This window comes from Hyphococcus sp., from assembly GCF_965228385.1.
GTDB lineage: Bacteria > Pseudomonadota > Alphaproteobacteria > Caulobacterales > Parvularculaceae > Hyphococcus.
The window spans coordinates 2,571,914-3,480,756 of the sequence record NZ_OZ245810.1; the positions used below are offsets into that span (position 1 = coordinate 2,571,914).

Genomic DNA, 908,843 nt, shown 5'->3' on the forward strand with positions numbered 1-908,843 from the left:
TCAACATTCGGCAGATTGCCGACCACGCCGGAAAGCACCACATAGCACTGGTTTTCAACCGCCCGCGCCTGACAGCAATAGCGCACACGCAGATAGCCGCGCCTTTCGTCGGTGCACATGGGAACAAACAGGAGCATTGCGCCCTGATCAACCAGATGCCGGGCGATCTCGGGGAATTCTGAATCATAGCAGACCATGACGCCAATGGGGCCGCAGTCGGTGGGGATGACGCTCGCGCCCTCGCCGCCCTTGATGTTCCACCACGTGGTTTCCGCGGGCGTCGGGTGCAGCTTGTCCTGGCTGTACATGGAGCCGTCGCGCAGGAATACATAGCTGACATTGCGAATGTCGCCGTTCTCCACGCAGGTCGGGTGCGTGCCGCCGACAATATTTATATTATATGAAACAGCCAGCTTGCCCATAAATGCGCAAAACCTGTCCTTGTATTCGGCGACTTTCGCGATCGCCGGGGCGGGCGCCAGCTTTTCCGTTTCCAGCGATAAGAGCTGCAGTGTAAAAAGCTCAGGAAACACGACAAAGTCGGCCTTATAATCGGCGGCGACATCGACAAAATATTCAACCTGCTCTTCAAATTCGCGAATGCGCGAAATGCGACGCATCTGAAACTGCACCGTCGCCACGCGAACATTATCCGGCAAACGCGAATCGGGCCGCGTCGATTTTTGCGGCGCCACTTCCGGCGCCAGCGGATTGCGCCAGATCATATGCACCGCGTAACCCCGCGAGGCGTGATCATCTGTCAGATAGTTCGGCAATATGCCGATGGGCTCGAACCCTTGCGCGATCTGAAAATTGATCACCTGGTCCTTGATCCGTTTTTCGACAACCGCGTTTACATAATCCCAGGGGTTGGCGAATTCCTTTTCCCGGCGCGCATATCCCGGCAAACGCCCGCCGAAGACAATGCCTTTCAATTCCATATATTCGCAAAGCTCGCGACGGAGTTTATAGAACCGCTGGCCGATGCGCAGGCGCCGCGCCGATGGATCGACGCTCACTTCCATACCGTATAAATAATCGCCGTTAGGGTCATGCCGGGATGCAAAACCGCCGCCGGTGATTTCCATCCAGCTATGAGGCTGCATGACCGGTTCTTCGCCTATAATGAATGTTGCGCAGTAGCCTACCGTCCTGCCCTCATATTCGGCGACATACTGGCCTTCGGCGAAATTGTTTATCTGGCCGCGAATCTCGTCCTCTGACGACGCTTCCTGCTCGCCATAAACCCTGGCGGACAGCGCAGCGATTTCAGGTACGTCGGAAAGCACTGCATTGCGGATGACGAGCGTCGGTTTCTTGTCTGTTTCGGACATATATCACTTGCATGCGTTAGTGTTGGCGCGTGCTGTAGGCCTAGCACGGCCCGTAAAGCAACAGCAATTGGCTGTCATCGCGGTTCGACGCGCGGATCGTTAGACGCTATTCTCGTTGCCGGCAGGAAAGGCGAACCATGACCGAACATCTCGTTAAAACTGATCTCGCCGACGGCGTCGCAACCGTCATGCTGAACCGGCCGGACGCGCTGAACGCATTTACGCCCGACCTGTTACGGGCGCTCATCAGCGCCTTGAATGATGTGCAGACCAATGCGCGCGCGATCATCCTCGAGGGCGCCGGGCGCGCCTTTTCCGCCGGCGTCGATCTCAAGCTGCTGCAAGGGGCGACATTCGAGGAAGGAAAAGTCGACGATGTGTTTGACGGGGCGTCCTTCGCCGCAGTGGAGGCGATCAGGCATTGTCCGGTCCCGCTGATCGCCAAGGTGCACGGGTTTTGCTTTACAGGCGCGCTGGAACTGGCGCTGCACGCCGATTTTATTCTGACGACAATCGATACGAAATTCGGCGACACGCACGCCAAATGGGGCCTCCGGCCGAGCTGGGGCATGAGCCAGAATCTGGCGCGCGCCGTCGGCGTCAGGCGCGCCCGGGAACTGTCTTTTACAACAGCGACCTTTACCGGCGCCGACGCGGCGCGCTGGGGACTGGCGAACGCAGCCTTCACCGATAAAGCCGCACTGGACAGCGAGACGCAAAATCGCGCCGTCGCGATCGCAGCGGCAAGCCCCGGCGCCATCGCCGCCTATAAGGATCTTTATCGCCTGCACGAAGAAAACCGGCCGCTCGAAGACGCGCTGACCGAAGAAGTTGCGCGCAACTATCCCGGTATCACCGATACAATGGAACGGCTGCGGGGTTTCGCCAAATGACAACCGCTTCCAGTAATCGCCCGCGGCTGCTCGTTGATATCGTTTCCGATCCGGTCTGCCCGTGGTGCTATGTTGGATTGAAATCCTTCCAGCTTGCGCGCGACCGGCTGGCGAATGAGTTTATTGTTCTGCCCCGCATTCGCGCCTATCAGCTTAACCCGGACACGCCCGAAGAAGGCGTTGATCGGCAACTTTATTACGCCAGAAAATTTCCCGATGAGAAACAGCGTTCGGAAATGCTGCACCACCTCAAAGCCGCCGCGGCCGGCGCCGGTTTTTCATTCGATCCGGCCATACCTTCGCATTTGCCGAATACTTTGAAAGCACACCAGATCATCCGTCTTGCCCATTTCGACGGCGCGCAGGAGCGGCTCGCCAACGCGCTATACGCAGCCTATTGGGACCGTGGCGAAGACATTGGCGATGAGGACGTTCTGGTTGCTCTCGCCGGCGAGGCCGGATTGGACGAACAGAACGCCCGGCGTGATCTGGGCGATGAAAAGAGCGCGGCGGAAATCAAATCCGAAGCCGGCGCCTTCCGGCAGGCCGGCGTAACGGGCGTGCCCACCTATATCGTCAATGAACGCAACGGTTTTTCAGGCGCCCTGCCGCCGGCGCGGCTCGCCGATGCGTTGCGGCAGGCGGCGGGGACGCAATAATAAAATTGATGCCGCTCAACGGATTTATAGGCTATAGTGCGCCCATGAAAAAATTTTCAGCTCTTGTCGTTTTTGTATTCAGCATTTGTCTCCCGGCGCATGCGGAGATTACAGTCGATAGCGCCAGGGCGCTTGAAAAGGCCGTGAGAATGGCGGGTTCCGGCGAGACCATCCGCGTGGCGCCCGGCCGTTATGATTTAACCGATCTGAAAATTCCCCGCGACATGACGATTATCGGCGAGGGCGAGGTTACCTTTTACTCCTCGGCGCCCGTCGCCAAGGGTATTCTCAACCCGCTCTGGGTGTCGACATTTACAGTCGAGAATATCCGGTTTGAGGGCGCGCAATCGCCGGACCTCAACGGCGCAGGTATCCGTCATGACGGCGAACACCTCAAGGTCGTCAACTGTGTTTTCAAAGACAGCGAAAACGGGATTCTTGCAACCGGACAGGACCACGGAAAGATTATTATTGTGGGCTCGAGGTTTTTAAATAATGGCTATGGCGACGGTTACTCTCACGGAATCTATGTTGCGAGCGGCGCCTCGCTGAGCATCGAGGACAGTGATTTTGTCGGCACGAAAATCGGGCACCACGTCAAATCACTGGCCGGGACGACACACATCAAGCGTTCAACATTCGACGACGCCGACGGGCGGACCAGCTACGCCGTAGATACGTCGCGCGGCGGCGCTGTGGCTATTACGAACAATAGTTTCATACATGCTGCGAATGCGGACAATTCAACATTGTTTAATTATGATTTGGCGCGCGGCGGCGAAGCCATTTCCCTGGAAATAACCGGCAATCGCATTATCAACCGCAACCGCAACGGCCGTCTCCTGCGCAACGAAACCTCTTTGCAGCCGGTCTTGCGCGATAATGACATTACAAACGAGGCCGGCGGGAAACTCGATATCAATTAATCATAAAAACTTCATGTTTGCATAACGCCAACAGCGCCGCCGCAATTATATACGCTACGGTTTACCAGCGCCGTCCGGCCTCCAACCTGAAAAGTCTCGCCGGCGCATACATTACCAAATTTTTCGGCCCCGGCGCCAAGGCGCGCCTGGCGCCGTCTTGACGCGGCCCGGCGGCTGTATTTTAAATCCTGACGCGACTTTGTTTTGCCGAGCTTTGCGTCCCGCTTTTTACTAGGAACTGCGGCCAAAATTCAGGATCCCAAGACATGGTTGCCTACTATGTTTCCGGCGCTTCGCCGCGCAAGAAACCACGCCATGAACAGGAGATCGACGAATGGCTACAGGCGCTGTCAAATGGTTCAACGCCACAAAAGGATACGGATTTATTGCTCCCGATGATGGAGGCAATGACGTATTCGTACACATTTCCGCCGTAAAAGAAGCGGGCATGCCCGACCTTCAGGAAGGTCAGCGCATATCATATGAGTTAGTTGAACAACGCGGCAAAACCTCGGCTGGCAATCTGAAAGCCGAATAATTTCTGTACGCAAAAAATTCAGGAAACCGCCGCCGACGCCGCGGCGGTTTTTTTGACTCTATGACGTCTGAGGTCGCACGAGCCGACAGGGTTTATGCTCCGGCGACGGTTTCTCAATGTCAAATTGCCTACTCTCCCCGGCCGGTCTTTAACGGCCGACGGACCGGACGGCCGGAGAAACGCATAAAGGCCACAGCGACCAATAAGCGCAAGCTCGATGCGCCGGTAGATAAAACTCCACTGGAAAAATTCCACGCTTTAATCAGCGCTCCCCGGCCAAGCGCAGGGCTTCATTGCGCGGAATGAACCGGTTCTCAGGTTTGCACACGAATGGCGGACCCGATAGGATTCGAACCTATGGCCTCTGCCTTCGGAGTTGTACCCTACACTATTTCCGAGGATTTCCGAGGTTTTCGACATTCTTGTGGATTTCACTAAATCCAGCAACGAATTCAACCAGCTAAAGTGATCCTCAGCCCGCAGAACGTTGCGAAGCGTTCGAACGGTTTGCATCCGATTTTGACCCACGGTGCTGAGATGGTGCTAACATGAAATCGCGTTTTCGTTTCTGCCTTTCCAAGGCAGCGGCCAAAATTGCTAGTGCTAAAACGGTGCTAAGATGCGGGCCAAACGGCCTTTCGGACGGTGTCGCAGATGCCATCCGATAATGTCAAGCTGACCAAACGCATCGTCGATGGCGCTTCGCCGAAGGAGAGCGCTTACACCTTGTGGGACCGCGATCTCGCCGGGTTCGGGCTCCGGGTTCAGCCGACGGGGGTCAAGTCCTACATCGCCTTTTATCGAATCGGCGTCGGCAGAGGCGCGAAGCAACGCCAGGTCACGATCGGCAAATCGACCGCCGTCACTTGCGAGGCGGCGCGACGCGAAGCGCACAAATTTATCGGTGCGGCGCGCGCCGGTGAGGACCGATATGACGCCATCCGCAAGGCTGAAAATGAAAACATGTCGGTTTCGCGCATAATCGACTTATGGGCGGAAGAGGCTGCGCCGATCAATCGCAGGACCGGAAAGCCTCGCCAGGCGGCCGGCGTTTTGAACGACATCAACCGCCTTAACGCTCATGTGAAGCCGCTGATTGGCCCGCGCCCGATCGGGGCCCTTTCAAAGGGGGATATCGAAAAGCTTCGCGACGACATCACGAAAGGCAAGACTGCTTGCGAAATTAAGACGAAGAAATTCGGTTTGCGGCGGGTCAAGGGCGGCGAAGGAACCGCGAAGCGCACGATCAGCACTTTCAAAAGCGTCCTCTCGTTCGCTGTCGACCGCGGGTTCATCGTAGAGAATGTCGCGCTCGGCGTAAGGCTGGCGCCCGACAATAAGTGTGAGCGGTTTCTGTCCGAGGAAGAGGCTGGCCGGGTCGGCGCCGTGCTGGCGAAATGGGAAGCGGAGGAACGGCGCATGAGCGGCGTCCGGATCATCAAGCTTCTGCTTCTTACCGGCGCCCGCACGGCCGAGATCGAAGAATTGCAGTGGCGTGAGATCGACTTCGATCAATCGTTTTTCCGGTTCAGCAATACGAAGTCCGGCAAATCGATACGCCCGGTCTGCCCGCAAGCATTGGAAATACTTCGATCGACGCCGAAGCAGCATGAAGAGTTAGTGTTTCCAAATAGAAAACAAACCGGCCCCTATCGCGGCACGCAATCGGTCTGGCGGGATATTCGCGTAGAGGCTGGCGTGCCGGATGTGCGCAAGCACGATCTCCGGCACAGTTTCGCTAGTTTCGGAATTTCAAGCGGGTTGTCTCTGCCAATCATCGGCGCACTTCTGGGCCACCTGCGTCCAGAAACGACCCAGCGCTACGCTCACTTGGCTGACGCTCAGGCGCGGCAAGCGGCCGTCAGCGTGGGGGGAGTAGTCGGATCGGCCTTGAAGCTATAACGAGTTTATGCGTCCAGAACATAAACCGATCCGCACTAATCGAGCTTCACGTTCGGCGGGCCATCTTCGCCGGATCGGCATGCCGCTTCGGCGTTTCGGTGAGGGCTATTGGCCGATCTCATAACCCGCTTAACCTCAGTATTTCAGGCGTTTTGCTGATTATTTGTAGTGATTTGGCCGATCTTTTGGCCGATCATGCGCGCAGGATTTTTGAAGCCGTCATTTCCAAAATTGTAACCGATCGATCACAATTCAAAATGTGATCGATCGGTTACATCGCAAATTTATTGCAAGCTTCAAATTATGGGATCACCTTGAGCAAGCTTTCCGCACGGGCTTTTGCAAGTGAAGCAATTTCATCCAAAGCCTCATTGTCCGGCGCGTTGGCGCCAACCTTTTCTGACGATCCTGCAACGCTGTCTCTGATCGCCTCGGCCAGCTCCTTCGTCCGATTTTTGATGAAGCGCTGCGCCAGCCCGGTCTCTTCTGCGAATTTCTCCCAGTCGGTTGCTTTCAATTCCTCCAGCGTATGGCGCTTGGCGATTTTCATAGCGAGACGGGGCGACAACGCCGGATAATAGACCGTTGACAGAAGGTCATAGAGCGGCGCCAGTTCAACGGCGCCGTTTTCACGGTAAAGAAGGCTGAAATTTTTCGCGTGCGCATCGGCGTTGCCGATAATGAGATTGAAGATCGCGGCGTCGAAAAGTTTCAGAACCTCCACCGCCGGACGCGACGCGGCCCGCCGCAACAGATCAAAACAGTCCCGGAAAATCGGCCCGCCATCAGCGGCGTATTTGCGCTCGGACGTAAACCCGAGCGCCTGACAGAAATCCTCCTGGTGCAAGCGGCGAAGGCGGCCGTTCCCTGCCGCTGTCCGATCATAGCGTTCGACCAGCAAAAAGGCGCGCTCGCCCGCCCGGCCGATTTCCACCTTGGCGACATCAAGGCCGATATCTCTGCCGAGCGTCATGGCGAAGGCTTCATTTTCCGTAGTCGCGGGAAACCGTTCAATTGGCGGCTTCAAGATATGGCTGGTCGCTTCTCCTGGCGCCGGCAGTGCAACGGCGCCGTTAATGCGTACGACGGGGAGTTTTACCTGCGCGCCCGCAAGCGACAGGCGGAGCCCTTCGCGCCCGGCGAGAAACGGCCGGGCCGGCAAGTCGTCCAAGATGGCAATAAGGTCTTTTTCGCTGAGCGGCTGCGTCTGGTTTTCCGCCGGCGCCGGCGGCGCTTCCCCTTCGGGCCACAGGCTTATAGCGCCGGCGACTTCGCCGCCGAGTTCATCGAGCAGTTTGAATTCATTGCCGCGGCTAACGCCGAGCGCTTCGGCGACGGCAATGCGCTGGCTTTCTTCCGGCAACAGGCCTTCAAAAAACGGTCTGCATTCGCGGCGGCTGTACGGCTCTTCGCGTTTGGGCAGGGAAAAGGATAGCGCCCGGCTTTCCGGGGCCGCCAGCCAGCCAACTGCATAGGAAAATCCCATCTCGCCATGACGGTCGATCGTCAGCGACCCGACGATGTCGCCGCCCCACCAGACGTTCAGCGACTTGGTCACGATTTTGCGCCCTCGGGTCCGGTCAACTCGATCTTGCAGCCAAGCGCATTCAATACCGCCAGTGTCTTTCCAAGTTGCGCGGTGTCCTTGCCTGCCTCCAATTCGATCAGGAATCTGAGGCCGACGCCGGCGGCGCCGGCGAGCTGGTCCTGGCGCAATCCCTGACGTTTGCGCATGTCGCGTATGGATATGCCGATCTGTTCCGGTGTCATAAAATATTCCCGAACGGGAATATATGCGCGGAAATTCTTAAAATCAAGCCAATTGTTCCCGAACGGGAATATTAAGCTCAGAGGCGGTTCAAACCGCCCAAACATTCCCGAACGGGAATATTCACACTGTTCCCTTTTCGCGCATCGCCAACCGCATGATGGCGCTATGGCGTTGTTACAAAACCTCGGACAATTCCGCGTCCAGTCCGAGCTTTTGTAACTGCCCAAAGCCATTAGCCAACGAAAAACAAACAGGATCGCCTATTCGGGTGCTCAGGCGCCCGAACTGCGGCTCCACATCATCACCCCGGTCCCGTCCTCTTGGTTTTCGAAAAACGCCGCCCGGATCGGGGCTGCAAAACTCGGATCGTCGAGTTTCAGGGCGAGATATTCCTTACCTTCGTCTTTCGATGTCTCACGCCATCCGGCGCCGAGTTCGGCGCCGCCCGCATAGACCCGATAATCGGGGGCGCCGTCATTCGCTTTTTCCCTGTTGGGAACAATCTTCGCCTTGACGTTGATGGTCATGGTGCGGATCGTCCCGACAAAGCTGTCTTCGGTCTTCGAAAAAGTTCCAATCATGGGCATGGTTTATTTCTCCTTCCTTTGCTGGTGAAGTTCTTTGCGCGCCCGCTTGAAGCCGGCGTCGCCGTTCAAAAATGTTTCGAGCATCTCAGGCGCCAGTTGCTCGATGGGCTCGCGCTTGCCATAGGTCGCCTCATAGATATCGGCGTAGTCCTGCAAGGCCGCGAGCTGGTCCGGCGTTAGCTGGATCGTCAGTTTGGACGGCGTGCGGTCAGGAAGCTCGGCGAGGCGCAAGGACATGGGGGCGTTTCCTTATTCGTAAGGACGAAGGACAAGATCGCGCGTGACGATGACGCGCAACGGCCATCCGGGCCGCACTTTCACGGTTGGCTGGATATTGAGATTGTGATCGACAATGCGCTGGCCCGCCTGATTCGCCGTGTCCTGATAGGAATCGCGAATGGCGCGCGCCAGGCCGTCGTCGTCGTCGACGGCGAGTTCGGTTCCGATGCCGAGGAGCGACGCCAGTCCGGCTGCAACGAAGATGCGGCCCCAATGATTATCGACCTTATCGGATAGCCCGGCGTAACCGGCGGCGTCGGCGCCCGGCATGGCGTCGATCTGCAAGGACGCGCCGTTCGGAAACAACACCCGGTCCCAGACAATGAGCGCGCGGTCCTGCCCGAAAGAGACCTGGCTATCGTAGCGGCCGATCAGACGCGCGCCTTGCGGGATAAGCAAATGCGCGCCGGATACGGTGTCATAAACGGGTTGCGTCACCTGCGCGATGATCGTTCCCGGCAGATCGGAATTTAGCCCCGTGATGAGACTCGCCGGAATGATGGTTCCCGCCATCACCTGATAGGGAGAGACAGGATCGACGAGGCCGTGCGGGTTCAGAATATCGCCGTTCTCCGCATCGCGGGCGAAAGCGATTTTGGAATCCTGCTTGTTCGGATCGTTTTCGCCGTCGATGCCGATACCGCCGCCAAGCGCCGCACTCGCCTCGCGAATGGCGGCGAAAGGATCGACCGGATCGGGAAGCGGCGATATGTTCGACGCCTTCCCCGGCGCCTTGCCGTTCACCTTGAAAAAGACGGGCGAAGCGAGACTCTCCTGCGCGAGTTTCGCCTGCCGGATGCGCTCGGCGCGTTCAGCCTCGCTCAGAGGGTCCGGCCGAAAATCACTATAAGCCGTTTCGTAAACATCGGGCTCAATTCCGAGATCGCGTTCCGCCGCCAGCATGGCGCCGCCGAGATCGCCGGGAATCGGCGGGCCTAATTCAATCGCCGGCTTTGCCGGCGGCAACTGATCGTAGCTTGCAGGAAGCGACGCCAACGCGTCAGTTTTTGGCTTGTTGCGCGTGTTGTAAAGCTCACGCTGTTCGTCGTCGCCCGAAACCTTCGGCGGATCGAGCGCGACGGACGCGGCGAGAAACAAAAGACCCACGCCGACTGCAGCGCCGGCGATCACGACCTTGCGGTTGATCTGCGTCACCGGCTTCGGCTTAGCGCGGAGTTTTAAGGCTTCCGCCTGCTCCTCAAAGGGGATGGGCTCAGCCACGGCCGCCCTCGCCGGTTTTCACAATCCTGACGATTGTCTGGTTTTTCTCGCCATGGCGCAGTTCGGCGCGCGAAAAGAGACGATCGACGATGTAGTAATTGTCCTTCACCCGGTAATTGACGAGTTCGGCGCCGCCCTTTCGGCCGACGACAAAGAGCGGCGGCGCATCGGTGGTCGCAATCGCCGCTGGCATCTGGATGAAAACCTGACGGCCATCATCGAAGACCCGCACCGGACGCCAGTCGGGTCTGTCGCCTTCGATGCGATAGGCGAAATTCAAGTCGCCGAGCGCCAGACCCTTCGCAATGGTGCGCTCGTCGCGCGCCAGGGCGTTTCGGTTTCGGGCGCGCAAGCCGTCCAGCTCGTCCTGCGGATAGCGCCACGATAGCGCCGCCATATAGGCGCCGTCAGTGCTCGAAAGTTCGAGATGATAAACGCGCCGGTCCGTCGCGATCATCAGATTGGTGGAGAGGCCGGGGCCGATGGGTTTTACGAGGATGTGGGCGCGCTCGCCTTCCGGGCCGCCCGATGTCGTATCGCCGACAACCCAGCGCACGGTGTCGCCGGCCGAAACCGAGATTAGCGTCTCGCCCGGCTGCAAGGCGATGTCCGAGACCTGTCCCGGCGCGGCGTAAAGCCGGTAAAGGGCGCCTTCTGTGTAGGGATAGACCTGCACGGCGTTGATATAGCCGTTAAGCGACGGTTCGATCCGCGCTTTCTTGGCGCCTTCGGCGATTGCATCTTCCGGCGTCGCCGAAGCCGTCTTTGATTTCTGGCTTGGCGACGGGATCGCTTTGAGCTGCCCCGGCAGCGGCAACGCCTTTGGCGTTTCGACGATCTCGACCGGAAGCGTTGTTTCATCGTCGAAGGCGGCGACGGCGGGAACGTAAGTTTCCTGCGAGGGCGCCGGATAGGTTTCGCAGGCCGTCAATAAGGTCGCGAGACTGGCGGATATCATGATCTTGTTCATTGCTTTTCTCCGGTGTCGAGATCCTCGCTCCAGTTGAGGCCGTGGATGAATATGCCGAGTGGGTTTTTGCGTAAGGTCGCCGCGTCGCGCGGCGGATCGACGATAATGGTCATCAATGCCGTAAAGCGCTCCGTTTTGGTGAAGGCGGAGTTTTCAAATGTGCGTTCGATCCAGCGCGCCTGGAATGTATCGTCCGAAACCCGCACGACGCTCACCACATCAACCGTGCGCGAACGACGTCCGACACTTTCAAAAGGGTCGTTATCGCGCGCGTAATCATTCAAGATCGCCGCGCCCTTGTCGGTCGTAAAGTCGTAGCCGGAGAGCCAGTTCTGCCGCACGACGATGGGATCAACGGAAAGTCCGCGCACATTTTCAAGAAAGCGCGCGAGATGATGCGCGATCTGCGCGTCGGTGGGATTATATCTCAGCACAGCAGGACCGACGGCCTGGACGGCGCCGAGTTCATCGACTTCGACGACGTAAGGCGTGACGGTCGATTGCAGTGAGCGCCAGACGAGCACCGCCGAAGAACCGACCGCAAGCGCCAGACAGCCAAAGGCCATGAACCGCCAGTTCGCGGCCTGCGCGCGCGCCGCGCCGACGCGCTCGTCCCAGATTTGTCCGGCCTTTTGAAAAGGCGTTTCCGGTTCTGGCGTTTCACCATAGGCCGCGGATGCGCGTTTGAAGAGCATTTATGAATCCTCGCGTTCTTTGAGAGTGGGCGCGGCGCCGCCGGATGAAGCATCGCCGCTGCGGACCGTGTGGGCGGCGAGACCGCCGGCGTCGCGCACATTCTGGCGCGCCTCGAAGCGACCCGCCCAATTGTCGTTCTTGGTCCCGGCGCCGCCTGCCGAAAGACCCGCAATCGTTCCGCCGGAAGATTTGCCGCCGGTCGCAGAAAAAGCTGCCGCGCCGCCCTTGTCATAAGCGGCGCGTAAACCTTCGAAGGGTCTTGCTGCAAACGTCCTGACGCTGTCGGCGCCGGCGCGCGCCATGCCCGCCATACCGGCGGCGGCGCCGGAGACGCCGGTCTTGCCGGATGCGATCTTGCCGAGCTGGTAGGCGGCGGAGGCGCCGCCCGAAAGCGATGCGCCGGCTTTCACCGCGCTCGATGCGCCGCCGGCGGCGGCGCGCCCTGCGGCCATGGCGCCTGCTCCGCCCATATAGGCGCCGGCCGCGAGACCGCCCACAGTGCCGACGGCGGCGCCGGCGCCGAGCTGCGGCGCGCCGGTGATGAGACCGGCGGCGATCCCGGGCCCGAAGATGCCGAGACCGAAAATCGAGACAGCGGCGAGCGTCACCGAAAGCGCCTCTTCCATGGTCACGTCGCCGGCGGAAAAAGCGCTCGCAAGAGACGCAAACATCGTCGAGCCGATGCCGAGGATGATGGCGAGCACCATCAGCTTGATGCCGGAGGTGATGACATTGCCGAGGACGCGCTCGGCGAGAAACGTCGTCTTGTTCCAGAGCGCGAAGGGAACAAGGATGAATCCAGCCAGCGTCGTCAACTTGAATTCGAGCACCGTGATGAAAAGCTGCACGGCGAGAATAAAGAACGACAACAACACCACGGCCCAGGCGAAGAAAAGGATCGCGATGGTGACGAAGTTCTCGAAGAACGCGATGGGGCCGGTGAGATCGCCAATCTCTTCGAGCAGCGGCTTTCCGGCATCGAAACCTGCATTTGCGACGAAGCCCGGACGCATCAGATCCGCCGCGGTCATCGACCCGCCGCCGGCGCGAAGTCCGAGTTCTGCAAAACTGTCGAAGATGACGCCGCTCAGAAACGCGAAATTGCCAATAATGAAGGCAAAGAAGCCCACATAGAGCACTTTCTTGATGAGCTGCGCGACGACATTGGTGTTCTCGGCCATCGCCCAAAAGAGACCGGCGAGCGTGATGTCGATGGCGATGAGGATGGTCGTCAAATAAGCGACGTCCGGCGACAACAGGCCGAAACCGCTGTCGATATAGGTCGCAAAGGTCGTCAGGAAACTATCGATGACCGAGAGATCGTCCATGTGCGTTAGGTCCTAGTCAAAGAAAGGAGTGCTTTGATTTTAAAGTCGTTACTGATCTCGCAAGGTGAGAAACCTTGCACGCCGCATGACGCAATATGCGGCGATGAGCAGATGGGTGAGGCAAGCCGAGTGCTTTCGGTTCGCCATAAATCAGCAGAACCCATCAAAGCCGGACAGACGGGAACTTCCGATCTCGTGGCTGGTCCGGCCAGCGAGCCTGTCATGGCGAGGGAAACCGAACCGATGGTGGAAGCCTCGTTACCTCTTAACACTCGCCAACTCGGAAGTGGGCGGGGACATTTGCGGCGCAAGCCGCCAGTCTGTGGAGCGTTGGTCTGTAGTATGGATGTACGGACTGGAGGCGCGCAGTTCGCTGCGCGCCAGCCCCGGCGTGGGTTTGCGTGGCGCCGGGGCCGGATTCCACACGGGGTAAAGTCGGCGCCTAAAGCAGGCGAGAGATCAGTTGCGGAACCTAAGAACCTTGTGATCGCTTCCGGTGCGTTCCGACGCCGGATGGCTGAAGCGACCAGCGACCGCGATGACGAGGGGCGGAGCCTTCGTAGTAGTCCGGGGACGGGAAAGCCGTCCACATGGCGAAGGGAGGCAGTGGATACGGCAAGCAAGCAGGAGGAAGGGTCATGACCGGCGATGTGAATACGTCGTTCGTCCTCGACATGCAACGCAAGCTGTATCGGTGGAGCAGCGAAGACCCTAACAAGGTGTTCGCTGATCTGTTCAATCTCGTTTGCGACCGCAGAACCCTGAACGAAGCCTGGCGACGGCTCGCCCGCAATAGCGGCAGCCAAACACCGGGAACGGACGGGATGACGCGGCGTTCGGTCGAACAGCGCCCCGGCGGCGCAGCGGGACTCCTCGATGACATTCGAGGACGTCTCCGCGACGGAACTTATCGCCCGGAACCTGTCAGGCAACGGCTTATCCCGAAGCCCGGCAAGCCCGGAGAGTTCCGGCCGCTCGGCATTCCGACGCTGACCGACCGTCTGGTGCAAATGGCTTTGAAGCTGATCTTGGAGCCCGTCTTCGAGGCGGATTTTTATCCGACCTCGTTCGGATTCCGAAGAGGAAGAAACGCTCATGATGCTCTGGAGAGAATCCAGAAATGCCTTCACCCGACAAAGCGTGGACCTTCGGTCTACCGCTACGTTATCGAAGGCGACATCAAGGGGTGTTTCGACGCCATCGATCATCATGTCATGATGGAGCGCGTGCGACGGCGCATCAACGACCGCAAGGTGCTGAAGCTGATCCTCGCTTTCCTGAAAGCCGGCGTGATGGTCGAAGGGACCGTTCGTCATTCCGTCACAGGCTCGCCGCAAGGCGGGATCATCTCGCCGATGCTGTCGAATATCTATTTGACAGCCATCGACGAGCGGTACGGACGATGGTCCATGCGACCTCGCGAACCAAGTATAAACGCCGCCGCTCGACGGGTCAGAGACCACCGACGAGGCAGGCCGGTGTTTTACATGGTTCGGTACGCGGACGACTTTGTCGTTCTCGTCGAAGGCGCGAGGGAGCAAGCGGAAGCTGAAAAGCGCGCGCTGGCGGAGTTCCTGAAGAAGGAACTTCGCATGGAGTTGTCGATGGAAAAGACGAAGATCACCGATGTCAGGGAGGGCTTCGACTTCCTTGGCTATCGGGTGGTGCAGGAAAAGGCGGCTCGCCCAAACAAACACGGGCGACGCCCCCAAGTCGGCAAACTCTTCATTCCGAAGAGCAAGCTGAACGACCTGCGTTACACGATCAAGAGTCTGGTGAAGAGCATCCCTACGGGATGGTCGCTCGCCAACGTCATCGATAGACTTAATCCAATCCTGTTGGGATGGAGGAACTATTACCGCTACGCCACTGGCGCTTATCGGGAGTTCAGCCGTCTCGACTTTTGGATATGGCAGCGCGTCGGGCGCTGGCTGAAGATGAAGCACGGAAACGCATCGTGGCCAGTGCTGCGACGACGCTATCATCTCAGCGCTCCGGGTAAACGGCGGCAATGGACTGAAAAGCCCAAACGCCTGCGTCACCTCACTGAAGGAAGGACGATGCGTTACCCGAACCAGAGCATAGAGAAACCGAACGGATGGAACGCGAAGTGGAAGACCAGACAGCGTGACAGCATGTATGACTTCCAGGACTCGTTCCGACGCCTCAAACATATTTGAGGACCACCCATGGGCGCGCAAACGCCCATGCAGGGAGAGCCGGATGCTTGGAAACCTGCACGTCCGGTTCGGAGAGGGGGATGGAGAAACTTGTCTCCGTAAGGTGATAAAGCGCTTCATCTCTACTCTACGGGTCAGCTTCCCGGCGTGTAGGCGCTGTCGTCGCCAAGAAAACGGATCAAACGCGCCTTCCCCCGCTCGCGTTCGGCGAGCGCGCGCGAAGCTTCAAGCGCTTCGGCGCGATATTGCGCGGCGAGCAGGGTCTGGATCTGCATCATCTGTTCGGCGGAGAGCGCGGCGATCTGGTTGCCGGCCTGCAAGACTTGCAGATTGCCGCCGGCGCCCTGGCTCTCCCCGACAAGCCCATGGAGTTCGTCAATATCGTCGCGGATATTGGTGACCACCTGCGCCTGCACCTGAAGGGAATGCTTGTAGCCGTCGCGGGACTGTTTCCAGGCGTCGCGCGCTTCGGAAACAATCACCGGCGTCGGCGGCGGCGACGCGCCATAAGTCTTGCGATAGATCGTCTCGTAATCGGTCTCGATGGCGGCGACTTTATAGGCGATGCCGTCCGCAAGGTTGATCAGCGCGTCGATGGTGAGCAGTTTCGCTTTCAGATCATCAGCGACAGAGGTCGGCAAGCTCGCCAGATTTTTTGCCTGGTTCTCAAGCATCGTGACTTCATGGGCGAGCTGCTTGATCTGGTTTTGAACTTGCGTCAGCGACCGCGCCGCGGTCAGCAGGTTCTGGGCGTGATTGGTCGGGTCGTAGACGATGCCGCCGAACCCGAACTGCGCATGGGCCGTCCCTGTGATGCACATGACCGGCATGACGCCCATCATAACGATGCTGATGATGGTCTTCTTCATTCTTATCCTCCTACTCAGCCGCCATGCACGATGACGCGGCGCCGGGCCACTGGCGCAAAATATCGACGGCCCATTTGAGATTTTTCCGGGTCAGGAATTCTTCGGCGAACGGCCCGCCGGTTTCGATGATCTGGTCCATTAGTTTTTGATCGGCGGGGCTTGATGAGCCGCAAAAAGCGAGCGCCACGGGGCCGAGTCCCAGCTCGAAAATGCGCGCGCCCAAGGGCGACTGAAAATAATAGTCGCGCTTCGGCGTCGCCCGCGCGATGATCTCGACCTGTCGCGGATTAAGCCCGAAGCGTTCATAGGTTTCGCGCTGCTGCGGCTCTAAGGCGCGTTCGTTCGGGAGAAACACGCGCGTCGGGCAGCTCTCGACGATCGCCGGGGCGATCGAGGCGCCCGCAATGTCGGCGAGCGATTGTGTTGCAAAGACGACAGCGACATTTTTCTTGCGCAGGGTTTTCAGCCACTCGCGGATGCGCGCCGCGAAAAGCGGGCTGTCGAGGAACAGCCAGGCTTCGTCCAATATGATGAGCGTTGGCCGCCCGTCGAAGCGGGCCTCCAGACGATGAAAGAGATAAGTGACGACGGGCGCTACCGCAGCCGGCGACGCCATCAGCGATTCCATCTCGAAACAGACCGTGTCGGCAAGCGCCAGCGTTTCGTCATCGGCGTCGATGAGCCGCCCGTAAGGCCCTTCAAGGGTGAAAGGATGGAGCGCGGATTTCAGCTCATCATGCTGCAACAACATGACGAGGCCGGTGATGGTGCGCTCTCGCTGTTCCGCCGTGCTCAGCGACCTGATCGCCGACCACAGGGCCTCTTTTTTATCGGGCGTTATCGAAACGCCTTCGCGCGCCGCGAGCCCGGCGATCCAGTCGGCGGCGAACGCAGCGCCGGTCTCGCTGTCAATGTCCTTCAAGGGTTGCAGCGATGGTGCGCCGTCGCTGCCGAGATCGATATGGGCGCCGCCCATGGCGAGGGTTGCGGCCCGCGCGGAGCGGCCCTTGTCGAAAATGAAAATCTGCGCGTCATGATAGCGACACCATTGCATCGCGATCAGCGACAGGAGCGCCGACTTGCCGGCGCCGGTCGGTCCGACAACGAGCGTATGGCCTACATCGCCGGCATGGAGATTCACCCGAAACGGCGTCGTCCCGTTGGTGTGCGCCTGGATAAGCGCCGGGGCGGATAGATGCTCGTTGCGCGCCTCGCCCGCCCATACGGAAGAGAGCGGCGTCATGTGCGCGAGATTCAGCGTATGGAGAATCGGCTGGCGGACATTGGCGTAGACATGGCCCGGCAGGCTCCCGAGCCAGGCTTCGACGGCGTTCAAGGTTTCGCGGATCGCTGTGAAGCCGCGGCCATTGATGATCTGCTCGGCCGCGCGCAACCGGTCTTCGACCTCCGAAATATCCTCGCTCATCACCGTCACCGTGGTGGTGACGTAACCGAAAGAGACGAGATCGTTTCCGAGTTCCTGAAGGGCGGCGTCCGCGTCGGCGGCCTTGTTGTCTGCGTCATTGTCGAGGAGCGCGGCCTGTTCGTTGAACATGACTTCGCGAATGACCGCGCCCATGCTCTTTCGTTTTGCAAACCAGTGCCGGCGCTGTTTCGCCAGCACCTTTTCAGCTTCGGGTTTGTCCATGGCGATGAAGCGAGTCGCCCAGCGATAAGGAAATCCCTGGCGGTTCAGATCGTCGAGAATGGCCGGCATGGTCGACGCCGGAAACCCGAGAATGGTGATCGTCCGCAGATGATGGTCGCCGATCATCGGTTCGAGCCCGCCGGTAAAAGGCTCGTCGGCCAATATGGCGTCCAGGAAGACGGGGATTTCCGGCGCCGCAATTCGATGGCGCTTCGCCGACACGCAAGAATGAAGATAGGAAAGGGTTTCGCTGTCGCTCAATGGCTCGATATCGACAAGCGCCGCCGACAGGAGATCATAGGCGCGCACGCAGGTCTCGATGAACGTGTCCAGCCGCCGGCGCCAGTCATCGGTTCCGTGCTTTTCAGACCGGGTGATGAGGGCGCGTTCGGCGCGGCCTTTCGCGTCCGCAGGCGGCAACCACAGCAGCGTCAGGTAATAATGACTTTCGAACTGGTCGCCGGTTTCGCCATCGAGGCCGCCTTCGAAGCGCAACCGCCGTTCTTCATCGACGAGCCAGGACGCGGCGTCGCCAAAATCCGAATGCGGATAATCATGAGCCTCGACTCGAACCGCTTCGAAGAAGAGCGCCCAGCCCGATCCGAAACGGCGCAGCACATTGTTAACGCGGGCCGTCGCCGCAACGAGTTCGGCGTCGGTGGCGCTCTCTAAGTCAGGCCCGCGATAGCGGAAGGTCTTCTGGAACGACCCGTCCTTGTTGAGGACGATCCCCGGCGCCGGGCTACAAGCCCACGGGAGATAGTCCGACAGCAGCCGCGGCTTGTCGCGATATTCACGTAAGTTCAGCATGAAAGATGCGCCTTGTGACGTAGGGAGCGGATTGCAACACTCATAAAATCGGGATCGGCCTTGGCCGCCATGACGGCGCCCGTATGTCCGGCGAGCCAGACGAGAAGCCCCGGTATCCAGAGACGAAGCCCGAGCGCCAATGCCGCAGCGATGGTGCCGATCAGGATTGCGGCCGAACGCGGCGCGCCGCCCATGAGGATCGGCTCGGTCAGAGACCGGCGCAGGGGAATTTCGAAACCGTCCATTACTCGCCTCTCTCAGTAAAGAACGGCGCCGCCGCCGAAGGAGAAGAAAGCGAGGAAGAAACTCGTCGCTGCGAAGGCGATGGAAAGACCGAAGACGATCTGGATGAGTTTGCGCATCCCGCCCGACGACTCGCCGAAGGCGAGCGCCAGGCCGGTCATGATAATGACAATGACGGCGGCGATGCGCGCGACAGGGCCTTCGATCGATTGCAGGATCTGGTCGAGCGGGCCTTCCCAGGGCATCCCGGAACCGGCGGCGTGCGCCGTGCCGACAAGGAGCACAAGCGCAGCGCCCGCAGCAAGCACGCGACGCGCCGCCATATTCATACTAACAGTTTTCATGGGTCTCTCCTTTAATTTGGGGAACAAGTTTGGGTTCGCAGAGCGGCGCGAATTCGTAAGCGTCGCCGTCGACGCCAATGACGCGCAGCGCGTCTTCGATGCGCCGCACGCCGTCATGGCGCGACATGAAGAGGACGACGTCGACCGCGTCCGCGATAAGCCGTTGCGGCGGCGCGCTTGTCGCTTCGGCCGCGAGTTGCTCTAGCCGCGACAGCGCGCCTTCTGCAGAATTTGCGTGCAGCGTCGTGACGCCGCCCGGATGGCCGGTGTTCCACGCCTTTAAGAGATCAAGCGCTTCGGCGCCCCTCACCTCTCCGACGATGATGCGGTCGGGGCGTAGCCGCATGGTGGACCGGACGAGACGCGACAGGCTTGCGCGCTCCCCGTGGGTTCTGAGCGCGACCGCGTTTTTTGCGGCGCATTTCAGTTCCCTTGTGTCTTCGAGAATGACAACGCGCTCTTCCGCGAAAGCGGGCTCAGCAAGCAGCGCATTCGTAAACGTCGTCTTTCCCGACGAGGTGCCGCCGGCAATGACGATATTGGCGCGCGTGGCGAGTGAGGATCGCAGCGCATCAGCTATCGCCGGCGCCAGGGCGCCGCTCGTCACATAATCGTCCAGCGTAAACGGCGCGACGGCGGGTTTGCGGATCGCAAAACAGGGCGCTTCCGAAACCGGCGGCAAAACGCCTTCGAAGCGTTCGCCGGAGCCTGGCAGTTCGGCGGAGATGACGGGATTGGCGCGGTCGCAAGTCTCGCCGACACTGCCCGCGACCAGCCTGATAATGCGCTCGCGCGCTTCAGCATCGAGAGTTTCTGCTTCACGCGCAAGACCTACGCCTGCCCTCTCAATCCAGATCGACCCGTCAGGATTGGCGAGCACCTCGATGACATCATCGGCGTCGAGCGCTGCTGCAACGGCGCCGCGAAAGGCCGAGCGCAGCATAGCGGTTCTGCGTTTTGAGGTCGTTTCCTGGCTTGCCGGGTGCGGCATTGATTGAGCGCCTTCTCATTGTCTTCAATGAGGCCCGATTGTCATCAGGCGGGCGCGGCGCCGATAGTTCGGAAACTCAAGGGTCAATCGAACCCATTCGCAAAACGTCGAAAGATAAGGCCCGTCGCGGCCCTCGGCGCTCAGACTTTATCCGGCGGTCTCCTTCAGGCATGATGGCGTCATGTGCGGAAGATTTTGGGCTTCGTTGACATGGGAAGAATTTCGCGAGCTTCTCGACCTGAAAGGCGAGCCGCCAGAGACGAATTTTCGCCCGAACTGGAATACCGCCCCTACCCATGACGTCCTCATTTGCTCGGAACGCGACGGCGAGCGCCATATCGAGCAAATGAAATGGGGCCTTGTCCCGATCTGGATGAAGGACAAGCCGAAATTTTCAACGATTAACGCGAAGGCTGAAACCATCGAAGAAAAGGCGACCTGGAAGGGCTCGCTTAACAAGATGCGCTGCGTCATTCCGATCAGCGGCTTTTATGAATGGCGGCGCGGCCCCGGAAAATCGAAACAGGCCTATGCGATCAAGCGCCGCGACGGAAAGCCGATGCTGCTAGCGGGTCTGTGGGCTTTCAACGACAAGGTCGATCCTGATAATCCGCGCACTTTCACCATCATCACCTGTCCCGCCAATGAGGTCATGGGCGCCGTTCATGACCGGATGCCGGTCATTCTCGATCCCGCCAATGTCGATCTCTGGATCGGACCGGAACCCTGGGGCGACGCGCATCGCGCGCTCCTCAAATCCTGCCCCGACGAATGGCTCACGGCCTATCCGGTCTCCAATGATGTCGGATCGGTCAAAAACAACTACGCCGAACTGATCGACCCCGAGGGCGATCCGATTTTCTAGGGCCTTTGGATTCAAGGTCTTAGCGACGGAATGTTCAGTGTAGAATCGATCCGCTTGACTCAAAAGTTCTCTTTTTGTTCTAATCCTCGTCCATAGCTGAAAACGGAATTCGCGGGATGCACGCCATCGCCCGCCGCAGGAGCCTTGCGGGGCTCCGGCGGCGCATCGCCGACATAGAGAAACGGGAATTCGCCGGTATTCCGGAGGCGGACGATCTCGCCTGCGGACCTGTTTCGCTTGCGCGCGGCGCCGTTCACGAATTCCGCGCGGGCGACTATCGCGATGCGCCTTCGGTTCTCGGTCTTGCGCTTGCGCTCGCCGGCGCCGCAAGCGCCGGACGCGCGCAGCCGATCATCTGGATCGGACAAACGCGCGATGCATTTCACGATGGCGTCCCTTACGGCTGCGGCTTAAACTATTACGGCGTCGATAGCGCGCTTTGCATCTTCGTTCACGCCCGCGACGAGAAGGCCGTTCTCTGGGCGGCGGAAGAAGCAGCGCGACACGATGCAATTGTTCTTATCGAATTCTGGAAACCGCATTCGCTGCTTGATCTGACGGCGACGCGGCGCTTGCAACTCGGCGCCGAACAATCGGGCGCGAGGTTGTTCCTGCTTCGGGACGCTCGTGATGAAGGCCCGAGCGCCGCGCGTACGCGCTGGCGCGTGAGCCCGGCGCCAAGCGCGGAAGATCCATTGGACGAACGGGGATTAGGGAGGCCGCGTTGGGACGTGGTCCTCGAAAAAAGCCGCGACGGGGGTCGCGGGTGGTGGGTATTGGAATGGGATCATGCAGAAAGAAGACTTGTCGAGGCCGCGCCGCATTCTCGCGGCGTGGTTCCCGCGATGGCCGACGGACCATTCGAAGAAACAACGGCCGTCGCTTGAAGAAGCGTCCGCGCCGATCGTTATCCATGAAAAGGCGAAAAGCGCCTTGCGCATCCGCGCCATGGACGTGCGCGCCGCAAAGCTCGGTTTCTATCAAGGCCAGGCGCTCGCCGATGCGCGCGCTATCGAGCCTAAACTCATCGCCGTCGACGCTAATGCCGAAGAGGAAACGCAAAGTTTCCGCCGTCTCGCCGAAGCGCTGATGCGCTATTCGCCTGTGGTTTCGGTTCAGGCGACCGGCGAAATCTTCATCGATATCACCGGCTGCCAGCGCCTTTTCGGCGGTGAGGAAGCGATACTTCGCGATCTCAGACAGCGCATAGCGCGCGCCGGATATTCCATGCGCGTTGCGATTGCGGATACGCCCGGCGCCGCCTGGGCGATAGCGCGCTTTGGAAATCTGGAGATCGCTGGTGGAGGCGCGCATCGCGTCGCCATCGCCTCATTGCCGGTCGAAGCGCTGCGCCTGCCGCCGGACTTATCCGATCGCCTGAGACGGCTCGGGCTCAAGAACGTCGGTCAGCTTTACAATATGCCGCGCAGTCCCCTGACGGCGCGATTTACGAAAGTGCTTTTATCGCGTCTTGGGCAGGCGCTCGGGACGGAGGCGGAACCGCTAGTTCCGATCATTCCGGCGCCGCGTTATTATTCTGAACGAAAACTCGCCGAACCGGTTTCCACCATCGACGCCGTCAAATCCATTCTGGCGCCGCTGGCCAATGATCTCGCTGAAGACCTTGCGCGTGACAGCGCCGGGGCGCGGCGTTTCGAGCTGGCGCTCTTTCGCGTCGACAACGCGGTCACGCGAATGAGCATTGGCGCCAGCGCGCCGGCCCGCGATGCAAAACATATCGCGCGGCTTTTTGAGAACAGGCTCGACGATTTGAAAGACGACTATGACGCAGGCTTCGGCTTCGAGCTGTTGCGTCTCTCTGCGTTCGACGTGCGCCCGCTTGGCGTCCGGCAGCGCGCCGCCTTCGATCTGCAATCGGACAGGGAGGCGCAGGACGAAGCACTCGCAGAACTGAAAGACCGCCTCAGCAACCGGCTCGGGGCGACAAACGTCCGCCGCATCAGTTTTCGCGACACGCATCTGCCGGAACGGGCGGCGCACTTCACGCCGGTCTTCAATACCGCGATGCAAACGGATGTGGGTCCCGTCAATCGTGTGCGGCCGGTGAAACTGTTGCCGCGCCCGGAAGAAATAGAAGCTCTTGCCGAAGTTCCGGACGGCCCGCCGATCCGGTTCAAATGGCGGCGCGTCGCTTATGCCGTCGCCCGCGCCAACGGCCCTGAACGCATCGCCGATGAATGGCAAGGCAAAGAGATGGCGGGACTGACGCGCGACTATTACCGCGTCGAGACAGCGGAAGGCCGCCGCTACTGGCTCTTTCGCGAGGGGCTCTACGGCGCGGAGACGACCAATCCCCGCTGGTTCCTGCACGGGTTTTTCGCATGACCGGTTATGCCGAACTTGCCGCCATGAGCAATTTCACCTTCCTCATGGGCGCGTCGCATCCGGACGAACTGGTGTTCCAGGCGGCGAAGCTCAGCCTCGACGCCGTCGCCGTCACCGACGTCAACACGCTCGCCGGCGTCGTGCGCGCGCATACGGCCGCAAAGGAGATCGGCTTCCGGTTCATCACAGGCGCGCGGCTTAAATTCACAGACGGCACGCCCGACATGCTGTGCTGGCCGTCGGACCGCGCCGCCTATGGGCGGCTCTGCAAATTGCTTACCCGCGGAAAAATGCGCGCGGCGAAAGGCGATTGCGAAATTTCTCGTGCTGACGCGCTGGACCTTGGCGAGGGGCAATTGTTTGCATGTCTGACTGACAATCCCTTCTCGCCGGTAGTCGCCCAGACATTGAATGACTTCCGCGCCGCCTTTCCGGGGTCGGTGTGGCTCGCCGGCGCGCGGCGGTTTCGCGACGACGACCGCCGGGTACTCAATTTACTCGCGCTGACCGCGAGGACCGCCCGCGTTCCGCTGCTCGCCGTCAACGACATTCTCTATCACGCGCCTGAACGCCGGCGGCTCGCTGATGTAGTCCACTGCATTCGCGAACATTGTACGGTTTTTGACGCAGGCCGCGCCCTTGAAGCCAACGCCGAGCGGCATCTAAAACCGCCGGCGGAAATGCTGCGCCTTTTCAAGGAGCACCCGGCCGCCATCGAAGAGACCTTGCATGTGGCGGCGCGCGCGCAATTCTCACTCGATGAGCTGCGCTATGAATATCCGGAAGAAACATGCGGGGTCAGCGCCACGCCGCAGGAAGAACTTGTGCGCCTCACCTGGGAGGGCGCCAAGGCGCGTTATCCTGATGGTGTTCCCGAAAAGATCGTCGCCGCGCTCAATCACGAACTCGCGCTCATCGAACAGCTCGACTATGCGCGCTATTTTCTGACGGTTTACGACATTGTGCGTTATGCCCGCTCGCAAGACATTCTCTGTCAGGGCCGCGGCTCGGCGGCGAACTCGTCTGTCTGTTACTGCCTCGGCGTCACCTCAGTCGATCCGGCGCGCATCGACCTTCTCTTCGAGCGCTTCATCTCGGCGGACCGGAACGAGCCGCCCGATATCGACGTCGATTTCGAGCATGAGCGACGGGAAGAGGTAATCCAGTATATCTACAGAAAATACGGACGCGACCGCGCTGGCATCGCCGCGACGGTCATCACCTACCGCACCAGAAGCGCGGTGCGTGAAGTCGGCAAGGCGTTCGGGCTATCCGAAGACGTCATCTCGTCGCTCGCCAAAAGTAATTGGGGCGGCGATGCGTCCGGCGTCAATGAAACGAGCGTCAAGGAACAGGGTCTCGATCCCGCCGATCTCACCTTGCGTCACGCGCTTCGATTCTCGAAAGAGCTGATCGGCTTCCCCCGCCATCTTTCACAACACACAGGCGGGTTCGTCATGACGCGGGGACCGCTGGAGGAAGTCATTCCCATCGGCAATGCGGCCATGCCGGAGCGCAGTTTCGTCGAATGGGACAAGGACGATCTCGACGCGCTCGGCATGATCAAGGTCGATGTCTTGGGGCTAGGCATGCTGACCTGCATCGCCAAGGCGTTTACGCTTCTCAGAAAACATTACAGCGTCGATCTCGACCTCGCCTCGATCCCGGCCGAAGAAGCGGAAGTTTACGACATGATCTGCAAGGCCGACACGCTCGGGGTTTTCCAGATCGAAAGCCGGGCGCAGATGTCGATGCTGCCGCGCCTCAAACCGCGCAATTTCTACGACCTTGTCATCGAAGTCGCGATCGTCCGGCCGGGACCGATCCAGGGCGACATGGTGCATCCCTATTTGCGCCGCCGAGACGGGCTCGAAAAGGTCCAATATCCGAGCAAGGATCTGGAAGACGTTCTCGGCCGCACGCTCGGCGTGCCTTTGTTTCAAGAGCAAGCCATGAAGATCGCCATCGTCGCTGCCGGCTTCACACCGACGCAAGCAGACGGGCTCCGCCGCGCCATGGCGACCTTCCGGCGGGCGGGCACGATCCATCAATATCACGACAAGATGGTCGAAGGCATGGCGGCGCGCGGCTACGACCGCGCGTTCGCCGAACGCTGTTTCAAGCAGATCGAGGGTTTCGGCGAATATGGTTTCCCTGAAAGCCATGCGGCGAGTTTCGCGCTGCTTGTCTATGTCTCCTGCTGGCTTAAATGCCGCTATCCCGATGTCTTCTGCGCCGCGCTCGTGAATTCACAGCCCATGGGCTTTTACGCGCCGGCGCAGATCGTCCGCGACGCGCGCGAACATGGCGTCGGAGTCAGGCCCGTCGATGTCAATCGCTCCTTTAGCGACCTGACGCTCGAACCGGTCGAGGAGCTTCGCAACATTCATGCCCGTCATCGCGATATGGAAAAGTCGATGCGGGCAAATCATGCGGTGCGTCTCGGATTCCGGCTGGTCAAAGGCTTGCCGGAGAAAGACGCAGAACGCATCGAGGAATGTCGCGGCGTCGGTTACGATTCCGTTCGTGACCTCTGGCTCAGGACAGGGCTCTCTCAGGCATCACTCGAAATTCTCGCCAACGCCGACGCCTTCGGATCGCTCGGGCTCTCGCGCCGTGATGCGCTCTGGGCCGTGCAGGGTCTCGACAAAGTGAAGGGCGACGATGAGATGCCGCTCTTCGCCGCCGAGCGCGCCTTCCGCAAGGAAGAGGAAGTGCGACTGCCGACCATGCCGCTCGGCGAAGAAGTCGCCTATGACTACAAGACCCTCAAGATGTCGCTCAAGCGTCATCCGGTTTCGTTCCTGCGCGGCTGGCTTCAATCGGCGCGTTACGCCGCCAATGAAGACTTATGGAAGATGACGAACGGCAGGCTCGTATCGGTTTCGGGCCTCGTGCTGGTGCGCCAGCGGCCGGGCACCGCGAAGGGCGTCATTTTCGCGACCCTCGAAGACGACACCGGGATCGCTAATATCATCATCTGGCCGAAAGTCTTTGAACGCTTTCGCCGGGAGGTTCTGGGCGCGCGCTTCCTTGGCGTCTCCGGCGTCCTCCAACGCGAGGGCGATGTCATCCACGTCGTCGCCCGGCGGCTTTTCAATCTGACGCCGAAGCTCGCTGACTTGAGCGACTATCACGGCGAGATGGATGACGGGCTTTCAAGGGCGGACGAATTCAAGCGGTCGGTAATCGAGGATTTAAGGAAGGGCGATTTCCGGCGCCGCATGGAGCGCGCCAAACACATGGAGAGAATCCTCCCCGGCGGGCGGAATTTTCATTAAACGCCGCCCGTTACTCGCCGAGCGGATCGCTCTTGCAGACCCGCCCGGCAAGGTTGTTCCCCTCGCCGATCTTTGCCGCCACCTGCTCGATAAAATAGTCGAAGCGTCTTTGCCCGAGATTATGGGCGACATCACGTTCGCCCTCCGGCAGCGGCTCCGTTCGCGTCAACCAGTAAAGCACATATTGTCCTAGCGTTTCGAGAATGATCGCGGCGTCGCGCTCAACGGCGCCTTGTCTCAGATCGATGGCGTCAAGCCGCTTCAGGATCACCGCTTCACGCCCGGCTTTTGCGTCAGGGTCAAAATAGCAGCGCAGCGCATCCTCGACGATGGCGGATTGTGTGACGCCGGGCCCTTGTGCGGCATTGTCGAGGTCCGCCCAGACGCGATCGCTTAACCTCACATGAACGCGACGTTTCGCCATGGTCAAAAATCGGGCAACAAATCTTTGTCGACGCGATCGAGGGCGGCCGCACGCCTTACGCGCTCCGCCGTTGCCTTGCGGGCGTCATCGCCGGCGCCGTCGGCGAAATCCTCTTCCGACAATTCCCGCTCCGGCTTCTCATGATCTTCGTCGATCTTCCTTTCGGCCTTCTCCGGCGCCGGCGTGAGCTGCGGCTCAAGTCCGCCCTCATCGCCGCCTGACGGAAGCGCCGCATCGTCCGCTGCAAGATTCCTGTCTGTTTTCCGGCAAGCTGACGCCCAATCGTCCGGACGCGCCGCCGGCAACATTGGCGCCGACGGCGGCGCGCCGGTTCGTTCAGTAAAATTCGCATCCTCGTAATAGCGAAGCTTTTTCGCCTTGATGGGCGGCGCGCCGGAGATCATGACCACGGCGTCATCCGGCGGAAGTTGCATGACTTCGCCCGGCGTGATGAGGGCGCGCTGCGTCTCCTGGCTCGACACCATGACGTGGCTGAGCCAGGGCGCGAGACGATGGCCCGCATAATTGCGTTGCGCGCGCTGCTCCGTCGCCGTCCCGAGGGCGTCGGAGATGCGTTTCGCCGTCCGCTCGTCATTAGTGGCGAACGCAATACGCACATGGCAATTGTCGAGAATGGAATTGTTCGGCCCGTAGGCTTTCTCGATCTGATTAAGCGACTGCGCGATCAGGAAGGCCCTGACGCCGTAACCCGCCATGAAGGCGAGCGCCGACTCGAAGAAATCGAGCCGGCCGAGCGCCGGGAATTCGTCGAGCATCATTAGAACGCGCCGCCTTCCCCTTTCACCCGGGAGCGTTTCCGTCAGTCTTCGCCCGATCTGATTGAGGATGAGGCGGACCAACGGCTTCGTCCGGGAGATATCCGACGGCGGCACCACGAGATAGAGCGAGGCCGGCCGGTCGCTTTCGGTAAGGTCCGCAATACGCCAGTCGCTTGCGGATGTGACGCGCGCGACGACCGGGTCGCGATAAAGCCCAAGAAAGCTCATTGCTGTTGAGAGAACGCCCGAGCGTTCGTTTTCCGATTTGTTCAGCAATTCGCGCGCCGCCTGCGCGACCACGGGATGCGCGCGCGGCGAAGCATCGGTCCCGATATGATTGGTCGACATCATCAGTTTCAGGGTCGTCTCGAAACTGCGGCGCGGATCGGAGAGAAACACCGCGCATCCGGCAAGCGTCTTTTCTGATCCGGCATAAAGAACATGCAGGATGACACCCACAAGCAGCGCGTGGCCTGTCTTTTCCCAATGGTTCCGGCGTTCGAGCGAGCCTTCGGGATCTACAAGGATGTCAGCAATATTCTGTACGTCGCGCACTTCGTTCTCGCCGCGGCGCACTTCCAGCAGGGGATTGTATCGCGCCGACGCGGGATTAGTCGGATCGAACAAGAGACAATGGGAAAAGCGCACGCGCCAACCCGCTGTCAGCGCCCAGTTCTCGCCCTTGATGTCGTGAATGACGGCGCTTTCCGTCCAGGACAGCAATGTCGGCACCACAAGGCCGACACCCTTGCCTGAGCGTGTCGGCGCGAACGCCATGACGTGCTCGGGGCCGTCGTGGCGTAGATAGTCGGATTTCCAGCGCCCGAGAAAGACGCCGTCCGGTTTCAAGAGGCCTGCTTCCTCGACGTCGCGCGTCTTCGCCCAGCGCGCAGATCCATAGGTCGTCACGAACTTTTGAGAACGCGCGCGCCACAGCGATCCAGCGATTGCGGCGGCGGCGCCGAGAAACCCGCCACCAGCCGCCATGATCCCGGCGCGGTTAAAAACCTCCGGCGCATAAGCCTCGTAGGCGTACCACCATTGGAATAACCGCCATGGTTTGTAGATCGGCGCGTCGAACAGCGTGAACCATGGCGCGCCGAGACGCGCCTGAAATCCTAGTTCGTAGGCCGTCCATTGGGTCGCCGCCCACAGCGCCCCTGCGATAATGATCACGACGATCAAGAATTGGCCGATCAGTAACTTGGTTGGTGTCATCTAGCCGGTATGGTCCCCAACGGCATTGCTTGCGTTGCATTTTTGCTTCGGAGCGCCGTCCTCGCTAGGCTATTTTCGGACAATTTCTTCCAAAAAAATACAAAACCAATTTTCCGATCAGCATTGATGCACTCTCCCGAGAGTCTGAGGCGCGCTAATTTACTGATCAAGCGGATTCAGGCTGACATCGTGATGTCGAATCTGACAATGTGACACGCACCTCGTAGTGCGAAAGCGAGACTAGCGTCGCCGGTTTAGGCGGCGCCACCCCCCTCAATCACAGAGATGGGATCGACAAGCATGCCGCATTTCTTTCTACGCCAATCCGATGACGGTGCGATAGAACAAGTGCTCAAAGACGGCAAGCCGCATCACGAGGCGGTGCAGCTTGAGCAGCTTTACACTATCGTGAAGATTTATTTCAGGCTTGCAACGCGCAATCTCGAACAGATGGCTCAACTGGACCGATGCGAAGAACGTCGCGGCTGCGGTTTGCAATCATTTTTGATGAGCCTCACCGGCCTCGAAGCCTTCACCAATACATTCTTTCATCTTCGTTCGCAGGAAGTTGAAAGCGAAGAGATGTTAAGCCGCATCAAACAAAGTCACGGCTCTCTTTCTCAGAAAATCAAAGACCTAATGTTGCTATCACCCGACGGACCTGTTCAAGATCAGGATACGCTAATCGAACAAATATTTTCTCTTTCTCAGCTTCGCAACGAAATCGTCCATCCGCGATGGACGCCCTCGTCCGTAACTTTGCAGAGAATGGCTATCAATGGTCTCGTGGAAAACCGACAGGCCATATTCGAAAGCGTTCAATTTTGTAGAGAGACGCTATATTGGTGTCTCTTGGTGGTCGCCAGGATCGCGCAAGCGCGGGGATCCGAGGACATTAGGGGCTTCATGTTTCATTGGACGGCCAACTACGACCTGACGTTGCCCGCCATTCTCCAAGAACTCGGTCTCCCCGCCGACTGACATGTCCAGCATTGCAGCTTGTTTCACCGGCCAATCCCTCGTGTTTTCTCTAGTGTCCATTGCACGCCGGCGCCCTTTTTCCTGACGACAATTCCGGCGCCGCGATAACGCTCCATCTCCGGCCGCCAGGGAACGAGCGTGAACTCCCTCGCCCGGGCGATCAGCGCGAAGCGCCCCTGACCGAGATCGACCGGCTTTTCATAGACGCCCTCGAACGGGATATCCGCCGTCATCGCGCGATAGGTTTTGCCAATACGGCGCGCTTCCACGGCGGCAGCGTTCTCCAGCTCCCCGGCCGCAAGTTTTTTTCTCACCTCGGGAGCCATCCCGCCGCCGTTCTCTGACCACAGGCCTTCCCGTTTCAAAAACACGACGCGGGCGCGACGCGCGGCGGCGATCTCGGCGCCATATTCCCTCTCGTCTACGTCATCGAGCCAGACCGGCGCGCGGGCCTCGATCTGAGCGTCGAGATCGACCCAGGATTTGACGTCTACATGCGCGCCGCCGCTGCGGGCCGCTTCGTGGCGCGCTATACGGCGCAGATAATCTTCGCCGATGCACCATGTCCCGTCCGCCTCTCGCACGACAAGTCCAGCGCGGCGGAGCGCTTCCAGCCGCCGCTTGTGCGCTTCGATGAATGCCTTGCTGGCGGAGGGATCATCCGCTTCGTGCAACGCTTCTGAGTAAGTCCCGTGATTGAGTTGCGCGATGCGCGCGATGGTGCAATCCGACACAAGCGGTCTCGCCTCGCGGTTTCGCAATTCGACGATGGCGCCTTGCGGGGGCAGCGCGCCGGGCGGCAACGCTCCCGCGGAAACGCGCCAGAATTTCTCGTCGCCGGCGTCGATAATGAGGAAGCGCGTGTCGCGCATTTCATCATCGGGCGCGCTGGCGGCGATGCGGCCGATCACTTTGGTTGGCGCGCCCTCACCGTAGATGGCGATCTCCCCCGCCGCGATCTCCTTGCCGGCCGCCGCTGCGATGGAACGTATAATATCGCGTTCGATAGCCCGTTCGCGCAGGATTTCTTCCCAGCCATTTGCGAGGCGCCATTTCACTGCGTTTTCCTTCACCGCTAACCCTAGGCTTTCGAGGAACTTCAATCGCCGCAGGCGCAGGCCCCGCTCGAACTGTCCTCCCGCGCCGGAGGCAGGCGCGATGTCGAGCGCTCCGCCGCGTGATAACGCCGCAAGCTCCCGGTCGATGCCCGTAAAGCGCTCCGCTTCAACCTCGCGCGCTCTTGCTCTCGCGATTTCCAGATCGCGGCGGGGTCCGAGCCGCTCCATAGCGATCTCCTGCGCTCTCGCTCTGAGCCCTCGTGTCAGATATTCGCGGGCGATGACGAGATCGCGGCCATTTGAGTCCCTGCCGCGGATGACGACATGCGCATGGGGATGGCCGGTATTCCAGTGATCGACGGCGACCCAATCGAGCTTCGTTCCAAGATCCTTCTCGGCCTCACGCATCACCTCACGCGTATAAGCTTTGAGATCGCCTAATTGCTCGCCGTCCTCGGGCGACAGGATGATGCGGAATTGATGCGGGTCATGTTCCGACCGCGCTAGGAAGTCCTTATCGTCGAGTTTTTCGCTGTCACGGCTATAAAGTTCGCCGCCATCACCGTTGCGATCGACACCGTCGCGCTGGATGTATTTGACATGAGCGCGGAAAGCGGCGCGGCCGATGCCCTTCCCCGCCCTCGCGAGATGCGTTTTGACGATGACGCGGCGCATCCGGAATTTCGCGAAGGGGGAGCCCCGCATCCCGGCCATTCGCGCGGCGGCGCTCCCGCGCCCGAGGCGCTCGCCGGAAAAGCTAGTCTTTCGTTTCGGTTTGGCGAGCCGCTTGGCGGCGCGTTTGATGCGGGCGCCGTAGCGCTTCGCCGCCGAACCGCCACGGTCGCCCGGACGGCCGAGCCGGGGCCTGAACTCGTCGCTCATCTAAAACCTTGCGGGAAATAATGACGCCACGGAAAACCTCCCCGAAACAACGGCTTCGTCAGGTCGCAGCGCCATAATGTTTTCAGTATGGCGCCGAATTCCGGATGTGCAGACAATCGCTTAGGCGCCCCTTGGCGCCGGTGCTTTCATCTTGCCCTCCGGGGGCGCTTATCCTTCCCTTTGCAACGCTATCCGTCTCTTTGGAACGCGCTCTATGCGGAGCTTCATTCACTGCGAAAGATGAGCCGCGCGCTTCCCAATAAATCCGATCTCCTCTCCGCGCCGAAATAGCGCCCATCGAGGGAGCGCGGATGATTATTGAGCAGGAAAACCTCGCCATTTCGAAGCGTAAAACAGCCTTCCCATCGCGGAAGTTTCGTGCCGTCCCTGTCCTTATCGAGCGCAATCGCGGCGAGGGATTCATTGATGAAAACTTCGTTGTCGTTGCGGCAGATTTCGTCGCCTTCAGAAGCGGAGACGCGCTTGATGATAGGCCAGTCAGGCCCGAGATAGCCGTTCCCGGCGATCCATTGTGCGCTCGCCGCATCCCCTGAAAGGATCGCCCAATCACCGGTTACCGGGTGGTCGCGGGTGATGAAATAAAGACCCTTTGGCGCGCTTTCTGTGCGGTTCCAGATTAAAAAAGCGCCGGGCGGAAATGCTGAAACCGCCGCAATCCCGGCAGTGGCGGCGATGCCGATTGCAAAGACAATCCCCTTCACCGCACCCTCGTCGCGGTGTCCTCGAACTGCCGGCTTTCGGACCAGGCATCGAGGTCGCGCTCCAAATATTTGACCCGTCCGCCATGTTTGCGATAGCGCGGTCCGCCGCCGACCCAGCGATAGTGATCGAGGGTCGAGCGTTTGAGCCCGAGATAGTCCGCTGCTTCGGCGACGCTCAAAAATTTGCAGCGTGATTGTTCGTCTTCTTCGGCCTTGCCGTCATCCTGCGTCATCATCGCTCTCCTTGTTTCAGCGCTTATCGATGCTGAAATTCTTGCAGGGAAAGCGGTGATCGCGGCAGGGACGATCTGAATTGTCCGGGAACGTCCCTTTCTACAGCAGGCGCCTGTAACCGTTTCGCATCAATTCAAGGCCTTTCTCGACGAGGCGTTTGGCGCGCTTCTTGTAGCTTTCATCGCCGTCGTCCCAGCCCCCGCATACTTGCTCCGCCCCGAAAATCGCTTCGGCGATGCGTCTTCGCGGGACGCCTGCAAGCTCGCCGTCGAGCGCGATCAGCGCATCACGCAACTTTTCAGGAGCGGCCCCGCGCGGCGGATTCCAACGCGCGGGCAAGCCTTCGCAAATCCGCCCGAATTCCTCCAGAAGGCGCAAATTCTCCGCCGCCAGATGACTTGCGTCCAGCCGCAAGGAAAAGCACGCCGACTGCAGGACCGGCGCGCCATCTGCGTCCAGCGCGAGTTGCGCGGCATAGTAGGGCGCGCGGATGACAAGCTTGTCGCGCCGGCCAGGAGAGATCAGGAAAAACTTTTCTCCCGGGAGTTCGGCCCAGCTGAGGCCCCGCCCGCGATTTGAACCGGCGGTCGCAGGCTCCGCCACTGCATCAAAGCTTGCTTGCATCACGTCCGGTAGCCAGAAAAACGCCGTCTCGAATGCGGAAAGCGCCGGGTCCGGAATAAAGTGCAGCCCGAAGCTCTCCGCTATATGGCAGCGCTGATTCAACCGGCAAATGATCGACCCGTCCGCTCGTTTGACGACAGCCGGACGAACGGCGCTCGTGCGGCGGCGCGCGGCTTTAAGGGCCGGATCGCGGCGCTTGAACTCCCAGGCCCACCCCGGTCCCGGCAGCGGTAGAAGGCGATCATACGCCTCGAAATTGACGCGCCAGGCCCCCCGCATGGCTTGCATCTCCCACCCTTTACGACAGACGAGACGTCGGCGGTTCGCGATGTCGGCGATCCGCAGATATCGCCCCTAAACGATCAAGAAGGGTTTCAATATTCGGGCCAATCGGGAGCCCGAAAACGAAGAAAACCGCCCGGATCGTTCGATCCGGGCGATCTCGTCAGCGGCCGAATTAACTCTTGTCAGTCTCTGGCGTTCCAAAGGATGACATGGCGGCCCTCGGCGTCTTTCACCGGCGCGAGGTTCGCGTAGATTTTGCGGCCGAAAGCGGGGTCCGCGAGGGTGAGCGAGACATAGTCGCGCCCCGAAGACTTCGCGGTCCTGATCCAGCCGCCGCCGATATCGGCGCCCCGGCGTCCGGCGTAGACCCGGTAGTCGGGCTGCGCGTCGGTTTCCTTTTCCGCATTCTTCACGATGCGGATCGGCGCCGAGAGGTTCATCATCGCGAGCGTGCCTTCAAAGCCCGCTTCGGTTTCGTTCACATATCCAAGTGCGTTGGCCATCTTTTCATCTCCATTTGGTTTCGTCTCCGGAGCCCCATGCCCCGAAGACGCCTGACCGTCAGGACGGCGGAAGGCGCGGGCGAACTCTTTTGAGGCGAAGCGAAGCGGAGCACCGGCGGCGCCGGAAATTTTGATCCGCGAGGAGCGCGCAAGAAAAGCGCCGCGCAGCGGCCCGGTGTAGTGGCGCGCGGGGAAAATTTTCGGCGCCGCCGGTTTCGCCCGCGACAGCCGTCGTCCAGGTCACGAGGCGAATACGGGGCAAGGGGCTCCGGAGCGCGGGACATGCGGACGGGGATGAAAAGACGGCGAATGCGCGGAGTATTCGTGAATGTGCGAAAACAGCGTGAAGCGTGTGCGCCAAATGAAGGTCTGCGCGTGGTCTCATCCATGTGAAAGCGCATGGAAACGAAAACCGCCCGGCAGTCGGTCTACCGGGCGGTCCTCGCGCCGACGGACCGGAGGCGAAACGTCCGGCGGCGCTGGTTCGGATCAGGCGGCTTGTTTGGCTGGCGCGGGTTTTTCGCTCGCCTCGAACAGCCTTGCGATCCGGCCCCATTGATCGGCGGGCGGCGAGGCTGCGCCGTCCACAAGGCGGCGGGGCGGCGTCGCCATCCACGCGGGAAGCCACGAACTGCGCGCGTCCTCGCCGCTGAGTTTCATCCGGTCCCTGATCACGGCTTTTTGCGCTTTCGCGGTATCGGTGAGCACGGATTTCGCGGCGGTTGCGCCAGCGATGTCGGCGACCATGGCGTTGATGGCGCGCTTGTCGCGCAAGAGCTCGAAGAACGCTTCGTCCGGCGCCCACCACGCCCCGAGCTTCGCATCCGTCACATGGAGCGCCGCTTCGACGGTCGCGGAACCCGCTTCCAGCGTTTCGGCCATGACTATGGCGGCGACTTCCATGACTTGCTCGTCGGTCATCTTTAGGAGCGCTGCGAAGACTTCGCAGAGACGCCAGTCGTCTCCATTCTGATCGACGCCCTCAAACCTGACGCCATGTTCCGAGAAGAGGTCCGCAACGGCGACTCGGGCTTCCTCTAAGCCCGACGCCGCTGCGCCCGCTTCAACGCTTTCACGGGTCGATTCCCGCGTGCGCGGTTCATGGCAGCGCACTTGCCAAAGCGCCGACCCGACGATGGCGTGGGCGATCAATAAGCGCTGCGCGACTGCCGGTTTGGCGACAAGTTCGGCGCGCGCCGTTGCATGGCGATGAAGCGCGACGTAGTCCGCCATGGGTCCGGACATTTCCGGGCGGGCGGTTTTAGGCTCATCGGATTTCGCGTCGCTCGCTTTCGCCTTTCTGGCTTTGCGCGCCTCAGCGCCGGTCACATAGCCCTCGTGAAACGTCACGGCCCCGTCATGCCGAATTTCGACGAAGACGCGCCCGCCCTTGGTGCGGGGACGTTTTTCGTAATCCCATAAATGGAAGAACGCGCCGCGCTCCAAGAGCGTCACGTCGCCCCAGCCCTTTTCGCGGTAGGCGTCCATGCGCTCGGCGACGGCGCGGGACTGCGCTTCCCAAAACCCGTCCGCAGAAGCGAAGACGCCGAAATCGCCGAATAGATCGTTCGCAATTTCTCCTTCATAGGAAGCAATGTTGAACAGCGCCTTGTCGGTGGTGATCGCGGCGCCGCCCGCGATCCATGCACGGCACTGGCGGCCCATGGGCGCATGTTCATTCTCGTCTTTGTAGAGCCGCAGCCATTCTTCTTGTTGCGCCTTTGTCGCGAGGGTCAAGGCGCGGATGGTCGATGCGTCGATTTTCTCCGCCGCATAAAGTTTGCGGATACCCTCGCTCAAATTCGCCAGCGCGAGGATGCGCTTCACGTCACGTACATCGACGCCGAAATAATCGGCGATCTCAGGAACAGACCGCCCCTTCTTGGCGAGCCGCGCGAAGGCTTCATATTGCTGCATTTCGGTTGGCGGCTCGACGCCGACATTTTCGATGATCGAAGCCTCGACAGCGGCGGCGTCATCTTCCGGCTGCATGATGACGCATGGCGCTTCTTGGCGCTTTCCCGTCTCTTTCTCTTTTCGGCGCAGCGCAAACAGGCGCCGCCGCCCGGCGACGACGCCCCATTTGCCATCTTCGCAGCGGACGAGCATCGGTTTTAAAACGCCCGATTTCAGGACGGAGGGGTAGATGTCGTCAATATTGGGCGGCTTTCGTCCGTGGCGCATGTTGAGTTTCGAGACGTGCATTTCGTCGATAGGAAGATATTTGAGCGCGTTTTTGTGCATGGGTCGGCCTCCTTCGGTTTGCTTCGAGTTAAAGTGACGAGTGACGGTCGGGGGCGGCGGTTGGCGTCAGCCGCCCGCCGCCTGTTGTTCACGTCCGGCGCAAAGGCGCGCGAGTGCGGCGCGGGCCGCGTCAAGGGCTTCTGGCAAAAGCTCGTTAGCGACTTCGGTGAGATATGAATTATCGGTGCCCGGATAATTTGCCTCGACGCCCCAGAGGCTCGCAGCGTTCTCGTCGAGCGTTACGCCCTCGCGCGCGACAGAAAGGACAATCCCGCAATAGAACCATTCGCCGTTGCACCATGCGGCCATGACGGCTTCTGCTTTCTTGCGCGCATCGGCGAGGCGTTGGCGCCAGTTGGGGCCGGGACCGATGAAGCCCGGATCGCCGATATATTCAGAGGGCCAGAACCCGTCCTGACGCTCGTCGGGCGTATCGGGGCAGTCGTCGCGGACAATGCGGGCGACGATCTCGAGCCCGCTGATTTCGCAAGCGATGGCGTCGCCCTCGCAAACGAAGCTGTCGAATTTTTCGGCGAAGGTCATGGCGCTTACCGCGCCCAGAATATGTGGACTTCTTCAAAGCCCGTTTCGATGGTGAAGACGTCGCCATTGAGCGCGATGTCGCGGCCCATTGCTTCATAGTCGATATAGTTTGCAAGATCGGCCGGGATTTTCGATCCCGATTGCTCGGTCAATTCATAGGCGAAATCTTCAAGGCTTTTATATTCGCCTGCATAGTCTTCCATGGAGGCGCGCGCTTCGCCGATGTCGCCGCAGAAATGCGCGACAAGCTTTCCGGCGAGTTCGCCATGCTCCCCGATAAACGCGGCCAAGTCGCAAACCTGATCGAAGCCTGCGTATTCGGAAATCTCTGCGCCTTCGAATCCCTCGTAGTCGTGTATCGCCCATTCCTCGGCGCCCGGCTCGGGGCTCTCGCTGAGCATCGCCGCAACCCGCTCCCGGATCTCCTCCGGATCGGTCACGTCGATCCAGCGCCCGTGCAGGATTCCGGCATTGTAGCTTGCAAGACACGCCACATAGATGCGCGGCCCGTCACTCTCCGCCAGCGCCGCCGCGCCCGCGTCTTGCTCCTGCGTCTGTTGCTTTTCGCACATAGCTCGCCTCCTTTGCTCTCCGCCCCGCACGAATTTCCCCGGCAGGCGGGGTGGGCGGCGGAAAGAAGGGTCGGCCCGAGGGTCAGAGGCGGGCGCGCAAGGGGCTCCAGGTAGGAGGCTTTGAGACATATTGACGAAAACGAACCCGGCCCCTTGCGCGGCCGGCGCCCTCGGGCAGACACGCCGTCCGCCCACCCCGACTGCCTGGGGAAATGAATCAAAAAGCCGGCGCGCTTCGGCGCGCCGTCCTTATCCGGACCGAAGGTCCGACCTGCGGTAGGGATCGTCACCGGCACGGCGAAGACGACGAATTCAGCTTTTGAATTTGTCGGCTTCGGGCCGCCAATCACCCACGATTGGCGCGCCTAGAGCCCGGCGCCGCCAGGCGGCCGCCGTAACACTTAAGATGCGCCAAGAGATCCGATGCTCCGGGCGTTCAGTTCACATATTTTCCGAAGATCGGCTCGGTCAGATAGGTAAGGAGCGCGAGCGCGAGTGTTCCCCATACAATAATAATTAGCTCATCGGCGCCAAACGACACGATTCCAAAGCCGACCAGCAAGACGCCGGCGCCGCCAGCGATAAAAATCGGTCCGGAATAATAACAATGGCGTCTTCGACATCGTTTTGCGTTTAATACACACGCAAGACCCATCCAGAAAAACGAACCGCTCATTATCATGAGGATAATTGGCAGGGGAACGACGCCGCTCATGAAGTTGGTTGAAAACAAAATCGCAAGCGGCAGACCCCATGACCAGAAGAAAGGCAACGGCTTGGCGGCGTGATCGTTTCCCGTTGCGTCAACCACAACACGCCTTCCCAGCCTGTATGGGCGGACACTTCACATCGCCATAGGAGCAATAAACGCAGCAATCGCCCGGCTTCGGTTTCAGGACGGCGCCGCAGCCTTTGCAATCGTAAAACCACTGACACGCATCAGTCGGCATTTCGTCGGTAGACTGATATCCGCATTCTGGACAAATGATGGTGGATTTTGTGATGACGTCGCTCATTGATTCACCCAGCGAAGCAATTGGGGTTCATAGAACGGCATAATGTAGGCGGCGACGATGAGCGCCGCCGCAAGGATGAGCGTGATCGCAACGCGCTTGCCTGGCCGCCGCCCTTTCCAGAACGCCGCGACAATCGCCACAGCGAGCAGAACGACGGCCGCGCCCATAAAATAATGTTGAAACCGTGCAAAGAACGCGAGCTTGCCGACAAGAGCCGCGCTGACGCCAAGATTGATCAGGATGAGCGGCAATATGCAACACGACGCGCCGATGAACGCTCCGAGGCCTGATAGGGCCCCGCCGCCGGCGCTCCATCCGCCTTTTCTGCGCGCTTTTGTTTTGTTCGGGTCTTCACCTGTCATGCCGTACATCGTAAATTCTGTAGTCGCTACAGGATCAAGAGAGATGGACCAATTCAATCTGACAATCGGGAAACTGAGCGATCAAACCGGCGTGAAGATCGAGACCATCCGCTATTACGAAAAAATAGGATTGATGCCGGCGCCGCCGCGGACTGAAAGCGGTCGCAGACTTTATGACGGCGTCCTCGCCGACCGGCTTTGCTTCATCCGGCGCGGACGCGAGCTCGGATTTTCGCTCGATGATATCCGTGCGCTCCTGGGGCTGGAGGACCGAAAACCCACTTGCGCAGAAGTCTTCGAAATCACCTCCACGCATGTGGAGATGATCCGGACGAAGATATCGGATCTGAAAAAGCTCGAACGCACCCTTTCGACGGTCGCCAAAGGCTGCAGCCGTAACAGGACGCCCGATTGCGCGATCATCAAGACGCTGTTCTCCTGAGAGGCTTGAGAAAAGGTGTCTTGGGCTGTCATGGGCAGCGGCTTGTCCCACGCTTTTTCTGCGGTCCCGCAGCGCTTTAGCAGGGCCCGATTCTCTGCCGGAAGTAGTGAATTTGGCGCTTTAATAATTCATGAAATTAATGGTAATTAACCCCCATCATGCGACTTTCATAAACTCCACCCTTGCAACGACTTTGAAAGTCTCCTATTTTATTGGCTATGGCCCAACAACGCCAGGAACGATTAAAGCCCCTGCTCGACGACCTGCCGCCCGGCTATGTCGCCGACGCCGCCTGGCTGACCGCGCGCGGCATCGACCGCAAATCGATCCTGCAATATGAGCAACGCGGCTGGCTCGAAAAGCTCGCCCGCGGCGTCTACCGCAGGCCTGACACGCACCGCGATGTCAGCGCCGGCGACTGGCGCCGCCTCGTTCTCTCCCTGCAGCGGATCATGGAATACGAGGTCCATGTGGGCGGACGGACCGCCCTGTCGCTACACGGCTTTGACCACTATCTGAGCCTCGGCGCCGAGACGCCGCTGGTCTATCTCTATGGCGATGTTCCGTCATGGCTTGCGCGGCTGCCGGGTGCGGACCGGTTCGAAACGAGAACCCTGAGCCTCTTCGGCGGATCCAAAACCGGCGTCGACGGCATAGGCGACGAAGAGCAAACATCCCCGCCGCCACGACAACTGAACGATCTCGTCGTCTCAACGCCTGAACGGGCGATCCTCGAAATGCTGAACGAACTGCCGGCGAATGAAAGCTTTCACAATGTCGATGCGATATTCGAAAGCCTCGTCAATCTGCGCCCGCGCCTTCTCGAAGCCCTGCTCAAAGAGTGCCGCAGCGTGAAAGCAAAACGCCTGTTCTTCGTCTTCGCCGACAGCCAAGACCACGCCTGGCGACAATATCTAAACCCGGACGACTTCGATCTCGGCTCCGGCCCCCGTGCGCTCGTTGACGGCGGACGGCTGCATCCGCGCTACGACATCACCGTGCCGCCAGAGCTGATAGACGGTAAGGAAAGGGACGAGTCTGACGATGGCCCGTGAAACCTATCTCGCGCAGGTGCGGCTCTTGATGCGCCTCCTGCCCGTCGTCTCGACCGAATCCGCCTTCGCCCTCAAGGGCGGCACGGCGATCAATCTATTCTATCGCAACATGCCGCGCCTCTCCGTCGATATCGATCTCGCCTATCTGCCCATTGAAGATCGTGCGACGTCGTTGAGCGCCATCGACGCTGCGTTCGACCGGATCATGGCGCAAATCAACAAACTGCCAGGCGTCAACGCCCAGCGCATCGCCGGCGGCGGCGGCGGCGACACCCGCGTCCTTGTAACCGCTGACGGCGTGACCGTTAAAATCGAAACCTCGCCGGTGATGCGCGGCGCCATCGGCAAACCGCGACTGATGCGCACCACCGACGCTGTCGAGGACGCCTTCGGATTTGTTGCAACAAATGTTCTGGCGTTCGATGATCTTTACGCGGGAAAACTGCACGCGGCGCTCGATCGCCAGCACCCGCGGGATTTGTTTGACGTCAAGCTTCTTTATAAAAACGAAGGCCTCACGGACGATCTCTTCCGCGTTTTTCTCGTCTATGCCGCCTGCTCCAGCCGCCCCATGCATGAACTGCTCGCCCCTAATGAAAGGGAGATTGCTGAGGACTTCGCGCGCGAGTTCGCCGGCATGACGGCTGAACCGGTCAATATCGACGCTCTTCTTTCCGCGCGAAAACGGCTAATCGGCGACATCCAGGCGCGGCTTAATGGAAACGCCGCCGATTTCCTGCGAACGCTGCAGGCGGGCGAGCCGGATTTCACGCTTATTGATCTGCCGCAGGCTGCCGAATTGCCGGCGATTAAATGGAAAATTCTGAACCTGAAAAAATTGATGGCGGATAACCCAGACAAGCATAACGCGCAGACGGAAGCGCTTGCGACGTTAATCGGTGAAAATCGTTGACCATGAACTTGCGCGCGATTCAGGAAGAACAGACATTTTGCCCTGTTTTACGATCACAACAACTCGGAAGCACGCCAATTGCAAACGCTTAAAAGTTTTGTGCGCGGTTTACGCACAACGCACTGTTAGAGTAGCAACGTATTCAACAAAACATTGGTTGTTGTTTATGCACTATCTCGTCATAAAAACGATCGTTTCCGCCATCCTGATCGTGATAATCTCAGAAATCGCCAAGCGCAGCCCGGCCTTGGGTGCGCTCATTGCGTCCCTGCCTCTGGTTTCGGTTCTCGGCATGATCTGGCTGTGGCGGGATACACAGGACTCGGCGCGGCTCGCCGATCACACGCAGGCGACGTTCTGGTACGTTTTGCCGAGTCTGCCGATGTTTCTGCTTATCCCCTTCATGCTGCGATCCGGCGCGCCGTTCTGGCTTGCGTTGGGTACAGGCGTTGCGCTCAATGCCGTTCTCTATATCGCTATGACTGCGATCCTCGCGCGGTTCGGACTTTCACTCTGACAGTATGCTAAAGCACCTTCTTCATTTCAGCATATTCGCCGCGCGTGCGCAGGGTGATCGTTAGGGGCGCGCCGGAGCGATTGCGCCAGAACCAGCCATGGCTGCCGTCAAAGGCGGCGGTTAGCATTCCTTCCTGACTCACGAGCGATCCTTTTTCGTAGTTGTGGTAGTTGAGCCCGGGCCGGTCGCCATGGGTGTCGAAATTCAACTTTGCGCCGTCCGTGAACCATTCGAACTCCGCTGTTTCCCCCTCTTGCATGACCAGCTTGTATTCGGCGGCGGCGTCTGCATCGAGTGTGAATGTGACCTCATCTCGCCAGACTGGCGTGACAGGATCGGCGGGTGCTTGCGCAGTCATTTCAGCGGACGCCGGTTCGCTGTTTGTCTCGGCGGAAACTGGCGTCGGTGAAACAGCCTCAGTTGGAACTGCTGAAACGGTGGTTTCCGCTTCGATTTCGTCCGCCGCCGCTTCCTCGGCAAGCTGCATCTTGATGCGCCCCATTTCGGTAAGGCCAAGAACGGAGCCGACGCGCGTCGGATCGACTCCATATTCTGCCGGAAGAACAACAGTCACGAGAATGACGAGCGCCATTGCTAAAGCGATGGCGGTGGACTTCAGCAATCGCGCGGTGGACGGCAATTCAGACGGTTCGGGTTTGTTTGCATTGTGCATCTAAAGTCTCCGATCAAACGAGAAAGAATCCGGCAAGCTGATAGCCGGTTAGAATGAAACCGAGGGTCATGAGAACGACGTTCGCCGTATAGGCGTGCCGCCAGAAGCTTTGCGTCCGCCGCCAGTATCCCATTACGATGAGAATGGCGCCGAGTGCCAGCAACTGACCAAGCTCAACACCAATGTTGAAAGAAATCAGATTTAGAATGAGCCCGTCAGGCGCAAGCTGGAAATCCTGAAGCTTCGTAGCGAGGCCGAAGCCGTGAAACAGGCCGAAAATCAGCGTCGCCGCTTTGGTGTTTGGCTGAAAGCCGAACCAGCGCTGATAGGCGCCGAGATTGTCGAGCGCTTTATAGACAACGGAAAGCCCGATAATTGCGTCAATCAAATACGGGCTCACGGATATATTCGCGAGCACCCCAAACAACAATGTCAGCGAGTGGCCGACCGCGAACATCGTCACATAGATGCCGATGTCTTTCAGCTTGTAGAGAAAGAAGATAACGCCGAACAGAAACAACAGGTGATCGTAGCCGGTCACCATGTGCTTCGCGCCAAGATAAACAAAGGGCGCGAATAGAAACCCGGTTGTTTCCTGTATATAACCCTTATCGCCATCAGCAACGCCATGTGCGAAAGCTGCCGACAAGACCGATGTCAAAGCGAAGCAAATCGCAAGCGCCGTCAGGAATCCAAACGGTCGCGTTTGCAATATGCGAAGCAGACCTTTCAAGATCGTCATTCGTTTCTCCGTGTATGAAATTATTCAGCGGGCGCAGTTTGCATGTTCGGTGAGCCTCGCGCGGCGCGATGCCCGCTATGCGCCACCCGGTAAAGCGCCGGGAGCACAAACAGCGTCAGCACAGTTGATGAGATAATCCCGCCGATGACGACTGTCGCAAGCGGGCGTTGCACTTCCGCGCCCGCGCCGACATTCAACGCCATCGGAATGAAGCCGAGACTTGCAACAAGAGCGGTCATCAAGACCGGTCGCAAGCGCGTCAGCGCGCCTTCTCTGATAGCTTCGCCAACGGGACGGCCCTCCGCCGCCAGCGCCCGGATGAACGTCATCATCACAACGCCGTTCAAAACAGCGACGCCAGAAAGCGCGATGAAGCCGACGCCTGCAGAAATCGAGAGTGGCATGTCGCGCAATATGAGCGCGAAAACGCCGCCGGTAAGCGCCAGCGGCACGCCGGAAAAGACAATCGCGGCGTCTTTCACTGAGCGGAACAGCGCAAACAGAATAAGGAATATCAGTAGCAGCGTAGCAGGCACCACAAGCGCCAGACGCTGAGCGCCTGATATAAGCTGTTCGAATGTGCCGCCATAGCTGACCCAATAGCCTGCGGGCATTTCGATTTCCGAGTCGATCCGTTCGCGCAAATCGGCGATGAAAGAGCCGAGATCGCGCCCGCGCACATTTGCGGTGATGACCGCGCGTCGCTTGCCGTTCTCCCGACTGATCTGGTTGGGGCCAACGATCAGCGAAACGCTCGCTACTTCCTGCAACGGCACAAAGCCGCGCACGCCGTCTTCGGCGTCGGGCAAGGGAATGCGCAAACGTCCGATAGCGTCCACATCTTCGCGCAAGACTTCCGGCAGGCGTACGACCACATCGAAGCGCCGGTCACCCTCAAAGATTTGTCCGGCTTCTGCGCCGCCGAGCGACGCCCGCAAGACATTTTGAAGATCAGCGACGTCCAATCCGAAACGCGCCAGCGCCGCCCGATCCGGATCGATCTGCAAGACTGGCAGCCCCGTAATCTGTTCCGACTGTGGGTCGCGGGCTCCCGGCGTCGCAGAAATGACGCTTTCGACCTGCCCGCCGATCTCAAGGAGCTGATCAAGGTCGTCGCCATAGACTTTCACGGCGACATCGGCGCGAACGCCAGAAATCAACTCATTAAAGCGCATCTGAATCGGTTGGGTGAACTCGTAACGATTGCCTGGAAACTCATCCACAGCAGCATTCATCTCAGCAACCAACTGAGTGCGCGGCTTCCTCGAATTCGGCCAATCCTTGCGCGGATGCAGGAGAATGAAGGTGTCTGCAACGCTCGGCGGCACGGGGTCAGTCGCAATTTCGGGCGTGCCGATTTTCGAAACAACGCGCTCGACTTCGGGAAACTCCCGCAAGCGCGCTTCAAGCGCCGTTTGCATTGAAATTGCCTGGCTGAGGCTCGTGCCGGGAATTCTCAGCGCGTGCATGGCGATGTCGCCTTCTTCCAAGTTCGGAATAAATTCCGAGCCCATCCGCGAAGCGGCGAGCCCCGTGACGCCGATAAGGGCGACCGCAAGCGCAATCACGGCGAAACGAAAACGCAACGCGAAATCGAGCGCAGGGGCATAGAACCCGCGCGCGCCACGCATGACGGCGCTTTCCTTCTCCGAAACCTTGCCGGTGACGAACAGCGCGACCGCCGCCGGAACGAAAGTGAGCGATAGCACAAGCGCCGCCGTCAGCGCCGTGACGACTGTGAAAGCCATCGGATGGAACATTTTGCCTTCGATGCCCTGCAGCGCGAAGATTGGCACATAGACGAGCGTGATGATGAGAACGCCGAAAATTGACGGCTTGATAACTTCGACTGTCGCCTCCTCCGCTACTCTGAACCGTTCCTCGCGGGATAGCAGACGGCCAAGTTTGTGCTGTTCGAGGCTAAACCGGCGCAGGCAGTTTTCGACAATGATGACCGCGCCATCGACGATAAGGCCGAAATCAAGCGCCCCGAGGCTCATGAGATTGCCCGATACACTATTCTCAACCATGCCGGTGATGGTCAGGAGCATAGAAAGCGGAATGACCGCCGCCGTGATCAGCGCCGCACGGATATTTCCGAGCAGCAAGAATAAAACGACGATCACGAGCATAGCGCCAATGAGCAGGTTTTCTTCAACCGTCGCAATCGTGCGGTCTACGAGTTCCGTGCGGTCATAAATCGGCTTTGCTATGACGCCTGCAGGCAAAGCTTTAGCGGCTTCCCCAAGTTTCGCCGCAGCGGCTTGCGCGACGATGCGGCTATTCTCGCCGATCAGCATGAAAACCGTGCCGAGGACGATTTCCTTGCCGTTTTCCGTGGCGGCGCCCGTGCGCAATTCCTCGCCCATTAATACATCTGCGACATCGGAAATCCGGACAGGCACGCCGTTGCGGTTGGCGACGATGATGGATTTCAGGTCTTCAATGCCTTCGGCCTGTCCGGTGGAGCGGACAAGAAGTTGTTCGCCGTATCGCTCGACATAGCCGGCGCCGACATTAGCGTTGTTCGCCTCAAGAGCGTCGATGACATTGCTCATGGTGAGGTGCGCCGCTGCCAGCCGGTCCGGCCATGGCGTCACATGGTACTGGCGGACATAACCGCCGACGGTGTTAACTTCGGTGACGCCCGGCGTGTTGCGAAGTTGCGGACGGATGACCCAATCTTGCAGCGTGCGCAAATCTTCCGGCGTCCATTCCGTGCCGTCCGGTTTTCGCGCTCCCGGTTCGGCTTCGATGACATACATGAAGATTTCGCCGAGGCCGGTTGCAATCGGTCCCATTTCCGGCTCAACGCCTTCGGGAAGCTGGCTTCGAACGGATTGAAGCCGTTCATTTAGAAGTTGGCGCGCAAAATATATGTCGGTGCCATCTTCAAATACAGCTGTCACCTGACTGAGCCCATAACGGGAGACCGAGCGCGTATAGTCGAGCCCCGGCATGCCCGCGATGGCGGTTTCCACCGGGAAGGTGATGCGCTGTTCCGCTTCCAGCGGCGAAAAACCGGGGGCTTCGGAATTGATCTGCACCTGAACATTGGTGATGTCCGGGGTCGCGTCGATCAACAGGCGGTTGAAGTTCCAGACGCCAAGACCGGCCAGCGCCAGCACAAGGGCCAGCACGATCCAGCGATTGCGGATTGATAGTCGGATGATGTTATCGAGCATGACGCAGGTTCCTAACGCCAGTTTCTAGTGGTCGTGGCTTGCGCCGGACTTTTCGACGTCCTGGCGGATGAGAAAGGCGTTCTTAGTCACATACTCAATACCCGGATCAACGCCGCCAAGAACTTCCGTCCATTCCGGCGTGCGGCGTCCGAGTTCAAGCATGCGGACTTCGTAAGTTTCGCCGACGCGCGCATAGACGACCGTGAAATCGCGGAAGCGTTGCAAGGCTTCGGTCTTCACCGCCAGCGGCACATTTTCTTCGCCAACCACCGCAACGCCTTCGACGGCTTGTCCGGGCCGCCATGTCTTGTCTTCGTTCGGAAGCTCCACATGGGCGACGATGGTTTGCGTCATCATGTCGGCGGCAGGCAAAATCGTTTCGATTTTCGCTTCAATCGATTTTTCGCCGCTGAGGCTCTTCACCATGATTGGCTGACCAGCGGCAAGGCGCTCTGCATCGCGCGGATAAACGTAAAACTCCGCGTGAACCTGCGTCGCGTCGGCGATGATGTAGAGTGCGTGATCTGCTGTTGCGACATCGCCGACATTGGCGCGCCGCTCCATCACAACGCCCGAGATCGGCGCGGGGATTTGATAGGTTTGCAGGCTTTCGCTGGCAGTCACACGGGCGAGCGTTTCGCCTTTTTCGACCGTCTCTCCGATTTTCTTTGTCATTTCGACAATGCGGCCCGGAAACCATGCGCCGACTTCAGCGCGGCCATGAGGCTGCAATTCAACGCGGCCCGAAAGCGTCACGGTTTCTTCGATGGTCGCGGGGCCAGTGGTTTCCACTTCGACGCCTGCCGCGTCCGCCTGTTCCTGCTTGATGGTCGTACGGCCTTCATAGGAGTCGTAACTCCATTCATATTGTCGGCCTTGATAAGCGGCTCGCACCATCACATCGAAACTGTGCGGCTCGGTAACCACGCCACCGCCGCGAAGCAGATCATCCTGCGGCGAAAAGTTGAACTCATCGATTTGCCCGCCGAGACGGCCCAAGTCGATTTCAAGATCAACAGCTGACGGATCGATCGGCCGGTCATTCACAAAAGGATAGACGCGAAATTCCGGATCGACGCCGTCTTCAAAAATGGTGATTTCAACGGCGAAATCGCCATCGCGTAACATGCGTCCGCGATGCGGCCCGCGTTCATACTCTTCTGCCTGCGCTTCACCATGCCCTTCCGATGGCTGGGCTTCGCCGTTGCCGCAAGCATTTAGTGCGAACAAGGCAAAAAGGGCGAACGCCGCCTGCGCCGTTTTTTCTATTTTTACGCTCACTGTGAAATCTCCTGAGAATTATTCGACGAAAATGCGCCCATGCGGCGGGCGAGTTTTGCTTCCGCGCGGTGGTAGGTGAGAAGCGCCGAGATTTGCCGCATCCTCGCTTCGGTGAGCGAGGCTTGTGCGTCGAGCACTTCAATATAGGAAAGTCCGCCTTGTCTGTATGCGCTGAGCGATTGGCTTAGCGCCTGTTCGCTTGCCGGAATGATACGCTCTGCATACGCCTTGATTTGAGTGCGCGCCGCTTCCGCCTGAGATGACAGATACGCGATTTCCCGCGCCAGTTCGCGCTCGCGCGCTATGACTTCATACTCAGCACGTCTGGCGTCCGCTGTTGCAGCCGCGATAGCGCCAGAATTTCGGTTCCAAACAGGAAGCGGCACGCTGACGCCGACGACAAACGCCGACTCGTCAACTTCTCTAAGCTGACGGAAGCCCGCACGCACGCTCGGATCGGGAACGCGTTTCGCGCGTTCGATTTCAACACGGGCGGCGGCGCTGTCTCGTTCGGCTTCGGCCAGAGCAATATCAGGCGAGACGCTGTTGCGTGCGCCGCGCGGCGCTGGATTAAAAAATGTTGCGGTCTCGACGGAAAAATCAGCTGCGCCGCCCCAATAGCTGGCAACTGCAGCTTTCGCGGCTTCGGCGCGCGCCTTTGTTGTTTCGACCTCGATTTCGGTTTCCGCAAGACGGGCCGAGACGCGGGACCGTGCGGCTTCCGGGTCACGTGCGGCCCGTACGCGGCGGTCAACGGCGGCGGAAAAGTCTTTTGCAACATCGAGCCGCGATTGTGCGACATCAACAAGCGCTTGCGCCGCTTGCGCTTCAACGAATGCAAGCTCCACCGCTTCGCGTAAATCAAGTTCGCTAAGCTCAACCCTTATGTTGGCGGCGCCCGCCTGCCGGTCTGCAAAGCTAGAGCGCGCGCGCCGGTCGCCGCCGAGTTCGATTTCCTGACTGAGCGAATAGGTGGCTTGCGCGCCGTCGAAACCGCTGACCGGCCCCGATCCGCCGAAATCCTCTAGCTGAACATCAAGGCTAGGGTTCGGCCGTAACCGCGCCTGCTGGGCCAAGGCTTCCGCCGCACGCAAGCCTTCGCCTGCCGCCGCTACGCCCGGATCGCTTTCGAGCGCGCGGGCAATCGCATCGCCGCGTGTTAGCAGGTTTGACGCCTGCGCATCCGGCTGCGCTTTAACTGCGCCAGCCGCCGCGAGCCCGATCAGGGCCGCGCAAAATAACATTCTCACGGGAAATTCTCCTCTGTCGTAAACCGTGCGCGCCCAGCGTAAAAAGCGCGGGCGCTGAGCCGTTTAGATCAGAGGGATGTGCGGGGAGGTTTGAAAGGTGGCTTGTCCCGATGGCGGGCAGCGGCCCCTTGAGGATCGGGCGGCGCGGCTCGCTCAGAAATCATCGCAAAGGCAAGAGACAAGCCAATATCCATAGGGCCAAATTGCGGCGTGGAATGTGAATGAAACCCGGTTTCGGTGTGCGGCGGCACACCATCGTTTTCTTCAAGACCGGTGGAAACCAATTTTTCCTCGGGAGCCGAGCCATCATGGTCATGACCATGCGCGTCGGCAGTTTGGCTATCCGCCACAACATGAATGGGATGCCATCCGTCATGGGCGTGGGCGTGGGTGGACGCTGACGCCAGCACGCCGTAATTGGCGATGGCGAGCGCTAAAACATAAACTACAAAGGACCGCAGTTTGGTCATCCGCCCATTCTATACCCGAAATCTTCATTTTTGATAAACCCCAAATTATGGGGCCTGGAATTAACCCCAAAATCAATATCCTGAAGAAATCGGGACGCAATATCGTAAATCATGTTGCACCGTTACATTCACACTCCAGCGCGCTCCAAAATGGCGCAACAGCAAGTCTCAATTTTTGCCGCCGGCTTATGCCTCCGGGATTTCGAGGCAAAAATCACGACCGCCCCACTTTTCCCAGATCGCCATTCAGATATGTCGTCTTTGTAGGTTCGTTGTACGCCAACAATCGTAATGCATTAGCGACGACAATGAGGGTCGATCCCTCATGCACCAGAACAGCTGGCCCGATGCCAAGCCCGAAAAGCGTCGCAGGAATAAGAACCGCAACAATGCCCAGACTGACCCAAAGGTTCTGACGGATCGTTCGGCTGGTCGCGCGGCTCAGTCCGACGGCAAATGGCAGCGTTTCAAGATCATCCGCCATAAGAGCGACATCGGCCGTTTCGAGCGCCACATCCGAGCCGGCTGCGCCCATAGCGACACCAACGGTTGCGTTCGCCATGGCTGGCGCATCGTTTACGCCGTCGCCGACCATGGCGACGCCGCCTGATTCTTTTAGCTCCTTGATTTTCTCGACCTTATCGTCGGGCATAAGATCGCCGAAGGCGTGGTCGAGACCAACTTCGCGCGCAATCGCGTCGGCGACTTGTTGATTATCGCCCGAAATCATCATCATTTTCGAAACGCCGATATCGCGCAGGCGTTGGATCACACGCCTGGCGGCGGAGCGCGGCGTGTCCATCAAGCCGAGAGCGCCAAGATACGCATCGCCCCGCCGGACAATCATCGTTGTTCGCCCCCGCGCCGACATGCTCTTGACGGTCACGCGAAGATCGTCTGGCAGCGGCGTTCCATTTGTCTCAGTAAAGAGAGCCGTTTTTCCGATGTGAACGAGTTCGTCATTCAATCGCGCGGAAACGCCTTTGCCTGTGATACTCTTGAATTCCGTCGCGTTGTATTCAATGGCTCCCATTCGTTCTTTGACATCACGGACGATCGCCTCGGCGAGCGGGTGGTCGCTTAACGCTTCAACAGCCGCGGCGACGCGAAGAAGCTCCGTTTCCGTTATGCCGGCGACGGGCGTGATTTCAACGAGCTTCGGCTCTCCGGATGTGAGCGTGCCGGTCTTGTCGAATGCAATTGATTCAAGCCGACCTAGCGCTTCAAGCGGCGCGCCGCCCTTGATCAGCACGCCGCCGCGTGCGGCGCGGGCGATGCCGCTGAGGATTGCGCTGGGCGTTGCGATGGCGAGCGCGCAAGGACTAGCCGCGACCAGCACCGCCATCGACCGGTAAAAACTTTGCGCAGGGTTTTCGTCGAGAAAGAGCCATGACAAAGCCGTGATGAAGGCCAGTATGACGACGCATGGAACAAACACCTTCTCAAACTTCTTGGTGAAATTTTGCGTCGGCGACTGCCTGGTTTCAGCGGCGCTGACCATATCGATAACACGGGCCAGCGTCGTTTCAGAGGCTCGCCGGGTCACCTGAATTTCGAGGCTTCCGGCGCCGTTAATCGAACCGGCGAAGACCTTGTGCGCCGGTTTGATTTTGTCGGAATTGTCAGCCGCTTCACTGCTATCTTTCACAGGCGACTTATCGGCCGGCGCGCTTTCGCCCGTAATTGGCGCCTGATTGACGCTGCTTTCACCCTTGATGACGAACCCGTCGGCGGGAATACGGTCGTTCGAGCGAACGATTACAATGTCGCCCGGCTTCAATTCGTCGACGGGTACTTTCGTTTCCCTCCCGTCCCGGCGAACGAGCGCCTCCTCAGGCGCAAGATCGGCGAGCGCTGATATGGCGTTACGGGCTCTCGCCATCGCGTAATTTTCAAGGGCGTGGCCGATGCTGAACAGAAACAGGAGGAACGCGCCCTCCGCCCATTCGCCGAGGACAGCCGCGCCGCCTGCGGCGACGAGCATAAGAAAGTCGATCTCAAATTTGCCGTGTGAAACTTTTCCGATTGCTTCTTTCAGCGTGAAATACCCGCCGAAAAAATATGCAGCCAATAACAACCCAAACGCAACAACGTCAGGCATCGCCGATATTTTCGGTCCGAGCCAGCCAGCAAGAAGTGCGGCGCCGCACATTAACGAGAAGACGAGTTCAGCCCTGCCGTCCAACAAGCTGTTTAGCCAATCGTCGTGCTGATGATTGTCTTGCGTGGCTTTGTCGGTCGGCCGGCTTGTTTTATTCACGGCAACAAATCCTCTGATGGGCAATTAAGTTAGGACAATGCAAGTAATGCGACCGGCAGGTGTGGAAGCATTACCTTTATTGAAAAGAAAAGGCGGAGCCGCCGGGTTAGGGGGACGAACCCGGCGGCTCCTCTGGTTACGCCGGACGACTACGCGCGCAGGAAGTTAGCGCTATCGCCCGCTCGCAATTCGAAGTGACACGGACGAACTGCGAGACCAGAATCAAGTGACTTAGATCGGAATAGCAGCCGTGATCTTGCTCACATAAATGAAGCCCGATTCCTCCATATCGGTTTTCCCGTTCGCGCGTATCAGATCAGCGGCTTCGGAGAGCCGGTCGTCTTCGCAGACAAGCTCCAGCTTTACCTCGGTGATCACGCGATCGCCAAGCTCGGTTGAATATTGCTGTTCTTTTTCGTCGAGCGCCTTGACCATGCCTTTGACATCGACGGCGGTCATGTTCGTGAAACCGCCCTTGCGTAAGGCGCGAACGACGCTCGCCGCCCGGCTGCGATGAATGAACGCCTTGATCTCAATCATGATGCGCTTCCTTTCATTCGGCTGCTTTTGCATGCGCGTCGGCGAGGTCGAGATCGCCCCGAGACGGCGCCGGCTCAGATTTCCGACCGCGCATTTCCATCCACTCATAGATGACCGGCAGGAGAATCAGCGTCAGCGCTGTCGACGTCAGCAAACCGCCGACGACGACAGAGGCCAGAGGCCTTTGCGTCTCGGCCCCGACGCCGGTTGACAAGAGCATCGGTATAAGGCCGAGAATAGCGACGCTCGCCGTCATCAGCACAGGCCGCAAGCGCAGTTCTGTGCCGCGCCGAACGGCGTCGCGAACACTGAAGCCGGCGTCGCGCTGTTCATTAATGAAACTGACGAGCACGATGCCGTTCAACATAGCGACGCCGAAGACGGCGATGAAGCCGATCGCCGACGGCACGGACAGATATTGCCCGGTGACGAAGAGCGCGAAGAGCCCGCCGCTGGCTGCAAAGGGGACGTTTGCGATAATCAACGCGGCGTATTTCACAGAATTGAACGCCGTGTAGAGCAGCACGAAGATGAAAAAGATCGTCGCCGGAACAATCAAAGACAGTTTCGCAAGCGCGCGTTGCTGGTTTTCAAAGGCGCCGCCCCATTCGATCCAGTAGCCCGGCGGCAAATCCACATTCGCCGCGATGACGTCGTTGGCGTCCTTGACAAAGCCGTCGACATCGCGCCCGCGCACATCCATCTGGATGACGGCGTAGCGCTGCAACTGTTCGCGGCGGACGAAGGAATAGCCTTCCGCCGACGTGACCGTTGCAACCCGTCCGAGCGGAATGATCGCGCCGTCCGCCGTCTGCAGTGGAATATTGCGGATCGATTCCATGGACGCTTTCGATGCATCTTGAAGACGCGCCGTAATGTCGAATCGCCGGACGCCGTCAATGAGCGTGCCTACCGGCTCAGCGCCGATGCCGGTACGCACGACATTGAGAACGTCGTCAGCGTTCATGCCGTAACGCGCGAGTTCAGTGCGATCGACCTGAATCCGGATTTGCGGCTTGCCGATATTGGCTTCGAGCGACAGGTCCGCGGCGCCCGGCACGCCGGATATCGCCTCCTTGATTTCCTGACTAAGCCGGTCGAGTTCGCCAAGATCCTGACCGTAGATTTTGGCGGCCAGCGTCGCGCGCACGCCGGAGATCAACTCCTCAACGCGCATCTGAATCGGCTGCGTGAAGGCGACGACCGTTGTCGGCACGGTTTCTTCAAGCTTTTCGCGCATGTCATCGGCGAGCGATGCGACCGTCCGCCTGCGCGGCCATTCGCTTTGCGGTTTCAAGGCCGTGTAGATTTCCATGTAGTTGACGTCGGCGGTTTCGCCTTTTTCGGCCCTGCCGATCATGGCGATGGTGGTTTCTACCTCGGGAAACTCGCCAAGTGCGTGTTCGATCTCCTTCGAAATCTCGATTGACTGATCGAGCGAGGTCGAGGGGATCGAGGTCACCCGCCACATGATCGAGCCTTCCTGCAATTGCGGCATGAATTCCTTGCCGAGGAAGGGGAAGAGCGCGAGGCTGGCGACAAGGAGGCCGCCGGCGGCGAGACCCACTTTGCGCTTGTTGTCGAGTGACCAGGCGATCAGGGGCAGATAGCCGCGCTTGACGATGCGCATCAGCATGGTGTCGCGCTCTTCCTTGGGCTTCAGGATCATCGCCGCCAGAACCGGAATGATGGTCAGCGTCAGGATTAAAGAACCGGCCATGGCGAAGCTGATATTAAACGCCATGGGTTTGAAGAGTTTGCCTTCGAGCCCTTCGAGACTGAACAAGGGCAAAAAGACGACGATGATGATCATGATCGCGAACGCGATCGGATTAGCGACTTCCCGCGCGGCCTGCAGAACAGCGGCGGTGCGATTGACCTCGCCGCCCTCTTCTTTTCGTTCCGCCATGATCCGAAACGAGTTTTCGACCATGACGACGGCGCCGTCGACCATCATACCGATGCCGATGGCGAGACCCGCCAGCGACATGAGATTGGCCGAGAGCCCGGCCTGGCCCATGAAAATAAAGGCGATGAGCATGGCGAGCGGCAGCGCCGTGATCACGACCAGCGCGGAGCGGATTTCGCCGAGAAACAGAAACAGCACGATGGCGACGAGAATCGACCCTTCAATGAGGGCTTTCTCCGCTGTGCCGACTGCCTTCTCCACAAGCTCGGTGCGGTCGTAAATCGGTTTGATGACGACGCCGTCGGGCAGCGCGCCCTCAACTGTCTCGACTTTTTCCTTCACCGCATCGACGACATTCTTGGCGTTCTCGCCGATGCGCGCGAGCGCCATGCCGAGCACAACTTCTTCGCCGTCTCGGGTGACGGCGCCGAAGCGCAGCGCCGGCGCCTGTTCGACTTTCGCAACATCGCGAACATAAACTGGGGCGCCGTCCTTCACCTTGACGACGATATTGCCGATATCGGTTTCGTCCCGGACAAGACCCAGGCCGCGAACGAGATATTGCTCCGGTCCCTGATCGATATATTGCCCGCCGACCTGCCGGTTATTCGCGTCAAGCGCTTCGACGACATCGGAAAACCCAAGTTCATATTTGATGAGCTGCAAAGGGTCGATCTGGACCTGGAACTGGCGCTCTTGCCCGCCCCAGGACATTACGTCGTCGACGCCGGCGGCCGTGCGGAGGATGAGGCGCACGTTCCAGTCCTGCAGCGTCCTCAAATCCATATCGCTGATGTCGCCCTTAAGGGACTCGTCGGCGCGTTCAAGCGTGTACCAGAAGACCTGTCCGAGGCCGGAAGCGTTCGGACCCATTTCCGGCGAGCCGTAGCCTTCCGGTATCCGGTCGCGAACTTCCGCAAGCCGCTCCATGACGAGACGGCGAGCGAAATAGATATCGACGCTGTCCTTGAAGTAGACGGCGACATAGGAAAGGCCGAAGAGACTGACCGAACGGATTTCCGATACGTCGGGAAGTCCGGCCATCGCAGACTCCACGGGAAATGTCAGCAATTGCTCGATGTCTTCGGCGGCGAGCCCCGGCGATTCCGTGTAGATGTTGACCTGCACCGGCGTCACGTCCGGAAACGCGTCGATGGGAACCGTTGTGACGGCGCGCCAGCCGAGAAAGCCGACGACGGCGAAGATGATGAGCACCAGGAATTTATACTGGAGCGAGAATTCAACGAGTTTATTCAACATGGTTCACGCTCCTAATGCCCGTGGCCTTCGCCCATTTTCGTCTTTTGAATGAGCGATTTGAGGAGAAAGGTTTGTTCGGTGACGATCTCATCGCCTGCCGAGACGCCAGACGCGATTTCGATCCATCCGCCGCTGGCGGTCCCGGTTTCAACACTGACGGGCTCGATCTCATCGCCTTCGATGCGGAAGACGGTCGGCGCGCCGTCCATCAGGACGACCGCGCGTTCCGGCAACGCCAGCATTGCATCGCCGGCGCCGGCGGCGATTGCTGCATCGACGAATTGACCGGCATGAAAATCATCGTCTTCATTGCTGATCTCGACGCGAGCCATCAACGTGCGCGTCGTTTCATCAAGCGCGTGCTGGAGCTGAATGACCTCGCCTTCTTCCCAGTGTCCCGCGCTGGACTTAACGCGCGCGGATGCGCCAATAGCGATGCGTTGCGCCTGTTCGGCGGTCAGTCGCGCTTCAACCCAGACCGTCGATTCGTCGCTGATTTCGACCAGCACCCGGCCGGGATCGACAAACTCTCCCAACGTGAAATCGTCGCGCACGATAGTGCCGGACTGCGGCGCGAACAGAATGAAGCGGCCCGTCGCCTTGCTGGCGTCGCCGCTTTTCAGAAGCGCGGCGACTTCCTGTTCCGCCATGCCGAATGAGAGGAGTTTGGCATGGGCCTGCTGGCGCGCGACTTCCGCCTCGACATAACGTTTTTCAGAAACGACGTCCCGGCCGAGATTTCGGACGCGGCGCCATTCTTTGTCGTTGATGATGAGCGCGCCTTGCGCTTCGGCCATTTCGACGCTGGAGAGCGTGACCAGCGGCGCGCCTTCTTCGACTTTCTCTCCGCGCACGATATGTCGCTCGACAATCTGCGCGCTGATGCGCGGCGCGACCTGCGCCGTCTTGTAGCGGTTCGCCGTCACCTCGCCCGGCGCAATGTACTCACCGGTCAGTTGCCGTTTGCCGAGCGCAATGGATTTGATCCCCTTGGCGCTCCGCTCCGCCGCCGTCATTTCGATATGACCGCCGCCTTCTTCGCCGTGGCCCTCTTCCGACTGCTCGGATGACGTTGGTTTTTGTTCAGCATCCGATGCGCCGCAGCCTGCGACTGTCAGCGCCCCGAGGGCGATGATCGCCAATCCAAGGCCAGAATTCAGTTTCCGAAAGTTACGCATCACAGAGTCTCCATCCATTCATTGAGCGTCCCTGACGCATCGAGCCAATCGATCCAGGCGCGCCATAAAGACCCTTGAAGTTCAATTCCTGCGCGTTCCGCGCTGTAGGTTTGATCGAGCTGCACGAGATATTCGACCGCAGTGATGTCGCCCGACCGCCATAGTTGATCGAGCACGCGGCGTTGCTCGCCGAGCACATCCGACCCGTCGCGCATCCACGCGCGCCACGTCCCCGCCGCGACGGCGAAGCGTCCGCTGGCTTCGACGAGCCGTGCTTCGGCGTTGCGCAGCTTATTGCGGATCGCTTGCTCGGCGGCGATGCGTTCGGCGCGCGCCTCATCGACTTCGGCCTGTCCGGACGCAAAAACCGGGATGGGTACGGACAGTCGGACGCCGGCGAAATCGGCGTCTCCTTCGCGTCCATAGGCGGCGCCGATGGTCGGATCGGGAATGCGCGCTTTTTTTGCAAAACGGATTTCGGCCGACAGCGCGTCGGCGCGCGCTTCCGCCGCGCGCAGTTCCGGCAAGCGGCGGACCAGCGTCATATCGAGCGGCGGCGGCGCCGCCGGCGGGTCAGGTAGCACCGGCCAGGCCGGCATGACTTCGCCCACAAGCGCCGTCAAAGTTTGTCGCGCTTCGGAGAACTCGCTCCGGGCGGTCGTTTGCTCGGCGATCGCCTGGGAAAGGCTCAGCTGCGCGGCAAGACGCTCCGATTTTGACAGATCACCGGCTTCCGCGCGGCGGTCTGCAATCGAAGAAAACTCGCGCGCGACGTCGGCGCGCTCGGCCGCCAGATCGGAAAGGCGTTTCCTCGCCTGGTAATCCGCCAGCGCGGTAAGAAGATCGGCGAATAACGCACGCTTTTGCGCTTCATAGGTATATCTTGCCGCGTCGACGGCGCTGCGCGCGCCCTTCGCCCGCGTCGCGCGCTTATTGGTGATGTCGAAGGCTTTCGACAGGCCGATAGAACGACTGTCATCGGCATCGTCTTCGCTGTCCGAGAACTCGCCCTCGAATTCCGGATTGTAGAGCGGCCGCGAATTGGCGCGCCCGCGCGCCTCGGCTGCATCTAGCTCAGCGCGCGCTTCTTCGAGCCTTGGATGATTGCGCGCGGCGTCTTCAAGAAATTGCCCTAGCGTCAGCCCAGGCTCAGCAGCGTTCTCCTGCGCGGACGCAGCGCCGAGCCCCCACGCCGCAAAAGCGGCGAGCGCAAGCCCGCATATTCTGATGGTCATTGGTCATTGTCCTCTTGGAATCAAAATTACTGATGGGCGCGCAGAGCGCGCGCGATCAGTCAGATTCGCGGAGGACGGAATAATGAGGAAAGAGAAGCCTGGGGGACGACACCGTTTTCCGGCGCTCTGATCTTGCTCGCAAAGAGCAGCAGGGACGCTGGCTCCAATGAGGCGCGAGACAGGGCGTGAAAATGACATGCGCCGGAATGACAATGCGCGGCGTGCTCCGGATGGATGGAACCTTCGTCAGCCGGCTCGCCTTGTGTCGCGGCGCGCTCTTCGCCCGCGTCGTGTTGCGTCGCATGATGGATGTCTTCTTCCGCCGCGTGCGCAGGCGCGACGATGCCAACCGCGCCCCATAGCGCAATCAACAATACCACAATGACGCGGTGCATATGTCGAATGGATGACATCATCTCAAATGCGTCCTACTGTAAAACTCCTGACAAATCATTATAATTTTTCGTTTACATCGTTGCGCCGACCCGATGGCGGCCTGAAATATCGCGCGGTCTGCCTCAAATACGACTCATAGGCTCTTCCAAAGGCCGCCCGAAGAAGCGGCTCTTCGACCGATACAATATAACAATGAATGAAGAGCGCGAATGAGAGGGTGAGCACGAACGCCCAAACCGAAAGCGCGGCCAATGACACTCCCCCCAGGAACAAGGCGTATCCGACATATTGCGGGTTGCGTGACCAGCGGTAAACGCCCCGGTCAATAAGTTCGTCTTCCTTGAGGCCATAGACTCTCGAAAAATCCGCATAGGCGCTCCGGCCCAGATAAATCAGCGCAGCCCCGGCAATCGCAAAAAATCCGCCAGCCGCGCTCGTCAGAATACTTGGGGCGCCAAGCGAACCCCGATCGAACCACGCGATTGCAAGCAGCAACAAAGCATTGCCGTGCATGGCGGCGCCGGTCCAGACCGCCATAGGTATGCTGACGCGACCGCATTTCGAAAAGTCCCGTTTAACCAGCATCGCCATCGGAATGGAAAGCGCAGCATTGGCCGCCGCCAATATGAGTAACGCCCGCACCATGCTCAAACACGCCCCTCGGCGAGATTCAGCGACGCGCGGCGTTCTTTCATCGACTGCGCAATAATCGAGCAAGCTGATCTTGCGAACAGGCTCGCAAGCAATGCGGCGACGATCAAATCGGGCCAGAACGATCCTGTAAGCCACACTGCTCCGCCGGCGGCGATCACCGCAACATTCCCGATGGCGTCATTGCGCGAGCACAGCCAGACGGAGCGGACATTTGAATCGCCGTCCCGCCAGCGAAGGAGAATGAAAACGCTGGCGACATTAGCGGCGAGCGCAGCAAACCCGATGCCGCTCATCACCGGCGCAACAGGAGAAGCGTCGCCGAACGCGCTCGCAACCGTGGTGGTCAGGACAAACAGCGCCATCAAGCCAAGACTGGCGCCTTTAATGAGCGCCGCCGTAGCGCGCGTACGCAGCGCCGCGCCGATAACCGCGAAGCTCAAAGCGTAGGTCGCAGTATCGCCCGCGAAATCGAGAGCGTCGGCTTTCAGCGCCTGTGAACTCCCAAGATAGCCAGCCGACATTTCCACCAAAAACATGACGGCGTTGATCGCAATCACCGCGATCAGCGCCCGCTTATAGGCGGGCGACCGGCCGTCGAATTGATCGGCGTCAATTTGATTGTCCTCGCACGCGCATCCGGCCATCCCGGCTCTCCATTGCTTTGCCGCTGAGCCTAACCTAATGTCTACAGCAACTGTAGGTTCAAGAGGAAAAATGCCGAAATCCGAAAAAATTCCCGTGACCATCGGGCGGCTGGCGAAAGCCTCGGACGTCAAGGTCACGACGATCCGCTATTATGAGAGCATCGGCCTTATCGATCCGCCGGATCGGTCCGAAGGCGGCCAGCGGATTTATGACGCCAAAGCCGTCGAGCGGATGCGTTTTATCCGCCACGCCCGCGATCTTGGCTTTCCGCTGGAGGCGATCCGCGAGCTGATCGCCCTCTCCAGAAACGAGAACCGGTCCTGCGCGGAGGTCGATGAAATCGCACGCCGTCACGCCGAAGATGTCAGACAACGCATCAAGCGATTGAAATCACTCGAACGCGAACTCAATCGGATGATCAAGGAATGCAGCGTCGACAAAATTTCAGACTGCCGCGTAATTGAAATCCTCTCCAATCACGCGCTCTGCGCAACAGAACATCGGAATTAGGTCGGCTGCCAGAGGCGAAGTCTACTTTTCGTGAAAGAAAAGATACTTCACGAACGCCGCAATACCTAAGAGTAAAAACACGGCGATCAACAACATTACAATTGCACCGCCCGCGCCCATCATCATCCCACCTTCCATCATTTCGATTCTCCTTTCGAATATCACGTGAGCATTTTTCAAAACCGCCAAAATGCGATCGCGCGTCCAATCAAGATGTTCTTCTCAATCAATTTTTATCCTTCTCCGACCCTTGCCCCATGCCATCCATCACGCTGTCGCCCATTTTCATTCCGTCGCACATCATGCCGCCGCCCATCATCGATTTCATCGCTGCCTTGAATTCGTCCGGATCGCCGGCGATGGGCATCATCATTGATACGTCGTAGCCGCCGTCATCGTTCTTCGTCAGCATGAAGTGAACATTGTCGCCCTCTTCAAATTTCTGCAGCGCGACCATATCGCTGACAGCGAAATCCATCGTCATCTTGCCCCATCCGATTTTTTTGATGGGGTCATGCGAGAGATTGACTTTTTTCGCTTTCAAATCGACGGAGTTAACCGTGCCGAACCCGGACGCCATGTCGCTGCAGCAGGACATGCCGTCCATACCATCCATTTTCATGCCGCCGCTTTGGCTAAACGCCGGAACGGAAATTAGCGCGATAGCGGCGCCAACGGCGATCGTGGAGAGTTTCATAGATTTCATTGCTGCTATCCTTTCAATTCAATGCGCACAGAGAGACGGCTGACTTCGTCGCGCATGAAACGAAGCCGCCAACAAAAGCGAATGGAGCGTTTCGGTTCTTCTTCAAGTTATCTGCTCCGTATACGTGTTTCTGACCAACGCGATTTGTAATCAGCCAATCGCTGTATGCTTACTCTGCCGGCGCCAGTTTCGGCCCGATAGAGTCAATCTGTTCAACGGGCTGCAACGCCCGCCGGTTCCACAGGAAGTAAACCGCCGGGATGACGACAAGGGCGAGCACCGTTGTGCTGACGATGCCGCCGATCATTGGTGCGGCAATGCGGCGCATGACTTCCCCGCCGGCCCCATGGCCGTACATGATGGGCAAAAGCCCCGCGAAGATGACCGCGAAGGTCATCATGATCGGCCGCAGACGCCGCAGCGCGCCCTTGGCGATGGCGTCAGCGAAATGCGCTTCATCGAGCGGCGCGCCTTCCTCTTTTGCAATCGCATTCGCCGCCGCGACTTCCTGCTTCAGATACATGATCATCAACACGCCAATTTCGACGGCGACGCCGGCAAGCGCGATAAATCCGACAGCGACGGCGACGGACATGTTGAAGCCAAGGAGAAACATCAGCCACAGTCCTCCGACGAGGGCGAAGGGCAACGTTCCCAGAATGATCACAACATCCGAGACGTTTCTGAAATTCAAGAACAAAAGCAGCATGATGATCAGCAGCATGCCCGGCCCCACATAGGCGAAGCGTTCCTTGGCGCGCTGCATATATTCGTACTGTCCGGACCAGGAGATGGAATAGCCCGCCGGCAAGTCCACATTTTCAGCAACCACATTCCGGGCCTCCTCGACATAGGAGCCGATATCGCGACCGGTGATGTCCACATAAATCCAGCCGTTGAGCCGCGCATTCTCGCTGCGGATGATCGCCGGGCCTTCATTGATGCGAATGTCGGCGATGCGGCCGAGCGGAATCTCCGCGCCCGATGCTGTGACGATCGGCAATTCGCGCAAAGCTTGCGGCGAATCGCGCACGTCGCGAGGGTAGCGCAGATTGATCGGATAGCGCTCAAGACCTTCGACGCTCTGCCCGATCGTCATGCCGCCGATCGCGGTGCGCACAATATCCTGCACATCGGCGATGTTGAGACCGAAGCGCGCCGCCGCTTCGCGGTTGATATCGACATCGATGAACCGCCCACCGGTCACGCGCTCTGCGTAAACAGATGCCGTGCCGTCGACGCCCTGCAGGACGTTCTCGATGTTGCGGCCCACCTCCGCAATGACGTTGAGGTCGGGGCCGGCGACCTTGACCCCGACTGGCGTCTTGATGCCGGTCGCCAGCATGTCGAGCCGGTTCTTGATCGGCATGATCCAGACATTGGTGAGGCTCGGCACATCGACGAGCGAATTCAATTCGGCCTTGAGCGAGTCCATGGTGACGCCGGGACGCCATTCTGAACGTGGTTTTAATTGTATGGTCGTCTCGATCATCGGCAATGGCGCGGGGTCGGTGGCGGTCTCCGCCCTTCCCGCCTTGCCGTAAACGGTCTCGACTTCCGGAATGGTCTTGATCAACTTGTTCGTCTGCTGAACGACCTGGGCGACCTTTCCAGCGGAGATGCCCGGATAGGCGCTCGGCATATACAGCAGATCGCCTTCATCGAGATCAGGCATGAACTCGCCGCCAATGAGACTTGCGGGGATCGCCATGCTCGCCATCAACAAGGCGGCGGCGCCGATGGTCGCCCAGGGGCGGCGCAGCGCCAGCCCGATAATTGGCCGATATCCGCGCATGAGCAGAAGATTGACCGGGTTTTTATGCTCCGGGGCGATGCGGCCACGGACCAGCAACCCGATCAGCACCGGTACGAGGGTCACTGACAGGATCGTCGCCGCCGCCATGGCGTAGGTTTTGGTGAAGGCGAGCGGCGAGAACAGCCGTCCCTCCTGCGCTTGCAGGGCGAAGATCGGCGTAAAGCTGAGCGTGATAATCAGGAGGGAGAAGAAGAGCGGCGGTCCCACTTCGACGCAAGCATCGGCGATCAACCGCCAGCGGCCGGAACCCTTCACATCGCTATTTTCTTCCAGCTTCTTATGTACATTCTCGATCATCACAATGGTCGCATCGACCATGGCGCCGATGGCGATGGCGATGCCGCCGAGCGACATGATGTTGGCGGTGATGCCCTGCGCGTTCATGACGATAAACGCTGCGAGCACGCCCAAGGGCAGACTGATCACGACAACGAGCGCGGATCGCAAATGATAAAGAAACAGCGCACAGACCAGCGCGACGATGAGGAACTCCTCAAGCAATTTCCCTTGCAGCGTCTCGACGGCGCGCTCGATCAGTTTTGAGCGGTCATAGGTTGTGACCAGTTCGACGCCTTCCGGCAGACTCGCCTTCAGGGTTTCGAGCTTTTTCTTGACGCGCTTGATCGTCGCTTCCGCGTTGCCGCCGGCGCGCATGATGATAACCCCGCCTACCGCCTCGCCTTCGCCGTTGAGCTCGCCGACGCCGCGGCGCAGCTCCGGACCGAGCCTCACATTCGCCACATCGCGGAGCAGGATCGGCGTCCCCGCGTCGTTCACGCGCAGCGGTATGCGTTCGAGGTCTTCGATAGACTCGACATAGCCGCCGGCGCGGACGATATATTCGGCCTCCGCCATTTCGACGACGCGCCCGCCGGATTCCATATTGCCGCGTTCGATGGCGCGGCGAACATCGGCAAGCGGGATGCCAAAGGATCGCAGGCGGTTCGGATCAACGACCACCTGATACTGCTTGACCATGCCGCCGATGGCGGCGACTTCGGATACGCCCTCAATGGTCTGCAGTTCGTATTTCAGAAACCAGTCCTGCAACGACCGCAGATCGGCAAGATTGTGGCGCCCCGTCTTGTCGACCAAAGCATATTGATAGACCCAACCGACGCCGGTGGCGTCGGGACCGAGCGCCGGTTTCGCCGCTTCCGGCAATTGCGGCGCGACCTGGCTCAAATATTCGAGGACACGCGAGCGCGCCCAGTAAAGATCGGTTCCGTCTTCGAATATGATGTAGACGTAGGAATCGTTAAAGAAGGAATAGCCGCGCACTGTTTTCGCGCCGGGCACGGCGAGCATCGCCGTCGCCAGCGGATAGGTGACTTGATCCTCGACGACCTGCGGCGCCTGTCCGGGATAGCTGGTCTTGATGATGACCTGCACGTCGGAAAGATCGGGGATCGCGTCGAGCGGCGTTGACCGCAACGAAATGACGCCGGCGACCGCGAGAAACAGCGCCCCGACAATGACAAGGAAACGGTTTTCTATCGAACCGCGGATGATTTGGGAGATCATTGTTCGTCTCCCGTCTCGGTGTCTTCCGGCATCGGTTCGAGCATGTCGAGTTCGTAGCCGGTCTCGGTCTCGCGAAACGCGAATCGCACGGGCGCGCCCACTTTGACGCTCATCAGATCAATTTTCGAAGAAGCCTTGAACGCCATGACCATCGACGGCCAACCGATTTCGGGAACGGGTTTATGATCGATGGTGACGCTTTTGGCGTCCATATCGACGGAAACGACACGGCCTTCGGCGCCGACAGCCTCACTCGTCTTCATGTCATCTACCGGCATATTCATGTCCGACATGGACATCCCGTCCATATCCATCGGCGCGTTGTCTTTTTCGTCGGGCGCAGCCATGCGTAGCAATCCGGAATCGAGGCTCGCTTCGGAATCGATCAGGAACTGGCTTTCCACGACAATGCGCTCGCCTTGCGCGAGTCCCGCGAGCACCTCGACCTTGCCGCCGCTCTCCATGCCGGTTCTGATTTCCGCCGGGCGGAAGCGTCCCTCGCCCAACGCGAGGATGACGCGATCGCCCCTGCTCGACCGGATGACCGCCGATTGCGCGATCGTCAGGACGTCCTGCTTGGGCTCGGCGCCGATTGTCACATTGGCGAACATATTCGGCCGCAAGCGGTTGCCGGGATTGGGAAACCGCAAGCGCACCTGCACCGTACGCGTCCTCATCTCAGCGGTCGGATAAACATAGTCGACTTCGCCCTCCCATGTTTCGCCGGGAAACGCGGGCAAAGTCATGACCGCGCGATCGCCGGCCGAAACCCAGGCGGCCTCCGTGTCGAACACGTCAGCGATGATCCAGACATTCTTAAGATCGGCGAGGCGCATGGCCATATCGCTGGGCTTCAGATACATGCCGTCGCGGGCGTTCAGCATGGTGACGACGCCTGCTTGCGGCGCCTTCACTGCGACAAGACGCATTTGCTTCTGGGCGCGCTTCAACTCTGCAATCTGATCGGCGCTCATGCCGAGCGCAGTCAGCCGCTCGCTCGCCGCCTCAATTAACGGCGGACGCCCGATTTTCAGCGCCTGGATGAATTCCGACTGTGCTGCGACCAATGCCGGCGCATAGAGTTCGAACAGAACATCGCCGGCATCGACTTTCTCACCGACCGCTTCAACGTGCAGTTTTTCAATCCATCCTTCGGCGCGAACGTGAATGTCCGATCGCGCTTCCTCGTCGATCATGATCGAGCCGACCGTATTGATGTCGCGCGCCATATCCTCGCGCACGACATCCGCGGTCTTGACGCCGATATTCTGAACGACCGCGGCGTTTATTTTCAGCGACGGTTCTCCGCCGCCATCTTCATCGCCTTCATAGACAGGAATAAGATCCATCCCCATCGGCGACTTGCCGGGTTCATCGCGTCGATAATTGGGGTCCATCGGCGCGACCCAATATTCAATCTTGCGTTCGCCGCCTTCCGCCGTGTCCATAGAGGAATGGCCGTCGCCTTGTCGCAACAGGAAGAATGCACCTGATGCGCCAATTACCAGCAATAAAATAATGATCATGCGAAATTTTGTCATTGGTCGTCTCCTGCGAGATAGGAAAGCCGCGCCCACGCCTTGGCGCGTTCGACGCGCAATTCGAGGCGTTTCAGTTCCGCATCGAGTTCGGCGAGTTGGCTGCGGATAAGTTCGGGAAAGTCTGTAAGTCCGCCGCCATAAGCAGAAACGGAAGCGTCGGCGGTTTCATTGGCGCGCTTGATTACGGCGTCATCATATAGAGCGACGCGCCGGTCCAGCTGCGTCCAGTCGGCGTAGGCGCGAACAAGATCGCGCCTCAGATCGAGCAATGTCGTCGCGCGATCAAGTTCTGCCGCGGACTTGTCCTTTCGGGCCGCCGACAAGGCGCGATCCTGACGCTTGCCTGTGAATAACGGGATCGTCAGGCTTACGCCGACACTGGCGAAATCGGGCCGGTCGGCGCCGCGCGCGCCGTACCCGCCTTCGATCGCCCAAGCCGGTTTGTAGGCTTGCTTTGCGAGATCAACATCCGTTTCTTCGACGCCGATCATGGCGTCTCTTACCCGAACAATTGGATGACGAACGAGAAGGGCTTCGATTTCATCGACCGTTCCGGGCGATGTGAACGCCGGCAAATTATCTGGCGAAGGGCGCGATGCATTCGCGCCGATAAATCGTGAAAGCTCTGCTTCCGCTGTCGCGCGTTGTTGCTGCAGCTCGGCGAGTTTGTCGTCCAAGAGCGACAGCTCAAGCTCGGCGCGCAACACGTCCTGACTTGTCAGCTTGCCCTGCGCAAACGATGCGCTTAACGCATCAACGAGCTCACTGACCGCATTTCGGCTGTCCTCCACAAGGGCCTGCGCGTTAGCTGCATGAAACTTATCCAGCCAGGCGAGCCGCACCGAGAGCGCGACATTGCGAACCGTCGCCTCGCGGCGCATGCGTTCGATTTCCGCCTCGCCCTCGCGTTTTTCGCGGTTGAGCCGCAAGGTCGAACCGCGCGGGATTTCCTGACGCAACCCCACTTGCGCCTGTGTCATCGGCTCCTGGCCGAATGCGAATGTGTCGGTTGGCACATTTGCGAGCGCAGTCCGCAAGGTGGGGTCCGGCAATTGCGAATCTGAAACGGCGCGATCTTCTTGCGCCGCCGCCCTTACCTCGAACCGAGCGTAGGCCGGGTCTTCGGCGGTGACTGCGATCTCAACCGCTTCGCTCAATTCCAGCGGTTGACCGGCGGCGTGTGCATTCGCCAACGCCAGTCCAGCGACAGCCGCAGCCATCGCGCTAATAATCTTCAGCATGATATTTCTCAAATCTGAGCACGTTCAACAAGCGCCCCGCGCCTCAAAGGCGCGGCGACGGTGACGGCGTCCGCATTAAATTGCGGGCATGCTCAGATTCGAGGAGGCGGTGGATCTAAACGAGACAGTGTCGCAAGTCCCGGGTCAATTGGCGGGATTGCATATTGCACGAAGCGAAAAGCTGGTTCTTGATCTACCGAAACGGCGGGTACTGAATAAAAGCCCGGGCAGACAAGCGCGCAAGCGGCCAGACAGCCGGCGTCATGACTTTGCGGCATCTCTTGGTTCATGTCGCTGCAGCCATTAGCGACCATAGCTTCCATCGACATCTTATGGTCGACGCTAGCCATTTCCATCTTTTTCGCGTCACTCCCCATTGTCGCACAAGACGACAAAGCCACGGCCGGGGAAACAGCCATGGACAGGATCAAAGCTATGAAAACCAAGATACGCATCCAGTGAAATATCCGCCTCACGAGGTTATTTTGTCAAGAAATGTTACGGTGAAGGAGTTTCCTAAAGGTTCCTTTAACAGTTAGCCCCTTTCAACCACGCACGGGTCAGCGTTTAGTCTTCTCGAATAAATCTACCAGTTCCGAAAACTTCTCTTGTTGCGCCTGGGCGCTGCCGGTTTTTATGGCCTCGGCAACGCAATGATGGGCGTGGTTTTTCAGGATTTCGCTTTCCGCCCGTGATAACGCCGATTTGATCGCCTGCACCTGATGCAGGATGTCAATGCAATAGCGATCTTCCTCGACCATACGCGCGACGCCCCGAACCTGGCCCTCGATACGGTTCAAACGTTTGATGATGGCGGCTGAATCAGACATGAGCATCCGTTATTGACATATACCCTTTGGGGGTATAAATAGTCGCGTCAGAAAGGTTGGTCAAGGCGTGATCACTGGCGCATTAAAGTCTGCCCTCTTTGCAGCGTTGGCAATCCTGCTCAGCGCGGGGCACAGTGTCTGCGCCGGCATGATCGCTGAATCAGCGCCCGTTGCGGAACACCAGCACAACGCTACTTCAGTTCACGATGATCATGCTCGCCATGGTGACGAGCATGGCGAACACATGCGCACGTCCAAAAAATCAGCGCCTTGTGGTCCTGATCAACACGACTGTCAGCACTGCAAAACGGCGCAGTTTTTCAAAGCATCAGTAAAAGCGGAGACAGCTGCTTCGTTCGCGCCGCCGCCAATCGAAAAAGCGGTTGGCGCCATAGTCGCCGCGCAGAACAGTAATATTTTTGCAAACAGAATTACTCGGTTCGCTAATTTGTGGCGCGGTCCGCCGAAGGCGACCCCTGTTTCCCTGAAAATCCGACTTCTGGTCTAGAAGTTTTATCTGCGCGTCCTCAATGACGCGCACGTACGCCGACCGTCTTGGCTGAGTCAGACGGCGGCGATGTTTGGATAACTGTCGCCAATATTTATCGCGTCAGTCCCAACCTCAACCAACTAATCAACAATGAATTCTGTTCCTGAAAGGAAAACATACCAATGTCGAGACTCGTATTCACCACTGCGGCAGCCCTATTCGTGGGGGTGGCCTTGTCGCCTGCGTTCGCTGCGGAAGAGAAAATGCAAATGGACCATGACGCAATGATGACCAGCATGGACCATTGCGGGCTGCCGATGGGCGAGGGCGTGATCAACGCCCTTGATGTCCAGAAGTCGAAAGTAAATGTCACCCACAAACCGATTGAATCGATTGGCTGGCCGGAAATGAAAATGGACTTCACTGTGCTGAAGCCCATCGATCTCGCCGCCTTCGCAACCGGCGAACGCGTTCATTTCCTGCTCAAAGCCGAAAAAGACAAATCCTATTCGATCGCTGCGATGTGCTCGCTCGATGTCGAGGACGGCGCACACGAGGCGTGTATGACGCACATGCATGACGTTGCAATGAAAGCCGTTGCCGACGACGGCCGTTCCTGCGACGTGGAAGGCAAGGGCGACATGCCGGGCATGGGTCACTCTGCCCATGAACAAGGCGAAGACGCGCACAAGGGACATCACTGAACTTAAGAGCGGCCCGCCGCTCTTTGGCGGGCCGTCTTTTCGCACTTTTGAGAATTGGAGATCACCCCGTGTTCACGAGACGACGTTTTTTAGAATCAACAATTGCCGGCGGCGTCGCCGCGAGCATTCCCGGTCTCATACCCGCCTGGGCGAAAAGCGCATCCGCGGGAAATAAGGGAATTTTTGAGCAGGCCGGCAATTCGTTCGACCTCACCGTTGGACACAGCGCCGTCAGTATCGGCGGTCGGTCAGGGCACGCCATCACAATCAACGGCACGTTGCCCGGACCGCTCTTACGCTTTCGCGAGGACGAGGAACTTTCCTTGCGGGTGAAAAACACGCTCCAAGAGGACACGTCGATCCACTGGCATGGGCTTCTTGTGCCGTTCTATATGGACGGCGTGCCGGGCGTTTCGTTCCCCGGCATCAAGCCCGACGAAACGTTCGAATACAAGTTCGCCCTGCCCCAGAGCGGAACCTATTGGTATCACTCGCATTCAGGCCTGCAGGAACAAAGTGGCCATTACGGCCCGCTGATTATCGATCCCGCGGGCCCAGACCCCGTTCAATATGACCGCGAATATGTATTGGTTTTGTCCGACTGGCTTTTCCAGCATCCGCACAAGGTCTTCGCAAAGCTTAAAAAGAGCAACGAGGTATATAATTTCCAGGAGCGCACCGTCGGCGACTTTATTGACGACGCAGGCGACATGGGGCTTGGCGGTGTCATCAAAGACCGCGCCATGTGGGCGCAAATGCGCATGTCCGCGACGGATATTTCTGACGTCACCAGCGCGGTCTACACGTATTTGATTAATGGTCATTCGACCGCCGATAACTGGAGCGCCATCTTCGATGTCGGCGAACGCGTTCGCTTGCGCATCATCAATGCGTCGGCGATGACCATCTTCAACTTCCGCATACCCGGCCTGCCGATGACCGTCGTCGCCGCCGATGGGATAAATGTGCAGCCAGTCGAGACGGATGAATTCCAGATCGGCGTTGCCGAGACATACGACGTCATTGTCCAACCAAAGCGGGAACGCGCGTTCCCGATCGTCGCCGAGGCGATCGACCGATACGGCCAGGTCGTAGCGACCCTCGCACCCGAACCCGACATGCGTGCAACGACGCCGCTCTTAAGAGAGCGGCCGATCCTGACCCACAAAGACATGGGCATGGCGGCGATGGGTCACGGATCCATGGGCGGTATGGATCACGGTTCGATGGGACACGGCGCTGGGAAAGCTGCTTCGATGGATCACGGCGCCATGGACCATGGATCGATGGCCGACATGGAATCGCCGACCGCGCCAAAGGCTGAAATGGCGAGCATGACCGGAATGTCCGGCATGTCACATGACATGTCCGGCGACGCGATGCAGGAGCACAATCACAAGACCGGCTTCGGCGTCGATAATGTCGCCATGGCGCCGACCAACCGTCTCAACGAACCTGGACTTGGACTTGAAGACGTTCCGCACCGAGCGTTGACCTATACACAGTTGAAAAGCCTTGAGCCGAACCCGGACAAACGCAAACCCGGCCGGGAACTGGAGATTCACCTGACCGGCAATATGGAACGCTACATGTGGTCGTTCGACGGCGTAAAGTTTTCCCATGTCGTCGACCCGATTGTTTTCCATGAAGGCGAACGGCTGCGGGTCACGCTCGTCAACGACACGATGATGACCCATCCGATCCACCTCCACGGCATGTTCTTCGATCTCGTCGTCGACGAAGGCGATCACAAACCGCGCAAGCATACCGTCAACGTCAAACCGGGCGATAAGCTGTCCTTTGACGTCACTGCTGACCATGTGGGTGATTGGGCGTTTCACTGTCACCTGCTTTTCCACATGCATGCCGGCATGATGCAGGTCGTCTCCGTCCGTCCACGCATGGCGATGAACGAACACGACGATCACAAGGCGATGGATCATGACAGCAAGGATCACGGCGACGGCGATCACCAGTCCATGGACCAAAAGAAAATTAAGCATGATGCGTCAGATCATGGGTCGATGGGGCATGAGAGCGGTGATGATAACGGCATGGACCATTCGAAAATGAATCATGGAGGGATACACTGATGTTGAGTTCCATGAAAAAATCTCTAGCGCTCATCTTAGCATTTGCGGTGACGATTGCCGGCCCACAAGTCTTCGCTCAGAGCGAAAGCTCAAACGATTCCCAAAGCGGCTGGGCGGCGGCGGACGAGTATTGGGGGGGCGCAGAAATGGCCGAGGCGCGTCGCGCCGTCCAAAAAGAGCACGGCGCGTCGAAGACGTACTTTGTTCAGGGCGACCGACTTGAGTATCGCAGCAATGAAGGCAATCCTTTGTTCCTGTGGGACGCCCAAGGTTGGTGGGGTGGCGATCGCAACAAGCTGTGGCTCAAAACCGAAGGCGAATATTCGTTTGACGAAAACGCCTTTGAAGAGGCGGAAGTGCAGGCGCTCTGGTCGCGCGCTTTCGCTCGCTACTTTGATGTTCAGGCGGGCGTCCGTCACGACTTCGCGCCTGGCGATGATCGAACCTTTGGCGTTCTCGGCATACAAGGCTTGGCGCCCTACTGGTTTGAAATCGACGCCGCCCTCTTTGTCAGCGGTGACGGCGATGTTTCAGCAAGAATAGAGGCTGAATATGAATTGATGCTGACCCAGCGTCTCATATTGCAACCGCGCACCGAACTGAACTTCGCCGTCCAGGATGTCGCCGAATACGGCGTCGGCTCCGGCCTTTCAACAGCCGAACTTGGCGCGCGCCTGCGCTACGAAATCAAACGCGAGTTTGCACCCTATATCGGCGTCGACTGGACGCGATCGGTTGGCGAAACCGCTGATTTCGTGCGCGCCGACGGCGGCGATCCGTCCAACGTATCGTTCGTCGCCGGACTAAGACTTTGGTTCTAGGGAGGGACTTCAAATGGAAAACATTATTGAACCGAACATCCATCCAATACTTGTTCATTTCGCCTATGCGTTATCGATAACGGCGTTTATCTCTTATGTCTTGGCGTCGTTTACACCGTCAGGGAAATGGCGTGAAACGCTTCGTCCCGCTGCTGACTGGATGCTCGCTTTCGGCGCGCTGGCGATCATTGCAACTATTGCAGCTGGCTTTCAGGCGTATTTCACCGTCGCCCATGACGGGCCGTCTCACGCGGCGATGACAACGCACCGCAACTGGGCGGTGCCGTCCGGCGTCGCGATTTTATTGCTCGCGCTCTGGCGTTGGACGTCGAGGACAAAGTCAGCGTCTGTGATATTTTTGACTTTTCTTGCCGCCGCCGCGTTGTCGCTGTCTGTCACCGCCTGGTGGGGCGGAAAGATCGTTTACGGTTATGGCTTGGGCGTGAAAAGCATGCCGACCGTCACCGGCGAGGGCCACGACCATGAACACGCCCCAGGCCAGGGCCATGGCGATGAAGCAACAGCAGAATCGTCGGGAGATCATGACGACGGTCATGATCATGGGACGGCGGACGATCACGAATCCGATGAAGCGCATGAGCATGGCGAAGATGCTGCTGGGGCCCTGTCCACAGTTCCTTCGAGTGAGGAAACCGCCGCCGCATTTGACGCAAAAAACTATCCTGCCTCGCCAGAAGCCGTTGTCGATGCCTATGGAACCGCATTGAAAGCTAAGGACAAGGCGGCCGTTCGCGCGTTACTTGCGCCCGATGTCATCATCGCCGAAACCGGCGGCGCGGAACGATCTGTCGACGAATATGCCGGCCATCACATGCCAGTCGACATGGAATTTACGGCGGCGGTCGAGTTTTCCGTCAAAAAGCGCGACGTCATCGCCAAAGAAGACATTGCGACCGTTATTTCGGAATCGCAGGTCCATGGAACCTTCCGTGGCGAGAACGTGCATTCGCGCATGATGGAAACAATGGTGCTGCGCCGCGACGACGATCGTTGGCGTATCGTCCATATCCATTGGTCGTCGGCGCCGATCACCGGCGAGCACGAGCACTAGTCCTTAATTGCAAGCGAATTGGTATTTGCAGGAACCATCAACGCATTAGCGCGTTCTAAATGAAAGGAAAATTATCTAAAAGAAGCAACTAAAGGAGAGCAAACAATGAACGGTAATTACATGCGATTCGGCGCAATGATCGGAACGTCAATGATCGTCATGTTCGGCTTGATGTACCTTAATACCTATGCTTGGCCCCATGTCCATTGGAGCGAGACGCGCTTCTATATGACCTTGATTATGGGTGCCGGCATGGCGGTGGTCATGCTCAGCTTTATGCTTGGAATGTATAAAAATCCGAAATTCAACATCGGCATCTACGCAGGAAGCTTTTTTATTTTTGTCCTGGCGCTCTGGCTCGTGCGTTCACAGACGACCGTTGGCGACCAATCCTATATGAAAGCCATGATCCCGCATCACTCCATCGCTATTCTAACAAGCGAAAGAGCGGGCATCGCGGATGTGCGGGTGCGCAAGCTCGCAGATGAAATCATCACGGCGCAACGTCGCGAAATCAAGGAAATGGAATGGCTGATTGACGATATCTCGGCGAACGGAAAAGCGGAGACGCAAACCGAAGCCCAAACAAGGCCGGTTCCGAAATTCGAAGGAAATCTAAATCCCGACAAACCCGCGGGCGAGAATTTGCGATAGAGATTCATGGGCGGACACGACAGCATCAGAAAGAGCCAATACAAACAATCTAGCCTGACCCTGGCCGCTACCGTGGCCATGGGCACGGGCGTCATGATCGGCGCCGGCATCTTCGCTCTCACCGGGCAAGTTGCCGAATATGCCGGTCCATGGTTTCCGGCTGCGTTTCTGATCGCCGCTATCATCAGCGCGTTCAGCGCCTACACCTACATCAAGATGTCAAACAAATATCCGTCCGCGGGCGGCATCGCGATGATCCTGCACAAAGCGTACGGACAATCGGCAGTCACTGGCGCTGGCGCACTATTGATGGCTTTTTCGATGATCATCAACGAAAGCCTCGTCGCACGAACCTTCGGAACCTACACGCTGCAACTTTTTGACGCCGGTGAACAGGAGTGGCTCGTTCCCGTACTCGCCGTGGGTTTGATCGCAAGCGCCTTTCTGGTCAACCTCGCCGGGAACAAATATATCGGCGCCGTCTCGAAGATTACTGCCATCCTGAAAGTTGGCGGCATTCTAGCCTTCGCGGCCGCCGCCTTGTGGGCATCCGGCTTTTCATTTGAAGCGGCGACTACGGAAAGTTCTGACTACTCTTTCACCGGATTCCTGGCCGGCGTCGCACTCGCCATACTTGCCTACAAGGGTTTCACTACGATCACGAACAGTGGCGATGAAGTCAAAAACCCGGAACGCAATGTCGGCCGGGCGATCATGATTTCACTCGGCATTTGCCTCGCTGTCTACATGGCGGTTGCTTTCGCCGTCGGTGCGTCATTGACGATTGAGGAACTGGTCAAAGCCAAGGATTACGCTCTCGCCGAGGCGGCGCGTCCGACGCTCGGGCAATTTGGCGTCCTATTCACAGTCGCCATCGCCATCATTGCGACGGCATCCGGTTTGCTGGCGAGCGTCTTCGCGGTGTCGCGCATGCTCGCCATGCTGACGGAAATGAATCTGATCCCGCACAGTCATTTCGGCATGCCCGGACGCATCCAGAAACACACGCTGGTCTACACAGTCGTGCTCGCCGCTTTCCTCGCCGTCTTTTTCGATCTGAGCCGGATCGCATCCCTCGGCGCTATCTTCTACCTCGTCATGGACATCGCCATTCACTGGGGCGTCTACCGGCATCTTCGACATGACGTCGGCGCAAAGGGCTGGATTCTCCTCAGCGCAATTGCGCTGGATGCGGTCGCACTCGGTGCATTCCTAGCGATCAAGTCTGCAGCCGATCCGATGATCGTCCTCATCGGAATCGCCGCAATCGTCGTCATTTTCGCATTCGAAAAGTTCTACTTGCGCGATCTCAGGGGCGAAAACGGCGTTGGCGAAGCCACCAACTGTCATGGCCATTGACTATACCCTATAGGGGTATTATGTATAAGCCCATCAACAGCCGAAGCGGACCTCGCGTCGGCTGACATCCGACAGCGCCACCGCATCTCTGACGCTGCCGACGAACAACGGAGGCAAACATGCGTATTGTTCCTGTCGGACACGCTCTGTCCATTTTTTTCGTCATCACATTCGCCCTGTGCATCGCATGGGGACTCGTCACGCCGCCCGCCATGCACATGCATGAAGCCTGGGAGATGATGATGCCAGGGTTTCACTGGCTTTCATTTCCGGCGTTCCTGATTGGCGTCATCTGGGCCTACGCCTATGGCTGGTACACAGCGATCGTCTTTGTGCCGCTCTTCAACTTTTTCAACAAGAAGGCCGTGAACTGATTATGGATAAACACGATCATCAGTGTTGCAAGACGTCCGGGGCGGTCGAAACTGCGCCTGGAAAATACGATAACATACCTAAAGAGTACACGGGCACGGTCTGGACCTGCCCGATGCACCCGCAGGTGCGCGAGACGTCGAACACCGGCTGCCCGATCTGCGGCATGGCGCTGGAGCCGGAGAGCATTTCTCCCGATACAGAAGAAGATACGTCAGAACTCGATTCCATGACGCGGCGCTTCTGGGTCGGCGCGGCTCTCAGCATCCCCCTCTTCATCTATGCGATGGGCGACCTCATTCCCGGTAAGCCATTTGAGGGATTGCTGCCCGGCGCCTGGCCGCAATGGATTCAATTCGCGCTGGCGACGCCAGTTGTTCTGTGGGGAGGATGGCCGTTTTTCGTGCGCGGCGTTCAGTCCGTCCGCACAATGAATCTCAACATGTTTACGCTGATCGCGCTCGGTGTCGGTGTCGCCTATCTGTTCAGCGTCGTCGCAACTGTCGCGCCCGGCCTATTCCCGGACGCATTCCGGGGCATGCAGGGACAAGTCGCCGTCTATTTTGAGGCGGCGGCGGTCATTACGACGCTCGTGCTGCTGGGACAGGTGCTGGAATTGCGCGCCCGCAGCCAGACGTCCGGCGCCATTCGCGCGCTTCTGGAGTTGGCGCCGCCCACGGCCCACCGCATCAACAATGACGGTTCGGAAGAAGAAATATCAATTGACCATTTGCGCGAAGGGGATCGCCTGCGCGTTCGTCCGGGCGAGAAGGTCCCGGTCGACGGGGAAATCATCGAGGGCAAAAGTTCTATCGATGAGTCCATGGTCACTGGCGAGCCTATTCCGGTTGAAAAGAATGTCGGCGACAAGGTCACTGGCGGCACGGTCAACGGAACCGGCGGCTTCATCATGAAGGCGACGCGGGTCGGCGAAGACACCATGCTGTCGCAGATTGTCAAAATGGTCGCCGCCGCACAACGCAGCCGCGCGCCGATCCAGCGGCTCGCCGATACCGTATCGGCGTGGTTTGTTCCGGCGGTCGTCATCATCGCCATCATCACCTTCATTGTCTGGAGCGCTTTCGGTCCGGAACCGGCTATGGCGTTCGCGATCGTTAACGCCGTCGCGGTTCTCATCATCGCCTGTCCGTGTGCGTTGGGTCTTGCCACGCCCATGTCCATCATGGTCGGCACCGGCAAGGGCGCGCAGAACGGTATCCTTATCAAGAACGCCGAAGCGCTGGAGACATTCGAGAAAGTTGACACCATCGTCGTCGATAAGACCGGCACACTGACGGAAGGCCATCCGAAACTGGTGCTCGTCGAACCGCAACCGCCATTTTCTGATACTGAACTCCTGACGCTCGCCGCCTCGGTCGAAAAGGGAAGCGAGCATCCGCTCGCGACCGCGATTGTTACAGGCGCAGAGGAGCGCGGGGCTGAAGTGAAGAATGCGACCGGGTTTGCTTCGGTCACTGGCGAAGGCGTCGAAGCTGAAGTCGACGGCCGCAAGGTGGCGCTCGGCAACGCGAAGATGATGAAACGCGTCGGCGCGCATGACGAAAAGCTCGTTGCGGTAGCTGAGGACCATCGACGTGAAGGTCAGACTGTCATGTTCATTTCTGTTGATGGCAAGCCAGCCGGCCTCATTGGCGTCGCCGACCCTATCAAGGAAACGACGCCGGAAGCCATCCGAGCACTTCACGCAGCCGGTGTTAAAGTCGTGATGCTCACCGGCGACAGCCACGCAACGGCGGAAGCGGTCGGCGCAAAGATCGGCATCGATGAAATCCATGCGGACGTGTCGCCTGAAGACAAGAATCGCATCGTGCGCGAACTGCAGGATGCGGGCGCGAAGGTCGCCATGGCCGGCGACGGCATTAACGACGCCCCCGCGCTCGCCCAGGCCGATGTCGGCATCGCCATGGGAACCGGAACTGACGTCGCCATGGAAAGCGCAGGCGTCACACTCGTCAAGGGCGATCTGCGCGGCGTCGCCAAGACGCGCCGTCTCAGCGAGGCGACGATGAACAATATCCGGCAGAATCTGTTCTTCGCCTTCGTCTATAACGCACTCGGCGTGCCGGTCGCAGCCGGCGTTCTATACCCGGTTTTCGGGTTACTTCTGAGCCCGATGATCGCGGCTGCGGCGATGAGCTTTTCGTCCGTGTCGGTCATTTTCAACGCATTGCGGTTACGGGGTTTGAAGCTGTGAGCAGCGCGACGAGGACCGGTCGAGCTGATGCGCACACGCCGCCGCTCGGCCATCGCGCGCTGACGCCGCTTTACGATCTCGCCATCGCGGCAATGACGCGGGAGAAGACGTGGCGATCAGCGGTGATTGAAGCCATCGATCCATCCCCCGGAGATCGCATTCTCGATATAGGGTCGGGCACAGGCAGCCTTGCCATTGCGCTTCATGCGGAATGCCCTAGGATTCGTTATATCGGCATTGATCCTGATGCCGAGGCCATTCGGCGAGCCCGCAAAAAGATCGCTCGAACGGAAGGCGACATACGTTTTCAGGAGGGATTTTTCTCTACAGACAAGGAATATTTCAGCGATCCGCCGAACAAGATCGTATCGAGCCTCGTTCTGCACCAAGTTCCGCTGGCCGAAAAGCGGCGGATTATTGCTCAGGCCAGAAAATCCCTTGCGCCAGGCGGTTCATTGTTCATTGCCGACTACGGACTTCAGCGAGGGGTCCAGCGTCTTTTGTTCCGGAGCACGGTTCAGGCCCTCGACGGCGTTAAAGACACCCAGCCGAACGCCGATGGAATCATCGCATTGCTCCTCAATGAGGCCAAATTTTCGAGCATTTCAGAGGAAAGACGTATAAAAACGCCGACCGGAACGATTACACTTTACCGCGCTGAACAGTAATCGCTTATGTTTCAATCATCGCGTCGCTCAAGCTGGCAGGCAACCTTTAGAGTCCTTGGCGTTATCGGCGCATTATGTTTCAGGGCCTTGAATAGTTGTCGCAAATGCGATCACGCCGATTGTGAGAAGGAAAAGCGCAAATTCGGCGGAAAGCGTAAGTCGCAATATCCTGCGGCCAAACTTCCCGTCCCTTTCTATCCGTTTCGTTACGGACATTTTGTTGAAGGCGCCTAATGCGAGCGCGATCGACGCGGCAGTTAATTTTGCAATGAGCAGACGCCCGTATGCAGAACCAATCAAGCCATCCCACCCGTCGGCCAGGCGCCAGGCGAGAACAAGGCCGGCGGCAAAGAGAGCGGGAATGGCGAATTGGGCGATACGGCTGAACGTCTCAAGTCGCCGCACAAGCTCTCTGTCATCGATGGCAACGGCAGGCCAAAGCGAAACCGGCGCGGCGAACCAGAATCCCGCTACAAGAACATGTAAGGCTGCGAGCCATGGCATGACGCCAGGCGATTCGAGCCCTTGCGTGTGGCCAGACAGCCCAAACCCCGCACTGAGGATTAAAGCCGCCGCCAGCATCGCCAGCCTTTGTCGAAGCAACGCGCCCAGAATAGCTGACAGGCAGCCGATAACGACGGCGTATGCCTGCATTTTGTAGATTCGCCAGATCCACGGAAAAGTTTCGGAATCGACAGCCGCAGCCGGCGTTCCGCCAAGTTTCGCATTGGCGAACAGCAGCCGCGCGGCGTAAAAGCCCAGGACCGCAAGCGCCAAAACGGTCGAAGCCGATACGCCTAGTGTTCGCTTCACGCCTGTCGCGCAGGCGATCAGCGCGCCGATGAACATTAACGCAGCAACGTAATATCCGAACTGAACAACAAAAGCGAACAAAGAAATCACGTCGGGCACGAGGTCACTACCTGACCGAGAATTCGATCTTGCCGTTCATGGCATGGCCGTCTTTCGCAAGGGCGCGCCAATGAAATACATAGGAACCAACGGCAAGCGACGGCAAGGGAATGATAAATGCTGACTGAAAGTCCTTCGGATCTGCATATTCGAGATCAATCGTCTCACCCGCCGCCGTTTCCAGGCGAATTTCCGCGAGACCGACGTCGCCGCTAAAGGAGATTTCAAGATTTTCCGGGAGGGGATTTTCAGGCGAAGCGTCGTAGACATGGCCCTGCTCTATGTTCGATGATTTAATCGCGACATGAGCCGACGCCGGCCCGGCCGCAAACGTCACGGCGGCCAATGCGCCGATCAAAAGCCTCTTCATATGCTCTCCTATCCTTTCATTTACGCTGGATCGAATTGGCTTCATTGCCGCGCCGCTCGCCAACCTCGCTCTCTGTGTCCTGTCTTATAAACATTCGACAAAATTTGCAGCCCTTGCACATATCTCAAAAGGAAATCGCCGCCCAACAGTGGTTTAGGGCGGCGGTCTTTCTCGGGGTTACCAGGGGGCCTAGAATTCGGCCGTGGCGCGCACGTACCAGAAGCCGCCATTAAAGCCCATCGGCGCGAACCGCGGATAAATGAGACCGCTGCCGATGTTCCCCGCGCGCGTATCATAGTCGGGGAAATTATCGAACACGTTCTGGGCGCCGGCCGCCAAGCGAACGTTGTCATTTACGTCGTAGCCGAGCTCAAAATCCACCAGCCATTCCGCACCGAAAGTTTGATCTTCGGCCGGCGAGCCGCCATAGTCGGTCCACTCGCCGTAGTAATTGCCGCGGATCAGTGCTGAGAATGGTCCGCTCCGCAGCGTCGCTTCAGCGAGCGCCCGGTAATGGGGCGTGAAATCCTCCAATTCGAGCGTTCGCTCACGATCAATGGCGGTCGCGTTGCGAACTGCTGTCACCTCGGTATCTGTATAGTTGAAGGTGCCGAGAAGATTCAATGTTGAATCTCCCACGAACGGCGTTTGATAAGTTGCAACGACATCGACGCCTTGCGTTCGAGTGTCGAAGGCATTGGTAAAGAACCGGACCGAGCTGAGCGACCCGCCGGTCGTTATGCCGGAAGCAATCAGCGCCGCCTGTTCGGCCGGGCCGATCGGAATGTCGCCCGACACGCTGATGCGGTCATTGAGTTTGATATTGAAGTAATCCGCGGTGATCCGCACGCCGCCTGGAATGTTGAGCACCAGGCCGCCAGCGAAGTTGAAGGATTCCTCAACCGTCAGCGGCTCGGCGCCGAAGAACACGGCCACCGGATTTGTCGGCGGAATCTGTCCGCTGATAAGCGTCGCTCCAGTCATCAGATCGATATTGGTCGAGGTCTGGGAAAGATTGGCCTGCCCCGGCGTCGGCGCCCGAAAGCCCGTATTCACCGAACCGCGGATGGCGACGCCTTCGAAAAGCTCCGCTCTACCCGACACCTTGTAATTAAAGGTGGTGCCGAAATCGCTAAAGTCTTCGAAACGGATCGCAACCCCGCCGGAAATGCGCTCCGTCAAATCCGCTTCAAGATCGAGATAGAGCGCATAGTTCCAGCGGCCGAAGTCTCCCACTTCGGTCGGATTAAAGCCCTGAAAGCCGCTCGATCCCACGGCGAGCGGGACGGTCATGCCTCCGTCAGGATCGGCAAAGGACGATGCGAACGGACCGACCTCCCAAGATGCCTGATCGCCAAGCGTGATCAGGTAATCCTCGCGGTGATACTCGGTGCCGGCCGCGACGTTCAGGGGCGAGGCCAAGGCGCCGACATCCATGAGATAGACGAAATCGAGATTGGCGGTCGTCTCGCGCTGCGTCAGCGTGCCGGGATCGAACTCTGTCGGCGACGTCGGGCCGAGCGATGGATTCACGGTCTGGCTGAGATGGTAATCGGCCTTGTTTTCGCCGTGATACAGGCTGGCGTCGAAACTCAAATTCTCGCTGAGTGCGCCGCGCACGCCGCCCGCCGCGCTCCAGTCCGTGGTGGTCGCTTCAAACTGCGGCGAAAACCCGCCTGGAAAGACGGAGGTGAAACTGAATCGCGGTCCGCCCGGCATAGTCGTCAAAGGCACGCTGGAGAATATTTCCGTGCGCGACACCGGATTACGATAAAAGAAGCTGGTGACGCCGTTGGTTCGGCTGTAGTTGCCGAAGAGATATGCTTCGAGATTGTTGTTGAGATCGATTCCGGCGTTGAAGAATGACCGGAACGCGCTGCCGTCGGGATTGCCCCAGCGCTGGCCAAGCCCGTTTTCCGGTACGTCCTCGATGTCGATCGTCCCGGCGGCGACGAGCGCGGCGACATCCGGCCGCTGGGCGCCGCGCGAGGTTTCTTCCGAATTTACATATTCAAGCGCGACATGAAAGAAACCTGAATCGGTCAGCGGCAATCCGATGTTGCTCTGAACGCTGATTTCTTCGCCGTCTCCCTGATAATATTGCCCGTACTGGGTGCTCAAGCGGAAAACGTCGCTGTCCTCCGCAAGCTGAATGTTAAGAACGCCGGCAATCGCGTCCGAACCGTATTGCGCCGAGGCGCCGTCGCGCAAGACTTCGAGCTGGCTAATGGCGTTCGACGGGATGGTCGCGAGATCAGGCCCTTGCGCGCCGAGGGTTTGCGGAAGACGGCTCGTGGCGATGAGCGCTGATCGATGACGGCGCTTGCCGTTGATCAACAAAAGCGTTTGATCGGGCGCAAGTCCTCGCAAAGTGAACGGACGCTGAAACACGTTGCCGTCATTGGTGACGTAGCGCTGGACGTTGAGTGAGACGACTTGCGTTCGCAGAATGTCCGTCAAATCGGCAGTGCCGCTTTTTTCGAGCGCGTCGCCGTCGATAACATCGATCGGGATCATCGAGTTCCCGACCGTGCGGTCGGCCCGCCTTGTGCCGGTGACGACAATCGTGTCCCCATCGGTCTCGACCGCGTCGCTGTCTTCCTGCGCGTAACCGACGCTCGTCGTTGCCTGAAAGCCAAGCAACATCGTCGTGCAAAGCGCAGTGCTTCCCAATATCCCGCGCAACTTTTCACTTTTCGTTTTCATTTTCGGCCCCTCCGCAATCGGTTCTGAGACGCCAAGCATGACGCCTTCCGCCCTCCCGGACATAATCAGATCGCCGCGAATAATTCCGCGGAATAACGCCTCAACAGCGCCATCGGGTCCATATTGACCCTACGCGACCCTATGCGGTCAAATCGAATTATTTCCGATACTTATTCTTTTATGTTATGACTTCTGTGAGCTACAATACGCCGCCGGCTAAAATGGGAGATCCATTTCCTCCGCTCACGCACCACTTATTTCCATCAACGTCGCCGCAAAAAACCTCATCATTATGACAATCTACAAGCTATTGAAAGCGGGCCACGACGCGCAGATTTTAAGCGCTGGCTTTACGGCGCGACGAACATGGTGAGATGTTTCGCTTGCCATAGAGGCGGCCATACGAAAACCTTGCGCAATGAGCTATCGATAAGAATATCCTGAAGATTGTTGTCTGTGATACGCGTCGTACGAATATGAATTGTATGGATTATATTAGAGAAACGGGGATTCGGATTTGACGAAATCGACGAATGCCGGCGCTAGCGTGCAAAAAACCGCAAAGGCCAATCATAAATTAAATTCCAATCTCATTGGAATTGAATGCCTGTGTTGCAAAACGCAGCATGAGCTTGCCGACTACTTCACAGGCTGCCCATTGTGTCTTTCAAAAGGCTATCCCTCAAGCGTTCGGCAAATATACAGCGCCGACGCATGGCAGGTGAATTCCCGGCACAGAGGAATGGCGAGATACGCTTCGTGCCTGCCTTATGCTGCTTATCCAACGCTGGGCGAAGGCGGGACGCCATTGCTCTCCGCGCCGGCACTCGCCAACGAGGTCGGAACTGGCGACATTCTTGTAAAAAGCGAGGGACAAAACCCTACAGGTTCACATAAGGACAGGATGAGCGCGCTCGCCGTCGCCCGCGCGTTGGATATTGGGGCTACAACGGTGATCGGCGCATCTTCCGGGAACGCCGGCGCGTCGATTGCGGCCTATGCGGCGCGGGTCAGTCTTCAATGCGTGATCGTTACGACGCCTGACATGAGCCCGATCTGGCGACGCGCGATTGCGGCGACCGGCGCCCGATTGATCGAGGCGAAAAATTCGCTTGACCGCTGGAAGTATGTCGAAGAGCGCGTCACGGAAGACAGCTGGTTTCCGGTCACTAACTACATTAACCCGCCAGTCGGCAGCAATCATTTTGGCGTAGACGGATTAAAGACGATTGCATTCGAACTATATGAGGAAACGGGTGCAAACGGCGTCGACGCAATTATCGTTCCGACCTCTCGCGCAGATCTCATTTGGGGCGTCTTCGAAGGTTTTCGGTTTCTGCGGGAAAGGAGCCTCATTCAACGGCTGCCCAGGCTTTACGCCGTTGAGCCGTTTCCGCGTATCGATCAAGTCTTCAATGGAAGCGACTATCGGCGGAATTTCGAGGGTCACACGCGGCAGGTTTCCATCGCTGGATCGACAGTGACATATCAGGCGATTGACGCCTTGAAGCAGTCGCAAGGCGGCGTTGTCGTTGTGAGCGATGGGTCGGCGGCTAGAGACCAGAGCACATTGGCGCAGCACGGATTTTACGTGGAGCTTTCTTCGGCCGCCAGCCTCAGCGGACTGAAACAACTGATCGATAAGGGCAAAATCCATGCTGACGAACGTGTCGTTTTGATAGCTTCGTCCAACGGTTACAAGGAATTCGAGCTTTAGCAAACTCCAGTTTCGAAATCAGGGTAAAGACGGTATCGTTTTCTGAGTCTTCCTTGGATCGCTGGAACTGTTCTTGATCACGAAACTGATGTTGCTACGGTTGCTTTGGTTGCGTAGCCCTGGTGAGAAAGCGATGGCGTCTGATGAAATAGAACGCGCTTCCGATGAGCGACAGAAAGACCGCCGCGCCCCACGCTTTTAACGAAGCATGCCCCACCAGCCAGACAGATAGCAGGAAGGCGAAAACCGGCACAATCAAACCGCCGGGAATTGCGAATTGTCGCGGATCCTTGTCCATTGTTTTTTCTATCCGCGGCAGTGACGCGATCGTCAACGCATAGGTGATGAAACGAACCAGCGTGCTGACAGTCGCCAGCCAGACAAATCCGCCGCTAACGCCGAGCAAAATCCCGAGGCCGCCGCAAAACAGGATGGAATTGCCCGGTGTCCCAAACTTCGGATGAACCGCGGCGAACCATTTGGGTATCGTTTCCTGCTTGCTCAGGGCGAAGGTCAGTCGCGGTCCCACGAGCATCGACGTAGCGCTGGAGCCCGCGATCGAAAAAACCGCCCCCAACGCCAGAATGGACGCTCCAATAGGGCCGATAAGTCGTTCGGCAACCTGAGCGAGCGGTGTTTTGGTTTCCGCGATAGACGGATCGACTGAAATCGAGACGACCTGGATTGCGATATAGAAGACCGAGACCAGCGCAACGGTCGTCACTAATGCAATGGGAATGTCGGCCTTCGGATTCTTTGACTCGCCGGCATTAATGACCGCCACTTCAAACCCGATAAACGCGTACATGAGGATCAGGATCGCCTCTCCAAGCGTTCTCATTTCGGGAACGCTCGCGCCCATGATGGCGTCCAGTTCCGTTGACGGCAGGCCGAACAGCACGAGAAGAAAAAGCGGCGCAAGCTTCAAGATCGTCAGGACATAGAGCAGGGTCAGACTGTTGCGTACGCCGATATAGTTGATCCAGGTGTAGAATGAAATCAGCATTGCGACTGCCATTGGCCGGATCAGGGGCGTATCAAGCGCCGGCAGGAACCAGCTTGCATAGCTCACGAGCAGGTTCGAGCTCGCCGCAAGCCCCGCGACGCGGCTGATATAAAGCAGCCATCCTGTCTGGAATCCGACAAACCGGCCGAAGGAATGGGTCGTGTAGACAATCGGCCCCCCGGTTTCCTTAAAAAAGCTCGCCGCTCTTGCAAACGACAAAGCGATTGTTGTGATCAGCAACGCGGCGATCAGAAAAACCCACGGACTGAAATACCCTGCTTGTTGCATCGCGACGGCAGGCAAGGCGAAAATCCCTGAGCCGATGATACCGTTCAAGGCGATGACGCCCGTTCCAACACGTCCGGTTGTTCGCGCAAGCTCAGTATTATCCGCCAAGTTGATACTCCATTGCTGTTCGTTTTCTTTTTCTTCAGGTCTTCGCAAAGCGGATTGTTACGATGTGACGGCGCGCATCCGCGCAAACGCCGCCTCAAGATCAGCGATCAGGTCCGCCGGGTCCTCAAGGCCTGCATGCACGCGGATAAGTTCACAGTCTTCATCGACGGCGCTCGCAACCCGGACAGGTTTCGGCCAGGCCGGCACCAGCAGGCTCTCATACCCTCCCCAGCTGGAGCCCAGACCGAAGAGCGACAAATGGTCGAAAAACGCCGACGCCGCATGATCGCTCATTCTAGCAAGCTCGACGCCGAACAGTCCCGACGCCCCGGCATAGTCGCGCCGCCAGACATCATAACCCGGATCGTCCTTGAGCGCCGGATAGCGTATTCTCGCCACTTCCGGCTGCCGCGCAAACCACTCGATCAGGCGGAGCGCGTTCTGCTGATGGCGCTCCATGCGCACATCCAGCGTCCGCAAACCGCGATGCGCGAGATAACAGTCGTCCGGGCTGGCGCTATTGCCCCAGCGTCCGGCCATATCCTTGATCTGCTCGAAATGCGATCGGCTTCGCACGCTGATCGACCCAAGCATGATGTCCGAGTGGCCGGAAATATACTTCGTGCCCGACTGGATCGATACGTCGACGCCATGATCGAGAGGACGATAGTACAGCGGCGTCGCCCATGTGTTGTCGATCAGTGTGACCGCTCCCGCCGCCCTCGCCGACTCCACCACGACAGGGATGTCGATCATCTCGAACAATTGCGAGCCAGGCGATTCAAGAAATACGGCGCGTGTATTGCGGCGAAATTCGGTTCGTATGTCATCACCGATTCTCGGATTAAAGTATGTGATCTCGACGCCGAACCGCTTCAGGATTGTCTCAAAAAATTTTCGCGTCGTGCCGTAAACGCAATCGGCGGCGAGAAGATGATCTCCGGCGCTCAAAAATGCAGCCGCCGCCAGCGCATTCGCCGCCGTGCCGGACGAGGTAATCAACGTATCGCTTGAATTCTCCAGTTTCGAAATTGCGTCCGCCAGCGCAAATGTGGTTTTGGTGCCATAAAGCCCGTAGATCACATCGTCGTAATATCCGTCATGTCGGCGCTTATAGGCCTCGACAGTAGGATAGAACACAGTCGAGGCGCGATAAACCGGCGGATTGAGCATGCCGGCTTGTTCTGATGGTCTCGGGCCGCCATGTGTTGCGATCGTCGCCTGTCTCAAAACTTCCTTTTTAGCGCTCTTTTGCGATTTTTTATCGTCTATTATGTCAGTATACGGGTTATTATCCGCCTTCACAGCATTCCCCTCTGGTTATGTTTTTTGGCCTGCCGCCTGTCGAATTTCGTTCTTCCGTTAAAATGTGCGCCTGGAGAATCCAATATTCAGCAAGCGAGACGCCTGAAACCGCCCGGCGTATCAGGCGCACCCAGCCCGCTCCCGGCGCAGACCGGGACTGCTCACTCTTATTCGTCTTCATAAACTCCTTTCGAAATCTCCTGCCCATTCGGCGCCAGCTGGGTCATGTTGTAAAATAGAATAATTTGGCTAGGGTATTCCAGAATGTAATACCCTTTGGGGCAACGCAATGAACCTCCGCCAACTGGACGCCTTTCGCGCCGTCATGATGACCGGCTCGGTGACGAATGCGGCTGAATTCCTGCACGTCTCCCAGCCTGCGGTCAGCCGGCTCATCGCCGATCTTGAACACGCCGTCGGCTTCAGCCTGTTCGTGCGCGAAAAAGGGAGCGCGCTGGCGCCGACGCCGGAAGCGGAATCCTTTTTCCAAGAAGTCGACCGCAATTTCGCTGGGCTCGACGCGCTAAAACGGGCCGCCGACGACATTCGAAACTTTCGATCCGGCCAATTGCGGATCGCCAGCCTGCCGGCGTTGGCGATGGGCTTCCTGCCCACCGTTATTCAGAAGTTTCACGCACAGCACCCATCCGTAACCGTGCAATTGCAAACCCGCAGCTCATCGACAGTTCGGCAATGGGTCGCAGCGCAGCAGTTCGATCTTGGCCTCGCCCGTCCCGGCGAGTATCCTGGCGTCGAGGCGCGCCTGTTCACGAGCGTGCCCGGCGTATGTGTTTTTCCGCCAGGTCACCGCATGGGCGCGCTCGACATCATTAAACCGAAAGACTTCGAAAACGAGCCGTTTATTTCATTAGCGCTCGAAGACCTGTCGCGAGCGCGGATCGACCGCGTGTTTGAAAAAGCCCGCGTTTCTAGAAACATCATTGTTGAAACGCAATATGCGGCGACGATCTGCGGCCTCGTTCTCAAGGGCGTCGGCGTTTCGATTATCAATCCGATCACGGCCATGGATTTCATCGAGCGTCATCTCGAAGCGCGCCGTTTCGAGCCGGAGATTCAATTCGAATACATGCTGTTTCTGCCCAAGCACAAACCGCTGTCCCGTCTTACTCAATCGTTTCTGAAAATTCTTGAGGAGGTACGCGACGAAGCACTGGAACTGGCGATGTCGCGAACCGTGAGACTTAAGCGCGCTACGAGGAAATAGTCCGCCCGGCGGAGCGCGATCACAGCATTTAGTGCAGCGTCAACTTAACCGGCCTTAGTCACGTCTTTTTTCCGTGAGACTGCGGAATATGGCGTCTGCTTCGCAGAGTGGAAGTTCGGTACCCCCGTCGAGCCACCAGACCAGCACGGCCATGAAAGCGCCGGCGACGAACTGGACATTGAATTCGCGCGGAATGATATCCGAACCAATGTCCTCGGCTTGGGGAGAAAGCTCGCGACGCATCGGGTCCGCGAGCCTTCCACGAAGATAGCCAAGCACAAACACCGGGTCAGATCGTAAACTAACCCCCGGAAATGACTGAGATGGTAGTGCGAATGCTCAAAAGTGAAGATGCTATATTTGAGGTAGGCGTGCTCAGATGTTTATGAATAGCTGCGCCGCCCAAGGCCCAGCGTATTACGCCACAGAGGCCGCTTCTTTTCAAACCGTCCTGATTGGCGTAGTGCGCGTAAAAAGCGGAACGTCTTATATTGGCGGCGGCGCCAACATCGCCGATGCCTGACTCCCATCACGGGCTACGGCCCGCAACAAACCGGAAAACCATTCCCATTTGCGCACTCAGAACGCACCATCGACCGTTCGTCATTGAACTTTATTGTCGCTCAATAAGAATTGTTGCCATGCATTCGGAGGCTGGAGTGAACTACTATGAGTAGGCGGGAAATTACTGAAAGTTCTGTGCGAAATAAGCCGAGCGTGTTTTCAATCTCTTCGAGAGCCGCACATATCGGGCCCTGCAATGATCACCCGTATCACCGGATGGACCGGCAAAGTCGGGCGACGTCGTTGCTCCGAATTTATCTTGAGACACGAACTGCATTCAACACGGCCAACAGGGCCTGGCGCTTTTTGTCGATTTCTTCTTGGGAGAGTAGTTCGAGAAGGATCTGAGGCAATGTGACCACATGGCCGGCGCAATGGCGAATACGTTCAAGAAATATGGTCTCGCGGGCTGCGTCTGCTGTTTTGACTTGATCAGCGCACACATAGATATCGTAGCCTTCCAGCAGCATTGAAAGAGCAATCTGCGTGACCGCTCCTTCAAGCAAAGCGCCAAAAAGAATCAGGGAGCGTCGCTTTAGTTCACCGAATTTCGCTATGAATGCACTGTCGATGATAAAGTCGCTTTCCCCGCGCAAATCAAGATGTGGCGCAGCGATCGCCTCGGCGAGATCGGCCGCCAAACTCCGTTGCGGGAATTCGCAGGTCTCGGCCTTCGCTCGTGCAAACGGTTCTTCGACAAAAACGACAGCGCAGTTTCCCGCGACCACTATAGGTTCTCCCGCCATTTGGAAAACTCCTGCAAAAACACCAGAAAATCGCTGATCTTGCCTGCTAACGGCAACGCGCTTTGTAAGCAGTTGGCGTCACGCCTACGAAGCGCCGAAAGGTCTCTGAGAAATGTCCGTGGCTCGAAAACCCAAGCGCATGCGCAATCGTCGTGACTGTGGCTTCAGATTTGGCAAGCAGCTCCCTCGCGCGGGCGATGCGGCGCTCCGTGAGGTAGCGGTGCGGCGCGACGCCGACCGAGGTCCGGAACGCGCTTGCGAAATGATGAGGGCTAAGTTCCGCGACACGCGCGAGGTCGGCTTGAGTCAGTTCTTCGCCGAGATGGGCTTCGATGAAATCAGCGACCCGGCGCAGGCGCCGGATTCCAAGACCGCCGCCTGTTGCCTGACTGCTTTTTGCACTGGCGTAGCTGCGGAAAAGGTGCATAGCGAGAACGACGCCTAACGATTCAAGATATGGGCGTCCAGACCATCCGCCAAACTGCAGTTCGAGGCGCAGCTTTGAAACGATGGAGTCGATTTCCGGGTCGCGCATGCCGAACCGCGCATGAATGTCGCCCTCTTCGCGAGCGCTGGTTTCCCGAAAGAGCCTTTCGATGAGCGCAGGCTCGAACGCGACGGTCAGCAGCGTCGGCCTGGCGCTCCACTGCGAATAGCATGGCGTGCCGGGCGGAACGATCTGGGCCGAATTCGGCAGGAGCCAGAAGCGACGGGGTTCATCGGCGCCGGCCGGGCGCCATTCCATCTCAAAGGCGTCGCTCTCAACAACAGCGACGACGAGCTGAGCGGCGCCGATTTCGGCGCCGTCATTCGCCGCGAGACGGCCTCGGCTGACCGTGACGCCGCCGGCGCTCAAGCGACTGCAAAGCATGAAGCCCGGCGACGGCTTCGCGCCCGCGAAGTCGATGAGTTCATTTCGCCGCCAGCGATACGCCGCACCCATCGCAGTCTCAGCGCGCGGCTTCTTGTTCACGGGCGGCCAGGCCATCGTAATATTGGCGCATCAAGTCGTACTGCTCGTCTTTCAGCGCATCGGTGAACGGAAGATGGTCGGGCGCCTGATCGCCAGTGAGCAGGACGCTCGGACACTGGCCTTCGTAATTGCCGAGGCTAGGGAGATGCTGGCGGTAGCCGACGAGCGCCGCCAGTTCCTCCGGAAACGATCGCGCTATGTGCGGCGGATATGCGAGCCACTGGTTTTCCCAGGGCTTCAGCCAGCCGAGACAATAGGACATGATGAGTCCGCGCCGGGGCGTCGCACTCCGGTTTGCGCCGCCGGAATGCAGGGTCGAGCCGAGGAAAAACAGCGCCGAGCCTCTCGGCATGACCGCAGAAACGGCGTCTTCATCAGGAAGCATTTCTTCCGGATCACCGATATGGCTCTTCGGCCAGAGCCGCGTCGCGCCGTTTTCGCCTGTGAAGTCGTCAAGCGCCCACATGACATTGACCATGTATTGCATGGCGCCTTTGGGGCCCGCCCACATGTCCTGGTCGCGATGAGGGGCTTGCACCGGCGCGCCGGGGTGAATCTCGATCGCTTGGGTCAGATTGAGCTGAAGGCACTGGCACCATGCGCCGATGGCGCTTTCGACGACGCGCATGACCGCCGGATGCATGACGATGTCTTGCGCCTCGCGCGAACGCTTCAGCACGGCGCCGAAGCGTTTCGTCTCGGCGCCGTAGAACATGCCCCGACCGAAGGACGCCGCCCTGAAATGCGGATCGAGTTCAGCGCAAAGCCGGTCGATCGACTCCGGATCGAGGAGCGCCGGCGCAATGGCGTAACCGTCTGCGAGGAGCCGGCGTGTGAGCGCATCGACATCGATTTCCGTCGAATCGAAAGTTTGATTAGTCGCGATAGATTGCATGGGACTTTCTCCGATTGTTCAGGCGGCAAGTTCCGATCGATAGAGGGACAGGCGCGGCGCCGCAGGCGAACACCGCCAGTTCGCCGCAAGGAGGCCGGCCGTGTCGCCGTCCATGTGGATCTCGACGGCGCCTGCCGGCGCGCCGCCGGCGACCTGCGGCATGCCGAGCGGCGTGCAACGCCAGCCCGCGGAGAGAAGCTCCGAGAGGAAGGCCATATGGCAGACGGCGGTGTAGCTCTCGACGCCAGCCTTCCTCGCATAGTCAATGATGCCGCGCGCCAGGATATTGCGCGCTGCAATGCGATCCATCTTGCGCAGCGGCAGGCAAAGCCGCGTGATCTCTCGAATAGCGGGCCCTCGCGGAATGGCGGCTTCGCAGAGTTCGGGGAACACCGTGTCGAGGAGATGCGGCCGGTCGGTGCGCAGGAATCGAATTGAGGCGATGTGCCGCTCTGCATCGTCCGAAAGGACGAGATAGGAAGCGTCATCGTCGTCGAAGGCGTCGCGCTCCTCGCCATTTTTATGCGGGAGGTCCCAATGGAAGATATCGACGAAGAGACGCTTGCGGTCGCGATGCATCGATCGCACGAGGTCTGGAAATTCTTCGAGATTGCGCCGGTCGATGAGGCGAAGCATGAACCCTCCACGTTTTGCTGCGTGGAGGATTCCCCGATGTCGCTTTCAAGTCATTGTGCCTTTCGGCACATTGACCGGACTATCGAAGCGCGTCGACTAACCCGATCTGGCCTTCGAAGAGCGCGCGCATGACGACCTGCATGCGGCTGCCGACCTCGTAGTGAGCGCGCGCGTCTTCGATATGCCGTTTCACCGTGCCTTCCGAAATCCCCAATATCTTGCCAATTTCCCAATTGGACTTGCCCCGCGCGGCGAACAGCACGCATTCAAGCTGGCGCTGCGTCAATGGCCCCTTTATTGGACGCTTTGCTTCCGGAAAGGCGTTGAACACCATCGCACGCGCCGCCTGGAATGCGAATCCGCCGATGAGCTGCGCCATTTTGAGATTGTCATGCGGCAAGGCGCGTCCTGCGGCCATTGCAAAGTTGCAGCTTCCGTTTGCCTCACCCGGCACATGAGCGGGAACCGTATATCCATCGTCGATTCCCGCCTTGACGGTCCGCTCGCGGATTTCGCGATGCGCCTCGGTCACCGGAATAAGCGTTGGTATGTCCGACCAGCAGAACCCGACATTGGTGCGCTGGCTCGCCAACAGCACCGGGTCGTTCGCGACGATATTGTCGGCGATATAGCGCTCAATCCAGCTCTCAGGGTAGGTGCCGAGCGCGACGAGTTCGCCTTCCTCCATATGCGTCAAGGCTTCGGAATAACCGCTGAGGTCGACATGATGCATGAGCGCGAAATAGTCAAAGCCCATTTCGGTCGTGATGTCGGCTAAAAGTTCGCGCAGCTCTGCAGGGCCGCCCAGGGTCCGAGCTTTGTCGACAAACGCCTGGACGGCGTTCAGACCGGTCATCGATCGCTCTCTCCTTCCCGACTCGCTCGGAACCGCCATCGAACCAATGGACAAGCGTAATCGAGTTAATTCGAAAATTGACGAAAAGTATTTTTATGGGGTCTATTAATCTACGAGAGTAACAATCTCAGGTAGAATCTGGAAGCGCAATTACATATTTCTGGTTAACTCTAAATATCGAACGCGCACAGCGTTCCTCTAACTGAACGCTCGCGCAAGCGTGCGGGCAGCGTGTTAGCTTAAGGCCGATTTCGGCGATAACGGCGGCGTCTGCATGATTGCGCGAATAGACAACGGCGCTGCGAATGTCGGGACGACCTTCAATAACCGAAAGCATGTTTCGAACGCTGATGGAACGCGTTCTCTCCGGCGCGATCCCTCCAGGTACCAGAATCGAGGCGAATGAAATCGCGGCCGTGGACGGCGTGAGTCCGACACCCGTACGCAACGCGCTAAATCGACTCGCCGGCGCGGGGTTCATCTTATCGCATTCAAACGAAGGCTTTTTTGCACCTCTTCATTCCGAACAAGAATTGCGAGATCTCTACGATTCCTGTTCGGCGTTGCTTAGTCTCGCGATTACGCGCGCCGCAAACGCGCGGACCCCATCTACAATCGACTCTCAAAACGTCCCTTCCGATACGGGCGTCGAGCTGAAAACTGAATTGGCATTTCGAGACATCATGGCCCTTTGCGGCAACAAGCGCCTGTCCGGGGCGCTTGCAGACGCCAGTCTTCATTTAAGACCCATTCGCCGCCTTGAAGGCGAATGGATCTCAAATCGCGATTCTGAGTTGCGGCGTATCCTTCGCGCATTTGCGGCGCTCGATCTTTCTGAGCTGGACCGGCTCGTCAACGCCTATCATCGGCGCCGCATCAGGCTCGTCGCCAAGATCGTCGCGCGAATGCAAGATCACAGGGAGCGGCATGCCAGCGATAGTCGTTCAGCCATTGAAGAACGTGAGTAAAACACCCGTTGCGGAGAATATTTCCGGATAATTCTTTATACTGATTACAAGCGGTTGAATCGTCAGAGTAATCTTCCACTAATTATCTGAGAATTGCTTGGGAGTTTTCGCTCTTCGCGCCTAACTTCATTGCGCCATGCAATTTCATGGCGCAACTGAAAGGAGAAAGACATGAAAAAGCCCGAAGACCATATCGAGAGCGTCGCCGAGCACGACGACGATATCGCCGATCTTGGCGCGGCGAGCGAGCTCACTCAAGGCGCGCCGGGACTGCCCGAGGAATTCGAAAATCGGATTCCGCAGGTCGGGATCTCCGACTGAGCCTGACGGAGCGCGCGGATCCATTTCGCGCGCTCCAGCCTCATGCAACGTGACGGACGACGGCGCGAGCAAAGAGGACGTTAGTCCAAATCAATCCGGTTGAAGCGTAAGGCGATGACTTATTATTTGCCGAAGCATTTGTCGTTTTGCGATTGCGGCGGACGGTTGGTCTTCCTCGATTTATTACGCGATCGCTATTTCCAGCTGTCGCCGTCGCTTGGGGCGGCGCTGGGCGCTTTAATGGAGGACCGCGCAGCGCCAACGCCAGAAGTCGCTGACCTCTTGAGGCGCGGCCTTATCGTCAATGACCCCGCCCTGGGTCAACCGATTGCACCGGTCGAGGCGACGCGGCCGGCCCGCAGCGCCATCGAATATGGCGCGCCTAATTCAGAATCAGCATGGCGCAACGCGCCGGAGGTCGCCTGGCGCCTTGCGCGGACAAGCGCTCAACTTCGCGCCAAACCATTCTGCGCCGTCCTTGAAGATGTGAGGAAAGCGAGGGAGAAGTCACGCCGCTTGCGCCGCGACCTCGACATTCAATCCATAGAGCGGCTGGCTGTGGCTTTTCATCGGGCGCAACGTCTCATTCCGATCAAGCCTGTTTGTTTGCCGGAATCGTTGGCGCTTTTAAGATTTCTACTAAGCCGCGGAGCGCTGGCCGATCTCGTCATTGCTGTTAGCGGTTCCCCCTTTCAGGCGCATTGTTGGGTGCAAGCGCATGATACGCTGCTCAATAACCCGCTGGACCATGCGCTCAGCTTCGCGCCGATCAGAGTCGTATAGTGGGCGCGCAATTTATAGCGTTGTTCTGGCGTGACGAAACGTCATCGGAAGCTGCGCTTCAAGTCGTAGAACGGGCGAAGCGCACGCTGGATCTGAGAACTAGCGCGCGATTGTCGCGCGGCGTCGTGCTTGTGAATTCGGATACGCCTGTGACATTTCTTGAGAATGGCGACGGGCTCATCATCGGGGATATTTATTCGCGCGCAAAGCACAGTCGCTGCTCTGACAAGTTTGACGGAAAGGAGAGCAAACGAATTTCGGAGTCGGACGGGGCTTACCTGTTCGAAGAATTCTGGGGCGAATATGTCGCGGTCCTCTCTCGCGACAATGATCCGTTCCTCTTGCGCGATCCGTCTGGCGGTCTTTCGTGTTACGCGCTGCGCTGCAACAGCTTTGACGCATTCGTTTCCGATGTGGAGTTCGGCGTCTCTCTCGGCCTTGTTGACGGCGAGATCGACTGGAACGCGCTGGCGCAGTGGCTTGTCCAGGCCGGGCTCAGAACTGAGCGCACTTGCCTCAAAGGCGTTAACGAATTTCTCTCGGGCGCATCCTGGTCTCGCAGCGGCGGGACGTGGAGGCGGCAGACGGCGTGGACGCCGTGGACTTTCTCTGCGCCCGGACGGCAATTCGCCGACCGGGACGAAGCCGTCGATGTTCTCCGGGATGCGATCATCCAAGCGACGAAGGCTTGCGCCAAGGGTGCGCGCTCGGCATTGCTGGAAATGTCAGGCGGACTTGATTCGTCGATCGTCGCTGCATGCCTTCAATATGCGGACGTTCCCGTCACTTGCGTCTCGCTCTGGACAAGCGACGCCGGCGGCGACGAGCGCCAATATGCGCAAGACGTGGCTGACCATATCGCAGCGCCCATACATTTCGTGCGGCTTTCCGCTGAGGACGTGGACATTATGGATCTGTCGCCCATTCGTAAGCCGCGACCGCTCGACCATCCACTGAAGCGCGTCTCCGATCTCATCCTCGAGCGGGAGGGCTTCGCCCGCAGCGCGGATAGCTATTTCAGCGGCAGCGGCGGCGACTATGTGCTCGGCTATCTCACGAGTTCAGCGCCAGCGGCGGACGCACTGATCGCGCTGGGACCCGGCCGGACATTTCTGAACGCCGTCGGAGATGTCGCTGAGCTCAATAGCTGCAGCATATGGAAAGTCGGCGCCCTGGCGGTCCGAAGATTGCGGCGGCGATCGGCCCGCAAAGCGGGCGCTTCGCGCGCGTTTTTATCCGGAGACATCGCAGCGCTGGAGACGCAATCGCATCCCTGGCTCGCCGCGCCGCGAAACGCCTGGCCAGGAAAGCTTGAGACCGTCGATTACCTCACGAGATGCCAGGGCATGCGCGAGGAGCGTGACCGGCGCCGCGTCGCCCCCTTAAAAATGCCGCTCCTCACCCAGCCCGTTGTCGAGACCTGCCTGCGCATTCCGAGTTGGATGGCGGTGACCGGCGGGCGCAATCGGGCGGTCGCGCGCGATGCTTTCGCAGACGAACTGCCTGACAAGATCCTGAAGCGCCGAACCAAGGGGAACTTTACGAGCTTCAACGCCGCGATATTCGAACGCAACCGTGCCCTCTTGCGTGACATTCTCCTTGACGGAAGGTTGACGGCGGAAGGCCTCTTCGACAGGCGCGCACTTGAGGATTTTTTCGGCTCCACCCGCCCGCTCACGGGCAACGCTTATGCGAGCGCAATAGAACTCGCTTCCATCGAGCTATGGACCCAAACCTGGCGCTAGCCTGCATCAGCCTCGCGGCGCGCGCGCTCCTTGAGCCAGCGATTTCGCATCTCGTTCCAACGCCGATATTGATCGGCCTTTTGCGGATCGGGGTCGATATAGTCCTGAAGCCAGAAACGGAACCAGTCGAGATTACGATCATAAGCGACGAGCTTATGACGCGGCTGGAACTTGATGTGGGGCTCATGCGGAAACGCCCACAATTCGACCGGCAACCCTTGATCGCGCATCTTGACGGAATACTCGACTGCTGACCGAAACTCCTGCTCGGGCATTTGCATGAGCATCGGCGCATCGAACTTGCTGGCAAAGTAAGCTGGAGAAAGCACGCGCCAGCGGTCGGGCGTTTCTTCCGGTGATCCCAAGCCCCACTGATTTTTCGCCCTTTCCCGAAAGCCCGACTGCAGCGCATGGGACCAGTACCAGGCCGGAGTCGCGGCAGGCGACGACACTGAAGCTGCGGTAAGAAGGTCCGAATGGGAGGCGATCCAGAGCGTTGCTTCGCTGCCGAAGCTGTGGCCGCCCATGCCGACCTTCCGAGGATCGATTGCGCCGCGATCGCTGAGATTGCGGACAATCGCCGTCACTCCTGCAAGCGCTGCGTTATAATCTTCGACGGCGTCGCGCCCGTCCGGCCGAGGCAACTGTCCATTCACACAAAGAGATGCGATGCCTGCTTCGGCGAGCGGAACGAGCGGCCATTCGTCGCCTTCGCCGCCGCGCAGAAAACCGCGGCAGAGATAATAGGTGACGAAGAGCGGCGCCGGCGTTTTTGGATCGTCCGTAGCCGGCGTAAACAGATAGCCAGTGAAAGCACGGCCTTGATCGTCTTTCCACGAGAGAAACTCCATCTGAACGTGCTTGCCGATTAGGGGCGCGCTGGGGTCAAAAATGACGCGACGCTCGCCAGTATCGAGGTCGATCCGTTCCACCCGCGGCGGCGACGCGGCGCTGGCCGCGACGCAGACCGCGAATCGCCGTCCGATCGCGCATGGCGAATACCCATAGCGATCGCCGCCCAGGAGACCATCCGACGTTGAAATTTTCCGAAGGGATCGATCCGCAAGAGCCCAGACATAAAGCGATTGAGCATAGCCGCGCTCCGGATTCCGCACGGTCAGCACAAGTTCGTTTTCGCCGCGCCAAGCCAGGCTATCGATTTTCAATTCGCGACACTCGCCGCAGACGAATTCATCATTGGAACCGCGAGAAGATCGAATCCGCAGATCCATCAACGGCGGCGCGCCGGAAACCGCCGCCGTCCACCGCTCCGCCGGGTTTTGAACGGCCCCGTCTTCCTGATTTCGCTCGCGCGCCTTAAAAGCGCTAATTTCAGTCTTCGCGGCGTCGCGCGTTGCAAGCCGGTCAAGCTCAACGACCCTAAATTGTTTTGGCGCGTTCCAAAGTAGCGTTTGCCGCAACAAGTTTTGGTCCGTGCGCTGGCTGACCAACCGGCCGTTTACCAAGACGGAACGGAAAAGATTTTGGCCGGAATAGATAGTTTCATCCAGAAGTATGCCGCGATCATATTCCTCCTCTTCTGCACGCGCGATCGCCTCGCGCGTCGCGCCGACGCGATAGGTCAGGCGCTTTCCATCGGAAGAGAGGTGATATGCTTCGATATCGGCTGCGTCTTCTGTCACGCGTTCGGTCCGCGTTCCGTCGCGAGCGGCCCGCCAGATTTGGACTTCGCCATCGATCAGCGCCCGATAGTAGATCCATCGCGAATCCGGCGACCATTGCGGCGCTTCGTTCAGCGCTTGGCCGCCATTGCGCAAAGGCACGCCTCCGTCCGCGATCCGGACTGGCGCAGCACTTCCGTCGAGCGGCCCGACATGCCAAACAGAATCGTAAGTATTGCGCTCAATTGAGGCCCGCTCTTCGCAAAACGCGACGGAAACCCCATCCGGCGAGATCGCAACGCCGAAGAAATCACGCATTTCGACCAGCGCACGCGTCGTTAAGTGCGGGTCGCGCGCGGCCGCGGCCTTGCTGATGATTGCGGCGGTCACTGATAAAAAGAAAGCGCTGGCAATTTTGGGAAGACGAGGCATTCGGAGAACTCATGGAGCGGAAGCGGGACGCGCGTTCGGCGCGTCTCGCCTACTTGGATCAGGATCAGAACCTCTTGCGGACCGTCAGCGCGACTAAGCGCCCAAGCGGTGAGGCTGTCGTGCTGTCGAAGAAAATGCCTTCCTGCAAAAAAGACGGACTCAATGCGAAAGGCGGATCCCGGTCGAAGAGATTGGTCGCCGAAAGCGCTATTCGCATGCCGGACAGAAAGCCGCCGTCCCCATCAAAGTCGTATGAGAGGTTGGCGTCGATTGTCGTCCAGGAACCGATTTCCGCATTTGGCGCAACGCCAGTGTCGGTCGAACTCGACACGAAATTCACATTACCGGTGACGGCAAGGCCTGATGTCTCCCACGTCAATCCGCCGCGCGTGCGAAGGTCGGGGACGTTCGCGATCGTTCCGGAAAGCGTGACTTCCGGCGCGGCGGGAACCGACTGCTGACGCAAGTCGATCCAGGTCGCATTGGCAAACGCGCTTAATGCGCCGAATTCCTGCCGATAGGAAACGTCGACCCCTTCGATGCGCTGCGATAAGGCGTTTTGTTGCAAATTCCGGACGATCGCGATGACCGTATCGGGATCGTGGGGTGCGCCGCTTAAGTTCACGAACCGGTTAACCCCTGCAAGGAGGTCGGCCTGTTCCTGCGACGTCGGATCATGATCGATAAAGCTATCGAAGATCGGATTTATCAGCGCCGTCGAAGCAGGCGAGATCGGCGTCACCACGCGGTCGGTGAAATCGATGTTGAAATAGGTCGCGGAAAGAGTGAGCGGCGCGCGGCCGTCGAGGCTGAACTCTCCACCGACTGTCCATGATCGTGAGCGTTCCGGTTCCAGATTGGGATTGCCGCCCGTGACAAAAAAGGCGGCGCCGCCGCTAGCGACGCGAAACGCCGACGCGGGAAATAGCACTGCAGTGCGGCTTTGAAGCAATTGCTGGAACGAGGGCGCCTTGAACGACTTCCCCCATGTTGCGCGCAAGGTCAGGCCTGAGACTGGCTCGTAGCGTATTCCCACTTTTGGCGTCGCCGCAGACCCGAAGTCGCTGCGGTCTTCAAAGCGGCCGGATGCGCTGACTACCAGCGAGTGCAGACCAGGGCGGTCATCTGAATCCGCCACCAGCGGAATGAGCGCCTCGCCGAAAACATATTTGATATCGCGATCACCGCTTATGGCGGACTGTGGCGAGGTTGCGCTCGAAAGATCGAAACTTTCCTGACGCCATCCGCCGCCGAACGCGGTTCGAATATCGCCGCTGGGAAGGCCGCTGATGGCGCCTTCCGCAAGGAATTCCGCGTAGCTCAACCCGTTTTCGTATCGCGTGTTGTTCGTCGTCGCCGGCGAGCGTGACCACTCTTCATTGTGGCTTCGTGAAACGACGCCCGTCACAGCGACGCGCCACTTGTCCGTGGCCTTCCAGTCGAGCGTCGATCCGACGCTGAAAGACGGAGTGTCAATCGAGATGTTTAAGGGCGAGGAGAATGCGAACGGCTGGAACAGATAATCGACATTCCGTTTGCTTGCGAGTGCATCGACGGACAATGAAACCCGATCGCTCAGATCGGCGCCTGCGCTCAAGAACAGAGAATGGCGTTCTTGCGGCTGCAGAAGATGCGCGCCATCGACCGCTTCTGACGTGATGTCCCGCTGTCCGGCGGTCAGACCCTCTTGTTTGGCGTATTCGTAATTTGCGAGCGCGCGCCAGCCGGATCGCGTAACCCCGCCCAACGCGGAATAGGTCTGTTCAAATGCGCCGCCTTGTGTCGCGCCGCTCACGCGCCCAGTGACTTCAGCACCTTCGAAATCATTGCGAAGAATGAAATTCACCACGCCCGCGACGGCGTCGGAGCCATAAAGCGCGGAGGAACCGTCAGCGACGATCTCCACGCGCTCGACGGCCGCCAAGGGTATTCCGGAAATGTCCGCCGCCTGGAAGAACGTATCGCCCGCCAGCCGGCGGCCATTCAACAGAACGAGGGTTGCATCCGTCCCGACGCCGCGCAGATTCACCGTCGATGCGTTGGACACGTTTTGATTGCCGGCTGAGCCGGTCGACGCGATCACGCCGGGATTTTGCCCGCCGGCGAAAACTTCCGGGAAACTACGAACCACGTCGCCGATCTGACCAAAGCCAGATTGTTCGATTTCTTCGCTTGTCACGACCCGCACTGGCGCAGTCGGCGCAGCGCCGCGAATGCGCGTACCGGTCACGACGATCTGGTCGCGGTCCTCGGGCGAATGTTCGCCGCCGCGACTCCGGCGGTTTTGTTCCCGGACTTCGCGATATTCGAGAGAATCTGCCGGTTGAGAAACGCTTGTGTTCGCCGCAGTGCGTGGTTCGGCAGGAACGGTCATGGAGGCGGGCTGGAGCCGCGGCGTGACGACGAGAGTCGTTTCGTTGCGGATTTTATAGGTGAGCGTGCTTGGCGTCAGCAGCCGTTCCAGGGCCTCGAAACTGGTGTACGCCCCCATGAGCGCCTGGCTTTGAACGCCTGCGGCAAGATCGTCCTGGATCAGCACCACATAATTCGACTGCTCGGACCAAGCGATAAGCGCATCCGTCAGCGGCTGCGCCGGAATGTTCCACTGGAGTTTAACGTTCTCGCCGCGGACAGCAGGTTGCGCATCGTAAGCGGCGGCTTCGGCGGCGCAGAGCACCGCTAAGACCGACGCGGATGCGATCATTGCACTTCTCATTTTGTTATTCATTTGTTTTATTCCCCTCCTGACGACCTTCACGCCGCACACGGGCGCTTCGTTCCGGCGCGACATGTCGTTTCCGGTCATGCTGTCGTCGCGATGGCCGAAAACCTGACAGGGGCTTGGGGACTTTTTTTTAATGCCGCAGCAGCAGGCGCCGTCGCCGCGCGCGCCTGGCGGGCATTTGCCGAATGCCGGAGTTCAAAAACGACCGGCGACCAAACGTCAGAAAATCAGTTGGACGCGGCAGCGGCAGGTCTCAGGATGATGCGGTCTTTTCGCGACCGATCGATCTCGATCGGGAGAATGTCGGGAAGGCCTTCGATCATCGCATCAATCTGGTCGGTGCGGAGCGAAGCGACAAGCGGCAGATCGAGGAGGCTGTCGTCGGAGACGACGATCGCAACCTCTGAATAGCGGTTTGCGTCGGTGACGAACTCGCGCAAGGGCGCGCCCCTGTAGGTGAGACGTCCGGCGCGCCACGAGGCGATCGCCGAGGGCGGCGCTTCGACGACTTCGGTGAGGCCTTCGCCTCTCTCCAGCGCCGCGACTTCCTCGCCGGCGGATAGACGCGCTTCGGCGAGGCTTGCGCCTGTTTTGTCGCCCGGCGCATGTCGCCGCACTTCGACATGGCCTTCCGCGACGGAAACGGTGACGCCAGCCGCCCCCTGGCGGACATTGAACCTCGTGCCGGTCACGCGGACTTCCGCATCTCCGGATGACACAAAAAACGCCCGCGCGTCGCCTTTGCGAACATCGAAAAACGCCTCGCCGCTTTGAAGATAAACCCGCCGTTCGCTGTCGGAATAAACGACTTTGAGCCTCGATTTGGGCGCGAGTTCGGCGGCGCTGCCGTCGGGAAGAACGATCTCCGCGGTTTCGGCGGTACGCGTCGCATGGATATTGGGAAGGAGCCAGGCGGGCTGCGTATAAACGATCGCGGGGATAATAAGTGCCAGCGCGAGGCACGCCGCGAGGGCCGCATAGGCGAAGGAGCGCCGTGAAAACCCCACGCCGGCATGTCCGCCGGCTGAAAATCGCCCTTTCGCCGGCGGCGCAAAGTCTGGCGCGGTCGCCAGCTCCCGCAAGTCATCGAGCTCGCCGACAACGTCCCAAACTTCGCGCGCCTCTTCATAGGCGGTGGCATGGCGCGGATCGGCCTTGCGCCATGCCTCGAAAGCACGGCGGTCTTCGGGGGTCGCGGCGCCGCCCTTCAGGCGCCAGAACCATTGCGTCGCCTCGTCGAAGTTTGCGCTATCAGCGTTTTCGGGAGCTGCGCCCATTCAGGTCTTCCGCATGTTGGTTCGCCGGCGCATCATCGAAGAGCTTCAGCATTTCCCTTTTGCAATCGCGCATAGCGCGCGAGACGTGCTTGCTCACGGCGTCGGGTTTCATGCCGAGCCGTTCGGCGATCTCAGTTTCGGTCAATTCCTGGAACCGCGCCAGCAGAAATACCCGCCGCCGTTTTTCCGGCATCGCATCGATAATCGCGCGAAGCCGCACGATCTTGTCGCGCCGGATCGCTTCGTCTTCGGGATTCGGCGATTCCTGGCCCATCGGCGCGACGGGATCGGTCTTCAAGCGTTCAACGCGTTTTTCCTGCGCGTGTTCCTTGCGGTAGTAGTCGGCGAGCTGGTTGCGCGCCGCCCGGAACAGATACTGTCGCATATTGTGGACCGCATCGAGCGAGGGTCGTGCCGCGAGCGCCGCGAAGACCGTGTGCGCGACGTCAGCTGCGATCGACTTCTCAGGGAGCTTGTTGCTGAGGAACGAGACCAGCGGCTCGTGATAGGACCGGTACGCATCCTCAAGATCGAGCGTGGCGGGCGCAGCGGGGGAGTAGCCGTCATCAGGCGCCATCGGACCGCCCCATATTGCGCAGGTCGATCATTGCGCGGCCGCCTTCGTCCGCGCCGAAAACCCCGACAGCCGTTTGAGGAGTTTGCGGACGAGCGCGCGATCGGACGCGTCCGCAATCGCCTGATAGCTCCGGATTAGGTCGATCAGTTCACCTTCGCGCGCCGGCGCCGCTCGCAGATTGACAGTCAGCGGCACCACGAGGATCGGGTTTCTTTTTGTGTTCGCCGACTTGGGAGAACGCCCCGGTCTGGCGCGGAGCCCCGCGTAAAGCGCGCCGACTTCGACGCCCAAAATCTCGGCGGCGCGATAGGCGGTCGAAGCCGCCATCCGGTCCCTGCCGCTTTCGTATTTCTGGACCTGCTGGAGGCTGACGCCGAGACGGCGCCCGAGCTCGGTCTGGTTCAGCCCGCGAGACTGCCGCAACTGCTGAAGCGCCATTCCTAGCGCTCCTTCAATTGAATCCTTCGGCAAAACATCAGCTTTGCTTGGGGCTCGTCGCTGTCCCATCGTCCCGCCACTTGTCCGGCTCCAAGGCCTCGGCAATGCACATACGCATTTTATGCACATGTGCATTTCGGTCAATGGCACTCCTTGGGGCGTGGCGGACCTGAGAGAAATATTGGCCAAGAACATCCGCGCTCTGCGCGGAAAGCAGACGCAAAAGGCGTTCGCGCGTCGCGTCGGCCTTAATCAATCGTCCGTTAACAGAATCGAGCAGGGTCGACAGAATGTGACGATTGACACATTGCAACAACTCTGCACTCGGCTGCGCTGCCGCCCAGGCGACCTTCTACACGACTCCTGAGCAATAAACTCAGGCAACGCGGTAGGGCAGTTTGCGCCACCTTCCGTTCGACAAGACTTCGAATCAATGATGGCAGAAATGCGCAAGTGCATTTTATGCACATGTGCATTGCTACCTGTGGCATCCGGCACATGTGTCGAGCTTTCGGAAAAATCTCGCGCGCAATCTTCGCGTCCGTCGGGGCGAGTTAACTCAAAAGGAGTTTGCTCGAAAGCTCGGTATTGACCAAGCCTCGGTCAACCGGATCGAACTTGGCGAACAAAACATCACAATCGATACGTTACAGATCATCTGTACTAGACTGAAGTGCGCAGCCGGCGACCTGCTGGACAGTTGATTTCTTGATAACATCAATTTCGCTAATTTCAGAACTACGCGGCCACGCAGTTATGTCAGCAAAGACGATAGGATCGAAACGCCATAAGGCGCTCATCGCTATGCTGATTAAGGAGCGAAAAGCCGCAGGCATGAATCAAACCGAACTTGCCAAGGCCCTCGGTCAGTATCAGTCATTCGTCGCCAGAGTGGAAAGCGGCGAACGGCGCGTCGATGTGATCGAGTTTCTCGACCTAGCGAACGCAATTGGGTTTGACCCGAAAAAAGCGATCGCGAAGTTAACGGCTAAGTAGCCGTATTGCGCCCCCGCAGCAGCGTCTCATGCCGCCCCGATTCAAGCCCGCCATTTTCCAGAAACAACACCAGATCCGCCTCTCGCGCCAATGCAATTCTGTGCGTAATGAGAATAAGCGTCGAGCGGCCTCGATAACGTTCTCTCAGCGTGCGGATCGCGCGCGCCTCGCTTGTCCGATCCAGCGCCGAGGTTGTTTCATCAAGAATGACGACCGGCGCCGAAACGCCCGCGAGCCGCGCCAGCTCCAGCTTCTGGGCCTGCCCGCCGGAGAGGCGCGCGCCCTGCTCGCCGACCGCGAGGCCGAGATCGATGGGACGGCCGGATTCATAAAAGCCCCATTCGGCGAGGATCGCGGCGAGCTCCGCCTCGCTCGCATTGGTCGGCGGATAGAGCGCGTTTTCGCGCAAGGTGCGGTTGAAAAGACCGACGGTCTGCGGCGTGTAGAGGACGAGCCGGCAGCGCGCGTCGGGTTCGATATCGCGCAGGGGCCGGCCATCGATCGAGACACCGCCCTCTTCCGGTTCGATGATGCCCGCGATAATCTGCGCGAGGGTCGATTTCCCCGACCCGTTCGGCCCGAGCATCACGACGAAGGCGCCCGGCGGGATCTGCGCCGACGCGCCGCGCAGCACCCATTCCTCGCCATAGCGGAAGCCGACAGCGTCCAGCGCAATCGCGGCGGGACCGGCCGGCGCCGGCGGGTGACACGGCGGCTCGCCAAGCACCTCGCCGCCAAGGTCCAGCGCTTCGCTGATATTGGCGATGGAGACGCCGGCCTGGCGAATGATGTAACCGAAGCCGCCGAGCGGCAGCGCCAGGCGAAACGCATAAGCTTGGAGAAGGACTAAATCGCCGACTGTGAGGCGTCCTGCTACGACGTCAGTCGCAGCAAGACAAAGAAGCACGCTTAAGCCCGCCGCGAGGACGGTCGATTGCAGCGCCGCCGTCGCCGCGATCAGCCGCGACACGGCTTCGTTTGCGCGCCGCCGACCGGCCAGCGCCGCGCCGATGATATCGAGCTCCGCGGCGAGGTTGCCGTTAAAGACGACGCGGCGTGCGTTTCTGACAATATCGCCGAGGGTCTGCGCCTGCGCGGCGACCGCTTCATTAGCGGCGCGCGCCGCGTCCTGAAACTTCGCCGCGCCGCGCCTTGTGGCGACGAGATAGGCGCCGAGCACCACAATCATCATCACGACATAGCGCAGCGGGACGAGCGCAGCGACGATGGCGAGACTGATCAGCGTTTGCGCGATGAGCGGCGCCGCGCGCCACAGAAGGCCGTCGATGACGATCTGGAGACTGAAAGGCAGCCGCTCCAGCACGCCCTGAAGGTGGGCGCTATCGCCTTCGCGCGTTCGGGCAAGGGCTGGAAGCTGCGCCCGCGCAGCATCGAGCACGATACGGCGCGCCAGCTTGTCGATGATCCGTATTGTGAACGCATATTTTAACGCGGTCGTCACGTTTGCTCCGGTCGAGGCAACGACGAAGCCCGAGACGAAAAATACAATCAGGCCGATCGGCGCCGATCCCGCCGTCAGCCCGTCCACCGCGAGCTTTAAGAGCACCGGCGACGAGACGCCAAGCGCAACGTTTGCGAGTTCAATGGCGATCGCTGAGACTGCATCCCGGCGCGCGCCGAACGACGGCCGGCCGATCATCGCGACAAGACGCCCGATCACTCCGAAGCTCGTCACACGGTCACTGTCTCCGCCTCCCCGGGCTGCTACGCGTCAAGTATCGAATAACACTTCCCAGCAGGCTTCCATATTCTACCGGTGGCAGCAGGGGTTGTCAGACACGACTACCATCGAAGCCGGTCTCATGGTTACCTAACTGGTGGCGGCGTCATTTTGAGTGACGCCATTCAAATATCGAGCGAAGGCAATTGGTGTTAGTAATGACCGACAAGAATTCAGGAGATTAAAGCTCAATGCGGCGCGCGAAAGAAGTACATTCTCGGAAGAATTCTTCGAGATCAAAAAAACATCTCGCAACGCAAACTCAGATACCACCCCCCCGCGTTGTGAATAACATTCCACCAGACCTCCCGATCCTTGACGAAGAGTTGAGTATTATCGAAGCCTACCTCAACGAAGTCATCATAGGTATTACAGAGGTGCAGGATCGAAAACGACGTTAAGTAGCCTCGCAATCGGAGACCAAAAGAAGAATATTGATGACAACATTTTGATTTCGCCGCCGACCAAAGCAGAGCCCGATGCCACGTCGTGCTATTTGGTTCTTAGGTGGCGGATGATTGGAAAAGGCGATGATTAAATTCGACATAAAACAAAACGATGTCGCCCTCGACTATACCCCCGAAAACGACGCTTGGTGGGTTTTGCGGGAGCTGAAGACACATCATCAGGTGAGGATAAGCCGCGCCTTCAGCTTCAGGGACAGCGATCTCATTTCCAGGCCGAAGGAAGACGAATTCGGCGAATTGAAACGCGGCGTATTTCGGTTTCGCTTCGCCAAACGAAAGGATGGTTACTTCCGTATCGCAGGGCGCATTCTGGATATGGAAGTTGACGTTCTGATCGCCGACAAAGGCATACCCCTCGAACGCAAACTTTTCGTTGCCGAGCGCAATATCGGCATTTTCAAGCGGATTGCGAAGGTGAAGCAGGACGGCGGCGATATTGTCGTCGGGGGCGACCGTGACGGCGCGATCCCGCTGGATGTCTTCCGGGAATTGCTCGACCGGTTTCCCAATACCGGCGAACTCAATCGCTATGCGGCCGCGCGTGTCGAAGCGATTGTCGGCGAATTCTTCGACGGAGTGAGCGACGCGCGTGAAAAATACGAGACTTACCTCAGCAAACGAAAATCGTCGGTAAGCAAGAAACCGCTCAAGCAGGAATCGCTCTTACAGGCGGAAATCGACAAATATGTCTATCTCCGCGATACAATTACAGCCTGGCTAGAGAAGGCGGAGTCCTATTCCGAACGGGACTGGCAGGAGATGATTACGAAAGTGATCCTGTTGCTCCTCCCAAAATATGTCGCTGTGCTGGAAAACGTCCGGATTTCGGATTTTTATTCATCGCCTGACAAAACAAAAAAGCGGTTTATCGACCTTTGCCTCGTTGACGCCGGCGGCAATATCGATGTCATTGAAATAAAGAAACCATTCGACAATTCCGTGTTGGCGAAAACACGCTATCGCGACAATAATTTGCCGACCCGTGAATTATCCGGCAGCATCATGCAGGCGGAGAAATACCTGTTTCACTTATCGAAATGGGGCGTCGAGGGCGAGCGCCAGTTGACCAAACGACACGCAAAAAGATTGCCAAATGGAATGCCGCTTCGCATCACTAATCCGAAGGCGATCATCATTCTGGGGCGGGACCGCTCCACAAAACACAGCGAGGCCTTGACGCCGGATCAAATGTTCGATCTGGAAGTCATCAAGCGCAAATACGCCAATATGATGGACATCCTCACTTACGATGATCTCTTGCGCCGCCTGAACAATACGATAGCGTCGCTCACCGACAGAAAGGCGGAAATAGAATAGAGCTTGTTAATCGCTGTCGCCAGCGCCGATATTATCCCAGTTTTCCGTAAGATAAGTCGCAATCCCTTTCCCCGGCGCATAAAATTCATAGAGCCTTGCGAATTCCCGCCGCGCCGCCTCATAGGAATCGTCGCTGATGACACGCCGTACTTTTGCAAGATACTGAAGCGCAAGGCTCGGCGCACGCGACATTCCCTGATTGCAATGAAAGAGCACTGCTCTTCCCGCGTCCCAATGTTCCTTTGCGAACCGCATGGCTTCAGTAAACAGCGCGGGCTTGAACAGCGGAACCGGCGGATCGATCATATTGAGGTAAAGATCGTTTCCGGATTCGATAACGAGATAATTCGGGTGTGCGTTGTCGAGATTGCCCTTGTATCCGACGGCTCTTTGGTGACAGGGCGATTTGCAGGCGTGAACGATCGCCCTTTCGGCTTCTTGTTGCACAGGCAATTCGCGACCGGCCGGGTCAAAACCACTCGCCGGCCCGCAGCCCGGACAGGCATATTCGCCAGCAATGAAAATACGGTTGTGAACTTCGATCATGAATGCGGTTCGATCCTGAATGTTTGGCCCCGCTAATGGCTCGCTTGTTTGGCGCCGGACGGCCTAATCTATGCAAGCAAATGGAAAACGCCAGACGTCCCAGATCAGCATTACGATATACAGTCGACAATTCCGGCAAATGGACCATAATTCGGCGCACTTCCGCTATACTTATAATTGGACATGTTGAATACAAGCGACCTTGCCGGGATTGAATATCATGGCGTTGCCGGTTCCACACAGGACTGCCTAACCGCCGTGCAGCGGCTTTTATATAGTCCTGCTTATCTGCAAAAGGCTCTGATCCTGACATCGCGTCATCGCCAACATCCGCATCATGGTTTGTTGCTTTTGACGGAAGTAGGGGATTCAATAGCCATCAAATCGGGATTTACTTCAGGCTATGGCGGAGAAGGCCCGACAGGTTTCTCCTGCGCTCTCGCATTGCTAAGTCTCCATGGTGTCGAAATTGAAGAAATCGACATCGATCATGCTTTGCTTGAACGCCTGGACGCCTCCGCATTCACCAATGCTGACATGGAAGCGATAGTGAGGACGCCGCCGCTGCGACCGCGTGAACTCTGGGACTATGTCTATCCCGAACATTATTCCTTGATCGAAAGGAAAAACATCTGGCGGCGGTGGGATCCGATTATTCCCATGCAGATTATCGACGACCGATTGCTTGACCTGGCGGTCGCCTTTTGGACCGATCCGGACAGTGCGCTCCTCAAAGCGCATCGCCGTCTTGAAACGATCGTCCGCGAGCGCATTGGAGCGAACGGAGACATGGACGCGAAAGGCGGCGCATCACTGATATACGCGCTCGCCTTTCAGGGGGACGCTTCAAAACTTACTTGGGAGGGCCTCGGCGCTGCGGAGCGGCAAGGCCGCGCCGGCCTTTTCATCGGCGCTGTCGGCGCCCACCGCAACGCACGCGCACATCGCGAAATCGATGCGCCGGCGCACGACCTCTTAAGCGAATTTTTGCTGATCAATCATCTTTATCAGCTTGAAAGGAGCGCGGTCGAGGCGCCGTCGAGCGCTGACGAGAAAGACACCCCGCTAGATCCGTAACCCCATTTGAAACGCACTTACTGGCGTCTGCCAGGCTGTGCGCCCTCATAATCTTTTGAAAATGCTAGAAAAATAATTTCCACTTCGGTTTTCCGGTTTTCGCCGCTTATTCCGATTACCTTATTATGAAGGGATAAAAACCATGGTTGATGGGGCTCCGAAACTGTCGCCTGATGCAAATCAAGCACGGGGGAGAGGAAATGCGCAGGATCCGCCGGCGTTGGAACCGCTTAAGGGCTACAAGCGGTTGACAAAGACGACCGCACAGATTTTGGGCGCTTGCGAACTCGACGGCGCGGCGCTGCTTACAAGCGCGCGGCAGAAAGATGAATCGGTTGACGGGCACTTATCGGCTGAAGCATTGGTCTACTTCATTCGCCGTTCTCTTCGCGACAATGACCTCACGATTCGCGACAACCTCTTCAAAGAGCTGTTTGAGCGGTGTCAGCCCTTTTTTAGAGGACAGTTTCGCGGATTTGATCGCCATACCCGCGAAGATTTGCAGAGCGAGGTTATGAGGGCGCTCGTCGAGGATTTATTCGCGCCCGATAGCCGCGGCGACTTCATGCAAGTGCGCTTTTGGGTCTATCTGAAAAGGCGAACAATTGACGCATGCCGTGAGCACTTCAAACACTCCGATGTGACGGAGAGTCTCGACACGGGCCTTTTAGGCACGGGAAAGAGCGACGGGCGGACGCTGCTTGATCGCAAACCAGACCAGCAACTCTCTCCGGAAGAGCTGGTCTCGCTAAGGACTGAAATCGCGCAGTTGTCGCCAAAGCTGCGCGAAGTTTTTATGCTTCGCCACTATGTCGGGCTCAAAATAGGGCCGGACGATCCCGACGAAGTCGCCAAGAGCGAGCTGACGCTTGCCCGGCATTACAACCGCCCCGGGCGCACGATTCGCAATTGGTTAAAGGAGGCGTCCATGCAACTGGAACGCTTCCGGGAGAAGACAGATGGAAAATAAATCTCGCATTGAACTCGCCAACGCGCTGGATGAATTTGTCGCGGAGAATGAACGCCCGACTGCTGAAAATCTCGCAACGCTGATCAAGCGCTACCCGCAACATGAAAAAGAGTTGATTGAATTTGCAGCGAGCTGGGCGCAACAATTGCTATTGCCGCCTGAAGACGAACTTGGTCCGGAAACGGAAAAATCGCTTATTGATCGAACAATGAGCCATATGCTGAATATTGCATATCAGAACGAAAAATCAGGCTTAGCCGGTGTTCAACAAGAGCAACCGATACAAAGTTTGACTGATGAGGCGCGACGCCTTGGAATGAATGCGAAGGACTTGGCTGCATCGTGCGATCTGGACGTGTTGTTAGTGACAAAGCTAAATTCTCGTCAAATAGATCCATTAACGATCCCAGTTCTGTTAATTCAAAATCTTGGAGATCGTTTAAGTCGATCATTTGAGACAATCGCTTCATATTTGCAGTTGCCGCAGGCGGCAGTTTCAAAAAAGGCGTTTTTATCACGCAGCAAACCGTCTCGAGTTGAGCAACAAAGTTTTCCCGACGCCATTCGCGCCTCTTCACTGCCCGGCCCTGATAAAGAACGCTGGCTCGCTGAAGCTTCAAAAGAGGAATAAGCGGATTGGTATGGACGGCTTCGAACCTGTACGAAAGCTAGCGCGACGTATCCACAACGAAGCCAGTCTAAAAGCTGGAGGCGAGAAAAGCGCCAACGCTCTCCTCCAAGCAGTAAGCGAACTCACGGATATTCATCGCCAGCCGGTTCCGGATGACGACCCCGTGCTATGTGGCGCGGAGGCAGTATTTGAGCCATTCACACCCGCTATCTATTACAAAGAGAGCGTGTCGCCAGAGCAGGCAGTTTTTTACCAGGCACACGAGTTTGGACACCATTTCCTCGATAGCGCAGCCAGCGCCTGCAACGCATCGGATATTGATGAACATATGCTTGAAGAGCGGGCTCCGCTTGGCATTCAGCGCGTTGAAGGATACGGCCCTCATGAGCGGCGGGAATGCCAGGCAAATGTATTCGCTCGCGAATTCCTTCTTCCGCGGAAAGAAGCTGAGCGTCTATTCGTCAATGAGTGCAAATCGGCCACTGACATCGCCGCGACGATCGGAGCGCCCATCGGACTCGTCCATCAACAACTTGCAATGGCTTTGCTCACGCCCCCTCCTTTGGAACGGCCGCCGCCGCCCCAGAAGTCCCATCCACTGGACAAAAATCAACAGGAGGCAGCAGAGGCGACAGGCGCCCCATATTTGATCGAAGCGGGTCCGGGAACAGGCAAAACCAAAACACTGATTGCGCGGATTGAATGGTTGTTGCGTAAACCGGTTCCTCCGGCGGACATCCTTGCGTTGACGTTTTCAAATAAGGCAGCTGAGGAAATGCGCGAACGCGTCGCAAGCTCAGCCCCCGAGGCGGCGTCAGCCATCTGGATTGGGACGTTTCACGCGTTTGGTCTCGAAATCTTGCGCAAGTATGGCGAGCCTTTGGGGCTATCTGCAGAGGTGCGGCTCATTGATCCAGGAGACGCTTTGCTTATGCTGGAGCAAAACCTCCCATCCCTGCCGCTAAATCACTATCTTCAACTCTACGAGCCAGCAATAGCGCTTCGCGATATTCTGAATGCGATTACTCGAGCTAAAGATGAACTCATAAGCCCAAAGCAATATCGCGCCCTCGGCGAAACCATGCTTCAAGCGGCGGGAGAAGATGAAGACAAGCGCGAAGCGGCGGAAAAAGCAGTAGAAGTCGCCGAAATCTACGCCGCTTATGAAACCATGTTGCGAGATGCCGGCATGGTCGACTTTTCAGACCTCATCAATAAACCCATTGAATTATTGACCAGCCATCCGGAAGCAGCGGCCGCGCTTAAAGGGCAATATCAACATATTCTGGTTGACGAATATCAAGATGTGAACCGGGCTAGCAGCGTATTTTTGAAACTGCTCGCCGGAGATGGCGCGAAGCTTTGGGTCGTAGGAGACGCCAGACAATCAATCTATCGATTTCGAGGCGCATCGCCAGGCAATATCAGAAATTTTTCAAATGATTTCCCTGGCGCCCAACGCCTCCCGCTAAAGAAGAACTACCGTTCCCAAGAACCCGTTGTTCGCCTGTTCGAGGCTTTTGCTGAAATAATGAAAGCCAGCGATGGCGGCTTGCCGGCGAAATGGTCCGTTCATCGCGGCCAGAGCGACGGCGTCGTCCTTATGGAAATTGCTGAAAACCTTGACGCAGAGGCGGTCGCGTTAGCTACAGAAATATCTAAACGTCGTGCTGCAGGTATTGAGTATCGCGATCAGGCGGTCCTTTGCCGTTCACATACGAATCTGGCGCGGTTCGCCATGCGACTTGAGGCGCTCGGCATACCGGTGCTTTATTTTGGCGACCTTTTTGAACGACCTGAAATCCGAGATTTGCTGTCGCTAATCTCTTTTGTATGCGAACCAAAGCGCGGGGGATTGCTTCGTCTCGCCAAATTTCCGGAATACAACATTCCGCTCGACGATGTTCGCCTTTTCTTGTCGTTTGCTGAGTCGCATGACATCGCGCCATTGGAAGCGCTCCGCCAAATTGGTGCGCTTGATGCGCTTTCTTCAAAGGGCCGGACAGGCCTAGAGCGGCTGGCGGATCACCTTAAAGCAGTCAGTATTGGCATGACGCCGGGCGCTCTCCTCTTCAATTATGTATTCACCCATAGCCGGTTTCTTGATCCCTTCCTGGCTGATGATACGGTTGTTGGCCAGCAATGTCGTTTGGCAATCTTTCAGTTCTTGAATTTCGCGTGCGAAGAAAAACTGTTAGGCGGCAATCCGTGCCAGCAACTGCTACGATGGATTCGCCGTCTGGAGACCTTTGGCGAGGAACGGCAACTACGGCAATTGCCCGCAGCGGCGAGCAGCATTGACGCAGTTCGATTGTTGACGATACATGCAAGCAAGGGGCTGGAATTCAGCGTTGTCTATCTACCGGGCCTCGGCACGACAATGCTGCCAGTCAGTCCGCAATACAATCCTTGTCCGCCGCCTATCGGAATGCTGCCGGAATCTCCGGCGGATACGCACCTTGAAGAAGAAGAGTGTTTGTTCTTTGTCGCTATGTCTCGCGCTCGTGACGCACTGGTGCTTTCTCGCGCCGAGCGATATTCGTCAGCGCGTAAAGCGTCTTCTTTCCTTATCAAGATGGCGCCGCATCTTCCGCGCTCGCCGGAATCTCCGGCGACTCATCGCGCGGCCGATAGAATATTAGCGCACGAGGATGGATACACGTCGCTGGGCCTGAATATTGAAGTACATAGGGCTGAGGATCTCGACCAATATAAGCGCTGCCCGCGAGCGTATCTTTATCAGCGAATTCTTGAACTAAGCGGCGCTCGTGATGATAACGCTTATGTTCGATTTCATCGCGCCGTTTACGCGGTGTTGCGCTGGATGAGCCGCATAGAACCCGAAAAGGAAGTCGGCATCACTGATGCAATGGTCCGACTCGATGCAGCATGGGGCGAAATCGGACCCGCAGCACACCCACTCCAGTCAGTTTATAGAGAGACGGCGAATAGGATTGTCGAACGCGCAATCGCTCGTCGCAATGCGAGCGGCGAGCTCATCGACGCGGAATGGGAGCTAAAGCGACCAGGCGGACGCATAAAGGTGCGGCCTGATCACGTCGAGACCGGCGCTGGCGGTCTGGTGGTTCGGCGTTTACGGACCGGGCGCCCGCCCAAGAGCAAAATCGATGACGATATTTACGCACTTTACCATGAAGCGGCGACGCGCGAGCTGGGCGGCGCGCAGGTTGAGGCGTTATTTCTGACAACTGATGAAGCTAGGCCTGTGCCGATGACACCGACAGTCATCAACAACCGGCTCAAGAAGTATGATGAAGCAATTGCCGGAATTTGCGCAGGCCTGTTTCCGCCAATACCCAACGAACGCGAATGCCCGCGTTGTCCGCAATATTTCATTTGCCCGGCTTTGCCGGCAGGCCTTGACGAAACCTGACGGTCTCGTTTCCGTTTTTTTGCCGCTGTTCCGAATATCTAATTAGGGAGCAGCGCGCAGCCTCAGAAACGGCCCGCAACGCTCCGTTCATCAGGAATAGGAGTATTGTGGTGAAAGATATCGATATCCTTCTGCAAGGGGAAGGCATCCCCGACATTCAGCTTGTGACGCTGGTGAAACACGCCACTTTTCGCGACGTTCTCTCCGCCGCGGTAAAGCACCGGAAAAGCGCGCTCGAAGGCGATTTTTTGGTCTTTTTCGAAGACCGGGACGATCCGTGCAATTGCGACGACGCAGTTCCGCACGGAAAGGACCACGCGCCGCTGCGCCTTCATGTTCACCGCTGCCGGCGCGTCACGGTCTCGGTCGTCTTTAATGGAGAGGAGAAGAGCCGCAATTTCGGTCCGGGCGCGACCATTGCAACGGTGAAGAAATGGGCGGCGCTTAAAGCGTTCGAAATGGACCCGGGCGACGCCGCGGAGCATGTTCTCCAGCTTTCCGGAACGATGGATCGCCCGTCGCCCGACACGCATATTGGCGCTCTCGTCCATTGCGGTGAGTGCGCCGTCGCTTTCGACCTCGTTCCGCTGAAACGCGTCGAGGGTTAAGCCATGGCGGACGAGCGCATGCGTCCGGACGAAGAAATGCTCCGACTCCATCTGGGGTCGGGGCGCTTCCTCAGCGGGGTCGACAGCGGTCGCTGGAGGCTGATCAAGATCGAATGGCCGTGTTGCATAATAGCGGTGACAGCCTCAGACGGTGTTGAATACGGCTTCCGATTTCATTGCCAGAACTATCCGCAGGGAGTGGCGAGCGCGCAGCCATGGGATATTGAACGCGACGCCGCTTTGGCGGCTCAAAACTGGCCGAAGGGCAAAGGCCGCGTCGCGTTGGCGTTCAACCCGGGCTGGCAAGGCGGCACATGTCTGTACCTGCCATGCGATCGGCAATCAATTGAAGGTCACGACAACTGGCGCCACGAACATCCGGCTCTGTTGTGGGATCCGGCTAAAGGCCTCTGCAAATATCTCGAGATTATTCATGACCTCCTGCACTCGCGGGACTATGGAGGCCGCCATGCCGCATAATCCGCTGCTTTATATGCCCTGTGCTTTATGGGCGAGAGCGCTCGACGAGCTTCACTTCCGAACCGAGGGAAAGTCGCACGAGAGTGGGGCTTTCCTCCTTGGACGAAACGCGCCGGAAGGCCGCATTGTGGAAGACGTCGTATATTACGACGACCTTGATCCGAACGCATACAGTTCCGGCGTTGTAGTGCTGCATGCCGATAGCTTCAGCCGACTATGGAAACTGTGCGGCGAACGACGCCAGACTGTTGTCGCCGATATTCATGTCCACCCGCGCGGCGCCGGCCAAAGCCGGGCGGATCGCAACAATCCGATGATCGCCAGAAAAGGCCATCTCGCGATCATTGTTCCTGATTTTGCTGACCCTCCAGTTTCGTTGCAGCGGATCGGATTCTATCAATATCTCGGCCAACACCAGTGGCGTTCATTCAGCGGCGAGCAGATTGAGCGTTATTTGACGCTTACGAATTAGGGTGGTCAAAAATGAGTAATAACAATCAAGAAGAGATTGCGGACAGGCTGAACCGCCTCGTGAAGCTGGCGATGGACACTGGCGAGGCTGACAGTATTGAAGACGCGCTAAAGATTTTCAGCGGCTACAAACTCGCGGTCGCAGTCGGCCCTGAAGCACATTGTTCAATGACCTTGCAGGCGGCGCTATTAACAATCGTCAACGCGGGAAGCCGCTCCCTTCTTGGCGGCATAGAGGTTGAAGGTGATTTTGATGCGCCTTTGCTGGCGCCCGTACCGCCATGTGAGACGCTTGCCGAGGCAATAATTGGGCTTGGAGGGCGGATCGTCGAAAGGGTCGATGACGGCGCGCCGCTCGTTACGCTCGGGAGTGTTGAAGAAAGGCCAGGTCGCGCTTTTGAATTGCAGGCAAGTTTTAACGGCTGGGCGGGCGGCGTCACGCCAAGGAAGAGCGCCGAGACGCGAATGCCGGAGACCGCCGAATGCACGCCAGCGGGCGTATTTGCCGGTGCCCTCGCGGTAACCGAAGCGTTCCAATTCTTGCGGGGCGGAAACCCCGCCGCCGGAAAACGGGCTGTTGGATTGTCGCTCTGGCGGCCGGATATTGATTGGCGTGCATCTGACGCGAAAGGGCCAGCGCTTGAAAGTTTACCATCGTCGCTTTGGCTCATCGGGCTGGGCAATCTTGGCCAAGCCTTCTTGTGGGTGTTAGGTCTTTTGCCTTATGCGTCTCCGAAAGACATGCGCCTGGTATTGCAGGATTTCGACACGTTAGTGGCTGCGAACAAAAGCACGTCTTTGCTCACGAATGATCTAAATGTCGGCAAGCGCAAAACACGGGCCATGGCGGCATGGGCCGAGCAACGCGGTTTTCAAACAGTCATTGTCGAACGTCGCTTCGCCGCCAACTTCAAGGTGAATAGTGGCGACCCGTGCATGGCCCTTTGCGGCGTGGACAATGCGCTGGCGCGCAGCGCGCTCGAAGATGTCGGTTTCAAACGAGTCATTGAAGCCGGTCTTGGGGGCGGCCCGGTAGATTTTCTGGGACTACGCACACATGCGTTCCCTGGTCCGAGAAGCGCGAAGCGGATGTGGGGCATTGGATCGGAATCGCAAGGCGTCAATTTGGACCTACCTGCTTATCGTAGCCTTGGCAAAGGAGGCCTCGACCGCTGCGGGCTGACGCAACTTGCTGGCCGAACAGTTGGCGCTCCGTTCGTTGGTGCTGTAGCCGCGTGTTTGGTTATAGGTGATGTTTTGCGAACGCTGCATGGAGGTCGCCAATTTGATTTGATCGATACACATCTTCGGGAAATAGAGCATCGAACAATTCTCCCGGCAGATCACACAGAGCCATTCAATCCTGGATCAACCCCCGCACACCTTTTCTAGGCAAAGAAATAGAGCGCGCCATAACAGGATGGCTAGGCGCCATCCTTCACGGCCCAGTCAATACATTAGAATTCTTCAGGGTGATGGCGATCCCGGCAGGATTCGAACCTGCGGCCTCCAGATTCGGAATCTGGCGCTCTATCCAACTGAGCTACGGGATCTCAGAGAAACGGTCGGCCCGTTTCCACCTGTCTTTTGCCCAACACACCGACTTCTGCGCAAGCCTTTTTGGAGACCCAAGGGTCACCGCCGCTGATGCAACTCGACGTGTTTGTAGGGCGTTGAATCCTTCTCTAAAGGGCGGTGCTGAGATGGTGCTGGCTCCGGCTTGTCGACTCTCAGATCGCCTTTTCTAACTAACTAATATCACTCCGTTTTTCGACTTCAAAAACTTTCTTGTTGCATCCTTCGGAGGGCAGCGCTCTATCCAGCTGAGCTACGGGTCCTGTAAGACGATGGCGCGGTTTACGCGATTGTATGTATATCGGCAAGGGGTGGGCCGAGCCCCGCATAAATCGCCTTCATTTCGCCGCCTTGATGCGCCATAGTGAGAAAGCTGACTGGCGGCCGCTGGAATCCGCCTGATGACTGAGCAGAACTTTACGAACGGGTTTTTTGCAATGAAGACTATGACGGCTTTTTCGGTTGCCGCAGCGCTTGTATTGAATGCGCACACATACGCCCAGACGGCTGCGCAACCGGCTGGGGCGCCTGAGCCGGCGCTGCAAACCGATATTGCGACCCCGGCAATGTGGCGCGTCAGCGACGATGACTCATCTTATATTTTGCTGGGCACGTTTCATATTTTGCCAAAAGGGCTGGAATGGCGCACGGACGCATTGGCGTCGGCGTTTGACGAAGCCGATACGGTTTACTTCGAAGTCGAAGCCGATGCGCCTGACGCACAGTCACTCGCCGTAAACACAGTGATGACGCAAGGTTTCAATAAGCGCGGCGTGACGTTGAGCGGGATGTTAAGCGAGGCGGAAACGACAAAGCTTCGAGAAATCACGTCCGAACTGGGTCTGCCCTTCGCCGCAATCGATCCCATGCGGCCATGGAACGCGTTTTTAACGCTGAGCGTTCAATTCATTGTTAAAAAAGGATTTGACCCCGGTGCGGGCGTTGATTCCGTTTTACTCAGTGATGCGCGCGCCTATGGAAAGGATATCCGCTTTTTTGAAACCATGCAGGAACAACTTGCGCTGTTCACAACGCTTGAGCCTCATGTCGAGAAAAAGCTCCTGACCGTGACAATCCGCGACTGGGACGATCAGGACGCCGCGTTCGACGAACTCTTCACCGCCTGGACGCAGGGCGACATTGATTTTATTGATGCGCAGATGAACGACGCCATGCGCGAGGAAGCGCCTGAGGTCTATCAGCGCATCATCGTCGACAGAAACAAGGCCTGGGCGGAAGAGCTTGATGCGGCGCTGAAGTCAGAATCAGGGGTTGGCCTTGTTGCGGTCGGCGCCGGCCATCTCGTTGGCGGTGAAACGTCCGTGCCCGCCCTCCTTGCAGCAAAAGGTTACACCGTGTCGCCATATGGCGAGTGGGCCGAAGGCGCCGCCGCAGCCAACGACAACGCGCCGCAGCCGAATGATTAGCGGCTAAACGTCCAGCGCCGCCGACAAGGCGTTGTCCTGAATAAACGCGCGGCGCGGCTCGACGATATCGCCCATCAGCCGAGAAAAGATGTCGTCGGCGTCGTCAGCCGCCTTTACTTTAACCTGCAGAAGCATCCGTGCATTTTCATCCAGCGTCGTTTCCCAGAGCTGGTCCGGGTTCATCTCGCCTAGCCCCTTATAGCGCTGAACGGAGACGCCCTTTTCCCCGGCCGTGCGCGCTGCGCGCAACAGGCTGTTGGGGCCCGTCACCAGTACGCGCTGCTCCTTGCGCCGCCATTCGGCGGGCTTGGCGAATGCGTCTGCGAGTTCGTTCATACTGGCCTGGATTTTTTTTGCGTCGGCAGACGTTAACAGATCGCGCGGCAACATGTGCCGCTCCACGACGCCGCGCAGCTCGCGCTCAAAAACATAGCCGCCTTCGCCATCGGGCGCCCCCTTCCAGCCCTGCTCGAATTCGTCGGCGATCATGTCAAGTCGCACGGCCACCTTGTCGGCCAGCGTTTGCGCCTCTTCCCCGTCCGGCGCCTCGCTGAGCGCGCGCGCAAGCGCCGCCTGCACGATGATATCGCGCGAAAAACGCAAAGGAAATTCTTCCATTGTATTGCGAACGATGCGCGCCTTGCCGATCAGGTCCGCCAGATCCTGCCCCGCAATCACCTCGCCGCCCTCAAGAAAAAGCGACGCGTCAGCAATTCCATCTGCATAAAGATGGTCTTCGAGCGCTGCATTATCGAGCAGATACTGCTCGGATTTGCCGCGTGAAATTTTATAAAGCGGCGGCTGGGCGATATAGAGGTGACCGCGACGGATCAATTCAGGCATCTGCCTGAAGAAAAAGGTCAGTAACAATGTGCGGATGTGCGCCCCGTCCACATCGGCGTCAGTCATAATAACAATTTTATGGTAACGCAGCTTGTCCGGATTAAAATCATCCCGTCCTACGCCGGTGCCTAGCGCCGTGATGAGCGTGCCGATTTCCTGACTGGAGAGCATTTTATCAAAACGGGCGCGTTCGACATTCAGGATTTTCCCCCGCAAGGGCAGCACCGCCTGATTTTCACGATTGCGCGCCTGTTTTGCGGAGCCGCCGGCGGAATCGCCCTCGACTATAAAAAGCTCGGATTTGGCGGGATCTCTTTCCTGGCAATCGGCAAGCTTGCCCGGCAACGAGGCGACGTCCAGCGCTGACTTTCGGCGCGTCAATTCGCGCGCCTTGCGCGCCGCTTCGCGGGCGGCGGCCGCCTCAACGATTTTCTGAACAATCCGCTTCGCCTCGCCCGGCGTTTCCTCGAACCATTCGCCAAGCTTTTCGTTGACGGCGCCTTCCACAACGGGACGCACTTCAGACGAAACAAGCTTGTCCTTTGTCTGCGAGGAAAATTTTGGATCTGGCACCTTGACGGAAAGAACGCAGGTCAACCCTTCGCGCGCGTCATCGCCGGTCAAGGAGACTTTTTCCTTTTTCGCGATGCCGGAGGTTTGCGCGTAGCTGTTGATGATGCGCGTCAGCGCGGCGCGAAATCCGGCAAGGTGCGTACCGCCGTCCCGCTGAGGAATATTATTTGTAAAGCACAGAACTTTCTCGTGATAGCTGTCGTTCCACCACATCGCCAGTTCAACGGTGACGCCCTCGCGTTCCGTTAAAAATGAAATCGGTTCGCTGATCAGCGACGTTTTTGCATCGTCGAGATAGCGTACGAATTCCACCAGCCCGCCGTCATAAATCATATGCTCTTCGCGCGCTTCCACATGGCGCTTGTCGATCAGCTTGATGGAAACGCCGGAATTCAGGAACGCCAGTTCGCGCAGGCGGTGTTCTAAAATATCGAAATCGAATTGAGTGCCCGTGAAAATTTTATCGGATGGCAGAAAGGTGACTTCCGTACCGGTTTTCTCCGTATCGCCGACAATCTCGAGATCCCCCTCAGGTTCACCCATGCGGAAACGCATGTAATGTTCCTTGCCGTCGCGAAAAATCCGCAGATCAAGAAATTCCGAAAGCGCGTTGACCACCGAAACGCCGACACCGTGCAGGCCTCCGGAGACTTTGTAAGAGTTCTGGTCAAATTTTCCGCCCGCATGAAGCTGAGTCATGATGACCTGTGCAGCTGAAACGCCCTCCTCCGTATGAATTTGCGTCGGAATGCCCCGGCCATTATCCGTGACCGTGACGGAGCCGTTTTCATTGAGGATTACCTGGACGGTATCGCAATGGCCGGCGAGCGCTTCGTCGATAGCGTTATCGACGACTTCGTAAACCATATGGTGCAGGCCTGAGCCGTCGTCAGTGTCGCCGATATACATGCCCGGCCGCTTGCGAACCGCATCGAGCCCTTTGAGCACCTTGATCGAGTCGGCGCCGTATTCTTCATTCGGCGCGGCGTTATTCGCCATGATATTTTCTTTCTCTTACGTCAGTGTTTCATGAAGCGCATTATCGCGAACTTCAAAATGTTGGGCGCGCGCGCCCCAGGCGTCAAACAAGGACTTATCCGTACCCGTCATAAAGGTCTGGAAGCCAAGATCGTCCAATATGGCGAACAGGGCCGCGCGCCGGTCCGGATCGAGATGCGCAGCGATTTCATCAAGCAGCAGAATAAGCGGCGCGCCCCGGGGCTGCGCAGCAAGCGCGCGCGCATTCGCGAGCACAAGACCGATCAGCAGCGCTTTTTGCTCACCTGTCGAACAAAGCCGCGCCGGACGCCCCTTCGCGCGGTGGACGGTAATCAGATCGGACCGGTGCGGGCCGGCAAGCGCACGGCCTGCGTCTGCATCCAGCCGGCGGCGCTGTTTCAGCTTGTGCGCAAATTCCTGCGCGACAACATCTTGCGATTGCTGGCCAAGCGCTTCCTCGAGTTCGCCAGCGAGAGAAATATCCGCGGCGGGAAAGACCCCGTCCGCTTCGGCGATCTCAGCCGAAACAAGCCGGGACGTCATTTCCTTTCGCGCGGCGGCGATCGCAGCGCCAGCCTCAGCCATCTGCAATTCAACAGCCGTCAGCCATTCATCGTCGCGCGCGCCCTCTTCCAAAAGACGCTGGCGCTGACGCATGGCCTGTTCATACGCGGTGGAGCGCTTTCCATGCGCCGGATCATGCGCAAGCGTCATCCGGTCCAGAAAACGCCGGCGCTCGCCGGCGCCTTCCATGAAAAGCCGGTCCTGAGCCGGCGTCAGCCACATGAAGCAAAGATGTTTCGCAAAGGCGCCTGGCCCTGCGGCGTCTGCGTCGTCGATCCGGCATACGCGCCGAGACGGTCTTGACGCCTGCGCGCCGACGCCGAAACGCCGCTCATCCTCGCCATCATCCAGGCGCGCGGACACGGCCCACCCGCCGGCGGAACCGATACGCGGCAACTCATCCAGCCTCGCGCCGCGAATCCCGCGTCCCGGCCCGATCAGAGAGATCGCCTCAAGAATATTCGTCTTACCCGCGCCATTAGCGCCGGAAATGGCGGCCGGTCTGCCGTCAAATGCAATTTCAACACGCTTGTATGAGCGAAAATCAGTCAGAGTCAGACGCCTGATGCGCGCACGCGGCGCCGCGGCCCCATCAGGCTCGTTCGCATCCCAGTTTCTGATGGCCGCTTCGCTCAAAACATTAAACCCGCAACGGCATCAATACGTAAAGCGCCCGCTCGTCTTCCTCATCCAGAATAACCGTTGGCGAAGACGGATCGGCCAGACGGAACGTCGCCGTCTCACCGTCGACCTGCTGCGCCACATCGAGGAGATAACGCGCGTTAAATCCGATCTCCAACGGATCGCCGCCATAATCGACGGAAAGCTCTTCCAATGCAGACCCCGCTTCTGGGTTATTCACCGTCAGGCGCAAGCGATCCGCCTCAAGCGCCAGCTTAACAGAGCGCGTACGATCTGCGGAGACGGTGGAGACACGATCGACGGCCTGCGCGAAATCCTTGGTTTCCACCCGCAAAATATTGGCGTTATCTTTTGGAATGACACGCTCATAATCCGGGAAAGACCCGTCGATCAATTTCGACGTCAGATAACCAGCCCCGAACCCGAAGCGAATTTTAGCGGGCGAGACGGCGACCTCGACATTTTCCTCGGCATCCTCAAGCAGACGGCCAAGCTCTGCGATCGCCTTGCGCGGCACGATGACGCCGGGCATGGCGGAAGCCCCGTCCGGCAGCGCCGCATCGATGCGCGCCAGCCGGTGCCCATCCGTCGCCGCGGCCCGCAAGGACGGCGCATCGCCGTCAGTATGCGCGTGCAGATAGACGCCGTTGAGATAGTAGCGGGTCTCTTCCTGCGACATGGCGAAACGCGCCTTGCCGAGAAGCCGGCGCAAATCCGATGTGGGCATGGAGAACCGGGTTTCAAGCTCATCTGCGGAAAGGCTCGGAAAATCATCTTCCGGCAGCACGGCAAGCGCGAATTGCGACCGCCCGGACGAGACCTGCAGCCGGCCCTCCTCGGAAGAGAGCTCAAGCCGAACCTGCGCGCCGTCAGGCAGCCGCTTCACGATTTCAAAGAGCGTCAACGCCGCAACAGTCGTCGCGCCTTTTGCAGCCACATCGGCGGGCGCTTCTTCAGAAATTTCGATATCAAGATCTGTCGCGGTGAGCGACAGCGCGCCGCCGTCAGCCTGAAGCAGCACATTCGACAGAATGGGTATCGTATTGCGTCGCTCGACTACGCTTTGCACATGCCCTAACGCCTTGGACAAGGCGCTTCTTTCAATAGTGACTTTCATCCGATCTGCTCTCTCGAAATGATGGTCAGCGCCTGTAATTTGCGCAGCCTGTCGTTGCCTGATTTCCCGGACGGCGCGCCGCTAAAAGCGCTTTTCAACGCTCAACTCCGGCGACGCCGGCGCAGCGAATCGCCGTACGGAATAATGCGATTGATTATAACCGAAAAAGCCACTGAAAAGCTAGCGCCGGCGTCGATTTCCGACGCCGGCCAGCTGTCTGTAACAGTTTGATTTCAGGTACGTTTTTGAAGCACCGAAATTAGTCTTCCAGGGCTTCGCGGATACGTTTGACGCCGTCCTGAAACGCCTTGTCCCGCTCTATCAGCGCCTGCGCCCGGCGATAGGAACTCATAACCGTCGTATGGTCGCGCTTCAGTGCTTTTCCGATGCGCGGAAAGGATTCTTTGAGCACGTCGCGCGCGCACCAGACGACGGCGTGACGGGCGCGCACAATGCGCTGCGGCTGCGCCCGGCCCGTCATGTCTTCGAGCTTCAAACCGAATGCCTCCGCGCCCGCGGCTATGGCGTCGTCAATTGTTGAAATGCGCTTCCGGTCTTCCAGCCTTGATTTCAGGATCGATTTCGCCTGATCGAGATCCACGACACCGTCTTCGCCGCTGAACATCAGCAGGAGCTGATTGAGCGCGCCGATCGTTTCGCGCGTGCTTTGCGAGAAAGTGCGGGCGATAAATATGAGCGTTTCTTCATTTACAGCGCATTTCGCCGTCGACTGAGCCAGCCGTTTTTTCAAAACCTCAAGACGCAACGCTTCATCGCCGGGATGGATCGGCGCACAAATGCCGCCGGCAAGACGGTCGGCAATGCGCTGATTAATGCCGGCCTCGGCGAGTTTTGCGGGCGGAAGCTCGCCGGCGATGACAACCTGTTTGCCGCTATCGAGCGCTGCATCAATCACAATAAGTAACTCCTCCTGTGTTCGGTTTTTGCCGGTGAGAAAATGAATATCGTCAAACGCAATATAGTCATGCGAAAGGAGCGCGCCATGCAAGGCCTGGGTTGCATTCGCCCATACGGCGCTGACGCAGGCGTTCACCAGGTTATTGTAAGTCACGTAACCAGCGGCGCCGCGCGCGCTGTTTTTCGTCCACTCATGCGCGATGGCCTGTAACAAATGCGTTTTGCCGACGCCTGAAGGACCGTAAAAGTAAATCAGCTCCTTTGGACGCCCCTCGGCCAGCGCCTCATGCGCCGCCGCCCACGCAATCCGGTTTGAGGAGGCGACCGCAAAAGCGTCAAACGTGCGGCGCGGATCAAGCTGCGTCGCCAGACCTTCGAAATCCGGCCCCTTTTGCTCGGCGCCGCCAGATGGCGATGCGCCGGCTTTCGCGGAAATCGGCGTAGTGTAGCGCGCAGCGTCGGCGCGTTTTTCTTCCAGTGCATCGACTTTCGCCGCATGCGCGCTCAAGTTTTTAAGCACCGTCAGACGCATATCCCGAAACGGGCCGACTTCCTTGCGCCACGTATCCTTGAGCACCGGGAAAAACCGGTGATCGAGCATGTCGCGTTTTGCTTCGGAAGCTGTGGAGAGCGTTACGCAATCCTCGCTGAATTCCGCAAGCCCGAGATCAACAAACCAGGATTTGTATTTGGCGTCCCCGACACGGGAGCGCAAAGCCGCGTGATACCGTTCGAAAATTTCCGAGTGCTTTTGATGTTGCAATGGCTGAAGCCCGCCAGTTGTGTTTTCATTATCCATTTTTATCCGCCCAATACTGGAGTCAAAACCGCCCCTGCGCGCCTGTCACGCCGGACAAGCAACGCAATTCAAGTGTTCTATTCGCCAAATTCCGGCTGAACGCCGCCGGCGCGACAATACTATACTTAAAGCAGGAGGGCGCTCGTTTTCCAAATGATACGTGCAGGAACTAAATTGAGAGAACCGTCACTGAACATATCGCCCTATCCCTAAAAAATAAACAACACTCGCACAGCTTTTCTTCAGTCGCTTCACTCGAAGCGAAAACGACTGACCAACCGTGCTAATCAACTGTAACTTGATTTGCGGAAATTCGTCCGCATCCGTCTTATTGACGTTAAGCAGTGTAATTAAACTTAAGGATGAGCGTCAAGCTTTGATTCGCTTTTTGTGTCGAATTTTTTACAGACATTTTGTCATTTATCTCCTGTAAAAATCACGCTTATAGGAAAAACAACACACTAGAGAGCGAAGCGTACGAAACGTGAGAACGCGCATTGTATGCGCCCGCAATTTGTGCGCAATAGCGATTTTTTTATACGCAAAGAAAAAGCGCGTAAGCAGGAAAATGCAAACGCGCTACAACAGAATTAAATTAAAAAATGAAACCGCAACTACGCTGCGAGCGCTTTAATACGCGAGGACAGACGGGACAATTTCCGTGACACTGTTTTCTTGGGATAAACGCCTTTGGTTACGGCGCGATGCATTTCAGGCTGCGCAGATTTCAGCGCGGCTTCAGCTGCGGATTTATCACCGGAAGCAATGGCTTCTTCGACTCGCCGCAAATAACTGCGCACGCGCGAACGGCGCGATTTGTTTACAGCGGTGCGGCGCGCAATTTTGCGAACCATTTTCTTGGCGGAAGACGTATTAGCCATTTACGTGGTCACTCTGGGTTATATGCCGCCATCCATCGCGGCGCGAGCGGGGGTATATAGCTGCGAGGCGGGGGAGCGTCAACACGAGTTTCCACCTTATTTTAAAACCTGATTCATCCCGGGTTCAGCGCTGACAATGACCGCAAAAGAATGTCGACCGGCCGCTTTGGATTATACGCGATATTGTGCCGCCGCAGGACAGGCACGGCTCGCCTTCCCGGCCATAAACGTCAAATCGATGCTGAAAATAGCCTGAATCGCCTCCCGCGCCTGCAAAATCACGTAATGTCGATCCGCCAGCGGCGATAGCGTCCCTTAGAACGCTCAAGATAGCGCCGTGAAGGCGCTCGCCCCGAATTCCGCAAACCGATGCGGCTTTCCGTCTTGGCGACACCCTGGCCCGATACAGAGCCTCGCATGCGTAAATGTTACCAAGGCCGGCCACGACACGCTGATCCAGCAGCGCCGCCTTAACAGGTGAAAGCCTACCCTTCAGCGATATATTGAGAGCGTTGGATGTAAATGTATTCCCAAGCGGTTCTGGTCCCATCGCCTTAAAATGCTTACAGGTTTCAAGGTCGCCAGCGTTTACGATATCCATGAATCCAAAGCGGCGCGGATCATTATAAATAATGACCTGCCGTTTGTCGGATTCTACGTGAAAGACAACATGATCATGCGCGGGATTGCACTTTTGAACCGTAGTGAAAGCTCCCGGCTGATTTTTCGAACGCTCCGCAATCGTGAAACGCCCTGACATGCCCAGATGCATGATCAGATTTTCGCCGGTGGAAAGCCTTGCAATCAGGTATTTTCCCCTGCGATCAAGAAATTCAACCCTTCCGCCGGTCAGCCTTTCTTGAAAACGCGCCGGAAAGGGAAAACGCAAGTCCGGGCGGTGCATTTCGACATGCGCGAACACCGCCCCCTCCATAACTGGCGCGAGCCCCCGCTTCACTGTCTCGACTTCTGGTAGTTCGGGCATAAGCTGCGTGCGGTTCTGCACTAAAACGCCCCCAACGCCAAAGGCGCTGGGGGCGAAATTGCACGTCGCGACGTATTGGTTGCGACTATTCTTTCTTCTCGCCGTCGTTCTCTTTCAGCGCAGCGCCGAGAATATCGCCGAGCGAAGCCCCGGAATCGGCTGAACCGAACTGCGCAACAGCTTCTTTTTCCTCAGCAACTTCACGCGCCTTGATCGAAACATTGATGCGGCGGGACTTGCTGTCGATCGAGGTGACGCGTGCATCGATCTTATCGCCGACGGCGAACCGTTCAGGCCGCTGTTCGGTGCGATCTTTCGATAGATCTGACTTGCGAATAAAGGCTTTCGGTCCGTCGGAAGCGCCGATCTGCACTTCAATGCCGCCGGTTTCGATCGCGGTCACAGTACATGTAACGTCGGAACCGCGCTGGATATCGCCAATGCTTTCCATCGGATCGGATCCAACCTGCTTCACGCCAAGCGAAATGCGTTCCTTCTCAGGATCGACATCAAGCACTTTCGCCTGAATGACCTGGCCTTTTTCGTAGTCCTTGATGGCGTCCTCGCCGGAACGATTCCAGTCGAGATCCGACAGGTGCACCATGCCGTCCATTTCTTCATTGAGACCAACGAAAAGACCGAATTCGGTGATGTTCTTGATTTCGCCTTCAATCATGGAACCGATCGGGTGCTCTTCAGCGAAGCGCTCCCACGGATTGTCGAGACATTGCTTCAGACCGAGCGATATGCGCCGCTTGGACTCGTCAACCTCAAGCACCATCACCTCGACTTCCTGAGACGTCGACACGATTTTGCCCGGATGGACGTTTTTCTTCACCCAACTCATCTCGGAGACGTGCACCAGACCTTCAATACCGTCTTCAAGCTCAACGAACGCGCCGTAGTCGGTGATGTTCGTGACTTTGCCCTTGAACTTGGCGCCGATCGGGTATTTTGCGGCGACGCCTTCCCACGGATCAGGCGTCAGTTGCTTGATACCGAGAGAAATCCGGTGGGTTTCAGGATTGATCTTGATAATTTTGATGCGAACCGTGTCGTTAACGCCCAGCACTTCTGATGGGTGATTGACGCGGCTCCACGACATATCGGTAACGTGCAGCAAACCATCAACGCCCGGCGCAAGCTCGACAAATGCGCCATATTCGGTGATGTTTTTCACGATGCCTTCGCGCTCATCGCCCTCGTTCAATTCCTTGACGACTTCCTGACGCTGTTCGGCGCGATCTTCTTCGAGAATGGCGCGGCGCGATACGACGATATTGCCGCGGCGCTTGTCCATTTTAAGAATGCGGAACGGCTGCGGGATATTCATCAACGGGCCGGCGTCGCGCACAGGGCGGATATCGACTTGTGAGCCCGGCAAAAAGGCGACGGCGCCGCCAAGATCGACCGTAAAGCCGCCTTTGACGCGGTTGAAGATTTCACCATCGACGCGTTCGTTTTTCTCATAGATTTTTTCGAGACGATCCCAGGCTTCCTCGCGGCGGGCCTTTTCGCGGCTGATGACAGCTTCGCCATTCGCATTTTCAACGCGCTCAACGAAGACTTCAACTTCATCGCCGACATTCAATTCGGCAGGCTTGCCAGGCTGGGAGAATTCTTTCAACGCGACGCGGCCTTCAGTTTTGAGACCTACGTCGATCACGGCGACATCTTTTTCGATGGCGGTGATTTTGCCTTTGACGACCGTTTCTTCAAAATCCTGACGGCCGACGAGAGAGGCTTCGAGCATTTCCGCGAAATCGTCGCGGGACGGGTTAAGGGTTTCGGTTGCAGACACGAGTGTCGGTACTCCAGTTTTCAGCTTATATGCCTACCGGTTGATCCGGCGGTCTTTCCGGGAGTTTTCCCCCGGACGATTGAGCCGAGTTAAAAAATATGACGGCGCAAATTCCGGATAGACGGACAAAAAAACACGTTTTCAGAATGGTTCGGCCGTAGCTGAGAGCCTCAGCCGCAATGCCGGAAAACGCCGTCAATCACGCGGCGCGCCGCCGCGAAAGCCGCGTCTATAGACAAATGAGTCGTATCTAGCAACTCCGCGTCCGCAGCCGCTTGCATCGGCGCATCTTCGCGCGCGGCGTCGCGCGCGTCCCGCTCCAGAAGGTCCTGATAAATATCGGATTCTTTCAGGTCAGGTCGGCTTTCAACGAGCTCCAGCCAGCGCCGGTGCGCCCTTATTTGCGGGCTTGCGGTGACAAAGAATTTTACGGTGGCGTCCGGGCAGACAACCGTGCCGATATCGCGCCCGTCCAGCACCGCACCAGGCGCGCCTCTCGGCGGCGTCACAGCAAAACGGCGCTGAAACTCCAAAAGCGCGGCGCGGACACCTGAATTGGCGGCGACGACGCTGGCCGCTGCGCCGACTTCTTTCGTGCGGATATCGGCGTTTTCAATTTTCTCGATTTCAAACGCCTTCGCCGCGCCGGCGGCAATCTCCGCATCGGACGGGTCGCCGTTTTCGTTCAGCACCACCCAGGCGACGCCGCGGTAAAGCGTGCCGGTATCAAGATGCGCAAAACCGTAATGATCGGAAATCAGGCGCGCCAGCGTCCCTTTCCCTGACGCGGCGGGACCGTCAAGCGCGATCACAATCGATGATGTTTCGGGCGCGCTAACCATGTTTTGCACCTAGCAAGAGCGATAACGTCAAAGCAAGCATACAGATTACGCGTCAATGATATCAGCGCCGATCTCCCGCATGACGTCCAGAAAATTTGGAAAACTCGTTGCAATCATCGTCATGTCGTCAATGTCGATTGGTTTTTCGCTCGCCAAACCAGCGATGAGAAAGCTCATGGCGATGCGGTGATCATGCCGGGTTTTGATCCTGGCGCCGCCTTGCAGTCCGGCGGCGCCGTGAACTTTCAACCAATCCGGGCCGCTGGAGACCTCGGCGCCGCATGCCGTCAGCCCCGCCTCCACCGCTGCAATCCGGTCGCTTTCCTTTACGCGCAACTCACCGACGCCGCGCATGACGGTCTCGCCATGCGCATAGGCGGCGGCAATCGCCAGAATTGGATATTCATCGATCATCGCGGGCGCGCGTTCAGCCGGAACAGCGACGCCGTTCAACACCGAATGCCGCGCGCGAATGTCGGCGACCGTCTCGCCATTCGTTTCGCGCTTGTTATCAAATGATAAATCCGCGCCCATCTCCCTCAAAGTATCAAACAATCCTGACCGGAGCGGGTTGAGCAACACCCCCCTGACCGTCACATCGGATCCAGGCGTTATCAGCGCCGCCACAACCGGAAACGCCGCCGAGGATGGATCGCCGGGCACCGTCACATTGCAGGCGGTCAATCGCTGATCTCCGGCGATTTCGATAAACCGCCCGCCCTCGCCGTCCGGCGTCATGGAAAGAGACGCGCCGAAAGCGGCCAGCATGCGTTCCGTATGATCGCGGCACAAGACCGGTTCATGAATACGGGTTTTCCCTGTTGCGCCCAGCGCCGCCAATAATATCGCGGACTTTACCTGTGCGGAGGCGGTGGCGAGCTTAACGTCTACCGCTGAAAGGCCGCCTTCGCTCATCAAAGAAACCGGCAGCCGGCCGTCGCGGCTTTCCATCGAGGCTCCCATCATGCGCAAAGGCTCCAGCACCCTTCCCATAGGCCTTGCGCGCAATGAAATATCGCCGTCGAAAACAGCGGCCGCGCCGGCGCCTGCGGCTGCGCCCATCAACAGCCTAACGCCGGTGCCGGAATTACCCAAATATAAGGCGCGCGAAAGGCTGCCCCATGACCCGCCGCGGACACGCCACGCAGCGCCGTCCGCCGCGACGTCCTTTTGCACACCGACGCCGAGCGCGCGCAAGGCCGACGCCGTGCGCAAGACATCATCAGCTTCCAGAAGTCCGGCGATCCGGCTTTCGCCTTCTGCGAGCGCGGATAAAATCAGCGCTCTATGGGAAATTGACTTGTCGCCCGGCGCGCGGACGCCGCCGGACAGCGCGCCGTCGCGTGCAGCGCGCCCGGCGCCTTTTGTCCGTTTTGGCAATTCATCAAATGAAGCTTGCGCCATCTAGGCTCCCTCGCCCAATCCTGAAATCGCGCCAATTCTTTTGACAGCCGCCTCCACCCATGGCAACAGGGCGTTCTTTCAGAAGATTTTTCTCCAGGGACCACTGGCATGAGCAAACCAGAACTTGGCGTAAAGCGGGATTGTCCGGAATGCGGCTCTCGCTTTTACGACCTCAACAAGGAACCCGCGCATTGTCCGAAATGCGACCATGAATTTGTTCCGGAGCCTTTGTTAAAACCTCGGCGCGGCCGCAAGGAAGAAGAAGAGAGCACGGCGCCGAAGGCCGAAAAGAAATCAGACCGTGAAACGTCTCTTGAGTCGGCGGAAAAAGAGAAAAAAGCCGCCAAATCAAATCGCAGACCGTCCCTCGACGACGAAGATGACAATGAAGACGAGAATGACGACGATGAACTCGCCGCCATCAAGGACATCGACGTCGATCTCGAAGATGACGACAACGAGGAGGATGACGGGCTGCTGGATGATGACGACGATGACGATATGTCCGCGATTGTCAAAAAAGGCGGCGATGACGACGATTAGTACGGCCGACATTTAGTGTGGCAGACATTGCACTTGCGCGCCCTCATCGGCGTCGCTAAGTTCCCGCATCCTGAATACCTTAAGAGCGTATAATCTGCGCTTGTCAGGGGCTATAGCTCAGTTGGGAGAGCGCTTGCATGGCATGCAAGAGGTCGGCGGTTCGATTCCGCCTAGCTCCACCAGCACTCGTGATGACCAGAATTTTAACAAATTGAGATTTCCGCCGCCTGAATATCTTGTTTCATTCACGGCAGATATATTCGTGTTGTTTTGGTATCAGGCTGCCCAGTCTTTTTTCAGGCGTGGGGCCGTCACGATAAAAAGCGCGGCCGCAATAATGTAGAACACAACGCCGGACAGTATCGCATAGCGTAACGATTCATCGCCGTAGCTTGCGCGCAGCGAATCTGAAATCGCGCCGATAATCAGGTTGCCGACGCCGATCCCGATAAGATTGTTGATAAACAAAAAGACTGCCGACGCCGTGGCGCGCATGTTTGGCTGCACCAATTGCTGGAACGCCGTCAGCACCGGGCCAAGCCAGACCAGGCTTAACGCCTGCAAAGCCAGAAACGCGGGGAATGCGACCCAGAGCGACTGCGCCAGAACCCCTATTACAAAAAACGGCAAGGTCGCGATGAACGCAGCGGCCGGTACAAGCGCATAGGCGGATTTGCGTTCCGGGCCGTAACGATCTGCAATTGCGCCTCCTATCCATATTCCCACAATGCCGCCGAGCAGTAGGATGGTCGCGTAAAAATAAGAGGCAAAAAGCAACGGCCCGGCGTTGGCCGGTATCAGAAAGTCCGGCATCCATGAGAAAAATTCCGGCAGCGCCTCGCCGAAGCTGCGCACAAAAAAGGACGGGAGCCAGAAAATCAGCCCATAGCCCATCATGGACGAGCTTGCAGCGCCCAGCGACAGCCCCCAGAAACTGGGTTTGCTGACAAGCGTTGAGACGACGTCAACGACCTTGGCCGGCGTCGTGACCGCGCCCGCGCTGTCGAGCCCGCCACGCCTTGGTTCACGCATGGTCAGCCGGAAGACCGGCGCGATCGCCAGCCCGGCCAGACCGACGATCACAAAGGCGGATCGCCAGCCCAGATAACTCGTCAGGACGCCGCCTAACAAGATGCCGAGCGCAGAGCCTATCGGAATTCCGAATGAATACACCGACAACGCTCTTGCACGCTGCTCCGGTGGAAAATAATCCGCGATTAAGGAATATGCGGGCGCAACGCCGCCAGCTTCCCCGACGCCGACGCCGAGGCGCGCCAGAAATAACTGGAAAAAATTCTGGGCGAAACCACACGCCACCGTCATGGCGCTCCAGACCGACAGCGCCGCAGTCATGATCCAGGTCCGGCTGGACCGGTCGGCCAGCAACGCAATCGGTATTCCCAAAAACGTATAAAAAAGAGCAAACGCCAATCCGCCCATGAGGCTGAGTTGCGTATCGGTGAGCGCAAGATCTGATTTGATCGGCACGGCAAGAATACCGACGATCTGACGGTCGATGAAGTTGAACGTGTAGACGACGACCAGAATGAAAAGAACATAGCCGCGGTAGAACGGCGATGCGGGCGGCGCGCTCATCTATTCCGCACCCTGCATGTTCGCTTCCGGCAAGGATTCCATAAAGGATATTGCGTCGGCGACGGTTTTCGCCGGCGCTTCTTCCTGCGCCGCATGGCCGACGCCCGGATAGATAATCATGCGCGCGCCGGGAATGAGTTGTTCAATGCGCCGGCCCTGCTCTATAGGGATGATAACGTCATCCTCTCCCCACATGAGAAGCGTCGGCGTAGTAATTTTTTTCAGATCGTCGGATGGGTCCGGCAAGGTAAACTCTTCCAGCGATTTAATCATGGCGGCGCCGTTGCCTTCACGCCGGATCATGTCGCGCATGAGCGCGATGCGCGCATCGGTGATTTTTGTATCATCGGCGTAAATATATTCAGCGCTTGTCCGAACGCCCGCTTCCGGAGCGGTTAACAAATATGCCTTCATGGCGGCTGGAATTTCAGCTGGTTCTTCACTGGCGCCGTTCAGGGGAAACGCGCCCGGCGAAATGAGGATAAGCGCATCGACAGCTTCCGGGTTGCCGGCGGCGAAGCGCCAGGCGGCGAGACCGCCGAGTGAATTGCCAGCGATGATTGGATGATCCAGCCCGAGCGCATTCAAAACGTCTCCGATAAATGCTGCGCGCTCGGCTGGCGAATAGCGCTCTTTCGGATCAGGACCGGTCAAGCCGTGTCCCAAAAGGTCGTACCTTATGACGCGGTAGTCCGATTTCAGCGCGTCGGCCCAGCCGTCCCAGGTTTCAAGACTATGCGTAAATCCGTGAACCAGGACGACAGGTTTTGCATTTTCCGGGCCCTGCTCGCGTATGCGAACACGGGCGCCGGCGATATCCACAAACCGGTCATTTTCCGTGAGATAGATTTTTTCAAGGCCGGTCGCATCGGCTCCTTTTGTAGACTTTAACAAGAAGTAGCCGCCAGCGCCGATAAGCAGAACCAGTAGCGCGAGAAATATTTTTTTCATGTTTTTGTTCGTATCCCCGTTACCGCCAACGCCTTGCCGCCGGAAAAACGGCGGCGCTGGAAACAGCGCCGCCTGCTATAGACTATAAGTCAATTACAACGGCGGTCGAAATTAGAAGTTCACGCTGACCGTTGCAAACACCTGGCGCGGATTACCATAAAATGACGTCAACACGCCCGTCAGTCCGAGCGGCGAGTTGCCGAACGCAGGCTGAGACGTGACGAAGTCATAGCCGGCGACGATATACTCTTTGTCGAGCAGGTTCGTGCCATGGACGCTGAATGTGTATCGGCCGCTGTCAGGCGTCCAGTTCAAGCCGGCGTTGAACAAAACAAATCCCGGCTGATCAAGCATGGACCGGTAGCCGAACTGGTGCGTCAGGCTGCGGTAGGAGAAAGAAGAATAAATATTCGCAGCGCCGTCGCTGCCGAAAATCTGCGCCGGCGTTGTATAAGATAATTGTCCGAATGCGGTTATTTCCGGCGTGTTCTGAAAGACGGCGAGATCGGAGACGTCCGCGCCGGTCTGGCCGGTGAATTCGTCGAATTTGGCGCTGATATAGCCAAGCGCATACTGGAAATCGACGACGTCTCCCTCGCGCCCGAAATCGCGCGCGAGCCCCAGCAATCCTTCCCACTCAACGCCGTAAAGCGTCGCCGCCGCCGCGTTCGTCGTCACGCCTGCGAAATTGTCGGCGATGCCGTCATCATTGCTGTCGATGCCGATCGAGCCGGGGATTTGCACATTCGTATAATCGCTGAAGAAAACCGCCAGATTTGACGTGTAGCGGCCATTTTGCAGGCTGGCCTTCCAGCCCGCTTCGTAGGTCGTAATTTCCTCAGGCTCGAACAGAATAAACGCGCGTTCATCGTCATAGTCGGCGACGCCGTTGGTGGTCAGCCCGACGCCGTCTTCGTCAAGGTCCGGCGCCGCATTCGTTGCGCCGCGCGGATCGAAACTGCCGCCCTTGAAGCCTTCCGAATAGGAAACATAGAACGAATGATCCGGCGTCGCCTGCCATGTGATGCTGGCGCGCGGGTCAAACTCGGTAAATTTCGCCGACCCAGTAAAGTCCGGCGTTGTGGTGAAGGCCGCATATTCAACCGGAGGCGTGCTTCCCCCAAAAGAAGGCGAAGCGCCCTCAAAAGCGCGGCGCTGAATTTGCGAAGTCCGCTCGTCGCTGGTGTAGCGCCCGCCCAGTTCGATGCTGAGCGTATCTGTCAGATCGTAGGAAAAATTGCCGAAAACCGACCACGTATCCGTTTCAACATCGCCAAATGTATAGGAGTTAAAAAGCATCGCCGTATCGGGAAGCAAATTCAGCGCTACGAAAATCGGCGTGGATGTTCCCAGCAATACGTCGAATTCCGTCGAAGCGTTGGCCTTCAGATAATAAAAACCGACAAGGCCGTTCAAACGGTCGCTTTCATACAGCAACTGGATTTCTTCGCTGAACTGATCGTTTTTGTAGATAGCAGGCACATCAAGATCGACCAGCGGCAGGCTGTCGAAATCAATTGGCGTGAAGGTCTCGTCATCGCGATAGCCAACGATATTTTTAAGTGTGAAATTATCGTTGAGCCGCCATTCCGCCGTCGCGGAAACACCGCGGGAGACAACGCTCTGCTCCGGTGAATTCAAACCCGAACGCGTGTCGAAGACATCGTCAAGAACAGGAAATCCCGTAAAATCCAACAACCGGTGGCCCTGGCGGGGATCGGAATTATCATCCGTCCAGTCGCCCGTGATGCGAAGCGAAAACGCCTCAGCCGGATCCCATTCGATGGTCGCCCGGCCCGCAAGCACTTCCTTGTTGTAGTTCTCAACACCATTAAGGTTGAGATTGTCGCCAAATCCGTTGCGATGAAAATAGCCGACCGAACCGCCGAATTTCAGATCGCCAATGCCGGAATTTTGCAGCAGCGGCAGTGAAAACGAACCAATGGCGTCAATCTGACCGTATGTTCCCCCTGTTACTCGCACACTCGCCTGCGGCTCATCCGCCAGCCGGCGTGTTACGTATTTGATGGCGCCGCCGATGGTGTTGCGCCCGTAAAGCGTGCCTTGAGGGCCTCGCAGAACCTCGATCCGCTCCACATCGTAAACATCAAGAAGCGCCGCCTGCGGACGGTTCAGATAGATATCGTCAATATAAATGCCGACGCCCGCCTCAAAGCCGGCGACCGGATCTTGTTGACCGACGCCCCGGATGAAAGCGGTAATCGTGGAATTCGTACTCCGCGAGGTTTCCAGCGTTACGTTCGGCGTGATGGCTTCAATATCGGTCAAATCGACGACGCCAAGCGCGTTCAGCTTTTCGCCGGAAAACGCACTGACTGCGACCGGTACATCCTGCAGCGACTCATCACGCCGTCGCGCGGAAACGACGATGACGTCGCCGTCGGTTTCCAACGCCGCATCCTGCGCCACGGCCGCCGGTGCTGCTGTCAGCGATATCGTTGAAGAAAAAGCCAGCAACGCGGCCTTGCCGCCCGCCAGTTGTAGCGCAGTGCGAATATTCGACATTATCAGCCTCCCAGAACTTGAAATAGTTGTATTTTTTTTTGACGGTAGGCTTTTCAGGATCGCCGCATAATGACGGGAATGCTCAGAAAAGGTGTACTTTTTCGCTCATTCCGTGAACGCTCAATTTGAAAACCATAAAGAATTCAAAGTTTGCCGCGCATTCGCGCCTCGCGCAAAAAGGCCTTGGGCGTTAAGCCGTTCCAGTCTTTAAAAGCCCGATTGAAGGCGCGAAACTCGGAAAAACCCAGCGCTTCAGAGACTTCGGCCACCGACTTTTTCGCCATCAGCAAGCGCTGGGCCTCCTCATTGAGAACTTCTTTTCTCAATTCCCTGAACCGGCTGTTCTCAGCGTCCAGGCGCCTTCGCAATGTCGCAACGCTGACATTCATCTGGGTCGCCACTTCGGACTGTTCGACAACACCCCGCGCAAGCGCGTCGCGAACGAGCCGCGTTGTCGACTGCAGCGCAGTTTTGCGCGCGCCCTTCACCGCCACGGCCTCGACGATTTTCTGATATACCGCATTAGACGTCAGCGCTTCAGGGGGCGGTATTGTTATTGGCCGCAACGCAATGTCCGCATCAAAGACAATACGATATTGCTCGGCGCCAAAACGTATAGGCGCGCTCCAATAGCCAAGATGCGCGCAATCGCCGCCCGGACTGGGCCGGCGAACATAAAGATTGCGCACGGCGCCTTCGGCCATGGGAGAAATGATCATCAGCATACAATGTAAAAAAATCAGAATGCACTCAATGGAAAAGTATATATACTCATTGGAATCGATATTCGAATAAGGAAATTCCTTGTCGTTTATTATGTAGTCGACAGACGACCGGTTTTTTACGACAGTATTGTACTGTCCTCCATGAAGCATGTTGTATGACCTGGCGATCACCCGCATCACTTCATATAAATTGTCGCCGTCGTCCACATGCTGCAATACAAAATCAGTGCTTCCCTGCAGCAACTGCCGCGACGAAAGATGCACGGTTTCATCACCGAACAAATTCGATAGGCGATTTTGAATCCGGTAGTAATCAGCAAGAGAAATTTCATTGGGGCCTTGCGCGCTCGCCAGCTGACCATCCAGCTCCAGCGACCTCAACAACTCGGCAATATCAATACCCGCTTCTCGCGCCTTCTCCAGCAAGGGCGTGATGCGCGCGCGCGATACGGCGATGGGTTGGCTGTCGGCGAGGGTCATCTGCGGTCTGTTCCTCAACAGCGTTGTCTCGTAGCCTTTCTTTGGCCAACAAGACAAGATTGAGGGCAGCCATGACAAGGCCGAACCGTCAGCTTCAGCCGGCGGCAAATTGCACCAGCGGGACCGTTTTATAAAGAATTAACCATGCGGCTATGAACTCTCCGCAAAGGCGTGTTACCACCCTCGCTGCGGCGCAAAACTTGCTGCTGGAAAACAGTTAACGAAACAGGAGTAATTCATGCGGCTCATGGTTACCGGCGGCGCCGGCTTCATAGGATCGGCAGTCGTGCGCCAGGCTATCGCCGACGGCGATGAGGTGCTCAATGTTGACAAACTCACCTATGCCGCAAGCCTGGATAATATCGCCGAGGTCGCTGACAACCCACGGTATCATTTCGCACAAAAGGACATTTGCGATCTGCCGGCCATGAATGACCTGATGGCGGATTTCAAACCGGATTCGGTGATGAACCTCGCCGCAGAAACGCATGTTGACCGCTCAATCGACGGGCCGGGGGCGTTTATTCAAACGAATATAATCGGGGCTTACGCTTTGCTGGAGGCGGCGCGCGCCTATGCCGAAAGCGGCGCTGCTCCCAAGAATTTCCGGTTTCACCATATTTCCACGGACGAAGTTTTCGGCTCGCTCGGCCCGACCGGCGAGTTCACCGAAAGCTCGCCCTATCAGCCCAATTCCCCCTACTCTGCGGCGAAAGCATCTTCCGATATGCTGGCGCGCGCCTGGCGAGAGACTTTTGGATTGCCTGTGGTCGTCACCAATTGCTCGAACAATTACGGCCCCTATCAGTTTCCGGAAAAATTGATCCCGGTTGTTATCATTGCCGCGCTGGAGGGTCGCGAAATTCCCATTTACGGCAAAGGCGACAATATTCGCGACTGGCTTTATGTGGGCGACCATGCGGACGCATTGCTGCTGGTCGCGCGCGAAGGCAAACCCGGCGAGACATACAATGTGGGCGGGCGTGCGGAACGCAGCAATCTCGAACTCGTCAAGATGATCTGTCAGATCCTCGATGAAGAGTTGTCTGATTCACCCCACAAGCCCCATGAGGGTTTGATAAAATTCGTCGCTGACCGGCCCGGCCACGATCAGCGTTACGCCATTAACTGCGATAAAATTGAGCGCGAACTTGGCTGGTCCCCGGCGCAGACTATCGATGAGGGCATGCGGCTGACGGTAAAATGGTATTTGGAAAATAAACAATGGTGGGACGCCATCAGAAATCGCGGCTTTGATGTCACGGCGCGGCAGGGTCTTGGAAAAAAGGGCTGATTGTTTCCATGCGCATTCTGGTATTCGGTAAAAACGGTCAAGTCGCGCGCGCATTGGACGACGTGGCGGGTGATTCAGGCGGGTTGATTTTCCTGGGTCGGGCCGAAGCGGATCTCACAAATGAGGGCGCAGCGCAACGCACTATCGCGGAACACGAACCGCAAATCGTCGTCAACGCCGCGGCTTATACCGCCGTGGACAAAGCCGAGACCGATACCGCCGCCGCGCAACGGCTGAACGCTGACGCGCCGAAAGAAATGGCGGCGGCCTGCGCAAGCAACGCCATTCCTTTCATTCATATTTCTACGGATTATGTTTTTAACGGGGATGCTGAAGACCATCTGGCAGAGAGCGCGCCGCCAGACCCTCGCAATGTTTACGGACGATCGAAACTGGATGGAGAAGCGGCTGTTCTCGAAATGAACCCGGACGCTCTTATACTGCGCACGTCCTGGGTGTTTTCCGAATATGGCGCCAATTTCGTGAAAACCATGCTGAGGCTTTCTGATAATCGCAAAGAGCTGTCCATCGTATCCGACCAGATCGGCGGGCCCACAGACGCGCACGATATCGCCCGGGCCATTCTCGCCATTGCAGGAAAAAAATATCGCGGCGCGCCGGGCCGCGGCGTTTACCATTTTCAAGGCGCGCCCGCTGTCAGTTGGGCTGATTTCGCAAAAAAGATTTTTGAAATCGCCAATGCGGAAGTCGCGGTGGCGCCAATTCCGACATCCGAATATCCCACCGCTGCGGCCCGCCCGTTACATACTGTGCTCGACTGCGCAAAAATCGAACGCGATTTCGGGATCGGACAACCCGACTGGCGTGTTGGATTGAGACGCGTTCTCGCTGCGCTTCGCAATAAGGAAGAAATCCAATGAAAGGCATCGTCCTTGCCGGCGGTTCGGGCACCCGGCTTTACCCGATTACGCGCGGCGTCTCAAAACAGCTGACGCCGATCTACGACAAACCAATGATCTATTACCCGCTGAGCGTGCTCATGCTGGCGGGCATTCGCGATATACTGATTATTACAACGCCTGAGGATTGCCCTGCATTCGAGCGACTGCTTGGCGACGGCGCTGATTGGGGCGTGAACATCAGTTACGCCGTGCAACCCAGTCCCGACGGCCTTGCGCAGGCTTTTATTATCGGCGAGGAATTTATCGGCGGCGACAAATGCGCACTCGTTCTGGGTGATAACATTTTTTATGGGCAGGGCCTGACCAGGCAGCTTCGCGACGCCGCAAGTCTTGATAGCGGCGCGGTCATTTTCACCTATCAGGTCACCGACCCTGAACGCTATGGCGTCGTCGAATTCAATCCTGACGGCGAAGTCATCTCGATTGAGGAAAAACCAGAGAAACCGAAATCGAATTTCGCTGCGACAGGACTATATTTTTACGATGAAACCGTTGTCGAGCGCGCCAAAAACGTAAAGCCGTCCGACCGCGGCGAACTTGAAATCACAACCCTGAATGAAATGTACATGAACGATGGCGGCTTGCGCGCGCAAATGCTAGGACGCGGTTTTGCATGGCTCGATACAGGCACGCATGAATCACTGCTTGAAGCGGCGCATTTTGTACAGACTATCGAAACCCGGCAGGGGCTGAAAATATCCTGCCCTGAAGAAATCGCGTACCGTTCAGGGTTTATTGATCGCGATCAGCTGGAAAAACTCGCTAAGCCGCTGGAAAAAAACCAGTACGGACAATATTTATTACGTCTCGCCGGCGCTTAATCTTCTGTTTTCTTCATGTGGATGCCGCATTCGGTTTTGGCTTGACCGGACCATCTGCCGGAACGGGCGTCAGTCTCATCAACAACTTTCGACGTACACGGCATGCAGCCGATGGAGTGATAGCCCTGACGCACGAGCGGATGCGGCGGCAGTTTATGCTCGGCGGCGTATTCGACGACCTGGCGCGGCGTCCAGGCGGCGAGCGGATTCAGCTTGTAGTGGCGCCCGTCAAATTCGAGAATATCCATTTCCTTGCGGAACGCTGTCTGGTGGCGCTTGCGGCCCGTAGCCCAGCCGTCAAACCCGGTTAGCGCGCGCGTCAGTGGCCGTGTCTTGCGCAGATCGCAACATTTGTCAGGATCGTGCATCGAAAGCGTGCCTTGCGGATCACTCTCGTCCAGTTCGGCTTTTCTCGGACCGATCACACGGACATCCTCAAGCCCCAGTTGATGCTGAAGCCGCGAGCGATAACGAACGGTCTCGCCGAACAATTTGTGGGTGTCGAGAAAGAGCACTGGCGCAGACGGATCGACGCTCGCCATCAGATGCAACAGCACCGCCGATTCCGCTCCAAAAGAAGACACAAACGCCATCCGCCCGGGGAATGCTTCTTGAAGCGCATGAGCGATAATCCACGCCGCATCCCGGTCTTCGTAAAGGGCGTTCAAATCGCCTGTTTTTTCATCTACGGCGGACACTCTACGCTTTTCCTGACATTTTACGCCCTTGCATTGGGCGAAAGGACATCACGCGTCGGCAGCTAACGGGCTGGCGCGCGATCCGTCAATATTGACTTGCCTCCCCTATAGAAGGCTTCCCCGATAGAGGGCGTCTTTCGCAACACGGTTCCGGCCGGTTTCGCTCCCGGTAACCATAAAGCAGGGTAGCGGCTGGCGTGTTCCTTGAAAGCGCCTGACAGGCCGGAGGCGGACCCTTATGGGAGGAAACACCAGTTGAGGCGTCCGGTTCGCTTTCTTCAAGGTGTTGCCGAGTGAACGGCGAAGCTCTAAGAGAGCGCGGAACGGGCGTTTTGCCGCCCCTGGCTTATGTGAGACTTCGAAAAATAGGATGATACGTATGAAAATCCTGGTCATTGGGGGCGACGGATTTTGCGGCTGGCCGACCAGCCTGCATTTGTCCAATTTGGGCCACGACGTCATGATCGTGGACAATCTCTCCCGGCGTAAGATCGATATTGAACTGGAAGTGGAAAGCCTGACCCCGATCCAGCCCATTTCAACGCGCCTGAAAGCGTGGGAGGAAGTCTCGGGCCGGCGCATTATGTTCGAAAATATCGACGCGGCCAAAAATTATGCGCGGCTGATGAACCTCATCAAGGATTTCGAGCCCGACGCGATCGTCCATTTCGCCGAGCAGCGCGCGGCGCCCTACTCTATGAAATCGTCCTATCACAAACGTTACACGGTGGATAACAACCTCAACGCCACCAACAACGTTCTCGCCGCCATCGTCGAGGCTGGCGTTGACGCGCATCTTGTGCATCTGGGCACAATGGGCGTTTATGGATACGGCACGGCGGGCATGAAAATTCCCGAAGGCTATCTGCCGATCAAGATCGAGACTGACGACGGACGCGAGATTCGCCAGGAGATTCTTTATCCCGCCAATCCGGGATCGATCTATCATATGACCAAAACTCAGGATCAGTTGCTGTTCGCGTTCTATAACAAGAATGACGGGCTGAAAGTGACAGACCTGCACCAGGGCATAGTCTGGGGAACGCAGACACAGGAAACAAAAAAAGACGAGCGCCTGATCAACCGCTTCGACTATGACGGCGATTACGGAACGGTGCTCAACCGTTTCCTGATGCAGGCGGCTGTCGGGTTCCCCATGACGGTTCACGGCACAGGCGGACAGACCCGCGCCTTCATCCATATTCAGGACACGGTTAAATGTATCGAGCTCGCCATTGAGACGCCGCCGCAACACGGTGAGCGCGTGCGCATCCTGAACCAGATGACCGAAACCCATCGCGTGCGCGACCTCGCCAAGCTGATCGAGAAAAAGACCGGCGCGACGATTGAATACGTCAACAATCCGCGAAAAGAAGACGCTGAAAATGAGCTGAATGTCGAAAATCAGCGCCTGCTTGGTCTTGGCCTTGACCCCATTACACTTGAGGAAGGCCTGCTGGAAGAAGTCGCGGAAATCGCAAAAAAATACGCGGATCGATGCGACAAATCCAAAATTCCTTGCGTCTCATACTGGACCAATGAACAGCAGAGCGCCGAAAAAAATTAGCGCGCGGCGTAACGCTGAAAATAGACCAGCGTTTCATCATAGGGCTTTGAATCTGCGGTGCGCCAGTCATGAACGCTGTCGCGGTTAAGAAGCGCGCCGTCCGGCGATAAAATTAATATGGTCGGCGTGCCGTGCAACTCCATCACGCCGTATCGCGCCGGCACATCGAGATTGCGGTCGCGATAACCGACATCAACCCAGACGAGTTCATATCCGTCAGCGATAACCCGGGCGAGTTCAGGGCGTTCAAATTTGGCGGCCAGCCCGCGGCTGTCGTGACACCAGTTGCCCCCGAGCGCCAGAAGGACATTCTTGCCGCTGACCTGCGCCGCCGCCAACGCCGCATCGACATCCATCATGGCATTGCGCGAGGCGTCGAAAGGTCGCGGATCATCGTCATGATGGCTGTCATGATGATGATCATTATCGGCGTCTTTTGATCCCGCCGCCGCCTCGACCACATCGCCAGAAACATTCGCCGTCGTTTTTACCGCCGCTTTCCCGACGTTCGCTGCGGCGCCGGCTGTCGTTGATACAGCCTTGACGCATCCCGGCCCAAACAACAGCGCCGCAAGAACAATAGCCGCTTTGAACATGTTAAACGCCCTCTCAATGAACCGGTTTCACGCCGCGAAATATTCGGCGAGACGCCGCGAAGCTTCTGCGATAACCGCCGGCTTTTTACAAAAACAGAACCGCGCGTAGTTTCGCGGCGCGTTTGTTTGCGAAGAATGATAAAAGGCGGATATGGGCACAGCCGCCACGCCCGCTTTTTCTGTGATCTCGCGACAGAAAGCGACATCGTCATTCCGGTTTACGGAGTGAATATCGACGGTAATGAAATATGTTCCTTCGCAGGGCAAAACATCGAATCCCGCCGCCTCCAGCCCGGCGCTCATCTGATCGCGCTTTTGCTGCATATCAGTTCTGAATTCGTCATAATATTCATCGCCCATATCCAGACCATAAGCGACGGCTTTTTGCAGCGGCGCCGGCGACGTATAGGCCAAATGCTGGTGGCATTTTAGAACGCCCGTGATGAGGTCCGCCGGACCTGTCACATAACCAATGCGAAAACCGGTAAGCGAGAATGTCTTTCCCGCCGACCCGATGCGGACCGACCGTTCGAACATGCCGGGCAGCGTCATCAGCGGAACGTGCCGCGCGCCGTCAAAAATCAAATGCTCGTAAACTTCGTCGCAAATAACAATCAAATCATGACGGCGCGCCGCGTCCGCAACGATTTCCAGCTCATCCATGCTCATGATCTTGCCAAGAGGATTATGCGGTGAATTAATGACGATAATCTTCGTCTTGTCCGTAATCGCTTTTTCGAGCGCGTCGGCGTGAAGACGCCATTCGGGCGGATCAAGATCGACAAACCGCGTGAGCGCGCCCGCAGCCTCGATCTGGGGCGCGTAGCATTCATAAAACGGGGCGAGCAGCACAGCCTCATCGCCCGGCGATAAAAACCCCAGAAACGCCGCCGCCAGCCCTTCCGTCGCGCCTGAAACTATCAGGGTCTGCGTATAGGGATCGATATCCAGTCCATAAAATCGCTTGTTGTCCCGCGCCACCGCCTCCTGCAACGCCGGGACGCCGCCGACAGGCGCATACTGGTTCGGCCCCTCAATAATAAGGCGCGCAGCAAGCTCTAATATCTCATCCGGGCCGTCTTCGTCTGGAAATCCCTGACCGAGATTAATCGCGTCATGTTTGCGGGCGAGACCCGACATGGTCGGGAAAATCGATTGCGGCCGGCCGGAAAAAACATCGTTCAAAGAGCGGGTCATTCACGCCTTTCAAATGCCAGTGCGTTGCCCACCCTACTTATCAGATTGCAGCGCGGGGCCAAAGACCTGCACCCAATTCCCGTCAGGATCGAGCAGGATAAAAAACCTGCCGCCGGTGCGGTTGCTGTTCGATAAAACCGAATGCACCTGTGCGCCGCGATCCTGCGCGTTTGTGTAAAGCGCATCGATATCTTCTGAATAGAACGCCAGCTTGTTGTACCCCTGACGCGTAGACGGATTGTCCGGATCAGGCGCGGCGTAGGGCGCGGCGTTTGCGATTTCGATCAGTTCGAGTTCAAATCCGTTTCTTTCCAGAAACGCAATCCGCATCCCGTCCTCAGGGAACGCATAACGTTTTGTTTCTTCAAAATTGAAATAGGTTACGTACCAGGCGGAAGCGTCATCAAGATCAGACACGGAAATCGCGATCAGCCTCGGCGTCAGATCTTCCTGCACGCTCGCATCATTTTGTGCGGCGCTTGCGCAGGCCGCCGTGGCTTGCATGAAGAGCGCGCAAATTATAACCGGAAAGATTTTCATATCATCACCCATGCGGAAGATCTGTCTGAATGAAAAAATAGCACTCATCAGGCGCGCCGTCTCGCCACTGCCGCAAAAAAAAGCCGCCCACATAGGGGCGGCTTTTCAATAAATTGCCGGAAGAACAAGCCTTAGTTATTCGGATCTTCTTCGTCAGCGGCGTCCTCTACGGCGTCTTCCATGTCCTCGGCCATTTCGTCGATGGCGTCGCCGGATTCATCGGCCGCGTCTTCAGCAGCCTCGCCCATGCCTTCGGCGGCGTCCTCGCCGGCTTCTTCCATATCCTCGGCGGCTTCGTCCATGGCGTCGCCCGCGGCGTCGGCGGCGTCTTCAGCATCTTCGCCGGCCTCTTCCGCAGCTTCGCGCGCGTCTTCGCCCGCTTCTTCCAGTTGTTCTTCAGCGCTCTGTTCTCCGCAAGCGGTCAAGCTTGCCGCGCCGAACGCCAGCGCCAGTATTGTCAAAAATCGGTTTCTCATAGGTTCGCCCCTTCTTTAGTGTCTTGCGATTCCGGCACTATAACACATTGCAATGCAAAAAGTTCAACCCTTGGCGCGCCGGCAACGTAAAATTATCAGAACCCGCATGAAATAAGGCCGGTCCTGACGCCAGGGCCTCGCGCCCGGCGCTGGAGAGTGCTCCGTCCCATGAACACTCCGTAATGTTCAGACCGGCGTCGCCCCCCGAGGGCGCATTGGCGCCGCAGGGCCGCAGCACGCAAGCACCGCGTTACGGCGCCGGGCGCCAGAAAACATCCGGTGCGGCGGGCTCGCCGGCCAGCGAGACGAGATAGGCGTAAAGCGCGTCGATCTCTTCGCTGGTCAGCGCCGGGAACCGGTCCGGCGCCACAAGTCCCATCAGACCGAGCTCGCGCCCGCCCACGCCCACGCCGACGCCGGTCGTAATCAGCCTTTCGAAATCCGCGCGGCTGATCGCAGCGACCATGGCGAGGTCCGGCGTCGGCGGCCCAAACAGCATTTGTCCGCGCACGTCCAATCCGTGGCATTCATTGCACATGGTCATGGCGAGATATTCGCCGCGCGCGCGCTCCGGTTCCGCCGCCGCATCGACGCGCAACGCCGGGACCGCGCGCACCCAGTCCGTCATTGTCGTCTCGGCGCCGCGCGCCAGATCGAAACGCACCGACCAGCCGAGTTTCGCTTCCGGCAGATCGCTCTTCGTCACCGGCGCGGAGCGTAAAAATGCAATCAGCGCCGCCGTATCATCATCCGTCAGCCGCGTGAAATTGAACGACGGCATCGCCATCAGGGCCCTGCCGTCCGCGCCGATCCCCTGACGGATCGCCGCCTCCATCGTTGCGGCGTCATGCGCGCGCGCATAGGCCGCTAGGTTCGGGGCGACGGCGCGTTCCGGCCAGTCCCACTGCTCGCCGAAATCCTTGCCCTCAAGCTGTTGCCCGTGACAGCCGAAGCAGCCGCGCGTGCGCGCGATATGCCGCCCGCGCTCTAAAGACGCGGCGTCAGACGGGATCGCCGCATCGAAAGCGGAGCCCCGCGCCGCATCGCGCAGCCGCGCCTCGCTCATAAAATAGACAGCGCCGAACCCCAGCGCGGCGGCGGCGGCGACAACGCCGACGGTCATGATCAGCGTGCGCAGCATCAACTCCCTCCCCGGATGCGCCCGAATGGGCTTGCCGGGGCGAGCCTAGCGCGCTCCCGGCCGATCGCAAGACGGCGCACAAGGCGCAGGCTGAAAAGTTGTACAACCCCGAAATGCGCGGCGCGTCTGTCCCGCACAGCGCAAGGCGTTCCGCCGGTTGTTGTGCAACTTTGCCGAAAATGTTGTGCACCTTTTTTCTCCTGTCAGTTTTCCGGGCCCGCTGTAAAAGCGGGCGGATGAATAACGCCCGCACGCGGGGAGGGATGCAACGCCGTTGCAGAACCGCCCGCGCGACTTCAGGAGTATAGGGGCGGACCGTCAGGGGGTGGATATCTATCCACCGACACTGGGAAAAATGCGAGAATTCATCACACAGGATGTAAAATTTTGATCCGCACTCGCCTTATTGGGGTGCGGACTTTCCCGGCCGGCAAAGGCGGCGCGAAAGCTGACGGGCGCAAGCACGCGCAATAAAAAAACCCGCCGGCTTGGGGGAGATTGAATGCGGCGGGTTTTGCAGTTGTTTGAAAAGAGCCGGCGTCAGGCCGCTTTTTTCAGCGCTTTTCTTGCTTTTTTCAGTTTGGTTTCCTGCCGCGCAATGCGTTGCTTGCGCGACTTGATTTCTTTTTTCAGCGCTTTGACTTTTTTCTTCTTGGACATGGGTGGAGACTCCTTGCTTTTCTTATTGCTCGTGCCTGCGCACGAATTCCTTCATGAACCCGCGCAGCTCGCGCGCGGCGCTGGTGTCCAGCTCCTCGCAAAGATCAACGAAACGGTCGCGCAATTCCCTGTTCAGCCGGATCACAAGCTGGCTGTCTTTTTTATTTTTCTTTTCCCGTTTTTCCGGGGCTTTTTTTGCCGACCGTTTGCTGTTGGCCATCAGGGCCGCGCCGCCTCGTTATCACTTCGATAGGCAATGTATATACATTTTATAGGCGCGGCGCAAGGGGTGTGAGATGATTTTTACGGGGACGCCATTCTCCTCCCCTGTTTTGCGGGGGAGGTGTCTTGCGCAGCAGACGCAGGGGGCATTGTCCGGAAAGCACGGCGCACACAGAATATGCCGCCTTAACCCCCATCCCCGGCTTCGCCGGGACTTCCCCCGTAAACGGGGGAAGACGCAGTCTGCCGCACAGTATGAAAGTCGCCTCCCCCGCCTGCGGGGGAGGCGGTCCGAAGGACCGGAGGGGGTATTGTTCAACAATCGCTGCGAAAACAATGTTTGCCGCTTCACCCCCCATCGCCTCCCTCGCGCCGCGATCCGGACCGCTGAGAAACGGCGAGCTCAACGCCTCTCCATATCCGGACTGCCTTGCAGTATAAGGCCGCGGGAAAAGTGGTGGATATCTATCCACCAACTCTGGGAAATATAGAAGAATTCATCACACAGGATGTAAATTCCTGATCCGTACTCGCCTTATTGGGGTGCGGGGTTCGGCGCAGTTCAGAGATTCATTTCCCATCAAGCCTCCTTAACCAACCCTCTCCCCTAAGAGTTGTAGGCATTTATTTTTCGTCAAACCGATTCGCCGGCGGCGGCCAAGATTTGGCGCCCTCAAGCATTCTGCGCGACATACCGTTCCGCATATCCCCGCGAAATTTTCGGGCATATTTTTTACCGACTTCTATAGCAAAGAGCTCGTTCAATGGACTATGCTGCCAATATAAGCTGGTAATTGTATAATACTGGGTCTTAAAATGGGTGGGGCGTAATGAGACAATTCCTAATAATTATGTGTTTGGGCTTCTTGTTTGCAGGATGCAAGGGAGATGGTCCGGCGGATCCGCCTTCACAACCGAAACCGGCGGTAAATCGTTCGCCTGTAGCGGCCGCCGGCGCTGATATAGCGCAAAGCGTCATGGCTGAAGGCGTTACGCTGGACGGATCGGCAAGTCGCGATCCTGATAATGATGCGCTTGACTATGAATGGAGCTTATCATCTCAACCTGCCAACGCGGGCGCTGTTTTAAGTCACCCAAACAATGCGATCGCAACACTCGAAACACTTGCTCCCGGCGATTATGCACTGACTCTCACCGTTACAGACCCTGAAGGACTGTCCAGTTCTGACAGCCTCAGCGTTAGATTGGCGAACGATGTTCCACAGGTTGCCATTCAATCATTCAACAAAAATCCAAAAGTCGGCGAGCGCCTGTCACTGGATGCTTCTGGATCGGCTGACCCTAATGGCCAGCTTCTTTCTTTTGAATGGGTCCTCATCGGAAAGCCTGAGGCATCAGGCATTGCGCCGAGCTTTACCGGCTCAACGGCGATGTTGGAGTTCGACGCGCATGGCGTTTACACAGTTCAGCTAACAGTTAGCGATGGCTTCGCTGTTGAGTCGCACATTCTCGACCCTATAATTGTGACGCAGTTCTCGACCTTCAAAACATTAGCCGGATTTGACGACGTAGAATTTGACGCGACTAACAACCGTATTGTCGTCTTGTTCGACGATAATGTATCGGTCGTCGAGCCTGATGGGACGACTACATCAATATCCTTACCGGTATCAGGCAAGGCTATATCCGTCACGCCAACCGGTGACCAAGCAGCGGTCGCTCACGATGGATGGGTTTCCCATATCGATCTCTCCTCCCTTGCGCTACTGAATACATTCAGCGTTCCAGCCGACCTCGGCGACATCGTCATCGACGAACGCGGTTTCGCTCACGGGTTCCCAGCAACCGGGCAGTGGGTCAACATCCACACAGTAGATCTTACCACCGGCGCGGTTAATACGTCGACCGGCGGATCTGTGCAGGAGGGAACAAAAGCAAAGCTCCACCCCTCCGGGATTAAAATGTACGGCGCGGATAACGGTTCGTCACCGAGCGATGTTGAGCGCTACTCGTTCAATGCGGATGGTTCACAAGTTGATTATGATTCCCCTTACCATGGCGATTTTCCTTTTTGCGGGGATTTATGGATGGAGGGATCCGGCGCGGTAATACTGACTCGGTGCGGCGTTGTCGTCCGTGCAACTGAAAACAGAGCGTCTGATCTGACATTCGCCATGCAGATCGGCGAGGCATACCACGTTAATTTTCTTCATGCTGACGCATCGGCATTTGATAATGTCTGGTATACAATTCCTGAGTCTGGCGGTGATGGCGATCACAATATAACAACATACGCAATTACGAATGGCGAAGAACTGGAAACTTTTTTCCTGCCCTATATCAGCAATGATTCTGACTTGCGCTGGACCGCTCAGTTCGTTTTCGCAAGCGAAAGCTCCAGCGAGGTTTTCGTGATCGCGGTCGATGATCCGAAAAACCCTCAACAATTTGCCATCCTGAGCCGAGCGGAACCTGATCTATCTGCTTTAAACCGCCCGCCGGTCGCCATCTTACAGAAATATGCAACGAAACGCGTGGGCGACGCAGTGCAACTTCATGCAGACGACAGTTATGATCCCGAGCTTTCAGGTTTAACATTCAATTGGGAAATATTGAGCCAGCCTGATGGAAGCGACATACAGTTGTCGGGTACAGACACGCAAACCCTGCTTTTTCAGCCCGTTATCGCTGGCGTTTATGAAATTTCCCTTCGCGTAAGCGATGGCGAAAAGCTAAGCCCAATAGCATTGGCGACTGTCAGCGTTTTCGAACCTTCAGACGAACTTGTACATAGATTACACGGCGCAATCGCTGATGTGGAATACAGCAAATCCCTGAACGCTCTTGTCTACTTGTCCGCCACATCACCGACCCTCCACATTTTACGTTTGGATGATCTGTCCGAAATCACCCTGCCCTTGCCCCGCACAGGATATACGGTCGGCGTCTCGCCAGATGGGTTGCGGGCGGCAATTTCCCACACCGGTCTCGCAAGTCTCGTAGACTTATCTTCAGGCGCGCTCATCGATACGCAGGAATATAGTGAAGACTGGGGTGATGTCGTATTGGACTCGTCCTATGTAGCGCACATTGTGCCGTATAGAGATCAATGGTCGGAACTGGTTTCGATTGACTTTGCAGGCGACCAATTTGACACAACTTACGGGCCTCGCGCAGGCACTCAAATTCGAATGCATCCTAACAAACCATGGGTATACGGCGCAGATCGCGGCTTAAGCCCTTCGGATTTTGAAAAATGGGATGTTTCAACATTTCCATCGACCAGCCTCGGCGACTCGCCTTATCATGGAGATTACCCGATCGCAGGCAACATCTGGATAAGCGAATCCGGCAATCAGCTCCTTGTTGCGGGAGGAAATGCGTTTCACTCGAAAGCAGACCCTTCGGTTGATATGACATATGCGGGCCGATTGGCCGACGCCGGCGCGCGCGTTGAGTGGGCCGATCACTCCTCCGAAGCAAAGGCTTGGGCCGTAGCAACAGCAGAATTCAGCGACGAGGATACGCGAGGAAAGCTGGCGTTTTATGATGATGAATTTCTGAACCGTCTGCGCATCGAAGACCCGGCTCCCATTCCGGGGGCCGGCGGCGCTTCACACGACACCAGCGCTTCAAAGGTTTTTTATTCTGAGGACGGAATGCAACTGATCGTTTTGCTTCGCGCCGACGGCTTATTCGACAACATTGCGGTACACATCAATGAACAATAAACGCGTTGCCTACAGAAATCTGTTGACTGCAAACACATCGATAGCTGATTAGGCGTTCATATCCGACCAGGAGAAAATACATCACTGCAATTTATTTGACGAAACATCATTGAGCTAACCTGACAAATCTTAAGGCCGCTAGTTTCACAACCCCTCATTCGCCTTCTTCACCGCTGCTTCTTCCAGGTAAAGCTCTTTGCCCATTTCCTCATATTTTGCGCTCATCTTCGCCATGCCCTTGCGGCGTTCTTCCTCGGTCATGTCTTCCAGCGCTTTTTTCTCATTATCGCTCATGCCGGCGGCGTAATCGCGCACCTCGGCCGTGATCTTCATGGAGCAAAATTTCGGCCCGCACATGGAACAGAAATGCGCGACCTTGTGCGCTTCTTTCGGCAAAGTCTGGTCATGGAAGTCGCGCGCCGTTGCGGGGTCGAGGCTCAAATTAAACTGATCCTCCCACCGGAATTCGAAGCGCGCGCGGCTTAAAGCATCGTCCCTCACCTGCGCCGCCGGGTGGCCCTTGGCGAGATCCGCCGCATGCGCCGCGAGTTTATAAGTGATGACGCCAACCTTGACGTCGTCCCGGTCGGGCAGGCCCAAATGCTCCTTGGGCGTCACATAGCAGAGCATCGCCGTGCCGAACCAGCCGATCATCGCCGCGCCGATGCCGGACGTGATGTGGTCGTAACCGGGCGCGATGTCGGTGGTGAGCGGACCCAGCGTATAGAACGGCGCTTCGCCGCACTCTTTCAGCTGCTTGTCCATGTTCACCTTGATCTTGTGCATGGGGACGTGGCCCGGTCCCTCGATCATCACCTGGCAGCCCTTGGCCCACGCGATCTGCGTCAGCTCGCCAAGCGTTTCCAGCTCCGCGAATTGCGCGCGGTCGTTTGCGTCGGCGATGGAACCGGGGCGCAACCCGTCGCCCAGCGAGAACGAGACGTCATAGGTCCGCATGATGTCGCAGATCTCTTCAAAGTTCGTATAGAGAAAGCTTTCGCGGTGATGGGCGAGGCACCATTTCGCCATGATCGAGCCGCCGCGCGAGACAATGCCCGTCACCCGGTCCGCCGTTAAGTGAATGTAAGGCAGCCGCACCCCGGCGTGGATAGTGAAATAGTCAACGCCCTGCTCGGCCTGCTCGATCAGCGTGTCGCGATAGACCTCCCACGTTAAATCCTCCGCGACACCGTTCACCTTTTCCAGCGCCTGATAGATCGGCACCGTGCCGATGGGAACGGGCGAGTTGCGGATGATCCATTCGCGGGTGTTGTGAATGTTGCGGCCCGTTGAAAGGTCCATGACATTGTCCGCGCCCCAGCGCGTCGCCCAGACCATCTTGTCGACTTCTTCCTCCACCGACGACGCAACGGCGGAGTTGCCGATATTAGCGTTGATCTTCACCAGGAAATTGCGTCCGATGATCTGCGGTTCGATCTCCGGATGATTGATGTTGGACGGTATGATGGCGCGCCCGCGCGCGATTTCATCGCGCACGAACTCAGGCGTGATGAAGGGCGGGATCTCAGCGCCGAAGCTCTCGCCCTGTTTGACGCGTTCTTCCGCACCCTCCAGCATTTTCTTGCGGCCGAGATTTTCGCGGATGGCGACGAATTCCATTTCGCGGGTGATGATTCCGGCCTTGGCGAATTCATATTGCGTGACGGGGCCGGTTCCGGTTCCGCGCAAGGGGCGATTTTTAATCGGGAATGCGCGGGCGAGGTGCTTACCCTTCGCGCCGCCATTATCTTCGGGTTTGATCTCGCGGCCGTCATATTCCTCGACATTGTTTCCGTGCTGGGCCGCGCGTTCCTTGATCCACGCCGTGCGCGTGCGCGGCAGGCCCTTTTCAACATCGACGGCGACATCCGGGTCGGTGTACGGCCCTGACGTGTCATAGACCGGCACGGGGGCCTCGTTCGCGGACGGGTGCAGGTCGATCTCGCGCACCGGCACCTTCAAATCCGGGTACTGATCGCCTGCGACGTAAACCTTGCGCGAGGCGGGCAGCGATCCGGTCGTGACTTCCGGCGTTCTGAATTCGGACTGGGGGATGTGCTTGTTCATGGATCTGCCTTTCTTCGGGAGAATTTTTCGATAAGTAACTTTTCAGGCGCGGCGCAATCCGACAGAGCATAAAACGTCGCAAAATCCTGTTCTTTATTGGCGAAATTGATATTTATATCGTTTGTCGATCCGTTTTTCACGGTTGAAACTGCGTAAAGCACTGGCCCCATAATACTGCGCGTTGTCAGCTTGCTTCGGTCATGAATTATGATGCGGTTGTTTGTAATCGCGTAGAGATGATCGTGCCTAATATGCATCGGGTCATGATTGTCGAAAATATTGACGAGCGCGACCACAAACGAAATGGCTGATACCAATATCAACACGCCAAGGATGCCGCTTGCAAAACCTTCCGGGTCAAAAAGCATGCCGAAGGCTATCAAAACGCTAATTATGAGAAAAATAATAACAGCAAATTTGATGACGCCCGACTTGGCGCGCCAGCCCGTTTTCGGTCGCTCCGCATAGTCCCATTTCGGCCGCCCTGACCACAAAACCTTTTCGTCAGGCAGCAATACATCCTTCAAGTCATCCTCAGCCGTCATAGCGTTCAAAGACCCGCGCGGCCTGTCAGGCCCAGGGCCAGCAAAACGGCGCCGATGACGATGACGGCGATCGCCCAGATCTTCACGCCGCCGGGGCGCAGCAAACTCGCGGACCATTTCAGCAAGGGGTCCGGATACGCGATGAGGATGACGCCTTCGACCGCCGCAACCCAGCCGAACAGCGAGATAAAAATCGCCAGCGGGTCCGTCCAGATATTGTGCGCCATGATGACAGCCGCGCCGAGCGCGAAGACAAATACGCCGGAGATATAGGTGATGGCGGCGTTATTGCGAAATTCGTCGAGAATGCGCCGCCAGCGTTCAGGCCCGAGCAATACGCCCGACAGCCCGCCGGCGATCATGTAAACGCCGAACACTTTCGCCAGCGATAACGTTAAAACAGTCGATGTGGTGATCATTTTTAGCCTCCGTCCCTACGCGGTGAAACCGATCAGGTTCAAAGGGTGCTTGCGCGGCTTCTGAAACAGAAGGGGGTACGCAATCTCAGCCGGTCCGCCGGCGCCCCTCGGAATGGTGGATGATTTCTAACAAATATACAGCGGCGCTTCAAGGAGAACCCTAAAACAGGGCCCGCAGCGCCTCCGTATATTTCATGCCGAAATAAAAATCGGTCATGACAAACGTATCGATCAGGCCGTGCGCGACGATCAGCGGCCACAGGCTGCGCCGGACAAACAGATACGCCGCACCCAACGCAATGCCGATCACAAAAACCTCGATCATGCCGGTCAGGTCCTGATAGGCGTGAAGAAAGGTGAACAAAATCGCCTGCAAAAAAATCGCCGCGCCCCATCCCGCAGCCGACCCTGAAAAAGCTTGCGCCATGCGCGTCATGACGAAGCCTCGCCAGACAACCTCCTCGCCGAACCCCGCGCCGATCCATGACACAAGAAGCATCAGCGTATAAAGCGGCGCATTGCCTTCAAGCGGTGCAAAGAAAGAAAGATCGACCGGCCCAGTTATTCGTTCCAGCGACGGTTCGATATAGACGAACAGAGCGACGGCAACAGCAAGAATTGCGGCGATGGCGAGAAACGATTTCAGTATCGGCGCGGCGCGAAAACCAAAATCGGACAGACGCTCGCCGCGCAAGCGGATAAAAACGATCGCCGCCGCCACGCCGGCGAGCATGCCAAAGGCCGAAGCATACGGCCCCCATGCCGCCGCTGCATAGATGAGCGCCATTATGGAAATCGTCAGAACGGCGACGATCTCGGCAGCGGCGCGCAAAAAGCTGATTTTCACGGTAAGGCCCCCGGATCAACCAACCTATAGATCCGAATGTGCCGGGCATTCGCTTCGAACGCAACATGTCAAACCTGACTGCTGCTTGCGCGCCGCATCGCCGGGCGCTTCAAGAATACCGGCCGAACTTTCAGGCAGGCGGCGCGCGCCGCGTTCCGTTACGCGCGCCCCCGTAGCTTAGAACGTAAACGCCGGGTTTATCGCCCGCGCTTGTAACGACCCCTCAGGCTTACTCAAGCAACCGGCTCACCGAAAATTCTCTTCCACCGGCTGACCGTTCCGCTTGTAAACGACGCCGCCCTTCATCACGAAATCGACGTTCTGGAGAAGACTGACATATTCCAGGACATCGCCCTTCACCGCGATGATGTCCGCTTTTTTGCCGGCGGAAACGGTGCCCAGTTCGTCTTCAACGCCCATCATCACCGCCGGCCAGTAAACAGCGGAGCGGATGACGTCCATCACCGGCAGGCCCATGACGCGCACCAGTACATCCATTTCGTTCCAGGTGGACTGGCAATGAAACTTCATGGGGATGCCGCTGTCCGTACCGACCAGAAAAACGACGCCCGCCTCGCGAAGCTGCGCGATTTTGCGTTTCAGCGTCGGCTTGCGCAGGGGCGTCAGGCGCGTATAGCCGAGCTGACCGGGTTCTTCGATGGACGCGCGCACATCGGCGATGGTGTCGGGTTTGAGACCGCGTTCCCAGCAGTCGCTGTCAAGTTTTTCGGGATTGGCGACCGTGCGGTCGAAATTCCACAAGCCCTCGACCGTCGGCGTCCAGAAAAGCGGACCACCGGCGACGCGGCCCGTCGCCGTTCTTTCTTTCAGCGCCGCGATGACATCGGGCGGGTATTCCGGCGCCGTCGTCAGGCCTGTGTGCTCGAAATTATCGACGCCGATTTCAAGACCGACGCGAATTTCATCGGGCCGGTGCGCGTGCGCGACAACTTTCATGCCGCGCGCATGGGCTTCATCCACAATCGCCTCGGCGATATTGCGCGGAAGCTTGTCCTGGTCGATCAGCTTGACGATGTCCATGCCGGCGGCGTCGAGCTGGCGCACGCGGGCGCGCGCATCGGATGCAGACTTTACGGGCCAGCGATAGGCGGTCTGCCAGTCTTCGATTTCCGCCTGCAGGAACGGGCCGGACATGAAAAGCCGCGGGCCCGGAATTTCGCCTGCATCGATGCGCTCCTTGACGGATTTCGACGGCTCAAGCGGCGCGCCGAGATCGCGGGCGGAGGTTACGCCCGCCAGCAACAGGTGGCTCGCCGTCGCCGGCATGATTTCGTCCGCCAGCCGGTCCAGATAAGCCGCCTGCCAGTGCGGATAATCCGCATGCCCCGTTAACATCAGATGCGCGTGACTTTCCCACAGGCCGGGCAGCACGTCGCGTCCTTCCGTGGAAATAATCTCGTATCCGTCAGGCACGCTCAGCGTATCGACCGTGCCCACCTCGCTAATCGTATCGCCGTCGATGAGAATGACGCTGTCTGCAATTGGCGCGTGGCCAAATCCGTCAATCAGCCTGCCGCCAACGAGTGCGATTTTATCCTGCGCGTAAGCCGGCGCGGCGATCGCCAAGACACAAAGCGTTATTATGAACCGGAACATGTGGCCCCTTCCTGTTACAGACTTTCAAGGTTATACAAGACGAAGCGATAACGAAAGCACTTGCTCAGTCAGCCTCCGTCACCACGCCGACAATCGGCCCCATGGCAAGACCGGGATCGTTGCGTCCGAGTTCCGGCGCATAAAGACGTGAAATGCTGCCATCAAGATAAAGCGCGTCCGGCGTTTTCAATTCATCGCGGAAAAATATCGCAAAATCGTAAAACCTGACCGGGGTGTCGGCGAGCACAAAAATGACTTCGCCTGTTTGCGTCACGCCGACGCCGTTGCGCCGCTTGAGGGAATTGGAGTCCGGCAGAAATCGCGGGTGGATGGCGCCGTCAATCACAAGCATGGGGCCTGACTGCGTGGCGTAATCAACGGGCTGTTTTATGCGTGCGAATGTCTGCATGTCTTCGACATCGGCGCGCGGACCTGTAACGAAAAATACGCCGTTCGGTTTCATATGAAAATTGCCGGGCCCGTCATTATGGTTGGCCGGCGTTTCAATTTCACCATTTTCAATATAAAGCCCGACCGGCCTTCGATCTTCGTGGTACATGCCGGCGTTCATGGCGAAGGCGAGCATTTCACCCTTATCCGCCAGCGCTTCGTTCACCCGGTTGAAGTGGCCATAGGGCGCGCCGTCCTTATTGTTCAAAAACAAACGGATATCGTTCCGCGCCGGATCGAACCGGCAGACAATATAATCTATCTGCTGATGATTGACGGCGCGGCACCCGCGTACGCCGTCGCCGCCCGCATTCTGCGCCGCCGCAAGCGCTTGCTGTCCTTGCGCAGCGCTGGCCCCGGATGACGCTTCCGAAAACGATGACGCTTCCGATAGCGCAGGCGGCTCGGCCCGGGAAACGCACCCGGCCATGAAGACAATGACAAAACAGAACAGACAATATCGCATACGCTTATGCGTATAACGATTGTTACGAGTTTCCAAACGCAACCTGATCGTTCGCCGTTTCCCTCACCGCAGCTATAACTTCTGGATCCGGCGATGAGGAAACCGGCTGTAAACGGGCGTTAAACACCCGCTTGCAATGCTTCGTCCCTGCGCCGGCATGACCCGGATCAGGTGTGAAAGGGTCCGTCTCAGTCCCATGCGCCCAAACTCGCTCTAACCTTGTCAGTATGACGCGCATCAATTCCGGCGGTGCGTTATGATATTACATATTGCATGCGCCAAGCGATGCGTATCGCGCGAGTGGTCGGACAAAGCCGACAGGCGGGACGCCCCTCGAAGCATTGATGATCGTGACTCAAAAAGTCAGCGGCCGCAAGTTAATTCGGTGTTGGAATTCGCGCTTCGCCGGAGCGTAAAAAACGCGCCCGGCACACGGCGAGAACATCCAGCCCATATATATTTGTATACAGATTGATGTCGCCGGAATTCGAAAACGCTAGGGTGCGGCGGAGCCCCGTTCTGCAATGGCGAGGGCCTGCGCGATGGCAGCGCGCATGGCCGGCTTTTCGTGGCTGACCGTCAGGCTGTCTATAATTTCGCCAGTCTCGCGATCGACAAGCAGCGTAAACCCGGTGGCGCCCTCGAATTGCGGAAAAATATCGCCAAGCCCTTCGGCTTCCGCCTGGCGTTTGACATCATCGCGCTGACCGAACGTGAAATCCAGCGAAACGAACTTCACCGGCTTGTCGGCGAATTCAGGAATTACGCCGGCGAGGCGCGGCTTCAAAATTTTACAGGCCGAGCACCACGCCGATTCGAATGTCGCCGCGATAATCTCCGGCTCGCCGTCATAGACATAGTCCGCATCCGTCGCGGCCGTGCGGCCGGTCAGCGCGAAAACGCCGACGCCGAAAACAATAATCGCCGGAAAGATGATGGTTTTAAAACGCATGTGGGGCCTCCGCTTATCAGTTATTCTACCCGGCAAAAGACGTGCGGGCCAAACACGCATCTTTCAAATCTGCGCGAGCCTAATCCTGAAACGGGTCGCGCATCAAAATGACATCGTCGCGCTCAGGGCTGGTCGACACCAGCGCCACGGGCGTTTCAATCAGTTCTTCAATGCGCCGCACATATTTGACGGCTTCCGCCGGCAAATCCGCCCATGAACGCGCGCGCTCGCTTGAACCGCTCCAGCCTTCCATGGTTTCGTAAACCGGTTCAGCCGCCGCCTGGATGTGCGCGCCGGCGGGCAGGTAATCATAGCGCTCACCGTTAATATTGTAGCCGACGCAGACTTTAAGTTCATCGAAACCATCGAGCACATCGAGCTTTGTCAGCGCGATGCCGTCAACGCCAGAGATTTTCATCGACTGGCGCACAAGGCAGGCATCGAACCAGCCGCAGCGGCGTTTGCGCCCTGTAACGACGCCGAATTCATGGCCGCGCTCGCCGAGCCTTTGGCCGATTTCGTCATGCAGTTCGGTCGGAAACGGGCCTTCGCCCACGCGGGTCGTATAGGCCTTCACAATGCCGAGCACATAATTGACGGCGCGGGGACCAAGACCCGAACCCGTCGCCGCCTGTCCCGCAACCGTGTTCGAGGATGTCACATAAGGGTACGTGCCGTGATCGACATCAAGCAAAATGCCCTGCGCGCCCTCAAACAGGATGCGCTTTCCGTCCCTGTGCGCCTTATCCAGCACGCGCCAGACAGGATGCGCAAAAGGCGTAATCCTCGACGCCACGTCGCACAGCGTTCTGTATAATTCATCCGCATCAAAATCATCGACGCCGAAGCCCCGGCGCAAGGCGTTATGGTGCGTTAGAAGGTTTTCAATTTTTGCCTTCAGCGTAGAGGAATCGGCGAGATCAATGACGCGAAGGCCCCGCCGGCCCGCCTTGTCTTCATAGGCGGGCCCGATGCCGCGTTTCGTCGTGCCGATTTTTACGCCGGTGGCTGCGCCTTCGCGCAGGGCGTCAAGCTCCTGATGGACGGGCAGGATCAGCGTCGCATTTTCCGCGATGAGGAGATTTTCCGGCGTGACGGAAACGCCCTGTTTTTCGATGCGTTCGATTTCCGACAACAGCGCAAAAGGATCGACGACGACGCCGGAGCCGATAACGCCGACGCAGCCTTTTCGCACGACGCCCGACGGAAGCAATGAAAGTTTATAGACAGCGCCGTCGATCACCAGCGTGTGGCCGGCATTGTGGCCGCCCTGAAAGCGAACGACCACATCGGCGCGCGCAGACAGCCAGTCGACAATCTTGCCCTTGCCTTCATCGCCCCATTGTCCGCCGACAACCGCGACGTCCGCCATAAAGCCTCCAAGCTGTTTTCCGGAATTGACGCGGCGCACCATAGGCGCTTCCGTCAACCGGTCAATGCGGGGGCTCGATCCGCCGCCTTTGAGGCTCGTTTTGTCGCTTCGCCGATTGAGTCTGGTATAAACCGCCCGGTCTAATCTGCCGGATTTGGGAAGGGGCGAGATTTTATGAAGAGATTTTCCTTCATCGCGAAAACGGCGCGCGCGGCGTCAGGCGTTTGTGCGCAAACCCCTGAAAACGCAAACACGGCAGGGATGAGGCCGGATAAAATGTATTAGGCTGACGCAAGAAGGGGCTATAGGGTCCGCGGCCGGGCAGGCCTCCACTGAAACAAGCAAACGGAAATTGACAATGATTCGACTGATCACCACCGCGCTTCTTGCAGCGATGATTGCGGCGTGCGGCGAGCGCGCCGAAAGACCTGACAATCTGGATGGCGGGCAGGACGGCGCGCGCGCATCCGCCGGCGCTTCGGTCGAACAGCTTGTGACATTCGAGGAGTTCACACTCGATAATGGCCTGCAAGTTATCTTCCATGTGGACCGGTCCGATCCGGTCGTCGCCGTGGCGCTGACGGCGCATGTCGGCTCGGCGCGGGAAAAGGAAGGCCGCACCGGCTTTGCACACCTGTTCGAACATCTCTTGTTTCTGGAATCGGAAAATCTCGGCAAGGGCGGGCTCGACGCCATGTCCGCGCGCATCGGCGGGTCCGGCGCAAACGGGTCGACCAGCCGCGACCGCACAAATTATTTCCAGACGGTGCCCAACGATTCGCTGGAAAAAATGATCTGGGCCGAAGCCGACAAGATCGGTTACTTCATCAACACTGTCACCGATCCTGTTCTCGCCAAGGAAAAACAGGTCGTGAAAAATGAAAAACGCCAGAGCGTCGACAATCAGCCCTACGGCCATACGTTTTACGTGATCGGCAAGGCGCTCTATCCGGAAGACCATCCTTATAACTGGCAGGTCATCGGCTCGCTGGACGACCTAGACGCCGCAACGCTCGCAGACGTCAAGGAGTTCTACCGGAACTGGTACACGCCGAACAATGTCACGCTGGTCGTCGCGGGCGATTTCAATACAGCCGAAGCGCGCGCCTGGGTGCGAAAATATTTCGAGGAAATCCCGCGCGGCCCCGAAATTGAACCGCTGGAAAAACAGCCCGTCTCGCTCGACGAAACGACTTTGCTGTTCCACGAAGATAATTTCGCGCAACTGCCGGAATTGACGATCGCATGGCCGACCGTACCGCAATATCACCCTGACATTTACGCGCTGGAGGTGCTGCACGATCTCCTCACGGACGGAAAACGCGCGCCGCTGAACGAAGTCCTGATCGACGAGGCGAAGCTCACGTCAAACGTATCGGCGTTCGGCTATAATTCAGAGCTCGCCGGCGAAAGCATGCTGCAGGTGCGCGGCTTTGACGGGGTTGACCTTGATGATGTGAAAGCCGCCCTCGACCAGGGGTTCGCGCGTTTTGAAAGCGAAGGCATTGAAGCCAAAGACCTTAACCGTGTGAAAACCGCGCAGGAGGTCTCGTTCTATAACGGTATTCAAAGCGTGCTGGGCAAGGCGTTCAACCTCGCCCAGTATGAAATTTTCGCCGGCGATCCGGGCTATATCAATCAGGACATTGAAAACATCCGCGCCGTTACGGCCGAGGACGTGATGCGCGTTTATGAGCAATATATCAAAGACAAACCGTTCGTGGCGACAAGCTTTGTCCCCGATGGCGCGCCTGAACTGGCGCTTGAAGGTTCTGTGCGCGCCGAAGTCGTCGAGGAAGAGATTGTGCAGGGCGCCGAAGAGGCGTTCGACGCCAGCGTCGCCGCAGAATATGACCGGACGCCATCTAGTTTCGACAGAACGCAAGAGCCCGATTACGGCGCCAAGCCCGTAGTGGACATTCCCGATATCTGGGAAACGGTTCTCGCCAATGAACTGAATGTGTATGGCGTTGAAGACCGTGAATTGCCGCTGGTCCAGTTCGAACTCTCATTCAACGGCGGGCATCTGCTGGACGATCCGCGCCAGCCCGGCGCCGCGAACCTGCTCGCGGAAATCATGGATAAGGGAACGGCGAACCGCACGACGGCCGAACTGGAAGAAGCGATCGCCGCGCTTGGCGCAACAATCGGCGTCGGCGCCGGGGGCGAACGTTTCGTGATTTCCGGCCAGACGCTTGCGCGCAACTTCGGGGAAACCATGGACTTGCTGGCGGAAATACTGCTGGAGCCGCGCTGGGACGCGGAGGAATTCGACCTCGCCAAAGCGCGCATCGCCAACGCCATTCAATCGTCAAGCGCTAACCCGAATGCGATCGCGGCGCGCGCCTATGCGAAAGTCACCTTCGGCGAGGGGCACATTTTCGCAACGCCCGTTCGCGGCACACGCGAAAGCGTCGCCGCGATGACCATGGACGATCTGAAAAACTATTATAACGCAAATCTTGCCCCGAATGCGGCGACGTTTCGCGTCGTCGGCGCCGTGTCGCAAGACGATGTGGTTACTGCGCTGGCGCGGCTGGAAAATGACTGGGCGACAAAAGACGTGATCTATCCGGAGGTTTCAGAGCCGGCGGCGCCGCAGGAAAGCACGATCTATTTTTACGACGTGCCCGGCGCAAAACAATCAATCCTGCAGTTCGGCTACCCGGCGCTGAAACGCACCGATGACGATTTCTATCCCGCCGTCGTCATGAATTACCGGCTGGGCGGCGGGGGTTTCGCATCGCGCCTGACGCAGGAATTGCGCGAAGGCAAAGGCTATACATACGGAATTGGCTCCGGGTTTTCCGGTTCCGACCGCTTCGGCGATTTCCAGATTTCCAGCGGCGTGCGCTCTAACGTAACCTATGAAGCCGCCGCGCTCGTCAAAGAAATTCTTGAAAATTACGGGGCCACTTATACGGAAGAGGATCTGGACGTAACGCAAAGCTTCCTTCTGAAAAGCAAGGCGCGCGCATTTGAAACGCTTGGCGCGAAATTGAACGTCCTCGGCGCTATCGCCGATTACGGCCTGCCCTACGACTATGTGAAGGAGCAGGATCGCATCGTCGAGGACATGACTGTCGCACGCATCAAGGAACTGGCGCAAAGCTATATCCGGCCGGACGCGATGCACTACGTCGTTGTGGGCGACGCGCAAACGCAAGTCTCGCGGCTGACGGCGCTCGGTTTCGGCGAACCCGTCATGCTTGAAGCGGAAGAGTAGCCGGCCTCTAAAACGCCAGCGCCGTCGCCTGGATCACATGCGGCAGCGCGCGGACTTTCTCGAGCGTTTCATCCGTAATTGGATCATCTACGGCGATCAGCGCGATAGCCCCCTCGCCCGGCCCCGAGCGCCCGAGATTGAAGGTCGCGATATTGACGCCGGCTTCGCCAAGCGTTTGCCCCAGCGCGCCGATAAAGCCCGGCTTGTCTTCGTTGGTCGTATAAAGCATGTGCGGCGCAAAGCCGGCTTCCATCTCGACGCCCTTGATTTCAACGATGCGGGGCGAGGCGCCGAATATCGTGCCCGAAACAGTGCGTTCGTGCATTTCCGTAACAATCCGCAGCCGGATAAGACTGTCATAGCTGTCGGCGTCGTCGCGATATGTTTCCGCAACCGAAACGCCGCGGTCTTTCGCGATGACAGGGGCGTTGACGACATTCACGTCCTGCAGCATGGGTTTCAGGACGCCGGCCACCGCCGCCGCCGTCAGCGGTTTGGTGTTGAGCGCCGCAACCTCGCCTTCATAGGTGATCTCGATTTTTTTCAGGCCCGTTTGCGTGAGTTGCCCGGCGAACAGCCCCAGCTTTTCCGCCAGCGCGACAAACGGTTTGAGCCGCGGCGCTTCTTCCGCCGTTACCGAGGGCGAGTTCAGCGAATTGGAAACCGCGCCGCGGGTCAGATAATCCGCCATCTGTTCGGCGATCTGTATAGCGACATTTTCCTGCGCCTCGCGGGTCGAGGCGCCGAGATGCGGCGTCGCCACCACCTTGGCGTGCCCGAACAACGGATGCTCATTCGCGGGCTCCGTTTCGTAAACATCGAGCGCGGCGCCGGCGAGATGATCGTCGTCAAGCGCATCTTTCAGCGCGGCTTCGTCTACAAGGCCGCCCCGGGCGCAATTGACGACATAGGCGCCTTTTTTCAATTTCCCGAGATTTTCACGGCTCAGAATATTGCGCGTCTGATCCGTCAGCGGCGTATGCAAGGTGACGATATCGGCGCGCGCCAGCAACTGTTCGAGTTCGGTTTTTTCGACGCCGAGCTCGACCGCGCGTTCTTCCGTCAAAAACGGATCGAACGCGATGACGCGCATTTTCAATCCGATGGCCCGGTTGGCGACGATTGCGCCAATATTGCCGCAGCCGATGACGCCGAGCGTCTTGCCGAAAACTTCGGCGCCCATGAAGGCTGATTTTTCCCATTTTCCGGCATGGGTTGACTGGTTCGCCTGCGGAATTTTTCTGACAAGCGAAAATATCATGGCGATGGCGTGCTCCGCCGTCGTTATGGCGTTGCCGTAAGGCGTATTCATCACGACAACCCCCGCCGCCGTCGCCGCCGGGATATCGATATTGTCGACACCGATGCCGGCGCGGCCGATCACCTTCAGTTTTTTCGCCGCCTGGATGATCGGCGCCGTCGCCTTGGTGGCTGAACGCACCGCAAGGCCGTCATAGTCGCCGATGACGGCGGCGAGTTTTTCCTTGTCTTTGCCAAGTGCGGGTTCGTAATCGACATCGACGCCGCGCTCTTTGAAAATATTGACGGCGGTTTCGCTTAACGCGTCTGAAACGAGAACTTTAGGCATGGGTCTTCCCCGAAATGTTGAATACTGATGATTGATTAGAGAGCGGCTTTGGCTTTTGCGAACGCCCAGTCGAGCCAGGGCCCGAGCGCTTCGATGTCGGACGCGTCTATCGTCGCGCCGCACCAGATGCGAAGCCCCGGCGGCGCGTCGCGATAGCCGCCGATATCGAAGGCGGCTTCCTCCGCTTCGAGAAGCTTTTCCATGGATTTGACGAACGCCCGCTGGTCCGTCTCATCGCGCGCGGCGATGTCTGCGTCGGTGATCTTAAGACACACGGACGTATTTGAGCGCAGCGCAGGGTCGCCGCAGAGGAAATCGATCCACGGCGTTTGCTCCACCCATGCCGCCAGCGCGGCGGCGTTCCGGTCGGCGCGCGCATGCAGCGCGGCAAGTCCGCCAAGCCCCGACGCCCATTTCAGGGCGTCGATATAGTCTTCAACGCAAAGCATGGACGGCGTATTGATGGTCGCGCCCTCGAATATGCCGTCGATCAGCTTGCCGCCCTTCGTCAGTCGGAACAGTTTCGGCAGCGGGCGCGGCGGCGTATAGGATTCGAGACGTTCGACAGCGCGAGGGCTGAGGATCAAAACGCCATGGGCGCCCTCGCCGCCCAGCACCTTCTGCCAGGAATAGGTGACGACATCGAGCTTCGGCCAATCGAGGGTTTGCGCGAAAATCGCCGAGGTGGCGTCGCAGATTGTGAGGCCCTCGCGCTGTCCGCTGATCCAGTTGGCGTCGGGCACGCGCACGCCCGAGGTCGTGCCGTTCCAGGTGAAAACAACATCATGGGACGGATCAACAGCGCTTAAGTCGGCAATCTCGCCATAGGGCGCATCCAAAACGCGCGCGTCGAGGCCGAGCTGTTTGACGGCGTCCGTCACCCAGCCCTGACCGAAACTTTCCCAGGCGAGCATATCGACGGGGCGCGCGCCGAGCATTGACCACATGGCCATTTCAACGGCGCCCGTGTCCGACGCAGGCACGATCCCGATGCGATAATCGTCCGGCACGGCCAGGATGGCGCGCGTCCGGTCGATCGCTTCACCGAGACGCGACTTGCCGAGTTTCGAGCGATGTGAACGGCCAAGCGGCGTTGTGTTGAGATTTTCGGGAGACCAGCCGGGGCGCTTGGCGCATGGGCCGGATGAAAAATGCGGTCGCGCTGGGCGCACCGCAGGCGTTGGTTCAGTCATGTTTACTCCATCCTTCCAGATGGCTCGCGCCCCGTTGGGGAGGCGTGGCCCACGCACAGCATTGCGCGAAGAAAGACTTCGCGTCAAGAAAAATATTGCACTGCACAAGGTTAATATGGCTTGCACAGGGCGACGGCGCCCGATAGCGCAGCGTCATGCGTGCGCCCGTTAACCTTCCTGCAGATGCAAAACTTTTCGACTGGATGCTCTTTGCGCTGATTGTTGCGATTGGCGGGTCTTCTTTTTCCATGATCCGGACCGCGGTTGAAACCATGCCGCCGCTGGCGATCGCTGTGGGCAGAATTTGGGTTGGCGCGCTCTTGCTTTACATCCTGATGCGCGCCGCCGGACGGCGTCTGCCGCCGTTCTTTATACGCACTAACCGGAAACTGCACATCAGACAAAGCTGGAAATGGATGATCGCCGTCGGCGCCACCGGCAACCTGCTGCCGTTTTTTCTGTTTCCATGGGCGCAGCAATTTGTGGAGAGCGGGCTCGCCGGCGTTTATATGGCGTTCATGCCGATCTGGACGATTGTTCTTGCCTATGTCTTTGCCGGCGAAACGCTGAACACGCGCAAAATGACCGGTTTCGCGCTCGGTTTCGCAGGCGTTGTCCTGCTGATGGGCCCGGACGCGGTGCAGGGCGCCCTTTCAAGCGACGTGAAAGCGCAAGGGGCGTTATTGTTCGCGACTTTTCTTTATGCGGCGTCAGCCGTTCTGGCGCGCCGTGCGCCGCCAATCCGGCCGCGCGTATTTGCATCCGGCATGATGATTGTTTCCGCTGTCATGATCACGCCCGCCATATTCCTCATTGACGCTCAACCCGAAAACTGGAGCGCCGCCGGCATTGCGAGCGTTATCGGGCTTGGGCTTTTCCCGACCGGCCTCAACGGCATTCTTATTATCATTTTGATCCGTCGCGCCGGGGCCGGGTTCATGGCGCTCAGCAATTATGTGACGCCGCTCTGGGCTGTCGCCATGGGCGCGGCCCTTTTCGGCGAGCGCCTTGAGGCAAGCGTGTTCGTCGCTCTGGCGCTGATCCTGTCCGGCGTCGGCGTCAGCCAGAAAGTGCGGCTGAACCGGCCGCCTGCCTCGCGCATGACGCCGGGCGTTAAATAAGGATCCGGCCCTCTTGCACGGCTACCGCCTCGCCCCCGATTCGCACGGCGCTAACCGCGTTGTTTCTGACGTCAATGTTCACATTGATGCGGCTCGGGCGGCCCATCTCAAAACCCTGCTCGATCACCCAGTCGTGCGGGCCGTCCGCCAGTTTCCCACTGAGCCAGATATGACCGGGCAGCGCCGCCGCCGCGCTGCCCGTCGCAGGGTCTTCCATGATCCCGGCGCCCGGCGCGAACATGCGCACATGATACGACGCATCCGCCGCCTCGCCGCCCTCCGTATAAAGATAAACGCCGACGACCTCGTCTATGCCGAGTAACTCCCATGCGGCGCTGTTCACCTTTGCGGCGCGAACATGTTCCAGCGACGTCCGGGCGTACACAAAGTCAACACCGGCGCCCACGCGGCGCGGTTTGAGCGCGCCGGTATCGATGCTGCCCGGCGGCAGCGACAAAGCGTTTTCAAGTTGCGCCGCCGCAGGCGCTGCGCCGGTTTCGCGCGGAAGGTTCGGGTTTTGAAATTCCGCCGCGCCGCCATGGCCGGAAAGCATAGCGCGCACAGGGAATATGCCGGCGTTAAGCTCAAGTCTTAATTCACCCTCAAGCCCGCGCGCTTTTGCAATGGCGATCGCGGTTCCCACCGTGGGATGACCGGCGAAGGGCATTTCATAACCGGGCGTGAATATCCTGACGCGTGCGGTATTTTCCGGATTTTCAGGCGGCAGGACGAAAGACGATTCAGCGAGGTTGAACTCGCGCGTGATCGCCTGCATCGCCTCGCCGGAAAGGCCTTTCGCATCCAAGAGGACCGCAAGCTGATTGCCGGCGAAACGGCGGTTCGTGAATACGTCATAGGTGACGAAATCATAGGCGCGCATGGCGGCCTCCATTCAGATGGTTTCCTGACATGTTGGCGTACAAATACGCTGCGGCAACCGAAATTTTCTGGCCGCTTCTCCAGCAAAGCTATCAGCCGTCTTTCTGGTCAATCGGCCATGCATGGTTTAGCGGCCCGTGACCGCCGCCATAGCCGGGCGCGGTCCGGATCGCCTCATGAACGTACGCGATCGCGCGCGCAACAGCGTCTTTCATCGCCACCCCCTGCGCCAAACCCGTCGCCGCCGCCGAGGCCAGCGTGCAGCCGGTGCCGTGGGTGGACGTTGCTTCAATCCGTTCATTCGCAAACGTATGAACGTCGGTTTTTGTCACAAGCACATCTTCCAGCGTTTGACCGGATAGATGCCCGCCCTTGACCAGCGCCGCGCCGGCGCCCGTATCAACGAGACGCCGCCCCGCATCAATCATGTCTTTGCGCTCCGTCACCGCCATGCCCGTCAGCGATGCAGCCTCATTTATGTTTGGCGTGACAAGCGCCGCAAGCATCATCAGGCGGTCGCGGATAAAAGCGGCAACGCCGTCTTTCGCAAGCGCGTCGCCGCTGGTCGCAACCAGCACCGGATCCAGCACGACCGGCGTCTGTGCATATTTCTTGAGTGTGGATTCGATAACGCGCGCTGCGTGCGTATCTCCAATCATCCCGATCTTGATGGCGTCGGCGCCGATATCGCTCATCACGGCTTCGATCTGAGCGCCGATAACATCCGGCGGAACGGAATGAACGGCGCTGACGCCGTGCGTGTTCTGAACGGTAATCGCGGTGATCGCCGTCGCCGCATAGCCGCCAAGCGCGGTGACGGTTTTAATGTCCGCCTGAATGCCGGCGCCGCCTGAGGGGTCGGAACCGGCAATGATGAGTACACGTCCTTTCATACTCTTGCCTCAACTCAGCTTTCTATCGCCGCAGTCTTTCCCGAAAACCGCCGAAATCAATGTCTATGCGGCCTCTATTCAAAAAAACGGCCGGGGCGCGGGAGAGAGATATCACAATGGCGACGAATAATCTTATATGGATCGGGCTCTTCTGCTGCCTGATCGCGCTTGGCGTTCAATTGTTTCCAGAAGCGGCTTTCAATATGGGCGTCGATGTGGGCGCATCGTGGCTGATATTCGGGTTCGGCGTTTTTCTGATTCTCATCGCCGCCTTTGTCGCTGCGTCAGGAGGCGGAAACAATAGGCGATGAATAAAGACGGCGGCGCTACGAGGCCAGCCTGAACTGCGCGCAGCGCAAATCCACCGGCCGGCCGTCCTCGCTGATCAGCCCTGCGTGCAGGGGCGCGCCCGCGCCCCGCTCCACAAGCGCCGTTGTTCCCGGCGCGTCCAGAACGTGTTTCTCGCCCCACTGCATCAGCGCGATGAGCGGCAGGGCCAGATCCATGCCTTTGCTGGTCAGCACATAAAGCTGGCGGGTGCGCTGGCCGTCTTCCTTGTAGGGGCGCTTGCGTAAGAGATCGCTTTCGACGAGTTTTTTCAGACGGTTGGAGAGAACCGTGCGCGGCAGGCCCAGATTGGCCTGCATATCGTCAAAACGAGTTACGCCGTAAAGGGCCGCGCGAATAATAAGCAGCGTCCACCGGTCGCCGACAAGATCAACCGCCGCCGCGAGGCCGCATTTTTCAAGCGGCAGCACGCTCTCGGCCGCTGATTCCAGATTATCGCCGTCCGCATATGCCATACCCGAATCACTAGGGTGATTTGCCTTGCGCATGCAATCTCCCGCCGACACCGCCGCCGGCAAAACGCAGAAACGCCGGTCGCGCAAAACTCACGAATAGTTGTCCGCGACAGTCCAATGTGACGACTTTTAGGCGGAAATCCGCGCCATTCTCGCCGCATTCTCCGATCATATTGCCGCTCATGGAAATCCAGCTGGGGCAAGCACGGAGAGCCAAATGAAATTATTTTTGAAAACCATCGCCGCCGCCGCCCTCGGATTTGCGGCTTTTGGCGCCAGCGCTGCAATGGCCAAACCGGCCTATTGCAGCCATGATCACGATCACCGCAGCCACACCGCGGATTATTATAATTATTATCCTGCGGATCAGTATTATCGCGGCGGCGCCTACCGCGATTCCGGCGTGAGTTTCTCAATCTCTCTCGGCGACAGATATGACGACAGATACGATCGCTACGATTATGATCGCCGCAGCTACCGTCAATATCGCGGCCGCAGAAACGGCTACCGCGACGATCGCGGACGCATCGTAAAACGCGAAACTTTCAACACGCGTTACCGCGCCCGGATTGTTCTCGTGGAGGAAGTCTATCGCACGCGTCGCGGTCCGCGTCTTTTGTGCACCGTTGACGCACGGGGGCCGCAGGCGCGCTATGTATCGAAACGGCGGATGAACCGAGTCGCCCATCGCAATTGTTCACGCAGGGCGCAGGTGCGTATCATCGCCTAGCAACGCCCAGTTTCGTTGCGTGAACGCCCGCCGGCATGCGTTTCTTGCCGGCGGGCTTTTTTATTTTGATGCTTTGTCGACCGCGGACGCGATGTCATCCACGACGGAGATGACTGCGGCTTCGTTTTCGCCTTCGCCCATGACGCGGATCAAAGGCTCGGTGCCGGATTTGCGTATGACGAGACGTCCTTTCTGGCCAAGTTTATCCTCGCCGGCCTTGATCGCCGCAACGACATCGGCATGCGCAAGCGGATCGCCCCCGGCATAGCGGACATTTTTCAGGACTTGCGGGAAGGGTTCGAAATTCCGGCAGACATCGCTGACTTTGCGGCCCTCGGCGGCGACAACGGACAAGACCTGAAGCGCCGTCACCAGACCGTCGCCGGTGGTGCAATAGTCGGACAACACCACATGTCCCGATGGCTCGCCCCCGATATTAATGCCCTTGGCGCGCATCTCCTCGACCACATAGCGGTCGCCGACTTTCGTGCGCTGCAGCGTTAAATCATGACTGTTGAGAAATGCCTCAAGTCCCATATTCGCCATGACTGTTGAGACAATGCCGCCGCCCTTCAAGGCGCCGCTTTTTTTCCAGGCGCGCGCGATCAGCGCAAGAATTTGATCGCCGTCGACAATCTCGCCCGTTTCATCGCAAATGATGACGCGGTCCGCGTCGCCGTCGAGGGCGACGCCGATGTCGGCGCGATATTCCATCACGGCTTCGCGCAGCTTCTTGGGCGATGTTGAGCCGACATTCTGGTTGATGTTGAAACCGTTCGGGTCAACGCCAATCGCTTTGACCTCGGCGCCCAGCTCCCACAGCACAGTCGGCGCAACCTTGTAGCCTGCGCCGTTGGCGCAATCGATGACAATCCGCACGCCGTCGAGCGACCTGCGCCGCGGGAAAGCGGCTTTTGCAAATTCGATATAGCGCGCGCCGGCGTCGTCGATGCGCTTGACGCGGCCAAGATCAGCCGACGCGGCGCGCCCCGCCGGCGCGTCCAGCTTCATCAACCGCTCGATTTCCAATTCGGTTTCATCCGACAGCTTGAAACCGTCGGGCCCGAAAAATTTGACGCCATTGTCATGGAAGGGATTGTGAGACGCGGAGATCATAACGCCCAGATCGGCGCGCAGGGATCGGGTCAGCATCGCCATCGCCGGGGTCGGCAGCGGACCGAGCAGGAAAACATCCATGCCGGAGGAAGCAAAGCCGGCCGTCAGCGCCGGTTCGATCATGTAACCGGAAAGCCGCGTATCCTTGCCGATGACGACGCGATGACGGTGCGCCCCGTTTTTGAAAACCTTTCCGACCGCCATGCCGAGACGCAACATGCTCTCCGGCGTCATGGCGCCGGCGTTCGCAAGACCGCGCACGCCATCGGTGCCGAAAATTTCTCTTTTTCCCGTCATCTGATCGTCGCCCCGCATGGGCCGGTACTCCTTAACAAAAGCGGCGTTCAACATACCACATCTGGTTCGACAATGCCTTAACGCCGGAATTACGGAAATTCTATGGTTTTCCGGCGATCGCCGCGCTCACGGCCAGCGCCTGCCGGGTTGCGGCGACGTCGTGAACGCGGAAAATTAAGACGCCCTTTTGTAAACCGCAAATAGCGGCGGCGATGGACCCGCCCAGCCGTTCGCCGGCCCCCGCGTTCGCGCCGTTTGCGTTATCAATGACGCCGATAAACCGTTTGCGCGAAGCCCCCAGCAAGACAGGCCGGCCAAGCGCGCAAAGCCGGTCGAGATTGGCGAGGAGCGCCAGATTGTGCGCCAGCGTTTTACCAAACCCGATGCCGGGATCGATAATCAGACGGCGCTCATCAACGCCGGCTTTTGTACATGCCTCCATGCGACCGGCGAGATAAGCGTAAACCTCCTCCACCACATCATCATAATACGGATTATCCTGCATGGTCTTGGGATCGCCCCGTGCATGCATCAGCACGATATCACATTCCAGCGCCGCCGCTGTCTCAATGCTGTCCGGCGAATAGGTAAGCGCAGTGACGTCATTCCAGATGTCGGCGCCCGCCTCAACCGCCGCACGCGCGACGCCGGGTTTTCGCGTATCAATGGAAATCTGCGTTCCCGTCAACTTGGCGCTTAAGTTTTCGATGACCGGCAGAACGCGGCCGCATTCTTCTGATTCCGGAACGCTCTCAGCGCCGGGGCGCGTTGATTCACCGCCGACATCGAGTATGTGCGCGCCCTCGTCCACAAGCTGCATGGCGTGGGCGACGGCGTTTTCAGGGTCAAGAAAGCGGCCGCCGTCAGAAAAGGAATCCGGCGTCGCGTTGACGATCCCCATGATCGAATATTGCGCGGTAACCACAACCTATCGCCTTTATTCCATCCATCCGGCGCGCGAGGCGCACATCTCGCCGCAGCCGCAACTGCGCCGTTATGAACCTTCGCCTATAATGCTGCAATGACCGCCGCTGACGAAAACATCATTGAAAGCAAGCCGGATCATGCGCTGGGGCAGTACAAAAGCTGGCGGTTGACGCATGGCGCATCGGCGCCGATCGATATGGCGTGGCTCAGCGTCGCCCATGCGCGCGCGCCCGCGCAACACCGTTTGCTTCCCCATGGCGAGCCGAGCATCGTCATTTCCCGGAAACGGGACAGCAACAACGCCATTACCGAATGCGCGCTTGTGATCTGCGGTCCCTATCATCAGACCGGGTATTATACGCCGGTCCCGCGCGAGGAACTCATCGGGTTTCGCATCATGCCGGAACACAGCGCGGTTGTCTTCGGCGTCGCGCCTATAGACTACGCCGATCGCCCGACGTCACAGGCGCCCGCGCGGCTGATCCATGCCTGTTCGCGCACGCTTGAACTTGCGGCGCGCGCGCCGGCGCGGGAAATCTTTGCAGCACTGCAAAACGATCTGCGCCAATTCTTGATTGCAACCGAGTTGAAGGCCGGACCCGAAGCGCAGGCCGCGCTCTGGTTGCGCCATACAAACGGCACCGTGCGGTTGCGTCATGTCGCACAGTCGCTCGATATCAGCGAGCGCACATTGCGCCGGCGCTTTCTCGATCATGTGGGATGTTCCCCGAAAGCCTACGCCCGCCAATTGCAATTGACGAACGCATCGCTGATCGCGGAACAAACGCCTGCGCCGGACTGGGCCGCGATCGCCGCCGAAGCCGGCTTTCATGACCAGTCGCACATGATCAACGCATTCCGGACTGAAATGGGCATGACGCCGGCGGCTTTCCATGCCGAACGGCGTGCGCTTGCGCAAGGCTGACTGACCGGTTTTTGCAATACGCAAACTTCAACCTCGCGCAATATAAACAATCGCGCCTGACCGGCGCATTGGCAGTTCAGGAGTCGCTATGCGGATATTTATTCCGGTTTTTTTCCTGCCGCTCATCCCTTTTTGCGCCAACGCGCAGGATGTGGTGAACTCAATCGCTTTCGAAGACAAAGAATGGCGCATCGCCGCGCGCGAAGCCGAAATCGGCGAGCACCTTGGCCGCGCGGCGCTCATTTTACGCGGCGGCCGGCTCTGGCTTGACGATCTTGAATTTTCAGACGGCGTGATCGAATTCGACGTCGCATTCGATGAAGGCCAGGGATTTATGGGGCCGATGTGGCGGGCGGAAGACGACGACCGTTTTGAAGAAATCTATTTCCGCACGCATTTGTCGGGCAAGCCGGACGCGGTGCAATACACGCCGGTGGAAAACAGCCTGTCCGCCTGGCAGATTTTTTCCGACGGCAACGCCCAAGCCGCCATCGACTTGAACTATGACGGCTGGAACCATGTGAAAGTCATCGTCAAAGGAGATGCGGCGGAATTTTACTTCAACAGCGACGCGCCGCAACTGCACATTCCGGATCTCAAAACCGACATTGCTTCAGGAAAGGCGGGCTTGCGCGTGTCCGGACAACAGGGCGTAGGCCGGTTTTCCAATATCACGTTCCGGCCTTTGCGGCCCGGCGAAAAACTCATCGGCGAACCGAAAGAGGCGCCGGCCCCGCCGGAAGGCTTGATCAGCGAATGGCGCATCTCGTCGCCTGTTGCGGAGGCGGCGGTCGAAAATGCGTTGACGCTTGATGATGACGATTTGAACGGCCTTGCCTGGCGTACGCTTTCCGTGGAAACGAACGGGATCGCCAATCTGGCGAAACTCGCTGACGCCGTTGACGGCGCCGACACCGTCTTTGTCCGCCTGACCATCAATGCTGAAGAGGCGGTAATGAAAGAATTGCGTTTCGGTTATTCTGACCGCGTCCGGCTCTATCTCAACGGCAAGCGCGTCTACCATGGCGACGCCGGGTGGCGTGTGCGCGATTATCGCTTTCTAGGCACGGTTGGCTTTTTCGACAGCGTCGGTCTGGATCTGAAGCCCGGCGACAATGAAATTCTCGTCGCCATTTCTGAAACATTCGGCGGCTGGGCCTTCGCCGGTGCGATGGAGGATCAATCTGGCGTCACGCTGAGTTCGCAATAACCGCCGCCACATTCAAGCGCCGGCGGTAATCCGAAGACGGCGTCCGCACACAGTGTGCGGGCGCCGTTGTTTTCAGGATCGAAATTACTCAGCGCCAATGGCGTTGACCTCGATCGTTTCTTCATCAAGCGTTTCGTACTCATCTTCGTCGTCGTCCGGCGCCTGAAGCTTGAACGTCACCGTGATGTCGTCATCGTCAATGCCGGCGAAAGCGCTGGCCTCGACCTGGAACTCACGCGTTCCGGAGGGCTCAAAGCCTGCCGAATTGATCATCATTGGCTCGCGCCCGTCGACTTCGAGCGCAATGTAAACGCGGCTGGTGTTTTGCGAAGTCCAGCGCAAATTGACCGCCTCGCCAACATTGATTTCGTCCCTGTCCCCGACAATTTCCAATTCGCCGGTGGGATCAGGGGCGCCGCCGCAAGCCGCAAGCGATAGCATTCCGGCGGCGGCCGCAAGTAAATGTAGTTTCATGAGCACCTCTGAAATCTGTTGCAATACGGCTAACAGTTTTCAGCGGCTTTGGTTCGCTTCGGCCAGGGCGGCCAAAGCGGCCCTGATTACGCGCCTTGCGGACTTGGCTCCATGCCGCCAGATCCATCGTCTTTCTTTTTCGCGTCGGCGGGCGCGCCTGATGACGGCACGGACGAAGGCGGCGTGTGGTCCTTGGGATCAAGCGGGTCTTCACGTTCGATTTTTTCACCCTTGAAGAGCTTTAATATCTCATCGCCGGACAGCGTTTCAAACTCCAGAAGGGCCTGCGAGAGCGCCTCCCAATCGTCGCGGCGATCGGTCAGCACCTGCTTGGCGCGGTCAAACCCTTCCTGCACGAACCGCTTGATTTCATCTTCAATGAGTTTCGCAGTGTCGCCGGAAATAGATTTGTTGCGCGCAATACTCTGTCCAAGGAAGACTTCGCCTTCGTCTTCCGAATATGCGATCGGGCCGAGCTTTTCCGAAAGCCCGTATTGTGTGACCATGGCGCGCGCGATTTTCGTCGCATGCTCGATATCCGACGAGGCGCCGGACGTTACTTTTTCCTTGCCGAATTTCAACTCTTCCGCGACGCGCCCGCCCATGGCCATGGCGATGCGGGCTTTCATCTGTTCTAGCGTCATGGAATAGCGGTCGCGTTCGGGCAGCGACTGCACCATGCCGAGCGCGCGACCGCGCGGGATGATCGTCGCCTTGTGCACGGGATCGTTCCCCGGCACGGCGATCGCCACCAGCGCATGTCCCGCCTCGTGATAGGCGGTCAGCTTTTTCTCTTCGTCCGTCATCACCATGGACCGGCGCTCCGCGCCCATCATGACCTTGTCCTTGGCGTCGTCGAATTCCTTCGCTGTAACGAAACGCTTGCCGCGGCGCGCCGCAAGCAACGCGGCCTCGTTGACAAGGTTGGCGAGATCGGCGCCGGAAAAACCGGGCGTGCCCCGCGCAATGGTGCGCAAGTTCACATCCGGCGCCAGCGGTACTTTTTTGGCGTGCACGTTGAGAATTTTTTCCCGGCCAATCACATCCGGATTCGGCACGACAACCTGACGGTCAAATCGGCCGGGACGCAACAACGCCGGATCAAGCACATCCGGACGGTTCGTGGCGGCGATCAGGATGATGCCTTCATTCGCCTCAAAGCCATCCATCTCCACGAGGAGCTGGTTCAGGGTTTGCTCGCGTTCGTCATTACCACCCCCGAGACCGGCGCCGCGATGACGGCCCACCGCGTCGATTTCGTCGATGAAGATGATGCACGGCGCGTTCTTTTTCGCCTGCTCGAACATGTCGCGCACACGGCTCGCGCCGACGCCCACAAACATCTCAACGAAGTCAGAACCGGAGATCGTAAAGAACGGCACATTCGCCTCGCCGGCAATGGCGCGCGCGAGCAGCGTTTTACCCGTACCCGGCGGGCCAACCAGCAAAGCCCCTTTCGGGATCTTGCCGCCAAGCCGCTGGAACTTCATGGGGTCTTTCAGATACTCGACAATTTCTTCAAGTTCTTCCTTGGCCTCGTCGATACCGGCGACGTCATCAAAGGTGACGCGCCCCTGGCGTTCGGTCAAAAGCTTCGCCTTGGACTTGCCAAAGCCCATGGCCTTGCCGCCAGCGCCCTGCATCTGGCGCATCACGAAGAAGAAGAAGGCGAGGAATATCAGGAGCGGCAGAATATTGAAAAGAAGCTGCAGCAGGATCGGCAGCTCGTCTTCCTTCTTGATTTCCGTATTGACGCCGGATTGATCGAGCTTATCCGCAATTGCAGCCTGCCCGTCGTCAGGAATGGTCGTGACATACTCGCCGCCGTCGGAAAAGTTTCCTGTCACTTCGCCTTTCGATACGACCGCCGAGCCGATGCCGCCCGCCTCCACCCGTTCGATGAACTCGGAATATTTCAGCTCAGTCGGCTGCGGACCGGGCGCTGAAAATTCAAAAAGCTGCAGGGCCACCACCAGAAAAACAATGACAAGGCCCCAGATCAGAAATTTGCGTCCGTTCATTCCATATTCCTTTTAGGGCCGATGTCGTCCATCAGAGCCCAATTGTGACGCGCCAAGGCGCGCTTGCCCAAGTCATCGGCGTCAGGGCGTGTCATTCGGTTCAGATTAGTAGATAGGCGTTAAGAAATGCCAGCGCCATCTTTCAGACCAGTTTTTCACGCCTGTCCTATAAAAACCTAACAATTCCGCCGCGATAGCGTTCCTCAACCAGACTGCGCGCGCCGGCGCGCCATTCCGCTAAAATTGGTATCGAGAGCACGCCCGTCAATGCGTCATCGACAAAAAGACCCGGTAATGCGGCCAGCGCTTCCGGCGGCCCTCTGAACAGGCGTGCGCGCGAACCCAGAACGTCGTGGACGGCTTCGCCGCACGGGCCGGCCGCGAGGCCCGGTTGGTTCGGCGTTACAATAAATCGCCGGTCCCAGACCCGCGGCGCGGCGAGGGACGCAGGCCTGTCCGCCGCGACCCCCGCACGGCCGAGAAGCGCGGCGGGTTCGCGGAGAAACCAGAGACGGTTTTTCCATTGTTTCACCATCGCGCCGGATAGAGTCGCCGCGCCGGAAAGCCGCGCATTTGCAACCGCTTCCGCCGCATCGTCTTCTCCCGGCGGATATTCGGCGCCGCTCACCGCATGGATCAGGCGCCGCGCCAGACCGCCGGCCCCGGGCGCCTCTTGCGGCCATCGCGTAAGCGACACGCCGCCCCATGAATAAAAAAGACCGCCGGCGTCTTGCAACAATGCATCTTCATTGCGTCGCAATGCGGTTTGCGCCGCCTGCATCTTACGGGCGGTTTCGGAGAGTTTTGGCGCGGTCACGATATCCTGCTCGCCGAGCGCTGCCAGCAAGGCGCGGATGCGTATACGCTCAAACGCCGGATCGTCATTCGACGGATCGTCAATAAAGTCCTGATCGCGGCCGCCGAGATAATCGGTGAGGGAAGATCTTGAGACATCAAGCAGCGGCCGCAGCAGACGCAGCGGCGCGCCCGGCCCCGCCGCGACCATCATCTCGCGCTTCATGGCCGAAAGACCGTCGACGCCGGCGCCGCGCGCCAGCCGCATGAACAGCGTCTCCGCCTGATCGTCTTGCGTATGCGCCGTTAGCAGCGCGCCGCAGTCATGCGCATTGGCGGCGTCGACCAACAGCCTGTACCGCGCGCTTCGCGCCGCCGCCTGGACCCCGGTTGCGGGTTTTCGCCCTTCCCAGTGCAATGTTGTGTGGGCTACGCCAAGCCGGTTGCACCAGTCGCGCACTTGCGCGGCTTCCTTTGACGATTCGGCCCGCAAGCCGTGATCGACCGTAAAAGCGAACAGTGAAACAGGCTGACGGCGCGCATAACGCGCGCACAGCCGAAGCAGCGCCATTGAATCCCGCCCGCCGGAGACGGCGAGCGCAAGACGCTGCGGCGCATTCAGCGCCGTTAAATGCGTGAAAAAAGTCTCTTCGAGCGCGGCGCAGTATGTTTGATCGCTCACGCCTGTTGTTACTGGCAGTCGATGCGCGTCATCTCAAGCTCGGCGCGCTGCATGACGGCGCGGGGCGCATTGGGGTGCTTTGATTGCATGGTTTTGAAAACCGTGCAGGCTTCGGTTGGCTTGTCGAGCCGTGCAAAAGCCGTCCCCAGTTTCAGATAGGCTTCCGCCGATCTTCCGTTGTTCGGATAATTGCGAATATGCGCGATGAAGGCGTCCGCCGCCGCGGCGTTTTCTTCCAGCGCCAGATGAATCTCGCCCAACCGGAACTGCGCGTCGGGCGTGCGCGAATGGTTCGGGAAAGCTTCAAGATAAAGCGAAAAGGCCGCTTTTGCGCGCTGATAGTCGCCCGCCAGAATAAACCCGGAGGCGTAATCAAACGCCGCATTCGGATCAAGCGGCAGGGAAACATCTGCGCCGCCATAGCTGTCGCCGCCCGGATCGCGCTGCTGCGCGGGCATTTGATCCGTAAGGGGATCATCGGCGGGTTGCTGACGGCCCATCAAGTCGACGGGGCCGCCGCTGCGCGCGCCGTCATCAGCCGGGAAACCGTATCCGTCATCCAGCCCGGCCTGCGCCCCCACACTGTCGCCGGCAAGCGCCGCGCTGATGGCGTCGAGACGCCGGTTCGCCTGATCGAGTTCGTAGGTCAGTTCCTCGATGCGGCCGGTGAGGCGCTGGTTCTGTTCTTCAAGCTCGCCGATTCTCATCAAGGCGGCGCGCTGTCCGGCAAGCGCCTGCTGCACATCGGCCATTTGCGCCTGCAATGCACGCACATCGTCTTTCGTGCCGGCTGACGCCGCGCCCGTCATTATCACCGCGCTGAGAATGGCCAGAATGCCTGCTTTGACGCTCTTCATGATCATCACCTTTACTTTCAACCGGCTCGCATGACCGCCAGCGCGCCTGAACTGATACCTGAACTTTCCTATGTATAATCCAATACCACAGATCGCCAATATGGCGCCAAACTGCGGCGAAAAAAGGCCGCCGCCGGCACAGAAAAAGCGCGCCAATCATAACCAGACCGGCGCGCTTTCAAGCTTTTAACGGGCTCAAGCGCGAATTTAAGCGCCAACGCCCTGAATTGTCGTCGTCGAATTCCGGTTCATGGACCAAGCCTGCTCGGTTGAACGCGGATCGATCGGACGCTCCTTGCCGTAGGAAACCGTCGTAATGCGAGACGCATCAACGCCGAGGCTGACGAGGTAGGATTTCGCCGCTTCCGCCCGGCGCGCGCCAAGCGCAAGGTTGTATTCGCGCGTGCCGCGTTCGTCGCAATTGCCGGCGACCAGAACACGCGTTTGCGGATATTCCTTCAGCCACGCCGCCTGCTTGGCGAGCGTCGACTGCGCCTGCGGCGTCAGGGTGTACTGATCATAAGCGAAAAAGACGCGGTGCCCCGCCGCCTGCTCAAGATCGGTCTGCGAACCCGGCTCAACGCCTGTCGGCTGTGCGCCGACATTCGTATCGTTCGACGCCGTGGTGTCGAGACCGACGTCGTCATTCGTGCTTGCGCACGCGGAGAGCAACGCCAAAGTCGCAACAGCCCCCGCAAATTTCATCATTGTTTTCATAGCTTCTTTGCTCCACTTCCCCAGTCTTAGGCCTCAACACCTCAGGACTGATTTGTCCGGCCGGCGGGACCGCCCCCACCCTCAGCCAATTTGCTGCGTTTATCCGTTACGCTTCGCGGGCGCGCAAAATCACAACGGAATACTTAATTCCCCCGTCTTACAATTCCGTATCGGTCGGCCTTCAAAGTTTAATTCAAAGGTTTAACCAATTTGTGAATCGTAGCGAGACCCGCGCCAGCAATCAAGAACGACTGTTCCGGCGCGAAAATGAAATTTCAGTTACGAATCGCTCCTGTTTTTCATCCAAATTCTAATAGGTTACGGCAATAGCGGCGACCAGGCGGGGTCCGATGCGTCCCCCGGCGTGCGCACCCGACGAAGATTTCTGCCGGTCAGATCGACAGACCACAGAGAGGTTTCGCCGCCAGAGCCGTCGGCGCGCGTCGGCGACTGGCGGTAGAACATCAGCACCCGGCCATTCGGCGACCAGGTGGGCCCTTCTTCCAGAAAGCTCTCGGTCAGGAGCCGTTCGCCGGTCCCGTCCGGACGGATAACGCCGATATAGAAACGGCCCTGATAGGAGCGCGTAAACGCAATGAGGTCACCGCGCGGCGACCAGACGGGCGTTTGATAGCGCCCATCGCCGAAGGTGATCCGCTTCTGGTCCGAGCCGTCCGCATTCATCACGTAAATCTGCTGGGAGCCGCCCCGGTCAGAGGTAAACGCCACCCGCCGGCCGTCCGGCGACATGGTGGGCGAAGTGTCGATGGCGACATTGTTGGTGAGCCGCGTTAATTGCCGCGTCGACAAATCCATTTTGAAAACGTCGGAATTGCCGTTTCGCTCCATGGACATCAGCACCTGGCGGCCGTCCGGCGAAAAGCGCGGCGCGAACGTCATGCCGCGGAACGTGCCGAGCCGTTCCTGCTCGCCGGTTTCGATATTGAACAGATAGACCTGACCCGGACGGTTATCGAACAGCGCCATGTAGGTGATCTGCTGCTGGGTCGGCGAAAAGCGCGGCGTCAGCACCTGATAGTCGAGACCGTCCGTCAGCGGGATCGGATTGGCGCCGTCCTGATCCATGATCATCAGGCGTTTCACGCGCTTATCCTTTGGCCCGGTTTCGTGCACGAAAACGACGCGCGTATCGAAATAGCCGTCTTCACCGGTCAGCGTTTTATAAACAAAGTCGGCCACCTTGTGAGAGGCGCGCCGCCAATTGTCCGCAGGCGTCTTAAAGGCGACGGCGCCGAGCTGCTCGTTCGCGTACACATCCCATACGCGCGTTGAAACCTGAATGCGCCCGTCGGATAGCTCTTCGACGTCGCCGACAATCAGGACCTGCGCATTGATGATGCGCCAGTCAGCAAAACGCGGGCGCACATTGACGCTTTCGGGCTTTTCAATATAGGCGCGCTGATCGATCACCTGAAACAGCCCCGACCGGTCGAGGTCGTTCATGATGACGCCGGTGATATCGCGGCCAAGTTCAGCCGTCTGCGCATCGGCGCTCAAAAAGTTCGGCACGGCAATCGGCATCGGATCGACATTGCCTTGCGTGATGTCGATGCGCACACGCTGTGCGTGCGCCGGCGCCGCAACGCCGATTATCAAGACTGCAAGGACAACTAATATTCTAATCATGTCTCAAACTCTTTCCTCTTTGCCCCCGCTCGCTTTCATTCCGGCGTCATTCCATCGGCCTCATGCCGACTTCAAATTCTTTCCAGTCGTTGTATCGCGCCGGATCAAGAAAATTATATGGCTGGCATGCCACAACGGCTCTGACGGAGGCTTGTTCAGCAACTTTCCAGAAACGATTGTTTGAAAAGTTTATCTGCATTTCATTTGCAACCCGCGGCTGGCTCAACAACGTCCCGTCACGATTAAGTTCAAATTGCAGAACAACCAAAAGGTTTTCAGGGTTCGGCGCGCCGATCAAGGAAGACGTATTATAGCACCTTTCGATAGCCGCGACCATTTTCGCCTTGTCGCTGGCCGTCAGACGATCGCCGGCGCCAACCGCCTGGCGCGCCTGATCCGCAGTCTCGGTGACTTGCGAAGGGCTTTCCGCCGGGCGTTGCGCGCGCTCGTTTTCTTTTTCTTTGTTCACAAGCTGCGAGAGCGCATCCAGATCAAGCTCGGCGGTTTTTTGCTCCTGCGGCTGGACCGCCGGCGTTTCTTCCGGCGGCTCGGGCTCAGGTTCCGGCTCTTCTTCAGGCTCTTCCGGTTCCGGCTCCTCGATCACCGGCGCCGGTTCGGGTTCCGGTTCAGGCTCCGGTTCCGCTTCGGCGACTTGCTGTTCAGCCGGCGCGGGCGGCTCTTCTTCAGGCTCGGGCTCCGGCAGATCCGGCTCCTCGATGTCTTCTTCCACAGGCTCCGGCGCCGCAGCCGGCACGCTGGTCGTCAAGTCCAGTTCGGCCTCGCGGATCAGCTCCAGCGGCACATATTGCTCCGCTGTGACATCCGGAAATTTGCGGAACGGCGGCGTCACGAACGCCGCCCCGACAATCGCCAGGTGCAGAAGAACCGATGTGAAGACGCCAAAACGCATGAACTTAAGGGGCCTTATTTACCAAACCGTCCGTATGCGTCACTGAAGCTCGGGATCGGTAACGAGTCCGATACGCCGGAAACCAGCCGCATTGATGCGCCCCATAACGCGCACGACATCGCCATAGGCCCGGTTCTGATCGCCGCGGATGAATATTCTCTGGTCGTATCCGGCGACGGCGACCGCTTCCAGATGCGAAATGAGGTTTTCGTATTCCACCGGCGTTTCCTGCACGTAGATCGTACCGTCCGCAGACACCGTGACGGTCAGCGGCTCGCCTGTATCCTGAATGGGATTGGCCGCCGTTTCCGGCAAGTCAACAGAGACGCCCACCGTCAGCAGCGGCGCGGCGACCATGAAGACAATCAGCAGCACCAGCATGACATCGACGAATGGCGTGACGTTGATCTCCGCCATGTGGCGCGTGCGGCCGGGCCGGTGACGCCCGCCGCCGGGATTGAGATTGGCGCCCATCAGCGCGACCTCTCGTCAAGCTGGCGCGATAGGATCGCCGAGAACTCGTCGGCGAAACCCTGCAGACGAACGGCGAATGAATTGAGCGCGGAAGAATACCGGTTGTATCCGACCACGGCCGGGATCGCGGCGAGAAGACCGAGCGCTGTGGCGAACAACGCCTCGGCGATACCGGGCGCGACCACCGCGAGGTTGGTGTCTTTGGTCAGCGCGATCGCCTGGAACGCGTTCATGATGCCCCAGACCGTGCCGAGAAGGCCCACAAACGGGGCCGCCGAACCGACGGTGGCGAGCACGCCCAGACTTTTCTCAGCCTTTTCCAGCTCGCGTGAGACCGACACATTGAGGATTTTGTCGATCCGGTCGCGTGCGGAAATCGTCAGCGCCTCCGACCGTCCGCTCGTCTTGGCCGAACTCCATTCCTCCATGGCGGCGGCGAAAACCCGCGCCATGGGATGATCCTGCCGGTCGCGCGTCTTGCGGTATAGATCGTCCAGCGGCTTGCCGGACCAGAACTGGTCTTCAAATTTGTTGGATTTCGACTTCAGCCGCCCGAAAGTGAGCGATTTGTCGATAATCACCGCCCAGGACCAGATCGAGGCGATGACGAGAATGCCCATGACCGTCTTCACGACCGGGTCAGCGCGCAGGAACAAGCTCCATAAGCTGAAATCAGCTCCCACACCGGCGGTGGCGGCGCTTACGACTTCTGTTTCCATTATTCTTACATATCCCCTGATACTGATCCGCTGACCTTTTAGCGGGACTTTGTGACCAAATTTCATTGCCGCCGAACGCAAAAACCTTCGGATTCGGCGCGCATCATCTCTCTTGCGCGGCATGCTCCCGCGCGAAGCGAATTCATGGTTAACACCGAACGGGCGTGCTTTTAATCCCCTTATGCCGGGAAATTGGGCGAATGCGAGGCTTTGGGAAGACTTCCGCGCGGCGATTGCCAAAGTTTAATCCCGCCTTAACAAAAGCTTAACGCTGTTTTCCCCGCGTTAAAGGTTCTTTCGGGAAAGGACGGCGTCATAGGCGGCGAGCGCGGCGAACCCGGCCCAGCAGCAGATGCCGACAAATTTGGCGCCGTCCTCCACGACAATCAGGTCGAGGTCTTCCAGGACCACATCCCATCCTGTGCTGATCATGAAAAACAGGGCCGTCGCCGCCGCCAGCAAAAACCGCGTCGCCAGAATATCGCGCGCGAAAACTGCGCCGTAACCCAGCATCATGAGCGCGTAAGCCCCATATGTGACGATCTCCGGGACGCCGCGATAAGGCAATACGTCCTCATGCAGCAGGAACAGATCATCCAGCATGAAAATGAGGGAGATCGCCGCCGTCGCGCAGAGGAAAAGACGCCGCCGCCGGCCCGCAGCGACGCCGCGATCCATGAGAGCCGCCCCGAACAGCGCCACGCTCGCCGCCATTCCCCACAACACAACGCCAAGATTGGAAACCGCGCCAGTGTAATAGGTACAGCAATTTTCATCGAGCGCGGCGCTGGTGACGGTATCGCGCAAGAGAATTTCCGGGCTCGCCCAGGGCTGCAGTTGAACGGCGGCGAGCAACAAAACCGGCGGCGCGACGACAACGCCGAGTAAAGGCAGATCGCGCCATGCGCGTTGAAAGAGACTGTTCATTCTGTCTCTTTAAGGCGTTCAAGAATATCGGCGGGAAGCCGACGCGCCGCGCCGGCGAGATTCATACAAGCGGCTTCAACGGCGGCGCGCGCAATCAAGGTTTCTTCCCGCCAGATTTCCTGAGCCAGAAACATCCGCGCGCCTTTGGCCGACAGAAATTGCGTGCGCACTTGTAGCATATCGTCGATCCGGGCGGGCGCGATCCATTCCGTCGTCATCTTGCGGACGGCGAAGGCGAGCGGTTCATCGCGTTTGAGCATTTGCGAATGATGAACGCCGACCGCCCGCAACGCTTCGGTGCGGCCGCGTTCAAAAAACTTCAGATAGGCGGCATGATAGACGACACCGGAAAAATCCGTGTCCTCGTAGTAAATTCTTATGCCCAACAGATGCGTGCGCGGTTCGCTCATGGCTCTTTAATGTCGCAAGCCCGCTTGCCCTGCAAGGAAAAGGCGCTGTAACCAAGCCAAATGAAAATTATCGGCAATCCGGACTGGACCAACCCCGCCGTGCGGGCGAAGAACGCGCTCGCCGCCCCTTTGCGCCGCACGCTGGCGCTGACGGGCAAGTGGGCGCCGGCAGGCAAGGCTGCGCGGCAAACCGAACAGACCGAAACGCTGACGCTTTCCGGCGACAAGCCGGCGCAGAAAAGGCTCGTTTACAAACTACGCCGCCCTGAAAGCGAAACGGTTGAAAACCTTCTGTACACGGCGGAAGGCATGGGCGTTCTGAACGGCGGGATCGTCGAGCGGTTTTCCGTGCGCGCGCCCTCCGTGCCGGAAATCCTGAAAACGCCGAAAGACGCCGCACGCACCATTGCGCAAGGGACGGTCATCGAAGCGGAAACGCCATACACTTACGGCGACTGGGTCGGCGACTTCGTTCGGGCCATGGCGACGGCGAACAAGATCGCCGGGCCCGTCGTCATGCCGGCGTTTCTGGCTGAAAAACCTTATGTGGCCCGCGACATCGCCGCGCTTGGATATTCAATGGAAATCGCAGACGCGCCCTTGCGCATCGAGAAAGCGATCGTCTTGCGAAAGACAATTCCGAGTTACTACTGGCGTGAAGAAGATGTCGGCGCCTATCGCGCGGCGTTCGGGCTGGCGCCCGCCAGGGCCCGCAAAGGCTCGATCACCTATCTCGGCCGGTTCGGCACGGTGTCGGAATCGGTGCAGCGGGACTACCCGTCGGAAAGTGTCGCGGCGATTGTCGAATCGCTTGGCGGTTTTGTTTTCGACGCCCGCCACGCCGCGCCGGATAAATTCAATGATATGGCGCCGCAGATGGAAACCGTCATCGCCGATCAGGGCTCGGCGCTGTTCGGCGTCATGCACTGGCGCACGAAAAACGTTATTGAACTGACGCGGCGCGACTGGTGGCACAGCGCCAATCTTTTTATCGCGAAAGCGTCAGGCGTCGAAAACTACGCCGTGATCGCCATTGACGATCTTGACGAGGCCGCGCTCCGTAATCGGATTGAAGGCCATTTGCGTGAGTTCGGCGTTCTAGCGTGAATAGACGATCATATTATCAAGCAGCGTCGTCGCGCCTTGGCCGCTCATCCAGAATATGGCGATCATTCCGGCCGTGAACATGGTCCATACAGCGCCGAAGATCAGCAGAAACTTGATCGACTGATTGACGCCGAACGAAAGCACCGCCCGTTCGGGCTTCGACGGGTCGTATCGCACCGCAACTTGCGCGCCTGAAGGCAAAGCGCTGTGAATATCACTATGAAACTTGCGGCTGCTTGATCCTGAGTACCCGAACGCAATTTTCTTGCCTTCGATTTCGCGGCCATTGGCGTTGTAGGTGTAGCGCACATCCGTTCTGTACGTCGTGTCGCCCTCGCTGTCAGTACTGGTGATGAAGTCCGATGAAAGGATGGTCCCGGGCGTCGTCGGCCAATTTTGCGCCTTGTTCGACATGTTGAGCGAATGCAGTCCGAAACCGAGAATGCCGAACCCGACCGCGAGAAACAGTCCGAAAAACAGTGTCAGAAAAATCGATCCGCTCATGCATGCGCCTCCCCGATTTTGCGCCGGAAGGCTACTTCGCATTCCTCACCATATTATGACCAAGCGCGGTCTATTCGTTCGTAAATAAATCATCCGCGGCGCTTTTCGGCGCGGACAATCCCAGATGCGTCCAGGCGCTCTTTGAAAGAACGCGGCCGCGCGGCGTGCGCTGGATCAGGCCCTGCTGCAAAAGAAACGGCTCGATCACATCCTCAACCGCGTCGCGCGCTTCCGCCAAGGCGGCGGCGAGGGTTTCAACGCCCACCGGGCCGCCGCCGAAATGCTCCGCAATCAGACGAAGATAGCGCCGGTCCAGCGGATCGAGGCCGAGCCCGTCGATTTCAAGACGCTTGAGCGCCTTGTCGGCGACTTTCGCGTCGATGCAGCCGGCGCCTTCCACCGTCGCCACGTCGCGCACCCGGCGCAACAGCCGTCCGGCGACGCGGGGCGTGCCGCGCGCGCGGCGCGCAATCTCATCGGCGCCGTCGGCGGACATTTCAGCGGAAAGCAATGACGCGCCGCGCACAATGATCCGCGCGAGGTCTTTTTCGGAATAAAAATCGAGCCGCACCGGAATGCCGAACCGGTCGAGCAGCGGCTTCGCCAGCAGTCCCGAACGCGTCGTCGCGCCGATCAACGTAAAGCGCGGCAGATCGATGCGGACGGAACGCGCCGCAGGCCCCTCGCCGATGATGAGGTCGAGGGCGTAATCCTCCATGGCCGGATAGAGCACTTCCTCCACCGCAGGCGACAGGCGGTGAATTTCGTCGATGAACAAAACATCGCCCGCTTCGAGATTGGTGAGGAGCGCGGCGAGATCGCCGGGCTTGGTGATCGCCGGGCCGGACGTCGCGCGGAAATTGACTTCAAGCTCGTTGGCGACGATCTGCGCCAGCGTCGTCTTGCCGAGACCCGGCGGCCCGTGGAAGAGCACGTGATCGAGCGCTTCGGCGCGCGCCTTCGCCGCCTGCACGAAAACGCGGAGATTATCCTTCGCGCCCGGCTGACCGACGAAATCGTCAAGACGCTTGGGACGCAGCGCGGCGTCCGCATCTTCCGGTTTGCGCGCGCCTTCGATCAGCCGGTCGTTATGGTAAGCAGGTTCAGCCATTATTCATGCTACGCTTTATTGTTTCCTCAAGACGTTCAAAAAATTCTGTTTGAAATTTCTCAACTCTCTCAAGGTATCGCCGCTGCTGCTCGTCTTCCTTGGCTAAATAATCGTCGTATTTATCAACATGATTTTTATTCGATCGGCCCATAGTAAGCATGAGGAACAAGAAAAACACTATAAAGATCAATAGCGGCGCTAGGTTTAGCAAAAACTCTAACCAACGTGGAGTTTCTTCCTCGGCAGCCCTGTGCTGAATTCTTACAGGAATACCTGCTTCATAAAGATGGTCAGCAATAGGAGTTTGCGGTGTAACCTGAGCGTAATAACGAGATCCATCAGTCGTTTTTATATTTATCCACCAGCCATCTCCTGAAACGCGCCCCCACTCCACAACTCCATCATCAATAAATTTGCGAATGTCAAAATAAGTGACTTCTTTATCTTTACTCTCATCTGTAGAAGTGGCTTCTTGCGCCAACGTTGGGGAAACAATCGTCACTACCGAAACAAGAAGCAGAATTAATCGACTCATTTTATTACTCCTCACGCCGCCGCCAGTTCTTTCAGCGCCGCCTTGATCAGCGCTTCGACGCCGGGCTCGTTCATCGCTTCCGCGGCGCGGGCGACGGCGCGGCGCGCCTCCACCCCGTCATAGCCTAAATTGGCGAGCGCGGAGACCGCGTCCGCTTTTGCGCTGAGCGCCGGGTCAGCAGGCGGCCCGCCCGCCGCTTTTTTGCGCGCGGCCATGGCGATCACCTCGCCTGTCGCGCCTGCGAGGCTTCCCGCTTTCGACTGCAATTCGGTGACGATGCGCTGGGCGAGTTTTTTACCCACACCATGCGCGCGCGAGACTGCGGTGACATCTTCCGCCGTCACCGCATCGTACAGTTCGGAGGGCGTTAAAACCTGCAACAGCCCGAGCGCGTGCTTGGCGCCGACCCCTTGCACGCTCTGCAACAGGCGAAACGCCTGACGCTCATTCTCCGAGGGAAACCCGTAAAGCCTGATCAGATCCTCGCGCACCAGCGTTTCAATCGAGAGCGCCGCCTCCTCGCCGACGCCGAGATTTTGCAACACGCGCGGCGCCGCATGGATTTCGTAGCCGACGCCGTTCACGTCGATCAGCGCTGTATCCTCCGAAACGGAAATCACCAAACCTTTGAGCCTGCCAATCATCTATGACGCCTCCAGTCGTCTGAACGTTCCGTGATGGGCGTGACAGATGGCGACCGCCAGCGCGTCCGCCTCGTCGCCCGCCACATCGCCGCATTTCGGCAACAGCACTTTCACCATGGCCGCCACCTGGCGCTTGTCCGCATGACCCTTGCCCACCACGGATTTCTTCACCGAATTCGCCGCGTATTCCGAGACGGGCAAGCCGGTCAGCGACGGCGCGAGAAGCGCAACGCCCCGCGCCTGCCCCAGCACCAGCGCATCGCGCGGAGAGGCGTTGACGAATGTTTCTTCAACCGCCGCCTCATCCGGGCTGTATTCTTCAAGGAAAGCCGTGAGCGTTTCGAATATCGCGCCGAGTTTTTGCGCGTGCGGCGCCGCCCGCTTTGTGCGGATCACGCCGGAGGCCACATAGGCAAGCCGGCTTCCGGCGCAATCGATAACGCCCCAGCCCGTGGCGGCTGAGCCCGGATCGATTCCGAATATGCGAATCACGCCTGTCATGGCGCGACCATGACCCGTTTCGCAGCCGAACAAAAGAACAAAAGGGGAATTAGCGCCGCCGTTGCAGGCGTTTTTTCAGACTTTCAACGTTTTGCCGCAACGGCGCATCAAGCAACTCCGGCTGCGCCAGCAGATCATCCAGCAGGGCCAGCGCACCCGCCTTGTCCTGATCGCGTCCGTCCCCTTCGGCCAGCGAGACGGCATATAAAAACATGCCCTGAGGATCGCCCGCTTCCGCCGCCCGCTGAAATAAATCGGCCGGAGAAAGGCCGTCCGCTTGCGCCGCGCCGTCATGAATCATCAGGCCGTAGCCGACGAGCGCCGGCGGGAAACCGGCTTCGGCGCCCTTGCGCATGTGTTCCGGCGCGGGCGTCCCGTCAGACGGAACAACGCCGGATTGTTTCAAAAGGGCGAGATTGTAGTGCGACACGGGATCGTCCGCCTCGGCGGCTTTCTCAAACCACATGGCGGCTTCCTGCGTGTTTTTTGAAACGCCGTCGCCGGAGAGATAGGCGATCGCAAGGTTGCGCTGCGCTTCGGCTTCGCCCGCCGCCGCCGCCTCGCGGAAAAGCGAAATCGCGCGCGCCTTATCCGCCGTAACGCCGTCGCCTTCGGCGTACATCACGCCAAGCCGGAGTTTGGCGCGGGCGTGCCCGTGCCGCGCCGCCAGCTTGTACCAGCCCGCCGCCGTGGCGGCGTTTTGCTGAACGCCCTCTCCGGCGAAAGCAAGTTCGCCCAGTGCGAATTGCGCGTCCGGCTGGCCAGCGCGGGCCGCCTTTGCATAGAGCGTCAAGGCCTGCTGAACATCTTTCTGCGTTCCCAGACCGTTTTCGTACAGATAGCCGAGGAGATGTTCCCCATCCGCATCGCCTGCTTCGGCGAGAACCGAAGCTTTTTCGAACGCTGCATCATATTCACCGTCCAGCAGATGCTGAAACGCCTGGGCTGCGTCTTCGCCGGCGCGGGCAGGCGCGAGCGAAAACAGGATTGCAAGCAAGACACATGAAAGGCGGTGCATCATTCCGCTGAGGATAGGATGGTTTTCACCCTGCGCCTAGCGCTGCCGCGGTTTATCGCGCGTCCGGCTGCAGCGCGATCTCAGCCTGATCCGCCGCGCGATGAACGCCGCCGAGAACGGCCAGTGAAAAACTCAGCGCGACGATGGCGACGCCGCACGCCACAATATGCCAGTTCCATCTCATTGCGTATCACCCGCGATTGCCAGATCGGCGGCCAGCGCCTTGAAGCCAACAACGCAAGAATCATTCCGGGTTATCGCTTATGCAGCTTTGATTGCGGCGTTGAACGATTTTACCGCCGCCGCCGGCCCGTCTGCATGGTTCCACACCGCAGCGGACGCTGCGAGAAAATCCGCGCCGGCGCGCACCAGCGGCCCGCAGTTTTCGGGCGTGATCCCGCCAATGGCGACGCAGGGCAAGGTGGTTGCAAACGACCACCATTCGACCAGTGACGGCTCGGCTTTCGTGGAGGCCGCTTTCGTTGCGGTTGGAAAAAACGCGCCGAAAGCCACATAATCGGCGCCAGCCTCGCCCGCCTGCAACGCCAGATGTTTCGAATTGTGACAGGTGACGCCAATTGTGGCGTCGTCGCCCAGCACCGTCCGCGCTTTTTTGCACGAGGCGTCGGACTGACCCACATGAACACCGTCCGCGCCGCATTTAACAGCGAGGTCCGGCCGGTCGTTTATGAGAAAGGCGACATCATGTTCGCGCGCCAGCGGTATCAATGTCTCTGCGGCGCGAAGAATCTCCGTATCGCTCGCTGGTTTTTCCGCCGTCTTCAATCGCAACTGAAAACAGGCAATGTCGCCGCCGCCAAGCGCGCGCGCGAAATCATCGCGGATCACATCGAGATCATCGATCTGCGGCGGCGAGATGAGGTATAAACGGCAATCATGGCGCATCAGCGCTATATAGACTGACCTATGCGGAATTTAATAGCGCCCGCGTCAGGCCGATTGCAGGGCGGCTCTTTCACGCTCGGCCCGTTCGCGCTCCGCCTGTGTTTGCGCAACTTTAGGTTTCAATAATTGTCGTTTTATTTCCGCCGGGATGGCATTATAGAGCGACGGTGCCGCGATGTTCAGACGCGCACGCGCTTCGGCGAGCGGCAGCGGCAGCAATTCCTCCACATCATATTCCAGAATCCATTCAGATTTGCGCGCGTTCCGTTTGGCTTCAGCCAGCGCCTTTTGAATCGGCTGAAACGGCTGTTCCAGTTTCTGCGCCAATAAACCTATGGCGACGATCAGTTTAAATCCGGGGTTTCCGGTCTGCTGGCGCGTAAACACAAGGTTACAAAGCTCTCCCAGCGCATCGCGGCCATAACCGGTCAGCACATGCCAGAGATCATGGCTGACCTGAAGATGCATGAATAGCCGCATATATTCTGAAAACTCAGGATACGCATCATATTCTATGCCAGCCTCGCCGGCGGCCGCCAGAAGACCGTCGGGGGTCAGGTTCTCCCCTTCCATAAAGGCGAGATAAGCGCGGCCGAGACTGCCTTCAGGCAGCGTTCTCAGATAATCGCGATCGCCAAGGAACTCTTCGAGCTTGATCGGCGCATCGACGACGCGTTTTCCGTAGGGCGCCGCCGTGAACCGCCTGAACATTTTTTTTGCCGAGTCGCCGGAAAGGGCCTGTACAATTTCAAAAACCTGACGGGTGTCTTCCTTGTTACGTACAAGGCGAATGACGCTAACGAATGCATGGAACGGCCGCACCGGCATGGACGGCGGGGTCGGATAGCCGTTGATCCATTCATAATCTTCCGGCGGAATTTCTATGCGTTCGACTGACGGGCTTGTGGGATCCACCCCTTGCGTTGTCATGATGCCGCCATCCTCCTGTTCCGCCAGTGTTACGGGATAGCGTTACACTGGCCAGTTTACATAAAAGATGTTGCGCTCATCAACAGCGATTTCAAGAGCAGAATCGGAAAAAAGCCGGGCGTTTGGCCTGCGACATGACAAGAAGCGCCGGCCGCCGGCGGGGCCCCCGCGGTCATCCGGCGCGCGAGGCTTCGTAAATGCTGTCGATCGCCTCCGCGAGCTTGGCGTTGAACACCTCATCGCTCTGATCTGCGGAAAGACCTTCGGTCAGCGCCCGCGAAAAGCTGGCGATCATGCCCGTGTTTTGCGCCAGTTTTTCATTCGCTTCCGCGCGCGAATAGCCGCCCGAAAGCGCAACCACGCGCATCGTACGCGAGTCATCGATCAGCGGTTTGTAAAGGTTCGCATTGCTCGGCAGTGTCAGTTTCAGCATGATTTGTTTACCGTCCGGCAAATCCGCCAGATGCTTTTTGATTTCCGCCAGGAGGATATCTTCCGCTTCCGCCTTGTCGGGTATCGAGATCGTCACCTCGGGCTCCAGAATGGGAATGAGCCCGTGGGACAGGATCTGTTTGCCGGCCTCGAACTGCTGGGCGACGATGGCGGCGATCCCTTTCGGATTCGCGGCGTCAATCACCGAGCGCATTTTGGTGCCGAAAATTCCTTTTTTCACAGCGCGCTCAAGCAGCGCGTCGAGATCCGGCATGGGCTTCATCAGCTTGACGCCGTCTTTCTCTTCCTCAAGCCCCTTGTCGACTTTCAGGAAGGGAACAACGCCGCGTTCCTCCCAGAGATATTTGGCCGTAGGCGTCCCATCGATATCGCCGTCCATGGTCCGCTCGAACAGAATGGCGCCCATAACCTTGTCGCCGGTAAATGGCGGCGCCTTGATAATGCGCGAACGCATCTCGTGGATGAGACCGAACATCTCCTCATCGTTCGACCACTGACTGTCGTCGACACCGTAGAGCTTCAGCGCTTTCGGCGTCGAACCGCCGGACTGATCGAGCGCGGCGATAAAGCCGTCCTTGTTGGCGGCCTGGTCCGCCATTTTCGCGTTGGTCATCAATTCCTCCCGAATGTCGATTAAATCGCCGGTTTCACTGATCCGGCGATTGTTCCAGCGCCGCCACGCCCGGCAGCGTCTTGCCTTCCAGCCATTCCAGAAACGCCCCGCCTGCAGTCGAGACATAGGTGAAATCATCCTCAACGCCGGCCGCCGCCAGCGCCGCCACCGTATCGCCGCCGCCGGCCACGGCGACAAGATCAGACTCTTCCACCTGTTTCGCCGCGAAACGCGCCGCCTCCACCGTCGCCGTGTCGAACGGTTTGATTTCAAACGCGCCCAGCGGACCGTTCCACACCAGCGTTTTGGCGTTCTCGATTTTATCCGCAATCCGGTCGACCGTGTCGGGCCCGAGATCAAGGATCATATCGTCGCCCTTCACCGCATCCGCGCCGACGACTTCCCGGTCGGCGCCTTCCTTGAACTCTTTCGCCACGACGACATCGGTCGGCAAAACGATCTCGCAGTTCGACTTTTCCGCCTGCGCCATAATCTCGCGCGCCGTATCCGCAAGGTCGGGTTCGCAAAGCGATTTGCCGACATTGACGCCCCTGGCGAACAAAAACGTATTCGCCATGCCGCCGCCGACCACGAGAACATTCGCCTTGCCAACAAGATTTAACAGCAATTCAATTTTGGTGGACACTTTTGCGCCGCCGACCACCGCCATCATCGGCCGCACCGGCGCCGATAGCGCGGCTTTGAGATAATCAAGCTCACGCTCCATGGCGCGACCGGCGGCGGACGGCAGCAGGCGCGCAATCGCTTCCGTCGAAGCGTGCGCGCGATGCGCTGATGAGAATGCGTCATTCACATAAAAATCGCCATTTTCCGCCAGCGCTTTTGCAAATTCCTGATCGTTCGCCTCTTCGCCGGGATGAAAACGGGTGTTCTCGAAAACGGCCACATCGCCGTCGAGCATATTCTTGACCGTCTTGCTTGCAGGTTTGCCGATGCAATCCTCAGCAAATTCAACCTGTCCGCCCAGAAACTTTTCGAGCGCTTTGGCCGCCGGTTTCAGCGACATGTCTTCGTCAGGTTTTCCCTTTGGCCGGCCGAAATGGGACAGCAGCAGAACTTTCGCGCCTTTTCTGGAGAGTTCCTGAATGGTCGGCAGGGACCGCTCTATGCGTGTTGCGTCCGTTACCTCGCCATCTTTCATCGGTACATTCAAATCGACGCGGACCAAGACCCGCTTGCCCGCGACGTCCAGATCATCGAGCGTTTTATAACCCGCCATTTGCTTGCTCCTCGCCGTCCGCATCGCAGTAATAAAATGTCACCGGCTCGCCGCCGTTTCGCGAAATGCGCAACCGTTCTCCGTCGAGATCGACGTCAGCAGTTTCCATCACGGTCTGGCCTTCACCAGTGCAACGCATTTCAAGCCGCCAGCCGCCGTCGGTCCCCTCTTCCGAAGACAGGATATCGCAGGTGTTTTCATATCCCAGAAACTGATCCGCCGTGAATTCAACGGGTCCCGGCTCGCCCGGCGCAACGGCGCACAGCTCTTTGTCTGCGGCCCATACGCCGATATACAGCGGATCAGCCGCGGCGCCGACAAGCGGCTCGCCCTCTTCGGTGGCCTTGGGTTCTTCAACGACGACTTTTTCGTTGCACGCCGCAAGCCCGGCGAACGCCAGCGCCGTAAAAATCCTCAAAGAGATACTGGTGTTCATCATGGCCGGCCTCCGCTGAAAAAATCGCCCCGGTGAGAACGATTTTTCAGCCTGAAGAGTTCCCTTTTACAGATAACGCGCCATTTCCAGCGCCGTATCCGTCATGCGGGTCGAGAAACCCCACTCATTATCGTACCAGGTCAGAATGCGTACGAGCTTGCCTTCGAGAATTTGCGTCTGATCGAGGGCGAAAATCGACGAACGCGGATCATGATTGAAGTCGGACGAGACGAGCGGCTTATCCGTAAAGCCCAGAACGCCTTTAAGTTTGCCGTTGGCTGCTTCCGTAATGGCGTTATTGACCTCTTCGACTGTCGTATCCCGCTTTGGCGTAAACACGAAATCGACAACGGAAACATTCGCCGTCGGCACGCGCACCGACGAGCCCGCAAGCTTTCCGTTGAGGTCCGGCAATACAAGGCCGACCGCTTTCGCCGCGCCGGTCGAGGTAGGGATCATGTTCATCGCCGCCGCGCGGGCGCGATAAAGGTCCTTGTGCATCGTATCGAGCGTCGGCTGGTCGCCCGTATAGGAGTGGATCGTCGTCATATAACCGCGCTCGATGCCGATCGCGTCATGCAGGACTTTTACGACCGGCGACAAACAGTTCGTCGTGCACGAGGCGTTGGAGACAACCAGGTCTTCCGCTGTCAGGCTGCCGTGATTGACGCCGTAAACAATCGTCTTGTCGGCGCCGGAGGCCGGCGCTGATACGAGAACCCGTTTTGCGCCAGCTTCCAGATGCAACGCGGCTTTTTCTTTCGACGCGAAAAAACCTGTGCACTCGTAAACGATGTCCACATCCATTTCGCCCCAGGGCAGTTTTGCCGGATCACGCTCGGACAATACCCTGATAGGCCCCTGCCCGACATCGATCGTATCGTTGCGCACCTTCACTTCGTTGGGGAATCTACCATGCACGGAGTCGTACTGAACAAGATGCGCGTTCGTCTCGACGGGACCGAGATCGTTGATCGCCACCACATCGACGCCCTTGCGCCCGGTTTCCACAATGGACCGCAGCGCCAGGCGCCCGATCCGTCCAAAGCCGTTAATTGCAACTTTTAGAGCCATTCATTCCTCCTACCCGATCAACCGTTTGGCTTCGGCGGCGACCGCCTCGGCCGTAACGCCAAAATGTTTGAAAAGATCGCTGGCCGGCGCCGATGCGCCAAACCCGCTCATGCCGATAAAACTGTCTTCGGGACGCAAGAACGCGTCCCAGCCCTGACGCAACGCCGCCTCGACGCCGATGCGCGGCTTGTCGCCCAGTATTTCCCGCCGATAGGCGTCGGACTGACCGGCGAAGAGCTCGAAACAGGGCGCCGAAACGACACGCGCCTTGACGCCGTCCGCGCCCAGCGCTTCGCGCGCTTTAAGCGCCAGCGACACTTCAGAGCCGGACGCAATCAGCGTGACGTCATACGCATCTTCGCCCGCAATCACGTAAGCGCCGCGCGCGCTCAAATTTTCGTCCTGATGCGTCAGACGCGCCTGCTCCAGTCCCTGACGGGTCAGCGCAATAACGGAAGGGGTTGCAATATGCTTCAGCGAAAGCTCCCAGCACTCCGCCGTTTCAACGCCGTCGCACGGGCGATAGACATTCAGATTGGGAATGGCGCGCAACGCCGCCAGATGTTCGACCGGCTGGTGCGTCGGCCCATCCTCGCCAAGACCGATGGAATCATGCGTCATGACATAGACAACGCGTATCCCCATCAACGCCGCAAGACGGATCGACGGACGGCAATAGTCGGTGAACACGAGAAACGTGCCGCCATACGGAACGACGCCGCCATGCAGCGCCATGCCGTTCATCGCCGCCGCCATGGCGTGCTCGCGGATGCCGTAATAGACGTAGCGGCCGGCGTAATTTTCAGCAGACAGAATATCGATGTTCTTCGTTTTCGTATTATTCGACCCTGTCAGGTCCGCCGAACCCCCGACTGTTTCCGGCACGGCCGCATTGACTACGTCAAGCGTCAATTCTGACGCTTTTCGCGTCGCCAGTTTCTGCGGCTGGTCGGTCAGGGTTTTTTTATAGTCAGACAGCGCCGCTGAAAGGTCGCCGGCGTAATCACCCGCCATCGCCGCTTTAAAAGCGTTGCAATGCTCGCTGGCGCTGACGCGCTTATCCCACGCCGCATAGGCATCCTGTCCGCGCGCGCCGGCGTCGCGCCATGCGCTCAAAACGTCATCGGGAATTTCAAATGGCGCATGCGGCCAGTCGAGGCTTTTGCGGGCCGCCGCAATTTCTTCATCGCCGAGCGGCGCGCCATGGGCCGCGTTCGTGCCCGCCTTTTTCGCCGCGCCGTAGCCGATGACGGTCTTGCACGCGATCATCGTCGGGCGATCGGACTGTCTTGCGCTTTCAATCGCCGCTGCGACGGCGTCAGAATCATGACCGTCGACGCGGGCGGTCTCCCATCCGCTGGCGGCGAAGCGGGCAAGCTGGTCGGTTGAGTCGGAAAGCGACACCGGCCCGTCAATGGAAATATCGTTATCGTCCCACAAGACAATCAGCTTGCGGAGCTTTAAATGGCCGGCGAGCGCAATCGCTTCCTGACTGATCCCTTCCATCAGGCAGCCGTCGCCGGCGATGACATAGGTATGATGATCGACAACATCCTCGCCGAAACGGGCGTTCAGATGCGCTTCGGCGAGCGCCATGCCGACGGCGTTGGCGAGTCCCTGTCCCAGCGGTCCGGTTGTCGTCTCCACTGCGGGCGCATGACCATATTCAGGATGCCCCGCCGTTATCGAACCCAATTGGCGAAAGGTCTTTATCTGCTCAAGGCTCATATCCTCATAACCGAGCAGATAGCCGAGCGCATAAATCAGCATTGAGCCGTGACCGGCTGACAGGACGAACCGGTCGCGGTCGGGCCAGCCCGGTTTTTCCACATTAAATTTCAGAAACCGGGAAAACAGAACAGTCGCGACATCCGCCATGCCCATGGGCATGCCGGGGTGCCCGGAATTGGCGCGCTCCACCGCGTCCATGGACAATGCGCGGATAGCATTCGCCATATGTGGAAAATCGTGCCGTGCCTGGCTGGCGTCAGTCATGCGATACGCCCCAAATGAAGCTTGATTAAACGCGGAAATAACGCGAGCGTACATGCATCGCGGCGATGGAACGGTCAAGGCTGGCGGCAGGCCCGCTGGACAGAATCACAAGCCAGGGCCAAATTGACGCGAAAATCATCGATCTGCTTTTAAGGAGCGCTCATGACTTTGTTAGAAAAATCAGTGCGCAATCTGGCCGACGCGCTCGAGGCGCTGGAAACAAAGCTCGACGCGCGCCTCGGCGATCTGGACGCCAGCAGCGATTCCATCGCCTCCGCGAAACGCCAGGCGCAGACCGCGCGAAAAGCGACCGACCACGCGAGCCAGGGGGTCGCCGCCGCGATTACCGACATAAAATCGATCCTGGCTGAAGATGACGGAGCAAACAGAGGCGCCGATGAGTGAAGTTGAAATCCGCGTCAATGGACGCGAGTACAAGGTTACCTGCGAAGAAGGTCAGGAAGAACGTCTGCAGCGCATCGCGGCGTATTTCGACAAGCGCGTGACAAATATGGTCGATGATCTCGGGCAAATCGGCGATGCGCGCCTGATGCTGTTGTCGGCGCTTACCATCTGCGATGAGCTGTTCGAGGCCAGAGAAACCGCTCAGGATTACGAAAACGCAGGCGACGCCCTGGACCCTGAAACTGTGGGCGGCGCGAGCCGCGCGATAGAGGCCGCAGCCCACCGCGTCAGCGAGATGGCGGCGCGGCTGGAAGACGCATAGCGTCAACCGATAGCCGGCAGCGCCGTGGCGCGCTCGGTATCAAGATATTCCGCCGAAACCGGCTTCAGCGAGCCTTGCGCCGTTTCAATGAGCAACGGATTCCCCGTGGGAATCTCAACATTCACGATATCGTCGTCGGAAACGTCGAACAAAATCTTCACCAGCGCGCGCAAGCTGTTCCCATGCGCCGCAATGATCAGCGATTCGCCTGACCTGATACGCGGCGCGATCTCTTTTTCAAAATACGGTTGCACGCGTTCCAGCGTCAGTTTCAGTGATTCTGTCCCCGGCACGACGACGCCGGAGCTTTTGTAGCGCGGGTCAGCGCTCAGATCGAACTCGGCACCGGATTCCATTTCGGGCGGCGGAATATCGTAACTGCGCCGCCAGATTTTCACCTGATCCGCGCCGTGTTTTTCAGCCGTCTCCGCTTTGTTCAGACCGGTCAGACCGCCATAATGGCGCTCGTTCAATTCCCAGCTTCGCGTCACCGGCAGCCACATCCGGTCCATCTTATCCAGCGTCAGCCACAACGTCCGGATCGCGCGTTTCAAAACGGACGTGTAACAGGCGGAAAACTCAATTCCCGTTTGCTTTAAAAGAACGCCTGCTTTTTCAGCCTCGGCGCGGCCCTTGTCCGTCAGATCGACGTCGACCCAGCCGGTAAAGCGGTTTTCAAGATTCCATTGGCTCTGGCCGTGACGAACGAGCGCTAGACGCGTCATATCGGTGCTTTCCTCGTTTTTGTTCTTCCGTCTCTTAGAAGCTGGGCGCAGCCTTGGCTAGACTTCGCCGTCACGAGTAGTAAGGAAGGGAAATTCTCTGTCAGGAAGCAATCAATGACTAAAAAGCCGAATGTTGCGCTTGCCCTTCACGGCGGCGCCGGTGCGCGCCGGGGCCGGGACTATTCAAAGGCCGAACAGCACCTTTTCGAACTCGTTCGGCAGGGTGAGACGCTCTTGAAGGACGGCGCCCCTGCAATCGACGTCGTCGAAACCCTCGTAGCCGAAATGGAGGCCTCCGGTCTTTACATCGCCGGGAAAGGCGCAGCGCCCAATCAGGCCGGATACGCCGAACTCGACGCATCGATCATGGCGTCTGAATCCGGCGGCTACGCGCGCAAGGCGGGCGCCATTGCCGCTGTCAAACATTTGAAAAGCCCCATCAGGGCGGCGCGCGCCGTAATGGATAAAACGCCTCATGTCATGCTGGCCGGACGCGGCGCGGAAAACTTCTGCGCGCGGCAAGGCTTTGAATTCGTCGATGAACTTGAAAGTTATTATGTTGTTCCGGTTGGCGTCGATCCCGCGGAAATGACGCAAGCTGAACTCGGCCACGGCACAGTCGGCGCTGTGGCGCTCGACGCCGATGGACGCCTTGCGGCCGGTACGTCAACCGGCGGCGTTTTCGGCAAGCTTGAAGGCCGCGTCGGCGACACGCCGCTTATCGGTTCCGGTACGTGGGCGGATGAATTTGTCGCGGCCTCATGCACGGGGCTCGGCGAATATTTTATTCTTGCCGGCGGCGCGCAGGATGTAGCAAGCCGTGTCTGCTACCAGGGCGCCGGCCTCAATCAGGCGACGGCCAGCCTGATCAAGGATGTCGGCAAGCTTGGCGGCGACGGCGGCGTCATTGCGGTATCGCGCGAAGGCGAAGTCGCCTTCGCCTGGAATTCCGACGGCATGAAACGCGCCGGCTTCGGGCCCAATCAGGAAATTTTCGCCGCCACCTTTTAATCGCTCTTGACCGCTCGGGCGATCTGCAATTCCAGACGCTTTAGCTCGCGCAAGACCCGGTTCGATTCCATGCGCATCCAGAACCACACCTTCATGAAGGCGACCATGGTGGCCAGAAACCATGCGCCGCCGCCCCACAGGAGCTTTGCGTTAATGTCGGTAATCGTAAAAAATTTCCAGGCGGCGTAAAAGAATGCGATATTCAGGATCGTACCGACAATCAGGCTCATTACCGACACCCACGCCATCCGTCCCTGAAAAACGGATTTGATTTGTCCCATCAATCCCTGCTCGGGAAACTGTTTCAGCAAAGCCCGGTCTTCTTCATTTAAGACGTCTTCAATTTGTTTATCGAGGTCATCCATTGCTTTCTTCTCCTTCCAGCGCGGCGCGCAATTTGCGGCGCGCATACATCAGGCGGGTCTTCACGGTGCCCGCCGGAATCCGCAGCGCTGCAGCAATTTCCGCAACGCTCAAATCCTGTTGATAAAAAAGCGCAATCGCCGCGCGTTGCGGCGCCGGCAACGCATTCAGGGCGGCGCTGAGGCGCGCATTCGGAGAATCGGGCGCGTTATGCGCGCCTTCATAATCCAGACGGGACGCGTCCGCCGCATAGGCGTCCATCAGCTTCCTGTCCCGCTGACGGCGGCGGATAGCGTCCGCCGCCCGCCGCGTTACGATGCGAAACGCCCACGCATGAAAAACACGCACGTCATCAAGTTTGCTCAGTCCTCTTGTAATATCCGCCCAGGCGTCCTGCGCAATGTCGCGCGCCAGATCCGGCTCGCCCGCCAGCCGATAGGCATGCGCCGCGAGCTTTGGTTGCCATCGCGCCGCCAGCCGCTCGAACGCCGCGCGATCGCCCGCACGCGCTGCTGCGGCCAGATATTCATCGAACAGTCTTTGCGTGCTACGGCCCATTATGTTCCCGCTTATGACTGGCGCATTGTTATGAGGTAAGTCGCATTGGCGCCCCTTCCGGTTCAGTCGTCCGGTGAAATGGCTTAACCTTTTGATTAAAAAGGATTATAGATGACCGCTCTAATCAGCGACAAAGAGCTGGAGACCCTAAAAACGGCCGCTGAAATGCTGCGCGCGGCGGAAATGCGTCTGCCTGTCCTGCGCACCATAAGCTGGGACCGCAGTCTCGCTGACGCCTTCTTCGAAAGCGGCGAGCGCGAGCCGCCGCAACCGGCGTATAAAAAAATCGATCCGGACCCGTCGCTCGAGCTTGTCTTCCAGGCGCGCGCCCTCATCGACGGCGACAGCGAAGCGCATCAATGGCTGAAACGCTTCGCCGATATTACGGAAGAAACGGCGCTTCTTTTAAGCGTTGTCGGGACATCGATGTTTCACGGCCATTCGCGCGCGCTTTACGGCGGGCCCACGTCGCCGATTGCCGACGGCAAATCGACGGCGCTTGATCTGGCGTTGCGCCTCGACCAGTTGCTGACCGATTTTGACGCGCCTGCGCACAAGCTCGAACCGCCGCTGTCCTTGAGCGCGGAAAATCTCAAAGCCCGGCTCGATCGCGCATTACCCGATCATTTCGGGAAAGCGGCGCCGCGTGTAGACGTGACGCAGAACGTCTCAGCGAAGGCGGCTGCAGGCCGCGACTATATCAAATTGCGCCAGGACGCTCTTTTTTCAGAAGCCGACGAAGTCCAGCTCTTGCAGCATGAAGCGCTCGTGCACATCGCCACCGGCATGAACGGCGCGGCGCAGCCGCATTTTCCCGTTCTCGGCGAAGCGTTCCCCGGCAATGCGCGCACGCAGGAAGGGCTGGCCGTGTTCGCGGAATTTATTTCCGGCTCGCTTGATCCGCGCCGCTTCAAACGGCTCGCCGACCGCGTCATCGCCATCGATATGTCGGCGAATGGCGCGGACTTTCTGGAGCTTTATCAGTTCTTCCGTGAACAGAGCGAATTTGATGCGCCTTTCGAGGCGTTTGAAAGCGCGCGCCGGGTGGTGCGCGGCGGCCTGGTGAACGGCGGCGGCCCATGCACGAAAGATTCAATTTATCTGCAGGGCCTGCTTGAAGTGCATAACTACCTGCGCGCCGCCATCCGCACGGGCGATGCGGCGTTTATCCGGCTCTTGTTTGTTGGTAAAATTGATCTTGAGGATTTGAATGCAATGCGGTTTCTGCGCGACGCCGGCCTGCTGGCGGAGCCCGAATACATGCCGCCATGGGCGAAGGATTTACGCTATTTGCTGTCTTATCTCGCCTATTCTACGTTTTTGAACGAGATCGATCTGAAGTCCGTCTCCGCGCGCTATGACGCGCTTTTCTCCGAGTAAGCGGCGCGAACCTGTTCGGTCAAATCTTTAGCGCCGCTTTTTGCGCCGGTTTCATCGTAGACTTCATCAACTACATAAACCGGCCGGCGCTTCACTTCCATAAACAAGCGCGCAATATATTCGCCAAGCACGCCGATCGAAATCAACTGAACGCTTCCGAAAAACAAGATCAGCACGACAAGCGAGGCATAGCCGGGCACGTCGACGCCGGTGATGAGCGTTCGCATGACAATAAAGGCGGCGTAAAGGAAGGACAAAAACGCGATGGCGACGCCCGCATAACTCCAGATGCGCAAGGGCGCGCTTGAGAAACTGACGATGCCGTCCAGGGCGAAGTTCCACAATTTCCAGAAGCTGAATTTGCTGCCCCCGGACGTTCGTTCCGGGCGCACATAAGGAACCCCGGCGGTCGAAAATCCCGCCCAGGCGAACAAGCCCTTCATAAAGCGCGAGCGTTCCGGCAATGCATTGATCACCCTCACCACGCGGCGATCCATCAATCGAAAATCGCCTGCATCCTCGGGGAGCTTTAATTTTGAAAGGCGGTTGAACAGGCGGTAAAATCCGTTTGCGGATATCCGCTTCGCCGCCGTGTCGCTGGTGCGGTCGGCGCGCGCGCCATAGACAACGTCGTAGCCCTCACGCCATTTTTCAACAAAATCGAGGATCAATTCCGGCGGATCCTGCAGATCGACATCCATGACGACCGCCGCGTCGCCCCGCGCATGATCGAGCCCGGCGGAGAGCGCGGCTTCCTTGCCGAAATTACGGGACAGCGCGATGACGCGAATAGTCTTCGACGCTCCCGCTAATGCGGCGAGCGTTTCGCGCGTCGCATCGGTGGAGCCGTCATCGATAAAAATAATTTCGTGCCGAAAGTCTGCATGGTTCAGCGCCGCGCAAATGGCGTCGGCGAAAGTGTTTACGGACGCCGCTTCGTTATAGCAGGGCGCAATAATAGAGATCAGCGGATTGTCCGGCCGCGTGCGTGAAGGCGGTTTTGATGTTTGCCGTATAGCAGTCATAACACGGCCCAAAATGAGCGTGAGGCGTTAACAATTAAGAAACGCGTAACCATGTTTTTGAATGCTATCACAAATCCTTCAGGTTAGCAGACCGACGATTTCCTTGACCTCTTTCACGATCGGATCGGCGACGGCGGCGGCGCGCGCTGCGCCTTTTTCAAGAATGCCTTGCAGATACGCCGGATCAGCTTCAAGCCGGCGCAATTCCTCGCCAATCGGGGCGATTTTATCGACCACAAGGTCGGCCAGCGCCGGCTTGAAAACGCCAAAGCCCTGCCCGCCGATTTCAGCAAGAACCTCCGGGGGCGACTTGCCTGAAAGCGCGGCGTAAATGCCAACGAGGTTCGCCGCTTCCGGCCGCCCCTCAAGTCCGGCCGGTTCCGACGGCAAGGGCTCCGGATCGGATTTGGCTTTCTTGACTTTCCTCGCAATGGCGTCCGCATCATCGGAAAGAAATATACACGAATTTTCAGACGCATCGGACTTCGACATTTTCGCCGCGCCGTCGCGCAACGACATGATGCGCGCACCGGCCTCGCCGAACTGGCCTTTGATCAACGGCTCGGGCAGCGGAAAAAAGTCCGGCGCCGAATAGTCGTGATTAAACTTCGCGGCGATATCGCGCGACAGCTCGAGATGCTGCTTCTGGTCGTCGCCCACCGGCACATGCGTCGCCTTGTAAACGAGAATATCCGCCGCCTGAAGAACCGGGTAGGTATAAAGACCGACAGACGCCCGTTCGGAATTCTTGCCCGCCTTGTCCTTGAACTGGGTCATCCGGTCGAGCCAGCCAAGCCGGGCGATACAATTGAAAATCCAGGCGAGTTCCGCATGGGCGCGCACGCCCGACTGATGAAAGATCGCCGCGTTGTCAGGATCAACGCCTGAGGCGATATATGAGGCCGCAATATGAAACGTCTGTGCGCGCAGCCGGGCCGGATCCTGCCATACGGTGATAGCGTGCATGTCAACAACACAGAAATAGCATTCATATTGATGCTGCAACTCTGCAAATTTTCTGATCGCGCCAAGGTAATTTCCCAGATGCATCCCGCCGGAAGGCTGGATGCCGGATAAAACGCGCGTCGGACCTTTATAATCGCTCATGATACTGCTCATCGTGTATTTTGCCGCGCTCAGGAAGCGCCAGGCGGCCGCTTGTAGTCCGCAAGTCGCGCGGCGCCAAGCGCATAGGCGAAAACCGCGTATAGCACTGCGCCCGCGCCGGATAACAATATGACGGCAATCCATTCACGGCCCCACACATAGCGCGCGGCGCCTTCGGTGTGCGGGAGCGTCCAGAAAAGAAACGCCGACATGCCCGCCGTCGCGATCATGACGCGCAAAATCCTGGCGGCGAGCCGGCCGCCGGGCAGAAATCGTTTTTGCCGGTATAGCTTTTGCGCCAGCAGCAACACTTGCGTCCAGGCGGCGATCACCGTCGCCGCGGCTACGGCGATAAAACCCATGAATGGAAACAGCGCCAGCGCCAGCACCGTATTGATGGCGATTGAAACAAGCGCATAATTCATCGGCGTTCGGGTGTCCTCGCGCGCAAAAAACGCCGGAAGAAAAATTTTCTGCCAGATAAACGCAGGCAAGCCGAGCCCAAATACCGCGAGCGCCATTCCCGTCTGGCGCACATCTTCCGCTGTGAAGGCGGATCCGCGGACCCCGAATACGCTGAGCGCATCCCCGGCGATCCCGCGAAAGAGCGCATCGCATATCGGTTCCGCCATGATGATGAAAGCCGCCGCCGCCGGCAGACTCAATACCGCTGAAAGTTCCAGCGACCGGTTGAGCGCGCGCGCGGCGCCTTTCTCATCGCCCGCTTTTACGCGTTCGGAAAGCATAGGCAAAAGGATGACCCCAAGCGCGATGCCGATAATCGCGAGGGGAAGCTGATAGAGTTGATCGGCGTTCATCAGCCACGACACGGCGCCCGGTTCCTGGCTTGCGATGTTTGTCCCGATAATCAGATTGATCTGCACCGCGCCTGCGCTGATGAAGCCCGGCGCCCCAAGCGCAAAAAGCCGCTTCATGGCGGGCGTCAGCCGGGGCATGCGCAACCGCAACAAAAACCCCTGACGCCAGGCGCCGTAAAACAGAATGGCGAGTTGCACCAGCCCGCCTGCGAATACGCCCCATGACGCCGCCTTTCCCGTGACCTCCACATCCGCATTCGCATAAAGCAGGATCGCCGTAATCAGACACACATTCAGCGCCAGCGGCGCGCCGGCGGAAGCGGCGAACCGGCCAAGCGAGTTGAGAACGCCGCTCAACAGCCCCACCAGCGACATCATCATCAGATAGGGAAACATGATCCGCGAATATAATGTGGTGAGCGCAAATTTTTCAGGATCGTCTTCAAAACCGGACGCAATAAGATAAACGAACAGCGGCGCGGCCAATTCCACCAGCGCCGTCAACAAAGTCAGTATAAAGACAAGGCTCGCAAGCACTTCTTCGGCGAATATCTTGGCCGCCGCCTCTCCCTCGTCGACCTTGCGCCCCTGAAACATCGGAATAAACGCCGCATGAAAGGCGCCCTCAGCGAACAGACGGCGAAACATGTTCGGCAGGCGAAAGGCCGCCCAGAATGCATCAGCGACCGGATTGCCGCCCGCGCCGATGACGCCGGCCATGAAAATCTGACGCACAAAGCCGAAAACACGGCTCAACATGGTTAAGCCGCTAACAGTCGCCAGCGATTTGAAAAGATTCCCGCTCATCTGTCAGCTTATGATACGCCCACTTTTTGTTCGAATGAGGGCTTAACGCCGTTCACCGTTACGAACCAGCCGAAAGCACGCTTAACAAGGTCTTTTCAATGCGTTTCAGGGCGGCGGCGTCCGATAATTTACGCCCGGCGTCATTATGCAGATAAAAGGCGTCCACCGCCCGCTCGCCATAGGTGGCGACATGGGCTGACGTTATTGTCGCGCCTTCATCAGCCAGCGCCGCCGTCAGCTCGTAAAGCAGCCCCGGCCGGTCGAGCCCTTCGGCTTCCACCACCATGGCGTCCTTTGAGGCGTCCAGTTCAATTCTGACATGCGGCTCAACGGTGAAAATTTCCCTTCTGTCGCCAAGCCGGCGGCGTAATTTCGGCGGCGATTTGGGTTTCACGGAAGCGGCCGACAAAAGCGCCTGATGCAGCCGGCGGGATTGTTCCGTATCCTCGAGCGGCGCGCCGTCCGGCGATTGAATTATGAAAACATCAATAGCCTTACCGTCATTGGTGGTCAGCGCCTGCACCGTTCTGACGCTCATGCCCGTCGCCGCCACGGCGCCGGCCAGATCGGAAAGCAACCCGGACCGGTCATCAGTATAGACGATGGCTTCTAGATCGCCTTCCCGAGGCGTCACGACCACAGCGGCGTTCGCTGCATCATGTTCCGCCGCCCGCGCAAGTTTTGCAAACCGGACAATGATATCGGGATTGATCGATCGCAAAATCGAATCATCCAGGCGGTTGAGAAAGGCTTCTTTCTCTTTTTTGCTCCAATTGGCGAGCCGGGTTTCCGCTTCCCGCTTGACGCTTTTTGCGCGTTCTTTGAGTTTTTGTTCTAACGCATCGTCTCCAAAGTCGAGACACAGGGCCGCGAGATCATAGAGCTCCGTTATGCGACGGCGTGTAATCTCATCCCACGATTGAATGCCCACAACCTTCAAGTGGCAAACGGATAAAACCAGCATCAGATCCAGTTTTTCGCGCGAGCCGACAGCTTTTGCGAATGCCGAAATGGCGTGACTTTCGGTCAGATCACGGCGCTCAGCGGTTCTCACCAGCAGAAGATGGCGCGCCGCCGCCCAGCCTGCGGCCGACGCCTGCCCATCATCCAGCCCAAGCCTCTTGGCGACGCGCGTGACCAGCTTCTCGCAGCCCGACACTGATTTTTCCTTTAACGACCAGGACGCCTCATGCATGAGCACGCCCAGATAGTAGGTCAGAATATTGTCCGTCCTCTGAACAATCTGCGTTGCGATTGGATGTTCGGTGGCCAGTTTGCCTTTTCGGATCTGATGCAACAGTCCGACGCAACGGAACACATGCTCGTCAAGCGTAAACCGGCGATACAATCCGTAATCGATTCGGCCCACAATTGAGCCGAAAGACGGAATATATTTCCCCAGCAAACCGGTTTCTTCCATAATGCGCAGCACGCGCACCGGGTCGACGGATTCGCACAAGATACCGGTGAAAAGTTTGGCGACTTCCGGATCGCGCCGGATCTCGCGCGTTACATTTGGCGTCTGCTCTGAAACGACAGCCAGCGCATCAGGATGAAAATCAAATTTGGGCTGCCTGCCGAATGCGCGAAACAAACGAAATAAATCCCTCGGATTTTTACGCGCTCGCGCCGCGCTTTCAAAATCGAGCCGCCCGTTGTTCAGCCGCAAATTCGGTTTGCCGGACGCTTCGTCCTGTTGCAGCGATCGCGGCAATAATCGGGGCAGCCTCGGCAGGCGCTTCGTCCGCTCTTCCTCCAAACGCGCACACAGAATGCGGGTAAGCCGGCCAATTTCCACCGCATTGACGAAATAATGTTTCATCAGGCGTTCGGCGGCGGTCATGTTTTTTCTGTCAGCGTAGCCGAGCCTTTTGGCGACTTCAGGCTGCACGTCGAATGTCAGCTTTTCATCCGCACGCCCGCGAAAATCATGGAGATGCGCCCGCACGGACCATAAAAATCGTTCGCATTTGGCGAGCGCGCGGCGTTCGGTTGCATTCATGATGCGATCGATAGCCTTGCTTTTGCCGATGTCGTCGCCATAGGCGTATTTATAGAGCCATCGAATTGTCTGCAGATCGCGCAGGCCGCCCTTCGCCTCTTTAATATCCGGCTCGACCAGATAACGCGTTTCAAACATCTCCGCCTGGCGTTCGTTTTGTTCTTCCAGTTTCGCGGCGACGAATTCCGGAACGGTGCGTTTGCGCAGCTTGTTAAAGGCGGCGGCGAATTCATCATATAGCGCTGCGGAACCGCACAGGAGCCGCATATCAAGATATGCGGTTCGCGCGACGATATCGCCTTTTGCGAATTTGACGGCGCTGTCGGGGGAATGCGCCGAATATCCAAGTTTCATTCCTGAATCCCATAACGGGTAGAGAATGTCATTCAACTTGTCTGTCAGCTCTTCAGCATGCTGCTCATGATGGAGGAACAAAAGATCGACGTCCGAATAGGGCGCCAGTTCAGCCCGGCCGAAGCCGCCGACCGCGCAGATCGCGATTTCATCTTTGACGTTTTCACCAACATGCCTGAACAGCGTGACGATCATCTCCTCAACGCCTTTCGACAATCGCGCCGCGATGCGGTCCCCGCGCACGACGTCGCGCATGGTCTGGCGGCGCAGCTGTGTGATCGCGTTTTTCAACACCTTGCCGGTCGCACCGTGATCCTGGCCGGCGCGTTCCGCCTCAATGGCAGCGCGGAGCGCATCGTCAAGGGATTTGCGAGAGAGATATGAGAGCTCGCCCGAAGAGGCTGTCTTGCTGGTCACTAGGACGATTTACCGCCGCCTAAGCACTGATGATGAATCGAATCTTCCAATCATCGCGCGCTGCGCAGGCAAATTCAACAGTCTGAAAAAGTCTTAACCAGCCGCCCGGGCAATACGGCGAAGCATGATGGCGGCGCCTGCATGGCCGTATTCAGCCGCTTGCGCGCACCATTTTTTCGCTTTCTGCACGCCTTCGCCGCCTGTTTCGACAGCGTTCATTTCACATAACCGGAATGCGGCTTCGCGCGTTTTCGGAAATTTTTCCGCGCGGCCAGAAGCGACAACGACCAACCATTTTTCAGCCAGGTCCCGGGAGCGCACCACGCCTTCGCCGCTTTCGTAGCGGTTGGCGAGACGCCATGCCGTTACCGGATCGCCATTTTCCGCCAGCGCTTTCTCGATCAGGACAATATCTTCAACGCTTGGCGCATGATGTTCATCGGCGCGGCGCATGTTTTCAAGTTTGATCAAAGAGACATAATCGCCAGCGAGGGCTGCGGTCTTTAACAAGGCAACGCCCGACGCAGTGCTGTTCTTCGCTGCGCCGGGGAGCTTGTTGGAGACAAGAAGGTGACCGAGATAACGCTGCGCCTTTACATCGCCTGCAGCCGCGACAGGCTGCAGCATGCGCCACGCGTTTTCGTAATCGCCAGCACGGAAAGCGGCGATTGCATCATCGCGTTGCAGGGCGGTCTGCGGCGGCTCTGCACTCGCGGCGCTTAAAAAAATAGCGCCGCCAAGCGCGAGCGTCATGAATTTTTTCAACAGGCCAATTGTCACAAAACTGTCGTCTTTTCAGGTGTTTAGGCGATCCTTTGCGCCCTCATAGACGATCCAAAATGGATTTCAACCGATAAATTGCCTCAAGGGCTTCACGCGGCGCCATGGAGTCCGGATCGAGCGCATTCAGTGCGCTGATCAATTCTTCATCGGTCGAGGTTTCAGGCGTTTGCGCTGGCGGCGCCCCAGCGAAAAGCGGCAAGTCCGTCAGACCACCGGTCTCTTTGCGGCGTTCCTCCAGCATGGCGAGAACGGCTTCAGCGCGCGCAAGCGCTGTTTCGGGAAGTCCCGCAAGTCGCGCCACGGCGACGCCGTAAGATCGATCCGCCGGGCCTGCGCCGACTTCATGCAGAAATACAACCGCGCCCTTATATTCGCGCACTTGCATTGAGACATTCGTAAGCCGGGAGAGTTTCTCCGCGAGCGCCGTCAGCTCGTGATAATGCGTGGCGAATAACCCGCGGCAGCGGTTCACGTCATGCAGATGCTCCACAGCCGCCCAGGCGATGGCCATCCCGTCGAAAGTCGAGGTGCCGCGGCCAATTTCATCCAGCACCACAAGGGACCGCGCGCTGGCCTGATTGAGGATCGCGGCCGTTTCCACCATTTCCACCATAAAAGTGGAGCGCCCGCCCGCCAGGTCGTCAGAAGCGCCAACCCTTGAAAAAACCCGGTCAACGACGCCCATATGCGCGGCGCTGGCGGGAACATAAAGCCCTGATTGCGCCAGGATTGCGATCAGCGCGTTCTGGCGCAGGAATGTAGATTTCCCTGCCATGTTGGGACCGGTCACGAGCCAGAGCTGCGCGCCGTTATCATCGTCTCCGAGATGACAGTCATTGGCGATGAACGGTTCCGATCCGGCCCGCTCGACCACCGGGTGACGCCCGCCGCTGATATCGAATGCAAGGCTGTCGTCAACGAGGGGCCTTACAAATTGCCGGTCGCGCGCCAGCACAGCGCCGCTGATCGAAACGTCAATTTCCGCAAGCGCTGACGCGACGGCTGAAATCGCATCGCGCCGGGACAACACAAAGCCGCGAAGATCTTCAAACAGCGCAAGTTCACGCGCTAGCGCTTCATCCCGGGCGCGGGCGATTTTGGCGTCAAGTTCAGCAAGCTCGGTCGTCGTAAAACGCACTGCGCTCGCCAGTGTCTGACGGTGAATAAAGGTTTCGTTCAACGGCGGCGCCGTCAATTTATCGCCGTGCGCGGCGGTCGTTTCCACGAAATAGCCAAGGACGTTATTATGGCGAACTTTGAGCGCTTTAAGACCGGTCAAATCACGATATCGGGTTTCAAGTCCGGCGATTATCCGTTTGGATTCATCGCGCAGCATACGGACGGAATCGAGGCCGGGATCGTAACCCTTAGCAATAAAGCCCCCGTCTCTCGCCAGCATCGGCAGATTGTCGCCAATTGCTTCTTTCAATCTTTGAATGAGCGCGGAAAAGCCTTCGCCGTCTTTGTCTTCAAGCGCGCTCACGGCGCCGGCGAGGGCGACAGGCGCCGGGCTCGCGCCGAAAGACTCAACCAAGAGATTGGCGATTTTTCGCGCCATCATAAGTGCGTCTCGCAAAGCGCCAAGATCTCTCGGCCCGCCGCGTTCCATTCCCAGGCGAGATAACGCCCGGGCCGCATCGGGCGTTTCTTTCAGGTCGGCGCGCACGTCATCACAAAGCGCCGTTTCGTTTTGAAAAAACGCAATGGCGTCATGCCGGTTCCTGATAGCCGCGGAATCGGTCAACGGCGCCGACAGGCGCGCCGCCAGAAGGCGGGCGCCCGGACCGGTCACAGTGTTGTCGACAGACCAGAGCAACGATCCTTTTCGCGCGCCTGCCTGCGTGCTCAGTATCTCCAGCGAAATGCGCGTCGCCGCATCTATGGCCATAACCTCGCTGGCGGCGGCGCGGCGCGGCGGATTCAGCGCCGGAATACGCCCCGCCTGGGTGAGCGACACATAATTCAATAGCGCCCCGAGCGCGCCGCATTCTGCACGCGTAAAATCGCCGAAGCCGTCAAGCGAGGCGACGGCGTAGACTTCCAGAACACGGCGCTGCCCTGCGGCGGAGTCAAAATATTGCGGCGCCTGCGGCGTGACCGAAACGCCGTTCAACTGCATTGCGAGCGTTTCTTTCCAGGGATGCTCGTCCGGCAGTTCCGGCGCAATCAATTCCTTGGGCGATATGGCGACAATGTCTGCGCCGATGCGCTTCTTGTTTGTCTCGCATACGGCGATCTCACCGGTGGATACATCGACCCAGGCCAGGGCTGCTTCTTCGCCGCCGCGCAACAAGGCCAGCGCCGCCAGAAAATTATTTGACCGTGCGTCGAGAAGCGAATCCTCAACAACAGTGCCGGGCGTGACCGTGCGGATGATATCGCGCGCCACAACAGATTTTGAGCCGCGTTTTTTTGCTTCCTCGGGGCTTTCCATCTGCTCGCAGATAGCCACGTTGAAACCCGCGCGAATTAGTTTCGCAAGATAGGATTCATAGGCATGGAACGGAACGCCGCACATCGGGATGTCTTCGCCGTCATGCTGGCCGCGCTTTGTCAGCGCAATATCAAGCACGCTGGCGGCCTTTACGGCGTCTTCAAAAAATAATTCATAAAAATCGCCCATGCGATAAAACAGCAGCGCGTTTTCCGCCCGCTCTTTTATAGACAAATACTGCGCCATCATCGGCGTTGGCTGCGACTTGGAAGTCGACGCGATTTTTTTTGTTTGCTTGGGCAATCCCGATCCCCGAAACTCAACAGTTGACGAACATCCGCGCGGCTAAAAAACTTTTTTCTTCTCGCAGTGAGAAAGGTTTGATCTTTTTAGAAAACCCGCAAGGATATGTGAAACCGGAATATAAGAGTCCAATGCCAGCGAGTCACACGACAAGAACCGAAATTACCGTCGGCCAGCAACAAACGCCGCTCGTCATTCGCGTCAATCGCCGCGCCAAGCAATTGATATTGAAGGTTGATCCTGTGGCTGGGGAAATTCTGGCGACCGCGCCTTCGCAGCGCGCCATACCCGAAGCGATAAAATTTGCACATGACCGAATCGACTGGATCGCGGCGCAGTTGAGCGAATCGCTGCGCGGCAAACCTTTTGTCCCCGGCATGCGTGTTCCGCTTTCAGGCGTCTATCATACTATTATCAGCGATCCCTCATCGCGCAGCGCCGTTCGCATTGACAGCGATTTGCTACCCGCCATCCGCGTTGGCGGCCAACCCGAACATTTAAATCGCCGGGTCTCTGACTGGCTGAAACGCGAAGCGCGCCGCCGCCTGACGCAAAAGGTCAGTCAGTATTCACAGCAACTCGGTAAAACGCATGGGCGCATACATATTCGCGATGCGCGCACCCGTTGGGGCTCGTGCTCATCGGATGGCGCTTTATCTTTTTCCTGGCGATTGATTTTGGCGCCGCCGCATATTCTTGATTACGTGGCGGCGCACGAATGCGCGCATCTCATCTATATGAATCATTCTCCGGCGTTCTGGCGCACTGTGCGTGAACTCGGCGTCGACGCCCGCGGCGCGGCGGCCTGGTTGACAAATGAAGGGCCCAAGCTTTTCACCTACGGCGTCGCAACGAAATAATCAGCCGCCGGGTTCCAAAAGCGAAGCAATAGGATCGTTATCCTGCTGTGGCGACGTATAGACTGGCGGCGGCAACGCGCGCGCCATCATTTCCCGCCAGATAATCGCCGGGGCGCGCCCGCCCGTAACGCCCTGCATCGGACTGTTGTCATCCTTGCCAATCCAGACGACGGCGACGAGGCCGCCGGCGTGGCCTGCAAACCACGCGTCGCGATTTGCCTGCGTCGTGCCGGTTTTTCCCGCCGTGACGTAGCCAGGAATTTTTGCAGCCCGTCCGGTGCCCCAGACCACAACGGATTGCATCATTTCATTCACGCCAGCGATAGCGGCGGGCGGCGCCGCTTCTGCAAGAAGCAATCCTGTGCGCTGGTAAACGACATCGCCGTCAGCGGTTTCTATACGGTCAATCACATGCGGTTCGATCCGAAAGCCGCCATTGGCGAAAGGCGCATATACGCCAGCAAGACCCAAGGGGGATATGGCGTCGACGCCAAGCGCCAGAGCGGGCCCTGTCGATAACGCCCCTTGCCATCCCATATCTCTCGCAACTGCATGAACCCGCTGGCGCCCTGTTTGTTCCTGCAAGCGGATGGCGGCGCTGTTCAGCGAACGCGTCAGCGCTTCGCGTAAAGTGACTTCGCCAAAATATTCATCCTTATAGTTTCCCGGCGACCACGAGCCGACTGACACGGGCGCATCGACGATGACCGTATCCGGCGTTTGCCCGGCGACCAGTCCCGCAAGAAAGACAATAGGCTTGAACGCCGAGCCTGGTTGCCGTTGCGCCTGAACCGAGCGGTTGAACTGGCTTTTGGCGTAGTCGCGTCCGCCGACAAGCGCGCGCACGGCGCCTTCGCCGTCCATCAGGACCGCCGCCGCCTCGACCTTATCCACATCCGGACCCGCCATTGCAAAGCCGGCGACGAGCCCGCTTTCAGCAGCCTCCTGAACGCCCGGATCAAATGTGGTGTGCACAATAAGATCGGCGTCGATCTCGCCGGCAAGTCCATGCAGCTCGCGCAGGACGTGATCGATAAAAAAAGGCGCGGCTTCAAAACGCGGCCGGGCCAGCAACACCGGATCGGCGATAACGTCAGCCGCCTGCTGACGCGAAATAAAACCCGCCTCCACCATCTGTTCAATCACGAGCCGGCCCCGCCTGCCGGCGTCATCGGGGTTATTTGTGGGCGCATATCGGGAGGGCGCTTTCAGCAATCCTGCAAGCACCGCCGCTTCGCCGAGCTGTAACCGCCGCGCGCTCTTTCCAAAATAACGATAACTCGCCGCATCGACGCCATAAGCGCCGGCGCCGAAATAAACGCGATTGAGATATAACGTCAGTATTTCCTGTTTGGTGAATTTACGCTCAAGCCAGAAGGCGAGCATGAGTTCCTGAATTTTTCTTTTGATTGTTTGCTCGCCAGTCAAAAATACATTTTTCGCAAGCTGTTGCGTGATCGTCGAGCCGCCCTGCCTGACTGCGCCTTCATTCGCATTGACGATCAGCGCCCTTAAGATCGACAATGGATTAGCGCCAAAGTGGTGATAAAAATTGCGGTCCTCAACGGCCAGGACTGCGTCGGGAACATAATCGGGAAGGTTTGCAAGTTTGACGGGCGCGCCCTGCGCCACCCCCTGTCGCATAATTGGCGCGCCATCCGCGGCGAGCAGAGTGACCCGGCGCGTCTCCCCCTCTTTCCATAGCGCTGAGGTATCCGGCAAATCCCTGGCGAAATAGGCGAACACCGCCGCCAGAACGATAAACGCCGTGAAAGCAAAAACGCCCAGCTCGCCAATCGCTCGTGAAAACGGGGCGCTGCGGGAGCGCTTTACGCCGCGTTTTTTGCCGGACGTCCGTTTCCGGCGGCGCGGCGCAACGCTTTTGGCCTTACATTTCTGTGTTCTTTTCGGCATCGCAATATATCCATCGAATCTTGTGGTTAACGATGCGTAAACGAAAGCGGCGCACGGGGGCCCTGACTTCGTTTTTCAGGAAACTTCCGCCATACTGGAAGGCTTGTAGAAGGGATCGCGCACTATGAGCGAAGCATCGCCGATAGCTGACAAAACACTTGACGAAAAAGCGCAGGCGATTGTCGATGCTGCCCGCAAGATGTTTTTGTCTCGCGGTTTTGACGCGGCAAGCATGGATCAGATCGCGTTAACCGCAGGCGTTTCTAAACGCACTGTATACAACCGGTTCCGCTCGAAAGAAGAATTATTCGGCGCGGCTATTACAGCCACCTGCAAAAATCTGTTGCCGGTGAATGTCAGTGATATTGAAGCCAATCTGCCGGCGGACGATGTCGTTCGCGAGGTGGCCACTCAGTTTTTGCGCGGCGTGATGGAGCCGGAAGCGCTATCGCTGCGCAGAATCGCCGCATTCGAAGCCGAGCGCACCCCCGCGCTTGGCAAAGCCTATCTTGAGCACGGGCCCTACTGGATGGTGAAAATGTGTTCGCCCATTCTGGCGCGACTTGCAGCGCGCGGCGCATACAATATCAAAAATGCGGAAGAAGCCATCTGGCTACTCGGCGCGCTATTGACCGAGCCGCTATATACCCGTGTTTTAATGGGCGATCCTCCGGCCGATCTCGACGCAGCTATCATCGCGCAAGTCGACCGCGCTGTCTGGGCTTTCAAAAAAATCTACGCCTGACAACCGAATCGCCAGCATGCGATAGATAAATTCTACGGCCCATAGCCAGTTGCATCGATACGGTACAATAAAAAAGGCCGGCGCAGAAAACCGCGCCGGCCCTTAAGCATTTAGTTCGTAACCGTCTCTATTCGAACGAAATCGTCACGTCGGAACGGCGGTTCAGCGGCTCACGCACGCCGTCAGCAGTCGGCTTGGCGAGGTTGTTTTCGCCATAAGCTTCAAGGCGAATACGGTCAGCCGAAACGCCGTTTGCAATCAGGGCGTCGCGAACAACGCGAGCGCGCCGCTCAGACAGGGCCTGGTTGTAAGCCGAGCTACCGGACGTGTCCGTGTTACCGGCGACAACGACATTGTCGATATCATTAGCAAGCGCACGAGAAGCCGCTTCGCGAACAAGATCGGAGGCCTGCGACGTCAGGTTCGATTTATCGTAGTCGAAATAAACCGTGAACTGGATCGGATCCAGATCAATATCCGTGTTATCAACCATCTGCGGCGGGCACTCAGCCGTCACCGGTACGCTCGAGCCGTCCCAGCAATCCTTGAATTGCGGCGCGACTGGCGCAGCACGATCAGGAACGAAGTCCCAGCGCAGGCCGGCGAAAAGGCTGTGCGGATCGTGGCCGACTTCGAAAGCAGCGGGGCCGCCGCCAAGCGTGCCGGCGAGATTTTTCTTCCGCGTGCGGAAATAACGGTAGGACAGGTCCAGGTTCAATCCTTCAGCCAGGGCGAAGGAAAGACCCGCGATACCCTGATAAGCCCACTGCCAGTTGGAACTGCCATAGGTGATGTTCTGGACCGGGAAACCGCCCGGGTTAGTGCCGGTGATATCGTGATCGACATTGGCGATACCTGTGCCGAGACCGATATAAGGCGTTACCGGACCATCGCCGAAATCGTACAGCACGTTACCCATGATCGCCATGGATGTCGTGTCGCCCGAGATCGTGCCTGTCGGCCAGCCTGAAAAACCGCCGCCGTCCGGATCGATCGAATCGATATCGTTGTTGCGGTAAGAAAACTCCAGCTCCGCTCTGAGATTATTCTCATAGGCGTAGCCAATCGCAGCATAAACGCCGATGCCGAGATCATGCTCTTGCGTAGAATCAAATTGCGGCGTGCCGGATCCGCCGGAATTGTTATTGATGTCCGTATCGCCATCGAGATAGCTAAGCCCAGCACCGATCGCGCCATAAAGCCCGTCATAAGCCTGAGCAGCCGGCGAAATCGCCATAACCGCCGCAGCCGTTAACAACGTCGTCTTAATTCTCATAATTCCCCTCCTCAGGTGGACCAATGCCAGACCGCAGCCATTAGCGGCGAACCGGTGAATTCCCTTGCTCCGTAACGGTTTTGCCGCCCGAAATATAGTCTCTTACTACTGAATTTATCCAATTCAACTAATATCCCGTTAAGGATGTTGCATCAACGCATCGGCGCCCGCAAGTCTTACCCTATCGCTCGCCGCCGTGATTGCCTAGAAACAACGCAAAAATGGCCAAAAAGTTCCGGAGGGGAATTGTAAATGCGGATTATTCTTACATTTTTTACAGCTTTGCTCGCCGCGCCCGCAATGGCGGCCTCCGGCCAGGACGACACAAGGATCAGGGAGCTTCAGGCGGCCGTTTCTGCGGACCGCATTCAGGCGGATATTGAAAAGCTGGTCTCCTTCGGGACGCGGCATACGCTGTCGGAAACGCATTCGGAAACCAGAGGCATCGGCGCCGCCAGACGCTGGATCAAGGATGAATTCGATCAAATCTCAGCGGCCTGCGGCGGGTGCCTGGAAGTCTTCTACGTCAGTGATTTTGTCGAAGGCGAAACGCGCATACCGGACAGGACGGAAGTTGTGAGCGTCGTTGCCGTGCAGCGCGGACAACTCGACCCGGACCGGGTTGTCATGATGAGCGGCGATATCGATTCGCGCGTGAGCGACCCCATGAACAGCCAGTCGGATAGTCCTGGCGCGAACGACAACGCCTCCGGCATGGCGGGCGTGCTTGAAGCCGCACGGGTGCTGTCCCAGGAAAAATTCGCGGGTACTATCGCATACGCCGCCCTGGCCGGTGAAGAGCAGGGACTGTTCGGCGGGAAAATCGTCGCGCAGCACGCCATAGACAATGGCTGGCGCGTTAAAGCGGTTTTGAACAACGACATGATCGGCAATATCGAAGGCGTGGACGGCGTCATCGAAAACTCCACCGCGCGCGTGTTTTCCGAAGGCACGCGGGCGACGGAAACCCCCGAAGAAGCGCGCATTCGCCGCTTTACCGGCGGTGAGGTGGACTCGCCCTCCCGCAACCTTGCCCGGTACATTGACCGGCAGGCCGAAAAATACGTCCCAAACCTCGATGTCATTATGATTTACCGGCTTGACCGCTTTTCACGCGGCGGCCATCACCGGCCTTTCAACGAGGCGGGCATGCCGGGCGTTCGCATCATGGAAACGCATGAAAATTACAATCGTCAGCATCAGGATCTGCGCACTGAAAACGGCATTCAGTACGGCGATGTTCTTGAAGGCGTTAATTTTGATTATGCGCGAAAATTGACGTCGCTGAACGTGGCGACCCTGGCGGAGCTTGCAGCGGCGCCGCCGATCCCCGCGAATGTGGAAATTTCCGGCGCCGTTTCGCCTTCGACGACGCTGACATGGACAAAACCGGAGGGGCGCGCAGCGCGCAATCTGGCGGGCTATAAAGTTCACTGGCGCCGCACTGACGCGCCGCAATGGTCGTATTCGATCGATGTGGGCAATGTCGATGAATATACGCTGGAGAATATTGTTATCGACAATTATTTTTTCGGCGTGTCAGCCATCGCCAAAGACGGCGCACAAACGCCGGTTGTATTCCCGGGCGCCGCCGGCAGTTTTGGCGACTAGAATCGCCTCTTTCGCACACGCAACAATTCGTCCGTCACTTCCCGGCTAATGGCCGTTCACGGTGTTGAGCGCGTCCCGCCGCAGTCAAAATGTTTTTTAAAGCGCTGCATGCAGGAATATTTCTTGTAGCCATCAAGATTTCCGTCGGTTAATGTTCGCAACAGGGGAAACCGATTGAAAAACGTGGGGTGTCCAAATGAAAGCAATCCTCTGGCTGATCATTCTTGTGCTTGCCGCTTTAGGCATTGTGTCAATTGTCGAATATTTCGGCTTGTACGACGTACCGATGATTGACGTTGCGAAAGAGGCTGACGCAGCGATTGAATAATTTTTCTGCGATCGCCCCGGGCTGGCTTGTGCTGTCCCGGGGCGTCGTTTATCTAAAGTTCCAGACGGTGCCCTCTTTTTTGAGGGAGAATAGGGAACGCGGTGAAATTCCGCGGCTGTGCCCGCAACTGTAAGCGGTAATGCTTCGCCAACGCGCCACTGGAATTTTCCGGGAAGGCGGCGAAGCTCAAAAATCCGCGAAGTCAGGAGACCTGCCGTCGACGTCGTCTCTCGCCTGGCCGGGACCAGTCATGCGAGCGGGTGATCCGTCATGGCGACATCCAACGATTAAAGGAGTCGCCAGTGACCATATTCACGCCCGCATTTTCAACTATTCTTGCAAGCCTCTTTGTTTTCCAACCCGCCTTCGCGCAAATCGGTAATGATCGAATTGCCGACAGGGACGAGCTAATTGTCTCAGCGACCCGCACGCCAACGCTTTTTGAAGAAGTGGGCTCCGCTGTCAGCGTCATCAGTGCGGAGGACATTGAACTTCGCCAATACACATTCGCAGCCGACGCGTTGCGAGACGCGCCTGGCGTTGCCATAGCGAGAAACGGCGCATTTGGCGGGGTCGCCAGCGCGCGCATTCGCGGCGCCTCAAGCGGTCAGTCTCTCATTGTCATTGACGGAATCGTCGTCAACGACGCATCTGCGCCCCAAGGCGGATATAATTTCGCCAATCTCGATATTGCGGACATTGAACGCATCGAAATACTGCGCGGCCCGCAAAGCCTTTTATACGGCGCCGACGCCATCGGCGGCGTCATATCGATCACGACCAAAAAATCGGAGGCGGGGACAAGCGCTTATCTGGAGGCCGGCGCGCACGGAACGCTGCGCGGCGGCGGCACAACAACACTTGGCTCAGACGATGCATACGGGCGTTTTAGTGTTTCCGGTGTGCGCACTGACGGTATTTCACGAGCGGCGTCAGGAACAGAAAAAGACGGGTTTCGCTCTATCGCCGGATCTTTCACAGGCGGCGTTGCGCTGGATGATCACTGGCGTACGGAGCTGATTGCGCGATACAGCGATTCCAGTGCTGAGATAGACGGCTTTCCCCCGCCCGCTTTCACATTGGCGGATACAGATGAAACCGAAGACACGACCGATTACGCCCTCGCCGGACGCCTCCTTCATGATCACGCACGCGTCAAAGGCGCTTTCACCGTATCCTACAACGCCATCGACCGCGTCAATCGCGACGGGGGCGTTGAAACTTTCGGCGGGGAAGGCAATCGTCTTTCAGCGGATTATCTCGGCGCCGTAGACCTTTCGGAACAGGTGCGGATTATCGCGGGCGGCGAAGCGGAACGCACGTCTGTCATTGTTTCCGGGGTCGATGATGACGCATCCGCCGGTGCCGTGTTCGCCATGGCGGAAGTAAAACCATTGGAAGGACTGACCGTTTCCGCCGGCGCGCGCCGCGATGTATTTTCAAATTTCGACGGCGCGACCACGACGCGCGTCGCGGCCGCATGGAAAGCGCAAGAGGGTCTCATTCTTCGAGGAAGCTGGGGACAGGGCTTCCGCGCGCCAACCTTATTTGAGCTTAATTTCGACCAGTTCGGCACAATTCCCAATTCTGACCTACAGCCTGAGCGCGCCAAGGGATTTGATGTGGGCGTTGAAACGCGCCTGACGGGAGCCCCGGTCTCCGGTGTGTTTCGCGCGACTTTTTTCAACACTGTCGTTAAAGACCAGATCGACTTTGATTTCGCAGGCAGCGGGTATTTTAATATCGACGAATCCCGCTTCAGAGGCGTTGAATTTGAAGGCGATATCGATCTTGGAAATTACGCCGGAATTTATCTCTCTTACAGCTATGTTGATGCTGTGGACCGGCTGACAGGCGCGCAATTATTGCGGCAACCCAAACACAGCGGCTCGGCCATCGTTACAGTCTCGCCGCTCAACAGGCTGCGCGTCTCCACAAGTCTGATTTTCAACGGCGAGGAAAACGATATTCCCGCGCGCAACAATTCCTTTTTCCGGGCTGATTTACGCGCCGCCTACGCAGCAACCGACATGCTTGAAATTTATGGCCGCATCGAAAACCTGACCGATACGGATTATCAGGACGTTTCCGGTTATGCCGAATCCGGCATTGCCGCATTCGGCGGCGTCAGAGTGCGGCTTTGAGGTTTTGGGTATTCTTCGCGTTTGCGATTGCAAACCTCTGCAGCAGCGCCATGGCTGCGCCGCGTGTGGTGTCGCTTGATTATTGCGCCGATCAATATGTCCTGAAGCTCGCCGATCCTGCTCAGATCGCCGCCATTTCGCGCGGCGCAGACAAGGATTATTCCTATTTGCGCGGCGCCTCGACCCCTTACAAAAAAATACGCCCGACGCTGGAAGAAACATTACCGCTCGAACCGGACATTATCTTTCGCCAATGGGGCGGCGGCGCAAATGCGGAAAATGCTTTTGCACGGTTTGGCGCGCGGGTCGTTTCGCTCGGCTATCCGGAAAATTTCGACGGCGTGAAAGCCAATATACGTCTGGTCGCCGATGCGCTGGAACATAGCGCGCGCGGCGAAACGCTCATCGCAGATCTGGAAGCGAAACTTGCAGCCATCCCTGAATTAGAAAATGCGCCGCGCGCCCTTTATGTCACACCGGGCGGCGTTACCGCCGGGGCGCACACCATGATCGATGCGATTTTTAGCGCCGGCGGCGTACGCAATATTACAGCGGAAGAGGGTAAAGCCTACTGGCCGCCCCTGCCCGCCGAAGCGCTGCTCACGGCGCCGCCTGAACTGATCGTGACGGGCTTTTTCAACGCCCGCGATGTGGAAATCAATTATTGGTCGGCGGCGCGCCATCCCACCATTGAAAAACAGTTCCGCGAAACTAAAACGGTTCATCTGTCTGCGGACCTTGTCAGCTGCGCCGGCTGGCATTCCGCTGAGGCCGCAGAAATGATCGCCGCCGCAGTCAGGGCTGAACGCAATGCGCATTAAATCTCAACCGATTTACGCCACAGGGCTGCTTGCGCTGCTCGGCTTGGTTTGCGTGCTTTTTTCGCTTTTTACAGGCCCGGCGGCGATTGGCCCGGCTAACGTCATAAAGGCGCTGTTTTCAGACCAGGAGGCGGCGACCGCCATCATCCGTCAAATTCGCCTGCCGCGAGCGCTGGCCGCCTGGCTCGCGGGCGCTTGTCTCGGGGCCGCAGGCGCAGGATTGCAAGGGCTTTTGCGCAACCCCCTCGCCGAACCCGGCGTCCTTGGCGTCTCGGCGGCTTCCGCGCTCGGCGCCGTGACGGCGATCTATTTCAATTTCGCCGCCTTCGCATTCTGGGTGACGCCGATGATGGCGATTGTCTTTGCTTTCGCGGCGACGTTTGCGCTTTACACGCTGGGGGCGGCGCGCGTTTCAACGGCGCGCCTCATCCTGATCGGCGTCGGCATCTCTTCGTTTTGCGGGGCGCTTACATCGCTTGCCATGAACCTGGCCCCAAACCCCTTCGCGCTTTCCGATCTGGTCAACTGGCTGTTTGGAACGGTCGCAAACCGGAGCTTTCAGGACCTTGCCGTAGCGGCGCCGTTTGCGGCGGCCGGATTTGCGATGATCATGGCTTCGGCGCCCGGACTGAATGCGCTCACCTTGGGGGAAGAAACCGCAGCCACTATTGGCGCGAACCTGAAACGTACGCGAATGCTGGCCACGCTGGGGGCTGCGGCGCTGGTTGGCGCCAGCGTTTCAATCGCCGGGGCTATCGGATTTGTCGGCATCGTCGCGCCGCACATTGTTCGCGCCTTCGCAGGCCACAACCCGGCGCGCATATTATTGCCAAGCGCGCTTCTGGGCGGGTTGATGCTGTGCGCAGCAGACCTCGCCATCCGTCTGGCGCCATTCGACCAGGAGTTGAAGCTGGGAGTCGCAGCGGCGCTCGTCGGGGCGCCGGGTTTTGTCTGGGTCGCCGCCACAACAAAACGGATTTCATCATGACGCCGTTTTTGTCACTCGACAAAGTCGCCGCAGAAATTGACGGGCGTCTGATCGTTAACGATGTATCACTCGCCGCGCGACCCGGCGAGTTTATCGGTCTCGTGGGCCCCAACGGCGCCGGCAAATCAACACTGTTAAAAGTTATCGCCGGCCTCCTGAGACCGGTTACAGGCCGTCTCCTACTGAATAATAGGGAGTTGAGCGATCTGCCGCCGCGCGAGCGCGCCAGAATGCTTTCCTATCTGCCGCAGGCGCGGCCGGTCTTCTGGTCGGTGACAGCCCGCGATGTAATCTCGCTCGGCCGTTTCGCTTATGGCGCGCCTTTAAATGAATCGTCTCAGGATAGCGCGGCGGTCGAAAAGGCGCTGCGCGACGCCGACGCATCGCAGATGGCGGGCCGTCCCGTGTCCGAGCTTTCAGGCGGCGAACTGGCGCGCGTGCATCTGGCGCGCATGCTGGCGGGGGAAACGTCCCTTCTCCTCGCGGATGAGCCCATCGCCGCGCTGGACCCCGCGCATCAATTCGCCGTTATGACCTTGCTTCGCAAAAAAGCCGGCGAGGGATGCGCCGTGATCGCCGCGCTGCATGAATTGTCCCTCGCCGCGCGTTATTGCACGCGGCTGATTGTGTTGAACAGCGGGATGGTTGCGGGCGACGGTGCGCCGAAGGACATTCTGACGCCCGAATTGCTGCGAACGGTTTTCGGTGTCGAGGCTTCGATTGCGAACGCTGGCGGCGAACCGGAACTCCGGCTGGCGCCGCTTGACGAGACACAAGTTTAGAACGAGCGATAAAACAAAAGCGCCCGGCGTTTTTTCCGCCGGGCGCTAATTTTTTACAATAGCCGTTTTCTATTGCACCGGCTGCGCCGTAGGACTAGTCACCCCGACGCCGTCATCATCGTCCAGCTTTGGCTCGTCCAGCTTCATCCAGCTTTTGATAAGCGGCGAAATCAATAACATTACGACCCCGACGCCAATCGCGACATAGGAGACGTTGGTATATACCGAAGCATACGTCGCCTTCGCAGCAGCCACATCGGTAAGTTGACCGCCAATTGTATCGGCGCCCGTACCGCGCGCGATAATGCCGGCGAGATAGTTGGACAGACCCGTGTAGAGAAACCAGGCGCCCATTGTCATACCGACAACGCGCGCCGGCGCCATCTTCGTAACCGCGGACAGTCCCACCGGCGACAACATCAACTCCGCCATCGTGTGAATCCAATAGACGAGGAAGATGAAGTATACCGCTGTCAGGCCTGTTGGCCCGCTCGCCGTGATGCCCGCCACAAGCGCAAGAAACCCGAGACCGACGCCGATAACGCCGAATGAAAATTTAACCGGCGTGGAAGGCTCGCGCCCGCGTTTTGCAAGCGCAATCCACAACCACGCCACCAGCGGTGCAAAAAGGAAGATAAACCCGGCATTGAGGGACTGAAAGACCGGGGCCGGCACAATGACGCCGAACATTTCCTTGTCCACCAACCGGTCCGTGAAAAGGTTTAACGACGAACCCGCTTGCTCGAATAGCGCCCAAAACGGAATTTGCGCGAGAACAAAATAGATTGCGGCGAACATTCGGGTACGCTCGTCGCCTTGCAGTTTCATGATCGAGTAACCCACCAAGAAAATGAAGAATGCAAGCCCGATCATCCCGACAAACCAGTCCTTGATCAGATGAGAGTTCATCACCATCGCCATGGAAACCGCGACGATCAAAACGCCCGCCAGGTAGCACGCCATTTCGATATTGATCGGGCCCAGGAATGATTTTTTGAGCTTCGCAGGATCAGGCGGCTCCGCATGACCTTCCAGATATTTCTGGCCCCATATAAACACAATCAGCCCCAGCAACATGCCGATACCCGCAAGGCCGAAGCCGTATTTCCAGCCATAAACAATGCCGAGAATACCGCACGTGATCGAGGACAGGAACGAGCCGAGATTGATGCCCATGTAAAACAGGGTGAAGCCGGAATCACGGCGCGGATCTTCAAACTTGTAAAGGGCGCCGACGATTGTGGAGATATTGGCTTTCAGATAGCCGACGCCGGCGATGATGAGCGCCAGCGAAAGGTAAAGAATGTTGACGTACAAATCTTGCCGTTCAACGCGCGTCGAATACTCGCCATCAGCAACTGTTCTATATACTAGTGCTGTGTAAGGAGTAGTGCGGTCGTCAGTTTCCAAAATCACTGCATCGATTGGACTAGCAACAAATTGAACTTGTTCGCCATTGATGAGGACGTATTGACTTTGCTCGTCACCTTCTCCGCCACTATAAAGCCGATAGCGTTGTCCATCTGATAGAACAAGCTCTGCCTTCGGTTCTGGCCCTGCGCAAGCTAGTCCAAATGGCGCGCATATTTGACCTAAAAATGAACGCTTTACTTCTTCAATGCTGTAATCGCCGTCACCATTCTCAGTTATTGGGCGAAGAATGCGATCACTACCGTCTTGCTCCGCCCCCCTCAAAAGAGCGTAAGGCCTAGCCTCGAACACTAGGCGGCGAATTTCTCCATCTAGAGAAACAAAAAGCTTACGACCGCTGCCTCTCCCTTCATCAATAATCTCAACCTCGCCAACTTGGTTCGGCGCTACCAATGTCTCCTTCGACCCTTCGCCTTCAAACGCCATGCCGAAATGGCCAAGCACAAGAAGGATGGCCCCGAAGATCACCGCCTTGCGCTGCCCGAGATACCGGTCGGCAAGCGAGCCGCCCACAATCGTCATGATGTAAACGAGCGCCGTATAGGCGCCGTACATCACGGCGGATCTCTGATCGGAAAAAAGGAAATGCTGCGTCAGATACAGGATCAACAGACCGCGCATCCCATAATATGAAAACCGCTCCCACATTTCCGTGAAGAAAAGGATCGCCAGACCGCGCGGGTGGCCGAAAAAGCCTCCAGCCTTGGCGACGTTTGGCGTCTTGGCGACGTCAATCGCTTCGCTCATAAAAACTCCCTGTGGCAAACGCCGAATGGCGCCGCGTGATGTTTCGCCCCGTTTCGGATCGCCCCTGATCCGAATATTGGCGCGCACTCTATGCCAAAAAGAAGCATGAAATCCAGCCGTTAGAGGCATTTGCCGAAACGCGTGCTCTATGGGCAGGCGGGATATTGCCGATCGTGAATATCCATTGGGCGACGTTCCTGTTTCGTCCCGCGCATTCCGGGAAACACGAATGCTCCGCCGCGCTACATCATTCTCATGCCCAAAAGCGCAATGCCGGAGAACGCCGCCAGCGCGATGATCATGACCAATCCGTCGCGCGCCGTTATGGCGACGCCAAACAAGACGATAGCCCACGCCGGCGCCGCCACGGCGAACGGCACTGCATCAAACGGCACCATGATCAAACCGAGGCAGAATACGAAAAAAGCGGCCAGGCGCCGCATGACGCCGCCCGCCGCCCAGGTCAAACGCTCGGTAATCAGATTATCCAAAAACGACAATAGAGGTTCGAGTCGCGAACGCATATCGCGCAATTTATCTTCGGAGATTGACCGCTTGAGCGCGATATCGGGCAGCCATGGGTGGGCGCTTCCGAAAATCATCTGAATGGCCAGCAACGAAATCAGCACGCCCACAATAGCCGCGGCGCCGGGAATCGCCGCAAGCGGCGTGCCGCCAATAAATCCGAGCAAAATGAACAAAGGGCCGTAGCTTCTATCGCCCCAGGCGGACAGAATGTTTTTCAATGAAACATCGCCGTCATCGGCGCTCTCGACCGCCCGATTGACAATCGTTTCGAGCGGTTCTTCATTCTGCCCGCTCCCGGATTCAACCGCATCTGCGCCGTGTGATTTCGCCATGCGATAACAACAACGCTGGCGGGCCGGGGTTCCCCGGGCGTCAGGCCTGCATCGTCCACCCTTCAACGCCCATGGCGGCCTGCCGAACGGCTTCCGAACGGGTCGGGTGCGCATGACAGGTGCGCGCGATATCTTCCGACGCCCCGCCGAACTCCATAACGCTCACCGCTTCGGCGATGAGTTCGCCCGCTTCCACGCCGACGATATGAACGCCCAGCACCCGATCGGTTTCGGCGTCGGCCAGCACTTTTACAAAACCGTCCGTCTCATGATTGGTTTTCGCGCGGGAGTTCGCCGCGAAAGGAAACTTGCCGGCCTTGTACTCTACGCCTTCATCTTTGAGCTGCTCTTCGGTTTTACCGACAGAGGCCACTTCCGGATAGGTATAAACTACGCTCGGAACGGTGTCGTAATTTACATGCCCCGCCTTGCCGGCGATCAGTTCAACGCAAGCGACGCCGTCATCTTCGGCTTTATGTGCAAGCATAGGCCCCGTTATGCAATCGCCAATAGCCCAGACGCCTTCTACGCTTGTCTTGAAGTGATCCGTTTCGATAAAGCCGCGCTTGTCGGTTTTCACGCCGGCGTTTTCCAACCCCAGCCCCTCCGTATGCGGCCTGCGGCCGATTGCGACCAGCACCGCATTGCAGTCGATAACTTGTTCATCGCCGCCGTTTGCGGGCTCCACCGTCAGATGCACGCCGCGTTCGGATGTTTTGGCGCCTGTCACTTTCGACGACAATTTGAAATCGACGCCCTGTTTTTTCAAAATGCGTTGAAACTGCTTGGACACCTCACCGTCCATGGTCGGCAGGATACGGTCAAGGAATTCAACGACCGTCACTTTCGCGCCGAGGCGCCGCCAGACCGAGCCAAGCTCAAGTCCGATGACGCCGCCGCCGATCACCACCAGATGATCCGGCACATTGGCGAAATCAAGCGCGCCGGTTGAGGAAACGATTTGCTTTCCATCAATCTCGACGCCCGGCAGCGGCGTGACTTCAGAGCCCGTAGCAATAATGATGTTTTTCGTATCGAGCTCCCTGTCGCCATCCGGTCCGGCGATGCGCACGCGATTGGCCGCGACAATTTCCCCCGCGCCGAGAATAACCTCCACTTTATTCTTTTTCATGAGAAATTCGACGCCCTTGGTCAGCCCTTCAACCGCGTCGTCTTTTTGCTTCAACATCTGTTTCAGATTGAGCTTTAACCCGCCGGTGGCGATGCCGAGCCCTTCAAAATCTTTTTCTGCAATCTCGTAAAGCTGGGACGCATGAAGAAGCGCCTTTGACGGGATGCAACCGACATTGAGACATGTGCCGCCGAGCTTTTTCGATTCGCGCTTTTCAATGATTGCTGTTTTGAGCCCGAGCTGGCCGGCGCGGATCGCCGCGTTATAGCCGCTGGGACCGGCGCCGATAATGACGACGTCGTATTGATCAGTCATTCGTAATTCCTTGCTTTCGTGCATGCTGGCCGCAGCGGGCCTTTAACATGAACTAGAGGTCCAGCAACAGGCGCTGCGGATCTTCGAGATTTTCTTTCACGCGCACGAGGAAAGTCACCGCGCCCTTGCCGTCGACGATGCGGTGATCATAAGACATGGCGAGATACATCATCGGACGGACAACCACCTCGCCATTGCGCGCGACGGGCCGTTCCTCGATCCGGTGCATGCCGAGAATGCCCGATTGCGGCTGGTTCAGGATCGGCGTCGATAGCAGCGAGCCGTAAACGCCGCCATTGGTGATGGTGAAGGTGCCGCCCTGCATTTCCTCAAGCTTTAAATCGCCGGAACGGGCGCGGCGGCCAAGGTCGGCGATTTCCAGTTCGATCTCCGCCATGGATTTCAAATCTGCGTCGCGCACAACCGGCACGACAAGACCTTTGTCCGTACCGACCGCAATGCCGACATCATAATGATTTTTGTAAATGATATCTGTTCCGTCGATTTCAGCATTGACGTCCGGCACTTCTTTCAGCGCGTGCACGCACGCCTTGGCGAAGAACGACATGAAACCGAGCTTGACGCCATGCTTTTTGTCAAACAGCTCCTTGTACTGAGAACGCAGATCCATCACAGCGGTCATATCAACATCGTTAAACGTTGTCAGCATCGCCGCCGTGTCCTGCGCTTCTTTCAGGCGCCGGGCGATGGTCTGCCGCAGTCTTGACATTTTCACGCGTTCTTCACGCTCGCCAAGATCGCGGGGAGGCGACGGCGCGCGGGACTGATTGGCCGGCCGGGCCTCGGCGGATAGCGCGTCGCCTTTCGTCACGCGCCCGCCCTTGCCCGTGCCTTGAATTGCAGAGGCGTCGAGACCGCGTTCGCTGACAACGCGCCGGGACGCCGGCGACAACGGTTTGCCGGCGCTTTCCATGACGCTTTCGCCAGAAGCGGCGATGGCGCGCGGCGACGGGCGATTGTCGCCGCTAGTGGTTGAGGCAGGGGGCGGCGCATCAGCGCTGTCCGTTGCGCCACCGGCCCCGTTCGATTTGGACCCGGCGCCGCCGGCCGATCCTGCGCCCGCTTCGATGATCGCGATCAGCGCGCCAACCTCAACGGTCTCACCTTCTTTGACCTTGATCTCTTTCAAGACGCCGGCTTGCGGCGCCGGAACATCCATCGCCGCTTTATCGGTTTCCAGGCTGACAATCGGTTCGTCCCGCTCCACGGCGTCGCCTTCTTTCTTGAGCCATTCGCCAATATCGGCTTCGGTGACGGATTCGCCGGACGCCGGAACGCGCACTTCAATATCTTCGCCGCCGCCGGACGCGGGCGCTTCATCGGCGGGTTCAGCAGATTGTTTCTCTGCAGATTGTTTTTTTGACGCTGACGTCTTCGACGATTTTGTATCGGCGTCGATAGCGCCGAGCACGGCGTTGACTTCGACTGTATCGCCTTCCTTGGCGGAAATATTGGAGAGAACGCCCGCCGCCGGCGCAGGAACCTCAACGGAGACTTTGTCCGTTTCGAGTTCCACCAGCGGTTCGTCGGCGTTTACAGCATCGCCTTCGTTTTTCATCCAGCGGGCGATTGTCGCTTCCGTTACGGATTCGCCGAGGGCGGGGACGCGGATTTCGGTGCTCATTTATATTTTCTCCGATGGATTAGCGCTGTTAAAGGGTCAGCGCTTCATCCAGAAATTCTTCGAGTTCCTGTTTGTGTCTGCTCATGAGGCCTGTCGCCGGCGACGCCGCCGCAGGCCGCCCGACATAGCGCGGGCGTTTATGTTTGGCGTCGATCTGAGCGAGCGTCCATTCGATGTTCGGCTCCATCAGGAACCAGGATCCCATATTTTTAGGCTCTTCCTGACACCAGATAATTTCCGCATTCCGGAAACGCTGCAACTCGTTGATAATCGAATGCGCAGGAAACGGATAAAACTGCTCAACGCGCAGAAGGTAAATATTATCCACGCCGCGTTTTTCACGCTCTTCGAGCAGGTCGTAATAGACTTTCCCGGAACACATGACCACGCGCTTGATTTTTGAATCCGCGACCAGCTTGACGGTTGAGCCGGGCCTGTATTCCGCGTCGTCCCACAAGACGCGATGGAATGACGATCCCGGGCCCATTTCCTCAAGTGTTGAGACGCATTTCTTGTGACGCAACAATGATTTCGGCGTCATCAGCACAAGCGGCTTGCGGAAATTCCGGTGCATCTGCCGGCGCAGGATATGGAAGTAATTCGCCGGCGTCGTACAGTTCGCCACCTGCATATTGTCCTGCGCGCAAAGTTGCAGAAAGCGCTCGAGGCGAGCGGAGGAATGCTCCGGACCCTGACCTTCATAACCATGCGGCAGCAACAGAACGAGACCGCACATGCGCAACCATTTGCGTTCGCCTGACGAGATAAACTGATCGACTATAACCTGCGCGCCGTTTACGAAATCGCCGAACTGGCCCTCCCAAAGAACAAGAAACTTAGGGTTGGCGAGCGAATAGCCATATTCAAACCCCATTACCGCAAACTCGGAGAGGTTTGAATCATGCGCCTCGAACGTCGCCTCCGCGTCTTCAAGATGGCGCAGCGGCGTATAGGTCTTTTCGGTATCCTGATCGATAAATACCGCGTGTCGCTGGGAAAATGTTCCGCGCCGCGAATCCTGCCCGGAGAGACGGACGCCATAGCCGTCTTCCAGAAGCGTGCCGAACGCCAGGGCTTCGGCGGTCGCCCAGTCGATGCCCTCGCCAGCGTCAAACATTTTCTTTTTTTGATCGAGGATACGCGCAAGCGTTTTGTGGATATTGAAATTTTTTGGATAACCCGTCAGCACATCGCCGATGCGCTTTAGATCGCCGATATCGACGGCCGTGTCTCCGCGGCGATCATCGTCCACCGGCGGCACGAAACCGGACCATTGCCCATCGAGCCAGTCAGCCTTGTTCGGCTTGAAGGCTTCAGCCGATGCAAATTCCTCGTCAAGAAAGTTACGGAACTTCGCCGACTCGTCCTCAACGCCTTGAGGCGACAAAATCTGTTCATCGACGAGACGGTTTGCATATATCTCACGCGTCGTCGGCAGCGCGCGGATTTGTTTATACATGCGCGGCTGGGTGAAGCTCGGCTCGTCGCCTTCATTATGACCGAACCGGCGATAACAGAACATGTCGATGACGACATCGGCGCCGAATTTCTGGCGAAACTCCGTCGCCACTTTCGCCGCGTAGACGACGGCTTCGGGATCGTCGCCATTGACGTGGAAAATCGGCGCCTCGACCATTTTCGCCACATCGGAAGGATAAGGCGATGAGCGCGCGAAACGCGGGCTCGTCGTAAAACCGATTTGATTATTGACAATAAAATGGATCGTGCCGCCCGTGCGATACCCGCGAAGACCGGAAAGACCGAAGCACTCCGCAACAATGCCCTGTCCGGCGAAAGCAGCATCCCCATGCAGCAACAGGGGCAAGACATGCGTGCGCGGCGCATCAAGATCAGGCGGCTCAATCCGGTCCTGTTTCGACCGGGCCTTGCCGAGCACCACAGGATTGACCGCTTCCAGATGCGACGGGTTCGCCGTGAGCGACAGGTGCACCTTGTTGCCGTCGAACTCGCGGTCCGAAGACGCGCCGAGATGATATTTCACATCGCCCGAGCCGCCGACATCGTCCGGCGTGACGGACCCCCCCTGAAATTCGTGAAATATGTGGTGATACGGCTTGCCCATCACCGCCGCGAGAACGTTGAGGCGGCCGCGATGCGGCATGCCAATGACGATCTCCTTCACGCCAAGCGCGCCGCCGCGCTTGATGATCTGTTCCAGCGCCGGCACCATGGATTCCGCGCCGTCGAGACCAAAGCGCTTGGTCCCGGTGTATTTCGTGTTCAAAAAGTTCTCGAACCCTTCGGCTTCCACAAGCTTGTGAAAGATCGCCCGCTTGCCTTCATTGGTGAAGGTGATGTCCTTATCCGGTCCTTCGATGCGCTGTTGCAGCCACGCCTTCTGTTCCGGATCGGTAATATGCATGAACTCGACAGCGAAGGTGCCGCAATAGGTCCGCGTCAAGATCGCCAGAATCTCGCGAAGGCTGGCCGTTTCCAGCCCCAACACATGATCGATGAAAATCTGGCGGTCGAGATCGGCTTCGGTGAACCCCAGCGACGCCGGATCGAGTTCGGGATGCACTGTCTGGTGTTGAAGGCCCAGCGGATCGAGTTGCGCAATCAGATGTCCGCGAATGCGATAGGCGCGGATCAGCATCAAGGCGCGCAAGGAATCTTTCGTGGCTTGCTGTATTTCGTCCGCGCTTGCGGCCGGCGCGCGTTGTTGAAGTTTGGATTTGAGTTGCGGCTCAACAGCGCCCCAATCGCCGTCGAGAGCCGCGGTCAATTCACCGTTGACCTTGGGCGGCCAGTCGGCGCGCGCCCAGCTTGGCGCGTGGTCGCTGGCGCTGTCGCCGCCGGCGTCCGGATCATTTTCGAAAAACGCGCGCCAGTCTTCAGAAACCGAATTCGGATCGTTTAAAAACCGGGCATGCTGCGCTTCAAGATAGCGGGCGTTTGAACCCGATAAAGCTGTGTGGATGTCTGGCTTCGCTGAAGCCTGTTTCGCGGAACCGCCGCCGTCTTTGGCCATTACCTCTAGTCCGTCATTACGCCGCTTTGACGATAGTCTCCCTAGATACGCCAACCGCCGCGCGATTCAATCATTAACGAACGATCAATTAACGATAAAACCCTTTATTTTTTGAGAATTTCGAGCAGCGTGCGCCCCATCGCCGCCGGCGTCGGCGATACGGCGATCCCGGCCGACTGCATCGCCTCGATCTTGGCCGCCGCCGTGTCGTCAGCGCCGGACACCAGCGCTCCGGCGTGCCCCATGCGGCGTCCCGGCGGCGCTGTCACGCCGGCGATAAATCCAACTGTCGGTTTCTTGATCTTGTGCGACGCCAGAAATTTAGCGGCGTCCGCCTCAGCCGAACCGCCGATCTCGCCAATCATGATGATCGAGTGGGTCTCGTCATCGTGAAGAAACATGTCGAGGATTTCTATGAAGTCCGTTCCCTTGACCGGATCGCCGCCGATCCCGACGCAGGTCGATTGCCCGAGCCCGGCCATGGTGGTCTGATGCACCGCCTCATAGGTCAGTGTTCCGGATCGCGAGATCACGCCAACGTGACCTTTTCGGTGAATGTGGCCCGGCATGATTCCGATTTTACATTCGCCCGGCGTGATAACGCCGGGGCAGTTTGGCCCAACGAGGCGCGTTTTCGATCCGTCAATCGCGCGCTTGACCTTGACCATGTCGAGCACCGGAATGCCTTCGGTAATACAGATAATCAGCGGAATTTCAGCGGCCGCCGCTTCCAGTATCGAGTCCGCGGCGAATGGCGGCGGCACATAAATAACCGATGCGTTGGCGCCGGTTTCTTCCCGCGCCTCTGCGACGGTGTCGAAAACCGGCAGCGTCGCGCCCTTGGCTTCGTCAGGCGCCGCATCGCCCGCCTTCCAGGTCATGCCGCCTTTTCCGGGCGTAACGCCCCCGACCATCCGGGTGCCGTAAGCGATGGCCTGCTCGGTATGAAATGTGCCGGTGTTGCCGGTCAGCCCCTGGCAGATGACCTTGGTGTTTTTATCAATCAGAATGGACATGGATGAATATCTCGGTCAGCGGCGGGTGAAAAGTCGGCCCCTACTAGCCAAGCTCACCGGTCCCGGCAATGGTTTCCGCCGGTTTTCTTCCGGAACCGGCGCGATTTCCGGGTGTTTTCAAACCACGCCTGAAAGCCTTATCAATGCATGAAACCAAGAATCTGATTTTGGAAAAAGCCATGCGCGTTGGCTATGGCGCACGCGGGTTCGTTTATCTCGTCATCGGCGGGCTCGCGATTTTCACCGCCTTCAACGGCGGCGAAGCGGAAGGCTCCACCGGGGCCCTGAACTACCTCGTGCGCCAGCCATTCGGATCGGTTCTCGTCGGCGCCGTCGCCCTGGGATTATTCAGCTACGCCTTGTGGCGGTTTATCGACGCCGCGCTCGATCTTGAAGACGAAGGCGACGACGCCAACGGCTTGGGCAATCGTTTCGGCCAGTTCCTTTCCGGCGCCACCCACGCCTTTCTGGGCGTCACCGCCCTGACCATCATGATCAAGGGCGCACAGTCGGAGAGCGACAGCGCCTCGAACTGGAGCGCCGCCATCATGAGCGCGCCCTTCGGCCGGTGGCTCGTGGCGAGCGCCGGCGCGGTTACCATAGGCGTTGCGGTTTATCTGTTTTTCAAGGCGTGGCGCGCCTCCTACCGCGCGCAGATCAGGTGTGCGCCGACGACCCGGCGGCTTGCGCCGCTCATCCGCTTCGGCCTGGCGGCGCACGGCGTCGTCTTGCTCATCATCGGCGGGATGATCGCCTATGCCGGCTGGACCACGGACCCGCAGCACGCGATCGGTCTCGGCGAAGCCCTGAAAATTGTGGAGACCCGCCCGTTCGGCAGAACCCTGCTTGGAATCACCGGGGCCGGCATGGCCTGTTTTTCCATTTACTGCTTTGTTCAGGCCGGATACCGCATCGCGCCGAACATCACGCATGGCGACATTCCCACGCTCGACAGTTGAGCGCCGCCGCCCGGCGGGCGCAAAACGCCGCAAATTCGTCACAAATTTGTCTCGCCCGTGCAATATTTTATTGCGATAGCACCCTCGCTTTGACCTCTGTGTGTTTAAAGCCCTCCTAACTTTTACAGCCGCGCGGATTTTCCGCGCGGCTTTTTTTAATCGCCGCTCAACGCGGGCAAGTCGTCCTTTGTTCTGTCGGAGCGATGCTCGCCCGTATTGCGCGTGCCGGCGTTTTCGATAAGCACGACCCAGCATTCCTCTTCGGCCACGGGCATATGCTCGACCCCGGCCGGCACCACGATGAGATCGCCTTCCTGCAGGGGCGCGTCGCGATCGCGGAAGCGCATGGTGAAGCCGCCTTTCATAACAAGAAACGCCTCTTCGACATTATCGTGACGGTGCCACTCGAATTCGCCCTTGAGCTTCGCGAGCCGGATGTCCTGCCCGTTTACATTGGCCGCGATATGCGGCGACCAGTAATCTTCGATGCGATCAAACGCTTTTTTCAGATTGATTTTTTTCACAACAATTCCAGCGCTGAAAATTTAATGAAAGCCCGGTCTCGAATAACGGAACGAAGGCGCACGCATTCGTGTTCGCGTCCTGTTGAAACGAATGGAGGAACATTATGCCGACAGCAGCAGGACATACAACGGCGATCCGCGCGTCGCGCGTGATCGGAACGCCGGTTTATAACACCAGCGGCGACCAGATTGGCGAAATCGAAGACGTCATGCTCGACAAAAAAACCAACAACATCATGTTTGGCGTGGTCGGGTTTGGCGGATTCCTCGGCATGGGTGAGAAGTATCATCCGATCCCGTGGGCGAGCCTCGATTATGAAAAAGACAAGGGCGGCTATATCGTGCCCTTCTCGAAAGAACAGCTTGAGCAGGCGCCGGCCCATTCGCTGAACGAACTCAGTGAGAATGACGGTCAGGGCGCGCGCGACGCCGCCTTTGATTATTACAAGGCCGATCGCTACTGGTAGGCAGCGGTTCATGACAGAACGAAAGCGGCGCCCTTTCCGGGCGCTGCTTTTTTTTGCGGTTCCGTACGCATCCCGACAACCGCGCAGTCATTCATGTTACACGCAGGATCGCGGCGGCCTGCCGGAGCGGACAGTCCGGGCTCGCAATAATGCGCACGATTTCAAAATGCTCTGCAAAAAGCGTTTGCGTAAACGCGCGCGTCTGAAACGTCGCGATCAGGTTCGAGCCCTCGGCCATGTCGTTTTGAATGTAAAAGCCTTTATCGCTGAGTGCGGCTGCGGCGGCCTCGCTTTGCGGCAGACCGCGATGCGCCTCATCGTGAAACGTAATAATCACCGCGCCGCCGCTGCGCGTGACTCGCCGCAGTTCAGCCAGCCATTGGCGCTGCGTTTCGATACGCAAATGCGTGAACACCGAAATCAGATAGACCACGTCGAAATGTCCGTCCGGGAAATCGAGCGGCGGCGCCAGCCGGTTGCGGCTGAACCTTCCGTCAAGATTTTGCGCGCACCAATCCGCCAGCGCGCCATTGTAATCGACGCCGTAAATTTCAGCATCGCTCATGGCCGGCAAATGCCGCACAACCCGCCCGCAGCCGCAGCCGAAATCGAGAATGCGCCGCGCTTCAGCAAACGGAACGCCGCCCTGCGCCGCATAGTGATCGAGCGTTTTTGCACTGGCTTCGCCGGTTTTCAGAAACGCCCGCCAGTCCGCATGCGCAACCACCCGCGCCATCATGGCGAGCGGCGGGATCGGAACGCCGCGTTCATCCGCCGCCGGCGGCGCTTCGCGGCCGTAACTTTTACGTCTTTCAAGCAGCCAGAAATAAAGACCGATGAGGCCCAGCCGGTTCAGCGCCGCACGCGCCGCTCTTTTCACGGCCGTCATCGCACGCTGCGCTCGGGCGGCGTCTTCTCGAACGCCAGGACACGCTCGATCAACGCGTCCGGTAGCGCCGAAGATGTCTGCGTGCCGCGCTCAGCGTGCACATAGGTGAGCGCCCCTTCTGTGAGCAATTCCTCATCTCGGAAAATCGCCATCGCCAGCGTCATCGATTTATGGCCAAGTCTCGCGCACCGGACGGCCACGCCGATCATGTCGTCGAATGTCGCCGAGGCGCGGAAGTCGGCCTGCGCGTTGACCGTGAAAAATTCCAGAATATTCTCGCCGTGATAGCCGAGCGCGCGCATATATTCCGTCACGCCCACATCGAAATAGAGAAAATAATTGACATTGAAGACGATCCCTTGCGGGTCGCACTCGCCCCATCGCACGCGCATGGGGTGGAGCAAATTGAAATCCGTTTTCTCTGTCATGGCGGTGTGTTGGCCTTAGCTTTCGTGTTTGTAAAGGGCGAGCGCCCCCGTGCGCGAAGGCGCACAACCCATCACCCGTGCGTGGAGGCGCGCGCCGCCATCCTTCCAGGCTAGCTTCGCGAGCGCCTCAGGATGAAGGATCGCAATACCCGGCCCCGCCGCGGCTCGCCTGAACCCGCCCGCCAGCGAAGGCGGGCAAACGAGAAACCCTAGCTAGATGAGCATGCATCATCGTCACCGCCTTTCATGGGAAAGCGAATGTATATTATGGAGAGGTCGCGCGAGACGCGAAACGTCCTCATCAAATTAAAACACGGACGCATCGCGTCCCGCGCGCGGCTTATTCATCATCGCCAACCGAATGCAGCCGGCGCGCGGTCCTGCTCCGTGGAACAGTCCCGCGCCTCTCACCCGGGGGCTCGGTTGCAACAACAGGCCGGGACTAAGCGTCCGTCCGATCCTCCGCCCCGGCGAAACACCGGTTAAAAGGCGAAGGCGAACGCCGCCCGCGCGCCGCGATCCGGACCGTTGAGCATCGGCAGGCCTCACCGCCTCTCCATATCCGGACTGCGCATGAGTATAGGGGCGGGCGCGAAGGGGGTGGATATCTATCCACCAACACTGGGTTTTTTTGAAGAATTCAACAGATAGGTTGTATTTTTCGCGTTATTGGGGCGCGGATGATAGTCAATGTAAAAGCCCCTCTCCCTTGAGGGAGAGGGAGCAAAAAGCTGGCGGCTAACCGGCTCCATCGAAAAAACGCATTGTCGCTAATTCATCGCTGAAAGCGTTCAATATTTGGGGTTCGACAATGTCAAATACTTCAAAGCCTCCCGGCCAGTAGCGAAGTGAGCTGTCGCCACAAGGTGAAGATCGACTTTTTTTGAATCCAACTTCTACCCCTGCACCGCCTCGACCACCTTTTTCGCCGCGTCTTCCAGATCGTCGGCGGGCGTGATTTTCAAACCGGAGTTGGCGAGGATCTCCTTGCCTTTCTCCACATTGGTGCCTTCAAGGCGCACCACCAGCGGATCGTCGAGGCCGACTTCCTTCACCGCCGCGACGATGCCTTCCGCGATGACGTCGCATTTCATGATGCCGCCGAAAATATTGACGAGAATGCCTTTGACGCCTGGATCGGTGGTGATGATCTTGAACGCTTCGGTGACTTTTTCTTTCGTGGCGCCGCCGCCCACGTCGAGAAAGTTCGCGGGCTCCGCGCCGTAATGCTTGATGATGTCCATGGTCGACATGGCGAGGCCGGCGCCGTTCACCATGCAGCCGATATTGCCGTCGAGCTTGACGTAGGACAAATCGTATTCCGACGCTTTCAGCTCCATCGGATCTTCTTCGGACTTGTCGCGCATTTCCAGAATGTGCTCGTGCCGGAACAGCGCGTTCGGGTCGAACCCCATCTTCGCGTCAAGCACCAGAAGATCGCCCGCTTTCGTGACGATCAGCGGATTGATTTCGAGAAGGCTCATGTCGTTTTCGACAAAGGCTTTATAGAGCGTTGGGATAAGCTTGCCGCACTGTTTCGCCGCCGCGCCCTTCAGCGCCAGCGCCTGCGCAATGCGCCGCGCGTGATGCGGCATGCAGCCCGTGGCCGGGTCGATCCCGACCGTGATGATTTTTTCCGGCGTTTCTTCGGCCACTTCCTCGATGTTCATGCCGCCTTCGGTGGACGCGATAAAGGCGATGCGGCCCGTGCCGCGATCGACCAGCGCGGAGAGGTAAAGCTCGGTCTCGATGTCAGAGCCGTTTTCGATATAGATGCGGTTCACCTGCTTGCCGTCGCCGCCCGTCTGTTTGGTCACCAGCGTCGCGCCCAGCATCTGTTTGGCGAATTCGGCGGCTTCCGCCGGCGATTTGGCGAGGCGCACGCCGCCGCCTTCGCCCGCGCTTTTCTCCTTGAACTTGCCCTTGCCGCGCCCGCCGGCGTGGATCTGCGCCTTTACCACGTAAAGCGGACCCGGCAGCGCCTTTGCGGCGGCTTCGGCCTCGTTCGCCGCCAGCACGGCGCGGCCTTCGGAGACGGGCGCGCCATATTCTTTCAGGAGGCGTTTGGCTTGATATTCATGGATGTTCATGGGGGCGGGCTCCGTTCGGGCGGGTGATAATCACCCCGCTTATACAAGCGCCGCCCCGCGAGACAACCGAGACGTCAGGCGCGCGCGCGGATTTCAGCGAGAGACAGGCGCTGGCGGCCTTCCCCGTCGAAATTCTCCGGCGCCAGCCACGCCTCGCATGCGGCTTTCGCGGCCGGCCATTCCGTATCGAGCATGGAAAACCACGCCGTGTCGCGGTTGCGGCCTTTCATCACCACGTCCTGACGAAAAACGCCCTCGAAGGTGAAGCCGAGCCGGAGCGCGGCGCGTTTTGAGGCTTCATTGGCGTTGTCGCATTTCCATTCATAGCGCCGGTAGCCGAGGTCATCGAAAATATGCCGCGCCATCAAAACCATCGCCTCCGTCGCGGCGGGCGTGCGCTGAAGCTTCCTTGAGAAAACCACGCAGCCGACTTCCGCCGAACCGGCTTGCGGACGGATGCGCATGTAACTCGCCATGCCAAGCGCTTCGTTCGTTTGCACATCGCGAAAGAGATGCGTGCGCCAGCCGCCCTCGCGAATGGCCTGCGTCATGGTCGCGCTGAAGTCATCCACATGCGAGAACGGGCCGATGGGAATATGGGCCCATAGATTGTCGTTTCCATGACCGCACAAAACGGGAAATAGTTCGGCCGCGGCGTGCGGGAACGACGCCGGCTCGGTTTTCACATAACGGCCCGAAGCCGGTTGCAGATCCGGCGGCGCGCATCCGGTCCAGCTGTCAAGATCGTTCATTCGCCGCGCCATTTTTACATCCTCTCCCGCGCATCCCGGCGCCCGCCCGCGAATGTCCGGGATGCGCGCCGTTCTCAATGCTTGATAGCGTTTAGCCGAGATTTTGCAGCAATTCATTTGCGAAAATCGAGAGCGTATCGTCGCGCGCGCCCATAACGACAATCCGGTCGCCGGGCCGGGCCAGTTCGATCAGCCTTTCGCCGCAGGCCTCGCGGGTCGCGAGCGCTTCGGCGCGCCGCCCCGCCGCAGCGACGCCCTGAACAATATCGCCGCTTGAAACGGCGCGGTCCGTGGTGCCGCCATAATAAACCGGCTCCGGCATCAGCAGGATGTCGTCATGCGAAAGATGTTCCGCGAAGGTCGCCACAAACTCATCTTTCATTTTTTTCAGCGGCCCGAAACCATGCGGCTGGAACATGACAAGGAGCCGCCCTGGAAATTCATGCAGGGTTTTAAGGCTCGCCGTGATCTTGTCCGGGTTGTGGCCGAAATCGTCGATGACGGTGATCTTTCCCGCCTCGCCCACATATTCAAGGCGCCGCTTGACGCCTTCGAATTCGGCAAGCGCCTTCGCCGCTTGTTGCAGCGTCACGCCGCAGGCGCGGGCCGCCGCCATCGCCGCGAGCGCGTTCGAGACATTGTGCCGGCCGGGCATCTTTAGTGAGACGGCCGCTTTCTCGCCCTCGCGCGCGACAACATCGAACGTAACGCCGAAAGGTTCAGGCGTGATATTTTCGGCGACAAGGTCCGCGTGTTTTCCTGTGACGGAATAAGTTGTTTTTTCGCCCGCATGGCGCGCCGCCAGCAGCGCCGTTTCGTCATTGTCAAGATTGAGCACCGCCGTTTGCGCGCCGCCGATAAATCCGCCGAAGAGCGCGCGCAGCTCGTCCATGGATTTATGATCGAGCGCGATATTGTTCAGCACAGCGACTGTCGGGCGGAACATGGCGATAGAGCCGTCGCTTTCATCGACTTCGGATACGAAGGCGTCGCCCTCGCCCACAAGCGCGCTGGCGAAAAGCGCGTCGGGCGTGACAAAATTTTTCATCACCGCGCCGTTCATCACGGTCGGCGATGTTCCGGCGCGATGCAAAATCCAGCCGATCATGCCGGTCGTCGTCGACTTGCCGCTGGTGCCCGCGACGCCGATTGACTGCGGGGATTCGTTGAACAGCTGCGCCAGCAATTCCGCGCGATTCAGCCGGCGCGCGCCAACGGCGTTCGCCGCCGCCACATCCGGCACGGTGTCCTCAACCGCCGCGGAGGCGACGAGAATCTGGCTGTCGCGCCTGACGCCGGAGCCGTCCTGAGGGTGCAGCGCAACGCCGAGCGTGCGCAAATAGTCGAATTTCGCGCCGGTCCGGCCCTGATCGAGCGCCCGGTCGGAGCCCTCGACGCGGGCGCCGCGCGCCTTGACGATCATCGCCAGCGGCAGCATGCCTGAACCGCCCACGCCGCAGAAGAAATAGTCTTTTGTTTCACTCATAACCGGATCGCTGTAACCGAAATTAAGTAATAAGTGGTAACGAGGTTCGATGACGCAGACCACCAGACATATCGCGCTTGTCTGCCCCGGCGGGCCCGTCACCCGCGATCTGGCGGACAAAACCGCTGAAATTGCGGCGGCGCGCTTCGGCGATCGCGCAGCGTTGCATTTTCACGATCAGTGTTTTTTAGAGGCCGGGCATTTCGCCGGTTCTGATGCGGAGCGTTCCGCCGCCTTTCTCGAAGCCGCCAACGACCCGCAATATGACGCCGTGTGGTTTGCGCGCGGCGGCTACGGCGCCTGCCGCCTTGACGAAAGCATTTTTGCGCAACTGAACGAACACGCGCGCACGAAAACCTATCTCGGCTATTCCGACGCCGGGTCGCTGCTCGCGCGGCTTTATAAAGATGGGATTGGCCGCCCAGTTCACGGGCCGATGCCGTCCGATCTGGGGCGCGAAAACGGCGAAGACGCCATTGTCCGCGCGCTGCTTTTTCTTGTCGATCAAGACGCTTCTGCGTTCGAGCCGAACGTCAAAGCCGGCGTCAGGCTCGCCGCGTTCAATATCACGATCCTGGCGCACCTTTCCGGCACGGACTGGATGCCGGACTTGTCCGGCCATGTCATCATGCTGGAAGACATTGCGGAATATCTTTACCGCATCGACCGCGCAATGTTCTCGGTCATGGGCGACAAAGGCGTGCGCAACGCCGCCGGGATCATGCTGGGCCGCGTCAGCGACATTCCGGAAAATGACCGGCCGTTCGGCAAGACGGAAGAAGACATCGTCAAGGACTGGTGCGCGCGCTATGGCGTCGCCTATCTTGGCCGCGCCGATATCGGGCACGATACGCAAAACAGGATTGTCCCCTTCGGCGCACCCTCGCTCGCTTAAAATCAGGTCAGCAGGAATACGCCGCCGCCCGCAGCGACCATTGCGGCAAACCCCATCGCCACGGTCCGACCTGCGGCGGCGCCGCCGATCGACCAGGCCATGCCGGCCTTGACGACAATGTTGGAAAAAACCGCGGCGAGGACCGCCGAGGCGGCAATTGTCGCGGTGATATCGCCGACGCCCGCCTGACGGCCCGCCGTCAGCGTCATGGCGTCAACATCCGCGAGGCCGGAGATAAAAGCCACCAGCAACAGACCGCTTTCGCCCAACTGGTCGATCCCGAACCGCGAGGCCAGCGTAATCACGGCGAGAAGCGCTGCAAATATCAGTGCGGGAACAATCTCCATGGGATTGCCAAGCTCCAGCGTTTTGCCGTTTGCGTCTTTTTTGTTTTCGCGCCGCCACACCCACAGGGCGGCGGCTGCGCCGGTCAGGGCGGCGGCGACAAGCGCCGGGGTGACCACCGCCAGAACGTCGCGCGCAACGGCGGCGAGGAGAAACCCGACACGGATCACCATCACCACATTCGCCGCGATCACCCCGGCGGCGACCTGACCGGGATTCGCCCCCTCTTTTGCAAATCGTGAAAGCGACAGCGTCGTCGCCGTTGACGAAGCAAGCCCGCCGGCCAGCCCCGTCAGCAAGAACCCCTTATCCTGCCCCACAATCTTGATCAGCCAGTAACCGACAAAAGACAGGCCGCTGATAAACACCACCATCAGCCAGATCTCGCGCGGGTTTAAAGCCTCGTAAGGACCGAACCCTTCATTCGGCAGTACGGGCAAAATAATAATCGAAATCGCGAGCAGCCGGAGCGCCGCATATAATTCTTCGGAGCTTAAGCTGTCCGCCAGCTTCTCAACGCTCGGCTTGATGCTGAGGATGATCGCGGCGGCGACGCCGCCGGCGGCCGCCACCAGCAAAGAGCCTCTTGTTGCGGAAAAACCAAGAAGAAACGCAACGGCGATAGCGACTTCCGTAGTGCCGCCGAAACCGTCCTCGCCGCCGCGGGCCGCAGCCCAATAGGCCGCAACCGTCAGTGCGCCAATCATCAGCAACGCCACTGCCGCAAGCAGATAACTTTCGCCGAACAAACCGGTCAGCCCGCCGCTGAGCGCCACCAGCGCAAAGGTTCTGGCGCCTGCAAATGTGCGCTGTTTGTTTTCTGCGGCGTGCGTGTGTTCGCGCTCAAAGCCGATCAGAAACCCCACCGCAAGCGCTACCGCCAGGTTTCGAAGGTCGAGCAGGGCTTGCGTATCGGAAAAGTCCGGCATTAACGGGTCCTGATATCCTCGCGTATTCAGGGGTTGGCGTTTATAGCGCGCCTATCGATAGATTGACATTTTTTGCTTCATTGATGAGCGCTAACACGCAAATCCTGCAGTTTGCTCCACAGACTTGACATAAGCGTTGTGAAATCGTTTTTCGCAGGCGCAAAAAGGAGATTGATCAATGGAAGTCAAAGTCGCGGTTGTCGGCGCGACCGGCAATGTAGGCCAGGAGGTTCTGGCGATCATGGAAGAGCGCCTGTTCCCCGCAAGCGAAGTTTTTGCACTCGCCTCGCGTAAATCTATCGGACGCGAAGTTTCCTACGGCGATAAAAAACTGAAATGCCGGGATATGGAAACCTTCGATTTTTCAACCGTAGATATTGCGCTTTTCGCCGCCGGCGGTTCCGTCGCCAAAGAGTGGGGCCCCAAAGCCGCCAAGGCGGGCGCTATCGTTATCGACAATTCGTCTCATTTCCGGATGGATCCGGACGTGCCCCTGATTGTGCCGGAAGTGAACGCGGACGCCGTAACCGAGATAAAAAAGAACATCATCGCCAATCCGAACTGTTCCACCGCACAGCTTGTGGTGGCGCTGAAGCCGTTGCACGACGCCGCGACGATCAAGCGGGTCGTCGTCTCGACTTATCAATCAACATCCGGCGCCGGCAAAGACGCCATGGACGAGCTTTTCAATCAGACGAAAGGCATTTTCGTCAATGATACGCCGAGCGCGGAGAAATTCACCAAACAGATAGCGTTCAACGTCATTCCGCATATCGATGTCTTCATGGAAGACGGCTTCACCAAGGAAGAATGGAAGATGACGTCGGAGACGAAAAAGATTCTCGACAAGTCGATCAAGCTGACCGCAACCTGCGTGCGCGTGCCGACATTCGTCGGCCATGGCGAGGCCGTGAATGTCGAGCTTGAAAACCCGCTTTCGGACGATGAGGCGCGTGAAATCCTGCGCGAATCGCCGGGCATTCTGGTGGTCGATAAACGCGAAGACGGCGGCTATGTCACGCCGGTCGAATGCGTCGGCGATTTCGCCACCTTTATCAGCCGCCTGAGGGTCGATCCCACAGTGGAAAATGGTCTGGCGTTCTGGTGCGTCTCGGACAATCTGCGCAAAGGCGCCGCGTTGAACGCCGTCCAGATTGCAGAGCTTGTTATCAATCGCGGCGTTTTGAAAAACGCCGCCTGACGGCGTCAGCAAATTCCGGGTGGCGCCGCCTTTCCCGCGCAGCTACTGATCTCCCGTGAAACGGACCGCCCGGATGCAGAACGCCGAAAAAAACGCGATTACCGATAAAGACGCCGCCGACGCCGCGCTGAAAGCGGGACTGCTGACAGGGCTCGCCGCCTATGTGCTGTGGGGCGCCATGCCGATCTATCTGAAGGCGCTCAACGGCGTGTCGGCGCTGGAAATACTGTGTCACCGGATTTTCTGGTCGGTTCCGTTCGGCGCGCTCATCGTCACGACGAGACGGCAATGGCGGGAAGTGTTCGCGGCGCTGCGCGACAAGCGCGTCCTGTGGATGCTGGCGCTCTCGGCGCTGGCGATTTCCCTGAACTGGCTGATTTACGTATGGGCGGTCGTCAATGAACGCATCATCGAAGCCAGCCTCGGCTATTACATCAATCCGCTCATGTATGTGGCGGCCGGCGTTTTCATTCTCGGCGAACGCCTGAGGACGGCGCAGATCGTCGCCGTCTGTCTCGCCGCCGCCGGGGTCGCAGTCCTGACCGTCGGCGCCGGCGTCTTTCCGATCATTTCGCTGAGCCTGGCGGTTTTGTTCACCGCCTATGGCTATATCCGCAAGACGACCAATGTCGGCGCCATGCCCGGCCTGTTCATCGAAGTGCTGCTTTTGTCGCCCATGGCGTTTGTCTATGTGCTCTGGCTGATGCAGGCGGGCGAGGCGGCGTTCCTGAACGGCGCCGGCGCCATTGACGTCCTTCTCGTCCTCGCCGGGCCGGTGACGGTCGTCCCGCTCGTGATGTTCGCATTGGCGGCGCGGCGGCTGCGCCTGACGACGCTGGGGCTCCTGCAATATATCACGCCGACCCTGCAGCTCCTCCTCGGCGTTTATTTTGGCGAGACCTTTACGCTCTATCACGCCGTCTGCTTCGGGCTGATCTGGTCGGCGCTCGCCATCTACAGCGGCGACGCCTTTCGCGAGAACCGGCGAAAAGTCAGTCGATCCGTTTGAGGCTGCCCGAAAAACTCAAAAGCGCCTTGCCTTCCGCCGTCACCAGCCCGCGCGCAAACAACATGCGCTTGCCGATGGCGGTCGTCTCGCCCGTCGCCTCAATGAAACAGCCGCACGGTCCCGGCCGTAAAAATTCCGCGTTCATCGTAACGGTCACGCCGCGAAACGAACCCGCCTTGCGAAAGCAGATGTCAAACAGCGACATGTCGGCGAGCGTCATCAGCATCCCGCCATGGATAACCCCGCCGAGATTGGCGTGAATGGACCGCGAAAAAAAGCCGACGCCGGGCGTCGGTCCCTCCTCGCGAAAATAAAAGGGCCCGGCGTGGCCGCCGAACGTATCCTTGAATGTTGAGAGCCGCCAGCCGGGCGGCGCTTCGAATTTTTCGTTCTCGCTCATCCGCGTATCAATAGCCGATCCATTTTTGTGGACAACGTTCAAACGCACCCGCCGCACATGAAAAAAGACTTGCAGGGCCGCCGGCTTCATTTGATCATGACGCCATGACTGAATTCCCGGACGCCCGAATGATCGCCGCCGGCGATGTGAACCTTGCGGTTTATGAAAGGGACGGCGACCCTGCGCGGCGCCGGCCGCCCATCATGCTCGTGCACGGCTGGCCGGAAATCGCTTACTCATGGAAAAACATGATCGGGCCGCTCAGCGATGCGGGGTTTCGCGTGATCGCGCTGGATCTGAAAGGGTTCGGCGCATCGGATGCGCCAGAAGACCCGGCGCTTTATGATGCGGCGCATATGACGGGCGATTTTTGCGCGCTCCTCGATGCGCTTTCCATCGAAAAGGCGATTTTTTGCGGCCATGACTGGGGCGGCGCGCTTGTCTGGGCCATGGCGCAGCGCCATCCCGGCCGCGTGGCGGGCGTCATCGGTCTGTGCACGCCAGTCCTGCCCTGCCCGCCGGCGCCGCCGCTGGCGATATTCAGGAAACGATTTGGCGACGCTCATTATATCGTTCAATTTCAGGAAGACGGCGTTGCTGAAGCGTTGTTTGAAAGCGATCCTGACCGGTTCTTCAGGCTGATATTCCAGCGCCCGGCGCCAAAAGAGCGCTGGGCGAGCCTCGTTCCGCGCATTTACGATCTGCCGGGCCGGTTCCGCGGCGCGCCGGAACCTGACGCGGCCGACCTGATTGTTCCCCTTACTGATCTTCAGGTTTATGTGGACGCTTATAAAAAAAGCGGCTTTCGCGGCGGCGTCAATCTCTATCGCAACATTGATCGCAACTGGGAAACGATGAAAGATCGCGACCAGACGGTCTACGCGCCCGCATTATGGATCGGCGCCGAACTCGATCTGTTCCTGCCGCCGGAGAGTGCGGACGCTATGGAAAAAATTGTTCCCGATCTTGAAAAACATATCGTCGCCAATTGCGGCCACTGGATCATGCGGGAAAAACCGGACGAAACAAACGCGCTGATGATCGATTGGCTGAACCGTCGATTTTCAGCTTAATTTGACAGAAATTTCCCCTCCGGTTTGAGATAAATTCCGCCCCGCGCCCTCACGTTTCGGTTATCCGCAACTGCCACGCTTCGCCTCGGATGCAGTAACGAGGAGGGTCGGATGCGTGTAACAGGAGTGATGGTTTTGCTCACGCTCTTTGCCGGATCGCAGGCGGCGGCGGGCGATCTGAAACACCAGCAGCCGTTCAATGCAAAGCCCAGAACCGTGGCGTCATTGAAACTCGCCAATGCGCGCGTGGAAATGATGGCCGTGACGCGGCGCGCAAGGGCGGACACGGTGCGCCGCAGGGCGCATCTCGATGAAAGCCGCAACATGGCCAAGGTCATGCCGGGCTATCCGCAGCCCGCTTTTGTCAGCGTGGATTTTCGCGTCAAATTTTAATCAAAGACTTTGATAAACCGCGTCGAGCAGCCGCACCGCGCGCGGATCGCCGACGAGATAAGGCGACATTTTATTCATCACATAGGCGGCGGTGAGATTGTGCTCCGGATCGGCAATGACGCACGATCCGCCAAAGCCGGCGTGACCGAAAGCGTTTTCATTGGGTCCGAAATGTCCGTTGATATTGCGCATGAGCCCTGCGGACCAAGACAGATGAAACGGCAGCACCAGATCGTCGCCGCGGATGCGCTCCTTCAACGCCGCCGCGATGGCGGCTTCGTCCAGATAAGGATCGCCGTCCCATTTTCCGCCATTGACGAAAGGGTGCACGATCGCCGCCAGCGACCGCGCGTCGGCGTGCATGTTGGACGCGGGCAGCTCCGCCGCCATCCAGTCTTCGCGGGCGACGCGCGCCGGCGCCGACCATTTTTTCAAAAACGCCAGTTTCGTAAACTCGTTCAGCACGCCAAGATCCGGCGCCTTTGGCGGTTTCGGCATATAAGCCGCGCGCGCCGCCTGATCGGCCCCCATGCCGCAGAATATCTGAAGGTCGAATTCCGCCACCAGCTGGCCGACGGTTTTTCCGGTGACGCGCCGCAACACTTCGCCGGCGATAAAACCGACCGTTTGCGGATGATATCCATTTGCCCTTCCGGGCGCCCATAACGGCGCCATGGCGGCGAGCTTTTGCGTTATCGCCTCCCAGTCGAGCCAGGTTTCCGGCGGCATTTCATCCGGAAAGCCGGGAAGGCCGGCCTGATGCGAGAGCATTTGCGCGATCGTGATGTCATCTTTTCCCGCCGCGGCGAATTCGGGCCAGTATTCGGCGACAGGCCTGTCATAGTCGAGTCTGCCGCTGGAGACCTCGCGCGCGATCAGCAATGACAGAACCGCCTTGCCGCTGGAATAGATGCAGGCGAGCGTCGTTTCATCCCAGGGCGTCTCTTTCGCCTTGTCTGAAAAACCGCCGCGAATATCGATAACCAGTTCATCATCGATCATCACCGCAAACGAGGCGCCAAGTTCCAGGCCCTCTTCAAAATTTTGCGCAAAGCCCGAGCCGACGGATGAAAACCCGTCCGCCAGAAAGCCGCTCGAGGCGGGAATACGCGTATCGGTCCAGTGCATCGCTTGATTAAAAGGCGCAGGAAACGCCGGCTGTTGCGATCGCCCCGGCGGCGCGGGCGTTGTCGATCCCGAGCAGCGCGTCGATGACGTTGCCGGTCGTGTCCGCAGCATTCAACTCGCCGACAAAATCGGCGACCGCGTTCATGTCGCTGCGGTCAAGGCGCCTGTCGAGCTCGTTCGCCATGCATTCGGCCCGCCGTTCGGACAGACCCAGTTCGACAAAGCGGTTTTCTATCGCGAGACGCGGCGAAATTGTCGCGCAGGCCGCAAGGGCGAGCGCAGGGAACAGAACGATCAACTTTTTCAGCACTGGCAGCCTCCGGTTTCATTGACGTCAAACATAGGACCAATACAGCCATGCGTCCACGCCGGGTTACGAATGCTTAAGCTGACGCTGATCGAAGCGCCAGCGAAGAGAATCGATCCGGTCCTGCCCGAAAAACGGCTCCCCATCCAGCACCATCAACGGCACGCCCCAGTGATGCTCAAGCTGCGCGGCTTCATTTTGCCCGATCCGCTGAGCAATCGCAGCGCGGTTTTCCTTCGCCCAGCTTTCAAGGTCATCAAGTTCAAGCCCGGCTTCGGCGCAAATCGATCGCAGCGCCTCATCATCCGACCACGCTGCGCCCGACCAGATGCGATAAGCGGCGGCGCGCGCAAATTCCATTCCCTTTTCGCGTTCGCAAGCGCCAATGGCGAGCGCCATGATGCGCGTCATCAAGGGTTGATCCGGCGCCACCTTTCCGCTCGCCATATCCATGTCAATCGGATCGGGGCTTGGCGGCGCAAACGCCAGCCCCAACCGCTGCGCCTCCCGTAAAACATCCTTGAACAGATAGGGCAGAAATTGCTTTCTGCCCTTTTCAAAAAAGTCGGGCTCGCGCAAGGCGAGCGGGCGCACGGGGCGAAACCGCGTTTCGACGTCGTAATCTTGCGCAATGGCGCAAAGCCGGTCGATGGCCAGATAGGAATAAGGGCTGCGGAACGACCAGTAGATATCGAGTTTCGCCATGCCGGCGCCTTTCTTGACGGAGCGATTGAAACAATGGCGCCGGCTCGCTATGCGTCAAGCCATAGATCAGGAGAGCCCCATTATGGCCCGCACGCTTCGTATCGCCGTATTGCAAGCCGGTTTCGGCGACGATATGGCCGCGAACATCGCAAAAGTTGAAACGCTGGCGCGCGCCGCCGCAAAAGACGGCGCACAGGTCATCCTGCCGCCTGAGCTGTTTCAGGGACCTTATTTTTGCAAGACAGAAGACACCGCGCATTTCACAACGGCCTATCCTTACAAGGAACATCCGGTTGTGACGGCGCTCGCGCCCCTCGCAAAAGAGCTGGGCGTTGTCCTGCCCCTGTCAATTTTTGAACGCGACGGGCAGGAATATTACAACAGCCTCGTTACCGTCGATGCGGACGGCGCCCTTCTCGGCCTTTACCGCAAAAGCCATATTCCCGATGGTCCGGGTTACGAGGAAAAATTTTATTTCCGCCCCGGCGCCACGGGCTTTAAAGTCTGGAACACGAAATTCGGCCGTCTCGGCGTCGGCATTTGCTGGGATCAATGGTTTTCAGAAGCCGCCCGCGCCATGATGCTGATGGGGGCGGAGGTTCTGTTTTATCCTACCGCCATCGGTTCGGAGCCGGAAAATCCCTCGCTCGATACGCGCGAGCGCTGGCGCCGGGCGATGACGGGACACGCCGTCTCCAATGTCGTTCCCGTAGCGGCGGCGAACCGCATTGGCGATGAAGACGGGCAGATTTTTTACGGATCATCTTTCATCGTCGATGACGGCGGTGATTTTATCGCGGATATGGGACGCGATGAGGAAGGCTTTGCAGCCGCAACGGTCGATCTTGACCATTTGACGGAACGGCGCGCGAGCTGGGGTTTCTTCAGAGACCGGCGGCCCGATCTTTACGGACGGCTGACCGGCGGAGAAATCTAGAGGCCGGCTTCAACGCTGCGTTTCTTCTCAAGCAGCGCCTGTTCCTTGTCTTCATAGGCCCATGCTTTTTCGTCGATCTCGAGGTCGGCGAAATCCTTCGGGTCGAAGACAGGGTCGAGCCCCTGTTTCAGCTGCCGGTCGAAATCCTTCATCACGCGCAAGCCAATGGGAAACAACAAAACCAGCGCAAAGAGGTTAAACAGCGCCAGAAGGCCCATCCCCGCATTGGCGAAACCGAACGCGCTCGCCAGGTCGCGCGTCGAGCCGAACAGGACGAGCCCCAGCGTGACCACTTTGAAGATGTTGAACACGCGCTTGTCGTCATTGAAAAAGAAATCGAGCGCGGTCTCGCCGAGGAAATAGTTGTACATGATTGACGAGAACACGAACAGCAACAGCGCGACCGCAATAAAATCATCGGCCCATGCGCCCACATGATCGTCAAGCGCGGCCTGGGTCAAAATCACCCCATCGGCCGCCTCATCCATAAAGTCGACGCCTGACAGCAAAATGATCGACGCCGTACATGTGCAGATAATCGCCGTATCGATGAATACCGACAGCGCCTGCACCATGCCCTGATTGGCCGGGTGCGGAACATAAGCAACGGCCGCCACGTTCGGGGCTGAACCGAGCCCCGCCTCGTTTGAAAAAAGACCGCGCTGGACGCCAAGCATGATGGCGCCGCCAATCCCGCCGGCGATCGCTTCGTTCAACCCAAAAGCGCTGGTGACGATCAGGCTGAAAACGCCAGGCAGATCGGCGGCGCGCGTGATGACGATAAACAGCGCCAGCGCGATATAACTCACCGCCATGACGGGAACGACAATTTCAACAACGCTGGCGATGCGCCCGATGCCGCCGAAAATGACGATGCCCGTCAGGATGGCGAGCACGGCGCCCGTAGCGATTGGCGGCACGCCGAACGCGCCTTCGATCGACGCCGACGCCGCATAGCTTTGCAAGATGTTGAAGGATATCCCGAACGCGACCAGCAGGAGGATGGAATAGACGCCGGCCATGATCCCGGCCGCCCCGCCGAAACGTTTCCCGAGGCCGCGCCGGATATAAAAAGCGGGGCCGCCGCGGAAATTACCGTCCGGTTCAAGCTGCTTATAGAGCTGCGCGATCGTGCACTCAAAAAAGCTTGTCGCCATACCGAGCAGGCCGACAACCCACATCCAGAATACCGCGCCCGGACCGCCCAGCGTGATCGCGACGGCGACGCCTGCGATATTGCCGGCGCCCACGCGGCCCGCGATGGAAAGCGCCAGCGCCTGGAATGATGTGGGCTTGTCGCTTTCATGCTGGAAAGCATCGCCGAAAATCGAAAACATCCGGCCGAAAAACCGGAACTGCACAAACCCCGAGCGCACCGTGAACCACAGGCCCAGCGGAATGAGCACAAAGATCAGAATTTTACTCCAGAGAAGGTCGTTGAGCGCTGCGATCATGAAAATTGAGGGGGTTGCCTGAAAGGGATGCGAGGCCGCAAACCTAAATCAGACCGTCCCAAAAGTCGAATACAACAGAACGCAGCCCGCGGGCGCGACGCCCGCGCGGGGCGGCGGCGTAACGAAACTCAGTAAATTCCGGGGCGTCAGTCTTTCTTGACGAATGTCACGGCGAACAACGTCTCGCCTTCGAAAATATCTTTCGGCGGATCCATGCCCTCGATCATTTTAAAAATACGCGGCGTGATGGAGCCTTCCATGCGATACCCCTTTTCCGCCATTTTGCCCCGGTGAAACTCCAGAGCGGCGGCTGTAAATTCGCGGGCGAGGATCGTAATGCGTTCCGGATCGTTGGACATGGGGATTTTGCCTTTGTCGTCGCTGTATCTTGAAGGGCCAAATAATTTCCGCGGAATATGAATAGATGTGCGCGGCTTGTCCACACCGCCCATACGCATGCGCGCGCAAACAAACAGGAATTGATTTGCCGGCGGGCGCGCCATTCCGGTCTATGACCGCTGGCGCGCGCTTTTTCCGGATTCTTCTGAACCTGGCCGGATATTCCGGCGACAGCGCTCCCTTATGCCAAAACGCTGCAAGCGCGTTCCGGCCCTTTTCGGCATGCAATTTTTTATCGCGAAAGCCGCCTATAAGCTGTAGTCCAGTTTTGTCAGGATGGGTTCCCAATCCGTATTCAGCGCCGCGCGCGTTTCGTCCGTCAGTTTTTCCAGATAGTCGCCGGGCGCCGCCTTTCGGATATGCGCGTGAATATTTTCCTCGCGCACTTTCGCCGCCGGGTTGCGCCAGCCCATCAGGCGATACCGCCATGATTTCGGGTTAAGCTCCAGCGCCGTCAAAAACGCCCTCATCCATTCAGGCCGATTACGGACGAAAGTTTCGTATTTTAAAAACGTGGTCCGGGGCAGCGGTAAAACATCTCTTATATAAAGTTCGTATTTTCGTTTCAGCTGCGCGCTGTTCTCGAGCGCGAATTTATTCACGCCCATTTGCCGGCGCTCCTCGCGCAGCGATTCATCGACGCCAGGATGACTGAAACTGAAAGAATAAAACATACTAACTAGAACATCGCGCGGATCACGAAGATGCAATATGAACCGGTCGTTTTTGATTGTTTCGGCGTCAAGCGCCACGGGCATGCGCACAGGTCCCACTAAGCCTTTCTTGCCTTCAAGCTGCTGGTAGAATTCGCGGTCCCGCGCCCTGACCGGCTCAATCAAATTCGCGTTTTGAAGATTTGCGGAGTAGAGCGGCCATTTTTCCAGCATCGCCACGCGGCGCATCACGTCGTAAACGCCGAGCGACGCCGCCTTGTGAACGGTGAAAACAACAATGCGATGGTCCATGCAAACAGTCGCTAAGCGCGAACGGCGAATAAAGTCAAAACTTAAATGCTGACGCTTTTCCGCCCGCCGCGGCGCATATTCAAGCCGACGCCGCCGATTTCCGCTTTTGCATCATCGTATCAAAGTTCGACCAGACGCCTTCATCGCCGTGCCATTCGCCTTTTGTGGCCGCTTTTGAATATTCCGTTGCGCGCGCCTCAAAGAAATTCGCATGCTCAACGCCGTTCAGAATTTCCGTAAGCCAGGGCAGCGGATGCTTTTCCACGCCGTAAAGTTTCGGCAACTCAAGCTGGCCCAGCCGCCAGTCCGCAATGTAACGGATATAATTTTTGATATCCTGCGCCGTCATGCCCTGCACCGGGCCCATTTCAAAAGCGAGATCGATAAACTTGTCTTCCAGCGCGACGACGGTTTCGCAACACGCCACAATATCGTCAGCCACGGCTTTGGTGACGCATCCCGTTTCCTTGGCGAAAGCATGGTACATTCTGATCATCCCCTCGCAATGCAGCGACTCATCGCGGATCGACCAGGTGACGATCTGGCCCATGCCCTTCATCTTGTTGAAGCGCGGAAAGTTCATCAGCATCGCAAACGAAGCGAATAGCTGCAGCCCTTCGGTAAATGCGCCGAACATGGCGAGGGTGCGCGCAATGTCTTCGTTCGACTCAACGCCAAACTTTTGCATGAAATCATGTTTGTCGCGCATGGCTTCATATTCGAGAAACGCCGAGAATTCCGACTCGGGCATCCCGATGGTTTCCAGAAGCAGCGCGTAGGCGGCGACGTGAATCGTTTCCATGTTGGAAAACGCCGACAGCATCATCTTCACTTCGGTGGGTTTGAAGACGCGCGCGTAACGCTCCATGTAGTTGTCGTTCACCTCAATATCCGACTGGGTGAAAAACCGGAAAATCTGCGTCAGCAAATTGCGCTCGGCGTCGTCGAGATTGTTCGCCCAGTCCTTGCAGTCCTCGCCCAGCGGCACCTCCTCCGGCATCCAGTGAACTTGCTGCTGGCGCTTCCAGAAGTCGTACGCCCATGGGTAACGAAACGGCTTGTAAGCGTGGGACGGGGTCAATAGACCCGGTAGAGACGGGGTCGTTTCGGCTGCGTGAAGCATGGGAACGTCCTGATCCTGGTGGTTTCAACATTCGCGACCATGTCGCGTTACTACCTTATCTTGTGCCTGCTTTTGAATACGCCCGCAAGATACGGTGTGTCGCAGATTTCCCGGTTTTTTTCCGAAACCACTTGGGGAAAACCGGCTCATGATGGCGCGCGCTTGCAAATCGCCGCCGCCTGCGGTTCATCAGCCAAAGTTTTATCAAGCAGGATTTTTTTCTATGGACGTTACCGCGCTCGACATCCCCGACGTCAAACTGATTACGCCGCGCCGCTTTTCCGATGACCGGGGTTTTTTTTCCGAAACCTACAACGCGCGCGCCTTCAAGGAGGCGGGTATCGGCTGCGACTTCGTCCAGGACAATCATTCCTTTTCGGTAAAGAAAGGAACCGTGCGCGGCCTGCATTATCAGGCGCCGCCGCATGCGCAGGCAAAGCTGGTCCGCGTCCTGCGCGGCGCCGTGATCGATGTCGCCGTGGATGCGCGCGAAACCTCCGCCACATTCGGCCAGTGGGTAAAGGCGGAACTTTCCGCTGAGAACGGCGTCCAGATTTTCGTGCCGAAGGGCTTCCTCCACGGCTTCGTTACGCTCGAGCCGGATACGGAAGTCGCCTATAAGGTCGACGCTTTTTACGACGGCGCCAGCGACGGCTCTGTGAAATGGGATGACGCCGACCTCGCGATCGACTGGGGGCTTTCGGCGGGCGAAGCGTCGCTTTCCGAAAAAGACGCGAAAGCGCCGTCCTGGCGCGAATTCAAATCGCCGTTTTAGCGCGAAAAGCGATTAGTCGCGCCACTGCACGCTGACGAGCTTCGCCGGCTTCCCGCCATGGTTCTCCAGCCTCAACGTGAAGGTTTCGCACCCTTGCGCATCGAACAAAAGCGCATGCGCGCCGGCGCCTGCGGCTTCAAGAGTGGCCCCGCCCGCACTGATCGATACCGGCGATGTCGCCTGAATATTGACCGTCAGGCCTTTCATATTGTGCGGGCGGTAGTGGACAAGCGGCAGGCTTGCCGTGTCCTGAAAGCGGCCAAGCCGATCCAGCCCGTTGATAGTCCGCATACGCCGCAAGGGCAGTCCGCGCAGGGCGTTGGCCGCAAAAGCCGGGGTGGCGTATTCAAAAAGGTGATGGAGCGCAAATCCCGCGCGGCTTTTCATCCGGCGCGCCAGGCCGCTGCTCGCCCCGATAATACGTTCCAGTTCTTTGCGTCTCGCGCGATTAAAACCGCCTGTCTTGGCGTCGCTGCTCCACAAGACCCTTGATAGCACCTCTTCGGTATAGTCAAATCGCGCCTCCGCCCGCCAGAGCCGAACCCATAAATCCCAATCCATCGTGTAATGAAGATCACGGTTGAGGCCGCCAATCTCGTCGATTTTTTTCCGGCGAAAAAAACAGGAGGGCTGGGAGATAATATCGCCCGAGAGTATGGTTTCGCTCGGCGGCTCAACCGCCCAGTGATATCCCTTGACAGCTTCGTTATCATCAATGATCAAGCTGTGCCCGTAAAACAAATCCGTATCAGGATTTTTTTCAAACTGGCGCGCCGCAAGCCGCAGCGCGCCGGGATAAAGCGCGTCATCGGCGTTCAGCCAGCCGAGTATATCGCCGTCAACGTGGTTCCAGCCCTCGACAATCGCATCGGACTGCCCCCCATCCGGCCCCGCGCGATGATATACAGCCATATCCGCAAATTCGGCGATCACTTCGGCGACGCGCGCATCGCCAGACGCGTCAAGAATGGCGACAGCCGGTTTTGGCTCCTGAACAGCAAGACTTTGCAGGCAATCGCGCAACAGGGGATGATAGGCCCCGATCGGGACGGATATGACAAATTTCGGCGAAGTCATTTGCGACCGGCAAGCTGTATTCTGTTCACGCTCTCCTCGCCTTGCTGATCAATTGGCCGCAAGTCAATAGACCGCCTGAAAGTTTTAATCGGCGACCAGCAAAGGAGAGGCGCAATACGCGCGCGGCTTTCGCGCCGCATCGCTGCAATCTCTTTTCGCTTTCGATTGAGTTTTGACAGCCCTTTATACCCGTCAAAAATCGCTTTCAGATAGGTCCCCGCCAGCCCCTGAGGCAGGTATTTCGCCAGCAACGCCAGATCCATCAAGATGCGCAACGGCGCCGTCAGAACATACAGCGCCGGCGGCATGTTTTTATAATAAAGCCAGATACGATTGCGATGCCCATAATAGGTCGTAAAAGCGCTTCGGCGGCCGGTCACGCCGGAGCCTTCATGCAGGACGACAGCCTGATTGACTTGCACGGCTATTCCGCCGGCGCTGCGCAGGCGGAAACCAAAATCGATATCTTCGCCATAGCAGAAAAAGCTTTCGTCAAAACCGCCAAGACGAAGAAACGTATCCTTGCGATAAAGCGCCGCCGCGGCGCACGGCGCGAAACATTCCGCTTCATCGGGATATTGCGCTTTCAAGCGCCCAGCATCGCCGCGATAAGCCACGCCAAATACGGTGCAGACATCGCCGGCGCCATCCACATAATCAGGCCGCGCCGCATCCAGTTGCAACGAACCGAAAGCATCGGCCGAAGCGCGCCGTTCGGCGGCCTCAACCAGGCGGCGCAGCCAATCCGGCTGCGGGTATGCGTCAGGGTTTAAAAGTGCGATCCATCCCCCTCCGGCTTCGCGCGCGGCTGCATTATTCGCCGCTGCGAAGCCTCTATTTTCCGGGGAGCGGATAATGCGCGCCTTGCGCTCCGGCAGGCGCGCGCAAACCAATGAGTCGTCTTCGGAGTTGTTGTCGTAAACAATTGTCTCAAAATCGGTGAACGATTGCTGCTCAAGGCAATCAAGACAACGCGCGAGCCGCTCGCCTGCGTTAAAATTCACGATGATCACTGAAACCAGCGGGCGTTGACTCATTTATATTGTTCCAGCCGGTTTTGCATGATTATCGACAATCGCCGCGCCGCCGGCAAATTCCGTTACAGGAATGATAACGAGCAAAACGCCTGCGCATGTCATTGTTTTGTTTCTGTTTGCCGATAGAACGCATACATTTTTTCAAGCCCGTCGCGAAGGCCGGTTTTCGGCGTCCACCCCAAGGCGCGGATTTTGCCGCTGTCCATCACCTTTCTGGGCGCGCCGTCAGGTTTTGAGCTGTCCCATGTAATCCGGCCGTGATAGCCCACGGTCTGTGCGACCAGATCGGCCAGGTCCTTTATGGAAATTTCCTCGCCGGACCCTGCATTGATCATGTCGATGTCCGCTGCGTTATCCATCACGTGAAGACACGCGTCGGCGAGATCATCAACATATAAAAATTCGCGCAGCGGCGCGCCTGAGCCCCAGGCGGTAATTTCTGTTTTTCCCGCCAGCTTCGCTTCATGAAACCGGCGCATCAAACCCGCCGCAACATGACTGTCCTCGGGATGAAAATTATCGCCAACGCCGTAAATGTTGCACGGCATGATTGTCACAGCGTCAAACCCGTATTGTTTGCGGTAGGCGTCGCACATCGCTTTCCCGGCTATTTTTGCAACGGCGTAGGGAAGATTTGTCGGCTCCAGGGGACCCGTCAGCAAACTGTCTTCGGATATGGGCTGCGTTGCATGTTTTGGATAAATGCAACTGGACCCCAGAAACATCAGCTTACGGACGCCGCCGCGATAAGCCGCGTCAATGACATTTGTTTGTATATATAAATTTTCCCTGAGAAAATCGCCGCCTTTCGTCTCATTCGCCATGATCCCGCCGACCATCGCCGCCGCCAGAAATACATAATCAATGTCGGCGCCGGCAAAAAACGCATCGACGTCAGCGCGATTTGTCAGGTCCAGTTCCCGACGGGTGCGCAAGACCACCTGTGTGTATCCGCGGTCCTTGAGACTTCTGGCAATCGCGCCGCCCACCATGCCCGTATGGCCGGCAACATATATTTTATCGTCTTTTTTCATATGCCAAATACTGAATTGCCATGGAGGAAAAACATCCGGCCGCTCAATGTGTTAAAGGTCGGCTGTCCATCTGTGTCAACTTTGTGATTTCAGGAGCGCCGTTCCTGTTCATATTCTAATCGACAGGGCGCCGGCTTTGTTGCTATTGAGATTGAAATCAATCCTGCGGAGCCCCCTGACATGTGGACATATACTATTGGCCAGACCGATGGCTTATCTCAAGGCGTCATCAACATGGCCCTCAACGTGGTGGTGGATGCGTCTGAACATTGGGGCCGCTATCTCGATTTTGGCGGCGCTGTCCTGGATGTGACGGTCAATTTCGTCTCCCTTGGAAACACCGCGCTGGCGCAGGCCGGGCCTTTCTTTTTCTTCGAAGAGACGGGCCCAGGCGGGGAAAATGTGTTTCAGGCAGGCCCCATCCGCGAGCTGCAAACCGGCGTCGATCCCAATGGCGGCGGTTTTGACATCGAGATCGATATTAATTCCGACACGATCAGGGACGGCGAATTCTTTTTCGGTGGAATAGACGATCCGAATGTGCCGTTTTCGCAATTTGATCTGTTCACGGTGCTGGTGCATGAGATCGGTCACGGTCTGGGCATTCTCTCATTTGAAAACGATCCGTCCGGCGACGTCAGCGTTTACGAACAATTTGTTGATGTCGTTGGGGGAGACCTTGTTTTTACAGGCCCGAACGCGGTCGCTGCATTTGGCGGCAATGTTCCTCTGGACGGCGATGAGAGTCATATCGGCGGGACATTCATTGATGTGATGAACGCCGCCTTGGCCAATGGCGAGCGGCTGTTTATTTCACCGGTGGATATTGCGATCCTGCAAGACGCAGAAACGCCGATCCTTACGCCAACCAACGGGAATGACGTTCTTTTCGGCTTCGAGGACTATTCAATATTCGGCGACGACGCCGTATCCTTGCTTGGCGGCGACGACCTTTATGACGGCGTCACGGGAAACGACGACATTAACGGAGATGCGGGCGACGATACGCTCATCGGCGGCGCCGGCGCGGATACGCTGAACGGCGGCGCGGATTTCGATGTTGCTTCTTATGCGACAGCCGCAGCGGGCGTTTCCGCCAGTCTTGCGAGCGGCGGGATCTCCGGCGACGCCGCCGGCGATAGCTTTGTCAGCATTGAGGGGCTGATCGGAACCGCCTTCAACGACACGCTGGCGGGAAATGCGTCCGCCAACACAATTGAAACCGGCGGCGGCGCGGACTTCGCAAATAGCGGCGACGGCGATGATACGATCTCCGGCGGCGGCGGCGACGATACGCTGAATGGCGGCGATGGCGACGACACGATTGGCGGCGACGCCGGCCGCGATTCCCTTGTCGGCGGCGACGGCGCGGATACGCTGCAGGGGTTTGGCAGTCATGACTCCCTGTACGGAGGAAATAATGACGACGACTTGCGCGGCGGCTTTGGCCGCGACCTTCTGGGCGGCGCGTCAGGCGACGATGTCATGCGCGGTTTTGAGGGCGATGACCGCCTGTTCGGCGGCGGCGGGGCGGACACGCTTGTCGGCAACGACGACAATGATTCACTGACGGGCGGCGGCGGCGTTGACCGCCTGCGGGGGGACGCCGGCGACGACACGCTGAACGGCCGCTTTGGCGCGGACAGCGTTACGGGCGGCGCGGGCGACGATCTGTTTCAGTTCCGCGACGGCCACGGTAATGACACCTATGACGACTTTACCGCCGGGGCCGGAACGGATGACGTCATCCAGCTTGTCGCGTTCGGAGCGGCGTTCGACACATTCGCCGAGGTCATCGCGGCCGCCAGCGATAATGGCAATCACACGACCATCGATTTCGGGGGCGGAGATTCCATCGTGCTGCTGAACGTCACGGTCGCTGACCTGCATGAGGACGACTTCATCTTTACATAGGCGCCGGTTTTAACCGCCTGATCGTATGACCGTCCGCCCGGTCGAGCGATTTGCGTAGCTCTCGCGCGTTACCAATCCATATCCTTTGCGTACCCCATATGGATCAAAGCCTTTCCGTACCGGTCCTTGAACACAGTTTTCAGTTTCGGCGTAAAATGCTTTTCCCACGACGCGCTGTCCGGATTGGAAAACGTATGGCCAAGATCAAGACCGGCGATGTCGGGCACTTTCAAAAACGCCGATATCTCCAACAACATACCGCGCGGGGCTTTCGAAAAGTCTTCCAGCTTCAGCGTCATGACGCGCTCATCGTCGAACGGCGCCAGCAATTGCTCCTCGATGACGCCTTTCGAAATATTATCGAGTTCGTGCAGCAACCCGTCTTCCTCCGGCAAAGTCTGCAGGATGGGTTTGTCGTGCTTCAGCTGGTCCCAGACCCAGCCGCCGAACTCAAAATCATGACCGCCTTTGTGATGAAAGTAATTGGAGACGAGCACCTGTCTGGGATCGCGCAATACGCGAACGCCCCGCCAGTCCTGCGCAGCGTCACGGATACGGGCGAGCGAGCGCTCCGTTGAGTTGGCGAACACGACAACATCGCGCCCCTCGGCGCCCATCCTGTCAAAATCAATATTGCAAAGATCCAGTTCATCCATGCGCGAGTAGTGAAACGGAGGATTGTCGATCTGGTAGCGGCGCAGCCGCGCGCCAGTCATTTCCGCCACCAGCGCGAACACTTCGCGCCGGAAAAAACGCGACGCGCATTTATGATGTCCAAAAAAAACAATGCTGGACGGCGACTGAGGATAGCGCAGCGTCCCGATTTGCCGTTCGCTGGACGCGATGCGTTCACGCAGCCGGTTCTCGCGCACAGTGATGCTTTCGACTGCCTGCTCGAACTTTTCCTTATTCAGGGTGACGGATTTTTGCGTTCTCTCCATCGAGTCGCGCAAATTATCATTTGCGGACTTTACGTCCTGGCGAACAGCGTCCAGCCGCTGTCGCATGTCGCCGGAAACGGAAAGCACGCTTTCCTGTGTCTTATTGAGTTTTTCGCCAAAGGCTGAAATGACATCGTCGTGCGCGTCGACTTTTTTGATGAGTTTCGGCATTCCAGATGTTAATTCGGGAAGGTCTTTTCGCAGTTTATCGATCGCGCCGTCAATACTGGCGATCTCTTTATCAAGCGTGCTTTTTAACGCTTCATCGCCCGCATGCGCGGCGACGATTGCGTTTGTCGTCGCGGCGCGCAACAGGCTTTCAGTATCGTTCATTTTCTCTTTTGATGTTTTGCGCAGTTGTTCAAATTTGCCGCCAAGGGTCTCATCGAGCTTTGTTAGCTTATTCTCCAGATTTTTGTTTTCTCTGGTGAGGCGTTTGCTTTTTTTCACCTCTCTTTCCAGCCGCGATTGCAACAGCCCCACCTCCTGGGTCATCCCGAGTGCAAAGCTGTAAAATCGAAGCCCGAGATAAAAAATCGCCGCCATGGCGATGATGAACACCGATGCGAGCAGAATATAAAAACGATATGGCGCGAGCGCCGGCGCGAAACTCAACAGGGGCGCCGCCGCCATGAGCGCAATCATGGGAAGCGTCCATATGCGACGCCGCCACAAGCCAGACGCCGCGCGCTTCAGCAACCGCGCAAGACCAAATATGCGCGGGGCGCGGTGGCGCAGCTTGTCGCCGAACGCCGCATAAAAAGGCCGGGCCTGTTCTGCGTCCGCGCTGACGAGTTGATTTTTTATGGCTTCGGAAGGGCGTGCGCCGTTTTCCCTGGCGCGGAGCGCGGCGCGCGCAAGCAACTCCGGCGGGAGGTAGGCTGCAGAAACGGATGAGGATTGTATCCGGTTATAATCATCCTCCAAGGCGCCGTGATTGCGGACGAGCGCCTCTTCAAAATAATCAAGCACATCGCCCTTTTGGATATCGGCCTTGCGCCTGAAGTTTTCCAGAATCACAAGATTGCGACGCGCCGCCAGCGCATATTCGCGCGGCCCGGCTGATTGCGCGTCAAGGAATTGATACGTGTCAGCACGCATCTTTTCCCATGCATCGATATGGGCGCGCGTAATCGACTTACTCAACGACTCGGCGCGTTGCCGCCAGAAATAAATGTAATCATCTATAAAGGCGTGTGTCGCCCGCCTTAATATCTTATAGGTGAAGAATAAGTCTTCATGCGGAATACGGTTTGGAAATCTTATGTCCGCATCCAGTATAACGCTTTTGCGATAAAGCCGCGCACAGGCCACAGAGGGCGACAAGACGCCCAGAACCTTTTCATAATCGCTCAAGGGCGGTTTCAGTTTCGGTGGTTCATACTCTTTCGGCCGCGCCAGCGTTTCGCCGGATTCTGAAATCCGCTCCAGGCGGCCGGAAACGACATCGTAGTCGCCTTCAAGCTGCTTGCGCCGCAATTTCGAGACATGATCGCGCGTCAGAATATCATCGCTGTCCACGAAGATTATAAATTCCCCTTGCGATGCGCTGATCCCCGCATTGCGGGCGCCGCCCAGTCCCATATTCTCCTGCTTGAAAACCCTGAGCTTTTCAAAGCCGGCCGCATGGCGGTTTACAATCGCCATGCTTTCGTCATCGCCGCCGTCATCGACAATCACGACTTCAAAGTGATCATCGTCCTGCGCCGAGAGCGACTCCAGACATTTCTCGATATAATTTTCAACATTGTAGACCGGCACAATAACGGAAATAAGGCCCGCTTCGCCGGGATGGGTTTTCGCGCTTCCCGCTTCAGCATGCGTCACCGCGCCTGTCGCGTCCGATCCGTAAAACGGTCCGATGGTGTTGGCTTCATCCGCCAGCGATTTTCGCGTCTTTAGAAATGGCGCTTTTGCAAGCGCGCGGGCAAGCTGGGGCGTGGGCGCCGCCGCCGCTTCTATGATACTTTTTAAAATCTGCGTGATGCGGTCGCCAGGCGCCCTGCTTTCTTCAAGACCCGTATGCGTTTTCAAAAAATGTTGCGCTTCATCCTGTTTCCAGAAGAAACGCCGCGCGTTCAGAGCCGCCTGCAGCTCGGCTTTATCTTCGGCGATCAGATAGGCGTTTTCCGGAGACTTGAACTTGTCAATTCTTTCCTGATGCGGATTGAAATAAATAACGGGCACGCCGGTTGCGAGAGATTCAAGTATGCCTGATCCAAAACGCTGTATACTGACAGCGCAGTCTGGCAACACGTCAAAGAAACTCTCTTTCGTCTGATATTCCTGATAGCCGGCGCCGAGATCAAATGGATGGCGTGAAAGCACCGGCTCAAAGCCCGCCTCAAGACAGGCCTCAATGGCGTCCCGCACCCAGGCGTCACGGTGATCGACCAATACGCCGTAGGAAAAATTACTGTTGATCAGCGCCTTCGGGCGATCGTTTTCAGCGCGGCGCCGCTCGCGCTTCTCCCACAATGAACGAATACGAACGACTTCGCCGGCGTAAACATGCTGGCCGGTATTGCTGAAATATTTCGTATCGAAATCACCCGGCGTAATTACACGCCGCGAACGCAGATAAGCATAGCGCGACCGGCCCGTATCGGCGTCGTGGTAATCGTTGACGCCTTCAACCCATCCAACGGTTTCTATACCCTCGCGGTGACAGATACGGGAAATGACCCGCATCAGCGGGTCCCAGTCGTTAAAGAAAACGGCGCAGCGGATCGCCTTCGGATCGCTCGTGAAGCGCTTCAGAGGTATTAACTCAATGCCCTGCTTGTCGGCGGCCTGCCGAACCTCTTCATTGCCTTTCCGGTAATCATCCGTATCGATCATTACGGAGCGAAAGCCCTCTTGGCGCAACGCATCCATGACCGGCAAGCAATCACGCAAATGATAGGCGCGAAGCGGGAAAAACGCGATATCGACTTCCTGATCCGGACCGGAGACCGGCGCCACAGTCTCTTTTTTCATCGGCTCAGATGAAAACCGTCCGGGGCATGCAAAAACCCTGCGCGCCGCCTGTTTCGCTTCCCGCCCGCACGCCTCTCCCAGAAGCCGTTCCGCCTTTTCAATCAACAGATCGTCATCGGGAAATTTCAATTGAGAATAGCGCTCAATATCCTCCATGATTTCATATTGACGGTCTTTAATGGATGATAAAAAGCTTTTGCGCGTCTCGGTGTCTGTCCGGCGCGCTTTAACGCGAAACCAGGTCGCCAGGCTGAGATTTCTACGGGCTGCGAAAGCGAACTCGCGTTCACTTGCCCCGACCTCGTTTAGAAAACGGTACGTATCATCCCGCAGCGCCGACAGGACATCGACATGCGCCTGCGTCAAACTTCTGCCCAGCGACCCCTGACGTTGCCGCCAGGAATACAGACACTCATTCGTAAAGACGTTCCCCTTGCTCTCCCGCAACACCTTATAGGTGAAAAACAAGTCTTCATGCGGAATTTTTTCCGGAAACGTCACGCCGCTTCGCGTCAGCAAGTCTCTGCTGTATAGCCTTGCGCACGAAACTGAACGCGACAGGGCGCCAAGCACGCGCTCATGCGCCTTGACGGGCGGTTTGAGCGAAGGCGCCGGCGGCTCATGCGTCAGGCGCATGAAGTCCAGCGTTTCCGACACAAGCTGAAAGCGCGCCGTCACGATTTCCGCATCGCTGTTCCACTGACGGTCGCGTAACGCCGAAACCAGGTTCGGCGTCACAACATCGTCACTGTCCACGAAGGTAACGTAGTCGCCTTCAGCCATGGCGATGCCGGCGTTGCGCGCCCCGCCAAGGCCCCTGTTTTCCTGCTTGTGAATACGCAATTTGTCGATGCGGTCCGCATAGGTCATTGCGATATCGGCGCTTGCATCGGGACTGCCGTCATCAACGATGACAACCTCAAAGTTGCCGTCGTTCTGCCGCGCGAGCGATTCCATGCATTGGCGAATGTAGTTTTCAACGCCGTAGACCGGGACGATCACCGATATCAAACTGTTGTTTTTACTTTTGCCGCGCTTCGGTTTCCCTCTTGCCTTCACTGCCGGACTTGGTGCGCCATCGCCGTTGGCGGCCGGCGAAAGCGGCGCGAACGATATGGTTTTTGCAGGCGCCTCCCCTGCTGCGCGCGCCTTGGCGTGTGCGTACAGCTCAAAATCCGGACCAAAAATATCGCGGATGGCGCCATCAAGTTCCGGCTGGCAAAAAGCGCCCCATTTCGGCACGACGCCAAGGCGCTCGAAATCATCCTTGAGCTTTTGCACCGGCGTTTCGTGCGCCGGCTTGCCATCGTCATTATATTGGAGCGAATGACTTCGGACATTGACTGATAAGTCGCCGTAATGTTCGCGCAGTCCCGGATGCGTGGAAAAGTTTTCCATCGGTATAAAATCGTAGGAGATTTCACCCGCCGGATGCAGATATTGGGGCATCCAGTGTTCGTTGAAACTCTCAAGATCCGATTGCGCCAGCGCTTCGATAAAATCCGAAAATGTCCACGTGTCAGGCGTTTTGCCATGTCCGAATTCGTCGATAAGCTTGCGCGCATAACCGGGCAGGTTTTTGCTTTGAACGAACTTGTCGAGAAAAGCGCTTGCGATACGGGAACGCGGCTCGCGGATAATGCAAAACGCATAATAATCGTCTAAATTCTTCAATCCGCGTTTTGCAATTGAGTGCTCTTTCGCCAGAACATGAATGCGCGCATTCAGCTCGTCTTCTGATATATCGTCGCCTTCCGAGCGCAGTTTCTTTTTGAGAAAATGAAACTTTACAGTCGAGCATGCGTTTTTGGCGATATAGCAATATAAAATCTTATTGCGCGGATCGATAAGATGATGCGATCGTCTGAACTGATTGAAAAACACGAATAGGTCCCTCGGCCTCTGGAGATTTCAGGGCTTTTGATGGCGGCGCACGCTGTTTGACTTTTCTTCTAGGGTCAAGCCGCTGATAATGACAAGAATTTTGCCCCCGGGACGGCGAAAATCCGCGCTTTCGTCAAGCATGACCTCTCCGGCCCCGGAACGCCGCAAGCGGCGCGGCGGCGACCGCCGCCTGGCGCGCGCGCGACAGGGTTTTCTCGATCCGGGCAACCATGTATGAGGTTCTCATTTCAGCCTTAGCCGCCTAGAATAAGAGCGTTATTGATCACCCGAGGTTCTCAGATGCCCCCCCGTCACGCCGCGCGCGTCAGCATCGTTTTTCGCGCCCTGAATGAGGAAAAATGGTTTGCGGACGCGCTGGAGGCGTGCCGGCGCCAGGAGCTTGACGGAACCAGCGTTGAAATCATTCTGGTGGATTCCGGCTCAACCGACCGCACGATCGAGATCGCCGAATCCTACGGATGCCGTGTTGTGCACATCAAAAAATCCGATTTCACATTCGGGCGCTCGCTCAACTATGGCTGCGAAGCGGCGACCGGCGATTACCTCGTTTTTATTTCGGCCCACTGCATTCCCGCCCACGAGAAATGGCTGGAAAATCTGATTGCGCCGCTGAAGAAGGACGAGGCCGACTACGTCTACGGCCGCCAGATTGGCCATGACGTGACGCGGTTTTCAGAACATCAGATCTTCGCGCAATATTTTCCCGAGCATGACAAGCTGCCGCAGGATGACTTTTTTGCGAATAACGCCAATTCGGCGATTTCAAAATCACTGTGGGAAAAATACAAATTTGACGAGGCCGTGACTGGCCTTGAAGACATGGTGCTGGCGAAAGCCATACAAAAAGACGGCGGCCGCATCGGTTATGTAAGCGATGCGCCGGTTTATCATATCCATGAAGAATCGCTGAGCCAGACGCGGCGGCGATATTTCCGCGAAGCGCTGACCTTGCGTGAAATCATGCCGGAAGTGCAATTCCAGCTTGGCGATTTTTTCCGCTATTATTTCGCCGCCGTACTGCATGATCTTTCCGAGGCGTTAAACAAGAAACGGTTTATCTCAAAAAGCCCGGAAATCGTGATGTTCCGTCTCATGCAATATTGGGGCGCCTATCGCGGTCATAACGAACACCGCATTCTCTCGCGCGAACAGAAAGAAAGCTATTACTATCCTAAACCGCGAAACAGGAACGCCGCTCCGGCGCAACATAATGCAACGCTGAACCGCGAAAAATCACCCGCCGAATAGATAACAAACGAAAACAATGACCCTGAACAACAAAAAGCTGACGGCGCTGTTGCCGATGAAAGCCCACAGCGCGCGCGTCAAGTCAAAGAACTTTCGCATGATTGGCGGCAAGCCGCTGTTTCGATGGATACTGGACACGCTGGCGGCGACGGACGCCATTGATCAGATCGTCATCAATACCGATGCGCGCGCCATTCTGGCGGATAATGGCCTGAAAAGCGGCGACTATGACGGCAAGGTCCTGATCCGGGATCGCCGTGAAGACATCTGCGGCGATTTTGTTTCAATGAATCTTGTTATTGAAGACGATGTGAATAACGTTGCTTCCGATTATTACCTGATGACGCACACGACCAATCCGCTTTTATCGCCGCAAACGATCGGAAAGCTGACGCAAGCCTATCTGCAGGCTGAACAAAGCGGCGAGGCCGATTCCCTGTTTACCGTAACGCGCCACCAGACGCGATTTTATACGCCGGAAGGCGCGCCTATAAATCACGACCCGGACAATCTGATCCGTACACAGGACTTGCCGCCCTATATGGAGGAAAACTCTGTTTGTTATCTTTTCACTGCGGCCAGTTTCGAGAAAACAAAAGCGCGCATTGGCGCAAAGCCCATGCTTTTCGAAACGCCGGGACTGGAATCTGTGGACATCGACGATCAAACGGACTGGTTCATTGCAGAATCGCTGCTGATGCGCGTGGCGGCGGCGAAGCGCTGCCGGAGGCGGTGTAATGGCCGGGCCGACTGTTCTTGTCACCTGCCCGCCCATGCTGGGGCTGATTGAAGAATTCGCGGATGATTTCGCCCGCGAAGGACTCGATTTCGAGGCGGCGAAAGTCACACAAGTTCTTTCCGTCGAAGAACTGAAAGAACTGGTTCCCCAATATGAAGGCTGGATTATCGGCGACGATCCCGCGAATCGCGAGGTTGTCGAGGCCGGCGCCGGAGGACGCCTGCGCGCCGCGGTCAAATGGGGCGTCGGTGTTGATAATGTCGATTTCGAGGCCTTCCGGAACGCCGGCGTGCCGGTTGAAAATACGCCGGGCGTTTTTGGCGGCGAGGTGGCGGATATCGCGCTCACCTATGCTATCGGCCTCGCCCGGGAAACCTACTGGATCGACCGCGAAATCCGCACTCATAACGCCTGGCCGAAACCCAGCGGCGTCAGCATCAGCGGACGGACCGTCGCTATTGTCGGCTTTGGCGATATTGGCTCGCAGACGGCCCGGCGGATCATCGCCTGCGGCGGCAAGCCGGTTGTTTACGATCCATTTTACAAACCGGCGGACGGCCTTAAAGTCGAAACCGCAATCTGGCCCGAGCGCCTTGAAGAAGCCGATTTCCTTATTTTCACCTGCCCCCTGACGCCCGAGACCGACGGGATGTTCAATGAGGCGCTTCTGGCCAGGCTTAAGCCGGGCGTGCGTGTGGTGAATGTCGCACGCGGCCCCGTCATCCGCGAGAGCGCGCTTTTGAAAGGGCTTGAAACAGGCGTTGTTCATTCCGCCGCGCTCGATGTTTTCGAGATCGAGCCGCTGCCGGAAAATTCACTCTTACGGCGCTACGACCGCTGTATTTTCGGCTCCCATAATGGATCGAATTCCGCTGATGCGGTGCGCCGCGTCAGCAAGATTGCGATCAAAAAAATCGCCGCCTTCCTGGACGCCGCATGAGCAGAAAAACCACCGCGATCATAACAGGCGTTGCGGGCGGCATCGGCGAAAGCCTTGCCAAAGCGTTTCTCGCCGATGGCTGGCGCGTTGTCGGCGTAGATCGCGAACTATCCCCGCTTCTCCCGGATGAGTCCTTTGTCAAAGCCGACCTTGCAACCGTCGCCGGGGCTGGCGCGCTCACCGCCATCACGACGGAAATCAGACATAAAGCGGGCGATGCGCCGATCAAGCTGCTTGTCAACAATGCAGCGGTGCAAAACCTCGGGGCGCTTTCGGAGCTTTCCGTGGAAGAGATTACGCAGACATTCAACGTGAATGTCATAGCGCCGCTCCTGCTCTCCAAGGCGTTCCTGCCGGATCTGAAAAGCCAGAAAGGGCTTATACTGAATATAGGGTCCGTACACGCCCGGACGACGAAGCCGCGCTTTGCCGCTTACGCCACATCCAAAGCCGCCATACACGGCATGACACGCGCGCTCTGCGTTGAGCTTGGGCCTGACGTGCGTGTCCTGACGCTCGCGCCCGCCGCCGTCAAAACGGAAATGCTGAAGGCGGGATTTGAGGATAACCCTGAGGGAATGGCGCAACTTGAGGACTGTCACCCGGCGGGACGCATTGCCGAGCCGCAAGAGATCGCAGAGATTGCAGTCTTTCTGGCTTCCGACAAGGCCGGTTTTTTAACGGGCGCGACGCTTTATGCGGATGGCGGCGTACTTTCGCGTCTTCACGATCCTGACTGATATGCCGGACCTGACCTTCACCGCGCCGCAATGCATCGCCCCGGTTGCGGCTGTATTGGGCGAGGGGCCGATATGGTCGCCTTCTGAAAGGCGCCTTTATTGGCTGGATATAAAAGGCAAGCGGCTTTTCGCATACGATCCCGCAAAAAAATCCACTGCGGCCTTTGAGACCCCGGCGATGGTTTCCGCCCTCGGTCTGGCCAGAGGCGCGGATTTTATCTGCGCCCGCGAAGACGGACTGTTCCTGCTTGACTTGAAAGACGGCGCGCTTTGCTTCCACAAAATAGCAGACCCTGAAGCTGATCTGCCCGGCAACCGGTTCAATGACGGCAAGGTCGACCCCGGCGGCGCATTCTGGGCCGGCGGCATGGATAACGCAGAAGACGATGTCACCGGCGCCTGGTGGCGGCTGACGCCTGACGGCGAGACCAGAAAAATGCATGGGGGGTTTCATGTCCCCAACGGGCCGGCGTTCGATCATGCGCGCCGGCGCATCTACCTGACGGATTCCGCCAAGCGCACAATTTACATTCGCGACGAAGATGAAAGCGCCGGGCTGTGCGTCCATCGCGTTTTTGAAGAGCGGCACGGATATCCCGACGGCATGGATGTCGATCGCCATGGCCGCCTATGGGTCGCGTTCTGGGACGGCGGCTGCATTCGCTGCCTCTCGCCGGAAGGCGATATTCTGCATCAAATCGATATACCGGCGCCGCGCCCGACAAGCCTCGCCATTGTCGATAACGCAATCTATGTCACGTCGGCGTCAATTGGACTGTCGGACGAACAACGCAACCACGCTCCGGCTTCCGGCGGGCTTTTTCATATCGCTGTCAGTGAGCCGATTGGCGCCGAGAAATGTTTTTATTTCGACGCAAGAAATCTAAAGCCGCGCAAAACCTGAACAGCGTAATTCAGATCAGCCGTTCGGGCCGGCGCTGAAACCTGCAAGATCCTCCCGCACCATTTCCGCCACCAGTTCCTCGAACGTCGTTTGATGGCGCCAGCCAAGTTGTTGTTGCGCTTTCGACGGGTCAGCGAGCAGTAGATCGACTTCGGTCGGGCGGAAATATTTCGGATCGATCCTGACGATCGTTTTGCCGGTTTTAGCATCGACGCCGGTCTCATCGGCGCCCTCGCCCGACCATTTGACGTCAATGCCCGCTTCCTTGAAGGCGAGCGCCGTCAGCTCGCGAACGGAATGTGTTTCGCCCGTGCCGAGGACATAATCGCCGCCCTGATCCTGCTGCATCATAAGCCACATGCCCTCTACATAATCGCGGGCGTGGCCCCAGTCTCTTTCCGCATCGAGATTGCCGAGATAAAGCGTCGCCTGTGCGCCATTCGCGATGGCGGCGACGGCGCGCGTGACCTTCCGCGTGACGAACGTTTCGCCGCGAACGGGGCTTTCATGGTTGAATAATATGCCGTTCGATGCGTGCACGCCGTAAGCTTCGCGGTAGTTCACGGTAATCCAGTAACCATAGAGCTTTGCTACGCCGTATGGCGAGCGCGGATAAAAAGGGGTTTTTTCCGATTGCGGCGTTTCCTGCGCGAGACCGAACAGCTCGGACGTCGAGGCCTGATAAAACCGCACCCGGTTCTGCAGTTTCAAAATTCTTATACCTTCCAGCAAGCGCAGGACGCCGATGGCGTCGGCGTTCGCCGTATATTCAGGCGTCTCGAAACTGACCTGAACGTGACTTTGGGCGCCAAGATTATAGATCTCATCCGGTTCGGTTTCCTGAATGAGACGAATGAGATTTGTGGAATCAGTCAGATCGCCATAGTGGAGGTAAAAATTTGTCGATTGTTCGTGTGGGTCGGAATAAATACCGTCAACGCGTCCGGTATTGAACGAGGACGAGCGGCGTTTGACGCCGTGCACGACATAACCTTTGGACAATAAAAGACGCGCCAGATACGCGCCGTCCTGCCCGGTGATGCCGGTTATCAAAGCCGTTTTGGACACGCTGTCCGCTCCTCATCTCTCCAGACATACGGCATAAATGATATAAACGGCTTTGACCATATTAAGCGCCTGCCGCGCTGTACTGACGGGCAAGTCCGGAATTAACAACGCTGTTTCTTGGCGCCGTCCTGCCTGCGGGCAAGGTCTTTATAGGCGGCCTCCAGCCGTGCGGCGCGCGCATCCAAAGACCGAAGATGGGCGATGATCGCAGACCGGGCGTACAGCGCCAGCGCGAACAGCGGATAGAAGAGGGCAAACGCGTATGTAAGCGTCGCTGCGTCGCCGCCGGCGGCTGCAGCCACGAACACGCCAAGAAGCGCTGCGGCGAGAACGCCCAACAACAACCCCGCATGTGATTTGAGAAACTGTATGAATCGCGCCCGGCCTGTTGCGGGCGATTGCGTGTCTGTCATATCGGAAACCGTTTGTTTTGCGGGCGCAGGCGATGCGGCGCCGTTCAGGAAATTTTTAAGGTCAATATACGGAAAAACGCGCACCGCCGAATCCGGGTTGGCGTTATAGACTTTGACGCCGGCGTTTTTCAGGTTCAAGGCCGCTTCCCGCCAGGCGTCGACGTGCAATCCGCGCGTCGGGTTGGGAAGATTATACCGGTCGCCCGGCTGTTGGTACGATTTAAAGAAATAATTGGGATTGTCGGCCTCTTCAACAATTTCAAGCTGTGTTCCCTGACGCCGCCGCGCGCCCGGCACCATTTCCGTATATTGCGCGTCAACGCCGAGCAGCACGATTTTCTCGTAACCCAGAAAAGCGGCCCAGAGCGCGGCGTGACTGCCTGTCGTTACGTCAGCGGGCTGTAACACAGGCGCGAGCATACGAAGGGCGTCAAAATTAACGACCCTGTCCATATCGACGCCGCCCAAGGCGTCAATCAGATTTTCACGCAACAGAAATTTTCGGATTACGCCTTCTTCTATCAGCTTACTGATTTCTTTTTTATGCGAGAGACCGACGACCAGATCCAGACACGCATAATAGGTTGGGCGCCAGTCTATCTCTTTCCAGTAGCGATAAGCTGCGTTTAGTCCAATCGTCGAATACGAACTGAGGGATTTGAGGTCAACTCCGCGAAGCGAAGGCCCGTTTCCCAGTATGAAAACAGTCTTTTCATCTGCGCCAACCCGGTCATGCGCCATACGGGAATTCATACTTAAAATGCGCCCTTGTCCAGCTTTTGTCCCGGCGGACCGCTGTTTTCATATTCTGAGAGAAGCGGTTCAACATCTCCAAAAGCGCGGACTTTTCCCTTTTCCAGCCATAATGCGCGATTACAGTTTTCCTCGATCAGTTTCCTGCTGTGCGAAGCCAGAATAAGTATACCCGCCTTGCCGACAAACTCCTGCATGCGCACGCTGGCTTTATTCCGGAAGGAAGCGTCTCCGGCGCTCAGCCATTCGTCCAGAATAAGAATCTCCGGCTCAAACGCTGTCGCGATGGCGAAACTCAACCGCATGCGCATGCCGGCCGAATAGGTTTCCACCGGCAGATCAAGAAATTCGCCAAGTTCGGAAAACGCAGCAATCTCTTCGCGTTTCGATTCAATAACTTCGCGCGAATGGCCCGCTGCAAGACCGCGCAACAGGATATTCTTGTGGCCGGACGTATCCGGCGCCATGCCGAAATTGAGATTAATGAGGCTCGTCGTTCTCCCCTGCACGGTGACGGACCCGCCGTCAGGGGGAAATATACCCGCTAGCACCTGCAATAAGGTTGTCTTGCCCGATCCATTGTGACCGATGACCGCCAATCGGTCTGCGCTGTTTAATTCGAATGACACGCCCTGCAAGGCTTTTACGCCGACAACGCTGTTGCGCCGGTCCATCAGCAGGCGGCCGGGATCGGGCATGCCTTTTTTGACTCCCCTGTTCGCTGTTCGCGTATAGAGGGGGAAATTCAGGGAAACGTTTTCTGCCGACAGATACGCCATGACTAGACCCAGAACGGCAATCGCCGCTGCATCAAGCTGGCGACCGAAAGCGCTGTTATCGCGCCAACAATCGACCAGATGAGAGCGATCGTCCAGCTTTCAGGCGCGGCTGGCTCTCCAAGAATCGGCGCCCTGAAAATTTCAAGAAAGTGTGTAAGCGGATTAAAGCCGGCCAGGTCTTTCCGCAACCCGGTTCGCTCGCTGTACACCCACAAAATGGGGGTGGTAAAAAACAACAGCCGGCTTATCGCCGCCACCAGATGCGTAACATCCCTCCAGCGGCTGGCCATGACGCCAAAGAACAGCTGCAGCCACAGGCCGGTGATCACGAACAGCAAAAACGCCGGAACAGCTTCCAGCATGCTCCAGGTCGGCCGCCATCCCAGGAATGGCAGGGTGATAAACGCCGATACAAGCTGAATCGCGAAGATAAAGAGGAGGCGCGTTATGCTGCGATAGATATAAACAGAATAGGGAAGCGAGGTGCTTTTGATCCAGGTGGCGGCTTTTTTGAAGACGACGCAACCATCCGTGATGTTGCCCACGAGAAACATGAAGGATGCGTATCCAAGCGCCACGTAACTGACAAAGCTCGCCGTGTCCCTTGTGGTAAACCCTCCAAAAAATGCGGAAATCGTCGCGACGAAGAAAAAATACGTCAATACAATCCAGGCGATGCCAAGCGTGCTGCGCCGGTATCGCTGTTCAATTTCGTTCCAGGCGAAAGCGCGCCAGATCGCGGAATGATGGAAACCTTCATAGAGGTCGCGAAGGACAGGCATGAGACCAAGCCCTGAACCAGCGGAATAAGTAACGGTTTCGCCGGAAGGGCGGTTTTGATCGGCCATGTTCACCGCGTTGACACACTAAAATCGACGGACGTCTGTAATGCTTCCCGGCTGACTTGGCCACCCTCCAGCAAATCAGGTGCGGCGATTTTGCCGACCGCCGTTCAAATACGCCTGACCCCGTCTTAAACCAGCGCGCCCGACATCAGCCACGCTTCTTTCTGCGGGAATATTTCTTTCTTTGAATATCCGTCAACAATGAATTGCCGCGCCGCCGCGCCAAGCGCTTGTGCAGCGTCACGATCTTCAAGCAACGCGATAATGGCGTTTGCAATCTCTTCGGGGCGCCGGTGATCCACCTGACGCAAGGTCGGTGCCTTGTCGCCGGCCATTTCAGACACTGGCTCAACGTCCGATGTGACAATCGTACAGCCCACGCTCATGGACTCCATCATTGACCACGAAAGTACGAACGGGATTGTAAAATAAGCATGCACCGATGACGCCTGTAACACCTTGAGATAATCCGGCCGCGGCAACAGGCCTGTAAAATGTACGCGGTCCCAGTCCAAGTCGCATTCCTTGAGCGCCCGGGCTTTGTAGCTGTCGCCTTTTTCAAGCTTTTTCCCGTAGGCCACGCGATCGTCCCCGACGATCACAACATGCGCGTTTGGCCGTGCGGCCAATACATTTTCAAGCGCCTTCATGAATTGCGGGAACCCGCGATAAGGCTCCATCCCGCGAGTTGCATATGTAATAATTTCGTCAACATGGCTCAGATCAAGATCAGGCAATACAAGCTTTGCGGATGGGCTCGGCTTATATGTGTCCGTATCGATGCCGTCATGCATGACTTTGATTTTATGCTGAAAACATTCTGGAAACTGCGCCTTTTGAAACTGCGTCGGACAGAGCGCAAAATCACAGCTGACCAGATCCGATTGTATCGCGGAGTTTCTGATGCGCGTACGCAATTCGTCATCCATGCCGCGATCGCCTCCGCCCAGAAACATCAGATCGGGCGCGTCAGAGGAATAATACCATTCAAAATAACCGACATATTTGGCCTTGGGCCAGACATCTTTCACAAAAAGCCCCGGACCCCAGCCCGAATGCGCCATGACGATGTCTGGGTAAAAACCCTTTTCCTTGAGCTTCAATCCCATGCGCGCTACCGCTTGTCCATTGAGCACCGCCTTTTCGAATCCGCCGACATAAGGGTGCACTTTTTCAGTCACCTCACGGTGAGGCGCGTAGTTGAAAACTTTCATTTCCTTTGAAGACGCGCCGTCTCGTTGCGTGCCGAACCACACTTCCCAGCCCTTGCTGGAAAGATATTGTCCGAACACGCCGAATTGCGCCGGGAAATTGTCATGCAGGAATAAAATGCGCACCGGTCTCGGACTATTCCTCGCGCATTGACCGGGCAAGCGCGTCCGTCAACGGTTTCAAAAAATAACTGATCGCCGGCTGCGATCCCGTACGTATAAACGCCTCGACCGGCATGCCGGGCACAAGCGGCGCATTATTCAATATGTTTTTCAACTCTTCTCCTTGCGGGATGTCGACGATAACAAGAAAATAAGCAACGCCGGTGGCTTCATCAACAAAACTGTCGGCTGACACAGAATTCACGACGCCGGTGGCTTCCGGCGTCATTCGGGCCCCAAACGCCGAAAACCGCACCAGCGTATCCTGGCCGCTGCTGACCTTGTCGACGTCCTGCGGCGCCACTCTCGCTGCGACTTGCAGCTTGTCGTTTACGGGAACAATTTCCATCAGCGGAGCGCCCGGCGCAATCACGCCGCCCACGGTATGAACCGACAGCCCGAGCACCCGGCCGGCTTGCGGCGCCTTCACCTCAGTGCGACGCAATGCTTCTTTCGCCGTAACCCGCCGCTCTTCCAGTTCCGCAATTGAGACTTCAACATCGCGCAATTCCGTGATCGCTTCTTCACGGCCATTTTCACGCAATCGTTCAATTTCCAGCTCCGCTTCAGCGATGATGCTGGTCGCCTCCGCAACGCGGGCGCGCAAGGCGCCGCGTTCGCCGGCGAGGCGGCGCGATTCACGCTCCAGCGCGCGCACACGTGTTTTGGGCGCGTAGCCTTGCGCATGCAGCTCCCGTACGCCGGCCAGTTCATCTTCGATGAGCTGGCGCTGGTCTTTGAGTGAATCGATTTGCGACGTCAGTCCGGTAATGCGTTCATTCTGCTGCGTAATGCGTTCGCGCAACAACCGAATCTGCGTCGCGCGCGTGGTCTTGCGCGCCTGGAATAACTGCAATTGTCCCGCAAGCTTGCTTTGGAAAGCCGCGCTGTTGAGAACTTCTGCGTCACCCTGCGGGGCGGGGAGTTCCGCCGCGGCGTCGCGCTCGCCCTCAAGGCGCGCCCGGCGCGCATAAAGCTCGGTCAGTTGTCCGTCGATTAGCGCCAGATTGGCTGACTGAACCGTATCCTCAAGACGCGCGACAGTTTCGCCCGCAGCGACCTGTTCGCCCTCCCGCACCAGGATTTCATCGATCACGCCGCCCTCAAGGTGTTGCACAGCCTTGCGATTTGTTTCGACGACAACCTGACCGGTCGCGATGACGGCGCCGTCGATAGGCGCGGTCACAGACCACAGGATGAGTCCGCCAAAAACCGCCAGCACGGCGCCGACGCCGAGCTTGACAAAAAAGTCAGCGCTTGCCGGGCCGGATGGCTGCGCCTCACTCATTTGATAAGGCCTGTTTTTGCCTTGCCCGCGCTTCAGCGTCAAAGGCCGTCACCTGGCGCGGCGCTATTTTTTGCAGGATTTCGTCGCGCGGTCCTATGGCGCGCACTTCGCCGTCCACCAGCAGCAAGAGTTTATCGACAAAAGCCACCGCCGTCGGGCGATGAGCCACGATGATAATCGTGGCGCCTCGCGCTTTTGCCTCGCGCATGGCTTTTATCAGCGCCGCCTCTCCGTCTGAATCCAGATTGGCGTTAGGCTCGTCCAGAACGATAAAACTGGGCTCGCCGAACAGCGCGCGCGCCAGACCCAACCGTTGACGCTGGCCCGCTGATAAATGCCGCCCGCTTTCGCCAATCTGGGTGTCATACCCATCAGGCAGGTTCAGCAGCATCTCATGCGCGCCGGCGGCTTTGGCCGCTGAAATGATAGCCTCATCCGTGGCGTCGGTGCGCAGCCTGGCGATATTCGCAGCGACGCTGCCGGCGAACAACTCCACTTCCTGCGGTAAAAAGCCGATATGCGCGCCTAAAGCCGTTTTGTCCCAATGATCGATATTCGCATCATCAAGCCGGACTTCGCCGGACATGGGCGGTTCAACGCCGACAATGGCGCGCACGAGCGTCGATTTACCCGCCGCGCTTGGTCCGATGACGCCCAGCGCCTCGCCCGCCGCCAGTTCAAAAGTAATATTTTTGAGGACCGGCTTTTGCGCGCCGCCGGGCCTGCAATACAGCTTGTCTACGGACAAGGCTCCCGCCGGCGCAGGCAGGGCCGTCCTCGGCGCCTGTTCTTTCGCTATACGGATGAATTCCTGCAAGCGCTTGTATGATACGCCCGTAACTGCAAATTGCCGCCAGTGGCTGGTCACGATTTCGACCGGGGCCAGCGCGCGGCCCGCAATGATCGATGCAGCGATCATAACGCCGGGCGTGACTTGTCCCTGGATCGCCAGGAACGCCCCTGTCCCCAAAATCGCGGATTGCAGAAAAAGCCGGGTCGCTTTCGTGGCCGCCGTCAATCCGCCGATACGGTCCGTCGCCAAAATCGCATTGCCGCTTGCGGCGGCGCTTTGTTCGCGCCAGCGACTTTTCAATTGTTCGCGCATGCCCATCGCGTCCGCAGCGGCGGCGTTGCGTATCGCGGAATACGCAGATTGGTCCGCCCCCGCTGCAATCTTGTTTGCGTCGGCGTTGACTTTTCTCGAAACCCGTTCGTTGACTAGCGCAAGCGCAAGAAGAACAAGCAAGCCGGCCAAGGCGACGACGCCCAAAAGCCAGTGCATCAAAAAAACCAGCAACAAAAAGAAAGGCGCCCACGGCGCATCAAACACGGCGGTGAGCGCCGGGCTGGAAACAAACTGTCTGATCTGGCGCAAATCTTTGATCGGCTGTTCCGCGGATTGCGCGCCGGCGCGGCCTGCATCCATCGCCACATCAAATACGACGCTTTGCAGCTTGTCTTCAAATGTCTCACCCGCCCGGGCCAAAAGCGCGCCGCGCGCAAAATCAAGAAGCGCCATGCCCGCGAACAGGGCAAATGTCAGCAGCGTCAAGACCGCCAGCGTCTCATAAGACCGGCTGCTGATCACGCGATCATAGATCTGCAACATGTAGAGCGGTCCGGTCAGCATCAGCAGATTAACGAAAAAACTCAATCCGCCCGCGACGATGAGCAGACGCCGCGCAGCCAGCTGCGCCGACGCAACTATCGGTTGTTCCTGCTGATTATTGCCAGAACGCGCCATTTGCTCCCACTAAAAGTCGGCGACTTTCTCATGAGTGAGCCGCTTGTCTTAAAAATAAGCTTAATTCAGCAAATTTTAGACCATGGTTTTGCGAGGGCAAAGGGCCATTTTGCCGGATATCTCCTGCAAAATGGCCCTTTGCTCATACGCTTTAAGGTTTACGAGAATATAAAATCGCTACTGTCGAGGTCGGCGACCGTAACGTTGAGGAGAAGGATCGAGTCTCCCCCGCCGAAATCGATGGTCGTGTGCGTGCCATTATCGGTGGCTGCGGCGATGACTTCGGCGAATGTGTCAAACGCGGCGCCGAAGCCTATCAGCTCGATTTCATCAAGGGACGATCCGGCGCCCGCCACGAAATCATCATAGGTGTCGTTGCCGTGACCCTGGCGGAATTGGAACAGATCGTCGCCGCCGCCGCCGGACACAAGGTCGTCGCCGAACCGGCCGTTTAATGTATCCGCGCCGCTGTCGCCGCGCAGGCGATCCGCGCCGCCGCCGCCAGTCAGCGAGTCATTGCCGTCATTACCGATCAGCGTATCGGAGCCGCCGCCGCCAAACAGGCGGTCATCGCCTTCAAAGCCGCGAAGCGTATCATTGTCGCCCGAGCCGCCGAGAAGGTCTCTGCCGAAACCGCCGCGAAGGTCGTCATCGCCATTTCCGCCATATAGCGAGTCATGACTGCCGAAACCGTGCATGTAATCATCGCCGTCATTACCGATCAACGAATCGCGCCCGCTTTCGCCGGTCAGCGAGTCCTCGCCAGCGCCGCCATTGATTGTGTCATCCCCGGCGCCGCCTGTAACAGTGTCCGCGCCGCCGGAGCCAAAGACCAGGTCATCGCCGCCGCCGCCTGAAATTTCGTCGTCCACGGCCGATCCGTTGGGGTTCGCCTGCGTCATGGCGTAGATGACGTCATTCCCGTCGCCGCCGAAAATAGTATCGGCATTCAATCCGCCTTGCAGAAGATCGTCGCCGAGGCCGCCGTTAATCGAGTCATCGCCGTTACCGCCATCAATGGTGTCATTGCCGACCAGACTGTCGAAGAAGTCGTCGCCGGAGAGTGTGTCGTTGCCGGAACCGCCTTCGATCATATCGTTGCCGCCAAGGCCGACAAGCGAATTGTCGGTCGAGGTCCCGGTAATGGTGTCATCGCCGCCAGTGCCTTTGAGATTCTCAAAGCCGGTCATGGTTTCTACGCCGCCGTCAGTTGCGGTGCCGGCCTGAAGGTTAAAATTCCCGCCGCTGAAGCCGGCGCCGCTCCAGTCAATCGAGTCGTTGCCGGCGCCGCCGTCGAAAGAGTCGGAACTGATGCCGCTGGTGACTGTGATAGAATCGTCGCCGGCGCCGCCCTCGATCGTGTCGTTGCCGTCGCTGTCGGTGATGAAATCGTTTCCATCGCCGCCAAGAATGCTGTCGTTGCCGGCTTGACCGTCAAGACTATCATTCCCGTCCCCGCCGAGCAGCGTATCGCCGCCGCCGCCGCCAAGAATCGTATCAGCGCCGCCGAGGCCTTTCAGCGTATCGGCGAAAGCACTGCCGGTCACCGCATCGTTGCTGGACTCCAGCAACTCTTCATAGAAATCGATCGAGTTGCCGCTGGCGCCGCCATTGCTCATGGTGACGAGGCTCGCGTTCGGGATATTGTCGATATCGATATCAACGCTGCCGTCATCGTCGAGATCGATCCAGCCGTCAGTAACAGTCCCGCCGGTGACGGTCATGCCGCTATAGGTAAAACCGGAACCGTTCAGAACAATGTCATGGCCATTGTCGGACAGCCATGAGTATTGGGTGGCGCTCATCGCGCCGTCTTGCGATGCAAAATCCACATCAGTGGTCAACTGCATGTTGAACCCCTGATTGGAACTGGAAATGTCAAAGGTCGTCATTCATCTCTCCCCTTTGGTCAAGAAGGGCAGACACCGCCGCGAACAATCCGCGTATCGGCCGCCCGGAACCCTGCCGGAGACGGATTTTCACCTACGCTATCGCGCCTCCGACAAGATGTTACCCCAACAAGACAAGAGCGTAAATCTGGCTGAAATGGGGCCTTCAGGTGTTTTCCATGAGAAGCTGCGAGCTTGCTGTGACGGCCGTCACATGAAGCGGCGGTATTCATCAAACCCCGGATTTAAGCGCCTTTTTCGAGGTGAACCTCAACGAGATCCGTAATGCCCACCCGCAAGGGCCGAACGCGGCCGTTCTTGTAAAATCGCTTGGCGTAAGCCGCCTCCAATCCCACCAGATGGCGGCGAATTTCCCGCAAATTGAAGCGATTGACGGCGTTTGTATCCGCCGCCCAGGCGTTGATCACCATGCAATCGCCGCTCTTGCAATCTACGGAATCGAAATCGGCGTTGCCGTTCAGCCACGCTTTCGCCATCTCCTCGCTGACAAGCGCCCAGCCGACAAAACCGACAATCTTTCCTTCCTCCGCAGCAAGAAAATAGTGATTGCGATTGATCTGCCCGGCAAGCGTTCTGGACCAGAAGCCGAATTTCAGCTCCTTGAAGTTCGGCTTCGTCATCAAGTACCCCACCGCGCGCCCCAAAGCGGCGTAAGGGTTTTTATCCTGTAGCGCGCGATACTTACTGCTTTCAGCGTTTGGAGGCGTTTCCGACATCTCATTCCCCAGATGATGGCTGGCGTGAACTGGCCTTGTAATTATTGCCTTTTCCTGCCGCCGGCCGTTATTTTATCTGTGATCTGTGCAAGTTTCCAGTTGTAGACGAATGATCGAAAAGCGGCCATAAGTCAGCTGAAAATTTGAAGGCTGAGAGGGCGTAATGCGTGATTCCATCCGTGAAAAAAAGGCGAATCTGGAGTTTAACCGCGAACGGTGGGGCAACCCTGAAAACTGGAGCGGCAAGGATAATTACGGCTATGCGTGGGGAGGACAGAACCAGCAGGGGATGGATGAGGCGGCAAGCGTCGCGGACAAATTTCTCCGTCCCTATGTGAAAAACAGATACGATCTTAAAATTCTGGAACTTTCGCCGGGCGGGGGCAGGTTCACCCATGAACTGGTGCGTTACGCCAAAGCTATAGACTTGCTGGACATGAACGAAGCCTGTTTGGATGTCTGCAAGGAGCGATTTGAAAAGTACCTGCCGATTCCCATTCGCTATTACGCAAATGACGGTCAGTCATGCGCCATGATCGAAGATACGGACTACGATCTGATTGCGTCTTTCGCCTCCATGGTTCACGCCCATCCCGATATTATCCAGGGATATGTCGAACAACTGGGGCGATGTCTGGCCCCTGAGGGCATTCTCTGGATCGATCACTCTGGGCAAGGCGCAAACACCAAAGGTCATCGAACGGACATGACTCCTGAGAAAATGCAGTCTTTTGCGGAAAAAGCCGGATTAAAAGTTCTCGAGCAACCTTTCAGATCAAGCCGCGACTGCATCAGCATCATGACAAAAAAATAAAGCGTCTGTCTGCGGAGTAATCTTCCTTACGTAAAGATAAAGTCGTCCTCATGCAGGTCGGCGACCGTGACGTTCAGTAACAGGATGGAATCGCCGCCGCCGAAGTCTATGGTGGTGTGATTGCCATTGTCCGACGCCGCCGCGATGACTTCCGCGAACGTATCGAACGCCGCCCCGAACGCCACGAGTTGAATGACATCGTCGGTGCCGGCGCCGGCGACGAAATCGTCATAGACGTCATTCGCGTGGCCCTGCCGGAACTGGAAAAGATCGTCGCCTGCGCCGCCGGTCACAGAATCGTCCCCGAAACGGCCGTTCAGCGTATCGTCGCCGGCGTCGCCGCGCAGGCGGTCGACCCCGCCGCCGCCGGTGAGAGAGTCGTCGCCGTCATTGCCGACGAGCGTGTCGTTTCCGCCGCCGCCAAAGAGACGGTCTTCGCCTTCAAATCCGCGGCCCACATCGTTACCAGCTGAGCCGCCGATAAGATCGCGACCGAAGCCGCCGCGCAGATCATCATTTCCATCGCCGCCGAGCAGTGTGTCGTGACTGCCGAACCCGTGCAGGGTGTCGGCGCCGTCGCCGCCGATGATCGAATCCCGGCCCGCATCGCCTCCGATCGTGTCGTCGCCGGCGCCGCCGTTCAGCGTATCGTCGCCAAACCCGCCGGAGATCGTGTCGTTATCCGCGCCGCCGTCGATCACATCGACACCGCCCAGCCCGCTCAGGAGATCGCCGCCGCCGCCGCCGAGCAGCGTATTATCAGCCGCGGACCCGCCAATTGAATCGCCCGCTTGCGTCGCAATAATATTCTCTACGCCAACCAAATCCAGCGTGCCGCCAAGGCCGGTCCATGTTCCCGCCTCTAGATCAGCGTCAACGCCATTCGTTGTTTCATCGCTGATATCAACCGTGTCCCGCCCGGCGCCGCCATAAACATCGTCTATAAACTCGCCATCGAAAATCAGGAATGTATCATTACCCGCGCCGCCAAAAACGCTATCATTGGCGAACCCGCCGGCAATGGTGTCGTTGCCGTCGAGGCCCGTAATCTGATCGGAAAAACTGAACCCGTATAATGTGTCATCGAATGCTGTGCCAGTGATAGTATCGCGAAGATCGCTGCCGTTGATTTCGCTCGCGACAGTGAGCGGCGTTACATAGCCGTTTGAAGCTACAAAATTCCGGTCGCCTTCATAATCGGAAAAGTTCACAGGGTTTTCACGAGGATCCCATATCGACGCAAAAACTTCACCCGCGCCGTCATCCGAAAGCCACGTAAACAAAATCCGTCCGTCGCCGGTAACGCCGACATTAGGCTGTGTCGTGCCCGGACTTTCAATGATAAACACGCCGCCATCGGCCGTGCCGTTGGGGTTAAGCAGGCGCCCTTCAAGCGTGCCGTCAGTATCGTTATCCCAGAGAATTACGAATTGCCCGTTCGGCAAGGCGGCCAGTTCGGGCTCGTTTTCATTGTCAGTCGTTCCCGCCAGCGAAAACGCCCCGGCGCGCAGCGTACCGTCAGCTTCGTAAATGCTGAATTGGATATCATTGTTTCCAGCGTCTTCAGCAACCCATGTGACAACGAAACCGCCATCGGCGAGCGATGCGACCTGCGGCAAAACGTTTTCACCGGTGCTGACCGGCGTATCAGCTTTCACGAGCACGCCGCTGTTATCGAATATAACAAATTCAATCCCTGGTACGCCCGCGTCGTCTTCTTCATAAACCGAAACAAAGTTCCCGTTGCTGAGGACGGCAAGATCGCCTTCGCCATCAAAATCGACACTGTTCTGGGCGGCATCGAAACCCGTTCCCGCAACACCGGAACTGTCGACCCTTACGCCGCGAATATTTACATCCGACGCATTTTCATAAGAAAACGTCACGACAAAACTGTCGTCGGAAAGGTCCACCGCAAGCTGCGGATTGGTGAGATTTTCATCGGCGGTGGTTTCAATGGCTAAAGAATCGCCCGCGACCTGATCGCCGGCGTCATCAAACCGCTCCCAATAAATTTCGGTTTCATCGGTATCGGCAATATCGTGGTCGACATAAGTCAGAATAAAACCGCCGTCGCTCGTGGCGGCGACGTCGAAAACAAATTCATCATCGACAAAGCGGTCAAAATTAAGTTGGTAGGCGTCGCGTACGACAGCCCCGTTGAGGTCGTAGATTTTGGCGATTATATCGACGCCCTCGCCAGTGCCGACGGCGCCGGACGCGCTTTCAGCCCACGCGGTCAGAATATTTCCGTTGGCTAACCCGATGATTATCGGCGCGCCTTGCGTACCGTTGGCCGCTGCTCCCGTATTAACCTGAAAAGGACTTAACCACTCAACTGGCGCCGGCATGACACATTCTCCCCTTAATCAATATATCCAACCTCGATTACAGCTATACATCTGCAATTGTTCCGCGTTTCAAGCATTGGCGGAGATCGGCGCCAAAGCTTGTGTTTGTTCGATATTCTTCCCAACAGCCCCGTAAGGCTTGCAGTCTTACGTAAAAATAAAGTCATCCTCATGCAGGTCGGCGACCGTGACGTTCAGTAACAGGATGGAATCCCCGCCGCCAAAGTCGATGGTGGTGTGATTGCCATTATCGCTGGCTGCTGCAATCACTTCCGCGAATGTGTCAAACGCCGCCCCGAACGCCACGAGCTGAATGACGTCGTCCGTGCCGGCGCCCGCCGTGAAGTCGTCATAGACGTCATTCGCGTGACCCTGCCGGAACTGGAACAAGTCGTCGCCCGCGCCGCCGGTGACAGAGTCGTCCCCGAAACGGCCGTTCAACGTGTCGTCGCCGGCGTCGCCGCGCAGGCGGTCGACCCCGCCGCCGCCGGTGAGAGAGTCATCGCCGTCATTACCCAGAAGCGTATCCGAACCGCCGCCGCCGAATAGCCTGTCGTCGCCTTCGAACCCGCGGCCCACATCGTTGCCGCCTGAGCCGCCGATAAGATCGCGCCCGAAGCCGCCGCGCAGATCGTCATTTCCATCGCCGCCGAGCAGTGTGTCGTGACTGCCGAACCCGTGCAGCGTGTCCGCGCCGGCGCCGCCGATGATCGAATCCCGGCCCGCATCGCCGCCGATTGTGTCGTCGCCGGCCCCGCCGTTCAGCGTATCGTCGCCGAACCCGCCGGAGATCGTGTCATTTCCACCCAGGCCGGACACGTCATCGCCGCCGCCAAGCGCCAGGATCGTGTCAGCGTTTTCTGTACCGTTCAAAATATCCGGATTGTTCGTGCCGACAATTTCAGCAACCTCGACCGCACCGATATCGACATTGCCGCCAACCACGCGCGACGCACCGCGCGCATCGATGGGCAGCGTTTCGCCGGTATTCATATCGCCGTCTAGATCGAAGGCGTCTGCCGGCAAAAGACCATTATTTCCAGCATTGACGGCCACCCCGGTATTGAGAATGGCGACAGTCTCCACAGACCCGCCATTATCCGCAAGCGCGCCGTAGACATTGCCTTCCTGACTTACAGTTGAAGCGAAAACCGTGGTGATATCCGTGACAAGAATATCCTGCGCGTCGCCAACGCCGCCCGGCTGATTGGTGAAAATATTCACGCCGCTATAGGTCGTGGCGCCGCCGGCAGAATCAATTTCACTCGTAGCGCCGGGGCCGTTTAAACGGTTTGCAGCGACAATGGAGTTTCCGACAATTGCAACGCCGGTGTTGCGTACGCCGCCGCCGCTTGTGCCGGCTGCATTCCCGGTGAAAGTGCTGTTGATAATATTCGTCCCGGCCGTATCCGTCGCGACGCCGCCGCCGCTTTGCGTGGCGAAATTTGAATAAAAGGTTGAATTGACAATTTCAGCCCCAACCGCGCCAAGGCCGAGATAAACGCCGCCGCCGCTCAGTCCGGCCGAATTATCGGAAAAAGTAGAATTGTAAATATAAGACTGGCCGCCGGTTCCGAATACGGCGCCGGCGAAACCGCCTGCAATATTGGTGTCAAATGTAGACGAAATCAGCTCCAGGGAACCGCCGCTTATGTGGGCGATCGCTGCGCCATGTTGCGCAGAAGAATTACCTTCGAAAACGGAATTGGAAACACTGACGTCGCCATTGGATGCAATGGCCCCGCCGGAGACATAGGAATAATTCAGTCTGAACGTGCTGTCTTCAACAACAACAGTTGACCCGGCCGAGCCGAATATTGCGCCGCCATTAGTGGCGGCGTTGCTGTTATTGCCAAAATATGAATTGCTTACATGCAGGGTGGACCCGGAATCGACAAAAACCGCGGAGTCTTCAAAACTGGTGAAAGTAGAATCTTCAATCGTTACGTTGGTGTCAGCGCTGGCGTAAACGCCGGAGGTCCCTTCATATCCGCCTGCAAGCGCGAGACCGCTGAGCGTAACATCGCGCGGATCGGCTTCCGACCCGTTCGAAATAACGAAAGAAGCGCCGCCGGCGCTATTCGACGCAATCGTAATGTCGGCATCGCCGTCATTGTCGAGATCGCCGTCTATCAGAATGTCGTCTTGTGTAATGGTGAGTTCCGTGGCGGAAAGGTTCAAAGACCCGCCGGAAAGGCTGTTATCGAAAGTAATCGTGTCATTATCTTGCGCCAACGCCAGCGCTTCACGCAGGGAAAGGCCGGCGCCGTCGGTGGTTTCATCTCCGAGATTGCCGCCGTCAAATTCTTCGTCATCAAGGGTCGTGACCGTTAAAGTCGCCATTTATAAGTACTCCTGCGTCATTTTACTGTATTGTGCATTTTTCACGCCGCGCCGCGGCTTTCTTCCCGGTTCTATCGCCCATAGGGCCGGGGGCAAAGCTTAATTATCGGTAGGGTCTGCGCCTCAACTCCATTCAAGTCTACAGAGGTTGTGCCAAGCCTGAACATTGCAACCTGAGAGGTAGCCCGCCGACGCCAGTTTCGCCGAAACCAGCGCGGCGATAAATGTATCGCTCCCGTCACGTAAAAATAAAATCGTCCTCGTGGAGGGCGGCGACAGTGACGTTCAGCAGCACGATAGAATCCCCGCCGCCGAAATCGATGGTGGTGTGATTGCCGTTATCTGTAGCCGCTGAGATAACCTCGGCGAATGTGTCAAACGCAGCGCCAAAGGCCACGAGCTGGATGACGTCGTCCGTACCGGCGCCCGGCGTGAAGTCATCGTAAATATCCGCCCCGTGCCCCTGCCGGAACTGGAAGAGGTCGTCGCCCGCGCCGCCGGTGACGGAATCGTCTCCGAAACGGCCGTTCAGCGTATCGTTTCCTGCATCCCCGCGCAGCCGGTCCGCCCCGCCGCCGCCAGTGAGTGAATCGTCGCCGTCATTACCGATCAGCGTGTCTGCGTCCCCGCCGCCAAAGAGGCGGTCTTCGCCATCGAATCCGCGCAACACATCTTCGCCGCCAGACCCGCCGAGCAAGTCTCGCCCGAAGCCGCCGCGCAGATCGTCGCCATCGTCGCCGCCAAGCAGCGTGTCGTGACTGCCGAACCCGTGCAGCGTATCGGCGCCGGCGCCGCCAGCGAGAGAATCGCGCCCGGCCTGGCCGCCGATCGTGTCGTCGCCGGCCCCGCCATCCAGCGTGTCATCGCCGAAACCGCCGGCGATCGTATCATTGTCGGCGCCCCCTTCGATCAGATCGCCGCCGCCCAGCCCATGCAGGAGATCGCCGCCGCCGCCGCCGATGAGCTGATCGCCAGCGGCGGCGTTGCTTCCTTCGAGCGTATCGCTGAAGTCGCCGCCTAAAACGCGCTCAACATTGATGAGCGTATCGCCGGACGCATCTCCCGCACCGAAGCCATCCCACAAGCGGATAAAAACGGCACCCGCGGCATCTTCATATGACGCCGTATCAAATCCATCGCCGCCATCGAGCACATCAGCGCCGCCCTTTCCGGAAAGGAAATCGTCGCCCTGGCCGCCGCTGAGGGTATTATTTGTTTCATTACCTGTAAGCGTGTCTGCAAACGAACTCCCCAGGACACTCTCTATACTGATCAGTATATCCCCGTCCGCTGCGCCTCCTGATCCGGCGCCGGCGGCCAGGTCAACCGACACCCCTTCGTCCGGCGAAGAAACGTAACTGATCAGATCGTCGCCGTCGCCGCCGTAAATATCGTCCAGCCCGGCGCCGCCTTCAAACGTGTCATTGCCGGCGCCGCCGAACGCCGTGTCGTCTCCCTCCCCCGAACTGAAGTAATCGTCGCCAGGCCCGCCGTTCAACAGATCAGCGCCGGCGCCGGATAAAATCCGGTCAGCGCCTTCCTCGCCGTTTATCGTATCGCTACCATCTCCGGTGCTGATAAAATCCGCACCGGGACCGCCATCGATTAGCTTATGAGCGCCGGACAGGGGCCCGCTAATCGTATCATCGCCGACACCGCCGCTTACCGTATCAGCGCCGTCCCCTAGCGCGTAATAACCGTTCAGCCCGTCTATGGCCGAAACATCCTCCCCGGCGGCGGCTCCGACATATAATCTGATCGTTTCATCCAGAAAAGAGACGATCTCGACATTCGTGAGAATCGTCTGCACGCCGCTGAACTCAAACCCGAACAAAGCGGATGGATCAAGATCGTCGCCAAAGACAGCGACATCGCTTCTGTTTTGGCTGACGACCAGCGTATCGTCGCCGCTATCGCCATTCACCAGATCCGCCGACGCAAGGTCGGTCATGAAATGATCAGCGCCAGCGCCTCCATTCAGCGTATCCGCGCCGGCGCCGCCCGCAAGCGTATCTGCGCCGTCATTTCCATAAAGACTATTAGGACCATCGTTGCCGGTCAGCTTGTCGGCGCCGTCGCCGCCCGCTGCATTTTCGATCAGGACATCTGCAGCAATTGTGAAGCCCCCTGCGACCCCTGAAACCTTCGATACGAACCCGCCGGCGCCCTCGCCAAAAACAAGCGTCGCCGGTCTGAGATCAATGACGGCATTCTGAACGCCATGATATTCAATGCTATCGGTCCCGCCGGTATCCCAGATCGTTGTGAAGAATTGTCCGGCCTGATTGCCGTCAGTAAGCGTATAAACATCGCCGAAAGCGTTATGGTTCGTATTCGCACCATATTTTTGCTGCAACAAGGCGACATCGAGCGCAGACGGCCCGCCCTGCTGACCGTAATTATGACTAAAAGCGGGGCTTTCTGAAAAACCGGAATTATAACTTATATTGGTGTAAACGCCCTGATTGAGATCGAAAAAACCGAACGATCCCCGATCATCGACAACCCCCTGCAAGACTTCCGATGAACCGCCATTATCATGCGGATGCGCAAATCCGAGACCGTGCAATAATTCGTGGATGATTAAGGCGAACCCCGATGAACCGGGGGCGAGAGAGTTGTTCCAGAGCGCGGAGTTTGTATTGAACACGCCAACGCCTGCGCCGCCCGTTCCCGGCGGCCCCATACGTCCTGAAAACTCCAAACCGGATTCAGACGTGGTGATCAGCCGGAATTCCGCACCCGGCGCCGAAAAAACCTGATTGAAAATCAGATTCGCAACGTTGGAAATCGTTTCCATCACCGCCAAGACGGCGTTGATTTGCAATGGCGTCCATCCATCCGACGTAAAGCCGCCGGCGCTGTATCCCGATGGGGCGAAGAAAACATCCACCGTGTTGCTGGCCAGCTTCGTTCCCCAGTCAATGGCGTCGAGCGGATTTTGCGCGGGACCGAAATCAGCGGTCAGCGTGTATTGACCGGCTGTGGGCGACTGGTTTTCATCTTCATAAGACTGAGCGACAAGATAATATGTGCCCGATTCCGTCGCCGTAAAACGGAGCTGCGGATTAAGGCCCGGACCGGCGTCATCATCCTGGGCCACATTGACGCCCGAGGCGTTACGCAACTCAAGAAACGGATCGAACAGGGGGTTTGCGCCCGACCCGGTCAGCGTAAACAGATACGACTCGCCGGCGACAAGATCGATGGCGATCCAGTCCTTGTCGCCGACCTGCTCTAGCGAATTGACCAGGGCCCCGCCAACTTGAAGTCCGGTTGTCGTATTTAGGCCGCCTGGAATATCCATCAATTCTCGCCGATAACGCTAACGGCGAATTTGTAGCGTAAAAAACCGGCGTGAACCACGCCGATTCTTCACAAATAAGCTATCGGTTCAGATAGGCTATCAGTTGAAGGCCGTGGCTCAGCCAAATATGAAATCGTCCTCGTGAAGCTCGCCAAGATTGGTGTTCACAAGCGTAATCGTATCGCCGCCGCCAAAATCGATTATGACATCGGCGCCGTTCTGGTTGGACGCGGCCATGACCTCGGCGAATGTGTCGAAAGCCGTACCGAAAACAAGCAGTTGAATAACGTCTTCCGAGCCTGCGCCGGCGGTGAAATCATCGTAAATGTCATTGCCGTGCCCTTTTCGGAATTCGAAAAGATCGTCGCCTTCGCCGCCAGTGACCCAGTCATCGCCAAACCGGCCGTTGAGCGTATCGTCACCTGCGTCGCCTTTCAGCCGGTCAACGCCGCCCCCGCCGGTCAACGAGTCGTTGCCGTCATTGCCTAAAAGCGTATCCGACCCGCCGCCACCGAACAGGCGATCATCGCCGTCAAAACCGCGCGCAATATCATTGCCGCCGGAACCGCCCAGGAGGTCCCTGCCATGCCCGCCGCGCAGATCGTCATCTCCATCGCCGCCATAAAGCGAGTCATGGCTGCCAAAGCCGTGAAGCAGATCGTTTCCGTCTCTGCCGATTATGACATCGCGACCCGATTCGCCGGTAAGCGAATCTCTGCCCGCGCCGCCGTCAATCGTGTCGTTACCGAAGCCGCCGGAAAGCGTGTCATTGCCGTCTGCCCCAAACAACCGATCCGCGCCCTCTTCGCCTGACATGAAATCATTGCCGCCGAGACCTTCCAATAGATCGTTGTCTTCAGCGCCCCAGACCGTGTCCGCCCCCGCGCCGGCGGTCAGCGTGTCCGGCGCCGGCGTGCCGAACAGAGCCACATCGTCGATGCCGTCAATTGAAACGGTGACAATCGCCGTATCTTCGCCGCCATTGCCGTCAGCAACGCCATAGGTGAAAATCTCCAGCCCGTTTTCGCCGTCTTCAAGCGAATCATACGCGCCGTTTGGATCGTATTCATAGGTCCCGTTCGCATTGACCGTCAAAAGGGCGCCCGAGGCCAGAGTGATTTGCGTTCCGACCGAACCCGCTGAGCCGTTAACACTGGTGATCGTAAAGACATCCCCTGCATCGGCGTCGCTGTCCGGCCCGGACCCGTTGTCGGCGAAAAGATCGCCGGAAACCAGATGCGCTTCATCCGTTGCGAAATTGTCATTGCGCGCAACAGGCGCATCGTTTTCACCGTTGATCTCGATACTGACCGTCGCCGTATCGGGTCCGCCAACGCCATCGTCGATCGTGTAAGTAAATGAGTCGAAAGCAGTCGCGCCTGCAGCCAGCCACTCAAATTCTCCATTCGTGTCGTAGGAGAATGTTCCGTCGCCGTTTACCGTCAGCAGCGCCCCGGAAGCGAGCGTTATTTGCCCGCCGACATTCATTGCAGCGCCGTTTACGGCGGTGACCGAAAACGGATCATTGTCGAAATCGCTGTCCGCGCCATTGCCGTTATCGGCGAATAGATCGCCGTTTACGAGGCCCGATTCCCCAATAACAAACGAATCGTCCTGCGCCTCTACAGGTGTATTCAAATCCATACTCGCATTGTTGAACATGACGGTTTCAACGCCGGTCAGCGTGTCCACGCCGTCGTCGCCGTCGGCGGCGTTGTTATCCATGATTGTGAAAACGCCGCCGCCTTCAGCGATAATCGTGTAATCGCCCGAGGCGCCTGAATAGACCGCGGTATCCGCTCCGAGGCCGCCTTCAATCGTATCGTCGCCGCCCGCGCCCATCAAGACATCGTCGCCGCCATTGCCGGTCAGGTTGTTATCCGCCGCGCCCCCATAAATTGTGTCGGCGTGCGCGGAGCCGACAGCATTTTCAAACCCGCTGATAGCATCGCCCTGGGCGTCGCCGCCGCTGACGATATTATTCCCGATATCAATATTTACGCCGGCGAACGAGTTTATATAGACAAGCGTATCAATGTCAGCGCCGCCATTCAGGCTGTCGGCGCCCGCGCCGCCTTCGAGCGTATCGTCGCCGGCGCCGCCAAGCAGCGCGTCAGCGCCGGAGCCGCCCATGAGCGAGTCATTGCCTGCGCCGCCGTCGAGTGAATCATTGTCGTCGCCGCCGTCTAAAACGTCGTCTCCACCATTTCCCATGAGGACGTCATCGCCGGCGAGGCCGTTGATCGTATCGTTTCCGTCAAAACCTTCGAGCGTATCAGGCTCGCTCGTGCCGTCGATAAAATCATCCATGATTCAGATCCTTCAGAGTCGATTTCCCCCAGACTCATCAATTGCGAGCGCAACAGCATATTAACTACCGCACTGTCCTAATCAGAGACTGCGCAGGATCACCCAGCAATATTTGCGCCGGAGGACGACAGGATCGAAATGGAGAGCAAAGAAAAAACGCATTCCCGCTTTAGCGCCAGCGGGAATGCGTTGTTCTAGATGATGCGGCGCCGGTTTCATCCGGCGGCGCGCGCAAGATATATGGTTACCGGAGCCTATCCGAACATAAAATCATCTTCATGCAAATCTGCGACCACGACATTCAGTAGCAGGATCGAATCGCCGCCCCCAAGATCGATTGTGGTGTGGTTGCCGTTGTCTGTGGCCGCGGCGATGACTTCCGCGAAACTGTCAAACGACGCACCGAACGCAAGAAGCTGAATCACATCGTCCGTACCGGCGCCGGCGGTGAAATCATCAAAAATATCATTGCCGTGGCCCTGACGGAACTCGAATAGATCGTCACCCGCACCCCCGGACACGCTGTCATCGCCGAAACGGCCGTTCAGCGTATCGTCGCCGGCGTCCCCCTTCAGACGGTCAACGCCGCCGCCGCCGACAAGCGAATCATCACCCTCGTTGCCGACAAGCGTATCTGCGCCGCCGCCGCCGAACAGCCGGTCATCGCCTTCAAAACCGCGGATGACGTCGTTGTCGGCCGCGCCGCCGAGCAGATCCTTGCCGACCCCGCCGCGCAGATCGTCAGCGCCAGCGCCGCCAAACAATGAATCATGGCTGCCAAAGCCATGCAGCGTATCGGCGCCGTCGCCGCCGATCAGGACATCGCGCCCCGCCTCGCCGCTGACCGAGTCATTACCGTCGCCGCCGTCCAGCGTATCGTTGCCGAAGCCGCCAAACAAAAAGTCGCCGTCGGCGCCGCCCTCTCCCAGATCGTCTCCGAGTCCGCCCAGCACCGTATCGGCGCCCGCGCCGCCGGAAAGTTCATCGTCTTCATTTGCGCCGCGCAGGAAGTTATTGCCGGCGCCGGCGTCCCAATCGACATCGCCGTCAATCAGATCCAGGTTATTGACCACGGCGTCGCCGATAATCCGCGCGCCCAGGCCCCCGGTCATGACGTTTCCTGAACCGAATTCAACTGCGCTTGCATCAGTGGAATTGAAGCCCACGAATACGCCGACGCTGTTATCGGTAAGAATATTGTCGGCAAAAAACGCATCTGTGCCGCCGCCGAAAAATGTCGATACCAAAAACGCAGCCGAACCGGAACCGTCCGATGTAGCGACGCCGCGATTATTGGAAACCGTGTTGCCGATGACGTTGATTTCCGCGCCGGCGCTGATGTCGAGGGCGTAATCAAGAAAGTCGCCGTCGCCCTTTCCGATATAGGTGTTGTCCAGGAAATCGCCCGTTGTGCCGGCGCCGAAATAGAGCACGCCAATCCGGCCGATATCGCTAAACATTGAGTTCGTGACATTCACGTCGCTTGACGCTCCGAACACCGCGATTGCGGTTCCCTGATAGGGCGAGCCAGTCTCCTGATACTCGATATCCGTGAAGGCGACTTCATCGAACGTTCCCGACCCCAAATGCCGGAACGCCTGCCATATATTATAACCGGCGCCGTCAAACGTTACCCCTGATACATCGAGCGTCACCCCGTCTTCCACCAGGAACCAGCCGCGCCCGTCGCCCGAAGTCGATGTATCGAATGCAGCTTCAACAGTTGTTGCATCCTTGCCGGCGCCGATAATCGTCAAATCCTTGTCAATAACGATCTGCTCATCGTCGCTGTCATGCACGCCGGCCGCCAGTTTTATCGTGTAGCCCGCGCTCGCTGCGTCGACAGCGTCCTTGATTGAATCGAATGTACCAACCAGATCATTCGACCCGTTGAAGAGCTGGATTTTTTGCGCAAGCGTCAGCACCGTCGCACCGCCTGAAAACGACAGCGCTTCGATGTTGGTCAATACGTCTACGCCTTCATCGCCGTCACCAGCGTTATTGTCAGTGACGCCGTTAAAACTGGTGATAAAGCCGTTTGCGTCCATGTCGGCGTCAATCGTGAAATCGCCCGCCGCGCCAGCGTAAGCGGCGGTATCGTAGTCAGCGCCGCCGTCCAGTGTGTCGTTGCCGAGACCGCCCACAATAATATCGTTACCGCCCTCGCCGGACACATTATCGTCGCCGCCGTAATCAACCCCGCCCTCGGCTGAATCGTTCAGCAGATCATTGGCCTCGGTGCCAATGATATCGTCGTCACCGTCCGTGCCCCGGATGCGGCTGTCGACGCCCAGAACGTCAGTGGAGCCGGAGTTGATTGTAACGCCTGAAAGATCCAGAGAATTGGCGCCGCCGGTCAGCAGATAGTTTCCGGGATAGCCGGGGTTGCCGGGCGTATCCGTACCCGGGCTGGACACGGGGTCGATGAACAGAAGATCGCCCCAGGACGTACCGCCCGACAGGTCGACATCGGTGAACGACAAGCCGTTTACATCCGTGAACCCCTGAACCAGAACCTGCGGTTTATGATACCAGCCGTCGACGGTCACATTATCAAGCACCACATTGCCGATTGGCGTATCCACATCATACGTTGTCGGATCAAATCCTGCTATCTGAATGGCGTTGTCGCCTCGCGCGCTGACGGCCGTCGCTTCCGTCGCAGTCGAGGTGATTGTCAAATCGGTCAGCGTCGCATCGCCGTGGAACCCGAAGAGCACAATATCGCCGGAACCGTTGCTTCCGCCCTGGCCATTATCCGTAAACGTTGAATTCGTGATGGAAATGGCGTCGAGATCAAATGCGCCCGAACCCGAGCCGACACCGTGCGTGCCATTGTTGGAAAAGGCGCTGTTCGTAATATCGAGCAGCGTCAAATTCGTGGAGCTTGCAATCCGCAGCCCCGCGCCGGAGGCGCCGCTGACGGAAAAACCGCTGATGGAAACCGTCGCCGCGCCGCCATTATCGATATCGCCTGTGATCTCAACCCCGTGCGCGCCTGTTGGCGTCAGAAGCACATCGGGAACGCCGTCCGCGCCAGCATCGACGCCTTCGAGCGTGATTTCCTTATCGATTGTAAGGCTTTCATTATAAGAACCGTCTGCAACCTGAATCAGGTCGCCGGCGACCGCGTCGTCGATCGCCGCCTGAATAGACATGCCTTCCGCGACATAGAAGAAAGCGTCGTCGAGGCCGGTCGTCGAAATCTCGGCCGTGGTTGCAACCAGCGCGCCGCTGTCCAGCGCGTCCTTTGCATCTTGAACGCTGTCGAAAGTGGCGACGATTACGCCTTCGTCTTTGACCTGGACAGGGTTGTCGTCTTCCGTTTGCAAGAGCGCGTTATCGACCGCGATGCCGCCCGCCACGTCGATATTCGTGAACCAGCCGTAACGGTTGCCGCCAAAATCCGTCGAATAAACGTCAGTCGGCTCATTCAGCACTTCATTGAAGATCACGATGCCGTTCGCATCCTTGACGGTCAGGGAAACCGCTAGCGTATCGTCGCCCGCGTCATAAAACACATGTTCGAATGTGTACCAGCCAGCCGACGTCACCTCGCCGAAGTTCCCGTTTTCCAGATCTTCACGAGGATCGAAATTCGTATTGTTGCTTGCGCCAATTAATAAGTCGCCGGTGGACGTGTCCTGAGTCACATGAAAGATAAAATCGCGCAAATGCCCGCCGGCCTGATTGTTAGCCGCGACCGAATAGTCAAACCCTTCGCCGGCCGCCCATGAGCCGGGATCGAGATAGACTTTAATTGTCGTTGTAAAGCTCTGATCGTCATCCAGCGACCGGTAGCCGTCAAATCTTGTAAACGGCCCCGTCAGGCCGCCTGACCCTGTCGTTTGCTCGAAAATCGCGTGTGTCGGTCCATCCGGAGACACGACCCCGCCCGTTCCGGAAGCCACGACGGTGATATCGCCTGACCAGCCGGTGTCTTCGTCCAGAAATCCCTCAGAATCGATTTCGAAGCTTTGATCAAACCGCACAAATGAATTTACCATGAGATTCCCCTCTTGATGTACGGACGCGCCTTAAGGCCGCGCCGTGAATAAGTTCCGGCTGACGATGACGGGTATTCTCTTGGTGTACGCGCGCCAGACTTTCTGTCTCGCGGCGCGAAAAATCGCAGGGTCAGACGCGCAAGCAGCGAACCAAAGCGGCAACCACTTGGCGCATTTGCGAAAAACAAATGTGCAACTGTCTAGAATACCCCTCCAGCAGCATTAACGAAGGTTAACGCCGGGTGAGGAAGCGCGCGCCACCCCCTGGGGTGGGGTGATATGATTTTTCGAAGACAGTTTCAAAATCATTTCAGGATGACTTTTGACGTCAAGTTTTTGGTAAATGTTCTTCAGATGCCATTTCAAAGTATTCCTGCTTACATTTATCCGGTTGCATAAATCATTGCGGCAGACGCCCTGGTTCAACATGTTCGCAATTTCCGCTTCCCGCGCTGTCAGCCCGAAACTGTCGGAAATGCGTTTTTCCGTTGGCCGCTGACCGGTTTGAGAAAACCGCAGCAGAAAAGCGCGCCGGATATGCGATACGAGGCCCGCGGCGTTGCGCACATCGTCTCTGTTAAATTCCCGCCCGCGTGCACGGCAAATCGTGAACCCTCGAAGCGCGCCGCCCACCAGAAAGCGAAACATAAGAATATCTTCAACGTCGCTTGGGGCCAGGACAAATTTGTAACTGTCCGTTAAATGAAGATTTTTTACGCCAATACATGCGGACACTGTCAGTATTTCATCAACGGGCGCCGTCAGCGCGTGCTTTCGCAAAGGAGCCTTTGCGGCAAAGTCGAGATTAAACTTCTGCGCCAACTCATTGTTTATATTCGAAGCAGCCGTAATATGCGGCAAGCCGTCTTTAAATAAAAACACCGTGCCTGCATGTGCATTGAATTTTTGCGTCAGTAAATTCAACGCGCCGTGCATGGCGTCGCTAAATATAATGCGCCGGTAAAGTTCATCCAGATCTGCTTGCGTATAAAACGTCATTCCCCACAACAATTCGACGCTATATTTTGCCTTTACCCCTACAGTGCGCCAAATATCCCCTTGTCAATAAAACCCCAAAAAACAGGTTCTATAGTCTAAAAAAGACCGCCGGATATCAAGTTATCATGCAAAATATCCGTTCTGTATCCTGGCGCGGCAAAATATCTTTGTAAGTGAAAGGCTTAGATATATCGGCGCGGCGTTCTCGCTGGCGCAACATCGTCAAAAACGCCCCTCTTGAGCATTTTCCCGGATTAGTCAGCGCCAGCCTACCGCCGAAGCGTCTCGACCCGGCAATCGATATTGAACTGGGTGCTACACGGCCGCGCATTTATTATTCTGACGCGCCTATGTGCTGCGTCCGTTTTAAGTAGCCCCATGATCGAACTGGTGGATTTTACGTAAAGATAAAATCATCTTCATGCAGATCAGCGACTGTGACGCCGAGAAGTAAAATCGTGTCGCCGCCGCCAAAATCGATCGTCGTGTGGGTTCCGTTGTCCGACGCCGCCGCGATCACCTCAACAAATGTATCAAACGCTGCGCCGAACGCTACGAGCTGGATGACGTCATCCGTGCCGGCGCCCGCCACAAAGTCATCGAAAATATCGCTGTCATGGCCTTTGCGGAACTGAAATACATCGTCGCCCGCGCCGCCGGTTACCGAGTCGTCGCCAAAACGGCCATTCAGCGTGTCATCCCCTGAATCGCCTTTGAGCCTGTCGGCTCCGCCGCCGCCAGTCAGGGAATCATTATCTTCATTGCCAAGCAGGGTATCGGCCCCGCCGCCGCCAAACAGGCGGTCGTCGCCCTCAAATCCGCGCAACACATCATTGCCGCTCGAACCGTTGAGCAGATCTTTGCCAAACCCGCCGCGCAAGTCATCGTTCCCCGCACCGCCGCCTAAAGAATCATGACTGCCAAAACCGTGCAGAGTGTCTTCGCCGCCGCCGCCAATTAACGAGTCGCGACCAGCTTCGCCGCCAAGCGTGTCGTCGCCGGCATCGCCTGACAGCGTATCGTCGCCGGCGCCGCCGTCGAGCGTATCATCGTCTGCCCCGCCATTGATGCTGTCGTCTCCCGGTCCTCCGTCTACGGAATCGCTGCCGCCAAGCCCGTCATAGACATCAGCGCCGCCCAAAAGACTTGCCGTATCATCTGTAATATCGAAGCCATAAAGCAAATCTGCGCCGCTGGTGGCTTTCCGCACCGGCATGCCCATATCTTCGAACATAGCAACGTTTACAGGCTCGATATAGGCGCGATCGCCAGCGGTAAGACTGGGGTCCATCAAATTATCGAAACCGCCGTCGCTACCCTTGGCGATATGACTTTTTGAATCAGGATCAAGAAGAAACGAACCGCCAGCGATCCCCGTTGCAGCGGCGCCAACCCAATACCGGTCGCCGCCGATAAAATCGACATTATCGTCGAAGGGCGTAATATCCGGTCCGTCGACATCAATATCACCCGGCTCTTCCCCTTCAATCGATCCGAGAAAACCAAGTCCATGCGCAATTTCGTGAAGCGCGACGGAAATAAAATCGAACATCCCACCCGGGACAGCCGCCGTTCTGAGAAAAGGGTCGGGATCAAAAAAGAAATCGCCGGCTAACAGCGTCGGCGTATCAATCGTTATGGTGATGTCGATCGTATCGTCCGTTCCGGCGTCGCCGTCAGGGGCCGCCAGATCAGCGCCCACAATATATTCCTCCATGGAATCGAGCTTCCAGATTTCCTGTCCGGGCCCGTCGAATCCCGAGTAGGATAAGCCTGTGCCGCCGCGCGCTAACGCCGACCCGGAAATATCCTCGAACGCCAAAAGGAATTTGATGTCGAATCCGCCTTGGGTGAAATACCGGTTCCATAACTCGGCCGCAGCCAGAATACCGGTTTTCACCGATGCGATCACGCCGGACGAAACGCCGCTGGAACCGACGGAAGCGTCGTCGACTATTGAAAAAGTGGTCATGTTTATTCCGTTTCCTCTTTAGATTTCACCTAAAGGAGAACGCAATAAGACTGTCTATAATGCCGCCTTATTTCCCCCGTTTTGCAACATCATGCAAAACATGGTCAGTACACTATCACAAAATGGCGATATTGAGGCGCTCGACGGCCGGCAAGTTTCGCAATCGCGGTAATGCCTGATTATCATTGATAAAAAATTCCACCGGCTTGCGCAGACTATTCTTTCTGGTCATCGCAAGCCGGTGGAGCCAGCATGATTATGTGAAGATAAAATCATCCTCATGCAGGTCGGCGACCGTGACGTTCAGTAACAGGATGGAGTCGCCGCCGCCGAAGTCGATGGTGGTGTGATTGCCGTTGTCCGACGCCGCCGCGATGACTTCCGCGAACGTATCGAACGCCGCCCCGAACGCCACGAGTTGAATGACATCATCCGTGCCGGCGCCCGCCGTGAAATCGTCATAAATATCGTTGCCGTGGCCCTGCCGGAACTGGAACAAGTCGTCGCCTGCGCCGCCGGTCACGGAATCGTCCCCGAAACGGCCGTTCAGCGTGTCGTCCCCGGCGTCGCCGCGCAGGCGGTCAACCCCGCCGCCGCCGGTCAGCGAATCGTCGCCGTCATTGCCCACGAGCGTGTCGTTTCCGCCGCCGCCAAAGAGACGGTCTTCGCCTTCGAACCCGCGAAGAACATCATTGCCGCCTGAGCCGCCGATAAGATCGCGCCCGAAGCCGCCGCGCAGATCGTCATTTCCATCGCCGCCGAGCAGCGTGTCATGGCTGCCGAACCCGTGCAGGGTGTCCGCGCCGTCGCCGCCGATGATCGAATCCCGGCCTGCATCGCCGCCGATCGTGTCGTCGCCCGCGCCGCCGTTCAGCGTATCGTCGCCGAAACCGCCGGAGATGGTGTCAGCGCCGCCATTACCGGCGATATCATCCCCGTCTTCCAGTCCGTTGATTTCATCGGAAAACGCGCCGCCGACAATGACGTCCGCATTCGCCGTCCCCTGAACGATGTCCAGAATTTCAACCGCACCGATATCGAGATCGCCAACAATCCGCGCCGCGCCGCGGCCATCCACCGGCAGATCCTCACCCGTGTTCATGTCCGCGTCGAGGTCGAGCGTGTCCGGCGGCAGGAACCCGGCGGCGCCCGCGCCATCGGCCAGGCCGCCGCGCAAGATCAGGACGGTTTCCACAGGCCCGCCATTGTCGCGCAGACGCCCGGAGGCGATACCCGTAAAGGGATTCACAACTGTCTCGTTGAATACAGCGCCGGTGTCTGCCGTATACAGATCGCTGGCGCCGGCCAGGCCTGACTGACCGAAAATATTGCCGCCAAGCGATATGAACACGCCGCCTTCGCGCGCATCCACGTCGAGGCCGCTTCCTTCTGATCCATTGCCGGAGAAAATAGTGTTCGCAGCATAGACGCCGCCGCCATCTGCCTGGACCGCCCCGCCATTTGCACTGTAGTTGCCGGTGAAAGTACTGTTGTAGATGAAAGCCTCGCCGGCGTCCTGCCGGATCGCGCCGCCGCCGAAACCTGATATATTGCCGTAAAAACTCGAATTGACGACATAGAGAAACTCGCCGCCCCTGGCGTGAATGGCGCCGCCCACGACGTCAGCAGCGTTACCGGCGAAAAGCGTGTTGGTGAATTCAGACCGCGCGTCGTATATGTAAACGGCCCCGCCGGAACCCTCCGCACTCGAATTGTCGCTGAATGTTGTGTTCGCAATCGCCGTCGGCGCCCGGTAAGCGCGGATGGCGCCGCCATTGTTATCGGCGCTGTTGCCTTCAAAAGCCGAATTCGAAATGTTGAGAGAACCGCCATAAAGATCAATGGCGCCGCCAGTCGCGCTATGCGCCTGATTTGAGGCGAAAGTGCTGTTTTCAATGAAAACAGACGCATCGTTTCCGTAAATCGCCCCGCCCGACGCTCCGCTATTGCCGTAAAAATGAACATTGCTGATCTGCGCTTGCGAGCCCTCGCCCAGTGACAGCGCGGACGTCTGAAAATCAGAAAATTGGGAATTCAGAATCGTCAAATTGGCGTTAGCGCCCGTGGCGACGGCGCTTCCCGCATTATTTGACGTGAAATCAACGCCGTCGATTTCCACATCCTGCAAATCGAGTTCGGTTCCGCCGCTGAGCGTAAGGGCGTTCCCGCCGGAAGTCAGGCGAAGTCCGATATCCGCAACGCCGTCATCATTGATGTCGCCGTCAATCGTCAAATTGTCTTGCGTAACAACCAGCGTTCCGTTTTCTGCGCCGGTATCGATTACCGATCCCGCCAAGCCGGCGCCAAACTGAATTGTATCTCCGTTTTGCGCCAGGCCGAGCGCCTCAGCGAGCGACAACCCGCCGCCATCGCCCATTTCGGCCGCGAGGTCGCCGCCCTCAAAACCATCTTCGCCGCCGGCGGAGGCGGCTGTGGTGACGGTGAACGTTTGCGGGCCCACCGCTTCAAACGCGCCGGCGTCAACGCGCGTGTCCTGAATTCTGTCCTCCCCGCGCGCATCGACAGGCAACGCTTCGGCGGTATTCATGTCGCCATCGAGATCGAACAGATCGGCCGGAAGATTAGCGTTATCACCCCCGTCGAGTGCGACGCCTGCGGCGTTAATCGCAACCGTATCGACCGGCCCGCCATTGTCCGCAAGTTCGCCGCTCGCAAAGCCTGTGAATTCGTTGACGACAACGCTGTCGAAAATCGATTCGAGACCGGCGTTATTCACATCATCAAGACCGCTCAGACCGGAATCGTCAAAGACGTTGCCGCCGTAATTGTTGATGACGGACGCTTCGCCGTTGTTAGATATATTGTTGGCGCCCTCGGCGAAATTTCCGGCGAAAATTGAATTGCCGACATTCACCGTCGCGCCGCCAAAACCTCTAATCGCGCCGCCCGAACCATTGCTCGCCTCATTGCCGGTGAATGTGCTGTTGTAAACGCCGACGCTGGCTGCGCTATCAACGGCTATGCCGCCGCCGGCGCCGCTCTCGGTGAAGTTGCCGTAGAAAGTCGTGTTGATGAAATCAACCGCCGCCGTTCCCGTCACATGCGCGCCCCCGCCGGGGCCGGATTGATAAAGCCCGTTGCCGCTGATCGTTGAGTTGATCACGCTGCCCGTTTCGACGCTGTCGAATACAAGGCCGCCGCCGGAGCCTTCATTCACGTGGTTGCCGCTGATCGTCGTATTGCTGATGATGGTCGCACTGTTGTCGTTGGAATGAACGCCGCCGCCGTAAGAGGCCGCAAAGTTGTTGTTGATATTTGTGTTGTTGATGGTCAGGTCGCCGCTCTGGTTGAAGATACCGCCGCCGCGATAGTTCGATGAATTACCGCTGATAAACGCGCCGTCGAAATCAGCTGTTCCCTCGACAAAAACGCCGCCGCCGCTCGTCGCCGCAGTGTTCGAACCGATAGCCGAGCCGCCATTAACGGTCAGATTGCCGCCGCTCATGACGCCGCCGCCATTAACAGCGTCGTTCATGTAGATAAAAGAGCCTTCGGTGATCGTCGCCGTACCGCGGTTGTAGAGCCCGCCGCCATTGGCCGCTTCATTATGCGCGATTTCAGAGTCAGAAATGTAGAGCGTCGAGCCGGATGACGCCGTTGCGACGCCGCCGCCTTGATTGGCTGCTGCATTTTGAGAAATTTCGGAATCAACAATATTCAGAGTTGAATTGCCGGCCACATAAATACCGCCGCCGGAACCTTCATTCGCAATAGTATTGCTGTAAATATTGCTGTTCTGGATGGTCACTGTTGCATCTGCGCCGACATACACACCAGCGCCCTCGCCGCCGCTGAGGTAACCGCCGGTAATCATCAATCCGTCGATCGCAATGACCTCGGGATTTGCCTCGTCTCCACCCTGCACTTCTAATACGCGGCTCAAACCGCCGGCGTCGACGGTGATGTCGTCCGTGCCGTTATCGTCGAGATCGCCGTCGATCGTAATGCTGTTGGAAATCGTCAATTGCGTTCCCGCGAGTGTGATCGTCATGCCGGAAAGCGCATTGTCGAATGTGATTGTATCGCCGTCCTGCGCCAGCGCCAACGCTTCGCGCAGGGAAAGACCAGCGCCGTCTGTTTCTTCGTCGTTGAGGTTCGTTGTCTCCGCGCTTTCATCCGCGATCGTGGTGACGACGAAAGTCTGCGGCATTTCCACCGCCCCGAGATCGATGTCGTCGCCGGAAACGCGCGCGACGCCGCGCGCGTCCTGAATATCGGGGTCGCCAAGGCCCGGCGCTGCGAGAAAGGCGTCATCGCCCGCGTCCACTGCGTCGCCGTCAAGGTTCAGGGCGACGGTCAGCACCGGTCCGCCATTATCGGCGAGCAGCCCGGACGTAACGCCCGTATCGGCGTTGGCGCCGACATCGCGAAAAATATCCTCCAGCGTCGTATCGCCGACATCGCTGGCGCCTGAATAAATATCCGTACCAATAATATTGCCGCCGTAAAGATTCACAGTGCCGGCGACTTCGTATCCGCCAGGTTGCTCATTGCCGGAAATAATGCTGTTGGTCAGGTTGATTTCAAAGACCGAAACCCCGCCGCCGATCATCCCGCCCTCTCCGACTGCGTTGCCGGTGATTGTAGAATTTGAAACGTCGATGGTTGACGTGGAGAAAATTCCAGCGCCCGACAACTCTGCGCCATTGCCGACAATGGTGGCGTTGATGATGTCCGCGGTTCCGCCGTCATTGTGCAGGCCGCCGCCGTAATCGCCCGCCATATTGCCGGATATCGTGGAATTAACGATAGAAAGCGCGCCGCCCTGATTGCTGACGCCGCCGCCGTCTTCTCCGGCGCTGTTGTCTGAAATCACGACGCCGGCAAGGCTGAGGGCGCTGGTCGCATCAACCGCAACACCGCCGCCGTCGGAAGCGGTGCTGTTATTTGCAACGGAGCCCCCATACATGGTCAATGTAGAACCGCTTTTCACACGGATGCCGCCGCCGTCGTCAACACCGGCGACAGAATTTCCCGTCACATCTACATTGTTGAAAATGGCCGTCGTTCCATAATTGATGAGAGCGCCGGCGCCGCCATTCGTGTCGGACGCATATCCGCCAGACAGCGTTAAACCATCAAGGGTAATCGCGCCGCCGCTGTCTAGCTCCATAACGCGATATGAACCGCCGCCGTCAAGCGTGATGTCGGCGACGGCGTCATTATCGATGTCGCCGTCTATTGTGATATTATCGGAGAGAACAAGCGAGTCCTGCGCCAGAACGATGGTTCCGCCTGAAAGCGCGGCGTCGAAGGTGATGGTGTCGCCATTTTCGGCGAAGGCGATCGCCTCGCGCAAAGACGTAAGCCCGTCAAGCGAATCCACAACATCATCTAACGTGGTGACGATTAGCGAACCGGCTTCGACCTGGTCGGCCTGAATTTCATACGCGCCCACATCCGGCGCCGCGGAACCGACGCCTGCAATATCGACCGACCGGTCAAACCCTGATCCGCGCGCATCGAGCGGCAGGTCTTCCGCCGTATTGGCGTCATTGTCTATGTCTTGCGCATCTGCGGGAAGCGGCCCGCTGGCGGCGTCAACCGCCAGATTGAAATCGGAAGCCTTCAAAGCAACAGTCTGAACGGCGCCGCCATTGTCAGCGAGTTGGCCCGATTCGAACACATCCAGCGTTTCGACATCGGTAATCGTACCCATGGAAGCGGAGTAGCTTTGCGAGAAAATGTTGACGCCCACATAATTCGCCGTTGCGCCGGAATCGTTCGTCAAATCAGAATAACCCGCTCCGCCCGCGCCGTAGAATTCAGGATTATTAACGATGATTGAGTTCGACAACGTAAGATCATCGCCGTTGAAAATGCCTCCAGCCTCGCCAAGAATGGTGTTATTATTCGTGAGCGTGCCGTGGTGGAGCGTCAGCGTACCCTGATTGTTGATGGCGCCGCCGTCGCCAGTCGCAAAATTGTTGGCAAGCGTTACATTGACGAGTGTTGCATAGCCAAGATTGTAGATACCGCCGCCGCCGCCGGACAAAGTTGATGTCGTGTTGGCGTCAATTGTCGAGTTTACAACCGTCAGGTTGCCGCCATTCCAGATGCCGCCGCCGACATTGGCGTTATTCGAACTGATCGTGCTGTTTGTAATTGTCAAATTAATGCCTGCGCCGGAATCCACGGTCACACCGCCGCCGTCAACGCCTGATTGAGCGCCGGTGATCGTCAGTGCGTGCAGGGACGACGTTCCGCCAGTGGTGAAATGTATGACGCGGCCCGCGCCGTTCGCATCAATAGTAATATCCCCGTCGCCGTCGCCGTCCGTGTCCCCATCAATATGGGCGCCCTGCGTCAGGGTCAGCGCGCCTTCTGTCAGGGTCAGCGTTCCGTCAGCGAGCGACGCGTCGAACTCTATATTGTCGCCATCCGCCGCCAGCGCCAGCGCCTCGCGAAGCGAAAGGCCGTTCCCGTCATTCGTCTCATCTGTCAGATTGCCTGAATCAAACGCTTCGTCGTCGAGCGTCGTTACGGTCAGCGTCGCCATGGCGGCCTCTCCCCTTTATTCAGGACCGCCATGATCAGCGTCCCTCCCTCAAGACGGGCATGCCGCCCGCCTGCGTCTTCCCCAAGACTGCAAAAACCCTACCGCCGGGAGCGGCAAACGACAACGGGTAAAGGGCTGGCCGGCGCGAATTCGTTCGAAAACGACTTGTCTTAACCTTGTGCCGGTTGCGATTAGCGCGAAGCGCTGCGAAAGTTGCATGTGCGCATGCCGCAAAATTTTTCTACGCCGGACAAGGCGTTAATAATAATCGGCGCCGAAACGAACGTTACATCAGGAGACTGCGCATGGCGAAACGGGCAAAAACCACATCAGAACGAAAATTCCATTTCATCTCCGGTCTGCCGCGTTCCGGATCGACGCTTATGGGCGCGCTCTTGCGCCAGAACCCGCGCTTTCACGCCGGCATGTCCAGCCCCGTGGCCAGCCTGATGGAGGGCGTGATCGCGCAAGTCTCCGCCGGCAGCGAGCTTTCCTCCATGGTGAACGAGGAGCAGCGCGCCGCCATTATACGCGGATTATTCGACACCTATTACCGTGACCGCGACGAAAAGGTGATTTTCGACACCAACCGCGCCTGGACCGCACAACTCCCGGCGCTGATGAAGTTATTCCCCGAGGCGAGACTGATTTGCACCGTGCGCAACGTCGCCTGGGTCATGGACAGCCTGGAGCGGCAATATCGCGGCAATATGTTCGAGAATACGCGGCTGTTTAATACGCCTGCGGAGCGATCGACGGTTTATACCCGCCTTGAGGCGCTGGCGGGCCCGAACAGGCTCGTCGGTTTCGCGTGGCACGCCCTACAGGAAGCCGTCTGGAGCGAGTTCGCCGATCGCATAGTGATCGTCGATTATGATATATTCAGCGCCCGTCCCGGCGAAGTCATAAAACTCATCTACAAATTCATTGAAGAAGACCTCTACGAACACGACTTCAGTAATGTGGATTACGACGCCCCTGAGTTTGATTCACAACTTGGCGTAAAGGGACTTCACAAGGTTCATGAGAAAGTCGAGCCGCGCCCGCGCAAGTCAATTCTGCCGCCGGAACTGTTTGAACGCTATGCAAAGTTGTCTTTCTGGTCCGGCCTGAAAGGCTCGAAAGCCTATCGTATTGTGCCGCAAAAAACGGAAACCAAGCCGCCGGCGAATTAATCGCCCTTAACAAGATCCAGCGGCGCGTCTTCAGGCGCTTCCGGGGCCTGCGTGCGCGCCTTGGCTTTAAAACCTATGTTAAAGCTGATCGAAACGCGGAAATCTTCCCCCCGGTTCGGTTGCACCGAATGCTGAAGCCATGATGGAAACACCAGAAGCTGTCCGGCTTCCGCTTTATATTCCACCGCCTGCAAGTTAATCGGTTTGCGCCTTTTGACCGGGTAAACATTCATCAGCCGGGCAGGCACAGGGTCGTAAAGTTCGATATTCCCGGCGCCCTCCGGGGTTTTTACATAATAGGCGCCTGACAAAATCGCATTCGGATGAATGTGCGCCTTGTTGAAGTCGCCGGGACCGTTCTTGTTCAGCCACATTTCCTTGATGATCAGGTCGAAATTATCGAAATCGAACTCCATGAAGGTTGCGCATCCAACGCAGGCCGTTCCGATTATTCGTCTGATTTCAGCCAGATCTTCTCTATGATGTATCTGATCGTGACTGTGCCAGCCGCCCACATTGGAGCGCGTGATTGAATCCGTGTCCGCTTCCAGCGTGTCGAGAACGGACATGATATGCGTGTTGATCCGTTCATGATCCACGACCTTTCGCGACCATACAGGCGTGTGAAACCAGACCTCCGGCACGAACCCGTTTGCCTGTTGCTGAGGCTGAGGCTGGCCCTGCGCGCCCGGCGGATTTTGCTTCATGTTTTCAGCTCGATAAGCATTTGAACCATCGACAAGTGAAGCCGAACCTGACGCGCCGGCAGGCGCGGGTCAATTATTTATCTTTCAACGCTTTTTCATTCAGGTTCGATAAAGGCTTGATAATATAGGCAAGCACCGACCGTTTTCCGTTCAACACTGCCACTTCGGCCGCCATGCCGGGCAGGATTTTCAACTCACCGCGGCGGCTTTTGAGCGATTCGGCGGTTGTGCGAACTTTGATATTGTAAAAGCGCTCTTCGCTTTTCTCATCCTTGATCGCATCGGGGCTGATATTTTCGATGACGCCGTCCAGCGAGCCGTAGAGCGAGGAATCGTATGCCGTGATGGAGACTTTCGCTTTCTGACCCATGCGCAGAAAACCAATATCGGCCGGTTTGATTTTCGCTTCCACAAGGAGCGTGTCCTCGCTGGGAACAATTTCGACAATGGTTTCGCCGGGCGCGACAACGCCGCCGATGGTCGAGACGAGCACGCGATTGATCACGCCGGCGACCGGCGCGATGACATCGGTGCGCGCCACTTTATCCTGCAACGCCGGCAGCTCGCCCTTCAACCCTTCCATCTCCGCCTTGGCTTTCGTCAGTTCGTCAGCGGCGGCGGCGGTGAATGTTTTTCGGATACGCTCCGCTTCGCCTTCAGCTTCGGCGATTTCGAATTCCAGACGTCCTATGGCGATTTCGGCTCTTTGCGCTTCGCCTTTTGCGGCTGCTTCGCGCTGGCGCGCGCGCAACAGCTCGACCTGCGGTTCGATGCCCTTGCCGACGAGCCGCTGCATGATGCGTAATTCTTCGACGGCCAGTTGATGCGCCTCTTTTGCTGTAATCAACGCAATATGCGCGTCATCAAGACCTTTGCGGCGCTGATCGAGCTTGTTTTGTTCGATCCCCAAAGACGCTGCAAGCTCTTCCTGGCGCGCCTGATAAAGCTGGCGCTCGTTTTTCACGACATTCGGCGCCGCCGCCACAAGTTCACTTGGAAACGCCGCATCGTCCAGCGAGGCTTCGGCTTCGAGCCGCGCAATGCGCGCCGCCAGCGTGTTGAATTCATCCTGCCCTTGCGCGAAAGCAACGTTCATTTGCGTTGGATCGAGGCGCACGAGCAACTCACCCGCTTCAACATGGTCGCCTGACGCAACAAGAATCTCCTTGACGATGCCGCCTTCGAGATACTGCAATTCCTGAAGCTGGTTCGACGTCACCACCCAGCCGGCGCCGCGCGTCACGCGATCCAGCTTTGCAAACGACGCCCAAACAAGCGTCAAAACGACAAGCCCGGCGATGACATACAAAAGATACTGTGCGGCTTTTGCCGGCTCAACCGGCAAAGCGTCGTCGATCACATCATTGGCGCCGGTCTCGTTAGCGGGAACGAGTTGATTGTTTTCAGTCATTACGCCGCCCTCGTCGCAACGATTTTCGGCCCGGCGATGCGTTTCGTTCTAAGATCGCGCGCCGACGACATGGCGCGCAACACCGTATCGCGCGGCCCATCGACAATCACGCGCCCCTTGTCCAGAACGATGATGCGATCCACCAGACGCACCATCGACATGCGGTGCGTCACGATCAGTAAAGTGCGCCCCCGCGTCGCGCGTTCCAGCCGCGAAATCAACATGGCTTCCGCCTGCGAGTCCAGCGCGCTTGACGGTTCATCAAGCAGCAGGATCGAGGGTTTCGGCGCCAGCGCGCGCGCCAGCGCTATCGCCTGACGCTGTCCACCTGACAAACCTTCGCCGCGTTCCGCAAGGCGTTGATCATATCCGCCGGCCGAGGCGCCGACAAATTCATGTACGCCGGCGATTTTAGCCGCATGCAGAATGTCTTCATCTGATACATTTTCCAATCCAAGTGCGATATTCTCGCGAATGCTGCCTGAGAACAGGCAGACATCCTGCAGGACGGCGCCGATATTAGAGCGCAGATCCGCCGGCCGGAGTTGACGGATATCCGTATCATCGACCAGTACGGAGCCTTCCGAGGGCGAATAAACACCGGTAATCTGACGTACAATCGTACTTTTTCCAGAGCCGTTTTTTCCAAGTATCGCGACGCGCTCGCCCGGCTCGATCGTAAAGGAAACCTCATCCAGCGCACGCGATGCGGCGCCCGCGTAGGAAAAACTAACCTCGCGAAACTCGATCCGGCCCTGCAATTCAGGACGCGGCAAATATTCCCGCGTCGGGTCTGTTTCACATTGCGCGGTCATCAGATTATTGAGCGACTTGTATGAAGCCCAGGCGCCGTTGACGCGGCTCAACAGCGACGCCACCTGTCCCAGCGGCGCAAGCGCCCGGCCCGTCAGAATCACCGATGCGATCAGCGCGCCGGTGGTGATTTCGTTCGCGCTCACGAGAAAGACGCCGATCACAACGACGCCGACTTGACTGGCCTGCTGCGCAAACCCGGAAGCGTTCACGGCAAACTGGTTGAGGAACCGCCCGATAGTGGAAATCTTCGCCTGACGCATTACGCCATTGCGCCAGCGCGCACGCATCAATCCGCTGGCCTGGACGCTTTTTACGGTTTCAAGGCTCGACAGCGTTTCAATCAGAACGGCGTTTTTGTGATGACCTTCCGCCATCGCCTGTTGTGTGCGCTTCATGATTACGGGCTGGATAATCACGCCCGACGTCAAGGCGACCAGGACGCCGATCAACGGCACGAGTGCAATCGGCCCGCCGATCAATGCAATCGTCGCAATGAATAAGAAAATAAATGGCAAATCGACAATCGCGACCAGCGTGGCGGAACTGAAAAAATCCCGCAAATTTTCAAATTCCTTGACGAGGCCGGCGATGGCGCCTGATGCGCCGCGCCGCGCATCCATCCGCATCGCCATTAAATTATCGAAAACGCTTGAGCCGACCGTGGCGTCCAAACGTTGCCCGGCAATATCGATAAAATAGCCGCGCAGCGATTTCAGAATAAAATCGAAAATATGCGCAAGCACAACGCCGATAGTCAGTGCGATCAACGATTCAATCGCCTGGTTAGGAAGAACGCGGTCGTAAACCGTCATAATGAAAAAAGACGACACCAGCCCCAACAGGTTAACAATCGCCGCCGCCAAAATTGTCTGGCCGTAAATTTTGCTATTCTCTCGCAGCGGCGCAAAAAGCCAGTGCGGAGAGGCGTCAAGGTTATTGGAGGGACGACTCTTACTCATTCAGGGCTCCGGCGACCGCAGCGTCATAGTCCAGTTGCGGCGAAAATCGTTGAAGCAATCCACCGGTATGCTCCATCAGCGCATAAGCCGCCATATCCTGCGCGGAAAGCGCTGTCAGATACGCAACCGCCGCTTCGAAATAATCATTTTCCGCCTGCAGCACATCAATCAGGTCTCCGCGGGAAAGTTTGTAACGCTCCAGCACAAGGTCGCGTGTTTCATCATGCGCGATGACCGCCTCGCCCAGCGCATCCAGCCTGGCGTCCGCGCTTTGCACGCGTTCATACGCCATCGCGGCGTCCCGTGAGATTTCCTGACGGATACGGGATTCGCTGAAAGCTTCGCTTTTTGCGCGGGATCGGGCGATCGCGATATCCGCCGCACGCGCGCCGCCGCCAAAAATATTATAATTGACGTTTACGCCTGCGCGGACGTCGAAATCATCGCCGTTGTCGAATATATCGTACTTCACTGCATCCACGGATAATCGAACTTCAGGGTATCGCGCGCTTTTCGCCGCTTTGAAATCCGCCTGCCGCTGGTCCGCCCGCGCGGCCGCAGCAGCCAGTTCCGGATTGCTGTCGAGCGCTTCGACAACAGCCTCGTTTCGCGAGCGCAAGACAGGCGCGGATATTTCCGGACGCGACAGGACATCGGGCGTTTCGCCAAAAAACTCTTCATATCGGATATCGGCGTAGCGTTTACTTTCTTCGATTTCCGACAGGCGCGCCCGGGACGCCGCAAGCCTTGCGCGGGCGCGCGTTACATCCGCTTTTGAGCCCGCGCCGAGGCGTTCGCGCTCCTTGACGCTGTTCAGTATTTCTTCGTGCCGCCCGATAAAGGCGTCGCCCAGCGCGGTCAGGGCCTGATGCGCAGCGACATCGTAATAAGCGGTAAGCGCATTAATCGCGAGGTCGTTGATACGCGTGCTGAGCGCGTTCTTGTACTCCTCGCTCAGCGCGCGCGCGCTGCGGATGCGCTGGATCGTAGCGCCGCCATCAAAGATCAGTTGCGAGGCGGAAATACCGGCAGTGAACTGCTCGCGCGGGCGAAGCGATTCGACAACGTTATCCGTGCCTGCGCCAAAATCTCTGGTGATCGAATAATCCCCCCGCAACTGACCGGAGATTTGCGGCAACAGGGCGGAGCGGGCTCTGCGCCTTGCGGCGGACGCTTCGCCAAGGTTCGCCGCTTGCGAATGGAAAGCAGGATGCCGGCCCACAGCCCGGCGGATGAGCGCGGCGAACCCAGCGTCGTCGCTGCGCTGTGCGATGAGATATCCGGCGGGACCCAGCGCGTTCGCGAGCGACGAAGAATTCTGATCGCTCGCCTGATCGCTCACCTGCGCGCGCGCCTGATATGACGCGTTTTCCGGCGAGACAGCGCCGCGCGGCGTTTCACCTGCGCCATCCGGATAGACAGAACCGTAATATTTCAGATTTTCAGGCGTTAACGCCGCAGCCTGACCAAAGATACAAATAGCGGCGGCGCCAGAAAGAAATTTAATCTGAAGCCTCAACATTAAGCGCACCCGTCATCATACTTTGAAGCCCGCCAGATCAGCCGGCCTGTTAAGGTTAACCAATTCCTTGGTAGAGACAGATCACTGATAAAGGCTTAACTGATTGGCATTCGAACGCCGCCGAACCTAAGAAAAGGAATGAAACTTTCTTAAAATTTCAGTGGGCAATGTTTAATCAGTTTTTAATCAATTGCCGCAGGCTTTACTTTTCCGGCGCTCGGCGTTGCCCGCTTCAGCCAATTGTAAAAATCAAAACCACCAGCAGCGCCATCACAAACAGCATTCGCACTTCGGCAAGCGGCTTGAGGCGGATATGTTTTGATCCGATCCGCCAGATAATCGGCAAGGAAAGCGTTTCGGCCAGCGCAAAGGTTACAATCGCCGCTTTTTCTCCGGCGAAGGAAAACATCAGCGGCGTCAGGCAAAGCACGGCAATACCGGCAAGAACGGTCACCGCCGTGAAATTGCGACTGTCGCCGCCGGCGAGGACCGCAACATTGATCAACCGAAACGGCGTCAGCAGCAGGAATGGCGCCAATAATTTTACATAATAGCCAACGCCCGCGTAGCTGTCCGGATACAATATGGCGAAAACCGGTTCGGCGAAGAAAAAAGCGCCAAACGCCAGCGTTATGGAGCCCGCTTCAACGGCGAGACGCGATTTATAGTAAGCATTCGTCAGACTTTTCGGCCGCTCACGGATGATCTCGCTATAGGCCGGGTATAATATCCGCCGCATCAGCGTTTGGACGATTGCCGAGGCCGCGCCGATCCACATTGTGGCAATGGCGTACAAACTGAAATTATCGCTATTCATAAATCCGCCGAAGAGAATCTGGTCGCCGCGGTTGACTAGAAACCCGAAAAACGACGCGATGATCAGCCATTTTCCAAAATGAAAAATTTCCCAGAAATATTCGCGTTTGAAACCAAACCGCATGGCCGGTCCGGGAAAAACAAAATGCGACGCCGCCGTTGTCACCGCAGCATTCGTCAACATGCCGATAATAAGCGCCCAGACGCCAAATCCAGCCGCAGCGAAAGCGATAGTCGTCAGCATGGCGATGAGCTGTGCGCTGATCTCAAGAGCGATAATACGCCCCATGGCCAGCTTCCTTTGCGCCATCGCCTTGTTGATCGATGAGAAGGCGCCGATAAAAACCTGTGCCCCGGCGGCGGCCATGACCCAGGGCAGAATCGGATTGGCGTAAATGCTATCGGTGCTGAACGCACCGCTTGTGTTCAACAACCATACGCTGAGCGCGGCGAGCAAAATCACGCACCAGACAATCGTGTTTCTTGCGAACTGAACCGTCCAGGCCGTATGAAGGAAATCGGGATCGTCGCTATTTTTACTCCGCACGACGCTCGTGCCGACGCCGATATCGGAAAGCATCACCGCCCAGATATTGATAGAGACCGCGACAGCCATCAGACCGAACGCCTCCGGCATGAGAAGCCTCGTCAAAATCAGGTTTGAAACCAGCCGCAGCGATTGGGCGACGCCAAATCCGCCCATGGTCAAGACGCTGCCTGTCTGAACGCGCAATCTTAACGATTGCGCGTCAGCGCCTCCGGCAAAGGGCGAAAATTTCGAGATGAGTTGCGTTAACGTCTTCATATTTCAATATCGGATAGACTGTGCCAGTAAGCTAATTGGCCGGTGAAGGCTACGGCAAAGACACGCGCAGTCGAAAACAGCAGGATTTCAGGACCGTTAGATTATGGGGCCGCACTTTAAAGCCTTTATTGCTGTTTTCATTGTTTCCACCGTGGCTTTGTTTTTTTTGCGGCAGGGTTTTGCGCCGCTGATAGGGCAAAAGCGCGCAACCCACTGGTCCGCAACGTGGCTGATCATGACAAGCCTGGCGTTCCTGCTGACCAATTACTGGATGTTTATCATTGTCGCAGGCATTGCCGCATTCGGCCTTTCGCGTGCGGAGCCCGTGCGCCCCGCCATATATATTTTGTTGCTGAGTTTTGTCCCGACCCTGGGCGAAGCGATCCCCGGCTTTGCCGGTATTAATAAATTCATCGAGGTCAACCCGCAGCTGGCGATCCTGTTCGTCGTTCTCCTGCCGCTCATGTTCTCAGGCGCGGCGATGAAAAAATTGAATAAGGTGGGCGTGAAGGCGGATTTGTTTTTTCTGCTGTTTTTGATTTTGCAGATCATCCTTTCCGTCCGCGCGCCAAGTTTTACGCATATGCTGCGTACGGCCTTGCACGAGTTTTTGCTGATCGCACCCATATATTATGTGATGAGCCGCTATCCGAAGTCTTTTTCAGACATGCGGATTCTGTCGGCGGCGCTGGTTTTTCCAGCGATCGTTCTGTCCGCCGTTTCCATCCCGGAATTTTTGCGCAACTGGCATTTTTATAATTCGGTATCGACAAACTGGTTCGGCGCAATGCCGTTCGGCTATACGATGCGAGAAGGCTATCTTCGCGCATCAACTTCTGTATTCAACCCTATCGTCTGGGGTTATATTGCGATGTGCGGGCTCGGGATCGGAATCGCTGTTTTAAATGACAAGATAAGCAATTTCTACAAATATGCCGGGATCGCCTTGCTTGGCGTTGGCCTTATTGTCTCTCTGTCCCGCGGCCCCTGGATCGGCGCTGTCGTTGTTCTTGGGGTATACGTATTGCTAAGCCCAAACGTGGTGACCCGCTCAATGCAAGCGGCCGTTGGGGGTGTGGCGGCCCTTGCAATATCGCTCATGACTCCCTTCGGTAAAGACATTATCAGCCTCATTCCGTTTGTAGGCGGCGAAAGAGACGCAACTGTTACGTATCGGCAAAAACTGCTGGAAAATGCGTGGCAGGTGATATTGGAACATCCCTTTATCGGCTCCGCCGACTTTATGGCGCACAGCGCGCTGCAGTCCCTCCGGCAGGGGCAGGGCATTATCGATATCGTCAACACCTATTTGCAAATCGGACTGAAAAGCGGCCTTACCGGTTTGATATTATTCTTGGGTTTTTTCCTCTGCGTTCTTAGCTCGCTGCTTAAAGTCCATAAACGGGCCAAGAAAGCCGATCCCGTAATGGCGAATTATTGCCGGGCTTATATCGCCACGATTTGCGGCGTGTTGCTGACGATTTTCACCACAAGCAGCGTCGGACAGATTCCTTACTTATACTGGTCGCTGGGCGGGCTGGGCATTGCGCTCGCGCGGGTCGTTCATCAGCAGCTGGACAGCGGCGTGACGCAAACAACCGTCCCGGCGGCAAGCAGCGCCGCCGAAGAATTTGCCTGGAAATGAACCGCGCCTGCCGAGTGAATGCTTTGACCAATAAATTGCGCATCAATATCCTGACCTATAATCCGTCATTCGGCGGCGGCGACCGCGTCGTTGCAATTTATGCGCGCAAGCTCAAGGACATGGGCCACGATGTCCATATTATAGCCCTAAAGCCGCCGGCGCCGCCCATCGCACATCGCATAAAACGTTTTATGCGCACAGGAAAATTCATCAAAAACAGTTTCAGTACGGAGCGCTTTTCAAATGCCGGTCTTTGCGTCCGCGTTGTCGAAGGCAAGCAGGCGATTGAAAATTGCGATGTGCCGGACGGCGATATCTTGATCGCCACATTCTGGCTGACAGCAGAGTGGGCGATAAATTTGAGCGCGCAAAAAGGCGCCAAGACCTATTTGATACAAGGATACGAAGCAGCGTTTCCGTATGCCCCGGCGGCGCGCGTTAGGGCCACCTATACTGCGCCATTCAGCAAAATTGCGGTGTCTAACTGGCTCAATGAAATGTTGCGTGAAAACGTACAGACAGAAGCTTTCGCCGTCATTCCAAACAGTGTTGACCATGATCAGTTTTATGCACCCCCGCGAAACAAAAACCAGCGTCCCTCTATCGGATTTTTATATTCGACAAGCGAAAATAAAGGCGTTGATGTAACAATGCGCGCAGTTCAACTGATGCGCGACACGATCCCGGACCTCAAAACAATTGCCTTCAGTACGCACCATCCAACAAGAAAACTTCCCTTACCGGATGGTTGCGAATTTTATCACCGGCCGGCGCAGGATAAAATCCGGAATATTTACGCCAAATGTGATTTATGGCTGTCCGCGAGCCGCATGGAAGGATTTAACCTGACGCTTCTAGAAGCCATGGCGTGCCGTACGCCTGTCATCGCTACCCGCGCAGGCGCCGCGCCAGACCTTATTGACGATGGCGTGGAAGGCTATGTAACGCCAATAGATGATTACGCCGCGCTGGCGCATAAAGCCGCCAGCGTCTTGCAATCCTCTGACGATAAATGGCGGCGCATGTCCGATGCAGCCTATGAAAAAGCTATTAGTTATTCATGGGACGATGCGGCGGCGCTTTTTGAAAAAGCGCTCCTTGAAATCGCCGCGGCTGAAAAACACACATAGCGGCAATTTTCTGCTTGTGCTGACGGCTATCGTATCGCGCGGCCTTTTCGTGTAAACTCCGCTCTAATTCGTTGTCAGATTTCAGGTTGCGCGCGTTCTGCTGCCTGTAGCCTGCGTATAACCGGGAGAATCAAGCATGGCCGTAACGTTCAATGTCAACGGTGAGAACCGGACAGTCGATGTTGATCCGGATACGCCGCTTTTATGGGTGTTGAGAGATGAGCTTCACCTTACCGGCACCAAATTCGGTTGCGGCATTGCGCAATGCGGCGCATGCACTGTCCATTTGAATGGTTTTCCCCGGCGGGCCTGCGTCACGCCCGTCTCCTCTATCGAAGGGCAATCGGTTACAACCATCGAAGGCCTTCAAGGCGTCGAAGCCGAGGCGGTCCGGGCGGCGTGGACCGAGCATGATACGCCGCAATGCGGGTATTGCCAGTCGGGACAGGTCATGGCCGCGGCCGCGCTGTTAACGCGTAATCCAAAACCGACTGACGACGACATCGATAACGCCATGGCGGGCAATATATGCCGGTGCGCTACATATGTGCGCATACGCAAGGCCATCAAAACCGCAAGCGAAAACCTGGGAGAATAATTATGGCGCCTTTCGATACGCCCGCTACTTCGCGTCGCGCCTTTCTTTCCGGCGCGGGCGCGCTGATGATCTCTGTCGCACTGCCCATAAAAGCGCGGGCCCAATCCGGAGGCGGCGAAGATATTTTCGAACCAAACGCATTTGTCCGGGTCAGTCCGGACAATACGGTCACGGTCATGGTCAAGCATATTGAGTTTGGCCAGGGACCCTTTACCGGTTTGACGACGCTCGTCGCCGATGAAATGGATGCGGACTGGTCGCAGATGCGCGCCGAGCACGCCCCGTCGGACGCCGAACTCTATGGAAACGCCGCATTTGGACCAGGGATACAAGGCACCGGCGGCTCCAGCGCGATTTTTTCTTCTTACGAGATTATGCGTAAAGCGGGCGCCGCCGCCAAAGCCATGCTGGTCGCCGCCGCCGCCGAACGCTGGGGCGTTCCGGCCGGTTCCATCAGCGTATCGAAAGGGATGGTCTCACATGCGGGCAGCGGACGGTCAGCGACTTTCGGCGAGCTTGCCGGCGCGGCGGCGAGCCAGACGCCGCCGGAAAATCCGGTTCTGAAAACCCCTGATCAGTTTCTTTATATCGGCAAATCAGCGCCAAAAATTGATACAGAAGCGAAGGCGACCGGCCAGGCAATGTTCAGCCTCGATGTCTACCGGGACGGTATGCTGACCGTGGTCGCGGCGCATCCGGAAAAATTTGGCGCCAAGCCCGCGTCTTTCGACGCCGCCGGCGCTATGGAAATTAACGGCGTCGAAGATGTGAAACAGGTTGGCGACGCCATCGCGGTTTTCGCCCGGAATTCCTATGCGGCGCTGAAAGGCCGCAAGGCGCTTGACATCTCGTGGGATGAAAGCGCTGCGGAAACACGCTCTTCAGACGCAATCGCGCAGGAAAGAATTGACGCTGCAAAAAATCCGGGCGCGACCGCTGGTGAAAACGGCGCAATCGATGATGCGCTCGCCGGGGCCGCGACGATGCATGAAGCGGAGTATGTTTTCCCTTATCTTGCGCACGCCCCAATGGAGCCGCTGGACGGCGTTATCGAGCGATCGGAAGACGGCGGCGTCGAGGTCTGGATGGGCAGCCAGATTCAGACCGGAGACCATAACGCTATCGCACAGGTTTGCGGCGTCGATATGTCGAAGGTCAAGCTGAATACGATGCTCGCCGGCGGCAGTTTCGGCCGCCGCGCGCAGCCGACTTCGCATTTCGCGGTGGAGCTCGCTTCAGCCTTCATGGCGGCCGGCGGACAAACTCCTGTCAAGCTTATGTGGACACGCGAGGACGACATTCAGGGCGGCTACTATCGCCCGCTGACAGTCCATCGTCTTCGCGGCGGACTTGACGCCGACGGCAATATTATCGCCTGGGACCAGGTCATCGCGGCGCAATCGTTTCTCGCCGGGTCGCCGTTCGAGGGCATGATCCAGAACGGCGTCGATGCGAGCATGGTGGAAGGCGCAGCAGAAATCGCTTATGACATTCCAAATTTCAAGACATCTGCGCATATCATAAACAATCCCGTGACGACGCTCTGGTGGCGCTCGGTAGGGCATACGCATACTGGCTATGCGGTGGAAACCTTCATCGATGAACTGCTTGAAAAAGCCGGCAAGGACGCCGTTGAAGGCCGGCTGGCGCTCATGAAAGACGAAAAACATGCGCGTCTCGCGGGCACATTGAGAAAAGTCGCGGAAATGGCCGGGTGGGGGCGGGCCGCGCCGCAAGGGCGCGCCTTTGGCGTCGCATCGGTTGAATCATTCAGATCTTACGTTTCGCAAATCGCCGAAGTCTCCATCGAAAACGGCGGGCCGCGCGTTCATCATGTCTGGTGCGCCGTCGATTGCGGCGTCGCCGTTAATCCCGATATTGTCCGCGCCCAGATGGAAGGCGGCATTGGATACGGCCTAGGCGCCGTCCTGTTTAATGAGCTTATCCTTGGCGAAGGCGGCGCTGTTACGCAATCGAACTTCCACGATTATCGCTCACTCCGCATCAATGAAATGCCGGAAGTTGACGTTGCAATCATACCGTCCACCCAACCGCCGACAGGCGTTGGCGAACCGGGAACACCGCCGATCGGGCCGGCGGTCGCCAACGCCGTGCGAAAGCTCACCGGCAAAACGCCGCGCCGGTTACCGATGATCAAAGACATGCAAGCGTAGGGAGAGAAGAAAATGCGCAATCGACAGGTCCTTCTTTCCACTGTTTTTGCCGCCGCCTGCGGGCTCGCCGCCTGCGGACAAAATAATGACGACGCCGGTTCTGCATCGCGCACCGGCGCGCTTGAGGTCAACGGCCTGCAGACGCCGGCCGCCTTCGCCGATATAGCTGACACGCAAGAGCGCGCCGCCGCGCTCTTTACCGAAATGGCGAAAGTCATTCAGCATCCGCGCTGCGCCAATTGCCACCCGAAATCCGGCGGTCCGACGCAAGGCGACGACATGCATCCGCATAACCCGCCCGTCGTTCGGGGAGAAGCGGGCCTTGGCGCTACCGGCATGGAGTGCACCACATGTCACGGCGAGGCAAATGTTGAATTCGCCAGCATGGAAGGATCCATTCCCGGCGCATCGCCATGGCATTTACCGCCGGAATCCATGGGCTGGCAGAATTCAACGCCTTCGGAAATCTGCGCCCAGATCAAGGACCCTGAACGCAACGGCGGCAAATCGCTTGAAGACATCGTCAAACATAATGGCGAGGATCATCTGGTGAACTGGGCGTGGAATCCGGGCGAAGGCCGAACGCCTGCGCCGGGCGATCAGGAAACTTTCGGCGCGCTCACCGCCGCATGGGTCGAAGCGGGCGCGGCTTGCCCTGGTTAAGTAAACCGCCGAAGCCATAAGCCATATGACTGCAGGAAGATCAGGCGCGCTTTACGAAGTGCGCCATAGAGCCCGCGTGATGCCACCAGTGCCTCGACGTTCGGTACGCCGGAATGATCACATCAACGCCGTTCCGGGCGCAAAAATCGCCAACCGCTTCCATTACGGGCTGACCATAATAACTGTCATGCAACAAAACATGACCGCCGGGCGCAAGCAGCGGAAACCAGTTGTTGAGATCATCAGTACACCCTTCGTAACTATGATCTCCGTCTATAAATAGAAAATCAAATGCGCCGATCTGATCGTATCTGGTTTTTCGGCTGTCGCCGACGATCAAATGAACGTTCTCGCCCACGCCAGCGTTGTTCATGACGTCCAGAAGCCGCGCATCATCCTGCGGCGCAAGATCGATTGAATGGATGGGCGCGCTGTCGTTGGCGCACGCCATGACAAAGGTGCTGCCGCCATGAAACCGGCCTGTTTCCACAATGCCTTTGCGCGCACTTGCTGCAAATATAAAGAGGTATTCCGCCTCCCATGGATCCAGGCGAATAAACTCGCGCGGCGCTTCGGTCTTTTTAGGTAAGGCGTGCGGGCGCGCGTTCCGGGCGATCTTTTTGGGATCGGCCTCTTCCGGCTGAAGGATATTCTTTGTCCGAACAGAAGCGCCAAACCGTTTCAGAAATTCACGATACTGCACGGGACGCCTTTTGCTGTGTCAGTTGTTGATATTCGTCAATCCATTCATCAGCGAAATCGACGTCGCGCCATTCCGGAAACCATGGTCCGCCGCGGGTATAATGAACCGCCGCCGGTTCAGGGTCGCCTCTATCCATCGAATACCAGCCTTCCAGCCAGTTCCATTTTGGCGACAGCGCGCCAATGGCGTCATCCTCAGCCCAGGATAGACGATGAAGATAACTCGGCTCGGCGCTATTGACGCAGGCGGGGGTCAGCGTTTTGCAAAAAGCATGAGCGTTGTCGAACAACATCAGCGACGACCAGTTCTTGCGCGGATAATGCTCCTGCGCGCGGCCGTCCATCTTGGTGCGTTCCTTGGGTTTGTAATCATGCTGCACGCAATGCACGGCTTTGCCGGATTCAAGCTCTGCGAGCAATTTTGCAACGTCCTCCCGCCACAGAAAATCACAGTCAAAGTATAGCGCCAGTCCGTCATAATCACTCAGAAACGGCGTGAGGAAACGCGTATAGGTGAATTCTGTCGACGCACGCGGATCCTCCGGACGGTCAAACGTTCCCGCCTGGCGCAAAGCCGTCTGCTTCAATGGCGTGATCTCCAGTGGAATGCTGGAATGCTTCAAAATTGTATGACGTGCGACCTCATAGGCCTCGACTTCACGCGAATCCCAACCGATAAATACCTTCAACTTCATGTTCTTTTCCGCCACAAATATTCCCGGTCATCAGTGAGATTCACGCTGAAACGCCAAGTCTATCCATTTCCGCATTGATGCAACAACCCACTTATGGCGATAATAAAGTCGGCCGGCCGGCGCAACCATTGGAAATCATTTTTATCATGTTGAGCTACCTCGCCAAATTCGAAAACAGGCGCTGCTATAAATGACTGAGCATATAGGCATCGTTACCGGTCTGTCTGATTTTGCGAATTTTCTGGCCGCGTACAACCTTACAACCCGCAACACAAACAGAGAGGGAGACATTCTCAAAGCCGTCCTGTTCGGAAGGCCGAAGTCGCTCCCGAGCGGCATGCAAAAAGAATTTCTGGAAGTCGTCTGCAGCGCATTTCCGTTTATAGACAGCTTCATTCTGCCGCCGGAAACTGTCTTGAAAAACCGGATCGATTTTGACAACGCCACCCGGTCACGTCTGGAAAAAACGCCTGCAAAACGCATTGTTTACGGAAATGCGCTGCATAAGCCGTTCCACCAGTATCTTTACACCTTTTTGAAACCGGATGAGTTCATCTTTTTTGACAATGGCCTGTCGAGCTATTGGGACCAGCCCCTGGATATTCATGAGACGTTTCCTGAGATCGGGATTCCGATACCGGCTTGCGCCTGTCTCGGATTGGCGCCGCCGCTCCAACCGCCGAACTATCTGAAGGGGCTGACGCAAAAATCTCTTTCTCTTAATGATTTTGATATGGCGTTTGCCGGTCTGCGATCAGCCGGAAAATCGCCCAGGGGCGGCTGGCTGACAGAGACGGTTATCTTCGGCACAAGTATTTTCCGTACAGGCCATTTATCCTGGGAAGAGGAGAGAGGCGTTTATCTTCGTCTCATCGAAACACTGAAACGACGGGGAGAAAACAATATCGTTTTCAAGGCGCATCCGCGCGCCACGGAAAAGCCGATTATATTTGAAAGCGACGGCGTTGATGTATTGGAAAACAGCATACCGGTGGAAGCCTTCGTCAAACCGGGCGCCGCTGGAACCGCATACGGCATCGCCTCAACGTCGCTGATCACCTTTGAGCGCTATTTCGGCTGGAAATCCTATCGCATCGACGCGCCGGAGACCCGAAGAGCGGTGGAGAAAAAACCGCATCGCGGTCTCGCCGCCCGGATCGAGCCGATCATTATCGATTAAGCCGCAAACCAACATAGGCCCTGCATTCGTAGCCTGCTCAGACCGCAGACAAACTGCGCGCGCCGGAAAACGTTCCTTTACTGGATTTGTCATGGAGCCTCGCCTGTTTTAAAGCTGAATTATGTGCTCATTCAATGGAGGGGTAGATGAATATTTTCAGTCGAAAGGTAACGGGCATTGCGGTCTTACTGCCGTTATTGATGCAAAGCGAAGCCCACGCACAGGCGACGGCGGTGGTTACGCCGTGGGCGACGGTTCAGGAAATTCAAACAGCATTGTACAGAACCAACGAAATTTTCGTGAAACTGAACGGCATTGATCCATCGCTTTACAATCCAGGCGGATGCACCCAGGTCAGCGGCTTTCGAAAAAGCAACGACCGCGATTACGATATAGGGTTTGAAATGTTGCTGCAGGCGACCGCAACCGGGCGTGAGGTGAGGCTCAACATCCAAGGCTGCCATGGGATGAGACCGGAAATTATCGGCGTTCAGATTCGTTAGACCGGCTATGATTTCGGAAAACTCGCGTCTTGCAAATGGTACCGCCTCCCCGGTTCGAACGGGGGACCTCTAGATCCACAATCTAGCGCTCTAACCGACTGAGCTAAGGCGGCCCTTCCACAAGAAAGCGCGGAACCTACGCCCGGGACTTTCGCTTTTCAAGCGTCTGGATGAGGCTTTTTCCGTCCGGTCAGGCGCCGCCCTTGAGCACCGCAATTTCCTGCCGCAACTGGGCGATGCGGGTTGCGTCATTCGGGTGCGTCGCGAGAAACTCAGGGGGCTCGCCTTGCTTCATGGAAGACATGTTCTCCCAGAAGCGTACGGCCTCATCCACATCATAATTGGCGCGATGCATGAAACGCAGGCCATACCGGTCCGCCTCCAGTTCGTGCTGGCGCGAGAAGGGCAGGATAACGCCGTATTGCGCGCCAAGGCCCAGCGCCTGCAACGCCACCTGCGAGGCGCCGCCATCGCCAAGCGCGACCTGAGCGACGGAAAGGCCGGCCTGCGCCGCCGCCGTTCGGCCATAACGCTCGCCGGCGTGATTGAATTTCACATGCGCAACTTCGTGGCCCATGACGGTGGCGATCTGGGAATCGTTCGCCATAATGTCGAGAATACCGGTGTAAAAACCGATTTTGCCGCCGGGCAATGCGAATGCGTTGAGGTCATCGGAAGCGAAGACCTCAACCTCCCACCCGGCGGGATTTTCATTGGCCGCCGAAATGATGCGCGGCATCACGCGCCGTACCCGCGATGTGTATTTTGGGTCGTTGGTTGTCGGCTGCTGTTGCTTCAGGTCCGTCCATGCGGAGCCTGCGAGTTGCGCCATTTGCTCGTTCGACGGCGTAAACGCCTGACTGACTGTTTCGCAACCGGGCGCAAGAACGACAATACTGCCCGCCGCGGCCGCTTTTGCAAACGCCCGGCGCGACATGGTCACCTTCTGATCGAGTACGTTGTATTTTTCCGCCATGTGGAAACCCCTTACATCCCTGAATGGTTGCGGCCATCATAATCCACCCGCCGCCGCAGCACAAACGGTGCGCGCGGGACCGGCATATGGCGAACAATGACGGAAGTTTAAGGTTCCAGCTCGGAATCCCAGTACAGGAAATCCTGCCAGCTTTCATGCAGATAATGCGGCGGAAACGCCCGCCCGCGCTCGTTCAGCTCGAACATGGTCGGCCGCTTGGGATGGCGCGCCGGAAACATTTTCGCTTCGCGCGGCGTGCGCCCGCCTTTTTTAATATTGCAGCCGCTGCATGCGGCGACAATATTTTGCCATGTCGTTCGCCCGCCCTGGGAGCGCGGCACCACATGATCGAACGTCAGGGCGTCGCGTGCGGTCGCGCCGCAATACTGACAGGTGAAACTGTCGCGCAAAAATACATTGAACCGCGTAAAGGCCGGCGATCGCGCATGATTGACATAATTGCGCAGCGACACCACAGACGGCAGCCGCATTTCAAACGTCGGACTGTGAACGCGCGTCTCATATTCCGCGACGACGTCAACGCGATCAAGAAATACGGCTTTCAGCGCATCCTGCCAGGACCATAAAGATAGAGGAAAGTAACTGAGCGGACGAAAATCCGCATTCAGCACAAGAGCGGGACAGGCCTCGGGAGATTGCAGCGCGACACTCATCGTCTGCGTCCCCGGACTTCGCTGTCGTTATCTAGTCGATGCCAACTCAAAAACCTGAAAGCGGGTACTCCCCTGCTGTTCCGTAATTATAACAATACCCTGTGAATAATATCTATAGCTGATTCTCCGTGACAGAATTTTGAACAAAAAGGCGATATTTTCGCAACATCGTTAAATTGGCTGTCGGCCCCGCAAATGCGCGTAATATGTCCATAAAACATGGGCGGCGACGCCGCGATACGGCGCCCACTTTTGCGCGCGCGCGTTGAACTGTTTCATATCAGGATAGGGCCCGCGCCGGCGCCCCGCGCAATATGCGGCAAGCAGCGCGACATCGCCCGGCGGCCAGATATCGGCGCGCCCCTCGCAGAACAGAAGGTAAATCGCCGCCGTCCACGGACCGATTCCCGTCACCTGTTGCAGCGCCAGCGATGCGGCCTCGTCGTCCATCTGCGCCAGATCATCAAGACGCAGACGACCGCTTTCCATGTCTTCCGCAAGCGCAAGAACATAGCGCGCCTTTGGACCGGAAAGACCAAAACCGCGGAGACCATCCGTTCCCTGATCAAGCGCCGCGCGCGGCGTGCAGGATTTCATGCCCTGCCCGCAGCGCTTCCAGATCGCCTGCGCGCTCGGCACGGACACCTGCTGCTCGACAATGATGCGAAACAGCGCCTCAAAGCCGCCGGGTCGCCGGCGGATATGCGGCTTTTCAATGACGTCGAGCGCGCGCGCCAGCACCTCATCCTTGCGCGCCAGCGCGGCGGAGGCCGGCGACGCATCGCCGAAAACATCGAGCTGCAGCGGTGATACGTTTTTCTTATTCAGCGCCGCCGCCAATTTTATCCTGCGTTTTTGTTTCAAAGTCGCTGGCGTCGTGACGCTCATGCAATTGCGTCTCGGGCTCGCCGAATGTGCGATTGACCATGCGTCCGCGCTTTACCGCAGGACGCGCATAGATTTCATCCGCCCACCGAATAATGTTTTCATATTCATGCACCTGCAAAAATTCGGCGGCGTCATAGAGCAGACCCTTCGCCATGGCGCCATACCACGGAAAAACCGCCATGTCGGCAATCGTGTAATCGTCGCCTGCGAGGAACTTCGACGCCGCCAGGCGCTTGTCGAGCACATCGAGCTGGCGCTTCACCTCCATCGCAAAACGATTAATGGGGTATTCAAATTTTTCAGGCGCATAAGCGTAAAAATGACCGAAACCGCCGCCAAGATAGGGCGTCGCGCCCATCTGCCAGAACAGCCAGGACAGCATTTCCGGTCGGCGCGACGGATCGGACGGCAAAAACGCATCGAACTTTTCCGCAAGATGTAAAAGGATGGCGCCGGATTCAAAAACGCGAACCGGCTTGTCGCCGGAACGGTCCAGCAGCGCGGGAATCTTTGAATTCGGATTAAGCGCGACAAAACCGCTGCTGAACTGGTCGCCTTCACTGATGCGGATCAGATGGGCGTCGTATTCGGCGCGCTGTTCGCCGCGCTCCAGCAATTCCTCGAACATGATCGTGACCTTGACGCCGTTGGGCGTCGCCAGCGAGTAAAGCTGAAACGGGTGGCGCCCGACGGGTAGGTCTTTTTCGTGGGTGGCGCCGGAAACAGGACGATTGATGCTCGCCCAGTTGCCGCCGCTCTCCTGATCCCAGGTCCAGACTTTCGGGGGCGTATATTCTGATTTTGCGCTCATCGGTATTTTTCCAATCTTTATTTCGCAAACCTATATAGCGATGCAATTCTATTATCTTAGTCGCAATCGCGTGAAGCGCTCGTCGCCTTCCCATTTAAGGGCCAGGTCGAAATCTTCGAATTCGGGCGGGGACCGCCGTCGCCTCAGTATTTACATTCTTCGAACAGCTTCTTCACGTCGCCGTTAAGGTCGTTCTGAAAGTGATCGACCGTATATTCGCCCATGGTGACGCCGGATTTCGCGATTTTCACGAGCGGGTCGAGATAGGTCGTTTCATCTTCCTTCAAATTGCCCATGCGCGCGCGGCGGCGAAGGCCTTCGCGGGAGATCGCGAGCACGTCCAGCGCCACATCCTGCAATGTCCTGCCGCCGATGTCTGCGCTCAACCCGAATCTTGCGGCGTCGCCGCGAAGCTGCTCGCGCATCTCTCGCGTCCAGCCTTTCGCCAGATCCCATGCGGCGCCAAGCGCCTCCTCATCGTATAAAATACCGACCCAGAAGGCGGGGAGCGCGCAAATCCGCGCCCATGGACCGCTGTCGGCGCCGCGCATTTCAAGAAATGTTTTCAGGCGCACTTCCGGAAACGCCGTAGACAGATGATCCTCCCAGTCTTCCATGGTGGGAATTTCGCCCGGCAGCGCCGACAACTCGCCCTTCATGAAATCACGAAAACTCTGTCCCGCCGCATCGATAAATTTGCCGTTGCGGCGCACGAAATACATCGGCGTATCGAGCATGTAGTCGACATAGCGCTCAAAACCAAAGCCGTCCTCGAAGACAAAATGCAATAGTCCCGTGCGGTCGGGATCGGTGTCGGTCCAGATATGCGCGCGCCATGACGCGTAACCGGAATCCTTTCCTTCGACCAATCCGGAATTGGCGAAAAGCGCCGTCGCCACAGGCTGCAGCGCCAGCGATGTCCTGAATTTCGCCGCCATGTCGGCTTCGGAGGCGAAATCGAGATTGACCTGCACGGTGCAGGTCCGGTGCATCATGTCGAGGCCAAGATCGCCTTTTTTCGGCATGTAGCGGCGCATGATGTCATAGCGCGCCTTCGGCATTTTCGGCGCTTCATCGCGGGTCCAGGTGGGTGCGTGCCCCATCCCCAGAAATGCAACGCCGAGCGGGTCGCATACTTTTTTAACCGCATCCAGATGACGGTGCACCTCGTCGCAGGTTTGATGCACATTATCGAGCGGCGCGCCGGAAAGCTCGAACTGTCCGCCCGGTTCAAGAGAAACGCTGGCGCCCTCGCCTTTCAGCCCGATGGGCAGGCCGTCTTCGGCGATAATGTCCCAGCCGGTCTCGATGCTGAGCTTTTCGAGAATCGTGCGGATGCCGGCGGCGCCCTCATAGGGCACGGGTTTCAAATTGGTGCGGCAGAAAACGAACTTTTCATGCTCGGTGCCGATCTTCCACGCGTCTTTCGGTTTTGATCCCGCAGCGAGATAGGCGACGAGTTGATCTTTCGATCCAATACGCGGCGATGCGCCGGTCGATGGTTTCGCGGTCGTCAATGTCTTTCTCCCGGCCCGTCGCGCGCCGCCCGTCGTTTTTGCTCTATAGCGACGCTTTTAAAAGGCCAAGCCTTGACTTCATCACGGCTGCGCGACTTCACGGCCGAATCCAGTCGCCGAGCGCCGCCTGCCATAACACCAGCGCCGAAATGGCCGCAGTGTCGGCGCGCAAAATGCGCGGACCGAGCGTCGCCGCTGTGACAAACGGCTTTGCGCGCAACGCTTCACGCTCCTCCGGCGCAAAGCCCCCTTCGGGCCCGGTCAGCACGGCCCATTGATCAGTATTTCTACGGTGATCTTTCAGCGCTTCTAAAAGGGGCGGCGCCCGGCCTTCCCGTCCGCCCCATTCCGCGCTTTCATCGTCGCCGGCTTCATCGCAAAATAACAGGCGGCGATTTTCCGGCCAGCCGTCAAACATCCGCGCGAATTTTATCGGTTCGCCTACGGACGGGATAGAAAGTCGCCCCGACTGTTCGGCGGCTTCCACAGCGATCGCCTGCAGGCGTTCGACATTCAGCTTCGACGCCACGGTGCGGCCGGTGAGCACCGGCTGCAAGGCGGCGACGCCGATTTCCGTTGCTTTCTGGACAATCGTCTCGAGCGCCCCGCGTTTAACTGGCGCGAAATAGAGCGTAAGCTCCGGTTCGGATGTTTGTTCCCGCGTTTTCGCCTTTACGCCGGCGAGACCGCCCTTCTTTTTCAGCTCTGCGATTTCCGCGGCGAACTCCCCGTCACGGCCGTTGAATAGACGCACTTCATCACCCGGCGCGCGGCGCAGCACATTTTTGAGATAATGCGCCTGCGCGCTGTCGAAGGGCGCCGCGGCGCCGGTTTTCAGCGGGGCGTCGATATACAGCCGGGGGATCATCCTGCTTTTTGAGCTTCGCTTTGCCCTGGCGTCAATACGCCGGTTTGAAAGCATACCGGTGAGCGTTATGATCAGGCCATGACAAATCCGTCCGCCGCCCAAAGTCAGGCCACGCCTGACGCCATTCCGAACAGCTGGGTCGACCGCGCGCCAGGCGCCTTGAAACCGTATCTGCGCCTGATGCGCGCCGACCGGCCGATTGGCGTATGGCTCCTGCTTTTGCCCTGCTGGTGGGGACTCGCGCTTGGCAATCTGAGCGGAACAAATGCCGCCGGCGCGGCCGGGCTGATATCTCTCTGGCATGGCGTGTTGTTCGCAATCGGCGCCTATGTGATGCGCGCGGCCGGCTGCACCTATAACGACATCGTCGATCAGGACATCGACGCCAAGGTTGAACGCACGGCGTTGAGGCCCCTGCCCGCCGGCGCCGTCAGCGAAAAACAGGCGTGGGCGCTTCTCATCGGCCTTTGTCTCACCGGGCTTGTCGTCCTGTTGCAGTTCAACCGTTTTGCGATTTTCACCGGTCTCGCCGCGCTGGCGCTGGTGGCCGCCTACCCGTTCATGAAACGCATAACGTACTGGCCGCAGGCCTGGCTCGGCCTCACCTTCAATTGGGGGGCGCTTGTCGGTTTCGCCGCAGCGGCGGGCGCGCTCGCGCCGGAAGCTTTTGCGATTTACGCCGCCGGGTTTTTCTGGACGCTTTCCTACGACACGATCTACGCTCACATGGACAAGGACGACGACATCCTCATCGGCGTCAAATCCGCCGCCCTGAAACTCGGCGAAAAAACGAAGCCGTGGATCGCCGTCTTCGTTTCCGCAACGATCCTGCTCTTTGCGCTGGCGGGCGCGCTGGCGAACGCTGGCCCCGCCTTTTACCTCGGCCTCCTGCCCGCGGCAGGGCATTTTTTCTGGCAATGGCGCAAACTCGACATTCATGACGGTCACATCTGCTTGAGTTTGTTCAAATCGAACCGGAACGCCGGGCTTCTTTTGTTGCTGGCGCCTGTTTGTGAACTCGCTGCCCGTTCAATCTGACGCCTTCGCGCGTTACATAGGGCGGTGAAATTCGTTCGCAGCCAATTGAGGTATCCGTTATGACCATAATGACCCGGCGCCACCTGACGCTCGGCGCGCTTGTCGCGGCGGCCGGCTGCGGCGTGCAGACAAAGGACAAGGCTATGGCGAAAGATCCCGACCCGTCGACCATCCCCGACTATGAGAAATGGCAATTGTCGCGCGAGGAATGGAAAGAACGCCTGAGCGAGGAAGAGTTCGCCGTCCTGCGCCGCGAGGCGACGGAGCGCGCCGGATCGAGCCCGCTCGACGATGAGAAGCGCGAAGGGATTTTCGCCTGCGCGGGCTGCGGCTACGATCTTTTCAAATCGGAGACAAAATTCGACAGCGGCACAGGCTGGCCTTCCTTTTACGATTACATTCCCGGCGCGCTCGGCACCAAGACTGATATCAAGCTGATTATCCCGCGTACGGAATATCATTGCGCGCGCTGCGGCGGCCATCAGGGCCATGTCTTCAAGGACGGCCCTGAGCCGACGGGCCTGCGTTATTGCAATAACGGCGTCGCGCTGACCTTCAAGCCGGCCTAGCATTAAAGGCCCGCTTCCAGCGCTTTGAGACGCTGGTTCAGCTCTTCGATCAGCACCGCCTGAATTTCCACGGTTTCCACGAGCCGCTGGATCCATTCGCCCGTGGCCATTCCCTTCTCAATGTCGAAAGTCGCTTCATTCGGCATTGAGGTAAGATGGCGCTTTTCGCGCCAGTGTTTTGCGTAACCGTCGAGCGTAAGCGGATCATAGGCGCCGCCGATTCGCGCCGTGAATTTGCGCAAGGGTTCATGTTTTCCCGGCGATCCCGGTAATTTTTTCCCGCTTGATTTTTGATCCGGATGCGCTTTCGTTGGCGCTTTAGCGTCCCATTTCTCCAGATTGACGTCACCGTCAAGCACCTGGTCAAAGACATAACAGGTCAATAAGGCGTTATCGTCATAGACGGCTTGCGCATTGATCGTACCCGCGCCTTTTCCCCCGCCGGTGGGCGAGCCGACAATCATTGCCCCCTCGAATGTTGTTTCCTCGCCGAGATAATCAAACGCAATCCAGGAGACAAACCCTGCAGCCGATGCGTCCCATACGGCCAGAATGAGATCGGCGTGATCGCCTCTGAAATTGAACCGGAAAAAATCGCCGGCGTTGGCCGTATAGCCGGTCACGAGATCGAAACCGATACGCCCGCCCGCAGAATGTGAAGTCTCCAGTACAAATCCATCATTATTACCCGTACAGAGAATATGAAGTTTTTTATCCGGCGCATCGGTCCCGATCCCGATATCCGCTGAATCTTTATCTATAAACAACGCATCGTTCCACGCCGCGCCGTCAGGACTGACCTTGAGATGAAAATTATCATCGCCTGTGAGACCGCATTCGGCGCGGCCCGATGTTCCTGTTTGAAACAGGAGCGAGCCTGTATCGCCTGCGGCGTCCTTGTTGATTTTGACCTGGCAATCGCCGGAGCCCGGCGTTGCGTCGTCATGATTGAACAAGACGGCGTCGGATTTGACGGCGAGTTTATTCGTCGCATCTGCCGTCGTATTGACCCCCAGTTTCGCCGCTGTTTGTGAAGTTCCGCCGCCTGACAACGCGCTCCATACGGCGCCGTCGAAAGCGATAAACTCGTCATCGGCTGCGACCCAGGCGCAAAACCCCTCGACCGCGGCGATTTCAGACCAGGCGCCGTCCTGAAACGCCGCCAGATTATTTTCAGTAAAGTCATCCCAGGCGGCGCCCGAAGCGCCGGATGGAATAATATAAACATCGCCGTCAGCGGGAGTGGCCGGTTCGGCCGTTTCAGTCCGTGAACGGACGGCGCACTGCGTCAATACGTCAAGTCGCCGGAATGTTTCATTGACCGTGACATGCTTTTGCGCCTGGCTGGGCGCAACATAGGATAAGGAAAGACGGGGCGATTGCTCCATTGTGAAGGCTCTCCGATACGCAACAAAACTTGGAAAACGCATCATAAGGCCTTCCGGGAAGTGGTGGATATCTATCCACCAAAGGCGGGATTCAGCGCGATTTTCATCATATAGGTTGTATTTTTTCGCGGTCTGTTCAACTAACAGGTGCGCGCGTTGGCGGCCCGATCAGGCGCCGCCCGGCGCTGACGAATTCGCCATGACGGAACGCCAAGCGAGTAAGGAGATTTTTATGCAGGATGCGACGCAAGATACGACAGCCGCCGGCAACGGGCAGGCGGGCGAAGAGATAGAATTCACGGCCGCCTTTTTTCAGGGCCTCGCCCAGAAGGCCGCCGCGTTCCTGCCAAGCGTCATCGGCGCGCTTATCGTCCTGATCATCGGTCTGTGGATTGCAGGCCGCGTCAAAAAACTGGTGCAATCCGCTTTCAGCCGGACGGGCCGCGTGGATGCAACGCTCGCCGGTTTCCTGTCGAGCCTTATCCACTACGGGCTCATTGTTCTGGTGATCATCACGACGCTCGGCATATTCGGCGTGCCGACAACCAGTTTTGCGGCCGTTATCGGCGCCGCCGGCCTTGCTATCGGTCTCGCCTTGCAGGGAACGCTCGGCCATGTTGCGTCAGGCGTCATGATGCTTGGTTTTCGCCCCTTCGACGTCGGCGATTTTGTCGAAGCCGCAGGCGTCATGGGCACAGTCAAGCATATCGGTCTTTTCACAACGGAAATGGCGACGGTCGATAACAAGAAAATTATCGTGCCGAACGGCAATATTTTCGACGATGTGATCACCAATTTCGCAGGCTACCCGACGCGCCGCGTCGATTTTACCTTCGGCGTTTCCTATGGCGACGACCTGAACAAGGCGATGGATCTGATTAAATCCGAAGTGGAAAAAGACGAACGCGCCAAATCCGATCCTGAACCGGTGATCGCCGTCGACAGTCTCGGGGATTCATCCGTTAACATCATTTGCCGGGTCTGGGTCGAGCGCGCCGATTATTTCCCGGTGAAATGGGCGCTTACAAAAGCTGTAAAAGAACGTTTCGACGCCGAGGGCGTATCGATCCCGTTCCCATGCCGCTCGCTCTATATGGAGCAGGCCGCCTGAATCTCCGGCTGCCTTATAAATTCCGGATAAGAAAACGGGTTTTGCATTGTGAAAAACCTCAGGCGGTTTTGTAAAACCCGTTTCTTATTCAGGAACTTTATGCAATAATTCCGTATACGTCTTGATTTGAACTTAAGATAAACAGCCTAGCCTTCCTTCTGCAGCAGAATGGCGGCGACCATGCGGAGCCTTCCGCATCGTTCAACGCAGAAGGGAGATTACTATGAGTACGGACAGGACGAGGAAACTCGCTCTTTTAATGTCGGCTTGCGCCATGCTGGCGCTGCCGGCGTGTTCATCGCACGGCTCAACACGCGTCGGGCTCGTCGGCCCGCAGGGCGCCAAGGGCGAGACGGGAAATTCAGGACCGCAAGGCCCGCAAGGCGAAGAGGGTCCGGCCGGGCCGCAAGGCCAGGCGGGTCCGCAAGGACCGGCAGGCGCAACGGGACCGCAAGGACCGCCGGGCGATACCGGCCCCCGGGGCGCGCAAGGCCCCGCCGGTGAAGACGGCGAAGACGGCGAAGACGGCAATTTCAATCTCGGCGCCGCCGGCGCGATCACCACAGGCGGGCTCATCGGCCCCAATGGTCTTGGCGGCACGGGCCTGCTTGCGAATACAGGCGACCCTGACAACACGCTGCCGGTAATCGCCAATGTGCAGACCAAAACCGGCGAGACCGTTAATGTGATCGCCCATGGCGGTTACAAGATCGCCAGTAAACTCGACGGCAAAATTCCGGGCGGCGTCCCGCTCGCAGGCACTGTTGTCGGCGTTGTGGATGCGACTGGCCATGCGCTGGTGCAATCGGGCGAAGGCGATATCTATCTGATCGACGGCCTGACAGCCGCGCCGGGCGAGCTTGTCACCGCCACGATCGGCGAGGCCTTTTTGCTCGGCAGCCCGGAAGCGGAGCCGTTGATCGGCGCAAGCATTCTGTCGCCGGAGCAACAAACCGGAGACGTTTTGACGGTTGGCGTCGCCAGCGACGGCGCGCTCGTTAATCTCGGGGTCGGCGGCGCGCTTGCCGGCGGCGGCGGACATTCGCTCGACCCGGTTCTGGACGCCGCATCGCCGGTTACGAATACGCTTGGCGCCGCCGGCGTTATTAATGTCAGTTCGCACTCCGGCGCGAGCGCAGACGCCGGCGGCGCCGGACTTGGCGCAATCCTGAACGGCGACGCCCATTCAGACGCCGGATCGCTGGGCGCGGATATATCGGGAACCGTCGCCGGCGTCCTGGAAGGAAGCGGCGGCGATATTCTGGAGGACGGTTTAAGCAGTACTGTCGAAGAGACGACGGGCGGTCTTCTCAGTGGGGGAGAGGACGATTGCAGCGTTGTCGGCGGACTGCTTGGCGGCGGCTGCTAACGCCGCCCGGCGACCGGGCGCCGCCTGCCCTACGCCGCGCCCGGTCGCACTTTTTCATACGCCAATCTCGCAAAGATCAATCCTTATGCGGATCAAGAAATTCATGCGCGCAGCTCTTGTTGCGCTCCTGCCGGGCGCGACGCTGGCGATGGCGGCGGAACGCGTGACATCGCCACTTGAAGAGCGATTGCGCCCCGGCGAAACGCAAGACAAACAGCCGCGCAACACCGCGCCCATCGCGCCGGCCCCGGCGAAAGCCAGGATTGAATCGGGGGCAGAGTCCTCCGTCCTGATAAGGTCGATCAAATTCGAAGGCGTGCGCGTTCCGGCCATCGTCGCAAACGCCGCACGCCCCTTTATCGGCCGCACCGCCTCGCGCGCCGCGCTGGAAGATCTCGCGAGCGCGCTCACCGCCGCCTATGAACGCTCCGACGTGGCGCTGTTTACGGTCGTCATACCCCGGCAGTCCTTTGAAGACGGTCTTGTGCGCGTGCTTACCGCAGAAGGCTTTGTTGAAAGCGTCACACTAGACGGAGAAGCCGCCGATCACGCGAACACGCTCGTCACCGCCTTTGCAGAACGGCTGACGCGGGAAAAACCCGCCAGCCGCCGAACGCTTGAGCGCCAGCTTTCGTTGATCAACGATATTCCGGGACTGAAGACCGCCTCATCCTTCTCATACGGCCAGCGCCCTGGCGCCGTCCGGCTGACGCTGGCGCTCGATTACCAGCGCCCGACGGTATCGGCAGGTTTCAGCAATCGTTCCTCGCGTTTTGTCAAAGACGGGCAGTTCACCGGCGCAGCGAAAGCCTATCGGCTGTTGCGCGACGGCGATTTCACGTCGCTGAAGCTCGCTGCATCCGTCAATTTCGAGGACTCGCTTTACGCTGGGCTGCAACACACGACGCCGCTCGGCGCGAGCGGCGCGCGCGCCGACATCGGCGCCGCCCTGTTGCGCTCGCGCCCCAGCGGAACCGTCATCGAAGGCGACGCGCAGATTTATACAGCCGGCGTCAGCTATCCGGTTATACGCGACTATCGCACTACGCTTTCCATGCGGGCGGGCGTTGATATTGTGAACAGCGATAACGCCGCATTCGGTTCTCTCATCGCAACAGAGCGAACCCGCGCCGCCGGGCTCAGCGCCGCTTTCGCCCGCAACTGGGAAACGCGGCGCGCCAATTTCAGCGCGGAAATCAAACGCGGGGCGCCGGTCGCAGGCGCGCGCGTTTCCGGCCTTATCGGCGACGCGGAATATTTCAAGGCCCGTATCGACGCCGCTATCGTTCAGTCCCTGGGCGATTCCTGGCGCCTGAAGGCGAACGCCGCCCTTCAGTGGACAGACGATAATTTGCCGGCCAGCGAGCGTTTTTCCGTTGGCGGCGCCAGGTTCGGGCGCGCTTTTTCCGCCGGGCTGATCAACGCTGACAGAGGCGCAGCGCTCCTGCTTGAACCGGCCTGGAGGCCCATCAACGGCGGCGCGTTCGCCCGCAGCGAAATCTACGCCTTCGCCGATTACGCCTATGTGGAAAGCTTTGCGCGCCCGGGCGGCGACAATCGTTATGTTGATCTCGGTTCCGCCGGCGGCGGCGTGCGCATCGCCTATCGGGACAAGGGCTCTCTGGAGCTTGAAATGGCGCGCCCGTTCGATCAGCCGGCGGCAGGATTCGAGCAGGACTGGCGCTTTTCGGCGAGCTGGCGCATCGATATCCGGCCCTGATCCGCGCTGCTGCTGTTGTCAGCCGCTCCATTGATAAGCGTTTCGTTCACGCCTACATTCCGTCTTCAGTTTTGGACAGCAAAATACGGCGAGCCATGAGCGACAACAATTTCAAATCGCGCTTTACCCGCGGCGGCGCTGGCAAAACCGTGCTGCAACTGGCGATCGTCAGTATCGTCGTCGGCGCGCTGTTCACCCTTCTGGGCATCGGCCCGAAAGAATTCTGGCGCGGCGTTTTCAGCAATGTGAAAAGCATTGTCGCTTCGCTCGGCGAAAATTTCGGCGATATCGTCATCACGCTCGGCACTTATCTCCTGATCGGCGCCGCCATCGTCATCCCGATTTGGCTGATTGCGCGGGTTTTTTCCTCACGCAAGTAGAGCGCTATTCCGCCGCTTTCGGTTTCAGGAATTCTTCCATGCGGGCGATATATGCAATCCAGGCGTTGCGCCCTTTGTTCGTGAGCGCGCAAGTCGTCAGCGGACGGCGCCCGCGAAACGTCTTGACGACCTTGACATAACCGGCCTCTTCGAGCTTGCGCAGATGCACGGAAAGATTGCCGTCCGTGCCGCCCACTTTCGCCTTCAGCTCGTTAAACTCCGCCGTTCCCGCGCCTGACAGATACGCCATCACGGACAGGCGGACCCGGCCGTGAATGACATCATCGATATCGCGATAGTCGTATGCTGCTTCGTCATTCATCAATCAGACGATATCGCCCGGTTCGCGGCGCATGAGAAGCGCGCCCGGCAGCGCCGCGGTCAGAATACATCCGGTCCCGCCCAGCAGGAATTGCAAATCGTCTCCCAGCAAAAACAGGCTGAGCATTGAAAAACCCCAGGCGAGACAGGCGAACCATCTGAGCCACGGCAATTTCGCCGCCGTCGCCGTTGCATAAAACGCGACGCCATAAACGCCAAAGGCGATGGGAAACATCAGCGTGAACAGAAAATTTTCCGGCACGCCGAACTGCGTGTAGTTGTCATGAACGATCATGAACGCAATCCACAGGATTGTCATGAATACGCCGACTGCGAACCAGACGGAATTCGCTGTCTGATTGCCAAGGGTCAGGGCGCCGGGTTTGATTTTAGATTTTCGTCCCCATGCCAATGAACCGGCCCAGCCAATCAATCCGGCGACCATCCATGGCGCAAAATACCCGATGGTTCCCGCAGGGATGAAACCGATAGCGACCGCGTAGACAAGCAGCGCCGCCGCGCCCATGAGCCCGCCCCACAGAAGATAGTAAAACCCGCTGACAAGGGGCGCGGTTGCGCCTTCTTCCGCCAATGAACGCACATAGGCGAGTTCGCTCGCCAGATCGTCGCTTCGCGCCTGATTCATCCTGTCCTCCGTTTTAACTTTACAAAATAAAGCTCTTTTGTTTATTTTCAAGCCCTACAGGAAAGAACAAGGACTATTTCGATGAAAAATTCTGCAAACATCAAGATTCTGGCCCGTTTCATAGCCGTTTCCGGTGCGCTGGCCCCGCTCCAGCTTCAGGCCCAGCCGCCGACCCCGCCCGCGCCCAAAGTGCTCGCCGCCATGGAAAAACTGTCATGGCTTGAGGGCGAATGGCGCGGCGATGGCTGGCGCATGGGCCCTGACGGCAAAGAAACCTTCAGCGTCACTGAAACCGCGGAATACGTCCTGGACGGTATGGTGCTGACGCTGCACGGGCGCGGCTGGAGCGAGGACGAAGACGGAAATGAAGTCGAAGGCCACAAGGCGTTCGGCGTAATGTCTTATGACGCATACGCACAAAGGTATCATTTCGACGCTTTTGTAAAAGAAGGTTACCAGTCGCGTTCAACCCCGCAAATCGGCGAGAATGACTATCGCTGGTCGCATACCGGCGGGCCCGGCGTTGAGATGCGTTACTACGCGCGCCTGAACGATGAAGGGCAATGGATTGAAACGGGCGAGCGCTGCGAAGGCGATAATTGCACGCAAGTGTTCGAAATGCGCCTTTCGAAAGCAGAATGAACGCTGAGGTCTGCGGTGAAACGCGCGCCCTGTGCGGCGAACTGCATTGATATGGCGCGTGCGCTCCTGAAAACTCGCCATACCTGAACAGGCGCGCATGCAGGCGCTTTAAGCCTGCTGAACCTGTGTCGCATGGACATCGCCAAAGGCGTATTCGAATGATCAATCGCCGTCATATCATCGCGGGGGCTGCGAGCGCCGCCCTCGCCCCTGCGCTGGGACGGGCGCAACCGGCGCTGTTGACCAAAACCATAGCGTCAACGGGAGAAATCACGCCCGCTATCGGTATGGGCACCTGGCTGACCTTCGATGTAGGCGATGATCCGCAATTGCGGCGCGACCGGCTCAATGTGGCGCGGGCGTTTTTTGACCTCGGCGGCGCGATCATCGATTCATCGCCCATGTACGGCTCGTCCCAGCGCGTTGTCGGGTATTGTCTTGAAAATCTGAAGAACACGGACGCGCTGTTCGCCGCGGACAAAGTCTGGATCGGCGGCGGCGAGAACGGTCCGCGGCAGATCGAACAGAGCCGCGAAAGCTGGGGCGTTGAGCAATTCGACTTAATTCAGGTGCATAATCTGGTGAGCTGGCGCGATCATCTGGAAACCCTGTTCGCCATGAAAGCAGAAGGGCGCCTGCGTTATGTGGGCGTAACCAGTTACGCCGGGCTGCGCTATGACCAGATCGAAGCCATCATGAACGCCCACCCCGTCGATTTTATTCAGATTACGTATAATCTTGTGGACCGGGAAGCGGAAAACCGCCTGTTGCCGCTGGCGCGGGAGAAAGGCGTCGGCGTCATCGCCAACCGGCCGTTTCAGGAGAGCCGCCTGATCGACGCCGCCAAACGGCGGCCGCTGCCGGAAATGGCCGCAGAGATCGGCGCGCAAAACTGGGCGCAGTTCCTGTTAAAATTCATCGTCTCGCACCCCGCCGTCACGGCGGCGATACCGGCGACCCGCCGCGTCGATCACATGCGCGAAAATATGGGCGCGCTTACCGGCCCGCAGCCGGACGCCGCCTTCCGGCGCGCGATGACCGGCGTCGGCGAAGGTATTTAGCGCTAAGGCGCTTGCGCTTGCGCCGTCAGCTGAACGCGGGCAATGACCTCGCCTTTTTCAAGATCGTAGACGATCACCGTCACCCCGTCCGGCCCATCGATGCGCACGGCGAGCCGGTCGCCGTCCAGCGCAATTGCGCCCGGCGCCGCGCCCGCCGGATAGCTCAGCGCATCGGCGGAGACTGCCGGTGTTTCACCGGCAATCGTTTCACCCCCCGCCGCTTTTTGGGGCGCGCCGAAAACGGCAATGACGCCCATCACCGCCACCAGAAAGAAAAACGGCATTGCGATAATGATGAGGATGAGATTGCGCGCGCCGATTGAATGGGCGAGCGAGCCGAACTTCGACGGCTCTGCGCCCGGAGACGGGGCGTAATCATTTTCGGTGCCGGTCATCGCCTTGGTCTGTTCCTCATTTACGGCGCTTCTTTTTACAGCGCCTCTATGGCGCATGGCCCGCAGGCCGGGTACACCGCCACGGGTTATGACTGCAGACAGCCAAAGCCTCAAGCCCGATGAGACCGGCGCCTACGTCTTCACCGTGGGCGAGGGCGATATCGGCGCGCGGCTCGACAAATGGCTCGCGGCGCGCATCGCAGCGCTGACCCGCTCCCGGCTGAAAGCGCTCATCGCGGAAGGGGCCGTAACGCGTGACGGCGCAGCGTTTACCGACCCGTCATGGAAGCTGCGCGACGGCGAGACATACCGGCTGGCGCCGCCCCCGGTCGCCGACCCGGAACCCGAAGCCGAAGCGATCCCCATCGAGGTCGTGTTTGAGGACAGCGATTTGATCGTCGTCAACAAGCCCGCTGGACTGGTGGTGCACCCCGCCGCCGGCAACTGGACAGGCACGCTCGTCAATGCGCTGATCCATCATTGCGGGGAGAGCCTTTCCGGCGTCGGCGGCGTTGCACGCCCCGGCATTGTTCACCGCATCGACAAGGATACGTCGGGCCTGCTGGTCGCCGCCAAGAATGACGCTGCGCATCAGGGCCTCGCCGCTGCTTTTTCCGTACACGATATAGATCGCGTTTACGAAGCGGTTGCCGTGGGCGCGCCCCGGCCCGGCTTTGGCGTGATCGACGCGGCGCTGGCGCGCGCTACGAAAGACCGCAAAAAAATGTCGGTTTACGCTGAGGACGAACACACCGGCGCCCGCCGCGCCGTGACGCATTACAAGGTTATGGAACAGTTTGGCCGGACACGGGCGAAGCTGAAAGGCGACGCGATCGCATCGCTGATCGAGTGCCGGCTGGAGACCGGACGCACGCACCAGATCCGCGCGCACCTTTCCCATATCGGCTGCCCGCTGATCGGCGACCAGATGTATGGCAAGGGACCGGGGCTTTCCGGGCTGAGACCCGGCGATGACGCGGCGGATCATGCGCTGGCTGTTCTGAATAAATTCCGCCGCCAGGCGCTGCACGCAAAAGTCCTGGGCTTCGCGCACCCGGTCACGGGCGAGAAAATGCGTTTCGAGCGTCCGCCGCCGGAGGATTTTCAATCGCTCCTCGGGGCGCTGCGGGCGCTTTAGCCTCATGTAAAAATAAAATCGTCCTCGTGTAGTTCAGCCTTCGTAACGTTCAGCAGCAGGATGGTATTGCCGCCGCCGAAGTCGATTGTCGTATGGGCTCCGTCGTCGGAGGCTGCGCCTATAACCTCTGCAAATGTGTCAAACGCCGCCCCTAAGGCTACTAGCTGAATAACGTCATCTGTACCCGCCCCTGGCGTAAAGTCATCATAGATGTCATCGCCATGACCCTGCCGGAACTGAAATAGATCGTCGCCCGCACCGCCGGTAACGCTGTCCGCGCCAAAACGGCCATTCAACGTATCATCGCCAGCGTCTCCCTTAAGACGATCAATCCCGCCGCCGCCCGTGAGTGAGTCATCGCCGTCATTACCCAACAAAGTGTCCGCCCCGCCGCCGCCGAACAGGCGGTCATCACCCTGATAGCCCCGGCCGACATCGTCGCCGTTAGCGCCGCCTAGTAAATCCCTGCCGAAGCCGCCGCGAAGATCGTCATTATCGCCGCCGCCGATCAGCGTATCGTGACTGCCGAATCCGTGCAGCGTATCTGCTCCATCGCCGCCAAAGACAGAGTCCCGCCCCGCCTCGCCGCTAATTGCGTCGTCTCCCGCTCCGCCATCAATCGTGTCGTCGCTGCCGCCGCCGGAGATGGTGTCGGCGCCTATCCCGCCTATCAGTGTGTCCAATCCTCTTCCGCCATAAACAACGCCATTTATGTCGCCCAGAGAATTATCAAGAAAGTCATCGCCAGAACCGAAATCAACATCGCCATTTATTACACCATCTGTATTATCAATCCGATCTTCCCGCCCTCCCAAAAAAATATCGCCCTGGATTAAGCCGCTATTATATAATTCTTGCACGCCGTTTTCGTTAGCGGAGATTGCATGGTCAGCAACAATGCTGCCGGTATTCTCTATGCGCGTTATTCCTCCGAAAATTCTTGAATCGAAAAGCACTCCAATGCTAACGCCACCCGGCTGTAATTCTTCCGCATACAAATCTCCGGAATTTACAATAACACTTTGATAGTCCGCATCTATAGCAATCGCACCAGCACCGATTGCCGTGACCGCACCCGAATTCTCAACACTGCCGCTTCCTTCGCCTATAATACCTATCGCAGACCCCGCATCCGCCACAGCGGAAATAGTTCCATCATTTGTAACCCTGAACGCTTCAGAAGAAATCCCCACCGCGCCGGCTGAAATTTGATTTTCAACGACGCTGATATCAATTTCTCCTGTATTGTGAACAACGGACGCGCGATTTCCTGCTCTAATTCCGGCAGCAGAAGAATCGGAGATTATAATAATCTCGCCACCGTTCGTTACAGTCTGTTGCGCACTAGCAATACCTGTCGCACGGGAATCCGGCTCATTCAAACCAGTCTGTATTATTTTAATAAGCCCCAAATTTGTGAAATCGCCGTCCTTTTGAACAACAGATCCTGCGAGCAAAGTAGAACCATGTCCCTCCAACAAAATTGTTCCCTCATTGACGAATTCCCCTCGATAAGACTCTATTCCATAAATGCCCGCATTTTCGCCACCGACGCTGTGCGCAGCTCCTGCCACCGTTCCCTTGTTCACGACAAAAGATTCAGTATTAAGCCGCACAATTTCGCCGTAAGTATTAAAGGTAATGTTCTCAATACCCCCAGTTGGCTCTATAGTTACATTCAAACCAAAATGTATTGGGCGAAAGCCATTGGCGTCGATATATGAAAATGAGATTGTCTTGTTGTTGCTTCTGATTTGCGGGTCAAGGTCATCCAGCAATCGGAAATCATACGAATTTAGATCCGTGAGCTGAATATTAAGAAGCGTAAGAGCGTCGCCGCCGCCCAGATCAATAATGACATCATCCTCATTTTGCGTCGCCGCATCTAAAATTTCCTGAACTGCTGAAAAAGGGCTTGTGGATACATCAAATTCGATGAAATCGCCATCAATCACACGCGTCGAAAAATCTTCAACCACATCCTGGCTTCCACCGCTGGCAAAGAAAAATATGTCGCGTCCGGAACCGCCAAACAATGTATCGGCGCCAACACCGCCATTCAGATGGTCATCACCCTCGCCGCCCGTAAGGGAATCACTGTCTGGGCCTCCAGCCAGAAAATCATTGCCGCTACCACCGTTTAGTAGATCGTCACCTTCATCACCATATAGAAAATCTGGATCTGTATCGCCGCTTAGTATATCCTGACCCAGACCGCCCCTCAATTCATCCGTTCCAGCTTCGCCAAATAACCTGTTGGAAGAGGCGTCCCCAATTAAAGTATCGTTATAGGGTCCGCCGATGATGTTTTCTATGCTGGAAAATGTATCGCCAAGCGCATGATAACCGCTGGTGTCTCCTGTATCTAAATTGACTAAAACGCCGGATAAAAATTCGCCTGATGATCGGTATGAGGCAGTATCTTCTCCGGAGCCGCCAATTAATTGATCAGCGCCTCGTCCGCCCTCCAGAGTATCGTCGCCCGAGTTTCCATTGATCGTATCATCCCCGCTCAAGCCATAAAAAAAATCGTCCCCATCAAGAAGGTCCACATTGTCACGGCCACCGGTATAACCAAGACCAGACTGACTCCTACTTTCAAAACCAAAAAGAGTATCGTCGTCAGTCGTGGGCGCTAAAACCAGTAATCCAACATCTTCCAGAATGGCTGCGTCAAGCTCAGAGATTACTAAACGATCTCCCGGCTCCAATCCTGAATTAAAGAGGTCAATTCTCCGATTAAAGTGACTTGGATCATCTCCAAGTTGTACATCACCGTTATAGACTGACTTGGCTTTGGAGCCGGTAAAAAAGAAAACGCCGTTAGTTTGGGTAAGCAGCAGATCATATTCGGTTATATCCCCGCTCGGGTCTCCGTAAAACGAAGCAAATCCAAGACCGTGTCCGATTTCGTGCAAAAGCACCGTGAAAAGGTCATACTCATTGGACGCAACGCCAGCGTCCGCAATCCCGCCCAAATGATATTCTCCGGCGAGTAACGTGTCCAAATTCACATCAATGTAAATATCAGGCGCGGCGCCGTTCGGGTCTGTTCCTGTCTGTAATTCGAGTATCGTACCCGCCTGATAGACATCCTCACCGCCAGGCCCCACGCGGTCAAAAATAAAATCCGGGCCCGCCTGCGCAAGCACGTCATCGTCAAGCGAAATAAAATTGATTTCAATATCGAGCGTAGCGGCGGACCCGAAATTTATATAGCGCCCCCAATAATCCGCAGCGTCGGCAAGAACATCCATTATACTATCGAGAAGAGCTGGCGAGACACCGCCATTGTGCCCTACTGTGAATGTCCACATACCAGAATCCCCCTGTATTTATGGTTATTTGTGTAGACTTTAGCGATTACGCTGTAAGCGCGCCACCCGCCGACTTTTCTAAAAAAACCAAGTCGTCATTTACTGGAGACAAATATCACTGGCGCGAACGCCGCGACCTCGCGCCCCGCTCGCGTCCTTTTGACTGGATTTTCGCCGCAATTTCAGCAAAAAGCGCTTTTATTATAGGCAATTAGCAAATTCCGGGCTTCGGGCTTCGGGCTCAAAGCTTGGGATTGGCGTTCCGGCTCCCTATATCCTAGGCAACGCCCGTCAAGAGGCGGCTTTCCAAAAGGGGAATTCAAAAGAACGCCCGCCTGACTGAACTCAACGCCGCCAATGCGTGTTGAGGAGAGAGAAAGAGACTTTGCGCTTATGAGTAATGCACTGACCACAACCGGAACCGCCCTGACGCCTGAAGGCAGCCTGTCGCGCTACCTCGCCGAGATCCGCAAATTTCCCATGCTGGAAAAGGACGAGGAGTATATGCTCGCCAAACGTTTCGCCGAGCATGAAGACCCGGAAGCGGCGCAAAAGCTGATTACGTCGCATTTGCGGCTGGTGGCGAAAATCGCCATGGGCTATCGCGGCTACGGCCTGCCCATCGGCGAGGTGATCTCCGAAGGCAATGTCGGCCTTATGCAGGCGGTAAAACGGTTTGACGCGGACAAGGGTTTCCGCCTCGCCACTTACGCCATGTGGTGGATCCGCGCCTCTATTCAGGAATATATCCTGCGCTCATGGAGCCTTGTGAAAATCGGCACGACCGCCGCGCAGAAAAAACTGTTCTTCAACCTGCGCAAGATCAAAGGCCAGATCGACGCCGTCGATGAGGGCGATCTGCGCCCCGAACAGGTCGAGCATATCGCAACCAAACTCGGCGTGACGCATGACGATGTCATCAGCATGAACAGGCGCATGTCCGGCGGCGAAGCGTCGTTGAACGCGCCCATGAGCAAAGACGCCGACGGCGGCGGCGAATGGCAGGACTGGCTTGTCGACGACAACGCCGTCAATCCTGAAACCAAACTCGCCAATGAAGACGAATATGACATGCGCATGGGATTGCTTGAACAAGCCCTGGCGACGCTCAATGAACGCGAGCAGCACATTCTGACCGAACGGCGGCTGAAAGATAACCCGTCAACGCTGGAAGAACTGAGCCAGGTTTATAACGTCTCGCGCGAGCGCGTGCGCCAGATCGAAGTGCGCGCTTTTGAAAAGCTGCAAAAAGCTATGAAACGCATGGATAAAGACGCCCGCGCGCGACAACCTGAAACCGCCGAAGCGATGTAGCGGCGTCGGCCCGAGCCGTTATAGAAAAACAAGGCGGCGCCCGTGAAAAGGCGTCGCCTTTTTTATGCGCCGCGATCTTTCGTGTTGTCCGGCAAAACCTCTGAATCGATTTCAGCGCCCACCAGAAAAACGAAGGCTGAAACCCAGAACCACATCAGCATGACAATCACCGCGCCGATAGAGCCGTAGGTTTCATTGTAATTCGCGAAATTCTGTGCGTATACGGAAAAGGCGATGGAGGCGAATATCCACAAGACGACAGCCGCCCCTGCGCCGGGACTGATCCAGCGCCACGCATCATCGCTCCGGCTTGGCGCAAACCGGTAGAGCGCAGCAATGCCAAGCCATGCGCCGGCGAATAAAATCGGCCAGCGCGCGAGCCCGATCAACGGTTCAAGAAGGCCGCCAAGCCCCACCAGTTCAAATACAATCGGTACAATAGCCACGGCCGCAATCGCCACGACAAAGCCGATGGTGATCGCGATCGTCATCAAGAACGCGATAAAATTGAACTTCAAAAAGCCGCGGCTTTCTTTTTCATTATAAACGATATTCAGCGCCGTCATGATCGCCTTGACGCCGCGCGAAGCGCTGAAAAATGAAATCGCCAGCGAAAAAATCAGCGTGACGGAAACAACGCCCTCATCGGCGGCGGCGACCTCGTAGGCTTGCTCGCGCAGGACCGTCATGACATCAGCGGGCAGAACGCCTCTGAATTCAGACAAATGCGCGGATATTTCACCGGGATCGGCAATCAGCCCCCAGACGGAAACAGCAGCGGCCAGCCCCGGGAAAATCGCCAGCAAGGCGTAAAAGGCGACGCCTGCAGCGGTGAGACCGATCCGGTCGTCGTTGATCTGCCGCACAATCCGCGGCGCGAGCTCGCGCAGCCTTGCAAAATGTATTTTCCAGCGCTCAGTCATAATATTCAGGCGCTGCGCCGGCTGTGGAAAAGGGTCGCGATAAACACGCTATGACAACACGGGCGAATGCGGAAAGTTCGCGCAAAGGCGGACCAGCGCGCCAATCTCAAATCAAACGAAACGCGGTTATCCCGCCGGCGCGCGCGCCAGTTCTTCTTCAACGCGCTGGCCTTCCGCTGCACGCGGTTTCGACAGTCCCGCAAACAGCCGGAACGCCACCGGCACCAGAAACAGCGTGAAGATTGTCGCAAAACCAAGCCCGCCGAAGATAACCCAGCCGAGCGCCGCGCGGCTTTCCGCGCCCGCCCCGGCGCCGAGGATCAGCGGCAAACTCGCCAGAAGCGTGGAAATCGCCGTCATCAGGACCGGTCGCAACCGCACCATGGCGGCGAACTCAATAGCCTCCGCGACGCTTTTGCCCTTGTCGCGCTGCTGATTTGCAAACTCGACGATCAAGATACCGTTTTTCGCCATGATGCCGATCAGCAAAACGAGACCAATCTGGCTATAGAAATTGATCGAACCGCCGGTCAGCATGATCGCATAAACCGCAGCGGCGAGACCAAACGGCACCGTCACCATAATGATCATGGCGCTGACGAAACTTTCAAACTGCGCCGCCAGCACAAGAAACACGATCAGCCCTGCAAAACCGAAAACGAGAAGCGTTGACCGGTTCGATTCCTGCAGCACTTTCGCCTCGCCGAGCAGCGTCACTGAAAGGTTGCCTTGCAGCGTTTCGGCGGCAACGCCCTGCATGAGCCTTACCGCGTCGCCCAGCGGTACGCCGGCGTTCAACTCAGCCGACACCGGCACTGCGCGGCGGCGCTGTTCCCGGGCGAGTTGAGAGGCGACGGCGACCTCTTCAACCGACGCAATAGATGACAGTGGTACGAAATCGCCATTGTCGGCGCGCAGGAATATATTGGCGAGATCGGTCGGGTCATTTACCGGCGCACCCGCGCCCGACATCACAATATCGATAATATCGTCGCCCACGAAAACCTGCGCCGCGCGATATTCATCAGCCAGCACCTGCACCGTCCGCGTGATCGCAGAGATCGAAACGCCGAGCGCCGTCGCGGCCTCGCGGTCAATGTCGATGCGGATTTGCGGCTGCGACGTCTGGAAGTCAGTGCGCACATCTGCAAATTCCGGCAGCGCGCGCATTTTCGTTGCAATGGCGTCGGCGGAATCGGCGGCTACGCCGTAATCATCGCCGACAACGGCGAACTGCAGCCCCTGACCTGCGCCGCGAATGCCCAGCGAGTTTCCGCTCCGGATAATCACGGAAACGCCGGGGATGTCGCCAAGAAGCGCGCGCACCTTGGTTTCAACCTCACTCTGAGAGAATTCCCGGTCAGCCCAGTCCGGCAAACGCAAGATAGCGAAAGACCGGTTCCCGCCCCATACGCCGTTGATCGAAATAACCGCGTCGCCATAACCTTCTTCGACAAGGTTTTCCTGCAGGCGCTGTTCAATCTCCAGCATTTTCAGATCGAGATAATCGAAACTCGCGCCTTCCTGCGGGAACACCATCATGAAAACGCGGCCGCGATCTTCTTCAGGCGTCAATTCCTGCGGCACGGTTTTGAAGACCATGAAACCGCCGGCGGCGAAGGCCAGCGAGGCGAGCGAAATCAGCAAGGGGCGGCGTAACACGAACCGCAGCGGCGTGCGGTAAACGCTGGTCAGCGGTCCGTCAGGACGCGATTCCTCATCAGGCGAATCCATTTCTTCCCGATGTTCGCGGCCCAGAAGAACCGTGAGGACGGGGCACAGCGTCAACGCGACGAATGAAGAGACCATCACCGCGAAGGCCAGCACGAAACCGAATTCGGAAAACAGCTTGCCCGCCTGTCCCGGCAGGAACGATATGGGAATAAACACCGCCGCCAGCGTTGCGGTCGTCGCCAGAACGGCGAAAATAATCTCGCGGGTGCCAATCACCGCCGCCGCGCGCTTGCCGGCGCCTCTGGCGCGCCAGCGCTGGATGTTTTCCGTCACCACCACTGCGTCATCGACCACAAGGCCCGAGGCCATCACGAGCGCCAGGAGCGTAATGAGGTTGACCGAAAAACCTGCAAGATAGAGCGCCGCCACAGTGCCGAGCAGCGAAATCGGTATCGTCACCGCCGGTATGAGCGTGGCGCGCAGCGACCGCAGGAACATGAAAATTACAAAAACGACTATGCCTGTCGCAAGCAGAAGGCTTTTGCCGACCTCGCGCACCGCCTGCCCGATAAAAATGGAATCATCGACGGGGATGGTGAGCTGAACATTTTCCGGCAGCGAGCTGTCTAACTCGGCGACCGCTTTTCGAACGCCCGCGGAGACCGCCATCGTATTCGACTGCGCCTGACGGACAATAGCGATGCCTATACCGGGATCGCCGTTTATGCGCGCTGTTGTGGTTTCTGATTCATAACCCCATTCCACAACGGCGACATCGGAAAGCCGGGTCTGGCTGTCGAGCCGCAGGGCGGCGATGGCTTCGGGCGTCGTCGCCGGGGCTTCGGCGCGTATGAGAATTTGCTGCGTATCGCTTCTGAGCCGTCCGCTTGGCGTCGATTGCGACGCCGTTGACGCGACCCGCGCCACATCCTCCACAGTGTAGCCGCGCGCCGCCAGCGAAACCGGGCGCACGCGGATACGGATGAGTTTGTTGCGCACGCCGTAAGCATCCGCCTGCGCAACGCCTTCCACGGACTGCAGACGCGGCACGATAACATCGTCCACAAGGCGCGCCAGGTCGCCGGGGTCCATTTCCGTCGCCGCAACACTGATGCGCATCATCGCCGACCCGTTGGAGTCCGCCTTGCGCACGCGCGGTAATTCAATTTCTTCGGGCAATTCATCAATAACGGATGAGATTGCGTTCTGAACATCCGTCGCGGCGATGTCGATACTGACGTTGGAGGAAAATTCGATAGTAACGTCGCTGTCGCCAAAACCCGACGAGGAAGAAATGCTGTCAATGCCGTCCACCAGCGCGACGGCGCCCTCAATGATGGCTGTCACTTCTGCGTCAACAGTCTCTGGCGTCGCGCCGGGATAATTCGTATCGATCGAAACAACAGGCCGGTCGACATCCGGCAGTTCACGCACCTCAACGCCGAAAAGCGCCGCAAGTCCCGCGATGACGATCAGCATGCTCAAAACGGCCGCAAGAATCGGCCGCTGGATAAATGTACCTATGAAACCGCCCTGGGCGCCTGTCATCAAATTAATCCCCGCCGCCAAACGCGCCTGGCGCTGAAACCGACGAAGTCGTAGCGCTGTCGCGCCGTTGCGCCGCATATTCCGGAAGCGGCACACTGCCCCGTATGCGGTCAGCGCCTTCCGAAACAATCACGTCATCCGCCTGCAAATCACCTTCAACCAGAACCATATCTTCCGTACGCTGTAAAATAATGACGCCGGCGCGCTCCGCCGCGCCGTCTTCGCCGCGACGCCAGACATAAGCGCCCGCGCGGTCCCACTGCACGGACAGGCCGGGGACGGCTATGGCGGGCTCGCCTTCAGCCGTTGTCGAGACCGCCACCACGGCGCCCGGAATCAGACGGCCGCGCTCATTGTCGACGCGCGCCTCAACACGCAAGGTGCGCGATTCCGGATCGACGCGGCTGTCGATAGCCGTAATCTCACCGCTATATTCTGTACGCAAATCGGAGGTCAGCGTGACCGATACGGGCTGCCCGATATTGACATATCCGGCAGACTCTTGCGGCACCGAAAACTCGATGACAATCGACGATGTATCGTCGAGCGTCGCCACGAGATCGCCGGCGCGCAGATAATCACCGGGTTCGATTTCAGTCAGGCCCGCGATGCCGTTAAACGGCGCTCTGATTTTACGCTGTGCGACGGCGACCTCCGCGGCGCGCAGGTCCGCCCGGATCGAGACAAAATTGTTTTGCGCCGCTTCGGCTTCCAGCGCCGAAGCCGCTTCGTCTTCCGCAAGGTTGCGATACCGTGTTGCGTTGTCCTGCGCGATGGGAAACTGCGCTCTGGCGCGGGCGAGTGCGACCTGCGCTTCATCATCGTCCACCTGAACAAGGACGTCGCCTTCCGTGACGCGCTGGCCCGGCGCGAAATTTAATTCTTCCACGAGCCCGGTGACTTCCGATGTAATAGCGACACTTCGTAATGAGCGCGTTCGGCCGATAACCTCAACGGTGCGCTGGATGGCGGCTTCCTCAGCAAGCGTCATGCTGACAACCGGCGCGTATCCGCCCCTTCCGCCGCCTGGGCCGCCGCCGCCCGGACCGCCGGCCGCTTCGGGTCCCTGTCCCGCCCCCGTCAGCGTCGCCGCCACAATAACGGCGCCGATGACGGCGCCCGCGGCAAGTCCGGCCAGAAGCTGTTTAGAGACCATGAAACGCATACTTTCTTTGACAAATGCGGAATATCGGACAGGCTGAATATACACATAACGTGTAAATCAATATTATCCGTCGCACGCCGATGATCACATTTGCGCGTGCTGCGCTGATTTGTCGTTACAGATTGTAATCTTTGCAAAAATTTCAACGCCTGACCGCAGCGCCTGCATGGAAAACGGCCTGACGCTGCGGCAAAATCAGCATAGAATGCGCCGCTCGCCAGTCTCCGCCCCGTCCCGGATAAACGATTCAAGGAGTTTTTCGATGAAAAAAGCCCCCCTGACCGCCAGTCGCAGGACTCTGCTCGCCGGCGGCTCGGCGCTTGCAGCCGCCTCTATCCTGCCCAAATCCGCAGGCGCGCAGGACGGCGCCGGCGCCCGGCCGCTGGAGGGCAAATCCGCGCTGATCACGGGAACGAGTTCCGGTTTCGGCCACTTATCCGCACTGCATCTGGCGCGCCTCGGCGCGACCGTCATCGCTTCCATGCGCAATCTTGACGGCGGCGCCCGGCCGGAAGCGAAAACCCTCGCGGACCACGCCGCCCACGAAGACCTCGATCTGCATGTTGTGGAGATCGACGTTCTGGATGAGGAACTGATCGCCGCCGGCGTCGCCCAGGCGGAAGACATCGCCGGCGGCGCGCTCGATGTGCTCGTCAACAATGCCGGGATCGGCATGGGAGGACCGGTGGAAATCAACGACGATGAAGCGACGCGGCTGATTTTCGAAACCAATCTTTTCGGCTATCTGCGCATGGCGCGGGCGGTGCTGCCGAAGATGCGCGAACGCGGCGCGGGACAGATTTTCAATGTCTCTTCACAACTCGGGCGCATTCTCATTCCCGGCCTTGGCATGTATCAGGCGACAAAATTCGGCGTCGAGGCGATGTTTGAAACGATGGCGTATGAACTGGCGCCGTTCGGCGTTGAGGTGACGATCATTCAACCGGGCGGCTATCCGACCGAAATCTGGTCCAATGGCCGACGCTATTCCGATGCGCTGCTGGCGCGCGTCGACGCCTCGCGCAAGGACGCTTACAACGCGCACATTCAGATGGCGAACGGTACAATGTCCGGCGACTATCAGACAGACCCGAACGATGTGCCGCGCGCCATCGCCGAAATCATAGCCATGCCTGCGGGAACGCGGCCGCTGCGAAGGCCGGTGCACCCCAATACGCAGGCGACCGACGCGGCGAACGCCGCCATGGCGCAAATTCAGTCAGGCGTGTTGGGGAGCGGTCCTTACAAAAGCTGGCATGACGCCGTTACGGACTAGACGCCGCAAGAACCGGGCGGATGCAGGCTGCGCAAAGTGCTAACGCCTTCACGACATCGTCTTCCGGTAAATTAAAAGGGGCGTTATGACTTTTGAAAACAGGATTGAATCTTTCCGCGCGCTCCACAATCCGGGCGCGCCCTTTATCATCGCCAACCCCTGGGACATCGGCTCGGCGAAAATGCTCGAAGGGCTCGGTTTCAGCGCCCTCGCCACGACGAGTTCAGGTTTCGCCATGACCCTGGGGCGGCGCGATTACGGCGTGACCCGGGATGAAGCGATCGCGCACGCCGCCGCCATCGCGGAAGCCGTCAAGATCCCTGTCAGCGCCGATCTGGAAAACGGTTTCGGGCTCGCCCCGGAAGACGCAGCGCAGACCATCAGGCTTGCAGCGGCGACATCGATGTGCGGCGGCTCAATAGAGGATTCCACAGGAGATAAAGCCGCGCCGATTATCGACGACGACATACTGGCGGTGGAAAGGATCGCCGCCTCGGCGGCGGCGATAAAGGAAAGCGGACGCGATTTTGTCCTGACAGCCCGCGCCGAAGCATTCCTTTACGGACTGGGCGACATTGGGAAAATCATCGCGCGGCTGAACGCGTTCGCCGACGCAGGCGCCGATGTTCTGTTTGCACCCGGCCTGCCCGGTCTCGACGCTGTGCGCGCAATCTGCCAAGACGTCTCAAAACCGGTAAACGTGCTCATTCACGGCAAACTCGCCTACTTTAGCGTTGAAGATTTCGCTGAAGCCGGCGCCGCGCGCCTTTCCATCGGCGGCGGGCTTGCATGGTCTGCTTACGGAACGCTCGGCGACGCGCGCAGCATGCTTGCGCAGGGCCGTTTTGATGCTTTGCGCGCCAATAAACAGGGTGCCAAAGCCGTCGCGTCGTTTTTGAATTGAAGCCGGCCTTCCGGTCAGGGTTTTTCTTTTGACGTAAAATCAGCTAGAGCCTCCCCGCGGCGGGTCAATCGCCTGATGCGCCCGGGGAACTCATGACGAACGCAACCCAGTTCGCGCCGGAAGGCGCCGCGCCTCCTTGGCGCCGCGAATTTATCGCGCTGATGACGATCGGTCTTCCGATGGGGCTGACTCAGCTTGTCCAGTTTTCCATCAACACCATCGACGTTTTGATGATCGCTCGCCTTGGCGCAGAACAGCTTGCCGGCGCATCGCTGGGCTTGTTCATGTTCTATATACTGTTCGTCGCCGGGCTTGGCCCCGCCATGGCGGTGTCTCCGTTGGTTTCGCAAGCGCTCGGCGCCGACAAGGACAATGTGCGAGAAGCGCGCCGTTCCGTCCGTATGGGGCTATGGCTTGTGGGCGCCGGCGCGCCGATGCTGTCTCTCATCTATTTCTTCACGGAGGAATTGTCGCTCTTTCTCGGCCAGCCGGCGATGGCGGCGAAGCTTGCCGAACCTTACGTGCTGGCGCTGGCGCCCGGCCTGCCGTTTGCGCTCGGCGTCATTATCCTGCGGAACTTTCTGGCCGCGATCGAGCGCACGCGCGCGCCGCTGATCTTTATTATTCTGACAACCGGAATCAACGCGCTCCTCAATTATATGCTGATCTACGGCAATTGGGGCGCGCCGCGAATGGAGCTTGTCGGCGCCGGAATTGCGTCTTCGCTTTCCCACGCCATCGGTTTTTTCGCGCTCGTGATTTACATCAACCGGGAAGCGACGGCGAAGCGGTTTGATCTTTTTGTAAAATTTTTCAAGCCTGACTGGCCCCTGCTGGCGGAAGTCGCGCGTATCGGCTGGCCGAGTTCGGTAACGCTCGGGTTTGAAGCGATGCTTTTCAACTCGACAGTCCTTCTCATGGGCGTGATCGGCGTAGCCGCCATGGCGGCGCACCAGGCGGCGCTCAACGTCACTGCGCTTGCCTTTATGCTGCCGCTTGGTCTTTCCATGGCGGGCGGGGTCAGGGTCGGCTTGATGGCCGGCGCCAGGGACGCCGCCGGCGTGCGCCGCGCCGCCCTTGTGTCAGTGCTTTCCTGCATGGGCCTGATTATGCTGATCGCCGTACCGGTGGCGCTGGCGCCGCACTCCATAGCGAAATTTTATCTTGATACGGATGATATGGATGCGGTGCGGCTCGCGGCGTCGTTCCTGCCGATCGCCGCAGCGTTTGCACTCTTTGACGCAACCCAGGTCGCCGCGGCGCAGGCCCTGCGCGGCCTGAAAGACGTGCGTATTCCCATGGTCTTAACCGGCATCAGCTACTGGATCATCGGCTTTCCCATCGCCGCCTGGCTTGGGCTCGCCACCCCGCTCGGCGCCATCGGCGTCTGGTGGGGCCTGCTCGCGAGCCTTGTCAGCGCCGCGCTCATGTTAAGCGTACGGCTTTGGCTGGTGACGCGCGATAAGCCGTCAGCAAGCCCCTTAAGCGCGTAAGCGGCGCCACGGCCCTTCGATCGCGAAAGTAAAACCGGGCTCCTGCACATTGACAAAAAGCACCGAACCGTCGGGCGAAAAACAAGCGCCGCAAAATTCGGACTGCTCCTCATGCGCGTTGCGCGCGAGGTCGTAGATGTTTCCGTCTGGCGTCAGGCCGCGCAGATACTGGTCGCCCCGGCCGTCTTCGCACAAAATAAGATCGCCCCATGGCGCAAAGGCGAGATTATCGCACATGTCGAGCACGTCCGATGTCGGCGATTCATAAACAAGCGTCAGCTTCCCCGGGTCGGACGCCTCGCCGCGCCGGCCCTCTTCCGGGCTTGGCGTGTAGCGCCAGACCTGGCCCGCCCGCGCAGCGCCGCCTTGCGTGCAGTTGAAATAAACGCTTCCCTGTTCGCCGTCGCGCTTGCCATAGGCCATGCCTTCGCCGCGGCAGAAATGGGCGGCGCCGGCGGCGAAGCCGCGCTCGGCCAGATCGCCGTCCGGCGAGTCCACATGATCGAGGTCTATCCATTCTACATCAAACGTCTCGCCCTGGCGGATGCTGTTTTCACCCGCGCCGCCCCAATCCCGCGGCCAGTTTCGCGTGTCCGCGGAAGGCTGGTTTTTAAGCGCGAGCGCCTGAAGCCTGCCGCCTTTAGACAAGTCTTGACGCGTATGCGGCAAAAACCGGTAAAAAAGGCATTCCAGGCTGTCTTCTGTGAGATAAACAATGTCCGTATCCAGATCGACCGCCGCTGCTTCATGCGCGAAACGGCCCATGTCGGTTAGCGGTATCGCATCCACCGGTCTGGTCGCGCTGATCGGCACTTCGAAAACAAAGCCGTGGTTCTTTTGCGATGAACCCGGCGCGGTGACCGCCGACTCCTCACATGACAGCCATGATCCCCAGGGCGTCGCGCCGCCGGCGCAATTGCCGGCCGTGCCCGCTAGGGTGAGAAAATCTTTTTCGAGGCGCTTTTCCTGCAAATTATAAATCGCGGTCGTCACGCCGCCGTAAAACGGTCTCCCGTTCATCGGCGCGGCCGCGGCGCGATAGTCGTAAAGCTGCGCTTCGCTGAGCCGTGAGACAAGCGCATCGTCTTCTCCGAATGGAGAGCCGTCCGTCGTGTCTGGCCAGTTCTCATGATTGCGGGTGAGGATGCATTTGCCCGCGTCTTGCGGATGCGCGAAGCAGGCCATGCCGTCTGGTCTGCCCGGTCTGAAAAATCCGTCCGACATTTCCCCGCCTGACGTCGAAACAAGACGGTACGAAAACCCTTCGGGCAGATCCAGCAGCCCATCGGGGTCGGTTTTCAATGGCAGCCGGTTATTGGCGGAATAGGCATGCGCCCCGGCAAGCAGGGAGAGCGATGAATAGGAGAACGCAACGCCATAGGCGGACTGCAGCAAATTCCGGCGGGATACGATCATAGAACAACATCCGTTTAACGCGAATGAGAACTGCATGCATGATAACAACCGTCGGCATCCCGCGAAAATCATATACGGCGGCTTGCGGCGAACTGAGCGATACAAAAGACGAAGCGATTTATTGTCCGGCGGCGGCGCAAGACACCGGGCAATTGCGCATAAGCGGACTAAACCGCGCCCATGGAGGCGCGCCGCGCGTCAACGGCCTGTTTTGAGTCTTTCAATCCTGCGCCTGAATTTTCACGAACGATTTTCACAGCCTCGATGATTTTGCCGTTCTGGATACGCGCGTCTACATCCTGCTGGATTTCGGGCGGGAGGCCTGCGAAAAGCCGCTCTGCATCCTGGCGCGCCTCCATCCTTTTTTGCGTGCGCGCCTCGGACGACATGCCGCTCGCCGTCACGCGGCCCGCGAGAAACCCGAGCGCCGCGGCTAGCGCGACCAAAAGCCAGTTATCGGTCGTAAAAAGCTGTTCCATCCTTCACGCTCCTTTTTTCGGGTCCGCAAAACCTATAGCAGAGCCCGTTTCGTTCAAATGATCATTTGCCAAAGCGCGGCGGAAAAAAATTTACGGCGCTTTAAGAGCGGCGCCTTAGCACTGACGGGCCGCCAGGTTGGGAGAGAGCCGGGCCGCACCGATTAACGCCAGGAACCAGCACCAATGATCTCTTCAACTGCCCTTGCACACGCCCATGAACCCGTTGCGTCAGGTTCTTCGCCGTCGTCTCGGGAGATCAACGCCCAGGCGGCTGCGCTCGCCCTCCGGCTCGCTCCGGTGGCCGATGAGGATTTTTTGAGCGCATATGCGCTGGCCGCCTATGAATCGACCGGCGCAGATATCTTCATGATCGGCCGGCTCAATCCCTATTCAAATCTCATGCGCTCGGTCCGGCTTGTTCGCGAAGGCCGGTTTTTAGAGCCTGTTACTTACAGCCTTGACGGCACCCCCTGCGCGCGCGCCGCCGACACGGGCGCTTGCATTTATCGAAGCGGCGTCGCCGGGACATTTCCGAAAGACGCGATGCTGGCTGAGCTCGGCGTTGAAGGATATGCCGGCGCGCCATTGCACGCCCATGACGGACAGGTGCTGGGCGTGGTTGTCGCCATGACTGCTTCGCCAATCGAGAATGACGGCGCAATTCGGCAGGTCCTGGATTGCTATCGCGGCCGGGTGGCCGCCGCCATTGAAGCGGCGGAGCGCGCCGAACGGCGCGACTGGGCTATCGCGGAAGCGACCAACGGCGTCTGGGACTGGGATCTGACGACCGGCGGCGCTGTCGTCACCGACAATCTGCAGGCGCTGCTTGGCGACAGCGCGCGCGGAACGCTGGATCTTTCCAAAATCGAAGCGGCCATCCATCCCGATGATAAAGCGCGGCACACAACCGCCCTGCACGATCATTTGAAAAACAATGCGCCTTACGATCTGCGCTTACGCTTGCGCGATGCGGCGGGCGCCTATCGATGGTATCATTCGCGCGGTAAAGCATTGCGCAATGCCGGCGGAAAACCGTTGCGCATGATCGGCTGCTTCAGCGATATTCATGAATTGATCGCCGGCCGGTAGGATCAACCGGCCTCGCGCAATCGGCGCGCTTCAATTTCATCGTAATGTTCCTGAAGCAACTGCGCGTTGCGCAAATTGGCCTTGAAGGCGAAGTCGAAAATATCGCCGAACAATGGCACAGCGCCCAAAATCGTATCGATCAGCACGTTGTAGATCATCCTGACAATCAAGCCGAGACCGGCGCCTGCGCGGCGCGCCTCCCAGATGATATACATCGAAATCGCGGCGCTCGCCGTGTCGCCGACGCCGGGTATAAGGCCTAAAATACTGTCCCAGCCGAACCGGTAACCGATGATCGGCAATCGGTATTTCGTATCTAGAAAATCGGCGAGTTTATTGACCCGCGCCCTTGCGGCGGCGTGGGCGGCGGCGGAATCGGGCGCGTATGGCGCACGCACGCCCGTATCCGGATCGATGGTTCGATAATTCGTCATGGACGTGAAACACGCCAGCGCACGGAGGCGTTCCCGGTTAAAGCCTTTAAACGCTCGATCCCAATCGCCCTTATGACGCCAGATTTGAGTATTTTTTGAACTCAATGCGCGAGATCGCGCGGCAGTGGACCTCATCGGGACCATCGGCGAGCCGCAGCGTGCGCAGCATCGCATAGGCGCGCGCCAGTCCGAAATCGGAGGTGACGCCGGCGCCGCCATGAGCCTGGATGGCGTCATCGATAATCCCGAGCGCGACGCGCGGCGCGGCGACCTTGATCATGGCTATTTCCTGCTGCGCCGCCTTGTTGCCCACCGTATCCATCATCCAGGCGGCTTTCAGGGTCAAAAGCCGCGCCATCTCGATATCGATGCGCGCTTCGGCGACCCGCTGCTCCCAGATCGAATGTTTGAAAATCGGCTTGCCGAACGCTTCGCGCGTCAACAATCGCTTCACCATTTTTTCCAGCGCGACTTCCGCCGCGCCAATGGTGCGCATGCAATGATGGATGCGCCCCGGCCCGAGGCGCCCTTGCGCGATTTCAAACCCCCGGCCCTCGCCGAGAATAATATTTTCTTTCGGTACGCGCACGTCATTCAACTCGACTTCCATATGACCGTGCGGCGCGTCATCATAACCGAAGACCGGAAGATGGCGGAGTATTTTCACGCCCGGCGCGTCGGCGGGCACGAGTATTTGCGATTGCTGCTTGTGGCGTTCCGCGCTTTTATCGGTCTTTCCCATGACGATAAAAATCTTGCAGCGCGGATCGCCCGCCCCCGACGACCACCATTTGCGCCCGTTGATTACATAATGATCGCCGTCAAGTTTGATCTCTGTTTCAATATTCGTGGCGTCGGAAGAGGCGACTTGCGGCTCGGTCATGAGAAACGCCGACCGGATTTGCCCGTCAAGCAACGGAACCAGCCACTCATCCTGTTGCGCCGGGCTGCCGTATTTCATCAGCACTTCCATATTGCCGGTGTCGGGCGCCGCGCAGTTGAAGACTTCCGGCGCGATATGACAGCGGCCTGTCAATTCCGCGATCGGCGCGTAATCGGCGTTGGAAAGACCCGGGCCCCATTTCGGATTGGGGTGAAACATATTCCACAGGCCTTCGGCTTTCGCCTTTTCTTTCAATTCGTCGATAATCGGCGGCACCTTCCAGCGACCTTCCGGCCCGAACTCCGCATGCTGACGTTCATAAACTTCATTCCCCTCATAGACATGATTGTCCATGAAATCAGAGACGCGTTTCAGATAATCTTTACAGCGATCGGAATAATCGAAATCCATGCAACGTCTCCTCATAAGAATAATGATTTTTCGGGCATGATAGCGGCGCGGCGCGCATATAAAAGCGCTGAGCGCAGTTAGCGCAAAAGCCGGTCGGCGGCGAAACGCCCGCCGCCTGCGGCGGCCAGATAAAAACTGACAGCAATCAGAATGAGCGCCGGGAACTGCGCGCGGAAATCATCGCTCAGATGCACCATCAAAAAGCCGACGATAAAATTGAACGCCATGAGCAGCCCTGCCCAGCGCGTGAACAGCCCGACGATAAACAGGATCCCGCACACGAATTGAAACCACACCGACACCGGCGCCAGTATGTCGGCCGCCGGGAAACCGAACTGACGCATGAATTGCGCGAATTCCGCCATTCGCGCCGGATCGGCGATATTGTCCCACACGCCCCAGACGAGAAATGCGCCGGTCAGGCCGCGTAACCCCAGCAACGCGACATCCTGCAGGCCGGCGAGCCCGTCAAGAAAAACCAGTTTTTTCATGCCGCTCTCACTCCCGGGGTGATACTAGCGCCGCGCGCGGAAAAAGTCGCGCAACAAATCGCCCGCCTCCCGGGCGTAAGGGCCCGCCGCGACTTCCGGGCGCCAATGGCAGGTCGGCTGCTCGAAAAATCGCGGACCGTGCCACACGGCGCCGCCCTTTTCGTCACGCGCCGCGATGATCAATCGTTTGATGCGCGCAATGGAAATGGCGCCGGCGCACATGGCGCAGGGCTCAAGGGTTACGTAAAGACTGGTATCGTTCAGGCGATAATTGCCGCGCTTTTGCGCAGCCTCCCGCAGCGCGCGTATTTCAGCGTGCCCTGTCGGATCGTGGGTCGCAATCGGCGCGTTGCCGGCGGCCGAGATAATGTCGCCAGCCTCGCTCACAAGAACGGCGCCGATCGGCGCTTCGCCCGCTTGCGCCGCCTTTTCCGCTTCGGCCAGAGCGCGTTCCATAAAATGAGCGTCAGTTTCCATCGGCGGGACTATCGCGCGTGACGGCGCGCAATGCTAGGACCCATCCCATGACGGAAGAACACCATAATCAGGCGGGCGAGCGCATCGCGAAATTCCTGGCCCGAGCGGGCGTCGCTTCGCGGCGCGAGGCTGAAAAGCTGATTGAACAGGGCATTGTGACAGTCGATGGCGTGACGCTGACGACGCCCGCCTTCAAGGTCACGCCGGACATGGACATCCGCGTTGACGGGACCCGCATCGGCAAGCCGGACGCAACGCGGCTCTGGCGCTTTCATAAACCGGACGGCCTCGTGACGACCCATAAAGATCCGCAAGGGCGCGCGACGGTGTTCGATGCGCTTCAGGGAAAATTGCCGCGCGTCATCTCCATCGGCAGGCTTGATCTGACAACGGAAGGCCTGTTGCTGCTGACCAATTCAGGCGACCTCGCCCGCCGTCTTGAATTGCCGTCAACCGGATGGACGCGCCGCTACCGCCTGCGCGCTTATGGCCGCATACGGCAATCGGATCTCGACAGTTTAACAAAAGGCGTGGAGATCGACGGCGTTCAATACGGCCCCATTCGCGCGCATCTTGACCAGACGCAAGGCGGCAATCAGTGGATCACCATGTCCATCAACGAGGGCAAGAACCGCGAAATCCGCAATGTGTGCCGGCATCTGGGCCTTCAGGTCAATCGTCTCATTCGCACCGCATACGGACCATTTCAGCTCGGCAAGCTGGCCAAGGGCGCCTTTGAAGAAATTCCCGGCAAACAAATGAAAGAACAACTGGGCCGAAAAATTTGCGACGAGGTCGGCCTGTGAACAACGTCGTCAATCTCAACAGGTTTCGCAAGAAGAAAGCACGCGCCGGGAAGGAAAAACAGGCGGACGAAAATCGCTCCAGGCACGGTCGGACGAAAGCGGAAAGGCATAAAGCGGCGCAGGAGGAGGAATCCCGAAACCGCCGGCTAGACGGGCATGCGCTTGGTGATGACGATGGCGCCGTCTGAAAACCCCCTGTTTGACGTTTACATCATTGTCGACTGGTCCGCCGCAAACAGCCCGAAACGCGGCAAAGATTCAATCTGGATAGCCAGCGCGGAACGAAGGGGCGAGGACGTCAATATGCTGGGTCTGGAAAACCCCGCTACGCGTCATGAGGCGATCACCTTTCTGGAAAACATTATCCGTACCAGGATAGCACTAGGCGAGCGGGTTTTTGCTGGTTTTGATTTTCCTTTCGGTTATCCGAAAGGCGCCGCGAAAAAAATTACTGGCGCCGCATCATGGCGCGCCATATGGCGGAGATTTCATATAGAAATTGAAGATAGCCAGAATAATCGGTCCAATCGTTTTCACGTCGCCAACATGCTAAACGCCGAAGTGTTTAGAAGTCCCGTATACTGGGGCCGACCGCATCAGCACCGATACTCGCATTTGCCCTCCAAAAAGGATCCGAGCACTGCGCGCGAGGCGATGGAATTTCGCTTGACTGAACGCGCACAGCCGCCGTCGAAATCAGTCTGGCAGCTTGCATATAACGGCGCCGTTGGTTCACAGGCGATGCTCGGCATGGCATGGATGGAAGAGATGAGGCGACGATTCGGCGAGGCCGCGCTCGTCTGGCCGTTCGAAACTAATTTCTCGCAAGGACTCATTGCACCTTTGATACTTGCGGAAATTTATCCAACCATGTTCCCGGCAACCCTCAAACCTTACGAGGTGAAAGATCGCGCGCAGGTGCGAATTTGCGCAAAGACGTTCGCAGAAACAGATGCGCGCGGCGATTTTCGCCGCTGGCTTTCAGCGCCGCCAATCCTTGACGAAGCGGCGCGATGCGCTGTTCTTGAGGAAGAAGGCTGGATCGTCGGGGCCGGCTGGGCGACAACATAACATCATGCGCATCATTGGCGGAAAATTCAGGGGCAGAGGGATCATTGCGCCAAAGGGGCGCAGCGCGCGCCCGACCACTGACCGCACGCGCGAAGCCCTGTTCAATATTCTTGAGGCGCGCGATGACATCACGCTGGAAGGCGCGCGCATTATTGATCTGTTTGCCGGGTCCGGCGCGCTCGGCCTGGAAGCGATGTCGCGGGGCGGCGCATGGTGCCTTTTTGTGGAAACTGACGCCGCCGCGCGCGCCGCCGTGCGTGACAACATTGAAGCGCTGTCGCTCTTCGGCGTCACCCGCATCCACCGCCGCTCGGCGACGGATCTTGGCGCAAAACCCGCCGGCGCCGGGCCGCCATCTACGCTCGCTTTCCTGGACCCGCCCTACCGGAAAGGCTTGGCCGAACCGGCCATGCGCATGCTGGCTGGCGGCGGCTGGCTGGCGGCGGGCGCGCTCGCGGTCGTCGAGCAGGCAAAGGACGAGCTTCCCGCTCGGGTCGATGGATTTATAGAAACCGACCGGCGTAATTACGGCGATACGCAAATTGGAATCTATGTCTTTTCTGAAGCAAAATGAACCTGTACCGCCCGTCACCGCTCCCGGATTAAAACACTTTTAACAGCGATGATCATATGATCGGTCCCATACAGTAGGGGGCATTTATGTTCACTGTTTTTGACGTCTTTTCGCTGGCGCTGCTGCTCGCATCCATGTCGCTGTTCGTGAGGCGCTACCTGACCAGCGACCCGCCGGTTTATCCGTACCTGATCATCGCCTGCACCTGTCTTGTCGCGAACTGGCTTGGCGAGGCGGGCGGCGGCATATTCGCGCTGGCGCTGCTCATCGCCGCCTCATTCTCGTTTTTGGGATGCCTGATCTACCCGAGCTGGCGCAGCATGGCGACGCATCCCCAGCGCAAGCAACCCGCGGGGCGCAAAGACGCCTGACGCCTCTTTACGCGGGCACGGCGGGCGCCTATTTTCATCTGGCTGCCCGGCCCGTCAGGACGACATTCCCCGGGGCCTTATCTCACTTATAGGGAGCTGCCTCTGACTGGGACCCTGGTCCCTATTACGCGGCGCCCACCTGATCCTTAGGGTTCAGGGCGAATAAAAGTCCAACGGCCAGGGCGGCGTTTAAGTTTTCAAACCGTGAAGGCGCCAGTTTGTTGCGTCTGGGGTCTGATCCTTTAGGTTTTCATGCGTATCGAGGTCCGCCCGCATAGCGCTGTGCCGGACCGGCTGACAGTGAAGCAGGAAATGTATCGCGATGCTGCCGCCGATCTCCTTTTTGCACGACCCGAAAAAAATCCTGCGCGAGCGCATGAAGGGCGAGCGCCGCGCCGCCGCCAAAGCACGGCCCGACGCCGGCAAGCACGCCGCCGCGAATTTCCTGCGCGCCATCGACCTCACTGACGGCGCGGTTGTGTCGCTTTACCACCCCATGCGCGATGAGCTTGATACCGAACCGCTGGCGGCGGCGCTTATTGAAAAAGGCGTCCGCATCGCCCTGCCAGTGGTCGCCCGTAAAAAAGCGCCGCTTGCCTTCCGCGAATACCAACCCGGCGACGATCTTGTGGACGGCGCTTACGGAGAACGTGTTCCATCGCAAAACGCGCCGTCGGCGACGCCGTCCATACTGGTCGTTCCGCTATTAGCCTTTACGCGTGACGGCGGCCGGCTCGGCTATGGCGGCGGCTATTACGATCGCACGCTCGAGGCGTTGCGCCGCGAGGGCGCGCCGCTGGCCGTCGGGTATGCTTACGGCGCGCAGGAAGTTGACGCGCTGCCCCTCACCCGCCTAGACCAGCCGCTCGATTGGGTCGTGACCGAACGCGGCGCCATCAAGTGCTAGAAAGCGGGTATTGCCTTGCGAATTGCTGTTTTCGGCGACGTCATGGGACGCAGCGGGCGCAACGCCCTGCTTGAAGCGCTGCCGGGCCTCAGACGCAATCATGCGCTCGACTTTATCGTCGTCAATGTGGAAAACGCCGCCGGCGGATTTGGCGTAACGTCGAAAATCGCTTCCGATTTTCTCGAGGCCGGCGCCGATGTGATGACCACGGGTAATCATGCATTCGATCAGCGCGACGAAATCGAAATATACGATCAGGAAGCACGGCTGTTGCGGCCGATTAATTTTCCGGCGGACAATCCAGGCCGAGGCAGCGGCGTTTTTACCGCCCGGAACGGCGACAAGGTGCTTGTCCTGCATGCTCAGGGACAGATCGGCATGCACCCTTGCGATGATCCTTTCGCCGCTATTGACCGTGAAATGGAAAACGCCCCGCTCGGAGACGCGGTTGACGCGGTTATCGTCGATTTTCACGCTGAGGCGACGTCCGAAAAAAACGCCATGGGGCATTTTCTTGACGGCCGGGCCAGTCTTGTCGTTGGCACGCATACGCATATTCCGACTGCGGATGATAGAATCCTTTCCCGCGGCACGGGGTATATTACCGACCTTGGCATGACCGGCGATTATGACAGCGTCATCGGCATGGAAAAGTCAGAACCGTTGCGGCGCTTTACGACAAAAATGACCGGCGGCCGTTTTGCGCCCGCCGCAGGCGAAGCGACGATCTGCGGCGTCTTTGTGGAAACCGACAAAAAATCAGGTCTCGCCGCGTCCATTCACCCGATCCGGATTGGCGGACGGTTAAGCACGGCGAATCCTTTATAAGATCAGGCCGTGCCGGAAAAAATAACCCGCCACGCCACCAGCATCACGGCCAGCGCTGCAAGCGACAGCACGAAACCTGTGTGATGCGCTTTGCGCCACACGCTCCAACCTGAACGCATCCAGGCGAACGGCGCGCTGATAACAAGCGCAACAGCAGAGGCGAATAACATTAGTCCGGCAATCCGCAATCCGGTGATGGCGCGCGGCGGGTAATCCGAGAGGGCGCCGGATGTAAACCCCATCGCCGCGATGCTGGCGGCTAACAATCCCGCGAAAACGAAAACCACAATAGCGGCGAGAATATCGCCCTTGTTGAGCCAGACGCCGAGCTTTGTATTGGCGTGCATACGGCCATGACGGCGCCACGCGCCCGCGAGTGTTGTCGCGCCGAAAAAAAGACTCGCTGCAAGGCTCGCGATCAACACACCACCATCCCCGAAAATCCCCGCGCGCTCATAAGAATGCACGCTGCTGGCGTCGGAAAGCGCGGCGACGCGCCCGCTTTCGTCCCGTGTAAAGACGACCCTTTCGCCGCGCCGGTTCTCGAATGTATCGCTTGCGCCCGCCACCGGCCCATAGCGCAGGGCCTTCTCGCCCGACGCGATTAACAGGGCGCCGTCCGTGGCGGAGACCGAATACACATCCGGCAGGGAATACAATTTTTCGAATTTTGAAAATGACCGGCGGTTGGAGAGATACCGGCCAGTATACTGCACTGCATCTACGCTGCTTCGCGCCGCCATAGTGGTTTGCTGATTTTGCTCTTTGTAAAGATGGTCAATAAGAAGCACGGGGATTTCGTTGACAAGGGTTCGATCCGACGTGCTGTTCTGGGAGATAAAAATACCGGTTTCCAAATCCGGGATTAAAATCATATTGGTGTAAAAAACGGTGGTGGCGCCGCCATGGCCAAAGGTCTCAACGCCCTTGTAAATATTGCTCTGGAAGCCGTGCGCCATATCGGCGCCGGCGGCGCGGTCATCGAATGCGCGCGACGCCATCAACTGGTGGGTCGCCGGCGAAAGAAGACGCACGCCGTCAACAACGCCGCCGCCCAGATGAAACATCATCCATCGCGCCATATCGCGCGCTGTTGACGACATGGCCCCTGCCGGCGCGAAAGGACCAAGCCCCATGTAATCCGCCGTTTCATAACCGCCGCGCTCAGTTTTGACGCCCTCTGCAAGGTTTTCCCTCAAGCGCTGCTGCATTTGCGATGGCGCGTTCAAGGTCGTGTCCGCCATTCCGAGCGGGTCCAGAATTTCGGTTTGCAAAAATTGATTGTATGAAACGCCGGAGACGTCCTCAACGATTTTTGCAGCCAACGCCGCGCCCCAGTTCGAATAGGACGTGCGCGCGCCCGGCGGATAAACGCGTTCCGGCATGGTTTCGTTCAACGCATCGGTGAGGGATGTGTCATCGGCGTCGCTGCGGGTGTAAACGCCAAAGGCGTCTTCAAAGCCCGCCCGGTGCGCCATAAGATGGTTCATCGTCACAGGCGCTCCGAAAGCATCCCGAATACGGATGTCTTTCAGATATGCGTTTACATCTTCATCAAGGTCGAGCAGCCCGCGCTCATGCAGCATCATCGCGGCAGTCCAGATAAAGGTTTTCGAAACCGACCCGATACGGAATAATGTGGCGCCGCCGTCCACCGGACGTTCGCCCGCCGCATCCGCGACACCGTAGCCTTTGGCGAATAATGTCTTGCCGTTTCGCACGACGCTCACCGTCGCGCCCGGCGTTCCATGCTCACGCATATGCGCCGCCACGACGCCGTCAATATACCCTTCAAGCACCGCCTCTTCCCGTGTGGGTTCAAATGAAGGAAGCTCGACGAGGTCCACGGGCGTTGTTGGCGCCGGATCGGGCGGCTCCTGCGCAAAAGACGGAAAAACCAAAACCTGCAGCAAAAACACCGCGAACAGAAAAAACCGCATAGAAAAACTCCGGGCTGCCGCGCGGGACCCTAGCAGACAATGCGGCTTTCCTGAACGCTGCGCCGGCGTAAAGTCAGACGCGCTGCTGTCAAGCTGTGCACGCGTTTTCATTCAAGGGCGCCGCCGCCTCAGCGCACGTAACTCGCGCCGTTAATATCGATCGTGGTCCCGGTCATGGAAGGGCACGCGCCGCTGAGGCAGAACAAAATCGCCGCCGCCACTTCCTCAGGCTGGGCGACGCGGCCCAGCGGAATTTCATGCACCGCGTGTTTTCGCGCTTCGATGTCTTCTGGCGCCATGCGCGTTTCGACCCAGCCGGGGGCAATCGCATAAAGCAGAATATTCTCTCCGGCGAGGCCCCGCGCCCAGGTTTTCGTCATGCCGAGAACAGCCCCTTTTGAAGCGGCGTAAGCGGCTTTTTCCAGTCCGTCGCCGCGATGGCCCGCGCGGCTGGCGATATTGACGATGGTTCCCCCGCCCTTTTCGCGGAAATGCGCGATTGCGGCGCGGCAAATATCAGCCGGCGCTGTGACGTTTACGGCAATGGTTTTCGCCCAGCCGTCTTCCCAGCCGGATTTATCGCCTGTCAGCGGCGAGGGAAGATAAACGCCGGCGTTGTTGACAACGGCGTCGAGACGGCCGGCGCGTTCGATGGCGCGCGACGCCAGTTCAAACCCCGCGCCCGGCGCGGTGAGATCCTGATACAAGAAATCACCAGCCGCCTGACCCGCTGATTTCGCCACGGCCGCGGACGCTTCACTTTCCGCGCTGGCGTGCAGGAGAACATTCGCGCCCGCCGCCTTGCAGACCGCCGCCGCCTTTGCGCCGATGCCGCGCGAGGCGCCCGTGATCAGCACCGCTTTTCCATTTAAATCGTAAGCCATCCGCCTATTCTCCCGTTCAAGTCCGTGCGCGCGCTCTCATACGCGGGGCAGCTTTGGCGGAATCGCGGCGGGCGGGTCAAGGTTTTGGCGCGAAACAATACTGCAAAACCTTGCGGGGCCTTGAAATTTCATCGCCGAGCGCCATAACAGTCGCCTTTCCGTTCAGATTGTAAAAGGGTGAACCCATGGCCGGGCACAGTAAATGGGCGAATATTCAGCATCGCAAAGGCCGCCAGGACGCCAAGCGCTCCAAAATGTTCTCGAAACTGTCAAAAGAGATTACGGTGGCGGCGAAAATGGGCGCGCCGGACCCTGAATTTAACCCGCGTTTGCGCCTCGCCATTCAGGCGGCGAAAGCCCAGTCCATGCCCAAGGACAATATCGACCGCGCCATCAAAAAATCGACGAGCGCGGATGAATCGAATTTCGAGGAAATTCGTTATGAAGGTTTCGGGCCCGCCGGCGTCGGCGTGATTGTCGAGGCGCTGACGGATAACCGCAACCGCGCCGCCAGCGAAGTGCGCTCGATTTTCTCAAAGAATGGCGGGAACCTTGGCGAGACCGGGTCTGTCTCTTTCATGTTTGACCTGATGGGTTACGTCGAATATCCGGCGAACGTCGCCAGCGAAGAGGAAATGCTGGAGGCCGCTATCGAGGCCGGCGCCGAAGATGCACAGTCCTCTGACGAAACGCATGAAATATATTGCGCCTTCGATCAGCTTGCGGAAGTCAGCAGCGCGCTTGAGAAAAAATTCGGCGAGGCCGCTACAGCCAAGCCGACATGGCGCCCGCAAAACACGATTGAAATTGAAGGCGAAAAAGCCGCGACACTGATGAAACTCATCGACTCGCTCGACGATTGCGATGATGTGCAGAACGTCTACGCCAACTACGACATTTCCGACGAGGAAATGGAGCGGCTGGCGAGTTAATGCGCGCGGCGCGCCCGCAACTTGCCTGACGACCGCCCGCCTGCTAGAGCGGCGCGAAATCAATTAAAGTCTCTGGCGAGCGCGCAATATGAAAATCAACGGCAACGAGATCCGCCCCGGCAACGTCATTCAGCATCAGAACGGCTTATGGGTCGCGGTCAAAACCAATGCTGTCAAACCCGGCAAGGGCCCGGCCTATGCGCAGGTGGAGCTGAAAAACCTCGAGACCGGTTCGAAACTGAATGAGCGTTTCCGCGCTTCGGAAACCGTCGAGCGCGTGCGCCTTGAACAGAAGGACCACACCTATCTTTACGCCGAAGGCGACATGCTGGTCTTTATGGACGCGGAAAGCTACGAGCAGATCAACATCCACAAGGACATGATCGGCGAGCGCGTGGCGTTTCTGCAGGACGGCATGGCCGTCGTGGTCGAAAGCCATGAAGGCCGCGCCATTGGCGTGCAGATGCCGGAGCATGTCACACTGGAGGTCGTGGAAACCGAACCGACAGTGAAAGGCCAGACGGCGTCCTCGTCGTATAAACCCGCCATGGCTGACAACGGCCTGCGGATCATGATCCCGCCTTACATGACTGTGGGCGAAAAGATTATCGTCAACACCGAAACGCTGGAATATGTGAAGCGCGCGGAGTAGTCGCGAACCACCGCCTTCAAAAACAATAATATCATTCGACAAAAATTGTAGAACGCAAATTTGGAATAAAGCGCTAGCTATCGATCTTCAGCGCCTTGATGAACGCTTCCTGAGGAATTTCGACGCGGCCGAACTGGCGCATCTTTTTCTTCCCTTCTTTTTGTTTTTCCAAAAGCTTGCGTTTGCGCGTCGCGTCGCCGCCATAGCATTTCGCAGTGACGTCTTTGCGCAAGGCCGCAATTGTTTCGCGCGCAATGACGCGCCCGCCGATCGCCGCCTGGATCGGGATCTTGAACATATGGCGCGGGATCAAATCCTTCAGCTTCTCGCACATGGCGCGCCCGCGCGACTGCGCCTTGTCGCGGTGAACGATAATAGACAGCGCGTCCACCGGTTCGTCATTGACAAGTATCTGCATTTTCACGAGATCGCCGGGGCGATGATCGAGGATCTGGTAATCGAAACTGGCGTAGCCTTTCGACACAGATTTCAGCCGGTCGTAAAAGTCAAACACCACCTCGTTCAGCGGCAATTCATAAACCACCATGGCGCGTGAGCCCGCATAGGTCAGATCCTGCTGGACGCCGCGCCGTTCCTCACAAAGTTTCAGGATGCCGCCAAGATAATCGTCCGGCGCCATGATCGTCGCCTTGATCCAGGGCTCTTCCATATGATCGATGCGCGCCGGGTCCGGCATATCCGCCGGGTTGTGCAGTTCGCTTACCGAGCCATCCGTAAGGTGAATATCGTAAACAACGCTTGGCGCCGTGGTGATAAGATCGAGATTAAATTCACGCTCCAGCCGCTCGCGAATAATCTCCAGATGCAACAGGCCGAGAAACCCGCAACGAAACCCGAAGCCGAGCGCGGCAGAAGTTTCCATCTCGAATTCGAAACTGGCGTCATTGAGGCGCAGCTTGCTCATGGCGTCGCGCAAGTCCTCGAAGTCGTTGGCGTCCACAGGGAAGATGCCGCAAAATACAACGGGTACGGATGGCTTGAAGCCGGGAAGCGCCTTGTCGCAGGGCCGCCGGTCGTCGGTGATGGTGTCGCCCACGGCGGTGTCCGCAACCTCTTTGATCGACGCCGTGAGATACCCGATCTCGCCCGGTCCCAGCGCGTCGACCGGCGTTTTCTTCGGCGTCGAGACGCCCACCTGATCGACAGTGTAGACGGCTTTCGCGCCCATCATGCGAACCCGCATGCCCTTTTTCATAACGCCGTCAACGACGCGCACGAGCACGACGACGCCAAGATACGGATCGTACCAGGAATCAACCAGCAGCGCTTTCAGCGGCGCGGTCTCGTCGCCGCCGGGCGCTGGCAGTTTGGTGACGATCGCCTCCAGGACGTCCGGCACGCCGAGCCCCGTCTTGGCGGAAATTTCCAGTGCGTCCGCCGCTTCGATGCCGATCACGTCCTCGATCTGCGCCTTGACGCGGTCCGGCTCGGCGGCGGGGAGATCGACCTTGTTGAGGACGGGCACGATTTCGAGATCCACATCAATCGCCTGATAGACGTTGGCGAGCGTCTGCGCCTCGACGCCCTGACTGGCGTCCACCACCAGAAGCGCACCCTCGCACGCCGACAGCGAGCGCGAGACCTCATAGGTGAAATCCACATGCCCCGGCGTATCGATGAGGTTCAGGACATAGTCCTCGCCGTCTTTCGCCTTGTAATTAAGGCGCACGGTCTGGGCTTTGATGGTGATGCCGCGCTCGCGCTCCAGTTCCATGGAGTCCAGCACCTGCTCCTTCATCTCGCGGTCGGAGAGCCCGCCCGTAACCTGAATGAGACGGTCGGCGAGCGTCGACTTGCCATGATCGATATGGGCGACGATGGAGAAATTGCGGATGTTTTTAAGCGGAGTCATGAGACGTACATATGGCTGCAAAGCCATGGCGTATAGACGGCGCGGCGATAAGGGACAACTCCAATAAAAAACCCGGCCCTCGATAACGCGAGGACCGGGCTTTTACTCACTGGGGTGGGGTCGTTTGGGGTTCTGTTATACGCCGCGCGATTTGATGGCGTCGCGAATTTCCGCCAGCAGCACCTGTTCCTTTGGCGGTTCAACCGGCGTTGGCGCCGCTTCCGGCGCGGCTTCGGCTCTTTTCTTGAGATTGTTGACGCCCTTGACCAGCAGGAACACGGCCCAGGCGACGATGAGAAATGAAATGACATTGTTGATGAATGAGCCGTAAGCAATCACGGGGGCGCCCGCCTCGCGCGCGGCGGCAAGACTTTCATACTGAATATCCGTCAGATTGATGAAGAGGTCGGAGAAATCGATATTGCCCATCATCTTGCCGATCGGCGGCATAATAATATCATCAACGAGTGACTTTACGATTGTTCCAAAAGCGCCGCCGATAATAATGCCCACCGCCATATCGACGACATTACCCTTGACGGCGAATTCCTGAAACTCTTTTACAATGCCCATCTTGCCGTTCCTTTTTCCCGCGCCAGGCCGTTTTCCGCGAAAAAAGTCCGCAGACTATAGCGGCCGAATCAGCCTTGAAAAAACGCTAGTCTGATTTGCCTTCGCATGAAAGTTGAAAACGACGCAGGCGGATGAGGGATTAATAAACTTTCAGAATATCGTCCAATGGCTTTTTAATCATGGAATGATGCGGGATTGGCGCGTCTTTTTGCGCGCGGCCTGTAACGATGAGGAGATAGGGTTTCTCCGTCGCCGGACGATCGAGCTTTTTCGTCAGGAACGTCATTGGGTTTGGCGTATGGGTCAGCGTCGCCAGCCCCGCCTGATGTAACGCGGCAATCAGGAAGCCGCAGGCGATGCCGACGCTTTCATGCAGATAGTAGTTCTTCTTATCCATGCCGGCTTCAACGCCGCCACGCCGCTGGGCGAAAACAGCGATCAGCCACGGCGCCGTTTCAAGAAACGGTTTTTCCGGGCCGGTGCCGAGCGGATCAAGCGCTTCGAGCCATTCATCGCCGGCGCGCCCCTGATAAAAAGCGCGCTCTTCTTCTTCCGCAGCGAGACGAATATCCCGCTTGACGCCAGGATCGCCCACAAGCCCGAAAAACCATGGCTGGTGATTGGCGCCGGAGGGCGCGCGGCCCGCCGTCTCAATACATTTTTCGATGAGTTGGCGCGGCACGGGCTCATCGGTAAAATCCCGAATCGTATGCCGGCGTTTCATATCCTCGAAAAAAGCCTCCGCGCGCGACGCCATTTCATCGTCGCTGCGGGAGACATAATCGCCCAGTTCATCAAGCGGCGTATATTTATAGTCCGACATTACCGGCTTTCTTTATTTTCATTCAGCGTCAGTACAACAACGCCTATCGCCAATGGCGACAACATGCAGATCATACTTCATCTCTTCGCGATTCGGATGCAAACTATAGCGCGCCCCACCCTCACGCAACGCAGCTGCATAAAGAGAGGTTTCCATGCCGCAGCCGGTTGAATTCTGGTTCGATTTCGCCTCGACCTATTCCTATCTCACCGCAGTCCGGATTGAGGAAGCAGCCGCGGCGAAGAACGTAAGCGTGTCATGGCGGCCGATTTTGTTAGGTCCGATTTTTGCGCTTCATGGCTGGAACACATCGCCGTTCAGGGTTTATCCCATCAAAGGCGAATATATGTGGCGCGACGTTGAAAGGCGGGCCGAAAAACTGGGCCGGCCCTTTTATAAGCCAGGCGCGAACGACGCGCGCGATTTCCCTCAACATACGGTGCTCGCCGCCCGAATGGCGCTGATCGCGCTGGACGGCGACGCCGGCCGTGAGTTTTGCAAAAGCGTGTTTATTGCTGAATTTGAAGAGGGCCGCGATATCTCCGACCCTCAGACGCTCGTCGATATTGCCGTCAAGGCGGGCGTTCCCGGCGATATCCTGGGCGCGGCCACATCGCCGGAAAACAAACAGCGGCTGCGCGCGGATGTCGAACGGGCAAAAGCCCTGAAAATTTTCGGCGCGCCGAGCTTTACCGTCGGCGAAGAATTGTTCTGGGGCGATGACCGGCTGGACGACGCGCTTGACTGGGCCGCGCGTTAGCACATTCGCGCCGGCTAACGACGTCCGAACAGCCGTTCGATGTCGGCAAGTTTCAGTTCCACGTAAGTCGGGCGGCCGTGATTGCACTGGCCGGAATGGGGCGTCGCCTCCATCTGGCGCAAAAGCGCGTTCATTTCATCAGCAGTCATACGCCGGCCGGCGCGGATCGAGCCATGGCACGCCATGGAGGAGCACACCTCTTCCAGACGTTCCTTCAGCGCCAGCGTTTCGCCCATGGAGGACAGATCGTCAGCCAGCGCATGGACCAGCCCTTTAATATCAACCTCGCCAAGCATGGCGGGCGTTTCGCGCACCATTACGGCGTCTTCCCCGAAACGCTCCATCACGAGACCAAGCTCGGCGAATTCATCAAAACGTTTTTCAAGCCGGTCAGCTTCGTCGCTTGCGAGATCGACAACCTCGGGCAGCAAAAGGCCCTGCCCGCCAACAGCGCCGCCGGAAAGCGCTGATTTCATCTTTTCATACACCAGCCGCTCATGCGCCGCATGCTGATCGACAATGACAAGGCCGTCAGTTGTCTGCGAGACGATATAAGTTTCGTGCATCTGGGCGCGCGCCGCGCCAAGCGGGCGTTCAGCGGATATCGCATCTTCATCCGGCGAGGCTTCAGCCCGCGCGCTCGGCCGGTCCACATTCTCGAAAGCGGACTGACGGTCGTTCAATCCGGCCGCCGGCGAAAAGGCGTCGCGAATATAAGGGTTAGCCGCGAGCGAAGGACGATAATGAGAATGCAGCGGCGTTACCGGTCCGCCCGACTGCGCCGACATTTTTCCGAGCGCATAGGCGCTTGTCGTCGTCGAGGCGCGGTGGCCGGCTTCCGCCAGCGCATGCCGCAGGGCGCCGACCAGAAGGCCGCGGACTTCGGCGGCGTTGCGAAAGCGCACTTCCGTTTTCGCCGGGTGCACATTGACGTCCACCAGTGCGGCGGGAATGTCGAGGAAAAGCGCCACGGCCGGATGTCTATCGCGCGCCAGAAAGTCCGCATAGGCGCCGCGCACGGCGCCCACAACAAGCCGGTCGCGCACAGGCCGTCCGTTGACGAACAAAAACTGTTTGTCCGGCAAACCGCGATTGAACGTTGGCAGGCCAGCAAAACCGGTGACGCGCGCGCCCTCCCGCTCGGCGTGGATCGCCAGCGCGTTCTCGCCGAATTCCCGGCCCATGATGGCGGCGAGCCGTTTCAGACGGCCGTCTTCGCTCAATGTTTCAGCGGAAAGGTTCACGATCTTGCGGCCGGAGGAGAGAAGCGTGAAAGCGACGTCCTGGCGGGCCATGGCCAGGCGGCGTACGGTTTCGCCGATCGCCGTCGTCTCAGCCTGATCGGATTTTAAAAATTTCAGCCGGGCGGGCGTCGCGTAAAAAAGATCGCGCACCTCAATGCGTGCGCCATGACCGCCGAACGCCGCCGGCGCCGGTCCTTCCAGCGCGCCGCCCTCCACGCGCAGATGGTGCGCCTCGCCCCCGTTTTCCCGTGTTGTGATGGAAAGCCGCGCGACTGCGCCAATCGACGGCAGCGCTTCGCCGCGAAAGCCCATTGTGGCGATATTCATCAGATCATAATCGCCATCGGCGCCGGGCGTGAGTTTTGATGTCGCGTGGCGTTCCACCGCGAGCAGGAGGTCGCGCCTGCTCATCCCGCAACCGTCATCCGTCACGACGAGGCGCGTTTTGCCGCCATGTTCAATTTCAACATCGATGCGCGCAGCGCCGGCGTCGAGCGCATTTTCGACCAGTTCCTTGACGACAGCAGCCGGGCGCTCAATCACTTCGCCGGCGGCGATGCGGTTGACCGCGTCCGGCGGCAGCCGGTGAATTCTGATTTGATTTTCCGTAATTTTTTCCGCGCGATTCGCCATGGGTGATTATCGCAATTGCAGGGCGCTCACGCAAACCCGGAAACGGCCGCTGACAATGACAAAGGCCGCCTCGGTTGGGGCGGCCCTCCAAACCTTTGAACCGTTCAATTTTCGTTTAAAATACGCCTGGCAGTTTCAAACCGTCGGATTGCTCAATCTTGACTTGCGCTTCCTCGCCCAGAACAGCCTTGATGGCGCGCTCGCGCGCTTCCATCCATTCTTCCGTATTTTCAACACGCAATGGCGCAGCAGAATCGTCAACCTTGCCGTCGTTGAATTGCCAGAACATGAGCTGATTGGCGAGGCTGCGATCTTTTTCAGCGCGGCCGCCATTTTCAGCCGCCAACAATACGCGGATCGAATTGTCGGCGCCGAACGCGCCGGCCTTGCGCAGCAGCATTTGTTCGCCTGCAGTTGGCGGCGCCGCCGTCGTATCGCCCACCAGCACCTGCTGGGCGCGTTCGGATGACGATAATTCCTGCGGACGCGATTCGCCCGGACGCGGAGGCTGCAAACCATAATCAGGGGGCACAACCAGCGGCGCTTTCGTCGCAATCGCGAATTCATCAGGTGCGTTTTTGCCGGCGCCGACCGCCTTGCCGATGCCGCAACCTGCGGTCATTACCGATATCGCCGCCATTGCGCCCGCAAACCGAAATGCAGAAGCCTTCATCATAACAGTATCACTCCAACCTTTTTCGCGCGCCGCCCCGTCATTTCGGCGCGCACTATACGCATGCGCACGCGCTGACGCAAAGCGGATTATGCGGTTTCGTCGTGATCGCGCGTATTCCACGCATCCAGCAGCAAAAAGGCGATTCCGACATTGATCGCCGTATCGGCGACATTGAACACCCAGGGGAAGGCAAGTCCTGAAAAATCAAGAAAATCGACGACATAGCCATAGGCGAGCCGGTCATAAAGATTGCCGAGCGCGCCCCCGATAATGAAGGAAACGCCAATCGCCGCAATCGGCCGGTTGAGCCTCCCTAGCCAAACGGCGAGCGCCAGTGCAACGCCGACGGAAATTACCGATAACAGCCAGCGCATGCCCGACAACATGCCGAAACTGGCGCCCCGATTTTCGACGTAAGTGAGATCGAAAATCCCCGAAATCTCGATGCGTCCGATTTCCGGCAACCCGAGGCCGTGGACGATCCACAGTTTCGACGCCTGATCGATGATAATGACAACGGCCGCGCCAAGGAGACCGCGCCAGAACAGTTTATTTTGACGCGCAGTCGACCACCACTCATTGATCCGGTGTCTGTAAGTTTGTGTTTCACTCATGCGGCGCTTCTTTTATCCGCAGCGTCGACAGCGTCAATGCAACGCTCGCACAGGTCATCGCTAGATTCATGGGCGCCGACCTCGTCAAGAATGCGCCAGCATCGGCTGCATTTTTGCCCCGCCGCCTCGGCGGAAACGACAGCGACGGCCGAGGTTTCGCCTTCCAGCCGGAACGCGCCATCCGGCGCGGGCTTGTCAGAAAGCGTGGCCCCGGAGGTGATGAACAGCTCCGCCGCATCAAGCCCGTCATAGGCCTTCAGAAGTTCGGCGTCCGCCACGTGCACGATGGGCGCGGCCTGTAAGCTGGCGCCGATCCGCTTTTCCCGGCGCTCCACTTCCAGCGCGCCCGTAACCACGCGGCGCACTTCGCGGATTTTCCGCCATTTGGCGCCAAGCGCGTCATCGCGCCAATCGCCAGGCGTTTCCGGGAAGAGCTGCAAATGCACAGAATCGTCCGCAGACGGATAGCGCGCCAGCCACGCCTCTTCCATGGTAAAGACACACACCGGCGCGAGCCACGTCGCCAGACGGTCAAACACATGCGCCATGACAGTGCGCGCAGCGCGCCGGCGCGGATCGTCCGGCCGGTCGCAGTAAAGGGAATCCTTGCGCACGTCGAGATAAAACGCCGAGAGTTCCAGCGAAGCAAAGTCGATGCACTTGCGCCACACGCCCTTGAAGTCGAATTTCTCGTAACCTGCGCGCACGTCTTCATCGAGCACGGCGAGGCGATGGAGAATATAGCGCTCCAGCTCCGGCATATCGGCGGGCGCCACACGCTCATCGTCGGAAAAATCCGCCAGCGCGCCAAGCAGATAGCGCAGGGTGTTTCTGAGTTTGCGGTAGGCGTCCACCGCAGAGCCGATGATCTCTTTGCCGATGCGCAGATCTTCGGAGTAATCCGAACTCGCCGTCCAGATGCGCAAGATGTCCGCGCCATATTGCTGGATGATCTCCGCTGGATCGACCACATTTCCAATGGATTTCGACATCTTGCGGCCCTGATCGTCGAGTACGAAACCATGGGTCAAGACCGCATCATAGGGCGCGCGCCCGCGCGTGCCGCAGCTTTCCAGAAGCGACGACTGGAACCAGCCGCGATGCTGGTCGGAACCCTCGAGATATAAATCCGCCGGCCATTTCAGATCGTCGCGGCCTTCAAGGCAAAAGGCGTGCGTCGATCCGGAATCAAACCAGACATCAAGAATATCCTCGACCTTCTCATATTCATTCGAAGAATAGTCGTCGCCGAGGAAGTCTTGCGCCGGCGTATCGAACCACGCATCGGCGCCGCGTTCGCGCACAGCGTCGATGATGCGCTGATTAACCTTCGGATCATTCAAGGGAACGCCGTCCTTGTCGGCGAACACTGCGATCGGCACGCCCCAGGCGCGTTGGCGCGACACCAGCCAGTCGGGCCGGCCTTCCACCATGGCGCGGATGCGGTTCTTTCCGGACGCCGGTGTAAATTGCGTGTCGTCGATGGCTTTCAGCGCCGTGTCGCGAAGACCGCCCTCGCCCGCCTGTCCGAGGCGTATGAACCACTGCGGCGTGTTGCGGAATATCACCGGCGCCTTTGACCGCCATGAATGGGGATAAGAGTGAACAAGGCGCCCGCGCGCCAGCAATTTCCCGTGTTCAATCAACGCTTCGATGACGCGCTTGTTGGCGTCGCCGTCCTTACCCTTTTTCTTGCCTTCAGTAACCAGTACTTTCGCGCCCTCAAAGCCCGGCGCCTCATCCGTATAGGCGCCGAACGCATCCACCGTATGCGGAATTTCCGCTTCCATGCCGAATGCGGAGACCCACGCGATATAATCTTCTGCGCCGTGTCCCGGCGCTGTGTGCACAAAGCCCGTGCCCGCTTCGTCGGTGACGTGATCGCCGGCAAGCAGGGGGACGTCGAATTCATAGCCGCCGCCATAGCCTTTCAGAGGATGCGCGCACATGGCGCCCTTCAGCGCATCGGCAGGTACGTCGGTTACGCGCTTCCACTCCGCGATCAGCCCCGCCTCACGCACATCGTCCGCAAGCGCATCGGAAAGGATCAGCCTGTCGCCCGGCTTTGACCATGGCTCGAAGCCAAGATCGCTTTTCATGGCGACCACTTCATATAGCCCGTAGGACATGCGCGGCCCGTAACAGATCGCGCGGTTGCCTGGTATCGTCCAGGGCGTCGTCGTCCAGATAACGACATGAGCGTCTTTGAAATCGCCGCTGAGCAAGGGTAACTTCACCCAGATCGTCGTTGACTGGTGATCGTGATATTCAATTTCCGCTTCGGCGAGCGCGGTCTGTTCAACCGGCGACCACATCACCGGCTTCGATCCGCGATAGACGACGCCCTTTTCCACAAATTTCAAAAATTCGCCTACGATAGCGGCCTCTGCGCTGAACGCCATCGTCGTATACGGATCGTCCCAGTCGCCCTCAACACCATAGCGCTTGAATTCCTCGCGCTGGATGTCCACCCATTTGTCGGCATAATCGCGGCAGGCTTTTCGGAATTCGGTCACCGGCACGTCGCGCTTGGCTTTGCCTTTCGATGCGAATTCTTTCTCCACCTGCCACTCAATCGGCAGGCCGTGACAATCCCAGCCCGGCACATAGTTGGAATCGTATCCCGCCATCTGCCGCGAACGCACGACGAAATCTTTCAAAACCTTGTTGAACGCGTGGCCCATGTGCAAATGACCGTTCGCGTAAGGCGGGCCGTCATGGAGAATATATTTTTCCCGGCCCGCCGCAGATTCCCTGAGCCGCTTGTAGAGATTCATTTGCGCCCAGCGGGCGAGCCATTCCGGTTCCCGCTTGGGCAGTCCGGCGCGCATGGGAAAATCGGTTTGGGGAAGGAACAGCGTATCCTTGTAATCGCGGCCTTGGTCCGGCTTGCCGCCAGCGTCATTCGACGCCCCGTCTGATGCTTTTGGCATCGTCAAATCTCTTCTATTGAACGTTGTTTTCCTGAAGGGTGAGCAAGGCCCGGTCCCGGGCGCCTTTGTCAAGCCTTGGAGAGGCTCGCCGCGCGCCGGTCCGGGCTAGTAATTCGAATTGTGCCCGTAACGAATATTATGAGACTGCTGATCATGCGCGGTTCATATCAGCCGCCCGGCGATCCGTCACGCGCCAAACCGGCGCACCCGGCTCAAAATGAGTAGGCGGTGGAGGAAAGGTCATCGGGGGATAACAAGTACCGCAAATCACCAATGCCACCCGTAGTGAGCGCTCACTCATTATGGCGACCGGGTAATTTTCTCGCGGACCGCCCCAGAAAAAACATCCTATCATCAATGACGGCTGATCATTTTCGATTTGCAGCCAAATCGTCGCGGCCTGCAGAAGAAACCTTTGAAAAAAGCGCGATACAGTAAACTTGAACAAAAAATTATGACATCATTTGAGAGTGCATGAACACATGCTCACTGACATTTGCTCAGTTTATTTTTAACTTTGGATAATGTTTCGCGATATCGCGGAACCACAAAAAGTCAACGCCTGTCGCGCGGGCGCAATACCGGTCACTCATATAAACAGCAATCGCCTATATGAGTTCCATACGGAAGACGCGCGCGCCGTTCGCTTCGCAGGACATCGCCCGCGACCAGCGGTCCGGCCCCCGTTGCGCTGTTACCGTCGCGGTCATCAGCCAGGAGTCGCCGCGCGCCTCCACGGTTTCAGGCCGATACGGCGCGGTGACTACAAAACCCCGCTCGCCGAGCGCGTTGCGCGCTTGACGCAGACAAGCATCATAGGCGGCGCCAACCGGAACGCGGGGCGGCGCAGCTGTATAATTGCGCTGCTCATCCGGACCGCCGGCAAGCCGGTCATCCAGCGTATCGTCAGTGTAGACATCATCGTCATAGACGCCGTCATACACATCGTCACGTTGATCGCCGTCATAAGCGTAACCGTCATTCGCGTAATCTTCGTCATAACGGTCGTTATAAGCGCGGTCATAATAGCCGTCAGACCAATAACGCTCGGCGTTCGCGTCGCGTCGCCCATTGGCATAACCGTCATAATACCGGTCGCGATAATACCGGTCTCTTTCCCGGTCTTCCGAAAGCTCATTGAGAATGATCGCGCCGCCGATAACGCCAAGCGCAATTGCAGCCGCTTTACCGCCGCCGCCGCGATGCCCGTGGCGGCGATGGCGATGATAACGCCGATGACCGTGCCCCTTGTAACTTGCTGCAGAATATCCGCCGCCATAATAGCCGCTGGAATATCCGGCCGAAACATAGCCGCCGCCCGCCATGGCCGGCGCCGCCCCGCCCAGCATCATCGCGGCAGTCGCCGCGGCGGCGATGGCGGTGCGGGCGATTGATTTCTGAAAATAGCGTCGGATCATCATACAACCCTGTTTTGCGCCCAGCTCTGCGAAGCGGATACGCGAATTTTCTCTCAACATTTGCGATTTTCATCGGCTTTGTGACGAGAATAAGGCGGGCAATGTACTGTAACGTACACGCTTTCGAGAGCGAAATTAATCCGCGCCGTAGATTGCCGACACGCCTAAGATAGTCCCAGGAACTTCTGCCTAGAGCGTTAATTTAACCGGCGTCTGTAACGGCTTCACTGGACATGAGCGCCAGCGGACGCCCCTCAAGATCTTCAAAAAACGCCATCCATTCTTCAACACCGTCATTATGACGGTGAACCATGTGCGGGGCGTTGGTAAACTTTACGCCGCGCTCGCCCAAAGTGCGATGAGCCGAACGGATATCATCAACGACAAAATAGATGATCGATTCCTCTCCCGGCTTGCAATCGCCTTGCGACAGGAAAAGCCGCAAACCATTACACTTGAAAAAAGCGAGGTCGCCGAAAGAATAAAGATGTTCAAGTCCCAGCGTTTCACTGTACCAATCACGCGCCTTATCAATATCTGAAACCGTGCGTGATATTTGCCCGACTTTATCCAGGGTAAACGATGCAGTCATAATAGTCTCCTTTGCCGCCAGCGCGCTGAACCGGTCGACGCCGTCCCAATCGCGTAACTGGCGCCGACTCGAAAATCCAAGTTTTTGCAGGATATTCGCAACATGATATTTAACCGCGTCAACACTGATCCCGCGCCGTCCGGAAATCTCGCGGCTGCTCAGACCGTGCCGAATGCCGTTCACGATGCGCCATTCGGCGGGGGTTAAAATATCGTCGTGGCGAGGACGGCCCGGTTTACGTTTCACGCTCATGAAAGAGTTTTATACACGGAGCGGGTTATTTTCCCTCCCCCATTCGGAAAACTGACAATCAATTGGAGTATGCGGCGAGCCGTTTTCGCGCCGCTTCGCAATCGTCGCTGATCTGCGCCTTCAGGGCGTCGAGACCATCGAATTTCCGCTCGTCGCGCAAAAAAGAAACGAAGAAAATCTCGATCTCCCGGCCGTAAAGATCGCCGTCAAAATCGAGCAGATACGTTTCCAGAAGCGGCGCGCCGGACCCGACCGTCGGACGGCGGCCGAAATTCGAAACCGCGTCGTAGATTTCATCGCCAACGCGGGCCCGCGTTGCGTAGACGCCCTCACGCGGCGCAATAAGGTCACCGAGTATCATGTTCGCCGTTGGGAAGCCGATCGTCCGTCCCACTTTTTGGCCCTCCGCAACAACGCCTGTCGCCGACCATGGCCGGCCCAGCATCCGCGCGGCGTCTTCGGGTTCGCCGTTGCGCAAAGCTTGACGGATGGCGCTCGATCCGAACTTCTCGCCTTTTTCACCGTCCAGTATCCCGACGAGTTTCACGGCCATGCCAGCCTCGCCGCTCAGCTTTTCAAGCGCCGCCCCGCCGCCCGCGCGATCCTTGCCAAAACGAAAGTCAGCGCCGGCGACAACGCCCGAAAGTTTGAGCCGTGTTTTTAATTCTTCCAGCACGAAGTCTTCCGGCGTCATCGACGCCAGCGCCGCGTCAAAACGCAATGCAAAAATTTCATCGACGCCCACAGCGCGCAACAAGGCGTCCCGCTTTGCTGGCGTCGTCAGTAAAAACGCCGGGTCATCTGGACGGAAAAACCGGCGCGGATGCGGCTCGAACAACACGACGCCGAGCGCTGCTTGCTGTTCGCGGGCTAGCTCTTGCGTTTGTTGAAGTAAAAATTGATGGCCGCGATGCACGCCGTCAAAATTGCCGATCGCGGCGACGATTTTTTTTCCGCCTACCACAAGAGCGCCTCCGAGGCTGCAACAACGCGGGCGCCCGCCGCCCTCAGCTTTGCCTTTACCCCCGCTTCGTCTGCAACGCCGTCATGAACGCCGCCTGCCCCGGCGATATACAAGGCGTCAATTCCCTGATTATTCGCACCCTGAATGTCAGTTTTTAACCCGTCGCCCACAGCAAGGATGCGTGATTTGCTTATACCCGGGCGAATATTATCAATCATTTCGCAGGCCACATCATAAATCGGGGCGTGAGGTTTGCCGCCATAGATAACCTTGCCGCCAAGCCCTTCATAGATTTCCGCCAGCGCGCCGGCGCACCAGATCATCCTGCCGCCCCAATTCACGACAATATCCGGATTTGCGCAAACCATCGGCAGTTTCAGCGCCGCCGCCCGTTGCAGCAGCGACCTGTAATCATCAGGCGATTCTTGCTGGTCGTCCTCCAGGCCTGTGCAGATCATAAATCCTGATGCTTCCAGTTCGGCGAATTGAATATCAAGCCCGTCGAATAGCGCTTCGTCTTTCGATGGTCCCAGACGGAACGCGGGCGAAGGAAGATGCGCCCTGATCGCCGCGCGCGTGGCGTCGCCAGAGGTCACGACGCCGTCATATGCATCGCGCGGCAAGCCAAGACGGTCCAGCTGCGGTGGAATTACGCGCCGGGGGCGGGGCGCATTGGTCAATATCACAACCGGTCCGCGCTCTTTTCGGAAAGTCCGCAACGCATCGGTAACGCCTGGAAACAGATCGACGCCATTATGAATAACGCCCCAGGCGTCGCACAGCATGGCGTCATAATGCTGCGCGAGCGATCGGATCGACGATATGAAAAAAGAACCCGCCATCTGCCAAACCGCCGATAAGACCGATGAGGGGAACGGTCAAGCGGCGATTGGCGCATGCGCGGATAATACGAACAGTCTAACCGTAAAGCCTCGTGCGCAGCTTCGCCATTGCATCCTGGCCGCCGCTTTCGCACCAACGCCTGGCGTCTTCTTCGTCGGTAAAGCGGCGTGCGGACCAGCTGGTCTTGCTGATCATGTCGATATAAACGGCGAGCTGCTTGTCGAAGCGGCTATCGGAAACAATGAAAGCAACCCGCACCCAGGGCACTGAATAGCTGGCGGCGCCGTCAATAGCGGCGCTCAGTTTTTGATCGCCTTCAGGAAAATCAAGCCGCGTGACATCGCGCAGATCAATGAACTGATAGCGCGCATGATCTGACCGGGCGTCATTGTAAAAAGCTTCATCAGCGCGGCGCGCCTCTTCCGGCGTTACGTGATCGTAGTATCGCCATTCGACGCCCCGATCCGTCCAATGTGTATCATGCGGCATGATCCAGACTTTCAGGAAGCGGCAGCGTAGGCCGTTCCGTTTTGCAGATAGGACCCTGCGGCCATCGGCGCGCCGAACAGAGCGCCCTGGCCGTAGTCGATACAAAGCTTTTGAATTTCCTGCATATCGACTTCGCGCTCAACTTTTTCGACAATCAAATCTATATTGTGCTTTTGCAGATTGTCTTTGAACGCCCGTATACGCGCCAGTCCCTCGTCGCCGCGGGCGCTTTCGCTCAAGAGCAGCGCGCCCGACGTTTTGACATACCGGAAGTTCTTATCCGCCAGCGCTTCCCAGTTAAGATCGAAGCGCCGGATATGATCGACTGAAAATGAAAACCCGCGTTTGGCGACCGCTTTCAGGTTCTCACTCACCTTGGCGTGCATCATTTCAACCGCCGGATAGGTAAACTCAAACACGATCCGATGCGCGAGATCCTGGTTCGCATCGAGATATTCCGAAAAACGGACAAAAAAGTCCTGATCGAAAATAGTCGCCGGAGAGATGTTGCAGAAAATTCTGTATTGCGCGCTTTCGGGCCCAAGCTGACGCAGCGCCTGCACGGCGCGCAAGAGGATCATATTGTCGATAACGCCGATCCGGTTCGTGCGCTCCGCCGCTTCCAGATAATCGCCGGGCTGCAGGACGGCGCCGTTTTCCTGACGCAACCGGGAGAATGCTTCGAAACACCGGATCTTGCGCTGCGGCAAGCTCACAATTGGCTGTAAATACAGATCGACGCGATCGTTTTCGATCGCGTCCTGCACCGCCTTTAGCGCCTCGCCATCGCGTTTGTCGGCATCCGCCGCCGGCTCGAATTTCAGATTTGGCGCGGCTTTGCGAGACGGGGGGTTAATCCGTTTTACGAGATTGCGCAGCAATTCCACTTCCTGCTGCGCCTTGCTGAGCGCAAAGCTGGCGCGCGCATGCAGGATCAGCGAGACCACCAGCCCGCAGGCAAGCCAGATTTCCAGTTGCGGCTCAAAGCCGGACCGGATCGTCGCCATGACCAGAAACGCGCCGGCCACACCGGCGACGAACAACACAGCAGCATTATAGCGCGAACTCTTCTGCCGAAAATTCATCTGCGCCCCGCTCAACAACACGCTAATCGCGCCGCGCCGCATCGGCGCCCGCATTGAAAGTTTTATGCAAATTGTCTTTAAAAGCGCTTAAAACCGGCGTGAACGCGTTTATTTTCCGGCGAGGAGCAAGACAACAAAAAAGCCCGCCCGGCGCGACGCCGGGCGGGCTTTCTATGGAAGCGTTAAAACGTCTTAACTGTTAAACTGGCTTTCAACCGGGTCGATGACTATTTCCACGCGCCGGTTCGCCGAGCGGCCGGTTTCGGTGCTGTTGTCGGCGATAGGACGTGACTCGCCAAAGCCAATGGCCTGGAGACGTCCCGGAGCGACGCCCTGTGCGGCAAGATAATTGGAGACCGAAAGCGCGCGGCGCTCAGACAGGCGCTGGTTGTAGTCTTCCGGACCCGTCGAATCCGCATGGCCATAGACGCTGATCGTCGTCTTGTTGAATTCTTTCAGGACAAGCGACACCGAATTCAGGGTTTCGTAAAAACCCGGTTTGATCTCCGACTGATTGACGTCAAACGTAATATCCGACGGCATCAGCAGGATCAGATTATCGCCGTCCCGCTGCACCTGCACGCCGCTGTTCAATAGACGCTCCCGCAGCTTCGCCTGCTGCTGATCCTGATAAACGCCGATCCCGGCCCCGATGGCCGCGCCTGCCGCTGCGCCAATCGCAGCGCCTTTGCCGACATTGCCGCCGCCAGCAATTGCGCCCGCGATAGCGCCGGCTGCGGCGCCGGCGCCAGCGCCCGCGGCGCCTGACGTGACAACGCGGCCTGCGCGTCTTTCACCGGTATAAGGGTTTGTGGTGCAGCCAACGGCGAGCGCCGCAACCGCTGCTAAAATAAGTGCCTTGCGCATGGGTCTCTTTCCTTTCACGCGTTGGGTAGTCAATTTCAAAACTTTTTAGCCCCGCATCCGGCCCGGCGTTTAGCCGACCTTCCGCCCCGTTTAACACACCGTCAATATGAAGCTATTGCGGTTCGCGCTGAATTAAAAACAGGTAATTACGGCAAAAGTTTCGCCGCCGTGGCCATAAAAATTACATTTGCGTGAGTTGGCGGGTAATTTCAGCGCCTGCGGCCTCTTGACCTTCGGCCGCCGCCTGCCTAAATCGCCGCTAGCACTCGGTTCCACCAAGTGCTAGCAGATGGGTGACCATCTTTCCACATTTGTTTAATCGGTTGTTTTTACTTGAAAAACTCAGCCAAGGGAGAATTAGAATATGGCTTTTCGGCCTCTCCATGACCGTGTGCTGGTCCGTCGTCTTGAAGAAGACGAGAAAACCGCAGGCGGCATCATTATCCCCGACACCGCGAAAGAAAAACCCCAGCAGGGCGAAGTCGTGGCGGTCGGTTCCGGCGCACGCGGCGACGACAATGAAATTGTCCCGCTGGACGTGAAATCCGGCGACAAAATCCTGTTCGGCAAATGGTCCGGATCGGAAGTGAAAATCGACGGTGAGGACCTTTTGATCATGAAAGAGTCCGACATCCTCGGGATTATCGACTAACCCATCAGTTTCAAGATTTAAGGAGAAGCATCAATGGCTGCCAAGGAAGTCAAATTTGACGTCGAAGCGCGCGATAAAATGCTGCGCGGCGTCGATATCCTCGCCAATGCGGTGAAAGTGACGCTCGGCCCCAAAGGCCGCAACGTCGTCATCGAAAAATCATTCGGCGCGCCGCGCACGACGAAAGACGGCGTCACCGTGGCGAAGGAAATCGAGCTTGAAGACAAGTTCGAAAATATGGGCGCACAAATGGTCCGTGAAGTCGCGTCGAAAACCAACGACGAAGCTGGCGACGGCACGACAACCGCTACCGTGCTGGCCCAGGCTATCGTCAAGGAAGGCGCAAAAGCCGTCGCCGCCGGGATGAACCCGATGGACCTGAAGCGCGGCGTCGATCTCGCCGTTTCCAAAGTCGTCGAGGATATCAAGAACCGCGCGACCAAAATCGCATCTTCCGATGAAATCGCGCAGGTCGGCACGATCTCGTCCAATGGCGAAAAAGAAATCGGCGACATGATCGCCAAAGCCATGGACAAAGTCGGCAATGAAGGCGTGATCACGGTAGAAGAAGCCAAGTCGCTCGAAACCGAACTCGACGTTGTTGAAGGCATGCAGTTCGACCGCGGCTACCTGTCGCCTTACTTCATCACCAATGCAGACAAGATGGTGGCGGAACTTGAAGATCCGTACATTCTTCTGCACGAGAAAAAGCTTTCCAACCTGCAGTCCATGCTGCCGCTGCTGGAGTCGGTTGTGCAGTCGAGCCGTCCTCTCCTCATCATCGCAGAGGATGTCGAAGGCGAAGCGCTGGCGACTCTCGTTGTCAACAAGCTGCGCGGCGGCCTGAAAATCGCTGCGGTAAAAGCACCAGGTTTCGGCGATCGCCGTAAAGCCATGCTGGAGGACATCGCGATCCTCACAGGCGGCCAGGTCATCTCCGAAGATCTTGGCATCAAGCTTGAGAACGTGACGCTCGACATGCTCGGCACGGCGAAAAAAGTATCGATCAACAAAGACGATACGACGATTGTCGACGGTTCCGGCGAGAAAGCGGATATCGAAGCGCGCACTGCGCAAATCCGCCGCCAGATCGAGGACACGACGTCCGATTACGACCGTGAGAAACTGCAAGAGCGTCTGGCGAAACTCGCCGGCGGCGTTGCCGTGATCAAAGTTGGCGGCGCAACAGAAATCGAAGTGAAAGAACGCAAAGACCGCGTCGATGACGCCCTGAACGCCACCCGCGCAGCGGTGGAAGAAGGCATCGTCCCAGGCGGCGGCGCTGCGCTTCTTTATGCTTCAAAAGCGCTTTCGGATTTGACGGGCGAAAACGCCGACCAGACAGCCGGCATCAATATCGTGCGCAAGGCGCTGGAAGCGCCGATCCGTCAGATCGTTCGCAATGCTGGCGGCGAAGGCTCCATCGTTGTGGGTAAATTGCTTGAGCAGGACAACTTCAAGTTCGGCTTCAATGCGCAGACGGACGAATATGTCGATCTGATCTCCAATGGCATTGTCGATCCGGCGAAAGTTGTTCGCACAGCCCTTCAGGATGCGGCGTCTGTCGCCGGTCTCCTCATCACGACGGAGGCGATGGTCGCAGAAGCGCCAAAAAAAGAAGGCGCCGCGGGCGGCGGCATGCCTGACATGGGCGGCATGGGCGGCATGGGCGGCATGATGTAGTCGCGCCAACTGCCTGGCGAATTTACAGTTGCGTAAAAAAAGGGCGGCTCGCAAGAGCCGCCCTTTTTCGTGATAGCTATGAATGCCGGTCCCTACCAGGGGGCTTCATCGACTTCGTGAACGTGGATTGTTTCCGCCTGGCCGCAGATGCGGTCATCGGCCTGAACCGAGCCGCGCACCAGCACACGATCGCCATCATCGAACCCTTCAAGGTCGCCAAGCAGCGTATAAAGGTTGCCGGCGTCATCGCGCAGCGCCGGGCAGTTTTCACCCTCATCCGTCAGAACCCCGGCTATCGCCGCAGACCCTGCGGAATCGACCCCGCCTATGGCGTTTGGCCTGGCGTCGCCGACATAGTTTGCGTCCCGGCGGCGGAAGCGGTCAAAGAAACCACGGCGGCCTTCGACGCCGCGTTCCAGACGGCGCGGCGTGCGCGCCTGCTCATTTTGATATATCCGATCATCGATATACCCGTCGGAAAGCGACGAATTCTGATAGCCTCGATCGCGATCAATGATTCTCACTTTTTCCGAAAATATCGTACGCGGTCCGTCTTCAATCGCAGCGACAAAAATCACATGCCCGCCGCGACCGCTTTCGGGCGCTTCAACATCCGCTGAAAAACGTCCGCGCGGACCGGTTCTGATATCGCTCAGTTTTTCAAGCGAGTTTCTGTTCGGACCGCCATAGATAGCCACAGGCGTGCTGGCGGGAAAACCTTCGGCGCGCAGGGAAATTTTGTCTCCCCAATAAATGCTTTCCTGCATGGCGCGCATTCTGGCGTTATTGTAGCGCGAAGCGTCAGCCTGATTGTATGTGCGATCGCCATCGACGCGCGCAATTGTGCGGCGGCCGCCGGCGTCAATCGCGTAGGCTTCGCTCATAATGTAGTTATCGCGGTTGCCGGGCCGGAATGCGAAATAGGCTTCATCTCGGTCGTAAGTGTTCGGCAACCGGACGATTTCGTTAATTCGGCCGTCGCCGTCAGTCTCGACAATCTTTAACTCCGTCAGATTGTTTCTGCCATCGCCGAAATAAACCGTGACTTTCTCGCCCCGGCGAAAATTATCGCCCAGAACGCGAATTTCTCCATCGCGCGGCCCGCGCGCTGGGGTGATGGAAATCAGCGGCGGCTCATCTTCGTAGTAAACGTAATCACGATGGGCGCGTTGGCGCGGCGACGTGCTTGCATAATCGGGAAGATAAATATGCTGGCCAACCTGCAACTGGCGGGGCCGGACGCCCGGATTTAATTGAAAAAGCGTTCGAAGCGGCACATCAAAGCGCCAGGCGATTTCGGCGAGCGTGTCGCCTCGGCGTATCGTGTAAAGATCGCGCCCGTCGCGACTATCGATCCATTGCGCAGCGACATAGTCCTCCTGATAGGAAGCGTCTGCATAGAGCGCATCACGGTAAGCATAGCGATAGCGTGAGGAACCTTCATAAACATTGCCGCGCACATTCGGGATGCGCAATCGCTCGCCTGCGGCTACGGTGCGCGGGTTGCGGATGTCGTGATTGGCGCGAATGATCGCCGCCACCGGCACGTCGCAATATTCGGCTATATCGGACAGCGTTTCGCCGCGATGAATATAAACGAATTCTTCGCAGTTGCCGTCAAGGCGTTCGGCCCTGCGCTCATTATTGCGCGCATGCGCCGCGCGAGCCGCATCAACGCCGTACCGCCCATCAACGCGCCGTCCGTCATAGTAGTCAGTACGATTATACGAAGATGTTTGCGCCGTCGCTGGATAATTATAATCGGCGTATCTGTCATTTTCGTATGCGGAGTAATAACGCCGGTCATTGCTTGCACAAGCCGTCGCCGTTAGAGCCATCAGGCTGACAGCGCCTGCGCTTTTTAAAATTCGCAACGTCCTATTAGAGCAGGCCATGGTTTATCTCCTTTGATTTAATCAACTACAGACCCCCGCCGAGAAAACCCAACTGTCATCGGCGTTTAAAAGGTTAACAAAGCGCTACGCAGTTGGTTCCCCTCTCGGTTCGAACTCAGCGCCGCCGCCTCGCCGTTAGCCTGCGCTTTGCGCGGCGCCGCATTTTAGCGGAAACCGGTTTTTTACCGGCCAGTCAGTAATTTAGCTTTCATTGCCAGATGCTTTTGAAACGCCGTCCATAAAACTGAAAACGCTCTTCCAATTCGCTAGACAAAGACGCGCCGACCCAATAAAGCCGCCGGCATGACCAATGAACTTTTCGCCATATTTGTGACCGCTTTCGCGACGCTTTTTATTGTCATCGACCCGATTCTGGTGACGCCTATTTTTGCATCGCTCACAAAAGACGACACGCCGCGCGAGCGTCTGCGCATCGCGGTGATGGCGGCGATCTATTCCGTTGGCGTCCTGATGTTTTTCGGTTTTGTCGGCAACGCGCTTTTGCACCATCTGGGGGTTAGCCTCGCGGCGTTCCGCGCCGCCATGGGTATTATTCTTTTTATTATGGGCTTTCGGATGTTTTTTGATCCGGACAGTGAAACGCAGGCCAAAACGCCGGGCCCGAAAGCGTCGGCCCGTGATAATATCGCATTTTTTCCCTTGTCGATCCCCATGCTCGCCGGCCCGGGCGCCATTGCAACCATCATGCTGGTGATGGGCCCGGACACACAATTGGTGGAAAAAGGCGCCGCCATCCTGGCCGTAGCGATTGTGCTCGCCATCGCCGTCCTGATGATGGCTTTCGCCAGCCGCATCGGCGATGTGCTGGGGCGCACGGGCATGAACGCCATCACCCGAATACTCGGCATGCTGCTGATGGCTCTGTCTACGCAGTATGTTTTCGACGGGATTCGCATCGGCATTCTTGAACAGGCGGCGGGCGCCTAGCCGCCAAGCGCCGACATCGTCTCGGAAAATCCGTTATCGCCGGGACTGGCGCCGTATCGCAAAGTCCCCCCTCGCAGCGAAGCGCCGGAACCGTCGCCGGCGCACACAAAGCGTGTTATCTGCGGCGCATCTCCACGGCGGCAAACCGCCTCGAGCGCGCCAAGGGCTCCGTCGCAGGAATCGGCGATGCTGGCGCCGTCCGGCCAATCTGCGGCGGAACGCCAATCGATCACGATGTCAAAATCCATGCCGCATACGGATTGCGTGAAAGAAGCCTCACGCGATAACGCTCGTTCTTCGGCGTTCTGGGCGCGGCTTTCCTTTAACGATTGCGACGCCGCGACGGAGGGCGCGCAAAACGCGAGAAGCCCGGCCGCCAGGGCGGCTGTCAGCTTGTTGCGCGATATATCAGCGGCGCGTTTCATCACTGGAAACCTTGTCTCTTCAATAGGGCCCTTTTAAGACGCAAACCTGTCAAACTTCTAAACCGCGTTCGAAATTTGCACCGGTCAAAGGGATTCTTCCAGAAAGTGCATGATTTCGGCCGAGGACGGCCGACCCTGAATATCCTGTCCCGGAACATACCGTATTTCAAGAATCGCCCCGCCCATCGAGATTTCCGGATCGGAAGACGGCAAGAAAACGACCCGCTTGATACGCGCCGCAACGGCCGCGGCGCCCGTTTCGTCATCCGCGACCAAGGACAATCCTTTCGCCGCCGTGACAATAGCGTCGGCAAGGACAGCGGAGTTCGCATTCGCCGACCTGTCCCCGGCGGAAATATCGAAATAAATAGGCGCGCCGGTCAACGCGCTCAGTTGCGCGCTCGCCCCTTGCGCACGCCGGACAACCGTTTCCCAATCGGCGCGCCCAAGCGTCAACGGCCGGTCATCGCCAAACGACTTCGACGCAGCGACGCCGCGGACTTCTCCCGGCCAATAAACAGTCGCCCCGCCATAAGCGGCGATTCGCAGCAATGTGTCTTCACGGGAATTTTTATAAATAACATCTCCGCGCGGCGCCCTGGTGGCGGATAGTTCATAAATTTCCGGCGAAGGCCCCGCCATATCGACAACGCATTCCAGACGAGGGTCATTTTCTCCGCATAGAAACTGTACACGCGCAACCCCGCCGCGTTCTTCAAACAGGAACATGCGGTCATCGCTGGCAAGCACATAGCGCTCGACAATGCGCGCTTGCCGGCGCTGGTCGCGTTCGCGCCTCTTGCCGACAAGGGCGGAAAAAGGGTTGTTGGATTGCAGCGCATTTTCCGCCAGCGCAAATTTTTGCAATTGCATTGGCGCGCCAAACGACGGCGCGGTCAAAACAAAAACCGCGGCGGCAACAGCAATAAGTAATCTCGGCGCGCCCAAACTGGATTCTCCGTCAACTGACCGGCGACCGTAAATTGAAATCTTGGTGAAAAAAGGGCCTTGCGGCAGGATTTTTCACCGCAAGGCCTATGAAATCTTCAATTATTCCAATTAGTTACGACGCGATATACTGCCCGCCGTTCGCTGACAGAACCGCGCCGGTGATAAAGCCCGCTTTTTCGTCGGCCAGAAACGCCACGCAGTCCCCGATTTCCTCGGCGCTGCCCAGCCGGCCGACAGGAATTTGCGACGTGATCTTTTTCAGCACATCGTCATTCATCGCCGCCACCATCTCCGTGGCGATATATCCCGGCGCGACGGCGTTCACGGTTACACCCTTGAATGCGCCTTCCTGCGCCAGCGCTCGTGTAAAACCGATCATGCCGGCCTTTGCCGCCGAATAATTCGTCTGTCCCATCTGACCTTTCTGGCCATTGATGGATGAGATATTGACGATGCGTCCGAAGCCGCGCTCGCGCATACCCGGAAACACCTGGTGGCTCATGTTGAAGACACTGTCGAGGTCGGCGCGCATGACCTCCGACCACTGCGCCGGCGTCAGTTTATGGAACATGCCGTCACGCGTGATGCCGGCGTTGTTCACCAGAATATTAGTCGGCCCTTGCGCCTCTTCAATTTCCTGAACGCCGGCTTTGCACGCCTCGTAATCGCCAACATCCCACTTAAAGACATTGACGCCGGTCTCGTCCTTGAACTTTGCGGCGGCCTCGTCATTGCCGGCGTAAGTGGCGGCGACCGTGCAGCCCTTTTCCTTCAGCGACATACAGATCGCACGGCCGATCCCGCGCGTGCCGCCAGTCACGATTGCTGTCTTTCCCATGTCGTTTCTCCCTGAAACGCCGGACATTGCGCCGGCTTGTTAAAATACGCGACCATTGATGCGCCCTTGCGGCCGCTACTGGCTAGCGTTCAACACAAAGCGCCACGCCCATGCCCCCGCCAATGCACAATGTGGCGAGCCCTTTGGATTTGCCCGAACGCTGCAATTCGTAGAGCAGCGTCGTCAGAATACGCGCGCCGGACGCGCCAATGGGGTGACCGATGGCGATCGCGCCGCCATTGACGTTGACCTTGTCAGCGTCCCAGCCAAGTTCCTTGCCGACCGCCAGCGCCTGCGCCGCGAAAGCTTCATTCGCCTCGATCAGATCCAGATCATCAAGGCGCCAGCCGGCTTTTTCAAGCGCCATGCGCGACGCCGGCGCGGGACCGATGCCCATGAGGGACGGATCGACGCCGCAATGGGCCCATGATGCGATGCGCGCCAGCGGCTCAAGCCCGCGCTTTTCAGCTTCTTTTTCCGACATGACGAGAATTGCCGCAGCGCCGTCATTGAGACCGGATGCATTTGCCGCCGTCACCGAGCCGCCTTCGCGTTTAAACGCAGGCTTCAGGCCTGAGACATTGTCGATGCTGACGCCCTCGCGAATATACTCGTCTTCCTGGAAAACGGTTTCGCCTTTCCGGGTCTTGATCACCACGGGAACGATCTCATCCTTGAATTTACCGTCTTTTTTCGCGGCTTCCGCCTTGTTCTGGCTGGCGACCGCGAACGCATCCTGGTCTTCGCGGCTGATCTGGTATTTTTCCGCCAGATTCTCCGCCGTCTGACCCATATGATAATCGTTGAAAGCGTCCCAGAGACCATCGACGATCATACTGTCGACAAAATTTTTGGGGCCCATTTTTACGCCGTCGCGTAAATGCGCGACATGCGGGGCAAGCGACATATTTTCATGTCCGCCAGCAACAACAGCTGACGCATCGCCCAAGCGCACCGCCTGCGCGGCCATGGCCACGGCCCGAAGGCCCGATCCGCAGACCTGATTGATGGTCATTGCAGGCGTTTCCTTGGGAATGCCCGCGCCAATGGAGGCCTGTCGCGCCGTATTCTGTCCCTGTCCCGCCTGAAGAACGTGGCCCATAACGGTTTCGCTCACATCCTCGCCGGAAACGCCCGCCCGTTCCAGCGCCGCTGCAATGACCGTCTGTCCCAGCGTCGCCGCTGGAACGCTCGCCAGCGAGCCGCCGAAAGACCCCACGCCGGTACGCGCCGCCGAAACAATAACTGCTCCGCTCATAAAACCTCCACACCTTTCAAATACACGCTTGTCAGGCCGACCAGATTACACACTGCGGCCGCGAGAAACGCGAAGAATAAACGATCTCAATGGCTTAACTGCGATAAAACTTTGTTCTACCGCGTATGCAAAACCTAATTTCATGCTATAGCATGATTAGCAAGTGCACAAAAAGCATGCAGTGCATCAAATGCAGCGCTGCAAATGGCACGGGAGGGTATCGAATATGGCTGACAAGACCAAAGGCCGCTCAAAAGCCGATGGCGATGCGATCGTCATCAAAAAATACGCAAACCGCCGTCTCTACAACACGGCGAGTTCGTCATACGTAACGCTCGATTTTCTGGCTGAAATGGTGAAGGAAGGCGAAGATTTTGTCGTTTTTGACGCCAAATCCGGCGACGACATCACGCGCTCTGTTCTCACGCAGATTATTTTCGAGGAAGAAAGCAAAGGCCAGAATCTTCTGCCCATCCAGTTTTTGCGGCAATTGATAAAATTCTACGGCGACAGTCTCCAGTCCTTTGTGCCCTCCTATCTGGAAATGAGCATGGACGCCTTTTCGAAAAATCAGGAAGAAATGCGCGCGCGCATGCGCGACACATTCGGCGGCGCGCCCGGTTACGGCATGTTCGAAGAGAGCGTTCGCAAGAACATGGAGCTGTATGAACAGGCGATGAAAATGTTCTCGCCAATGGGCGCCGCCTATGCCGCGCCAAAATCCGCCGGCGCAAATGCGGGCGCGCAAAAAGACAGCGACGACATCAATGCGTTGAAGGACCAGTTGTCCGCGCTCAAGGAAAAACTTGATCGTCTTGAAAGCGACGATACGTAATTCGCCAGTTAGATTCGCTCGGCGCGTTGCGGCGTATCATTGGGCGCGCCTTGCGGCAGCCATGCAGGATTTGTTTCAGGCTTGCCAAGCAGATAACCTTGCAGAAAGTCGACGCCAAGGCCTTTCAGCAGCATGGCGTCGGCTTCATTATCGACCCATTCCGCCACTGTCTGCATGCCGAAATTACGCGCCAGGTCCAAAAGCGTGCGCACGAAAAGCTGATTCTCACGCGAGGCTGAAACGCCGGTGACAAACGAACCGTCGATTTTCAGAATATCGATATCCATCGCTTTGAGATTCCGGAAAGACGTATATCCCGCGCCGAAGTCGTCAATGCCGAAAGAGCAACCAAGTTTTTTGATTTCAGAGACGAACTCGATCGAAGCGTCGATAGCGTCAATCACCTGTGTCTCCGTCAGTTCAACCGTAATGCGATTGGCCAGGTCCTGATTGGCGCGCAGAAGCGCGATATATCCTTCGGCCCAGACGAAGTCTTTCACCGTCTCCATGGAAATGTTCACATTGAGATGAATGTCCGGGCAGACCGCAAGCGTGTTCATAGCGAGTTCAAGAACACGCCGGTCTAGCAAATGCACAAGACCAAGACGTTCTGAGGCGGGAATAAATTCCGGCGCCGGGATGTTCTGACCGTCTTCGCCGAGCATGCGGATCAGGCATTCGAATTTTTTCGGCGTTTCACCGAGGTCGCTGACAATCGGCTGGAAAGCCAGGCGGATGCGACGTTCGTTGAGCGCGGTCAGAATGACGTCCGACATATGCGAATTGCGGCGGCGCATACTGACGGCGTCCGTCTTTTCGCTGAAGGCGGACCAGCTCGACTTGCCGATGCGTTTGGCGGCGTCAAGAGCGGCTTCGGCCCGCGTCATAGCGGCGTATGAATCGCCCGCCTGCTCGGGAAGACGCACTGCCCCGAGACAAATGGAGGCGGCGACAGCGCCGCCCTTGGCCTCGATAACATGCTCGCGCACGACGTTCAGGAACCGCACGCAAAGCTGGCGCAATTGTTCTTCATCGCAGTCCGCGATGATAATGCCGAATTTCGTTCCGGCGACGCGGCCAATCTGATCGTTCGGTCCTAAAAGGCTTTCTAATCGGTTCGCCACTTCGACGATCACCATATCAGCCGCTTCGAAACCGAAATCGGCGTTCACGGCGCCGACATCATCAACGCCCGCCATAAGATAGGCGCCGGTGGTTTCACCGGATGCAAGTCGGTCAATTTGTTCGTCGAGCACCTTGCGCAAATATGCACGATTGGAAATACCGGTTAGGTCATCATTGATGGCGAGTCTTGAAAGCTCCGCTTCGCGCTGTTTGCGGTTTTCAATAGAACGAATAACCCCGATGAGCCGTCTCTGGGGACCGGCGCCGATCCATCCGCCGCGCTCCTCAACCCAGTCGCCTGCGTGGTCGTTCGTTTTCAGACGGTATTCACACGCATAACTATCCTGATCGCCGGCGAAGGCGCTGGCGCGCTCTGAATCTTCCTGGCCATATATCCTGGACGTGAATTCTTTAGCGGTAGCTGCGAGATCTCGGCCGTTAACGGCCAGAATCCGCGCCGCCGCGTCTTCGTCCGACCATTTCAGATCGTCGGCCTCTGGATTATATTCAAACATTGTCTGCAGGCCTTGATCGCCTTGAGACATGCTTGAACGACTCTCGCCGGAGTCATACGAAACCGCTGACGGCGCCTGCGCCACGTCGCCATGCTTTATGCCAGGGAACGCTTTCGCGTTTTCTACCATTAAACCCACTTTCGCCATTGCCTGAAAACCTTACACGCCAAGCCGTAAATAAAATTTGAAACGCCATACGTTCTCTGATGAAATAGGCGCGGCGCCGTTATTGCGTTTCACCCGTTATGAAAGAAATTATTAACCTTCCGGTTTTGAACAGCGCCCGCAGACAACGGCTGGCGGCGCGGTCGATTGCGACGAGAAATATGGCGCAATTACCGACGACCAGCGCGGAGCCCGCAGTGAAAGCGACGCTCATTCCACTAACATCCAGCCGCCGCGCGCATGCGCCATCGCCGAAGGCCGGGGTCTATTCCCAAATTGAAACGCGCGCGTCCCAATACGGGGCGCACGCGCTGGATGTTTATTATTAAATTTTGAAATCCGTCGCCGCTTCAATCGAGGCGTGACGCCAGCTAACCGACGCCGCCCCCGACCGCCAGATCGCGCCGGGCCGTCACTGTCGTCACAATAAAGCCGGCCATGAAATCGAGAAACGTCATCGACATGTAAAGGAAGAAAACGGAATTGCCGAACCCTTCTACGATGATGAAAAGCAGCAAGGCCACGACAAAAACCACGACCGAAAGCGCGTGGTTCATAATGGACTCAGAACCAGTCTTGGTCGATCGTAAGAGCTCGACAAAAAGCAAACCCATACTGGCCAGTAAAAATACATCGCCCCAGCTTACGTCCCATATATCGCCGGAAACCATCGGCAACTGAACGAATGTGACCTCGTACCAGGGAATGGTCGCGGTCCCGACCGCGCCCGTGAGCGATAAAATCGCGAAGACAATCAAGCTGATCGCCAGCAAGGGAAACATTTGATACATGAGACGAAAATCCTTCTTTTTTCGCCGCCCCCCGAATAGCACGCCAGCGGCCTCATCTGATTTATCTTAACACGGGACCCGGCAGGCGCAAAAACTCATTTCCGCGCCGATTCAGTAATCTTTCCGGGGTTTTTTGCACGCGCCAGTAGCCACAACACCCCAAAAATATCGCGAAAGGCGACCACGAGCCGGCCAAAATTCGAGTATTTCGAGCGCCCATGTGCACGCGCGCGATGGCCGACCGGCGCAAAAATGACGCTGTAGCCTTCACGTTTCATCAGCGCCGGCAAATAGCGATGCATGTGATCGAAATAAGGCAAATTCAGATAGGCGTCGCGGCGAAAGACTTTCAGCCCGCAGCCTGTGTCCGCCGAACCGTCTCGCAGCAACCTGCGCCGCAGGGCGTTCGCTGCGCGCGAAGCCCATTTCTTCGCCGCCCTGTCTTTGCGCGCCACCCTCTCTCCCGCCACCATGTCTGCGCCGCTTTCGTCAAATTTCACCAGCAGCGCGGGAATGTCGGCGGGATCGTTCTGCCCATCGCCGTCCAGCATCGCCGTCACCGCGCCGCGGGCCGCCAAAACACCGGTGCGCAACGCACGGCTCTGACCCGCGTTTTTTTCATGCGAAATGATACGAAGTTGGGGAAACTGATCCTGGGCCTTTTTCAGCACCACAAGCGTGTCATCCGCGGACGCATCGTCAACGATGATAATTTCGTGGTCCATATGCGACAGGGCCGCTGCAATTTCCGCGACAAGCGCCGCCGCCCCGCCCGCCTCGTTCAACATGGGCGCAACGACGCTGAGACCAGGCGCGGGCCCGCCTGACGTTGACATTTCCATATCGTTTCTCGCATTCCCGCCCATCAATGGCACATAGCCGACCCGCGCCAATTGGTCACCTCCTGCTGTGATCAAACGCGCAGCAAGACAAAATCGGACCGCGCGGCTAAGTTAACGCAGAAGAGGGGGGTGATCTGACATGACGCCGGTATTTCGCGATCTGCGCATCATTATCGTCGCTGTCTTCGCCCTTTTTACGGGCGCGGCGGGGATATGGTCCCTGCCTCCGCTTGATCGCGACGAGGCCCGCTTTGCGCAGGCGACCGCGCAGATGCTGGAGAGCGGCGATTTTATCGCGATCCGCTTTCAGGAGGATGAGCGCAATAAAAAACCGGCTGGAATTCACTGGCTCCAGGCGGCGAGCGTTTCCGCGTTATCCGCTGAGAGTGAGCGTCAGATCTGGGCCTACCGCATACCATCACTCATCGGCGCTGTTTTCGCAGCAGTTTTTACATATCTCGCCGCCCTACGCCTTTACGACGCCCGCACAGCGCTGGTCGCGGCACTATTGCTCGCCAGCGCGCCTGTCGTCGCCGCCGAGAGCACCATCGCAAAGACGGACGGCATGCTGCTCGGGCTGGTCTGCCTCGCGCAGCTGGCGTTCATCCATATTTATGCGCGCGCGGAGGAAAGTCAGCGCAAAACGTGGCGATGGCCTTTACTATTCTGGGGCGCGCACGGAGCGGCGGCGCTGATTAAAGGACCGATTGCGCCCATGGTGTCACTGCTGACCGGCGCAGGTCTTTTCGCCGCAAAGCGCAACATGAGATGGCTTCAGGCCATGCGGCCCGTGTCAGGGTTTTTCATCCTGGCGTTGATAACTGCGCCATGGGTGATTGCGATCGGCCTCGCGACTGAAGGCCGGTTTTTCACCGACGCCATCGGCGGCGATATGCTGGGTAAAGTCGGCGGCGCGCAGGAAGGTCATTACGGTCCGCCTGGCTATCATAGCGTTCTGTTATGGCTCTTGTTCTGGCCGGCGAGTGCGCTGATCATTCCCGGCTTGCTTGTCGCCTGGCGCGAACGGGACGACTGGCGCAGCCGGTTTCTTCTCGCATGGATCATTCCGGCATGGATCGTTTTTGAAATCGCGGCGACAAAGCTGCCGCATTACACAATGCCGCTTTATCCTGCCCTCGCAATTCTGGCGGCCCGCGTTGCGACCGGGCCTGGCGTTAAAATTCAATGGGCGGCGCGTGTTGGCGCGGCTGTTTATATAGCAGTCGGGTTAACCGCAGCAGGTCTGCTTGCGGCGTTGCCTGTGTATTTCAGCGCCGCGCCCTTGCAACTGGCATGTTTTGCTATCGCAAGTTTGGTCGCGCTGGGAACAGTGCTGATCGGCGCCCTGTTCTGGCGCGGCCGTCGTTATGCGGGCGCGCTCTCCGCCGCCGGCCTTGCTGCGCTTTACGCCTGGATCGTTATGACAACCGTTCTGCCGGGACTTTCCAGTCTTGCTGTTTCGCCGCGTCTGTCGACGGCGCTTGAAATTGCAGGGCGCCATCCCCTGCATGATGACGCCCCCCCAACGGCGCTTGTCGGATACAACGAACCTTCTGCGGTTTTCCTGCTGGGAACGCAAACAGCACTGACCAACGCGAGCCATGCCGCGGCGTTGTTAAATTCAGGCGCTGCGGGCGCCGCAATCATCGAACAACGCCATGAGGCGGCGTTTCAAAACGCCTTGTCCGGCGCTGGCGCGCTCCCGCTTGCCGTGATCGACGGGCTCAATTACTCCAACGGCGATGAGGTCTCGCTCACCATTTACGTGTTGCGACCGCCTGAACCCGCTGAACAGTAGTTTGATGCAGACCGTTCCTGACAACACTCCCCTGCTTTCGGCGCGATGGCGTTCTTTCTGGGCTATCGCCGGCGCCGTCACTGTGCTGCGTATCATAGTGCTGGTTTTCTCACAGGCGGAACTTGGACCGGATGAAGCGCAATACTGGTACTGGTCGCGCGATCTTGCATTTGGTTATTTTTCAAAGCCGCCCCTGATCGCCTGGGCGATTGGCGCAACCACGGCTCTTTTCGGGAATGGCGAATGGGCGGTGCGCCTCTCGGCGCCGCTCTTCCATTTTGGCGCGGCGAGTTTTCTTTATCTCATCGCCCGCGACGTCTTCGACAGACGCATCGCGTTTTGGACCGGGCTCGGCTGGCTCACAATTCCCGGCGTTATTTTATCCTCTTTCATAATCGCCACCGATGCGCCGCTTTTGTTTTTCTGGTCCGCCGCGCTTTATTTTCTATTTCGGATAGTCAGCGCCGAGCAGCCGGCGCGCCGCGATTTCGCAAGACTCGGCGCCGCCATCGGCCTCGGTCTCCTGTCGAAATACGCCATGATGTACTTCATCGCCGGGATCGTCATCTCTCTGGCGTTTGCCCCGCTCAGGCAAAAAATTCTCCGCCCGGCGATTGGCTGGACGGTGCTCATCGCTCTTATTCTCTTCGCCCCGAACATTATCTGGAATTTGCAGCATGATTTTCAGACTCTCTCGCACACAGCAGCCAACGCCAACTGGGGCGCCTCGCTGTTTAAACCGCTAAGCCTTGTTGAATTTATAGGCGGGCAATTCCTGGTGTTCGGCCTTATACCATTTGGCGCACTGATCATTTTAATCACCCGCACAAAGCCGGGCGGATGGGATCGCGATAATCTTTTGCTGATTGTTTTCGCGCTCACGCCCCTGCTTGTTGTCGCAGCCCAGGCGTTTATCTCCCGCGCGCACGCCAACTGGGCCGCCGCCGCCTACCCCGCCGCTTTGCTCATTGTCACCGGATTTCTTTTCCGGTCGGGTCTTGGATGGCTCGCAAAGGCGAGCGTTATCCTGCACGCATTTTTACTGACCGTTTTTTCCATAGGCGTACTGAATCTTCGCTTCGCTGACGCCGTCGGCGGCGCGCGCGCGGTACAAGATCTGCGCGGCTGGGAAGAGCAGACGGCGGCGATAGCGGCGCGCGGCCAAGGCTACGACGCCATTCTTATTGATGACCGGTATTTGATTTCGGAAATGCTCTATTACCAGCGCCATGCAAATACCGAAATCGCAGCGCTCGATCCGAACGCCAGCGTCAGCCATCATTTCGAAGCCTTCAAAGCCTTTGAACCGGAGCGTCACAAACGGGTCCTTTTCGTCACGACGAGAGATGACGACGCCCATGTCAATTACCGCTTTCGCTCAATCGAGCGGCTTGGCGGCGTTAAAGCCTTAAATGGATCTAGCAAGCCGCGTCGCTATACACTCTACGCGCTTGAGGATTACGTTCCTCCTGGTCCGGGACGCAGACAATTACGCGATCAACGCTGAGACTGGCGCCGCGATATCGAGCGAGCGCGCCTGACGCCGCTTCCGCCGCGCCGCGCGCGAAAGCCGGCAAGACGAAATATTTTCAAGAACGCCCTTTTTACGAACAGCAGCCCGAATGCGATCCACAACGCGCCATCCACAAACCACAGAAAAGGTTTCGGATATGCGTGTGAGAAATGCGTGTGAAAATAGCGTATAATCCCCGCGGTTTTACGCGCTTCGATACGCACCGGGTTGGCGCGGCTCGAACTTTTGAAATGGAGAACAGATACAGCCGGATTGAAATAGATATGTCCGCCCGCCTTCGCAAATCGCAGACAGAAATCCACATCTTCCACATGCAGAAAATAGCGTTCATCCATGCCGTCAACAGCGTCGAAATCCTCTCTCGGCAACAGCATGACTGCGCCGGATAGCGTCGGCACTTCGATAAGACCCTGAGGACATTCGTCTGTATGCATATTGAACCGGCGAAAATAAGGGTGTCCCGGCGCCAGCTTGTAAAGCCGGGTCAATTCTACAAACGCTGTCCACGGCGTTAATACGCGCCGGCGCGACCCCTGCTGCTCTTCGCCGTCCGGGCCGACCAGTTTTGCGCCCATCAACCATGGCTGTTCAATATCGCGCGCATCGGCCAACAGGCGGGACACGCTGTCAGGCTGCATAATTGCGTCTGGATTAATAAAAAGCAGCAACTTGCCGCTCGAATGGCTAACGCCGAGATTGCAGCCGGCGGCGAAGCCGATATTGCCATGCCCGGATACAAGTTTCACAGACGGCGCGCCTTTAGAAGAAGTCGCCGCGTCGGCGTGCCCCGGAAAGTTTCCGTTATCGACAATAATAATTTCTGCAATATCGGGCTGCGCACGCAAGGCTTCAATCGATCGCGCGAGCACCGGCCCTGTGAAATAGCTCACCACAATCGCGGAAACTGTGGGCGCGCCCTGATGTTGCAAATCGGCCTGCACGCCGCTCACCTCGTGAAACTCTTGTTCAGCGTTTTTCCAGTCTATGCGCCAGGGCAATTCCGCCTGCGGCGAGGCCCATCGCCGCCAGACGCCAGACCTGCCACAAACTTCCCTCCACCGTAATCGAAATCAGCACCGCCGCAAACGCGCCCAGTATCGCCGCGCCGACAGCCTTCGACATGCTTGCGCGTAACAGGGATTTCATCCCGAAAAAGATGAACAGCGCAAGCGCTGCAACACCCTGAACGCCCAGTTCAAGCCATATCTGAATAAACAAATTATGCGGATGGTTCGGAATTACCGATAAAGGCGCCGCAGATCCGGGCACCGAAATCATTGGCGCTGTTTCGTTCCATATGCGCGCATAGTCTGCGCCAAAGCCGAACGGCAATCCCTTAAACGCTTCGACGCTGGACGCATGCCATATGGCGAGGCGGTGGAGTGACGACGACGCGCCCGCAAGCTGGCGGTCCGACAATGTTTCACTTGCCGTTACATAAATAGCGTCTACCGGCGCCAGCGCCGCAAAGACCGGAAACAGCAACAAGGCGGCGATCGCGCCGCAACCGGCAAGGCGCAGCATGAACCGCCGATATTCCAGCGCCAGCAACGCCGCGATCAAGCCCGCCCCTATGGCGACTATGTTGGCGCTGACATCGTTCATGAACGCAGCTGTAACGCCGATGGCCAGAATGCCGGCAGCCGCGCCCCGCGACCAGATGCGAACCGCAATCGCGGCCGCAGGAAATAGCGCGGGCGCCAGCGCAGTGACGCCGCGCCCGAGCGAGATAATATCCCGCGCGCCGCCGGGCGAGGCATCCTTAGGCGGAAGAATATCACGCAAATAGCCGCCGCTGGCCCCCTCAATCGCGAGAATAATCATGCCGCCGGCAATCGCGAGAGAAAAAGCGCGCCCCAGCCGCCACGCCCATTCGCGTGAAAGGTTGAGCGAAAACCAGACAACTGATCCGGCCACCAGCGCAGGCGCCAGCACCCACAGGAAAAGACTGTAGTGATGCTTCGGCGACCAGAACCCTGACAGGAAAATCCAGAAGCAAAAAAAGAGTAGCGCCACGAACCCTGCAAACAAGGGATCCTTAAGGCTTGGATGGTCAAGGAGTTTCCCCAGCGCCGCTTGCCAGAAATCGCCCCGCAAAAACGCCGGCAAGCTCGCAAGTAAAAGCCACGGCGCGACCCCGCGATGTCCGAATACGGCGAGCGCCGGCAACAGAAAAAACAGACCGTACAGCCAGAGACGGCTTGCCCGGTCGCGCCTTTCTCGCCAACTGAACTGCATAGGAACTATCCGCTATGCGCGCTTCAGATCAGGCGCGCGCGATTCATCGCGGAGCGCTTGCACGGCCTCATCCAGCAACATTGACTCCTGGTCTTTCGACCCGAGCCGCCGCAACGACACTTTTCTTTCTTCGGCCTCGCGCGCGCCGACAACGGCGATGACCGGAATTTTGGCGTGAGAATGTTCACGCACCTTGTAATTGATTTTTTCCGCCCGGATATCGAGTTCGACGCGCAAGCCCGCCGCCTCCAGCGCCGATGCGACCTCAGTTGCATAATCGTCTGCCGCCGAAGTGATCGTCGTCACAACGATCTGCGCCGGCGACAGCCACAAGGGAAGCCGGCCTGCATAGTGCTCGATCAGCAATCCGATGAATCGTTCAAAAGTGCCGAAGACCGCGCGATGGAGCATTACTGGCCGCTGGCGCGCACCGCTTTCATCGACGTAACTCGCATCGAGACGTTCGGGCAGCACGTAATCAAGCTGGAAGGTTCCCGCCTGCCATGTGCGCCCGATGGCGTCGGTCAGATGAAACTCAAGCTTGGGCCCATAAAAAGCCCCCTCGCCCTCGGCGATGTCGAATTCAAGCCCGGCGGCGGTCAGCGCATCGGAAAGCGCCTTTTCAGCCCGATCCCAGCTCGCATCATCGCCGGCGCGCATTTCCGGCCGGGTCGCCAGCCTATAGGCGATATCGGTAAGGCCCATATCTTTATATACGCGGGCGAACAAATCGAGAAAGCGTTTGGTCTCTTCGCCCAGTTGATCCTCACGGCAAAAGATATGCGCGTCATCCTGAGTCATCTGACGTACGCGCATGAGCCCGTGCAGCGCTCCATGCGCTTCGTTGCGGTGACAGCAGCCGAACTCAGCCATGCGGATCGGCAGGTCGCGATAGGATTTGATGCCCTGCCGGAAAATCTGCACATGCGCCGGGCAGTTCATTGGTTTTAACGCCATCAAATCCGCCTCGCCGGTGAGGATTGGCGCATCATCGTCTGTTGACGGAATTTCATCAGGCACGACGAACATATTCTCGCGAAACTTGCCCCAGTGGCCCGACATTTCCCAAAGCTTCGCATCGAGAAGCTGCGGCGTCTTCACTTCCACATAACCGTCGGCGTCAAGCTGGCGGCGAATATACGCCTCCAGCTGGCGCCAGATAAGATAGCCTTTCGCATGCCAGAAAACCGAGCCTTGCGCTTCCTGCTGAAAATGGAACAGGTCCATTTCCTTTCCCAGCTTGCGGTGATCGCGCTTTTCCGCTTCTTCAAGGCGATGCAGATAGGCTTTGAGGTCTTTTTCATTCGCCCAGGCGGTGCCGTAAATTCGCTGTAGCATGGGGTTGCGATGATCGCCGCGCCAATAGGCTCCCGCTACTTTCATCAGCTTGAAGGCCTTGCCGATATGTTTCGTAGACGGAAGATGAGGGCCGCGGCAAAGGTCGTGCCAGTCGCCGTGAAAATAGATATTTATATTCTCGCCCTCGGGAAGATCAGCGATGATCTCGGCCTTGTAACGCTCGCCGATATCCTTGAAATGCCTGATCGCCTCATCACGGTCCCAGACTTCCTTGCGAGTCGGGCGGCCTTCCTCAACGATCTGGTTCATCCGCTTTTCGATCGCGGCGAGATCGTCAGAAGAAAACGGCTCTTCGCGCGCAAAGTCGTAAAAAAATCCGTCCTCAATATTCGGGCCGATGGTGACTTGCGTATCGGGATATAATTCCTGCACGGCCTGCGCCATCAGATGCGCTGTATCGTGGCGGATGATATCGAGCGCGTCTTCGTGTTCTCGGGTGACAATTTCAACCGACGCGTCCTTATCGATCGTATCGAAAAGATCGCGCACCTCGCCATCGACTTTCACCGCCAGCGCCTTCTTGGCGAGCGATTTGGAAATATTCTCGGCGATGTCCGTTCCCGTGACGGGGCCGTCGAATTGGCGTTGCGACCCATCGGGAAGTGTAATTGCGACCATGATTTTTGCTTCGTTTCTGATGCAGACTTATAGACGTTGAATGAGCGCCGCAGCGAGCCGCGCCGCGCCGTCAGGGCAATAGGTGAAAAACAGTTCCGGCTCAATCAGTTCGACTTCCATAAGCTGCATGCTCCCGTCAAGCAGAACGGCGTCGATCCTGGCGTATAAAGGCCTCCCCGGCACCATGGAGAGAATTTTGGAAGCCTGTGCGATCGCCCAGTCAGGCGGCGAAATGAGAGTTGTCGCGCCGCCAAACTCCGCCTGACAGCGGATATCGCCCTGTTTCGGCATTTTCGTCACGGCGTGCGTAAATTCGCCGCCCGCAAACATGAAAGAGGTTTCCCCTTCGGTCGTTATTTCGGGAATCAGCGCCTGCACCATCCCGGGCATCGCCATGACTTGCGCCGCGCGCTCAATGCCGTCCCTGTCCTCCCGGTGCACAATCGAAATCCCGCTTGCTGTGGCGCCGATTTCTGGCTTAACCACCGCCGTCGTCAGCCCGAGCGTATCCAACGCCGCAGCGATATGATCGGCGCGCGGCTCCACCCATCGCAGCGGCGCCATCGGCGCGCCGGCTTTTTCTAACTCAAGAAGATACTGTTTTGACAGGTTCCAGCGCATCAATTCAGGCGCGTTGAATATATGCGCGGCCGCCTCTTGCCGCTCCAGCCAGACAAGAAAGTCTTTTGGCTGCTGTTGATAGTCCCAGGTGGAGCGAATGATGACAGCGTCAGCGTTAGCGAACGCCGTCTGGCAGCCGTTCCACGGTGCGGCGCAAACATCTGCGCCGTACGCGCGCAGCGCCTCTGCGAAAATTTCATCGCTAGGCTGAAGCTCGGGAAAAGTCTTGCAAGTCGCGATGATGATAAGGGGCATTGGGAAAACGAATTCACATGTTGAAACATTGGCGACTGTAACGCATTAGCGCCAGCCATTATTCGCGCCATTCTGGCGCGACAAAAGCATTTTTTGAACCAGCGGACTGTAGACAATCAAGAAAACGGCTCAGCGGGGCCGTGCGTTTCCGTTTCCGGTCCGCACCGCTCTGTCCACGCCCAATCGCCAAGTTTCCAGAACTTCCATCCAACATCCGGCGTAGTGTCGGGCGGCGGATCATAGCCATGAGATCCCAGAGGGTGACATCGCACAAGCCGTGACACGGTCAGCCAGAATGCGCGTGCAAAACCAAGCCTGGCGAAGACCGTTGCGGCGTAGTGCGAGCACGACGGTTCATGCCGGCATCGCACGCCAAGCGCATAAAAAAGTGGAGACAATGAGCGGCGATAAAGCCAGATCGCGCCAATCATTATTCTGGATGCAACGTTCACAGATAACCTTGGGCCAGTTCTTTAAAAAATATGGTTAATGCGACCGAAAATTCCTAATATGTACACTGAAAATCTCCTTATCCGGATACGGTTTTCAACAGACTCGCCTGACGCGGGAAGTCGTTTGACAAGCTATCAATTCCACAATACCGAACTCTTTGTCTGGTGTGAAATTTATCTTGATCAGGCGTTGTTGTGTTTGGGGTATGAGTTATGAAACGCGTAGTGTCTTCCATCATCGCTGTCTTGTTCAGCGCCGGCGCCGCACAGGCCGCGCCAGTCACTATCGACTTTGAAAGCCTTTCCGCCGGCGATCTTGTGAGTACGCAATTTGCGGGCGTCACCATCTCCGGTGCGCGCAACGGCGCTCCCATGGGTTCGCCGAATGCAGCGATGGTTTTCGATACGGACAATCCGACAGGTAACGATAGCGACCTCGCAGCGCCGTTCGATAACCCGACGACGGGTCCTGTCGAAATGCTCATGCCGGGCAATGTCCTGATTGTTTCGACTGATGATAACGCATCCGATCCGGACGATGCTGCGGGCGGCGGCATGCTGTCGTTCCTTTTCGATCAGGCCGTCACGATTTTCAGCCTCAACGCTTTCGATATCAACGGCTCCGAAAGCATCACCTTTGACTTTTTCGATGTGAACGATGTGCTGATTACATCTATATCCAACGGCATGGTGACAACCGGCGACAATGAGTTTCTCGGGTTCAATTTCAATATTGCCGGAGTCGCCCGGCTCGCAATAACGCTGTCCGGTTCGGGCGCGATTGATGATTTGGTCTATGAGGTCGAGGAAGTGCCGGTTCCGGCCGCCTTGCCGCTGCTCTTGTCCGGTTTGGCTGGGCTTGGCTTCGCCTCTCGCCGGAAGAAATCCAAAACCGCCTAGCGGCAAAAAATCCTCAGAAATATGAAAACGCCCCGGAAAGCCGGGGCGTTTTTTTGCTCGGGCGATGTTTGCTTTCCCACGCAGGCGCGCTAGGCAAGCCGTCCCTTGTTCTCCGGAAAGACATGTCCCGCATCAACGCCCTTTTCACCCGGCTGAAAACAGAAAACCGCGCTGCATTCGTCCCTTACATTATGGGCGGTGACCCGGATTACGCGACATCGATGGATCTGTTGAAAAGAATGCCGGGCGCGGGCGCTGACATGATTGAACTGGGCGTACCTTTCACCGACCCCATGGCGGACGGCCCGGCGATTGAAGCGGCGGGCCTGCGGGCCTTGAAAGCCGGACAAACCCTCGCCAAAACCCTTGAAATGGTTCGTTCATTTCGGACTGAAGACGATCAAACGCCTGTCGTCCTGATGGGCTATTACAACCCTTTTTACGCTTATGGGCCGGAAAAATTCGTGACGGACGCCGTCGCCGCCGGCGTCGATGGTCTGATCATTGTCGATTTACCGGCGGAAGAAGACGCGGAGCTGTGTGCGCCCGCAAGGGCTCAAGGCGTTGATTTCATCCGCCTGACAACGCCCACCACCGATGATAACCGCCTGCCCGCCGTCATCAAAAACAGTTCCGGTTTCGTATATTATGTCTCTATCGCCGGGGTCACCGGCAAGGCGAGCGGCGATACGGCCGCTGTGGCGGCCGCGCTCGCCCGCATTAAAAAGGCGTCCTGCTTGCCTGTAGCGGTCGGTTTCGGGGTCAAAACGGCTGAAACGGCGCGCGAATTCGCCAAATTCGCCGATGCTGTGGTAGTGGGTTCGGCTCTCGTGAGCGAACTTGCGAAGGCGCGCGGAACACAAGGCCTTGAAGCGCGCCCCGGCGAGGCGGATAATGGCGTTAACGCGGTCTTGAAGCTGGCGGCGGATATTTCGGGGGCGATCCGCGCCGCACGCCGATCCTGATGTCCGGTTTGGGCTGACCGTAACCGAAGTAAACAAAGTGAGTGGGAAATGAGTTGGCTGTCGAACATTCCTCCAGGCATTAAAAACATCTTCAACCGGAAAGATGACGGCTCCGACGCATTATGGACCAAATGCGGCGGCTGCGGCGAGATGATTTTCCAGCGCGATCTCGACGCCGCCAATCAGGTCTGCCCGTCCTGCGACCATCATTTGGCGATCGGCCCGGCGGAACGGCTGGCGCTCATCTTTGATAATGGCGCTTATGAAGAAATCGAGCTGCCTGAACCGGTGACCGATCCTTTGAAGTTCCGCGATGAAAAACGCTACACGGACCGGTTAAAAGAAAACCGCCGCAAGACCGGCCAGCAGGACGCGATGATGGCCGCTTACGGAACGATTGACGGCGCTGGCGTTGTGGCGACCGTACAGAACTTTAAATTTATGGGCGGCTCCATGGGCATGGCGCTTGGCGAAGCGATGCTAAAGGCCGCCGAAGAAGCGGTGTCGCGTAATGCGCCGCTGGTTGTATTCGCGGCGTCCGGCGGGGCGCGCATGCAGGAAGGCATCCTGTCGCTGATGCAGATGCCGCGCACGACGATCGCTGTACAAATGGTCAAGGAAGCGGGCCTGCCTTATATTGTCGTTCTCACAAACCCGACCACGGGCGGCGTGACAGCCTCTTACGCGATGCTGGGCGATGTAAATCTCGCCGAGCCAGGCGCCCTGATTTGTTTCGCCGGCCCTCGCGTTATTGAGCAGACCATTCGCGAAAAACTGCCCGAAGGTTTTCAGCGCGCTGAATTCCTCGAAGAAAAAGGCATGGTCGATATGGTCGTGCGGCGCGCTGAAATGAAAGAAACGCTGTCACGGCTTATCCGCGTTCTCATCAAGGAACGCCGACAGGCCGCGCCTGCGAAAACGCCGGTTGTATCAGTTGAAAACCCGGCCATCGCTGCTGAAAAGCCCGCCAACACCGCCAAACCGGCGGCATTGGAAAAATCGAAAAAGACTGTTTCTGAAAGCCAGCCAAAACTGGATAAGGCCGCAGAATAAATACGGCGAACGCCAACCTATTGGGAATTAATCGCTTGAGCGACATTGAAACGGTTCTCGCGCGCATCGCGAACCGGCGGCCCGTCATTATCGATCTTTCACTCGACCGGATTCGCGCCGCGCTTTCGCGCCTTGGCGATCCGCACAAGAAACTGCCGCCTGTTTTTCATGTAGCCGGCACGAACGGCAAAGGCTCCACTGTCGCCTTTATTCGCGCGATCCTCGAACAGGCGGGGAATGACGTTCATGCATACACCTCGCCGCATCTTGTCAGGTTTAACGAAAGAATTGTTGTCGCCGGCAACGAGATTAGCGACGCCGCGCTGATCGATGCGCTGGAACGCGTCGATTCGGCCATGGGCGAAGACATGCTCACTTACTTTGAGACGACAACCTGCGCCGCGCTACTCGCTTTTTCCGAAATATCGGCCGATTACGCAGTTGTCGAAGTCGGCCTCGGCGGACGGCTCGACGCCACAAACGTTTTTGACAATATCGCCGCTGCTGTCGTTACGCCGGTTGATCTCGATCACCAGCAATTTCTTGGCGAGACTATAGCCGGGATCGCTGCAGAAAAAGCCGGTATTTTCAGACGAGGCGCTCCCGCTGTCATCGCCCCGCAATCGGCTGAAGCCATGGCCGCACTGCAGCACTGCGCACGCCGGACCGGAGCGCGGATCTTTGCTTTCGCAGAGCAATGGAGCGCATGGTCCGAACACGGACGGCTGATCTATCAGGATGATGCCGGTTTATGCGATCTTGACATGCCGCGAATGCAGGGCGCGCATCAGATCGAAAACGCCGGCGCGGCTATTGCGGCGATACGGGCCGCGGGGTTGCAAGTTGATGACAGCATCATTTCAAAAGGTCTTGTCGCCGCCAGCTGGCCCGCGCGTCTGCAGCGGCTTACGATTGGCCCCCTTGTGGAAACAGCCAACGCCGCCTTTGGCGCTGAAATCGAAATCTGGCTGGACGGCGGTCACAACCCGCATGCGGGCCGCGCGATTGCACGGGTCATGGCGGACTTGGAAGCGCGCAATTCAAGGCCGCTCGTGATGATTTCCGGAATGCAGGCGAACAAGGATGCGAAAGGTTATTTCTCTTCTTTCAACGGCCTTGCAGCCCATGTCTATTGCGTCGCCGCTGCACATGACGGCGTCATGGCGCCGGACGACGTCATGAACGCCGCCAGGCAAGCGGGTCTGAAAGCCAAAAGCTGCGCCTCTATCGAAGAGGCCGTCATTTCTGCAGCGGAAGACACAAAAGAACCGCCGAGATTATTAATCAGCGGTTCTTTGTATCTCGCCGGAGAAATTCTGCGGTCAAACAGTTAAGCGGCGGCTTCTTTCAGCACTTCATCCACCCATGCCGCAAGCTGGCTTTTAGGCGCCGCGCCAACGCGAGTCGCCACATGTTCGCCGCCGGAAAAAATCATCAAGGTCGGAATACCGCGCACGCCGTACTTTCCGGGCGTTTCGGGATTTTCATCAATATTGACCTTGGCGATAGTGATCTTGCCTTCATACTCGCTTGCGATTTCTTCCAGCGCCGGGGCGATCTGCTTGCACGGGCCGCACCATTCAGCCCAGAAATCAATAAGAACGGTGTCGCCGGAATTGATAACTTCTTCGGAAAAGCTTGCGTCGGTGACGGTTTTTACGGCCATGATTGGATACTCCTGATGCCAGGCTTGATGCTGAAAAGTGAAGATAAACCGAACTTGCCCGGTTTCAACCCGTCAGTTGATGTTGTGCAGCCGCCTTGTCGAGCATGTTATCGGGAATCAACATTAACCGTGCGTCATATGTCCACAAAAGCGCGCAGACCACCTCACGATCAGGATAGATTTTCTGAAGCAAGGCGCGGTAGGCCGCCATTTGCGCCACATAGGAAAAATCAATGTCGCCAACATTCTTCGGCGGCGGGCGGTTGGTTTTATAGTCCACAACAAAAACCTTTGACGCCGTCACGGCGAGACGATCAATCTGGCCGCTGATTTTCCTTGATGAAGACTGACCGCCAAGCTCGCCCGCAACGGGAACTTCCGCCATGGAGTCCGGCATAAAAACTTCTGCAAACGCCGGATCGCTCAGGACTGTCAACACCTCATCGCGCCAGCGTGCGCGCTCGTCAGCCTCAACATCGCCTGCGAGCCGCGCCAGTAACTTATCCGCCGCTTTTGAGCGCGCATCCGGCGTAACATCCGGCAATAATTCCAGAAGCCTGTGTAATATCCGTCCACGGAAATATTTATCGCGGCTGCGCAACGGAGAATAGGATGCATCGCCTTCGCCAGCGCCCCATTCGTTTTCTTCCCCGCCGAGCTTTGACGGCGTCAAGCGTGTTTGCGCCTTTTCCTGGGGGGCGTGCGCGAACATCCATTCGGGCGCTTCCGGCTGAAACGTCTCAGCTGTTTCATCATCTGCTGACAGTGGAGCCGTTTGCGCGCAGCTAAGCCTCTGGACAGCGCCGCCGCCATTTTCCCAAAATTCGCTTGCGCCCGTCTCAACATAATCAAGCCGGGCAAAGGCGTCTTCCGCAAGAGCGTGCCAGGTTTTTTGATTGACCGGCTTGCCGTGCGGGTCCTTGTTTCGACCGCTTTCCACGCCGCATATATACAGCCGGTCTCGCGCGCGCGTTGCGGCTACGTAAAAAAGCCGCCGATATTCTTCGTATTTGTTGCGCGCCATAGCGGCGCGGGCGTCAGCTGTCGCTTCGACATCATTCGCCTTAGGGCCAGTCAGTATACCAATCGATGATGCAGAATCATCATCGCCCATCTCAACATCAATAATTGGCCCAATATTGTTGAGACTGACTTCGCGGTGCGCATCAAGAAGAAAAACAATTTCCGCTTCCAGGCCTTTAGCGCCATGGACGGTCATAACGCGAACGGCGTCGTCCTGCCGCTCCATCTCGCGTTTGATTTCCGTGGCGGCGTGATCGAACCAGGCGATGAAATTGCGCAAACTGCGCGGGTTGGCGTTTTCAAAGTCAATCGCCTGGCGCAAAAGCTCATCTATGGCGTCGCTATGCGCCTTGCCCATACGATCAAAGAATCGCTTTCGGCCAGACGGGCTCCCCGCCGCCAGAACGGTGCTGAAAAAAGCGAATGGCCCTTCTTCCGCCGCCACGATACGCGCTGCACTAAGTTCTTCCGCCGCCTTTGACCATCGCGCTTGCTCGCAGGCGCGCCGTCTCAATGCGCCCCATAAAGTTTCACTTTTGCCCCGCTCGTGCGCCAGCGGGAAGAGATCTTCGTCATCGCCAAAACCGAAAAGCGGGCTTTTTAAAACTTCCGCAAGGGAGAGGTCGTCTGATGGGCAAAGCGCAAAACGCGCAAAGGAGATCAGGTCTTCAACCGCCGGATCTTCATTCAGTTTCAAACGGTCCGGTCCGGCAACAGGAACGCCCGCAGCCGACAGGCTGCGGATAATCTGTGAAAACAGGGCGCCACGGCTTTGCACCAAAATCAGAACGTCCCCTGGACGCACGGCGCGGGATTTTGATTCCAGTCGCTCGCCTTTTTCAAGCCAGTCTCTGAGCGTTGCCGCAATACGCTCGCAAAGCACCTGCACCGGATGATTGCCCGACGGTGCATCCACCGGCGCATCCCAAGGGTTAACCTCGAATTTTTCTGGCAAGGGCGTCAGCGGCCAAAGCTCCACCAGTCCGGCATGACCTTCTCGAAAAACGCCATGCGCAAGTTTTACATCGCCCAGCCCTTCCCGCGCTTCAACGTCGGCGAATGCAGCGTCTACAAAGGACAGCACCGGCGCCGTTGTTCGAAATGACAAATCGAGCGGCAGGCTTTCGAACGCGGTAACCTGCGCCAGACGCGCGCCAAGGTCCACTTCCTTTTGTTTGAAAAGCGCAACATCGGCGCCCTGAAATGAATAGATCGATTGCTTAAGATCGCCGACCGCAAAAAAACTGCGCGGTTCCGGCCTCGCACCGGCGCCGCTGAAAAATTCCTCAAACAAGCTTTCGATCACCGCCCATTGATCCGGGCTCGTATCCTGCGCCTCATCGACTAAAATATGATCGACGCCGTAATCGAGCTTGTACATAATCCACGCGCTCTCAACGCGATGAAACAGCGCTCGCGCGCGCAAGACTAGGTCGTTAAAATCAAGTGCGGCGCGCGCGGCTTTGCCGTCTTCATAATATTTGCGCAACCGTGCGGATAGCCGCCAGAACGCGGCGGTGTCATGATAAATATCAATCGCCTTTACCTGTTGAATGGTTTCAAACAACCTTTCGCTTAAATCATCCACGAAAGGCCTGACCCAGGGATCAATCTTGTCAGTCGCCGCGGAAGCGATTCGGGCGCGCGGTTTTGACTTATCCGAAGTCAGGAGGAATGCCTCCAGCGCCGCCCATTTTTCAGCGCTTTCAGTCGTTGAAAAATACGGCGCCAGACGTTGTGCTGCTTCTTTTGGCTGCTTTCCGTCCGCGGCCAGCCCTTCCATGGCGCGTTTCAACTCAGCGTCCACCAACGCATCCAGGAAAGCGTTTTTGATTTTTTCCGGATCGGTTTCGCCGAAAGCGCCGAGCCGCCGCGCCATGTTTTCAAGCGCGCTTTCCAGTTCATTTTGATGCGGGGCGCGCTTTACAGCGCCATCGGTCAACAGGGCGCGCAACTGGTCTTCCAATCGCTCGACGCTCAACCGGTCAAAGGCGGCCGCGAGGCCGGGATCGGCGCTTGCGTCGCACGCCAGCCGGTCCAGCGATTGATGCATGAGTTCCGCCGCCGCCGCGTCTTCAATGACGGTAAAGCCGGGCGGGGCGCCCGCCTCCAGCGGAAACCGCCGCAAGACGCTCTCGCAAAATGAGTGAATCGTCTGGATTTTTAGCCCGCCCGGCGTTTCCAAAGCGCGAGCGAACAATCGGCGCGCTTTTGCCAGCGCCGCGGGATCGCGAGGCGTGTCTTCACCCTCCAGCTCATTAAGCGCCTCCGTTAATGTCTCATCGCTGGCGAGCGCCCATTTGCCGAGCACGGAGAAAAGGCGGTCGGCCATTTCCGCCGCCGCCGCTTTTGTAAATGTAATGCACAAAATTTTCTGTGGCGGCGTATCGGCAAGCAGGAGACGCGCAACGCGGTTCGTCAAAACGCGGGTTTTGCCTGACCCTGCGTTCGCCATGACGAAAGCCGACCGTATGGGTGCGGCGGCGCGGCGCTGACTGTTTTGCGTTTTTTCGAGCGCGTTCACAGATTGTCTCCCGCCCCGTCATCGCCGTGAGCTTCGCGCTCGCGGCGGCGGGCAAGATGGTCATACGCGCCAAAACGGTTGGCGTATTGCGGGCGCGGCTGGGATGGATAACCCGCAGCCGGATCGGCGAAGTGACGAAGTATTGAAAACAGCCCATCGCGGGTTTCATCCATAAGCCGCCGCGCTTCGTCGCCGGTGAGATTGGCGGTTCTGTCTTTTTGCGTGCGCCCGCCAAGCACGCGCAAAAATTCAAAGCCGGCGACCCGCGCCGCGCCAATGTCGCCAAATCCGCCTTTCTCGACAATCAAGCCGGTAAGCGGCAACTGCGGACTGAACATAGCTTTTTGCTGCTCAAGGCTTGGCGGCGCGCCAGTTTTGTAATCGATAATGTAAGCGCCGCCTTCCGTCAGGACATCAATACGATCAGCGCGCGCGCTAAGACGGAACTGCTTATCATCCAGCGCGAAAATCCAGGCGCCTTTCCCTTCCAGCACGGCGGGGACACCTAACGCCGCGCGTTCCGCAAACCAGTCTTCCAGCCGGTCGAAAGCCGCATCGATCTGTCTGATGCGAAATCGTAATGCGGTCGCATCGAGACCAAAATCGCTTGCATGTTTGTTGAAGAGCTCTCGCAGTCTTGTTTGAAAATTCGCAGCGCCGTCCCCCCCATGTTCGCGCGCGAACAGTTCAAGTATCAGATGGAAAAGATTTCCCAGATATCGCGGCCCGAACGCCTCGCCGAGCGGATCGAGCGGATCGAGGCGCAGCACCTTGCTGGCGTAAAGCGCATAAGGATCGCGCAGCAGCGTCTCGATTTGCGTCACAGAAAGAGATTGCGGTCTCGCCGCTACGGGCGGCGTTGGAAATGGCGCGGCAATGCGCGTCGCCGGTTGCGGCCGGTCGAGCGAATCGGCGAGACCTTCCCAATAGCGCGCCTGGTAGACGTTTTCAGCAGCCTCCGCGCCTTCGAGTATATTCTTTAGACGGATAATCCAGCGCGACGGCTTTGTCGGCTTGCCGGCAGCGCGCGTCGAACGCGTCAGCAGGACGTCGCCCATTGAGGTCAGTTGCGCAAAATCATGTGCGGCGAGCCCGATACGCCGCTCCGGCGAGGGAAGCCCAAGCTTTTCACGCATGGGCCGTGAGAGAAATGGATCGGTGACAGCATCGTGCGGCCAGACGCCTTCATTAAGTCCGCCGAGAATCACCACATCTGCGGTTTGCATGCGCGCCTCGAGCGGACCGAGAATCGCGATACGCGGATGGGCCGGCATACGGCGGCGGACAATGCCGCCCGCTATCAAGCGCGTAAATATATCCGCATATTCTTCTGCGCGGTCCTGAACAATCAGCGAAAGCGAGGGTTCAATTTGCGCAAGCAGTGCGGCGCCGGCCTCGCCGTCATCGCCGCGCCAAAGCCTTTTGTCACCCGGCGCTTCGGCCAGCGCGCATAGCTGTTCCGCCGCCGCAAGGTGAGCATGAAACCTCTCTGCAAACGAACCCTCAGTTTCCGGCCAGAGCGCCGCCGCCGTCTCAAGCGCCGACAATAGCGTTTCCAGGCTTTCGCCGCCGGATAATGCAGGATCGAGTTTTCGCCGCAAGCCCGCGACGCCCGGGCCCGGTTTCAGACCGCGCAATCCGCGATCGAATAGACGCCGGACACGCGGTAATTCCTGCAGTGACAATCCGCCCCCGAACAAGGGATGATCAATCAGCGCCATCAATCGCACCGGGTCGGACACGGCCCCCAGCCAATCAGCGACGAGGCGTAAAAAAACGCCGCACTGGGTATTCGCAAACGGAGAGCCGGCGGAATCGTCTATATTGACGTCCCATCGGCGCATCTTGAGCGCGACGCGCCGCGCCAAGTCACGGTTCGGCGTGACCAGCATTACAGTGCGGTCAGGCGTTTCAATCGTTTCGCGTATTTTTAACGCAATGACGCCCGCTTCGCGTTCTTCATCACTCGCCTCGACCAGCGCCAACCCTCTTGTTGCTTCATCCATCGAGGCTTTCGCAGCCTTTGCTTCAGCCGCCCAGTCCCGCCATTCGTCAGAGGCGCCGGCCGGGCGCAACGCAACGGTGACAATATCCGCTCTCGGGTTTTTCTGTGTCACGCTGGAAACCGGCCAGGGCCTTACCTGTTCACGCGTTAACTCTAAACTTTCAATCAACGCTTTAAGCCCGCTTTGCGGATGCGGTTCATCAACAGAATTCCACACAGACGCCGGCGCATCCAGGTCGAGCCCAGGCAACACGACGGCCCCGGCGGGAAGCCTCGAAACCACGCCCATCATACGCGCCACCGCCGGCGCCGACCCGGTCGTGCCAGCGATGATTACAGGGTTTCGCGGCGGGTTTTCACGCCAGCGCCGCGTCTGGCGTTCAATCAGCGCCACACGGCGCGCCGCGGGATCGGAAAGATCCTGCGCTTTCAAAATTTCCGGCCATTCAGCCGTAATAAGCGACAAGAACTCAAGGGAATCGCGCCAATGTCGAGCCAGTTCTTCCGGCACAACGCCGCCTAAACGATCCGCCGAAATTTCTTCTGTATAAAGAGAGTCCAGCAGTTTGCCAAGTTCATCCGCCGCAGAAATCGCGCCGGCCCATCGCCGCTGGCCCTGAAAATATGCCTTGTCACGCTCAGCGACAAGACGCGCGAGAGTCAGCCGGCGGTGCTCGGTCGAAATGGGCGGAGACAAATCAGCTTCATCCTCGGCGCCGCCGCTGAAAACAACAAATTCATCTTCATCGATATCGCCAAGGGCGCGAATGCGCGGCGCCAGAACCGCGCGGGGGCTGCTGATTTCAACGAAGGCTTCGCCAAGGGCGCGCATCGCCCGGCGCGTCGGCAGATAGATCGTGACATCCGGCAGTTGGAAACCGTTCTTTGCAGCCGTTGATGCGACGCCGTCCGCAAGATCTTTTAGGAACGCCCGGCCGGGCGCGATAGAAAAAACCCGGGGCGCCGGCCCATCGAAAATATCTCCTGTCTGAACCATCAGGCCGGCGGCGCCGCGCCAAGCCGACGTTCCGCCGCTGAAAGGCCGGCCGGATCGCCCACATGCAGCCAGTCGCCTTCATAGACAACGCCAAATAGACGATTGTTTTCTGCAGCCATATCCCACAGGACTCGCGTCGAAAAAGCGCCGGACGGCCCCTTGTCAATGAGCGTTGGCGCAATGATCTGCAAGCCTGTGAAAACGAACGGCGCGTGATCGCCCGATCGCAACGAGATTTCGCCAGTGTCGCTGCGATCAAAATCCCCGTATCCGTCATACCCGCTTGTGCGTTCACTCGGAACCAACAGCAATAATGCGTCCATGCGGGTGCTGTCCCATTGATCAGCAAGTGCGGCGCAAGCCTCTTTACCGTCGCCATCAATCAGGATCGCATCGGTGTTGGTGCAAAATACCGGCGCTTCGCCAAGCAGCGATCTCGCCTTTTTAAGCCCGCCGCCTGTCTCCAGCAGCGTTGCGCGCTCATCGGATATAACAATTTCTGGCGTCTCCACGTTGCTCATCGTCGCTTCCACCTGATCAGCGAGATGATGCACATTGACAATCGCGCGCGCAACGCCTGCGCCTGCAAAGCGTTCAAGCGCATAATTTATGAGCGGTTTACCGGCGACCGGAATAAGCGGCTTTGGCGTTTCATCCGTCAACGGACGCATGCGTGTGCCAAGACCAGCGGCGAGCACCATGGCGGTTTGCGGCATTTCAGTCATGACGACCATTCCGGAAAGTGTTTTTTCATGAACTCAGCGAGCGCGCCCATGGGCTCGCGTTTCAAATCATCGCGAAAATGCGCCTCCACCCGGGGCAGCAGGTCGAGATAACGCGGCTTGTTATCCCGCTTCGCCAGCCGTGCAAAAATACCAAGTATTTTAGCATTTCTCTGCGCCGCAAGGATAGCGTAGTCACGCTCGAACTCCCCCCTGTCGACCCCTTCGCCCGTGCGGTCATAATAACGGCTTAACATGGCGTTCGCCAGTTCCGGACTGACATCGCGGCGCGCATCTTCCAGCAGCGATGCAATGTCGTAAGCAGCATGGCCGAAGAGCGCGTCCTGGAAATCGATAATACCGACGCGAGCGTCAGCTTTTCTGTCCGGCAGCCACAACAGGTTTTCCGCGTGATAGTCGCGCAGCACTGGCGCATGCGGCGCCGAAAGCGCGCCGAAAGCCTCGCGCCAGAGTTGTATATATTCACTGCACTGATCGTCACTGGCGGACGCGTTTTTTTTCAGCGGCCAATACCATTGCAACAGCAACATGACTTCAGCCTCGAGCGCGAGCGCGTCATAGTCAAGCATCTGAAATCCGGGTGCGGCGGGCGGACTGACGCCGCCGAGATGCAAATGCGCCAGAGCGTCGATCGCTGCAGAATAAAGCGTTGTTTCATCTATATCGCCAGCGACCCGCGCAAACAGATCGTCGCCGAGATCTTCAATGAGCGCGAAACCTGACTGCGCATCGGCGCTGTAGACTTCCGGCGCAGACAGACCTGTCTGGCGCAACATGTTCGATACACTCGTGAAAGCATTGAGATTCGGCCCGGCCAGCCGCGCCATGGCGTTATAGCCTAGCGTTCGGCGTTCCTGCTCGCTTGCCGCCGCCGGACAAGCCGCCTCCTCCGCGCCTGGCGGCGCGATCATCAGGATTGCCGGCAACCCATTTTTTTCGAGGCGTTCGTAACGCCGGCTTGACGCATCGCCCGCGAGCGGAGTTGCTTTTGCATCCGCCCAGCCGGCTTTGTCGAGAAACGCGAAACGCGCCTCATCAACTTTCATTTGTCCTGCATTCATGATCATTGCTTTTATATGATTCCTGCTGTTGAAAGACGGCGTTTCCACGATGGATCTGGATATAGCAGCGCGCGGCGTCCGCCGCCTGCGATCTCCAGCCGGATCAAAAGACCCTCTTCGCCGAGAACGCCTTCTACCCGCTCCGGCCATTCCATCAGGACGGCGCCGTTCTCAAGCGCTTCTTCCAATCCTAACTCCCACACATCCGCAGGTGTCTCCAGCCGGTAAAAATCAAAATGCCATAGTGGAAAAGCAGACGTCTCATACGTCTCCACGAATGTAAAAGTCGGGCTTGGCGCATCTGACACGCCTGCCAGCGCCCGGATTGCGCCGCGCGCCAGCATGGATTTTCCAGCGCCCAGATCGCCGGAAAGCCGGACGACGTCGCCGCCGCGCAAAACACCGGCTAGGCGCGCGCCAAGCGCCATTGTCGCCTGTTCGTCAGCAAGATCGATGGAAATTATCTCCGCCGTCACGAATTCCTGGTAGCGCCGCTAATCGCCGCGCCTCCTCAAATAGGACTTGCCCTCAGCCCATAAGCCTTTACATCCACGCATTGACTTTTCACAGACCAGATGACTTGAGAGCCGATGCCAAAAATCACCTATATCGAACATGACGGAACTGAACATACAATTGACGCCGAAGCCGGCATATCGGTCATGGAAGCGGCGGTGAAGAATATGGTGCCCGGCATTGACGCAGATTGCGGCGGCGCCTGTGCGTGCGCCACCTGTCATGTTTATGTGGATGAAACATGGCGGGAAAAGACCGGAAAGCCGGAATCGATGGAAGAATCGATGCTCGATTTCGCCGCCGAGCAAAAAGAAAACTCACGTCTCTCCTGCCAGATCAAGGTGAGCGACACGCTTGACGGCCTGGTTGTCCGCTTGCCTGAATTTCAGGGCTGAACGAATTCTCGCCGGCGCGGCCTTGACGACGCGTTCTTCACGTCGTTTCATGAACAAATGCAGAACATACTTTCCGCGCTCGAACCCGCACGCCCTGACCGCACCACTGCGCTGACCCGCGGCGTCACACGTCTGTTTCTGGATATGGGACTGAGCCCGCTGTGCGAATTTCGCCTCGCCAATGGCCGCCGCGCCGATGTTGCGGCCCTCGACCGGCGCGGGCGCGTGACCATCGTGGAAGTGAAATCATGCCGTGCTGATTTCGATGTAGATGAAAAATGGCCGGACTATCTTGAATTTTGCGACCGGTATTATTTCGCGGTCGACCCCAATTTTCCGCGTGATGTCTTGCCAAGCGCCGAAGGACTGATCATTGCTGACGAATACGGCGCGGTTATTTCCCGTATCGCTGAGGAGCGGCCGCTTGCGGCGGCGCGGCGCAAGGCCGTGACCTTGCGCTTTGCCCGGCAAGCGGCGCTAAGAGCGTTCGCGCCGCCCCTTTCAGCATAAAATTATTGCGGCGTGAGACGCAGCACCTCGCCAACCGGCGCGCCGCCCCGGTCTTCGGTCGTCACATAAATCGCGCCGTCCGGCCCAACGCTGACATCGCGGATGCGCGCTGCGCGATCCACAAGATAGCGTTCTTCTCCCGCCGGCTTGCCATTTTCTATCATGACGCGATGTAACGCGGTTCCGGCGAGCGCGCCGACCAGCAGATCGCCGTCCCAGTCAGCAAACATATCGCCGCGATAAACCGCCAGACCGGAGGGCGCAATTGACGGCGTCCAGTATTTTTCCGGCTGCTTTGTACCTTCATATTCCGTAAACGGCGTAATTTTCGCACCGTTGTAATCAATGCCGTATGTCGCTAGCGGCCAGCCGTAATTGGCGCCGGGCTCGATAATATTGATTTCATCGCCGCCGCGCGCCCCATGCTCTGTTTCCCACAAGATATCGCGCTCAGCGTCATAAGCGAACCCTTGCGCATTACGATGCCCTTTCGAATAAAGCTCCGGCAATGCGCCCTCGCCGAAATCAGGATTATCATCCGGGATTGATCCGTCTTCGTTCAGACGGACAACGGCGCCGAAACTTGTCGCCATATCCTGCGCTTTTTCCTTGTATCGAGAACCTTCGCCAAGCGTCAGATAAAGCTTGCCGTCGCCGCCCCAGACCATCCGGCCGCCAAAATGATGACCGGTGTCTTTCAATGGTTTGGCGTCGTATAAAACTTCAAGATCGCCAAGCGTTTCGCCGTCGAACGTCGCGCGCGCCACGCGTGTTGCGTTTTCGTCTCGGGTTCCGTGCGCATACGCCAGATAAAGCAACCGGTTTTCTGCAAAATTCGGATGCAGCAGCACATCGAAGAGGCCGCCCTGATTCCAGGCGAGCACTTCCGGAACGCCGCTCACAGGCTCTTCAACCAGTTCGCCATCGCGAATTATCCGTAGACGGCCTTCGCGTTCCGTCACCAGCATATCGCCGCCCGGCAGAAACGCCACAGACCAGGGATTGACCAGCCCTTCCGCAATCGTTTCCACAGATAGAGCGACATCACCCCGCGGCGCAGGTTCCGCCAGCGTTTCCTGCAGGCTGGCGTCGCCGCCGCCTTTCGCCTGACCGTTTGCTGCAGCGCCGCTTTCGCTGGCCGAGCATGAGGCCAGCGCCGCAGCGCAGCAGAAAAGGAAAAATGTGCGAGTGCTTCTTGGCATGGGCGGCGCCTTCCATTCAAAATTTAAATTTATCCAGATATGGGTAGGCGCAGCGACCATTCATCGTCAATATTGCGCCAAGAGGAAAAAGCTCACATTCTTGCAATGCGCGGGCTGGAAAGGCGGGGCGGCATGAACATCGTGAAACTGTTTATAGCGTATTTGACATCGGTAATTGCAGGTTATGCGCTAGCGGTTTTGTTTTATACGCAACAGGTGATCGCCAAACAGGCGGAAATTGGCGCTGTTTATACCCTGCCTCAGAAAGCCGATACTTTTTTTCAGAACCTTTCCGGACTTTGGGTGTATGCTTGCGTTATCGCGGCGACTTTTTTGATTGCCTTCGGCGTTGCATTCATCGTCAAACGCGCGCTCAAGCCGCTGGCGCCTTTTGCGTATCCAGCGGCGGGCGCAGCGGGTATGTTCGTCATGCTCATTTTAGTGGAACAGCAACTGGGCGGCGGAGCCGGCATAATCGGCGGCGCCCGCGATGCTTTCGGCGTCACGCTGCAATGTTTCGCGGGTTTAATTGGCGGCCTTGTCTTCGCCATGCTGCGCCCGCGCTAATTCTCAAGGAGACAAACCCCTCATGCTGGATATACGAAAATCGATAGCTTTTGCGCTTGCCGGCCTTTTGTGCGTGACGAATGCAAATGCGCAAACGGCGTCTGAACAATTGCAGTCCGTCATCGACGATCATTGGGCGTATACGCTTTCTGTAAACCCCGTCTTCGCCACCAGTCTCGGCGTGCGCGACTATGACGACCGCCTCGGCTCTGTTTCGCTGGAAAGCGCGGACAATGACGCCGCCAGGATGAAAGATTTTCTCGAGCGGCTTGAATCCATTGACCCCGATCAATTGTCGGATGACGAACGGCTGAATTACCGCCTGCTTCTTCTTGATGTCGGCAACGAGGTGGAGGCTGCGGAATTTGGCGGTAAATATCTCCTGATGAGCCATCGCTCCGGTCCTCACCGAACGCTCACCAGCCTACCGGACCGGGTCCCGTTCTTCTCGAAAGCCGATTATGAAAGTTATCTTTCAAGACTTGAAGACGGTCCGCGATATCTTGCTGAGGCTGCTGAGACATTGCGCGCCGGCGCCGAGGCCGGCTGGACGCAAGCCTGCGCGCCGATGGACGGCGCTGAAAACGCCATTCTCTATCATGTCGTTGACGACGCCGAAGACAGCGTCCTCATGAAGCCCTTCGAAACGAAACCGTCAACGATTTCAGACAATGACTGGCGGCGCATGAAAACGCGCGCTGAACGCCTTATAGAAAATGACGTTGTTCCCGCAATCGCAGCATTGGGGGAATTTTATGTGGAAGAATACGCCTCCGCCTGCCGTGATGAGGTCGGCGCCTCCGCTTTGCCTGATGGGGCAAACTATTATGCGTATCGCGCGCGCATGTTCACAACCACAGATCGCACGCCGCAGGAAATTCATGAACTCGGCCTCAGCGAAGTAGCGCGCATTCGCGCGGAAATGGATGAGGTCATCGAACAATCGGGTTTTGACGGCGACTTCAAAGCATTTCAGGAATTTTTGCGCACAGACCCGCAATTTTATGCAAAGACGCCGGAAGAACTGGTGGCGGCGACTTCTGTAATCGCCAAACAGGCGGACGGGGCTCTGCCTTTGTTGTTTACGAAATTGCCGCGCATGCCGTACACCGTGAAGCCTGTTCCGGCGGATATCGCGGAAGGCACAACCACCGCCTATTATGAGCGGCCCGCAGGCGACGGCAGCCGCGCTGGTATTTATCGCATTAATACATCGCTTCTCGACCAACGCCCGCTCTTTGAGCTTGAAGCCCTGTCATTGCACGAAGCCGTGCCGGGTCATCATTTTCAGATTGCGCTGTCACAGGAACTGACGCTGCCGGATTTTCGGAAATATGGCGGCTTCACGGCCTTCACCGAAGGTTGGGGACTTTACGCTGAAAGCCTCGGTCTGGACGCCGGCTTTTATGATGATCCGTATTCGAACTTCGGACGTTTGTCCTATGAGATGTGGCGCGCCTGCCGCCTGGTTGTTGATACGGGGCTGCACGCCAAAGGCTGGACAAAACAGCGAGCCGTGGATTTTATGGCCGAGAACACTGCGCTGTCGCTACATAATATCGAAGCGGAAGTGAACCGGTATATTGTCACTCCCGGTCAGGCGCTCGCTTATAAAATGGGTGAGTTGAAGATGAAAGAATTGCGTCAGCGCGCCAGCGACGCGCTTGGCGAAGATTTCGATCTTCGCCGGTTTCACGACGCCTTGCTGGAGAACGGCGCAGTGCCTTTGTCGGTTCTGGAAATGAATCTGGACGCATGGATCGCGGCTCAGGAATAAAGCCGCGCCGGAAATGAGCCTTGCGGGCGCGACCGCAAGGCTCTACAGCCTGACCTTCAAACTTTTTTGTCTTTAGACATTAGGGACAGGCGCTGTTCAGCCGTCATGCAGGAAGATCTCGCCACATTAATCCGCAATACCGCCGCACAGGTTCGGGCGCGCGATTTTATGTGGGCTGTGGGCATTAGCGCTGGCGTATGCGCGGCTTTGCTAATCGCCGGACTGGCTGATTGGCGAATAGTCCTGTTGACCTGGCTGGCCTTCTTGGCCGCCCTTGCCGTGCGGTACAGGTTTTCGTCGGGCCGCGTCTGGGCGGCCCCGGTACAGCGCATTATCGAAACCGAACTCAACGTACAGGAAGCAGAACTTGCGCGCCTGCGCATGGTGCATGGCGTGGCGCGGGTTTTGCCGGAACCTTTGTTTATTCTTGATGCGGATGGTATTGTTGAACACGCCAATCCGGCCGCCCTCGATATGGTTGGCCTCAGCGAAGCCACCGGCAAACATTTCGCCTCGGTCTTGCGGGCGCCCATCGTGTTCGACGCCGCTGAAAACGTGCTGGCCGGCAAAGAACCGGAATCCGTTGAATTCACAACGCCCGGCGCTGTTGAGCGAACCTGCCGCGCCTATATAGCGCCTATCGACCCTGGCGGCGGTAACGATCGCCTGCGCGCGCTTGTTTTTATCCGGGATCTCACGACGGAACGGCGGCTGGAGCAGATGCGGGCCGATTTTATCGCCAGCGCCAGTCACGAACTGCGAACGCCTTTAGCCTCCGTCCTCGGGTTTATCGAAACCTTGCGCGGCCACGCAAAAGACGACCCGGAGGCGCAGGAAAAATTTCTGACCGTCATGCAGTCTCAGGCTGAACGCATGCAGCGGCTCGTCGCCGACCTAATGTCGCTTTCCCGTATTGAACTAAACGAACATGTGCCGCCGCGCGAGCGCGTCGATCTCTCTGAACTGGCGCAGGATGTCATGGAGAGTCTTTCACCGCTGTTTGAAGCCGCCGGCGCTATCGTTGATTTTACAAAAGGTGATGATGCGGGTACGGAAATTCGCGCGGATCGAGATGAAGTCTTTCAGGCGATCCAGAATTTACTTGATAATGCTGTCAAATATGGCGGCGATCCGGCGATGGTCAAAGTTACCGTCGGCAGAGGCCCGGCGCCGACGCCATTCACAGACGGGGCGCCGGCGCATCGCGCCGGCGACAGCGCCGAACAGGTGGCGGCGCGGCTTGGCGTCAGCGTCGGCGAACTGGTTTACGTCCAGATCCGGGATTTCGGCCCCGGTATTGAAAGAGCCGATTTGCCCCGGCTGACGGAACGGTTTTACCGCGTCAACATCGAGCGCAGTCGGAAGAGCGGCGGCACGGGGCTGGGGCTGGCCATCGTCAAACATATTATGAACCGGCACAAAGGCGGTTTTCAGATCGAAAGCCGCCTTGCAGGCGGCACCGTCTTCGCCTGCCATTTTCAACATGCGCAGTAGATAGTACCCGCTCTTGGCTACATTCCTTTGATCTCTCGGGCTCATCACGGTTTTTCGGATTGTGGAAATTTACAGGCGCAAAAAATGCGCCTAGAGTGTGCGGCCGACAAGAATTTGTCATAAATAAAAGGCAAGTAGGCGCTTTTTCAACCAAGCGCTACTGAAGCAGAGCATACGAGAAAATGGCGACCCCGGCCCCGCAATCGACATTTCAATCCCGTCTCGCACTCGAGACCGTGTTGTCACGCATGGCTGCTCAGGTTGAAAACCAGCTATCCAAAGCCGTCAGCGCGTTTGAACGCCGCGATCTCCCCGCCGCAGAGGCGGTGATCGCGGGTGATGAACGCATTGATACGCTGGACGATGAAATCGAAGGCAAGGTTATGGAGCTGTTGCTCAAAGGACCGATGCCGGAACCCGCTTTGCGAGAAATCATGAGCATCGGCAAGCTCGCCGGCGAGCTCGAAAGGGTGGGCGATCTCGCCAAGAATGTGGCGAAACGAACGCTCGTAGTCAGTCTGGAAGCGCCGGCCAAGCCGACCTCCGGCGTGGCGCGCATGGGCCGGGCCAGCTTGCGGCAGTTCTCAGATATCCTGAACGCCTACGCCGCGCGCAACCTTGACGCAGCAAAGGCGGTCTGGGGCGGCGACGACGAACTGGACGAGCTTTACAATTCCGTTTTTGAAGAAATTCTCGTTTCCATGATGGGCGATCCGAAACGCATAAACGCCTGCACTCACCTTGTTTTCACGGCGAAAAATTTCGAGCGCGTCGGCGATCACGCCACGAATATCGCAGAAATCCTGCATTTTCTACTGACAGGCGAGCGTATTCATGAGCCGCGGCCGAAAGGCGACAAGACCTCGACAATCACCGTCTCTCCGCCTAAGCAGTCCGGTAGCGCAAGCGGTTAGGATCAGCAAAAATGCCGGCGACGAAAGTCCTTATCGTCGAAGACGAAGATGCGTTGACGACTATTCTCGAGTATAATCTGACCAAGGAAAAATTCGAGGTTTCCGTCGCCACGGACGGCGAAGAAGGGCTTTTGAAAGTCGAGGAATTCGGGCCGGACATCATCATTCTAGACTGGATGCTGCCGAAAGTATCCGGCATCGAAGTGTGCAGACGCATCCGCTCTAAACCCGAAACCCGGAATTTGCCGATCATCATGCTGACGGCGCGCTCGGAAGAAGCGGATCGCATACGCGGGCTGGAAACCGGGGCGGATGATTATCTCACCAAGCCGTTTTCGACGAATGAATTAATCGCCAGGGTGAAAGCGATCCTGCGCCGCATCAGGCCAGGGCTTGCCGACGACACGGTTGTATTTGGCGATATTTCCATTGACCGCGTTTCCCACCGCGTAACACGCGGCGGCAAGGACATTCATCTGGGACCAACGGAATTCAGGCTGCTTGATCATCTCATCCAGCATCCGGGCCGCGTTTTCTCGCGCGAACAGCTATTGAACGCCGTCTGGGGATCGGACGTGTTCGTAGAAGTGCGCACCGTTGATGTGCATATCGGGCGGCTGCGAAAAGCGCTCAATAAACACAAACAGGGCGACGCGATCAGGACAGTCCGGTCGGCCGGATACGCCCTCGACGTCGATTAAAAAAAGCCCGTATGAACGGGCTTTTTTTCAACGTTATCACCAGAGATTGATATCAGCCGGCGGCGCGGCGGCGTTCGATCTGTGCGGCCGGACGGCGCGGCTCGGGGCGCTCGCGACGTTGCGGCGGCTGAAACGCCATCCGCGCATGATGTGTACAATAGGATTTTCCCGTCAGCGCCGGCTGGCCGCAGAAATGGAAATCATCCTTCGCCGGGTCGCCGATCGGCCATTTGCACATATTATTTTTAATCGTGTTGACCGTGGTCTTGTCGCCCGAGTCCAATACCAAGGGCGCGATGGATTCTGCATCCGGGATGACGGAGCGCATTTCCATTCGGGGGGCTGGCTTTGCCGGCGCCTCTTCCTTGCTGCGAACAGGCGCTGGGCCGCAGCCGCGCTGTGGCTTGGCCGGCGTCGCGCGGCCGGAAAGACCAAGGCGATGCACCTTGCCGATCACCGCATTACGGGTGACCCCGCCCATTTTATTTGCGATCTGTGCAGCGGAAAGCCCTTCCGCCCACAAGGTTTTCAAAAGCTCCACTCGCTCATCGGTCCAAGCCATCTCGCCCGTCTCCTTGATTTATCCGGATCACGTTTGCCGCACTGATCGAATTCACAATATTTTGTGTTATAAATATGCGCCGCTACGCTAACGCCTAAATATAGTATCGCATAAGTTTATAAACACAACATGGCGCCATCATAAATTTTTGCCCACCATATATAGATAAATTTCCCCACTTGACGCCGTCAGCACCCTCGGCGCACATCCGTTGCGACGCAACAAAGCAGTTCATTCAATGACCGTTACGCAAACGCGCGATGCAGCGGCTATCGCGCCAGAGACCGATCAATACGGCGCAGGGTTTGGCGCCCGGCGTTTTGGCGCCGTCAACTGGCTTGGTCTGTGGACCCTTTATGTCAAGGAAGTCCGCCGTTTCCTGAAGGTGGTTTTTCAGACGGTTATCGCGCCGGTAATTTCCACACTGCTCTTTCTTATCGTGTTTACACAGGCCTTCGGAGGCGTCCGGCCCGATATTAACGGCGTACCTTTCGTTGAATTTTTAACGCCCGGCCTGATCATGATGGCGGTGCTGACGAATGCATTCACCAATTCATCTTCGTCGCTGATCATCTCCAAAGTCCAAGGCTCTATTGTAGACGTTTTAATGCCGCCCTTGTCCGCTGCAGAACTCGCCATCGCTTTCATCGCCGGCGCCGCAACGCGCGGCATCCTTGTCGGGCTTGTTACTGCGGTTACATGCGCCGCATTCATGATGGCGATTGGTGCGCCCATCGCAGTCGAATCCATTCTCGCTGTCGGTTATTTTTCGCTGATCGCCGCAGTGATTTTTGCGGCGATTGGCGTGATTGGCGGTATTTGGGCGGACAAGTTCGACCAGATGGCGGCGGTGACGAATTTTGTCATTACGCCCCTGACATTTCTTTCCGGCACGTTTTATTCTGTAGAGCGGCTGCCGGAACCTTTTCGATCTATCAGCCAATTCAATCCGGTATATTACATGATTGACGGTTTCCGCTTCGGTTTTACCGGCGTGGCGGAAGCGAATTTATTGATTGGCGTTGGCGTCACGCTTCTGCTCGCATTCGGGTTTTCAGCAATCGCCTATCTCCTGCTGCGCGCGGGTTATAAAATCAAAGAATAGCGTTTATTATGGCCCCTAGCGAACGATCCGCTGACGATCTCATTTTGCCGTTTCAAGTCGCCGACACCGCAGTTCGCGGCCGCATTGTCCGTCTCGGCGGCGCCATCGATGAAATTCTCAGCGCGCATCAATTTCCCGATCCCGTTTCCGAGCTGCTCGGGGAGGCGGTCGCCCTTGTGTCGATGATGGGCGCGTCGCTTAAATTCGACGGCAAGCTTATTTTTCAGGCGCAAGGCGACGGCCCGGCGCCGCTGCTGGTTACAGACTATTCCGCAAACGGAGCGCTGCGCGGTACGGCCAAGACAAGCGCCGAATTACCGGACGCAATATCAAATCCAGGTCTGCGCGAACTTCTGGGCGAAGGCACGATCGTGATGACCATTGACCAGGGCGCCGACATGGACCGGTACCAGGGCGTCACGCCGATTGAAGGCGATAGCCTGGCGCAGGCTGCGATCTCTTATTTCAACCAATCCGAACAAATTCCCACCATCATCAAGCTTGCGGTGGGCCGGGTTCAATCGCCTGGCGCTGAGCCCACATGGCGCGCCGGCGGTGTCATGGCGCAGTATGTGCCGGGTGAAGGCGGGACGAGAGAACGCGGCGAAGCGATCCTGCAAACTGATGAAGATCGCGAACATTGGGACCGCGCCGCCGCCTTTGTGGAAACCGTACAGGCGGATGAGCTTCTTGATCCGTTCATCAGCGCCGAGACGCTGTTATACCGGCTGTTTCACGAGGATGGAGTGCGTGTCTACGATCCGCAGCCGGTCCGGGCGGCGTGCAGTTGCAACGCCGATAAAATCGGGGCCGTACTCTCGCGATACGGCAAGGATGATCTCGAGGATATGGTTGAGGACGGCGCTATAATTGTAACGTGCGAGTTTTGCCGGAAATCATACCGGTTCACCCCTGACGGCGCACACCTGGAATGATCTGAAGATGAAAAAGAAATTCTACAAAAAAGAACTGAAAGACCTCGAACTTGAGTTAGCGAAATTGCAGGAAACCGTCTCCCGTAAAGGCCTCAAACTGGCGATCATTTTTGAGGGCCGGGACGCTGCGGGAAAAGGCGGCGCGATCAAGACAATTCTGCGGCGGATGAACGCGCGCATTTGGCGTATCGCCGCCCTGCCAAAGCCTACAGAGCGTGAACGCACGCAGTGGTATTTCGAGCGTTATGTAAAACATTTGCCGGCAGGCGGCGAAATCGTTCTGTTTGACAGATCCTGGTACAATCGCGCCGTCGTAGAACCCGTAATGGGCTTTTGCACACAGGACGAACACGAATTGTTCATGCGCGAGGTTCCCGCATTCGAAAAGATGCTGCAGGACAGCGGGCTGATATTACTGAAATTCTGGATTCACGTCTCGGCGGAAGAACAGGAAAAACGATTTCAGGACCGCGCAAACGATCCGCGCAAACGGTGGAAACTGTCTCCAATAGATTTGAAAGCGCGTGACTTGTGGATCGAGTTCACGCGGTATCGCGACAAGATGTTCGCCGACACCAGCACCGAGGCGTCGCCATGGCTCGTCGTCGACGGAGACGATAAAAAGAAAGCGCGGCTCAACATCATTCGCGCTATCTTGGACCGTGCGCCTTACGACTTTAATGAAGAGGCTTTCGAGCCGGTGAGTTTGCCCCCGCGCCCGAAAATTGAAGACAGCGGTTACGCCGAGCCGGCGCTTGATGCGCTGAATTGCGTGACCGACTACTACAAAAAGCACTGATTATCAGTCGTTTATGCGTGCCGGAACTATTTGGTTAACGCCGCTGTTGGCTTCCAATAATGAGAGGAGCCGACCATGAAGACGAAAGTTATGATTGCTGCGTTTGCATTGGCGACCGCAGGTTGCGCAACGGGTTATTACGGGCCGGTTTATGAACCGGCGAATTCGCAGTATGATGATGGATATTCGGAAGCGCGCCTGGACGACAACCGGTATCGGGTGCAATACCGCGTAGACAATGGCGATTTACAGCTTGCGCAGGACTGGGCTTTTCGCCGCGCCGCAGAACTGACCCTGAACCAGCGCTACGATTGGTTTCAGATCATCAACCGCAATCGTATGTTCCGCGATGACGCGTTCGACCGTTATGAATCATTCAGAACATATAATGATCGCTATAATGAGCGTCCGCGCTACTATGATTCACGTTATGACGATGATGCGGTCGCCGTGATTGAAATCGTCATGGGCAACAATCCTCCGCCAAGAAGCGCAAGCGTCTATGACGCCAGGAACGCCCTCGATTATACGCGCCGTTCAAGCCGTTATTGAGAAAGGCATCGCCATAAATTTGAAAAATATCGCCTGCGACGTGATGCGCGGGCGATATTTTTTTTGATCATTTAAAGCTTTTCATGCCGAATCTCGGGAACGGCGTGACGCTCCCACATTTTCACATCCCGCAACCACCGCGCATACCCATACATCAGCGCCAGCGCAAAGCCGTAAACGCCACCGCGAAAATACTGATGGGCGAGATAGCGTTTGGTAAAATAAAAAGGCAAACCGCATGTTATGCGCAACGCCAGATAGGATTTTGATTTTAAAGGGACAGGAATTGACGAGTTTCGGTTCAACTTGTCCATCAAATGCGCGGCGTCCTGATATGCATAATGCAACAGCCTTGCGCGCATGACGCCAATTTCAACGCCCTCAGGCAATCGGAACTGATCCCAGCCATCATGATCGGGCTGGCGCACGACCCGTCTGTCATAGACTTTGTGGCGGGTCTGATTGCCAAAATTCATCCACGGTTCGCCCACAGGCGGCGCCAGCGCCAGCATTGTCCGGTAAATTTTGCACGGCGGTTCGCCATATCTGAACAATCCCGCGAGTTCATCGGCGAATGCCTGCGTGACGACTTCATCGGCGTCGAGATCAAGGATCCAGTCATGAGCGCAGGCGTCCTCGGCAAATCGTTTCTGCCGCCCCCACCCTAGCCACGCCTGTTCGATGACTTCCGCGCCGGCGTCCCGCGCCAGCGATATCGTGCGGTCTGTCGACCCGGAATCAACAACGATCACTTCGCGCGCGACAAGCAGCGCCGCCTGAACGACTTCCGCAATCAACCGTTCTTCGTTTTTTGTGCGAATAATCGCTGAAACAGGCGGCTTGTCAGTCATAAGTTCCGGCGGCGCCCCGGATTAGTAGACCGTGCGCGCCGCCGCCTTGTTTCACTCATATCCTGCCGTTCGATCACCCTTCGGATTTTGAGGCGACCCAGGCGTCAACATTCTCTTCCAGAATGGCAAGCGGCACGGCGCCGTCTTTCAAAACGACGTCATGAAATTCGCGAATGTCGAACGCATCTCCCAGTGTGTTGCTGGCGCGGTCGCGTAATTCGAGAATCTTCAGCATACCGATTTTATACGCCGTGGCCTGGCCCGGCATCACGACATACCGCTCAATCGCCTTAATGGCGTCTCCTTCCGGATTAGGCGTGTTCGTCATGAGGTAATCGATTGCTTCCTGCCGTGTCCATTGCTTTTCATGAATGCCGGTATCGACAACGAGACGGGCGGCGCGCCAGAGCTCCATGGCGAGGCGGCCGAAGTCGGAATAGGGGTCCTCATAAAGCCCCATCTCTTTTGGGATGTATTCCGAATAAAGTCCCCACCCTTCAGTGTAAGCTGTAAATCCGCCAAACCGCCGGAAACTGGGCACATCCTCAAGCTCTTGCATGATGGCAAGTTGCATGTGATGGCCCGGAATGCCTTCATGATAGGCAAGCGCCTCCATCTGATATTTCGGCACATCTTTGGTGTTATACAAATTGACGTAGAATATTCCCGGCCTTGAACCGTCCGGCGCAGGGCGCTGATAAAACCCTTTCCCGGCGGACTGCTCGCGATAAGGTTCGACGCGCCGCACCACAAGATCGGCTTTCGGGAAGGTGTAGAACAGCTCATCGAGCCTGTCGCGCATGTTGTCGATATACGCGCGCGCTTGTGCAAGATACGCATCCCGCCCTTCATCGGTGTTGGGGTAGGTGAATTTTCCTTCCGGGTCCTCACGCAGATGCGCGAAAAAAGCCTGAAGATCACCCTCAAAGCCGACGCTGTCTTTTATGGCGTTCATCTCTGCGTGAATGCGTTCAACTTCTGACAGCCCGAGATTATGGATTTCTTCGGCGCTCATCTGGGTTGTCGTCATCGCCTCAAGCTGGAGCCCGTAATAATTGGCGCCGTCGGGCAGTTTCCATGCGCCGTCGTCATTTGACGCATCGGCCATTTGCGCTTCAAACATGGAAATCAAGGACTCATACGCCGGTTTGACGGATGTGTTCAGCGCTTCAATAGCCCGCGTTCTTAGCGTCTCTTTGTCGTCATCGCTGATCTCGAGATCAGAAATTTTCCGGTCGAAATCCGCCAGCATGGAAGACGACTCGCCCGTATCGTCGAAAGGCGCGCCGGAAATGATGTTTCTGGAGGTTGCAATCATCTGCTCATACGACCATTTCGGCGGATATATACCCCGCGCAAACTGGTCTTCGGCGTTTTGCTGGTGCTGGCCAAGATAGGTTTCAACGCCTTCCAGCCGCGAAATATAAGCCTCTGCATCCCCAACGCTGTCGATGCGATGCTGATTGGCCAGGAAGGTCGGCACGCCCGTATGCGGTCCGCGAAAATGGCTGAAAGCATACCAGTGATTGCGATATGGAAACCGGCGCTCAGCCAGATCGGCGTCATATTCTGCAAGCCGGTAGGAAAGCTGCGCTGACGGGTCGAGGTTTTCTATATCGAACCGGTTTTTCATTTCAGCGATTGCCGCCATCTGCAGCCTGTGCGATTCCTGCTCGAATTCGTCTGTCGCAGTGTCCCATGCGCCGTAATTCGTTTTTCGGCCGAGAAATGTCTGAAACATGGGAGAACGCGCGACCTGCCGGTCGAATTCCTGCTCAAACCATTCGTTAATTTCGGCGGTCTGGTTTTGCTCCGCCGTTTGTGTGGTCGCCTGTTCAGGGCGATCCTGCGGCGTTCGCTCCGTCGCGCCCTGCTCAGAACATGCGCCCAGCAAAACAAAGGCGCTCGCCGCGCAAAGCCAATGCGTTTTGGAAAAGTCACTCATCAATGAACTCCCGAATTTCTTCTGTGAATTGGGCGCAAAGCTAGGGACTTCTCCCTACGGCGGCAAGGGCGGTTTCAGTCAAACGCAAAGCTGAACGGCGCCGCCATACGGCGATATTCGTCAATGATCAGGCGCCGTTCCAGGGGCGGGTGCGCGCGCGCCGCGCAGGCGGGCCGCGAACACAAGCGGCAAGTGACGCCAATTTCACCGCGCGGCGCTGTCTCGATATCTACATTTTTTGTGTAAATCAGCTTTCCTGCATGTTTTATGTCACAACCCAGCGCAACTGCGCGATCCGCATTCGGCGCGCCAAACCCGCCCGCGCCGCCATGCACGGTGCGCGCAATAGAAAAATAGGCGTCGCCCTCCGGGAGCTGCACCATTTGTGTAAGGATTTTTCTTGGTTGGCGGAATGTTTCATGAATATTCCAGACCGGACACGCGCCGCCATATTGCGCGAACGGAAAAACATCTCCGGAAAATCGCTTGGAAACATTTCCTGCCGCGTCAAACCTTAAAAAGAAAAACGGCACCCCCTCCGCCCCCGGACGTTGCAGCGTGGTGAGGCGGTGACAGATTTGCTCAAAGCTTGCGCCAAAACGCCGGCCCAACGCTTCTATGTCATAGAATAGCGTATTGGCCGCATCCAGAAATCTGCGATAGGGCAGCATAATCGCGGCGGCGTAATAATTTGCAAGCGCTGCGCGGGCGAGTTTGCGCCCTGCATCATTTTCAAAGGAACCTTTTTCAACTGCACTATCAAGCAGCTTACCGCCCTCGATCAGCGCAAGCTGCAACGAGAGTTGAAATGTACGGCTGGCCTGATCGAGCGCTTCGGAGATCATCACCTGTTTTCGATGACGATCGTGCCGCCTGTACGCGTCAAGCATGACGTCATTAGGCAGCACACGCACTGTTAGACCATGCCGGTTTTGCAGCCGCGCCGACAGCGCTTCAAACAGGGCCGTTTTTTGCGAAGCCAGCGCGGAAGCCGTTTCTTCTCCCGCCCGGTCGAGATCGTCAAAATAATTCCGGGCGCCGGCAATGAATTGCCGCGCGTCCTCCACCGGGTCCTTGACGTGTCCGCCATCGGCGCGCGCCTCCATCACCGCGCGCTGGCCCGCCCTGTAGCTTTGGTAGAGCGTGGCCAGCGCCTCCCCTAAGGCCGGATTTGCTGCAAGCAGCTCTTGAATGTCTTCACGCCGGATTGATAATTCTGAAAAAATCGGGTCGGCGAGCGCCGCTTCCAGCCGCTCAAATGTCTTGTCTTCGGCGCTGGCAAAAGCGGCGATATCCAGGTCGTAGTTTTCCGCAAGCTTGATTAAAAGGTCCGCAGACAGTGGACGATGATTGCGCTCAATCAGCGCAATATAAGAGGGGGATACGCCAAGCTCCTCGGCCATGGACGCCTGGGTGAGCCCAAGCCCCCGCCGCAATTTTCGCAAGCGGGGACCCATATATGCGCTGCGTTCTTTGTCCATGGCGGGCCTCGTCGGTTACGATAAGTAATGTACTTTACATCTTTACAGAATAATAGTGTAAAGTTTTACAGCCTCACCTTTTACCCACTCCCCCCGCTGCTGTGCATATGCGACCAAATCCCAAGCCGCTGTTTTGGGGGGCAGCCTTCTGTTGACGATCCGATGGAGGGAACAATGAATAAAAGGGAAAAAATCGGGAGCAGGATAGACCGGATAATTAGGTTTTTTGCAGATCTCAGCACGATCGCGTCGTTGTTTATAACCACCAACTTTATTTCAGCGCTCGGCGGATTGGCGCTCGTCGGTCTTGGGGCTGATGCGTTTCAGGCAAGATTTGCGTCTACGGAACCAGTATTGGCGATTTTTGCGAGCCCTGTATCCGAAATCATTGGCTGGATTATGTTTGCAACTGGGCTTTCAGTATTATCTGTATTTACTTTTTATAAGTTCTGGGACAGGCGGCGCTATGATCTGCACCCTGAAGGCGCGGCGAGCTTTTCCATACCAAGACGTCTGGCGCGCAAAGCCGACCGGAAAAATATTACGGTAACGAGAGATGACATCGATCCTGAAAAATGCGTGCTGAAGTCAGCGAACAGCGCTTTTGGCGATGCATTCAATATGGAAGTCCGACGTTTTTTGAATCGCTCAATGCGCGTCTCCAGAGACGCCCTGATCAATTCGGTCGTGTTTGCATCACCAAAAGGCAAAAGCCGCGAGGAAATTTTAAAATTCGATTGCAAACTCAGCGACTGCATGGCGCGCGTATTAAATAAACGCAAAGAAGCAAATATATGGATAGACGTCAGGCCGGCAAAAAGGGACGAAGAGGATGTTCCTGCAGTCAGGTACAGAATGACTTACAAATATCGGCCGCACTGGTTACTGGGCGACAGGATATACGTTTTCATTACCAAGATCGGGCGGCGCAAAGGCCAAATTCCCATGATTTAGAAGAAAAAACAGACCGCAGGCATAACGCTTGCACTGATTAACACAAACAGCGGCGATTGCCGCAAAAGAGAAGGACGATGAGTAAGATGCCATTTGAAGATCCCGCCCGCACGCCGGCAGTCAATTTTTCCGGCATTGATCAGGAAGCCGTGGCGCGCATGCGCGCGCAGAACCGATTCAAGACCGGTCTCGATATCGCGAAATATTGTGCGAAAATTATGCGTGAGGACATGGCGGCTTATGACGCCGACTCTGCAAATTACACACAGTCGCTGGGCTGCTGGCACGGATTTGTCGGCCAGCAGAAAATGATCTCCATCAAAAAGCATTTCGGCGACACCAAAGGACGCTATCTCTACCTGTCAGGCTGGATGGTCGCAGCGCTGCGCTCGGAATTCGGACCGCTGCCGGATCAGTCCATGCATGAAAAAACATCCGTCCCTGCACTGATCGAAGAATTGTATACGTTTCTGAAGCAGGCGGACGCGCGTGAACTCGGTCTGCTTTTCCGCGATCTCGACGCAGCGCGCAGCGCAGGCGACAAATCCAGAGAAAAGGAGATTCAAAACAAAATCGATAATCACCAGACGCATGTTGTGCCGATTATCGCCGACATTGACGCAGGGTTCGGCAACGGTGAAGCGACCTATCTGCTCGCAAAAAAAATGATCGAGGCCGGCGCCTGCGCGTTGCAAATCGAAAATCAGGTCTCGGATGAAAAGCAATGCGGTCATCAGGACGGTAAAGTTACTGTGCCTCATGAAGACTTCCTCGCCAAAATTCGCGCCTGCCGTTACGCCTTTCTGGAGCTGGGCGTAGAAGACGGCGTCATTGTTTCGCGCACGGACTCTCTTGGCGCCGGCCTCACCAAACAAATCGCATATAGCGAAACGCCGGGCGATCTAGGCGATCAGTACAATGCGTTTCTCGATTGCGATGAAGTGACCCCGGAAGAGACGCAAAATGGCGATGTCCTCATCAATCGCGGCGGCAAGCTGATGCGCCCGAAACGCCTTCGCTCTAATCTCTACCAGTTCCGCAAAGGCAGCGGAGAAGACCGTTGCGTGCTTGACTGCATCACGTCATTGCAGCATGGGGCCGATCTGTTGTGGATCGAAACCGAAAAGCCGCATGTGGAGCAGATCGCAGGGATGGTCGACCGTATCCGGGAAGCCGTTCCTAACGCCAAGCTTGTTTACAACAATTCGCCGTCTTTCAACTGGACGCTGAATTTCCGCCAACAAGTGTTCGACGCCTGGGAACAGGACGGCAAGGATGTCTCAGCCTATAAGCGCGATCAATTGATGAGCGTCGAATATGACGAGACAGATCTCGCCGTTGAAGCGGACAAGAAGATCCAGTCTTTCCAGCGCGACGCCGCCAAACGCGCCGGCATCTTCCATCACCTCATCACACTGCCGACCTATCACACTGCGGCGCTTTCCACCGACAATCTCGCCAAACGGTATTTCGGCGACGAAGCGATGCTGGGCTATGTGAAAACCGTGCAGCGCGAGGAAATCCGCCAGGGCGTCGCCTGCGTCAAACACCAGAACATGGCGGGCTCAGATATCGGCGACGATCACAAGGAATATTTCGCCGGCGACGCGGCGTTGAAAGCCGGCGGCAAGGACAACACAATGAATCAGTTCGGGTAACCATTCAGGGCGGTCTTATCGTCAAGGCGATGAACGGGTCCACCAACCGGCCGCCCGAACCAAAGGCGCTTTTTTCAGGGAGGAAGCGTCGTAAAGGAAACGCCGCCGCGGAGAATTCTCGCGGCGGCGTTTTCTATTTTTCTTCAGTTTAGCGCTGGCGGCGGCGGCCTTCTGAGCGGCGCCCCCGTTCCTGACTTTGCGCGCGTTCGTCGCGGTCCTGCGCCAGCGGTACAAATTCGTCCATTGAGATTTGTTGAAACCGCGCCGCATCACCGCGCGCCGCGTCCATCATCTCTGCAGACAGGACAGCGCGCAAATGGCCGGCGACAATCGGCCCGACCGGTTTTAGACCATAGGTTTCACGCGCGCCATTTTGGTCATAAACAATTGACCAGACCATCGCACGCGCAGGATCGGCGCTGATATGCGACACCGCCGAGCCCGGCTCCCCGCTCAGGATTTCCGCCAGCTTCAACTGCGCGCGCGGATTACCCGCCCATGCGGCGCGCTTGAGCCAGAACAACCCTTCATCGCGGAAAAGCGCAGTTTCTGTGACACTGCCGCCTTCGATTTCCAAAAGGCAGGCGCCGAGTTCGTATTGCGCGATTTCATAGCCCTCGCCATAACTTGAAACGATGCGATAGGTCGGCGCCGCCTTTGCGCAGCCCTGCTTGGCTTGAATGTCGCGCGCCTTGGCCAGAAGCGCCGATGGTTGATTGACCCCGACAGGGCCGCGCCGCTCACCCGGCCCGCCGCGGCCGGAGGATGCGCAAGCTACAATCGCGGCGGCGAGAAAAAATATAGTGGCGTAACGGAAAATCGGCATTGAACCCTCGTTTTGAGAAACTGAACGCGGATCGCGCGCAGACTGAACGAACCGCCTGAAGATTTCCGTCGAAATTTTAAACTTTAAAATTTGCGACGGAAACATACTGCGTAGCCCGTTTTAATACCGGGTTCAGCGCAACGCATCAAACGCGCCCTCGAATGACGCCGCGCACAGGCTGAACCCGGCAGACCCTCCCCGCGCGCCTCCGGCCAGGCTGCCGCCCCGCAGTCTGAAGCCGGGGGCGCGCGCCCTCATTGCCCCGACGTTTCCATTGTCAGAACGGCGGCGTATGCTTCTACGCCGTAAAAAAGATTGCCGAGGCGAATATTTTCATCTGCAGCGTGCTGATTATTATCGTAATTGGCGATTGGCAGGATGACGATTGGCGCATCGGAGTTTTCTTCAAACATATAAAGCGGCAGCGAGCCGCCGAGACTGGGTGTTAAAATCAGATCGGATGCCGCGATGCGCAAAGCTTCTATAAGCGGGGTCACGCGGGCATCGCCCATATCGCTCCTCACAGCCGGATACCCCCCATTGCGCGTAACCCGCGCTATAAGCGGATATTGCGCACGCGTCGCCGCATCCGGCGCTTCACGGACGATATGATATCCCTGCCGCGTTATATGCGCCTCTACCAGATCCTGCATATTCTGAGGATCGTTTCCTTTCACCAGGCGCAAACCAATGGACGCGCTGGCGCTCGGCGGAATGACATTGCGCGAGGCAGCGCCGACTTCGGCGCTCTTCAATCCTTTCAGATTGAGCGCAGGCAACAGGAGACGCTCTCCAAGCGGCGCATTGTCCGCCTCGGTTTGGGCAAGGCCGAATGTAGCGCGTAACGTATCGTCCACATCAGGCGCCGCGGCGATGGCGTCCCGCTCAGCTTTCGTTACCGGCGCTGCGGATTTGTAAAAATCCTTGATCAGCACTTTGCCGTCTTCATCTTTCATGCTGGCGAGCAATTGCGCCAGACGCCAGCCCGGTCCCGGCGCCCAGTTGCCGTAGTGACCGCTATGCAGCCCGCGATTTGGTCCGTAGACGGTTAATTCAAGCCCGGTGACTCCGCGCACGCCAAAAACAAGCTGCGGCTGTCCGCTTTGATGCGTTGGGCCGTCGCAGAACAGCCACAGATCAATATCCGAGAACTTATCCGCATAGTTTTCCAGAAAATCATCAAGATGCCCCGAACCTGCTTCTTCCTCGCCGTCAAAGACGAGCTTGATATTTGAGGAAAACCCTATTCCCGCTTCATCGAGCGCATCTATGGCCGCGAGCAACGCCGGTATCGGCGCTTTGTCGTCGCTTGCGGACCGCGCATAAATCCGCCAGTTCTCGTCAATCGGCGCACCGTCGTCAGGAAAGGCGATTGCCTCTCCGCCGTCAGTCATCGCCGCGGAATACAACACCGGTTCAAAAGGCGGATGAGTCCAGTTCGCCGCTTCCACCGGCTGGCCGTCATAGTGAACATAGATAGCAATTGTGCGCGTTGCGCCGGGCGTTGAACGCAACCCGTAAATCAAAGGCGGCGACCCCTCGACTTCCAATAGCTCCATTTCAAAGCCGCGCTCCTGAAAGAGACTTGAAACATATTCCGCATTACGCCGAATATTGGGCGTGTCATTCGCATCGTTGGGAAGCGCAAGCAATTCTGCGAAACCGCGCAGGATTTCAGCGCCATTCGCATCGCGCCATTCGCGCGCCGCCGCCACAGCTTCGCCGGTTTGTGATTGCGCCATGACTGGCGAAATAAACGCACACAGCGACGCCGCTGCAAGCCCGAGAATTTTCTTATTCAATGCCGCCTCCCAGAAACAAAAAAGCCCGGACGATCAAAACACGTCCGGGCGAAATCACAAAGTCCCTGCAGGTTAAAGCTGGGCCTGCTTTTCCATATAAGCGTCAAGATCTTCCCTGACCGACGCCACTGCGGCCTTGTCTTCCGGCGTCGCGTTCTTGATGGTTTCCACCATGGCGAGCGCCTGCGCCATCTGTGCTTGCATATCGGGCGGCATCATATCCAGCATGGATTTGTCCATCGACGCCATCTGCGCCATGGCTTGCGGATTTTCCTCTTCCATCTTGACGGCGAGATAGGCGACCATGATGCGATCGCCGACGCCGGCCCATTCATCGGCGGAAAAGCCGTGTGGTTTAACCGCTTTTTCAAGCCGGGCGTGATCGCCCGGATGATTTTCCTTTAATGACGCCACGGCGCCGGAGTAAGGCTTGAACGCCTCGCCCGCGACCGGGGTCGTTGCGAGCCTGAATTCTTCCATTTTCCCCTCGGTCTCAAATTCCTTGCCGAGTTCCTCTACCGCTTCCAGCGTTTCAACAAAGCGTTTGGCCTGGTCTTCCGTGAGCGGTTTATCCGCCGCGAGCGCGCCTGAAGCCAAAAACAACAGGGCGCTGACGCCGGCGATACATGATTTCAACATAAACAAAATTCTCCCTCTGAATGCGCTTGCGCTGCGAATCACGCTGCAACGCAAGCAGAAACTGCGGCGGGGTTGTAGCACAACTTGGTCATTGCGCCATGTGATCAATCGGCAAGATTGGGCTTGGCTCGTTTCGCCTTGATCTCACTGCGTTTTCGCTTTTGTTCAACACGTTTGCGCTTCTGGCTCTGGGAGACCCGGGTTTTTTTGCGCGGTTTTGGGGGCGTTGCCGCGCGCTCAATCAGCGCGGCGAGACGCGCGCGGGCGTCGTCCCGGTTTTGCTCCTGTCGGCGAAACCGTTTCGCCTCGATGATAATCTCGCCATCCGCCGTCATGCGCCGCCCGGCGATTTTACTGAGGCGCGCCTTAACCGGGCCGGGAAGCGAGGGCGAGTTTTTCGCGTTGAATCTCAGTTGCACCGCGCTCGCAACCTTGTTGAGGTTCTGCCCGCCCGGGCCCGAGGCGCGGATGAAGCTTTCCACAAGCTCCCAGTCCTGGATTTCGATATCGCCGATTGAAATCGCCATAAGGCTCAATACACTTCGCCGCGCGATAACGGAAATTTATTTCGAGGAGTGACGCCATGACCGAAATTTCACCGGAGCTTCAGGAAAAACTCGACGCCGCGACCTTCCGGCGGCTGGTATCGCATCTTCAGAACCGGCCGGATGTGCAGAATATCGATTTGATGATCCTCGCCGATTTCTGCCGCAACTGCCTCGGCGACTGGCGGCGCGAGGCGGCGGAAGCCGAAGGCGTGACGCTGACGAAAGACGAAGCCCGCGAGCGCGTCTACGGCATGCCCTACGCGGAGTGGAAAGAGAAATATCAAAAGCCCGCGACGCCGGAACAAATGGCGGCGTTTGAGAAGAGGCGGAAATAAATCAAACAGCAACCTTTCCGTCGGTTCCTTGCCGCGTAAGCAGGAATCCGTGCTCTTGTGTTTTGGTTCCCAGCATTCACGGGGATATAAACGGGCGTTTAAATGCTACAACTAGCCTTACCGCAACGTTATGCGCTCCCGCCGCGCTTCACTCGCCTTTTTCTTCACGCTCTCGGATTTCAATTGTCCGCAGGCGGCGAAAATGTCCCGGCCGCGCGGGGTTCTGATGGGCGAGGCGTAACCGGCGCGCGACAGAATCTCGGCGAAAGACTCGATCCGTTCCCAGCTTGAGCACTCATAAGGCGCGCCGGGCCACGGGTTAAACGGGATCAAGTTGATCTTCGCCGGGAGACCTTTAAGCAGTTTCACCAGCGCCCGCGCCTCCGCATCGCTATCATTGACGCCTTTCAGCATCACATATTCAAAGGTGATGCGCCGCGCATTGGCCGCGCCCGGATAATTGCGGCAGGCGTCCATCAGTTCGGCGATATTGTATTTGCGGTTGATGGGCACCAGTTCATCACGCAACGCATCGTTGGTGGCGTGAAGCGATATCGCCAGCATGGCGGATGTTTCCTCGCCCAGCCGGCGCATTTCCGGCACAACGCCAGACGTCGATACGGTGATGCGCCGTCGCGACAGGGAGATCCCTTCATTGTCAGAGATGACGTCGATCGCCTCTGAAACATTGTCGAGATTATAGAGCGGCTCGCCCATGCCCATAAAAACGATGTTGGAGAGCTTGCGTTCATCACCGCCGGAAGGCCACTCCTCCAGATCGTCTTTCACGGCCATCACCTGATTGACGATCTCGGCGGCTGTCAGATTACGGACGAGCTTTTGCGTACCTGTATGACAGAACGTGCAGGCGAGCGTGCAGCCCACCTGTGAAGAAACGCACAAGGCGCCGGCGCGGCCCACATCGGGAATGTAAACGCACTCGACCTCGATGCCCGGCCCCAGACGGATCAGATATTTGCGCGTGCCATCTACGGATACGAGCCGTTCAGCGACGTCCGGCCGCGCCACGACAAATCGCTCGGCGAGCGCGCCGCGCATGTCCTTGCCGATGTCGGTCATGGCGGAAAAATCCGTCTGCCCGTAATGATAGATCCACCGCCAGAGCTGCGTTGCGCGCATGCGCGCCTTTTTCTCATCCAGTCCGAAAGTCTCGCCCATGAGTGCAGCGAGTTCTGCGCGCGTCATGCCGGCGAGATTGCAGAGCGCCGCGTCGGCGGGCCGGAGAGAAAGGTCTAGAGAGGTCATAATGGCCCGGATATAGGGGCTCGCCGCCGCCGCGTCCATCCATGGGCATATCCCCCCGCCGCTCCATCGTTTCAACAAGACGGGGACGAAATCGATATTCTTAAAAAAAGCCGCCAATTACGGTTGGCCGGTTGCAACCTACGGTATCGACTACGACAGAACCACGATTACTGCAGACGAAGACAGCCGCGGCGCATGCGCACTACGGAGATACGCGATCAACCGCAGACTTTGGTTTTTTTGTCAGCGACTGGACGGCGAAAGCCGCCTGGCGCAAAAAACTTCACTTACGCCATGCGCAAAGTGACTAAACGTCTGTGTTCATGCCTTGGCGAGGCGCGCGCGTTCGATGCTGGCTTCCGGCCAGTATTCCTTGCGGCTGTAATATTCTTTAACAGCCGGTATATTGTGAGAAAGTTCAAACCATGACTGCTTTGACGCCGTATAGATATGAATGTCCGGCGGAACGCGGGCCGGCTCGTCTAACGTTCCCACGCGAACGAAACTGAACTTATCGCCTGCGCCGCCATAATAGCTCCACAACGCCACATAACATTCCGGACAACGATGCACTTTCTGCCCTCGCCCGCTTTCCGAGGATAACTCGATTTCTCTGGTTTGACCCGCGAGCATTTCAATACATGACGTTTCCAAAATCGCATTCAGCGCAAAGGCGGCGCCGCTTTCACGCTGGCACCAGCTGCAATGACAACAATGAACGAATAACGGTTTTGCTGTGAGCCGATAACGAACGCCGCCGCAGGCGCAGCCTCCATCTGCAGTAAATCCATCCCCTAAAGACAATTCTCCCTCCAGGTTATGACTTTCAGGCATAATAATAGCGCCAACCCTTCTGCGGGCAAAGACGCGGGGCGGGGATTTGCGATTGCAAATGGTTACGCACCGTGTTCTTGACTTCCCGCCAAGACGGAGTTGTCCAGCGTGGACGCACAACGCCCTGCAAATGAACAACAATCCCGCGCGGCGGCGACCAGCCCCCGCCAGCGCCGTTTTGCGATTGCCTTGTTGCTTGCCGGCGCCGTCTGCGCAGGCATGGGGCAAACTATAGTATTTTCGGTTTTGCCGCCGCTTGCGCGCGAGTTGGGGCTGTCGAATTTTCAGGTCGGCGCCATTTTCATGGTCTCTGCATGCCTGTGGGTGTTTCTGGGTCCGTTCTGGGGCCGGCGCAGCGATGTAAAGGGGCGCAAGCCTTTTGTTATTTTGGGGCTGAGCGGATTTGCAGTCTCCATGGCGCTTTTCGCGACGTCCATACAACTCGGGATCGCCGGCGTTGTCGCCGGCTGGCAACTTTATTTTTTGATGGTGCTGACAAGGGCGCTATTCGGCGTCATTGGCTCTGCCGGGCCGCCTGCTGCGCAGGCCTATATCGCCGATCGCACCAACAGGATGGACCGAACCGCCGGCATCGCCGGATTTACGGCGGCGTTTGGATTCGGCGCCATGCTCGGGCCCAGTTTCGGCGCGGTTACAATTTTGATCGGGCCGACGGCGCCGTTTTTCGCCGCGGCGATGCTGGCGGCCGTGATGTGTATTGCCGTCTTGATTTTTCTGCCCGAGCGGACCGGCCCGACAGAACGCAAGAAAGGCAAAAGCGTCAGACTGACTGATTCCCGGCTTACGCCATTTTTTATTTTTGCGATCACTTTCAGCATCATGAACGCCATACCGATACAGACGATTGCGTTTTATTTCATCGACCGGCTGGGATTTTCAACAAGCGCGGCGCCAGCCTATGTCAGCATAGGCCTGACGGCGGGCGCCATGGCGTCGCTTTTTTCACAACTTGTAATCGTACAACGTTTTCGTTTTCCGCCCGCGCGCTTGATGCGCACAGCCCCGATGCTGATGATCGCCGGCCATACGCTAATCTGGCTAAGTAGTGATTTATGGCCAGTGGTTATTGGTATGCTGATTTCCGGTCTTGGCGCTGGCATGGCGATTCCGGCCGCCACGTCCGCGACATCTCTGGCGGTCGCGCCGGAAGAGCAGGGCGCCGCCATTGGACTTGCGAATTCAGCCGGCGCCGCGGGTTTCATTGTCTCGCCCTTGATCGGCTTCTGGCTTTACGGGCTTGCGCCGCAGGCCCCGTATTATTTCACGACGGCGCTCGCGATCATGCTGCTGGCGTTCGCCTGGAAAAGCCGGGCTGTCGGCGAGGCGCTACCCGGGGACGATTTCACGCCGGAGCCCGGCGTTGATTCCGCCGCGGCGCCGTATCAATAGCAATTTTCGTTTATGCAAGGGCGCGTCAGCCGTCCTATTCATCAAAAGAAAGAATATCGCCCGGCTGACAATCCAGCTCTTTGCAGATCGCTTCCAGCGTGGAGAACCTGATGGCTTTCGCTTTTCCGGTTTTGAGAATGGATAAATTGGCGATCGTCACCCCGACGCGTTCCGACAGCTCCGTCAGCGACATGCCGCGGTCCAGCATCACACGATCAAGTTTGACGGAAATACCCATTAAACGGTTAAATCCTGTTCTTCTTTCATCCGCGCGCCTTCGCGAAACGCCGATGACAAAGTGATAAACGTCATGGCGGCGAGCATAGCGAGATAAAAACCAGCTCGAGACCAGTCAAAAGCTACTGCGACACCGTTTTTCTCGGCGATCAGTCCTGCAAGGTGCATTAATCCAAGCATTCCGGCGGCTATCGCCGCGCGACGAAAGCGTCGTGGATTCTCTATGTTGAACGGTTTGGTGACAGCGGCGTCCAGGGCGACCCGCAAAATGTTCTCTGCAATGATTATATAGGCTGTGATCGATATCAATTGCCCCGCCAGCATCCATAAGCTGATCGGTAAATCCACAAAAACTGACGCCATGCTGAAAATAACGTTGGCGCCGTCGCCCCCCGCAAGAAGCGCCAGCGACGCTGCAACTGCTGACAATACAATTAGCGCCAACTGAAGATAAAACGCCATCGTCAAGCCTGCGAGAAGGCCTGGCGCAACCATGTGCGGGCGCGTGTCGAACCAGAACAGAAAAGAGCGCCAGTCCGGAAACGCCTCATGTTTAAACAGATTGAATATGGTTGAAATCTTCATAGCTAAACGGTCAAATCCTGTTCTTCTTTCATCCGCGCGCCTTCGCGAAACACTTCCGACAGAACAAGCACCGCAATGATCGCAAGCCAGCTGATAAATGAGAAATCGATGTCGATCTCAGCGTCGAAAAGGATCGACAAAAAGCCGAATGCGAACTTGGCGCCTTCGCCGATTAACAGCGCATAACCGACCGTACGGAAACGGTCGGCGTTTTCCTTGACAAATGGCGAGCCAAAACGGAGCGTTTTGAGGATTTCGAGCAAGCGATTGACGACAAAAAGCATGACAATCGTGTTTACAAAAGCATGCGTGACCTCGAAAAAATCGCCGGACTCAATGTCGCCGTCGATATTGATATGATCTGATCCCGTGAAAATTCCGGCGATAAAAGGAACAAACGGCATCAGGATGATAGCGAACGTGATGCCGCCGAGCGCAATCCATAAAACAACGCGTGTGACGTGAAGGCCCACCGCCAGGATGGACGCCAGCGACCCCTTGCCTATCGCTCGCATGCCGAATTCTCCGTATTTTCTTCATAGCGCGCCCAATTGCGCGACCACAGCTTTGCCGGATTCGATGTTTTTAGAAAAAAGCAGCCATGCAAAGCTGCTTGTGGCAGTTTTTCGCCGCAGCAACATCTTTACCGGGCGCCGCTTCAGCCAGCACAACCAGGCCGGCGGCCGCCGTGACGGCGAAAACCGCCGCCACAGCCATGCGCATAAGCTTTTCCATTATGCTACCCCTGCAAAGGAACCGATCGCGGAAAAATAGCCCGCGCCGATCAGTACAACCGTTACAAAAACGGCCAAACCATTGACAATTCCGCCAAAATTCCCGACATTCTTTTCTGAGTTTGTGTAACGCATGGGTTTCTCCTTTTCTTTCCTGTGTTTCGCGACTCGTTAGATCTTTCTTGAGCGGCGTGGTTTTCCATGCCGCTCTTTTTTGGTCTTTCGTGCCGTGGTCCGGCCTTCTTTTCTTTCTCCCTTTGGCTGATAGTGTCGCCTGCCGGGCTTTTGTCTTGCGGCGGCTGTTCCGCCGTCTTGTTGATTATCGATATACACTTATCGAAAAACAATACAAGAGGTTTTTGTCGAAAAACGATAATTTTTTTTCGAAAAAGGATAAATACATGGGCGAAAATGTGCGGAAATTAAGTCCAGGGCGGCTTGTTATCGCCTCGCACAATGATGGAAAAGTACGTGAAATCAATGATTTACTCTCTCCTCTCGGTATCGATGCGGTCTCCGCAAAATCGCTGGCCTTGAACGACCCTGAAGAGACCGGCGTTACCTATGCCGAGAACGCGCTCTTGAAGGCGCGCGCCGCTGCTGGCGCGGCAAGCCTGCCCGCCCTTGCCGATGACTCCGGGCTATCCGTGACGGCGCTCGGGGGCGCGCCCGGCGTCTATTCGGCGCGATGGGCCGGTGAGCCCCGAAATTTCGATACGGCTATGAAAAAGGTCGAGGCGGCGCTGGATGAAAGCGGCACGGAGGATTTTTCCGCCCGCTTTGTCTGCGCCCTTGCGCTGGTCTGGCCGGATGGCGAACACGCTGTTTTTGAAGGCGAGGTGAAGGGCTCAATTGTCTTTCCACCACGCGGCGAAAAAGGATTTGGCTATGATCCCATCTTTGTCGCCGACGGCTATCAGATTACATTCGGCGAAATGGATCCGGCGGAGAAGCACGCCATATCCCATCGCGCCGATGCGTTCCGTAAGCTGATGAAAGCCTGTGCTCCATGAATAATTTTTCGGCGCTGTTTCTTCTGGCGACCCTGACAGGCGCATGCAGCTTGATCACGCCCACGGGCAAACTCGATATGGAGCCTGCGGCGGAAAAACCGGCGATGGAACTGGAGCAAATCGCTGACGGCGTCTGGATACACAAAAGTTATGAAACCATTGCGCCATGGGGCCCGGTTTTATCACAAGGGATGGTGATTGATACCGGCGAAGGCATAGTGCTGGTCGATACCGCATGGACCAATGAAGGCACTGGCGCATTGCTGAGCGCCATCGAGAAGTTGACCGGCGAGCAACCGGAAATTGCTGTTGTTACACACGCCCACCAGGATAAAATGGGCGGCGTCGGCGCATTGCATGAAAGCCGCATCGGCGTCAGGGCGCACCCGTTGACGAACGCCGACGCGCCTGCGCGCGGCCTGAAGCCGACGCATTATACAATTCTGGACGGGGAAGACCGGCAGAGCCTTTTCGGAATCACCGACAACGGCGTGCATGCCGACGGACCAATTACGGTTTTCTATCCTGGCGCAGGGCACACGCGTGATAATATTGTCGTTTATTATGCGCCGGCCAAAATTCTGTTCGGCGGCTGCCTGATCCGGCCGGGTGGATCGAACAATCTTGGCAACACGGCGGACGCGGATATCGCCCATTGGGCGCAGGCCGTCCGCAATGTTGCTGAAGCTTTTCCGGACGCTGAAGTTGTCATCCCGAGCCATGGCGCGGCGGGCGGCCGCGAATTGCTCATGCATACAATAGCGCTGGCGGAAGCGGCTGGCGCGAATGCGCCTTGATTTATATCGATATTATCTTAAGTTATCAAAAATAGATAACTTTGGATAATTCAAATATACATGGATCCGCGACGCAACCCTTACGCTCCCGGGGCCGGAACGCCTCCGCCCGATCTTGCGGGCCGGGACGAAATACTGGAACGCGCCAGCGTGGCCCTCGACCGAATTCGCGCGGGCCGCGCAGCGCGCAGTTTCATCTATTATGGCCTGCGCGGTGTCGGCAAAACCGTTCTGCTCAACAACATCAGGCTTGATGCGGAAACGAGAGAAATTGCAGCTGTCTGGATGGAAGCGCCGGAAGGACGCTCCCTTCCCGGCGTACTGGCGCCCGCATTGCGCACCGCCCTGTTGCGGCTAAACCGCGGCGCGGCGGCAAAGGCCGCCGCCGCCCGCGCCATGCGCGCGCTAGCCGGTTTCGTCAAAGCCCTCAAAGTTAAATATGACGACATCGAAGTCGGCGTCGATTTCGAAACGGAAAAAGGTCTGGCGGATTCCGGCGATCTCGATATGGATCTTATGGATTTGCTGATGGCGATCGGCGAGGCGGCGAAGGAACGCGACACGGCGTTCGTCATGTTTATCGATGAATTGCAATACGTGCCGGAAGAGCAACTGGCGGCGTTGGTCTCCGCCCTGCATCGTGTGGCGCAAAGCCAGTTGCCCGCAACAATGGTCGCCGCCGGTCTGCCGCAACTTCTGGCGCAGATGGGGCGGGCAAAATCATACGCCGAGCGTCTGTTCGAGTTTATCGAGATCACGCCGCTGGCGCAGCAAGCCGCCCGCGACGCGATTATCAACCCCGCTCAGTCGGAAAACGTTCAGTACAGAAATAACGCCGTAGATGAAATCATTCATCAAACGGGCTGTTACCCCTATTTCCTTCAGGAATGGGGGAAACACGCTTGGGACGCCGCCGGGAAATCGCCCATTACCCGAACCGATGTGGAAGCCGCAACCGTGACTGCGCTGGCCGAGCTTGACGACAGTTTTTTTCGCGTCCGTTTCGATCGGTTGACGCCGGCGGAAAAGCGGTATCTGCGCGCCATGGCGGAATTGGGAAGCGGGCCCCACCGTTCCGGCGATATTGCTGATATTCTCAAGAAAAAGGTCAGCGAGGTGGCGCCGGTGCGCGCCAAGCTCATCAACAAGGGAATGATCTACAGCCCGTCTCACGGCGACAACGCCTTTACCGTGCCGCTCTTCGACGGCTTCATGAAACGGGTCATGCCGAAGGTGGAGCGGTGAGCAAGGCGCTGGGGGTTTACGTTCACTGGCCCTATTGCGCGCGAATTTGCCCTTACTGCGATTTCAATGTTTACAAAAATCGCGCCATTGACGCCGCCGCCTGGAAAAAAGCACTCACAAAAGACTTGAGCCATTGGGCGCGGCGAACGGGGCAGGGAAAACTGACAAGCCTTTATTTCGGCGGCGGTACGCCCTCGCGCGCGCCTGTTGAAATCATTGGTCATGTTATTGAAACCTGCGAATTCTTGTGGGGCTTTGAACAAGGTGCGGAAATCACGCTGGAAGCCAATCCAACGGATACGGAACAATTGCACTTCAAGGAAATAGCGAATGCAGGCGTCAACCGGCTATCGCTGGGCGTGCAGTCGCTGCGCGATGAGGCGCTCGCCTTTCTTGGCCGTGATCACGACGCAGACGCCGCAAGACGCGCGATTGAATGCGCGCAAGAAACATTCGCGCGGATGACATTTGATCTGATTTACGCGCGGCCCAGGCAGACAATTGAAGACTGGCGCGCAGAACTCACCGAAGCGCTGGCGTTCGGCGCGGGGCATTTGTCGCTTTATCAATTGATGATAGAGCCAGCAACCGCGTTCGCGCGCGCCGTTGATAAAGGCCGATGGGCGCCGCTGGACGATGATCGAAGCGCGGATTTGTTCGATGCGACACAGGAATTAACAGCGCAAGCGGGCCTGCCCGCCTATGAAATTTCCAATCACGCACGCCCCGGCGATCAATCGCGACATAATCTCGTTTACTGGACTTATGGCGACTATGTCGGCGTCGGGCCCGGCGCGCATGGGCGGCTGAGCGCAAACGGCGCACGCATCGCCACCGAAACGCTGGCGCGTCCGGAAGATTATCTAACCGCCGCCGCCGCCAATGCGCCAATGCATGTTGAAGCGCCGCTCAGCGCTACAGAAGCGAACATTGAGCGCTTTTCCATGGGATTGAGGCTTATCGATGGTATGGCGTTGCAGCCGGATGATTGTTTCTTTGAACAGGGTGGCGCGCGCGAAAAATTGCGGCGGCTCGTCGAGGACGGCTTTCTCATCTGGAATGGAGAACTACTGAAAGCCAGCGGCAATGGACGCCGTCTCCTGAACCGCGTCCTTTACGAACTTCTCGGATGAGCGCAAGAAACGATGATGAACGAGCTTTCCGACCTTGCCCATATTATCGAGCTTTCCGTGGCGCCGGTTTTCCTGCTGGCCGGGATCGGGGCTTTCCTGAATGTCGTCGCGGCGCGGCTGGCGCGCATCGTTGACCGTTCAAGAACGCTGGAATCACGCTGCAATGAAGGTCCGGACGCGACGGAAATCGAACGGCTTCGCGCTGAACTCGGGATTCTCGACAAGCGCACGGTTTACGCGCAGCGAGCGATTTTTCTTTTCTCCTTCGCGGCGCTACTGGTTTGTCTTGTTGTGGCGACGCTGTTTGTCGGCGACTTTATCGATCTCGCCGTTGGCGCGCTGGTGGCGCTCATGTTCATCGCCGCCATGTTCGCGATGATTGGCGGACTGGCGCTATTTCTGATGGAAATCTCCATCGCGACGCGCACGCTGCGCGTGCGTCCGGAATTGTTTTTGAAACGATAGTTTTGTTTGGCGCGGCCCGAGCCTAGACTACTGTTATGACCCCTGAACAAAGAGAACGTTACGCCCGCCATATCCTCCTGCGCGAGGTGGGGGGACAGGGCCAGCAAAAACTGATGGATGCGCGCGTGCTGGTTGTCGGGGCCGGCGGGCTTGGCGCGCCCATACTGCAATATCTGGCCGGGGCAGGCGTTGGAACGCTCGGCGTCGCGGATGACGACGCCGTTTCGCGTTCAAACCTGCAGCGCCAGACGATCTTTCACACAGATGATATCGGACGGCCGAAAACACAAAGCGCCGGTGAGTTTATTGAACGGTTAAACCCCAATGTCGGCGTGCATGAGCACACGCGCATCACACAGGACAACGCTGCGGAAATTATCGACGCTTACGACCTTGTTGTTGAAGGGGTCGATAATTTTCAAACGCGCTATGTTGTGAACGCAGCATGTATCGCCGCCAGGGTCCCGCTCGTTTCCGCCGCAGTCGGCAGGTTCGAGGGCCAGCTTTCTACGTTCAAACCATATGAAAAACCAGGTGCGGCGCCTTGTTATCGCTGCCTCGTGCCGGAGGAGCCGCCGCAGGACCAGCAGATCAACTGCGCCGAGGAAGGCGTCCTCGGCGCTGTAACCGGCGTTATGGGCGCACTCGCGGCGATGGAAGTCATGAAAGAGCTGTTGGGCGTCGGCGAAAGCCTTTCCGGGCGTCTGCTTTTATATGACGGCCTGGCGGGCTCAACGCGCACCATTCGCCTGCCGGCGGACCCTGATTGCCCGGACTGCGGCAGTTAGCGGAAAAATCAGTCTTCGAGGGTGATAACGACGACGCTGCCGGGTGCGACGGCGACTTTCGTTTCATCGAAACGCGGCTTTCGCAATTTTGGCTTTACGCCATTTGAAAACGCCACTGGCTCTTTCGGGCGTCCGAGTATGTTGCCACGGTTCAAGACGCCGTCGCCATTCTTATCAAGATAGGCGGCGAAGGAATATTCGCCAGGCTCGAGACCGAGAAGGGGCACGACGGCGACGCCGTCCTCATCCAGCGCGCCTTCATTTTTAAGGCGCGGCGTTTCCAGAAACTTGTCTTCGCTGTCATAGACCGTAAGCCGGACCGCCTGCCCGGGTTTTGTCTTGAATTCCGTTTTAATCGCCGCCACGACCGACGCGGGGTCGGCGTATTTGGCGAACGGATCAGGCAAATCGGGCGCGGAATCGGCGTGTGATACGCCAAAGAGCGCCGCTAAAACCCCTATCCCCAAAAATCTACGCACTTTATTGCTCTCAATCCACGCGTCACTGTTACGGTAATGGCCCTCAACTAGCGCAAAAGTAAGGCGGCGCAAGGGGCTTTACGTAAGCTTAACCTTATGATGCGCCGCGAACCTTGCGATTCAACTAAAATTCGAAGGATTTCGCGTCAAAGTGAGACAGGTGTTACCGGATAGCGACGCCGCTGGTCACGAACCCGGCGATTTTCGGCATCCAGGGAACATAGCGCTGCTCCAGCGCCTGAATGCGAAACCCCGCCAAGGTGACGCGTTCAGCCGGTTTCCGGTTTAAATTGCATCCCCCCGCCACACGCTTCCATGAGCCGTTCAGGCGATCCTGCCAACGCGCCACGCCCTTATCCGGCGCCGCCCCGTGTTCCAGAAAAACGAGTTTGCAGCCCGGTTTCAAAACGCGGCGCATGCCGGCCAGCGCCTGATCCACCCCTGAAATCGTGCACAGGGAAAACGTTACAAGCACCGTATCGACAGATTCATCCGGTAGCGGAATTTCTTCTCCCGGAAGGTCGAGCCATTCGACTGGAAAAGGCAACCTCGATACACGCGGTTCGGCGAGCTTCCTCCAGGACGCGGAAGGCTCAAGCGCATAAAGATGTGAAATGTTTTCGCGATTGTAATATGGCTCGTTGTGACCGGAGCCAAATCCGATCTCCAGCACGCGGCCCGTGGCTTGAGGCACAATTTTAGCGCGTTCATCCGAGATTGGCTTTACGCCGCAAATGCACGAGACGAGGCGCGGTTCAATATGGCGATCGTAAAAGTTCATGCCCTAGACCCGATTGTTTAACAGGACCGCGCCACATGGCGAAACCAACATAGCGCTATTTAGGTGCGCCGCGGCGGCGCGTCCCCGCTGGAGGCGTTTTGCAAATCAATTGCCCGCTTTGGGCTCCAGATTATCGTCAAGACCCGGGATAACGCGGTCAGGCGGCTTATGGCCGTCAGCAAACATTTTGATATTAATGATCATTCGCTCGCCCATTTCCGCCCGGCTTTCCACGGTCGCCGACGCCATATGCGGCAACAGCACCACATTCGGCGCTTTCAACAGTTTTTCACTGGGCGTGCCGCGCTCATAAACGTCCAGCCCTGCGCCCGCGAGACGGCCTTCTTCGATCATGCCCGCCAGTGTCTCTTCGTCGACGAGCTCGCCGCGGGAAATATTGACCACATAGGCCTGAGGCTGAAGCAGTTCGAGACGGCGTCTCGACAAAAGATGAAAAGTCGCCGGCGTATGCGGACAGTTGATGGAAACGATGTCTACACGCGCCAGCATCTGGTCGAGACTGTCCCAATAGGTGGCTTCCAGTTCTTCTTCGATATGCGGATTAATCGGCGAGCGATTGTGATAATGGATGGAAAGTCCAAACGCCCGCGCGCGTCTTGCGATTGCCTCGCCCACACGGCCAAGCCCGATAATCCCGAGCTTCTTGCCGCGAACCCGCCGGCCGAGCATCCAGGTTGGAGACCACCCGTGAAACGCGCCGTTTTCCAGCGCATGCACGCCCTCCACCAGCCGGCGCGGCACGGCGAGGATCAGCGCCATCGCCATGTCCGCGGCGTCTTCGGCCAGTACGGAAGGCGTATTGGTGACCGTAATCCCCCGCGCATTGGCGGCGGCGACATCGATATGATCTGTCCCCGCGCCAAAATTCGCCACGAGTTTCAGGCGCTCGCCTGCGGCGTCAAAAAACGCCGCATCCAATTTGTCGCCCAGCGTCGGCGCCAGTACGTCAACATTTTGCGCCAGGCCCAGAAGCGCTTCCGGCGATAATGGCGCATCGCGGTCATTCAAGGTGGCATCGAACAGATCTGTCAGCCGCGCCTCAACCGAGGCGGGCAATTTTCGCGTGACGGCGACACACACAGATTTTGCGTTCATGGGCCGGCCTTTAAATCGCGCTTAAATCTTGCTGGTTTTCGCGCCGTGGTTAACCGAAGATTAACGGCTTTGCTGTTCGGTAAAGGTTTATTCATCATCTATAGTTTTGAGCGCCCCCTTTATGACGCGTCAACATTCTCCTGCGGCCGCCCTTTGCGGTCTCGCCCTGTATTTGACCGGACCCGCCCCTTACGCGCAAGCCGCTTCGGCGACTGAGCCGCGGGAATCGGCGGCGGCCGAAATTCGCATGGATACGCCTTCAGGCTACCCGGTACCCCGCCTTGTATCACTGAAATCAAAAAAAACCTTCTGCCGCACAGGCCCAAGTTTTTCGCATCCGGTGCGGTTGACCTATATGCGGCAGGGGCTGCCGGTGGTGGTCGTCGCTGAAACCCATGACCACTGGCGCAAGATTCGCGATTCCGAAAACGATGAGTGCTGGACCCACAAATCAAAGCTTTCGGGAAACCTGACGGCGCTCGTTCTGGAAGACGGGCTGGCCATCCGGAGCAAACCCGCCGTCTCAGCCCCCGTTAAAGCCAGGTTTGGCCGAGGCCTCGTTGCGCGTGTTGATGACAGGCGGGAGGGCTGGATCAAAATATCCGCTGCCGGCGTCAAGGGCTGGGCGCCCAGTTCGGCGTTCTGGGGGGCCGGGGCGTCCTCGCCCTGAATCAATGCTGCGTCGCATAATTGACCCAAACGGGGCGCATCTATACCAAGCGCAGGGATAAACCGCTTCGTTTTATGGAAGCGGACGGCAACGTTTAGTTCAGAACAGGGCGCATGAGCGAAAGTAAAAACAGTTACAGCCGCGAAGACCTTTTGGAATGCGGTTATCACGGCTTGCGCGGCAAAGGCACGGCGCAGTTGCCCGTGCCGCCGATGCTGATGTTCGACCGGATTACACATATCAGTGATGAAGGCGGACATTATGGAAAAGGCCGGGTCGAAGCGGAACTCGATATCAATCCGGATTTGTGGTTTTTTGACTGCCATTTTCCCGGCGACCCGGTGATGCCTGGCTGTCTCGGGCTTGACGCCTTATGGCAACTGGTCGGCTTTTACCTGACCTGGACAGGCGCGCCCGGTCATGGCCGCGCGCTGGGGGCAAAGGAAGTAAAGTTCTCGGGCATGGTTGTACCCAGCGCCAAGAAGGTTACCTATGAGCTGGATGTCCGCCGCATGATGCGGCGTCCCTTGATCCTCGGCATCGCTGACGGGATTATGAAAGTCGATGATCGCCAGATTTACCAGGCGAAAGATTTGAGAGTGGGCCTGTTTTCCGCAGAAGAACTGGCCGCCGGGCTTTCGTTGTAAATCCGAGCGTTATCGTCTGAGAATGAAAGGAACCCTATGCGTCGCGTTGTGATTACCGGAATGGGCGTCGTTTCCTCGATTGGCGCCAATGTAGATGAGGTCAAAACCTCGCTTTACGAAGGTAAGTCCGGAACGGCGCATGATGAAAGTTTCGCCGAGCATGGCTTTAAATGCCAGGTCTCGGCGCGCCCTGGCGTCAATGTCGAAGAAATGCTGGACCGCCGCACCAGGCGTTTCATGGGCGAAGGCGCTGCATGGAACTATATCGCCATGCAGGAAGCGCTAAAGCAATCGGGACTTTCAGAAGACGACGTCAGTCATCCGATGACGGGCATTATCATGGGTTCAGGCGGCCCTTCCACAAAAGCAATCGTCGAAGCCGCAGACGTAAACCGGAAAACGGGTTCAACAAAACGCATCGGCCCGACCGTCGTGCCGAAAGCCATGGGATCGACCAACTCGGCGACGCTTGCTGTGCCATTTAAAATTCTGGGGGTGAACTATACGATTTCCTCCGCCTGTGCGACGTCCGTTCACTGTATCGGCGCGGCGGCGGAACAGATCATGTGGGGCAAGCAGGACGTTGTTTTCGCCGGCGGCGGTGAAGAGCTGGACTGGACACTTTCCAATATTTTCGACGCTATGGGCGCCATGTCGACTGATTTTAACGACCGGCCGGAAGTGGCGAGCCGCGCTTACGACAAAGACCGCGACGGTTTCGTCATCGCCGGGGGCGCCGCCACCGTCGTGCTGGAAGAATATGAGCGCGCAAAAAAACGCGGCGCGCCCATTCTTGGGGAAATTGTCGGTTACTTCGCTAACTCTGACGGTTACGACATGGTGCAGCTTTCCGGTGAAGGCGCGGTGCGCTGCATGCGCGGGACCCTGGAAACCGTTCGGGCGCCGATTGATTATGTTAATCCGCACGGCACATCGACGCCAGTCGGAGACCAAAAAGAAACGCAGGCCATTCGCGAGGTGTTCGGCTCGGAAATTCCGCCGCTTTCCTCAACAAAGTCTCTCACAGGCCATTCGCTCGGCGCCGTCGGCGCACAGGAGTTGGTTTACGGCCTCATCATGATGCGCGACAATTTTCTCGCCGCATCTGCGCATATTGAAAACATTGATCCGGAATTTGAGGATTTGCCGATCATTCGCGAGCGCATTGATAACGCAAAAATCGACTGTTTTCTGACGAACAGTTTTGGCTTCGGCGGCACGAATGGCTGCCTCGCCGTAGCGCGGGTATAAAGTTGAACCAGACGGCGCTCATCGCCATTTTGGTTTCGGCGGTAATCGCAAGCATCGGCTTATGGTGGTTTCGGCTGGTGCTTCCGGTGGTGCGCAAACAACCTAAAAATATCCGCTACGGCGTTTACGCTCTTATCTGGCTCGCCTATTTCATTTTATCCGTGATAGTGATGGGCCGCGCCGGATAGTGCGCAGGCGAAGGAAGGATCAGAAAACATGGCTGACGATACGGGTTTTCCCAAGGGCGATTTGATGAAAGGAAAACGCGGGCTCATCATGGGGGTCGCGAATAAAAACTCCATTGCCTGGGGCATCGCGCAGCAACTCACGGCGCAAGGCGCCGAACTCGCCTTTTCCTATATTCCCGCCATGGAAAGCCGGGTCAGCCAGCTCGCTGAAAGCATTGGCGTTAAGTTCCTCGTGCAGGCGGACGTCATGAGCGACGACGACATGGACGCCGCGTTCTCGAAAATAAAAGACGAATGGGGGAAGATCGATTTTCTCGTCCACGCCATCGCCTTCACCGACAAAGAGGCGCTGAAAGGTTCATTCGTGGAGAACACGACGCGCCAGAATTTTAAGGATACGATGGACGTCTCGGCGTTTTCCTTTGTCGACGCTGCGCGACGCTCGGCGGAACTCATGCCGGACGGCGGCGCCATGATTACGCTCACATATCTTGGCTCTGAACGCACCGTGCCCAATTACAATGTGATGGGCGTCGCAAAGGCGACGCTGGAAGCCTCAATGCGATATGTCGCCCGCGACCTTGGCCCCAAGGGCATCCGCGTCAATGCGATTTCCGCCGGACCCATGAAAACCCTCGCCATGGCCGGCATATCAGGCGGGCGCCAGTTAATGTCCACGGGCCGCGACTGGTCGTTACTGAAGCAAGATACAACGATAGAAGGCGTCGCCGGCGCTGCGCTTTATCTGCTTTCCGATCTCGGCCTTTCATGCGCCGGCGAAGTGCTGCATGTGGATGCCGGTTTTCACGTTGTCGCCGTGCCTGATGGTATTGGCGCTAAGGAATAAGCCGCTAATCAGTTCTGCGCCGCCGCTTTCTCAAGGTAAGGCAGCGGATCAACGCTGACATAGCCTGGCGTATTCTCAGCGAAATGATCAAGCCAGAATTTGTGCCCCGCTCCATATACAACGACAATGCGGTCGCCCGGTTTTGTCACCTGCATCAGTTTTGAGAAGATTTTCGCGTTGCGCATGAACCAGTATGACTGAAGCTCCGCGCCGGGTTGGTCTTCGCCGCGATCATATTCGAAAGTGCGGTAATAAAAATCCTTGCTGAGCGCGACGGTTTCCGGCGTGTTTTGTTCAATCAACAACTCAGCAACATTGTGGTCTTTCTGAAGCGCGGAAAAATCAGAGACAATCTTTCGAATTTCCGCGACTTGGTTCTCTAACTTTTCGCCTTGCCCTGTCGCTGAAGCATGAGCGCTGAGCCTGTCAAAGGGGAAATAGTCCGGTTCGCCTTCACTTGGCTGCTCATCGACGCCATAAACGCGATCAAGGCTGGCTTGGGATGCAAGACGGTATCCGATTTGCGCCCGTTCATTGGCGTTCTCGGTTAACGCCGTCGGCGTGAAGGCGTTAAAATTTGCGTCCACATATGAAGGCGCGTCCGTAACGCGCTCAACAGCAACAACGGTTGGCCTGAATTCCGCGAGCGCATTTACAACAGCGGCGATTTCCGCCTGCCGCTGATCGGTCAGCATATTTTCAATTTCAGCATTCGCCACATCCTGACCGGGATTGGTCATATGGAACGTTCCGACAACCATTATTTGGATAGCGGGTGCAGACGGGCCTGAGGCCAATGATTGCGCTGATTCAGAATCCGCCTCTTGCGCGTTGCAAGCGGCTGTCAGGGCGAGCATCGCCCCCAATAGCTGTTTGATCATTTTTTGGGTCCCCTTGTCTTTTTACGCGACCTTTGCGTATTTACCCGGGGGCGTAAACAGCGAACGCGATAAGGGGTTTGCTTTTAAAGCCGGGCCGCCGCACCAGGACTTGATTTACTGCGCCGCCGGTAGATTACTGCGCCGCCAGGGGCGCAGGCGCGCGACGATGCTCAAGCGCTGGGCCTGTCGGGCGCCCTTCGAAGTCGGTCCAGCAGCGATTTTTATAATCATAGAGCTTACAATTTTTCATGATACGGAAGAAATCGCCCAGGCGGAATTCATACGACGTTACTGCATCCCCGTACCGGGCGCGCAAAAGCTTTCCCGCTTTATCAAGGTGATAAATGGGAATCGTTGTCAGGGCGTGATGCGCCGTATGCTCCATCACGTTGTAATAAAGGCCAAGCCATTTCAGGGCCGGAATTTCAAGATGCGTGGTTCCTTCAATGGACGACTGGTAGAATGACCAGTCCTCGGTCTTGTCGAACCAGTGCCCGTCTTCATGTGCGTGATGGAGAAAGAAACTGAAAGAGGCGAGGAAATTCCAGACAATCATCGGGAGCAGCCAGGCAACCGCAAAAATCTCCAGAAGGCTGCGCTCCGGATGCCACCATTTTCCAAGAATGAGCATGCCCGCAATGATGGCGCCGTGCCCAAGTACAACGAAAACTGAATCCCAGAAATACCGCTTCCACTGGGTGCGCGTTTCCCTCGCGATCGGCAAAATGAGTTTCGGAATCCAGATGGAAATCGGATAGTTCAAAAACTGCCCGGCGACGCCGCGATTGAGCCGTTCCAGCAAGCGTCGCAACAAACCGGCGTCTTGATATTCTTCGACTGACATTGGCGTCCACACATAATCGACGCCCTTGAAATTCGTCTTGCCGTGATGGAAGCGATTATGGCCCGTCTCCCATAGGCTCGCCGAATGCGCTGTTGGCAGAAAAGCAAGACGCCCCAAAATCTGGTTCGCGCGCAGCGTGGGCAGAAAGCATTTATGGACGCAATCATGACCGATGATGAACAAAAGGCCGAGCGCAAAGCCGTTCGCGAACCCTGCAAGGAGATTCACTACCGCCGGAAAGGGCCCCAGCGCACCGTAAAGCGTCAGAAAGTATAACGCGAAATGGATAAGCGCCAGGCGAACGCCTTTTGTCCATGACGGCGTTTCGACCGCACGGCGTTCGTCTTCGGTCAGCCATTCATAAGGCCGTCCAGTGGGCGATATTGCGCCTGTCATGTTGTCCGTTTCTTGATCACAAACGGTAGATTAGACCTGCGCGCCTGTCGATCAAGACGCCGCATCGCCTCAGCGGCATTAATTCGTATGCGAAACCGTCAAGCACCCTTCTTGCTTTCGATCCAGGCGTCGATTTTTCGCTCCAGCACCTGCATGGGCATGGATCCGGAAAGCAGAACTTGATCGTGAAATTCACGAATGTCGAATGCCTCTCCCAGTTCGGCCTCCGCCTTGGCGCGGAACGCCCCGATCCGTATCATGCCGAGCTTGTAAGAGCAGGCTTGGGCTGGGACAGCCGCATAACGTTCAATTTCTCGGGTTACCGATGCGCGCGTTTCACCGGTGGCGGCGACCATGTAATCAATCGCCTGTTCTCGGGACCAGCGTTTATGATGCATCCCGCTATCAACGACGAGCCGCGCCGCACGAAAAATCTCCGCCTGAAGCCGGCCCAGATCGCCGAGCGGGTCGCCTTCGTACATGCCCATTTCCTTCGCGAGTTGTTCGCCGTAGAGCGCCCAGCCTTCTGAGAATTCCGAATAGCTCAACATATTTCTGATAAGCGGCATGTCGTCGATGGAGCGCTGCAGAGATGTCTGAAAATGATGTCCCGGCACGGCTTCATGATGGGTCAGCGTGCGCAGGCTGAATTTCGGATTGTCCGCCGTACTCTTGAGATTGATCCAGTAATTGCCGGGACGCGACCCGTCGATCGGCCCTGGTGAGTAATAAGCGCCCGGCGATGAATCCTGTTCGTAAACAGGAATACGGCGCACCTCTACGGATTGCTCCGGCAGGACATTGAACCATTGCGGCGCAACGGCCATCACCGCATTGATCTGCTCACGCAGCATCGACAGCAATTCTTCACGGCCCTGATCGTTATTGGCGAAAACACTTTCAGGACGCGCCGAGATAATTTCCATTCGCTCAGCGACGCTGCCTTGCGCCAGCCCCTCGGCTTTTAAAATTGCGTCCATTTCCGCAGTAATGCGTTCCACTTCCGAAAGACCGAGTTCATGAATGTCTTCGCCGGTCATGCCGCCAGCGCCATACGCATTCAGGGCAAACTGATAATACGCCTCCCCTTCTTCACCGAGCCGCCATACGCCAGGCGTATCGTCCGATTGCGCCAGCAATTGCTCCATCGCCGCGGTGAGCCGTTGATAGGCCGGATAAACATTCGCCGTCAGCGCCTGGGTGGCGCGCTCTGTAAAGTCGGCTCTGTCTTCCGCGCTGAGCCCTTCAACGTTTGCCAGCTTTTCGTTCAGCGTGACAATCAAGGGGTTGTCCGCAGGCGCGGTCTGCGCAAACCCTTCCAGTGAGGCGATAACGCCGTTGATTACAAAACGCGGCGGCACAACCCCCAACGCAGCATCCGCGCCGATCGTTTCGATGGCCTCGTCGAAAGCACGGCCAAATTCATTCATGCGCGCGATGTAAGCCTCCGCATCAGCCCGCGTTTCAAGCGGCTGGCCTGTGGTTAACAGTTGCGGCAAAGTCAGATGGAGCCCGGTGAGCTGCGTTACGAAATACGGCGTAATCGCCCAGCCGGCGCCCACCGCCGGCACGGCGCCGCCAGCGGGCGCAGCGCCGCCGAAATCAAACTGGTTGCGCCGCGCGGCGGTATCATACGCGTTCTTCAGAACGTCGTACGTCGTCGCCGCGGTATCTGTCAGCGCCGAGCGGTTATAGCTTCGTAATTCCTGCAGGAATTGTTCATTAAGGGCGCGCATATTCTGATGCGCTTCAAAACCGTAGCCGCCGAGGCGCGCATTATAGCCTGCGCCCGCAATCTCCTCCGACACGCCGAGATCGCTGGCGCTTTCAGGGTTTTGCTCAAGCCACAGAATACTATGGCGCTCCGCCATGGCCAGAAAAGCCTCGGACGGATCGGCGGGTTCTGTTTCAACATTGTCCAACTCATCGGCGACAGGGGCGCTGTTTTCGACAGGCGAGGAGCGATCGCCGCAAGAACCGGCCGCCAGCAATGCGCAAAGCCCAGCTCCCGCTGCAATCTGCTTTCTGAAAATTCTCATTGTCCCCGTCCCCTTAATCTTCCCGCGTCCGAATCACGTTTGAGATTAGCGCCGCCGCGCGCCTATCCAAAGCGCCTATGCTCTGTTTGGCGCCTGAAAAAAGAAAAGCGGCGCCCGATTGCCACAGGCCCCGCTTTCCACAAGATATTAAATAAAATCAAGCGATTAATCCCGCTCAATCTCCTTGCCGGACTCCTGATCGACTACTTTCATGGAAAGACGGACTTTGCCGCGGTCATCAAAACCGAGAAGTTTCACGAAAACTTCGTCGCCTTCCTTGACCACATCAGTCGTTTTTTCTGGGCGCCCGTCGGATAGTTGCGAGATATGCACAAGCCCGTCGCGCGGCCCGAAGAAATTCACGAACGCGCCGAAATCCATGGTCTTGACGACTTTGCCTTTGTAGATTTCTCCGACTTCCGGCTCGGCCACAATGGAATGAATCCATTTATACGCCGCATCAATCTGCGCCTTGTCGCTCGACGCAATCTTGATGAGACCTTCATCGTCCACATTAATCTTGGCGCCGGTTTCTTCGACTATCTGGCGGATCACTTTACCGCCTGACCCGATAACGTCCCGGATCTTGTCCTTGGAGATCTGCATTGTTTCGATCCGCGGCGCGTAATCGCCAAGCTCTTCGCGGGCGTGGTCGAGCGCTTTACCCATCTCGCCGAGAATATGCATGCGGCCGTCTTTCGCCTGACCAAGTGCAACTTGCATGATCTCTTCCGTGATGCCGGCGATCTTGATGTCCATCTGCAGGGAGGTAACGCCCTGATCGGTGCCGGCCACCTTGAAGTCCATGTCGCCAAGATGATCCTCGTCGCCGAGAATATCGGACAGGACGGCGTATTTCTCACCCTCGAGAATCAGCCCCATGGCGATGCCCGCCACCGGACGCTTGATCGGCACGCCGCCATCCATCATGGCGAGCGACGCCCCGCAGACAGTCGCCATTGAAGACGAGCCGTTGGATTCGGTGATCTCCGAGACCAGACGAATAACGTAAGGAAATTCTTCCTGGGTCGGAAGAACAGCTTTCAGCGCACGCCAGGCGAGCTTGCCGTGGCCGATCTCGCGGCGGCCAGTAAAGCCCATACGGCCAACTTCGCCGACCGAATAGGGAGGGAAGTTGTAGTGCAGAAGGAACGCTTCCTTACGCGTGCCTTCCAGCGCGTCGATAAACTGCTCATCCTCGCCAGTGCCGAGAGTCGCCACCACCAGCGCCTGCGTTTCGCCGCGCGTGAACAGCGACGAGCCATGCGTGCGCGGAAGAACGCCGGCTTCGGCGACAATCGGACGGACCGTTTTCGTGTCCCGGCCGTCTATGCGTTCCCCGGTATCGAGAATGCCGCCGCGCACGATATCAGATTCAATAGACTTGAAGGCGCCGCCAACAACCGATTTGGAGGGCGCCGCTTCATTTTCATCATCGCATAACGCTTCGACCGCTTTATCCTTGGCCGCCGCCAGCGCATTCTGGCGATCCTGCTTGATAGTGATTTTATACGCCGCACGCACATCGTCTTCCACAAGGCCGCGCACTTTGGATTCTACGTCAGAATTGTCTGGCGGCGTAAATTCCCACGGCTCTTTGGCGCAATCTTCCGCGAAATCGATAATCAGACCAATGGCCTCCTTCGCCGCTTTGTGGCCGGCATTCACCGCGCCGAGCATGACGTCTTCGGAAAGCTCTTTGGCTTCGGATTCCACCATCATCACGGCGTCGGACGTGCCGGCCATGACGAGATCGAGCTGCGTGTCCGGCATTTCATCGATGGTCGGATTCAGAACGTAATCACCGTTGATATAACCAACGCGCGCCGCAGCAATCGGACCCATAAACGGCACGCCGGCAATCGTCAGCGCCGCAGACACCGCGATCATGGCGACAACGTCCGGGTCGTTCTCAAGATCGTGGCTCAACACTTGAGCAACGACGAGCACTTCGTTTTTAAAGCCCTTGGCGAACAACGGGCGGATTGGCCGGTCGATAAGGCGCGAGGTCAGCGTTTCTTTTTCAGTCGGACGCGCTTCACGTTTGAAGTACCCGCCCGGTACACGACCGGCGGCGTAATAACGCTCCTGATAATGTACTGTGAGTGGAAAGAAATCGAAATTAGGGTTCGGTTCCTTGGCAGCTGTGACCGCGGCAAGGACAGTGGTATCACCGTAAGTCGCAAGCACGGCGCCGTCAGCCTGTCGCGCAATACGCCCTGTTTCGAGCGTCAGCGTTCTGCCGCCCCATTCGATCGATTTTTTCGTGATGTTAAACATAAGTTCTCTTCTTTTCTTACGTGACGGCTTCCGCGCGGATCGCGAAAGCCCGGGGTTTATGAAACCGAAATCAAAAGCGCCGCCTTGTTCAGGCGGCGCGGCTATTATCTCGGCTGCATTCGAATGGCTCCATCGAGCCTTATGGTTTCGCCGTTCATGTAACTGTTGCGGCAAATTTCAAGCGCAAGGGACGCATACTCCTCAGGCGTTCCCAGGCGTTTCGGAAACGGCACCATGGCGGCGAGCGCATCCTGAACCTTCTGGTCCATGCCCGCCATCATCGGCGTCCAGAAAATGCCGGGCGCAATCGTGTTGACCCGCACGCCAATGCTCATCAGGTCGCGCGCTATCGGCAATGTCATGCCCGCCACGCCCGCTTTCGACGCAGAGTAGGCGGCTTGACCGATCTGGCCGTCAAAGGCGGCGACGGAGGCGGTGTTCACAATAACGCCGCGTTCTCCATCGGCCTGCGGATCGTTCTTTTCCATCTGCGCCGCCACGAGGCGAATGCAGTTGAAAGTCCCGATGAGGTTTATTTCAATAACCCGCTTAAAATTATCGAGTACGTGCGGACCGTTTTTGCCGACGGTTTTCTCGCCAATGGCGATCCCGGCGCAGTTCACAAGGATCGATGGAGACCCGTTTGCTGCGATGGATTTTTCCAGCGCTGCATTGATGCTGTCTTCGTCGCAGACATTGGTCTTGCAAAAAACGCCACCGAGCTCTTGCGCCAGTGCTTCGCCTTTTTCTTCATTTAAATCCCAGAGCGCGACTTTCGCGCCGGCGCCGTTCAGGCCCTCGGCCGTCGCCGCGCCAAGACCGGAGGCGCCGCCCGTTATGATTGCACTCGATCCGGATAGATTCATGAAAACAGGCTCCAGTTTATGCTAACGGCGAAGGCTTCAACCAAGACTAACGGCGCAGGCCGAGTTCCTCGATCAGCTTCTTATAGCGCGCCTCGTCGCCGCGCTTGACGTAATCGAGCAGGCGCCGGCGCTGGGAAACCATCTTCAACAGACCGCGGCGCGAGTGATTGTCTTTTTTATGCTCTTTAAAATGTTCGGTCAGATTCGAAATGCGCTCCGACAGGATTGCAACCTGAACCTCCGGCGAGCCCGTGTCGCCGTCTTTTTGCGCAAATTTTTTGATAAGATCGGCCTTACGGCCAGCCGTAATCGACATAACTTTTCTCCGCGGCGTCCCCTTTAAATGCCGGCCAAGCCGGGACGCCGTCCAGCAAGGTCGGTAGATTTGGGCGGCTTATGAGGGAAAAGCGCATGAATGGCAAGGGGCGCTAATAGTGCTCCTGCGGCGGATTGCGGATAGCGGCGACCCATCCCGCAATGGAAATCGTTCCCCAGGCCAGCTCAAGCGCGAGCACCGGCCAATTGGCGTCCAGATACAATATCGGCACAAGCCCATAAGCGGCGAAAATATTATAAAGCAGGAAGCGCCTGCGCCGCACCGCTCCGGCGGCGAACAGCAAATAACCGCCTGAAAAAAGGCCCGTCGCAGCCCAACCGAGCGCCGCCATGCCGGCTGGAAAATCCGCAAACCCGTATGCGAGACCGCCCGCGCCGAGTATAGCCAGCGGCGTGAGGATCCAGCGTTCGGAAAGACGCATGCTCTCCGGCAAAGCTGTCCCGCTCAGCGCCAGCAGGCTCAAACCCGCCCAGAATACGTTGACCACAACCGCTTGCCACGACGCGATGGCGGCGGAACTGACGACAATGCCGCTCGCGCCGATGAAGTTCAACGCGTAATAGATATTCGGCCGGTAATTGCGGTGCGTGGATAAATAGCCGTGATTACCAAGGTAGATGGCGGTGGAGACCCATCCGACAATCGTCAGCATCATTCAACTATATTGATATGCATGTTTTTAACGCGGAGCTCTTTGCCGACATGCGGCCCGTTTAAAATTACGACAACGCTCTCATCAACCATCGTTTGATACAGCCGATCGGTTTTTGACCCCTCGCTGATACGGCGGCTCCACTGCTTTACTGTTGCGCGCGTGCCCTGCGGCAAGGCGAAATAATCATTCGCGCCCGCATCGCGCCCTACAATCACCGGAAAACCTTCAGCCGCGACCAGCTCTACAATGTCTTCGCGTTGTGCAAAGCCCGTGAATGTCGTCTCGTCTGTATAGGCGAGAACGCCCTCTTCAGAAAGACGCGCATGGCTGGCGTTGAAAGCCTCCAAAAGCGCGCGGCCGCTTTCCGTATTGGGCGCGACGACATGTAACTGCGAGTCAGTCGAACAATCATCGATCGCGCGAACGAGCTGGCGGCGATCCGGAAATTGTTCATCAAGAAACGCGCTCGCCACGGACGCCGTCATCGGAAGCGCGTCTATCTGTCCGTTCAACAGCGCCTCGATAGCTTCCGCTTCAGCAGAAAAAACCTCTTCATTGCGCATCAATGAGTCAAATTCCTCGCCGTAACTATATCCGGCGACACGGCCGAATTGCAGCGTGCTTAAACTTTCATCGCAGGTCGCAAGACTATGAAACCGGCGATTGTAGAAGATAAGCGTTCGAACTTGAAACAGCGGCGCGGAGAAGAGCACTTCTCCTTTCCGGGCTTGCGTTTCGAAATACGGAAAAGACAGCCCGGGCGCGCCGGTCTTCATCAAATGATAGCCATAAGCATATCCGTAATACTGAAATTCAGCTTCCCGCCCCATATCGTCAAGCACCAGGCGCACGACGCGCGCGGCGATACCCGGATCGGCGCCGGTTGTGCGCACATAGGGCGGCCAATCATCCGTATACACCTTAACCGGCGCTTGCGCATGCGCTGAAACGCCAGCCGCGGACGCCGCAACAAACGCCGCGCCAATACAACGAATAAGCCTATTTATTGATTTTCCAGTAGCCATATATTCCAATCAGCAAGATGATGGACAGCGCGCCGCCTAGCAGCATGAAATCAATATCCACTGACGCAACGGCGGACAGGATTCGCGACGGCTGATTATCTGTGTATTCAAGAACCGGACGCGACATGACCTCGCGGCTGTATTCAGTCAGCCCCAGCGAAACATCAATAACCGCAAGAAAGCCGATCACCGCAAGAATGATATCCGTGACCACCGCGCTGCGCTCCCGGCGCGCACCCGAAATCTCGTTAATCCTGGCCGAACAAGCCTCGTTCATACGCGCGCCGTTCTCAATCAAAGCCTCGAAATCCCAGACTTTGACGATTTCGTCGAAGATGCGACGCTTGTTTCTGTTCAGGAAATTCTGCTGCACGCCGTATTGAATACGCAGCATCTGCATTTTCGCGCGGGCGTCCACCAGCATCTTTTCAGCGCGGCGGATGTTTTTCACGAAATATGCGCGCGATATGGTTGCCTGCGTTTGATCGTTCAATGCTTTCTGTGAGGCGTAAAAAAACTGCGCAATCCGCATGGCGGAAAGCAGCATGCGGGTTTTCTCCGGCCTGCCCGTCGCATTCTCAACTATCACGTAGCGGACCCATGTCATGGAATGGTCGGTATCGCCGTTTATCAGCTTTTGCGCATCTTCAGGATGCGCTGTGTGCAAGAGCCATTCTTCGATCAGCGCCTGGCAGGCGGGCTCTTTGCGCTCGGCATCGGAAAACACAAGCGCCCTTGCAATCCAATTGATCCGGGTGGGCCGATCGTCTCTGTGGTCTTGCCGCTCCCTGTATTGAGCCGGGATAGATTTCGCCGCCGACGTCAGCGCTTTTTCCAGTTCGGCGGCATGATCGTCGATAATACGGCGTGTTTCGTCCTTGGCGTAGTCTTCAAGCTTGTGCGGGTCGCGCCCGTTTACGTCGTCAAATTCGATTTGCGCAATCGAGACGCCATTCGGATAAATATGATATCGCGCACGCACGCCGGCTTCTTCCGATTTCGGCCGCCATTCAAACAAGCGCAAATCATATCCGTCCTTCTCCAGATTGTCGTAATCCCCCTCCTCGTCCTCTTGATCGGCTGTAATCAGATCGCGGCGCGTTGTAATCGCCTGCAAAATTTCACGATACATGACTGACCGCGGATCAATGCCGGGTTTCAGGCGCAATGGCGTAAATATCGGTGAAATCGTGACGATGCGCACGCTCGCCGCCCCCTGTTACTTCGACGTCTGGCCATGCATAACACAAAAATTCACGACCTCGAAAGGCCGTGACGAGTTGATTTGATCGCATGAAAGGCGACGCTAAGCGTTTAAAACCCGTGTCGGTTTCAGTTTCAGCCCATCGAGTTCGCAAATCGCTACAGCTTCATCATGCATAACCGCCAGCACGCCTTCCACCGTTCCGGCGCGCTCGCCGCGCACGCCCTTGGCGATCGCGGCAGACACCACCGCCGCCTGCCCGTGGCGCAACCTATCCGCCTGCGGACCGTCTATCGCCGCCTGCGGCATCATGGAAAGCGCATCGATAACCGGCAACAGCGCCCGATCACGTTCCTCTACGCCTTCAAGCGATTCAAGCGCCTCGAGCGTGATGCCGTCCTCCGCCCGAAGGGAGCCAACAGCAAGCCGGCGTAAGGCGCTGACATACCCTTCGGTTCCGAGCGCATGGGCGATGTCGCGGACAAGCGAACGGACATATGCGCCCTTGCCTGTTATCGCTTCAAATACAGTTTCGTCCGCTGACGGCGTATCCACGATACGCAATTCGTAAATCATGACCCGGCGGGGCTCCAACGCCACGGCCTGCCCGTCCCTTGCGAGGTCATATGCGCGTTCGCCGCCCACTTTGATTGCTGAGAACTGGGGCGGCGTTTGCGATATCTCCCCGATAAAATCATTCAACACTGCATCGATTTGTTCGCTGGAAGGGCGCACATCGGAAGTTGCGATAATGTCGCCTTCGGAGTCATCGGTGCTGCGCGCCTCACCCCATCGGGCCGTAAACCGGTAATGTTTTTGCGCCTCCATGACAAAAGACGCCGTTTTTGTCGCTTCACCGAACGCAATTGGCAAAACGCCTGTCGCCAACGGATCCAGCGTACCTGCATGCCCCGCCTTTTGCGCCTGAAACAGCCACTTTGCTTTAGAGACCGCTTCGGTTGATCCGAAATCATAAGCTTTATCAATAATCAGCCAGCCCGAAATCGGCCGGCCTTTTTTGCGCCGTCTGCCCATCAAGGGCGCTCCTTTTTTACTGTTGATCGCAAGCCGGCGCCCCGGTTCGAACGGTGCGGCGGCGGATTGGGGTTCAAACAGGTCTGACGGCTGAGGTCAAGGCAGCACGCTCTCGTCCCGTGGCGGACCCGGCCTCTTACAACGGCGCATCAAGCACAGCGTTGAGCCGGTCCCGAACGCTGTCGAGGCCGCCGCGGTCCGTACAGATAATGTTGTAATCATGAACGCCGAGCCCTTCTGCAAAAAACAGGAAGCTGTTCATCCACCAGGCGTCGCTGACGAATTCCACCGCTCGCTTGGGGCTCCAGTAAATCATATTATACGCCGCCGATCCGTGATCGTACAAAATCGTTTCAGCGTAGCGGGCTGCGTTCAGGTAGTCTTCAAGACGTGTCTCGCCAGTTCGCAATACGACGCCGCCGCGTTCCTTGATGACCTCTTCAATCATCAGATTGGGGTGCGTTCGCGTTGCAACCTCGGACGTCTCGCCATAACGCGAAAGATAGAGAAGCGATCCGGATTGAGGCGTCACCGGCTCCACATTCAACAGTTTCCTGAGCGCCATTACATCTTTGGCGCGCCAATAGCGAATGTAGCGCTGTAACCGCACAACCGTCGCATTACGGATGCGTATTGGCGCGTCGATATCCACAAATTGCAACCCGGTCCGCTCCGCATCGCGGCGCACATAAGCTTTTTTGGCCATTGACCGGGGCAGAAAGACCGGCGCGGAAATCTCAGGCAGCAGCGACAGCGGCGATAAATATTCCGACGTCCAGTCGCCGAACGTATCAGTATGTTCTGACTGAATGAAGTAGCCTTCATCGACTTCGCGCACCGGCGCATGCGCGCCTGCGAGCATGCGCAGGCCCGGTTTGCCGGCTGAATATTTCTCAAAAAGCCGTCCGTCTTTCCAGCCCGCGCCTTCCGGCGTGACGATGAGGTTTTCAACTTTTTCGGCGGCAGGCCTCGGCTGCTTATAAACAAGACGAAACTGGTGATGCGCATCGCCGGCTTTACGGGGAATATCGCCCTTGAACGGGACGGCGCCGTGCTGCTCGACCGCATTCTCTTCCTCCGAGAGCGGCTGATACAATTTCAACAGCGACGACGCGCCGCGCCAGACAGAGGAAATCCGGTCGCGCATCTGGACAAGCGGAACCTGAAACTTCGCGTGACGAAAAATAGCGTTCATTCGACCCGATCTGTAAATGTGAATATTATCTTTGCAAAGGCGGCGCCTTAAAGCCAGCGGCAATAGCTGGCCGGAGACGATCGCATTTGGAATGTTCCGGATTTCAGGATTTCAAATCGCGGGCCACTTCCGGACGAGCGAGCAATTCATCGATTCTTTGCGCCTCTTCGAATGTTTCGTCGCTTACGAATTTGAGCGCCGGGGTAAATTTCAGCTCAATTTTCTTCCCCAATACGCCCCGCAGGTAAGACGCAACCCGGTTAAGCGCCGCGATCGTTTCGGCTTGCGCTTCGCCGCCCAAGGGCGCCGCGTAAACGCTCGCCTGTTTCAAATCGGGCGATACGCGCACTTCGCTCACTGTGATAGATACGCCGTCAAGCGCAGGATCGCGCAAGGGCTCGCGCTGCAAAATCTCAACAAGCGCATGACGAATAAGCTCCCCAGCGCGTAGCTGACGCTGGGAAGGGCCTTTTTTACTGGAAAACCGGTTTGCCATAGCTGCTCAAGATAGGCGCGGGCGATGAGGGAGAAAACCCTTGCGCCGAATAATACTCGTCAGATTAAGCCTTCCACGGCCGCGGGTCGCGGTCGATCAGCCCCATAATGACGGAATCGCGCACGCCGATATGGGTTTTCCAGGCGGCGCGCAACAGCCCTTCCTGCCGGAAGCCAAGCCGCTCGAACAGCCGGAGCGAGGGCGTATTGTCCGGATCAATATCAGCGTAAATCCGCCGGGCGTCATGATTTTCAAAGGCGATATCGAGCGCCTGCGCGAGGCCGGCATGGGCGAGACCGCGCCCGCGCGCCTCGGGGCAGACCATGATCCCGGTTTCGAAAACCGCAGGGCCGCGCGGTATCAATGTGATGCGCCCCAGCGCCGCGCCGTCTTCACGCTCGACAATCGCCCAGGTCGTGTCTTCGGTTCCCTCGTTCCATGTTTTTAGATTGGAAACAGTTTCCGCAACCGATGCGAAAGCCGGTCCCGTCATGTACCGGCAGCTTTCCTCATCGCCGAAAATGGCGTGCAAGTCGGGGCCGTCGCGGTCAGGGTCGAGAAGGCGGAGCATGGTTATCCGTCATCTTATCGGAGGCAACACCGACCTAACAAAGCTTTCCCTTTCACTCTTGTTACTACAACTTATGTACCAATCGGGATCCAGATCTCTCGACCCAAAGATGATCCTTTTGCTGGCGACAACAACATCGCCAGATTTGGTATCTTTTATGATTGTTTTGTTCTCCACGTGCCGAAAATCGCCAACATCGATATTAAACTCTCTAGATTCTGAAACCGTATATTTAGACGAGAATGTAGAAATTTTTGCTAGTGCAAAACATTTATTCACCGGCGGCCGTGTCGCGCGGCGACGTTCTTCATCATTGAGATTATTGATGTATCGATTATAGGTGGCACAAGCAGGATCACCGATATCAGACAAATAGATTTTATACTTTCCAGCGCTCAAAGACGCCGTCGGCACACTTCGCAGCGGCGTAAATTCAACTTCAACGTAATGATATCCGCCTTCTGCAAGCGGACGGGCGCAACGATGTAAACGCCGACACGCACGGTCGTCTGCATAACCGGCAACACTGGCGATAACGCCTTCAACTGGCGGCGCAATTTTGTCGCAATACTCAGCCACTTCTGTCGCAACAGCTGGAAACTTCAGCCCCGTCAAAGTCTCAAAGGCACGCTGTTTTTCCTGTGAATAGGTAATATTTTCCTTGGATCGTTCTTTATCACCACCCAAACCGGTTGGCGGCGCTCCTGAGGTTGTCGCAGCGCACCCCGACAGCATTGAAGCAAAGGCAAGTAAGCCAACAAAACGACTTTGCATAATCCCTCCCGTTTCCACGGAAAGGGAGACTAGAGAGTCCGCGTCACTTTCTCAACGCGGAAGCATTCGATAACGTCGCCGACTTTCATATCCTCGTAGTTGGCGAAGCTCATACCGCATTCCTGGCCGCCGGGCACTTCCTGCACATCGTCCTTGAAGCGCTTGAGCTGGGAGAGCTCGCCTTCGTGAATGACGACGTCGTCGCGGATAAGGCGCACCTTCGCGCCGCGCTCCACCTTGCCCTCGGTGACGCGGCAGCCGGCGACCTTGCCGTGCTTGGAAATCGAGAAGACCTCGAGAATTTCCGCGTTGCCGAGGAAGGTCTCGCGCAATTCGGGTTCCAGCATGCCTGACAACACACCCTTCAAGTCGTCGAGGAGATCGTAGATCACCGAATAATAGCGGATTTCGACGCCGGAACGCTCGGCCTCATCGCGCGCCTGCTTGTTGGCGCGCACGTTGAACCCGATGACCGGGGCGGAGGACGCCTCGGCCAGGATGACATCGCTCTCGGAAATGCCGCCGACGCCCGTATGTAGGACGCGCACGCGCACTTCTTCCGTACTCATCTTATCCAGCGAACTGACGATCGCCTCAATGGAGCCCTGCACGTCGCCCTTGATGACGATAGGCAATTCCTTGATTTCCGAATCCTGCAACTGCGCCATCATCTGTTCCAGCGATGTGCCGGAGGATTTCGCGGCCGCTTTTTCACGGCGCTGGCGCTGACGGAATTCAGCAATCTCTCTCGCACGCGCTTCCGACGCAACCACATTAAATTTGTCGCCGGGTTCAGGCACGCCGTTGAGGCCCAGAACCTCAACCGGGTAGGCGGGGCCGGCCTCCTTGACCTGCTGCCCCTTGTCGTCGGACATGGCGCGCACCTTGCCCCATTCGGCGCCGACAACAATAACATCGCCGCGCTTCAGCGTGCCGCGCTCCACCAGCATGGTCGCCACCGCGCCCCGGCCTTTATCGAGGCGCGCCTCGACAACGGCGCCGTCGGCGGCCCGGTCGGGATTTGCTTTCAGCTCGAGAAGCTCGGACTGCAACAGGATCGCTTCCTGAAGTCCGTCGAGATTCATCTTCTTCAGCGCCGAGACCTCAACATCCTGCACGTCGCCGCCCATGCTTTCGACCTGAATTTCATATTGCAGCAGATCGGTGCGGACTTTGTTGGGGTCGGCGTCCGGTTTGTCGACCTTGTTGATGGCGACGATAATCGGCACGCCAGCCGCCTTGGCGTGGCTGATCGCTTCTTCGGTTTGCGGCATGATGGAATCGTCCGCCGCCACCACCAGAATGATGATGTCGGTTACGCTGGCGCCCCGTGCGCGCATCTGTGTGAACGCGGCGTGGCCTGGCGTATCGAGGAATGTGATCTTACGGTCGTCGCCCAGCGTCACCTGATAAGCGCCGATATGCTGCGTGATGCCGCCAGCTTCGCCGGCGACCACGTCGGTCTGGCGCAGCGCGTCCAGCAGCGAGGTTTTGCCGTGATCGACATGCCCCATGATCGTGACGACCGGCGGGCGCGGCTTTTTATCCGCATCGTTGTCCGAATCGCCTTCGAGGCCTTCTTCCACGTCGGCTTCCGCAACCCGTTTCACACTGTGACCAAGATCTTCAGCGACAAGCTGCGCCGTATCAGCGTCCAGAACGGCGTTGGCCGTCACCATCTGCCCCTGCTTCATCAGTTCTTTGACAAGGTCCACCGCGCGCATGGACATCCGCGCCGCCAACTCCTGCACCGTGATGGTCTCGGGAATTGTCACGTCACGGACGACCCGTCCGCTATCGGATGCGCGCTGCTGGCGCGCCTGCTTTTCACGTTCGCGCGCACGTTTGACTGACGCCAGAGAACGCTGGCGCTCTTCGTCGTCCAGCGCATTGGCGATGGTGAGCTTGCCGGACCGCCGGCGCGGCGTTTCCTTCGTCTTGCTGGTGTCGCGGCGATCATCGCCGCCCGCGCCCTTTCGGCGCGTTTTAAGACGGCCGCCAAGCTGTGCGAGCGGGTTGGCCGGATCGGCGTCTTCCTTGCGCTCGTCTTCAGCTTCTTTACCCTTGGCGCGCGCATCGGCCTTCGCGGCGTTGCGTTTTTTACGCTCACGCTCTTCCTCTTCCAATGCCTCACGCGCTTCTTCTTCAGCCTTGCGCCGCGCCTCGGCTTCCTTGCTGCGGCGGGTTTCTTCTTCGGCCTGGCGCTTGCGATCTTCCTCAAGGCGGGCGCGCTCTTCAGCTTCGCGCTCTTCGCGTTCAGCACGCTCGGCCGCTTCGCGTTTTTCGCGTTCGGCTTTTTCCTTGCGAGACTTGGCGAGCGCGGAAGCCCGCGCCTGTTTTTCATCATCGGAAAGCGTTCTGAGAACCGCGCCCTGTTTTTTATCGCCGCTTTCTTCCGGCGCCGGGGTTTCTTTCGCTTTTGTTGACGGCTTTACGGTCGGCCGCGCCGATTTCTTTTCAGGCGCTTCTTTCTGTTTCGGCTCGGCTTTAGCTTCTTCGCCGGTTTTAGGCGTAAGGACACGACGCCGTTTCGTTTCCACGACAACGGTTTTCGAGCGTCCATGCGAAAAGCTCTGCTTGACCGCGCCCTTCTCCGTACGTCGGAGCGTCAGCGGCCGGCGGGGCGATTTCGATTTCGTTTCAGTTTCGACGTCGTCGCTCATCAAATCTCCAAATGCGCCCTTTCAAAGACGCTTCATCATGGCCCCATGCGCACCTTAAACGCGCGCCTGAAGCCGCCATCGACATACAGCCCCGGAGGGCGCGGGTCCACACCGAACCCCTTACCTTTTCCGGCGTTTCAGCCGGTTTTCGCGAAGCTGCGCCCCGCGGTTTTTCTGTCGTCCGTCGAAGCGCTGCGAAAACCGTTCACCCGTCGCGCCTCTCTCAGAAACTTTTCCGCCGGGCGGCCTTTTTTCAGCACCGCGTGAACCGCGGGCGCATCACGCCCCAACGCCGCAGAAAGCTCGTCTGCGGAAAAAATCTCGACCGCCTCAACGTCCAGCGCGAGCCCGGCGAGCTTACGCTTGCCGTCCGCGCCGGCGTCCGCCGCGTGAACCAGCGCCGCCGCATCGCCGCTCTTGAGGACAGCCCGGACTTTCTCAAACCCGAGCGCCACATCACCCGCCTTTCGCGCCAGCCCAAGCGCTGAAAGCGCCGTTTTGGCCAGCCCCGCCTCAACCCGCGCCGGCAGGTCATCCGGCGCCGGCGCCGGCGCCTTGAACGAGCGCGCGAAAGCGCCCCGTTTCAACGCCGCATCAAGCGCCGAGCGCGTCGGCGTCAGCCATGCGCCGCGCCCGGGCAGCTTGCCGGAAAAATCCGGGGCAAGCGCGCCGTCAGGCGCGAGCACGAAACGCAAACCGGCGCCTGGCGACAAAGCATCGCCAGTCGCCACGCAGCGGCGCGCGGAAAGTTGCGTTTTAGACGCTTTCTTCAGCCGCCGCCTCCTCGTTTTCCTGTTCTTCTTCAGCAGCGCGCATGGCGTCGAGGTCTTCCTGCGTGACCCATCCCGCCTTGACGCGCGCGCGCATAATCAGATCTTCGGCTTCATCCGGCGCAATTTTGTAGCCTTCAAGAATGCCGTCATAGTGCTTGCGCTCGCCATCGACCCGTTCGGTCCATCCGGTCAGGTCGTCCGTGGCGCAGCCCGCGAGGTCTTCCAGCGACTTCACGTCGTTTTCGCCAAGGGTGACGATCATCTTGAGATCAAGACCGTCCAGTTCGGTAATGTCGTCTGCAACGCCAAGCTCCTTGCGTTTTTCGTCGAGTTTCTTGTTTTCTTCCTCGATAAAATCTTTTGCGCGCGCCTGCAGCTCTTCGGCAGTTTCCTCGTCAAGCCCGTCAATTTCCATGAGCTCTTCGATTTCAACGAAAGCAATCTCTTCGATTGTCGCAAAACCTTCCGACACCAGAAGGCCCGCCATCATGTCGTCAACGTCAAGACCGGTCATGAACAGTTCCGATCGTACACGGAACTCTTCCTGCCGCTTCGCGCTTTCTTCCTCTTCGGTCATGATGTCGATTTCATAACCGGAAAGCTGAGACGCGAGCCGAACATTCTGGCCGCGTCGACCGATAGCGAGCGACAATTGCTCGTCCGGCACGACAACCTCGATACGCTGCAATTCTTCATCGAGAACAACTTTTGTCACTTCGGCAGGCGCCAGCGCGTTCACGACAAATGTCGCGTCATTCTCGTTCCACGGCACAATGTCGATTTTCTCGCCGCCAAGCTCGTTGACCACCGCCTGGACGCGGCTGCCGCGCATGCCCACGCACGCGCCGACCGGGTCAATGCCGCTGTCATTGGAAAACACGCCAATTTTTGCGCGGCTGCCGGGGTCTCTCGCAACGGCTTTGATCTCAATGACGCCGTCATAAACTTCCGGCACTTCCTGCTCGAACAATTTCGCCATGAATTGCGGATGCGAGCGCGACAGGAATATCTGCGGCCCCCGCGCTTCGCGGCGCACATCCATGATATAGGCGCGCACGCGATCGCCGTTTCTATAATTTTCCCGCGGCAATTGCTGATCGCGGCGGACAATCGCCTCAGCCTTGCCAAGGTCCACAATAACGTGGCCGTATTCAACGCGCTTAATGATGCCATTAATGATCTCGCCGACGCGATCTTTGAAATCTTCATACTGACGGTCGCGCTCGGCTTCGCGAACCTTTTGCGTGATAACCTGCTTCGCGCCCATAGCAGCCTGACGGCCGAAATCGATCGGGGGCAGCGGCTCAGACATGAAGTCGCCGACTTCCGCTTCAGGATTACGGTGACGCGCATCCTGCACCAGAATTTGCGTCTGGTCGTTTTCGATTTCATCGACCACTTCAAAAAGGCGCCACAGCCTCGTCTCGCCGGTCTTCGGATTGATTTCCGCGCGGACCAGCGTTTCATGACCGTATCGGGTGCGCGCAGCGCGGGCGAGCGCGTCTTCCATCGCCTCAATGACCAGCGATTTGTCGATTGATTTCTCGCGCGCGACAGCGTCCGCGATCTGGATCAGCTCAAGCTTGTTGGCGCTGACTGCGGTCATCGAAGGGTCTCCATCATCTTTCGTCTCCTTAAGCGGGCGGGTTTTGTTTTTCCGCCTTCATGGTTTCGCGCAATAAATCATCCGTCAGGATGAGTTGCGCACTTGCGATCCATTCCATTGGAAAGAGCGCCGTTTCGTCTTCGCCTTCGATATCGAAAGCAATTTTTCCTTCATCGAGCCCGGCAAGCACGCCCTTGAAGCGTTTGCGGCCTTCCACAAGGCGATTCAGCTCCAGCTTCGCCGGCCAGCCCCGCCATTCCTCAAAGTCTTTCTCCCGCACCAGCGGCCTGTCGATGCCGGGCGAGGACACTTCAAGATTATAGCGGCCATCAATCGGATCGGCCTCTTCGAGCACGGGAGACAAAGCACGCGACAGCCGCGCGCAATCTTCCGCACTCATCGTCCTGTCTGCCCGTTCGGCCATAACCTGCAGCGTTTTGGTTCTGCCGCCGGTGACGCGCACGCGCACCAGTTCGAACCCGGCGGCGTCGACAACCGGTGCAATCAATTCGGCAAGGCGCGTTTCGTGCGTCAAAAGCGGCTCCAATGAGCGCTGCCCGGAACGAAAAAGCGGGCCCCGCGGGGCCCGCTTATCAAATCCGATAGCGTTTGATGCGGTATATAGGGCGCCGGAACGCTTTTGTCAGCCCCCAATCCGAAGGGTTTTTTTGCAAACAACGACAAGGCTTTCCGAAAACAACTAGCCTCGAAGCCAAGCGCTGCGGCAAAAATCTTGATTTCCGCCGCCCCTGGAGGTCGCGGGGTATGACGGATGGGCGCAAAGACTGGAAAAACGCCGGATGTCTTCGCGCGACTAGCCCGATTTCACTAGCCCCAAGCGCTGGAGGCTGATGGAGGACCGGCCGGCGGTTTCGCGACAGTCCGGGTTCGTCAAGCTGATTAATTACGCCGTCTGGCGCTATGGATTTTACCGCCATGATGGGCCAAGATCATCGTCAAGCATGGTGTTTAGGGGTCCGTAGCTTACAAAAGGGGTCGCGTCGTGGGTCGTTTGCTTGCATTTTTACTGGGTGTCGCCGGCGCCGTTCTGGGCTCTCAGGGCCCGGGTTTTACGCTTCAATATATGCAAAACCTTCAGGGACGCCTTGATGAGTTAAAGCCCATTGTTGAGCAATTCGACGAAAACATCGCTGCTTACGGGTATACGCGCGAGCAAGCGATCGGCGAGTGCCGCACAGCGGCCGGTCTTCTCGATGCGTTATGCAAAACCTATGTTTCAGCCGTGCAGCGTTATGAAGTGCTTGTGGCGCACAAGGCCGATCTTGACGCCGCCAGCACTACGGTGCGCCCTCTCGTGCTCGCACGCACCCAGATGAATGACATTACACAATCCGTTTACGAACAGTTTGAACCGGCGGTTCCTGTAACGACAAACGGGCTTATCTACGCCGGCGGCGGATTTGCGGTTCTGTGGGGCGGCGCGTCATTTATTTTCGGATTGCTCGGCGCACTCGGCGGCGGGCGAAGACGCTACGCTTAGAGCTTTTTCGAAAGCGCTTCAAAATCCCATATCTTTTCATCCGCCAGATGGCTGGGGCGCACGTTCTGCAATGCGCGAAACATCACCTCCCGGCGGCCGGGCGCGCGCGCTTCCCAATCGTCAAGCATCCGCTTCATGACTTCGCGCTGCAACCCTTCCTGACTGCCGCAGAGATTGCAGGGTATAATCGGAAATCTGAGCGCGGCGGCGAATTTTGCAATGTCCTCTTCTGCGCAAAGGATAAGCGGGCGCAAAACAAACAAATCGCCTTCGTCATTGACGAGCTTCGGCGGCATCGCCGCCATACGTCCGCCATGGAAAAGGTTCATCATGAATGTTTCGAGCGCGTCGTCGCGGTGATGGCCGAGCACGACAGCATCGCAGCCCTCCTCGCGCGCGACACGATAAAGAATTCCACGCCTCAGCCGCGAACATAACGAACAGTAGGTTTTATTCTCAGGCACCTTGTCGGTGACGATGGAGTAGGTGTCTTCAGTGATAATCCGATAATTAACGCGCAGGCTTTCCAGATAATCCGGCAGAATATGCTTGGGGAAACCGGGCTGGCCCTGATCCAGATTGCACGCGACGAGTTCCGCCTTCAGCGCGCCTTGCCATTTCAGGTCCAGCAACGCCGTCAGGAGGGTGTAGCTGTCTTTGCCGCCGGAAAGACAGACAAGCCATTTTTGCGCAGATCCGTCCGCCCGTACCCCGTCCATACCATATCGGCGCACGGCGTCCTGCGTTTGGCGCAATAATCGTTTGCGCAATTTCTTGAACGAGACCGAAGAAGGCGCATCGGCGTAAACGCGCGGCAACGTGCGCGAAGCGTCAGTTCGGGATTTGAGATCGGCGCCGTTTGCCACGTTCAATCTCCATGGGTTCAGCCATGGATCAAGCATGGGCGGCGGCAAATGTCACGGGTTCAAATTGCGCGGGAACGCAAAAAGCCGGCGACGAGTTTGAAGTTCGTCGCCAGCCGAATCGGTTGCCGTTTGTTGATTCAACAAGCAGTTTTTTACCTTTTATGATGCTTTCTTGTTCTTATCGTCCTTAAAAGCATCTTTGACGTCGCCAGCCGCCTTGCGGACTTTGCCTTCCGCCTTGTCGGCTTCGCCTTCGCCTTTCAACTTGTCGTTTCCCGTAAGTTCGCCGGCGGCTTTCTTTGCGCGGCCTTCGGCTTCCTTGCCGGCGCCTTTTGCATGTTCTTTATCCATTGAGTGCTCCTATACAAGCTACTTAAAGGAAACACGCCGCGCGGAGATTCGTTCTCCGGTTGAAAATTAATTCTTCAGTTTTTCACATGGGCGTCCAGAAACTCCAGAAACGCAGGCCAGTCTTCCTTGACGATCCCGTGCGTGCCCGGCCGGATCCAGAAGGCGATGTCCGCCGACGGCGTCCAATGGTCCAGCCGTTCCTGCGCAAGTCCGCGCCGGCCGTGTAACTCATAAACGGGATCGGCGCCCATGGCCGCGCGGAACGCGCCGTTCGGGTCGGACCAGACGTCCCGCCGGGCATTGCCCAGCAACATTGGCCGCGGCGCGATCAGGGCCAGCAAATGATGCTGGTCCACGCTCATAGCATTTTGATTTCCGGCGAATTCAGCATACCGGCCGGCGAACCAGTGGGGATAGCTATCCGTGATCTCCTTGACGCTTTCGCCCTTTTTCCGGCTGTTCAAAGAGGCGCCGCCCGTGCCGGACTGATGCGCAATGACAGCGTCAATACGATCATCAAAGGCAGCGGCCAGCAAGGCCGACTTTCCATACCGGGAATGCCCCCAAACCACATAAACGCCGCCTGATCCGCCGCCCCGCCCTTCCAGCGCATCGATCATCAGCGAATAGCCCCACGCCCAGGCCGCAATGGCTCCCCAGCGCTGACGATCCGGCGTCAGCCCCGCTGACAGATCAGCCAGCACGGAGAGGCCTTCCTCGCGCTCGTCGGGAACATATTCACTCGGAAATATCGTGGCGATAGCGTAGCCGCGCGCCAGAATTTCCTCGATTGGCGGCGTCGCGATATATCGCCCGAATACATAATTCATGACGCCGGTCAGGACGCCGCCGCCGTCACAGCCTTCCGCCTGATCCGGACGCTGAACGGAAGCATGCGGAATTGTATCCCAGCGCGGGCAAAAAGTTTGCATCAAGATGACTGGGGCATTCGGCGCGTCTCGCGGCGTCACCACATTCATATAGAAAGCGTTGGTTGTCGCGCGCTCGCCGTTAAAACTTACGTCTGCCTGCAGCGTATATTCTGACAAGCGACCGGCGCCTGAGAATGCCGCCTCGTCCAGCACTTCGTAGCTGTTTACACTCAGCGCATAATCATCCGGCATGGCGCCATAGATTTCCTGCTGCAGCGCCTGACGGATCGCCGACGCGCGCGCTTGCCATGACTGCAACGCAGCCTCGCGATTCCTGTCGTCTATGCCTGCCATTACGGGAGGCGACGCTACGGGGCCGGCTGGCTTCAAGTCCGTCCACGCCAGCGTGAGTTTGGCGCAGCCGGTGAGCGCCATGAGGGCGGCAAGCCCGCACAATAATGGTTTCAGGAAAGCAAATCGCATTTGCGCAGTTGGCCTGCGTGTGCGCCAGAGCGCAAGTCAAAACCCCGTAAGCCGGCCAGACGCTGCGCCGCGCGATCAATCAGGTTCGTCTGAAAATCAGATAGGCCGGTGCGCGTCCTTCGCGCACCGCCTTCGCCTCATATCGCGTCTGCGGCCAGTCTGCAGGCCGGTTTTTCCAGTCGCCGGCGTATTCTGCCGTCCATTCAAACTCAGCGGCGTTTCTTGCATGCATCAGCGTCCAGCGGATGTAATCGCGGATATCGGACGCCACGCGGAAAGTTCCGCCCGGCCGGATCAGGCGCGCAGCCTCCTGAAAAAACCACGGCGATATCATCCGCCGTTTGTGGTGGCGTTTTTTGGGCCACGGATCGGGATGGAGCACGTAAATTCGCGACAAGGACGCATCTGGCAGCGCCTCGATCAACGGCCGCGCATCACCAAAATGAATGCGCACATTATCGAGAGTTTGATCGTCAATGGCGCTGAGTAATTTCCCCACGCCGTTCACGAACGGCTCTGCGCCTATAAAACCGGCTTTGGGTTGCTGCGCCGCCTGCCAGGCGAGATGTTCACCGCCGCCAAAACCCACCTCCAGTTGAAACTCCTCCGCTTGCGGATAAAGTTCCTGCAGATCAATTTTTCCAGCGCCGGGATCAGGAACCGATATTTTCGGCAATAATGTTTCCATGAGCCGCGCCTGTCGCGGCTTCAGCGGCTTATCCTGCTGACGGCCGTAAAGCCGGGGGATATATTTCGCATCACGCATCGCCCGCGGACATATCCGATGGCGATGCGCGCCTCAACCGGACTGGACTATCTATCGCGGCGCGCGCGAGAAAGTGTTGTTATTGAACTGCCGCCAGCCATCCGGGGTATGGACCCAGTCCGTCACCTCAATATCGCCATCCGCGGTTAATGTGTATCGGGTCCGCCCCTGTTTGCCGCCCTCGACGCCCCAATGCGACAGAACCCCCTTTTCATCAATCTCCGCACGAATGGAGTATAAAGCCCCTGAATTGTCGGCCCAGAACGCGTTCCATTCATTTTCATCGGACGCCCTATAATAGGCGACGCCTTCAAAGGTCGCGGCGCTCTCATCTCTTGGCATGTCAATCCGGTAGGACAACTTGACGAACTTTCCGTCCAATGTGGTTTCCCAGATCATTTTCGACTGAGCGGGACCGCCAAACGCGTCGCCGTCAGAAACCCAGACGCCGGTAAAGGCTTCAAACACATCCGCCCGTTCAGCGCGCGCTGGTAAGCCCAGCAGCAAAAAGCAGCACACAGCTATTCCTATTCGCATTATATACCTCTCATTTTCTGCCTAACGTCGTCTTCCTGATGACGTATGGACTTTTATAATTTCGACAGACAATTACGAGTTTTCCGTCTGCATCGTGAATAGAGCGGCGGCCTATCCAATAATTCATGCGCGCGCTGATGGTAAATCATGAATAAACCCGCAACAAAAATAGGCTTTTTCGTGATTGCAGTTGTCGGCGCGCCACATCATGACTATTGGAAGTGCGAAGCTTAGAAATTTTCACATGCCCAAGACGTCGAAACGAACGGAAAAAATCCAGATATCTCTGGCTCCTGAAGAGATCGAACAGATCGACAAGTGGCAGTTCGATAATCGGATGCCGACCCGCGCCGCTGCAATACGCGAATTGATCGGCCGGTCAATCAACACAGAAGCCACGATGTCCGAGGCGCGAGTGACATCACGTGAAATCGGCGTGCTGGAATCAAAAGTGACGCGCGAAGGGCCGCCCTCATTTACTATCGCCGACGCACGCTCTCCCGATATGCCGCTAATATACGTATCGCCCGGATTTACGGATCTTTGCGAGTATGCAAACAAGGAAGTCGTCGGTAAGAACTGCCGGTTTCTGCAGGGCGCCAAAACGGACCCGGATACAACCGCGAAAATCCGTAAAGCGCTTGACGCGGGCGAACCGATCGAAACCGAATTGGTCAATTACAGAAAAAGCGGCAGCGCTTATCGGCTAAAACTTAATATTGAGCCGATCTTCAGAAAAGACGAAAAATCGCCAATCCTTTTTGTTGGCGTGCAGACTTTAATCGGCGACCTTTAAATCCTACGCACCCGCCGCTTTCTTGAGCTCTTCCACAAGATTGGTTTTTTCCCAGGAAAATCCGCCATCCGCTTCAGGATCTCTGCCGAAATGGCCGTAAGCGGCAGTGCGGGCGTAAATCGGTTTGTTCAGATCGAGCGCGCGCCGGATGCCGGACGGCGACAAGTCCATGACCTCGCGGATCGCCGTCTCGACAGTTTCTTCCTCCACGCGGCCAGTTCCATGCAGATCCACATAAACAGACAATGGCGAGGCGACGCCGATTGCGTAGGAAAGCTGAATTGTGCAGCGATCGGCCAGTTCCGCCGCAACCACATTTTTCGCGAGATAACGCGCTGCATATGCGGCGGAGCGGTCAACCTTGGTCGTATCCTTGCCTGAAAAGGCCCCGCCGCCGTGCGGCGCGGCGCCGCCATAAGTATCGACGATAATTTTCCGGCCCGTCAGGCCGGCGTCGCCGTCAGGCCCGCCGATTACGAATTTGCCGGTGGGATTAACGTGCCAGACGCAGTCTTCGGCAATGGCGAGCTCGCTGACGGAGCGGCGAATATAGGGCTCCACGATCTCGCGCACTTTCGCTGAGTTCCAGTTGGAGTCGAGATGCTGCGTGGACAGAACGATGGACACAATTTCCACCGCTTCGCCGTTCCGATAACGCACCGTAACCTGGCTTTTTGCATCGGGACCCAAAAGCCCCGCGTCGCCGTTTTTTGCATGCCGGGCGGCGGCCAGGTCCTGTAGAATTTTATGGCTGTAATATATCGGCGCCGGCATCAATTTGGGCGTTTCCCTGCAGGCATAGCCGAACATGATGCCCTGGTCGCCGGCCCCTTCAGCGTTGGCGTCAGACGCCTTGTCGACGCCTTGCGCTATATCTGCGGACTGCCCGTGGAGCAGGACATCAATATCGGCCGTCTCCCAGTGAAAACCGTCCTGCTCATAACCAATCGATTTGATTGCATCGCGCGCCGCGGCAATGAATTTTTCCGGATTAACGCCGCCAGCGCCGTCCATCAGGTTTTCCGGGGCCCGCACCTCGCCGGCGATAACCACCTTGTTCGTTGTCGTCAGCGTTTCACATGCCGTACGCACATCCCACGGATTCATCCCCGCTGTTTGCGCCTCGCGATACATGAGATCGACAATTTCGTCGGAGATGCGGTCACAGACCTTGTCCGGGTGACCTTCAGAAACGCTCTCGCTGGTGAATAGATAAGACTGGCGCGCCATAGAACCGTTCGACCTCTAAAAGGGATATAAAGAAATGTTTATATGAGCGCCTATACCCAAGACGCCCGCCCGTGTCCAACGCTATGATGGCGCGCCGCCCCCGGTCACGCGGATTTGCCCGCCCCTTCAGTTTCAGCAATGGACTTCACCAGATCAAGGACCCGTTTTTTCACATCCGGATCTTTGATCGAGGCGAAATACCGGCACAACTGGACGCCTTCCGGCGACTGTATCAGTTCCATGAACGGGTCTTCGTTTTCCGTCTCGGCGAAACCGCCTGCGTAGTGGGGCTCCGGCCCGTAACCGTCATAAAAAAACTGGATAGGCACTTCCAGTTCCTGCCCCAATTCGTAGAGCTTGCTGGCGCTGATACGATTGGCGCCTTTTTCATATTTTTGAATTTGCTGAAAGGTCAGCTCCATCGCCTTGCCAAGTTTTTCCTGGCTTAGGCCCATCGCCATACGGCGCAGTTTCACGCGCTGCCCCACATACACATCCACAGGATGCGGATTGTCTTTGCCGGACGCCGCTTTCTGCTTCGCCATCATACCCGCCCATGAAGACCATTCTGGTCTTCTGTTTCTCACCATGCGGTTTTATAGGGATATTACAGGGTCGCGCAAACATTGCGCTTAGCCGGATCGTTGCCTTTTCCCGCCTGAATGGAACGAAAACCCTATGAATCCGGCCATCATTACAAGGAATATCCAATCGCCAAATCGCCCATAAATTGTCTGCGCCAGCGGCGGCGGCAAGGGCGCATCGATTTTGCCGGCGGTGTAAAGTTTGAGGCGCGCCAATATCCGGCCCTTGCCGTCGATCAGTGCGGAAACGCCGGTATTGGCGGAGCGCGCCATGGGCAGTCCCGCTTCAACTGAACGCAATCGCGCCATATCAAGATGCTGGCGCGGGCCTGACGTATCGCCAAACCAGGCGTCATTCGTGACAACCACCAGCCAATCCGGACGCGCGCCACGCGGATAGGAAGCGCCCGGAAAAATAGCTTCATAGCAAATCATCGGGGCGAAAGCCGAACCGGCGGCGTGAAGCACGCGCGGTCCGCCCCCGGCCATGAAACCGGCGTCTCCGTAAGGAGTGAGTTGCGCGAGGCCGATCGCTTTCAACAGATCGTAAAACGGAAGATATTCGCCGAGCGGAACAAGATGATGTTTGTCATAGTGATCCGTAACAGCCATGCCTTCAGGCGTTTTTTCAACAATGGCGATGGAATTAAAAAACCGTTCATCGTCTTCTTCATCGCGCTCACGCCTGACCGCGCCGGCGATCAGCACCGACTGATCAGGCAGATCGCGGGACAAGACCGCCAGCGCCGACGTCGCTTCATCCAGCAAAGGCGCGCCGTTTTCCGGCCAGATAATAAATGTTTGAACGCCCGGCGGCGCAGGCGCAGTTGAATGTTCAAGCTGGCGATTGAAATTTTTCGACCACATATCCCACTGGATTTTCTCGCGCTGTGGGATGTTGGGCTGCACGATCCGGACAAGCGTTTGGCCATCGCCTTGCGGCTCCGGAAGGGCCAGACGCACAGCGCCGACGGCGAACAACAATATGACGCCCGTCAACATGAGGCCGATTCCCGACAGCGCACGCACGCCGTTTTGTGACAACGTCGCCGCCGGCGACGCGCTCAACAGGACAGCGACCAGGCTTAGTCCGTATGCGCCATACCAGGCGGCGGTCTGTGCGCCGAGGGCGCCGCCGGCAAAAGCCTGACCCGCAAGGTTCCAGGGCAAACCTGTAAAAATATGTCCTCTGATATATTCGACCGCTGCCCAGACAGCCGCAAACCAGAAAACCCGCGACCAGCCCGAGCGCCAAAAAACCGCCGCCGCCGCACATGCCGCCCCGCTGAAAATCGCCAGAAAGGCGGGCACCCCTAAAATCGCGAACGGCGCCATCCAGGCGAACTGGTCCGCCTGTACGAACAGCGAAAACGACATCCAGTAAACGCCAGCCAGAAAGTACCCAAATCCGAAAAACCATCCAGCCGCGAAGGCGCTAAGTCTGACACGCGCATGGTTCTGCGATGCATCGATCAACAACACCAGAACGGTAAACCCAACGGCAAGCAGCGGCAGTGCATAAACCGGCGCCATGGACAAGGCCGCGGCGGCGCCGGCAAAAAAAGCGATGAGCCGCCGGCGCCAGCCCTTCGCCGCCTGAACCCATATTGCGCCATCGCCTAGCCAGCCGGCGAATTTCGCGAGCGGCTTGCGCCAGAAATTCATCGCGCGGCTACTCCGCTGCTTTATTATGAGTGCGAACCGCAGAAGGCCGAATGCGCAGTTTGCGCACTTTTCGCGCGTCGCCTTCCGTCACTTCAATATCGAATCCGTGCGGGGTTGTCAGGACTTCGCCTCGTTGCGGCACGCGGCCCGCAAGCGAGACTGCGTATCCGCCCACGGTGTCAATGTCGTCATCATCAGCATGGAGATGAAGGCTTGTCTCATCTTCGAAGTCCGACAGTTCAACACGTGCGTCCACCTCCCAGCCGCCAGATGAGAGCGGCGCAATGACCAGCGATTCGTCATCATCGTGCTCGTCGTTGATCTCGCCGACAATTTCCTCAACGAGGTCTTCAATTGTCACAAGCCCGTCCGTGCCGCCATATTCATCGATAACGAGCGCCATATGAATGCGCGTCGCCTGCATCCTCAGCAACAGATCCGTCACCCGCATGGAAGGCGGAACGTATAAAACGTCCCGGCGCAGTGATTTAAGGATTGGGCCTTCGGTCGGAAGCGGTTTGGCGTCGTCGGCGATAAGCCCGATGACATCCTTGATGTGCACCATGCCCACAGGATCATCGAGATCGCCGCGATAGATCGGCATTCGGGAATGACCGGCTTCGGAGAACACCCGGATCAGCTCCTGCATGGGCGTATCAATCTCCACCGCGGCGACGTCCGCCCGCGGCGCCATGACGTCGAAAACTTTTTTATCGTCAAACGCCACAACGCGCTCGATCATTTCCCGGCGCGCTCTATCCAGCGTCAGCGTGGCGTCATCGTCGCCGTTTTCGATAGCCGCCGCTATATTATCCGTCTGGCGCGCCGGTTTGCCAATCATCGCACGCAAGCGCTCCAGCATGCTGTCGCGCGGACTATCGCCTTCTTCTGATTCTTCGCCGTTCATCGTCTCAATTCTTTACCCGTTAGCGTCATAAGGATCCGCAATATGCATCGACGCCAGTATTTCCCGTTCACGCGCTTCCATTACCATCGCGTCATTGTCGGTTTCGTGATCATACCCGACAAGATGCAGCATAGCATGAATTATCAGGTGGGCCGCATGGTCGCGCAAGGCAATGTCCTTTTCCACCGCTTCACGCATGCAGGTTTCCCGGGCGAGCGCAATATCGCCCAAAAACCCCGCAGCGGCGCCGGACGGAAACGACAAAACATTCGTCGCGCCGGCCTTGTTGCGAAACTTTGCATTCAGGTTCGCAATCACGGCGTCGTCGCACCATAAAACCGCGATTTCCCGCATTGTCTCGGGCTCGAACGCCGCGGCCGCCGTCTGGCAGCGCGCAGCGATTTCTTGCGCGTCCGGCAGCGCATCACGCCACGCATCGTCTTCGATGATGGTCTCAATCATGGCTTTGTGTGCGGCGGACGGTGTTCGGCGCGTCTGTCGTAGGCTTTGATAATACGGGACACCAGCGGATGGCGCACAACGTCGCCTGCCTGGAACCGCACCTCCGCGACCCCTTTTACGCCGGAAAGAACGCCCAGCGCATCAGCGAGGCCGGACATTTCTCCGGCGGGAAGGTCCGTCTGGGACGGATCGCCGGTAATCGCCATATGCGCGCCTTCGCCAAGGCGCGTTAAAAACATTTTCATTTGCGCCGGTGTTGCGTTTTGCGCTTCATCGAGAATGACGGCCGCGCGGGTCAGCGTGCGCCCGCGCATGAACGCGATCGGTGCGATCTCTATGTCGCCCGCCGCGATACGCCGCTCTACATAGTCCGTGTGCATCATATCATGCAATGCGTCGTAGAGCGGGCGCATGTAGGGATCGAGCTTTTCCTTCATTTCACCTGGCAAGAACCCGATACGCTCCCCCGCTTCGAGCGCCGGTCGCGAAAGAATTACGCGCTCAACCTGGCCTGACAAAAGCATTCCCACCGCATGCGCAACGGCCAGATATGTTTTACCTGTGCCGGCGGGACCGACGCCGAATGTCAAATCATGCCCGTCAAGCGCGGCCATGTAAGCGGCCTGATTGGGCGTTCTGGCGGATATGAGCCGTTTTGGGGTTTTTATCGAAGGCGTTACGGCTTTTACCGCTTCCGGCGCATCGCTCAGCTTCGCAGCGGCGCGCACCTCGCCCACGCCGACATGCTGGCCGCGTTCCAACCGGTCATACAGCGAAGACAGCGCTGCAATGGCGCGGGCCCGCGCGGAAGGCGGCCCCGTTACGGCAAAATGATTGCCACGCGGGTCAATCCTCACGCCGAGACTGTCTTCGAGAATGGAAAGATGGGCGTCATGCTCGCCGGAAAGGCCGGCGACAAGGCGATTGTCGTCAAAATCGATATGTTCGATGTCGCCCGCGGGGTTTTGTTCGCTCAAGCGGCCGCCTCACCCTGTTTAACCAGTACGCCGGCCAATGCGTTCGGGGTCGTATCGTCTATCCTCACCGGCGCGATTGAGCCTAGCATGGATTGTGGCGCTGTTACATGAACGCTTTGCAAATATGGCGACCGGCCAATGAGCTGGCCTTCGTGACGCCCGGGTTTTTCAAAAAGCACCGGTAAAACGCCGCCAATCTGTCGCTGATTAAAATCACGCCGCTGGGCCTCCAGAAGCGTCTGTAATCGCGCAAGCCGTTCGTCTTTTTCGGGCTCAGCGACCTGTTTGGGCATGACTGCGCCCGGCGTGCCGGGGCGGCGCGAATATTTGAAGGAATAAGCCGACGCATAGCCAATTTCTTCAACAAGGGCCAATGTGCCTTCAAAATCCTCATTCGTTTCGCCTGGGAAACCAACGATAAAGTCCCCCGAAATCGCAATGTCTGGCCGCGCGGCGCGGATTTGCTCTATTTGGCGGATGTAGTGCGCGGCGGTATGGCCGCGATTCATAGCCTTCAGGATTTTATCAGATCCCGCCTGCACCGGCAGGTGCAGATAAGGCATCAGCTTGGTTTCTTCGCCCAGCGCGGCGATCAGACCGTCATCCATATCGCGGGGGTGCGAGGTGGTGAAACGGATGCGCTCGATGCCGTCGATCTTCGCCAGATGCCGGCACAATTCCCCGAGACCCCAGCGCGCGCCGGACTCGCCCGACGGCGCCGCAGAGCGCCACGCGTTAACGTTCTGACCAAGCAGCGTAATTTCACGGACCCCTTGCGCGGCAAGCGCGCGCGCTTCAGCGACGATGGCGTCGACGCCGCGCGAAACCTCCGCCCCGCGCGTATAAGGCACGACGCAGAAAGTGCAGAATTTGTCGCAACCTTCCTGGATAGTAAGAAACGCTGTGGGTCCATCTGCGCTGCGTTTGGCGAGGCGATCGAATTTTTCATCCACCGCGAAATCGGTTTCCAGAATGTCCCCGTCATCGCGCGCAGCGCGGGCAAGCAGCTCCGGAAGGCGGTGATAGGCCTGCGGGCCCACAACCATATCGACATGGCGAGCGCGCGCCGTGATTTCCGGACCTTCCGCCTGGGCCACACAACCTGCGACGGCGATTTTCATATCGCCGCCGGCGCGCGCTTTTTCGGATTTCATTTTCTTTAATCGTCCGAGTTCGGAATAGACCTTTTCCGCCGCTTTTTCCCGAATATGGCAGGTGTTCAAAATCACCAGATCCGCATCATCAGGCGCGTCAGCGAGGCCATACCCCAAAGGTTTCAGCAAACCGGCCATCCGCTCGGAATCATAGACATTCATCTGGCAGCCATAGGTGCGGATGAATACGGATTTACCTTGTTTTCGCCGTGTCTCGGTCATTTTACGCGTCTTTAGTGTTGGGAACGCGCTATTTAGGGGGCTAAAGCCCGCGATGCAATCGTCAGGGCTCTCGCGCTTGTGACAAACAGTGGTTTGAACCCATAATGGCGGCGGCGCAAATAAGGCGCGGGAAGGGAATGCGTACTGTTCTCTTGAGGATGCGTTGTATGAAGTTGTCTTGTTTTCGTTTGGTGATCCTGGCGGGCGCGGGCCTGCCTCTCCTGCATGGCGCAAGCCTTGCGCAGAATGCTGCGCGGGCCCAAGCCGGTTCCTCTTCCCCGGCTGAGACGCCGGTCCTTGTGGAGATGTTTCTCTCACAGGCGTGCAGCTCTTGCACCGCCGCCGCAAAGCTGATGCCGGGTTTGGCGGCGCGCGAAGACGTTGTCGCGTTGAGCTGGCACGTGGATTACTGGAACCGGCTCAATACGAAACAGGGCCAATGGGCCGACCCTTACTCACAAGCCGCCTACACTGTCCGCCAGAAAACCTACAATATGCATATTCGCAACCGCAGCTCCGTTTATACGCCGCAGGTCATAATTGACGGTGGGTGGGAAACTGTCGGCTCCTCCAAAGCCAAAATAGAGACCCTTATCGACGCCGCGTCAAAACGCGATGGCCGTACGGCGATCAAGACTTCTGTGGAAGGGAACGCATTTTTATTTGACGTCGGCGAAAGCGACAATGGCGGCAATGCAATGCTGGTAACGTTTAAAAAGCGGGTTTCAACAGACATCCCCAGGGGCGAGAACGCAGGCAAGACGTTTGACAACGCCCATGTCGTAACTGGCGTACGGCCGCTCGGCGTGGTGTTGAAACGCGGGGACGTCTTTACTGCTGAACGGCCCGCCGCAGGCGATGGCTGCGCCTTGATCATCCAGGAGCCCACGCAGGCGCGCATTATCGCGGCGGCCTATTGCCCGTCGTGAGCGCGCTGATATCTACTCGGCGGCGACGCCGGACGCGCCCAGAGCAGCGACGCCCTCAACATAGTCCTGGCGTTTGCGCTTGTTGATGTCGTCAAATTCCTCGGCGCGCTTTTCGTCATTTTGTGAAAGTTCATCGTAATTCGTTTCAGCAAAACCGATGACGCCCATTTCCGCATAGGCCGCCTGGATTTTATCAGACCACAGACCGATATCGCGTACTATAGGCACAATTCGCTGAAACAGCATGGAGCGGAAATGACGCTGAAATTCAGAATTTTTCTGCGCTTCAACGACCTCGTCCACCGGTAAATCGAGATGTTCGTAAAGCTCGCGCGCTTCGAACCGGTCGCGCATGTGGTAACACGCTTCTACCAGAAATTCTTCGCGCTCATCGCGCTCGGCCTGCGTCAGATGCGGATAATATTCTTTCAGAGTTAGGCGCCCGAACGCCACGTGACGGGACTCGTCCTCCATCACATAGGCGTTGACCTGTTGTGAGAGCTGGTTTTTCGAAATGTCGCGGATATTCCCGAACGCCGCGAGCGCCAGCCCCTCGATGACGACCTGCATCGCCAGATATGTCATGTCCCAACGCGAATCGCGCAGCGCCTGATCGACCAGCGTCTGCAGCGGTTTGGTCATCGGATAGGCGACGCCCATGATCCCGAGATATTTCTTGTAGGCCTCTACGTGCCTCGCCTCGTCCATGACCTGTGTCGATGCGTAAAACTTCGCATCAAGGTCCGGCACCTGCTGCACGATTTTCGCCGCGCAGATCAGCGCCGCCTGCTCGCCCTGCATGAATTGCGACATGGTCCAGGATTGCATAAGACGGCGGAATTCAGCCTTTTCCTTATCGTTGAACTTCCCCCAGACCGGCGTGTGATAAATGCCGCTTAACTCGTCCGGCAGTTCCATGGGGTTATCGGGATCAAGCTCAAGCGACCAGTCGATGCGGTCCAGCGCATCCCACTGCATGTCCTTGCCCTTTTGATAGAGGTGCATCATCTGCTTGCGGCCGTCGTCATATTCCCAGTCAAACGCCGCCTCGAATTCCTGCGGAACGGTCCAGCAGGTATCGATTTCGGGGATCGGATAAAGCTCGCGAAGTGACGCCATCATGTTTCTCCCAGACGATATGGCTATAGCGGCTTTTTTTTCTCAGGTTCCAGGCGAGCCGCAAACAGCTGAAACACCAGTTAGTACACTGGTGAGTTTACCCCCGAATTGTCAAGATTTACTTACTGTTTTGGCCGAAATTGCTAAAAATCGCTAATCGTCGGATTTCTTCAGCGGCACGCCGTAAAGCTCAAGCCTGTGATCCACCAGCTTGTAGCCGTGCTCCTCGGCGATGCGTTTTTGAAGCTGCTCGATCTCTTCGTTCACAAACTCGATGACTTCGCCTGTGCGCAGATTGATCAGATGATCGTGATGCGTTTCCGACGCCTCTTCATAACGCGACCGGCCGTCCTGAAAGTCATGCCGCTCGACTACGCCCGCTTCTTCGAAAAGACGCATGGTGCGATAGACGGTGGCAATGGAGATTTTATCGTCGATCTCGCTAGCGCGCCGGTGGATCTCCTCCACATCCGGATGGTCGTCGGCGACCGACAGGACCCGCGCGATCACGCGGCGCTGCTCTGTCATGCGCATGCCTTTTTCGATGCAGAGTTTTTCCAGCCGGTCCATGGTCGTCGCGCTCCTCTAATCGCTTTGCAGCAAAAGCTGCGGCCTTTATTCACGCACCCGGCGCCCCATGCAACTTCAAAGCGGCCAGTTGCTAATGATTACAATCTGCAGGACATGACAGTGGCGTCGCGCCCGTCGCGATAATAGCTTTTTCGCACGCCTATGGCGCGAAATCCGGCCCTTTCATAAAGGGCCAGCGCCGCCTCGTTTTTTTTGTCGACTTCCAGATAGATTTTTTCAGCGCCGCCGGATCTGGCGGTTGTTATGACGGCGCGCAGCAGCGCCCTTCCGAGGCCGGCCTTGCGGCTGGCCGGCGCGACCCCAATCGTCAAAAGCTCGGCGTCCTCGCCCAGATCGCGCCACAAGGCGAAACCGCGCGGCGCATCGGGCGTTTCACCTGCGAGCAGGATGGAAACGCCAGACGCCGTAAAACTCGCGCGAACGCCCTTTTCGCCCCAGCTTTTCCGGCCGAAGCTTTCGGATTCGAGCGCCGCGAGCACATCAGCGTCCGCAGACGAGGCACTCCAGACCCTCCACGCCGTCATGCGCCAGGGCCGGTTTGAAAGAGCGGCGGTTTTCCCGGCTTGGCGTCAGGCGCGCGCAGATAAAGCGGCGCCGGGGGCGTCGCGGGATGGGGCGCGCGTGCGGCCAGCCGCGCGACGACTTTGGCGTCAATCTGCGCTGCGCCCGATGACGCCCGATCTAAAAGCGGCGCGCCTGAGCCCGTAAGGAGAAAATCGCGTCCGTCAGCCGACGCCTTGAGCTTGGCATGCGCCGAGGCGGGATCAGCCACAAACGGCTCGGCAAGCACGGCGTTCGCCTGCGGATCAAAAAGCGCTGCATAGACTTGCCCCCGCCGCGCGTCGATAATTGCCGCAACAAGTTCATTGGCGCCCGAAGGCGTAATGTTGGCGGCAAGCGCCGCCAGAGACGTTACGCCGATCACGGGTATGCCGGTGCCGACGCCAAGGCCGCGGGCGAAGGAAAGCGCCACGCGAACGCCAGTGAAGCCGCCCGGCCCCACGACAACGCCGACCCGGTCAAGATCGCGCACGCTCACCCGCGCCTGCGCCAGCGCTTGCGCCGCCATGGGCGCCAGATGTTCCGCGTGACCGCGCTCCATGTCAGAGGCAAAATCGGCATACACGGTTTCGCCGCGCATAATGGCAACGGAACATCGCTGCAACGCCGTATCCAGACCCATTACCAGCATTTATAGTTCATCTTACTGCTGATGGCGGCAAACCCCGACCGTTACGAAAACCGGAGAGCAGGCTGCTAGACAACTTGGCAAGCGTCGTCGAATGTCAGGCGCGGACTGCGTGGAAATAGATTTTCATCCGTACCGTAACCGATATTGCAGATAAAGTTGGATTTGACCGGCGTTCCCTTGAAAAACTCTTCGTCAAGGCCTGCATTATCGAACCCGGACATGGGACCGCAATCGAGCCCAAGCGCCCGCGCGGCGATCATGAAATAGGCGCCTTGTAGAGTGCCGTTTCGGAACGCCGTTGATTTGATGAGATCGTCATTCCCGACAAACCAGCTTTTTGCATCCGTATGCGGAAAAAGCTCGGGAAGCTTTTCGTAAAACTCCATATCATAGCCGATAATCACACAGCACGGCGCCTTCATGGTCTTGTCGCGATTGCCCTCGGCCAGATGAGGCTTTAATCGCGCCTTGCCTTCGTCTGAAGTCACGAACACAAATCGCGCAGGCGAACAGTTGGCCGAAGTCGCGCCCCACTTCATGAGGTCATAGACCGCCTGCATCAGCGTTGGCGTAACCTTACGCTCCTCCCAGCCATTATGCGTTCGCGCCTCTCGAAAAATAATGTCGAGGGCCTGATCGTTGATCATCTTGTCGGACATGGGTGAACTCGCTCCTTGGCTTACGGCGTCAAGAGCGGTTCTAGCTATTTTTCATAGCGAAAGCCAAGCTCAAGACAGACCTGATAATAAGCAACCTTGTCTTTATCGATGAGACCACGCGTTTCCTTCACTTCGAACCAGTCAAGATTCTCAAGCGTTTTGGAAGCCCTTGCGATTGCGTTCTGAATCGCGTCCTCAATCGAGGTTTTCGAGGTTCCGACGATCTTTGAAACTGCATAGACATTATCTGACATGAAGATTCTCCGTTCCGTACAAAAGGATAACGAAAAGGAGGGTTGAAAGTTCCGTATCAGGCCAGACTTGCGCCGCCGTTACATCACCGCTTCGACGCTGGCGACTTCCGGCACATAATGCTTCAGCATGTTTTCGATGCCCGATTTCAGCGTCATGGTCGAAGACGGGCAGCCCGCACAGGCGCCCTGCATGGCGAGGAAAACAACCCCGGTGCGCGGTTCGAAATGCTTGAAGACGATATCGCCGCCGTCCGCAGCGACCGCCGGACGCACGCGCGTTTCAATCAACTCAATGATCTGTTCAACGACTTCGCGGTCATCGCCTTCATAATCTTCAAGCGGCGTTGCGGGTTTGCCTGACGTCGCCTCAGCGCCGTCATTCAGGACCGGCAAGCCGGCGGTGAGAAAATCAGCGATCGCGCCGAGCAGCGCCGGCTTGATATGCATCCACTCGACCGCTTCCGCCTTGGTGACCGTGATAAAATCCGCGCCGAGATAAACCCCCATCACGCCATCTGTTTCAAAAAGCAATTGCGCCAGAGGCGAGGCGGCGGCGGATTCTTGCGTCGGGAAATCCATGCCGAGCGCGCCCTCGCCCAGCACCGGCTGACCGGGAACAAATTTCATGGATTGCGGATTTGGCGTATCTTCGGTCTGAATAAACATGGTCGGAGTCTTTCGGCGTTTTCGCGCTATACCTAGGGATTGTCCACGGCTTGCGCAACGCCGCTGTTGAACTTCCGCTTGAGCGCGCAATACCGCCGCCAGCCGCCGCCTCACCCCGTTGTGAAGACATAACCGCATCATTCACGCATCGCGCGAAACTATCCGCGCCACTTCGCCGTAGATAATGGCATGCCGGGCGTGTTTTTGGCGCTCGATCGCCTGGTGGAACAAAAACAATCAGCGTCAAGGGCAATTACGGAGAGAAACATCATGCACATGCCAAAGACGGCTCCACGTCTTTTCTGGACCGGGTTTGCGGCCCTCGCCGCCGGTCCGGCCATGGCTTCGAGCCATATGGACGCGCCGAAAATCACGCTCGACGACGCTGCAAATACAACCGACGTCTATGCGTTTGTCAGCGAAGACGCAGACGGGCGGCAATATCTTACGACGGCGCTCGCGGTCTATCCATTTCAGGAACCGGGCATCGGGCCCAACAACTTTCAGTTCGATGAACGCGTTCGCTACACAATCCATATTGCGCTCGAAGACGCCATTGCGGAAGGCGAGCCCAGTCTCAGCTACCATTTTGAGTTTTCCACCCGCTACGCCAATGAAGACACGATCCGGCAGGCGTTTTTAGGGCCCGTACAGCCGGCGGGCGACGGCGCCTTTCCCGCCAATCAGAATCTGCGTCAGACCTACACAATCACAAAAACCGATCACCGCACGCGCCGCGACGAAGTGCTTGGCGACGGGATGCGCGACGGCCTCATCGTGCCGGTGAACAATCAGGGCCTGCTCACGCCATTCTACAATCAGAACAATGACGGCGACCGTCCCGCCAGGGAAGGCGTCGACGATGCAAACGCGCTCGACCCTTACACGGCGTCCGCCGTAGCAACGCTGAAAGACGGCTATGTCTCTTTCGCCGGACAACGCGACGATGGGTTCTATGCGGATATTCAATCGATTTTCGATCTGGATTTCAGCTTTGGCGCCAATACCGGTACGCCTACAAAACCGTTTGACAGTCAGGGCGGATACAACGTCCACACCATCGTTCTGAATATACCGCTTGACGAATTGCAAGTCCGGGACGGTCGCGGCGTGAACGAGACCGTGACGCCAGCGCAGCTTGCGGGTGTTTACGCCACGACGGCGCGGTCGCGTTTTAATCGCGCGCGCGGACCTTACGATCAGGTCGGCAGGCAGGGCAATCCGCTTTTCGTTGAGGCGCTGCTGCCGCTGAGCCAGAAGGACCAGTATAATGAAGGCAGTCCGGAAGACGACGCGCAATATGGCGATGCCGTTGACAGCCCTGAATTGTTGGCGCTGCTCGGCGGTTCCGAACTAATCCCGGGCCTTCTGCGTTCGATCTTCATTCCCGATATGATCAAGGTGGATTTGACGACCGGCCCCGCACGGCTCGCCGGCGCGAGTGATTTTGACCGGCTTGGCGTCTTTGGCGGCGATGTCTTGCAGAGCCAGTTTCAGGATCCGTTCGGCAATGGCGGACTAATCCCCGGCGGCTGGCCGAACGGCCGGCGGTTCGGCGACGATGTCATCGACATTGCGATCATTGCTCTCGGTCTCGCCGGTCCGGGACCGGACTTTTCCGGCGTTGACGCCGACCGCGTCAGCGAAAACGACATTACTTACAATCAAGTGTTTCCGTATGCGGCCACACCCCTCAACGGTCGCGTTCATGACCATCATGGCCGCGGGAACGAAGCCGGCGGAGAATAATCCAGTCTCCACGGCGCCGGCCGGGTACGCCCCTTACCCGGTCGGCTTTTTATGCTTTAAGAAATGGATGACGAACATGAAATCAAGCCGCTTCGTAAGCTTTGCCGCGATTGCAGCCGCCATCATGGTTTATCCGGCGCATGCGCATGACTTCTGGCTGGAACCCGCCGACTATCGCGCCGGCCTCGACAAGCCTGTCCATATCAACTTCATGGTCGGGCACGCAGGCGAAGGCGAACACTGGAATCTACGCAAGGAACGCGTCGCCGCATTCACACGCATCGGGGCTCGCGGCGCTGAAGATATTTCACGCACGATTACGCCGGGCGGAAAGGACGGCGGCGCAGACGTAAAATTTACCGCGCCGGGGACATATATCATCGCTTTTGAATCGACCCCCGCTTTCATTGAACTCGATGCGGAAACCTTCAACGCTTACCTCGAAGAAGAAGGCCTGACGCAAGCCATAGAGCACCGCCGCGCCCACGCGCGGACCGATAAACCGGGGACGGAATACTATTCCCGCCGGGCGAAGACCATAATCAATGCTGGCGAGAACGCCGTCGCAAGCGGCGCAGATATAACGGCGGCGGTGGGACACACGCTGGAAATCCGCCCGCTTGACAACCCGTTTTCACTTGCGCCGGGCGAACCGTTGCCGCTGGAAGTGCTTTACAACGGGGCGCCCCTTCCCGGCGCGACGGTTTCGCTGGAAAATCTCCGTGTCGGGATATTTCCGGAAACGCGGCGTACAACAGATGAAAATGGACACGCCGCGTTCGACCTTCCCAAAAAAGGCGCTTGGAAGTTCAACGTTGTATGGGCGACGCCCGTGGAGCATGACGAAGCGGACTTTGAAACTGTATTTTCCAGCCTGACGTTCAGTTTCGAGTAGGGTCTTCCAAGAACGCTTTCAGGACGGCGGCGCTGTTGCGCTCTTCGTCTTTCGCCGCGTAGATGAATGTCACCGTTCCGGATTTACATATCTCGCGCAGCCGTTCGACCCCTTCCTTATTCCCGGCAAGTTCAGCCCGATACCGCTTTTGAAACTCAGGCCATTTTTCAGGATCGTGACCGTACCATTTGCGCAATGACGGGCTGGGCGCGATATCCTTGAGCCATTCGTCAAGCAACGCCGCCGCCTTTGTTACGCCGCGCGGCCACAAGCGCTCCACGAGGATGCGTTTGCCGTCAGCCTTCGCAGGCTTTTCATAGGCGCGTTTCAGTCTGATCCGCATCAGGCGCGCTCCAACTCTCCGCACTGTTCCTTGCGTCGCGCCGTAAGGCGTCGTAAGCGCTAGGGTCACGCCTAAAAGAGACTGTCATGGACGATAATTCAACAAAATTCACCGATCAGGAAGCGCTCGATTTTCATAGCCGCGGCAAACCCGGCAAGCTCGAGATCAATCCGACGAAACCCATGGCGACCCAGCGGGATCTATCGCTTGCTTATTCGCCAGGCGTCGCCGTCCCGGTGCAAAAGATCGCAGACAACCCTGACAGCGCATATGACTATACCTCCAAGGGCAACATGGTCGCGGTCATTTCCAACGGCACGGCGATTCTCGGCATGGGCGATCTTGGCGCGCTCGCCGCCAAACCCGTGATGGAAGGTAAATCAGTTCTCTTCAAGCGTTTCGCGGACATCGACTCCGTCGACATTGAAGTCGACACGCGCGACCCCGACGCGTTTGTCAACGCCGTGCGCTATCTCGGCCCGGCTTTCGGCGGCATCAATCTGGAAGATATTGCCGCGCCGGACAGCTTCATCATTGAGCAGCGTCTGAAAGAAGCGATGGACATACCCGTTTTCCATGACGATCAGCACGGCACGGCGATCATCGCCGCCGCAGGCCTTTTAAACGCGCTCGATGTCACCGGAAAATCAATCAAAGATATTAAGGTTGCGGTTTCCGGCGCCGGTTCGTCCGCACTCTCTGTGATCGGGCTCATCAAGGCGATGGGCCTGCCGCACGATAACGCGCTTGTTTGCGACTCCAAGGGCGTCCTTCACAAAGACCGCGACCTCGATCAATGGCGCTCCGCGCACGCGGTGGATACGGACAAGCGCACACTCGCAGACGCTATGGACGGCGCGGATGTCTGTATCGGTCTTTCCGTCGCCGGCGCCGTATCTAAAGACATGATCAAGTCCATGGCGAAAAGCCCGATCGTTTTTGTCATGGCCAACCCGACGCCTGAAATTCTGCCGGAAGACATCAGCAGCGTTCGCGACGACGCCATCATCGCCACAGGCCGCTCCGATTACCCAAATCAGGTCAACAATGTTCTTGGCTTTCCCTATATTTTCCGCGGCGCGCTTGATGCGCGCGCGCGCACCATTAACGAGGAAATGAAAATCGCCTGCGCGCAGGCGCTCGCGAAACTCGCCCGCGAGGACGTCCCCGATGAAGTCGCCGCCGCTTACGGCAAGCGCTTACGTTATGGGCCCGGCTATATTATTCCCACGCCGTTCGATCCGCGGTTGATATCCGAAATTCCGCCTGCCGTTGCGAAGGCGGCTGTCGAGACCGGCGTCGCCCGCAAACCGATCGATGATCTGTCTGTTTATAAAAACACGCTCGCCGCCCGGCTCGACCCGTCAGCGTCTTTCCTGCAACGAATTTATTCCTCCCTGCGCGGCTTTGAGACGCCCAAGCGCATTGTTTTCGCGGAGGGCGAAGAAGAAGCCGTCGTGCGCGCCGCCTACGCCTTTCAGCAGGAAGGACTCGGCACGCCGATTCTGATCGGCCGGGACGACCAGATCAAAAATGCCCTCGCCGACGCCGGCCTTCCTGTCAATCACAAATTTGAAACCTATCATTCGCGCACGTCAAAACACAGTGATCTCTATACAGATTACCTGTATAAACGCCTGCAGCGCAAAGGCTATCTCTATCGCGACGCGATCCGGCTGGTGAACACAGACCGGAATGTGTACGCCGCCTGCATGCTCGCACATGGACACGCCGACGGCATGGTCACCGGCATCACGAGGCACTACGACGTAGCGCTTTCCAATGTTCAGCTGGCGCTCGACCCAAGGCCCGGCGAGCGGATGATCGGTGTCTCGATTATTTTGACCAAGACGCGAACGCTTTTCGTCGCCGACACGAATGTCACCGAATTGCCCGGCTCCGAAGAGCTAGCGGAAATCGCGGTGCAGGTCGCCCATGCCGCCCGGCATCTGGGCTTTCCGCCGAAAGTCGCTTTCGTTTCCTATTCCAATTTCGGCAACCCGAATACGGCGCATTCAAGACGCGTTGCAGGCGCCGTTGAATTGCTCGACAAGCGCAGCGATATCGATTTTGAGTATGAAGGCGAAATGACGCCGCGCATGGCGCTGAATGAAGATCTGCGCAAGCTTTATCCGTTTTCACGGCTGAAGGGCGAAGCGAACGTTTTGATTACGCCGGGCGTTCATTCCGCGGCCGTTTCAACGAAGCTGCTGGGAGAGATCGGCGGCGCGCTTGTGCTCGGACCCGTCTTGATCGGGCTGGAGCGCCCGGTGCAGATCGCGCAGGTCGGCGCAGGCGTCACCGATATTGTTACGCTCGCCGCCATGGCTGCCTATGAGCTCGATTCCGAGCACCGGTCATGGGCGCAGAAAACAGCTTAATTTTCTTTCCTGCGCCGGAAATTTTTTGACTGCCGCTTCACCACTTCCGCAGCCCATGGACGCGGCAGCGCTTTTGTTAGCCAGACCACGAATTTATTCCAAAGTCCGGGAACATAGACGACATGTCTGCCGTCGACGGCTTTCAACGCGCCCTCTACAACCGGCTCGGCTTTCATGAACATGTATGTGGGCAGTTGGGAAACGAGGCCCCGCGTATTGTTGACGTCGTGAAATTCCGAATAGGTGAAACCGGGACATAAGGCCGTCGAATTGACGCCGGTTCCGGCGCATTCCGCGGCGATGGATTGTGCGAAACTCACAAGAAACGCTTTTGACGGGCCGTAAAGCGTATGCCCGGCCGAGCCTGGAACCAGTCCGGCGACGGAAGAAACCTGAATGATCCGTCCCCAGCCGCGCGATATCATGCCGGGCATAAAAAGGCGCGTCATATGGGCGTAGGAATTCACCATGAGTTCGAGAAAATCGCGATGTACGCTCCACGCATTCTCGGTATATCCCCCCGGCAACCCGAAACCGGCATTGTTGATGAGAATATCGACCGGCGTCGCATCAGCCTGAAGCGCCCCGGCGATTGTTATCGGCGCCGACGGATCGGCAAGATCTGCGGCGATAATTTTGACATCGACGCCGTAATCGTTCCGGAGCGTTGTCGCGAGTGCGCGAAGGCGCTCTTCGCGGCGCGCCACGAGAATGAGATTCGCGCCCCTGGCCGCGCAGGCGCGCGCGAAGGCAGCCCCGATACCTGCCGAGGCGCCGGTGATCAGCGCCCATTTTCCCTGATATTCCATAATGAAAATGCTTAACCCGCATCGGAACACCGGTCTATAAGTGAATGCAGGGGGGCGTTTCATCGTCTGATTGCACGCGCCTTGCATGGTATAAATCTGTTAACCGCAATATTGCCGCTGATGCGCCGGCGCACGGGATTTAGTACGATGGATACAATCGAGTTTCTGCTGATCGTCGCCGTCTTCGCCGTGGTGATCGCCTGGTATCTGCAGAACGCCGAAGCCGGATCGGAAGGGCTAATCGGTCTGCTCGCGGTTAACGACGACCCGGAGAGTGCGAAAACCAAAAACCGGCGCGCCTACCGGATTAAAGAGCGCGCCGCGCACGGCAAGGCGTCCATGCGCGATATCAGGGCGGAAAAAAATCAAAAGGCCGCCTATCGCGTCAAAGGCGGCGCTGAAAACGCTGATCCGGAACGCATGCGGCAGCGCTTTCGCAGACAGGACGAAGCGCGTTACCGGGTCAAGGATACGGCCGCGAATTACAAACCGAAAAACACTCCCGGAAACGCCGATTAGCCGCCCAGCGCTTGCGCCGCCAGCGGCAGACCGATTGCCATGATGACGCTGATTACCAGGCCGAATAACGCCTTCGCCGCATCCATGCCGACAATTTTCGCCGTATCGCCCGGCGCGCGTACTTTATCGATTGTAGCAATGGCGAACTCCCGGCCGGCGATCAGCCCCAGAAACACCCATGTGGTCGACATCGGGATGTTGTTCATTTCCTTGAAATAAAATAGCAGCGTCGCATAGGTGAAATCGATAATCGTCGCCGAACGAATATCGCTAACACTGGTTTTGGTTTTCAGGATGCGTTGCACCGGCCCGCCCCTGTTCCAGAACGTATAGCCCAGCAGCAGCACAAGAATCCCGACAGATATGGCGGCCTCTAGCGGATTGAGACGTGCGACGCCGCTCGCCGTATCCCCGCGCGGCAGATAGATGTAGATATTGGCGAAATCCTGCATCAACCAGACAGACCAGAGATACCCCGTGGTGATCCACTGCATCAGCACCCAAAGCGGCGCATGCTGCTGGTCAGCGGTTTTAAGAAACCACCTTTCCAGCGTGGGCGCGAGCGCCGCATATATCAGTCCGCCCGCCACGAAGGCGACCAAATACCCGATCAGCGACTTTATCAGCATGCTGTAAAGGCCGCCCATCGTGGCGAAAATCGTCAGAACCATGAATGTCGTCGAGACGGGGATGCCAAACCGCGTCAACACGAGCAGAACGAGGGGCGGCAATGCATAATACCATTGCGGGTCGATGATAACCGGATACTTATCCGTATTGTTCAGACGGCCAAAAGACGGATCGCCTTCATTCGTGATATACCCATAGGTAAAAACCACCACGAGCACAGTCGCCGCGAACAAAAACAGCGCCCACCAGGGCAACCGGCGGTTAGAATTGATAAAGGTGCCAAGCGTCTGCAGCGCGTCATTGCCGACAACTGCGTAAGCAGCGAAAACAAAGCCAACCGCAGCCCATAACCCGATATCGATTTCCATGTTCATCCCTGGCGTCATCCGGCCCATGCTTACTCGTCAGGAGCCGGTGCAAACACGACGGGCGGCGCACCGTGCGCGCTTGCCCCGAATTCGCGCGCACCCTCTATTTTTTTTGTTTCACAATTGTGACAGAACACCGGAAATCGACGAAAAAACCTGGATTAAAGGTCACCGGCGCGTGATGGAGAGCGGGGCATGACGGAAAAGCTACTGAACGATCTCGCACCGGCAAATCACCCCGCAATCCCCGCCCAGCGGATTGGCGTGCTTTTGGTGAATCTCGGCACGCCGGACGCGCCCGAGCCTGGCGCAGTTCGCCGATATTTACGTGAGTTCCTCAGCGATGAGCGTATTGTCGATCTGCCCCGCGCCGTGTGGCTGCCGATTTTGCATGGCGTCATACTGAATGTTCGCCCGGCGGTCACCGCCCGCAACTACAAAAAAATCTGGCGCGAGGAGAGCAATGAAAGCCCTTTGCGGTATTTTACAAGGGCGCAAAGCAAGGCTTTGTCCGCCTCGCTTGACGCGGCCACGGTGGATTGGGCGATGCGTTATGGCAATCCATCCATTGCGGCGCGCCTTGAGGCGATGAAAGCCAAGGGCTGCACGCGAATTCTTGTAGTCCCGCTATATCCGCAATATTCGGCCACAACGACGGCGAGCGTCGCGGACGCCGTTTTCGCCGCCGTCAAATCCATGCGCTGGCAGCCGGCCATCCGTACTGCGCCGCCGTTTCATGACGATCCCGCCTATGTGGACGCCTTGGCGCAAGTCGCAAAACGGCATTTGAGCGGTATTGACTGGACGCCGGAACGCGTCGTCATCTCTTTTCACGGTTTGCCGCAACGTTATTTCGAGGCTGGCGACCCTTATCATTGCCATTGTGCGAAAACCGCGCGTCTGCTGCGCGAAACCATGGGGTGGACGGAAGAGTTCGCGCCCTTGGCGTTTCAATCCAAATTCGGCCGTGAGAAGTGGCTGGAGCCCGCGACGGATGAAACTATCAAGTCCCTTGCGGAACAGCGCATTAAAAAAATCGCGGTCATCATGCCGGGATTTGTCTCTGACTGCATCGAAACCCTGGAGGAGATCGACATCGCTGCGCGCGCGACATTTATGGAAGCTGGCGGAGAAGATTTTACTGCGATCCCGTGCCTGAACGACTCGCCGGAAATGGCGGCGCTGCTTGAGACCATATCACGGCGGGAGACCGCAGGCTGGAGCGACGCGCGACGCTCATGAAAGTCTTCTATTCCGATACATTCGATCTCAACTTGCCGGACAATCATCGTTTTCCCGGAAGCAAATACGGCATGTTGCGCAGAACGCTCCTTGAAAACGACATTCTCGCGGAAGACATGCTGGAAGCGTCGCAACCGATAGACGACGCCGCCCTTTTACGCGCTCATGCGCCTGAATATGTAGCGTCGATAGATCATGGTACGATCGACGATAAAGCCATGCGGCGCATCGGTTTTCCCTGGTCAAGACATATCGCCTTGCGCGCAAGGGCGACCATGGGCGGCGCGCTCGCCGCGGCGCGGGCGGCGCTTCAAGACGGGCTTTCCGGTCAGCTCGCCGGCGGCACGCATCACGCGCATTACGATTTCGGTTCGGGCTACTGCGTGTTCAATGATTTCGCCGTGACCGCGCTGGCGCTGTTGAATGAGAAAAATGTGGATCGCGTCGCCATTATAGATCTCGATGTGCACCAGGGCGACGGCAACGCCGCCCTTCTTTCACCGCGAGACGACGTGTTCGTATTATCCGTACACGGTGAAAAGAACTTTCCGTTCCGGAAAATGACGTCCGATCTCGATCTTAACCTGCCGGACGGCGTCGAAGATGAAGAATATAACGCTGCGCTTTGCGGGGTCCTGCCGGCAATATGGGAATTCAAACCTGACCTTGTTCTCTATCAGGCGGGTGTCGATCCGCTGAAAGAAGACCGCCTTGGCCGCATGGCGTTGACCTATAACGGTCTGATGCAACGCGACCGTCTGGTGCTGTCAATGTGTAAAAAGCGCGGGATTCCCGTCTCCATGGCGATTGGCGGCGGCTATACTGACCCGATCGCGCAAAGCGTCGCCGCCTACGCCAACACCTGGCGCGCCGCAAAAGAAATTTGGGGTTTTTGAAAGCCCGCCACAAATCCGCCTCTGAACGCGTTGACCATTATGCTGATCGTGAGAACACTTGCGCTGAAAAAATTTACTGGCGGGGCGCAATCCCTATAACGCAGCAAAGGGCGTCTCAGCATGGAAATCTTTGACCCATCCTTCTGGTCGTTCCTATGGGATGGGGCGCGTTATGAAGCCTGGATCCAGAAAGCCGGTCCCTGGGCGCCGTTGATGGCGATTTTCGCCATGATTATCGTATCATTCCTGCCGTTGCCGGCGGAAACCGTCGCGATCGCCAACGGTATGGTGTTTGGACAGATCTACGGATTCTTCCTGACATGGACGGGCGCTGTGATTGCTGCGATCATCGCATTTGCTTTGGCGCGCTGGCTGGGACAACCGCTGATATACAGGTTTATGCCCAACAGATCGCTGGCGCGATTTGAGCGGGCCGTCGAGCGCAGAGGCGCGCACTTTCTTCTCATTGTACGGATGATACCGCTCATTCCCTACACAATTGTCAATTATGGATCGGGCCTCAGCCCGGTTCGCTTCAGCACCTATCTTTGGACATCCGCCGTTGGCATGGCGGCGCCGGTTTTCATTTTTGTGAGTATCGGCGCCATGGTAATAGACAGGCCATGGCTTGGCTGGGCGTCGCTGGCGGGCGTATTTCTGCTGTTTGCGCTGCTCGCCTGGTGGTCGCGCAAATGGTGGTTGGAAACCGAACCCGGAAGTTAGCTGTGCGCCGCCGCCGCAACGCGCTCCACAAACCCGTCGACTTCCTGTTCCGTCGTGCGGAAAGAGGTAATCAGCCGATTCATACGCCCGCTGGCGGGATCGCCGGGCGTAATCCATGGATAAAAGAATTCGCCGTTCGCGCGTAACCTCTCCGCCGCATCACCCGGAAAGCAGGCGAAAACCTCGTTAATCTGCGTGGGATACGAAATCTCAACGCCTTTAATGGAACCGAGCCCGCTGGAAAGACGCGCCGCCATCGCGTTGGCGTGCGCGGCAAGGCGCAACCACAAATCGTCCGCTAAATAAGCGTCGAACTGCGCCGCGATGAACCGCATCTTTGACCATAAATGCCCGGCGCGCTTGCGCCGGAATTCGAAATCCTTCGCCATCTCGGGATTGAAAAAAACGACCGCCTCCGCAGCAATGCAGCCGTTTTTCGTGCCGCCGAAACATAAAACGTCGACGCCGGCTTTCCATGTCAGTGTCGCCGGCGACGCGCCTGACGCCGCCACGGCGTTGGCGAAACGCGCGCCGTCCATATGAACCGTCATATCTGCGTCATGCGCGGCTTCGCATAACGCTTTCAATTCGTCTACAGAATACAGCGCGCCGCATTCTGTAGCCTGCGTCAGTGACAGGGCGCTAGGCGGCGCCCCGTGCGGTGGACGATGCGGAAACCCTTTGAGCGCTTTGGCGAAACCATCGGCAGTCATCTTGCCGCCTGAGCCGGCAACGGGAATCAGCTTGGCGCCCCCTGTAAAAAACTCAGGTCCCGCGCATTCATCCATTTGGACATGGCTTTCCTCGTGACAGAACACCATGCCGTAAGACGGCGCCAGAACAGAGAGGGCCAGTCCATTCGCCGCGCCGCCCGTGGCGACGAAATAAACGGCGCAATCGCGTTCAAATCTTTCAGAAATACGGCCCGCAATTTTTTTGGTGTAATCGTCAACGCCGTAGGACGGGGCCGCGCCGTCATTGGCGCGCGCGATCGCTTCAAGCACTTCCGGCGCGGCGCCGGCCCAGTTGTCCGATGCGAATGTCATAACCTACCTATGGCGCGCCGGAAGCAGCACCGTCAATCTGCGCATTGAATTCTGCAAAAGAACATACCGTCTGCCTCGCGCCCGCTTTGCGCAACCGGCTCTCATGGCCTTCAAAACAATGCCCGCCGCCTAGAAAACCCCAGACAGACATGCCGGCGGCGCACCCCGCACGAACGCCGTTTTCACTGTCCTCCAGCACCAGACATCGCGCCGGGTCCACGCCAAGCCGTTCCGCTGCGAAAAGAAATATGTCCGGCGACGGCTTTCCGTTTGCGACCAGGTCCGCTGAATAGACATGCGGCGCTGCGAGACCATAAAGTCCCGTGCGCTCGAGTTTTGATTTCAGGAAATGCGCCCGCGACGACGAGGCGACAGCGATCGCCCCGAACCGGGTTTTCGCCGCCCCCATGGCCGCAGCAGCGCCGGCAATGACCTGCAACGCATGCTTTTCCTGGCTTCGTCCTTCCAGAATGCGGTCTTCAAAATCATCGGGCGCTTCCGTCTTGAACGCCAGTTGAAAATCATTTCGCAGCGCCTCAAAAAACGCGTCGTCATGCAGTCCGACGAATCGGCCGACATATTCCGCAGGAGAATATCGCAGGCCGAAACTCTCCAGCGCACCGCGTTCGCCCTTGATGGCCAGCACTTCGGAATCGACCAGCACACCGTCGCAATCGAAAATAACCGCTACAAAATTCATGATTGTTTTAGAGACTCCAGAGTGAACAGCCCTGTCCGGGCGCCCGTCTAAAGCGAAAATCGTGTCGCCACAAACACCCCCGGACGAATTCTTTTGCGCTTCGCTTATGACAGCGCTTGATCGGCAAGGCTATCCCGGCTGAAATGGCGCCGATATTCAGGGGATCCGGAGAAATTTTATGTTCAAGCGTAATCTCATGGCAGGCGCGGCAATCATCGTTGTCGCGCTGACATCAACCACCTCCGCGCTCGTTATGCGCCAGGACAGGGAAAAGGATGCACCGGCGCAAAACATCGAGCGCGATGTCTCGGCGCAGATCAAGGCGCGCCTGCGCGACCGGATGGGACCGCAGGGGCCGGCGTTTTCTGACGGGCGCGAAGTGCGCAGTTTTGACGGCACAGGCAACAACGCTTCCGAGCCGGGCGCCGGGGCCGCCTTTCAGAAATTGTCCCGTATGATGCCTTCCGACTATAGCGACGGCATCTCCGCCATGGGCGGCCCGTTGCGCAAAGGGCCGCGCGAAATCAGCAACATTGTCGTGCATCAGGGCGACAAGTCAGTTCCCAACGATTTCGGAACCAGCGATTTCCTGTGGCAATGGGGACAGTTCATCGATCATGATTTCGCACTGGGTGACGGCGTCAGAACCGGCGACCGCTCATTCGATATTCCCATCCCGGCGGGCGATCCCTGGTTTGACCCTATGGGCGCGGGCGGCAAATCCATTCATTTCGACCGGGCGCTCTTCGATGAAGAAACGGGAACGGATCTGTCCAATCCCCGCGAACATATGAACGAGATCACCTCCTGGCTCGACGGCTCAATGGTCTATGGCTCCAGCGACGCGCGCGCAGCGGCGTTGAGAGCCAATGACGGGACAGGAAGGCTCAAGACCAGCGCAGGCGAGCTGTTGCCGTTCAATCCGGATGAATTGCCGAACGCCAATGAAGGGCCAATCCCACCGGCCGACCTTTTTCTGGCAGGCGACGTGCGATCCAATGAGCAGGTCGGTCTCACCGTCATGCACACATTGTTCGTGCGCGAACATAACCGCTGGGCGGATCAGATCCGCAAGACGCGGCCATGGCTTTCGGGCGACGATGTTTATCATGCTGCAAGACGCATGGTGATCGCGGAAATTCAGATCATTACCTATGAGGAATTTTTACCCGCGCTGATCGGGCGGCGCGCCTTGCCGCGCTATCGCGGTTACAAGGAAGGTAATCCGGGCCTCATGACCGAGTTCTCCGGCGCGGCGTGGCGGCTCGGCCATACGCTGATTAACCCGCAAATTATGCGTGTCGACAGGAATGGCGATGAAATCGCCGCCGGGCATTTGCCCTTGCGCAATGCGTTTTTTAACGCGCCGTTGCTATTGACGGAACGCAACGATATCGACCCCGTTTTGCGCGGCCTTGCGGCGCAGAAAAGTCAGGCGTTCGATCACATGATCGTGGACGATTTGCGCAACTTCCTGTTTGGCCCCCCGGGCGCCGGTGGATTTGATCTTGCTGCGCTTAACATTCAGCGCGGACGCGACCGCGGCCTGCCCTCCTATAACGACATGCGGGAATCGCTGGGGCTGGGGCGGGTGTCGGATTTCGATGAAATCACCTCGGATCCGGCGGTGCAGCAAAAACTGTATGAAGCCTATGGCGACGTTGACGATATCGATCTGTGGGTCGGCGGCATTTCAGAAGACCCGATGGAGCGCGATGGCTCGCAATTGGGGCCGCTCCTGCGGGAAATTTGTATCTTGCAGTTTACTATGCTGCGCGATTACGACCGCTTCTGGTACGAGCGCGATCTGGCCATTTCCGAACTTGTAAAAGTGCGCAATGTTCGATTGGCCGATATCATCCTGGCGAATACGGATATCAAGCGTCGGGAAATTCCCAAAAACGTTTTTTACGTGTCGCGCCGCTGAGGGGAACAACTTACAGGCGATCCGCATGCAGCGCTTCGCCTGAAATTCTTCCCCCGAAAGCCCCGCTATCAGGGGTTTTCTCAGCCCTGATTGATTTTGTGTAATACGCCGGACCCGCATTGACCCGCGCGTGTTTGGTCCTCGTCCGCATGTTGCGCAAAACGAGGAGAGTTTATCATGCGTAAAGGAGTTTTAATCGGCGCCGGCGTTGGCGCGCTTGTCGCTGTTATTGGCGTTGGAGCAGCCATGTCAGGCGCTTTTGATGACGACGGCTTTACATCCGCAAATGAAAATGAAATTGCGAACGAAACAGAAAATGTCGCGTCCGCGCCGGAAGCCGCAAAAGATTGCCGCGCTATCGCGACGGCGGAAACCGGTTTTGATCCGGCGACGACGCCTGTGCCGGTCCGTGACGACGCCGGCAACAAGCAGGTGCTGAAAGGCACGGCTGTCGGCGCCGCCGTGGGCGCTGTCGCGGGCGAAGTCATCGGCGATAAAGCCGGTTACGGCGCGGCTGCCGGCGCCGCCGCCGGGGCTGCAGGCGGCCAGGCGGTCAAAGCCGACAAACAGAAAACCGCCGACGAAGTTTTCGAACAGCAACGCGCCCAGTATGAGCAGGCGAAAGTCGCCTATGACACAGCGTTGCAGGTCTGTCTCAACGACTAGATCGCCTTGGCGACCATGCAAAACAAAAGGGCCCGCAAAATGCGGGCCCTTTTTACGTCGATATAGAAGTGATGATTAGCCAGCCAGGGCGGCGAGGAGCAAGAGCGCCACGATATTGGTGATCTTGATCATCGGGTTGACCGCCGGGCCCGCCGTATCCTTGTAGGGATCGCCGACTGTGTCGCCCGTTACCGCTGCTTTATGGGCTTCCGAACCCTTGCCGCCATGGTTGCCGTCTTCGATATACTTTTTGGCGTTGTCCCAGGCGCCGCCGCCGGCCGTCATGGAAATGGCGACGAAAAGGCCTGTAACAATAACGCCGATCAGCATGGCGCCGACCGCCGAAAGCGCAGCGGATTTATCCGCCACCGCGCCGACTACAAAATAGACGACCAGCGGTGAGAGGATCGGCAACATGGACGGCACGACCATTTCCTTGATCGCGGCGCCGGTCAGCATGTTCACGGCGCGGGCGTAATCCGGCTTCTCCGTACCTTGCATGATGCCCGGCTTTTCCTTGAACTGCCGGCGTACTTCTTCAACGATGGCGGACGCAGCGCGCCCCACCGCCTGCATGGCGATGCCGCCGAAGAGATACGGCAAGAGGCCGCCTATCAGAAGGCCCGCAATCACATAGGGATCGGAGAGCGCGAACGATACATTCACGTCCGCGAAGAACGGATATTCATCCGAATGCAGACGGAAATGTTCGATGTCCTTGGTATACGCCGCAAACAGAACAAGCGCGCCGAGACCCGCTGAGCCGATCGCATAACCTTTGGTTACGGCTTTCGTCGTGTTGCCAACGGCGTCGAGCGCATCCGTTGTTTCGCGCACGGACCCCTCAAGACCGGACATTTCGGCTATGCCGCCGGCGTTGTCCGTCACTGGGCCGAACGCATCGAGCGCGACGATCATGCCCGCGAGCGCGAGCATTGTCGTCACCGCTGTGGCGATGCCGAAAAGGCCGGCAAGGTTGTACGCTGTGATGATGCCAATGACGATAACGAGCGCCGGAAGCGCTGTTGCCTCCATTGAAATCGCAAGGCCCTGGATAACGTTGGTGCCGTGCCCAGATTCAGACGCTTTCGCAACCGATTTCACCGGCCGGTAATCCGTACCCGTATAATATTCGGTGATCCAGACGATCAGGCCGGTGACAACGAGACCGAGAATGCCGCAAAGGAATAACGACAGGCCCGTGAAAGGATCGCCCTGCTCCGTCTGTCCGATGGTTTCTGAAAAACCGAACATCTGGAAGGTGACGCCGCCGATTGCAATCAAAGACAGAACGCCGGTGACAACGAGACCCTTGTAAAGAGCGCCCATGATGTTGGTCGACCCTTTGCCGAGCGAGACGCCGTAGGTGCCGGCGATGGAGGTGATGATGCAGACCCCGCCGATGGCGAGCGGATAGAACATGAATTGCGCCGCATTCTCAGTGAACAGGATCGAGCCCAGCACCATGGTCGCCGCAATGGTCACCACGTATGTTTCGAACAGGTCTGCGGCCATGCCGGCGCAGTCGCCGACATTATCGCCCACATTGTCGGCAATGGTCGCCGGATTGCGCGGATCGTCTTCCGGGATGCCAGCCTCGACCTTGCCGACCATGTCGCCGCCCACATCGGCGCCTTTCGTGAAGATGCCGCCGCCAAGACGCGCGAAAACGGAAATCAGCGATGCGCCAAGCGATAACGCGATGAGGCCGTTCACAACCGCACGGCTTTCCGGCGCGTGACCGAGACCCGCCGTCAGAATGGCATAATAGGCGGCAAGCCCGAGAAGCGCGAGGCCGGCGACGAGCATACCGGTGATAGCGCCGGCCTTGAACGCGACCGAAAGGCCTTTCGCGAGGCTTTCGCTCGCGGCCTGGGTCGTGCGCACATTGGCGCGGACCGAAACCAGCATGCCGATAAATCCGGCCGCGCCCGACAAGACAGCCCCGATGGCGAAGCCCACGGCGGGAATAAAGTCGAATTTGAACGCCGCCAGCAGCACGAGGAACACAACGCCCCCGGCGATGGCGATGGTGGTATACTGTTTATTGAGATACGCCTGCGCGCCTTCCTGAATAGCTGCGGCGATTTCTTTCATCCGGTCTGTGCCCGACGGCAATGACAACACCTGGTTTACGGTGAATGCCCCATATGCAATCGCGAGCAAGCCAGCCCCAATGACTAACCAAAGCTCCAAGCCCATGTTACTTCCTTCCTGGAATTTCTGTGTGGTGAGTTTGAACGCTGACATGGCCGCAGCGTCAGGGTCGCCCCCCGCGCGCGCTTCAACCAGCTCCTGTTGATGTCGGCGCGGAAACTGGCAAAGCCCTTTCGCAAAATCAACAAAAACTTGCGCGGCGGATTGCGCTCTATGGACCAGAACGGTGAAATCAGAGGATGGCTTTGACGCGGTGTTCCGGCTTTACGAGGAGGCCGCCCCGCGGGCGCGCATCGCCTGACGGGTTTCCGGTTCCGCGTCTGTCAGGTCCCGAACCCAAGGGAATTTAAGGGCCATTTCGTCTGTGTAACCAAGATTGCGGGCTGTCGCGCTGCGCGGCGCATTCTTCGTTTCGCCGTAATAGGTGCCGAAGGCCTTGTCCCAGAAAAATTCCGCTATGCCGTAATTGCCGTTTTCGTTGTGAAAATGGTGGGCGAGATGCCGCGCCTTGATGGTCTTCCAGAATGTCGATTTTGGTTCGAACGCCAGATGCTGCCCGGCATGGAGGAATTCCGTATAACAGGTCATGGCGACCGTGCCGGCGATCGCTGCACACGCGCCCGGAAGGCCGTTGATAAGCCATCCCAGCGGCCCGGCGACAAAAATAATCGTGGGCAGCGTCGTATGCAAACCGCCGAAAAGCACCGATAAATCATTGGGAAACCGGTGGTGATCGTAATGCACGCGCTTCCACAATCCCGCCAGCAACGGCGTTTTGTACATCCAGCTCCCATGCAGGATGAACCGGTGGACCAGGTACCAGGCGATAGGAAACAGGATGGCGCCCGCCGCAAAAGCCGCCACGAAAAGCGTAACTGACGTTATCGACGCAATGCCGACAGTGAGCGCAACCAAGAGGATAAGCGCATAAATCTGGATTGCCGGATAGGTGATATAGGCTTTGACCAGATCGTCGAAGGTCATCCGGTTCAGAAGATACTCTTCTTCTTTCCAGGCTTTATAACCGATAAACAGACGCATTCCGCTTGATCCCTGAGCGATTTTCTAACTTTGTGCGATTTTTCAACTATTGCAGCAAAATGGCGGTCCGGGCGCAAATCAATCCCGCGTGTCCCAATCGCCCGGAAATTAGGCGCGCCGGCGCGCGGGTTCAAGCGGCTGCAGGCGCGTCATTTTGCAGGCTTTTCAGCGCAATGCGCCCAAGGGCCTTCTTGACGGCAAACATGTAACATCCCGCTGTAAATCTTGATGCACCGCGTCATAGGAAGGTATTGCCCGTTGACCCAAGGCCTTGTATCGGCTCAAGGTTACCACTTGGACTGCGTCCCGGCGCAGCGCCATGGCTTTGGGCTGGAATCTTCGATGAAAGCCGTCACAGTGTGAATTGGGTGCGTCCGGCAGGGGAAGTCGGGATGCGCTTCGAGATAAGCCGGGAAAACCGGCGGGCGACAGTACGGGGGCGTAAGTAAATGACCGTCATCCCTTCACAGGAAACCCCAGGGCGAGCAGGCATGCCGACACCGAGCACGAATACAACTTTGGCCATGAAAGTCGGAGGGTTTTCAACGATTTGCGAAGCGCTGGATTATGCAGCGCAAGGTGAAACCGGTTATAATTTTTTCAATCTGCGCGGCGAAGCCACTGCGGTCCTGACTTATAAGGATCTTCGTGAGGAAGCAAAAATGCTCGCGCGCAAGCTCGCGGGTCGCTTTGAGCGCGGCGCGAGGCTCGCCGTAATCGCCGAAACCAGCCCTGAATTCATCGTGACGTTTTTCGCCTGCCAGTATGCGGGCCTTGTTCCGGCGCCCATGCCCATGCCGGTCAATCTCGGCGGCAAAGACGGTTACATTACCCAGATCCGCCAAATGATCGCCGGCGCCAAAGCCGCCGCCGCCGTCGGTCCGGAAACATTGCGCGAATTTCTCGATGAAGCCGCCAGCCGCGTTCCCGGCGCGGAAGTTTTGAGCTTTACAGACCTTGCCGAACTCGATGACGCCGACGAGGAGCCGACGCCGTTCGGGCCCGACGAACTTTGTTATATTCAGTATTCCTCCGGCTCCACGAGCGCGCCAAAAGGCGTCATCGGCGTCCAGCGCTCGGTGTGCGCCAACCTCACCGCAATTGCGCATGACGGCATGTATATTCAGCCCGGCGACCGCGCTTCGAGCTGGCTGCCGCTATATCACGATATGGGCCTTATCGGTTTCGTCTTGACGCCGATGGCCGGCCAGACCTCCGTGGATTTTCTTGCAACGTCGGATTTCGTAAGGCGCCCGTTATTGTGGTTGCGCATCATTACGGAAAACAAGTGCACGATCACGTACAGCCCGTCATTCGGGTACGAACTTGCCGCGAAAAGATCCGCGCGAATAGAACCGGGCGCAATTGATTTATCACGCCTTCGCGTCGCCGGCATCGGCGGCGACATGGTGCGTCCGGAAGCGTTGAACGCCTTCGCAGAGGCCTTCGAACCGGTCGGGTTTAACCGCAACGCCTTCACGCCAAGTTACGGCATGGCCGAGGCGACCCTCGCCATTTCTTTTCCGGAACTGGGCGCGCCGGTCACCGTCGACGAAGTCGATATGCGTCACTATACGCGTTCTGGCGTTGCGCAGCCCGCTTCGGCCGTCACATCGCCGGAACACAAGCGCGGCTTTGTGCTTTGCGGGCGCCCCTTGCCTGGCCATGACATTGAAGTGCGCGATGAGAATGGCGCCGCCATGGGTGAACGTTCTGTAGGCAGAATATTCATCAAGGGCCCAAGCCTGACCACCGGTTATTTCTCCGACGCCGAAGCATCCGACGCGATTTTTGACGGTGAATGGCTCGACACCGGAGACATGGGCTATTTCCTTGACGGACAGATCGTTATTACCGGACGCGCCAAGGATCTGATCATCATCAATGGCCGCAATATCTGGCCGCAGGATATCGAATGGGCGGTCGAAAAGGTTGATGGCGTTCGCGGGGGCGGCGTCGCGGCCTTCTCAATCGATGACGGCGGCTCTGAACGCATTGTCGTAATCGCCGAACGGCGGGGCCTGGACGCCGATGCGCTGGCGGCGCTGAAGCGCGAAGTCAGCGTCGTCGTGCAAAACGCGGTGGGCGCGCCGGCGGAGATCGTGCTTGCTCGTCCGCACTCAATGGTGATGACCTCCTCAGGGAAGCTCTCCCGCGCAAAAATGCGCCAGAAATATCTGGCGGGCGCATTCACTGAAGACGCCGACGCGACGGAAAATACGACCCGCGCCTTGGCCGAGGCGCGAGTTTGAGCAATCGCGCGGCCGTCACCGGCGGCACCGGGTTCGTCGGCGCAGCGTTGATTGAACGATTATCCGCAGAGGGTTGGTCGGTGTCGGCGCTGGCGCGCGACCCGTCAAAAATATCAGCCCGGCCCGGCGTCAATATTGTGCAGGGCGCGCTTGACGACGAACGCGCGATTGCAGCGCTGGCTGACGGGGCGGACGTTTTTTTTCACCTGGCCGGCCTCACCCACGCACGCACGCGCCAGGAATATCGCGAGGTCAATGTCACCGGCGCTGAACGCGCGGCCCATATCGCCGGCGAGGCGGGCGCCGCATTTGTCCACGCGTCATCGATGTCCGCCCGCAAACCGGAAGTCTCGCCTTATGCGCAAAGCAAACGCGACAGCGAAACTGCGCTCGCGGCGGCGTCGCGCTCAAACTGGATCGCTTTGCGTCTGCCCGCCATATACGGGCCGCGCGACAAGGCGACTTTGCCCTATTTCAAAATGATCAAGGCGGGTTTTGCGCTGGAGCCGAAAACACCGCGTCCGGCGCGGGCGTCGATTTTGTACGTGGATGACGCCGCCGGCGCGCTGATCGCCGCTGGCCGCGCCCTACAGGGCGCCGCCGTCAGAGACCCCTGCGTTCTGGAAGTTGGCGACGAAGAACCCCATGGCCGCGCCTGGAGCGAAATCGGCGCCATCCTCGCAGAGGTGTTTGGAAAGAATATTCGCCCTATCCGTGTGCCCCGCCCGGCAATCGCAAGCTATCACAGTTTGTTACGCAGTATTGAGGGCGTATTGGGCCGCGCCCCCAGCGTGCGCGAGGGACAGATCAACGAATTCTTTCACGCAGACTGGGTCGCGCGCGACAATTTGCTGTCGGACGCTTGCGGCTGGCGGCCGCAAACCCCATTGAAAGAGGGATTTGCAAAAACCGTCCGTTGGTATCAAGAACACGATTTGCTTTAATAGCGCTATAGCAACGCCTTTGACGGGCGCCCAGGGAGACCAGAAACCATGACCGCCATTCAGGAAGACGACGATCTCGTGTTTCACAAGATCTGCTCGCTGCTGGAGCCGCTGAATGACAAGAGCGTGAAGCTGACGCGAGATACAGACATTATCGCTGATCTCGAAATCGATTCCGTTTCGCTGCTGGATGTCGTGATGGACATTGAGGATAATTACGACATTTCCATTCCCGTCAACACGATTTCAGAAATCAAGACGATCGGCGAGCTTGTCGATGCTATTCACAAGATCAAGAAAGAACAGTCGTAACGATGGGCCTCTTTGACAAATTCCAAAGCAACGCAACGCAACTCAAAAGTCTGTTAAAAGAATTGCCGCGCGATCCGTTCAGCGTATCCATGGACGAAATGAAAGGTCCGACGCGGGCGCTGGTCAAGGGCAAGGAAATCGTCCTGGCAGGAACCAATAATTATCTTGGTCTGACATTTCACGAAGACGCCGTAGACGCGGCGGTCAAGGCGGTACAGGAATCCGGCACCGGGACCACTGGCTCGCGTTTCGCCAACGGCACATACGCAGCCCACCGGCAATTGGAGCACGACCTGGCGGAGTTTCTCGGATACCAGCATTGCATGGTGTTTTCGACCGGCTATCAGGCGAACCTCGGCGCGATTTCAGCGCTCGCCCAACCGCCGCACGATGTCATCTTGATCGACGCCGATTGCCACGCCTGCATCTATGACGGCTGCCAGCTTTCCGGCGCAGAAACCGTTCGCTTCCGCCACAATGATCCGGAAAGCCTCGATAAACGCCTGTCCCGGTTGTCGCCTGACGTGAAGGGCAAGCTTGTCTGTATTGAAGGCATGTATTCCATGTTCGGCGACGTCGCGCCGGTAAAGGAATTTGTTGAAGTTGCACACAAGCACGGCGCCTATCTGTTGCTTGACGAGGCCCATTCATTTGGCGTTTTCGGCGAACAGGGCCGAGGCGTTTGCGAAGCGGACGGCGTGCGCGATGAAGTGGATTTTTACACCGGCACTTTCTCAAAAAGTCTCGCCTCGATCGGCGGCTTTGTCGCCTCCAACCATCCCGAGCTTGAATATCTGCGCTTTTCCAGCCGGCCTTATATGTTCACGGCCTCGCCTTCGCCCTCGAATATCGCGGCGGCGGGCGCTGCGCTGGCGAAAATCTCTCACGATGATTCCATGCGCAAAAACCTCTGGAAGAATGCGAAGCGCATCCATGACGCTTTTACACAACTGGGTTTTGAACTCTGCGCGGGCGTCGGCCCCGTCATCGCCGTCAAGCTGCCCAACAAGGAACAGGCGTTCATGGCGTGGAATGCGCTCATGGAAAACGGCGTTTATGTTAACCTCGCCATACCGCCCGGCACGCCGAATGCAACGTCTATTCTGCGTCTGAGCGTTTCGGCGGCGCATACGAACGAGGATCTTGACGTGGTCGTCGACGCCTACACGGCGCTGTCACAGATGCTCGCTAGGGATAAGGCCGACGCCTGAACCGTGAGATCACAATTACGGCAGAAACAAAACCGCCACAATCTCGCCGCGCGAGCGTCCAAAGGAATGATAAAATGATTGTTCTGCGTAAGGGTAAGGAAGTTTCACAATGGTAAAACGTATCGCGATCGCGACAGGCGTTTTTATGGCTATCGGCGCAGGCGCGTCGCTGGCCGAGGACAAAAAGAACGGCGCCGCCGATGACGCCGCCTTTGAATTCACGCATGTTTCCTGCACAGGGGCGGAAAACGAAATTCGCATCATTGTTGACGGCGTTGTGCGGCCGCAAGGCCGGGTCACGGCCGATCTTTTTCCAAACAAGGAAGACGGTTTCTTGCGCGGACGGGGCCGGATAGAGCAGGTTTCATTCGCCGCCAAGACGCCGCAAACGAAATTTTGCATGCGCGCGCCTGAAAGCGGCCAGTTCGCCATAGCCGTTTATCACGATGAAAACGCCAATGGCGATTTTGACAAAAACGGTATTGGCCTGCCGGCGGAGCCCTGGGGCATATCCAACAATCCGAAAATCCGCTTTGGCCCGCCCTCCGTGGACAAAGCGTTGTTTGACGTCACCCCTGAAAATGGCGCCAAAATTACAATTTCGCTGAATTGACGCAGACGAAGCGGTTTTCATTCTGCGGCTTCCATTCTATGGCCAATGGCCAGCAAAAAGGTTCGGTATGGCTGTAAACGCCTTGCCGGCCACAGGATGACCGCACTATGACTTCGCCGTTAGCAAAACCTTCCATAGAAATCCGCCCGGCGAACAGCAGCGCCGAACGCAGGACCTTCATTCGTCTTGCAAAAGATATCTATAAGGACGACCCTAATTTCATCGCGCCGCTGGAATTCGAAATAGGCGCGCGGCTCAATCCCGCCAAGAATCCGACGATCAAGCATTGCGATCACCAGCTCTGGATCGCCTATAAGGATGGCGCGCCCGCCGGGCGAATATCCGCAATCGTCAACAAGGCGCATCTTGATCGGCACGGGGACGGCGCCGGCCATTTTGGATTCTTCGAATGCGTGAATGACCTGGAAATCGCGCGCGCTTTGGTTGAAACGGCGAGCGATTGGCTGAAACAACGCGGCATGGCGAAAATTGCAGGACCCTATAACTTCTCCGTCAACGAAGAAATGGGCATGCTTGTGGATGGTTTTGAAACGCCGCCCTATATCATGATGCCGCATGGCCGGCGTTATTATCCACAATTGCTTGAGCAACTGGGTTTTACAAAAGCTGCGGATGTTTACGCCTTCAGCTATACGCCGCAGGATGGATTCATCCCGGAAAAGCGCAAGCGCTTCATGGATAAGGCGCTCGCCAAATCCAATGTTACATTCCGTCTCCTGAACATGTCCGATTTCAAAGCCGATATTTTCCGCGTCGTTGAAATATTCAATGACGCCTGGTTCGACAATTGGGGATTTGTACCGTTCACCAACGAACAGATCGAACACATGGCCAAAGAGCTTCGGCCGATAATATCGCCCCACAACGTTGTCTTCTGTTATTACGAAGGCGAACCGGTGGCGTTCGGGCTTGTTCTGCCCGACGTCAATCATGCTATTCGCGATTTTGACGGCGCGCTATTGCCTTTTAACTGGGCGAAACTGCTCTGGCGGTTGAAGGTCAAGGGCGTTCCCCGCGCGCGGATGCCGCTGATGGGCGTTGTCCGCAGGCTCCACCGCCGTCCGGTCGGCACGGCGCTCGCCTACAAGATTATCGATATGGTCCGTACGGCCAATATGGAGAGGGGGGTCACGCATTCCGAACTTTCCTGGATTCTCGAAAGCAACGAATCCATGGTCTCAATGTTGCTGGACCTCGGCAGCAAGATCTATAAAACCTATAGGATATACGAAAAACCATTGTGAGATTCGCCGCTTACATATTCCTGGTGCTGATAAGCAGCGCCGCCCATTCTGAGACGGCGCCCGCCGCGGTCGAGCCCGTCATCTATGGTCACAAGATTCTCGAAACCTATCCGCACGCAACGGATGCATTTACGCAAGGTCTCTTTTTCGACGGCGACACCCTATACGAAAGCACTGGTCAATATGGTCAGTCTTCGCTGCGGCGGGTCGACATCGAAACCGGCCAGGTTTTACAGATAACAGCGTTGCCGCCGACGCATTTTGGCGAAGGGGCGGCGCTGGTCGGCGACGATATATTTGTGCTGAGCTGGCGGGAAGGCACAGCGTTTCGCTACGACGCGCGCACAATGGATCTTGAAAAAAAGTTTCAATATGACGGAGAAGGCTGGGGCCTGACCTATAATGGCGAAGACCTCGTGATGAGCGACGGGAGCGCGCAATTGCGGTTTATCGACCCTGAAACTTTTACTGAAAAGCGCCGCGTCACCGTCACTTTGCGTGGTCAAACGCTAAACCATCTGAATGAACTTGAGTGGATTGACGGCCAAGTTTTTGCAAATGTCTGGCGGCGCAACGTGCTCGTGCGCATCGACGCGCAAAGCGGCGCCGTGACCGGCGCAGTTGACCTTCGCGGCCTGTTGCCGGAAGAGGATGTCGTTCCGGGACAAACGGACGTATTAAACGGCGTTGCTTATGACGGACAGGAAAACGTCCTTTATGTCACGGGCAAAAACTGGCCCAAGCTATTCAAAATCGAACTCGTCGAGCGAGAGAAGAATCATTAATCTATCTGAAAAACGGCTCGTCAAAACTTCTCAGCTTGCGTGAATGCAAGGTGCCGGCCTGCGCTTCCTTGCGCAACAGATCGATCGCCCGCAAGCCGATTTCCAGATGTTGGCTTACCCGTTCCTGATAGAACGCATCCGCCATGCCCGGCAGCTTGACCTCGCCATGGAGCGGACGGTCCGAAACGCACAAAAGCGTCCCGTAAGGGACGCGATAGCGATAGCCATTGGCGGCGATGGTCGCAGATTCCATATCAATGGCGATAGCGCGCGCCTGATTGAGCCGCACCGCGTTTTTTTCAAAACGCAGCTCCCAGTTCCGGTCGCTGGTTGTAACAACGGTGCCGGTGCGTAAATGCTCTTTGAGTTGTTTACCTTCAAGGCCGGAAACTTCCTGCACGGCGCGCGTCATCGCAAGCTGCACCTCCGCCAGCGTCGGCAGCGGCACAGAGGGCGGCAGAACATCGTCCAGTACGGCGTCTTCACGCAGATAGGCGTGCGCCAGCACATAATCGCCAAGACGTTGCGTTCGCCGCAAACCGCCGCAATGACCGATCATCAGCCAAACATGCGGGCGCAGCACGGCAAGATGATCTGTTATCGTTTTAGCGTTGGACGGGCCAACGCCAATATTGACCAGCGTCACGCCCTTGTGGCCTTTTTGCACGAGATGATAGGCCGGCATTTGCGGCAGCCGCGCGCCTTTATCATCTTGTGGCGCGGCGGATTTCGTAGTGATCCTGTCGCCCGGTTCTATCAGCGCTTCGGCCCGGCCGGCGTCAATTTCGCCGCGCGCATGTTCCACGAACTCGTCCACGTAACGCTGGTAGTTCGTAAACAGAATATAGTCCTGAAAATGTTCCGGTTTGGTTGCTGTGTAATGCTGGATGCGATGCAGCGAGTAATCAATGCGCTCCGCCGTAAACAGCGTGAGCGGCATGGCGCCGTGACGTTTCAGGATATACTGGCCGTCGACAATATCGTCATTCGTCGCCACCAGGTTCGGCGTATGAAAGTAATGCTGCAACCGCGCGCGCTTGTCTTGTGTCAGCGAGGCCGTCGCTCTTTCCAGCGCAAATGTTAGCGGAATTGGCGTGTATGATTGGCCCACATAAATCTTGGCGGAAAACCGTTCGCTTACGCGCGTAAGCTGCTCTTCGATATAGCCGGCGTAAAGCGCGGGCTGCGTTATGGTTGCGCCGTGAACGCTGAGGGAGGCGATTTGGCCAAGCGCCAGCTTCGATGTCTGCGGCGCCGCTTCCGCCGGCACGACGACGCACAGATAAGGATAAACCGCGCCGCCAGAGGCGCCGAGATCGGTTTTTCCGGAAAGATATTGCTCAAACCGCGTTTCAGTCAGTTTATGGGCTTCTTCATAAAGTTTGATGAGCCGCTCGATGGCTTCTTTCGGCCCAGAACAGGCGACAAGATCGCTGGCGGGAGCGTCAAATTGCGTGGTCAAAGCCATTCATCCTCCTTGCGGGCGTTTCCCGCAGCCTTGTCTTTTATGCGACATCAGCCTTTGCGAGAATTGCGGAAATTCGCACGCCGGGCGATGAGCGCGGCTTTATGGAAAGTAAAAAGTCCCGCCCTTTACACTAATGACCGACAATAGGCCAGCACGTCCGGAGTATGCGCCTTTTATTCGCGGCCAAGACGCTCGGCCATGTGCCGGCCAAAGATAACGCAGCGGTCCCTGATGGGCGCGGCGCCTGGCGCCGGCGGGCGCCCGCCCCGTCGCCTGATCCACCCATTGGCGCGGCGCAGCCGCGCCTCATTATCAGACGCGCGGCTGCGCCAAGTTATGGACAGCGAGACCGAAACCTCGTCAGCATTTTTCACCCAATGGGGAGATTTAACCGGCACATAGAGCGCATCGCCCGGCCCTAATTCGACAAGACGCGCATGCCGTTCGAATTCGTCCTTATGGGAAAGGTTTCGATGACCGCCAGGCTTGTAAAACGCCTCATGCTGTTCATGAGAGACGATCTCCTCCGCATCATTGGGGTAGATGCGGAAAGCTTTACGGCCGCGCAATTGCAGCAGAATATTATGCTCCGGATCCATGTGAAAGGGGGTGACGGCGCCGGGCGAGGATACGAAGATAAAGCCTTCGCGTTGATGCATCTGACCCGTCGCGGTGCGCGCCGCAGGTTCAATGTCGCCGAGGCAGGAATTGAGGAGGTCGGCGTAGTCGCCATCCTGTTCGATCTGCTTCAACACCATCCAGGAGTTGTTTTCGGCTATACGCCGGACTGTTTCTTCCGCCGAAAGCCCGTTCATGGGCGTCATCGCCGGGTCCTGGCTGACTGGCAGGTCGCCAGCGTTATATTCAACACAATGCGGCGGCAGCACGGCGGCCAGCTTCGTGAGCCGCTCAATCTCGAATAGCGGGTGATCGTTCAGGCTATGGCGCAAAAGCACGGGCGCGCCCGGATAATGCGCCTTGAATTTCGAAATGGAGTTCTCCGTGAAAAGCATGACTTTAAGTCTTTGGCGCCTGCAGCCGCGCGCGCGCGCCTTCAAGCGCTCTGCATATCCGTAAACCGAGTTTTGATGAAATTCCGTTCGCACTGATATTCAGCCCCGTAATCACCCGGCGGGAGCGCCAGAGGCCGTTGATCATCGAGTGATCGGGCGCCGCGCATGAATCCATGAATCGGAAATCCGGCTTTTCAAGCAGGAAGCGCATGGCCTCTACCTCCACCATGACGCCCGGCGAAAAACGGGCGAATTCGGGATCATAGCAAATCTTGACCGAGTACCCTGCCCCGTTTGCGAGAAAATTCGCCAGCATGGCGATTGGCTTTTCGTCCACATCGATGCGCACTATATGCAATTGCCCCGCTTCACGCGCGCCTTCCAATGTCTTTGAAAACCACCCTGCATCCTTTTTGTTGGCCTTCAGCGACGTTCCTTTTTTCCCTTTCCAGCCGCAATGTTCGAGATCCACAAAAGATTGGGTCCATTCCCCTATGTCGTCGCCGGCGCCGAATTGGCGAATTTCAACACGCCCCAGCTCATCAAGGCGGTTGCGCAGGCGTTTGAGTTCTTTTCGTTTTTTCTTCCGTACAAAGACGGCAAGGGTTGCTTCCGCCGACGCGCCCGCTGTCAACAAGGCGCGTTCTGCGTCTCCCGCCTGATAACAGAACCGTTTTTCACTTTCCGCCACAAGCCGCGCCGATTGCGTTGACTGACCCTCCCCGTCAATGCGGCCTAACCGCAAAAACCCGCGCTTGTCATCGCCCTCGCACAAGAGGTCGAATAACGCGCGAAAAAAAATTTCGGTATGGTTCTTTCGCACCAGCGGCGCTGCGAAATAACAGTGCGGATGCGTCCAGTTTCGCCAGTAGCCGACCGGCAGGCGTGCGTAGCCGCGCGCTGGCGTCACGGGAACAAGACCGATCAATATGTCGCCGCGCCACACGACAGCGAGACGCACGCGGGTATCCGCATACGCTGCGAGCGCCGGCGCCAGCGACCATGGCGCATAAAAAGGGTTTTCTTCCGCCAGGTCATCGCAAAGCGATGTCCACGCAGCTGTAAAGGATGGATCTGCCGCTTCCTCCGGCCGCAGCAGATCCGCTCGAACGGTCTCGGCGTCATCTTTCATATGGCGATTTCGAAGCATGCCCCCCGTGAGCGCTCCCATGTCTTGTCTCAAGCGGCTTTTGTTAACCGGTTAACAGATGAATATATTTCACCTTCAGCATGCATGAACCGGGCCGGGAAGCCTATGGGCGCGCCAGCAGCTTGCCTAGATGGCGTTGACCTCATCATCGCTCAGATTACGGGCCTCGTCGGGAAGCATGATCGGCACGCCGTCGCGGATAGGATATGCAAGCCGCGCTTTCTTACTGAGCAGCTCGGCTTTTTCACGGTCATACCTAAGCGGACCCTTTGTCTGGGGACAGACCAGAATTTCAAGCAGCTTCGGATCTACGGCTTTTTGATTATCTGTCTCGCTCATGACGCTCCACCTATACTTAGCCGCGCAACGAGGCGCGCGTTATTGCAGCAATGAATCGTCGCCGCCTTCATCGGCGCCGGAAAATTTCATTAAGGTTATCAGGCACTTGGCCTGTTCCGCCAGTGTCGGCGCTTCCAAAAGCGCCTGCTTTTCGTTGGCTTCGAACGGACAGCCCATGGCAAGCGAAACGATCAGCGCATCGACCGGCGCCGATTCCGCCTGCTCCCACTCGATCTGCAATTGCTCCGCATCAAGATATTTATGAAGCGCAGCCATTAACTCATCCCGATCGACATCTTTGCCGGACGGATCCTTCTTCGCATCGATTTCAAAAACAGACCAGTCAGGCCGTGCAAGCCGGTAGGGCGTGTCGCTCGCCAGCTCCTCCGTCAGTCTGAAGCGCCGCGTACCAGTCAGATTGAGGATATAGCGGCCGTCGTCTGTTTCCACAAAAGATGTGATGCGCCCCGCGCAACCGACCTCGTAAAGCGGGGGCTTGAGCGTATTTTCCTCATCATCCAGCGGCTGTATCATGCCAATAAGACGCGGCCCCGCCAGCGCATCGTCAATCATGCGCAGATACCGCGGTTCGAAAATATTGAGGGGCAATTGGCCGCCGGGCAGCAACAACGCGCCCGTCAGCGGAAAAACCGGCAAGGTTTCGGGCGTCGCCGAGCGATAGCGAAAACCGGCCGCCGTTTTCATGAAAACAGGATCGACGAAAGTTTGCGCCGCCCGCGTATTGTTGCCGGATGGGCGTGGCCCAGCGCTTCGAACACAGTCAGAAGCTTTTTGCGGGCCGCCTCTTCATTCCATTCACGGTCGCGCTCGATGATCGCGAGCAGGCTTTCAACCGCAGCTTCCATATGGCCGCCGGCGAGCTGCGCGCCGGCCAAATCAAACCGGGCGTCAAGGTCGTCCGGATTGGCGGCGACTTTTGTCTCCAGCGCGGCGACATCGCCGCCCTGATTCTCCTCGGCTAGCGCCACTGCGGCGGCAATGCTGGCAAGCGCCGGATCCTTTTGTTTTTCGTCCGGTATCAGGTCCAGCGTCTGCCTGGCCTGCGCTGCGTCGCCGAGCGCCAGATGGCACCGCGCGAGACCGGCGATTGCAGAAAGATTTTCCGGATTGCTCTGCGCCGCCTGAGCATACATCTGCGCGGCTGTAGCGATATCGCCGCCCTCGAACGCGGCCTCGCCAAGCGCTGCATAATCCTGCGGTTGATCGCCCTGCTGCGGCTCATCGCCAGTCATCTGTTCAAGACGGCCGATAAATTCCTTGATTTCACTTTCCGGCACAGCCCCCTGAAATCCGTCTACTGGCCGTCCCTGGAAAAAAGCGTATACTGTGGGAATCGACTGTATCCGCAGTTGCGACGCCAACATCTGGTTTTTGTCGATATCGACCTTGACCAGCCGGACCTTGCCGCCCGCCGCTTTAACCGCCTTTTCCAGCGCGGGCGCGAGCTGTTTGCAGGGCTGACACCAGTCGGCCCAGAAATCGACAACGACCGGCGTGCTCATGGAGGCCGACAAGACGTCGGCTTCAAAAGTCTCTATGGTTGCGTCCTTGATGAGCTCGTCGTCGTTTCCACCGCCCGCGCCGCCTGTGGGCAGGCCGTTCGCGCCTAAAATCTCGCTCATGGCGTACTCTCCGTCATTTCGTCCTATAAATGAGGGCGCGCGAGGCGAAACGCAACCGCTCAATTATCAGTCAAAGGCGCTGTCAAATCGATGATCAGCGGCTGAAAACCGCATGCGCTGACAAACACCTTCAGATCCTCCGGGCTGATCGCCGTAGAGGCCGTATTTTCAAGCGGGTGAAACCACACCGGCGCCGCGCTCAATAGCGCCGTATCGAGGATCACCGCCGTCAGCGCCGCAGCGCTCTTGTTCATCAGCGTAAAGGGCGTCACAGCGCCCGGAATAACGCCGAGGGTTTGCGTCATCAGCGCCGGCTTGCCGAAAGACAGCCGTCCCTTCGCCCCCAGCCTCTTGCCAAGCCCCACAAGGTCGATACGCGTTTCGGCCAGCGCTACCGCCAAATAGAGCGCCCCTTTTTTATCCTTCAAAAAGAGGTTTTTCGAATGCCCGCCCGGCCATTGGCGTTTCAGATCGCGCCCCTCCTCCACGGTGAAAATCGCCGGATGCTCGACAGTGCGATGCGCAACGCCAAGCCTGTCCAGATAGGCCAATAGATCGGCGCGGGTTGCGGCGTCGGGGGCGGGGCTGGGGCCGGTCGCCGTTTCCATCGTCATTCAATAATTCCCTTCTCTCCACCACTTGCAAAGGGGTCGGCCCTCGTGCATATAGCGGCCCCTGCCGGTCATCAAGCATGTGCCCGGCGGCAAGCGAGCGGGCGTAGCTCAGGGGTAGAGCGAAACCTTGCCAAGGTTTAGGTCGTGCGTTCGAATCGCATCGCCCGCTCCATTTTATTGCCATTATGACAAATAGCCGGTCTCAAAGTCATTTGAGATCGCTGCATGCTCTGCGCGTACTATTACGATGCGCGCGATTTACAACACGCGCAAAATGGCGGGCGGCAAGGCGGCGCGCATGCTTGCTGGAATGACATAGCGCGGCCGATCTCGCCGAGGCAGCGTGGAGCCCACGGGTAATCAGCCTTTTATCGAAACCAATCTCATGGTTACATAATCAGTGGGTGCGCCAATGGGATTTCATCACAAAACGAGGGACAGTCTTATGAAAAAATCGGGATATATGGCGGCGATTTCATTGGCTGGCTTCTGCTTGTTCAGCGGCGGCGTTTCGGCGCAGCCGCCAGGGTGCAACGATATACCGGGCGCGCGCGATTTCGATTTCTGGCTGGGGACGTGGGAAGTTTACGACAAGAATGAGAAGCTCGGCGGCGTCAATAAAATTTCAAAACGCAGCGGCGGCTGTCTGATTTTGGAGGAGTGGCGTTCGGCAAACGGCGGGGAAGGCGTGAGCATGAACTTCCTCGATCCACGCACGGGGAATTGGACCCAGACCTGGATGGGCACCAACAATTACATCACGTACGAAGGCGGATTGAACGCTGACGGCCAAATGGTTTTGACCGGTCAAATCACTTATTTCAGCGCGAAGGGCGCGCGCAGCGCCGACTTTAAAGGAACCTGGACGCCGAACAACGACGGCTCCGTAACGCAGCACTTTGAAGAATTCGACGCCGATGCCGGCGTATGGAATGACTGGTTCGTAGGAACCTACAAACGCGTCGACGACGATCTCAGTACTGAGGAATAAGCGAAATTCCCCGTCACACGCCGTGGCTTGAAGCCTTCCCGCGCCCAAGCGGCCAATTGCAAAGCACCCGGCTTAAAGTACGCGTATGGACGCGCCCTCGCGCTCCAGTTCCGGGCGTATCCGCCGGAACGTTTTCCCGTAAAGATAAAACGGAATGCGCGGATGCAGGTGGTGGATCAGATGATAATTCTGAAACACGAATACCGCCGTCACCAGCGGCTGCAAAAGCGGCGCGCGCGTAATCCAGACATTCGTGTCCGCATATTTTCCGCTTTCCCCGTCATGGGGATGGTGCACCGCATAGGCGAAAAGGAAAGCAAGAAACGGCAATGTCAAATAAGCGGGCAACAGCCACAGCATGACGACTTCAAAGCCGTATCCAGCCTGAAAAGCGGCGGCGACAAGCGCGATCGCCAGGGCCCTTTCAATGTAAAACTCTATAAGAATGCGGTTTGAAATCACGCCCTTGCCCCGCAGCCGCCACATCTGCACTTCGTAACGCATCTGCAGAGTGAGGCATGCGAGCGCGACGAGAACCGGGTTCTTGCGCGCCATCCACATATCCGCGTCGAGGTCATGATCGTTCGTCGAACGGTGATGCGCAAAATGCACCGCCCGGAAAGCCGGCATGGAAAACCAGAAAATAAAACTGATCAGACGGCCAATACTTTCATTCAGCCACCGCAATCGGGTTTGCGATCCGCAAATATTCGCGTGAAACGCTTCATGATTGAGGTGCGCGAGCACGTAAAGACAAACCGCATTTACCGGCACGGCGATCCAGTAAGAGATATTGCCTGAAATCGTTAACGCGCTGACAAGCCCTATGCCGCCGAGCAGCGCTGCAAAAACCGCCACACTCGTCCATGCGGGCCCGTGCGCGCCGAGCTTAACCGGGGCGCTATTTTCAAGCGTGAAAGGCGCGCCATGATGCGCGTGTTCAGAAACGACAGCCATGGGGATTATTAATAAACTATTAATATCAATAGGCAACTCGATAGATACGCGCCCGCAGCGGGGCCCGCCAATAAGTCCTTAACGCTAATCGTCTAAACAAACCCAATGGAAATTTCCGCCCGCACCCACGCGGCGCCGCAAGGCGTGCGCGGCTTCCTGCACCGTTTCCGCGCCGAGCTCCGGCGGGACGGGATCAGTGCGAGTACGGCGGAGTTCAAGGACAACGCGGTTGAGGACGATTACCGCCGTTTCCTGGTGGCGAGCCAGCTAAAGACAGAGCGTCTTTACTGGTGGGGAACGATTTTCGCCTTTTACCTTTATCTGATCCTCGACCTGACGACGGTCACCCAGTCGCTGAGCGAAATCGTTATCCTGCGTATCCTGGTGGGGCTGGCCTGCGCGGCCCTGATACCGCTTTCCTACATTGACCGGTTCAAGCCGCATTTCGGCTATTTAACGGCCGCCGGCATGTTGCTGTGTGCGTTTGCAGTGATCGCCATGATCTCGATGATGCAGGCGACAGGCGCGCCGCCCTACATCATTGGCGTCCTGGTGACGTTCATCGCATCTTCCTGCCTGATGCGCATTCCATTCAGAATTGCGGCGAGCGTTTATATCATCGCCTCGGCAGTTTATCTCGCAGTGTTGAATCTTGATAGCGACTTTCAGCGCACCGATGTTATCTCCGGTCATTTTTTCATGATTTCCATAGCTTCTGTCGCCGTTATGACAAATTACAGCCAGGAGATCCGTTCACGCATTATCTGGGTGCGGGACGAACAGCGAAAACGGGACGCGGAAACCATTGAGAAACTCCTGATTGAGGCGACCGCAGCAGACCGTTCAAAAATCAATTTCCTGTCCATGATGAGTCACGAACTCAGAACGCCGCTGCATCAGATTATCGGCTACACGGAAGTCGTCACCAATGCCTGCAAGGCGGCGAATGACGACGGCGAAAATCTGACGCATCTGAATGAAATCCACGGCTCGGCTTATATTTTGCTGTCGCGCATTCAGAAAATGCTGCGCTATGCGGATGCGACCGCCGGCAAGATGAAATATGAACTTGCATATACGCCGGTCAGTGAACTTATCGAAGCGTCCATTGAGCAAATGCGCGCCGCCATTGAGAAAAAGGGCCTCAGGATAGACGCCTCCGCCCTAGTTGAAAAAAGTATAACGATCGACATCGTTCACACTTGCTATGCGCTGAACAACATTATTGAAAATGCGGTGACCGCCTCTCCGCAAAACGGCGTAATCTGGATTGCCGGAGACAGGGGAACGGACGGGCGTTACGACCTTACCGTCCGCGACGAGGGCGAGGGCATGACACAGGAACAGATCAGTGAGGCGCTGCAACCATTTACACAAGGCGAAAATGCGCTTGTCCGCTCACGCGAGGGCATGGGGCTCGGTCTGACATTGGCGGGGCGCATTTTCCGTGATCAAAATGCGGATATTTCACTCGCGTCAAACCCCGGACAAGGGCTGAGCGTCACCATCTCGTTCACCGACGTTAAAACCGATAAAGTTGAAACCAGTAAAAAAGATAAGCCTGCGCGTGCGGCGGGTTAACAGCTGCGCCGCAGACCCTGTCACGTTTGTTGAAAAGCTGAACGATCATCACAAAATCGGGTTGGCCATTTCAGCGAAATCACGAGATCAAGCGTGAATTTACTTTTCCGGTTTTTCAACGACTAGAAAATAAATCGCTTCTTTAGGATCGGAAATAACCGAGACCTTCGCATCCGGAATTTCGCGGGCCATCGCCCGCATGTCGTCCTCGTTCCGGAAATAAAGGCTCCAGTCGGTAATATATTCAAGCGGCCAGATCATGCCGGAAGGAAGGTCGTTGACATTGCCGACGATGACCCGCCCGCCCGGTTTGACGAATTCATAAAGGCGTTTGATGAAGCGCTGCGCCAGCAATGGGTTGAGATAATCAACGAAACCCGACGAATAGATGACATCATTGTTCATAAAAGCGGCGTTGTCGGGCGTTGGGCGCAGCATTTCTCGAAATGAAATGTTTAACCCGGTCAAATTGATCCGGTCGCGGCCCGGCAGATTAGCAACGCGCTCAAAAGCATAATCGAGCGCCGCCGGCTCCTGGTCAACCAGAGTCACCGCCCAGCGGACGTCTTCGGGCGTGGTTTCAAGCAGATCTTCCAGCTCTCTGGCGGGTCCGCTGCCGACGCTGGTGATGGAGAACTCATCGCCGCGCCCGGTTCTGCGCTGCATGGCGTATTCGCTGACAAGCTGCGCCACCATTTCCATCCGGGTAATGATGGCCTGCGACGCAATCATGCCGAGCAGGTGCAAAAACTTTTCAGTGACCTTTTCGCCTTCCGGCTTTTGCTCATAGCCGTAATTCATGATCTTGTAATCGCCAGGATATCCCGCGGGCTTGAACAGACAGCGCGCCCATCCGGGACCGGCCAGCAACATTTGCGTTACGGTGCGTTCCGTAAAAGACTTATACCGGATCCGCTTTTGCTTATCGCCATGCGCCCGGGCGGCCAAGAGATTGCCTTCACGCAGGATTTCATGCCATTCGGCTTCCGCAGCGTCTGCGAGATCGCGCGCGATGTCGTTTCGCTCGTCTTCATTCAGACGATCCTCGATCGGTCCGACATATTGCTGAATACGTTGCAGATAACCGCCAATAAATGCTGACGCATCTGCGCAGAAGGTTTTGTATTCAACCGAAGGTTCGAGCGTTTGCGCAGCGCGATTTTCAATACGCGCCAAGAGGCTCGCATTTTCGCGCATCAGCCAGTCGAGGTCGAAACTATTTTCTTCAAGTTCGAAACCCGCGCTGACCCCGCCCGGACCAGCATGATGACGCGCTTTCCGGGCCGCGCCCAGAAACAATTCGCGCCCCTGCTGGGTTAAGCGCAACACCCCTTTCGCCCCCGGCGCCGCATAGGCGTTATCGTCAGCGCGGCGGCGCGTTATGCAGCCGGCGCCGCGCGCGCTTAAGTTGTCCAGATCAAAAATCTCGTCTTCAAAAACGAGTTGGGGCGGCCTTCCAGCGAAAATTTCGATGGCGTCGTAGCGGCTGGGGCGGAAAAACCGCGCCTTGCCGGCCGCGCCGGGAAGATTTTCATAACTCTTAGACATGACGCCACCCCAGGCTGTGAATTCTCTCCCCGTGACGTTAAGTATGCCTAACAAATCGTAAAGATCAATCACACCCGCCGCAATTATGGGCGGATTCAAATGGTTAACGCTGGTTTTTTCACCTCAACCGGTAGGAATAGTCTTGCAGCGGATCAATGTGATTTCATCACGCAGCGTCGTCGCCGACCAGAATTTCCCTTTTCCCTGCGTGGTTTGCGGCCGAAATAACGCCTTCTTCCTCCATGCGCTCAATCAGGGTCGCGGCGCGATTATAGCCAATCTGCAAGCGTCTCTGAACATAGGAGGTTGATGCTTTTCGGTCGCGCAGGACCACCGCCACGGCGCGGTCGTACAAGGCGTCGCCGGAATTGGTATTGCCCCCGATATCAAGACCCGGAATATCCGGCCCCTCATCGTCGCGCATTTCCGTCACTTCCTGTACATAATCGGGCGCGCCCTGCTTTTTCAGGAACTTGACGATTTTTTCGACTTCGTCATCGGAGACAAAAGCCCCGTGGACGCGCCGGAGACGTCCCCCGCCCGCCATGTGCAGCATGTCGCCCTGACCGAGCAATTGTTCCGCACCCTGTTCTCCGAGGATCGTGCGCGAGTCGATTTTTGACGTGACCTGAAACGAAATCCGCGTCGGGAAGTTAGCTTTGATCGTACCGGTAATAACGTCTACGGAGGGGCGCTGCGTCGCCATGATGAGGTGTATGCCGGCGGCGCGCGCCATTTGGGCCAGACGCTGGACCATGCCTTCAATGTCCTTGCCGGCGACCATCATCAGGTCGGCGACCTCGTCGATCACGACGACAATGAACGGCATGAATTCGTATTCAAGCTCTTCGCTTTCATAGACCGGCTCGCCCGTTTCCTCGTCGTATCCGGTATGAACTGTCCGGGTCAGCACTTCACCGTTCTCTTCCGCTTCGGCGACGCGGGCGTTGAAGCCTTCAATGTTCCGGACGCCAACTTTCGACATCTTGCGATAGCGCTCTTCCATCTCCCGCACCGTCCATTTCAGGGCGACGACCGCTTTGCGCGGATCGGTAACGACAGGTGATAGAAGATGCGGAATTCCTTCGTAAACGGAAAGCTCCAGCATTTTGGGATCGATCAGGATCAGCTTGCAATGTTCCGGCGACAGCCGATAAAGCAGCGACAGGATCATGGTGTTGATGCCGACGGACTTACCGGACCCGGTCGTACCGGCGATCAACAGATGCGGCATGCGGGCGAGGTCGGCGAACACCGGCTCGCCGCCGATGGATTTGCCCAGCGCCAGCGTCAAGTCGCCTCTGGAGCTTTCATATTCCCCGGCGCCCAGAAGCTCGCGCAGAAAGACCATTTCGCGGTCCTGGTTCGGCAATTCTATACCGATCACATTGCGGCCCGGCACCACCGCAACACGGGCGGCCACCGCGCTCATGGAGCGCGCAATATCGTCTGCCAGACCGATCACACGCGAGGACTTGACCCCCGCCGCCGGCTCAAGTTCATAGAGCGTCACGACGGGGCCGGGGCGGACATTGATGATTTCACCGCGCACGCCGAAATCGCCGAGTACATTTTCAAGCATGCGCGCGTTCTGTTCGAGCGCTTCATCGGAAATCACCTGGCGGCGCGCCGCATTGGGTTTGGATAGCAGATTGAGCGGCGGCAATTCGTAGTCATCGGCTGAAAATACCGGCAATACGGGCTGGACCTCGCGGCGCTCACGGCGGCTTTCTTTCTTCTTGGTCTTTTTACGGATGATATTACGCTTGCGCTTTTGTGCTGCGAGAACCGGTTCGCCGTCTTCATCGACGTCTGCTTCGGCTTCATCGTCTTCGAATTCTTCGTATTCAGCGTCTTCTTCCTGGTCCGCGCCCGTCATGCGCGCATATGCATCGCTCACAAGATCGCGCACGGCAAGCGCCGTATCTTCGAGCGCCCACCATGCTTCCGCGAGCCGCGCGCGCGTGAGCCCGCAAAGGATTGCGTAGGCGGCCAGCGCGGCGATTGCGAAGGCCCCCGCGGCGATAATTATGGCGATATCCGGCCCCAAAAACGCCAGAACTGATGTAGCGGCGCCAAGCATCAAGTCGCCAAACAGCCCGCCTGGCCCCGCCATGTAAGGCCAGTTCAGCGGCGGCGCCCATGTGGCGAGCATGCCGGCCGCAGCAAGCAGCGCCGCCGGCGCAACCGCCAGACGACGCCAGAATGCCAGCGGGGTCTCTTCCGGCGCGCCGTTCAACAGCGCAAAGCCGCCCCAGATCGCCAACGGCGCCAGCAACAGAAGGCTCGCCCCGCCCAGCAGCTGCAGCAACAGATCGGCGCTGGCCGCGCCGAGCGGGCCGGCGATATTTTGCACGGGCGCCGGCGTCGCCGTGTTGAGGCTCGGATCGCTGATGGTGAATGTCGCCAATGCGGCCGCAAGCCAGATCGCAAGCAAAATCATCGCCGCCCCGCCGGCCCGGATTATGACATTCCGGGAGAATGCGCGCATGCGGTCGGCGAATTCAGAAAACGGGTCCCGCCGCCGGGAGCGTGAAGATCGGCGGGCGTAAGATCGGGTTTGACGCGACATAGCGAGGCAAAAAATCTTGTTAACGAAAATCCTTAACGCACCTTGCCACGGCTTTTCTGAAAAAGGGTTAACGAGTGTTAACGAGCCGCCGGTTTATTCCGCGATCTCATCCGTGGGCGGCGTGCGAATACCCACGGTATATTTCAGCGCCACCCAGATGAGAAGGCTCATCAGGAAGGAAAAGCCGACAATCGCCGCTATCCCCACAACCTGTCCTGAAAGCCGGCTGGTTTCGCTGGGCCAAAAGGAGATGAAAGCCCCCCAGACGCCGCAGCCAAGATGGGCGGGGATAGCAAACCCCGCATCGTCAATGCGGAACCGGTCAAGGAAAGGCGGGGTGACGGTCACGATCACGCCCCCGACGGCGCCGATCATCGACGCCTGCCACATCGCCGGGGATATCGGATCGGCGGAGATGGCCACGAGCCCTGCAAGCGATCCCGTCATCGCCGAGACAAGACCCGTGCGTTTGTAAACCGTCTGCGTCAGGAACATCGCGGCGAGTGATCCGCCCGCCATGGCGATCACCGCATTGACGCAGATTACGCCAAACGTGGCTGCTGATTCGACAGACGACAATGCTCCCTGCAGGCCGCCGATGACAATAAGGAGCCCCGCCGTCGCGAGAAGCACGCCGAAAGCTGACAGCGGCAGCGCCGTTGATGGGGCCAGCCTGGCGGGTCCATGCGCATAGCGCCCCTGGCGCGGACCAAGCACGATGATCGCCGCCAGCGCCGCCGCACCCGCCGAAGCATGCAAGACGCCTGCGCCGCCTAGATCGCGGTAATTCCACTCCGCGCCAAAATAGCCGCCGCCCCAAACCCATGAAGCGACAATAGGATAAATCAAACCGGCCCAGGCGGCGGCGAAAAACAAAAACGGCCACAGGCGCACGCGCTCGGAAACAGCAGAGGAAACAATCGCCGCGCCGATCGCTGCAATTATCATCTGCGAGAACCAGAACGCGCCCGACGATCTGCCGGACGCCGCCGGGTCAAGATCGTTCAACGACCAGATCTGAAATTCACCGAGGAAGCCGCCGGGTTCGACATCGTAAAGAAGGTGATACCCGGTCATCCAGAACATGATTGCTGAAACGGCGAGCAAACCGATCATCCGTAAACAGACCGCCGGCGTGTTCTGCGTGCGCGCAAAGCCGACATCGCGAAGCGCAAAGCCCGCCAGCGCCAGCAGCCCGGCAAGGCCGGCGGCGATCAGGAGCGCTGAATCCAGCAGATATCGCGTCACATCGCTGGGCGGCGACATATCCTGCGCAAAGGCCGGCGCCGCCCCCGCCGTAAATACGATAACGACCAGAAAGAATTTTAATCCCGCCGCCATGAACCAGTCTCTGCGCCCTGAAATCCCGCCCGAAACCGTGGCCCGGACGATTCCGCCTGTTGCGTTTTGTCTACGATCGCTTGTCATATGGCTTCGCCTATAACCCTGTTCTCGTAAAAAAAGCACTGCTGTTAAGGCAACAATGACGACTGCCTGCGCCCGGGACCGGGATCGCCATTGCCGGTGCGCCTTTCGCCGCATGACCCGCCCATGGACGGCTTGCGCCTGACGCGCGACACTGCCGCCATGAGTGAGGCTAAGACTTATGATATCGCGATTGTCGGCGGCGGTCTGGCCGGCGGACTGGCGGCGCTGGCGCTGGCGAACAGCGGATTTTCCTGCGCCGTCATTGACGCAGGCGATCCGGCCGCAATGCGTAACGCCGCCTTTGACGGACGAACGACGGCGGTTTCCTACGCCTCGGCGCGCGTCTTCAAACGTCTTGGTCTGTGGCGGTCCATAGCGCCGGAAGCGGAGCCTATTCGCGACATCCTGGTTACCGACGGCCGGGCGAAAAGCCGCTTCAGCGACGGCGCGGTTTCAACCTTTCATCTGCATTTCGACAGCCGCGAACTTGATAGCAACGAAGCGGAAACGACGCCGCTGGGATGGATTGTCGAGAACCGCATTCTGCGGAATGTGGTGTTCGACGCCATTGCCGCCGATGACGCCATAACGCTGTTCGCGCCGGCGAAACGAACGGCGAGCGCATTTGGCGCAGGCGCGGCGAGCGTCACGCTTCAGGGCGGCAAAAAGATTACCGCAGCGCTCATCCTCGCCGCTGACGGGCGCGGCTCCGCCTTGCGCGCGCAAGCGAATATCAAAACAAACCAATGGCGTTATCCGCAGACAGGCATCGTCGCCACGGTCGCCCATGAACGCCCGCACGAGGGCGTCGCCCAGGAATTATTCCTGCCTGCGGGTCCATTCGCCATCCTGCCCATGACGAACCGCCGGAGTTCTCTCGTCTGGACTGAACACGCCGAGGCCGCCACGGCCTATATGGCGCTTGACGATGATAAATTCCGTATGGAAATTGAAAACCGGTTCGGCCCTTATCTCGGCGCACTGGAGCCGGCGGGTCCGCGCTGGTCGTATCCGCTCAGCTTTACCCTGGCGCAGTCCTATATCGCGCCGCGTCTGGCGCTCATCGGCGACGCCGCCCACGCCATTCATCCCATCGCCGGGCAGGGCTATAACCTCGCGGTTAAAGACATCGCCGCCCTGACGGATGTTTTGGTCGAGGCGCGCGAACTTGGCCTTGATATCGGTCATATGGCTGTTCTTGAGAAATATCAGCGATGGCGCCGTTTTGATTCCGCCTCGCTGGCGCTGGGAACCGATCTGTTAAACCGGCTTTTTTCCAACGATATCGGGCCCCTGCGGCTTGTCCGCGATATTGGCATGGGCGCAGTCAATAAAGTTGCGCCCTTGCGCAAATTTTTCATGCGACAGGCCGGGGCGGATATGGGCGCGCTGCCAAGTTTGATGGCGCGGGAGCGTTAACCGCGCAAGCGCAGCTCGCCCTTTCGCGCCTCAACGCTTTCCAGCTGCGACAGAAAGCTCATACCCAGAAGATTAATGTCGAGCTGTTCATCCTTGAGGATGAACGCCTTCACGTTTTCAATTCGGATATTGTCGATTTCGATTTCGTCGATGGTGACGAAGGCGGCTTTCGTCTCTCCATTCGCCGTATGCACAGGATAGATATAATCCGTCCACGACGTATAAATGCCCGCCTCGCGCGCATCGGAATCGCGCAGCGCGACATAACTGGCGCCCGTATCAATCAGGAAACGGGCGGCGCGGCGATTGATTTCCGCGTCTACGTAAAACTGCCGGTCAGGGGCGGCGGCGATGCGAATCTCATCATTCCAGCCGACAGAGAGAGAGGCGGCGCGCGCCGTCTCTTCAACCTGCGCCGGCGCAGGCGCGCTGGCGTGAACGCCGGCGCTTTCACGCATATCGAGAAGACGCACGCAAATGACGGTCGCTGAAACGATTCCCGCAGCTAAAATGATTTCCGAACGCATCACGGCCTCTTCGATAAGCGGCCTTACCCTGCCAGAGCTTGGTTTCGGGAAGTTCTCTTCAGTCGTTCGAATTATCGGTGTTGCTGTTAACCATGCGCCGGGCGCACGCGGGGATAAGCCCCGTCAGCTATTGAGGCCGAGGACGTCGCGCATTGAGTACAATCCAGGCGGTTTGCCCGCCGCCCATTGCGCCGCCGCCACCGCGCCCTTGGCGAACAGCGCCCTGTCGAGCGCCAAATGGGACAGCGTGATGACTTCCTGCAAACCGGCAAACGAAACCCGGTGTTCTCCCACGACGCCGCCGCCCCGCATCACCGAAAAGCCGATATCGCCTTTTTTTCGTTCGCCTGACCGGTCATCCTCGGCCCGCAGCGCCTCCAGATCCCGGCCGCGCCCGCGCGCCGCCGCTTCGCCCAGCATCAAGGCCGTTCCGGACGGCGCGTCGACCTTTGCCCGGTGGTGCGCCTCGAAGATTTCGATATCGAAATCTTCGTCCAGCGCCTTCGCCGCGCGCTCCACCAGCGCCGTCAGGATGTTGACCCCGACACTCATATTGCCGGATTTGACGATAGCGATGGATTTCGCCGCCTCGGCAATCGCCGCTTCATTTTCTTCCGAAAGGCCCGTGGTGCCGATCACATGCGCGACCCCCTGTTTCGCCGCCGCCGCGGCGTTCGCCGCCGATACGTCGGGCGCCGTAAAATCGATCATCGCGCCGGCGCGCGCGAGACCCTTTTCCGCCGCGTCCTCAACGGCCAGCCCGATCGCGTCGAGGCCTGCAAGGACGCCGATATCCTTGCCGATATCGGGGCCGCCGGGACGTTCGAAACCGCCGGCGAGCGTTGCGCCGGGCGTGCGCAGAATTTCCGCGACGATCGCCTTACCCATGCGCCCGCCGGCGCCGGCCACAAGAATCGAAGATCCAGGCATGGTCATTTTCCTGTTATCAGCCCGGCGATGGGTAACGCCCGCCGCCAAAAGCGCAAGTCAAAGCGGTTCAACACTATCGCCGGACGCAATCGATCCCGCCTCGATCACACGGGCGGTGATCCCGCCATGGCCGCGCACCGCAGCATACCCGCCTTTGCCCAGCGCTTCTTCCATGCGCGAGCAGGGCGCACAAAGTCCGGTTCCCGCCAGAACGGCGCCGCCGATCCTGAAAGGGCGGTTTCGCAAGCCCAGAAGATTAATGCCGCTGACGGCGATGTTGCGCCGGACAAGCCCAGGATCGATGGCGCCCGCGCCCACGAGCGCTGCAATGACAGGCAAATGCTCCCACTGGATTAACGTGACAGCGCGCTTTCCAGGCCGCTGGCGATGATCGCCTTCAACGCCGCCTTCAAGAATTTTGGCCGCCGACAATTTGATTACCGGCCCGCGCCGTTCAGCACGAACGCCGATCCATTCCACGCGACCGGGATGCGCATAACCGTTTATGAGCTCTTTTAATTCGCTCATGCGCCGCGCGGAAACGGCGTTCCGAATTTGTGCGCAAAATAATTTGCCATGTCGCGGGCGTTATCGACAAACCGGGCGCCGTTCGCTGCTTTCTTATGCACTTGGGCGCCGCCGTCGGCGTCCTCCGCAAGGACGAGCGTCGGGCAATTCCATTCGCCGTCTCCCAGAAGCGCAACAAGCCCCGCGCGCGGGTGATCAAGGGGTTGGTAGCGAATCTCCAGCGATTCCCTTATGGCCGGAAAATAACTCAGGACGCCCCATATTTCCGCGCATTCAGGGCAGAATTCGCGGCGTCCGTTATCCTGGAAACCAGGCGGCAGGAGAAACAAAACATCGCGCTCCATCTTGGTTCACCCCTTGCCAAACACTTGTTCGCGCATTGCCGCCGGCATGCCATCGCCATTAATCATCGCGCGGCCGGCGTCGGATTCAAGCATGGCGATCATGCCCTGAAGTTCTTCTCTCGAATTGACGCGCGGATAGGCCTCATCCGGAACCTCAACGCCCAGAAACGCGCATAACGGGGCCCAGCCGTCTTTCGCCTCAAAGACCAGGAGACGATCCGGTCCGAAGGCCGCTTTGACGGTTTCATTGTGCTCATTATAGATGCGAATGAGCGTGTCGCGGTCGTGAATATCGCCTTCAAAAAGCGTGCGGATCGTCCGGTCGAGCATGCCGCCCCATCGGGTCGGTCCGGTGAATTCCCACATTTTCTCGCTAAGAATGGTCTCTTGCGTCGACTCATACCAGCGCTCCGCATCCCTTAAGGACAAAACCACCTTCGCATCGGGATAAGCTGCGGCGAGCGCGCGCCAATAGATAGACGCCGGAAAGTCTACAGTAGACTGATAATTCTTGAAAATCGTTTCCCAGTCGGCGGCGCCGTCGGCGACATCATTCCAGAGGTCGATATGCCCCGCATTCGCAAGTACTTCGCTCATATGGTAGCAGGGACCGAAACCGAGCTTTTCCAGCGCCAGTTTGAGCGACGCAGTTCCCGTGCGGCCGAAACCGGCGCCGATAATTTTCAAACCCATATCTCATCTCCCCGTTTGACGTTGCGCAAACTTGGCGCGCCGCCGCCAAAAAGCAAGACGTAAATTATCGACGCAAGTGCATTGCGCGCGCCAAAAGGCCGCCTATGGTTCGGCGCATCATGGCCCGCATTCCATCTCTCACCATATTTCGCCATCAAGGATACCGTCACTACTGGATTGCGCGCCAGCTGATCTCCGCCGAGCGGCAGATGGTGGCCGTCGCCATGGGCTGGCAGATTTACGATCTCGCCCGGCAAACGCGCTCGGTTGAGGAGTCGGCGTTTTTGATCGGCATGATCGGGCTGGCGCAATTCGCGCCGGTGTTTTTATTGTCGCTGGTCGGCGGCCAGGCGGCGGACAGGATCGACCGCAAGATGATTCTGGTCGCCAGCAATATCGTTCGCTGTTTTGTCATCGGCGGACTGATCGCCGGGAGCTTCCTGCCGACCGCCAGCGCCATCCCTGCTATCTTCGCCGCCGCCGGGCTGATGGGATGCGTCAACGCTTTTACCCCGGCGGCGTCAAACGCGCTCTATCCGCGGCTCGTGCCGCGCGAGGAATTGCCCACCGCCATCGCCTGGAACTCGCTTGGCTTCCAGACGGCGGCGATTTTCGGCCCCGCGGCTGGCGGTTTTCTCTATATCGCAGGCCCGCATGTCGTTTACGCCACCGCCGCCGCAATCAGCGCGCTCGCCGTCATCATGTTCACAACGATGCAGGCGCCGAAACACGAGCCTTTAAAAAACGTGCGCGGACTTTCCATGATGATCGACGGCTTGCGCTATGTGCGCGACAATAAGATCGTGCTCGGCGCCATATCGCTTGATCTGGTCGTGGTGTTTTTCGGCGGCGTCACGGCGCTGTTGCCTGTCTTTGCGCGCGACATTCTGCATGTGGGAACCGAAGGGCTGGGGCTGTTGCGCGGCGCGCCCGCGCTTGGCGCCGCGATCATCGCTTTCATGCTGGCGGTGCGACCGTTCGGTTCCAGGGTCGGCTTCTGGATGATGGCGTCAATTTTCATCTATGGCGCGGCGATGCTGGGCTTTGCTGTCTCGAAGGTTTTCTGGCTGTCGCTATTGATGCTGGCGATCACCGGTGCGGCGGACATGATTTCCATGTATGTGCGCATGTCGCTCATACAGCTTGCGACCCCCGACGGCATGCGCGGGCGCGTTTCATCCGTGTCTTACATATTTATCGCGGCGTCTAACGAACTTGGCGAATTTGAATCAGGCGTCGCGGCGAGGTTTCTCGGGCCTGTCGGGGCGGTTCTGCTCGGCGGGACAGTCTCCATCATCGCCGCGCTGGCGTGGTTCAGACTGTTCCCGGCGCTGACGAATGCGGACCGGTTTGAGGACGAAGCTCAATAAATCCTTTGTAAGTTTTCTTATATCGCCTTGCGCCGCCGATACGCTGCACCAGAGCCTGCAGCCATAACCCAAAACAGCCTTTGTCTTATGCGGCGATTTTATTCCGCCTGCGGCCCGCAAATCCGACACCCGCCAGTCCCGCCAAAAACAAGGGCAGCGCTGCGGGGAGCGGAACCTCGGAGACAATGAACTGACCGGTAAAAGAGCGAAGCTCTAGTCCATTCACATCGTATTCTTCGAAACTGATGACGAGGCCATTGGCCGTTGTCGTGATTATCGGCATGCCGGGGAAACCGTTCGAGAGCACGTCGAAGCCGACAATCTGCAGACCTGGGCCAAAATCGAGATCGTCGAACGTGTATTCAAGATCTGCGATACCGATTATTGAATCGTCGAGAATCTCCACGCTGATCTCGAGCATATCATCTGAAAAATCCGCAAGAATGCGTGTAAAGCCGTCATCCACCGTAAATTCCGGGCCAGCGCCCACCGTCGCGCTGACGGGAAGGGGAGAAGTAAACGCCGGGTCGAAAATATTGAACGGCGCGCCGGGCGTGTTTAACGTGCCAAAAATTTCATCGCCTTCAAGCGTCGCCGCAGCAGCAGCGGGAACAGACAGGAAGATGATGGCCAGCATGGCCGTTAGTTTTTGAAATTTCACGATGAGTCCCCCGGATGCAACAAACTGAAACGCTTTGTATAGGCGCAGTCCGCCATTATCAATTGCGCTTGGCCAGTCAGCTGCAAGAAAGCCGCCATGTACACCGGAAAATAGAGATGAAAGCCGGTCCCTCTACGATCGTGCGCAGGCGCGCGCCACCGATACGGGCGCCAGCTTAGCGTGACACAAGTTATAGCTGATTCCGGCGACGCTAACGCCTACCGCCCGTCCGTCACGTTCTCCCAGAACGCCTTGGCGCGGTCGAAAAAGCCGCGCGATTGCGGGCAGGACGCTTCGCCGCCGCCGGCCTCGCAGAACTGCTGCAACAGGTCTTTCTGCTCGGCTGTAAGGCCCGTCGGCGTTTCCACCTGAACTTCCACATACATGTCGCCGCGCCGGCGGATATTGCCGCGTCCCGACTGGTCCAGCTGGGTCATGCCCTTGCCGCGCACGCGGAACCGCTTGCCGGTCTGCGCGCCCTCAGGCACGGAGATTTTCACGCGGCCCCCGTCGATGGTCGGCGTTTCAAATTCACCGCTGAGGGCCGCCGTCGTCATCGGGATCGGCATGACGCAATAAAGATCCGGGCCGTCGCGCTCGAAAAGGTCATGTTCGGAAACATGCACAAAAATATAAAGATCGCCCTCCGGTCCGCCGCGCGGACCCGCTTCGCCCTCGCCGGAAAGCCGGATGCGCGTGCCGCTTTCAATGCCGGCGGGCACGTCGATGGAAAGCGTGCGCTCGCGCCGCACGCGCCCCTGGCCGCCGCAATCCGTACACGGATCGGCGATCACGCTGCCCTCGCCGTTGCAGTGGGGGCAGGCGCGCTCAATCGTGAAAAAGCCTTGCTGGACGCGAACGCGGCCTGCGCCCTTGCAGGTGCCGCAATGGATGGGGCCCGACCCCGGCTTGGCGCCGGAGCCCTCGCAAGTGTCGCAAGCGACGGAGCCCGGCACCTTGATCTCTGACTTGCGGCCGTGAAAGGCGTCTTCAAGACTGATCGTAAGATTGTATTTTAAATCCGCGCCGCGGCCCGGTCCCGCGCGCCGGCCGCCGCGCCCGCCCATGAACTCGCCGAAGATCTCGTCGAAAATATCGGAAAAGCCCGCCGCGCCGCCGGCGCCCATGCCGGCGCCGCCAAAACCGCGGGCGCCGTTAAATCCGCCGCCGCCGTTCTGAAACGCCGCATGGCCAAACCGGTCATAGGCCGCGCGTTTTTGATCGTCGGAGAGAACTTCGTAAGCCTCGCCAAGCTCCTTGAATTTTACTTCAGCTTCCGGGTCGTCCTTGTTGCGGTCCGGATGGTATTGCATCGCACGCTTGCGGAAGGCGGATTTTATCGACGCGCCGTCCGCGCCGCGCTCAACGCCCAGAACTTCATAATAACATGCTTGCGCCATAATTTTGCGCCCTGCCCTCACCGGGGTTCTCTTGCTTCGCCCCGTTTACGGCCCTCCCGCCAGGGCCGGGTTATGAAAGCGCCGCGCGGATTGCCCAGCGCGGCGCCGTTTCAACATTTAACCGCCAAACAGGCCCAAAAGAAAATCCGTGATCTGTCCATGCTGACCGCTTTGGGTGAGCGATACCGCGATCACCACCATCACGAACATTGTCAGCGTAAAGACCACCTTTTTTCGTTCGAGCTTCATTGGGGGTTTTACTCTTTCTTGTCGCCGTCAACTTCCTCGAAATCGGCGTCCACGACATCATCATCGGACGACTCCTCGCGCGCCGCATCAGCCGCCGCAGCAGCAGCGCCCGCGTCGTCGCCGTCTTCGCCGGCGCCGGCTTTATACATGGCCTCGCCAAGCTTCATCGTCGCCTGGGCGAGCGTGCCGGCGGCCGTGTCGATCTCCTCGACGCCGGCGTCTTCTTTTTCCAGCACTTCCTTCATGCCGGCGAGCGCCGCATCGATGGCGTTGCGGTCCTCGTCGGAAATCTTGTCGCCATACTCCTCGAGATTTTTCTCGGTGGAGTGGACAAGCGCCTCGGCGCGGTTTTTCGATTCCACGCCTTCCCGGCGTTTTTTATCAGCTTCCGCGTTGGCTTCAGCGTCCTTGACCATCTGTTCGATGTCGTTATCGGATAGGCCGCCCGAAGCCTGAATACGAATGGACTGCTCCTTGTTGGTCGCCTTGTCTTTCGCATTCACGTGCACAATGCCGTTGGCGTCGATGTCGAACGTGACTTCGATTTGCGGCACGCCGCGCGGCGCCGGCGGGATACCCACAAGGTCGAACTGGCCGAGCATCTTGTTGTCGGCCGCCATTTCGCGCTCGCCCTGGAAGACGCGAATAGTCACCGCCGACTGATTGTCTTCAGCCGTCGAGAAAGTCTGCGACTTCTTGGTCGGGATGGTGGTGTTGCGATCGATGAGGCGGGTAAAGACGCCGCCCAGCGTTTCAATGCCGAGCGACAGCGGGGTCACGTCAAGCAGAAGAACGTCCTTAACGTCGCCCTGTAAGACGCCCGCCTGAATAGCCGCGCCGAGCGCCACAACTTCATCCGGATTGACGCCCTTGTGCGGATCCTTGCCAAAGAACTGCTTCACCGTTTCCTGCACCTTCGGCATGCGGGTCATGCCGCCCACAAGAATGACTTCGTCAATGTCGCCCGGCGACATGCCGGCGTCTTTCAGCGCCGATTTGCAAGGATCGACCGTGCGTTTGACGAGGTCTTCAACAAGGCTTTCGAGCTTGGCGCGCGAGAGCTTCATGGTCAGGTGTTTCGGGCCCGAGGAATCGGCTGTGATGAACGGCAGGTTCACTTCATACTGGGACGTGGAGGAAAGCTCTTTCTTGGCTTTTTCCGCTTCTTCCTTCAGGCGTTGCAGCGCGAGTTTATCCTTGCGCAGATCAATGCCCTGATCTTTTTTGAATTCATCGGCGAGATAATCAACGATCCTGAGGTCGAAATCTTCACCGCCAAGGAACGTGTCGCCGTTGGTGGAGAGCACTTCGAAGACGCCGTCGCCGATCTCGAGGATGGAAATATCGAAAGTACCGCCGCCGAGGTCGTAAACGGCGATCTTCTTGCCTTCCTTCTTGTCGAGGCCATAGGCGAGCGCCGCCGCCGTCGGCTCGTTGATGATGCGCAGGACTTCGAGCCCGGCGATCTTGCCGGCGTCTTTGGTCGCCTGGCGCTGGGCGTCGTTGAAATAGGCGGGGACGGTAATCACCGCCTGCGTTACATCCTGACCGAGATGGGCTTCCGCCGTCTCTTTCATTTTCTGCAGGATAAACGCGGAAATCTGGGACGGGGCGTATTTCTCGCCGCGGCTTTCCACCCAGGCGTCGTCATTGTCGCCCTTGACGATGGCGTAAGGCACCATGTCCTTGTCTTTTTGCGCCGTGGGATCGTTATACGGGCGCCCGATCAGGCGCTTGATGGCGAAAAACGTGTTTTCCGGATTGGTCACCGCCTGACGGCGCGCCGGCTGGCCGATCAGACGCTCGCCGTCTTCGGTAAAGGCGACGATCGAGGGGGTCGTGCGCGCGCCTTCGGCGTTTTCGATGACTTTCGGTTCCTTGCCTTCCATCACGGCGACGCATGAGTTCGTCGTGCCGAGGTCAATGCCTATAACTTTGCCCATATCTTCACTCTTCTCCGTCTAAGCGAGCCGCCCCGTTATTTCCGGCCTGAAAGCCAGCGCCGGATGCGGGCGCGCCCCTTTTTTCAATTTCGATCAAGCTTTCCTGCGATGGCTCGCCATTCACTGAAAGCGGCGTTCGGGCGGGATATAAGGAGAGGGTTTCACCCTCGCAACCCCTGCCGGATAAAGGCGAGAACAGTTCCGCGCGCGATCCGGCCGGCTAACAATTCTTTAACGCGCGCGCCGCGGAAAAACCCCGATATGACGGCGATTTACACCCTGGCGCAGGCTTTCATATGCGCTGCGAAGGCTGGCGCGGCCCGCGAACGGTTGCCGGAATCCGTAAATTGCGGAACAACCGGCCTGGCTGCCTAAGAAAACCGGGGATAGGCGCGCGCCGCATGTACGCAATTCAGATCGTTCTCGTTTTCATCGCTGTATATCTGGCGCCGGCCGTTGCGCTGCGGCCGGGACTGCTGGCACGTCCCGAGACCGCGCTCGCCATCCCTTTTGTCAGCGTGTTGATCGTTTTTCTGACGGGTTCGGTTTTCATCTTCTCCGGCCTGTTTTCTCCGGCGGCGGTGCGGGGGTTGAGCGCGCTGGCCATGGCGGGCGCCGCCATCAGGATTTGGCGCGTTCGCAAAGAAATACGACAGTTTTCCACATGGCGCGGCGGCGACTGGGCCGCGCTTGGCGTGACGCTGGCGTTTTCGGCTTATGTCGTTTTAAGGCTCGTTGAAGGCGGATTTGACGAGAACGATGAAATTTACAGCTGGAACATGTGGGCGATCCAGCACGTTCTCGGCGAGCCGCCAGACTATTATTATACGCAGGCGCCGTACCCGCAATTGTTTCCGAAGCTGCTTGCCTGGTCATACATGCTGATCGGCGACATAGACGCGCAGACCGCCGTAAAGACCCCGCTCTATATTTTTCCTGCATCGATTTTTTTTACGCTCGGCCTCGCGCCGGCGCATCGCGGCGATATTCGGCTGATGTTTCTGCATGCGGGCTTATGTTTGTTTTTGCTGAAACTGGCCGGACTGGACTCGCTTGCCGATAACGGTATGCCGGACATGCTCACTGCCAGCGCGATATTAGCGTCGCTGTTTTTTTATTGCCGATTTCGCCATGCGCACCGCGAACAGGTCTATTTATATTGCGCTATCACAGCGGGCATCATCGCTGCGTTGTCGAAACAGCCGGGCCTTTTATGGGCCGCATTCAGTTTGCCGGCGATCGCCGCCGCAGACGCCTTCAGGAAAAAAATTTCATGGAATGCGTTTGCGGCGCTTCTCGCGCCCGCTGTCTGCGCCCTGTTGTGGGTAATGACGGAAGGCCGTCAGTTTCAGGACAATGAGGGCGTGATGAATGCGTCTTTTGAAGGCCGCGGCGTCTTTTCCCAGCTTGCCTACGCAATTGATCAATGGATATTCGGCGAACCTGCGATTTTCATAGTGATCGCCGCCGCTGTCTTTCTGGCGGTCCGCGCAAAGGCGCAAACTGAAATACTGATACTGGCGGCGCTGCCTTTTTTGTTGGCCTGGTTTTTCTTCGCCGCATACGACCTTCGCGGCGGCGCGCCCGCCCTGTTGTTCTTTGGCTTCATCATCGCCGCCGAACGGTATGGCTTGCGAACGACAGGACATGAAACGGCTGCGCTCGCCGGGTTTCCCGCCGCCCGCATGCGCGCAGCGTTTGCGGGCTTGCTTTTCACCGTGTGTTCTCTGGGCGGGCTTTATGAGCTGGCGCGCTATAAAAACAAGCATCCCGCTTTTCGCGTCGGCGACGCCAGCCATAGCAACTTGATTGCTTTTTTCGGCGATGACGCCGGCGCAGTTTACAGGGCGATCCGGGAGGAGAACAATGTCAAACTCTGGACGCCGACCAATTATATCTACGGCCTTTTTTACGGCCATGCGGAAATGAGCCGGCCCCATGACGCCATGCAGGCGAACGCGCGCACTATCCTCGCCCAGCTGAAAGCCGAACAGCCAGATTACGTTACAAATGGCGGCGCCGTCGCCTATGGTTCCGGCGGGCGTGCGCTGGACGCGCTGGCGCGGGAGAAATGTCCCGATCTGTTCAAGCGCGTCGCCGGCCCCGGCAATCAGTACGGGATTATTCTCTATAAGCTGGATAAGTCGCTGCTGGATACGGGCTATTGCGATGCGTAATCGTTCAAACCCCGCTTAACCTGATCCAACCGCTAAGGCGCGGCGCTTTGGTCGATTTTCGCAGCGGCGCGGACGAGATTAACGAACTCCGCGCGATACCCGTAAAGGTCGTCGCCCTTAGCATCCTGCGCCAATTCAATGATGTCCGCATAGGCGTAATCATCCGTATACCCAGCGCGCTGCAGCTTTTGCCCGAAGGCCGCGACGGCGGCGGCGAAGCGCGCATCGCGCGGTGCGGCGGCAAGCGTCGTAAAAGCATCGTCCGCAGGCGCAGCCCGCTCGATCAGCCGGCTTTCCTCTTCATCCGGCAATTTATACCGTAAGCGGATAAAAGCAATTTCATCGGTGTTACCCGAAACCGGCGCAGCCTGCTTATACCGCAGATCGTCGATCAGCCGCGCGTCAGACCCAACAAGCGCCAGCTCGTACAGCGCCGTCACCGTGTGCCCGGAGCCGATATCGCCGGCGTCTATGGCGTCATTATTGAAGTCCTCGCGGTTGAGCAGCCGTGTCTCGTATCCGATCAGCCTGTATTCGGCGACCACCGCCGGATTGAACTCCACCTGAAATTTCAAATCCTTCGCAATGGGAAACAGCGTTGAGCGAAACTCGCGCACCAGCACTTTGCGCGCTTCATTCAGCGTATCGATATAGGCGGCGGCGCCGTTGCCGGCCTGCGCCAGTTTTTGTGCAATCACATCGTTATAATTGCCCTCGCCGAATCCGAGAATGGTAAGGTAAATACCGCTTTTGCGCTTGCGCGCCACGAAGTCTTCAAGACTGTCGGCGTCAACAACGCCCACGTTAAAATCGCCGTCGGTGGCGAGAATGATACGATTGACCTTGTCGTCTGCGAAATTTTCCTCAGCCAGCGTGTAGGCGAGCGACAGCCCCTCGCCTCCGGCGGTGGAGCCGCCCGCTTCAAGTTGGTTTAAAGCCTGCATGATTTTCGTTTTCTGATTACCCGGCGTCGGCTCGAGCACAACGCCCGCAGCGCCTGCATAGACCACCACCGAAATCCGGTCGTCACGCGTCATTTCATCCACAAGAAGCCCGACAGATTTCTTCACCAGCGGCAGCTTGTTCTCCGCCTGCATGGAGCCGGAAACATCGAGCAACAGGACGATATTGGCGTCCGGCGTTTCTTCGGGCTGCAGGTCGAAACCCTTGACCCCGATATGCATCAGGCGCGTACCGGCGTTCCAGGGCGACGGCGTGACCCACACTGTCGGCGTGAATGGGGCGTCTGCGCTCGCCGGCTCCGCATACTGATAATCAAAATAATTGACATATTCCTCGATCCGCACGGCGTCCGAAGGCGGCAATTGATTATTGTTCGAAATATACCGGCGCATGACCGAATAGGCGGTGGTGTCCACATCCGACGAGAACGTTGAGACCGGCTCTTCGCTTGCCAGCTTGACCGGATTGGGATCGGTCTTTTCATATTGTTCGGTGATTTGCGGCTCCGGCGCCGGGCGCATGAGCGGCGAGGCGGCGTAAGCCATGCCCGCTTTTGCCTCCCGGGAGGCCGTTACAACGGCGACGTCTTCCGCGGCTGGTGAGAAATCGTCTACAAAGGCTTCGTCGCTGGTCGTGCACGCTACAAGGCCAGCCGCCAGCGCACCCGCCGAAATTATGAATATCCGCATGAAAATGTTCTCCCGTCCCTGATCCGCCCAGACGGCATCATAAGGCGAGTCGGGGCGAAATTAGGGCGGCGGTCAGTCCAGATCGCGCGCCACGCGGAAGCCGTTGTCGAACTCGCGGATATTCACCGGCTTGCCGATGCGATGGGCGGAGCGCAACCGCCAGGCCCCGGTGTTCCAGGCGCCGCCTTTTAAAACCCGCCGCGAGCAGTCGCCAGATACCCGCGCGGCGCCCGTTGACGGCGCCCCGGCGTGACTCGCGCTCCAGCAGTCGCTGGTCCATTCCCAGGCGTTGCCGTGCATGTCGAACAGACCGAACGGGTTCGGCTGGAAACTGGCCACGGGCGTTGTTTGTCCGCGGTAATCGCTCTTTGTGTTGAGATACGGATAATTCCCGTTGAAATTGGCGCGCTGCGATGTGATCCGCTCGCCATAGGCAAAAGGCGTCAGCGATCCGCCCCGCGCGGCGAACTCCCATTCCGCCTCTGTCGGTAGGCGATAATTCCGGCCGGTCTTGTTCGAAAGCCAGGCCGTGTAGGCTTGCGCGTCCGCATGGGAGACGCTGACCACCGGCCGGTTGCCCCGGCCCCAGCCATGATCGGGCGCGGCGTAGGCGCGGCAGCCGCCTTCCGCGACGCAGGCGTCCCACTGATCGTAGGTTACTTCCCGCGTGCCGATGGCGAAACGATGCTCGATTGTCACAATGCGCGTCGGCGCCTCGAAAGTTTCTGCCGCCGCTTCGCCAGCCGGAGCGCCCATGCGAAACGAGCCGCCCGGCAGCGCCGCCATATCCGGACAGGCGATGCATTCCTTGAAATAATTACCGAGATAGGCCGTTTCCTTGAGTTCTTCCGGCAACGGATCAACGGAAGCGTTGGGGTTCGTCTCGCCTGCGTCTTCGGCGGCGATGGAGGCGAACAGATTGCCCATGGCGTCGCTGTCGGCCGCGCCGGCCTCGGCTGCGTCTTCGGCCGCGCCTTCGCGGAATTCAGCGGGCGGCGTCTGCTGCGGTTTGATAGACGGCTCGGCCGGGGAAAATATCGATTCCGTGGGCAATGTCTCCGCATCGGCGACGTCAAAAGGCGCGCCAGTCTCCTCGCCGGCGCCAGGCGCCACGCCGGTATCGGCCTGATCCGCGGTTTGCAGTGATCCGGCGGCGTCTGGTGCAGAAATGTCTGGTGCAGCGGCGTCTGACATACCGTCCAGCGACGAGGCCGGCGCTTGCATTCCTTCGTTCTCGGGGACGGCGTTTTGCGCGCTTTCAACTGAGTCCTGTTGCGCGCCCGCCCCATTTTCAACCGGCGGGGACACACGCTCCAGGGGCCGCATCGTCGCCAGCCGTGAAGGCTCATCCACGGATGGATCGGGAATGGCGGGGTCTGTTGTGCTTTCAGTTTGCTCCGCACCCGGACGGCTTGCCGTCTGTTGCGCATCGCCGCCGCCGAGGTCCGGCAGCACAAACGGCGCAAACGCCGCCGTGGCGAGCGTCATCCCGACCAGTCCTGCGGTGGCGCCGATGGCGACGTCACGCGCTTTGAAGCGGCGGCGCGACTGACGCGGCCGAGACGGCGGCGCCAGACGTTCCGCATACAGTGCATCGCCGATATCGGTTTCGGATCCTTCATCGTCCGAGACGTCAAGGTCGCCGGCGTAGGACTCATCGACTGGCGGCGGTTCAACCGGCGCAACTGCATCAGACGGCGGCGCGGCCGGCGCTTCGCTTTCAATCGACGGCTCATCGTTTTGCGGGCGCCACACCGGCGCGTCCTCAAGTTGCGCCCGCTCCTGGCTGATCTTGATTTCATCCAGCACAAAACGCCAGCGCGGATCGTCGAGCGCGCCGCTCCAGCCGGAAAGATCGACCGGCGGCAGCGCATCGAAATCTCCCGGCGGACGGGCGCCGCCCACGGCGACGGGGATCAGCGCGCCGCGCGCCATAGCCTGACGCGCCTGCTCATGGAGGCGCGCCAGTTTCGCCGCCGCTTCCGTCCACACTACGATCGCCGCGCCCTCATCGCTCAGCGCATCGCCCCGCAGATCGCCGACGGACGGATCGGCGCTGATGCGGGTCGCCGCATGACCGGCGCGCGCCAAGGCTGCGGCGATTTTTTCGCTCAGCGCCTCATCGCGCGGCGCATGAAGAATAGAGACGGCGGACATCGTTAATCGTTTCTGCTGCGTTACAATCGTTTTCACCGATACCGTGCGCGGTATGAGCGGCCCGCCCTTCTAAGGCGAATCGGGGGCAAGACTCGAGGGGCGTTAACTAAAACTTTTGCAAGGAATTACGCAGGCCGCCGCCTGTGGGACGCGCAAGAGGTGGAAATTTTGTTCTTGTATTGTTCTTTTATTCGTGCAAGCTGGGCGTGGAGAGAGAAAAGCCGGAGACCGGAAAATGGTCGCGCAAATTACCACCTTTGCCTTCCATGGCGTCGACGCTCAGCCCGTGACGGCGCAGGTGCAACTCACCAACGGCGCCAACGCGTTCACCATTGTGGGGCTTGGCGACAAGGCGGTGTCCGAGGCGCGCGAGCGGGTGCGCGCCGCCCTTTCCGCTGTCGGCCTTGGCCTGCCCGTCAAGCGCATCACCGTCAATCTGGCGCCCGCCGACCTGCCCAAGGAAGGCAGCCATTTCGATCTCGCCATCGCGCTCGGCCTGTTAATGGAGATGGGGGCCGCGCCCCATGATGCGGCCGCGGGTTTCGCGGTGATGGGCGAGCTTGGGCTTGATGGATCGATCGCGCCCTGCGCGGGTGCGCTGCCCGCGGCGGTCGCCGCCAACGCCATGGGGCTAGGGCTCATCTGTCCGGCGGCCAGCGGGGCCGAGGCGGCGTGGGCGGGCGGAGACGCGGCGATTTTGGCGCCGAAATCATTGATTCAACTGGTTAACCACTTCAAGGGAACGCAAGTGCTAAACGCCCCGAAACCGGGCGCGCTGGAAGCGCCGCCAACCGTCCCCGATCTTGCGGACGTGAAGGGCCAGGAGACCGCCAAACGCGCGCTGGAGGTCGCCGCCGCAGGCGGGCACAATCTTTTGATGGTGGGGCCGCCCGGCGCCGGAAAATCCATGCTCGCCGCGCGCCTTCCCGGCCTGCTGCCGCCATTGTCGCCTTCCGAGATGCTGGAAATTTCCATGGTGCAGTCTCTTGCCGGCCTTCTGGAGGGCGGGCGCCTGACCCGGGCGCGGCCGTTTCGCGCACCGCATCATTCGGCGTCGATGGCGGCGATGATCGGCGGCGGGGTCAGGGCGCGGCCAGGCGAAGCATCTCTTGCGCATCACGGCGTTCTGTTTCTGGATGAATTGCCGGAATTTACCGCGCCCGTTCTCGATTCCCTCCGTCAGCCGTTGGAAACCGGCGATGTCCTGATCGCGCGCGCGAATTTTCACGTCCGGTATCCGGCCCGGTTTCAGCTCGTGGCGGCCATGAATCCCTGCCGGTGCGGATATGGCCGTGCAAGCGGACGCGCCTGCGGGCGGGGACCCAATTGCGAGGAAGTTTATCAATCGCGCATTTCCGGGCCGCTCCTCGACCGGATGGATCTGACCATTGAATTGCCCGCAGTGACGCCCGCCGAAATGGCGGCGCCGGGCGCGGGCGAAGCCAGCGCTATAGTCGCCGAGCGCGTCGCCGATGCGCGGGCGCGCCAGATGAGCCGTTCAGAGACGGCTCCGGGCGCGGCTCAAGGCGGCGCATCCCGCCCCGGCGGCGCGGCGACAAACGCCGCCCTTAACGACGCCGATCTCGCCAAAATCGCGGCGCCCGACGCGGAAGGCGCAAGCCTTTTAACCCGCGCGGCCGATGCGCTGGGGCTGTCGGCGCGCGCCTATACCCGTATTTTACGCGTCGCCCGCACGCTCGCCGATCTCGACGGCGCGGACGGGGTGCGCCGGCGCCATATCGCAGAGGCGGTCAGTTTCCGCCGGCGCGACGGTAGAGGGCCCGCAGCGGCGGAACCGGCGTCGGCATTTGCCGCAAATTAAAACGAGCCCCTTAAGCAAGACGGCGCCGCAACCCGTCGCGCCGCAAGCGTTTTAATCATTTCGTAACCACGCTTTTCAACTTTTTTTCAAGGACGCGCCCGCATTATGGGCCTCACATCGTGTAGGGGAACATCATCTTTATGACGCCAGCCGCATCCTCGGGCGCCAATCTTCGCGAATTGATTGTCGTTTGCGACGCAGACGGATTAATCCGTTTTGTATCGCAAAGTTTTTCGTCGTTTTTTGGCGCGCCGGCTGAGAGCTGGCACGGCCGCGCATTCGCGCCCGGCGATAATGCGGCCCGGCCCGGCGCCCCGGCGGTTTACAAAACGGCGGCCCGCCTTGGCGGCGGCGAAGCAATTCTCGCATGGACGGAAACGGCCCTCTCCGGCGGAGAACGCCTTTATGTGGGCAAGCCCGAACATGGGCGCCAGACGGCCGATACAGATGCGGATGCTGATAACGATGTAAACATCGACGCCCCTGGCAAACCCGCCAATCAAGCCAGCGCCCCAGCCATTCACGCGAGCGCCGACGACCCGAAATTACAGCTTTTGGCGACCATGAGCCACGAGATGCGCACCCCCCTAAACGGCATTCTCGGCATGACCTCGCTGTTGATGGACACGCCGCTTGAGCCCAATCAGCGCGCATACGCCGAATCCGTGCGGGAATCGGGCGTCGCCTTGCTCGCCCTGATCAACGACCTGCTTGATTTTACGAAAATCGAAGCCGGTCATATGGAAATCGAACAAAACACATTCAGCCCCGCCGGGCTTGTGCAGGGCGTTGCGGAATTGCTGTCTCCCAAAGCTGCGGACAAGAATATCGAACTCGCCGCCTTTGTAGACAGCGCCATACCGCTTCAACTCAACGGCGACGAAGCCCGGTTGCGCCAGGTCCTGATCAACCTTGCCGGCAATGGCGTGAAATTCACCGATAAAGGCGGCGTCGCCATAGAAGCCAGACTGGATTCCGCAGAAAACGGTCTGGCCCGGGTCGCGTTTTGCGTTCGCGACACCGGCGTCGGCGTCGAGCCCGACAAACATGCGACGATTTTCGAAGAATATGCGCAAGCAAGCCTCGACGTGGCGCGCAAACGCGAAGGCACGGGGCTTGGCCTCGCCATCGCGCGCAAAATCGTGCGCGCCATGGGCGGCGACATCACGCTGGTCAGCGCGCCCGGGGCCGGCAGCGCGTTTTCTTTCACTGTTACATTGGCCTATGAAGGCGCCTTGCCCGGCGCGCCCGAAGATTTTCAAACGCCTGTGGTGATCGCCACGCGCTCGCCTGTGCTGGCGAGAAATTTACGCCAGCAATTAAAGTCAATCGGCGCGCGCACCATCGTCGCCGCCGACAGCCCGAACGCCGCGATCAAAGCCATGAAAGCCCATGACGAGGCGGTTTTGTTGAGTGACACGGACATCGCCGAGGAAAGCCCGCGTGCGCTTTGCGACGGCGCTGCGCGCTCTTATGTCTTGTTATCGCCGCAATCGCGCGGGCGCATTGCCGATTTGCGCGAGGCCGGATTTGACGGATATTTCATTAAACCGACGCGTCAATCATCCTTACACAAACAATTACTGAATGATGAGCCTGCCGACCGGCAGGAACAGGCGGCGCCGGCGGCGGAGAAGAAAGGCCGGACCTATTCCGTTCTTCTCGCGGAAGACAATCAAATCAACGCCGTGCTGGCCACGACGATCATCAAGCGGGCGGGTCACCGCGTCGATGTCGCCCATAACGGCCTTGAAGCGGTCGAAGCGGTCAATACGCGGCCATATGATCTTATTTTGATGGATCTGCACATGCCCGAAATGGATGGCCTGGAAGCGGCCAAACAGATCCGGAATCTGAATTCGGACATGCGCCGCATTCCGATTATCGCCCTGACCGCCAGCGCCATGGCGGCCGATCGCCAGAAATGCATCGCCGCCGGGATGGACGATTTTCTGTCCAAACCTTTTGAGCCCGACGATCTCACCGGCCTTCTGGCGAAATGGGGCGATGCGCAAAGCACTCTGAGCGAAGCGTCCTAAAAGCCCGCCTTTATTTCACCCGAAAACGCCCCTAGCGTCGCGCCCATGACCGACCAAGCAACCGCCGCGCCCGGCGAGAAAAAAACTTTGCTGCAGTCGCTGGCCGCCTATATCCGCGCGCGCAGCATCGTAATGCTGCTGCTCGGTTTTTCCGCGGGCCTTCCGTTTTACATGATCTACCAGAACCTCTCCCTCTGGCTGGCGGAGGCGGGCGTCGAAAAGGGCGAGATCGGCCTTTTTGCGTGGACGGGGTTTGCGTTTTCTTTCAAATTTTTATGGGCGCCGGCTGTGGACCGCGTGCCAATTCCTTTTCTCGAAAAAATGGTCGGGCGCAGACGCGCCTGGATGGCGGTTGCGCAAATCGGCGTCATGCTGGCGCTCCTCGCCATGTCGGCGGCGAACCCCGGCGGCAAACTGTTGATTGTCGCCGCGATCGCCGTGGGGCTCGCCTTCGCCGCGGCGACGCAGGACATCGCCATCGACGCCTGGCGCATCGAGGCTGCGACGGATGAAGAACAGGGCGTCATGGCGGCGATGTATCAGTATGGGTATCGCGTCGCGATCATGGTTGCGGGCGCGGGCGCGTTATTCGTGGCTGACGCCGTGCACTGGCCCGCCGCCTATCAGTTCATGGCGCTGTTGATGGGCGTCGGGCTGTTGACCGCGCTATTCGCGCCCAAAGTGGAAGTCGGCGAATATGTTCCGCCGCCGCGCGCACCGCTGGGCGAAACCTTGTCGAAATCGGTTATCGGCCCGTTTCGGGATTTCTATTCAAGATATGGCGTGCATGCGCTTGTCATCCTGTTGTTCATCGCGCTCTTTCGCATTCCCGATTTCCTGATGGGATACATGACGGGCCCGCTTTATATCGAGCTTGGTTACGACAAGACGACGATCGGTTCTGTACGTTCGGTTGCCGGGCTTTTCGCTACGCTCTTCGGTGTTTTTGTGGGCGGGGTGATTGTCGCGCGTTTCGATTTTCGCTGGACGCTTCTGATCGGCGTTCTCGCACAATCGTTGACAAATCTGATTTACAGCTGGCTCGCCCTTTCGGATGCGACGACGGGCGGGCTCGCTTTCGCTGTCGTTGTGGATAATATCGCCTATGGCGCGGCGGGCACGATTTTGATTGCGTATATGTCGAGTCTGACAAATACGGCGTTCACGGCGACGCAATACGCCCTGTTCAGTTCTTTTTACGCGCTGCCGGGAAAATTCGTCGGCGGTTTTTCAGGCTTTATGGTCGAGGGCGTGGGTTTCGCGTGGTTTTTCGCCATTACGGCGATTATCGGTCTGCCGGCGGCGGCGCTGGTATTCTTGTTGAAAGATTCAAAAGGCTATGCGTCTTCCCCGAACACGAAAGAAACCGGTCCCGGACCCGCCTAACCGGCGGCGAGGCAGTCTTCCAGATCCGGTTTTTCCGACGCCGACTGCAGCGCGGTCGTATCCACATGCGCGACTTTCTGCGTTCCTGTTTCATCAGGATAAAGAATAATAATCAGGCTGCAGGTGGAGAGCGAGTAGCGGCGATACTCGCCGGCGCCTTCTTTTCGGGTTAACGCCGGGGCGCCCAGCATGGCGTCCACCGCGTCCGGTCCGGCCCCAAGGAACTCATCCAGCCGGAACGCGGGCGGCGCGGGGGCGATTGGCGCGGCGATGGGCTCAGGGCCTGGCGTCTGCGGCGCCGTTGCGCAGGCCGCGCTGGCAAGGCAGACAGCGATTGTAGAAATAATTTTCAGCCCCTTGGACGAGCCGGCCTCATCGCGCATTTTCATTCCTGCTCCAAACATCATCAAGCGCCCACAGTAAACGCGCCCGTCGTCCGCTTCAATCACGCCGTCTTCAACATCGCGCTCATCCCGTGCGCCTTGCGTCCCCCGGCGCGCCTTTCTATAAGCCGCCCAATATTAATGCGCCCATAAGGAATTCCCCTCATGTCCCAGACCGGACTCGACGTTGTCGGCGTCGGCAACGCCATTGTCGATGTGCTCGCCAAAGCGGACGATGCGTTTTTAAGCGCCCACGACATTACGCGGGGCGGCATGATGCTGATCGACGAAGCCCAGGCGAAGGAAATCTACGCGGCCATGGGCGCGGCGATTGAAATTTCCGGAGGTTCCGCGGCGAACACCACTGCCTGCGTCGCCTCCTTCGGGGGCGCGGCCGGGTTTGTCGGCAAGGTTGCCGACGATACGCTGGGCGAGATTTTTCGGCATGATCTGCGCGCGCTGGGCGTTGAATTTGAGACCGCGCCGCTTGATAAGGGCCCGGCGACGGGGCGCTGTCTCGTCAACGTAACGCCGGACGCGCAACGCTCCATGTCGACATTTCTCGGCGCGGCCGGGCATGTGTCTGTAGCCGATATCGATCCGGAACAGATCGGGCGCAGCGCCATTACATTTTTCGAAGGATATCTTTTTGAAGGCGAGGTTCCCCGAAAAGCGTTTTACAAGGCGGCGGAAATCGCCCGCAGCGCCGGCCGGCGCACGGCGCTGACACTCTCTGACGCCGGCTGCGTCGAGCGGCAGTTCGCTGCGTTCAACGATTTTATTGATCAGCATATTGATATTCTTCTCGCCAACGATGTGGAAGCGGCGGCGCTGTTCGGGAGCGACGATCTTGACGTCATCGCTGAAAAGGCGCGGGAAAAGTGCGCGCTTACAGCGGTGACGCTGTCCGAAAAGGGATCTTTGTTGATTCCGCGCGACGGAGAGGTTGTGCGTATCGACGCTGTCAATCCGCCGCAGCTGGAAGACACGACCGGCGCCGGCGACGCTTACGCCGCGGGGCTTTTATTCGGCCTGGCGCGCGGGCTTGATCTGGCGCAGGCGGGCGCGCTCGGCTCGCTTGCCGCCAGCGAAATCATCAGCCATTTCGGCGCGCGCCCATCTGTGTCACTGAAGGATATGGCTGGAAACGCCGGACTAATTTAAGCCTTAAGACCCTGAAAACCGGTCGATAATTTCCGCCAGCGTCTTTCTGACCTGCTCGCGCGTTGCGTCAATGGGCTGGCCTGTATCGATGACATAATCCGCGCGCTGACGTTTTTCCGCATCCGGCGTCTGCAGCGACAGGATGGCTTCGAATTTTTGCGGGCTCATGCCGGGCCGCGCCAGGACCCGTTCGCGCTGTACGTCCTCCGGCGCGCTGACAACGACCGTTGCGTCGAAAAACTTCTCAGTGCCGTTTTCAAACAACAGGGGAATATCGAGCACGGCGGCGGGCGCGCCGGAATGCGCAGCAGTCGTTAAAAAAGCTTCACGGTCTTCTTCGACCAGCGGATGCACAAGGGCTTCCAGTTTTTGCAAGGCTTGCGGATCGCCAAGCACTTTTTTTGCGAGCGCGGTGCGGTCCACGCCGCCGTCTGATACCGCGTCCGGAAACGCGCCGGCGATGGCCGTCACCGCCCGCCCGTCCCTGGCGTAAAGACGGTGAACGGCGGCGTCCGCGTCCCATGTCGCGGCGCCGAGATCAGCGAACATGGCGAGCACCGTGGATTTTCCCATGCCGATCGAACCGGTCAGGCCTATTTTGATCATGTCTCGCTCCGCCGGTTCAGTTCATTTACCAGATGACGGCGTAAATCATCGTCCACAACCGGGTCCGCGCCGAACCATGCACGCGCGCCCGGCGCCGCCTGATGCATCAACATGGCGAGTCCGTCGACCGTTTTCATAGCGCGGTCCCGCGCCTGCGCCAGCAGCGGCGTTTCAACCGGCGCATAAACAATATCAGCAACGCACGCATGCGGCTTCAGCGCCGATAAATCCATTTCGAGCGGCGGCTGGCCGGTCATGCCAAGGCTGGTTGTGTTGACGAGTAAATCTGCATTTTCGAGCGCCGCCGCACGGCTGGCCCAGTCCACGGTTTGGAGATCGAACAATTCGGCCAGCGCCGAGGCTTTTTCCGGCGTACGGTTAGTGATCGCGATGTTCGAAAACCCCAGGGTTTTCAAAGCGATACTAATACCTCGCGCGGCCCCGCCCGCGCCGAGTATGAGCGCTGTTCCGGTTCGTTCCGGCGCCTTTTCGCGCACGGCGTCTGTAAAACCGGCGATATCGGAATTGTCCGCCTCGGCGCCGTCATCGTGAAATGTCAGCATATTCGCCGCACCGGCCTTGCGGGCGTTGTCGGTGGCGCTGCGCGCATAGCGCAACGCATGCTCCTTATGCGGAAGAGTTACGTTGACGCCTTCGAAACCCACGGTTTTGAGACTGTCCATTGTGCGCGCGAAGACTTGGTAGTCCGGCTCGACGGGTATGGGAATATAATACGCATCAACGCCAGCCCGATGCGCCCATATCGTATGGATGAGCGGCGACAATGACTGTGCTATAGGCCATCCGATAACGCCGGCGAGTTTTGGGGCGCGCTTGACAGCCATCAATACACAAGCGCCCCTTCCCGGCGCAAAAATGCGAGCAACGGAAACAACGAAAGACCGAGGATCGCGAAATAATCGCCCTCAATCCGGTCGAACAGCCGGGCGCCCAGTTTTTCAACCTGATAGGCGCCGACGCTCGATAATATGTCCGCACCGGCAGCCTCAAGATATGCGTCGATCTCTTTTTCCGTCATGGCGCGCATGAACAGTTTCGGCCGGTCAAGATTACGCCAGATAATCTCGCCTTTTCTGGCGACGGCCACAGCGTTGATCAATGTGTGGGATTTGCCCTGAAGCGCTCGAAGCCGCGAGCGCGCCTGGTCCATATCCGCCGGCTTGTCATAGGCGCGGCCGTCAAATTCCATGATCTGGTCCGCGCCGATGACAAGTGCGCCGGCGCTGCGGGCGCGTTGGGCGGAAACATTGAGGCATTTGGCTTCCGCCAGCATCATCGCCAGTTCGTTCAGATCTTCGCCCCTTTCCAGCGCTTCCTCTTTGATCTTCCCTTCGTCGACGTCAGGGCGGACAACGTTAAATAGAACGCCCACAGCCTGGAGAATTTGCCGGCGAATGGCGCTGCCTGACGCCAGAATAATATCAGCGTTCTGCGTCACTGGTTTTGACGGGCTGAAAGCTTGGTGAGGATCGCAGCGGCGGTCTCTTCCACCGACTTTCGCGTTACATCGATCGACGGCCAACGATGTTTTGCAAAGAGGCGTTTCGCCGCCAGAATTTCCTTCCGGATCAATTCAAGGTCTGAATATTCATCTGCTGCGCCTTCTGCGTTCATTCCCCCGAGACGGCTCTTGCGGATTTGCGCCAGCCGCTCCGGACTGGCGACAAGGCCCACCACCAGCGGCTTGCGCAAGGAAAACAGCTCCGGCGGCGGCGGTGAGGTTGGCACCAAAGGAATATTCGCCGCTTTTACCCCGCGGTTCGCCAGATACATGCAGGTCGGCGTTTTCGATGTGCGGCTGACGCCAACGACAACCACGTCGGCGGGCTCCAGATCCCACACCATCTGTCCGTCATCATGAGAAAGCGTGTAATCAAGCGCCGCAATGCGCTTGAAATATGCATCGTCCAGTTGATGTTGCGCGCCCGGACGCAACGATTGTTCCAATCCCAGAAAATCAGTGAATGCGTGCAGCAATGGATCGAGGACGGAAATCGCCGGGGTTTGCAACTCACTGCACCGGATTTCCAGAAGCCGGCGCAATTCCGGGTTCAAAATCGTGTAAAGCACAAGACCGGGCGAGGCCTCTATTTCAGCCAGGGTTTTTTCCATCTGCGCGCGCGATCGCGTCAGCGCGTAGATATGTTCTAGAGGTTTGGCCGCAGCAAACTGCGACGCTGTCGCTTTCAGCATCGCGTTCAGCGTCTCGCCCGTGGAGTCAGATACAAGATGAACGTGAAAGAATGTCGCCGCCGTCTGACGTTTCACGCGCTTCGTATCGAAGTTTTCCCTTTGCGCGCTCATGGCGTGTGGAAGTCCGTGGGAAATACAAGGCGTTTTACGGGCGCGCTTTTACCCCCTATGAAAACTTCATCGGTCATACCAGTTCGGCGCCCAGCCCAATTTGAAAAGTCATACTGGTCATACTTTCTTTACCGGCGTTTTTAAGTCCACAGGAAAAACGAAGACTCCACAATTTCTTTAACAGATAAAAAACCAATCCTATGCGGCGTTTGGCGCTGTTTTCAACACGAGCCGGAAAAACTATTCCCGGTGGGAAACACCGGGTAAGACCGGGGTGAGTCCACTGGAAAGATTCAAGCCGTTCATTTTTCCCCGGCATCCCGCCTGACTCTTAACATTAACCCTTTCTTAAGAATCCTTTATAGAAGGTTAACAAGGAAAGTTCGAAACATATGGCCGACAAGCCGAAGTTCCTTCGCGTGTTTGAAGGCGAGGTGTTTGACGCGCCGCCAGTATGGTTCATGCGTCAGGCTGGCCGGTATCTACCGGAATATCGCGAATTGCGCGCAAAAGCGGGCTCATTCCTCGATCTTTGTTATGATCCCGATCTGGCGAGTGAAGTGACGTTGCAGCCCATACGCCGTTTCGATCTCGATGCGGCCATCCTGTTCGCTGATATCCTCCTGATCCCCGATGCTCTTGGGCAGAAACTGACATTCGTGACGGGCGAAGGACCGCAACTGGCGCCGCTTGTCAGCGCCAATGACATCGAGCGCTACCGTGCTTGCGACGTGCGCGAGCATCTGGCGCCGGTTTTTGAGACAGTCGCGAAAACGCGCGCCGCCCTTTCGGCGGACAAGGCGCTGATCGGTTTCGCCGGCGCGCCCTGGACCGTGGCGACATACATGCTCGCAGGCGGCCCTGTAAAAGATCCGGCTGCGCTGCGCCTGCGCTTTTACGAAGATCGCAAGTTTATCGAAGATTTGATTGACGTCCTCACGGAGAAAACCATCGATTATCTCAACGCCCAGATCGAGGCCGGCGCCGATGCGGTGCAGTTGTTCGACACTTGGGCGAGCGGTTTGCCATGGCCTGTGCTCGATGCAGTTTCAGTGCGCCCGCTCGACAAAATTTCCAGGGCGATCAAAAAAGCCCATCCTGAAACGCCGGTCATATTTTTTCCAAAAGGGGTCGGGGAAAAGGCCGGGGAATATGCGTTGTTGCAAGGCTGCGACGGCCTTGGCATTGATTACGCCATGGATCCGTCCTGGGCGCGGGCCAATCTTGGCGGGCGGGTCGTGGTGCAGGGCGGACTGGATCCATTACTGACGGTGAGCGGCGGAGATGACATGGAGCGGGCGGCGCAAACCTATCTGAAACTGTTTCATGACGTTCCGTATATTTTTAATCTGGGCCACGGATTTACGCCGCAGACGCCGCCCGAAAATGTGGCGCGGCTAGTGGAGATTGTCAGGGGCGGCGAGTAATGGCTGCATTTTTGAGCAGTATCTATTTATGGCTTAAAGCTGCGCATCTGATCGCCGTCATCGCCTGGATGGCCGGCATGATGTATCTGCCGCGATTGTTTGTGTATCACCTTCAGTCCGAAAAGGGCGGCGAAGCGGAGCGCATGTTTGTCCAGATGCAGCGCCGGCTCTTAAAGGGGATCATCAATCCTGCCATGGTTGCGGTCTGGGTGATCGGCATTTTGATGCTGATCGCCAACCCGGCTTTCCTGTCGGACGGATGGTTTCACGTTAAATTCGCGCTCGTTATCGCAATCTCGGCGGTGCACGGGTTCTACGCGGCGTCGCGAAAAAAGTTTGAAGCCGGCGAGCGCCCGCGCACGGAAAAATTCTGGCGCATCATGAATGAAGCGCCGTTCATCGCGCTCATTGTTATCGTCATTATGGTGATCGTGAAGCCGTTTTGAGATCTTGCGGGCCGCCCTTCCGGTCAATCAGGTTGAGCTCCACAAGGATAAGACGGGTCGCATTATTCGACTTTTTGATAAGCGTACCAATGCGAATTGATCTGGCAAAACGCTGTTCGGGTGACTGAGGGGGGTTTGTCGCCAAGCCAGTCAGCGGCTTTTTGATCGCACGTTTTAAACAACAGCACGTTCGGATCATTATCCGCGATGGAGAGCGGCACGCTAAAATAAACGAGGCTAACCGTAATCCACTTATCACCAGCGCCATAGCGCTTTAACACCACGTCGATTTCATCGCCGCCCCAGTCGCCATCGGCGTCGCCAATAGGGTGAAAATCAATAAAATCGACAGGAATTTCACGCTGCAAGCGTTTCAGGAAATCATTGTCGCGATCTGTCGCATCAGCCGGGTCGCGCGCGGGAATGCGGGCAAATTCCGGGAACGGTCCGGGGTAAGCTGATCGGATAGTTTCAAATGCGGCCGGATATTCAGAATAGAGCGCCGCCGCATCAAGAATGCTGCGGGCCTCGGGGCCCCTATCGCAAGCGGCCGAGAAAAGGAGAGCGCAAATAGCCGGAAAAAAGCGTTTCACAATAACGACCGTAGTTTGAGGGTTTTCGCGCCAAGTATCGTTTGAAACCGTAAAGAGCGGTTAAACGGTCACGCCCGCCATGGATGATTTTAAAGCAACCTCGCCTTTCCCGCTGAAAGCGGCCCTATTGGCGGCAGCCCCCATTGACGGCGGCCCCATTGACGGCGGCGTTGTGAAAATTATATTTAGGGCAACTTTCCCTTTACGGTGCGAAATTTCAAAACCGACGCGCCCCCGCCTTTTTCATCGCTGACCCTGCCCCCCGCGCCGCTACGTGCGCAGGCTTCTCAACATATTCGTTTAAGGAAATACCGATGCTGCCCGAAACAATGACTCTCGACGAGTTGAAGGAAAAATCGCCGGCGGACCTCTTGATTTTCGCCGAAGATCTTGAGGTCGAGAACGCCTCGACCATGCGCAAGCAGGACATGCTGTTCGCGATCCTGAAAGAGCTAGCCGACCGCGACGTTGAAATTCACGGCGGCGGCGTTCTGGAAGTGTTGTCCGACGGTTTCGGGTTCTTGCGTTCGCCGGACGCCAATTATCTCGCCGGTCCGGACGACATCTATGTGTCGCCGAACCAGATCCGCCGTTTTGCGCTGAGAACCGGGGATACGGTGCAGGGCGAGATCCGCAGCCCGAAGGACGGCGAGCGGTATTTCGCGCTTTTAAAAGTGCACACCATCAATTTTGAGGACCCGGAAAAAACGCGGCACAAAGTGCATTTTGACAATCTGACGCCGCTATACCCGGACGAGCGGTTGAAGATGGAAGTCGACGGTGAAAAGACGAAAGACCTCACCGCGCGCGTCATCGATCTCGTGGCGCCGCTGGGCAAGGGCCAGCGCGGTCTCATCACGGCGCCGCCGCGCACAGGCAAAACCGTTATCCTTCAGAACATCGCCCACGCCATCGCGAGCAACCATCCGGAATGCTACCTGATTGTTCTCCTGATCGACGAGCGGCCGGAAGAAGTGACAGACATGCAGCGCTCCGTGAAAGGCGAAGTCGTTTCCTCGACCTTTGACGAACCGGCGACGCGTCACGTCGCCGTGGCTGAAATGGTCATCGAAAAGGCCAAGCGCCTTGTTGAACATGGCCGCGACGTCGTGATCCTTCTCGATTCCATCACCCGCCTCGGGCGCGCCTACAACACAGTCGTGCCGTCTTCCGGCAAGGTTCTGACCGGCGGCGTCGACGCTAACGCGCTGCAACGTCCGAAACGGTTCTTCGGCGCCGCACGGAACATCGAGGAGGGCGGATCGCTCACCATTATCGCCACGGCGCTGATCGAGACCGGGTCGAAAATGGACGAGGTCATCTTCGAGGAATTCAAGGGCACGGGTAACTCCGAGTTGATCCTTGACCGCAAGGTCGCGGACAAACGCGTCTACCCGGCGATCGACATCGCCAAATCCGGCACGCGGAAAGAAGACCTCATCACCGACAAGGCCGCCATGCAGAAAATCTTCGTGTTGCGCCGTATCCTCGCGCCCATGGGCGTCAACGACGCTATCGAGTTCCTCCTCGACAAGCTGAAGCAGACGAAAACCAACCAGGATTTCTTCGACTCGATGAATACGTAAAAAGAAATCTTCACGCCCAATAAAAACCGCAATTGAAGACCAGTCTCCGCCGCGTTTGCGCCCTCAATGGGACGGGCGCTTCGGAGACTTTTCACCAATGAAAATGTTTGTGTTGCTCGCCGCGGCGTTATTGACCACGGCATGCGCGACGGTCGTGCGCGGAACCAAGGAAACGGCCAAATTTGAAAGCATGCCCGCCGGGGCTACAGTGATGGCGGAGTCAATCAGCGATGACAAGCTGGGTCCGTTCACATGCGTCACCCCTTGTGAACTGGAACTGAAGCGCAAGCGCGACTGGGCGGTTGTCTACAAGCTGGACGGCTATCAGCCCGCAAGCGGAACGCTTGAGAAAAAAGTCACTGGCGGCGGCGTCGCCTCCGGCGCGGGCAATGTCATCGCTGGCGGCATAATCGGCATCGGCGTTGACGCAGGCACCGGCGCCAATCTCGATCTGCGCCCCAACCCGATGATTGCGGAATTGCAGCCTGTCGGGGCGGACCTGCCCTCGCGCGTCTACGATAACGATGAGCGAAAAAACAAAGACGGCGATGACGTCGTTGTGCTGGATACGCCAAAGCGTGCGAAAAATGCTGATGGGAAGTAAATTTTCCAAGAGGCTGACGCTTGCTTGATTTTAAAACATGCCCCGCTCGCAAGAGCGGGGTTTTTTTCGGCGCCCCTATCAACCGGCGCGCGGGCAAACCTGAAAAATTTTCTGTCTGAAAAATTCTGGCGGAACCAAAACCGGAGCGGCGCATTTGCCTAACGGTGGGGTTTTTTTAGGAAGGAAAAGAATATGCCTGGTGTTGAAACGGAAGAAACTGCAAATCTCATCTCCGCCGATAAAGTTGAAGGTACGGCGGTTTATAACGCCGAGGGCGAAAAGCTCGGTTCGGTGGAAGACGTGATGCTCGACAAGCGCGGCGGCAATGTCGCTTATGCTGTCATGTCGTTTGGCGGGTTTCTGGGCATGGGTGAAAAACATCACCCCTTGCCATGGAAGACGCTGAATTATGACGAAAGCCGCGACGGTTATGTGGTCAATCTCTCCAAAGAGCAGCTTGAAGGCGCCCCGACCTTGGACCGCGAGGAGAAGAACCGGCTTTATGACCGGGATTACGGCGCCTCTGTTCATGAATATTACGGCGTCACGCCTTACTGGGTCTAACAGCGGCTGATCTTTAACCGCCTATAAACAGGAGCCCGCGCAGCAGATACGCCGCGCCGGCCACGGTCAAAAGACCGATGAGGGCGATCGCCCCAAACCAGAAAAGCCGGGCCTGCCAAGGTTCCGGCTTTTTATCATCCGTTGACGGAGGAACGGGTTTCAACAATGCAGCCCTTTTTTGCTCAGCCATGCGCGCCTCCCGCGCCGTAGCCTTCCGCCGGTCTGACCTTCCCCCAGAACAGAGAATAGACATAAGCCGTATAAATCAGGATCACCGGGATCATCACGCCCGCGCCCGCGAGCATGAAGCCCAGCGCATTATCGCGCGCCGCTGTTTCCCATACGGTTCGCGCGAATGGGACATTGTAGGGAAAGAGCGAAAAGGCGAGACCCAAAAAGCCGGTGAGAAACAGACCGGCCGACAAAATAAACGGCCGCCAGTCCGGCGCCGCCTCGCGTTTCAGGTCGAGATCGCGCCAGAGCGCATAGAACAAACCCGCCGCCGCAATGGGGATCGGCGCGAGCTTCCAGAATTTGGCGAAGTCGATAGCGGCCATGGTAAAGCCCCAGCGTTCCGTAACGCGCGGATCGATGGAAAGCGTCGCGAGACTAACCGTCGCCATGGAGACGCCGACGCCGATAAGCGCCCGCCGGGCCCATTTGCGCGCACCCTCACGCGTTGCGCCCTCGGTTTTCAATACCAGCCAGCACGCGCCAAGCAGTACGTAGCCGATCACCACTGAAAACCCGGTCATCAGGGAAAAGGGCGTGAGCCAGTCAAATCCGCCGCCGGCGAAACCGCGCCCCTCCACCTCGACGCCTTGCACAAAGGCGCCGAGAATAACGCCTTGCGAGAAAGCGGCGGCAAGCGAGCCGCCAAAAAACGCGCCGTTCCAGAAATTGCGTGTTGCGGCGCGCGCCGCCTTGTGCCGGAATTCAAACGCCACGCCGCGAAAGATGAGCGCCGCCAGCATAACCAGTACGGGCAAATAGAATGCGGGCATCAAGATCGCATAGGCGAGCGGAAACGCCGCGAAAAGCCCGCCGCCGCCCAGCACCAGCCAGGTTTCATTGCCGTCCCAGACCGGTTCGATGGTCGAGGTCAGGAGAGAGCGTTCGGCTTCGTCGTCGGCGAAAACCGTCAGTATGCCAACGCCAAGATCGAACCCGTCGAGCAGCACATAGAGCATCACCGCGGTTGCAATCAAAACCGACCAGATGAGGGGAAGGTCCATTTCTGTCTCCTATTGCGCCGGGGAAGGCAGATGGTCGCCGTGATCTTCCGGCGTATCGGCGGGATCGTCGACGGAGCCCATGGGCGTGCCGGGCGCACGGCCCTCCTTTTCAGGCGGATCGGTCACGTCGTCGTCAAAGCCGCGCGTAGCGATGCGCGCCATGTAAATGACGCCGGCGGTGAAAATGATGGCGTAGACGATCATGAAGACGAGTAGAGATGTTGCAACTTGCGCGGCGGAGACAGGTGCGACGCTGTCCGCCGTGCGAAGCGCGCCATAAACCGTATAGGGCTGGCGGCCGACCTCTGCGACGACCCAGCCGCTGATCACCGCAATGAAGCCGAGAGTCCCGCCGGGGATCGCCAGCCAGTGAAACAATCCAGGCGTCGTCAGCTTATTGCTGCGCCACAGCCACGCGCCCCACAGGCCGATGAGGAGAAGGCCGAGCCCGGCGCCCACCATGATGCGAAACGCCCAGAAGGTGATGAAGACAGGCGGGCGCTCATCTTCTGCAAAATCATTGAGACCGCGCAAAGGTTCTGACCCGGAAAACAGATAGTCGCTGGTGTTCGGTATCGAGAGCGCAAATTTCGTTTCACGCTTTTCCTCGTCGGGAATGCCGAATAAAATTGTCGGCTGACGTTCCGCCGTCTCCCACCAGCCTTCCATGGCCGCGACTTTCGCCGGCTGATAGTGATGCGCGACCTCGCCGGACCAGTGACCGGCCCATATCTGCAATGGCATCAATATGCTGAGCGTTCCCGCCGCCATGCGCATCTGCCAGCGCGTCGGCTCCGCGACCCGCCCGCGCAAAACCTGTACGGCGCCGGCGGCCATGACCACGGCGGCGGTGGTGATAAACGCCGCGAGCATCATATGGACATAGCGGGATGGAAAGCTGGGATTGAAAATCACCTCTATCCAGTTGGTAGCGTAAAATTTGCCTTCCGCATCGATGGCGAACCCTTGCGGCGTCTGCATCCAGCTATTGGCGGACAAAATCCAGAAAGCGGAAATCATGGTGCCGATGGAAACGGCGAGCGTCGCAGTGAAATGCAGACGGTTGCCGACACGCTTCCAGCCGAACAGCATCACGCCTAGAAACGTCGCCTCCAGGAAGAAGGCGGTCAAGACTTCATAGCCGAGCAGCGGGCCGATAACGCTGCCGGTTTTATCGGCGAACACCGACCAGTTCGTGCCGAACTGATAGCTCATGACGACGCCGGAAACGACGCCCATGGCGAAAGCGATGGCGAAGATTTTCACCCAGTGAAGATACAGGCGCAAAAAGACATCGCGTTTGGTTTTCAGCCATAAACCCTCGCACACGGCCAGAAAGGCGGCGAGCCCGATGGTGAAGGCGGGAAACATGATGTGGAACGCAATGACGAAAGCGAACTGCAGCCGCGACAGCAAGAGAGCGTCGAACTCCATAAGAGGCCCCGCGAATGAATGTCGCCTTCTTTATAGGCGCGCTTCAGTTCGCGGCCGCCTGCGCAGAGCGTCGCAGGGGCGCAATGCCGCATACGGATTAAAAATGAGAATGAGTTTCACTGGCTATTCAGTGAAACTCATTGGCTGTCAGGCGCGAAGCTGATCCGCAATGGGCAGATCGCGGATACGTTTGCCGGTCGCCTGGAAAATCGCGTTGGCGAGCGCCGGCGCCAGGGGCGGCAGGCCCATTTCACCCATGCCCATGGGAGATTCGCCGTTATCGATGATGTGCGTCTCGACGACAGGCGGCGCGTCGGCGATGCGCATCAGCTGGTAGTCGTCGAAATTGCCGGTGACGACGCGTCCGCCCTCAATATCGATGGCGAGGCGCAGCGCGGTGGACAAACCGTCATTGACGCCGGATTCAAGCTGCGCGGCGACGCCGTTCGGATTGACGATCGTGCCGATATCGACTGCGGCGACGACTTTGGGCACGGTTAAATTTCCGTCGCCATCGACTGCAACATCGACAACTTGAGCCACATAACCGCCGAAGGTGAAATGCGCAGCGATGCCGCGTCCCGTTCCTTCCGGCATCGTTGCGCCGTAATTGCCGCGTTCCGCCGCAAGACGCAGGACGCCCGCCAGACGGCCCGGATTGAAGGTCGGCCCGCCGTGGTTTTCATAGGTCAACTCCCTCGGCTCGCCGAGCAGGCGGAGGCGAAGCTCCAGCGGGTCCTCGCCCCGGGCATGCGCGATTTCATCGAGAAAGCTTTGAACCACAAAAGCGTTGGCCGTGTGGGCGGGCGCCCGCCATGAGCCGCGCGGCGCGCCGGATTTTGCGGAAAAATATTCCAGCCGGAGATTTTCGACGAGATGCGCCGGGAAATCATCCGGATAAATCTCCGCAATCCAATAATCCGTCTCCGGCATATTCGGCCGGCGATAATATTTCGACGCACTGGCGAGGCGGTGCGTCCAGGCGGTGAGGTTGCCGTCGGCGTCAAACGCCGCTTTCAATTCATGCATGCCGGAGGGCCGGTAAAAATCGTGGCGCATGTCGTCTTCACGCGTCCACAACACCTGCACGGGCCGGCCGGCGCCCTTGCTGACCAGCGCCGCTTCAAGGACATAATCATTGGAAAGGCGCCGCCCGAACCCGCCCCCGAGCCGTGTGGGCAAGACCTTGATTTTCATGCGGTTTTCGATACCGAGGGCGCTCGCCACGATGCGGCTCGCGCCGGAGGGCATCTGTGTAGGGCCGATTAGGATAATCTCGTCGTCGCGCACATCCGCGATAAAGTTCTGCGGCTCCAGCGGCGCATGGCTGACATAGGGTTGCCAGTATCGCGCTTCATGGGTTGTGGCGGCGTTCGCGAAAGCTTCTCCGAAATCGCCTTCGTCGCGGACGATCTGGCCTTCGCCGCCGAGCAATTCCTCACATTGCGCTTTGAATGCTGCGCTTGATTCATTGGCGTGCGGGCCGGGCTCCCAATCGATTTTCAAGGCGCGCCGGCCCTTTAACGCCGCCCAGGTGGACGTTGCGACAACCGCATAGCCTTCCGCTTGAACATCATAAGGCCCGTCGATCGCCGGGCGCTCGATCTTGACGACATCAATAACGCCGTCGACGGCGCGCGCATCACTGTCGTCAACCGAGCGGGCGACGCCATCGAAATAGGGGCAGCGCGCGATCACCGCATGGGCCATGCCCGGGATTTCTGCATCGATGCCGTAGACCATTTTGCCGGTGACAATCGCCCTGGCGTTTTTCATTTTTTGCGCCGTGCCGATCAGCGTGAATTGATCTTTTGTTTTCAGCGCCGGCGGCTCGTGCGGCATGGTCATGCCCGCCGCTTTTTCCGCCAGCGCGCCGTAAGTGATGCGCCGCTGCGATGCGGCGTGAAGCACTGCGCCGTTCTCAGCGCTGAGTTCGCTGGCCGCGACGCCCCATTCCTCTGCGGCGGCGTTGATGAGAAGCTGGCGCGCCAGCGCGCCGGCCTGACGCAAACCCTCCCAATGGCTGACGACGGAATAGCTGCCGCCGGAGCCTTGCGGTGCGAACCGCCAGGTAAAGGCGCCTTCGCCGTCCGGCATGATTTCAAGCGGAAGCTGTGTTGTCTCAACCCTGTCAAAATCCACGCCTAGCTCTTCCGCGACCAGCATGGGCAGCGCCGTATCGACGCCCTGGCCCATTTCCGGATTGGGAAAAGCAATGACGACGCTTTCATCGGGGCGGATCATGACAAAACCGCCAGCGTTGCCTTCAAACCAGCCGGCGTTATCCAGCGTTTGGGCTTCCGCCTGGCCGGGGCGGGAACAGGCTGACAGCGGCGCGGCGACGATCAGGGCGCCGCCGGCCGCTGCGTAACGTAAAAACCCTCTGCGGTCGGTGGTCAGGCCGTTTGATGAGAAGGGCGCGTTCATGAGGACCTCCCCGCTTTGATCTGCGCGGCGCGGTGGATGGCCTTGCGCATTCGCGTATAGGTGCCGCAGCGGCAAATATTCGTAAGCTGATCGTTTATCTCCTGATCGCTGGGCGCGCTATTTTGCTCCAGCATGGCGGCGACCGCCATAATCTGCCCGGTCTGGCAATATCCGCATTGGGCCACGTCTTCTTCAAGCCAGGCTTCTTGCACCGGATGCAGGGCGTCGCCGTCCGCCAGCCCTTCGATTGTCGTGATCTGCGCGCCCGCGACCGAGGCCACCGGCGTCACGCAGGAGCGGACCGTATTCCCGTCGACGTGTACGGTGCAGGCGCCGCACTGGGCGATGCCGCAGCCGAATTTCGCGCCTTTCAGCCCTGCGTTCTCGCGCAGCCACCATAACAGGGGCATGGATTCGTCGCCGGTGAATTCATGAGTTTCACCATTCACAGTTAATTGCATTCAGATCACCTCCAAAAAACGCATGGTAGCGAATAACGGCGCGCGGGTATGACGGCTTGCCGTATTTCCCGCTCGCTTGATCGAACAAAGTAGTACTATTCGTAATGATTTGCAAATAGCCCATGCCGGCCGGTCTTTTGCGGTATGGAATTGAACAATCCCGTCGCCCGCCCTGACCGTTGAGTGTCTCGCCAATGCGGCGCGGCGCATGATCGATTAGCCGCCCGGCGCTTTTAACGCTCGCTTCGCCGATTGCGTATTGTTTTGGAGAAAATCATTTTCTACGAAGGATATGATTTCATCCGTATACGGGGCTCTCGCGGCATTGCCGGCAGGGGCGGATGGAGTCTTGCGATTTTAAAAGGAGTGGAAAATGAAAACAGCAATGATCGCGTTTGCGAGCATTCTAATTGCAGCCCCGGCGGCTCTGGCGAGCTATCAGGATGTTGTCGATAATTACGAGCCCGGAGCGTTTAGCGATAAGGACGAGGACTGGGTGCGTATCACCACCAATCGTTACGGCGAGTGCGGCGAATTTGGCAGCGACGGTTCTACGCGTCTTGAAGTGCTGATGGCGCGTTACAATCAGCTCGGAGACGCGCTTGAGTCAGGTAATCAAAACGCCTCCCAAGAGGCGGCGAAAAGCCTGTCAGCCGCTATTCAGGCTAGTACGCGCTTTGAAGGCTGCTGGGACAAGGTTTCAGGCCGGGCCGGTATCAGCCGGTCATTCAAACGCAACCTTGAAAAACTTTAACGTCCCTTCAGGCAGGGCCTTGCTATTCAGTTAGGAAGATTGGCCGGCGCTCATGACGGAGCGCCGGCTTTTACTATTTGAAACGCCTGTACTGTGCGAAACGGTTGCGGTCGGAATGCGCCGCCGCCATACAGAAGGAACCCTTTAGGCTGGCGAGGAGCGTATCGATGTCGCTGAAACTGATCCACTTTCCGATGACGCGTTCCTTGCGGGTCGTCTGGGCGCTTTATGAACTCGGGATAGAAGCGGAGATCGAAACCCGCCCTTTTGTTCGCGCCAGTATTAAACACCCCGATTATGTGGCGCTCAATCCGCTTGGCAAATCGCCTTTTCTGCGCGACGGCGATATCAACATCGTTGAGTCCGTGGCGATCATTGAATATCTCGCGAACACATATGGCGAGGGCAAGCTTACCCGCTCGCCGAAAGACAAGGATTACGCTGACTATCTGCAATGGCGTGAATTCGGCGAGGCTGGCATGGGCGGTTATATCAGCATGCTCCTTGGCCACACAGTTCTGCTGCCCGAAGAACAGCGCATCGTGGCCATGAAAGACTGGGCGACGCAGGAGCTGCAAAACTGCCTGAACTATCTGGAAGCGCATCTTTCTGACGACGGCTATCTGCTGGGCGAATTTTCGATCGCTGATATTTCCGTCGGCTATGTGCTTTATCTCGTGAAGCTTGCGCGCCACGGGAAGCTCTTCGGCGACAAGACGAACGCATATTTCAAGCGATTGACGGCCCGCGAGGCCTGGATAGCGGCGAGCGGGCTGCAGCCGCCGCAATAGCCCTGTTAAATTGACGCCGCCGGCCTGTGGCCGGCGGCGCTCCCCCATCATAGCGTTACGCCATGATTATTCAGTAGCCGGAGCAATAGCGGCTGCCTCGCCTTCAACGCTTACCGCAGCGGCCGGTTGCTGATCGCAATTGCGGCCCTCATAGAGACCGACAATATAAATCCAGCGTTTTTCGGCGACGGCCTTGCGCATCGCCTCTTCCTGTTTGCGCTTTTTTGACGAGCGGCCGAGGAGCCCGCCCACCTGGCCGATGGCGCCGGCGGCGACGCCTCCGCCCGCCCGCAACGCCGCCTGTTGAGCGAGCCCTGTGCCGATATTGGCCATCTGTTCGCCGTCCATGAGGCCTTCAGCGGGCGAGCCGCCAAGCACAAGCTCCATATTGCCGGCTTCTTCCACAAGCTGGTCGCAGGTCATGCGCGCATCGCCCATTTTCATCGGCTGCGTGATAATCACGTCGTCCGCGGGATTATCCTTTTTCGCCAAGGCGGGCGCCGTTCCGGCGAGCGCCATTGCAGTCACAATAATCAGTTTTCTCATTCGTCTATCCCCTTCTGATAGGCGCGTTGTAGCGGTTATGTTCCTGAAAGGATTGTAAGAATTCGACAGCAACAGGGCGCCCGCCCCGGCTTGCACGCGCTGGAGGTTGACAAAACATAGGCAACTATATAGATATCTATTGACTTCGGGGAAAATGCTGATGACAACAAGACGCGCACTGCTTTTTACCGGCACGGCCTGTGTTGCCGTCGCGGGGTTGGGCGCGGCGAGGCTGCTGCACTCGGATTTGCGCCCGGCGCGAAGACCCTGGCGTGACGCAGCGGAAGGATTTAGCGATCCGCGGCTTGATGCGCTCGCCTATGCCGTCCTTGCGCCAAGCCCGCATAATCGCCAGCCCTGGAAAATCCGGCTGAGCGGCGAAGACGAAGTCATGCTTTTCTGCGATCTGGATCGCCTGCTGCCGCACACAGATCCGCCGAACCGCCAGATCGTCATCGGACTCGGCGCATTTCTGGAGCTGATGCGGCAGGCGGCGGCGCAAAACGGCTATGCGCTTGAACTGGCGCCCTTTCCGGACGGCGAGCCCTATCCGCGCCTCGACGAGCGGCCGGTCGCTCATATCCGCTTCATCAAAAAAGTCGCGATTGAAAAGGATGGGTTATTCGGCGCCGCGCTGGAGCGGCGCACATCGCGCATACCCTTCGATCAGGCGCGGCCGGTACCCGCCGAAGCGCTGACGGCGCTGGGCGATGCGTTGCGCCCAGGCGACGGCGCCTTTGGCTGGACGCGAGGAGCGGAAGCGGTCGCTGCTATTAAAGCGGTTTGCAAAGAGAGCTGGCGCATCGAAACCGCGAACGCAGCAACGCACCGTGAATCGACGGGGCTGACCCGGATCGGCGAAACGGAAATCAACGCCGCCCCGGACGGCGTTTCCTTGAGCGGGCCGATGATCGAGACCATGCGGCTAGCCGGCGTACTCTCACGCGAGACGATGAACGATCCGGCGTCGCGGGCTTACGCCGGGACGCGTAAATTTTATAACGGCCTTATCGACAGCGCCATGGCGATGGGATGGCTGTCGACGGCAGGCAATTCCCGTACGGAACAACTGCGCGCCGGGGCAGGCTGGATGCGGCTGCATCTGGCGGCGGCGCGCGCCGGACTGGCGATGCAGCCGCTCAGTCAGCCATTGCAGGAATTCCCAGCCATGGCTGAAATGTTTGAGGAAATTCACAGGCTTACTGGCATAGAGCCGCCGCCGGGCCCGCGCCACGGCCGGGTGCAGGGACTGTTCCGTTTCGGCTATGCGCCCTCGCCGCCGCCCGCGCCGCGCTGGCCGCTGAGCTCGAGGATTATTGTAGACGATGCGTAAAAAAACCGCGCCCGCCGGACCTGGGTTGCCGGGCGATCCGGCGCTTTTCAAGGCGCTCACCGAAATCGCGATCATCGCCAATCTGGCGGAGCATGCTTTCGCGCGGACCATGCCGGGCAAGCTGACTGTGGCGCAGTTTGGCGTGCTCAATCATCTTTTGCGTCTTGGCGCGATGGAGACTGTCGGCGAACTGGCGTCGGCTTTTCAGGTCGCACAACCGACCATGTCGTCCACCGTGAAAAAGCTGCTGGAAAAAAAATACGTCGATATCGTTCCGGACACGGAAGACCGGCGTGTGAAACGCGTTCGCGTCACGTCAAAGGGTAAAGCCATGCGCGAAGCTGCGGTTCAGGCGATTGCGCCGCAAATCGCGTCCCTGAAGGCGGCGCTGCCTGGCATGGACTGGGAAGGGTTGCTGTCTTCACTCTTGCGGCTGCGAACCTGTCTGGACGGCGCGCGCCCGAACGGGCCCGGGTGAACGCCGCCGCCGGCGCTGCACCACTGCCTTGTCACCGTGCTGGAAAAGCCTTGGGATTGCGCAGGATCAGGGCGGAAATGAGCGCGATAATCAGGCCTACCGGGAAAATTTCCGAAAAGGTAATTGGTATTCGAAACAAGGGGTTAGCGTATCGGGCGGTGAGCGTTTCCATATCCGCCGTCACTTTGGCCAGCGCGGCGGCGTCGGCCCCGCTTTCGCGCTTTGCCTCAATCACGCCGGCCGTATACTGATCAATAAAGGCGTAGTCGGTGGAGGCCAGATACGCCTCCCACCCGGCGACGTAAAAAAGACCCGCCACCGCCGCAATGGAAACGCCGGTCAGGAACGCCCCGCCGAATTTGATGACGCCGCCAAGGTTGCGGTCGCGATGGCGCTTGACGCCCACAAAAATCAGCGACAGGGCGATCAGCATGATGAGATAGCCGAAGGCTTGCGATGACGCACCGCCCTCGCCGCCGCTCATGGCGATGCCGGCGGTCATGACGGAAATGACGATGACGCCCGAAATAGCGCCGTAAACAAGTGCGATTTTTAACATGGGTTCTCTCCTCCCGGGATATCGCTTTAGCAATCAGGCGGGCTTTTGGGAAATACCTAGAAGATTGCCTTCCGGATCGTGGAACCAGGCGAACCACCCGCCGTTCCCGGGTATCTCCACCGGACCGATGCTGATTTTCCCGCCTGCGCCTTTAATCTTGTCGCAGGCCGCGTTGATATCGGCGACATCCATATAGATCATGACGTAATTATGCGGCTCGTGACCGAGGGCTGTAATCGCGCCGTTGACGCCTTCTTTTGAGCCGGTGTCGACCGAGGCGTTGAATGCAGCGTCTTTTGTTTTCCAGCCGAATACGGATTCGTAGAATTTCCGGGTCTTGAGTGCGTTCCTGCAGCCAATATCGAAATGAATAACGGGCGCGCCCATGGGGTCTCCTTTTCTCGTGTTGACGGGACGAGAATGGCCGGATCTGCGCGCGCCGCGCTATCGCCCGGATGGGTGATATATTGAAAATCACCTGTTTTTCGGTCATTTGATGACCGGATTTTTCAGGGAATGAGCAAAAGTTCTTTTGCTTTCTGGATCGCCTGCGTCCGCCGGGAGACGCCGAGCTTTTCGTAAACGCGCGCCAGATGGGTCTTTACGGTGTTGGGCGAAATATCGAGTTTGCGAGCGATTTCCTTGTTGGTGAGACCATCGGCCAGAAGCGCAAGACTTTCCAGCTCGCGCGGCGTCAGCTTCAGCGTTTCGGCGGCCGCCGCGTTGAATTCGAACGCCGCCGGCGCCGATTGGCGCGTGAGGCGGTGGCCGACAAAAACGCCGAGCGCTGCGAAAGCCACGGCGATCAGGATGATGTAGAATTCCGCCGCAAAAACGCGGGTGATGAATTTATATTCGAGCCATTCAAGGGCGAGGGCCGCAGCGGCGAGGGCCAGGCCATAAAATACGATCGTGCGCGTCATGGGCGCTATTCTGGACGAAGCGGGGGCGCTGCTCAATCGGCGTCAGGCGCTGCCGAGACAATAAGGCGATCAGCCGCCGGTCAAGCTTACCCCGCACTCGCCGTCTTCTACAGCGCGCCCCGCCGCTACAAGGGCGGCGTGGGCTTCATGCGGTCGGTCGGTGGCGATGATATCGGCGCCCTGCTCCGCGATATCGGCGTAAAGCGCCTCATAGCCGGATCGCGCGATATCATTGTCGATGGAATCGCCGCCGCCGAGCGTGCCGAAAATCACCTCCACGTCCCGCCCGTTCAGAATGGAAAACAGACGGGGCCGGGGGTCCTGCGTGCCGGTAAAGCCGAGTAGCCGGTCATCCGGCACGCCGGAGGCGACGGCCCGGTTCAGCGCCGACTGGCTGTCGAGGGATAGCGAAATCATGGTGTCCGGCAGGAGCGCGTGCAGTTTTCGCGCCGAAGCCATGGAATAGGCGATCAGGATGACGCGGTCTTCCGCCCCCTGACGTTTTATCTCTTCGGCGACATCTTCGTATCGCGTGGTGCGTTTGAAATCCACTTGCAGGATGGTGCGCCCCGCCGCCCAGGCGAGCGCGTCGTCAAAACGCGAAGGCGCATAATCGCTTCTTCCGCCGTGATTATCTTCAAGCCGCAATTTTTCGAGGCCGGCCCAGCTCATGCCGTCAGCGGCCCCCTCGCCGGTGGTTGTGCGCTCGAGCGTATCGTCATGCATCAGATATAAAACGCCGTCAGCGGACGTCGCCACATCGATCTCCATGATCGCCGGGGTCGCGGCGAGAACCGCGCTCATGGTTTCCACCGCGTTTTCGGGATAGCCGGGATAGGGCCCGCCGCGATGGGCGGAAATCAGCGTTGCGCCGTTATCCGCAAGGCAATCGAAAAAGGCGTTGAGCCCCCCTTGAGGATCGACACGCCACCCCGGCGCCGGTGCGCCGGCGGTTTGTGAATCCGTGTTGGTAACAGAGTCGCCGCAGGCGGCGAGGGCGAGAAAACTGGCCGCCATTAACCATTTAGGCATTTGATATTCCATGTATTTAGGGCTTCACGATAATGGCGCCGGTTGATTTGCCGCTTTCCAGGAGCCTGTGCGCCTCAGCGATGTCCGCGAGGGCGAAGCGATGGCTGATCTTGGGTTTGACAGCGCCTTTCGCGACCATGGCGAACAGCGTTTCGGCCATGGCCGGCAGGCGGTCCGGCGTGGCGTAATGAAACAGCGTCGGCCTTGTGAGGGTCAGCGAGCCGCGGCGCGAAAGCTCCAGCGGCGCGATCGCCGGCACCGGGCCGGAGGCGTTGCCGAAGGTCACCATATGGCCGCGCATGGCGAGCGCGTCGAGCGAGGTTTCGAAGGTTTCAGCCCCTACGGAATCGTAAACGACCTGAACGCCCCGGCCTTCCGTCAGCGCGCGTACATCGCCGGAAATCGAGTCCGTCTTTGTGCGGATTATAATGTCGTCGGCGCCGTTTTCTTTTGCGATCGCCGCTTTCGCCTCGCCGCCCACGACGCCGATGACGCGCGCCCCGATATGTTTCGCCCATTGGGTCAGGAGGACGCCGACGCCGCCCGCCGCCGCATAGATGAGGCAAGAGTCGTCTTTTGTCAGGACGTAGACCTGGCGCACCAGCATTTCTGTCGTCAGCCCTTTGAGGAAAATCGCCGCGGCGATATCGTCCGTGACCCCGTCCGGAATTTTGGCGGCCATCACCGCGGGGATATTGGCGGCGTCGGCATAAGCGCCCCGCCCGCCGATATAAGCGATGCGCTCGCCGACCGAGATTGCGTCAACGCCCTCCCCGACCGCCTCGACAACGCCCGCCGCTTCTGAACCCAGAATGGCTGGCATGGCGATGGGATAAAGCCCCTTGCGCTGGTAAATATCTATGAAATTCAAGCCGATAGCCGTATGCCGCACGCGCAGCTCCCCGGCGGCGGGCGCAGGCAGGTCCTGATCGCGCAGCGTGAAATTTTCAGGCCCGCCATGGGCGTCGATGAAAACGGCTTTGCTCATAAATATTTCCTCTGTCGCTTTCATATTGCAGCGGGACGGTGTTGGCGAGTAGGTCTTATTGCCAACCCCCCGAGAGGCCAAAATGAAATTGACGATAAATATCGACTGCACGCCCGCCGAAGCGCGCGCTTTTTTCGGCATGCCCGACATGGAGCCCATGAACGATATGATCGTGAGCGAAATGATGAAGCGCGCCAAGGAGAACATGGATACGCTGGCCGATCCGGAACGGTTCATGGCGCAATGGATGGCGATGTCAGGCAAGGGCATGGAGCAGTTTCAGAACCTCATGGGCGCGGCCATGGGAGGCGGGCGCGGCGGCGCGGCGGGCGCCAAGAAAAAATAGGGACGCCCCCCAGTCGCGCAGCGCCGTTCAGGGAGATGGCCGGGAACCCGCAACCGCGCGACATCGGGATTGAACGGTCATGACCATGACAGGCGACAACGACACCATATTCGCCAGGGCGTCCGGCGCCGGCAAGGCGGGCGTCGCCGTCTTTCGTCTGTCGGGACCGCAAGCGCGCAATATCGCCAGTCAGTTAGTTGGTAAACGGAATATTAATCGCGAAGCGCGGCTCGCTGCTTTGCGCGATCCTGCAAGCGGCGCGTTGATCGATCGGGGACTGGCCATACTTTTTCAAGCGCCGGCGAGTTTCACCGGCGAGGACGTCGTGGAATTTCATCTGCACGGGTCCCGCGCTGTCGAGGCGTCCCTCTATGAAACGCTTTCCGGCCTCGGCGCGCGGCCGGCCGAAGCCGGCGAATTCACCCTGCGGGCGCTTAAAAACGGCAAGCTCGATCTTGCGCAGGCGGAAGCCCTCGCCGATCTTATCGATGCCGAAACGACCCTTCAGAAAAAGCAGGCTTTGGGTCAGCTCGACGGGCGGCTCTCGGCGCTGGCGGAAGGCTGGCGCAAGCAGATTCTGGCGGTCATGGCGCCCCTGGAAGCGGATATCGATTTCCCCGACGAAGGGGATGTGCCCGCCGCGGTCGCAGCCAGATCGGGACCGGCCATTCGCGGGCTCAAGGAATCGTTAACCGCCTATCTGAAACAATCAGGACGTGCACGGATGATCCGGGAAGGCGTTTCCATCGCTGTGGTCGGACCGCCCAATGCGGGCAAGTCATCCCTCGTCAATGCGCTCGCGGGATCGGACGTTGCGATCGTTTCCGAGATCGCCGGCACGACGCGCGACATCGTTGAGACGCGCCTCGATCTCGGCGGGATCGTCGCGACCATCGCGGACACGGCGGGGATTCACGGCGCGACGAATGACAAGATTGAAGCGGAAGGCATGCGCCGCGCCCGCGAGCGCGCCGGCGGCGCTGACCTGCGCATCGGCGTCCTCGATCCGGGCGAGGCTTATGTTTCACGTGAAACAATCGATCTTCTGAAAACCGGCGATTTTCTGGTCTGGTCAAAAGCGGATCTTGGCGCAGCCATACCCGGCGGCGCTGCGCCAGACGGCGTCAGCATCCACGCCCTTTCCGCCGATACGAAAAGCGGACTTACCGATTTCGTGGCGGCGCTGACAAAGGCGATAGCCGCAGATCTCGACGCCGGCGCGCCCGCCCTCACCCGGCTCCGGCACGCGTCGGCCGTGGCCGCGTCTATCGAATCGCTAAATCGCGCCGAGACCATGATCGAAACCGCCCCTGAACTGGCCGCGGAGGACGCCCGGCTCGCCGCGCGCGCGCTGGGAACGATTACCGGCGCAGTCGGGGTGGAAGACGTGCTGGGGGAAATATTCTCCAGCTTTTGTATCGGCAAATAAAAAGGCCCCGCCGGGATGGCGGGGCCTGAATGCGCAAACCTCTACAGAGATTTAAGCAGTTTGTTTCTTCTTGCGGCGTGAGGCGAAACGAAGGCCCGCCATGCCGGCCAGGAAGAGCGGCAGCGCCGCCGGTATCGGCACTTCGCCGAAGCCCGGTACGACCCCGACCGCGAGGCCGTTGATCTGGCCGAGATTGTTTGCGAACGAGCCGAGGAAGTTCAGCGCGCCGCTGGCGAGATCGATGGTAAACAGGCTCGAAAGTCCGCCATTTTCCTGCAGGATGGCGTAAGCGACATCCGAACCGCCGCCGGAAAAGATGTCGAAACCTGTATCGGTGTTGAAGTTGAAATCCTGACCGTTCAGCGTAACGCCGCCAATCGTCGTCAGATCGCCTGCATTGTTGTTGAGCGTCGCCAGAATATTCAGCGACGAATCCAGCGCATATTGCTGGGTCGTCATGGCGCCCGCGACGCTGTTTGAATAGGCGTTCGCCGTGATGGTCGGGTTCGTCCCTTCATTGGGGTCGCCCATGGCGTAAAACAGGTCTGTCTGCACGCTGGTCGAGCCGTCATTCGGGTTGAAAACGACGTTTTCATCATTGGCGCCAACCGTGCGCGACCGGTCGATGGTCGGATTAAAATCGAGGCCGACATTGGGACCATTGGTGGGAACCACCGGGGCCGTACTTAAAAGCGTCGTCGCGCCGCTGACCGGATCGACCAGGTAATATTCATCGGCAGAGCTTGAATAACCGATCAGCTCGCCGGTGGCGGGGCGGAAGTCGATAGCGTCGAGCCGCGCCGCATCGCCGCTGATGTCAACGACGCCAAGCGTCGAGGCGTTTGTGATGTCAAAGCCGACGAGCGTGGTCCCGCCGCTGCCCAGCGTCAGGCCCATATGGTCTGCATGCGCTGCGCCTGCGGCGGTCAGCGCGGCGGCTGCCGTCGCTGCAATATATTTTAGTTTCATGAAAAGTGCTCCAAACTGTTAAACAGAGGACAAAATACGCGTCCGGACGAAGGGCTACATGGTTAGTAACGTATGAATCCGGCCGGTGGTTGCAGCACCGTTGTATTTATTTGGTTTGAAAGCGGCGGCGGCGCCTTAATTCGGTTTGTCGCTTGCCGCCTTGTCGCCATTGCGGATCAGCCGCAACCGGCCCGCGGCCCGGCGCAAGACGATTGCGGCGTCATGCTCGCCGCGTAACTCAAGTCGCGCCGCAGCGCGCTCATAGTTTGTGTATTTTTCGGAAAGCCGTTGCGAAAGCTGTTCGGCGAGGCTTTGCCCGCGACGGGGCGTGGCCGGCGTATCCGCCGTTCCGAACAGTTTGCCGTGCCTGATTTTGCCTGCGCGCTGCTGACCCATAAATACCCCTTATTGTTATCGTCGGCGCTTATTGTTTCAGGCACTACTGCAGCAAGCGTGCCTTTATGTGTGGCCGTTGCGCCATGCTTTCCAAATTGTAAACTTCGCCCGCGAGAAGCTGAAACAATTCGTGACATTAAAATCTATCCCCGCCTTTCCGGCAGGCCTTAGACTGTTTCACGTGAAACGGTTTTGAAAGTTGACGCTGCTAAAAAGGCCGGATGTGCATAACGCCCGAAAGCGAATTTTTCTGGATCGGCCTGGCGCTTTTTATCGCCGTCGGATTTGTCTGTTTACGCGTGGCGCGCAGGTTCTGGCGGGACGCGGCGCAGGCGAGCGACGCGCGCGGCTGGACGGAAGCTTTCGCGGATCATGGTCCGGCGCTATTCCAGTGCGGGACGTGGCTCTTTATCCTGTGCCTGGCGGCCTCGGTTTGCGGGTTCGGCTTTTAAACGGCCCTTCCGGCGTTTCACGTGGAACGATGCGCGCTCCGGCAAGCGCCAAATAAAGGATGCAATCCGGACGCAAGGGTCCTATATCCCGCGCCCGAGGTTTTAAGACATGCAACAATACGACGTCATAGTGATCGGGGGCGGTCACGCAGGCTGCGAAGCCGCCGCCGCCGCCGCGCGCGCCGGCGCCACAACCCTGCTCGCGACCCACCGCCGGGACACGATCGGCGAGATGTCGTGTAATCCGGCCATCGGCGGGCTGGGCAAGGGTCATCTGGTGCGCGAGGTCGACGCGCTGGACGGGCTGATGGGCCGCGTCATCGACAAGGCGGGCATCCAGTTCCGCATGTTGAACCGGTCGAAAGGTCCGGCAGTCCGGGGACCGCGCGCACAGGCCGACCGCAGGCTCTACCGCGAAGCGATGCAACAAGCCCTCGCCGCCTATCCCAATCTCGATATTCTCGAAGCGGCGGTGGAAGATCTCATTGTTTCACGTGAAACAGCGGCGGGCGTCATTCTGGCCGACGGTGCGAAAGTGCGCGCCCATGCGGTGGTTCTGACGACAGGGACCTTCCTGAAGGGCGTTATCCATATTGGCGACCGGCGCATTCCCGCTGGCCGCGCGACAGCGCGCGCGGAAGGCGAGAACTGGGGCGCTAAGACTTGGGACGACGTTGAAACGCCCTCGATCGGGCTGTCGGGCCGGCTTTATGGGCTGGGCCTCAAAACGGGCCGGTTGAAAACCGGCACCCCGGCCCGCCTGGATGGGCGCACCATCGGCTGGGACCGGCTGGAGATGCAGCCTGCCGACGAAGAGCCCGTACCCTTTTCCTTCCTGACGGAGCGGATCGCGGTCCCGCAAATCTCCTGCGGGATCACCGGCACCAATGGCGAAACGCATCGCATTATTGAAGACAATATCGGGAAGTCGGCGGTTTACGGCGGCGGCGTTTCAGGGCGCGGCCCGCGCTACTGTCCGTCTATTGAAGACAAGGTTGTGCGTTTCGCAGAGCGGGAAAGCCACCAGATTTTCCTTGAGCCGGAAGGCCTTGACGATCACACGGTCTATCCGAACGGCATTTCAACGTCGCTCCCCGAAGACGTGCAGGCGGCGTTCCTGAAAACCATTCCCGGCCTCGAAGACGCGAAAGTCATACGCTACGGCTACGCCATCGAATATGACTACGTCGACCCGCGCGAGCTGAGCCGCACGCTGGAGACAGGCGCCCTGCCCGGCCTATTCCTCGCCGGTCAGATCAACGGCACCACCGGTTATGAGGAGGCGGCGGCGCAAGGGCTGATCGCCGGCGCCAATGCGGCGCGCAAGGCGGCGGGCGCAGCGCCGTTTCTGCTTGACCGGTCCGAAGCCTATATCGGCGTGATGATCGACGATCTTGTAACCGCCGGGGTTACAGAACCCTATCGCATGTTCACAAGCCGTGCGGAATATCGCCTGACCCTTCGCGCCGACAATGCAGATCAGCGTCTGACCCCGGCGGGCGTCGCCGCTGGCCTTGTGGGCGAAGAACGCGAAAGAGCGTTCCACGTGAAACACTCAGCGCTTGAGAAGGCGCGTGATTGGGCGCGCGCGACCACGCTCACGCCGAATGAAGCGCAAAAACACGGCCTCAAAATCAACCAGGATGGCCGGCGCCGCTCAGTGCTGGACCTTCTGGCGCTGCCGGGCGTCGATCTCGGCGCGCTTGGCGCGATCTGGCCGGAAATCAGCGCCTTGCCGGTTACGGTGGCGGAACAATTGAGTTTCGATGCGCTTTACGCCGGGTATCTCCACCGCCAGGAGGCGGATATTATCGCCTTCAAAAAGGACGAATCCCTGACGCTGCCGGCCAATATCGACTACGCTCTTATCAAGGGGCTATCGAATGAGGTGCGACAGAAGCTTCTGGACGCGCGGCCCGCGACGCTCGGTCAGGCCGGGCGGATCGAAGGCGTGACGCCCGCTGCATTGGCTCTCCTGCTAGCGCATGTCAAAAAACAAAAGGCGGCTTCATGACCGGCGCGCCGGAAGCCGGGTAGCGCAGTCGTGACGCCAGAAGACTTTCTCGCCGAAACCGATGTTCCACGTGAAACACTGAACCGTCTGAATGTGATGGACCGTGTACTGATGGAGTGGTCGGAACGCCATAATCTGATTGCGCGCTCCACCATAAAAGACCGGTGGCGCAGGCATTTTCTCGATTCCGCGCAAGTGGCCCCGCTGTTGCCGCCGGGCGCGAAACGGCTGGCCGATCTGGGGTCGGGCGCAGGCTTTCCCGGTCTCGTTCTGGCGGCGATGCTGCCGGATCTGAAAGTGACGCTGATCGAATCGACGGGGAAAAAAGCCGCTTTCCTAACCGATGCGGGCGAGGCTATGGGTCTGGACAACCTTGAGGTCATACCGGCGCGAATCGAATCGGTAGGGCTGACGGCGCCGCCGGACATCATCACGGCGCGGGCCCTCGCCCGGCTTGATAAATTGCTCGGCTACGGCTTTGGATTGCAAGGCGAAAACACGAAGTATTTCTTACTAAAAGGACAAGATGTTGAGGTTGAATTGACCGAAGCCGCTAAATCTTGGACTATGGACATTATTCGCCATCAGAGCGTGACCAGCCCTGAGGCGACCATTCTAGAGATCGGAAACCTCGCCCGTGTCCGCTGATACCCGCCGCTCCCCGCCGCGCGTTCTCGCCGTCGCCAATCAAAAAGGCGGCGTCGGAAAGACCACGACAGCCATCAACCTTTCAACGGCGCTCGCCGCCGTGGGCGAGAAAGTGCTGCTTATCGATCTCGATCCGCAAGGCAACGCCTCGACGGGTCTCGGGATTTCCGCCGCGGAACGGGGCGTGACCACCTATGAAGTGCTTTCGGGCGAATACAGGCTCGAAGCAGCGGTCATGGAAACGGATATTCCGGGCCTCTCGCTGGCCCCGGCGGGTGTCGATCTTGCGGGCGCGGAGATCGAGCTCATTGAGGCGGAGCGTCGCCATTACCGGCTCGCCGACGCGCTGGAAGAGTTCGCCGCCAGCGAAAAGGGCGCCGGCGTCACCTATGTGCTCATCGATTGTCCGCCCTCGCTCAGTCTTTTGACTATCAACGCACTCGCGGCGGCGCAGGCTGTGATGATCCCTCTGCAATGTGAGTTTTTTGCGCTCGAGGGTCTGTCGCAGATCATGCGCACCATCGAGACGGTGCGTACACGGATTAATACGGAGCTTGAGTTGCAAGGGGTGGTGCTGACCATGCATGACCGGCGCAACAATCTCACCAACCAGGTTGAGGCGGATGTGCGCGGGCATCTTCAGGACAAGGTTTACCGCACGGTCATTCCGCGCAATGTGCGCATTTCCGAGGCCCCGAGCCACGGCAAACCGGCGCTGCTTTATGATCTCAAATGCCCCGGCAGCCAAGCCTACATTCAGCTTGCCTCCGAAGTTATTCAGCGAGAGCGCCAACGTCCGAAAGCGGCGTAGAGAGGGATAGTCACAAATGGCCGTCGCAGCAAAAAAGAAAAGCGGAAACAAAGGGTTAGGGCGCGGCCTCGACGCTCTTCTGGGTGATGCGCCGCGCCCGCGGAAAACCGCAGAGAACGCCGCTGAAGCCGGCGATGCGCAGGCCGGCCCCAAGCGGGAATTGCCGATCGAATATTTGAAAGCAAACGCCGACCAGCCGCGGCGCGTCTTCGACAAGGACGCCATAGACGAGCTTGCCGCCTCCATCGCCGCGAAGGGTTTGCTGCAACCGATCCTCGTGCGCCCGAAGGGCAAAGACAATTACGAAATCGTCGCCGGGGAACGGCGCTGGCGCGCGGCGCAAAAGGCGAAGCTCCATAATGTCCCGGTTATCATCCGTGAACTGACAGATGAAGAAGCGGCAGAAATCGCGCTCATTGAAAATGTTCAGCGCGTGGATCTGAACCCCGTTGAGGAGGCTGCCGCCTATCGCCGCCTTGCGCAAACATATGGCCGCACGCAGGACGACATCGCCAAGGCCGTGGGCAAATCGCGCAGTCATGTCGCCAACATCATGCGGCTGTTGAACCTGCCGCAAAAAGCCATTGACGCGCTGTCATCCGGCGCCATCACCATGGGCCACGCGCGCGCCCTGCTCGGCTCATCCGCGCCGGCGGAAGCCTTTACCATCGTGCTGAAGCGCGATCTGTCGGTGCGCGAGACCGAGTCGCTGGTGCGCGAGGCGGAAAAGGAAATTCGCGACCCCGGCGCTCGCGGCAAGGATAAAAACAAAGCGAAAACAAAGACTTCCAGCAGCCCCAAAGACGCCGACACCCGCGCCCTGGAGCGCGATTTGTCGGCCATTCTGGGTCTTGAGGTGGCGATCGATCATTCCCGGAAGGGCGCCGGCGCCCTGACGCTCAACTATCTGACGCTCGATCAGCTCGATGATATCTGCCGGCGTCTGATGGGCGCCAATGCCTGATGGCGCAGGAGACGCAAGACAGCGCGCCTGGCGAACCGGCCGATACTGAAACTCTTCCGCCTGCTGACTTTGATCGCGTCGAGGACTTTTTCACCTCGCTGAACGACAACGCCGTTTTGCTGGCGGAGCGCCTGCAGGATCAGCTGGGATCGGTTACGGTATTCTATCAGCTTGGCGCCATCCTTTTCGCGCTCGGGCTCGGCTGGCTGGCCGCGCGTCCGGCGCGCACATCCCTCGCCCGCCGGCGCGACGCCCAAAGCGCGCTCCTGCTGGCGCTGGCCCGGCAAATGCCGTTCGCCATAGCGGCGGCGATATTGTGGATCGCCGTGCCGCTCTATTCTGCAGCCGGCCAGCCCTTGAGCGTGTTGCGCATCGCGGCCAGCCTGATGACGGCGTGGGTGCTGATCCGGCTGGTCGCCACTTTCGTGAAAGATCCGTTCTGGTCGCGAACCTTCGCGACGCTCGCCTGGGTGGTCGCGGCGTTGAACATCCTCCGGCTTTTGGGGCCGACTGTTGATTTCCTCGACCGATTGCAGCTGCCGCCCGGCGGGGAAAACGCCATCTCGGCGTTTGACGTTCTGTGGGCGATCGGACTGGCGATCATCCTGTTGTGGACGGCCTCTTTCATTTCAAGGCTGGTGCAGGGCCGCCTCGCCGCATCGGAAAAACTCACCCCTTCGGTGCGCGGACTTTTGGGCCAGCTTATTCAGATTGCCCTCTTCGCCGGCGCGATCATGTTTGCGCTCTCCGCCGCGCGGGTCAATCTGACGGGCCTCGCCGTCCTTACCGGCGCTATCGGCGTCGGCATCGGTTTCGGCCTGCAGTCGATCTTCCAGAATTTCATCGCCGGGATCATCATCCTTCTGGAAAAAACGCTCAAGGTCGGCGATTTTGTCGATCTGGAATCGGGCATCACCGGCGAGGTGCGCGAGATCAATGTGCGCTCCACGCTGGTCACGACAAACGACAATGTGGATATTCTGGTGCCCAATGCGGAATTTATCACGAACCGCGTCACCAACTGGACGCTGCGTGAGGTTTACCGGCGCATTCGGGTCCCGTTTGGCGTCGCCTACGGCACCGACAAGGACCTTGTGAAGAAGGCTGCGCTCGAAGCGGCGGAAAGCGTTCCGTACACGCTCAAAGACAATGCAAAACGCAAACCCGATGTCTGGTTGACGGGGTTCGGCGATTCAAGTCTCGATTTTGAACTGGTCGTCTGGCTGACGGGCGAAGCGGTGCGCCGGCCGGGCGCCGTCAACGCGGCCTATTGCTGGGCGATTGAAACGGCGCTCGCCAAATATGAGATCGAAATTCCGTTTCCCCAGCGTGACCTTCACATCAAACAGCCCGCTGAGATCGCCTTGAAAAGTTCGCCGCAAAGCTAGTTGGCGACAGTCATTAAACGCCAGTTATTGAGGCGCGAACGCGCCTATAAAAATGAGCGCCCAGAAGATAAAGCCGCAAAACAGCGCGCCAAAAGTATGAGCCGTCCATTTGGAATTTGCTTTAATGACCGCCGGGGCGTCGCGATTAAGCGAATTCACCCATAATACGAGCGGTACAAAAAACAAAAAGGCCAAACCAGAGGAAACGCCAGCGGCTAAAGCCCCAATTCCAGTTTCGTTTTCATATGCTCTGGACGCCAAGTTTCCGCCAATTGAAAAAATAATAACCCCTAGCGTCAATAATGCGCCAAGGATGACAGGCGCTTTTCTGGTCTCCTGTTGGCCGCGGATTTCTGCAAAAAGCGGATAAAACCAGATCATGGAAAAGAAAGCGCGCCAGAAGGGCATAATGGAGCGGTCTTCCTGAGCATTGACCCATCGCCAACAGCGCCACATCCAGAATATGGCGTAGAGTCCGACGCTGGCGATGCTGAGAATAATAAATTTTGTCAACGATACAGGATGCAATACGGATTGCGACATAAGTAGGTTGTCGCGCTTCAACTGCATGTAGATGGCCACGGGGAGGTAAATCAGCCCGGCAATCATTAACACGATGATGCCGATGTAAAACCAGTCCAGGTTGGAAATGTCAGCATTTCCCATATAAGTGAAGTCAAGATAGCCAAAATCATTCAGGTCACTGATTACCTGTTGGTATTCGTCTTTAAACTCTATGGGCGCTTCCGGAGAATAGGTCTTCAGACTGTAAGATAGAGTTGTGTCGCCATTGCTGATGTCTTCGCTGCGGCGAAAATCAAGATATGCGGACGCCAAATTGAATTCGGGCTCGCCTTCAAAGTCGCTAATGCCGGCCAGGACGAATTCATGATGATAATTTACAGGAAAAGGAAGCGCGATCGGGGCTGTCCTGTCGTGGAAATTGATGTCGCTGAGAACGCCAAGCACAGCATCCGCACGCAGAGGAAAAGCATCTTCAATCGCTTTACCGGCATAGGCTTCGCGGTCAAACGAATAGAACTCCCGTATAGTAATTTTGTTGGCTTCGCGATTGTCGTCGACCGAAATGTCTTCGGCGGCGACGATCCCCGGATATTGCCCCTGGTAATAGTTCAGGTAATCCAGTGAAAGCTGATGCAGGGACTTTGACTCCAATTGCCGCCTAAAGCTGTCAGCTTCCTGACCTGTATAATCTGAAACAACAGTCAATGAGACGCCGGAGGTCTCAAATTTTGAAAAATCAAAATGTTCTCTGACGGATTTTTCCGGACTGTCTTTTTGCGGCGGCGTGATCGCCCACAACGCGCCGTTTCCTAATTGCAGCGCCAGACCATACCCGTAATGGGGTTGTGCAATGTCCGGAAAAACGCCTCCCTGCGCGAAACTTGTCGGATCGTTCCAATATCTTTGACCGTTTACGGAATAAACGGCAATTGCATGATCAAATGCAAAAGGCGACGGCGCGGTGAGCGGCAACGCGTAGCCTGCATCATTATCTGTTAGCGCTACATGGGCGTCGACATTCAAAGCCCGTAATATTGCGACAAGCAACACGCTCTTGTCTTTGCAGTCGCCCCATCCCCGGGCGATAACGTCCTTTGGCGCGCGCGGCAAATGAGACCCCACGCCAGTTTCATCAGCGACATAGCGAATCTCATCTTGAACATAACGGATCGCCGCCGTAATTTTTTCATTCAGGCTTTTTTCAGCGTCTGAAATCCACGGCTGTTCTTCCGCAAAATTTTCAGGCAGCACAGTTTTCGCATCGTAATCGCTGACCAGGCTGTCAACGACTGTGCGCCAATCCGGAAATGTGGAAACCGATACATTTCCCCAATTTTCATAAGTTTGCGGCGTCGCGTCCTGGCTGGCGACAATCTCGGGATCTTCCAGCAGCCACAGATATTCGATATATCCATCGTTACTGGATGTTTCAGGCGTAAAATCTGTATTTTGATATTTAACAGTGAGCGGCTTATCCGCAGGCGACAAGATCCGATTCCGGTAAAATTCAAGCGGCACCGACCAGCTTGCTGATACGCCGGTGGAAAACTGACCCGGCCAAAGCGCTGACTGCGTGGTCCAGCTGACCTCGTAATCTACAATATCTCCGACACGGACATCTTCAACTTCCGCATATACGGTAAGATCGCCGTCCGTTACGCCGCTTGCCATATCGCTTTCCTGACGAGCGACTATGAAATCATCCGGCTTAAGCTTATCCAGCGTAACGCCGTCGCGAATAATGCGAACGCGGTGTACGGCAAATTCATCATCCAGCGGATCAAAACTGAACTGAAGTCTGGCGGCGTCTTCAAGACCAGTCCTGTTGACAACTTGAGAAGCGATGCGCCGGTAAAATACGTATCTTTCGTCCTCTATACGAACCTGAACATCAGCAATGAGAAAATAGAGGCCGTCTTGGGTCTCATTTAAGCGATTTTCTCGGGGAGCCGGCACGGTGGCCGGAATGACCCATGCAGGGGCGTCATTGAAAGAAATATCTGTAGAAGCGTGATCCGGTTGGCCAGCGGCCGTTGAAAGCAGCGCCATGAACAAGAAACAAAGACCAATGCTTTGCCGCATAAATGCGCGAATGATGTATAGTTTGAACAAAATGGCCCCCCGGCCGTACGCTACTTTAAAGCAGCAAGAATTCATTTTCTGCAGCGATAGTCAACCAATGCTGTTTACCATAACAGATTGACGTCAACCAAAGTTTGAGTCTTCCGGTAACGCGCCGTCCAGAAGCCAGCGCCGCGCCAACGCGACATCCGTAAACCCGCGCACCCGCCCGTCGGCGATTTCACGAAGCGCGCGTGAGCCGCTGGCGTAGGCGTCTTCGCCTTCCCGATCGACCGCCGCATCAGGCAGCACCACGGCTTCGCGCTCCAGCCCTGCCTCGATCACGGCGGGCATGACGTCGTTCACGAGCCACGCTTCGGATGCGTCGAAACTCGAGCGCAGAAAACGCAAATCCGCGAGCCAGTATCGAAAGGCGCCCGTGCGGAACAGGTCGCAAATATAGTCGATAACAGCGCGGAATTCGTCCTGGGTGTCGAACCGGTCGAACCAGACATCGGAAACAAGATTCAGATCCCTGTTGACGCCGACGATGGCGTAAACCTGATCATTGGCGCGGAAAAACGTACGTTGCGCGTCAATGGAAAATGCGCGCGTGACGTCTGGTTGGATTCGTTTCTGGGCGGCTTCGGCCATTCTCGATCGCACACCTTGAATTTTGTGTGATCTCCCCTTCGCAACGCCTATAGCAGCGTTGCGGCGCTGAATAAAAGACGCCGCCGCAAAATATTTTGCAAACGCATGATGGGTGAAGGAAGCCCGGAAACGCCCCTACCGCCGGGCCATCAGCGCCAGGCGCAACGCGGCGCGCTCGACGATCTCGCGTTGCGGCGCGCCGGTGGTTTTGGCGTCAAGTTCAGCGTCCACAAGCATGCGCAGGGCGTTGTCGATTTTGGCGCCGCGCCATTTGTAGAGGCGGTTTTCAAATGCGCGCTGTTCGGCGAAAAAAACCGGCGGGCGAAGCTTTTTCATGGCGGCGGCTGCGCTGTCGCCGGCGTCCATCAAATCGCCGGCGGTTTTGAGGCGGGCGAACTTGCGCTGCATGGCGCGCAGCAATCCGATGGGGCTGGCGCCGGCGGTGGAGGCCTTGTGCAGCGCGTCGGCGAGGCGTTCCGGCGCGCCGTCGGCGCAGGCGCCCGCGGTGTCGTCCATGGCGTCGCCGAGCCCGTCCACCAGCGAGGCGCGCACATCGTCCAGCGAAATTCCGGACGGGCCGGACCGCAATGCTTTCGGGCCTTTATAAAGAATGAGTTTTTCGATTTCCGCGCGCGAAAGACCGTGATCCTCGCCGAGGATGGAAACCACGAGATCAAGCGCGTCTTCTTCGAACCGCAGGTCTTCGGCGCGCGCCGCCTCTTGCGCCATGGCGCGCACATCCGCCGGCCCGTCGGCGTAGCACGGCAGTGCGGCGGCGGATTTGGCTTTTTCAAACGCTTTTCTGAGGCCGGATCGCGGCGTTAACTCGCCCGCCTCAATGATAACGAGGCCGTTCGGTTTCAAATGTCCGGAATCGAGGCCGTCGATCAGGACGCCGGCGGCCCTGGCGGCGCCTTCGCCGCTTGTCCGCACCCGGATGACCCGTTCGCCGCCGGTAAAAGACAGGGCCGTGATTTCATCGGCGAGGCGCGCCGGTTCGTCTTTCAAATCGGCGTCCGAAAGCTCGAGGTAATTAAATGGGTCCTTGAGGTCGGAAACGACGTCCCCGGCCAGCTTCATGGCGCGCTCGCGCGCAAGCCCGCTATCGGGACCATAAACAAGCACAGCCGCAATCGCCGGGTCGCGCCTGGCGAGAAAACCCTTGATGGCGCGGCCTTTCAGGGCGGTCATTCTTGATCGTATCGGGGCTTGATCACCTCGCCCCGGCGCGGCTCCACCAGTATGACGGAATCGTCAATCTCGGCTTCAAATTCATCCGGGTCCAGATTGCCGCGCTCTTCAGGCGGCGCAGAGAAACGCAACAGAAGATCGCGCTCGATTTCTTCGGCGAGTTGCGTGGCGGCTTTTTCGATGGCGTTCTTCTCCGCGAACAGGGTCGAGTATTGCGAACTGACGATGTTGTAGGAGGTGATCGATCGCGCGCTGCAGCGAAAGCGCTGCCCCGTCGTCTGATCGATAACCGTATAACGCCCCGTCAGCCGGTAATTGTAGCGCGTGACCGTGGCGTCGATCTGCACCGCCAGCCGCTCGGCGCGCTCATTGGCTTCCACAAAGAGCGAATAGCGCGGCGTTACGCCCTCGCCCGGCGTCATGCGCGCGTTCAACGCGTCGGTCAGGATCGGCGCCAGGGAATCCGGCGCGGCAACGCTCTCGACGCGGACCTGCCGGATGACCGGCGCCTGTCCCTCTGGCGTTGCGTAAATCGGCCGGAAACCGCAGCCGGTGAGAAGCAAGGCCCCGGCGGCCGCGAAAATCAGTTTTATTCTGTTTGGCATTGCTGTTGCGACCCCTGCCGCTCAATTGGCGACGATGTTGACGATCCGTCCCGGCACCACGACGACCTTGCGGATGGTCTTGCCGTCAGTATGGCGCTTAACCGCCTCGTCGGACAAGGCCGCCTGTTCCACAGTTTCACTGGGCGCGTCGCTCGCGACGGCGATTTCCGCCCGGCGTTTGCCGTTGACCTGTACGCCGATGACAATCTCGTCCCTGGCGAGCAGCGCGGGATCGGCCTTCGGCCAGGGCGCATCGCAGATGAGACCTTCGCCGCCCAGCGTCTCCCAGCATTCTTCGGCCAGATGCGGCGTAAACGGTGCCACAAGACGGGCCAGCGCGGCCAGCGCTTCAGCCTGCGCAAAAGCCTCGGCCTTGACGCTGTTCGCCGGCGCGCCGTCTTCTCTTTTCATGGCGGGCGTTTTCTTGAGCGTGTTCAGGAACTCGTAGATGCGCGCAATCGCCTTGTTGAACCGGAAATGCTCAATGTCGTCCGTGACGCCGGCGATGGCGGCGTGGGTGGCGCGGCGCAGGCCAAGGCCCGCCTCGTCAATGTTCGCCGGCGGGTTCGCAAGGTCATGGGGTTTCAGCGCGCCTTTGGCGGGCGCCACCGCGTCCCAGATACGATTGATCAGTTTCCACGCGCCCTCGACGCCGGAATCGGTCCACTCCACGTCGCGCTCGGGCGGGGAGTCCGACAGCATGAACCAGCGCGCCGCGTCCGCGCCGTAGGTTTCGGCGATGGCTTCGGGGGAGACCACGTTCTTTTTCGATTTCGACATCTTTTCGATGGGGCCGATTTTCACCGGCATGCCGTTATCGGCGCGTTTGGCGGCGCCTTTTTCAAGAACAACGTCCTCGGGCAAAAGCCATTCTCCGTTGTCTTCGTCTTTGAACGTCGCATGCACCACCATGCCTTGCGTGAACAAATTGGCGAAGGGTTCGTCTACGGAGGAATAACCGCAGGCCTTCATCATGCGTGAGAAATAGCGCGCATAAAGCAGGTGCAAAATCGCGTGCTCGACGCCGCCGATATACTGGTCCACGGGCAGCCATTGATCGACGGTTTCGCGGTCGACGGGTTTATCGTCCGGCTGCGAGGCGAAGCGCGCGAAATACCATGAGGAATCGACAAATGTATCGAACGTGTCGGTTTCACGCCGGCCTTTCCCGCCGCATTCCGGGCAGTCCACATGTTTCCATTCGGGGCGCCGATCGAGCGGGTTTCCGGGGACGGAAAAGTCCGCCTCCTCGGGGAGTTTCACGGGCAGGTCTTTTTCAGGCACGGGCACGATCCCGCAGGCGTCGCAATGAATCGCGGGGATCGGGCAGCCCCAATAGCGCTGGCGCGAAACGCCCCAGTCGCGCAGGCGATATTGCGTAACGCCCTTTCCCAGCCCCATCGCCTCGATCTTTTCGATGGCTGCGGCGATGGCGGCGTCAATCGGCAGCCCGTTCAGAAACTCTGAATTGAACAATACGCCGGGCCCGGTATAGGCCGCGCCGTCAAGCGAGAAGCCGGCGGCGTCCGCGCCCTCCGGCAAGACCACCGGCGGGATCGGCAGGCTGTATTTTGTAGCAAAATCGAAGTCGCGCTGGTCATGCGCCGGACAGCCGAAAATCGCGCCTGTGCCGTAGCCCATCAATACGAAGTTGGCGACATAGACCGGCAGCGTTCGCTCATCGAACGGATGGGCCGTTTCCAGCGCGGTCTTGTAGCCTTTCTTCTCCGCTTTCTCGATTGCCTCTTCGGATGTGCCCGCGCTCGCGCATTCGGCGATAAACGCCGCCAGATCCGTATCCTTTTCGGCCAGTTTTACGGCCAGCGGATGATCCGGCGAGATGGCGATGAAGCTTGCGCCAAAAAGCGTGTCCGGCCGGGTCGTGAAAACCTCGATCCCGTCCTCAAAACCCGCAGGCGTTTTTATTTCCGTGGCGAAAGGAAACTTTATGGCCGCGCCTTTGGACTTGCCGATCCAGTTTTTCTGCATCAGGCGGACATTGTCCGGCCAGCCGGAAAGGCGCCCGTCATCCAGCGCCGCCAGCAGGTCTTCGGCCGCATCGGTGATCCTGAAAAACCACTGCGAAAGTTTGCGCCGCTCCACGGCCGCGCCCGAGCGCCAGCCCTTGCCGTCGATTACCTGTTCATTGGCCAGAACGGTCTGGTCCACGGGGTCCCAGTTGACGAGGCTTTCCTTGCGGTAAGCGAACCCCTTTTTCCAGAAATCCAGAAACATGCGCTGCTGGTGAACGTAATATTCCGGATCGCAGGTGGCGAACTCGCGCGACCAGTCGATGGCGAGGCCCATTTTTTTCAGCTGCCCGCGCATGATGTCGATATTGCCGTATGTCCACTTGGCCGGATGCGATCCGGTTTGCATGGCGGCGTTTTCGGCCGGCATGCCGAATGCGTCCCAGCCCATGGGGTGCAACACATTGAAACCGGCGGCGCGCTTGTAGCGCGCGATGACATCGCCCATGGCGTAGTTGCGCACATGGCCGATATGGATTCGCCCCGATGGGTACGGGAACATTTCGAGGACGTAATAATTTGGCCGCGCATCGTCCGCGCGCGTTTCAAAGGATTTTTCCTGCGCCCAGCGTTTCTGCCATTTGGGTTCGGATATTTTGGGATTGTAGCGGGACATCTTCAAATTCTTTCGGATACAAAAAAAACGGCGCGTGCGCGCCGTTTTTCAACCATTCCGGCGTGCGTTGCTAGTCGTCAATGACGTTTAGGCGCAACTGGCGCGCGCGCGAAAGGATCGCATTTTCAATCTCGCGGCCCGTGGCCGGGTTGACGCTGGCGTCGACCCAGTCGCCGGCTTCGGATCTTTCCTGACGGAAAACGGAAACCCTCAGCGCGTCGGCCCGCAAGGCGCTGTCCAGAATATAGACATTGGTCTTGAACCGTTCGCCCGGCGCTTCCGGATTGACGTACCAGTCGGTGATGATCAACCCGGCGATGGGGTCGGCCGAGAAAACGGGCAAGAAATCAAGCGTTTCAAGCGAGGCCGCCCACAAATAGCGGTTCACGGTTGTGGCCTGCGCGCCGCGGCCGGATTTATAATCCGCCAGCGTGGCGTTGCGGTCGCGATCGGCGCTGTTGCCGCCGCAGGCAGCCAGACCAGCCGCGCCGGTCGCAAGCGCTAAAACTTTGATTAAATTTATATATTCCGGCTTCATAGACTGAAATCCTGTCATTCGGCGGTCATTCCGGGAAAGCGGCGCTGCGTTGTCGGCGCAAAAGCCGTGGCTTTCCTACCACAAACCGCTAATTACACAACGGGGCCGCATCGCTTTGCTTGAACCATGGTGAAGGCGGCGCCATTATATCGCGTGGTCATAAAGCGTTTAACTTTATGCCGTTAACCGTAGTGCGTCATCAGGGCGAAAATGGGGTTGGCTCTGATTTTGAATTGCGTCTGTCCAGCCGGCAGCGGTTGGATTAACGGAACGGCGGCGGGCTGGTGATCGCAAGGGGCGTTGCGTTGGGAGACGACGCCGGACTTGGGGAAGTTCGGCATGGTGTGCAAATGGTTGTGTGGGAATGGTTTTTATCATCTGTTTCCGTGGCAACCGAGATGAATGACAACGCGGCCGCCCTTACGACAAGACGGCCGGAACGAAAACGGAAATAGAAGACCGATGACCGGCCTTTTGAGAGCGTTGATTGGCGTTAGCGCCGCGGCTTTGACCGCGGGCGCCGCCTATGGCGCGGACCCGGTCGAAATTGACGTTGAAGGCGAAGCCAGCGCCGCGGCCGGCCTGGCGGACGGCGATGCGAAGGCCGATGCAAACGCGCGCCTCAAGGTCACGGGATCAAGCATTCTCGATAATGGTATTGAGATCGGCGCCAGCGTGATGGCCCGGCTCGACGGCGATCAGCCGCGCCAGATGTTTGCCGGCGGACGGTATTCCAGCCTGTTGCTCGGCGGCCCGCGCGGCGTCGCGCCGGCGGAAAGCGATGTTTATCTTCAGGGCGCGTCAGCCTATGTGAAGGGCGGTTTCGGGCAGGTGATTGTCGGCCGCGATCAGGGCGCGGCGCGCATCTTCGCCGTCAAGGCGCCGACGATTTTCTCGTCGGTGAACATAAATGATTGGCAGACGGATCTTTCCGGCCTCAACGATATCCATACGATCAATGATTTCACCGGTTACGCGACCAAGGTGACGTATATGCCGCCGGCGAATTTCCTCGGCGGCGTTTTCGGCGGCTTGCAGCTTGGCGTTTCCTATTCGCCCGTGCTGCGTGAATGCGGCGATCTTTTATGCGCCCCGGAATCCGGTTTCGTGATCTCGCCCAACGGGGTGATGCTCACGGAAACCAGTAAATGGGATGACGCCGTTGAAGCCGCGCTTTATTACGAAAAAGGCATCGGCGTCGGGTCGGACCGGCTGTTCCTTGGCGTTGGTGCAAGTTTTGTGACGGCGAGCGAAGATACGCGAACGCTCTCGACCGCTTTTGACGATTACGAAGCGTATTCTGTCGGGCTGAATCTCGCCTATCGCGGCATTACGCTTGGCGGCTCGGTGAAAACAACGAACGCCGGTCTCGCCTCGCTCGAGGACGATGGTTATCTGGCTTTCGACGCCGGCGTAACGTTCCGCACGGGCGAGGATTCCGGCGATGTCGCCTTTATGCTTGGCGTCGGCCAGTCCGAGGCGAACACCATCGGATCCAATCCGATTGATCCAACTCTTTTCCGTGATACGCGCTCTGCTCAAGCAGGCGTGTCCTATGTTCTTGGCCGCGGCATCACGGTCGGCGTCGCCGGCCAGTATGTCGAAGCCAAGAAACCAGTGGCTGCAGGCGGCCCCGAAGAAGCCGCCACGGTCGTGATCGAAAGCTCGATCAAATTTTAAGTTTCTAAGCGCCTGCGATGCTTAGAGGGGATATGAACCGGGGCGGCTTTATGGCCGCCCCGTTTTCTTTCAACACCGGGGAAAACCGGGTGATGCCAGGCTGCCCATATGCGGCTACGTTCAAGCTTTGACGCAGACTGGTCACACCAGGACGGAGGCGCCGATGTCGCGTACGAACAATCACGTGGATTATATTGAGTTCGCTGCGGAAGATCTCAAAACCGTGCAGGCGTTTTACGCGGCCGCTTTTGGCTGGGCGTTTCAGGATTGGGGCGAGACCTATACCAGCTTTTCTGGCTCGGGACTTGAGGGTGGTTTTCGCGGCGGTGAGAAGCCGCAATCCGGCGGCGCGCTGGTCATTCTTTATGCGGACGAGCTTGATGCGAGCGAAAAGCGCGTCATCGACGCCGGGGGCGAAATCATCGACCATCACGATTTCCCAGGCGGCAGGCGGTTTCATTTTCGCGACCCGGCCGGCAATGTGCTTGGCGTCTGGACGATCGCGGAAACAGCCTAGTTATCGCAAAAACGCGCTGATCGCCGCGATCCCGGCGATATTCGGTCCCGCCAGAAGATGGGCGTTGCCGGCGTTGACGCCGCCCAGCGCCAGAACCGGTATTGGCGATCCGGCCGCGAGCATGCGCAATCGCGCCGGGCCGGCCGCTATGGCGCCGGGATGGCTTTGCGTCGCGAAGGCGGGCGACAACAGCGCCGCATCGGCTCCCATGGCGCCGGCGCGTGTTAGCGCGTCTGCGTCATGACACGCCGCCGTCAGGATCAGATGTTTCGGAAAATCGGCGCCGGGCGCATGCCAGCGCGGAAAATGCACGCCGTCTGCGCCAATTTTTTCGGCCAGCGCCATATCCGCGCCGATCAGGAGTTTGACTCCGCGCGCTGCGCAGATCGACTTGAGCCGGGCCGCCAGATGCGCCCGTCCGGGCATCCGGTAGTCTCTGAAAATAAGGGCTGAATTTTCCGGCAGACTTCGGGCAATGAGTTCTGGATGCGGCGCGCGCGCCTGGTCCGTCAGAAAAGCGAGACAAAACGGCGGCGCGGCGCCCGATCGGCGTTTGAGCGAATGCGCGGCGGCTGCTAGCCTTGCCGCCCGCGAACGGAGCCCCAGATGCCGGACAGTGTCCAAAACGCCAATCCTCAAAAGTCCGGTGTTGACGTGCAGGCAAATCTTGCGGCGATCAAGGCCGGGATCGAAAAAGCGCTGAAAGAGGCCGGCCGGCCTTCCGGCGCCGTTACGCTGACTGCGGTATCCAAACAGCATGACGAAACGCGCATTCTCCAGGCGCTTGACGCCGGGCATCGCGTTTTCGGTGAAAACCGGGTTCAGGAGGCGATGGCGAAATGGCCGCCGCTACGGGACAAATTTCCCGATATCGAGCTAAGGCTCATCGGCCCCTTGCAAACGAACAAAGCCAAAGAAGCTGTCGCCTTATTTGACGTTATCGAAAGCCTTGACCGGCCGAAGCTCGCCAGAGCGCTGGCGAAGGAAATGGAAAATCAGGGAAAACGCCCGGCTCTGCTCATTCAGGTCAATACCGGCGAAGAGGCGCAGAAGGCGGGCGTCATCCCGGCCGAAGCGGATGCGTTTATTGCCGAATGCCGTGACGGGATGGGACTGCCCATTGAGGGTCTAATGTGCATCCCCCCGGCGGATGACGATCCCGCCCCGCATTTCGCGCTTCTGGAAAAAATCGCCGCCAGAACCGGGTTGCAAGCGCTCAGCATGGGCATGAGCGCCGACTACGCTATTGCCGCGCAACTTGGCGCAAGCCATGTTCGGGTAGGTTCGGGGGTCTTCGGGCCAAGGCCGCAAGCCTGATTTTTCGCGGCCTAACGAAAAGTTGTGTGAGATGTGAATTTCAATATCACGTCATTCAGCGCTATGACCCGCGCTGAGCCATATTGAGCAGGAACAGGCGGACCAGTGATGAACAGGGTTAAAAAAATTCTCCTCGTCGATGACGACGCCCTTCTTCGCGATACGCTGATCGATCAGTTTGGCGTTCACGATGAATTCGCCGTCGAACCTGTCGAGACAGCGGCCGCAGCCATCGACCGCGTCCGCGAGGAAGCGCATATTGATCTTATGCTGCTGGATGTCGGCCTGCCCGATATGGACGGACGCGAAGCCTGCCGCATTATGCGCAAGAACGGTTTCAAGTCGCCGATCATCATGCTTACCGGCGCGGACAGCGAGGCGGATACAATTCTGGGGCTCGACGCCGGTGCAAACGACTATGTCTCCAAACCGTTTAAGTTCAGCGTCTTGCTGGCGCGGCTGCGCGCCCATTTGCGCAGCCATGAACAAAGCGAAGACGCCGTTTTCAAAGTCGGCCCTTATGAATTTCGCCCGGCGGTCAAAATGCTCGTGACGCCGGAGGACAAAAAAATCCGCCTTACCGAAAAGGAAACCTCGATACTCAAATTTCTTTATCGCGCCGGCGGCAAACCCGTCACCCGCGACGTGCTGCTCGATGAAGTCTGGGGTTATAATTCCGGCGTGACGACGCATACGCTGGAAACGCATGTCTACCGCTTGCGTCAGAAAATCGAGCCGGAGCCGTCAAACGCGTCAATCCTGTTGACCGAAAGCGGCGGGTACAGATTATCACTTTAGGAAATCGGGAATGACGGTCACAATTTATCACAATCCGCGTTGTTCAAAATCACGCCAGACACTGTCGTTGTTGGAAGAAAAGGGCGTCGCGCCCGAGATTGTACTCTATCTCGAAAACCCGCCAGCCAAGACGGTCCTGAAGTCGATTGTGCAAAAACTGGGGGCGTCCAGCGCACGCGATATCATGCGCGTAAAAGAGGCGCCCTATATCGAGCTTGAGCTTGCAAATGTCGACGCGGAGACAGCGCTGATTGACGCCATGGCGGAGCACCCAATTCTCATCGAACGTCCGATTGTGGTAAATGGCGACAAAGCCGCAATCGGGCGCCCTCCCGAGAATGTGCTCGATATTTTATAAGCGCTAAAGTCGTTCATTCCGATCAAGCTTTTTCAAGAGCGCGTTCGCCCGGCTCCGGTAGCCGCGCTTGGTGTTGGCGTCCATTTTTTCCCATGTTTTATACATTTGGCCCAAACGCGGATTGCCTTTCAGTTTCTTTTCGTTACGGGCCAAAAAATCCCAATACAGCGCATTAAAAGGACAGGCGTTTTCTTCTGTTTTTTTCGTGACGGCGTATTTGCAGTGTTTACAGTAATCCGACATGCGATTGATATACGCGCCGGACGCCGCATAGGGTTTTGACCCCAGTGCGCCGCCGTCGGCATATTGCGACATGCCGATCACATTTGGCGCCTCAACCCATTCGAACGCGTCGATATACACAATGAGATACCATTCGTGCACCTCAAGCGGGTCGACGCCGGCCAGCATGGCGAACGTACCGGTCACCATCAAGCGCTGAATATGATGCGCATACGCCTCTTCGCGAGTTTGCGACACAACCTGGCGAATGCAATTCATATCGGTTTCGCCGGACCAGTAGAACCAGGGCAGCGCCCTTTCAGCGCCGAGAAAATTCTGTTCCGTATAATCCCCGTCGCCCAGCCAATAAACGCCGCGCATATATTCGCGCCAGCCAATAATCTGGCGGATGAAACCCTCGACGGCGTTCAGCGGCGCATGGCCGTCCGCATAGGCTTTTTCAGCGCGCCGGCAGACCTCCATGGGACGCAAAAGCCCGACATTGATATAGGGCGAGAGGAGAGAGTGGTATAAAAACCGTTCGTCTTGCAGCATTGCATCTTGATAATCGCCAAATAACGGCAGCGCATTCTCGATGAAATCGTCGAGGGCTTTGAGCGCGTCTTCGCGTGTGACTGCGAAACGGAAAGGCTCAATGTCGCCAAAATGACCTTCGCAATGCTTCTGAATTAAACGCATCGTATTTTTTGTGATTTCATCAGGCGCGGCGCCGAAGGGCTTGGGGATGAAAAGATCAGGCGCTGCAGGCTTGCGGTTTTGTTTATCGTAATTCCATTTGCCGCCCTCCGGCTCATCACCGTCCATCAAGAGGCCGGTTTTCTTACGCATCTCGCGATAAAAATATTCCATGCGCAGCGTCTTGCGGCCCTTCGCCCATGTTCTGAATTCTTCGATAGAGGCTACAAACCGGTCATCGTCGCGGACCTCGACTTGCAAAGAGAGCGCGTCTCGCCACCCTTTTACTTCGTTGACAACGCGCCTTTCGCTTGGTTTCGTAACGACAATGCTTTCCACATTGTGTTTTGAAATCGAGGCTTTTAGAAAATCTGTAAACGATTGAAAATCGTTGCCGTCATCAAGGCGTATATAATCAACCTTGTATCCTTTGGCCTTGAGCGTTTCCGCAAAATGACGCATGGCGGAAAGCACAAATACAATTTTCTTTTTATGATGCCTGACGCTCGTGATCTCATTGTAGAGTTCCGCCATAACGATGACGTCTTTGGTTTTGCGCGCATCCTTGAGGCTGGAGATGTCGAGCGACAGCTGATCGCCCATGATCAGGATCAGTCGCGGTCCGCTCACCATTCGATCCTGCGCCCCGCATAATCAAAAAAACCGCCTGATTGGTTTGGCTGCAATCCGGCGATAACCCGCAGCAGGTTTTCCGCCGCCTCTTGCGGCGTGGCGGTGTATCGCCCGCCCGCGAATTTCTCGGTCAGCGGCGTCTTAACCGTACCGGGATGCAGCGCCACAATAATGGAGCGCTGATTGCGCCGCGCCTCTTCAATGGCGGCGCAGCGAACAATCTGGTTCAGCGCCGCTTTTGAAGCGCGGTAGCTCATCCAGCCGCCGAGCCGGTTGTCGCCAATCGACCCGATGCGCGCCGAAAGGGTTGCGAATACGGTGCGTTCGCGCCGTTTTAGAAGCGGCATGAAATATTTGAACGCCAGGGCCGCGCCAATCGAGTTCACGGCGAATGCATGCTGCAAATGACTGGCGTCTATTTCACGGAACGCCTTTTCCGGAGCGTCGCCGCCGGCCACCAGGATGCCGGATGCGTTAAAAATAATGTCGAATTGAATATTGTCAGCCGCAAACATCTCTGCGGCGCGTTTCACGCTGTGTTCCTGCGACAGGTCCAAACCATCGTCGCGCCGGCTGAGCCGGCGCAGGTCAATGCAATTCTTGTTGCGCTCCAGTTCCAGCGCTATGGCCGCGCCGAGCCCGCCAGATGCGCCGATAACAAGCGCACGGAACGGCTCGCTCCCGTTTGCCAAATCATACTCCCAAAGTCAGCCTGCGGCGCCCTCTTCTACGATCGCATCAAGCGCGCCGTTTATTTTCTGAAGCGGGCCGCCCGCTTGTTGCTCAATACCGTAATTTTCGAAGACTTGCGTCATATCATGACGGATAATGCTGACGGAACCGTCTTCATTTTCAACAACGAGAATCTTCAATGGCAGTTCCAGCCCCATGGACTGGTCCGCCTGCATGACGGGCGTCCCGCCTTGCGGGTTGCCAAAAATAATCAATGTTGTCGGCCGCAAGCTCTGATCGACAGACGCCGCGCCGGCGGCGTGATCGATGACGGCGAATGTCCTGAAGCCGCGCGCGTCAATAGCCGATTGAATCTGCGCCAGCGTGCTTTCAAAGCCGGCGTTGCTTGTGGTGCGTTCAATGGCGGCGCCGCCGCTGACGCCGTATGCGCCGGATTCCTGCGTTGACGGCGCAGAACAGGCCGTGAGCGTTACAAGCGCCGCGCTGGCGATAAATACTGTCTTCATCGATGTTTCCTTCCCGCGATCAGCCTTTCAAGAGCGTTTCAATTTCAGCACGGCGGCGCATCAATGCGCTATAGCCTTCTTCAATGAATTCGTCGGCCCGGTCGAAAGCCGTCGGCATGGCGTCGCGCATATCCGGCTGAATACAGATCTCCGGCGGGTCGATTTTCGCCCGCGCCCTGGCGAGCTGCATCTGAAAAATGTCGGCGGCGGCGTAGGCGGTCTCAAAAAGATGCGGTTGCGCCTTGGCGCGGGCCTTGGCGAACTCGAATTGGCGTTCAATGGCGGTGCGGGTATCGTCGATCAGCTTTGCAACGGCCCCGGTTACGCCTTCAGGTTGAGACGTGTCGGCCGGCGCCAGCGCCGGCAAGGCGGGGGGCGGCGCATCGAACCTGTCGAGGACGCGCGGGACGGCGTTAAGGTCCACCGAGATCACTATGTCCGCGCCCATTTGGCGGGCCTGCGAAACTGGCGCGGGGTTGGCGAGCGCGCCGTCCACCAGCCAGCGGTCGTTCATCCGCACGGCGTGGAATACAACAGGAATGGCGCTGGACGCGCGCGCAGCGTCTATGACCGATCCGGAAGTGATAGCGATCTCTTCGCCTGTGGCGAGATCCGCGGCGACCGCGACAAATGCCGCGTCTAAATCTTCAATATTCTTGTCATAGCCGCGAAACGCCTCGAAGGCCGGCGATGTATCGACAAATCCGCCCCGATGGACCTTGAGCGTAAAGCGCTGCAACGCCGATAGCGGTTTCAGCATACGCGCCCAGCTCTCAAACTCTTCCAGCGCGCCGATAAGGTGCGCGCCGCCCACCAGCGCGCCGACCGAGCATCCGGCGATCACATCAGGCTTCACGCCCATGTCGTTCAGCGCCCGTAAAACGCCGATATGGGCCCAGCCGCGCGCGGCGCCGGAACCCAGCACCAGCCCCAATTTCTTAGCCCCCGATTTCTTGGCCATAGTCGTCTCCGTCCCGGCGCGTTGAGCTAGATGCGCGGTCTTTGCGTTCATCAACCTGTGGAAATCTAGCAGGATTTTTGAACGCCGCAGATAAGGATTTCAATCTGATAAGCAATGTTCAAGCGGTAGCTTCAATCTACGAACACAAGCATAGTGCGCGGTTCGAATCACGTTTTCCTTGGAGTAATTGCGTGTCTGGCGTCGAGCAGATCAAACCGCATAGCGAACCAGAGCCTGCGCGCGCCGAGAGCGCGCCGCGTCCGCATACGCGCGAAGAAATCGCGGCCTTGATGGACGCCGCTGCAGGCAAGGCGGAAAAGCGCCGCCGCCGCGAGGGCGGATTGCTGAATGCGACATCCTTTTGGTTGTTGTGGGCCGGCGTGTTCGTCGCCATCGCCGCGATTGTTTACGTGATCTTGAGCGCGCGCGATGCGGGCGGGGCCGGCGTCATTCTGGCGGGCGGCCTGGCGTTATTGATCGCTGTCTTCCTGACCGGCGCGGCGATGAAAATGTTTTCGCCTGTCCTGATCACCGGCATGCTGTTGCAGCGTGCGACGGGGAAACGGTCAGGCGAGGCTGCGGAGCTCGCCGGATCGGAAATCCTGGGCGCGCTGGGACTGGCGGAACGCGTTCTCGACGGCGATCCGGACGCCCGGCTTGTGGCGCGCCGCGACGGCGTCGTTACGTACGCCAACAAGGCGTATTTCGCGCTCGCCAAAGACGCAGGCGTCATGGGCCCCGCCGGATTGCCGCCCAGAATTGACAGGCTTTTCGCACAGCAAGGCGCGGAAGCCACAAAATTATTCCGCCTGTGCAAGGCGGCGAAAAGCGGCGAGGCAGGCGAAGAAATTATCTACCAGATCATGGGTATCGCCGGCGGCGGCGCGCGCCGGCGTTTTGAAGTGAGCGTGCGTCCCATCCGCACGGCCGAAGATCATGTGGTCTGGCGATTGCGCGAATTGCCTATAGAAGAAAGAGAACATGACGCGCTGGCGGCCGCATATGCGGACCTGCCGCAGCCCGTATTCGCACTTGAAAAATCCGGTCAGGTCGCCTGGTCCAATGCTGCGCTGCGCGACAAGCTGGGCGCCCGGCGCGGGGATATCGGCAATATTGATGACATTATTCTCGGCGAGACGCGCGATCTCGTCAGCGCCATGTGGCGGATTGATCGTACGCCTGAAGAAGCGCAGGTGCGCCGCATCGATCTGGACCCGGCTTCGGCGGTCTTCTGCGCGTTTCGCCGCGGCGGCGTCGGCGAAGGTTATGTCTGCGTGAGCGTCACTGTCGATGAATCCGCCGATCAGGTCGAAGAAGTTACGCTGTCGGGCGATATTTCGGAATCGCCCTTTGGCGTCGCCATCATCGAGGGAGAGATCAATCGCGACGGCCGCGTTGTGGAAGCGAACAAGGCTTTTATCGACGCGTTTGGGGCGCAAAGGAAAAATACGCCGCTGGCGAAATGCGCCGGCGCGGCGGCGCTGGAAGAGCTTGCGGATGAAATTCGCCGCAAGACGCGCGCGGGCGGCGCGCCGAAACCTGTCGAAACGACTGTCGGTCAGGGCGTCGGCGCGCGAACATTTGCGTTATATGCGCGGCCCGTAAAACGACGGCGCGGCTCATACGGCGTACGCAGAACGCTGCTTTATTCCGTCGATGTGACCGATCGCAAACAGATGGAGGAAGAGTATGCGCAAGACCAGAAACTGCGCGGCATAGGCGAGCTGGCGAGTAAGGTCGCGCATGATTTCAACAACTATTTGCAGGTTGTTATCGGGCATTGCGAAAGGCTGATGCTAAAACATCCAGCTGGCGATCCGGCCTATCAGGACCTTGTGCAGATTCGTGAAAACGCCCAGCGCGCCGCCAACACGACAAAGCAATTGCTGGCGTTCTCGCGCAAACAGACGCTGCAACGCGAAGTGCTGTCCATTACAGAAGTCTTGCGCGATTTCTCACCATTCCTGACGCGCTCGATCGGCGAGAAAGTCAAGCTGGAGCTTATCAACGGGCGCGCCCTGCCAACGATCCGCGTTGACCGCCATCAGCTCGAAACGGCGCTTATGAATCTGGCCGTGAACGCACGCGACGCCATGGCCCCGAAAGGCGGCAGGCTGATCGTTCGCACAACGTGTCTTGATGCGGAGGAAATCAAGAGCCGCCCTATTCAGGGGCTGCTCGATCAGGATTACGTTCTTGTGGAAATCGAGGACACAGGACCGGGCGTGCCCCCTGCGCTTGTAGACAAGATCTTCGACCCGTTTTTCACAACCAAGGCGAGCGGCAAAGGCACCGGATTGGGGCTTTCCACCGTTTATGGGATTATTCGCCAGCTGGACGGCGTGATCGCCTTAAAAAACGAACCGGACAAGGGCGCCTGTTTCGAAATCTATCTCCCCGCATATGAAACAGACGCTCCGGATGCGGAAAAACCACGCCCGGAATCGCGCCCTGCCCGTTCCCGTGAGCCGCAGGATCTCACCGGCGCCGGCCGCGTGCTTGTCGTGGAGGATGAAGACCCCGTCCGCGCCTTTGTCGTCGCGACGCTGACAGATTGCGGATATGACGTTGAACAAGCCGAAGACGGCGAAGACGCGCTTGAAATTCTTGAAGACGATAAAGATTTCGATCTTGTGATATCGGACGTGATGATGCCTGATCTCGACGGGCCCTCAATGATCGCCAGGGCGCGCGAGGAGCTGGCGTTGAAGTCGAAGGTCATTTTTATGTCAGCCTATGCAGAAGCGGCTGTTCGCGATCAACTCGATATCATCAAGGGCGCGGGCTATATACAAAAGCCTTTCACGCTTCAGGGTATCGCTGAGACGGTGAAAACAACGTTGTTTCCTGTTGACGAAGGCGATGCGGAATAAAACGCGCGGGCGGCGCGGCGGACACGAAACTATCGGCATAAAGGCGGCGCATGCGGCAAATCGTATTCGACCTCGAGACAACTGGATTTAAATTTTCAGAAGGCCACCGGATCGTCGAGATCGGCGGCATAGAACTCGTCAACGGCGCCGTAACCGGGCGTAATTTTCATACTTACGTCAATCCCGAGCGCGACGTGCCCGATGGCGCGTTTCAGGTTCACGGCCTTTCCGCGGCGTTCCTGAGCGACAAACCGTTATTCGCGCATGCCAGCGTTGCGCAGGCTTTTCTGGATTTTGTCGGCGGCGCGCAGCTCGTCGCCCATAATGGCATAGGGTTCGACCTGCCGTTTTTAAACGCAGAGCTTGAGGCGGCCGGCCTGCCCATACTGGACCGCGAAAACATTGTGGATACGTTGCATATGGCGCGGCGCAAATTTCCCGGCGCGCCAGCCAGTCTCGATGCGTTGTGCTCCCGGTTCGGCATCGACACGGCGATGCGTGAACGCGATGGTCACGGCGCTTTGCTCGACTCGCGATTGCTGGCGGAAGTGTATATCGAGCTCACCGGCGGCGCGCAGGCGGGGCTTGATTTCCGGCGCGAAGACAGCCGCCCGGACGCATCAGGCGCGGTCAAGGGCCGGCAACCGGCCAGGCAAAGACCGCAAAAACTGCCGCCCTTGATAACACAGCAGGAAAAACGCGCTCACGATGCATTCGTCGCCGAACTTGGCGAGGGCAGCCTGTGGCGCAATCGCGCCGTCTAACCCGTTTTGTCTAGGATGCTGTCTAGGACGCAGGCGCTGCTTCCGGCGCATTCGCTTTGCGTTGCGCATTCGCGATGTAGATCGCCATAAAATCAATAGGCTCCAGCATCAGCGGCGGGAAATTGCCGTTGCGCGTTGCGTCGGCGACGATCTGGCGCATGAAAGGGAACAAAAGCCGCGGACATTCAACCATCATGACCATTTCAAGCTGGTCTTGCGGCACGTTCTTGATTTCGAAAACGCCTGCATAAGTTGTCTCAACCACGAACATGGGCTCATCTTGCTCGCCGCGATTGGCGCGACCCGCCACGGAAAGCTCTATCTCATACTGGTTGGCGTTGAGCGTGCGGCCCTGAACATCGACGTTCACATCGATTTTCGGCGCTTCATTGGACTGGTAGACCGCCGGTGCGCGCGGATTCTCGAATGACAGATCCTTAACATATTGCGCGAGCACTGTGAGCGACGGCGGGTTGTTCGGATCAAATCCTTGCGGATTGGCGGCATTGTTCGGGTTGGCTGGCGTATCGGACATGTGTGATCGCGTTCCGTCTTGGTCAGGAAAAAAAGGGCTCATACACGCCCAACCGGCGCCCCGCAACCCGCACCGCGCTTACGGGTAAGGCTCGCGCCGCGAGTCCCGCACGACAATGCGGGCGCGGATGCGGGTCAGCGCGTATCGTGCGAGCGCGCGCCGCACCGGCGGCACAAGCAGCGAAAACCCGATGGCGTCTGTTATAAAGCCCGGGGTCATCAAAAATGGCGCCGCGACAATCAAAAGCGCGCCGTCAACAGCGGAATCGATGGGCAAGCGGCCCGTTTGAAGATCGCCTCTGGCGCTGTTGAGGGCCGCGAGCCCCTGCAATCGGATTATGAAGCCGCCAAGAAAGGCGGTAAAAATGCAGGCGGCGATCACAGGAATGATCCCGAATGCGTCGCCTGCGGCCAAAAGCACGTAGATTTCTGCAATCGGGCCGATAATAAACAGTGCAATCAGTGCAAACAACATGGGATCCTAGTGAATTTTATCGTGTTTGCCCCTATATAGGATGTGCTTGAGCAAAATTAAGCTTTTCGAGCCAAAATTGAGTTATGGATCCAGTACTTCTCTTTTTCGCGGGCGTTACGGCGTTCATTATTTTCCGTCTCATTTCAGTCATGGGCACGCGAACGGGTCATGAGCAAAGCAATGACCTGGAGGCTATGCAGCGCGCGGCGCGCTCTCGCGCCGCTGACGAGGCGCATGATGAAGCGCGCGACACAGACCCGCCGCCCGCGCCCAAGCCGGTTTCCACCAATGCGCGCGTGCTGCGCGACGCAGACCCTGCTTTCGATGAAAAGGAATTTCTCGCCGGCGCGAAAAGCGCTTACGAAATGATCGTCGAAGCGTTTGCGTCTGGCGATATCAAGTCTATCAGGCCGTATTTGAATGAGTCTGTATACGGCGCATTCAAGGATGCGGTCGTGGCGCGTGAATCCGCAGGATACACGTCGGATTTAAAATTTGTCGGCATCGAGCATGCGGCGATTGTGGATAGCGCTGTCGATCAGGGCGCGCTGTCTGCGCTGGTAGAATTCGCATCCAATCAGGTTCGCGTAACACGCGATAGCCAGGGCGAAATCATTGACGGCGACCCAAACCGTATCGATCTTGTCAAAGACCGGTGGAAGTTTACGAAAAAACTTTCCAGCCGCGATCCGAACTGGATGCTTGTGGCGACCAGCGGCGCGGCATAAATTCTGATTAGCTTTGACGCCGCCGCAGCAGGTTTTGCGTGATGACTTCGTCCGGAATATGGCTGCGATTCTTCCTGGCTGCATCCGTATTGTTCGCTGCTCTTGTTGCGACGCTGGTGTTCAGCGGTGTCTTGCCGCCCTATTACGACCGTGAATTCTCTCCTGAAGATTTTGGCGAGCCGACCCTGGATTTCCGGCTGATTGAGTTCGATGACCTTGAAGGATGGCGCCGTGACGATCTAGGCGAGGCGCTGGGCGCATTTGTTCGTTCATGCGCTGTCTTTGAGGCTGGCGATCCGCAGGCGCCTGCAAATCCTCTGGAAAATTTAGGGCCGGCGCATGCCGGTGTGTCGCTCGGCGGCGTCAACGCAGACTGGCTGCGCCCTTGTGCGGAAGCCAGAGCGATACTGGTCAGCGCTTATGGCGATCCGGCGGTTCGCCGCGAAGCGCTCAGATCTTTTTTCGAATTTCATTTTCGACCCATAGAGATCGCCGTCAGACGCGCCCCTCGCCCGGACGGGCCGGCGCGGCGGGCGAACCCGCGTATAGAGAAAAAGGGGACCTTTACCGGCTATTTTGAGCCTGTTTATCGCGCATCGCGAGAGCGGACAGACACGCAAAATGCGCCTTTATACCCGCGTCCCGATGATCTGATCGAGGTCGATCTCGGGCAATTCCGGGACGAGTTAAAGGGCGAGCGCATTGCCGGACGGGTCGAACGCGGGCGGCTGCGGCCTTACGCCGACCATGCCGGGATTAACGCGGGCGCTCTTTCAGACAAAGTCGAGCCGCTGGCGTGGCTCGACCCCAACGATCTTTTCTTTTTACAGATTCAAGGATCCGGCCGGCTGGTTTTCGATGACGGCGCCGCCTTGCGCGTTGGGTATGCGGCGCAAAACGGCCACGCTTACACTGCCATAGGGCGCGTCATGGTCCGCGATGGCGTCATGCCGCTGGAAGACATTACGATGCAGTCGATCCGCCAGTGGCTTGCAAATGCAACGCCGGACAGGGCGCGAGTGATGCGTGAAGCGAACGCATCGTATGTTTTTTTCCGTGAGCTGGAAGAAGTTCCGGCCGAGCTTGGCCCGCTTGGAGCGCAGGGCGCGCCGCTGACCGCGGAGCGTTCGCTGGCGGTCGACCGGCGCTACCACACGCTCGGCGCGCCTGTGTGGGTCAATATCGAGCCGGTCGTTGAAGCCGGCGCCAATCCCATTCAGCGCCTGATGATTGCACAAGACACCGGCGGCGCTATTCGCGGTCCTGTCCGCGGCGACGTATTCTGGGGGTCGGGTCCGGACGCCGGCGAGATTGCCGGAGCCATGAACGCAGAGGGTGAAATCGCGGTGCTGTTGCCAAGACGATTAGTGGAACGTCTGGCGCCGTCCCGCTCGGCCGTCACGGCCTGGCGAGACGCGCAATGACGCGCCGCCGGCAAATGTCTGCGGAAGAAGAAGCGCTTTGGCGCAAGGCGACGCGCGATGTCGCCAGGTATGAACCTCAACATGCAACCACCAAAACGATCGTTTCGGAAGCGAACAGTAATGGGCGAGACACTAAACAAACGACGCCAAAGCGGAAATCGGTCTCAAGGCCCGGAACGGTCCGCCCGACGAAAACCATAGACCGGGTCGCATCCGGCGATCCCCGTCTCGACCGGCTCGCCGGCCGCGGCAGGCTGGAAATTGACGCCGTGCTTGACCTGCATGGCCACAGGCAGGCAACGGCGCGCGCAGCGCTGCATCGTTTTATCGAGATCGGCCATGCTCGGGGCGCGAAATGTCTGCTGGTGATCACTGGGAAAGGCGCCGGCGGGAGCGAACCGGCGAGCGGGCGCGGCGTTTTGCGCGCGCGTTTCGCCGACTGGATCAATGAAGACGCGGTGCGCGGGCTCGTGTCACGGGCCGCAAGCGCGCATCAGCGGCATGGCGGCGCCGGGGCGTTCTACGTTTTTTTGAAGCGCTGACTGCAAGGATCAGCCGTTCAAAAGCTTCCAGACGATTAAAATCACGATTGCGGCCGGCAGAAGATAAAAAGCCAAGAGCCGCGAGATCCGGATAAACATGGTTTCGGTAAAGTCGGACGCCCACGCGCCCACGGCTTCATTCCACCAGCGTCGCGGTTTGTGCGACGGCAATTGCGGCTTCGATTTATCATACGGCATGGCCGCCAGAATTGTAACGCCGCGATTTTTCCAGCGCTGGAATGACTTTTTAAGCGCGCCATTAACAACCGATCCGCGCAGCCGCCGGGAGAACATGGCGAACGGTCCAAATGCGAAGTCTTCCGGTTGAAACTCGACATCAAGAATAACGGACGCAGGCCCTGCCCGCTCGCTGTCTTCGTCCATCCGCACAACGGCGTGTCTTACGCCGTAATTGCGCAGATAGTTCTCGATATCGCCGAGCGACGCCGCAGCGCCGTCGCGCCGAAATCGCATGAGCATGCGCACGCCGCGCTCTCCGGTGCTCTGTACGGAGAGCAATATCCAGGCGGCGATCGCGGCAAGGCCGCCTAGCACCATGGCGGACCCGGCGGTGAGGCCGGAAAGCCATGCAAATTCCGGCGGCGGCGCCAGGTCCAGCGGCGCCGAGGTCAGAAGACCGAATACGCCAAGCGCCACCAGCGCAACGGCGACGGCGCCCGCGACAAATCCGAACATTTTCAAAAAGCCTTCGCCAAAGGAACCTGAAGGACTTGATATGGCCTGCATCCGGCGCACCCAATAAGCGGTTTTGGCGTCAGTCGTGCGGTACTTGTCCTCGTAAAGCGTCTGATCCGGATTGTTTTCCACCACCATGAAACGCGTTTTCGTCGGCGGGGCGTCGTCAAAATTGTGGTCAATGATCACATAGTCCGATGAACGCATGGCGACTTCATAAGGCAGCAGCATGCCAAACAGTTTGCTTGTCTGAGATTCCGCGCCAAGGGTCGAATAAAAGCGCGTTTCGCCGCTGATCGGGTCGAACATGGTGTTTGTTTGACGCGCGGTATTGGTTGTTGAGCGGGCAAGCTTGGCGAGCTCGCGATGCGGCTCCACCATTTGCGCCGTTTCATGAACCTCAACGCCGATGGCGCGCAAACCGTCAAGTTTTGACTTGCAGCGTCGCGCCGCTTCCGGGCCGGCGAACACGACGTCAATCCTGTCGCGTATCAGTTTCTGGTCTGACATATCGACGGGCAAACCGGCGCGCGGCGTTTCATTGGCGTAATCGCCGCCGGGCGAATTGCCGCTTTCGGAATCAATGAGCCCCCAATCTTTTCGCAGGCGGCGTTGCAGGGCGGAAAACCCGGTGCCGGGATGCGCCGATTGGATAAGGTCGTAAAGCTGCGATTCGTGAACGGCGAGGCAAAGATTGTCTGTCGCCTCGACCTGTTCCACGCCGAGCAGCGTAAACTGGCTCGCCATCGCGCGTAAGGCTTCGAAATCATATCCCGTGTAAGGATGATAGAAGGGAACGACGGCGAAATCGGCGGAAAGCTGCTTTACCGCCATCAAGGATTGTTCTTTCGTGCGCAGCGGCATCGTATCGGCGAACCGGTAGTCAAACCTGGAATTTGCGCTTGCAGCCTCGAGCTCGCGCTCGGTGCGCGCATTGACAGCGCCCAGGCCGGCGTCAGAAACATTGCCGGCGTCGCGGGCGCGGCGCAGGAAAGTGTCTGTCGCCTGATAGCCAAAGCCCCATTCTTCGCCTGTAAAGGCGATGCGGGGCCTTTTTTTGCCGCTATCGATCTCCGACGCGGCTTTACGGTCTTCGGCTTTTTCTGAAAACCGGGGATCTGCATCCTCGGCGAAAGACATCATGGATCGCCGCTTCCACGTCCGCGCTGCGCCGTCCGCCATGATCAAATCCCCACTTTAAATCCCTCACGAACGCATAGATTAACCTGTCATTAACGATCGTGAAAGCCCGCAATTCGCGGGTTCGGGCGAGAATCAGCGCTTTTGCGCCGAATCCGGCGAATTGGCTGTCGATTCCGCAGCCGATGATGCGCAAATGCAGCGCACGCATATTTTGCTCGAAGCAAAAAAATCGAGCTAAATCAAAGGATATACTTCGATAAATCGGCGTTCTTGGTAATTTTGCTGAGCCTTGCCGTCACATAACCCGCGTCGATGGAAACTGTCTCCCCGTCCCTGTCGGCGGCGGCGAAGGAAATCTCGTCCAGCACCGTTTCCATAATGGTGGCCAGCCGGCGCGCGCCAATATTTTCGACGCCGGAATTGACCTCCGCGGCGGCATCGGCGAGCGCGTCGATGGCGTCTTCTGTGAAATCCAGGGTAACGCCCTCGGTCTCCATCAAGGCTGAATATTGCTTGATCAAGCTTGCTTCCGGCTCCATCAAAATACGGCGCAGGTCGTCGCGCGTGAGTGCGTCGAGTTCAACCCGGATCGGCAGCCTGCCCTGGAGTTCCGGTAAAAGATCGGACGGTTTGGATAGGTGAAACGCGCCGGAGGCGATGAACAGAATATGGTCCGTTTTCACGGGGCCATATTTTGTTGCGACGGTAGCGCCCTCAATCAGCGGTAAGAGGTCGCGTTGCACGCCCTCGCGGGAGATATCCGCGCTCGCCCGATCGGATGAGCGCGCGATCTTGTCGATCTCGTCCAAAAACACGATCCCGTCATTTTGCGCCAGATCGACGGCCTCGCGGCCGATGGCGTCGTCGTCCATCAATTGCTCTGATTCTTCGGCCACGAGCGGGTCATAAGCGTCCTGCACCTTGACTCGCCGCTTGACTTTTGGCGGCTGGAACGCCTTGCCGATCATGTCGGACAGATTGACCATGCCCATCTGCGCGCCGGGCATGCCGGGGATGTCAAACATCTGGTTCGCGCCGCCTTGCGTTTCGCTCAGCTCAAGGTCGACTTCGCGATCGTCAAGCTCGCCCGCGCGCAGCTTCTTGCGAAACGCTTCACGCGTCGCCTCGCCGCCATGTTCGCCGACCAGCGCGTCCAGCACCCGGTCTTCTGCGGCCGCCTGCGCCGCCGCTTTCACCTCTTCGCGTTTACGCTCACGGACAAGGCCCACGGCGATTTCGGTCAGGTCGCGAACGATAGAGTCCACATCGCGGCCCACATAACCGACTTCAGTGAATTTCGTCGCCTCGACTTTCAAAAACGGCGCGCCAGCGAGCTTGGCGAGACGTCTTGATATTTCCGTTTTGCCGACGCCGGTCGGACCGATCATGAGAATGTTTTTCGGCGTAATTTCATCTCGCAGCGGGTCTTCGACGCGACGGCGGCGCCAGCGGTTGCGCAGGGCGATGGCGACGGCCCGTTTGGCGTCTTGCTGGCCGACAATGTACCGGTCGAGTTCCGATACGATTTCGCGGGGAGAAAAGTCTGTCATGATTGTTATTGCTTTGGGTTACTGAACTGCGCCGGAGGATAAAAAGAGCGTATTGGCCTAGAACTCAATGGTTTCAAGCGTGAGGGAATCGTTTGTGTAAATACAAACTGAAGCGGCGATCGCCATAGCTTTCCGGACAATGTCTTCAGCGCCGAGCTCGGTTTCATTCATCAGCGCCTGGGCGGCCGCCCTGGCGAACTCGCCGCCCGACCCGATGCCGGTAACGCCGTGCTGGGGCTCCAGAACGTCCCCCGCCCCCGAAAGCGTCAGCGTCACGTCCTTGTCCGCAACGATCATCATCGCCTCAAGGCGGCGCAGATATCGGTCTGTGCGCCAGTCCTTGGCGAGTTCAACGCTCGCGCGCGTGAGCTGGGCGGGATATTGCTCCAGCTTGGCCTCAAGCCGCTCCAGCAGCGTGAAGGCGTCCGCAGTGGCGCCCGCAAAGCCGGCGATAACTTTATCGCCGCCAAGACGCCGGATCTTTTTTGCATCGCCCTTGACGATGGTGTTGCCAAGACTGACCTGCCCGTCCCCGCCGACGCAAACGACGCCGTTGCGACGCGCCGCAAGAATGGTGGTGCCGTGCATCAAAGGAGGCGTTGAGTGCGTGCTCATAAATATTTACCTGTCAGACAGTACGCTGCGCCGCAATGGACGACTCTAAAGGATTTCAGTAATAGTGATGACCGGCGGGTCATGCCATTTCAGGCGGCGCCCGTCAAAGGAGCGATGGGCATATGAGATCGGCGACAGTAGAGCGAAAAACTCGCGAGACGGATATTTTCGTCGCGATCGAACTCGACGGCGGCGGTGATTATGATATCGAGACCGGCATCGGATTTTTCGATCATATGCTGGAAGCCTTCGCCAAGCACGCCATGATCGATCTGAAGGTGCGCGCGGAAGGCGATCTCCACATCGATATGCATCACACCGTAGAAGACGTCGGCATCGTCATGGGCCAGGCGGTCGCCAAGGCGCTCGGCGATTGCCGCGGCGTTCGCCGGTTCGGCGCGGCGTATGTGCCTATGGATGAAACCCTGTCGCGCGCGGCCATCGACATTTCAAAGCGTCCGTATCTGGTCTGGCGCGTCGCCTTTGCCCGGCCCAAGATCGGTGAAATGGATACTGAACTCTTCAAGGAATGGTTTCACGCGTTCGCGGGCAACGCCGGGATTTGTCTTCACGTTGAAAACCTCTACGGCGAAAATACGCATCATATTATCGAAAGTTGTTTCAAGGCGACTGCACGCGCGTTTCGCGCGGCGCTCGAAATCGATCCGCGCTGCGAGGATCAAACGCCCTCCACGAAAGGCGTTCTGGGCGGCTAGATTTCCCTGATGCAAACTGATCGCGAAGCTGTCAGCCAAACGAGGACTGAAGGCCGCAGTTTATCGTATGAAATACAGATAAACGACAGCAAACACGATGACGATGCCGACAACGGATGTAGCTAGAATATAGCGCACATGATCGCCCGTATGGCCCTGACGAACTTCTTCCGTAGTAAGATGTTCAGCCGCGGGCTTTGAGGTCTCGTCATCAGTAACAGTCATGGTCGCGTCTGTATTTTCCGCTTCGTCCGGCGTTACCGGCGCCGCATCTTCTGGCGCATCAGTTTCATAAGCGCTGGTTGCGGTGCTGCTGCTGTGTTTTTGCTTACGTTGTTCCATACCCTAGAAAACACGATCTCATTGTGTTGGTTCCGGTCTCGCAGCCTGGCTCCGCCTCCTGATCGCTGTATGTCAGAATTGACGCCGCCGCCAATTTCAGGCGAAATTTCAATCGCCTTGAATTTCGCGCTCTCCATGTTGCGTTTACGATTCTTAAAATCGGTTGCGAGCGCCACAAAAATGGAGTTAACTCAGTGAAATTAAAGATAAAATTGTATTTATTGTTGATGGCGGGCGCCTTTTCCGCTCCGGCCTATGGCGGAGAGCTCGCCGGCGCCTGCGTGGAAGCGCTGGAGGCCGACGGACGAGACGCCGCCGGTTGTGCATGCCTTGAAGAGGAGGCGATCGCCAACGATCTGGTCGATGAATTCCTTGCCCTTGGTGAGATTGAGGATCCGGCCGAGCGCTATGCTTCTGCCTCGCCAGAGGCCCAGGCCGCAATGGACAAATGTACGCGTTAAACTTCAGTAAGGAGAAAAACAGAATGCGAACAATCTTTGCCGCCGCCTGCGCTGCGGGTTTTATGGTCTCCCCTGTTCTGGCTGAAAGCGATCTGAAGGCGTATTGCGAAGGCTTCACCACGCAAACCGGCGGGGATCCTTCCGGTTGCGCATGTCTTGCCGACAGCGCGGACGCGGCGATCAGCGATGAACTGATGGCCGTCGAAAGCGAAGCAGACCTTGAAATGCTAAGCCAGGCTTCGAAGGACGCGATTGCAGCTTGCTGGCCTGACGCATGAAGCGTGTGCGCTAAATCTTAAATCTGTAAAATTCGGTCGATCAGCCGCGTTTTTCCGGCGGACGCCGCTATGACAGGCGGCGTTGCCGGTTTAAGAAGCGCGGCATGGCGGAAACTGTCGTTATTATCGATTATGGCTCGGGCAATCTTCGCTCCGTTGAAAAAGCGGTGGAGCGTGCGGCCAGGGAGGCCGGTCTTGCGCGCCATATTGTCGTAACAGACGCTGCAGACGCCATCGCGAAAGCTGACCGGATCATTTTGCCCGGCGTCGGCGCTTTTTCCGCCTGCATGGAGGGGCTTTCGGGAAGTACGGGCGTATTGGAGGCGCTGGAACATGCCGTCCTGGTTGAGGCGCGGCCATTTCTGGGCATTTGCGTCGGAATGCAGCTGCTGGCGACACGCGGGCATGAGTTTGGCCAAAGCGAGGGGCTCGGCTGGATCCCCGGCGAGATAACGCCCCTGCCCCATTCCCCTCAATATCTTTCGCCGCATATGGGCTGGAACGCCGTGCGGTTGCTGGACCACCATACTTTGTTTGAAGGCATCGACGGTGAAGCATTTTATTTCGCCCATTCGTTTGAGTTCACCGTCGAAAACGAAGCGCATCGGCTGGCCGTAACCGATCATGGCGTCGAAGTGACGGCGATGGTCGGCCGGGACAATCTGATTGGCGCGCAATTCCACCCTGAGAAAAGCCAGCGCGCTGGACTGAGTTTTCTCGGGGCGTTTTTAAGTTGGTCGCCCACATGAATTCCAAAGCCCGAAAACTCACGCTTTATCCGGCTATCGATCTGAAAGGCGGCGAATGCGTGCGGCTTTTGCAAGGCCGTATGGACGACGCTACGGTTTACAATAAGGACCCAGCCTCCCAGGCGGCGGCGTTTTCCAGCGCTGGTTTTCAATGGGTCCATATTGTGGACCTGGATGGCGCTTTTGCGGGGGCGGAACGTAACGGCGCAGCCATAAGATCGATTCTCGCGAATGGCGGTGTGAAGGCTCAGCTTGGCGGCGGTGTTCGATCAATGGATGCGGTAGAGCGTTGGATTAATGCCGGTATGACCCGCGTTATTCTTGGTACGGCCGCAGTGAACAACCCTGATTTTGTAAACGAAGCTTGTAAAGCCTATCCGGATCGGATTGTGCTGGGCATTGATGCGCGCGATGGGCGGGTCAAGACAGATGGCTGGGATACCGACAGCGAGAAAACACCGGCCGAAATCGTAGAGCGTTTCGCCGATCAGGGGGCGGCGGCCGTTATCTATACGGATATCAGCCGCGACGGCGCGTTGACCGGGGCCAACGTGGAAGCGACCGCGGCGCTGGCTGCGGCGGCGGCCATACCCGTGATCGCCTCCGGCGGCGTTGCTTCTGTGCGAGATATTGAGGCGTTGCGCGCCGCACACCCGAATATTGAGGGCGTTATTATCGGGCGGGCGCTCTATGATGGCCGTGTTGACCCAAAAGAGGCGCTTGCGGCCGCCGGATAAAGCGGGCTTGGCTGGGTGCGCTTATTCGACCTATCATGAGGTGAGATCGGGTTTGAGTATTTGGGGGCTCGCGCCGACATGACAGCCGGCCGAACGGAATTTGAATTAAAATTCGCCGGATCGCCTGCGGATGTTTCGGCATTGCAGCGAAGCGATTTTATCGCCGCGATTGCGCCAACGGGCGTATGGGAGCGCCTGTCATCCACATATTACGACACGCCGGACGGACGGCTGGCCGCGCAGGGCCTCAGCATTCGCATACGCGAGGAGGGCGGTTCACGGGTGCAGGCGGTAAAAACGCAGGGATCGGCGGTGATTTCCCGAAGCGAATTCGAGTGCAGTGTTGACGATACGCAGGGTTTTCCTGCTTTGACCGGCGTGGGCGCTATCGATGACATGTTGTCAGCCGCAGCGCCGGAATTGGCGCCTGTCGCCCTCATTTATGTAGACAGATGGGCGGCGGAAATTACATTTCGCGAGACGCGTATTGAGCTTGCGATTGATCTGGGGCGCGCCCAGGCTTGTGACGATCAAGGCCATCAACATGCCCAGCCCCTGGCGGAAGTGGAGTTGGAGCTCATTGAAGGGGACCCTTCGCGGGTATTTGATTTCGCCAAACTGCTGATCGCCAATGCGCCGCTGCGCTTTTGCGCCCGGACAAAACTGCAAACCGCTTTATGCGCTGATGGTTCACGAAGCGGCGCGTCGCAGGCGCCGCGCACAGAAATGAACGCCGAGGCGTCCACAGCGGATCTCCTGCAGGAAAGCCTCAATATTCTGGCGGCGCAGATGGCCGAATTGCAGCCGCGCATTATCGATTTACGCCCGGCGGAAGACGTACGCCAGATGCGTGTTGCGCTGCGGCGGTTGCGGTCGATCGAACGCGTGTTCCGGCGATATCTGAAGACCAGCGAGATTGCCGACCTCGCCATGCAGGCGAAATATTTTGCAAAACGTCTGGGACCGGCGCGCGACTGGGATGTTTTTATGGCGGAAACGCTGCCGGTGACAAAGGGCGTGGAGAGTCTGCGCGAGGGCGCCCGGATCATTCAATCGAATGCTTATAAAAGAAGGGCAGAATGCTGGGCGGACGCAGTGGAGACTTTGTCCAGCAAGGAATTTACGATTTTTCTAATTCATCTGGCGCGCGCAGGAACGCTGGCGGACTGGCGCTGCGCCATGAAGAATGACATGGCGAAACCCGCCGCCGCGCTGGCGCCGGAAATCCTGGATCGCGCGCTGAGAAAAACCCGGAAGGCGGCGACACAAACGCGCTTCACTGGCGACCTTACTTCCCGACATCCGCTCCGGCTTGCGATAAAAAAGTTGCGTTACCCGATACAACTATTCAGATATCTCTATCCAAAATCTGATCGAAAACCCTATATGAGCACGCTTTCGGCGCTGCAAAATGCTTTTGGAGCCGTCAATGACGGCGTGACGGCGCAGGTACTGGCTGATGAAGCCGCTATATCCGGAAACGCCAATGTGCAACGCGCCGCCGGCTTCATCGCAGGCTATAAAACGGCGCAAGCAAGATCTGCGGCCGAGTCTGTCGATGAACTCTGGAAAGATTTTGAAAACCTGAAACCGTTCTGGCAGAAATAACCGCGCCATGCTCAATATACGGATAATTCCCTGCCTCGATGTGAAAGACGGCCGCGTCGTCAAAGGCGTCAATTTCGTCAATCTGACGGATGCCGGCGATCCAGCGGCGGCCGCCGAGGCGTATGATCTGGCGGGGGCGGATGAGCTTTGTTTTCTTGACATCTCAGCGAGCCACGAGGGCAGGGGTATTCTGCTCGACAAGGTGTCTGTTGTTGCTGAGCGCTGCTTTATGCCGCTGACCGTGGGCGGCGGCGTCTCTTCGGTAGATGATTTTCGCGCGCTGCTGCTGGCGGGGGCCGACAAGGTGGCCGTCAATACCGCCGCCGTGCGCACGCCGGATCTCATCAACGCTTCGGCGCAACGGTTTGGCGCGCAATGCGTTGTGGTGGCGATTGATGCAAAGAAAACCGGCGATCACTGGGAGATATTCACCCATGGCGGCAGGAAGGCGACGGGTATCAACGCCGTTGACTTTGCAAAAGATATGGCCCGGCGCGGGGCAGGGGAGATCCTGCTGACCTCCATGGATAGAGACGGCGTAAAAACAGGCTACGACATTGCGCTGACGAAGGCCGTGACCGCCGCCGTCGATATACCGGTGATCGCATCGGGCGGCGCGGGTTCGGTGGCGCATCTGGTTGAAGCCGCAAAGGAAGCAAATGCCTCGGCTTTACTGGCGGCGTCCATATTTCATTTCGGGGAAATTACGATTGAGGAAACAAAAGCGGCTTTGGCCAGGGCCGGCCTCGCCGTGCGCCGGTCTCCTCAAGAAGTGATGGAAGCTTAAATTATGACGCATTCTGATAATGATATTGGCGCTGTTTTGAAGCGATTGGAGGCAACGATCGCCGCGCGAAAAGACGCCGCGCAAGAAAGTTCCTACACCGCAAGCCTTCTTGCGGGCGGCGCACAAAAATGCGCCAAAAAATTTGGCGAAGAGGCGGTGGAGGCGGCTTTGGCGGCGGTCGGCGGCGACACGGCGCATCTTACTGAGGAAGCAGCGGATGTGCTTTACCATTTGCTGGTGATGCTGGCGCAAGGCAATGTTTCTCTTGACGATGTCGCCGCATCGCTCGCCGCGCGCGAAGGCTTATCCGGCCTGGAAGAAAAGGCGAGGCGGCCCTGAACGCGGCGAGTCGCCCATCGTATTAGTCCTCTATGCCTGATGGCGTCGCGGTTTGACGCGGCTCATATTGAGCTTCCGCCGCACGCATCTGTCGCGTTCCTTTTTCAATCAGACTTTCGGCGCGCCGGGATTTTGTTCGGCCCTCGGCAAGGCGGGCCTGACCATCCTCAATGAGTTTATCGCCCCTGGTAATTTTGTCAGCGCCTTCCTTCCATTTCTTGTGAATGGACTGCAGCGCATCGATTTCTCTCTTCAGCTGCCCCGGCGTCACCGCTAGACCGAGGCCCTCCACAGCGCTCTCGTAATTTACCTGCTGCGTTTCGACCGTGGCCTGACCGCTGGCGATAAGGTTTTGCCCCTCTCTGACATCGCTTTGCGCGGTGCGGGTCATTTTGTCGGCTTCGCGCGAGAGTTTCTCGCCTTCATCTTGCAACTCTTTTCCGTCCGCCCAGCGTTCCGCCAAAACGCTGTCTGCCGCACCTTGCGCGCCGACCGTCTCTGCAAAGCTGGCTCCGTCATCGTTGCTGGCGCAAGCCGCGGTAAGAAAAATCATACCGCTGACGCCGCGCGTTAGAACAGATGAATTCAATCTCGATGGAAAAAACATAGTAATTCAGATCCTCAAGCATTTGCTTCATTACAAATGTGATAACAATGAAAACGCCAATCCGTTGCGCTTGCAGTCAGATTGTCGCGGGCGTCTGCGTGCGCAAAAGAAAAGCCCCGAACGGGGCTTTTCAATTCTTCGTTATATTGAGGGTCCGTTACCAGCCGCAGGTGCGCCCTTCGTTTTGCTCCTGCAGCCAGGTCATCAGCGGCGTAAAATACTCGACCACCGCAGAGCCGTCCATTTCACGGCTGCCGGTGAAAGCTTCAAGCGCTTCCGGCCATGGCTTGGACTGTCCCATCTCCAGCATGGCGTTGAATTTTTCACCAACTTCCTGTGATCCGTAAACGGAGCAACGATGCAGCGGGCCGTCCCAGCCGGCCTGTTCACAAGCCGCTTTATGAAACTGGAATTGAAGAATATTGGCGATAAAATAACGGGTGTAGGAGACATTGTTGGGAATGTGGTATTTCCCGCCTGGATCGAAATAACTTGAAGCGCGATCTGCGGGCGGGCGTATGCCTTGATACTGGGTACGCAGATCCCACCATCCGTCATTATATGTCGCCGGCGTCAACTCGCCGGAAAAAACCTGCCAGCGCCATTTGTCCATGAGGAGGCCGAAAGGTTGAAAGGCGATTTTTTCAAGCGCTGTCGACATCAACAGGCCCACATCCTTGGAGGCGTCCGGCGCTGTGTCGAGAAGGCCTAACTGGATCAAATAGTCCGGCGTAATCGACAGCGCCACCATGTCGCCAATGGCTTCGTGAAAGCCGCCATTGGCGCCGCCCTGGAAGATCGGCGACTGGTCTTTGTAAGCACGCTGATAATAATTATGTCCCAGTTCGTGATGCACGGTCTGGAAGTCGTCAGCGTTGACCTTGGTGCACATCTTGATGCGAATATCGTCCTGCCCGTCGAGATTCCAGGCCGACGCGTGGCACGCCACTTCGCGATCGCGCGGCTTGGTAATCAGCGAGCGCTCCCAGAAGGTTTCCGGCAGCGGCTCAAATCCGAGCGAGGAGAAAAACGCCTCGCCGGTTTCCACGATTTTGTTGGGATCGTAATTATTTTGCTGCAACAGCGCCTGAAGATCGTAGCCGGGATCGGCTTCGCCGGGCGCAACCAAGTCATAGATGTTCATCCAGCTCTGCGCCCACATATTTCCCAAAAGATCAGCGCGAATCGGCTGATCGACAGGAACAATGTCATCCCCGTATTGCTCATTGAGTTTGGCGCGCACATGGCAGTGCAATTCATCATAAAGCGGCTTGACCTGGCCCCATAAACGATCCGTTTCGGCGGCGAACTCCGCAGGCGGAAGATCGTATCGTGCGCGCCACATGGTTCCGACGTCTTCGAATCCAAGTTCGCGCGCGCCTTCATTGGCGATTTCCACCATGGCGGCGTAATCATCTTTCATCGTGCCGCCGCCGTCTTTTTCGGCGACAGTCACTTCGCGCCATTTTGTCCACATTTCCTCCAGGAACACAGGATTGCGGGACGATCCCATCATCGCTTCAAGATCGACGCGGGGGACAGCGGTTAAGTCAACCTCGGCGTCGGCGCTTTCACCGCGAACTTTTCGCAACTCCGCGGCGATTTCGGCGGCCGGTACGGCGGAGTCGCTTAGATCAATTTTTCCTGTCGCATAAGCGGAGGACATGCGCGTGTTGATTTCGGATAGCTCCTTCGCAGCGCCTGGGCGTTCAGGCGCTGGCAGGTTGAGACCAAGCTTTATAAGCTCGATCTTGCGGCGCATATCGTCGGGCAGCTCCAGATCATTAAAACGTTTTGCTTCATTGGCGAATTTCACGCCCATTTCCGTGCCCTCTGCAGAGACACGCGTATTCAACCAATCCGTATCGTAATTAATATAAGTGGCGTTCACCCAGGCGACCCGCGCCGCGTACTCCCCAAAGTCACGGTAAAACTGCTCAACCCGCTCGATGAATTCCTGTGCGTCCTGTTGGGTAGGCGCCTCTTCGGCGTTGACCTGTGAAGGCGCTTGCTCCGCGCCCGCCGCCGGGGTTGTGGTTTGTGGCGTTGTCGTCTGTGAGGTTGACTCAGAGTCTGAACAAGCGGCCGCGAGCGCGAGGATGGAAACAGCAGCGAAGGCGCGGCGCGTAGATGGATATATCATGAAATCTCCCTTGAATTCACTGGTTGCGGATATACTAGCGACGGCGCGGGCCGCACGCAAAGTGCGAACTGGCGGGCTACAGCTTTTCCGCAATTTTTATGGCCGTGCGGCAACCAAGCCGTATCACGGAAGACAAAACGCGATAGCCGGGCGTTGATTTTGAGCCCTCTTGTTCAGCGGTCGCCTTATGTTCCAGCTCATCGTCGCGAAATTCGCGAATTGTGTCTGCGAGAACGGGTTCAACGCCGTCAAGTTCTACAATCTGCGCAGCATAATGCTTTTCAATGACGTCTTCGACCGCGTCGGTGCAGGCCATGGCCGCTTTGTCGCTCATCAGGGCGGTCGCTGCGCCGAGGCCAAATCCGGCGGCGTTCCATAAAGGCGAAAGCAGAGAAGGACGAATATTTCGGTCTCCAAGGATACGATTGAATGTCGCCAGATGATGCGCTTCGCCCGCTTCCATATGGTTTAACAAAGCCGACATGCGGGCTTTGTGGGGCAGGGCGTCGAAAACCGCGCGCTGACCGCGATAAATGGCGACCGCGCCATACTCGCCTGCGTGATCGACGCGCAGCATTTCAGCGATGCGTTGCGCGCGGGGGCCTGGTTTTTTTACGCCGTCCTCGTTCAACTGGGATCACCCTGTCTGATCCGCCGCGCAGCTCGAGATTCCTGCAGCGCCGCGAATATTGTCAATCCAAACAGCCCGGCGGAAATCAGCATATTATAACCGGCCATTGATACGCCAAAAAACCGCCATTGCACATCTTCGCAGGACGGGCCGGATGCAGGCTGGTCGAGCGATGCGACGATATCGCTCAAATTAGCCGCGCCGCCGCCGGCGCATATGGCCGGTCCCGGCCAATAGCCATATTCAACGCCCACATGAAAAAAAGCGAGGCCAACGCTAACGCTGTAAACAAGCGCCGCCGCACCAACCGCGCTCGCCGCTGCAAGCTGCGAGTTAAACAATCGCGCCAGGATTAATCCGGCGGCGGCGACGGCAAGCGCAGTCCAGTGCGCTTCGCGCTGATCGAGACAAAGGACGCAAGGCGCCAGGCCGCCAACTTTTTCAAATAAATGCGCGCCGGCGATGAGGGCGCCGCTGGTGACAAACGCGATGGCCAGCGCGCGTTCGGTAAACGAAAGATACGTCAAAACTTTGCGCATGATGAACCTATAACGCCGAAGCTGCATGTCGCGGCTAAGGCGGATCGTCACATCTTGAAAGGCGCTAAGCGCCGAGCCAGCCGCGGATGAGCTGCACCGCTTCTGCGCCCAGAAAAACGAGCAGAAACACCCAGATAAAACCGATAATGAGCCCCAGAATGACCAGAAATCCGTCCCGTTCGATGAGGCCCAGCGATGTCACGGCGATCCCGATGCCCGGTATGGTGTTGGTGGAGGGCAGGGGCGTCAGAATTGAGGCGATAGGAACGAGCATCAGCAATCCTACAAGCCGAACCCCGATCCGTCCGGTGACGAAGGCGAGTCTGGGCGATGCAAAACGCTCAACCCAGCCAACATATTTTTCGGCGCGGGAGAGGACGCCCTGAAAGGCGGATACTGAAAAAGAACGCTCGTGAAGTTTTTTGGGCAGCCATGGGTGGCGCCCGCCCGCCGCCATTTGTCCGGCGAGCGCCAGCATCGGCAACGCAACCAGTTGCGGAAGAAGATAAACGAATGGCAGGCAGCACGGCAGGGCGAGCATGAGCAGCAGAAAGCCGAACGCGCGTTCATCCAGACGGTCGACCACATCGCCGAGCTGCGCCGTTGCTGCGTCATCCGGAGCGTTCGGCGCCTCCGCCCCGAGGCCGCCGAGCACATCGTGTAAAACGCGAACGGCGCCGCGTATGGGTCGTTCCGGCTCGTGCGTGTCGCTGATCATAGCGTGGTCCAGCATTTGAAAGTCTCAGCTTGTAAATCCGTTCTGGCCATCACAACAGACCGGTCTTAACAAAACCTCATGCCGCGCGCTTGACCCGGCTGCTTCGCTACCTAATATGCCGCCCGCATCGTCGGCCAACAGAAAATGCCCCTCTGGCGGAACTGGTAGACGCGCTGGATTCAAAATCCAGTTCCTTTTTGGAGTGCCGGTTCGATTCCGGCGGGGGGCACCACGCTTCGCCTGTTGGTCCAGCCACGCAGCTTTAAAACGCTCGGCGCACGGGCGCCATCACACGCTCTTCGGTACAGCGCGCGCCTTCCTCATCAGGCCAATAAAAAACGCCCCATGAAGGGGCGTTTTTATCAAGTCGTTGCAACAGATTTTATTTGCACCGGCCTTTGCGGCGGTCACGTTTGGAACAAGGGCGGTCGCCGCCGTTGTTTTCGATAAAGTTATTGGTGACTTTCGGCTCAAGACCTTCGCGGATGAAAATTGAAAGCCCCTCATTGCCGACAATGTCGTTGTCTTCAATGGCGCCATTCGCGCCGAACGGGATTGCAACGCCGTCGCCCTGATTTTGGGCAATTTCGTTATAGCGAATGAGCGACAATTCCGCGTATTTATCAAGGATAACGCCGGCGCCTTGATTGTTGCGGATCTTGTTGCCAATCAGTTTCGCCGCGCCGTAACCGGACGATTTTACGCCGGAATCAAGATTGTCGAAGATTTCATTGCCTGCGATAACGACGTCAGCGCGGCTGCCGGACGCGATATCGACGCCAACCTTGTTTTGCAAAATCTTGTTATCGATGATGAAGCTTTGCGAAAGCGAATGCGGCTGGGCGACGAAAACGCCCTCCGAGCCTGCGCTGATGCGGTTCTTTTCAAGCATCACGGTGCCGCCGCTGATGCGCACAGCCGGGCGAATGCCTGAGCCGAGAACATCGCTTTCTTTCAGCGTAAATACTCCCTGATCGACATCGATACAGGCGTTGGCGGAAGAGTTGATGCGCGCCTTGAACTGAACATTCGCCACAACGGCGTGGGTCGTGCCCTGCTCAGGCGAAAATCTGAGGCATGGCGCGTTCATCGGCGCCGAAATCTCAACGCCCGAACCCGGTCCGCGATCGCCCTGTATGAAAATCGATTTGTCGAGGGTAATCGATTCATTATAGCGGCCATGCATCACATAGATAACGCCGCCTTCCGCGACGTCATCGATGGCTTGCGAGATCGTTTTATAGGGTCCGGGTCCGTTCGCATCGACGATAATCTGCATCGGCCCTTTTTTGCTTGACCCGCCAGACGTCGATCCGGAGGAAGACGAAGGCGCGCCCGGCTCATGGATAGGGAAACCCCCTAATGATTGGGCGTTTGCGCCGCCAGTAACAATGCTGGCCGCCAGAAGGCCGGCTGCAATCGGGGCGAAATGGTTGCTCGTTGTCAGTCTCATCTCAATTACCCCCTACTGGATATCGCGCGTGTATTCGAAGCTGAGCCGGCGCAGCGCATCATTCGCCGGCTTGTAACCAAGGGCGGACGCCCGGGCCAAATGATAAGCGGATTTACGCTCATCCGGCGCAATTTCATTAAGGCCCGTGGTGCCGTCGCGATAGACGACGCCGAGCGCATAATGAGCGATCGCGAGGTCATGGTCTGCGGCGGCGGTCAGCCAGTTCACAGCCTGCTGGCCATCCTGCTCCACGCCGATGCCGCGGACATGCATGATGCCGTAAACATATTGCGACATGGGATGCTCAGCCCGCGCTGCGTCGCCAAAAAGCTCAACAGTTTGCCGCGGCGTCAGAACGCCTGTCACCACCGCCTGCTTGTCGTCTTCGCTCATATCGAAATCGCGCGCGACCGTAGAATATTGGAAGCGGCGGATAGCGGCCCTGGTCGATGGGCCAAGTCTGTTATCCACGCCGCCGGCGCGGAAGCCGAGCGCATTCAGCGAGCGTTGAATCAACTCCACATCGATATCGGAAACCGCTTCGAGCGCATCGGCCATGCGGATTTCTTCGAGCTCTTTTTTCAAGCGCTCAAGTTCTTCCTGCTGGCGGGTTTTGCCGGTGTGCTCCGGCGGCAAGGGCGGCTGCCATTCATCGGCGTTCTCAAGCGCGACTTTAACTTCTTTTGCGTTCATCAGCGGCTCGAGAAATTCATAGGCGGCGCTTGCTTCACCGACGCCGCGTTCTTTGGCGAGGGCGTACATTTTCAGCGCCTTTACGTTGTCTTTTTGAAGCCCGGCGCCTTTTTGATACATTTCGCCAAGACGGTAGATGTCATAAGCGCTGCCGGCCTCGAATGTCCGCGAGATTAGGTCTTCCGCCTTGTCGACGTCGATCGAGCTCATGCGGAAACGGATATCGGTAAGACGGGCTTCGGCGAGAATTTGCGCATTGACCTCTTCGGCTGTGGGAAGTTGGTATGCGGAAAAATCATGATAGGCGGCGAGGGTGTACCACAAAAGCGCCTGCACATTGTCGACGGGGATTTCTTCCAGCGGCGTCGCGGCGCCGGACGAAACTTCAAGCGATTTACCGGAATAAACATCGCCGAGAATTTTCTTGGAGCGAACATCGCCCGCGACCGCAAAGCGGCGCCAAATATCGAGCGCCTGCGAATATTGACCGTTCTTATAGGCTTCCAGACCGGCTTCGTATGTCGCGTGCGCCGGCGCCGCCGCGATCGCCAGAATGGATGCAACCACAAGGCCGCCTACAAAGCGGCGCGCTCTACCAATCAGCATTTTTGGATCTCTCTTCATATCCCCGGTTCCCCTCAACAGCACACCCGAACCCGCAAGTTCGCGGAGCGCTTACTGCGCCGCTCCGCCCGCTACCGGCCTCGGCGATACGCCCTCATTAAAGCACGCATTGCTGCGCTTCTCCACATTAACCTTTACCATTAAGGAAATCAAAAGGGCGCCCCCGCCGCCCCAGCCGCCTTAGGATTTCAGGCAAAATTTGAGGGTTATTCTTATGGATTTGGGCCGCGCGTGACCAGAAAGACGCAGACTGGCCTGTCCGGCTTCCCTTCATCGGGTTTTTTCTCCACTTTGTGGCCTGCCTCACGGCAAAAATGGGGAATGTCCAGCGCCGCCAGGGGATCGTCGGCGCGTACAAGCACCTGATCGCCCGGCGTCATTCCCCGCAGCGCCGCTTCCGTGCGGATCACCGGCAGCGGGCAGCGGTAGCCGGTGAGGTCTAAAATCATAATCAAATCAATTTCTTATCGTGTTTTAGGAAAGCAGAAACGCACAATCTGCAGGCGCGCTTGATGATATGCAGCCTCGCAAGCGTCAAACGGTTATCGTCGGGAAAACATAAAAAAAACCCCCGCTAGGATAAGCGGGGGTTTTTGGTGATAAAATTAGTCGTTTAGAACCTGAAGCGCGCAGTGATTCCATAAGTTCTCGGCTGCGTGAGGAACGCGTCATAGCTACCCGATTGCAGAGGCGCATCGAAAGCAACCTGGTAAATATCCGCATCAGTCAAGTTGCGGACAAAGGCTTCGAGCTCAAATCCCGTTTCCTGCGTAACGATCCCGATCGACGCGTTTGCGATAATGAATGCGTCCTGCGTTTTCTGAGGGTCGAGATCGGAACCTGTATTGTATTCTGAACTATACCGCGCGTTCCAGTTCATGAAGATGTCCCAGTTCGTATCCCACAACTGCTCCTGGAACGTCATGGCGGCGGTGGCGGACCATTTTGGCGCCAGGGTTATTTGGCGACCGTCCAGCAGTCTGCCGTCTGACGATGTGATCGGCGTGCCGCCGGCGGCGATAATGGGTGCGCTGACGTTGTCTCCGTAACGCGTGTTGGCGTAAGTAACGCCGCCCTGCAGAAAAATTTGCTCAGTCGCCTGGGCGAGGAAATCGGCTTCAAAACCGCTTGATTTTACTTTGGCGATGTTCTGCACAACGAAGCTGATACCGTTGAACGTGTTCAACTGGTAATCGTCATACTCGGCGTAGAAGCCGGTTACGTTAAAAGTGGCGTCGCCGTTCAGCAGCGTTGATTTAAAGCCGGCTTCGTAATTGATGACAGTTTCTTCGTCGAATTCCAGAGATGGGCCCGTTATCGACGTCGGCATGCCCGTAAGGAGCCCGCCGACAATAAGCGGCCCGCCCGCGCGATCGAAATTGTACCCGCCGGCTTTGTAACCGCGCGCCGCGCCGCCATAAAAGCTGACATTGTCGCTCAGGGCGTAACTTAGTTTTGCGTCCCAAGTGAATTCGTTTTCCTTGCGCGTGTCGTCAATCGTTGTATCTGCAAACGGCGTAACGTTCAAAAGACAAGCAAGAACGGCGGTGGTTTGCGCCGCAGGGCCAGTAACAATGTCTACTGCAAGCGCGTTTGGCGGCATCATCGCCGCTGTTGCGCCAAACACGCCGACAGTCGCCGCGCAGCCATTGTTGGAAGACGTCAATACAGCATTGAAATCATTTTTTTCGTGCGTGTATCGCGCGCCGAGCGTAATGGCCAGACGGTCGGTCACGTCAAATGTATTATTGGTGAAGGCTGCAAATGATTGGGAATCCGAAACAAACGCGTCATCTTCCGCTGCGCCGGCGAATACCGTTCCGGGCATCATGCCCGTTAGCGCTGCGTAGGAGAAGGTCCCGGCAGCCGGGTCCATGGCGGCGGCCAATGCGCCGTTGACGAGCTGGTCGGCGAAAAATTCATAGTGAACGCCGTAGCTTAATTGATCCCTCAGCGTCACTTCTTCATCAGAGAAGTAACCGCCGATAAGCCAGTCCAGCGCCCCGGCCTGGCCATTGAGGCGCAATTCCTGAGTGAATGTTTTGTACCCATTCACAAAGCCGTTTTCCGGACGGTACGCAATGTCGGCGCGCGTGTAGTCGATGTCTTGAGAACGCGCCACCTCGAAATCGCGATAGCTCGTCACGGAGACCAAGCTTGCGCCGCCAAGATCCAGCGTAGCTTGCAGCGACGCGCCCCATTCTTCGATATCCTGTGTGTAGCTGCGGCCGTCCGTAACGCCGGTTACGCGTTCAAATGGATCGCTCGGCCGCAAGGCAAGATCGCCGCCTGACAAGGCATCGATAATTGCGCCGGTCGGACCATTTACAATATTAACGGCGGCGCAGCAGACTTCATCGCGCTCTGAATAGTCGCCAATGAGCCGAACACTCAGCGCGTCATTGGGCTCGAACAGCAATTGACCGCGCAGGCCGAACTGATCCCGGTCATTGTAATCGTCGCCGGTCACGACTTCCGTTAGAAACCCGTCGCGATTTTCATAAAAGCCATTAATGCGGGCGGCGAGAACATCTTGAACGAGCGGCCCGGTAAGGGCGCCTTCGAACCTGTTGCCGTCAAAATTGGAACGGGTGTATTCGCCATATCCCCCGAATTCATACTCAGGCTGTTTTGTGCGCACGATAATGGCGCCCGCGGACGAATTCCGGCCGAAAAGGGTCCCTTGCGGCCCTCGCGCGACTTCGATGGCTTCGATTTCACCAAGGTCGCTGAGCGCCACCGAGTTCCGGGAACGATAAACTTCATCAATGAAGACCCCGACAGAGGATTGCAGACCAGGATTGTCGCCGACGGTGCCGACGCCGCGAATGCGGGCGTTCACGCCCACAGCCTCAGACTGGGTGGCCACCACAACGAGACTTGGCGACACAATGGAAAGCTCGCGAATGTCCGAAACACCCGATTTTTCAAGGAGATCGCCAGAATATGCCGAAATCGCGATAGGAACATCCTGAATATTTTCAGCGCGTTTGGTTGCTGTCACGACAATCTGATCTGCAATGCCTTGCGCCGCGGCGGCGCCCGGCAATGTCATGGCGGCGGCGATTGCAATAGCGGATGCTCTGACGGCGTAGCCGTTTTTCATTGGTAACCTCCCTGTACGCGCTTTGGTGTGTCCAAGCGTCGATTCGTATAACGGGAGCGATGATGACGGAGAAAACCGGTCCCGCCAACGGCTTTACGCAGCACAAAGCGCCAATAACGCCGGTCAGGGAATTGATTAGCGGCGCAATACTGGGCGGGTGTTGCGCATTTTCAACAAAAGGGCGGGCGATAGGCTAGTCAAAAAGCTGGAATTTTAAAGACTTTACCAAAACTGAGGCCCGCCGCGGCGAAAGTCCGCCGCCGGCTACCGCCGCAACTGATCCGCCAGCTGGTTGAGCGAGAACGGGAAAACGATGGTGTTGGTCCGGTCGCCGGCGATATCCTGCAGCGAGTTCAGATAGCGAAGCTCCATCGCCCCGGGCGACGTCGCCAGAACGTTGGCCGCTTCTGAGAGTTTTGCGGCCGCCTGGAATTCGCCTTCCGCCAGAATGACTTTCGAACGCCGTTCCCGCTCGGCTTCCGCCTGGCGCGCAATGGCGCGGATCATCGATTGATCGACGTCTACATGCTTGATCTCGACATTGGACACCTTGATGCCCCAGGCCTCGGTCTGAAGATCCAGAATTTCCTGAATATCCTTGTTGAGCTTGTCGCGCTCCTGCAGCATTTCGTCGAGATCATGCTTGCCGAGCACAGACCTCAACGTTGTCTGCGCCAGCTGGCTTGTCGCCGCCATGTAGTTTTCAACCTGCACAACGGCGCGCACCGCATCGACCACGCGGTAATAGATAACGGCGTTCACTTTCACAGAGACGTTGTCCTGCGAGATTACATCCTGAGTGGGCACGTCATGAACAAGCGTGCGCATATCGACCTTGCGCATGGTCTGGATCACCGGAATCAGCAATATCAGGCCGGGGCCGGCGGCCTTGTTCCCGACACGTCCGAGCGTGAATATGACGCCGCGTTCGTATTCTTTCAGAACCTTGATGATGCTTGTCAAAATGACAAATGCGAAAACGGCGAGAGGGATCAAAAATCCGATGCCCATAAATTTCTCCTGTTCGTTGCCGGCCTTTAAAAACGCGTCAGCCCTGCTTTTTTACCTTCAGTAATAATCCGTTCACGGCGCTTATAGCCACCTCGTCTCCCGGCGCCAGCGCATCCTTTGACTGCGCGCGCCATAATTCGCCGCCGGCCGAAACGTATCCTTCCTGGCCGGACCATTCCACAACCTCGGCGCGGTTGACGTTCATCGCCTCGCCGACGCGGAAAGGCGTTTTCCACCGCATGAAAATCAAACCATACAGTTTCGCAAGCGCAACAGCGCCAAACCCGACGAGCAGCGCCGCCATGACAAAGGCGCCGGGATTCGATGTCATGTCTCCCAGTGAGGGCATGAGGGATCACGCCTCTTTGGGCTGGAGCACATCCAGCAGGCCGCCGCCCTTGGCCTGTTTCACCGTGACAATCAGCCCGTCTACGCTTGTCACGCGCACCTTGTCCCCGCGGGAGAGGGGCTTGTCGCAGCGCGCGCGCCAGCGTTCGCCCTCGATAATCACCCAGCCTTCATTGCCATGCCATTCGTCCACGACGCCTTCGCGCCGCCGGACCGCATCGCCGCCAATCAGGGGGCCGTGGCTGCGCGAGCCGATGATGGCAAAAAGTACGATGGCGAGAAAACCGCCCAGGATTACAAGGATTGAACCGATGACAGAGGGCGAAACGCGAAACCCTTCGGGAAACACAATAAAGAGCCCGAATCCGAATACCGCCATGCCGGCCAATCCGGCGAGCCCGAAAGTGGGCGTATAGGCCTCGACCGTGATCATCATCACGCCGACCCCCATGAGCGCGAGTCCGAGCCAGTTAAACGGCAGGACCTGAAACGCATATAAACCAAGAAAAAGACAGAGGACGCCGACGACGCCCGGAAAGATCGAACCGGGATTCCACATCTCGATAATGATGCCGGTAGTCGCCAGCGACATTAAGATCACGGCGACATTCGGATCCGCAATGAAGCCCAGGATCTTTTCAACAAGCGTCGGCTCAGCGCGTTCAAGGCGCACATTTTCCGTATTCAGCGTTTTTTCGCCGGAAGCGACGTTAACCGCTCTTCCGTCGATCTGTTGCAGTAGATCGTCAATATCGTTTGCGATCAGATCGATGACGCCCAGCTCTAGCGCTTCATTGGAGGTCACAGACACTGCGTCGCGCACAGCGCTCTCAGCCCAGTCGGCGTTACGCCCGCGTTCTTCAGCCAGCGCGCGGATGTAAGCGACAGAATCGTTGATGACTTTCGCGCGTAACGCGTCGTTTGATGATGCCGGCGGCGAAACGGTGCGGTCGCTATCCTCAACGCTTCGGGGGGCGGCGTTGCGCGCTTCGTCATCGGCTTCGGGCCCGGCCCCGTTTTCGGTTGCTTCCGGATTATCGACGTTTTCAACATCATCCTGATCTTCACCGAAGCCGGGATCCTCTTCGTCGAAGGGGCTTTCTCTGGAGGGGCTGCCGCCAACCTCAACCGGGGTCGCAGCGCCCGTATTGGTCGCCGGCGCCATGGCTGAAACATGGGCGGAATACATGATGTAAAGCCCTGCGCTGGCGGAGCGCGCGCCCTGCGGCGAGACATAAGTCGCCACCGGCGTATCCGACGCCAGTATGGCCTTGATGATGGTTTTCATCGAATCCATCAGTCCGCCGGGCGTATCGATCTCGATGATGACGATTTCTTTTCCGGCGCTGGACGCCGCAGCGATCTCTCGCGACAGATACTCCGCGACTGGCGGCGTAACGGGTCCGTTCAGCGTAAGAAGAACGCCTTGCCGGCTGTCCGTATTCTGAGGTTGCGCAAAGGCGGCAATCGTAAGCAGGGCGGCGCCAAAAGCGAAAAGCCCTGCAAAAAACCGGATGCGGAATTCGCTTCTGATCATGCCCTCGCCCCATTTTTGCCTGTTGTTAAAATAGGTTGAAATTGTGGATAATCAACGGGCGCGTGTATTAAGTCGCCCACAAGGCCGCGTCTGGGGAAGGCCGTTGTCCGATTGCGGCAAGCTTACCGCATCTAATTACCTGAATGGCTGTGCGCCGTCCGCTGGCGGCGGATATATGCTGTTCTAGTAGGCGGCGATTTCAACTTCGTAGCCTTCTTCCCTCAAATTGCTGAGGATACGGTCCAGGTGGTCCTGACCCTGGGTGTCGATTGTGACATCCATACAGGTCATCTTCGCGGGCAAATCGGAATATGTCCGGTGGTGTCCCACATCGATCACATTGCCGTCCTGACTGGCGATGATTGTCGCGACTTTCACCAATTGGCCCGGCATATCGAGAAGTTGCACCCGCAATCGCGCGAGCCTGCCTGCGCGCGCCAGATCCCGCATCAGGATCATCGATAATAGCCGCGCGTCGATGTTGCCGCCGCAAAGGACGAGACCGATGGTCTTGCCGACAAAACGCGCAGGATCTGCGAGCAACGCCGCCAGCCCGGCGGCGCCTGCGCCCTCAACCAGCAGTTTCTGCTCCATCATCAGCATAGAGAGCGCGCGCTCCAGAATGCGCTCATCCACGGTGACGATATCATCGACATTGTTTTGCACGATCTGTCGCGTAAGCGCGCCAGCGTCTTTGACGGCGATCCCTTCCGCCAGCGTGTTGCCGCCAGTCGGCCGTTCGCCGCCGTCCAGCGCATTGATCATGGACGGGAACAAAGCCGCCTGTACGCCAATGATTTCGGTTTTTGGCGAGATATCTCTTACCGCGAGGCTCATGCCCGCGATCAGCCCGCCGCCGCCGATGGGAATGACCATGGCGTCAAAATCCGGACCGTCTTCAAGCATTTCAATAGCGATTGTGCCCTGGCCTGTTATCACGTCAGGATCGTCGAACGGGTGGACGAAAATCAGGCCCCGCTCCTTTTGCAAAATTGCGACTGCGGCTTTCGCTTCATCAAAATCATGTCCCGCCAGCACGACTTCCGCGCCGTGTTCGCGTGTCTGGCGCACCTTAACGTCCGGCGTCGTCACCGGCATGACAATCGTCGCCGGCACGCCCAGCGCCTTTGCATGCCGCGCGAGCCCCTGCGCGTGATTGCCAGCCGATGCAGCGATAACGCCGCGCTTGCGGTCTTGCTCCGGGATCATCATGAGTTTGTTCAGCGCGCCGCGTTCTTTAAACGCGCCCGTATACTGAAGATTTTCAAGCTTCAACCAGATATCCGCGCCGGTAAGCGCCGAAAGTTTACGGGCGTGCACAAGGGGCGTCCGCTTGACGCCGCCAACGATTCGCGCGGCCGCTTCGCGTACATCCTTGGCAGTGGGCAGTCCGGGCGAGTCCATGTGTCAGCCTTGCGTTTTGTGTGTTACAGACGTCTGTCTGCGGCGATTTCGCGCCCGCAGCAAAGTCCCGTCTTTTGACGCAAAATTTCAACAGGGTCCAGATTCTTGGCGGAAAATTATCGCGCTGATACGGTTTTTGCTCGATTGGGCGACGAAAATGGCGCGCCCCATTACGATCTCGTGGAGCCGGCGGAATTTCCCGAGCATATCCTGCGATATCGCAATCAGCGATGGGCGGCCCGCGTTGGTCTGGCGAGCCTCAGTGATGACGCGTGGATCAGGCATTTCGGCCGTTTCGAGCCTTTGCCGGACAATCTTACCCAACCGCTGGCCATTCGATATCACGGCCATCAGTTTCGAACCTATAATCCCGATATCGGCGATGGGAGAGGCTTTTTATACGCCCAGCTGCGCGATGATCAGGACCGTCTTCTCGACCTCGGGACGAAAGGCTCCGGCCAGACGCCCTATTCGCGCTTTGGCGACGGGCGCCTGACCCTGAAGGGCGGGGTGCGCGAAATTCTGGCGACGGAAATGCTCGAAGCCCTCGGCGTTTATACCTCGAAAAGCTTCAGCCTGATCGAAACGGGCGAGGCGTTGCAGCGTCAGGATGAACCCTCGCCGACGCGATCGTCTGTGCTTGTGCGTCTTTCGCATTCGCATGTGCGCTTCGGCGTTTTCCAAAGGCTCGCCTTCGAAAAAAACGAAAATGCCATCGCCGCTTTAATCGATTACTGCATTGAAAATTATTTTCCGGCGCTTTCAACGCCCGGCGACAGCAACGTTATCGGCTTTTACACATCCGTCATTCAGCATACGGCGCGATTGGTGGCGCAATGGATGGCGGCAGGGTTCGTTCACGGGGTCCTGAATACCGACAATATGAATGTCACCGGCGAAAGTTTCGACTATGGGCCTTGGCGGTTTGCGCCCACCGCCGATCCCGGCTTCACCGCCGCTTATTTTGACCAGACAGGGCTTTATTCTTTTGGGCGTCAGGCGGAGGCGGGGGCCTGGAATTTAGCGCAACTGGGCGGCGCCCTGGCGCAGCAAGCGGACGTCGATGCGTTGAACAAAACGCTGCAGCTTTTTTCAGGGTTTTATGAAACCGCCATGGCGGACGCCTATTTCGAACGGCTTGGCTTGAAGCGCACGGGAGCCGATGATTTCAAATTCGTTGTGGATTTTCTGAAATGGATGACGGAGACCGGCGCGCCATACGAGCAGGTTTTTTTCGACTGGTTTTGCGGCGCGGCGTCTGTCGACCGGGCGGATCACAGCGCTGTGGCTGAGCTATATCAACAAGAAAAGTTCGCCAGCCTGAAATCCCGGTTGCTTCAATATACGCCGATCAATCCCGAACGCCTTGAAAGCCGGTATTTTCAGAACGCCGGACCCTGCACCATGCTGATCGATGAAGTCGAAGCGATCTGGGCGCCGATTGCAGAAAAAGACGATTGGTCAGCATTTGAGCGAAAGCTGGAAGCTATCGCCGGCATGCGGGACGCGTATCAGTTCAACGCCTCCCGCTACGCGTGAAGCTGAACTATTTCCTGACGGTTTGAGAAAGCCGATTGACGCTGCGCTGCAAGACGCATCCAAGCGCCAGCGCCATATTTGAACCGATAAACCCGAAAATAATCCACTCGACAATACTAAACATGTCTCTCGCCTCCATGCTTCGTAAACACCAGCGTCGGGCAAATTGATGAAAATTTTTGCTAATTTTTTCGGGGCCTTGCTTAAAATCGCGGTAACCGGACAACCGCCTGATTTTTGGGCTGTTTGGGCGCTGTTGATGGCGCGGGTTGTTCCCTTGCGGGCTTTTTGGGGTTAAGCTCGCATGGCGACCGGCGCGTTTCGAACGCCATTATGGCCATTCGGAGCGGCGCCGGCGGGGTGTGTAGGCGTCCGGGCGGCTAATGGGCCGGACCGGAGCAGGGGGAACGCGAGGGGTCGATGACGTCCGAAGTCGTGTTGATGAACCGTCAGGCGGTGGCGATGGCGGCGGACAGCGCCGTCACTATTTCCGGCGACCGATATCTGAAAACCTATCAATCTGTAGACAAGCTTTTTCCGCTTGTGGAAAACCAGCCTGTCGGCGTGATGATCTATAACAACGCCGAAATCATGTCGACGCCCTGGGAAACCGTGATTTCGCTTTATCGCGAACAGGCGCGCAGCCGGCCGCTCGACACGGTGGCGGCGTATGCTGAAGATTTCATGGAGTTTATTTCCGGCAACCCCGACCTTTTCCCGGCAGACCATCAGGACACGGAATTCTTTAAAGTTGTGGCTGTCGTGTTCACTGTTCTCGCTGAAGAGTTCGATCACCAGGTCAGGAAATTTGCAGAGTCCCACAAGGGGGGCGTGCGGGACCACACCTCATCGATATTCGAGTTTGTGGTCGGTCAGCTGCATACCGATTATCAGCGGTGCCCTGACGATAGCCCGCGCGGCGATCTGCCGTGTTTCCCGCGGGGCATGGCCGAACAGGTCCGCCGCCGTTACGGCAATGAAATCGAGCAGTTGATGCAAAGCCTCATCGGTTCGCTGAAACAAGAATATCCCGGCCTGTCGGTGAGCGAGGGCACGAACGCCAAGCTTCGCGAAATCGCCGTTTTCGCCGTCATCAAGGATGCGTTTTTCGAACATTATACAGGCGTTGTCTTCGCCGGTTTCGGCGCGAAGGAAAAGTTTCCCTCCATGCGCTCCTATCTGGCGTCGAGTGTTATTCTCGGCATCCTGAAACGAAAGCGCGACCGCCAGGCGGATATCGGCGCCGATACGGGGCCGGTGTTTCAACCCTTCGCGCAGGACCGGATGATCCGCACGTTCCTCACCGGCATGGATCAGTATCTGCGTATGTTTATTTATTCGGAGACATTGAAGCTCTCCATGGGGCTTGTCTCCGACATTGTCGGGCGCACGCCGAATCTGAGCGATGCGCAGAAAAATGCAATTTTCCGGGACTACAGCCAGAACAATCTCGGCCACGCGCTCAATGAGTTTTTTCGCTCTGTGGATAATTATCAGTATGCGGTGCACACGCGGCCGATCCTGCGGGCCATCAATTCGCTGCCCCGAAAAGAGCTGGGCGAGACCGCGGCGTCGTTGATCAAGCTTAATTCTTTCCAGCAGAAAGTAATGCATTCGGTCGAAACGGTGGGCGGGCCCATTGACGTCGCCGTCATTACACGCAATGGCGGCCTTGAATGGTCGCGCGAAAAACCGGAGCTTTAGGCCATGAGCGAGCGCTTGAAACAGATCTGGTCAGGCTTTTCCAGCGAGACGACGCGCAAGCTCACCGGGCGCGGCGTCGATAATATTCTGGTGCCGCACCGCACTGATTATGCGGAAACCGACGAAGGATTTTTGCCGGAAAATTACAATGCGCCGGCGGAGTCGGCTTTTTCCGCCCTGCGCGAAAGCCTGACGAAAAAAGAAAAAATGTTCGGCGGCAAGAAACAGCCGGCGCAGACAGACGCCCGGCTGCCGTCCGAAGCGGAAGATTTTACGGCGGCGACCGCCTTTTCATCGTCAAGCGATGATTTGATCAGGGGTTTACGCGCTACAGCCATGCGCGTAGAGCGTCCAGATTACAATTACGGCGCGTTTTTCGATTCCGCTGAAGGCAAGGCGCATTTCAAGAAACATAAAAAGAAAAAACGCTTCGGGCTTTTTTGAACCTTGCGGCGTTGATGCAGGCTTTGCGGCATTGATAAGCAAAGTCGAACACCCGCATCATCGCGCTTCCGCAACAATGTTTTTCCAACCTACTTCGGGGGATTTATGACCGTCAGACATTCATTTCGTTTGAGCGCTTCGCGGAAACGCGGCCGCGCGGTAAGGATGCTGGCGCGGGCGGGTTATGCGTGCGTTGCGGCGGCTTGCGTATGGCCCATAAGCGCGGCCGCGCAGACTGCTAACGCAAACTGGGCGCCGACTCCCTATCCCGCTCATTGCGTGGAGGCGGCCAAACATTACGACGCGCTGCCGAAAATAAATATCGATTCCGACTACGAGTCGCCGAACGAAGTCGTTGTCAATTACACGGAATTCGTCGATCCGGAGACCGGCGAATACGCGCCAGGGCTGGCGAATGCGGTCAGCGCGCTGGGCGGCATGGTCGGTTACGCGGACAAGCTTAAAGCCGCATATGAGCAAGCGGCGCGCGATTACTGGAATCATTTTGACCGGACCGGCCGTTCCGATCCGGCGCTGGAAAAAGAATACGGTTACTGGAAATGGCGGCGCGGGCAATTTTCCCGTGAAGTGGCCGGTATTCAGGGTGTGGGCATGGCGTCCGGCAGCGGCGCTGCGCAATTTCTCTCCAATACGCTCGGCGGGCGGTTTGGCGTCCCGTCTGGCGTACAGAATATCGACGATTCGCGCGATTACGATTATGTGCGATACAGTCAGTGTACGTTAGAACACGGACAGACCGTTGAAGAGGCGATTGAGTACGAAGTGCTTCTCGATGCGATTCCCGGCAATGTCGAGGCCGTATCGAGCTGGGTCGAAGCCATGGAAATCGACCGGCTCTCCCCCCAGGATAAAGCGTTGCTGGTGAATGTCATGCGCGAGCGCAGAAAAACCGACACCGGTTACGATGGTACGCCGCATAGCGGTCTTTCCGGTTCCGCCGAGGCGGTGCGTGCGGCGCTGGATCAGGCGCGCGAAGGCGTATCGGCGACGCTGTCCGCCTTTCTCGAATTCGTCAATTACGGCGCAAACAGTCTGGAAACGGGAAAGCATTCATGGCGGCTGGCGGCGCCGAAATATCCGGGCGGGTCAAGTTTCGGTGCAATTACTAGGGAACAGTATGATTGGATGGCGGCGAATTCGCTTTATCTTTACGGCATCCATCCCACGAAAAACGGCGCGCAGGTCGGCGCCGAATTTTTTCCAGGCGGATATGAACAGGCCGGCAAGTGCGCAACCGGCAAGCTGCCGGAGGCGGCGCGGTACATGCATGACCGCCTCGGTCCGGTGATGGATAAGGCCGCGCAAGAGCAGACCTACAACAAGGAATTTTGCCTCGAGCCCGCTTATCGTCTGCGGGGATCGCGAAATCCGCTGGTGCCGCGGCAGGCGGAAAATTACGCCTGCATGGGACAGGACGCATGGCGGCTGGCGATGATTGCCTGCGCTACAGGCAATCCTGTCGGCGCCGATGAGGCCATTGCGCGCGCGCTTCTGTCGAAATATCCCGCACAGTAACCCCCGGCCGCGCTTGCCGTGCGTCGTTTAACACTTATCTGCCGTATCGGACAGAAATGGAGATGAGGTATGATTGTAACGACCACTGACGGCGCGCCTGGCCGTGAAGTCAGCGAAAGCATGGGCGTTGTCGCAGGCGAAGCTATTCTCGGCGTCAATATATTCCGCGATTTGTTCGCCGGCATTCGCGATATTATCGGCGAACGTTCAGGCGGGTATCAAAAAGCACTGCGCGAAGCGCGCGAACACGCCATGGCCGACATGCAAGCGGAAGCAGCCGCACTCGGCGCCGACGCAGTGATCGGCGTCGATATCGATTATGAGGCCGTCGATACGCAAAAAGGGGCGATGCTGCTCGTTTCGTGCAACGGCACCGCCGTGAGGCTTCGTTGACAGGCTTTTCGTGTAAGGCCCCGGCTTTTATAAGCAAGCCGACCGCATTAATCGTCTACAGGCTCGTTTTCGAGCGCTTCTTCCACAGTATCAAGTTCGGCGTCGTCATCCGCAATCTCCGGTTCTTCGGCTGGCGGCGCCGGCGCGGGTTCAGGGAACTCAACCGGACTGCCGGAAGTCAAAGTCGCCAGATAGGCCAGAATATCAGCGCGCTGATCGTCGCGGGCGAAGCGTTGGACCATGGCGGTGCCCGGAATGTATCCTTGTGAGTTTTCAAGATATTTATCGAGGCGCTCATAGGTCCATGTCCCGCCGAATTCCTGCAGCGCATTGGAGTAATTAAACCCGGCGTGGCCGGCGACGTCCCGTTCGACAATATCCCAGAGATTCGGCCCTGTGCCGTTCGCGCCGCCCTGCTCAAAAGTATGACAGGATTTGCACAACGCCGCCCGGCGCTCCCCCGCCGCGGCGCTCGCATTCGCCAGCAATGTGCCAAGGTCGACTTCCGGCTCGGCTTCTGCGGCGGACGTTGTCTCAAGCTGAATATCCCCGCCATAGGCCAGGTGCAGCTCACCGCCGCCGCCATGGTGCCCGCCGCCGAAAATCGCGGCCGTCAGTTGCGGCAAGCCGAAAATAAGGAGCAGGGCCGTTAGAACAGCCGCCGCGATCTTGTTGAATAAGAGTGGGTCATTCATGAAGCCGGCCCCGGTGATTTCCGTTAAAGCGCCTGCAATTCAGGCGTTGATCCCTAAAGTCGGCCGGTTTCTAGCGGCCTTCCCGGTTGGGCGCAATGCAGGTCCGCCGCCTCGCGGCGCGGCCATTGGGCGCGGCCTTTCACGCCGGCGGGCGAGGCGGGCTGTGTTGCGCGTTCATCCGTGATTGCGTTTCAGGCTTTTATACGTGCATAAGCGCACGCGCTTCTTTTGGAGATGAAAGGTCCGGCATGAGTGATGCGGCAGATAACGGGGATTATATCGCATATCAGGGCGAGCCGGGCGCTTTTTCCGAGCTGGCCTGCCTGACCTATGCGCCGGGTTTGACGCCGCTTCCGTGCGCCACATTTGAGGACGCCTTTGAGGCCGTTCGGACCGGCCGCGTCAAAAAAGCCATGCTGCCGATAGAAAACTCGCTCGCGGGCCGGGTGGCGGATATTCATCACCTCCTGCCGGATGCGGGGCTGCACATTATCGCGGAATATTTTCTGCCGGTGGAGCATCATTTGATGGCGCGTCCGGGCGTGACGCTCGATCAGGTGAAGATCGTGCGCTCTCACGCTATGGCGCTTGGCCAGTGCCGCCGGTTCATAAAAGACCACGCCCTGAAACCGGAAATGGCCGGCGACACCGCCGGCGCGGCGCGCCAGCTCGCTGAGCAGGGCCATGGCGATGAGGCCGTCATCGCCTCTGCGCATGCGGCGAAGCAGTATGGGCTGGACGTGCTCGCTGCCAATATCGAAGATGAGCCGCACAACACCACGCGCTTTCTGGAAATGTCGCTTGAACCTGAGGACGCCGACCCTGACGCCGGCGCCGTGGTGACGAGTTTCGTCTTCGAGGTCCGCAATATTCCGGCGGCGCTGTATAAGGCGATGGGCGGTTTTGCGACGAACGGCGTCAACATGACCAAGCTTGAAAGCTATCAGCTTGGCGGCGCTTTCACGGCCACCATGTTTTACGCCGATATTGAAGGACACCCGGCGCATGAGCCTGTGCGGCTGGCGCTGGAAGAACTCAGTTTTTTCTCGTCGTCATTAAAAATTCTGGGCGTATACGAAGCGGCGCGGGAGAGATAGTCAGCTTCTCGCCCAGCGCTCGATCAATTGCCGGGCGATGGTGAATTTCGGCGGCGCCCTGAAGTCTCGTTCTTCACCGTTCAGCACCGCCTGCACATCTTTTTTGTCGTACCAGCTTGCTTCGGCAAGTTCCTCCGTATCCAGATTGATTTCTCTGTTTTCGGTTGTTGCGTGGAATCCCATCATCAGTGAACAGGTGAACGGCCATGGCTGCGAGAAAAGATAGCGGACGTCGTCTATCGTCACGCCCGCTTCCTCGTATATTTCCCGCCGCGCGCATTCTTCAGGCGTTTCTCCAGCCTCCACAAAACCGGCGAGCGCCGACACAAAACCCGGCGGAAACTGATGGCCGCGCCCCAGCAGGCAGGCGCCGCTGTTGAGGACGAGCACAATCGCGACCGGATTGATGCGCGGAAAATGGTCCGTCTCGCATTGGGGGCAGCGGCTTTTGACGCCGCCCGCATCGAACTCGGTTTCGCCGCCGCACCTGCCGCAGAAACGATGGGTCCGACGCCACTCGAAATACCAGCGCGCCTGGCCGACAATGGAAAGATCGCCGCGTGTCAAAACGCCCGCCGCCATGCGCAACGGCGTATATTCGCCGATTTCTGCGAACGGCGCGCTTTGCGCTTCCCGTGCGGCCGAAGAAACGTCTATCGCGAAATAGGCGCGCCCCTCCTGATGGCCGATCAAGACAATGGGTGAATTCTTCGGAAATTCAGACCGCGCCGCCGCCGAAAGAAAGGCGGGCTTGCCGTCCGCCATCAGCGGATCGCCGCGCCACAGGGGCAGGAGGAGACTGCCGGGATCGTCAAGCCGCGCTTTTACAAATGCGCGCTGATCTTTTTCGATATTGATCCGCGACAACGGATTGTTCGCGAACCAGTTCGGATTTTCGCCGGGCTTCATGGCGTGGTTGTGCCGCTCTATAGGGCGGAGCGCAAGCGTCAGGCGCCGCTGCGGGAACCCTTGCGCAAGGCCGCCATGGTTTCACGGCGCAAGAACATAATCGTCAGGGCGAGCGCCCAGCTTGCGCAGGCGGAATAGAACAGCGCGGGCGAAAACGCTGTCGGCGTCTCGCCGTTCCATTCGACAGGCGTCGAAATCCCGAGCGGCGTGAACAAATGGAAAATAATGGCGCCGCTCATAATGGCGAATGCGATGAGCGCCCCGAAAAATTGCGACGGTCCGATCAGCGTTTTCTTCCGGGTGAGAAGAAAAAACAGCGGCGCTGCAATCAGCAGGAAGGAGGCCGCCAGTTCGCCGAGCCCGATAATCCAGGGGCCCGCAGGATAAAAAAGCCCGATGCCTGACCAGTCGCGCAAGGTTGTGAAAATATGTTCAGGCGTTTGATGTCCGGTGAATTTGAAACGCAGCGAGTCGATGAAAATGACCGATATGAAAAGCCCGCCGGCCCATGGCAGAAGAGAGAGAATTCGGTTCAATGTGCGCTCCCTTTAATACAGCGGATTGCGTGGAGCGCCTCCGCTTGGCGTGAAGCGCCCTTGTAACGCCTCCTAACATGAAGGCGGCGCGACGACGCATCACGAAGCTCCCACTTGCATTCACGAAGCTGAGCGCAGATATAAACCCCCGGAAGGCTGGCGGACGCAGCTCTCGCCAACCCGGTCAGGTCCGGAAGGAAGCAGCCGTAACGAGTTTTTCGCTGCGGGTCGTTTCAGTCTTCCACTTTCTTTAAATTGTTGATTTTTCTGGGACAGCGTGCGGCGCGCGTGTAAATTTTCAAACATGATGTTAAAAAATATTGACATAGAGGATGGTATATATTACATGCAGGATTATTGAATGTTATGGGACGGAGGCGGGATATGAGTTTCAAGGAAAAATGCGCATGGATCGTTTTTGCCGCCATGCTCTGGATTTTCGGCGGTTATGCGTGGTCGCTCTACAGGGCGGAAAGCTTTGGCGCGGGCACGACCGGCATGATGTTGGGGGCGATTATCGGCTTCATCGTGATTACGGTTGTCGCGCATATTCTTGTGGCGATTTTTTCCGGCGGCTCCGGCGATGATCAAGAGGATGAGCGCGACAGGCGCATTGAGATGCAGGCCGAAAGGGTCGGCGGCTTCGTGCTGGGCGCCTTCGCTTTAACAGGGTTGGCGTTCTCGCTGATCAAGGGACATTATCTGATCGCCAACATCCTGTTTCTCGGGCTGGCGGCGTCGGAAATCGTGAAAAACGGATGGCAGATCGCACTTTACCGGCAATCGTCGTAAGAGCCGCAAGCACTATGGCGAAAACGCCCATCAGCAATAATATTCGCGTCTTGCGCTTTCATGCGAACGAAATGACGCAAAGCGAGCTGGCCGAACGCATCGGCGTGACGCGCCAGACCATCGCCGCCATCGAGAAAGGCAAATACTCGCCGACGCTCGAGGCGGCTTTCCGCATCGCCGCCGTTTTTGACAAGCCCTTCGACGAGGTTTTCCGCTATGAGCCTTCGGCGGACGCAAAAACCATGGGCCGGTTGAAAAAGGACGGTTGAGGCGCGGCCTTGCACTCTCCATAATCGGTAAAACGTCCGAAGGGAATGATGGCGGAAAGCGAAAAAACAGCGGCGGGTGACGACGCCGGCGCCTATCAGGTGCTGGCGCGCAAATACCGTCCGCAAAATTTCGACGATCTCATCGGTCACGGGGCTATGGTGCGAACGCTGAAAAACGCCTTCGCCGCCGGCCGGATCGCCCACGCCTATATCCTCACCGGCGTGCGCGGCGTGGGCAAAACCACGACCGCGCGCATTCTCGCCCGCGCTTTGAATTACGTGGGGCCCGCTTCAGATGAAAAAGGCGGCGAGGATAACGGCCCGCAGATGGAAATGGCGGAGGAAGGTCTGCACTGCCGCGCCATCGCCGAGTCGCGCCATCCGGACGTCATGGAAATGGACGCCGCATCGCGCACCGGCGTCGGCGACATCCGGGAGTTGATCGAAGGCGTGCGCTACGCCCCGATCGAGGCCCGCTACAAGGTCTATATCATAGACGAAGTGCACATGCTCTCGACGGCGGCGTTCAACGCCCTGTTGAAGACGCTGGAAGAGCCGCCGCCGCATGTGAAGTTCATTTTCGCCACGACGGAAATCCGCAAGCTGCCGGTGACGGTTCTCTCGCGCTGCCAGCGGTTCGATTTGCGCCGGATCGATCCGGAAACGCTGACCGATCACCTCGCCTTGATCGCGGGAAAGGAAAAGGTTGAGATCGACCGCGATGGTCTGTGGATGATCGCCCGCGCGGCCGAAGGCTCCGTGCGCGACGGCCTCTCGATTCTCGATCAGGCGATCGTCCAGCATGGGCGCAAGGCGGGCGAGCCCGTAACAGCGGACGAAGTGCGCGAGATGCTCGGTCTCGCCGACCGGTCTTCCGTCTGGGCGCTGCTCGACGCGGCGATGAAGGGCGACGCCAAAACCGCGCTTGATAATTTCCGTGCGCAATATGATTCCGGCGCCGAGCCGTCGCAGGTGATCCGCGATCTTCTCGACCTCACGCATCTGCTCACCCGCATCAAGGCGGCGGGGGCGGGCGCCGCCGCGCACGGGCCCGCGGGCGAGGCCGATGCCGAGCGGGCGAAAAACATGGCCGACGCGCTGGAAATGAACGCGCTGACAAGGGCCTGGTCGCTCCTGATGAAAGGCCTTTCCGAAACGCAGACGGCGCCGGATGCGGCGGCGGCCGGCGAAATGGCGCTGATCCGGCTTTGCTTCGCCGCCGACCTGCCGACCCCGGATGAGGCCCTGCGCGCCTTAAAAAAAAAGAGCGATGACGGGGTAAGGGGCGCGCCAGCGCCGCAGCCGGTCCGGGACCGCGATCGCGCGCCCGTTGACGCGTCATATGATCCGCCTGCGGATGGACGCCCGCAAGCGGATGTCATCGATATTCACCCGCCCCTGTCGCAGCGCCCGCCCGGCGGCGGCGAGTGGCTGCGCGCTTTTGATGATGTGGTGAAACTTGCGGGGCGCAGACGCGATGCGAAATTGCGCACCGAGCTTGAATCCTACGTCCATATCGTTTCTTTCAGCCAGGGGCGTATCGAATTGCGTTTGCATGACGACGCGCCGGGCGATTTGGCCAACCGGTTGACCCTGCGGCTGAAGGAATGGACCGGGCGCCAATGGGTCGTCACGGTGACGTCCGAGGCGAAAGGCGCCGAGACCCTGCGCGATGCGCGCACGCGCGATGTGTTGGCGCACCCGATGGTGCGCGAAGCGCTGGAACTCTTCCCCGGCGCGGAGGTGACGGCGATCCGCGAAAGCGAAACGATCGCGGAACCGGCGCCGGAGGAAACGGAAGAAGAAGCGCCGGTCGATCCGGATGATGAAACGGTCGCCGCCGCCGTCGCGGCGCGGAAGGAAACAGGAAAAGCGTAAATGGATATCAACAAGCTGATGAAACAGGCCGGCGAGATGCAGGCCAAAATGCAGGAAATGCAGGAAAGCCTCGCCGATATCGAAGCGACGGGCGAGGCCGGCGGCGGCATGGTGAAGGTGGTGATGAACGGCAAGGGCTATGCGAAAGCCGTCGCCATCGAGCGCTCGCTGATGAAAGAGGATGAGGCGGAAATCCTCGAGGACCTCATCGCCGCCGCCATCAACGACGCGAAATCGAAACTGGAAGAAGAAACGCAAGCGCGCATGAAGGAAATGACGCAAGGCCTGCCGCTTCCGCCGGGCATGAAGCTGCCGTTTTAGATTTAGTTTAGCCTACAAAACATAGCTTCCCTTATTCTCTTTCAGAGAGGTGCCGATGGAAAAATACGTTTTTGCATCAATAATTTGTGCTTTGCTGATTTTCTCTAATTATACGGTAGTTATTGGTGTTAATGCAGCGAGGGAGGAACTGTATGATGCGCGTCAAATCATTGAATACTTGAAGCCAGTCTCGACGGATACATCGCTTGATATATTTGCGGTTAATGAAAGCATAGGTCGCGCATTAAACTACCTTGATGCGGCCAAGTCTCGCGATGATATTCCAATGGGTTTTGCACTACTTCTAGCAATTGGTTTTGGCATTCAAGAATGGAGGCATTACAGGCTTAAAAAAGCTTACGAACATCAGATAAAGAAAAAATCATAGTATATCGTCATCCCGGACGCGCTGCAGCATCGAAGATGACGCTGCGCAGATCCGGGATCCATGGCGATGTTTTAGTTTTGAGTCTATATCTCGCCGCGTTCTCGCAAGACTTCCCGCGCTGCGGTCTCATCTTTCTTTGCGCCAAAGATAAGCAGCCAAAGCGCTGAGCCGATCTCTCCAAAAGAAGATGGCATCGAGGCGATGTCGTAAGCCATCGTGCCCTTATAGGCGGGGAACAGCATCGGCCCGAAATCATTGGCGATATAGCCAAGTCCGCCCAGCACTAAAAGTAAGCCGAGAAGGCGCGGAATATAGCGCGTTTTCAAAACCAGCATGCCGAAGGGGATCAGCCACAAGCCCCAGAAAATTTCCGCCATGCCCGTATAGGCCGAATAAGCGTTCATCATCTCTGCGACCGCCGCCGGACGTTCGCTTGCGGCAAGCGCGGCGAAATCGCCAGACCCGCGGATAATGTCGAGAATCTCAACCTTCTGCGCCATGGCGATGTAAGAGATCGGCACGCTTGCCGCGACGAGCACCAGCATGATCAGCGACAGTGACGGCGCGCGCGAGGAGAACAGGCGATACAAAAACACGCCGACAATTGCGAACAGCGCATAGCAGACAAGTTCCGTCACCACGCTCGCGCTGTAAAAAAATGTCGCCTCGCTGATCGCGTTATAAACGGCTTGCGGATCGTCGGAATAAAGCCCCAGCTTTTTCGGCGCATAGGCGAGCGCGAAAATGCCGGTAATCACGAGGCTCACATAGGCGCCGCCGGCGAGCCGGCCGAGCGTTGCGTTCGATGTTTCCGGCGCTGCGGTCATGGTTCTCTCCCCCCTGCATATTCCAGACATGTCGCGGCAACATTGGCGATAATGCGCGCGGCGGCAAGGCCTTTGCGGCAGGCCGGTAAGAATGCCGGGCGGATCAATCCTGCGCGAGCGTAAATCGACGGCTTGCCAGCCAATGGCGGAAGGCAGCATAAACGCCTTTTGTGATTGCCTTGTGAAAGCGTCCCCATGCCTGCAGCGTCTATCGGTCCCGAGTTACAGCGCCTGATCGATCTCCTTGCGAAAATGCCGGGGCTGGGGCCGCGTTCGGCCAAGCGCGCCGCGCTTTATCTTCTGAAGAAGCGCGAGCCGGTGATGCGCCCGCTCGCTTTCGCCCTTGATGACGCCGCCAATAAAGTGAAGGCCTGCGCCGTCTGCGGCAACTGGGACTCGATCGACCCTTGCGCCGTCTGCGCCGACGAGGAGCGCGAAGCGTCCGTCCTCTGCGTTGTGCAGGATGTGGGCGATCTGTGGGCGCTCGAACGCGCCGGCGCGCACAAGGGCCGCTATCACGTGCTTGGCGGCTTGCTCTCGCCGCTGGACGGCGTCGGTCCGGACGATCTCAACATGGGCGGCCTGATCGCCCGCGCCAAAGAGGGAACGGTCACAGAGATTGTGCTGGCGCTCCCCGCCACCGTCGATGGTCAGACTACGGCGCATTATCTCACCGAACATCTTGAACCCGCCGGGCTCAGCGTAACGCGGCTTTCCCAGGGCGTGCCGGTGGGCGGCGAGCTCGACTATCTCGACGAAGGCACGCTCGCCGCGGCGATGAAGGCGCGCCGGCCGTTTTAAGTCAAGTTGGTTGAGGCGGGCGCCCGCCGCAGCACGAACGCAAAAGCGAGCAGCGGAATAAAGACGGCGACATTCAGCCCCGTTTGCCGCGCCGCGCCGGGCAGCGCCAGCGGCGCTAGAAACAGGGCGACAAGCATCAATTGATCGTACGGCCGCCAGCCCTTGCGCGCCTGATTGAGCGCCAGCAGCGTTAAAGGCGCGAGCATGATCGCGAAGTCGTAATAATAAGCGTAGGGCGCCGCCAGAAATGCGCCGCAGCAAACGACAGCGGCTTTCAGCGCCGCATCTTCGCTTCGCCGCCAGACCAGGGCTGTCGCTGCTGCAGCGCTAAGCGCGCTGATCCCTTGCAGGCTTGCTGCGGCCAGCGGCGGCGCGCCGGCCATCAGCGCTGCGGCGTAAATTGTCGGCATTTTGTAAAGCGGCGTCAGCCCGTCGCGGATATATTCATCCATGGCGCGCAAACTGTCGAAAAAAGCCTCCCACGCATCCAGGCCGAAAACGGCGAGGCTGGCGCCGTGCAACACGGCCGCGCCGGCGCCCGCCGCAATAAACGCGCGCCAATGTCCGCCGGCGGCGTAAGCCACAGGCAAGAGCAGGCCCAGTTGCGGTTTCATGGTCAGAAAGGCGGCGCACAGCCCGGCCAGCATGGGTCTTTTATGGACCTGCAGTGTTGCGCCAAGGAACAGGCTGGCGGTCAAGAACCCGGTCTGTCCGGTGATCGCCGCGTGAAACACAACCGGCGCCGCCAGCATCACCAAGAGCGCCCCGGATCTGACCTCGTTGCAGCGCGCCGCGCCCGCTAACACGGCGATCCCGCCGCCTGTCCAGACGGCGTAACCAAGCCCGTAAGGAAGCGCCGCAAGGAACGCGATCACAAAAAAGTACGCAGGCGGATATTGCCAGGTCAGGCGCCAATCCGCCTGAGCCGGGGCGAGCCGATGGAGCCAGTCAAAGAAAACGCCGGGATAATAAATCGCTGCGCCTTCGCCTGCGGCCATAGCGTTCGCCGCCGTCCAGAAAGCAGCGAAATCGCCGCCGACGGGCGTTCCCGCCGGGGTGATGAGATTATCCGAAAAAACGGTTTGAAAAGTGAATACGCTAAGCAGCGACAAGCCCACGGCGCCTGCGCCAAGCTGCATCTGGCGCCGGGTCAGGCGAAAATCTGCGCGGTGCAACAGGCTTTTCATGCTCATTTCTATCATCCGGTCTGCACGATGGCGATGTTCGCGCCAAACGCTTAGCAAGTTTTCAACTGGGGAGAAGCGGCGAACCGCGCCGCCGCCGAATCGCCGTAGATTGCGCCAATGATATACGAAACTTTTGAACAGGCAGGCTTTTCACCTTCTGCGCCGGCCTTCTGGCTGGCGATCTTTTTCGCCATTGCGGCGGTCTTTTTCGTCGTGCAATCGCGGCGGCTGTCGAAAAAGGCGCGCAGTTTGCGCAATGAACTGGAAGACGCCCGTATTGCGCTGGCGTCAGCCAGGGAACAGGCGAGCGGGCTGGACGCCTTGCGCGATGAGCTGGCTCATGAGCGAGAGACGCGCCAGCGCCTGCAGACCGAAGCATCGGCGAATGCGGTGAAACTGGAGGAGCGCGAGCGTGCGCTCGCCGAGTTGAAAACCCGGATGGAGACCGAGTTCAAGGCGATGACGGCGCAACTTCTCGAAGGCGCGAATGAAGCGTTTTTGAAACGCGCCGGCGAAACCTTTCAGCGCTACAGCGAAAATGCGCAAAATGAGGGCGAGAAACGCCGCAAGGCGCTCGACGATCTCTTGAAGCCTGTCAGCGAAACGCTGGTCCTGTATCAAAAAGGTCTTGATGAAATGCGCAAGGAGCAAACGGAGTCGCGCGGCGCCCTGCGCAACCAGATTCACGATCTTGCGAAATCGACACACGATGTGCGCGCCGAGGCGCAAAAACTGGCGACGGCGCTGCGCGCGGGGCCAAAAACCCGCGGCCGCTGGGGCGAGGAACAGCTTCGAAACGTGGTGGAGTTCGCCGGCATGAGCGCCTATGTGGATTTCACCGAACAGGCGAGCCACGACGACAATGGCCGCCGCAAGCAGCCGGATATGGTGGTCAATCTGCCGGGCGGGCGGGTTGTTGCGGTGGATTCCAAAGTGTCGCTCGGCGCCTATCTTGACGCGATCGAGGCGGAAACCGATGAGGCGCGCGCGGGACATCTTGCCCGCCACGCCAATGATTTATGGAACCATGTCAAAAGCCTGTCAGCGAAAGAATATGCGTCATCGCTGAAAGATTCACTCGACTATGTGGTGATGTTCGTACCCGGAGAAAATTATTTTTCCGCCGCGCTCGAGGCGCGGCCCCAGCTCTATCAGGATGCGCTGGACCGGAAGATCTTGATTGCTTCGCCAACTGTCCTCGTCGCCATGCTGAAATCGGCGGCGTTGAACTGGCGCCAGGAAAAAATGACGGAGAACGCGCAGGCTGTCGCCGCCATGGCCAAGGATCTATATGACAGCCTGAAAACCATGAGCGGGCACATGGCGGGATTGGGCAAAGCCCTCGACAGCGCATTGAAAAAATACAACGCAACCATCGGCGGATTTGAAACCCGCGTCTTGTCGCGCGCGCGCAAATTCGCGGAGTATGAATTGCCGGGCGTTGATGACGCGATTGAACCCCTATCTGAAATTGAGGGCGGCCCGCGCCAGATGCGCGAACGGGATCTGCTTTCGCCGCCAGAAGATAAGCGCGATGACGCCGCCTGACCCAGCCGCATGACCGTTGTCTAGTCAGGGGGCGACGTCTCATCGCGGCCAGACCGTCTGTGCGCGCCCCGGCTATCGTAAGGGGAATGCCGGCTTTTCCTGCGACGCGGGCTCTGCCTCGCGCGGCGACGGCGTTGTGGCGGCCGCCGATGTGGAGGGGGAAGCGCTGTCGACAGTTGGCGCAAACTGGTTTTTCGTTTTCTTTTCGAGGGAGTCATGCGCCCCGTTTGTTATGCGTTTCGTTTCCAGCGCCGTGATCCGCTCTCTGAGCGCGGTCAGTTCTCTGGCGACGTTTTCATCGCCGGCGTTCTGCGTGCGCGCGGTCAGGCCCGAACCGGAGATGACCGCGCTCAATGTATGCAAGGTCGCCATCAGCGACGTTGGCGCCACCATCCACAACTTCGCGCGATAGCTTTCCTGAATAACATCCGGGAAATGCGCATGCAGTTCGGAGAGGATATGCTCGGACGGCACAAACATCATGGCGCAGTCGGCTGTCTCCCCGCTGATGAGCAGCTTTTCAGCCGAATCCGCGATGTGGCGATAGATGATGCGGCGAAACTGGGTTTCTGCTTCCTTTGCAGTGATGTCCAGTCTGGCCTGCTGCCATGCATCGAAGGCTTCCACAGGAAATCGCGCGTCAACCGGAATTGGCGCCAGGCGCCCCGGCATATCTATGCACGCATCTGCGGTCCGGCCCGACGACAGTTTATGCGCAAGCTGGTATCTCTGCGCGGGCAAAGCGTCGCTCAATAGATCGGACAATTGAACGCGCGCGGCCGTCGAGGCGACGGCGTGCGGCGCCGCCGCCGGCAAGTGATCGATACGCCGTGAAAGTCTTTCGATCGCGTCGTTGACCGTGTTGCGCAAACTCTCGAATTGTTCGCCGATAAGATCGGCAAACTCTGCAAAATGCGCTTCCGACAAACCTTGCGCGTCTTCACGCATTTCAAGCGCCTGCATTGGCGCTGTGTCGAGCCGCGATTGAAAGTCTTTCGCCAGCGCCGTCAATCTGTCGCTCATTGCTGTTAACGCCGCTTCGTTTTCCTGAAGGCCGAGGGCGATCGTTCGTTCCGTGTCGGCGTTTGCGCGCGCCAGATCCCGCGCGAGATTTTCCGCCTCATCGGCGCGGATCAGGGCTTGCTCCGCGGCGTCTTCAATTCTGGAAAGGCGTCCGTCATTCATCGGCGGCGATGTAAAGCTGCTCTGCCGGGCGTCTGTCTGCGCCGTATCGGCATGAGGCTCATCTTCTTCTTCGTCGAAAAACGTCTCTTCCGGTTCGAAAATACGAACCTCCTCCTCCGGTGTTTCATCTGTGACTTGTTCTGTTTTCTGAGAAAACAGCCCGGCGAAGACGGAGCGCTTTTTTTCCGGTTCGCGATGCTCAACGTCAGGCGGCGCCTTTTCCCGCGCGTGAGATGCCTGATCGCCGCCGCCTTCTTCTTCAGAAATGCGGGCGTCTTCGGCGGTTACGTCCGCGTCCGGTGTTTCGCGAACTGCCCGTTTGTCCGCGTCCCTTCTGGCGGCATCGGAAAACTGGGGGTCGTCGAATGAAATATCAGCATCCTCGCCGGCGGGCTCGAAATAATTTGGCGGCGTATGTTTAACCTTGCGCCGGCCCGGACGCACAACGCGTCCGCGAATGATCAACATCAATAAGAGTACGAAAATGAGGATGAATGCGCCGACGCCGGCCCACAGGGCGGGGGCCGGACCGCTGATAAACGGCTCCAGCGCCGCGGCGCTTTGTGCGCCTGAGGCCGCATTTTCAGGGACGTCCGCCCCTTGCTGGGCCGAGGGCGTCAGCATCTGCATCGTTTGTTCCCCAACACATCAACACAATATTGCGGCGCAGCTTATGAGAATATCCCATAAAAAGCGAGGGTTTAGCCGTGGCCGGGACTCGCCTTGCGCGTGCATTTGCACCGCTTTTGGCGCCTTGACGCAACCAGGACGCAGCCATAGGTGATGATTATGGCCATTCGACCCATTCTCACTGCGCCCGACCCGCGCCTGCGGGAAGTCTCCAAACCTGTCGGCCAGGTGGATGAGGCGTTGCGCGAACTCATGGACGACATGCTGGAGACCATGTACGACGCGCCTGGAATTGGCCTCGCCGCTATCCAGATCGGTGTTCCACAACGTGTAATTGTGATGGATCTGGCTGGCGAGGATGAAGAGCCGGCGCCGCTTTATTTTGTCAATCCGGAAATACTTGATCCTTCGGAAGAGAAGAAGCCTTACGAAGAAGGCTGCCTGTCCGTTCCCGATTATTATGACGAAGTCGAACGCCCGGCGCGATGCCGCGTAAAATATCTCGACTATCACGGCGCTGAACAGATTTTGGAAGCGGAAGGCATGCTGGCCGTTTGCATCCAACATGAAATGGATCATCTGGAAGGCGTTCTCTTTATCGATTATCTCTCGCGTCTGAAGCGCGAACGGGTATTGAAAAAACTCAAAAAAGAACAGCGCCTCGCAGCCGCCTCCTAAGGCGGGCTAAAGGCTTCAGGAACGATTATGCGTCTCGCTTTCATGGGCACGCCGGAATTTTCAGTAAATGTTCTGGCGGAACTGATCGCAGCAGGTCATGAGATCGCTGCGGTTTACACGCGCGCCCCCCAGCCGTCAGGCCGCGGACGCAAACTGACGCCCTCGCCTGTACACAAATTTGCCGAGGCGCACGGTCTTGAAGTGAGAACGCCGAAAAATTTCAAATCCGAAAACGCGCGGGCTGCGTTCGCTGACCTTGATCTCGATGCTGCAATCGTCGTGGCTTACGGGCTGATCCTGCCGCGTGCGGTGCTTGATGCGCCGCGCCAGGGTTGTCTTAATTTACATGCATCGCTGTTGCCGCGATGGCGGGGCGCCGCGCCGATCCAGCGCGCGATTATGGCTGGCGATACGGTGACCGGCGTGCAGGTCATGCGCATGGAGGAAGGCCTTGATACGGGCCCCGTGCTGCTATCGGAAAGCGTGGAAATCGCGGTTGAAGACACAGCAGGCTCCCTCCACGACAAACTTGCCGCCGTTGCAGCGCAACTGGCGCCGCGCGCGCTCTCGGCGCTTGCGCGCGATGCGCTCGTCGCGACGCCGCAAGCGGATGATGGCGTTACCTACGCGCATAAGATTACGCCGCAGGAAGCGCGTATCGATTGGCGGCGAAACGCAGAAGAGGTTGACCGGCATATCAGGGGTTTGTCGCCGTTTCCCGGCGCGTGGTTCGACGCGGACGGCGCCCGCGTGAAGGCGCTGTTTTCTCGCGTCGCCGACGGCGCCGGCGAACCCGGCGCTATTCTGGAATCAGACGAGACCCTGACTGTCGCCTGCGGCGGCGGCGCGGTTGAATTGATCACGCTGCAGCGCGCGGGCAAACGCGCCCAGCCGGCGAATGAGTTTTTGCGCGGCTTTGCATTGGGCGCCGGCGGGCGTGTAAGCTGAAGGCTAATTCAAGGGCGCCAGCCACCGGCGTTCCAGCCGCTTTAGTCCCGGCTCCCGCTTTTGACTGTTCAGTGAAAAGAGCATCATGTCAGCGCGGCCAACAAGATGGCTGGCGGGCAGAAAGCCAACGCCGGGATTGGTGAAGCGGCTGTCCAATGAATTATCGCGATTATCGCCCATGACGAAAATATTGTTTTCCGGTACGCGCGCCGGGCCGAAATCATCGCCGGCGAGATGATCGCCGCGTTCATATATTTCATGCCCCCGCTCTTCAGGCAGCGTTTCCAGGAAGCGGCCAACAGCCGCCACGCCGCCTTTGTGTTCGCGATATCGGAACGTTTCCTTCAGCGTGCGCGGCGCAATATCTCCGTTCAGGATCAGCCGGCCATTGTCAATTTCCACAATGTCGCCGGGCAGCGCGACAGCGCGCTTGATCAGGGTTTCACCGGTGGCCGGGTGCTTGAACACCACAAGATCGCCGCGCTTGGGCAAGCTGGCGAAAAGTCTGCCCGCGTCATTGTCGATATCGGGCCCCAGTGAAAAAGGAATTGAATGTCGGCTGTACCCGTAAGAAAACTTATTCACAAGAATACGGTCGCCGACGGCGAGCGTCGGCAGCATGCTTTCGCTTGGAATATGATACATCCCGTATGCTGCGGTCCGGAACAGCATGAACACGGCGAGGATGCAGGTGAAAAAAACAATTTCGCCGCGAATTGCGCGCCATCGAAGCGTTCCCGTCTGCTCATCCGCCATAACTGACTTTCCCTTTCGCTGTCGGCGATTATAACGGCGCGATGCAGCGTTACAAACTGATCATTGAGTATGCCGGTACAAATTATGTCGGGTGGCAGCGCCAGGCGAACGGTCCGTCGATTCAGGAAGCGATCGAGGACGCCTTTCAGAAATTCTGCGGCGAGACGCTGAATGTGTATGCGGCGGGCCGGACCGATGCGGGCGTTCACGCGCTCGCCATGACCGCGCATGTCGACCTTGCAAAAGACTATTCGCCTGACACTGTCTGCGGCGCCGTCAATTATCATCTGAAACCGCACCCGATCGCCGTGCTTGCCTGCGGGCGCGCAGAGGATAATTTTCATGCGCGCTTTTCTTGCCTGCGCCGCGCCTATGAATATCGTATCGTCAATCGCCGCGCGCCGCTGGCGTTGGACGCGAAGCGGGCATGGCGCGTGGCGCAAAAGCTTGACGCCGCGGCGATGGATGCGGCGGCCCAACACCTTGTGGGAAAGCACGATTTCACCACTTTTCGCGCCGCCGCCTGTCAGGCGGAAAGTCCTGTTAAATCGCTCGAAGAGATTTCGGTTTCGCGCGCCGGCGAAGAGGTGATTATCCGTTGCGCCGCGCGGTCGTTCCTGCACCATCAAGTGCGATCGATTACGGGATCGCTGGTCGAGGTCGGCAAGGGGCGATGGCGCCCGCGCGATATGAAAACAGCGCTGGAAGCCGCTGATCGCACGCGTTGCGGACCCGTGGCGCCGCCGGACGGGCTTTATTTTGTAAGGGCGGAATATTGAAGAAAAAAGGCGGCGTTGCGTCAGTATTTTCCTGCGCTCATCCCTGCCGCGAAAACCGTTCAAAATAACCCGCAATGACCGCTTCATAAATATCCGTAAGCGTCTCAATATCGCTGACGGCCACATGTTCGTCGGTCTGGTGCATGGTCGCGCCCACTAGTCCGAATTCCGCAACCGGCGCATAATCCTTGATAAAGCGCGCATCCGATGTGCCGCCGGAGGTGGAATATTCCGGACGCCTGCCGGTTTTGTCTTCCGCGCAATCGGCGATCAGCGACAGAAATTTCATGTCAGTGGTGAGAAACGCTTCACCGGAGACAATCGTTTCAAGCGTGTATTTCGCGCCGCTTGCGTTTGCGAGCATGTCGAGTTCGGAACGCAGCCATGCGTCGATGGAGGCGCCCGTCCAGGTCGGATTAAAACGAACATTGAACCGCGCCGTCGCCTTTTCCGGTATCACATTATGGGCGGGGTTTCCGATATGAATGTCCGTAACCTGAAGACTTGAGGGCTGAAAGCGCTCATAGCCTTCGTCAAGCGGCGTTTCGCTTAAATGCAAAAGCTTGCGCAACAGCGAGGGGATCGGGTTTTCGGCCCGGTGCGGATAGGCCACATGGCCTTGTTTGCCGTTGACGGTCAGCCAGCAATTGATCGATCCGCGCCGGCCCACTTTGATCATGTCGCCCAGTACTTCCGGGTTCGAAGGTTCGCCGACGAGGCAGTGATCGATGCCGATTTTCTGTTCCGCCAGCCAGTTCAGGACTTTTCTGGTGCCGTTGACGGCCGGGCCTTCTTCGTCGCCGGTGATCAGGAACGACAGCGACCCTTTGACGGTCCCGTTATCAACGGCCCGCGCGGCGGCGGCGGCGAATGCAGCGATGGCGCCCTTCATATCGGCGGCCCCGCGGCCCCAGAGTTGTCTGTTTTTTACCGCAGCCGCAAATGGGGGCGACGTCCACATGGCTTCGTCGCCCGGCGGGACAACGTCAGTGTGGCCGGCAAAACAAAGATGCGGCGCGCCTGCGCCGTATTGCGCAAAGAGGTTGTCGACCTCTTCGAATTTAAGGCGCGTGCAGCGAAAGCCCAAAAGGGTGAGGGCTTTTTCCAGAATATCCAGCGCGCCTTCATCCGCCGGGGTGACGGAGGGGCGCCGGATCAAATTTTGCGCGATTTCTACCGGATCGATCTTTGCCATGACGTTCAGCTAAACTAGGCGCAGCGGGGACACAAGCAAAGGAAGTTTTATGCCAAAATTGAACGTGAAGGATGCGCCAGTACGCGCGCGCTGCTCCTATCCGCCGCCCTACGACGCTCACTGCAAGGGGCGCTCTAAAGTTGCGCTTGGCGATCTTGGCGGGCTGGATCAATTCGGCGTCAACCTCACCCGACTGGCGCCGGGCGCGGCGTCCGCCCACAAGCACTGGCATAAAAACGAAGACGAATTCGTCTACATGCTGGAAGGCGAGGCGGTGCTTGTAGAGGATACTGGCGAAAGCATCCTGAAACCCGGCGATGTCGCATCGTTCAAGGCCGGGGTCGCCAACGGGCACATGATTGTGAACCGCGCGCAGAACGATGCGGTGTTCCTTGAAGTTGGAACGCGTGCGGCGGAGGAAATCTCGACTTACACGGACCCTGACGTGGATTTGCAAATGATCAAAGGGAGCGCCGGCTGGACGGCGCACCGTAAGGACGGAAGCCGTTACTGATTGCGCAACAGTTCGTTGACGGATGTTTTGGCGCGGGTCTTTTCGTCCACCTGTTTGACGATGACCGCGCAATAAAGGTTCGGTCCGCCCTTGTCGGAAGGCGTGGAGCCGGAAACGACAACTGAAAAAGGCGGCACTTCGCCATATAAGGTTTCGCCGGTTTCGCGGTTGATGATTTTAGTCGATGCGCCGAGATAAACGCCCATGGACAGCACCGAGCCCTCGCGCACGATGACGCCCTCGGCGACCTCGGCGCGCGCGCCGATAAAGCAAGTGTCCTCGATGATTACCGGGTTCGCCTGCAGCGGCTCCAGAACCCCGCCAATCCCCGCACCGCCGGAAATATGGCAGTTCGCGCCGATCTGCGCGCAAGAGCCGACGGTCGCCCAGGTGTCGATCATTGTTCCCTCGCCCACATAGGCGCCGATATTCACGTAAGACGGCATCAAAACCGCGTTTTTTGCGATAAAGGAGCCGCGCCTTACCGTGGCCGGCGGCACGACGCGAAACCCGCCTGCGCGGAAATCATCTTCCGACCATCCGGAGAATTTGGTTTCGACCTTGTCCCACCATGGCCCGTTGGAGCCGTCGATTATGGCGTTATCGTTCAACCGAAACGACAACAGCACGGCTTTTTTCAGCCATTGATTGACCCGCCACTCTTTCAGATTGGCGTTGGCCTCAACCGGTTCGGCGACCCGTACGTCGCCTGAATCGAGCAACGACAAGGTTTCATTGACGGCGTCTCGCGTCTCGCCTTTTGTTTCGGTGGAAATCGCATCGCGATTTTCCCATGCGCCATCGATAACGCGTTTAAGAGCGGTCTTATCAGTCATGATCTCACTTGCAGTTTTTGCCGCCCGTGCTGCGCCTTCACGGCGGCGTCCAGAAAGGCGGTTATATCATCGGTGACGTAATGGATGTGCGCGGCCGTGTCGCCGGGACGCGCCGGGCGTTTATTGTGCGGTTCGTCATCGAGCCAGGCGGCGTCGGAGTGGACGAGAACGGTTGTCATGCCGAGCGCATGGGGCGCCTCCAGGTTTTGCACGATATCTTCAAACATCACGGCGCTATGCGGATCGATATTATGGGAGGAGAGAAATTTCTCGTAGGGCTCGCGCCTTGGTTTGGGTGCATAACCTGCGGCCTTGATATCGAAAATTTCATCGAAAAGGTGCAAGACCCCGAGCGCGCCTGCAACATTCTCCGCATGTTTCACCGATCCATTGGTGAAGATGAATTTTCGGCCCGGCAGGCTCTCGAGCGCTGCGCCAAGCTGCGGATTTTCATCGATGGGCGCCATGTCGATATCATGGACATATTCCATGAAATCGTCAGGGCAGATATCATGTTCATGCATCAGCCCGCTCATGGTCGTGCCGTATTCCACATAATAATCTTTTTGAATTTTTCGCGCCGCGCCGCGCTCTAACCGCAGGCGCTCGCAGATATACGCCGTCATACGCGCATCGATTTGCGCGAACAGCTGGCATTCGGCGCTGTAAAGCGTGTTGTCGAGATCGAAAACCCAGTTTTCGACGTGTGAAAGATCGATCAATGAAAAACTTTCTGTTATTCGCCGCCGGCGCTTGCGAACATATCGGGGGTGAAATCAAAATTCATCGTTGCAGCGCCGCCGATCTCCACCCGCCGGAACGAGGCGTTTTCCAGATCCTGATCGGCGCAAGTAATTTCGTCAGTGACGTTGAACATAATGAGATTGATGCAAAACGTCTTGTCGCCGCTTGATATGGCGGCTTCGCCTGACGGCGTCTCCATGGCGCCATAGACATAATAATGGTCTTTTTCGAGAGCGCCCTTGACGATTTTTGCACAGTCGCCGGGCTCCAGTTTCCACCAGCCTTTTGAGCGATAGGCGTCTTCGTCCTGCTGCATGGCGATTGCGCTCCAGACCGGATTGTCTGTCTTGTTGCAGTAAAAAAGGCCGAGTTTCGCCTCACGCGTATTGGCGTCCTCGATCAGCGCGTCGATGACCTCATCGTCGATGGAGTACCCTTCGGAAAGGCCTTTCTGATTACGGTAGTTTGCAAGCGCCCGCTGTGTGGTGCGTCCCATGGCGCCGTCCACCTGACCGGCGTCGATATCGATGTCGCTCAGCAAGCGCTGTACGCCCGCGACTTCCGCTGAATAGACTGTATAGGTGCTCGCCTCCGTAAAATCGGTCTGCCAGTTTCCGCCGGAGGCTTCGGTGACTTCAACGCTGAAAAATTTCCGCTGCCGCAATGGATCGTCGCGGCAGACATCTTGGTTGCGCAGATTGAAAAAACCGGCGTTTTCGACGCATAACGCCGTGTCGCCCGACCAGGTGCGCAAAGGGCCGCGATGACCGGGTATCGCCTCGGCGTAAACGAAATACCGGCCCGGTTTCGCCTGTTCCGTCAGGACGACCTTGCATTGACCGGGCCGCAGGCGCCACCAGCCGCGGGTCGCCAGCCTGTCGCCGTCTACATAGCCGATGGAGGCGGACAGGGCGTAGCTGGACTTGTTGCAAAAACTGTATTTCGCCTGCGCGCCGCTCATGGCGACGACTGAAAGCAACAGAGAGAGAAAAATGATACGCATTGCGCTTCGCCCGGATTTCACTACCGATAATCAGCGGTAATTCACCCGAAACCGAAGTCAGGATCAAGCGCGCATTATGAATATCACTCAGCGCATCTCCGGAAATGAGGGCAAGACGCCGGGCCATTGCGTTAGCGTATTGTTTCCACTGCCTTTGCCGCGCGCCTATGATTATATTTGCCATGGCTGCGACCCGCCGGCGCCCGGGGCGTTCGTGCGCGCGCCTTTTGGTCCGCGCGAGGCGATCGGCGTTGTATGGCGCTCCGCCGGCGACAATGTCGCGCCGGAAAAACTGAAATCCGTCGCAGGCGTCATGGACACGCCGCCTTTATCGGCCGCGTTGATGGAATTCATCGAATGGACAGCGCACTATACGATGTTCCCCATGGGTGCGATTTTGCGCATGGTCACCCGGGTCAGCGACGCTTTCGATGGTCCGCGTATGCAGACAGGCTATATTGCGAATGCGCAGGCGCCGGCGCGCATGACGCCGCAAAGGCGGGCGGTCCTGAACTGCGCCGGCCGGCAACCGCAATCGGCGAGCGAACTCGCCGCCGCCGCCGGGGTAAGCGAGGGCGTTGTGCGCGGGCTCGCAAAAGCGGGCGCTTTGACGCCTGTAGATGTGGACCCTGACCCGCCTTTCGAGCCGCCGGACCTTGATCGCGCCGGACCGGCGCTGTCGGACGATCAACAATTCGCCGCCGATGAAATTAACAAGGTGCTGGCCCACGGCGGGCACAAGGCGATCCTGATTGACGGCGTTACTGGCTCGGGCAAAACCGAAGTGTATTTCGAGGCGGCGGCGCGCGCGCTGGCGCAGGATCCGTCTTCGCAGGTGTTGATTCTGCTGCCGGAGATCGCCCTGACCCTGCCGTTCCTGAAGCGGGTTGAAGAACGCTTCGGCGCATCGCCCGCGCCCTGGCATTCGGATATGACCGGCGCGCAGCGCCGGCGCACATGGCGGCGTGTGGCCGAAGGGCAGGCGCGTCTTGTCGTGGGCGCGCGATCCGCATTGTTTCTTCCCTTTCCAAATTTGCGTCTGATCATTGTCGATGAGGAGCATGACAACGCCTATAAACAGGAAGAAGGGGTGATTTATCACGCGCGCGATCTTGCGGTGGCGCGCGGCAGCCTTTCCGGGTTTCCGGTGATTTTGGCGTCCGCTACGCCGTCGCTGGAAACGGTCGTGAATGTCGATGAGGGCCGGTATGAGGCGGTGGGTCTGCCGTCGCGTTTCGCGGAAGCCTCCATGCCCGAAATTTCGCTGATTGACATGCGCGAAGATGCGCCGGCCGCAGGCAAGTGGTTATCGCCGTCGCTGGCGAACGCCGTCAGCAAAAACCTGTCAGCACACGAACAGTCGCTATTGTTTCTCAACCGGCGCGGCTATGCGCCCATGACGCTGTGCCGCCGATGCGGCCACAAAATGACAGCGCCGGGTTCAGACACGATGTTGGTGGAGCATCGTTTCGATAACCGGCTCGTTTGCCATCACACCGGTTTTTCCATGCCCAAACCCGCCGCGTGCCCGGAATGCAACGCCGTTGACGGGCTGACGCCCTGCGGTCCCGGCGTGGAGCGCATCGCCGAAGAGGCGCGCGAACGATGGCCCGGCGCGCGCATCGCCGTTTTGTCTTCCGACACGGCGTCGGGGCCCGGCGCCACGCGCGATGTGCTTGACGCCATGCGGGCCGGCGATATCGACATATTGATTGCAACGCAGGTGGCGGCGAAAGGCCACCATTTTCCGAATCTGACGCTGGTTGGCGTCGTCGACGCCGATCTGGGGCTTGCGGGCGGCGACTTACGGGCGGCGGAGCGGACCTATCAACTTTTATCCCAGGTGACCGGCCGTGCGGGGCGTGCTGAAAAACCGGGGCGCGCCTTGTTGCAGACATACCAGCCGCAGTCCGCCGTGCTGCAAGCGCTGGCGTCGGGCGACCGGGATGCTTTTCTGGCGGCGGAAGCGCAAGGGCGCCAGGCGCTTTTCTATCCGCCCTATGGCCGGCTGGCGGCGGTCACGCTGCAGTCGCGCGATGAAGCCGCGCTGGAGGCGTCCGCCAGAACCTTGCGTTCGCTCGCCCCGACAGCGGATGGCGTGGAGATTTTAGGGCCGGCGAGGACGCCGATTTACCGAATGCGCGGTCTTGCGCGTCAGCGACTGCTGGTCAAGGCGCGGCGCAATGTTCATATTCAGGCGTATCTGTCGGACTGGCTGGCGAAAATGAAAAAATCCTCCGCCGTGCGCATCTCGGTCGATGTGAATCCCTATAACTTCCTGTAACAAATCGACCGGCTTTAAATCGCCGTAATGTTTGATTAACGCTTTAAGGGTCTACAATAGTTGCGAATTCTGGGGAGCAGGCATGATGTTGCGCATAATTATTTTTCTGGCGGGCTTGATCATATCGGCATGGGGAACGGCTTCCGCCGAGATCGACGAAGTCCGCGCCGGGGTCTATGCGCAAAGTTGTTGCGGGTTCGGTTCCGGCAAGGAACAGGGCGCCGCGATCAACGCCGAAATTTTGTTCGACTCGCCGCAATTTTTATCGGTTCTCGGGGCGCCGCGCCCGCTTGTGGGTGGAACATACGCAACTGATTCAGACGCCACCAGCCAGATTTACGCCGGCCTTGAGTGGAAAGTTAACGTCACGCCGCGCTGGTTCGTCGCCGCAGGCGTCGGCGGCGCTGTGCATAATGGCGAAACCGATACATTCGATCCGATTACGGATGCGGCCCGCGTTGACAGCACGGTCTTTTACGGATGCCGCGCGCTCTTCCGGCTGGCGGGCGATATCGGTTACCGCCTGACCAATCGCCTCGCCGCCTCATTTCACTGGAATCACATCTCCAACGCCGGTCTGTGTACGGATAATGAAGGCCTCGACCAGATGGGCGCGAGGCTGGGCGTCAGTTTCTGACCGTCAGCCGCCGGTGATGAGTTTTTCACGCACAAAACCGTAAATATCCGTGCTCGGCTGGCAAAGCGTGCGGATTTTATCCATTTGGGCTTCGGAAAATTCGCCGCGCCAGGCCGTCGCGCGATCGCTTGTCCGGTTCACATGCCCGATGCTGAGTTTGGCGCCTAAAAGCGCGCTTAAGGCCCTTTCAAAGTCCGGCGTCCGATCGAGAAAGCCGACGGCGTCGAGATCGAGAATTAATGCGCGCGCTTCGTCAATCATGGCCGGGGAAACGGGCTCGTTCACATTGAGCCAGCCGCCGAAGAAAGTAGCGTAAAGGCCGCCCCACCATCGCGCCCGAGGCGTTTCTAGAAATGCGTCAATGTCATCGCCTGCGGAGGTTTCCATGCCGCTATTGTAGCTGTAGCGCAAATGCGAACAAAACCGCTCTACCGGCTCACGCAACAGCGTTATGAACTTCCAGTCCGGCGCATAAGCTTCGCGCATGGCGGGGGTGAGCGGGTTGTGTCCGGTAACGCATTTGACGCCGCGCTGCATGGCGTAAGAGGCGGCTTGCTGACAAAAAAGCAGCGCTTCGGTTTCCGGCAGCGCGCCGCTTTTGACGCCGCTGTTGATATTGTTCAGTGCGCGCACCGCCTCGCGCGCGTCTAGCGTGTGAATGCGCTCATGAGAAAACCGGTATTTCCGGAACAACGCCGCCTCCAGCGATGAGCCGCCGCATTTTTGCGGATGCGTGAAGACGACGCCGCATTTATAACGCGAGGCGAGTTTGCGGCGAATTCTACCGGCCAATCCCATCCTTATAGTGTCCCGATACGCCAATTCAGGCTGTGCGAAAAAAGCATTACTGAAAAGCCTTTACCCGCCGTTAAGCGGGCAAAGGCTTAAAAAGCTTCGGCGGACGCCGTCAGGCGGGGCGTTTAGTTCCCGATATGCTTGTCAATGAAGTCGATCGACCGGCGCAACATTTCCGTGCGCATTTCGCCCGTCGACAACCAGTGATCCTCGCCGTCAAGTTCCACATATTCATGCGGCTTGTCAGCGCCCCGCAAGGCGTTGCGCATGATGCGGCTCTGACTCGTCGGAACAACGACGTCATCCTTGGCGTGAATAAGCAGGATGGGTGCGCCCGCTTTATCAGCGTTTTCAGCAGGACTGACGGCGTTAAGCTCCGCCGGGCTGAACCGGCTGCCGCCCATGCGCACCTCCCAGTAATCTTCCGAGAGCGGGCTTTGCTTGGACTCGTCGCCCAGCATAGCCGGCAGATCGGAGACGCCGTTAACGCTGACGGCGCATGCATAAAGATCAGGCGTGAGCGTAGCTCCGGCCAGCGCGGCGTAGCCGCCGTAACTGGCCCCTGCAATGCAAATCCGGTCGGGATCCGCGACGCCATCGGCGATGAGTTTTTCAACGCCTTCGGTGATATCGTTTTGCATCTTGCGGCCCCATTCGCCGAATCCGGCTGATTTGAACTCAAATCCATAACCGTCCGAGCCGCGGAAATTCGGTTCGTACACCAAATATCCGCGCGATGCGTAAAAGAACGACCAGTAATCGAATGATTGATCGGCGCGCGATTCCGGACCCCCATGGGGCAGGACAATCAGCGGCATGTTCTGTTTGGCCGCGCCCGCGGGGACGGTGAGGTAGCCCGGAATCGTGAGCCCGTCCGAGCTGACATAATCGAATTTTTCCTTGATCGCGGAAACGGAGCCGTCCAGGCGCCGGTAGCTTGAGTCGATCATGTCCATGCGCATTTCGTTTCTGTCAAACAAAAAGAATTGCTTTGGATGATCCGTATAAACGGCTTCGACGATCATACGCGCGCCGTCGCGGGATTTGGACACGATCATCGGCGCCGCGCCCGGAATGGCGCCGCGCAATTGCTCCTGGAGCGTTCTGTAATCCTCGGAAAAATGATAGGTGCGCGGCAGGTCGTCAATAAACCGGGTCGCCGTTGCTTGCGCTGTACGCGGATTATAGAGCACGCTGGAAATGTCATAACCCGGATTTTCAAATAGCGTGCGCTCTATCTCGCCAGTGGCGGAATTTACCGCGACCACAGATTGCCTGCCTTTGTTGCTGTAAGTGGACGCCGCAAGCGCAGCGCCGGTATCGTCCAGCAAACCGTGAAAACTGATAACGCGGCCTGCGCCCCTCTTTTCAGGCCAGGCTTTGATCAAAGTGTAAGAGCTGTCGCCTGGCTGCTTTACGTAAAGTTCCCGCTGTTCCTGGCCGTCATTGTAGTCAATGCGGGCGAATGGCTCGCCGTCCGGACCCGCAATCCAGTCGACAGTATGTTCTCCGCCGCCGTCTTTCAGCCGGGTGCGGCCGTTCTCCAGATCCACGACAAATGTCGAATAGACTATATTGTCATCTTGCTTCAGCCGGGTGCCGGTTTGATTGCGTTGATACCGTCCGCGCGTAGAGATGCGTGAAAACAGCGCCTTGCCGGATTCGTTCGGTATCGTCGCAATGTAGCTGCCGGGATCGGAAATATAGTAACCGGATTCATTGCCAAAAAGGATGTTGCTGTCCTGCGTTGATTTTGAAACTGATATCCAGCGAAAGAACTCAAGTGTTTCCAGTCCGCCGACAAGGCGAACTCTTTCCGATTGCGACAAAAGCAACAAGACATGTTCATTGTCAGCCCATTCAATGGTTCTGGCCTTGGTTGATCCGACCCTGACGCCGGTCGGCGCCGCGTTTGGATCGTCAACGGATAAAAAGACAAGCACGCCCTGCCCGTCTATCACCTGAAGCGAGGCGATCGTTTTGCCGTCAGGAGAAATCTCCATTTGGATGACATCCGGTAAGGCCCCGTAGACCGATGGGTCTGTCGTGTCCTGCGCAAGCGCCGCCAGCGGTTGCAAAAGAAATACCGCAAATGCTGCGGCGATGATTTGCTTTATTTTATTCATGGAAATAAACGCCCCTCTGGCAAGTTGCCCAAACTGTACTTCTCCCCGTCAACAGTTTGCTTTGGATGCGCCGGGAACTCAAGTCTTGCTCCGTCATTCCGCCGCACTCGGGCCTTGTTGCGTCGCGGCGAGGCGCATGCTACGCCCTCGCGCGTTCTTGCAAACCGAGGTTCGTAACGGGTTTCGTGCGGCCTCATTTTCGTTAGTAATTTCAAAGCTTTAAGCGCAGCCCTCGCGCGGCGCAGATCGACACGGGAGCACGGATAAAGCCAGTGACGGATCAAGGCTCACAGCAACATGCGCCCGTATCCGGCGTCGCCGGGCGTTATGCGGCCGCCCTTTTCGATCTTGCAAAGGAAGCCGGCGCTATTGAAACGGTTGAAAGCGAGCTTGGCGCCCTGCAGACCGCGATCGACCAGTCGGCCGATTTGCGCGGCTTTTTGAAAAGCCCGGTCTATGACAACGCCGAGCAGATGGGCGTCATCTCGGCGCTGGCGGAAAAAGCCGCCTTGAGTACGCTGGTCTCGAATTTTCTGAAACTCATCGCCAAAAACCGCCGCCTTTTCGCGCTGGAAGACATGCTCCGCGCATTCATGAAGCTTGCTGCGGACGAGCGCGGCGAAGTCAGTGCGCAAGCGGCGACCGCCGCCCCCATGAGCGACGATCAGATCAAGGCGTTGCGCCTTGAGATCGAAGCGCTGGTGGGCAAGGCGGTGAACCTTGAAACCCGCGTCGACCCCGATCTTCTTGGCGGACTTGTCGTCAAGATCGGCTCCAAGATGGTCGACGCATCCCTTAGAACCAAACTGAACCGTTTGAAGACCGTAATGAAAGAGGCGTGAAGTCCATGGAACTCAACGCGGCGGAAATTTCCTCCATTTTAAAACAGCAGATCAAGGATTTCGGCAAGGACGCTGAAGTCTCCGAAATCGGTCAGGTGCTCTCCGTCGGCGACGGCATTGCGCGCATCTACGGCCTCGACAATGTCCAGGCCGGCGAGATGGTCGAGTTCGCTAACGGCGTGAAGGGCATGGCCCTGAACCTGGAAAGCGACAATGTGGGCGTCGTGATCTTCGGCGAGGACCGGGAGATCAAGGAAGGCGACACCGTCAAGCGCACCAAGTCCATCGTGGACGTGCCGGTGGGCAAGGGGCTCCTCGGCCGCGTTGTCGATCCGCTCGGCAATCCGATCGACGGCAAGGGGGCGATTGAGGCGACGGAACGCCGGATCGTGGACGTGAAAGCGCCGGGCATTCTGCCGCGCAAATCCGTGCATGAGCCGGTGCAGACGGGCATCAAGGCCATTGACGCCATGATCCCCATCGGCCGCGGTCAGCGCGAGCTGGTCATTGGCGACCGGCAGACCGGCAAGACCGCCGTCTGCGTTGACGCCATGCTCAACCAGAAAGACATCAACGCCGGCGGCGATGAGTCGAAGAAGCTTTACTGCGTTTATGTGGCCATCGGTCAGAAGCGCTCGACCGTCGCCCAGATCGTCAAGACGCTGGAAGACAACGGCGCCCTTGAATACTCCATCGTCATCGCTGCGACAGCGTCGGAGCCGGCGCCGCTGCAGTTCCTCGCGCCGTTTTCCGGCTGCGCCATGGGCGAGTATTTCCGCGACAACGGCATGCACGCGCTGATCATCTATGATGATTTGTCAAAGCAGGCGGTTTCCTATCGCCAGATGTCGCTTCTCCTTCGCCGCCCGCCGGGGCGCGAGGCCTATCCGGGCGACGTTTTCTATCTGCACTCGCGCCTGCTTGAGCGCGCGGCGAAGCTGAACGAAGACAATGGTTCGGGATCTTTAACGGCGCTGCCGATCATCGAGACGCAGGCAAACGACGTCTCGGCCTATATCCCCACCAACGTGATCTCGATCACCGACGGCCAGATCTTCCTTGAAACCGACCTGTTCTTCCAGGGCATCCGCCCGGCTGTGAATGTCGGCTTGTCCGTGTCGCGCGTGGGTTCGGCGGCGCAGATCAAGGCCATGAAACAGGTCGCCGGTAAAATTAAGGGCGAGCTGGCGCAGTATCGGGAGCTGGCGGCGTTCGCGCAGTTCGGCTCCGACCTCGACGCGACGACGCAGCGGATTTTGAATCGCGGCGACCGCCTGACCGAGCTGATGAAACAGGGCCAGTACTCGCCGCTCAACGTCGAGGAACAGGTCTGTGTCATCTATGCCGGCACGCAAGGTTATCTCGACAAGATCAAGACCGATCAGGTCGGCCATTTCGAGCGCGAATTCCTGCGCAAGCTGCATGCGGATCACGCCGACATCCTCTCGACCATTCGCGATACCGGCAAACTTGATGACGACACCGAAGGCAAACTGAAATCCGCGCTCGACGCGTTTTCAAAAAGCTTTGCTTAAGAGTAACGAGAAGACTAATTAATGTTGTTGCGAACGGCTTACATTGCGGGATTGGCGGCTGCATTTGCGGCGGCACTTTCTGCTTGTGCGTCTACGACGAGTGCTGATGGCATCCCGGGGGTTGTTCGCGGAAGCGAGGTTTGCAACGACCCTGATGGGTGCCAAGTGGATCTCAGCCCTGACCCTGCTGTTACAGAAAATTTTCGACGCCAATACCACAGCAACCTACTCGGAAACTTTGGCGAATTTGAAATCGACTTACCCAGCGCTTCTGCGGGCGCAGATTTTTCCAAACAAATTCGAATTGTTATCGACCCGTCGTTCAGACCACCATTGCTGGTTGCTGCGGCATGGCATAAATATAAACACGAAGGCGACCCCCCAAGTGATCCGGTAGCGTATTTTTACGCAAAGACGTTTGGGCCGGGGGAATCAGGCCCCGAAGCTTACGACGATGGCTACGCCCTAATTTCTTTTAGCGGCTATGCCGTTCCAAGAGAGTTAGGTGTTGTTGTTTGGCAAAAAGATTTGCGTGAAAGTTATTCGACTCGAGTTTCACTTGATGACTTTAAATCAGTGTACGATGAAATGCTTAGCGAAAAAGTTTTTGGGATGCCGTTTGTTCGCCTCGCAGATGGCCTTTGTACTGACGGGACCACCTATTTCGTCGATATATCTAATGCAGGGAAAAAATCAGTTTACACTCGACACAGTTGCGATCCAGGGTTTTCGGAAGACTTTGAAATTGTCGCTCCAATCATGGAGGTCGCAGGAGAAAAATTTCCTGAGTTGAGAGAGTTAGTTACAAGTTACGCGAGCGGCGTTTTGACTGACCAGATTGACCGTTAATCATGCTGAATGCGAGTTTAAGATAGATGCCCTCTTTGAAGGACCTCAAAAATCGGATCTCTTCTGTCAAGTCGACGCAGAAGATCACCAAGGCGAAGCAAATGGTCGCCGCGGCGAAACTGCGCCGTGCGGAAGAGCGCGCGACGCAGGCCCGTCCCTATACGGAGCGCATGGAGGCGGTGCTCGCCAATCTCAGCGCCAGCGCGAAGGACAATCCGAACGCGCCGAAGCTGCTCGCAGGCACCGGGAAAGACGAAACGCATCTGCTGATCGTCGCGACGGCGGACAAAGGCCTTTGCGGCGGGTTCAACTCGTCCATCGTGCGCCTCGCCCGCGAGCACATCACGAAACTTCAGGGCGAGGGCAAGACGGTCAAGATCGTCTGCGTCGGCCGCAAGGGCGAGGAACAGCTCAAGCGCCTTTATGGCGAGCTGATTGTCTGGAAGACGAATTTTGTCGATATAAAACAGGTTGGCTTCGGCGAGGCGCATGAAATCGCCGAAAAAGTTCTGTCGATGTTCGACGCGGCTGAGTTCGACAAGGCGACCTTGTTCTTTGGCAAGTTCAAGAACGTCGTGTCGCAAGTGCCGACGGCGCAGCAGATCATTCCGGCCGAGGCGCCTGAAGGCGTCGAGACCCCGGACCTGAAAGGCGCCGTTTACGAGTATGAGCCGGACGAGACTGAAATCCTGCGCTCTCTTTTGCCGCGCTACGTGGCGGTGCAGATTTTCCGCGCGCTGCTTGAAAATGTCGCCTCGGAACAGGCCGCATCCATGTCCGCCATGGACAATGCAACACGCAACGCCGGCGAGATGATCGACAAGCTGAACTTGAAATATAACCGCGCCCGCCAGGCGCAGATCACTACCGAATTGATTGAAATCATTGCCGGCGCAGAGGCGCTTTAGCGCGGCCGGAAGGATTATTGAGGAGACGAAATTCTGGCGTAAATCGCGCACGGCTTGCTAACGATGAACAGAAAGCCCTATCTTTGCTGCGGTGCAGCATCGCAGAGGGGGTCGGGGCTTGCTGGAGATATCATCGCCAATCGCGCGGTTTATTCTGATTGTGTTGCGAATTTTGAGCGGGCGCAGGGCCTATATGGCGCTGCCCGCGCCCTACCTCGAAGCGACGCAGCAGGAAGATCGAGAGCGCAGACGTTTTGACGGCAAAACGATCACTGCAACATACAGGGTTAAGGCCCAAACTGGTAAAGACCGCATAAAGGCGAAGGACGAGAAGAAAATGAGCAAAGAAGGCCGCATTTCACAGGTAATCGGCGCTGTCGTCGACGTTGTCTTCGACGACCACCTGCCGGCGATTTTGAACGCGCTGGAAACGGATAATAACGGGCAGCGGCTCGTGCTGGAGGTCGCCCAGCACCTCGGCCAGAACGCGGTGCGCACCATCGCCATGGACTCCTCCGAAGGTCTCGTGCGCGGCCAGGCCGTCAAGGATACGGGCCAGCCGATTTCGGTGCCGGTGGGCGAAGGCACGCTCGGGCGCATCATGAACGTCATCGGCGAGCCGGTGGATGAAGCCGGCCCCGTCCCGGCGGACGACCGGCGCCCCATCCACCAGGAAGCGCCGCCATTCGTTGAGCAATCGACGGAATCGGAAATGCTGGCGACGGGCATCAAGGTTGTCGATCTTCTCTGCCCCTACGCCAAGGGCGGCAAGATCGGCCTTTTCGGCGGCGCGGGCGTCGGCAAGACGGTTCTCATTCAGGAGCTGATCAACAACATCGCCAAGGTGCACGGTGGATATTCGGTTTTCGCCGGGGTCGGCGAGCGCACCCGTGAAGGCAACGACCTTTATTGGGAAATGATCGAATCCGGCGTGAACAAGAACCCGGCGGAAAATAACGGGTCAACCGAAGGCTCAAAATGTTCGCTGATCTTCGGCCAGATGAACGAGCCGCCGGGCGCGCGCGCCCGTGTGGCGCTGACCGGCCTGACGGTGGCGGAGCATTTCCGCGACCAGGGTCAGGATGTTCTGTTCTTCGTCGACAATATTTTCCGCTTCACCCAGGCCGGTTCCGAAGTGTCCGCGCTGTTGGGCCGTATCCCGTCTGCGGTGGGCTATCAGCCGACGCTCGCCACCGACATGGGCCAGATGCAGGAACGCATTACCACGACGACCAAGGGCTCAATCACCTCGGTGCAGGCTGTGTATGTGCCCGCGGACGATCTCACCGACCCGGCGCCGGCGACGTCGTTCTCGCACCTTGATGCGACGACCGTTCTGAACCGCGCGATTTCGGAAAAAGGCATCTATCCGGCGGTTGATCCGCTGGATTCGACATCGCGCATTCTCGACCCGCGCGTCGTCGGCGAAGAGCACTACGAAGTCGCCCGCGGCGTGCAGTCCATCCTTCAGCGGTACAAGGCGCTGCAGGACATCATCGCCATTCTCGGCATGGACGAGCTTTCAGAAGAAGACAAACTCGTCGTCGCGCGCGCGCGTAAGGTTGAGCGCTTCCTGTCGCAGCCGTTCGACGTGGCGCAGGTCTTCACCGGGTTCCCGGGCATTCAGGTGCCTGTCGAGGATACGGTGCGTTCGTTCAAGGGCCTCATCGAAGGCAAGTACGACCACCTGCCGGAAGCGGCGTTCTACATGGTCGGCTCCATCGACGACGCGATAGAAAAAGCTGAGAAGCTGGCGGCGGAAGCGGCTTAAGGGAAGGGAGTAGTTCGTAGTGCGTCGTTCGTAGATGAAATATAAAAACCCTACGTACAACGCACTAAGCGCTACGCACTAGCATATGGCTGACAAACTTCATTTCAATCTCGTCTCTCCGGAGAAAGAGCTGATGTCCGCGGACGTCGATCAGGTCGATATTCCGGGTACGGAAGGCTGGATCGGCGTCTTGCCGAACCATTCGCCGCTGATGACGACGCTGGCCCCCGGCATGGTGCGCGTTAAAACCGGCTCGGACGAAAGCCGCATTTTCGTGCGCGGCGGTTTCGCCGAAATCAATCCTGACGGCCTGACCGTGCTGGCCGAGGAAGCGGTGAGAGCTGAAGACCTCGACGCCGCGGCCATCGCGCAAAAGGTGAAGGACGCGCAGGAAGACCTCGCCGACGCCGACACGGACGAGAAAAAACTTGTCGCCCAGCAGTCGCTGGACCGCCTGAAAGAAATGCAGGCCGCGCTCTGACATGAGCGGCGAGGGGGCGGACAAAACGGGCGCTGCGCCGGAAAATGAACCGCCGCCCGGTTCGGCTCCGCCCGCTTCCCCGCTTGAAGAGCGCATGACCCGCGCGGAACGCATCTTCGTTCGTATCAACATCGTTCAGACCATTCTCGCTGTCGCCGGCGTTTTCACTGGTGCCGTCGCGCTTTACGCGGCGCTCAACGAGTCCGCTGCGGTGCGCCGGCAAACGGAGTCCGCGGTTTGGCCGCATATCCGCGTCAGCGACATGAATTTCAGCGTTCCCGGCGAAGAACGGTTCCAACTGGCCGTCAGCAATCGCGGCATCGGGCCGGCCCGGATCAAATCGGTGAAAGTTACGGTCGACGGCGAGGTGCAGACCAACTGGTACGACATCGTTGGTATGGCGGCCGAAGAGGAGCAGTTCGCAATTTCCAACATACCCATCGTCGGCATGGTATTGTCTCCGGAGGAAGACATAACGGCTGTATCGGTAGAGGTGCCATTCGCATCAAAGGAAACGACGGAAGCTTTTCGCGATCTCGTCAGGTCGGGCCGCGCCAATATGCAGGTCTGCTATTGTTCCGTGTTTGACGAATGCTGGAATCTGGATGCGCTTACCAGCGTGACGGCCCCCGTTGCGGCGTGCCCGGAACAAAATCCGGACTCACGGATATAGGATTGCCGCCGCCGGATTGGCGATCATGCGCGCAACCTGCAGGCGAGTTGGCCCCGAAATTTTACAACATATCTGATGAAAATCGAACGCAATCCCGCATTCGGTGGATAGTTATCCACCCCCTCGCCGGGGCGCCCTATAATGGGGTTTGCGATCATTCAACCCGGCGCGCTGCGCAATTGCGTTGCGCCTAAGGGCGCGGGCTAATGAGTGCGCGACGGCGCCCGCGCCGACGCTAAGCGAAGGAAACAGCGTGTGGAAATGTTGTACAAAACCGGCGATGAAAGTTGTGCAGAATTCGGCTGTACGCCAGCAATCAAGCCATTTGGACAAGGCGAGAGGTTTGGCGTTGTACAACTTTTTTTCAGCCATGCGAGGGGCGGGAAAACTCTGGGGAAATCACGGGGAAAGAAAATGACGGCCGGCGGCCGGAGTCAGGCGATAGTCGCCGGGCGCGAAACTTTCAAAGGAGCCCTTAGATGACCGCTGCGGCGATCAAAACCGAAACGCAAGCCGAACTCACCGTCCGCATCAAGCGGCTGGAACACGGACGAGATCTCGATCTGCCGCGCTATGAAACGGCGCTTGCGGCCGGCTGCGACGTGCGCGCGGCGGTGACGCAAACCGTTACGCTGAAACCGGGCGAGCGGTACATGACGCCGACGGGAATCGCCATCGCCATGCCCCCCGGCTGGGAGGCGCAGATGCGCCCGCGCTCCGGCCTTGCGGCGAAACACGGCGTTTCCTGCGTCAATGCGCCGGGCACCATCGACGCTGACTATCGCGGCGAGCTTCGCGTGATCCTGATTAATCATGGCGCGGAGGATTTCGTGATCAATCGCGGCGACCGCATCGGCCAGATGGTGTTCGCGCCGGTGTTTCAGGCGGCGTTCGAAGAGGTGGATGAGCTTGACGAGACGGTGCGCGGGCAAGGCGGTTTTGGGTCGACGGGGGTTTAGCTTTCAATAGCATAGCCCCCAACCCCTCGCTTATTTCCCCCAGAACCTAAAAATCAGTGTCAGGACGATTGAGATTATAATCATTGTCGTCAAGGGAAAATAAAACGCAAAGCCTTCGCGCTCAATGCGGATGTCGCCGGGCAGGCGGCCAATTCCGAGTTTGGACAGCAATGGCCATAACAGCCCCGCGACCAGCAGCATGATCCCTATGGTGATCAGGAGTTTTTGCATAAGGCCAAATATATCGGATCAGGAGGCGAGGCAAAAGAACCCTCAGCAACGGCCGGAATCCATGAAAGGGAGTTGTGGGCTGGTGGATTGCGGATCAAGTCCGCAATGACGGAAGCAGAAAGATCGGACCGCTACTCCCCCGCGCTTTCGCCGTCTTCGACTTCAACCATTTCAATCTCCGAAAACACCTGCATGGTTTCGGATTTAAAATCCTTGAACATGGCGCTGCCCTCCACGAGGCTTTCGGTGCGCGTGAGAAACGCCGGGCCGTTATCATGAGGCGCTGCGAAAAACTGCGTCTGAACAAGATGCTCGATTTTCGCAATCGGCATCGGCTTGAAGGCCTTTTTCGATTTCACATCGATGCGCGAAACATAGCCGCCCGCCTTGTCGAGTGTAATAAAGACCTCCAGCGCGTCTTCCGGAAAGTCCTCGCCCTCAACCTGCGCGACAAAAACCGCTTCCGCGTCGGTCTCGCGCGCGAACTCGGCCTGGGCAAGCATTTCGTCCAGCTTGTCATAGAGCAGCGGATGTCCGTCATGCTCCATGTCGCGCAGCGCCTTCAGCGCTTTTTTCGCACCCTTGTCGAGGTCGTCTTCGGCCGGCTCGAGCACGGTCCATTGCGCGCCGTCTTCATGGCGCGGATCGAACCGCAGCTTCGCAATAAATTGCTTGTCGCCTTCGATGGTTTGATGATCGACCGTGAATGCATAGTGACGCTCGGCGAAGACGGCGGCCTGTTCCGCGGCGGCGCGCAGCATGGGGGCGCTTGCGTGGTCCAGCGCCTTTTCCGCCTGCGCCGGAGCGGCTGCAAAGACGAAAAGGAATAGAATGACAGCCCGGCGGACGGCTCGCCTCATCAAGAACTCCATAGACTGAATGTTAATCGCTAATAAGCGGGTGCAAAACTGCGCGGCGCCGGATCGACGGTCTGAATGCCGCCGGGTTGAATCTCGAGGATAGCGAGCCCGCGATCGACCGTGCCGTCAGGGTTCAGCCGGAAAAGGCCGTCGGCGCCGAAATACCCATTGGGGTCGGCGATCGATTCGACGGAAAACCGTCCGCGCCGTCTTTGCGTCGCCGCGAGCCGGGCCGACAGCAGCGTCGCATCATAGGCGAGCGAGGCAAGCCGCGGCGGCGGCGAACCGAACGCTCCCGCATAGTGATTTTCAAAACTGCGGGTGATCTCGGGGTCGGGCGCCGCGAACCATCCGCCGCGCAGGGCCGGCTCGCGCGTCAGGCGCGGATTGTTCCAGGCGGAGATGCCGAGAATTTTCACCCGGTTGATGTCGACATTGTAATAGGGAAGCAGCGGCGCCAGCGCCCGCAGCAGCGTGCCCTGCTCCGGCATCAGGACCGCCTGGAAACCTTGCGTGTAACCGGCTTCCGCGCTCGCATTGGCGGGCAGGGGCTCGGTGCGGTCGCCTTCATATTCGTGGCGCATTTCCAGCGGGATAATTTCCTTTGAATAGCGCGCCAGCCGCTTGGCGGGCTCAAGCATGGCGTCCGGGTCCTGTTCGTAGCGCTCCTCGTGCACGATGACGCCGCCGCGCGCGAACACCTCTTCGGCGAATGCGCCGGAGACGCGGTCGCCATATTCCGTACGCGGCGCAAGCACGCCAAAACGGGTCATTTCCTGATTCATGACGAACTCAGTGACGCGCGCCACTTCGAGCTCAGGCGGAAAGCTCAACAGAAAGACACCGTCGCCGGCCGCCGTCAGGTCCGAAGAAAACGCGATCATCGGTGTTTCGGCTGCGCGTGTGACCGCCGCGGCGGATTCCACCGATTCTGAAAATAACGGCCCGAGGATAATCTCAGCGCCGTCAGACAGCGCCGAGCGCGCAGCGGAGGCGGCGCCTTCCGCATTGCCGCGCGTGTCCTTCGGGATCAGCAAGAAGCGCTGGTCGCCGGCGTCGAAGACCGCGAGTTGCGCAGCGTCGAACATGGCGGAGGCGACCCGGCGCGCCGCCTCATTGTCGGCGGAAAAGGGCAGGAGCAGGCCAACGCGCACAGGCTCTTCGTCCATATGCGGCGGTTCGATAAAATTGCGGCGGTCATAACGGTCCGTTTCGCGAAACGGCGCGTCGTCCGGCCGGGCGTATTGACCGTCCTCTGGCTGGGGGTAGTCCGGCTGGGCGATCGCCGGGCCGCGGTCGGGCCGGGCCGGAGACGACGAGCTGCAAGCCGCGATCATCGCTGCGAGCGCTGTTGCTGCTATGATTTTGGCGAAAGAAACGCTGAACCGCATTCGCTTGAGATCCTTGGCTGTTGGCGCAGACGCCGAAACGCCGCCGCTTTGACAATTGAGCCCGGAGACTAGCCGGGCGCGGGCCCGGCGTAAACGCCGTAAATCGCGCCGGTTTCATGCCGGAGCGCCGGTCCGGACAGGGGGACCTGATTGACGCCCGGACCGTCTGGGGCCATGGCGTATGGCATGACGGATGATCCACTACGCCCGGAACCCGGCCTTTATGTGACGGCGACGCCCATCGGCAATCTGAAGGACATGACCTACCGCGCGGTGGAGATCATGAAAGGCGCCGATCTCATCCTGTGCGAGGATACGCGCCAGACAGCGAAACTGTGCGCCGCCTATGGCGTCGAGACGCGGCGCGCGCCCTATCATGACCATAACGCCGCCCGGGTCCGGCCCGGTATCCTGAAACAGCTCGCCGAGGGGGCAGTGATCTGCCTCGTATCTGACGCCGGCACGCCGCTTATCTCCGATCCGGGCTATAAGCTGGTGCGCGCGGCGCGCGACGCCGGCGCGGCCGTTTTCCCCATTCCCGGCGCATCGGCGGCGATTGCCGCTCTCTGCGCGGCGGGCGCACCGTCCGATCAATTTCATTTCGCAGGATTTGCGCCGCAAAAACCCGGCGCACGGGCGAAATTCCTTGAAAAGCTTTCGACGGTCGACGCCACGCTGATTTTTTATGAAACCGCGCCGCGGCTGGCGGAATCGCTGCGCGCCTTGAGCGAACATCTGGGCGATCGCAAAGCGGTTGTCGCGCGTGAAATCACCAAAATGCACGAGGCCTTTCATGAGGGCTCCCTGTCGGAAATGGCGGCGCGCTTCGCTGACGCCCCAGTGAAAGGCGAGATCGTTATTGTCGTCCACCCCCCGGAGAGGGGCGAGGCGGATGAAGCGGAAATCGATGATTTTCTTAAGAACGCCCTTCAAACCATGCGCGTGCGCGACGCGGCCGCGGCGGCGGCTGATGCGCTTGGCGTATCGCGCAATGACGCCTATGCGCGCGCGCTCGTGTTGAAAGACGACGGGTGAGCGGGCGTCTTTCCGATAGAAATGCGCGTCGGCGCGCTGAGCGCGGCGGACGCCTTGCCGAATGGCTTGCGGCGATGTCGATGCGTCTGAAAGGCTATTCAATAGTCAAAACGCGGTTTCGCAGCGGGACTGGCGAAATCGACCTGATTGCGCGCCGCGGGCGGCTTTTGGCCTTTGTGGAGGTCAAGACCCGCCGGAATTTTGAAACCGCGATCGAGGCCGTAACCCCGCAGACTCGCAGGCGCATCGGCGCGGCCGCGCAATATTTCCTGTCGAAGCATCAGCATCTTGCAGATTGCGCTGTTCGATACGATATCATCGCGATTGCCGGATGGCGCATCAGGCATCTGCGCGACGCCTGGCGCGATGGCGGCGTTTAAGGTTTTATTCTCAAACGAAGCAGCGCATGGCTACATCGTCGTTTCGGACCCGACAGCGTTTATTGAAAGGACCCGCCGCTATGCATTTCCATCCCGCCCGGCTGTTCATCATCGCCGCCGTTTTTGCGCTTGGCGCATGCGCCTCAAGCCGGTCGCTTGACGAAAGCTTTTCGGATATGTCGGCGAATGCGGAGCTGAAAGCGGTTCTCTTCGCGGATCGCTCTCATGATTATAACGACATTGATCTTACGCTTTATGAAGGCCGCTTGATGCTCACGGGAACGATGCGATCTGAAGAGGGGCGCCGCAAACTGATCGCGAACGCCTGGAAAGCGGACGGCGTCGATGAAGTCATTGACGAAATCATCATCGCCGATAAGACGTCGATGGGCCAGGGATTCGAGGACGCCCGTATCGACAAAACCCTGAGAGCGCGCCTGATTGCCGACGGCGATGTCTCAAGCGGGGATTATAAAATGTCCGTATCGCGAGCGATCGTTTATCTTCTGGGTTCCGCGCGCAGCCAGAAAGAGCTGGATGCGGCCGTCCAGCAGGCGCGTTCTGTTTCGGGTGTTGAAAAGGTCGTGAGCCATGTCGCCATTCGTAACCCGGCCATGTAGAATGGGCCGGTGATTTCTTAACGGCTCTCAATATGCTGAAAATCGCCATACAGATGGATCCGATCGAATCGGTGAACGTCAACGCCGATACGACTTTTGACATGGCTCTTGAAGCCTATGGGCGCGGCCATAAAATCTGGGTCTATCAGCCCGCAAGTCTGCAGCTTAACCAGGGCGAGGTTTTGGCGCGTGCAAGACGAGTGGAAACAATTCGCCGCGTTCAGGGCGAGCATGTCAGCCTCTGTGAAAGCGAACTCATCGCGTTAAAAAACGTCGATGTCGTACTCGTCCGTCAGGACCCGCCGTTTGACATGGCGTATATTACGGCGGCGCAAATCCTTGAACGGCTGGTTCCCGAGGTGCTGGTGTTAAACGATCCGCGCGCGATACGTGATGCGCCGGAAAAACTTTTTGTCACCGAGTTTCAGGATCTGACGCCGCCAACCCTGATCACGCAGGATATCGGCGCCGTTCGCGCGTTCCGCGATCAGCACAAAGACATTATCCTCAAGCCGCTTTATGGCAATGGCGGCGCCGGCGTGTTTCGGGTCAAGCCGGACGACGGCAATTTCAATGCGCTGCTGGAGCTTTTCGAACTCACGTATAAAGAACCTATCATCGCCCAAAAATTCGTGCCCGCTGTCTCCAAAGGCGACAAACGCATAATACTGCTTGACGGTGAGGCGGTGGGGGCCATCAACCGCGTGCCCGCGGCCGGCGAAACCCGATCCAATATGCATGCTGGAGGAAAAGCCGAAGCGGTGGTGATGAATGAACGCGATCAGGAAATCTGCGACCGGATCGGGCCAGTACTGTCCGAGCGCAGGCTGATCTTCGCCGGAATCGACGTGATCGGCGATTTTCTCACCGAGATCAATGTGACGTCGCCCACCGGCGTGCAGGAGGTCCGCAACTTTGGCGGCGCCGATATCTCTTCATTATTCTGGGACTGGGTTGAGGGACAGCGCGATAAATAGCGCAACATCCGGCCCGGTGCGCTTTGCGCAGTCGTGGGCGGTTTCAAGGTTGATCCGCACCCCGTATAGTGCTTTTTTCGCGGCTTTCCAGACCGTCCGGCCAATACCAACAGACAGAGCCTTTCATGACTGCGCAGCTATCGCACAAACATCAAAAATTGCGGGTCGCGCTGTTTTCTGGAAACTATAATTACGTCATGGACGGGCCGGTGCGCGCGCTGAACATGCTTGTCGGGTTTCTGGAGCGATCGGGACATGATGTTCTGGTGTTCGCCCCCACAAGCAAAGAGACTGCGTTTGAACATTCAGGAACGCTAGTCTCGGTGCCGTCTTTCGCATTTCCGGGGCGGCGCAGCGAATACCGTCTGGGGCTGGGTTTGAGGGGAGAAGCGCGCCGCGCGCTTGAGGCGTTCAATCCAAACCTGATACATATCGCAGCCCCTGATTACACAGGGTACAGAGCGCTTGAATTCGCACAAAAGCACGATATTCCAGCTGTGGCGTCTTTTCATACGCGATTTGATACTTATCCGCGCTATTATGGCATGCGATGGCTTGAAAAATACCTGACGCGCTATATGCGCCGGTTTTATAATCGCTGCGAACATGTCTACGCGCCGTCACTGTCAATGACGGAAGAATTAAAACGGGACGGCATCGGGCGTGATATTCGGCTTTGGACGCGCGGCGTCGATGGCGCTTTGTTCAATCCTTCCAAAAAAGATCCGGAATGGCGTAGCGCCAACGGTTTCGCTGATGAGGACGTTGTCGTCGCTTTTGTGGGGCGGTTGGTGCTAGAAAAAGGCATCGATGTTTTCGTTGACGCGTTTAAAAAAGCCCAGCATTCCAATGACAAATTAAAAGCGCTTGTGGTCGGGGACGGACCTGAGCGCGAGACTTTCTCGAAGCTTCTTCCAGACGGCGTTTTCGCCGGATATCTGCAAGGTGAAGACCTTGCGCGCGCCTATGCGAGTGCGGACATGTTTTTCAACCCCAGCATTACGGAAACCTTTGGCAATGTAACGCTGGAAGCGATGGCGTCTGGCCTCCCTTGCATCGGCGCCGCGGCGGCGGGCAGCCGTTCTTTAATTGAGGACGGGGTGACAGGCTTCGTGGCGGCTCCGGAAACGGATAGTTTCGCCGAAAAGATCGCAGTCCTCGGAGGCGATGCGGAAATGCGAAGGCGCATGGGCCAAACGGCGCGCGCGCGAAGCGAGAAGTTTTGCTGGGACGCAGTCCTGTCCGAGCTTGTGTCGCATTATCAAGAAGCGGTGGCCAATTTCACGCCGCGCCCTCACGCAGCGGGCGCGGCGTCTTCTTCGCGCCGTCGCGCGGCTTAGCCGGGAAATCACATGTTTTTCGAGAGGCTGAAGTCGTTCGGCTCTGAAATGCAAATCCGCTGGAACGCCGTGCGCGAACGCGACGAAGTTCAGCGCGGACTTAAGGTCATACAGTACACGCTGCTTGCGCTGATCGTGGTCTACCTCATTTTTAAGCTAAGCCGTGTCGGCTGGCTTGAGGTCCTGGGCGCCTTGCCGGAATCGCCATGGTTTTATTTTTTCTTCGTGCTGCGGTTTCTCGCCGTTCCAGTCTCGGAGATAGCGCTTTATGAGATCATCTGGTCGTTGCCGCTCATAAGGCACTTCTTCGTCTTCATCAGGAAGCGCGTCTATAATTTCGCCGTCATGGGCTATTCGGGCGAAGCGTTTTTAACGCTCTGGGCGCGCCGTCGTCTGCGACTTTCCGATAAAAAGATTCTTGTGGGCGTTAAAGATAATAATCTTTTATCCGCTTTTGCATCTAACGCTGCAACCGTCATTTTGGTCGTTGCGCTTGCTCTAACCGGCGGGCTTGAGGCGGGACTTAAAGCGTTTCCGGGCGCAGGCTGGCTTTTTACGCTGGCGTTTTTATCGGCAGGCGGGCTTTCGGTTCTGGTGTTGATCTTTCGAGACAAATTGATGGCGCTGCCCAAAGGCGTGATGCCGAAACTGATTGGCGTTCACAGCGGTCGTCAGGCGCTGATTATTCTGCTGCATGCGGCCATGTATGCTTCAGCCCTGCCTGGCGCGCCGGTAATGGCGTGGATGACCTTTATCGCCATGCAACTGGTGTTGAGCCGCATACCATTTCTGCCCAACCAGGATATCGTTTATCTGGGCGCGGCTTTAAGCCTTTCCGCGATTGTCGGCGCGCCTGAAGCCGCGGTCGCAGGCATGCTCCTGGCCGAAGCCGGCCTGTCCCAGGCGTTCAATGTGGCGATGTTTTTCGCCACTGCGCATCTGGCGCGGACCGAATTCAAGCCTTCCGCAGCATGAAGCGCGCTCAATTTGTTCTATCGCCTTCCGAATTGGCGCGGAATTCGCTACAGACGCGGGAAGTCTCGCGAATGCAGGCGCTACTCGGCCATCGCGTTTAAATCAGTCTCCGGCAGGTGCCCCGCCACCCCTATGCATCTTATTGACCGTTACATTCTACGCGCCGTCGCGACGCCCCTTATTCTGGCGCTCGCCGTGGCCGGCATGCTCTTGTTGTTGGAGCATATGCTGCGCCTATTTGATTTTGTCCTGGCTGAGCAAGGGCCCGTTGATGTGGTCTGGCGGATGCTGGCAAATCTAGTGCCGCATTATCTCGGGCTTGCCTTGCCGCTAGGAACGTTTTTGGGGATTCTTCTCGCTTTTCGAAATTTCTCTATTTCGAGCGAGCTTGACGCCCTTTCCTCAAGCGGTGCGTCGTTCGGCCGGTTGATGCGGCCCATTTATATGCTGATCGGTCTCATTATGGTGCTGGATTTTCTGCTGGTCTCATACGTACAGCCTTTTGCGCGTTATGAATATCAGCAGATCCGGTTCGATGTGACGAGCGGCGCGCTTGGCATCAAAATACCGCCGGGAGAGTTCATTGAGATCAGCGATCAGGTGACAATCAGGCTCGGGGAGATTAATGCCGAAACGCGCGACGCACGCGAGATCTATCTGGAGCGGCGAGCGCTTGACGGCGGTAAGACCATCATAACGGCGCGTTACGGCGCCATTTCCACAACGCCGGAAATTTCATCGCTTCTGCTGAAGCTTCAGGACGGTCGGCAGGTGATCATCAATCCGTTTGGCGATCGTATCCAGACGCTGAATTTTGAAACGTTCGATCTGGAAGTTGATCTGCCGGCGATCGGCGTTTTTCGGGAAAGAGGCGGCGACGAGCGTGAGGCGACGATCAATGAAATCATTGCGCTTCTGGCGAGCGAATCGCCCCAGTCTTCTCCGCTATATAATGAATATCGCGCCGGCCTTCACTGGCGGATCATCCACCCGCTATCATTTCTCGTGTTGCCGATCCTCGCCGTTGCGATGGGAGTGACGGGACGTCGCCGGGCGTCGAACCTGAAGCCAGTCGTCGGCATCGCAATCCTCATCGTCTATCACGAAGTGCTTGAAGAATGGGGCAAGGTTGCCGCGCAGGATGGCTCAGTATCGCCATTTATTTCGATGTGGGGTATTTTCGCCATTTTCACGCTTGTATCTTTATCCCTCTACACCGGCTCAATCGATCAAGCGCGTACGGCGAAGGTCATGGCGCGGCGATCGCAGGAAACTGTCCGTATCGCGGCGCCGGCGGCGGATGCGGCTGAATGAATTTCGCGCGTAACATATTCACGATTTATGTCGGGCGGATGTTTCTCATCCGGTTTTTTGCCTTGCTGACATTCTTTGTGATCATTTTGCAGATGCTGGATCTGCTCAATCGTTCTGAAGACATTCTGGCTCCTGAGGGCGCCGGCTTTGATTCCGTTTTGCGGTACATTTCTTTGCGCGCGCCGCAAATTCTCAGCCAGTTCACCCCTTTTGCGGCGCTTTTGGGAGTTGTTTTCACGCTCGCCGGGCTTAGTCACTCCAGCGAGATTACGGTAATGCGCGCCGCCGGCATGTCAGTTCACCGCGTGCTGTTTCCGCTTGGCGTTGTATGCGCGGGCGTTACGTTTGCGCATTTTGTTTTTCATGAAGCGGTGACGGTAAAGACATCCGAAGCGCTCGATTACTGGGAGGTAAACGACTACGCGGTCGGTTTGCCGCCCGACAGCGATACGCGTACGGATATTCGCATCAGTTACGACAATGAGTTGATCGCCGCAGCCAGCGCGGCGCGAATTGGTGACGCGGTATTATTGACAGGCGTGACAATCAGCAGTCTCGATGCATCAGGATTGATTACAAGCGTTATCGAAGCGCGCCTCGCCCGTTACGAAGATGGGGGCTGGCGGCTGTTCGACGCGAGAACTTTTGCGGCGATGTCGCTCGACATTGACGATAATCCGGAGGTGATCTGGACCAATACGCTCGATCCGGAATTGCTGTTTGCGCTGACGCTTGAGCCGGACCAGACAAGCCTGCCGGAACTCGCTATGAAAATCCGTCAGTTGAGTGAAGACCAGGCGGATACGCGGGGCGCCATGACGGCGCTGTTGAGCCGGTTTTCTAAACCCATGGCGACCTTGGTGATGCCGCTGCTCGGCGCAATCGCCGGATTTGGCGTTCACCGGCAGGGCGTCATGCTGGCGCGAGCCGTCTCGGGCGCGGCGCTGGGATTTACATATTTTGTCGCGGAAAACCTGGCGCTGGCGCTGGGCGCGCTTGGGGTGGTCCCGGCTATAATCGGCGCGTTTTTCCCGCTGGCCCTTTTTATGGTTGTCGGCTTTTCCATTATTTTGGCGATGGAAAACTAGTTTTTCCAAACTATTCAACGGAATTTCCATTATAAGTTGTATTATTATCAACTATAGGTTGTTATTTCGTGTTGCATCGCATAAATTTTATTTACGCAATAATGGGGCATGCGATGAGCGGATTGATTTTAAAGCTGCGTCCTGGTGAAGAGCTTTTGATCAACGGCGTTCTCGTGGAAAATGGCGGCCGCAACACGCGGTTGCGCGTAAAATCTGAAGGCGCGCATATCTTGCGGCTGCGTGATGCGCTCACACCGGAAGAAGCGACGACGCCCCTGAAACGGGCTTACTACGTCGCGCAGCTCGCTGTCGCCGGCCAGATTTCGAACGCGGAGGCGGCGGACATGCTCAGCAGCGCCCTCCGCGAGAGTCTCGACTTTCCTGATATGGAAACGCTGTCGCACTGCATCGCACGCCATGATTTTTATCAGGTGATGCGAGCTTTGCGCAACGCGGCGCTGGCCGACAGGCCGGTGACGCAAGGCCGATATGCGTGACCGGCAATGGCGTGCCGCCGGTATAAGCGCGCAGTCTATTTCAAAACTTGTACTTGCAAGCTGGATGGCTCACATAGCAATCAATGCCAGAGTCGCCAGAAATAATTACCCTTGGTTGCCGCCTCAATCTTGCTGAAACCGAGGTCATGCGCCGACTTTCTTATGAAAGCGGTTGCCGCGATGCGGTTATTGTCAATACCTGCGCCGTAACCAACGAAGCGGTGCGCTCAGCCCGTCAAAAAATCAGACGCGCCAAACGCCGCTGGCCGGGCGCCAGAGTGATTGTCACCGGCTGCGCCGCGCAAACGACGCCAGAAACATTTGCCGCCATGCCGGAAGTGTCGGTTGTGATCGGGAACCAGGAAAAACTTGATCCGCGTCAATGGCGCGCGCTCGCTCAAGGCGAAAACGACATTGTGCGAGTCAATGACATTATGTCCGCGCGCGAGACGGCTGGCCATTTGATTGACGGCTATGGCGACCGCGCGCGTGCGTTTGTTCAGATACAAAATGGCTGCGACCATCGCTGCACCTTTTGTATCATACCCTATGGCCGCGGAAATTCGCGTTCAGCGCCGGTTGAAATGATAGTAGAACAAGCGAAGCGGCTGACGCAGGCCGGCCACCGCGAAATCGTGCTGACCGGCGTTGATATTACCTCTTGGGGCGCGGACCTGGACGGCGAACCTCGCCTCGGACGGTTAGTTGGTCGGCTTCTGGATTGCGTTCCCGATATTTTCAGGCTCAGGCTTTCCTCTATCGACGGTGCGGAAATCGATGATGAATTATTCGAACGCATTACCGGCGATGAACGGGTCGCGCCGCATCTGCATCTGTCGTTGCAAGCTGGCGACAATATGATCTTGAAACGCATGAAACGCCGCCATACGCGCGAGCAGGCGATCACGCTTTGCTGCGATGTTCGCAATCGGCGTCCGGAAATTGCTTTGGGTGCGGATATCATAGTCGGGTTTCCGACCGAAACCGAAGCGATGTTTGAGCGCAGCCTCGACATAGTCGGGGAGGCGGGGCTGCAATTTGTGCATGTATTTCCTTTTTCGCCGCGTAAAGGCACGCCGGCGGCGCGCATGCCGCAGGTTCCGGGTAATATTGCAAAAGAAAGAGCGCGCCGGTTGCGCGACGCGGGCGCGCGAAACCTCAGGGCGTTTCTAGATACGCAAGTGGGGGGTGTTTTCAACGCCATCCAGGAAAGCGGCGGACGCGCGCGCCTTGGCAACTATGCGCCGGTGCGGGTGACCGGCGAGGGCGTCCAACCAGGCGAGATCATTAAAACACTTATAACAGCGCGCGAAGGTGATGGTCTCGTTGGGGAGCGATTGCTGTGATTATAAAAACAAAAGCCGCCTTTTGGAAGGGCGGCTCTTTTCCTCGTCAACCGGAGGCTACTTTACGGGTTTCCCGGCTGGTTTCGCTGCTGGTTTGCCGGCGGGTTTTGCTGCCGGTTTTTTGTCAGCGGGTTTGTTTTGAGATTTAATGTTAGCCATCTGGCTCTCCATGTGCGGGCTGGAGGATTCCAGCCACGCTATAATAGTTACACCGTATAGAAACATTTCAAGTGGGTATGTGAGGCGTGAGCAATAATTTTTTGTCAGGTTTGTTCGGTAAGCGTAAGCAGGCGAAAGAATCGCCAGAGGAGCACCCCCCTATAGATTCGGAGGCGCTTCAACCAGCGCCCGAAAGAGACGTTGCAAACGAGAAGGCGCCCGCGCCGGAAAGTTCTCCGCCCGCCGCCCCCCTGGCGGCCGCTGAACCGGACGATGGTATGTCAACGGGGCTCGACGCCGCCCTTGAAAAGAAAACCGGCGGATGGTTTTCGCGGTTGCGAGACGGGCTGACGAAATCTTCTAGCAAGCTGTCGGAAGGTGTTTCTTCGATTTTTACTAAGCGCAAGCTTGACGATGAAACGATAGAGGACTTGCACGATTTGCTGGTGACGGCCGATCTCGGTGTCGCGGCGGCGACGCGCATCACGGAAGGGCTGGCGCAGGACAAGTTCGACAAGGATATTTCCGGCGCCGAAGTGCGCGCCGCGCTGGCGAGGGAAGTCGCCGCCACCTTAAAGCCGTTGGAAAAGCCGCTCGTTATTGATGTTGAGCGCAAACCTCATGTGCTGTTGATGGTGGGAGTAAACGGCGCCGGCAAGACGACCACCATTGGCAAGTTGGCCCGCAAATTTACCGATGAGGGTCTGAAAGTCATGCTCGCCGCCGGCGACACGTTCCGCGCCGCCGCAATAGAACAGCTTCAGGTCTGGGGGGCGCGCACCGGCGCGCCGGTGCTTGCAAAAACGGTCGGCGCCGACGCTGCAGGCCTTGCATTCGATGCGGTCAAACAGGCGCAGGCGGAGGGGATTGATGTGTTGATGATCGACACGGCGGGTCGGCTTCAGAATAAGCGCGAGTTGATGGATGAACTCGCTAAGATAGTGCGTGTCATAAAAAAATTGGACGAGACAGCGCCGCATGATGTGGTGTTAACGATTGACGCCACCGTGGGGCAGAATGCACTCAGTCAGGCGGAAGCGTTTACAGACATCGCCGGGGTGACCGGCATCGTTATGACTAAACTTGACGGTACGGCGCGGGGCGGCGTTCTGGTTGCGCTCGGCGACAAACACCATCTTCCTATACATTATGTCGGGGTTGGCGAGAGCGTTGAGGATTTGCACGTTTTCAACGCCGACCAGTTTGCGCAAGCGCTGGCGGGAACGGACGCTACAGCGCATTAACGTCTTCAAGGGAGCACTCATGTCAGCGATAGAAGAATCAAAAGGGCAAAAGCTCAGCGGCGGCGCCAAGCTTGCCGTAGATATGGGCCCGCTGGCCGTTTTCATGATCGCCTATTTTTTCGGACGCCGGTTGGCGCCGCTGATGGGCGGTCTTTTCGGACAGGATTGGACGATCGCGGAAGGTGAGGAAATGTTTCTGGCGATCGGATTGTTCATGCCCGCGTTCCTCGTTGCTTTTGTTTATTCCGTATGGAAAGAGCGCCGCGTGGCGCCAATGCTGCTGGTGACGGGCGTCATTGTCGGGGTTCTGGGCTCATTGACCCTAATTCTGCACAACAAAACATTCTTCTATATGAAGCCGACCATAGTATATGCCTTGTTTTCTTCAGTGCTTGCGGCTGGGCTGGCGACAAAGCAGAATTTCTTGAAACTGCTTTTCGACGGAGCGCTGCATTTACCGGACGACGCATGGCGCACGCTGACAATACGCTTTGCTGTCTTTTTTGCTGTCCTCGCCGTGTGCAACGAAATCGCCTGGCGCTATTTCATGCGCGATTGTGATCTAACGGGCGAGGCCGCCTGCGGCGGTGAAAAGTACTGGGTCAATCTCAAAGTCTTTGGGTTCACCATCATCAGCCTGGTATTTACCGCACTGCAGGCGCCGCTTATCGCCAAACACATGCCGGGCGAAGAGGCGGCGAAAGACTAAAGACCAGCCTGAGGATTGCTGGAGGGGGCGAAATCTTCGCGACCAATCACATCGCGGTGGTGTCTTAACGCCCAGCCAACGCTCGGAAAGGCGAGATCTCCCCACGGAATATCTGCCCAGTCAAAAAGCGCCACCGCCTCGCTTTCCGGGCCAGCGGCGAAGTGGTGCCGTTTCAATCGGGCGCGATAGATAATTTGCACCTGCGAAATACGAGGAATGGAATAGATCGCGAGGATGCGGTCGATCTCGATATCCGTGCACGCTTCTTCGTTCGCTTCTCTCCATGCGCCTTCTTCAGGTGTTTCGTTCAATTCAAGATAGCCCGCCGGCAAGGTCCAGTATCCGCGCCTAGGTTCAATGGCGCGGCGGCACAATAGGATACGGTCTCGCCAGGTTACTACGGACCCGGCGACGATTTTCGGGTTTTGGTAATCGACAAATCCACATTCAGCGCACACTTGTCGTTCAACATTATCACCAGGCGGAACAGTCCTGGTAAAATTTGGTTCCAACCGATATCGGCCGTTCATAGTCATGATCCTGACGAAATAGTGATCTCGCTACTGAAAAAAGTCCGTTTAAAGCCTAAATAGGGTCGGTGGGGGATTGACCGTAGACGATACATTTTTGTAGATGGCGTAAGACTGGCGTTCTATCAAAGCTCGCCAACTTGTAACCGTCCGGGTGAAGCATAATTTTGCACAGGGTCAAGAATCATGTGAAGCGATTTCACCCTAGCCCCGACGGAACTTACGCCGCGAACTTACCAATTGAGGCAAAATCGCTCAGGATTATATGTCAGCGGCGAAAAAGCCTCACCCTAGCCGAATATGGAGAATAAAATGGCTTATTCACTGAAAAATTCACCAGGACATCTGCTTCGCCGCGCGCAGCAATATGCCCATGACCTTTATTCCTCAGCGGTTGGTCCAAATGGCCCTACGCCGCGTCAGTATGAAGTGCTGCATGTCGTCGCCAACAATGAGGGCCTCAGCCAGACAGATCTCGTCCGGCACACCGGCATCGACCGTTCGACGCTGGCGGACATGATCGCCCGTATGATGAAAAAAGGCCTGTTGTCGCGCAAGCGCACAAAAGAAGACGCCCGCGCGAATGCCGTTTCCATCACTGCAGCGGGCAAGCGCATGCTGACCTCCGCTAACGCCAAGGTCGCCAAGGCCGAAAAAGGCGCGCTCAGCGTTCTACCGAAAACACAACAGGCGGCGTTCATGAAATCGTTGCGCGCCTATGCCGACGCTCTTGATAAAATGGATGAAGCCGCGGCTGCGCCTGCAAAACGCACGACGCGTAAAACCACAAAACGTAAAACCACGGCCCGCAAGACCGCCAAACGCAAAGCGCCGACAAAACGTAAAGCCAAGCGCAAGACGAAACGCCGCTAATCGCGCCGTAAAGATAGGTTCTTGAAACGCCGCCGGAAAACAACGCTCGGCGGCGTTTTTTGACATTTACCGTTCGCGCACAGGGCGTCATTGATCTGTCGGCTGAGCCGGGGTTTGCAAAGCGGATGACACAGACCGTACGCCGGGACCGCCGAGACTGATGGTCCGGTCGTACATGACCAGTGCGGCGGCGATGGAGAGATTGACGCAAAACCGCGTCGGAATTTTTACGATATGACTGCAGAGCTTTCTTGCCTCTAACGACAAGTCGCCCTTTTCGGGACCGAGCAGGTACGCCGCATTGAGCGGGTGACGAAAGCCAGGCAATGCAACTGCTTTTTCATCAAGCTCAATGCCGACTAGCACACACCCCTTCGGCAAATGCATTTCGTCCAATGTCGCCCACTCATAGACCGGTAAATGGGCGACGCTATTCGCCGTGTCGGACAGGTTGATCTTTCGCGCGTTGTGATGCGCCGCGATAGTGAACGCAAAGCTTGCGTTAAACGCATGCGCGGTACGCAAAACGGCGCCAAGATTCATTGGCTTTGAAATTCGTTCCGATCCGATGCCGAAATAGCCGCGCACTTACCCCGCCCTGGCAGTCTCTGAGGCTAAAAGCGGTAGCCTTCGCGGCGTATCGCGGTCAAGTGGACGGACCCTGCCGTTTCGGGGCATTATGCGGTGATGAACAACGAAGCGACTGGACCGAAAGAGAAGCCGGAGGAACGGATCAAGTTTCTCCTGATAGCTTCTGATAATGCGGAGGCGCGGCTAGCAGCGTTTTTCACTGGACGGCGCGCCCGGCGCTCCAATGCGCGCGTTGTTATTCTTTACGTCATGGAGCCGCCAGAGTTCGGTCACTGGGCCACAGTCGCTGAAACCATGCGCGCGGAAGCTGAGGAAAAAGCCGAGGCGCTGCTCGAAGAGTTTGCCGCCGAGGTCAAAGCCCAGTCGGGCGAGGCGCCGGAAGTGATTATGCGTGAAGGCGAACTAGCTGACGAATTGAAAAAGCTCATAGAGGAAGATCAGGAAATCGCGATTTTCTTCCTGGGCGCCTCGGCGGACAAGAGCGGACCAGGCCCATTAGTCGCATCGCTGGCGACAAAGCCTTCGTATCTTGGCGCGCGCCCGATCCCCGTTACTGTTGTGCCGGGTTCTATGACCCGCGATGAACTGCGCCGTCTATCCGGATAGATTTCGCCCTATAAGTCCAGCGTCAATGTCACCGGCGCATGATCGGAAGGCCGCTGCCAGCCGCGCGCCTCGTCATGGATCTGATAGGCGTTGCGTCCGCCTGAAAGCGCTTGCTTTTTCAGGGAAGGACTCACCCAAATATGATCGAGACGTCTGCCTCTGTTTGAGGCGCGCCAATCGCGCGCCCGGTATGACCACCAAGTGTAGAGTTTCTCCGGTTCCGGTATAAGTTCGCGCGCCACATCGACCCAGCCATGCGAAGCAATCACATTATGCAGTTTTTCAACTTCTACCGGCGTATGGGAGACGACTTTTAAAAGCTGTTTGTGCGACCAGACATCGTTTTCCGTAGGCGCGACATTCAAATCACCGACCAGAATTGATTTTTTGCGTGGACCGAGATCGGAAAACCATGCTGTCATTTCATCCAGAAAATCGAGTTTATGGGCGAACTTGTCATTGACCGTAGGGTCAGGCTCGTCTCCGCCTGCCGGCACATAAAAATTGTGAATGCGCACCCCTCCGGGAAGGCTTGCCGCTATATGGCGGCAGTCGCCTTTTTCACAGAACCCGCGCTTTTCCACATTTTTCAACGCCAAGCGTGAGACGATGGCGACGCCGTGATAGCCCGCCTGCCCGGATATGGCCTGATGCTCATACCCTGCTTCGCAAAAAGCTTTGGCGGGAAAGTTATCCTCCAGACATTTGATTTCCTGAAGGCACAAAACGTCCGGTTTGTGCGCCGCCAGAAACTTCCTGACGAGATCGATACGCAGCCGTACGGAATTGATGTTCCAGGTAGTGATCTTCATGAAAGAGATCCGGAGGAAGGGTGATCAGACGCGTTCGCTTTAGGGCCCGACAATCGCCGTCGTCAAGGCGCGATATGCGCGATACGATTGCGGCAGGCTGCGGTGCGGCATATTACCGCCAAAATGACGCCCGATCTTGTCTTTTTACCTGATAACCTGCCGGTCTGGGCGGCGCTGGTCGCTATTATTGCAAGTTTTTTTACGGCCGCATTGACCGCGGCGTTTGGGCTTGGCGGCGGGCTGGCGCTGCTGGCTTTGATGAGCGTTATCTTTCCGCCGAGCGCCGTTATACCCGTGCACGGCGTGGCGCAGGCCGGGTCCAACGCTGGGCGTCTTTTACTGCAACGGCGCGATGTGATCTGGAGGATTGTTCTGATTTTCAGCGCCGGCGGGGCGATTGGAGCCGGGGTAGGCGGGCGTCTAGCCGTCGAGGCTCCCGTCTGGCTCCTGCGGGGCGGTGTTGCTTGTTTTATTTTGGTTTCAGTATGGGGTCCGCGTCCAAAAAAACTTACATTGGGACCCGCTACATTTTTTACAACTGGGGCGATTGCTGCGTTTCTCACCATGTTTTTTGGAGCGACAGGACCGATTGCGGCAACCATGCTGTCGGCCGCGCAGCTGGACCGCCTCAATCTCGTCGCTACGCACGCCGCCTGCATGGTTATTCAGCATGCATTCAAAATTATTGCATTTGGCCTCTTGGGCTTCGCCTTCGGCCAGTGGACTTTCGTGATCATCGCAATTGTGATTTCAGGTTTCGCAGGAACCTATGTAGGTACGCATTTTCTGCGAAAAATGCCCGAGGCGACATTTAAAAGCGGATTTAAACAAATACTGACGGTGATCGCGATTTACCTCCTAATCGCCGCAGCGGTTGAATTCAGAACAGGTTGAAAGAAGACCCGGTGATGCTCACGGGCCATCGGCCGAATTCAAACAGGCGAAATTTGGCTGCAAAGGGGTGATTTTCCGCATCGAAATCTGCATTCGCAGCAGCGATCAGCGCAAGCGCGGCGCCGTTCGCCGCCTGCACAGCCGCCCCGACGCCCAGCGTCTTGATAGCGTTGTCTTCGAGATCGCTGAGATAGGAAAGCTCCTCGATCGCATCCTTCGCCGGATCGGAGACTTTTTCGGCGATTAGCGCCATGCCGATACGCAGCGCGTCTTCCGATAGCAAACCGAGGGCTCGGCCTGTGAGATCAGCGCGCAGCGATTCTTCTGCTTCCCATGCCGGGCTCTGCCAATCGAGGCTTTCCGCAACAGATGCTGCGTCTTCCCAATCGGGCAACATGGCGATCTCCGCGCCCGGAAAGCCGAGACCGGAACAGTAATCATCTGCCGCCGCCTTCGCGCCCGGCGTCAGCGCCTCACCTATATTGGCGAACCACGGGATACGATCGAGTGAGCGGGCGAAACGGGAAAGCCGTGCGAGACCCGGAAGCTCGCGCTCAAGATCTTCCAATTCAATATCGTCCATGGGGCGGCCTCATTATGTTTGATGTTCATATCGCGATGAAACGCTACAAAAAAAGGCGTCCGACCTTTTAAAGGATCGGACGCCAAGCTGCGCTGTTGCGCCTACGCCGGGAGGGGATATTCCGGCGACGCGAAGGCTATCAGGCCTGCAAGCGGGGGGGCAACGCCGGCCCGAGCTTCAACGCCTATCGCGTACTGTTACATTAACGCATCACTGGCCGGTTTTTCAATAGAGAGGTCAAAAAAAACTTGCCTGTGACACTGTTACAAAATGGCAATTTACGATTCGCATGAATTGTCGGTTTTATCGGTCCAGAAAGCGTCCGCCCGAGTCCGGCGCTCGAAAGAGGCTGTTTGCGAGGCGTTCGCCCGACTTCACATTGTCGAGAGTAACGACGGTGACGCCGCCTTGCAGGTCACGCACGATCCACCGGCGCAATTCGAAGTCGGGAGCGTTTGCGATCAGAGTTAATTCTCCTTCAGTCTCTTCGTCCGTTGAGGAAAAAGTGACGGCGACGTTATCGACGCCGCGATCAACAGCGACAACTTGCGCCTCATCGCGATCAACTTCCTTACTCAGCAAAAATTTCAGAGGGGTTTTGCCGACGGGATAGGAGTCGGTTGTTTCGAGATCATTGTCGCGCACATAAACCAGACCGCCATTTGCGACGATCAGGAGTGGGGTCGGCGGTTCATAATCAAACCGCAATAGACCGGGGCGGCGCAGATAAAATTTTCCTGAAGAGACGGCGCCGGACGGCGCGATCTGAGTGAAGTCGCCGCTCAGCGTGTCAAGATCCTCAATATATGTGATGAGCTTCTCAGCTACTGTCTCATCGGATTCACTTTCAAAAACCAGCGGATCTTCAAGCGGTAATGTCGCTGCTGTATCGGCGCTATTCGCAACTTTGGGACTTTGCGTCTGCGATTCGCGTAGAGCAGGCTCTGAAGGCGATGGCGCAGCGCTGTCATCAGCCGTTTGATCCGCAAGAGCTATTGTCATGAGCGGCGCCGCGCCAATCCCAGGGTGCGCATCAAGCGCGACGTTGGCGCCGGCGAGCGCTATCAGGGAGAATAAAGACAAATTCATATATCGTCCTTTACCGTCGTGTCCGGCTAAACTTAAGGACGCAGCGGGTCAAAAACCAGACGTAAATAAGGCGAGAAACCGACTCGCGGCGCACGAATTCGTTATCGCATGAGGGCGTAAGGCCCGCCGCGCTCCAAAGCACGGATGTAAGCCGGACGCGCCTGAAAACGCTCTACGGTTGATGCAATATTGGGATAGGCGCTTACATCGCCGCGTGCGGCAAAAGCTTCCATAGGAAAGCTCATATTAATGTCGGCGGCAGTGATATCGTCCCCGGCAAGCCAGCCGGTCGCGGAAAGCGCGTTTTCGAGATAATCGAACAGCACTTTTGCCGTTTGATCAAGATAGCCGTCGCGCACACCCTTTACGAGCCGCTTTGCGATGGGCCGCGCGAAGAACGGCATCGGCGCGGTTTCCATTTTATTCAGCAGCAGCGTCATCACCATAGGCGGCATGTAAGAGCCCTCCGCCGCATGCATCCAGTAGCGGTGCTTTTCAAAAGCGTCGGTCCCGCGCGCCGGCCGCAAACGTCCATCTCCATAATGATCGAGTATGTATTCAAACATGGCGCCGGTTTCCGCATAAACGCCGCCATCATTTTCGATAACGGGCGATTTTCCGAGCGGATGAACTTTTCTCAGCGCATCAGGCGCAAGGTTGGTTTTCTTGTCACGCTCATATCGCTTCACGTCATAAGAAACGCCAAGCTCCTCGAGCAGCCACAAAACACGTTGCGAACGAGAGTTTTCAAGATGGTGAACGATGATCATCGGCAGCTCCTATGATAGCGAGGCGAGGGCGTCTTTAGAAAACGACATCAGCTCATCATGCCGTCCGTTTTTGATTTTTACAGCCCATGCCGGGTCCTGCAAAAGCGCGCGCCCAACAGCAATCAAGTCAAAATCGCCGCGCTCCATGCGGCGTACCAGCTCATCAAGGCTGGCGGGTTGGGAAACTTCCCCGCCGTAGGCTGCGATAAATTCACCGGATAGTCCGACCGACCCGACTGAAATAGAAGGCTTGCCCGTGATTTTTTTCGCCCAGCCAGCGAAATTCAGATCGGATCCCTCAAATTCTGTTTCCCAGAACCGGCGCTGTGAACAGTGAATGATATCGACGCCCGCTTCAACAAGCGGTGTCAGCCACTGCTCCATTTCATCGGGCGTTTTCGCAGTTTTTGCAGCAAAATCCTGCTGCTTCCATTGTGAAAGGCGGATAATCAAGGGATAACTTGCACCCACGCGCTCGCGCGTACGCCGGATGATCTCACAGGCGAAGCGCGTTCGACTGCTCCAGTCTCCGCCCCATTGGTCTGTGCGCTGATTGGTCTGATCCCAGAAAAAACTATCGATCAAATAGCTGTGCGCGCCATGAAATTCGACGCAATCGAAACCAAGGTCTTTCGCGGCGGCGGCGGCGTCTACAAATTCGCAGACAGCCGTTTCGATTTCCGTTTCAGTCATCGGCTCCCACAAAGGCTTGCCGGGTACTTTGACGCCCGACGCGGACCATGACGGCGCGTCGGGATGTTTGGACTTGGCGGGATCCCGATACGGCCCCTCGTGCCAAAGTTGCAGGCCCATTTTACCACCGCCGGCATGCACGCCTTCTATCACGCTTTTCCAGCCTGCCTTGGCCTCATCAGTAACAATATTAGGTACATTAGGCGTTCCCGTCGCCGTCACGGCGTTAGTTGAAACGCCTTCCGAAAGGATCAGCCCGACGTCTGCCTCAGCCCGCCGACGGTAGTACGCTGCGACATCCGCATTCGGAACATTGCCTGGAGAAAAGCTGCGCGTCATCGGCGCCATGACAATGCGATTTGCAAGTGAGAGGTTTGTCGTTTCCAACGGCGCAAATAGTACGTCGCTTACATCACTTACGGTAGTCATAACGGCTCCTTGTCGGGTCAATTGTGCAAAATGCTCATCAGTAGAATTACATCTCGTTATGCCAGCGTTTTACCGCTTGCCAACAAATTTACGCAGCGATAGCAAGAAGCGTGGAAGCCTCGCGTGTAAATTTACAACCGATCTTCGTCGGCGGTTGCGACCGCAGCGGCACCACGTTTCTAGGCGCGACGCTTGCGCGATTTCCCGGCGTAGTCGCACTTCCAGAGTCGCAATTCATTTATGAGACCGCGCGCATGCGGCTCGAAGACGGCATTTCGCTCTCTGACATCGCCGGTTATATTTCCAGACATAGACGCTTCGCCGCATGGCGCGACGCAGGATGCGCCCCGGCGCGCCATCATCTTTGCGCCGGTCAGAGTTACCGGGATTTTCTAGAAGCATTGATCCGCGACTATGCGCGCGCCACGGGCGTTGAGATGGTGCATGCATTTGTCGATCATTCTCCGCAAAACAGTTTCAACCTTCGCAAATTGCGTCAGATTTTCTCTAATCTGCAATTCGCGCATATCATTCGCGACGGTCGCGGGGTCGCAGCCTCGCTCATGCCGCAGGACTGGGGTCCGAACGATATTCTTGAAACTGCGGAATACTGGGAACTGAATGTCGCCGCCGGCTTCGCCGCGGCGGATTTTATGCAAGACGCGGCCAGAAATCTTCGATTCGAAGCCCTGATCGGCGAAGACGCAGAAACTCTGAACGTAATTGCAAAGCTGGCGGGAGCGGCGTCGTTCGATACGGCGTACGATAATACCAGTTACTGTGTGCCCTCTTACGCCGGCGCGACGCACGCGCTTGTAGATAAAAAGCCTTCTCCTGAAAGATCAATGGCGTGGCGCGCGAGGCTTTCGGAAAGACAGGTCGAGCTATTCGAAAACGCCGCCGGCGCACTGCTTGAAGCACTGGGATACACGCTTGTTTTTCCGCGAGGAAGCGCCCGCAAGCCAGGCCGCGCGGAACGCGCCTCGATCATGGTAAAGCGATGGTTCGCTTATCGGCGAAATCGCCGCAGGATGCGGGCGCGGATCACTGCCTAGCCGCCCTGTTTTTAAATTTCTTCGCGCCTATAGTGTACGTTATGAAATTTCTTGATCGTGCAAAAATTTACATAAAAAGCGGCGCTGGCGGCAATGGATGCATGTCGTTCCGGCGAGAGAAGTTTGTGGAATTCGGCGGGCCCAATGGCGGCGACGGCGGTGCAGGCGGTCATGTCTGGGCCGAGGCCGTAGAAAACCTCAATACACTGATCGACTTTCGCTATCAGCAGCATTACCGGGCAAAGAACGGGCGCCCAGGCGAAGGCTCAAACTGCACCGGCGCTGACGGCGCCGATCTCGTTATCAAGGTGCCTGTGGGTACGCAGATTTTTGAAGAAGACGAACAGACGCTGATCGCCGATCTCGATGAGGCTGGCGAGCGCGTATTGCTGGCCAAGGGCGGCAATGGCGGTTTCGGCAATGCGCGATTTAAGTCGTCGACCAATCAGGCGCCCCGGCGCGCCAATCCAGGTCAGCCTGCTGAACAGCGCACGATTTGGCTGCGCTTGAAACTGATCGCCGATATCGGTCTCGTTGGCTTGCCCAATGCGGGCAAATCAACATTTCTGGCGGCGGTATCGGCGGCCAAGCCCAAGATTGCCGATTACCCGTTCACAACCTTGCATCCCAACCTGGGCGTAGTGCGCGTCGGCGAGGGGCAAAGTTTTGTGCTGGCTGATATTCCCGGCCTGATCGCGGGCGCACATGAGGGGGCCGGCATCGGGGACCGCTTTCTCGGTCACGTGGAGAGGTGCGCCGCGCTGTTGCATCTGGTGGACGGCACAAGCGAAGATGTGGCGGGAGACTATATTACCGTACGAAAAGAACTCGCCGCTTATGGCGGCGCGTTGGACGATAAAACCGAAATCGTCGCGCTCAATAAAATCGACGCGCTGACCGATGAAGACATCAAGACGCGCCTCGCGCTGCTCACGGCCGCCGCCGGAAAAGATGTGATGCTGCTTTCCGGCGTTACGGGGGCTGGCGTCCCGCCGTTAAAGGGGCGATTGCTCGACCTGGCAAAGGAAGCGCGCTCACATCAGGCCAGTAAAGTCAATGAAAATGAAGAGACCGGTGAAGGCTGGTCGCCGTAACTCTGTTTTGTATTGTCGCCGCAGCGCGCTTATGTAAATCGGTTAACACGACCAACATCCCTGCGACGCATTGGAAACATTTTGCATAACGACAACACAACAAACCGCCGCATCGGCCTATTAGGCGGCTCATTCAATCCAGCGCATGACGGGCATCGCGAGATTTCGCTCGCTGCACTCAAAGTGCTGGCGCTCGATGTCGTATGGTGGCTCGTCAGTCCCGGCAATCCTCTCAAGGATGCGACCGATTACGCCTCTTATGAAGACCGTTTGATCGAGGCGCGTGCGGTGAGCAATCATCCGGATATCGTGGTCAGCGATTTCGAACGTCGCCACAGCATTCAGTATACGGTAGAGACCTTGTCGCGCATCAAGGAATTGAACGCCAGCGCGAATTTTGTCTGGCTGATGGGCGCTGACAGCCTTGCGACGTTTCATCACTGGCGCGACTGGATGAAGATCGCTGAAATTGCACCCATGGCGGTGTTTAATCGACCGGGTTATGGAAAAGAGGCGCAACAGAGCGAGGCGGCGAAGACGCTGTCATCATTTCAGTTGCCGATTCAGCAAGCGTCCCGTCTAGCCGATGCGGAACCACCTGCATGGATTTATGTTTCCGATACAGATAATCCGATCTCATCAACCGAAATCAGGAGCAAGACCATCAAGCCCAATTCCAACCCTGACGCGACTCGAAGCGAAACGGATCGGGGCGAGCTACAGGCGCCCCTTGGCCCGTTAGCTTATTTCCTCGATCTGCATCCAGACCTCGGTGATTTCCGGACTGATGTGCTTGGAGGACTAGTGCAAGATCAAAAGTGGATATCGCCAAAATATTTTTACGATGAACGCGGATCAAAGCTTTTCAACCGTATCACGCAGCTCAAGGAGTATTATCCAACCCGTACTGAAAAAAACGTTTTCGAGACTCATGAAAAAGAGATCATCCGTTCTATCGGACGCGGCGTTTCGATTTTTGAATATGGCTCCGGATCGAGCGAAAAGATCGAGTGGCTGGCGCGCGGCGTGGAAGACGCAGCCGCTTACGTCGCCATGGATATTTCGCGCGAACATCTGCTGGAAAGCGCGACTGCGCTCGCCGGGCAGTTACCGTTGCCAGTTGCAGCCGTTTGCGCAGATTTTCACGCGCCTGTTGTTTTGCCGCAAGGGATTTTGCCGTCGCCGGATCACTGGCTCGGCTACTTTCCGGGTTCGACGATAGGGAATATGCTGCCTGAAACCGCCGCAGCGTTTCTCAGCCGCGCGGCGAAAACGTTGGGCGATGATGCGCAATTCCTGATTGGCGTCGATCTCGTGAAGGAGCGGGACATTCTTGAAGCGGCTTATAATGATGATGATGGCGTCACCGCCGCTTTCAATTTGAACCTCCTCGCCCGCATGCAAAGTGAGTTAGGGGCTGATCTCGATATGGAAGATTTCGAACACGATGCATTCTACAACGAGACCGCCGGCAGGATTGAAATGCATTTGCGCGCACGGAGGAAAACATCGATTGCGCTTGACGGTCAAAATTTTGTGTTTGAGGCAGGCGAAAGCTTACATACGGAAAATTCACACAAATTCACGATCGAAAAGTTCGAAAACCTTGTTAACGCAACGCCGTGGCGCCTTGAAAAACACTGGACAGACGCCAACCACTGGTACGCTGCGTGCCTTTTAAGCAACAATTAAATTTTTCGGCTCTGGTTGGAGCGGGCTTTGAACCCTATTATATTTGCAGTGCGGGAGCGTTCCCGCGTGGCTCATGGAGGAAGACGCTGAATTCACAGCCCGGTAATGCGGTCGCCGGTAAGGCCGCGATCAAGCTCGTAACTAGCGGCGCCAAAGGCGCGTCAGACGAGCGCACGCACGAGGACGAGATTCAACTGGATGACCTCTCGCCCGAAGCGCGCAGTGAAAAAATACTCTCTCTTATTTTGCAGGAACTGGACGACGATAAGGCCGAGGACGTCGTGACCATTGACCTTGCGGGAAAGTCTGATATCGCCGACGCCATGATTGTGGCGTCAGGGCGGTCGCAACGGCATGTGAGCGCTATGGCGGACAAGATTTTGCGCGGCTTGAAAGATGTCGGTTTCGGCCGCGCCAAAATCGAGGGCGCCGCGGCGTGCGACTGGGTGTTGATCGACGCTGAAGACGTCATTGTTCATCTGTTCCGGCCGGAAGTGCGTTCATTTTACAATCTTGAACGGGTCTGGTCCGAGACGGCGCACGCGTCTGCAAAAGCGGACGCGTAAGCGCGCGGCACCAAGGCACGCCTATGAAACTCCTGATCGGCGCCATCGGGAAAATGCGCGGCGCGTCCGAAAGCGCACTCTTTAAAGACTATTGTGACCGTACCGCAGTCATGGGCCGCGGCATCGGCGTCTCAGGCGTCCACCTGAAAGAGCGCGAGGCGCCGAAATCACTTTCCGGACCGACGCTGACGCAGCGCGAAGGGTCGTTATTACTCGCCGCTGCGCCGGACAACGCGGAGATCATCGCGTTAGACGAACGCGGTGAAAACATATCCAGCAAAAAACTCGCGGCCTATCTTGATGCGCTGCGTAAGAATAGAATTGATGCAGCGTTTTTGATCGGCGGCGCCGGCGGGCACGACGAAGCGGTAAGACAACGGGCCGGAAAGATTATTTCCTTTGGCGCCGCGACTTGGCCGCACATACTGGTCAGGGTTATGCTGGCGGAACAGTTATACCGCGCCGTCACTATCTTAACCGGTCACCCCTATCATCGCGCATGAAACGCTTCCTTGCCATATTTCTTTTAGCGTTCTGCGACCCGCAGCCGGGCGCCGCTCAGGTAAATGCTGACGATCTGAAAGAAGTCGAAGAGCAGCTTAAGGAGCGTGCGCGAGAGGAAAAACGCCTGCGTGAGGAAGCCGAGGCACGCAAAAAGGAAGTCGCCGCGCTGCGTCACCGACTGATTGAAACGGCGAACTCTCTGCAGGAGGCCGAACGCAAAATCGCCGGTCTGGAAGACTCGATCGCAGAGCTTGAGGCCGAAAAAACCGAAGCCGAAGCTTCGCTGCGCAGTGAAAGCCAGAATTTGTCGGAAGTCCTGGCGGCGCTTCAGTCGCTTGAGCTTTCGCGCCCCCCGGCGCTGCTGGTCTCGCCGGAAGACGCCAATGAGGCGGCGCGCGCGGCGATGCTGCTGTCTGACGCTGCGCCTGAGGTCGAGGCGCGGGCGGCGCGTTTGCGCGCCGCGGTGGAGCGCCTCTCCGAATTGGCGGCTGCGCTCGAAAAGGACCGCGCCAGCTACGCCGCCACTAACCGGGAGCTTCAGTCCCGCCGGGATGTTCTTGCCGAGTTGATGGAACAAAAAGAGGAAGAACGCGACGTCGCCGAGGCGCTTGCTGCATCCGCTCAGCGCGAGACCGCCAGAATCGCGGCGCAAGCCAGCAGTCTGCGGGAAATGATCGAACGACTCTCGCGCCTCGCACATTCCATCACGCCCCGGATCAAGCCCGCGCCGCCGAAAAGCGCACCTGCGCCGGACGCTGCACCGCGTCCGCCCAGCATCAAGCGGGCGGCGCCGCAGCCTTTTGTCAGCGCGATGCCGTTCGACAAGGCGCGGGGCGCGCTGAGGCCCCCTGTCGCAGGCCGTGTCATCGGTGAATTTGGTAAACGCCGACCGGAAGGCGGTAATTTCGAGGGCATGCGCTTTGCAGTACGCGATCAAGGTATTGTGACCGCGCCTTTTGAAGGCCGCGTCGCTTTCGCGATGGAATGGCGTCCTGTCGGCAATATGATCGTCTTGGACGTCGGCGAAGGGTATCATATACTGCTGATAGGCGTCGGCGAGATCCTTGTCCGGGAGCATCAGCGGATTACCGCTGGCGAACCGGTGGCGGAAATGGCCGGCGGGGGCGCAAATCTGGATCTGGAGATCCGGAAAAATGGAGAGCCTGTTAACCCCGCGTTGTGGCTCTCGCGTAAAAGTATGGAAGGATTGGCGCTCTAGCCGGTCGCAGCAAGGTGTAAACGAATGAGACCCAGTTCCGCAAAACAAGGCCCCGAAATGCATAGTTCTAATAATCAAGGATCCAGGACCACTCGCCGCGCCGAACCGAAGCGATATTCCAGCGGCGCGCTGATGGGAGCAGCCTGCGGCGGCGCGCTGGTGTTCGGCATACTCTCCAGCGCCGTCTTCGCCCGCGCGTCGATTTCCGCCGATACGTTCCGCCAGCTTGACCTTTTTGGAGAAGTTTTCGAGCAAGTGCACGAAAATTACGTGTCGGATCCTGTTGATTCGGACCTGATCAAGGGCGCCATCGACGGCATGCTGGATACGCTTGATCCGCATTCGAATTACCTGTCTGCGGAAGATTTCAACACGATGCAGGAGCAGACCCGCGGCTCCTTCGCCGGGCTCGGCATTCAGGTCGTCATGGACAATGAAGGCGAAGACGAAGGCTTTGTTAAAGTTGTGGCGCCGATAGACGACACGCCCGCGCAGCGGGCTGGTATTCAGACAAACGACCTCATCGTCAAAATTGACGGCGAGGATGTCTACAGCATGTCGCTGGACGAAGCGATTTCCAAGCTGAAAGGCAAGAAGGGTACAAAGGTTGATATTTCGGTTGTCCGCGACCGAAAAAAGGATCCCTTTGATTTGACGATCGTGCGCGATATCGTGACCGTGAAGTCCGTGACCGCATGCGCCATCGGCGCGGCGCCATTGTCCTGGCAGACGCGGCAGGATTGCACAAGCGGCGTTGGCGAAGGTGATTTTGGATATGTGCGCATCGCAACTTTCAGCGAACAAACCGATGACGGCCTTAAAGACGCCCTGAAGGAGCTTGAAAAGAGCATCCCCGGCGGGCCGAAAGGGCTGGTGCTGGATCTGCGCTCCAATCCGGGCGGTCTTCTCGATCAGTCCGTCGCCGTTGCCGACATGTTCCTTAATGGCGGCGAGATCGTCTCGACCCGCGGGCGCCGCCCGCGCGACACCATGCGCGAGATGGGCACGCCGGGCGATCAGTTCGCCGGAAAACCGGTCATCGTTTTGATCAATGGCGGTTCGGCTTCCGCCTCGGAGATTGTCGCCGGCGCTTTGCAGGACCGCAACCGCGCCCTGCTGCTCGGCACGAAGTCTTTCGGCAAAGGGTCGGTGCAGACGGTCATCCCCTTGCAGAATGGATTGCAGGGCGCACTGCGGCTGACAACGTCGAAATACTATACACCGTCGGGCCGCTCTATTCAGGCGCTTGGCATCGAACCGGATATCGCCATGCCGGTTATGTATCCCGGCCAGGATGAGTTGTTTGACCGTCCGTCGGAAAGCGATCTGCCAAATGCGCTGACGGCCGAACAGATGGACGCCGACGAAAACGTCAATGACGACGTGGCCAATGCTGACGGCGAAGCGGAAAAACTGGGCCCGGAACCGTTTATGTGCCGTCTGGAAGGCGAAGAACCCGATCAGCGGCCGGCGGATTGTCAGCTTGAGCGCGCGCTGGAAATCCTCGCCGACGCCACGCGTTATAATCAGGCGCTGGCCGATGCGGGCGCGGCGCGCACACAGTAGCGCAGAGTTAATACCGAAAATTTTTAACGGGGCGCGGCAAAAGCCGGGCCCCGTTTTCATTTGGTTAACCCTATCTTCACTAGGCTGGCCCGATAGAAACCGCCGCCTTGCCCGTGTAATTGCAACATGCGCAAGAGCGCGCCCGCGCCGTATGATGAAGTCAGGCTGAGCATGCAACGCCGCCGCCGAATGAAATTTCCGGTCATCAGTCGTCTGAGCCTTGCATGGCTTGGCGCCCTCGGCGCCGTTGCGCTTACCGCAGGAGGCTTTTACCGCGCCTCCGTGAGCGAGACCGGATTCGGGCGCATCGCCCTGCCCGTTGATCAGATTGAAATGCTCGCGCGCGCCGCGCCGCCGCCCCGTGAAGAGCGGCTGCAACCGCCGCCTCTGGCCGTGGAGGATGGATCGCAGGACGCCGCGGAAGAAGCGGGGAGCGTTGAGTTCGCCCTTGCCGACGGCGCGGAAACGCAAGACCGCCTGACGCTGATTTATCCGGATGAGGACGAATTTTTCACTGTCGAGGAAGAGGAAGACAATACCGGCGGCGATGTGATTATCCGCATTCCGGGTCAGTCCGACCCCGCCGCGCCGGCGCGCGCGGCGTCGCTGAGACAGGCGCGCCCCATACCCGACCCCGATCCGGCGATGTTGCAGACAACTTCGCTCGGGCGCATTCCGCGCGTGGCGCCGGACGGCCGCAAGGCGGTGCAATATTACGCAAAGCCGTTTGAGGGCGCGCGCAATACGCCGCGTCTCGCCGTCATTGTCGGCGGTCTCGGCTTGAATGCGGCGATCACCGAACGGGCGATCGACGATTTGCCGCCGGAAGTTTCCCTGTCCTTTGCGCCCTACGCCAAAAACCTCGAATTCTGGACGCAAAAGGCGCGCCGTGCGGGCCATGAGGTGCTGATCGAGTTGCCCATGGAAGGCTATGGCGCGAACCCCAAGGCGCTCGGCGCCGCAGCCCTCCTTTCGGACCGCACGCCGCAGGAAAACCTGCAGCGGCTCGACTGGCTGATGTCGCGGTTCGGCGGCTATGTGGCGGCGACGAATTACATGGGCGCGAAATTCACCGCCGACGAAGCCGCCGTCAGCCCGGTTCTGCAAAAGCTGAACGACGCGGGCGTCGGCTATGTGGACGACACCGGCGCTGCGGCGCGCGCCGGCGCGCAGCTTGGCCTGCCCATGGCCAGCGTCTCGCGGATGATCCCGGCTGCGGCGGATGCGAATGCTGTTGCAGAAGTCCAGCGCGAGCTCGCAGCGCTCGAACAGACGGCCCTGCGCGACGGCTTCGCCATCGGCAAAACCTACGCCTACGCGGCGACCATCGACGAAATCGCCGCCTGGGCGCGCACGCTCGAAAACAAGGAGATCGCCCACGCACCCGTCTCCGCGCTGTTGCGTTCGCGCGCCGCCATCCGGTAAGCAGGAGCGCATCGCAGTAATCAGGGTTCGCGCGCGGCTTATGGGCCAGAAAGATTTCCTCAAAAACTTCCGCCCGAATGTCGGCGTCTGTCTTTTCAACCGCGCCGGCAAGGTGTGGTATGGCCGCCGCGTCGGCGATTTTTCCGGTCTTGGCGAGGGGCCGGATGATTTCCGCTGGCAGATGCCCCAGGGCGGCGTCGATCCGCAAGAAGATATCGCCGCCGCCGCCTTTCGCGAACTGAAAGAGGAAACCGGCGTTTCCTCCGCGCGCCTTCTGGCGCTGACGCCCGGCTGGGTCGCCTATCAATTTCCCGCCGGTTACAAGAAAAAGGGCTGGAAGGGCCAGCGCCAGAAATGGGCGGCGATGCTGTTCACCGGGAAGGAAAGCGAAATCGATCTGGAGGCGGACGATCATCAGGAGTTCGACGCATGGCGCTGGGGCGAGCTGGAAGACGCGCCGGGCCTCATCGTACCGTTCAAGCGCGCCGTCTATGAGGAGCTGGTGACGGGGTTTGCGCCCCTTCGCGATTTCCTGCGCGGGAACTCTTGAATGCGCGCGTTTATCGCCTGGCGCCCGGCCTGTCATTTCCCGTGCTGCGTCTTTCGCGGCAAACGCGTTGCGTTCGCGCCCTGGGATGCGGGTTTTTATGCGACGCCGTTTCTTCATCGCCCTTTGTAATGGCTTACGCATCGGATTTTCTCCTCGACCGTCTGCTCTATCGCGATGGGCTGATGCTGGTGATCGACAAGCCCGCCGGTTTGCCGGTTCACGCCGGCCCCTCTTCCCGGAAAAAAGGCGGCGGCGACAATCTCGAAAATTACTTTGACGCGCTGCGCTTCGGCCTGCCGCGCCGCCCCGCGCTCGCCCACCGTCTCGACCGCGACACCTCCGGATGCCTCGCGCTCGGGCGCCATCCAAAGGCCTTGCGCAAACTCGGCAAGCTGTTCGCCGGGGGCCAGGTGGAAAAAACCTATTGGGCGGTAACAAACGGCGTTCCCGAAAAACTGTCCGGCGCCATTGATGCGCCGCTGAAAAAAGTCCCGCGCGGGTCCGGCTGGCGCGTTGAAATCGCCGACGGCGGCGAAGACGGCGCGCAAACCGCGCGCACCACCTATCGCGTGGTTGCGCAACATGAAGGCCGCGCTTTTATCGAGGCGAAGCCGAAGACCGGCCGCACCCACCAGATCCGCGTGCACCTGGCCGCGCTCGGCGCGCCGATCATCGGCGATCCCCAATATGGAACGCCGTACGGGAATCGGGCGCCGGAAGACCGCGATACGCCGATGATGCTGCATGCGCGCCGCCTCATCATTCCGATTTCGAAGAACAGGGACCCGGTCGCGGTTGAAGCGCCGCCGCCGGATGCAATGGCGCGGCTGCTGGCGGAAATCGGCGCCGCGTTTTGAGCGGCGTATTCTCGTTTTGTGAAGCGTCTCAACCATTCTCCAAGCGGCGTCTTTTACGCCATGAATTCCGTATTCTGACGCCGTCAGGCCGGAATGACGAACACGGGTCCTCGTCGCCGTGGGCGATAACCCCCGAGCGTATGAGGTGGAGAGGGTGCGCGAGACGCGAAACATCCTCGTCAAATTAAAACACGGACGCATCGCGTCCCGCGCGCGGCTTATGCATCATCGCCAACCGAATGCCGCCGGCGCGCGTTCCCGCTCCCGTAAGATGCGTTCACGCGCGTTTCACCCGGGGGGCTCGGTTGCAGCAACAGGCCGGGACTAAGTTGACGTCCGATTCCCCGTCCGCATGGATTACATGCGTTTGGAGTAACGGGGGCGCCAACCGCCCGCGCGCCGCGATCCGGATCAGCAAGCTACGGCAGCGCTTACCGCCTCTCCGTATCCGGACTGCCGCGCAGTATAGGGCAGGGTCCGGAGGGGTGGATATCTATCCACCAGTCGAACGGGGTTGGGGCCCCGTTGGACGGGAAATGCTCCTCTACGCCTTATGACGCGCAATCTGACGGCGAAACGGGGGGCGATGATTCCATCAGGAGGCGCATGATGTTGCGCGCGGCGCACCATCAAAAAGCTCCGTCGCCGCTGCAGCATTGTGGTAAAATCTGATGAAACAGACGGCGCTACAGATTGACGCTGAATGTCCGCTCTTGGTTCAAGCAGGAATATTTTAGAGAAGTGCTTGAGCTTTATGTGCGGCTGAGAAGATGCTTGAGGATGTGCTAGTGAGAATATGGCAATCGATAATTTTGTTGGCCCTGACAATAGCAATTACCATTGTTGCGTATGTCAGTTGGTTATGGCGTGATGCAAACGTTATAATTTCCCAGAGCGAACTTGCCGTCACTTTCTCCGGAAAGGCAATTTCACCGATGAGTGTCACTGAACGAGTAATCGCTTTCAACGAATATAAGAGAACGTGGAACATCGATGATCGTCCATGTGCAACCCTAATCGCTCTATGGAGTGATTTGTTCAGTTCGAACGAAACACCGATCGGCGCAACTGTATCGTACTCAGTAACGCGAATGATTTTCAATCGGCAAGACTATTCATTGAAAACTGGTGTAACGGAATTTTTAATCTCATGCCAATTGGACCGTTCATTCGAGAATCTTTCGTTATTGCGGCATACCCTTAAATACGCATATTTTGGCCGAAGAGAGTATGGGATCGAAATAGCGGCGCGTTCGATGTTTAATAAAGCAGCAAATGAGCTGAGTGTTTCTGAAGCTGCACAACTTGCGATATTGCTTCGCGCGCCCTCATTACGAAAACAACCAGACACACTTATGGCGCGTGCGGCGACTCTGGAAAAGCAATTTAATCTACATACCATAAAGTAGAACTGAATCACTGCTATCGGCGAAAAGCTGACGTTTGGTTTTAATTTGAGTCGTACAAAAAAGTTCACATGAACCTCAACGCCTAAAGCGTGGGGACCCGCTGACGAAAGCTTAGACAAACCGCATTCGACTCGCCGGTTTCAACCGCGGCGCCCGGCGGCGGCGGGCGCCGCCAGCAAGGCTTCCGCCGCCTTTTCCGCTTCGGCGCTGCGCTTTTCCCAGTCGGCGCCGGAAATCACGTCATAGGAAAGCCCAAGCCGGTCCAGCCGCGCCTTCGCCGCGTCGAAAAACCATGCCCGCGTTTCCGGCGCCCCGGCGTAGCGCACGCCGTCATCGGACCAGGGCGTATCGGGTGAGAGCAGCAGATAATGATCGGCCGTGTCCTGCGCCGCGAAACGCTCAAGCGCGGGCAAGGGCTCGTCCAGCAAATGTTCGGCCCAGACGGCGGTCTGGATGGCGTCGGTGTCCTCGATAAACAGCGGCCCGGCCAGCGGCGCCAGCGCCGCGCGCATGGCGGCGTGGGTTTCGGCGAGCATCATCAGATCGGCGCCGGTCCAGTGCGTGCCTTTCGCGAAGCGCGATTGCTTGTAATAGACGTCATAGGCGCGGCCGTATTCCGGCATCATCCGTGTACGGAAGCGATCGGCGAGGTGCGCGGCGAGGCGGGACTTGCCGGTGCTTTCCGGCCCCAGAATGCAAAGCCGTTTTTGAAACCTTTCGCGGGCGGGCGCGGCGATATCGTCCCAGTGCGCCGCCGGGCTTTTGCGAATCGCCGTTCCCGAAATGCTGAACGCCTCCCGGTCGGGATCGATGATGACGGGCTCGGCGCCCAGTTCCTCGGCGAGGCGAAATCCGTAGGGCTCGCCCGCAAAGACGCGGTCAATAGGCTCGGGATGGAACGCCTCAATCACCTCGCGCCAGATGCGCCAGAAATCAGGATGATCGGCGGGCTCCTGCGGCAGGTCGCGGTCGCAATGGAGGACACGCGCATAAGGGACGGCTTCGGCCATCCACAAAAACCGCGCCTTGCCCGGAACCGGCTCATCCGGCGTCGAACAGACCAGCACGGTCAGCTTGTCGACCATGCGGCGGGCCGTGTCGCATAAAAACAGGTGACCGCGATGGGGCGGCATGAATTTTCCGAGCACGAAGCCGCGGGGTTTGGTGACGATGTCGCTCATGTTTCCACTGCTTCGCCCGTGTGATAGGCGCGCCGCCAGGCGAAAAAGCCCAGCGTCGCGAGAATGAGAAAGACGGCGTAAAGCCCCGCCGTGGGGTAAAGTCCCTTCGCCCAGTAAACCCCTACGGCGACAATGTCGACGCCGACCCAGACGAGCCAGTTTTCGAGCCGGCGCCGCGCCAGCAAAATCTGCGCGATGACGCTGAAAACTGCGATGGTGGAATCCCAATAGGGCAGCGATGCGTCGGTCAAGCGCGCCAGCAGCGTTCCCATCAGCGCGACGCCCGCCGCGCCGGCGGCGGCGTAGGCGATCCCCTGATTGCGGGTGATGCGCCGGACGATGACGAGGCCCGAGGCGTCGCGGCGCCGCAGCCAGTAGGCCCAGCCGTAGATCTGTACAATGAGAAAAAATACCTGAAGCCCCGCGTCGGCGTAGAGCTTCGCGTCATAGAAGATCCGCATATAGAGGATCACCATGAGAATGCCGAACGGGTAGTTCCAGATCGACCGGCGGATCAAGAGCGTGATGTTGCACAGGCCGAGAATAACGGCCGCGATCTCGATCGGGCGCTCGCCGATCATGGCGTGGAGGAAGTCGAACGCCTCGTTCATGGGCGGGTGTCAGACCGTCGGCTCGCGCGGGACGAAAAAGTGAAGCCCGATATAAGCCGCGCCGATCAGCCCCGGCAGGAAGGCGACAGACCACAAGGGCAGGTCGAGGAATTCGCCGCCGGCGTAAAACCCGATAACGCCGAGCGCGACGGCGAAGGCCATGAGAAGGATGCCGCGGCGCAAATCCGCGTTCGGGCCGATCGTATCATGGGTGATGGCGGCGATCAGTTTCGGGTCCGCCTCGCCGGTTTTCTCCACGCTGATTTTAATTGCTTCGTAAATGACGCGCCGGTTGCGATAGCGGAAATAAAACGGCATCGCCACGATCAGGACGATGCTGGCGAACACGATCAGCGGCACGATGATGGCGACGTCCATATTTCCCTACTCCGCCGCCTTGACCAGCGCCGGCCCGCGCAAGACTTCCGCGATGCGCTCCGCCAGGCCGCGCGCGACGTCAATCTTCGACATTTCCGGCCAGGTCTCGTCGCCTTTTTCCGTAATCAGAATAATGCTGTTGCGAGTCCCGCCCATGGCGCAATGCGCGCCGGGCGAGACATCGTTGGCGACGATCCAGTCGCAGCCCTTGCGGTTGCGTTTGGCTTCCGCGTGGCCGAGCACGTCGTCGGTCTCCGCCGCGAAGCCGATGACGAGGCGCGGGCGGCCCTCTTTCATCTGCGAGATGGTTTTCAGAATGTCCGGATTTTCCGTCAACGGAAGATCGGTCAGTCCGCCGCGCTCCTTCTTGATCTTGTGGGTCGTCTCAATCGCCGGGCGATAGTCGGCGACAGCGGCGCAGCATATGGCGCAGTCCGCGGGCAAGGCGGCCTGGCTCGCCGCCATCATCTGGCGCGCCGTATCGACGCGTACAATATCAACGCCGGCGGGCGGTTTTTCGCCGGACGGTCCGGTGACGAGCGTTACGTCGGCGCCGAGATTTCTGAGCGCCGCAGCGATGGCGTAACCCTGCTTGCCGGAGGAGCGGTTGGCGATGTAGCGCACCGGATCGATAGGCTCGACCGTCGGTCCCGCCGTGACAAGTATATGCTTGCCCTTTAGCGGACCGGATGCGTCTTTCAGGAAAAAAGCCTCGATCGCGTCGGCCATATCGGCGGGCTCGGCCATGCGGCCCGGTCCGAATTCGCCGCAGGCCATGTCGCCCTTGTCAGGGCCGATCATCGTCACGCCGTCGCGTTTCAGCGTTTCAAGATTGCGCTGTGTCGCCGCGTGCTCCCACATCCGCACATTCATGGCGGGCGCCATCATCACGGGCTTGTCCGTGGCGAGAAGCGCGGTTGAGGCGAGATCGTTCGCCAGCCCGTTCGCCGCCTTCGCCATCAGATCGGCGGTGGCGGGCGCGACCACAAGCAGGTCGGCCGAACGCGAAAGTTCGATATGACCCATCTCGGCTTCGTCGGTGAGGTCGAACAAATCCGTATAGCACTTTTCGCCGGTGAGGCTGGCAACGGAAAGCGGCGTGATGAATTCAGCGCCGGCGCGTGTTAAGATCGCGCGCGTTGCGATCCCGCGCCGGGCGAGATCGCGGATCAGCTCAAGGCTTTTATACGCCGCGACGCCGCCGCCGATGATCAGAAGATTACGTTTTGTTTCGCGCGCCATAACGGGGTTATAGATAGTCCTTCACCGCGCCGATGTCACGCGCTCAAAGAAGGCCCGGAAATGAAAAAAACCTTTATTTTCATTGCTCTCCTTATCGCCTTCGCGATGACGCTGGTGCACGTCCTGATCGGCGGGCGGCTGATTGCGCGCCCGCTTCTTGAAAGCGGTCTCGATACGTTGCCGCGCATGACGCTCTATCTTTGCTGGCACGGCGTGACCATCGTCCTCGCCGGCATGGCGGGGCTTTACGCCGATGCGCTATTCTGGCGCCGGCGCGCTGACAGCGCCTGGCTCGCGACCGCACTGGCGGCTGCATTCTTTGTGCTTGGCTGGGGCTATATCGCCGCGTTCGGGCTGTCGCCATTGCAACTGCCGCAATGGATCGCGTTCGGCCCCATGGCCGTTTTCGGCGCGCTTGGCGCAAGGAGTTTATCCGCAGAGACAACAAAGTCGGCGAAGACGGTCAATGAAACGCCCGAGATTCCCATTGCAAAAGACCGCCTGCGTTAGGCCAGGAACAAGGTTGCGGCGAGCGCCAGCATGGCGAACCCTGCGAACCACAGGGCGGCGCGGGTGATCCGCCCCTCGCGGGAGACGGCGCGGGCGAGATCGTCCGTCGTCGCTTTGGAAAGGCCGATTCTGTCGTCGGTGATCTGCATCGCCGCCTTGCCGATGGCGTCCACATAGTCGGGCAGCCGCGGTGCGACTTCCAGCGCGCGCTCTGTCGCTGTTTTCAGCTTCGCCGCCTGCGCCTTGACGCCGATGGCGTTGTTGACGTGGTCTTTCACCACCGGCGTCGCCGCCGCCCACATATCGATTTCCGGATGTAAAAGACGCGCAACGCCCTCCACCGTCACCATGGTTCGCTGCAACAGCACCAGTTCTGGCCGCAGATGCATCTCGAACAGTTCCGTCACGTCGAAAAGCTGCTGCAGCACGCGGGACATATCCACCTGTGCGGCGTTGCGGCCCTGCAAGGGCTCGCCGACGGAGCGCAGCGCCTGCGCAAAGGCGTCGACCGAATGGCCCGGCGGCACGTACCCGGCTTCGAAATGCACTTCGGCCGTGCGCGTATAATTGCGCGTGATGAAGCCATAGATGATTTCGGCGAAAACATTGCGGGTCTTTTCATCGAGCCGCCCCATAATGCCGAAATCCACGAGCGCCAGCCTGCCGTCATTGTCGACGATCAGGTTCCCCTGATGCATGTCGGCGTGAAAAAAGCCCACATGCAGCGCCTGTTTCAGAAAACTGCGGATGACGAGATTGGCGAGCGCCTTGCGGTCGACGCCGCGCGCGTCGAGGGCGGCGATATCGCCCAGCGGCGTGCCGTCGATCCATTCGACCGTCAGGACGCGGCGCGAGGTCATAGGCCAGATGACGTCCGGCACGCGAACGCCCGGCTCATCGGACAGATCCTCCGCGAGTTCGGACGCCGCGCCCGCCTCCATCCTGAGATCCAGTTCGATGGCGGCGGCTTCTTTCAGGGTTTCAACAAACTTCACCGGCTCCATGCGCCGCGCGGTTCTGGAAACGCTTTCCACATGGTGCGCCGCGCGGGCAAAGGCGCGGAATTCGCGCGCAGCTTTCTGTTCTATCCGGGGGCGGAGGATTTTTACGGCGACGTCGCGGCCGTCCTCAAGCCGCGCCTTGTGCGCCTGCGCGATGGAGGCCGCCGCGATGGGGGCTGAAAAAGCCGCAAACAACGCGTCGGCGGATTTGCCGAACGCCGCTTCTATTTCCCGGCGTGCGGCGTCTTCGGAAAAGGCCGGCATCTTGTCCTGCAGGCGCCCCAGATCATTGGCGAGATCAAAACCGATAATGTCGGGACGCGTCGCCATGAACTGGCCGAGCTTCACATAAGCCGGTCCCAGCTTTTCAAACGCGATGGCCAGCCGCTCGCCGGGGCGCTTGTTTTTGTGTCTTGTCGCAATGCGCGTCAGGGCGCCGAATGCGCGCACGGGCCCCGGCGCCAGATGCGCATATTCACGCGGGATCAGCGCGTCATTGCGGATCAGGGTCCAACCGGCGCGGGCGAGGCGGGCGTAATCGGCGAGGGCGGAAATCATGCGCGCCTCATACCTTCCAGCCGGAATGGATCGCCGCGACGCCGCCGGTGAGGTTTTCATAAGAAACGCGGGCGAAACCGGCTTCGCGCAGCATCAACGCAAAAGCCTCCTGCGCCGGAAAGGCGCGGATCGATTCCACCAGATACTGATACGCGTCCCGGTCGCCCGCCACATGCTCGCCAAGCCAGGGAATGACGTTGAACGAATACGCGTCATAGATTTTCTGCAACCCCTCCATGACCGGATGAGAAAACTCAAGGCAGAAAAACCGTCCGCCTGGCCTCAGTACACGGAAGAATTCGCGAAGCGCGGCGTCCATGTCCGTGACGTTGCGAATGCCGAAAGCAATCGTACAGGCGTCGGCGGACCGGTCAGGGAAGGGCAGGCGCTCCGCATCGCCCGTCACGCGCGCCAGCCGGTCGCTGTAATCCGCCATGTCGCGGCGCGCTTCGCCGGCTTTCAGCATTTCAAAGTTGATATCGCAGATCACGGCGCGCGCCGGCGGCTGGTTTGCAGCGCCATGGCGCGCGTCAGCCCGGATGAGAAACCCCCGGGCGATATCGCCGGTGCCGCCCGCAGCGTCGATCAGCTTTTCGCCGGGACGCGGAGAGAGACGGTCCAGAAAAACGGACTTCCAGATGCGGTGGACGCCGCCGGACATCAGATCGTTCATCATGTCATAGCGCCCGGCCACGCTGTCGAAGACGCCGCGCACAAGCCCCGCCTTTTCGCCGGTTTTCACCCGGCGAAAGCCGAAGGAAGTCTCGTCATTGCGCGCGTCATCCATAAAAAAGGCATATCTTCTCGCGGCTTAGGGGAGAAGCGCCTTGACGCCGCAGCCTGCTTTTGACAGGTTAACCGCTTGAAATTAACGGCGTTTCCAAAGTCGAGGGGGCGAGGCGCCGTAAGCGAACGGGGCGCCCATGATCAAGTCGGAATTGGTTCAGAAGCTGGCCGATGAAAATCCGAACCTGTTTCATCGCGATATCGAGCGAATTGTGTCGATTGTTTTTCAGGAAATCTCCGATGCGCTGGCGCGCGGGGACCGGGTCGAGTTACGCGGTTTCGGCGCGTTTTCGGTAAAACACCGGCCGGCGCGCACCGGCCGCAATCCGCGCAGCGGCGAGGCGGTGCAGATCGAGGAAAAATGGGCGCCGTTTTTCAAGGCGGGCAAGGAGCTGCGCGACCGCCTGAACGGCGAGGGGCGCTTCACCGAGGGCGCCGTCGCCCCGCCGCCCGGAACGCCGGAACCGTTTTAATGGCTGTATCCTGCGCAAAAGCCGTATGAGCATGCTTGCAACAGGGGCGCAGCATCTGCGAAAATGGCGTCCATGAAAAAGTGGTTTTACCGGCTGATCTGGATTCCTGTTCTTGTTGTCGCGGTGCTGTTTCTGGTGGCGAACAGGATGCCTGTCGCCATCAGTCTCGACCCTTTCAATGCGGACAATCCGGCCATGTCGACAGCGGCCCTGCCTTTGTGGTTCTGGCTGATGGCGATGCTGTTTACCGGCGTGGGGCTCGGCGCGCTCGGCATGTGGCTCTCCGGCGGAGAGCGCCGCTCTCAGGCGCGCGATAATCGCCGCGAGCTGAAAGCCGCCAAAAAAGAGCTGGCGGCCATGACCGCCCGCGCCGAAGCGGCTGAGAAATCGGCCGCGGCGCCGGCGGGCGAGCCTGAGAACCCTCATGAGCCGCCGAAACTGGAAGCGACGAATTTGTAAAGTTATGCCGGCATGAGCGCCCCTTCGGTTAAAATCTGCGGCGTCAGGGACGCGCAAACCGCTATCGAAGCGGCGCGGGCGGGCGCGGATTTTCTGGGGTTTGTATTCTTCCGCAAATCACCGCGTTTCGTCAGCCCGGAAGCCGCTGAAGAGATCATTCTCGATCTCAAACAGGCGAGTTTCGACGAAGGGTTTACCCTGCCGCGCCTCGCCGGGCTCTTTGTTGACGCGGGTGAAAAGGAATTGTCCGAAGCCGCGCCCCTGCTGACGCATTTTCAGTTTCACGGCCATGAAAACGCCGCGCGCTGTCAGGAGCTGGGGGCGGAGTTCGGCGTCGACGTCATCAAGGCCGTCCCGGTGACGGGCGCGGACGATGTGACGGCGGCGCATGAGTTCGCCGAGGCGGCGGACATCATCCTGTTTGACGCCAAGCCGCCGCCGGGCGCGGGCCTGCCGGGCGGCAACGGCGTTTCCTTCGACTGGTCGCTGCTCGCCGCCTATAAGGGCGAGACGCCTTATCTTGTGGCCGGCGGTTTGACGCCGCAGACGGTTGCGGGGGCGGTCGCCGGGCAAAAAGGCCAGACGGCGTTTCTGGGCGTTGATGTCTCTTCCGGCGTTGAGACGGCGCCGGGCGAGAAGAATGTTGATCAGATCAAAGCCTTCATTGCGGCAGCGAAACAGTAAAGCGAGGGGAAGGTTATGTTGCGGTTTTTGTGCGCAGCAATCTGTGCAGCATTTTTGAGCGCCTGCGCCACGGCGAACATGCAAAGGCCCAATGAGGCGGCTTCGTCTGTGGCGTTCGAGGCGCTGAAACGCGGCGGCTATGTGATCCTCATGCGCCACGCCAATTCGCCGGGCGGGCAGACAGGCGCAGTGGGCCTGTCAGAGGGCTGCCGGCTGGCGCCGGGGCGGGGCCTCGACGCGGACGGGTTCTATCAGGCGCGAAGTTTCGGCGCGATTCTGGCCGAGGAAGGCGTGCCGATCCTGAAAGCCTACACAAGTCCCATGTGCCGGGCGTGGGATACGGCGGCGCTGACGGCGGGCGGCGCGCCAGTAGAAGCGCACCCCGCGCAGGCGAGCACCGACGCGTCCGCGATCGCCGCCTTCAAGGATCGGATCGCGCGCGAGCTTAGCCAGCATCCGGGCCAGAACATCATCTTGTCGAACCATTCGAACATCGCCCCGCTCTATGGCGCGACGACGCGCAAAGGTGAAAAGGAAGTCCCGTCCGGCGTCATCTACATCATCCATCCGCGCGACTGGGCGCCGATTGCGCGGCTTGATCTGGTCGCGCGCATGCCGGTTCCGTCTTTGGCGGTGGAATAAGCGCCGGTCTTCACGTAGTACTCCCCTCGTCCTGAAGGCGTCCGGCGGCGGCCGGACCTCGCAGGATGGCCGCGCAATATCAATTCATCCGTCGAGCGTCACACGCGACCCGAGCGTGTTTGCGCTTCTGCAATGAGGGAAAGTCTGGAAAGTGACAGAGCCCAACTCCTATCGAACCGGACCCGACGCCGAAGGCCGCTTCGGGATCTTCGGCGGGCGCTTCGTCGCCGAAACCCTGATGCCGCTGGTGCTCGCGCTGGAGAAGGAATACCGCGCGGCGAAGGCTGACTCCGGTTTCCAGACCGAGCTTCAGCACTACCTGAAGCACTATGTGGGCAGACCCTCACCGCTCTATTACGCCGAGCGCATGACAGCGTATGTCCGTGAACAATCAGGCCCTACCAAGGGCGCGAAAATCTATTTCAAGCGGGACGAGTTGAACCATACCGGCGCGCACAAGATCAATAACTGCATGGGGCAGATATTGCTGGCGCGGCGCATGGGTAAGACCCGGATTATCGCCGAGACCGGCGCCGGCCAGCACGGCGTCGCCACCGCCACGGTCTGCGCCCGCTTCGGTCTGCCCTGCGTCGTCTATATGGGCGCGACGGACGTCGAGCGGCAAAAGCCCAATGTCTTCCGCATGAAGCTGCTCGGCGCCGAAGTCATACCCGTGACGAGCGGTACGGCCACATTGAAAGACGCCATGAACGACGCGCTGCGCGACTGGGTCACCAATGTGGATTCAACCTTTTACATCATCGGTACGGCCGCGGGGCCGCACCCCTATCCCGAGCTTGTGCGCGACTTCCAGTCGGTCATCGGACACGAGGCGAAGGAACAGATGCTGGAGGCCGAAGGGCGCCTGCCCGACGCGATCATGGCCTGCATCGGCGGCGGCTCGAACGCCATCGGGCTGTTCCATCCCTTCCTCGATGACAAGGACGTTGAGATCATCGGCGTCGAGGCGGCGGGCCATGGCGTCGATACGGGACAGCACGCGGCGAGCCTCACCGGCGGGCGGCCCGGCGTTTTACACGGCAACCGGACTTATCTTCTTCAGAACGAGGACGGCCAGATCACCGACGCGCACTCAATCTCGGCGGGGCTCGACTATCCGGGGATCGGGCCGGAGCACGCCTGGCTGCATGAGACGGGGCGCGTCAAATACGTCTCCGCCACGGATGACGAGGCGCTGGAAATGTTCCAGCTCTGCGCCGCGCTGGAAGGGATCATCCCGGCGCTGGAACCCGCCCATGCGCTCGCCCGCGCTGTGGAGCGCGCCGCCGTCATGGACCGCGACCAGATTTTGCTCATGAATATGTGCGGGCGCGGCGACAAGGATATCTTTTCAGTTATGGATCATCTGGGGGAGGGGTAAAAACGCTGAGGCCCGCCTCATTCCTCTGCGGGCGGTTCGGTTCGCGCCACCGCCGCCGCAAGCGCTCCATGGTCGGGGTGAAAGGCCGCTGCGCGCCGATAGAGAAACCCCGCGAGATCGTCCCGGCCTTCACTCTCAAACGTTTCGCCGAGCGCGAGAAAGTCTTCAACGCTGGGCCGCGATTTGCCCGAGGCCGTATTGGCGTTGAAAATGATGATAAAGGATTCATAGCCGCGCTCCTCGCGCAACTGATGTTCGAGAAGGTCGAGAATGCCGATGTTCGCCGGAAGCGACAGCGCTTTTTCCAGCGCGGCGTCCCGCCCTTCCAGAAAATCCTCGCGAGTCGCTTCGGCGCGGTAATGCGGAGCGGTGGCCGAACGCGGATCATACCAGCCATTCCAGTTTGACCACGCCATCGATGAAACGCGCAACGTCATGCCGCTGTTCGGCAGCGCCAGTTTGCGGGAATCGCCGTAATGGCTGGGATGCGCGCCGGTGGGAAGACCAATGAAAATTGGTTGCGCGAACCGTTCAAGCTCATTGACCACGAACTGCGCCGCTGAAAAGGTTCGTGGGCCAATCAATACGCGAAGGTTCCCGAAATCTGTGAGGTGATCGCTGCGCAAAAGGCCAGTCACCAGCGTCCGGTTGTGAAATCCGTTGCCGCCGCCATTGTCGCGCAAGTCCAGGATAAGCGGAACGTCCGCCTTTTCGGCGGCCTCGACCGCGCCTTCCACGTCGTCGATCATGGGATCGGCGGGATCAAATGCAATTTCATCCACATGTAAATAGACGGCTTTGCGGCCGACCGTTTCATACCATTGGCGGTCGCCCGGATTTTTCATGCGAAGCGGCGGTTTCGCGAGCGTATCGGCAAAGGCCATGGGCTCGACATCGCTGGCCTCCTTGATCAGTTCCACACGTTGCGTCAGGTTCGATCCATCCGGCATGGTCAAGGATAACGCGACGGCGCCGGCAGCATCTTCAATCTCAACGCCGCCGGCCCGAAGCACCGGCAGGAGCGACAGCCGCGCCGCGGCGAACATCCTGTCAGCACCCTCATTTTCTCCGTAGGCGTATCGTTCGGCCGTTTTCAGCAGCGAGCGCCAGTCTTTCCCGCCGATCGCATCGACTTGCGCGCCGAGGAGCCCCTCATGTTCCGGCGCCGCGGTCGCGATGACAAGCGAGTCGGAAAGCGCCGCAAATCCGACCGGCAATTGGGCGAAGAGATATTTGGCGGCCAGCGGGGCGTCGCTCGAATGGCCTCTGGCGTTGACGAGCGCAGGGGCGGCATAGGGCAATGTCAACCGCGTATGCCCGTCGTTGAGCGCATCGACCGTCTCCGCCAGTCCAAGAATGATGTCCGCGTCGGACATCGACGGGATGCGCTCGTTGAGTTGCTCGACGCCCTCGCGCCATTCGGTTTCATCGGTAAATGCAAAAGGAGCGGGGTGCGTTTCTTCTATGAAATTCGTCATAGCGGCCAAGTCGGCCCGCCAGGCTTCGGCATTCTGCGCAACAGGCTGCGCGCTGGCGGCGCCGTTCAGCGAACACAGTGCGAGAGCTGTCGCCCGGAGATATGGAAAGCGCATAAGTTTGCCTTTGTCGCCAAGATTTTTTCACAACCGGCGCCAACTCGCGGTAATCGCTGGTCGTATCAATAAAAGGGTCAAGGCTTCAAGCAAACCGGTCCTCAAATCGGTGAAGCGACGTTTTCAAAAGGCGGAATGCAAGGCTTAGGCGCCCCTTGCATGAGTGAATTGCGTATCGCAGGCAACAATCCCGCCGCCCGCGTGTTAATGACCTGTGGCTCTGCAGACGAAAAACCGGATTTTGAATCAACTCCCGGCGCGGGTTCGCAAAGCCTGCGCATCATATTGTGACAGGCTTGAATTCGAGGGCGAGGAAATGCTGAGCCGCGCGGGCGAGCGCATTTCAACCGTCTATTTCCCGGAAACCGCCGTTATCTCCACGCTCCAGATGTATTCGGACGGCTCGATGATCGAGATGGCCAATATCGGCCGCGAGGCCTGCACCGGCGTCAATCTTGTCCTCGGTAATCCTTATAGTCTGACGACCAACGAAGTGCAGGTTCGCGGCGCGTGTATCGCTATGACGGCGGATTCCTTTCTGTCGTTGAAAGCGGCGCACCCGGAATTCGAGCGCGCGCTCTATGCGAATGTGCAGGCTGTATTCTATCAGGTCATGGTTTCCGGGGCGTGCAACGGCGCGCATGATTCAAAACAGCGTCTCGCGCGCTGGCTGCTCTCCATGGACGACCGGAGCGATAAGGAAACCTTGCATCTGACGCATGAGTTTCTGGGCGAAATTCTCGGCTTGCGGCGCGCCACTGTTACGAAGGCGGCGTCCGAGTTGCAGGAGGCGGGGCTGATTGAGTATGCGCGCGGCGACATCCGGATCACCGACCATGCCGGCCTGCGCGCCGAGAGCTGCGAATGTTATGATCTCGTCCGCCAGGCGAACGAAGCGCTGCTCCCCGAGGACGGCGGAAACGAACCTTGACTCAATGTACGGTATCGTACAGACTTTGGCCTCCTCCTTTCTATACGGATTGACCCTGTTGCGTATTTCAGCCGCCCGCCTGCGGCGACTTTCCGGAAAATCGGGGTCTGATGAAACAATTATCAACGGGCGTCCATGGCCTGGACTTGCTCATGGCGGGCGGCTTTCCTGAAGGCCGCGTCTATCTGTTCCGGGGCGAGCCGGGCACCGGAAAAACCACCATGGCGCTGCAGTTCCTGACGGCGGGCGCGGCCAGCGGCGATAAGGGTCTTTGTTTCACGCTCTCGCAAACTGCGGAAGAGTTGCGCCTCATCGCCGAATCCTACGGCATGGACCTTCGCAACATACATGTCATGGACGCGCAATCGCTGTTGAACGCGCCTTACGCCGCGCGGCAATCGGTTCTGAACACGTCGGAGCTGGAAATCCGCCAGGTCGTCGATCAGCTCAAGGCGCGGCTTGCCGATGTAAAGCCCCAGCGCGTCGTAATCGACAGCCTGATCGATCTGCGCCTGCGTTCGGCTGACGTCCTGGCCTATCGCCAGTTGTTCCGTGAGCTGATGGATATGCTGATCGCTGAGGGCGCGACGACGCTGTTTCTCGACAGCACGCCTGAATTCGGCGGCGACAGTCAGATCGCCGGCCTCGTTCACGGCGTCGCCACATTGCAGCGCGCGCTGCCCGGTTACGGCATCGCCCAGCGCCGCCTGGAGATCAACAAGCTGCGCGGCGTCGCCCATGCGGAAGGGCTGCATGATTTTACGATCACGAAAGAAGGCGTGCGGGTGTTTCCGCGCCTTTCCAGCAAGCTCGACGCAGAGCCGCCTATTTTGGAAACGATCGGCACCGGCCTCGCCGGGCTTGATGAAATGACTTGCGGCGGCGTCACGCAGGGCACCTCCGTCATGATTTACGGCCAGACCGGCGCCGGCAAATCGACGCTTGCCGGGACAATGCTGAAAGCGGGCGTCGACCGCGGCGAGGAAGCCGTCGCTTTCCTGTTCGAAGAACATCCCAAGACGTTTATTCAGCGCTCTGACGCGCTTGGCCAGAACCTTTCAGGGGCGGCCGCGGACGGGCGGCTCCGGACCGTCGATATGCGCGCCGGCGAAGTGCTGCCCGGCGAATTCGTGCATAATGTTCTGGATGCGGCTGAACGCAAGAACGTAAGGACTGTCGTCATCGACAGCGTCAACGGCTATTTGACGGCGTCAGCGCTGAAAGATCACGCCCTTGCGCAACTCAACACGCTGATCGCCACCTTGCGCACGCGCCAGGTCATTACCGTCCTTGTAGCCGAACAGCCGGGATTTCTGTCGCAAATCGGCGATGCGCTCGACATCAGCATCCTCTCCGATTGCCTGATTTTATTGCGCCAGTATGAAGCGCGCAGCGCGATCCGCCGTTCCGTCGCCGTGATGAAAAAACGCACGGGCCCGCATCTGACCGGCATGCGCGAACTTGTCATGGAGCCGGGCCGGTTCGAAATTCAGCCGATTCCGGATGAAGATTTTGAGGCGCTGCGCGACCTTCATCTGATGAATTCCAGAGCGCCGGTTTAGGCGCCGGTGAAGGCGATGAACAAAACGCCCGGCGCGCCGGCCGATGAGTCTGTCCTGATTTTCACGCCGCTGCCTGAAGACGAAACCGCGCTCAGCCGTCTCGTGGCTGTGGAGGGCGAACAGCCCAAGCCGGTCAACGAAGACACCCTCAAGGCGGCGCTTGGCGACGGCGCCGGCTGCCTGATCATGACGGAGGAGACGCTGGGGCCTGAGACTGTCGACATGCTGTTGCGCTGGGCGAAAGGACAACCGGCGTGGAGCGCGCTGCCGGTGCTGATCCTGACGCGCGATACAGGCAAGGCGCCCAGCCCCTTGCGGGGGGCGTTTTCTTCCGCTGCTGCGCAAACCGTCCAGGTGATGTTGCTGCATCGCCCCTCAACGCCGGAAGTGCTTCGCGGCTCCTTGCGAAACGCCATGGCCTCGCGCCGCCGCCAGTATCTGATCCGTGACCAGATGAAAGAACTGGAATCGGGCCGGAAACAGATCGAGCTGCTGGGGCGTGAAGTCCAGCACAGGGCGAAAAACAATCTCGCAAGGGTTTCCGCAATTATCCGCCAGACATGGCGGTCCGCAAAGGATTCGGCGCAATTTATAGAATCCGTTGAAAGCCGGATCGCCGCCGCCGCGCGCGGTCTGGATCTAATGACCGAGGGAGACTGGGAAGGCGCAGCGCTCGCCGATCTGTTTATTGTCGAAGCGCGCGCCATTTTCGGCAAGCAGGTGGAAGACCGTCTGCGCTGGAGCGGTGAAACCATCCGGCTGAATTACGATGCGGCGCTGGCGCTGCATCTTGTCGCCCATGAACTTGCCACGAACGCGCTGAAATACGGCGCCTTCAGCAATCGCGAGGGATTTGTGAATTTGCGCTGGCGGCGCCTGGCGGAAGAAAGCCAAGCCGAAACAATCGAACTCGTCTGGGAAGAGCAGGCCGGGCCTGACGTGACGCAGCCCGAAATCAGCGGCTTTGGCTCGCAGATCATTGAGCAGTCGATAAAAGCGCAATTGCGCGGCGAAATCAGCGTGCAATACGCGCCGGGGGGGCTCACCTGCCGTATGGTCCTGCCGCTCGCGGCGATTTCGCGCGACAGGCGCTGAACGCGGCTGAAAAAGACCGGTTTTCCGGCAATGGACGCGCAGCGGGCGGGCGCGTACCCTGATGGCGGAAATCAACAGGAGCCCGCCCCATGAAACGCAAGACCGCCGCTGATTTTTCGCCCGAGATTCTCGATCTTTTTGACGGCTATGTGCACGGGGCCCTGACCAAGCGCGAGTTTCTGGAGAAGGCTGCGCGGTTCACCGCCGGGGCGGCGGGCGCGCTCGCCGTTTTCAATGCGCTGAAACCCAACTACGCGCTGGCCGAGCAGGTTGCGCCAGACGATCCGGATATTGAGAGCGAATGGATCGAATACGCATCGCCGGACGGGCACGGAACCGTCAGGGGGCTGATGGCCCGGCCAACAGGCGACGGGCCGTTCGGCGCCGTTCTGGTGGTGCACGAAAACCGGGGGCTGAACCCCTACATTCAGGATGTGGTGCGCCGCGTCGCCAAAGCGGGTTATCTGGCGCTGGGCCCCGACGGGCTGACGCCGCTCGGGGGGTATCCGGGTACGGATGATGAAGGCCGGGAGATGCAGCGCTCCCTCGACAGCGAAAAACTGCTGGAGGATTTCTTCGCCGGTTACGAGCATCTTGTCGGGCACGAACACAGCACCGGGAAAGTCGGCGCGGTGGGATTTTGCTATGGCGGCGGGGTCTGCAACGCGCTGGCGGTTGCGTATGAGGATATGGCCTGTTCGGTTCCGTTTTACGGGCGGCAGGCGGACGCCGAAGACGTCCCGCAGATCAAGGCGCCCCTCATGCTGCACTATGCGGAAAACGACGAGCGCGTGAACGCCGGCTGGCCAGCCTATGAGGCGGCGCTGAAAGAGCACGGCAAAACCTATGAGGTTTATTTTTACGAGGACGCCAATCACGGCTTCCACAACGACACCACGCCCCGCTATGACGAGGACGCCGCCAGGCTTGCCTGGGAGCGCACGCTTGGCTGGTTCGAGAAGTATCTCTCGTAATGGCGGCTATGCTTGCAGCGACCATTTTTTGCGCAGCATGAAGCGCAGCAAAACATACATAAGCAACCCGACGGGCCCGAACATGAAAGCGCCGATAAGGCAGGGGATGACCGCCGCATGCGGGATGGCGAGGCGGATGGCGTCGCGCCCGATCCATGCGCCGACAAACAGGTCGAACGCGAGATAGTGCGTCCAGCCGATAACGACCCCGTTCGGATGATCGAAGATCGCTGACACCGCCTCAATCGAAGAAAATCCCGCGCCTTGCGCCGACTGGCCGAAGAAAACACCCGCGCCAAGCGCGCCCGCATAGATCGCGCCCATCACCGCGGGATAAAACGCGGAATGAACGGCCGCGGCGGTCAATTTGCTGCGCGGCAGGAAAATCAGCAGAAACCACGCAGGCAGCACCGCCGCGTTAATCATCAGAAAAGCCGTGTTCCAGTCCATTGATCAGCCCCGCTAGATTGTCTGAACGGGAGATTATCGCCCGATTCTTCATTCCTCGCGGGATTATGAGCATCGCGAAACGCCCCGTGATTGGCCTTTCGGGACAAAACCCGTTAAGCGGTTCCTAACAACAAGTAAGGAAACCGGCGGCGCGTTTTCACGTCTTCGCCGCCCAAAGCGAGTAAAATCCCCCGCATGTCCAGTTTGTTATCAGCCGAAACGGCGAATGTCGCCGCGCGCCATGAGATTGCGCTTCAAAATGAAACCGCCCGCGCCGTCATGCTCCGGCGCATCATTGAGCATTGCAAGGCGTTTCAGGGCGCGGATCTGAAACGCAGCATCGCGCAGGCGGCCCTGAGCCTTGGCCTTTACGCCGCGCTCATCGCCGCCATGCTGACCGCGGCGATCAGCGGCGCATGGCTTATCGTGGCGCTGCTGGCCCCTTTCGCGGCCTTGGTGCTCGTGAAACTTTTCACGATTCAGCATGATTGCGGCCATGGCAGCTACTTCGAGTCAAAGCGCGCCAATACGATACTGGGCTTTTTCATCAGCATACTGACATTTACGCCTTATGGTTTCTGGCGAGACGCCCATAACCGCCATCACGCCAGTTCAGGCGACCTCGACCGGCGCGGCGTCGGCGGCGTCGATACGCTGACAGTGGAGGAGTTTCGCGCGCTCACGCCAGCGAAAAGAAACATGTATAGAGTCTATCGCCACCCGCTGGTGATGATCGTCATCGGCGCGCCGGTTTATTTTCTCCTGATGCAGCGCCTGCCTCTCGCCGGTCCCATGCCCTTCGCCGAGACCTATAAGGGTATGAAATTATCGCAGATCTGGAAAAGCGTCGCTGCGCTCAATGTCGCCCTTGTGGTCTTTTACGGCGCGCTGGCGTTGATTTTCGGCGCCCTGCCCGTGGCGGCGGTGATCGTGCCGGTCGTCACGATCTCGGCCTGGGTCGGCGCATGGCTGTTTTTTGTGCAGCATCAATATGAAGACGCCTACTGGGCGCAAAAGCCCGCATGGAACTTCGCCGAAGCGGCGGTCTTCGGCTCGTCCCATTACAAGCTGCCGCAGCCCTTGCGCTGGCTCACCGGCAATATCGGCCTGCATCACATCCATCATCTGGCGAGCCGCATCCCCAATTACCGCCTGATGGAATGCTATCGCGCCAGCGAGGATCTGTTGTCGCTGCCGGTGATGACCATTCGCGAAAGCCTCACTTGTGCGCGCCTCGCCCTGTGGTGCCCGGTGCGGCGCAGGATGGTCAGCTTCGCCGCTGCATAAATGCAAATTTTTGCGACTAATAAGTGGTTGTTTGCTGTTGGAAGGCTGTAACGCTAAAAAGCTAATGCCGACATATATTCATTTGCTGTAAAGCAAAACTTTTATGTGTTTCAAGAGGTGATGAACAGTTTATTTCAATACAAATTTGACATCGCTTGAACTCTTTACAATATATTATTTCTTTTATTTTTGCGGGGGCGATATGTCGCTTGCCTTAATTTTAGGCAAAGGCGCTTATGCTGCGGAATTGTATGATCGTTTCTCTCGATTAGATTCGCTAAAACGTCCTGTCGTAGCTGCCGAAACCGTTGTATTTGAAGACATGGGGCTCGATTTGGGTGAGCGCCCTACTAATATGACGATTAAGCGTGTTCATGTGTCTTTGGACTATCCCGAAGAAATTACGTTGAATCTAAAACAATTTGGGGTTCGGCGCGTTGTTCTTGGCGGTGATTTTAGATTGTTGGACCAGATATCCCTGACCGACAACCGGAAAAGTATCATTGCAAAGAAACGGCCTCCGCATCAAAATTTATTAAAAAATCTGCAGTCGGCGCTAGACGAAGCAAACATCCAATATGTGTCAGTAATAAAGGAGCTACCGGAAGTTGGCGTTGGCAAAGGGCTTTTGACCAATTCGCCAATCGATACAGCAGTTATCGAAGAACTCAATGCATTGGCGGCGACCGCGCTGAATGAATTGAATGCCAGAAATGTTGATGCGCGCGCGCGCCAAGCCATCGTATATGACGGGGATGCAGTGTTTTCCCATGAGCATGAAAATTGTGGTACTGACGAGCTATTAGAGATTGTAGCGGCGGCCAGCTTTAGGGGGCCAGAGCGGGTACTTGTAAAATTGTGCCCTGACTATGCGGATCCTGATTTTGATCCGCCTGTACTGCATCCCAAGACCATCGCTTTAGCTGCAAATGCGAAAATATCGAGAATTGTGATGGATGCGCGCTTTGGGGTCATCGCCCATCGCGCCGAAACAATTACAGAATGTGCAGAGCGAAAAATCACATTATTTGCTGCAGATCCGCGCGAAAATATGGACTGACGATTTACCGGAGCCCAACTTTGTCCGGAGCCAGAAAACTTCTATTGATTTTTGTTATCCGGCCTGTAGCTGTTCTTGGGGGGGCGCCTCCCATTCTGCAAATGCGGCTGCAAACTCAGGATCGCCTTTGAGCCAGCGCAACATTTCAGCTGCGCGTATGGGATCGGTTTGAATAAATTGATCTTCCCCAAATTCCAAACCGATCAACGTGTTTTCAGATTTTGGATTAATAATGAGCATATACGGCAACGCATTTGCGCGAGCAGCGCAGCAAACAAGGTTTCGGCCTTGTTCGCTATCAGGATTAGAAATTCCAAGATGGTCCAGAAACGCATTTTTTTCATTTGCACTTGAGGTAATCATTTTGAAATCAACGTCATAGTCTTTTGCTAACTGTCTGATCCGGTTCGCCATGGACGGATTATGACGTGCAAAAATTCGATAATCAGGAAGAATGGCCCAAATTTCTTTGCTATCTTTGTCTATTGGAAATTCTTTCAAATCAAAAATATCGAAAAGTACAGTGTTCTCGGTTTGGCGAGTCGATCTAATATAACTCTCTAAGTAGGGCAAATTCGGATTGTGTTTCCGGCGGCAATAAATCAACAGTGCAAGCAGTTCAGGGTCTGAAAAATATCGAGCATTATTATCTTTATTCTTGTGTGCGCTGTTAAGCCCTGCGTTTATTGTTTGACGTTGTTTACATAAGAGCGAAGCGACTTCGTCGTCGGTAAGGCCGAGTTTCGCCATCAGCTCTTTTTCAGTCATTTTCGCCATTATCCGATCCCCCAGGTTGACCGGGCTTTTATCGCCGATTTTCAAACATAAGAGAAATATCGATCATTGCATGCCTTAAAGCATACCGCCCATTTCTAGCTGATTTGTTGTGCTTCTCAATGTTATTTTTGCGAACTGGGCAAAAATATATTGGTTCTAGATGGAAAATAAAGCCAAAATTACGAAATTGCGACAAAATCCCTCTCATTTTTGCAGAATTTAATGGTTAAACCTAGCTATCTGCAATAAAAATGCCGTATAGCAAAAAAATATTGTAATTAGCAAAAAAATCAATTAATAATTTGAATGCGGCAATTTTGGAGGTTAAAATGTCAATATTTCCAGAAAGACCTGCGCAAATGTACCCTGCCTCAAGTCGGCACGTTTTCGTAATAGAGGCCGGCGTCACAGCGATAATACTGGCTTTAATGTTAATAATATTCGCCGCTTTGTTGCCGAAGACTCCGATTGTCGCGGCTATATCAGTGGATACTGTTGAAGAAAGACAGATTGAAAATCATTTATCGCAGAATCACGCCCCAATTGCCGTTTCGATTCTCGTCAAATAAGCATTAGGCTTCAATTGTAGTGAGCACTATCGAAAGCCTTCTACGGGATCGAAGGTGGATAATTTTAGAAAGTGGCGTGTCAGCGGTTTCAAAGCGCGTTTAATTGTAGGGCTGTATGCCGTAGCGAAAATGATCTTCGCACTGCTTTTTATTTTGTGCCGGCCTGCCCATAAAGCAAGAACTTTCACGAAACGGGAGAAACAGATGAAACCTATGACGTCCCTGCTGTTCGGCGCGAGCGCTCTTTTGTTGACCTTGCCCGCCCACGCGCAATCGGACCTGCGCGCCTCGATTGACGCAGACTACGATCAAAATCTCGAAGCGCTGTTCACGCATTTTCATGAAAACCCGGAGCTCTCTCATCGCGAGTTCAAGACCGCCGAACGGCTGGCGGAGGAAATCCGCGCGTTCGGCTATGACGTTACCGAAGGCGTTGGCGGCACAGGGGTCGTTGCGGTGATGGAGAACGGCGAGGGGCCCACGGTGATGATCCGCGCCGATATGGACGGTTTGCCAATCAAGGAAAATTCAGGCCTGTCCTATCAGTCTACGGCGACGCAGGAAGATATTGACGGCGAGGTCAAGCCGGTGATGCACGCCTGCGGCCATGATGTTCATATCACGGCGCTCGTGGGAACGGCGCGCCAGATGGCCGAGCGCAAGGACGCATGGTCCGGCACGCTGGTGCTGATCGGCCAGCCGGCCGAGGAGCGCATTTCCGGCGCCCGCGACATGCTCCAGGACGGCCTTTACGAACGCTTCCCGAAGCCCGATTACGCCATGGCGCTGCATGTTTCCGCGCAAACGCCGTCGGGCCGCATTGAAGTGCCGCTCGGCATCCGCGCCTCAAGCGCCGACAGCGTGGATATTATCGTTCATGGCGTCGGCGCGCACGGCGCCTCGCCGCATAAGGGCGTTGATCCGGTGCTCGTCGCGTCCCAGATCGTTGTGTCGCTGCAGTCGGTTGTCTCACGCACGATCAATCCGCAGGACGCCGGCGTTATCACGGTGGGCGCGATCCACGGCGGAACGAAGCACAACATCATCGGCGACAGGGTCGAGATGCAGTTAACGGTGCGCTCGAATGATTTTGAAGTCCGTGAACAGCTTCTCGACGCCATTGACCGCGTGACGGAAGGCGTTGCGATCTCGCTGGGCGTGCCGGAAGACCTGATGCCGGAAGTGGTCCGGTCGCCAACCGAAACGACGCCGCCGACAATCAACGACCGCGAGACGGCGCAATTCGTGCGGGAAGCCATCGCGGCGCAGATGGGTGAAGGCGTCTTGATCGACAAACCGCGCGAGGGCATGGGCGCGGAAGACTTCGCCTACTTCGTAACGCCCGATACAGGCGTCAAAGGCGTCTATTTCAATGTCGGCGGCACGCCGGCGGACGAGGTGGCGGACGCGCCGTCCCATCACTCCCCATTTTTCAAGATCGAGCCGGAGCCGTCGATCAAGGCGGGCGTTGAGGCGATGACCGCCGCCGCCATGGCGTTGTTCGCCGGCGCGGAATAAGAATGGTTCCCACGAAAAAGGCCAGCCGTTCAGGGCTGGCCTTTTCATTGCTCTTTTGAGCCTCGTGTGCGCGGCTTAATCGTCGCCATACTGAATGCCGCTGATGCGGATGTCGCCGTCGCCGCGTGCGCGCACGCTGCCTTCATGGCGCCGGATGCGAACATCGCCGGAGCTGTCAGCCTCAATGTCGGGATTGGTGGCGAGGCCGCCGAAATCAAAACCGCCTGATCCGTGTATGGCCACGCGCAAATTCTCAGCGCGCCCGTCGCGGATGTCGATATCGCCGGAGCCGTGAATTCTCGCCGTTGTCTCGCCGTTGACGCTGGCGACCGCAATATCGCCGGAACCGTAAATGGAAACGGCGGCGCCGCCGCTCACCCGGTCGGCGTGAATATCGCCTGACCCCTTAATGCTGGCGATCATGGCGCCGTCGATATCGCCGAGCAGGATATCGCCCGAGCCGTGAATGCCGGCCTCGACATCGCCGCCGATCGCGCCGATCTTGATGTCGCCGGAGCCATTAATGCTGGTGTTGAGCGAGGCTGCGGCGAGCGCTTCAAAGTCGCCTGAGCCGTAAATGGAAATATTCAAGGGGCCTGCGACCGCGCCGGTTTTTAAATCGCCAGAGCCGTGGATTTTGATATCCCCGCTGGCGATATCGCCGATCACCCCGTCCACATGGCCTTCGCGCACAGACAGGGCGCCGTTCGTGTCGCCGGCGTCCAGGCGCACGACGGCGCTGTCGAAGGCGAGCGCGGCGCCGGCGGGAATGGTCAGCGTCAGCGTCGGATAGTCTTTCAGAAATTCTTCAAAGGCTTTGCCTTCGTAGCGACGCCAGTTCACGTCGTCCCACCAGCGCGTATCATCCGGATCCTCGTCGCTGCGGATCGTCAAGACGCCGTTTTCGGCGCTGATCCTGACGGGATAATCGGCGAGCGCGCCGGACCGGTTGTCGAGGCGGACATCGCTGCGCCTCGCGGTTTCGATTATCACGGTACCGATGAAATCGCCGATCTCCACCGTGTTAATGTTGGCGTGTGTGGACTGTTCGGCGCCGGCCGGCGCAAGGCTGACCATCGCAACGGCGAAAGCGGCGGGTGCTCCCCGTAAAATACGCATTTTGGCTATCCCCTTCTCTAAAACTGACAGTCTTTATGCTACCGCAGTAGCAGGGGCTGCGCCAGACAGCGCGGGCTGAATAGCGGGGCGTTCAGCGTGAAAACATAACGCCTCGTCGCTGCGCAGAGCGGCTCTGGGCGGCGCAGGGCGGCTCCGCGCGCATGCCGCCGGCCGGGCTGCATGAACGGAACGTTTATGATGGCAGACTGTTTTGCGCAGGTGCTTCCCGGAGATCGCCCATGACCAATGACAAGCCTGCGCAAGAACAAGCCTCGCAACCCGGCCGGGAAGACAAAATGCGCCCCCGCCCGGACTATGAACCCCGGTTTGAGGGGGCGGGAAAGCTGCAAGGCAAAGTCGCCGTCATCACGGGCGGGGACAGCGGCATCGGCCGCGCCTGCGCCGTTCTGTTTGCCCGGGAGGGCGCTGATGTTGCGATCGTTTATCTGGAGGAAGACGAAGACGCGGCGAAGACGCGCATGCTCGTCAGGGGTGAGGAACGTGAAGCCTTGCTGTTGCGCGGCGACATTGCCGATCCCGATTTTTGCAGGAATGCGATCACCGAAACCATGAAGGCGTTCGGGCGGATCGACGTTCTCGTTAACAACGCAGCCGAACAGCACCCTACGGATGATTTTCAATCGATCTCGCCGGAACAGCTTATACGGACTTTCGAGACGAATGTGTTCGGCTATTTTTATATGACGCAAGCCGCGATGGAGCATCTGGGCGAAGGCGCCGCTATCGTCAACACCACATCGATTACGGCCTATCGCGGCAGCAAGCACTTGATTGATTACAGCGCCACGCGCGGCGCGATTACATCGTTCACCAGATCAATGGCGCAATATTGCGCGCCAAAAAACATACGCGTTAACGGCGTCGCGCCGGGGCCGATCTGGACGCCGCTGATCCCGGCCAGTTTCGATGCGGAAAAGGTCGAGAATTTCGGTGAAGACCAGCCGCTCGGCCGCGCCGGGGAACCCAATGAAGTGGCGTCCTGTCACTTGTTTCTCGCCTGCGATGACAGCTCCTATATGACCGGACAGGTGCTGCACCCCAATGGCGGAGAAATCGTCGGCGGATAACGCTTTGTGATCCATGCGCCGGTAATAAAGACGGGTTGCGCGCCGCAATCCCGCCATGAAATGACCGCGAAAAGACCCTCAGCCCGCAAGACGGAAAACGGCGCGCCGCTGCGTTTGACGTCTGCGAGAGGCGAATGGCCGGGGGTTGTCGCTCTCTGATAAAATGGAGTTGCATATGTTTACGAAAACAGCCGTCAGTTTCATCGGCGCAGGCTTTGCCCTGATGAGCGCGCAGGCGTTTGCCGGAGAATGGAAGCTCAACCCACGGGCCTGTCCCGACCTCGTGGAGGATCGCTTGGACCGGTTCGAGGACCGCCGCGACGCGCGCTACAACTATGGGCGCCGCGACCGGAGAGAGGACCGTTTCGACCGGCGCGAAAACCGGCGCGATGAAGCCGTGACAATCTGCCCGATCAGCGCATTTTATTATCAGCCGGACCGGCGTGAACTGCGCCGCGCCGATTATCGCACAAGCGGATACGCCCGGGGCCGCAATCGCGCCCGGCCGCCGCTGCGCTATGATCGCCGGATGCGGATGTCTTTCCGCTATGACAATGGCCGCAAAATCTACGTCCGCGGATAATGGTGGAAAGTAGGGGCTGAACCTTCAGCCTGAGGTTCAAAATTCCCGTTCCTGCGAGGCAGTTGGTAGCGCCCCACGCCAGACCAGCTGCCTCGAAGGGCGCAAGGCGTGAACACGCCCGATCAAACCGCCTCAGTGATTGCGAAGGGCTTTTATTAATTCGTCCTTGTTCATATCCGAGCGGCCGTCGATGCCGATTTCAGCGGCGCGGTCCTCAAGCTCATCTTTCGTCCAGTCTTCATAGGGCGATGCCTTGCCGCCCTTTTTTGAGGGATGCTGCTTGTCATTCGCTTTTGCATTGGCGATGCGCGCCGCTTTCTCCTTGCTGGCGCCGTCTTTTCGCAATTCTTCGTAAGTTTCGTCGTCCTTGATCGTCGGGCCGTGATCTTTCGTCATTGTTAAATCTCCACAATGTGAATCAGGAATCCCCCGGAACATCAATTAAACGGGGCGCACTTCGCTGCGCGATTTCAGCACCTCGCCGCCGTCGCTTTGTTCAATGGTATAAGCCGGACAGCCCGCCGTCGCCTCGCGCTTGATCTCCGTTCCCTTGATGGTCTTGGTGATGTCGTCGGTATGAATGGCGGTGATTTTTCCCTTAGCCGAGCCTTCGCCCCAATCCCATTCCACCATGTCGCCTGTTTCCAAAGGGTCTCGCATCTGACGTTTCCTTTCGATAATTCTGCGCGGCTGGCGCCGCCGGTGCTTGCCTCATTCAACACGGAAGAACCGGCGGCGTTCCGAAAACCAGCGGGTGGCCTTACCCGCCACGGCGCGGTATATGCTGCGGCGCAACGTAAGGATTTCGGATATGCCCGCCGACAAGACAGTCAACAAAACAGTCAACAAAGTGGTGCTCGCCTATTCCGGCGGCCTTGATACGTCCGTCATTCTGAAATGGCTTCAGACGGAATATAATTGCGAGGTTGTCACCTTCACCGCCGATCTCGGTCAGGGCGATGAACTGGAGCCGGCGCGGCGCAAGGCTGAGCGCGCGGGCGTGAAAGAAATCTACATCGAAGACCTGCGCGAGGAATTCGTTCGCGATTTCGTGTTCCCGATGTTTCGCGCCAACGCCGTCTATGAGGGATTGTATCTGCTCGGCACTTCGATTGCGCGCCCGCTGATCGCCAAACGGCTGGTCGAAATCGCCGCCGAAACCGGCGCCGACGCCGTCGCGCACGGCGCCACCGGCAAGGGTAACGATCAGGTGCGCTTCGAGTTGAACGCCTATGCGCTGAACCCTGATATCCGGGTCATCGCGCCGTGGCGGGAGTGGGATTTGAACTCGCGCGAGAAGCTCATCAATTTCGCCGAGCAGCACCAGATCGAAATTCCCAAAGACAAGCGCGGCGAGGCGCCGTTCTCCGTTGACGCCAATCTCCTGCACACATCTTCCGAGGGCAAGGTCCTGGAAGATCCGGCCGAAGCGGCGCCAGACTATGTTTATCAGCGTACGGTCGATCCGGAAGACGCGCCCGATGCGCCGGAGACAATCGAAATCGGTTTTGAGCGCGGCGACGCGATCTCCATCAACGGCGAAACCCTGTCCCCGGCGGCTTTGCTGACCAAACTCAACGATTATGGCCGCAAACACGGCGTCGGCCGGCTGGATCTTGTGGAAAATCGCTTTGTCGGCATGAAGTCGCGCGGCGTATATGAAACGCCGGGCGGCGCGATTTTGCTGATCGCGCATCGCGGCATCGAGCAGATTACGCTGGACCGCGGCGCGGCGCATCTGAAAGACGAATTGATGCCGCGCTATGCGGAGCTGATCTACAACGGCTTCTGGTTCGCGCCCGAGCGCGAGATGCTGCAGGCGGCGATCGACAAAAGCCAGGAGCATGTATCGGGAACGGTCCGGGTGAAACTCTATAAAGGCTCCGCCAATATCGTCGGCCGGTCCTCGCCCAACACCCTCTATTCAGAAGCGCATGTGACGTTCGAAGAGGACATGGTCTATGACCAGAAAGACGCGGAAGGATTTATTCGCCTGAACGCTTTGCGTCTGAAATTGCTGGCGCGACGTAACCAGAACGTAACGTGAAGGCCGTGAATTTTTGTTTTAGAGCGCAGTCTCAAATAGAGTAATGTTATGGATCTTTCTAAAATTCCGGCCGGCGTTAATCCGCCCAAGGACGTTAATGTCGTGATCGAGGTCCCCCTGGGCGGCGAGCCGATAAAATATGAAATCGACAAGCCGTCCGGGGCCATGTTCGTCGATCGCTTTCTTTACACGGCGACGCGATACCCTTGTAATTACGGCTTCATTCCGCAGACGCTCGCCGATGACGGCGATCCGGTGGACGTCATGGTCTATGGCAACCGCCCGCTGGTGCCCGGCGCCGTTGTCGGCGCGCGGCCTGTCGGCGTTCTGCTGATGGAGGACGAGGCCGGGCTCGACGAGAAAATCCTTGCCGTGCCAAGCGCGCGCCTCACGCGGTATTACTCGAAAATCGACTCTTATACGGACCTGCCAGACATCCTGATCGAACGGATCAGTCACTTTTTCGGCCATTATAAGGATCTTGAGCCCGATAAATGGGTGAAAGTCGTTGGCTGGCGCGACAAGGATGAGGCCGAAGCGCTCATTCTCAAGGGAATTGAGGCGGCGAATTGATCCGTTTTTGTTTAAGCGTCATGGCCGCCGCAGGATTGACGGCGGCGCCGGCGCAGTCTCAGGAAACAGCGCCAATAGACGAACCCGAAGACGCGTTTTTGTCCTCATATGATGAAAGCGGCACGTTCACATTCGTCTGGGAAAACGATTATTTCGCCAACACCGACCGGAATTACACCAACGGTTTGCGCCTTTCCTATATTTCCGGTTTCAAACAGCCGAACGGCGTGACGCGCTGGGTGGCGGATAATATTCTGGGCGCGGATGAAAGAGCGGGCGTCAGGCGCGGCTTTGCTGTCGGTCATTCGATTTTCACGCCTCAGGACACGGCGGCGAGCGCGCCCCTGCCGGACCAGCACCCTTACGCCGGCTGGCTTTACGGTGAGTATTCCGTTGTCGTGGAGCAGGAAAATATCATCGACCAGTTCACCTTGCAGGGCGGCATTGTCGGTCCCAGCGCCGGCGGCGAGTTCGTACAGAACAACTGGCATGACATAATCGGCGGCGATCCGGTGAACGGCTGGGACAACCAGATCGGCGATGAGCCGGGATTTGTCCTTTCCTATGAACGCAAGCTGCGCGCGCTGGCGCGCGGCGGCGATCACGAACTTGGTTTCGATATCACGCCAAGCTATGGCGGCTCTGTCGGCAATGTGAACACGCATGCGCGCACCGGGCTGGTGCTGCGCGTCGGCGCCAATCTCAACAATGATTACGGCCCGCCCCGCGTGCGTCCGTCGCTGGCCGGCGGCGGCTATTTCTCGCCCCAGGACCGGTTCAGCTGGTATGTGTTCGCAGGCGCGGAAGGCCGCGCCGTCGCTCATAATATCTTTCTGGACGGCAGCCTGTTCCGGGACGGCGATCCGTCCGTGGACAGCAATGTGTTTGTCGGAGATTTTCAGGCGGGGATCGTTTTACAGGTGCGCCGGTTTCAGCTCGCCTACACGAATGTCTTCCGGACGAAGGAATTTGCCACCCAGAAAGGCGCGCAGCAGTTCGGCGCCGTCAGTTTTTCGGTCAAATTCTAGCGCTCCGGCGCCCGTTTGACGCAATAGCGCCCCGTTTGACGCAATAGCGCTTTGTGAAGCGCCGGCTTCGGGCTATGATCCCCATGGCCCCGGCGCGTGCTGCGGGCCGGGGAGATGAGACGAGGGGATCTGTCATGCGGAGTATTGAAGCCATTTTCGGGGGCGTTCTGGCGCTGGCGGTGCTGGGCGTCGCGCTTTTTGCGGTGATGAACACGAATTTCGGCCGAACGGACGATCCACGGTCAAACGCCAGCGCAAATACGACTTATTCCGGAAGCGACATGACGCCGACATTGACCTCGATCTCCGGTCAGGACCTGATTTGCGAGTGCTATGACGCCGCCTTCCAGCTTGCCGGCAAGGTCGATGTGGTCTCGCCGGAATACCGCACCGGTTTCCAGCAATGCCGCGCGCGCGGCGGTGTTGACGGCGGCGACGCCTGGACAGCCGGGTGGAACGCACGGCTTTCCGCACGTCCCTATGAAGCGAGCTGCCGGGCCTACAAGCGCCGGGGCTAGGCGGGCTTGGGCGCCAGCGCGCCGGTGACGACCTGGTATGGTCTGATTTCAACATCTTCAAAGAGCCCCGCAACGGCGTAAGGATCGCTTTTTGCAAAGTCTTTCGCTTTTGCGGCGTCTTCGGCCTCGATCACCAGAAGGCTGCCGATCGGCTCGCCTTTTTCATTGAGCAGCGGCCCGGCCAGCAGCACAGCCGCGCTGTTCTCCTTGATATAATAGAGGTGGCGCTCACGGGTCTGCTGGCGCAATGGCAGACCGCCCGGCTTGTCGCGGCATATTAAAGCAAATTGAGGCATCGTTACGCTTCCGATTTGAAAGGCCGCGCCAGCAGCGCGGCGATGATCTGATCGACTGTTTTGCGCCCGTTCACCAGCTCGGAAACTGCGGCGCAAATCGGGGCGTCCACGCCTGTCTTTTGCGCCAGCGCATTAACGGCGTCGGCGGTGGCGACCCCTTCGCTCACCGTGTTGCGCGCGCCGAGGACGTCCTGCAACGACCGGCCTTTACCGAGCTCTATGCCGAGCGACATATTGCGTGACTGCGGCGAGGAGGCGGTCAGGATCAGGTCGCCGAGCCCTGAAAGTCCAGCCATGGTCTCGCGCTTTGCGCCCAGCGCAACGCCAAGGCGCTGAAATTCGGCAAAACCGCGCGCGATCAGGGCGGCGCGCGCGCTTTCGCCAAGGCCGCGCCCCGCGACCACGCCGGCGGCGATGGCGAGAACGTTTTTCACCGCCCCCCCCAGTTCCGCGCCGGTCAGGTCATTGCTGAGATAGGGGCGGAAATGCGCCGACCCGATCGTGGCCAGCCATTTGGCGCCCGTGTCTTCATCGGCGCAAGCGAGCGTGACGGCCGTTGGCAATCCGCAAGCGACGTCGCGCGCGAAACTCGGGCCCGACAAAACGGCCGGCTGCGCTTCCGGCCATACCGCCGATATGACCTCGGTCATCAACAGGCCGGAATCTTTTTCAATGCCTTTTGAACAAAGCGCTACCGGTAGGGCCCGCCCGTTGGCGCATTTGCGCAATTCGCCGTAAGCCACGCGCGCGAACTGGGCGGGCACCACAAAGAGTAGGGCTTCATTTTCCGCAGCCCTACCCAGTGATTGCGCGGCTTTCAGCGCGGGCGGCAGCGGAACGCCCGGCAGGTAACTTGTGTTCTCATGTTCGTCGTTAATGCTTTGTATGACCGCGTCTTCGCGCGCCCATATTGTCGTGGGAACGCCGTTTGCCGCGGTCAGGGCCGCCAGCGCGGTGCCCCAGGCGCCGCCGCCGATCACGCCGATTGAAGAGAAAGGCGCAGCCGAATTCATAGTGAAATTGCTTTGCTCATTGCGGAATGACGATTGAACAGTTTATATAGACTTCAGCGTAAACCCCAAAACGCCCATGCCCACTGAAAATCTCGACGAAACCGCGAAACAGATATTGAACGCCGCCAGCCGGCGTTTTCTGCATTACGGTTACGGGAAAACGACCATGTCCGAGATCGCTCAGGACTGCAACATGTCCACGGGCAATCTCTATCGCTACTTTCCGTCAAAGCTTGATATTGCGGAAATCTTTGTCCGGGTGCTGCGCCGCGAACAGGTGGCGAGCTTGCGCGCGGTGCTGGCGGCGCCGGGCATGGCGCCGGCTGAAAAATTGCGCGCTTTCTTTTTGGAAAAATTCAAGCTCGCCTATGACCGGTTTCACGACAAGCCGAAAGCCTATGAGCTTTCCCAGGAGCTTTTGCACTCCCGCCCCAAAGTCGGCATCGAATGGGAAAACGCCGAAGGCCGGGTGCTCTCGGAAATTCTGGTGGAAGGCGATCAGCAGGGCGTTTTCGCTTTCGATGACGCTGTGAAGACCGCGAAAATCCTGCAGGACGCGTTTTACCGGTTTACAAGCCCGGCGATCTTTCATGAAGGCGATTTTGACGAGCTGGCTGGCGAACTTGAGGGCGTCACCAGTTTTATTATTGATGGCTTCGCCTGGCGTGCGGCGCGGCGGGCCGCGCTGGAAAAGAAAAAGCACGGCGCGGGTGCGTTATAATATAGCGCCTGCAGATCACAAACCAGCGACCAAGCCAAGTCACCAGGACGCTTCCAGAAATAAACTATTGAAAATAAAAGAATATTCATCACACAGAAAAACTGATGGATAAATAATGAATATTGATCAAAATATTCATTGACAAATTTTCAACCGGCGCTTATCTCCACCCTGTAGCGAGGGTTCATCGCATTCTCTGACGCATCGGCGCATGAGCGATAAGCCTTTGTTGCGCCGCAACCAAAACAAAAAACGACCTATTTAACTTAGAAAGATCGAAACCATGTCGCCTCTCAGAAATCTTGCCGTGCAAGCCGCCGTCACCGTCTCACTTACAGGCGTTCTCGGCGCTCTCCTGTTTAATGTCGCTGATCTCGCAACGCGCGGCGTCATCATCGGCTGACGCCTGCCGCTTTTCGCTGCTGTGGTTACGTCCACCTCCCCTTAAGGACGCACCCTCCCTGAATAACCGCAGCGGTATGACTGGCGCGAAAGCCTGCCCCGGCTTTCGCGCCATTTTTTTATCTAATCACGTTGTTCGAGGTGCGGATATGAACGCCGGCGCCTAATTGAAACAGTGTCGGTAACGCATTTACAGTAAATTCAGCCTAATGGTTCTGAACGTATTGGTGTTGCCGGGAGGTAAACTATGGCAGGGTCTACGCGATTTGCCGTGGCCGTTCATCTTTTGACGATGATGTGCGCCGACAGACGCCGGCCAATAACATCGCAAGCGCTCGCAAAAAGCGCCAATACCAATGCGGCGGTAGTGCGCCGGATTCTGGGATCGTTGTCGCGCGCGGGACTGACTGTCACGCAACTGGGCAAGGGCGGCGGGGCAATGCTCGCCAAAGGGCCGAAGAAAATCACGCTGCTTGATATTTATCTGGCGGTGGAAGAACCGGGGCTGATCCCGCTGCATCGTGCGGCGCCGGACCCTGTGTGCCCGGTGGGCGGAAATATTCAGGCCGCCCTGACACAGGTTACGGCGGATGCGGAAAACGCCTTTCAAAACGTATTGGCGCGGGTCACGCTGAAGCAAATCGCAAAAGAAATTGCTGCAAAAAATGCTGCAGCAAAAAGTGCAGCATAATTTCCTTCTCAAGGCGCTGAATGAAAGCCTTATCAGCATCGTTTGCTGCGTGTTCGCGCTTTCGATGGGCCACTCCCGCGGCGCAGGCCGGATCAGAAAGTTCGGCTCAGGCTTTCGGCCCTTTGCGGCCGCTCCCCAGCTTTCCGCCGTCTTTTGGCGCAGCCAGAGGCCAGCGCGCGCGCGGCGCCATGGCAAGCGCCGCAGATCTTTCCGGCGCAAGCCCCGAGGCCAGTCTTTCCGCGCCGGCCCAGGCGATCATGGCGCCGTTATCAGTGCAATATTTCGCCGGCGGCGTTATCAGGCGCCAGGAATTTGCTGCGCACAATTGCTGCAGCATTTTCTTGACGGCGCAATTGGCGGCGACCCCGCCGGCCGCCACCAACCGGTTTTCGGCGGCGGATGTTTTTTCCATGAGGTCCATGGCGTTTTTTGTACGCTGGGCCAAATGGCGCGCCGCAGCAGCCTGAAACGACGCAGCGATATCCGCCACATCCTGACCGGTCGGACTGGCGATGCCTTGCGCGGCTTCGCGCACCGCCGTTTTCAAACCGGAGAAAGAAAAATCACATCCCGCCCGGCGTTTCAGCGGTTCCGGCAGCGGGTAACGATCGGCCCGGCCGCCTACCGCCGCCGACTCGACCTTGGGTCCGCCCGGCGAACCCAACCCTAAAAGTTTCGCGGTTTTGTCGAAGGATTCGCCCGCCGCATCATCGATGGTCGTGCCCAGCCTTTCATACGCCCCGACGCCCGAAACCCGGATGAGCTGGGTATGGCCGCCGGAAATAAGCAGCAGGAGGAAAGGAAAATCGCAAGATTCGGTCATCCGCACGGAAAGCGCGTGACCTTCCAGATGGTTTACCGGGACGAGCGGCAAATCGTGCGCCAGCGCTACGGCTTTGGCTGTGGTAAGCCCCACCATGACGCCGCCCACAAGGCCCGGCCCGGCGGTGGCGGCGACGGCGGATAGCCGGTCATACCGCAGGCCGGCGGCGGCGACGGCTTTCTCGATGGTCGCATCAAGCCGCTCCACATGGCTGCGTGCTGCGATTTCCGGGACGACGCCGCCATAGGCGGCATGGTCGTCATGCTGCGTCCAGACTTCATTGGAAAGGATGCGGCGCGTTCTATCGGCGCGCAGATGCACCACGGCCGCGGCGGTATCGTCGCAACTCGTCTCGATTCCAAGGACAAAGAACTCGCGCGGCGTCGTCATCTCTCGGCTTGCGCCTTCCTTCAGGGCTGGTTTAAGCCGCTTGGACAGCAAAGGGCGAAAATGCGCAAGGCTGACTGACGAAAACCGGCCCGGACTTTAGCGCGGCGAAAGTGTGAAGCGATCATGAAAGTGCTCATCACCAGGGCCGAACCGGATGCATCGGCGACCGCCGCCATGTGCCGGCGCATGCAATTGACCCCGCTCATGGCGCCGGTGATGAAAATCCATATGGAAACGGCCGCTATCAATCTCGAAGGGGTAACTGCGCTCGCATTTACTTCGGCCAACGGGGTGCGCGCCTTTGCGGCAAATGCTGCGGACCGTTCGCTTCGCGTATTCGCCGTCGGCGCGGTGACGGCTGAAGCCGCCAAATCAGCGGGATTTTCAGCGATCAGCGCCTCCGCAGGCGACGTTGACAGTCTCACCGATCATATCGCCGCCGAAATCGACGGCCGACCCGGCCATCTGTTGCATATTGCGGGAAAAGATCGCGCCGGCGACCTCGCATCCATGTTGGGCGCGCGTAATATCGCGGCGAAACGCGTGACGCTGTATGAAGCGCGCGCCGTCAGCGCGCTGCCGCCGGAAATTATTCGCATGATGAAAACGGATCCGCCGGAATGGGCGACGTTTTTCTCGCCCCGCACGGCGCGGCTTTTCCTGTCGCTTGCGGAAAAAGCAGGTGTTTGCGAACCGCTGGGGCGCATCCGCGCGGCCTGCCTCAGCAACGCGGCGGCGCAAGCGGCGGGGGATTACTGGCGCGATGTCAGCGTCTCGCCGGAACGAACGGCGCAGAGCGTGTTGACAATGATTGCGGCCTCCGCTTGAGCGCTTTGCATGCTGAGCCTATCTAGGAATGAACGAACAGCCTTCGAAGTAGGAGTATCTGCGTGACGCAGGATAACGGCAAACCGGAAGATGAAGATGCCGATACCGGCGATGCGCCCGAAGTGGAAGCTGAAGTTGTCGGCGCCGCGGAAAAGCGCAGCGCGACGGCGTTCGATAACCCTGCTTTCGCGGATGACGAGCCGGCTTCCGGCGGCGATGAGGGCGCCGCGCCGAAAAAATCGACCCTGACGCCGGGTGTATTGTTGTTTTTCGGCTTTGTCGCCGTCGCGCTGAGCGCCTTCGCCGTCTGGTGGTTTGTGGGTCGCGACCCTGGCGCAACCATTTCGGATCCCATGGAAACAGCTGCGCCAGAGCGCGGCGCGGACGGGGCGCCCGCCAGTCCTGAGGAAACCGCCGAGGGAACAACGCCCGCCCTGCCGGACCCAGGCCCCAAGGTGGAACACACGCGCGAGGCTGTTTCGCCGCCGCCAGCGCTGGAGGCGGCGCCGGACGATACGTTCCTGCCGCCGGTGACCGATCGCGACGCGGCGAAAATTGCCAACACGATTGAGGCGGGTCCCCCGGACGCAGATGAAGAAGGGCCGCGTCAGCGCCCGGAAGGCGAAAGCGCTCCCGTGACCGCTGACGATCCTGAAAGTCAGCAAACGGAGGAAACGCCCGGGTTCGATATTGATGGAGCTGGTGAGGACGATGCGGGCGAGGCCGGAGCAAGCGCCGCCGGAGAAAGCGGCGCTCACGAAAGCGATACTGGGACAGGTGACGAAAGGGCGCCGGCCCCGGCGGAAAGCGAAGATCCGGTGCAAGAGGACGTGCCCGATGCACAATCAGCATCTGCGGGAGAGAATGAAACCGCCACCGGCGATAATGGTCTCGTGGCGTCAAATGCTGCGCGTGAAGCATCCGGCGCAGATGACCCGCCGCAGATGGCGGGCGTTCCGCAGAAAATCGTCAACGATATTGACGTCCTGCAGCGCGAGACCGGACGGCTGCACGCCGCGTTAAGCGCCGAGCAAGAGCGCAGCGCCGGTCTGGCGGCGGATATCGCCGATTTGCAGCGCAGTTTCGAGAGGGCGCTGGCCGAGCGTGATGCGCGTTACGGCGCGGCGATCGCCGATATGCGCGCCAGCCTTGAGAAGATTGAGAGTAACGAGATTGAAGGCGCCAGCGACAAGCTAAAGGCCACGCTCGCGCTTGCCGCGTTGCGCCGGCAAATCGATTTGGGCGAACCCTTCGCAGAAGAGTTGACGGCGACGGCGCAGTTTGCGCCTGAACGCGCCGCCGCCTTGACGCCTTACGCCCATGAAGGCGTTCCGACTGAGGCCGCCTTGCGCGAGCAGTTTGGCCCTGCGGCGCGCGATGCGCTGGCGGCAGCGGGGCAGGAAGCCGCCGGCGGCGGCGTTTCCGGCGTTCTCGCGCGGGCGCGCAGTCTGGTTTCCGTGCGGCCTGCCGCGCCCCAATCGGGCGACGGGCCGCGCGCCGTCGTCTCCCGCGCCGAACAGGCGGTGGAAGAGGGCGACTTGACCGGCGCTTTGCGTGAAATTGAAAATCTGCCTCCAGGCGCCAGGGCCGCCATGGCCGGCTGGATTACCATGGCCGAGGCGCGCGCTCAGGCGCAGTCGGCGCTGGACACGCTTGCGGCGCAATTCAACCGCGGATCGGAGTAAGGAAACGAAAATGATCCGTATATTGATATTTTTGCTGGGCATACTCTTTTTTGCGGGGGGCATCACTTATCTCGCAACGCTCGACAGCCGCATCACCGGTGAAGCCTTCGGCCAGCAGTTCGACGGACCGTCGGGGATTATCATCGGCGCTGTCTTCGTTCTGTTTCTGCTCGCCATTTATCTGACCCACAAAATCAAGGATATCGCAGCCCTGCCGGGTAAAATCCGGGCGAAAGACGCCGCCGCGAAACGCGAACGCGGCATTGCGGCGCTGACGCGCGGTCTTGAAGCCGTGGCCGTCGGCGACGGGGACGACGCGACCCATCATGCGCGCATCGCCCGGCGCCACCTTGAGGACGTCTCTCTGACGCGGCTCCTGACGGCGCAGGCGGCCCAGCTTTCCGGCGACCGTGAAGCGTCGAAACAGAGCTTTTCCGCCATGCTCGAAGCGCCGGAAACAGAATTTCTGGGGCTGAAAGGGCTATATGCGCAGGCTATGGCGGAGGGCGATCATGAAGCGGCCCGCGGTTACGCCGAGCGCGCGTTCCGCTTACGGCCCAATGCGTCATGGGCGTTTCAGTCGGTCTTCGATCTGGGGCTCGAACGCGGCGCTTGGCGGGAAACGCGCGAGGCGCTGGCGCAAGCCCGAAAGAATAATATCGTCGATAGCGACCGGGCCGACCGCGCGCGCGCGGCGCTGCTGACCGCTGACGCTTACACCGTGCGCGAAACGGACACGGCCGCTGCGCTCGCTGAGCTTGAAGCCGCGCTGAAACTGGCGCCGGATCTGTCGCCGGCGGCGCTCCTTGCGGCGGAGCTTTACGCCGCGGACGGTAAGAAAGGAAAGGCTGCGCGCACGATCGAGGCGGCGTTTACCGGCTCGGCGCATCCGGCGCTGATCAAATTCTACGATCGTCTTTATAAAGACGATGAGCCGGCAAAACGCGCCAGCCGTCTTGAAAAGCTCGCGGACAGGAATCCGACGTCCGATGAAGCGAAACTCTTGCGCGCGCGCGCTGCAACGCTCGTGGAAGACTGGCGCGGCGCGATGGATATGCTGTCGCCCATGGTCTCGCGCACCGGCAACGCCGCCGCCTATGCGCTGATGGCGAGAGCCATTGCGGGCCGCGACGGCGAGGAGGCGGGAAAACCATGGATGGAGCACGCCGCCGCCGCGCAGCGCGATCCGCGTCCCGGCGCCGACGGTGAGTTTCACCTGACCCGAGAAGGCTGGGCCCGTCTGGTGCGCGAATATATGGATTATGCCCGCCTTTCGCCGCCGCCCATCGAAGAAGCGGCCGCCGGACTGTCGCAGGAAGAAGTGCGATTACTGACCGCGCCGCCCGCCATGGTCGAGCCGGTCATGATGGAAGACGATGCAATAGCGGTTTCGCACGAAGAGACCGCCGCCGGCGCGGAGACGCCATCGTCCGGCAGCCTGCCGCCTGAAATTGCGCCGCCCGGCAACGATTCCATGACCGGTTCTTTGCATGAAGACGGTGATGACGGCGATCATCCGCACAATGATGAAGAGGGCGAGCGGGCCGCCTCCGCCGCGCGTAACGTTTCCTGAAAAACCTGATTGCGTCCACAGCGCCAGACACTGATAGTCAATTGATAGTCAGCGGCTTATTCCCCGCGAAACCGCCCGGCGCTGAGACGGTAAACGAAATTTGCAGCGCCGTCCGCCTTTACGTGCTCGCCCGCGCGCGAGGCGCCGAGCTTTTCAACGGCCTTTTGTGAACGAACATTTTCCCGGCCAATGAGAAAAAGCACGCACTGCACATAGCGAAATGCGTGCGTCAGCATTAATCGTTTGACCTCGCCATTATAGGCGCCGCCCCAATATCGCCGCGCCAGAAATGTCCAGCCGATTTCGATTTCGCGGGCGTCGGGATTAAAGCCGTGAAATCGCGAGCTTCCGATGATAGCGCCGCTCGCATTATCGATTATGGCAAGCGCGCCGCCGGAGCGGACGGCCTCATCAAAAAAGAGCCTGAATACAGCCGGCTCGTGCCGGTTTTGCTGTGGATGCTGTTCCCAGATCAGCGGGTCCGCAGCGGCTTTGTGCAAAAGGTCATAATCGCCGGCGCGCAATGGGCGCAACATGACTTTTTCACCTTGAAGCGTTGGTTGCGGATCAAAACGCATGCGCGGCCATGATCGGAACCCCGCCGTTCAGACCGGATGCGATACGCCTCAATCGCATTCCTATTCTGCAGCGTCCTTGAAGTTTTTGCGCTCGCCGTTTTCTTCGTCAGGCGCGCTTTCCCGCGATTTTTCATCGCTGGCGGCCGCCGCATCGTTTGCGCCCGCCGCAGTTTCCGGCGGGACGTCTTCCGCCTGCTTTTGCGCCGCCCTTGCTTCTTTTTCCAGCCGTTTCTTTTCGGCTTTGGCTTCGGCGGCACGTTTTTTTAGTTCTTTCCTGTCCGGTTCGGGCGCCGATTCGGCGGATGCTTCCTTCGCCGCTTCCTGGGCGATGAGCGCTTCCTCGGCGAGCGTTTTGACTTTCAAAAAATCGATCTTGCCGGTGCCGAGAACAGGGATTTCATCAACGGTGACAATCTTTTTGGGAACGGCGATCTCGGGCACGCCATGGCTCTGCGCCCAGGCGAGAAGCAGCCCGCGCGGCGCTTCCTTGCGGTCCGTCACGAGGATGACCTGTTCGCCTTTTTTCGGATCAGGCATGATGGCGGCGGCGTGCATATTGTCCGGCCAGACCGCGGAGGCGCAGTTTTCAACCACCGCGAGGGAGACCATTTCGCCGCCAATTTTTGCAAACCGCTTCAGACGCCCGCGGATGGACATATAACCGGCGTCGCTGATGGAGACGATGTCGCCCGTGTCGTGCCAGCCGTCTTCAAGCGGAATAATCACGCCGGGATTTTCCGCTGAAAGATACCCTTTCATGATATTCGGTCCGCGCACGAATAAACGCCCGGCGCCGTCCAGCCCCTCGACCGGTTCAAGCCGCGCTTCGACGCCCGGCAGTAATTTCCCCACAGTGCCGGATCGAATGTCGCCCGGCTGGTTCGCGGCAAGAACAGGCGATCCTTCGGTGACGCCATAGCCTTCCAGAACTTCAAAAGCGAAGCGTTTTTCCGCAGCCTGCCGGGTTTCGTCGCGCACGCGCTCGGCGCCGCAGACGGCGATGCGCAAGGACGACATGCCGCCGTCAGGGCTGGCGCGCATATATTGCGACAAGAAGGTATCTGTGGCGAACAAGACGGTGGAGCCCGTCTCGAAAATCCGCTTGGGGATAATTTTCGTCTGCAAGGGCGAGGGATGAAAAACCACCGGATAGCCGTTCAGAACAGGCCACAGCGCGCCGGCGGTCAGGCCGTAGCAATGGAACGTTGGCAGCGGATTGAAGAAAATATCCGTCGGCAGTAATTCCACATGCGCGGAGATTTGCTCGATATTGGCCATGATATTTCGATGCGACAGCACAACGCCCTTCGGCGCGCCCTCCGTGCCGGACGTAAAAAGGATCACGCCCGGCTCTTCCGGATTGGGCGTGGCGGCGAGAAGCGTCGGAAATATCGGACCGAGGAGCGCCAGCGCTTTATCGCGCGCGCTGATCTGTTCACGGACGTCTTCGAGATAAATAATTTCGACGGCGCCCTCAAGTTCGCTCATCAGCTTTTCAAGCCCGGCAAGCTCTACGAATTTTTTCGCCGTTACGACCTTGCTGACTTCCGCGGCGCGGCAGGCGGCGCGCAAATTCTTGAAACCGGCGGTAAAATTCAACATGGCCGGGACGCGCCCGCGCGACAGGAGCGCAAACAGCGCGATTACGGCGCCGGCGCCGGTGGGCAACAGAATGCCGACCCGTTCTTCTTTCGCCGTCAAGCGCGCCAGCGCGCCGCCCAGCGCGAAAGAGCTTTGCGTGATTTCCTTGCTCGTCAGTTTCCGGCCGTCGCCATCGGTCACGGCGACCTTGTCTGATTTTGCTTTCCGCGCGTTCTCCAGATAGGCCTGAAATATTGCGCGGCGCGACTTTCGTTCAACGCGCTTTACCGGATCAACCATATCCCTGACGTCCTTTCCGCGCTTTTGCGCGTCATCCCCCGCCGTTTTTATAGAGCGCAATCTTATGGCGCCGGGGCGGAAATTTCCAGAAAGATCAGGTATGAACAAGGCGCAGGCCAGATAACGACCGTTTGTGCGGCTGTATCCCGCGCCGCTTAAAAAAACGCCGTCGCCAGGGGGAGGGAAGGCGACGGCGCAACGGGGCTTTCCGCTATATGGGCGAAACGAGAAAGCACCCTCTTGAAGAGCGTTCCGGCTCCTGTGACGCCGGATCGCTCTTGTGCGTTTGATTTACGGCATGACGACAGCGTCAATGACGTGAATGACGCCGTTAGACGCTTTGATGTCCGCTTTAATGACGGTGGCGTTGTCGACTTTCACGCCGTCAGTCGCGTCAATCGATATTGTCGAGCCTTGAACCGTTTCCACATCAAGCGTCTGGCCGGCGATATCGCCTGACATCACTTTATTCGGCAGAACGTGATAGGTGAGAATGGAAACAAGCTGATCCTTGTTTTCCGGCTTCAACAGCGTGTCGACCGTCCCTGCGGGCAGTGCGGCGAACGCGTCGTCGGTTGGCGCGAATACGGTGAACGGACCGTCGCCTTTCAGCGTGCCGACGAGGCCTGCAGCTTCAAGCGCCGCCGCCAGCGTCGTGAACTGGCCGGCTTCAACAGCCGTGTCGATAATGTCTTTTTTGTTTTTGCCGTAATCTCCGGCGCTGACCGTGCCTGAAATGGCGGTGAGCGCAGCGGCGCTGGCGATCATGGTTTTTACGAAGTTCATTTGCATCTTCCATTTCTCCTTTGTTGATCAAAACCGCTCGGCGGGGCCGGATACGGGCGGCGGCGTTTAATTGCGCCGCTTGAGTGTGTTCATATAATGAAAACCAAATTTCCTAATAATAAAATTTTCGTGATGTGAACGCTTATTTTCTTGTAAGTAAAAATATTGGTGATAATTTGCGCCAGAAGAAAATCAAATGGACCGGCATGCTTTCCGACACGCTTACCGAAGGTCTCGAACAATACGAAATTGGATGGAAAATCCGGTCGCTCCGGCTCAAGAAGAGTATGGCCCTGACGCAGCTTGGCGAGCATTCCGGCCTTTCGCCGGCCATGCTGTCGAAAATCGAGCGCGGGCAGATATTCCCCACATTGCCGACGCTCTTGCGGATCGCCATGGTGTTCGGGGTCGGCCTCGAACATTTCTTCGTGGAAGATGAAAAGCGGCCGGTGATGGCGGTCACCCGAAAAAAAGACCGGATGAAATTTCCGGAACAACCCGAATCCGAAGGCGAAACATATAGTTTTGAGAGCCTCAATTTTCCGGCTACGGACAGAATAATTGAAGGCTATCTGGCGGAGTTTTCTCCGGGTTCCGCGCCGTCAACCCCGCATAGGCATGACGGCGTAGAGTTGGTTTACATCATCAAGGGACAGCTCATCATCGATATTGACGGCGAGGAACAGGCGCTGGATGAGGGCGACGCGATCTATTTCGACAGCAGCGCGCCCCATAGCTATCGCCGGGACGGCCGGGCGGCCTGTACGGCGATGATTATAGTGACGGCGTCCGAAGAGTAATTTCTACCGCAATGCGGTCGCAATTTCTGCTTGTATGGCGCGCGCCGCGTCTTGCGGATTTTGCGCCGCGACGATCGGGCGACCCACAACCAGATGATCAGCGCCGGCGGCGATGGCGTCGGCTGGCGTCACCACGCGCTTTTGATCGTCGGCGCCAGCGCCTTTCGGCCTGACGCCGGGCGTCACGATTTTCAGGGCGTCACCGAACCGCGCCCTGACGGCGCTTGCTTCTCTGGCGGAAGCGATCACGCCGTCCGCGCCCGCTTCGGCGGCGAATTCTGCGCGCTTCAACACCAGATCTTCCAGTTTCATTTCAACGCCGGCGCGCGAAAGGCTTTCCTGATCGAGGCTCGTCAGGACGGTCACGCCGAAAATTTTGAGCCGCTCATCGCCGCCGCGTCCCTGAACGGCGCCTTTCAAAACGTCAGGCTCGGCATGCACGGTCAGGATATCGCCGCCAAGCGCGCAGACGCTTTTCACGCCGCGCTCCACCGTCGCGCCGATATCGTGAAACTTGAAATCGAGAAAGACTTTCTTGCCCTGACCGTTTAGCCGCCGCGCAAGGTCGATGCCGCCAACGGGCATTAACTGGTAACCAATCTTGTAGAAAGTTCCTTCATCGCCGAGGGCGTCAATGATGTTTTCAGCCTTTTCCGCAGACGGAAGATCGAGGGCGATGATTAGGCGGTCGTTATTGTTACCTGGATGCACGTCATTTCCTTCGGCGATCGTGGCGGTTTCCTTCTCCCGCCAGCGGGAGAGGTTTTGCGCGGCTAACTTTTCTTCTTCGCTGTTCGTAATTTTGGCTTCAATCCGAATTTCTTTTTTGCGGTCGCCTTCTTCCCGTCGGTTGTCTTTTTGGCCGCCGGTTTTTTCGCCGGTTTCGGTTTGTCAGGCGACATCACTTTGTCCTTAAAGCCGCATAGATCCACAATATTGCAGCGCCAGCATTCCGGGCGGCGCGCCTTGCAGACATAGCGGCCGTGCAGGATCAGCCAGTGATGCGCGTGCAGCAGAAATTCTTCGGGCACAATCTTTTCAAGGCCAAGCTCGACCTCCAGCGGGTTCTTACCGGGCGCGAGGCCGGTGCGATTGCCGACGCGGAAAATATGGGTGTCGACGGCGATGGTCGGCTGACCGAAGGCGACGTTTATCACGACATTGGCGGTCTTGCGCCCGACGCCGGGCAGGGTCTCCAGCGCCTCGCGGGTCTCAGGCACCTTGCCGCCGAACTCGCTGATGATCTTCTCCGACAAGGCGATGACGTTTTTCGCCTTGTTGCGCCACAGGCCGATGGTTTTGATGTAATCACCAAGTTTTTGCTCGCCCAGCGCCGCCATACTTTGCGGGCTGTCGGCGATCTCGAACAGTGTTTTCGTCGCCTTGTTGACGCCTTCGTCCGTCGCCTGCGCGGACAGCGCCACGGCGACCACCAGCGTGAACGGGTTTTTGAAATAGAGCTCGGTCTGCGGTTCGGGCGAGACATCGGCCAGACGCCTGAACATTTCATGCGCCTTGGCGCGGGTCATCTTTCGGGGCATGGGATCGCTCTGAAGGTTCGGCGCGACCATACCGCGCGGGCGGCAAGCGTAAAGTTCAAAGACGCGCGGATTGCCGCGCCGGATTGGCGCGCGTATATTTTCCCCATGAGTCGCGTCGCCAATATGGAAACCCTCGCGCCCTGCGAAAAAGGGCGCGCGCCCGAAGCCTCCGGGCTTGATAGTTTCGGCGACAATGGCGACAGCGCGTTTTTTGACGCCGTGCTCTATCCCAACCGCTCCCTGCCGAATGCAGGCTACATTGCCGTTATGAGCATCGTTATCGGCGCGAATATTCTTTTCGGGACTTACTTTTATGCGCTCGGCGCGTGGCCGGTGATCGGATTTTGCGGTCTTGATGTTTTCGCCGTCTGGCTGGCCTTCAAGCTGAGTTACTGGCAGGGAAGGCTGCGTGAGCGGGTGCGGGTGACGCAGGACGACATGCTGGTGGCGCGGGTGCTGCCCTCGGGCCATGAAACGCGCTGGCGGCTTCAGCCTTTCTGGACGCGCGTTTCCATCGACAGGCCGGTAAAACATGAAAGTCAGGTGCGCGTCACATCCAAGGGCGGCGTCCTGATCCTCGGCGCGTTTTTGTCGCCTGACGAACGCGCGCGTTTTGCAGAGTCTCTGTCGGACGCTTTGAACAGGACCCGCATTGGATAAAGCGCGCGCTTTGCGTTAAACCAAAGAACTTTTATCGAAACGACGGAAAGCATGCTTGGCTTTTTTCTGACCATATTGATTGTTCTCGGCTTGCTTGGCGCGTTGTACTGGCGCTGGCGGCGCGGGATTGAAGAAGAAATCGCCGAAGGTGCCGGGATCGAATGGGAGCATTTCCAAAAACATGAGCCGGAGTTCCTGAAAGGCATGAGCGAAAGCCAATTCCGCGATATTTACAAGCGCGTGCATGAGCCGCGTTTTCCGGGCTATGCGCTCAGCGCGCTGGCGACGTTCCTCTTGACATTGCCCGTCACTCTTATCGCTCTGGCGGGCCTGCAAAGGCTCGGGCAAAAGCTCGGCGTCCTGCCGCAGCCCGTGGAAATGGTGCGTTATGTGAATTTGGGCGAAGTCAGGCTGACGCAAGCCTGGGAATGCGGCGCGGAGTGCCAGCTTTATGTGGCGGAAGCCTTCGCCGGATTTTACTATTTTTTCGGCGTACTGATAACGTGGCTTTTGATTGTTGCGTTTTATATGCGCCGGTTCCATCACCGCCGCCCCGGCTATCTGCGCGATGAAATTATCCGTTCGCGAGACTAGGAGTTAAAACCTTGCAATATCTTCACACCATGGTGCGCGTCAGCGACTTGGAAGAGTCACTCGACTTTTACTGCAATCAACTTGGCTTGAAAGAGATCAGCCGCAAGGACGTTGAAAAGGGGCGGTTTACGCTGGTCTTTCTCGCCGCGCCCGGAGATGCGGACCGCGCCGAGCGCGACAAGGCGCCGATGGTGGAACTCACCTATAATTGGGATCCGGAATCCTATGAGGGCGGGCGTAATTTCGGTCATCTCGCTTATCTGGTCGATGATATTTACGCTCTTTGCGCCAGGCTGAAAGACGCCGGCGTCACCATCAACCGTCCGCCGCGGGACGGGCATATGGCGTTTGTACGTTCGCCGGACGGCGTCTCTGTCGAACTGTTGCAGAAAGGCGAAAGCCTGGCGCCGGCCGAGCCATGGGCGAGCATGGAAAACACGGGATCGTGGTAAGCGGATTTATTGTTCCTTAACGAGCGCCCTTTGTTTATATCGCCGTCCTAATGACGAAAGCGTTTGATGTCCTCAAGTCCCGTTATCCTCGAAAATGTCAGCAAAAACTACGGCGCCTTCAATGCGGTGGATGATTTGTCATTCGCGGTGGCGCAAGGTGAAATCTACGGATTTTTAGGCCCCAACGGCGCCGGCAAGACGACAACCTTGCGCATGCTTTTGGATATTGTGCAGCCAAGCGCCGGACGGATTTTCGTCCTCGGCTCGCCGTCGGCGATTCCGGTGCGCCGGCGCATCGGCTACCTTCCCGAAGAGCGCGGCCTCTACCGCAAAATGAAAGCCGCGCAATCCATCGCCTATTTTGCGCAGTTGCGCGGGCTCTCCGGCGGCGCCGCGAAGAAGAAAGCATACCAGTTGCTGGAAGAGTTTGGCCTTGGCGCGTTCGCAAAATCGAAAAACGAGGCGCTGTCGAAAGGCATGGCGCAAAAAGTGCAACTCTTGGCGGCCATCGCCCATGAACCGGAGCTTTTGATTCTCGACGAGCCGTTTTCCGGACTCGATCCGATCAATCAACAGACGCTGGAAGCGCTTATCCGCGAGCAGCGCGATGCGGGCCGCACCATTATTTTCTCCACCCATGTTATGCAGCATGCGGAGCGTCTATGCGACCGCTTTTTGATTATCGGACGCGGGCGAAAACGGTTTGAGGGTACGCTTGGCGAGGCGCGCGCTGATTACGGCCGGCGTATCCATCTTCGCACGACCGCTGCGCAAAGCGCCGTTGAAGTACTGCCGGGCGTTCAGTCCGTGCGCGTGGAAGATGTTAGCGGCGAAGAAACAACTTATGAAATAGAACTCGGCGATGATGTGGATCCGCAGGATTTTCTGCGCCGTCTTGTGGAAGCGGGTCTGTCCGTGACGCGTTTTGAGCAGGCAGGGGCGACGCTGCACGATATTTTTATGGCGCTGGCGGGTGATGACGCTGCGCCGGCGCAACGCATGGAGGCGGCCGAATGAGGCAAATGCTTCTCATCGCCTGGCGGGAATATAAGCAATATGTATTTTCGCGCGGATTTTTGCTGTTTATTGTGTTGTTTCCTGTCGGGCTGATCGGCTTCAGCGCCGCCATGGGATTGATGGAGCGCGCAAAGCCGACGCGCGTCTTCGTTGTCTACGATCAGACTGGACAGTATACAGATTATATTGATCGCGAAGTCGAGCGCCGATATCAGCTGGACTCGCTGGCGGGATGGGATGCATATGTTAGGGCGTATGCAAAGGACGGCGCGCTCGCCAATCCGTTGACGGACGCAAACGACAGCGCCATCGCTGCCCCGTTTGCGCCGGACAGTCTTTCTGACACACGGCTGAACGCATTCCAGGCGGCCGGCGGGTTTGCGGCTGCGCAGGCGGCTGCGGCCCCGCACCTGAAACCCAATGCGCCGCTGTTTGAGCGTCCGCGCCCGTCATTTGAACGGATCGCAGCGCCGGCGCGCGTCGACAATGCGCAAACGCTGGAAGAGGCGGAAAATCTGCTGCGGCCATATTTGCTGGAAGAGGCCGCGCTTCAGGACGGTGAGGGCGCGCCGGTCAGACTGTTCGCCGCCATCCTGATACCGGAAAATTTCGGCGCGGGGGCGGATGCGCCGGCGGCTCAATATTGGAGCCGCAACCTCACAGACAGCGCGCTGGAAGGTTTTATCGGCAATGCGCTTGATGCGGCGTTGAAACGCGAGGCCATCGCCGAAAGCGGACTGTCGCAAACGGCGCTCGATGACATCGCTTCGATTAACGCGCCGTTTGAATCCTACCGTCCCGACCGGGAAGCGGAAGACGCGCAGCTCGGCGTGCAGGACCGAATCGAAACCGCGCTGCCGGCGGCGCTCACCTATATGCTGCTCGTCATCATTTTCGGCGTCGGCAACCTGCTCCTCACCAACACAATTGAAGAGCGTTCAAACAAGATTGTCGAGATCCTTTTATCTTCCGTCACGGCGGGCGAGCTTATGATGGGCAAGCTGATCGGCATTGGCGCTGTGGGTCTCACCATGCCGGTGATCTTCCTGATCGGCGGCGTTTTCGGTTTGGGCTTTTTGCCGTCGTCCGGAGAAAGCCTCGCCGAGCCGGTCATTGGGGCGCTGTTCTCCTCGCCGCTCTTGTTGATCTATCTGTTTTATTTTTTCTGCGCCTATACGATTTTCGCCATGATTTTTCTGGCCATCGGCGCCGTTTCGAATTCTCTGCAAGACGCCCAGTCCTATATGGGGCCGGTCATGCTGCTGGTTTTTGCGCCGCTGCCCTTCATGATTATGGTTTTCCAAAACCCGAACGGGTTTGTCGCGTCCATGCTGACATGGATCCCGATCTATACGCCCTATGCGGTGATGATGCGCGCTGCGGCCGATCCGCCCTTGTGGGAAATACTGGGTGCAACAGCGCTGATGCTGGTCTTCGCCATTGTGTTGATGCGGGTCATGGGGCGCATTTTCCGCAACGCCATCCTGCAGTCATCGCCGCCCAAAGCGCGCGATGTGTGGAAACTCGCCTGGCGCGAAGGCGTTTGAGGCGCAAACAAGCATGAACATCACAATCCGGCGTCGCCGCTTATGAGTTGATCAAATTTGAGCAGGCGCTTAGCGGATTTTATATTTAAAGATCTCGCCGTCGCGGGTTCCCGCTGACGCGGGGGCCGCCACGGCGATGATCGAATCTTTGAAACCGACCGCGCGCGCGAGGATGTGCATCATTTCGATATTAGGGTTGAGTAAGGCCGCGCCCGTTTCAGCGCGGCTCAGCGTCGGCCTTGTAAATAAACTTACGGTCGCAATAGCCGCATTCGGCTTCGCCGTCTTCGAGTGAATACCAGACCACCGGATGGCCGAGCGCGCCGCCGCCATTGCAGGATACGCGGCGTTGATTCACATAAATCACTTCCGGGTCTGGCGTCGGGGCCGGCGTTGGCGCTTGCGTGGGTTCGCTCATGAGTGCGGGTCTTTGTTGCGATCTGGTTGTCCTGATCTGAATTGCAGCGGGGCGCGCGTTTCGTCAAGGGCGGGCGCTGCGCGCTGCGGCGGCGGCGCATGTAAGTCATCCTATACAAGCGGCCGGAAAATCTGACGCTCACCAGCCGCGCCGCGCAGTTGACCCGCTTTCGCCCCAGCGCGATAAGCGGGCTTGAGGAGCTTGCTTTTACATGGATTTCAATCCCAACGCAGACTACGCCATAGCCGCGCGCGGCGTGCGCAAAACCTATCGCGCTTCCGGCAAATCACCCCCGAAAGAAGCGCTGAAGGGCATCGATATTCTCGTCAAGCGCGGCTCAATTTTCGGCCTGTTGGGGCCCAACGGCGCCGGCAAATCGACCTTTATCAATATCCTTTCCGGCCTGGTGATGAAAACGGCGGGCGAGGTGTCGGTCTGGGGGTTCGACCTTGACCGTAATCCGCGTCAGGTGCGCGCGGCCCTCGGCGTCGTGCCGCAGGAAATCAATATGGATGTTTTCTTCACCCCGCTTGAAGGGCTGGAAATACAGGCCGGCCTTTACGGCGTGCCGAAATCCAAACGGCGCTCCATGGAAATCTTAAAAGCGCTTGGCCTTGATGAAAAAGCCGACGCTTATGTACGCAATCTTTCCGGCGGCATGAAGCGGCGCCTGCTCGTCGCGAAAGCCATGGTGCATTCGCCGCCCATTCTCATTCTTGATGAGCCGACGGCCGGCGTCGACATTGAACTCAGAAAACAGCTCTGGGATTATGTTATGGAGCTGCATGCCCGGGGCGTGACGATTGTTCTGACTACGCACTATCTTGAAGAGGCGCAGGAGCTGTGTGAGGAAATCGCCATCATCCACAATGGCGATGTCGTAGCCTGCGAACCGACGGAAAAGCTGATTTCCTCGCTTGATCGCAAAACCCTGATGGTGACGCCCTCGGAGGAGACCGACGCGGCGCCCGATCTCGGCGCCTTCGAGGTTGAGGTCAAACCCGACGGGCGCCTCGCCATCCCATACCAGCCGAGCAAAACCCAAGTGGCTGAAATCCTTGAACGTCTTTATGCGGCGGGGGTTTCCGTGAAAGACCTGTCGACGGTGGAATCCGATCTGGAAGACGTTTTCCTGGAGTTGACCTATCGCCAGTCCGCCTGAGCAGGACACGGACAAAGGCTGCAAAGTTAGCCGCAGAAAAAGCTTTTGCTTGCGGGCAAGCCTCTCTAGGCTGGGCGCACTGCACGCCAATAGGGGGACGCTATGGTTTTGCGCACGCTGATCGCTCTTTTTTTCTCAATCCTGGCGGGGATTTCCACCGCCGCCGCAGATGACGGCGACGCGATTCTGGTCATGGACGCTTCGGGCTCCATGTGGGGCCAGATTGAAGGGGAGGCGAAGATCGCCATCGCGAAGCGCGTTCTCGGCGATCTGCTGAGCGATTTGCCGCCGGAGCGCCGCCTCGGCCTGATCGCATACGGCCATAACCGTAAAGGCGATTGCGCAGATATCGAGGAACTGGCCGCAGTTGGCGCTGATCGCGCCGCCATCGCCGCGGCTGTCGAGGGGTTGAGTCCCAAAGGCAAAACGCCCATGGCGGATTCCATCAAGCTTGCGGCGGAAAAACTGAAATATACGGAAAACAAGGCGACGGTTATTCTCGTCAGCGACGGCATTGAAACCTGCGCGCCGGACCCCTGCGGCGTCGCCGCCGCGCTGGAACAAGCAGGCGTCGATTTTACCGCGCACGTTATTGGCTTTGACGTAACGGAAGAAAACGACGCCGCGCAGTTGCGCTGCATCGCGGAGAACACCGGCGGCGACTATGTTTCAGCCTCGGACGCCGACGAGCTTTCCGACGCGCTGGAAGAAACCGTCGCCGCCGCGCCGGAAGTTGTAACGGAAACCAAAGTCCGTCTGCGCGCCACAGAACTCGAAGGCGGGCTTGTCATCGAAGAAGGTCTTGAATGGTCTGTGACGCCCGCCGGCGGCGGCGACGCCGTGTTTACTGAGAGCGATGCGGGCGTTGTCGACGCCGTGATTGCGCCCGGCGTTTACGACATAACTGTCACCCGGCCCGCCGACGGTTTGACGGGCGATCAGAAAGGCGTCCGGATTGACGAAAATACGTGGAAAACCGTAACCATCGCCCTGACATTCCCTGTCGAGGCGACGTTGCGCGCCGAACCGGCCGGGGAAGGCGTGGCGGGATCCGTCGTCAAGGTTCACTGGACCGGGCCTGACCGGCGGGGCGATTACATCGCCATCGCTGAAAAAGACGCGGACAACGGCGCCTATATCACTTACGCCTATACGCGCGGCGGCTCACCTGCCGAAATACGCCTGCCGGTGGAGTCCGGCGATTACGAGCTGCGTTACATGCTTGGGCGCCCGATCCGCACGCTCGCCAGCATCAATATGACGGTCACGCCCGCGAGCGCTACGTTGAGCGCTCCCGACACCGCAATCGCCGGGTCGGAAATTTCTGTCGAGTTTACAGGACCGCCCGCCGGTTCCGGCGACTGGGTCACCATCGTTGCGCCGGATGCGGCGGATAACAAATACACCAGCTATCACTATACAAGAAGCGGCAGTCCTGCGACCATCCGTATGCCGCTTGAAGCCGGCGAATATGAATTGCGTTTTGTACAGAATAATACAAAAGTTCTGGCGCGCCGCCCCATAACCGTCACCGCCGCCTCGGCGTCAGTCAGCGGTCCGCAAACGGCGGTTGCAGGCGAGGAAGTCCAGATTGAATTTACAGGACCGGAGCCCGCCTCCGGCGACTGGATAACGGTAACGGCGCCGGATGCGCCGCCGAAGAAATACAACGACTATCATTACACGCGAAGCGGCAGCCCGGCGACGGTGCGCATGCCGCTTGAGCCAGGCGAATACGAAATTCGGTTCGTGCAGGGCAATTCGAAAGTCATCGCGCGCCAGCCGATTACGGTGACGCAAGCGACGGCGACGCTTTCCGCGAATGATACGGCAGTCGCTGGCGAGACCGTCAGCGTGGACTTTACGGGACCGGAGCCGGCGTCCGGCGACTGGATTACCGTGATCGCGCCGGACGCGCCGGATAACAAGTTCACCGATTATGAGTATACGAAAAGCGGCAGTCCCGCGCAGATCCGTATGCCGCTCGACGCCGGCGAATACGAGATCCGATTTGTTCAGGCTAATAAAAAGGTGCTTGCGCGCCGGCCGATTACAGTGACGCCGGCCAGCGCCACGCTAGACGGACCGTCATCCGCCAAGGCTGGCGAGACAATCGAAATCGCCTTCACCGGTCCGCCGCCGGGGCAGGGCGACTATGTGGCTATTTCCAAGAAAGGCGCTCCCGACAACAAATATGAAAATTACGCCTACACAAAAAGCGGCAGCCCGCTGCGTTTGCGCGCTCCCAAGGAGCCCGGCGAGTACGAGCTGCGGTTTGTTCACGGCTACAAGAAAGTGCTGACGCGCGCGCCGATTACGGTGACGTCGGCGGAGGAGTAACCCTCTCCGCCGCCTCCTCCGCAGGCCGCCAGGGCCGCGTCGCATGGCTGAGTTGCATGGCGTGTTTTCGGAGCGCATCCGATACGATTTTCGGATCGCCTTTGAGGGCGGCCGGCGGTATCGGCGGCCCGAAGGTGATCCGGTAGGTCTTGCCCTTTTTGTTCAACAGCTCATGGAACAGCGTGATATCACGCAATTCCTTGTTCAGTTTCCAGAACCAGTAATAAAGCCAGGAATTACGCATCTCGATATGCGCCGGAACGATCGGGCAATCATATTTGCGTGCGAAAATCGCTGGCGAGGACAGCCAATCCTGTTCGGTAAGCTGCTTGTCGTCATCCATGAAAGCGAGGCGGCCGGAGGGAAAGAGAACGACACAGCGTTCGTTCTGAAACGCCTTGATGGCGCTTGTCAGCGTTTCGCGAGAGCGCAGCATCGTGCGCTTTTGCGCCACCCATTCAACGGGGATGATCATCTCTTCCAGACGGGGCGCGGCGCGAATGGCGTCGCGGTTGGCGAAGAAAATCATATCCGGCCGGCGGTCTTTGAGGGCGTCAAACATTGCCACGCCGTCCGGAATGCCGGTAGGGTGGGTTGCGGCAATCAGGACACGTCCTTTTTCCGGCACATGTTCCAGCCCCGTTGCATCAATGTTTAAGTGCAAGAGCGCGCTGACCTCTTGCATGACCTCAAAACCTGAAAGGTCCGCAATCTTGTCGGCCAGCCTGACCGCGGGCCCGTGCAGAAGAAGCGGATATAAGATTGCGCGATAAAGCGGCCACAATGGCGAGGCGATCAGCTTTTGCGCGCGCTCTTCTATCAGGATGTCGACGATGTGCTTGTCGGCGTCTGCATCCGGAATGGCGTGGCTGTCGTTTTGTGGCATCGGGCGTCGTGACCGGGCGGTTGCGAAAAACCGCTACATACGCCTGTTCCGCTTCCGGCTCAAAACGGAAAGGGTTTTTGTGCGCTCGTTCGACTTACGCCAGATGGCCGGGCGCATCATCCGGCGATGTATCGAGGGGCTGGCTGGCGATCTGCAGAGCCAGGAAAGCGCTCGCCATCATCAGCGCAACCGCCGCCGGGCCGCCGCCATTATTGCCCAGCCAGGCGCCGACAATCGCCACAAGCGCAATCAGCAAATACGGTGCTGGCGGCGGGTCTTCATAGCGAATACGGACAACGAAAAGCCCTGTTGCTGCGATCAGAAGCAATACCGACAGAAAATCGAACATGGTTTCCATAGCATTCCGCCCTTCAGCCCGCGAGCCTTGCGCGCCGCGTTTAACAGCTTCTAAAAAAACAGGGTTAATGAACACAAAGACAGGCTTTTCACCAAAAATTGCCCGCCGGGATTGTGGTCATCGGCAAATTTTGCGGCTAAGAGCGTGATGCGCATTGGCGGCGATGCTGTGCATGCGCGCCCTCATCATGGTGAGGTTTCGGGAGGAAATGAATGAGCCTATCAGCAACGGCGGCGCCCGCGACAAAAAAGCGTGGGGCCCGCTGCTTCGAAGATCGTGCGCCGGCCAGTCTGGCGAATCTAACAGCCTCGGCGCTCTATGAGCTGGCGGTGCAGCGCGGTGAGGGCGAGATCGCCGCAGACGGGCCGCTGGTCGTGCGCACCGGTGAACATACGGGACGCTCAGCGCAGGACAAATTTGTCGTCCGGGGCCCGGAAACGGATAAGTCGGTATGGTGGGACGCCAACAAGGCGATGACGCCAGACGCGTTCGATGCGCTCTATCGCGACATGCTCGACTATGCTGACGCGCGCGATCTTATAATGCAGGACCTTGCCGGCGGCGCAGATCGCAAATACGGCATAAAAGTACGCGTTTTTACCGAATATGCCTGGCATGGCCTGTTCATTCAGCATTTGCTGGTGCGCCCGCCCATGAATGAGCGCCCTTCGGTTTCCGGCGAAGGCGAGCCGGACTTCACTGTCGTGGATTTGCCGGGTTTTGCAGCCGACCCGGAACGTCACGGCTGCCGTTCAAAAACCGTGATCGCGGTGGATTTCACGCGCCGTCTCGTACTGATCGGCGGCACGTCCTACGCCGGCGAGATGAAAAAATCGGTATTCACGATCCTGAATTATCTGCTGCCCGAAGAGGGCGTCATGCCCATGCATTGTTCCGTCAATGTGGGCGACGGCGCCAATGCGGCGATATTTTTCGGGTTGTCGGGCACAGGGAAAACCACGCTTTCCGCGGACCCTAATCGCACGCTGATTGGCGATGACGAACATGGCTGGGGGCCAAACGGTCTGTTTAATTTCGAAGGCGGCTGCTATGCGAAAATGATCCGCCTGTCTGCGTCAGCGGAGCCGGAAATTTTCGCCACGACCCGGCGCTTCGGCACGGTGCTGGAAAATGTCGTGATGGACCCGGCGACCCGCGAACTCGATCTCGATGATGCAACGCTGGCCGAAAATTCGCGCGGCGCCTATCCGATCCACTATATTCCAAACGCCAGTCTCGACGGGGTGACGACGCATCCCAAGAACATCATCATGCTGACCTGCGACGCCTTCGGCGTTATGCCGCCGATTGCGCGGTTGTCGCCCGCGCAAGCCATGTACATGTTTTTGTCCGGCTACACAGCCAAAGTGGCCGGGACTGAAAAAGGCCTGGGGAACGACCCCGAAGCGACATTTTCAACCTGTTTCGGGGCGCCCTTCATGCCGCGCCATCCGTCGGAATACGGCGCCCTTTTGGGTAAGCTGATCGACAAACATGACGTCCATTGCTGGCTCGTCTCGACCGGGTGGACGGGCGGGCCCCATGGCGTTGGAAAGCGCATGCCCATCAAGGAAACACGCGCCCTGTTGACGGCCGCGCTGAATGGTTCCTTGAACGATGCGCCCATGCGCAAGGACGACGTTTTCGGTTTTGACGTTCCATCAAGCGTTCCCGGCGTCGATGAACGCATTCTCAATCCACGCAACACCTGGGAAGACGCCGCCGCCTATGATGCGCAGGCGGCGAAACTCGCGGCGATGTTTGTTGAGAATTTCAAGGTCTATGAGCCTTATGTGGACGACGCGGTGAAAAAGGCGGCGCCGGCGGCTTAATTCTGCAATCGGAATATTGGTTCGGGCGAAAGGGTAGCAAAGGCCGGATTATGCGCGTCCCGGCTGCGCCAGAACAACGAGGTTGCCGTCCGGGTCGCGCAACCGGACGAGGCTGACGCTGTCTGCCGGCTCGATGGCCGGCGGCGCCATGCCGGCTTCAGTAAGCCGCTCATGCTCTTTTTGCAGTGCGCTCACAATCAATGTCATTGTGCCCCGGCCCGCATCGCCGGGGTTTTCAAACAACTGAAAACCGGCCTGCTTTTCATGACGCCATTCAACAAGACCGTTCATGGGGCGCGCGTCCGGCGCGCGGCCGAATAATGTCTGAAACCATTTGGCGCTATTGACGATATCGCTGCAACTTAATTGCGCATAGATTTTTTCAATGGCCACAGGCGGCGCCTTTTGCGGTTAAGCGGTCTCGTCACCTGATAACCTCGCCTTGCGCGAAAAGTTCCAAACAGGGATTGGAGCAACTGCGCCAGGCTTTAAGAGCGATGTTTACAGCAGGGACGGGTTAAACCGTCGTATCGACGCGCGGCGGAAGTTCGCCGTCATCGTCGCCGTCTGACCGCATGCCTTCGCCCGGCCCGCTTGACACTGTCACCATGGCTGCGCGCAAGACGCGCTCGCCAATCGTGAAACCCGATTGCGCCACATCGACCACGTGACCGGACGGAATATCCGCATGCGGAATTTGGGCGACCGCCTGGTGGAGGTTGGGATCAAATTTCTCGCGCTCCGGAAAAATCCGGTTGACGCCGTGCCGCGCCAGCGTGCCAAGCAGCTCTTTTTCGGTCATCCGCAAGCCGTCCACCAAATTGTTGACCGAAGCATCCTCACTGTCGCCTGCGGCGCGCAACGCGCGTTCAAAATTATCAAGCACGCTGATCAAGTCGCGCGCAAAAGCCGAAATCGCATATTTGCCTGCGTCGGCTTTCTCGCGTTCGGCGCGGCGGCGCGTATTTTCAAGTTCGGCCGCGAGGCGTAAAACCTTGTCATTGAGACTGGCGATTTCCTCTTTCGCGGCAACGAGCGGGTTTTGCTTCGGCGCATCGCCGGTTGTCTCGTCGGCAAGATCGTCTTCGCCTAGCTGTTCCGGATCGTCGAAAAGGTTTTCATCGGCGCCGGGCGTTGAATCGGGTCGTTCACTCATAGGTCTCGCTCAGAACTGCGTTATGTGATGGGAAACTTGATCGATGGCCATGTACGCGCGGGCGCAGCTTATTTCAACATCCGCGAGAGGACTTCAGCCGTGTAATCCACAATGGGGACAACCCTGGCGTAATTCAGGCGGGTCGGGCCGATGACGCCCAGAACCCCTACAATCTGGCGTTTTTCGTCGCGATAGGGGGCCGTGATCACAGATGAGCCCGAGAGTGAAAAAAGCCGGTTTTCCGAGCCGATAAAGACTTTGACGCCTTCCCCGTCCCGGGCGGCCGTCAGCAGTTCTATGACCTCGCGTTTCTTTTCAAGGTCGTCGAGCAGCATCCGGACCCGCTCAATATCCTGCGCCGTTTCGTCCAGCAGGTGGCCGCGGCCGCGCACAACCATGGTCCAGTTGTCGTCGCCGGAAAGGCGGGCGACGCCGTCGCGCACCAGCCGCGCGGTCAGTTCATCCAGTTCAGCCCGGTTAGACTCCACTTCGTCGATTATATGCGTTCGGGTTTCGGACAGCGATCGTCCCCGAAGCCGCGCATTCAGATAATTGCCAGCCGCGATCAGCGCAGAGGGCGGCAGATCATCGGGCGCGTCGATAATCCGGTTTTCAACCCGGCCGTCTTCAAACACCATGATGACAAGCGCCTGACCGGGGCTGGTTTTGACGAATTCGATCTGGCGCATGGGCGAATCCGATTTTTGCGTCACGATCAGACTTGCGGTTTGCGTCAAGCCGGAAAGGCGCGACGCCGCAGCCTCCAGAAGCGTTTCAGCGCTATTGGTTTCATTCGACTCAGTTTCAATTGCGCGCCTTTCTTCAGGCGACAGATCGCCGACCTGCATCAGACCATCGACAAACAGCCGGAGGCCCAGCTCGGTCGGCAGGCGCCCGGCGGAAACATGCGGCGCATGAAGTAAACCCAGATCCGTCAGATCCGCCATCACGTTACGGATCGTCGCGGCGGAAACAGCGATACCGGTATCATGGCTCAGCGTGCGCGAGCCCACCGGTTCGCCGGTGGATAGATATGTCTCCACAAGGCGGCGAAAAATTTCGCGCGAGCGAACGTCAATGTCGTTGAGTGCGATCATAATCAGCCAGAACGGTGCTTCCAGAACTACCGTAAAAGTAATGCACTTAGCGTTCCGGGCAAGAGCCATTGCGTCTGGCGGTTTTCTTATTGCGCTTTTCTATAGGCGCGAGGTCGACAGCGCCGCGCCGCAGGCGTAGGAAGGCGCGTTTTCCAAGGAGATTTTCATGAGACCGTCTGGCCGCGCCTTTAACGAACTTCGCCCTGTTTCCTTTGAAACAGGCGCCGTCAAGCATGCCGAAGGATCGTGTCTCATCAAGTTTGGCGACACGCATGTCTTGTGCACCGCGAGCTGGGATGAAACCACTCCGCCCTGGTTGCGCGGTTCCGGGCGCGGCTGGGTGACGGCCGAATACGGCATGCTCCCACGCTCCACGAATGAGCGCATGCGCCGCGAAGCGAAAAACGGCCAGTCCGGCCGCACGCAGGAGATTCAGCGCCTGATCGGCCGATCCTTGCGGGCTGTGGTCGATCTGAAAACGCTCGGCGAGCGCCAGATCCTGATTGATTGCGATGTTATTCAGGCGGACGGCGGCACACGCACGGCGTCAATCACCGGCGCATGGGTTGCGCTCAATCAGGCGTGCGCATGGGCGTTACAGCAGGGGATTATCAAATCATCCCCGATCCGGGAGTCTGTTGCGGCGATTTCATGCGGTCTGGTCGCCGGCGCGCCGTCGCTCGATCTTGATTACGATGAGGATTCAACGGCGCAGGCCGACGCCAATTTCGTCATCACCGGTTCAGGCGGCCTGGTGGAAATTCAGGCGACCGCGGAGGGCGATCCGTTTACGGATGAACAGTTTCAGGCATTGCTGGCGCTCGCCAAGGAGGGCTGTTCCACGCTCTCCCGCCATCAGGCCGAGCTTTCCGCCTGACGGAAAATAATGCTAGAACGCATTTTCACAACGTCAGCAACGTAAGAAGAAATATTCGTTCATGCAGGATCAGCAGCCCGCGCCGCCGCAGCAAGAAGACAGTGAAACAGGTGAAACGCCGCCTGAACAGACAGATGCGGGCGATACCGCGCCAGACGGGGGCGGGCAGGCTGAAGCCTCGCCGGAAGACGCCGTTCCCCCCACAGCCGGCGCCCCCGCAGCCGAGGACGCCCCGCCTGTAGAACTTGAAGATGAACTGATCAACGTCGCCAGCATGCGCGATCGCGCGCTGGAGCTTTGGGATGGCTTCCAAAATCAGATGTTGACGATGGGCGTTGCGATTGAAGCGGCGATTCTCGTTGCGGCCATTATTCCCGCGGCTTTTTTCGGACCGCGCCTGCGCAAGATTATCCAAAACCAGGTCGCGCCGCGCGCGCCCTATGGCGTGCTGCGCCGGGCTGCAAACGCGTTCGCGCATCTGGCGACCCCGATCGCCCTTTATATTTTCCTGCAAGCGGCGGTCGTGGCGCTGCAGACGGCAAACAGCTCTACCGGTCTTATATCCGCCGGGGTCAGCCTTTTAACGGCGTGGATTGTCATTCGGCTGGTCACGCTCGTCATTCGCTCGCCATTCTGGTCGAAGGTTGCGTTTTACGTGGTGTGGCCCATTGCGGCGCTCGATGCGTTCGGGGTTCTCGACGATGTCGTGCGCCAACTCGACGCTTTCGCCTTCCCTATCGGCGAGAGCGAAAACGGCGTGCAGCAGCGATTTTCCGCACTCGATTTTGTGCGTACGCTTTTCATCTTCGGCGTGCTGTTCTGGGGCGCGCGCCTCATCAATACGCTGATTACCGGGCGCATCAACGCAATCGATGAACTGACCGTTTCGTTCAAGGCGCTGTTGGCTAAAATTCTCGATGTGTTGCTGCCGATTGTGGCGCTGGTCGCGGCCCTGCAGATCGTCGGTTTTCCTTTCGGCACGCTTGCGATTTTCGGCGGCGCCATCGGTCTTGGCATCGGTCTTGGCATGCAGCGGACCGTGTCGAATTTCTTCGCGGGCTTTACCCTGATCGCCGACAAGTCGATCAAACCCGGCGATGTCATCGAAATTGACGGCGCTTATGGCTGGGTGACGCAAATGAATGCGCGATACGTTTCGTTGCGCACGCGCGACGGCACCGCCTATCTCGTCCCGAATGATCGTTTTATCGAAGAGGGCGTTGTCAACTGGTCGCATGACGACCGCGTTGTGCGCCTGCATGCGCCGTTCGGCGTTTCCTATAATACGCAGGATTTGCGCACGCTGGCGCGGCGCGCCGAAGAAACCGCGCTCACCATCGACCGCGTTTTGAAGACGCCGGCGCCGCGCTGCAACCTGATGGAATTCGGCGACAGCTCCATCAATTTCGATTTGCGCTTCTGGATCAATGATCCCGCGAACGGCACCAAGAACGTCACCAGCGACGTCATGATGGCGATCTGGGATCTCCTGGCTGAAATGGACATTGAGGTGCCGTTTCCGCAACGCGATCTGCATATCAAGTCTGCGGCGGAAGGGCTTAGAATTGGCGTCGATTCTCAGGGTTCGCCGTCATCAAAGCCGCGTGAAGAGTGATTTAAGTGAAATTTCGGGCGTTGCAGCAGGGACGCCGCGGTTGTATTATTGTCTGGGGCGATGATGTTTTCACCGGGAGACGCAACCATGTTTCGATTATTGACGTTAGGCGGGGCCGCGCTTGTTATGCTCGCCGCCTGCGCAACACCAACGCCGTACGGCCCTGCATCGACGGGCGGCGGCTATGGATTTTCCGATCAACGCATTGAAGAAAATCGCTACCGCATCACGTTTCGCGGAAATTCGCTGACCTCCAGAGAGACTGTCGAAAACTCGTTGCTCTTCCGCGCCGCCGAACTGACGCTTGACCGCGGCTATGACTTTTTCATTGCTGTGGAGAACGACACCGAAATGAGCACAAGCTATCGCAGTTCGGGGCCGGCGTTTTACGGACGCTACGGCTATGGCCGTCCTTTCCATCGTCCCTATTACGCATTTCCGTATTATGCGTACGGATTTGGCTGGGGGTCTCCGTATGATGACTATTACACGCGGGAGATTACGCGCTATTCTGCGGTGACATTCATTGTCATGTATCGCGGCTCAAAGCCTGACGACAATCCGCAGGCGTTCGATGCGCGCAGCGTTTTGAACAATCTGGGCCCGATCGTTCTTGGCGATCAGGCCGGGGCTTCACGCTACTAGGCTGGAATTTCCGGACTTTAAGGTCAGACAGCGCGGAGAATTTGGTCGTCGCCCGTCTGATCTCCCAGCTTGTCATAAACGACGACGAAGCCGCGCGCCGTGTGGCGCATAATCACCCCGCGGCGCCGCCCTACGTGAATAGCCGATCCAACTTGTGGGCGGCGCGGCGCGTCTACGGAAACGCCGTTTACAGACGTATCGACAATTTTGACGAAAAGCGAAGTTCCATCGGCAAGGCGGCAAACTGTTCTGGCGGCGCCGGCGCCGTGCCGTGGAGATCCGCGCCGGTCGTCAAGCCCCTCGGCGAAATCCGGATTCGCGCGCAGGATCAGCTGTTCGATCAATACGGCGCGCCGCCGCCGCGACAGAATAAACGATGTGGCGAATCCATCGGGAAAAGTGCGCGCCACCGTGCTTTCGATAACATCGATGCCGTCGATGGAGATTACGGCCGCATCACCCACAACCACCTTCGCATCACAGATTAGCGCCATATCGCCCGGCGAAATGTTTAACAGGCGGCCATCATGTTCTTCAGTGGCGTTAATGGTGATGCGCGCCGGCATATCCAGGCTGATCCGGCGGTATCGACGGGCTTCGGTTTTGAACATCGTATGGTTGTCCCAAATTGCTTAATTGCGCCACGGCGTTGCAATCTAGCGGCCAGCCGCAAATCCTTTTCTAAACGGGCCGCGAAAATTTTATTATGTTTGAAAACAAATTCGGCGCCTCGCGTGCGCGTTTGCAGTTCCGTCAGGGGTTTGTATGGTTAACAAAATAGCTGCGGCGGTTTCATAAAACGGAGTTTTTCATTCATGATCAGATTTCTTTTTTGCGCTGCGGCAGCATCGCTCGCCGCGAACTCGGCCTCGCTGGCGCAGGATGACCCTTTTCTCTGGCTTGAAGAGGTGGAAAGCGAAAAAGCCCTTGATTGGGTAAAGGCCCAAAACGCGCGCTCACAGGCCGAACTTGAAGCCGACCCGCGTTTCGACGCAATGCTTGAGGAGGCGCTGTCGGTGCTGACTTCGCAAGCGCGTTTGCCTCTCGGCGAGATTCAAAACGGCGCTGTTTATAATTTCTGGCAGGATGACGATCACGTTCGCGGCCTATGGCGCCGGGCCAGCGTAGAGAGCTATCGCGCCGGTGAGCCCGATTGGGAAATCCTGATCGATTTTGACGCGCTCGCCGCAAGGGAGGACCGCAACTGGGTGAGAGGCGCTACGGTCTGTCTGTCGCCCGCTTACGTTCATTGCATGGTCGAACTTTCTGACGGGGGCAAGGACGCAGGTCTGTGGCGTGAGTTCAATACGCAAACGAAAGAATTCGTCGAAGGCGGCTTTTTTATACCGGAAGCGAAAAGCGGCGTCGCCTGGGTTGATAGCGACACGCTTTTGGTCGGAACCGACTGGGGCGAAAATTCGCTCACCAGTTCCGGTTATGCGCGCGAAGTCAGGCGCGTGCGCCGCGGCGACGGTCTTGATGAGGCGCAAACTGTACTGCGCGTGAATGAGGACGATGTGGCGGCGACGCCCGTTGTCTATCGCGACGGCGGCGCGCCCTATGAATTCGTGCAGCGCGGACAATCGTTTTTTGAGCGGGAGTTTTTCCTCGCACAGGACGATGGGAACACGACGAAACTCCCCTTGCCGTTGAATGCAGATATTCAAGGCATGCTTGACGGCCGTGTGATATTTTTCCTGCGCGAGGTATGGAATTTCAAAGAGGAGACGTATCCGCAAGGCGCCGTTGTTGCTTATGATCTGGAAAATGAGCGTGCGGAACTGGTCATGAGCGCCGCTGACAACGAGTCCATTGAATCCGTTGGCATCGGCAAATCCAGCATCATCATTCAGTATCTTGACGACGTATCAGGCGCGGCCGTGCGTCTGATGCGCGATCCGGAGCAGGGAACATGGAACGCAGCGCCAATCCCATTACCCGAAAACGGCGTCGTATCCCTCGTTTCATCGGGCGGCGGCACCGATGACGCCCTGTTTTCCTTCGAAAGCCTGACCACGCCGGACTCGCTATATTTTGTTGACGCCGGCAAGGACGGCGAGGTCCGGAAAATCATGGATACGCCGCCTTTTTACGATGCGACCGGCGTTGTGGTGGAGCAACGCTTTGCAACGTCAGCTGACGGAACAAAAGTTCCCTATTACATCATGGCGCAGGATTCAGTGTTGAAAGAAGGTGACGCGCCGACGGTTCAGTACGCTTATGGCGGTTTTTTATCGGCAACGCTGCCGGTCTATTACAGCGACCCATCCCGCCCGCAGCATGGCGCGCTTGCCGGGCTTATGTGGGTGAAGCGCGGCGGCGTCTTGGTGCTTTCCAACATTCGCGGCGGGTCTGAATATGGGCCGCGCTGGCATCAGGCGGCGCTGAAGGAAAATCGCCAGCGCGCCTTTAACGACTTTATTGCGATCTCGGAGGATTTGATCGAAACCGGCGTCACCAGTCCAGAAAAGCTCGGCGCCATCGGTCGTTCCAATGGCGGGCTTTTGATGGGCGCTTTGTTAACGCAGCGCCCGGACCTTTATGCGGCGCTCGATATCGGCGTGCCATTGTTCGATATGCAGCGTTATAACAAATTACTCGCGGGCGCGTCGTGGATGGGCGAATACGGAAACCCGGATATTCCGGAGGAATGGGCGTATATTTCAGAATACTCGCCCTACCAAAAACTTGAAGCCGACAAGAACTATCCGAAAGTCCTGTTCTATACGTCCACCAAGGACGACCGGGTGCATCCCGGTCATGCGCGAAAGGCCGCGGCGAAAATGGACGCGCTTGGCTATGATTTTTTCTATTACGAAAATATCGAAGGCGGCCACGGCGGCACGGCCAATCAGGACCAGCTCGCTTATCGCACGGCCCTTGAATATGCATATTTTGCGACAATGCTGATGGAGGCGGACCAGTGAACGGCGTAACGGCTACGCTCATGCACCGAGCATGGCGCAAGGTCGACATAAAGCTTTCCATCGAAGGCGAATTGCACGTCTTGCGGTGGCGCCGCAGCACTTTTGTGGATGAAGTTTTCTTTGACGATCGCCGGGTGGCGACCGCAAAAGGTCTTTTCAATCGCGAAACGATTTACGGCCTGAGGATCGGCGTTGAAAACGGAAACCGGCTGCAGCTGGTTTTCATGATTGACGGTCAGCCGGACTGGAGCGACTGGTCCGGCGATATGCGCCCGCGCGGCGTACGCCTTGAAACAGAAGGGGAAGCGTTGATCGCCATCGGTTCGCTTGGGCCGGATCGAATGCAGCCGTTTCGCGAGCTTTATGATCGCGCCGTCAAGGCGATAGGCCTTTCATAACGCGCCAAGCCGCTTTAGCGTATCGCGCGCAATAAAGACATAAAGGGGCGGCTATGGCCTGGTGGTTTGGAATAAAGCTTTGGAAACGGGTTTTTCTGGGTCTTGTTCTCGGCGTCGCTTTCGGACTTCTTGTCTCCCAAACAATGTCGCCCGAAGCGGGCGAGGCGCTGCTCGCCAAGGTCAGGGTGATTGGCGATGTCTTTATCCGCCTGATACGGATGATTGTCGTCCCGCTCGTTTTCTTCACACTTGTCGCAGGCATCTATGCCATGGGCGATCCGAAAAAGCTCGGCACGATCGGCGTGAAAGCGTTTTTGCTCTATCTCGGCACAACGTTTTTCGCCAATCTTATCGGCTTGAGCATGGGATTGTTGTTTCGTCCCGGCGAAGGCGTGAATCTCGGGGGCGCGGAGCCGCGCCCGCTTGCAGGCGAAGCGCCGAGCCTTGGCGAACGCCTGATGGGCATCATTCCTGAAAACCCTTTCGCGGCGCTGGTCGAAGGCGATATTCTCGCCGTGATTTTCTTCGCCCTGCTGCTCGGCGTCGGCCTGTTGATGGCGCGCGAAGCGGGCGAGGCGGCCGGCCGTTTTTTCGAGGCGACGGCGGAAGGCATTCTTAAAGTCACGCATATCATCATGGAGCTTGCGCCTTTCGGCGTGTTTGGATTGATCGCTTACGTCGCGGGCACACAAGGGATCGCGACCTTCACCGCAATCCTCAGCTTGACGATTGCGGTTTATCTCGGCTGTGCGCTGCACATGCTGATTGTCTATGGCGGGCTTGTGCGGATCATTTTGAACTTGCCGTTTGTCGATTATTTCCGTGGAATTCTCGACCCGATGATGGTCGCCTATTCAACATCGTCATCGTCCGCGACATTGCCGGTCACTATTCGCGCCGCCACGGAAAACCTCGGCGTTAGAAAATCCGTCGCCGGTTCCGTCCTGCCGCTGGGCGCGACGATAAATATGGACGGGACGTCGCTTTATCTCGGCATTCTCGCGCTCTTTACGGCGCAGGCCTTCGGTTATCAGCTCGACCCGCAGCATTATCTGATGATTGCGCTGACCTGCGCACTGGTGTCCATCGGCGCCGCCGGCATTCCGTCAGCATCGTTGTTTCTCCTGTCGATCGTACTCGGGGTCTTTGACGTCAGCCCCGAACATATAGCACTCGTCATCGGCTTTATCTTTCCGTTCGACAGGCTGCTTGATATGATGCGGACCGTAACTAACGTTACTGGCGACACGGCCGTCGCGACCGCCGTCGCCAAATGGGAAGGCGAACTGGATGAAGAGGTCTTCAGACAAAAGCCACTCTCTTGATACCGCAGGCGCGTGAATATGACCGGTCCGTTCCTGCTTGGAGAATTTGCGGCGTGAAAAAAATGAGATGTCCAATAATATTCAGGAATTGCGGCTTGCTTTTCTTTTAAGTCCGCGAGAATTCGCCAGGCTGATTGGCGTTTATCCGGACTACGTATCGCGGCTGGAAAGTGGCGAAAGACCGTTGACGGATTTATGGATAGACGCCATCGCAAAAGCGCTGGACGTGCCGCGTGCGATGATTACCGATCCGGACGCAAAAATCGACGCCAAGGCTTGCCACGCGCATCGGCCGACCATCACGGCGCCGGTGCTGTGCCCGATCGCCGCGCGCTATGGCGTTCTGGCGCTTGTCGCGAAAATGGGTGGCCTAAGACGCGCCGAAGCGCTTGACGAAGACAAGCTGGCGGACGCCGTGCAAAATCTGGTCGCCTATGTGGATGACAGAACACCGGGCTTGCCGGGCGAGCATAAGGAAGATGTGCGGGCTAATCGTCTTTTGAAAGGTCTTCAAATAACCGCTTTAACAATTCTTCAATCCTGTGAGGCCGATCTTCCGGAAGACTTTCACCGCCAGCTTGAGATTGCCGCCCGGGGCGCACATGCGCTGCTTGAGGCTTTTTCGAATGTTGACGAGACGGCTCAGCTCCCGGGAATATGACGATATTCCCCCGTTGTTTCGGGAAAATGTTCAAAAGCCGGCGGTAAAGCGTTTCCGCGCGCTTTTTTTCGTCATCTCCCAAGACTCTCTCCCCTCTCAAGAGATGGACTGCAGACGCATTCCATCCGTTCTTTTTTATTAACCTATACTTTGCACAAGGCAAGCGCCTTCTTTCACCATCTTTGGCCGGCCTGTGACTTTTCTTGGGTCCGGTTACAAAATAACAGGATTGTTTCGCTCCCGGATGAAACTGGTCCCGCCCGAGGCGCGCCACCCTTATTAACCTATGTTGATAAAAAGGTAACGGGCTATTCATAAGTTAATACACGGATGATCAGCATAATGACGCCATAGTAAGGACTCCCTCCAAAATAAATTAAGTCAAGATTAACCGCTTCGCCGTCTCCTTGGTTCGCCAGAAGGCTACCTAGCGAAGGAGAAAAGCATGGCGAGGAAAGATTTGCGCAAAGAGCAGATTGAACTGTTGCGTTTCGAAAAGAAAATAATTGAAGCCGCTAAAGAAAAAGCTGCAGGCAAACCGATTAACAAGGCGCCGCTCCTAGCGGGCGTAGCAGCATTGACAACCGCCGGCGCCAGCGCGGCCGAGAAGCTGAACAGCGATGCGCCGATGCAAATGGCGGCCGACATTCAAGCCGCCGCCGGGGCGCAGGCGGCGGGCGATGCATGGCTTGTTCAGCTTGCGCATGTTGTCACCAACAGTCACAATGTCATTCAGAATCTTGCTGAACAGGGCGCTTTCCTGTTTTTCCAAGCTGGCGGCGGGACGCCAAAGAAACCCATTAAGGAGACGGTCGTATCTCTGCTGACGAATGGACTGTTCTGATACGATACGGCGCATTCCTGTTTTCAGGAATTGTGCTGGTCTTTCTTTCGGGGTCCAAAAACCTGAAACTGGCGGCGATGATCATCGCCGCCGATTGGGTCGTCAGTAACGCCTTATATTATTTTTTGAGCGACTCTGCGGTCAACGTGATTGCGCCAATGAATATCGTTGTGCTGGGTTTGTTTTATACGCTCTGGCGGTCCGAGCGGCTGAACGGCGCATTTATTCACAAGATTTTTTTCGGCTATTATTGTCTTTATCTTGTTGTGAATCTCTGGCATCTGCTGGGGCGTTTCTTTTTCCCCGAGACCTTGACGGCGAGCTACTATTTTTCGCTAGCCGCATCCAATGGCGTATTTATCCTGATCGTCGCCACCTTATGGCTGTTCGGCGTACTGAAGTTTCTCGATAATAACGCCAAAGGCGGGCTGATGGGTGTTTATCAGCGAAATATCGGAACATGGCGGCGCTGGTTTGGCCGGTAGAACCGCCCGCGAAAATAACGCCAGCGCAGTCGCGTCGGTATTTATCGTTCATATGTTGGCGTGAACCATCTGGCGGGAGGGCTCGGAATCATCCGTAGCCTCCTTATTATTTCTCTTATCGCTGACTTCGCGCTCTAGACCGCGGCGGATCAGCGCCCGTATCGCCGCCGCGCGTGAGGGAAGTCGGTTTTCAAACCGCCATTCGTCAATCGCCTGCATTTCCTCCAGGCTGAGATGGATTTGAGGTTTGAGCGTGCGTTTCGACATATTGCCCTCCACAGCCCCCTGGCCGGGTTATTCTCCTCGTACGTAACAGCTATAGGGTAAGGCTTCTCCATCATATGATGCCTTGTGCTGCGCGCTAGTCAGGCCTAAGCCCATTAAATGGATAAGGCTTCATTTGATTGTACGTCATGTAAGTTACGGCCGCTGGAATGCTTTCAGCCCGTAGACTCTGAGATATTGAAATTCATTCGCAACTTTCGGTTGGGAGAGCTGCGCGTTGACGCGGGCGCCGATATCATGGCCCAGGGCGCCAGCGCGGCGCATTTTTATACGCTCTATGAAGGCTGGACGGCGCGGCGGATCACGCTGAAAGACGGGCGTTCGCAGATCACCAATTTCGCCTTGCCGGGGGCGTTGCTGGGCCTGCAGGCGGCGCTTGACCAGGAGATGGATCATTCGGTCGAGGCCCTCACCGACGTGACGCTGTGCGTATTTCCGCGCAGTGATTTCCACCTTTTGCTCGAACGCCAGCCGGAATTGACGTTTCGCATCGTCTGGCAGGCGGCGCGCGAGGAGCATTTTCTTGACGCGAACATTACGGCGGTTGGCCGCAAGACGGCTGACGAACGAATTGCTTATTTATTTGCGTCTTTACATGAACGGGCGGTGCTCTCCGGAATGACCACGCATAATGATCCGCTGGATGCGCCCATCACTCAGCAGCATGTTGCAGACGCGACCGGATTGTCCATCGCGCATACACATCGTGTTGTAAGAATATTTGCGAAAGAAGAACTCATTGCGCCTGACCGGAAGAACATAAAAATCCTGCAGCCTGAGCGTCTGGGCGAGATCGGACAGTTTGAACCGGAACACATGATGCCGCTGGCGTTTTTGTAAAGACGCGCCTTATACACATTACCGGCTGCGATAGCGCAGCATGCCGGGGTGTAGATCGCCGACCTTCTGAACGCCCATCAATCGCATGTCGCGTTCGACTTCGTCGCGCAAAAGGCCCAGCGCGTGCTCGATGCCAGGCTGACCGGCTGCGGCCAGCGCATAAAGATAGAGGCGCCCGCCCGAACAGGCTTTCGCCCCGGCGGCGAGCGCCTTCAGAACATGACTGCCGCGGCGAATTCCGCCGTCCAGGATAACATCCAGGCGGTCGCCCACGGCGTCGGCGATTTCCGCGATCTGATCGAAGGGCGCGCGCGCCCCGTCCAGTTGCCGGCCGCCATGGTTCGACACCATGACGGCGTCAGCGCCCATATCAGCGGCCCGGCGCGCATCCTCCACGCTCATGACGCCTTTCAGGCAAAATGCGCCGTCCCATTGCGCGCGCAAGTCTTCTGCGTCCCGCCAGGTCATGGTCGGGTCGAGCATGCCGGTGAAATAATCCTGCACCGAGACAGGCTTGTCTGACCCTTGCGGGACATAATCCTTCAACTCGCTCAATTCGAATTTTCCGTGTTTTAAAAAATTCAGCGTCCAGCCCGGATGGGTCGCGAAACTGAAAAGGCTTGCCGGCGTCAGTTTCGGCGGCGTGGTGAAGCCCGTGCGAAAATCCCGCTCGCGATTGCCGCCGACGATCGTATCCACTGTCAGCGCCAGAACGTCGAATTGCGCGGCTTTGGCGCGGGCGAGCAACTGCGCGTTGAGGCCGCGATCCTTGTGAAAATAGAACTGGAACATTTTCGGGGTGCGAATGGTCTCGGCGATTTCTGCGAGGCTGACGGTCGCAAGAGATGAGACGCCAAAAAGCGTTCCGAATTTTTCCGCAGCGGCGCCGACAGCGCGCTCGCCATCGGGGTGAAAAAGTCTTTGCAGGGCTGTGGGCGCGCAGAACAGCGGCATGGCGAGTTTGCAGCCCATCACCTCGACCGACATGTCAATCTTTTCGGCGCCCTCCAGAATATTGGGCACAAGATCGCAATCCGCAAAACTTGCCGTATTGCGCCGATAAGTCGTTTCATCCTCCGCCGCGCCGTCGATATAATGAAAGATCGGCGACGGCAGCCGCCGTTTCGCGAGTTTTCTCAAGTCATCGATATTCCGGCAGGATCTGAGGGAAGAGGGCATGAAGCGGGCCTTTTGATGTAGTCCTCGCATTCTTGCCGGAGATTCGCGATCTGGGATACCGCCCGCTTGCCATACCGGCTCCCAACCTCTATATGCGCCTCGAATTTCGGGAAAATTGAACCTTTCCCGCGTCTGCCGGCACGACCCCCTGTATTGAAAAAGGGACGGGGCCGGGGATGTCCCGCCGCCGGCGTAATGCGCCCGCGGCGGTATTTGGCGTTTGAGGGCTTTTGCGGCCGGCGGAAATGGTTTCGAGACCAGAAGGGCATCGATGTTTGATAGTCTAAGCGATAGATTAGGCAGTATTTTCGAAGGTCTTCGCGGAAAAGGCGCCCTCGAAGAAAAAGACGTCTCGGCCGCCCTGCGCGAGGTGCGCGTGGCCCTGCTGGAAGCCGACGTTGCGCTCCCCGTCGCCAAGGAATTCATCGGCAAGGTAAAGGAACGCGCTGTCGGCGCCGAAGTCCTGCGCTCGGTCACGCCCGGCCAACAGGTCGTCAAAATTGTCCATGATGCGCTGGTGGATATGCTGGGCGGGGACACAGACGCGTCGCTCTCCTTCGCTGTGACGCCGCCCGCGGCGATCATGATGGTGGGCCTGCAAGGGTCGGGCAAAACCACTTCGACCGCGAAGATCGCGCTTCGTTTGCAAAAGCGCGACAAGAAAAAAGTGCTTATGGCCTCGCTCGACACGCGCCGCCCGGCCGCGCAGGAGCAACTGGCGATCCTCGGCGAGCAGGCCGAGGTGAAAACGCTTCCCATCATCGCCGGGCAATCCCCGCGCGACATCGCCAAGCGCGCCATGGAGGCGGGCAAGCTCGGCGGCTTTGATGTCGTGATGCTTGATACGGCTGGCCGGCTATCCATCGACGAACAGCTGATGGCCGAGATCGCCGATATTCATAAGGCGACCACTCCCATCGAAACGCTGCTCGTCGTCGATGCGCTCACCGGTCAGGATGCGGTGACGACGGCGGAAAAGTTTAAAGCCCGCGTCGACGTCACCGGGGTCGTCATGACACGGATCGACGGCGATGCGCGCGGCGGCGCGGCGCTTTCCATGCGCGCGGTCACCGGCGCGCCGATCAAGTTTGTCGGCGTCGGCGAAAAGATAGACGCGCTCGACACCTTTGAGCCCGAACGCATGGCCGGCCGCATTCTCGGCATGGGCGATATTGTTTCGCTGGTCGAAAAAGCCTCCGAGGAAATGGATGAGGCGAAGGCCAAGCGCGCCGCCAAGAAAATGGCCAAGGGCGAGTTCGACATGGATGACCTCGCCGATCAGTTCAAACAGATGCGCAAGATGGGCGGCATGGGCGCGATCCTGGGGCTGATGCCCGGCATGGGCAAAATGAAAAAGATGGCCGAACAGGCCGGCGGCCTCGATGACAAGGAGATCGTTCACCAGGAAGCGATCATCTCGTCCATGACGAAGCAGGAGCGCAAAAAACCGGCGCTGATGAACGCCAAACGCAAAAAACGCGTCGCCGCCGGGTCGGGTACTTCCGTGCAGGCGGTCAACAAGCTTTTGAAGGCGCATCGCCAGATGGCCGACATGATGAAGAAGATGGGCAAAATGGGCGGAAGAGGGGGCGGCATGCAGGGCATGGCCAAGCAATTGGGCATGATGGGCGGCGGCGACCTCGCCGGCGCGCTGGGCGGGGGCGGCGGTCCGGACGCAGCCGACTTGATGAAAGGCGGCAAGGGAAAAGGCGCTTCGTCTACGGACGATCTTGACTTCGACGCTATCGAAAAGGCGCTCTCAGGTCAGGCCCCGATGCCGCCGGGCCTCGGCATGCCGGGGACGGGGAAGAAGAAATGATTTTGCGATCTGTTTTGGCCATCACGCTGTTTTTACTGTTTATGCTCGGCATTGTTGCCATGGCTGTGAATCAGAAAGGCGGAAATGTCGGTGAAGCTGTAATTGGCGTGCTGCCGGAAGTAGGCCTGCCTTACATTGTCAGTGTCATAATTATAATTCTCTGGGGTGTGGTTGCTGCACTCTGGGATAAGCGTGTGGGGAAGAAGAAGTGATGCGCCTGTTCAATCTTCATCCCCCGCTCATTCCGGCGAAAGCCGGAAACCAGCAAAAGCAAAATGGCGGGCTTTGCCCGGCTTTACTTATTTGTTGGATCCCGGATCAAGTCCGGGATGACCGGAAAATTTATTGAACTCTCAACCGAAACATAAAAGGAAAGAAACCAACATGTCGTTGAAAATCAGACTGGCCCGGGGCGGGGCGAAGAAACGCCCGTTCTATTCAATCGTCGTCGCGGACTCGCGAAGCCCTCGCGACGGCCGCTTCATCGAAAAGATCGGCACTTACAATCCGCTGCTGGGCAAAACCAACGAAAACCGCGTGCAGTACGACGCCGACCGCGCCAAGCACTGGCTCGACAAGGGCGCCAAGCCGTCGGACCGGGTCGCGCGGTTTTTCTCCGTCAACGGACTGGTGAAATGGGAACACGGCGACAACCCGAACAAGGGCAAGCCGGGCGCCAAAGCGCAGGAGCGCGAGCAGGAAAAGAAAGACAAGGAAGAAGCGGCGAAGGCCGCGGCTGCTGAGGCTTCCGCTGCGCCAGCAGAAGAGGCCCCAGCCGGGGAAGCCGGAGCCGAAGAAGAAAAAGCTGAATAAATAAATCAGCTTTTTCATGTGGTTAACGGTGCGCCGGAACCTCTTCGGTTTATCTCTGTTTGTTGGCCGTGTGTTTCAAACGCGCCTTCGCGCATTTGCGTATGGATATTGCGCGCCGGCCAACAAAGGAGCTTAGCGATGAAACAGATCGCATCGATTATCGCACTGCTGTTTATGAGCCTGTCGCTTTCGGGTTGCCTGCTTGGCGCCGCTGCGGGCGCCGGCGCTGTCGGGTATGACGAAGCCACTGAAAATGACGGCGAGTTCGACCCTCTGGAAGAAGCCTATGACGGCGATCCTGAAACTAGAGGTCCGGCGGATGTCGTTGACGACGACGATGATTAATCGGCGCGTCGTCTTTTCGCGCCCATAAGGGCTGACAAGACGCATTAAGAGAAAACGGCCCTGAAGACGCTTTTACGCAAGCTGTCTTTCAGGGCCGTCTCTTTTTGAAAGGCGCCCAGCCGGCTTGGGCGATTGGCCCGGCGCCTTTCTCCCCCGTGGGTTTCCGGCCCTGCTGCTTTCCGGAAACCCTCCGCAAATCCGTCCCGCCATCTCCCCGAACCGGGACCGGACTTTCGGAACGCTCTCCCCCGAGACGTTCAGGATGCGGTGTCCTCATAGCATTAACCTTACAACGCCATTAAATGATGGACTGTGATGTACGTCACAGCTTTGTTTTGCTTCACGAAATCGCCTTGATTGCAACAAGATCAGCCACATTCCGGAACATCGCCGGAACACGCGCCGATGAATTTCGCGCCGTGATATAAATGGCCTTGCCGGGCCGGGGCGGCCCCGCATAGTGTGCGCGCTTCTGTTTTCCCAAGTGGAGGGGCGTTTTCCGTGATTTCTGACCTGATCGGCTCTGTAAATAACCTTGTCTGGGGCGTGCCGATGCTGGCGCTGCTCCTCGGCACCGGGCTTTATCTCACCATTGGCCTCGGTTTCATGCCGATCCTGCGCATCCCTTATGCGTTCGGTCAGCTTATTCGCGGCGGAAAGCGCCATGACGCGGAGGCGGGCGATGTATCGCCTTTTGGCGCGCTCATGACGGCGCTGTCGTCAACGGTCGGCACCGGCAATATCGCCGGCGTCGCGGTCGCCATCGCCATTGGCGGGCCGGGCGCGCTGTTCTGGATGTGGATGACCGCGCTTGTGGGCATGGCGACAAAATATTCAGAAGGCGTCCTGGCGGTGAAATTCCGGGAAGTCGACGCCGACGGCCGTCATGTGGGCGGGCCGATGTATTACATCAAAAACGGTATGGGTCCGAAATGGGTATGGCTCGGCGGGCTGTTCGCAATTTTCGGCATTTTCGCATCCCTCGGCACCGGCAATTACATTCAGGCGATTTCCGTCGCCGATGCGCTTAACTCCAGCTACGGCGTGCCGATCTGGATGACCGGGTTCGTCATGATGGGGCTCGCCGCCGCGGTGATCCTCGGCGGCATCAAGCGCATCGCCAATGTCGCCGGAAAACTGGTGCCGTCCATGGCGGCGTTTTATTTCATCGCAGGCGTTATCGTGCTGGTGCTGAATATTGACGCCGTCCCTGACGCGTTCATGCTGGTCATCAAGCGCGCTTTTGGTTTTGATGCAGCGGTCGGAGGTTTCTCCGGCGCCTTGTTGATGCTGGCCATGCAACGCGGCGTCGCGCGCGGCATTTTTTCAAACGAGGCGGGACAAGGCTCGGCGCCGATTGCGCATGCGGCGGCGAAAAACAAGGATCCCGTCAATCAGGGCATCATCGCAATGCTCGGCACGTTTATCGACACAATCGTAATCTGCTCGATTACCGGCCTCGCCATCCTGGCCACCGGCGTCATTCCGCCGGAATGCAATGCGGTTTCCATTCTCAGCAACGACGTCATGCCGGCTGTGTGCGACACCGGCCCGCCCATCACGATTTCGGCGTTTGAGGCGGCGCTGCCCGGAATAGGCGGGCATGTGGTGACAATCTCGCTGGCGCTATTCGCCTTCACCACCATTCTGGGCTGGAGCTATTACGGTGAGCGTTGCGCGGAATATCTTTTCAGTGAGAAAGCGATACTGCCTTACCGGATCGTTTATGTGCTCATCGTTTTCGCCGCAACGCTGGTGCTTTACGCCGGCGAAGACGTGGACGCCGTCATCAACACGGTGTGGCTCGCAACCGATACGCTCACCGGCATGATGGCCGCGCCGAACCTGATTGCGCTGCTGGCGCTGTCGCCGCTGGTGTTCAAATTGACGAAAGAATATTTCGCAAGAGAAAAAGCGGATAAACAGAAGTAAGACGCGGCCCGCTTGCATGCGGCTTTGCGGGCGGGCTATCTTCGTTTCGGCGTTCGATAAAGGAGCTAATAGTGAAATCGGTGCTGGCGATATTGGCTATGGCGGCGGTCGTTCTGCCGGCGCGCGCATCGGCGCAGGATGATGATGCGGCGCTCGGCAGCATATATGCGCGCATCGGCGGCGGGATCAGTTTCGTCAATGACTGGGAGCAGGACTTTACGTTCAACCCTGCGACGCCCAACCTGACGCTGAACGGCCAGACTGTCGCGCTCGATAATGGCTGGGTCGCCGGCGGCGCGCTCGGCTTTGACTATGCGGACGGCATTCGCACGGAACTTGAATACCGTTACGCTTCAACGAATATCGAAAACGTCACCCTCGACACGACAACCGGTCCGGCTCCCACACTTAGCCTCAACGACGATATCAGCGGTCATTTCCTGTTCACGAACTTCTATTTCGATTTCGGCAATGCGTCGCCGCTGACGCCTTTTATCGGCGGCGGCGTGGGCGGCGCCTTCATTGAAAATGAGAATGCGCAGCGCGACGCGGCTCTCGCCTATCAGGGGCGCGCCGGGGTTTCGTATGAATTCGGCGGCGGGTTAATGGCCGATGTCGAGTATATTTATACGCGCACGAACCAGTTTTCATTTGGCCCCGATCTTGACGATCTTGAGCCTGGCGGGCCCGCCGGACCGAACATCACCGGCGATCGCTATGAAGCGTCATCAGTCATGGTGTCCCTGCGCAAGCACTTCTGACCGGAGCTTTGCATGAGCGTTGATTTGCATGAGCGTTGAGTTGTATCTGGCGTTCGTCGCAGCGACGGCGCTGCTCGTGCTGACGCCGGGGCCCATGGTCGCCTATATCGTGGCGACGACGCTGTCGCACGGCCTGCGGCACGGCTTCATGGCGCTGGTCGGATCGGCGGCGGCGTCGGCCTTGCAGTTGGCTGTCGTGGTTGCCGGGCTTTCCCTGATTTTGACGGCGGCGGGCGAGGCGTTTTTCTGGATCAAATGGATTGGCGTCGCCTATCTTGCCTATCTCGGGGTAAAGGCCTTGCGCGAAACTGAACGCGAACTTGAGCCTGCGATGCGGGTAAACCGGTCAGGCTGGCGAACGGTGGGCGAAGCGTTTTTCGTCAATCTTACCAATCCAAAAGCGCTGCTGTTTCATGGCGCGTTTCTGCCGCTTTTTATCTCGCCGTCTGCGCCCGCCGCGCCGCAGCTGATCCTGCTCGCGGTTACGTTTGTAATCGTTGCGGCTGTTCTCGACGGCTGCTGGGCGGTTTTCGCGTCCCGGGTAAAACCGGTTTTGTCGCGCATCGGGCGCTGGCGGCATCGCATCACCGGCGGCGTTCTCCTGACCGCGGCGGCGGGCCTCGCGCTCGTGCGGAAATAATCCTGCGCCCATCGCCGCACCGCCTTCAAAACTGCATCGCCTTGCGCTAGACCTCGCGCCGACAGGTTCACCAGAGGCGGCGCGAATATTGGCGCGCCCCGACATCTCAGGAGAGTTTCACCATGGCCCGCAAAAAAATCGCCTTAATCGGCGCCGGCATGATCGGGGGCACGCTCGCCCATCTCGCCGCGCAAAAAGAGCTTGGCGACGTCGTGCTCTTCGACATCGCAGAAGGTTTGCCCGAGGGCAAAGGCCTCGACATCGCTGAAAGCTCGCCGATTGACGGCTATGACAGCGCCCTGAAAGGCACGCAGGATTACAAGGACATCGCCGGCGCTGATGTCTGCATCGTTACGGCGGGCGTGGCGCGCAAACCCGGCATGAGCCGCGACGACCTTCTCGGCATCAACCTGAAGGTCATGAAATCCGTCGGCGAGGGTATTAAGGAACACGCCCCGGACGCACTTGTGATCTGCATTACCAATCCGCTCGACGCCATGGTCTGGGCGCTCCAAAAATTTTCAGGTCTGCCGTCGAACAAGGTGCTCGGCATGGCGGGCATCCTCGACAGCGCGCGCTTCCGCTATTTTCTGGCTGAAGAGTTCAACGTTTCTGTTGAAAGCGTCACGGCGTTCGTCCTCGGCGGCCACGGCGACACGATGGTGCCGCTGGTTCGATATTCCACAGTCGCAGGCATTCCGCTGCCTGATCTGATCGAGATGGGCTGGACCACGCAGGAACGGATCGACGCCATTGTCGAACGCACGCGCAAGGGCGGCGGCGAGATTGTTGCTTTGTTGAAGACCGGCTCCGCCTATTACGCGCCGGCTGCATCCGCGATCCAGATGGCGGAAAGCTATCTGAAGGATAAAAAGCTCGTCGTTCCCTGCGCCGCCCAGTTGCAAGGCGAATACGGCCTGAAAGACCTGTATGTCGGCGTACCGATTGTGCTTGGCGCTGAAGGCTGTGAGCGAATTGTTGAAGTCAAGTTCACCGGCGACGAGAAATCCATGTTTGAAGATTCTGTCGGCGCCGTCAAAGAGTTGATGGAAGCCTGCGTGAAGCTGGATGGCAGCCTCGCATAGCATCTTGCCTGCCTTGGTAAAAAAAGGGCGCTCTTTCGGGAGCGCCTTTTTTTGATGACTGTTTTAAAAGCCCGCTTTTTGTCCGCTGTAAAAACCCTGCCGGTATCGCCGGGACGGATAGGGCACGCCGGAATAAAACCCTTGCGTGCGCAAGCGGCGAATGTTGCGGAACGGACGCTTTTTGAAAACGATTTCAATTTCTTTTTCCCGGCCCTGTTCCGGCGTCTCCGCGCCGAGGAGTTCGTCCGGCTCAGGCGCGCCGCCGCCGCGAAAGATATGAACGCCGCTTATCTCTTCAATGGTGACGCCGCCGCCCATGACGGTGCGCTCTCCGTTGCCCGTTGTCAGAATCGCCTCCCCTGGATGCGCGTGCGCCGCCGCGCCGCCGCATATCACCGCACATGCTGTTAATGCCGTCAGCCGCCGCATTGTCGAATCTCCTCAATTCCGTCGTAACGACGGTAAGGGTGCTGTAGATTTCACTGTGCTGGCAAGGGGCGCCGCGCCGAAACCAGCCCGCCGCCGGTAACGATTCACGGTTATTCTTGCACCGATTGCGCACCGTTCGGCGCTTTCGCTTTTAAAGCGTAGCCAACCGGCGGCGCATCGCTATAGAAATCTGCGCATGAAATTCCTCTATTCACATCGCACTCAGTCTGCAGATGGACAATGGGTGCATATCGATGCGTTGACGCGCGCCTTGAGCGAGCGCGGGCATGAAATCGTTATGGCCGGCCCGGTGCGTCAGGAGAACCGGCCGCTCAACGCCGGCGCCAGGAGCGGACTGAAACAATTCCTCCCGGCGCGCCTTTATGAGTGTGCGGAATTTTCCTATTCGGCGCGCGGCTATGTCCGGCTGGCGCGCCTCGCGGCCGCGACAACGCCCGACTTAATTTACGAGCGCTACAATTTGCATTATTTCGCGGGTGCTTGGTTAAGCCGGCGCCTGAAGCTGCCGTTCATTCTCGAAGTCAACGCGCCGCTGGCGGAAGAACGCGAGGCGCATGGCAACCTCGCTCTGAAAACATTTGCGCGCCGTCATGAAGCCGACATCTGGAAAGCCGCGGATAAAGTCCTGCCGGTGACGGAGACGCTGGCGGATCGCATTCGCGCCGCCGGCGTCGCCGATGAAAAAATTGAAATCATCCCCAACGGCGTCGGGCGGGAATTTCTGGAGCCCGTCGAAGGTGCTAAGATACGCGAACGCTATGGCGTTGAGCATAAACTTGTCCTTGGCTTTACCGGATTCGTGCGGGACTGGCATGGCGTTGACCGCGCCATTCATTATCTCGCCCGCGCCGGCCGCGACGATCTGCATTTGCTCATTGTCGGCGACGGTCCTGCGCGCGCCGGACTTGAAACGCTGGCGAGCGAACTGGGCGTTGCGCGTCATGTCACGGTCACCGGCGTCGTGCAGCGCGCCGCCATGCCGGAATATGTCGCCGCATTTGATATCGCCCTGCAGCCGGCCGTTGTCGATTACGCCTCGCCGCTGAAACTGTTTGAATATATGGCCATGGCCAAGCCTGTGCTGGCGCCGGATGCGCCGAATATTCTTGAAATCTTGAAAGACGGCGAAAACGGGCTTTTGTTTCGCGGCGACGGTTTTGACGCGGCGCTCGGCGTACTGGTCGGCGATGAGCATATCCGGCGGGCGCTGGGCGCGGCGGCGCGAAAAACAATCGCGCGCGATGACTATACCTGGGCCGGCAACGCACGCCGCGTCGAACGGATTGCGGAAGACCTGACAGCGCAGGAACGGCAATGACAATACAGCTCGAAACGGAAAGACTACTTTTGCGCCCGATGAACGAGCACGATGTTGAGCCGCATATCGACATGATGCGCGATCCAAAAGTGGCGAAATTCCTGACGCCCGGCGGCGCGGTGCGTTCGCGCGCCGATGAGTGGCGGGCGGCGGCTTCGGTCCTTGGGCATTGGCGCATTCGCGGCTACGGGTGGTTTTCAGTTCTTGAAAAACAAACCGGCGCCTGGGTTGGCCGTGTCGGCCCCTGGATGCCCGAAGGATGGCCCGGACTGGAATGCGGCTGGTCGATCGCTTCCGGGCATTGGGGCAAGGGCTACGCGCCGGAAGCTGCGATGGCAACGATTCGGTGGACATTTGATCGGTTCCCGGAGCTTTCCCGGATCATTTCCGTCATAGAGCCGGAAAACGCGAACTCGCAAGCGGTGGCGCGAAAGATCGGCGAGACGAACACGGGCGAGAGTTTCGTGCTCTGGGACATGAAGCTGGAAATCTGGGCGGCCGAGCGCGCAAAGTGGCTCGCCCGTTTCGGATAATTTTTGTCGCTGCACATTTTTTCACTTGAAATTTTTTCTGTTTTGACGATTTGCTTCTGTCGCAGCCGAGCCGTTCGTGCGCGCCGACCGGAAAAGACGGTCGTTTTGAGAATTGCACGCATGTGCGTGCGGGGGCGGCCGTCCCCTTTTTTCCGGCTTGGAGATCTCGATCCCATGATGCTTGTTCCGACATATGTCGCCGCGAGCGATGTTGAAGGCGTAGGCGTGTTCGCCGCCGAGCCGATCAAGAAGGGGGCGTTGTTGTGGCGGTACGATCCGAGTTTCGACCGGCTCGTGCCTGCAACATGGCTGAAAGAACAAACGCCGATGATGCGTGAATTCCTCACAAAATACGCCTATCCGGCCCATGATCAGCCGGAAATGCTGGTGATCGAAATCGACAATGGCCGTTTCATGAACCACTCGCTGAGCCCGAATACGGACTTCACAAAAGTGGTTGAGGGCTATGCGAGCCGGGACATCGCCGCGGGCGAGGAATTGATCTGCAATTATTCTGAGTTCGATCCCGGTTTCGAACTCCTGCCGTCGGCCGTATCGGCGTTCGCCATGCGGAAAAAATCCCGGGCGAACGGCGTCGCCGCACATTAGGCGTTCAAAAGGGATTGATATCCAGGGCCCGACCGCGCCGCAGGCTTGACCGCGGCGCGGCGGCGCTCAACAAAGGTGTCTTCGCATGGCAAGGGGACACGATCATGAAAATTCTCGTTACGGCGGCTTGCGCCGTGTTCACGTCGATTGGTTGCGCTTACGCGCAAGCGCCAGAACCGGCGTCGGCCCCTGCGCTGACGCAGGAACAGCAGCGCACAGTCGACAGGTTGATCGATGAAGGCCTGGAAGACGATCTCGCCTGGGAATTGCTGGAAAGCCTGACGACGGAAATCGGCCCGCGCCTTGGCGGCTCCCCGGCGGAAGCGCGCGCCCGCGACTGGGGCGTCGCCAAGCTGAAAGCGCTCGGGTTCAAGAATGTTCGTATAGAAACATTTGAGATGCCGTATTGGGAGCGCGATGAAGAAAGCGCGCGCATCGTTTCGCCGTTTCCGCAGGAATTGAAAATCAGCGCGCTCGGCAATTCGGTCGCCACGCCGGAAGGCGGCGTGACGGCCGAGGTCGTACGGTTTCGGACGCTTCTCGATTTGCAGGACGCCCCGCTTGAGGGATTCGAGGGCAAATTGATTTTTGTTGACGAGGTCATGGCGCGCACGCAGGACGGGTCCGGCTATGGCTGGGCCGTGGCGAAGCGATCCGGCGCGGCGAATGAAGCGGCCAGGCGCGGCGCCGCCGTAGCGCTGATCCGTTCAGCCGGCACGAGCCATGGCCGCACGCCCCACACCGGTAACATGCGCTATGAGGAAGATATTACGCCCGTGCCGATTGCAGCGCTCTCCAATCCGGATGCGGATCTGTTGAGCCTGGCGATGCGGCGTGCGGGCGGCCCCGTCAATGTCAACGTGAATATTTCGGTGAACACGAAAACTGTCGTGGAGTCAGGCAACGTCATCGGAGAAATTCCGGGAAAGACTGACGAAATAATCCTGATCGGCGGGCATCTCGACAGTTGGGATCTCGGCACCGGGGCTGTGGACGACGGCGCGGGAGTGGCGATCACAACTGCGGCGGCGAAGCTGATCGATGAGTTGCGGGGAAAACCTGCACGAACGATCCGAGTGATCATGTGGGGCGCTGAAGAGGTGGGGCTTCTGGGGGCGCAGGCCTATGCGCAGGCGCATGCAGACGAGCTTCACCGTCATGTTCTGGCTTCAGAATCGGATTTTGGCGCCGGGCGGGTATGGCAATTCCGCACCGGTTTCGCTGAAGAAGATTTGCCCAAGGCGCAAGTCTATCAAAAAGCGCTGCGCCGTCTCGGAATCGGACCGGGCCACAATATGGCGGGCGGCGGTCCGGACGTAACGCCTCTTCGGCGCGCCGGCGTTCCTGTGTTCCGGCTTTATCAGGATGGTTCGGATTATTTCGATCTTCATCACACAATGGAAGACACGCTGGACAAGGTCGATCCGGCGGCGCTTCGCCAGAATGTCGCCGCCTGGGCGGCGGCGGTGTATATCGCCTCGGAACTTGAGGGCGACTATCGAGCGTCCGACGCCGAATAGCGATCAAAAGCGGCTATGTGAAATCGTCATGGAAACCGTTTAGACTGCATGCCAAACAGGAGGCGAAGGGTATGTTGAAATCGAAATGGCTGCTGGCGCTTAGCTGCGCTGCGATGTTGTCAGCGTGTGCGAGCGATGGTCCGCGTTCGCGTGATGATATGCCGGAATTAGCGGCTCGGGCGTCAACGCCGGAAGCGCCTGACGGGATTATCCAAGCGGTTCCCATGCCTTCGGCGCCGCTCGACGCATCAAAAACACTCACTCGCATTGCTTTCGCTTCTTGCGCGCAGCAGAACGAGGATCAGTCGATCTGGGATCAGATTGCGGCGGAGAATCCGGACCTTACCCTATATATCGGCGACAATGTCTATGGCGACGTGCGTTCCAACGACCCGGCGCTGCCGGAATTGAAAGCCGCCTATATGCGGCTTGCACAATCGGAACCATTCGCTCGCGTGCGTGCGGCGGCGCCGATGCTGACCATGTGGGACGATCACGACTATGGTATGAATGACGCCGGCGGCGATTACGAACACAAGGCGGCGGCGGAAGCTCTCTTCGAGTATGTCTGGGCGGCGCCGAAGGACGATCCGCGCAGGGCGCGTCCGGGCGTTTACGGCTCATGGACGATCGGCGAGGAAGCGGGCCGGCGCGTTCAGATAATCATGCTCGATACGCGCTATTTCCGTTCCGAACTCAAACCGACAGACGAGTACGGCGCGCGCGGCAAGGAACGCTACCTTCCCGATGACGATCCATCGAAAACAATGCTTGGCGAAGCGCAGTGGCGCTGGCTGGCGGATGAATTACAAAAACCGGCCGACCTGCGCCTGCTCGTTTCTTCCGTGCAGGTCATTTCCGAGGGGCATGGTTGGGAGGCCTGGAAAATGCTGCCCGCCGAACGCGAGCGGCTCTATGACCTAATTAACGAAACGGAGGCCAACGGGGTCGTCATGCTGACCGGCGACCGGCATTCCGCAGCCCTCTATCGCAAGGAAGGCGTCAATGACTACCCCTTGTTCGAAGCAACTTCATCTTCGCTGAACCTGCCTTTGCGCGGGTTTCTACCCCCGGGGGAGGAGCCGTTCATGGAGCCGGGACCGAACCGTCTGGGCGACATGATTTTCGACGCGAATTACGGCCTGATCGAAATTGACTGGGAGACCGGCGCGGTGGGCGTTTCGATACGCGGCGAGGACGGCGCGACCGTGCTCAGCGAAAGCCTCTCGCTCGGCAATCTTCAATAATCGAATAAAAAAACGGGGCCGCGAACGGGCCCCGTTTGAATACTGATGATTTTGACGCCTTTGCTTACTTGCCGGCGCGGCGGTCAACTTTTTCGGCGATCCGGGCGGATTTTCCGCGGCGTTCGCGAAGGTAGTAAAGCTTTGCGCGGCGCACCTTGCCCCGCCGCACGACGTCGATGGAATCAACCAGCGGCGAATAGATCGGGAAGACCCGCTCAACGCCTTCGCCGAATGAAATCTTGCGGACGGTGAAGCTTTCATTGAGGCCGCCGCCGTTTCTGGCAATGCACACACCCTCGAAAGCCTGAATGCGTTCGCGTTCGCCCTCGCGCACTTTCACGTTCACTCTTACGGTGTCGCCTGCAGCGAATTCCGGCACGTCCTTGCCGAGTTCTTCCATGTGCTCTTTTTCGAGCTGTTCGATGATGTTCATCGTTCCGGTTCCTTGTTCTTGTCGCGCCGGATAGGACCGTCTTTGGCAAACCTCTCTAAAAGGTCCGGTCGTCGCGTCCGCGTTATTTCTCGCCGTTTTTCGCGCCGCCATGCCGCGATTTTCTTATGATCGCCTGACAGCAGCACCTCCGGGATCGCCCGGCCTTCAAATTCTCTCGGGCGCGTATATTGGGGATATTCCAACAACCCGCCGTCAAAGCTCTCTTCCCCAAGGGAAGAAGCCGAGCCCAATACCCCCGGAATGAGCCTGACGCAAGCCTCGATCAGCGCCATGGCGGCGATTTCGCCCCCGGCGAGGACGAAATCCCCGATGGAGACCTCTTCAATGTCTCTTGTTTCGAAAATCCGCTCGTCAATCCCCTCAAACCGGCCGCACAGGGCGATCAGGCCCGCTCCCTCGCTAAGAGTGCGCGCGCGGGCTTGCGTCAGGGGCGCGCCGCGCGGCGAAAGGCAGACGATAGGCCGGTCGTTTCGGGGCGCGGAATCGATCGCAGCGCCTAAAATATCAGCCCGCATGACCAGTCCGGCGCCGCCGCCGGCCGGCGTATCATCTACAGAGCCGTACTTATTGTCCGAAAAATCGCGGATGTTGATCGTGTCCAGCGCCCAATAGCCTTCCGCTGCGCCGCGCCCGAGGATAGAGGCGTCGAGCGGCCCGGGAAACAACTCCGGATAGAGGGTGAGGACGGTGGCCTGCCACATAATAGCCGGTCAGATGGCATGGCGGCGTAAACGGCGCAAGATGAGGGCTCAGCGCTCAGGAGCCTTTCAAATCTTCTGCGTCCAGATCCACGGCAATATCGTCGCTGACGTTTTCGCCTGATTTGTTGCTGATCGTTGGCGCGCCGCTTGCTTCGAGCGCGTACCGGGCAATGACAATACGCCCGGCCGGTATATCAACGGCGGGCGTTGTCTGTTTAGTGAAGGGAATAAGTCTCACGCCTTTCGCATTCGGCATTTGGCCGATTTCCAGCACATCGCCTGCGCCGAAATTATAGACTGCTGCGACAACCCCCGCTGCGTTCCCGTCTTCCGTTTCTGCGCGAAGGCCCACAAGATCTTCCAGATAGTATTCATCCTTATCCGGTGCAGGCAATACAGCACGGGGAATATACAGCCGGACGCCTTTCAGGCTTTCTGCGTCTTCACGCGATGTAATTTCGGGCGCTCTGACCAGCGCGACGCTGTCTTTCAAAACTTTCATGACCGCCAGCGTGAAGCGCCTTGCGCCATCCTCGCTTTCCACCCGGCCATATGCGGCTATGTTTTTCGGCGTTTCGGTAAAGGTTTTTACTCTAGCGTCGCCTTTCACGCCGTGAGCGCCGGCGAAAGCGCCTATACAGATGCGCGGCGAGGCTTTTTTTTCACTCATGATGCTTTTTGGTCAGCATGCTGTTCGCCAACGCCAAATAAAATTCCTTTTTCGGTCCATAAAACCAGCATTAACGCTGCGATGCCCAATACGACAAAACCAAGAATGATCGGCATCGTCGTCCCGTCATAAAATCGGCCAATAACGCCGCCAAGAAACCCAGCCACCGTGGTGCCCGCAAACCCGTTTGCGGCTGCAGCGGCGCCGGCGTTGTTCCCCATGGGGTCAAGCGCCAGCGCCGTTGCGTTCGGCCCGATGAGCCCCAGGGAGAAAAAAGACGCCATCATGAAAATCATAAAAAATACGAACGTTTCGCCAACCGTTGATGCGATGGCGAGATGAACGACATTGGCGATGATGAAAATAACGAGCGCCGTATGAGTCAGCCGCCGCATGCCGAATTTTGATACAAGTCTTGCGTTGATAAGCGTCGCAACACCTAAGGAACTGGCGACGAATGCAAACGCGATTGGAAAATTCTGGCCGAGGTCGAATGTTTCCAGAAACACCTGTTCCGACGTGCTTATATAGCTGAACAGCGCGCCGAAACACAGCGCAGAAGCGAGTGTGTACCCGATTGAAATGCGGTTCGTCAGGAACGTAAGATAAGAAGCGGCGATCGGCGCCGCCTGAAGAGGTTTGCGATGTGCTGGCGCCAGCGTTTCAGGCAGGCGAATGCCCGTCCAGACAGCAAGCAGCAAACCGTAGAGCAATAAAGCCACAAATATCCCGCGCCAGGGGGCGGCGAAAAGAATAAGCTGGCCAAAGCCGGGCGCCAGAATAGGCGCCGCCATGAAAATCGTTATTGCGAGAGACATGACTTCCGCCATGCGGCGACCTGAACATTGGTCGCGTACAGAAGCGATCACGGATACGCGGGTCGCCGCTGTTGCGACACCCTGAAATGCGCGCGCTGCGAGCAATAGCGTAAAGGACGTCGCAAAAATGCTGAGAATACTGCCGACGGCATAACCCGCCAGCGACCACATCAAAACCTTTTTGCGGCCGAACCTGTCGACGATTGGCCCAAAGAACAATTGTGCAATCCCGTTCCCAAGAACATAGACGACAATAATGAGCTGGCGGTCATTGTCGTGAGCCGCTCCCAATTCATCGCCGATGCGTCCAAGCGCGGGCAGCATCATGTCGATGGCGAGCGCGTTGAGCGCCATCACGGCCGCCGTGATGGCGACGAGTTCCCCAAACGGAATGCGCAGGACTGGTTGTCGATTATCGCTCATGGCGGTTCGGTTACGCCCCGCACGCCATGTTTGCAATAAGTCAGGGCGCCGCAAGGGGATGTGAATTTAACAAGAATGCTCGTAGGGTGCATCAGATACCGCCACGCCAATAATAAAACGGGGGAGCTGCGCTTTGGAGACAGAAAATTCAAATCCGGATGCGGGCAATCAAGCGCGAGCGTATTGGCGCGAAAATCTGAAACTTTTGACTGTGCTCTTGATTATCTGGTTTTCAGTATCTTTTGGCGCGGGGATCCTATTTGTTGAGCAGCTGAATTCGATAAAAATTGGCGGTTTCAAGTTGGGCTTCTGGTTCGCGCAACAAGGATCGATCCTGGTTTTTGTCATTCTGGTTTTTGTATATGCGGCGCGCATGCGGGTCATCGAGCGGCGCTTCGGCGTCAGCGACGAGTAATAAACATGGACGCGCAGTTTCTAACAACGATTTTTGTCGGGCTTTCCTTCGCTCTTTATATCGGTATCGCGGTCTGGTCGCGGGCGCGCTCAACCTCCGAATTTTACGTCGCCGGCGGGCATGTGCCGCCTGTCGCAAACGGCATGGCGACTGCTGCGGACTGGATGAGCGCGGCTTCTTTTATCTCTATGGCTGGCATTATCGCGTTCGCCGGATATGACGCGTCGGTTTATCTGATGGGCTGGACGGGCGGCTATGTTTTGCTTGCATTACTGCTCGCGCCCTATTTGCGGAAGTTCGGTCAGTTTACCGTGCCTGACTTTATCGGCGAGCGGTATTATTCGAAAACAGCGCGTATCGTTGCGGTCGTCTGCCTGATTGTTATTTCGTTCACTTACATCGCCGGACAAATGCGCGGCGTCGGCGTTGTGTTTTCCCGGTTTCTGGAAATGCCGATCGAATGGGGCGTTATCACGGGCATGGGCGTTGTGTTCTTTTATGCTGTACTCGGCGGCATGAAAGGCATCACCTATACGCAGGTCGCGCAATATTGCGTCCTGATCTTCGCTTATCTGGTTCCTGCAATCTTCATCTCGATACTGATAACAGGTAATCCTGTGCCGCAACTGGGTCTTGGTTCCGATGTGGCGGGCGAAACCGTTTCAGTGCTGGAAAAGCTTGACGGCGCGCTTGTGGATCTGGGTTTTAGCGCGTTCACCGCCGGGTCAAAATCAACCATCGATGTTTTTGCGATCACGCTGGCCTTGATGGCGGGTACAGCCGGGCTGCCGCATGTGATCGTGCGTTTCTTCACCGTGCCGAAAGTGTCGGACGCGCGCAAATCCGCTGGTTACGCGCTCGTGTTCATCGCTTTGCTTTATACAACAGCGCCTGCGGTCGGCGCATTCGCCCGGCTGAATTTCATCGACAGCGTCCATGAAAAATCCTACGCGCAGGCGCCGGCATGGGTGAAAAGCTGGGAAGATATCGGGCTGATCGCCTGGATGGATAAAAACGGCGACGGCGTCATTCAATACGGGCCCGGCGCGCCGTTTGACGGCAGGCCCGATTACGCGCAAGGGCGGGGCGATTCCGGGGAACGGCTTTTGACAAACGCCGCCGCGGATAACGCCAATGAAATTTCCGTCGACCGCGACATCATGGTGCTCGCCAATCCCGAAATCGCGAGCCTGCCGGCGTGGGTGATCGCGCTAGTCGCCGCGGGAGGCGTCGCTGCGGCGCTTTCCACTGCGGCGGGGCTGTTGCTGGTGATTTCAACGGCGATCAGCCACGATTTGCTGAAGCGAACGTTCCGCCCCCAGATCACCGAAAAAACAGAATTGCTGACTGCGCGCGCGGCCGCCGCAGCAGCGATTTTGGTCGCCGGCTATCTCGGTATTAATCCGCCCGGCTTTGTGGCGCAGGTGGTCGCGCTGGCGTTCGGCCTCGCCGCCGCCTCACTCTTTCCCGCCATCGTTTTGGGAATCTTTTTCAAAGGCGTTAACCGCGAGGGCGCCGTCGCCGGTATGCTGACCGGACTGGCGCTGACGCTTGGCTATATTATCTACTTCAAGTCGCCCTGGTTTGGCGCGGTGAACGACAAGGATCACTGGCTGTTTGGTATCTCGCCCGAGGGGATCGGCGCCCTTGGAATGATGGTCAACGCGGCGACCGCGGTGCTTGTATCACGCTTTACGGCTGCGACGCCGTTAAGCGTTCGCAAGATGGTCGATGGCATCAGAACGCCCGCCTAATCGTTCGTGTCTACGCCAATCGCCTCCAGCGCCTGTTCGCGCGCCCGATCCGATGAAATTGTTTCTGCGGAGGAAAGGTAGACGGCGCGCAACTCTGCGTTTCTCTCAGCGCGCGCCGAAAAAGCCGACAGCGCCAGCCGGTGCTCATGATCGGAGCCGATGTCGCGCGTTGCGGCGATCATCTTTGACGCGGCGCTATCGGTCAGGCCGTTAATGTCGGCGGCTTCTTCCAGCGCGATCCGTTTGTCATGATCTGATTCAAGCTGGGCGAAAGCGCCTAGCCACGCCTCGGAAACGTCCTCGTGAGCTGACAGGAATGGCGCTGTCTGCGTCAACAGAATGCGAATATCGTGATCACTCTCCAACCCCGCAGCTGCGACAGTAAGAAGCCTGACTGCGCCGGGACCGCCAAACGCATCCTGTTCCAGCAACGCTTCGCTTGCGCGGCGAATGTCATGATCGCTCTCCATTCGCGCAATCAGATCGAGAGCCGTCTGTACGGACTGCTGTTCAAGTTCCAGCTCGGCGACGCTTTCCACGAGGCGGCGCAAATCGAAGTCGCTTTCAATTTTTTGCGCGGCGTCAAACAGCTGCGGCCAGTCTTCGGCTGTGATGGTTTCATGTTCTATAATGGCTTGCAGCGTGCGGCGAATATCGTGATCGCTGTCCATGTCGGCGGCCATGTCGAATAAAACCCGTCGCTGGCCTGAATTTAAATCGCTGTATTCCGTAAGCGCCGTCACATAGCGCTGGCGCGCATGATCGCCGTAAAGCAGGCTCATTTCCTCCAGAACGGCGTCAGGTCCGCCATTGCTGCTCAATGCGACGACCCGTTCGTCAGCTTTGACCCCACTGGCGCGAAAAAACGCGAGAAGCAGTTCGCGCACAGCGTCTTCGGATTGTGCGCTCCACTCCTGCTTTTCGCCGTCAATGTAATAAGAGCGCTCTATGTCGCCGCCATCATTTTCAAAAACCGCGCGTTGCGCCGCGTCATTTTCCTTTTTGGTGATTTCAAGCCGATGGTCGAGTTCCGCAATATCATCGCCATTTTTATTCAGCGCATAATTCCCGCGCCATGACGCCTCAATGCTTAAATCGTCATCACGCATTACAAACTCGCCCCGGTCGCCGTTCACGATATGGCGCACGCCCTGACCGTCGTCGAATTCGAAACTGACCGCCGCGTCTTTGTCGCCGAGCGCCACGCCGTAAAGAATGGAGACGACGATCGCGCCGACAACAAAAGCACCCAGGCTCTTCAGACTGTTCATGGGACGTCCTTTTCAGATGAGCATTTGCTATTAATTCTAACCCGGCGAGGCGTCAAAATCCATCAGGCGCCGGCGTCGGTATCGAACGCGCTAGTTTCTTCCTGCGCGGGAGATTCTGGCGGAAGATCCATTGTCGCGGCGGCGAGGTAATCGGCGGAGCGCATCTCCATCAATCGGGACGCGGTGCGTTCAAACTCAAAAGCGCCGTGGCCTTTTGGGTACAGCGCTTCGGGTTCAGCGTCGGCAGAGCAGACCAGTTTCACCCGCGCGTCATAGATTGTATCGATCAGTGTGGAAAAGCGTTTCGCCTCATTGCGCATTTCCGGCCCCATGACCGGAATATGGTCAATATACAAAGCGCCGTATCGCCGCGCCAGCGCCAGATAATCCGCACCGCCTAAAGGCTTTTCGCAAAGGTCGGCGAATCTGAATCGCGCCGCGCCTCTCGCGGCGCGCGGAACGCTCAGCTTGCGGCCTTGAACCGAAATTGTTTCTGCATGTTCATTTGCGCCGCTGATCATGCTTCGCCAGGCCGCATCCATTGCTGTATCCGCTTCGGGACCGAGCGGGTGGTAGTACACAGGCGCCTGACTTAGTTTTTCAAGCCGGTAGTCTTTTTCCGATTGCAGTTCCAAAACATCCAGCCGCCGTTTTAACAGTTCAATAAACGGTACAAATAATGGCCGGTTCAGCCCGTCTTTATAAAGATCGTCAGGCGCCCGGTTGGATGTGGCGACCATCACGACGCCATGTTCGAACAGCGCTGTAAACAATCTGCCGAGGATCATCGCATCCGCGATGTCCGTAACGTGAAATTCATCGAAACATAAAAGCAGCGCGTCTTTAGAAACGTCATAGGCGACGGGCGGCATGGGATCGTCCGGCGATGCGCGGTCGAAGGCGCGATGCCGGCGTTTTTCTTTTTCGTCAGCGGCGCGCCAGGCGGCGATGCGATCATGGATTTCGCTCATGAATTCATGAAAATGCACCCGCCGTTTACGTTCGAACCCTGTATTGTTGAAAAAAAGATCCATCAACAGCGTTTTGCCGCGTCCAACGCCGCCCCAGAGATAAACGCCGGGCGGCGGTTTTTTTGAAGATGTAAACCAGTTGCGCGATGGTCCGCGATAGGATTGAAGAGCTTCATGCAAGGATTGAAGCCGCCCGGCCGCGTGCTCCTGGGCCGGGTCGGGCGCAAGGGCGCCGTCCTCGACAAGCGCCAGATATCGTGGCCGCGGCCCCCTCTTCATGTCTTCGGCTATATCGCGGCTTGCGCTCTGCGTCACCCTGCATCACGCAAGGTCGTACGTCCGGCCATTATTGAAGGGTTTCGTCCGCTGGAAAATAGCGTTGGGTGGCGTTTGCAAAGGCGACGAGCGACAGCATTACGGGGACTTCGACCAGCACGCCAACCACTGTCGCGAGCGCGGCGCCGGAATTCAGTCCGAACAGGCTGATGGCGACTGCGACGGCGAGTTCAAAAAAATTGGATGTGCCAATAAGGGCGCACGGGGCGGCGATTCTGAATGGCACGCGCCAGGCCCACGCTGCGGCGTAAGCCGCTGCGAATACCCCATAGGACTGGATCAGCAATGGAACAGCGATCAATGCAATGATAAGCGGGCGTTCAAGAATAACCTGCCCCTGAAAGCCAAACAGCAGGACCACCGTCAATAACAAGCCGGCGATGGAATAAGGTTTCAGCCTGGCGGTGAATTCGGCGATATGCGCGTCGCCGCCCAAGCGCAGCAGGCGCGAACGCGTCATCGCTCCCGCGACGAGCGGAATGACGACATAAAGCGTAACTGAGAGAATGAGGGTTTCCCACGGGACGGCGATATCAACCACGCCGAGCAGCAAAGCGACGATAGGCGCGTACGCAATAATCATTATGGCGTCGTTTATGCTGACTTGCGCCAGCGTATAAGTGGGATCGCCGCGCGTCAGTTGCGACCACACAAACACCATCGCGGTGCACGGCGCGGCCCCCAGCAGGATCAGGCCGGCGAGGTAACTGTCAGCGTCCGCGCCGGTTATAAATCCCGCGAAGAGGTGCTTGAAAAACAGGACGCCCAGCGCGGCCATGGTGAAAGGCTTCACCAGCCAGTTGACCACCAGCGTTATGACAAGACCTTTTGGTTTGTCGCCAACGCGCTTCAGGCTGGCGAAGTCGACGCCGACCATCATCGGATAGACCATCGCCCAAATCAGAACGGCGATGGCGAAGTTCACATTGGCGGCCTGCCAGGACGACACGCGCTCGAAAAAGTCGGGCGCAACCAGTCCGAGCGCGACGCCGGCGACGATACATAATGCAACCCATACGGATAGATAGCGTTCAAAGAACGGCAAGGGGCTTGCTCCGGGATTTAAGCGTTGGATTTTACGATGAGGGCATCGATATGTTCGGCGATGCTTTTGAAGACGGTTTCGAAAGCATGGCGTTTTGTTTCGTCATCGCCTTCAACAGCCGCGGGGTCGGGAAATGACCAGTGTAGTTTGTTTGGCGCGCCGCCGTTGCGGCTAGGCCATGCGGGGCAGGTTTCTCCGGCGGCGTTGTCGCAAACCGTCACGATATCGTTCATGACGGGCGCGCTCGGAGATGAGAATTCATCCCAGCTTTTCGAGCGAAGCGTTCCGCACGCATCGACGCCATGGGCCGCCAGCGTTTCAATGGCGAAAGGGTTGACCTTGCCTGCCGGTTTTGAGCCGGCCGAGAAGGCGCGCCAGTTTTTAGCGCCAGCATGATTCAAATAGGCTTCGGCCATAATCGAGCGCGCCGAATTGCCGGTGCACAAAAAGAGAATGTTCCTCATTTTTACGCGGCCGGGCTGCAGCAAGCCGTCGCCGGCGCATGCTGCGGGTTTTCTCCGGTTTCGCCATAAGTATCGGAATCGGCGAATGTAAAAAATAATTCCCAGACCGCGCCTTGCGGATCGTGCGACCAGTATTTGTCGCTGCGGGCGTAACAGCAGGACGCGTCTTCCTGCGGCGTCAGCGGGGCGGTTATCGCGTTCAGGCGGTCCGCGACTGCATCCAGATCTTCACGCGAGTCCAGCGAGACGCCGACATGGTCTATGCCTGATTTTCGGCCGTGGCTTGAAATGGCGATGTTGGCGGACGGTTCGTCAAGCATCCATTTCGCATAATCGGCTTCCCGGCGAACTGGTTCGGCGCCGAAAAGAGCAGTGTAATACGTTATGGATTGGTCGATATCTTTGACGTTGAGGTGTATGTGCAGACGTTTCATGCAACGCTCTCCTTAATGACGACATAGGGGCCGCAAAGCCGGCGGTCTCCGCCGCAGCAATCAGCCAGAAGATAATCGATCAGCTCGCGCACGCCGCCATAATCGGCCGCGTAAATCACGCGACGGCCGTCTTTGCGGGTGTTCACCAGCCCGGATCTTTCGAGTTCTTTCAAATGAAAAGACATTGTCGGCGGCGGAATCGAGAGCGCTTTGGCGATATCGCCCGCGGCAGCGCCGCCAGGTCCGGCTTTTATCAACATTTTCAGTGTTGCAAGGCGTACGCCTTGGGAAAGTGCTGAAAATGCTTGGGTTGCTGATTCAATTTCCATATTTCGATAATTATCAAAATATCGAAATTAGTCAATCCCATAATTTCATTTTGTATATTCAATCTTGCGAAAGACATTCCTTTTAATATTCAGTATCGCAAAGCGGGGTGGGACAGACTTTGCCGTATTCAAGGTTAAATCCTCAAAGGGTAATTCATACAACCGATTTATTGCGCCGCCGGATTGCTGAGCGGTTTCCCAATTCCGGTCTGGAAAAGGTTGCGCTTGAGCTAACGGAAGTAGCCAGGCGATGCGCCGCCGAGGCGGAACGATTGCGCGATCCGGTTCTGCCGATCCGGGTCGTGGTTTACACGATCTGGGCCCTTGGCGCCGCGGCGCTTGCCTGGATTGCGCTGACTTTGCACTTCGATGCTGTTGATTTTGACGCGGCGAGTCTTGTGCAGGTCCTGGAGCCGGCGATGAACATCGCCGTTCTTGTCGGGCTTGGCGTCATAACGCTTGGCAGGCTGGAAGAACGTTGGAAACGCGCAATAGCGCTTGATTATCTGCATGAGCTGCGTTCCATCGCGCATGTCGTGGATATGCATCAGCTGACCAAGGATCCGTATCGCCGCGCTCTTCCGGCTACGGCGTCTTCCCCGGGAGAAACTTTGCAAGGCCCGCTGCTTGAGCGTTACCTAGATTACTGTTCTGAGATGTTGTCGCTGACCGGCAAGCTCGCGGCGCTTTTCGCGCAAAGCTGCCGCGATCCGGAAGTTGTTGCCGGCGCCGGCGATATAGAGCAGCTCACAACGGCGCTCTCCAGAAAAATCTGGCAGAAAATCATGGCTTTTTCCCGGAGCGAGGATGTTCCGGCAACAAAACCGACGCTGGTGCGGGATCTGGCGTAGCATTTTTTACAAAGAAAAAACCCGGCGAGTGGGGCGCCGGGTTTTTCGTTTTGAAGCCCTGTTTATTCCGCCGGGCGCAATGGCGGGCTTCCAGAAAAGTCAGGCCAGGCGGGGGCGCCGACTTCGGTATCGTCAAGACCTTTGTCTTCTTCTTCAGCGCTGGCGCGAATCCCGATGATCATTTTCATCAAGAACCAAATGACCAAGCTTATTGGAAAGACGAAGGCGGCGTTAGCGCCGACGCCAACGGCTTGACCGATAAATGTTGCGTCGCCATTGGTCAGCGGCGCCGCCAACGTGCCCCAAATCCCGCAGAAAAGGTGTGCGGGAATAGCGCCGACGACGTCGTCAATACGCGAATATTCCAGCATAGGCGTAGTCACAAAGATTATTACGCCGCCTATGGAGCCGATCATCGCCGCCTGCCAGATGGCTGGGGTCAAGGGTTCGGCGGTAATCGCAACAAGGCCGCCGATGGCTCCGTTCAACGCCATGGAGAGATCGATTTTTCTTTTCAGGAATGTGCAAAGAACGACGACCGTTATAACGCCGCACGCCGCCGCCATATTGGTGTTGACGAAAATATTCGAAACCGCGATGGCGTCTGATAAAGATCCGAGCGCCAGTTGCGAGCCGCCGTTAAATCCGAACCAGCCAAGCCATAGAATAAATACGCCCAGCGTAGCGAGCGGCAGGCTCGACCCTCTTATGGTATTGATCTGTCCGTTCGGCCCGTATTTTCCGCGGCGCGGCCCAAGGGCGAGCGCGCCGGCGAGCGCCGCCCATCCACCAGTCGCGTGCACCAGCGTCGATCCAGCAAAATCGGAAAAGCCGTACCGCGAATCCAGCCAGCCGCCGCCCCATTCCCATGACGCCTGAATTGGATAGATGAATCCTGTCAGCAGCGCAGTAAACAGAAAAAACGGCCAGAGGCGAACACGCTCCGCGACAGTGCCGGATACGATCGATGCGGCTGTCGCCACGAAGACCATCTGGAAAAACCAGTCTGATGAAGCGGAGTAGCCGGTGTCCAGCGGTTGCGTGTCATCAGCCGCCCACATTGTAAGCGTGCCCATCCAGCCGCCTTCGTCAACGCCGTAAATAATATTGTAGCCCACCAGCCAGACCATGACAGTGGCGATGGCGAAGAGCGTTATATTCTTTAGACAGATCGTTGCGGCGTTCTTCGAACGCACAAGGCCCGCTTCCAGCATGCAGAATCCGGCGGCCATGAACATCACCACCATGCCCATGATTAAAAACAGCAGCGTGTTGAAAATAAACGTCGCGTCCGGCGCAGGCGTTGTCGCGGCCGCCTCCACTACAGCAGAGTCCTGTCCCATCGCGCTTGTTGCGCCAAACGCGACTCCGGCCGCAAGTAATGAGCAAAAACGCCCGAGTTTTCTTTGATACATGTATTGACCCCTCGTTCTTTTTGCGCGCCCGCTATAAGTTTGTGTAAGGATTAATACGCGCAGCTTCTGATCCGTATCGAGATGATGCGGAAGTTTATCTTGCGTTGCAACAAAGATTGAGGTTATCGTCATCCCAAGAAAGCAATTACGGTCAAAATAGCGCAACATTAGTGTAAACCATCCATAGAAGTAGCATTATATGCCAATGGCGCACACATTTTGCGCTGCATCGCAGCATTGCATACCGCAATTGCGTTATGCGTGTGCAAGAGGCGACCGGCATGCAGGTGGGACGCAAGCGCACAAATCGATAGCGAGCCGGCGCTGTAAGAAGAGAGGGGTGAAATGGAAAACCAAACCGCCGCTGATGCGTTAATCAGGGATATCGAAGCGAATTTACTGCCTTTTCAGATTGGTGCATCTTTTCTGACAATTTTTTTGGCGTTAGTCGGGCTGACGCTGGCGCTGCGCGCATACACGGTTTTAAGTGAAGCGCGGACGCTCTACTGGGAGACAATTAAGAGCGCCGCTGCGCCGTCAAAAACGCCGCAGCATGCTAAACGCGCCGCCGCGATTAGAGCCGCGCAATCAAGCAAAAGGGTGAAGCCGAAGAAAAACAGAATTGTACTTTGAGGCGCGGCGGCCAGAAAAGTTCAGTGTTTACTCTGCGGCCTGTTTTTCAGATGGGCGTGTAGCCGGCCGGTTCACCATCATTTTTTTGATTTCTGCGATGGCTTTCGCCGGATTGAGGTGTTTGGGGCAAACCTGCGCGCAATTCATAATAGTGTGGCAGCGATAGAGTTTATATTCGTCCTCAAGTTTATCGAGGCGCTCATTGTCTAGCTGATCGCGGCTGTCCGCCAGCCAGCGATATGCCTGCAACAGCGCCGCCGGCCCCAGATACTCATTTTCATGATTGTCTTTTTCACCGTTCCACCAATAGGAAGGGCAAGCCGTAGAGCAGCACGCGCACAGAATACATTCATAAAGACCGTCCAGCTTTGCACGATCTTCCTGTGACTGGCGCCATTCAGTTTCTGGTTCGTCGGCCTTGGCCTGTAGAAATGGCTCGATATAGGCGTGCTGGCGATAGAAATTCGAAAGGTCGCTGACAAGATCGCGAACGACTGGCTGATGCGGCAGCGGATACACCGTGATATCGCCGTCGCCGATATCATCCATGGCCTTGGTGCAGGCGAGCGTGTTAGAACCGTTGATGTTCATAGCACAGGAGCCGCAAACGCCTTCCCGGCAGGAGCGCCGGAAAGCCAGCGTCGAATCCATATCATTTTTGATTTTGATAAGTCCGTCGAGGACCATCGAAACATTTGAGACATCGACTTCATAAGTATCGACGCGCGGATTATCCGGCGTCGTCGGGTCAAATCGATAGACATGGAAGGCGCGGATATTATCCGCGCCTTTGTCAGCTTTGTATGTTTTGCCGTCTTTGTTGACCTTGGAGTTTTTCGGCAGCGTGAGTTCGACCATAACCTCGTCAGACCTTCAATTTTCGCCGCGCCGGAGCGTTGTATCCTGCGGCTCCTGGCTTGCGCCATACCAGTTCAGATGCCGGGTGGCGTACATGGTGAGCGCAACTGCGCCGAACGCGGTGACCGACCCGATGAGGAGAGCGTAATCCTCGGATTTCATCAAAAGATATATCAGCCCATACGCGCCTGAAAAGGCGGCGAGGGCTATCAGACCTTGTATTTTGCTGTGAAAGACCGTCGCAGCATAGGCGCTGGAAAGCAGTATCGTCGCCGCGCCCGAGAGGAAGAAAGCCGCGTCGAACCCGAAATGTTCCGACATGGACAGAGCGAGAAGGTAAAAAATCACCTGCGCCAGACCCAGAAGCAAATATTGCGCCGCATGCGCCCGTGCGCCGGTCATCACCTCGAAGATAAAAAAGGTCAAAAACACAACCCCGAGAAACATGAGCGCATATTTAAGAGCGCGATTGACGCTTTGATAGAGACTTGCCGCATCAATGAAATCAACGCCGAAGGACTTGCCGCCGTCGAGCATAGAAAGCCCGTTTTCAACGGCAAAACCGCCAGGCAGGTTTCGCGCAAGATAGGGTACGCGCCAGACCGCCGTAAAACCCGCATCGGTGATTTCGCGTTCATCGGGCAGATAGGCGCCTGTAAAGCTGGGGTCGGCCCAGTCCGCGCGCATCGCCACACGGGTTTCCTCGCCGACCGGCGCAAAATGGAGCCCCCCGCCGCCGGACAAAGACAAGGACAGGCGAAACGTAAAGCCTTCCGGCGCAATTCCAGACGGCAACGCGGCGCTGATCCCCGGAATTGAAAATGACGTATCGTTCATCTCCCGTCTGTTGGCTGACAATTTGACGCCCGGCTCGAAGCCGATATCCGCGGGTTGTCCATTGATCTCCAACTGAGGCGTGTCGCGAATACCCTTGAGAGCGCTGTCGCTGCTGAATTTTACGGCGATAATCGCACGGTCCCAGTGGATGGCCTGTATTCGGTGCGGCCACGCCGGCGGCGTCAGAGCGTCAAATGCGCCTGTTAAGACAATATCGGAGTCATAAATAGTTGCTTTGTATAAAGACCGACGCCTTTGCGTCGCGCGCACGCTCGCATCTGTTTCAAGCGTTTTCGGCGTGAAGGCGAAAAACACCGTTTCGGTGATGGGTTCGCCATTATCTTTTCGCCTTCTCGTCTCCACGTTTGCTGGCGCGATGATAACAGGTCCGGCAATCGTCTGGCGCCCGCCGGTGACGGCGAAAATTTCTTGGCGGACGTCTTCCGCTCTAGTTGATCGCTCAAACACCATGCCTTTGACCAGCATGGCCGGGATCCATAAGAGAAAAGCAAGTGCGCCGACGAGGATGAGTTTCAAACCGAATGAGCGCGTTGGAATCATGGAACGGGCCGTCATAATCTCTCTTTTATGGTTGCTGCGACGCTGTTTCTGGCGAATGCGTGTGGCGCCCGCTTGGCGTAAAGCGTGTTGAAACAGGCTCTTTGAGGGTCGTTTTGTGACCGCGGAACGCTCAGCCCTGTCTGGGTGTTTTCATAGTGGCTACGGGATCAGGGCGGATTATGGACCGAAATACTGGAAATGCTGCAATTGGCCGGGTGATTGTCACCTACGGACGGTCGCTGATGTCGTTATCCATTGCGCGTTCATTACATGAGCGCGGCGTTGAGATCATCGGATGCGACGATGTCGGTATGACGGCGCTTTCATTTTCAAAAAGCGTATCGGAATACTTCATTCACCCTGTTCGCGATGACGAGCCGGAGGAATTCATTCGCGTTATGATTGAAAAAGCGAAAGAATTTCGTCCTGACGATGACCGGCCGTACATACTAATGCCCGCATTCGAAGGCATGCGGTTTTTCGCAGAACATCGCGCGCGATTCGAGGGCGTGATTGATATTGCAGCGCCGGATTTCGACGCCATTAATCGCGTGGATCCGAAAGACCATCTTGTGGATACGGCGGCGGAATTTGGTCTGCACACGCCGCAAACGAAGCCGGCGCACTCCTTAGACGAATTGAAATCGATCGCTGAAAACGTGAATTATCCAGTTATGTTGAAAGCGAACGATCAGGTCGGCGGTCGCGGCGTTGAAAAAGCGAAAGACGCCGAAACACTGATCAAGCTTTATGAAGCGCGGTCAGAAAAAGAAGCATTGGTGCAGGAGTTTATTGAAGGCGAAGATTACTGTCATACCGTTCTGTTTGAACGCGGCGAACTGAAAGGATCTATGGCGTACAAAAATCTTCGCCAGTGGCCGCGCCCTTCAGGCGCCGGCGTCTTGCGTGAGACCGTTGCCGATGCGCCATTTGTCGAAGCGACAAGTAAATTGCTGGCGCCGCTGAAATGGAACGGAATAGCCGAAATCGATTACCGCTGGTCGGGGAGCGAGAACGATCCGGCCTATCTGATTGAGGTCAATCCGCGTTTCTGGGCGGGTCTATATCATTCCATGGCGGCAGGCGTAGATTTTCCATGGTTGCTGTACGAACTAAGCGCCACGGGATCGGTGGTTTCGTCATATGAGGCAAAAATTGGCGAAAGCACGCGAATACCCGGCGCGGCCATGCTTTCAGCAATTTCGGAGATTGCAGAATCAGAGCTGGATTTTGGAAAAGTGAAAGATGCGTGGAAGCACGCCGGCCGCAGTCTGAAAGAAGGGCGCATCGGCGAAGCCTTTCGCATATTCAGCCGAAATATCGGCAAAGTTGTCGATCGCGATGACGCCGCGTTTCATTTGATGGAAGCCTTTGATCAGGCCAAGCACGCGAAGGGCGAGATCAGCTTGAAGGAAGACGCGGCGTCCAATCTCGGATTTTTGTATGTCGTCAGCTCGCTCTTGCGTCATGGCGAATTGCCGCCGGAGATGAAGCATTAACGGAATGGAAATGAGCGAGAAGCCGGTTATTGGAATCACCAAGCCAACGCGCGGAGATTTTTTCGCCTACGCCGCGATCTGGTTGGCCGTAAAGCGCGCTGGCGGGCGCCCCATGAAACTGACAGCGAAACATCCAAAAACCGATCAATGGATCAGCGGCCTGGTCCTTGGCGGCGGCGCCGATATCTATCCGGAGCTCTATGAGGGCCAGCCCAGGCAAGCCGCCAGCTACGACCGCGACAGAGATGAAATGGAAAAATTCTGGGCGCGGCGCGCGCATGACGAACGCCTTCCCGTACTTGGCATATGCCGCGGCGCGCAGCTTCTGAACGTCGTAAATGGCGGTACGCTATACGAGAATATCAACGATGTTTTCGAAACGGAATATCCAAGCTCATTGCCCGGGCACATGTTCTACAGAAAAGCGATCGATATTATGGAAGGCTCTTTGCTGGCGCGGATCACCGGCGACACCAGCCGGGTGGTGAATTCGATACACAAGCAGGCGGTCAACCGTCCAGGCGATGGATTGAAAGTCACTGCTAAAGAAAAGAACGGACTCATTCAGGCCATCGAAGATCCTGAATGTGCGTACTATCTTGGCGTGCAGTTTCATCCGGAGTTCTTGATCTACAGAAAAGGCGATCAGAAAATCTTCGACGCGCTTGTCAATGCGGCGACGGAAAGAGATGCGCAACGACGCGAGGCGATTGGCGATGCGCGACCTCCATCGCCTCCCGACAGCGCCAGATCCTTGCAATGAAACGACCCCACAACAATCGTCGTCTTTAAAGTGATTTTTTCACCGGCTGCAGATTATGAAATTCAGGGTTCCGCTTTTCCGATTTCGCCACATAGCTTTCCTTGATGTCGTCTGTGCGCAGCATCGAAGCGTTCCACAGGCCGATATAGTCAAGCGTATCGGCGGTTGAATGATCGCGTGCATAATTAATCATGCGTTTGCAGCCCGCGACGGCCAGCGGCGCGTGTGCGGCGATCGTCGCGGCAATTTCCATAACCCCGTCCACAAGCGCTTCATGCGTTTCATAAATTTCATTGACAAGGCCGATTTCGCGCGCCTTCTCGGCCGGAAGCCGTTCTGCTGTATAGGCCATCTGGCGGGCCCAGCCTTCTGGAATGAGTTTGGCGAGCCGGGGAAACGTGCCCACATCCGCCGTCATGCCGATGGCTGTCTCCTGAACACAGAAAAAAGCGTCGGCGCTGGCGTAGCGGCAGTCGCACGCCGTGACGAGATCGACGCCGGCGCCAACGGCGCCGCCCTGCACCGCCGCCAGAACGGGCTGACGCGCATTTTCCAGCGCCGAAAAGGTATCCTGCAGGGCTTTGACATGATGGCGAAAGGCTTCGGCGGCGACTTCCCTGTTATCAGGCGGCGCATCGAGTGCCCCCGACATGAAAACGGAGATATCCATGCCTGCGGTGAAGTGTTTTCCTTCAGCGGACAGAACAATTACACGCGCTTTCGCGTTATCGGAAATATCATTCACGGCTTCGGGCAGTTCGCGCCAGAATTCCGGTATAAAGGAATTAAAATTATCGGGACGGGAAAATCGCAGATGCGCGATGCCGTCTGTAATCTCGGTTTTAAAGCAGGAATAATCCATGAGGCGGCCTCTTCGAATTCAGATTCTGCACTTTCGGTTTTCCGTGATATGTTAACTTTTGCCAATAGCAGAGCGCAGTCCGCTGCGGGGGCAGGGACGCTGGCGCCGTATATGCTACGCTATTGGCGGCTTTCCGGCGGAAAGCCGTGCTGCGGGTGCGGAGCCCTGATTCGAGGTTTCGCGAGTATGTGTATGAGTTGGGTTTTGGGCGATGGCGCAGGAAAAAGCTGCTGATATCATCAATTTCACCGGATCGCGCGGTGGAACGGCCAATTTGGCCTGGGAAGACGCTGAAACCGCCGGGGCCTTTCTGGCGGCCGCGCGCATGGCCGCAGGTCTGATGATCGAGGAGGTCAGCGAGGCGACGAAAGTCAAGGCATCTCATCTCCAGGCGATAGAGGAGATGCGGATAGACCGATTGCCGCCGCTTCCTTATGCGACCGGCTTTGTCAAAGCTTACGCCCGGCGCCTGGATCTGGACGCAGATGCGCTTGCGGCGCGGTTTCGAGAAGAGGCGTTACACCTGAGGGCGCCCGCCACATTAGAAACGAAGCCCGCAGAGCGCGATCTGCCTGCCGCTGGAGAAGGCGCAAAGCTTGTTTCCGTCTTCGCCATCGTCGCGATTTTGATTTTCGGGTTCTGGGTCATGACGCAGGTTATCAGCGGTAATGACAGCGCCGACCCGCTCGCCCCGCGCATACGCATCAGTGATGCGCCGGCAGTGCAGCCAACGCCGAGAATTGATTTCACAGCGGAAGATACTCAAGCGCTGCAGACAGCCCCGAGTGAGACGAATGAGCCATCGCTTGCCGAAACGCTGGCGCGGGAAGAAACAGTCGATGGCGTGGCTGACGGCGAATCTGTCGATAGCATTGCGGCGGAGACGGTTTCCACGCCGCAGGCGCAAACCGATGCCCCGCCGCCCGCCGCAGAGGCGCCCGAGACGGTGCTTCCCGCCGCGACGACAGCCACGACGCTTGAACAGCCCGGGACAATCGTACCGGAGGAAGCCCAAACCGCCGCATCTATAGCGCCGGAACCGGCGCCGCAGGAAACACCGCGCGCTTTGCCGCGCCGTCCGCGTGCGCCCAGCCCGGCGCCGGTTGTCGTCGATGCGCAACTTATCCGCTCTTCTGCGCCTTCCTATCCGGAACGGTGCGCGCGCGGTGCAGCGCCGGTCGAGAGCGTCAGCCTCATATTCGATATCGCCGCCAATGGCCGCATCGCCAATGCCCGCGTCAGGGCGTCTACGGACAGCTGTTTTGAGGATGAGGCGTTGCGCACAATCATGAAATGGCGATTTGACCCAAAAACGATCAATGGCGCGCCTGCGGTGGATGCCGGCAAGAGTGCGACGTTGAACTTTCGGCGTTAGGCGCCGAACACATCCTTAAACAGCCGCAGCCAGTTCCGGCCAAGAAGGCGTTCCATAGCCGGTTCTTTCCAGCCGCGCCGCTAGGGTTCGCGCCATACCTCCAGCGTCGCCCAGCTTGCGATGCCGCGCAGAGGGTAATCTGTCGATAGTGCGACTTGCTCGGGGCCAGCGAATTTCACGGCCTGTTCGATATAGTCTGCATATGTTTCAGATGCGGTGATAATTTTGCGCCGTTACGTGCAGGCGGTATCCATGATGAACGGGTAGTGTTGCGCAAATGCAAGAACCCCCACTGTTATAGCGCCGGTTTCAAGTTATTGCGCAGATGGAGGGGCGAAGGAGACAGGCGCGGGCGTTCCTAACAGTTCAATGCTTAAGATCTCAAATTTCCATCCGCCGAGATTGCCGCCGCTGTGCGGCCAGTTGATTGGCCCGAATGCAGCCAGTTCATCAAAATAAAAATACTGCTCTCTTGACTGCGTACCGCCGTGGCGCTGGGGCGCGCCGTCTTCATCGATCATCATCCAGCCGAGAAATTCAGTATCTAGATAGAATTCCAGCATTCCGTCTTCAGCTTTGACCAGTTCAAGCGCGTCCGGCCGCTTCGCCAGTAAATAAAATTTCCGATATAAGGACTTTTCCCATCCATTCAGTGCGCTTTCCAGCCGTTCTTCGCTGTATCTATCGAGGTCGTCTCCGGATTTCTCCCAGCCGCCGGAAATGGTGTAGGCCCGCCGGATTTCCATATCAAAACTGTCGCGTTTTAAATATTGCGCTGGTTCTTCGACATCGAACCAGTATTCCTGTATGTAGGGCAATCTGGCTTGCGGGTGATGATTGATCGCTGTGTTGTGTACTGTGCGGACGACAGACCAGACATCCCTTCCGCCCATCGCGTCGAGCAATGAAGCGCCCATTTTTTCAGCGTCCAGGTTTTGCGTAGCATAGCCAGGAGTTGGCCCTAATACTAATGCGGCAACGCCCAGCACGAAGCTGACAATGTTGTGGGCGCATAATTTCATCATCCGAGCCTTTTGGTTTTTTGAAAACCTATCGGAAAATCGGCGCCGCCGCCATATTTGAATTGATTGTCGCGATATGGCGTGATTGCCGCGCGCAACAAGGCGCCCTTACTGTTTGTCGATAGCCTCGGTCGAGAGCAATTGGCCCTCCTTCATGCGCATTGTAATATTGCGCGTGGCGCTGAAACTGGCGATCGGGTTATCCCCAAGAACGAGGAAACTCGCTTCATACCCAGCTTCAAGCCGGCCTATTTTTCGGTCGGGAAAAACAGTTTTCGCGCAATTTTCTGTCCACATGCGCAAGAGTGTTTCATTACCGAGCGCTCCGATATCCGCCAGATGTTGCGCTTCGCCGTGCGATGTATCCCGGACATTGTCGCTGCCGAGAACAAGGTTGGCGTTCGCCGCTTCCAGGCGTACGAGATTTTCCTTTTGCGCCGCCAATATAGCCGCGTACTGGTCTGGTGAGCGTGTTTCGTATCGTTTCGCGAGAGACATTGTGGTGATGAGCGCCGTATTGGATTTGGCGGCTAGTGCGATTGTAGCGTCCGATAATCGGACGGTGGAATCATAGGAAGGAAGATGAGCGATAATGTCGGCGTCTGCGCGAAGCGCGCGCACCATGTCCGCTTCGCTTTCCACATGGACTGCGACGCGCAAGCCTTCATCATGCGCAAGCGTGATCAACTCAGGAAGCAGCGCCGGGTTTAGTCCTGTTTTGCCGTAATAGGCCGGATCGTCTTTGCGCGTTTCATATTCTTCCGAAAAATACAGCATGACCTTGATGAAATCCGGACGGTCCGCAAGAATTAGCGCCCACTTTTCATGCAGTTCGCTTGAACTGTCCGCCTCGAAGTACCCTTTGTCCGGCAACGTCTCTTTCGTGAATTCCGGATAGAGGCCGTACCGGTCCATCAATGATTCGCGCAAACCCCGCGGATGTCCGCCGGGGCCGGTAAGGCCGTTATTGGCGAACGCAACATCAACTGAATCCGGGTTGTTGAGCTTCTCCGAAATCGTCTCGCGGTACAGCGCGAACGAACCCGGCATCATGGCGTAAAAAACACCGGATTGAAGATACGCCTTAATAACATCGTCAACACCTTCTGACGCGCCGCCCAGATTATGGTTATGCGCTTCGCAATAAGGGGGAATGACATATTGCCCCCGAAGGTCGGTCGCATTGTCCGTTGCCGGAAGATCGAATGCGAGGCGCCCATCGACGATGCTGGCGACGCGCGGTTCGAACCCGGATCCAGTAAACCAGAGACCATTTATTAATTGTTCGCTCGGTTGAGCCGGAGGCGTATTGCTTGCGCATCCCGGCAAACCGAAGATCGCGCTCAGGAGCGTTATTGAAATCTTTCGCCGAACCATAAGTTGCTCCCCGGTATCGCCCTGTGTAATGCAGAGCTGTCTGAGAGCCACAAATGTAGCAGGGAACAAGCCGCCGCTCAACCACGCAAATGCGTTCAGTAAACCCGCTTTTTCGGTTCGATGTATTTAATGTCTTCGGTCAGCGTGTAGTTGTGAACCGGACGATAATCGATTGTAGCCTTGCCGTTGGCGAACCAGGCGGCGGTGTGCTTCATCCAGTTTTCATCGTCGCGCTCGGGGAAATCCTCGCGGGCATGGGCGCCGCGGCTTTCCTTGCGGTTGGCGGCGCTTTCCATGGTGACCACCGCCTGGCCGATCATATTGTCTAACTCCAGCGTCTCCACGAGATCGGTATTCCAGATGAGGCTGCGGTCGGTAACCCCAATATCCGGCATGGCGTCGTGCACTTCCTTGATTTTTTCACGGCCCTCTTCCAGCACTTCTCCGGTGCGAAAAACGGCGCAGTTGTTTTGCATGACGCCTTGCATGCGCGCGCGCAAATCCGCTGTAGGCGAATCGCCCTTGGCGTAGCGGAATTTATCGAGCCGCGCGAGCGCTTCTTCCGTGGCCTGCTTTGGCAGGTCCGGCGCAGCGCCGTTCGCTTTTACGATTTCGCCGCAGCGAAGGCCCGCCGCGCGTCCGAAAACCACGAGGTCGATCAGCGAATTGGAGCCCAGCCGGTTGGCGCCGTGCACCGAAACGCACGCCGCTTCGCCGATCGCCATCAGGCCGGGCACAATGGCGTCAGTATCATCGCCACGCTTGGTGACGACCTCGCCGTGATAATTCGTCGGTATGCCGCCCATATTGTAATGCACAGTAGGCAGAACAGGGATCGGCTCCTTCGCGACATCAACGCCGGCGAAAATCTTCGCGCTTTCTGAAATGCCCGGCAGGCGGCTCGCCAGCACTTTTGGATCGAGATGATTCAAATTGAGATGGATATGATCCTTGTTCGGACCGACGCCGCGTCCTTCGCGAATCTCGATGGTCATGGAACGCGACACCACATCGCGCGATGCAAGGTCCTTGGCGCTGGGCGCATAGCGTTCCATGAAACGTTCGCCTTCGGCGTTTGTCAGGTAACCGCCTTCTCCGCGCGAGCCTTCGGTAATCAGCACTCCGGCGCCGTAAATGCCCGTCGGATGAAACTGCACAAACTCCATATCCTGCAACGGGAGCCCTGCGCGCAGCACCATGGCGTTGCCGTCGCCGGTGCAGGTATGCGCCGAGGTGCAGGAGAAATAGACGCGGCCATATCCGCCTGTCGCTAGGATCACCATCTTCGCGGAAAAGCGGTGGATGATCCCGGTATCCAGCTCCCATGAAATCAAGCCCTGGCATTCGCCTTCGTCGGACATGATGAGATCGAGTGCGAAATGCTCGATGAAAAATTTTGCATTCTGTTTTACGGACTGGCCGTACAGCGTGTGCAGGATGGCGTGGCCGGTGCGGTCTGCGGCGGCGCAGGTGCGCTGAACCTGTCCTTCGCCATAATTTTTCGTCATGCCGCCGAAAGCGCGCTGATAGATCTTACCCTCTTCGGTGCGTGAAAAAGGAACGCCCCAGTGCTCGAGTTCGTAAACTGCGGCGGGCGCATGTTTGCACAGATATTCGATGGCGTCCTGATCGCCGAGCCAATCGGAGCCTTTGACGGTGTCGTACATATGCCAGCGCCAGTCGTCTTCCGACATATTGCCGAGCGCGGCGGAAATACCGCCTTGCGCCGCCACTGTGTGGGAGCGTGTCGGAAAGACTTTTGTAACGCATGCGGTTTTCAGGCCGGCTTGCGCCGCGCCCAAGGTAGCGCGCAGTCCGGCGCCGCCGGCGCCGACGACAACCACGTCATATTCGTGATCGACGATTTCGTAGCTTTCAGTCATTCAGGAATTCCTTAGACGTCAGCCTGCAAAGCTGATGTTGTAGACGGCCCACAAGACGCCGGCGATGACGCTGATTGAAATCAGCCAGTTCAGGGCGTCGAGCGTTTTCTTCATAGAGGAGTGAATATAGTCGGCGATAATTTCAGCCATGCCGATGCGCATATGCCAGGCCCCGACAATCGCAAATAAAGCCAGCATCGCCGCATTCCAGGGCCTGGCCGCCCATGCGGCGGCAGTTTCCTGATCAGCCCCGAGATGCGAAACAAAGCTTATGAAAAACCAGATGGCGGGCGGAATCATCAGAACCGCGGTGGCCCGCTGGATGATAAAGGTAGAGGTGCCTTTGTGCGACGCCATGTTACGCCCCTCCCATCGCGCTGTAGCCGAACCAGAGAACAATCGCGGCCAAGATTGCTGATGCGATATAGACGAGCCAGGCGGTCATGATTGCGGTTTTGACAGCAAAACCGCGTCCGTAATCCCAGTAAAGGTGGCGCAATCCATTCATCAAATGAAATGACATCGCCCACACATATCCGGCCACGATAATAAAGCCTAAGGGCGAGCGCACGAACCCGGCGGCGCTTTCATACAACGCAGGACTGAAGGCCAGCGCATACAGCCAGACAGCAATGAGGATGGAGCCGCCGTAAAGCACCATCCCTGTGCCGCGATGTGTAATCGATGCGGCCATGGTGACGGTAAATCGCCAAATCTGAAGATGCGGCGAAACCGGTCGCGGCGAGGGAGCGCTGGTAACCATAAAAAACCCCGGAATTTCAGGCGTCAGGACGTTTTGGCGAACATAGGCCGCCGCTTTTCCAAGTCAACGCGACAGATGAGGCGTCGCGATGCGGCGATAAAGATCCAAAATGCGCGATGCGCAGGGCGCCATTGCCAACGCCCCGCTTTATCGTACATGCTGCGGACTGCAAAAATCGGTCGCAGGTGAATCGGGGGTTCGGGGATGTTTAAAACGCTGATTTCAGGGCTGGCCGCGACGGCTCTTGGGATATCCACAGCCTCAGCGGATATGATTGACCGTATTAACGGCGATCAACTTAAAAACGTGCTGGAAGACGCGGGACTCGCCACTGAAATCATTCCCGACGCATCGACTGGCGCGCCCGTGGGTAAAAGTCAGGCCGGCGATTACGGGTTTTATGTGCGTGCGCTTTCATGTTCCGGCGCGCCGGCGTCTTGTGAAACGCTTGTATTCTTCGCCAATTTCGAACTCGGCCGGCCGATCTCGGAGTCAGATTACAGGATCGTCAACAGTTTTAACGAAAGTCAGGTGTTCGGGCGCGCCTACGCCATTCCAAACACCCAGGAAGTCGGCGTCGATTACGTGATCGAACTGGATGGCGGCGTATCGGAAGATCACCTTGCACAAAATATTTCCCGCTGGGCGGATGTGATTTCCGCGTTCGTGGCGAAATTTCAGGCAGGCGAGCCCACAAGTTAGGCGGCGCGTTCCAGCAGCGCTTTCAGCCCTTCCGGCAGATCCTTTTCCAGATCGCGCATGCGCTCAATCAGGCGGCGTTCATTAATGTCGAATGCGCCGTCGCGCCCGATGCGGGCGGCGAGCCACTCCGCCTCGTTTTCCGTGACTTTCGCGGCCAGCACAGCATTGCGATCGCGTTGCTCGTTATATTCAGCATGAACCGATTTTTCAGTATAGGCCTGTTTCACAGCGCCAATGCCGCCCGACATCATACGCTTGAAAAATCCGCCAATATTGACCGAGTGGTCCTTCGCCCATGCGTTGCGGCGAAACGCTTCCTCCCGGCTTGGCGCTGTATATCCCAAATGCGCCATCAGATGATTAATTACGCCCTGCACAAAAAGCTCGGTCCATGCGGGATTATTTTTTGCGTTTTCAGTCATATCGTTGATGTCGAACAAAAGCTCGGCTTCACGGCGCGTGACGCCGACATTACCCTCGCCGCCCGATGCAAATAGATATCGCCGGAGCATTACGGCGTCCTGCTTGTTCACAATTGGGCCGTCAGGCTTGGCGGCAATCATCGCCTTGACCTGTTCGCCTACAAACGCGGCCATTTCCGGCGGCGTGCTTTCGGCGGTTTCCATGAGCTTCACCAAGAGCGCGAGTTCCAGCGGATTGGCGCAGCCATCGCGCGTGGCGCGCGCTTTCAGCGACTGGAATTCCTCAGTTGTTAGATAACCTTGCGGTTCTTCCTCGCGGAGGTAGAAATCCGCAGCGGCCTCGGCGAAGAATTGAAACCATTCCGGATCGCCGTCCTGCGCCCGGTCGCCAAGGTCGAAGAGCGCATCCAATTCTGCGGGTTCGACGACGCCGTTGGCGAAAACCGTCTTGCGCAAGAATAAAACCTCATCGGCGGAAACGAATCCGTCAGCACCGATAGCGGCGATGCGGGTTTCAAGCGACTGGTCGGACATGAGGCGGACTCCTGATGAAAAGCGCCCGCAGAATGTGCCTCATTGAGGTTAATATCCGGAAAAAAGAAATCGTTGAAATTTCAGCGATCAACACCGAAAAATCACCACCCGGGCGAATGCCGCCTATAGCGTTAATGCGGCAGAAACCCTTTTCCGAACGCCACCGCCAGACCAACGAAGAGGGCCAGCCATCCCGTTTGCAGCGCCAGCGCGGCGACGGGCTTTGGCCCGACAGTGAAAAGGTCTTTTAGCGCAGTTTTCACGCCGAGGGCGCAAACCGCCGTTACCAGAAAAAATCGGGAGGCCCCGGCGATAGCCTCGCTGGCGTTTTCCGGGACAACGCCGATGCTGTTAGCCGCCATCAGCGCGGCGAATCCCAGAAGAAAGACAGGAAAGGCCCGTCCCGTAGCGTCGGCGCCGGCGCTGCGCGAAAATAACACTGCGATGATGAATACCGCCGGCGCAAGCAGCGTTACGCGCATCAGTTTGACGACTGCAGCGACGGCGCCCGCCTCATCGGATACGATATAGCCCGCGCCAATGACTTGTGCGACATCGTGAATGGTGGCGCCTAGAAAAACACCCGACTGTAAATCAGTAAAGCCGAGCAAGTTTGTCAAAGGCGGATACGCAACCATCGCGATCGTTGACAGGGTGGTGACGCCGACCACTGTGAGAATGAGATTGCGTTCATTCTCTTTTGATTGCGGCAGGACTGAAGCAATCGCCATGGCGGCAGAGGCCCCGCAGATCGCAACCGCGCCAGCAGAGAGCGTCGAATGAGCATTTGTCAGGCCTGCGCTGCGACCGATCACTACGCCTGCGAGAATTGTCGTGGCGACGCCGAGTGTGACAAGAAGTGCAGTCGCCCATCCCAATTCCGCGATCTCCGTAAATGTTACGGAGGCGCCGAGCAGAATGACGCCGAGTTGCAGAAGCCGTTTTGATGCAAATTGAACGCCTGGCTTGGTGACTGCGTCATCGTTCATGAAATTGAAGGCGATGCCGAACAGGATGGCGTAGAGCATCACCGGACCGCCATAGCGCGATGCAATGAAAAGCGACGCCAAGCCGATCGTAATGCACAAAAGCACGCCGGGAGCGATCGCTCGCGCTTGTTCCTTATATTTTTTTATCATGGCGAGCCGGTTGCGAGTGCGCGCAATTTATAGCGGGTGCGCTACTCAGCAGCTTGAAGGCATTCGGTCTTGCGCTCAATGGAGGGAAGGCTTTCATCATCACATGCGCGCGCAACGCGATTGGTCACCATACGATGATGCAGCTCTTCAATGCATTTTCGCCCGGTACATTTGAACAGAAAAGGAAACAGACCGTGCAAGAGGCAGGCGGCGCCGGAAATGACCATTTTACCGCCAAAGCCAAAAGCCATGCCCATATGCTGGAAATAGGTTTCTCCAACGCTTTCCGGATGTTCGGTAAATGCGCGTTTGATCATGGCTCAGGTTCGTCCCAGTTTGGCGATATTGCTGGCTCAGATCATAGCGCCGCAGTTTGAAAATTTATTCTATTTAAATGCGTAGAAAAACTAATGATTGAAAAAATTTTCTAATAAACCTATAAATAATAGAATGGACAGGACGGACAAGGCCATATTGGCGATATTACAACGCGATTCCAGTACGCCAGTTAGTGAAATTGCTGATTCGGTCGGCCTTTCGCAGACACCTTGCTGGCGGCGTATCAAAAAGCTGGAAGAGGACGGTGCGATTGTGAAGCGCGTGGCGGTGGTCGATCCCGCCGCGCTGAATTTGCGGCTTATATCTTATGTGATGGTGAAAACCGCCCAGCATAATGAGGCGTGGCTTGCGAAATTTGCTGACGCGGTCCGGCGCATCCCGGAAGTCGTCGAGCTTCACCGGATGAGCGGCGAGACTGACTATCTGATGAAAGTCGTCTGTCCGGACATGGAGCGGTTCGATAGTGTCTATAAAAAGCTTATCGCCGCCGCAGACTTCTCGGACGTGCGGTCAAGCTTCTCCATGGAAACGCTGAAATCGACTACGGAGCTGCCGCTGGATTATGCGTGAGTGAGGAGACGGCTGCTGCGGCGCTTCTACTGCGGCGATTTATAAACAACGCCGTCTTTCATGACGAAATCCACGTCCTCCAGTTCGGTAATATCCGCCAGCGGATCGCCGTCAACGGCGACAATATCGGCAAGCTTGCCGGGCGCAATCGACCCCAGATCATCAGACTTGCCAAGATTTGCCGCGCCGACAATCGTCGCCGACCGGATTGCTTCCATCGGCGTCATGCCGGCTTCAACCAATAGAGCAAACTCGCGTGCGTTATTGCCGTGTTTTGAAACGCCGCTGTCTGTTCCGAATGCGATCTGGACGCCGCCTTGATGGGCGCGGCGCGCCATATCGATCATGTTCGGCCCTATTTCCGCGGCCTTAGCGCGCTGTGGCGGCAGCAGAAACGAATCCGGATCGTCCGCCCATTCAGCAACCGTTACGCCCGCGAGGATTGTCGGGACCAGATAAGCGTTGTTGCGTTTGAACAGGCGTATGGACTCATCATCAAGATATGTACCGTGCTCTATGGAATCGACGCCGGCGCGCAAGGCTGCATTTATCCCGTTTACGCCATGGGCGTGTGCGGTGACCCGCCTTCCCATGGAATGGGCGGTTTCCATGATTGCAGTCATTTCATCGTCGAAGAACTGTTGTTCAAGGCCGGCGGCTGTATTGGAGAGAACCCCGGCCGTCGCCGTCAATTTGATCTGGTCCGCCCCGCGGCGCACCTGTTCGCGTACGGATTTGCGGCATTCGCCTACGCCGTCGCAAACGCCTGAGGAATGCAGCAACTGCGCGACTTCATCGGTATAGCCTTGCGTTCCATCGCCATGACCGCCGGTAACGGAAATGCCTGAACCAGCTGCAAAGATGCGCGGCCCAATGATGTCATTGCGCGCAATGCCGTCGCGCAGCGCAAAAATCGCATCGCTCGTGCCGGCGCCGAGGTCCCTGACAGTAGTAAAGCCCGCCGTTAGTGTTTTTTTGGCGAACCCGGCACCCATAATCGCCACGTCTGCGCCGGACATTTGCACCTTCTGCAATCGCCCCTGAGGATTATTTTCCGATGTAATATGAACATGGCCGTCGATCAGTCCGGGCATGACGAACATAGATCTCAAGTCATGAATGGTGACTGAGTCATCAGCGCCTGCGTCAACGACCTCGGCGTTTAAATAGCCGTCGGCAATGCGCGTGATGCGGCCGTCTTTGACAATGATTGATTGGTTGTCAACGACATCGCCGCCAGGCTCAGCCAGGAGTTTGCCGGCGTGAACGATCGCAAAATCGGCCGCGTTAGCACTCGAAAAAAGCAAAACGGCCGCGAATGCGCATGTGATATTTTTCTGTGGCATTGAGCCCCCCACATTTCATTGCAATGAGATAATGATAGTTGGATTGAAAGATATGCGCCAGCCGCTATCCCTCGCGGCGACGCCGCGGGCCAATCCGGATTTCTTCATCTTCAAAGTCGAGCAGAAAACTTCTATCAGCGAATACATCTGCTCCAACCAGGCAAAAAGGGCGGTTCTGCACGCCGAATTCAGTGAATATTTGCGCGTCATAGACAATGGCGACGTGATTGAACCACGTTCCGTTGCCGATTTGCAGTTTGGAAATTTTAACGGGCCGAGCGCCGTCAAACGTATCGAAAACGTCCTGAATGCGCGTGCCGGTGGAGAAACCGCCCATGCCTTGCCTGTCTACATAAAGTCCGCCTGTCATGGCGCGATACGCCGCTGAGTTAAAAATCGTACCCGATGCGCCCAGGTCGATGATGCAAGGTATAGACTCGCCGCGCACCCGGGCCGCCGTGCGAAAGATTGGAAGCGATTCTTCATCGACGATCATGGATTCAAGCGGCGCGCGCGCCCAATTGCCGACGATCGCATCGGATTCCGTCTCCTTTGCGTAAAGACGCATTGTGCGGCTCGACGCATCGAATAGAATGTCGTAGCGGGTTAAGAAGTCGAGCCCAATAATGCCCTGGGGCGGAGTGTTGGGCGGCGCCCAGTCTGGCAATATGACCCCGACATGATTTTCCAATCGTTCCGAGGCGATCTCTATATCGCCAAGAACATAGGCCGGTAGTTTTCTCGCCCCTGTGAGACCGAGTATGCGAATGTCAGGCCGGGGGCTTCGTTCAAAAATTTGTCGGCTGGCGAGATTTTCAAAAGCGGAAGTGATTGTCGCGCCCGAATCGACGATAAAATCATAAGGGCCCGAGGCGTTTACCATCGTGTCGACGGTGATCCAGCCCTGATAATCGATTCGATAAGGAATTTCGGCGATCGGCGTTGGAGGCGGACCTGCAGGACGTGTTGGAGCCGTCGCACAAGATAGGAGCGCCAACGCCAAAAACGCAGCGCCCAGCGGCCGAATCCATTGTAACATCATTTGCGCGTCACCCTCCCCGGGAATGATATTGCGCACCCGCCTGATGGAAATGTTATGCCGCCAATTTCCGGGCTGTCACTATGGGGGCGCGGAATTAATGTTGCTTTTGCTGCCATAATCTCGCGAACGTGAAGCTTTTGTCGGCTTGCGCAGCTGTCTATCGGTCCGCCATAAGTTCTTGGAACAATTATAGGCCAAACTTTACTAATTTCCGGCGCCGTGCGCGAAACCCCTTGTTTTCAGTGTCCGCCGCGCTATAACCCGCGCCTTCAAACCAGCCGCCGGGCCCCGGATGACGGGAATGGCATGCCTTGGCTGTGTTGTTACGCGCCCGAAAGGGCCCCCATATTGTCTGGGGAATAAGTAGGAAAAGCGAAATGCCCAAATTGAAGACCAAATCGGGCGCTAAAAAGCGCTTCAAGATGACCGCCACAGGCAAGGTCAAGGCCGGCGTTGCCGGCAAACGTCACGGGATGATCAAGCGAAGCCCCAAGCAGATCCGCCAGAATCGCGGCATGGATGTGCTTGAGGATTGCGACGCGAAGATCGTTAAGAAATACATGCCCTATAACCGGTAAGGAGGCCCTGACATGTCACGTGTAAAACGGGGCGTTACCGCCCACGCCCGCCATCGCAAAATCATCAAAAAGGCGAAAGGCTATTACGGCCGCCGCAAAAACACTTTCCGCGTCGCCAACCAGGCTGTGGAAAAGGCCGGACAGTACGCCTATCGCGACCGCCGCGCGCGCAAGCGCAATTTCCGCTCTCTGTGGATTCAGCGGATCAACGCCGCCTGCCGCGAGCTCGATTTCACCTACGCCCGATTTATCAACGGGCTCGACCGCGCCGGGATTGAGGTGGACCGCAAAGTGCTCGCCGATCTCGCGGTGAAGGAGCCCGAGGCGTTCAAGGCCCTGGCTGAAAAAGCGAGAGCGGCACTCGCATAAGGCTGTTTCGGTTGAAAAACGAATAAGAAAGGCGCTTGACACCAGGCGCCTTTTTATTTCACTTCAAAAAAATATAACAATTGATAATTTTTATCTTGCGCCAGACGCCGAACCGTTTATGTATTGTGCATCGCAGCATAAAGCGGTCATAGAGAACACAGGAGACGCCCGGACATTCTTTTAACCTTTTGAAAGGAAACAGAAATGATCCGGACTTTGTTTTTTGCAACTGCAGCATTTTCATTTAGTCTAGGCGCCGCATCCGCCGCCGAAAAGATGCTGAATGTCGACAGGGATCGGCTGGCTGATCCTGTTTATATTGAAACCTTGTATGCCGAAATCGAAAGCGCCGCGCTCGAAGTTTGCAAAAAAGACCTTCGCGGCGCGCCATTTTATCGAAGCAGAATGGTAAGTTGTATAAAGTTTACCGTCAAAAATGCTGTGAAGCAGGTCGATGATCCGGCGTTTACAACTTTCGCCGAAGGCGCGTCGGAAATCGGTCGAATTGCTTCGCGCTGATTCATACCGTCTGTCGCCTCCTCTCACCGGATGCGATCTGTTGCGTAAAGCGGGCCCTCGACAACAGGGCCCGCTCTTTATATTGAGAACCATCGAAAGCTGCGGAGCCGTGTCGTCATGCTGAAATCCGACTTGTTTTTTAGGAGCGCCGATTGAACGGATGACCGAAACGGTATCTGCCGGTAAGCGTCATCCGAGGATGGCGCTTTTTTTGTAAATGGGAAATTGGAGAACGGACGACATGTCCGACATTGAAAAACTTGAAAGCGAGTTGACAGCTAAGATCAGTTCAGCGGACGGCGAAAGCGCGCTGGAAGACATTCGCGTCGCTGCGCTCGGTAAAAAAGGCGCGGTTTCCGAGCGGATGAAAACGCTTGGGCGTATGAGCCCGGAAGAGCGCAAGGAAATGGGCCCGGCCCTGAATGGTCTTAAGGCCCGTATCACTGACGCAATTGAGGCAAAGAAAGCTGCGCTTGAGGAGGCCGCGCTTGATGCGCGTCTTGCGACCGAAAAAGTTGATGTAACGTTGCCGGTCGGGCCAATGCCGAAGGGTAAAATCCATCCGGTGTCGCAGGTGACGGAAGAGATTGTGGCTATATTCTCCGCCATGGGTTTCGACGTCGCTGAAGGGCCGGACATTGAGGACGATTTCCATAATTTTACCGCGCTTAATTTCCCGCCTGATCACCCGGCGCGCGAAATGCACGACACATTTTTCTTTGAGCCGAAAGAGGACGGCTCGCGCATGGTGCTGCGTACGCATACGTCGCCGGTGCAGATCCGCACAATGATGAATCAGAAACCGCCGATCCGGATTATCATTCCCGGCCGGACGTACCGCTGTGATTCCGATCAGACCCACACGCCCATGTTCCATCAGGTCGAAGGGCTGGTGATAGATACACAAGCCCATATGGGGCATCTCAAAGGAACGCTCGAGGCGTTTGTCAAAACCTTCTTCGAGATTGATGATGTTAAAACCCGCTTCCGCCCGCATTTTTTTCCGTTTACGGAGCCTTCGGCGGAAATGGACATCGGCTATGAGCGCGTAGGAAAGGAAATCCGCTTCGGCCAGGGCGCTGACTGGATGGAGATTCTTGGTTGCGGCATGGTGCATCCGAATGTTTTGCGCAATTGCGGCCTTGACCCGGACAAATATCAGGGCTTCGCCTGGGGCATGGGAGTCGATCGCCTCGCCATGTTGAAATACGGCATCCCGGATTTGCGCGACTTTTTCGCCGCCGACGCCCGATGGCTGGAGCATTACGGTTTCGACCCCGTCGACCAGCCAAACCTCGCAACGGGATTAAGCAGGTAGCGCGATAATGACTGTCGCGACTTATCCTTTGGAGTTCCGCCGTTGGCAAACGCCGTTTGAAAATGACGATGTGCTCATAATAGGCGTGCAATATTTTGGTGAACTAAGTGCAATTTATGTTCAAGAGGGTGTTGAATATGAACTTGAGGACGCAAATGATTGGGATGGCCGGTCTCTTGAGATAAAGCTTTTTTGCAAAACAGATGAGAGCATTTACGGGGTCTACTTCTCTTCAGTAATGGCTTTTCGAGTCTTGGATGAGCATGGGCTGACTGAGCTGTGGGATGCAGGAAAAAAGCGGCCTGCAAAAACGACTTTTGAAGTTCGCGGTCATGGCTGGAGCAAAGAAAGTCCTATCACATTTATGAATAACGATGGCTGGAGTTGTGTAATTGCAACTGATTGGGATTGTGTTGAAATAGTGCCGAACTCCGATCCTGAAATTAAGAGAGAAAGAAATGCTCGAAAGAAACAAAGGGTAGGTTAGTAATCATGGCTCTCCGCATCGGCCTTGTCGGGTTAGGCGTGATGGGCGTGCCCATGGCGCAAAATATTTCGCGCGCCGGGCTGCCGCTCACCGTTTATAACCGTAGCGCTGGGCCGCGCCGTCAGTTTGAAAATTCGATAGTAACGGTCGCCGGATCGGTCGCGGAAGTCTTCGCCCAGTCCGACGCAATCATCCTGATGCTGAATGACGGCGAGGCGACGGACGCGGTGCTGGGCCGGACTAACGACATTTTCGAGATTAATTTGGCGGATCGCATTGTCGTTAATACCGCCACCATGACGCCGGCCTATTCAAAAGGACTTGGCGAGGCAATCGCAAAATCCGGCGGTGTTTATGTGGAGGCGCCGGTCTCCGGATCAAAAGCTCCTGCTGAAGCGGGCGAATTGCTGATCATGGCGGCGGGCGACGAAGAAATTGTCAAAAAGATCCAGCCGGTATTTGATGCGATTGGCAAGGAAACCGTTTTCTGCGGCGCCATTCCAGGCGCCATGGCCATGAAAAGCGCAAGCAATCTGCAGCTTGCCGGGATCATGAGCGGTCTTGCGGAGTCAGTGAATTTTGCAAGAGGCTTCGGTCTCGATCTCGAGCTTTATTCTAAGGTCATTCTTAATGGTCCGCTGGCGAACGACTTTTTGAGAATGAAACTGCCGCGCGCTATCGCCGAAGATTATGCGCCGCAGGCGGCGGTGAAAAACGTCGCTTATTCGCTGGATGTGATGATTGAAGCGGCGCACAGCGTCGGCGCAGAAACGCCCAGCGCGAAAACCATGCGCAAAACCTGCGAGAAAGCTTTGCAGGCGGGCGACGCTGACAAAGACATCATGACGATTACAAAAGCTCTGAAACAGACGGAAAATCGATGAAATTTACGCTGAACTGGCTCAAGGAGCATTTGAAAACAGACGCCAGTCTCGATGACATCGTTGAGGCCATGGTGGCTGTCGGCCTCGAGGTTGAGAGTGTCGAGAACCCCAAGGAGCGTCTCGCCGCCTTCACTATCGGCGAGGTGCTGCATGCGGAAAAACATCCTGATGCGGACAAGTTGAAACTGTGCCGGGTCGCCACGAAAGACGGCGAGATGCAGATTGTTTGTGGCGCGCCCAATGCGCGCGAGGGCATCAAGGTCGCCTACGCGCCGGTCGGCGCTTATGTCCCGGGTATTGATGTTACGCTGTCGAAGGCGAAAATTCGCGGGGTCGAAAGCCATGGCATGATGTGTTCGGTCCGCGAGCTTGAGCTTGGCGACGATCATGACGGCATTATCGAGGCGCCGGACGCGGCGAAAGTCGGCGACCCTGTGGCGCAGTGGCTTGGCGCGAATGACCCCGTCATTGATTTCGAAGTGACGCCCAACCGTCCGGATACGAATGGTGTCAACGGCGTGGCGCGCGATCTTGCGGCGGCGAGCCTCGGCAAGCTGATCACGCCGGAGCCGAAACCGGTCAAGGGCGCGTTCGAAAGTCCGCAGAAAATTGAATTGCGTTTTGACGATCCTGAAAATACGCCATGCCCGGCTTTTGCGGGACGTTATATCAAGGGTGTCAAAAACGGACCAAGTCCAAAATGGCTGCAGGACAAATTACGCGCCATCGGTCTCAGGCCCATAAGCGCTCTTGTCGATATCACCAATTTGCTGACTTACGACCGCGCAAGGCCGCTGCATGTCTATGACGCGGACAAGCTGAAAGGCGTCATTCACGCGCGCCTTGGCGAAAAGGGCGAAACGTTTCTGGCGCTCGACGGCAAGCAATATGAAGCCGACGAGACGATGACTGTGATCGCGGATGATAATGGCGTTCTCGGTTTCGGCGGGGTGATCGGCGGCGAAAGCACGGGCTGTTCAGATGAGACAGTGAATGTTTTCGTGGAATGCGCCTATTTCGATCCATTACGTACAGCCAAAACCGGCCGCAAAACCGGTCTGAACACTGATGCGCGTTACCGGTTCGAGCGGGGCGTTGATCCAGAATTCATCATTCCCGGTATGGAAATGGCGACGCAGAATATTCTTGATATTTGTGGCGGGAGCGCAAGCGAGATCGAGCTTGCCGGCGATATCCCTAAGGCGGATAAAACGGTGTTGTTTCCATCTTCGGAAGTCAACAGGCTGACCGGCTTGAATGTGCCGCCAGAAGAGTGCGAGCGCATTTTGACTGCGCTTGGTTTCACCATATACAAAAGCGATCCGTGGCAGGTCGATGTTCCAAGCTGGCGTCCGGATATTGAAGGCAAAGCCGATCTTGTAGAAGAAATTGCGCGCATCACAGGGTTCGATCAACTGCCCACAGAGACGCTGCCTTTGCGCTCCGCCGTCGAAACGCCGAAACTGACTCTAAGTCAGGACCGCCGTCGTCTTGCGCGCCGGGGGCTTGCGGCGCGGGGCATGCTGGAAGTCGTCACATGGTCTTTCATGGACGAAAAATATGCGGACCTGTTTGCATCGTCAGATGAAAGGCGGGCCAGCGGACTTGTTCTGTCCAATCCGATTGCTTCGGATCTAGGCGTCATGCGTCCGTCTATCTTGCCCAATCTCATCGCCGCCTTGCAGCGCAACGCCGATCGCGGCCGGAGCGATCTTGCACTCTTCGAAGTCGCGCCGATCTATCGCAGCGACGCGCCGGAAGGTCATGTCAACGCCGCCGCCGGGACCCGGTTGTCTCACCCGCCGCGCTTCTGGCAGGGGCCGGCCCCCAGCGCTGATGTCTTCATGGTGAAACAGGATGCGCTCAGCGCGCTTGAAGCGGCCGGCGCGCCGGTCGCTAGTCTGCAGACGACTGCGGAGGCGCCGGACTATTTCCATCCCGGCCGGTCCGGGGCTTTGCAGTTGGGGCCAAAAGCGCTCGCGCATTTCGGTGAAATTCATCCGCGCGTATTAAAGACCATGGATGTAAACGGGCCTGTCTACGGATTTGAGGCTTTTCTGGATGCGATCCCCGCATCAAAGAAAAAGCCGACAAAAACCCGCGCCGCGCTCGACGCTTCGGAATTTTTGCCGCTGACGCGCGATTTTGCTTTTGTCGTTGCGGACGATGTCGCCGCCGAAATTCTGCTGAAAGCGGTGCGCGGCGCAGACAAGAAACTGATTGCGGGTGTCTCACTGTTTGACGTCTACCAGGGGAAGGGCATACCGGAGGGCAAGAAATCCCTTGCTGTCGAGGTTCTGATTCAACCGCGCGAGCGGACGCTGACGGATGAAGACATTGAGGCGGTCGGCGCACGCATTATCGCCCAGGTCGAAAAGGCGACAGGCGGCGTTCTCAGGGCCTGATCGGTTTTAATAGCGCCGCCAATAATCTGCGGGCGTTGAAAACCGGCTTGCACAATGCGCGCCGTCAAGCTATGACGCGCCCTCTTTTTTGGTTCGCCGCTTTAGCTCAGCTGGTAGAGCACATCATTCGTAATGATGGGGTCAGGTGTTCAAGTCACCTAAGCGGCACCATTTTCCAAATAAAAACAGTTAGTTACTTCGTTCTCAATATTGCCACTATCTCGCTTATGCGCCTGGGTAACAATGGGGTAACAAACGAAATGCATTTCATGGGTGCAAAATAAATTTCATAGAGAGCGTCAGTTTTTTTGCGCGCAAGTTGATAGCAGCCTGGAAGCTTAATCTTCGGCTGCTTCATGCAAGAACGCCTCATGATCCTGGCTGTGATGCAGGATCGTCAGTATATAGATGAATTCATCCTCAATCCGGTAATAGATGACGTGACTGCCGGAGACGCGAGCGCGGCAGTCAGGGCGCAGGTCGGATCGGTCTATGCCTAGCAAAGGGGTTTCAAGGAGTGCGGTTAGCCGCGCCTCAAGCCCCGCCATATAGGCGTTTGCGGTCTTCGCGCCCCACTTTTCAAAGGAATAATAGTCGATCTTCTCAATATCGCCTTGAGCCGTCTTACTCAGCCGCAGTTTTCTTCGCTTTGCCACGTTTTCTGACCGCCCGGAAATAACGCGCAACATCCTCATCCGAGCCGAGTTCGAGGAAATCGCCAGCCGCAATCTCACCCTCTGCCTTGTCGAGAATCGCCATAAGGCGAGCCTTCCTATCCCGATTCTCCTGGTCGGCGCGGATCAGCGCCCGCACATAGTCGCTGGCGTTTGCATATAGTCCGGTCTCAACCTGCGCCTCGACAACGCCGCGCAGTTCGTCCGGCAGGGAAATGTTCATCGTGGCCATGACGGCGCCTCCGGGGTCTCAACAGTGACCATTATGGCATATATTGGCAAAGATTGTCATCTTAGCAACCCTATGCATACACATTAACGTATGCAAGCAAACTTTTAGCTGAGATTCCGCTTGCCACTTTGTATCTCGTAAGATATTTTACTTAAAAAGAAGTGAAATAGTGGAAAGTGGAATGAGAACAATCCGCATAACTGAAGAGGTTTGGCGGGAGATCGCCGCCAGAGGTGTTTTTGGTGAAACCGAAGATGACGTATTGCGTCGTGTATTCAAATTAGAAAAAGCCCCGATGAGTGAAGCTGCGCTTAAATCTGGCCGTCGCGGTAGGGGCGATAGGCGCTATGCGACTAAGCGTATGTCGGCAAGAACAAGTAACGGTCAGTTTATTGTTGAATTCGTCGAGGATGGCGTTCGGGAGCAATGGCCCCTACCTCAAAAGGAGGATAAGGAGGCTATACGTAGAGTTCGGGACCAGGCCGTGCAGTGGGCGCTTACACAAGGCGCAAGCGATCCTGGGCAAACGAACGCAGTTCGAAAAGCGCTAACGGATGACGGTTACTTCGTTAGCCGATGAAATTAAATAGCTAGTCAAAAATCTTTTTCAGGAGTTTTTGCCCCGGTGGGATGTCGATTGAGGCCTGTTCTTTCCTTGCCGCCAATGTATCAAACGCTGCATGTAATCCGTCGCTTAGAGAAGTCAGCTCTTGCTCTTTGACGGCCGTATCGGAGCAAAGCCCTCTGCCGCTATCCGCACTGTGGTCAACGCAATAAGTCTGCACGGAAGCCGTTAGCTTATCGGCTCGTTTGATGTCTTGTTTCAAATTATCGAACAGCCGCCGTACATCGTCATCAACGCGGCGAATTTCGTTTTCAACTTGCAAAGCTTCCTGGTCCGCCTGACGGGCCAATCCATCAAAGCTATCCATGTTCCAATAAGTATTTGCCGCGCGTCGCCGATTGTGCAGACGTTTGTAGAGTTTTTCATAATACTCGGCGGCTTTATCGAGTTGTCGATTTATGTCCGGCGCCTTCGCGCGAAGTTTATTCAATATTTCCGTTACTTCGCTATGGTTCTTCGTAGCCTTATCCGCAGAGAGTGCAGCTTGTATGTGTCCAGCTTGCGCCTGCAAGCCTGTCACCGCAATTTGATAGGCGTATGTATCCGCTCTCTGGTAAGTTCGATGCTCGCCCGCTCCCGACAAGTCCAATAGATCGCCGTCCACAAACCCGCTCAGACTTATATCCCCGTTGAACAAAATGGAGCGCGCCGAAAGCGTGACTTGATTGCCGTCTGCGGCGCCCTCAATCGCAAAATCATATGTTTTCAGCTTGCCCTTATCGTCAAGCGTTGTGGACTCGATGCGCCCGGCGATTCGCCCATCAGGCGTTTTTACGATCTGCACCATTTCAACAAGATGGGGAGACGCATCGATATAGACGCCAGAGACTTCCGAACAGAGGCCTTCGCTCGCCCACAATCCAAGCAGCCCCAAGCTTGCGACAAACGCTTTTAGATTTAGCCCGCGAAACATCGTTAAAATAGCGTTTGCCATATTTTCGCTCTCCAATTGGTCAGAAGGCCAACATAAGCAGAGATGAAATACATATTATAGTTGATAATAATTCCTTACCAACAACGCCATGCCTAGAGCATGGATATTCGCTCTCTTGTTGGTCGGAACTTTGCGCGTCTACGGCGCGAGGCCGGTCTGACGCAAGAGGAAATCGAAGAACGCTCCGGTTTTAGCCAGCAATATATAAGCGGGCTGGAGCGCGGTCAGCGAAACCCTACAATCGTTTCACTCTATGAGTTGGCGCAGGCGCTTGGCGTCGATTATCTGGAGCTACTGACACCTGATATCGAATCGACAAGAAACAAGAAGCCCAAGAAAAAATGCGGCTAGACAAATCGCTCTTTGATATAGGACTGAGCTTCCTCGCCCGTCAGCTCTTGTGACGAATTCCCGCTCCGCACAAAAAACTTATCTTGAGGTTGCCCGCCCTTGGAGGCCAGCTTGATAAATGTCGCCTTGTTGGCCTGCGAAATTTCTACTCGGCATATCTCAAGCCCCGCAACCAATGGAAAATCCACTTTGACTTTAGTAGCCGTAAAGCTTTCACCAAAATGTTTTTGAAACAGGTTTGTTAGGTGTAACTCGAATTTATCCCTATCGCCGCCGCCCAAAGCTTTATAATCGTTTTCCAAGCCAACGATTTCCCCTTTGTCTTTTACTCCGATAATGAGTGTGCCGCCATGCGCATTTGCAAAGGCGGCGACTGTTTTCATAATCACGCCTTCTAGCTCTTTGTTGACCTTACTTTCGCGGACATCCCATCGCAGCGTTTCTTTAAGCTCCAAATCTTCGTTTTCACCTTCGGCTATAAGATCTTCTATTGTCGCTTCTTCCTCAAGAGTGGCGCTATCAACAATACCGTCAAGCCATGCATTCAAGCTATCAGCAAGCTCTTGACGCCGCACTTTCAAGAAGAGTTCGTAATTATCAAGGGACCAAAGCTCTTGATCTTCTGGAATTAATTGCAACTGCAATGCTTTGGGGAAACGCTTCTGCACATCCGCTAAATATTCGGACGCACTCTTTGCACCTTTAGATCGATTTGCCAATTGCGTCAGGATTGAGCGGTTGGTCAGTTCTTGCGCCAAGGCATACTTTATTCGGTTGCCCCTGCCATAGCCTGCGGCTTTGAGCTTTGAAAATGGGAAAATATGATCGTATTCAAGTTGATACTTTTCACCCATGGGCTTGTGAATTGCGACGCCAGTTGTCAAGCAGATTGCGTTTCGACTCTTTAGATGCCAGCGCAAGAGCGCAAACAGCGGGTGCTGAACAGCGCGCCCCTCAAACTCTCCAGCCGTTATGGCGAGATTGCCGCCACGTTCTTCTCGGATTACGTCCAGAAGCCGATCAAACGGCGACGGCGACTCCAGCACAATTTTTAAATCGTGGTCCAGTTTTTGTGGTAGCTGATTTACATACCGGCGCCTTGCTTGGGAATAATAAAACCACTTCACAATTTTCAGAACTTCTGTTTGTGAAAGGTCACAATTCTTATCAAAGCAATGCACGATGATTGGAACGAGCGCATAAACTGAGTTAATTTCGTCCGTATGATCTACGAATGCATGAGAGCGCAGAAGATTAGCAACATAATCAAGAACTTTGTTTTCCAAAACCTCCCAAGCTTCCCGCATGGGCGTATCGTTTTCTATCGGGTGGAGCTTCTGCATCTTTGAGCCTTCATGATACAGCACGCCCAGCAATACATAGACGACAAAATCTAGCTTAAATACAAAGCCGTTTTTCTTAAGCGAATCCAATTTCCTTTTGAAGCGCTCGCGCGCCTGGGGCCAATATCCAGATATTTGCGCAAGCGCCAATTCTGCATCCGTCAACGACACCCCGCCCGCATTAACTTTGTAAAAAATATCTATCGCTTCGCGAATGGTTGCTTTGATAGGTACGGTCTGTTCTGGAAATTCACGATCAAGGATACTCAAAATGCTGGCGACATTGTCATGAAATTTATCCTCTTCATCATCGGATAATTCGCGTCCCTGTTCTCGCAAGGCTTTCAACACGCCTTGCGCACGCACGTTCTTTTTAAAAACATCTGTTATATCTACCCAGCGCGGGTCATTTTCCATACGGATTTTTGAATAATATTCGAGTTCAAGCGTCTCAATGTTCACATGAAGGCCGCGTGTGTCCTGCGTTATTTCTTCAAGCTTGTAGTATGGCGGCAGGACGCCGTTGATTAGCATATAAAGCGTCGTGATGCGTTGCTGCCCATCCAGCAATATTCTAACAGCGCCTTGCCTATCATCGTAATCATGGTCGCCCTTCAACTCAGGCGGCGCATTCGTCTCCCATGTGAGCATCGTTCCTGTTGGGTATTCCTTGATGAGAGAGTCGATTAGCTGCTTCGCATCCTCTCTTTTCCACACATATTCTCGTTGAAACGCCGGTACGAATAACTGGTGCTCATCAATTTTATCGAGAATTGTAGAGATTTTCATGTGCCTCGCGCCTTTAAGCAGTATTCAGGGAAATACTCTGGAACGATGGAGAAACGCTTACTCGAAGCGTAAATTGGCAAAAAAATCCCCCCCACGGCAAGCCGCAGGGGGTGATTCTTCGTAATGAAATTACTTACCGTGACTTCACTACTGATCTTTCCGGGGCAATAATTAGCCTAATACTTTCCAGCAATGCAAGAAAAAAGCGCCTCCCGGAGGAACAATGAAGGTTAAAGAATCTCTCTGTCTCGGAACGGATGTAGGTATCGCTTCGAACGGATGGGCCATACTCGATATGGAAGCCGAATCCATTAGCGGGGCTGGCGTTCGTTTATTCGATGCACCAGAGACAGACAAGGAACGAAAACCAAAAAATCAAATCCGACAGGAAAAGCGCAGCTTGCGGCGGGTCATTAGCCGCAAAGCGAAACGCATGAGTGAGGTGAGGCACCTTTGCTTTGAACATGGGCTGACAAAAGCGCAATCAAAAGACCTGTTCCACACGCTTCTCAAAACGTTAAATGAAACGCCGGGACAAGCGACCGTCGATGACCAGGGCATAACGCCATGGAGCTTGCGCGCTGATGCCTTACAACGCCAATTATCGGGCGCAGAGCTTGCTGTGGTTTTAGGGCACATCGCCAAACATGCGGGTTTTCAATCTAACCGCAAAGGCGGCGAAAAGAATGTCGCTGGCGACGATCAAAAGGCGTTGAAGGCCATGGAGGGGCTGGCTGTAAGAATTGGTCCGTACAGAACTTTCGGAGAGGCCTTGCAATGCGATTCAGAACTTTCAAAACGCAAGCGGAATCGCAATGAAGTTTATGACAGAACGCCGAAAAGAGATTGGCTGCGCGCAGAAATTTCAATTATTTTTGACGCGCAAAGGAAACTGAGGAATGAGCTTGCAACAAAAGAGCTTGAAATCGCTTATTGCGACATAGCCTTTGCTCGAAAGGCGTTACAGGACTCAGAACACCTTGTCAGGTTTTGTCCATTTGAAGAGGGCGAAAAGCGTGCCTCCAAATATGCGCCATCGTTCGAGCTTTTTCGCTTGCTTCAGTCTCTTGTGCATCTGCGTATTGATGATCCTGAACGGGAGACTGACAACCTAAAACCCGAAGAAATCGCCATAATAGAAAATGCATTTGGCATCAATAAATCGCTTACCTTTAAGAAGGTTCGCTCGCTTTTGAAGCTGAGCGATGATGGGCGATTTCGCGATCTTCCGCTTGGAGAAAAAGAACGAAATGACGCTGAGAAGCGGGATGTTTCCGCGAGAAAGAAGAGTGGGGCGGAAGGAACATACACAATGCGCGCAGTTCTTGGAGAACTGTACGATAAAACTCCAATTGAACAGCTTGATGACGCTATTGCGAAAATAGCCTTCCGCGAAACGAATGAGTCTATTGAGCAGGGCCTAAAGGAAACCGGCCTTTCCCAAGAAACGATTTCACGCCTTATGCAAGGTGTGAAAGATAATGCGTTTCATTTTGCAACCGGGGCGGCGCATATTTCCGCAAAAGCCTGCCGGAAAATTATTCCCGGTCTTCGCATTGGCCTTGTCTATTCCGACGCCTGCGAGCAGGCAGGTTACGATCACGCCGCCCCGGAAATGTCGCCTTTCGTCCGCCTTCGTCAACAATTGCAGGAGGCGTCGCTAACCGAAAAGCGCAAGGCCATCATCGCCATATTGGCGGACAAAGATAAATCGCCCATCAACTCTCCTGTTGCGCGAAAGGCGGCCATTGAGGCCGTCAAACAGTTTGTGACTTTGTGTCACGAACATCCTGTCCTTGCTGGAAGCCTGCCTGGGCAGGTCAATATTGAGCTTGCGCGCGAAATGGGAAAAAGCCCCGAGGAACGCTCAAAATTGACAAGCGGCCTTGAGCGGCGAAATCGTGAAATGGATAAGCTGGCGGAGCAGTTTGAAGATACTTTTGGGCGGCGCCCCCAAAAGGGCGAATTGCGAGTATATGAACTTGCGCAGGAGCAAGGGTGGAAATGTCTCTACACAGATGACCCAATCGATCCTAACAAGCTTTTTGACGGTGTATCCTATCAAATTGACCATATTCTGCCATGGAGCCGATTTGGGGATAATTCTTACGTTAATCTGACTCTCTGCACCGCTTGGGCAAACCAAAACAAGAAACGAAGAACACCTTACGAGTGGATGCATGAGGATGGATTGGATTGGGAGAGTTATGTTGCTCGCGTTGAGTCTCGACCTGGCGCGCGCGATCCGCACGGAATGAAGGGCATTAAGAAGCGAAATTATTTGCTGCAAAACGCCAAAGAAAAAGAAGAAGCTTTTCGGACGCGAAATTTAAACGACACCAAATGGGCGGCGAAGGTAATATTGCAGGCAATCGAGGCCGTTTATCCCATAGAATTGAATGAAAACGGCAACCCTATACGCCGCGTTAGAGCGCGGTCCGGCGGTGTCACATCTCTTCTGCGGCGCGGGTGGGGACTTGAAGGGCTTAAAAAAGATAAAGCCGGAAACCGGATGAATGACGACAGGCATCATGCGCTGGACGCAATCGTCGTCGCGGCCACAAGCGAAGGGATGCTGAATCGACTAACAAGGGCAGCTCAAAATGCAGAAAAATTAGGAAAACCACGCCATTTTGAACGACTTGACCTTCCTTGGACTGAGTTTAGGGAGCAAGTCAAAAATGCTCTTGGCGCAGTTACATGTTCCCGCGCCGAACGCCGCCGCGCACGCGGCGAAGGTCATGAGGCGACTATTCGTGGGTTCTCCCCCGAAACAGAACAGGTTTTTATTAGAGAAACACCCGAAAAACTCGTGCAAGGGCTCGTCAAAAAGGCAGACGGGAATCCTGTGCAGTTGGAAGCCTTGATAGCGGAAAAATTTGAACGGCCTGAACGGTCGAAGAAAGTTATAGAGTCGATTGCAGAGTGGGCGCTAAATGGCGCCTCTAAGCAAAACCCGCCGCTTGGCCCTACGGGCGATCCAATCCGGCGAGTACGCATTATCGACAAAGGAAAAAGGCCTGCGGTTCTTTTGGACAAAAAAGCCACCGCCGATAGAGGTGAGATGGTCCGAGTCGATGTGTTTTCAAAAACGGATAAGAAAGGACGGGAGAAATTCTATCTTGTTCCCATTTACCCGCACCAAGTGATGGATAAACGTGATTATCCGGCGCCGCCGAATTTGGCAATTGTCGCAAACAAAGCGGAAAGCGAGTGGGAGAAAATCACAGTAGATTATTTGTTCAAATTCAGCCTACACCCGCTCTGCTGGATTGAGGTGATTAAGAGCGATGGGGAAGTTATTGCCGGATATTATCGTGGGACTAGCAGAAGCACTAGCGCACTGACGATTTCCCCTCATTTTTCGCTTCAAGAGGAACGCTTAGGCATAGGGGCACGATCTTTGCTTAGCTTTAGGAAATTTTCAGTAGACAGGCTGGGAAACTGTTCTGAAATCAAGGCGGAGCCGAGATTGTGGCATGGCGAGGTGTGCATATCTGCAACCCTGCCGGACTGAGTCTCCGGCAGAGTCAGCTCGTCGTCAGTCAGGACGGAGAGGAAGTCACCTTCCTCATTGAGGATATAGCTTATCTTATCCTCGATACGCGACAAACAACTATTACCGGATCAGTATTCGCCGCAATCCTCAATGCCGGAATTGCTATTCTTCAATCTGACGAAAAACATATTCCGTGCGGGATCGCATTTCCCTTTCAAGCGCACTGGAAACAGGGAGAGACGGCTCACCTGCAAACCTCTTTAACGCAACCGTTTAAGAAGCGCGCTTGGCAAGCCATTGTCAGGCAAAAGGTTCGCAACCAAGCTGCCGTGCTTTCTATACTTAAAACGGAAAAAGCTGAGACTGAAGCCGCTGCGCTTAAGGCGATGGTTGCTCAAGTTAAATCCGGTGATCCAAGCAATGTAGAGGCGCGAGCAGCGCGTGCATATTGGGGAGCTTTATTCAAAGACTTTCGGCGCGCAGATTTTGGTGACCGGCGAAATGCTGCTCTCAACTATGGATATGCGGTTGTTCGAGCATGTTTGGCGCGCAGCCTTTCCGCTTCGGGACTAATTCCTGCGTTCGGTTTGCATCATGCCAGCGTGACAAATGCTTTCAACCTTGCCGATGATTTGATTGAGCCGTTTCGACCGTTTGTGGATTACATGACCCTTAAGCTGTTGGGGAATGAGCCCCCGCCAGATCAGGAATTGACGAAAGAGGATCGTCAGGCCATGGCGCAGGTGCCGTTTGAAACAGTGATGTTAGACGGCGAGAGCCTAAGCCTTCTGTTAGCAACAGAAAGAACGGCTCAGAAGTTGACCACCGCAATGCGCGCGGGCGATCCCAGCATATTGTCCATGCCGGAATTTACTGTTGGCCAGCGACTCCTATGAAACCTGAGGAGGCGCGATTCATGTGGTTGATGTGTTTTTTTGATTTGCCGGTTAGTACGCCCGCCCAAAGGAAAATGGCTGCCCGATTTCGCACCCATCTAAAAAAAGATGGCTTTATAATGTTGCAATGGTCCGTTTATGCTCGGCTTTGCAAAGGCGAGGATGCTGTGGAAAAACACACGCTCAGAATCAAAGGCGCGCTCCCTAAAACGGGCTCTGTAAGGTGCCTCCAGGTCACTGATAAACAGTATGGACGCATGAAATTGCTCTTGGAGACTGCAAAAAATACAGAGAAAAAGGGAGCTGACCAGCTTGTTTTGCTCTGAATTTTTGCATCTCGAAACGCAAAAATCTTTAACAAAACAAGCTGATACAGCGAACCGAGCCTACCACGGAAAGATCAGTAGGGAAGCCACGGCCTGAACGCGCTGCGCCATCCATGCGTTTGCAGCCTACCACGGAAAGATCAGTAGGGAAGCCACGGCTCTAAGTTCAACTCTAATCAATATCGCTTTAGCCTACCACGGAAAGATCAGTAGGGAAGCCACGGCGAACTCGTTGCCCTCGATCTGCAGACCGCCAGCCTACCACGGAAAGATCAGTAGGGAAGCCACGGCTGAGTGATACATATCAGGACGCAATTCCATAGCCTACTACGGAAAGATCAGTAGGGAAGCCACGGCGATGCGGACAGAAAATTGAAGGCGAGGGATAGCCTACCACGGAAAGATCAGTAGGGAAGCCACGGCGTAAAAACATCATTCCGTATTTGGATTAGCTTAACACGTTCTTTTCAGATCAGAATTTAAGCGGCGAAGGGGGTGAAGTTTAGAACGAATTAGAATTCGGATTCTATAATATATTGTGTTACATTCTCTACTCAACTCTACCAAACTATAAGGATGAGCGCTTCAAATGGCCCCTCTGCTCAACCGTAGCATCCGAAAAAAGCGACGCAGCGTTAAGCAAGGCGGAGAGGACCAACGCGCGGCAGCCCTTCGAAAAGCGGGACTTGAATTGTTGGCTAATGCTGATTTTGAAAACGTCTCAATTGCCAGAATTGCAAAAGAGGCAAGGTGCTCGGTTGGCGCATTCTATTATCGCTACAAAGATAAAAGCACCTATTTGCGCCAATTAGTTTCGGCAACATTTAGAGGGCTGGAAAATAGGTTGCAAAATCGCCTTTCAAATTCTGACGGCCAAATATCACTATCGGAATTTCTATCGTATATAATTACGAAAATAAGCACTCCGGAAAATGCGGGAATTATTCGGGCGACTTTAAAATTAGGCGCGACGGACAAGGATGCGCTGCAACCATATGAGAATTATCGCGAATACGTCGCCGTAACGGCTGGGAATATTTTCAAGGGTACGTCTAAAAAGAAAATTCGCGTGAGAAAAATTCGGGAAGCGGTACAAATCGTTTTTGCGGCGATAAATGACACTGCCTTGATGCCAAAGAGCGCGACAATGAAATTGGACAGCGATGATTTGTTAAATTCACTTTGTGCAGTGGCGGCCACTCATATTGGCGTAAGGCCTGATATTAAAGGGAAAATTACGAAGGTTACGGTTATTGCCGGAAATGAACCGGAAGAAGCGCCTGCAATAAACAAGAAAGAGGCGCCAAATAAGAAAAAACTTACGCCGCGTCGGCGCGGCAAGGTGACGGTTTTATAATTGCCATTACCGCCCCTTATCTTTCTGACGTATTATTCTGCAATTTCGACTCTACCCAGGCTAAAAGATCGCGGCGGCGGTAGCGGATAGAACGGGCTGAGATTTTCACATATTGCGGACCGCCACCTCTCAAGCGCCAATTCTGTAAGGCGCGAATTGTGTAGCCCAGGAACGACGCTGCATCCTTCTCACATAAGAGCTGATTTAGATAATCAGGCGGATAACCTTTCGGCTCATGTCCTACTCCATCCGGCATATACTGACTCCTACAAACGCTGACTTACGCCAGCAGTTTGTTAAACCGCGCTGCCCAGAAAAAGGACTATAAATGCCGTTTGAATTTATAGTTTTCAGGTGGAATTCAGCCTTTCGGCCTCGGCTTGGAAATCTTTAGTAATAGCAATCCGTATAGCTTCGTTCTTAAAGCCTTTTTCGGTTCCATATTTTTCGACTAAATGTGCGCGAATGGCCGGATAGGCGTGCGTCATCGGTTTTGAAAAATCGATTTTTCCGTTGCTCTTTAATTCCTCATAGACCGCAAAGATTTTTTCGCGTGAAGATGGCCGCCCAACCGGGTTGGGTGATGGATTTCGTAATTCGGCGACCTTCGGGCTTTGCTTATTGCCGGAAATTTTCTTATTTTTAGAGGGCTTAATTATACGGACGCCTTCGAATTTCAGGCTTTCATTTTCAATTTCCGATTTCTCGAAATTGATTTTCCCTAATTGCCAAATATCAGCCGGAATTAATTGCGGCGCATGGTTTATTTGTCGGGGCGATAAATAGCCAATTCCAATTAATTTGCCATTTTCTAATTGGCGCCGGAATTCCTGTTGAACTTCATATCTGCGCCTGCCGGGCTCAAAAGCAGCATCGACTAGATTGCCAATTGCGCCGCCTAAATATGCGGGGTCATTTTCCCAATTATCCGGTAATTCATGGGGCGGCGAATATTCCTTATTATTGTATCTCCGCCAAATCCCGTATTTATCGAGCGCGTCTTTCAGCGAAAGCCCCGATTTGTGCGCTTCCTGGGGCGTCATGGCGCAATTTCCAATTGGGAAGTCGGCTTATTTGGAAATTCCATTATTTCCGCGTCGCCCTTGCCGTTTAATGCGTCGAGAATTCTTTGCGAAATAATATCCGCCGCCGCCAATAGGGCTTTATCCGGCATATGCGCATATCTGGCCGTTACGCCTGAAAGGGAGTGACCCAACAAACCGGCAATGGTCAGCTCGGAATAGCCTAGCCCTGCCGCAGCGGACGCATAGCTATGGCGCAATGTATGAATTGACGCGTCTTTTATTCCCGCCCGCGCGCATAACCGCTCAAATACGCGCGGCAGGCCGATAAAATAGCCATCTCCGGTTTTCGCCGGGAAAATCCATTCGATATTTTCGTTGCGCGGCTGGCTTTGGAGAAATTCGACGGCGGATTTTCCGATGGGCCGCATTTGGGCGCCGGTTTTTGTGTCGCCAAAACGAATGCAGAAATTTTTTGCATCAAACCAACCCCAGGGAAGGCTCAGAATTTCGCCGCGCCTGCATCCGGTAAGCGCCAGCGCTTTTATCGCAGCAATACCCGTTGAATTCTCTCCGGCTTCCTCCGCCTCACGCATAGCGGCGCCGAGGGCTACGAATTCATCAAGACTGAAAAACCGTGTGCGTTTTTGGCTTGGGTATTTTTTCACAAGTCGCGCGGGATTATTTTCAACAAAACCATTTCTGCGCGCAAATTCGAATATGGCGCTCATTATCGCCAATGTTCGCGAAGCTGCGCCTTTTCCGCCTGTCGTATTGCCCCCGCGCCCAGTACGCTTTTTCATTTTCGCTGTTTTTCCGGCGGCAATATCCGCTTGCATTTTCGCAAGGTCAGCAACAGTCAACCGTGCAATGGCGCGCCCGCCAATAAGCGGGCGTATATGGCATTCAATGCAAGTGACATTGTTTGCGTGGGTTGAAGGTTTCAGCCAGGTTTTCGATTCCGTGACGTAAAAATCGCAAAGCTCGCCGACCGTCATGGCCTTACGCGCTGCCGCCTTGTCTGCCGCAGGGTCATTGCCCTTATCCGCCTCGGCGAGCTTTTGCCGGGCTTCCTTGCGCGCCTCATCTGGGGTGAGCTTCCCCACACGGCCTAATGTGAGCTTACGCAACCGGCCTTCCTGGGTCCGATACATGACGATCCACGACCCTGATTTTCCTGAACGGAAGCGCACGCCAAATCCCTTTAGGGAATTGTCCCAATGGGTAACGTCTTTGTCGCCCGGATTGGTGACGAGTGAGTCGACAAATCGCTTTGTAAGCTTTGGCATCTCTAAGCTTCCGGCGGTTTGTTACCCAAAATCTAAAAGTCATTCTGGGTAACACATGGGTAACAAAATGCAGCGTTTCATGGCGCTATCGGTGTTAAACGATAGCAAGAAACAAGCCATAAATCATCAATAAAATCAGTTTGTTATAGTAAATCAGCGCAGTGTGGCGAAAACGGTGATTTGTGCCCTGATAATTTTCGTAATGATGGGGTCGCGTGTTCAAGTCACGCAAGCGGCACCATTTTCATTAAGCATTTAAAAGCTTTTCGAAATTGAAAAAAAGCCGCGCCAGTCCCTGTCGCCTTGAGTGAATGGCGTGCGGTCAAGCGGTTTTGCAATTTATACTGCGGCATAAATCGACGACGGGAAGGTGAGGCGCAAACCGGCGCCGGCCGAGGAAAGAGATAGTTCTTCAAAGCCCGGCGCAGCGTTGTCGTTCCAGACGACGCTGTGATCTGCAAAAGCGTAAGGCTGATAAAAATTAAGAATTAAAATACCAGAATTACGGCCGTAACGAAGTGCGATATTTGCGGCCGCTCCGTCATCTATTGTCGTGAAGAGCGCGCCATGCCGACCGTTCAGCAGGTCCGCCGTTCTGACGTATTCAGCTTCTGGCGAACGCGAATGACGGCCTGACGGAGATCGGCGGCGGTCAGACTTTCGGCTTTAGATATTGGAGCGTTTTTTTAAGGATCAGCTTATCGAGTTCTTATCAACGACCATCTTCTTAAGCCCAGTGTTTTCTTTCTCCGTGTCTTTCGCCACACGGAACTGCGATTTGCCCATTCCGCCGCATGGGCTAGGCTGTGCGCTTAATTGCGCTGGAGCCGTCCGATTTTTAAAGACACGTTGAAATCTATTCGTCCTCTGGTGTTCTGGCCGCCGGTCATTTTGCTGACAGGCGCGCTGTTTTTCAGCCTGGTGAATTTTGACGGCTTTCACGCAAGCGTCAGTCGCGCGAATGGCTGGATTCTTGCGCGTTTCGACTGGTTGTTCAGTTACGCCTCTTTCGCGGCTGTCTGCCTTGTGTTGTGGGTTGTGATTTCGCCTTTAGGATCGGTGCGTATAGGCGGGCTGGACGCAAAACCAATCCTCAGCCGCTGGAACTGGTTCTCAATCACGCTGTGCACCACGATCGCCATAGGCATATTATTCTGGGGCGCTGCAGAACCGATGTTCCATGTAACGGCGCCGCCAGAATTTTCCGGCGCGGCGCCGCATAGCGACGCCGCTGCACGCTTTGCCCTTTCTTCCATGTTCATGCATTGGACAATTACACCATACGCTATTTACACCGTGCCGGCGCTCGCATTTGCGCTGGCGCATTATAATCTTGGCCGGCCTTATTCCTTGAGCGGCCCCTTGTCGATTGTATTCGGGCGCGCAGCAACAGGTCGCGCCGGCGCGATCATCGACGCGATCGGGCTTTATGCGCTGGTCGCTGGTGTCGCTGCGTCGCTGGGCGCAGGCGTCATGACCCTTTCCGGCGGCCTTGAAGCGAGCACGGGCCTGCATGACAGCACGCTGCTAAGGTTTGCAATAACGGCCGCGATTGTGTGCGTTTTCGTTGGTTCTTCGATCAGTGGCGTGCAGCGCGGCATTAAATTTCTATCCGATATCAATACGCGATTTTTTTTCGTGCTTGTGGTCTTTGTGTTTGCGGCGGGTCCTACCTTGCAGATATTGACGCTTGGCGCAGAAAGCATAGTCGAATATGTTACCCAATTCATCCCGCGCAGCCTCACGCTTGGAGAGCGCGCCGGAGACCCTTGGACGCGCGACTGGACAGTATTTTATTTCGCCAACTGGCTGGCTTGGGCGCCGGTGACGGCTTTGTTTCTCGGGCGAATTTCTGTGGGTTATACGGTGCGCGAGTTTATTCTTTTTAATTTAGCCGCCCCGGCGCTATTCGGCGCCGTATGGATGACCGTATTTGCAGGAGCGGCGATCAACGCGGACGCGTCGGGCGGCGCACTTTCCACAGCATTGGAGTCTCGCGGTCCTGAATCGGTTATTTACGTGTTGTTTGACACGCTTCCATTCTCCCAGATTGTCATTGCTGTCTTTATTTTACTAACTTTTATCTCATTCTCGACGGCTATGGATTCAAACACGCATTCCATAACCGGCGTATGTTTGAAAAATATGGAATCAGGCGGAAAACAACCGCAGACGGAACGGTGGGTGAAAGTGTTTTGGGGCGTTCTCGTTGGCGCGGTCGCCTTTATTATGACGGCGACTACAGGTATAGACGGCGTCAGAATGCTGTCTAATCTTGGCGGCCTGCCGGGGTTGTTCATTTTAATCGCGATGGGCGCTGTGATTATTTCGCTTCGCGCATCATGGCTTTGTGAAGTCCGCGCTGCAGCGCAGCCAGCGCCACGAATAAAGGAATCACAAGAAAAGCCGGCGGGGTAAAAACCCTTCGAATAGAGCTGCTTTCCTATAGGCGGTTTCGCGCGCGTCTTCAGGCGAGATACGCCGAAACCATACCTCGCCGCCCGGGCGCAACTGACCGGCGAGATGCAAGTCGGCGGCGATGACCTGCGCTATGCGTGGATAGCCGCCAACTGTTTGCGCATCCGCGAGGAGCAGAAACGGCGCGCCATCAGGCGGACATTGCACCGTACCGGGAAAAACGGGACTGCTGGCCATCGGCGGCGCTTGCTCAAGTTTTAAAGCTGTTCCTTCCAGCTGGGCTCCCATGCGGCTGGCGCGCCGTCCGACTGTCCATCGCGATCCAAAAATGTATTCTGATCCTTTGAAAGAATCCGTTTCCGGGCCGCGTGTGGCGCGCAATACGAATGTGTTGCTCAGTATAGCGCGCATAGAAGGCGGAATTTCGCGAGGCGCGAATAGATTACGATCAGCGCTATACAGCGTATCGCCGGCTCTGAGGAGGCGGCCCTGAAAGCCGCCAATAGCGGCTGGAAGATATGTTGATACGCCGCCAAGAAATCGATCACCCGCAACGCCGCCCTGAAACGCTATATACATGCGCGCGCCAGTTTTACTGGCGGCTAACTCTAATGTGTCGCCTGCTTTGGCCTCAATTGGTTGATACAGCGGCGCCTCGGCGCCATTCAGGCGCGGCGCCATATCAGCGCCAGCCATAGCGAAGGTGACGTTTTTTTCAAACGTCAGCACAGGGCCTTTTATCGTACATTCCAGCGCCGGCGTATTATCGCTGTTGCCTGCGGCGGCGTTGGCGAGCGCCAGAGAGACAGGGTCTGCGCCCCCGCTTAAGGGAACACCGAGGTGACGTTGGGCGGGGCGGCCCAGATCCTGAACCATTGTCGCAAGACCAGGCTGGACAATCTTTGCGAGCGCAATCATCAGCGGTGATTCTCAATTTTTTGAAACACGGTTTCGTCGACCGGAAAAAAACGGACTTCATCGCCCGGCCGGCACGTAAAGGGATCAGGCGAATCGGGGTCGAAAAGTATAGTCGGGGTTCTGCCGATGATCCGCCATCCGCCGGGAGAGCCGATGGGATAAACACCTGTCAGCGCGCCTGCAACGCCAACAGAGCCCGCCGGGACGTGCTCGCGGGGCGTATCAAGCCGCGGCGCGGCAAGCCTTTCATCAAGCGGACCTAGATAGGCGAATCCCGGCGCAAAACCTACGGCCAAAACCCGATAAACGCCGCCGGCGTGAGCATCGATGAGCTCTTGCGGCGTCAGTTTTTTAATTTGCGCCAACGCCGCCAGATCGGGCCCAAATGCACCGCCATAGCAGACCGGCATGTCAATCCGCTTTCGCGCCTTTTGCGTTGTTTGTGGCGCATGCGTGAGGGCGTCTTCAAAAATATCGCGGCTGGATTCCAGCGATATTTCCTGTGGATCGATTTTTATGACGACACTGTCAACGCCGGCGACAGAATCGCAAATACCGGATTGCTTGCGCAAGGCGTCCGCTACCTTATTGACGAAAAGCGCAGTGGCAACGGGATCTTTCGCGGCTTCCAGTTGTGCTATCCATCCATGCTCGCCATAGGGATCAATACGATATGAAAACGCGCTGTTCATCCGAATGATTTGATCGCGAACCCGTCATTTTCAAGCGCGACGCGCACAGATTTTGCCGTTTCTGCGGCGCCTGGCGAATCCGAATGAAGACATAAAGTCTGCACTTGAAGAGAAAGTTGTCCGTCCGCAGCCTCGAACGGAATTCCGCGCGCAATCGCGACAGCCTGCGCAGTGCGATTTGATATTTCGTCAATCAGTGCGCCGGGCGCGCCGCGCGGCGAGAGCGCGCCGCTTGCGAGGTACAAGCGATCAACGAAACCTTCGGCGGCGAATGGTTTGCCGGCGTCACGCGCAGCCATTTCCAGCATGGAGCCCGGCGGGCCGATGATAATCGCGTCGCCCGCCGCCTCTGTAATCAGTCTTGCGAGAGTTTTGTCCTTGGTCGCATCGTTGTAAAGTGCGCCGTGGGCTTTGACGTGTCGAAGCGTTATGCTTTCCGTTTCAACTATGCGTTTCAAGCTGCGAATTTGACCCTGCAATGATTCCTGTAGCGCTTCCGGATCTATTTTAACCGTACGGCGTCCAAACCCTTCTTTATCCGGATAAGAGGGATGCGCGCCGACACTCACATTGTGCCTTTTTGCCAGTCGCGCTGTGGCGCGCATTGTTTCTTTGTCGCCGGCATGTCCGCCGCAGGCGATGGAGCATGAAGAGATCAACGCCATTACAGCGGCTTCGATGGCGCGTTGTTCCTCATCGGCGTATTCACCCATATCAGCGTTGAGATCGATAGCGCGCATTACATTACGCCAAAAGCCCGAAGAATGCCGCGCAGCCCAAGCATTGCCGCAATCAGCGTAACGATAACGCCGGCCGCGTTGGCTGCAAATCCATTCGCATGTTCTCCAAGCAGTTTTTTGTTATTGGCGGCGTAAAGCAGGAAAACGGCAACAACGGGTAGCAGGACGCCATTAGCGATCTGTGCAAAGAGGATGATTTCGATCGGTCGCGCGCCGGTAATTGCGACAAATGCCCCTGCAAACAAAACGCTTCCAGCGACGCCGCGGAATTTTACATTTTTAGGGTCGCTTTCAAAACTAAATAATTCCGCTGCAGCAAAACCTGTCGCCAGCGGCGCGGTGATTGCGGATGAAAGCCCGGCCGCGAACAGACCGATAGCAAGCAAGTATGTTGCGCCTGCGCCGAAGGCGGGCTCAAGCTGGCGCGCCATGTCGGCGGCGCCAGAGATTGTAAGGCCAGCACCGAACAGGCTGGCTGCCGCCGTCGACATGACAAGTATGGAGACAATGCCGCCCAAACCAATCGATAGCCTGGCGTCAAAACGCGCCTCGTGCAGGTCTTCCGGTCCCGCCCATCGTTTACGGGCGGCGGCGGCGTGCAGGAACAGATTGTAGGGCACGATTGTTGTCCCGATCAGGCCGATCACCGCCAACTGGGCGCCCGCCGGAATGGTCGGTATAGCAGCGCCGGAGAATAATGAGCCCCAGTCAGGTCCGATGATGACAAGCGCTGTTGCGAAGGCCGCCGTCATGATCAGCACGGCGGCGATGAGTACTTTTTCGATAATTCGATAGCCGCCAAATAATAAAATGAACGCTGCTAACGCAGCGATAGCGGCGGCGATCCATTGACGCGGCGCGAGCGACGGGAATGCGGCTTCAACGCCCAGCGCCGCACCGGCGATGTTGCCGCCCTCATAGGCGGCGTTGCCGATAAATAACGCAGCGATGATCAGGGCGACACTCGTCCACTTGAGCAGGGGCGCGCCGGAAAAGCGCTCGAGTATCGCTTCGCCGAGCCCTTTGCGGGATACGACGCCGAGCCGGGCCGCCGTTTCCTGTAAAATGATCGCCGCGATGGTTGCAAACACCAGCGCCCAGACGAGCGTATACCCATAACCGGCGCCGGCGAGCGTTGCGGTCGTCACGGTGCCCGGGCCGATAAAAGCGGCTGCGGTTAGGGCGCCAGGGCCAATTGAGCGAAAATGATTCAGCATTGAGGCGAGGGTAGCGCGGGTCTTTTCAAAAAGCGAACTACAAAAAAATCGCCCCGGTTTTCAAAAACCGGGGCGATTAATACTGGTACGCAACAATATCAGGCGCGATGAGACTTATTCGTTTTCTTTTTTCAACTCAACGCCGGATGAGGGCTCGGAACTCGAAGGTTCCGCCGAAGCTTTGGTCACCGGAGCGACTTCAATCAGGGCTACGGGCGCGCCGTCAGGCTTTTCTTCTTCAGCCGGTTTTTGTTCTTCGCGGAGTTGTGGCTTGGACGACGGGGCAAGCGGCGCTGCCGGAACATCGTCGAAATTCGGCGTCTCGACATCACCTGCCGCATATTCTTCCCAATAGGCGGGCTGGTTCATCAACTGGCGATAGACATCGACATTGTTGTCAGCGACCAACGGCGGCAGATCCGATCGCGCGAGCCTTTCGGCCTGGCGCATATCGCCTGAAAGCGCATGAACAAGCGCCAGGTTTTGCCGAATACGTGAATCGGCGCCAGCATTTGTCGCCGCCTGACGCAGCAGCATGCGCGCCATCGAAAGGTTTCCGTCAAGCGCGAAGGAAAGGCCCTTGTTGTTCAGCACCATGACTTCTGAAGGCGACATGGCCAGCGCACGATCATATTTTTCCCGGGCGGCTTCATGCTCGCCGATCTGATCAAGCGCCACGCCGTAAGCCGAATAAGCGCGCCAGTCGTTAGGAGATCTTGCAGCGGCGTTTTCAAGATAACGAACGGCTTCGAAAGCGCGTCCGGCAACAACCAGCACTTTGCCATATTCGAGGCTTACGGCCACATTGTCCTGATGAACCGCAGCGGCTTTTTGCATGACAGCGACCGCTTCATCGTTGGAATTGATTTTGCGCAATGATTTTGAAAATCTGACGGCGATGTCAGGATCGGACTGGTCGGTATTATATCGCGTACCCCAGAAAGCCGCTGCGGCGATAGGATCCATGCCTTGATCCACATCGGAGCTTGAAAAAACGTCAATCGCGTCGCGATACTCGTCTTTTCCGACATTCGCATTGGTTTGACCGCTATTTGACGTCGCACACGCCGACAATCCTATGGCCGCGCCGGCGATAAGTAGATGTTTCGTTACGTGCTTAGATGCGTTAAGCATGGGGCCCGCCTTAATGAATTCCGCTATGACTTTGACGCCATGGTGACGCAAGGAATTCAATAAAGGCTTAACTGTATGATTAATGTACAACCGAATTGGTAAGTTAACGGAATATTCATGCGCTCAGAATTGTTAAACGAATATGAACAAAACGCGGCCAATGCTGCGCGAAAAATCTATTGCGTCCGCGACGGCGGTCTGAAGGAAAGCGATGCGCCGCCTTCGTTAAAATCGCTGGGCGAGGTAAATGGATTTTCCGGAGAGACGGGCGTAGTTTTGGCGAACGAAGACGGCGTGCTCCTTGGAACCGGCGACGGCGAAGACGCTTTTTTTGCCGCCGCTGCGGCGGAGAAGCTGCCAGATGGACAATATAGTTTCGACCAGGAATTCGACGAACGCATAGCGAATCTTGTAGTATTGGGCTGGCTATTGGGCACCTACCGGTTTGACCGGTACAAGAATCAAAAACCTGCATCCGCGAGCCTTGTTGCGCCTGCAAAGACCGACTTCTCCGCGGTTTTGCGTTCGGCGGAGGCAGTTGGCCTCGTTCGGGACCTTGTAAATACGCCGGCTGGCGACATGAGCCCGGCGGCGCTTGAGCAGGCTGCGCGCAATATCGCCGAGACCTGCGGTGCGCAGATTGACGTTACAACGGGCGATGAACTGCTCGCTGAAAATTTTCCAATGATACATGCGGTCGGCCGGGCGTCATCGTCAGCGCCGCGGTTGATCGATATGCGTTGGGGCGACGAGTCAGCCCCGAGGGTGACGTTGGTGGGCAAGGGCGTCACGTTTGATTCGGGCGGCCTAAACATCAAGGTCGGGAGCGGTATGGCGCTCATGAAAAAAGACATGGGCGGCGGGGCGCACACGCTGGCGCTTGCGCGTATGATCATGAAGGCCAATTTGAATGTGCGCCTGCGCGCGCTCGTACCGGCGGTTGAAAATGCGATTTCCGGCAACGCTTTTCGCCCGAGCGACGTTCTTCCCAGCCGAAAGGGGCTAACCGTTGAAATTGGCAATACCGACGCCGAAGGGCGGCTTATTTTGGCGGACGCTTTGGCGCTCGGCGGCGAAGAAAAGCCGGATTTGATGATTTCGCTGGCGACGCTGACCGGGGCGGCGCGTGTTGCGCTCGGCCCGGAACTCGTTCCGTTTTATTGCGATGATGAGCATTTGGCGTCTGATCTGGAAGCGGCATCGTCACACGTCGCCGATCCGGTGTGGCGCATGCCCCTGTGGCGTAATTATGAGTCCATGCTGTCGTCTCAAATCGCGGATGTGAACCATATATCGGGCGGTTCATTCGCCGGTTCCGTCACGGCGGCGCTGTTTTTAAAAAAATTCGCGCTGGAAGCGAAAGCCTGGATGCATTTTGATCTGTACGCCTGGCGCCCTAAGCCATTGCCCGGCCGTCCGCAGGGCGGCGAGGCGCAGGCGATTCGCGCTCTTTTTGAGGTCATAGCGGCGCGTTTCCCTGCACGATAGCTCTTGCCCTTTCCGGCCGAACAGGGGCAATCATCAAGTCTGGTAGATAAAGGCTTGGCGTTAGGCCGGACGATGGCGGCGACAGATATTCTGACAAGCTGGCGTGAAGTGATGAGCGACGCCGTGCGCGCGGACAACCCCGATTTGTCCATGCGGCAATGGTCTATTCTGCTAACAGTATATCTCAAACCGGGACCGCATACGGTGCGCGCGCTTGCGCGAGACCTCAATGTGCCCAAACCGGCTATCTCGCGCGCGCTTGATGCTCTTTCAATTCTCGGATTCATCAAGCGGGTCAGAGATGACAATGATAAACGTATAGTCATTGTGCGGAAGACAGCGGAAGGCGCGATCTATCTTGATAACTTTGCGCGCCTTGTCGAAAATCACACTAGAGAGCCCGCCTTCGGCGCGATGTATGGTTGACTGCTAATTCACGCGCGGCAATCTGTAAATTTTCACGCCTGCAATTTGCGCGTCGCCATGCATTAACTCGATGGGCGCATTGATGGCGCCGCCGCCCGCAATCGCGGTGAGCGTCATGGCTGCGGCGGCTTGTTCCGTTTCTTCTGCTGTTAAAACGCCGGCCTGCCCCAGCGCTTCGATAAACACGCCAGGCGCGCTGAGATGAGCGTCCAGCCGGCCGGTTGGATAATCTTCTGCATCGAGACCCAGAACGCCTGAAACAGACAGCTCGGCGTCTTCCATGCGCACGATCAGCATTTTGATCTGAACTTTTCCATCCACGGAACGCCACGCGTTCGCTGGATCATTGGCTGAAAAAGCATTGGATCCGGTGACGGCGAAAATGGTGTTCAGCGCGTCGAAAGCGATTGCATTTTTCCCGACGTCAGAAATAACGCGGGTCGCCGCGAGGTTTAAAGTCAATGTCGATTGATCGGCCGCATCCGGCGCCAAATCAAGGACAAGAGACTCCACGGCGGCAGTGGCGCCGTCTTCAACGCGTGTGGCGGTGAACCCCCCGATCGTGGCCGCAAAAAGCCACTCGCGATCCGCGTCATTGGCGATGGATGTTCTGAATTCTTCTGTGCTGATTGTCCATTCGCCATAACCATTGAGCCAGACAGTTTGTTCACCTCGGAAGGAAAAAATCAGCTTGTTCAAATCGTATGGCAAAGCGTCCATTGTGAGACGATCGCCGCGCCATCGCCACGCGCCTGGTTGCGCAATATCGGGCGCTTCGACATGCACGCGCAAGAAAAACGGAAATCCCTCAGCGATCAGCGCGCCATGATCGATCTTCATGCCCGCCATTCGTTGGTCGGCAATCCAGGACTCAACGCCTTTTTTCATTTCCGCTGCGCCGGCGCGCCAAAGAAAGAAATAGGCGGCCATGATCACACCGGCGATAAGGAAAGGGAGATAGAGCCATTGCCGGCGCAGGCGCACTGATTGTTCGGTCAAGGAACAGCCTCTACTTTAGTTCATGCGCTTCAAGGTCCGGGCGCGCGTTTTCGATACGCGTTCTAAGTTCATGTTGAAAAATTTTCCGGTCAAGACCCGGCTCGATCGGAGGCAGAAACCTTATGGTTATAACGCCGGGGCGCTTTTCAATGCCGGGATAGCGCCAGAAGCGGCCGCTGTCATGGGCGACCGGTACGCAAGGGACGTTTGAGATTGCGTAAACGCCGGCTGCGCCTGGCAGCAGGCGTCTGATTTCACCGGGCGGCAAGCGCGTTCCTTCCGGGAAAATGATGACTTGTTCCCCAGCGGCAAGGCGGGTTTTTGCGTTACGGGCGAATGCGCGCAGGGCTTTTGCCCCGCCCTTGCGGTCTATCGGTATATGTCCGGCCAGATGCGCCCACCAGCCATAGACAGGAACGCGCATGAGTTCACGTTTCAAGGCGATGACCGGTTTTGGGAGAAGGGCGTGAAGCGCAATCGTCTCCCACATAGACTGATGATTGGCGGCGACAATGGCGCCGCCCTGCGGAATATGCTCTGCGCCTTCCAGGCGGTAGGAAACGCCAGCGATGACTTTGAGCGCGAACAGGCAAACTTGCGACCACTTCTTTACCACAGCGCGGGCGACGCGTCTTCCGAAAAGGGCGGTCGGCAAAAATAGAATACCGATGATCACGAGATATAAAATGAGGAAAACAGTGAAGGCGAGCGACCGGATATGGGTCAGCATGGACTTGCAGCTTTCAGGAAAAAAGCGCGCTCACATACGCCATAAGAAATTTTGAATATTCTCCGGCGAGTTTCGCTGTAGCTTTAATTGAGGTGGGGCGACCGTGTTCATCAAGGTAGCCTGAGGCGACGGCGTAAGGCGTGATGTTGGCGTCTTTCATTTTGGCGCGTGTAACAGTCATGGCGCGTGGAATATGATAATCGGAGGTGACAAGAATAATATTGTTGTAGCGGTGGCGACCCGCCCAGACGGACAGCTCCCCGGCGTTTCCTTCAGTCGAAAGCGCTTCATGGCCAAGGTCGACACAGCAATCAAATCGTTCATGATCGCCGGCCCAAAGATCCGACAATCTTGCGCGTGATGTTTCAGGATGAACGCCGGAAATCAGCAGCCGATCACCGGTCCCGCCGGAAAATATTTTCATGGCGGCGGTAATGCGTGCGCCGCCCCCGCCTGTGAAAACCGCGACCGCATCAGCTCGCGGAAGGGCGTCCGCCGCGGGGGCAGGCAATCGAATGACGAAAATTGCGAAGCCCAACACCCAAAACAGAGCAAGCGTGAAAAGGAAAGACAGAAAGCGTCTCACAATAGGTCAAATCTCCTGCCTGCGGTTATCTGGGGAGAAAGTTAGCCGAAAGCGCGGCCTACGGTCCAGTCGTCTCAGTATTGGCGGCTCAATGTTTTCAGAACTGTGAGCCGGGCGGTAAGCGCGGTAATGAGACAGGTGGCCGCCGGCGCAACCATCAGCCATAATATTGCCCAGCCGCCCAGCGAGAATTCAGGTAGAAAACTATCGCGCGCAACGCCTGAGCGCATGGCGGCGCCGGCGAAGCCGAGCGCAGCGAGAGCGGCCGCCAGTCCGATGAGCGCGCCGCGCAAACCTAAAATAAAAAATCGCCGCTGCACTTCGCCGGCGATAAAATTATCGGTTGCCCCGACCAGATGCAGCACCGAAACAATTTCATGATTGGCCGCCAGGCCCGCGCGGGCGGCGAAAATCGAAATCGCACAGGCGGCTCCCATTACCAGTAAGAACACGCCCAAAGCCATCGCCCGGCCTGACCTGGCCGCACTGGAAAGCCGATTGTGCCAGCGTGCATGGTCATCAAGACTGGCGCTGGGCGCGGCCGTGGCGAGACGGTTTCGCAAAAGCTCCAGATTATTGCGAAGTTCGGGCGCCGCTTTGACTTCAATGATAGCCGGAATGTTGAGAAACGCATCCGCATTGCCTTCGCCAAGCCATGGCTCGAGTAGCGCGGCCGTCTCGGCTTTTCCGCGTTCTTTCGCCTCTATGACGCCGTCCGTGTCCTGCAAAATCCGCAAGGCGGCGGATACGCCGGCGGCGATTTCCGCCTGATCGGCGCCTTTAATCTGTATAGTGATTTCCGATCGCAGCGCAGACGTCCAGGCGCTCGCCGCCTGGTTGACCATGAGCAATGACGCCATCGCCAGCACGGCGAGAAAAGACATAACTGCAATCACAGCCGTTAACGGCGCGCCCGCCGCGCCGGCTTCAGGCAACAAGGGGGCGGCGCGATTGCGTAGCAGCCGCCGCACAGGCTTTTCCTTTTCCGCATCCTCATGAAAGTCTTCCGTATGGTTATCCGTCATGCGGCGCCTCCGGCGCCGGCGTTGCGAGATACTGCGCCGTCCGCAATTCTTAATACTGGTTTACCAATTGACTGGACGAGATGCAGATCATGGGTGGCGACGATCACGGCGGCGCCTAACTTATTGAGTTCTACAAACAATTTCATAATTCGCTCGCCCATGGCCGGATCGACATTTCCAGTTGGTTCATCGGCCAGAATGAGGTCAGGTTTCGAGACAAGCGCTCGCGCCAGGGCCACCCGCTGCTTTTCCCCGCCGGATAATGTGGGGGGCTTGGCGCCCATTCTATGTCCCAATCCGACCCAATTTAAGAGTTCGCTTACGTCTTCGCGGTATTGGTTTTGGTTAACGCCCGCGACTTTCATGGGGAGCGCAACATTTTCGAAGGCGGTGAGATGGTCGAGGAGTCTGAATTCCTGAAAGACGACGCCAATGCGTCTGCGCAAGCCTGGCAAGGCTTCGCGGGGCGCCTCTGCGGCATTCTCTCCGAAGAGAAAAAATTTCCCGCGAGTCGGTTTATGGGCAAGGTAAATCATTTTCAGCAGAGACGTTTTCCCGGCGCCGGAGGGCCCTGTGAGAAACCGGAACTCGCCTTCTCCGAGCGTCAAAGTCACGTCGGAGAGCGTTTCGGGCGCGTCTGCATAAGCAAGTCCCGCTTGTTCAAATCTGATGATCTCTTTTCCGGTTTCCATACTCATTCCGGTGTTGCATGCCCGCGCGCCGGGACGGCAGCGCTAATCCGCCAACACATAAACGATTCTGGCCGCTTATGATAATCACCTGTCCAGATTGCGCTACGCGCTACGATGTCGATGACGAACGGTTTTCCCCAAATGGCCGATCCGTGCGCTGCTCCTCATGCGGTGAAAGCTGGTTTGTGCCAGCGCCGGAACTGCTGGATGTAGAGCCCCTGGCCGACGAGAAGCCGTCCCGAAAAAAGGCGTTGCGCGATGACGAAGAGGTAGATCGGAGCGACGAAAAGCAACGCCGAATCAGGGTTGAATTTGCGGATGAGGATGAGCCGGCGGCGCGCCAGTCTAAGGATCGAAAATCCCGGCAGGTTAAAATCGACTACGATGAAGACGGGGATCAGGACGAAGATGATTCGCTGTTTGATACGCCGCCGTCCAAACAACAAAAACGCCGGAATATTGAACGCGATGTCGATGACTACGGCGATCGCACAGGAAGCTTTAATAAGAATCGGGACGAGGAACCGGATGAACGGCCTGCGCCAAAGGGATGGCGGCGGGGACGTCAGTTTATCGTCGAGGACGATGAGGAAGATGTAGAACGACGGCCGTTTTTCGCCCGCAAGGGTAAACGTGACGGCAAAGAGACATCTCGGGACGACCGTCGTGAAACGTTGCGCTTCGCCGATGAGGAGGATGCGGACGGCTTTGACCCAGAAGCGGCGCAAGACCGCGGCAAGCGCAACTATCATGATCAAGATGAAAATGAAGAGGATTTCATCGAGGTCGTCGATGCTGATTGGGAAGATGTTGACGAAGATAACGAGACTTCGCGAGGCTTCGGGCGGCGCGTGCGCGCTGAACGACGCCGGGCGACGGCGCTCGCGCGTATGGAAGATGTGCGTCCGATTGATCCCGATGCGCTGGACGACGAATTTTTCGCCGCTTTGCGCGTGACGCCAAGAGAGTTGGAGCGCGCCATTCGCAAGGCGCGCCGCCGGGCGGAGGCGAGAGAAAAAAATCGCCTGACGCCGCTGCGCGTCTTCGGCTGGACCGCATGGCTCGCGGTTGTAGCGGGCGCATGTTACGGCATCGTCGTATATCGCGATGAAATCGTCAAAATGGCCCCGAAAACCGCAGATGCATATGCAGTGATCGGTATTGAGGCCAATCCTTATGGATTGTCCATTGAAAATGTCCGCCATCGGCTGGCGACTTCGACAGCGGGGCCGACCATAGAGATCACCGGCAATCTGCGTAACGAATCAGAAGCATCCGTCACAGCGCCGCTTCTGCAGGCTGAAGCGCTCGGCGCCAATGGCGAACTTCTGGCACGATGGACATTTGCAGCGGAGCAAACGGAAGTTGGCCAAGGCGGCGCCGTTAATTTCATGACGCGGGCACCGGCCCCGGAGGGCGTCAGCGAAGTTGCGCTCTCCTTCGCGCCGACCCGCAGCGTTCTGGACAGCCTGCTTTCGTCGGAAGATTAGATTTCCACAGCTTTCTCAACTGGGCGATTTTATTGTAATCCGTAAGACAGGCCGTATTCAACGCCTGCTTGCAGACAATAAGGATTGCCCTATGCGCACGCTTTACACTGAAGACGAAATCGCCAGGCGCGTCGATGAAATGGCGCAGCAAATGGCGCGCGAATTGCCGAAAGATTTTTTGCTGGCGCCGGTACTGACAGGCGCGTTTATCTTTGCAGCCGATCTTTTGCGCGCGCTATACAAGTACGGCAGTGATCCGCATGTGGATTTTGTTCAATTGTCTTCATATGCAGGCGCAAGGTCATCTTCAGGCGTGGTGACGCTTTTAAAGGATTTTTCCGTCGATATAGAAGGAAAAACGGTATTGCTCCTGGATGATGTCCTCGATACCGGGCGATCGCTGCATTTTGGCAAGGGCATGATTGAAGATCGCGGTGCTACGGCTGTAAAAACCTGCGTTCTAGTCAAGAAACTTACAGGGCATGCTGATGATCTGATTTGCGATTATATCGGTTTTGAGGCGGGCGCAGACGATTTCCTAGTGGGGTACGGAATGGATGACGACGGACGAAAACGAGGCGCGCCTATTCTCGGCGCAATGCAAGACTGATCTGCTGGCTTTCAGTTTAAATTGCATGGAATAAGAGTTTCAAGCCCATCAGGAACTGAATACGACCCCCATGTGTTGTGGACCTAACTGACGGCTAAAAATGCCGCAGGCAACAATGGAGAGCAAAATGCACGGAATAATTTATCTGGTTGGGCTGGTTGTCGTCGTTCTCGCAATCCTTTCTTTCTTGGGGTTATAAGATGAGTGCGACAGAAACCGTCGGCGTGGTTGTCGCTGACGAAGACGGGGCGCATTCCTATATGGAATGGGGACCTGTATTTGCAGGCGCATTCATTGCTTCTGCAATTTCACTTGTTCTTTTCACTTTTGGCGGCGGCGTTGGCCTTTCAGTCAGTTCGCCGTGGCCCAATAGCGGTGCAGAGGCTGATACGATTGGGTATCTGACGATGGCGTGGGTGCTCATCGTCATGATTTTCAGTTTTGTCGCCGGCGGATATATCGCAGGGCGCTTGCGCCGCGCTCATCAGGGCGCGACCGAAGATGCGGTCGAGTTTCGCGATGGCGCACATGGACTTGTCGTATGGGCGACAGGGCTGCTTATTGGCGCGGCCCTTTCTGCACACATGGCGACCGGAGCCGCAAACCTGACGACTTCGCTGGCAAGCGCCAGCGCTAATACCTTTGACGCAGATATCGTTTTGCGTGGCGGCGAGGCCAATGCAAGTGACAGAAACGCCTTAACCGCGATCTTTGCAGACGCTGCGCAAGATGGCGAACTCGACAGCGAAAACCGCGAGGTCGCTGTTGAAATTATCGCAGACAATACGGGTCTCTCCGAAGGTGAGGCGCGCTCGCGGCTTGACCGCTGGGAAACGGCCAGCCGGGAAGGCGCTGACAGCGCGCGCGCAATAGGCGCCATCACTGCCTTTTTGCTCGCCGCAAGCGCACTCGTTGCTGGAGCCGGGGCTTACTTCGCCGCTGGTATGGGCGGTAGACATCGCGACGCAAACTCACCGTTTCCGTGGACACGCGCGCGAGCAAAATAATACCGTATGCACACAGAACAAAAAAGCCCGCAGCATGCTGCGGGCTTTTTTTCGCTTGGCGACTTTGAATTAAAATCGCTCAAGCAGCCTTTCGAGATAATTTTTTTCTTCTTCGTCGCGGCCAGGCTCGCCCAGGCGCTTGCGTAATTCCTCAATGACTTCACGCGTGCGACCGGCTTCACCCTCGCCGGGAACCTCGACGCCTTGCCCGCTAAGCGCATCACCGGCTGGGCGCCCTAATGGGTCGGTCTGCGCCCCGGCTTGACCTTCACCGCCCTGACCTTGTTGCGCCTGGCGCATTTGTTCGCGCGCGAGAGATTCGGCGCCTTCGCGAAGATTGCCTATGGCGCGTTCCATTGCGTCGGCGGCCATGCCGAATTCTTCTGATTCAAGCGCGCCTTCCGCCTCGCGCATGGCGCTGCGCGCCCGCCCCAGGGCGCGTCCTGCCTCGCCTTCGGGATCGAGGCTTGGATCGCCTTCCAGCGAATCCATCAACGCGTCCAGCTCGCCGCCAAGACCGCCTTCGCGCTGGGCGAGGTCGTCTCCAGTCGATTCCGGGTCTCGTCCGCGCTCAAAGGTTTCGTCGGCGAGTTCTCGCTGGCGTCCGATCAATTCGCCGGCCTGACCGGCAGCGCCGCCTTGGCCTCCCCCTTCACCGCCCTGTTGTCCGGGCTGGCCGGAACCTGAACCTTGTGCGCCTTGCGAAAACCGCAAGTTGTTTAACAGATTTTCCAGATCGGAAAGCATCTGCCGGGCGGCGTTGGCGGCGCCTTGTTGCGACAGGTCTCGAATTGCATCCAGCATTTCATCAAGGTCGGACTGGTTCAGCTCCTGCGCATTACGGGAAGCTTCGCCGTCCATCGTCTGACCGGATTGAGCGAGTGCGGTAAGATAGTCGTTCATGGCCTGACGCAGCTCTTCAACCAGTTTGTTGATTTCCTCATCTCCAGCGCCGCGCTCCAGCGCCTGGCGCAATGCGTCCTGCGCGGCTTCAAGCTGTTGGCGAGCAAGTTCCAGCGCTTCGTCTTCAAGTTGCAAGGCAAGAGGCCAGAATTTTTCGACGGCGTCGTCAAAAGAATCATTGTTCTGGCGCATTACGCGCCAAAAGGCTGAACGCAAGAGAAGATAATTTTTCGGTTTATCCGCATAGAAAATATCCGGCGCCAGCGTAACCGCGTCAAATGAACGGGCGACGCGAGGCCACTCCATAGCCGCAACCGCAAGAGATTGGCGTTGTTCAATAACAGCCTTGGCGACCGGGTTATAAAAAATGCGCGCTGGCAAAGTCGTCGCGGCGAGATCGGTTTCGCCGTTCTGGTCTGCGCCGTCGGTTACGATGACTTTAGCAAGCACGCGCAAGCCAGCCCACGGATCCGATTGAAGATCAAGGGTTACGGTGCGCTCGCCATCTGGCCCGGCTACTCCGTCCAGATTGATGCGGCGCATCTCTTCGAGCGCATCTTGATCAAAAGACGGTGCGTCGAGCGGGCGTTCCTGTTCGGGATCAAGTCGCATCACCAGTTCCGCTCCTGTGACGCCGTAATCGTCTTCGATTGCGACGGAAAAATGCAGCCGAGCATCATCCGTACGCATGGGTTTCGTCGTGAAAGAGACGGCAGGCGCTTCATCGGCGATGACGCCAATAGGCCAGCGTGCTTTCCGCACGCCCAGCGTTAGTTCCAGAAGGCCGCTTTTCTTTAGTAAAAGTTCCGCTCTGGAGGCTGCGCCCGTGCGCTCAAATTCCCCGCGCGTCGTCTCGTCTTCGGTTTGGAAAGCAAGTCTCGAACGCCCACGCCCATTGATCTGCGCTACGACAACAGAACCTTCAGGCGCATCAATTTGCGCCACATTTTCAGGCGTGTCCTGACCGGCGCGTAAAAGATAGATGGGAGCCTTGTTGGCGTATGAGGGCGGCTCAATCCAGACATCCGCCACGAGCGCGCCATTACCGGTGTTTTGCGGCTGCAAGCCCGCCATCAACCTTTTGCCTGTGTCGGCCCCGCTTGCGACGAACGCCACTGCAATCACGCCCATGGTGATAAAGCGCAAACCCCACGGATCGCGCATTTCGGCTGTAGATCGAACGCCGTTCAGCCGCGCATTGCGGGCGCGTTCGCGCATATCGGCGAGGTGAGCTCGCCACAGAGGCGAAGCAGCATCGCCGCCGGCGGATGGTGTATCATCCAGCGCCTGAAGCGCGGCGTGATCGACGGCGCCGTCCTGTTCCAGCCGGGCTTGCGCCTCGCGCCGGGACGGCGTGCGAAGCGAGCGCAGATTAACGAACAAAGTCGCGGCGAAAGCGACAGCGCCGGCGGCAAGCGCGCTCCAGTGCATCCAAACCGGCGCAACGCTCCAGATATCGTAAAGGCTGAAAATGATAAAAAGGGCCGGGATGGCCAAAGCCGGCAGAATCGCCGGCCACACTCTTTCCCAAAAGAGGACAGCGCGCGCGAGAAAAATCGCGGCGCCGCCGGGAAGGCGCTTTGGCTTTGTCCGCGCCGGTGATTGTCTTTGTGTCACCATACTCGTCATACTTCTTGCAGTTTACATCGGTGAACGCCATTCGTCGACGTCGGTTGTCTCACGCTTTGGTCAGATTGACGCGTTCATCCTGCCTATTTTGGGCGAAAACAGGTTAACGGAACGGAGATTTAGAGCTTGGTCTTATCGCTCGTTTCCCCAAAAAGGCGCCGCAAGCTCTCCGAAGAGGCGGAACGCTCGCGCGCCTCATTGTTCAGGCGGTGGGCGGCCTGGACGCTCATCATTCTCTATAACTGCATCGGCGTCGCCGATATTGCGTCAACCGTTATGGCGCTGGAGGGCGGCGCAGGTGTCGAAGCGAACCCGCTGCTGGCCGCATTAATGGTTCATATTGGCGATGGCTGGATCGTTGCAAAACTCGCCTTGCAAGCGTTAATCAGTTTTATGGTGTTGTGGTTTCCACATTGGATCGTTCTCGGGTTTTTCGCGCTTGCCGTCAGCGGCAATGCGTGGATCGTGTGGAATAATTTTGTGATCGCGGGCGTACTTTAGGCGAGCCAGCCCGGCAGGGCTTCCAGCGCAATCATTTCATCAAAACTGGGGCGCCGGCGAATAACAGCATATTGATCGCCATTCACCAGCACTTCAGGAATGAGCGGGCGCGTGTTGTATTGTGAAGCCTGAACAGCGCCGTAAGCGCCTGCGGACATGACCGCAAGATAGTCTCCCGCATTAAACTCCGGCAGCGCGCGCGATTTTGCGAAAAAGTCGCTGGATTCACAGACCGGTCCGACCACGTCGTATATGGTTTCTTTGGCGTTCTCGCGTCTGACGACCGGCAAAATTTCATGATGCGCATCGTATAACGCCGGACGGATGAGGTCATTCATAGCGGCGTCTACGACAAGAAACCGCCTGTTTTCTCCCTTTTTATCAAAAAGCACGCGCGTCACCATAACGCCGGCATTGCCGGCGATCATACGGCCCGGCTCGAAGATCAGTTGAACGCCGAGCGGCGCCGTCACGCGCTTTATCAATTCCGCATATTTATCGGGGTGCGGCGGAACGGCGCCGGTCCCGTACGGAATGCCGAGGCCTCCGCCCAGATCTAGCCGTTCAATGTTGCAGCCGTCGCTGCGCAAATCGGCGATGAGTTGCGCCGCCTTGTTGAACGCTGCCTCAAACGGCGCCAGATCGGCGATCTGCGAACCGATATGCAGATCCACGCCTTTTACCGCGACGCCATTCATGTCTCGGGCTATTGCATAAAGCGCACGCGTCTGCTCCCACGAAACGCCGAACTTGTCTTCCTTGCGACCGGTTGAAATCTTGTCGTGCCCGCCTGCAGCGACATCAGGGTTGACCCGTATTGCAACCGGCGCCGGTTTGCCAAGGCGCTTGCCAATCCCGTCAAGGGTTTCAAGTTCCGGAGCGGATTCTACATTGAACTGATAAATTCCGGTTTGGAGGGCGGCGGTCATTTCGTCGCTTGTCTTGCCAACGCCTGAAAAGACGATCTTTTCTGGCGGAACGCCGGCTTTGAGCGCCCGCATCATTTCTCCTATCGACACGACGTCAGCGCCGGCGTTTTCGCTTGCAAGTACGCGCAACACCGCCAGATTTGAATTTGCTTTTACGGAATACGCCACCAGCGTATCCGCGCCGGCGAAAGCTGTCGTAAAAACGTTGATATGACGCCGCAGCGTGGCTTCGGAATAGACATAAAATGGGGCGCCGATGTCCGCTGCAAGCTCAGCAAGGTCAACGCCTTCCGCTTGCAAACGATTATTTTTATATTCAAAGTGGTGCAACGCAAATACCGCCTTAGTTTACGCGAGCATCCTCGCGCGGCTCGTCAGGCGCACGCAGCGGGGCTTTTTTCCCGCATGCGGAAACAGCGAATGTCAAGACGATCGCGATTAATAGCGCACGCATATTATTTCTCCCGGTTAAGCGCCGCAATCCAGCGTTGCGACTCGCGTTTAACATTTTCCGGCGCAGTGCCGCCATAGGCGCGGCGCGACGCGACGGAAGCGTCGACAGATAGCACCGAATATATGTCTTTGGTGATTTTCGGCTCCACGGACTGCATGTCAGATAACGAAAGTTCATCCAGGCGGACGCGCTGTTTTTCCGCAACGGCGACGATTTTTCCGGTCACATGATGAGCGTCGCGGAATGGCATGACGAGTTCGCGCACCAGCCAGTCAGCGAGGTCGGTTGCGGTCGAAAAGCCGCGCGCAGCGGCCTCTTTCATCGCCTCGCGATTGATTTTTACGTCGTCGATCATCCCGGTAGTTGCAGCCAGTCCAAGCGCCAGTGCATCGATGGCCTCGAAAGTTACAGCTTTGTCTTCCTGCAAGTCCTTGGCGTAGGCGAGCGGCAACGCTTTCATGACTGACAGCAGCGCAATGAGCGATCCATTGATGCGGCCGGTTTTTGCGCGCACAAGTTCTGCGGCATCCGGATTGCGTTTTTGCGGCATAATTGACGAGCCGGTCGAAAACGCATCCGTGAGGGAGGCGAAGCCAAATTGCGGCGAGGTCCACAAAACCATTTCTTCTGCAAGACGCGACAAATGAACCGCTGTGATAGATGCGGCTGACAAAAGCTCCATTGCAAAATCGCGCGATGACACGGCGTCAAGCGAGTTTGCGCAGGGACGATCAAAGCCGAGCGCTTTGGCTGTCTGCTCCCGGTTAATCGGAAATGGCGTTCCGGCGAGCGCGGCCGCGCCAAGCGGGCATTCATTCATGCGCGTGCGTGCGTCTTCAAATCGTGCGGCGTCGCGGGAAAACATTTCCACATAGGCCAGCAGGTGATGGCCGAAAGTAACGGGCTGTGCGGTCTGCAAGTGTGTAAACCCGGGCATGACCGCGTCCGCATGCGCGTCCGCTTTTTGCGCGAGGGAAAACATTAAAGTCTTAAGCCCGTCGGTGGCCACTTCGCAGGCGCGCCGGCACCACAGCCGGAAATCCGTCGCCACCTGATCGTTGCGCGAGCGGGCCGTATGCAGCCGGCCGGCAGGTTCCCCGATCAGTTCTTTCAGCCGCGCCTCAATGTTCATGTGTATATCTTCAAGCGCATGTGAAAAATTGAATTCGCCGCGTTCGATTTCTCCGGCAATCCGGTCAAGTCCGTCGACGATGGCGGCGGCATCGTCACCGGATATAATTTTCGCATCCGCAAGCATGGCGGCGTGTGCTTTCGAACCGGCGATATCCTCCCGCCAGAGCCGTTTGTCGGTGTCGATGGAAGCGTTGATCGCTTCCATGATCTCGGCGGGGCCTTGTAAAAAACGCCCCCCCCACATTTGGTTTTCTGAGGTTTCGGTCTTATCTGGCATGGGTCGATACTATCAGTTGGAAAAATCTATGGCGGAACTCATCAAACAACCGCGTTTCTGGCTCCTTGTTTGGGGCTGTCTTGGTGCGGCGTTTCTCCTCTACGTTATCGTGAACGCCAGCGTAAGCCCGCGCGAGCGCGGCGATGTGTCGGCGTTGAACCATGATCAGGCGCTGCTGACCGGAGAAATGGCGGATTTTGCTTATACATTCCCGCCGCGCGGCGCGCCCGAAGTTCCTTTCCAGTCTGATGGCCGAAAAGTCAGTATCGCCGATTTCAGGGGGAAAACGGTGCTGGTCAATTTCTGGGCGACGACGTGCGCGCCCTGCCTTGTGGAGCTGCCGTCTCTAGATGCGCTTGAGGCGGATCTGGGCGGACGCCGTTTCGAGGTCGTGGCTGTGGCGGCCGATCCGCGCGGTCCGGAAACGGCGCGTCTCTTTCTCGAACGGCTGAAAATTAACAATTTGAAACTCTACGCAGATCCAAACTTGCAGTTTGCATTTTCCGCCGGCGGTGCGGACCTTTTGCCCACGAGCATTCTATATAGCGCCGAGGGTGTAGAAGTGGGGCGGATAGTAGGCGAAGTCGATTGGGCGAGCCCCGAAGCACGCCGGCTGATTAGCTCGGCGCTGCCATAAACGGCTTTGTGCGCTAGGATTTATGCTGCAATCCCGATATAGCCTTTGGCCGAGGCGGGGCGGGGTCTGCGCCATTCAATGCGAAATTTGCTGTCGAGGGAGTTATTCCATGAGATTTTCCAAACTGCTGCTTGCCGGCGCAGCGGCGCTGACCTTGTTATCGTGCGGAAAAAAAGATGAGCGCGCCAACGCGCCTTCTTCTGAAACCAGCCAGCAGGCTACGAAACTGAACGCTGCCTCACCGTTGGAAAAAAGTTTTCGTCTGTCCGATGCAGCGCCCATCGATATTGATGCGCTTTTTGCGCTGATGCCGGAAGAGAGCCAGCCCACCTATGAAAGCGCATCGTTTGATGATTCGCTTGGCGCGACGGTCGTCTCAAACCTGCGTTTCGCCGACAATGATGATGGCGAAGCGGTAATTGTCGAGCGCGCAGAGTTTTTCGGCGTTGATCTGAACGCTATAGATCGTGTCCGTGACGCAGCAGACGCCAGCGCAAGCGCGCCGTTTGAACGTATTTTCGATAAGGTGCGTTTTTTCAATGTAACGACTGAGGGGTTTGAAGATGATGACGAAGCAGTCGATTTAACAATTGGCGGCGTTGAGCTTGACCAGCTCCAACTTCGTCAAGGCGGGTTCCAGAGCGACGGCGATGGCGATGAAGGCGCGCGCTTTTTTAATGCAATCAATCTCGCCGGGCTCTATTTCAAGGATTTTCAGGTAGAAACAAAAAGCGAAGAGTCGCCGCAAATTGTCATGACCGCGCCGGATGTCCGGTTTGTGGGTATCGGCGGAGGCAGACTAAGCGCCATTCTGGCTAACGATCTTGGTTATTCGCTTGCACAGACCGACGCCTCGCGCGCCGCTATGCGTGAAGTGATGGGTGCGCAGGGCGCAGTATTTCTCAACGGTCCTCTGGCGGGTTTCGTTGCGCCGGACAGCCAGCGCGTTTCCATGAAATCATTCGAATGGCGCAATATCGATTTTTCGGGACTGCTGGAGTGGGGCCTCAAAGGCGAAAAACCGCCGATGACGGCGGAAAACCTGATCGATCTTGGAACCATGAAAGCGCTTGAAACAGAAACGTATGTCAGCGGCAAACTTGCAGGGACGGTGAAGGAAGTGACCATGTCTGATGCGGAATTCATCTGGATGATACCGTCTAATTTCCGCATCGACGCCAAGGACGCGAATTATGATTATACGGCTTATGTTCCGGAAACGGAAGAAGACCTTCTGAATGTCATGAAAGAGTATGGGCTGGATAAGCTTGAGGGCGATGGATACGCGCAATGGGTGTGGAACGAGGATACCGGAGTCGCTGATTTCGATTATGTGGCGAACGCGCCTGGCTTTATGGATTTTGCGATGGATTTTGGCGTCTCCGGTCTAGACATCGATGAAATGGCTGCTGCACAGGAAACCAGCGCGCAAAACCCGTTTGCAGCAACAGGCGCGTTCCGGAATTTTTCGTTCCGGCTGCAAGATGAAAAAGCGCTGGACGCCATTTTCGCGATTGCAGCGCTGCAGATGGGCGGCGCCGGCGAAGATTTGCGTCAATCCGCGCCTGCAATGATCCGGCTGACTGGCGCGCAGGCGGCGCAGATGAACCCGCGCATATCAGGCTATGTGAATGCGCTGGCGGATTTTGTGGCAAAAGGCGGCGCGCTCGAGATTACAGCGGAGCCAGCCGAACCCGTTGATTTTTCAACACTTCAGGCGACGAGCGCAAGCGCGCCGCAAACTATTCCAGATGTTTTGAACCTGCAGGTGACGCACACGCCATAACCGGTTACAGTTTCCTCCAGATGTGTTTCCGTGTGGGGCGGCGCATCTTGTGAGCGCGGCTTTTTTGTGATGGCTCCGCCGATCGCAAATTGACTGTGCGGGGCAGTTTGAGGGGGTTGGTATGGGGTTATTTGCGTCGCCGTCTCGGCTTGGGTCGATTCGGAACTGGGTCTGCGTTTCGCTGGGCGTATTTTCTGTTCATTCCTGCGCTACAACAACTGCGCCCCCGTTGACGGCGCAAGATCTATTGGCGTCGCCATATGTCTATAGCGCCGGCGATGCCTTCGATGTTGATCGTTTTCTGGCGGCGTTTCCCGACTGGATGACAACATCATACGGGCAGGCTTCATTCGACCCGGTGCGCGGCGCAATGGTGGTTGAAGATTTTCAATTGGGCTTTCAGGCAGCGCCAGGGGCGGGGTTTCGTGCAGACCGCGCAATTATCTGGGGCGGAAATGCTGAAATCATGGAGGCGGTGTTCGCCGGCGTCGCCAACAATGCAGCCAAAGCGCTCTTGTTCGACCGGTTGATGCTCGAAGGCGTGCGCTCGGAAGGCATGCAGTGGGACGCCGGCGCTGAAAGCACCGGCATTAGCGTCGACAAGATGGTGTTCGACGGCGTGTCCGCCCGGTCATTTAATCTCGCGCCGAGAGCCGGCGTTGGCGAAGAAACAAAAATTCTGCGTTCCGTCGCCGCAATACTGGGATCGTTTTCCTTTGACGGGGCCGCGCTTTCGAATTTCGGCCTTCAGCTCGCCAACAGCCGCGGCGAAAAAGTTGAATTTAATGTGGGAGAGGTTTTCGCCCGCGATTATAATTCCGGGGCCATTGGATTTCAAAGCGCGCGCAATATCACCTCTTTCATTCAGGGCGCCGGAAGTGAACCGATAGAGATTTCAGGCGTCGCCGGGATCGAAAACGCGCCTTCGCCCTATGCAAAAATTTTAAACCGGCCTCCGAGCGAGGCGGTAAGCGAGATTTTGCGCCGCCCGACCGCTATACTGGCGGCCGCCGCCGGCGGACAGGCGACCGCTTATGAGATCGATTACGCTGATACGCGCAGCGCCGATATCAGCGGCGCGCTAGCCTGGCTGGCGCGATGGGAGCTGCCGCCAGTTACTGAAACCGATCTGATTGATCTCGGCGCGCAGACCATGCTTGGGTACACTGAATTCTGGGACGGAAATCTGGTTTATTCCATTGACCGTTCAGAAGTTCAGGCTGCGGACTTTTACTGGCTTGTGCCGTCACAATACGATGTAACCTATTCCGGCATGCGCTACGAGCTGGCATCCATGTTGAACGCCATGGAAAGCCGCATGGGTCCGGGCTTTTCAACGGAAGCGGCCCCGCAGTTGCAACAATTCAGAGATGTCTTGGCGGCGCTTGGCATACAAAGTGTTACAGGCGGCAGTGCGTTTTCGTGGAACTGGAACGGAGAAACAGGAGATGCTTTGGCGGCGACCCATGTGGACTTAAACGATCTGGCGCAGAACGATATTGGATTCGAAATCGCTGGCCCGACACTCGCTGAATGGGAAGTGATGGCGCGCAAAGACACGCCGGTTTCCATCGCTGCGAAAAATATTGCACTTTACAGGTTCAATTATAGTCTTGGCGATCGGGGTCTTCTTGAAAAAGCATTTGCTTATGCTGCGCAGGAACAGGGAGGTGGAACCGGCCCTGAATTGCGCCAGTCCATAGCTGCAATGGCGCGTCTTTCAGGCGCGCAGGCGGCGCAGGCTAATCCGCGCGCTGCAAATTATGCGGAAGCAATCGCCGATTTTATCGCGACAGGCGGCCGCATCGATATTATAGCTGCGCCTTCCGATCCAGTGGATCTGTTTACGTTGCAATCTGTCGCGAATACAGCGCCGCAAACTTTACCGGATGTCCTAGATCTGACAATTACGCATACAAGCGAATAAAAACGGCGCCTCTTCTGTCGGGCGCCGTTTCGGAAAGCTCTTTAGGGTTAGTCGTCGAGAACGAACGTTACTTTTAAAATAACGCGATATTCTTTAATCTTGCCATTATCGAGAATGAGAGATTGATCTTTCACCCAGGCGCCCTCGATCTGCTTAAGGGTTTTGTTGGCGCGTTCGATGCCGTTCTCAATGGCGTCCTGAAAGCTTTTTTTCGATCCTGAAATAATTTCAGTGACACGGGCTACAGCCATAAAAAATCTCCTGATGCTATAATTCAATTGCGCGCGCGCTTTAAAGTAAAGCGTTTTTAGTCTGTGGGCGCAAACACATGCTTCTAGCGAGTTGGAACAGGCGTGTCACCGGCATAGTCATAAAACCCGCGCCCTGTCTTGCGTCCGAGCCACCCGGCTTCGACATATTTTACAAGCAAGGGACAAGGGCGGTATTTTGAATCGGCAAGCCCCTCATACAGCACTTGCATAATCGCAAGACAAATATCGAGCCCGATAAAATCGGCAAGTTCTAGCGGTCCCATAGGATGATTGGCGCCGAGCTTTAACCCCGTGTCTATGCCTTCGACGGTGCCGACGCCTTCGTAGAGCGTATAGATCGCCTCATTGATCATCGGCATGAGAACGCGATTGACGATAAAAGCAGGGAAGTCTTCGGACACCGCCATGGTTTTGTCGAGGCGTGCGATAATCGATTTTGTCGTCTCAAAAGTTTCTTTTGATGTGGCGATGCCGCGAATGACTTCAACAAGGTTCATCAGCGGCACAGGGTTCATGAAGTGTATGCCGATGAAGTTTTCCGGCCGATCCGTTGCCGCCGCAAGTCCGGTAATGGAAATAGAAGACGTATTGCTGGCGAGGATGGCGTCTTTGGACAGTACGCCGCTCAGGGTCTGGAAAATCGCTTTCTTTACCGCCTGATCCTCACTTGCCGCTTCGATCACGAGATCGCATTGGCTGAGATCGGCAATGTCCCCGGATGTTTTAATTCTGGCCATGGCGGCTTTTTCTGCATCGGCCTCAATCGCGCCTTTCACCGCCTGTCGCGCCAGGTTTTTTTGTATCGTTGAAACAGCTTTGTCGATTTGTGCTGAATCGATATCATTCAACACAACATCAAACCCTGCCAGGGCGAATACATGAGCGATGCCGCCGCCCATTTGGCCCGCGCCGACAACGCCCACATTCTTTACTTGCGTCATATCCCGCTCCGATCACTGGAGCGCGCGATACTGCATCGCAGCAACATTAAGGGCAAGAGCCTCAATGCTGACAAACGACGGGCCAACAAATTCCTACGGTCAGCACTTTGGGGCAAAAGGCATAGCCATCTGCAGATAAAAAATCGCTGCGTTAAAAACCGAAGGTCAATTCATATCAGCCAAGCGCTTCGTTCAGCTCCGGCAGCGCCTTGAAGAGGTCCGCTACGAGGCCGTAGTCGGCAACCTGAAAGATTGGCGCTTCCTCATCCTTGTTGATTGCGACGATGACTTTTGAATCTTTCATGCCGGCGAGATGCTGGATGGCGCCCGAAATGCCGACGGCGATGTAAAGTTCGGGCGCGACAACCTTGCCCGTCTGTCCGACCTGATAGTCGTTCGGCACGTAACCGGCGTCGACAGCGGCGCGCGACGCGCCGACAGCGGCGCCAAGCTTGTCTGCAATAGGGAAGATATATTCTTCGAAATTTTCAAAGGATGCGAGCGCGCGACCGCCGGAAATGACAATTTTCGCGCCGGTCAGTTCAGGGCGTTCTGACTTCGTCAGTTCTTCGCCGACGAAACTTGAAAGGCCGGGGTCAGCAGGAGCGTCAACCGCGACCACTTCAGCGGAGCCGTCTGCGCCCGCAGCGGAGAAGGAGGTGGCGCGCACGGTGATAACTTTCTTCGCGTCTTTCGACTTCACCGTCTGCATGGCGTTGCCGGCGTAGATCGGGCGAACGAATGTATCCGGCGCCTCGATGGCCACGATTTCAGAGATTTGCATCACGTCTAACAAGGCGGCTACGCGCGGCATAACGTTCTTGCCGGTTGTCGCGGCGGCTTTCAGGATGGCGTCGTAATCGCCCGCCAGAGAGACAATCAAATCAGCAAACGGTTCCGCAAGGCGGTTGGCGTAATATTCCGCGTCGGCGTGCAGCACTTTCCGGACGCCTGAAATTTTTGCCGCCGCCGCCGCAGCATCGCCCGCGCCGGAGCCCGCGACGAGAATATCGACATCGCCGCCTATGGCCTGTGCGGCCGTCACGGTTTTATGGGTGGAATCGTCAATTGCATTGCCGTGAACGTCGGCGACTACGAGGACAGCCATTTATAGAACTCCCGCTTCGTTTTTCAGTTTGTCGACCAGCTCGGCGACGCTTTCGACCTTGACGCCGGCTTCGCGTTTCGGCGGTTCAGTGACTTTTACGATTTCAAGCCGCGGTGAGATATCCACATCGAAATCGCCGACCTCTTTAACATCCAGCGGCTTTTTCTTCGCCTTCATGATGTTTGGCAGCGAGGCGTATCGCGGCTCGTTCAACCGTAGATCCGTAGTGACAATCGCTGGCAGTTTGATGGAGATGGTTTGCAGGCCGCCGTCGATTTCACGAGTGATTTTTAGTTTATCGTCATCCTTCTCGACTTTTGACGCGAATGTGCCCTGCGCCCAGCCAAGAAGCGCCGCAAGCATCTGGCCTGTCTGGTTGGAGTCGTCGTCAATCGCCTGTTTGCCGAGGATCATCAGATCCGGCTTTTCTTCTTCGGCGATGGCTTTGAGGAGTTTTGCAACGCCCAGCGGCTCGACCGTCTCGTCCGTCTTGATCAGGATGCCGCGATCCGCGCCCATGGCGAGCGCCTGGCGGATCTGGTCCTGCGCTTTTTCGGGTCCGATAGAAACGGCGACGATTTCTTCCGCGGTGCCCGCCTCTTTCAAACGCACCGCCTCTTCGACGGCGATTTCGTCAAACGGATTCATGGACATTTTGACATTGGCGAGATCAACGCCGGATTCATCCGATTTCACGCGCACCTTGACGTTGTAATCGATGACGCGTTTGACGGGCACGAAGATTTTCATATCGCTTTCGCTCCTGGCAACTATTGGCGCAGACCGCCTTCATGCGACGGCGTTTTTTCGTTTGGCGGCGCACAATAGTCTCGACATCCGTGAGGATCAATCTTTACAGGCGCCGGAAAACTGCGGCCTCTTGGCGGCGATCTTTGCCCTCAAAGCCTAAGCGCCTTTTCCTACAAGCCACAGAAACAGCATCATCAAGGCAATCGTGATCGCTTGCGCTGCAACGCGCATACGCATTAATTTATTGGAGTTTTCCTTGGCGAATGCGCCGCCCTTGGCGAGCGAATAAAGTCCGACACCCAAAATAATGGCTGTAGCGGCAAGGGCGATGGGAATGAGTAAAAAAACCAGTGCGTCCATTTCGGGCGCTCCCTAATATTACGTTTATTGTCGGCTTTTAGATAAGCCTTTGTCGATCTCTGTAAAATGGGCCGTTTGGCGCGGCCATGCAATGATAAGCGTAAAATCACGCGGATTTGACGCATTATTGCGCCGTTTCGCCGCCATTTTTGTGCCAGGCAGGAAAGAAATTGTCCTGCTCGTCAGTTTTCAGGACGATGGGCGTAGCCCAAACCGGCTCATCATTATTCGCCAGAACGGCGCTGGACAAGCTCAAAAGATAATCGCGAATATCGGCGTCCGCCGGCGCGTCGCTGCCTAGTCCCCCATTTTCTGGAGAGGCCGTCATGGGTGGTTTGAGCTCCGCGAGCGCGAAGTCCATTCTGATGTCATAGGTGCGCCGCGCCTGATAGCGCAGAAACCGCTGCGCATTATACCACTGAGATTTCTCGGCGTCGTCCGTGCAGGTTTCAAGCTCGGCGCCGTTCGCGCCCCATCGCCGTTCAGGACAATGATACGGGTCAAACGACAGTAGCCACAAACGTTCCATAGCGTGTCCAAGATTAAGTCGCATGCGCGTGTTGTCCGAGCGCCAATAGGTATAGGTGCACGCGTTCTTTTCCTCTTCGAATGCTTGAAAGAGATCGCCGGCGAGATCGTCGCCGTCATATTCAATTCCCGGCGCTCCAGCTTTCGCTTCTTCATAGAGCTGCTGCGTGTCCCGGCGCAACTCGATGAAAGACACCTTCAGGCGCGCATCGCGCGACGGCGTTGAGTACTCCTCCCACTCGCCATAAGTGCCGTATATGTTGGGCGGTAATTTCTCGGGATGCGGCTTCAGATGCACGCGTGAGAAATAGGCCGCATCTACTGCTGCTTTGCGCGATTTGATATCGCCGCATATTGTCTGCAATCCAAACCGCAACTCGTCCACTGGATCATAAGCGAAATCAGATGCGGCGAGTTTCCGGCGGACATAATCGTAATATTTAAGCGTCCGCTCATTATGCCGGAATTCGCCATGGTGCCATTCGCCGGAAGGATGCGGCGTATTGCCGAAATACTGCTCCATTGAAAAAGTCTTGAGGGCGGCGTTTTCTTTCGCGCGCAATTTCCCGCCGAGAAGGGACCCGTCGCTATCTTTTTCTGCGCCGTCCACGTAAATCGGCCGCCAGGCCTTCAGGCCGGCGCCAAGTTCGGGTTTTGACCGCATGAAATTCGGACCATACGCCGTTCTCGTTACTGAGTTGTCCGGGTGGGAAGCAACGATCAGCACACGGCCGTTTTCAAGCACGTCATACACTATGCCGACATGGCCAAAAATATCGTAGGCGAGTACGCCAGGCTTGACGGCTTCTCGTGAGATCGCGACGGGGTAAAAGTCATCGTGACTGCGGCCGCCGCCTTTTTCTGGATGCGTGCGGAACATCGCTGTGGAAACTTCACCGCCTATTCTGGCGATAAAGGCGGGCGCATTTGAGACATAGTTCAAAATCTGGCGTCTGCCCGCGACGGCGTTGCCGCCTGTGGAGTAACGCAAGTCCTCACGTTTGCCATTCGCAGTGCGCATCGCGTTTTGATAGGAAAAAGGCAAACCGTTCTTCCAGGCGTAATAGGCGCGAAGGACGTACGCCATATCGGCGCAATCGCCTGGAAGGTCGGGGTCAACGCTGGAACGATAAGGATTAGCGTCGCTTTTAAGGCATGAATCGAGTGATGAACATTTCGAGCGGCCAATCGCCTGAACGAAAGCCGAATAACCAGCTTCATCCTGTTCGGACCAGTGTGATTTATAAACTTCCCAGCGTACGCCGGTGTTTATGGCGTCCGGCACGCCGCTCGCCGATGCGTTATTCACCGCCGCCAAACCGGCCGCCAACGCCGCCCCCAATACTAGTCCGCGCAACACACCCATCCCTCTTTTTAACGCGCTATTAACCGAGTCGGTAGGGGGCAAGACGTCAAGCTTGACGGTTTTATCTTGATAAATTGCGGGTTAAGCGCGCAAAAGCGACAAAAGCGAAGCTTTATCAGGCCGTTAGTGCTAGTATGCGCGTCTGCGCAGCTCGCTGTGAGCAAGGGTGCGCCCGATCGGCCACAGGGCGAAACCAGCGAGTTTTAGGTGCGCCCAGGCAAAAGGCAGGCCGATAATCGTGATCGCAAGGCCGATGGCTGCAAATACATGCCCCAGCGCCAGCCACCATCCGGCCAGCACAAGCCAGATAATATTGCCGAGAAAACCAAGCGGGCCTGTGCCGATATCCTCGCCATAGAGCCGGTCGCGGGCGAGCGGTTTCGCGCCGAACGGCCAGAGCGTATAAACGCCGTTATCAAAAGCGGCGCGGGCCCATGGGATGCCGATAATGGTGATGACCATGAACAGCGCCGCGATAAACCAGCCAATCGCCGCCAGCGCGCCGCCGAGCGCCAGCCAGATAATATTGAGGATCAGCGCAATCGGCGAAATCGAGCGTTCATCCGAAAGTGGGTGATCAGGGTACATGGGCCGCCTCCTTCATGAGAAGGATATAAGCCTTGATTGATGCGGCGCCACAATATTCACCGCATTTTGCGCTCGGTTCAACGCCTTGCGAGCAGACTGTCCAGCGCAAAGCGGTCGTAATCCTTAAATGCAATAATGATCAACGATGCGACGGCGACGGTGGTCGATGGAAAAAATAGAATATTCCGCGTCTCTTCGTTCAGCAAATAGAGCCCCAGCGGGTCGGCCAGAAATTTCCAGATCGCAACAGCGCCGGCAATCAGCACCAGAGCTTGCAAAGGATAAATAATTTTGCGGAAAAGGCCCAGAATGACGAGGCCGCCAAGCGCAATCTGACCAAAGGCGAGCGGCAGGATCAGCGCTTCACTGCTCAGCATGCCTGAATAATATTTTTCCGAAAGGCCGACCGCTGTCTCAGTATTCATGACCCGCAAAACACCCCAGATAATCAACAGCGCGCCAGTCGTGGCGCGTAGCGCCAGAAGTAATCCTGCCTTCATGAATATCACCCCTTCAGTTGATTTGGGAGAATAACGCAGAACAGACTTTCCCGTCACTTCACAATTCGAAGCGGTTTTCGTGATTGGCCACATCTAGGCCATAATCGGACGTTTCCATACAAAACAGATGAAAACCATTTTCAGCATTCTGGTTCTTTTGAACATCTATGGCGCCAGCAAAGCGGCGCAGATCGATTATGGCGCGCGGATTTCGGCCGCCGCAATCGAGCGGACAGCGTTCCGGGTGGTTTACGATCCTGCGTATGTACGAATGTCGTATCCTATGGGCGATGTTGCGCCGGATCGGGGCGTTTGCGCCGATGTTGTCGTTCGTACATTACGTGCGCTCGACATTGATCTTCAAGAGCTAGTGCATACTGACATGCGCGCCTCGTTCAACGCCTATCCGGCGATCTGGGGCCTTGTGAAACCGGACGCCAATATTGATCACAGGCGCGTTCCAAATCTCGAAACCTTTTTTACCCGGATGGGCGCCAGACTTGAGGCGAGTAATATTGCTGAAGATTATTTGCCCGGCGACATCGTCGCGTGGAACTTGCGTGGCGATGCGGGATGGCTGCCCCATATTGGCGTCGTAACGGATAAAATCGCGCCCACGGGGCGCCCCATGGTTGTGCATAATATCGGTGCAGGACCAAAGCTTGAAGATGTATTGTTCGACTGGCCGATGACCGGACGCTACCGTCTTAAAGAGTCCCTTTTCGGCGCCGAAAATTAAAACGGCCTTGCTATTAGCGAAAACCTAATTCCGCGCGCACTGCTTCGGGTGTAGCGCCGGACATGCGGCGTGCGCGAAGCGTCGCCGATTTGTCGCGTTTAGCGAATCTTTTGCCATTATCATCCGTAATGAGACGATGGCAGCGATATACGGGCTCCGGCAAAGCCAGCAACGCCTGCAGCAAACGATGCAAATGCGCGGCATGATACAGGTCCTGACCGCGAATGACATGCGTGACGTTTTGCAGCGCGTCGTCATATACAGACGCCAGATGATAACTAACGCCGGAGTCTTTGCGGCCAATGACCGCGTCGCCAAATAATGCCGGCGTTGCATTCACGCGTTGCGTTTCTCCATTTTCCAATTCCGCTGTAAAGTGCAGCGCATGAAATTTTTCACCGAGAAATTCTTGCGCTGCGCTTATCGACAGCCGCCACGCATAAGGGGCGCCTTTAGCCATCAATGAGCGCTCCTCATTAGCTTTTAATGGCGCGCCGATATATTGAGGGCCTTCGGGGCCGCTTGGCGAAAGATGCGGCGCGCGGGCGATTTCATCGGTAATCTCCTGGCGGGTTTTGAAACAGCGGTAGACAAGCTGGTTCTCTGCAAGCGTTTCCAGCGCCTCTGCATATTCCTCGAAATGATCCGATTGTCTGCGAACAGGCGGATCCCAATCGAGACCTAGCCATTCGAGATCCTCATAAATCGCCGATTCATATTCCGTTCGGCATCGCGTCAGATCGATGTCTTCGATGCGCAGAATAAACTTTCCGCCTGCGTCTTTCGCGGCCTTATAGGCGGTGAGCGCAGAAAAGGCGTGCCCGAGATGCAAATAGCCCGTCGGCGAGGGCGCAAAGCGGGTGACATAAGTTGAAGTCATGAACCGCTACCGGCGTCTCTTCCAGGCGCAATCCTGAATGGAGTTTTATTTATAGTTGCGGTCCCAGACATAATTACGCGAAGTTATTTGCCGCCATGCGCATAAGGGTTTTATGCGCCGGCGCCGCCGACTGTCAGCGCATCGATTTTGATCGTGGGCTGACCGACGCCGACCGGCACGCCCTGGCCGGCCTTGCCGCAAACACCGACGCCGGGGTCGAGTTTGAAATCATTGCCGATCATGGAAACCTTGGTCAGCACGCTGGGCCCGTCGCCGATGAGCGCGGCGTTTTTTATGGGCGCGCCGACTTTACCGTTCTTCACCCGGTAGGCCTCGGTGCAGTTAAAGACAAATTTGCCAGACGTAATGTCGACCTGTCCGCCGGAGAAGTTCACGGCGTAGATGCCGTCCTTGACGCTGGCTAGAATTTCCTGCGGATCGTGATCGCCGGCATTCATGTAGGTGTTTGTCATGCGCGGCATTGGCTGGTGGGCGAAACTTTCCCGCCGCCCGTTGCCGGTCGCCGCCATCCCCATAAGCCGGGCGTTAAGCCGGTCTTGCAGATAGCCTTTCAAGATACCGTCTTCTATCAGCACGGTCTCCGATGTGGGCGTGCCCTCGTCATCAACGGTCAAAGAGCCGCGTCGTCCGGAAATTGTCCCGTCGTCAATGACCGTGACGCCCGGCGCGGCGACCCGCTCACCCAGACGCCCGGCGAAAGCTGATGTCTTCTTACGGTTGAAATCGCCTTCAAGACCATGACCAACCGCTTCATGCAGCAGAACACCTGTCCAGCCGGGACCAAGCACCACTTCCATTTCGCCGGCTGGCGCGGCTTCCGCTTCCAGATTGATCACCGCCTGCCGCAAGGCTTCGTCGACTTGCATATGCCAGGCGTCGACGGCGATAAACCGCGCATATCCTTCGCGTCCGCCCGCTCCATACGAGCCGCTCTCCTGCCTGTCGCCGTCTCCGGCGGTAACGGAGACATTGAGCCGCACAAGCGGCCGGAAATCGCGAATAATTTCACCGCCGGGACGAATAATTTCAATGGCTTCCCATGAACCTGAGAGCGAACAAGAGACTTGCCGGACGCGCGAGTCCTTTGCGCGGGCATAAGCGTTAATGTCTTCCAGCAGCTTGGTTTTTTCCTCAAAAGGCAAATCGCCCAAAGGGTTTTCTTCAGGATAGAGTTTGGCGTTCGTGCGCGACGGGCCGTCGGCGATTTGTCCGCCCGACCCTGTCTTCACCGCTTGCACTGCGCCGGCTGCGCGTTTCAGCGCCGCTTCGGAGAGCTCCGAGGCATGCGCATAGCCAGTTGATTCGCCGCACACCGCGCGAAAGCCAAAGCCTTGATTTACATCGAAATTTGCTGCTTTCAGGCGATTATCGTCGAAAACAAACGACTCCGACTGGCCATATTCGAGAAAAAGCTCGCCGTCGTCTGCGCCTCTCAAGGCCTCATCCAAAATCGTTTGAGTGCGATTGCGATCAAGGTCGGTGCGGGAAAAGAAATAAGAATCTGTCATGCGCCGGATGTAAGCCGCATGACGCGCCGCCGCAATGCCATTGGTTAAACGGGTCATCCTGCGACCATTTTTCCATGCCCGCCGCGATGACGCCGCGCCGCCCGCAGGCTTATAAGCGGCCGCAGAAAAGTTTGACCCGAGCGCTCAAGCGGGCGTATTCCGGCGGCAGGCTTGTCAGATATAAGGGGCTTGATTAACGCCCTGAACCGAGCGGCGCGGCCAGATGGGGCCAATGGGCGAGAAACGAGAATGAAAAGACTTTTATCCGTACTGTCGGGTGTTGCAGCGGCGATGATCGCCAGCGCCAAAGCGCTTCCCAGCGACGAAGGCGTAGCGATGTTGCCTGCGGCCTCCGCCTTGGCTGAGGAAGTGCATTTTTTTCACAACGCAATTTTATTACCGATTATTACGGTCATCAGCCTGTTTGTGCTGGCGCTGCTCATCTGGGTAATCGTTCGCTACAACGCCAAGGCAAATCCCGTACCTCGAAAATTCAGCCATAATACGCTGGTTGAGGTTTTGTGGACCGGCATCCCAATCATTATCCTTCTCGTGATCGCCCTTCCATCCTTTGAGTTGTTGTACAAAGAGGATGTAACGCCCGACGGCAAACAGGTTGTTGTCGCCGGCGATGGACAGACTATTGATTTTGTTTTTCCAAATGATTTTCCCGAAAGCCGAATGGTCAAGCGCGCCGATCATTTGCAGGTAATTGTAGATGATGGGACGCAGCGCACGGTTTTGAAGAACCGGCGGGATTTCCGTGTAGAAGGCTGGGGCGAGCGCGATCTGGTGGTCTCTCTGAACGATCCTGCGCCAGCGGGCGCTAGTGTTATTTTACGCGGCGGGCGTTCGACTCAAAATGTTTCCGGCTGTCCGATAGCCAAGCGCTATATCGACGGTTGCGAAAAGGAAGTTGTGTTGGCGCCGACAATGACATTGAAGGTTAATGGATATCAATGGGGATGGAGTTATTCCTATCCGGATTTCGGCGACTTTGAATTTGCTTCCAATATGTTGCCGCAAGACCAGACGACGCCGGCGCTTTACCGCTTTGAAGTTGATAATCGCGTTGTTGTGCCCATTGGCGAGACGGTGCGCGTAACCACTACCGCGCGCGATGTAATTCATTCATGGGCGTTGCCAAACTTCGCCGTAAAGATCGACGCTGTGCCTGGGCGTATAAATGAGACATGGTTCCGCGCTGAGCGCGAAGGCGTCTATTATGGTCAGTGCTCAGAGATTTGCGGCGTGAAGCACTCATTCATGCCTATCGCGGTAGAGGTCGTGTCACGGCCCGAATTTGAAGCTTGGGTCGATGGGCAGCGCGCGCTTGCGGGGCTGGACCCCATGTTTCAATCCGACAACGTCACACTTGCTCAAGCCGCCGCTAACGGCGATGCAGCGGAATAGAACAGAAGAAGGGCAAAACGATCATGGCTGACGCACACGCCGCACACGATTCTCACGAAGCGCACGATCATAAACCGCCATTCCTCGTTCGCTGGCTGTTTTCGACGAACCACAAGGATATCGGCACGCTCTATCTGATCTTCGCCATTATCGCAGGCATTGTCGGCGGCGCGATGTCTGGTCTTATGCGCATGGAGCTGGCGGAACCCGGCGTCACGTTCCTGACCATGTTTTCCGGCGGCGACCCTGATGCGGCGGCGAACTTTTACAACGTACTGATCACCTATCACGGCCTGATCATGATCTTTTTCATGGTAATGCCGGCGATGATCGGCGGGTTCGGCAACTGGTTTGTGCCCATCATGATTGGCGCGCCCGACATGGCCTTTCCGCGCATGAACAATATTTCGTTCTGGCTTTACGGCGCATCCGGCATTCTTATCACGTTGTCGCTTTTTGCGCCGGGCTATGGCTCCAACATTGGCTTTGGCGGCGGCTGGGTGCTTTACCCGCCATTGTCCTCAAATACCGGCAGCCCGGGGCCCGCGATGGATCTGTTGATCCTGTCCCTTCACCTTGCCGGCGCGTCATCGATCCTGGGCGCGATCAATTTCATCACGACAATTTTCAATATGCGCGCGCCGGGTATGACGTTGCACAAAATGCCGCTTTTTGCGTGGTCCGTTCTGATCACGGCGTTCCTGCTCGTTCTGTCGTTGCCTGTGCTCGCAGGCGCCATCACCATGCTGCTGACGGACCGGAATTTCGGCACGTCATTCTTTGATGCGGCCGGCGGGGGCGATCCGATTCTGTACCAGCACCTTTTCTGGTTCTTCGGTCACCCGGAAGTCTATATTCTCATCCTGCCGGGTTTCGGGATCGTTTCTCATATTGTTTCGACATTTTCGAAAAAGCCGATTTTTGGATATCTCGGCATGGCCTACGCCATGGTGGCGATCGGATTTGTCGGTTTCATCGTCTGGGCGCACCACATGTATACGGTTGGTCTATCGGTGAACATGAAGGCGTATTTTGTCGCCGCCACAATGGTGATCGCCGTGCCGACCGGCATCAAGATTTTCTCGTGGATTGCAACGATGTGGGGCGGTTCGATTTCGTTCAAAACGCCGATGCTGTGGGCGATCGGGTTTATTTTCCTCTTTACGGTCGGCGGCGTGACGGGCGTCGTGCTCGCCAACGCCGGCATCGATCATTACATGCATGATACTTATTACGTTGTCGCTCACTTCCATTACGTTCTGTCGCTTGGCGCGGTTTTCGCGATTTTCGCTGGCTGGTATTACTGGTTCTCGAAAATGACGGGTAAGGAATATCGCGAATGGCTGGGCGCTGCGCATTTCTGGGTTATGTTCATCGGGGTGAACTTGATTTTCTTCCCTCAGCATTTCTTGGGGCTGCAAGGCATGCCGCGGCGATATATCGACTACCCTGAAGCATTTGCGTACTGGAATTATATTTCCACGGTGGGTTACGGCATCACAGTGCTGGGCATGCTAATTTTCGCGATTTGCATGATCGACGCATTTTTCATTTATCGTAAAAAAGCGCCCGCCAATCCCTGGGGCGAAGGTGCAACGACGCTGGAATGGACATTGCCGTCGCCGCCGCCATATCACCAGTTCAACGAGCTGCCGCGTTTCGATAAAGGCGACGCCAAAGCGTTCTAGGTGAATGCAAAATCATCCTAAAAAAACCTCGTTCGGCGCGTCCGCAACGAGGTTTTTTATTGTTTTCAATGTGTTGGCGTGTCTGGTCGCGGACGTATAAATCCGTTAATAATGGTTAACGCTGGGCGGTATTAGTAGTTTCCACAACACTTCTGCTCGGCGTGTATTGGTTGGCGTCAGCAAATTTAGCGGAGGGGTAATGCTGGAAACCATTGTTAACGACGTAGTAAATATATTCGAAGGGGTGTTTCTCAGCGGCGATGTGGTGGCGCTGTTGATTGCCTTTGGATCGGTAATCGTCGCCACGCTAATGATGCAGCGGTCGACGCAAATTGGCTCAATGACGCTGCTCGGCCTTGTTTTGTTTGTCATTGGCGGCTATCTGCGCGGCGTTTTCCGGGGCCCTGTGCCTGAAGAAACCGCCGCTTCGACAACGGCCAATCGCGCCGTCAATCAGCTGGAATACAGCTGGCTGGAATTCATGGACCTGCAGGCTGGCACGCTATTGGCGTATTTCATCGCCTTTATGGTGTTGATTCTTATTTTATTCGGGCTGAAATCCATGCTCGCCCGTTGATGCCGGTCTCGCGACCCTGCGTCGCGGAACTCGGTCATGACAAACTATTTCCCATGTCCGGAATGTAGGGCATAAGGCGCGCCAGACCCTGTAAACAGGGATCTGGCGCGCCGCATTTTATAATACGCCTTGGCCTTGCTGAAAAAGCAGACATGCGAGCGAACAGGGACGATTTTATGAATTGGGATGAATATTTCGCTGATGACCAAGAGACGCGCAGCGCGCAAGCCAGCCGTGATAAAAAGCGCACCGTCACAGTTGGCTGGCTGATTCAAGCCGCCAAGGCTTCAGTGCTCTTTACACCGCCTAAATTATTTTCCCGAAACGATCCCAAAGCCGCTTCCTCTAAATCGGTGCAGAATTGTCCGGCGGCCGTTGATTTTGACCGTCGGCATTTTGTCATTTCTGTGCCGATCGATTTGACGCTGCATTTTGAACGTCAACCAAACGGGCAACTTTCACTTAAAGACGCTAATGGCGAAAAGTCCGGAATTCGCGAACAGGGATTGAAAGAATTATTGATGTTGCATCCGCAGAATGAATGGCGCCATCCCGAGCGGCCGCTCATTCAAATCGTGTCGCCATATGTCTTTATTGCTGATGACCCCTGTTTTATCGTTCAGACAGCTCCTTATCTACATTATTTTGACGAGCAACGTCCCGGTGTGCAAATGGGCGGACGGTTTCCTATCCATATATGGCCGCGGCCGGTCAGCTGGGGATTTGAGTGGCATGACGTATCCAAGCCGCTTAAGCTGAAACGCGGCGACCCTTGGTTTTACGTCCGTTTCGAAACGGAAAACCCGTCAGCGCGCGTAAGGCTGGTCGAGCAGGAGAAAACGCCAGAGCTTGATAAATATATCAGCAACATTTCGGATGTTTCGAAATTTGTAAATCAAACCTACTCGCTGTTCTCTGAAGCGCAGCGCACACGACCGGAAACGCTCGTCAAAGCGAAAAAAGATTAAACAAAAGAGGCCGTAACATGAGCAGTGAGGCGTTAGCTCAGCAAAATTTTTCACTCGCGGGTCCCGGCGATTATTATGCTTTACTAAAGCCGCGCGTGATGTCGCTTGTCATTTTCACGGCTTTTGTAGGTTTGCTGATCGCCCCTGGAGGCATGAACCCAATTCTCGCGGCTGTGTCTTTGCTCGCCATTTCCGTGGGCGCCGGCGCTTCCGGCGCGTTAAATATGTGGCTGGACGCCGATATTGATGCGGTGATGAAGCGCACCGCCGGGCGCCCTATCCCCCAAGGCAGGGTGCCGCGCGCAGAGGCGGCTGCGTTCGGCGGCTTTTTATCTCTTCTCTCAGTTGGACTTCTTGCGCTGTCGTCAAATTACGTTGCTGCAGGTCTGCTTGCCTTTACAATTTTTTTCTACGTGGTGATCTATTCCATGTGGCTTAAGCGATCGACGCCGCAAAACATCGTTATCGGCGGCGCTGCAGGCGCATTGCCGCCGGTCGTTGGCTGGGCCGCCGCCACAGGATCGGCGCCGCTGGAAGCGTGGGTGCTGTTTGCTATCATTTTTCTGTGGACGCCGCCGCATTTCTGGGCGCTGGCGCTATATAAACGCGGCGATTATGAGGCCGCTGGCATTCCTATGATGCCGGTAGTGAAAGGGGAAGCCTCAACCCGGCGGCAAATCTTCGCCTACGCGATCCTTCTGGCCGCCGCAGGGAGTGCGCCGTTTTTCGCCGGCATGGCGGGAGAATTTTATTTGGCCGTGAGTGTTGCGCTGGGCGGCCTTTTCGTCTGGCGATCATTCTCCGTATTGCGGTCAGAAAATGGAGACTATGCCTCAGCAAGAAAGCTTTTCGGCTTCTCTCTTGTTTATCTGTTCGCGATATTCGCGGCGCTCCTTGCTGAGCAAACCGCCGGCGCGATTATCGGCAAGCTGTAGCTGTAAGGACTATTCGAGTGACGCCTGAAGAAAAAAAACAGCAAAGGCGGCGCAATCTCGCCATAGCACTGGCGCTGGGCGCTTTTATTGTGATTATTTTTCTGGTGACGATTTTACGCATTGGCGGTTCCATCGCTGAGCGTAGTTTCTAGGCAAGGTTAAAAAGATGATCACGCAGAACAAAAACAGGAAAACGGCGTTTTTCGCCTCAATGGCCGTGGCCGGCATGGTCGCCATGTCGTTTGCCGCTGTACCCGCATATAAAGCGTTTTGTCAGGTGACCGGCTGGGGCGGCACGACTCAGCGCGCCGATGCGGGCGCAGACCGTACGCTGGAGCGAAGCGTTACAGTGCGGTTTGACGCGACGGTCGGGCAGGGCCTGTCCTGGTCATTCAAGCCTGAGCAAGTCTCCCAAACCCTTCATATCGGGGAAACGGGCCTTGCTTTTTACGAGGCGGAAAATTTTACCGATAAACCTGTATCTGGCAGGGCGACCTTCAACGTTTCGCCGGCCAAAGCGGGAATTTACTTCCGGAAAATCGAGTGCTTTTGCTTTACCGAGCAAACCCTTCAGCCCGGAGAGAAAGTCTCCATGCCGGTAACCTATTTCATCGATCCGGATCTGGCCGGCGATGAAAATCTGGACGATGTCCAGACGATAACCCTTGCCTACACGTTTTTCCCCTGGGAATCCGAGGATTCCTCCGGCCGCCGCGGGGCCAGTGCGGCTGAATAGCGCGGGGGCGGGCCGTCCATGCGCTTGGATTTTCCGGCCGCGCCAGTATAGAAATCAGCCAACTTACCGAGTGAGATCCAAGAGGGATGATCCATGGCGGGCGCTGAAGTCAAACACGAATACCACTTAGTCAATCCATCACCGTGGCCATTGGTCGGATCGGTTGCCGCCGCCCTGATGATGATTGGCGCTGTGACGTGGATGGAATCCAGCGGTGGGGGCGGCGGTTTGAAACTTGGCGGCCTTGCCGAAGACGGATCGGCAAAATGGTTCACGCTGAGCGGCAACTGGCTTTTTCTCATCGGTTTTGTGGGCATTTTGATCACCTTCGCCGGCTGGTGGCGAGACGTTATCAAGGAAAGCCTGACGGGTGAGAATACATCGGTCGTTGTCCGGCTTGGTCTTCGTTACGGAATGCTCTTGTTCATCGCGTCTGAGGTGATGTTTTTCGCCGCCTGGTTCTGGGCGTTCTTTGGCGCCGCGTTGTTTCCGGGCGCGTCAGATCCTGTCATTCTTGCGGACGGGTCCCAAATGCTGAACACAAATGGCGACCCTGCATTTATCGGCAATGACGGGCGCGTTCACGCCACCGGCGCAGTCTGGCCGCCAGTGGGCGTCGAGCCTCTAAGTCCGTGGGGGTTGCCGCTGCTCAACACCCTTATCCTGCTTTTGTCCGGCACGACCGTCACCTGGGCGCATTACGCAGTTCAGAATAATGACCAGAAAGGCCTGGTGCAGGGACTGGCGGTCACAGTCTTTCTGGGCGTTTTCTTCACGGCGTTGCAGGCTGTTGAATATTATGAGGCGCTGAGCCTCGATATGTTCAAGTTTTCCGGCGGCGGCATCTACGGCGCTTCCTTTTTCATGGCGACCGGTTTTCACGGCCTGCACGTGATTATCGGCACAATCTTCCTGATAGTCTGCCTGTTCAGGGCTCTTGCGGGCCATTTCACGCCTGAGCGTCATTTTGGCTTCGAATGCGCCGCCTGGTACTGGCATTTTGTCGATGTTGTCTGGTTGTTCCTGTTCGCGTTTATCTACGTTCTCGGCAATCAGGGCCTTTTATCGTAAACTATGCTGGCAGCAGCCAGAAAAGGGGGCGGCGCATGCACGCTTCCATTTTAGCGAAAGTCGCCATTGCAGCAGGCCTGACGCTTATTCTCGTCGGATGCCTCGTTTCTGAAACCGCCATACTGGACGTAAAAACCGGCAAGGCCCGGCCATTGAAAGATGGCGGCTATATCGCCTGCCCGGCAGATTCTGAAACTGGCGCCGATGATTGCCAGAAACTGACGGTGCAATATATGCAAGACCGATCTTACCATTTTCTGGCGGAAGATGAGGCGCCTTCCATATTGCGTTTTCGCCGAATTGGCCGGCGCGGCTACGTAGTGCAATCGCGCGAAGATGATCAGGAATACGCTTATTATTACGGCGCTGGCGACGCCAGCAGGATGACGCTCACGATGATGATCTGTCAGGAATTGCCGCAAGACCTGCGCCGCGGGTTAATCGATCGTGGTGATTTGAGTGTTGATGGCGAGGATCACGATATCTGTACTGTAAAATCAGTACGCGGATTAGTTGATGCGGCGAAGGCCTATCATCAAGGACGGGTGCAAAGCGATGAACCGATTTCCATGGAGCTGATGCGATCGGAAACAGAATAAACTGTTTATCATGCCTTTTTACCCGCCCATATCTCCATACGCCGCCGGTCTCGGTGCGAAATGTCCGCGTTGTGGTCAAGGCCGATTATTTGAGGGCTTCTTAAAGTTGAAGCCATGTTGCGAAACATGCAGGCTTGATTACGCCAAGGCGGACAGCGGCGATGGTCCGGCGGTATTTGTAATTTTCATTGTCGGCTTCATTGCGGTTGCGATCGCATTTATTGCGCGCTTTGTATGGTTTGCGCCGATGGGCGTGGCTTTGTTAATCAGCGGCGGTTTCACTATTATTGCTATCTTGTTGCTGTTGCGTCCGCTTAAGGCGACAATGATCGCCCTTCAGTATGCCAACAAGGCTTCTGAAGGCCGGCTTAAAGAGTAACATTCAACATTATGGCGACTTACAGGTTTCAATTCCGTCCTGTCTTGACCATGTGCGTCATGCTCGCACTCGGCTTGCTTGTTTCATTGGGAATTTGGCAATTGCAACGGCTCGAGTGGAAACGCGATCTCATTTCAAAAGTCGATGCGCGAATTAGCGCTGAACCAATTCCCTTTTCCGAAGCCGAGCGTAGAGCGAATAGCGGTGAAGATATGCGCTACACGCCGGTCTCGCTTGCCGGTGTTTTGGATTTTGACAACACAGCGATCGTTTTTGGCGCGAATGACGGGCGCGTGGGCGCCTTTTACTTTACGCCGCTTAAAATCGCAGAGTGCGAGTTTATTTACGTGAACCGCGGGTTTGCCCCGCAATCAATCAACCCCGCGCCGGTTGCAGAATCCAGCGGCCCCTCTGTCACCGGTCTGTTCCGTTATGCCGAAAGGCTTGCGCCGCCAGCTTCGTGGTTCCGCTCCCGGGAACAGTCCGGCGATGGGCTTTGGTTTGTGCGTGATCCAACGCTGTTTGCCGAAAAAGCCGGCATTGCGACGGCGGCCTATTACATAGATCAGTTCGCTGTGCCGGAGCGACAATGGCCGCAAGGTGGAACGACGCGCATCGATTTTAGCAATCGTCATTTTGAATATGCGCTCACTTGGTTCGGTCTTGGTGTGGCGCTTATTGGCGTCTGGTGTGCTTTTTCGTTGCAAAAGCAATAATAATCAAATAACTTTATAAAGCAAAGTATGATTAGTACTCAATGGCGGCGGCATCCAGGCGCGACACCCCTGTGCGCGGCGCAAACATAAGACCGAGACAAAAGACAATCATGTCATTAGAGCCATTGTTCGAAGCGTCATTATTGATTCAAATCCATGCATTTGCGGCCATTGCAGCTTTTTTCCTTGGCATAGTTCAGTTGTCGGCTCCAAAAGGCACGCTTCCGCATAAATCGTTGGGTGCAGTATGGGTGGGCCTGATGATCGTTGTGACGCTGTCCAGCGCCTTTATCGTAAACCCAACAAAACCGGGTGATCCATTCTGGGCGCGTTTTAGTTACATTCACATCTTCACTATTGTGACGGCTGCCGGAATCGTCGGGGGCTTGCACTATCTCAGCCGGGGCGGCGCGGAATTGAAGAGACATAAAGGCCCATTCATCGGCATTTTTATCGGCGGACTGGTTGTCGCCGGCGCGCTCGCATTTATTCCGGGGCGCATCATGCATGAAGTGGTCTTTGGCGCGCCGGGATAAAAACATCCGGCGGCTTTTCAATGAAAGCAAATATAAGTGGGCGACGGGCCAAGCCAGCTAAGCTGTCGAGAGAAAGTTACCAATTAAGGCAATATGATTTTGCAGCCATAACATAACCCTCAACGAACGTATCATTGCGATCGCGTCGGCGTTAAATGCCAATCGCATCCATAATAAGCTACGAAACGGCCTGGCGTTTATTCGTTTCTGAGTTTGCGCTCATAGGCGCTGACAAGAGTCATGTATGGGTTGACCTGATCGAAGACAGGGTCGGTTTCTTCGTCCGGAGCATAATTCTGATACATCTCAAAGTGCAGATGATAGGTTGTGGGGACTTGTTCTCCTGAGGAATTAAAGAAGTCGTTCCAGACCTTGCCGATACGCTGGCCTTTCACAACAAATTCACCGTCGTTGACGGCGAGCTGGCTCATGTCGAGGTGCATGTAACGATATAGTGTACCGTCTTCCGTCTGTAGCTTGACCGTGTATTTCGACCCTTGCAGACCCACGATGCGGCCATTTTCCACGGCGACCGCCCAGTGCGTTTCGCCACTGTTGGGGATGCAGGTGGCGGCCCGAATATCGTTCCCTTCGTGGCCGCCATTTGGGCACATGATTTGTGCCCGGGAACGCGATTCGCAAAACGTGTCTTGCCATGGATATTCATAGTTCGTCGCGTTGCACTGTCCTCCATTCATGCCGTTGATGTGGCTCTGGCTACCGCCATAGCGATAGACCTGACTATTCAAAAAGGCCGCGTCCTCGAGCGGGAAGACAATGTCCGGGCGGTAAATTGTTGTGTCTTGATGACCGGGCCCCGAATCGGGCAGCAAATCTCCGGGCGGCAGGTAACTGAAAACGCGGCCGTCACCGTCCGTCAGAAAATCATTATCGTCAGTAGGGAGATCAGGATCCGGTTCAGCTGGCTCGCCGGGAACTTCAGGCGGCGGATCTCCCGGATCGTCTGCAGGTTCGCCGATAGTATTATCGCATGCGGCGAGCAAGGCTGGCGCCACCAGCACCAGAAGATTTTTTTCATAATTGCGCATCATTCCCCCCCATTCGCAAGTTCCGGGTTGGCGAGAACCATAGAATCCGCCAGCCCAATAACGTAATTATCGCTCGCGCACCGGGAATCCGTTGACGGATCGTTGCATTCGATAGTCATCACATAGCCGCAGCCGAATTTTGAAAAACTCAAATCCACGCCAAAATCGTTCCGGCTGATGTGATATGAGGCGCCAATGCCTGACAGGCGGCGCGGCTGTTCTGCCAGGCGTTTTCGAAATTCTACTATATCAGGGTCGCCGCCGATCACGCGGTTACAAGTGCCGGTGATGGAGAGCGAAGCCTGCGCATCGATTATCGCGGTGGCGGTGTAGACATTCTCCATGCCGTAAACTTTGATCTTGTCGCGGATCGAAGGATCAGCTGGTATCAAGACAGGAATTCGGGCGCGATTGATTTCGCTTTGATCGGTATTTCGCATATTGTTGGCCGACATGGCGCGTATGCCTGGCGGCGGCGGACCGGCTGGCGCAGTCAGCGCCTGACTCCCGGAAAGCTGCTCGCGCAAAGTGGGGCGTTCGGCGTCCGCTGCCTGCGTTCGTCTGAGATCGGCGCGCAATTCAATGAGGTTCGGTGCGCGTTGTATGGTTTCAGCGCGATTTGACCGGTCTTCACGGGCGGCGCGCAGCGCCGAGGCAAGGCCGGCTTTGGGCAGACGTTTTGCCCTGTTGCGCATGGATGCCTGCAAAGCATCCGGGTTCGGCGGCGTGCGGCGCAGTTCTTCGCGTTGCGTCTGCTCCCGATTTTCTTCGGCCTCATCCTGGGCCAGCGCCCCGATCGCGCCGGCAATAAGCGCCGCAGCGCCGGCGCCGGCGAAAAAAATGGTTTTCATTTAGACCCCCTTTCGAACGACATTCATTTACCGCTCGGTGAGTTTGAACTCGATACGCCGGTTTTGCGCGAGCGATGCGGCCGAGTAACCGGAGACGATAGGCGATGATGAGCCTGATCCTGTCGCCAGTAGGCGGCGCTCTGGCACGCCGCGTCCTTGAATGTATTCAACGACGGAAATTGCTCTTTGTGCAGAAAGCTCAAGGTTTGAATCGAACAAGGCGCGACAGGAAGGGCCAAGCGGAGATGCGTCAGCGTGGCCGTCAACTCTCAGAACCCAGTTCACCTCGCCTGGAATGTCATCCTGAATTTCAATTAATGCGGACGCCAATTTGTCAAGTTCGAGTTTCCCGGCTTCACCCAGCGTAGCGGAGCACGACCCAAAAAGAATATCGCTTTCAAAAATAAACCTGTCTCCGACAACGCGAATATCAGTGCGGTCGCCTAACGCTTCGCGTAGCGCCTCGAAGAAGCGCGATCGCACTTCCTGCAGTTCCTGGACTTTGCGAGCAAGCGCCGCATTGAGGCGCTGGGAAAGGTTTTCAATTTGAGCCTGCTGTTCGCGATCCTTGGCTTCCGCAGCATCCAGCGCTTCCTGCAGGCTGGCGAGTTGGCGCCGCAACGCTGCGATCTGGGCGTTGAGCGTAGCAATTTCGCTTTTCTGTTCATCGCTTAGCGCTTTTTCTGCTTCCAGTTCCTCTGCAGAAGCGGCGACTGCTGACTGGCTTGCCGCAAGCGCGGCTGCGAGTCCGACTAGTTCTTCGTCCTTTTCGGCAATCGTGTTTTCGAGGGAAAGCACCTGCGCCTGCAGCCGGTCGCGTTCTGTCTGTGCCAATCCAAGTTGATCGTTGAGCGAGTTAATCTGCGCAATCAGTCGCGTGAGTTCATCGTCTTTGGACGCAAGTTCATCCTTTACGGTTTGCAGCCGGTCGCCAAGATAAAATTGAGCCACCACAAAAATCGACAGCACGAACATCAACACAAGCAGTAATGTCGACAGACCATCGACAAAACCGGGCCAGATATTGGCCTCGCTTCTTGTGCGCCGTCGCGCCATCGCGACTACTCCCCGCCGCCAACGCGTATCAGCGTACGATTTAGCGCTCTGATTTCGTCTTTCAGTTCCGCTGTCTGCCCAGCCTGCGCCTTGATTTGCGTTTCCGTATTTGCTGCGAGCGCCGCCTCCAGCGCCTGAATAGCGCAAATCAGATCGCCGTCGGCGATGTCGGCGGTCAGATTTGCGCCGCCCTTGCTGGATATCCGAGCGGTGTCCGTCATGCCGGCAAGCCAGTCTTCCAGATCTGTATAAAAACGGTTTTGCGCCTGGCCCGCCTGAAGATCGAGGAAGCCGACCACAAGCGATCCGCCGAGGCCGAACAGAGACGATGAAAACGCCGTTCCCATGCCGGACAACGGCTCGCGTAGATTGGCGATCAGTTGCGAAACCGCATCTTCAGCTGCGCCGCCGGTATTGGCCAGACCATTAATCGTGTCCGCGACCGCGTTGACCGTTTCAAGCAGACCCCAGAACGTGCCGAGCAGGCCCAGGAATACAAGAAGGTTCATGAGGTAGCGGCCCATTTCCCGGCCTTCATCCATCCTTGTGCCGATCGAATCGAGAATGGCGCGCGAGGAGTCCGGGTTTAGCTTGCGGGCGTTTGTCCGGTCGGCGTCCAAAAGCATTGTCGCCATGGCGCGGATAAGGGTCGGCGCGCGCGGCAGGCGAGAACGGCCTGGATCTACAGACTCCCTGAACGCTTCCACCCAGCGCACCGCCGGTGCGATGACGCCTGCCTGCCGCAGGTTATAGATAACGCCAATAGCCAGAACACCCAGGATCAGACCGTTTAGAGCAGGGTTCGCGTTAAAGGCGTCGATCAAAAGCGGAGAAGGCTGAGGGCTGAGCGGCGAGAGATAGTAAATAATTGCGCCAACGCCGATCAGGAAGAGCAGCATATTCAGAATATAGGGCCCGGGCCGGACAAATTTCACCGACCGTTCAAGCGAGCGCGCCATGGACTTCCCCTTACAGTAATACCCCTTCGCACCGTTACATTATTCAAAAATAGCGCGGGGTAAAACAAGAAAGCCGGTATTTCCATTCTTATTAACCGCGGCGGTTCATAATTTTACGCTTTTACGTTTTGCGGCATCCAGGACTGTCAAATTACGCGCCATGGTTGAAATTATTGCGCACAATTTGCGCATAGTTGTTGACATAAAGGTTTGATGACAGTTATATGACGATTTAGTGACACAATTATAAAAACAAAAAAGGAGTATATTATGAATATAAAACAGGCTTTTGCAGCAATTGCCGCGGCTTTCGCGTTGAATGCAGGCCTTGTGGCGCAGGATTTTGGCGCTTCGCCTGCAAATTACGAGACTTTGGTGGTCGATTATTTTGGCGAACGACTGGTCGATCCGCGAACAGCGAGATTCCAGTTTACAAGCGAACCCTATCAGGTTTTCGCCGATATCAGCGGATATGAAGGTCTGCCTTGCTGGGCTGTGGATGTGCGCGTCAAATCGCGTATGCCGAATGGCGACTACGGGGGATATGTTCCCTATACGGTGTTGATCCTAGACGGTGAGCCCGTAGCATTGGAAGACGAAGTCATCCGCATGGTCCGCGCCTGAATTCGTGTCTCAATATTGAATATTGAACGCCGCCCTACTGGGCGGCGTTTTTTTGTTCAATAGTGCGGATCAAATACAGATCGCTTACCTTCTTAATTTCCATAGGACCGAGATTCAGCGAACGCACGCCCTCTTCAATCTCTTCGCGATCGCCCACGATCACCCATACAAGACTTTCAGGATGAATAACTTCACCCGCTGCGGCATTGATATCGTCCAGCGTAAGCGCTTCATATTGCACTTTCACGGTTTCCGGATAATTCCATGGCCGCTCGTAACGAGCGCTTGAAGTGAGACTGCCAAGCACGTCCCCGGATGTCTCATAAGTGCCCGGCAAAGACCGCACATTGTTAAGGACAGTACGTTCAAGCTCAGACGCAGTGGCCGGCGCTGTTGATTTGTATGCGTTGAGTTCTTTCAACAATTCCTGAAGCGACTCGAGTGTTTTATCAGTTTGAACCGGAGCATACACCATATAGGGCCGCTGTCCTTTCGCGCCCTGCAGAAATGTATATGCCCCATACGCCCAGCCCTTGTCTTCGCGCAGGTTCATGTTCACGCGCGCCGAGAATTGGCCGCCAATAATATCGTTCATCGAATTGATGGCGATGGCGTTCGGCGCGTTAGACGGCGGCGCCACATGGGCTGCAAGAATGAGGGACTGTGGCGACCCAGGCTTGTCGACAAGAATAACCTTGCCGCTTTCCGGGCGGTCAACTGTGGTAATGTTTTTGGCGGGTGCAGGTGTTTGCGGAGCCGCCCAGCGTCCAAACGCGCTTTCCAGAAGCGGTTTGATTTCATCCAGCGTGGTGTCCCCAACGACGAATATCGTCGCATTGTCAGGACGAATCCATTTTTGATGGAATCCCGTCAGGTCTTCGCGGGTCAGGGAATTGATTGAATCCACAGTGCCGGAGCCGGTAAGCGGCGCTGCGTAGGCGTGCCCCTCGCCGTAAATTTCCGGCGGCAGCAACCGTAGGGCCAGTGAAACAGGCTGAGCTTTTTCCTGCTCAATATTCGCCAGCCATCGTTTGCGTAACTTTTCGATTTCTTCGTTGGAAAATTCCGGATTGCGAATCACGTCCGCCAGAATATCCAAAGACGGCCGCAGATTTTCCTTCAGGGCCGAAAGTTGAACTGTGGACATATCAAGATTGGCGCCGGCGTTGAGCGTAGCGCCAAGCCCTTCGAGTTCGGCGGCGATATCAGTAGCCGATCGCCGTTCGGTGCCTTCATCAAGCATCGAAGCTGTAAATGAAGATGCGCCAAGCTTGCCGCCTTCAACGCTGTCCGCCGCATAACCGGCGTCGAACTGCACAGCCACTTCGACAATCGGCACCGTATGCCGCTCAGCGAGCACAACCTTCACGCCGTTCCGCAAGGTAGTTTCCTGCACGTCTGGGAATACAAGATCAGGGGTAGAGTTTACGGCTGGCAGACCTGTTGTCCGGTCCAGAGACGAAGTCGCAGTTGTATAGTCCGGGAATGGAAGCACTGTAAGCTGATAATGGCCCGCAGTCATAACATAGCGGGCGGCCTGCAGCACATCTTGCGGGGTTGCATCCTCCAGCCACTCGAGCTGGGTCAGGATGAAATCCGGATCGTCTGCATAAAGAGCGCCTTGCGCAAGTGTAACCGCTTTGCCGCCAAAGCCGCCAATCTGCTCAAGGCCCCGAATGACATTCGCCTTGATGCCCGCCTTGGCGCGATCAAGCTCCGCCGCTGTAGGGCCGCGATCGAGGAATTCTTCTAAAACGGCTTCCATCTCGCGTTCGACAGCATCGATGTCTTCGTCGGCTTTTGCATCGACCGTAACAGAATAAAAACTCATTAATTCGTGTGAACTGTTTTGCGCTGTGGCTGATGTTGCGATTTGAAGATCGTCGATAAGGCGCTGATAAAGCCGCGAGGTTTTTCCGCCGCCTAGGACCTGCGCCGCAAGACTCAGGAGGACATCATCACGGGTCGTACGTCCCGGCGCCACCCAGTTGCGGTCTATGCGAGGTTGCGGCACCCGATCATACATAACCTCATATTTGTCAGTGTCGAGTTGCGGCGCATTGGCTTTGGTTTGCGTCACGGGTGGCCCGGCGGGGATATCACCGAAATATTGCTCTACAAGACCGCGCGCGGTTTGCGCATCAATGTCGCCAGCCAGAACAAGCACAGCGTTGGCCGCGCCGTAATAATCCTTGAACCATTGTTTTGCTGTCTCCAGCGATGCGGCTTCCAAATCTTCCATGGAACCAATGGTGTCATGGCGATAGGGATGCCCGGCGGGGAGCAGTCCTTCAAGAATTGAATAATTCATCATGCCGTAGGGTTGGTTGTCGCCCTGGCGCTTTTCGTTTTGAACCACGCCGCGCTGTTCATCGAGTTTTTCCTGGGTGAGAACCCCAAGAAGATGTCCCATCCGGTCCGATTCCATCCAGAGAACGCGGTCTAACGCAGTCGTCGGTACAGTCTGAAAATAATTCGTACGATCAAACCAGGTTGTCCCGTTAAGATCCGTGGCGCCGATATCCTCAAGCGGCGCAAACCAATCATTGTCGTAATTCTCGGATCCGTTGAACATGATGTGCTCAAAAAGGTGTGCAAACCCTGTTTTGCCTTCCGGCTCGTCTTTTGATCCGACGTGATACCAGATCGAAACCGCCACGAGCGGCGCTTTGCGGTCTTCATGCACGACTACGCGTAACCCGTTATCAAGCGTGAATTGTTCGTATGGCAATTCGATATCGGCGCTCATCGCGGCGAGTGGCGTCAGCGCCAGCATGGCCGCGCCGGCGGCGGCGAAAAATTTATGCATTTAGAACCCCTTCTTTGCGTCGGACCGTAAACAAGAAATAACAGCGTTTTTTCCACTATCGGACACCGCGCGTAAAGCCGCACCGCCTCAATTGATCGCGAGGCGAGACCGGTTTGGCGAAGAATTTGTGATCGCGCCAGTTTTATCGCGGCGCGCGTTTGGCGAGAATTCGCTGCAGTGTACGCCTGTGCATGCCGAGGCGTCGCGCAGTCTCGGAAACATTATGGTCACAGAGCTCATAAACGCGTTGAATATGTTCCCAGCGAACCCGGTCGGCGGACATGGGGTTTTCCGGCGGATCCGGTCTCTCGCCAGGCTTGGCGAGCAATGCTTTTTCAACATCGTCTGCATCGGCCGGTTTTGAAAGATAATCTATGGCGCCGGCTTTTACAGCTGCAACCGCAGTGGCGATATTACCGTAGCCGGTAAGCATGACGACACGGCAGTCGTCGCGCTTTTGCCGGATATGTTCAACGACCTGTAGTCCATCACCGTCTTCGAGACGCAAATCAACTACCGCGAACGCTGGCGCAATTTCTTTGATCATTGCCGCCGCGTCGGAAACGCCGGCGGCGAGAATCGGTTGAAATCCCCGTTTTTCCAGCGCCCGGCCTAGGCGTAATCGAAACGGTTCGTCATCATCAACGATCAGCAGCGTTGCATCCGCAGGGAGGGAGCGATCTTCGTCGCGGGCTTCTTCAAGCGAGGTCATGAGATATGCAATGTCAGTTAATTTACGTTTTTCTAAAGATGCGCCTTTTTGCGCCAAATTCAAGCAATTAGCGACCCATTCGGGGCGTTTAAATCCCACTCGACGCAAACCCGGGCGCCAGAATACGCTTGACCGGGCTCGCCCCAGCGCCGGTTTTCAAAGGTAATGCGCGCACCTGTCGCCTCCAAGAGGGTTTTCGATATGAAAAACCCCAATCCTAAGCCGGATTTCGGATTGGCTGGATTTATGCCGGAACGCGCGCTTACATAAGGCTCGCCGAGCCGGGAAAGCACATCTGTGGAAAACCCTGGACCATCATCCTGAACAACGATCATTAGTATCCGCGCATCCCATTCCGCCGATACAAGCACAATGCTTTCGGCGTACCCAACTGCGTTTTCGATGAAATTACGCAGTCCGAAAACAATTTCCGGCCGGCGGCGTAAAACGGGTTTTTTCGAATCGTCTCGGCTTTTTGCGACAAACCGGATTTCCGGCCCGATCGGTTGATCGAGAAATGGTCCGGCTGCTTCGCGCAATAAATCGTCAGTACGAAGCCTGTCATGCATCGCGTCGCCGGCGTCGCCATGGCTGGACAATCTGGACAGAATATCCCGGCATCGTTCAGCCTGACTGACCAATAGCGCCGCGTCATCGGCGAGATCTTCGCTGTAAGCCTCTCCGTCGCGCTGTATATCTCGAAGCATTTCTTTAGCTGTTAACTGAATCGTGGCGAGCGGCGTGCCGAGTTCATGCGCGGCGGCGGCGGCGAGTCCGCCTAGCGCTGCAAGCCTTTCCTCGCGCGCCAGTACAAGTTGTGTCGCCGCAAGGGCGGAGCGCACTTGCGCCGATTCCGCTGCGATACGATGCGAATAAGCTGCAAAAAAAGCGATTGAGAACGAAAGAGCCGCCCAATAACCGGCTTTGTAAACCGGCGCGAGTTCCAGGCCTTCTCCCGGATACCAGGGGATCGGCATATGATGCAGTGATAAAATTGAAACGCCGGCGATGGCCAACGCTGCTAGCCCGACAGTGAACCGCAATGGCAACACGCTGGCGGCTATCGTCACGGGGGCGATAATCAGTGCAGAGAAGGGGTTTTGCAGCCCACCAGTAAAAAACAGGAGCGTGCATAGCTGCACGATATCGAACGCTATATAGCCTGCCGCTTCCCTATCGCTCAAAAATTTTTGCGGCGAATACCGCAGCGTCACGAAGAGATTAAGCCATGCGCTTGCGGCAATCGCACCAAGGCAGAGCCCGAGCGGCGTAGGAAAGCCTAGCGCAAAATGTACGACAACGATTGCCACCGACTGGCCGGCGACGGCCAGCCACCGCAATGCTGTCAGCGTGCGTAATCGCACCGGCCCGCGAAGAGCGTTCAAGGCGGCTTGACTATCGGCGAGCGCGTGCGGCATTCGGCGCTTTTACCCTGACTTTAATTAACTTTGAAAGCCGTTACCATGTTTGCGCTACACACCATCACAATCAGGGAGGCGTGATTATGCGCCGTTTCTATATTTGTCTCGCCGCAGTGATTGCTGCTTCAGGTTGCAGCGGAGAGGATCCCGCTGCGCAAATCCCGACTGAAGGCGTCGTTGCGCTGTCAGAACAGTTTACAGGCGAGTTCGACCTTATCGATAAAGACGGACGCGCCGTCCGGGACGAGGATTTTGAAGGCAAGGTCATGCTTGTCTATTTCGGTTTTACGAATTGTCCTGATGTTTGCCCGGGCGATATCAACGTCATGAGCGCAGCGCTAAATGAATTGCAGGAGCAATCGAGCGAAGTCGCTCCCATATTCATTTCGGTTGATCCTGAACGGGACACGCCTGAGGCGCTTGGGGATTATTTCGCTTTTGACGAACGCCTACATCCCCTCACGGGCGACGTGTCCGCCGTAAAAGCGGCGCGTGATGCATTTAAGGTTTATGCGCAAAAACAACCCTTACCCGACAGCGCGCTTGAATATACCGTCGATCACACCCGTTATTTCATTATAACTGATCGCGCAGGCCAGCCGCAATTCGCAGCATTGGGCGGTGTAACGCCATTAGAACTCGCTGCATTATTGCGCCGCAATATTGAGGGCTGAAAACAAGATCTGGATTTTTTAAAGAAAAACAGTGGCTTAACCGCGGCAGCGCATTTCCTGAACATTGCAAAAGCGTCATAATTGTTGATTTCCCCCCGCAACAGGGCGCATAGTCCCGCCTCTTTAAGAATTTACGTACTTTTTGTGCTATGCAGCATATCGGTACAGTAGCGTAGGGGCGGCTTTTTTATGTTGTATTCTGCTTACGAGCTCGCTTACGCGGCGGTCGCCCCGGCTAGAATTGCCGCCGGGGTCGGCGCAAAATTCTGGCGCTCTCCGATGAATCCCGCTTCGGGAAGCTGGATGGCGCGCTCTACAGCAGCAGCGCTCGATGTTTTTGAAAATGTCATGCGCCGTTATCCAAAGCCCGAATGGGGGCTGGATACGACCCTCGTCAACGGCGTGAGCGTTCCGGTGCGCGTTGAGCAGGTAGAGCGCAAGGATTTTTGTACGCTTATCCATTTTGCACGCGATGAAAAAGCGTTGAAAAAAGCGAAAGGGTCGAATCAAGCCGATCCGGCAGTTCTGATTGTCGCGCCGCTTTCGGGCCATTATGCCACTTTATTGCGCGGCACCGTAGAGGCGATGCTGCCAGAGCACGATGTTTACATCACGGACTGGACGGATGCGCGGCACGTTCCCTTATGCGCCGGGCGCTTCGATCTGAATGACTATATTGACTATCTGATCGATTTTATGAGGACGATCGGCCCTGGCGTTCACGCCATGGCGGTCTGTCAGCCAGGCCCGGCCTTATTGTCCGCGGCCGCGGTAATGGCGGATAACGGCGATATTTGTCGACCCCTGTCCATGACGATCATGGGCAGCCCTATCGATGCGCGCCGTTCGCCTACCGTTCCGAACAAATTATCCGAAGAACGCCCGTATGAATGGTTTGAACAGAACATGATCTTTACAGTGCCGGCGCCTTACGCCGGCGCGATGCGGCGGGTTTATCCGGGCTTTGTGCAGCTGTATTCGTTTTTGGCGATGAATTCCGATCGGCATATGAACGCCCACTACGATTATTTTCAGCATCTCGTGCAAGGCGACGGCGACAGCGCCGATAAACACCGCAATTTCTATGATGAATATCTCTCGGTCCTGGACATGACCGAAGAATTCTATCTCCAGACGATACGCGATGTGTTCCAGGAACATTCTCTTGCAAAAGGAACCTTCAAGCATCGTGGGCGCACGGTAAGACCTGAAGCGATCATGGATATTGCCTTGATGACCGTTGAAGGGGAAAATGACGATATCTCCGGCATTGGACAAACACAGGCGGCGCACGATCTGTGCACAAACATTCCGCCGAAAATGCAGCTTGATTATATTCAACCTGATGTCGGTCATTACGGCGTATTTAACGGGTCACGCTGGCGCAATGAAATACAGCCAAAAGTCGCCGACTTTATTCGAATGGCTGAGAAAGAAGCTGTCAAACGCCCGGCTATAAGGCTGGCCGCTGAGTGATAACGATTTCAGAAATCTGACCCTCGCGGGGAACTGACTGATTTGCAGAATGTAGCACTGTAAATTTCGTCAGAATATTCGAGCGCCTTCTCGCAATTCACGATTTTCTCCCAGCGTTTGGTTTACAAGAACGTCAGCCGTTCTAGTCATCAGGTCTGCGTCACATCCCGTAATTTTAAAATTTGTCGGAATAGTTGTAAGATGCGCTGATAAAATTTCAGCGCCGCCATGGCGTTTTTCAAGGCTGTATCTTGCCGGATGTAATGAATGTTATATGGCCGCCAGAGAGCGCAGCCGCTGGTGTACAGCGAAGATGCGAATAAGAGAGTGAAGATCTACGCGGCCTTTCATCATTCATGCTTACTCCGCGGCAGTTTTCTCCCAATTCCGTTGCTCACTGGACGATGAGATCACCGGCTTTGATATCCAGCCGCGAAAGCGGCATGATCTCTAAACCTTCGATTGAAATGAAATCGGCAGCCCGCCAGCGCCTTCGAGATAGTAAATCCGTTCGCCATGGGCGTCATCCGGACCTTTCACATCCAGGCCATTACTCTTGGCGCGTTCGGCGAAAGCGTCAGCATCATCGACAACGATTTGCAGCATCGTCATCTCCGGCATGTTTTCGCCCGCCGGCCAGAGCTCTATCCAGCTGCCAAGGCCTTTTTGCGCCTGCTCATCAACGGGAAAAACCGCGCCGTTAAACGTTTCGCTTTCACCCATATCCGTCGGCTTGAGGCCGAGACCGTTTTCCCCAAGCATGTCCGCGATGGCTTTGGCGTCATTGGCCTTGGCGACCTTGCAAAATCTGATGCCTAGAACTTTCAAAAGGCTTCTCCTATTCATGACCGTGCTTCAAAGGGACGCTACGACATATGGCTGTAAAAACCAAAACGCCAAAACGCCTGTATCTGGTTGACGGCTCCGCCTATATTTTTCGCGCCTATCACGCGCTGCCCCCGTTAACCCGCAAATCCGACGGCGCCCCTATCGGGGCCGTCTCCGGGTTTTGCAACATGCTCTACAAGCTTCTGACGGATATGAAGGACGAGCATGACCCAACGCATTTTGCAGTGATTTTCGATTACTCGGCGAAGACATTTCGCAATGATATTTATCCGGAATACAAAGCTAACCGCCCTGAACCCCCTGAGGACTTGCGTCCGCAGTTTCCGATGGTTCGCGATGCGACACGGGCTTTCAACGTGCCTTGTATCGAACAGGAAGGCTACGAAGCGGATGATTTGATCGCAACCTACGCCTGTCAGGTCGAAGATGAGGGCGGTGAGGCCGTTATCATCTCTTCAGACAAGGATCTGATGCAACTTGTCAGCGACAAGGTGACCATGTTCGACACAATGAAGAACAAAAAAATCGGCCGCGATGAGGTGATAGCAAAATTCGGCCTTG

863 protein-coding genes, 6 tRNA genes, 2 other RNA genes, 1 CRISPR repeat array and 2 riboswitches (2 of these 874 running past the window's edge) are annotated in these 908,843 nt (G+C 57.7%); of the genes, 381 read left to right on the top strand and 490 right to left on the bottom strand.

What is annotated here, in order from left to right:
- A protein-coding gene (locus tag ACQK2Q_RS12005; protein WP_425409979.1) for a nitrilase-related carbon-nitrogen hydrolase crosses the window boundary here: on the bottom strand, positions 1–1,334 show its 5' portion. 226 nt of this gene lie to the left of the window's left edge; 1,334 of the gene's 1,560 nt are visible here — the first part of the coding sequence; its start codon is at positions 1,332–1,334; the stop codon falls past the left edge of the window.
- A 137-nt stretch (positions 1,335–1,471) separates the two neighbouring features.
- On the opposite strand from ACQK2Q_RS12005, the gene ACQK2Q_RS12010 reads away from it, so the two are divergent.
- The 5 genes from ACQK2Q_RS12010 (at position 1,472) to ACQK2Q_RS12030 (ending at position 6,252) form a co-directional block, all read left to right on the top strand.
- Complete coding sequence (locus tag ACQK2Q_RS12010) at positions 1,472–2,227, top strand: enoyl-CoA hydratase/isomerase family protein (RefSeq protein WP_425409980.1); 756 nt, start codon at positions 1,472–1,474, stop codon at positions 2,225–2,227.
- Positions 2,224–2,886, top strand: a complete 663-nt coding sequence (locus ACQK2Q_RS12015) for a DsbA family oxidoreductase (RefSeq protein ID WP_425409981.1) — start codon at positions 2,224–2,226, stop codon at positions 2,884–2,886. Before ACQK2Q_RS12010 ends, ACQK2Q_RS12015 begins: the two co-directional genes overlap by 4 nt.
- A gap of 44 nt (positions 2,887–2,930) precedes the next feature.
- Positions 2,931–3,812 (top strand): hypothetical protein, encoded by an 882-nt coding sequence (locus ACQK2Q_RS12020; RefSeq protein WP_425409982.1) that lies wholly within the window; start codon positions 2,931–2,933, stop codon positions 3,810–3,812.
- A 334-nt stretch (positions 3,813–4,146) separates the two neighbouring features.
- Positions 4,147–4,350 (top strand): cold-shock protein, encoded by a 204-nt coding sequence (locus ACQK2Q_RS12025; protein ID WP_425409983.1) that lies wholly within the window; start codon positions 4,147–4,149, stop codon positions 4,348–4,350.
- Positions 4,351–5,004: 654 nt separating this feature from the next.
- Positions 5,005–6,252: a tyrosine-type recombinase/integrase gene (locus ACQK2Q_RS12030; protein WP_425409984.1), complete on the top strand. Its 1,248-nt coding sequence runs from the start codon at positions 5,005–5,007 to the stop codon at positions 6,250–6,252.
- Positions 6,253–6,553: 301 nt separating this feature from the next.
- Here the strand turns inward: ACQK2Q_RS12030 and ACQK2Q_RS12035 are convergent, their stop codons facing one another.
- From ACQK2Q_RS12035 to trbL, 8 genes are all read right to left on the bottom strand, one after another.
- A complete protein-coding gene (locus tag ACQK2Q_RS12035) occupies positions 6,554–7,813 on the bottom strand; it encodes a type II toxin-antitoxin system HipA family toxin (RefSeq protein ID WP_425411158.1) in 1,260 nt (419 codons plus the stop codon).
- Positions 7,807–8,022 (bottom strand): type II toxin-antitoxin system Y4mF family antitoxin, encoded by a 216-nt coding sequence (locus ACQK2Q_RS12040; protein WP_425409985.1) that lies wholly within the window; start codon positions 8,020–8,022, stop codon positions 7,807–7,809. The genes ACQK2Q_RS12035 and ACQK2Q_RS12040 overlap by 7 nt, the downstream gene beginning before the upstream one ends.
- Positions 8,023–8,295: 273 nt before the next feature.
- The gene (locus ACQK2Q_RS12045; protein WP_425409986.1) at positions 8,296–8,610 is read right to left on the bottom strand and encodes a DUF736 domain-containing protein; all 315 of its coding nucleotides are present in this window, start codon (positions 8,608–8,610) and stop codon (positions 8,296–8,298) included.
- Between the two features lie 3 nt (positions 8,611–8,613).
- Positions 8,614–8,847, bottom strand: a complete 234-nt coding sequence (locus tag ACQK2Q_RS12050) for a DUF2274 domain-containing protein (RefSeq protein WP_425409987.1) — start codon at positions 8,845–8,847, stop codon at positions 8,614–8,616.
- A 12-nt stretch (positions 8,848–8,859) separates the two neighbouring features.
- A complete protein-coding gene (locus ACQK2Q_RS12055; RefSeq protein WP_425409988.1) occupies positions 8,860–10,110 on the bottom strand; it encodes a TrbI/VirB10 family protein in 1,251 nt (416 codons plus the stop codon).
- Entirely contained in the window at positions 10,103–11,080 is a 978-nt protein-coding gene (gene trbG, locus ACQK2Q_RS12060; RefSeq protein ID WP_425409989.1) for a P-type conjugative transfer protein TrbG, read from the bottom strand. Before trbG ends, ACQK2Q_RS12055 begins: the two co-directional genes overlap by 8 nt.
- Positions 11,077–11,775: a conjugal transfer protein TrbF gene (gene trbF / locus ACQK2Q_RS12065; protein ID WP_425409990.1), complete on the bottom strand. Its 699-nt coding sequence runs from the start codon at positions 11,773–11,775 to the stop codon at positions 11,077–11,079. Before trbF ends, trbG begins: the two co-directional genes overlap by 4 nt.
- A complete protein-coding gene (trbL, locus tag ACQK2Q_RS12070) occupies positions 11,776–13,104 on the bottom strand; it encodes a P-type conjugative transfer protein TrbL (RefSeq protein ID WP_425409991.1) in 1,329 nt (442 codons plus the stop codon).
- A 638-nt stretch (positions 13,105–13,742) separates the two neighbouring features.
- On the opposite strand from trbL, the gene ltrA reads away from it, so the two are divergent.
- Positions 13,743–15,284, top strand: a complete 1,542-nt coding sequence (gene ltrA / locus ACQK2Q_RS12075; RefSeq protein ID WP_425408295.1) for a group II intron reverse transcriptase/maturase — start codon at positions 13,743–13,745, stop codon at positions 15,282–15,284.
- Positions 15,285–15,418: 134 nt separating this feature from the next.
- Here ltrA and trbJ read toward each other — a convergent pair whose 3' ends face one another.
- The 5 genes from trbJ to trbB are packed head-to-tail and all read right to left on the bottom strand — an operon-like array spanning position 15,419 to position 20,189.
- Positions 15,419–16,153, bottom strand: a complete 735-nt coding sequence (trbJ, locus tag ACQK2Q_RS12080) for a P-type conjugative transfer protein TrbJ (protein ID WP_425409992.1) — start codon at positions 16,151–16,153, stop codon at positions 15,419–15,421.
- Positions 16,154–16,163: 10 nt separating this feature from the next.
- On the bottom strand, positions 16,164–18,611 hold the full coding sequence (trbE, locus tag ACQK2Q_RS12085; RefSeq protein WP_425409993.1) for a conjugal transfer protein TrbE: 2,448 nt from the start codon (positions 18,609–18,611) through the stop codon (positions 16,164–16,166).
- A complete protein-coding gene (locus tag ACQK2Q_RS12090) occupies positions 18,605–18,856 on the bottom strand; it encodes a VirB3 family type IV secretion system protein (RefSeq protein ID WP_425409994.1) in 252 nt (83 codons plus the stop codon). The genes trbE and ACQK2Q_RS12090 overlap by 7 nt, the downstream gene beginning before the upstream one ends.
- Positions 18,857–18,868: 12 nt before the next feature.
- Positions 18,869–19,198 carry a TrbC/VirB2 family protein gene (locus tag ACQK2Q_RS12095; protein ID WP_425409995.1) on the bottom strand — a complete coding sequence of 110 codons (330 nt, stop codon included), beginning with the start codon at positions 19,196–19,198 and terminating at the stop codon, positions 18,869–18,871.
- On the bottom strand, positions 19,185–20,189 hold the full coding sequence (gene trbB / locus ACQK2Q_RS12100; protein ID WP_425409996.1) for a P-type conjugative transfer ATPase TrbB: 1,005 nt from the start codon (positions 20,187–20,189) through the stop codon (positions 19,185–19,187). The genes ACQK2Q_RS12095 and trbB overlap by 14 nt, the downstream gene beginning before the upstream one ends.
- 181 nt (positions 20,190–20,370) lie before the next feature.
- Here trbB and ACQK2Q_RS12105 point away from each other — a divergent pair, with 181 nt between their 5' ends.
- The 4 genes from ACQK2Q_RS12105 (at position 20,371) to ACQK2Q_RS12120 (ending at position 26,681) form a co-directional block, all read left to right on the top strand.
- Positions 20,371–21,054, top strand: a complete 684-nt coding sequence (locus tag ACQK2Q_RS12105; RefSeq protein ID WP_425409997.1) for an SOS response-associated peptidase — start codon at positions 20,371–20,373, stop codon at positions 21,052–21,054.
- A gap of 116 nt (positions 21,055–21,170) precedes the next feature.
- Entirely contained in the window at positions 21,171–21,941 is a 771-nt protein-coding gene (locus tag ACQK2Q_RS12110; RefSeq protein WP_425409998.1) for an ImuA family protein, read from the top strand.
- Complete coding sequence (locus ACQK2Q_RS12115; RefSeq protein WP_425409999.1) at positions 21,844–23,400, top strand: Y-family DNA polymerase; 1,557 nt, start codon at positions 21,844–21,846, stop codon at positions 23,398–23,400. Before ACQK2Q_RS12110 ends, ACQK2Q_RS12115 begins: the two co-directional genes overlap by 98 nt.
- Complete coding sequence (locus tag ACQK2Q_RS12120; protein ID WP_425410000.1) at positions 23,397–26,681, top strand: error-prone DNA polymerase; 3,285 nt, start codon at positions 23,397–23,399, stop codon at positions 26,679–26,681. The genes ACQK2Q_RS12115 and ACQK2Q_RS12120 overlap by 4 nt, the downstream gene beginning before the upstream one ends.
- Positions 26,682–26,691: 10 nt before the next feature.
- Here ACQK2Q_RS12120 and ACQK2Q_RS12125 read toward each other — a convergent pair whose 3' ends face one another.
- Positions 26,692–27,105 carry a CopG family transcriptional regulator gene (locus ACQK2Q_RS12125; protein WP_425410001.1) on the bottom strand — a complete coding sequence of 138 codons (414 nt, stop codon included), beginning with the start codon at positions 27,103–27,105 and terminating at the stop codon, positions 26,692–26,694.
- A 2-nt stretch (positions 27,106–27,107) separates the two neighbouring features.
- Positions 27,108–29,102 carry a conjugal transfer protein TraG gene (locus tag ACQK2Q_RS12130; RefSeq protein WP_425410002.1) on the bottom strand — a complete coding sequence of 665 codons (1,995 nt, stop codon included), beginning with the start codon at positions 29,100–29,102 and terminating at the stop codon, positions 27,108–27,110.
- A gap of 348 nt (positions 29,103–29,450) precedes the next feature.
- Here ACQK2Q_RS12130 and ACQK2Q_RS12135 point away from each other — a divergent pair, with 348 nt between their 5' ends.
- On the top strand, positions 29,451–30,083 hold the full coding sequence (locus ACQK2Q_RS12135; RefSeq protein WP_425410003.1) for a hypothetical protein: 633 nt from the start codon (positions 29,451–29,453) through the stop codon (positions 30,081–30,083).
- A gap of 23 nt (positions 30,084–30,106) precedes the next feature.
- Here the strand turns inward: ACQK2Q_RS12135 and ACQK2Q_RS12140 are convergent, their stop codons facing one another.
- The 11 genes from ACQK2Q_RS12140 to ACQK2Q_RS12190 form a co-directional block, all read right to left on the bottom strand.
- Entirely contained in the window at positions 30,107–32,023 is a 1,917-nt protein-coding gene (locus tag ACQK2Q_RS12140) for a DUF3363 domain-containing protein (RefSeq protein ID WP_425410004.1), read from the bottom strand.
- A 224-nt stretch (positions 32,024–32,247) separates the two neighbouring features.
- The gene (locus ACQK2Q_RS12145) at positions 32,248–32,745 is read right to left on the bottom strand and encodes a S26 family signal peptidase (protein WP_425410005.1); all 498 of its coding nucleotides are present in this window, start codon (positions 32,743–32,745) and stop codon (positions 32,248–32,250) included.
- A complete protein-coding gene (locus tag ACQK2Q_RS12150; RefSeq protein ID WP_425410006.1) occupies positions 32,742–32,981 on the bottom strand; it encodes a helix-turn-helix transcriptional regulator in 240 nt (79 codons plus the stop codon). The genes ACQK2Q_RS12145 and ACQK2Q_RS12150 overlap by 4 nt, the downstream gene beginning before the upstream one ends.
- A 97-nt stretch (positions 32,982–33,078) precedes the next feature.
- Positions 33,079–33,891 carry a DUF2285 domain-containing protein gene (locus tag ACQK2Q_RS12155; RefSeq protein WP_425410007.1) on the bottom strand — a complete coding sequence of 271 codons (813 nt, stop codon included), beginning with the start codon at positions 33,889–33,891 and terminating at the stop codon, positions 33,079–33,081.
- A gap of 179 nt (positions 33,892–34,070) precedes the next feature.
- The gene (locus ACQK2Q_RS12160) at positions 34,071–34,391 is read right to left on the bottom strand and encodes a DUF736 domain-containing protein (RefSeq protein WP_425410008.1); all 321 of its coding nucleotides are present in this window, start codon (positions 34,389–34,391) and stop codon (positions 34,071–34,073) included.
- A gap of 489 nt (positions 34,392–34,880) precedes the next feature.
- Entirely contained in the window at positions 34,881–36,635 is a 1,755-nt protein-coding gene (locus ACQK2Q_RS12165; protein ID WP_425410009.1) for a ParB/RepB/Spo0J family partition protein, read from the bottom strand.
- A gap of 66 nt (positions 36,636–36,701) precedes the next feature.
- The gene (locus ACQK2Q_RS12170; RefSeq protein WP_425410010.1) at positions 36,702–37,178 is read right to left on the bottom strand and encodes a hypothetical protein; all 477 of its coding nucleotides are present in this window, start codon (positions 37,176–37,178) and stop codon (positions 36,702–36,704) included.
- A gap of 5 nt (positions 37,179–37,183) precedes the next feature.
- Positions 37,184–37,750 (bottom strand): antirestriction protein ArdA, encoded by a 567-nt coding sequence (locus tag ACQK2Q_RS12175; RefSeq protein ID WP_425410011.1) that lies wholly within the window; start codon positions 37,748–37,750, stop codon positions 37,184–37,186.
- 436 nt (positions 37,751–38,186) lie between these two features.
- Positions 38,187–38,561: a hypothetical protein gene (locus ACQK2Q_RS12180; RefSeq protein WP_425410012.1), complete on the bottom strand. Its 375-nt coding sequence runs from the start codon at positions 38,559–38,561 to the stop codon at positions 38,187–38,189.
- Entirely contained in the window at positions 38,554–38,766 is a 213-nt protein-coding gene (locus tag ACQK2Q_RS12185; RefSeq protein WP_425410013.1) for a GDCCVxC domain-containing (seleno)protein, read from the bottom strand. Before ACQK2Q_RS12185 ends, ACQK2Q_RS12180 begins: the two co-directional genes overlap by 8 nt.
- Positions 38,763–39,137, bottom strand: coding sequence for a mercuric transporter MerT family protein (locus ACQK2Q_RS12190; protein ID WP_425410014.1), 375 nt, complete (start codon positions 39,135–39,137; stop codon positions 38,763–38,765). The genes ACQK2Q_RS12185 and ACQK2Q_RS12190 overlap by 4 nt, the downstream gene beginning before the upstream one ends.
- 34 nt (positions 39,138–39,171) lie before the next feature.
- Between ACQK2Q_RS12190 and ACQK2Q_RS12195 the strand changes: the two genes are divergently transcribed.
- From ACQK2Q_RS12195 to ACQK2Q_RS12210, 4 genes are all read left to right on the top strand, one after another.
- Entirely contained in the window at positions 39,172–39,570 is a 399-nt protein-coding gene (locus tag ACQK2Q_RS12195; protein ID WP_425410015.1) for a MerR family transcriptional regulator, read from the top strand.
- A gap of 218 nt (positions 39,571–39,788) precedes the next feature.
- Positions 39,789–40,625 (top strand): type IV toxin-antitoxin system AbiEi family antitoxin domain-containing protein, encoded by an 837-nt coding sequence (locus ACQK2Q_RS12200; RefSeq protein WP_425410016.1) that lies wholly within the window; start codon positions 39,789–39,791, stop codon positions 40,623–40,625.
- Positions 40,615–41,538, top strand: coding sequence for a nucleotidyl transferase AbiEii/AbiGii toxin family protein (locus tag ACQK2Q_RS12205; RefSeq protein WP_425410017.1), 924 nt, complete (start codon positions 40,615–40,617; stop codon positions 41,536–41,538). The genes ACQK2Q_RS12200 and ACQK2Q_RS12205 overlap by 11 nt, the downstream gene beginning before the upstream one ends.
- 166 nt (positions 41,539–41,704) lie before the next feature.
- Positions 41,705–42,055: a DUF3147 family protein gene (locus tag ACQK2Q_RS12210; RefSeq protein WP_425410018.1), complete on the top strand. Its 351-nt coding sequence runs from the start codon at positions 41,705–41,707 to the stop codon at positions 42,053–42,055.
- Between the two features lie 7 nt (positions 42,056–42,062).
- On the opposite strand, the gene ACQK2Q_RS12215 is transcribed toward ACQK2Q_RS12210, so the two are convergent.
- From ACQK2Q_RS12215 to ACQK2Q_RS12280, 14 genes are all read right to left on the bottom strand, one after another.
- A complete protein-coding gene (locus ACQK2Q_RS12215; RefSeq protein WP_425410019.1) occupies positions 42,063–42,728 on the bottom strand; it encodes a transmembrane anchor protein in 666 nt (221 codons plus the stop codon).
- A gap of 13 nt (positions 42,729–42,741) precedes the next feature.
- A complete protein-coding gene (locus ACQK2Q_RS12220; RefSeq protein WP_425410020.1) occupies positions 42,742–43,470 on the bottom strand; it encodes a HupE/UreJ family protein in 729 nt (242 codons plus the stop codon).
- A gap of 20 nt (positions 43,471–43,490) precedes the next feature.
- Complete coding sequence (locus ACQK2Q_RS12225; protein WP_425410021.1) at positions 43,491–46,655, bottom strand: efflux RND transporter permease subunit; 3,165 nt, start codon at positions 46,653–46,655, stop codon at positions 43,491–43,493.
- A 24-nt stretch (positions 46,656–46,679) separates the two neighbouring features.
- Positions 46,680–47,936: an efflux RND transporter periplasmic adaptor subunit gene (locus tag ACQK2Q_RS12230; protein ID WP_425410022.1), complete on the bottom strand. Its 1,257-nt coding sequence runs from the start codon at positions 47,934–47,936 to the stop codon at positions 46,680–46,682.
- Positions 47,933–49,180: a TolC family protein gene (locus tag ACQK2Q_RS12235; RefSeq protein WP_425411159.1), complete on the bottom strand. Its 1,248-nt coding sequence runs from the start codon at positions 49,178–49,180 to the stop codon at positions 47,933–47,935. The genes ACQK2Q_RS12230 and ACQK2Q_RS12235 overlap by 4 nt, the downstream gene beginning before the upstream one ends.
- Before the next feature lie 74 nt (positions 49,181–49,254).
- Entirely contained in the window at positions 49,255–49,656 is a 402-nt protein-coding gene (locus tag ACQK2Q_RS12240; RefSeq protein WP_425410023.1) for a hypothetical protein, read from the bottom strand.
- A gap of 214 nt (positions 49,657–49,870) precedes the next feature.
- Positions 49,871–51,916, bottom strand: a complete 2,046-nt coding sequence (locus ACQK2Q_RS12245; RefSeq protein WP_425410024.1) for a heavy metal translocating P-type ATPase — start codon at positions 51,914–51,916, stop codon at positions 49,871–49,873.
- A 231-nt stretch (positions 51,917–52,147) separates the two neighbouring features.
- A complete protein-coding gene (locus ACQK2Q_RS12250) occupies positions 52,148–52,456 on the bottom strand; it encodes a P-II family nitrogen regulator (protein ID WP_274493828.1) in 309 nt (102 codons plus the stop codon).
- Between the two features lie 13 nt (positions 52,457–52,469).
- Positions 52,470–55,625, bottom strand: a complete 3,156-nt coding sequence (locus ACQK2Q_RS12255) for an efflux RND transporter permease subunit (protein WP_425410025.1) — start codon at positions 55,623–55,625, stop codon at positions 52,470–52,472.
- 11 nt (positions 55,626–55,636) lie between these two features.
- Positions 55,637–56,803 carry an efflux RND transporter periplasmic adaptor subunit gene (locus tag ACQK2Q_RS12260; protein WP_425410026.1) on the bottom strand — a complete coding sequence of 389 codons (1,167 nt, stop codon included), beginning with the start codon at positions 56,801–56,803 and terminating at the stop codon, positions 55,637–55,639.
- Positions 56,803–58,038: a TolC family protein gene (locus ACQK2Q_RS12265; RefSeq protein ID WP_425410027.1), complete on the bottom strand. Its 1,236-nt coding sequence runs from the start codon at positions 58,036–58,038 to the stop codon at positions 56,803–56,805. The genes ACQK2Q_RS12260 and ACQK2Q_RS12265 overlap by 1 nt, the downstream gene beginning before the upstream one ends.
- A gap of 59 nt (positions 58,039–58,097) precedes the next feature.
- Positions 58,098–58,454 (bottom strand): hypothetical protein, encoded by a 357-nt coding sequence (locus ACQK2Q_RS12270; RefSeq protein ID WP_379881082.1) that lies wholly within the window; start codon positions 58,452–58,454, stop codon positions 58,098–58,100.
- 37 nt (positions 58,455–58,491) lie between these two features.
- A complete protein-coding gene (locus ACQK2Q_RS12275) occupies positions 58,492–59,079 on the bottom strand; it encodes a methyltransferase family protein (RefSeq protein ID WP_425410028.1) in 588 nt (195 codons plus the stop codon).
- A gap of 2 nt (positions 59,080–59,081) precedes the next feature.
- Entirely contained in the window at positions 59,082–59,732 is a 651-nt protein-coding gene (locus ACQK2Q_RS12280; RefSeq protein ID WP_425410029.1) for a cation transporter, read from the bottom strand.
- Between the two features lie 70 nt (positions 59,733–59,802).
- Here ACQK2Q_RS12280 and ACQK2Q_RS12285 point away from each other — a divergent pair, with 70 nt between their 5' ends.
- Entirely contained in the window at positions 59,803–60,243 is a 441-nt protein-coding gene (locus ACQK2Q_RS12285; protein WP_425410030.1) for a MerR family transcriptional regulator, read from the top strand.
- 226 nt (positions 60,244–60,469) lie between these two features.
- On the opposite strand, the gene ACQK2Q_RS12290 is transcribed toward ACQK2Q_RS12285, so the two are convergent.
- The 5 genes from ACQK2Q_RS12290 to ACQK2Q_RS12310 form a co-directional block, all read right to left on the bottom strand.
- Positions 60,470–60,949: a copper-binding protein gene (locus tag ACQK2Q_RS12290; protein ID WP_425410031.1), complete on the bottom strand. Its 480-nt coding sequence runs from the start codon at positions 60,947–60,949 to the stop codon at positions 60,470–60,472.
- 169 nt (positions 60,950–61,118) lie between these two features.
- On the bottom strand, positions 61,119–64,289 hold the full coding sequence (locus tag ACQK2Q_RS12295; protein ID WP_425410032.1) for an efflux RND transporter permease subunit: 3,171 nt from the start codon (positions 64,287–64,289) through the stop codon (positions 61,119–61,121).
- Positions 64,286–65,830: an efflux RND transporter periplasmic adaptor subunit gene (locus ACQK2Q_RS12300; RefSeq protein ID WP_425410033.1), complete on the bottom strand. Its 1,545-nt coding sequence runs from the start codon at positions 65,828–65,830 to the stop codon at positions 64,286–64,288. The genes ACQK2Q_RS12295 and ACQK2Q_RS12300 overlap by 4 nt, the downstream gene beginning before the upstream one ends.
- Complete coding sequence (locus ACQK2Q_RS12305) at positions 65,827–67,071, bottom strand: TolC family protein (protein WP_425410034.1); 1,245 nt, start codon at positions 67,069–67,071, stop codon at positions 65,827–65,829. The genes ACQK2Q_RS12300 and ACQK2Q_RS12305 overlap by 4 nt, the downstream gene beginning before the upstream one ends.
- 560 nt (positions 67,072–67,631) lie before the next feature.
- Positions 67,632–67,901: a metal-sensitive transcriptional regulator gene (locus ACQK2Q_RS12310; RefSeq protein ID WP_425410035.1), complete on the bottom strand. Its 270-nt coding sequence runs from the start codon at positions 67,899–67,901 to the stop codon at positions 67,632–67,634.
- Between the two features lie 67 nt (positions 67,902–67,968).
- Between ACQK2Q_RS12310 and ACQK2Q_RS12315 the strand changes: the two genes are divergently transcribed.
- From ACQK2Q_RS12315 to ACQK2Q_RS12360, 10 genes are all read left to right on the top strand, one after another.
- Entirely contained in the window at positions 67,969–68,409 is a 441-nt protein-coding gene (locus ACQK2Q_RS12315) for a hypothetical protein (protein WP_425410036.1), read from the top strand.
- Positions 68,410–68,573: 164 nt separating this feature from the next.
- Positions 68,574–69,095: a copper-binding protein gene (locus ACQK2Q_RS12320; protein WP_425410037.1), complete on the top strand. Its 522-nt coding sequence runs from the start codon at positions 68,574–68,576 to the stop codon at positions 69,093–69,095.
- Positions 69,096–69,163: 68 nt separating this feature from the next.
- Entirely contained in the window at positions 69,164–71,188 is a 2,025-nt protein-coding gene (locus ACQK2Q_RS12325; RefSeq protein ID WP_425410038.1) for a copper resistance system multicopper oxidase, read from the top strand.
- Complete coding sequence (locus tag ACQK2Q_RS12330) at positions 71,188–72,009, top strand: copper resistance protein B (protein WP_425410039.1); 822 nt, start codon at positions 71,188–71,190, stop codon at positions 72,007–72,009. The genes ACQK2Q_RS12325 and ACQK2Q_RS12330 overlap by 1 nt, the downstream gene beginning before the upstream one ends.
- A 13-nt stretch (positions 72,010–72,022) precedes the next feature.
- The gene (locus ACQK2Q_RS12335) at positions 72,023–73,081 is read left to right on the top strand and encodes a DUF2231 domain-containing protein (protein WP_425410040.1); all 1,059 of its coding nucleotides are present in this window, start codon (positions 72,023–72,025) and stop codon (positions 73,079–73,081) included.
- 105 nt (positions 73,082–73,186) lie between these two features.
- Positions 73,187–73,735, top strand: a complete 549-nt coding sequence (locus tag ACQK2Q_RS12340; protein WP_425410041.1) for a DUF305 domain-containing protein — start codon at positions 73,187–73,189, stop codon at positions 73,733–73,735.
- 6 nt (positions 73,736–73,741) lie between these two features.
- Positions 73,742–75,094, top strand: a complete 1,353-nt coding sequence (locus ACQK2Q_RS12345; RefSeq protein ID WP_425410042.1) for an APC family permease — start codon at positions 73,742–73,744, stop codon at positions 75,092–75,094.
- A gap of 119 nt (positions 75,095–75,213) precedes the next feature.
- The gene (locus ACQK2Q_RS12350; protein WP_425410043.1) at positions 75,214–75,468 is read left to right on the top strand and encodes a DUF5676 family membrane protein; all 255 of its coding nucleotides are present in this window, start codon (positions 75,214–75,216) and stop codon (positions 75,466–75,468) included.
- A 2-nt stretch (positions 75,469–75,470) separates the two neighbouring features.
- Positions 75,471–77,681 (top strand): copper-transporting P-type ATPase, encoded by a 2,211-nt coding sequence (locus tag ACQK2Q_RS12355; protein ID WP_425410044.1) that lies wholly within the window; start codon positions 75,471–75,473, stop codon positions 77,679–77,681.
- Positions 77,682–77,773: 92 nt separating this feature from the next.
- On the top strand, positions 77,774–78,349 hold the full coding sequence (locus tag ACQK2Q_RS12360) for a class I SAM-dependent methyltransferase (protein ID WP_425411160.1): 576 nt from the start codon (positions 77,774–77,776) through the stop codon (positions 78,347–78,349).
- Between the two features lie 72 nt (positions 78,350–78,421).
- Here the strand turns inward: ACQK2Q_RS12360 and ACQK2Q_RS12365 are convergent, their stop codons facing one another.
- The 3 genes from ACQK2Q_RS12365 to ACQK2Q_RS12375 all read right to left on the bottom strand — a co-directional run bounded on the left by ACQK2Q_RS12365 (position 78,422) and on the right by ACQK2Q_RS12375 (position 82,337).
- Positions 78,422–79,261, bottom strand: coding sequence for a copper resistance D family protein (locus ACQK2Q_RS12365; protein WP_425410045.1), 840 nt, complete (start codon positions 79,259–79,261; stop codon positions 78,422–78,424).
- 7 nt (positions 79,262–79,268) lie between these two features.
- Positions 79,269–79,631 (bottom strand): copper resistance CopC family protein, encoded by a 363-nt coding sequence (locus tag ACQK2Q_RS12370; protein ID WP_425410046.1) that lies wholly within the window; start codon positions 79,629–79,631, stop codon positions 79,269–79,271.
- Between the two features lie 189 nt (positions 79,632–79,820).
- Positions 79,821–82,337 carry a TonB-dependent receptor plug domain-containing protein gene (locus ACQK2Q_RS12375; protein WP_425410047.1) on the bottom strand — a complete coding sequence of 839 codons (2,517 nt, stop codon included), beginning with the start codon at positions 82,335–82,337 and terminating at the stop codon, positions 79,821–79,823.
- Positions 82,338–83,079: 742 nt separating this feature from the next.
- On the opposite strand from ACQK2Q_RS12375, the gene ACQK2Q_RS12380 reads away from it, so the two are divergent.
- Entirely contained in the window at positions 83,080–84,054 is a 975-nt protein-coding gene (locus tag ACQK2Q_RS12380) for a threonine synthase (protein ID WP_425410048.1), read from the top strand.
- A 94-nt stretch (positions 84,055–84,148) separates the two neighbouring features.
- Here ACQK2Q_RS12380 and ACQK2Q_RS12385 read toward each other — a convergent pair whose 3' ends face one another.
- Complete coding sequence (locus ACQK2Q_RS12385) at positions 84,149–85,456, bottom strand: APC family permease (RefSeq protein WP_425410049.1); 1,308 nt, start codon at positions 85,454–85,456, stop codon at positions 84,149–84,151.
- 57 nt (positions 85,457–85,513) lie between these two features.
- Complete coding sequence (gene metC / locus ACQK2Q_RS12390) at positions 85,514–86,761, bottom strand: cystathionine beta-lyase (RefSeq protein WP_425410050.1); 1,248 nt, start codon at positions 86,759–86,761, stop codon at positions 85,514–85,516.
- Positions 86,762–87,050: 289 nt separating this feature from the next.
- Between metC and ACQK2Q_RS12395 the strand changes: the two genes are divergently transcribed.
- Positions 87,051–87,986 carry a LysR family transcriptional regulator gene (locus ACQK2Q_RS12395; protein ID WP_425410051.1) on the top strand — a complete coding sequence of 312 codons (936 nt, stop codon included), beginning with the start codon at positions 87,051–87,053 and terminating at the stop codon, positions 87,984–87,986.
- A 54-nt stretch (positions 87,987–88,040) separates the two neighbouring features.
- Here ACQK2Q_RS12395 and ACQK2Q_RS12400 read toward each other — a convergent pair whose 3' ends face one another.
- The 6 genes from ACQK2Q_RS12400 to ACQK2Q_RS12425 all read right to left on the bottom strand — a co-directional run bounded on the left by ACQK2Q_RS12400 (position 88,041) and on the right by ACQK2Q_RS12425 (position 92,656).
- Positions 88,041–88,229, bottom strand: a complete 189-nt coding sequence (locus ACQK2Q_RS12400) for a TetR-like C-terminal domain-containing protein (protein WP_425410052.1) — start codon at positions 88,227–88,229, stop codon at positions 88,041–88,043.
- A 575-nt stretch (positions 88,230–88,804) separates the two neighbouring features.
- Positions 88,805–89,191, bottom strand: coding sequence for an isochorismatase family protein (locus ACQK2Q_RS12405; protein ID WP_425410053.1), 387 nt, complete (start codon positions 89,189–89,191; stop codon positions 88,805–88,807).
- A 151-nt stretch (positions 89,192–89,342) separates the two neighbouring features.
- Complete coding sequence (locus ACQK2Q_RS12410; RefSeq protein ID WP_425410054.1) at positions 89,343–90,269, bottom strand: helix-turn-helix domain-containing protein; 927 nt, start codon at positions 90,267–90,269, stop codon at positions 89,343–89,345.
- On the bottom strand, positions 90,247–91,164 hold the full coding sequence (locus ACQK2Q_RS12415; RefSeq protein WP_425410055.1) for a phytanoyl-CoA dioxygenase family protein: 918 nt from the start codon (positions 91,162–91,164) through the stop codon (positions 90,247–90,249). The genes ACQK2Q_RS12410 and ACQK2Q_RS12415 overlap by 23 nt, the downstream gene beginning before the upstream one ends.
- Before the next feature lie 18 nt (positions 91,165–91,182).
- Positions 91,183–91,800, bottom strand: a complete 618-nt coding sequence (locus tag ACQK2Q_RS12420) for an acyl-homoserine-lactone synthase (protein ID WP_425410056.1) — start codon at positions 91,798–91,800, stop codon at positions 91,183–91,185.
- A 79-nt stretch (positions 91,801–91,879) separates the two neighbouring features.
- A complete protein-coding gene (locus ACQK2Q_RS12425; protein ID WP_425410057.1) occupies positions 91,880–92,656 on the bottom strand; it encodes a LuxR family transcriptional regulator in 777 nt (258 codons plus the stop codon).
- A 305-nt stretch (positions 92,657–92,961) separates the two neighbouring features.
- On the opposite strand from ACQK2Q_RS12425, the gene ACQK2Q_RS12430 reads away from it, so the two are divergent.
- From ACQK2Q_RS12430 to ACQK2Q_RS12445, 4 genes are all read left to right on the top strand, one after another.
- Positions 92,962–93,624 carry a GntR family transcriptional regulator gene (locus ACQK2Q_RS12430; protein ID WP_425410058.1) on the top strand — a complete coding sequence of 221 codons (663 nt, stop codon included), beginning with the start codon at positions 92,962–92,964 and terminating at the stop codon, positions 93,622–93,624.
- 171 nt (positions 93,625–93,795) lie between these two features.
- Positions 93,796–93,945, top strand: a complete 150-nt coding sequence (locus ACQK2Q_RS12435) for a benenodin family lasso peptide (protein ID WP_425410059.1) — start codon at positions 93,796–93,798, stop codon at positions 93,943–93,945.
- Positions 93,946–94,059: 114 nt separating this feature from the next.
- Positions 94,060–94,728, top strand: coding sequence for a lasso peptide biosynthesis B2 protein (locus tag ACQK2Q_RS12440; protein WP_425410060.1), 669 nt, complete (start codon positions 94,060–94,062; stop codon positions 94,726–94,728).
- Positions 94,728–96,473, top strand: coding sequence for an asparagine synthase-related protein (locus ACQK2Q_RS12445; protein WP_425410061.1), 1,746 nt, complete (start codon positions 94,728–94,730; stop codon positions 96,471–96,473). The genes ACQK2Q_RS12440 and ACQK2Q_RS12445 overlap by 1 nt, the downstream gene beginning before the upstream one ends.
- Here ACQK2Q_RS12445 and ACQK2Q_RS12450 read toward each other — a convergent pair.
- From ACQK2Q_RS12450 to ACQK2Q_RS12470, 5 genes are all read right to left on the bottom strand, one after another.
- The gene (locus ACQK2Q_RS12450; RefSeq protein WP_425410062.1) at positions 96,470–98,527 is read right to left on the bottom strand and encodes an Atxe2 family lasso peptide isopeptidase; all 2,058 of its coding nucleotides are present in this window, start codon (positions 98,525–98,527) and stop codon (positions 96,470–96,472) included. The two genes, ACQK2Q_RS12445 and ACQK2Q_RS12450, sit on opposite strands and share 4 nt — an antisense overlap.
- 64 nt (positions 98,528–98,591) lie before the next feature.
- Positions 98,592–101,231, bottom strand: coding sequence for a TonB-dependent receptor (locus tag ACQK2Q_RS12455; protein WP_425410063.1), 2,640 nt, complete (start codon positions 101,229–101,231; stop codon positions 98,592–98,594).
- 248 nt (positions 101,232–101,479) lie between these two features.
- Positions 101,480–102,529, bottom strand: coding sequence for a FecR family protein (locus tag ACQK2Q_RS12460; protein WP_425410064.1), 1,050 nt, complete (start codon positions 102,527–102,529; stop codon positions 101,480–101,482).
- Positions 102,504–103,106, bottom strand: coding sequence for an RNA polymerase sigma factor (locus ACQK2Q_RS12465; protein ID WP_425410065.1), 603 nt, complete (start codon positions 103,104–103,106; stop codon positions 102,504–102,506). Before ACQK2Q_RS12465 ends, ACQK2Q_RS12460 begins: the two co-directional genes overlap by 26 nt.
- Positions 103,107–103,133: 27 nt before the next feature.
- Positions 103,134–103,544, bottom strand: coding sequence for a helix-turn-helix domain-containing protein (locus tag ACQK2Q_RS12470; RefSeq protein ID WP_425410066.1), 411 nt, complete (start codon positions 103,542–103,544; stop codon positions 103,134–103,136).
- A 127-nt stretch (positions 103,545–103,671) separates the two neighbouring features.
- Between ACQK2Q_RS12470 and ACQK2Q_RS12475 the strand changes: the two genes are divergently transcribed.
- The 3 genes from ACQK2Q_RS12475 (at position 103,672) to ACQK2Q_RS12485 (ending at position 104,540) form a co-directional block, all read left to right on the top strand.
- Entirely contained in the window at positions 103,672–103,911 is a 240-nt protein-coding gene (locus tag ACQK2Q_RS12475) for a helix-turn-helix domain-containing protein (protein ID WP_425410067.1), read from the top strand.
- A gap of 133 nt (positions 103,912–104,044) precedes the next feature.
- On the top strand, positions 104,045–104,248 hold the full coding sequence (locus ACQK2Q_RS12480) for a helix-turn-helix domain-containing protein (RefSeq protein ID WP_425410068.1): 204 nt from the start codon (positions 104,045–104,047) through the stop codon (positions 104,246–104,248).
- 100 nt (positions 104,249–104,348) lie between these two features.
- Positions 104,349–104,540, top strand: a complete 192-nt coding sequence (locus tag ACQK2Q_RS12485) for a helix-turn-helix domain-containing protein (protein ID WP_425410069.1) — start codon at positions 104,349–104,351, stop codon at positions 104,538–104,540.
- On the opposite strand, the gene ACQK2Q_RS12490 is transcribed toward ACQK2Q_RS12485, so the two are convergent.
- Positions 104,533–106,236, bottom strand: coding sequence for an ATP-binding cassette domain-containing protein (locus ACQK2Q_RS12490; protein ID WP_425410070.1), 1,704 nt, complete (start codon positions 106,234–106,236; stop codon positions 104,533–104,535). The two genes, ACQK2Q_RS12485 and ACQK2Q_RS12490, sit on opposite strands and share 8 nt — an antisense overlap.
- Before the next feature lie 575 nt (positions 106,237–106,811).
- Here ACQK2Q_RS12490 and ACQK2Q_RS12495 point away from each other — a divergent pair.
- Positions 106,812–108,065 (top strand): Shedu immune nuclease family protein, encoded by a 1,254-nt coding sequence (locus ACQK2Q_RS12495; RefSeq protein WP_425410071.1) that lies wholly within the window; start codon positions 106,812–106,814, stop codon positions 108,063–108,065.
- Between the two features lie 6 nt (positions 108,066–108,071).
- Here the strand turns inward: ACQK2Q_RS12495 and ACQK2Q_RS12500 are convergent, their stop codons facing one another.
- Complete coding sequence (locus ACQK2Q_RS12500; RefSeq protein WP_425410072.1) at positions 108,072–108,611, bottom strand: hypothetical protein; 540 nt, start codon at positions 108,609–108,611, stop codon at positions 108,072–108,074.
- Positions 108,612–108,794: 183 nt separating this feature from the next.
- Between ACQK2Q_RS12500 and ACQK2Q_RS12505 the strand changes: the two genes are divergently transcribed.
- The 8 genes from ACQK2Q_RS12505 (at position 108,795) to ACQK2Q_RS12540 (ending at position 117,634) form a co-directional block, all read left to right on the top strand.
- Positions 108,795–109,688: a TIGR02391 family protein gene (locus ACQK2Q_RS12505; RefSeq protein ID WP_425410073.1), complete on the top strand. Its 894-nt coding sequence runs from the start codon at positions 108,795–108,797 to the stop codon at positions 109,686–109,688.
- 247 nt (positions 109,689–109,935) lie between these two features.
- Entirely contained in the window at positions 109,936–110,658 is a 723-nt protein-coding gene (locus ACQK2Q_RS12510; RefSeq protein ID WP_425410074.1) for an RNA polymerase sigma factor, read from the top strand.
- On the top strand, positions 110,648–111,289 hold the full coding sequence (locus ACQK2Q_RS12515) for a hypothetical protein (RefSeq protein WP_425410075.1): 642 nt from the start codon (positions 110,648–110,650) through the stop codon (positions 111,287–111,289). The genes ACQK2Q_RS12510 and ACQK2Q_RS12515 overlap by 11 nt, the downstream gene beginning before the upstream one ends.
- Positions 111,290–111,299: 10 nt before the next feature.
- The gene (locus ACQK2Q_RS12520; protein WP_425410076.1) at positions 111,300–114,683 is read left to right on the top strand and encodes a UvrD-helicase domain-containing protein; all 3,384 of its coding nucleotides are present in this window, start codon (positions 111,300–111,302) and stop codon (positions 114,681–114,683) included.
- 110 nt (positions 114,684–114,793) lie between these two features.
- The gene (locus ACQK2Q_RS12525) at positions 114,794–115,291 is read left to right on the top strand and encodes a hypothetical protein (protein ID WP_425410077.1); all 498 of its coding nucleotides are present in this window, start codon (positions 114,794–114,796) and stop codon (positions 115,289–115,291) included.
- Positions 115,292–115,294: 3 nt separating this feature from the next.
- Complete coding sequence (locus ACQK2Q_RS12530) at positions 115,295–115,771, top strand: DUF7665 family protein (protein WP_425410078.1); 477 nt, start codon at positions 115,295–115,297, stop codon at positions 115,769–115,771.
- On the top strand, positions 115,761–116,243 hold the full coding sequence (locus ACQK2Q_RS12535) for a hypothetical protein (RefSeq protein ID WP_425410079.1): 483 nt from the start codon (positions 115,761–115,763) through the stop codon (positions 116,241–116,243). Before ACQK2Q_RS12530 ends, ACQK2Q_RS12535 begins: the two co-directional genes overlap by 11 nt.
- Positions 116,244–116,254: 11 nt before the next feature.
- Complete coding sequence (locus tag ACQK2Q_RS12540; RefSeq protein ID WP_425410080.1) at positions 116,255–117,634, top strand: ThiF family adenylyltransferase; 1,380 nt, start codon at positions 116,255–116,257, stop codon at positions 117,632–117,634.
- 84 nt (positions 117,635–117,718) lie between these two features.
- On the opposite strand, the gene ACQK2Q_RS12545 is transcribed toward ACQK2Q_RS12540, so the two are convergent.
- A tRNA-Arg gene (locus tag ACQK2Q_RS12545) sits at positions 117,719–117,795 on the bottom strand.
- Between the two features lie 423 nt (positions 117,796–118,218).
- On the opposite strand from ACQK2Q_RS12545, the gene ACQK2Q_RS12550 reads away from it, so the two are divergent.
- Positions 118,219–119,244 carry a TraB/GumN family protein gene (locus ACQK2Q_RS12550; RefSeq protein WP_425410081.1) on the top strand — a complete coding sequence of 342 codons (1,026 nt, stop codon included), beginning with the start codon at positions 118,219–118,221 and terminating at the stop codon, positions 119,242–119,244.
- Positions 119,245–119,247: 3 nt separating this feature from the next.
- Here the strand turns inward: ACQK2Q_RS12550 and gyrB are convergent, their stop codons facing one another.
- From gyrB to aroA, 9 genes are all read right to left on the bottom strand, one after another.
- Complete coding sequence (gene gyrB / locus ACQK2Q_RS12555; protein WP_425410082.1) at positions 119,248–121,659, bottom strand: DNA topoisomerase (ATP-hydrolyzing) subunit B; 2,412 nt, start codon at positions 121,657–121,659, stop codon at positions 119,248–119,250.
- Between the two features lie 15 nt (positions 121,660–121,674).
- The gene (gene recF / locus ACQK2Q_RS12560) at positions 121,675–122,859 is read right to left on the bottom strand and encodes a DNA replication/repair protein RecF (RefSeq protein ID WP_425410083.1); all 1,185 of its coding nucleotides are present in this window, start codon (positions 122,857–122,859) and stop codon (positions 121,675–121,677) included.
- Positions 122,860–122,863: 4 nt separating this feature from the next.
- Entirely contained in the window at positions 122,864–123,982 is a 1,119-nt protein-coding gene (gene dnaN / locus ACQK2Q_RS12565; RefSeq protein ID WP_425410084.1) for a DNA polymerase III subunit beta, read from the bottom strand.
- A gap of 259 nt (positions 123,983–124,241) precedes the next feature.
- Positions 124,242–125,699, bottom strand: coding sequence for a DnaA ATPase domain-containing protein (locus tag ACQK2Q_RS12570; protein ID WP_425410085.1), 1,458 nt, complete (start codon positions 125,697–125,699; stop codon positions 124,242–124,244).
- 614 nt (positions 125,700–126,313) lie between these two features.
- Positions 126,314–126,580, bottom strand: a complete 267-nt coding sequence (gene rpsT / locus ACQK2Q_RS12575; protein ID WP_425410086.1) for a 30S ribosomal protein S20 — start codon at positions 126,578–126,580, stop codon at positions 126,314–126,316.
- Positions 126,581–126,704: 124 nt separating this feature from the next.
- On the bottom strand, positions 126,705–127,565 hold the full coding sequence (gene mutM, locus ACQK2Q_RS12580; protein ID WP_425410087.1) for a bifunctional DNA-formamidopyrimidine glycosylase/DNA-(apurinic or apyrimidinic site) lyase: 861 nt from the start codon (positions 127,563–127,565) through the stop codon (positions 126,705–126,707).
- Between the two features lie 85 nt (positions 127,566–127,650).
- Complete coding sequence (gene rpsA, locus ACQK2Q_RS12585) at positions 127,651–129,366, bottom strand: 30S ribosomal protein S1 (protein ID WP_425410088.1); 1,716 nt, start codon at positions 129,364–129,366, stop codon at positions 127,651–127,653.
- A 170-nt stretch (positions 129,367–129,536) separates the two neighbouring features.
- Positions 129,537–130,181: a (d)CMP kinase gene (cmk, locus tag ACQK2Q_RS12590; RefSeq protein ID WP_425411161.1), complete on the bottom strand. Its 645-nt coding sequence runs from the start codon at positions 130,179–130,181 to the stop codon at positions 129,537–129,539.
- A gap of 72 nt (positions 130,182–130,253) precedes the next feature.
- A complete protein-coding gene (aroA, locus tag ACQK2Q_RS12595) occupies positions 130,254–131,612 on the bottom strand; it encodes a 3-phosphoshikimate 1-carboxyvinyltransferase (protein WP_425410089.1) in 1,359 nt (452 codons plus the stop codon).
- A gap of 108 nt (positions 131,613–131,720) precedes the next feature.
- Here aroA and ACQK2Q_RS12600 point away from each other — a divergent pair, with 108 nt between their 5' ends.
- On the top strand, positions 131,721–132,155 hold the full coding sequence (locus ACQK2Q_RS12600; RefSeq protein ID WP_425410090.1) for a TIGR02300 family protein: 435 nt from the start codon (positions 131,721–131,723) through the stop codon (positions 132,153–132,155).
- Positions 132,156–132,261: 106 nt separating this feature from the next.
- Positions 132,262–132,337, top strand: a tRNA-Ala gene (locus ACQK2Q_RS12605).
- 94 nt (positions 132,338–132,431) lie between these two features.
- Here ACQK2Q_RS12605 and ACQK2Q_RS12610 read toward each other — a convergent pair.
- The 4 genes from ACQK2Q_RS12610 to ACQK2Q_RS12625 all read right to left on the bottom strand — a co-directional run bounded on the left by ACQK2Q_RS12610 (position 132,432) and on the right by ACQK2Q_RS12625 (position 138,433).
- Positions 132,432–133,751 (bottom strand): spinster family MFS transporter, encoded by a 1,320-nt coding sequence (locus ACQK2Q_RS12610; protein ID WP_425410091.1) that lies wholly within the window; start codon positions 133,749–133,751, stop codon positions 132,432–132,434.
- A complete protein-coding gene (locus tag ACQK2Q_RS12615; protein WP_425410092.1) occupies positions 133,752–134,702 on the bottom strand; it encodes an alpha/beta fold hydrolase in 951 nt (316 codons plus the stop codon).
- A gap of 111 nt (positions 134,703–134,813) precedes the next feature.
- Entirely contained in the window at positions 134,814–137,228 is a 2,415-nt protein-coding gene (locus ACQK2Q_RS12620) for a TonB-dependent receptor (protein WP_425410093.1), read from the bottom strand.
- Positions 137,229–137,371: 143 nt separating this feature from the next.
- Positions 137,372–138,433, bottom strand: a complete 1,062-nt coding sequence (locus tag ACQK2Q_RS12625) for a helix-turn-helix domain-containing protein (RefSeq protein ID WP_425410094.1) — start codon at positions 138,431–138,433, stop codon at positions 137,372–137,374.
- A 238-nt stretch (positions 138,434–138,671) separates the two neighbouring features.
- Here ACQK2Q_RS12625 and rfbB point away from each other — a divergent pair, with 238 nt between their 5' ends.
- From rfbB to rfbA, 3 genes are read left to right on the top strand one after another with little or no spacing between them, the layout of a single operon-like run.
- The gene (gene rfbB, locus ACQK2Q_RS12630) at positions 138,672–139,727 is read left to right on the top strand and encodes a dTDP-glucose 4,6-dehydratase (protein ID WP_425410095.1); all 1,056 of its coding nucleotides are present in this window, start codon (positions 138,672–138,674) and stop codon (positions 139,725–139,727) included.
- An 8-nt stretch (positions 139,728–139,735) separates the two neighbouring features.
- Positions 139,736–140,608, top strand: coding sequence for a dTDP-4-dehydrorhamnose reductase (gene rfbD, locus ACQK2Q_RS12635; protein ID WP_425410096.1), 873 nt, complete (start codon positions 139,736–139,738; stop codon positions 140,606–140,608).
- Positions 140,605–141,471, top strand: a complete 867-nt coding sequence (gene rfbA, locus ACQK2Q_RS12640; protein ID WP_425410097.1) for a glucose-1-phosphate thymidylyltransferase RfbA — start codon at positions 140,605–140,607, stop codon at positions 141,469–141,471. The genes rfbD and rfbA overlap by 4 nt, the downstream gene beginning before the upstream one ends.
- Here rfbA and ACQK2Q_RS12645 read toward each other — a convergent pair.
- Positions 141,468–142,169: a phosphoadenylyl-sulfate reductase gene (locus ACQK2Q_RS12645; RefSeq protein WP_425410098.1), complete on the bottom strand. Its 702-nt coding sequence runs from the start codon at positions 142,167–142,169 to the stop codon at positions 141,468–141,470. The genes rfbA and ACQK2Q_RS12645 overlap by 4 nt on opposite strands.
- A gap of 379 nt (positions 142,170–142,548) precedes the next feature.
- Here ACQK2Q_RS12645 and ACQK2Q_RS12650 point away from each other — a divergent pair, with 379 nt between their 5' ends.
- Positions 142,549–143,736, top strand: coding sequence for an NAD-dependent epimerase/dehydratase family protein (locus tag ACQK2Q_RS12650; RefSeq protein ID WP_425410099.1), 1,188 nt, complete (start codon positions 142,549–142,551; stop codon positions 143,734–143,736).
- On the opposite strand, the gene ACQK2Q_RS12655 is transcribed toward ACQK2Q_RS12650, so the two are convergent.
- The 6 genes from ACQK2Q_RS12655 to ACQK2Q_RS12680 form a co-directional block, all read right to left on the bottom strand.
- Positions 143,733–144,332, bottom strand: a complete 600-nt coding sequence (locus ACQK2Q_RS12655) for a thioredoxin family protein (RefSeq protein ID WP_425410100.1) — start codon at positions 144,330–144,332, stop codon at positions 143,733–143,735. The genes ACQK2Q_RS12650 and ACQK2Q_RS12655 overlap by 4 nt on opposite strands.
- 27 nt (positions 144,333–144,359) lie before the next feature.
- Complete coding sequence (locus ACQK2Q_RS12660; protein WP_425410101.1) at positions 144,360–145,529, bottom strand: aminotransferase; 1,170 nt, start codon at positions 145,527–145,529, stop codon at positions 144,360–144,362.
- Positions 145,530–145,562: 33 nt separating this feature from the next.
- Complete coding sequence (locus ACQK2Q_RS12665; protein ID WP_425410102.1) at positions 145,563–146,117, bottom strand: VOC family protein; 555 nt, start codon at positions 146,115–146,117, stop codon at positions 145,563–145,565.
- 83 nt (positions 146,118–146,200) lie between these two features.
- Positions 146,201–146,545, bottom strand: a complete 345-nt coding sequence (locus tag ACQK2Q_RS12670) for a hypothetical protein (RefSeq protein ID WP_425410103.1) — start codon at positions 146,543–146,545, stop codon at positions 146,201–146,203.
- Positions 146,546–146,795: 250 nt separating this feature from the next.
- Positions 146,796–147,686 (bottom strand): c-type cytochrome, encoded by an 891-nt coding sequence (locus ACQK2Q_RS12675; RefSeq protein ID WP_425410104.1) that lies wholly within the window; start codon positions 147,684–147,686, stop codon positions 146,796–146,798.
- A 682-nt stretch (positions 147,687–148,368) separates the two neighbouring features.
- Entirely contained in the window at positions 148,369–148,566 is a 198-nt protein-coding gene (locus ACQK2Q_RS12680; RefSeq protein WP_425410105.1) for a hypothetical protein, read from the bottom strand.
- An 853-nt stretch (positions 148,567–149,419) separates the two neighbouring features.
- On the opposite strand from ACQK2Q_RS12680, the gene ACQK2Q_RS12685 reads away from it, so the two are divergent.
- The gene (locus ACQK2Q_RS12685; RefSeq protein WP_425411162.1) at positions 149,420–152,260 is read left to right on the top strand and encodes a PKD domain-containing protein; all 2,841 of its coding nucleotides are present in this window, start codon (positions 149,420–149,422) and stop codon (positions 152,258–152,260) included.
- Between the two features lie 144 nt (positions 152,261–152,404).
- Here the strand turns inward: ACQK2Q_RS12685 and thiC are convergent, their stop codons facing one another.
- The 8 genes from thiC to ACQK2Q_RS12725 all read right to left on the bottom strand — a co-directional run bounded on the left by thiC (position 152,405) and on the right by ACQK2Q_RS12725 (position 160,995).
- Complete coding sequence (gene thiC / locus ACQK2Q_RS12690; RefSeq protein ID WP_425410106.1) at positions 152,405–154,327, bottom strand: phosphomethylpyrimidine synthase ThiC; 1,923 nt, start codon at positions 154,325–154,327, stop codon at positions 152,405–152,407.
- Complete coding sequence (locus ACQK2Q_RS12695) at positions 154,324–154,872, bottom strand: hypothetical protein (RefSeq protein ID WP_425410107.1); 549 nt, start codon at positions 154,870–154,872, stop codon at positions 154,324–154,326. Before ACQK2Q_RS12695 ends, thiC begins: the two co-directional genes overlap by 4 nt.
- A 5-nt stretch (positions 154,873–154,877) precedes the next feature.
- Positions 154,878–155,291, bottom strand: coding sequence for a DUF2065 domain-containing protein (locus tag ACQK2Q_RS12700; RefSeq protein ID WP_425410108.1), 414 nt, complete (start codon positions 155,289–155,291; stop codon positions 154,878–154,880).
- Positions 155,287–155,409, bottom strand: a riboswitch (TPP riboswitch). Its footprint overlaps the gene before it by 5 nt.
- Positions 155,410–155,451: 42 nt before the next feature.
- Positions 155,452–156,138: a CPBP family intramembrane glutamic endopeptidase gene (locus tag ACQK2Q_RS12705; RefSeq protein WP_425410109.1), complete on the bottom strand. Its 687-nt coding sequence runs from the start codon at positions 156,136–156,138 to the stop codon at positions 155,452–155,454.
- A gap of 246 nt (positions 156,139–156,384) precedes the next feature.
- Entirely contained in the window at positions 156,385–157,755 is a 1,371-nt protein-coding gene (locus ACQK2Q_RS12710; RefSeq protein WP_425410110.1) for an amidohydrolase family protein, read from the bottom strand.
- 64 nt (positions 157,756–157,819) lie between these two features.
- A complete protein-coding gene (locus ACQK2Q_RS12715) occupies positions 157,820–158,671 on the bottom strand; it encodes a phosphodiester glycosidase family protein (RefSeq protein ID WP_425410111.1) in 852 nt (283 codons plus the stop codon).
- Positions 158,672–159,167: 496 nt separating this feature from the next.
- Complete coding sequence (locus ACQK2Q_RS12720) at positions 159,168–159,623, bottom strand: thioredoxin (RefSeq protein WP_425410112.1); 456 nt, start codon at positions 159,621–159,623, stop codon at positions 159,168–159,170.
- A gap of 79 nt (positions 159,624–159,702) precedes the next feature.
- Positions 159,703–160,995 carry an adenylosuccinate synthase gene (locus ACQK2Q_RS12725; protein ID WP_425410113.1) on the bottom strand — a complete coding sequence of 431 codons (1,293 nt, stop codon included), beginning with the start codon at positions 160,993–160,995 and terminating at the stop codon, positions 159,703–159,705.
- Positions 160,996–161,353: 358 nt separating this feature from the next.
- Here ACQK2Q_RS12725 and ACQK2Q_RS12730 point away from each other — a divergent pair, with 358 nt between their 5' ends.
- Entirely contained in the window at positions 161,354–164,221 is a 2,868-nt protein-coding gene (locus ACQK2Q_RS12730) for a M16 family metallopeptidase (protein ID WP_425410114.1), read from the top strand.
- Between the two features lie 7 nt (positions 164,222–164,228).
- Here the strand turns inward: ACQK2Q_RS12730 and serA are convergent, their stop codons facing one another.
- Positions 164,229–165,809 (bottom strand): phosphoglycerate dehydrogenase, encoded by a 1,581-nt coding sequence (serA, locus tag ACQK2Q_RS12735; RefSeq protein ID WP_425410115.1) that lies wholly within the window; start codon positions 165,807–165,809, stop codon positions 164,229–164,231.
- Between the two features lie 35 nt (positions 165,810–165,844).
- Complete coding sequence (locus tag ACQK2Q_RS12740; protein ID WP_425410116.1) at positions 165,845–167,002, bottom strand: phosphoserine transaminase; 1,158 nt, start codon at positions 167,000–167,002, stop codon at positions 165,845–165,847.
- Positions 167,003–167,157: 155 nt separating this feature from the next.
- On the opposite strand from ACQK2Q_RS12740, the gene ACQK2Q_RS12745 reads away from it, so the two are divergent.
- Positions 167,158–168,123: a DMT family transporter gene (locus ACQK2Q_RS12745; RefSeq protein ID WP_425410117.1), complete on the top strand. Its 966-nt coding sequence runs from the start codon at positions 167,158–167,160 to the stop codon at positions 168,121–168,123.
- Here the strand turns inward: ACQK2Q_RS12745 and ACQK2Q_RS12750 are convergent.
- Complete coding sequence (locus tag ACQK2Q_RS12750; RefSeq protein WP_425410118.1) at positions 168,116–169,003, bottom strand: PhzF family phenazine biosynthesis protein; 888 nt, start codon at positions 169,001–169,003, stop codon at positions 168,116–168,118. The genes ACQK2Q_RS12745 and ACQK2Q_RS12750 overlap by 8 nt on opposite strands.
- A 91-nt stretch (positions 169,004–169,094) precedes the next feature.
- Positions 169,095–169,895 carry a bifunctional hydroxymethylpyrimidine kinase/phosphomethylpyrimidine kinase gene (thiD, locus tag ACQK2Q_RS12755; RefSeq protein WP_425410119.1) on the bottom strand — a complete coding sequence of 267 codons (801 nt, stop codon included), beginning with the start codon at positions 169,893–169,895 and terminating at the stop codon, positions 169,095–169,097.
- A 116-nt stretch (positions 169,896–170,011) separates the two neighbouring features.
- Between thiD and ACQK2Q_RS12760 the strand changes: the two genes are divergently transcribed.
- Positions 170,012–170,206, top strand: coding sequence for a hypothetical protein (locus ACQK2Q_RS12760; RefSeq protein ID WP_425410120.1), 195 nt, complete (start codon positions 170,012–170,014; stop codon positions 170,204–170,206).
- Between the two features lie 15 nt (positions 170,207–170,221).
- Here the strand turns inward: ACQK2Q_RS12760 and ACQK2Q_RS12765 are convergent, their stop codons facing one another.
- On the bottom strand, positions 170,222–170,698 hold the full coding sequence (locus tag ACQK2Q_RS12765) for a winged helix-turn-helix transcriptional regulator (protein ID WP_425410121.1): 477 nt from the start codon (positions 170,696–170,698) through the stop codon (positions 170,222–170,224).
- A gap of 217 nt (positions 170,699–170,915) precedes the next feature.
- Here ACQK2Q_RS12765 and ACQK2Q_RS12770 point away from each other — a divergent pair, with 217 nt between their 5' ends.
- Positions 170,916–171,428 carry a hypothetical protein gene (locus ACQK2Q_RS12770; RefSeq protein WP_425410122.1) on the top strand — a complete coding sequence of 171 codons (513 nt, stop codon included), beginning with the start codon at positions 170,916–170,918 and terminating at the stop codon, positions 171,426–171,428.
- 60 nt (positions 171,429–171,488) lie between these two features.
- On the opposite strand, the gene glmM is transcribed toward ACQK2Q_RS12770, so the two are convergent.
- Together glmM and folP are read right to left on the bottom strand one after the other, a co-directional pair.
- On the bottom strand, positions 171,489–172,859 hold the full coding sequence (glmM, locus tag ACQK2Q_RS12775; protein WP_425410123.1) for a phosphoglucosamine mutase: 1,371 nt from the start codon (positions 172,857–172,859) through the stop codon (positions 171,489–171,491).
- Positions 172,860–172,941: 82 nt separating this feature from the next.
- The gene (folP, locus tag ACQK2Q_RS12780) at positions 172,942–173,742 is read right to left on the bottom strand and encodes a dihydropteroate synthase (RefSeq protein ID WP_425411163.1); all 801 of its coding nucleotides are present in this window, start codon (positions 173,740–173,742) and stop codon (positions 172,942–172,944) included.
- Between the two features lie 120 nt (positions 173,743–173,862).
- Between folP and ACQK2Q_RS12785 the strand changes: the two genes are divergently transcribed.
- Positions 173,863–174,693 carry a helix-turn-helix domain-containing protein gene (locus ACQK2Q_RS12785; protein ID WP_425410124.1) on the top strand — a complete coding sequence of 277 codons (831 nt, stop codon included), beginning with the start codon at positions 173,863–173,865 and terminating at the stop codon, positions 174,691–174,693.
- Positions 174,694–174,781: 88 nt separating this feature from the next.
- Complete coding sequence (locus ACQK2Q_RS12790) at positions 174,782–175,903, top strand: hypothetical protein (protein ID WP_425410125.1); 1,122 nt, start codon at positions 174,782–174,784, stop codon at positions 175,901–175,903.
- Between the two features lie 84 nt (positions 175,904–175,987).
- On the opposite strand, the gene ACQK2Q_RS12795 is transcribed toward ACQK2Q_RS12790, so the two are convergent.
- The 11 genes from ACQK2Q_RS12795 to ybgC form a co-directional block, all read right to left on the bottom strand.
- Positions 175,988–176,377, bottom strand: coding sequence for a hypothetical protein (locus tag ACQK2Q_RS12795; RefSeq protein WP_425410126.1), 390 nt, complete (start codon positions 176,375–176,377; stop codon positions 175,988–175,990).
- A gap of 86 nt (positions 176,378–176,463) precedes the next feature.
- Positions 176,464–178,398, bottom strand: coding sequence for an ATP-dependent zinc metalloprotease FtsH (gene ftsH / locus ACQK2Q_RS12800; RefSeq protein WP_425410127.1), 1,935 nt, complete (start codon positions 178,396–178,398; stop codon positions 176,464–176,466).
- 166 nt (positions 178,399–178,564) lie between these two features.
- Complete coding sequence (gene tilS / locus ACQK2Q_RS12805; protein ID WP_425410128.1) at positions 178,565–179,875, bottom strand: tRNA lysidine(34) synthetase TilS; 1,311 nt, start codon at positions 179,873–179,875, stop codon at positions 178,565–178,567.
- Positions 179,876–179,883: 8 nt separating this feature from the next.
- Complete coding sequence (locus tag ACQK2Q_RS12810; protein WP_425410129.1) at positions 179,884–180,732, bottom strand: tetratricopeptide repeat protein; 849 nt, start codon at positions 180,730–180,732, stop codon at positions 179,884–179,886.
- A gap of 207 nt (positions 180,733–180,939) precedes the next feature.
- A complete protein-coding gene (gene pal / locus ACQK2Q_RS12815) occupies positions 180,940–181,440 on the bottom strand; it encodes a peptidoglycan-associated lipoprotein Pal (RefSeq protein WP_425410130.1) in 501 nt (166 codons plus the stop codon).
- A 327-nt stretch (positions 181,441–181,767) separates the two neighbouring features.
- Positions 181,768–183,096, bottom strand: coding sequence for a Tol-Pal system beta propeller repeat protein TolB (tolB, locus tag ACQK2Q_RS12820; protein ID WP_425410131.1), 1,329 nt, complete (start codon positions 183,094–183,096; stop codon positions 181,768–181,770).
- A 46-nt stretch (positions 183,097–183,142) separates the two neighbouring features.
- The gene (locus tag ACQK2Q_RS12825; protein ID WP_425410132.1) at positions 183,143–184,006 is read right to left on the bottom strand and encodes a hypothetical protein; all 864 of its coding nucleotides are present in this window, start codon (positions 184,004–184,006) and stop codon (positions 183,143–183,145) included.
- A 39-nt stretch (positions 184,007–184,045) separates the two neighbouring features.
- Positions 184,046–184,480: a protein TolR gene (tolR, locus tag ACQK2Q_RS12830; RefSeq protein WP_425410133.1), complete on the bottom strand. Its 435-nt coding sequence runs from the start codon at positions 184,478–184,480 to the stop codon at positions 184,046–184,048.
- Entirely contained in the window at positions 184,480–185,199 is a 720-nt protein-coding gene (gene tolQ / locus ACQK2Q_RS12835) for a protein TolQ (RefSeq protein WP_425410134.1), read from the bottom strand. Before tolQ ends, tolR begins: the two co-directional genes overlap by 1 nt.
- A gap of 285 nt (positions 185,200–185,484) precedes the next feature.
- The gene (locus ACQK2Q_RS12840; protein WP_425410135.1) at positions 185,485–186,126 is read right to left on the bottom strand and encodes a hypothetical protein; all 642 of its coding nucleotides are present in this window, start codon (positions 186,124–186,126) and stop codon (positions 185,485–185,487) included.
- Positions 186,123–186,536: a tol-pal system-associated acyl-CoA thioesterase gene (ybgC, locus tag ACQK2Q_RS12845; RefSeq protein ID WP_425410136.1), complete on the bottom strand. Its 414-nt coding sequence runs from the start codon at positions 186,534–186,536 to the stop codon at positions 186,123–186,125. The genes ACQK2Q_RS12840 and ybgC overlap by 4 nt, the downstream gene beginning before the upstream one ends.
- A gap of 60 nt (positions 186,537–186,596) precedes the next feature.
- On the opposite strand from ybgC, the gene ACQK2Q_RS12850 reads away from it, so the two are divergent.
- Entirely contained in the window at positions 186,597–187,643 is a 1,047-nt protein-coding gene (locus tag ACQK2Q_RS12850) for a hypothetical protein (RefSeq protein ID WP_425410137.1), read from the top strand.
- On the opposite strand, the gene ACQK2Q_RS12855 is transcribed toward ACQK2Q_RS12850, so the two are convergent.
- The 14 genes from ACQK2Q_RS12855 to tkt form a co-directional block, all read right to left on the bottom strand.
- Entirely contained in the window at positions 187,635–188,147 is a 513-nt protein-coding gene (locus ACQK2Q_RS12855) for a DUF3592 domain-containing protein (RefSeq protein WP_425410138.1), read from the bottom strand. The two genes, ACQK2Q_RS12850 and ACQK2Q_RS12855, sit on opposite strands and share 9 nt — an antisense overlap.
- A gap of 70 nt (positions 188,148–188,217) precedes the next feature.
- The gene (ruvB, locus tag ACQK2Q_RS12860) at positions 188,218–189,258 is read right to left on the bottom strand and encodes a Holliday junction branch migration DNA helicase RuvB (RefSeq protein ID WP_425410139.1); all 1,041 of its coding nucleotides are present in this window, start codon (positions 189,256–189,258) and stop codon (positions 188,218–188,220) included.
- Positions 189,251–189,793, bottom strand: a complete 543-nt coding sequence (locus tag ACQK2Q_RS12865; RefSeq protein ID WP_425410140.1) for a hypothetical protein — start codon at positions 189,791–189,793, stop codon at positions 189,251–189,253. Before ACQK2Q_RS12865 ends, ruvB begins: the two co-directional genes overlap by 8 nt.
- An 11-nt stretch (positions 189,794–189,804) precedes the next feature.
- A complete protein-coding gene (gene ruvA, locus ACQK2Q_RS12870) occupies positions 189,805–190,437 on the bottom strand; it encodes a Holliday junction branch migration protein RuvA (protein ID WP_425410141.1) in 633 nt (210 codons plus the stop codon).
- Complete coding sequence (gene ruvC, locus ACQK2Q_RS12875; protein WP_425410142.1) at positions 190,438–190,938, bottom strand: crossover junction endodeoxyribonuclease RuvC; 501 nt, start codon at positions 190,936–190,938, stop codon at positions 190,438–190,440.
- 49 nt (positions 190,939–190,987) lie between these two features.
- Positions 190,988–191,959: a tetratricopeptide repeat protein gene (locus ACQK2Q_RS12880; RefSeq protein WP_425410143.1), complete on the bottom strand. Its 972-nt coding sequence runs from the start codon at positions 191,957–191,959 to the stop codon at positions 190,988–190,990.
- Positions 191,960–192,008: 49 nt separating this feature from the next.
- Positions 192,009–192,140 (bottom strand): hypothetical protein, encoded by a 132-nt coding sequence (locus tag ACQK2Q_RS12885; RefSeq protein ID WP_425410144.1) that lies wholly within the window; start codon positions 192,138–192,140, stop codon positions 192,009–192,011.
- Positions 192,141–192,217: 77 nt separating this feature from the next.
- Positions 192,218–192,862 carry a thiamine phosphate synthase gene (gene thiE, locus ACQK2Q_RS12890; protein WP_425410145.1) on the bottom strand — a complete coding sequence of 215 codons (645 nt, stop codon included), beginning with the start codon at positions 192,860–192,862 and terminating at the stop codon, positions 192,218–192,220.
- A 45-nt stretch (positions 192,863–192,907) separates the two neighbouring features.
- Complete coding sequence (locus ACQK2Q_RS12895; RefSeq protein ID WP_425410146.1) at positions 192,908–193,792, bottom strand: Coq4 family protein; 885 nt, start codon at positions 193,790–193,792, stop codon at positions 192,908–192,910.
- 172 nt (positions 193,793–193,964) lie between these two features.
- Complete coding sequence (locus ACQK2Q_RS12900; protein ID WP_425410147.1) at positions 193,965–194,858, bottom strand: fructose bisphosphate aldolase; 894 nt, start codon at positions 194,856–194,858, stop codon at positions 193,965–193,967.
- A gap of 34 nt (positions 194,859–194,892) precedes the next feature.
- Entirely contained in the window at positions 194,893–196,098 is a 1,206-nt protein-coding gene (locus ACQK2Q_RS12905; RefSeq protein ID WP_425410148.1) for a phosphoglycerate kinase, read from the bottom strand.
- Entirely contained in the window at positions 196,085–196,537 is a 453-nt protein-coding gene (locus ACQK2Q_RS12910) for a hypothetical protein (protein ID WP_425410149.1), read from the bottom strand. The genes ACQK2Q_RS12905 and ACQK2Q_RS12910 overlap by 14 nt, the downstream gene beginning before the upstream one ends.
- A gap of 63 nt (positions 196,538–196,600) precedes the next feature.
- Entirely contained in the window at positions 196,601–197,608 is a 1,008-nt protein-coding gene (gene gap, locus ACQK2Q_RS12915; RefSeq protein WP_425410150.1) for a type I glyceraldehyde-3-phosphate dehydrogenase, read from the bottom strand.
- A 9-nt stretch (positions 197,609–197,617) separates the two neighbouring features.
- Complete coding sequence (tkt, locus tag ACQK2Q_RS12920; RefSeq protein WP_425410151.1) at positions 197,618–199,603, bottom strand: transketolase; 1,986 nt, start codon at positions 199,601–199,603, stop codon at positions 197,618–197,620.
- 162 nt (positions 199,604–199,765) lie between these two features.
- Between tkt and ACQK2Q_RS12925 the strand changes: the two genes are divergently transcribed.
- Positions 199,766–200,008: a hypothetical protein gene (locus tag ACQK2Q_RS12925; RefSeq protein WP_425410152.1), complete on the top strand. Its 243-nt coding sequence runs from the start codon at positions 199,766–199,768 to the stop codon at positions 200,006–200,008.
- Positions 200,001–200,330 (top strand): cell division protein ZapA, encoded by a 330-nt coding sequence (locus tag ACQK2Q_RS12930; protein ID WP_425410153.1) that lies wholly within the window; start codon positions 200,001–200,003, stop codon positions 200,328–200,330. The genes ACQK2Q_RS12925 and ACQK2Q_RS12930 overlap by 8 nt, the downstream gene beginning before the upstream one ends.
- A 2-nt stretch (positions 200,331–200,332) precedes the next feature.
- Here the strand turns inward: ACQK2Q_RS12930 and gpmA are convergent, their stop codons facing one another.
- Complete coding sequence (gpmA, locus tag ACQK2Q_RS12935; protein ID WP_425410154.1) at positions 200,333–201,055, bottom strand: 2,3-diphosphoglycerate-dependent phosphoglycerate mutase; 723 nt, start codon at positions 201,053–201,055, stop codon at positions 200,333–200,335.
- Between the two features lie 114 nt (positions 201,056–201,169).
- Here gpmA and ACQK2Q_RS12940 point away from each other — a divergent pair, with 114 nt between their 5' ends.
- Complete coding sequence (locus tag ACQK2Q_RS12940) at positions 201,170–202,066, top strand: isoaspartyl peptidase/L-asparaginase family protein (RefSeq protein WP_425410155.1); 897 nt, start codon at positions 201,170–201,172, stop codon at positions 202,064–202,066.
- Here ACQK2Q_RS12940 and ACQK2Q_RS12945 read toward each other — a convergent pair.
- Positions 202,063–202,431, bottom strand: coding sequence for a DUF6768 family protein (locus ACQK2Q_RS12945; RefSeq protein ID WP_425410156.1), 369 nt, complete (start codon positions 202,429–202,431; stop codon positions 202,063–202,065). The two genes, ACQK2Q_RS12940 and ACQK2Q_RS12945, sit on opposite strands and share 4 nt — an antisense overlap.
- Positions 202,424–202,987, bottom strand: a complete 564-nt coding sequence (locus tag ACQK2Q_RS12950; protein WP_425410157.1) for an RNA polymerase sigma factor — start codon at positions 202,985–202,987, stop codon at positions 202,424–202,426. Before ACQK2Q_RS12950 ends, ACQK2Q_RS12945 begins: the two co-directional genes overlap by 8 nt.
- A 111-nt stretch (positions 202,988–203,098) precedes the next feature.
- Here ACQK2Q_RS12950 and ACQK2Q_RS12955 point away from each other — a divergent pair, with 111 nt between their 5' ends.
- Positions 203,099–204,367, top strand: coding sequence for a flavohemoglobin expression-modulating QEGLA motif protein (locus ACQK2Q_RS12955; RefSeq protein WP_425410158.1), 1,269 nt, complete (start codon positions 203,099–203,101; stop codon positions 204,365–204,367).
- Here the strand turns inward: ACQK2Q_RS12955 and ACQK2Q_RS12960 are convergent.
- The 6 genes from ACQK2Q_RS12960 to mutS form a co-directional block, all read right to left on the bottom strand.
- Positions 204,343–205,392 carry a glycosyltransferase family 2 protein gene (locus ACQK2Q_RS12960; protein WP_425410159.1) on the bottom strand — a complete coding sequence of 350 codons (1,050 nt, stop codon included), beginning with the start codon at positions 205,390–205,392 and terminating at the stop codon, positions 204,343–204,345. The genes ACQK2Q_RS12955 and ACQK2Q_RS12960 overlap by 25 nt on opposite strands.
- Positions 205,393–205,470: 78 nt before the next feature.
- Complete coding sequence (trpS, locus tag ACQK2Q_RS12965) at positions 205,471–206,499, bottom strand: tryptophan--tRNA ligase (RefSeq protein WP_425410160.1); 1,029 nt, start codon at positions 206,497–206,499, stop codon at positions 205,471–205,473.
- A gap of 29 nt (positions 206,500–206,528) precedes the next feature.
- Positions 206,529–208,124 carry a murein biosynthesis integral membrane protein MurJ gene (gene murJ / locus ACQK2Q_RS12970; RefSeq protein ID WP_425410161.1) on the bottom strand — a complete coding sequence of 532 codons (1,596 nt, stop codon included), beginning with the start codon at positions 208,122–208,124 and terminating at the stop codon, positions 206,529–206,531.
- A gap of 58 nt (positions 208,125–208,182) precedes the next feature.
- On the bottom strand, positions 208,183–210,897 hold the full coding sequence (glnD, locus tag ACQK2Q_RS12975; RefSeq protein WP_425410162.1) for a [protein-PII] uridylyltransferase: 2,715 nt from the start codon (positions 210,895–210,897) through the stop codon (positions 208,183–208,185).
- Positions 210,898–210,990: 93 nt separating this feature from the next.
- A complete protein-coding gene (locus ACQK2Q_RS12980) occupies positions 210,991–211,677 on the bottom strand; it encodes a hypothetical protein (RefSeq protein ID WP_425410163.1) in 687 nt (228 codons plus the stop codon).
- 43 nt (positions 211,678–211,720) lie between these two features.
- A complete protein-coding gene (gene mutS, locus ACQK2Q_RS12985) occupies positions 211,721–214,417 on the bottom strand; it encodes a DNA mismatch repair protein MutS (protein WP_425410164.1) in 2,697 nt (898 codons plus the stop codon).
- A 131-nt stretch (positions 214,418–214,548) separates the two neighbouring features.
- Here mutS and ACQK2Q_RS12990 point away from each other — a divergent pair, with 131 nt between their 5' ends.
- Positions 214,549–215,277 (top strand): M48 family metallopeptidase, encoded by a 729-nt coding sequence (locus ACQK2Q_RS12990; protein ID WP_425410165.1) that lies wholly within the window; start codon positions 214,549–214,551, stop codon positions 215,275–215,277.
- Here ACQK2Q_RS12990 and ACQK2Q_RS12995 read toward each other — a convergent pair whose 3' ends face one another.
- Entirely contained in the window at positions 215,278–217,191 is a 1,914-nt protein-coding gene (locus tag ACQK2Q_RS12995; protein WP_425410166.1) for a transglycosylase domain-containing protein, read from the bottom strand.
- A 124-nt stretch (positions 217,192–217,315) separates the two neighbouring features.
- Between ACQK2Q_RS12995 and ACQK2Q_RS13000 the strand changes: the two genes are divergently transcribed.
- Positions 217,316–217,936 (top strand): TetR/AcrR family transcriptional regulator, encoded by a 621-nt coding sequence (locus ACQK2Q_RS13000; protein ID WP_425410167.1) that lies wholly within the window; start codon positions 217,316–217,318, stop codon positions 217,934–217,936.
- A 127-nt stretch (positions 217,937–218,063) separates the two neighbouring features.
- Here ACQK2Q_RS13000 and ACQK2Q_RS13005 read toward each other — a convergent pair whose 3' ends face one another.
- Positions 218,064–219,212 (bottom strand): OmpA family protein, encoded by a 1,149-nt coding sequence (locus ACQK2Q_RS13005; RefSeq protein WP_425410168.1) that lies wholly within the window; start codon positions 219,210–219,212, stop codon positions 218,064–218,066.
- A gap of 300 nt (positions 219,213–219,512) precedes the next feature.
- On the opposite strand from ACQK2Q_RS13005, the gene ACQK2Q_RS13010 reads away from it, so the two are divergent.
- From ACQK2Q_RS13010 to ACQK2Q_RS13035, 6 genes are all read left to right on the top strand, one after another.
- On the top strand, positions 219,513–220,823 hold the full coding sequence (locus ACQK2Q_RS13010; protein ID WP_425411164.1) for a M28 family metallopeptidase: 1,311 nt from the start codon (positions 219,513–219,515) through the stop codon (positions 220,821–220,823).
- Between the two features lie 196 nt (positions 220,824–221,019).
- A complete protein-coding gene (locus tag ACQK2Q_RS13015; protein WP_425410169.1) occupies positions 221,020–221,151 on the top strand; it encodes a hypothetical protein in 132 nt (43 codons plus the stop codon).
- Between the two features lie 48 nt (positions 221,152–221,199).
- A riboswitch (cobalamin riboswitch) is annotated at positions 221,200–221,384 on the top strand.
- 69 nt (positions 221,385–221,453) lie between these two features.
- Positions 221,454–223,295, top strand: coding sequence for a TonB-dependent receptor plug domain-containing protein (locus ACQK2Q_RS13020; protein WP_425410170.1), 1,842 nt, complete (start codon positions 221,454–221,456; stop codon positions 223,293–223,295).
- A 50-nt stretch (positions 223,296–223,345) separates the two neighbouring features.
- Positions 223,346–224,116 (top strand): ABC transporter substrate-binding protein, encoded by a 771-nt coding sequence (locus tag ACQK2Q_RS13025; protein WP_425410171.1) that lies wholly within the window; start codon positions 223,346–223,348, stop codon positions 224,114–224,116.
- Positions 224,106–225,104, top strand: coding sequence for a FecCD family ABC transporter permease (locus ACQK2Q_RS13030; protein ID WP_425410172.1), 999 nt, complete (start codon positions 224,106–224,108; stop codon positions 225,102–225,104). The genes ACQK2Q_RS13025 and ACQK2Q_RS13030 overlap by 11 nt, the downstream gene beginning before the upstream one ends.
- Positions 225,101–225,886 carry an ABC transporter ATP-binding protein gene (locus ACQK2Q_RS13035; protein ID WP_425410173.1) on the top strand — a complete coding sequence of 262 codons (786 nt, stop codon included), beginning with the start codon at positions 225,101–225,103 and terminating at the stop codon, positions 225,884–225,886. The genes ACQK2Q_RS13030 and ACQK2Q_RS13035 overlap by 4 nt, the downstream gene beginning before the upstream one ends.
- 69 nt (positions 225,887–225,955) lie before the next feature.
- On the opposite strand, the gene ACQK2Q_RS13040 is transcribed toward ACQK2Q_RS13035, so the two are convergent.
- The 6 genes from ACQK2Q_RS13040 to sucD form a co-directional block, all read right to left on the bottom strand.
- Positions 225,956–228,064 (bottom strand): peptide MFS transporter, encoded by a 2,109-nt coding sequence (locus tag ACQK2Q_RS13040; RefSeq protein ID WP_425410174.1) that lies wholly within the window; start codon positions 228,062–228,064, stop codon positions 225,956–225,958.
- A gap of 242 nt (positions 228,065–228,306) precedes the next feature.
- Positions 228,307–228,924 carry an exopolysaccharide biosynthesis protein gene (locus ACQK2Q_RS13045; RefSeq protein ID WP_425410175.1) on the bottom strand — a complete coding sequence of 206 codons (618 nt, stop codon included), beginning with the start codon at positions 228,922–228,924 and terminating at the stop codon, positions 228,307–228,309.
- A gap of 40 nt (positions 228,925–228,964) precedes the next feature.
- On the bottom strand, positions 228,965–230,371 hold the full coding sequence (gene lpdA / locus ACQK2Q_RS13050; protein WP_425410176.1) for a dihydrolipoyl dehydrogenase: 1,407 nt from the start codon (positions 230,369–230,371) through the stop codon (positions 228,965–228,967).
- 52 nt (positions 230,372–230,423) lie between these two features.
- Positions 230,424–232,016 carry a 2-oxoglutarate dehydrogenase complex dihydrolipoyllysine-residue succinyltransferase gene (gene odhB / locus ACQK2Q_RS13055; RefSeq protein ID WP_425410177.1) on the bottom strand — a complete coding sequence of 531 codons (1,593 nt, stop codon included), beginning with the start codon at positions 232,014–232,016 and terminating at the stop codon, positions 230,424–230,426.
- 28 nt (positions 232,017–232,044) lie between these two features.
- On the bottom strand, positions 232,045–235,008 hold the full coding sequence (locus ACQK2Q_RS13060) for a 2-oxoglutarate dehydrogenase E1 component (RefSeq protein ID WP_425410178.1): 2,964 nt from the start codon (positions 235,006–235,008) through the stop codon (positions 232,045–232,047).
- Between the two features lie 104 nt (positions 235,009–235,112).
- Entirely contained in the window at positions 235,113–236,024 is a 912-nt protein-coding gene (gene sucD, locus ACQK2Q_RS13065; RefSeq protein ID WP_425410179.1) for a succinate--CoA ligase subunit alpha, read from the bottom strand.
- A 143-nt stretch (positions 236,025–236,167) separates the two neighbouring features.
- Here sucD and ACQK2Q_RS13070 point away from each other — a divergent pair, with 143 nt between their 5' ends.
- On the top strand, positions 236,168–236,983 hold the full coding sequence (locus tag ACQK2Q_RS13070; RefSeq protein ID WP_425410180.1) for a DUF1206 domain-containing protein: 816 nt from the start codon (positions 236,168–236,170) through the stop codon (positions 236,981–236,983).
- 155 nt (positions 236,984–237,138) lie between these two features.
- On the opposite strand, the gene ACQK2Q_RS13075 is transcribed toward ACQK2Q_RS13070, so the two are convergent.
- Positions 237,139–237,507, bottom strand: coding sequence for a cupin domain-containing protein (locus ACQK2Q_RS13075; RefSeq protein ID WP_425410181.1), 369 nt, complete (start codon positions 237,505–237,507; stop codon positions 237,139–237,141).
- Positions 237,508–237,611: 104 nt separating this feature from the next.
- Here ACQK2Q_RS13075 and ACQK2Q_RS13080 point away from each other — a divergent pair, with 104 nt between their 5' ends.
- Positions 237,612–237,974 carry a PRC-barrel domain-containing protein gene (locus ACQK2Q_RS13080; RefSeq protein ID WP_425410182.1) on the top strand — a complete coding sequence of 121 codons (363 nt, stop codon included), beginning with the start codon at positions 237,612–237,614 and terminating at the stop codon, positions 237,972–237,974.
- Positions 237,975–238,065: 91 nt separating this feature from the next.
- Here ACQK2Q_RS13080 and ACQK2Q_RS13085 read toward each other — a convergent pair whose 3' ends face one another.
- From ACQK2Q_RS13085 to ACQK2Q_RS13105, 5 genes are all read right to left on the bottom strand, one after another.
- Complete coding sequence (locus ACQK2Q_RS13085) at positions 238,066–238,863, bottom strand: class I SAM-dependent methyltransferase (protein WP_425410183.1); 798 nt, start codon at positions 238,861–238,863, stop codon at positions 238,066–238,068.
- Complete coding sequence (locus ACQK2Q_RS13090) at positions 238,860–239,291, bottom strand: acyl-CoA thioesterase (protein WP_425410184.1); 432 nt, start codon at positions 239,289–239,291, stop codon at positions 238,860–238,862. The genes ACQK2Q_RS13085 and ACQK2Q_RS13090 overlap by 4 nt, the downstream gene beginning before the upstream one ends.
- Positions 239,292–240,187: 896 nt before the next feature.
- Positions 240,188–241,381, bottom strand: coding sequence for an ADP-forming succinate--CoA ligase subunit beta (gene sucC / locus ACQK2Q_RS13095; RefSeq protein WP_425410185.1), 1,194 nt, complete (start codon positions 241,379–241,381; stop codon positions 240,188–240,190).
- A 74-nt stretch (positions 241,382–241,455) separates the two neighbouring features.
- A complete protein-coding gene (locus tag ACQK2Q_RS13100; protein WP_425410186.1) occupies positions 241,456–242,133 on the bottom strand; it encodes a GNAT family N-acetyltransferase in 678 nt (225 codons plus the stop codon).
- 91 nt (positions 242,134–242,224) lie between these two features.
- Positions 242,225–243,619 carry a UDP-N-acetylmuramate--L-alanine ligase gene (locus ACQK2Q_RS13105; RefSeq protein ID WP_425410187.1) on the bottom strand — a complete coding sequence of 465 codons (1,395 nt, stop codon included), beginning with the start codon at positions 243,617–243,619 and terminating at the stop codon, positions 242,225–242,227.
- Positions 243,620–243,668: 49 nt separating this feature from the next.
- On the opposite strand from ACQK2Q_RS13105, the gene ACQK2Q_RS13110 reads away from it, so the two are divergent.
- Entirely contained in the window at positions 243,669–244,514 is an 846-nt protein-coding gene (locus tag ACQK2Q_RS13110) for an LD-carboxypeptidase (RefSeq protein WP_425410188.1), read from the top strand.
- Positions 244,515–244,516: 2 nt separating this feature from the next.
- On the opposite strand, the gene ACQK2Q_RS13115 is transcribed toward ACQK2Q_RS13110, so the two are convergent.
- On the bottom strand, positions 244,517–245,788 hold the full coding sequence (locus ACQK2Q_RS13115; RefSeq protein WP_425410189.1) for an MgtC/SapB family protein: 1,272 nt from the start codon (positions 245,786–245,788) through the stop codon (positions 244,517–244,519).
- Between the two features lie 178 nt (positions 245,789–245,966).
- On the opposite strand from ACQK2Q_RS13115, the gene ACQK2Q_RS13120 reads away from it, so the two are divergent.
- Together ACQK2Q_RS13120 and rarD are read left to right on the top strand one after the other, a co-directional pair.
- Positions 245,967–246,989: an aspartate-semialdehyde dehydrogenase gene (locus ACQK2Q_RS13120; RefSeq protein ID WP_425410190.1), complete on the top strand. Its 1,023-nt coding sequence runs from the start codon at positions 245,967–245,969 to the stop codon at positions 246,987–246,989.
- A 73-nt stretch (positions 246,990–247,062) separates the two neighbouring features.
- On the top strand, positions 247,063–247,998 hold the full coding sequence (rarD, locus tag ACQK2Q_RS13125; RefSeq protein WP_425410191.1) for an EamA family transporter RarD: 936 nt from the start codon (positions 247,063–247,065) through the stop codon (positions 247,996–247,998).
- Here the strand turns inward: rarD and ACQK2Q_RS13130 are convergent.
- Positions 247,982–248,398 carry a PaaI family thioesterase gene (locus ACQK2Q_RS13130; protein WP_425410192.1) on the bottom strand — a complete coding sequence of 139 codons (417 nt, stop codon included), beginning with the start codon at positions 248,396–248,398 and terminating at the stop codon, positions 247,982–247,984. The two genes, rarD and ACQK2Q_RS13130, sit on opposite strands and share 17 nt — an antisense overlap.
- Positions 248,399–248,502: 104 nt before the next feature.
- On the opposite strand from ACQK2Q_RS13130, the gene ACQK2Q_RS13135 reads away from it, so the two are divergent.
- Together ACQK2Q_RS13135 and ACQK2Q_RS13140 are read left to right on the top strand one after the other, a co-directional pair.
- Positions 248,503–249,471, top strand: a complete 969-nt coding sequence (locus ACQK2Q_RS13135) for an alpha/beta fold hydrolase (RefSeq protein WP_425410193.1) — start codon at positions 248,503–248,505, stop codon at positions 249,469–249,471.
- A gap of 111 nt (positions 249,472–249,582) precedes the next feature.
- Positions 249,583–249,864 (top strand): hypothetical protein, encoded by a 282-nt coding sequence (locus ACQK2Q_RS13140; protein ID WP_425410194.1) that lies wholly within the window; start codon positions 249,583–249,585, stop codon positions 249,862–249,864.
- Here ACQK2Q_RS13140 and ACQK2Q_RS13145 read toward each other — a convergent pair whose 3' ends face one another.
- From ACQK2Q_RS13145 to ACQK2Q_RS13155, 3 genes are all read right to left on the bottom strand, one after another.
- Positions 249,865–250,992, bottom strand: a complete 1,128-nt coding sequence (locus tag ACQK2Q_RS13145) for a serine hydrolase domain-containing protein (protein WP_425410195.1) — start codon at positions 250,990–250,992, stop codon at positions 249,865–249,867. It lies immediately after the preceding gene.
- 7 nt (positions 250,993–250,999) lie between these two features.
- Positions 251,000–251,302, bottom strand: a complete 303-nt coding sequence (locus ACQK2Q_RS13150) for a hypothetical protein (protein ID WP_425410196.1) — start codon at positions 251,300–251,302, stop codon at positions 251,000–251,002.
- Positions 251,303–251,365: 63 nt separating this feature from the next.
- A complete protein-coding gene (locus ACQK2Q_RS13155) occupies positions 251,366–252,004 on the bottom strand; it encodes a 2-hydroxychromene-2-carboxylate isomerase (protein ID WP_425410197.1) in 639 nt (212 codons plus the stop codon).
- An 82-nt stretch (positions 252,005–252,086) separates the two neighbouring features.
- Between ACQK2Q_RS13155 and aguB the strand changes: the two genes are divergently transcribed.
- Positions 252,087–252,941 (top strand): N-carbamoylputrescine amidase, encoded by an 855-nt coding sequence (gene aguB / locus ACQK2Q_RS13160; protein ID WP_425410198.1) that lies wholly within the window; start codon positions 252,087–252,089, stop codon positions 252,939–252,941.
- Here aguB and ACQK2Q_RS13165 read toward each other — a convergent pair.
- The 4 genes from ACQK2Q_RS13165 to ACQK2Q_RS13180 form a co-directional block, all read right to left on the bottom strand.
- Positions 252,938–254,395: an alanine/glycine:cation symporter family protein gene (locus tag ACQK2Q_RS13165; RefSeq protein WP_425410199.1), complete on the bottom strand. Its 1,458-nt coding sequence runs from the start codon at positions 254,393–254,395 to the stop codon at positions 252,938–252,940. The genes aguB and ACQK2Q_RS13165 overlap by 4 nt on opposite strands.
- A gap of 146 nt (positions 254,396–254,541) precedes the next feature.
- Entirely contained in the window at positions 254,542–254,754 is a 213-nt protein-coding gene (locus ACQK2Q_RS13170; RefSeq protein WP_425410200.1) for an AMP nucleosidase, read from the bottom strand.
- Positions 254,755–255,042: 288 nt separating this feature from the next.
- On the bottom strand, positions 255,043–255,759 hold the full coding sequence (locus tag ACQK2Q_RS13175; RefSeq protein ID WP_425410201.1) for a hypothetical protein: 717 nt from the start codon (positions 255,757–255,759) through the stop codon (positions 255,043–255,045).
- Between the two features lie 79 nt (positions 255,760–255,838).
- Positions 255,839–256,882, bottom strand: a complete 1,044-nt coding sequence (locus ACQK2Q_RS13180; protein ID WP_425410202.1) for a ribonucleotide-diphosphate reductase subunit beta — start codon at positions 256,880–256,882, stop codon at positions 255,839–255,841.
- A gap of 223 nt (positions 256,883–257,105) precedes the next feature.
- Between ACQK2Q_RS13180 and rfbC the strand changes: the two genes are divergently transcribed.
- Positions 257,106–257,657, top strand: a complete 552-nt coding sequence (rfbC, locus tag ACQK2Q_RS13185; RefSeq protein ID WP_425410203.1) for a dTDP-4-dehydrorhamnose 3,5-epimerase — start codon at positions 257,106–257,108, stop codon at positions 257,655–257,657.
- Positions 257,658–257,669: 12 nt separating this feature from the next.
- Here the strand turns inward: rfbC and ACQK2Q_RS13190 are convergent, their stop codons facing one another.
- The 3 genes from ACQK2Q_RS13190 to ACQK2Q_RS13200 all read right to left on the bottom strand — a co-directional run bounded on the left by ACQK2Q_RS13190 (position 257,670) and on the right by ACQK2Q_RS13200 (position 260,805).
- Positions 257,670–258,734 carry a glycosyltransferase gene (locus ACQK2Q_RS13190; protein ID WP_425410204.1) on the bottom strand — a complete coding sequence of 355 codons (1,065 nt, stop codon included), beginning with the start codon at positions 258,732–258,734 and terminating at the stop codon, positions 257,670–257,672.
- A complete protein-coding gene (locus ACQK2Q_RS13195) occupies positions 258,731–259,771 on the bottom strand; it encodes a glycosyltransferase family 2 protein (RefSeq protein WP_425410205.1) in 1,041 nt (346 codons plus the stop codon). The genes ACQK2Q_RS13190 and ACQK2Q_RS13195 overlap by 4 nt, the downstream gene beginning before the upstream one ends.
- Before the next feature lie 98 nt (positions 259,772–259,869).
- Positions 259,870–260,805, bottom strand: coding sequence for a GDP-L-fucose synthase family protein (locus ACQK2Q_RS13200; RefSeq protein ID WP_425410206.1), 936 nt, complete (start codon positions 260,803–260,805; stop codon positions 259,870–259,872).
- Positions 260,806–260,985: 180 nt separating this feature from the next.
- Here ACQK2Q_RS13200 and ACQK2Q_RS13205 point away from each other — a divergent pair, with 180 nt between their 5' ends.
- A complete protein-coding gene (locus ACQK2Q_RS13205; protein ID WP_425410207.1) occupies positions 260,986–262,719 on the top strand; it encodes a calcium-binding protein in 1,734 nt (577 codons plus the stop codon).
- Between the two features lie 68 nt (positions 262,720–262,787).
- Here ACQK2Q_RS13205 and ACQK2Q_RS13210 read toward each other — a convergent pair whose 3' ends face one another.
- Complete coding sequence (locus ACQK2Q_RS13210) at positions 262,788–268,523, bottom strand: glycosyltransferase (RefSeq protein WP_425410208.1); 5,736 nt, start codon at positions 268,521–268,523, stop codon at positions 262,788–262,790.
- 300 nt (positions 268,524–268,823) lie between these two features.
- On the opposite strand from ACQK2Q_RS13210, the gene ACQK2Q_RS13215 reads away from it, so the two are divergent.
- Genes ACQK2Q_RS13215 through ACQK2Q_RS13235 form a run of 5 tightly spaced genes read left to right on the top strand, consistent with a single transcriptional unit; the run spans position 268,824 to position 273,115 of the window.
- Positions 268,824–269,792, top strand: coding sequence for a glycosyltransferase (locus ACQK2Q_RS13215; RefSeq protein ID WP_425410209.1), 969 nt, complete (start codon positions 268,824–268,826; stop codon positions 269,790–269,792).
- A 16-nt stretch (positions 269,793–269,808) separates the two neighbouring features.
- Positions 269,809–270,582 (top strand): cytidylyltransferase domain-containing protein, encoded by a 774-nt coding sequence (locus ACQK2Q_RS13220; RefSeq protein WP_425410210.1) that lies wholly within the window; start codon positions 269,809–269,811, stop codon positions 270,580–270,582.
- Positions 270,530–271,471: an NAD(P)-dependent oxidoreductase gene (locus tag ACQK2Q_RS13225; protein WP_425410211.1), complete on the top strand. Its 942-nt coding sequence runs from the start codon at positions 270,530–270,532 to the stop codon at positions 271,469–271,471. The genes ACQK2Q_RS13220 and ACQK2Q_RS13225 overlap by 53 nt, the downstream gene beginning before the upstream one ends.
- Positions 271,468–272,211 carry an SDR family NAD(P)-dependent oxidoreductase gene (locus ACQK2Q_RS13230; protein WP_425410212.1) on the top strand — a complete coding sequence of 248 codons (744 nt, stop codon included), beginning with the start codon at positions 271,468–271,470 and terminating at the stop codon, positions 272,209–272,211. Before ACQK2Q_RS13225 ends, ACQK2Q_RS13230 begins: the two co-directional genes overlap by 4 nt.
- Positions 272,168–273,115: an SMP-30/gluconolactonase/LRE family protein gene (locus tag ACQK2Q_RS13235; protein WP_425410213.1), complete on the top strand. Its 948-nt coding sequence runs from the start codon at positions 272,168–272,170 to the stop codon at positions 273,113–273,115. Before ACQK2Q_RS13230 ends, ACQK2Q_RS13235 begins: the two co-directional genes overlap by 44 nt.
- Before the next feature lie 15 nt (positions 273,116–273,130).
- On the opposite strand, the gene gmd is transcribed toward ACQK2Q_RS13235, so the two are convergent.
- The 9 genes from gmd to ACQK2Q_RS13280 form a co-directional block, all read right to left on the bottom strand.
- The gene (gene gmd, locus ACQK2Q_RS13240) at positions 273,131–274,183 is read right to left on the bottom strand and encodes a GDP-mannose 4,6-dehydratase (RefSeq protein WP_425410214.1); all 1,053 of its coding nucleotides are present in this window, start codon (positions 274,181–274,183) and stop codon (positions 273,131–273,133) included.
- 101 nt (positions 274,184–274,284) lie between these two features.
- Positions 274,285–275,349, bottom strand: coding sequence for a hypothetical protein (locus ACQK2Q_RS13245; RefSeq protein WP_425410215.1), 1,065 nt, complete (start codon positions 275,347–275,349; stop codon positions 274,285–274,287).
- Between the two features lie 2 nt (positions 275,350–275,351).
- On the bottom strand, positions 275,352–276,047 hold the full coding sequence (locus ACQK2Q_RS13250; RefSeq protein ID WP_425410216.1) for an ABC transporter ATP-binding protein: 696 nt from the start codon (positions 276,045–276,047) through the stop codon (positions 275,352–275,354).
- An 83-nt stretch (positions 276,048–276,130) separates the two neighbouring features.
- Positions 276,131–276,976, bottom strand: a complete 846-nt coding sequence (locus tag ACQK2Q_RS13255; RefSeq protein ID WP_425410217.1) for an ABC transporter permease — start codon at positions 276,974–276,976, stop codon at positions 276,131–276,133.
- A 125-nt stretch (positions 276,977–277,101) separates the two neighbouring features.
- Positions 277,102–278,310 (bottom strand): glycosyltransferase, encoded by a 1,209-nt coding sequence (locus ACQK2Q_RS13260; protein WP_425410218.1) that lies wholly within the window; start codon positions 278,308–278,310, stop codon positions 277,102–277,104.
- A 10-nt stretch (positions 278,311–278,320) separates the two neighbouring features.
- A complete protein-coding gene (locus tag ACQK2Q_RS13265; RefSeq protein ID WP_425410219.1) occupies positions 278,321–279,634 on the bottom strand; it encodes an HlyD family type I secretion periplasmic adaptor subunit in 1,314 nt (437 codons plus the stop codon).
- On the bottom strand, positions 279,627–281,378 hold the full coding sequence (locus ACQK2Q_RS13270; RefSeq protein ID WP_425410220.1) for a type I secretion system permease/ATPase: 1,752 nt from the start codon (positions 281,376–281,378) through the stop codon (positions 279,627–279,629). The genes ACQK2Q_RS13265 and ACQK2Q_RS13270 overlap by 8 nt, the downstream gene beginning before the upstream one ends.
- Before the next feature lie 158 nt (positions 281,379–281,536).
- Positions 281,537–283,270, bottom strand: coding sequence for a calcium-binding protein (locus ACQK2Q_RS13275; protein WP_425410221.1), 1,734 nt, complete (start codon positions 283,268–283,270; stop codon positions 281,537–281,539).
- Between the two features lie 242 nt (positions 283,271–283,512).
- Positions 283,513–284,004 carry a toxin-activating lysine-acyltransferase gene (locus ACQK2Q_RS13280; RefSeq protein WP_425410222.1) on the bottom strand — a complete coding sequence of 164 codons (492 nt, stop codon included), beginning with the start codon at positions 284,002–284,004 and terminating at the stop codon, positions 283,513–283,515.
- Positions 284,005–284,167: 163 nt separating this feature from the next.
- On the opposite strand from ACQK2Q_RS13280, the gene ACQK2Q_RS13285 reads away from it, so the two are divergent.
- The gene (locus ACQK2Q_RS13285; RefSeq protein ID WP_425410223.1) at positions 284,168–284,818 is read left to right on the top strand and encodes a class I SAM-dependent methyltransferase; all 651 of its coding nucleotides are present in this window, start codon (positions 284,168–284,170) and stop codon (positions 284,816–284,818) included.
- Between the two features lie 26 nt (positions 284,819–284,844).
- Here ACQK2Q_RS13285 and ACQK2Q_RS13290 read toward each other — a convergent pair whose 3' ends face one another.
- From ACQK2Q_RS13290 to ACQK2Q_RS13325, 8 genes are all read right to left on the bottom strand, one after another.
- Entirely contained in the window at positions 284,845–287,169 is a 2,325-nt protein-coding gene (locus ACQK2Q_RS13290; protein WP_425410224.1) for a calcium-binding protein, read from the bottom strand.
- A 147-nt stretch (positions 287,170–287,316) separates the two neighbouring features.
- Complete coding sequence (locus tag ACQK2Q_RS13295) at positions 287,317–289,512, bottom strand: choice-of-anchor Q domain-containing protein (RefSeq protein WP_425410225.1); 2,196 nt, start codon at positions 289,510–289,512, stop codon at positions 287,317–287,319.
- 238 nt (positions 289,513–289,750) lie between these two features.
- Positions 289,751–292,819 (bottom strand): M10 family metallopeptidase C-terminal domain-containing protein, encoded by a 3,069-nt coding sequence (locus tag ACQK2Q_RS13300; RefSeq protein WP_425410226.1) that lies wholly within the window; start codon positions 292,817–292,819, stop codon positions 289,751–289,753.
- A gap of 117 nt (positions 292,820–292,936) precedes the next feature.
- Entirely contained in the window at positions 292,937–295,129 is a 2,193-nt protein-coding gene (locus ACQK2Q_RS13305) for an Ig-like domain-containing protein (protein ID WP_425410227.1), read from the bottom strand.
- Between the two features lie 254 nt (positions 295,130–295,383).
- Complete coding sequence (locus tag ACQK2Q_RS13310; protein ID WP_425410228.1) at positions 295,384–299,136, bottom strand: hypothetical protein; 3,753 nt, start codon at positions 299,134–299,136, stop codon at positions 295,384–295,386.
- A 222-nt stretch (positions 299,137–299,358) separates the two neighbouring features.
- Positions 299,359–300,135, bottom strand: a complete 777-nt coding sequence (locus ACQK2Q_RS13315) for a helix-turn-helix transcriptional regulator (RefSeq protein ID WP_425410229.1) — start codon at positions 300,133–300,135, stop codon at positions 299,359–299,361.
- A 397-nt stretch (positions 300,136–300,532) separates the two neighbouring features.
- Positions 300,533–302,107 carry a hypothetical protein gene (locus tag ACQK2Q_RS13320; protein WP_425410230.1) on the bottom strand — a complete coding sequence of 525 codons (1,575 nt, stop codon included), beginning with the start codon at positions 302,105–302,107 and terminating at the stop codon, positions 300,533–300,535.
- A 256-nt stretch (positions 302,108–302,363) separates the two neighbouring features.
- Complete coding sequence (locus ACQK2Q_RS13325) at positions 302,364–308,627, bottom strand: right-handed parallel beta-helix repeat-containing protein (protein WP_425410231.1); 6,264 nt, start codon at positions 308,625–308,627, stop codon at positions 302,364–302,366.
- A 305-nt stretch (positions 308,628–308,932) separates the two neighbouring features.
- Here ACQK2Q_RS13325 and ACQK2Q_RS13330 point away from each other — a divergent pair, with 305 nt between their 5' ends.
- Positions 308,933–309,802, top strand: a complete 870-nt coding sequence (locus ACQK2Q_RS13330; RefSeq protein WP_425410232.1) for a sulfotransferase family protein — start codon at positions 308,933–308,935, stop codon at positions 309,800–309,802.
- On the opposite strand, the gene ACQK2Q_RS13335 is transcribed toward ACQK2Q_RS13330, so the two are convergent.
- The 5 genes from ACQK2Q_RS13335 to ACQK2Q_RS13355 form a co-directional block, all read right to left on the bottom strand.
- Positions 309,799–310,509 (bottom strand): TIGR02466 family protein, encoded by a 711-nt coding sequence (locus ACQK2Q_RS13335; protein WP_425410233.1) that lies wholly within the window; start codon positions 310,507–310,509, stop codon positions 309,799–309,801. The two genes, ACQK2Q_RS13330 and ACQK2Q_RS13335, sit on opposite strands and share 4 nt — an antisense overlap.
- Positions 310,510–310,582: 73 nt before the next feature.
- Positions 310,583–311,920 carry an HlyD family type I secretion periplasmic adaptor subunit gene (locus tag ACQK2Q_RS13340; RefSeq protein ID WP_425410234.1) on the bottom strand — a complete coding sequence of 446 codons (1,338 nt, stop codon included), beginning with the start codon at positions 311,918–311,920 and terminating at the stop codon, positions 310,583–310,585.
- On the bottom strand, positions 311,920–313,695 hold the full coding sequence (locus ACQK2Q_RS13345; RefSeq protein ID WP_425410235.1) for a type I secretion system permease/ATPase: 1,776 nt from the start codon (positions 313,693–313,695) through the stop codon (positions 311,920–311,922). Before ACQK2Q_RS13345 ends, ACQK2Q_RS13340 begins: the two co-directional genes overlap by 1 nt.
- Positions 313,688–315,217 (bottom strand): TolC family protein, encoded by a 1,530-nt coding sequence (locus ACQK2Q_RS13350; RefSeq protein ID WP_425410236.1) that lies wholly within the window; start codon positions 315,215–315,217, stop codon positions 313,688–313,690. Before ACQK2Q_RS13350 ends, ACQK2Q_RS13345 begins: the two co-directional genes overlap by 8 nt.
- Positions 315,218–315,449: 232 nt before the next feature.
- Complete coding sequence (locus tag ACQK2Q_RS13355; RefSeq protein ID WP_425410237.1) at positions 315,450–316,838, bottom strand: oligosaccharide flippase family protein; 1,389 nt, start codon at positions 316,836–316,838, stop codon at positions 315,450–315,452.
- A gap of 103 nt (positions 316,839–316,941) precedes the next feature.
- Here ACQK2Q_RS13355 and ACQK2Q_RS13360 point away from each other — a divergent pair, with 103 nt between their 5' ends.
- The 5 genes from ACQK2Q_RS13360 (at position 316,942) to ACQK2Q_RS13380 (ending at position 323,048) form a co-directional block, all read left to right on the top strand.
- Positions 316,942–318,483, top strand: a complete 1,542-nt coding sequence (locus ACQK2Q_RS13360; RefSeq protein ID WP_425410238.1) for an O-antigen ligase family protein — start codon at positions 316,942–316,944, stop codon at positions 318,481–318,483.
- Positions 318,484–318,506: 23 nt separating this feature from the next.
- Complete coding sequence (locus tag ACQK2Q_RS13365; RefSeq protein ID WP_425410239.1) at positions 318,507–319,613, top strand: glycosyltransferase family 4 protein; 1,107 nt, start codon at positions 318,507–318,509, stop codon at positions 319,611–319,613.
- Positions 319,614–319,749: 136 nt separating this feature from the next.
- Positions 319,750–320,211 (top strand): (2Fe-2S)-binding protein, encoded by a 462-nt coding sequence (locus tag ACQK2Q_RS13370; RefSeq protein ID WP_425410240.1) that lies wholly within the window; start codon positions 319,750–319,752, stop codon positions 320,209–320,211.
- Between the two features lie 2 nt (positions 320,212–320,213).
- Positions 320,214–322,385 (top strand): molybdopterin cofactor-binding domain-containing protein, encoded by a 2,172-nt coding sequence (locus ACQK2Q_RS13375; RefSeq protein ID WP_425410241.1) that lies wholly within the window; start codon positions 320,214–320,216, stop codon positions 322,383–322,385.
- A 12-nt stretch (positions 322,386–322,397) separates the two neighbouring features.
- Positions 322,398–323,048, top strand: a complete 651-nt coding sequence (locus ACQK2Q_RS13380) for an Isoquinoline 1-oxidoreductase subunit (RefSeq protein WP_425410242.1) — start codon at positions 322,398–322,400, stop codon at positions 323,046–323,048.
- Positions 323,049–323,088: 40 nt separating this feature from the next.
- Here ACQK2Q_RS13380 and ACQK2Q_RS13385 read toward each other — a convergent pair whose 3' ends face one another.
- Together ACQK2Q_RS13385 and ACQK2Q_RS13390 are read right to left on the bottom strand one after the other, a co-directional pair.
- Positions 323,089–323,751, bottom strand: coding sequence for a class I SAM-dependent methyltransferase (locus tag ACQK2Q_RS13385; protein ID WP_425410243.1), 663 nt, complete (start codon positions 323,749–323,751; stop codon positions 323,089–323,091).
- Positions 323,738–324,445 carry a glycosyltransferase gene (locus ACQK2Q_RS13390; RefSeq protein ID WP_425410244.1) on the bottom strand — a complete coding sequence of 236 codons (708 nt, stop codon included), beginning with the start codon at positions 324,443–324,445 and terminating at the stop codon, positions 323,738–323,740. The genes ACQK2Q_RS13385 and ACQK2Q_RS13390 overlap by 14 nt, the downstream gene beginning before the upstream one ends.
- A gap of 190 nt (positions 324,446–324,635) precedes the next feature.
- Between ACQK2Q_RS13390 and ACQK2Q_RS13395 the strand changes: the two genes are divergently transcribed.
- On the top strand, positions 324,636–325,625 hold the full coding sequence (locus tag ACQK2Q_RS13395) for a polysialyltransferase family glycosyltransferase (protein WP_425410245.1): 990 nt from the start codon (positions 324,636–324,638) through the stop codon (positions 325,623–325,625).
- Positions 325,626–325,771: 146 nt separating this feature from the next.
- On the top strand, positions 325,772–326,128 hold the full coding sequence (locus tag ACQK2Q_RS13400; protein ID WP_425410246.1) for a hypothetical protein: 357 nt from the start codon (positions 325,772–325,774) through the stop codon (positions 326,126–326,128).
- Between the two features lie 36 nt (positions 326,129–326,164).
- Here ACQK2Q_RS13400 and ACQK2Q_RS13405 read toward each other — a convergent pair.
- The 7 genes from ACQK2Q_RS13405 to ACQK2Q_RS13435 form a co-directional block, all read right to left on the bottom strand.
- A tRNA-His gene (locus tag ACQK2Q_RS13405) sits at positions 326,165–326,241 on the bottom strand.
- Positions 326,242–326,318: 77 nt separating this feature from the next.
- On the bottom strand, positions 326,319–327,104 hold the full coding sequence (locus ACQK2Q_RS13410; RefSeq protein ID WP_425410247.1) for a M48 family metallopeptidase: 786 nt from the start codon (positions 327,102–327,104) through the stop codon (positions 326,319–326,321).
- Between the two features lie 107 nt (positions 327,105–327,211).
- On the bottom strand, positions 327,212–327,778 hold the full coding sequence (locus ACQK2Q_RS13415) for an HNH endonuclease (RefSeq protein WP_425410248.1): 567 nt from the start codon (positions 327,776–327,778) through the stop codon (positions 327,212–327,214).
- Positions 327,779–327,949: 171 nt separating this feature from the next.
- Positions 327,950–328,618, bottom strand: a complete 669-nt coding sequence (locus ACQK2Q_RS13420) for a DNA-3-methyladenine glycosylase family protein (protein ID WP_425410249.1) — start codon at positions 328,616–328,618, stop codon at positions 327,950–327,952.
- A complete protein-coding gene (yghU, locus tag ACQK2Q_RS13425; protein ID WP_425410250.1) occupies positions 328,599–329,477 on the bottom strand; it encodes a glutathione-dependent disulfide-bond oxidoreductase in 879 nt (292 codons plus the stop codon). Before yghU ends, ACQK2Q_RS13420 begins: the two co-directional genes overlap by 20 nt.
- A gap of 143 nt (positions 329,478–329,620) precedes the next feature.
- Positions 329,621–330,994 carry a glutamate--cysteine ligase gene (locus ACQK2Q_RS13430; RefSeq protein WP_425410251.1) on the bottom strand — a complete coding sequence of 458 codons (1,374 nt, stop codon included), beginning with the start codon at positions 330,992–330,994 and terminating at the stop codon, positions 329,621–329,623.
- Positions 330,995–331,091: 97 nt separating this feature from the next.
- The gene (locus ACQK2Q_RS13435) at positions 331,092–331,862 is read right to left on the bottom strand and encodes a 16S rRNA (uracil(1498)-N(3))-methyltransferase (protein WP_425410252.1); all 771 of its coding nucleotides are present in this window, start codon (positions 331,860–331,862) and stop codon (positions 331,092–331,094) included.
- 78 nt (positions 331,863–331,940) lie between these two features.
- Between ACQK2Q_RS13435 and ubiA the strand changes: the two genes are divergently transcribed.
- Both ubiA and msrB read left to right on the top strand, forming a co-directional pair.
- Positions 331,941–332,900, top strand: coding sequence for a 4-hydroxybenzoate octaprenyltransferase (ubiA, locus tag ACQK2Q_RS13440; RefSeq protein ID WP_425410253.1), 960 nt, complete (start codon positions 331,941–331,943; stop codon positions 332,898–332,900).
- A gap of 68 nt (positions 332,901–332,968) precedes the next feature.
- Entirely contained in the window at positions 332,969–333,469 is a 501-nt protein-coding gene (gene msrB, locus ACQK2Q_RS13445) for a peptide-methionine (R)-S-oxide reductase MsrB (RefSeq protein ID WP_425411165.1), read from the top strand.
- A gap of 2 nt (positions 333,470–333,471) precedes the next feature.
- Here msrB and ACQK2Q_RS13450 read toward each other — a convergent pair whose 3' ends face one another.
- The gene (locus ACQK2Q_RS13450) at positions 333,472–334,857 is read right to left on the bottom strand and encodes a DUF2793 domain-containing protein (RefSeq protein WP_425410254.1); all 1,386 of its coding nucleotides are present in this window, start codon (positions 334,855–334,857) and stop codon (positions 333,472–333,474) included.
- A 232-nt stretch (positions 334,858–335,089) separates the two neighbouring features.
- Between ACQK2Q_RS13450 and ACQK2Q_RS13455 the strand changes: the two genes are divergently transcribed.
- The 4 genes from ACQK2Q_RS13455 (at position 335,090) to ACQK2Q_RS13470 (ending at position 339,437) form a co-directional block, all read left to right on the top strand.
- Positions 335,090–335,968 carry a mechanosensitive ion channel family protein gene (locus ACQK2Q_RS13455; RefSeq protein ID WP_425410255.1) on the top strand — a complete coding sequence of 293 codons (879 nt, stop codon included), beginning with the start codon at positions 335,090–335,092 and terminating at the stop codon, positions 335,966–335,968.
- A gap of 223 nt (positions 335,969–336,191) precedes the next feature.
- Positions 336,192–337,337: a hypothetical protein gene (locus ACQK2Q_RS13460; protein WP_425410256.1), complete on the top strand. Its 1,146-nt coding sequence runs from the start codon at positions 336,192–336,194 to the stop codon at positions 337,335–337,337.
- An 85-nt stretch (positions 337,338–337,422) separates the two neighbouring features.
- Positions 337,423–339,057, top strand: coding sequence for a ShlB/FhaC/HecB family hemolysin secretion/activation protein (locus ACQK2Q_RS13465; protein ID WP_425410257.1), 1,635 nt, complete (start codon positions 337,423–337,425; stop codon positions 339,055–339,057).
- 95 nt (positions 339,058–339,152) lie between these two features.
- The gene (locus ACQK2Q_RS13470; RefSeq protein WP_425410258.1) at positions 339,153–339,437 is read left to right on the top strand and encodes a DUF6460 domain-containing protein; all 285 of its coding nucleotides are present in this window, start codon (positions 339,153–339,155) and stop codon (positions 339,435–339,437) included.
- A 4-nt stretch (positions 339,438–339,441) separates the two neighbouring features.
- Here the strand turns inward: ACQK2Q_RS13470 and ACQK2Q_RS13475 are convergent, their stop codons facing one another.
- Together ACQK2Q_RS13475 and ACQK2Q_RS13480 are read right to left on the bottom strand one after the other, a co-directional pair.
- Positions 339,442–339,759 (bottom strand): winged helix-turn-helix domain-containing protein, encoded by a 318-nt coding sequence (locus ACQK2Q_RS13475; RefSeq protein WP_425410259.1) that lies wholly within the window; start codon positions 339,757–339,759, stop codon positions 339,442–339,444.
- 3 nt (positions 339,760–339,762) lie between these two features.
- Positions 339,763–340,404 (bottom strand): hypothetical protein, encoded by a 642-nt coding sequence (locus tag ACQK2Q_RS13480; RefSeq protein WP_425410260.1) that lies wholly within the window; start codon positions 340,402–340,404, stop codon positions 339,763–339,765.
- An 81-nt stretch (positions 340,405–340,485) separates the two neighbouring features.
- Between ACQK2Q_RS13480 and ACQK2Q_RS13485 the strand changes: the two genes are divergently transcribed.
- Positions 340,486–341,046 carry a hypothetical protein gene (locus ACQK2Q_RS13485; RefSeq protein WP_425410261.1) on the top strand — a complete coding sequence of 187 codons (561 nt, stop codon included), beginning with the start codon at positions 340,486–340,488 and terminating at the stop codon, positions 341,044–341,046.
- 158 nt (positions 341,047–341,204) lie between these two features.
- Complete coding sequence (locus ACQK2Q_RS13490; protein ID WP_425410262.1) at positions 341,205–342,107, top strand: aldo/keto reductase; 903 nt, start codon at positions 341,205–341,207, stop codon at positions 342,105–342,107.
- Between the two features lie 2 nt (positions 342,108–342,109).
- On the opposite strand, the gene ACQK2Q_RS13495 is transcribed toward ACQK2Q_RS13490, so the two are convergent.
- Positions 342,110–342,502 carry a hypothetical protein gene (locus ACQK2Q_RS13495; protein WP_425410263.1) on the bottom strand — a complete coding sequence of 131 codons (393 nt, stop codon included), beginning with the start codon at positions 342,500–342,502 and terminating at the stop codon, positions 342,110–342,112.
- 88 nt (positions 342,503–342,590) lie between these two features.
- Between ACQK2Q_RS13495 and ACQK2Q_RS13500 the strand changes: the two genes are divergently transcribed.
- Positions 342,591–343,640 carry an RluA family pseudouridine synthase gene (locus tag ACQK2Q_RS13500; protein ID WP_425410264.1) on the top strand — a complete coding sequence of 350 codons (1,050 nt, stop codon included), beginning with the start codon at positions 342,591–342,593 and terminating at the stop codon, positions 343,638–343,640.
- A 2-nt stretch (positions 343,641–343,642) separates the two neighbouring features.
- Here the strand turns inward: ACQK2Q_RS13500 and ACQK2Q_RS13505 are convergent, their stop codons facing one another.
- On the bottom strand, positions 343,643–346,957 hold the full coding sequence (locus tag ACQK2Q_RS13505) for a hypothetical protein (RefSeq protein ID WP_425410265.1): 3,315 nt from the start codon (positions 346,955–346,957) through the stop codon (positions 343,643–343,645).
- Positions 346,958–347,350: 393 nt separating this feature from the next.
- On the opposite strand from ACQK2Q_RS13505, the gene rpoH reads away from it, so the two are divergent.
- Positions 347,351–348,271: an RNA polymerase sigma factor RpoH gene (gene rpoH, locus ACQK2Q_RS13510; protein WP_425410266.1), complete on the top strand. Its 921-nt coding sequence runs from the start codon at positions 347,351–347,353 to the stop codon at positions 348,269–348,271.
- A gap of 62 nt (positions 348,272–348,333) precedes the next feature.
- Here rpoH and ACQK2Q_RS13515 read toward each other — a convergent pair whose 3' ends face one another.
- The 3 genes from ACQK2Q_RS13515 to ACQK2Q_RS13525 form a co-directional block, all read right to left on the bottom strand.
- The gene (locus ACQK2Q_RS13515; RefSeq protein ID WP_425410267.1) at positions 348,334–349,194 is read right to left on the bottom strand and encodes a YihY/virulence factor BrkB family protein; all 861 of its coding nucleotides are present in this window, start codon (positions 349,192–349,194) and stop codon (positions 348,334–348,336) included.
- Positions 349,195–349,320: 126 nt separating this feature from the next.
- The gene (locus tag ACQK2Q_RS13520) at positions 349,321–352,416 is read right to left on the bottom strand and encodes an efflux RND transporter permease subunit (RefSeq protein WP_425410268.1); all 3,096 of its coding nucleotides are present in this window, start codon (positions 352,414–352,416) and stop codon (positions 349,321–349,323) included.
- A gap of 4 nt (positions 352,417–352,420) precedes the next feature.
- On the bottom strand, positions 352,421–353,572 hold the full coding sequence (locus ACQK2Q_RS13525) for an efflux RND transporter periplasmic adaptor subunit (protein ID WP_425410269.1): 1,152 nt from the start codon (positions 353,570–353,572) through the stop codon (positions 352,421–352,423).
- 271 nt (positions 353,573–353,843) lie between these two features.
- On the opposite strand from ACQK2Q_RS13525, the gene ACQK2Q_RS13530 reads away from it, so the two are divergent.
- From ACQK2Q_RS13530 to ACQK2Q_RS13540, 3 genes are all read left to right on the top strand, one after another.
- Positions 353,844–354,857 carry an SDR family oxidoreductase gene (locus ACQK2Q_RS13530; RefSeq protein ID WP_425410270.1) on the top strand — a complete coding sequence of 338 codons (1,014 nt, stop codon included), beginning with the start codon at positions 353,844–353,846 and terminating at the stop codon, positions 354,855–354,857.
- 85 nt (positions 354,858–354,942) lie between these two features.
- Complete coding sequence (locus ACQK2Q_RS13535; RefSeq protein WP_425410271.1) at positions 354,943–355,761, top strand: isocitrate lyase/PEP mutase family protein; 819 nt, start codon at positions 354,943–354,945, stop codon at positions 355,759–355,761.
- A 92-nt stretch (positions 355,762–355,853) separates the two neighbouring features.
- Entirely contained in the window at positions 355,854–357,254 is a 1,401-nt protein-coding gene (locus ACQK2Q_RS13540; RefSeq protein WP_425410272.1) for an MATE family efflux transporter, read from the top strand.
- On the opposite strand, the gene ACQK2Q_RS13545 is transcribed toward ACQK2Q_RS13540, so the two are convergent.
- Positions 357,243–358,670 carry an alkaline phosphatase PhoX gene (locus tag ACQK2Q_RS13545; protein ID WP_425410273.1) on the bottom strand — a complete coding sequence of 476 codons (1,428 nt, stop codon included), beginning with the start codon at positions 358,668–358,670 and terminating at the stop codon, positions 357,243–357,245. The two genes, ACQK2Q_RS13540 and ACQK2Q_RS13545, sit on opposite strands and share 12 nt — an antisense overlap.
- A gap of 167 nt (positions 358,671–358,837) precedes the next feature.
- A complete protein-coding gene (locus ACQK2Q_RS13550; protein ID WP_425410274.1) occupies positions 358,838–359,149 on the bottom strand; it encodes a hypothetical protein in 312 nt (103 codons plus the stop codon).
- 183 nt (positions 359,150–359,332) lie between these two features.
- Between ACQK2Q_RS13550 and ACQK2Q_RS13555 the strand changes: the two genes are divergently transcribed.
- Positions 359,333–360,238 carry a PAS domain-containing protein gene (locus ACQK2Q_RS13555; RefSeq protein WP_425410275.1) on the top strand — a complete coding sequence of 302 codons (906 nt, stop codon included), beginning with the start codon at positions 359,333–359,335 and terminating at the stop codon, positions 360,236–360,238.
- Positions 360,239–360,240: 2 nt separating this feature from the next.
- Here ACQK2Q_RS13555 and ACQK2Q_RS13560 read toward each other — a convergent pair whose 3' ends face one another.
- The 4 genes from ACQK2Q_RS13560 to ACQK2Q_RS13575 form a co-directional block, all read right to left on the bottom strand.
- Entirely contained in the window at positions 360,241–360,672 is a 432-nt protein-coding gene (locus ACQK2Q_RS13560; RefSeq protein WP_425410276.1) for a DUF4112 domain-containing protein, read from the bottom strand.
- A 70-nt stretch (positions 360,673–360,742) separates the two neighbouring features.
- Positions 360,743–361,966, bottom strand: coding sequence for an acyl-CoA dehydrogenase family protein (locus ACQK2Q_RS13565; RefSeq protein ID WP_425410277.1), 1,224 nt, complete (start codon positions 361,964–361,966; stop codon positions 360,743–360,745).
- A gap of 77 nt (positions 361,967–362,043) precedes the next feature.
- A complete protein-coding gene (locus ACQK2Q_RS13570; RefSeq protein ID WP_425410278.1) occupies positions 362,044–362,457 on the bottom strand; it encodes a DoxX family protein in 414 nt (137 codons plus the stop codon).
- Between the two features lie 24 nt (positions 362,458–362,481).
- Positions 362,482–362,934, bottom strand: coding sequence for a nucleoside deaminase (locus tag ACQK2Q_RS13575; RefSeq protein ID WP_425410279.1), 453 nt, complete (start codon positions 362,932–362,934; stop codon positions 362,482–362,484).
- A gap of 47 nt (positions 362,935–362,981) precedes the next feature.
- Between ACQK2Q_RS13575 and ACQK2Q_RS13580 the strand changes: the two genes are divergently transcribed.
- From ACQK2Q_RS13580 to ACQK2Q_RS13615, 8 genes are all read left to right on the top strand, one after another.
- Positions 362,982–363,740, top strand: coding sequence for a pseudouridine synthase (locus ACQK2Q_RS13580; RefSeq protein ID WP_425410280.1), 759 nt, complete (start codon positions 362,982–362,984; stop codon positions 363,738–363,740).
- Complete coding sequence (locus ACQK2Q_RS13585) at positions 363,737–363,928, top strand: DUF4169 family protein (RefSeq protein ID WP_425410281.1); 192 nt, start codon at positions 363,737–363,739, stop codon at positions 363,926–363,928. The genes ACQK2Q_RS13580 and ACQK2Q_RS13585 overlap by 4 nt, the downstream gene beginning before the upstream one ends.
- Positions 363,909–364,811 carry a cobalamin biosynthesis protein CbiG gene (locus ACQK2Q_RS13590; protein ID WP_425410282.1) on the top strand — a complete coding sequence of 301 codons (903 nt, stop codon included), beginning with the start codon at positions 363,909–363,911 and terminating at the stop codon, positions 364,809–364,811. The genes ACQK2Q_RS13585 and ACQK2Q_RS13590 overlap by 20 nt, the downstream gene beginning before the upstream one ends.
- A gap of 4 nt (positions 364,812–364,815) precedes the next feature.
- On the top strand, positions 364,816–365,385 hold the full coding sequence (gene rsmD, locus ACQK2Q_RS13595) for a 16S rRNA (guanine(966)-N(2))-methyltransferase RsmD (protein WP_425410283.1): 570 nt from the start codon (positions 364,816–364,818) through the stop codon (positions 365,383–365,385).
- A gap of 86 nt (positions 365,386–365,471) precedes the next feature.
- The gene (locus tag ACQK2Q_RS13600) at positions 365,472–365,756 is read left to right on the top strand and encodes an XrtV sorting system accessory protein (protein ID WP_425410284.1); all 285 of its coding nucleotides are present in this window, start codon (positions 365,472–365,474) and stop codon (positions 365,754–365,756) included.
- Positions 365,757–365,792: 36 nt separating this feature from the next.
- A non-coding RNA gene (ssrS, locus tag ACQK2Q_RS13605) (6S RNA) lies at positions 365,793–365,949 on the top strand.
- 129 nt (positions 365,950–366,078) lie between these two features.
- Positions 366,079–366,663 (top strand): 5-formyltetrahydrofolate cyclo-ligase, encoded by a 585-nt coding sequence (locus ACQK2Q_RS13610; protein ID WP_425410285.1) that lies wholly within the window; start codon positions 366,079–366,081, stop codon positions 366,661–366,663.
- Positions 366,664–366,678: 15 nt separating this feature from the next.
- The gene (locus ACQK2Q_RS13615; protein WP_425410286.1) at positions 366,679–367,491 is read left to right on the top strand and encodes a TIGR00282 family metallophosphoesterase; all 813 of its coding nucleotides are present in this window, start codon (positions 366,679–366,681) and stop codon (positions 367,489–367,491) included.
- Between the two features lie 2 nt (positions 367,492–367,493).
- Here ACQK2Q_RS13615 and ACQK2Q_RS13620 read toward each other — a convergent pair whose 3' ends face one another.
- Both ACQK2Q_RS13620 and ACQK2Q_RS13625 read right to left on the bottom strand, forming a co-directional pair.
- Entirely contained in the window at positions 367,494–369,431 is a 1,938-nt protein-coding gene (locus tag ACQK2Q_RS13620; RefSeq protein WP_425410287.1) for a serine hydrolase, read from the bottom strand.
- Between the two features lie 128 nt (positions 369,432–369,559).
- Positions 369,560–370,315, bottom strand: a complete 756-nt coding sequence (locus tag ACQK2Q_RS13625; RefSeq protein ID WP_425410288.1) for an SDR family NAD(P)-dependent oxidoreductase — start codon at positions 370,313–370,315, stop codon at positions 369,560–369,562.
- Positions 370,316–370,500: 185 nt separating this feature from the next.
- Here ACQK2Q_RS13625 and ACQK2Q_RS13630 point away from each other — a divergent pair, with 185 nt between their 5' ends.
- Complete coding sequence (locus ACQK2Q_RS13630) at positions 370,501–371,247, top strand: YebC/PmpR family DNA-binding transcriptional regulator (protein ID WP_425410289.1); 747 nt, start codon at positions 370,501–370,503, stop codon at positions 371,245–371,247.
- An 88-nt stretch (positions 371,248–371,335) separates the two neighbouring features.
- Complete coding sequence (efp, locus tag ACQK2Q_RS13635; protein ID WP_425410290.1) at positions 371,336–371,899, top strand: elongation factor P; 564 nt, start codon at positions 371,336–371,338, stop codon at positions 371,897–371,899.
- 73 nt (positions 371,900–371,972) lie between these two features.
- On the opposite strand, the gene lepA is transcribed toward efp, so the two are convergent.
- From lepA to ACQK2Q_RS13650, 3 genes are all read right to left on the bottom strand, one after another.
- A complete protein-coding gene (lepA, locus tag ACQK2Q_RS13640) occupies positions 371,973–373,799 on the bottom strand; it encodes a translation elongation factor 4 (RefSeq protein WP_425410291.1) in 1,827 nt (608 codons plus the stop codon).
- A 108-nt stretch (positions 373,800–373,907) separates the two neighbouring features.
- Positions 373,908–374,345, bottom strand: a complete 438-nt coding sequence (gene mscL, locus ACQK2Q_RS13645) for a large conductance mechanosensitive channel protein MscL (protein WP_425410292.1) — start codon at positions 374,343–374,345, stop codon at positions 373,908–373,910.
- Positions 374,346–374,484: 139 nt separating this feature from the next.
- The gene (locus tag ACQK2Q_RS13650; protein ID WP_425410293.1) at positions 374,485–375,168 is read right to left on the bottom strand and encodes a nitroreductase family protein; all 684 of its coding nucleotides are present in this window, start codon (positions 375,166–375,168) and stop codon (positions 374,485–374,487) included.
- 154 nt (positions 375,169–375,322) lie between these two features.
- Here ACQK2Q_RS13650 and ACQK2Q_RS13655 point away from each other — a divergent pair, with 154 nt between their 5' ends.
- Positions 375,323–375,928 (top strand): 2-hydroxychromene-2-carboxylate isomerase, encoded by a 606-nt coding sequence (locus ACQK2Q_RS13655; RefSeq protein ID WP_425410294.1) that lies wholly within the window; start codon positions 375,323–375,325, stop codon positions 375,926–375,928.
- A gap of 14 nt (positions 375,929–375,942) precedes the next feature.
- Here ACQK2Q_RS13655 and mutL read toward each other — a convergent pair whose 3' ends face one another.
- From mutL to ACQK2Q_RS13710, 11 genes are all read right to left on the bottom strand, one after another.
- Complete coding sequence (mutL, locus tag ACQK2Q_RS13660) at positions 375,943–377,769, bottom strand: DNA mismatch repair endonuclease MutL (RefSeq protein WP_425411166.1); 1,827 nt, start codon at positions 377,767–377,769, stop codon at positions 375,943–375,945.
- A gap of 151 nt (positions 377,770–377,920) precedes the next feature.
- A complete protein-coding gene (locus tag ACQK2Q_RS13665; RefSeq protein ID WP_425410295.1) occupies positions 377,921–378,481 on the bottom strand; it encodes a DUF3035 domain-containing protein in 561 nt (186 codons plus the stop codon).
- Between the two features lie 86 nt (positions 378,482–378,567).
- Positions 378,568–379,095: a signal peptidase II gene (lspA, locus tag ACQK2Q_RS13670; RefSeq protein WP_425410296.1), complete on the bottom strand. Its 528-nt coding sequence runs from the start codon at positions 379,093–379,095 to the stop codon at positions 378,568–378,570.
- Positions 379,092–382,028: an isoleucine--tRNA ligase gene (ileS, locus tag ACQK2Q_RS13675; RefSeq protein ID WP_425410297.1), complete on the bottom strand. Its 2,937-nt coding sequence runs from the start codon at positions 382,026–382,028 to the stop codon at positions 379,092–379,094. Before ileS ends, lspA begins: the two co-directional genes overlap by 4 nt.
- 608 nt (positions 382,029–382,636) lie before the next feature.
- Complete coding sequence (locus ACQK2Q_RS13680) at positions 382,637–383,446, bottom strand: hypothetical protein (protein WP_425410298.1); 810 nt, start codon at positions 383,444–383,446, stop codon at positions 382,637–382,639.
- A gap of 202 nt (positions 383,447–383,648) precedes the next feature.
- Positions 383,649–384,290, bottom strand: coding sequence for a LuxR C-terminal-related transcriptional regulator (locus tag ACQK2Q_RS13685; RefSeq protein WP_425410299.1), 642 nt, complete (start codon positions 384,288–384,290; stop codon positions 383,649–383,651).
- Positions 384,291–384,348: 58 nt separating this feature from the next.
- A complete protein-coding gene (locus ACQK2Q_RS13690) occupies positions 384,349–385,254 on the bottom strand; it encodes a bifunctional riboflavin kinase/FAD synthetase (RefSeq protein WP_425410300.1) in 906 nt (301 codons plus the stop codon).
- The gene (locus tag ACQK2Q_RS13695) at positions 385,248–386,096 is read right to left on the bottom strand and encodes a TIGR01459 family HAD-type hydrolase (protein ID WP_425410301.1); all 849 of its coding nucleotides are present in this window, start codon (positions 386,094–386,096) and stop codon (positions 385,248–385,250) included. The genes ACQK2Q_RS13690 and ACQK2Q_RS13695 overlap by 7 nt, the downstream gene beginning before the upstream one ends.
- Positions 386,097–386,172: 76 nt before the next feature.
- A complete protein-coding gene (locus tag ACQK2Q_RS13700; protein ID WP_425410302.1) occupies positions 386,173–386,586 on the bottom strand; it encodes a hypothetical protein in 414 nt (137 codons plus the stop codon).
- 11 nt (positions 386,587–386,597) lie between these two features.
- Positions 386,598–387,671: an EAL domain-containing protein gene (locus ACQK2Q_RS13705; protein ID WP_425410303.1), complete on the bottom strand. Its 1,074-nt coding sequence runs from the start codon at positions 387,669–387,671 to the stop codon at positions 386,598–386,600.
- A 192-nt stretch (positions 387,672–387,863) separates the two neighbouring features.
- Positions 387,864–388,538 carry an OmpA family protein gene (locus ACQK2Q_RS13710; RefSeq protein WP_425410304.1) on the bottom strand — a complete coding sequence of 225 codons (675 nt, stop codon included), beginning with the start codon at positions 388,536–388,538 and terminating at the stop codon, positions 387,864–387,866.
- A gap of 364 nt (positions 388,539–388,902) precedes the next feature.
- Here ACQK2Q_RS13710 and groES point away from each other — a divergent pair, with 364 nt between their 5' ends.
- On the top strand, positions 388,903–389,190 hold the full coding sequence (gene groES / locus ACQK2Q_RS13715; RefSeq protein ID WP_425410305.1) for a co-chaperone GroES: 288 nt from the start codon (positions 388,903–388,905) through the stop codon (positions 389,188–389,190).
- A gap of 33 nt (positions 389,191–389,223) precedes the next feature.
- A complete protein-coding gene (gene groL / locus ACQK2Q_RS13720; protein WP_425410306.1) occupies positions 389,224–390,873 on the top strand; it encodes a chaperonin GroEL in 1,650 nt (549 codons plus the stop codon).
- A gap of 92 nt (positions 390,874–390,965) precedes the next feature.
- Here the strand turns inward: groL and ACQK2Q_RS13725 are convergent, their stop codons facing one another.
- A complete protein-coding gene (locus ACQK2Q_RS13725; protein WP_425410307.1) occupies positions 390,966–392,768 on the bottom strand; it encodes a LysM peptidoglycan-binding domain-containing protein in 1,803 nt (600 codons plus the stop codon).
- Between the two features lie 303 nt (positions 392,769–393,071).
- Here ACQK2Q_RS13725 and ACQK2Q_RS13730 point away from each other — a divergent pair, with 303 nt between their 5' ends.
- Positions 393,072–393,716, top strand: a complete 645-nt coding sequence (locus ACQK2Q_RS13730) for a MarC family protein (RefSeq protein ID WP_425410308.1) — start codon at positions 393,072–393,074, stop codon at positions 393,714–393,716.
- Here the strand turns inward: ACQK2Q_RS13730 and ACQK2Q_RS13735 are convergent.
- The 4 genes from ACQK2Q_RS13735 to ACQK2Q_RS13750 form a co-directional block, all read right to left on the bottom strand.
- Positions 393,713–394,141 (bottom strand): hypothetical protein, encoded by a 429-nt coding sequence (locus ACQK2Q_RS13735; protein ID WP_425410309.1) that lies wholly within the window; start codon positions 394,139–394,141, stop codon positions 393,713–393,715. The two genes, ACQK2Q_RS13730 and ACQK2Q_RS13735, sit on opposite strands and share 4 nt — an antisense overlap.
- Before the next feature lie 84 nt (positions 394,142–394,225).
- A complete protein-coding gene (locus ACQK2Q_RS13740) occupies positions 394,226–395,014 on the bottom strand; it encodes a DUF4908 domain-containing protein (protein ID WP_425410310.1) in 789 nt (262 codons plus the stop codon).
- Between the two features lie 190 nt (positions 395,015–395,204).
- Positions 395,205–395,930: an acetoacetyl-CoA reductase gene (phbB, locus tag ACQK2Q_RS13745; RefSeq protein WP_425410311.1), complete on the bottom strand. Its 726-nt coding sequence runs from the start codon at positions 395,928–395,930 to the stop codon at positions 395,205–395,207.
- An 82-nt stretch (positions 395,931–396,012) separates the two neighbouring features.
- Complete coding sequence (locus ACQK2Q_RS13750; RefSeq protein WP_425410312.1) at positions 396,013–397,188, bottom strand: acetyl-CoA C-acetyltransferase; 1,176 nt, start codon at positions 397,186–397,188, stop codon at positions 396,013–396,015.
- Between the two features lie 226 nt (positions 397,189–397,414).
- Between ACQK2Q_RS13750 and phaR the strand changes: the two genes are divergently transcribed.
- Positions 397,415–398,023, top strand: coding sequence for a polyhydroxyalkanoate synthesis repressor PhaR (gene phaR, locus ACQK2Q_RS13755; protein ID WP_425410313.1), 609 nt, complete (start codon positions 397,415–397,417; stop codon positions 398,021–398,023).
- 8 nt (positions 398,024–398,031) lie between these two features.
- Here the strand turns inward: phaR and ACQK2Q_RS13760 are convergent, their stop codons facing one another.
- Complete coding sequence (locus tag ACQK2Q_RS13760) at positions 398,032–399,810, bottom strand: EAL domain-containing protein (RefSeq protein ID WP_425410314.1); 1,779 nt, start codon at positions 399,808–399,810, stop codon at positions 398,032–398,034.
- A 98-nt stretch (positions 399,811–399,908) separates the two neighbouring features.
- On the opposite strand from ACQK2Q_RS13760, the gene ACQK2Q_RS13765 reads away from it, so the two are divergent.
- The gene (locus tag ACQK2Q_RS13765) at positions 399,909–400,157 is read left to right on the top strand and encodes a hypothetical protein (protein WP_425410315.1); all 249 of its coding nucleotides are present in this window, start codon (positions 399,909–399,911) and stop codon (positions 400,155–400,157) included.
- Positions 400,158–400,199: 42 nt separating this feature from the next.
- On the opposite strand, the gene ACQK2Q_RS13770 is transcribed toward ACQK2Q_RS13765, so the two are convergent.
- Complete coding sequence (locus tag ACQK2Q_RS13770) at positions 400,200–400,619, bottom strand: hypothetical protein (protein WP_425410316.1); 420 nt, start codon at positions 400,617–400,619, stop codon at positions 400,200–400,202.
- A gap of 95 nt (positions 400,620–400,714) precedes the next feature.
- On the bottom strand, positions 400,715–401,512 hold the full coding sequence (locus ACQK2Q_RS13775) for a glycosyltransferase family 2 protein (protein ID WP_425410317.1): 798 nt from the start codon (positions 401,510–401,512) through the stop codon (positions 400,715–400,717).
- An 88-nt stretch (positions 401,513–401,600) separates the two neighbouring features.
- On the opposite strand from ACQK2Q_RS13775, the gene ACQK2Q_RS13780 reads away from it, so the two are divergent.
- Entirely contained in the window at positions 401,601–403,259 is a 1,659-nt protein-coding gene (locus ACQK2Q_RS13780) for an ArnT family glycosyltransferase (protein WP_425410318.1), read from the top strand.
- A gap of 4 nt (positions 403,260–403,263) precedes the next feature.
- A complete protein-coding gene (locus ACQK2Q_RS13785) occupies positions 403,264–404,766 on the top strand; it encodes an ArnT family glycosyltransferase (protein WP_425410319.1) in 1,503 nt (500 codons plus the stop codon).
- Here the strand turns inward: ACQK2Q_RS13785 and ACQK2Q_RS13790 are convergent.
- The 5 genes from ACQK2Q_RS13790 to yidD form a co-directional block, all read right to left on the bottom strand.
- Positions 404,757–405,791, bottom strand: a complete 1,035-nt coding sequence (locus tag ACQK2Q_RS13790; protein WP_425410320.1) for a glycosyltransferase family 2 protein — start codon at positions 405,789–405,791, stop codon at positions 404,757–404,759. The genes ACQK2Q_RS13785 and ACQK2Q_RS13790 overlap by 10 nt on opposite strands.
- Positions 405,760–407,031: an O-antigen ligase family protein gene (locus ACQK2Q_RS13795; protein WP_425410321.1), complete on the bottom strand. Its 1,272-nt coding sequence runs from the start codon at positions 407,029–407,031 to the stop codon at positions 405,760–405,762. The genes ACQK2Q_RS13790 and ACQK2Q_RS13795 overlap by 32 nt, the downstream gene beginning before the upstream one ends.
- Before the next feature lie 12 nt (positions 407,032–407,043).
- Positions 407,044–409,008: a threonine--tRNA ligase gene (gene thrS / locus ACQK2Q_RS13800; protein ID WP_425410322.1), complete on the bottom strand. Its 1,965-nt coding sequence runs from the start codon at positions 409,006–409,008 to the stop codon at positions 407,044–407,046.
- 27 nt (positions 409,009–409,035) lie between these two features.
- Positions 409,036–409,884 (bottom strand): ATP-grasp domain-containing protein, encoded by an 849-nt coding sequence (locus tag ACQK2Q_RS13805; RefSeq protein WP_425410323.1) that lies wholly within the window; start codon positions 409,882–409,884, stop codon positions 409,036–409,038.
- Positions 409,885–410,000: 116 nt separating this feature from the next.
- Positions 410,001–410,315: a membrane protein insertion efficiency factor YidD gene (gene yidD, locus ACQK2Q_RS13810; protein ID WP_425410324.1), complete on the bottom strand. Its 315-nt coding sequence runs from the start codon at positions 410,313–410,315 to the stop codon at positions 410,001–410,003.
- Positions 410,316–410,549: 234 nt separating this feature from the next.
- Between yidD and ACQK2Q_RS13815 the strand changes: the two genes are divergently transcribed.
- The 4 genes from ACQK2Q_RS13815 (at position 410,550) to ACQK2Q_RS13830 (ending at position 414,588) form a co-directional block, all read left to right on the top strand.
- Positions 410,550–411,236: a VPLPA-CTERM sorting domain-containing protein gene (locus ACQK2Q_RS13815; RefSeq protein ID WP_425410325.1), complete on the top strand. Its 687-nt coding sequence runs from the start codon at positions 410,550–410,552 to the stop codon at positions 411,234–411,236.
- A 122-nt stretch (positions 411,237–411,358) separates the two neighbouring features.
- The gene (trpA, locus tag ACQK2Q_RS13820) at positions 411,359–412,201 is read left to right on the top strand and encodes a tryptophan synthase subunit alpha (RefSeq protein WP_425410326.1); all 843 of its coding nucleotides are present in this window, start codon (positions 411,359–411,361) and stop codon (positions 412,199–412,201) included.
- Between the two features lie 48 nt (positions 412,202–412,249).
- Positions 412,250–413,254 carry an acetyl-CoA carboxylase, carboxyltransferase subunit beta gene (gene accD, locus ACQK2Q_RS13825; RefSeq protein ID WP_425410327.1) on the top strand — a complete coding sequence of 335 codons (1,005 nt, stop codon included), beginning with the start codon at positions 412,250–412,252 and terminating at the stop codon, positions 413,252–413,254.
- A 35-nt stretch (positions 413,255–413,289) separates the two neighbouring features.
- Positions 413,290–414,588, top strand: a complete 1,299-nt coding sequence (locus ACQK2Q_RS13830) for a bifunctional folylpolyglutamate synthase/dihydrofolate synthase (RefSeq protein ID WP_425410328.1) — start codon at positions 413,290–413,292, stop codon at positions 414,586–414,588.
- Here ACQK2Q_RS13830 and trxA read toward each other — a convergent pair.
- The 6 genes from trxA to tsaE form a co-directional block, all read right to left on the bottom strand.
- Entirely contained in the window at positions 414,585–414,920 is a 336-nt protein-coding gene (gene trxA, locus ACQK2Q_RS13835; RefSeq protein WP_425410329.1) for a thioredoxin, read from the bottom strand. The genes ACQK2Q_RS13830 and trxA overlap by 4 nt on opposite strands.
- A gap of 64 nt (positions 414,921–414,984) precedes the next feature.
- Complete coding sequence (gene addA, locus ACQK2Q_RS13840; RefSeq protein WP_425410330.1) at positions 414,985–418,467, bottom strand: double-strand break repair helicase AddA; 3,483 nt, start codon at positions 418,465–418,467, stop codon at positions 414,985–414,987.
- The gene (gene addB / locus ACQK2Q_RS13845; RefSeq protein WP_425410331.1) at positions 418,464–421,469 is read right to left on the bottom strand and encodes a double-strand break repair protein AddB; all 3,006 of its coding nucleotides are present in this window, start codon (positions 421,467–421,469) and stop codon (positions 418,464–418,466) included. The genes addA and addB overlap by 4 nt, the downstream gene beginning before the upstream one ends.
- A complete protein-coding gene (locus ACQK2Q_RS13850) occupies positions 421,469–422,194 on the bottom strand; it encodes a nucleotidyltransferase family protein (RefSeq protein WP_425410332.1) in 726 nt (241 codons plus the stop codon). The genes addB and ACQK2Q_RS13850 overlap by 1 nt, the downstream gene beginning before the upstream one ends.
- Positions 422,191–423,273 carry an aminoglycoside phosphotransferase family protein gene (locus tag ACQK2Q_RS13855; protein WP_425410333.1) on the bottom strand — a complete coding sequence of 361 codons (1,083 nt, stop codon included), beginning with the start codon at positions 423,271–423,273 and terminating at the stop codon, positions 422,191–422,193. The genes ACQK2Q_RS13850 and ACQK2Q_RS13855 overlap by 4 nt, the downstream gene beginning before the upstream one ends.
- Positions 423,274–423,284: 11 nt before the next feature.
- Positions 423,285–423,749 carry a tRNA (adenosine(37)-N6)-threonylcarbamoyltransferase complex ATPase subunit type 1 TsaE gene (gene tsaE / locus ACQK2Q_RS13860; protein ID WP_425410334.1) on the bottom strand — a complete coding sequence of 155 codons (465 nt, stop codon included), beginning with the start codon at positions 423,747–423,749 and terminating at the stop codon, positions 423,285–423,287.
- A gap of 114 nt (positions 423,750–423,863) precedes the next feature.
- Between tsaE and ACQK2Q_RS13865 the strand changes: the two genes are divergently transcribed.
- Positions 423,864–424,184, top strand: a complete 321-nt coding sequence (locus ACQK2Q_RS13865) for a 2Fe-2S iron-sulfur cluster-binding protein (RefSeq protein WP_425410335.1) — start codon at positions 423,864–423,866, stop codon at positions 424,182–424,184.
- Positions 424,185–424,241: 57 nt separating this feature from the next.
- The gene (locus tag ACQK2Q_RS13870) at positions 424,242–424,694 is read left to right on the top strand and encodes an MmcB family DNA repair protein (RefSeq protein ID WP_425410336.1); all 453 of its coding nucleotides are present in this window, start codon (positions 424,242–424,244) and stop codon (positions 424,692–424,694) included.
- Between the two features lie 2 nt (positions 424,695–424,696).
- Here ACQK2Q_RS13870 and ACQK2Q_RS13875 read toward each other — a convergent pair whose 3' ends face one another.
- Positions 424,697–425,896 (bottom strand): PQQ-dependent sugar dehydrogenase, encoded by a 1,200-nt coding sequence (locus ACQK2Q_RS13875; protein WP_425410337.1) that lies wholly within the window; start codon positions 425,894–425,896, stop codon positions 424,697–424,699.
- A 132-nt stretch (positions 425,897–426,028) separates the two neighbouring features.
- Between ACQK2Q_RS13875 and ACQK2Q_RS13880 the strand changes: the two genes are divergently transcribed.
- The 5 genes from ACQK2Q_RS13880 to phoB all read left to right on the top strand — a co-directional run bounded on the left by ACQK2Q_RS13880 (position 426,029) and on the right by phoB (position 431,349).
- Positions 426,029–426,463, top strand: a complete 435-nt coding sequence (locus ACQK2Q_RS13880; protein ID WP_425410338.1) for a hypothetical protein — start codon at positions 426,029–426,031, stop codon at positions 426,461–426,463.
- Between the two features lie 22 nt (positions 426,464–426,485).
- The gene (locus ACQK2Q_RS13885; protein ID WP_425410339.1) at positions 426,486–428,240 is read left to right on the top strand and encodes a DUF885 domain-containing protein; all 1,755 of its coding nucleotides are present in this window, start codon (positions 426,486–426,488) and stop codon (positions 428,238–428,240) included.
- A 105-nt stretch (positions 428,241–428,345) separates the two neighbouring features.
- Positions 428,346–429,734 (top strand): ATP-binding protein, encoded by a 1,389-nt coding sequence (locus ACQK2Q_RS13890; protein WP_425410340.1) that lies wholly within the window; start codon positions 428,346–428,348, stop codon positions 429,732–429,734.
- 182 nt (positions 429,735–429,916) lie between these two features.
- Positions 429,917–430,648, top strand: a complete 732-nt coding sequence (gene phoU, locus ACQK2Q_RS13895; protein WP_425410341.1) for a phosphate signaling complex protein PhoU — start codon at positions 429,917–429,919, stop codon at positions 430,646–430,648.
- A gap of 11 nt (positions 430,649–430,659) precedes the next feature.
- A complete protein-coding gene (gene phoB, locus ACQK2Q_RS13900; protein ID WP_425410342.1) occupies positions 430,660–431,349 on the top strand; it encodes a phosphate regulon transcriptional regulator PhoB in 690 nt (229 codons plus the stop codon).
- 52 nt (positions 431,350–431,401) lie between these two features.
- Here the strand turns inward: phoB and ACQK2Q_RS13905 are convergent, their stop codons facing one another.
- Positions 431,402–431,911, bottom strand: coding sequence for a GcrA family cell cycle regulator (locus ACQK2Q_RS13905; RefSeq protein WP_425410343.1), 510 nt, complete (start codon positions 431,909–431,911; stop codon positions 431,402–431,404).
- Between the two features lie 238 nt (positions 431,912–432,149).
- On the opposite strand from ACQK2Q_RS13905, the gene ACQK2Q_RS13910 reads away from it, so the two are divergent.
- The 4 genes from ACQK2Q_RS13910 (at position 432,150) to ACQK2Q_RS13925 (ending at position 435,302) form a co-directional block, all read left to right on the top strand.
- Entirely contained in the window at positions 432,150–433,016 is an 867-nt protein-coding gene (locus ACQK2Q_RS13910; protein WP_425410344.1) for an ABC transporter permease, read from the top strand.
- Positions 433,017–433,024: 8 nt separating this feature from the next.
- Positions 433,025–433,951, top strand: a complete 927-nt coding sequence (locus tag ACQK2Q_RS13915) for an Hsp33 family molecular chaperone (protein ID WP_425410345.1) — start codon at positions 433,025–433,027, stop codon at positions 433,949–433,951.
- 7 nt (positions 433,952–433,958) lie between these two features.
- Positions 433,959–434,750, top strand: a complete 792-nt coding sequence (gene ppk2 / locus ACQK2Q_RS13920) for a polyphosphate kinase 2 (RefSeq protein ID WP_425410346.1) — start codon at positions 433,959–433,961, stop codon at positions 434,748–434,750.
- Between the two features lie 75 nt (positions 434,751–434,825).
- Positions 434,826–435,302 (top strand): CC0125/CC1285 family lipoprotein, encoded by a 477-nt coding sequence (locus ACQK2Q_RS13925; protein ID WP_425410347.1) that lies wholly within the window; start codon positions 434,826–434,828, stop codon positions 435,300–435,302.
- 71 nt (positions 435,303–435,373) lie between these two features.
- Here the strand turns inward: ACQK2Q_RS13925 and ACQK2Q_RS13930 are convergent, their stop codons facing one another.
- The 3 genes from ACQK2Q_RS13930 to ACQK2Q_RS13940 form a co-directional block, all read right to left on the bottom strand.
- The gene (locus ACQK2Q_RS13930) at positions 435,374–436,153 is read right to left on the bottom strand and encodes a glycosyltransferase family 2 protein (protein WP_425410348.1); all 780 of its coding nucleotides are present in this window, start codon (positions 436,151–436,153) and stop codon (positions 435,374–435,376) included.
- A gap of 73 nt (positions 436,154–436,226) precedes the next feature.
- Positions 436,227–438,098, bottom strand: a complete 1,872-nt coding sequence (locus ACQK2Q_RS13935) for a DUF885 domain-containing protein (protein ID WP_425410349.1) — start codon at positions 438,096–438,098, stop codon at positions 436,227–436,229.
- A gap of 74 nt (positions 438,099–438,172) precedes the next feature.
- Entirely contained in the window at positions 438,173–439,579 is a 1,407-nt protein-coding gene (locus tag ACQK2Q_RS13940) for a helix-turn-helix domain-containing protein (protein WP_425410350.1), read from the bottom strand.
- Between the two features lie 27 nt (positions 439,580–439,606).
- Between ACQK2Q_RS13940 and ACQK2Q_RS13945 the strand changes: the two genes are divergently transcribed.
- Both ACQK2Q_RS13945 and ACQK2Q_RS13950 read left to right on the top strand, forming a co-directional pair.
- Entirely contained in the window at positions 439,607–440,533 is a 927-nt protein-coding gene (locus tag ACQK2Q_RS13945; protein ID WP_425410351.1) for a hypothetical protein, read from the top strand.
- An 86-nt stretch (positions 440,534–440,619) separates the two neighbouring features.
- The gene (locus ACQK2Q_RS13950) at positions 440,620–442,191 is read left to right on the top strand and encodes an isocitrate lyase (RefSeq protein WP_425411167.1); all 1,572 of its coding nucleotides are present in this window, start codon (positions 440,620–440,622) and stop codon (positions 442,189–442,191) included.
- A gap of 148 nt (positions 442,192–442,339) precedes the next feature.
- On the opposite strand, the gene ACQK2Q_RS13955 is transcribed toward ACQK2Q_RS13950, so the two are convergent.
- The 4 genes from ACQK2Q_RS13955 to arfB form a co-directional block, all read right to left on the bottom strand.
- A complete protein-coding gene (locus tag ACQK2Q_RS13955; RefSeq protein WP_425410352.1) occupies positions 442,340–443,017 on the bottom strand; it encodes a hypothetical protein in 678 nt (225 codons plus the stop codon).
- 254 nt (positions 443,018–443,271) lie between these two features.
- Positions 443,272–444,819 carry a M20/M25/M40 family metallo-hydrolase gene (locus tag ACQK2Q_RS13960; RefSeq protein WP_425410353.1) on the bottom strand — a complete coding sequence of 516 codons (1,548 nt, stop codon included), beginning with the start codon at positions 444,817–444,819 and terminating at the stop codon, positions 443,272–443,274.
- 72 nt (positions 444,820–444,891) lie between these two features.
- Complete coding sequence (locus ACQK2Q_RS13965) at positions 444,892–445,458, bottom strand: hypothetical protein (protein WP_425410354.1); 567 nt, start codon at positions 445,456–445,458, stop codon at positions 444,892–444,894.
- A 104-nt stretch (positions 445,459–445,562) separates the two neighbouring features.
- Complete coding sequence (gene arfB / locus ACQK2Q_RS13970) at positions 445,563–445,985, bottom strand: alternative ribosome rescue aminoacyl-tRNA hydrolase ArfB (RefSeq protein ID WP_425410355.1); 423 nt, start codon at positions 445,983–445,985, stop codon at positions 445,563–445,565.
- 56 nt (positions 445,986–446,041) lie between these two features.
- Between arfB and ACQK2Q_RS13975 the strand changes: the two genes are divergently transcribed.
- The gene (locus ACQK2Q_RS13975; RefSeq protein ID WP_425410356.1) at positions 446,042–446,341 is read left to right on the top strand and encodes a DUF1244 domain-containing protein; all 300 of its coding nucleotides are present in this window, start codon (positions 446,042–446,044) and stop codon (positions 446,339–446,341) included.
- Positions 446,342–446,458: 117 nt separating this feature from the next.
- On the opposite strand, the gene rlmN is transcribed toward ACQK2Q_RS13975, so the two are convergent.
- Together rlmN and ACQK2Q_RS13985 are read right to left on the bottom strand one after the other, a co-directional pair.
- Positions 446,459–447,607 (bottom strand): 23S rRNA (adenine(2503)-C(2))-methyltransferase RlmN, encoded by a 1,149-nt coding sequence (rlmN, locus tag ACQK2Q_RS13980; protein ID WP_425411168.1) that lies wholly within the window; start codon positions 447,605–447,607, stop codon positions 446,459–446,461.
- Between the two features lie 321 nt (positions 447,608–447,928).
- Entirely contained in the window at positions 447,929–448,441 is a 513-nt protein-coding gene (locus ACQK2Q_RS13985; RefSeq protein ID WP_425410357.1) for a GFA family protein, read from the bottom strand.
- A 108-nt stretch (positions 448,442–448,549) separates the two neighbouring features.
- Here ACQK2Q_RS13985 and ACQK2Q_RS13990 point away from each other — a divergent pair, with 108 nt between their 5' ends.
- Positions 448,550–449,851, top strand: coding sequence for an MFS transporter (locus ACQK2Q_RS13990; RefSeq protein ID WP_425410358.1), 1,302 nt, complete (start codon positions 448,550–448,552; stop codon positions 449,849–449,851).
- Between the two features lie 34 nt (positions 449,852–449,885).
- Here ACQK2Q_RS13990 and ACQK2Q_RS13995 read toward each other — a convergent pair whose 3' ends face one another.
- The 5 genes from ACQK2Q_RS13995 to ACQK2Q_RS14015 all read right to left on the bottom strand — a co-directional run bounded on the left by ACQK2Q_RS13995 (position 449,886) and on the right by ACQK2Q_RS14015 (position 451,542).
- Positions 449,886–450,089 carry a helix-turn-helix domain-containing protein gene (locus tag ACQK2Q_RS13995; RefSeq protein ID WP_425410359.1) on the bottom strand — a complete coding sequence of 68 codons (204 nt, stop codon included), beginning with the start codon at positions 450,087–450,089 and terminating at the stop codon, positions 449,886–449,888.
- Complete coding sequence (locus ACQK2Q_RS14000; protein ID WP_425410360.1) at positions 450,089–450,673, bottom strand: hypothetical protein; 585 nt, start codon at positions 450,671–450,673, stop codon at positions 450,089–450,091. Before ACQK2Q_RS14000 ends, ACQK2Q_RS13995 begins: the two co-directional genes overlap by 1 nt.
- Before the next feature lie 2 nt (positions 450,674–450,675).
- Positions 450,676–451,188, bottom strand: a complete 513-nt coding sequence (locus tag ACQK2Q_RS14005) for a DUF2975 domain-containing protein (protein WP_425410361.1) — start codon at positions 451,186–451,188, stop codon at positions 450,676–450,678.
- A gap of 70 nt (positions 451,189–451,258) precedes the next feature.
- Positions 451,259–451,408 carry a hypothetical protein gene (locus tag ACQK2Q_RS14010; RefSeq protein WP_425410362.1) on the bottom strand — a complete coding sequence of 50 codons (150 nt, stop codon included), beginning with the start codon at positions 451,406–451,408 and terminating at the stop codon, positions 451,259–451,261.
- Positions 451,408–451,542 carry a hypothetical protein gene (locus ACQK2Q_RS14015; protein WP_425410363.1) on the bottom strand — a complete coding sequence of 45 codons (135 nt, stop codon included), beginning with the start codon at positions 451,540–451,542 and terminating at the stop codon, positions 451,408–451,410. The genes ACQK2Q_RS14010 and ACQK2Q_RS14015 overlap by 1 nt, the downstream gene beginning before the upstream one ends.
- Before the next feature lie 266 nt (positions 451,543–451,808).
- Here ACQK2Q_RS14015 and rdgB point away from each other — a divergent pair, with 266 nt between their 5' ends.
- From rdgB to ACQK2Q_RS14045, 6 genes are read left to right on the top strand one after another with little or no spacing between them, the layout of a single operon-like run.
- Positions 451,809–452,420 carry an RdgB/HAM1 family non-canonical purine NTP pyrophosphatase gene (rdgB, locus tag ACQK2Q_RS14020; protein ID WP_425410364.1) on the top strand — a complete coding sequence of 204 codons (612 nt, stop codon included), beginning with the start codon at positions 451,809–451,811 and terminating at the stop codon, positions 452,418–452,420.
- Positions 452,417–453,217: a subclass B1 metallo-beta-lactamase gene (bla, locus tag ACQK2Q_RS14025; protein ID WP_425410365.1), complete on the top strand. Its 801-nt coding sequence runs from the start codon at positions 452,417–452,419 to the stop codon at positions 453,215–453,217. The genes rdgB and bla overlap by 4 nt, the downstream gene beginning before the upstream one ends.
- 60 nt (positions 453,218–453,277) lie before the next feature.
- A complete protein-coding gene (locus ACQK2Q_RS14030; protein WP_425410366.1) occupies positions 453,278–454,462 on the top strand; it encodes an ATP-binding protein in 1,185 nt (394 codons plus the stop codon).
- Positions 454,459–455,595: a radical SAM family heme chaperone HemW gene (gene hemW / locus ACQK2Q_RS14035; RefSeq protein WP_425410367.1), complete on the top strand. Its 1,137-nt coding sequence runs from the start codon at positions 454,459–454,461 to the stop codon at positions 455,593–455,595. Before ACQK2Q_RS14030 ends, hemW begins: the two co-directional genes overlap by 4 nt.
- A gap of 12 nt (positions 455,596–455,607) precedes the next feature.
- Positions 455,608–456,060: a DUF2721 domain-containing protein gene (locus tag ACQK2Q_RS14040; RefSeq protein WP_425410368.1), complete on the top strand. Its 453-nt coding sequence runs from the start codon at positions 455,608–455,610 to the stop codon at positions 456,058–456,060.
- Positions 456,061–456,095: 35 nt separating this feature from the next.
- Positions 456,096–456,848 (top strand): HesA/MoeB/ThiF family protein, encoded by a 753-nt coding sequence (locus ACQK2Q_RS14045; protein WP_425410369.1) that lies wholly within the window; start codon positions 456,096–456,098, stop codon positions 456,846–456,848.
- 8 nt (positions 456,849–456,856) lie between these two features.
- Here the strand turns inward: ACQK2Q_RS14045 and ACQK2Q_RS14050 are convergent, their stop codons facing one another.
- The 3 genes from ACQK2Q_RS14050 to ACQK2Q_RS14060 form a co-directional block, all read right to left on the bottom strand.
- Positions 456,857–457,327, bottom strand: a complete 471-nt coding sequence (locus ACQK2Q_RS14050) for a DUF2141 domain-containing protein (RefSeq protein WP_425410370.1) — start codon at positions 457,325–457,327, stop codon at positions 456,857–456,859.
- A gap of 163 nt (positions 457,328–457,490) precedes the next feature.
- Positions 457,491–458,108: a class I SAM-dependent methyltransferase gene (locus tag ACQK2Q_RS14055; protein ID WP_425410371.1), complete on the bottom strand. Its 618-nt coding sequence runs from the start codon at positions 458,106–458,108 to the stop codon at positions 457,491–457,493.
- A 105-nt stretch (positions 458,109–458,213) separates the two neighbouring features.
- Positions 458,214–459,224, bottom strand: a complete 1,011-nt coding sequence (locus tag ACQK2Q_RS14060) for a 2-hydroxyacid dehydrogenase (RefSeq protein WP_425410372.1) — start codon at positions 459,222–459,224, stop codon at positions 458,214–458,216.
- A gap of 121 nt (positions 459,225–459,345) precedes the next feature.
- On the opposite strand from ACQK2Q_RS14060, the gene ACQK2Q_RS14065 reads away from it, so the two are divergent.
- From ACQK2Q_RS14065 to ACQK2Q_RS14085, 5 genes are all read left to right on the top strand, one after another.
- Positions 459,346–459,894 (top strand): SH3 domain-containing protein, encoded by a 549-nt coding sequence (locus tag ACQK2Q_RS14065; protein ID WP_425410373.1) that lies wholly within the window; start codon positions 459,346–459,348, stop codon positions 459,892–459,894.
- 113 nt (positions 459,895–460,007) lie between these two features.
- Entirely contained in the window at positions 460,008–460,541 is a 534-nt protein-coding gene (gene fabA / locus ACQK2Q_RS14070; RefSeq protein WP_425410374.1) for a bifunctional 3-hydroxydecanoyl-ACP dehydratase/trans-2-decenoyl-ACP isomerase, read from the top strand.
- Positions 460,542–460,577: 36 nt separating this feature from the next.
- Complete coding sequence (gene fabB, locus ACQK2Q_RS14075; RefSeq protein WP_425410375.1) at positions 460,578–461,792, top strand: beta-ketoacyl-ACP synthase I; 1,215 nt, start codon at positions 460,578–460,580, stop codon at positions 461,790–461,792.
- Positions 461,793–461,794: 2 nt separating this feature from the next.
- Positions 461,795–461,980: a hypothetical protein gene (locus ACQK2Q_RS14080; RefSeq protein WP_425410376.1), complete on the top strand. Its 186-nt coding sequence runs from the start codon at positions 461,795–461,797 to the stop codon at positions 461,978–461,980.
- A 28-nt stretch (positions 461,981–462,008) separates the two neighbouring features.
- The gene (locus ACQK2Q_RS14085; protein ID WP_425410377.1) at positions 462,009–462,827 is read left to right on the top strand and encodes an enoyl-ACP reductase FabI; all 819 of its coding nucleotides are present in this window, start codon (positions 462,009–462,011) and stop codon (positions 462,825–462,827) included.
- 8 nt (positions 462,828–462,835) lie between these two features.
- Here the strand turns inward: ACQK2Q_RS14085 and ACQK2Q_RS14090 are convergent, their stop codons facing one another.
- The 18 genes from ACQK2Q_RS14090 to rimP form a co-directional block, all read right to left on the bottom strand.
- Positions 462,836–463,708 carry a DUF5694 domain-containing protein gene (locus ACQK2Q_RS14090; protein ID WP_425410378.1) on the bottom strand — a complete coding sequence of 291 codons (873 nt, stop codon included), beginning with the start codon at positions 463,706–463,708 and terminating at the stop codon, positions 462,836–462,838.
- A 133-nt stretch (positions 463,709–463,841) separates the two neighbouring features.
- Entirely contained in the window at positions 463,842–464,948 is a 1,107-nt protein-coding gene (locus tag ACQK2Q_RS14095; RefSeq protein WP_425410379.1) for a fatty acid desaturase, read from the bottom strand.
- A gap of 98 nt (positions 464,949–465,046) precedes the next feature.
- Positions 465,047–466,987, bottom strand: a complete 1,941-nt coding sequence (locus tag ACQK2Q_RS14100; RefSeq protein ID WP_425410380.1) for a DUF885 domain-containing protein — start codon at positions 466,985–466,987, stop codon at positions 465,047–465,049.
- Between the two features lie 165 nt (positions 466,988–467,152).
- On the bottom strand, positions 467,153–469,267 hold the full coding sequence (gene pnp / locus ACQK2Q_RS14105) for a polyribonucleotide nucleotidyltransferase (protein WP_425410381.1): 2,115 nt from the start codon (positions 469,265–469,267) through the stop codon (positions 467,153–467,155).
- Positions 469,268–469,371: 104 nt separating this feature from the next.
- Entirely contained in the window at positions 469,372–470,133 is a 762-nt protein-coding gene (locus ACQK2Q_RS14110; RefSeq protein WP_425410382.1) for a 3-hydroxyacyl-CoA dehydrogenase, read from the bottom strand.
- A gap of 46 nt (positions 470,134–470,179) precedes the next feature.
- Positions 470,180–470,518: a 30S ribosomal protein S15 gene (rpsO, locus tag ACQK2Q_RS14115; RefSeq protein WP_425411169.1), complete on the bottom strand. Its 339-nt coding sequence runs from the start codon at positions 470,516–470,518 to the stop codon at positions 470,180–470,182.
- Positions 470,519–470,561: 43 nt separating this feature from the next.
- Positions 470,562–471,125 carry a CBU_0592 family membrane protein gene (locus ACQK2Q_RS14120; RefSeq protein WP_425410383.1) on the bottom strand — a complete coding sequence of 188 codons (564 nt, stop codon included), beginning with the start codon at positions 471,123–471,125 and terminating at the stop codon, positions 470,562–470,564.
- Positions 471,122–472,045, bottom strand: coding sequence for a substrate-binding periplasmic protein (locus ACQK2Q_RS14125; protein ID WP_425410384.1), 924 nt, complete (start codon positions 472,043–472,045; stop codon positions 471,122–471,124). Before ACQK2Q_RS14125 ends, ACQK2Q_RS14120 begins: the two co-directional genes overlap by 4 nt.
- Positions 472,046–472,124: 79 nt before the next feature.
- A complete protein-coding gene (locus tag ACQK2Q_RS14130) occupies positions 472,125–473,354 on the bottom strand; it encodes a hypothetical protein (RefSeq protein WP_425410385.1) in 1,230 nt (409 codons plus the stop codon).
- Positions 473,355–473,456: 102 nt separating this feature from the next.
- Positions 473,457–474,389 carry a tRNA pseudouridine(55) synthase TruB gene (gene truB / locus ACQK2Q_RS14135; RefSeq protein ID WP_425410386.1) on the bottom strand — a complete coding sequence of 311 codons (933 nt, stop codon included), beginning with the start codon at positions 474,387–474,389 and terminating at the stop codon, positions 473,457–473,459.
- Positions 474,390–474,525: 136 nt separating this feature from the next.
- The gene (locus ACQK2Q_RS14140; RefSeq protein ID WP_425410387.1) at positions 474,526–475,584 is read right to left on the bottom strand and encodes a glycosyltransferase 61 family protein; all 1,059 of its coding nucleotides are present in this window, start codon (positions 475,582–475,584) and stop codon (positions 474,526–474,528) included.
- Positions 475,585–475,687: 103 nt separating this feature from the next.
- A complete protein-coding gene (gene rbfA / locus ACQK2Q_RS14145) occupies positions 475,688–476,080 on the bottom strand; it encodes a 30S ribosome-binding factor RbfA (RefSeq protein WP_425410388.1) in 393 nt (130 codons plus the stop codon).
- Between the two features lie 64 nt (positions 476,081–476,144).
- Positions 476,145–476,651, bottom strand: coding sequence for a GNAT family N-acetyltransferase (locus ACQK2Q_RS14150; RefSeq protein WP_425410389.1), 507 nt, complete (start codon positions 476,649–476,651; stop codon positions 476,145–476,147).
- Positions 476,652–476,660: 9 nt separating this feature from the next.
- Complete coding sequence (locus ACQK2Q_RS14155; RefSeq protein ID WP_425410390.1) at positions 476,661–477,425, bottom strand: hypothetical protein; 765 nt, start codon at positions 477,423–477,425, stop codon at positions 476,661–476,663.
- A gap of 29 nt (positions 477,426–477,454) precedes the next feature.
- The gene (gene infB / locus ACQK2Q_RS14160; RefSeq protein WP_425410391.1) at positions 477,455–480,088 is read right to left on the bottom strand and encodes a translation initiation factor IF-2; all 2,634 of its coding nucleotides are present in this window, start codon (positions 480,086–480,088) and stop codon (positions 477,455–477,457) included.
- A 137-nt stretch (positions 480,089–480,225) separates the two neighbouring features.
- Positions 480,226–480,819 (bottom strand): DUF448 domain-containing protein, encoded by a 594-nt coding sequence (locus tag ACQK2Q_RS14165; protein WP_425410392.1) that lies wholly within the window; start codon positions 480,817–480,819, stop codon positions 480,226–480,228.
- A 25-nt stretch (positions 480,820–480,844) separates the two neighbouring features.
- Complete coding sequence (nusA, locus tag ACQK2Q_RS14170) at positions 480,845–482,467, bottom strand: transcription termination factor NusA (protein ID WP_425410393.1); 1,623 nt, start codon at positions 482,465–482,467, stop codon at positions 480,845–480,847.
- Between the two features lie 28 nt (positions 482,468–482,495).
- Positions 482,496–483,002, bottom strand: coding sequence for a ribosome maturation factor RimP (rimP, locus tag ACQK2Q_RS14175; protein ID WP_425410394.1), 507 nt, complete (start codon positions 483,000–483,002; stop codon positions 482,496–482,498).
- A gap of 468 nt (positions 483,003–483,470) precedes the next feature.
- Between rimP and ACQK2Q_RS14180 the strand changes: the two genes are divergently transcribed.
- A complete protein-coding gene (locus ACQK2Q_RS14180; RefSeq protein ID WP_425410395.1) occupies positions 483,471–483,968 on the top strand; it encodes a DUF2937 family protein in 498 nt (165 codons plus the stop codon).
- Here ACQK2Q_RS14180 and ttcA read toward each other — a convergent pair.
- From ttcA to ACQK2Q_RS14205, 5 genes are all read right to left on the bottom strand, one after another.
- Entirely contained in the window at positions 483,965–484,840 is an 876-nt protein-coding gene (ttcA, locus tag ACQK2Q_RS14185) for a tRNA 2-thiocytidine(32) synthetase TtcA (RefSeq protein ID WP_425410396.1), read from the bottom strand. The two genes, ACQK2Q_RS14180 and ttcA, sit on opposite strands and share 4 nt — an antisense overlap.
- A 153-nt stretch (positions 484,841–484,993) precedes the next feature.
- Complete coding sequence (locus ACQK2Q_RS14190; RefSeq protein ID WP_425410397.1) at positions 484,994–485,185, bottom strand: CsbD family protein; 192 nt, start codon at positions 485,183–485,185, stop codon at positions 484,994–484,996.
- A 74-nt stretch (positions 485,186–485,259) separates the two neighbouring features.
- The gene (locus tag ACQK2Q_RS14195) at positions 485,260–486,540 is read right to left on the bottom strand and encodes an alpha/beta hydrolase (RefSeq protein ID WP_425410398.1); all 1,281 of its coding nucleotides are present in this window, start codon (positions 486,538–486,540) and stop codon (positions 485,260–485,262) included.
- A gap of 79 nt (positions 486,541–486,619) precedes the next feature.
- On the bottom strand, positions 486,620–487,306 hold the full coding sequence (gene trmB, locus ACQK2Q_RS14200; protein ID WP_425410399.1) for a tRNA (guanosine(46)-N7)-methyltransferase TrmB: 687 nt from the start codon (positions 487,304–487,306) through the stop codon (positions 486,620–486,622).
- Positions 487,307–487,357: 51 nt separating this feature from the next.
- Positions 487,358–487,843: a hypothetical protein gene (locus tag ACQK2Q_RS14205; protein WP_425410400.1), complete on the bottom strand. Its 486-nt coding sequence runs from the start codon at positions 487,841–487,843 to the stop codon at positions 487,358–487,360.
- 244 nt (positions 487,844–488,087) lie between these two features.
- Between ACQK2Q_RS14205 and ACQK2Q_RS14210 the strand changes: the two genes are divergently transcribed.
- A complete protein-coding gene (locus tag ACQK2Q_RS14210) occupies positions 488,088–488,639 on the top strand; it encodes a PAS domain-containing protein (protein WP_425410401.1) in 552 nt (183 codons plus the stop codon).
- A gap of 3 nt (positions 488,640–488,642) precedes the next feature.
- Here the strand turns inward: ACQK2Q_RS14210 and metK are convergent, their stop codons facing one another.
- The 7 genes from metK to miaB form a co-directional block, all read right to left on the bottom strand.
- Entirely contained in the window at positions 488,643–489,869 is a 1,227-nt protein-coding gene (gene metK / locus ACQK2Q_RS14215) for a methionine adenosyltransferase (protein ID WP_425410402.1), read from the bottom strand.
- A 104-nt stretch (positions 489,870–489,973) separates the two neighbouring features.
- A complete protein-coding gene (locus ACQK2Q_RS14220) occupies positions 489,974–490,414 on the bottom strand; it encodes a helix-turn-helix domain-containing protein (RefSeq protein WP_425410403.1) in 441 nt (146 codons plus the stop codon).
- An 87-nt stretch (positions 490,415–490,501) separates the two neighbouring features.
- A complete protein-coding gene (gene lnt / locus ACQK2Q_RS14225) occupies positions 490,502–492,118 on the bottom strand; it encodes an apolipoprotein N-acyltransferase (RefSeq protein WP_425410404.1) in 1,617 nt (538 codons plus the stop codon).
- A gap of 7 nt (positions 492,119–492,125) precedes the next feature.
- Positions 492,126–493,025, bottom strand: a complete 900-nt coding sequence (locus ACQK2Q_RS14230) for a hemolysin family protein (protein WP_425410405.1) — start codon at positions 493,023–493,025, stop codon at positions 492,126–492,128.
- Positions 493,026–493,037: 12 nt separating this feature from the next.
- Positions 493,038–493,487, bottom strand: a complete 450-nt coding sequence (gene ybeY, locus ACQK2Q_RS14235; protein ID WP_425410406.1) for an rRNA maturation RNase YbeY — start codon at positions 493,485–493,487, stop codon at positions 493,038–493,040.
- Positions 493,484–494,464 carry a PhoH family protein gene (locus ACQK2Q_RS14240; protein WP_425410407.1) on the bottom strand — a complete coding sequence of 327 codons (981 nt, stop codon included), beginning with the start codon at positions 494,462–494,464 and terminating at the stop codon, positions 493,484–493,486. The genes ybeY and ACQK2Q_RS14240 overlap by 4 nt, the downstream gene beginning before the upstream one ends.
- Positions 494,461–495,840: a tRNA (N6-isopentenyl adenosine(37)-C2)-methylthiotransferase MiaB gene (miaB, locus tag ACQK2Q_RS14245; RefSeq protein ID WP_425410408.1), complete on the bottom strand. Its 1,380-nt coding sequence runs from the start codon at positions 495,838–495,840 to the stop codon at positions 494,461–494,463. The genes ACQK2Q_RS14240 and miaB overlap by 4 nt, the downstream gene beginning before the upstream one ends.
- Before the next feature lie 167 nt (positions 495,841–496,007).
- Between miaB and ACQK2Q_RS14250 the strand changes: the two genes are divergently transcribed.
- Positions 496,008–496,769 (top strand): DUF1223 domain-containing protein, encoded by a 762-nt coding sequence (locus ACQK2Q_RS14250; RefSeq protein ID WP_425410409.1) that lies wholly within the window; start codon positions 496,008–496,010, stop codon positions 496,767–496,769.
- A 12-nt stretch (positions 496,770–496,781) separates the two neighbouring features.
- Here ACQK2Q_RS14250 and ACQK2Q_RS14255 read toward each other — a convergent pair whose 3' ends face one another.
- The 7 genes from ACQK2Q_RS14255 to ACQK2Q_RS14285 all read right to left on the bottom strand — a co-directional run bounded on the left by ACQK2Q_RS14255 (position 496,782) and on the right by ACQK2Q_RS14285 (position 501,250).
- Entirely contained in the window at positions 496,782–497,891 is a 1,110-nt protein-coding gene (locus ACQK2Q_RS14255; protein WP_425410410.1) for a ferritin-like domain-containing protein, read from the bottom strand.
- Between the two features lie 150 nt (positions 497,892–498,041).
- The gene (locus ACQK2Q_RS14260) at positions 498,042–498,458 is read right to left on the bottom strand and encodes a Fur family transcriptional regulator (protein ID WP_425410411.1); all 417 of its coding nucleotides are present in this window, start codon (positions 498,456–498,458) and stop codon (positions 498,042–498,044) included.
- A 98-nt stretch (positions 498,459–498,556) separates the two neighbouring features.
- Positions 498,557–499,003, bottom strand: coding sequence for a ribosomal protein S18-alanine N-acetyltransferase (gene rimI, locus ACQK2Q_RS14265; protein ID WP_425410412.1), 447 nt, complete (start codon positions 499,001–499,003; stop codon positions 498,557–498,559).
- Positions 499,000–499,671: a tRNA (adenosine(37)-N6)-threonylcarbamoyltransferase complex dimerization subunit type 1 TsaB gene (tsaB, locus tag ACQK2Q_RS14270; protein WP_425410413.1), complete on the bottom strand. Its 672-nt coding sequence runs from the start codon at positions 499,669–499,671 to the stop codon at positions 499,000–499,002. The genes rimI and tsaB overlap by 4 nt, the downstream gene beginning before the upstream one ends.
- Before the next feature lie 65 nt (positions 499,672–499,736).
- Positions 499,737–500,330, bottom strand: coding sequence for a malonic semialdehyde reductase (locus tag ACQK2Q_RS14275; RefSeq protein WP_425410414.1), 594 nt, complete (start codon positions 500,328–500,330; stop codon positions 499,737–499,739).
- 44 nt (positions 500,331–500,374) lie between these two features.
- Complete coding sequence (locus ACQK2Q_RS14280) at positions 500,375–500,584, bottom strand: dodecin (protein WP_425410415.1); 210 nt, start codon at positions 500,582–500,584, stop codon at positions 500,375–500,377.
- A gap of 78 nt (positions 500,585–500,662) precedes the next feature.
- Positions 500,663–501,250: a NifU family protein gene (locus ACQK2Q_RS14285; protein WP_425410416.1), complete on the bottom strand. Its 588-nt coding sequence runs from the start codon at positions 501,248–501,250 to the stop codon at positions 500,663–500,665.
- Positions 501,251–501,520: 270 nt separating this feature from the next.
- On the opposite strand from ACQK2Q_RS14285, the gene ACQK2Q_RS14290 reads away from it, so the two are divergent.
- Positions 501,521–502,999, top strand: coding sequence for a DUF4331 domain-containing protein (locus ACQK2Q_RS14290; protein ID WP_425410417.1), 1,479 nt, complete (start codon positions 501,521–501,523; stop codon positions 502,997–502,999).
- Between the two features lie 76 nt (positions 503,000–503,075).
- Positions 503,076–503,894, top strand: a complete 819-nt coding sequence (locus tag ACQK2Q_RS14295) for a DUF4198 domain-containing protein (protein WP_425410418.1) — start codon at positions 503,076–503,078, stop codon at positions 503,892–503,894.
- Here ACQK2Q_RS14295 and ACQK2Q_RS14300 read toward each other — a convergent pair.
- Positions 503,881–504,237, bottom strand: a complete 357-nt coding sequence (locus ACQK2Q_RS14300) for a DUF488 domain-containing protein (protein WP_425410419.1) — start codon at positions 504,235–504,237, stop codon at positions 503,881–503,883. The genes ACQK2Q_RS14295 and ACQK2Q_RS14300 overlap by 14 nt on opposite strands.
- An 86-nt stretch (positions 504,238–504,323) precedes the next feature.
- On the opposite strand from ACQK2Q_RS14300, the gene ACQK2Q_RS14305 reads away from it, so the two are divergent.
- The gene (locus tag ACQK2Q_RS14305; protein WP_425410420.1) at positions 504,324–506,618 is read left to right on the top strand and encodes an NADP-dependent malic enzyme; all 2,295 of its coding nucleotides are present in this window, start codon (positions 504,324–504,326) and stop codon (positions 506,616–506,618) included.
- On the opposite strand, the gene ACQK2Q_RS14310 is transcribed toward ACQK2Q_RS14305, so the two are convergent.
- The gene (locus ACQK2Q_RS14310; RefSeq protein ID WP_425410421.1) at positions 506,615–507,427 is read right to left on the bottom strand and encodes an SDR family NAD(P)-dependent oxidoreductase; all 813 of its coding nucleotides are present in this window, start codon (positions 507,425–507,427) and stop codon (positions 506,615–506,617) included. The two genes, ACQK2Q_RS14305 and ACQK2Q_RS14310, sit on opposite strands and share 4 nt — an antisense overlap.
- Before the next feature lie 147 nt (positions 507,428–507,574).
- Here ACQK2Q_RS14310 and ACQK2Q_RS14315 point away from each other — a divergent pair, with 147 nt between their 5' ends.
- Positions 507,575–507,946 (top strand): hypothetical protein, encoded by a 372-nt coding sequence (locus ACQK2Q_RS14315; protein WP_425410422.1) that lies wholly within the window; start codon positions 507,575–507,577, stop codon positions 507,944–507,946.
- Here the strand turns inward: ACQK2Q_RS14315 and ACQK2Q_RS14320 are convergent.
- Positions 507,943–508,962 (bottom strand): hypothetical protein, encoded by a 1,020-nt coding sequence (locus ACQK2Q_RS14320; protein WP_425410423.1) that lies wholly within the window; start codon positions 508,960–508,962, stop codon positions 507,943–507,945. The two genes, ACQK2Q_RS14315 and ACQK2Q_RS14320, sit on opposite strands and share 4 nt — an antisense overlap.
- A 177-nt stretch (positions 508,963–509,139) precedes the next feature.
- Between ACQK2Q_RS14320 and hemH the strand changes: the two genes are divergently transcribed.
- The 3 genes from hemH to ACQK2Q_RS14335 all read left to right on the top strand — a co-directional run bounded on the left by hemH (position 509,140) and on the right by ACQK2Q_RS14335 (position 511,805).
- Entirely contained in the window at positions 509,140–510,186 is a 1,047-nt protein-coding gene (gene hemH / locus ACQK2Q_RS14325) for a ferrochelatase (protein WP_425410424.1), read from the top strand.
- Entirely contained in the window at positions 510,183–511,082 is a 900-nt protein-coding gene (locus ACQK2Q_RS14330) for a histone deacetylase family protein (protein WP_425410425.1), read from the top strand. The genes hemH and ACQK2Q_RS14330 overlap by 4 nt, the downstream gene beginning before the upstream one ends.
- A 120-nt stretch (positions 511,083–511,202) precedes the next feature.
- The gene (locus tag ACQK2Q_RS14335) at positions 511,203–511,805 is read left to right on the top strand and encodes a TVP38/TMEM64 family protein (protein WP_425410426.1); all 603 of its coding nucleotides are present in this window, start codon (positions 511,203–511,205) and stop codon (positions 511,803–511,805) included.
- On the opposite strand, the gene ACQK2Q_RS14340 is transcribed toward ACQK2Q_RS14335, so the two are convergent.
- Both ACQK2Q_RS14340 and ACQK2Q_RS14345 read right to left on the bottom strand, forming a co-directional pair.
- Complete coding sequence (locus ACQK2Q_RS14340) at positions 511,802–512,851, bottom strand: threonine aldolase family protein (protein ID WP_425410427.1); 1,050 nt, start codon at positions 512,849–512,851, stop codon at positions 511,802–511,804. The genes ACQK2Q_RS14335 and ACQK2Q_RS14340 overlap by 4 nt on opposite strands.
- A gap of 7 nt (positions 512,852–512,858) precedes the next feature.
- Positions 512,859–513,551 (bottom strand): HAD family hydrolase, encoded by a 693-nt coding sequence (locus ACQK2Q_RS14345; protein WP_425410428.1) that lies wholly within the window; start codon positions 513,549–513,551, stop codon positions 512,859–512,861.
- Between the two features lie 196 nt (positions 513,552–513,747).
- On the opposite strand from ACQK2Q_RS14345, the gene ACQK2Q_RS14350 reads away from it, so the two are divergent.
- Positions 513,748–515,478, top strand: a complete 1,731-nt coding sequence (locus tag ACQK2Q_RS14350) for a peroxidase family protein (protein WP_425410429.1) — start codon at positions 513,748–513,750, stop codon at positions 515,476–515,478.
- A gap of 177 nt (positions 515,479–515,655) precedes the next feature.
- On the top strand, positions 515,656–516,144 hold the full coding sequence (locus ACQK2Q_RS14355) for a YMGG-like glycine zipper-containing protein (RefSeq protein WP_425410430.1): 489 nt from the start codon (positions 515,656–515,658) through the stop codon (positions 516,142–516,144).
- Positions 516,145–516,219: 75 nt separating this feature from the next.
- Here the strand turns inward: ACQK2Q_RS14355 and ACQK2Q_RS14360 are convergent, their stop codons facing one another.
- Entirely contained in the window at positions 516,220–518,346 is a 2,127-nt protein-coding gene (locus tag ACQK2Q_RS14360) for a sodium-translocating pyrophosphatase (protein WP_425410431.1), read from the bottom strand.
- Between the two features lie 219 nt (positions 518,347–518,565).
- A complete protein-coding gene (locus ACQK2Q_RS14365) occupies positions 518,566–519,342 on the bottom strand; it encodes a sterol desaturase family protein (protein ID WP_425410432.1) in 777 nt (258 codons plus the stop codon).
- Between the two features lie 491 nt (positions 519,343–519,833).
- On the opposite strand from ACQK2Q_RS14365, the gene ACQK2Q_RS14370 reads away from it, so the two are divergent.
- From ACQK2Q_RS14370 to ACQK2Q_RS14400, 7 genes are all read left to right on the top strand, one after another.
- A complete protein-coding gene (locus ACQK2Q_RS14370) occupies positions 519,834–521,594 on the top strand; it encodes a fatty acyl-AMP ligase (protein WP_425410433.1) in 1,761 nt (586 codons plus the stop codon).
- Positions 521,591–522,538 carry an NAD-dependent epimerase/dehydratase family protein gene (locus tag ACQK2Q_RS14375; RefSeq protein WP_425410434.1) on the top strand — a complete coding sequence of 316 codons (948 nt, stop codon included), beginning with the start codon at positions 521,591–521,593 and terminating at the stop codon, positions 522,536–522,538. The genes ACQK2Q_RS14370 and ACQK2Q_RS14375 overlap by 4 nt, the downstream gene beginning before the upstream one ends.
- Before the next feature lie 48 nt (positions 522,539–522,586).
- Positions 522,587–522,850, top strand: a complete 264-nt coding sequence (locus tag ACQK2Q_RS14380; protein WP_425410435.1) for an acyl carrier protein — start codon at positions 522,587–522,589, stop codon at positions 522,848–522,850.
- A 2-nt stretch (positions 522,851–522,852) separates the two neighbouring features.
- On the top strand, positions 522,853–524,061 hold the full coding sequence (gene spt, locus ACQK2Q_RS14385) for a serine palmitoyltransferase (RefSeq protein WP_425410436.1): 1,209 nt from the start codon (positions 522,853–522,855) through the stop codon (positions 524,059–524,061).
- 109 nt (positions 524,062–524,170) lie between these two features.
- A complete protein-coding gene (locus ACQK2Q_RS14390; protein WP_425410437.1) occupies positions 524,171–524,674 on the top strand; it encodes a DUF2141 domain-containing protein in 504 nt (167 codons plus the stop codon).
- A gap of 107 nt (positions 524,675–524,781) precedes the next feature.
- On the top strand, positions 524,782–525,939 hold the full coding sequence (locus ACQK2Q_RS14395; RefSeq protein WP_425410438.1) for a dATP pyrophosphohydrolase: 1,158 nt from the start codon (positions 524,782–524,784) through the stop codon (positions 525,937–525,939).
- Positions 525,936–526,724 carry a glutaminyl-peptide cyclotransferase gene (locus ACQK2Q_RS14400; RefSeq protein ID WP_425410439.1) on the top strand — a complete coding sequence of 263 codons (789 nt, stop codon included), beginning with the start codon at positions 525,936–525,938 and terminating at the stop codon, positions 526,722–526,724. Before ACQK2Q_RS14395 ends, ACQK2Q_RS14400 begins: the two co-directional genes overlap by 4 nt.
- Before the next feature lies 1 nt (position 526,725).
- Here the strand turns inward: ACQK2Q_RS14400 and ACQK2Q_RS14405 are convergent, their stop codons facing one another.
- The 7 genes from ACQK2Q_RS14405 to ACQK2Q_RS14435 form a co-directional block, all read right to left on the bottom strand.
- Positions 526,726–528,192, bottom strand: a complete 1,467-nt coding sequence (locus ACQK2Q_RS14405) for an AMP nucleosidase (RefSeq protein WP_425410440.1) — start codon at positions 528,190–528,192, stop codon at positions 526,726–526,728.
- 173 nt (positions 528,193–528,365) lie between these two features.
- Positions 528,366–529,205 (bottom strand): cupin-like domain-containing protein, encoded by an 840-nt coding sequence (locus ACQK2Q_RS14410; protein ID WP_425410441.1) that lies wholly within the window; start codon positions 529,203–529,205, stop codon positions 528,366–528,368.
- 4 nt (positions 529,206–529,209) lie between these two features.
- The gene (locus tag ACQK2Q_RS14415; RefSeq protein WP_425410442.1) at positions 529,210–530,355 is read right to left on the bottom strand and encodes a GNAT family N-acetyltransferase; all 1,146 of its coding nucleotides are present in this window, start codon (positions 530,353–530,355) and stop codon (positions 529,210–529,212) included.
- A 126-nt stretch (positions 530,356–530,481) separates the two neighbouring features.
- Positions 530,482–530,694: a Trm112 family protein gene (locus ACQK2Q_RS14420; protein ID WP_425410443.1), complete on the bottom strand. Its 213-nt coding sequence runs from the start codon at positions 530,692–530,694 to the stop codon at positions 530,482–530,484.
- Between the two features lie 39 nt (positions 530,695–530,733).
- Entirely contained in the window at positions 530,734–531,399 is a 666-nt protein-coding gene (locus tag ACQK2Q_RS14425; protein ID WP_425410444.1) for an LON peptidase substrate-binding domain-containing protein, read from the bottom strand.
- The gene (locus ACQK2Q_RS14430) at positions 531,396–532,337 is read right to left on the bottom strand and encodes a tetratricopeptide repeat protein (protein ID WP_425410445.1); all 942 of its coding nucleotides are present in this window, start codon (positions 532,335–532,337) and stop codon (positions 531,396–531,398) included. Before ACQK2Q_RS14430 ends, ACQK2Q_RS14425 begins: the two co-directional genes overlap by 4 nt.
- Before the next feature lie 59 nt (positions 532,338–532,396).
- Complete coding sequence (locus ACQK2Q_RS14435; RefSeq protein WP_425410446.1) at positions 532,397–532,951, bottom strand: prolyl-tRNA synthetase associated domain-containing protein; 555 nt, start codon at positions 532,949–532,951, stop codon at positions 532,397–532,399.
- 97 nt (positions 532,952–533,048) lie between these two features.
- On the opposite strand from ACQK2Q_RS14435, the gene ACQK2Q_RS14440 reads away from it, so the two are divergent.
- Together ACQK2Q_RS14440 and ACQK2Q_RS14445 are read left to right on the top strand one after the other, a co-directional pair.
- Positions 533,049–533,123: transfer RNA gene (locus ACQK2Q_RS14440), tRNA-Gly, on the top strand.
- A gap of 273 nt (positions 533,124–533,396) precedes the next feature.
- The gene (locus tag ACQK2Q_RS14445; RefSeq protein ID WP_425410447.1) at positions 533,397–533,942 is read left to right on the top strand and encodes a hypothetical protein; all 546 of its coding nucleotides are present in this window, start codon (positions 533,397–533,399) and stop codon (positions 533,940–533,942) included.
- Between the two features lie 72 nt (positions 533,943–534,014).
- Here ACQK2Q_RS14445 and ACQK2Q_RS14450 read toward each other — a convergent pair whose 3' ends face one another.
- Entirely contained in the window at positions 534,015–534,899 is an 885-nt protein-coding gene (locus ACQK2Q_RS14450) for a fatty acid desaturase (protein ID WP_425410448.1), read from the bottom strand.
- A gap of 105 nt (positions 534,900–535,004) precedes the next feature.
- Between ACQK2Q_RS14450 and ACQK2Q_RS14455 the strand changes: the two genes are divergently transcribed.
- The gene (locus ACQK2Q_RS14455; protein WP_425410449.1) at positions 535,005–536,480 is read left to right on the top strand and encodes an ATP-binding protein; all 1,476 of its coding nucleotides are present in this window, start codon (positions 535,005–535,007) and stop codon (positions 536,478–536,480) included.
- A 99-nt stretch (positions 536,481–536,579) separates the two neighbouring features.
- On the opposite strand, the gene ACQK2Q_RS14460 is transcribed toward ACQK2Q_RS14455, so the two are convergent.
- From ACQK2Q_RS14460 to ACQK2Q_RS14470, 3 genes are all read right to left on the bottom strand, one after another.
- Entirely contained in the window at positions 536,580–538,028 is a 1,449-nt protein-coding gene (locus tag ACQK2Q_RS14460; protein ID WP_425410450.1) for a class I SAM-dependent methyltransferase, read from the bottom strand.
- Between the two features lie 166 nt (positions 538,029–538,194).
- Positions 538,195–540,600, bottom strand: coding sequence for a DNA translocase FtsK (locus tag ACQK2Q_RS14465; protein WP_425410451.1), 2,406 nt, complete (start codon positions 540,598–540,600; stop codon positions 538,195–538,197).
- Positions 540,601–540,693: 93 nt separating this feature from the next.
- The gene (locus ACQK2Q_RS14470) at positions 540,694–542,028 is read right to left on the bottom strand and encodes a hypothetical protein (protein WP_425410452.1); all 1,335 of its coding nucleotides are present in this window, start codon (positions 542,026–542,028) and stop codon (positions 540,694–540,696) included.
- Positions 542,029–542,124: 96 nt separating this feature from the next.
- Between ACQK2Q_RS14470 and ACQK2Q_RS14475 the strand changes: the two genes are divergently transcribed.
- Positions 542,125–543,447, top strand: a complete 1,323-nt coding sequence (locus ACQK2Q_RS14475; RefSeq protein ID WP_425411170.1) for an FAD-dependent monooxygenase — start codon at positions 542,125–542,127, stop codon at positions 543,445–543,447.
- On the opposite strand, the gene ACQK2Q_RS14480 is transcribed toward ACQK2Q_RS14475, so the two are convergent.
- From ACQK2Q_RS14480 to ACQK2Q_RS14500, 5 genes are all read right to left on the bottom strand, one after another.
- Entirely contained in the window at positions 543,444–543,974 is a 531-nt protein-coding gene (locus ACQK2Q_RS14480; RefSeq protein WP_425410453.1) for a retropepsin-like aspartic protease family protein, read from the bottom strand. The two genes, ACQK2Q_RS14475 and ACQK2Q_RS14480, sit on opposite strands and share 4 nt — an antisense overlap.
- Before the next feature lie 123 nt (positions 543,975–544,097).
- Entirely contained in the window at positions 544,098–544,904 is an 807-nt protein-coding gene (gene dapB / locus ACQK2Q_RS14485) for a 4-hydroxy-tetrahydrodipicolinate reductase (RefSeq protein WP_425410454.1), read from the bottom strand.
- 57 nt (positions 544,905–544,961) lie between these two features.
- Positions 544,962–545,432 (bottom strand): MOSC domain-containing protein, encoded by a 471-nt coding sequence (locus ACQK2Q_RS14490; protein ID WP_425410455.1) that lies wholly within the window; start codon positions 545,430–545,432, stop codon positions 544,962–544,964.
- Positions 545,429–545,776, bottom strand: coding sequence for a DUF3088 family protein (locus tag ACQK2Q_RS14495; RefSeq protein WP_425410456.1), 348 nt, complete (start codon positions 545,774–545,776; stop codon positions 545,429–545,431). Before ACQK2Q_RS14495 ends, ACQK2Q_RS14490 begins: the two co-directional genes overlap by 4 nt.
- A gap of 6 nt (positions 545,777–545,782) precedes the next feature.
- Positions 545,783–546,469 carry a sulfotransferase gene (locus ACQK2Q_RS14500; protein WP_425410457.1) on the bottom strand — a complete coding sequence of 229 codons (687 nt, stop codon included), beginning with the start codon at positions 546,467–546,469 and terminating at the stop codon, positions 545,783–545,785.
- Between the two features lie 104 nt (positions 546,470–546,573).
- Here ACQK2Q_RS14500 and ACQK2Q_RS14505 point away from each other — a divergent pair, with 104 nt between their 5' ends.
- A complete protein-coding gene (locus ACQK2Q_RS14505) occupies positions 546,574–547,839 on the top strand; it encodes an MFS transporter (RefSeq protein WP_425410458.1) in 1,266 nt (421 codons plus the stop codon).
- A gap of 85 nt (positions 547,840–547,924) precedes the next feature.
- Here the strand turns inward: ACQK2Q_RS14505 and ACQK2Q_RS14510 are convergent, their stop codons facing one another.
- The 4 genes from ACQK2Q_RS14510 to dnaK all read right to left on the bottom strand — a co-directional run bounded on the left by ACQK2Q_RS14510 (position 547,925) and on the right by dnaK (position 552,092).
- Positions 547,925–548,500, bottom strand: coding sequence for a VPLPA-CTERM sorting domain-containing protein (locus tag ACQK2Q_RS14510; RefSeq protein ID WP_425410459.1), 576 nt, complete (start codon positions 548,498–548,500; stop codon positions 547,925–547,927).
- A 218-nt stretch (positions 548,501–548,718) separates the two neighbouring features.
- Positions 548,719–549,900: a molecular chaperone DnaJ gene (gene dnaJ / locus ACQK2Q_RS14515; protein WP_425410460.1), complete on the bottom strand. Its 1,182-nt coding sequence runs from the start codon at positions 549,898–549,900 to the stop codon at positions 548,719–548,721.
- A 117-nt stretch (positions 549,901–550,017) separates the two neighbouring features.
- Entirely contained in the window at positions 550,018–550,149 is a 132-nt protein-coding gene (locus ACQK2Q_RS14520) for a hypothetical protein (RefSeq protein ID WP_425410461.1), read from the bottom strand.
- A gap of 8 nt (positions 550,150–550,157) precedes the next feature.
- Positions 550,158–552,092: a molecular chaperone DnaK gene (gene dnaK / locus ACQK2Q_RS14525; protein ID WP_425410462.1), complete on the bottom strand. Its 1,935-nt coding sequence runs from the start codon at positions 552,090–552,092 to the stop codon at positions 550,158–550,160.
- 401 nt (positions 552,093–552,493) lie between these two features.
- On the opposite strand from dnaK, the gene ACQK2Q_RS14530 reads away from it, so the two are divergent.
- Complete coding sequence (locus tag ACQK2Q_RS14530; protein ID WP_425410463.1) at positions 552,494–554,269, top strand: hypothetical protein; 1,776 nt, start codon at positions 552,494–552,496, stop codon at positions 554,267–554,269.
- Positions 554,270–554,301: 32 nt separating this feature from the next.
- On the opposite strand, the gene ACQK2Q_RS14535 is transcribed toward ACQK2Q_RS14530, so the two are convergent.
- Positions 554,302–555,921 carry a vWA domain-containing protein gene (locus ACQK2Q_RS14535; protein WP_425410464.1) on the bottom strand — a complete coding sequence of 540 codons (1,620 nt, stop codon included), beginning with the start codon at positions 555,919–555,921 and terminating at the stop codon, positions 554,302–554,304.
- A gap of 72 nt (positions 555,922–555,993) precedes the next feature.
- Entirely contained in the window at positions 555,994–558,078 is a 2,085-nt protein-coding gene (locus ACQK2Q_RS14540; RefSeq protein WP_425410465.1) for a formylglycine-generating enzyme family protein, read from the bottom strand.
- A gap of 235 nt (positions 558,079–558,313) precedes the next feature.
- Here ACQK2Q_RS14540 and ACQK2Q_RS14545 point away from each other — a divergent pair, with 235 nt between their 5' ends.
- From ACQK2Q_RS14545 to ACQK2Q_RS14555, 3 genes are all read left to right on the top strand, one after another.
- On the top strand, positions 558,314–559,900 hold the full coding sequence (locus ACQK2Q_RS14545; RefSeq protein WP_425410466.1) for a YifB family Mg chelatase-like AAA ATPase: 1,587 nt from the start codon (positions 558,314–558,316) through the stop codon (positions 559,898–559,900).
- A 140-nt stretch (positions 559,901–560,040) separates the two neighbouring features.
- Positions 560,041–561,939, top strand: coding sequence for a response regulator (locus ACQK2Q_RS14550; RefSeq protein WP_425410467.1), 1,899 nt, complete (start codon positions 560,041–560,043; stop codon positions 561,937–561,939).
- A 45-nt stretch (positions 561,940–561,984) separates the two neighbouring features.
- A complete protein-coding gene (locus tag ACQK2Q_RS14555) occupies positions 561,985–563,325 on the top strand; it encodes an AmpG family muropeptide MFS transporter (RefSeq protein ID WP_425410468.1) in 1,341 nt (446 codons plus the stop codon).
- Here the strand turns inward: ACQK2Q_RS14555 and ACQK2Q_RS14560 are convergent.
- Entirely contained in the window at positions 563,322–563,714 is a 393-nt protein-coding gene (locus tag ACQK2Q_RS14560; RefSeq protein ID WP_425410469.1) for a hypothetical protein, read from the bottom strand. The two genes, ACQK2Q_RS14555 and ACQK2Q_RS14560, sit on opposite strands and share 4 nt — an antisense overlap.
- A 159-nt stretch (positions 563,715–563,873) precedes the next feature.
- On the opposite strand from ACQK2Q_RS14560, the gene ACQK2Q_RS14565 reads away from it, so the two are divergent.
- Positions 563,874–564,872 carry an adenosine kinase gene (locus tag ACQK2Q_RS14565; RefSeq protein WP_425410470.1) on the top strand — a complete coding sequence of 333 codons (999 nt, stop codon included), beginning with the start codon at positions 563,874–563,876 and terminating at the stop codon, positions 564,870–564,872.
- Positions 564,873–564,875: 3 nt separating this feature from the next.
- On the opposite strand, the gene coaE is transcribed toward ACQK2Q_RS14565, so the two are convergent.
- Genes coaE through ACQK2Q_RS14585 form a run of 4 tightly spaced genes read right to left on the bottom strand, consistent with a single transcriptional unit; the run spans position 564,876 to position 567,803 of the window.
- Positions 564,876–565,478 carry a dephospho-CoA kinase gene (gene coaE, locus ACQK2Q_RS14570; RefSeq protein WP_425410471.1) on the bottom strand — a complete coding sequence of 201 codons (603 nt, stop codon included), beginning with the start codon at positions 565,476–565,478 and terminating at the stop codon, positions 564,876–564,878.
- Entirely contained in the window at positions 565,475–566,323 is an 849-nt protein-coding gene (locus ACQK2Q_RS14575; protein ID WP_425410472.1) for a shikimate dehydrogenase, read from the bottom strand. Before ACQK2Q_RS14575 ends, coaE begins: the two co-directional genes overlap by 4 nt.
- Positions 566,323–566,937 carry a Maf family protein gene (locus ACQK2Q_RS14580; RefSeq protein WP_425410473.1) on the bottom strand — a complete coding sequence of 205 codons (615 nt, stop codon included), beginning with the start codon at positions 566,935–566,937 and terminating at the stop codon, positions 566,323–566,325. Before ACQK2Q_RS14580 ends, ACQK2Q_RS14575 begins: the two co-directional genes overlap by 1 nt.
- Positions 566,934–567,803, bottom strand: a complete 870-nt coding sequence (locus ACQK2Q_RS14585; protein ID WP_425410474.1) for a pyruvate, water dikinase regulatory protein — start codon at positions 567,801–567,803, stop codon at positions 566,934–566,936. The genes ACQK2Q_RS14580 and ACQK2Q_RS14585 overlap by 4 nt, the downstream gene beginning before the upstream one ends.
- A 392-nt stretch (positions 567,804–568,195) precedes the next feature.
- Between ACQK2Q_RS14585 and hemE the strand changes: the two genes are divergently transcribed.
- Both hemE and hemJ read left to right on the top strand, forming a co-directional pair.
- Positions 568,196–569,230 (top strand): uroporphyrinogen decarboxylase, encoded by a 1,035-nt coding sequence (gene hemE / locus ACQK2Q_RS14590; RefSeq protein ID WP_425410475.1) that lies wholly within the window; start codon positions 568,196–568,198, stop codon positions 569,228–569,230.
- A complete protein-coding gene (gene hemJ / locus ACQK2Q_RS14595; RefSeq protein ID WP_425410476.1) occupies positions 569,230–569,676 on the top strand; it encodes a protoporphyrinogen oxidase HemJ in 447 nt (148 codons plus the stop codon). The genes hemE and hemJ overlap by 1 nt, the downstream gene beginning before the upstream one ends.
- Before the next feature lie 62 nt (positions 569,677–569,738).
- On the opposite strand, the gene ACQK2Q_RS14600 is transcribed toward hemJ, so the two are convergent.
- Entirely contained in the window at positions 569,739–570,269 is a 531-nt protein-coding gene (locus ACQK2Q_RS14600; RefSeq protein ID WP_425410477.1) for a hypothetical protein, read from the bottom strand.
- A gap of 329 nt (positions 570,270–570,598) precedes the next feature.
- Here ACQK2Q_RS14600 and rho point away from each other — a divergent pair, with 329 nt between their 5' ends.
- The 3 genes from rho (at position 570,599) to ACQK2Q_RS14615 (ending at position 573,023) form a co-directional block, all read left to right on the top strand.
- Positions 570,599–571,855, top strand: coding sequence for a transcription termination factor Rho (gene rho, locus ACQK2Q_RS14605; RefSeq protein WP_425411171.1), 1,257 nt, complete (start codon positions 570,599–570,601; stop codon positions 571,853–571,855).
- A 97-nt stretch (positions 571,856–571,952) separates the two neighbouring features.
- Positions 571,953–572,459: a translation initiation factor 2 gene (locus tag ACQK2Q_RS14610; protein ID WP_425410478.1), complete on the top strand. Its 507-nt coding sequence runs from the start codon at positions 571,953–571,955 to the stop codon at positions 572,457–572,459.
- Positions 572,460–572,651: 192 nt separating this feature from the next.
- Positions 572,652–573,023 (top strand): PRC-barrel domain-containing protein, encoded by a 372-nt coding sequence (locus ACQK2Q_RS14615; RefSeq protein WP_425410479.1) that lies wholly within the window; start codon positions 572,652–572,654, stop codon positions 573,021–573,023.
- A 13-nt stretch (positions 573,024–573,036) separates the two neighbouring features.
- Here the strand turns inward: ACQK2Q_RS14615 and ACQK2Q_RS14620 are convergent, their stop codons facing one another.
- The 5 genes from ACQK2Q_RS14620 to ACQK2Q_RS14640 form a co-directional block, all read right to left on the bottom strand.
- The gene (locus ACQK2Q_RS14620) at positions 573,037–573,213 is read right to left on the bottom strand and encodes a hypothetical protein (protein WP_425410480.1); all 177 of its coding nucleotides are present in this window, start codon (positions 573,211–573,213) and stop codon (positions 573,037–573,039) included.
- Positions 573,206–574,258, bottom strand: coding sequence for a cytochrome d ubiquinol oxidase subunit II (gene cydB / locus ACQK2Q_RS14625; RefSeq protein ID WP_425410481.1), 1,053 nt, complete (start codon positions 574,256–574,258; stop codon positions 573,206–573,208). Before cydB ends, ACQK2Q_RS14620 begins: the two co-directional genes overlap by 8 nt.
- Before the next feature lie 9 nt (positions 574,259–574,267).
- A complete protein-coding gene (locus ACQK2Q_RS14630; protein ID WP_425410482.1) occupies positions 574,268–575,692 on the bottom strand; it encodes a cytochrome ubiquinol oxidase subunit I in 1,425 nt (474 codons plus the stop codon).
- A 147-nt stretch (positions 575,693–575,839) separates the two neighbouring features.
- Positions 575,840–578,119 (bottom strand): molybdopterin cofactor-binding domain-containing protein, encoded by a 2,280-nt coding sequence (locus tag ACQK2Q_RS14635; RefSeq protein WP_425410483.1) that lies wholly within the window; start codon positions 578,117–578,119, stop codon positions 575,840–575,842.
- Positions 578,116–578,580, bottom strand: a complete 465-nt coding sequence (locus ACQK2Q_RS14640; protein ID WP_425410484.1) for a (2Fe-2S)-binding protein — start codon at positions 578,578–578,580, stop codon at positions 578,116–578,118. Before ACQK2Q_RS14640 ends, ACQK2Q_RS14635 begins: the two co-directional genes overlap by 4 nt.
- 373 nt (positions 578,581–578,953) lie before the next feature.
- Here ACQK2Q_RS14640 and ACQK2Q_RS14645 point away from each other — a divergent pair, with 373 nt between their 5' ends.
- A complete protein-coding gene (locus tag ACQK2Q_RS14645) occupies positions 578,954–579,334 on the top strand; it encodes a hypothetical protein (RefSeq protein ID WP_425410485.1) in 381 nt (126 codons plus the stop codon).
- A 167-nt stretch (positions 579,335–579,501) separates the two neighbouring features.
- A complete protein-coding gene (locus tag ACQK2Q_RS14650; protein WP_425410486.1) occupies positions 579,502–580,125 on the top strand; it encodes a glutathione S-transferase family protein in 624 nt (207 codons plus the stop codon).
- A 66-nt stretch (positions 580,126–580,191) separates the two neighbouring features.
- Here the strand turns inward: ACQK2Q_RS14650 and ACQK2Q_RS14655 are convergent, their stop codons facing one another.
- Entirely contained in the window at positions 580,192–580,671 is a 480-nt protein-coding gene (locus tag ACQK2Q_RS14655) for a hypothetical protein (RefSeq protein ID WP_425410487.1), read from the bottom strand.
- Positions 580,672–580,831: 160 nt separating this feature from the next.
- On the opposite strand from ACQK2Q_RS14655, the gene ACQK2Q_RS14660 reads away from it, so the two are divergent.
- Positions 580,832–582,004, top strand: coding sequence for an Acg family FMN-binding oxidoreductase (locus tag ACQK2Q_RS14660; protein ID WP_425410488.1), 1,173 nt, complete (start codon positions 580,832–580,834; stop codon positions 582,002–582,004).
- On the top strand, positions 581,997–582,482 hold the full coding sequence (locus ACQK2Q_RS14665; RefSeq protein ID WP_425410489.1) for a MarR family winged helix-turn-helix transcriptional regulator: 486 nt from the start codon (positions 581,997–581,999) through the stop codon (positions 582,480–582,482). Before ACQK2Q_RS14660 ends, ACQK2Q_RS14665 begins: the two co-directional genes overlap by 8 nt.
- A 31-nt stretch (positions 582,483–582,513) precedes the next feature.
- Here ACQK2Q_RS14665 and ACQK2Q_RS14670 read toward each other — a convergent pair whose 3' ends face one another.
- From ACQK2Q_RS14670 to ACQK2Q_RS14690, 5 genes are all read right to left on the bottom strand, one after another.
- Complete coding sequence (locus tag ACQK2Q_RS14670) at positions 582,514–583,041, bottom strand: DUF4199 domain-containing protein (protein ID WP_425410490.1); 528 nt, start codon at positions 583,039–583,041, stop codon at positions 582,514–582,516.
- A 33-nt stretch (positions 583,042–583,074) separates the two neighbouring features.
- The gene (locus ACQK2Q_RS14675) at positions 583,075–583,428 is read right to left on the bottom strand and encodes a VOC family protein (RefSeq protein WP_425410491.1); all 354 of its coding nucleotides are present in this window, start codon (positions 583,426–583,428) and stop codon (positions 583,075–583,077) included.
- A 122-nt stretch (positions 583,429–583,550) separates the two neighbouring features.
- Positions 583,551–583,964 carry a response regulator transcription factor gene (locus tag ACQK2Q_RS14680; RefSeq protein ID WP_425410492.1) on the bottom strand — a complete coding sequence of 138 codons (414 nt, stop codon included), beginning with the start codon at positions 583,962–583,964 and terminating at the stop codon, positions 583,551–583,553.
- Positions 583,965–584,033: 69 nt separating this feature from the next.
- A complete protein-coding gene (locus ACQK2Q_RS14685) occupies positions 584,034–584,996 on the bottom strand; it encodes a glycerophosphodiester phosphodiesterase family protein (RefSeq protein ID WP_425410493.1) in 963 nt (320 codons plus the stop codon).
- 16 nt (positions 584,997–585,012) lie between these two features.
- A complete protein-coding gene (locus ACQK2Q_RS14690; RefSeq protein ID WP_425410494.1) occupies positions 585,013–585,984 on the bottom strand; it encodes a quinone oxidoreductase family protein in 972 nt (323 codons plus the stop codon).
- An 82-nt stretch (positions 585,985–586,066) separates the two neighbouring features.
- Between ACQK2Q_RS14690 and ACQK2Q_RS14695 the strand changes: the two genes are divergently transcribed.
- Both ACQK2Q_RS14695 and mnmE read left to right on the top strand, forming a co-directional pair.
- Positions 586,067–586,330 carry a DUF6489 family protein gene (locus tag ACQK2Q_RS14695; RefSeq protein ID WP_425410495.1) on the top strand — a complete coding sequence of 88 codons (264 nt, stop codon included), beginning with the start codon at positions 586,067–586,069 and terminating at the stop codon, positions 586,328–586,330.
- Between the two features lie 79 nt (positions 586,331–586,409).
- Positions 586,410–587,759: a tRNA uridine-5-carboxymethylaminomethyl(34) synthesis GTPase MnmE gene (mnmE, locus tag ACQK2Q_RS14700; RefSeq protein WP_425410496.1), complete on the top strand. Its 1,350-nt coding sequence runs from the start codon at positions 586,410–586,412 to the stop codon at positions 587,757–587,759.
- 51 nt (positions 587,760–587,810) lie between these two features.
- Here mnmE and ACQK2Q_RS14705 read toward each other — a convergent pair whose 3' ends face one another.
- Both ACQK2Q_RS14705 and ACQK2Q_RS14710 read right to left on the bottom strand, forming a co-directional pair.
- Positions 587,811–588,728 (bottom strand): DUF4394 domain-containing protein, encoded by a 918-nt coding sequence (locus ACQK2Q_RS14705; protein ID WP_425410497.1) that lies wholly within the window; start codon positions 588,726–588,728, stop codon positions 587,811–587,813.
- 135 nt (positions 588,729–588,863) lie between these two features.
- Positions 588,864–589,124, bottom strand: coding sequence for a hypothetical protein (locus ACQK2Q_RS14710; RefSeq protein WP_425410498.1), 261 nt, complete (start codon positions 589,122–589,124; stop codon positions 588,864–588,866).
- Between the two features lie 221 nt (positions 589,125–589,345).
- Between ACQK2Q_RS14710 and ACQK2Q_RS14715 the strand changes: the two genes are divergently transcribed.
- The 6 genes from ACQK2Q_RS14715 (at position 589,346) to ACQK2Q_RS14740 (ending at position 595,401) form a co-directional block, all read left to right on the top strand.
- On the top strand, positions 589,346–589,576 hold the full coding sequence (locus tag ACQK2Q_RS14715) for a hypothetical protein (protein WP_425410499.1): 231 nt from the start codon (positions 589,346–589,348) through the stop codon (positions 589,574–589,576).
- A gap of 109 nt (positions 589,577–589,685) precedes the next feature.
- Positions 589,686–591,590, top strand: coding sequence for a tRNA uridine-5-carboxymethylaminomethyl(34) synthesis enzyme MnmG (gene mnmG / locus ACQK2Q_RS14720; protein WP_425410500.1), 1,905 nt, complete (start codon positions 589,686–589,688; stop codon positions 591,588–591,590).
- 30 nt (positions 591,591–591,620) lie between these two features.
- Positions 591,621–592,238, top strand: coding sequence for a 16S rRNA (guanine(527)-N(7))-methyltransferase RsmG (gene rsmG / locus ACQK2Q_RS14725; protein ID WP_425410501.1), 618 nt, complete (start codon positions 591,621–591,623; stop codon positions 592,236–592,238).
- Positions 592,228–593,049 (top strand): ParA family protein, encoded by an 822-nt coding sequence (locus ACQK2Q_RS14730; protein ID WP_425410502.1) that lies wholly within the window; start codon positions 592,228–592,230, stop codon positions 593,047–593,049. The genes rsmG and ACQK2Q_RS14730 overlap by 11 nt, the downstream gene beginning before the upstream one ends.
- Before the next feature lie 16 nt (positions 593,050–593,065).
- Positions 593,066–594,013, top strand: coding sequence for a ParB/RepB/Spo0J family partition protein (locus ACQK2Q_RS14735; RefSeq protein WP_425410503.1), 948 nt, complete (start codon positions 593,066–593,068; stop codon positions 594,011–594,013).
- Positions 594,013–595,401, top strand: coding sequence for a mechanosensitive ion channel family protein (locus ACQK2Q_RS14740; RefSeq protein WP_425410504.1), 1,389 nt, complete (start codon positions 594,013–594,015; stop codon positions 595,399–595,401). Before ACQK2Q_RS14735 ends, ACQK2Q_RS14740 begins: the two co-directional genes overlap by 1 nt.
- Positions 595,402–595,425: 24 nt before the next feature.
- On the opposite strand, the gene ACQK2Q_RS14745 is transcribed toward ACQK2Q_RS14740, so the two are convergent.
- The 6 genes from ACQK2Q_RS14745 to ACQK2Q_RS14770 form a co-directional block, all read right to left on the bottom strand.
- Positions 595,426–598,038, bottom strand: a complete 2,613-nt coding sequence (locus tag ACQK2Q_RS14745; protein WP_425410505.1) for a DUF3857 domain-containing transglutaminase family protein — start codon at positions 598,036–598,038, stop codon at positions 595,426–595,428.
- Between the two features lie 93 nt (positions 598,039–598,131).
- Positions 598,132–598,641: a hypothetical protein gene (locus tag ACQK2Q_RS14750; RefSeq protein WP_425410506.1), complete on the bottom strand. Its 510-nt coding sequence runs from the start codon at positions 598,639–598,641 to the stop codon at positions 598,132–598,134.
- 135 nt (positions 598,642–598,776) lie between these two features.
- The gene (holA, locus tag ACQK2Q_RS14755) at positions 598,777–599,832 is read right to left on the bottom strand and encodes a DNA polymerase III subunit delta (protein ID WP_425410507.1); all 1,056 of its coding nucleotides are present in this window, start codon (positions 599,830–599,832) and stop codon (positions 598,777–598,779) included.
- Positions 599,829–600,437, bottom strand: coding sequence for an LPS assembly lipoprotein LptE (gene lptE, locus ACQK2Q_RS14760; RefSeq protein WP_425410508.1), 609 nt, complete (start codon positions 600,435–600,437; stop codon positions 599,829–599,831). Before lptE ends, holA begins: the two co-directional genes overlap by 4 nt.
- A gap of 21 nt (positions 600,438–600,458) precedes the next feature.
- Positions 600,459–603,083, bottom strand: a complete 2,625-nt coding sequence (leuS, locus tag ACQK2Q_RS14765; RefSeq protein WP_425410509.1) for a leucine--tRNA ligase — start codon at positions 603,081–603,083, stop codon at positions 600,459–600,461.
- Between the two features lie 70 nt (positions 603,084–603,153).
- Positions 603,154–603,621, bottom strand: coding sequence for a DUF3576 domain-containing protein (locus ACQK2Q_RS14770; protein WP_425410510.1), 468 nt, complete (start codon positions 603,619–603,621; stop codon positions 603,154–603,156).
- 462 nt (positions 603,622–604,083) lie between these two features.
- On the opposite strand from ACQK2Q_RS14770, the gene ACQK2Q_RS14775 reads away from it, so the two are divergent.
- Positions 604,084–605,301, top strand: coding sequence for a porin (locus ACQK2Q_RS14775; RefSeq protein ID WP_425410511.1), 1,218 nt, complete (start codon positions 604,084–604,086; stop codon positions 605,299–605,301).
- A 163-nt stretch (positions 605,302–605,464) separates the two neighbouring features.
- Positions 605,465–605,818, top strand: coding sequence for a VOC family protein (locus tag ACQK2Q_RS14780; protein ID WP_425410512.1), 354 nt, complete (start codon positions 605,465–605,467; stop codon positions 605,816–605,818).
- On the opposite strand, the gene ACQK2Q_RS14785 is transcribed toward ACQK2Q_RS14780, so the two are convergent.
- Positions 605,819–606,442, bottom strand: coding sequence for a thiamine phosphate synthase (locus ACQK2Q_RS14785; RefSeq protein WP_425410513.1), 624 nt, complete (start codon positions 606,440–606,442; stop codon positions 605,819–605,821). It lies immediately after the preceding gene.
- Here ACQK2Q_RS14785 and ACQK2Q_RS14790 point away from each other — a divergent pair.
- The 3 genes from ACQK2Q_RS14790 (at position 606,425) to arsC (ending at position 608,291) form a co-directional block, all read left to right on the top strand.
- Positions 606,425–607,135 carry a YggS family pyridoxal phosphate-dependent enzyme gene (locus ACQK2Q_RS14790; RefSeq protein ID WP_425410514.1) on the top strand — a complete coding sequence of 237 codons (711 nt, stop codon included), beginning with the start codon at positions 606,425–606,427 and terminating at the stop codon, positions 607,133–607,135. The two genes, ACQK2Q_RS14785 and ACQK2Q_RS14790, sit on opposite strands and share 18 nt — an antisense overlap.
- Before the next feature lie 108 nt (positions 607,136–607,243).
- Positions 607,244–607,933: a response regulator transcription factor gene (locus tag ACQK2Q_RS14795; RefSeq protein WP_425410515.1), complete on the top strand. Its 690-nt coding sequence runs from the start codon at positions 607,244–607,246 to the stop codon at positions 607,931–607,933.
- Positions 607,934–607,943: 10 nt separating this feature from the next.
- Complete coding sequence (gene arsC, locus ACQK2Q_RS14800) at positions 607,944–608,291, top strand: arsenate reductase (glutaredoxin) (protein WP_425410516.1); 348 nt, start codon at positions 607,944–607,946, stop codon at positions 608,289–608,291.
- 3 nt (positions 608,292–608,294) lie between these two features.
- Here the strand turns inward: arsC and ACQK2Q_RS14805 are convergent, their stop codons facing one another.
- The 4 genes from ACQK2Q_RS14805 to ACQK2Q_RS14820 are packed head-to-tail and all read right to left on the bottom strand — an operon-like array spanning position 608,295 to position 612,002.
- On the bottom strand, positions 608,295–609,812 hold the full coding sequence (locus tag ACQK2Q_RS14805; protein WP_425411172.1) for a cryptochrome/photolyase family protein: 1,518 nt from the start codon (positions 609,810–609,812) through the stop codon (positions 608,295–608,297).
- Positions 609,813–609,835: 23 nt separating this feature from the next.
- On the bottom strand, positions 609,836–610,534 hold the full coding sequence (locus tag ACQK2Q_RS14810) for an SDR family NAD(P)-dependent oxidoreductase (RefSeq protein WP_425410517.1): 699 nt from the start codon (positions 610,532–610,534) through the stop codon (positions 609,836–609,838).
- Between the two features lie 15 nt (positions 610,535–610,549).
- Positions 610,550–611,041 (bottom strand): DUF302 domain-containing protein, encoded by a 492-nt coding sequence (locus ACQK2Q_RS14815; RefSeq protein WP_425410518.1) that lies wholly within the window; start codon positions 611,039–611,041, stop codon positions 610,550–610,552.
- Between the two features lie 19 nt (positions 611,042–611,060).
- Positions 611,061–612,002, bottom strand: a complete 942-nt coding sequence (locus ACQK2Q_RS14820) for a patatin-like phospholipase family protein (protein WP_425410519.1) — start codon at positions 612,000–612,002, stop codon at positions 611,061–611,063.
- A 191-nt stretch (positions 612,003–612,193) separates the two neighbouring features.
- Between ACQK2Q_RS14820 and ACQK2Q_RS14825 the strand changes: the two genes are divergently transcribed.
- Both ACQK2Q_RS14825 and dnaQ read left to right on the top strand, forming a co-directional pair.
- On the top strand, positions 612,194–614,875 hold the full coding sequence (locus tag ACQK2Q_RS14825) for an ATP-binding protein (protein ID WP_425410520.1): 2,682 nt from the start codon (positions 612,194–612,196) through the stop codon (positions 614,873–614,875).
- A 50-nt stretch (positions 614,876–614,925) separates the two neighbouring features.
- A complete protein-coding gene (dnaQ, locus tag ACQK2Q_RS14830; RefSeq protein WP_425410521.1) occupies positions 614,926–615,639 on the top strand; it encodes a DNA polymerase III subunit epsilon in 714 nt (237 codons plus the stop codon).
- A gap of 22 nt (positions 615,640–615,661) precedes the next feature.
- Here the strand turns inward: dnaQ and secB are convergent, their stop codons facing one another.
- Complete coding sequence (gene secB / locus ACQK2Q_RS14835) at positions 615,662–616,174, bottom strand: protein-export chaperone SecB (protein WP_425410522.1); 513 nt, start codon at positions 616,172–616,174, stop codon at positions 615,662–615,664.
- Positions 616,175–616,252: 78 nt separating this feature from the next.
- On the bottom strand, positions 616,253–616,648 hold the full coding sequence (locus ACQK2Q_RS14840) for an FxsA family protein (RefSeq protein ID WP_425410523.1): 396 nt from the start codon (positions 616,646–616,648) through the stop codon (positions 616,253–616,255).
- Positions 616,649–616,731: 83 nt separating this feature from the next.
- On the opposite strand from ACQK2Q_RS14840, the gene ACQK2Q_RS14845 reads away from it, so the two are divergent.
- From ACQK2Q_RS14845 to ACQK2Q_RS14855, 3 genes are read left to right on the top strand one after another with little or no spacing between them, the layout of a single operon-like run.
- The gene (locus ACQK2Q_RS14845) at positions 616,732–617,376 is read left to right on the top strand and encodes a Tim44/TimA family putative adaptor protein (RefSeq protein ID WP_425410524.1); all 645 of its coding nucleotides are present in this window, start codon (positions 616,732–616,734) and stop codon (positions 617,374–617,376) included.
- Positions 617,377–617,417: 41 nt separating this feature from the next.
- Positions 617,418–618,800, top strand: coding sequence for a murein transglycosylase A (gene mltA / locus ACQK2Q_RS14850; protein ID WP_425410525.1), 1,383 nt, complete (start codon positions 617,418–617,420; stop codon positions 618,798–618,800).
- The gene (locus tag ACQK2Q_RS14855) at positions 618,797–619,342 is read left to right on the top strand and encodes a Smr/MutS family protein (RefSeq protein ID WP_425410526.1); all 546 of its coding nucleotides are present in this window, start codon (positions 618,797–618,799) and stop codon (positions 619,340–619,342) included. The genes mltA and ACQK2Q_RS14855 overlap by 4 nt, the downstream gene beginning before the upstream one ends.
- A gap of 9 nt (positions 619,343–619,351) precedes the next feature.
- Here the strand turns inward: ACQK2Q_RS14855 and ACQK2Q_RS14860 are convergent, their stop codons facing one another.
- From ACQK2Q_RS14860 to hslV, 3 genes are all read right to left on the bottom strand, one after another.
- On the bottom strand, positions 619,352–621,220 hold the full coding sequence (locus ACQK2Q_RS14860) for a hypothetical protein (RefSeq protein WP_425410527.1): 1,869 nt from the start codon (positions 621,218–621,220) through the stop codon (positions 619,352–619,354).
- 200 nt (positions 621,221–621,420) lie between these two features.
- Positions 621,421–622,731, bottom strand: coding sequence for an ATP-dependent protease ATPase subunit HslU (hslU, locus tag ACQK2Q_RS14865; protein ID WP_425410528.1), 1,311 nt, complete (start codon positions 622,729–622,731; stop codon positions 621,421–621,423).
- A gap of 57 nt (positions 622,732–622,788) precedes the next feature.
- Positions 622,789–623,346, bottom strand: a complete 558-nt coding sequence (gene hslV, locus ACQK2Q_RS14870; RefSeq protein WP_425410529.1) for an ATP-dependent protease subunit HslV — start codon at positions 623,344–623,346, stop codon at positions 622,789–622,791.
- Between the two features lie 122 nt (positions 623,347–623,468).
- Here hslV and hisB point away from each other — a divergent pair, with 122 nt between their 5' ends.
- Positions 623,469–624,062 carry an imidazoleglycerol-phosphate dehydratase HisB gene (gene hisB / locus ACQK2Q_RS14875; RefSeq protein ID WP_425410530.1) on the top strand — a complete coding sequence of 198 codons (594 nt, stop codon included), beginning with the start codon at positions 623,469–623,471 and terminating at the stop codon, positions 624,060–624,062.
- A 60-nt stretch (positions 624,063–624,122) separates the two neighbouring features.
- On the opposite strand, the gene ACQK2Q_RS14880 is transcribed toward hisB, so the two are convergent.
- Entirely contained in the window at positions 624,123–624,404 is a 282-nt protein-coding gene (locus tag ACQK2Q_RS14880; RefSeq protein ID WP_425410531.1) for a hypothetical protein, read from the bottom strand.
- 194 nt (positions 624,405–624,598) lie between these two features.
- On the opposite strand from ACQK2Q_RS14880, the gene ACQK2Q_RS14885 reads away from it, so the two are divergent.
- From ACQK2Q_RS14885 to ACQK2Q_RS14915, 7 genes are all read left to right on the top strand, one after another.
- Positions 624,599–624,865 (top strand): hypothetical protein, encoded by a 267-nt coding sequence (locus ACQK2Q_RS14885; RefSeq protein WP_425410532.1) that lies wholly within the window; start codon positions 624,599–624,601, stop codon positions 624,863–624,865.
- A 23-nt stretch (positions 624,866–624,888) separates the two neighbouring features.
- Complete coding sequence (locus tag ACQK2Q_RS14890) at positions 624,889–625,143, top strand: hypothetical protein (protein WP_425410533.1); 255 nt, start codon at positions 624,889–624,891, stop codon at positions 625,141–625,143.
- 104 nt (positions 625,144–625,247) lie between these two features.
- The gene (hisH, locus tag ACQK2Q_RS14895) at positions 625,248–625,892 is read left to right on the top strand and encodes an imidazole glycerol phosphate synthase subunit HisH (RefSeq protein ID WP_425410534.1); all 645 of its coding nucleotides are present in this window, start codon (positions 625,248–625,250) and stop codon (positions 625,890–625,892) included.
- Positions 625,889–626,629 carry a 1-(5-phosphoribosyl)-5-[(5-phosphoribosylamino)methylideneamino]imidazole-4-carboxamide isomerase gene (gene hisA / locus ACQK2Q_RS14900; RefSeq protein WP_425410535.1) on the top strand — a complete coding sequence of 247 codons (741 nt, stop codon included), beginning with the start codon at positions 625,889–625,891 and terminating at the stop codon, positions 626,627–626,629. The genes hisH and hisA overlap by 4 nt, the downstream gene beginning before the upstream one ends.
- A gap of 78 nt (positions 626,630–626,707) precedes the next feature.
- Positions 626,708–628,237: a CHAD domain-containing protein gene (locus tag ACQK2Q_RS14905; RefSeq protein WP_425410536.1), complete on the top strand. Its 1,530-nt coding sequence runs from the start codon at positions 626,708–626,710 to the stop codon at positions 628,235–628,237.
- A gap of 7 nt (positions 628,238–628,244) precedes the next feature.
- Positions 628,245–629,024 (top strand): imidazole glycerol phosphate synthase subunit HisF, encoded by a 780-nt coding sequence (hisF, locus tag ACQK2Q_RS14910; protein WP_425410537.1) that lies wholly within the window; start codon positions 628,245–628,247, stop codon positions 629,022–629,024.
- Between the two features lie 3 nt (positions 629,025–629,027).
- A complete protein-coding gene (locus ACQK2Q_RS14915; RefSeq protein ID WP_425410538.1) occupies positions 629,028–629,363 on the top strand; it encodes a phosphoribosyl-ATP diphosphatase in 336 nt (111 codons plus the stop codon).
- Between the two features lie 22 nt (positions 629,364–629,385).
- Here the strand turns inward: ACQK2Q_RS14915 and ACQK2Q_RS14920 are convergent, their stop codons facing one another.
- From ACQK2Q_RS14920 to ACQK2Q_RS14940, 5 genes are all read right to left on the bottom strand, one after another.
- Complete coding sequence (locus ACQK2Q_RS14920) at positions 629,386–629,916, bottom strand: hypothetical protein (protein ID WP_425410539.1); 531 nt, start codon at positions 629,914–629,916, stop codon at positions 629,386–629,388.
- A 211-nt stretch (positions 629,917–630,127) separates the two neighbouring features.
- Positions 630,128–632,113 (bottom strand): M2 family metallopeptidase, encoded by a 1,986-nt coding sequence (locus ACQK2Q_RS14925; RefSeq protein WP_425410540.1) that lies wholly within the window; start codon positions 632,111–632,113, stop codon positions 630,128–630,130.
- Positions 632,114–632,189: 76 nt separating this feature from the next.
- Positions 632,190–632,744, bottom strand: a complete 555-nt coding sequence (locus ACQK2Q_RS14930) for a demethoxyubiquinone hydroxylase family protein (RefSeq protein ID WP_425410541.1) — start codon at positions 632,742–632,744, stop codon at positions 632,190–632,192.
- A complete protein-coding gene (locus ACQK2Q_RS14935; protein ID WP_425410542.1) occupies positions 632,741–633,283 on the bottom strand; it encodes a disulfide bond formation protein B in 543 nt (180 codons plus the stop codon). Before ACQK2Q_RS14935 ends, ACQK2Q_RS14930 begins: the two co-directional genes overlap by 4 nt.
- A 64-nt stretch (positions 633,284–633,347) precedes the next feature.
- A complete protein-coding gene (locus ACQK2Q_RS14940; protein ID WP_425410543.1) occupies positions 633,348–634,016 on the bottom strand; it encodes an exopolysaccharide biosynthesis protein in 669 nt (222 codons plus the stop codon).
- A 131-nt stretch (positions 634,017–634,147) separates the two neighbouring features.
- On the opposite strand from ACQK2Q_RS14940, the gene ACQK2Q_RS14945 reads away from it, so the two are divergent.
- Positions 634,148–634,233: transfer RNA gene (locus tag ACQK2Q_RS14945), tRNA-Leu, on the top strand.
- A 150-nt stretch (positions 634,234–634,383) separates the two neighbouring features.
- Here ACQK2Q_RS14945 and ACQK2Q_RS14950 read toward each other — a convergent pair.
- The 8 genes from ACQK2Q_RS14950 to ACQK2Q_RS14985 all read right to left on the bottom strand — a co-directional run bounded on the left by ACQK2Q_RS14950 (position 634,384) and on the right by ACQK2Q_RS14985 (position 644,177).
- Positions 634,384–635,454: a right-handed parallel beta-helix repeat-containing protein gene (locus tag ACQK2Q_RS14950; RefSeq protein ID WP_425410544.1), complete on the bottom strand. Its 1,071-nt coding sequence runs from the start codon at positions 635,452–635,454 to the stop codon at positions 634,384–634,386.
- A gap of 12 nt (positions 635,455–635,466) precedes the next feature.
- On the bottom strand, positions 635,467–636,771 hold the full coding sequence (locus tag ACQK2Q_RS14955; protein WP_425410545.1) for a peptidoglycan-binding protein: 1,305 nt from the start codon (positions 636,769–636,771) through the stop codon (positions 635,467–635,469).
- A gap of 212 nt (positions 636,772–636,983) precedes the next feature.
- Positions 636,984–637,220, bottom strand: a complete 237-nt coding sequence (locus tag ACQK2Q_RS14960; RefSeq protein ID WP_425411173.1) for a sulfurtransferase TusA family protein — start codon at positions 637,218–637,220, stop codon at positions 636,984–636,986.
- Between the two features lie 164 nt (positions 637,221–637,384).
- Positions 637,385–639,877, bottom strand: a complete 2,493-nt coding sequence (locus ACQK2Q_RS14965) for a TonB-dependent receptor (protein ID WP_425410546.1) — start codon at positions 639,875–639,877, stop codon at positions 637,385–637,387.
- 264 nt (positions 639,878–640,141) lie between these two features.
- Positions 640,142–640,888 (bottom strand): SPFH domain-containing protein, encoded by a 747-nt coding sequence (locus ACQK2Q_RS14970; protein WP_425410547.1) that lies wholly within the window; start codon positions 640,886–640,888, stop codon positions 640,142–640,144.
- Positions 640,889–640,925: 37 nt separating this feature from the next.
- Positions 640,926–641,237, bottom strand: a complete 312-nt coding sequence (locus ACQK2Q_RS14975) for an NfeD family protein (RefSeq protein WP_425410548.1) — start codon at positions 641,235–641,237, stop codon at positions 640,926–640,928.
- Positions 641,238–641,243: 6 nt separating this feature from the next.
- Positions 641,244–642,773 carry an NfeD family protein gene (locus ACQK2Q_RS14980; RefSeq protein ID WP_425410549.1) on the bottom strand — a complete coding sequence of 510 codons (1,530 nt, stop codon included), beginning with the start codon at positions 642,771–642,773 and terminating at the stop codon, positions 641,244–641,246.
- A 183-nt stretch (positions 642,774–642,956) separates the two neighbouring features.
- Entirely contained in the window at positions 642,957–644,177 is a 1,221-nt protein-coding gene (locus ACQK2Q_RS14985) for a threonine ammonia-lyase (RefSeq protein ID WP_425410550.1), read from the bottom strand.
- A gap of 105 nt (positions 644,178–644,282) precedes the next feature.
- On the opposite strand from ACQK2Q_RS14985, the gene ACQK2Q_RS14990 reads away from it, so the two are divergent.
- From ACQK2Q_RS14990 to ACQK2Q_RS15010, 5 genes are all read left to right on the top strand, one after another.
- Positions 644,283–645,716, top strand: a complete 1,434-nt coding sequence (locus tag ACQK2Q_RS14990; protein ID WP_425410551.1) for a protein adenylyltransferase SelO — start codon at positions 644,283–644,285, stop codon at positions 645,714–645,716.
- Between the two features lie 420 nt (positions 645,717–646,136).
- The gene (locus tag ACQK2Q_RS14995) at positions 646,137–647,420 is read left to right on the top strand and encodes a hypothetical protein (RefSeq protein WP_425410552.1); all 1,284 of its coding nucleotides are present in this window, start codon (positions 646,137–646,139) and stop codon (positions 647,418–647,420) included.
- Positions 647,421–647,423: 3 nt separating this feature from the next.
- Positions 647,424–647,864 (top strand): hypothetical protein, encoded by a 441-nt coding sequence (locus ACQK2Q_RS15000; RefSeq protein ID WP_425410553.1) that lies wholly within the window; start codon positions 647,424–647,426, stop codon positions 647,862–647,864.
- A gap of 105 nt (positions 647,865–647,969) precedes the next feature.
- On the top strand, positions 647,970–649,400 hold the full coding sequence (locus ACQK2Q_RS15005; RefSeq protein WP_425410554.1) for a hypothetical protein: 1,431 nt from the start codon (positions 647,970–647,972) through the stop codon (positions 649,398–649,400).
- Between the two features lie 69 nt (positions 649,401–649,469).
- Entirely contained in the window at positions 649,470–649,793 is a 324-nt protein-coding gene (locus ACQK2Q_RS15010) for a heavy metal-binding domain-containing protein (protein WP_425410555.1), read from the top strand.
- Positions 649,794–649,840: 47 nt separating this feature from the next.
- Here the strand turns inward: ACQK2Q_RS15010 and ACQK2Q_RS15015 are convergent, their stop codons facing one another.
- Positions 649,841–650,488 carry a c-type cytochrome gene (locus ACQK2Q_RS15015; protein ID WP_425410556.1) on the bottom strand — a complete coding sequence of 216 codons (648 nt, stop codon included), beginning with the start codon at positions 650,486–650,488 and terminating at the stop codon, positions 649,841–649,843.
- A gap of 248 nt (positions 650,489–650,736) precedes the next feature.
- Between ACQK2Q_RS15015 and ACQK2Q_RS15020 the strand changes: the two genes are divergently transcribed.
- Positions 650,737–651,585 carry a prephenate dehydratase gene (locus ACQK2Q_RS15020; protein ID WP_425410557.1) on the top strand — a complete coding sequence of 283 codons (849 nt, stop codon included), beginning with the start codon at positions 650,737–650,739 and terminating at the stop codon, positions 651,583–651,585.
- On the opposite strand, the gene nudC is transcribed toward ACQK2Q_RS15020, so the two are convergent.
- Together nudC and ACQK2Q_RS15030 are read right to left on the bottom strand one after the other, a co-directional pair.
- Positions 651,586–652,494: an NAD(+) diphosphatase gene (gene nudC, locus ACQK2Q_RS15025; protein ID WP_425410558.1), complete on the bottom strand. Its 909-nt coding sequence runs from the start codon at positions 652,492–652,494 to the stop codon at positions 651,586–651,588.
- 38 nt (positions 652,495–652,532) lie between these two features.
- Positions 652,533–653,030 (bottom strand): hypothetical protein, encoded by a 498-nt coding sequence (locus ACQK2Q_RS15030; protein ID WP_425410559.1) that lies wholly within the window; start codon positions 653,028–653,030, stop codon positions 652,533–652,535.
- Between the two features lie 151 nt (positions 653,031–653,181).
- Between ACQK2Q_RS15030 and ffs the strand changes: the two genes are divergently transcribed.
- The 6 genes from ffs to ACQK2Q_RS15060 all read left to right on the top strand — a co-directional run bounded on the left by ffs (position 653,182) and on the right by ACQK2Q_RS15060 (position 656,678).
- Positions 653,182–653,275: signal recognition particle sRNA small type (gene ffs, locus ACQK2Q_RS15035), an RNA gene on the top strand.
- A gap of 139 nt (positions 653,276–653,414) precedes the next feature.
- Positions 653,415–653,822, top strand: a complete 408-nt coding sequence (locus ACQK2Q_RS15040) for a hypothetical protein (protein WP_425410560.1) — start codon at positions 653,415–653,417, stop codon at positions 653,820–653,822.
- A 14-nt stretch (positions 653,823–653,836) separates the two neighbouring features.
- The gene (locus ACQK2Q_RS15045; RefSeq protein WP_425410561.1) at positions 653,837–654,091 is read left to right on the top strand and encodes a helix-turn-helix transcriptional regulator; all 255 of its coding nucleotides are present in this window, start codon (positions 653,837–653,839) and stop codon (positions 654,089–654,091) included.
- 48 nt (positions 654,092–654,139) lie between these two features.
- On the top strand, positions 654,140–655,969 hold the full coding sequence (locus ACQK2Q_RS15050) for a DNA polymerase III subunit gamma/tau (protein ID WP_425410562.1): 1,830 nt from the start codon (positions 654,140–654,142) through the stop codon (positions 655,967–655,969).
- Positions 655,970–656,290, top strand: coding sequence for a YbaB/EbfC family nucleoid-associated protein (locus ACQK2Q_RS15055; RefSeq protein WP_425410563.1), 321 nt, complete (start codon positions 655,970–655,972; stop codon positions 656,288–656,290). It begins immediately after the preceding gene.
- 55 nt (positions 656,291–656,345) lie between these two features.
- Entirely contained in the window at positions 656,346–656,678 is a 333-nt protein-coding gene (locus tag ACQK2Q_RS15060; protein WP_425410564.1) for a hypothetical protein, read from the top strand.
- 83 nt (positions 656,679–656,761) lie between these two features.
- Here the strand turns inward: ACQK2Q_RS15060 and ACQK2Q_RS15065 are convergent, their stop codons facing one another.
- Entirely contained in the window at positions 656,762–657,505 is a 744-nt protein-coding gene (locus tag ACQK2Q_RS15065; protein WP_425410565.1) for a DUF4386 domain-containing protein, read from the bottom strand.
- Between the two features lie 195 nt (positions 657,506–657,700).
- Here ACQK2Q_RS15065 and recR point away from each other — a divergent pair, with 195 nt between their 5' ends.
- The gene (recR, locus tag ACQK2Q_RS15070) at positions 657,701–658,306 is read left to right on the top strand and encodes a recombination mediator RecR (RefSeq protein ID WP_425410566.1); all 606 of its coding nucleotides are present in this window, start codon (positions 657,701–657,703) and stop codon (positions 658,304–658,306) included.
- Here recR and ACQK2Q_RS15075 read toward each other — a convergent pair.
- Complete coding sequence (locus tag ACQK2Q_RS15075) at positions 658,303–659,499, bottom strand: glycosyltransferase family 87 protein (protein ID WP_425410567.1); 1,197 nt, start codon at positions 659,497–659,499, stop codon at positions 658,303–658,305. The genes recR and ACQK2Q_RS15075 overlap by 4 nt on opposite strands.
- Positions 659,500–659,610: 111 nt before the next feature.
- Here ACQK2Q_RS15075 and rmuC (ACQK2Q_RS15080) point away from each other — a divergent pair, with 111 nt between their 5' ends.
- A complete protein-coding gene (gene rmuC, locus ACQK2Q_RS15080; protein ID WP_425410568.1) occupies positions 659,611–661,041 on the top strand; it encodes a DNA recombination protein RmuC in 1,431 nt (476 codons plus the stop codon).
- A gap of 72 nt (positions 661,042–661,113) precedes the next feature.
- Here the strand turns inward: rmuC (ACQK2Q_RS15080) and rmuC (ACQK2Q_RS15085) are convergent, their stop codons facing one another.
- Positions 661,114–662,856: a DNA recombination protein RmuC gene (rmuC, locus tag ACQK2Q_RS15085; protein ID WP_425410569.1), complete on the bottom strand. Its 1,743-nt coding sequence runs from the start codon at positions 662,854–662,856 to the stop codon at positions 661,114–661,116.
- Positions 662,857–663,015: 159 nt separating this feature from the next.
- Between rmuC (ACQK2Q_RS15085) and def the strand changes: the two genes are divergently transcribed.
- Positions 663,016–663,534: a peptide deformylase gene (gene def / locus ACQK2Q_RS15090; RefSeq protein ID WP_425410570.1), complete on the top strand. Its 519-nt coding sequence runs from the start codon at positions 663,016–663,018 to the stop codon at positions 663,532–663,534.
- Positions 663,535–663,561: 27 nt separating this feature from the next.
- On the top strand, positions 663,562–664,482 hold the full coding sequence (fmt, locus tag ACQK2Q_RS15095) for a methionyl-tRNA formyltransferase (RefSeq protein ID WP_425410571.1): 921 nt from the start codon (positions 663,562–663,564) through the stop codon (positions 664,480–664,482).
- A gap of 3 nt (positions 664,483–664,485) precedes the next feature.
- Here fmt and lepB read toward each other — a convergent pair whose 3' ends face one another.
- Positions 664,486–665,238 carry a signal peptidase I gene (gene lepB, locus ACQK2Q_RS15100; protein WP_425410572.1) on the bottom strand — a complete coding sequence of 251 codons (753 nt, stop codon included), beginning with the start codon at positions 665,236–665,238 and terminating at the stop codon, positions 664,486–664,488.
- Between the two features lie 41 nt (positions 665,239–665,279).
- Here lepB and truA point away from each other — a divergent pair, with 41 nt between their 5' ends.
- The gene (gene truA / locus ACQK2Q_RS15105) at positions 665,280–666,017 is read left to right on the top strand and encodes a tRNA pseudouridine(38-40) synthase TruA (protein WP_425410573.1); all 738 of its coding nucleotides are present in this window, start codon (positions 665,280–665,282) and stop codon (positions 666,015–666,017) included.
- Between the two features lie 37 nt (positions 666,018–666,054).
- Here the strand turns inward: truA and dapE are convergent, their stop codons facing one another.
- Positions 666,055–667,212 (bottom strand): succinyl-diaminopimelate desuccinylase, encoded by a 1,158-nt coding sequence (gene dapE, locus ACQK2Q_RS15110; protein WP_425410574.1) that lies wholly within the window; start codon positions 667,210–667,212, stop codon positions 666,055–666,057.
- A 49-nt stretch (positions 667,213–667,261) separates the two neighbouring features.
- On the opposite strand from dapE, the gene ACQK2Q_RS15115 reads away from it, so the two are divergent.
- Complete coding sequence (locus ACQK2Q_RS15115) at positions 667,262–667,726, top strand: cupin domain-containing protein (RefSeq protein ID WP_425410575.1); 465 nt, start codon at positions 667,262–667,264, stop codon at positions 667,724–667,726.
- Here the strand turns inward: ACQK2Q_RS15115 and dapD are convergent.
- From dapD to ACQK2Q_RS15130, 3 genes are read right to left on the bottom strand one after another with little or no spacing between them, the layout of a single operon-like run.
- Positions 667,720–668,562 (bottom strand): 2,3,4,5-tetrahydropyridine-2,6-dicarboxylate N-succinyltransferase, encoded by an 843-nt coding sequence (dapD, locus tag ACQK2Q_RS15120; protein WP_425410576.1) that lies wholly within the window; start codon positions 668,560–668,562, stop codon positions 667,720–667,722. The two genes, ACQK2Q_RS15115 and dapD, sit on opposite strands and share 7 nt — an antisense overlap.
- A complete protein-coding gene (locus tag ACQK2Q_RS15125) occupies positions 668,559–669,284 on the bottom strand; it encodes a pyrimidine 5'-nucleotidase (protein WP_425410577.1) in 726 nt (241 codons plus the stop codon). The genes dapD and ACQK2Q_RS15125 overlap by 4 nt, the downstream gene beginning before the upstream one ends.
- A gap of 14 nt (positions 669,285–669,298) precedes the next feature.
- Positions 669,299–670,309 carry a DUF1036 domain-containing protein gene (locus ACQK2Q_RS15130; protein WP_425410578.1) on the bottom strand — a complete coding sequence of 337 codons (1,011 nt, stop codon included), beginning with the start codon at positions 670,307–670,309 and terminating at the stop codon, positions 669,299–669,301.
- 76 nt (positions 670,310–670,385) lie between these two features.
- On the opposite strand from ACQK2Q_RS15130, the gene ACQK2Q_RS15135 reads away from it, so the two are divergent.
- Positions 670,386–672,593: a primosomal protein N' gene (locus tag ACQK2Q_RS15135; RefSeq protein ID WP_425410579.1), complete on the top strand. Its 2,208-nt coding sequence runs from the start codon at positions 670,386–670,388 to the stop codon at positions 672,591–672,593.
- Between the two features lie 82 nt (positions 672,594–672,675).
- Positions 672,676–673,230, top strand: coding sequence for an acyloxyacyl hydrolase (locus ACQK2Q_RS15140; RefSeq protein ID WP_425410580.1), 555 nt, complete (start codon positions 672,676–672,678; stop codon positions 673,228–673,230).
- A 3-nt stretch (positions 673,231–673,233) separates the two neighbouring features.
- Here ACQK2Q_RS15140 and ACQK2Q_RS15145 read toward each other — a convergent pair whose 3' ends face one another.
- Positions 673,234–674,022: a hypothetical protein gene (locus tag ACQK2Q_RS15145; RefSeq protein WP_425410581.1), complete on the bottom strand. Its 789-nt coding sequence runs from the start codon at positions 674,020–674,022 to the stop codon at positions 673,234–673,236.
- Between the two features lie 128 nt (positions 674,023–674,150).
- Positions 674,151–676,151: an alpha/beta hydrolase family protein gene (locus tag ACQK2Q_RS15150; protein WP_425410582.1), complete on the bottom strand. Its 2,001-nt coding sequence runs from the start codon at positions 676,149–676,151 to the stop codon at positions 674,151–674,153.
- 272 nt (positions 676,152–676,423) lie between these two features.
- Between ACQK2Q_RS15150 and ACQK2Q_RS15155 the strand changes: the two genes are divergently transcribed.
- The 8 genes from ACQK2Q_RS15155 (at position 676,424) to dut (ending at position 684,169) form a co-directional block, all read left to right on the top strand.
- Positions 676,424–676,993 (top strand): F0F1 ATP synthase subunit delta, encoded by a 570-nt coding sequence (locus ACQK2Q_RS15155; RefSeq protein ID WP_425410583.1) that lies wholly within the window; start codon positions 676,424–676,426, stop codon positions 676,991–676,993.
- Positions 676,994–676,998: 5 nt separating this feature from the next.
- Entirely contained in the window at positions 676,999–678,528 is a 1,530-nt protein-coding gene (gene atpA / locus ACQK2Q_RS15160) for a F0F1 ATP synthase subunit alpha (protein ID WP_425410584.1), read from the top strand.
- A gap of 21 nt (positions 678,529–678,549) precedes the next feature.
- Positions 678,550–679,377 (top strand): hypothetical protein, encoded by an 828-nt coding sequence (locus ACQK2Q_RS15165; protein WP_425410585.1) that lies wholly within the window; start codon positions 678,550–678,552, stop codon positions 679,375–679,377.
- 26 nt (positions 679,378–679,403) lie between these two features.
- A complete protein-coding gene (locus ACQK2Q_RS15170) occupies positions 679,404–680,285 on the top strand; it encodes a F0F1 ATP synthase subunit gamma (RefSeq protein WP_425410586.1) in 882 nt (293 codons plus the stop codon).
- Positions 680,286–680,622: 337 nt separating this feature from the next.
- A complete protein-coding gene (gene atpD / locus ACQK2Q_RS15175; RefSeq protein WP_425411174.1) occupies positions 680,623–682,056 on the top strand; it encodes a F0F1 ATP synthase subunit beta in 1,434 nt (477 codons plus the stop codon).
- A gap of 85 nt (positions 682,057–682,141) precedes the next feature.
- Positions 682,142–682,537 carry a F0F1 ATP synthase subunit epsilon gene (locus tag ACQK2Q_RS15180; protein WP_425410587.1) on the top strand — a complete coding sequence of 132 codons (396 nt, stop codon included), beginning with the start codon at positions 682,142–682,144 and terminating at the stop codon, positions 682,535–682,537.
- A 1-nt stretch (position 682,538) separates the two neighbouring features.
- A complete protein-coding gene (locus ACQK2Q_RS15185; RefSeq protein ID WP_425410588.1) occupies positions 682,539–683,210 on the top strand; it encodes a hypothetical protein in 672 nt (223 codons plus the stop codon).
- Positions 683,211–683,689: 479 nt separating this feature from the next.
- On the top strand, positions 683,690–684,169 hold the full coding sequence (dut, locus tag ACQK2Q_RS15190; protein ID WP_425410589.1) for a dUTP diphosphatase: 480 nt from the start codon (positions 683,690–683,692) through the stop codon (positions 684,167–684,169).
- Positions 684,170–684,199: 30 nt separating this feature from the next.
- Here dut and ACQK2Q_RS15195 read toward each other — a convergent pair whose 3' ends face one another.
- The 3 genes from ACQK2Q_RS15195 to ACQK2Q_RS15205 form a co-directional block, all read right to left on the bottom strand.
- Complete coding sequence (locus ACQK2Q_RS15195) at positions 684,200–684,400, bottom strand: DUF2905 domain-containing protein (protein ID WP_425410590.1); 201 nt, start codon at positions 684,398–684,400, stop codon at positions 684,200–684,202.
- Between the two features lie 131 nt (positions 684,401–684,531).
- A complete protein-coding gene (locus tag ACQK2Q_RS15200; protein ID WP_425410591.1) occupies positions 684,532–685,260 on the bottom strand; it encodes a hypothetical protein in 729 nt (242 codons plus the stop codon).
- A 29-nt stretch (positions 685,261–685,289) separates the two neighbouring features.
- Positions 685,290–686,651, bottom strand: coding sequence for a penicillin-binding protein activator (locus ACQK2Q_RS15205; RefSeq protein ID WP_425410592.1), 1,362 nt, complete (start codon positions 686,649–686,651; stop codon positions 685,290–685,292).
- Between the two features lie 186 nt (positions 686,652–686,837).
- Here ACQK2Q_RS15205 and rsmI point away from each other — a divergent pair, with 186 nt between their 5' ends.
- The 12 genes from rsmI to ACQK2Q_RS15265 all read left to right on the top strand — a co-directional run bounded on the left by rsmI (position 686,838) and on the right by ACQK2Q_RS15265 (position 698,335).
- Positions 686,838–687,686 carry a 16S rRNA (cytidine(1402)-2'-O)-methyltransferase gene (gene rsmI, locus ACQK2Q_RS15210; protein WP_425410593.1) on the top strand — a complete coding sequence of 283 codons (849 nt, stop codon included), beginning with the start codon at positions 686,838–686,840 and terminating at the stop codon, positions 687,684–687,686.
- Positions 687,683–688,066: a YraN family protein gene (locus ACQK2Q_RS15215; RefSeq protein WP_425410594.1), complete on the top strand. Its 384-nt coding sequence runs from the start codon at positions 687,683–687,685 to the stop codon at positions 688,064–688,066. Before rsmI ends, ACQK2Q_RS15215 begins: the two co-directional genes overlap by 4 nt.
- Before the next feature lie 80 nt (positions 688,067–688,146).
- Entirely contained in the window at positions 688,147–688,686 is a 540-nt protein-coding gene (locus ACQK2Q_RS15220; protein WP_425410595.1) for a BON domain-containing protein, read from the top strand.
- A 32-nt stretch (positions 688,687–688,718) separates the two neighbouring features.
- Entirely contained in the window at positions 688,719–689,663 is a 945-nt protein-coding gene (gshB, locus tag ACQK2Q_RS15225) for a glutathione synthase (RefSeq protein ID WP_425410596.1), read from the top strand.
- Positions 689,664–689,788: 125 nt separating this feature from the next.
- Positions 689,789–691,003 carry a glycosyltransferase family 4 protein gene (locus ACQK2Q_RS15230; protein WP_425410597.1) on the top strand — a complete coding sequence of 405 codons (1,215 nt, stop codon included), beginning with the start codon at positions 689,789–689,791 and terminating at the stop codon, positions 691,001–691,003.
- 12 nt (positions 691,004–691,015) lie between these two features.
- Positions 691,016–691,978, top strand: coding sequence for a hypothetical protein (locus ACQK2Q_RS15235; protein ID WP_425410598.1), 963 nt, complete (start codon positions 691,016–691,018; stop codon positions 691,976–691,978).
- Between the two features lie 132 nt (positions 691,979–692,110).
- Complete coding sequence (locus tag ACQK2Q_RS15240; protein ID WP_425410599.1) at positions 692,111–693,292, top strand: LptF/LptG family permease; 1,182 nt, start codon at positions 692,111–692,113, stop codon at positions 693,290–693,292.
- Positions 693,289–694,380: an LPS export ABC transporter permease LptG gene (gene lptG, locus ACQK2Q_RS15245; RefSeq protein WP_425410600.1), complete on the top strand. Its 1,092-nt coding sequence runs from the start codon at positions 693,289–693,291 to the stop codon at positions 694,378–694,380. The genes ACQK2Q_RS15240 and lptG overlap by 4 nt, the downstream gene beginning before the upstream one ends.
- A gap of 113 nt (positions 694,381–694,493) precedes the next feature.
- Entirely contained in the window at positions 694,494–694,877 is a 384-nt protein-coding gene (locus tag ACQK2Q_RS15250; RefSeq protein WP_425410601.1) for a flagellar biosynthesis repressor FlbT, read from the top strand.
- Between the two features lie 83 nt (positions 694,878–694,960).
- Complete coding sequence (mtaB, locus tag ACQK2Q_RS15255) at positions 694,961–696,223, top strand: tRNA (N(6)-L-threonylcarbamoyladenosine(37)-C(2))-methylthiotransferase MtaB (protein WP_425410602.1); 1,263 nt, start codon at positions 694,961–694,963, stop codon at positions 696,221–696,223.
- A gap of 437 nt (positions 696,224–696,660) precedes the next feature.
- Positions 696,661–697,626 (top strand): signal recognition particle-docking protein FtsY, encoded by a 966-nt coding sequence (gene ftsY, locus ACQK2Q_RS15260; RefSeq protein WP_425410603.1) that lies wholly within the window; start codon positions 696,661–696,663, stop codon positions 697,624–697,626.
- Positions 697,627–697,645: 19 nt separating this feature from the next.
- Entirely contained in the window at positions 697,646–698,335 is a 690-nt protein-coding gene (locus tag ACQK2Q_RS15265; protein WP_425410604.1) for an inner membrane-spanning protein YciB, read from the top strand.
- Here ACQK2Q_RS15265 and ACQK2Q_RS15270 read toward each other — a convergent pair.
- Positions 698,332–698,865, bottom strand: coding sequence for an NUDIX hydrolase (locus ACQK2Q_RS15270; protein ID WP_425410605.1), 534 nt, complete (start codon positions 698,863–698,865; stop codon positions 698,332–698,334). The genes ACQK2Q_RS15265 and ACQK2Q_RS15270 overlap by 4 nt on opposite strands.
- A gap of 312 nt (positions 698,866–699,177) precedes the next feature.
- On the opposite strand from ACQK2Q_RS15270, the gene ACQK2Q_RS15275 reads away from it, so the two are divergent.
- Complete coding sequence (locus ACQK2Q_RS15275; RefSeq protein ID WP_425410606.1) at positions 699,178–699,738, top strand: MarR family winged helix-turn-helix transcriptional regulator; 561 nt, start codon at positions 699,178–699,180, stop codon at positions 699,736–699,738.
- 87 nt (positions 699,739–699,825) lie between these two features.
- Here ACQK2Q_RS15275 and ACQK2Q_RS15280 read toward each other — a convergent pair whose 3' ends face one another.
- Positions 699,826–700,326 carry an RNA methyltransferase gene (locus tag ACQK2Q_RS15280; RefSeq protein ID WP_425410607.1) on the bottom strand — a complete coding sequence of 167 codons (501 nt, stop codon included), beginning with the start codon at positions 700,324–700,326 and terminating at the stop codon, positions 699,826–699,828.
- Between the two features lie 99 nt (positions 700,327–700,425).
- On the opposite strand from ACQK2Q_RS15280, the gene ACQK2Q_RS15285 reads away from it, so the two are divergent.
- On the top strand, positions 700,426–700,935 hold the full coding sequence (locus ACQK2Q_RS15285) for a universal stress protein (RefSeq protein WP_425411175.1): 510 nt from the start codon (positions 700,426–700,428) through the stop codon (positions 700,933–700,935).
- An 8-nt stretch (positions 700,936–700,943) separates the two neighbouring features.
- Here ACQK2Q_RS15285 and ACQK2Q_RS15290 read toward each other — a convergent pair whose 3' ends face one another.
- Entirely contained in the window at positions 700,944–701,747 is an 804-nt protein-coding gene (locus tag ACQK2Q_RS15290; protein ID WP_425410608.1) for an exodeoxyribonuclease III, read from the bottom strand.
- A 102-nt stretch (positions 701,748–701,849) separates the two neighbouring features.
- On the opposite strand from ACQK2Q_RS15290, the gene ACQK2Q_RS15295 reads away from it, so the two are divergent.
- A complete protein-coding gene (locus ACQK2Q_RS15295; RefSeq protein WP_425410609.1) occupies positions 701,850–702,641 on the top strand; it encodes a TSUP family transporter in 792 nt (263 codons plus the stop codon).
- Here ACQK2Q_RS15295 and ACQK2Q_RS15300 read toward each other — a convergent pair.
- The 4 genes from ACQK2Q_RS15300 to ACQK2Q_RS15315 form a co-directional block, all read right to left on the bottom strand.
- A complete protein-coding gene (locus tag ACQK2Q_RS15300) occupies positions 702,628–703,224 on the bottom strand; it encodes a hypothetical protein (protein ID WP_425410610.1) in 597 nt (198 codons plus the stop codon). The genes ACQK2Q_RS15295 and ACQK2Q_RS15300 overlap by 14 nt on opposite strands.
- Positions 703,225–703,527: 303 nt before the next feature.
- On the bottom strand, positions 703,528–704,313 hold the full coding sequence (locus ACQK2Q_RS15305) for a LolA family protein (RefSeq protein ID WP_425410611.1): 786 nt from the start codon (positions 704,311–704,313) through the stop codon (positions 703,528–703,530).
- A gap of 101 nt (positions 704,314–704,414) precedes the next feature.
- Complete coding sequence (locus ACQK2Q_RS15310) at positions 704,415–705,083, bottom strand: glutathione S-transferase family protein (protein ID WP_425410612.1); 669 nt, start codon at positions 705,081–705,083, stop codon at positions 704,415–704,417.
- A 9-nt stretch (positions 705,084–705,092) separates the two neighbouring features.
- Entirely contained in the window at positions 705,093–706,205 is a 1,113-nt protein-coding gene (locus tag ACQK2Q_RS15315; protein WP_425410613.1) for an NADH:flavin oxidoreductase, read from the bottom strand.
- 110 nt (positions 706,206–706,315) lie between these two features.
- On the opposite strand from ACQK2Q_RS15315, the gene ACQK2Q_RS15320 reads away from it, so the two are divergent.
- The 11 genes from ACQK2Q_RS15320 (at position 706,316) to ACQK2Q_RS15370 (ending at position 718,142) form a co-directional block, all read left to right on the top strand.
- On the top strand, positions 706,316–707,260 hold the full coding sequence (locus ACQK2Q_RS15320; protein WP_425410614.1) for a sulfotransferase family protein: 945 nt from the start codon (positions 706,316–706,318) through the stop codon (positions 707,258–707,260).
- A 41-nt stretch (positions 707,261–707,301) separates the two neighbouring features.
- The gene (obgE, locus tag ACQK2Q_RS15325) at positions 707,302–708,354 is read left to right on the top strand and encodes a GTPase ObgE (RefSeq protein ID WP_425410615.1); all 1,053 of its coding nucleotides are present in this window, start codon (positions 707,302–707,304) and stop codon (positions 708,352–708,354) included.
- 81 nt (positions 708,355–708,435) lie between these two features.
- Complete coding sequence (gene egtD, locus ACQK2Q_RS15330) at positions 708,436–710,046, top strand: L-histidine N(alpha)-methyltransferase (RefSeq protein ID WP_425410616.1); 1,611 nt, start codon at positions 708,436–708,438, stop codon at positions 710,044–710,046.
- Positions 710,025–710,612 carry a ribosome silencing factor gene (gene rsfS, locus ACQK2Q_RS15335; RefSeq protein WP_425410617.1) on the top strand — a complete coding sequence of 196 codons (588 nt, stop codon included), beginning with the start codon at positions 710,025–710,027 and terminating at the stop codon, positions 710,610–710,612. Before egtD ends, rsfS begins: the two co-directional genes overlap by 22 nt.
- Positions 710,613–710,635: 23 nt before the next feature.
- Positions 710,636–711,115, top strand: coding sequence for a 23S rRNA (pseudouridine(1915)-N(3))-methyltransferase RlmH (gene rlmH / locus ACQK2Q_RS15340; RefSeq protein WP_425410618.1), 480 nt, complete (start codon positions 710,636–710,638; stop codon positions 711,113–711,115).
- Entirely contained in the window at positions 711,112–712,335 is a 1,224-nt protein-coding gene (locus ACQK2Q_RS15345) for a murein hydrolase activator EnvC family protein (RefSeq protein ID WP_425410619.1), read from the top strand. Before rlmH ends, ACQK2Q_RS15345 begins: the two co-directional genes overlap by 4 nt.
- Positions 712,336–712,467: 132 nt before the next feature.
- The gene (locus ACQK2Q_RS15350; RefSeq protein WP_425410620.1) at positions 712,468–713,901 is read left to right on the top strand and encodes a S41 family peptidase; all 1,434 of its coding nucleotides are present in this window, start codon (positions 712,468–712,470) and stop codon (positions 713,899–713,901) included.
- Between the two features lie 189 nt (positions 713,902–714,090).
- The gene (locus ACQK2Q_RS15355; RefSeq protein ID WP_425410621.1) at positions 714,091–715,326 is read left to right on the top strand and encodes a divergent polysaccharide deacetylase family protein; all 1,236 of its coding nucleotides are present in this window, start codon (positions 714,091–714,093) and stop codon (positions 715,324–715,326) included.
- A gap of 40 nt (positions 715,327–715,366) precedes the next feature.
- A complete protein-coding gene (locus ACQK2Q_RS15360) occupies positions 715,367–715,876 on the top strand; it encodes an RNA pyrophosphohydrolase (protein WP_425410622.1) in 510 nt (169 codons plus the stop codon).
- 128 nt (positions 715,877–716,004) lie between these two features.
- Positions 716,005–716,733 carry an RluA family pseudouridine synthase gene (locus ACQK2Q_RS15365; RefSeq protein WP_425410623.1) on the top strand — a complete coding sequence of 243 codons (729 nt, stop codon included), beginning with the start codon at positions 716,005–716,007 and terminating at the stop codon, positions 716,731–716,733.
- Between the two features lie 770 nt (positions 716,734–717,503).
- Positions 717,504–718,142 (top strand): transglycosylase domain-containing protein, encoded by a 639-nt coding sequence (locus ACQK2Q_RS15370; protein ID WP_425410624.1) that lies wholly within the window; start codon positions 717,504–717,506, stop codon positions 718,140–718,142.
- A 140-nt stretch (positions 718,143–718,282) separates the two neighbouring features.
- On the opposite strand, the gene ACQK2Q_RS15375 is transcribed toward ACQK2Q_RS15370, so the two are convergent.
- Genes ACQK2Q_RS15375 through coaBC form a run of 4 tightly spaced genes read right to left on the bottom strand, consistent with a single transcriptional unit; the run spans position 718,283 to position 721,554 of the window.
- Positions 718,283–719,323 (bottom strand): AAA family ATPase, encoded by a 1,041-nt coding sequence (locus ACQK2Q_RS15375; protein WP_425410625.1) that lies wholly within the window; start codon positions 719,321–719,323, stop codon positions 718,283–718,285.
- Complete coding sequence (gene pnuC / locus ACQK2Q_RS15380) at positions 719,320–719,934, bottom strand: nicotinamide riboside transporter PnuC (RefSeq protein WP_425410626.1); 615 nt, start codon at positions 719,932–719,934, stop codon at positions 719,320–719,322. Before pnuC ends, ACQK2Q_RS15375 begins: the two co-directional genes overlap by 4 nt.
- Positions 719,935–719,943: 9 nt before the next feature.
- The gene (locus ACQK2Q_RS15385) at positions 719,944–720,312 is read right to left on the bottom strand and encodes a DUF6249 domain-containing protein (protein ID WP_425410627.1); all 369 of its coding nucleotides are present in this window, start codon (positions 720,310–720,312) and stop codon (positions 719,944–719,946) included.
- Between the two features lie 6 nt (positions 720,313–720,318).
- Positions 720,319–721,554 carry a bifunctional phosphopantothenoylcysteine decarboxylase/phosphopantothenate--cysteine ligase CoaBC gene (coaBC, locus tag ACQK2Q_RS15390; protein ID WP_425410628.1) on the bottom strand — a complete coding sequence of 412 codons (1,236 nt, stop codon included), beginning with the start codon at positions 721,552–721,554 and terminating at the stop codon, positions 720,319–720,321.
- 60 nt (positions 721,555–721,614) lie between these two features.
- Between coaBC and ACQK2Q_RS15395 the strand changes: the two genes are divergently transcribed.
- Complete coding sequence (locus ACQK2Q_RS15395; RefSeq protein WP_425410629.1) at positions 721,615–722,064, top strand: hypothetical protein; 450 nt, start codon at positions 721,615–721,617, stop codon at positions 722,062–722,064.
- On the opposite strand, the gene ubiB is transcribed toward ACQK2Q_RS15395, so the two are convergent.
- Complete coding sequence (gene ubiB / locus ACQK2Q_RS15400) at positions 722,061–723,623, bottom strand: 2-polyprenylphenol 6-hydroxylase (RefSeq protein ID WP_425410630.1); 1,563 nt, start codon at positions 723,621–723,623, stop codon at positions 722,061–722,063. The genes ACQK2Q_RS15395 and ubiB overlap by 4 nt on opposite strands.
- A 7-nt stretch (positions 723,624–723,630) precedes the next feature.
- Positions 723,631–724,410, bottom strand: coding sequence for a class I SAM-dependent methyltransferase (locus ACQK2Q_RS15405; protein ID WP_425410631.1), 780 nt, complete (start codon positions 724,408–724,410; stop codon positions 723,631–723,633).
- Between the two features lie 136 nt (positions 724,411–724,546).
- Between ACQK2Q_RS15405 and ACQK2Q_RS15410 the strand changes: the two genes are divergently transcribed.
- From ACQK2Q_RS15410 to trpB, 5 genes are all read left to right on the top strand, one after another.
- Positions 724,547–724,882 carry an integration host factor subunit beta gene (locus ACQK2Q_RS15410; protein ID WP_425410632.1) on the top strand — a complete coding sequence of 112 codons (336 nt, stop codon included), beginning with the start codon at positions 724,547–724,549 and terminating at the stop codon, positions 724,880–724,882.
- A gap of 72 nt (positions 724,883–724,954) precedes the next feature.
- Positions 724,955–725,341, top strand: coding sequence for a LapA family protein (locus ACQK2Q_RS15415; RefSeq protein ID WP_425410633.1), 387 nt, complete (start codon positions 724,955–724,957; stop codon positions 725,339–725,341).
- A 12-nt stretch (positions 725,342–725,353) separates the two neighbouring features.
- Positions 725,354–726,025 (top strand): phosphoribosylanthranilate isomerase, encoded by a 672-nt coding sequence (locus ACQK2Q_RS15420; protein WP_425410634.1) that lies wholly within the window; start codon positions 725,354–725,356, stop codon positions 726,023–726,025.
- A 15-nt stretch (positions 726,026–726,040) separates the two neighbouring features.
- Positions 726,041–726,667 (top strand): histidine phosphatase family protein, encoded by a 627-nt coding sequence (locus ACQK2Q_RS15425; protein WP_425410635.1) that lies wholly within the window; start codon positions 726,041–726,043, stop codon positions 726,665–726,667.
- A 151-nt stretch (positions 726,668–726,818) separates the two neighbouring features.
- The gene (gene trpB, locus ACQK2Q_RS15430; protein WP_425410636.1) at positions 726,819–728,048 is read left to right on the top strand and encodes a tryptophan synthase subunit beta; all 1,230 of its coding nucleotides are present in this window, start codon (positions 726,819–726,821) and stop codon (positions 728,046–728,048) included.
- Between the two features lie 17 nt (positions 728,049–728,065).
- On the opposite strand, the gene ACQK2Q_RS15435 is transcribed toward trpB, so the two are convergent.
- Positions 728,066–729,640 carry a hypothetical protein gene (locus tag ACQK2Q_RS15435; protein ID WP_425410637.1) on the bottom strand — a complete coding sequence of 525 codons (1,575 nt, stop codon included), beginning with the start codon at positions 729,638–729,640 and terminating at the stop codon, positions 728,066–728,068.
- 316 nt (positions 729,641–729,956) lie between these two features.
- On the opposite strand from ACQK2Q_RS15435, the gene ACQK2Q_RS15440 reads away from it, so the two are divergent.
- The 4 genes from ACQK2Q_RS15440 (at position 729,957) to yghX (ending at position 734,202) form a co-directional block, all read left to right on the top strand.
- Complete coding sequence (locus ACQK2Q_RS15440; RefSeq protein ID WP_425410638.1) at positions 729,957–730,571, top strand: Crp/Fnr family transcriptional regulator; 615 nt, start codon at positions 729,957–729,959, stop codon at positions 730,569–730,571.
- A 110-nt stretch (positions 730,572–730,681) separates the two neighbouring features.
- On the top strand, positions 730,682–732,133 hold the full coding sequence (locus ACQK2Q_RS15445; RefSeq protein WP_425410639.1) for an ATPase domain-containing protein: 1,452 nt from the start codon (positions 730,682–730,684) through the stop codon (positions 732,131–732,133).
- Between the two features lie 15 nt (positions 732,134–732,148).
- Positions 732,149–733,228 (top strand): sensor histidine kinase, encoded by a 1,080-nt coding sequence (locus ACQK2Q_RS15450; protein WP_425410640.1) that lies wholly within the window; start codon positions 732,149–732,151, stop codon positions 733,226–733,228.
- 89 nt (positions 733,229–733,317) lie between these two features.
- Entirely contained in the window at positions 733,318–734,202 is an 885-nt protein-coding gene (yghX, locus tag ACQK2Q_RS15455) for a YghX family hydrolase (RefSeq protein ID WP_425410641.1), read from the top strand.
- Between the two features lie 6 nt (positions 734,203–734,208).
- Here yghX and ACQK2Q_RS15460 read toward each other — a convergent pair whose 3' ends face one another.
- Complete coding sequence (locus ACQK2Q_RS15460) at positions 734,209–734,652, bottom strand: ABA4-like family protein (protein ID WP_425410642.1); 444 nt, start codon at positions 734,650–734,652, stop codon at positions 734,209–734,211.
- Positions 734,653–734,847: 195 nt separating this feature from the next.
- Between ACQK2Q_RS15460 and ACQK2Q_RS15465 the strand changes: the two genes are divergently transcribed.
- Positions 734,848–735,939, top strand: coding sequence for a fatty acid desaturase (locus tag ACQK2Q_RS15465; RefSeq protein WP_425410643.1), 1,092 nt, complete (start codon positions 734,848–734,850; stop codon positions 735,937–735,939).
- A 202-nt stretch (positions 735,940–736,141) separates the two neighbouring features.
- On the top strand, positions 736,142–736,999 hold the full coding sequence (gene lpxI, locus ACQK2Q_RS15470) for a UDP-2,3-diacylglucosamine diphosphatase LpxI domain-containing protein (protein WP_425410644.1): 858 nt from the start codon (positions 736,142–736,144) through the stop codon (positions 736,997–736,999).
- 54 nt (positions 737,000–737,053) lie between these two features.
- On the opposite strand, the gene ACQK2Q_RS15475 is transcribed toward lpxI, so the two are convergent.
- Positions 737,054–737,776 (bottom strand): hypothetical protein, encoded by a 723-nt coding sequence (locus ACQK2Q_RS15475; RefSeq protein ID WP_425410645.1) that lies wholly within the window; start codon positions 737,774–737,776, stop codon positions 737,054–737,056.
- A 773-nt stretch (positions 737,777–738,549) separates the two neighbouring features.
- Here ACQK2Q_RS15475 and ACQK2Q_RS15480 point away from each other — a divergent pair.
- Positions 738,550–739,863 (top strand): amidohydrolase, encoded by a 1,314-nt coding sequence (locus tag ACQK2Q_RS15480; protein WP_425410646.1) that lies wholly within the window; start codon positions 738,550–738,552, stop codon positions 739,861–739,863.
- Between the two features lie 75 nt (positions 739,864–739,938).
- Here ACQK2Q_RS15480 and ACQK2Q_RS15485 read toward each other — a convergent pair whose 3' ends face one another.
- Complete coding sequence (locus ACQK2Q_RS15485) at positions 739,939–740,982, bottom strand: GIN domain-containing protein (protein ID WP_425410647.1); 1,044 nt, start codon at positions 740,980–740,982, stop codon at positions 739,939–739,941.
- A 239-nt stretch (positions 740,983–741,221) separates the two neighbouring features.
- On the opposite strand from ACQK2Q_RS15485, the gene ACQK2Q_RS15490 reads away from it, so the two are divergent.
- Entirely contained in the window at positions 741,222–742,070 is an 849-nt protein-coding gene (locus ACQK2Q_RS15490) for an SDR family oxidoreductase (RefSeq protein ID WP_425410648.1), read from the top strand.
- A 175-nt stretch (positions 742,071–742,245) separates the two neighbouring features.
- Positions 742,246–742,653, top strand: coding sequence for a hypothetical protein (locus tag ACQK2Q_RS15495; RefSeq protein ID WP_425410649.1), 408 nt, complete (start codon positions 742,246–742,248; stop codon positions 742,651–742,653).
- A gap of 132 nt (positions 742,654–742,785) precedes the next feature.
- Here the strand turns inward: ACQK2Q_RS15495 and ACQK2Q_RS15500 are convergent, their stop codons facing one another.
- Positions 742,786–743,049, bottom strand: coding sequence for a DUF7218 family protein (locus tag ACQK2Q_RS15500; protein WP_425410650.1), 264 nt, complete (start codon positions 743,047–743,049; stop codon positions 742,786–742,788).
- Positions 743,050–743,094: 45 nt separating this feature from the next.
- Positions 743,095–743,313, bottom strand: coding sequence for a DUF2945 domain-containing protein (locus ACQK2Q_RS15505; protein WP_425410651.1), 219 nt, complete (start codon positions 743,311–743,313; stop codon positions 743,095–743,097).
- 151 nt (positions 743,314–743,464) lie between these two features.
- Here ACQK2Q_RS15505 and ACQK2Q_RS15510 point away from each other — a divergent pair, with 151 nt between their 5' ends.
- The 4 genes from ACQK2Q_RS15510 to ACQK2Q_RS15525 all read left to right on the top strand — a co-directional run bounded on the left by ACQK2Q_RS15510 (position 743,465) and on the right by ACQK2Q_RS15525 (position 746,819).
- Positions 743,465–744,700: an argininosuccinate synthase gene (locus ACQK2Q_RS15510; RefSeq protein ID WP_425410652.1), complete on the top strand. Its 1,236-nt coding sequence runs from the start codon at positions 743,465–743,467 to the stop codon at positions 744,698–744,700.
- 48 nt (positions 744,701–744,748) lie between these two features.
- Complete coding sequence (ppa, locus tag ACQK2Q_RS15515; RefSeq protein WP_425410653.1) at positions 744,749–745,273, top strand: inorganic diphosphatase; 525 nt, start codon at positions 744,749–744,751, stop codon at positions 745,271–745,273.
- Positions 745,270–746,301: a lipid A deacylase LpxR family protein gene (locus ACQK2Q_RS15520; protein ID WP_425410654.1), complete on the top strand. Its 1,032-nt coding sequence runs from the start codon at positions 745,270–745,272 to the stop codon at positions 746,299–746,301. Before ppa ends, ACQK2Q_RS15520 begins: the two co-directional genes overlap by 4 nt.
- Positions 746,302–746,435: 134 nt before the next feature.
- A complete protein-coding gene (locus ACQK2Q_RS15525) occupies positions 746,436–746,819 on the top strand; it encodes a hypothetical protein (RefSeq protein ID WP_425410655.1) in 384 nt (127 codons plus the stop codon).
- Here the strand turns inward: ACQK2Q_RS15525 and ACQK2Q_RS15530 are convergent.
- Positions 746,816–747,115 carry a YciI family protein gene (locus ACQK2Q_RS15530; protein WP_425410656.1) on the bottom strand — a complete coding sequence of 100 codons (300 nt, stop codon included), beginning with the start codon at positions 747,113–747,115 and terminating at the stop codon, positions 746,816–746,818. The two genes, ACQK2Q_RS15525 and ACQK2Q_RS15530, sit on opposite strands and share 4 nt — an antisense overlap.
- A 2-nt stretch (positions 747,116–747,117) precedes the next feature.
- On the bottom strand, positions 747,118–748,128 hold the full coding sequence (locus ACQK2Q_RS15535) for an NAD(P)H-dependent glycerol-3-phosphate dehydrogenase (protein WP_425410657.1): 1,011 nt from the start codon (positions 748,126–748,128) through the stop codon (positions 747,118–747,120).
- A gap of 76 nt (positions 748,129–748,204) precedes the next feature.
- On the opposite strand from ACQK2Q_RS15535, the gene ACQK2Q_RS15540 reads away from it, so the two are divergent.
- Together ACQK2Q_RS15540 and ACQK2Q_RS15545 are read left to right on the top strand one after the other, a co-directional pair.
- Entirely contained in the window at positions 748,205–748,849 is a 645-nt protein-coding gene (locus ACQK2Q_RS15540; protein ID WP_425410658.1) for a TetR/AcrR family transcriptional regulator, read from the top strand.
- A gap of 649 nt (positions 748,850–749,498) precedes the next feature.
- A complete protein-coding gene (locus ACQK2Q_RS15545) occupies positions 749,499–749,942 on the top strand; it encodes an Rrf2 family transcriptional regulator (protein ID WP_425410659.1) in 444 nt (147 codons plus the stop codon).
- A 106-nt stretch (positions 749,943–750,048) separates the two neighbouring features.
- Here ACQK2Q_RS15545 and tsaD read toward each other — a convergent pair whose 3' ends face one another.
- Positions 750,049–751,155 carry a tRNA (adenosine(37)-N6)-threonylcarbamoyltransferase complex transferase subunit TsaD gene (tsaD, locus tag ACQK2Q_RS15550; RefSeq protein ID WP_425410660.1) on the bottom strand — a complete coding sequence of 369 codons (1,107 nt, stop codon included), beginning with the start codon at positions 751,153–751,155 and terminating at the stop codon, positions 750,049–750,051.
- 123 nt (positions 751,156–751,278) lie between these two features.
- On the opposite strand from tsaD, the gene ACQK2Q_RS15555 reads away from it, so the two are divergent.
- The 3 genes from ACQK2Q_RS15555 (at position 751,279) to ACQK2Q_RS15565 (ending at position 755,241) form a co-directional block, all read left to right on the top strand.
- Complete coding sequence (locus ACQK2Q_RS15555) at positions 751,279–751,983, top strand: uroporphyrinogen-III synthase (protein ID WP_425410661.1); 705 nt, start codon at positions 751,279–751,281, stop codon at positions 751,981–751,983.
- A 62-nt stretch (positions 751,984–752,045) separates the two neighbouring features.
- Complete coding sequence (locus ACQK2Q_RS15560) at positions 752,046–753,668, top strand: mitofilin family membrane protein (protein WP_425410662.1); 1,623 nt, start codon at positions 752,046–752,048, stop codon at positions 753,666–753,668.
- Between the two features lie 10 nt (positions 753,669–753,678).
- Positions 753,679–755,241, top strand: a complete 1,563-nt coding sequence (locus ACQK2Q_RS15565; RefSeq protein WP_425410663.1) for a heme biosynthesis protein HemY — start codon at positions 753,679–753,681, stop codon at positions 755,239–755,241.
- A 56-nt stretch (positions 755,242–755,297) separates the two neighbouring features.
- Here ACQK2Q_RS15565 and ACQK2Q_RS15570 read toward each other — a convergent pair whose 3' ends face one another.
- The 3 genes from ACQK2Q_RS15570 to ACQK2Q_RS15580 form a co-directional block, all read right to left on the bottom strand.
- A complete protein-coding gene (locus ACQK2Q_RS15570) occupies positions 755,298–755,819 on the bottom strand; it encodes a GNAT family N-acetyltransferase (protein ID WP_425410664.1) in 522 nt (173 codons plus the stop codon).
- A 60-nt stretch (positions 755,820–755,879) separates the two neighbouring features.
- On the bottom strand, positions 755,880–757,700 hold the full coding sequence (locus ACQK2Q_RS15575) for an AMP-binding protein (RefSeq protein WP_425410665.1): 1,821 nt from the start codon (positions 757,698–757,700) through the stop codon (positions 755,880–755,882).
- A gap of 291 nt (positions 757,701–757,991) precedes the next feature.
- Positions 757,992–758,492: a fasciclin domain-containing protein gene (locus tag ACQK2Q_RS15580; RefSeq protein WP_425410666.1), complete on the bottom strand. Its 501-nt coding sequence runs from the start codon at positions 758,490–758,492 to the stop codon at positions 757,992–757,994.
- A gap of 200 nt (positions 758,493–758,692) precedes the next feature.
- Here ACQK2Q_RS15580 and ACQK2Q_RS15585 point away from each other — a divergent pair, with 200 nt between their 5' ends.
- On the top strand, positions 758,693–759,286 hold the full coding sequence (locus tag ACQK2Q_RS15585; protein WP_425411176.1) for a helix-turn-helix domain-containing protein: 594 nt from the start codon (positions 758,693–758,695) through the stop codon (positions 759,284–759,286).
- A 3-nt stretch (positions 759,287–759,289) separates the two neighbouring features.
- Here the strand turns inward: ACQK2Q_RS15585 and pyrF are convergent, their stop codons facing one another.
- Positions 759,290–759,997: an orotidine-5'-phosphate decarboxylase gene (gene pyrF, locus ACQK2Q_RS15590; protein ID WP_425410667.1), complete on the bottom strand. Its 708-nt coding sequence runs from the start codon at positions 759,995–759,997 to the stop codon at positions 759,290–759,292.
- A 62-nt stretch (positions 759,998–760,059) separates the two neighbouring features.
- The gene (gene nth / locus ACQK2Q_RS15595) at positions 760,060–760,827 is read right to left on the bottom strand and encodes an endonuclease III (RefSeq protein ID WP_425410668.1); all 768 of its coding nucleotides are present in this window, start codon (positions 760,825–760,827) and stop codon (positions 760,060–760,062) included.
- Between the two features lie 105 nt (positions 760,828–760,932).
- Here nth and ACQK2Q_RS15600 point away from each other — a divergent pair, with 105 nt between their 5' ends.
- The 5 genes from ACQK2Q_RS15600 (at position 760,933) to ACQK2Q_RS15620 (ending at position 765,097) form a co-directional block, all read left to right on the top strand.
- Positions 760,933–761,487, top strand: coding sequence for a DUF2244 domain-containing protein (locus ACQK2Q_RS15600; protein ID WP_425410669.1), 555 nt, complete (start codon positions 760,933–760,935; stop codon positions 761,485–761,487).
- Between the two features lie 51 nt (positions 761,488–761,538).
- Positions 761,539–762,081 (top strand): hypothetical protein, encoded by a 543-nt coding sequence (locus ACQK2Q_RS15605; protein ID WP_425410670.1) that lies wholly within the window; start codon positions 761,539–761,541, stop codon positions 762,079–762,081.
- An 11-nt stretch (positions 762,082–762,092) separates the two neighbouring features.
- A complete protein-coding gene (gene gloA, locus ACQK2Q_RS15610) occupies positions 762,093–762,533 on the top strand; it encodes a lactoylglutathione lyase (RefSeq protein WP_425410671.1) in 441 nt (146 codons plus the stop codon).
- A 66-nt stretch (positions 762,534–762,599) separates the two neighbouring features.
- The gene (locus ACQK2Q_RS15615) at positions 762,600–763,550 is read left to right on the top strand and encodes an ABC transporter ATP-binding protein (RefSeq protein ID WP_425410672.1); all 951 of its coding nucleotides are present in this window, start codon (positions 762,600–762,602) and stop codon (positions 763,548–763,550) included.
- Positions 763,547–765,097 carry an ABC transporter permease gene (locus tag ACQK2Q_RS15620; RefSeq protein WP_425410673.1) on the top strand — a complete coding sequence of 517 codons (1,551 nt, stop codon included), beginning with the start codon at positions 763,547–763,549 and terminating at the stop codon, positions 765,095–765,097. The genes ACQK2Q_RS15615 and ACQK2Q_RS15620 overlap by 4 nt, the downstream gene beginning before the upstream one ends.
- A 217-nt stretch (positions 765,098–765,314) precedes the next feature.
- Here ACQK2Q_RS15620 and ACQK2Q_RS15625 read toward each other — a convergent pair whose 3' ends face one another.
- Positions 765,315–765,515, bottom strand: a complete 201-nt coding sequence (locus ACQK2Q_RS15625) for a zinc-finger domain-containing protein (RefSeq protein ID WP_425410674.1) — start codon at positions 765,513–765,515, stop codon at positions 765,315–765,317.
- A 211-nt stretch (positions 765,516–765,726) separates the two neighbouring features.
- Here ACQK2Q_RS15625 and ACQK2Q_RS15630 point away from each other — a divergent pair, with 211 nt between their 5' ends.
- Both ACQK2Q_RS15630 and ACQK2Q_RS15635 read left to right on the top strand, forming a co-directional pair.
- Positions 765,727–766,677 (top strand): ABC transporter ATP-binding protein, encoded by a 951-nt coding sequence (locus tag ACQK2Q_RS15630; RefSeq protein WP_425410675.1) that lies wholly within the window; start codon positions 765,727–765,729, stop codon positions 766,675–766,677.
- A gap of 102 nt (positions 766,678–766,779) precedes the next feature.
- The gene (locus ACQK2Q_RS15635) at positions 766,780–769,017 is read left to right on the top strand and encodes a VWA domain-containing protein (RefSeq protein WP_425410676.1); all 2,238 of its coding nucleotides are present in this window, start codon (positions 766,780–766,782) and stop codon (positions 769,015–769,017) included.
- Here the strand turns inward: ACQK2Q_RS15635 and ACQK2Q_RS15640 are convergent.
- Together ACQK2Q_RS15640 and ACQK2Q_RS15645 are read right to left on the bottom strand one after the other, a co-directional pair.
- Positions 768,992–769,903 (bottom strand): 1-acyl-sn-glycerol-3-phosphate acyltransferase, encoded by a 912-nt coding sequence (locus tag ACQK2Q_RS15640; RefSeq protein ID WP_425410677.1) that lies wholly within the window; start codon positions 769,901–769,903, stop codon positions 768,992–768,994. The genes ACQK2Q_RS15635 and ACQK2Q_RS15640 overlap by 26 nt on opposite strands.
- A gap of 94 nt (positions 769,904–769,997) precedes the next feature.
- Positions 769,998–770,261: an XrtV sorting system accessory protein gene (locus ACQK2Q_RS15645; RefSeq protein WP_425410678.1), complete on the bottom strand. Its 264-nt coding sequence runs from the start codon at positions 770,259–770,261 to the stop codon at positions 769,998–770,000.
- Positions 770,262–770,473: 212 nt separating this feature from the next.
- Here ACQK2Q_RS15645 and ACQK2Q_RS15650 point away from each other — a divergent pair, with 212 nt between their 5' ends.
- Positions 770,474–772,093, top strand: a complete 1,620-nt coding sequence (locus ACQK2Q_RS15650; RefSeq protein WP_425410679.1) for a phosphoenolpyruvate carboxykinase — start codon at positions 770,474–770,476, stop codon at positions 772,091–772,093.
- Positions 772,094–772,141: 48 nt separating this feature from the next.
- Here the strand turns inward: ACQK2Q_RS15650 and ACQK2Q_RS15655 are convergent, their stop codons facing one another.
- The 3 genes from ACQK2Q_RS15655 to hrcA form a co-directional block, all read right to left on the bottom strand.
- Positions 772,142–772,486 carry a VOC family protein gene (locus ACQK2Q_RS15655; RefSeq protein WP_425410680.1) on the bottom strand — a complete coding sequence of 115 codons (345 nt, stop codon included), beginning with the start codon at positions 772,484–772,486 and terminating at the stop codon, positions 772,142–772,144.
- Positions 772,487–772,610: 124 nt separating this feature from the next.
- Positions 772,611–773,249, bottom strand: coding sequence for a nucleotide exchange factor GrpE (gene grpE, locus ACQK2Q_RS15660; protein ID WP_425410681.1), 639 nt, complete (start codon positions 773,247–773,249; stop codon positions 772,611–772,613).
- Between the two features lie 68 nt (positions 773,250–773,317).
- Positions 773,318–774,346 (bottom strand): heat-inducible transcriptional repressor HrcA, encoded by a 1,029-nt coding sequence (gene hrcA, locus ACQK2Q_RS15665; protein ID WP_425411177.1) that lies wholly within the window; start codon positions 774,344–774,346, stop codon positions 773,318–773,320.
- A gap of 166 nt (positions 774,347–774,512) precedes the next feature.
- Between hrcA and rph the strand changes: the two genes are divergently transcribed.
- The 3 genes from rph to ACQK2Q_RS15680 all read left to right on the top strand — a co-directional run bounded on the left by rph (position 774,513) and on the right by ACQK2Q_RS15680 (position 777,483).
- Positions 774,513–775,223, top strand: a complete 711-nt coding sequence (gene rph / locus ACQK2Q_RS15670) for a ribonuclease PH (RefSeq protein WP_425410682.1) — start codon at positions 774,513–774,515, stop codon at positions 775,221–775,223.
- 61 nt (positions 775,224–775,284) lie between these two features.
- Positions 775,285–776,838 carry a mechanosensitive ion channel domain-containing protein gene (locus ACQK2Q_RS15675; RefSeq protein ID WP_425410683.1) on the top strand — a complete coding sequence of 518 codons (1,554 nt, stop codon included), beginning with the start codon at positions 775,285–775,287 and terminating at the stop codon, positions 776,836–776,838.
- A gap of 87 nt (positions 776,839–776,925) precedes the next feature.
- A complete protein-coding gene (locus tag ACQK2Q_RS15680) occupies positions 776,926–777,483 on the top strand; it encodes a CC0125/CC1285 family lipoprotein (RefSeq protein WP_425410684.1) in 558 nt (185 codons plus the stop codon).
- Positions 777,484–777,506: 23 nt separating this feature from the next.
- Here ACQK2Q_RS15680 and ACQK2Q_RS15685 read toward each other — a convergent pair whose 3' ends face one another.
- The gene (locus ACQK2Q_RS15685) at positions 777,507–778,094 is read right to left on the bottom strand and encodes a hypothetical protein (RefSeq protein ID WP_425410685.1); all 588 of its coding nucleotides are present in this window, start codon (positions 778,092–778,094) and stop codon (positions 777,507–777,509) included.
- Positions 778,095–778,298: 204 nt separating this feature from the next.
- Here ACQK2Q_RS15685 and ACQK2Q_RS15690 point away from each other — a divergent pair, with 204 nt between their 5' ends.
- The 6 genes from ACQK2Q_RS15690 to ACQK2Q_RS15715 all read left to right on the top strand — a co-directional run bounded on the left by ACQK2Q_RS15690 (position 778,299) and on the right by ACQK2Q_RS15715 (position 784,123).
- Complete coding sequence (locus ACQK2Q_RS15690; protein ID WP_425410686.1) at positions 778,299–780,410, top strand: prolyl oligopeptidase family serine peptidase; 2,112 nt, start codon at positions 778,299–778,301, stop codon at positions 780,408–780,410.
- Positions 780,407–780,808 (top strand): hypothetical protein, encoded by a 402-nt coding sequence (locus tag ACQK2Q_RS15695; protein WP_425410687.1) that lies wholly within the window; start codon positions 780,407–780,409, stop codon positions 780,806–780,808. Before ACQK2Q_RS15690 ends, ACQK2Q_RS15695 begins: the two co-directional genes overlap by 4 nt.
- Before the next feature lie 53 nt (positions 780,809–780,861).
- Positions 780,862–782,133, top strand: a complete 1,272-nt coding sequence (locus ACQK2Q_RS15700) for a dicarboxylate/amino acid:cation symporter (RefSeq protein WP_425410688.1) — start codon at positions 780,862–780,864, stop codon at positions 782,131–782,133.
- Positions 782,134–782,200: 67 nt separating this feature from the next.
- A complete protein-coding gene (locus ACQK2Q_RS15705; protein ID WP_425410689.1) occupies positions 782,201–782,794 on the top strand; it encodes a helix-turn-helix domain-containing protein in 594 nt (197 codons plus the stop codon).
- A 445-nt stretch (positions 782,795–783,239) separates the two neighbouring features.
- Positions 783,240–783,638 (top strand): hypothetical protein, encoded by a 399-nt coding sequence (locus ACQK2Q_RS15710; protein WP_425410690.1) that lies wholly within the window; start codon positions 783,240–783,242, stop codon positions 783,636–783,638.
- A 32-nt stretch (positions 783,639–783,670) separates the two neighbouring features.
- Positions 783,671–784,123: a hypothetical protein gene (locus tag ACQK2Q_RS15715; RefSeq protein ID WP_425410691.1), complete on the top strand. Its 453-nt coding sequence runs from the start codon at positions 783,671–783,673 to the stop codon at positions 784,121–784,123.
- A 48-nt stretch (positions 784,124–784,171) separates the two neighbouring features.
- On the opposite strand, the gene ACQK2Q_RS15720 is transcribed toward ACQK2Q_RS15715, so the two are convergent.
- Entirely contained in the window at positions 784,172–784,390 is a 219-nt protein-coding gene (locus tag ACQK2Q_RS15720) for a ribbon-helix-helix protein, CopG family (RefSeq protein WP_425410692.1), read from the bottom strand.
- A 195-nt stretch (positions 784,391–784,585) separates the two neighbouring features.
- Between ACQK2Q_RS15720 and ACQK2Q_RS15725 the strand changes: the two genes are divergently transcribed.
- On the top strand, positions 784,586–785,248 hold the full coding sequence (locus ACQK2Q_RS15725; protein WP_425410693.1) for a Crp/Fnr family transcriptional regulator: 663 nt from the start codon (positions 784,586–784,588) through the stop codon (positions 785,246–785,248).
- Positions 785,249–785,266: 18 nt separating this feature from the next.
- Here the strand turns inward: ACQK2Q_RS15725 and ACQK2Q_RS15730 are convergent, their stop codons facing one another.
- Positions 785,267–786,427 (bottom strand): alpha-hydroxy acid oxidase, encoded by a 1,161-nt coding sequence (locus ACQK2Q_RS15730; RefSeq protein WP_425410694.1) that lies wholly within the window; start codon positions 786,425–786,427, stop codon positions 785,267–785,269.
- 271 nt (positions 786,428–786,698) lie between these two features.
- On the opposite strand from ACQK2Q_RS15730, the gene ffh reads away from it, so the two are divergent.
- The 8 genes from ffh to mdh all read left to right on the top strand — a co-directional run bounded on the left by ffh (position 786,699) and on the right by mdh (position 793,822).
- Positions 786,699–788,246, top strand: coding sequence for a signal recognition particle protein (ffh, locus tag ACQK2Q_RS15735; protein WP_425410695.1), 1,548 nt, complete (start codon positions 786,699–786,701; stop codon positions 788,244–788,246).
- Entirely contained in the window at positions 788,243–788,458 is a 216-nt protein-coding gene (locus ACQK2Q_RS15740; RefSeq protein WP_425410696.1) for a hypothetical protein, read from the top strand. Before ffh ends, ACQK2Q_RS15740 begins: the two co-directional genes overlap by 4 nt.
- Before the next feature lie 172 nt (positions 788,459–788,630).
- The gene (gene rpsP, locus ACQK2Q_RS15745) at positions 788,631–789,059 is read left to right on the top strand and encodes a 30S ribosomal protein S16 (RefSeq protein ID WP_425410697.1); all 429 of its coding nucleotides are present in this window, start codon (positions 788,631–788,633) and stop codon (positions 789,057–789,059) included.
- Positions 789,060–789,197: 138 nt separating this feature from the next.
- Positions 789,198–789,404 carry a hypothetical protein gene (locus ACQK2Q_RS15750; RefSeq protein WP_425410698.1) on the top strand — a complete coding sequence of 69 codons (207 nt, stop codon included), beginning with the start codon at positions 789,198–789,200 and terminating at the stop codon, positions 789,402–789,404.
- A gap of 552 nt (positions 789,405–789,956) precedes the next feature.
- Positions 789,957–791,336, top strand: a complete 1,380-nt coding sequence (locus tag ACQK2Q_RS15755; RefSeq protein ID WP_425411178.1) for an alanine/glycine:cation symporter family protein — start codon at positions 789,957–789,959, stop codon at positions 791,334–791,336.
- A gap of 71 nt (positions 791,337–791,407) precedes the next feature.
- The gene (locus ACQK2Q_RS15760; RefSeq protein WP_425410699.1) at positions 791,408–792,097 is read left to right on the top strand and encodes a P44/Msp2 family outer membrane protein; all 690 of its coding nucleotides are present in this window, start codon (positions 791,408–791,410) and stop codon (positions 792,095–792,097) included.
- A gap of 28 nt (positions 792,098–792,125) precedes the next feature.
- Positions 792,126–792,737 carry a LysE family translocator gene (locus ACQK2Q_RS15765; RefSeq protein WP_425410700.1) on the top strand — a complete coding sequence of 204 codons (612 nt, stop codon included), beginning with the start codon at positions 792,126–792,128 and terminating at the stop codon, positions 792,735–792,737.
- 122 nt (positions 792,738–792,859) lie between these two features.
- Positions 792,860–793,822, top strand: a complete 963-nt coding sequence (gene mdh / locus ACQK2Q_RS15770; protein WP_425410701.1) for a malate dehydrogenase — start codon at positions 792,860–792,862, stop codon at positions 793,820–793,822.
- Between the two features lie 63 nt (positions 793,823–793,885).
- On the opposite strand, the gene ACQK2Q_RS15775 is transcribed toward mdh, so the two are convergent.
- Entirely contained in the window at positions 793,886–794,251 is a 366-nt protein-coding gene (locus tag ACQK2Q_RS15775; RefSeq protein WP_425410702.1) for a hypothetical protein, read from the bottom strand.
- Between the two features lie 196 nt (positions 794,252–794,447).
- On the opposite strand from ACQK2Q_RS15775, the gene ACQK2Q_RS15780 reads away from it, so the two are divergent.
- The 5 genes from ACQK2Q_RS15780 to ACQK2Q_RS15800 all read left to right on the top strand — a co-directional run bounded on the left by ACQK2Q_RS15780 (position 794,448) and on the right by ACQK2Q_RS15800 (position 799,499).
- Complete coding sequence (locus tag ACQK2Q_RS15780) at positions 794,448–795,590, top strand: glycosyltransferase family 4 protein (RefSeq protein ID WP_425410703.1); 1,143 nt, start codon at positions 794,448–794,450, stop codon at positions 795,588–795,590.
- The gene (locus tag ACQK2Q_RS15785) at positions 795,587–796,123 is read left to right on the top strand and encodes a GNAT family N-acetyltransferase (protein ID WP_425410704.1); all 537 of its coding nucleotides are present in this window, start codon (positions 795,587–795,589) and stop codon (positions 796,121–796,123) included. Before ACQK2Q_RS15780 ends, ACQK2Q_RS15785 begins: the two co-directional genes overlap by 4 nt.
- A 174-nt stretch (positions 796,124–796,297) precedes the next feature.
- Positions 796,298–796,732, top strand: coding sequence for an SET domain-containing protein (locus ACQK2Q_RS15790; protein ID WP_425410705.1), 435 nt, complete (start codon positions 796,298–796,300; stop codon positions 796,730–796,732).
- A gap of 104 nt (positions 796,733–796,836) precedes the next feature.
- Positions 796,837–798,252: a M20/M25/M40 family metallo-hydrolase gene (locus tag ACQK2Q_RS15795; RefSeq protein WP_425410706.1), complete on the top strand. Its 1,416-nt coding sequence runs from the start codon at positions 796,837–796,839 to the stop codon at positions 798,250–798,252.
- 71 nt (positions 798,253–798,323) lie between these two features.
- Entirely contained in the window at positions 798,324–799,499 is a 1,176-nt protein-coding gene (locus ACQK2Q_RS15800; protein WP_425410707.1) for an alkaline phosphatase D family protein, read from the top strand.
- 64 nt (positions 799,500–799,563) lie between these two features.
- On the opposite strand, the gene rplS is transcribed toward ACQK2Q_RS15800, so the two are convergent.
- Genes rplS through ACQK2Q_RS15820 form a run of 4 tightly spaced genes read right to left on the bottom strand, consistent with a single transcriptional unit; the run spans position 799,564 to position 802,565 of the window.
- Positions 799,564–799,932 (bottom strand): 50S ribosomal protein L19, encoded by a 369-nt coding sequence (gene rplS, locus ACQK2Q_RS15805; protein WP_425410708.1) that lies wholly within the window; start codon positions 799,930–799,932, stop codon positions 799,564–799,566.
- Positions 799,929–800,657: a tRNA (guanosine(37)-N1)-methyltransferase TrmD gene (gene trmD, locus ACQK2Q_RS15810; RefSeq protein WP_425411179.1), complete on the bottom strand. Its 729-nt coding sequence runs from the start codon at positions 800,655–800,657 to the stop codon at positions 799,929–799,931. The genes rplS and trmD overlap by 4 nt, the downstream gene beginning before the upstream one ends.
- Before the next feature lie 52 nt (positions 800,658–800,709).
- Positions 800,710–801,324 (bottom strand): ribosome maturation factor RimM, encoded by a 615-nt coding sequence (rimM, locus tag ACQK2Q_RS15815; protein ID WP_425410709.1) that lies wholly within the window; start codon positions 801,322–801,324, stop codon positions 800,710–800,712.
- A complete protein-coding gene (locus ACQK2Q_RS15820; RefSeq protein WP_425410710.1) occupies positions 801,321–802,565 on the bottom strand; it encodes a multidrug effflux MFS transporter in 1,245 nt (414 codons plus the stop codon). The genes rimM and ACQK2Q_RS15820 overlap by 4 nt, the downstream gene beginning before the upstream one ends.
- Positions 802,566–802,698: 133 nt before the next feature.
- On the opposite strand from ACQK2Q_RS15820, the gene ACQK2Q_RS15825 reads away from it, so the two are divergent.
- Positions 802,699–802,980: a DUF4212 domain-containing protein gene (locus ACQK2Q_RS15825; RefSeq protein WP_425410711.1), complete on the top strand. Its 282-nt coding sequence runs from the start codon at positions 802,699–802,701 to the stop codon at positions 802,978–802,980.
- A gap of 5 nt (positions 802,981–802,985) precedes the next feature.
- Complete coding sequence (locus ACQK2Q_RS15830; protein ID WP_425410712.1) at positions 802,986–804,734, top strand: sodium:solute symporter family protein; 1,749 nt, start codon at positions 802,986–802,988, stop codon at positions 804,732–804,734.
- On the opposite strand, the gene ACQK2Q_RS15835 is transcribed toward ACQK2Q_RS15830, so the two are convergent.
- The 6 genes from ACQK2Q_RS15835 to ACQK2Q_RS15860 form a co-directional block, all read right to left on the bottom strand.
- Entirely contained in the window at positions 804,731–806,005 is a 1,275-nt protein-coding gene (locus ACQK2Q_RS15835) for a hypothetical protein (RefSeq protein WP_425410713.1), read from the bottom strand. The two genes, ACQK2Q_RS15830 and ACQK2Q_RS15835, sit on opposite strands and share 4 nt — an antisense overlap.
- A 62-nt stretch (positions 806,006–806,067) precedes the next feature.
- On the bottom strand, positions 806,068–807,255 hold the full coding sequence (gene zapE, locus ACQK2Q_RS15840; RefSeq protein WP_425410714.1) for a cell division protein ZapE: 1,188 nt from the start codon (positions 807,253–807,255) through the stop codon (positions 806,068–806,070).
- Positions 807,256–807,322: 67 nt separating this feature from the next.
- Positions 807,323–808,357, bottom strand: coding sequence for an ACR3 family arsenite efflux transporter (gene arsB, locus ACQK2Q_RS15845; RefSeq protein ID WP_425410715.1), 1,035 nt, complete (start codon positions 808,355–808,357; stop codon positions 807,323–807,325).
- 17 nt (positions 808,358–808,374) lie between these two features.
- Positions 808,375–808,821, bottom strand: a complete 447-nt coding sequence (locus ACQK2Q_RS15850) for an arsenate reductase ArsC (protein WP_425410716.1) — start codon at positions 808,819–808,821, stop codon at positions 808,375–808,377.
- A gap of 2 nt (positions 808,822–808,823) precedes the next feature.
- On the bottom strand, positions 808,824–809,255 hold the full coding sequence (locus tag ACQK2Q_RS15855) for an ArsI/CadI family heavy metal resistance metalloenzyme (RefSeq protein ID WP_425410717.1): 432 nt from the start codon (positions 809,253–809,255) through the stop codon (positions 808,824–808,826).
- The gene (locus ACQK2Q_RS15860) at positions 809,252–809,584 is read right to left on the bottom strand and encodes an ArsR/SmtB family transcription factor (RefSeq protein WP_425410718.1); all 333 of its coding nucleotides are present in this window, start codon (positions 809,582–809,584) and stop codon (positions 809,252–809,254) included. Before ACQK2Q_RS15860 ends, ACQK2Q_RS15855 begins: the two co-directional genes overlap by 4 nt.
- Positions 809,585–809,856: 272 nt before the next feature.
- Between ACQK2Q_RS15860 and ACQK2Q_RS15865 the strand changes: the two genes are divergently transcribed.
- Positions 809,857–810,435: a hypothetical protein gene (locus ACQK2Q_RS15865; protein WP_425410719.1), complete on the top strand. Its 579-nt coding sequence runs from the start codon at positions 809,857–809,859 to the stop codon at positions 810,433–810,435.
- 62 nt (positions 810,436–810,497) lie between these two features.
- Here the strand turns inward: ACQK2Q_RS15865 and ACQK2Q_RS15870 are convergent, their stop codons facing one another.
- Entirely contained in the window at positions 810,498–811,778 is a 1,281-nt protein-coding gene (locus ACQK2Q_RS15870) for an ammonium transporter (protein ID WP_425410720.1), read from the bottom strand.
- 417 nt (positions 811,779–812,195) lie between these two features.
- On the opposite strand from ACQK2Q_RS15870, the gene ACQK2Q_RS15875 reads away from it, so the two are divergent.
- Positions 812,196–812,483, top strand: coding sequence for a hypothetical protein (locus ACQK2Q_RS15875; protein WP_425410721.1), 288 nt, complete (start codon positions 812,196–812,198; stop codon positions 812,481–812,483).
- A gap of 27 nt (positions 812,484–812,510) precedes the next feature.
- Here the strand turns inward: ACQK2Q_RS15875 and ACQK2Q_RS15880 are convergent, their stop codons facing one another.
- Together ACQK2Q_RS15880 and creD are read right to left on the bottom strand one after the other, a co-directional pair.
- A complete protein-coding gene (locus ACQK2Q_RS15880; RefSeq protein WP_425410722.1) occupies positions 812,511–813,341 on the bottom strand; it encodes a succinate dehydrogenase iron-sulfur subunit in 831 nt (276 codons plus the stop codon).
- A gap of 15 nt (positions 813,342–813,356) precedes the next feature.
- Complete coding sequence (gene creD, locus ACQK2Q_RS15885) at positions 813,357–814,754, bottom strand: cell envelope integrity protein CreD (protein ID WP_425410723.1); 1,398 nt, start codon at positions 814,752–814,754, stop codon at positions 813,357–813,359.
- Positions 814,755–814,918: 164 nt separating this feature from the next.
- Between creD and ACQK2Q_RS15890 the strand changes: the two genes are divergently transcribed.
- Entirely contained in the window at positions 814,919–816,238 is a 1,320-nt protein-coding gene (locus tag ACQK2Q_RS15890) for an ATP-grasp domain-containing protein (protein ID WP_425410724.1), read from the top strand.
- A gap of 10 nt (positions 816,239–816,248) precedes the next feature.
- A complete protein-coding gene (locus ACQK2Q_RS15895) occupies positions 816,249–817,001 on the top strand; it encodes a gamma-glutamyl-gamma-aminobutyrate hydrolase family protein (protein ID WP_425410725.1) in 753 nt (250 codons plus the stop codon).
- Positions 817,002–817,026: 25 nt separating this feature from the next.
- Here ACQK2Q_RS15895 and ACQK2Q_RS15900 read toward each other — a convergent pair whose 3' ends face one another.
- Positions 817,027–817,863, bottom strand: a complete 837-nt coding sequence (locus ACQK2Q_RS15900) for a crotonase/enoyl-CoA hydratase family protein (RefSeq protein WP_425410726.1) — start codon at positions 817,861–817,863, stop codon at positions 817,027–817,029.
- A 211-nt stretch (positions 817,864–818,074) separates the two neighbouring features.
- Between ACQK2Q_RS15900 and ACQK2Q_RS15905 the strand changes: the two genes are divergently transcribed.
- Positions 818,075–819,238 (top strand): TonB family protein, encoded by a 1,164-nt coding sequence (locus ACQK2Q_RS15905; RefSeq protein WP_425410727.1) that lies wholly within the window; start codon positions 818,075–818,077, stop codon positions 819,236–819,238.
- 314 nt (positions 819,239–819,552) lie between these two features.
- Here the strand turns inward: ACQK2Q_RS15905 and ACQK2Q_RS15910 are convergent, their stop codons facing one another.
- From ACQK2Q_RS15910 to sdhC, 5 genes are all read right to left on the bottom strand, one after another.
- A complete protein-coding gene (locus ACQK2Q_RS15910) occupies positions 819,553–820,263 on the bottom strand; it encodes a hypothetical protein (RefSeq protein WP_425410728.1) in 711 nt (236 codons plus the stop codon).
- Between the two features lie 105 nt (positions 820,264–820,368).
- Entirely contained in the window at positions 820,369–821,637 is a 1,269-nt protein-coding gene (locus ACQK2Q_RS15915) for an amidohydrolase family protein (protein ID WP_425410729.1), read from the bottom strand.
- 95 nt (positions 821,638–821,732) lie between these two features.
- Positions 821,733–823,520, bottom strand: a complete 1,788-nt coding sequence (gene sdhA, locus ACQK2Q_RS15920) for a succinate dehydrogenase flavoprotein subunit (protein ID WP_425410730.1) — start codon at positions 823,518–823,520, stop codon at positions 821,733–821,735.
- A gap of 18 nt (positions 823,521–823,538) precedes the next feature.
- A complete protein-coding gene (sdhD, locus tag ACQK2Q_RS15925) occupies positions 823,539–823,877 on the bottom strand; it encodes a succinate dehydrogenase, hydrophobic membrane anchor protein (protein ID WP_425410731.1) in 339 nt (112 codons plus the stop codon).
- Between the two features lies 1 nt (position 823,878).
- Positions 823,879–824,283, bottom strand: coding sequence for a succinate dehydrogenase, cytochrome b556 subunit (sdhC, locus tag ACQK2Q_RS15930; protein ID WP_425410732.1), 405 nt, complete (start codon positions 824,281–824,283; stop codon positions 823,879–823,881).
- 204 nt (positions 824,284–824,487) lie between these two features.
- Here sdhC and ACQK2Q_RS15935 point away from each other — a divergent pair, with 204 nt between their 5' ends.
- Entirely contained in the window at positions 824,488–824,985 is a 498-nt protein-coding gene (locus tag ACQK2Q_RS15935; RefSeq protein ID WP_425410733.1) for a YbjN domain-containing protein, read from the top strand.
- On the opposite strand, the gene ACQK2Q_RS15940 is transcribed toward ACQK2Q_RS15935, so the two are convergent.
- The 3 genes from ACQK2Q_RS15940 to ACQK2Q_RS15950 all read right to left on the bottom strand — a co-directional run bounded on the left by ACQK2Q_RS15940 (position 824,982) and on the right by ACQK2Q_RS15950 (position 827,397).
- On the bottom strand, positions 824,982–825,941 hold the full coding sequence (locus ACQK2Q_RS15940; RefSeq protein ID WP_425410734.1) for a hypothetical protein: 960 nt from the start codon (positions 825,939–825,941) through the stop codon (positions 824,982–824,984). The two genes, ACQK2Q_RS15935 and ACQK2Q_RS15940, sit on opposite strands and share 4 nt — an antisense overlap.
- 131 nt (positions 825,942–826,072) lie before the next feature.
- A complete protein-coding gene (locus ACQK2Q_RS15945) occupies positions 826,073–827,080 on the bottom strand; it encodes a YeiH family protein (RefSeq protein ID WP_425410735.1) in 1,008 nt (335 codons plus the stop codon).
- A 41-nt stretch (positions 827,081–827,121) separates the two neighbouring features.
- Positions 827,122–827,397 (bottom strand): DUF6356 family protein, encoded by a 276-nt coding sequence (locus ACQK2Q_RS15950; protein ID WP_425410736.1) that lies wholly within the window; start codon positions 827,395–827,397, stop codon positions 827,122–827,124.
- A gap of 133 nt (positions 827,398–827,530) precedes the next feature.
- Here ACQK2Q_RS15950 and ACQK2Q_RS15955 point away from each other — a divergent pair, with 133 nt between their 5' ends.
- Positions 827,531–827,989: an Lrp/AsnC family transcriptional regulator gene (locus tag ACQK2Q_RS15955; protein ID WP_425410737.1), complete on the top strand. Its 459-nt coding sequence runs from the start codon at positions 827,531–827,533 to the stop codon at positions 827,987–827,989.
- A 26-nt stretch (positions 827,990–828,015) separates the two neighbouring features.
- Here the strand turns inward: ACQK2Q_RS15955 and ACQK2Q_RS15960 are convergent, their stop codons facing one another.
- Entirely contained in the window at positions 828,016–829,335 is a 1,320-nt protein-coding gene (locus ACQK2Q_RS15960; protein WP_425410738.1) for an amidohydrolase family protein, read from the bottom strand.
- A gap of 64 nt (positions 829,336–829,399) precedes the next feature.
- Positions 829,400–830,377, bottom strand: a complete 978-nt coding sequence (locus ACQK2Q_RS15965; protein ID WP_425410739.1) for an aspartyl protease family protein — start codon at positions 830,375–830,377, stop codon at positions 829,400–829,402.
- Positions 830,378–830,754: 377 nt separating this feature from the next.
- Between ACQK2Q_RS15965 and rpmI the strand changes: the two genes are divergently transcribed.
- The 8 genes from rpmI (at position 830,755) to ACQK2Q_RS16005 (ending at position 837,108) form a co-directional block, all read left to right on the top strand.
- The gene (gene rpmI, locus ACQK2Q_RS15970) at positions 830,755–830,955 is read left to right on the top strand and encodes a 50S ribosomal protein L35 (RefSeq protein ID WP_425410740.1); all 201 of its coding nucleotides are present in this window, start codon (positions 830,755–830,757) and stop codon (positions 830,953–830,955) included.
- Positions 830,956–830,967: 12 nt separating this feature from the next.
- Positions 830,968–831,324, top strand: a complete 357-nt coding sequence (gene rplT, locus ACQK2Q_RS15975) for a 50S ribosomal protein L20 (protein ID WP_425410741.1) — start codon at positions 830,968–830,970, stop codon at positions 831,322–831,324.
- 204 nt (positions 831,325–831,528) lie between these two features.
- Positions 831,529–831,843 (top strand): UrcA family protein, encoded by a 315-nt coding sequence (locus ACQK2Q_RS15980; protein WP_425410742.1) that lies wholly within the window; start codon positions 831,529–831,531, stop codon positions 831,841–831,843.
- A 241-nt stretch (positions 831,844–832,084) separates the two neighbouring features.
- On the top strand, positions 832,085–833,161 hold the full coding sequence (gene pheS, locus ACQK2Q_RS15985; protein WP_425410743.1) for a phenylalanine--tRNA ligase subunit alpha: 1,077 nt from the start codon (positions 832,085–832,087) through the stop codon (positions 833,159–833,161).
- 7 nt (positions 833,162–833,168) lie between these two features.
- Complete coding sequence (locus ACQK2Q_RS15990) at positions 833,169–833,648, top strand: hypothetical protein (RefSeq protein ID WP_425410744.1); 480 nt, start codon at positions 833,169–833,171, stop codon at positions 833,646–833,648.
- A gap of 5 nt (positions 833,649–833,653) precedes the next feature.
- On the top strand, positions 833,654–834,532 hold the full coding sequence (locus tag ACQK2Q_RS15995; RefSeq protein ID WP_425410745.1) for an NAD(P)-dependent oxidoreductase: 879 nt from the start codon (positions 833,654–833,656) through the stop codon (positions 834,530–834,532).
- Positions 834,529–836,937: a phenylalanine--tRNA ligase subunit beta gene (gene pheT / locus ACQK2Q_RS16000; RefSeq protein ID WP_425410746.1), complete on the top strand. Its 2,409-nt coding sequence runs from the start codon at positions 834,529–834,531 to the stop codon at positions 836,935–836,937. Before ACQK2Q_RS15995 ends, pheT begins: the two co-directional genes overlap by 4 nt.
- A 95-nt stretch (positions 836,938–837,032) precedes the next feature.
- Positions 837,033–837,108, top strand: a tRNA-Thr gene (locus ACQK2Q_RS16005).
- Positions 837,109–837,275: 167 nt separating this feature from the next.
- Here the strand turns inward: ACQK2Q_RS16005 and ACQK2Q_RS16010 are convergent.
- The 3 genes from ACQK2Q_RS16010 to ACQK2Q_RS16020 all read right to left on the bottom strand — a co-directional run bounded on the left by ACQK2Q_RS16010 (position 837,276) and on the right by ACQK2Q_RS16020 (position 839,402).
- Positions 837,276–837,593, bottom strand: a complete 318-nt coding sequence (locus ACQK2Q_RS16010; protein WP_425410747.1) for a type II toxin-antitoxin system RelE/ParE family toxin — start codon at positions 837,591–837,593, stop codon at positions 837,276–837,278.
- Positions 837,562–837,843: a type II toxin-antitoxin system ParD family antitoxin gene (locus ACQK2Q_RS16015; RefSeq protein ID WP_425410748.1), complete on the bottom strand. Its 282-nt coding sequence runs from the start codon at positions 837,841–837,843 to the stop codon at positions 837,562–837,564. The genes ACQK2Q_RS16010 and ACQK2Q_RS16015 overlap by 32 nt, the downstream gene beginning before the upstream one ends.
- Before the next feature lie 590 nt (positions 837,844–838,433).
- Positions 838,434–839,402 carry a hypothetical protein gene (locus ACQK2Q_RS16020; protein WP_425410749.1) on the bottom strand — a complete coding sequence of 323 codons (969 nt, stop codon included), beginning with the start codon at positions 839,400–839,402 and terminating at the stop codon, positions 838,434–838,436.
- 99 nt (positions 839,403–839,501) lie between these two features.
- On the opposite strand from ACQK2Q_RS16020, the gene ACQK2Q_RS16025 reads away from it, so the two are divergent.
- Complete coding sequence (locus tag ACQK2Q_RS16025; protein WP_425410750.1) at positions 839,502–839,753, top strand: helix-turn-helix domain-containing protein; 252 nt, start codon at positions 839,502–839,504, stop codon at positions 839,751–839,753.
- Here ACQK2Q_RS16025 and ACQK2Q_RS16030 read toward each other — a convergent pair.
- On the bottom strand, positions 839,750–841,885 hold the full coding sequence (locus ACQK2Q_RS16030; protein ID WP_425410751.1) for a GmrSD restriction endonuclease domain-containing protein: 2,136 nt from the start codon (positions 841,883–841,885) through the stop codon (positions 839,750–839,752). The genes ACQK2Q_RS16025 and ACQK2Q_RS16030 overlap by 4 nt on opposite strands.
- Before the next feature lie 223 nt (positions 841,886–842,108).
- Here ACQK2Q_RS16030 and cas9 point away from each other — a divergent pair, with 223 nt between their 5' ends.
- The 4 genes from cas9 (at position 842,109) to ACQK2Q_RS16050 (ending at position 847,963) form a co-directional block, all read left to right on the top strand.
- Positions 842,109–845,402: a type II CRISPR RNA-guided endonuclease Cas9 gene (gene cas9 / locus ACQK2Q_RS16035; RefSeq protein WP_425410752.1), complete on the top strand. Its 3,294-nt coding sequence runs from the start codon at positions 842,109–842,111 to the stop codon at positions 845,400–845,402.
- Entirely contained in the window at positions 845,375–846,280 is a 906-nt protein-coding gene (gene cas1, locus ACQK2Q_RS16040; RefSeq protein ID WP_425410753.1) for a type II CRISPR-associated endonuclease Cas1, read from the top strand. The genes cas9 and cas1 overlap by 28 nt, the downstream gene beginning before the upstream one ends.
- Positions 846,277–846,606, top strand: a complete 330-nt coding sequence (gene cas2, locus ACQK2Q_RS16045) for a CRISPR-associated endonuclease Cas2 (protein ID WP_425410754.1) — start codon at positions 846,277–846,279, stop codon at positions 846,604–846,606. Before cas1 ends, cas2 begins: the two co-directional genes overlap by 4 nt.
- Positions 846,607–846,663: 57 nt before the next feature.
- A CRISPR array of direct repeats spans positions 846,664–847,029; the repeat unit is 36 nt; unit sequence AGCCTACCACGGAAAGATCAGTAGGGAAGCCACGGC.
- 166 nt (positions 847,030–847,195) lie between these two features.
- A complete protein-coding gene (locus ACQK2Q_RS16050; protein WP_425410755.1) occupies positions 847,196–847,963 on the top strand; it encodes a TetR/AcrR family transcriptional regulator in 768 nt (255 codons plus the stop codon).
- Positions 847,964–847,979: 16 nt separating this feature from the next.
- Here ACQK2Q_RS16050 and ACQK2Q_RS16055 read toward each other — a convergent pair whose 3' ends face one another.
- The 3 genes from ACQK2Q_RS16055 to ACQK2Q_RS16065 all read right to left on the bottom strand — a co-directional run bounded on the left by ACQK2Q_RS16055 (position 847,980) and on the right by ACQK2Q_RS16065 (position 850,274).
- The gene (locus tag ACQK2Q_RS16055; protein WP_425410756.1) at positions 847,980–848,219 is read right to left on the bottom strand and encodes a helix-turn-helix transcriptional regulator; all 240 of its coding nucleotides are present in this window, start codon (positions 848,217–848,219) and stop codon (positions 847,980–847,982) included.
- Positions 848,220–848,313: 94 nt separating this feature from the next.
- Positions 848,314–849,006: a hypothetical protein gene (locus tag ACQK2Q_RS16060; protein WP_425410757.1), complete on the bottom strand. Its 693-nt coding sequence runs from the start codon at positions 849,004–849,006 to the stop codon at positions 848,314–848,316.
- Positions 849,003–850,274: a tyrosine-type recombinase/integrase gene (locus ACQK2Q_RS16065; RefSeq protein ID WP_425410758.1), complete on the bottom strand. Its 1,272-nt coding sequence runs from the start codon at positions 850,272–850,274 to the stop codon at positions 849,003–849,005. The genes ACQK2Q_RS16060 and ACQK2Q_RS16065 overlap by 4 nt, the downstream gene beginning before the upstream one ends.
- Before the next feature lie 849 nt (positions 850,275–851,123).
- On the opposite strand from ACQK2Q_RS16065, the gene ACQK2Q_RS16070 reads away from it, so the two are divergent.
- The gene (locus ACQK2Q_RS16070) at positions 851,124–852,692 is read left to right on the top strand and encodes a BCCT family transporter (RefSeq protein ID WP_425410759.1); all 1,569 of its coding nucleotides are present in this window, start codon (positions 851,124–851,126) and stop codon (positions 852,690–852,692) included.
- On the opposite strand, the gene ACQK2Q_RS16075 is transcribed toward ACQK2Q_RS16070, so the two are convergent.
- The 5 genes from ACQK2Q_RS16075 to ACQK2Q_RS16095 form a co-directional block, all read right to left on the bottom strand.
- Positions 852,669–853,610 (bottom strand): biotin-dependent carboxyltransferase family protein, encoded by a 942-nt coding sequence (locus tag ACQK2Q_RS16075; protein ID WP_425410760.1) that lies wholly within the window; start codon positions 853,608–853,610, stop codon positions 852,669–852,671. The genes ACQK2Q_RS16070 and ACQK2Q_RS16075 overlap by 24 nt on opposite strands.
- A complete protein-coding gene (gene pxpB / locus ACQK2Q_RS16080; protein ID WP_425410761.1) occupies positions 853,610–854,302 on the bottom strand; it encodes a 5-oxoprolinase subunit PxpB in 693 nt (230 codons plus the stop codon). Before pxpB ends, ACQK2Q_RS16075 begins: the two co-directional genes overlap by 1 nt.
- Positions 854,299–855,042, bottom strand: a complete 744-nt coding sequence (gene pxpA / locus ACQK2Q_RS16085; RefSeq protein ID WP_425410762.1) for a 5-oxoprolinase subunit PxpA — start codon at positions 855,040–855,042, stop codon at positions 854,299–854,301. Before pxpA ends, pxpB begins: the two co-directional genes overlap by 4 nt.
- Positions 855,042–856,259, bottom strand: coding sequence for an Nramp family divalent metal transporter (locus ACQK2Q_RS16090; protein WP_425410763.1), 1,218 nt, complete (start codon positions 856,257–856,259; stop codon positions 855,042–855,044). Before ACQK2Q_RS16090 ends, pxpA begins: the two co-directional genes overlap by 1 nt.
- Positions 856,260–856,373: 114 nt before the next feature.
- Complete coding sequence (locus ACQK2Q_RS16095; RefSeq protein ID WP_425410764.1) at positions 856,374–857,393, bottom strand: tetratricopeptide repeat protein; 1,020 nt, start codon at positions 857,391–857,393, stop codon at positions 856,374–856,376.
- A gap of 117 nt (positions 857,394–857,510) precedes the next feature.
- On the opposite strand from ACQK2Q_RS16095, the gene ACQK2Q_RS16100 reads away from it, so the two are divergent.
- Together ACQK2Q_RS16100 and ACQK2Q_RS16105 are read left to right on the top strand one after the other, a co-directional pair.
- The gene (locus ACQK2Q_RS16100; protein ID WP_425410765.1) at positions 857,511–858,881 is read left to right on the top strand and encodes a leucyl aminopeptidase family protein; all 1,371 of its coding nucleotides are present in this window, start codon (positions 857,511–857,513) and stop codon (positions 858,879–858,881) included.
- A 72-nt stretch (positions 858,882–858,953) separates the two neighbouring features.
- Positions 858,954–859,307, top strand: a complete 354-nt coding sequence (locus ACQK2Q_RS16105) for a MarR family transcriptional regulator (protein WP_425410766.1) — start codon at positions 858,954–858,956, stop codon at positions 859,305–859,307.
- Between the two features lie 3 nt (positions 859,308–859,310).
- Here ACQK2Q_RS16105 and ACQK2Q_RS16110 read toward each other — a convergent pair whose 3' ends face one another.
- From ACQK2Q_RS16110 to ftsE, 5 genes are all read right to left on the bottom strand, one after another.
- Positions 859,311–860,306 carry a DUF2125 domain-containing protein gene (locus tag ACQK2Q_RS16110; protein ID WP_425410767.1) on the bottom strand — a complete coding sequence of 332 codons (996 nt, stop codon included), beginning with the start codon at positions 860,304–860,306 and terminating at the stop codon, positions 859,311–859,313.
- A gap of 10 nt (positions 860,307–860,316) precedes the next feature.
- Positions 860,317–861,036 (bottom strand): lysophospholipid acyltransferase family protein, encoded by a 720-nt coding sequence (locus ACQK2Q_RS16115; RefSeq protein ID WP_425410768.1) that lies wholly within the window; start codon positions 861,034–861,036, stop codon positions 860,317–860,319.
- 13 nt (positions 861,037–861,049) lie between these two features.
- Positions 861,050–861,622, bottom strand: a complete 573-nt coding sequence (locus tag ACQK2Q_RS16120; RefSeq protein WP_425410769.1) for a YdcF family protein — start codon at positions 861,620–861,622, stop codon at positions 861,050–861,052.
- A 74-nt stretch (positions 861,623–861,696) separates the two neighbouring features.
- Positions 861,697–862,647, bottom strand: a complete 951-nt coding sequence (locus tag ACQK2Q_RS16125; protein WP_425410770.1) for a cell division protein FtsX — start codon at positions 862,645–862,647, stop codon at positions 861,697–861,699.
- Positions 862,644–863,345, bottom strand: a complete 702-nt coding sequence (ftsE, locus tag ACQK2Q_RS16130) for a cell division ATP-binding protein FtsE (protein ID WP_425410771.1) — start codon at positions 863,343–863,345, stop codon at positions 862,644–862,646. The genes ACQK2Q_RS16125 and ftsE overlap by 4 nt, the downstream gene beginning before the upstream one ends.
- A 71-nt stretch (positions 863,346–863,416) precedes the next feature.
- Between ftsE and ACQK2Q_RS16135 the strand changes: the two genes are divergently transcribed.
- The 3 genes from ACQK2Q_RS16135 (at position 863,417) to ACQK2Q_RS16145 (ending at position 866,446) form a co-directional block, all read left to right on the top strand.
- Positions 863,417–864,829: a zinc-ribbon domain-containing protein gene (locus tag ACQK2Q_RS16135; protein WP_425410772.1), complete on the top strand. Its 1,413-nt coding sequence runs from the start codon at positions 863,417–863,419 to the stop codon at positions 864,827–864,829.
- A 91-nt stretch (positions 864,830–864,920) separates the two neighbouring features.
- On the top strand, positions 864,921–865,439 hold the full coding sequence (locus ACQK2Q_RS16140) for a phosphoribosyltransferase (protein WP_425410773.1): 519 nt from the start codon (positions 864,921–864,923) through the stop codon (positions 865,437–865,439).
- 200 nt (positions 865,440–865,639) lie between these two features.
- The gene (locus tag ACQK2Q_RS16145; RefSeq protein ID WP_425410774.1) at positions 865,640–866,446 is read left to right on the top strand and encodes a hypothetical protein; all 807 of its coding nucleotides are present in this window, start codon (positions 865,640–865,642) and stop codon (positions 866,444–866,446) included.
- Between the two features lie 69 nt (positions 866,447–866,515).
- Here the strand turns inward: ACQK2Q_RS16145 and ACQK2Q_RS16150 are convergent, their stop codons facing one another.
- Complete coding sequence (locus tag ACQK2Q_RS16150) at positions 866,516–868,969, bottom strand: DUF4175 domain-containing protein (RefSeq protein WP_425410775.1); 2,454 nt, start codon at positions 868,967–868,969, stop codon at positions 866,516–866,518.
- Positions 868,970–869,104: 135 nt separating this feature from the next.
- Between ACQK2Q_RS16150 and ACQK2Q_RS16155 the strand changes: the two genes are divergently transcribed.
- Positions 869,105–869,479: a DUF5658 family protein gene (locus tag ACQK2Q_RS16155; RefSeq protein WP_425410776.1), complete on the top strand. Its 375-nt coding sequence runs from the start codon at positions 869,105–869,107 to the stop codon at positions 869,477–869,479.
- On the opposite strand, the gene lysA is transcribed toward ACQK2Q_RS16155, so the two are convergent.
- Together lysA and argH are read right to left on the bottom strand one after the other, a co-directional pair.
- On the bottom strand, positions 869,476–870,738 hold the full coding sequence (lysA, locus tag ACQK2Q_RS16160; RefSeq protein ID WP_425410777.1) for a diaminopimelate decarboxylase: 1,263 nt from the start codon (positions 870,736–870,738) through the stop codon (positions 869,476–869,478). The genes ACQK2Q_RS16155 and lysA overlap by 4 nt on opposite strands.
- Before the next feature lie 125 nt (positions 870,739–870,863).
- The gene (gene argH, locus ACQK2Q_RS16165) at positions 870,864–872,273 is read right to left on the bottom strand and encodes an argininosuccinate lyase (RefSeq protein WP_425410778.1); all 1,410 of its coding nucleotides are present in this window, start codon (positions 872,271–872,273) and stop codon (positions 870,864–870,866) included.
- 28 nt (positions 872,274–872,301) lie between these two features.
- Between argH and ACQK2Q_RS16170 the strand changes: the two genes are divergently transcribed.
- The 3 genes from ACQK2Q_RS16170 to ACQK2Q_RS16180 all read left to right on the top strand — a co-directional run bounded on the left by ACQK2Q_RS16170 (position 872,302) and on the right by ACQK2Q_RS16180 (position 876,623).
- Positions 872,302–872,910: a TlpA family protein disulfide reductase gene (locus tag ACQK2Q_RS16170; RefSeq protein WP_425410779.1), complete on the top strand. Its 609-nt coding sequence runs from the start codon at positions 872,302–872,304 to the stop codon at positions 872,908–872,910.
- Between the two features lie 109 nt (positions 872,911–873,019).
- Positions 873,020–874,696 carry a hypothetical protein gene (locus ACQK2Q_RS16175; protein ID WP_425410780.1) on the top strand — a complete coding sequence of 559 codons (1,677 nt, stop codon included), beginning with the start codon at positions 873,020–873,022 and terminating at the stop codon, positions 874,694–874,696.
- 121 nt (positions 874,697–874,817) lie between these two features.
- Complete coding sequence (locus ACQK2Q_RS16180; protein WP_425410781.1) at positions 874,818–876,623, top strand: hypothetical protein; 1,806 nt, start codon at positions 874,818–874,820, stop codon at positions 876,621–876,623.
- Between the two features lie 47 nt (positions 876,624–876,670).
- On the opposite strand, the gene ACQK2Q_RS16185 is transcribed toward ACQK2Q_RS16180, so the two are convergent.
- The 8 genes from ACQK2Q_RS16185 to ACQK2Q_RS16220 form a co-directional block, all read right to left on the bottom strand.
- Positions 876,671–876,874 carry a dodecin family protein gene (locus ACQK2Q_RS16185; RefSeq protein WP_425410782.1) on the bottom strand — a complete coding sequence of 68 codons (204 nt, stop codon included), beginning with the start codon at positions 876,872–876,874 and terminating at the stop codon, positions 876,671–876,673.
- A gap of 83 nt (positions 876,875–876,957) precedes the next feature.
- Positions 876,958–877,836 (bottom strand): 3-hydroxybutyryl-CoA dehydrogenase, encoded by an 879-nt coding sequence (locus ACQK2Q_RS16190; RefSeq protein WP_425410783.1) that lies wholly within the window; start codon positions 877,834–877,836, stop codon positions 876,958–876,960.
- Positions 877,837–878,011: 175 nt separating this feature from the next.
- Positions 878,012–878,944: an electron transfer flavoprotein subunit alpha/FixB family protein gene (locus tag ACQK2Q_RS16195; RefSeq protein WP_425410784.1), complete on the bottom strand. Its 933-nt coding sequence runs from the start codon at positions 878,942–878,944 to the stop codon at positions 878,012–878,014.
- Positions 878,945–879,694 (bottom strand): electron transfer flavoprotein subunit beta/FixA family protein, encoded by a 750-nt coding sequence (locus ACQK2Q_RS16200; protein WP_425410785.1) that lies wholly within the window; start codon positions 879,692–879,694, stop codon positions 878,945–878,947. It lies immediately after the preceding gene.
- A 156-nt stretch (positions 879,695–879,850) separates the two neighbouring features.
- Positions 879,851–880,054 carry a twin transmembrane helix small protein gene (locus ACQK2Q_RS16205; RefSeq protein WP_425410786.1) on the bottom strand — a complete coding sequence of 68 codons (204 nt, stop codon included), beginning with the start codon at positions 880,052–880,054 and terminating at the stop codon, positions 879,851–879,853.
- 124 nt (positions 880,055–880,178) lie between these two features.
- The gene (locus ACQK2Q_RS16210; RefSeq protein ID WP_425410787.1) at positions 880,179–881,942 is read right to left on the bottom strand and encodes a hypothetical protein; all 1,764 of its coding nucleotides are present in this window, start codon (positions 881,940–881,942) and stop codon (positions 880,179–880,181) included.
- 135 nt (positions 881,943–882,077) lie between these two features.
- Positions 882,078–882,500 (bottom strand): YccF domain-containing protein, encoded by a 423-nt coding sequence (locus ACQK2Q_RS16215; RefSeq protein ID WP_425411180.1) that lies wholly within the window; start codon positions 882,498–882,500, stop codon positions 882,078–882,080.
- Positions 882,501–882,613: 113 nt separating this feature from the next.
- Positions 882,614–883,036, bottom strand: coding sequence for a hypothetical protein (locus tag ACQK2Q_RS16220; protein WP_425410788.1), 423 nt, complete (start codon positions 883,034–883,036; stop codon positions 882,614–882,616).
- Positions 883,037–883,163: 127 nt separating this feature from the next.
- Here ACQK2Q_RS16220 and ACQK2Q_RS16225 point away from each other — a divergent pair, with 127 nt between their 5' ends.
- Positions 883,164–883,775, top strand: coding sequence for a DUF1287 domain-containing protein (locus tag ACQK2Q_RS16225; RefSeq protein WP_425410789.1), 612 nt, complete (start codon positions 883,164–883,166; stop codon positions 883,773–883,775).
- Positions 883,776–883,788: 13 nt separating this feature from the next.
- On the opposite strand, the gene gluQRS is transcribed toward ACQK2Q_RS16225, so the two are convergent.
- Entirely contained in the window at positions 883,789–884,655 is an 867-nt protein-coding gene (gene gluQRS / locus ACQK2Q_RS16230; protein WP_425410790.1) for a tRNA glutamyl-Q(34) synthetase GluQRS, read from the bottom strand.
- A 110-nt stretch (positions 884,656–884,765) separates the two neighbouring features.
- The gene (tldD, locus tag ACQK2Q_RS16235) at positions 884,766–886,184 is read right to left on the bottom strand and encodes a metalloprotease TldD (protein ID WP_425411181.1); all 1,419 of its coding nucleotides are present in this window, start codon (positions 886,182–886,184) and stop codon (positions 884,766–884,768) included.
- A gap of 249 nt (positions 886,185–886,433) precedes the next feature.
- Between tldD and ACQK2Q_RS16240 the strand changes: the two genes are divergently transcribed.
- From ACQK2Q_RS16240 to ACQK2Q_RS16295, 12 genes are all read left to right on the top strand, one after another.
- Positions 886,434–887,597 (top strand): cytochrome c oxidase subunit II transmembrane domain-containing protein, encoded by a 1,164-nt coding sequence (locus tag ACQK2Q_RS16240; protein ID WP_425410791.1) that lies wholly within the window; start codon positions 886,434–886,436, stop codon positions 887,595–887,597.
- Positions 887,598–887,620: 23 nt separating this feature from the next.
- Complete coding sequence (gene ctaD, locus ACQK2Q_RS16245; protein WP_425410792.1) at positions 887,621–889,285, top strand: cytochrome c oxidase subunit I; 1,665 nt, start codon at positions 887,621–887,623, stop codon at positions 889,283–889,285.
- 199 nt (positions 889,286–889,484) lie between these two features.
- Positions 889,485–889,862, top strand: coding sequence for a hypothetical protein (locus ACQK2Q_RS16250; protein ID WP_425410793.1), 378 nt, complete (start codon positions 889,485–889,487; stop codon positions 889,860–889,862).
- 176 nt (positions 889,863–890,038) lie between these two features.
- Positions 890,039–890,830 carry a hypothetical protein gene (locus tag ACQK2Q_RS16255; RefSeq protein WP_425410794.1) on the top strand — a complete coding sequence of 264 codons (792 nt, stop codon included), beginning with the start codon at positions 890,039–890,041 and terminating at the stop codon, positions 890,828–890,830.
- 17 nt (positions 890,831–890,847) lie between these two features.
- The gene (locus ACQK2Q_RS16260) at positions 890,848–891,765 is read left to right on the top strand and encodes a heme o synthase (RefSeq protein WP_425410795.1); all 918 of its coding nucleotides are present in this window, start codon (positions 890,848–890,850) and stop codon (positions 891,763–891,765) included.
- A 17-nt stretch (positions 891,766–891,782) separates the two neighbouring features.
- Positions 891,783–891,917, top strand: a complete 135-nt coding sequence (locus tag ACQK2Q_RS16265) for a hypothetical protein (protein ID WP_425410796.1) — start codon at positions 891,783–891,785, stop codon at positions 891,915–891,917.
- A 14-nt stretch (positions 891,918–891,931) separates the two neighbouring features.
- A complete protein-coding gene (locus ACQK2Q_RS16270; RefSeq protein ID WP_425410797.1) occupies positions 891,932–892,501 on the top strand; it encodes a cytochrome c oxidase assembly protein in 570 nt (189 codons plus the stop codon).
- Positions 892,502–892,594: 93 nt separating this feature from the next.
- Positions 892,595–893,572 (top strand): cytochrome c oxidase subunit 3, encoded by a 978-nt coding sequence (locus ACQK2Q_RS16275; protein ID WP_425410798.1) that lies wholly within the window; start codon positions 892,595–892,597, stop codon positions 893,570–893,572.
- Between the two features lie 35 nt (positions 893,573–893,607).
- Complete coding sequence (locus ACQK2Q_RS16280; RefSeq protein ID WP_425410799.1) at positions 893,608–894,171, top strand: hypothetical protein; 564 nt, start codon at positions 893,608–893,610, stop codon at positions 894,169–894,171.
- Between the two features lie 10 nt (positions 894,172–894,181).
- Entirely contained in the window at positions 894,182–894,550 is a 369-nt protein-coding gene (locus tag ACQK2Q_RS16285; protein WP_425410800.1) for a DUF983 domain-containing protein, read from the top strand.
- 11 nt (positions 894,551–894,561) lie between these two features.
- Entirely contained in the window at positions 894,562–895,266 is a 705-nt protein-coding gene (locus ACQK2Q_RS16290; RefSeq protein ID WP_425410801.1) for an SURF1 family protein, read from the top strand.
- 71 nt (positions 895,267–895,337) lie between these two features.
- The gene (locus tag ACQK2Q_RS16295; RefSeq protein ID WP_425410802.1) at positions 895,338–895,802 is read left to right on the top strand and encodes a DUF2306 domain-containing protein; all 465 of its coding nucleotides are present in this window, start codon (positions 895,338–895,340) and stop codon (positions 895,800–895,802) included.
- 197 nt (positions 895,803–895,999) lie between these two features.
- Here ACQK2Q_RS16295 and ACQK2Q_RS16300 read toward each other — a convergent pair whose 3' ends face one another.
- Genes ACQK2Q_RS16300 through ACQK2Q_RS16315 form a run of 4 tightly spaced genes read right to left on the bottom strand, consistent with a single transcriptional unit; the run spans position 896,000 to position 899,717 of the window.
- Positions 896,000–896,854, bottom strand: coding sequence for a M23 family metallopeptidase (locus tag ACQK2Q_RS16300; RefSeq protein ID WP_425410803.1), 855 nt, complete (start codon positions 896,852–896,854; stop codon positions 896,000–896,002).
- The gene (locus tag ACQK2Q_RS16305) at positions 896,851–897,702 is read right to left on the bottom strand and encodes a hypothetical protein (RefSeq protein WP_425410804.1); all 852 of its coding nucleotides are present in this window, start codon (positions 897,700–897,702) and stop codon (positions 896,851–896,853) included. The genes ACQK2Q_RS16300 and ACQK2Q_RS16305 overlap by 4 nt, the downstream gene beginning before the upstream one ends.
- A gap of 27 nt (positions 897,703–897,729) precedes the next feature.
- Positions 897,730–898,758, bottom strand: coding sequence for a peptidoglycan -binding protein (locus ACQK2Q_RS16310; RefSeq protein WP_425410805.1), 1,029 nt, complete (start codon positions 898,756–898,758; stop codon positions 897,730–897,732).
- 5 nt (positions 898,759–898,763) lie between these two features.
- Complete coding sequence (locus ACQK2Q_RS16315) at positions 898,764–899,717, bottom strand: flagellar motor protein MotA (protein WP_425410806.1); 954 nt, start codon at positions 899,715–899,717, stop codon at positions 898,764–898,766.
- 270 nt (positions 899,718–899,987) lie between these two features.
- Between ACQK2Q_RS16315 and ACQK2Q_RS16320 the strand changes: the two genes are divergently transcribed.
- Positions 899,988–900,341: a hypothetical protein gene (locus ACQK2Q_RS16320; RefSeq protein WP_425410807.1), complete on the top strand. Its 354-nt coding sequence runs from the start codon at positions 899,988–899,990 to the stop codon at positions 900,339–900,341.
- 34 nt (positions 900,342–900,375) lie between these two features.
- Here the strand turns inward: ACQK2Q_RS16320 and ACQK2Q_RS16325 are convergent, their stop codons facing one another.
- From ACQK2Q_RS16325 to ACQK2Q_RS16335, 3 genes are all read right to left on the bottom strand, one after another.
- Positions 900,376–903,150: a M16 family metallopeptidase gene (locus ACQK2Q_RS16325; RefSeq protein WP_425410808.1), complete on the bottom strand. Its 2,775-nt coding sequence runs from the start codon at positions 903,148–903,150 to the stop codon at positions 900,376–900,378.
- Positions 903,151–903,292: 142 nt separating this feature from the next.
- The gene (locus ACQK2Q_RS16330) at positions 903,293–903,862 is read right to left on the bottom strand and encodes an ActR/PrrA/RegA family redox response regulator transcription factor (protein ID WP_425410809.1); all 570 of its coding nucleotides are present in this window, start codon (positions 903,860–903,862) and stop codon (positions 903,293–903,295) included.
- Between the two features lie 59 nt (positions 903,863–903,921).
- The gene (locus ACQK2Q_RS16335; RefSeq protein WP_425410810.1) at positions 903,922–905,280 is read right to left on the bottom strand and encodes an ActS/PrrB/RegB family redox-sensitive histidine kinase; all 1,359 of its coding nucleotides are present in this window, start codon (positions 905,278–905,280) and stop codon (positions 903,922–903,924) included.
- Between the two features lie 86 nt (positions 905,281–905,366).
- On the opposite strand from ACQK2Q_RS16335, the gene ACQK2Q_RS16340 reads away from it, so the two are divergent.
- Together ACQK2Q_RS16340 and ACQK2Q_RS16345 are read left to right on the top strand one after the other, a co-directional pair.
- Positions 905,367–905,957: an SCO family protein gene (locus tag ACQK2Q_RS16340; RefSeq protein ID WP_425410811.1), complete on the top strand. Its 591-nt coding sequence runs from the start codon at positions 905,367–905,369 to the stop codon at positions 905,955–905,957.
- A 189-nt stretch (positions 905,958–906,146) separates the two neighbouring features.
- Positions 906,147–907,433, top strand: a complete 1,287-nt coding sequence (locus tag ACQK2Q_RS16345) for a polyhydroxyalkanoate depolymerase (RefSeq protein ID WP_425410812.1) — start codon at positions 906,147–906,149, stop codon at positions 907,431–907,433.
- A gap of 450 nt (positions 907,434–907,883) precedes the next feature.
- Here ACQK2Q_RS16345 and ACQK2Q_RS16350 read toward each other — a convergent pair whose 3' ends face one another.
- Positions 907,884–908,261, bottom strand: coding sequence for a VOC family protein (locus ACQK2Q_RS16350; protein WP_425410813.1), 378 nt, complete (start codon positions 908,259–908,261; stop codon positions 907,884–907,886).
- 47 nt (positions 908,262–908,308) lie between these two features.
- Here ACQK2Q_RS16350 and polA point away from each other — a divergent pair, with 47 nt between their 5' ends.
- Positions 908,309–908,843, top strand: the beginning of a protein-coding gene (gene polA / locus ACQK2Q_RS16355; RefSeq protein ID WP_425410814.1) for a DNA polymerase I. 2,231 nt of this gene lie beyond the right edge of the window; the window shows 535 of its 2,766 coding nt (coding positions 1–535); the start codon lies at positions 908,309–908,311; the stop codon falls past the right edge of the window.

Coding starts and splice junctions, on each gene's coding strand:
- lpdA (WP_425410176.1), bottom strand. CDS start 230,371: ATGACTGATCAATACGACGTCGTCATTATCGGCGCCGGTCCCAGCGGC.
- ACQK2Q_RS14345 (WP_425410428.1), bottom strand. CDS start 513,551: ATGAATTTTGTAGCGGTTATTTTCGATTGCGACGGTGTGCTGGTCGAT.
- ACQK2Q_RS14905 (WP_425410536.1), top strand. CDS start 626,708: ATGACAGCCGGCCGAACGGAATTTGAATTAAAATTCGCCGGATCGCCT.
- ACQK2Q_RS15580 (WP_425410666.1), bottom strand. CDS start 758,492: ATGCAAATGAACTTCGTAAAAACCATGATCGCCAGCGCCGCTGCGCTC.
- ACQK2Q_RS13000 (WP_425410167.1), top strand. CDS start 217,316: ATGAGCGAAGCATCGCCGATAGCTGACAAAACACTTGACGAAAAAGCG.
- ACQK2Q_RS16275 (WP_425410798.1), top strand. CDS start 892,595: ATGGCGGGCGCTGAAGTCAAACACGAATACCACTTAGTCAATCCATCA.
- ACQK2Q_RS13285 (WP_425410223.1), top strand. CDS start 284,168: ATGCGTGATTCCATCCGTGAAAAAAAGGCGAATCTGGAGTTTAACCGC.
- aroA (WP_425410089.1), bottom strand. CDS start 131,612: ATGGCGCAAGCTTCATTTGATGAATTGCCAAAACGGACAAAAGGCGCC.
- ACQK2Q_RS15050 (WP_425410562.1), top strand. CDS start 654,140: ATGGCGGAAAGCGAAAAAACAGCGGCGGGTGACGACGCCGGCGCCTAT.
- ACQK2Q_RS16050 (WP_425410755.1), top strand. CDS start 847,196: ATGGCCCCTCTGCTCAACCGTAGCATCCGAAAAAAGCGACGCAGCGTT.
- ACQK2Q_RS16240 (WP_425410791.1), top strand. CDS start 886,434: ATGAAAAGACTTTTATCCGTACTGTCGGGTGTTGCAGCGGCGATGATC.
- ACQK2Q_RS13300 (WP_425410226.1), bottom strand. CDS start 292,819: ATGGATATTCCAGGCGGCCTAAATACGACAACCGGACTTCAAGTTGGC.
- gyrB (WP_425410082.1), bottom strand. CDS start 121,659: ATGGCGAATAACGCCGCGCCGAATGAAGAATACGGCGCCGACTCGATC.
- ACQK2Q_RS15305 (WP_425410611.1), bottom strand. CDS start 704,313: ATGAATTTGTCTTTATTCTCCCTGATAGCGCTCGCCGGCGCCAACGTC.
- ACQK2Q_RS16060 (WP_425410757.1), bottom strand. CDS start 849,006: ATGACGCCCCAGGAAGCGCACAAATCGGGGCTTTCGCTGAAAGACGCG.
- ACQK2Q_RS13680 (WP_425410298.1), bottom strand. CDS start 383,446: ATGATCCGACGCTATTTTCAGAAATCAATCGCCCGCACCGCCATCGCC.
- thiC (WP_425410106.1), bottom strand. CDS start 154,327: ATGAACAAGCACATCCCCCAGTCCGAATTCAGAACGCCGGAAGTCACG.
- truA (WP_425410573.1), top strand. CDS start 665,280: ATGCAGCGTTACAAACTGATCATTGAGTATGCCGGTACAAATTATGTC.
- phaR (WP_425410313.1), top strand. CDS start 397,415: ATGGCTGACAAGACCAAAGGCCGCTCAAAAGCCGATGGCGATGCGATC.
- ACQK2Q_RS13375 (WP_425410241.1), top strand. CDS start 320,214: ATGGCGCCTTTCGATACGCCCGCTACTTCGCGTCGCGCCTTTCTTTCC.
- ACQK2Q_RS14925 (WP_425410540.1), bottom strand. CDS start 632,113: ATGATATATCCATCTACGCGCCGCGCCTTCGCTGCTGTTTCCATCCTC.
- ACQK2Q_RS12280 (WP_425410029.1), bottom strand. CDS start 59,732: ATGGCCGGATGCGCGTGCGAGGACAATCAAATTGACGCCGATCAATTC.
- sdhD (WP_425410731.1), bottom strand. CDS start 823,877: ATGGCGTCGCACAAAGGCACCTCTACCTTTATCATCCAGCGGGCCACC.
- ruvB (WP_425410139.1), bottom strand. CDS start 189,258: ATGGCTGAACCTGCTTACCATAACGACCGGCTGATCGAAGGCGCGCGC.
- thrS (WP_425410322.1), bottom strand. CDS start 409,008: ATGGTCGCAATTACACTTCCCGATGGGTCGCAACGCCAATTCGACGGC.
- ACQK2Q_RS13525 (WP_425410269.1), bottom strand. CDS start 353,572: ATGGTCTCTAAACAGCTTCTGGCCGGACTTGCCGCGGGCGCCGTCATC.
- ACQK2Q_RS14335 (WP_425410426.1), top strand. CDS start 511,203: ATGGAAATCTTTGACCCATCCTTCTGGTCGTTCCTATGGGATGGGGCG.
- trpA (WP_425410326.1), top strand. CDS start 411,359: ATGTCCCGCATCAACGCCCTTTTCACCCGGCTGAAAACAGAAAACCGC.
- ACQK2Q_RS15900 (WP_425410726.1), bottom strand. CDS start 817,863: ATGGATTATTCCTGCTTTAAAACCGAGATTACAGACGGCATCGCGCAT.
- ACQK2Q_RS12210 (WP_425410018.1), top strand. CDS start 41,705: ATGCACTATCTCGTCATAAAAACGATCGTTTCCGCCATCCTGATCGTG.
- ACQK2Q_RS13650 (WP_425410293.1), bottom strand. CDS start 375,168: ATGTCGGACTATAAATATACGCCGCTTGATGAACTGGGCGATTATGTC.
- trmB (WP_425410399.1), bottom strand. CDS start 487,306: ATGCGTGATGCGAAATATATCCCCCGGCTTTACGGCCGTCAGCAGGAT.
- rbfA (WP_425410388.1), bottom strand. CDS start 476,080: ATGGCAAACCGGTTTTCCAGTAAAAAAGGCCCTTCCCAGCGTCAGCTA.
- yghX (WP_425410641.1), top strand. CDS start 733,318: ATGAAACGCAAGACCGCCGCTGATTTTTCGCCCGAGATTCTCGATCTT.
- ACQK2Q_RS13855 (WP_425410333.1), bottom strand. CDS start 423,273: ATGAATGCAGGACAAATGAAAGTTGATGAGGCGCGTTTCGCGTTTCTC.
- ACQK2Q_RS14450 (WP_425410448.1), bottom strand. CDS start 534,899: ATGGCTGTCGTTTCTGAACACGCGCATCATGGCGCGCCTTTCACGCTT.
- ACQK2Q_RS14770 (WP_425410510.1), bottom strand. CDS start 603,621: ATGAAGCCGGAATATATAAATTTAATCAAAGTTTTAGCGCTTGCGACC.
- ACQK2Q_RS15950 (WP_425410736.1), bottom strand. CDS start 827,397: ATGATCAAACGCGCATTTACCGAACATCCGGAAAGCGTTGGAGAAACC.
- ACQK2Q_RS12165 (WP_425410009.1), bottom strand. CDS start 36,635: ATGCACAAAAACGCGCTCAAATATCTTCCTATCGACGAAATGCACGTC.
- ACQK2Q_RS13975 (WP_425410356.1), top strand. CDS start 446,042: ATGACCGAAATTTCACCGGAGCTTCAGGAAAAACTCGACGCCGCGACC.
- rimM (WP_425410709.1), bottom strand. CDS start 801,324: ATGAGTGAAAAAAAAGCCTCGCCGCGCATCTGTATAGGCGCTTTCGCC.
- ACQK2Q_RS13045 (WP_425410175.1), bottom strand. CDS start 228,924: ATGGCGAAATCACACGGCGCAGATGCGGTTGAATCCGGGAGCGGGCAG.
- ACQK2Q_RS14370 (WP_425410433.1), top strand. CDS start 519,834: ATGCCGACACCGAGCACGAATACAACTTTGGCCATGAAAGTCGGAGGG.
- ACQK2Q_RS14210 (WP_425410401.1), top strand. CDS start 488,088: ATGCCCAAGACGTCGAAACGAACGGAAAAAATCCAGATATCTCTGGCT.
- ACQK2Q_RS13380 (WP_425410242.1), top strand. CDS start 322,398: ATGCGCAATCGACAGGTCCTTCTTTCCACTGTTTTTGCCGCCGCCTGC.
- rph (WP_425410682.1), top strand. CDS start 774,513: ATGAGACCGTCTGGCCGCGCCTTTAACGAACTTCGCCCTGTTTCCTTT.
- ACQK2Q_RS12810 (WP_425410129.1), bottom strand. CDS start 180,732: ATGAAGAGCGTCAAAGCAGGCATTCTGGCCATTCTCAGCGCGGTGATA.
- tolQ (WP_425410134.1), bottom strand. CDS start 185,199: ATGGAAACAGAAGTCGTAAGCGCCGCCACCGCCGGTGTGGGAGCTGAT.
- ACQK2Q_RS13520 (WP_425410268.1), bottom strand. CDS start 352,416: ATGACAGGCGCCCAGGGCGGTTTCATAGGTACATTTATCCAGCGGCCG.
- ACQK2Q_RS15895 (WP_425410725.1), top strand. CDS start 816,249: ATGAGCGAGAAGCCGGTTATTGGAATCACCAAGCCAACGCGCGGAGAT.
- ACQK2Q_RS12995 (WP_425410166.1), bottom strand. CDS start 217,191: ATGCCGAAAAGAACACAGAAATGTAAGGCCAAAAGCGTTGCGCCGCGC.
- rmuC (WP_425410568.1), top strand. CDS start 659,611: ATGATATACGAAACTTTTGAACAGGCAGGCTTTTCACCTTCTGCGCCG.
- ACQK2Q_RS12220 (WP_425410020.1), bottom strand. CDS start 43,470: ATGACGATCTTGAAAGGTCTGCTTCGCATATTGCAAACGCGACCGTTT.
- ACQK2Q_RS13255 (WP_425410217.1), bottom strand. CDS start 276,976: ATGGCCGATCAAAACCGCCCTTCCGGCGAAACCGTTACTTATTCCGCT.
- rplT (WP_425410741.1), top strand. CDS start 830,968: ATGTCACGTGTAAAACGGGGCGTTACCGCCCACGCCCGCCATCGCAAA.
- ACQK2Q_RS14520 (WP_425410461.1), bottom strand. CDS start 550,149: ATGAAGCTCGAACGAAAAAAGGTGGTCTTTACGCTGACAATGTTCGTG.
- ACQK2Q_RS14315 (WP_425410422.1), top strand. CDS start 507,575: ATGGATACAATCGAGTTTCTGCTGATCGTCGCCGTCTTCGCCGTGGTG.
- hemH (WP_425410424.1), top strand. CDS start 509,140: ATGACGGAAAAGCTACTGAACGATCTCGCACCGGCAAATCACCCCGCA.
- argH (WP_425410778.1), bottom strand. CDS start 872,273: ATGCCAGATAAGACCGAAACCTCAGAAAACCAAATGTGGGGGGGGCGT.
- ACQK2Q_RS16255 (WP_425410794.1), top strand. CDS start 890,039: ATGAATTGGGATGAATATTTCGCTGATGACCAAGAGACGCGCAGCGCG.
- ACQK2Q_RS14120 (WP_425410383.1), bottom strand. CDS start 471,125: ATGATGCTGACGATTGTCGGATGGGTCTCCACCGCCATCTACCTTGGT.
- ACQK2Q_RS14430 (WP_425410445.1), bottom strand. CDS start 532,337: ATGAGCGAGATTTTAGGCGCGAACGGCCTGCCCACAGGCGGCGCGGGC.
- nusA (WP_425410393.1), bottom strand. CDS start 482,467: ATGACCGCAGTCAGCGCCAACAAGCTTGAGCTGATCCAGATCGCGGAC.
- ACQK2Q_RS12925 (WP_425410152.1), top strand. CDS start 199,766: ATGACTTTGTTAGAAAAATCAGTGCGCAATCTGGCCGACGCGCTCGAG.
- ACQK2Q_RS13340 (WP_425410234.1), bottom strand. CDS start 311,920: ATGACTGAAAACAATCAACTCGTTCCCGCTAACGAGACCGGCGCCAAT.
- gap (WP_425410150.1), bottom strand. CDS start 197,608: ATGGCTCTAAAAGTTGCAATTAACGGCTTTGGACGGATCGGGCGCCTG.
- murJ (WP_425410161.1), bottom strand. CDS start 208,124: ATGAGCGGGAATCTTTTCAAATCGCTGGCGACTGTTAGCGGCTTAACC.
- ACQK2Q_RS13655 (WP_425410294.1), top strand. CDS start 375,323: ATGCCGCAGCCGGTTGAATTCTGGTTCGATTTCGCCTCGACCTATTCC.
- ACQK2Q_RS13475 (WP_425410259.1), bottom strand. CDS start 339,759: ATGAATGACGAAGCAGCATACGACTATCGCGATATCGATGATGTCATT.
- ppk2 (WP_425410346.1), top strand. CDS start 433,959: ATGAAAAAGAAATTCTACAAAAAAGAACTGAAAGACCTCGAACTTGAG.
- ACQK2Q_RS12040 (WP_425409985.1), bottom strand. CDS start 8,022: ATGACACCGGAACAGATCGGCATATCCATACGCGACATGCGCAAACGT.
- ACQK2Q_RS13870 (WP_425410336.1), top strand. CDS start 424,242: ATGCAGAACATACTTTCCGCGCTCGAACCCGCACGCCCTGACCGCACC.
- hemJ (WP_425410476.1), top strand. CDS start 569,230: ATGGCTGCATTTTTGAGCAGTATCTATTTATGGCTTAAAGCTGCGCAT.
- ACQK2Q_RS15915 (WP_425410729.1), bottom strand. CDS start 821,637: ATGGTTCGGCGAAAGATTTCAATAACGCTCCTGAGCGCGATCTTCGGT.
- ACQK2Q_RS15585 (WP_425411176.1), top strand. CDS start 758,693: ATGCTTTCCGACACGCTTACCGAAGGTCTCGAACAATACGAAATTGGA.
- ACQK2Q_RS15615 (WP_425410672.1), top strand. CDS start 762,600: ATGTCCTCAAGTCCCGTTATCCTCGAAAATGTCAGCAAAAACTACGGC.
- ACQK2Q_RS12400 (WP_425410052.1), bottom strand. CDS start 88,229: ATGCGTCGCGAGCTTTCTCCCCAAGCCGAGGACATTGGTTCGGATATC.
- ACQK2Q_RS14445 (WP_425410447.1), top strand. CDS start 533,397: ATGAAAAAATCGGGATATATGGCGGCGATTTCATTGGCTGGCTTCTGC.
- ACQK2Q_RS15860 (WP_425410718.1), bottom strand. CDS start 809,584: ATGGAAATTGAATCAGCAACCCAAGCATTTTCAGCACTTTCCCAAGGC.
- ACQK2Q_RS13165 (WP_425410199.1), bottom strand. CDS start 254,395: ATGATCGCAGCGCTCAACGACCTTCTCTGGAGTAAAATTCTGATCTTT.
- arfB (WP_425410355.1), bottom strand. CDS start 445,985: ATGGCGATTTCAATCGGCGATATCGAAATCCAGGACTGGGAGCTTGTG.
- trpS (WP_425410160.1), bottom strand. CDS start 206,499: ATGAGCGATTATAAAGGTCCGACGCGCGTTTTATCCGGCATCCAGCCT.
- ACQK2Q_RS12770 (WP_425410122.1), top strand. CDS start 170,916: ATGAAATTATTTTTGAAAACCATCGCCGCCGCCGCCCTCGGATTTGCG.
- ACQK2Q_RS12030 (WP_425409984.1), top strand. CDS start 5,005: ATGCCATCCGATAATGTCAAGCTGACCAAACGCATCGTCGATGGCGCT.
- ACQK2Q_RS16345 (WP_425410812.1), top strand. CDS start 906,147: ATGTTGTATTCTGCTTACGAGCTCGCTTACGCGGCGGTCGCCCCGGCT.
- rpsP (WP_425410697.1), top strand. CDS start 788,631: ATGTCGTTGAAAATCAGACTGGCCCGGGGCGGGGCGAAGAAACGCCCG.
- ACQK2Q_RS15650 (WP_425410679.1), top strand. CDS start 770,474: ATGAGCCTATCAGCAACGGCGGCGCCCGCGACAAAAAAGCGTGGGGCC.
- ACQK2Q_RS14630 (WP_425410482.1), bottom strand. CDS start 575,692: ATGGAGTTCGACGCTCTCTTGCTGTCGCGGCTGCAGTTCGCTTTCGTC.
- ubiA (WP_425410253.1), top strand. CDS start 331,941: ATGACAAATCCGTCCGCCGCCCAAAGTCAGGCCACGCCTGACGCCATT.
- ACQK2Q_RS13120 (WP_425410190.1), top strand. CDS start 245,967: ATGGAAGTCAAAGTCGCGGTTGTCGGCGCGACCGGCAATGTAGGCCAG.
- ACQK2Q_RS15405 (WP_425410631.1), bottom strand. CDS start 724,410: ATGGATGACGCGCGCAATGACGAGACTTCCTTCGGCTTTCGCCGGGTG.
- ACQK2Q_RS14890 (WP_425410533.1), top strand. CDS start 624,889: ATGCGAACAATCTTTGCCGCCGCCTGCGCTGCGGGTTTTATGGTCTCC.
- serA (WP_425410115.1), bottom strand. CDS start 165,809: ATGCCTAAAGTTCTCGTTTCAGACGCGTTAAGCGAAACCGCCGTCAAT.
- dapB (WP_425410454.1), bottom strand. CDS start 544,904: ATGCCTGGATCTTCGATTCTTGTGGCCGGCGCCGGCGGGCGCATGGGT.
- ACQK2Q_RS15445 (WP_425410639.1), top strand. CDS start 730,682: ATGAAACAATTATCAACGGGCGTCCATGGCCTGGACTTGCTCATGGCG.
- mnmG (WP_425410500.1), top strand. CDS start 589,686: ATGCAACAATACGACGTCATAGTGATCGGGGGCGGTCACGCAGGCTGC.
- ACQK2Q_RS13880 (WP_425410338.1), top strand. CDS start 426,029: ATGAACATCGTGAAACTGTTTATAGCGTATTTGACATCGGTAATTGCA.
- hslU (WP_425410528.1), bottom strand. CDS start 622,731: ATGACAGACTTTTCTCCCCGCGAAATCGTATCGGAACTCGACCGGTAC.
- ACQK2Q_RS13080 (WP_425410182.1), top strand. CDS start 237,612: ATGCCGACAGCAGCAGGACATACAACGGCGATCCGCGCGTCGCGCGTG.
- ACQK2Q_RS15465 (WP_425410643.1), top strand. CDS start 734,848: ATGTCCAGTTTGTTATCAGCCGAAACGGCGAATGTCGCCGCGCGCCAT.
- ACQK2Q_RS14680 (WP_425410492.1), bottom strand. CDS start 583,964: ATGACGCGCACGATCGTATTTTATGGCCTGGCCCTCGCCGCTGCGGCC.
- ACQK2Q_RS12530 (WP_425410078.1), top strand. CDS start 115,295: ATGGCGGACGAGCGCATGCGTCCGGACGAAGAAATGCTCCGACTCCAT.
- ACQK2Q_RS12420 (WP_425410056.1), bottom strand. CDS start 91,800: ATGCTTCGCCTCATCGACCGGCGCAATCTCGAAGAATTTCCAGACCTC.
- ACQK2Q_RS12500 (WP_425410072.1), bottom strand. CDS start 108,611: ATGATCGAAGTTCACAACCGTATTTTCATTGCTGGCGAATATGCCTGT.
- ACQK2Q_RS14550 (WP_425410467.1), top strand. CDS start 560,041: ATGACGCCAGCCGCATCCTCGGGCGCCAATCTTCGCGAATTGATTGTC.
- ACQK2Q_RS14395 (WP_425410438.1), top strand. CDS start 524,782: ATGACTTCGCCGTTAGCAAAACCTTCCATAGAAATCCGCCCGGCGAAC.
- ACQK2Q_RS13740 (WP_425410310.1), bottom strand. CDS start 395,014: ATGCAATTGCAAAAATTTGCGCTGGCGGAAAATGCGCTGCAATCCAAC.
- ACQK2Q_RS13190 (WP_425410204.1), bottom strand. CDS start 258,734: ATGACTTCGCCGAAATTTGTCATATCCGTCCCGATCGGGGCCTATCAT.
- ACQK2Q_RS14795 (WP_425410515.1), top strand. CDS start 607,244: ATGAACAGGGTTAAAAAAATTCTCCTCGTCGATGACGACGCCCTTCTT.
- ACQK2Q_RS13700 (WP_425410302.1), bottom strand. CDS start 386,586: ATGCCGCATGATACACATTGGACGGATCGGGGCGTCGAATGGCGATAC.
- ACQK2Q_RS12275 (WP_425410028.1), bottom strand. CDS start 59,079: ATGGTGCGGGCGTTACTCATATTGGCGGCGGCCAATGCTGCGCTTTCC.
- ACQK2Q_RS12790 (WP_425410125.1), top strand. CDS start 174,782: ATGCGGATATTTATTCCGGTTTTTTTCCTGCCGCTCATCCCTTTTTGC.
- ACQK2Q_RS13320 (WP_425410230.1), bottom strand. CDS start 302,107: ATGACCACTTTTTCAATAGTCGACGACGCTTCCGTCGGTTCCAGCGGC.
- ACQK2Q_RS16220 (WP_425410788.1), bottom strand. CDS start 883,036: ATGAAGGCAGGATTACTTCTGGCGCTACGCGCCACGACTGGCGCGCTG.
- ACQK2Q_RS14670 (WP_425410490.1), bottom strand. CDS start 583,041: ATGTTAAAAATCGCACTTGTTTACGGCGCTATTTCGGGCGTCATCGTC.
- ACQK2Q_RS12150 (WP_425410006.1), bottom strand. CDS start 32,981: ATGATGACGCAGGATGACGGCAAGGCCGAAGAAGACGAACAATCACGC.
- ACQK2Q_RS14415 (WP_425410442.1), bottom strand. CDS start 530,355: ATGCTTCGAAATCGCCATATGAAAGATGACGCCGAGACCGTTCGAGCG.
- atpD (WP_425411174.1), top strand. CDS start 680,623: ATGAGCAAAGAAGGCCGCATTTCACAGGTAATCGGCGCTGTCGTCGAC.
- ACQK2Q_RS14555 (WP_425410468.1), top strand. CDS start 561,985: ATGACCGACCAAGCAACCGCCGCGCCCGGCGAGAAAAAAACTTTGCTG.
- ACQK2Q_RS13280 (WP_425410222.1), bottom strand. CDS start 284,004: ATGTCGGAAACGCCTCCAAACGCTGAAAGCAGTAAGTATCGCGCGCTA.
- ACQK2Q_RS13205 (WP_425410207.1), top strand. CDS start 260,986: ATGTGGACATATACTATTGGCCAGACCGATGGCTTATCTCAAGGCGTC.
- ACQK2Q_RS15005 (WP_425410554.1), top strand. CDS start 647,970: ATGACCGTCAGACATTCATTTCGTTTGAGCGCTTCGCGGAAACGCGGC.
- ACQK2Q_RS14320 (WP_425410423.1), bottom strand. CDS start 508,962: ATGACGCCAGGGATGAACATGGAAATCGATATCGGGTTATGGGCTGCG.
- ACQK2Q_RS15910 (WP_425410728.1), bottom strand. CDS start 820,263: ATGATGAAATTATGCGCCCACAACATTGTCAGCTTCGTGCTGGGCGTT.
- ACQK2Q_RS14150 (WP_425410389.1), bottom strand. CDS start 476,651: ATGCTCCGCCTTCTCGACCCTGACCGCGACGGCCCCGACTTGCACGCC.
- ACQK2Q_RS14455 (WP_425410449.1), top strand. CDS start 535,005: ATGGAAATTTCCGCCCGCACCCACGCGGCGCCGCAAGGCGTGCGCGGC.
- ACQK2Q_RS16115 (WP_425410768.1), bottom strand. CDS start 861,036: ATGCTGACCCATATCCGGTCGCTCGCCTTCACTGTTTTCCTCATTTTA.
- ACQK2Q_RS13290 (WP_425410224.1), bottom strand. CDS start 287,169: ATGCCGGCGCCAGTTGAGTGGTTAAGTCCTTTTCAGGTTAATACGGGA.
- ACQK2Q_RS14140 (WP_425410387.1), bottom strand. CDS start 475,584: ATGAACGCTATTTTTCGTCACGCGAAGTTTCAGGTTCCGCTTGTCCAG.
- ACQK2Q_RS13130 (WP_425410192.1), bottom strand. CDS start 248,398: ATGAGCGAGAACGAAAAATTCGAAGCGCCGCCCGGCTGGCGGCTCTCA.
- ACQK2Q_RS13090 (WP_425410184.1), bottom strand. CDS start 239,291: ATGACAGAGAAAACGGATTTCAATTTGCTCCACCCCATGCGCGTGCGA.
- gshB (WP_425410596.1), top strand. CDS start 688,719: ATGCTGAAAATCGCCATACAGATGGATCCGATCGAATCGGTGAACGTC.
- ACQK2Q_RS16175 (WP_425410780.1), top strand. CDS start 873,020: ATGAGATTTTCCAAACTGCTGCTTGCCGGCGCAGCGGCGCTGACCTTG.
- ACQK2Q_RS16015 (WP_425410748.1), bottom strand. CDS start 837,843: ATGGCCACGATGAACATTTCCCTGCCGGACGAACTGCGCGGCGTTGTC.
- ACQK2Q_RS16190 (WP_425410783.1), bottom strand. CDS start 877,836: ATGACGCAAGTAAAGAATGTGGGCGTTGTCGGCGCGGGCCAAATGGGC.
- pxpA (WP_425410762.1), bottom strand. CDS start 855,042: ATGCGCGCTATCGATCTCAACGCTGATATGGGTGAATACGCCGATGAG.
- glmM (WP_425410123.1), bottom strand. CDS start 172,859: ATGCGGGGCGACGATCAGATGACGGGAAAAAGAGAAATTTTCGGCACC.
- ACQK2Q_RS13230 (WP_425410212.1), top strand. CDS start 271,468: ATGAGCAGAAAAACCACCGCGATCATAACAGGCGTTGCGGGCGGCATC.
- ACQK2Q_RS15945 (WP_425410735.1), bottom strand. CDS start 827,080: ATGATAAAAAAATATAAGGAACAAGCGCGAGCGATCGCTCCCGGCGTG.
- lptE (WP_425410508.1), bottom strand. CDS start 600,437: ATGCCAAACAGAATAAAACTGATTTTCGCGGCCGCCGGGGCCTTGCTT.
- secB (WP_425410522.1), bottom strand. CDS start 616,174: ATGTCCGATACGCCAGCCAACCCGAACAATGCCGCCAATCCGCAAGGA.
- thiD (WP_425410119.1), bottom strand. CDS start 169,895: ATGAAAGGACGTGTACTCATCATTGCCGGTTCCGACCCCTCAGGCGGC.
- rpmI (WP_425410740.1), top strand. CDS start 830,755: ATGCCCAAATTGAAGACCAAATCGGGCGCTAAAAAGCGCTTCAAGATG.
- ACQK2Q_RS15060 (WP_425410564.1), top strand. CDS start 656,346: ATGGAAAAATACGTTTTTGCATCAATAATTTGTGCTTTGCTGATTTTC.
- ACQK2Q_RS14500 (WP_425410457.1), bottom strand. CDS start 546,469: ATGGGTTTGAAAATTATCGGCGCCGGTTTCGGCCGCACGGGAACTGCG.
- ACQK2Q_RS14205 (WP_425410400.1), bottom strand. CDS start 487,843: ATGCGAATAGGAATAGCTGTGTGCTGCTTTTTGCTGCTGGGCTTACCA.
- ACQK2Q_RS13555 (WP_425410275.1), top strand. CDS start 359,333: ATGATCTCTTCAACTGCCCTTGCACACGCCCATGAACCCGTTGCGTCA.
- ACQK2Q_RS14190 (WP_425410397.1), bottom strand. CDS start 485,185: ATGGATAAAGAACATGCAAAAGGCGCCGGCAAGGAAGCCGAAGGCCGC.
- ACQK2Q_RS14365 (WP_425410432.1), bottom strand. CDS start 519,342: ATGCGTCTGTTTATCGGTTATAAAGCCTGGAAAGAAGAAGAGTATCTT.
- ACQK2Q_RS13455 (WP_425410255.1), top strand. CDS start 335,090: ATGCAGGATGCGACGCAAGATACGACAGCCGCCGGCAACGGGCAGGCG.
- ACQK2Q_RS15640 (WP_425410677.1), bottom strand. CDS start 769,903: ATGCCACAAAACGACAGCCACGCCATTCCGGATGCAGACGCCGACAAG.
- ACQK2Q_RS12710 (WP_425410110.1), bottom strand. CDS start 157,755: ATGTTCCGGTTCATAATAACGCTTTGTGTCTTGGCGATCGCCGCGCCG.
- ACQK2Q_RS15365 (WP_425410623.1), top strand. CDS start 716,005: ATGGCTTACGCATCGGATTTTCTCCTCGACCGTCTGCTCTATCGCGAT.
- ACQK2Q_RS13220 (WP_425410210.1), top strand. CDS start 269,809: ATGACCCTGAACAACAAAAAGCTGACGGCGCTGTTGCCGATGAAAGCC.
- ACQK2Q_RS15205 (WP_425410592.1), bottom strand. CDS start 686,651: ATGCGGTTCAGCGTTTCTTTCGCCAAAATCATAGCAGCAACAGCGCTC.
- ACQK2Q_RS15535 (WP_425410657.1), bottom strand. CDS start 748,128: ATGAATTCGGCTGCGCCTTTCTCTTCAATCGGCGTGATCGGCGGCGGC.
- ACQK2Q_RS15370 (WP_425410624.1), top strand. CDS start 717,504: ATGCTTGAGGATGTGCTAGTGAGAATATGGCAATCGATAATTTTGTTG.
- ACQK2Q_RS16170 (WP_425410779.1), top strand. CDS start 872,302: ATGGCGGAACTCATCAAACAACCGCGTTTCTGGCTCCTTGTTTGGGGC.
- efp (WP_425410290.1), top strand. CDS start 371,336: ATGAAAATCAACGGCAACGAGATCCGCCCCGGCAACGTCATTCAGCAT.
- ACQK2Q_RS12695 (WP_425410107.1), bottom strand. CDS start 154,872: ATGACGGCTGAGGATGACTTGAAGGATGTATTGCTGCCTGACGAAAAG.
- ACQK2Q_RS13435 (WP_425410252.1), bottom strand. CDS start 331,862: ATGATCCCCCGGCTGTATATCGACGCCCCGCTGAAAACCGGCGCCGCG.
- yidD (WP_425410324.1), bottom strand. CDS start 410,315: ATGATTGGCGCGATCTGGCTTTATCGCCGCTCATTGTCTCCACTTTTT.
- accD (WP_425410327.1), top strand. CDS start 412,250: ATGAGTTGGCTGTCGAACATTCCTCCAGGCATTAAAAACATCTTCAAC.
- ACQK2Q_RS13465 (WP_425410257.1), top strand. CDS start 337,423: ATGCGGATCAAGAAATTCATGCGCGCAGCTCTTGTTGCGCTCCTGCCG.
- ACQK2Q_RS15485 (WP_425410647.1), bottom strand. CDS start 740,982: ATGCGTATTTTACGGGGAGCACCCGCCGCTTTCGCCGTTGCGATGGTC.
- ACQK2Q_RS16145 (WP_425410774.1), top strand. CDS start 865,640: ATGAGTGCGACAGAAACCGTCGGCGTGGTTGTCGCTGACGAAGACGGG.
- trxA (WP_425410329.1), bottom strand. CDS start 414,920: ATGGCCGTAAAAACCGTCACCGACGCAAGCTTTTCCGAAGAAGTTATC.
- ACQK2Q_RS12650 (WP_425410099.1), top strand. CDS start 142,549: ATGAAAATCCTGGTCATTGGGGGCGACGGATTTTGCGGCTGGCCGACC.
- ACQK2Q_RS12225 (WP_425410021.1), bottom strand. CDS start 46,655: ATGCTCGATAACATCATCCGACTATCAATCCGCAATCGCTGGATCGTG.
- ACQK2Q_RS13415 (WP_425410248.1), bottom strand. CDS start 327,778: ATGAGTGTCGCGCTGCAATCTCCCGAGGCCTGTCCCGCTCTTGTGCTG.
- ACQK2Q_RS12900 (WP_425410147.1), bottom strand. CDS start 194,858: ATGACCAACGCGAAAATGGCGGACCAGGCCGCCAACAAGGACGGCTTT.
- ACQK2Q_RS14250 (WP_425410409.1), top strand. CDS start 496,008: ATGAAGTTGTCTTGTTTTCGTTTGGTGATCCTGGCGGGCGCGGGCCTG.
- pheT (WP_425410746.1), top strand. CDS start 834,529: ATGAAATTTACGCTGAACTGGCTCAAGGAGCATTTGAAAACAGACGCC.
- ACQK2Q_RS14260 (WP_425410411.1), bottom strand. CDS start 498,458: ATGGACCGGCTGGAAAAACTCTGCATCGAAAAAGGCATGCGCATGACA.
- ACQK2Q_RS13730 (WP_425410308.1), top strand. CDS start 393,072: ATGACCAATGAACTTTTCGCCATATTTGTGACCGCTTTCGCGACGCTT.
- trbL (WP_425409991.1), bottom strand. CDS start 13,104: ATGGACGATCTCTCGGTCATCGATAGTTTCCTGACGACCTTTGCGACC.
- ACQK2Q_RS12340 (WP_425410041.1), top strand. CDS start 73,187: ATGAACGGTAATTACATGCGATTCGGCGCAATGATCGGAACGTCAATG.
- ACQK2Q_RS14575 (WP_425410472.1), bottom strand. CDS start 566,323: ATGGCTGTCAAGCGCGCCCCAAAACTCGCCGGCGTTATCGGATGGCCT.
- ACQK2Q_RS12720 (WP_425410112.1), bottom strand. CDS start 159,623: ATGCGTTTTAAAACCATCATCTTTCCGGCGATTATTGTTTTCGGCGTC.
- ACQK2Q_RS15870 (WP_425410720.1), bottom strand. CDS start 811,778: ATGGGACAGGACTCTGCTGTAGTGGAGGCGGCCGCGACAACGCCTGCG.
- ACQK2Q_RS14675 (WP_425410491.1), bottom strand. CDS start 583,428: ATGGGCGCGCCCGTTATTCATTTCGATATTGGCTGCAGGAACGCACTC.
- ACQK2Q_RS12295 (WP_425410032.1), bottom strand. CDS start 64,289: ATGATCTCCCAAATCATCCGCGGTTCGATAGAAAACCGTTTCCTTGTC.
- odhB (WP_425410177.1), bottom strand. CDS start 232,016: ATGAGCACCGAAATCCGCGTCCCCGCCCTCGGCGAATCCGTAACGGAA.
- ACQK2Q_RS13030 (WP_425410172.1), top strand. CDS start 224,106: ATGCGCATTAAATCTCAACCGATTTACGCCACAGGGCTGCTTGCGCTG.
- ACQK2Q_RS12825 (WP_425410132.1), bottom strand. CDS start 184,006: ATGCGTTTTGGCGTCTTCACATCGGTTCTTCTGCACCTGGCGATTGTC.
- ACQK2Q_RS12090 (WP_425409994.1), bottom strand. CDS start 18,856: ATGGACGGTTTCGAAATTCCCCTGCGCCGGTCTCTGACCGAGCCGATC.
- ACQK2Q_RS14610 (WP_425410478.1), top strand. CDS start 571,953: ATGAAAATGTTTGTGTTGCTCGCCGCGGCGTTATTGACCACGGCATGC.
- ACQK2Q_RS15200 (WP_425410591.1), bottom strand. CDS start 685,260: ATGAGGCGAGCCGTCCGCCGGGCTGTCATTCTATTCCTTTTCGTCTTT.
- ACQK2Q_RS12360 (WP_425411160.1), top strand. CDS start 77,774: ATGACGCGGGAGAAGACGTGGCGATCAGCGGTGATTGAAGCCATCGAT.
- ACQK2Q_RS13515 (WP_425410267.1), bottom strand. CDS start 349,194: ATGACTGAGCGCTGGAAAATACATTTTGCAAGGCTGCGCGAGCTCGCG.
- mdh (WP_425410701.1), top strand. CDS start 792,860: ATGGCCCGCAAAAAAATCGCCTTAATCGGCGCCGGCATGATCGGGGGC.
- ACQK2Q_RS16025 (WP_425410750.1), top strand. CDS start 839,502: ATGGATATTCGCTCTCTTGTTGGTCGGAACTTTGCGCGTCTACGGCGC.
- ACQK2Q_RS13005 (WP_425410168.1), bottom strand. CDS start 219,212: ATGAGAATTAAGACGACGTTGTTAACGGCTGCGGCGGTTATGGCGATT.
- ACQK2Q_RS16075 (WP_425410760.1), bottom strand. CDS start 853,610: ATGATTGCGCTCGCAAAGATTGTCCAGCCTGGTCTTGCGACAATGGTT.
- ACQK2Q_RS15220 (WP_425410595.1), top strand. CDS start 688,147: ATGCATTTCCATCCCGCCCGGCTGTTCATCATCGCCGCCGTTTTTGCG.
- ACQK2Q_RS13625 (WP_425410288.1), bottom strand. CDS start 370,315: ATGGCTTACGATTTAAATGGAAAAGCGGTGCTGATCACGGGCGCCTCG.
- hisA (WP_425410535.1), top strand. CDS start 625,889: ATGAATTCCAAAGCCCGAAAACTCACGCTTTATCCGGCTATCGATCTG.
- ACQK2Q_RS12600 (WP_425410090.1), top strand. CDS start 131,721: ATGAGCAAACCAGAACTTGGCGTAAAGCGGGATTGTCCGGAATGCGGC.
- ACQK2Q_RS15150 (WP_425410582.1), bottom strand. CDS start 676,151: ATGAATAAAATAAAGCAAATCATCGCCGCAGCATTTGCGGTATTTCTT.
- ACQK2Q_RS13910 (WP_425410344.1), top strand. CDS start 432,150: ATGACCGTTACGCAAACGCGCGATGCAGCGGCTATCGCGCCAGAGACC.
- ACQK2Q_RS12740 (WP_425410116.1), bottom strand. CDS start 167,002: ATGACTGAACCAACGCCTGCGGTGCGCCCAGCGCGACCGCATTTTTCA.
- rdgB (WP_425410364.1), top strand. CDS start 451,809: ATGGGCGAAAATGTGCGGAAATTAAGTCCAGGGCGGCTTGTTATCGCC.
- ACQK2Q_RS14310 (WP_425410421.1), bottom strand. CDS start 507,427: ATGGAATATCAGGGAAAATGGGCGCTGATCACCGGCGCCTCGGCAGGT.
- ACQK2Q_RS16320 (WP_425410807.1), top strand. CDS start 899,988: ATGAATATAAAACAGGCTTTTGCAGCAATTGCCGCGGCTTTCGCGTTG.
- ACQK2Q_RS14420 (WP_425410443.1), bottom strand. CDS start 530,694: ATGAGCGAGACAGATAATCAAAAAGCCGTAGATCCGAAGCTGCTTGAA.
- mutM (WP_425410087.1), bottom strand. CDS start 127,565: ATGCCCGAACTACCAGAAGTCGAGACAGTGAAGCGGGGGCTCGCGCCA.
- ACQK2Q_RS12450 (WP_425410062.1), bottom strand. CDS start 98,527: ATGCCTCGTCTTCCCAAAATTGCCAGCGCTTTCTTTTTATCAGTGACC.
- ACQK2Q_RS15850 (WP_425410716.1), bottom strand. CDS start 808,821: ATGAGGAACATTCTCTTTTTGTGCACCGGCAATTCGGCGCGCTCGATT.
- ACQK2Q_RS15740 (WP_425410696.1), top strand. CDS start 788,243: ATGATTTTGCGATCTGTTTTGGCCATCACGCTGTTTTTACTGTTTATG.
- ACQK2Q_RS15680 (WP_425410684.1), top strand. CDS start 776,926: ATGTTTCGATTATTGACGTTAGGCGGGGCCGCGCTTGTTATGCTCGCC.
- ACQK2Q_RS15345 (WP_425410619.1), top strand. CDS start 711,112: ATGAAACGCTTCCTTGCCATATTTCTTTTAGCGTTCTGCGACCCGCAG.
- ACQK2Q_RS15285 (WP_425411175.1), top strand. CDS start 700,426: ATGAACAACGAAGCGACTGGACCGAAAGAGAAGCCGGAGGAACGGATC.
- ruvA (WP_425410141.1), bottom strand. CDS start 190,437: ATGATTGGCAGGCTCAAAGGTTTGGTGATTTCCGTTTCGGAGGATACA.
- ACQK2Q_RS13250 (WP_425410216.1), bottom strand. CDS start 276,047: ATGCCCGATCCCGGCCGCCTGCTGATGGACCGGCGCAACAGCGTTGTC.
- pnuC (WP_425410626.1), bottom strand. CDS start 719,934: ATGAACGAGGCGTTCGACTTCCTCCACGCCATGATCGGCGAGCGCCCG.
- ACQK2Q_RS14435 (WP_425410446.1), bottom strand. CDS start 532,951: ATGACGATGGAAACGGCGACCGGCCCCAGCCCCGCCCCCGACGCCGCA.
- ACQK2Q_RS13750 (WP_425410312.1), bottom strand. CDS start 397,188: ATGAGCGGAGCAGTTATTGTTTCGGCGGCGCGTACCGGCGTGGGGTCT.
- ACQK2Q_RS15410 (WP_425410632.1), top strand. CDS start 724,547: ATGATCAAGTCGGAATTGGTTCAGAAGCTGGCCGATGAAAATCCGAAC.
- ACQK2Q_RS12335 (WP_425410040.1), top strand. CDS start 72,023: ATGGAAAACATTATTGAACCGAACATCCATCCAATACTTGTTCATTTC.
- phbB (WP_425410311.1), bottom strand. CDS start 395,930: ATGGGAAAGACAGCAATCGTGACTGGCGGCACGCGCGGGATCGGCCGT.
- ACQK2Q_RS15935 (WP_425410733.1), top strand. CDS start 824,488: ATGTTTAAAACGCTGATTTCAGGGCTGGCCGCGACGGCTCTTGGGATA.
- ACQK2Q_RS16185 (WP_425410782.1), bottom strand. CDS start 876,874: ATGGCTGTAGCCCGTGTCACTGAAATTATTTCAGGATCGAAAAAAAGC.
- ACQK2Q_RS12205 (WP_425410017.1), top strand. CDS start 40,615: ATGGCCCGTGAAACCTATCTCGCGCAGGTGCGGCTCTTGATGCGCCTC.
- ACQK2Q_RS12185 (WP_425410013.1), bottom strand. CDS start 38,766: ATGAGCGACGTCATCACAAAATCCACCATCATTTGTCCAGAATGCGGA.
- ACQK2Q_RS12240 (WP_425410023.1), bottom strand. CDS start 49,656: ATGACCAAACTGCGGTCCTTTGTAGTTTATGTTTTAGCGCTCGCCATC.
- ACQK2Q_RS12105 (WP_425409997.1), top strand. CDS start 20,371: ATGTGCGGAAGATTTTGGGCTTCGTTGACATGGGAAGAATTTCGCGAG.
- ACQK2Q_RS15505 (WP_425410651.1), bottom strand. CDS start 743,313: ATGCGAGACCCTTTGGAAACAGGCGACATGGTGGAATGGGATTGGGGC.
- ACQK2Q_RS13070 (WP_425410180.1), top strand. CDS start 236,168: ATGCATGAAACCAAGAATCTGATTTTGGAAAAAGCCATGCGCGTTGGC.
- folP (WP_425411163.1), bottom strand. CDS start 173,742: ATGGGGATCGTCAACGCGACGCCGGATTCCTTTTCTGACGGCGGCCGC.
- sucD (WP_425410179.1), bottom strand. CDS start 236,024: ATGTCCATTCTGATTGATAAAAACACCAAGGTCATCTGCCAGGGGCTG.
- ACQK2Q_RS15620 (WP_425410673.1), top strand. CDS start 763,547: ATGAGGCAAATGCTTCTCATCGCCTGGCGGGAATATAAGCAATATGTA.
- hisH (WP_425410534.1), top strand. CDS start 625,248: ATGGCGGAAACTGTCGTTATTATCGATTATGGCTCGGGCAATCTTCGC.
- ACQK2Q_RS12425 (WP_425410057.1), bottom strand. CDS start 92,656: ATGACCGGTCTGAACGCCGTCCAGGCGTTTGTCGACAAAGCTCGGACC.
- ACQK2Q_RS14845 (WP_425410524.1), top strand. CDS start 616,732: ATGGATCCAGTACTTCTCTTTTTCGCGGGCGTTACGGCGTTCATTATT.
- ACQK2Q_RS13620 (WP_425410287.1), bottom strand. CDS start 369,431: ATGCGGTTTTTTCTGTTCGCGGTGTTTTTGCTGCAGGTTTTGGTTTTT.
- ACQK2Q_RS15275 (WP_425410606.1), top strand. CDS start 699,178: ATGGCTTATTCACTGAAAAATTCACCAGGACATCTGCTTCGCCGCGCG.
- ACQK2Q_RS13370 (WP_425410240.1), top strand. CDS start 319,750: ATGGCCGTAACGTTCAATGTCAACGGTGAGAACCGGACAGTCGATGTT.
- ACQK2Q_RS13485 (WP_425410261.1), top strand. CDS start 340,486: ATGAAAAATTCTGCAAACATCAAGATTCTGGCCCGTTTCATAGCCGTT.
- ACQK2Q_RS13770 (WP_425410316.1), bottom strand. CDS start 400,619: ATGTATCAAATGTTTCCCTTGCTGGCGATCAGCTTGATTGTCTTCGCG.
- ACQK2Q_RS16095 (WP_425410764.1), bottom strand. CDS start 857,393: ATGCTTAACGCATCTAAGCACGTAACGAAACATCTACTTATCGCCGGC.
- lpxI (WP_425410644.1), top strand. CDS start 736,142: ATGTCGCTTGCCTTAATTTTAGGCAAAGGCGCTTATGCTGCGGAATTG.
- ACQK2Q_RS15995 (WP_425410745.1), top strand. CDS start 833,654: ATGGCTCTCCGCATCGGCCTTGTCGGGTTAGGCGTGATGGGCGTGCCC.
- ACQK2Q_RS12255 (WP_425410025.1), bottom strand. CDS start 55,625: ATGTTGAATAAACTCGTTGAATTCTCGCTCCAGTATAAATTCCTGGTG.
- ACQK2Q_RS12950 (WP_425410157.1), bottom strand. CDS start 202,987: ATGGGCCGTAGCACGCAAAGACTGTTCGATGAATATCTGGCCGCAGCA.
- ACQK2Q_RS15820 (WP_425410710.1), bottom strand. CDS start 802,565: ATGAGCGATAATCGACAACCAGTCCTGCGCATTCCGTTTGGGGAACTC.
- ACQK2Q_RS12265 (WP_425410027.1), bottom strand. CDS start 58,038: ATGACCATCAGAATATGCGGGCTTGCGCTCGCCGCTTTTGCGGCGTGG.
- ACQK2Q_RS14010 (WP_425410362.1), bottom strand. CDS start 451,408: ATGGAAAAGCTTATGCGCATGGCTGTGGCGGCGGTTTTCGCCGTCACG.
- spt (WP_425410436.1), top strand. CDS start 522,853: ATGGGCCTCTTTGACAAATTCCAAAGCAACGCAACGCAACTCAAAAGT.
- ACQK2Q_RS12515 (WP_425410075.1), top strand. CDS start 110,648: ATGGAAAATAAATCTCGCATTGAACTCGCCAACGCGCTGGATGAATTT.
- ACQK2Q_RS15040 (WP_425410560.1), top strand. CDS start 653,415: ATGAGTTTCAAGGAAAAATGCGCATGGATCGTTTTTGCCGCCATGCTC.
- ACQK2Q_RS15230 (WP_425410597.1), top strand. CDS start 689,789: ATGACTGCGCAGCTATCGCACAAACATCAAAAATTGCGGGTCGCGCTG.
- gluQRS (WP_425410790.1), bottom strand. CDS start 884,655: ATGACTTCAACTTATGTCACCCGCTTTGCGCCCTCGCCGACGGGCTAT.
- ACQK2Q_RS14350 (WP_425410429.1), top strand. CDS start 513,748: ATGGCAGGCGCGGCAATCATCGTTGTCGCGCTGACATCAACCACCTCC.
- hemE (WP_425410475.1), top strand. CDS start 568,196: ATGGCCGACAAGCCGAAGTTCCTTCGCGTGTTTGAAGGCGAGGTGTTT.
- tsaB (WP_425410413.1), bottom strand. CDS start 499,671: ATGCTGGTAATGGGTCTGGATACGGCGTTGCAGCGATGTTCCGTTGCC.
- lptG (WP_425410600.1), top strand. CDS start 693,289: ATGAATTTCGCGCGTAACATATTCACGATTTATGTCGGGCGGATGTTT.
- ACQK2Q_RS13530 (WP_425410270.1), top strand. CDS start 353,844: ATGAAAAAAGCCCCCCTGACCGCCAGTCGCAGGACTCTGCTCGCCGGC.
- ftsY (WP_425410603.1), top strand. CDS start 696,661: ATGTCAACGGGGCTCGACGCCGCCCTTGAAAAGAAAACCGGCGGATGG.
- ACQK2Q_RS15700 (WP_425410688.1), top strand. CDS start 780,862: ATGGCCTGGTGGTTTGGAATAAAGCTTTGGAAACGGGTTTTTCTGGGT.
- ACQK2Q_RS14000 (WP_425410360.1), bottom strand. CDS start 450,673: ATGAAGATTTCAACCATATTCAATCTGTTTAAACATGAGGCGTTTCCG.
- ACQK2Q_RS15630 (WP_425410675.1), top strand. CDS start 765,727: ATGGATTTCAATCCCAACGCAGACTACGCCATAGCCGCGCGCGGCGTG.
- ACQK2Q_RS13760 (WP_425410314.1), bottom strand. CDS start 399,810: ATGGCGAAAGTGGGTTTAATGGTAGAAAACGCGAAAGCGTTCCCTGGC.
- ACQK2Q_RS15800 (WP_425410707.1), top strand. CDS start 798,324: ATGTTGAAATCGAAATGGCTGCTGGCGCTTAGCTGCGCTGCGATGTTG.
- ACQK2Q_RS12505 (WP_425410073.1), top strand. CDS start 108,795: ATGTTGAATACAAGCGACCTTGCCGGGATTGAATATCATGGCGTTGCC.
- aguB (WP_425410198.1), top strand. CDS start 252,087: ATGGCCCGCACGCTTCGTATCGCCGTATTGCAAGCCGGTTTCGGCGAC.
- dnaQ (WP_425410521.1), top strand. CDS start 614,926: ATGCGGCAAATCGTATTCGACCTCGAGACAACTGGATTTAAATTTTCA.
- fmt (WP_425410571.1), top strand. CDS start 663,562: ATGCGTCTCGCTTTCATGGGCACGCCGGAATTTTCAGTAAATGTTCTG.
- ACQK2Q_RS12550 (WP_425410081.1), top strand. CDS start 118,219: ATGACTGAGCAGAACTTTACGAACGGGTTTTTTGCAATGAAGACTATG.
- ACQK2Q_RS14955 (WP_425410545.1), bottom strand. CDS start 636,771: ATGAAGAGAGATCCAAAAATGCTGATTGGTAGAGCGCGCCGCTTTGTA.
- ACQK2Q_RS13225 (WP_425410211.1), top strand. CDS start 270,530: ATGGCCGGGCCGACTGTTCTTGTCACCTGCCCGCCCATGCTGGGGCTG.
- ACQK2Q_RS14560 (WP_425410469.1), bottom strand. CDS start 563,714: ATGAAAATGCGCGATGAGGCCGGCTCGTCCAAGGGGCTGAAAATTATT.
- ACQK2Q_RS12715 (WP_425410111.1), bottom strand. CDS start 158,671: ATGCGATATTGTCTGTTCTGTTTTGTCATTGTCTTCATGGCCGGGTGC.
- ACQK2Q_RS12465 (WP_425410065.1), bottom strand. CDS start 103,106: ATGGCGCCTGATGACGGCTACTCCCCCGCTGCGCCCGCCACGCTCGAT.
- ACQK2Q_RS14095 (WP_425410379.1), bottom strand. CDS start 464,948: ATGACAGGCGCAATATCGCCCACTGGACGGCCTTATGAATGGCTGACC.
- ACQK2Q_RS13965 (WP_425410354.1), bottom strand. CDS start 445,458: ATGTTGAAATCATGTATCGCCGGCGTCAGCGCCCTGTTGTTTTTGGCT.
- ACQK2Q_RS15140 (WP_425410580.1), top strand. CDS start 672,676: ATGATGTTGCGCATAATTATTTTTCTGGCGGGCTTGATCATATCGGCA.
- ACQK2Q_RS14960 (WP_425411173.1), bottom strand. CDS start 637,220: ATGATTTTAGACCTCACCGGCTACCGCTGCCCGCTGCCGGTGATCCGC.
- ACQK2Q_RS15625 (WP_425410674.1), bottom strand. CDS start 765,515: ATGAGCGAACCCACGCAAGCGCCAACGCCGGCCCCGACGCCAGACCCG.
- phoB (WP_425410342.1), top strand. CDS start 430,660: ATGCCGGCGACGAAAGTCCTTATCGTCGAAGACGAAGATGCGTTGACG.
- ACQK2Q_RS16340 (WP_425410811.1), top strand. CDS start 905,367: ATGCGCCGTTTCTATATTTGTCTCGCCGCAGTGATTGCTGCTTCAGGT.
- ACQK2Q_RS12010 (WP_425409980.1), top strand. CDS start 1,472: ATGACCGAACATCTCGTTAAAACTGATCTCGCCGACGGCGTCGCAACC.
- ACQK2Q_RS15135 (WP_425410579.1), top strand. CDS start 670,386: ATGAATATCACTCAGCGCATCTCCGGAAATGAGGGCAAGACGCCGGGC.
- ACQK2Q_RS16260 (WP_425410795.1), top strand. CDS start 890,848: ATGAGCAGTGAGGCGTTAGCTCAGCAAAATTTTTCACTCGCGGGTCCC.
- lnt (WP_425410404.1), bottom strand. CDS start 492,118: ATGAATTTCTGGCGCAAGCCGCTCGCGAAATTCGCCGGCTGGCTAGGC.
- dapD (WP_425410576.1), bottom strand. CDS start 668,562: ATGACTGATAAGACCGCTCTTAAACGCGTTATCGATGGCGCATGGGAA.
- ACQK2Q_RS12535 (WP_425410079.1), top strand. CDS start 115,761: ATGCCGCATAATCCGCTGCTTTATATGCCCTGTGCTTTATGGGCGAGA.
- gpmA (WP_425410154.1), bottom strand. CDS start 201,055: ATGACGCGTCTAGCGCTCGTTCGTCACGGCCAGAGCCAATGGAATCTT.
- ACQK2Q_RS14295 (WP_425410418.1), top strand. CDS start 503,076: ATGAAATCAAGCCGCTTCGTAAGCTTTGCCGCGATTGCAGCCGCCATC.
- ACQK2Q_RS12840 (WP_425410135.1), bottom strand. CDS start 186,126: ATGAACAGTCTCTTTCAACGCGCATGGCGCGATCTGCCTTTACTCGGC.
- ACQK2Q_RS15955 (WP_425410737.1), top strand. CDS start 827,531: ATGGACAGGACGGACAAGGCCATATTGGCGATATTACAACGCGATTCC.
- ACQK2Q_RS13310 (WP_425410228.1), bottom strand. CDS start 299,136: ATGGTAAATTCATTTGTGCGGTTTGATCAAAGCTTCGAAATCGATTCT.
- ACQK2Q_RS12930 (WP_425410153.1), top strand. CDS start 200,001: ATGAGTGAAGTTGAAATCCGCGTCAATGGACGCGAGTACAAGGTTACC.
- ACQK2Q_RS14425 (WP_425410444.1), bottom strand. CDS start 531,399: ATGAAAACGGCGGCCGGTTTTCGCTATCGCTCGGCGACGCCCGAAACC.
- ACQK2Q_RS14615 (WP_425410479.1), top strand. CDS start 572,652: ATGCCTGGTGTTGAAACGGAAGAAACTGCAAATCTCATCTCCGCCGAT.
- ACQK2Q_RS13315 (WP_425410229.1), bottom strand. CDS start 300,135: ATGACGTTTTATACGCAAGCAGATCTGGATGAACTTTACCGGCGCATT.
- rpoH (WP_425410266.1), top strand. CDS start 347,351: ATGAGTAATGCACTGACCACAACCGGAACCGCCCTGACGCCTGAAGGC.
- ACQK2Q_RS14330 (WP_425410425.1), top strand. CDS start 510,183: ATGAAAGTCTTCTATTCCGATACATTCGATCTCAACTTGCCGGACAAT.
- ACQK2Q_RS13355 (WP_425410237.1), bottom strand. CDS start 316,838: ATGAAGACGTTAACGCAACTCATCTCGAAATTTTCGCCCTTTGCCGGA.
- ACQK2Q_RS14840 (WP_425410523.1), bottom strand. CDS start 616,648: ATGTTGTTTGCACTGATTGCACTGTTTATTATCGGCCCGATTGCAGAA.
- ACQK2Q_RS13865 (WP_425410335.1), top strand. CDS start 423,864: ATGCCAAAAATCACCTATATCGAACATGACGGAACTGAACATACAATT.
- ACQK2Q_RS15570 (WP_425410664.1), bottom strand. CDS start 755,819: ATGCGTTTTGATCCGCAACCAACGCTTCAAGGTGAAAAAGTCATGTTG.
- ACQK2Q_RS13195 (WP_425410205.1), bottom strand. CDS start 259,771: ATGAGTCAACGCCCGCTGGTTTCAGTGATCATCGTGAATTTTAACGCA.
- rpsT (WP_425410086.1), bottom strand. CDS start 126,580: ATGGCTAATACGTCTTCCGCCAAGAAAATGGTTCGCAAAATTGCGCGC.
- ACQK2Q_RS15395 (WP_425410629.1), top strand. CDS start 721,615: ATGAAAAAAACCTTTATTTTCATTGCTCTCCTTATCGCCTTCGCGATG.
- ACQK2Q_RS13930 (WP_425410348.1), bottom strand. CDS start 436,153: ATGACTGACAAGCCGCCTGTTTCAGCGATTATTCGCACAAAAAACGAA.
- ACQK2Q_RS13905 (WP_425410343.1), bottom strand. CDS start 431,911: ATGGCTTGGACCGATGAGCGAGTGGAGCTTTTGAAAACCTTGTGGGCG.
- ACQK2Q_RS13145 (WP_425410195.1), bottom strand. CDS start 250,992: ATGCACTGGACCGATACGCGTATTCCCGCCTCGAGCGGCTTTCTGGCG.
- rho (WP_425411171.1), top strand. CDS start 570,599: ATGACTCTCGACGAGTTGAAGGAAAAATCGCCGGCGGACCTCTTGATT.
- ACQK2Q_RS12285 (WP_425410030.1), top strand. CDS start 59,803: ATGCCGAAATCCGAAAAAATTCCCGTGACCATCGGGCGGCTGGCGAAA.
- ACQK2Q_RS12020 (WP_425409982.1), top strand. CDS start 2,931: ATGAAAAAATTTTCAGCTCTTGTCGTTTTTGTATTCAGCATTTGTCTC.
- ACQK2Q_RS13495 (WP_425410263.1), bottom strand. CDS start 342,502: ATGACCGGCACCGAAAATGATTACGCCCCGTCTCCGGGCGCAGAGCCG.
- sdhA (WP_425410730.1), bottom strand. CDS start 823,520: ATGACTGAAAGCTACGAAATCGTCGATCACGAATATGACGTGGTTGTC.
- trbG (WP_425409989.1), bottom strand. CDS start 11,080: ATGAACAAGATCATGATATCCGCCAGTCTCGCGACCTTATTGACGGCC.
- ACQK2Q_RS15905 (WP_425410727.1), top strand. CDS start 818,075: ATGGCGCAGGAAAAAGCTGCTGATATCATCAATTTCACCGGATCGCGC.
- ACQK2Q_RS15710 (WP_425410690.1), top strand. CDS start 783,240: ATGGCGAGGAAAGATTTGCGCAAAGAGCAGATTGAACTGTTGCGTTTC.
- ACQK2Q_RS15565 (WP_425410663.1), top strand. CDS start 753,679: ATGATCCGTATATTGATATTTTTGCTGGGCATACTCTTTTTTGCGGGG.
- ACQK2Q_RS13060 (WP_425410178.1), bottom strand. CDS start 235,008: ATGGCCAAAGACGGCGGCGGTTCCGCGAAACAGGCTTCAGCGAAGCCA.
- ACQK2Q_RS15250 (WP_425410601.1), top strand. CDS start 694,494: ATGAGCGGATTGATTTTAAAGCTGCGTCCTGGTGAAGAGCTTTTGATC.
- ACQK2Q_RS15290 (WP_425410608.1), bottom strand. CDS start 701,747: ATGAAGATCACTACCTGGAACATCAATTCCGTACGGCTGCGTATCGAT.
- sucC (WP_425410185.1), bottom strand. CDS start 241,381: ATGAACATCCATGAATATCAAGCCAAACGCCTCCTGAAAGAATATGGC.
- ACQK2Q_RS14685 (WP_425410493.1), bottom strand. CDS start 584,996: ATGCCTAAATGGTTAATGGCGGCCAGTTTTCTCGCCCTCGCCGCCTGC.
- ACQK2Q_RS13135 (WP_425410193.1), top strand. CDS start 248,503: ATGACTGAATTCCCGGACGCCCGAATGATCGCCGCCGGCGATGTGAAC.
- ACQK2Q_RS13545 (WP_425410273.1), bottom strand. CDS start 358,670: ATGATCGTATCCCGCCGGAATTTGCTGCAGTCCGCCTATGGCGTTGCG.
- tolB (WP_425410131.1), bottom strand. CDS start 183,096: ATGATTAGAATATTAGTTGTCCTTGCAGTCTTGATAATCGGCGTTGCG.
- ACQK2Q_RS14950 (WP_425410544.1), bottom strand. CDS start 635,454: ATGAGACTGACAACGAGCAACCATTTCGCCCCGATTGCAGCCGGCCTT.
- ACQK2Q_RS14015 (WP_425410363.1), bottom strand. CDS start 451,542: ATGCGTTACACAAACTCAGAAAAGAATGTCGGGAATTTTGGCGGAATT.
- ACQK2Q_RS15015 (WP_425410556.1), bottom strand. CDS start 650,488: ATGAATGACCCACTCTTATTCAACAAGATCGCGGCGGCTGTTCTAACG.
- ACQK2Q_RS15460 (WP_425410642.1), bottom strand. CDS start 734,652: ATGGACTGGAACACGGCTTTTCTGATGATTAACGCGGCGGTGCTGCCT.
- ACQK2Q_RS15835 (WP_425410713.1), bottom strand. CDS start 806,005: ATGAACAGTCTGAAGAGCCTGGGTGCTTTTGTTGTCGGCGCGATCGTC.
- ACQK2Q_RS14405 (WP_425410440.1), bottom strand. CDS start 528,192: ATGGCTTTGACCACGCAATTTGACGCTCCCGCCAGCGATCTTGTCGCC.
- ACQK2Q_RS13035 (WP_425410173.1), top strand. CDS start 225,101: ATGACGCCGTTTTTGTCACTCGACAAAGTCGCCGCAGAAATTGACGGG.
- ACQK2Q_RS13505 (WP_425410265.1), bottom strand. CDS start 346,957: ATGTGGACATTCACAGTAGGGCACAATGGCGGTGTCTCGCCAGCTCTT.
- ACQK2Q_RS15675 (WP_425410683.1), top strand. CDS start 775,285: ATGCAGGATCAGCAGCCCGCGCCGCCGCAGCAAGAAGACAGTGAAACA.
- ACQK2Q_RS14710 (WP_425410498.1), bottom strand. CDS start 589,124: ATGGGTCAGCAGCGCGCAGGCAAAATCAGGCACGGCAAACTGTTCGGA.
- ACQK2Q_RS12955 (WP_425410158.1), top strand. CDS start 203,099: ATGACCGCTCTAATCAGCGACAAAGAGCTGGAGACCCTAAAAACGGCC.
- pxpB (WP_425410761.1), bottom strand. CDS start 854,302: ATGAACAGCGCGTTTTCATATCGTATTGATCCCTATGGCGAGCATGGA.
- ACQK2Q_RS15170 (WP_425410586.1), top strand. CDS start 679,404: ATGCCCTCTTTGAAGGACCTCAAAAATCGGATCTCTTCTGTCAAGTCG.
- ACQK2Q_RS12865 (WP_425410140.1), bottom strand. CDS start 189,793: ATGAGTCGATTAATTCTGCTTCTTGTTTCGGTAGTGACGATTGTTTCC.
- ACQK2Q_RS13350 (WP_425410236.1), bottom strand. CDS start 315,217: ATGTTGAGGCTTCAGATTAAATTTCTTTCTGGCGCCGCCGCTATTTGT.
- ACQK2Q_RS16105 (WP_425410766.1), top strand. CDS start 858,954: ATGGCGGCGACAGATATTCTGACAAGCTGGCGTGAAGTGATGAGCGAC.
- ACQK2Q_RS12380 (WP_425410048.1), top strand. CDS start 83,080: ATGGCGAGATACGCTTCGTGCCTGCCTTATGCTGCTTATCCAACGCTG.
- groES (WP_425410305.1), top strand. CDS start 388,903: ATGGCTTTTCGGCCTCTCCATGACCGTGTGCTGGTCCGTCGTCTTGAA.
- ileS (WP_425410297.1), bottom strand. CDS start 382,028: ATGCCAAAAGCATCAGACGGGGCGTCGAATGACGCTGGCGGCAAGCCG.
- ACQK2Q_RS15490 (WP_425410648.1), top strand. CDS start 741,222: ATGACCAATGACAAGCCTGCGCAAGAACAAGCCTCGCAACCCGGCCGG.
- obgE (WP_425410615.1), top strand. CDS start 707,302: ATGAAATTTCTTGATCGTGCAAAAATTTACATAAAAAGCGGCGCTGGC.
- ACQK2Q_RS15555 (WP_425410661.1), top strand. CDS start 751,279: ATGAAAGTGCTCATCACCAGGGCCGAACCGGATGCATCGGCGACCGCC.
- ACQK2Q_RS13200 (WP_425410206.1), bottom strand. CDS start 260,805: ATGAAAAAAGACGATAAAATATATGTTGCCGGCCATACGGGCATGGTG.
- rimI (WP_425410412.1), bottom strand. CDS start 499,003: ATGACGGCGTGGAGGGTCTGGAGTGCCTCGTCTGCGGACGCTGATGTG.
- ACQK2Q_RS13025 (WP_425410171.1), top strand. CDS start 223,346: ATGGCTGCGCCGCGTGTGGTGTCGCTTGATTATTGCGCCGATCAATAT.
- ACQK2Q_RS16055 (WP_425410756.1), bottom strand. CDS start 848,219: ATGCCGGATGGAGTAGGACATGAGCCGAAAGGTTATCCGCCTGATTAT.
- ACQK2Q_RS12750 (WP_425410118.1), bottom strand. CDS start 169,003: ATGCGCGCCTATGATTTCGTCACCTATGACGTATTCACGAACCGCCGT.
- ACQK2Q_RS13945 (WP_425410351.1), top strand. CDS start 439,607: ATGTACTTTACATCTTTACAGAATAATAGTGTAAAGTTTTACAGCCTC.
- ACQK2Q_RS12990 (WP_425410165.1), top strand. CDS start 214,549: ATGCCAGCGAGTCACACGACAAGAACCGAAATTACCGTCGGCCAGCAA.
- ltrA (WP_425408295.1), top strand. CDS start 13,743: ATGACCGGCGATGTGAATACGTCGTTCGTCCTCGACATGCAACGCAAG.
- ACQK2Q_RS15530 (WP_425410656.1), bottom strand. CDS start 747,115: ATGCCTCAATTTGCTTTAATATGCCGCGACAAGCCGGGCGGTCTGCCA.
- ACQK2Q_RS15020 (WP_425410557.1), top strand. CDS start 650,737: ATGAGTGATGCGGCAGATAACGGGGATTATATCGCATATCAGGGCGAG.
- ACQK2Q_RS12115 (WP_425409999.1), top strand. CDS start 21,844: ATGCAGAAAGAAGACTTGTCGAGGCCGCGCCGCATTCTCGCGGCGTGG.
- ACQK2Q_RS12760 (WP_425410120.1), top strand. CDS start 170,012: ATGGCGACGAATAATCTTATATGGATCGGGCTCTTCTGCTGCCTGATC.
- arsC (WP_425410516.1), top strand. CDS start 607,944: ATGACGGTCACAATTTATCACAATCCGCGTTGTTCAAAATCACGCCAG.
- ACQK2Q_RS14985 (WP_425410550.1), bottom strand. CDS start 644,177: ATGGACTCGCCCGGACTGCCCACTGCCAAGGATGTACGCGAAGCGGCC.
- ACQK2Q_RS16270 (WP_425410797.1), top strand. CDS start 891,932: ATGATCACGCAGAACAAAAACAGGAAAACGGCGTTTTTCGCCTCAATG.
- ACQK2Q_RS15310 (WP_425410612.1), bottom strand. CDS start 705,083: ATGATCATCGTTCACCATCTTGAAAACTCTCGTTCGCAACGTGTTTTG.
- ACQK2Q_RS13175 (WP_425410201.1), bottom strand. CDS start 255,759: ATGGACCATCGCATTGTTGTTTTCACCGTTCACAAGGCGGCGTCGCTC.
- nudC (WP_425410558.1), bottom strand. CDS start 652,494: ATGAAGCCCGGCGAAAATCCGAACTGGTTCGCGAACAATCCGTTGTCG.
- miaB (WP_425410408.1), bottom strand. CDS start 495,840: ATGACCGAGACACGGCGAAAACAAGGTAAATCCGTATTCATCCGCACC.
- ACQK2Q_RS15510 (WP_425410652.1), top strand. CDS start 743,465: ATGCCCGCCGACAAGACAGTCAACAAAACAGTCAACAAAGTGGTGCTC.
- ACQK2Q_RS15265 (WP_425410604.1), top strand. CDS start 697,646: ATGTCAGCGATAGAAGAATCAAAAGGGCAAAAGCTCAGCGGCGGCGCC.
- ACQK2Q_RS14880 (WP_425410531.1), bottom strand. CDS start 624,404: ATGGAACAACGTAAGCAAAAACACAGCAGCAGCACCGCAACCAGCGCT.
- ACQK2Q_RS14530 (WP_425410463.1), top strand. CDS start 552,494: ATGTACGCAATTCAGATCGTTCTCGTTTTCATCGCTGTATATCTGGCG.
- grpE (WP_425410681.1), bottom strand. CDS start 773,249: ATGAGTGAACGACCCGATTCAACGCCCGGCGCCGATGAAAACCTTTTC.
- dnaK (WP_425410462.1), bottom strand. CDS start 552,092: ATGGGCAAAGTTATAGGCATTGACCTCGGCACGACGAACTCATGCGTC.
- ACQK2Q_RS16125 (WP_425410770.1), bottom strand. CDS start 862,647: ATGACGGATAACCATACGGAAGACTTTCATGAGGATGCGGAAAAGGAA.
- ACQK2Q_RS12140 (WP_425410004.1), bottom strand. CDS start 32,023: ATGAGCGACGAGTTCAGGCCCCGGCTCGGCCGTCCGGGCGACCGTGGC.
- cydB (WP_425410481.1), bottom strand. CDS start 574,258: ATGGACCTTCCCCTCATCTGGTCGGTTTTGATTGCAACCGCGGTGATG.
- phoU (WP_425410341.1), top strand. CDS start 429,917: ATGGCGACCCCGGCCCCGCAATCGACATTTCAATCCCGTCTCGCACTC.
- ACQK2Q_RS14255 (WP_425410410.1), bottom strand. CDS start 497,891: ATGATGGCGTCACTTCGCGAGCTTTATCCGATCCCCGAAATCGATACC.
- ACQK2Q_RS14465 (WP_425410451.1), bottom strand. CDS start 540,600: ATGTCGCGTCAAACCCGATCTTACGCCCGCCGATCTTCACGCTCCCGG.
- ACQK2Q_RS14490 (WP_425410455.1), bottom strand. CDS start 545,432: ATGAGCGAATTAAAAGAGCTCATAAACGGTTATGCGCATCCCGGTCGC.
- ACQK2Q_RS12745 (WP_425410117.1), top strand. CDS start 167,158: ATGCGTGCGCCCGTTAACCTTCCTGCAGATGCAAAACTTTTCGACTGG.
- ACQK2Q_RS15875 (WP_425410721.1), top strand. CDS start 812,196: ATGGAAAACCAAACCGCCGCTGATGCGTTAATCAGGGATATCGAAGCG.
- ACQK2Q_RS16250 (WP_425410793.1), top strand. CDS start 889,485: ATGCTGGAAACCATTGTTAACGACGTAGTAAATATATTCGAAGGGGTG.
- ACQK2Q_RS16150 (WP_425410775.1), bottom strand. CDS start 868,969: ATGGTGACACAAAGACAATCACCGGCGCGGACAAAGCCAAAGCGCCTT.
- ACQK2Q_RS13565 (WP_425410277.1), bottom strand. CDS start 361,966: ATGGATTTCGATTATTCCGATCGCTGTAAAGATTATCTGAAACGCGTC.
- ACQK2Q_RS13490 (WP_425410262.1), top strand. CDS start 341,205: ATGATCAATCGCCGTCATATCATCGCGGGGGCTGCGAGCGCCGCCCTC.
- ACQK2Q_RS12670 (WP_425410103.1), bottom strand. CDS start 146,545: ATGAGAAACCGATTTTTGACAATACTGGCGCTGGCGTTCGGCGCGGCA.
- ACQK2Q_RS14505 (WP_425410458.1), top strand. CDS start 546,574: ATGGTTCGGCGCATCATGGCCCGCATTCCATCTCTCACCATATTTCGC.
- ACQK2Q_RS13685 (WP_425410299.1), bottom strand. CDS start 384,290: ATGAGCGTGAAACGTAAACCGGGCCGTCCTCGCCACGACGATATTTTA.
- ACQK2Q_RS13105 (WP_425410187.1), bottom strand. CDS start 243,619: ATGAGTGAAACAAAAGACTATTTCTTCTGCGGCGTGGGCGGTTCAGGC.
- ACQK2Q_RS12435 (WP_425410059.1), top strand. CDS start 93,796: ATGAAAAAGCCCGAAGACCATATCGAGAGCGTCGCCGAGCACGACGAC.
- ACQK2Q_RS14410 (WP_425410441.1), bottom strand. CDS start 529,205: ATGCTTTTCACGGAGAACTCCATTTCGAAATTCAAGGCGCATTATCCG.
- ACQK2Q_RS12655 (WP_425410100.1), bottom strand. CDS start 144,332: ATGTTCAAAGCGGCTATTGTTCTTGCGGCGCTGTTGTTTGGGCCGGGA.
- ACQK2Q_RS13535 (WP_425410271.1), top strand. CDS start 354,943: ATGACTTTTGAAAACAGGATTGAATCTTTCCGCGCGCTCCACAATCCG.
- ACQK2Q_RS15635 (WP_425410676.1), top strand. CDS start 766,780: ATGGTTTTGCGCACGCTGATCGCTCTTTTTTTCTCAATCCTGGCGGGG.
- ACQK2Q_RS14980 (WP_425410549.1), bottom strand. CDS start 642,773: ATGATCAGAAGCGAATTCCGCATCCGGTTTTTTGCAGGGCTTTTCGCT.
- ACQK2Q_RS13765 (WP_425410315.1), top strand. CDS start 399,909: ATGAAAGAAATTATTAACCTTCCGGTTTTGAACAGCGCCCGCAGACAA.
- ACQK2Q_RS12905 (WP_425410148.1), bottom strand. CDS start 196,098: ATGGCGGGTTATAAAACGCTCGATGATCTGGACGTCGCGGGCAAGCGG.
- ACQK2Q_RS14280 (WP_425410415.1), bottom strand. CDS start 500,584: ATGTCAGATAATGTCTATGCAGTTTCAAAGATCGTCGGAACCTCGAAA.
- ACQK2Q_RS14030 (WP_425410366.1), top strand. CDS start 453,278: ATGGATCCGCGACGCAACCCTTACGCTCCCGGGGCCGGAACGCCTCCG.
- ACQK2Q_RS13600 (WP_425410284.1), top strand. CDS start 365,472: ATGTTCACTGTTTTTGACGTCTTTTCGCTGGCGCTGCTGCTCGCATCC.
- ACQK2Q_RS12625 (WP_425410094.1), bottom strand. CDS start 138,433: ATGACCCTCGCCGACAGCCAACCCATCGCCGTATCGCGCGCGCGCATC.
- ACQK2Q_RS14390 (WP_425410437.1), top strand. CDS start 524,171: ATGGTAAAACGTATCGCGATCGCGACAGGCGTTTTTATGGCTATCGGC.
- ACQK2Q_RS14090 (WP_425410378.1), bottom strand. CDS start 463,708: ATGATCAAACAGCTATTGGGGGCGATGCTCGCCCTGACAGCCGCTTGC.
- ACQK2Q_RS14355 (WP_425410430.1), top strand. CDS start 515,656: ATGCGTAAAGGAGTTTTAATCGGCGCCGGCGTTGGCGCGCTTGTCGCT.
- pal (WP_425410130.1), bottom strand. CDS start 181,440: ATGATGAAATTTGCGGGGGCTGTTGCGACTTTGGCGTTGCTCTCCGCG.
- mnmE (WP_425410496.1), top strand. CDS start 586,410: ATGACCATGACAGGCGACAACGACACCATATTCGCCAGGGCGTCCGGC.
- ACQK2Q_RS13610 (WP_425410285.1), top strand. CDS start 366,079: ATGCTGCCGCCGATCTCCTTTTTGCACGACCCGAAAAAAATCCTGCGC.
- ACQK2Q_RS12470 (WP_425410066.1), bottom strand. CDS start 103,544: ATGGCGCTTCAGCAGTTGCGGCAGTCTCGCGGGCTGAACCAGACCGAG.
- ACQK2Q_RS12350 (WP_425410043.1), top strand. CDS start 75,214: ATGCGTATTGTTCCTGTCGGACACGCTCTGTCCATTTTTTTCGTCATC.
- rplS (WP_425410708.1), bottom strand. CDS start 799,932: ATGAACATCATCGAACAGCTCGAAAAAGAGCACATGGAAGAACTCGGC.
- ACQK2Q_RS12305 (WP_425410034.1), bottom strand. CDS start 67,071: ATGCTGAAGATTATTAGCGCGATGGCTGCGGCTGTCGCTGGACTGGCG.
- ACQK2Q_RS13665 (WP_425410295.1), bottom strand. CDS start 378,481: ATGATGAAGGCTTCTGCATTTCGGTTTGCGGGCGCAATGGCGGCGATA.
- ACQK2Q_RS15785 (WP_425410704.1), top strand. CDS start 795,587: ATGACAATACAGCTCGAAACGGAAAGACTACTTTTGCGCCCGATGAAC.
- ruvC (WP_425410142.1), bottom strand. CDS start 190,938: ATGACAGGCGTGATTCGCATATTCGGAATCGATCCGGGCTCAGCCGCC.
- ACQK2Q_RS12475 (WP_425410067.1), top strand. CDS start 103,672: ATGTGCATTTCGGTCAATGGCACTCCTTGGGGCGTGGCGGACCTGAGA.
- ACQK2Q_RS12665 (WP_425410102.1), bottom strand. CDS start 146,117: ATGAGTGCTATTTTTTCATTCAGACAGATCTTCCGCATGGGTGATGAT.
- metK (WP_425410402.1), bottom strand. CDS start 489,869: ATGGCGCGCCAGTCTTATCTATTCACCAGCGAGAGCGTTTCTGAAGGT.
- groL (WP_425410306.1), top strand. CDS start 389,224: ATGGCTGCCAAGGAAGTCAAATTTGACGTCGAAGCGCGCGATAAAATG.
- ACQK2Q_RS16205 (WP_425410786.1), bottom strand. CDS start 880,054: ATGGACGCACTGGTTTTTTTACTCATTCCCATCGCCCTTGCCGCTACA.
- ACQK2Q_RS12520 (WP_425410076.1), top strand. CDS start 111,300: ATGGACGGCTTCGAACCTGTACGAAAGCTAGCGCGACGTATCCACAAC.
- ACQK2Q_RS14775 (WP_425410511.1), top strand. CDS start 604,084: ATGACCGGCCTTTTGAGAGCGTTGATTGGCGTTAGCGCCGCGGCTTTG.
- ACQK2Q_RS15000 (WP_425410553.1), top strand. CDS start 647,424: ATGAGCGAGCGCTTGAAACAGATCTGGTCAGGCTTTTCCAGCGAGACG.
- sdhC (WP_425410732.1), bottom strand. CDS start 824,283: ATGGTTACCAGCGCTCCCTCGCCGCGACCGGTTTCGCCGCATCTTCAG.
- ACQK2Q_RS13450 (WP_425410254.1), bottom strand. CDS start 334,857: ATGGAGCAATCGCCCCGTCTTTCCTTATCCTATGTTGCGCCCAGCCAG.
- ACQK2Q_RS15765 (WP_425410700.1), top strand. CDS start 792,126: ATGAGCGTTGAGTTGTATCTGGCGTTCGTCGCAGCGACGGCGCTGCTC.
- ACQK2Q_RS13170 (WP_425410200.1), bottom strand. CDS start 254,754: ATGTCCAACGATCCGGAACGCATTACGATCCTCGCCCGCGAATTTACA.
- ACQK2Q_RS13325 (WP_425410231.1), bottom strand. CDS start 308,627: ATGGCGACGCTGACCGTAACGACGCTCGACGACGAAGCGTTTGATTCA.
- ACQK2Q_RS15545 (WP_425410659.1), top strand. CDS start 749,499: ATGGCAGGGTCTACGCGATTTGCCGTGGCCGTTCATCTTTTGACGATG.
- ACQK2Q_RS13275 (WP_425410221.1), bottom strand. CDS start 283,270: ATGACGACCTTTGACATTTCCAGTTCCAATCAGGGGTTCAACATGCAG.
- ACQK2Q_RS12700 (WP_425410108.1), bottom strand. CDS start 155,291: ATGATCACCACATCGACTGTTTTAACGTTATCGCTGGCGAAAGTGTTC.
- ACQK2Q_RS15420 (WP_425410634.1), top strand. CDS start 725,354: ATGAGCGCCCCTTCGGTTAAAATCTGCGGCGTCAGGGACGCGCAAACC.
- ACQK2Q_RS16290 (WP_425410801.1), top strand. CDS start 894,562: ATGGCGACTTACAGGTTTCAATTCCGTCCTGTCTTGACCATGTGCGTC.
- ACQK2Q_RS13795 (WP_425410321.1), bottom strand. CDS start 407,031: ATGCAGTTCAGTTGGCGAGAAAGGCGCGACCGGGCAAGCCGTCTCTGG.
- ACQK2Q_RS15990 (WP_425410744.1), top strand. CDS start 833,169: ATGACTGTCGCGACTTATCCTTTGGAGTTCCGCCGTTGGCAAACGCCG.
- ACQK2Q_RS14660 (WP_425410488.1), top strand. CDS start 580,832: ATGACAACAAGACGCGCACTGCTTTTTACCGGCACGGCCTGTGTTGCC.
- ACQK2Q_RS13735 (WP_425410309.1), bottom strand. CDS start 394,141: ATGAAACGCGCCGCTGATATATCGCGCAACAAGCTGACAGCCGCCCTG.
- ACQK2Q_RS12290 (WP_425410031.1), bottom strand. CDS start 60,949: ATGAAATCTATGAAACTCTCCACGATCGCCGTTGGCGCCGCTATCGCG.
- ACQK2Q_RS13305 (WP_425410227.1), bottom strand. CDS start 295,129: ATGGATGATTTTATCGACGGCACGAGCGAGCCTGATACGCTCGAAGGT.
- ACQK2Q_RS13015 (WP_425410169.1), top strand. CDS start 221,020: ATGAAAGCAATCCTCTGGCTGATCATTCTTGTGCTTGCCGCTTTAGGC.
- ACQK2Q_RS14815 (WP_425410518.1), bottom strand. CDS start 611,041: ATGAAGACAGTATTTATCGCCAGCGCGGCGCTTGTAACGCTCACGGCC.
- ACQK2Q_RS15045 (WP_425410561.1), top strand. CDS start 653,837: ATGGCGAAAACGCCCATCAGCAATAATATTCGCGTCTTGCGCTTTCAT.
- ACQK2Q_RS14290 (WP_425410417.1), top strand. CDS start 501,521: ATGCACATGCCAAAGACGGCTCCACGTCTTTTCTGGACCGGGTTTGCG.
- ACQK2Q_RS12320 (WP_425410037.1), top strand. CDS start 68,574: ATGTCGAGACTCGTATTCACCACTGCGGCAGCCCTATTCGTGGGGGTG.
- ACQK2Q_RS15315 (WP_425410613.1), bottom strand. CDS start 706,205: ATGACTACCGTAAGTGATGTAAGCGACGTACTATTTGCGCCGTTGGAA.
- dapE (WP_425410574.1), bottom strand. CDS start 667,212: ATGGCAAAGATCGATCCGGTAGAAATCGCGCAAAATTTGATCCGGCGC.
- ACQK2Q_RS15075 (WP_425410567.1), bottom strand. CDS start 659,499: ATGAGCATGAAAAGCCTGTTGCACCGCGCAGATTTTCGCCTGACCCGG.
- ACQK2Q_RS15130 (WP_425410578.1), bottom strand. CDS start 670,309: ATGCGTATCATTTTTCTCTCTCTGTTGCTTTCAGTCGTCGCCATGAGC.
- ACQK2Q_RS16030 (WP_425410751.1), bottom strand. CDS start 841,885: ATGAAAATCTCTACAATTCTCGATAAAATTGATGAGCACCAGTTATTC.
- ACQK2Q_RS14340 (WP_425410427.1), bottom strand. CDS start 512,851: ATGACATTCGCATCGGACAACTGGGCCGGCGCCGCGCCGGAAGTGCTT.
- lepB (WP_425410572.1), bottom strand. CDS start 665,238: ATGGCGGATGAGCAGACGGGAACGCTTCGATGGCGCGCAATTCGCGGC.
- ACQK2Q_RS14060 (WP_425410372.1), bottom strand. CDS start 459,224: ATGAACGCAAAATCTGTGTGTGTCGCCGTCACGCGAAAATTGCCCGCC.
- ACQK2Q_RS16310 (WP_425410805.1), bottom strand. CDS start 898,758: ATGGCGCGACGGCGCACAAGAAGCGAGGCCAATATCTGGCCCGGTTTT.
- ACQK2Q_RS13335 (WP_425410233.1), bottom strand. CDS start 310,509: ATGAAGCAAAATCCGCCGGGCGCGCAGGGCCAGCCTCAGCCTCAGCAA.
- ACQK2Q_RS14285 (WP_425410416.1), bottom strand. CDS start 501,250: ATGTTTATTCAGACCGAAGATACGCCAAATCCGCAATCCATGAAATTT.
- ACQK2Q_RS16020 (WP_425410749.1), bottom strand. CDS start 839,402: ATGGCAAACGCTATTTTAACGATGTTTCGCGGGCTAAATCTAAAAGCG.
- ACQK2Q_RS13575 (WP_425410279.1), bottom strand. CDS start 362,934: ATGGAAACTGACGCTCATTTTATGGAACGCGCTCTGGCCGAAGCGGAA.
- ACQK2Q_RS13245 (WP_425410215.1), bottom strand. CDS start 275,349: ATGAATTCCCGTATGGCGCATGACCGGGTTGGCGCAGATGAAAAGACT.
- def (WP_425410570.1), top strand. CDS start 663,016: ATGGCCATTCGACCCATTCTCACTGCGCCCGACCCGCGCCTGCGGGAA.
- ACQK2Q_RS14995 (WP_425410552.1), top strand. CDS start 646,137: ATGACGTCCGAAGTCGTGTTGATGAACCGTCAGGCGGTGGCGATGGCG.
- ACQK2Q_RS13330 (WP_425410232.1), top strand. CDS start 308,933: ATGGCGAAACGGGCAAAAACCACATCAGAACGAAAATTCCATTTCATC.
- ACQK2Q_RS15855 (WP_425410717.1), bottom strand. CDS start 809,255: ATGAAACGTCTGCACATACACCTCAACGTCAAAGATATCGACCAATCC.
- ACQK2Q_RS16280 (WP_425410799.1), top strand. CDS start 893,608: ATGCACGCTTCCATTTTAGCGAAAGTCGCCATTGCAGCAGGCCTGACG.
- ACQK2Q_RS12730 (WP_425410114.1), top strand. CDS start 161,354: ATGATTCGACTGATCACCACCGCGCTTCTTGCAGCGATGATTGCGGCG.
- trbJ (WP_425409992.1), bottom strand. CDS start 16,153: ATGAAGAAGACCATCATCAGCATCGTTATGATGGGCGTCATGCCGGTC.
- ACQK2Q_RS16225 (WP_425410789.1), top strand. CDS start 883,164: ATGAAAACCATTTTCAGCATTCTGGTTCTTTTGAACATCTATGGCGCC.
- ACQK2Q_RS13345 (WP_425410235.1), bottom strand. CDS start 313,695: ATGAGTAAGAGTCGTCCCTCCAATAACCTTGACGCCTCTCCGCACTGG.
- ACQK2Q_RS14855 (WP_425410526.1), top strand. CDS start 618,797: ATGACGCGCCGCCGGCAAATGTCTGCGGAAGAAGAAGCGCTTTGGCGC.
- zapE (WP_425410714.1), bottom strand. CDS start 807,255: ATGAAGAGGGGGCCGCGGCCACGATATCTGGCGCTTGTCGAGGACGGC.
- ACQK2Q_RS13935 (WP_425410349.1), bottom strand. CDS start 438,098: ATGAGTGACTTTTCCAAAACGCATTGGCTTTGCGCGGCGAGCGCCTTT.
- coaE (WP_425410471.1), bottom strand. CDS start 565,478: ATGATCAAAATAGGCCTGACCGGTTCGATCGGCATGGGAAAATCCACG.
- dnaN (WP_425410084.1), bottom strand. CDS start 123,982: ATGAAAGTCACTATTGAAAGAAGCGCCTTGTCCAAGGCGTTAGGGCAT.
- ACQK2Q_RS14230 (WP_425410405.1), bottom strand. CDS start 493,025: ATGAACGGCGAAGAATCAGAAGAAGGCGATAGTCCGCGCGACAGCATG.
- rlmN (WP_425411168.1), bottom strand. CDS start 447,607: ATGACCTCTCTAGACCTTTCTCTCCGGCCCGCCGACGCGGCGCTCTGC.
- msrB (WP_425411165.1), top strand. CDS start 332,969: ATGACCCGGCGCCACCTGACGCTCGGCGCGCTTGTCGCGGCGGCCGGC.
- trbB (WP_425409996.1), bottom strand. CDS start 20,189: ATGCCGCACCCGGCAAGCCAGGAAACGACCTCAAAACGCAGAACCGCT.
- ACQK2Q_RS13265 (WP_425410219.1), bottom strand. CDS start 279,634: ATGAGTGAGGCGCAGCCATCCGGCCCGGCAAGCGCTGACTTTTTTGTC.
- ACQK2Q_RS12570 (WP_425410085.1), bottom strand. CDS start 125,699: ATGGATAATGAAAACACAACTGGCGGGCTTCAGCCATTGCAACATCAA.
- tkt (WP_425410151.1), bottom strand. CDS start 199,603: ATGACTGACGCCAGCCAGGCACGGCACGATTTTCCACATATGGCGAAT.
- ACQK2Q_RS13180 (WP_425410202.1), bottom strand. CDS start 256,882: ATGCTTCACGCAGCCGAAACGACCCCGTCTCTACCGGGTCTATTGACC.
- ACQK2Q_RS12540 (WP_425410080.1), top strand. CDS start 116,255: ATGAGTAATAACAATCAAGAAGAGATTGCGGACAGGCTGAACCGCCTC.
- ACQK2Q_RS14100 (WP_425410380.1), bottom strand. CDS start 466,987: ATGAGAATTTTCAGAAAGCAGATTGCAGCGGGAGCTGGGCTTTGCGCA.
- ACQK2Q_RS15690 (WP_425410686.1), top strand. CDS start 778,299: ATGATCAGATTTCTTTTTTGCGCTGCGGCAGCATCGCTCGCCGCGAAC.
- rfbD (WP_425410096.1), top strand. CDS start 139,736: ATGCGCATTCTGGTATTCGGTAAAAACGGTCAAGTCGCGCGCGCATTG.
- ACQK2Q_RS12345 (WP_425410042.1), top strand. CDS start 73,742: ATGGGCGGACACGACAGCATCAGAAAGAGCCAATACAAACAATCTAGC.
- ACQK2Q_RS14740 (WP_425410504.1), top strand. CDS start 594,013: ATGGCGCAGGAGACGCAAGACAGCGCGCCTGGCGAACCGGCCGATACT.
- ACQK2Q_RS14220 (WP_425410403.1), bottom strand. CDS start 490,414: ATGGCGAAGCAGAAAGCGGCGTCCGGCAAAGACAATCCGCATCCTGTG.
- ACQK2Q_RS12110 (WP_425409998.1), top strand. CDS start 21,171: ATGCACGCCATCGCCCGCCGCAGGAGCCTTGCGGGGCTCCGGCGGCGC.
- cas9 (WP_425410752.1), top strand. CDS start 842,109: ATGAAGGTTAAAGAATCTCTCTGTCTCGGAACGGATGTAGGTATCGCT.
- infB (WP_425410391.1), bottom strand. CDS start 480,088: ATGAGCGACGACGTCGAAACTGAAACGAAATCGAAATCGCCCCGCCGG.
- ACQK2Q_RS14155 (WP_425410390.1), bottom strand. CDS start 477,425: ATGCAAAGTCGTTTTGTTGGCTTACTTGCCTTTGCTTCAATGCTGTCG.
- dut (WP_425410589.1), top strand. CDS start 683,690: ATGACCGCTGCGGCGATCAAAACCGAAACGCAAGCCGAACTCACCGTC.
- ACQK2Q_RS15360 (WP_425410622.1), top strand. CDS start 715,367: ATGGGCCAGAAAGATTTCCTCAAAAACTTCCGCCCGAATGTCGGCGTC.
- ACQK2Q_RS16135 (WP_425410772.1), top strand. CDS start 863,417: ATGATAATCACCTGTCCAGATTGCGCTACGCGCTACGATGTCGATGAC.
- ACQK2Q_RS12175 (WP_425410011.1), bottom strand. CDS start 37,750: ATGTGCGAAAAGCAACAGACGCAGGAGCAAGACGCGGGCGCGGCGGCG.
- ACQK2Q_RS15450 (WP_425410640.1), top strand. CDS start 732,149: ATGAACAAAACGCCCGGCGCGCCGGCCGATGAGTCTGTCCTGATTTTC.
- ACQK2Q_RS12460 (WP_425410064.1), bottom strand. CDS start 102,529: ATGGGCGCAGCTCCCGAAAACGCTGATAGCGCAAACTTCGACGAGGCG.
- ACQK2Q_RS16330 (WP_425410809.1), bottom strand. CDS start 903,862: ATGACCTCGCTTGAAGAAGCCCGCGACGAAGATCGCTCCCTCCCTGCG.
- ACQK2Q_RS15960 (WP_425410738.1), bottom strand. CDS start 829,335: ATGCCACAGAAAAATATCACATGCGCATTCGCGGCCGTTTTGCTTTTT.
- ACQK2Q_RS13805 (WP_425410323.1), bottom strand. CDS start 409,884: ATGCCCCTTATCATCATCGCGACTTGCAAGACTTTTCCCGAGCTTCAG.
- trbF (WP_425409990.1), bottom strand. CDS start 11,775: ATGCTCTTCAAACGCGCATCCGCGGCCTATGGTGAAACGCCAGAACCG.
- ACQK2Q_RS15270 (WP_425410605.1), bottom strand. CDS start 698,865: ATGAACGGCCGATATCGGTTGGAACCAAATTTTACCAGGACTGTTCCG.
- ACQK2Q_RS15500 (WP_425410650.1), bottom strand. CDS start 743,049: ATGACGAAAGATCACGGCCCGACGATCAAGGACGACGAAACTTACGAA.
- trbE (WP_425409993.1), bottom strand. CDS start 18,611: ATGCTGAACTTACGTGAATATCGCGACAAGCCGCGGCTGCTGTCGGAC.
- ACQK2Q_RS16200 (WP_425410785.1), bottom strand. CDS start 879,694: ATGAAAATCTTCGTGCCCGTCAAACGCGTCATCGATTACAACGTCAAG.
- ACQK2Q_RS13085 (WP_425410183.1), bottom strand. CDS start 238,863: ATGACGGCCGTGAAAAGAGCGGCGCGTGCGGCGCTGAACCGGCTGGGC.
- ACQK2Q_RS15185 (WP_425410588.1), top strand. CDS start 682,539: ATGAGCGGCGAGGGGGCGGACAAAACGGGCGCTGCGCCGGAAAATGAA.
- ACQK2Q_RS14635 (WP_425410483.1), bottom strand. CDS start 578,119: ATGAACGCGCCCTTCTCATCAAACGGCCTGACCACCGACCGCAGAGGG.
- ACQK2Q_RS16305 (WP_425410804.1), bottom strand. CDS start 897,702: ATGAAAACCATTTTTTTCGCCGGCGCCGGCGCTGCGGCGCTTATTGCC.
- ACQK2Q_RS13780 (WP_425410318.1), top strand. CDS start 401,601: ATGACGCCGGTATTTCGCGATCTGCGCATCATTATCGTCGCTGTCTTC.
- ACQK2Q_RS13100 (WP_425410186.1), bottom strand. CDS start 242,133: ATGAACGATCTTGACAGCTGGACCGGATGCGCGCCGCCGGATCTGCAA.
- ACQK2Q_RS15065 (WP_425410565.1), bottom strand. CDS start 657,505: ATGACCGCAGCGCCGGAAACATCGAACGCAACGCTCGGCCGGCTCGCC.
- ACQK2Q_RS14460 (WP_425410450.1), bottom strand. CDS start 538,028: ATGTCTAAGAGTTATGAAAATCTTCCCGGCGCGGCCGGCAAGGCGCGG.
- ACQK2Q_RS14715 (WP_425410499.1), top strand. CDS start 589,346: ATGTGCATAACGCCCGAAAGCGAATTTTTCTGGATCGGCCTGGCGCTT.
- ACQK2Q_RS12850 (WP_425410137.1), top strand. CDS start 186,597: ATGAAAATTATCGGCAATCCGGACTGGACCAACCCCGCCGTGCGGGCG.
- recR (WP_425410566.1), top strand. CDS start 657,701: ATGCCTGCAGCGTCTATCGGTCCCGAGTTACAGCGCCTGATCGATCTC.
- ACQK2Q_RS12415 (WP_425410055.1), bottom strand. CDS start 91,164: ATGCAATCTATCGCGACTAATCAAACTTTCGATTCGACGGAAATCGAT.
- hslV (WP_425410529.1), bottom strand. CDS start 623,346: ATGAGCACGCACTCAACGCCTCCTTTGATGCACGGCACCACCATTCTT.
- ybgC (WP_425410136.1), bottom strand. CDS start 186,536: ATGAGCGAACCGCGCACGCATCTGTTGGGCATAAGAATTTACTACGAG.
- ACQK2Q_RS15780 (WP_425410703.1), top strand. CDS start 794,448: ATGAAATTCCTCTATTCACATCGCACTCAGTCTGCAGATGGACAATGG.
- ACQK2Q_RS13725 (WP_425410307.1), bottom strand. CDS start 392,768: ATGGCCTGCTCTAATAGGACGTTGCGAATTTTAAAAAGCGCAGGCGCT.
- ACQK2Q_RS15890 (WP_425410724.1), top strand. CDS start 814,919: ATGGACCGAAATACTGGAAATGCTGCAATTGGCCGGGTGATTGTCACC.
- ACQK2Q_RS14195 (WP_425410398.1), bottom strand. CDS start 486,540: ATGCGATTTGCTTTCCTGAAACCATTATTGTGCGGGCTTGCCGCCCTC.
- ACQK2Q_RS13040 (WP_425410174.1), bottom strand. CDS start 228,064: ATGAGCGAAGCGATTGACGTCGCCAAGACGCCAAACGTCGCCAAGGCT.
- ACQK2Q_RS13480 (WP_425410260.1), bottom strand. CDS start 340,404: ATGAATCAGGCGCGAAGCGACGATCTGGCGAGCGAACTCGCCTATGTG.
- ACQK2Q_RS14620 (WP_425410480.1), bottom strand. CDS start 573,213: ATGGCTGAGCAAAAAAGGGCTGCATTGTTGAAACCCGTTCCTCCGTCA.
- ACQK2Q_RS13395 (WP_425410245.1), top strand. CDS start 324,636: ATGACTGAGCATATAGGCATCGTTACCGGTCTGTCTGATTTTGCGAAT.
- ACQK2Q_RS14565 (WP_425410470.1), top strand. CDS start 563,874: ATGTCCCAGACCGGACTCGACGTTGTCGGCGTCGGCAACGCCATTGTC.
- mltA (WP_425410525.1), top strand. CDS start 617,418: ATGACTTCGTCCGGAATATGGCTGCGATTCTTCCTGGCTGCATCCGTA.
- rfbB (WP_425410095.1), top strand. CDS start 138,672: ATGCGGCTCATGGTTACCGGCGGCGCCGGCTTCATAGGATCGGCAGTC.
- ACQK2Q_RS12675 (WP_425410104.1), bottom strand. CDS start 147,686: ATGCTGCGCACGCTGATCATGACCGTCGGCGTTGTCGCCGCCGCCGCC.
- ftsE (WP_425410771.1), bottom strand. CDS start 863,345: ATGAGTATGGAAACCGGAAAAGAGATCATCAGATTTGAACAAGCGGGA.
- rsmD (WP_425410283.1), top strand. CDS start 364,816: ATGCGCATCATTGGCGGAAAATTCAGGGGCAGAGGGATCATTGCGCCA.
- ACQK2Q_RS15685 (WP_425410685.1), bottom strand. CDS start 778,094: ATGTTCAAAACCGAAGCCCGTCGATACCGCCGGATCAGCCTGGATATG.
- ACQK2Q_RS16195 (WP_425410784.1), bottom strand. CDS start 878,944: ATGGCTGTCCTCGTAGTCGCCGACGTTCACGGCAATGCAATTGACGAT.
- ACQK2Q_RS13915 (WP_425410345.1), top strand. CDS start 433,025: ATGGCCCCTAGCGAACGATCCGCTGACGATCTCATTTTGCCGTTTCAA.
- lspA (WP_425410296.1), bottom strand. CDS start 379,095: ATGAGTGAAACACAAACTTACAGACACCGGATCAATGAGTGGTGGTCG.
- ACQK2Q_RS12190 (WP_425410014.1), bottom strand. CDS start 39,137: ATGTACGGCATGACAGGTGAAGACCCGAACAAAACAAAAGCGCGCAGA.
- ACQK2Q_RS15705 (WP_425410689.1), top strand. CDS start 782,201: ATGTCCAATAATATTCAGGAATTGCGGCTTGCTTTTCTTTTAAGTCCG.
- ACQK2Q_RS14585 (WP_425410474.1), bottom strand. CDS start 567,803: ATGAGCGCGCAAAGGGAAAACTTCGATACGAAGCGCGTGAAACGTCAG.
- ACQK2Q_RS13295 (WP_425410225.1), bottom strand. CDS start 289,512: ATGGCGACTTTAACGGTCACGACCCTTGATGACGAAGAATTTGACGGC.
- ACQK2Q_RS15980 (WP_425410742.1), top strand. CDS start 831,529: ATGATCCGGACTTTGTTTTTTGCAACTGCAGCATTTTCATTTAGTCTA.
- ACQK2Q_RS12375 (WP_425410047.1), bottom strand. CDS start 82,337: ATGAAAACGAAAAGTGAAAAGTTGCGCGGGATATTGGGAAGCACTGCG.
- ACQK2Q_RS14805 (WP_425411172.1), bottom strand. CDS start 609,812: ATGGGCGATCAGCTGTCGCTCGACATCTCCAGCCTCAAGGATGCGCGC.
- truB (WP_425410386.1), bottom strand. CDS start 474,389: ATGGGCAGACGGCGCAAAAAAGGCCGGCCGATTTCGGGCTGGCTGATT.
- ACQK2Q_RS12355 (WP_425410044.1), top strand. CDS start 75,471: ATGGATAAACACGATCATCAGTGTTGCAAGACGTCCGGGGCGGTCGAA.
- ACQK2Q_RS12015 (WP_425409981.1), top strand. CDS start 2,224: ATGACAACCGCTTCCAGTAATCGCCCGCGGCTGCTCGTTGATATCGTT.
- ACQK2Q_RS13885 (WP_425410339.1), top strand. CDS start 426,486: ATGCTGGATATACGAAAATCGATAGCTTTTGCGCTTGCCGGCCTTTTG.
- ACQK2Q_RS15055 (WP_425410563.1), top strand. CDS start 655,970: ATGGATATCAACAAGCTGATGAAACAGGCCGGCGAGATGCAGGCCAAA.
- ACQK2Q_RS12025 (WP_425409983.1), top strand. CDS start 4,147: ATGGCTACAGGCGCTGTCAAATGGTTCAACGCCACAAAAGGATACGGA.
- ACQK2Q_RS15645 (WP_425410678.1), bottom strand. CDS start 770,261: ATGGAAACCATGTTCGATTTTCTGTCGGTATTGCTTCTGATCGCAGCA.
- ACQK2Q_RS15880 (WP_425410722.1), bottom strand. CDS start 813,341: ATGGTCGAACTCACGCTGCCGAAAAACTCCAAGGTCAACAAAGACGGC.
- ACQK2Q_RS14005 (WP_425410361.1), bottom strand. CDS start 451,188: ATGCGAGCGATAGGCAAGGGGTCGCTGGCGTCCATCCTGGCGGTGGGC.
- ACQK2Q_RS14055 (WP_425410371.1), bottom strand. CDS start 458,108: ATGAACTTTTACGATCGCCATATTGAACCGCGCCTCGTCTCGTGCATT.
- ACQK2Q_RS13560 (WP_425410276.1), bottom strand. CDS start 360,672: ATGACGAATTATCGAACCATCGATCCGGATACGGGCGTGCGTGCGCCA.
- ACQK2Q_RS13550 (WP_425410274.1), bottom strand. CDS start 359,149: ATGGAACAGCTTTTTACGACCGATAACTGGCTTTTGGTCGCGCTAGCC.
- ACQK2Q_RS12120 (WP_425410000.1), top strand. CDS start 23,397: ATGACCGGTTATGCCGAACTTGCCGCCATGAGCAATTTCACCTTCCTC.
- ACQK2Q_RS15415 (WP_425410633.1), top strand. CDS start 724,955: ATGAAAAAGTGGTTTTACCGGCTGATCTGGATTCCTGTTCTTGTTGTC.
- hrcA (WP_425411177.1), bottom strand. CDS start 774,346: ATGATCGCACTCAACGACATTGACGTTCGCTCGCGCGAAATTTTTCGC.
- ACQK2Q_RS13470 (WP_425410258.1), top strand. CDS start 339,153: ATGAGCGACAACAATTTCAAATCGCGCTTTACCCGCGGCGGCGCTGGC.
- ACQK2Q_RS15010 (WP_425410555.1), top strand. CDS start 649,470: ATGATTGTAACGACCACTGACGGCGCGCCTGGCCGTGAAGTCAGCGAA.
- ACQK2Q_RS13850 (WP_425410332.1), bottom strand. CDS start 422,194: ATGACTGAAATGCCGCAAACCGCCATGGTGCTCGCCGCTGGTCTTGGC.
- ACQK2Q_RS14780 (WP_425410512.1), top strand. CDS start 605,465: ATGTCGCGTACGAACAATCACGTGGATTATATTGAGTTCGCTGCGGAA.
- ACQK2Q_RS12910 (WP_425410149.1), bottom strand. CDS start 196,537: ATGATGAACACCAGTATCTCTTTGAGGATTTTTACGGCGCTGGCGTTC.
- ACQK2Q_RS15235 (WP_425410598.1), top strand. CDS start 691,016: ATGTTTTTCGAGAGGCTGAAGTCGTTCGGCTCTGAAATGCAAATCCGC.
- rmuC (WP_425410569.1), bottom strand. CDS start 662,856: ATGCAGATGCTGACGCCCTCGGCCCAGCAAGGGGCGGACGTCCCTGAA.
- ACQK2Q_RS13985 (WP_425410357.1), bottom strand. CDS start 448,441: ATGCCTGAAAGTCATAACCTGGAGGGAGAATTGTCTTTAGGGGATGGA.
- ACQK2Q_RS14640 (WP_425410484.1), bottom strand. CDS start 578,580: ATGCAATTAACTGTGAATGGTGAAACTCATGAATTCACCGGCGACGAA.
- ACQK2Q_RS13705 (WP_425410303.1), bottom strand. CDS start 387,671: ATGAATTTTCGGCAGAAGAGTTCGCGCTATAATGCTGCTGTGTTGTTC.
- ACQK2Q_RS14275 (WP_425410414.1), bottom strand. CDS start 500,330: ATGTCCGACAAGATGATCAACGATCAGGCCCTCGACATTATTTTTCGA.
- ACQK2Q_RS13710 (WP_425410304.1), bottom strand. CDS start 388,538: ATGCGCAAGGCACTTATTTTAGCAGCGGTTGCGGCGCTCGCCGTTGGC.
- ACQK2Q_RS13500 (WP_425410264.1), top strand. CDS start 342,591: ATGACTGCAGACAGCCAAAGCCTCAAGCCCGATGAGACCGGCGCCTAC.
- ACQK2Q_RS13590 (WP_425410282.1), top strand. CDS start 363,909: ATGACGATGGCGCCGTCTGAAAACCCCCTGTTTGACGTTTACATCATT.
- ACQK2Q_RS13540 (WP_425410272.1), top strand. CDS start 355,854: ATGACGAACGCAACCCAGTTCGCGCCGGAAGGCGCCGCGCCTCCTTGG.
- ACQK2Q_RS13400 (WP_425410246.1), top strand. CDS start 325,772: ATGAATATTTTCAGTCGAAAGGTAACGGGCATTGCGGTCTTACTGCCG.
- ACQK2Q_RS13270 (WP_425410220.1), bottom strand. CDS start 281,378: ATGGCGCGTTCTGGCAATAATCAGCAGGAACAACCGATAGTTGCGTCG.
- ACQK2Q_RS14110 (WP_425410382.1), bottom strand. CDS start 470,133: ATGAATCTATCCGGATCGAGTGCAATCATAACGGGCGGCGCCTCCGGT.
- ACQK2Q_RS15375 (WP_425410625.1), bottom strand. CDS start 719,323: ATGAGCGACATCGTCACCAAACCCCGCGGCTTCGTGCTCGGAAAATTC.
- ACQK2Q_RS12330 (WP_425410039.1), top strand. CDS start 71,188: ATGTTGAGTTCCATGAAAAAATCTCTAGCGCTCATCTTAGCATTTGCG.
- ACQK2Q_RS13010 (WP_425411164.1), top strand. CDS start 219,513: ATGGCGGCCTCCGGCCAGGACGACACAAGGATCAGGGAGCTTCAGGCG.
- ACQK2Q_RS12945 (WP_425410156.1), bottom strand. CDS start 202,431: ATGGATGACCTCGATAAACAAATTGAAGACGTCTTAAATGAAGAAGAC.
- ACQK2Q_RS14645 (WP_425410485.1), top strand. CDS start 578,954: ATGAAAACAGCAATGATCGCGTTTGCGAGCATTCTAATTGCAGCCCCG.
- ACQK2Q_RS12785 (WP_425410124.1), top strand. CDS start 173,863: ATGACCGCCGCTGACGAAAACATCATTGAAAGCAAGCCGGATCATGCG.
- ACQK2Q_RS14665 (WP_425410489.1), top strand. CDS start 581,997: ATGCGTAAAAAAACCGCGCCCGCCGGACCTGGGTTGCCGGGCGATCCG.
- ppa (WP_425410653.1), top strand. CDS start 744,749: ATGGATCTTTCTAAAATTCCGGCCGGCGTTAATCCGCCCAAGGACGTT.
- ACQK2Q_RS14065 (WP_425410373.1), top strand. CDS start 459,346: ATGACGCGTCAACATTCTCCTGCGGCCGCCCTTTGCGGTCTCGCCCTG.
- ACQK2Q_RS13140 (WP_425410194.1), top strand. CDS start 249,583: ATGCGTGTAACAGGAGTGATGGTTTTGCTCACGCTCTTTGCCGGATCG.
- ACQK2Q_RS12260 (WP_425410026.1), bottom strand. CDS start 56,803: ATGCGTAACTTTCGGAAACTGAATTCTGGCCTTGGATTGGCGATCATC.
- ACQK2Q_RS14820 (WP_425410519.1), bottom strand. CDS start 612,002: ATGGCCAAGAAATCGGGGGCTAAGAAATTGGGGCTGGTGCTGGGTTCC.
- fabB (WP_425410375.1), top strand. CDS start 460,578: ATGCGTCGCGTTGTGATTACCGGAATGGGCGTCGTTTCCTCGATTGGC.
- tolR (WP_425410133.1), bottom strand. CDS start 184,480: ATGGGCGCCAATCTCAATCCCGGCGGCGGGCGTCACCGGCCCGGCCGC.
- ACQK2Q_RS16285 (WP_425410800.1), top strand. CDS start 894,182: ATGCCTTTTTACCCGCCCATATCTCCATACGCCGCCGGTCTCGGTGCG.
- ACQK2Q_RS13995 (WP_425410359.1), bottom strand. CDS start 450,089: ATGGGTATTTCCGTCAAACTTGATCGTGTGATGCTGGACCGCGGCATG.
- ACQK2Q_RS15965 (WP_425410739.1), bottom strand. CDS start 830,377: ATGATGTTACAATGGATTCGGCCGCTGGGCGCTGCGTTTTTGGCGTTG.
- ACQK2Q_RS14750 (WP_425410506.1), bottom strand. CDS start 598,641: ATGGCCGAAGCCGCCCAGAAACGAATCCAACCAGACGTCACGCGCGCA.
- creD (WP_425410723.1), bottom strand. CDS start 814,754: ATGACGGCCCGTTCCATGATTCCAACGCGCTCATTCGGTTTGAAACTC.
- ACQK2Q_RS15355 (WP_425410621.1), top strand. CDS start 714,091: ATGAAATTTCCGGTCATCAGTCGTCTGAGCCTTGCATGGCTTGGCGCC.
- ACQK2Q_RS12155 (WP_425410007.1), bottom strand. CDS start 33,891: ATGCAAGCCATGCGGGGGGCCTGGCGCGTCAATTTCGAGGCGTATGAT.
- ybeY (WP_425410406.1), bottom strand. CDS start 493,487: ATGATTGAGACCATCATCGAAGACGATGCGTGGCGTGATGCGCTGCCG.
- ACQK2Q_RS15790 (WP_425410705.1), top strand. CDS start 796,298: ATGATGCTTGTTCCGACATATGTCGCCGCGAGCGATGTTGAAGGCGTA.
- ACQK2Q_RS13115 (WP_425410189.1), bottom strand. CDS start 245,788: ATGCCGGACTTTTCCGATACGCAAGCCCTGCTCGACCTTCGAAACCTG.
- ACQK2Q_RS14470 (WP_425410452.1), bottom strand. CDS start 542,028: ATGACAAGCGATCGTAGACAAAACGCAACAGGCGGAATCGTCCGGGCC.
- tldD (WP_425411181.1), bottom strand. CDS start 886,184: ATGACAGATTCTTATTTCTTTTCCCGCACCGACCTTGATCGCAATCGC.
- ACQK2Q_RS12885 (WP_425410144.1), bottom strand. CDS start 192,140: ATGAGATGGAACTGGCATATTGTGGCGTGCGGCGTCGCCATCGTCGCG.
- ACQK2Q_RS14940 (WP_425410543.1), bottom strand. CDS start 634,016: ATGCTGGACCACGCTATGATCAGCGACACGCACGAGCCGGAACGACCC.
- ACQK2Q_RS16140 (WP_425410773.1), top strand. CDS start 864,921: ATGCGCACGCTTTACACTGAAGACGAAATCGCCAGGCGCGTCGATGAA.
- ACQK2Q_RS14655 (WP_425410487.1), bottom strand. CDS start 580,671: ATGAGAAAACTGATTATTGTGACTGCAATGGCGCTCGCCGGAACGGCG.
- rfbC (WP_425410203.1), top strand. CDS start 257,106: ATGGACGTTACCGCGCTCGACATCCCCGACGTCAAACTGATTACGCCG.
- ACQK2Q_RS13785 (WP_425410319.1), top strand. CDS start 403,264: ATGCAGACCGTTCCTGACAACACTCCCCTGCTTTCGGCGCGATGGCGT.
- ACQK2Q_RS15480 (WP_425410646.1), top strand. CDS start 738,550: ATGAAACCTATGACGTCCCTGCTGTTCGGCGCGAGCGCTCTTTTGTTG.
- ACQK2Q_RS12485 (WP_425410069.1), top strand. CDS start 104,349: ATGCTGATTAAGGAGCGAAAAGCCGCAGGCATGAATCAAACCGAACTT.
- ACQK2Q_RS14045 (WP_425410369.1), top strand. CDS start 456,096: ATGACCCCTGAACAAAGAGAACGTTACGCCCGCCATATCCTCCTGCGC.
- ACQK2Q_RS13580 (WP_425410280.1), top strand. CDS start 362,982: ATGACGGAAGAACACCATAATCAGGCGGGCGAGCGCATCGCGAAATTC.
- holA (WP_425410507.1), bottom strand. CDS start 599,832: ATGACCGCCCTGAAAGGCCGCGCCATCAAGGGTTTTCTCGCCAGGCGC.
- ACQK2Q_RS13390 (WP_425410244.1), bottom strand. CDS start 324,445: ATGAAGTTGAAGGTATTTATCGGTTGGGATTCGCGTGAAGTCGAGGCC.
- ACQK2Q_RS12235 (WP_425411159.1), bottom strand. CDS start 49,180: ATGTTATTTTGCGCGGCCCTGATCGGGCTCGCGGCGGCTGGCGCAGTT.
- ACQK2Q_RS14790 (WP_425410514.1), top strand. CDS start 606,425: ATGCCGGACAGTGTCCAAAACGCCAATCCTCAAAAGTCCGGTGTTGAC.
- ACQK2Q_RS15115 (WP_425410575.1), top strand. CDS start 667,262: ATGCCAAAATTGAACGTGAAGGATGCGCCAGTACGCGCGCGCTGCTCC.
- ACQK2Q_RS12250 (WP_274493828.1), bottom strand. CDS start 52,456: ATGATTGAGATCAAGGCGTTCATTCATCGCAGCCGGGCGGCGAGCGTC.
- ACQK2Q_RS14935 (WP_425410542.1), bottom strand. CDS start 633,283: ATGCGCAAAGTTTTGACGTATCTTTCGTTTACCGAACGCGCGCTGGCC.
- cas2 (WP_425410754.1), top strand. CDS start 846,277: ATGAAACCTGAGGAGGCGCGATTCATGTGGTTGATGTGTTTTTTTGAT.
- ACQK2Q_RS14480 (WP_425410453.1), bottom strand. CDS start 543,974: ATGCGTTCGGAAATCATTTTAGCTGCGGGAATCGTTTCAGCGACCGTC.
- ACQK2Q_RS12170 (WP_425410010.1), bottom strand. CDS start 37,178: ATGACCTTCGCCGAAAAATTCGACAGCTTCGTTTGCGAGGGCGACGCC.
- ACQK2Q_RS13630 (WP_425410289.1), top strand. CDS start 370,501: ATGGCCGGGCACAGTAAATGGGCGAATATTCAGCATCGCAAAGGCCGC.
- ACQK2Q_RS12050 (WP_425409987.1), bottom strand. CDS start 8,847: ATGTCCTTGCGCCTCGCCGAGCTTCCTGACCGCACGCCGTCCAAACTG.
- rlmH (WP_425410618.1), top strand. CDS start 710,636: ATGAAACTCCTGATCGGCGCCATCGGGAAAATGCGCGGCGCGTCCGAA.
- ACQK2Q_RS14690 (WP_425410494.1), bottom strand. CDS start 585,984: ATGAGCAAAGCCGTTTTCATCGACGCCCATGGCGGGCCTGAAAATTTC.
- ACQK2Q_RS14360 (WP_425410431.1), bottom strand. CDS start 518,346: ATGGGCTTGGAGCTTTGGTTAGTCATTGGGGCTGGCTTGCTCGCGATT.
- ACQK2Q_RS12615 (WP_425410092.1), bottom strand. CDS start 134,702: ATGAAAAAAATATTTCTCGCGCTACTGGTTCTGCTTATCGGCGCTGGC.
- ACQK2Q_RS15435 (WP_425410637.1), bottom strand. CDS start 729,640: ATGCGCTTTCCATATCTCCGGGCGACAGCTCTCGCACTGTGTTCGCTG.
- ACQK2Q_RS14545 (WP_425410466.1), top strand. CDS start 558,314: ATGGTCGCGCAAATTACCACCTTTGCCTTCCATGGCGTCGACGCTCAG.
- ACQK2Q_RS12395 (WP_425410051.1), top strand. CDS start 87,051: ATGAACCTCCGCCAACTGGACGCCTTTCGCGCCGTCATGATGACCGGC.
- ACQK2Q_RS12125 (WP_425410001.1), bottom strand. CDS start 27,105: ATGGCGAAACGTCGCGTTCATGTGAGGTTAAGCGATCGCGTCTGGGCG.
- ACQK2Q_RS16100 (WP_425410765.1), top strand. CDS start 857,511: ATGCGCTCAGAATTGTTAAACGAATATGAACAAAACGCGGCCAATGCT.
- dnaJ (WP_425410460.1), bottom strand. CDS start 549,900: ATGGCGCAAGCATGTTATTATGAAGTTCTGGGCGTTGAGCGCGGCGCG.
- rfbA (WP_425410097.1), top strand. CDS start 140,605: ATGAAAGGCATCGTCCTTGCCGGCGGTTCGGGCACCCGGCTTTACCCG.
- ftsH (WP_425410127.1), bottom strand. CDS start 178,398: ATGAACGGACGCAAATTTCTGATCTGGGGCCTTGTCATTGTTTTTCTG.
- rsmI (WP_425410593.1), top strand. CDS start 686,838: ATGACGGATGATCCACTACGCCCGGAACCCGGCCTTTATGTGACGGCG.
- hisB (WP_425410530.1), top strand. CDS start 623,469: ATGAGATCGGCGACAGTAGAGCGAAAAACTCGCGAGACGGATATTTTC.
- ACQK2Q_RS12440 (WP_425410060.1), top strand. CDS start 94,060: ATGACTTATTATTTGCCGAAGCATTTGTCGTTTTGCGATTGCGGCGGA.
- rarD (WP_425410191.1), top strand. CDS start 247,063: ATGCAGAACGCCGAAAAAAACGCGATTACCGATAAAGACGCCGCCGAC.
- ACQK2Q_RS13815 (WP_425410325.1), top strand. CDS start 410,550: ATGAAACGCGTAGTGTCTTCCATCATCGCTGTCTTGTTCAGCGCCGGC.
- ACQK2Q_RS13155 (WP_425410197.1), bottom strand. CDS start 252,004: ATGGCGAAACTCGATATCTACTGGTCGTTCCGCAGCCCTTATTCCTAT.
- ACQK2Q_RS13875 (WP_425410337.1), bottom strand. CDS start 425,896: ATGCCAAGAAGCACTCGCACATTTTTCCTTTTCTGCTGCGCTGCGGCG.
- ACQK2Q_RS12680 (WP_425410105.1), bottom strand. CDS start 148,566: ATGGCCAACAGCAAACGGTCGGCAAAAAAAGCCCCGGAAAAACGGGAA.
- ACQK2Q_RS13460 (WP_425410256.1), top strand. CDS start 336,192: ATGAGTACGGACAGGACGAGGAAACTCGCTCTTTTAATGTCGGCTTGC.
- ACQK2Q_RS13925 (WP_425410347.1), top strand. CDS start 434,826: ATGAAGACGAAAGTTATGATTGCTGCGTTTGCATTGGCGACCGCAGGT.
- hisF (WP_425410537.1), top strand. CDS start 628,245: ATGCTCAATATACGGATAATTCCCTGCCTCGATGTGAAAGACGGCCGC.
- ACQK2Q_RS15240 (WP_425410599.1), top strand. CDS start 692,111: ATGCATCTTATTGACCGTTACATTCTACGCGCCGTCGCGACGCCCCTT.
- ACQK2Q_RS13955 (WP_425410352.1), bottom strand. CDS start 443,017: ATGCCGATTTTCCGTTACGCCACTATATTTTTTCTCGCCGCCGCGATT.
- ACQK2Q_RS12310 (WP_425410035.1), bottom strand. CDS start 67,901: ATGTCTGATTCAGCCGCCATCATCAAACGTTTGAACCGTATCGAGGGC.
- ACQK2Q_RS14380 (WP_425410435.1), top strand. CDS start 522,587: ATGACCGCCATTCAGGAAGACGACGATCTCGTGTTTCACAAGATCTGC.
- ACQK2Q_RS12130 (WP_425410002.1), bottom strand. CDS start 29,102: ATGACACCAACCAAGTTACTGATCGGCCAATTCTTGATCGTCGTGATC.
- ACQK2Q_RS13360 (WP_425410238.1), top strand. CDS start 316,942: ATGGGGCCGCACTTTAAAGCCTTTATTGCTGTTTTCATTGTTTCCACC.
- ACQK2Q_RS12725 (WP_425410113.1), bottom strand. CDS start 160,995: ATGGCGGACGTCGCGGTTGTCGGCGGACAATGGGGCGATGAAGGCAAG.
- ffh (WP_425410695.1), top strand. CDS start 786,699: ATGTTTGATAGTCTAAGCGATAGATTAGGCAGTATTTTCGAAGGTCTT.
- ACQK2Q_RS13235 (WP_425410213.1), top strand. CDS start 272,168: ATGCGGATGGCGGCGTACTTTCGCGTCTTCACGATCCTGACTGATATG.
- ACQK2Q_RS16065 (WP_425410758.1), bottom strand. CDS start 850,274: ATGCCAAAGCTTACAAAGCGATTTGTCGACTCACTCGTCACCAATCCG.
- mscL (WP_425410292.1), bottom strand. CDS start 374,345: ATGGGCATTGTAAAAGAGTTTCAGGAATTCGCCGTCAAGGGTAATGTC.
- ACQK2Q_RS13695 (WP_425410301.1), bottom strand. CDS start 386,096: ATGGCGGGTTCTTTTTTCATATCGTCGATCCGATCGCTCGCGCAGCAT.
- ACQK2Q_RS14040 (WP_425410368.1), top strand. CDS start 455,608: ATGATGAACGAGCTTTCCGACCTTGCCCATATTATCGAGCTTTCCGTG.
- ACQK2Q_RS16325 (WP_425410808.1), bottom strand. CDS start 903,150: ATGCATAAATTTTTCGCCGCCGCCGGCGCGGCCATGCTGGCGCTGACG.
- ACQK2Q_RS15495 (WP_425410649.1), top strand. CDS start 742,246: ATGTTTACGAAAACAGCCGTCAGTTTCATCGGCGCAGGCTTTGCCCTG.
- ACQK2Q_RS15575 (WP_425410665.1), bottom strand. CDS start 757,700: ATGGTTGATCCGGTAAAGCGCGTTGAACGAAAGTCGCGCCGCGCAATA.
- ACQK2Q_RS16090 (WP_425410763.1), bottom strand. CDS start 856,259: ATGCTGAATCATTTTCGCTCAATTGGCCCTGGCGCCCTAACCGCAGCC.
- ctaD (WP_425410792.1), top strand. CDS start 887,621: ATGGCTGACGCACACGCCGCACACGATTCTCACGAAGCGCACGATCAT.
- ACQK2Q_RS14860 (WP_425410527.1), bottom strand. CDS start 621,220: ATGGCGGACGGCGCAGCGCGGACGTGGAAGCGGCGATCCATGATGTCT.
- ACQK2Q_RS15180 (WP_425410587.1), top strand. CDS start 682,142: ATGGCTGACAAACTTCATTTCAATCTCGTCTCTCCGGAGAAAGAGCTG.
- ACQK2Q_RS15540 (WP_425410658.1), top strand. CDS start 748,205: ATGCCCACTGAAAATCTCGACGAAACCGCGAAACAGATATTGAACGCC.
- ACQK2Q_RS12660 (WP_425410101.1), bottom strand. CDS start 145,529: ATGACCCGCTCTTTGAACGATGTTTTTTCCGGCCGGCCGCAATCGATT.
- ACQK2Q_RS12045 (WP_425409986.1), bottom strand. CDS start 8,610: ATGCCCATGATTGGAACTTTTTCGAAGACCGAAGACAGCTTTGTCGGG.
- ACQK2Q_RS14705 (WP_425410497.1), bottom strand. CDS start 588,728: ATGAAACTAAAATATATTGCAGCGACGGCAGCCGCCGCGCTGACCGCC.
- ACQK2Q_RS14085 (WP_425410377.1), top strand. CDS start 462,009: ATGGCTGACGATACGGGTTTTCCCAAGGGCGATTTGATGAAAGGAAAA.
- ACQK2Q_RS15795 (WP_425410706.1), top strand. CDS start 796,837: ATGAAAATTCTCGTTACGGCGGCTTGCGCCGTGTTCACGTCGATTGGT.
- ACQK2Q_RS12300 (WP_425410033.1), bottom strand. CDS start 65,830: ATGACAAAATTTCGCATGATCATTATTTTATTGCTGGTAATTGGCGCA.
- ACQK2Q_RS15755 (WP_425411178.1), top strand. CDS start 789,957: ATGCTGGCGCTGCTCCTCGGCACCGGGCTTTATCTCACCATTGGCCTC.
- thiE (WP_425410145.1), bottom strand. CDS start 192,862: ATGCGCCATGATTGCCGTTTATACCTCATCTCGCCGCCGCAGATCGAT.
- ACQK2Q_RS16300 (WP_425410803.1), bottom strand. CDS start 896,854: ATGATGCGCAATTATGAAAAAAATCTTCTGGTGCTGGTGGCGCCAGCC.
- tsaD (WP_425410660.1), bottom strand. CDS start 751,155: ATGACGACGCCGCGCGAGTTCTTTGTCCTTGGAATCGAGACGAGTTGC.
- ACQK2Q_RS14920 (WP_425410539.1), bottom strand. CDS start 629,916: ATGATTTTTCTTACCGCGGCTTGCGCCAGCAACGATGACGGAGCCAGC.
- ACQK2Q_RS15300 (WP_425410610.1), bottom strand. CDS start 703,224: ATGGACGATATTGAATTGGAAGATCTTGAGCGCGAGCTTCCGGGTCTC.
- mtaB (WP_425410602.1), top strand. CDS start 694,961: ATGCCAGAGTCGCCAGAAATAATTACCCTTGGTTGCCGCCTCAATCTT.
- ACQK2Q_RS16335 (WP_425410810.1), bottom strand. CDS start 905,280: ATGCCGCACGCGCTCGCCGATAGTCAAGCCGCCTTGAACGCTCTTCGC.
- ACQK2Q_RS15730 (WP_425410694.1), bottom strand. CDS start 786,427: ATGCCCTCTTCCCTCAGATCCTGCCGGAATATCGATGACTTGAGAAAA.
- pheS (WP_425410743.1), top strand. CDS start 832,085: ATGTCCGACATTGAAAAACTTGAAAGCGAGTTGACAGCTAAGATCAGT.
- ACQK2Q_RS12895 (WP_425410146.1), bottom strand. CDS start 193,792: ATGACAACGCAAGGGGTGGATCCCACAAGCCCGTCAGTCGAACGCATA.
- ACQK2Q_RS15605 (WP_425410670.1), top strand. CDS start 761,539: ATGCTTGGCTTTTTTCTGACCATATTGATTGTTCTCGGCTTGCTTGGC.
- ACQK2Q_RS12795 (WP_425410126.1), bottom strand. CDS start 176,377: ATGAAACTACATTTACTTGCGGCCGCCGCCGGAATGCTATCGCTTGCG.
- ACQK2Q_RS14300 (WP_425410419.1), bottom strand. CDS start 504,237: ATGCGGATCAGACTGAAACGCGCCTATGAAAAGCCTGCGAAGGCTGAC.
- ACQK2Q_RS14305 (WP_425410420.1), top strand. CDS start 504,324: ATGGACGATAATTCAACAAAATTCACCGATCAGGAAGCGCTCGATTTT.
- fabA (WP_425410374.1), top strand. CDS start 460,008: ATGAGCGAAAGTAAAAACAGTTACAGCCGCGAAGACCTTTTGGAATGC.
- ACQK2Q_RS16180 (WP_425410781.1), top strand. CDS start 874,818: ATGGGGTTATTTGCGTCGCCGTCTCGGCTTGGGTCGATTCGGAACTGG.
- coaBC (WP_425410628.1), bottom strand. CDS start 721,554: ATGGCGCGCGAAACAAAACGTAATCTTCTGATCATCGGCGGCGGCGTC.
- addB (WP_425410331.1), bottom strand. CDS start 421,469: ATGGTTCAGACAGGAGATATTTTCGATGGGCCGGCGCCCCGGGTTTTT.
- ACQK2Q_RS15165 (WP_425410585.1), top strand. CDS start 678,550: ATGTTGTTGCGAACGGCTTACATTGCGGGATTGGCGGCTGCATTTGCG.
- ACQK2Q_RS15425 (WP_425410635.1), top strand. CDS start 726,041: ATGTTGCGGTTTTTGTGCGCAGCAATCTGTGCAGCATTTTTGAGCGCC.
- ACQK2Q_RS14975 (WP_425410548.1), bottom strand. CDS start 641,237: ATGCCCTCACTGGGAGACATGACATCGAATCCCGGCGCCTTTGTCATG.
- ACQK2Q_RS12455 (WP_425410063.1), bottom strand. CDS start 101,231: ATGATCGCATCCGCGTCGGTCTTAGCGGTGCTCTGCGCCGCCGAAGCC.
- ACQK2Q_RS12215 (WP_425410019.1), bottom strand. CDS start 42,728: ATGCACAATGCAAACAAACCCGAACCGTCTGAATTGCCGTCCACCGCG.
- ACQK2Q_RS14495 (WP_425410456.1), bottom strand. CDS start 545,776: ATGGAGCGCGATGTTTTGTTTCTCCTGCCGCCTGGTTTCCAGGATAAC.
- ACQK2Q_RS12195 (WP_425410015.1), top strand. CDS start 39,172: ATGGACCAATTCAATCTGACAATCGGGAAACTGAGCGATCAAACCGGC.
- lepA (WP_425410291.1), bottom strand. CDS start 373,799: ATGGCTTTGCAGCCATATGTACGTCTCATGACTCCGCTTAAAAACATC.
- ACQK2Q_RS12495 (WP_425410071.1), top strand. CDS start 106,812: ATGATTAAATTCGACATAAAACAAAACGATGTCGCCCTCGACTATACC.
- ACQK2Q_RS13410 (WP_425410247.1), bottom strand. CDS start 327,104: ATGGCGGAAAAATACAACGTACTCGATCAGAAGGTGACCATGTCGCGC.
- ACQK2Q_RS12270 (WP_379881082.1), bottom strand. CDS start 58,454: ATGATGTCATCCATTCGACATATGCACCGCGTCATTGTGGTATTGTTG.
- ACQK2Q_RS15720 (WP_425410692.1), bottom strand. CDS start 784,390: ATGTCGAAACGCACGCTCAAACCTCAAATCCATCTCAGCCTGGAGGAA.
- nth (WP_425410668.1), bottom strand. CDS start 760,827: ATGCCCCGAAAGATGACCCGCGCCAAGGCGCATGAAATGTTCAGGCGT.
- ACQK2Q_RS12880 (WP_425410143.1), bottom strand. CDS start 191,959: ATGATGCACCGCCTTTCATGTGTCTTGCTTGCAATCCTGTTTTCGCTC.
- ACQK2Q_RS15385 (WP_425410627.1), bottom strand. CDS start 720,312: ATGGACGTCGCCATCATCGTGCCGCTGATCGTGTTCGCCAGCATCGTC.
- ACQK2Q_RS14695 (WP_425410495.1), top strand. CDS start 586,067: ATGAAATTGACGATAAATATCGACTGCACGCCCGCCGAAGCGCGCGCT.
- ACQK2Q_RS14970 (WP_425410547.1), bottom strand. CDS start 640,888: ATGGGCATCGGATTTTTGATCCCTCTCGCCGTTTTCGCATTTGTCATT.
- ACQK2Q_RS12430 (WP_425410058.1), top strand. CDS start 92,962: ATGTCGGGACGACCTTCAATAACCGAAAGCATGTTTCGAACGCTGATG.
- ACQK2Q_RS12200 (WP_425410016.1), top strand. CDS start 39,789: ATGGCCCAACAACGCCAGGAACGATTAAAGCCCCTGCTCGACGACCTG.
- ACQK2Q_RS12960 (WP_425410159.1), bottom strand. CDS start 205,392: ATGACTGCTATACGGCAAACATCAAAACCGCCTTCACGCACGCGGCCG.
- pnp (WP_425410381.1), bottom strand. CDS start 469,267: ATGTTTAACATCACGAAAAAATCGATCGAATGGGGCGGCAGAACGCTG.
- ubiB (WP_425410630.1), bottom strand. CDS start 723,623: ATGATTTCCGCCCTCGCCGATTACGCCCGCCTCGCCCGCGCCGGTTGG.
- ACQK2Q_RS12620 (WP_425410093.1), bottom strand. CDS start 137,228: ATGTCGAATATTCGCACTGCGCTACAACTGGCGGGCGGCAAGGCCGCG.
- ACQK2Q_RS16315 (WP_425410806.1), bottom strand. CDS start 899,717: ATGGCGCGCTCGCTTGAACGGTCGGTGAAATTTGTCCGGCCCGGGCCC.
- ACQK2Q_RS13950 (WP_425411167.1), top strand. CDS start 440,620: ATGCCATTTGAAGATCCCGCCCGCACGCCGGCAGTCAATTTTTCCGGC.
- ACQK2Q_RS13215 (WP_425410209.1), top strand. CDS start 268,824: ATGCCCCCCCGTCACGCCGCGCGCGTCAGCATCGTTTTTCGCGCCCTG.
- ACQK2Q_RS15750 (WP_425410698.1), top strand. CDS start 789,198: ATGAAACAGATCGCATCGATTATCGCACTGCTGTTTATGAGCCTGTCG.
- atpA (WP_425410584.1), top strand. CDS start 676,999: ATGGAACTCAACGCGGCGGAAATTTCCTCCATTTTAAAACAGCAGATC.
- ACQK2Q_RS14540 (WP_425410465.1), bottom strand. CDS start 558,078: ATGTCCGCCGTCTCTATTCTTCATGCGCCGCGCGATGAGGCGCTGAGC.
- ACQK2Q_RS14915 (WP_425410538.1), top strand. CDS start 629,028: ATGACGCATTCTGATAATGATATTGGCGCTGTTTTGAAGCGATTGGAG.
- ACQK2Q_RS13890 (WP_425410340.1), top strand. CDS start 428,346: ATGCAGGAAGATCTCGCCACATTAATCCGCAATACCGCCGCACAGGTT.
- ACQK2Q_RS12685 (WP_425411162.1), top strand. CDS start 149,420: ATGTGTTTGGGCTTCTTGTTTGCAGGATGCAAGGGAGATGGTCCGGCG.
- ACQK2Q_RS12610 (WP_425410091.1), bottom strand. CDS start 133,751: ATGAGCGCGCCGCCCGCATCGCCGTTCTACCGCGGCTATGTTCTTTTC.
- ACQK2Q_RS13570 (WP_425410278.1), bottom strand. CDS start 362,457: ATGAAAAAACTGGTTTTTCTTGACGGGCTCGCCGGCCTGCAGGATGTC.
- ACQK2Q_RS15775 (WP_425410702.1), bottom strand. CDS start 794,251: ATGCGGCGGCTGACGGCATTAACAGCATGTGCGGTGATATGCGGCGGC.
- ACQK2Q_RS14650 (WP_425410486.1), top strand. CDS start 579,502: ATGTCGCTGAAACTGATCCACTTTCCGATGACGCGTTCCTTGCGGGTC.
- ACQK2Q_RS15350 (WP_425410620.1), top strand. CDS start 712,468: ATGGGAGCAGCCTGCGGCGGCGCGCTGGTGTTCGGCATACTCTCCAGC.
- ACQK2Q_RS14965 (WP_425410546.1), bottom strand. CDS start 639,877: ATGAAAAACGGCTACGCCGTCAGAGCATCCGCTATTGCAATCGCCGCC.
- ACQK2Q_RS15195 (WP_425410590.1), bottom strand. CDS start 684,400: ATGCAAAAACTCCTGATCACCATAGGGATCATGCTGCTGGTCGCGGGG.
- ACQK2Q_RS13110 (WP_425410188.1), top strand. CDS start 243,669: ATGACGCAGACCACCAGACATATCGCGCTTGTCTGCCCCGGCGGGCCC.
- ACQK2Q_RS14735 (WP_425410503.1), top strand. CDS start 593,066: ATGGCCGTCGCAGCAAAAAAGAAAAGCGGAAACAAAGGGTTAGGGCGC.
- ACQK2Q_RS15830 (WP_425410712.1), top strand. CDS start 802,986: ATGGACGCGCAGTTTCTAACAACGATTTTTGTCGGGCTTTCCTTCGCT.
- ACQK2Q_RS15475 (WP_425410645.1), bottom strand. CDS start 737,776: ATGGCGAAAATGACTGAAAAAGAGCTGATGGCGAAACTCGGCCTTACC.
- yghU (WP_425410250.1), bottom strand. CDS start 329,477: ATGAGCGCAAAATCAGAATATACGCCCCCGAAAGTCTGGACCTGGGAT.
- ACQK2Q_RS12370 (WP_425410046.1), bottom strand. CDS start 79,631: ATGAAGAGGCTTTTGATCGGCGCATTGGCCGCCGTGACGTTTGCGGCC.
- leuS (WP_425410509.1), bottom strand. CDS start 603,083: ATGTCCCGCTACAATCCCAAAATATCCGAACCCAAATGGCAGAAACGC.
- ACQK2Q_RS15525 (WP_425410655.1), top strand. CDS start 746,436: ATGCGGAGTATTGAAGCCATTTTCGGGGGCGTTCTGGCGCTGGCGGTG.
- ACQK2Q_RS15440 (WP_425410638.1), top strand. CDS start 729,957: ATGCTGAGCCGCGCGGGCGAGCGCATTTCAACCGTCTATTTCCCGGAA.
- ACQK2Q_RS12855 (WP_425410138.1), bottom strand. CDS start 188,147: ATGAGCGGATCGATTTTTCTGACACTGTTTTTCGGACTGTTTCTCGCG.
- ACQK2Q_RS12940 (WP_425410155.1), top strand. CDS start 201,170: ATGACTAAAAAGCCGAATGTTGCGCTTGCCCTTCACGGCGGCGCCGGT.
- bla (WP_425410365.1), top strand. CDS start 452,417: ATGAATAATTTTTCGGCGCTGTTTCTTCTGGCGACCCTGACAGGCGCA.
- ACQK2Q_RS12095 (WP_425409995.1), bottom strand. CDS start 19,198: ATGAAAACTGTTAGTATGAATATGGCGGCGCGTCGCGTGCTTGCTGCG.
- ACQK2Q_RS15940 (WP_425410734.1), bottom strand. CDS start 825,941: ATGTCCGACCAGTCGCTTGAAACCCGCATCGCCGCTATCGGTGCTGAC.
- ACQK2Q_RS12765 (WP_425410121.1), bottom strand. CDS start 170,698: ATGGCATATGCGGACGGCGATAATCTGGAATCAGCGGCCGAGAGCGTG.
- ACQK2Q_RS12160 (WP_425410008.1), bottom strand. CDS start 34,391: ATGGCCAACGCACTTGGATATGTGAACGAAACCGAAGCGGGCTTTGAA.
- ACQK2Q_RS14535 (WP_425410464.1), bottom strand. CDS start 555,921: ATGCGGATATTCATAATTTCGGCGGGTGCGCTGGCGGCTGGCCTTGTA.
- ACQK2Q_RS15600 (WP_425410669.1), top strand. CDS start 760,933: ATGAGTCGCGTCGCCAATATGGAAACCCTCGCGCCCTGCGAAAAAGGG.
- ACQK2Q_RS13940 (WP_425410350.1), bottom strand. CDS start 439,579: ATGGACAAAGAACGCAGCGCATATATGGGTCCCCGCTTGCGAAAATTG.